This is a genomic window from Streptomyces sp. CA-288835, from assembly GCF_050936385.1.
Lineage (GTDB): Bacteria > Actinomycetota > Actinomycetes > Streptomycetales > Streptomycetaceae > Streptomyces.
In genome coordinates this window covers 1307432-2230177 of record NZ_JBNJMW010000001.1, presented here as the reverse complement: position 1 = coordinate 2230177, position 922746 = coordinate 1307432, and the positions used below count along the sequence as shown (strand labels likewise).

782 protein-coding genes, 2 tRNA genes, 21 pseudogenes and 2 riboswitches (2 of these 807 only partly in view) are annotated in these 922746 nt (G+C 69.6%); of the genes and pseudogenes, 443 read left to right on the top strand and 362 right to left on the bottom strand.

The window, feature by feature from the left end:
• On the bottom strand, window positions 1-823 hold the start of the coding sequence (locus ACQEVY_RS10075; protein ID WP_432955156.1) for an autotransporter. 1232 nt of this gene lie to the left of the window's left edge; 823 of the gene's 2055 nt are visible here — the first part of the coding sequence; its start codon is at window positions 821-823; its stop codon lies off the left edge, out of view.
• Between the two features lie 271 nt (window positions 824-1094).
• Here ACQEVY_RS10075 and ACQEVY_RS10070 point away from each other — a divergent pair, with 271 nt between their 5' ends.
• Together ACQEVY_RS10070 and ACQEVY_RS10065 are read left to right on the top strand one after the other, a co-directional pair.
• Window positions 1095-2174, top strand: a complete 1080-nt coding sequence (locus tag ACQEVY_RS10070; RefSeq protein WP_432946979.1) for a glycoside hydrolase family 43 protein — start codon at window positions 1095-1097, stop codon at window positions 2172-2174.
• A gap of 124 nt (window positions 2175-2298) precedes the next feature.
• A complete protein-coding gene (locus ACQEVY_RS10065; protein WP_432946977.1) occupies window positions 2299-3711 on the top strand; it encodes an RICIN domain-containing protein in 1413 nt (470 codons plus the stop codon).
• Between the two features lie 31 nt (window positions 3712-3742).
• On the opposite strand, the gene ACQEVY_RS10060 is transcribed toward ACQEVY_RS10065, so the two are convergent.
• Window positions 3743-4723, bottom strand: coding sequence for a polyprenyl synthetase family protein (locus ACQEVY_RS10060; RefSeq protein ID WP_432946975.1), 981 nt, complete (start codon window positions 4721-4723; stop codon window positions 3743-3745).
• Window positions 4724-4953: 230 nt separating this feature from the next.
• Between ACQEVY_RS10060 and ACQEVY_RS10055 the strand changes: the two genes are divergently transcribed.
• From ACQEVY_RS10055 to ACQEVY_RS10035, 5 genes are all read left to right on the top strand, one after another.
• Window positions 4954-6042: a rhamnogalacturonan acetylesterase gene (locus tag ACQEVY_RS10055; protein ID WP_432955154.1), complete on the top strand. Its 1089-nt coding sequence runs from the start codon at window positions 4954-4956 to the stop codon at window positions 6040-6042.
• A 245-nt stretch (window positions 6043-6287) separates the two neighbouring features.
• Window positions 6288-8027, top strand: a complete 1740-nt coding sequence (locus ACQEVY_RS10050) for a DUF2264 domain-containing protein (protein ID WP_432946973.1) — start codon at window positions 6288-6290, stop codon at window positions 8025-8027.
• A gap of 56 nt (window positions 8028-8083) precedes the next feature.
• Window positions 8084-8392 carry a type II toxin-antitoxin system Phd/YefM family antitoxin gene (locus tag ACQEVY_RS10045; protein ID WP_328767860.1) on the top strand — a complete coding sequence of 103 codons (309 nt, stop codon included), beginning with the start codon at window positions 8084-8086 and terminating at the stop codon, window positions 8390-8392.
• A gap of 3 nt (window positions 8393-8395) precedes the next feature.
• Window positions 8396-8914 carry a type II toxin-antitoxin system RelE family toxin gene (locus ACQEVY_RS10040; protein ID WP_432946970.1) on the top strand — a complete coding sequence of 173 codons (519 nt, stop codon included), beginning with the start codon at window positions 8396-8398 and terminating at the stop codon, window positions 8912-8914.
• A 174-nt stretch (window positions 8915-9088) separates the two neighbouring features.
• The gene (locus ACQEVY_RS10035) at window positions 9089-9511 is read left to right on the top strand and encodes an NUDIX hydrolase (RefSeq protein ID WP_432946968.1); all 423 of its coding nucleotides are present in this window, start codon (window positions 9089-9091) and stop codon (window positions 9509-9511) included.
• Between the two features lie 15 nt (window positions 9512-9526).
• On the opposite strand, the gene ACQEVY_RS10030 is transcribed toward ACQEVY_RS10035, so the two are convergent.
• The 3 genes from ACQEVY_RS10030 to ACQEVY_RS10020 all read right to left on the bottom strand — a co-directional run bounded on the left by ACQEVY_RS10030 (window position 9527) and on the right by ACQEVY_RS10020 (window position 12414).
• A complete protein-coding gene (locus ACQEVY_RS10030; RefSeq protein ID WP_432946966.1) occupies window positions 9527-10252 on the bottom strand; it encodes a hypothetical protein in 726 nt (241 codons plus the stop codon).
• A gap of 16 nt (window positions 10253-10268) precedes the next feature.
• Window positions 10269-11654 carry a hypothetical protein gene (locus ACQEVY_RS10025; protein ID WP_432946964.1) on the bottom strand — a complete coding sequence of 462 codons (1386 nt, stop codon included), beginning with the start codon at window positions 11652-11654 and terminating at the stop codon, window positions 10269-10271.
• A 154-nt stretch (window positions 11655-11808) separates the two neighbouring features.
• Window positions 11809-12414, bottom strand: coding sequence for a TetR/AcrR family transcriptional regulator (locus ACQEVY_RS10020; RefSeq protein ID WP_432946962.1), 606 nt, complete (start codon window positions 12412-12414; stop codon window positions 11809-11811).
• Between the two features lie 177 nt (window positions 12415-12591).
• Here ACQEVY_RS10020 and abc-f point away from each other — a divergent pair, with 177 nt between their 5' ends.
• Window positions 12592-14238 (top strand): ribosomal protection-like ABC-F family protein, encoded by a 1647-nt coding sequence (abc-f, locus tag ACQEVY_RS10015; RefSeq protein WP_432946960.1) that lies wholly within the window; start codon window positions 12592-12594, stop codon window positions 14236-14238.
• A gap of 126 nt (window positions 14239-14364) precedes the next feature.
• A complete protein-coding gene (locus ACQEVY_RS10010) occupies window positions 14365-15315 on the top strand; it encodes a phosphotransferase (protein ID WP_432946958.1) in 951 nt (316 codons plus the stop codon).
• A gap of 53 nt (window positions 15316-15368) precedes the next feature.
• Here ACQEVY_RS10010 and ACQEVY_RS10005 read toward each other — a convergent pair whose 3' ends face one another.
• The gene (locus ACQEVY_RS10005; protein WP_432946956.1) at window positions 15369-16724 is read right to left on the bottom strand and encodes a jacalin-like lectin; all 1356 of its coding nucleotides are present in this window, start codon (window positions 16722-16724) and stop codon (window positions 15369-15371) included.
• 254 nt (window positions 16725-16978) lie between these two features.
• Here ACQEVY_RS10005 and ACQEVY_RS10000 point away from each other — a divergent pair, with 254 nt between their 5' ends.
• The 5 genes from ACQEVY_RS10000 (at window position 16979) to ACQEVY_RS09980 (ending at window position 22842) form a co-directional block, all read left to right on the top strand.
• The gene (locus ACQEVY_RS10000; RefSeq protein WP_432946954.1) at window positions 16979-18703 is read left to right on the top strand and encodes a PHP domain-containing protein; all 1725 of its coding nucleotides are present in this window, start codon (window positions 16979-16981) and stop codon (window positions 18701-18703) included.
• Window positions 18700-19221: a hypothetical protein gene (locus tag ACQEVY_RS09995; RefSeq protein ID WP_432946952.1), complete on the top strand. Its 522-nt coding sequence runs from the start codon at window positions 18700-18702 to the stop codon at window positions 19219-19221. The genes ACQEVY_RS10000 and ACQEVY_RS09995 overlap by 4 nt, the downstream gene beginning before the upstream one ends.
• Window positions 19222-19467: 246 nt before the next feature.
• Window positions 19468-20391, top strand: a complete 924-nt coding sequence (locus tag ACQEVY_RS09990; protein ID WP_432946950.1) for a helix-turn-helix domain-containing protein — start codon at window positions 19468-19470, stop codon at window positions 20389-20391.
• Complete coding sequence (locus ACQEVY_RS09985; protein WP_432946948.1) at window positions 20381-21649, top strand: erythromycin esterase family protein; 1269 nt, start codon at window positions 20381-20383, stop codon at window positions 21647-21649. The genes ACQEVY_RS09990 and ACQEVY_RS09985 overlap by 11 nt, the downstream gene beginning before the upstream one ends.
• A 56-nt stretch (window positions 21650-21705) precedes the next feature.
• Window positions 21706-22842 carry a DUF4037 domain-containing protein gene (locus tag ACQEVY_RS09980; protein ID WP_432946946.1) on the top strand — a complete coding sequence of 379 codons (1137 nt, stop codon included), beginning with the start codon at window positions 21706-21708 and terminating at the stop codon, window positions 22840-22842.
• 73 nt (window positions 22843-22915) lie between these two features.
• Here the strand turns inward: ACQEVY_RS09980 and ACQEVY_RS09975 are convergent, their stop codons facing one another.
• On the bottom strand, window positions 22916-24442 hold the full coding sequence (locus tag ACQEVY_RS09975; protein WP_432946944.1) for an MFS transporter: 1527 nt from the start codon (window positions 24440-24442) through the stop codon (window positions 22916-22918).
• Between the two features lie 103 nt (window positions 24443-24545).
• On the opposite strand from ACQEVY_RS09975, the gene ACQEVY_RS09970 reads away from it, so the two are divergent.
• Window positions 24546-25445 carry a helix-turn-helix transcriptional regulator gene (locus ACQEVY_RS09970; RefSeq protein WP_432946942.1) on the top strand — a complete coding sequence of 300 codons (900 nt, stop codon included), beginning with the start codon at window positions 24546-24548 and terminating at the stop codon, window positions 25443-25445.
• Between the two features lie 235 nt (window positions 25446-25680).
• Window positions 25681-25767, top strand: a riboswitch (ZMP/ZTP riboswitch).
• Window positions 25763-26011, top strand: a complete 249-nt coding sequence (locus tag ACQEVY_RS09965; protein WP_432946940.1) for a hypothetical protein — start codon at window positions 25763-25765, stop codon at window positions 26009-26011. Its footprint overlaps the riboswitch before it by 5 nt.
• A gap of 94 nt (window positions 26012-26105) precedes the next feature.
• On the opposite strand, the pseudogene ACQEVY_RS09960 reads toward ACQEVY_RS09965, so the two are convergent.
• Window positions 26106-26985 (bottom strand): annotated as a pseudogene (locus ACQEVY_RS09960) (IS5 family transposase).
• Window positions 26986-27104: 119 nt separating this feature from the next.
• Between ACQEVY_RS09960 and ACQEVY_RS09955 the strand changes: the two are divergent.
• From ACQEVY_RS09955 to ACQEVY_RS09945, 3 genes are read left to right on the top strand one after another with little or no spacing between them, the layout of a single operon-like run.
• Window positions 27105-28217 carry an FAD-dependent monooxygenase gene (locus ACQEVY_RS09955; RefSeq protein WP_432946938.1) on the top strand — a complete coding sequence of 371 codons (1113 nt, stop codon included), beginning with the start codon at window positions 27105-27107 and terminating at the stop codon, window positions 28215-28217.
• A 10-nt stretch (window positions 28218-28227) separates the two neighbouring features.
• A complete protein-coding gene (locus ACQEVY_RS09950; protein WP_432946936.1) occupies window positions 28228-28872 on the top strand; it encodes a TetR/AcrR family transcriptional regulator in 645 nt (214 codons plus the stop codon).
• A gap of 13 nt (window positions 28873-28885) precedes the next feature.
• Window positions 28886-29059, top strand: coding sequence for a hypothetical protein (locus ACQEVY_RS09945; protein ID WP_432946934.1), 174 nt, complete (start codon window positions 28886-28888; stop codon window positions 29057-29059).
• 10 nt (window positions 29060-29069) lie between these two features.
• Here the strand turns inward: ACQEVY_RS09945 and ACQEVY_RS09940 are convergent, their stop codons facing one another.
• From ACQEVY_RS09940 to ACQEVY_RS09890, 11 genes and pseudogenes are all read right to left on the bottom strand, one after another.
• The gene (locus tag ACQEVY_RS09940; RefSeq protein ID WP_432946932.1) at window positions 29070-30254 is read right to left on the bottom strand and encodes an MFS transporter; all 1185 of its coding nucleotides are present in this window, start codon (window positions 30252-30254) and stop codon (window positions 29070-29072) included.
• Window positions 30251-31096, bottom strand: coding sequence for an ABC transporter permease (locus tag ACQEVY_RS09935; RefSeq protein ID WP_432955153.1), 846 nt, complete (start codon window positions 31094-31096; stop codon window positions 30251-30253). The genes ACQEVY_RS09940 and ACQEVY_RS09935 overlap by 4 nt, the downstream gene beginning before the upstream one ends.
• A gap of 20 nt (window positions 31097-31116) precedes the next feature.
• Window positions 31117-31923, bottom strand: coding sequence for an ABC transporter permease (locus tag ACQEVY_RS09930; protein ID WP_432955151.1), 807 nt, complete (start codon window positions 31921-31923; stop codon window positions 31117-31119).
• 28 nt (window positions 31924-31951) lie between these two features.
• Entirely contained in the window at window positions 31952-33031 is a 1080-nt protein-coding gene (locus ACQEVY_RS09925) for an ABC transporter ATP-binding protein (protein WP_432946930.1), read from the bottom strand.
• Window positions 33028-33339 (bottom strand): annotated as a pseudogene (locus ACQEVY_RS09920) (MFS transporter); the annotation flags it as partial. The gene ACQEVY_RS09925 and the pseudogene ACQEVY_RS09920, both read right to left, overlap by 4 nt.
• A 93-nt stretch (window positions 33340-33432) precedes the next feature.
• Window positions 33433-36306, bottom strand: a complete 2874-nt coding sequence (locus tag ACQEVY_RS09915; protein WP_432946928.1) for a glycoside hydrolase family 2 TIM barrel-domain containing protein — start codon at window positions 36304-36306, stop codon at window positions 33433-33435.
• A 143-nt stretch (window positions 36307-36449) separates the two neighbouring features.
• Window positions 36450-37343, bottom strand: coding sequence for a carbohydrate ABC transporter permease (locus ACQEVY_RS09910; protein ID WP_432946926.1), 894 nt, complete (start codon window positions 37341-37343; stop codon window positions 36450-36452).
• Window positions 37340-38302 (bottom strand): carbohydrate ABC transporter permease, encoded by a 963-nt coding sequence (locus tag ACQEVY_RS09905; protein ID WP_432946924.1) that lies wholly within the window; start codon window positions 38300-38302, stop codon window positions 37340-37342. Before ACQEVY_RS09905 ends, ACQEVY_RS09910 begins: the two co-directional genes overlap by 4 nt.
• Before the next feature lie 20 nt (window positions 38303-38322).
• Window positions 38323-39588, bottom strand: a complete 1266-nt coding sequence (locus ACQEVY_RS09900) for an ABC transporter substrate-binding protein (protein ID WP_432946922.1) — start codon at window positions 39586-39588, stop codon at window positions 38323-38325.
• 195 nt (window positions 39589-39783) lie between these two features.
• Complete coding sequence (locus ACQEVY_RS09895) at window positions 39784-41022, bottom strand: ROK family transcriptional regulator (protein WP_432946920.1); 1239 nt, start codon at window positions 41020-41022, stop codon at window positions 39784-39786.
• 238 nt (window positions 41023-41260) lie between these two features.
• Complete coding sequence (locus tag ACQEVY_RS09890) at window positions 41261-42505, bottom strand: D-arabinono-1,4-lactone oxidase (protein ID WP_432946918.1); 1245 nt, start codon at window positions 42503-42505, stop codon at window positions 41261-41263.
• Window positions 42506-42765: 260 nt separating this feature from the next.
• On the opposite strand from ACQEVY_RS09890, the gene ACQEVY_RS09885 reads away from it, so the two are divergent.
• The gene (locus ACQEVY_RS09885; protein ID WP_432946916.1) at window positions 42766-43653 is read left to right on the top strand and encodes a GNAT family N-acetyltransferase; all 888 of its coding nucleotides are present in this window, start codon (window positions 42766-42768) and stop codon (window positions 43651-43653) included.
• A 248-nt stretch (window positions 43654-43901) separates the two neighbouring features.
• On the opposite strand, the gene ACQEVY_RS09880 is transcribed toward ACQEVY_RS09885, so the two are convergent.
• Entirely contained in the window at window positions 43902-44216 is a 315-nt protein-coding gene (locus ACQEVY_RS09880; protein ID WP_432955666.1) for a hypothetical protein, read from the bottom strand.
• Here ACQEVY_RS09880 and ACQEVY_RS09875 point away from each other — a divergent pair.
• Both ACQEVY_RS09875 and ACQEVY_RS09870 read left to right on the top strand, forming a co-directional pair.
• Window positions 44138-44431, top strand: a pseudogene (locus ACQEVY_RS09875) (hypothetical protein); the annotation flags it as partial. The gene ACQEVY_RS09880 and the pseudogene ACQEVY_RS09875 overlap by 79 nt on opposite strands.
• Before the next feature lie 59 nt (window positions 44432-44490).
• Window positions 44491-45114 (top strand): LacI family DNA-binding transcriptional regulator, encoded by a 624-nt coding sequence (locus tag ACQEVY_RS09870; RefSeq protein ID WP_432946914.1) that lies wholly within the window; start codon window positions 44491-44493, stop codon window positions 45112-45114.
• A gap of 176 nt (window positions 45115-45290) precedes the next feature.
• On the opposite strand, the gene ACQEVY_RS09865 is transcribed toward ACQEVY_RS09870, so the two are convergent.
• The 4 genes from ACQEVY_RS09865 to ACQEVY_RS09850 are packed head-to-tail and all read right to left on the bottom strand — an operon-like array spanning window position 45291 to window position 49988.
• A complete protein-coding gene (locus ACQEVY_RS09865; protein WP_432946912.1) occupies window positions 45291-46778 on the bottom strand; it encodes an argininosuccinate lyase in 1488 nt (495 codons plus the stop codon).
• Window positions 46775-47617 (bottom strand): carbohydrate ABC transporter permease, encoded by an 843-nt coding sequence (locus ACQEVY_RS09860; RefSeq protein WP_432946910.1) that lies wholly within the window; start codon window positions 47615-47617, stop codon window positions 46775-46777. The genes ACQEVY_RS09865 and ACQEVY_RS09860 overlap by 4 nt, the downstream gene beginning before the upstream one ends.
• Window positions 47607-48638: a carbohydrate ABC transporter permease gene (locus ACQEVY_RS09855; protein WP_432946909.1), complete on the bottom strand. Its 1032-nt coding sequence runs from the start codon at window positions 48636-48638 to the stop codon at window positions 47607-47609. Before ACQEVY_RS09855 ends, ACQEVY_RS09860 begins: the two co-directional genes overlap by 11 nt.
• A gap of 30 nt (window positions 48639-48668) precedes the next feature.
• Window positions 48669-49988 carry an extracellular solute-binding protein gene (locus ACQEVY_RS09850; protein ID WP_432946907.1) on the bottom strand — a complete coding sequence of 440 codons (1320 nt, stop codon included), beginning with the start codon at window positions 49986-49988 and terminating at the stop codon, window positions 48669-48671.
• Between the two features lie 168 nt (window positions 49989-50156).
• Here ACQEVY_RS09850 and ACQEVY_RS09845 point away from each other — a divergent pair, with 168 nt between their 5' ends.
• The 4 genes from ACQEVY_RS09845 (at window position 50157) to ACQEVY_RS09830 (ending at window position 54973) form a co-directional block, all read left to right on the top strand.
• The gene (locus tag ACQEVY_RS09845; RefSeq protein ID WP_432946905.1) at window positions 50157-51143 is read left to right on the top strand and encodes a LacI family DNA-binding transcriptional regulator; all 987 of its coding nucleotides are present in this window, start codon (window positions 50157-50159) and stop codon (window positions 51141-51143) included.
• A gap of 181 nt (window positions 51144-51324) precedes the next feature.
• The gene (locus tag ACQEVY_RS09840) at window positions 51325-51807 is read left to right on the top strand and encodes a cupin domain-containing protein (RefSeq protein WP_432946903.1); all 483 of its coding nucleotides are present in this window, start codon (window positions 51325-51327) and stop codon (window positions 51805-51807) included.
• 83 nt (window positions 51808-51890) lie between these two features.
• Window positions 51891-53213, top strand: coding sequence for a radical SAM protein (locus tag ACQEVY_RS09835; protein WP_432946901.1), 1323 nt, complete (start codon window positions 51891-51893; stop codon window positions 53211-53213).
• A 227-nt stretch (window positions 53214-53440) separates the two neighbouring features.
• Window positions 53441-54973, top strand: a complete 1533-nt coding sequence (locus ACQEVY_RS09830) for a cellulose binding domain-containing protein (RefSeq protein WP_432946899.1) — start codon at window positions 53441-53443, stop codon at window positions 54971-54973.
• Between the two features lie 28 nt (window positions 54974-55001).
• On the opposite strand, the gene ACQEVY_RS09825 is transcribed toward ACQEVY_RS09830, so the two are convergent.
• Window positions 55002-58589: a CHAT domain-containing protein gene (locus tag ACQEVY_RS09825; RefSeq protein WP_432946897.1), complete on the bottom strand. Its 3588-nt coding sequence runs from the start codon at window positions 58587-58589 to the stop codon at window positions 55002-55004.
• Window positions 58590-58657: 68 nt separating this feature from the next.
• On the opposite strand from ACQEVY_RS09825, the gene ACQEVY_RS09820 reads away from it, so the two are divergent.
• The 6 genes from ACQEVY_RS09820 (at window position 58658) to rsgA (ending at window position 66109) form a co-directional block, all read left to right on the top strand.
• Entirely contained in the window at window positions 58658-59059 is a 402-nt protein-coding gene (locus ACQEVY_RS09820) for a hypothetical protein (protein ID WP_432946895.1), read from the top strand.
• On the top strand, window positions 59056-59712 hold the full coding sequence (locus ACQEVY_RS09815; protein WP_432946893.1) for a hypothetical protein: 657 nt from the start codon (window positions 59056-59058) through the stop codon (window positions 59710-59712). Before ACQEVY_RS09820 ends, ACQEVY_RS09815 begins: the two co-directional genes overlap by 4 nt.
• Window positions 59713-60055: 343 nt before the next feature.
• Window positions 60056-60610 carry a DUF1772 domain-containing protein gene (locus ACQEVY_RS09810; protein ID WP_432946891.1) on the top strand — a complete coding sequence of 185 codons (555 nt, stop codon included), beginning with the start codon at window positions 60056-60058 and terminating at the stop codon, window positions 60608-60610.
• Between the two features lie 42 nt (window positions 60611-60652).
• On the top strand, window positions 60653-63211 hold the full coding sequence (locus tag ACQEVY_RS09805) for a polysaccharide lyase family 8 super-sandwich domain-containing protein (protein ID WP_432946889.1): 2559 nt from the start codon (window positions 60653-60655) through the stop codon (window positions 63209-63211).
• A gap of 71 nt (window positions 63212-63282) precedes the next feature.
• The gene (locus tag ACQEVY_RS09800; RefSeq protein ID WP_432946887.1) at window positions 63283-64755 is read left to right on the top strand and encodes an AAA family ATPase; all 1473 of its coding nucleotides are present in this window, start codon (window positions 63283-63285) and stop codon (window positions 64753-64755) included.
• A 253-nt stretch (window positions 64756-65008) separates the two neighbouring features.
• Window positions 65009-66109, top strand: coding sequence for a ribosome small subunit-dependent GTPase A (gene rsgA / locus ACQEVY_RS09795; protein ID WP_432946885.1), 1101 nt, complete (start codon window positions 65009-65011; stop codon window positions 66107-66109).
• A 477-nt stretch (window positions 66110-66586) separates the two neighbouring features.
• On the opposite strand, the gene ACQEVY_RS09790 is transcribed toward rsgA, so the two are convergent.
• The gene (locus ACQEVY_RS09790) at window positions 66587-68953 is read right to left on the bottom strand and encodes a glycosyl hydrolase family 95 catalytic domain-containing protein (protein WP_432946883.1); all 2367 of its coding nucleotides are present in this window, start codon (window positions 68951-68953) and stop codon (window positions 66587-66589) included.
• A 262-nt stretch (window positions 68954-69215) separates the two neighbouring features.
• A complete protein-coding gene (locus tag ACQEVY_RS09785; protein WP_432946881.1) occupies window positions 69216-70190 on the bottom strand; it encodes a helix-turn-helix domain-containing protein in 975 nt (324 codons plus the stop codon).
• A 223-nt stretch (window positions 70191-70413) separates the two neighbouring features.
• Between ACQEVY_RS09785 and ACQEVY_RS09780 the strand changes: the two genes are divergently transcribed.
• Together ACQEVY_RS09780 and ACQEVY_RS09775 are read left to right on the top strand one after the other, a co-directional pair.
• Window positions 70414-72270 (top strand): protein phosphatase 2C domain-containing protein, encoded by a 1857-nt coding sequence (locus tag ACQEVY_RS09780; RefSeq protein WP_432946879.1) that lies wholly within the window; start codon window positions 70414-70416, stop codon window positions 72268-72270.
• A gap of 226 nt (window positions 72271-72496) precedes the next feature.
• Entirely contained in the window at window positions 72497-72967 is a 471-nt protein-coding gene (locus tag ACQEVY_RS09775) for an ATP-binding protein (RefSeq protein WP_432946877.1), read from the top strand.
• Window positions 72968-73049: 82 nt separating this feature from the next.
• Here the strand turns inward: ACQEVY_RS09775 and ACQEVY_RS09770 are convergent, their stop codons facing one another.
• Entirely contained in the window at window positions 73050-74105 is a 1056-nt protein-coding gene (locus tag ACQEVY_RS09770) for a DUF2637 domain-containing protein (RefSeq protein ID WP_328767824.1), read from the bottom strand.
• 309 nt (window positions 74106-74414) lie between these two features.
• Complete coding sequence (locus ACQEVY_RS09765; RefSeq protein ID WP_432946875.1) at window positions 74415-75248, bottom strand: (2Fe-2S)-binding protein; 834 nt, start codon at window positions 75246-75248, stop codon at window positions 74415-74417.
• A 450-nt stretch (window positions 75249-75698) separates the two neighbouring features.
• On the opposite strand from ACQEVY_RS09765, the gene ACQEVY_RS09760 reads away from it, so the two are divergent.
• Window positions 75699-76661 (top strand): GntR family transcriptional regulator, encoded by a 963-nt coding sequence (locus ACQEVY_RS09760; RefSeq protein ID WP_432946873.1) that lies wholly within the window; start codon window positions 75699-75701, stop codon window positions 76659-76661.
• 218 nt (window positions 76662-76879) lie between these two features.
• On the opposite strand, the gene ACQEVY_RS09755 is transcribed toward ACQEVY_RS09760, so the two are convergent.
• Complete coding sequence (locus ACQEVY_RS09755; RefSeq protein WP_432946871.1) at window positions 76880-77653, bottom strand: hypothetical protein; 774 nt, start codon at window positions 77651-77653, stop codon at window positions 76880-76882.
• A gap of 153 nt (window positions 77654-77806) precedes the next feature.
• A complete protein-coding gene (locus ACQEVY_RS09750; protein ID WP_432946869.1) occupies window positions 77807-79480 on the bottom strand; it encodes a PucR family transcriptional regulator in 1674 nt (557 codons plus the stop codon).
• Window positions 79481-79767: 287 nt separating this feature from the next.
• Between ACQEVY_RS09750 and ACQEVY_RS09745 the strand changes: the two genes are divergently transcribed.
• From ACQEVY_RS09745 to ACQEVY_RS09725, 5 genes are read left to right on the top strand one after another with little or no spacing between them, the layout of a single operon-like run.
• Entirely contained in the window at window positions 79768-80658 is an 891-nt protein-coding gene (locus ACQEVY_RS09745) for an FAD binding domain-containing protein (RefSeq protein ID WP_432946867.1), read from the top strand.
• The gene (locus ACQEVY_RS09740; protein ID WP_432946865.1) at window positions 80658-81236 is read left to right on the top strand and encodes a (2Fe-2S)-binding protein; all 579 of its coding nucleotides are present in this window, start codon (window positions 80658-80660) and stop codon (window positions 81234-81236) included. Before ACQEVY_RS09745 ends, ACQEVY_RS09740 begins: the two co-directional genes overlap by 1 nt.
• A 2-nt stretch (window positions 81237-81238) precedes the next feature.
• A complete protein-coding gene (gene pucD, locus ACQEVY_RS09735; RefSeq protein WP_432946863.1) occupies window positions 81239-83632 on the top strand; it encodes a xanthine dehydrogenase subunit D in 2394 nt (797 codons plus the stop codon).
• Window positions 83633-83666: 34 nt separating this feature from the next.
• Window positions 83667-84878 carry an XdhC family protein gene (locus ACQEVY_RS09730; RefSeq protein ID WP_432946861.1) on the top strand — a complete coding sequence of 404 codons (1212 nt, stop codon included), beginning with the start codon at window positions 83667-83669 and terminating at the stop codon, window positions 84876-84878.
• Window positions 84879-84922: 44 nt separating this feature from the next.
• Window positions 84923-85438: a GNAT family N-acetyltransferase gene (locus ACQEVY_RS09725; protein WP_432946859.1), complete on the top strand. Its 516-nt coding sequence runs from the start codon at window positions 84923-84925 to the stop codon at window positions 85436-85438.
• Here ACQEVY_RS09725 and ACQEVY_RS09720 read toward each other — a convergent pair.
• The 3 genes from ACQEVY_RS09720 to ACQEVY_RS09710 form a co-directional block, all read right to left on the bottom strand.
• Window positions 85356-86708, bottom strand: a complete 1353-nt coding sequence (locus ACQEVY_RS09720) for a lanthionine synthetase LanC family protein (protein WP_432946857.1) — start codon at window positions 86706-86708, stop codon at window positions 85356-85358. The genes ACQEVY_RS09725 and ACQEVY_RS09720 overlap by 83 nt on opposite strands.
• A 94-nt stretch (window positions 86709-86802) precedes the next feature.
• On the bottom strand, window positions 86803-87654 hold the full coding sequence (locus ACQEVY_RS09715) for a helix-turn-helix domain-containing protein (protein WP_432946855.1): 852 nt from the start codon (window positions 87652-87654) through the stop codon (window positions 86803-86805).
• A gap of 10 nt (window positions 87655-87664) precedes the next feature.
• Window positions 87665-88417, bottom strand: coding sequence for a DUF6879 family protein (locus ACQEVY_RS09710; RefSeq protein ID WP_432955150.1), 753 nt, complete (start codon window positions 88415-88417; stop codon window positions 87665-87667).
• Between the two features lie 164 nt (window positions 88418-88581).
• Between ACQEVY_RS09710 and ACQEVY_RS09705 the strand changes: the two genes are divergently transcribed.
• From ACQEVY_RS09705 to ACQEVY_RS09675, 7 genes and pseudogenes are all read left to right on the top strand, one after another.
• Entirely contained in the window at window positions 88582-88788 is a 207-nt protein-coding gene (locus ACQEVY_RS09705; protein ID WP_432946853.1) for a hypothetical protein, read from the top strand.
• Window positions 88785-89006, top strand: a complete 222-nt coding sequence (locus ACQEVY_RS09700) for a hypothetical protein (RefSeq protein ID WP_432946851.1) — start codon at window positions 88785-88787, stop codon at window positions 89004-89006. The genes ACQEVY_RS09705 and ACQEVY_RS09700 overlap by 4 nt, the downstream gene beginning before the upstream one ends.
• Window positions 89007-89062: 56 nt before the next feature.
• Window positions 89063-89194 (top strand): hypothetical protein, encoded by a 132-nt coding sequence (locus ACQEVY_RS09695; protein WP_432946849.1) that lies wholly within the window; start codon window positions 89063-89065, stop codon window positions 89192-89194.
• Between the two features lie 135 nt (window positions 89195-89329).
• A pseudogene (locus ACQEVY_RS09690) lies at window positions 89330-89476 on the top strand (MerR family transcriptional regulator); the annotation flags it as partial.
• 74 nt (window positions 89477-89550) lie between these two features.
• On the top strand, window positions 89551-90117 hold the full coding sequence (locus tag ACQEVY_RS09685; RefSeq protein ID WP_432946847.1) for a GNAT family N-acetyltransferase: 567 nt from the start codon (window positions 89551-89553) through the stop codon (window positions 90115-90117).
• 235 nt (window positions 90118-90352) lie between these two features.
• Window positions 90353-91555 carry a glycoside hydrolase family 6 protein gene (locus tag ACQEVY_RS09680; RefSeq protein ID WP_432946845.1) on the top strand — a complete coding sequence of 401 codons (1203 nt, stop codon included), beginning with the start codon at window positions 90353-90355 and terminating at the stop codon, window positions 91553-91555.
• Window positions 91556-91748: 193 nt separating this feature from the next.
• Window positions 91749-91982: a hypothetical protein gene (locus ACQEVY_RS09675; protein ID WP_432955149.1), complete on the top strand. Its 234-nt coding sequence runs from the start codon at window positions 91749-91751 to the stop codon at window positions 91980-91982.
• Here ACQEVY_RS09675 and ACQEVY_RS09670 read toward each other — a convergent pair.
• The 6 genes from ACQEVY_RS09670 to ACQEVY_RS09645 all read right to left on the bottom strand — a co-directional run bounded on the left by ACQEVY_RS09670 (window position 91965) and on the right by ACQEVY_RS09645 (window position 97923).
• Window positions 91965-93233: an MFS transporter gene (locus ACQEVY_RS09670; RefSeq protein ID WP_432946843.1), complete on the bottom strand. Its 1269-nt coding sequence runs from the start codon at window positions 93231-93233 to the stop codon at window positions 91965-91967. The genes ACQEVY_RS09675 and ACQEVY_RS09670 overlap by 18 nt on opposite strands.
• Before the next feature lie 74 nt (window positions 93234-93307).
• A complete protein-coding gene (locus ACQEVY_RS09665; protein WP_432955147.1) occupies window positions 93308-93961 on the bottom strand; it encodes an ArsR/SmtB family transcription factor in 654 nt (217 codons plus the stop codon).
• Between the two features lie 88 nt (window positions 93962-94049).
• Window positions 94050-94394, bottom strand: coding sequence for an alpha/beta hydrolase (locus tag ACQEVY_RS09660; RefSeq protein ID WP_432955145.1), 345 nt, complete (start codon window positions 94392-94394; stop codon window positions 94050-94052).
• A 348-nt stretch (window positions 94395-94742) separates the two neighbouring features.
• A complete protein-coding gene (locus tag ACQEVY_RS09655) occupies window positions 94743-95183 on the bottom strand; it encodes an SRPBCC family protein (RefSeq protein WP_432946841.1) in 441 nt (146 codons plus the stop codon).
• Between the two features lie 333 nt (window positions 95184-95516).
• The gene (locus ACQEVY_RS09650; RefSeq protein ID WP_432946839.1) at window positions 95517-96209 is read right to left on the bottom strand and encodes a haloacid dehalogenase type II; all 693 of its coding nucleotides are present in this window, start codon (window positions 96207-96209) and stop codon (window positions 95517-95519) included.
• Window positions 96210-96534: 325 nt separating this feature from the next.
• Window positions 96535-97923 (bottom strand): Gfo/Idh/MocA family protein, encoded by a 1389-nt coding sequence (locus ACQEVY_RS09645; protein ID WP_432946837.1) that lies wholly within the window; start codon window positions 97921-97923, stop codon window positions 96535-96537.
• Between the two features lie 175 nt (window positions 97924-98098).
• On the opposite strand from ACQEVY_RS09645, the gene ACQEVY_RS09640 reads away from it, so the two are divergent.
• From ACQEVY_RS09640 to ACQEVY_RS09625, 4 genes are read left to right on the top strand one after another with little or no spacing between them, the layout of a single operon-like run.
• Entirely contained in the window at window positions 98099-99394 is a 1296-nt protein-coding gene (locus ACQEVY_RS09640) for an ABC transporter substrate-binding protein (RefSeq protein WP_432946835.1), read from the top strand.
• Window positions 99391-100326: a carbohydrate ABC transporter permease gene (locus tag ACQEVY_RS09635; protein ID WP_432946833.1), complete on the top strand. Its 936-nt coding sequence runs from the start codon at window positions 99391-99393 to the stop codon at window positions 100324-100326. Before ACQEVY_RS09640 ends, ACQEVY_RS09635 begins: the two co-directional genes overlap by 4 nt.
• Entirely contained in the window at window positions 100323-101195 is an 873-nt protein-coding gene (locus ACQEVY_RS09630) for a carbohydrate ABC transporter permease (protein WP_432946831.1), read from the top strand. Before ACQEVY_RS09635 ends, ACQEVY_RS09630 begins: the two co-directional genes overlap by 4 nt.
• 19 nt (window positions 101196-101214) lie before the next feature.
• Window positions 101215-101808, top strand: coding sequence for a hypothetical protein (locus ACQEVY_RS09625; protein WP_432946829.1), 594 nt, complete (start codon window positions 101215-101217; stop codon window positions 101806-101808).
• A 22-nt stretch (window positions 101809-101830) separates the two neighbouring features.
• Here ACQEVY_RS09625 and ACQEVY_RS09620 read toward each other — a convergent pair whose 3' ends face one another.
• Complete coding sequence (locus ACQEVY_RS09620) at window positions 101831-102010, bottom strand: hypothetical protein (protein ID WP_432946828.1); 180 nt, start codon at window positions 102008-102010, stop codon at window positions 101831-101833.
• Between the two features lie 319 nt (window positions 102011-102329).
• Here ACQEVY_RS09620 and ACQEVY_RS09615 point away from each other — a divergent pair, with 319 nt between their 5' ends.
• The 7 genes and pseudogenes from ACQEVY_RS09615 (at window position 102330) to ACQEVY_RS09585 (ending at window position 110921) form a co-directional block, all read left to right on the top strand.
• Window positions 102330-103859 carry a hypothetical protein gene (locus tag ACQEVY_RS09615; RefSeq protein ID WP_432946826.1) on the top strand — a complete coding sequence of 510 codons (1530 nt, stop codon included), beginning with the start codon at window positions 102330-102332 and terminating at the stop codon, window positions 103857-103859.
• A gap of 92 nt (window positions 103860-103951) precedes the next feature.
• Entirely contained in the window at window positions 103952-104362 is a 411-nt protein-coding gene (locus tag ACQEVY_RS09610) for an SseB family protein (RefSeq protein WP_328767794.1), read from the top strand.
• A 150-nt stretch (window positions 104363-104512) separates the two neighbouring features.
• On the top strand, window positions 104513-105325 hold the full coding sequence (locus ACQEVY_RS09605) for a VOC family protein (protein ID WP_432946823.1): 813 nt from the start codon (window positions 104513-104515) through the stop codon (window positions 105323-105325).
• Window positions 105326-105693: 368 nt separating this feature from the next.
• Window positions 105694-106521 (top strand): annotated as a pseudogene (locus ACQEVY_RS09600) (ABC transporter ATP-binding protein); the annotation flags it as partial.
• A complete protein-coding gene (locus ACQEVY_RS09595; protein WP_432946821.1) occupies window positions 106518-107504 on the top strand; it encodes an iron-siderophore ABC transporter substrate-binding protein in 987 nt (328 codons plus the stop codon). The pseudogene ACQEVY_RS09600 and the gene ACQEVY_RS09595, both read left to right, overlap by 4 nt.
• Window positions 107505-107508: 4 nt before the next feature.
• Window positions 107509-109605 carry an iron ABC transporter permease gene (locus ACQEVY_RS09590; protein WP_432946819.1) on the top strand — a complete coding sequence of 699 codons (2097 nt, stop codon included), beginning with the start codon at window positions 107509-107511 and terminating at the stop codon, window positions 109603-109605.
• A 164-nt stretch (window positions 109606-109769) separates the two neighbouring features.
• Complete coding sequence (locus tag ACQEVY_RS09585; protein ID WP_432946817.1) at window positions 109770-110921, top strand: zinc-binding dehydrogenase; 1152 nt, start codon at window positions 109770-109772, stop codon at window positions 110919-110921.
• A gap of 18 nt (window positions 110922-110939) precedes the next feature.
• On the opposite strand, the gene ppk2 (ACQEVY_RS09580) is transcribed toward ACQEVY_RS09585, so the two are convergent.
• Window positions 110940-111743: a polyphosphate kinase 2 gene (gene ppk2, locus ACQEVY_RS09580; protein ID WP_432946815.1), complete on the bottom strand. Its 804-nt coding sequence runs from the start codon at window positions 111741-111743 to the stop codon at window positions 110940-110942.
• A gap of 397 nt (window positions 111744-112140) precedes the next feature.
• Between ppk2 (ACQEVY_RS09580) and ACQEVY_RS09575 the strand changes: the two genes are divergently transcribed.
• The 6 genes from ACQEVY_RS09575 to ACQEVY_RS09550 all read left to right on the top strand — a co-directional run bounded on the left by ACQEVY_RS09575 (window position 112141) and on the right by ACQEVY_RS09550 (window position 121983).
• On the top strand, window positions 112141-114525 hold the full coding sequence (locus ACQEVY_RS09575) for a phosphoketolase family protein (protein WP_432955144.1): 2385 nt from the start codon (window positions 112141-112143) through the stop codon (window positions 114523-114525).
• Between the two features lie 259 nt (window positions 114526-114784).
• Window positions 114785-115993, top strand: coding sequence for a PQQ-dependent sugar dehydrogenase (locus ACQEVY_RS09570; protein WP_432946813.1), 1209 nt, complete (start codon window positions 114785-114787; stop codon window positions 115991-115993).
• 100 nt (window positions 115994-116093) lie between these two features.
• Window positions 116094-116240, top strand: coding sequence for a hypothetical protein (locus tag ACQEVY_RS09565; protein WP_432946811.1), 147 nt, complete (start codon window positions 116094-116096; stop codon window positions 116238-116240).
• A gap of 3 nt (window positions 116241-116243) precedes the next feature.
• Window positions 116244-117734: a gamma-aminobutyraldehyde dehydrogenase gene (locus ACQEVY_RS09560; protein ID WP_432946809.1), complete on the top strand. Its 1491-nt coding sequence runs from the start codon at window positions 116244-116246 to the stop codon at window positions 117732-117734.
• 103 nt (window positions 117735-117837) lie between these two features.
• Complete coding sequence (locus ACQEVY_RS09555; protein ID WP_432955142.1) at window positions 117838-121215, top strand: pyruvate carboxylase; 3378 nt, start codon at window positions 117838-117840, stop codon at window positions 121213-121215.
• A 159-nt stretch (window positions 121216-121374) separates the two neighbouring features.
• On the top strand, window positions 121375-121983 hold the full coding sequence (locus ACQEVY_RS09550; RefSeq protein ID WP_432946807.1) for a hypothetical protein: 609 nt from the start codon (window positions 121375-121377) through the stop codon (window positions 121981-121983).
• A gap of 36 nt (window positions 121984-122019) precedes the next feature.
• On the opposite strand, the gene ACQEVY_RS09545 is transcribed toward ACQEVY_RS09550, so the two are convergent.
• Entirely contained in the window at window positions 122020-122394 is a 375-nt protein-coding gene (locus ACQEVY_RS09545) for a DUF4333 domain-containing protein (RefSeq protein ID WP_432946805.1), read from the bottom strand.
• Between the two features lie 168 nt (window positions 122395-122562).
• On the opposite strand from ACQEVY_RS09545, the gene ACQEVY_RS09540 reads away from it, so the two are divergent.
• On the top strand, window positions 122563-123777 hold the full coding sequence (locus ACQEVY_RS09540; RefSeq protein WP_432946803.1) for a sensor histidine kinase: 1215 nt from the start codon (window positions 122563-122565) through the stop codon (window positions 123775-123777).
• A gap of 10 nt (window positions 123778-123787) precedes the next feature.
• Here the strand turns inward: ACQEVY_RS09540 and ACQEVY_RS09535 are convergent, their stop codons facing one another.
• From ACQEVY_RS09535 to ACQEVY_RS09495, 9 genes are all read right to left on the bottom strand, one after another.
• The gene (locus tag ACQEVY_RS09535) at window positions 123788-124636 is read right to left on the bottom strand and encodes a class III extradiol dioxygenase subunit beta (protein ID WP_432955140.1); all 849 of its coding nucleotides are present in this window, start codon (window positions 124634-124636) and stop codon (window positions 123788-123790) included.
• Between the two features lies 1 nt (window position 124637).
• Window positions 124638-124994: a protocatechuate 4,5-dioxygenase subunit alpha gene (ligA, locus tag ACQEVY_RS09530; protein ID WP_432946801.1), complete on the bottom strand. Its 357-nt coding sequence runs from the start codon at window positions 124992-124994 to the stop codon at window positions 124638-124640.
• A 45-nt stretch (window positions 124995-125039) separates the two neighbouring features.
• Entirely contained in the window at window positions 125040-125825 is a 786-nt protein-coding gene (locus ACQEVY_RS09525) for an SDR family NAD(P)-dependent oxidoreductase (RefSeq protein ID WP_432946799.1), read from the bottom strand.
• Window positions 125822-126103 carry a muconolactone Delta-isomerase family protein gene (locus tag ACQEVY_RS09520; protein ID WP_165338486.1) on the bottom strand — a complete coding sequence of 94 codons (282 nt, stop codon included), beginning with the start codon at window positions 126101-126103 and terminating at the stop codon, window positions 125822-125824. The genes ACQEVY_RS09525 and ACQEVY_RS09520 overlap by 4 nt, the downstream gene beginning before the upstream one ends.
• Window positions 126104-126131: 28 nt before the next feature.
• Window positions 126132-126848: an alpha/beta fold hydrolase gene (locus ACQEVY_RS09515; RefSeq protein ID WP_432946797.1), complete on the bottom strand. Its 717-nt coding sequence runs from the start codon at window positions 126846-126848 to the stop codon at window positions 126132-126134.
• Window positions 126845-127927, bottom strand: coding sequence for a Rieske 2Fe-2S domain-containing protein (locus ACQEVY_RS09510; protein ID WP_432946795.1), 1083 nt, complete (start codon window positions 127925-127927; stop codon window positions 126845-126847). Before ACQEVY_RS09510 ends, ACQEVY_RS09515 begins: the two co-directional genes overlap by 4 nt.
• 42 nt (window positions 127928-127969) lie before the next feature.
• A complete protein-coding gene (locus ACQEVY_RS09505; RefSeq protein ID WP_432946793.1) occupies window positions 127970-129031 on the bottom strand; it encodes a PDR/VanB family oxidoreductase in 1062 nt (353 codons plus the stop codon).
• A 145-nt stretch (window positions 129032-129176) separates the two neighbouring features.
• The gene (locus tag ACQEVY_RS09500; RefSeq protein ID WP_432946791.1) at window positions 129177-129509 is read right to left on the bottom strand and encodes a hypothetical protein; all 333 of its coding nucleotides are present in this window, start codon (window positions 129507-129509) and stop codon (window positions 129177-129179) included.
• The gene (locus tag ACQEVY_RS09495) at window positions 129506-130258 is read right to left on the bottom strand and encodes a PIG-L deacetylase family protein (RefSeq protein ID WP_432946789.1); all 753 of its coding nucleotides are present in this window, start codon (window positions 130256-130258) and stop codon (window positions 129506-129508) included. The genes ACQEVY_RS09500 and ACQEVY_RS09495 overlap by 4 nt, the downstream gene beginning before the upstream one ends.
• A gap of 134 nt (window positions 130259-130392) precedes the next feature.
• On the opposite strand from ACQEVY_RS09495, the gene ACQEVY_RS09490 reads away from it, so the two are divergent.
• A complete protein-coding gene (locus ACQEVY_RS09490) occupies window positions 130393-131076 on the top strand; it encodes a 4-carboxy-4-hydroxy-2-oxoadipate aldolase/oxaloacetate decarboxylase (RefSeq protein WP_432946785.1) in 684 nt (227 codons plus the stop codon).
• A 97-nt stretch (window positions 131077-131173) separates the two neighbouring features.
• Here ACQEVY_RS09490 and ACQEVY_RS09485 read toward each other — a convergent pair whose 3' ends face one another.
• The gene (locus tag ACQEVY_RS09485) at window positions 131174-132820 is read right to left on the bottom strand and encodes an AMP-binding protein (RefSeq protein WP_432946783.1); all 1647 of its coding nucleotides are present in this window, start codon (window positions 132818-132820) and stop codon (window positions 131174-131176) included.
• 225 nt (window positions 132821-133045) lie between these two features.
• On the opposite strand from ACQEVY_RS09485, the gene ACQEVY_RS09480 reads away from it, so the two are divergent.
• Both ACQEVY_RS09480 and ACQEVY_RS09475 read left to right on the top strand, forming a co-directional pair.
• A complete protein-coding gene (locus ACQEVY_RS09480; RefSeq protein ID WP_432946781.1) occupies window positions 133046-134743 on the top strand; it encodes an ATP-binding protein in 1698 nt (565 codons plus the stop codon).
• On the top strand, window positions 134731-135378 hold the full coding sequence (locus ACQEVY_RS09475) for a response regulator (protein ID WP_432955138.1): 648 nt from the start codon (window positions 134731-134733) through the stop codon (window positions 135376-135378). The genes ACQEVY_RS09480 and ACQEVY_RS09475 overlap by 13 nt, the downstream gene beginning before the upstream one ends.
• Window positions 135379-135415: 37 nt before the next feature.
• Here ACQEVY_RS09475 and ACQEVY_RS09470 read toward each other — a convergent pair whose 3' ends face one another.
• Window positions 135416-136129: a FadR/GntR family transcriptional regulator gene (locus ACQEVY_RS09470; protein ID WP_432946779.1), complete on the bottom strand. Its 714-nt coding sequence runs from the start codon at window positions 136127-136129 to the stop codon at window positions 135416-135418.
• 125 nt (window positions 136130-136254) lie between these two features.
• On the opposite strand from ACQEVY_RS09470, the gene ACQEVY_RS09465 reads away from it, so the two are divergent.
• On the top strand, window positions 136255-138483 hold the full coding sequence (locus tag ACQEVY_RS09465; protein WP_432946777.1) for an alpha-L-fucosidase: 2229 nt from the start codon (window positions 136255-136257) through the stop codon (window positions 138481-138483).
• A gap of 56 nt (window positions 138484-138539) precedes the next feature.
• On the opposite strand, the gene ACQEVY_RS09460 is transcribed toward ACQEVY_RS09465, so the two are convergent.
• From ACQEVY_RS09460 to ACQEVY_RS09450, 3 genes are all read right to left on the bottom strand, one after another.
• Window positions 138540-138992 (bottom strand): flavodoxin family protein, encoded by a 453-nt coding sequence (locus tag ACQEVY_RS09460; RefSeq protein WP_432946775.1) that lies wholly within the window; start codon window positions 138990-138992, stop codon window positions 138540-138542.
• A 55-nt stretch (window positions 138993-139047) separates the two neighbouring features.
• Window positions 139048-140250 carry a M20 family metallopeptidase gene (locus ACQEVY_RS09455; RefSeq protein ID WP_432946773.1) on the bottom strand — a complete coding sequence of 401 codons (1203 nt, stop codon included), beginning with the start codon at window positions 140248-140250 and terminating at the stop codon, window positions 139048-139050.
• 80 nt (window positions 140251-140330) lie between these two features.
• On the bottom strand, window positions 140331-141890 hold the full coding sequence (locus ACQEVY_RS09450) for an AbgT family transporter (RefSeq protein ID WP_432946771.1): 1560 nt from the start codon (window positions 141888-141890) through the stop codon (window positions 140331-140333).
• A 125-nt stretch (window positions 141891-142015) separates the two neighbouring features.
• Between ACQEVY_RS09450 and ACQEVY_RS09445 the strand changes: the two genes are divergently transcribed.
• Window positions 142016-143041: an AsnC family transcriptional regulator gene (locus tag ACQEVY_RS09445; RefSeq protein ID WP_432946769.1), complete on the top strand. Its 1026-nt coding sequence runs from the start codon at window positions 142016-142018 to the stop codon at window positions 143039-143041.
• Window positions 143042-143473: 432 nt separating this feature from the next.
• Here the strand turns inward: ACQEVY_RS09445 and ACQEVY_RS09440 are convergent, their stop codons facing one another.
• The 6 genes from ACQEVY_RS09440 to ACQEVY_RS09415 form a co-directional block, all read right to left on the bottom strand.
• Entirely contained in the window at window positions 143474-146356 is a 2883-nt protein-coding gene (locus ACQEVY_RS09440) for a glycosyl hydrolase family 95 catalytic domain-containing protein (protein ID WP_432946767.1), read from the bottom strand.
• A 177-nt stretch (window positions 146357-146533) separates the two neighbouring features.
• Window positions 146534-148036 (bottom strand): RICIN domain-containing protein, encoded by a 1503-nt coding sequence (locus ACQEVY_RS09435; protein WP_432946765.1) that lies wholly within the window; start codon window positions 148034-148036, stop codon window positions 146534-146536.
• A gap of 70 nt (window positions 148037-148106) precedes the next feature.
• The gene (locus ACQEVY_RS09430; protein ID WP_432946763.1) at window positions 148107-149642 is read right to left on the bottom strand and encodes an alpha-N-arabinofuranosidase; all 1536 of its coding nucleotides are present in this window, start codon (window positions 149640-149642) and stop codon (window positions 148107-148109) included.
• A 66-nt stretch (window positions 149643-149708) separates the two neighbouring features.
• The gene (locus ACQEVY_RS09425) at window positions 149709-150581 is read right to left on the bottom strand and encodes a carbohydrate ABC transporter permease (protein WP_432946761.1); all 873 of its coding nucleotides are present in this window, start codon (window positions 150579-150581) and stop codon (window positions 149709-149711) included.
• Complete coding sequence (locus tag ACQEVY_RS09420; RefSeq protein WP_432946759.1) at window positions 150581-151561, bottom strand: carbohydrate ABC transporter permease; 981 nt, start codon at window positions 151559-151561, stop codon at window positions 150581-150583. The genes ACQEVY_RS09425 and ACQEVY_RS09420 overlap by 1 nt, the downstream gene beginning before the upstream one ends.
• A 15-nt stretch (window positions 151562-151576) precedes the next feature.
• Window positions 151577-152848: an ABC transporter substrate-binding protein gene (locus tag ACQEVY_RS09415; RefSeq protein WP_432946757.1), complete on the bottom strand. Its 1272-nt coding sequence runs from the start codon at window positions 152846-152848 to the stop codon at window positions 151577-151579.
• Between the two features lie 353 nt (window positions 152849-153201).
• Between ACQEVY_RS09415 and ACQEVY_RS09410 the strand changes: the two genes are divergently transcribed.
• The 3 genes from ACQEVY_RS09410 (at window position 153202) to ACQEVY_RS09400 (ending at window position 158677) form a co-directional block, all read left to right on the top strand.
• A complete protein-coding gene (locus tag ACQEVY_RS09410) occupies window positions 153202-154386 on the top strand; it encodes an ROK family protein (RefSeq protein WP_432946755.1) in 1185 nt (394 codons plus the stop codon).
• A 134-nt stretch (window positions 154387-154520) separates the two neighbouring features.
• Window positions 154521-156491 (top strand): glycoside hydrolase family 97 catalytic domain-containing protein, encoded by a 1971-nt coding sequence (locus tag ACQEVY_RS09405; RefSeq protein WP_432946753.1) that lies wholly within the window; start codon window positions 154521-154523, stop codon window positions 156489-156491.
• A gap of 134 nt (window positions 156492-156625) precedes the next feature.
• Entirely contained in the window at window positions 156626-158677 is a 2052-nt protein-coding gene (locus tag ACQEVY_RS09400; RefSeq protein WP_432946751.1) for a family 43 glycosylhydrolase, read from the top strand.
• 89 nt (window positions 158678-158766) lie between these two features.
• On the opposite strand, the gene ACQEVY_RS09395 is transcribed toward ACQEVY_RS09400, so the two are convergent.
• A complete protein-coding gene (locus ACQEVY_RS09395; RefSeq protein ID WP_432946749.1) occupies window positions 158767-159933 on the bottom strand; it encodes a magnesium and cobalt transport protein CorA in 1167 nt (388 codons plus the stop codon).
• A gap of 252 nt (window positions 159934-160185) precedes the next feature.
• On the opposite strand from ACQEVY_RS09395, the gene ACQEVY_RS09390 reads away from it, so the two are divergent.
• The gene (locus ACQEVY_RS09390; protein WP_432946747.1) at window positions 160186-161301 is read left to right on the top strand and encodes a winged helix DNA-binding domain-containing protein; all 1116 of its coding nucleotides are present in this window, start codon (window positions 160186-160188) and stop codon (window positions 161299-161301) included.
• A gap of 192 nt (window positions 161302-161493) precedes the next feature.
• On the opposite strand, the gene ACQEVY_RS09385 is transcribed toward ACQEVY_RS09390, so the two are convergent.
• The 3 genes from ACQEVY_RS09385 to ACQEVY_RS09375 form a co-directional block, all read right to left on the bottom strand.
• Complete coding sequence (locus ACQEVY_RS09385; protein ID WP_432946745.1) at window positions 161494-162285, bottom strand: S1 family peptidase; 792 nt, start codon at window positions 162283-162285, stop codon at window positions 161494-161496.
• An 840-nt stretch (window positions 162286-163125) separates the two neighbouring features.
• Window positions 163126-166095, bottom strand: coding sequence for a helix-turn-helix transcriptional regulator (locus ACQEVY_RS09380; RefSeq protein WP_432946743.1), 2970 nt, complete (start codon window positions 166093-166095; stop codon window positions 163126-163128).
• Between the two features lie 170 nt (window positions 166096-166265).
• Window positions 166266-167093 carry a response regulator transcription factor gene (locus ACQEVY_RS09375; protein ID WP_432955137.1) on the bottom strand — a complete coding sequence of 276 codons (828 nt, stop codon included), beginning with the start codon at window positions 167091-167093 and terminating at the stop codon, window positions 166266-166268.
• A 117-nt stretch (window positions 167094-167210) separates the two neighbouring features.
• Between ACQEVY_RS09375 and ACQEVY_RS09370 the strand changes: the two genes are divergently transcribed.
• Together ACQEVY_RS09370 and ACQEVY_RS09365 are read left to right on the top strand one after the other, a co-directional pair.
• On the top strand, window positions 167211-168881 hold the full coding sequence (locus tag ACQEVY_RS09370) for an AMP-binding protein (protein WP_432946741.1): 1671 nt from the start codon (window positions 167211-167213) through the stop codon (window positions 168879-168881).
• Entirely contained in the window at window positions 168878-170485 is a 1608-nt protein-coding gene (locus tag ACQEVY_RS09365) for an AMP-binding protein (protein WP_432946739.1), read from the top strand. The genes ACQEVY_RS09370 and ACQEVY_RS09365 overlap by 4 nt, the downstream gene beginning before the upstream one ends.
• A gap of 81 nt (window positions 170486-170566) precedes the next feature.
• Here ACQEVY_RS09365 and ACQEVY_RS09360 read toward each other — a convergent pair whose 3' ends face one another.
• Window positions 170567-171040: a carboxymuconolactone decarboxylase family protein gene (locus tag ACQEVY_RS09360; RefSeq protein WP_432946738.1), complete on the bottom strand. Its 474-nt coding sequence runs from the start codon at window positions 171038-171040 to the stop codon at window positions 170567-170569.
• 109 nt (window positions 171041-171149) lie between these two features.
• Entirely contained in the window at window positions 171150-171665 is a 516-nt protein-coding gene (locus ACQEVY_RS09355; RefSeq protein WP_432946736.1) for a GNAT family N-acetyltransferase, read from the bottom strand.
• A gap of 294 nt (window positions 171666-171959) precedes the next feature.
• Between ACQEVY_RS09355 and ACQEVY_RS09350 the strand changes: the two genes are divergently transcribed.
• The gene (locus tag ACQEVY_RS09350) at window positions 171960-172862 is read left to right on the top strand and encodes a helix-turn-helix domain-containing protein (RefSeq protein ID WP_432946734.1); all 903 of its coding nucleotides are present in this window, start codon (window positions 171960-171962) and stop codon (window positions 172860-172862) included.
• Window positions 172859-173044, top strand: a complete 186-nt coding sequence (locus ACQEVY_RS09345) for a DUF397 domain-containing protein (RefSeq protein ID WP_432946732.1) — start codon at window positions 172859-172861, stop codon at window positions 173042-173044. The genes ACQEVY_RS09350 and ACQEVY_RS09345 overlap by 4 nt, the downstream gene beginning before the upstream one ends.
• A 439-nt stretch (window positions 173045-173483) precedes the next feature.
• On the opposite strand, the gene ACQEVY_RS09340 is transcribed toward ACQEVY_RS09345, so the two are convergent.
• Complete coding sequence (locus ACQEVY_RS09340) at window positions 173484-174305, bottom strand: hypothetical protein (protein WP_432946730.1); 822 nt, start codon at window positions 174303-174305, stop codon at window positions 173484-173486.
• A gap of 306 nt (window positions 174306-174611) precedes the next feature.
• On the opposite strand from ACQEVY_RS09340, the gene gcl reads away from it, so the two are divergent.
• The gene (gene gcl, locus ACQEVY_RS09335) at window positions 174612-176396 is read left to right on the top strand and encodes a glyoxylate carboligase (RefSeq protein WP_432946728.1); all 1785 of its coding nucleotides are present in this window, start codon (window positions 174612-174614) and stop codon (window positions 176394-176396) included.
• 248 nt (window positions 176397-176644) lie between these two features.
• Here the strand turns inward: gcl and ACQEVY_RS09330 are convergent, their stop codons facing one another.
• From ACQEVY_RS09330 to ACQEVY_RS09260, 15 genes are all read right to left on the bottom strand, one after another.
• Window positions 176645-177376 (bottom strand): alpha/beta fold hydrolase, encoded by a 732-nt coding sequence (locus ACQEVY_RS09330; RefSeq protein ID WP_432946726.1) that lies wholly within the window; start codon window positions 177374-177376, stop codon window positions 176645-176647.
• A 68-nt stretch (window positions 177377-177444) separates the two neighbouring features.
• Window positions 177445-178338 carry a 2-hydroxy-3-oxopropionate reductase gene (locus tag ACQEVY_RS09325; RefSeq protein WP_432946724.1) on the bottom strand — a complete coding sequence of 298 codons (894 nt, stop codon included), beginning with the start codon at window positions 178336-178338 and terminating at the stop codon, window positions 177445-177447.
• 53 nt (window positions 178339-178391) lie between these two features.
• The gene (locus tag ACQEVY_RS09320) at window positions 178392-179231 is read right to left on the bottom strand and encodes a TIM barrel protein (RefSeq protein WP_432946722.1); all 840 of its coding nucleotides are present in this window, start codon (window positions 179229-179231) and stop codon (window positions 178392-178394) included.
• 186 nt (window positions 179232-179417) lie between these two features.
• Window positions 179418-180284 carry a hypothetical protein gene (locus ACQEVY_RS09315; RefSeq protein ID WP_432946720.1) on the bottom strand — a complete coding sequence of 289 codons (867 nt, stop codon included), beginning with the start codon at window positions 180282-180284 and terminating at the stop codon, window positions 179418-179420.
• 95 nt (window positions 180285-180379) lie between these two features.
• Entirely contained in the window at window positions 180380-180844 is a 465-nt protein-coding gene (locus tag ACQEVY_RS09310; RefSeq protein ID WP_432955136.1) for a hypothetical protein, read from the bottom strand.
• A gap of 167 nt (window positions 180845-181011) precedes the next feature.
• Window positions 181012-182289, bottom strand: coding sequence for an MCE family protein (locus ACQEVY_RS09305; protein ID WP_432946718.1), 1278 nt, complete (start codon window positions 182287-182289; stop codon window positions 181012-181014).
• A complete protein-coding gene (locus ACQEVY_RS09300) occupies window positions 182286-183596 on the bottom strand; it encodes an MCE family protein (protein WP_432955134.1) in 1311 nt (436 codons plus the stop codon). The genes ACQEVY_RS09305 and ACQEVY_RS09300 overlap by 4 nt, the downstream gene beginning before the upstream one ends.
• 41 nt (window positions 183597-183637) lie before the next feature.
• Window positions 183638-184786, bottom strand: a complete 1149-nt coding sequence (locus ACQEVY_RS09295; RefSeq protein WP_432946716.1) for an MCE family protein — start codon at window positions 184784-184786, stop codon at window positions 183638-183640.
• Entirely contained in the window at window positions 184783-185763 is a 981-nt protein-coding gene (locus ACQEVY_RS09290) for an MCE family protein (protein ID WP_432955133.1), read from the bottom strand. The genes ACQEVY_RS09295 and ACQEVY_RS09290 overlap by 4 nt, the downstream gene beginning before the upstream one ends.
• Window positions 185764-185930: 167 nt before the next feature.
• A complete protein-coding gene (locus ACQEVY_RS09285; protein WP_432946715.1) occupies window positions 185931-186983 on the bottom strand; it encodes an MCE family protein in 1053 nt (350 codons plus the stop codon).
• Entirely contained in the window at window positions 186980-188218 is a 1239-nt protein-coding gene (locus ACQEVY_RS09280) for an MCE family protein (protein WP_432946713.1), read from the bottom strand. The genes ACQEVY_RS09285 and ACQEVY_RS09280 overlap by 4 nt, the downstream gene beginning before the upstream one ends.
• Before the next feature lie 23 nt (window positions 188219-188241).
• A complete protein-coding gene (locus ACQEVY_RS09275) occupies window positions 188242-189057 on the bottom strand; it encodes an MlaE family ABC transporter permease (protein WP_328767739.1) in 816 nt (271 codons plus the stop codon).
• A gap of 3 nt (window positions 189058-189060) precedes the next feature.
• Window positions 189061-189831 (bottom strand): MlaE family ABC transporter permease, encoded by a 771-nt coding sequence (locus ACQEVY_RS09270; RefSeq protein ID WP_328767738.1) that lies wholly within the window; start codon window positions 189829-189831, stop codon window positions 189061-189063.
• Window positions 189828-190811, bottom strand: a complete 984-nt coding sequence (locus ACQEVY_RS09265; RefSeq protein WP_432946710.1) for an ABC transporter ATP-binding protein — start codon at window positions 190809-190811, stop codon at window positions 189828-189830. Before ACQEVY_RS09265 ends, ACQEVY_RS09270 begins: the two co-directional genes overlap by 4 nt.
• Window positions 190812-191291: 480 nt before the next feature.
• Window positions 191292-192344 (bottom strand): sigma-70 family RNA polymerase sigma factor, encoded by a 1053-nt coding sequence (locus tag ACQEVY_RS09260; protein ID WP_432946708.1) that lies wholly within the window; start codon window positions 192342-192344, stop codon window positions 191292-191294.
• A gap of 424 nt (window positions 192345-192768) precedes the next feature.
• On the opposite strand from ACQEVY_RS09260, the gene ACQEVY_RS09255 reads away from it, so the two are divergent.
• The 11 genes and pseudogenes from ACQEVY_RS09255 to ACQEVY_RS09205 all read left to right on the top strand — a co-directional run bounded on the left by ACQEVY_RS09255 (window position 192769) and on the right by ACQEVY_RS09205 (window position 204280).
• The gene (locus ACQEVY_RS09255) at window positions 192769-193548 is read left to right on the top strand and encodes a hypothetical protein (protein ID WP_432946706.1); all 780 of its coding nucleotides are present in this window, start codon (window positions 192769-192771) and stop codon (window positions 193546-193548) included.
• The gene (locus ACQEVY_RS09250) at window positions 193545-195818 is read left to right on the top strand and encodes a hypothetical protein (RefSeq protein ID WP_432946704.1); all 2274 of its coding nucleotides are present in this window, start codon (window positions 193545-193547) and stop codon (window positions 195816-195818) included. The genes ACQEVY_RS09255 and ACQEVY_RS09250 overlap by 4 nt, the downstream gene beginning before the upstream one ends.
• Window positions 195815-197470: a hypothetical protein gene (locus ACQEVY_RS09245; protein ID WP_432946702.1), complete on the top strand. Its 1656-nt coding sequence runs from the start codon at window positions 195815-195817 to the stop codon at window positions 197468-197470. The genes ACQEVY_RS09250 and ACQEVY_RS09245 overlap by 4 nt, the downstream gene beginning before the upstream one ends.
• Before the next feature lie 70 nt (window positions 197471-197540).
• Window positions 197541-197792 carry a hypothetical protein gene (locus ACQEVY_RS09240; RefSeq protein WP_165345694.1) on the top strand — a complete coding sequence of 84 codons (252 nt, stop codon included), beginning with the start codon at window positions 197541-197543 and terminating at the stop codon, window positions 197790-197792.
• A gap of 14 nt (window positions 197793-197806) precedes the next feature.
• Window positions 197807-198175: a helix-turn-helix domain-containing protein gene (locus ACQEVY_RS09235; protein WP_432955131.1), complete on the top strand. Its 369-nt coding sequence runs from the start codon at window positions 197807-197809 to the stop codon at window positions 198173-198175.
• Window positions 198176-198247: 72 nt separating this feature from the next.
• Window positions 198248-198802, top strand: a complete 555-nt coding sequence (gene uraD, locus ACQEVY_RS09230) for a 2-oxo-4-hydroxy-4-carboxy-5-ureidoimidazoline decarboxylase (RefSeq protein WP_432946700.1) — start codon at window positions 198248-198250, stop codon at window positions 198800-198802.
• A pseudogene (gene uraH / locus ACQEVY_RS09225) lies at window positions 198769-199152 on the top strand (hydroxyisourate hydrolase); the annotation flags it as partial. The gene uraD and the pseudogene uraH, both read left to right, overlap by 34 nt.
• A gap of 6 nt (window positions 199153-199158) precedes the next feature.
• Window positions 199159-200052 carry a factor-independent urate hydroxylase gene (pucL, locus tag ACQEVY_RS09220; protein WP_432946698.1) on the top strand — a complete coding sequence of 298 codons (894 nt, stop codon included), beginning with the start codon at window positions 199159-199161 and terminating at the stop codon, window positions 200050-200052.
• A 10-nt stretch (window positions 200053-200062) separates the two neighbouring features.
• A complete protein-coding gene (locus tag ACQEVY_RS09215) occupies window positions 200063-201442 on the top strand; it encodes an 8-oxoguanine deaminase (protein ID WP_432946696.1) in 1380 nt (459 codons plus the stop codon).
• A 256-nt stretch (window positions 201443-201698) separates the two neighbouring features.
• Window positions 201699-202784 carry a HEAT repeat domain-containing protein gene (locus tag ACQEVY_RS09210; RefSeq protein ID WP_432946694.1) on the top strand — a complete coding sequence of 362 codons (1086 nt, stop codon included), beginning with the start codon at window positions 201699-201701 and terminating at the stop codon, window positions 202782-202784.
• Window positions 202784-204280 (top strand): glycosyltransferase family 2 protein, encoded by a 1497-nt coding sequence (locus ACQEVY_RS09205; RefSeq protein ID WP_432946692.1) that lies wholly within the window; start codon window positions 202784-202786, stop codon window positions 204278-204280. Before ACQEVY_RS09210 ends, ACQEVY_RS09205 begins: the two co-directional genes overlap by 1 nt.
• 18 nt (window positions 204281-204298) lie before the next feature.
• Here the strand turns inward: ACQEVY_RS09205 and ACQEVY_RS09200 are convergent, their stop codons facing one another.
• The 4 genes from ACQEVY_RS09200 to ACQEVY_RS09185 all read right to left on the bottom strand — a co-directional run bounded on the left by ACQEVY_RS09200 (window position 204299) and on the right by ACQEVY_RS09185 (window position 208610).
• A complete protein-coding gene (locus ACQEVY_RS09200; RefSeq protein WP_432946690.1) occupies window positions 204299-206512 on the bottom strand; it encodes an alpha-N-acetylglucosaminidase in 2214 nt (737 codons plus the stop codon).
• 260 nt (window positions 206513-206772) lie between these two features.
• Window positions 206773-207168 carry an acyl-CoA thioesterase gene (locus ACQEVY_RS09195; protein WP_432946688.1) on the bottom strand — a complete coding sequence of 132 codons (396 nt, stop codon included), beginning with the start codon at window positions 207166-207168 and terminating at the stop codon, window positions 206773-206775.
• Between the two features lie 146 nt (window positions 207169-207314).
• Window positions 207315-207977, bottom strand: coding sequence for a hypothetical protein (locus ACQEVY_RS09190; protein WP_432946686.1), 663 nt, complete (start codon window positions 207975-207977; stop codon window positions 207315-207317).
• 84 nt (window positions 207978-208061) lie between these two features.
• A complete protein-coding gene (locus ACQEVY_RS09185) occupies window positions 208062-208610 on the bottom strand; it encodes an HAD domain-containing protein (RefSeq protein ID WP_432946684.1) in 549 nt (182 codons plus the stop codon).
• An 81-nt stretch (window positions 208611-208691) separates the two neighbouring features.
• Between ACQEVY_RS09185 and ACQEVY_RS09180 the strand changes: the two genes are divergently transcribed.
• Entirely contained in the window at window positions 208692-208922 is a 231-nt protein-coding gene (locus tag ACQEVY_RS09180; protein WP_432946682.1) for a hypothetical protein, read from the top strand.
• 4 nt (window positions 208923-208926) lie between these two features.
• Here the strand turns inward: ACQEVY_RS09180 and ACQEVY_RS09175 are convergent, their stop codons facing one another.
• Complete coding sequence (locus tag ACQEVY_RS09175) at window positions 208927-209322, bottom strand: hypothetical protein (RefSeq protein WP_432946680.1); 396 nt, start codon at window positions 209320-209322, stop codon at window positions 208927-208929.
• A gap of 506 nt (window positions 209323-209828) precedes the next feature.
• On the opposite strand from ACQEVY_RS09175, the pseudogene ACQEVY_RS09170 reads away from it, so the two are divergent.
• Window positions 209829-209969 (top strand): annotated as a pseudogene (locus tag ACQEVY_RS09170) (ATP-binding protein); the annotation flags it as partial.
• 8 nt (window positions 209970-209977) lie between these two features.
• Here the strand turns inward: ACQEVY_RS09170 and ACQEVY_RS09165 are convergent.
• Window positions 209978-211186: a pyridoxal phosphate-dependent aminotransferase gene (locus ACQEVY_RS09165; RefSeq protein ID WP_432946678.1), complete on the bottom strand. Its 1209-nt coding sequence runs from the start codon at window positions 211184-211186 to the stop codon at window positions 209978-209980.
• Between the two features lie 86 nt (window positions 211187-211272).
• On the opposite strand from ACQEVY_RS09165, the gene ACQEVY_RS09160 reads away from it, so the two are divergent.
• Window positions 211273-211908: a winged helix-turn-helix transcriptional regulator gene (locus tag ACQEVY_RS09160; protein WP_432946676.1), complete on the top strand. Its 636-nt coding sequence runs from the start codon at window positions 211273-211275 to the stop codon at window positions 211906-211908.
• A 45-nt stretch (window positions 211909-211953) separates the two neighbouring features.
• Here ACQEVY_RS09160 and ACQEVY_RS09155 read toward each other — a convergent pair whose 3' ends face one another.
• Window positions 211954-213471 (bottom strand): IucA/IucC family protein, encoded by a 1518-nt coding sequence (locus tag ACQEVY_RS09155; protein ID WP_432946674.1) that lies wholly within the window; start codon window positions 213469-213471, stop codon window positions 211954-211956.
• Window positions 213472-213554: 83 nt separating this feature from the next.
• Between ACQEVY_RS09155 and ACQEVY_RS09150 the strand changes: the two genes are divergently transcribed.
• From ACQEVY_RS09150 to ACQEVY_RS09140, 3 genes are read left to right on the top strand one after another with little or no spacing between them, the layout of a single operon-like run.
• A complete protein-coding gene (locus ACQEVY_RS09150; protein ID WP_432946672.1) occupies window positions 213555-215072 on the top strand; it encodes an IucA/IucC family protein in 1518 nt (505 codons plus the stop codon).
• Between the two features lie 59 nt (window positions 215073-215131).
• A complete protein-coding gene (locus ACQEVY_RS09145) occupies window positions 215132-216046 on the top strand; it encodes a HipA family kinase (RefSeq protein ID WP_432946670.1) in 915 nt (304 codons plus the stop codon).
• Window positions 216043-216321, top strand: a complete 279-nt coding sequence (locus ACQEVY_RS09140) for a SelT/SelW/SelH family protein (RefSeq protein ID WP_432946668.1) — start codon at window positions 216043-216045, stop codon at window positions 216319-216321. Before ACQEVY_RS09145 ends, ACQEVY_RS09140 begins: the two co-directional genes overlap by 4 nt.
• 18 nt (window positions 216322-216339) lie before the next feature.
• Here the strand turns inward: ACQEVY_RS09140 and aceB are convergent, their stop codons facing one another.
• Window positions 216340-217962 (bottom strand): malate synthase A, encoded by a 1623-nt coding sequence (aceB, locus tag ACQEVY_RS09135; RefSeq protein WP_432946666.1) that lies wholly within the window; start codon window positions 217960-217962, stop codon window positions 216340-216342.
• 126 nt (window positions 217963-218088) lie between these two features.
• The gene (locus ACQEVY_RS09130) at window positions 218089-218688 is read right to left on the bottom strand and encodes a nucleotidyltransferase family protein (protein ID WP_432946664.1); all 600 of its coding nucleotides are present in this window, start codon (window positions 218686-218688) and stop codon (window positions 218089-218091) included.
• Between the two features lie 191 nt (window positions 218689-218879).
• On the opposite strand from ACQEVY_RS09130, the gene ACQEVY_RS09125 reads away from it, so the two are divergent.
• Window positions 218880-219194: a DUF5955 family protein gene (locus ACQEVY_RS09125; RefSeq protein ID WP_432946662.1), complete on the top strand. Its 315-nt coding sequence runs from the start codon at window positions 218880-218882 to the stop codon at window positions 219192-219194.
• Window positions 219195-219406: 212 nt separating this feature from the next.
• Here the strand turns inward: ACQEVY_RS09125 and ACQEVY_RS09120 are convergent, their stop codons facing one another.
• The gene (locus ACQEVY_RS09120; RefSeq protein WP_328767689.1) at window positions 219407-220225 is read right to left on the bottom strand and encodes an IclR family transcriptional regulator; all 819 of its coding nucleotides are present in this window, start codon (window positions 220223-220225) and stop codon (window positions 219407-219409) included.
• 253 nt (window positions 220226-220478) lie between these two features.
• Here ACQEVY_RS09120 and allB point away from each other — a divergent pair, with 253 nt between their 5' ends.
• From allB to ACQEVY_RS09095, 5 genes are all read left to right on the top strand, one after another.
• On the top strand, window positions 220479-221849 hold the full coding sequence (allB, locus tag ACQEVY_RS09115; RefSeq protein WP_432946660.1) for an allantoinase AllB: 1371 nt from the start codon (window positions 220479-220481) through the stop codon (window positions 221847-221849).
• 5 nt (window positions 221850-221854) lie between these two features.
• Window positions 221855-222985 carry an allantoicase gene (gene alc / locus ACQEVY_RS09110; protein WP_432946658.1) on the top strand — a complete coding sequence of 377 codons (1131 nt, stop codon included), beginning with the start codon at window positions 221855-221857 and terminating at the stop codon, window positions 222983-222985.
• Between the two features lie 100 nt (window positions 222986-223085).
• Complete coding sequence (locus tag ACQEVY_RS09105; RefSeq protein WP_432946656.1) at window positions 223086-223715, top strand: dihydrofolate reductase family protein; 630 nt, start codon at window positions 223086-223088, stop codon at window positions 223713-223715.
• Between the two features lie 155 nt (window positions 223716-223870).
• Window positions 223871-225064 carry an FAD-dependent monooxygenase gene (locus ACQEVY_RS09100; protein WP_432946654.1) on the top strand — a complete coding sequence of 398 codons (1194 nt, stop codon included), beginning with the start codon at window positions 223871-223873 and terminating at the stop codon, window positions 225062-225064.
• A gap of 44 nt (window positions 225065-225108) precedes the next feature.
• Window positions 225109-226014, top strand: a complete 906-nt coding sequence (locus tag ACQEVY_RS09095) for an intradiol ring-cleavage dioxygenase (protein WP_432955130.1) — start codon at window positions 225109-225111, stop codon at window positions 226012-226014.
• 190 nt (window positions 226015-226204) lie between these two features.
• Here ACQEVY_RS09095 and ACQEVY_RS09090 read toward each other — a convergent pair whose 3' ends face one another.
• Together ACQEVY_RS09090 and ACQEVY_RS09085 are read right to left on the bottom strand one after the other, a co-directional pair.
• A complete protein-coding gene (locus tag ACQEVY_RS09090; RefSeq protein ID WP_432946652.1) occupies window positions 226205-226600 on the bottom strand; it encodes a ribonuclease domain-containing protein in 396 nt (131 codons plus the stop codon).
• A gap of 132 nt (window positions 226601-226732) precedes the next feature.
• On the bottom strand, window positions 226733-226933 hold the full coding sequence (locus tag ACQEVY_RS09085; RefSeq protein WP_432946650.1) for a hypothetical protein: 201 nt from the start codon (window positions 226931-226933) through the stop codon (window positions 226733-226735).
• Between the two features lie 252 nt (window positions 226934-227185).
• Between ACQEVY_RS09085 and ACQEVY_RS09080 the strand changes: the two genes are divergently transcribed.
• Window positions 227186-228460: a histidine kinase gene (locus ACQEVY_RS09080; protein ID WP_432955128.1), complete on the top strand. Its 1275-nt coding sequence runs from the start codon at window positions 227186-227188 to the stop codon at window positions 228458-228460.
• Between the two features lie 66 nt (window positions 228461-228526).
• Complete coding sequence (locus tag ACQEVY_RS09075; RefSeq protein ID WP_432946648.1) at window positions 228527-229201, top strand: response regulator; 675 nt, start codon at window positions 228527-228529, stop codon at window positions 229199-229201.
• A gap of 11 nt (window positions 229202-229212) precedes the next feature.
• Here the strand turns inward: ACQEVY_RS09075 and ACQEVY_RS09070 are convergent, their stop codons facing one another.
• The gene (locus ACQEVY_RS09070; protein ID WP_432946646.1) at window positions 229213-230226 is read right to left on the bottom strand and encodes a Gfo/Idh/MocA family protein; all 1014 of its coding nucleotides are present in this window, start codon (window positions 230224-230226) and stop codon (window positions 229213-229215) included.
• Window positions 230227-230353: 127 nt separating this feature from the next.
• Here ACQEVY_RS09070 and ACQEVY_RS09065 point away from each other — a divergent pair, with 127 nt between their 5' ends.
• The 6 genes from ACQEVY_RS09065 (at window position 230354) to ACQEVY_RS09040 (ending at window position 238647) form a co-directional block, all read left to right on the top strand.
• Window positions 230354-231091, top strand: a complete 738-nt coding sequence (locus ACQEVY_RS09065; protein ID WP_432955127.1) for a GntR family transcriptional regulator — start codon at window positions 230354-230356, stop codon at window positions 231089-231091.
• Window positions 231092-231299: 208 nt separating this feature from the next.
• On the top strand, window positions 231300-232451 hold the full coding sequence (locus tag ACQEVY_RS09060) for an ROK family glucokinase (RefSeq protein ID WP_432946644.1): 1152 nt from the start codon (window positions 231300-231302) through the stop codon (window positions 232449-232451).
• Window positions 232448-233029, top strand: coding sequence for a sugar kinase (locus ACQEVY_RS09055; RefSeq protein ID WP_432946642.1), 582 nt, complete (start codon window positions 232448-232450; stop codon window positions 233027-233029). The genes ACQEVY_RS09060 and ACQEVY_RS09055 overlap by 4 nt, the downstream gene beginning before the upstream one ends.
• A 178-nt stretch (window positions 233030-233207) precedes the next feature.
• Window positions 233208-236087 (top strand): SNF2-related protein, encoded by a 2880-nt coding sequence (locus ACQEVY_RS09050; protein WP_432946640.1) that lies wholly within the window; start codon window positions 233208-233210, stop codon window positions 236085-236087.
• Complete coding sequence (locus ACQEVY_RS09045) at window positions 236087-238381, top strand: SWIM zinc finger family protein (protein ID WP_432946638.1); 2295 nt, start codon at window positions 236087-236089, stop codon at window positions 238379-238381. Before ACQEVY_RS09050 ends, ACQEVY_RS09045 begins: the two co-directional genes overlap by 1 nt.
• Entirely contained in the window at window positions 238378-238647 is a 270-nt protein-coding gene (locus ACQEVY_RS09040; RefSeq protein ID WP_432946636.1) for a hypothetical protein, read from the top strand. The genes ACQEVY_RS09045 and ACQEVY_RS09040 overlap by 4 nt, the downstream gene beginning before the upstream one ends.
• A 20-nt stretch (window positions 238648-238667) precedes the next feature.
• On the opposite strand, the gene ACQEVY_RS09035 is transcribed toward ACQEVY_RS09040, so the two are convergent.
• The 3 genes from ACQEVY_RS09035 to ACQEVY_RS09025 form a co-directional block, all read right to left on the bottom strand.
• On the bottom strand, window positions 238668-240272 hold the full coding sequence (locus ACQEVY_RS09035) for a solute symporter family protein (protein ID WP_432946634.1): 1605 nt from the start codon (window positions 240270-240272) through the stop codon (window positions 238668-238670).
• Window positions 240269-240976: a DUF485 domain-containing protein gene (locus tag ACQEVY_RS09030; protein WP_432946632.1), complete on the bottom strand. Its 708-nt coding sequence runs from the start codon at window positions 240974-240976 to the stop codon at window positions 240269-240271. The genes ACQEVY_RS09035 and ACQEVY_RS09030 overlap by 4 nt, the downstream gene beginning before the upstream one ends.
• A 506-nt stretch (window positions 240977-241482) precedes the next feature.
• Complete coding sequence (locus ACQEVY_RS09025; RefSeq protein ID WP_432946630.1) at window positions 241483-242385, bottom strand: endonuclease/exonuclease/phosphatase family protein; 903 nt, start codon at window positions 242383-242385, stop codon at window positions 241483-241485.
• A gap of 102 nt (window positions 242386-242487) precedes the next feature.
• Here ACQEVY_RS09025 and ACQEVY_RS09020 point away from each other — a divergent pair, with 102 nt between their 5' ends.
• Window positions 242488-242925 (top strand): hypothetical protein, encoded by a 438-nt coding sequence (locus ACQEVY_RS09020; RefSeq protein WP_432946628.1) that lies wholly within the window; start codon window positions 242488-242490, stop codon window positions 242923-242925.
• A 73-nt stretch (window positions 242926-242998) separates the two neighbouring features.
• On the opposite strand, the gene ACQEVY_RS09015 is transcribed toward ACQEVY_RS09020, so the two are convergent.
• The 5 genes from ACQEVY_RS09015 to ACQEVY_RS08995 form a co-directional block, all read right to left on the bottom strand.
• Window positions 242999-243556, bottom strand: a complete 558-nt coding sequence (locus tag ACQEVY_RS09015; RefSeq protein ID WP_432946626.1) for a hypothetical protein — start codon at window positions 243554-243556, stop codon at window positions 242999-243001.
• Between the two features lie 200 nt (window positions 243557-243756).
• Window positions 243757-244638, bottom strand: coding sequence for a biotin-dependent carboxyltransferase family protein (locus ACQEVY_RS09010; protein ID WP_432946624.1), 882 nt, complete (start codon window positions 244636-244638; stop codon window positions 243757-243759).
• The gene (locus tag ACQEVY_RS09005) at window positions 244635-245303 is read right to left on the bottom strand and encodes a 5-oxoprolinase subunit B family protein (protein WP_432946622.1); all 669 of its coding nucleotides are present in this window, start codon (window positions 245301-245303) and stop codon (window positions 244635-244637) included. The genes ACQEVY_RS09010 and ACQEVY_RS09005 overlap by 4 nt, the downstream gene beginning before the upstream one ends.
• Window positions 245300-246064 (bottom strand): LamB/YcsF family protein, encoded by a 765-nt coding sequence (locus ACQEVY_RS09000; protein ID WP_432946620.1) that lies wholly within the window; start codon window positions 246062-246064, stop codon window positions 245300-245302. Before ACQEVY_RS09000 ends, ACQEVY_RS09005 begins: the two co-directional genes overlap by 4 nt.
• Window positions 246065-246117: 53 nt before the next feature.
• Entirely contained in the window at window positions 246118-246912 is a 795-nt protein-coding gene (locus ACQEVY_RS08995) for a putative hydro-lyase (protein WP_432946618.1), read from the bottom strand.
• Between the two features lie 205 nt (window positions 246913-247117).
• On the opposite strand from ACQEVY_RS08995, the gene ACQEVY_RS08990 reads away from it, so the two are divergent.
• Complete coding sequence (locus tag ACQEVY_RS08990) at window positions 247118-247813, top strand: GntR family transcriptional regulator (protein ID WP_432946616.1); 696 nt, start codon at window positions 247118-247120, stop codon at window positions 247811-247813.
• Between the two features lie 146 nt (window positions 247814-247959).
• Here ACQEVY_RS08990 and ACQEVY_RS08985 read toward each other — a convergent pair whose 3' ends face one another.
• Entirely contained in the window at window positions 247960-249228 is a 1269-nt protein-coding gene (locus tag ACQEVY_RS08985; RefSeq protein WP_432946614.1) for an MFS transporter, read from the bottom strand.
• A 555-nt stretch (window positions 249229-249783) separates the two neighbouring features.
• On the opposite strand from ACQEVY_RS08985, the gene pcaC reads away from it, so the two are divergent.
• From pcaC to ACQEVY_RS08970, 3 genes are all read left to right on the top strand, one after another.
• Window positions 249784-251082, top strand: coding sequence for a 4-carboxymuconolactone decarboxylase (gene pcaC / locus ACQEVY_RS08980; protein ID WP_432946612.1), 1299 nt, complete (start codon window positions 249784-249786; stop codon window positions 251080-251082).
• 79 nt (window positions 251083-251161) lie between these two features.
• Entirely contained in the window at window positions 251162-251803 is a 642-nt protein-coding gene (locus ACQEVY_RS08975; protein WP_432946610.1) for an MBL fold metallo-hydrolase, read from the top strand.
• Window positions 251804-251855: 52 nt separating this feature from the next.
• The gene (locus tag ACQEVY_RS08970) at window positions 251856-252635 is read left to right on the top strand and encodes an exodeoxyribonuclease III (RefSeq protein ID WP_432946608.1); all 780 of its coding nucleotides are present in this window, start codon (window positions 251856-251858) and stop codon (window positions 252633-252635) included.
• Between the two features lie 297 nt (window positions 252636-252932).
• Here ACQEVY_RS08970 and ACQEVY_RS08965 read toward each other — a convergent pair whose 3' ends face one another.
• Complete coding sequence (locus ACQEVY_RS08965) at window positions 252933-254648, bottom strand: SGNH/GDSL hydrolase family protein (RefSeq protein WP_432955126.1); 1716 nt, start codon at window positions 254646-254648, stop codon at window positions 252933-252935.
• A 272-nt stretch (window positions 254649-254920) separates the two neighbouring features.
• Between ACQEVY_RS08965 and ACQEVY_RS08960 the strand changes: the two genes are divergently transcribed.
• Window positions 254921-255358: a DUF6278 family protein gene (locus tag ACQEVY_RS08960; RefSeq protein ID WP_432946606.1), complete on the top strand. Its 438-nt coding sequence runs from the start codon at window positions 254921-254923 to the stop codon at window positions 255356-255358.
• Window positions 255359-255468: 110 nt separating this feature from the next.
• Window positions 255469-256212, top strand: a complete 744-nt coding sequence (locus tag ACQEVY_RS08955) for an amino acid ABC transporter ATP-binding protein (protein WP_432946604.1) — start codon at window positions 255469-255471, stop codon at window positions 256210-256212.
• An 80-nt stretch (window positions 256213-256292) separates the two neighbouring features.
• Here the strand turns inward: ACQEVY_RS08955 and ACQEVY_RS08950 are convergent, their stop codons facing one another.
• Window positions 256293-257879 carry an alpha/beta fold hydrolase gene (locus ACQEVY_RS08950; RefSeq protein WP_432946602.1) on the bottom strand — a complete coding sequence of 529 codons (1587 nt, stop codon included), beginning with the start codon at window positions 257877-257879 and terminating at the stop codon, window positions 256293-256295.
• 116 nt (window positions 257880-257995) lie between these two features.
• Window positions 257996-258754 (bottom strand): hypothetical protein, encoded by a 759-nt coding sequence (locus ACQEVY_RS08945; RefSeq protein ID WP_432946600.1) that lies wholly within the window; start codon window positions 258752-258754, stop codon window positions 257996-257998.
• Between the two features lie 104 nt (window positions 258755-258858).
• On the opposite strand from ACQEVY_RS08945, the gene ggt reads away from it, so the two are divergent.
• Complete coding sequence (gene ggt / locus ACQEVY_RS08940; RefSeq protein ID WP_432946598.1) at window positions 258859-260667, top strand: gamma-glutamyltransferase; 1809 nt, start codon at window positions 258859-258861, stop codon at window positions 260665-260667.
• A gap of 33 nt (window positions 260668-260700) precedes the next feature.
• Here ggt and ACQEVY_RS08935 read toward each other — a convergent pair whose 3' ends face one another.
• Both ACQEVY_RS08935 and map read right to left on the bottom strand, forming a co-directional pair.
• Complete coding sequence (locus tag ACQEVY_RS08935; RefSeq protein ID WP_432946596.1) at window positions 260701-263421, bottom strand: ATP-dependent Clp protease ATP-binding subunit; 2721 nt, start codon at window positions 263419-263421, stop codon at window positions 260701-260703.
• 709 nt (window positions 263422-264130) lie between these two features.
• Window positions 264131-264898, bottom strand: a complete 768-nt coding sequence (map, locus tag ACQEVY_RS08930; RefSeq protein ID WP_432946594.1) for a type I methionyl aminopeptidase — start codon at window positions 264896-264898, stop codon at window positions 264131-264133.
• Between the two features lie 62 nt (window positions 264899-264960).
• Between map and ACQEVY_RS08925 the strand changes: the two genes are divergently transcribed.
• The 7 genes from ACQEVY_RS08925 to ACQEVY_RS08895 all read left to right on the top strand — a co-directional run bounded on the left by ACQEVY_RS08925 (window position 264961) and on the right by ACQEVY_RS08895 (window position 274149).
• The gene (locus tag ACQEVY_RS08925; protein ID WP_432946592.1) at window positions 264961-265212 is read left to right on the top strand and encodes a helix-turn-helix domain-containing protein; all 252 of its coding nucleotides are present in this window, start codon (window positions 264961-264963) and stop codon (window positions 265210-265212) included.
• 173 nt (window positions 265213-265385) lie between these two features.
• Entirely contained in the window at window positions 265386-266942 is a 1557-nt protein-coding gene (locus ACQEVY_RS08920; protein WP_432946590.1) for a hypothetical protein, read from the top strand.
• Window positions 266943-267729: 787 nt separating this feature from the next.
• On the top strand, window positions 267730-268572 hold the full coding sequence (locus ACQEVY_RS08915; RefSeq protein WP_432946588.1) for a nitrilase-related carbon-nitrogen hydrolase: 843 nt from the start codon (window positions 267730-267732) through the stop codon (window positions 268570-268572).
• Window positions 268569-269858, top strand: a complete 1290-nt coding sequence (locus tag ACQEVY_RS08910; protein ID WP_432946586.1) for an aspartate aminotransferase family protein — start codon at window positions 268569-268571, stop codon at window positions 269856-269858. The genes ACQEVY_RS08915 and ACQEVY_RS08910 overlap by 4 nt, the downstream gene beginning before the upstream one ends.
• 99 nt (window positions 269859-269957) lie before the next feature.
• Window positions 269958-271361 (top strand): dihydropyrimidinase, encoded by a 1404-nt coding sequence (gene hydA / locus ACQEVY_RS08905; protein WP_432946584.1) that lies wholly within the window; start codon window positions 269958-269960, stop codon window positions 271359-271361.
• A gap of 11 nt (window positions 271362-271372) precedes the next feature.
• Entirely contained in the window at window positions 271373-272392 is a 1020-nt protein-coding gene (locus ACQEVY_RS08900) for a TIGR03842 family LLM class F420-dependent oxidoreductase (RefSeq protein WP_432946582.1), read from the top strand.
• 197 nt (window positions 272393-272589) lie between these two features.
• A complete protein-coding gene (locus ACQEVY_RS08895; RefSeq protein WP_432946580.1) occupies window positions 272590-274149 on the top strand; it encodes an NCS1 family nucleobase:cation symporter-1 in 1560 nt (519 codons plus the stop codon).
• A gap of 29 nt (window positions 274150-274178) precedes the next feature.
• Here ACQEVY_RS08895 and ACQEVY_RS08890 read toward each other — a convergent pair whose 3' ends face one another.
• Window positions 274179-274847 (bottom strand): hypothetical protein, encoded by a 669-nt coding sequence (locus ACQEVY_RS08890; protein WP_432946578.1) that lies wholly within the window; start codon window positions 274845-274847, stop codon window positions 274179-274181.
• A gap of 167 nt (window positions 274848-275014) precedes the next feature.
• Between ACQEVY_RS08890 and ACQEVY_RS08885 the strand changes: the two genes are divergently transcribed.
• The 10 genes from ACQEVY_RS08885 (at window position 275015) to ACQEVY_RS08840 (ending at window position 288540) form a co-directional block, all read left to right on the top strand.
• Window positions 275015-275635: a DUF4232 domain-containing protein gene (locus ACQEVY_RS08885; protein ID WP_432946576.1), complete on the top strand. Its 621-nt coding sequence runs from the start codon at window positions 275015-275017 to the stop codon at window positions 275633-275635.
• Window positions 275636-275703: 68 nt separating this feature from the next.
• Window positions 275704-277542, top strand: coding sequence for a gamma-glutamyltransferase family protein (locus ACQEVY_RS08880; protein ID WP_432946574.1), 1839 nt, complete (start codon window positions 275704-275706; stop codon window positions 277540-277542).
• 94 nt (window positions 277543-277636) lie between these two features.
• Window positions 277637-278482 carry an inositol monophosphatase family protein gene (locus ACQEVY_RS08875; protein ID WP_432946572.1) on the top strand — a complete coding sequence of 282 codons (846 nt, stop codon included), beginning with the start codon at window positions 277637-277639 and terminating at the stop codon, window positions 278480-278482.
• A gap of 374 nt (window positions 278483-278856) precedes the next feature.
• On the top strand, window positions 278857-280275 hold the full coding sequence (locus ACQEVY_RS08870; RefSeq protein WP_432946570.1) for a phytoene desaturase family protein: 1419 nt from the start codon (window positions 278857-278859) through the stop codon (window positions 280273-280275).
• Window positions 280276-280329: 54 nt separating this feature from the next.
• Complete coding sequence (locus ACQEVY_RS08865) at window positions 280330-280839, top strand: O-acetyl-ADP-ribose deacetylase (protein ID WP_432946568.1); 510 nt, start codon at window positions 280330-280332, stop codon at window positions 280837-280839.
• A 134-nt stretch (window positions 280840-280973) separates the two neighbouring features.
• Window positions 280974-284006, top strand: a complete 3033-nt coding sequence (locus ACQEVY_RS08860; RefSeq protein WP_432946566.1) for a SpoIIE family protein phosphatase — start codon at window positions 280974-280976, stop codon at window positions 284004-284006.
• A 114-nt stretch (window positions 284007-284120) separates the two neighbouring features.
• Entirely contained in the window at window positions 284121-285722 is a 1602-nt protein-coding gene (locus ACQEVY_RS08855; protein WP_432946564.1) for a sugar ABC transporter ATP-binding protein, read from the top strand.
• A complete protein-coding gene (locus ACQEVY_RS08850) occupies window positions 285719-286804 on the top strand; it encodes an ABC transporter permease (protein WP_432946562.1) in 1086 nt (361 codons plus the stop codon). The genes ACQEVY_RS08855 and ACQEVY_RS08850 overlap by 4 nt, the downstream gene beginning before the upstream one ends.
• 71 nt (window positions 286805-286875) lie before the next feature.
• Complete coding sequence (locus tag ACQEVY_RS08845; protein ID WP_432946560.1) at window positions 286876-288039, top strand: substrate-binding domain-containing protein; 1164 nt, start codon at window positions 286876-286878, stop codon at window positions 288037-288039.
• A gap of 99 nt (window positions 288040-288138) precedes the next feature.
• On the top strand, window positions 288139-288540 hold the full coding sequence (locus ACQEVY_RS08840) for a ChaB family protein (protein ID WP_432946558.1): 402 nt from the start codon (window positions 288139-288141) through the stop codon (window positions 288538-288540).
• Window positions 288541-288571: 31 nt separating this feature from the next.
• On the opposite strand, the gene ACQEVY_RS08835 is transcribed toward ACQEVY_RS08840, so the two are convergent.
• Window positions 288572-289447, bottom strand: a complete 876-nt coding sequence (locus tag ACQEVY_RS08835) for an SDR family NAD(P)-dependent oxidoreductase (protein WP_432946556.1) — start codon at window positions 289445-289447, stop codon at window positions 288572-288574.
• A 183-nt stretch (window positions 289448-289630) separates the two neighbouring features.
• Here ACQEVY_RS08835 and ACQEVY_RS08830 point away from each other — a divergent pair, with 183 nt between their 5' ends.
• Window positions 289631-291091: a glycosyltransferase gene (locus ACQEVY_RS08830; protein ID WP_432946554.1), complete on the top strand. Its 1461-nt coding sequence runs from the start codon at window positions 289631-289633 to the stop codon at window positions 291089-291091.
• Between the two features lie 8 nt (window positions 291092-291099).
• On the opposite strand, the gene ACQEVY_RS08825 is transcribed toward ACQEVY_RS08830, so the two are convergent.
• The 3 genes and pseudogenes from ACQEVY_RS08825 to ACQEVY_RS08815 form a co-directional block, all read right to left on the bottom strand.
• Window positions 291100-292038, bottom strand: a complete 939-nt coding sequence (locus ACQEVY_RS08825; RefSeq protein WP_432946552.1) for a DMT family transporter — start codon at window positions 292036-292038, stop codon at window positions 291100-291102.
• 30 nt (window positions 292039-292068) lie between these two features.
• A complete protein-coding gene (gene hpnR / locus ACQEVY_RS08820; RefSeq protein WP_432946550.1) occupies window positions 292069-293565 on the bottom strand; it encodes a hopanoid C-3 methylase HpnR in 1497 nt (498 codons plus the stop codon).
• A 296-nt stretch (window positions 293566-293861) separates the two neighbouring features.
• Window positions 293862-294221: pseudogene (locus tag ACQEVY_RS08815) on the bottom strand (response regulator transcription factor); the annotation flags it as partial.
• Between the two features lie 613 nt (window positions 294222-294834).
• Here ACQEVY_RS08815 and ACQEVY_RS08810 point away from each other — a divergent pair.
• Window positions 294835-296310 (top strand): AlkA N-terminal domain-containing protein, encoded by a 1476-nt coding sequence (locus ACQEVY_RS08810; protein WP_432955124.1) that lies wholly within the window; start codon window positions 294835-294837, stop codon window positions 296308-296310.
• A 48-nt stretch (window positions 296311-296358) separates the two neighbouring features.
• Window positions 296359-296841, top strand: coding sequence for a methylated-DNA--[protein]-cysteine S-methyltransferase (locus tag ACQEVY_RS08805; protein ID WP_432946548.1), 483 nt, complete (start codon window positions 296359-296361; stop codon window positions 296839-296841).
• On the opposite strand, the gene ACQEVY_RS08800 is transcribed toward ACQEVY_RS08805, so the two are convergent.
• From ACQEVY_RS08800 to ACQEVY_RS08785, 4 genes are all read right to left on the bottom strand, one after another.
• On the bottom strand, window positions 296838-297563 hold the full coding sequence (locus ACQEVY_RS08800; protein ID WP_432946546.1) for an SIR2 family NAD-dependent protein deacylase: 726 nt from the start codon (window positions 297561-297563) through the stop codon (window positions 296838-296840). The genes ACQEVY_RS08805 and ACQEVY_RS08800 overlap by 4 nt on opposite strands.
• Before the next feature lie 57 nt (window positions 297564-297620).
• The gene (locus tag ACQEVY_RS08795; protein ID WP_432946544.1) at window positions 297621-299900 is read right to left on the bottom strand and encodes a protein kinase domain-containing protein; all 2280 of its coding nucleotides are present in this window, start codon (window positions 299898-299900) and stop codon (window positions 297621-297623) included.
• A 169-nt stretch (window positions 299901-300069) separates the two neighbouring features.
• Window positions 300070-300564 (bottom strand): NUDIX domain-containing protein, encoded by a 495-nt coding sequence (locus tag ACQEVY_RS08790; RefSeq protein WP_432946542.1) that lies wholly within the window; start codon window positions 300562-300564, stop codon window positions 300070-300072.
• 21 nt (window positions 300565-300585) lie between these two features.
• Window positions 300586-301653 carry an ADP-ribosylglycohydrolase family protein gene (locus ACQEVY_RS08785; protein WP_432946540.1) on the bottom strand — a complete coding sequence of 356 codons (1068 nt, stop codon included), beginning with the start codon at window positions 301651-301653 and terminating at the stop codon, window positions 300586-300588.
• A 111-nt stretch (window positions 301654-301764) separates the two neighbouring features.
• Here ACQEVY_RS08785 and ACQEVY_RS08780 point away from each other — a divergent pair, with 111 nt between their 5' ends.
• Both ACQEVY_RS08780 and ACQEVY_RS08775 read left to right on the top strand, forming a co-directional pair.
• Complete coding sequence (locus ACQEVY_RS08780; protein WP_432946538.1) at window positions 301765-302052, top strand: hypothetical protein; 288 nt, start codon at window positions 301765-301767, stop codon at window positions 302050-302052.
• Window positions 302053-302189: 137 nt separating this feature from the next.
• Window positions 302190-303356: a glycerate kinase gene (locus tag ACQEVY_RS08775; RefSeq protein WP_432946536.1), complete on the top strand. Its 1167-nt coding sequence runs from the start codon at window positions 302190-302192 to the stop codon at window positions 303354-303356.
• Window positions 303357-303663: 307 nt separating this feature from the next.
• Here ACQEVY_RS08775 and pssA read toward each other — a convergent pair whose 3' ends face one another.
• The 9 genes from pssA to ACQEVY_RS08730 all read right to left on the bottom strand — a co-directional run bounded on the left by pssA (window position 303664) and on the right by ACQEVY_RS08730 (window position 314578).
• Window positions 303664-304482, bottom strand: coding sequence for a CDP-diacylglycerol--serine O-phosphatidyltransferase (pssA, locus tag ACQEVY_RS08770; RefSeq protein ID WP_432955122.1), 819 nt, complete (start codon window positions 304480-304482; stop codon window positions 303664-303666).
• Between the two features lie 28 nt (window positions 304483-304510).
• Window positions 304511-305167 carry a phosphatidylserine decarboxylase gene (locus ACQEVY_RS08765; RefSeq protein ID WP_328767632.1) on the bottom strand — a complete coding sequence of 219 codons (657 nt, stop codon included), beginning with the start codon at window positions 305165-305167 and terminating at the stop codon, window positions 304511-304513.
• 168 nt (window positions 305168-305335) lie between these two features.
• Complete coding sequence (locus ACQEVY_RS08760) at window positions 305336-306541, bottom strand: acyl-CoA dehydrogenase family protein (RefSeq protein ID WP_432946534.1); 1206 nt, start codon at window positions 306539-306541, stop codon at window positions 305336-305338.
• 2 nt (window positions 306542-306543) lie between these two features.
• Window positions 306544-307056 carry a MaoC family dehydratase gene (locus ACQEVY_RS08755; protein WP_432946532.1) on the bottom strand — a complete coding sequence of 171 codons (513 nt, stop codon included), beginning with the start codon at window positions 307054-307056 and terminating at the stop codon, window positions 306544-306546.
• 6 nt (window positions 307057-307062) lie between these two features.
• On the bottom strand, window positions 307063-308037 hold the full coding sequence (locus ACQEVY_RS08750; protein WP_432946530.1) for an HpcH/HpaI aldolase/citrate lyase family protein: 975 nt from the start codon (window positions 308035-308037) through the stop codon (window positions 307063-307065).
• Entirely contained in the window at window positions 308034-310091 is a 2058-nt protein-coding gene (locus tag ACQEVY_RS08745) for a protein meaA (protein ID WP_432946528.1), read from the bottom strand. The genes ACQEVY_RS08750 and ACQEVY_RS08745 overlap by 4 nt, the downstream gene beginning before the upstream one ends.
• Window position 310092: 1 nt before the next feature.
• On the bottom strand, window positions 310093-311430 hold the full coding sequence (gene ccrA, locus ACQEVY_RS08740; protein ID WP_432946526.1) for a crotonyl-CoA carboxylase/reductase: 1338 nt from the start codon (window positions 311428-311430) through the stop codon (window positions 310093-310095).
• Window positions 311431-311820: 390 nt separating this feature from the next.
• Window positions 311821-312633 (bottom strand): TetR family transcriptional regulator, encoded by an 813-nt coding sequence (locus tag ACQEVY_RS08735; protein ID WP_328767626.1) that lies wholly within the window; start codon window positions 312631-312633, stop codon window positions 311821-311823.
• Window positions 312634-312772: 139 nt separating this feature from the next.
• Window positions 312773-314578: a 3-hydroxyacyl-CoA dehydrogenase family protein gene (locus tag ACQEVY_RS08730; protein WP_432946524.1), complete on the bottom strand. Its 1806-nt coding sequence runs from the start codon at window positions 314576-314578 to the stop codon at window positions 312773-312775.
• 368 nt (window positions 314579-314946) lie between these two features.
• On the opposite strand from ACQEVY_RS08730, the gene ACQEVY_RS08725 reads away from it, so the two are divergent.
• Window positions 314947-315537, top strand: coding sequence for an adenylosuccinate lyase (locus ACQEVY_RS08725; RefSeq protein ID WP_432946522.1), 591 nt, complete (start codon window positions 314947-314949; stop codon window positions 315535-315537).
• A gap of 202 nt (window positions 315538-315739) precedes the next feature.
• On the opposite strand, the gene ACQEVY_RS08720 is transcribed toward ACQEVY_RS08725, so the two are convergent.
• The 4 genes from ACQEVY_RS08720 to ACQEVY_RS08705 form a co-directional block, all read right to left on the bottom strand.
• Window positions 315740-316264, bottom strand: coding sequence for an N-acetyltransferase family protein (locus ACQEVY_RS08720; protein ID WP_432946520.1), 525 nt, complete (start codon window positions 316262-316264; stop codon window positions 315740-315742).
• Complete coding sequence (locus tag ACQEVY_RS08715) at window positions 316261-316662, bottom strand: RidA family protein (protein WP_432946518.1); 402 nt, start codon at window positions 316660-316662, stop codon at window positions 316261-316263. Before ACQEVY_RS08715 ends, ACQEVY_RS08720 begins: the two co-directional genes overlap by 4 nt.
• Before the next feature lie 72 nt (window positions 316663-316734).
• Window positions 316735-318324, bottom strand: a complete 1590-nt coding sequence (locus ACQEVY_RS08710) for an alpha/beta hydrolase (RefSeq protein WP_432946516.1) — start codon at window positions 318322-318324, stop codon at window positions 316735-316737.
• 170 nt (window positions 318325-318494) lie between these two features.
• Window positions 318495-319538, bottom strand: coding sequence for an Rv2578c family radical SAM protein (locus ACQEVY_RS08705; protein WP_432946514.1), 1044 nt, complete (start codon window positions 319536-319538; stop codon window positions 318495-318497).
• Window positions 319539-319721: 183 nt separating this feature from the next.
• Between ACQEVY_RS08705 and ACQEVY_RS08700 the strand changes: the two genes are divergently transcribed.
• The 13 genes from ACQEVY_RS08700 to ACQEVY_RS08640 all read left to right on the top strand — a co-directional run bounded on the left by ACQEVY_RS08700 (window position 319722) and on the right by ACQEVY_RS08640 (window position 333336).
• The gene (locus ACQEVY_RS08700; protein ID WP_033320210.1) at window positions 319722-320165 is read left to right on the top strand and encodes an SRPBCC family protein; all 444 of its coding nucleotides are present in this window, start codon (window positions 319722-319724) and stop codon (window positions 320163-320165) included.
• Window positions 320166-320351: 186 nt separating this feature from the next.
• Window positions 320352-322835, top strand: a complete 2484-nt coding sequence (locus ACQEVY_RS08695) for a SpoIIE family protein phosphatase (protein WP_432946511.1) — start codon at window positions 320352-320354, stop codon at window positions 322833-322835.
• A 106-nt stretch (window positions 322836-322941) separates the two neighbouring features.
• Window positions 322942-323664, top strand: coding sequence for a class I SAM-dependent methyltransferase (locus tag ACQEVY_RS08690; protein ID WP_432946509.1), 723 nt, complete (start codon window positions 322942-322944; stop codon window positions 323662-323664).
• Window positions 323665-323940: 276 nt separating this feature from the next.
• Entirely contained in the window at window positions 323941-325110 is a 1170-nt protein-coding gene (locus ACQEVY_RS08685; RefSeq protein ID WP_432946507.1) for an NAD(P)/FAD-dependent oxidoreductase, read from the top strand.
• Complete coding sequence (locus tag ACQEVY_RS08680; protein ID WP_432946505.1) at window positions 325107-325427, top strand: (2Fe-2S)-binding protein; 321 nt, start codon at window positions 325107-325109, stop codon at window positions 325425-325427. The genes ACQEVY_RS08685 and ACQEVY_RS08680 overlap by 4 nt, the downstream gene beginning before the upstream one ends.
• The gene (locus tag ACQEVY_RS08675) at window positions 325420-326856 is read left to right on the top strand and encodes an FAD-dependent oxidoreductase (RefSeq protein WP_432946503.1); all 1437 of its coding nucleotides are present in this window, start codon (window positions 325420-325422) and stop codon (window positions 326854-326856) included. Before ACQEVY_RS08680 ends, ACQEVY_RS08675 begins: the two co-directional genes overlap by 8 nt.
• Before the next feature lie 47 nt (window positions 326857-326903).
• Window positions 326904-327845, top strand: a complete 942-nt coding sequence (locus ACQEVY_RS08670) for a dihydrodipicolinate synthase family protein (protein ID WP_432946501.1) — start codon at window positions 326904-326906, stop codon at window positions 327843-327845.
• A 16-nt stretch (window positions 327846-327861) separates the two neighbouring features.
• Complete coding sequence (locus ACQEVY_RS08665) at window positions 327862-328863, top strand: proline racemase family protein (protein ID WP_432946499.1); 1002 nt, start codon at window positions 327862-327864, stop codon at window positions 328861-328863.
• A gap of 41 nt (window positions 328864-328904) precedes the next feature.
• Window positions 328905-329582: a GntR family transcriptional regulator gene (locus ACQEVY_RS08660; protein WP_432946497.1), complete on the top strand. Its 678-nt coding sequence runs from the start codon at window positions 328905-328907 to the stop codon at window positions 329580-329582.
• A 113-nt stretch (window positions 329583-329695) separates the two neighbouring features.
• A complete protein-coding gene (locus tag ACQEVY_RS08655) occupies window positions 329696-330691 on the top strand; it encodes a branched-chain amino acid ABC transporter permease (RefSeq protein WP_432946495.1) in 996 nt (331 codons plus the stop codon).
• Between the two features lie 11 nt (window positions 330692-330702).
• Window positions 330703-331695 carry a branched-chain amino acid ABC transporter permease gene (locus ACQEVY_RS08650; RefSeq protein ID WP_432946493.1) on the top strand — a complete coding sequence of 331 codons (993 nt, stop codon included), beginning with the start codon at window positions 330703-330705 and terminating at the stop codon, window positions 331693-331695.
• A complete protein-coding gene (locus ACQEVY_RS08645) occupies window positions 331685-332593 on the top strand; it encodes an ABC transporter ATP-binding protein (RefSeq protein WP_432946491.1) in 909 nt (302 codons plus the stop codon). The genes ACQEVY_RS08650 and ACQEVY_RS08645 overlap by 11 nt, the downstream gene beginning before the upstream one ends.
• Before the next feature lie 2 nt (window positions 332594-332595).
• A complete protein-coding gene (locus tag ACQEVY_RS08640; protein ID WP_432946489.1) occupies window positions 332596-333336 on the top strand; it encodes an ABC transporter ATP-binding protein in 741 nt (246 codons plus the stop codon).
• 38 nt (window positions 333337-333374) lie between these two features.
• Here the strand turns inward: ACQEVY_RS08640 and ACQEVY_RS08635 are convergent, their stop codons facing one another.
• Window positions 333375-334622, bottom strand: coding sequence for an ABC transporter substrate-binding protein (locus ACQEVY_RS08635; RefSeq protein ID WP_432946487.1), 1248 nt, complete (start codon window positions 334620-334622; stop codon window positions 333375-333377).
• 192 nt (window positions 334623-334814) lie between these two features.
• Here ACQEVY_RS08635 and ACQEVY_RS08630 point away from each other — a divergent pair, with 192 nt between their 5' ends.
• The 7 genes from ACQEVY_RS08630 to ACQEVY_RS08600 all read left to right on the top strand — a co-directional run bounded on the left by ACQEVY_RS08630 (window position 334815) and on the right by ACQEVY_RS08600 (window position 341961).
• Complete coding sequence (locus ACQEVY_RS08630) at window positions 334815-335648, top strand: M55 family metallopeptidase (protein WP_432946485.1); 834 nt, start codon at window positions 334815-334817, stop codon at window positions 335646-335648.
• Window positions 335641-336945: a M20/M25/M40 family metallo-hydrolase gene (locus ACQEVY_RS08625; protein ID WP_432946483.1), complete on the top strand. Its 1305-nt coding sequence runs from the start codon at window positions 335641-335643 to the stop codon at window positions 336943-336945. The genes ACQEVY_RS08630 and ACQEVY_RS08625 overlap by 8 nt, the downstream gene beginning before the upstream one ends.
• A gap of 11 nt (window positions 336946-336956) precedes the next feature.
• Window positions 336957-338924 carry a prolyl oligopeptidase family serine peptidase gene (locus tag ACQEVY_RS08620; RefSeq protein ID WP_432946481.1) on the top strand — a complete coding sequence of 656 codons (1968 nt, stop codon included), beginning with the start codon at window positions 336957-336959 and terminating at the stop codon, window positions 338922-338924.
• Window positions 338921-339844: a S66 peptidase family protein gene (locus tag ACQEVY_RS08615; RefSeq protein ID WP_432946479.1), complete on the top strand. Its 924-nt coding sequence runs from the start codon at window positions 338921-338923 to the stop codon at window positions 339842-339844. The genes ACQEVY_RS08620 and ACQEVY_RS08615 overlap by 4 nt, the downstream gene beginning before the upstream one ends.
• A gap of 177 nt (window positions 339845-340021) precedes the next feature.
• Window positions 340022-340567, top strand: coding sequence for a GNAT family N-acetyltransferase (locus ACQEVY_RS08610; protein WP_432946477.1), 546 nt, complete (start codon window positions 340022-340024; stop codon window positions 340565-340567).
• Between the two features lie 5 nt (window positions 340568-340572).
• The gene (locus tag ACQEVY_RS08605) at window positions 340573-341475 is read left to right on the top strand and encodes an arginase family protein (RefSeq protein WP_432955120.1); all 903 of its coding nucleotides are present in this window, start codon (window positions 340573-340575) and stop codon (window positions 341473-341475) included.
• Window positions 341476-341556: 81 nt separating this feature from the next.
• Window positions 341557-341961 (top strand): DUF5709 domain-containing protein, encoded by a 405-nt coding sequence (locus tag ACQEVY_RS08600; protein ID WP_432946475.1) that lies wholly within the window; start codon window positions 341557-341559, stop codon window positions 341959-341961.
• 10 nt (window positions 341962-341971) lie between these two features.
• Here the strand turns inward: ACQEVY_RS08600 and ACQEVY_RS08595 are convergent, their stop codons facing one another.
• Window positions 341972-342325 (bottom strand): VOC family protein, encoded by a 354-nt coding sequence (locus ACQEVY_RS08595; protein ID WP_165344395.1) that lies wholly within the window; start codon window positions 342323-342325, stop codon window positions 341972-341974.
• Between the two features lie 114 nt (window positions 342326-342439).
• Between ACQEVY_RS08595 and ACQEVY_RS08590 the strand changes: the two genes are divergently transcribed.
• Window positions 342440-342988 carry a phage holin family protein gene (locus ACQEVY_RS08590; RefSeq protein WP_432946472.1) on the top strand — a complete coding sequence of 183 codons (549 nt, stop codon included), beginning with the start codon at window positions 342440-342442 and terminating at the stop codon, window positions 342986-342988.
• A 3-nt stretch (window positions 342989-342991) separates the two neighbouring features.
• Window positions 342992-344062 carry an SDR family oxidoreductase gene (locus tag ACQEVY_RS08585; protein WP_432946470.1) on the top strand — a complete coding sequence of 357 codons (1071 nt, stop codon included), beginning with the start codon at window positions 342992-342994 and terminating at the stop codon, window positions 344060-344062.
• A 17-nt stretch (window positions 344063-344079) separates the two neighbouring features.
• On the opposite strand, the gene ACQEVY_RS08580 is transcribed toward ACQEVY_RS08585, so the two are convergent.
• A complete protein-coding gene (locus tag ACQEVY_RS08580; protein ID WP_432955118.1) occupies window positions 344080-345171 on the bottom strand; it encodes an enolase C-terminal domain-like protein in 1092 nt (363 codons plus the stop codon).
• 115 nt (window positions 345172-345286) lie between these two features.
• The gene (locus ACQEVY_RS08575; protein ID WP_432946468.1) at window positions 345287-346252 is read right to left on the bottom strand and encodes a TIGR03557 family F420-dependent LLM class oxidoreductase; all 966 of its coding nucleotides are present in this window, start codon (window positions 346250-346252) and stop codon (window positions 345287-345289) included.
• A 200-nt stretch (window positions 346253-346452) separates the two neighbouring features.
• Between ACQEVY_RS08575 and ACQEVY_RS08570 the strand changes: the two genes are divergently transcribed.
• From ACQEVY_RS08570 to ACQEVY_RS08510, 13 genes are read left to right on the top strand one after another with little or no spacing between them, the layout of a single operon-like run.
• A complete protein-coding gene (locus ACQEVY_RS08570) occupies window positions 346453-348252 on the top strand; it encodes an FAD-dependent oxidoreductase (protein ID WP_432946466.1) in 1800 nt (599 codons plus the stop codon).
• Window positions 348249-350096, top strand: coding sequence for a transketolase (locus ACQEVY_RS08565; protein WP_432946464.1), 1848 nt, complete (start codon window positions 348249-348251; stop codon window positions 350094-350096). The genes ACQEVY_RS08570 and ACQEVY_RS08565 overlap by 4 nt, the downstream gene beginning before the upstream one ends.
• Before the next feature lie 28 nt (window positions 350097-350124).
• Window positions 350125-351048 (top strand): non-homologous end-joining DNA ligase, encoded by a 924-nt coding sequence (ligD, locus tag ACQEVY_RS08560; protein WP_432946462.1) that lies wholly within the window; start codon window positions 350125-350127, stop codon window positions 351046-351048.
• Between the two features lie 58 nt (window positions 351049-351106).
• Complete coding sequence (locus ACQEVY_RS08555) at window positions 351107-351478, top strand: gas vesicle protein (RefSeq protein WP_432946461.1); 372 nt, start codon at window positions 351107-351109, stop codon at window positions 351476-351478.
• Between the two features lie 49 nt (window positions 351479-351527).
• On the top strand, window positions 351528-351965 hold the full coding sequence (locus tag ACQEVY_RS08550; RefSeq protein WP_432946459.1) for a gas vesicle structural protein GvpA: 438 nt from the start codon (window positions 351528-351530) through the stop codon (window positions 351963-351965).
• On the top strand, window positions 351962-352780 hold the full coding sequence (locus tag ACQEVY_RS08545; RefSeq protein ID WP_432946457.1) for a GvpL/GvpF family gas vesicle protein: 819 nt from the start codon (window positions 351962-351964) through the stop codon (window positions 352778-352780). Before ACQEVY_RS08550 ends, ACQEVY_RS08545 begins: the two co-directional genes overlap by 4 nt.
• A 4-nt stretch (window positions 352781-352784) precedes the next feature.
• On the top strand, window positions 352785-353042 hold the full coding sequence (locus tag ACQEVY_RS08540; RefSeq protein ID WP_432946455.1) for a gas vesicle protein GvpG: 258 nt from the start codon (window positions 352785-352787) through the stop codon (window positions 353040-353042).
• Between the two features lie 2 nt (window positions 353043-353044).
• Window positions 353045-353728, top strand: a complete 684-nt coding sequence (locus tag ACQEVY_RS08535) for a DNA primase (RefSeq protein WP_432946453.1) — start codon at window positions 353045-353047, stop codon at window positions 353726-353728.
• Window positions 353725-354843 carry an SRPBCC family protein gene (locus tag ACQEVY_RS08530; protein WP_432946451.1) on the top strand — a complete coding sequence of 373 codons (1119 nt, stop codon included), beginning with the start codon at window positions 353725-353727 and terminating at the stop codon, window positions 354841-354843. Before ACQEVY_RS08535 ends, ACQEVY_RS08530 begins: the two co-directional genes overlap by 4 nt.
• Complete coding sequence (locus tag ACQEVY_RS08525) at window positions 354840-355205, top strand: gas vesicle protein (RefSeq protein ID WP_432946449.1); 366 nt, start codon at window positions 354840-354842, stop codon at window positions 355203-355205. Before ACQEVY_RS08530 ends, ACQEVY_RS08525 begins: the two co-directional genes overlap by 4 nt.
• Window positions 355202-356014, top strand: coding sequence for a GvpL/GvpF family gas vesicle protein (locus ACQEVY_RS08520; RefSeq protein WP_432946447.1), 813 nt, complete (start codon window positions 355202-355204; stop codon window positions 356012-356014). Before ACQEVY_RS08525 ends, ACQEVY_RS08520 begins: the two co-directional genes overlap by 4 nt.
• Window positions 356011-356199: a gas vesicle protein gene (locus ACQEVY_RS08515; RefSeq protein WP_165343174.1), complete on the top strand. Its 189-nt coding sequence runs from the start codon at window positions 356011-356013 to the stop codon at window positions 356197-356199. Before ACQEVY_RS08520 ends, ACQEVY_RS08515 begins: the two co-directional genes overlap by 4 nt.
• A gap of 8 nt (window positions 356200-356207) precedes the next feature.
• On the top strand, window positions 356208-356495 hold the full coding sequence (locus ACQEVY_RS08510) for a gas vesicle protein K (RefSeq protein WP_328773994.1): 288 nt from the start codon (window positions 356208-356210) through the stop codon (window positions 356493-356495).
• Window positions 356496-356517: 22 nt separating this feature from the next.
• Here the strand turns inward: ACQEVY_RS08510 and ACQEVY_RS08505 are convergent, their stop codons facing one another.
• The 3 genes from ACQEVY_RS08505 to ACQEVY_RS08495 form a co-directional block, all read right to left on the bottom strand.
• A complete protein-coding gene (locus ACQEVY_RS08505) occupies window positions 356518-356688 on the bottom strand; it encodes a hydrophobic protein (RefSeq protein WP_328767578.1) in 171 nt (56 codons plus the stop codon).
• A gap of 134 nt (window positions 356689-356822) precedes the next feature.
• Window positions 356823-357638, bottom strand: coding sequence for a methyltransferase domain-containing protein (locus tag ACQEVY_RS08500; RefSeq protein ID WP_432946444.1), 816 nt, complete (start codon window positions 357636-357638; stop codon window positions 356823-356825).
• Window positions 357639-357756: 118 nt separating this feature from the next.
• Complete coding sequence (locus ACQEVY_RS08495) at window positions 357757-359247, bottom strand: bifunctional phosphatase PAP2/diacylglycerol kinase family protein (protein ID WP_432946442.1); 1491 nt, start codon at window positions 359245-359247, stop codon at window positions 357757-357759.
• A gap of 80 nt (window positions 359248-359327) precedes the next feature.
• Here ACQEVY_RS08495 and ACQEVY_RS08490 point away from each other — a divergent pair, with 80 nt between their 5' ends.
• Complete coding sequence (locus tag ACQEVY_RS08490; RefSeq protein ID WP_432946440.1) at window positions 359328-360947, top strand: ABC-F family ATP-binding cassette domain-containing protein; 1620 nt, start codon at window positions 359328-359330, stop codon at window positions 360945-360947.
• Between the two features lie 88 nt (window positions 360948-361035).
• Here ACQEVY_RS08490 and ACQEVY_RS08485 read toward each other — a convergent pair whose 3' ends face one another.
• Window positions 361036-362175 carry a Vms1/Ankzf1 family peptidyl-tRNA hydrolase gene (locus tag ACQEVY_RS08485; protein WP_432946438.1) on the bottom strand — a complete coding sequence of 380 codons (1140 nt, stop codon included), beginning with the start codon at window positions 362173-362175 and terminating at the stop codon, window positions 361036-361038.
• 86 nt (window positions 362176-362261) lie between these two features.
• Between ACQEVY_RS08485 and ACQEVY_RS08480 the strand changes: the two genes are divergently transcribed.
• Complete coding sequence (locus ACQEVY_RS08480; protein WP_386341353.1) at window positions 362262-362495, top strand: DUF6158 family protein; 234 nt, start codon at window positions 362262-362264, stop codon at window positions 362493-362495.
• A 107-nt stretch (window positions 362496-362602) separates the two neighbouring features.
• Here the strand turns inward: ACQEVY_RS08480 and ACQEVY_RS08475 are convergent, their stop codons facing one another.
• The 3 genes from ACQEVY_RS08475 to ACQEVY_RS08465 form a co-directional block, all read right to left on the bottom strand.
• Entirely contained in the window at window positions 362603-363142 is a 540-nt protein-coding gene (locus ACQEVY_RS08475) for a type 1 glutamine amidotransferase domain-containing protein (RefSeq protein WP_432946435.1), read from the bottom strand.
• 120 nt (window positions 363143-363262) lie between these two features.
• The gene (locus ACQEVY_RS08470; RefSeq protein ID WP_432946433.1) at window positions 363263-363703 is read right to left on the bottom strand and encodes a CBS domain-containing protein; all 441 of its coding nucleotides are present in this window, start codon (window positions 363701-363703) and stop codon (window positions 363263-363265) included.
• A gap of 163 nt (window positions 363704-363866) precedes the next feature.
• Window positions 363867-364268, bottom strand: coding sequence for a DUF2795 domain-containing protein (locus tag ACQEVY_RS08465; protein ID WP_432946431.1), 402 nt, complete (start codon window positions 364266-364268; stop codon window positions 363867-363869).
• Window positions 364269-364404: 136 nt separating this feature from the next.
• On the opposite strand from ACQEVY_RS08465, the gene ACQEVY_RS08460 reads away from it, so the two are divergent.
• Window positions 364405-364536 (top strand): hypothetical protein, encoded by a 132-nt coding sequence (locus tag ACQEVY_RS08460; protein ID WP_432946429.1) that lies wholly within the window; start codon window positions 364405-364407, stop codon window positions 364534-364536.
• A gap of 151 nt (window positions 364537-364687) precedes the next feature.
• Here ACQEVY_RS08460 and ACQEVY_RS08455 read toward each other — a convergent pair whose 3' ends face one another.
• Complete coding sequence (locus ACQEVY_RS08455) at window positions 364688-366484, bottom strand: thiamine pyrophosphate-requiring protein (RefSeq protein WP_432946427.1); 1797 nt, start codon at window positions 366482-366484, stop codon at window positions 364688-364690.
• 233 nt (window positions 366485-366717) lie between these two features.
• Here ACQEVY_RS08455 and ACQEVY_RS08450 point away from each other — a divergent pair, with 233 nt between their 5' ends.
• Complete coding sequence (locus tag ACQEVY_RS08450; RefSeq protein WP_432946425.1) at window positions 366718-367512, top strand: RNA polymerase sigma factor SigF; 795 nt, start codon at window positions 366718-366720, stop codon at window positions 367510-367512.
• A 135-nt stretch (window positions 367513-367647) separates the two neighbouring features.
• Here ACQEVY_RS08450 and ACQEVY_RS08445 read toward each other — a convergent pair whose 3' ends face one another.
• On the bottom strand, window positions 367648-368778 hold the full coding sequence (locus tag ACQEVY_RS08445) for a GAF domain-containing protein (RefSeq protein ID WP_432946423.1): 1131 nt from the start codon (window positions 368776-368778) through the stop codon (window positions 367648-367650).
• A gap of 109 nt (window positions 368779-368887) precedes the next feature.
• Between ACQEVY_RS08445 and ACQEVY_RS08440 the strand changes: the two genes are divergently transcribed.
• From ACQEVY_RS08440 to ACQEVY_RS08425, 4 genes are all read left to right on the top strand, one after another.
• Window positions 368888-369601, top strand: coding sequence for an ANTAR domain-containing response regulator (locus tag ACQEVY_RS08440; RefSeq protein WP_432946421.1), 714 nt, complete (start codon window positions 368888-368890; stop codon window positions 369599-369601).
• Window positions 369602-370338: 737 nt separating this feature from the next.
• Window positions 370339-371277, top strand: coding sequence for a hypothetical protein (locus ACQEVY_RS08435; protein WP_432946419.1), 939 nt, complete (start codon window positions 370339-370341; stop codon window positions 371275-371277).
• A gap of 86 nt (window positions 371278-371363) precedes the next feature.
• Window positions 371364-372599 (top strand): aminotransferase class I/II-fold pyridoxal phosphate-dependent enzyme, encoded by a 1236-nt coding sequence (locus tag ACQEVY_RS08430; RefSeq protein WP_432946417.1) that lies wholly within the window; start codon window positions 371364-371366, stop codon window positions 372597-372599.
• Window positions 372596-373756 carry an MBL fold metallo-hydrolase gene (locus ACQEVY_RS08425; protein WP_432946415.1) on the top strand — a complete coding sequence of 387 codons (1161 nt, stop codon included), beginning with the start codon at window positions 372596-372598 and terminating at the stop codon, window positions 373754-373756. The genes ACQEVY_RS08430 and ACQEVY_RS08425 overlap by 4 nt, the downstream gene beginning before the upstream one ends.
• A 25-nt stretch (window positions 373757-373781) precedes the next feature.
• On the opposite strand, the gene ACQEVY_RS08420 is transcribed toward ACQEVY_RS08425, so the two are convergent.
• The gene (locus ACQEVY_RS08420) at window positions 373782-374399 is read right to left on the bottom strand and encodes a DedA family protein (protein WP_432946413.1); all 618 of its coding nucleotides are present in this window, start codon (window positions 374397-374399) and stop codon (window positions 373782-373784) included.
• Entirely contained in the window at window positions 374396-375169 is a 774-nt protein-coding gene (locus tag ACQEVY_RS08415) for an MBL fold metallo-hydrolase (protein ID WP_432946411.1), read from the bottom strand. The genes ACQEVY_RS08420 and ACQEVY_RS08415 overlap by 4 nt, the downstream gene beginning before the upstream one ends.
• 83 nt (window positions 375170-375252) lie before the next feature.
• Between ACQEVY_RS08415 and ACQEVY_RS08410 the strand changes: the two genes are divergently transcribed.
• The 5 genes from ACQEVY_RS08410 (at window position 375253) to ACQEVY_RS08390 (ending at window position 381392) form a co-directional block, all read left to right on the top strand.
• A complete protein-coding gene (locus ACQEVY_RS08410) occupies window positions 375253-375678 on the top strand; it encodes a hypothetical protein (protein ID WP_432946409.1) in 426 nt (141 codons plus the stop codon).
• Between the two features lie 100 nt (window positions 375679-375778).
• The gene (locus ACQEVY_RS08405) at window positions 375779-377920 is read left to right on the top strand and encodes a phage holin family protein (protein ID WP_432946407.1); all 2142 of its coding nucleotides are present in this window, start codon (window positions 375779-375781) and stop codon (window positions 377918-377920) included.
• A 137-nt stretch (window positions 377921-378057) separates the two neighbouring features.
• Entirely contained in the window at window positions 378058-378483 is a 426-nt protein-coding gene (locus tag ACQEVY_RS08400) for an OsmC family protein (RefSeq protein ID WP_432946405.1), read from the top strand.
• Between the two features lie 209 nt (window positions 378484-378692).
• Complete coding sequence (gene dnaK, locus ACQEVY_RS08395; protein ID WP_432946403.1) at window positions 378693-380585, top strand: molecular chaperone DnaK; 1893 nt, start codon at window positions 378693-378695, stop codon at window positions 380583-380585.
• 228 nt (window positions 380586-380813) lie between these two features.
• Entirely contained in the window at window positions 380814-381392 is a 579-nt protein-coding gene (locus tag ACQEVY_RS08390) for a dihydrofolate reductase family protein (RefSeq protein WP_432946401.1), read from the top strand.
• A gap of 43 nt (window positions 381393-381435) precedes the next feature.
• On the opposite strand, the gene ACQEVY_RS08385 is transcribed toward ACQEVY_RS08390, so the two are convergent.
• Window positions 381436-382299 (bottom strand): helix-turn-helix domain-containing protein, encoded by an 864-nt coding sequence (locus ACQEVY_RS08385; protein ID WP_432946400.1) that lies wholly within the window; start codon window positions 382297-382299, stop codon window positions 381436-381438.
• A gap of 224 nt (window positions 382300-382523) precedes the next feature.
• Here ACQEVY_RS08385 and ACQEVY_RS08380 point away from each other — a divergent pair, with 224 nt between their 5' ends.
• Window positions 382524-382943 (top strand): hypothetical protein, encoded by a 420-nt coding sequence (locus ACQEVY_RS08380; protein ID WP_432946398.1) that lies wholly within the window; start codon window positions 382524-382526, stop codon window positions 382941-382943.
• A gap of 17 nt (window positions 382944-382960) precedes the next feature.
• Here the strand turns inward: ACQEVY_RS08380 and ACQEVY_RS08375 are convergent, their stop codons facing one another.
• The gene (locus ACQEVY_RS08375; RefSeq protein WP_432946396.1) at window positions 382961-383806 is read right to left on the bottom strand and encodes a helix-turn-helix domain-containing protein; all 846 of its coding nucleotides are present in this window, start codon (window positions 383804-383806) and stop codon (window positions 382961-382963) included.
• Window positions 383807-384022: 216 nt separating this feature from the next.
• Here ACQEVY_RS08375 and ACQEVY_RS08370 point away from each other — a divergent pair, with 216 nt between their 5' ends.
• The 5 genes from ACQEVY_RS08370 (at window position 384023) to ACQEVY_RS08350 (ending at window position 388516) form a co-directional block, all read left to right on the top strand.
• Window positions 384023-384328, top strand: a complete 306-nt coding sequence (locus tag ACQEVY_RS08370) for a 4a-hydroxytetrahydrobiopterin dehydratase (protein ID WP_432946394.1) — start codon at window positions 384023-384025, stop codon at window positions 384326-384328.
• Window positions 384325-385083: a class I SAM-dependent methyltransferase gene (locus tag ACQEVY_RS08365; RefSeq protein WP_432946392.1), complete on the top strand. Its 759-nt coding sequence runs from the start codon at window positions 384325-384327 to the stop codon at window positions 385081-385083. The genes ACQEVY_RS08370 and ACQEVY_RS08365 overlap by 4 nt, the downstream gene beginning before the upstream one ends.
• Before the next feature lie 103 nt (window positions 385084-385186).
• Window positions 385187-387043: a rhamnogalacturonan lyase gene (locus tag ACQEVY_RS08360; protein ID WP_432946390.1), complete on the top strand. Its 1857-nt coding sequence runs from the start codon at window positions 385187-385189 to the stop codon at window positions 387041-387043.
• Window positions 387044-387271: 228 nt separating this feature from the next.
• Complete coding sequence (locus tag ACQEVY_RS08355) at window positions 387272-387718, top strand: hypothetical protein (protein ID WP_432946388.1); 447 nt, start codon at window positions 387272-387274, stop codon at window positions 387716-387718.
• 183 nt (window positions 387719-387901) lie between these two features.
• Window positions 387902-388516: a dihydrofolate reductase family protein gene (locus ACQEVY_RS08350; protein ID WP_432946386.1), complete on the top strand. Its 615-nt coding sequence runs from the start codon at window positions 387902-387904 to the stop codon at window positions 388514-388516.
• Window positions 388517-388600: 84 nt separating this feature from the next.
• Here ACQEVY_RS08350 and ACQEVY_RS08345 read toward each other — a convergent pair whose 3' ends face one another.
• Both ACQEVY_RS08345 and ACQEVY_RS08340 read right to left on the bottom strand, forming a co-directional pair.
• Window positions 388601-390931, bottom strand: a complete 2331-nt coding sequence (locus ACQEVY_RS08345) for a xyloglucanase (RefSeq protein ID WP_432946384.1) — start codon at window positions 390929-390931, stop codon at window positions 388601-388603.
• Window positions 390932-391069: 138 nt separating this feature from the next.
• The gene (locus ACQEVY_RS08340) at window positions 391070-393982 is read right to left on the bottom strand and encodes a glycoside hydrolase family 48 protein (RefSeq protein ID WP_432946382.1); all 2913 of its coding nucleotides are present in this window, start codon (window positions 393980-393982) and stop codon (window positions 391070-391072) included.
• 277 nt (window positions 393983-394259) lie between these two features.
• Here ACQEVY_RS08340 and ACQEVY_RS08335 point away from each other — a divergent pair, with 277 nt between their 5' ends.
• The 3 genes from ACQEVY_RS08335 to ACQEVY_RS08325 all read left to right on the top strand — a co-directional run bounded on the left by ACQEVY_RS08335 (window position 394260) and on the right by ACQEVY_RS08325 (window position 398693).
• The gene (locus ACQEVY_RS08335; protein WP_432946380.1) at window positions 394260-395435 is read left to right on the top strand and encodes a glycoside hydrolase family 5 protein; all 1176 of its coding nucleotides are present in this window, start codon (window positions 394260-394262) and stop codon (window positions 395433-395435) included.
• A gap of 13 nt (window positions 395436-395448) precedes the next feature.
• The gene (locus ACQEVY_RS08330) at window positions 395449-397155 is read left to right on the top strand and encodes a glycoside hydrolase family 6 protein (protein ID WP_432946378.1); all 1707 of its coding nucleotides are present in this window, start codon (window positions 395449-395451) and stop codon (window positions 397153-397155) included.
• Window positions 397156-397835: 680 nt separating this feature from the next.
• Complete coding sequence (locus tag ACQEVY_RS08325; RefSeq protein ID WP_432946376.1) at window positions 397836-398693, top strand: class I SAM-dependent methyltransferase; 858 nt, start codon at window positions 397836-397838, stop codon at window positions 398691-398693.
• 7 nt (window positions 398694-398700) lie between these two features.
• On the opposite strand, the gene ACQEVY_RS08320 is transcribed toward ACQEVY_RS08325, so the two are convergent.
• Window positions 398701-399045 carry a hypothetical protein gene (locus ACQEVY_RS08320; RefSeq protein ID WP_432946374.1) on the bottom strand — a complete coding sequence of 115 codons (345 nt, stop codon included), beginning with the start codon at window positions 399043-399045 and terminating at the stop codon, window positions 398701-398703.
• A 221-nt stretch (window positions 399046-399266) separates the two neighbouring features.
• On the opposite strand from ACQEVY_RS08320, the gene ACQEVY_RS08315 reads away from it, so the two are divergent.
• Window positions 399267-399557 (top strand): hypothetical protein, encoded by a 291-nt coding sequence (locus tag ACQEVY_RS08315; protein ID WP_432946372.1) that lies wholly within the window; start codon window positions 399267-399269, stop codon window positions 399555-399557.
• A 23-nt stretch (window positions 399558-399580) separates the two neighbouring features.
• On the opposite strand, the gene ACQEVY_RS08310 is transcribed toward ACQEVY_RS08315, so the two are convergent.
• Both ACQEVY_RS08310 and ACQEVY_RS08305 read right to left on the bottom strand, forming a co-directional pair.
• Window positions 399581-400270, bottom strand: coding sequence for a glycoside hydrolase family 75 protein (locus ACQEVY_RS08310; protein WP_432946370.1), 690 nt, complete (start codon window positions 400268-400270; stop codon window positions 399581-399583).
• 217 nt (window positions 400271-400487) lie between these two features.
• Entirely contained in the window at window positions 400488-401273 is a 786-nt protein-coding gene (locus tag ACQEVY_RS08305; protein WP_432955117.1) for an aldo/keto reductase, read from the bottom strand.
• 276 nt (window positions 401274-401549) lie between these two features.
• Here ACQEVY_RS08305 and ACQEVY_RS08300 point away from each other — a divergent pair, with 276 nt between their 5' ends.
• Window positions 401550-402356, top strand: a complete 807-nt coding sequence (locus ACQEVY_RS08300) for a Tat pathway signal sequence domain protein (RefSeq protein WP_432946368.1) — start codon at window positions 401550-401552, stop codon at window positions 402354-402356.
• 39 nt (window positions 402357-402395) lie between these two features.
• Here the strand turns inward: ACQEVY_RS08300 and ACQEVY_RS08295 are convergent, their stop codons facing one another.
• Both ACQEVY_RS08295 and ACQEVY_RS08290 read right to left on the bottom strand, forming a co-directional pair.
• Entirely contained in the window at window positions 402396-404222 is a 1827-nt protein-coding gene (locus tag ACQEVY_RS08295; protein WP_432946366.1) for an AMP-dependent synthetase/ligase, read from the bottom strand.
• A 364-nt stretch (window positions 404223-404586) separates the two neighbouring features.
• Window positions 404587-405453, bottom strand: a complete 867-nt coding sequence (locus tag ACQEVY_RS08290) for a LysR substrate-binding domain-containing protein (protein ID WP_432946364.1) — start codon at window positions 405451-405453, stop codon at window positions 404587-404589.
• A 157-nt stretch (window positions 405454-405610) separates the two neighbouring features.
• On the opposite strand from ACQEVY_RS08290, the gene ACQEVY_RS08285 reads away from it, so the two are divergent.
• Window positions 405611-406648: a bile acid:sodium symporter family protein gene (locus ACQEVY_RS08285; RefSeq protein ID WP_432946362.1), complete on the top strand. Its 1038-nt coding sequence runs from the start codon at window positions 405611-405613 to the stop codon at window positions 406646-406648.
• Here ACQEVY_RS08285 and ACQEVY_RS08280 read toward each other — a convergent pair.
• The 8 genes and pseudogenes from ACQEVY_RS08280 to ACQEVY_RS08245 form a co-directional block, all read right to left on the bottom strand.
• Complete coding sequence (locus ACQEVY_RS08280; protein WP_432946360.1) at window positions 406587-407825, bottom strand: DUF4185 domain-containing protein; 1239 nt, start codon at window positions 407823-407825, stop codon at window positions 406587-406589. The two genes, ACQEVY_RS08285 and ACQEVY_RS08280, sit on opposite strands and share 62 nt — an antisense overlap.
• Window positions 407826-407836: 11 nt before the next feature.
• Entirely contained in the window at window positions 407837-409726 is a 1890-nt protein-coding gene (locus ACQEVY_RS08275; protein WP_432946358.1) for an exo-alpha-sialidase, read from the bottom strand.
• 498 nt (window positions 409727-410224) lie between these two features.
• Window positions 410225-411079: a formate dehydrogenase accessory sulfurtransferase FdhD gene (fdhD, locus tag ACQEVY_RS08270; RefSeq protein WP_432946356.1), complete on the bottom strand. Its 855-nt coding sequence runs from the start codon at window positions 411077-411079 to the stop codon at window positions 410225-410227.
• Window positions 411080-411086: 7 nt separating this feature from the next.
• Complete coding sequence (locus ACQEVY_RS08265; protein WP_432946354.1) at window positions 411087-411947, bottom strand: 2Fe-2S iron-sulfur cluster-binding protein; 861 nt, start codon at window positions 411945-411947, stop codon at window positions 411087-411089.
• Window positions 411948-411990: 43 nt separating this feature from the next.
• A pseudogene (locus ACQEVY_RS08260) lies at window positions 411991-413337 on the bottom strand (complex I 51 kDa subunit family protein); the annotation flags it as partial.
• A gap of 251 nt (window positions 413338-413588) precedes the next feature.
• Window positions 413589-414078, bottom strand: a pseudogene (locus ACQEVY_RS08255) (NAD(P)H-dependent oxidoreductase subunit E); the annotation flags it as partial.
• A gap of 4 nt (window positions 414079-414082) precedes the next feature.
• Window positions 414083-416035 (bottom strand): molybdopterin oxidoreductase family protein, encoded by a 1953-nt coding sequence (locus ACQEVY_RS08250; RefSeq protein ID WP_432946352.1) that lies wholly within the window; start codon window positions 416033-416035, stop codon window positions 414083-414085.
• Complete coding sequence (locus tag ACQEVY_RS08245) at window positions 416032-417003, bottom strand: 2-dehydropantoate 2-reductase (protein WP_432946350.1); 972 nt, start codon at window positions 417001-417003, stop codon at window positions 416032-416034. The genes ACQEVY_RS08250 and ACQEVY_RS08245 overlap by 4 nt, the downstream gene beginning before the upstream one ends.
• Window positions 417004-417215: 212 nt before the next feature.
• On the opposite strand from ACQEVY_RS08245, the gene ACQEVY_RS08240 reads away from it, so the two are divergent.
• The 20 genes and pseudogenes from ACQEVY_RS08240 (at window position 417216) to ACQEVY_RS08145 (ending at window position 439846) form a co-directional block, all read left to right on the top strand.
• The gene (locus tag ACQEVY_RS08240; protein WP_432946348.1) at window positions 417216-418544 is read left to right on the top strand and encodes an OFA family MFS transporter; all 1329 of its coding nucleotides are present in this window, start codon (window positions 417216-417218) and stop codon (window positions 418542-418544) included.
• Window positions 418516-418671 (top strand): MFS transporter small subunit, encoded by a 156-nt coding sequence (locus tag ACQEVY_RS08235; RefSeq protein WP_432946346.1) that lies wholly within the window; start codon window positions 418516-418518, stop codon window positions 418669-418671. The genes ACQEVY_RS08240 and ACQEVY_RS08235 overlap by 29 nt, the downstream gene beginning before the upstream one ends.
• A 135-nt stretch (window positions 418672-418806) precedes the next feature.
• Window positions 418807-419745 carry a beta-ketoacyl-ACP synthase III gene (locus tag ACQEVY_RS08230; RefSeq protein WP_432946344.1) on the top strand — a complete coding sequence of 313 codons (939 nt, stop codon included), beginning with the start codon at window positions 418807-418809 and terminating at the stop codon, window positions 419743-419745.
• Window positions 419746-419902: 157 nt separating this feature from the next.
• A complete protein-coding gene (locus ACQEVY_RS08225) occupies window positions 419903-420580 on the top strand; it encodes a GntR family transcriptional regulator (protein ID WP_432946342.1) in 678 nt (225 codons plus the stop codon).
• A 192-nt stretch (window positions 420581-420772) separates the two neighbouring features.
• On the top strand, window positions 420773-421495 hold the full coding sequence (locus ACQEVY_RS08220; protein WP_432946340.1) for a VOC family protein: 723 nt from the start codon (window positions 420773-420775) through the stop codon (window positions 421493-421495).
• A 199-nt stretch (window positions 421496-421694) separates the two neighbouring features.
• Window positions 421695-422876, top strand: coding sequence for an ROK family transcriptional regulator (locus ACQEVY_RS08215; protein ID WP_328773990.1), 1182 nt, complete (start codon window positions 421695-421697; stop codon window positions 422874-422876).
• Window positions 422877-423132: 256 nt separating this feature from the next.
• The gene (locus tag ACQEVY_RS08210; RefSeq protein WP_432946338.1) at window positions 423133-424650 is read left to right on the top strand and encodes a sugar ABC transporter ATP-binding protein; all 1518 of its coding nucleotides are present in this window, start codon (window positions 423133-423135) and stop codon (window positions 424648-424650) included.
• Window positions 424647-425666: an ABC transporter permease gene (locus ACQEVY_RS08205; protein ID WP_432946336.1), complete on the top strand. Its 1020-nt coding sequence runs from the start codon at window positions 424647-424649 to the stop codon at window positions 425664-425666. The genes ACQEVY_RS08210 and ACQEVY_RS08205 overlap by 4 nt, the downstream gene beginning before the upstream one ends.
• A gap of 111 nt (window positions 425667-425777) precedes the next feature.
• The gene (locus ACQEVY_RS08200) at window positions 425778-426815 is read left to right on the top strand and encodes a substrate-binding domain-containing protein (RefSeq protein WP_432946334.1); all 1038 of its coding nucleotides are present in this window, start codon (window positions 425778-425780) and stop codon (window positions 426813-426815) included.
• Between the two features lie 193 nt (window positions 426816-427008).
• Window positions 427009-428232, top strand: coding sequence for a Gfo/Idh/MocA family protein (locus ACQEVY_RS08195; RefSeq protein WP_432946332.1), 1224 nt, complete (start codon window positions 427009-427011; stop codon window positions 428230-428232).
• Window positions 428233-428245: 13 nt separating this feature from the next.
• Window positions 428246-429250, top strand: coding sequence for a sugar phosphate isomerase/epimerase family protein (locus ACQEVY_RS08190; RefSeq protein WP_432946330.1), 1005 nt, complete (start codon window positions 428246-428248; stop codon window positions 429248-429250).
• Between the two features lie 84 nt (window positions 429251-429334).
• The gene (locus ACQEVY_RS08185; RefSeq protein WP_432946328.1) at window positions 429335-431848 is read left to right on the top strand and encodes a PQQ-dependent sugar dehydrogenase; all 2514 of its coding nucleotides are present in this window, start codon (window positions 429335-429337) and stop codon (window positions 431846-431848) included.
• Window positions 431849-431862: 14 nt separating this feature from the next.
• Window positions 431863-433272, top strand: coding sequence for a ThuA domain-containing protein (locus ACQEVY_RS08180; protein ID WP_432946326.1), 1410 nt, complete (start codon window positions 431863-431865; stop codon window positions 433270-433272).
• Window positions 433273-433378: 106 nt separating this feature from the next.
• Complete coding sequence (locus tag ACQEVY_RS08175; RefSeq protein WP_432946324.1) at window positions 433379-434581, top strand: inositol-3-phosphate synthase; 1203 nt, start codon at window positions 433379-433381, stop codon at window positions 434579-434581.
• Complete coding sequence (locus ACQEVY_RS08170; RefSeq protein ID WP_432946322.1) at window positions 434578-435684, top strand: sugar phosphate isomerase/epimerase family protein; 1107 nt, start codon at window positions 434578-434580, stop codon at window positions 435682-435684. The genes ACQEVY_RS08175 and ACQEVY_RS08170 overlap by 4 nt, the downstream gene beginning before the upstream one ends.
• Entirely contained in the window at window positions 435681-436412 is a 732-nt protein-coding gene (locus ACQEVY_RS08165) for an EboA domain-containing protein (RefSeq protein WP_432946320.1), read from the top strand. Before ACQEVY_RS08170 ends, ACQEVY_RS08165 begins: the two co-directional genes overlap by 4 nt.
• Window positions 436412-437287 (top strand): TatD family hydrolase, encoded by an 876-nt coding sequence (locus tag ACQEVY_RS08160; protein ID WP_432946318.1) that lies wholly within the window; start codon window positions 436412-436414, stop codon window positions 437285-437287. The genes ACQEVY_RS08165 and ACQEVY_RS08160 overlap by 1 nt, the downstream gene beginning before the upstream one ends.
• A gap of 3 nt (window positions 437288-437290) precedes the next feature.
• On the top strand, window positions 437291-438463 hold the full coding sequence (eboE, locus tag ACQEVY_RS08155; protein ID WP_432946316.1) for a metabolite traffic protein EboE: 1173 nt from the start codon (window positions 437291-437293) through the stop codon (window positions 438461-438463).
• A gap of 38 nt (window positions 438464-438501) precedes the next feature.
• Window positions 438502-438678 (top strand): annotated as a pseudogene (locus ACQEVY_RS08150) (alkaline phosphatase family protein); the annotation flags it as partial.
• Between the two features lie 115 nt (window positions 438679-438793).
• Window positions 438794-439846: a sugar phosphate isomerase/epimerase family protein gene (locus tag ACQEVY_RS08145; protein WP_432946314.1), complete on the top strand. Its 1053-nt coding sequence runs from the start codon at window positions 438794-438796 to the stop codon at window positions 439844-439846.
• Between the two features lie 81 nt (window positions 439847-439927).
• Here the strand turns inward: ACQEVY_RS08145 and ACQEVY_RS08140 are convergent, their stop codons facing one another.
• The 4 genes from ACQEVY_RS08140 to ACQEVY_RS08125 form a co-directional block, all read right to left on the bottom strand.
• Window positions 439928-441316 (bottom strand): OFA family MFS transporter, encoded by a 1389-nt coding sequence (locus ACQEVY_RS08140; protein ID WP_432946312.1) that lies wholly within the window; start codon window positions 441314-441316, stop codon window positions 439928-439930.
• Window positions 441317-441433: 117 nt separating this feature from the next.
• On the bottom strand, window positions 441434-443578 hold the full coding sequence (locus tag ACQEVY_RS08135) for an acetate--CoA ligase family protein (RefSeq protein WP_432946310.1): 2145 nt from the start codon (window positions 443576-443578) through the stop codon (window positions 441434-441436).
• 3 nt (window positions 443579-443581) lie between these two features.
• On the bottom strand, window positions 443582-444859 hold the full coding sequence (gene frc, locus ACQEVY_RS08130; protein WP_432946308.1) for a formyl-CoA transferase: 1278 nt from the start codon (window positions 444857-444859) through the stop codon (window positions 443582-443584).
• Window positions 444860-444869: 10 nt separating this feature from the next.
• Complete coding sequence (locus ACQEVY_RS08125; RefSeq protein ID WP_432946306.1) at window positions 444870-446555, bottom strand: thiamine pyrophosphate-binding protein; 1686 nt, start codon at window positions 446553-446555, stop codon at window positions 444870-444872.
• Window positions 446556-446743: 188 nt separating this feature from the next.
• On the opposite strand from ACQEVY_RS08125, the gene sucC reads away from it, so the two are divergent.
• The 4 genes from sucC (at window position 446744) to ACQEVY_RS08105 (ending at window position 450700) form a co-directional block, all read left to right on the top strand.
• Entirely contained in the window at window positions 446744-447874 is a 1131-nt protein-coding gene (gene sucC / locus ACQEVY_RS08120; protein ID WP_432946304.1) for an ADP-forming succinate--CoA ligase subunit beta, read from the top strand.
• 11 nt (window positions 447875-447885) lie between these two features.
• A complete protein-coding gene (gene sucD, locus ACQEVY_RS08115; protein WP_432946302.1) occupies window positions 447886-448770 on the top strand; it encodes a succinate--CoA ligase subunit alpha in 885 nt (294 codons plus the stop codon).
• Window positions 448771-448869: 99 nt separating this feature from the next.
• Window positions 448870-450411, top strand: a complete 1542-nt coding sequence (locus tag ACQEVY_RS08110) for an aldehyde dehydrogenase family protein (RefSeq protein ID WP_432946300.1) — start codon at window positions 448870-448872, stop codon at window positions 450409-450411.
• 204 nt (window positions 450412-450615) lie between these two features.
• Window positions 450616-450700: transfer RNA gene (locus ACQEVY_RS08105), tRNA-Leu, on the top strand.
• Between the two features lie 56 nt (window positions 450701-450756).
• On the opposite strand, the gene ACQEVY_RS08100 is transcribed toward ACQEVY_RS08105, so the two are convergent.
• The 6 genes from ACQEVY_RS08100 to ACQEVY_RS08075 form a co-directional block, all read right to left on the bottom strand.
• Window positions 450757-452715 carry a GAF domain-containing protein gene (locus ACQEVY_RS08100; RefSeq protein WP_432946298.1) on the bottom strand — a complete coding sequence of 653 codons (1959 nt, stop codon included), beginning with the start codon at window positions 452713-452715 and terminating at the stop codon, window positions 450757-450759.
• Between the two features lie 98 nt (window positions 452716-452813).
• Entirely contained in the window at window positions 452814-453845 is a 1032-nt protein-coding gene (locus tag ACQEVY_RS08095) for a branched-chain amino acid ABC transporter permease (RefSeq protein ID WP_432946296.1), read from the bottom strand.
• Window positions 453842-454708: a branched-chain amino acid ABC transporter permease gene (locus ACQEVY_RS08090; RefSeq protein WP_432946294.1), complete on the bottom strand. Its 867-nt coding sequence runs from the start codon at window positions 454706-454708 to the stop codon at window positions 453842-453844. The genes ACQEVY_RS08095 and ACQEVY_RS08090 overlap by 4 nt, the downstream gene beginning before the upstream one ends.
• 63 nt (window positions 454709-454771) lie before the next feature.
• A complete protein-coding gene (locus ACQEVY_RS08085) occupies window positions 454772-456019 on the bottom strand; it encodes an ABC transporter substrate-binding protein (RefSeq protein ID WP_432946292.1) in 1248 nt (415 codons plus the stop codon).
• Window positions 456020-456061: 42 nt separating this feature from the next.
• A complete protein-coding gene (locus ACQEVY_RS08080; RefSeq protein ID WP_432946290.1) occupies window positions 456062-456754 on the bottom strand; it encodes an ABC transporter ATP-binding protein in 693 nt (230 codons plus the stop codon).
• Window positions 456747-457505 (bottom strand): ABC transporter ATP-binding protein, encoded by a 759-nt coding sequence (locus ACQEVY_RS08075; protein WP_432946288.1) that lies wholly within the window; start codon window positions 457503-457505, stop codon window positions 456747-456749. Before ACQEVY_RS08075 ends, ACQEVY_RS08080 begins: the two co-directional genes overlap by 8 nt.
• 244 nt (window positions 457506-457749) lie before the next feature.
• Between ACQEVY_RS08075 and ACQEVY_RS08070 the strand changes: the two genes are divergently transcribed.
• Window positions 457750-459357 carry a long-chain fatty acid--CoA ligase gene (locus tag ACQEVY_RS08070; RefSeq protein ID WP_432946286.1) on the top strand — a complete coding sequence of 536 codons (1608 nt, stop codon included), beginning with the start codon at window positions 457750-457752 and terminating at the stop codon, window positions 459355-459357.
• Between the two features lie 601 nt (window positions 459358-459958).
• On the top strand, window positions 459959-461050 hold the full coding sequence (locus ACQEVY_RS08065; protein WP_432946284.1) for an extracellular catalytic domain type 1 short-chain-length polyhydroxyalkanoate depolymerase: 1092 nt from the start codon (window positions 459959-459961) through the stop codon (window positions 461048-461050).
• A 154-nt stretch (window positions 461051-461204) separates the two neighbouring features.
• Here the strand turns inward: ACQEVY_RS08065 and ACQEVY_RS08060 are convergent, their stop codons facing one another.
• Window positions 461205-461933 carry an SDR family oxidoreductase gene (locus ACQEVY_RS08060; RefSeq protein WP_432946282.1) on the bottom strand — a complete coding sequence of 243 codons (729 nt, stop codon included), beginning with the start codon at window positions 461931-461933 and terminating at the stop codon, window positions 461205-461207.
• 76 nt (window positions 461934-462009) lie between these two features.
• Here ACQEVY_RS08060 and ACQEVY_RS08055 point away from each other — a divergent pair, with 76 nt between their 5' ends.
• The 3 genes from ACQEVY_RS08055 to ACQEVY_RS08045 all read left to right on the top strand — a co-directional run bounded on the left by ACQEVY_RS08055 (window position 462010) and on the right by ACQEVY_RS08045 (window position 465357).
• Complete coding sequence (locus ACQEVY_RS08055; RefSeq protein ID WP_432946280.1) at window positions 462010-462387, top strand: MerR family transcriptional regulator; 378 nt, start codon at window positions 462010-462012, stop codon at window positions 462385-462387.
• A gap of 85 nt (window positions 462388-462472) precedes the next feature.
• Complete coding sequence (locus ACQEVY_RS08050) at window positions 462473-463141, top strand: HAD family hydrolase (RefSeq protein ID WP_432946278.1); 669 nt, start codon at window positions 462473-462475, stop codon at window positions 463139-463141.
• Window positions 463142-463395: 254 nt separating this feature from the next.
• Window positions 463396-465357, top strand: a complete 1962-nt coding sequence (locus ACQEVY_RS08045) for a protein-arginine deiminase domain-containing protein (protein WP_432946276.1) — start codon at window positions 463396-463398, stop codon at window positions 465355-465357.
• A gap of 208 nt (window positions 465358-465565) precedes the next feature.
• Here ACQEVY_RS08045 and ACQEVY_RS08040 read toward each other — a convergent pair whose 3' ends face one another.
• Window positions 465566-466537, bottom strand: coding sequence for an ABC transporter substrate-binding protein (locus ACQEVY_RS08040; RefSeq protein WP_432946274.1), 972 nt, complete (start codon window positions 466535-466537; stop codon window positions 465566-465568).
• A 108-nt stretch (window positions 466538-466645) separates the two neighbouring features.
• On the bottom strand, window positions 466646-469006 hold the full coding sequence (locus tag ACQEVY_RS08035; RefSeq protein ID WP_432946272.1) for an arylsulfatase: 2361 nt from the start codon (window positions 469004-469006) through the stop codon (window positions 466646-466648).
• 366 nt (window positions 469007-469372) lie between these two features.
• On the opposite strand from ACQEVY_RS08035, the gene ACQEVY_RS08030 reads away from it, so the two are divergent.
• On the top strand, window positions 469373-470290 hold the full coding sequence (locus ACQEVY_RS08030) for a LysR family transcriptional regulator (protein WP_432946270.1): 918 nt from the start codon (window positions 469373-469375) through the stop codon (window positions 470288-470290).
• A gap of 110 nt (window positions 470291-470400) precedes the next feature.
• Here the strand turns inward: ACQEVY_RS08030 and ACQEVY_RS08025 are convergent, their stop codons facing one another.
• Window positions 470401-471324 (bottom strand): ADP-ribosylation family protein, encoded by a 924-nt coding sequence (locus tag ACQEVY_RS08025; RefSeq protein WP_432946268.1) that lies wholly within the window; start codon window positions 471322-471324, stop codon window positions 470401-470403.
• 167 nt (window positions 471325-471491) lie between these two features.
• Between ACQEVY_RS08025 and ACQEVY_RS08020 the strand changes: the two genes are divergently transcribed.
• Window positions 471492-472265 carry an SDR family NAD(P)-dependent oxidoreductase gene (locus ACQEVY_RS08020; RefSeq protein ID WP_432946266.1) on the top strand — a complete coding sequence of 258 codons (774 nt, stop codon included), beginning with the start codon at window positions 471492-471494 and terminating at the stop codon, window positions 472263-472265.
• 24 nt (window positions 472266-472289) lie between these two features.
• Here ACQEVY_RS08020 and ACQEVY_RS08015 read toward each other — a convergent pair whose 3' ends face one another.
• Entirely contained in the window at window positions 472290-472865 is a 576-nt protein-coding gene (locus ACQEVY_RS08015) for an SRPBCC family protein (protein WP_432946264.1), read from the bottom strand.
• An 88-nt stretch (window positions 472866-472953) separates the two neighbouring features.
• On the opposite strand from ACQEVY_RS08015, the gene ACQEVY_RS08010 reads away from it, so the two are divergent.
• Complete coding sequence (locus tag ACQEVY_RS08010; protein WP_432946262.1) at window positions 472954-473547, top strand: TetR/AcrR family transcriptional regulator; 594 nt, start codon at window positions 472954-472956, stop codon at window positions 473545-473547.
• 213 nt (window positions 473548-473760) lie between these two features.
• Here the strand turns inward: ACQEVY_RS08010 and ACQEVY_RS08005 are convergent, their stop codons facing one another.
• A complete protein-coding gene (locus ACQEVY_RS08005) occupies window positions 473761-474618 on the bottom strand; it encodes an NAD(P)H-binding protein (protein WP_432946260.1) in 858 nt (285 codons plus the stop codon).
• Between the two features lie 293 nt (window positions 474619-474911).
• Here ACQEVY_RS08005 and ACQEVY_RS08000 point away from each other — a divergent pair.
• The 4 genes and pseudogenes from ACQEVY_RS08000 (at window position 474912) to ACQEVY_RS07985 (ending at window position 477719) form a co-directional block, all read left to right on the top strand.
• A pseudogene (locus tag ACQEVY_RS08000) lies at window positions 474912-475144 on the top strand (hypothetical protein).
• 21 nt (window positions 475145-475165) lie between these two features.
• Entirely contained in the window at window positions 475166-476047 is an 882-nt protein-coding gene (ppk2, locus tag ACQEVY_RS07995; RefSeq protein ID WP_432946258.1) for a polyphosphate kinase 2, read from the top strand.
• A gap of 12 nt (window positions 476048-476059) precedes the next feature.
• On the top strand, window positions 476060-476902 hold the full coding sequence (locus ACQEVY_RS07990; RefSeq protein WP_432946256.1) for an N-formylglutamate amidohydrolase: 843 nt from the start codon (window positions 476060-476062) through the stop codon (window positions 476900-476902).
• On the top strand, window positions 476892-477719 hold the full coding sequence (locus ACQEVY_RS07985) for a DUF429 domain-containing protein (protein WP_432946254.1): 828 nt from the start codon (window positions 476892-476894) through the stop codon (window positions 477717-477719). The genes ACQEVY_RS07990 and ACQEVY_RS07985 overlap by 11 nt, the downstream gene beginning before the upstream one ends.
• Window positions 477720-477773: 54 nt before the next feature.
• Here ACQEVY_RS07985 and ACQEVY_RS07980 read toward each other — a convergent pair whose 3' ends face one another.
• From ACQEVY_RS07980 to ACQEVY_RS07945, 8 genes are all read right to left on the bottom strand, one after another.
• Window positions 477774-479456 carry a bifunctional 3-(3-hydroxy-phenyl)propionate/3-hydroxycinnamic acid hydroxylase gene (locus tag ACQEVY_RS07980; RefSeq protein WP_432946252.1) on the bottom strand — a complete coding sequence of 561 codons (1683 nt, stop codon included), beginning with the start codon at window positions 479454-479456 and terminating at the stop codon, window positions 477774-477776.
• Complete coding sequence (locus ACQEVY_RS07975; RefSeq protein ID WP_432946250.1) at window positions 479453-480331, bottom strand: alpha/beta fold hydrolase; 879 nt, start codon at window positions 480329-480331, stop codon at window positions 479453-479455. Before ACQEVY_RS07975 ends, ACQEVY_RS07980 begins: the two co-directional genes overlap by 4 nt.
• 1 nt (window position 480332) lies before the next feature.
• On the bottom strand, window positions 480333-480935 hold the full coding sequence (locus ACQEVY_RS07970) for an amino acid synthesis family protein (RefSeq protein ID WP_432946248.1): 603 nt from the start codon (window positions 480933-480935) through the stop codon (window positions 480333-480335).
• 74 nt (window positions 480936-481009) lie between these two features.
• Entirely contained in the window at window positions 481010-481537 is a 528-nt protein-coding gene (locus ACQEVY_RS07965; RefSeq protein ID WP_432946246.1) for a VOC family protein, read from the bottom strand.
• 2 nt (window positions 481538-481539) lie between these two features.
• The gene (locus tag ACQEVY_RS07960) at window positions 481540-482562 is read right to left on the bottom strand and encodes a WD40/YVTN/BNR-like repeat-containing protein (protein ID WP_432946244.1); all 1023 of its coding nucleotides are present in this window, start codon (window positions 482560-482562) and stop codon (window positions 481540-481542) included.
• Between the two features lie 53 nt (window positions 482563-482615).
• On the bottom strand, window positions 482616-483410 hold the full coding sequence (locus ACQEVY_RS07955) for an SDR family NAD(P)-dependent oxidoreductase (RefSeq protein WP_432946242.1): 795 nt from the start codon (window positions 483408-483410) through the stop codon (window positions 482616-482618).
• A 92-nt stretch (window positions 483411-483502) separates the two neighbouring features.
• Window positions 483503-485023, bottom strand: coding sequence for an aldehyde dehydrogenase family protein (locus ACQEVY_RS07950; protein ID WP_432946240.1), 1521 nt, complete (start codon window positions 485021-485023; stop codon window positions 483503-483505).
• 11 nt (window positions 485024-485034) lie between these two features.
• On the bottom strand, window positions 485035-486627 hold the full coding sequence (locus tag ACQEVY_RS07945) for an acetolactate synthase large subunit (RefSeq protein WP_432946238.1): 1593 nt from the start codon (window positions 486625-486627) through the stop codon (window positions 485035-485037).
• Window positions 486628-486772: 145 nt separating this feature from the next.
• Here ACQEVY_RS07945 and ACQEVY_RS07940 point away from each other — a divergent pair, with 145 nt between their 5' ends.
• The 3 genes from ACQEVY_RS07940 to ACQEVY_RS07930 all read left to right on the top strand — a co-directional run bounded on the left by ACQEVY_RS07940 (window position 486773) and on the right by ACQEVY_RS07930 (window position 491315).
• A complete protein-coding gene (locus ACQEVY_RS07940) occupies window positions 486773-487534 on the top strand; it encodes an IclR family transcriptional regulator (protein ID WP_432946236.1) in 762 nt (253 codons plus the stop codon).
• A 297-nt stretch (window positions 487535-487831) separates the two neighbouring features.
• Window positions 487832-489301: an APC family permease gene (locus ACQEVY_RS07935; protein ID WP_432946235.1), complete on the top strand. Its 1470-nt coding sequence runs from the start codon at window positions 487832-487834 to the stop codon at window positions 489299-489301.
• 61 nt (window positions 489302-489362) lie between these two features.
• Window positions 489363-491315: a primary-amine oxidase gene (locus tag ACQEVY_RS07930; protein WP_432946233.1), complete on the top strand. Its 1953-nt coding sequence runs from the start codon at window positions 489363-489365 to the stop codon at window positions 491313-491315.
• Window positions 491316-491395: 80 nt separating this feature from the next.
• Here the strand turns inward: ACQEVY_RS07930 and ACQEVY_RS07925 are convergent, their stop codons facing one another.
• The gene (locus tag ACQEVY_RS07925) at window positions 491396-492103 is read right to left on the bottom strand and encodes an IclR family transcriptional regulator (RefSeq protein ID WP_432946231.1); all 708 of its coding nucleotides are present in this window, start codon (window positions 492101-492103) and stop codon (window positions 491396-491398) included.
• A gap of 143 nt (window positions 492104-492246) precedes the next feature.
• On the opposite strand from ACQEVY_RS07925, the gene ACQEVY_RS07920 reads away from it, so the two are divergent.
• Both ACQEVY_RS07920 and wrbA read left to right on the top strand, forming a co-directional pair.
• Window positions 492247-493746 carry an aldehyde dehydrogenase family protein gene (locus tag ACQEVY_RS07920; RefSeq protein WP_432946229.1) on the top strand — a complete coding sequence of 500 codons (1500 nt, stop codon included), beginning with the start codon at window positions 492247-492249 and terminating at the stop codon, window positions 493744-493746.
• A gap of 56 nt (window positions 493747-493802) precedes the next feature.
• Entirely contained in the window at window positions 493803-494438 is a 636-nt protein-coding gene (wrbA, locus tag ACQEVY_RS07915; RefSeq protein ID WP_432946227.1) for an NAD(P)H:quinone oxidoreductase, read from the top strand.
• A gap of 138 nt (window positions 494439-494576) precedes the next feature.
• On the opposite strand, the gene ACQEVY_RS07910 is transcribed toward wrbA, so the two are convergent.
• Window positions 494577-495422, bottom strand: a complete 846-nt coding sequence (locus ACQEVY_RS07910) for an NmrA family NAD(P)-binding protein (protein ID WP_432946225.1) — start codon at window positions 495420-495422, stop codon at window positions 494577-494579.
• Window positions 495423-495487: 65 nt separating this feature from the next.
• Here ACQEVY_RS07910 and ACQEVY_RS07905 point away from each other — a divergent pair, with 65 nt between their 5' ends.
• A complete protein-coding gene (locus ACQEVY_RS07905; protein WP_432946223.1) occupies window positions 495488-495823 on the top strand; it encodes a winged helix-turn-helix transcriptional regulator in 336 nt (111 codons plus the stop codon).
• Window positions 495824-495856: 33 nt separating this feature from the next.
• Here ACQEVY_RS07905 and ACQEVY_RS07900 read toward each other — a convergent pair whose 3' ends face one another.
• On the bottom strand, window positions 495857-496555 hold the full coding sequence (locus ACQEVY_RS07900) for a class I SAM-dependent methyltransferase (protein ID WP_432946221.1): 699 nt from the start codon (window positions 496553-496555) through the stop codon (window positions 495857-495859).
• A gap of 70 nt (window positions 496556-496625) precedes the next feature.
• On the opposite strand from ACQEVY_RS07900, the gene ACQEVY_RS07895 reads away from it, so the two are divergent.
• From ACQEVY_RS07895 to ACQEVY_RS07885, 3 genes are all read left to right on the top strand, one after another.
• Complete coding sequence (locus ACQEVY_RS07895; RefSeq protein ID WP_432946219.1) at window positions 496626-497576, top strand: AraC family transcriptional regulator; 951 nt, start codon at window positions 496626-496628, stop codon at window positions 497574-497576.
• Between the two features lie 225 nt (window positions 497577-497801).
• Window positions 497802-498368, top strand: a complete 567-nt coding sequence (locus ACQEVY_RS07890; protein ID WP_432946217.1) for a redoxin domain-containing protein — start codon at window positions 497802-497804, stop codon at window positions 498366-498368.
• 6 nt (window positions 498369-498374) lie between these two features.
• Window positions 498375-499277 carry a cytochrome c biogenesis CcdA family protein gene (locus ACQEVY_RS07885; RefSeq protein ID WP_432946215.1) on the top strand — a complete coding sequence of 301 codons (903 nt, stop codon included), beginning with the start codon at window positions 498375-498377 and terminating at the stop codon, window positions 499275-499277.
• Between the two features lie 17 nt (window positions 499278-499294).
• Here ACQEVY_RS07885 and ACQEVY_RS07880 read toward each other — a convergent pair whose 3' ends face one another.
• Window positions 499295-500791: a vanadium-dependent haloperoxidase gene (locus ACQEVY_RS07880; RefSeq protein WP_432946213.1), complete on the bottom strand. Its 1497-nt coding sequence runs from the start codon at window positions 500789-500791 to the stop codon at window positions 499295-499297.
• A 471-nt stretch (window positions 500792-501262) separates the two neighbouring features.
• Here ACQEVY_RS07880 and ACQEVY_RS07875 point away from each other — a divergent pair, with 471 nt between their 5' ends.
• The gene (locus tag ACQEVY_RS07875) at window positions 501263-502804 is read left to right on the top strand and encodes a sigma-70 family RNA polymerase sigma factor (protein ID WP_432946211.1); all 1542 of its coding nucleotides are present in this window, start codon (window positions 501263-501265) and stop codon (window positions 502802-502804) included.
• 138 nt (window positions 502805-502942) lie between these two features.
• On the opposite strand, the gene ACQEVY_RS07870 is transcribed toward ACQEVY_RS07875, so the two are convergent.
• Window positions 502943-504463, bottom strand: coding sequence for an alginate lyase family protein (locus ACQEVY_RS07870; protein ID WP_432955115.1), 1521 nt, complete (start codon window positions 504461-504463; stop codon window positions 502943-502945).
• A 289-nt stretch (window positions 504464-504752) separates the two neighbouring features.
• Window positions 504753-505001: a hypothetical protein gene (locus ACQEVY_RS07865; RefSeq protein WP_432955664.1), complete on the bottom strand. Its 249-nt coding sequence runs from the start codon at window positions 504999-505001 to the stop codon at window positions 504753-504755.
• Here ACQEVY_RS07865 and ACQEVY_RS07860 point away from each other — a divergent pair.
• Window positions 504933-505742: a ribonuclease BN gene (locus ACQEVY_RS07860; protein ID WP_432955113.1), complete on the top strand. Its 810-nt coding sequence runs from the start codon at window positions 504933-504935 to the stop codon at window positions 505740-505742. The two genes, ACQEVY_RS07865 and ACQEVY_RS07860, sit on opposite strands and share 69 nt — an antisense overlap.
• A 378-nt stretch (window positions 505743-506120) precedes the next feature.
• On the opposite strand, the gene ACQEVY_RS07855 is transcribed toward ACQEVY_RS07860, so the two are convergent.
• Window positions 506121-506726, bottom strand: coding sequence for a hypothetical protein (locus ACQEVY_RS07855; protein WP_432946209.1), 606 nt, complete (start codon window positions 506724-506726; stop codon window positions 506121-506123).
• Between the two features lie 281 nt (window positions 506727-507007).
• The gene (locus ACQEVY_RS07850) at window positions 507008-507445 is read right to left on the bottom strand and encodes an ATP-binding protein (RefSeq protein ID WP_432946207.1); all 438 of its coding nucleotides are present in this window, start codon (window positions 507443-507445) and stop codon (window positions 507008-507010) included.
• An 89-nt stretch (window positions 507446-507534) separates the two neighbouring features.
• Here ACQEVY_RS07850 and ACQEVY_RS07845 point away from each other — a divergent pair.
• From ACQEVY_RS07845 to fusA, 5 genes and pseudogenes are all read left to right on the top strand, one after another.
• Window positions 507535-507657 (top strand): annotated as a pseudogene (locus tag ACQEVY_RS07845) (DUF397 domain-containing protein); the annotation flags it as partial.
• 71 nt (window positions 507658-507728) lie between these two features.
• Window positions 507729-508817: a MerR family transcriptional regulator gene (locus tag ACQEVY_RS07840; RefSeq protein WP_432946205.1), complete on the top strand. Its 1089-nt coding sequence runs from the start codon at window positions 507729-507731 to the stop codon at window positions 508815-508817.
• A gap of 195 nt (window positions 508818-509012) precedes the next feature.
• Window positions 509013-509426 (top strand): VOC family protein, encoded by a 414-nt coding sequence (locus tag ACQEVY_RS07835; protein ID WP_328767422.1) that lies wholly within the window; start codon window positions 509013-509015, stop codon window positions 509424-509426.
• Window positions 509427-509655: 229 nt separating this feature from the next.
• Window positions 509656-509811: a hypothetical protein gene (locus ACQEVY_RS07830; protein ID WP_432946203.1), complete on the top strand. Its 156-nt coding sequence runs from the start codon at window positions 509656-509658 to the stop codon at window positions 509809-509811.
• A 167-nt stretch (window positions 509812-509978) separates the two neighbouring features.
• On the top strand, window positions 509979-512090 hold the full coding sequence (fusA, locus tag ACQEVY_RS07825; RefSeq protein ID WP_432946201.1) for an elongation factor G: 2112 nt from the start codon (window positions 509979-509981) through the stop codon (window positions 512088-512090).
• 134 nt (window positions 512091-512224) lie between these two features.
• On the opposite strand, the gene ACQEVY_RS07820 is transcribed toward fusA, so the two are convergent.
• Complete coding sequence (locus ACQEVY_RS07820; protein WP_432946199.1) at window positions 512225-512443, bottom strand: heavy-metal-associated domain-containing protein; 219 nt, start codon at window positions 512441-512443, stop codon at window positions 512225-512227.
• A gap of 187 nt (window positions 512444-512630) precedes the next feature.
• Between ACQEVY_RS07820 and ACQEVY_RS07815 the strand changes: the two genes are divergently transcribed.
• Entirely contained in the window at window positions 512631-513527 is an 897-nt protein-coding gene (locus tag ACQEVY_RS07815) for a DUF5134 domain-containing protein (protein ID WP_432946197.1), read from the top strand.
• 15 nt (window positions 513528-513542) lie between these two features.
• Here the strand turns inward: ACQEVY_RS07815 and ACQEVY_RS07810 are convergent, their stop codons facing one another.
• A complete protein-coding gene (locus ACQEVY_RS07810) occupies window positions 513543-515816 on the bottom strand; it encodes a heavy metal translocating P-type ATPase (protein ID WP_432946195.1) in 2274 nt (757 codons plus the stop codon).
• A gap of 198 nt (window positions 515817-516014) precedes the next feature.
• Between ACQEVY_RS07810 and ACQEVY_RS07805 the strand changes: the two genes are divergently transcribed.
• Together ACQEVY_RS07805 and ACQEVY_RS07800 are read left to right on the top strand one after the other, a co-directional pair.
• Window positions 516015-517010: a hypothetical protein gene (locus ACQEVY_RS07805; RefSeq protein WP_432946193.1), complete on the top strand. Its 996-nt coding sequence runs from the start codon at window positions 516015-516017 to the stop codon at window positions 517008-517010.
• A 35-nt stretch (window positions 517011-517045) separates the two neighbouring features.
• Entirely contained in the window at window positions 517046-517285 is a 240-nt protein-coding gene (locus ACQEVY_RS07800) for a FitA-like ribbon-helix-helix domain-containing protein (RefSeq protein ID WP_432946191.1), read from the top strand.
• Between the two features lie 71 nt (window positions 517286-517356).
• On the opposite strand, the gene ACQEVY_RS07795 is transcribed toward ACQEVY_RS07800, so the two are convergent.
• Together ACQEVY_RS07795 and ACQEVY_RS07790 are read right to left on the bottom strand one after the other, a co-directional pair.
• The gene (locus tag ACQEVY_RS07795; RefSeq protein WP_432946189.1) at window positions 517357-518172 is read right to left on the bottom strand and encodes a tyrosine-type recombinase/integrase; all 816 of its coding nucleotides are present in this window, start codon (window positions 518170-518172) and stop codon (window positions 517357-517359) included.
• Window positions 518173-518256: 84 nt separating this feature from the next.
• On the bottom strand, window positions 518257-519120 hold the full coding sequence (locus ACQEVY_RS07790) for a CDP-alcohol phosphatidyltransferase family protein (protein ID WP_432946187.1): 864 nt from the start codon (window positions 519118-519120) through the stop codon (window positions 518257-518259).
• 178 nt (window positions 519121-519298) lie between these two features.
• Between ACQEVY_RS07790 and ACQEVY_RS07785 the strand changes: the two genes are divergently transcribed.
• The 5 genes and pseudogenes from ACQEVY_RS07785 to ACQEVY_RS07765 form a co-directional block, all read left to right on the top strand.
• Entirely contained in the window at window positions 519299-520285 is a 987-nt protein-coding gene (locus tag ACQEVY_RS07785; protein WP_432946185.1) for a zinc-dependent alcohol dehydrogenase, read from the top strand.
• Window positions 520286-520506: 221 nt separating this feature from the next.
• A complete protein-coding gene (locus ACQEVY_RS07780) occupies window positions 520507-520905 on the top strand; it encodes a 6-pyruvoyl trahydropterin synthase family protein (RefSeq protein WP_165339306.1) in 399 nt (132 codons plus the stop codon).
• A 23-nt stretch (window positions 520906-520928) separates the two neighbouring features.
• A complete protein-coding gene (locus tag ACQEVY_RS07775; RefSeq protein WP_432955112.1) occupies window positions 520929-522029 on the top strand; it encodes a glycosyltransferase family 4 protein in 1101 nt (366 codons plus the stop codon).
• 8 nt (window positions 522030-522037) lie between these two features.
• Window positions 522038-522976 (top strand): class I SAM-dependent methyltransferase, encoded by a 939-nt coding sequence (locus ACQEVY_RS07770; RefSeq protein WP_432955110.1) that lies wholly within the window; start codon window positions 522038-522040, stop codon window positions 522974-522976.
• Window positions 522973-523971: pseudogene (locus ACQEVY_RS07765) on the top strand (lysylphosphatidylglycerol synthase transmembrane domain-containing protein); the annotation flags it as partial. The gene ACQEVY_RS07770 and the pseudogene ACQEVY_RS07765, both read left to right, overlap by 4 nt.
• A 203-nt stretch (window positions 523972-524174) precedes the next feature.
• On the opposite strand, the gene ACQEVY_RS07760 reads toward ACQEVY_RS07765, so the two are convergent.
• Window positions 524175-524990 carry a creatininase family protein gene (locus tag ACQEVY_RS07760; protein ID WP_432946183.1) on the bottom strand — a complete coding sequence of 272 codons (816 nt, stop codon included), beginning with the start codon at window positions 524988-524990 and terminating at the stop codon, window positions 524175-524177.
• Between the two features lie 77 nt (window positions 524991-525067).
• On the opposite strand from ACQEVY_RS07760, the gene ribA reads away from it, so the two are divergent.
• The 5 genes from ribA to ACQEVY_RS07735 all read left to right on the top strand — a co-directional run bounded on the left by ribA (window position 525068) and on the right by ACQEVY_RS07735 (window position 530564).
• Window positions 525068-525745, top strand: coding sequence for a GTP cyclohydrolase II (gene ribA / locus ACQEVY_RS07755; RefSeq protein WP_432946181.1), 678 nt, complete (start codon window positions 525068-525070; stop codon window positions 525743-525745).
• Window positions 525746-525893: 148 nt separating this feature from the next.
• Window positions 525894-526028: a hypothetical protein gene (locus ACQEVY_RS07750; RefSeq protein ID WP_432946179.1), complete on the top strand. Its 135-nt coding sequence runs from the start codon at window positions 525894-525896 to the stop codon at window positions 526026-526028.
• A gap of 75 nt (window positions 526029-526103) precedes the next feature.
• Window positions 526104-527165, top strand: a complete 1062-nt coding sequence (locus ACQEVY_RS07745; RefSeq protein ID WP_432946177.1) for a saccharopine dehydrogenase — start codon at window positions 526104-526106, stop codon at window positions 527163-527165.
• A complete protein-coding gene (locus tag ACQEVY_RS07740; protein ID WP_432946175.1) occupies window positions 527158-528363 on the top strand; it encodes a saccharopine dehydrogenase family protein in 1206 nt (401 codons plus the stop codon). Before ACQEVY_RS07745 ends, ACQEVY_RS07740 begins: the two co-directional genes overlap by 8 nt.
• Before the next feature lie 83 nt (window positions 528364-528446).
• Entirely contained in the window at window positions 528447-530564 is a 2118-nt protein-coding gene (locus ACQEVY_RS07735; protein WP_432946173.1) for a tetratricopeptide repeat protein, read from the top strand.
• On the opposite strand, the gene ACQEVY_RS07730 is transcribed toward ACQEVY_RS07735, so the two are convergent.
• Together ACQEVY_RS07730 and ACQEVY_RS07725 are read right to left on the bottom strand one after the other, a co-directional pair.
• Window positions 530551-531954 carry a hypothetical protein gene (locus tag ACQEVY_RS07730; protein ID WP_432946171.1) on the bottom strand — a complete coding sequence of 468 codons (1404 nt, stop codon included), beginning with the start codon at window positions 531952-531954 and terminating at the stop codon, window positions 530551-530553. The genes ACQEVY_RS07735 and ACQEVY_RS07730 overlap by 14 nt on opposite strands.
• Window positions 531955-532470: 516 nt before the next feature.
• Window positions 532471-533724, bottom strand: coding sequence for a serine hydrolase domain-containing protein (locus ACQEVY_RS07725; RefSeq protein WP_432946169.1), 1254 nt, complete (start codon window positions 533722-533724; stop codon window positions 532471-532473).
• Window positions 533725-534130: 406 nt separating this feature from the next.
• Between ACQEVY_RS07725 and tgmA the strand changes: the two genes are divergently transcribed.
• Together tgmA and tgmB are read left to right on the top strand one after the other, a co-directional pair.
• Window positions 534131-534322 (top strand): putative ATP-grasp-modified RiPP, encoded by a 192-nt coding sequence (gene tgmA, locus ACQEVY_RS07720; protein ID WP_165339315.1) that lies wholly within the window; start codon window positions 534131-534133, stop codon window positions 534320-534322.
• A gap of 16 nt (window positions 534323-534338) precedes the next feature.
• Complete coding sequence (tgmB, locus tag ACQEVY_RS07715) at window positions 534339-535331, top strand: ATP-grasp ribosomal peptide maturase (protein WP_432946167.1); 993 nt, start codon at window positions 534339-534341, stop codon at window positions 535329-535331.
• On the opposite strand, the gene ACQEVY_RS07710 is transcribed toward tgmB, so the two are convergent.
• Complete coding sequence (locus tag ACQEVY_RS07710) at window positions 535318-537240, bottom strand: phosphatase PAP2 family protein (RefSeq protein WP_432946165.1); 1923 nt, start codon at window positions 537238-537240, stop codon at window positions 535318-535320. The two genes, tgmB and ACQEVY_RS07710, sit on opposite strands and share 14 nt — an antisense overlap.
• 651 nt (window positions 537241-537891) lie before the next feature.
• Here ACQEVY_RS07710 and ACQEVY_RS07705 point away from each other — a divergent pair.
• The 5 genes from ACQEVY_RS07705 (at window position 537892) to ACQEVY_RS07685 (ending at window position 544496) form a co-directional block, all read left to right on the top strand.
• Entirely contained in the window at window positions 537892-539013 is a 1122-nt protein-coding gene (locus ACQEVY_RS07705; RefSeq protein ID WP_432946163.1) for an ROK family protein, read from the top strand.
• 274 nt (window positions 539014-539287) lie between these two features.
• Window positions 539288-540610 carry an extracellular solute-binding protein gene (locus ACQEVY_RS07700; protein ID WP_432946161.1) on the top strand — a complete coding sequence of 441 codons (1323 nt, stop codon included), beginning with the start codon at window positions 539288-539290 and terminating at the stop codon, window positions 540608-540610.
• A gap of 133 nt (window positions 540611-540743) precedes the next feature.
• Window positions 540744-541655 carry a carbohydrate ABC transporter permease gene (locus ACQEVY_RS07695; protein WP_432946159.1) on the top strand — a complete coding sequence of 304 codons (912 nt, stop codon included), beginning with the start codon at window positions 540744-540746 and terminating at the stop codon, window positions 541653-541655.
• A complete protein-coding gene (locus tag ACQEVY_RS07690) occupies window positions 541652-542548 on the top strand; it encodes a carbohydrate ABC transporter permease (protein WP_432946157.1) in 897 nt (298 codons plus the stop codon). Before ACQEVY_RS07695 ends, ACQEVY_RS07690 begins: the two co-directional genes overlap by 4 nt.
• Window positions 542549-542651: 103 nt before the next feature.
• Entirely contained in the window at window positions 542652-544496 is a 1845-nt protein-coding gene (locus tag ACQEVY_RS07685; RefSeq protein ID WP_432946155.1) for a hypothetical protein, read from the top strand.
• A 55-nt stretch (window positions 544497-544551) separates the two neighbouring features.
• Here the strand turns inward: ACQEVY_RS07685 and ACQEVY_RS07680 are convergent, their stop codons facing one another.
• Together ACQEVY_RS07680 and ACQEVY_RS07675 are read right to left on the bottom strand one after the other, a co-directional pair.
• Window positions 544552-545892 (bottom strand): MFS transporter, encoded by a 1341-nt coding sequence (locus ACQEVY_RS07680; RefSeq protein ID WP_432946153.1) that lies wholly within the window; start codon window positions 545890-545892, stop codon window positions 544552-544554.
• 166 nt (window positions 545893-546058) lie between these two features.
• Window positions 546059-546724, bottom strand: coding sequence for a TetR family transcriptional regulator (locus ACQEVY_RS07675; protein WP_432946151.1), 666 nt, complete (start codon window positions 546722-546724; stop codon window positions 546059-546061).
• A gap of 180 nt (window positions 546725-546904) precedes the next feature.
• On the opposite strand from ACQEVY_RS07675, the gene ACQEVY_RS07670 reads away from it, so the two are divergent.
• Entirely contained in the window at window positions 546905-547780 is an 876-nt protein-coding gene (locus tag ACQEVY_RS07670; protein ID WP_432955109.1) for a shikimate dehydrogenase, read from the top strand.
• A gap of 217 nt (window positions 547781-547997) precedes the next feature.
• A complete protein-coding gene (locus ACQEVY_RS07665; RefSeq protein ID WP_432946149.1) occupies window positions 547998-549797 on the top strand; it encodes a bifunctional sugar phosphate isomerase/epimerase/4-hydroxyphenylpyruvate dioxygenase family protein in 1800 nt (599 codons plus the stop codon).
• On the opposite strand, the gene ACQEVY_RS07660 is transcribed toward ACQEVY_RS07665, so the two are convergent.
• The 5 genes and pseudogenes from ACQEVY_RS07660 to ACQEVY_RS07640 all read right to left on the bottom strand — a co-directional run.
• Entirely contained in the window at window positions 549784-551247 is a 1464-nt protein-coding gene (locus ACQEVY_RS07660; RefSeq protein ID WP_432946147.1) for a membrane-associated oxidoreductase, read from the bottom strand. The two genes, ACQEVY_RS07665 and ACQEVY_RS07660, sit on opposite strands and share 14 nt — an antisense overlap.
• A 45-nt stretch (window positions 551248-551292) precedes the next feature.
• A complete protein-coding gene (locus ACQEVY_RS07655; protein WP_432946146.1) occupies window positions 551293-551880 on the bottom strand; it encodes a histidine phosphatase family protein in 588 nt (195 codons plus the stop codon).
• A gap of 14 nt (window positions 551881-551894) precedes the next feature.
• Window positions 551895-552773, bottom strand: a complete 879-nt coding sequence (gnd, locus tag ACQEVY_RS07650; RefSeq protein ID WP_432955108.1) for a phosphogluconate dehydrogenase (NAD(+)-dependent, decarboxylating) — start codon at window positions 552771-552773, stop codon at window positions 551895-551897.
• A 60-nt stretch (window positions 552774-552833) separates the two neighbouring features.
• Entirely contained in the window at window positions 552834-553766 is a 933-nt protein-coding gene (gene opcA / locus ACQEVY_RS07645; protein ID WP_432946144.1) for a glucose-6-phosphate dehydrogenase assembly protein OpcA, read from the bottom strand.
• A gap of 190 nt (window positions 553767-553956) precedes the next feature.
• Window positions 553957-554901 (bottom strand): annotated as a pseudogene (locus ACQEVY_RS07640) (glycoside hydrolase family 16 protein); the annotation flags it as partial.
• Between the two features lie 566 nt (window positions 554902-555467).
• Here ACQEVY_RS07640 and ACQEVY_RS07635 point away from each other — a divergent pair.
• A complete protein-coding gene (locus ACQEVY_RS07635) occupies window positions 555468-557246 on the top strand; it encodes a sulfatase-like hydrolase/transferase (protein WP_432946142.1) in 1779 nt (592 codons plus the stop codon).
• Window positions 557247-557708: 462 nt separating this feature from the next.
• On the opposite strand, the gene ACQEVY_RS07630 is transcribed toward ACQEVY_RS07635, so the two are convergent.
• Window positions 557709-558479 carry an IclR family transcriptional regulator gene (locus tag ACQEVY_RS07630; RefSeq protein ID WP_432946140.1) on the bottom strand — a complete coding sequence of 257 codons (771 nt, stop codon included), beginning with the start codon at window positions 558477-558479 and terminating at the stop codon, window positions 557709-557711.
• Window positions 558480-558532: 53 nt separating this feature from the next.
• Complete coding sequence (locus ACQEVY_RS07625; protein WP_432946138.1) at window positions 558533-558958, bottom strand: MarR family winged helix-turn-helix transcriptional regulator; 426 nt, start codon at window positions 558956-558958, stop codon at window positions 558533-558535.
• 255 nt (window positions 558959-559213) lie between these two features.
• On the opposite strand from ACQEVY_RS07625, the gene ACQEVY_RS07620 reads away from it, so the two are divergent.
• Genes ACQEVY_RS07620 through ACQEVY_RS07605 form a run of 4 tightly spaced genes read left to right on the top strand, consistent with a single transcriptional unit; the run spans window position 559214 to window position 563027 of the window.
• On the top strand, window positions 559214-560131 hold the full coding sequence (locus ACQEVY_RS07620; protein ID WP_328767382.1) for an SDR family oxidoreductase: 918 nt from the start codon (window positions 559214-559216) through the stop codon (window positions 560129-560131).
• Window positions 560132-560134: 3 nt separating this feature from the next.
• Entirely contained in the window at window positions 560135-561019 is an 885-nt protein-coding gene (locus tag ACQEVY_RS07615; protein ID WP_328767381.1) for an amidohydrolase family protein, read from the top strand.
• Between the two features lie 11 nt (window positions 561020-561030).
• On the top strand, window positions 561031-562557 hold the full coding sequence (gene menE / locus ACQEVY_RS07610; RefSeq protein WP_432946135.1) for an o-succinylbenzoate--CoA ligase: 1527 nt from the start codon (window positions 561031-561033) through the stop codon (window positions 562555-562557).
• A 14-nt stretch (window positions 562558-562571) separates the two neighbouring features.
• Window positions 562572-563027 carry a MaoC family dehydratase gene (locus tag ACQEVY_RS07605; protein WP_328767379.1) on the top strand — a complete coding sequence of 152 codons (456 nt, stop codon included), beginning with the start codon at window positions 562572-562574 and terminating at the stop codon, window positions 563025-563027.
• A gap of 207 nt (window positions 563028-563234) precedes the next feature.
• On the opposite strand, the gene ACQEVY_RS07600 is transcribed toward ACQEVY_RS07605, so the two are convergent.
• Window positions 563235-563666 (bottom strand): peptidase inhibitor family I36 protein, encoded by a 432-nt coding sequence (locus tag ACQEVY_RS07600; RefSeq protein ID WP_432946133.1) that lies wholly within the window; start codon window positions 563664-563666, stop codon window positions 563235-563237.
• Window positions 563667-564011: 345 nt separating this feature from the next.
• Between ACQEVY_RS07600 and ACQEVY_RS07595 the strand changes: the two genes are divergently transcribed.
• The gene (locus tag ACQEVY_RS07595) at window positions 564012-565169 is read left to right on the top strand and encodes a helix-turn-helix domain-containing protein (protein ID WP_432946131.1); all 1158 of its coding nucleotides are present in this window, start codon (window positions 564012-564014) and stop codon (window positions 565167-565169) included.
• A 71-nt stretch (window positions 565170-565240) separates the two neighbouring features.
• Here ACQEVY_RS07595 and ACQEVY_RS07590 read toward each other — a convergent pair whose 3' ends face one another.
• From ACQEVY_RS07590 to ACQEVY_RS07560, 7 genes are all read right to left on the bottom strand, one after another.
• On the bottom strand, window positions 565241-566902 hold the full coding sequence (locus tag ACQEVY_RS07590; protein ID WP_432946129.1) for a histidinol-phosphatase: 1662 nt from the start codon (window positions 566900-566902) through the stop codon (window positions 565241-565243).
• A 25-nt stretch (window positions 566903-566927) separates the two neighbouring features.
• Window positions 566928-568799, bottom strand: coding sequence for a LamG-like jellyroll fold domain-containing protein (locus ACQEVY_RS07585; RefSeq protein ID WP_432946127.1), 1872 nt, complete (start codon window positions 568797-568799; stop codon window positions 566928-566930).
• Between the two features lie 49 nt (window positions 568800-568848).
• A complete protein-coding gene (locus ACQEVY_RS07580; RefSeq protein WP_432946125.1) occupies window positions 568849-571773 on the bottom strand; it encodes a glycoside hydrolase family 2 TIM barrel-domain containing protein in 2925 nt (974 codons plus the stop codon).
• Window positions 571773-572663, bottom strand: a complete 891-nt coding sequence (locus ACQEVY_RS07575; protein ID WP_432946123.1) for a carbohydrate ABC transporter permease — start codon at window positions 572661-572663, stop codon at window positions 571773-571775. The genes ACQEVY_RS07580 and ACQEVY_RS07575 overlap by 1 nt, the downstream gene beginning before the upstream one ends.
• 14 nt (window positions 572664-572677) lie before the next feature.
• Window positions 572678-573640: a carbohydrate ABC transporter permease gene (locus tag ACQEVY_RS07570; protein WP_432946121.1), complete on the bottom strand. Its 963-nt coding sequence runs from the start codon at window positions 573638-573640 to the stop codon at window positions 572678-572680.
• Window positions 573640-574926 carry an extracellular solute-binding protein gene (locus ACQEVY_RS07565; RefSeq protein ID WP_432955107.1) on the bottom strand — a complete coding sequence of 429 codons (1287 nt, stop codon included), beginning with the start codon at window positions 574924-574926 and terminating at the stop codon, window positions 573640-573642. The genes ACQEVY_RS07570 and ACQEVY_RS07565 overlap by 1 nt, the downstream gene beginning before the upstream one ends.
• Before the next feature lie 74 nt (window positions 574927-575000).
• Window positions 575001-576026 carry a carbohydrate kinase family protein gene (locus tag ACQEVY_RS07560; RefSeq protein ID WP_432946119.1) on the bottom strand — a complete coding sequence of 342 codons (1026 nt, stop codon included), beginning with the start codon at window positions 576024-576026 and terminating at the stop codon, window positions 575001-575003.
• A 126-nt stretch (window positions 576027-576152) separates the two neighbouring features.
• On the opposite strand from ACQEVY_RS07560, the gene ACQEVY_RS07555 reads away from it, so the two are divergent.
• The 4 genes from ACQEVY_RS07555 to ACQEVY_RS07540 all read left to right on the top strand — a co-directional run bounded on the left by ACQEVY_RS07555 (window position 576153) and on the right by ACQEVY_RS07540 (window position 582549).
• Window positions 576153-576902, top strand: coding sequence for a DeoR/GlpR family DNA-binding transcription regulator (locus tag ACQEVY_RS07555; protein WP_328767370.1), 750 nt, complete (start codon window positions 576153-576155; stop codon window positions 576900-576902).
• A 40-nt stretch (window positions 576903-576942) separates the two neighbouring features.
• On the top strand, window positions 576943-578283 hold the full coding sequence (locus tag ACQEVY_RS07550; protein WP_432946117.1) for a 6-phospho-beta-glucosidase: 1341 nt from the start codon (window positions 576943-576945) through the stop codon (window positions 578281-578283).
• A 61-nt stretch (window positions 578284-578344) separates the two neighbouring features.
• Window positions 578345-581509: an alpha-mannosidase gene (locus tag ACQEVY_RS07545; protein WP_432946115.1), complete on the top strand. Its 3165-nt coding sequence runs from the start codon at window positions 578345-578347 to the stop codon at window positions 581507-581509.
• Window positions 581510-581673: 164 nt separating this feature from the next.
• Window positions 581674-582549, top strand: a complete 876-nt coding sequence (locus ACQEVY_RS07540; RefSeq protein ID WP_432946113.1) for a sulfotransferase family protein — start codon at window positions 581674-581676, stop codon at window positions 582547-582549.
• Between the two features lie 30 nt (window positions 582550-582579).
• Here the strand turns inward: ACQEVY_RS07540 and ACQEVY_RS07535 are convergent, their stop codons facing one another.
• On the bottom strand, window positions 582580-583749 hold the full coding sequence (locus tag ACQEVY_RS07535; RefSeq protein ID WP_432946111.1) for an ATP-grasp domain-containing protein: 1170 nt from the start codon (window positions 583747-583749) through the stop codon (window positions 582580-582582).
• A 274-nt stretch (window positions 583750-584023) separates the two neighbouring features.
• Here ACQEVY_RS07535 and ACQEVY_RS07530 point away from each other — a divergent pair, with 274 nt between their 5' ends.
• A complete protein-coding gene (locus ACQEVY_RS07530; RefSeq protein ID WP_432946109.1) occupies window positions 584024-584710 on the top strand; it encodes a 4'-phosphopantetheinyl transferase family protein in 687 nt (228 codons plus the stop codon).
• 33 nt (window positions 584711-584743) lie between these two features.
• Here the strand turns inward: ACQEVY_RS07530 and ACQEVY_RS07525 are convergent, their stop codons facing one another.
• On the bottom strand, window positions 584744-584974 hold the full coding sequence (locus tag ACQEVY_RS07525; protein ID WP_432946107.1) for a hypothetical protein: 231 nt from the start codon (window positions 584972-584974) through the stop codon (window positions 584744-584746).
• A gap of 399 nt (window positions 584975-585373) precedes the next feature.
• Between ACQEVY_RS07525 and ACQEVY_RS07520 the strand changes: the two genes are divergently transcribed.
• From ACQEVY_RS07520 to ACQEVY_RS07500, 5 genes are all read left to right on the top strand, one after another.
• Window positions 585374-586021: a hypothetical protein gene (locus tag ACQEVY_RS07520; protein WP_432946105.1), complete on the top strand. Its 648-nt coding sequence runs from the start codon at window positions 585374-585376 to the stop codon at window positions 586019-586021.
• 244 nt (window positions 586022-586265) lie between these two features.
• Window positions 586266-586865: a toxin-antitoxin system, toxin component gene (locus tag ACQEVY_RS07515; protein WP_432946103.1), complete on the top strand. Its 600-nt coding sequence runs from the start codon at window positions 586266-586268 to the stop codon at window positions 586863-586865.
• A 2-nt stretch (window positions 586866-586867) separates the two neighbouring features.
• Window positions 586868-588115, top strand: a complete 1248-nt coding sequence (locus tag ACQEVY_RS07510; protein ID WP_432946101.1) for an MAB_1171c family putative transporter — start codon at window positions 586868-586870, stop codon at window positions 588113-588115.
• Window positions 588112-589290: a DUF6545 domain-containing protein gene (locus ACQEVY_RS07505; protein ID WP_432946099.1), complete on the top strand. Its 1179-nt coding sequence runs from the start codon at window positions 588112-588114 to the stop codon at window positions 589288-589290. Before ACQEVY_RS07510 ends, ACQEVY_RS07505 begins: the two co-directional genes overlap by 4 nt.
• Before the next feature lie 71 nt (window positions 589291-589361).
• Window positions 589362-590759: an FAD-dependent oxidoreductase gene (locus ACQEVY_RS07500; RefSeq protein ID WP_432946097.1), complete on the top strand. Its 1398-nt coding sequence runs from the start codon at window positions 589362-589364 to the stop codon at window positions 590757-590759.
• On the opposite strand, the gene ACQEVY_RS07495 is transcribed toward ACQEVY_RS07500, so the two are convergent.
• From ACQEVY_RS07495 to ACQEVY_RS07485, 3 genes are read right to left on the bottom strand one after another with little or no spacing between them, the layout of a single operon-like run.
• A complete protein-coding gene (locus ACQEVY_RS07495; protein WP_432946095.1) occupies window positions 590678-591889 on the bottom strand; it encodes an MAB_1171c family putative transporter in 1212 nt (403 codons plus the stop codon). The genes ACQEVY_RS07500 and ACQEVY_RS07495 overlap by 82 nt on opposite strands.
• Window positions 591890-591900: 11 nt before the next feature.
• The gene (locus ACQEVY_RS07490; RefSeq protein WP_328773979.1) at window positions 591901-592431 is read right to left on the bottom strand and encodes a toxin-antitoxin system, toxin component; all 531 of its coding nucleotides are present in this window, start codon (window positions 592429-592431) and stop codon (window positions 591901-591903) included.
• A 32-nt stretch (window positions 592432-592463) separates the two neighbouring features.
• Window positions 592464-593138 (bottom strand): helix-turn-helix domain-containing protein, encoded by a 675-nt coding sequence (locus ACQEVY_RS07485; protein WP_432946093.1) that lies wholly within the window; start codon window positions 593136-593138, stop codon window positions 592464-592466.
• Window positions 593139-593391: 253 nt separating this feature from the next.
• Between ACQEVY_RS07485 and ACQEVY_RS07480 the strand changes: the two genes are divergently transcribed.
• Window positions 593392-594066, top strand: a complete 675-nt coding sequence (locus ACQEVY_RS07480; RefSeq protein ID WP_432946091.1) for a hypothetical protein — start codon at window positions 593392-593394, stop codon at window positions 594064-594066.
• 86 nt (window positions 594067-594152) lie between these two features.
• Here ACQEVY_RS07480 and ACQEVY_RS07475 read toward each other — a convergent pair whose 3' ends face one another.
• Genes ACQEVY_RS07475 through ACQEVY_RS07460 form a run of 4 tightly spaced genes read right to left on the bottom strand, consistent with a single transcriptional unit; the run spans window position 594153 to window position 597512 of the window.
• Window positions 594153-594977: an ABC transporter ATP-binding protein gene (locus ACQEVY_RS07475; protein ID WP_432946089.1), complete on the bottom strand. Its 825-nt coding sequence runs from the start codon at window positions 594975-594977 to the stop codon at window positions 594153-594155.
• A gap of 20 nt (window positions 594978-594997) precedes the next feature.
• Window positions 594998-595777 (bottom strand): ABC transporter permease, encoded by a 780-nt coding sequence (locus tag ACQEVY_RS07470; RefSeq protein WP_432946087.1) that lies wholly within the window; start codon window positions 595775-595777, stop codon window positions 594998-595000.
• Complete coding sequence (locus tag ACQEVY_RS07465; protein ID WP_432946085.1) at window positions 595774-596547, bottom strand: ABC transporter permease; 774 nt, start codon at window positions 596545-596547, stop codon at window positions 595774-595776. Before ACQEVY_RS07465 ends, ACQEVY_RS07470 begins: the two co-directional genes overlap by 4 nt.
• Entirely contained in the window at window positions 596544-597512 is a 969-nt protein-coding gene (locus ACQEVY_RS07460; RefSeq protein WP_432946083.1) for an ABC transporter substrate-binding protein, read from the bottom strand. The genes ACQEVY_RS07465 and ACQEVY_RS07460 overlap by 4 nt, the downstream gene beginning before the upstream one ends.
• A 209-nt stretch (window positions 597513-597721) precedes the next feature.
• Between ACQEVY_RS07460 and ACQEVY_RS07455 the strand changes: the two genes are divergently transcribed.
• Entirely contained in the window at window positions 597722-598546 is an 825-nt protein-coding gene (locus tag ACQEVY_RS07455; RefSeq protein ID WP_432946081.1) for an IclR family transcriptional regulator domain-containing protein, read from the top strand.
• Here the strand turns inward: ACQEVY_RS07455 and ACQEVY_RS07450 are convergent.
• The 5 genes from ACQEVY_RS07450 to ACQEVY_RS07430 form a co-directional block, all read right to left on the bottom strand.
• Window positions 598497-599441: a PDR/VanB family oxidoreductase gene (locus tag ACQEVY_RS07450; RefSeq protein ID WP_432946079.1), complete on the bottom strand. Its 945-nt coding sequence runs from the start codon at window positions 599439-599441 to the stop codon at window positions 598497-598499. The genes ACQEVY_RS07455 and ACQEVY_RS07450 overlap by 50 nt on opposite strands.
• Window positions 599438-599638, bottom strand: coding sequence for a hypothetical protein (locus ACQEVY_RS07445; RefSeq protein ID WP_432946077.1), 201 nt, complete (start codon window positions 599636-599638; stop codon window positions 599438-599440). The genes ACQEVY_RS07450 and ACQEVY_RS07445 overlap by 4 nt, the downstream gene beginning before the upstream one ends.
• On the bottom strand, window positions 599635-600705 hold the full coding sequence (locus ACQEVY_RS07440; protein WP_432946075.1) for a Rieske 2Fe-2S domain-containing protein: 1071 nt from the start codon (window positions 600703-600705) through the stop codon (window positions 599635-599637). The genes ACQEVY_RS07445 and ACQEVY_RS07440 overlap by 4 nt, the downstream gene beginning before the upstream one ends.
• 201 nt (window positions 600706-600906) lie before the next feature.
• A complete protein-coding gene (locus ACQEVY_RS07435; RefSeq protein ID WP_432946073.1) occupies window positions 600907-601674 on the bottom strand; it encodes an SDR family NAD(P)-dependent oxidoreductase in 768 nt (255 codons plus the stop codon).
• A 64-nt stretch (window positions 601675-601738) separates the two neighbouring features.
• On the bottom strand, window positions 601739-602290 hold the full coding sequence (locus tag ACQEVY_RS07430) for a cyclophilin-like fold protein (protein WP_432946071.1): 552 nt from the start codon (window positions 602288-602290) through the stop codon (window positions 601739-601741).
• Between the two features lie 170 nt (window positions 602291-602460).
• On the opposite strand from ACQEVY_RS07430, the gene ACQEVY_RS07425 reads away from it, so the two are divergent.
• Complete coding sequence (locus tag ACQEVY_RS07425; protein ID WP_432946069.1) at window positions 602461-603342, top strand: helix-turn-helix domain-containing protein; 882 nt, start codon at window positions 602461-602463, stop codon at window positions 603340-603342.
• 33 nt (window positions 603343-603375) lie between these two features.
• On the opposite strand, the gene ACQEVY_RS07420 is transcribed toward ACQEVY_RS07425, so the two are convergent.
• The 6 genes from ACQEVY_RS07420 to ACQEVY_RS07395 all read right to left on the bottom strand — a co-directional run bounded on the left by ACQEVY_RS07420 (window position 603376) and on the right by ACQEVY_RS07395 (window position 609473).
• Window positions 603376-604119 (bottom strand): HAD family hydrolase, encoded by a 744-nt coding sequence (locus ACQEVY_RS07420; protein ID WP_432946067.1) that lies wholly within the window; start codon window positions 604117-604119, stop codon window positions 603376-603378.
• A complete protein-coding gene (locus ACQEVY_RS07415) occupies window positions 604116-604925 on the bottom strand; it encodes a DeoR/GlpR family DNA-binding transcription regulator (RefSeq protein ID WP_432946065.1) in 810 nt (269 codons plus the stop codon). Before ACQEVY_RS07415 ends, ACQEVY_RS07420 begins: the two co-directional genes overlap by 4 nt.
• A 131-nt stretch (window positions 604926-605056) precedes the next feature.
• A complete protein-coding gene (locus ACQEVY_RS07410; RefSeq protein ID WP_432946063.1) occupies window positions 605057-606091 on the bottom strand; it encodes a zinc-dependent alcohol dehydrogenase in 1035 nt (344 codons plus the stop codon).
• A 105-nt stretch (window positions 606092-606196) separates the two neighbouring features.
• Window positions 606197-607078 (bottom strand): carbohydrate ABC transporter permease, encoded by an 882-nt coding sequence (locus ACQEVY_RS07405; protein ID WP_432946061.1) that lies wholly within the window; start codon window positions 607076-607078, stop codon window positions 606197-606199.
• Window positions 607075-608037 carry a carbohydrate ABC transporter permease gene (locus ACQEVY_RS07400; RefSeq protein ID WP_432946059.1) on the bottom strand — a complete coding sequence of 321 codons (963 nt, stop codon included), beginning with the start codon at window positions 608035-608037 and terminating at the stop codon, window positions 607075-607077. Before ACQEVY_RS07400 ends, ACQEVY_RS07405 begins: the two co-directional genes overlap by 4 nt.
• Window positions 608038-608123: 86 nt before the next feature.
• A complete protein-coding gene (locus ACQEVY_RS07395; RefSeq protein WP_432946057.1) occupies window positions 608124-609473 on the bottom strand; it encodes an ABC transporter substrate-binding protein in 1350 nt (449 codons plus the stop codon).
• A 396-nt stretch (window positions 609474-609869) separates the two neighbouring features.
• On the opposite strand from ACQEVY_RS07395, the gene ACQEVY_RS07390 reads away from it, so the two are divergent.
• From ACQEVY_RS07390 to ACQEVY_RS07380, 3 genes are all read left to right on the top strand, one after another.
• On the top strand, window positions 609870-611036 hold the full coding sequence (locus ACQEVY_RS07390; protein WP_432946055.1) for an alpha-hydroxy-acid oxidizing protein: 1167 nt from the start codon (window positions 609870-609872) through the stop codon (window positions 611034-611036).
• Window positions 611037-611287: 251 nt separating this feature from the next.
• Window positions 611288-613957 carry a discoidin domain-containing protein gene (locus tag ACQEVY_RS07385; protein ID WP_432946053.1) on the top strand — a complete coding sequence of 890 codons (2670 nt, stop codon included), beginning with the start codon at window positions 611288-611290 and terminating at the stop codon, window positions 613955-613957.
• Between the two features lie 188 nt (window positions 613958-614145).
• Window positions 614146-616209 (top strand): phosphocholine-specific phospholipase C, encoded by a 2064-nt coding sequence (locus ACQEVY_RS07380; protein WP_432946051.1) that lies wholly within the window; start codon window positions 614146-614148, stop codon window positions 616207-616209.
• A 28-nt stretch (window positions 616210-616237) separates the two neighbouring features.
• Here ACQEVY_RS07380 and ACQEVY_RS07375 read toward each other — a convergent pair whose 3' ends face one another.
• Both ACQEVY_RS07375 and ACQEVY_RS07370 read right to left on the bottom strand, forming a co-directional pair.
• Window positions 616238-617200, bottom strand: coding sequence for a hypothetical protein (locus ACQEVY_RS07375; RefSeq protein WP_432946049.1), 963 nt, complete (start codon window positions 617198-617200; stop codon window positions 616238-616240).
• Window positions 617197-617994 (bottom strand): phosphatase PAP2 family protein, encoded by a 798-nt coding sequence (locus ACQEVY_RS07370; RefSeq protein ID WP_432946047.1) that lies wholly within the window; start codon window positions 617992-617994, stop codon window positions 617197-617199. Before ACQEVY_RS07370 ends, ACQEVY_RS07375 begins: the two co-directional genes overlap by 4 nt.
• 197 nt (window positions 617995-618191) lie before the next feature.
• Here ACQEVY_RS07370 and ACQEVY_RS07365 point away from each other — a divergent pair, with 197 nt between their 5' ends.
• Window positions 618192-618815: a TetR/AcrR family transcriptional regulator gene (locus ACQEVY_RS07365; protein ID WP_432946045.1), complete on the top strand. Its 624-nt coding sequence runs from the start codon at window positions 618192-618194 to the stop codon at window positions 618813-618815.
• Window positions 618816-618970: 155 nt separating this feature from the next.
• On the opposite strand, the gene ACQEVY_RS07360 is transcribed toward ACQEVY_RS07365, so the two are convergent.
• Window positions 618971-619978, bottom strand: a complete 1008-nt coding sequence (locus tag ACQEVY_RS07360; protein WP_432946043.1) for a DUF2510 domain-containing protein — start codon at window positions 619976-619978, stop codon at window positions 618971-618973.
• Window positions 619979-620250: 272 nt separating this feature from the next.
• On the opposite strand from ACQEVY_RS07360, the gene ACQEVY_RS07355 reads away from it, so the two are divergent.
• On the top strand, window positions 620251-622896 hold the full coding sequence (locus tag ACQEVY_RS07355) for an ATP-binding protein (RefSeq protein ID WP_432946041.1): 2646 nt from the start codon (window positions 620251-620253) through the stop codon (window positions 622894-622896).
• A 14-nt stretch (window positions 622897-622910) separates the two neighbouring features.
• Here ACQEVY_RS07355 and ACQEVY_RS07350 read toward each other — a convergent pair whose 3' ends face one another.
• The gene (locus tag ACQEVY_RS07350) at window positions 622911-623711 is read right to left on the bottom strand and encodes an SDR family NAD(P)-dependent oxidoreductase (protein WP_432946039.1); all 801 of its coding nucleotides are present in this window, start codon (window positions 623709-623711) and stop codon (window positions 622911-622913) included.
• 64 nt (window positions 623712-623775) lie between these two features.
• A pseudogene (locus tag ACQEVY_RS07345) lies at window positions 623776-624087 on the bottom strand (carboxymuconolactone decarboxylase family protein); the annotation flags it as partial.
• A 242-nt stretch (window positions 624088-624329) separates the two neighbouring features.
• Here ACQEVY_RS07345 and ACQEVY_RS07340 point away from each other — a divergent pair.
• From ACQEVY_RS07340 to ACQEVY_RS07330, 3 genes are all read left to right on the top strand, one after another.
• The gene (locus ACQEVY_RS07340; RefSeq protein ID WP_432946037.1) at window positions 624330-625028 is read left to right on the top strand and encodes a TetR/AcrR family transcriptional regulator; all 699 of its coding nucleotides are present in this window, start codon (window positions 624330-624332) and stop codon (window positions 625026-625028) included.
• A gap of 55 nt (window positions 625029-625083) precedes the next feature.
• Window positions 625084-626610, top strand: a complete 1527-nt coding sequence (locus ACQEVY_RS07335) for an FAD-dependent oxidoreductase (RefSeq protein WP_432946035.1) — start codon at window positions 625084-625086, stop codon at window positions 626608-626610.
• A 331-nt stretch (window positions 626611-626941) separates the two neighbouring features.
• Window positions 626942-628156 carry an SGNH/GDSL hydrolase family protein gene (locus ACQEVY_RS07330; RefSeq protein ID WP_432946033.1) on the top strand — a complete coding sequence of 405 codons (1215 nt, stop codon included), beginning with the start codon at window positions 626942-626944 and terminating at the stop codon, window positions 628154-628156.
• 135 nt (window positions 628157-628291) lie between these two features.
• Here the strand turns inward: ACQEVY_RS07330 and ACQEVY_RS07325 are convergent.
• The 7 genes and pseudogenes from ACQEVY_RS07325 to ACQEVY_RS07295 form a co-directional block, all read right to left on the bottom strand.
• A pseudogene (locus ACQEVY_RS07325) lies at window positions 628292-628430 on the bottom strand (IS630 family transposase); the annotation flags it as partial.
• A gap of 61 nt (window positions 628431-628491) precedes the next feature.
• Window positions 628492-629430, bottom strand: coding sequence for a MerR family transcriptional regulator (locus tag ACQEVY_RS07320; protein WP_432946031.1), 939 nt, complete (start codon window positions 629428-629430; stop codon window positions 628492-628494).
• Between the two features lie 216 nt (window positions 629431-629646).
• On the bottom strand, window positions 629647-630771 hold the full coding sequence (gene pcaD / locus ACQEVY_RS07315) for a 3-oxoadipate enol-lactonase (RefSeq protein ID WP_432946029.1): 1125 nt from the start codon (window positions 630769-630771) through the stop codon (window positions 629647-629649).
• Window positions 630768-632108, bottom strand: coding sequence for a 3-carboxy-cis,cis-muconate cycloisomerase (pcaB, locus tag ACQEVY_RS07310; protein WP_432946027.1), 1341 nt, complete (start codon window positions 632106-632108; stop codon window positions 630768-630770). The genes pcaD and pcaB overlap by 4 nt, the downstream gene beginning before the upstream one ends.
• A complete protein-coding gene (gene pcaG / locus ACQEVY_RS07305) occupies window positions 632105-632680 on the bottom strand; it encodes a protocatechuate 3,4-dioxygenase subunit alpha (protein ID WP_432946025.1) in 576 nt (191 codons plus the stop codon). The genes pcaB and pcaG overlap by 4 nt, the downstream gene beginning before the upstream one ends.
• Window positions 632681-632682: 2 nt before the next feature.
• Window positions 632683-633453 (bottom strand): protocatechuate 3,4-dioxygenase subunit beta, encoded by a 771-nt coding sequence (gene pcaH / locus ACQEVY_RS07300; RefSeq protein ID WP_432946023.1) that lies wholly within the window; start codon window positions 633451-633453, stop codon window positions 632683-632685.
• Window positions 633454-633485: 32 nt separating this feature from the next.
• Window positions 633486-633608: pseudogene (locus ACQEVY_RS07295) on the bottom strand (CoA-transferase); the annotation flags it as partial.
• Window positions 633609-633859: 251 nt separating this feature from the next.
• Between ACQEVY_RS07295 and ACQEVY_RS07290 the strand changes: the two are divergent.
• The gene (locus tag ACQEVY_RS07290) at window positions 633860-634315 is read left to right on the top strand and encodes a MarR family winged helix-turn-helix transcriptional regulator (RefSeq protein WP_432946021.1); all 456 of its coding nucleotides are present in this window, start codon (window positions 633860-633862) and stop codon (window positions 634313-634315) included.
• A gap of 582 nt (window positions 634316-634897) precedes the next feature.
• Here ACQEVY_RS07290 and ACQEVY_RS07285 read toward each other — a convergent pair.
• The 3 genes from ACQEVY_RS07285 to ACQEVY_RS07275 form a co-directional block, all read right to left on the bottom strand.
• Entirely contained in the window at window positions 634898-635695 is a 798-nt protein-coding gene (locus tag ACQEVY_RS07285; protein WP_432946019.1) for a DUF3048 domain-containing protein, read from the bottom strand.
• A 435-nt stretch (window positions 635696-636130) separates the two neighbouring features.
• Entirely contained in the window at window positions 636131-637195 is a 1065-nt protein-coding gene (locus ACQEVY_RS07280) for an ATP-dependent DNA ligase (protein ID WP_432946017.1), read from the bottom strand.
• 49 nt (window positions 637196-637244) lie between these two features.
• Complete coding sequence (locus tag ACQEVY_RS07275) at window positions 637245-637745, bottom strand: J domain-containing protein (protein WP_432946015.1); 501 nt, start codon at window positions 637743-637745, stop codon at window positions 637245-637247.
• A 184-nt stretch (window positions 637746-637929) separates the two neighbouring features.
• Here ACQEVY_RS07275 and ACQEVY_RS07270 point away from each other — a divergent pair, with 184 nt between their 5' ends.
• The 4 genes from ACQEVY_RS07270 to ligD (ACQEVY_RS07255) all read left to right on the top strand — a co-directional run bounded on the left by ACQEVY_RS07270 (window position 637930) and on the right by ligD (ACQEVY_RS07255) (window position 640993).
• A complete protein-coding gene (locus ACQEVY_RS07270) occupies window positions 637930-638352 on the top strand; it encodes an Hsp20/alpha crystallin family protein (RefSeq protein ID WP_432946013.1) in 423 nt (140 codons plus the stop codon).
• 202 nt (window positions 638353-638554) lie between these two features.
• Complete coding sequence (locus ACQEVY_RS07265) at window positions 638555-638692, top strand: hypothetical protein (RefSeq protein ID WP_432946012.1); 138 nt, start codon at window positions 638555-638557, stop codon at window positions 638690-638692.
• A 120-nt stretch (window positions 638693-638812) separates the two neighbouring features.
• On the top strand, window positions 638813-639904 hold the full coding sequence (locus ACQEVY_RS07260; protein WP_432946010.1) for an amidinotransferase: 1092 nt from the start codon (window positions 638813-638815) through the stop codon (window positions 639902-639904).
• A 63-nt stretch (window positions 639905-639967) separates the two neighbouring features.
• The gene (gene ligD, locus ACQEVY_RS07255; RefSeq protein ID WP_432946008.1) at window positions 639968-640993 is read left to right on the top strand and encodes a non-homologous end-joining DNA ligase; all 1026 of its coding nucleotides are present in this window, start codon (window positions 639968-639970) and stop codon (window positions 640991-640993) included.
• 3 nt (window positions 640994-640996) lie between these two features.
• Here the strand turns inward: ligD (ACQEVY_RS07255) and ACQEVY_RS07250 are convergent, their stop codons facing one another.
• Window positions 640997-643162, bottom strand: coding sequence for an OmpL47-type beta-barrel domain-containing protein (locus ACQEVY_RS07250; protein ID WP_432955105.1), 2166 nt, complete (start codon window positions 643160-643162; stop codon window positions 640997-640999).
• 65 nt (window positions 643163-643227) lie between these two features.
• Window positions 643228-645744: a ThuA domain-containing protein gene (locus tag ACQEVY_RS07245; protein ID WP_432946006.1), complete on the bottom strand. Its 2517-nt coding sequence runs from the start codon at window positions 645742-645744 to the stop codon at window positions 643228-643230.
• A 316-nt stretch (window positions 645745-646060) separates the two neighbouring features.
• On the opposite strand from ACQEVY_RS07245, the gene ACQEVY_RS07240 reads away from it, so the two are divergent.
• Window positions 646061-647032, top strand: a complete 972-nt coding sequence (locus ACQEVY_RS07240) for a multicopper oxidase domain-containing protein (protein WP_432946004.1) — start codon at window positions 646061-646063, stop codon at window positions 647030-647032.
• Window positions 647033-647113: 81 nt separating this feature from the next.
• Here ACQEVY_RS07240 and ACQEVY_RS07235 read toward each other — a convergent pair whose 3' ends face one another.
• Window positions 647114-647422 (bottom strand): DUF6355 family natural product biosynthesis protein, encoded by a 309-nt coding sequence (locus ACQEVY_RS07235; RefSeq protein ID WP_328767304.1) that lies wholly within the window; start codon window positions 647420-647422, stop codon window positions 647114-647116.
• 383 nt (window positions 647423-647805) lie between these two features.
• Window positions 647806-648180, bottom strand: coding sequence for a VOC family protein (locus tag ACQEVY_RS07230; protein WP_432946001.1), 375 nt, complete (start codon window positions 648178-648180; stop codon window positions 647806-647808).
• Between the two features lie 195 nt (window positions 648181-648375).
• Here ACQEVY_RS07230 and ACQEVY_RS07225 point away from each other — a divergent pair, with 195 nt between their 5' ends.
• On the top strand, window positions 648376-649515 hold the full coding sequence (locus tag ACQEVY_RS07225) for a PP2C family protein-serine/threonine phosphatase (RefSeq protein WP_432945999.1): 1140 nt from the start codon (window positions 648376-648378) through the stop codon (window positions 649513-649515).
• Between the two features lie 25 nt (window positions 649516-649540).
• On the opposite strand, the gene ACQEVY_RS07220 is transcribed toward ACQEVY_RS07225, so the two are convergent.
• On the bottom strand, window positions 649541-650014 hold the full coding sequence (locus ACQEVY_RS07220) for a diadenosine tetraphosphate hydrolase (RefSeq protein ID WP_432945997.1): 474 nt from the start codon (window positions 650012-650014) through the stop codon (window positions 649541-649543).
• A 122-nt stretch (window positions 650015-650136) separates the two neighbouring features.
• Here ACQEVY_RS07220 and ACQEVY_RS07215 point away from each other — a divergent pair, with 122 nt between their 5' ends.
• The gene (locus ACQEVY_RS07215) at window positions 650137-651216 is read left to right on the top strand and encodes a LacI family DNA-binding transcriptional regulator (protein ID WP_432945995.1); all 1080 of its coding nucleotides are present in this window, start codon (window positions 650137-650139) and stop codon (window positions 651214-651216) included.
• A 245-nt stretch (window positions 651217-651461) separates the two neighbouring features.
• Here ACQEVY_RS07215 and ACQEVY_RS07210 read toward each other — a convergent pair whose 3' ends face one another.
• Window positions 651462-652511 carry an aldo/keto reductase gene (locus tag ACQEVY_RS07210; protein WP_432945993.1) on the bottom strand — a complete coding sequence of 350 codons (1050 nt, stop codon included), beginning with the start codon at window positions 652509-652511 and terminating at the stop codon, window positions 651462-651464.
• A 217-nt stretch (window positions 652512-652728) separates the two neighbouring features.
• Between ACQEVY_RS07210 and ACQEVY_RS07205 the strand changes: the two genes are divergently transcribed.
• Complete coding sequence (locus ACQEVY_RS07205; RefSeq protein WP_432945991.1) at window positions 652729-653397, top strand: class I SAM-dependent methyltransferase; 669 nt, start codon at window positions 652729-652731, stop codon at window positions 653395-653397.
• A gap of 166 nt (window positions 653398-653563) precedes the next feature.
• Here the strand turns inward: ACQEVY_RS07205 and ACQEVY_RS07200 are convergent, their stop codons facing one another.
• Both ACQEVY_RS07200 and ACQEVY_RS07195 read right to left on the bottom strand, forming a co-directional pair.
• Window positions 653564-654790 (bottom strand): glycoside hydrolase family 64 protein, encoded by a 1227-nt coding sequence (locus ACQEVY_RS07200; protein WP_432945989.1) that lies wholly within the window; start codon window positions 654788-654790, stop codon window positions 653564-653566.
• Between the two features lie 450 nt (window positions 654791-655240).
• On the bottom strand, window positions 655241-656035 hold the full coding sequence (locus tag ACQEVY_RS07195) for a VOC family protein (RefSeq protein ID WP_432945987.1): 795 nt from the start codon (window positions 656033-656035) through the stop codon (window positions 655241-655243).
• 196 nt (window positions 656036-656231) lie between these two features.
• Between ACQEVY_RS07195 and ACQEVY_RS07190 the strand changes: the two genes are divergently transcribed.
• The gene (locus ACQEVY_RS07190; RefSeq protein WP_432945985.1) at window positions 656232-656486 is read left to right on the top strand and encodes a WhiB family transcriptional regulator; all 255 of its coding nucleotides are present in this window, start codon (window positions 656232-656234) and stop codon (window positions 656484-656486) included.
• A 62-nt stretch (window positions 656487-656548) separates the two neighbouring features.
• The gene (locus tag ACQEVY_RS07185; protein WP_432945983.1) at window positions 656549-660400 is read left to right on the top strand and encodes a hypothetical protein; all 3852 of its coding nucleotides are present in this window, start codon (window positions 656549-656551) and stop codon (window positions 660398-660400) included.
• 157 nt (window positions 660401-660557) lie between these two features.
• Here the strand turns inward: ACQEVY_RS07185 and ACQEVY_RS07180 are convergent, their stop codons facing one another.
• The 5 genes from ACQEVY_RS07180 to ACQEVY_RS07160 form a co-directional block, all read right to left on the bottom strand.
• Window positions 660558-661535: an acyl-ACP desaturase gene (locus ACQEVY_RS07180; RefSeq protein WP_432945981.1), complete on the bottom strand. Its 978-nt coding sequence runs from the start codon at window positions 661533-661535 to the stop codon at window positions 660558-660560.
• Between the two features lie 208 nt (window positions 661536-661743).
• Window positions 661744-662520: a dimethylargininase gene (gene ddaH, locus ACQEVY_RS07175; RefSeq protein WP_432945979.1), complete on the bottom strand. Its 777-nt coding sequence runs from the start codon at window positions 662518-662520 to the stop codon at window positions 661744-661746.
• 123 nt (window positions 662521-662643) lie between these two features.
• Complete coding sequence (locus ACQEVY_RS07170) at window positions 662644-664932, bottom strand: ATP-binding cassette domain-containing protein (RefSeq protein WP_432945977.1); 2289 nt, start codon at window positions 664930-664932, stop codon at window positions 662644-662646.
• A gap of 10 nt (window positions 664933-664942) precedes the next feature.
• Window positions 664943-666574, bottom strand: coding sequence for an ABC-F family ATP-binding cassette domain-containing protein (locus ACQEVY_RS07165; RefSeq protein ID WP_432945975.1), 1632 nt, complete (start codon window positions 666572-666574; stop codon window positions 664943-664945).
• 343 nt (window positions 666575-666917) lie between these two features.
• Window positions 666918-667334, bottom strand: coding sequence for an SsgA family sporulation/cell division regulator (locus ACQEVY_RS07160; protein WP_432945973.1), 417 nt, complete (start codon window positions 667332-667334; stop codon window positions 666918-666920).
• A gap of 212 nt (window positions 667335-667546) precedes the next feature.
• Between ACQEVY_RS07160 and ACQEVY_RS07155 the strand changes: the two genes are divergently transcribed.
• From ACQEVY_RS07155 to mmpA, 4 genes are all read left to right on the top strand, one after another.
• A complete protein-coding gene (locus ACQEVY_RS07155) occupies window positions 667547-668635 on the top strand; it encodes a WD40/YVTN/BNR-like repeat-containing protein (protein ID WP_432945971.1) in 1089 nt (362 codons plus the stop codon).
• Between the two features lie 76 nt (window positions 668636-668711).
• A complete protein-coding gene (locus ACQEVY_RS07150) occupies window positions 668712-669032 on the top strand; it encodes a plasmid stabilization protein (RefSeq protein ID WP_432945969.1) in 321 nt (106 codons plus the stop codon).
• Window positions 669033-669073: 41 nt separating this feature from the next.
• Window positions 669074-669769 carry an endonuclease V gene (locus ACQEVY_RS07145; RefSeq protein WP_432945967.1) on the top strand — a complete coding sequence of 232 codons (696 nt, stop codon included), beginning with the start codon at window positions 669074-669076 and terminating at the stop codon, window positions 669767-669769.
• 48 nt (window positions 669770-669817) lie between these two features.
• Window positions 669818-669958, top strand: coding sequence for a morphogenic membrane protein MmpA (mmpA, locus tag ACQEVY_RS07140; RefSeq protein ID WP_328767278.1), 141 nt, complete (start codon window positions 669818-669820; stop codon window positions 669956-669958).
• A 10-nt stretch (window positions 669959-669968) separates the two neighbouring features.
• Here the strand turns inward: mmpA and ACQEVY_RS07135 are convergent, their stop codons facing one another.
• Window positions 669969-671159 carry a saccharopine dehydrogenase family protein gene (locus tag ACQEVY_RS07135; RefSeq protein ID WP_432945965.1) on the bottom strand — a complete coding sequence of 397 codons (1191 nt, stop codon included), beginning with the start codon at window positions 671157-671159 and terminating at the stop codon, window positions 669969-669971.
• Window positions 671160-671231: 72 nt separating this feature from the next.
• Between ACQEVY_RS07135 and ACQEVY_RS07130 the strand changes: the two genes are divergently transcribed.
• From ACQEVY_RS07130 to ACQEVY_RS07115, 4 genes are all read left to right on the top strand, one after another.
• A complete protein-coding gene (locus ACQEVY_RS07130) occupies window positions 671232-671654 on the top strand; it encodes an MmcQ/YjbR family DNA-binding protein (protein WP_432945963.1) in 423 nt (140 codons plus the stop codon).
• Window positions 671655-671827: 173 nt separating this feature from the next.
• Window positions 671828-672967 (top strand): CaiB/BaiF CoA transferase family protein, encoded by a 1140-nt coding sequence (locus tag ACQEVY_RS07125; RefSeq protein ID WP_432945961.1) that lies wholly within the window; start codon window positions 671828-671830, stop codon window positions 672965-672967.
• 80 nt (window positions 672968-673047) lie between these two features.
• Window positions 673048-674262: an acetyl-CoA C-acetyltransferase gene (locus tag ACQEVY_RS07120; RefSeq protein WP_432945959.1), complete on the top strand. Its 1215-nt coding sequence runs from the start codon at window positions 673048-673050 to the stop codon at window positions 674260-674262.
• 77 nt (window positions 674263-674339) lie between these two features.
• Window positions 674340-676508, top strand: a complete 2169-nt coding sequence (locus ACQEVY_RS07115) for a 3-hydroxyacyl-CoA dehydrogenase NAD-binding domain-containing protein (RefSeq protein ID WP_432945957.1) — start codon at window positions 674340-674342, stop codon at window positions 676506-676508.
• A 50-nt stretch (window positions 676509-676558) separates the two neighbouring features.
• Here the strand turns inward: ACQEVY_RS07115 and ACQEVY_RS07110 are convergent, their stop codons facing one another.
• Window positions 676559-677257 carry a MerR family transcriptional regulator gene (locus ACQEVY_RS07110; protein ID WP_432945955.1) on the bottom strand — a complete coding sequence of 233 codons (699 nt, stop codon included), beginning with the start codon at window positions 677255-677257 and terminating at the stop codon, window positions 676559-676561.
• 143 nt (window positions 677258-677400) lie between these two features.
• Entirely contained in the window at window positions 677401-678957 is a 1557-nt protein-coding gene (locus tag ACQEVY_RS07105) for a M1 family metallopeptidase (RefSeq protein ID WP_432945953.1), read from the bottom strand.
• A gap of 227 nt (window positions 678958-679184) precedes the next feature.
• Here ACQEVY_RS07105 and ACQEVY_RS07100 point away from each other — a divergent pair, with 227 nt between their 5' ends.
• Together ACQEVY_RS07100 and ACQEVY_RS07095 are read left to right on the top strand one after the other, a co-directional pair.
• Complete coding sequence (locus ACQEVY_RS07100; protein WP_432945951.1) at window positions 679185-681146, top strand: Xaa-Pro dipeptidyl-peptidase; 1962 nt, start codon at window positions 679185-679187, stop codon at window positions 681144-681146.
• Between the two features lie 111 nt (window positions 681147-681257).
• A complete protein-coding gene (locus ACQEVY_RS07095; RefSeq protein WP_432945949.1) occupies window positions 681258-682967 on the top strand; it encodes a BCCT family transporter in 1710 nt (569 codons plus the stop codon).
• A 127-nt stretch (window positions 682968-683094) separates the two neighbouring features.
• Here ACQEVY_RS07095 and ACQEVY_RS07090 read toward each other — a convergent pair whose 3' ends face one another.
• Entirely contained in the window at window positions 683095-684042 is a 948-nt protein-coding gene (locus ACQEVY_RS07090; RefSeq protein ID WP_432945947.1) for an FAD-dependent oxidoreductase, read from the bottom strand.
• A gap of 66 nt (window positions 684043-684108) precedes the next feature.
• On the opposite strand from ACQEVY_RS07090, the gene ACQEVY_RS07085 reads away from it, so the two are divergent.
• The gene (locus tag ACQEVY_RS07085) at window positions 684109-685143 is read left to right on the top strand and encodes an oxidoreductase (protein ID WP_432945945.1); all 1035 of its coding nucleotides are present in this window, start codon (window positions 684109-684111) and stop codon (window positions 685141-685143) included.
• Window positions 685144-685224: 81 nt separating this feature from the next.
• On the top strand, window positions 685225-686865 hold the full coding sequence (locus ACQEVY_RS07080; protein ID WP_432945943.1) for an ABC-F family ATP-binding cassette domain-containing protein: 1641 nt from the start codon (window positions 685225-685227) through the stop codon (window positions 686863-686865).
• Window positions 686866-686869: 4 nt separating this feature from the next.
• On the opposite strand, the gene ACQEVY_RS07075 is transcribed toward ACQEVY_RS07080, so the two are convergent.
• The 5 genes from ACQEVY_RS07075 to ACQEVY_RS07055 form a co-directional block, all read right to left on the bottom strand.
• Window positions 686870-688066, bottom strand: coding sequence for a serine hydrolase domain-containing protein (locus ACQEVY_RS07075; protein ID WP_432945941.1), 1197 nt, complete (start codon window positions 688064-688066; stop codon window positions 686870-686872).
• Between the two features lie 107 nt (window positions 688067-688173).
• Window positions 688174-688737 (bottom strand): putative glycolipid-binding domain-containing protein, encoded by a 564-nt coding sequence (locus tag ACQEVY_RS07070; RefSeq protein ID WP_432945939.1) that lies wholly within the window; start codon window positions 688735-688737, stop codon window positions 688174-688176.
• Window positions 688738-688918: 181 nt separating this feature from the next.
• Window positions 688919-691306, bottom strand: a complete 2388-nt coding sequence (locus ACQEVY_RS07065) for a Tex family protein (RefSeq protein WP_432945937.1) — start codon at window positions 691304-691306, stop codon at window positions 688919-688921.
• A 138-nt stretch (window positions 691307-691444) separates the two neighbouring features.
• Window positions 691445-691588, bottom strand: a complete 144-nt coding sequence (locus ACQEVY_RS07060) for an LPFR motif small protein (protein WP_328767262.1) — start codon at window positions 691586-691588, stop codon at window positions 691445-691447.
• A gap of 106 nt (window positions 691589-691694) precedes the next feature.
• The gene (locus ACQEVY_RS07055; protein WP_432945935.1) at window positions 691695-692561 is read right to left on the bottom strand and encodes an SCO6745 family protein; all 867 of its coding nucleotides are present in this window, start codon (window positions 692559-692561) and stop codon (window positions 691695-691697) included.
• 150 nt (window positions 692562-692711) lie between these two features.
• Here ACQEVY_RS07055 and ACQEVY_RS07050 point away from each other — a divergent pair, with 150 nt between their 5' ends.
• Complete coding sequence (locus tag ACQEVY_RS07050; protein ID WP_432945933.1) at window positions 692712-693671, top strand: GlxA family transcriptional regulator; 960 nt, start codon at window positions 692712-692714, stop codon at window positions 693669-693671.
• A gap of 148 nt (window positions 693672-693819) precedes the next feature.
• Window positions 693820-694455 (top strand): DJ-1/PfpI family protein, encoded by a 636-nt coding sequence (locus ACQEVY_RS07045; RefSeq protein ID WP_432945931.1) that lies wholly within the window; start codon window positions 693820-693822, stop codon window positions 694453-694455.
• On the opposite strand, the gene ACQEVY_RS07040 is transcribed toward ACQEVY_RS07045, so the two are convergent.
• Entirely contained in the window at window positions 694442-695206 is a 765-nt protein-coding gene (locus ACQEVY_RS07040) for an enoyl-CoA hydratase/isomerase family protein (protein WP_432945929.1), read from the bottom strand. The genes ACQEVY_RS07045 and ACQEVY_RS07040 overlap by 14 nt on opposite strands.
• A gap of 212 nt (window positions 695207-695418) precedes the next feature.
• On the opposite strand from ACQEVY_RS07040, the gene ACQEVY_RS07035 reads away from it, so the two are divergent.
• On the top strand, window positions 695419-695928 hold the full coding sequence (locus ACQEVY_RS07035) for an ATP-binding protein (RefSeq protein WP_432955104.1): 510 nt from the start codon (window positions 695419-695421) through the stop codon (window positions 695926-695928).
• Here ACQEVY_RS07035 and idi read toward each other — a convergent pair whose 3' ends face one another.
• The 3 genes from idi to galE form a co-directional block, all read right to left on the bottom strand.
• Entirely contained in the window at window positions 695929-696522 is a 594-nt protein-coding gene (gene idi / locus ACQEVY_RS07030) for an isopentenyl-diphosphate Delta-isomerase (protein WP_432945927.1), read from the bottom strand.
• Window positions 696523-696651: 129 nt separating this feature from the next.
• Window positions 696652-697902, bottom strand: coding sequence for a GNAT family N-acetyltransferase (locus ACQEVY_RS07025; RefSeq protein ID WP_432945925.1), 1251 nt, complete (start codon window positions 697900-697902; stop codon window positions 696652-696654).
• 250 nt (window positions 697903-698152) lie between these two features.
• Window positions 698153-699124, bottom strand: coding sequence for a UDP-glucose 4-epimerase GalE (gene galE / locus ACQEVY_RS07020; RefSeq protein ID WP_432945923.1), 972 nt, complete (start codon window positions 699122-699124; stop codon window positions 698153-698155).
• Window positions 699125-699415: 291 nt separating this feature from the next.
• On the opposite strand from galE, the gene ACQEVY_RS07015 reads away from it, so the two are divergent.
• From ACQEVY_RS07015 to ACQEVY_RS06920, 20 genes and pseudogenes are all read left to right on the top strand, one after another.
• Window positions 699416-701224, top strand: a complete 1809-nt coding sequence (locus ACQEVY_RS07015) for a DUF5941 domain-containing protein (protein ID WP_432955102.1) — start codon at window positions 699416-699418, stop codon at window positions 701222-701224.
• Window positions 701221-701973 carry a sugar phosphate nucleotidyltransferase gene (locus tag ACQEVY_RS07010; protein WP_432945921.1) on the top strand — a complete coding sequence of 251 codons (753 nt, stop codon included), beginning with the start codon at window positions 701221-701223 and terminating at the stop codon, window positions 701971-701973. Before ACQEVY_RS07015 ends, ACQEVY_RS07010 begins: the two co-directional genes overlap by 4 nt.
• Window positions 701961-703034: an iron-containing alcohol dehydrogenase family protein gene (locus ACQEVY_RS07005; protein ID WP_432945919.1), complete on the top strand. Its 1074-nt coding sequence runs from the start codon at window positions 701961-701963 to the stop codon at window positions 703032-703034. Before ACQEVY_RS07010 ends, ACQEVY_RS07005 begins: the two co-directional genes overlap by 13 nt.
• Window positions 703012-703791, top strand: coding sequence for a CDP-alcohol phosphatidyltransferase family protein (locus ACQEVY_RS07000; protein ID WP_432945917.1), 780 nt, complete (start codon window positions 703012-703014; stop codon window positions 703789-703791). Before ACQEVY_RS07005 ends, ACQEVY_RS07000 begins: the two co-directional genes overlap by 23 nt.
• Window positions 703788-704672, top strand: a complete 885-nt coding sequence (locus ACQEVY_RS06995; protein ID WP_432945915.1) for a glycosyltransferase family 2 protein — start codon at window positions 703788-703790, stop codon at window positions 704670-704672. Before ACQEVY_RS07000 ends, ACQEVY_RS06995 begins: the two co-directional genes overlap by 4 nt.
• Before the next feature lie 96 nt (window positions 704673-704768).
• Window positions 704769-705707 carry an ABC transporter permease gene (locus ACQEVY_RS06990; RefSeq protein ID WP_432945913.1) on the top strand — a complete coding sequence of 313 codons (939 nt, stop codon included), beginning with the start codon at window positions 704769-704771 and terminating at the stop codon, window positions 705705-705707.
• Window positions 705700-706482 (top strand): ABC transporter ATP-binding protein, encoded by a 783-nt coding sequence (locus ACQEVY_RS06985; RefSeq protein WP_432945911.1) that lies wholly within the window; start codon window positions 705700-705702, stop codon window positions 706480-706482. Before ACQEVY_RS06990 ends, ACQEVY_RS06985 begins: the two co-directional genes overlap by 8 nt.
• Before the next feature lie 394 nt (window positions 706483-706876).
• Complete coding sequence (gene hpnC / locus ACQEVY_RS06980) at window positions 706877-707779, top strand: squalene synthase HpnC (protein WP_432945909.1); 903 nt, start codon at window positions 706877-706879, stop codon at window positions 707777-707779.
• Window positions 707776-708726, top strand: coding sequence for a presqualene diphosphate synthase HpnD (gene hpnD / locus ACQEVY_RS06975; protein WP_432945907.1), 951 nt, complete (start codon window positions 707776-707778; stop codon window positions 708724-708726). Before hpnC ends, hpnD begins: the two co-directional genes overlap by 4 nt.
• Window positions 708726-708803 (top strand): annotated as a pseudogene (locus tag ACQEVY_RS06970) (DUF6380 family protein); the annotation flags it as partial. The gene hpnD and the pseudogene ACQEVY_RS06970, both read left to right, overlap by 1 nt.
• Window positions 708767-710281 carry a hydroxysqualene dehydroxylase HpnE gene (gene hpnE / locus ACQEVY_RS06965; protein WP_432945905.1) on the top strand — a complete coding sequence of 505 codons (1515 nt, stop codon included), beginning with the start codon at window positions 708767-708769 and terminating at the stop codon, window positions 710279-710281. The pseudogene ACQEVY_RS06970 and the gene hpnE, both read left to right, overlap by 37 nt.
• Before the next feature lie 59 nt (window positions 710282-710340).
• Window positions 710341-711414 carry a polyprenyl synthetase family protein gene (locus tag ACQEVY_RS06960; RefSeq protein WP_432945903.1) on the top strand — a complete coding sequence of 358 codons (1074 nt, stop codon included), beginning with the start codon at window positions 710341-710343 and terminating at the stop codon, window positions 711412-711414.
• A gap of 119 nt (window positions 711415-711533) precedes the next feature.
• Complete coding sequence (gene shc / locus ACQEVY_RS06955; RefSeq protein ID WP_432945901.1) at window positions 711534-713540, top strand: squalene--hopene cyclase; 2007 nt, start codon at window positions 711534-711536, stop codon at window positions 713538-713540.
• Complete coding sequence (locus tag ACQEVY_RS06950) at window positions 713540-714181, top strand: 1-hydroxy-2-methyl-2-butenyl 4-diphosphate reductase (RefSeq protein ID WP_432945899.1); 642 nt, start codon at window positions 713540-713542, stop codon at window positions 714179-714181. Before shc ends, ACQEVY_RS06950 begins: the two co-directional genes overlap by 1 nt.
• Window positions 714182-714186: 5 nt before the next feature.
• Window positions 714187-715209, top strand: a complete 1023-nt coding sequence (gene hpnH / locus ACQEVY_RS06945; protein WP_432945897.1) for an adenosyl-hopene transferase HpnH — start codon at window positions 714187-714189, stop codon at window positions 715207-715209.
• A 4-nt stretch (window positions 715210-715213) separates the two neighbouring features.
• A complete protein-coding gene (gene ispG, locus ACQEVY_RS06940) occupies window positions 715214-716371 on the top strand; it encodes a flavodoxin-dependent (E)-4-hydroxy-3-methylbut-2-enyl-diphosphate synthase (RefSeq protein WP_432945895.1) in 1158 nt (385 codons plus the stop codon).
• Between the two features lie 28 nt (window positions 716372-716399).
• Entirely contained in the window at window positions 716400-718340 is a 1941-nt protein-coding gene (dxs, locus tag ACQEVY_RS06935; protein WP_432945893.1) for a 1-deoxy-D-xylulose-5-phosphate synthase, read from the top strand.
• Complete coding sequence (locus ACQEVY_RS06930) at window positions 718337-719743, top strand: aspartate aminotransferase family protein (protein WP_432945891.1); 1407 nt, start codon at window positions 718337-718339, stop codon at window positions 719741-719743. Before dxs ends, ACQEVY_RS06930 begins: the two co-directional genes overlap by 4 nt.
• A gap of 84 nt (window positions 719744-719827) precedes the next feature.
• Window positions 719828-720454 carry a helix-turn-helix domain-containing protein gene (locus ACQEVY_RS06925; RefSeq protein ID WP_432945889.1) on the top strand — a complete coding sequence of 209 codons (627 nt, stop codon included), beginning with the start codon at window positions 719828-719830 and terminating at the stop codon, window positions 720452-720454.
• Entirely contained in the window at window positions 720451-720576 is a 126-nt protein-coding gene (locus ACQEVY_RS06920; RefSeq protein ID WP_033329364.1) for a DUF6126 family protein, read from the top strand. Before ACQEVY_RS06925 ends, ACQEVY_RS06920 begins: the two co-directional genes overlap by 4 nt.
• 51 nt (window positions 720577-720627) lie before the next feature.
• On the opposite strand, the gene ACQEVY_RS06915 is transcribed toward ACQEVY_RS06920, so the two are convergent.
• Window positions 720628-721425: a tyrosine-protein phosphatase gene (locus ACQEVY_RS06915; RefSeq protein ID WP_432945887.1), complete on the bottom strand. Its 798-nt coding sequence runs from the start codon at window positions 721423-721425 to the stop codon at window positions 720628-720630.
• 192 nt (window positions 721426-721617) lie between these two features.
• Between ACQEVY_RS06915 and ACQEVY_RS06910 the strand changes: the two genes are divergently transcribed.
• The 4 genes from ACQEVY_RS06910 (at window position 721618) to ACQEVY_RS06895 (ending at window position 726930) form a co-directional block, all read left to right on the top strand.
• Window positions 721618-723717 (top strand): alpha-galactosidase, encoded by a 2100-nt coding sequence (locus tag ACQEVY_RS06910; protein WP_432955101.1) that lies wholly within the window; start codon window positions 721618-721620, stop codon window positions 723715-723717.
• Window positions 723718-724018: 301 nt separating this feature from the next.
• Window positions 724019-724182, top strand: a riboswitch (cyclic di-AMP (ydaO/yuaA leader).
• Between the two features lie 2 nt (window positions 724183-724184).
• Window positions 724185-725111: a M23 family metallopeptidase gene (locus ACQEVY_RS06905; RefSeq protein WP_432945885.1), complete on the top strand. Its 927-nt coding sequence runs from the start codon at window positions 724185-724187 to the stop codon at window positions 725109-725111.
• Window positions 725112-725290: 179 nt separating this feature from the next.
• Window positions 725291-726022 (top strand): DUF6250 domain-containing protein, encoded by a 732-nt coding sequence (locus ACQEVY_RS06900; RefSeq protein WP_432945883.1) that lies wholly within the window; start codon window positions 725291-725293, stop codon window positions 726020-726022.
• Window positions 726023-726144: 122 nt separating this feature from the next.
• Window positions 726145-726930, top strand: a complete 786-nt coding sequence (locus ACQEVY_RS06895; RefSeq protein ID WP_432955099.1) for an SGNH/GDSL hydrolase family protein — start codon at window positions 726145-726147, stop codon at window positions 726928-726930.
• A 532-nt stretch (window positions 726931-727462) separates the two neighbouring features.
• Here ACQEVY_RS06895 and ACQEVY_RS06890 read toward each other — a convergent pair.
• Together ACQEVY_RS06890 and ACQEVY_RS06885 are read right to left on the bottom strand one after the other, a co-directional pair.
• Window positions 727463-728059, bottom strand: a complete 597-nt coding sequence (locus ACQEVY_RS06890; protein ID WP_328767234.1) for a TetR/AcrR family transcriptional regulator — start codon at window positions 728057-728059, stop codon at window positions 727463-727465.
• Between the two features lie 103 nt (window positions 728060-728162).
• Window positions 728163-729356, bottom strand: coding sequence for a Glu/Leu/Phe/Val dehydrogenase dimerization domain-containing protein (locus tag ACQEVY_RS06885; protein WP_432945881.1), 1194 nt, complete (start codon window positions 729354-729356; stop codon window positions 728163-728165).
• 327 nt (window positions 729357-729683) lie between these two features.
• On the opposite strand from ACQEVY_RS06885, the gene ACQEVY_RS06880 reads away from it, so the two are divergent.
• The 6 genes from ACQEVY_RS06880 (at window position 729684) to ACQEVY_RS06855 (ending at window position 735436) form a co-directional block, all read left to right on the top strand.
• Entirely contained in the window at window positions 729684-730886 is a 1203-nt protein-coding gene (locus ACQEVY_RS06880; RefSeq protein ID WP_432945879.1) for an MBL fold metallo-hydrolase, read from the top strand.
• 355 nt (window positions 730887-731241) lie between these two features.
• Complete coding sequence (locus ACQEVY_RS06875) at window positions 731242-733368, top strand: ATP-binding protein (RefSeq protein ID WP_432945877.1); 2127 nt, start codon at window positions 731242-731244, stop codon at window positions 733366-733368.
• 83 nt (window positions 733369-733451) lie between these two features.
• A complete protein-coding gene (locus tag ACQEVY_RS06870; RefSeq protein ID WP_165337549.1) occupies window positions 733452-733886 on the top strand; it encodes a roadblock/LC7 domain-containing protein in 435 nt (144 codons plus the stop codon).
• A gap of 2 nt (window positions 733887-733888) precedes the next feature.
• Window positions 733889-734260 carry a DUF742 domain-containing protein gene (locus ACQEVY_RS06865; protein WP_432945875.1) on the top strand — a complete coding sequence of 124 codons (372 nt, stop codon included), beginning with the start codon at window positions 733889-733891 and terminating at the stop codon, window positions 734258-734260.
• Window positions 734238-734837 (top strand): GTP-binding protein, encoded by a 600-nt coding sequence (locus ACQEVY_RS06860; RefSeq protein WP_432945873.1) that lies wholly within the window; start codon window positions 734238-734240, stop codon window positions 734835-734837. Before ACQEVY_RS06865 ends, ACQEVY_RS06860 begins: the two co-directional genes overlap by 23 nt.
• Entirely contained in the window at window positions 734834-735436 is a 603-nt protein-coding gene (locus ACQEVY_RS06855; protein WP_432945871.1) for a GAF domain-containing protein, read from the top strand. The genes ACQEVY_RS06860 and ACQEVY_RS06855 overlap by 4 nt, the downstream gene beginning before the upstream one ends.
• Before the next feature lie 181 nt (window positions 735437-735617).
• Here ACQEVY_RS06855 and ACQEVY_RS06850 read toward each other — a convergent pair whose 3' ends face one another.
• Complete coding sequence (locus ACQEVY_RS06850) at window positions 735618-737501, bottom strand: DUF2264 domain-containing protein (protein ID WP_432945869.1); 1884 nt, start codon at window positions 737499-737501, stop codon at window positions 735618-735620.
• A gap of 161 nt (window positions 737502-737662) precedes the next feature.
• Here ACQEVY_RS06850 and ACQEVY_RS06845 point away from each other — a divergent pair, with 161 nt between their 5' ends.
• Entirely contained in the window at window positions 737663-738022 is a 360-nt protein-coding gene (locus ACQEVY_RS06845) for an MmcQ/YjbR family DNA-binding protein (protein WP_432945867.1), read from the top strand.
• A gap of 18 nt (window positions 738023-738040) precedes the next feature.
• Here the strand turns inward: ACQEVY_RS06845 and ACQEVY_RS06840 are convergent, their stop codons facing one another.
• Window positions 738041-738958: a transketolase family protein gene (locus tag ACQEVY_RS06840; RefSeq protein WP_432945865.1), complete on the bottom strand. Its 918-nt coding sequence runs from the start codon at window positions 738956-738958 to the stop codon at window positions 738041-738043.
• 76 nt (window positions 738959-739034) lie between these two features.
• Window positions 739035-739736, bottom strand: a complete 702-nt coding sequence (locus tag ACQEVY_RS06835) for a transketolase (protein WP_432945863.1) — start codon at window positions 739734-739736, stop codon at window positions 739035-739037.
• A 139-nt stretch (window positions 739737-739875) separates the two neighbouring features.
• Between ACQEVY_RS06835 and ACQEVY_RS06830 the strand changes: the two genes are divergently transcribed.
• Window positions 739876-739949 (top strand) — tRNA-Pro (locus ACQEVY_RS06830).
• Window positions 739950-740202: 253 nt separating this feature from the next.
• The gene (locus ACQEVY_RS06825) at window positions 740203-741390 is read left to right on the top strand and encodes a fumarylacetoacetate hydrolase family protein (RefSeq protein WP_432945861.1); all 1188 of its coding nucleotides are present in this window, start codon (window positions 740203-740205) and stop codon (window positions 741388-741390) included.
• Between the two features lie 207 nt (window positions 741391-741597).
• On the opposite strand, the gene ACQEVY_RS06820 is transcribed toward ACQEVY_RS06825, so the two are convergent.
• The 4 genes from ACQEVY_RS06820 to ACQEVY_RS06805 form a co-directional block, all read right to left on the bottom strand.
• Complete coding sequence (locus ACQEVY_RS06820) at window positions 741598-743979, bottom strand: beta-glucosidase family protein (protein WP_432945859.1); 2382 nt, start codon at window positions 743977-743979, stop codon at window positions 741598-741600.
• A gap of 76 nt (window positions 743980-744055) precedes the next feature.
• On the bottom strand, window positions 744056-744949 hold the full coding sequence (locus ACQEVY_RS06815) for a carbohydrate ABC transporter permease (RefSeq protein ID WP_432945857.1): 894 nt from the start codon (window positions 744947-744949) through the stop codon (window positions 744056-744058).
• A 1-nt stretch (window position 744950) separates the two neighbouring features.
• Window positions 744951-745853: a carbohydrate ABC transporter permease gene (locus ACQEVY_RS06810; RefSeq protein WP_432945855.1), complete on the bottom strand. Its 903-nt coding sequence runs from the start codon at window positions 745851-745853 to the stop codon at window positions 744951-744953.
• Entirely contained in the window at window positions 745850-747166 is a 1317-nt protein-coding gene (locus tag ACQEVY_RS06805; protein WP_432945853.1) for an extracellular solute-binding protein, read from the bottom strand. The genes ACQEVY_RS06810 and ACQEVY_RS06805 overlap by 4 nt, the downstream gene beginning before the upstream one ends.
• Before the next feature lie 749 nt (window positions 747167-747915).
• Between ACQEVY_RS06805 and ACQEVY_RS06800 the strand changes: the two genes are divergently transcribed.
• On the top strand, window positions 747916-748944 hold the full coding sequence (locus ACQEVY_RS06800; protein WP_432945851.1) for a LacI family DNA-binding transcriptional regulator: 1029 nt from the start codon (window positions 747916-747918) through the stop codon (window positions 748942-748944).
• 33 nt (window positions 748945-748977) lie between these two features.
• On the opposite strand, the gene ACQEVY_RS06795 is transcribed toward ACQEVY_RS06800, so the two are convergent.
• The 3 genes from ACQEVY_RS06795 to ACQEVY_RS06785 form a co-directional block, all read right to left on the bottom strand.
• Entirely contained in the window at window positions 748978-750198 is a 1221-nt protein-coding gene (locus tag ACQEVY_RS06795) for a metallophosphoesterase (protein ID WP_432945849.1), read from the bottom strand.
• A 94-nt stretch (window positions 750199-750292) separates the two neighbouring features.
• Window positions 750293-752182: a propionyl-CoA synthetase gene (locus ACQEVY_RS06790; RefSeq protein WP_432945847.1), complete on the bottom strand. Its 1890-nt coding sequence runs from the start codon at window positions 752180-752182 to the stop codon at window positions 750293-750295.
• Window positions 752183-752377: 195 nt separating this feature from the next.
• Complete coding sequence (locus ACQEVY_RS06785) at window positions 752378-753289, bottom strand: alpha/beta hydrolase (protein ID WP_432945845.1); 912 nt, start codon at window positions 753287-753289, stop codon at window positions 752378-752380.
• Between the two features lie 169 nt (window positions 753290-753458).
• Between ACQEVY_RS06785 and ACQEVY_RS06780 the strand changes: the two genes are divergently transcribed.
• On the top strand, window positions 753459-753617 hold the full coding sequence (locus ACQEVY_RS06780; protein WP_432945843.1) for a hypothetical protein: 159 nt from the start codon (window positions 753459-753461) through the stop codon (window positions 753615-753617).
• 81 nt (window positions 753618-753698) lie between these two features.
• Entirely contained in the window at window positions 753699-754709 is a 1011-nt protein-coding gene (locus tag ACQEVY_RS06775) for an enoyl-CoA hydratase/isomerase family protein (RefSeq protein WP_432945841.1), read from the top strand.
• Between the two features lie 133 nt (window positions 754710-754842).
• Here ACQEVY_RS06775 and ACQEVY_RS06770 read toward each other — a convergent pair whose 3' ends face one another.
• Window positions 754843-755856, bottom strand: coding sequence for an NADP-dependent oxidoreductase (locus ACQEVY_RS06770; protein WP_432945839.1), 1014 nt, complete (start codon window positions 755854-755856; stop codon window positions 754843-754845).
• 450 nt (window positions 755857-756306) lie between these two features.
• Window positions 756307-757197 carry a DUF1963 domain-containing protein gene (locus tag ACQEVY_RS06765; RefSeq protein WP_432945837.1) on the bottom strand — a complete coding sequence of 297 codons (891 nt, stop codon included), beginning with the start codon at window positions 757195-757197 and terminating at the stop codon, window positions 756307-756309.
• 132 nt (window positions 757198-757329) lie between these two features.
• Here ACQEVY_RS06765 and ACQEVY_RS06760 point away from each other — a divergent pair, with 132 nt between their 5' ends.
• The gene (locus ACQEVY_RS06760; protein ID WP_432945835.1) at window positions 757330-757689 is read left to right on the top strand and encodes a DUF6463 family protein; all 360 of its coding nucleotides are present in this window, start codon (window positions 757330-757332) and stop codon (window positions 757687-757689) included.
• Between the two features lie 11 nt (window positions 757690-757700).
• Here the strand turns inward: ACQEVY_RS06760 and ACQEVY_RS06755 are convergent.
• Together ACQEVY_RS06755 and ACQEVY_RS06750 are read right to left on the bottom strand one after the other, a co-directional pair.
• Window positions 757701-757957, bottom strand: a pseudogene (locus tag ACQEVY_RS06755) (transposase); the annotation flags it as partial.
• Between the two features lie 104 nt (window positions 757958-758061).
• On the bottom strand, window positions 758062-758628 hold the full coding sequence (locus ACQEVY_RS06750) for a TetR/AcrR family transcriptional regulator (protein WP_432945833.1): 567 nt from the start codon (window positions 758626-758628) through the stop codon (window positions 758062-758064).
• A 351-nt stretch (window positions 758629-758979) separates the two neighbouring features.
• Between ACQEVY_RS06750 and ACQEVY_RS06745 the strand changes: the two genes are divergently transcribed.
• The 3 genes from ACQEVY_RS06745 to ACQEVY_RS06735 all read left to right on the top strand — a co-directional run bounded on the left by ACQEVY_RS06745 (window position 758980) and on the right by ACQEVY_RS06735 (window position 762206).
• Entirely contained in the window at window positions 758980-759771 is a 792-nt protein-coding gene (locus tag ACQEVY_RS06745; protein ID WP_432945831.1) for an SDR family NAD(P)-dependent oxidoreductase, read from the top strand.
• A 344-nt stretch (window positions 759772-760115) separates the two neighbouring features.
• Window positions 760116-761177, top strand: a complete 1062-nt coding sequence (locus ACQEVY_RS06740; protein WP_432945829.1) for an alkene reductase — start codon at window positions 760116-760118, stop codon at window positions 761175-761177.
• 111 nt (window positions 761178-761288) lie between these two features.
• Entirely contained in the window at window positions 761289-762206 is a 918-nt protein-coding gene (locus tag ACQEVY_RS06735) for an alpha/beta hydrolase (protein WP_432945827.1), read from the top strand.
• Between the two features lie 245 nt (window positions 762207-762451).
• On the opposite strand, the gene ACQEVY_RS06730 is transcribed toward ACQEVY_RS06735, so the two are convergent.
• The gene (locus ACQEVY_RS06730; protein ID WP_432945825.1) at window positions 762452-762919 is read right to left on the bottom strand and encodes a winged helix-turn-helix transcriptional regulator; all 468 of its coding nucleotides are present in this window, start codon (window positions 762917-762919) and stop codon (window positions 762452-762454) included.
• A 103-nt stretch (window positions 762920-763022) separates the two neighbouring features.
• On the opposite strand from ACQEVY_RS06730, the gene ACQEVY_RS06725 reads away from it, so the two are divergent.
• The 3 genes from ACQEVY_RS06725 to ACQEVY_RS06715 all read left to right on the top strand — a co-directional run bounded on the left by ACQEVY_RS06725 (window position 763023) and on the right by ACQEVY_RS06715 (window position 764535).
• Entirely contained in the window at window positions 763023-763523 is a 501-nt protein-coding gene (locus ACQEVY_RS06725) for a PaaI family thioesterase (RefSeq protein WP_432945822.1), read from the top strand.
• 164 nt (window positions 763524-763687) lie between these two features.
• Window positions 763688-764278, top strand: coding sequence for a TetR/AcrR family transcriptional regulator (locus tag ACQEVY_RS06720; protein WP_432945820.1), 591 nt, complete (start codon window positions 763688-763690; stop codon window positions 764276-764278).
• A 20-nt stretch (window positions 764279-764298) separates the two neighbouring features.
• Window positions 764299-764535, top strand: a complete 237-nt coding sequence (locus ACQEVY_RS06715) for a hypothetical protein (RefSeq protein ID WP_432945818.1) — start codon at window positions 764299-764301, stop codon at window positions 764533-764535.
• Between the two features lie 5 nt (window positions 764536-764540).
• Here ACQEVY_RS06715 and ACQEVY_RS06710 read toward each other — a convergent pair whose 3' ends face one another.
• Window positions 764541-764690, bottom strand: a complete 150-nt coding sequence (locus ACQEVY_RS06710) for a hypothetical protein (RefSeq protein ID WP_432945816.1) — start codon at window positions 764688-764690, stop codon at window positions 764541-764543.
• Between the two features lie 187 nt (window positions 764691-764877).
• On the opposite strand from ACQEVY_RS06710, the gene ACQEVY_RS06705 reads away from it, so the two are divergent.
• The 4 genes from ACQEVY_RS06705 to ACQEVY_RS06690 all read left to right on the top strand — a co-directional run bounded on the left by ACQEVY_RS06705 (window position 764878) and on the right by ACQEVY_RS06690 (window position 768241).
• Entirely contained in the window at window positions 764878-765693 is an 816-nt protein-coding gene (locus ACQEVY_RS06705; protein ID WP_432945814.1) for an oxidoreductase, read from the top strand.
• Window positions 765694-766056: 363 nt separating this feature from the next.
• Window positions 766057-766299, top strand: coding sequence for a hypothetical protein (locus tag ACQEVY_RS06700; RefSeq protein ID WP_432945812.1), 243 nt, complete (start codon window positions 766057-766059; stop codon window positions 766297-766299).
• Between the two features lie 379 nt (window positions 766300-766678).
• Window positions 766679-767551 (top strand): alpha/beta fold hydrolase, encoded by an 873-nt coding sequence (locus ACQEVY_RS06695; RefSeq protein ID WP_432945810.1) that lies wholly within the window; start codon window positions 766679-766681, stop codon window positions 767549-767551.
• A gap of 216 nt (window positions 767552-767767) precedes the next feature.
• Window positions 767768-768241, top strand: coding sequence for a winged helix-turn-helix transcriptional regulator (locus ACQEVY_RS06690; RefSeq protein WP_432955097.1), 474 nt, complete (start codon window positions 767768-767770; stop codon window positions 768239-768241).
• Between the two features lie 123 nt (window positions 768242-768364).
• Here the strand turns inward: ACQEVY_RS06690 and ACQEVY_RS06685 are convergent, their stop codons facing one another.
• Entirely contained in the window at window positions 768365-769228 is an 864-nt protein-coding gene (locus tag ACQEVY_RS06685; protein ID WP_432945808.1) for an MBL fold metallo-hydrolase, read from the bottom strand.
• Window positions 769229-769451: 223 nt separating this feature from the next.
• On the opposite strand from ACQEVY_RS06685, the gene ACQEVY_RS06680 reads away from it, so the two are divergent.
• From ACQEVY_RS06680 to ACQEVY_RS06635, 10 genes are all read left to right on the top strand, one after another.
• A complete protein-coding gene (locus tag ACQEVY_RS06680; protein ID WP_432945806.1) occupies window positions 769452-770084 on the top strand; it encodes a TetR/AcrR family transcriptional regulator in 633 nt (210 codons plus the stop codon).
• Between the two features lie 369 nt (window positions 770085-770453).
• Complete coding sequence (locus ACQEVY_RS06675) at window positions 770454-771647, top strand: ABC transporter substrate-binding protein (RefSeq protein ID WP_432945804.1); 1194 nt, start codon at window positions 770454-770456, stop codon at window positions 771645-771647.
• Window positions 771644-772417 carry an ABC transporter ATP-binding protein gene (locus ACQEVY_RS06670; RefSeq protein WP_432945802.1) on the top strand — a complete coding sequence of 258 codons (774 nt, stop codon included), beginning with the start codon at window positions 771644-771646 and terminating at the stop codon, window positions 772415-772417. Before ACQEVY_RS06675 ends, ACQEVY_RS06670 begins: the two co-directional genes overlap by 4 nt.
• Window positions 772414-773322, top strand: a complete 909-nt coding sequence (locus ACQEVY_RS06665) for an ABC transporter ATP-binding protein (protein ID WP_432945800.1) — start codon at window positions 772414-772416, stop codon at window positions 773320-773322. Before ACQEVY_RS06670 ends, ACQEVY_RS06665 begins: the two co-directional genes overlap by 4 nt.
• Window positions 773319-774179, top strand: a complete 861-nt coding sequence (locus ACQEVY_RS06660; RefSeq protein WP_432945798.1) for a branched-chain amino acid ABC transporter permease — start codon at window positions 773319-773321, stop codon at window positions 774177-774179. Before ACQEVY_RS06665 ends, ACQEVY_RS06660 begins: the two co-directional genes overlap by 4 nt.
• A 118-nt stretch (window positions 774180-774297) precedes the next feature.
• Window positions 774298-775422 carry a branched-chain amino acid ABC transporter permease gene (locus ACQEVY_RS06655; RefSeq protein WP_432945796.1) on the top strand — a complete coding sequence of 375 codons (1125 nt, stop codon included), beginning with the start codon at window positions 774298-774300 and terminating at the stop codon, window positions 775420-775422.
• 105 nt (window positions 775423-775527) lie between these two features.
• Window positions 775528-775920, top strand: a complete 393-nt coding sequence (locus tag ACQEVY_RS06650) for a TetR family transcriptional regulator C-terminal domain-containing protein (protein WP_432955096.1) — start codon at window positions 775528-775530, stop codon at window positions 775918-775920.
• Window positions 775921-776124: 204 nt separating this feature from the next.
• A complete protein-coding gene (locus tag ACQEVY_RS06645; RefSeq protein ID WP_432945794.1) occupies window positions 776125-777474 on the top strand; it encodes an aspartate aminotransferase family protein in 1350 nt (449 codons plus the stop codon).
• A 27-nt stretch (window positions 777475-777501) separates the two neighbouring features.
• Entirely contained in the window at window positions 777502-778581 is a 1080-nt protein-coding gene (locus tag ACQEVY_RS06640; protein WP_432945793.1) for a phosphotransferase, read from the top strand.
• 46 nt (window positions 778582-778627) lie between these two features.
• Window positions 778628-779800 (top strand): ROK family protein, encoded by a 1173-nt coding sequence (locus tag ACQEVY_RS06635; RefSeq protein WP_432945792.1) that lies wholly within the window; start codon window positions 778628-778630, stop codon window positions 779798-779800.
• Window positions 779801-779901: 101 nt separating this feature from the next.
• Here the strand turns inward: ACQEVY_RS06635 and ACQEVY_RS06630 are convergent, their stop codons facing one another.
• A complete protein-coding gene (locus ACQEVY_RS06630) occupies window positions 779902-780711 on the bottom strand; it encodes a class II aldolase/adducin family protein (protein ID WP_432945790.1) in 810 nt (269 codons plus the stop codon).
• A gap of 77 nt (window positions 780712-780788) precedes the next feature.
• Entirely contained in the window at window positions 780789-782330 is a 1542-nt protein-coding gene (locus tag ACQEVY_RS06625; protein WP_432945788.1) for an aldehyde dehydrogenase family protein, read from the bottom strand.
• Between the two features lie 171 nt (window positions 782331-782501).
• On the opposite strand from ACQEVY_RS06625, the gene ACQEVY_RS06620 reads away from it, so the two are divergent.
• The 3 genes from ACQEVY_RS06620 to ACQEVY_RS06610 all read left to right on the top strand — a co-directional run bounded on the left by ACQEVY_RS06620 (window position 782502) and on the right by ACQEVY_RS06610 (window position 785712).
• Window positions 782502-783473: an SMP-30/gluconolactonase/LRE family protein gene (locus tag ACQEVY_RS06620; protein WP_432945786.1), complete on the top strand. Its 972-nt coding sequence runs from the start codon at window positions 782502-782504 to the stop codon at window positions 783471-783473.
• Between the two features lie 75 nt (window positions 783474-783548).
• Window positions 783549-784388, top strand: coding sequence for an SDR family NAD(P)-dependent oxidoreductase (locus ACQEVY_RS06615; RefSeq protein ID WP_432945784.1), 840 nt, complete (start codon window positions 783549-783551; stop codon window positions 784386-784388).
• Between the two features lie 52 nt (window positions 784389-784440).
• Entirely contained in the window at window positions 784441-785712 is a 1272-nt protein-coding gene (locus tag ACQEVY_RS06610; protein WP_432945781.1) for an MFS transporter, read from the top strand.
• Between the two features lie 48 nt (window positions 785713-785760).
• On the opposite strand, the gene ACQEVY_RS06605 is transcribed toward ACQEVY_RS06610, so the two are convergent.
• The 9 genes from ACQEVY_RS06605 to ACQEVY_RS06565 form a co-directional block, all read right to left on the bottom strand.
• Complete coding sequence (locus ACQEVY_RS06605) at window positions 785761-788439, bottom strand: family 78 glycoside hydrolase catalytic domain (protein WP_432945779.1); 2679 nt, start codon at window positions 788437-788439, stop codon at window positions 785761-785763.
• Window positions 788440-788489: 50 nt separating this feature from the next.
• A complete protein-coding gene (locus ACQEVY_RS06600) occupies window positions 788490-789872 on the bottom strand; it encodes an MFS transporter (RefSeq protein ID WP_432945777.1) in 1383 nt (460 codons plus the stop codon).
• Window positions 789873-789949: 77 nt separating this feature from the next.
• Entirely contained in the window at window positions 789950-791782 is a 1833-nt protein-coding gene (gene uidA, locus ACQEVY_RS06595) for a beta-glucuronidase (protein ID WP_432945775.1), read from the bottom strand.
• 83 nt (window positions 791783-791865) lie between these two features.
• Window positions 791866-792687, bottom strand: a complete 822-nt coding sequence (locus ACQEVY_RS06590; RefSeq protein WP_432945773.1) for an SDR family NAD(P)-dependent oxidoreductase — start codon at window positions 792685-792687, stop codon at window positions 791866-791868.
• A gap of 26 nt (window positions 792688-792713) precedes the next feature.
• Window positions 792714-793919, bottom strand: coding sequence for a glycoside hydrolase family 1 protein (locus ACQEVY_RS06585; RefSeq protein WP_432945771.1), 1206 nt, complete (start codon window positions 793917-793919; stop codon window positions 792714-792716).
• A gap of 339 nt (window positions 793920-794258) precedes the next feature.
• On the bottom strand, window positions 794259-794867 hold the full coding sequence (locus tag ACQEVY_RS06580) for a TetR/AcrR family transcriptional regulator (protein ID WP_432955095.1): 609 nt from the start codon (window positions 794865-794867) through the stop codon (window positions 794259-794261).
• Window positions 794868-795025: 158 nt separating this feature from the next.
• The gene (locus ACQEVY_RS06575; RefSeq protein WP_432945769.1) at window positions 795026-795772 is read right to left on the bottom strand and encodes a phosphotransferase family protein; all 747 of its coding nucleotides are present in this window, start codon (window positions 795770-795772) and stop codon (window positions 795026-795028) included.
• Between the two features lie 319 nt (window positions 795773-796091).
• On the bottom strand, window positions 796092-796481 hold the full coding sequence (locus ACQEVY_RS06570) for a VOC family protein (RefSeq protein WP_432945767.1): 390 nt from the start codon (window positions 796479-796481) through the stop codon (window positions 796092-796094).
• A gap of 130 nt (window positions 796482-796611) precedes the next feature.
• Window positions 796612-797382, bottom strand: a complete 771-nt coding sequence (locus ACQEVY_RS06565; RefSeq protein ID WP_432945765.1) for a class I SAM-dependent methyltransferase — start codon at window positions 797380-797382, stop codon at window positions 796612-796614.
• A 264-nt stretch (window positions 797383-797646) separates the two neighbouring features.
• On the opposite strand from ACQEVY_RS06565, the gene ACQEVY_RS06560 reads away from it, so the two are divergent.
• Window positions 797647-798333: a phosphatase PAP2 family protein gene (locus ACQEVY_RS06560; protein WP_432945763.1), complete on the top strand. Its 687-nt coding sequence runs from the start codon at window positions 797647-797649 to the stop codon at window positions 798331-798333.
• A 12-nt stretch (window positions 798334-798345) separates the two neighbouring features.
• Here ACQEVY_RS06560 and ACQEVY_RS06555 read toward each other — a convergent pair whose 3' ends face one another.
• The 21 genes from ACQEVY_RS06555 to ACQEVY_RS06455 all read right to left on the bottom strand — a co-directional run bounded on the left by ACQEVY_RS06555 (window position 798346) and on the right by ACQEVY_RS06455 (window position 826070).
• Window positions 798346-799689: a glutamate-1-semialdehyde 2,1-aminomutase gene (locus ACQEVY_RS06555; protein ID WP_432945761.1), complete on the bottom strand. Its 1344-nt coding sequence runs from the start codon at window positions 799687-799689 to the stop codon at window positions 798346-798348.
• Window positions 799690-799696: 7 nt separating this feature from the next.
• Complete coding sequence (gene rfbC / locus ACQEVY_RS06550; protein WP_432945759.1) at window positions 799697-800248, bottom strand: dTDP-4-dehydrorhamnose 3,5-epimerase; 552 nt, start codon at window positions 800246-800248, stop codon at window positions 799697-799699.
• Window positions 800245-801498 carry a polysaccharide pyruvyl transferase family protein gene (locus ACQEVY_RS06545; protein WP_432945757.1) on the bottom strand — a complete coding sequence of 418 codons (1254 nt, stop codon included), beginning with the start codon at window positions 801496-801498 and terminating at the stop codon, window positions 800245-800247. Before ACQEVY_RS06545 ends, rfbC begins: the two co-directional genes overlap by 4 nt.
• Window positions 801495-802451 (bottom strand): glycosyltransferase family 2 protein, encoded by a 957-nt coding sequence (locus tag ACQEVY_RS06540; RefSeq protein WP_432945755.1) that lies wholly within the window; start codon window positions 802449-802451, stop codon window positions 801495-801497. Before ACQEVY_RS06540 ends, ACQEVY_RS06545 begins: the two co-directional genes overlap by 4 nt.
• Window positions 802448-803737 carry a hypothetical protein gene (locus tag ACQEVY_RS06535; RefSeq protein ID WP_432945753.1) on the bottom strand — a complete coding sequence of 430 codons (1290 nt, stop codon included), beginning with the start codon at window positions 803735-803737 and terminating at the stop codon, window positions 802448-802450. Before ACQEVY_RS06535 ends, ACQEVY_RS06540 begins: the two co-directional genes overlap by 4 nt.
• A 5-nt stretch (window positions 803738-803742) precedes the next feature.
• A complete protein-coding gene (locus ACQEVY_RS06530) occupies window positions 803743-805038 on the bottom strand; it encodes a DUF4910 domain-containing protein (RefSeq protein WP_432945751.1) in 1296 nt (431 codons plus the stop codon).
• On the bottom strand, window positions 805026-806051 hold the full coding sequence (locus ACQEVY_RS06525; protein WP_432945749.1) for an NAD-dependent epimerase/dehydratase family protein: 1026 nt from the start codon (window positions 806049-806051) through the stop codon (window positions 805026-805028). Before ACQEVY_RS06525 ends, ACQEVY_RS06530 begins: the two co-directional genes overlap by 13 nt.
• Before the next feature lie 3 nt (window positions 806052-806054).
• A complete protein-coding gene (locus tag ACQEVY_RS06520; protein ID WP_432945747.1) occupies window positions 806055-806702 on the bottom strand; it encodes a PIG-L deacetylase family protein in 648 nt (215 codons plus the stop codon).
• Entirely contained in the window at window positions 806699-807520 is an 822-nt protein-coding gene (locus ACQEVY_RS06515; protein WP_432945745.1) for a glucose-1-phosphate cytidylyltransferase, read from the bottom strand. Before ACQEVY_RS06515 ends, ACQEVY_RS06520 begins: the two co-directional genes overlap by 4 nt.
• On the bottom strand, window positions 807517-808776 hold the full coding sequence (locus ACQEVY_RS06510; RefSeq protein ID WP_432945743.1) for a class I SAM-dependent methyltransferase: 1260 nt from the start codon (window positions 808774-808776) through the stop codon (window positions 807517-807519). The genes ACQEVY_RS06515 and ACQEVY_RS06510 overlap by 4 nt, the downstream gene beginning before the upstream one ends.
• On the bottom strand, window positions 808773-810011 hold the full coding sequence (locus ACQEVY_RS06505; protein WP_432945741.1) for a glycosyltransferase: 1239 nt from the start codon (window positions 810009-810011) through the stop codon (window positions 808773-808775). The genes ACQEVY_RS06510 and ACQEVY_RS06505 overlap by 4 nt, the downstream gene beginning before the upstream one ends.
• An 8-nt stretch (window positions 810012-810019) precedes the next feature.
• Entirely contained in the window at window positions 810020-811363 is a 1344-nt protein-coding gene (locus ACQEVY_RS06500) for an O-antigen ligase domain-containing protein (RefSeq protein ID WP_432945739.1), read from the bottom strand.
• Between the two features lies 1 nt (window position 811364).
• A complete protein-coding gene (locus tag ACQEVY_RS06495) occupies window positions 811365-812903 on the bottom strand; it encodes a right-handed parallel beta-helix repeat-containing protein (protein ID WP_432945737.1) in 1539 nt (512 codons plus the stop codon).
• A gap of 8 nt (window positions 812904-812911) precedes the next feature.
• Window positions 812912-814873: an alginate lyase family protein gene (locus ACQEVY_RS06490; protein WP_432945735.1), complete on the bottom strand. Its 1962-nt coding sequence runs from the start codon at window positions 814871-814873 to the stop codon at window positions 812912-812914.
• Window positions 814870-817050 carry a bi-domain-containing oxidoreductase gene (locus ACQEVY_RS06485; protein ID WP_432945733.1) on the bottom strand — a complete coding sequence of 727 codons (2181 nt, stop codon included), beginning with the start codon at window positions 817048-817050 and terminating at the stop codon, window positions 814870-814872. Before ACQEVY_RS06485 ends, ACQEVY_RS06490 begins: the two co-directional genes overlap by 4 nt.
• Before the next feature lie 26 nt (window positions 817051-817076).
• Window positions 817077-819014: an asparagine synthase (glutamine-hydrolyzing) gene (gene asnB, locus ACQEVY_RS06480; RefSeq protein WP_432945731.1), complete on the bottom strand. Its 1938-nt coding sequence runs from the start codon at window positions 819012-819014 to the stop codon at window positions 817077-817079.
• Between the two features lie 3 nt (window positions 819015-819017).
• On the bottom strand, window positions 819018-820544 hold the full coding sequence (locus tag ACQEVY_RS06475) for a Wzz/FepE/Etk N-terminal domain-containing protein (RefSeq protein ID WP_432945729.1): 1527 nt from the start codon (window positions 820542-820544) through the stop codon (window positions 819018-819020).
• Window positions 820541-821911, bottom strand: coding sequence for a Wzz/FepE/Etk N-terminal domain-containing protein (locus tag ACQEVY_RS06470; protein ID WP_432945727.1), 1371 nt, complete (start codon window positions 821909-821911; stop codon window positions 820541-820543). Before ACQEVY_RS06470 ends, ACQEVY_RS06475 begins: the two co-directional genes overlap by 4 nt.
• A complete protein-coding gene (locus tag ACQEVY_RS06465; RefSeq protein WP_432945725.1) occupies window positions 821908-823203 on the bottom strand; it encodes a glycosyltransferase family 4 protein in 1296 nt (431 codons plus the stop codon). Before ACQEVY_RS06465 ends, ACQEVY_RS06470 begins: the two co-directional genes overlap by 4 nt.
• Window positions 823193-824509: a nucleotide sugar dehydrogenase gene (locus ACQEVY_RS06460; RefSeq protein WP_432945723.1), complete on the bottom strand. Its 1317-nt coding sequence runs from the start codon at window positions 824507-824509 to the stop codon at window positions 823193-823195. Before ACQEVY_RS06460 ends, ACQEVY_RS06465 begins: the two co-directional genes overlap by 11 nt.
• Window positions 824510-824591: 82 nt before the next feature.
• Window positions 824592-826070 (bottom strand): sugar transferase, encoded by a 1479-nt coding sequence (locus ACQEVY_RS06455; protein ID WP_432945721.1) that lies wholly within the window; start codon window positions 826068-826070, stop codon window positions 824592-824594.
• An 880-nt stretch (window positions 826071-826950) separates the two neighbouring features.
• On the opposite strand from ACQEVY_RS06455, the gene ACQEVY_RS06450 reads away from it, so the two are divergent.
• From ACQEVY_RS06450 to ACQEVY_RS06435, 4 genes are all read left to right on the top strand, one after another.
• Window positions 826951-827922 (top strand): transglutaminase-like domain-containing protein, encoded by a 972-nt coding sequence (locus tag ACQEVY_RS06450; protein ID WP_432945719.1) that lies wholly within the window; start codon window positions 826951-826953, stop codon window positions 827920-827922.
• A gap of 276 nt (window positions 827923-828198) precedes the next feature.
• The gene (locus ACQEVY_RS06445; RefSeq protein ID WP_432945717.1) at window positions 828199-828990 is read left to right on the top strand and encodes a heparin lyase I family protein; all 792 of its coding nucleotides are present in this window, start codon (window positions 828199-828201) and stop codon (window positions 828988-828990) included.
• A gap of 497 nt (window positions 828991-829487) precedes the next feature.
• Window positions 829488-830072 carry a (R)-mandelonitrile lyase gene (locus ACQEVY_RS06440; RefSeq protein WP_432945715.1) on the top strand — a complete coding sequence of 195 codons (585 nt, stop codon included), beginning with the start codon at window positions 829488-829490 and terminating at the stop codon, window positions 830070-830072.
• The gene (locus tag ACQEVY_RS06435; protein WP_432945713.1) at window positions 830069-830854 is read left to right on the top strand and encodes a carboxymuconolactone decarboxylase family protein; all 786 of its coding nucleotides are present in this window, start codon (window positions 830069-830071) and stop codon (window positions 830852-830854) included. Before ACQEVY_RS06440 ends, ACQEVY_RS06435 begins: the two co-directional genes overlap by 4 nt.
• A 178-nt stretch (window positions 830855-831032) precedes the next feature.
• Here the strand turns inward: ACQEVY_RS06435 and ACQEVY_RS06430 are convergent, their stop codons facing one another.
• Complete coding sequence (locus ACQEVY_RS06430) at window positions 831033-831980, bottom strand: helix-turn-helix transcriptional regulator (protein WP_432945711.1); 948 nt, start codon at window positions 831978-831980, stop codon at window positions 831033-831035.
• A gap of 170 nt (window positions 831981-832150) precedes the next feature.
• Between ACQEVY_RS06430 and ACQEVY_RS06425 the strand changes: the two genes are divergently transcribed.
• From ACQEVY_RS06425 to ACQEVY_RS06375, 11 genes are all read left to right on the top strand, one after another.
• Window positions 832151-833173 carry a zinc-dependent alcohol dehydrogenase family protein gene (locus ACQEVY_RS06425; RefSeq protein WP_432945709.1) on the top strand — a complete coding sequence of 341 codons (1023 nt, stop codon included), beginning with the start codon at window positions 832151-832153 and terminating at the stop codon, window positions 833171-833173.
• 188 nt (window positions 833174-833361) lie between these two features.
• On the top strand, window positions 833362-834009 hold the full coding sequence (locus ACQEVY_RS06420) for a (2Fe-2S)-binding protein (protein ID WP_432945707.1): 648 nt from the start codon (window positions 833362-833364) through the stop codon (window positions 834007-834009).
• 6 nt (window positions 834010-834015) lie between these two features.
• Complete coding sequence (locus ACQEVY_RS06415) at window positions 834016-834996, top strand: FAD binding domain-containing protein (RefSeq protein ID WP_432945705.1); 981 nt, start codon at window positions 834016-834018, stop codon at window positions 834994-834996.
• A complete protein-coding gene (locus tag ACQEVY_RS06410) occupies window positions 834993-837191 on the top strand; it encodes a xanthine dehydrogenase family protein molybdopterin-binding subunit (RefSeq protein ID WP_432945703.1) in 2199 nt (732 codons plus the stop codon). The genes ACQEVY_RS06415 and ACQEVY_RS06410 overlap by 4 nt, the downstream gene beginning before the upstream one ends.
• A 138-nt stretch (window positions 837192-837329) precedes the next feature.
• Window positions 837330-838745, top strand: a complete 1416-nt coding sequence (locus ACQEVY_RS06405; RefSeq protein ID WP_432945701.1) for an XdhC family protein — start codon at window positions 837330-837332, stop codon at window positions 838743-838745.
• 189 nt (window positions 838746-838934) lie between these two features.
• Window positions 838935-840698: a VanW family protein gene (locus ACQEVY_RS06400; RefSeq protein WP_432945699.1), complete on the top strand. Its 1764-nt coding sequence runs from the start codon at window positions 838935-838937 to the stop codon at window positions 840696-840698.
• A 324-nt stretch (window positions 840699-841022) separates the two neighbouring features.
• A complete protein-coding gene (locus ACQEVY_RS06395) occupies window positions 841023-842108 on the top strand; it encodes an S-(hydroxymethyl)mycothiol dehydrogenase (protein WP_432945697.1) in 1086 nt (361 codons plus the stop codon).
• Window positions 842105-842740: an MBL fold metallo-hydrolase gene (locus ACQEVY_RS06390; protein ID WP_432945695.1), complete on the top strand. Its 636-nt coding sequence runs from the start codon at window positions 842105-842107 to the stop codon at window positions 842738-842740. Before ACQEVY_RS06395 ends, ACQEVY_RS06390 begins: the two co-directional genes overlap by 4 nt.
• A 321-nt stretch (window positions 842741-843061) precedes the next feature.
• Entirely contained in the window at window positions 843062-843424 is a 363-nt protein-coding gene (locus ACQEVY_RS06385; RefSeq protein WP_328767067.1) for a bifunctional 3-phenylpropionate/cinnamic acid dioxygenase ferredoxin subunit, read from the top strand.
• Window positions 843421-844584: an NAD(P)/FAD-dependent oxidoreductase gene (locus ACQEVY_RS06380; protein WP_432945692.1), complete on the top strand. Its 1164-nt coding sequence runs from the start codon at window positions 843421-843423 to the stop codon at window positions 844582-844584. Before ACQEVY_RS06385 ends, ACQEVY_RS06380 begins: the two co-directional genes overlap by 4 nt.
• A gap of 130 nt (window positions 844585-844714) precedes the next feature.
• Window positions 844715-845848 (top strand): aromatic ring-hydroxylating oxygenase subunit alpha, encoded by a 1134-nt coding sequence (locus tag ACQEVY_RS06375; RefSeq protein ID WP_432945690.1) that lies wholly within the window; start codon window positions 844715-844717, stop codon window positions 845846-845848.
• 52 nt (window positions 845849-845900) lie between these two features.
• On the opposite strand, the gene ACQEVY_RS06370 is transcribed toward ACQEVY_RS06375, so the two are convergent.
• Window positions 845901-846647, bottom strand: coding sequence for an IclR family transcriptional regulator (locus tag ACQEVY_RS06370; RefSeq protein ID WP_328767064.1), 747 nt, complete (start codon window positions 846645-846647; stop codon window positions 845901-845903).
• A 201-nt stretch (window positions 846648-846848) separates the two neighbouring features.
• Here ACQEVY_RS06370 and betA point away from each other — a divergent pair, with 201 nt between their 5' ends.
• The 5 genes from betA to ACQEVY_RS06345 all read left to right on the top strand — a co-directional run bounded on the left by betA (window position 846849) and on the right by ACQEVY_RS06345 (window position 853975).
• Window positions 846849-848519 (top strand): choline dehydrogenase, encoded by a 1671-nt coding sequence (gene betA / locus ACQEVY_RS06365; RefSeq protein ID WP_432945687.1) that lies wholly within the window; start codon window positions 846849-846851, stop codon window positions 848517-848519.
• A 381-nt stretch (window positions 848520-848900) separates the two neighbouring features.
• Entirely contained in the window at window positions 848901-849989 is a 1089-nt protein-coding gene (locus ACQEVY_RS06360; protein ID WP_432945685.1) for a quaternary amine ABC transporter ATP-binding protein, read from the top strand.
• Window positions 849989-852001, top strand: a complete 2013-nt coding sequence (locus ACQEVY_RS06355) for an ABC transporter permease (protein ID WP_432945683.1) — start codon at window positions 849989-849991, stop codon at window positions 851999-852001. The genes ACQEVY_RS06360 and ACQEVY_RS06355 overlap by 1 nt, the downstream gene beginning before the upstream one ends.
• Window positions 852002-852014: 13 nt before the next feature.
• Complete coding sequence (locus ACQEVY_RS06350; RefSeq protein WP_432945681.1) at window positions 852015-852992, top strand: ABC transporter substrate-binding protein; 978 nt, start codon at window positions 852015-852017, stop codon at window positions 852990-852992.
• A gap of 311 nt (window positions 852993-853303) precedes the next feature.
• Window positions 853304-853975: a GntR family transcriptional regulator gene (locus ACQEVY_RS06345; RefSeq protein WP_432945679.1), complete on the top strand. Its 672-nt coding sequence runs from the start codon at window positions 853304-853306 to the stop codon at window positions 853973-853975.
• 386 nt (window positions 853976-854361) lie between these two features.
• On the opposite strand, the gene ACQEVY_RS06340 is transcribed toward ACQEVY_RS06345, so the two are convergent.
• From ACQEVY_RS06340 to ACQEVY_RS06325, 4 genes are all read right to left on the bottom strand, one after another.
• Entirely contained in the window at window positions 854362-857529 is a 3168-nt protein-coding gene (locus ACQEVY_RS06340) for a heterodisulfide reductase-related iron-sulfur binding cluster (RefSeq protein WP_432945677.1), read from the bottom strand.
• A gap of 190 nt (window positions 857530-857719) precedes the next feature.
• Window positions 857720-858709 (bottom strand): electron transfer flavoprotein subunit alpha/FixB family protein, encoded by a 990-nt coding sequence (locus tag ACQEVY_RS06335; RefSeq protein ID WP_432945675.1) that lies wholly within the window; start codon window positions 858707-858709, stop codon window positions 857720-857722.
• Complete coding sequence (locus ACQEVY_RS06330; protein WP_432945673.1) at window positions 858706-859476, bottom strand: electron transfer flavoprotein subunit beta/FixA family protein; 771 nt, start codon at window positions 859474-859476, stop codon at window positions 858706-858708. The genes ACQEVY_RS06335 and ACQEVY_RS06330 overlap by 4 nt, the downstream gene beginning before the upstream one ends.
• A 49-nt stretch (window positions 859477-859525) precedes the next feature.
• Window positions 859526-862030 carry a GcvT family protein gene (locus ACQEVY_RS06325; protein ID WP_432945671.1) on the bottom strand — a complete coding sequence of 835 codons (2505 nt, stop codon included), beginning with the start codon at window positions 862028-862030 and terminating at the stop codon, window positions 859526-859528.
• Between the two features lie 146 nt (window positions 862031-862176).
• Between ACQEVY_RS06325 and ACQEVY_RS06320 the strand changes: the two genes are divergently transcribed.
• Window positions 862177-863037 (top strand): bifunctional methylenetetrahydrofolate dehydrogenase/methenyltetrahydrofolate cyclohydrolase, encoded by an 861-nt coding sequence (locus ACQEVY_RS06320; protein WP_432945669.1) that lies wholly within the window; start codon window positions 862177-862179, stop codon window positions 863035-863037.
• Window positions 863038-863137: 100 nt separating this feature from the next.
• On the opposite strand, the gene ACQEVY_RS06315 is transcribed toward ACQEVY_RS06320, so the two are convergent.
• From ACQEVY_RS06315 to purU, 3 genes are read right to left on the bottom strand one after another with little or no spacing between them, the layout of a single operon-like run.
• Complete coding sequence (locus tag ACQEVY_RS06315; protein ID WP_432945667.1) at window positions 863138-864520, bottom strand: L-serine ammonia-lyase; 1383 nt, start codon at window positions 864518-864520, stop codon at window positions 863138-863140.
• Window positions 864521-864574: 54 nt separating this feature from the next.
• Complete coding sequence (glyA, locus tag ACQEVY_RS06310; protein ID WP_432945665.1) at window positions 864575-865840, bottom strand: serine hydroxymethyltransferase; 1266 nt, start codon at window positions 865838-865840, stop codon at window positions 864575-864577.
• A gap of 45 nt (window positions 865841-865885) precedes the next feature.
• Window positions 865886-866758 (bottom strand): formyltetrahydrofolate deformylase, encoded by an 873-nt coding sequence (gene purU / locus ACQEVY_RS06305; RefSeq protein ID WP_432945663.1) that lies wholly within the window; start codon window positions 866756-866758, stop codon window positions 865886-865888.
• Between the two features lie 272 nt (window positions 866759-867030).
• Here purU and ACQEVY_RS06300 point away from each other — a divergent pair, with 272 nt between their 5' ends.
• The 5 genes from ACQEVY_RS06300 (at window position 867031) to ACQEVY_RS06280 (ending at window position 872741) form a co-directional block, all read left to right on the top strand.
• Window positions 867031-867906 carry a universal stress protein gene (locus ACQEVY_RS06300; protein WP_432945661.1) on the top strand — a complete coding sequence of 292 codons (876 nt, stop codon included), beginning with the start codon at window positions 867031-867033 and terminating at the stop codon, window positions 867904-867906.
• Window positions 867903-868679, top strand: coding sequence for an HAD family hydrolase (locus ACQEVY_RS06295; RefSeq protein ID WP_432945658.1), 777 nt, complete (start codon window positions 867903-867905; stop codon window positions 868677-868679). The genes ACQEVY_RS06300 and ACQEVY_RS06295 overlap by 4 nt, the downstream gene beginning before the upstream one ends.
• Entirely contained in the window at window positions 868676-871045 is a 2370-nt protein-coding gene (locus ACQEVY_RS06290; RefSeq protein WP_432945656.1) for a glycoside hydrolase family 65 protein, read from the top strand. The genes ACQEVY_RS06295 and ACQEVY_RS06290 overlap by 4 nt, the downstream gene beginning before the upstream one ends.
• A 37-nt stretch (window positions 871046-871082) precedes the next feature.
• Window positions 871083-871550 (top strand): SRPBCC family protein, encoded by a 468-nt coding sequence (locus ACQEVY_RS06285; protein ID WP_432945654.1) that lies wholly within the window; start codon window positions 871083-871085, stop codon window positions 871548-871550.
• 105 nt (window positions 871551-871655) lie between these two features.
• Window positions 871656-872741 carry a zinc-binding dehydrogenase gene (locus tag ACQEVY_RS06280; protein WP_432945652.1) on the top strand — a complete coding sequence of 362 codons (1086 nt, stop codon included), beginning with the start codon at window positions 871656-871658 and terminating at the stop codon, window positions 872739-872741.
• A gap of 72 nt (window positions 872742-872813) precedes the next feature.
• Here ACQEVY_RS06280 and ACQEVY_RS06275 read toward each other — a convergent pair whose 3' ends face one another.
• A complete protein-coding gene (locus ACQEVY_RS06275) occupies window positions 872814-873857 on the bottom strand; it encodes a LacI family DNA-binding transcriptional regulator (RefSeq protein WP_432945650.1) in 1044 nt (347 codons plus the stop codon).
• Window positions 873858-874179: 322 nt separating this feature from the next.
• On the opposite strand from ACQEVY_RS06275, the gene ACQEVY_RS06270 reads away from it, so the two are divergent.
• From ACQEVY_RS06270 to ACQEVY_RS06250, 5 genes are all read left to right on the top strand, one after another.
• Complete coding sequence (locus ACQEVY_RS06270; protein ID WP_432945648.1) at window positions 874180-875133, top strand: carbohydrate ABC transporter permease; 954 nt, start codon at window positions 874180-874182, stop codon at window positions 875131-875133.
• Window positions 875130-875951 carry a carbohydrate ABC transporter permease gene (locus ACQEVY_RS06265; protein WP_432945646.1) on the top strand — a complete coding sequence of 274 codons (822 nt, stop codon included), beginning with the start codon at window positions 875130-875132 and terminating at the stop codon, window positions 875949-875951. Before ACQEVY_RS06270 ends, ACQEVY_RS06265 begins: the two co-directional genes overlap by 4 nt.
• A gap of 55 nt (window positions 875952-876006) precedes the next feature.
• Window positions 876007-877290 (top strand): ABC transporter substrate-binding protein, encoded by a 1284-nt coding sequence (locus ACQEVY_RS06260; RefSeq protein ID WP_432945643.1) that lies wholly within the window; start codon window positions 876007-876009, stop codon window positions 877288-877290.
• Window positions 877291-877462: 172 nt separating this feature from the next.
• On the top strand, window positions 877463-880525 hold the full coding sequence (locus ACQEVY_RS06255; protein WP_432955093.1) for a family 78 glycoside hydrolase catalytic domain: 3063 nt from the start codon (window positions 877463-877465) through the stop codon (window positions 880523-880525).
• Window positions 880526-880620: 95 nt separating this feature from the next.
• On the top strand, window positions 880621-880929 hold the full coding sequence (locus ACQEVY_RS06250) for a GNAT family N-acetyltransferase (protein ID WP_432945641.1): 309 nt from the start codon (window positions 880621-880623) through the stop codon (window positions 880927-880929).
• Between the two features lie 11 nt (window positions 880930-880940).
• On the opposite strand, the gene ACQEVY_RS06245 is transcribed toward ACQEVY_RS06250, so the two are convergent.
• The gene (locus tag ACQEVY_RS06245; RefSeq protein ID WP_432945639.1) at window positions 880941-881906 is read right to left on the bottom strand and encodes a helix-turn-helix transcriptional regulator; all 966 of its coding nucleotides are present in this window, start codon (window positions 881904-881906) and stop codon (window positions 880941-880943) included.
• A 92-nt stretch (window positions 881907-881998) separates the two neighbouring features.
• Here ACQEVY_RS06245 and ACQEVY_RS06240 point away from each other — a divergent pair, with 92 nt between their 5' ends.
• Complete coding sequence (locus ACQEVY_RS06240) at window positions 881999-882367, top strand: VOC family protein (RefSeq protein ID WP_432945637.1); 369 nt, start codon at window positions 881999-882001, stop codon at window positions 882365-882367.
• 117 nt (window positions 882368-882484) lie between these two features.
• Here the strand turns inward: ACQEVY_RS06240 and ACQEVY_RS06235 are convergent, their stop codons facing one another.
• Complete coding sequence (locus ACQEVY_RS06235) at window positions 882485-883528, bottom strand: LacI family DNA-binding transcriptional regulator (protein WP_432945635.1); 1044 nt, start codon at window positions 883526-883528, stop codon at window positions 882485-882487.
• A gap of 86 nt (window positions 883529-883614) precedes the next feature.
• Window positions 883615-884505: an LLM class flavin-dependent oxidoreductase gene (locus ACQEVY_RS06230; protein ID WP_432945633.1), complete on the bottom strand. Its 891-nt coding sequence runs from the start codon at window positions 884503-884505 to the stop codon at window positions 883615-883617.
• Between the two features lie 261 nt (window positions 884506-884766).
• Here ACQEVY_RS06230 and ACQEVY_RS06225 point away from each other — a divergent pair, with 261 nt between their 5' ends.
• Window positions 884767-885234, top strand: a complete 468-nt coding sequence (locus ACQEVY_RS06225; RefSeq protein WP_328767028.1) for a MarR family winged helix-turn-helix transcriptional regulator — start codon at window positions 884767-884769, stop codon at window positions 885232-885234.
• 35 nt (window positions 885235-885269) lie between these two features.
• On the opposite strand, the gene ACQEVY_RS06220 is transcribed toward ACQEVY_RS06225, so the two are convergent.
• Window positions 885270-885641, bottom strand: a complete 372-nt coding sequence (locus ACQEVY_RS06220; RefSeq protein ID WP_432945630.1) for a DoxX family protein — start codon at window positions 885639-885641, stop codon at window positions 885270-885272.
• A 268-nt stretch (window positions 885642-885909) separates the two neighbouring features.
• Here ACQEVY_RS06220 and ACQEVY_RS06215 point away from each other — a divergent pair, with 268 nt between their 5' ends.
• From ACQEVY_RS06215 to ACQEVY_RS06200, 4 genes are all read left to right on the top strand, one after another.
• Window positions 885910-886908 (top strand): pirin family protein, encoded by a 999-nt coding sequence (locus ACQEVY_RS06215; RefSeq protein WP_432945628.1) that lies wholly within the window; start codon window positions 885910-885912, stop codon window positions 886906-886908.
• 24 nt (window positions 886909-886932) lie between these two features.
• Window positions 886933-887271 carry a GNAT family N-acetyltransferase gene (locus tag ACQEVY_RS06210; RefSeq protein WP_432945626.1) on the top strand — a complete coding sequence of 113 codons (339 nt, stop codon included), beginning with the start codon at window positions 886933-886935 and terminating at the stop codon, window positions 887269-887271.
• Between the two features lie 111 nt (window positions 887272-887382).
• The gene (locus tag ACQEVY_RS06205; RefSeq protein ID WP_432955091.1) at window positions 887383-888489 is read left to right on the top strand and encodes an LLM class flavin-dependent oxidoreductase; all 1107 of its coding nucleotides are present in this window, start codon (window positions 887383-887385) and stop codon (window positions 888487-888489) included.
• A 31-nt stretch (window positions 888490-888520) separates the two neighbouring features.
• Window positions 888521-888952 (top strand): tetratricopeptide repeat protein, encoded by a 432-nt coding sequence (locus tag ACQEVY_RS06200; RefSeq protein ID WP_432945624.1) that lies wholly within the window; start codon window positions 888521-888523, stop codon window positions 888950-888952.
• An 87-nt stretch (window positions 888953-889039) separates the two neighbouring features.
• Here ACQEVY_RS06200 and ACQEVY_RS06195 read toward each other — a convergent pair whose 3' ends face one another.
• Window positions 889040-890764, bottom strand: coding sequence for a PucR family transcriptional regulator (locus tag ACQEVY_RS06195; RefSeq protein ID WP_432955089.1), 1725 nt, complete (start codon window positions 890762-890764; stop codon window positions 889040-889042).
• A 275-nt stretch (window positions 890765-891039) separates the two neighbouring features.
• Between ACQEVY_RS06195 and ACQEVY_RS06190 the strand changes: the two genes are divergently transcribed.
• The 4 genes from ACQEVY_RS06190 to ACQEVY_RS06175 all read left to right on the top strand — a co-directional run bounded on the left by ACQEVY_RS06190 (window position 891040) and on the right by ACQEVY_RS06175 (window position 898083).
• Window positions 891040-892308, top strand: coding sequence for an aspartate aminotransferase family protein (locus ACQEVY_RS06190; protein WP_432945622.1), 1269 nt, complete (start codon window positions 891040-891042; stop codon window positions 892306-892308).
• Complete coding sequence (locus tag ACQEVY_RS06185; protein WP_432945620.1) at window positions 892305-895193, top strand: FAD-binding and (Fe-S)-binding domain-containing protein; 2889 nt, start codon at window positions 892305-892307, stop codon at window positions 895191-895193. Before ACQEVY_RS06190 ends, ACQEVY_RS06185 begins: the two co-directional genes overlap by 4 nt.
• A complete protein-coding gene (locus ACQEVY_RS06180; protein WP_432945618.1) occupies window positions 895190-896629 on the top strand; it encodes an NAD-dependent succinate-semialdehyde dehydrogenase in 1440 nt (479 codons plus the stop codon). Before ACQEVY_RS06185 ends, ACQEVY_RS06180 begins: the two co-directional genes overlap by 4 nt.
• Before the next feature lie 215 nt (window positions 896630-896844).
• Window positions 896845-898083, top strand: coding sequence for an RNA-guided endonuclease InsQ/TnpB family protein (locus ACQEVY_RS06175; protein WP_432945616.1), 1239 nt, complete (start codon window positions 896845-896847; stop codon window positions 898081-898083).
• Here the strand turns inward: ACQEVY_RS06175 and ACQEVY_RS06170 are convergent.
• From ACQEVY_RS06170 to ACQEVY_RS06155, 4 genes are all read right to left on the bottom strand, one after another.
• Entirely contained in the window at window positions 898080-898382 is a 303-nt protein-coding gene (locus ACQEVY_RS06170; protein WP_432945614.1) for a hypothetical protein, read from the bottom strand. The genes ACQEVY_RS06175 and ACQEVY_RS06170 overlap by 4 nt on opposite strands.
• A 158-nt stretch (window positions 898383-898540) precedes the next feature.
• Window positions 898541-899686 carry an N-methyl-L-tryptophan oxidase gene (gene solA, locus ACQEVY_RS06165; RefSeq protein WP_432945612.1) on the bottom strand — a complete coding sequence of 382 codons (1146 nt, stop codon included), beginning with the start codon at window positions 899684-899686 and terminating at the stop codon, window positions 898541-898543.
• A gap of 20 nt (window positions 899687-899706) precedes the next feature.
• Entirely contained in the window at window positions 899707-901110 is a 1404-nt protein-coding gene (locus tag ACQEVY_RS06160) for an NAD(P)/FAD-dependent oxidoreductase (protein WP_432945610.1), read from the bottom strand.
• Between the two features lie 240 nt (window positions 901111-901350).
• The gene (locus ACQEVY_RS06155; RefSeq protein WP_432945608.1) at window positions 901351-902031 is read right to left on the bottom strand and encodes a haloacid dehalogenase type II; all 681 of its coding nucleotides are present in this window, start codon (window positions 902029-902031) and stop codon (window positions 901351-901353) included.
• Between the two features lie 168 nt (window positions 902032-902199).
• On the opposite strand from ACQEVY_RS06155, the gene ACQEVY_RS06150 reads away from it, so the two are divergent.
• The 11 genes and pseudogenes from ACQEVY_RS06150 (at window position 902200) to ACQEVY_RS06100 (ending at window position 912668) form a co-directional block, all read left to right on the top strand.
• Window positions 902200-902883 carry a GntR family transcriptional regulator gene (locus tag ACQEVY_RS06150; protein ID WP_432945606.1) on the top strand — a complete coding sequence of 228 codons (684 nt, stop codon included), beginning with the start codon at window positions 902200-902202 and terminating at the stop codon, window positions 902881-902883.
• Between the two features lie 543 nt (window positions 902884-903426).
• A complete protein-coding gene (locus tag ACQEVY_RS06145) occupies window positions 903427-903912 on the top strand; it encodes a RidA family protein (protein ID WP_432945604.1) in 486 nt (161 codons plus the stop codon).
• Between the two features lie 124 nt (window positions 903913-904036).
• The gene (locus ACQEVY_RS06140) at window positions 904037-905143 is read left to right on the top strand and encodes an alanine racemase (protein WP_432945602.1); all 1107 of its coding nucleotides are present in this window, start codon (window positions 904037-904039) and stop codon (window positions 905141-905143) included.
• 70 nt (window positions 905144-905213) lie between these two features.
• Window positions 905214-905948: an SDR family NAD(P)-dependent oxidoreductase gene (locus ACQEVY_RS06135; protein ID WP_432945600.1), complete on the top strand. Its 735-nt coding sequence runs from the start codon at window positions 905214-905216 to the stop codon at window positions 905946-905948.
• Window positions 905949-906207: 259 nt separating this feature from the next.
• Window positions 906208-906439, top strand: a pseudogene (locus ACQEVY_RS06130) (IS110 family transposase); the annotation flags it as partial.
• A 24-nt stretch (window positions 906440-906463) separates the two neighbouring features.
• The gene (locus tag ACQEVY_RS06125) at window positions 906464-907561 is read left to right on the top strand and encodes an ABC transporter substrate-binding protein (RefSeq protein ID WP_432945598.1); all 1098 of its coding nucleotides are present in this window, start codon (window positions 906464-906466) and stop codon (window positions 907559-907561) included.
• Entirely contained in the window at window positions 907554-908690 is a 1137-nt protein-coding gene (locus ACQEVY_RS06120) for an ABC transporter ATP-binding protein (protein WP_432945596.1), read from the top strand. The genes ACQEVY_RS06125 and ACQEVY_RS06120 overlap by 8 nt, the downstream gene beginning before the upstream one ends.
• A 3-nt stretch (window positions 908691-908693) precedes the next feature.
• The gene (locus ACQEVY_RS06115; RefSeq protein WP_432945593.1) at window positions 908694-909572 is read left to right on the top strand and encodes an ABC transporter permease; all 879 of its coding nucleotides are present in this window, start codon (window positions 908694-908696) and stop codon (window positions 909570-909572) included.
• A complete protein-coding gene (locus ACQEVY_RS06110) occupies window positions 909569-910435 on the top strand; it encodes an ABC transporter permease (protein ID WP_432945591.1) in 867 nt (288 codons plus the stop codon). Before ACQEVY_RS06115 ends, ACQEVY_RS06110 begins: the two co-directional genes overlap by 4 nt.
• Window positions 910436-910495: 60 nt before the next feature.
• Window positions 910496-911980, top strand: a complete 1485-nt coding sequence (locus ACQEVY_RS06105) for an NAD-dependent succinate-semialdehyde dehydrogenase (RefSeq protein WP_432945589.1) — start codon at window positions 910496-910498, stop codon at window positions 911978-911980.
• Between the two features lie 226 nt (window positions 911981-912206).
• Entirely contained in the window at window positions 912207-912668 is a 462-nt protein-coding gene (locus ACQEVY_RS06100) for an Lrp/AsnC family transcriptional regulator (RefSeq protein WP_432945587.1), read from the top strand.
• A 184-nt stretch (window positions 912669-912852) separates the two neighbouring features.
• Here ACQEVY_RS06100 and ACQEVY_RS06095 read toward each other — a convergent pair whose 3' ends face one another.
• The 7 genes from ACQEVY_RS06095 to ACQEVY_RS06065 form a co-directional block, all read right to left on the bottom strand.
• Window positions 912853-914283: an aldehyde dehydrogenase family protein gene (locus ACQEVY_RS06095; RefSeq protein ID WP_432945586.1), complete on the bottom strand. Its 1431-nt coding sequence runs from the start codon at window positions 914281-914283 to the stop codon at window positions 912853-912855.
• Window positions 914276-915364, bottom strand: a complete 1089-nt coding sequence (locus ACQEVY_RS06090) for a homoserine dehydrogenase (protein WP_432945584.1) — start codon at window positions 915362-915364, stop codon at window positions 914276-914278. Before ACQEVY_RS06090 ends, ACQEVY_RS06095 begins: the two co-directional genes overlap by 8 nt.
• Window positions 915365-915619: 255 nt before the next feature.
• Window positions 915620-916585, bottom strand: coding sequence for a LysR family transcriptional regulator (locus ACQEVY_RS06085; RefSeq protein ID WP_432945581.1), 966 nt, complete (start codon window positions 916583-916585; stop codon window positions 915620-915622).
• A 5-nt stretch (window positions 916586-916590) separates the two neighbouring features.
• A complete protein-coding gene (locus ACQEVY_RS06080) occupies window positions 916591-917799 on the bottom strand; it encodes a glycine C-acetyltransferase (protein ID WP_432945579.1) in 1209 nt (402 codons plus the stop codon).
• An 80-nt stretch (window positions 917800-917879) separates the two neighbouring features.
• Window positions 917880-918908 (bottom strand): L-threonine 3-dehydrogenase, encoded by a 1029-nt coding sequence (gene tdh / locus ACQEVY_RS06075; protein ID WP_432945577.1) that lies wholly within the window; start codon window positions 918906-918908, stop codon window positions 917880-917882.
• 264 nt (window positions 918909-919172) lie between these two features.
• A complete protein-coding gene (locus ACQEVY_RS06070) occupies window positions 919173-919916 on the bottom strand; it encodes an IclR family transcriptional regulator (RefSeq protein ID WP_432945574.1) in 744 nt (247 codons plus the stop codon).
• A gap of 375 nt (window positions 919917-920291) precedes the next feature.
• Window positions 920292-921038, bottom strand: coding sequence for an IclR family transcriptional regulator (locus ACQEVY_RS06065; protein ID WP_432955087.1), 747 nt, complete (start codon window positions 921036-921038; stop codon window positions 920292-920294).
• 280 nt (window positions 921039-921318) lie between these two features.
• Here ACQEVY_RS06065 and solA (ACQEVY_RS06060) point away from each other — a divergent pair, with 280 nt between their 5' ends.
• Window positions 921319-922455 carry an N-methyl-L-tryptophan oxidase gene (solA, locus tag ACQEVY_RS06060; protein ID WP_432945572.1) on the top strand — a complete coding sequence of 379 codons (1137 nt, stop codon included), beginning with the start codon at window positions 921319-921321 and terminating at the stop codon, window positions 922453-922455.
• 66 nt (window positions 922456-922521) lie between these two features.
• Window positions 922522-922746 carry the 5' end (the start) of a succinylglutamate desuccinylase/aspartoacylase family protein gene (locus tag ACQEVY_RS06055; protein WP_432945570.1) on the top strand. 747 nt of this gene lie beyond the right edge of the window, so the window shows 225 of its 972 coding nt (coding positions 1-225); its start codon is at window positions 922522-922524; its stop codon lies off the right edge, out of view.

Sequence of the window (922746 nt, the reverse complement as noted above, 5' to 3'; positions counted from 1 at the left end):
TGATGTTCTTGTGCGCGGGCGTCCAGTTCAGGGCGGGGTCGCTGAGTGAGGGGTTGGTGTCGCCGCCCTGGTTCGACCAGCTGTACTGGCCGGTCAGGACGACCTTGCTACCGGGCCGGGACTGGACGTTGATGTCGCTGCCGTACTCGCGCTGGTAGAAGTCCATGCGCTGGGTGACGGTCTGGCCCAGCGGGGTGTCGACGGTCCAGGTGCCCTGGTTGAGGACCTTGCGCATGTTGGGCAGTGACGTCGCGTACTCCGGTCGTCCGGAGTTCGCCTGTGTGCCGTTGTCGATCACCCCTGAGAAGGGGTGGGTGCCCGAGATGTCCCAGGTGCCCCAGAGGAACCTCGGCTGGGTGATCAGCCCGGAGCCGCTGATGGTGCCCAGGTTGTAGGCGCTCGTCATGGAGAGCCGCAGGGTGCCGTCGACCCGTACGTTGTTCTGGTTGAGCCGGAACGCCGGGGTGTTGTACGGGAAGTGGCCGATCAGCCCGGTGGTGCCGCCGTTGCCGTACTGCAGGGTCGCGCCGCGCTCGACCGTGATCGCGGGCGGGTCCGGGTTGGTCGTGGTGACGTACGGGTGGTTGCCGCCCTGCGTCCGGACCGCTTGCCGTTGCCGGGACTTCGGCAGCGTGAAGTCGCTGTCCTTGGTCAGGATCAGGGTGCCGGAGCCGCGCACGGTGAGCGTGCCCTCGCCCCGGAACACCCCGTTGTACGTGGTCTTCCCGGCCGGCACCGTCACCACCGTGTCGCCGTCGAGCGTCACGTCGCGGCCCGCGAGTACCGCCGCGGTGACGTCGTCGGCCGCGGCCGGTGCCGCCATCGCGCTCGGCGTACTGATCACTGTCGCGACGACCGCCAGCGCCGCGCCCGCTCCTGCTGCCCGTACACGGATGTTCTTGTTCACGCCTGTGGAGACGGGAGCAGGGCGGGGGCGATAACAAAAACTTGGGTCCGAACTTCAGATCCGAAAGTATCGGACTTTTTCTAAGCTCCTGACCCGTTGACCTCCCTGTAACACACCCTTACCGTTTCGGCGTTCGGAATGACAGATACCGTTCGATATTGCGAATGGTCGAGTGTGAGGGAACCGTATGAGCCGCCTTGACGAGACCCCCGACATCCCCAGCCGCAGACTCGTCCTGAAGGGCGCCCTCGCCGCGGGCGCGCTCACCGCCGTGCCCGGAATCGCCCAGGCCGCCACCCCGGACGCCGCCGGCGGGAGCCGCTCGTACGTCAACCCGCTCGTCCGCAACCGCGCCGACCCGCACATCCACCGTCACACCGACCACCGCTACTACTTCACGGCCACCTCCCCGGAGTACGACCGCATCATCCTGCGCCGCTCCCGCACCCTGCGCGGCATCGCGACCGCCGACGAGGCCGTCATCTGGCGCAAGCACGCCACCGGCGTCATGGGCGCGCACATCTGGGCGCCGGAGATCCATCACATCGACGGCAAGTGGTACATCTACTTCGCCTCCGCGCCCGCCGAGGACATCTGGGCGATCCGCATCTGGGTCCTGGAGAACTCCCACCGCGACCCGTTCAAGGGCACCTGGGTGGAACGCGGCCAGCTCAAGACGGCCTGGGAGACGTTCTCGCTCGACGCCACCACCTTCACGCACCGCGGCACCCGCTACCTCTCCTGGGCGCAGCACGAGCCCGGCATGGACAACAACACCGCCGTCTGGCTGTCGAAGATGGCCGACCCGCTGACCCTGACGGGTCCTCAAGTGCGGCTCACCACACCGGAGTACGACTGGGAGACCATCGGCTTCAAGGTCAACGAGGGCGCGTCGTTCATCAAGCGCAACGGCCGCATCTTCATGTCGTACTCGGCCAGCGCGACCGACCACAACTACTGCATGGGCCTGCTCACGGTGGACGCCGACGCCGACCTCATGAACCCGGCGAACTGGTCGAAGTCACCGACCCCGGTGTTCACCAGCAACGACACCACCAAGCAGTACGGCCCCGGCCACAACTGCTTCACCGTCGCCGAGGACGGCCGCACCGACGTCCTCGTCTACCACGCCCGCCAGTACAAGGAGATCGTCGGCGACCCGCTGAACGACCCCAACCGCCACACCCGTATCCAGAAGCTCCGCTGGAAGCCGGACGGCACACCGGACTTCGGCACCCCTGTCGCCGACACCCCCGCCCGGGGTTGAGGGCGACCACCCCCAACTGACCGGCTTCGCACGTCACTTCACCGTTCTGAAGGAGAGTGTCCAGATGCCACATGCTGGGATAAGACGTTCCGTAGCACGACGTGGTGGAGCCGGACGCGCTGGGGTGAGACGTCTGTACGCCGTCCTCGTCGCCCTCTGTCTCGCGGTCGCCGGAGCACTCGCGACCGCGGGCCCCGCCCAGGCGGCGCCCCAGACCATCACAAACGGCACGCAGTTCACCGACACTTCGGGCAACGCCCTGCACGCGCACGGCGGCGGCGTCATCAAGGTCGGCTCGTACTACTACTGGTTCGGCGAGAACCGGAACTCCGACAACACCTTCCGCTTCGTGTCGGCCTACCGCTCCACCGACCTGAAGAACTGGGAGTTCCGCAACCACGTCCTGACCGAGGCCACCGACCCGGAGCTGGCGACCGCCAACATCGAGCGGCCGAAGGTCATGTACAACGCCGCCACCGGCAAGTACGTGATGTGGATGCACAAGGAGAACGGCGTCGACTACAGCGAGGCCCGCGCAGCCGTCGCCGTCTCGGACACCGTCGACGGCGACTACGAGTGGCAGGGCAGCTTCCGCCCGCTGGGCCAGCACATGTCCCGTGACATCACCGTCTTCACCGACACCGACGGCACCGGCTACATGGTGTCCGCCGCCCGCGAGAACTACGACCTGCACATCTACCGGCTGACTAGCGACTACACCGGCATCGCCGCCCTGGTCGCCGACCCCTGGCACGGCGGCCACCGCGAGGCCCCGGCCCTCTTCAAGCGCAACGGCGTGTACTTCATGCTGACTTCGGGCGCCACGGGCTGGAACCCGAACCAGCAGCAGTACGCGACAGCCACCTCGCTCGCCGGTCCCTGGACGGCGATGCGCAACATCGGCGACTCGACGACGTACGGCTCGCAGACCGCGTACGTCCTTCCCGTGCAGGGCAGTTCGGGCACCTCCTACCTCTACATGGGCGACCGCTGGGGCAACTCCTTCGGCGGGACGGTCAACGACTCGCGGTACGTCTGGCTGCCGCTGACTTTCTCGAACAACACCACGATGTCCATGTCCTGGTATCCGGAGGTCACCATCGACACGGCCGCCGGGACGATCACCGGACGGGGCGGCCCGTACGAGACGCTGACCGCCCGGCACAGCGGCAAGTGCGCCGACGTCTCCGACCAGTCGATCCTCGGGGGCGCCCAGATCAAGCAGTGGACCTGCAACGGAGGCGGCAACCAGCGGTTCTGGTTCAAGGATCTCGGCAACGGACACGCCCAGCTGATGGCCCGTCACAGCTCGCTGTGCCTGCGGGAGAACGCCTCCAACGTCACCCAGGAAGCCTGCTCCACCTCCGCCACCACCCAGCAGTGGTCGGTCACCACCTCCGGCGGCTACGTCACGCTGAAGTCCCGCGCCAGCGGTGAGTGCTTGGACGTGAACGGCGCGTCGACCGCCGATGGGGCCGCGATCATCACGTACGCCTGCAATGGGGGGACCAACCAGCAGTGGGCTCGGGCCAGTTGAGCCCGACTCCGGGAATGGTTCACTGATTGGTTCACTCCGTCTGGTGGAGGAGCAGTTCGGCTGACTCCTCCACCAGACGGTGCAGGACCGGTACGTGGGTTTCGTCGCCGCCGAGTTCGATGAGGAGGCGTTGGGCTTTGTCGCGGAAGCGGGCCAGGTCGACTCGGTAGTGGTGAAGGGCGGAGGGGGCGAGCAGGGATTTCGTGAGTTCCGACCTCGCTTCTTCGGAAATTCTCGCGGCGGCGTGCAGGTTCAGGAGATGGTTCTTGGATGCGGGTGACGCGTTTTCGAGGGCGCAGGCGAAGAGGTAGGTGACCGTTCCGTTCCGCAGGTCCTCATTGCGGCCGGAGAGGATGTCTTCCTGGTCGTTGAACAGTTGCCACAGGATGCCGAAGACGTCGCCGAAGTCGCGCCACTTCTGTATTCGTTCGTGTTCCGCGCCGGCCAATATCGCGCCCATCGCGGTGATCATGCCAAAGGGTGCTCCGGATTTGCCTCGGTAGGTTTTGATCACCGAGTCGCGGGTGGCGTCGGCGGCGTCTCGGCGCAGGTCGTTCAACTGGCCTTCGGTGCCGGTGATCCAGCAGGTCGCGAGTTCGGTGACCAGGGCGCCTCGCACTGAATCGGGGACCTGCTGCGAGTGGATGATGCGCAGGGGGAGGCTGTTTCCGCTGATGATCGATGCGAGCAGGGCCTCGTTTCCGCCGAGTTCGCGGGAAACGGTCGCTGCCTGGCCGTCGGCCAAGTCGTCGAGATAGCAGGCGGAAGTCCACCACAGGACATGGATCGCGGAGAGGGGAACGGCCGGTCCGGGGTCTCCCGTTTCGGCGCCGTGTACCAGGAGCGGCAGTACTTGTAGGGGGTACCTGAACGTTTGGTGTCGGAGGAGATCGGTGACGGCGTTCTGGACTGTGGTTGAGGAGGGGCCGAGTTGTTCGATGCCGGAATTCAGTTCCGCGTCGATATCCGTGGAGAACTGGTGGTACAGGTCCAGATATGAGGTGGAATTCATGGTGAGTCCCTCTTTGTTGTGCCGCTCGTCTCTCGGTTCGGTCGATTCGATCACTCCGATACACGTGTCAACCAGGGCGCCTTCCAGCCACGGCTGGCTTCATTCCGGTGGTGCGGAAGCGAGGTGGCGCACGCATCTAGAAAGCGCTTGCCGTCGCGGGGTACGGTCCAGCGACCAGGAGAAGCCGCCCTGTTGGAGGAGCCGCGTTGAAACGACTCAGACGCACGCTGATGGCCGTGTTGGCCGCGCTGACTGTCGCTACGGGGCTGTCCGCTACGTCGGCTTCTGCCGCGAGCCCGGCTTCTGCCGCCGCCCCGGCCTCGTCTGCCGCCTCGGCTTCGTTCGCCGCCTCGGCGCGGGCGGGCGGTCACGGCACGGGTCTGGAGAACTGCACCTCGACTGCCTGTCACTTCGATGTCCTGCCCGGCACGTATGACGTGCGTGTCCTGCTCGGCGGCGACACGGCCGCTAGTACCGGCATCAGTGGCGAGACTCGCCGCACGCTCCTTCCCGAGACGGCCACGGCGGCGGGCGAGCGCGTGGCTCGTAGCTTCACCGTGAACGTCCGTACCCCTGAGGGCGAACCCACGGGCCCGGAGGGCACCCTCGGCCTCGACCTCGTGCTCGGTGGCTCGGCTCCTGCGCTGGCCGGTATCCGCGTTACGCCGGCCCGGCATGGTCGGCAGATCTTCGTCGTCGGCGACTCCACGTCCTGCGATCAGCCGGGCGCGCCGTACTCCGGCTGGGGGCAGCAGTTGCCGCAGTACCTCCGCAGGGGCCTGTCGGTCGCCAACTATGCAGATTCCGGGGAGAGTACGGTCAGTTACCTTGAGAATCCCGCGCTCTTCGCGACCGTTCAGCCGCTGATTCGCAAGGGGGATCTGGTTCTCATCCAGCTTGCGCATAACGACAAGCAGACCGATGAGGCGACGTATCGGGCCAACCTCGAGGCGCTTGTTGCGGGTGTGCGCGAACGGGGTGGGCGGCCTGTGTTGCTCACGCCCATCGTTCGGCGGTGGTTCAGTGCCGATGGCACTCTCAACAACGGCACGGCGCTGTTGGTCAACGGGCTTGGCGTTGACCACCCTGCCGTCACTCGCGCCGTGGCCGCCGCGCACGGCGTGCCGCTCGTCGATATGACCGCCAAGACCAAGGCGTTGGTGGAGTCGTTTGGTGTTGAGGGCTCCAAGGCGCTGTATCTGTACAACGAGAAGCGGGATAACACGCACACCTCCGCGCATGGCGCGACCGTTTATGCGGACCTTGTCCGTGATGAGCTGGTTGCTCAGCGGCTGGTCCCTAGGGGCCTTGTGAGGTGACACAGACCCTGGGGCGTCCCGACCGGAACCGGGGCGCCTCAGGTATACCTCGGTGTTCAGTTCCCCAGGCTCGCCCCTTCCCGAAACTGGGGCTGTGCCCCAGACCCCCCGCCACGGGGTGGGTGTTGGGTTGTGTCGCGGCTGCGGGCCGGTGGGGGCTGGTCGCGCAGTTCCCCGCGCCCCTGATGGGGCGCTGATGCTGCACCACACTTGACCAAGGCCCCCTAGACAGGAAGCACGACCCAATGATCGCTGGCGTTCCCGAGGACGATCGCACCCTCAGCCCGTACACCGGCTATACGCGCGCCCATTGGGAGGCCGCGGCCGACTCCCTGCTTGCCGCCGTGGAGCCCTACGCCTCCGAGGATCGCGCGCTGTATCACCTGCCCGGCGAGCGCGAGAGCTGGTCGGGGCGGCTGTCCGATGGGCTGGAGGGGTATGCCCGTACGCTCCTGCTGGCGGCCTTTCGGCGGGACGAGAAGGCACTTGCGCGGTACGCCGACGGGCTTGCCGCCGGGACCGCGGGTGTGTGGCCGCGGATCGAGGACCGTAGCCAGCCGCTCGTTGAGGCCGCATCGATCGCCCTTGCCCTGCGGCTGACCCGGCCCCTCCTGTGGGACCGTCTTGACGACGGTGTGCGGCAGCGGGCGGCGGCCTGGCTCGGCGACGCGCTGACCGCTGAAGCCTGGCCCTGCAACTGGGAGTTGTTCCCGGTCACTGTGGGCGGCTTTCTGGAGGAGATCGGGTACGAGGTCGAGTCATCGCGGGCGGCGATCGACCGCGGTCTTGACCGGATCGAGCAGTGGTACGTCGGTGATGGCTGGTACACCGATGGCGACGGCCGCAAGTTTGACTACTACAACGGCTGGGCGATGCACCTGTACCCGGTGCTGCACGCCTGGCTCGCCGACGACACGCGTCTGCTCGACCTGTATGGCGGCCGGCTGTCCACCCATCTCGCCGACTACGCCTGCCTGTTCGGCGGTAACGGCGCCCCTATGCACCAGGGCCGCTCCCTCACGTACCGTTTCGCGACGACCGCGCCGCTGTGGCTGGGCGCCCTCACCGGGCGTACGCCACTGCCGCCGGGCCAGACGCGACGGCTGGCCTCCGGGGCCCTGCGCTACTTCCTCGACCGGGGAGCAGTCGACGACCGCGGCCTCCTCACCCTCGGCTGGCACGGCCCCAACTCCGGTGTCCTGCAAGGCTATTCGGGCCCTGCCTCCCCGTACTGGGCGAGCAAGGGCTTCCTCGGACTGCTCCTCCCCGCGGACCACGAGGTGTGGACGGCGACCGAGGAGCCCGGCCCGGTGGAGCGGCAGGACGAGGTGCGGCCGGTCGGGTCGCCCAACTGGCTGCTGCAGTCGACCAGTTCGGACGGCTTGGTCCGCCTCCATAACCACGGCAGCGAGGACGTCCGCTACGACCCGTACTACACACGGCTCGCGTACTCGACGGTGACGGCGCCTTCAGAGACGTACGACAACAGTGTGATCGTTGACGGGGACGCGAGCCGAAGCGGCATTGAGCCGTTGGGAGTTGGTGATGGCTGGGTGGCTTCGCGGCACGAGGCGGGTGGCGGTGCGCGGGTCACGAGCCTGGTTGTGGCGTCCGGTGCAGTGGAGGTGCGTGCGCACCTGGTGACGGGCGCGCCTCCCGGAACCGCCGTGCGCGTCACGGGCTGGTCGACGGGGGAGGGCCAAGGCAGTCAAGAGGGACTGCGGGCTGAACTCCTCCCGGCCTTCGGCCTGTTGGGCACGTCCGCCCTGACCGGCGTGACGGGCGAGGAGGCCACCTTGTTCGTAGCCCTCGCCCGCCTCACCGCCGAACAGAGCCCCCTCCCGCTCCAGGCCCTGGTGTCCGTGGAGGTGGAGGGGGCGTATGAGATGTACGTCCGCTGGGCCGACGGCCCCGAGACGCGGTTCCGGTTCAGCGCTCCAGACGGGCGATCCGCAGGGTTTTCGTGGTCGGTGACGCCCCTGTGAGCGCCGTCGAGTAGGACGGCTCGCGACTTACATAGTTTTCTGTATAGTTTAGTTCCATGACGATACTGCGCGACGCCCACGAACTGACGGTGACCGAGGCATCCCAGCGTGGTGTGGCCAAGCTTGTCGCAGAAGCCGAGCAGGGCTCGGATCTGGTCGTCACACGGCGCCATCGGCCCGTGGCAGCCGTCGTCGGAATGGACCGGCTCGCCGCTCTGGAGGCTGCCGCCTCCGACCTGCACGATCTTGCGCTCGTACTGGCCCGGAGCGCCTCTGACACTGGGCAGCGAACCTCGCTCGACGACGTACTCGCCGCCTTCGGGCACACACGCGAGTCCCTCGACGCTCTGCCGGACGACGACTGAGCCATGCCTGAGATCACTTTCACGGACGCCGCCATTGACGATCTTCGGCGTATCGGCCCCGACGCCGTGCCCAAGGTGCTCAAAAAGGTTCTTCTTCCCTTGGACGACCCAGCCGCCGGATATCCGCTGGGAGGCGAGCTGACCGGCTATCGCAAGCTGATCGTTGGTCGGAACACCTGGCGAGTCGTCTATCGGATCACCGAGGACAAGTCGGTGGAGGTCTGCGAGATGCGGGCTGTCGGCGCCAGAGCCGACGCGGAGGTGTACGAGGAGGCAACCGCACGAGTGCGGGAGGCCGGAGTGGCGCTGCCTGAGTTCGGGCAGCTCTCCGAGGTTGTGGAGCGGCTCGGCCGCCTGGCCGGGGACACCACCGTACGCGTGGAGGCGGTCCGGGAGCCCGTGCCCGACTGGCTGGCCAACCGTCTGATCCACACTGCCGGCATCCCTCGTGAGCGGGTAGCCGCGCTGGACTTGGAGGCGGCGGTCGACCTGTGGGCCCAGTTCACGGCGCGCACGCGGTAGTCGCTGGTCTGCGGCCGCCGACATCCGGGCCGGGCGCACGCCCAGTGGGAGCGTTCCCGCGTACGCCCAGGTGGAGGCGCTGAGCCCGCGTCGAGGGGGCTGATCCTGGTACGGTTATAGCTTTCGTGGGTACGTAGCCCTGTGGACTCCGACCGGCAAGGGACCGAGGAAACCATGGATATGGAGATCCCCGGCGACAAGCGACTGGCCGCCGCCGTTGTGATGCACAAAGGGCGTGTGCTGCTGGTGCGGCGTAGTGAGACCGAGCGGTTTCTGCCCCGGGTGTGGGGAGTGCCCTGCGGGAAGCTCGATCCGGGGGAGAGCCCGGAGGACGGCGTTCTGCGGGAGTTGAAGGAAGAGACCGGGCTGCTCGGCGAGGTCGTCCGGAAGGTCGGCGAATCGTCGTTCGTGAGCGAGTATCGCGGGCACGAGGTCAAGAACTGGCAGGACAACTTCCTGGTCAGGCCCCTCTCCCGGCATATCACGCTGCCCGAGCCGGACCAGGCGTACGCCTGGCTGAGTCCGGCTGAGCTGAGCAGCGTCGACATCGACGAGTACAACCTCGAGATCGTGCGCCAGGCGCTCCAGCGCCCATGAGCAGGGCCCAAGGGCTCAGCTCCTGAGCAGCTCCGCCAGCGCGGCGAGTTCGCTCAGATACTCCTCCACCCTCAGCGGCACCTTCGGCACCGCGCCCGGATGCGGTCCCGCCGCCGTGAACACATCGGTGTGGCGGCGCCGTCCGCTGCCCGTCTCCAGGAAGAGCGTCACCGTCGGCTCCGCTGTCTCCGTCCAGGCGCGGTGCAGGGTGTTGGCGGGGAGGGCGTACGTGCTGCCCGCCGCGTATTCCGCCACGTGCGTCAGGTGCAGCCGGGACGGGCCCGCGGGTTCCAGGAGCCAGTCGGCGGACTCGTCGGGGGACAGGGACTCCTGGTAGCGGTCCGCCTCGACTCCGCCGTCGGGCACGGGGGCGTACAACTCCATCGTCAGGCGCCCGCGTACGACATACGAGGCAAGCGGGGAACGGTGGTTGTGGATGTCCTCCTTGCCGACCGCGCCGCGGCCTGCGTGCCACAGGTGGGCGCGCAGCATGTGGTGCGGGCCGCCGTCGATGAGGAGGAGCTTGTCGAAGCCGAGGACATGGCGGTACGAGAGCCGGGCGCAGCCCTCCGGATCGCCCTCGCCGGAGGCGAGTTCGGCGGTCAGCTCCAGCAGCCGGTCGGGGGAGCCGAGTTCGGCGATGACGGTGCGGGCCGCCAACACCCGTTCGTGCTCAGGCAGTTCGCCGTCCAGTGCCTCGGCCAGCAGCCGTCGCGCCGCCTGGACCTGCCGACCACCCATGCACGCTCCCTCCGACTCAGTCATGCGGCTGGTACATCCATACGGCATGAGCGCGCAGCGCCGAAAGCCCCTGATAGGTCATCCACATGGGACGGCGCAGCTCACTGGTGGTGTCCTCGCGGGGCCAGGTCCAGATGCCGTCCGTCTGCGCCGCCCACACGGCGGTGGCCGCGCCGTCCAGCCGCTCACGCCACTCCGCCTCCATGCCGTCCTCGCGCGCGATGTCGCGGGCGCCCGAGGTGAGCAGGGCGCGGACGACCCAGGAGGCGGTGAAGTGTCGTACGTTCAGGACCTCGTGGCGGGACGGGTCGTCGGGGCGCGGGCGTCGCACCTCCTCGCGGAGGCTGGTCAGGTCGAGGCACTCGTGGTGCGGGGCGTCCGGGCAGGCCAGCAGCCAGCGGATGCCGTCCTCGCGGGCGGCGCGGGCGTTGGCGCTCTCGCCCAGGACACGGGCCGCGCGGTCCAGGGCGACCACGGCCTGCGAGGTGTGCAGGGCGGAGGGCGGGCCGTGCCGGGGCGCCAGGCGGTAGCTCCAGCAGCGGCGGTGCCGGCGGCGCGGGTCCGTGATGGCGCCGTCGACGAGGGCCTCCCGGAGCAGCGGCAGTATGTCCGAGCGGGGTGCGGCGCGCAGCAGGCCGCGCAGCACGGTCGTCACGACATGCGTCAACTCGCGCCCTGCACGGTCGAGTTCGAGAGTGAAGCCGGACTCGCAGCGCGCCACCTCGGCGGCCACCCGGTCCGGGTCCACACCGGCCCGTGCCATGGCGCCGAGTACCAGCGCGGTCACCTCGGGCCGGGCCACCGTCCCCTGCGAGCGCGCCGACCAGCCGCCGTCCGGCAGGCGCAGCCGCCACAGCGTCTCGACCAGGTCGCCCGTGCTCAGCCGCCCGTCCGGGACGCCGAGATCGAGCGCGATGTGCAGCCCGTACGCCGTACCGACCGGCGTCGGCCGGCCCGCGCTCTCGCCGAGCGAGTGGGGCCAGCCGGTGAGCCGCCCGCACTCCGGATCGTCGACGACGCAGAGCTGCCCGGTGAGCGTGTCGTACGCCGACGAGAACAGCTGGGGGAGGGGCCCCGGCCCGGACAGCGACGCTGATCCCGCGGTGAACTGTCCGTTCCCCGCAGGCGCGTTGCGCTCCGACCGCGCCCGCAGCAGCTCCGCCGCCAGCCAGGCCGACAGCGCCGTACCGAGTCCGGCGACCCCCGCGATCGCATACCGCGCGGCCTGCCCCTCGATGCTGTCCGGCAACAGGCCGAACAGCGCCTGGAACACGGCGTAACCGGCGGCCGCGCAGCCGAAGCCGCCCAGCCACCGTACGAAACGGGGTGGCCGGGGACCGTGCGGCACGGGCGGCTCGGGATCCGTTCTCAACGGCCCCCGTCCCAGCTGCTGTTGCGTCAAGGCGCGCTCCCTCCCCAGGGGCGGCACATGTGGGTCATGGCGAAGCTTCCAGTCTAAGTGGTCAGAGGGACGCCTGGTGTTGGGACCGGAGGCAGCCTCTCCATCGGTGACGCATCGGTACGCATCGGTGATACCCGGGTGATACCCGGTGGCCTCAGGAAGACTTCCTCTCCACCTGGTTCTCCCTTTGGTCCTCCTTGGGCCAGTGCTCCAGGAGTACGTGCAGGGCGTCCAGGGCCCGCTCCCAGGACGCCTGTACGTCGCGTGGGGCGCTGAAGCCGCCGCCGGCCTCGAGGCTGCAGTAACCGTGGAAGGTGCTGCGCAACAGCCGTACGGCGTCCGTGAGATCGGGCTCCGACAGCCCGTAGCCGCGCAGCATTCCGTACGTCACCTCGGCGGTCCGGCGCAGTACCTCGGACTCGGCGGCCACGGCCGGGTCGACCCGGATCTGCGTGGCCGCGTACCGTCCGGGGTGCTCCAGCGCGTACTCCCGGTAGGCGTCGGCGAACGCGACCAGCGCGTCCTTGCCGGCCCGCCCGGCCACGGCGAGCTCGATCCGGCCGATCATCTCGCCGCCGGCCAGCAACGCGAGCCGCGTGTGCAGCTCCCGTACGTTCTTGACGTGCGAGTACAGACTGGCGTCCTTCACGCCGAACCGCCGCGCCAGCGCGGTGACGGTGACGTTCTCGAACCCGACCGCGTCCGCGAGCACGGCGGCGGCCTCGACCACGCGGGCGGTTGTGAGCCCGGCACGGGCCATGGGCGGTTACCTCCTGAGGTATGGATCACAGACTTCGTGAGCTACATGAGTTGAGACGATACGCATCGTCTTGCTACCATGAGCGCATGGCTTTCTTCTGCTTTCTCTGAGTCCGGGCACGGCCCATACCGCCGTTTCTGCTGCCCGTAGACATCTCGCATCCTCAGGGAAAGTCCTATGCGCGAACGCGCCCATACTGCCGTGCCCGCTGCCGTGGCACAGCTGTCCGTCAAGAACGTCACCAAGTCGTACGGCACCCGGACCGTCCTCGACCAGGTCACCTTCACCGTCCGCCCGGGCGAGAAGGCCGCCGTCATCGGCGAGAACGGCTCCGGCAAGTCCACTCTGCTACGGCTGCTGGCCGCGGCAGAGGTGCTGGACGCCGGGGAGATCACCGTCCACTTTCCTGGCGGCACCGGCCACCTCGCCCAGACCCTCGACCTCGACCCGGGCTCCACCGTGCAGGACGCCGTCGATCTCGCCCTCACCGAACTGCGCGACATGGAGCGCCGGCTGCGCGCGGCGGAGGAACGCCTCGGCGAGGCGTCGGAGGACGAACTCGCCGCGTACGGCGAGCTGTTGATCGCGTACGAGGAACGCGGCGGTTACGAGGCGGATGCCCGCGTCGACGCCGCCATGCACGGGCTCGGGCTCGCCGGGATCACCCGCGACCGCGTGCTCGGCTCGCTCTCCGGCGGCGAGCAGTCGCGTCTCGCGCTCGCCTGCGTGCTGGCCGCCGTTCCCGAGCTGCTGCTCCTCGACGAGCCGACGAACCACCTCGACGCATCGGCCGTCCACTGGCTCGAGGAGCATCTGCGCGCGCACCGCGGCACCGTTGTCGCGGTCACCCACGACCGCGGCTTCCTGGAGCGCATCGCCACCACGATCCTCGAGGTCGACCGGGACGCGCGCACGGTGTACCGGTACGGCGACGGCTGGGCCGGCTACCGCGCTGCGAAGGCCGCCGCCCGCCGCCGCGCGGAGCAGGAGTACGCGGACTGGCTCGAGGAGGTGACCCGTACCGAGGAGTTGCTCGAGGCCGCCGGGAGGCAGCTGGCCACCACCGGCAAGGACCCGCGGCAGGGCTTCGGCAAGCACCGCCGCTCGCACGAGGCGAAGCTCGGCGGGCAGGTGCGGGCGGTCCGGGAGCGGCTGGCCCACCTGCGGCGCAACCCGGTGGCGGCACCGCCGGAACCGCTGAGGTTCACGGCGGCCCTGTCCTCGGCGGACGGAGAGCATCCTGCCGACCGCCCGCTCGTCGAGCTCGACGGCGTGGCGGTCGGCGAGCGGCTGCGTCTGGACAGGCCGCTGACGATCGCGCCCGGGCAGCGGCTGTTGGTCACGGGCGAGAACGGGGCGGGCAAGACGACGCTACTGCGCGTCCTGGCGGGCGATCTGGAGCCGGACGCGGGCACGGTACGCCGCTCCGCCCGGATCGGGTACCTGGCACAGGAGCTGCCCGCGCGCTCCACCCGGCTCCCGCTTCTCGCCGCCTTCGCGGCCGGACGGCCGGGGCTGCCGGAGGAGTACACCGAACAGCTGCTGGCACTGGGCCTGTTCCGCGAGGAGGACCTGCACGTCCCGGTCGCGGCGCTGTCAGCGGGGCAGCAGCGGCGGTTGCAGATCGCGAGCCTGGTGACCCGGCCCGCGGACCTTCTCGTACTCGACGAGCCCACGAACCACGTCGCGCTCGACCTGGTCGAGGACCTGGAGGGGGCACTCGCGGCCTACCCGGGCGCGGTGGTCGCGGTCTCGCACGACCGCGGCTTCCGCGAGCGGTTCCCAGGACAGCGACTGGAGCTGTGCGGCGGCCGCAGACGCTGACTGTCGACCCTGCCGGGCCGCGACCCTGGCCCGGCAGGACCTGCGGCAAGCGCTGCGGCGGGGGCTTAACGCCTCAACCTGTCCATCCGTCAGAGATTCACCTGGAACGATTGGAACGACTGAGCCATGACCGATTTCGTGACACCACAGGAGGCCGCCCGCCGCACCTCCGCGGCAGTCGACGCGGCAGTCGGAGCGGGGCGCGATCTCGGACTCACCGTGACTGATGCCTCGGTACTCCACGACGTTTTCTCCGTCGTCGTCCACCTCGCGCCCTCACCGGTCGTGGCCAGGATTCCCACGGTCCTGCCGCGCTCCTCGAGCCTCGATTCCCTGACGCACCGCCAGCGGACGGAACTGGACGTGACGCGGTGGCTCGCCGACCAGGGAACCCCCGTGATCCCTCCCAGTCCTCTCGTGCCGAGGGAACCCGTTCAGCGCGACGGGTTCTCGATGACGTTCTGGCAGTTCGTCGAGGAGGACCGGGACAAAGAGCCCGACTACGTGGCGAACTCGGAAAGCACCGCCGACCTGCACGCCGCGATGCGCCCATACCCGGGCAGGCTGTCGTATCTGTCCTCGGCCGAACCGCAGTTCATCGCCGAAAGCCTCGCTCTGCTCGAAGAGCGCCCCGACCTCATCGGTCCGGCCGATCTGGACCGCGCACGCCGCGAGTGGCAGATCCTGGAACCTCTCGTGCGCTCACGCACGGCCTTCGAGACACGGTTCCCGGGAATCGACCTCCAGCCCATCCACGGCGACTCCCCACCCGCGAACATCTTCTTCGGGACGGACGGGGACCTCTACGCCGACTTCGAGCTGGTCACACTGGGCCCCGTCGAGTGGGACCTGGCCGCCCTCGGGCCCGACCTCGAATCCGCCTACAACCGCGGTGCGCGGCGCAACGGCATGAGGCCGTTGAACGAGGAAGTCCTGAGCTTCGTGAACGCCGTGGGAATGCTGCGGGTCATCGCCTCCCTCACGCTGGTGCCCCAACTGCCTGTGCTGATCGAGTACTTGAAGCCCTCCGTCGACCACTGGCAGACAACGCCGTTCGCCGGTGACATCCTCCGTTGAGCGGGACGACCTCGCGGTCGGCCGTCCCGCCATTGACCTGACGGCGTTTCACCTCAGCGGATCGGCGCGTACAGCACCCCCAGCTTGTCGATCTCCGTGCCCGCGCGGCCCGTGAAGCCGACGATCTGCCAGCCTGCCGGGGCCGTGTACGTCACGGTGTTCGAGGTGGGTGAACCGGCCGACACCGTACGGGAATTGTCCGTGGTGAAGGCCGCCGAGAAGATGCGCGTGTGGCCGTTCCTCTGGCCGCTGGTGAGCTTCACCGAGGTGAGGTGCTCGTCGGCGGCCAGGTTGAGGGACGTGGCCGTGCCGCCCGTACCGCCGTGGGTGAGGGACGCCGTAGCGCCGTCGTGGGTCAGGGATACGCCGTCCAGGCGGGAGGCGCCGCGCAGGGTGAGTGTGCGCGGTGCGGGCGTGGCCGGGAGGTCGTCCGCGTCGTTGAAGGCGGTGCCGTGCGGGCCGCCGAAGGTGTCGCTGGCGCGGAGGTTCGAAGGCAGTTTCCAGGAGAAGTCGACCGTGTGCGGGAAGTGGTCGGAGAGGTTGCCGCCGGCCTCGTCCAGGAACTTGGACCAGTCGTTGTTGTAGCGGGTGGCGTCGAGGTCCACCAGGTCGCTGCCGCGGTAGAGGATCTTGTCAACCACCTCGCAGTCGTTCGTCGGCTCCTTCTCCGGGCACACGAGCGCTTCGCTGCCCTGCGCGGGGGCGTTGCCGCCGCGGATCAGGTCGACCCAGGGGTCGCTGAGGCCGTTCTCGTTCACGAGCGTGCGGATGTTGTCGCCCGCGCGCGTGTAGCGGGTGTTGGTGTCGCCCATGACGATCACCGCGTTGCCCGCCGAGTTCGCCTTGATGAAGTCGGAGAGCTGGCTGATGTTAGCGCGGCGGGCCGCGAGGGCGGCGTCGTCGGAGTCTGCGTTCGTGTGCACGTTGTACAGGTCGACGAAGACGCCCTCAGCGAGCCGGACCCGGGCCAGTGAAAAGCCCTTCGGGGTCAGGCAGTTGGTGCCGGTGCACTTGTTCCACTTCACCCGCTGGAAGTCGTCGAACCAGTAGTCCGAGAGGGTGTTGAGGCCGTCGCCGAACGGGACGCCGCCGCTGGTCGCGGTGCGGTGCGGGTGGTTGTCGCCTGCGTACAGCGCCGCGTGGTAGTTGAAGTCCTCCTGCACGTTGACGATGTCGTACGCCCCGAGTCGCGGGGAGATCAGCGGGGTGTTCTTCGCCGGCTTGCCGGAACTCAGGCCCTCCGGGAGGCCCGCGACGTTGTACGCGAGGACGTTGAAGGTGCCCGACGAGGGGGCGGCGGCCGCCGCCGCGGATCCCGTGGACGCGGCGGGAGCGCTTGCCGTGGCGGTGGTGGCGAGACCGGTCAGGGTCAGCGCGCCCGCCACAAACGTTCCGATGAGCCTCTTCATGGGGGGTGTCTCCTGGGGACGGAGGAACGGAAGTGGGAGCTGAACGGTGCTCAGGTTCGAGGTCAACTCGGCTGCTGTACAGGGGCCGTTGGGAGAACGCTGTGAAAATTGTGAAACGTGGAACGAGTTGATGCGACCAAGTCACCTGCGAATCACGGTGTGGTTGAGCATTGTTCATGTTTCGCGCAGAGTCTCGCACCCGCGCGGTCATACCGACAGCGCGAAGGCGAAGAAGGCACAGAAGGCAGGCCGACATGGGTCACGGGCACGGGCACGGTCACGCGCATGGACATGGGCATCACCACCACGAGCACGACCACCAAGGGTCCGAACTCCCGGCCGCCTTCGACACCTCCGTACCCGACGAGGCCCTGACCCCCGAGCAGCACTCGCGCCGCTCCATGCTGCGGCGCGCGGGCTTGCTCGGCGCGGGCCTCACGGCGGCCGGAGTGCTCGGCGGGACGGCCGCCGCGCAGGTGACCGATTCCGCTCCGGCCGCCTCCAGCGGCCGGAAGCGCAAGGGCTTCCTCTGGCTGGCCGGCGACCACCACATCCACACCCAATACAGCAACGACGGCAAGTACCGCGTCGTGGACCAGGTCCGCCAGGGCGCCAAGCACGGCCTGGACTGGATGGTCATCACCGACCACGGCAACGAGACGCACGCCAAGATCGGTGTCGAGAAGGTCAATCCGGACATCCGCGAGGCCCGCGACGCGTACGAGGACACCCTCGTCTTCCAGGGCCTGGAGTGGAACATCCCCGCCGCCGAACACGGCACCGTCTTCGTCCACCCCGGCAAGAACGAGGTCTCCGTACTCAAGCAGTTCGAGACCGACTACGACGGCGGCGTGAAGAAGGCGACGGACTCCACGCCCGCCAACGAGGCCCTCGCCATCGCCGGCCTCAACTTCCTTGCGGAGCAGGTCCAGCGCCGCAAGGTCAAGGACATCCTGATGCTCGCCAACCACCCGGCGCGCAAGGGCATCGACTCCCCGCACGAGATACGCGCCTGGCGCGACGCCACGTCCCGGCGCCACCAGATCGCGGTCGGCATGGAAGGCGCGCCCGGCCACCAGGCCGCCGGCATCGAGAAGTCCGTCGGCATGGGCCGCGCCCGCGGACTGTACGACGGCAGCCCCGGCGCCAACTCCTTCGCCGGTTACCCGCTGGAGAGCTACCGCACCTGGGGCGGCTTCGACTGGATGACCTCCACCGTCGGCGGCCTGTGGGACAGCCTCCTCGCCGAGGGCAAGCCCTGGTGGATCACCGCCAACTCCGACTCCCACAACGTCTACACGGACACCGCCAAGCGCGGCGGCCCCGACAGCGACTACACCGCCAACGGCAAGCACACCGACCCCGTCTACAGCGGCAAGATCGACCTCACCGAAGGCGACTACTGGCCCGGCCAGTACAGCCGCACCCACGTCGGCGCCGACGGTTTCACCTACGCCGCCGTCATGGACGGCATCCGCGCCGGCCGCGTCTGGGTCGACCACGGCCAGCTCATCAGCGGCCTGGACGTACGGCTGGCGGGCGGCAGCCGTTGGGCCACGCTCGGCGGCGCGCTGCAGGTCAGGAAGGGCACGCGCGTCACGCTGACGGTCGAGGTCGCTCTCGCGGGCGGCCCCAACTGGGCAGGCTACGTCCCCGAGTTGGCCCGAGTCGACGTCATCCAGGGCGACGTCACGGGAGCGGCGAAGGACAAGGACACCTTCACCGCCCCGACCGCCAAGGTCGTCAAGTCGTACGAGGTCGGAAAGTCCTCCGGCAGGGTAAAGCTGACGTACGAACTCGGCCGCGTGGACCGGCCGCTGTACGTCCGTCTGCGCGGGACTGACGGCAACCGTTCGGCAACGGGCCTCATGGGCAAGGCGGTTGACCCGGCGGGCCCGGCGATCGACGTCGTCGGCGACGCGGACCCGTGGATGGACCTGTGGTTCTACTCGAACCCCGTGTGGGTCCTGCCGTCGTGACGACGCAGGGGCAGCGGCAGCCTGGCGAGGCCTTCTGGATCGACACCGAGGCGACGACGCTACGCGAGGCGGACCACCTGCTCCAGTCGCTGGTCGCCGAACTCGCCCTCCCCGAGGGCGTGTTCGGCTGCACGCATCTGGTGCGGGGGGAACGGCCGCGGGTTGTGCTGTCGTTCACGGGGGCGCCGGCGGAGGTTTCACGGCTGTTGATGGACAAGGGGTACGAGGTGACGGTCGGCGTCCCTGATGCGGCGGGCCGTGCCGTGGTGTACCCCGGGGTCGCGGGGCTGACCGGGACGGTGACGGTCGCGGAGCTGGTGGCGGGCTCGGCGATCGACCGGGTCGCGGTACTGGGTGGATCTGGCGAACCCGCGCCGGAGCAGCGGATCGTGACGAGGGACCACATACGTCCGGAATGGCGGGACGGAGAGCTGGTCCTGACCGCGATGCCGGCCGCGGGCGGGGTCCTGGTCCCGTTCGAGGTACCGGACCCTACGCCGTGCTGCGCGGATCACTGAGGCGTGGTCATCGTTACGGGGGCGGTCGGGGCATGGGCCGGCCGGGGTACGGTCGGCCGGGGCCGAGGGGTCCCGGCCGACAGTGCTCCCCCGCGAAGCACGCTACGCAGAATGCTTCACTGCGACCCTCCACATCGCGCCCCGACTGTCGCCGATTCGTGCCACGGAACCGCACAATTCCCCTTGAATGTCAGGAACTTGGCCTCCCCATTCCAACCGGGCCTCACGACGACGAGGGAACGACGCATGCACAGCGGTGCTCTCCACGTACATCACGCCACCGTCGACGAGTTACAGACCGCCGCCTCCGCGATCCTCGCGCCGCTCACGGTGGCGGCGCCGGGCACCGACGCGTTCCGAGCGGACATCGGAGCCGTTGCCCGGATTCGCGGCTCCGCGCATGTCGTGTCGCGTCCGCTCCGCGCGATCACGTCCTCGGACCCCGAGCTGCTGAAGGTGACGTGGCACCGGTCGGGGGCCGCGGTCGCCACCCAGGGACGTAACCACTCGCCGGTCCACATCGGCGACTTGACCGTCTTCGACATGACGCGGCCGTACCGGCTCGCCGTCTCCGAACGATGCGACGTCCTCGCTGTCGGCGTTCCGCGCACCGCGCTCGGAAGCCATGCCGACGCCATCACCCGTCGTACCGCGCAGCGTCTGCCGGCCGACGGCGGTAACCAGTCGGTTCTCGCCGCCTTCCTCTCCGGCCTGGGCCGTCATCTGGACGAGCTGGCAGGACCGGCCGACGGCCACCTCGGCGACGCGCTCGTCTCCCTGCTGATCGCCGCGTTCGCGGACCGCGCGCCCGGGCAGGTGGACACGGCCACCGACCTGGTCGACCGCATCCGCGTCTACGCACTGGCGAACATCGCGGACCCGTCCCTCTGCGTCGACTCCGTCGCCGCCGCGCACGGCATCTCGGCCCGCCACCTGCACCGTCTCTTCCGGCGCACAGGTGCCTCCTTCGCCGCATGGCTGCGTAACGAACGCCTCGACCGCATCCGCCGTGATCTCCTCGACCCGGCACACGCAGGGCGTACGGCGGCCGCGGTGGCCGCCCGCTGGGGCATCCACGATCCACAACATCTCGGACGCGCCCTCAAGGCACGCTACGGCCAGACGGCACGCGAGATACGCGAAGCGGCCGGCCAAAGTCGTGTCCGATGAGGTCACGGGCTGGCTGGCCCGCACCGCTCTACCGCTGAGCGGCCTGACCGCAGGCGGGCCCACCAGTGATCTCCAGCCGCTGAAGGACGTCCTCGACGGCGTGCGGATCGTGGGCTTGGGGGAGGCCACCCACGGGACCCGCGAGTTCTTCCAGCTCAAGCACCGCCTTCTGGAGTACCTGGTGACCGAGCTGGGATTCTCGGTCCTGGCCATGGAGGCCAGCGCGTCGGCCGGCCCAGCTGTCGACGCCTATGTCCGCCAAGGCGTCGGCGATGCGGCGAGTGTGCTTGCCGGGCTGGGGTTCTGGACCTGGCGGACCCATGAGGTGCTCGAGATGATCGAGTGGATGCGCGACTACAACCGGGGGCGGACAGAAGGCCAGAAGGTACGTTTCGTAGGCATCGACCCGCAGAAGTGCGGCAGCTCCCTGGCGGTAATCGACTCCTTCCTGCACAACTTCCCGCTCAACGAGGCACCGGACCGCGTGGCCGGACTGCTCTCCACGCTCCGTGTGCTCGACAAGGCGAATCCGGGATCGCACCCCGATCCTCAGCGGCGCCTGGTGCATGACGCCGAGGAACTGCTGGAGCTTCTCCGCGAACGCGCCCCCGAAGCAGCCGACGTGCTCCGGCACGCACGGATCCTGGCGCAGGCCGCCGACCTGGTGACACGCACCAGGCAGCACACGGACCCGGAACAGACCGTCTTCGCCGCACGCGACTTGTACATGGCCGAGGCTGTCGGGGAACTCCTAGATGATCCGTCCGCCAAAGTCGCCCTCTGGGCACACAACGGACACATCACCAAAAGTCGTTACGGCGGAGGGGTACCGGCACTGGGACAACACCTTCACACACGGCACGGCGACGCCTACTACGCGCTCGGCCTGCTGTTTGGAAGCGGCTCCTTTCGCGCCCGCCGGATGTGGCCCGGCCCCTGGCCCGGTGGTCGCAGGTCTTGTCCCCGCGCCGGTGCCGTCGTCACCAACCGGATCGGTCGCGGGGCCCGCCCCGACGCCGTAGAAGTCCGGCTCGCCACAGCCAACCCCGGCAACCATCTCGTCGACCTCCGCAGCGCAGCTGACGCACCGACTGCCGTACGGGAATGGCTCAACGGCTGTCACGTCATGCGGAGCTTCGGCGCCGTGGTACCGCGCTGGACCTATCGCTTAAACCTGAGCCCCGTCTCCCTGGCCGACGAGTACGACGGATTGGCCTACGTCGCGGCCTCGACGGCCTCCGAGCCTCTTCGCAGGTGACCAGGCCGCACGTAATCCGGTGGTGGGCGGAAGCCCGGCCCCGGCAGAGTGACCGCATGCCGACACCAGCTCCCACTCCACCCGGCGCCGCGTTCCTGCCCGGCCTTGAACTCTCCCGGAGCTTGTACGAGGAGGCCGTGCGGCCGATCCTCGCCGAGGCGTACCCGGGGCTGCGGTACACGGCCGCGCGGATCGGCTCGGGTTCCGAGGTGCTGGGCTTCGACACGGCGAGATCGGCGGACCATGAGTGGGGGCCGCGGCTGAACCTGTTTCTGTTGGACGAGGACGTGGCCGAGCATGGCCAGCGCATCCACCGGCTGCTGGCCGAGCGTCTGCCCAAGAAGGTGCGCGGCTGGCCTACGCACTTCCGCCGTTGGGACGACGATGCGCTGGACCCGGTGTCGGGCCACATGGAGCTGGTCGACGGGCCCGTCGACCACCGGGTGTCCGTGGACGGGCTCGGGCCGTGGCTTGTGGCGCAGCTCGGCGTGGACGCGCTCGCCACGCCCGAACTGACCGCGCAGGACTGGCTTTCCATACCCCAGCAGCGGCTCCTCGAGGTGACTGCGGGCGCCGTCTTCCACGACGGACTCGGCACGCTGGACGCCGTACGGCGGCGCCTCGCCTGGTATCCCGACCAGGTGTGGCGCCACCTGCTGGCCTGCCAGTGGCAACGGCTCTCGCAGGAGGAGGCGTTCGTCGGCCGCTGCGCGGAGGTCGGGGACGACCTCGGCTCGGCGGTGGTCGCCGGGCGCCTGGTCCGCGACCTGATGCGGCTGTGCCTGCTTCTGTCGCGGACGTACGCCCCGTACAGCAAATGGCTAGGCAGCACCTTCGCCCGCCTGCCGATGGCCGCCGACCTCACCCCGTCCCTGCGCGGTGCGCTTGCGGCGACGCAGTACACGGACCGAGAACGGCACCTCTGCGACGCGTACGAGAAGGTAGCCACCCTCCACAACGCCTCCGACCTCACCGCCCCGATCGACCCCACCCGCCGCCGCTACCACAGCCGCCCCTTCCTGGTCCTCCACGCCGAACGCTTCGCACAGACCCTGAGCGACACGGTCACCGACCCGGAGCTGCGTTCCCGCCCCCTGATCGGCAGCGTGGATCAGTGGGCGGACAGCACTGACTTCCTCTCCGGCCCATCCCGTGGCTGGTATCACACAGGCCCCTTGGACAGCGAGGGTTAGCTGTACGAGGCCACTCCGGCATCGCTCGACGAGTTGTCGTCGGCCCTCGATGTTGAGCGGGGAGTTGGCACGGTCATCGAGCGCTGCTTTCTTCGACGGTGTCCTGGGCCAGGTGCTCCCGATAGGCATCGTCGGTGCTCGTGAAGGCCCTTGGCAGGTGGCGCAGTGCGAAGACGCCGAGTGCGGCGTGAAGGATGCCTGCGATGACGGCAGCGGAGTGCAGACCTGTGACGAAGGCGGTCTTCGCGTCGCCGGTCACCGCGGCCCTGACGCCAGGGATCTGCAATGTCTCGTTGAGGGTGCCGGCGAGGTTCGGGCCCTGGAGCCGGAAGATCAGGGTGGCCAGCGAGCCGAGGAGTGCGATGCCGAGGGCGTTGCCGATCTCGTTGCTGGTCTCGGCGATTGCTGCCGCGGACCCGGCGCGCTCTGCGGGAACCGCGGCGATGGCGGTGTCGGCGACGACGCTGAAGGAGATGCCGTAGCCGATACCGGCGATGACGGCGGATGCCACGTACCAGCCGATGCCGCTGGAGATGCCGGTGGCCAGCAGCAGGAGCAGCCCTGCGGCGATGAAGAAATGGCAGGTGATGAGCGCTGCCCGGGTGCCGATACGTGCGACGAGTGCCGGTGTGACGATGCAGGTGACGGTGAGTGCGGCGGCTCCGGGGAGCGCGACGAGAGCCGCATCCAGGACGGCCAGTCCGAGGACGGACTGCAGGTAGATGCCGCCCAGGTAGGCCACTGCCGACCAAGCGGCGAGAGGCAGTAGTCCGGTGATGACCGCGATCGTGAACACCGGGTCGCGGAAGAGGCGGAAGTCGATCAGCGGGTGTTCAAGGTGGAGTTGCCGCCGGACGAACCACCACAGGGTGACGACGCCGACGATCCCTGTGGCCATCGGGGTCGCGGTCAGCCCCTCCGCGGCAGCGTGCTTGATCGCGTAGACGGTCAGCAGGATGCCCGCAGCGGAGAGCAGAACGCTTAGAGCGTCGACGCGGCCGGTCCGGGTGGCACGTACCTCGCGGAGCACGATGGGGGCCAGGACGAGGAACAGCACGACGACGGGGAGATTGATCAGGAAGACCGATCCCCACCAGAAGCTGTTCAGCAGTTGTCCGCCGACGACCGGGCCGATCGCGAAACCGGCGGCAAAGGTGGCTGCGAAGATGCCGATCGCTTTCGCCCGCAGGCGTGGGTCGGTGAACAGTTCGCTGAGTACCGCCAGCGCCGACGGCAGCAGTGTGGCACCGGCCACGCCCATCAGAGCCCGGAAGGCGATCAGCAGCTCCGGCCCGGGGGCGAACGCCGCTCCCGCCGAGGCCGCGCCGAACACCGCCGCGCCGGTCATCAACAGCTTCAGTCGGCCGTACCGGTCGCCGATGTTGCCGAACGCGATGAGCAGGGACCCGACGGCGAATCCGTAGACGTCCAGGACCCACAGCGCCTGATCAGCGGTCGGCGACAGCGCCTCGGAGACCTTGGGCATGGCCAGGAACAGGACCGAACCGTCCATCGCCACAAGCAGTACCGGTCCCAGCACAACCAGCAGACCGAGCCACTCCCGCGGACCGGGTGAGTGAGAAACACGCCGTTCATTCATGCTTTTGACGGTGCGGTGTCGTCCGCTCGGCAACCATCCCCGCGTCGTGGGTACACCTCACAGGGGCACCCAGGCAGGAGCTGTGGTGCCTACGCTCGCAGTCATGGAGCTGGAGAGCCTCGGGGCCTATCTCAAGACCCGCCGCGACCGGGTCACGCCTGCCGACGTCGGACTGCGCACGTACGGCACCGCCCGCCGCGTGCCGGGCCTGCGCCGCGAGGAGCTCGCCCAGCTCGCCGGGGTGAGCGTCGGCTACTACACACGGCTGGAGCAGGGCCAGGCCGGTACGGCCTCCCAACAGGTCCTCGATGCGCTCGCAGGCGTGCTCCAGCTCGATTCGGCCGAGAGCGCCCATCTGCACAACCTCGCCCGTCAGCCCACCACATCACGCCTGGTCCGTCCCCGACCTGAAAGGCCGCACCCACGAGTACTGGCGCTCCTGGCGTCCCTGGGTGAGACGATGCCGGCCGTCGTGCTCGGCCGCCGCGGTGACGTGCTGGCCTGGAATCGCACCGGACATGCCCTCGTCGCAGAACACGTCGACTTCGACGCACCTCACGATCTCGCGCGACGCCCGTCCATCCCTCGGATGTTCTTTCTCAACTCCCTCACCCGCAACCTGCACCGGAACTGGGATGAACTCGCCCGAATCCATGTCGCTTACCTGCGGCTGACCGCGGGCAGGTATTCCGCCGACGCCCGGTTGGCCGAACTGATCGGCGAACTCGCCATGCGCAGCGGCGACTTCGCCAAGCTGTGGGCCAAAGGCGACGTCGCGGACTGCACCGTGGGCACCATGCGCCTGCAACACCCCACCGTCGGAGGGGTCGACGTCGACTACCAGGTGTGGCTCCAGCCCGACAGCCCGGACCACCGGCTCGAGGTCTATACACCTAACGACAGCGCCTCGGCGGACGCGCTGCGACTGTTGCATAGCCAAGCCGCCGCTGAGCAGGAACCTGAGGTCGCCCTCTCCGAGCCGTCCCGGCATCCGGACCGATAACTGCCGCCTATGGTCCTCATGGCAACGGTGGCCCGACGCCCCGGAGGGATCGTCAATAACGTCCTGTCCTACAACAGCTAGCTTCAGTTGCCGCCTCATCTAAAGGGGGTTCAGGTGAACTGCCACGTCCGGCGGGGAGGTCGAGTTGGCTCGAGGGCGGTGACGAGCTCCCGGTAGTCATGGTGGTCGAGCGGGAGCTTCGTCATTTCCGGGCCGTTCACCTCCACTACAGTGCGACGTGGGCCGTGACTGGCGCTGAGGTGGAGCACCACAGGGGAGCGGTCTGACGAATCGGTCGATGCCGTGCGCCTGGGCGAGTGGTCAACTACGCCTGGGAGGCGGCCATCGCTGGAGCCGGCGCCCTGTTTTCCGGCGGCAGGGTCAACTTCCACGGGGCGAAGTTCTGCGGCGGCTACGTCAATTTCACCAGGGCGAAGTTCTCCGGTGGCGAGGTCGTCTTCTCCCAGGCGAAGATTTCCGGCGGCACACTCGACTTCAGCGGCGCGACTGGCCCCGCACCGATTGACCGCATCCCCCTTGCGGAGTGCCCTTGCCAGCCGGACTGACCTCCCCTCCGGCATGGCGGCCATAGGCAGAAGTTCACTTGCGGTCGTCCCAGCGCGACAAACGGAGGTCACGGGTCTCTACTAGGGTCCGTCTTCAAACTGATCTTGCCCAGAGTAGGAATGACGCGAGACTGACCGCTGCCTCGTAGGAGGTGGCGGTCTTGTCGTATCTGGTGGCGATGCCGCGGAAGCCCTTGAGGCGGTTGAAGCACCGCTCAACTACGTTGCGACGCCGATAGATGTGACGGTCGAATGCCGGTGGCCGCCCGCCGGGACGGCCGCGGTTGTGCCGGTGCCGCTGATGGTCGGCTTTCTCCGGGATGGTGCAGGCGATGCCGCGTTTGCGCAGGTAGGCGCGGAATCCTCGGGAGCTGTAGGCCTTGTCGGCGATGACCTGGGCGGGTTTGGAACGGGGCCGCCCAGGGCCGGTCCGTGGGACCCGGATGCGTTCCAGGAGAGGACGCGCGCAGATGCTGTCGTGGCGTTGGCCGGGTGTCAGCAGGATCGCGAGCGGGCGTCCCTTGCCGTCGCAGGCGAGATGGATTTTGGTGGTCAGGCCTCCTCGGGATCGGCTGAGGGCGTGATCGTCTGGTTCGTCCGGCCGATGGATCCCCCTTTTCGGCCGGTGGCGGCAGCATGCTGGTGGGCGCGGACGATGGTGGAGTCGATCTGGACGAGCCAGCCGATGTCGCCGGCCGCGTCCGCGTGGGCCTGGATCTGCTGGAGGGCCCGGGTGAACACACCGTCCAGCGCATAGCGGCGAAGCGGGTATAGACCGTCTTCCACGGTCCGTAGCGAGCCGGCAGGTCACGCCAGGAGATCCCGGTCCGAATCTTGTAGACCATCCCGTTGACGACCTGCCGATCCTCCACACGCGGCCGACCCGTCGCGGCCTGCGGTATGAGTGGAGCGAGTAACTCCCAGTCCTGACCGGTGAGTTCATGGTGGCGTATCACCCCACCATGATCCACCATCCGGTGATCTTTGAAGACGGACCCTAGCACCGCAGAACTGACATACCGGGGGAACTTAAAAGCAACAGTATGTTGCTATAGTGGCTTTCTGGGCCCTCGGAGCGAACGAAGGAGCGGCTATGCGGATCCTGGCCAGTGGGGCAGGAGTGGCCGGATTGAGTGTGGGTATCGACCTGGCGCGTGTCGGGCACGAGGTTGAGATCGTCGAGCGGGCGAACCACCTGCGCGTCAACGGCTCGCCCATCGACGTGCGCGGCGTGGCGATCGAGACCGCGCGCAGCATGGGCATTCTCAACGCGGTGCATGACCACCGGATCACGATGACTGAGGAGACGAAGTTCGTTGACCAATCCGGCGCGGCCGTCGCCCCGTTGATCCGGGAGGAGGTCGACGAGTCCCCCGAGGACATCGAGATCCCCCGGGAAGACCTGATGAACATCCTGGGCCGGGCCCTGCCCGAGCAGGTCGACCTGCGCTTCGAGGACTTCATCGTGTCGCTGGTCGACGACGGGGACCGGGTCACGGTCACCTTCGCCTCCGGCCGCGAGGCCACCTACGACATGGTCGTCGGCGCGGACGGGGTGCACTCGGGAGTGCGTCGGCTGGTGTTCGGCCCGGAGGAGGAGTTCACCGAGCACCTCGGGATGTATGTCGCGATCGGGGATGCGCCCGAGCAGGCGACGCCCGGCAACCGCACGACGGAGGTCCTCAACGTGCCGGGGCGAATGGCCGGTGTGGCCCGCTACCGCGACAAGGCTCTGGCGCTCTTCGAGTTCCGGTCGGAGCCGATCGACTACGACTACCACGATCTGAACGCGCAGAAGCGCATCCTGGCTGAGGCTTTCGCCGGCGTCGAGGACTGGAAGGTCCCCGAGCTGGTCAGGACCGCCCAGGGCGACCCCGAGCTCTACTTCGATGCGATCGCCCAGATCCACATGCCGACCTGGCACCAGGGGCGGGTCGTGCTGATCGGGGACGCCGCGCACTGCGCGACGTCGATGGCCGGGCGTGGCACCTCGCTGGCCCTGCTCGGGGCGTGGACGCTCACCGAGGAGCTCGAACGTCACGGCGGTGACCTCGAGGCGGCCTTCCGCGCCTACGAGGAGCGCCAGCGCCCGCACGCTTCGGCAGCCCAGGAGTTCGCGTCCGTCGGGGCCGACATCGTGCTCCCCGCCACGTGGGAGGCCATCGAGGCGCGCAACGCCCGGCTGCGCTCGGCGCAGCCGCTGTAGGCTGCCGACCGTGCTTGAGAACGGACCGGTACGAGAACCGGCACGCCGCCCGGGTGGGCGCACCGCCCGGGTGCGGCGCCGGATTCTTGAGGCCGCCGCCGAGCTGATCGCTCGTGACGGCGTCGGTGGCTTGCGCTACGAGCAGGTCGCCGAGCTCGCCGAGGTCAACAGGACCAGCGTCTACCGCAATTGGCCCGACCGCACCACGTTGGTCGCCGACGCGATTGCCACCTTCGGCGCCGACGTCGCACCCCTGCACGACTCGGGCGATCTCCACGCCGACCTGGTCGACTTCCTCGAAGCTCTCGCCGCCGCCACGGCAAGCCCGCAGGGCCGGGCGATGCTGAACGTGGTGGCCTCAGCTCGGGAGAGTCCCGAGCTGAGGGCCGTCGTCGATGAGGTGTTCGACCGGCGGCTGGCGACCTTGCGAGATCGCCTGCAGGTTGCGGTCGAGCGCGGCGAGCTGCCCGCGATCGACCTCTCCCTGCTCGGTGCGATGCTCGCCGGACCCGTCCAGCTGTTCGTCAGTCGCGGAGCTCGCGTGTTTACCCGAGCCGACGCACACCAGGTCACCTCGCTCGTACTTGCCGGTGTCCGCGCCACTGCCGCCCGTGGTGCCCCGGCCAACGGCGAGCTCGACGCCGAAGAGGCTTGACGCGCCGGAGCAGGTGGCCATCGCGGCACGCGGACTACAGATCGCGGGTATCTGTGTGTGCCTGCTCGGGGGTGCCGACCTGGCCGATTGCGCCTGTCTCCGGGATGTGGCCAGGGCCGAGGGCGAGAAGCAGGTCGAGGCGCTCGCGAGGGGCGCCCTGGAGGACTGGCGGAATCTGCCGCTCTGAGAGGCAGACCCTAGGCCTGCTTCGCTTCCCGTACCCACCCCGCCAGCACCGCCGCCCCCAGCGCCGACACGATCAGCGTCACCAGTGCCAGTCGGAGATCGGCCGCGCCCGCGAGGAGGCCCACGGCTGGGCCGGCGAGGAGGAAGCCGGGCCACTGGCCGATGGTGATGACTGAGACGCCCTCGCCGGGCGGGACTCCGGGCTGGCGGCCGGCCAGGGCGATCGCCGCCGGGAGGACGCAGGCGATGCCCAGTCCTACGACGGTGAAGCCGGCCAGAGCGAGCGGCAGGCTGGGGTGGGCGACGATGAGGGCCGTACCCACGGCGACCGTCAGCAACGAGAGCCGTACGAACGCGCGTTGGCCGAGGCGGGCCACGAAGCGGTCACCCAGCAGGCGTTGCACCAGGATCGCCACGGAGAAGCACGTGTACGTCGCCGCACCGAGCGCCGAACCCTCGCCCAGGTAGTCGGCTGTGTAGACCGAGCTCCACTGGGACGCCGCGCCCTCGACGAAGGACGCCAGGAACGCGACGGAGGCGAGCAGGATCAGCTGGGGAGTGAAGCGCTGTCGTACGGACCGGCGGCGTTCCTTGCGGATCTCCTCGTCCGGCAGCCAGCCGGCGGACACGACCAGCAGCGTCCCGAGGAGACCGCTGCTCACCGCCATCTGTACGCCCGGCGACACCCCGGTGGCCGCGGCGAGCGTGCCGAGGGCGCCGCCGGCCAGTACCCCGCAGCTGTAGGTGGCGTGGAAGCTCGACAGCAGGGGCCTGCCGTAGCGGCGTTCCACTGCGACCGCCAGCGCGTTCACGGGCGTGGCCAGGAACATTGCCGCGACACCCCAGAGAGTCAGCCCGGTCACCAGGGCGGGGACGGTCGACGCCCCCGCCAGCAGCGGCGCGTTGAGCAGGATGAGAGCGGCTGCCGAGAGGCCCAGCAGGCGGGTGCTCACCCGCCCGATCAGCGCGGTGATCAGTACGATCGCGACGAGGTCCCCGGCGGCGGACGTACTGCTCAACAGCCCCCACTCGGACACATCCACGCCGACCGCACCCCGGATCGCCGGGATGCGCGCCATCCAGCCGCCCTGGGTGGCACCCAGGATCACGAAGACCAGGCAGACCGAGAGCCGGGCCCGTACGTCGGAGGAGGACGGGGACGGGGACGAGGGCGATGACGTCGTGGCCGTCCTCATCCGTTCACCCCCGTGTAGTGCCGCAGACTCCACCTCCACAGCAACCTCGTGCCCAGGTACGCCATCGCCCCCAGCAGCGGCGAAGCCGCCGCCAGCCAGTACGGCACACCGGTGTCGTGGCCGTGCCCGGTCAGTACGGCCGCCGGGAAGTACGCCACGAACGCCAGCGGGAGCGCGAACGTCAGGAAGCCGCCCACCGCCTTCGGCAGCACGTTCAGCGGATAGCTGCCGAAGGTGCCGAGCAGTTCCTCCAGCCAGCGGCTCCAGTAGTCGGCGGCCGGGAAGCGGAGGGCGGCGCAGGCCACCACCGTGAAGAGGGCAGCCTCCAGGAGCATTCCGCCTAGTACGCAGATGATGAGGTACGTGATCCGGCCGGCCGTCCAGTCCAGTTCGCTGCGGGTCAGCGCGCCCACCATCAGGCCGCCCGCCACCGTCAGGTCGCCGATCGCGTTCGTGGGGAAGTACTGGAGCTGGAGCTGGCGGTAGACCGGCATCGGGCGGACTAGGTACGTGTCGATCACCCCCTCCTGGATGTGGCGGCTCAGACCGTGCACCCGGCCGAGGAAGAGCACGAACAGGCCGTGGGCCAGCATCCGGATCGCCGCGATCAGCAGTACGTCCGCGCTCTCCCAGCCGCCCATCCCGGCGAACCGGGTCAGCAGCACCGTCGCGAAGACGATCACCGACACCTGCCAGATCGCACCGATCGCGATCATCATCAGGAACTCGGAGCGATACTCCAGCTGCGAACGGAAGTTGAGCTTCGTGATCCGCCAGACGGTCCGCCAGGGCTTCAGCGAGAACCAGGGCTTCGGCGAGGACACGGACTCCGTCGACGGCATGGTCTTCTGCGAGGACACGGTCAGCCTCCCTGGGAGATCACGCGTCGGGCGGCCCGCCGCCACACCAGCCGGGTGAGCAGCGCGAGGACCACCACCCAAGCGGCCTGGATCGCCAACTGCGCCCCGGCGTCCGACAGTTCGATCCGACCCACGTACAGCGACAGCGGCACGCTCAACGTCGCCTGGAACGGCAGGAAGCCGCTGAGCGTGATGAACCAATCGGGGAAGAACCACAGCGGCGCGTACACCCCGGCCAGCAGGTTCTGCGCGAAGATCAGGATCAGCATCGCGGCGCCGTTGCGGAGCGTGAAGAAGCACAGTTGGTCGATGGCGAGCATGATGTAGTACAGAACCCACTGGCCCAGCAGCAGGCTCACCATGAACACCCCAGCCACGGCAGCCGACTTGGGCGGCTGGACGACTCCGGCGGCCACGCACACCGCGTAACCGACGATGGCCCACGCGAAGCCGTAGATCTGCTCGCCGAGGGCCCGCAGTGCGTAGTAGCGCTGAGGCGGCAGCGGGCGCAGATACCAGTACACGATGGTGCCGAAGTGCATGTGCTGCAGCACCGTGTCGCGGCCCGAGTACTGGTCCAACTCCCGTACGCGCGTGGCCAGTACGGCGAGTACGGCATACGTGACGGCCTGCTCGCGATCGAGTCCCGCCGTCGTGCCGGTCGCCGCGTACAGGCCGCGCCACAGCGAGGCGACCAGCACCACCTGGACGGCCAGACGCACCAGGGCGGCGGTCATACGGGGCGGGGTGTGCAGCTCGCCGAGCGGGGTGACCCGGGCGGCCCGCCAGGCGCGCAGGGCGGAGGGCATGGAGAGCACGGAGGGCGTCGCCACGGGGTCAGCCTCCCTGCGTCTGAGCCGGTGTCTGGGCTGCCACGTCACCAGCCATGTCACCAGCCACCTCGGCCGCCATGTCCGCGGCCAGGTCGTCGCCCGCCTGGGCGTACGCCGCCCGCATCACATCCTCCAACTCGGCCTCGTCCAGGGCGATATCGGTCACCTCGTACCGCTCGATGACCTGCTTCAACGCCTGGTGCACCGTCGGCGCGGCCGGCCCGTCCGGGCCGAACACCACCTGAGGACCCTCCCGCCGTACGAGTACGATCCCAGGCCACGGCTCGACGACGGCGTGCGCATCGGCGAGCGTGGCCCGCACCTGCCAGGTCCAGCCGAACTTCCGGCGGATCTCGTCCAACGTGCCGTCCAGGACAAGCCGCCCATGGTTGATCAGCACCACGCGCTCCGCCAGCCGCTCGACCTCCGTCATGTCGTGCGTGGTGAGCAGCACCGTCCGCCCACGCTCCTCCACCTGGTACCGGAGGAACTCCCGCACCTGCTCCTTCACGACCACGTCCATGCCGATGGTCGGCTCGTCGAGGAACACCACCGGCGGGTCGTGCAGCAGCGCGGCGGCCAGGTCGGAGCGCACGCGCTGGCCGAGCGAGAGGTGTCGTACACGGGTGTCCCAGAACGAGGACAGGTCGAGCAGTTCGTCGAACTCCCGCAATCGCGTGGCGTGTTCGTCCGCCGGTACGTCATAGATGTCGCGCAGGATCGCGAAGGATTCGCGCACGGGCAGGTCCCACCACAGCTGGGTGCGCTGCCCGAACACCGCCCCGATGTTACGGGCGTTGCGCTCGCGCTCCTCGTACGGGACGACGCCCGCGACCCGCGCCTCACCGGACGTCGGCGTGAGGATGCCGGTGAGCATCTTGATGGTGGTGGACTTGCCCGCGCCGTTCGGCCCGAGCAGGGCGAGCAGTTCGCCGGGCTCCACCTCGAAGCTGATGTCGGTGACGGCGTGCTTGGCGACCCGCTCCGGGTTGATGAGCGATCTGACAGCCCCCAGGAAACCGGGGCGGCGCACGGTCGTGTGGAAGGTCCGGGAAAGACCCCGGACCTCGATGCTGCCGCTCATGCAGCGGACCTCCTGGTCAGCCTGATCAGCCATACGGTTGCGACGAGACCGGCCCCCGACAACGCTGTCAGCAGCCATGGCACCGCGCGGATGCCGGAGGCCTCGATGCCCATGCCCAGCAGTGGCGGCGCTGCCACTCCGCCGAGCATCGACGCGGCGATGACCCAGGCACCGGCACGCTTGGCCTGGGGGAGAGCCCGGTTCAGCCAGGGGAGGCCGGTGGGGAAGACGGGCGCAATGAACAAGCCAACACCCGCGTACGCCACCGGCGCCACTCCTTTTACGAGCGACAGCAACAGGCACAAGGACCGAGAGCAGCGCCCTGTTGCTGATCCGGGCACGACGCGACCGCGGCCGGACGGCTGAAGAGCCGCCGTCCGGCCGCGGTCGAGGTGACCTCGTCACTCACGAAGGTCCGAGAACACGAACGAGAACTCGGCGGGTGCCGCCCGCAGTTGGTACTGCGGCAGCGCGCCCGGACCGCAGGACTGCGAGCCGATGCCCTGCTGGCCGTGGTCGAGGTTGACCCACACGGTGTCGCCAGGTGTCAGGTCCGTCAGGTGCTGGGCCGCGTCCAACTGCTCGTTGGTCCAGCGCCTGGCCGAGAACCAGAACTCCGGGTCGCCCTCGATCCGCAGGCCACCGAGTTCCGCCCAACGGACGTCGGCCCGTGCGCCGTTCTCCTGCGGACGCACGTACGGAGTCTGCAGCTCGTCCACCGAGGAGTGCCAAAGCCCCAGCGCCGAGGCCGACTTGGTGTCCGGGTACGCCTCACCGGGACCGCCGCCGAACCACTTCACCTGGCTCGCCTGCGCAAGCCCGAAGCGAATGCCCAGCCTCGGCAGCGGCACCGTCCAGTCGCCCTCGGGCGCCACGGACACGGTCAGCTTCAGCCGCTTGCCGTCGGACGTCCACCGGTACACCGTGCGCAGGCCCACCTCCCAGGCGGCAGGCGCCACCCGGGTCCGTACGGTCAACGCCTCGTCGTCCAACTCGACGCCGTCCAGGCGGTGTTGCATGCGGTGCAGGCCGTACTTGCGCCACATCTGGGCCCAGCGGATGTCGTCCTGCCAGGAGGCGCCTTCGTCGTTGTCGGTCGGCGCGCGCCACACGTCGAGACGGAGGTCCTTGACGTTCAGCCTGCCGATCGTCTTCAGCGCACCGGTGCGTACGTCGAAGGACGCCGGGCCGACGTAGATCTGCCGCTCGCTCGCGCTGGGCCTGTCACTTGCCACGACAGACGGCAACGCCCTTGGGCTGACCGGCAGTTGGGTCCACGCGACCTCATGGTCGTTCCTGCCCCACGCGGTGTCCTCCGCCAGCAGCGCCCGTACCGTCCACTGCGTCTCGGCCCCGCGCCCGTCGCCCGACGGCGGTGTCGGCAGCTTCGCCTCGGCCGACTCGCCCGGCGCCAGCGCGGGCACGTTCAGGGAGCCGTGCTCGATCGTCTTGCCGTCGACCTGGTACGACCACTCGAAGGCCAGGGCCGACAGGTCGGCGAAGTCGTAGCCGTTGGTGATCCGTACGGTGCCGTCCGCGCCGTCGCCTTCGATACGGACCGGCTCGATCACCTTCTTGAACTCGATGAGCCCCGGTGAGGGCTTGCGGTCCGGGAAGACCAGCCCGTCGCAGACGAAGTTGCCGTCGTGCAGTTCCTCCCCGAAGTCGCCGCCGTAGGCGAAGCCGTATCGGGCGTCCTTGATGCCGTGGTCGATCCACTCCCAGATGAAGCCGCCCTGGAGCCGGTCGTACGTTTCGAAGATCTGCTGGTAGTCGGCGATGCCACCGGGGCCGTTGCCCATGGCGTGCCCGTACTCGCACAGGATGAAGGGGAGCCCGCGCCGTTTATGGGTGCCGCCGTCGAGGTCGCGGCCGATCTGCTCGACCTCGGCATGGGAGGCGTACATGCGTGAATACATGTCCGTGTCACGGCAGTTGATGTCGCCCTCGTAGTGGATCAGGCGCGAGGTGTCCCGGCCGCGGATCCACTGGGCCATCGCGGTCAGGCCGCGCCCGGTGCCGGCCTCGTTGCCCAGGGACCAGATGACGATGGAGGGGTGGTTCTTGTCCCGCTCGACCATCCGGGACGCCCGGTCGATCAGCGCCGGGGTCCAGCGGTCGTCGTCGACCGGGTTGTCGCGCCAGGCCTGCTCGACGAAGCCGTGGGTCTCCAGGTCGCACTCGTCGATGACCCACAGCCCGTACTCGTCGCACAGGTCCAGAAAGGCCGGGTGTGGCGGGTAGTGGGAGGTGCGGACGGCGTTGATGTTGTGCCGCTTCATCAGCAGCACGTCCTCGCGCATCGTCTCCAGGTCCAGGGCCCGGCCGCGCTCGGGGTGCCACTCGTGCCGGTTGACGCCCTTGAACAGGATCGGCGTGCCGTTGACCTTGATCAGGCCGTCCTCGAGGACGACCGTGCGGAAGCCGATCCGCAGCGGGATCTTCTCGCCCTCGGTGGCCAGCACGCCCTCGTACAGCTTCGGCGTCTCCGCGGTCCACGCCTCGACCGGAACCGTCACCGTCTCACCCGTGGCGACATCGATGTCCAGCGCGGGCACGGTGACCCGGCCCTCGACATCCGAGTCGACCCGCAGGGTCCCCAGACCGCCCACGTGGTCGTAGGAGGCGTGCACGAAGAAGTCCAGCGCGCTGCCCGCCGGGCGGTGCAGCAGGGTGACGTCCCGGAAGATGCCCGGCAGCCACCACTGGTCCTGGTCCTCCAGGTACGAGCCCGCCGACCACTGATGGACGCGGACGGCAAGCACGTTGCCGGCCGGCTTGAGCAGGTGGCCGACCGCGAACTCGTGCGGCAGGCGGGAGCCCTTGAACTCGCCGATGTCGGTGCCGTTCAGCCAGAGGCGGGCGCAGGACTCCACCCCGTCGAAGCGCAGTACCGAGCCGCCCTCTGTCAGGGCGGGCCAGTCGTCGGGCAGGTCGAAGATGCGCAGGTGGTCACCGGTCGGGTTCTCGGTCGGCACGCGCGGCGGGTCGACCGGGAAGGGGTAGAGGTGGTTGGTGTAGATGGGCGAGCCGTGGCCTTGCAGGACCCAGTGACCGGGGACCCGCACCTCGGCCCAGTTGCCGGCGTCGTAGCCGTCCGCCGCGAAGGAGTCGTCCTCGGCGTCGGCGGTGGCCGACAGCCGGAAGCGCCAACTCCCGTTCAGCGAAAGGGAGGCGGCATCGGAGGACGCGTACCAGGCGCGCGGCGGCAGGGCCCCGCTCCCGGGCGAGACGTCCTCGACGTAGTCGATGGCCGTGGTGGTGCGGAAAGACATCGGTCTCCTAAGCAGAATCGACTCCGGTGCACACCCACGCCCCTTAGGGGCGCGGGTGCGTGACATACGCGGCCCCGCCGCAGGGGCTCGATAAGCCCCCACCGGCCCGCAGCCATCCACACCGCACCCCGCGGAGCGGCACGTCAGCCCTTGATGCCTGTCTGCGCGACCCCCTGTACCAGCCAGCGCTGGAGGAAGAGGAACACGAGCACCAGCGGCAGGATCGAGATGGCGGTGGCCATGAAGATCAGGTGGAAGTTGACGGTCTGGTTGGTCATGTACGAGGAGAGCGCCACCTGGACCGTCCACGCCTCCTGGTCCTGGCCGATGACCAGCGGCCACAGGAAGGCGTTCCAGCCCTGGATGAAGGTGATGGTGGCGATGGCCGCGAAGAAGTTCAGCGAGTTGGGCACGACGACGCGCCAGTACGCGCCCCAGTACCCGAGCCCGTCCACGCGCGCCGCCTCCTCCAGCTCCTTGGGGAACCCCAAGAAGTACTGCCGGAACAGGAAGCAGGTGAAACCACTGAAAAGCCCCGGAATGATGAGACCCCGGAAACTCGACACCCAGCCGAGCGACGAGACCAGCACGAAGCTCGGTACGAAGGTGACGGCGGCCGGCACCATCAGGGTCACGAGGACCAGGTAGAAGATCTTGTTGGCGTGCTTGTACGGGATGCGCGCCAGGCCGTACCCCGCCAGCGAACACACCAGCAGGACGCCCACGGTGTGCGCGACGCCGACGATCGTGGAGTTCCACAGGGACGCCGCGAACGGCACGGTGTCGTCGCTGAACAGCTCGCTGATGTTGCCCCACTGGATGTCGGTGGGGAAGAACTTCCAGTTCTCGCCGGTGATCTCGGCGTCCGTGGAGAGCGCGTTGCGGACGATCAGATAGAAGGGGACCAGGAAGAGGAAGGCCGCGACGCCGGTGGCGATATAGAGGCCGGTGTTGCCGATGACGTTGCCGCGCTTGATGCGTTGCGGCTTGTCCGCCCGGGGCGCGGTTTTCTTGATCTCAGGCGTGGTGATGGTCACTTGCCCTCGTCACCCCTTCCGAAGCCCATGATCCGGCCCTGCAGCAGCGTCACCGTGCAGATCAGGACGGTGAGGATCATCGCGCCCGCGCTGCCGGCGCCGTAGTCCTGGCTTTCGCCCAGGGCGGTGTAGTACAGCTCGACGAGTGGTGGTCGGCCCCAAGTCGTCTTGGTGAGCAGGTTGAAGAACTCGTCGAAGGCTTGATACGCGGCCACGAGCAGCAGCAGGATCACGGCCGTTGACGTCGCCCGAAGCTGGGGCAGCGTGATGTTCCAGAAGGTCTGCCAGCCCGGCTTGGCGCCGTCGATGGCGGCGGCCTCGTACAGCTCCGGCGGGATGTTCTGCAGTGCCGCCAGGAAAAGGATCATAAAGAAGCCGGCCTGGAGCCACAGTCGCAGAGTGAGGATGACCAGCCAGTACCAGGGGGGACTGGGGTCGGCCAGCCAGGCGACGTTGTCGATGCCGAACCAGCCGAGCATGGTGTTCATCAGCCCGAACCGCACGCCGCTGAAGATGGACATCTTCCAGATCAGCGAGGCGGCGACGAAGCTGACCGCCGTCGGCAGGAAGAAGACCGACCGGAAGAACGCCTTCATGAAGCGCAGTCGGTGCACCATCAGCGCCAGGCTGAGCGACAGCGCCCAGGTGATCGGCACGACGATCGCGGCGAAGACGGTGAAGGTCCCCAGCGAGCCGACGAAGTCGGGGTTCGTCAGCATGTACTCGTAGTTGTCGAAGCCGACGAACTTGTCCGGCGTGACCGTGTAGCGCGCTTCGTAGAAGCTGAGCCAGGCGCTCCAGAGAATGGGGATGTAGACGAAGATCAGCAGACCGATGAGGAACGGTCCGGTGAAGAGCCAGAAGTTGAACGTGGTGCCCCCCACGCCCCGCCGCGGCTTGGTCTTGGGGACCTTGGCCGGGGCGGGGCGCGTGGCGTCACGCGTAGTCGTGGTCGACATGTCGTTACCTGTCCGGCGGCCTATCCGAAGAGCTTCTTGAGTTCGCGGTTGACCTTCGCATCCGCGGTGTCGAGGGCCTTCTCCGGCTCCACACCCTTGCGGACGACGTCGGCGACCACCTCTTCGAACGCGGTGATCATCGCCTGCGTCCAGTGCGGGTTGTCGAACCGGCCGTACTCGTTGAAGAACTTGACGCCCTCAGCCGGCAGACCCGTCTTGAGCTTGTCGGCGGTCTCGGCGATCGACTGGCGCGGCGGGACGTGGAAGCCGTAGCTGAGTGCCCAGTCCTCCTGGTGCTCCTTCTGGTCGATCCACAGCCACTTCACGTACTCCTTGGCCAGGTCGACGTTCTTGCCCTTGGCGTTCACGAACATCGACCAACCGCCGTTGTAGACGGACGGCTTGGCCCCGGGCGCGGCGGCGGGGTAGGGGAAGATGCCGAGGTCGTCGCCGAGCGCCTTCTGCAGTGCGGGCATGGCCCACATGCCACTCCACTGGATCGCGCACAGGCCCTGGATCAGGGCGGAGGGGTCCCAGGAGTCGGCGGGCGCGCCGGTCAGCAGATGGCCGGCCTTGAACATCGTGCGGTACTTCGCCAGGTTCTCGGCCACCGCGTCCGTGTGGTACGCGATCTTGTTGTCGGCGGTGAGGGTGTCCGCACCCGAGGACCACATCAGGGTGTAGTTCGTCGAGACCATGTCGTTGCCGATGAACAGGCCCTTGACCTTGTCGGTGGTGAGCTTGGCGGCGGCCTCGACGAGCTCGTCGAGGGTCTGCGGCACCTCGACGCCCGCCTTCTCCAGCATCGACTTGCGGTAGTAGAAGAACTGGGGGTCGTCGATCATGCGGACGCCCCATATCTTCCCGTCGATGGTGTGCGACTTGATGTCGGCGGGGTTGAAGTCGTCCTTGACCGGGTTGATGAGGTCGCTCAGGTCGGCGACCTGGCCGCTCTCGATGAGCTGGAGCTGCGGGTGGAACTCGAAGACGTCGGGCGCGTTCTTGGTGAGCAGGGCCGAGAACAGCTTGCTCTCGAAGTTGGAGCCGGTGATCCACTGGGTGGCCACGTTGGCCCCGTCGAAGTCCTTCGCGTACCGCTTGATGGCCTCCTGCGTACCGGCCTCACCGTACGCGTGGAAGTACTGCGTCAGGGACTTGCCCGAGGCGCCTCCCTCGGCGCGGCCGGTGTTGCCGCCGCATGCGGTCAGCCCGCCGGCGGCGGCCAGGCCCATGGCGGCCCGCAATACGGTGCGACGGTCCCAGTTGTTGCTGTTCAGTGCCGACATGCTGACGTCCTTGTCTCTCAAGTGCGGCTGCGGCGCAATCACTCAGTGAGCCGGTGGCTCAAAACTCAGGTGCGGTGCGGGACGTTAACCTTCGGCTAAGGCTTCGGCAAGGGGTTGGACGAAGTCTGTGCGAAGCGTTGTACAGGGTTCGGAATTCCGAACGAATGGGTCGACGAGGGGTTGACTCAGGGCCGGTTACTGCTTGGACCAGGTGCGTCGGTTGGGCCTCTGGCTGGCCTTCTGGGTGATCGAGGACAGGGCGCCCTCGAGCGCGAACGTCGCCGCGCCGAGGCACACCGGATCGGTGGGAATCGGGGACAGGACGATCTCGGTGGCGGCCAGTGGCCGATTCAGCGCATGCCTGGCCACCGCCTCGCGCACCTCCTCGAGCAGGGGTTCACCGAGGGTGGCCGCGACCCAGCTGCTGAGCACGACCACCTCGGGGTTGAGCAGGTTCACCAGATCCGCGATGCCGGCGCCGAGGTAACGGGCCGTGTCCCGGACCACCTTGACCGCCACCGGATCCTGGGCGGCGACCCCACGGGCCAGGGCGTCGATGGTCGCCGTCTGGTCCTCGGGGTGCAGCAGCGGGCTGCGCGGGCTCAACTCCCGTATGTTCAGCATGATTCCGGGGGCTCCCACATACGTCTCCACACAACCGTGGTTGCCGCAGTGACAGAGCCGCCCGTCCAGTACGAGCGTGGTGTGGCCCCATTCGCCCGCGCTGTTGCTGACCCCGCGATGGAGCCCGCCACCGAGAGCGAGCCCGGCGCCCACCCCCGTACCGAGATTCACCACCACGGCGTCCCCGCGCCCGCGGGCCGCGCCGAACCACAACTCGGCGACCGCGCAGGCGCGCAGCGGATTGTCGAGATAGAGGGGGTGCGAGATCTGCTCGGAGAGCAGATCGAGCAGGGGCACGTCGTGCCAGTCCCAGTTCGGCGCGTACTCCGCGATGCCGGTCGCGCGGTCCACCTGCCCCGGCACGCTGACCCCGACCCCGAGCACGCGCGCACACTCGACCCCGGCCTGCGCGACGACCGAGTCGACGGCCGCGGCGACATGCCCGACGACCTGCGCCGGACGGCTCTCACCTGGGCGCATGTCCTCGTCCGCACGGGCCAGCACATTCAGCGCGAGGTCGAACAGCTCGACGCGTACGTACGTCTCCGCTATGTCCACGCCGATCAACGCGCCCCCCGACGCGTTGACGGCCACGAGGCCCCGCGGGCGGCCACCCGCCGAGTCCTCGAACCCGACCTCGGTGAGCATCCCGAGGTCGAGCAGCTCGCCGACCAGCGTGGCCACGGTGGCCAGACTCAGCCCTGTGGCGGCCGCCAGCTCCTGCCGGGAGGTGGGCGACTCGGCGATGATCTGGCGCAGCACCTCATAGCGGTTCGCAGTGCGTATGTCGCGGGATGTGCCGCGCTTCATTGGACTCCCCTCGCTGACCAGCACCGGGCTTGCGATCCGGACCTGTCTTTCGGCCGGGGGTCCGGGGGTTGTCCCCCGGGAAAGCACAGCACCGGGTGGCCCCCTTGATCCCTTCAGAACCATGCCGAGCCACGTCGGCCCCGGCGCGGCGCAAGGCTATGGCCTGCAACGGACTTTCGACAAGGGGTTAGGAAAGGGGTTGTAAAAAGACGGGCTCGGGTACGGGCATGGCTGGACGTCAGTCGCCGAGGACCTCTCGGACGAAGGTGTTCCGGAACGTGCCCGCCGGGTCCAGCTCCTCCGCCAGCGCCGTGAACGCGTCGATCCGCGGATAACGTTCGCGCAGCGTAGCCGGTGCCGTGGTGAACACCTTGCCCCAGTGCGGGCGCGCATCGAAAGGCGCGAGCGCCTCCTCGATGCGCCGCACCACGGGCAGCACGGCCGCCGTATCCGGGATCCAGGTGAAGTGGAACGCCACCGTGTCCCGCCCGTACGCGGGGCTCAGCCACTGGCTGTCGGCGGCGACCGTGCGGACCTCGCAGATCTGCAGCACCGGCGCGATCGTCGCACGGATCGCATCGAGAGCGTGCAGGGCGTCGAGCGCGTACGGGCGTGGAAGCAGGTATTCCGACTGCAGCTCGGCGCCGCTACTCGGGGTGAACTCGGCGCGGAAATGCGGCAGTCGCTCATGCCAGGGGCCCGGCACGCCGAACTGCTGCGTGCAGTTCTGGGCGGGCATGCCCGGCACCGGGTGCATGGCCTCGGTGGCGGGCGCGGCCCACGGGAAGTCGTGGTGCGGCTGGTCGGTGCGCCGCTTCACCCAGGCCTGTACGAAGCCGGACTGCCGCCAGTCGGTGAACAGACTCACGCTGTACGCCGCTGCCGACACCGTCTCGAAGTCCAGCTCCGCGAGGGGGAGTTGGCGGTACACCTGTTGGGCAACCTCGAAGTCCGGCTCCAGGTCGAGGGTGAGCGCGGTGACCACGCCGAGCGCGCCCAGGGAGGTTACGGCGCCGTCGAAGCGGGCGTCGCCGCGGCCGATCGTCAGCAACGAGCCGTCGGCGGTGACCAGTTCGACCTCGCGTACGGCCGAGGCCAGCGAGCCGTTGGAGTTCCCCGAGCCGTGCGTGCCGGTCGCCACGGAGCCCGCCACCGAGATGTGCGGCAACGAGGCCATGTTGTGCAACGCGAGCCCGCACTCATGCACGCGCCGGGCCAACTCCGCGTACCGCACCCCACCGGCCACCCGCACCGTATGAGCCGCCGTGTCCACCTCCACAGACGGCGGCAGCGCGGTCAACGAGACCAGCGCGCCCTCACTGCCCGGGTCGGCGACCTCGTTGAACGAGTGCCCGCTGCCGAGCACTCGCACCCTCGGGCTCTGCGCGACGAGCGCGCGCAACGCGTCGAGCGAGTGCGGCCGGTGCAGCTCCTTGGCGGAGTAGGTGATGTTGCCCGCCCAGTTGGTCACGGGCTCAGTCATCCCTGCCATCGGTGTCGTCCCTCCCCAGGAAGCCCTCTGTTGTAGATGGAAGCTACCTTGACAGGCGGGTGGGCTTCCTCTGCGGGGTGAGTGCCTGGGGCGACGGCGGACGTCGCTCGCCGCTCTGTGAGTGCCAGTGCGCGAGAAGGCCTCGGCCGACGCGCTGCGTGGACGACGACAACTTCCCTGCGTCTCCCAGCCGATAGGGCCTCTCTGAGCAAGTGCTCCCCCCGAGTCGAGTACGTAAGGGATCATGAAGCATGCTCTCGGATGACTGGCAACTCACCGAAGATGTCGACGACTTCCTCGCCCAGGCCGGAGATTTCCTGCGCTCTCGGCCCGCCCTCCACAACACGCCGCTGACGGACATCGAGAAACTGCGTACCCGCGGGGCGGACGCACACGGTGCCGAAGCCGCCGTCTTCGGCAGGCTGGAGTCAGGAGGCGAAGTCCGCGCCATCTTCTATCGCACTCCGCGCGGCCGTCTGGGCCTCACACCCCTCTCGGCCAAGCAGGCCGGCCACCTCGCCGCTCATCTGGCCGAACTTGGACTCTTCCCCGCCAACGTCATCGCAGACCACGACACCGCCACCGCTTTCGCCGGGACATGGCAACAGCACGCGGGCGCAGCGCCGGAACTCTTCTGGCGGACTCATCTTTACCGCCTCGGCACGCTCACTCCACCCCAGCCGCGTCCAGAAGGCCAGGGTCATATCGCGGGCGGGAAGGACCATGAGCAAGTCGTGCGCTGGTGCCGTGAGTTCTGCGTCGACGTCGGCGAGCAGTCTTCCATCGACTTGATCGACTCCGGCTCCTGGGCCGACTCGCGCTTCGGCGACAGGCACTTCACGTTCTGGAAGACCCCAGAGGGCGCTCCGGCCTCCATGGCGGCCACGACCTCGATCGTCGGCGGCATGGTCCGGGTGGACCCTGTCTACACACCGGCCCACCTCCGGGGCCGCGGCTACGCGGGCGCCGTGACGGTCGAGGTGAGCCGTGCCGCGCTGGCCGCGGGTGCGACGGACGTGGTCCTGTTCGCGGACCCGAAAAACCCCACCAGCAACGCCCTCTACCAGCGGATCGGATACGTCCACATCGCCGACTTCGCCGGGTACAAGTTCTCCTACGACGCGCCAGAAGCTGATTAGGGGAGGGTTAGGGGGAGGGAAGACGTATGCAGCCGGTCCGATCCGTACACCGCTGCTCGGCCGCCGTAGGCGAATCCCCGCGGCAGTGCGGGCACATCGGCCGACGCTGCCGGACCCCGGTAGGCTGTCGCGGCAATGTGACAGTCGGGTGCCGCACTGTCACATTTTGCCGCGACAGCTCCCTCGCTTGGGACGAGTCGCCCACGACATCCTCGTCGTCTGCGGGGCCACGACGCGTTTCTCGGTGGTCAGTCGATCCGGCGTTCCCATCGCAGAGTCGATTGGTTGCCGATCACGTAGGCATGTGACCTCGGGGTCACCTCCAGGCGAACCGCCCTGATGTCGGGTTCTCCGGACTCCTGCCAGGCCGTCACGGCGCCCTCGATCGCGTCCCAGATTTCAACCGGGCCACCCTGGCGTACCGTCCATTCCGGGCCGTCCTGCGTGAGTGCGGCGAAGGATTCACGACTGGTGTCGAACAGGTATGCCGTCTCTCGGCCGCCGCCGACCGTCTCCACGAACTGGGCTCCCGGGGCGGCGAGTTGGGCGAGAAACGCGGGCATCCACTGGTCGAGTACCGTCGGCTACAGAGCTGCCTTTCGCTCCGTGTCGGCGTAAGCGGCGCGGGCTGCGAAGTCTCCGGAGGGGGACGGCGGCTTCGGCGCGGGCGGGTATGAGGCGCGCCGCGGGACGATCGACGCGGCGGCCGATGCGGGACGCGCCGGTCCGGGATGTCGCTGCGCGGGCGGGCGTCTCCGCCTCGACGGTGTCCCGGGTCCTCGGCGGTACCTACCCGGTCGCCGCCGCCACGCGTGCCCGGAGGCGTACCAGGAGCGGATGGCGCACTTCGCGCATGGCCTGGACCGGGTGGGTTCGCGGTTCGTGCTGGTCGGCAGGCCGCCGCTCGGGCCTGGCATTCCGGCCACGGTCGTTGAGTACGACAACGAGGGCGGCGCCTTCGCCATGACCACCCACCTGTTGTCGGCGGGGCACCGGCGCATCGCCTACGTCGGCCGGATGCCGGGGCTGTCCACGAGCGGGCAGCGGATCAGCGGCTTCAGCTGCGCTCATGAACTGCTCGGTCTCGCTCCCGACCCCGAGCTGATGCTGGACGGTCACTTCACTCGGTCGGTGGGCTATCAGCTGACGCGTGAACTCCTCGCGGGCGGACGGGAGTTCACGGCGGTGTTCGCGGCCACGGACATGGTTGCGGCCGGTGTGATCCAGGCGCTGCGGGAGGGTGGGCGGCGTATTCCGGACGACGTCGCCGTCGCGGGGTACGACGACATTCCCGTGGACCGGGATGTGTACCCGGCGCTCACCACCGTCAATGTCCCGCAGGAGGAGTTGGGGCGGGCCGCGGTCCGGCTGGCGCTGCACCGGGATGACCTTCCGGACAGTCAGCATCTGGTGCTGGGGACGCATGTGGTGCTGCGGGACTCAACTCGGCGCGTCCGCTAGGCCGTTGTCGCAGGTAAAGCGTTCCGGTGCCCGGTGCCCGGTGCCCGGTGCCCGGTGCCCGGTGCCCGGTGCCCGGTGCCTGTGGGGGTGCGGGGTCAGGTAACGCACCCCCACAGGCTGCTTGTCGCGCTGGGCCTGCGGCCCCAGCAATCTGGTGTGTTTTCACACTCTCTGCGTCAGAACCTGTGGTCTTCGGTGAGTGCTCTGGCATCGCTCAGGAGCCGGGCCTGGGCCTCCTCTATGCCCCCGATCCGTTCCTGGACTGAGCGTCGATGTGCTCGGAGGTCTTCTGCCGCCTGGGCCGCCAGTTCCCTGCGCCGGTCCGTGGAGGTTCCGCCTGCGCTGGTTCGGCTTTCGACGAAGTTTCGGGTGTTCAGGACGCTGGACAGCGTCTCGGCGGAGTAGTTCCGGAAGTGTTGGTCGATCAGGTCCGGGCGCACGGCGCCGTTGGTTTCGCCGGCGTTCTCGTGGGCGGTGATGAGGCGCGCTACGGCCTCATGGGCGCCGCGGTAGCTCAGGCCCTGGGTGAGCACGAGGTCGTCGGCCAGGGCGCTGGAGGTCGACCAATGGCGTCCGGCGGATGCGCCGAGTCGTTCCTGGTCGATCTCAAGGGTTGCGACCGCCTCGCTGAGCAGAGTGACCGCTCCGGCGGTGGCATGGCAGTAGCCGGGGATGCGGTTGTGCACGTAGGCCTGGTCGGAGTCGGTGGACGTGGCGAAGTGGAGGAGCCCGAGCTGGCTTGCGCCCCAGCCGGCGGCATCGCCCGCCAAGCCTCGTATCCGTTCCAGCACGATGGGGTTGCGCTTCTGCGGCATCATGCTCGACGTTCCGCACAACGAAGGGTCGAGGCGGACCATGCCGACTTCCGAGGAGGACCAGTAGTACAGGTCCGATGCGCATCTGCTGATACCCGACAGGGTCAGTCCGAGTGCGCCGGCGAGTTCGGCTCCCACGTCGACGGATGACATCCCGGCGTCCCGGGCGTTGAGGATGGGCCGGTCGAAGCCGAGGTATGCCGCTGTGGCATGGCGGTCGATCGGCCACGCCGTGCCACTGTGCGCGGCTCCTCCCAGTGGACATTCGTTGAGGCGCTCGAACAACTGGGTCAGACGCGTGAGGTTGCGGGAGACGGGCCAGTAGTGGGCGTTGAAGTAGTGGCCCAGCGTGGTGGGTTGTGCATGCTGCTGATGGGTGTAACCGGGTGCGAGAACATCGTCATGGCGCTCGGCGGCCTCGAGCAGCGTCTCGCCCAGGCGGACGAGCTCCCTCATCACTTCAAGGGCCCCCTTGCGGTCGGCCATCCGGAGCCCGGTGGCGTTCTGGTCGATCCTGCTGCGAGCCCGCTGGAGGTCGAGACCGCCCGGGCCGCACTTCTCCTCGAGGTACCGCTCGATCTGCAGCGTGATGGTGCCGATGGCCGGGTCGCCCGCCAGGGTCGCTCGCGGGTCTCCTTCGAGGAGTTCCAGCAAGGCGGCGACGACGGCCCGGCCCTGATCATGGTCGAAGATCTGCTGGCGGGTCAGCATGAGCGCGTGAGCGAGGTCGATCAGTACGAACAGCTCGGCGCCGGCGAGTTCGTTGGAGAGTTCGACGGCGTTGACGTGTTCGACCAGGGTGGGCGAAGGCTGAGCGCCGAGCCGGCCGTCGGTGAGGGTGGACTTCACTTGACGGCTCCTGCGGTCATGCCGGAGGCGATGTGCCGTTGCAGCAGGAGGAACGCGATCACGATGGGCGCCGAGACGGCGAGAGAGGCGGCCATCACCTGGTTCCAGTACACGTTCGCTTCGGACGCGTACGCCTGGAGCCCCACGGCGACCGTACGGGTCTGCTCCGTCGTGAGCACGGAGGCGAAGAGGACTTCGCCCCAGGCCACCATGAAGGAGAAGATCGAGACCGCGACGATGGCGGGCCGCGCGGCCGGGATGAGGATGCTGTAGAGCAGCCGTACCGGGCCCACGCCGTCGACCTTGGCGGCGTCGTCGAGTTCGCGGGGGATGGTTTCGAAGTAGCCGACGAGCATCCAGATGGAGAAGGGCAGCGAGAAGGTGAGGTAGGTGATGATCAAGCCTGTCCGGCTGCCGACCAAGGACAGGCCGGTGTAGCGGTCCACCATCACGAAGAGGAGGAAGAGGGGCAGCAGGAAGAGGATTCCAGGGAACATCTGCGTGGAGAGGATGGTCACCTTGAACGTCTCGCGCCCGCGGAACCGCCACCGGCTGATGGCGTAGGCGGCGAGTACGGCGACGGTGACCGACAGGACGGTGGCGACGCCGGCGACCACGATGGAGTTGGCGAAGTACTCGGCCAGCGGGACGGTGGACCACATGTCGACGAAGGGATCCAGAGTCGGCTCGGTCGGTATCCACCGGAACTCACCCTGCACCTGGCTCAGTGGCTTGATGGCGGTGCTCACCATGACGAAGAGCGGCGCGCAGACGAACGCTGTCAGCAGCGTCAGGGTTGTCCGCCGGAAGATGCGGTAGCCGCGGGTCTCATGCCTCATAGAGACTCGCCCTCCTTCGGGTCGCAGCGAGGTAGATGCCGGTCACGAGTAGCAGGAAGAGCAGAAGCAGCACGCTCATCGCCGACCCGAGGCCGAAGTTCCATGTGACGAACGAGTTCTGGTAGATCTCCACGCTGAGCAGGCGGGCCTCTTTCGGAGCGCTGCCGCCGAACAGCACGTACGGCGTCTCGAACTCCTTGAACGTCCACAGGAACATGACGAGAAGGAGGACCTGGTTCACGGGCGCCAGCATCGGCAGGGTGATCTCGCGGAGCTGACGCCACGGGCCGGCGCCGTCGAGGCTTGACGCTTCGTAGACCTCGTCAGGGATGGACTGCAGCCCCGCCATGATCATGAGGAAGGCGAAGGGCCACAGCCGCCAGATCGCCACCACGCACTGCGACCAGAACGAATTGGATCCGATCAGGAAGAACGCGTTGCTGTCCAGGACTCCGAGCTGGTCCACGAGGATGTGGTTGAGCATGCCGTTGTCCCGCTGGAGCAGAAACCGCCAGGTGATCACAGCGGCGAAGGCCGGCAGCGCGTACGGGATGAGGAACAGCGTGCGCAGTATCCCGGTACCCCGGCGGGTGCGCTGGAGGGATATCGCGGCCGCCAGGCCCATCGACCAGGAGACGGCAAGGACGACCAAGGTGAAGCCGAGAGTGACGAGGAACGAACTCAGCAGCGAGGTTCCTACCGGCTGATCGAAGTCCAGTACGGCCTTGTAGTTGTCGGCGCCGGTGAACGGGGCCGTCCACCATTGCGCGAGCTGATACTGCGTCAACTTCATGGCGCTCATCGCCAGACCGGCAAGCATCGGCCCGAAGTGCACAACGAGTTCAAGGACCAGGGCAGGCAGGAGGAAAACGTACGGGGTCCAGCGGTGGCGACCGCTTTTCAGGGATCTGCCGTTCCCGGGGCCCCTGCCGCTGTGCGGGCCCTTGCTGATCTTGCGGCGCTGCCGCCGGGTTTCGGTGTCGTTGCCCGCCGATCCGCGAGCAGTGGGAGAGATGGTCATCGTGTGGCCGCCTTGCTGACGGTTCCCGACTCATCCACCTGTGCTGACCTTGGCCGATGCGTCGCTCAGGGCGGAGCTGATCTGCTGGGCGGTGGGCTGCTTGCCGGTGGCCGTGTCCGCGAGCCAGTTGACGACGTCGTTGCCGATCAGCGTTTCGAACTGCGTCTCCTGCGGCACTCTGGGCAGGGGAATGGCACGGGACGCCATGGTCTGCCGGGCGATTTTCGCCTCGGCCGTCTCGAACTCCTTGCCCTCGGCGTCCTTCACCGGGGGAATCGTCCCGTACGCGGCGTTGAGCGTGACCTGCTCCTGGGGGCTGGTGAGGAACTTGATCAGTTCGGTCGCCCCGTCCATGTTGTCGGTCGACTTCAGGATGGCCGCGTTGGTGCCGCCGAGGAAGGAGGCCACGTCCTGGCTGCCCGGCTCGGTGCTGACGGGCATGGGAGCGACTCCGTAGTCCTCCGCGGTCAGGTCGTAGTCCTGCAAGGTCCGTCCCAGGGTCTGGACCAGCATCATTCCGATACGGTCCTCGGCGAAGGCCTCGTAGACATCGGCCCAGTCCGCGTTCTCGGCGTCGGACGGGTTGACGATCTTGTCCTTGCCCATCCAGGAGAGGTACTGCTCGATGCCTTCGACGGCAGCGTCCGAGTCGAACGTGGGCTTGCTGCCGCTGAAGTACTCCGCGCCGCGGGCCGAGCCGAGGATGTAGGCGTAGTGCACGGCGATGGTGCTGGCCTGGCCCCGCACGCCGAGGCCCCACTGGTCGGTGCGCCCGTCGTTGTCGGTGTCCTTGGTCAGCTTCTTCGCGGTGGCGGTGAAGTCCTTCCAGGTGGTGGGCGGCTTCGTGATGCCGGCCTGCTCGAAGAGCTTCTTGCTGTAGTACAGCTGGTAGACCTTGCTGTAGAGCGGAACAGAGACCGGCGTCGTCCCTTCGGCTCCGCCGGTCTGCAGCGACACCGGGGTGAACCGGTCCTCGCCGCCTATCTTGGCCATCTGGGCGGGGTTCCACTCGACGAGCGCACCGGTGGCCTGCAGGGACGGGGACCAGCTGTTGCCCAGATTGATCACGTCCGGGCCCTTCCCGCTGGTCGTGGCGGTCAGAATGCGGTTGAGCAGGTCCGTGAAAGGGATCACTTCCAGGTCTACGCGAATACCCGTGCGCTCGGTGAACTTGCGCAGCTCCGGCTTGAGGATCTCCTTGTCCCGCTCGACGCTCGGAGACTGCTGCGAAGCCCAGTAGGTCAGCACCTTGGGGTTGGAGTTGGCGCTCTCGCTGTCCTGACAGCCCGCGACGGCGGCCACCACGGCGATCGCCGCCGCCATCGCACAGGCCCGCGACGAAGTACGCATATCCGGCTCCCTTCCGAATGTCATCGTTTACATCGGCGTTGCAGGGGAGTGTGCTCCCCGGAATGAGGCAATGTCAACGATTACAATCCAGGAGATGGCAGCAATGAGAGAGTTACGTCACGACATCGGAGAGTTACGTTGAGTAGTAGTGGTCGTCAGCGGGTCACCGTGACCGAGGTGGCGCGAGCCGCCGGGGTGAGCACAGCGACGGTCAGCCGCACCCTCCAGGAGCCGGACGTGGTGAAGCCCGCAACGAGGGAGCGGGTCATGGAAGCCGTGCGCCGGCTCGGCTACTCGCCCAACCCCATGGCCCGGGACCTGCGGTACCGCGGCCCCTCGGGCGTCGTCGGACTCGTCACGGCCGGATTCACCAACGTCTTCCAGGCGTGGGTCGCGGCAGGCGCGGAAGCCGAACTGCGCCGAGCGGGCCTGCAGTTGCTCATCGGCTCGACGGATGACGACCCCGCTCGCGAGCCCGAGCTCGCCAGGATCATGATCGACCGCAGGGTCAGCGCCCTGCTCATGATGCCCGACGGCGACGACCGCGATTTCCTGCGCCCCGAGTACACCTATGGCACACCGGTTGTGCTGGTCGGCCGCCCGGCCAACGGCCTCGACGTGGACGTCGTGATGACCAGGGACGACCAGGCGGTGGAGGAAGCTGCCGACCAGCTCCTGAACCTCGGGCACCGGCGGATCGCAGCCCTGGCCGGCCGGGCCGACTCCTTCCGCGCCGCCCAGCGGCTCGCGGGCTACCGTGCCGCGCTCGCCCGGCACGGCCTCCCCGAGCAACCGGAACTCGTCGTCACGGACCTCACCAGTCCGCAAGAGGTCAGCGCGGCGATCACCAGGGTGATGGAGATGCCTGAGCCGCCGACCGCCCTGCTCGCGCTCAACCTCGGTATCAGCAGCGGAGTCCTGCTGGACCGCATCGTCAACCATCGCGACGACATCGCCTTCGTCGCGCTCGACGAGAACGATTTGTCTGCGGGACTGGGTATTTCGGCAATCACCCGCGACCCGGCGGAACTCGGCAGGCAGGCCGCCCTCCTGGCCATCGAACGGATCGCCAACCCGACGGCGAGTCCACGCACCGTGACGCTGCCCAGCGTTCTCGTCCGGCGCGGTTCCGGCGAGCTGCCGCCTCCTTCCTGACCGTGGCATCGCGGTCCCCTCGGGCGTGTCCGTATGCCGGAGTACTGCGGTCCCATATCGCCTCTGTCGTACGGGAGTTGGATTTCGGTGGTCGGCTGATCCACCGCCATGAGAGGTTCTTTCCGCACTCTTCGATGTGTTGTCACACATGCCCGGAGTTACCGGGCGGGATGGAGCAGCGATGGCGGTCAGCGGTGTACGTAGCGGGCTCAGAGGGCGGATCCGGAGGGCGGTGGCCGTCGGCGCGTGTGTCGCGGCGGTTGGGCTGGTGCCCTCGACGGCGCTCGCGACACCCGGCAGCGGGGTCAGCGGAACCATCCTCGCCAAGGGGACGTCCGACGACGGTCTGAAGATCAAGACGCGTGGGCGCACCGACGTGGTGGTCCGCACGATCACGGTCGAGCCGGGCGGTTCCACCGGCTGGCACTATCACCAGGGCGAGCTGATCGCCGTCGTCCAGTCCGGGACGCTCACCCGCACGATGCACGACTGCTCGGTGGAGACCACCACGGCCGGGAAGTCCTTCGTCGAGCCCGCCGGACCTCACCATGTCCACATCGGCCGCAACTTGGGCACCGAGCCCGTCGTCCTGTACGTGACCTACCTGCTGCCCGAAGGCGCACCGCTGTCCGTCGACGCGCCCGACCCCGGCTGCGACGTCTGAGGGACCCGGCACCGATCCCGTCCAGCCGGGGGCATACCGTGAGGAGTGGAGCACAACCGTCGCCGGGAGCGAGGAGTTACGGGATGGGCAGCCGCACCGCGCTGGTCGAGGATCTGATGGAACGGTTCCCGCACGTACCGCGGGAGGCCGTCTTCAAGGAGGACCTGCTCAGGGGTGGGGTCGCTTTCGACGCGTCGGCCCTCAGCGACAACGAGGGCGGCGAGGTCAAGCCGAAGTCGTACTTCATCTTCTCCTTCGACCACGGCACCTTGCCGGAGCTTGGCGAGGCCGCGCTCCGGCGGCCGCCCGAGGAGATCATCCTCACCGGCGGCCCGTACGACCTGCGGCGCACCGTCGTCTCCGTACGCGTCAATCCGTCCTCGCCCTACCGGGTGGCCGCGGGTGAGGACGGTGTGCTCGGGCTCTATCTCGACGGGAAGCGGATCTCGGATGTCGGGGTGCCGCCGATGCCCGAGTACTACCGGCACACGCTCGCGAGTGGGAAGTCCGTGATGGAGGTGGCCCCGACGATCCAGTGGGGCTACCTCATCTACCTCACCGTCTTCCGGGTCTGCCAGTACTTCGGCGCCAAGGAGGAGTGCCAGTACTGCGACATCAACCACAACTGGCGCCAGCACAAGGCCGCGGGGCGCCCGTACACCGGTGTCAAGGACGTCGAGGAGGTCCTCGAAGCCCTCGAGATCATCGACCGGTACGACACCGCCAAGGCGTCCACCGCCTACACGCTCACCGGAGGCGCGATCACCAAGACGGTCGCCGGACGGGACGAGGCCGACTTCTACGGGCACTACGCCAAGGCCATCGAGGAACGTTTCCCCGGCCGGTGGATCGGCAAGGTGGTGGCCCAGGCGCTGCCGCGCGACGACGTACAGCGCTTCAAGGACTACGGCGTGCAGATCTACCACCCCAACTACGAGGTGTGGGACGAGTACCTGTTCAAGATGTACTGCCCCGGCAAGGAGCGCTACGTCGGCCGCGACGAGTGGCACAAGCGCATCCTGGACTCGGCCGAGGTCTTCGGCGCGCGCAATGTCATCCCCAACTTCGTGGCGGGCGTGGAGATGGCCGAGCCCTTCGGCTTCACGACGGTGGACGAGGCGATTGCCTCGACGACCGAAGGCCTGCGCTTCTTCATGTCGCACGGCATCACACCCCGGTTCACCACCTGGTGCCCCGAGGTGACGACACCGCTGGGCAAGGCCAATCCGCAGGGTGCGCCGCTGGAGTACCACATCCGGCTGCTCGAGGCGTACCGCTCGACCATGGACGACTTCGGGCTGTCCTCGCCGCCCGGATACGGGCCGCCCGGGCCGGGTAACGCGGTCTTCTCGGTGAGCTCGTTCATGGACAGTCTGCCGGCCAACGAGGAGGCGCCGGCGGTCTGAGGGTGAGTGGCCCGGTGTGGGCCGAGGAACGGGAGTTTGCGCTGGTGGGGACGGGGTTGGAGTGAGCTGTTGAGGGAGCAGTGGCGGCTGCATATGCATGTGACGCTTGTCAGTTGTGCGGGTCGCGTGAAAAACTCTGACCCCCCTTGAGTTGTCCCCGCTCAACTGCCGTATTGCCCTGGTGAGTTGACTCCCCTCTTTTTCGGATGCAGGTGAAGTCCCCGCCCATGCCTGACCTGCCGACCCCTGAAGACGCGGCCGAGGCCACCCTGTTCTCGGAGTGCTGGGACGCGGTGCTGTCGTACGCCGACCTGTGCACCGCCGGTTCCTCCGGTGCCCGACAGCTTGCCTCCGAGGCGTTCTCCCATGGCATACGTGAGGTGCGCGCCTCCGAGGACAGCGGCGGCAAGAGCTTCGGGCGCCGGTCGCGGACGCCCCGGCTGCCGCGAATACCGCTGTTACTGACCTCCGTACGCAAAACGGCTGCCCGCTGGGAGTCGCGAGGCCAGGGCGACCGCCTCGATCCGGAACTGCGGCTGTGGCTCAACTCCGAGAAGTCGGAGCGCTATTCGGGACCGCCGTTGCAACGGCCGCTCGCGTTGCGCGCGCTCAGGGACATGCAGGAGGCGGACGCGGCACTGCTGTGGCTGGCCGAGGTCGAGGCGATACCGCTGCCCGCCGTGGCCGGCCGGCTCGGCCTCGATCCGGAGGGCGCCGCCGAGGAACTCGAGCAGGTGCGCCGCGTGTTCCGCGACCGCTGCCACCGCAACCACCTCGACACCCCGCTCGACGCGGAGTGCCGCAGGTACGCCCGGCTCCTCGACGCGGTCACCCGCTCACCCGGTGCCGACACCCCCGAGGACCTTTCCCGTCACCTCGCGCGATGCGTGCGGTGCGCGGAGGCCGCCGCCTGTCTGCGGCCGACCGGCGGCGGGGTGCCCGCGGCGCTCGCGGGCGGTGTGCTCGGCTGGGGCGGACTCGCGTATCTGGAACGGCGGCGCAGAGCCGTGGAGTCCGGGCTCAGCCGGTCGAGCACCGACCCGGACGAGGTGGCGCCGCCGCCGGATGCCGAGGAGAGCAAGGCCCGGATCGGGCGCGCCGGGCTGCTCGTCGCGGCCGTCATCGTGTCCCTGCTCGCGCTCGTGGTCTCGCTCGGGGCCTTCAACTCCGACTCCGACAGCGACCCCGTAGCACAGGACGAGTCGGCCTCGGACCGGGAGCCGGTGGGTGACCAGGTGCCCCCGCCGAACGCCCTGCCGCCCGCCACCGCGTCCCCCGCGCCGGAGCCCTCGGACTCCGACCCCTCGGATTCGGGGGCGGGCTCCGACGGCGACAAGGATGACCAGAACGACGAGAACGACGAGGGTGGCGACAAACAGCCTGGCCAGAAGCCCCAGGGCGAGGCGACGGACTCCCACGAATCCGACCCCGAGCCCACGAAGTCCCCGTACTGCAAGGCCGGTTACGACCTGGTCAACCAGTGGCCGGACGGCTTCCAGGCCAACGTCATCGTCACCACCACCAAGGCTCTCGACGATTGGCGCGTCGGCTGGAAGTTCCGCGACGGCCAGCGCATCACCCAGATGTGGGACGGCAAGGCCGACCAGGACGGCTCCCGGGTGACCGCCACCGCCGCCGACTACAACAAGCACGTACCCGCCGGCGGCAAGCTCACGGTCGGCTTCCTCGCCTCGTGGGAGGGCGAGAACTCGGCGCCGTACGACGTCACGCTGAACGGGCACGCCTGCACGCAGGGCTGATCACGAGGGTGGCCCGCCGGACCGGCGGTCACGGTCCGACGTGCAGGTAGGCCGCCCACCGCAGAGGGTCCGTCGGGTCGTCGGCGCGGTGCGAGGACACCGCGGCGTGCAGGGCCCGTGCGGCCTCGGTGGCGTCCGGCAGGCCGGTACGGGTCAGCGCGGCGTAGACCCGAGCGGCCACCTCCGGTGCCGAGCCGTCATGGATGCCCCACATCGTGGCGATGACGTGCCGGTACCCGGCCAACTGCATCGTCGAGGCCAGATGCATGACCTCGTCGGGCAGGCCGACCGCGCCGGTGGCCGTCTCACAGGCGGACAGGTACGCCAGTTCGGCCCGCGGCAGATCGAGTTCGAGAAGCTGTGCGGCCGTGAGCCTGTCGTCGTGCAGGACGAACGCACTCTGCCCGGGATCCTGGACGTCCTGTTCGGCGTGACAGGCGAAGTGCGCCCAGGAGGTGTCGTGCAGTGCCTGCCGTACGGCCTCCCGCGTCGCTTCGGCCCCGAGAAGCCCGCCCACGGGCGTGCCCTCCGGGAAACGGGCCCGCAACTCCCGGTACTCGCGTTCCACCCCCGGCAGCGGCGGCTCACCAGGTGTCTTAGGCATACCGACGACCAGCAGGCCCCGGAAGGAGGCGCTGTCCGCCTCGCGCTGCCGGGCGCGGCGCAACGCCGTGAGCGTCGGAACGCTGGAGGAGACGACTCGTCCGGGCACGGAGCCGGCGCCGTCCGCACCCGCCGCGCCCGGCGAGGTGCGGTGGCGCGGATACCGGCCGGCCGCGTGCAGGGGCAGGAGCGTGAGCGGCCCGGTCGGACACCACCACAGGCGCGGCAGCCGTGTGCCGGGGCGGCCGTCCAGACCGAGACGGTCCAGCACCGGCTCGGCGATCCGTTCCCACAGCAGGCCCAGCAGGTCGTGCATCGCATGCCGGTCGGCCTCCCGGCGCAGAAAGGAGCGGTCCGGCTGCCGGCGCGCGGCGTGCACGTCGAGGAACGCCCGTACCTGCCGTACGAGGTCGTCGTGGGACACGTCCGGCAGGTCGACGACCTCGACCGGTGCGCGGGCGTGGCGGATCACCAGGGCGTGACAGGCGAGCACGCTCACATTGACCACGACGACCGGCCCCTCCTCGGCCGCCTCGCTCAACTCCGCGTACGGCACAGGGGCGAGGAAGTGCTCGAAGCCCTGCAGTGAGCGCGCCCGGGCGACCAGGTCGTCCCACTCCCGGCACAGATCGGCCCGTTCCCGCGCCAGACGCTCCCGGCCCAGCGGGGACAGCAGGCTCTCGCCGCGGGGCATTTCCGCAGGATCGGCGGTGGCGGGCCGCCCCGCATCCAGCCGCTCGCGCACCCGCAGCAGCGCGGCCGCCAATTCGGGCTCCCGCCGCATGAGGTCCGACACGTCGCCGCGCAGGTGCAGCAACTGGTTCTGGATGACTGTCCGGCCCTGTTCGAGCACCTCCACCGCACGTTGCGGGGCACCGGCGAGGATGTGGCAGGTCGCGGCCACCGGCGCCAGCCCTGACCACTCGGCCAGGTGGATCTCGCGGGTCGGCCTGGGCAGCCCGTGCCAGGCCAGCTCGGGCAGCAGCCGCACTGCCCGGCCGTATCCCTCCGCTGCCAGGGCGTGGTCCTGGAGCTCGACGGCCGCCGAACCCCAGGAGACGCAGGACACCGTACGGTCCGCGACCGTGGCGATCGGCAGATCGGCCGCCCGGCGCCAGCACTGTACGGCCTCACGCAGATCGGCGTGGCCACCTCGGTGTTCGTGGCGCAGGCGGAGCATCTGGCCGAGCCGATTCCAGGCCCTGGGCAGGGAGTTGTCGTTGCCGCGCACGGCGGCCACGGCGTCCCGGGCCAGGGACACGGCGCGGTCCAGGGCGCCGGGGCCGACCTCGTCCCCGGTGGTGAGCGCCTCCGCGAGACAGCCGACGAACATGGCGTACGAGGGATGCGTGCGGGAGGTGACGTCCACGGCCTCCTCCGCGGTACGGATCGCCTCCGCGAGATCCTCGGCGGATCCCGCATACCGGAAACGGCTGAGCAGAACCTGACTGAGCATGGAGAGGTAGTTCCCGACGTCCGGATGGCTCCGCGGGACCGTCGTCGCCGCCTCCCGCCGCCACCTGATCACCTCGTCGAGATCCGCCGGATCGAAGTCCCGCCGCAGCCGCGTCTGCAGTGCCTCGGACAGGTGTGCCATGGCCATGGCGCGGTCGGCGTGGGGGGATACGGCGGGGAACGAGTCGACCGCCCTGGTCGCCAGGCGGATCGCACGGTCCAGGTCCGCCGCCTCGAAGGTGCGGCGGTACCGCAGCAGGAAGGCCAGCCCCAGACTGGACAGGGCGAACCCGCTGTCCTCCTGGACGGTCACCGCCCGGGTGCCGAGCCGAATGGCCTCCTCCAGGTCGTCCGAGGAGCCGAGCCGTTCGTGGCGAACGCGGAGGGAGACGGAGAGGTTGACCAGCCTGCGGCCTCTGTCGGGATCGTTCTCGGAGGTCGCGTCCAGAGCCTGACGCTCCAGGTCGATCAGACGCCGCAGATCCGCGAGGTCACCCGTCCGTTCGTGCCGGAAGAACAGGGCTGTCGCGAGTTCGGTCCGTATCCGCGTACGTGCCTCCGCCGGCGCCGTGGTGAGCAGGGAGTCCAGCCGCTCGACCGGCGCATCCAGATCGGCCGGATCACGCAGCCGGTCGTAGCGGGCGCGTTGCCGCTTCGTCAGACCCACCACGTACTTCAGGAGGTCGGGGTCGTCCGGCCGGGCCGCTTCGACGGCCTCACGTGCGTGGTCGACGGCCTCCTCCAGATCCTCCAGGGCGTTCGAGTACTCGTAGCGGCGATGCAGAATCGTCGCCAGATGCCCCAGACGGCGCGCGCGTGCATGGCTGTCCGGTGGTGTCGCCTCGACCGCCTCCCTGCCCAAGGACACCGCCCGCTCCAGGTCCGGGCGCTCCCCAGAGCTGTCGTGGCGCTCCGACAGCATGATCGACAACAGGACGAGGCGGCGGGCCAGTTCGGGATGGTCCGGGGCTGTGGACGCGATCGAGGCCTCGCGTAACGTGATCGCCTCGTCCAGGTCGGCGGCCTCTCCCTTGAGCTGGAAGCGGCGTAACAGGGCCATGGACAACTGGGCCATGGGCAGCCCGGGTACGTCGTCACCGGCGATGGACAGATTCAGCGCCCGGCGGTAGTTGAGCACGGCCTCGTCCAACGTCCCGGCGTTCTCGGTCCGCTCGAACTCGTGCATCAACCGCTGCGCCTCGGCGCTCGCCCTGCGGGCGTGCTCCTGGAGGGAGGCGAAGGCAGCCGGGAAATCGGCCGGTATGCCCTCGGGACGCACCTGGGAACGCAGGAGGAGAAGCCTCCATCCCTCGCCGAGGTCGGCGTAATCGTCGTCGTCGGAGCCGGCGGCCCGATCACGGGTCAGAAAGAACTCGGCGAGTGCGTCGAGCGCCGTCAGGGAAACGGACCTCCGGCCCGGCCCGTCGTCCCGGATCATCAGCGCCCGCAGTTCGCGCGCCTCGGCCACGGCCGTCGCCTCGAACAGGACGTCGGGGTCGCCGTGTTCGTGGAATTGCGCCACGCGGTCGAGAAGCGATGTGATGAGGCGGTCAAGCACCACACCACTTTATTGGTGCACCGGCCGCGCCCGTAGGACGGCGAGGCAGAAGGGAACGAGCGCCCAGTATGCCGGCACCCGAGCACACGACCAGCGAACCATGGGAAGCGACTTCGGACTTCCGGTGGACCCACCGCGCCTACGACCTGCTGGAGCAGAACCTTCTGCGCGCCGACGTCAGCGTCGTCGAGGGCGTCCTGACCACCCGGGTCTGGGGCAACTGCCCCCGCTGCGAGGGACTGCTGGACGACCGTCAGGTCCCCATGGCCGTCGGTGACTTCAGCCCGGTCCGCGGCCGTGCGGACCGGGAAGCCGCGGCGCTGCACCCGGCCGTGGTGGTCGTGGACGTCACCTGCGGCTGCGGCCACGCGCACGCCGGTGCGCCGGAGGGTACGACCGGGTGCGGGGTCAGCTTCCGGGTGGAGCTGGTGGCCGAGGACGCCACGGCCGATGCGGGTGGCACGCCATGAGCGGGTTCCGGCCGAGGCGGCCGGCCAGCGGGCCCTCGGCCTTCGACCTCGCCGAACGCGACGCCTTCGCGGCCCTGTCGGCGGCATCCCTGGACGCCGTACGCGCCAGCGCCGAGGCGTGGCGCAACGGGCTGTCCGCCTTCATCGCCCTCGTCACCACCGGAGTGGTGATCAAGGGACGGGACACCACCGCCGCCCTGCCCGTGGGATGGCGGGTGGCCGTCACCGTGCTCATCGGCGGCGGGCTGCTCGCCGCGATCGTCGGGCTGTGGCAGGCGCTCGCCGCACAGGCGGGCACACGTCCTCGGGCGACCACGCTGAGTGCCGTGCACGATCGGTATGGCTCGGTCGCCGCGTACCGGGTCGCCTTGGCGCACGCGGCGGCCGCCCGGGTCCGGCGCGCTCAGTACCTGGTCGCTGTCGCGCTGGCCCTCCTGCTCGCGGGCATCGTCGCCACCTGGTGGGCACCCGCCGCTCCGTCCAAGGAGAAGCCGACGTACCTCGAGATCAGCCACCCGGGCGGTCCCAGTTGCGGAACCCTGAGTTACGGCGACGGCGGCAAGCTCCGGTTGAAGAGCCCGGGACGCCATGAGCCCGTGGTGGTCCCGCTGGTGGAAGTCACCAACATCAAGGTCGTCAAAGCCTGCCGATGACGGTGGGGAATGGGCCTGGCGCCGGTCCGAAAACCAGTGGCGCCCCGGCGTGGGCCGGTCCCAGGGCCGACAGGGATGACTGGCGCGTCGGGCCGGAAGTTCCGCGACTGCCAGCGGATCATCAAGCTCGGTCGGCTTCCTCGCGTCCTGGGAGGGCGAGAACTCGGCGTCGTTCGACGTCACGCTGAACGGGCACGCCTGCACGGACGCGAGCTGAACGACTAACGGCTCGCGCCCGACTGAGGCCGGGCCCGCTGGCCCCTGGGCGGGCCTGGACGGCCGCTTATGCGGCTGCGCGTCCTGGCCATGTTGTCCGCGACGGGGCGTCGGTTGACTCGTAGCCATGACACAGAACAACGACGGGCGGCGTACGACCGCCGGAAGTGTGCTGGTCGCGGCTACGGTCGCCATGGGTCTGATCGCTGGGACGTTCTACATTTTCGCCTGCGCCGTGATGCCGGCGCTGGCCCGCAGCGACGACCGCGTCTATGTCGAGGTCATGCAGAACATCGACGATGTCATCCAGAACCCGGTGTTCTTCCTGAGCTTCATCGGCGCGCTGATCCTCGCGGGAATCTCCGCCTGGCAGCTGCGCTCTTTCGAGAGGCTGCGCGGGTGGGTGTGGGCCGCCCTCGTCGCGTACGCTCTCGCGTTCCTGTTCACCGTCATGGTGAACATCCCGCTCAACACCGACCTCGTCGACGCCGGTGATCCGGCGAGGATCGCCGATCCGGCCGCGGTGCGGGAGGAGTTCGAGGATCCGTGGGTGGCCTGGAACATCGTACGAGCGGTGCTGTCGACGATCGCGCTGGGCTGCCTGGCCCGGGCACTCGTCCTGTACGGACGAACGGCGCGCCGGACGCGGGACCACTTGCCGTCGGCTGTCGTGTCCGCTTGACTCCGCCACGTCAGGACGCCAACGCAGTGGCGGAGGACAACGATGGAGATCACCCGAAGACGGCTGTTGTCCGCCCTCTCAGCCGCCGGTCTGGTGGCCGTGATCCCCTCGGAGCCGGCGAGCGGGGCGGAGGTGGACGTGGGCAGTGCACGTCTCCTGGCCAACACCGTGGCGGTGTTCGCCGGGACCGCCGAGTCCAACGCCCGGCCGGAGACGGCCGCCAAGCTCGCCGCCATCGACACCGCCGCGCGGACGAATCTGGCGTCGATGGATGCGGCGGGCGCGGGCGAGCTGTTCGCCGGTCTGGTGCTCGGCACCGACGAGGCCAACCTCAACACCGCGTTCCGGCGGCTGTACGAGATCGCCCTCGCCACCCGCACACCGGGCGCCCCAGCCTCCGACCTGTACGGGAACACCGCCGTCCAGCGCCGGGTGATCGACGGCCTCGGCTGGCTGCACGAGCGCTACTACGGCGACCAGTCCAAGGGCTACTACGGCAACTGGCACCACTGGGAGATCGGCCTCTCCCAGCACATCAGCAAGACCCTGGCCTTACTCTCCGACGAGGTGCAGGCGTACCGCCCCGACCTCATCCGCACCTACGTCACCTCGATGGACGCCTACCTCCGCAACGGCGTCGACGGAGACGTGAACCTCGACTCGCGCTTCCACACCGGCGCCAACCTCGCCGACATCACCACCAACCGGATCCTGCAGGGCGCGCTCCTCGGCGACGACGGGCGCATCCGCAAGGCACTCACCGACCAGCTGACGGTCTTCGTCACCATCGACCCGTACCACCTCAACCACGGTGTCACGGACGGCCATTACGCCGACGGGTCGTTCATCCAGCACTCCTCCGTCGCCTACACCGGCTCGTACGGCAAGGCCCTGCTGACCCGTGTCGTCCAGGCCCTCAAGATCCTCGACGGCACGGGTTTCGCGCACGGCGAGGAGCTGGTGCCGACCGTGCACGGCTGGGTGCAGAACGGCTTCGCGCCGCTGATCTTCGAGGGCTGGATGATGGAGATCGTCAAGGGGAGGGCGGTCTCGCGGACGGACACCGGCTACACCGATGTCGCGGTGGTCGTCGAGGCCGTCGTCGATCTCGCCTCGCTCGCGACCGACGCCGATGCCACCGCTCTCAAGAGCTACGTCAAGTACATCCGCTCGACCTCGCGCGCCCCCCTCGACACGGCCGCCTTCGTCTCCCCGGTCAGCATCGTGCGTTACACCGACATCATCGGCGACGCCACCATCGAGCCCGCGGATCTCAGCCCCGCCTCGCGCAGCGTCGCCTTCAACGCCATGGACAGGACCGTGCACCGCAGACCGGGGTACGCCTTCGCGCTCGCCCGCAGCTCCGACCGGATCTCCAAGTACGAGTACATGAACGGCGAGAACCTCATGCCCTGGTTCCAGGGCGACGGCGCGTACTACCTCTACCTCTCCGGACAGGACCAGACCCAGGCGTACGGCGTCGACTACTTCACCACGGTCTCGCCGTACGGCCTCGCGGGTGTCACCGCGCCGGTCGAGCGGCGGCACACCATCCCCGAGCTGTACGGAAAGCCGTACTACGACAACCCCGGCCACCCGCTCAACTTCACCTCGTCGTCCGAGTCGCAGAACAAGTACGTGTACTTCCCGCGCGGCACCAACCGGTACTCCGGCGGCGCTGTCCTCGGGGCGTACGGCGCGGCCGGGATGGTGCAGTCGGATGATGTCGCCTTCCGCGACAAGGAGGCGGGGCTGCTGCCGGACGACTTCGTGGTCTACCGCAACGCGACGGCGACCAAGTCGTGGTTCCTGCTCGACGAGGAGATCGTGGTGCTCGCGGCCGGAGTCGGCGACAGCGCCGGGCGGGCCGTGACCACGACGGTCGACGCCCGCACCGCCGCACCGGGTGATCAGCTCTCCGTCACCGGAATGCGCCGCGACGGCCGCCCCTGGACCGGCCCGGGCACCGGCGACCTGCGCTGGCTGCGCTACGCCAACGCCACGCAGCAGACCGCCGTCGGCTATGTCTTCCTCGACACCCCGCCGGTGCGGGTCGCCCTGGACAGGGTCACTCGCAGCCGCCGGGTGGTCCGCACCGCGAACCCGGACACCGCCGTGACCCGCACGGTGCTCGGTGTGACGGTCGAGCAGGCTCCCGGAGCTGAACCGGCCCGCCTGGCCTACGTGTTGGTGCCGAACGCGGCGGAGACCGGCCTGCGTTCGTACCTGCACGACGGGCGGCTGAAGATTCTGGCGAACACCTCACGTCTACAGGCCATCACCCACACCGGCCTCGGCCTGACAGCCGCCAACAGCTTCACACCCGGCCACCACGAGGCCCCAGGAATGCGTATGCGCATCGACGGCCCCGCCTCGGTGATCGTGCGGCGTGAGCGCCGAGGCCTGACCACCGTCGCCGTGTCCGACCCGACCATGCACCGCGACACGGTCACTGTCCTCCTCCCCGGCCGACCCCTGCGAGAGGTCACCTCGGACGACGGGGTACGCGTGCGCGCGACCCACGCTGGAACCCGGTTGGACTTCGACACCCACCACGCATACGGACGGAGCTTCAGGGTCACGCTGCGCGGTTGGGCCTGACATAGGGGTACAGTTTATAGAGGTGTAGTTCTATATTCTGCTGCCGTCGGAGAGGCGTGGGTCGGAGAGGCATGGATAAGCCCGTCGAGATGTTCGACCGCGACTACGAATGGTCGGCGCTGACGCGTTTCATCGAGGATGACCAGCCGGGCGCGACGCTCGGGGTGGTCTCCGGGCGGCGCCGACAGGGCAAGACCTTCCTGCTCGACGCGGCCTGCCGTGCCGCGGGCGGGTTCTACTTCGGGGCGACCGAAGCCACCGATGCCGAGTCCTTGCGGCGAATCAGCGCCGCGCTCACCGCGCATGTGCGCCCTGCCAGTCCGTACCACTTCTCCGACTGGGCCGAGGCCGTCGACGCGCTCCTCGCGCTGGGCGTGGAGCGGCCCGTGCCCGTCGTGATCGACGAGTTCCCGTACCTCGCCAAGGCGAATCCGGAGCTCCCTTCGATCATCCAGGAGGCGCTGCGGACTCTGCGCGACCAGCGCAGCGGTTCCCGTACCCGGCTGCTGCTGTGCGGCTCGGCGCTGTCGTTCATGGGCAGGCTGCTGTCCGGCAATGCTCCCCTACGAGGCCGGGCAGGGCTGGAGTTGGTCGTCCGCCCTCTCGACCACCGCCTGGCCGCCGAATTCTGGAACATCACAGACCCGCGACTTGCTCTGCAGGTCAACGCCATCGTGGGCGGCACACCTGCGTATCGACGGGAATTCGCCCGCGGCGACACCCCGGACGGAGCCGACGACTTCGACGACTGGGTCGTACGCACCGTCCTCAACCCGGAGACACCCCTGTTCCGCGAGGCCCGCTATCTGCTCGCGGAAGAGCCCGACCTGCGGGACACCGCCCTGTACCTGTCCGTGCTGGCGGCGGTCGCCGACGGCAACGCCACCCGCGGGGGTATGGCCGGGTACCTGGAGCGCAAGGCCACCGACATCGCTCACCCCATCAACGTCCTTGAAGACGCCGGTCTGTTGCACCGGGATGCCGACGCCTTCCGCGCGAACCGCCCCACCTACCGCATCGCCGAACCCCTGATCGGCTTCTATCACGCCATCATGCGGCCGGTCTGGGACCAGCTGGAACGCCCCGGCAGCGCGGCCCGGGTCTGGCAGGCCAGCCGCCGCCGCTTCACCAGTAACGTCCTCGGGCCGCATTTCGAACAGGTCTGCCGCGACTGGGCACTGCACCACGCCGACCCGGAGCTGTTCGGCGGTCTGCCGGCTCGGGTGGGACATGGCGTGGTGCACGATCCCAAGGCCCGTGTCGGACATGAAGTGGATGTGGCGGTCATCGGTATCGCCGACGGTTCCAGGCCACCGCTCCTTGCGATCGGCGAGGCCAAGTGGAATGACACCATGGGCATCGCCCACATTGAGCGCCTCCAGCACATCCGCGACCTCATCGCCCAGGCCGGACGTTACGACACCACCGGCACCCGACTCATGTGCCTCAGCGGCGCGGGCTTCAACGAGAAGGCCTACGCGGCCGCACAGGCTGACCCTGATATCCAACTGGTCGATCTGGAGGCGCTGTACGGCATGGCGTGACGCCCTTCCGTCGCACCATGGGCCGGCGTTCATGGGCCGCCGTAATTCGGTGGCGGCGTGGCTCAGGTGTCTCTATGGTCGGTGCTGTTCGAGCGGTGGCCTGAGGGTGCCGCGGGTGACTTGGGTTGGTTGGGAGGTGTGACCGATGGCTGTCTCTGTGATGGGCGCTGCCCGCATCCGGAAGTTCATCAAGTCCACCTCTGTGGCCACCGGCTGACATCCTCCCGGGGCCACCCTTCGAAGGGTCAACCCCTTGTCTTTGTCTGCTGGTTCTCTTTCTCCGCATCCGCTCGCGTCCTATGGCTGGGACGACGCGTGGGCTGCGGAATTCGCCCCGTATTTCGAGCGGGGGCTGGTGCCCGGACGGGTCGTCCGGGTTGATCGTGGGCAGTGCGATGTGGTCACTGCCGACGGGCTGGTGCGGGTCGACACCGAGTTCGTCACGCCGAACGATCCGCTGCGGGTCATCTGCACCGGGGACTGGGCTGTCGTCGATGCCGGCGGCGACCCCCGGTACGTACAGGCGTATCTGCCGCGCCGTACCGCCTTCGTGCGCTCGACCTCCTCGAAGCGGTCGGAAGGGCAGATCCTGGCCGCCAACGTCGACTACGCGGTGGTCGCGGTGTCGTTGGCGGTGGAGCTCGATCTCGGGCGGATCGAACGGTTTCTGGCGCTTGCCTGGGAGTCGGGGGCGCAGCCGCTGGTCGTGCTGACCAAGGCGGATCTCGTGCCTGACGGTGCGACGCTGTCGCATTTGGTGCGGGACGTGGAGACCACCGCGCCGGGTGTGGCTGTGCTGCCGGTCAGTTCCACCGTGGGGGACGGGCTCGATGTCCTCGCCGCGGTGGTATCCGGGGGTACGTCCGTGCTGCTCGGGCAGTCGGGTGCCGGTAAGTCGACCCTCGCCAACGCCCTCCTCGGGGAAGAGGTGATGTCGGTGCACGCCACGCGTGACGTGGACGGGAAGGGGCGGCATACGACCACTACCCGCAACCTTCTCGTGCTCCCAGGTGGCGGTGTGCTCATCGATACGCCTGGGTTGCGGGGAGTTGGGCTCTTCGATGCCGAGGGTGGGGTCGGGCAGGTGTTCTCGGAGATCGAGGAGCTTGCCGCGGAGTGTCGTTTCCAGGACTGTGCGCATGTGGCTGAGCCGGGGTGTGCGGTGTTGGAGGCCGTGGAGTCGGGTGTACTGCCGGAGCGTCGTCTCGACAGCTATCGGAGGCTGTTGCGTGAGAATCAGCGGATCGTTGCGAAGACGGATGCGCGGGCTCGGGCGGAGCTTCGGAAGGAGTGGAAGCGGCGGGGGGCCGCGGGGCGGGCCGCGATGGAGGTTAAGCGGGGGCGGTGGCGCTGAGCCTTGGCGGGTGGGTGCGTGGGGGAGGTTTTCTTTCCCCCAGCCCCGCCCCTTCCCGAAACTGGGACTCCGCCCCAGACCCCCGCAGGGGGTGGTGGGTGACACTGCGTGTCGCGGCTGCGGGTGCGTTGTGGCTGGTCGCGCAGTTCCCCGCGCCCCTAAAAACCTGCGGCTGCCCGCGCCCGGGAAAGCCCGGTCCCCCATAGCCCCGAGGCCGCCCACGGCGGGAAGGGGACGGGGCGGGGGTGTGCGCCCGCAGCGGCCGGCGCGCCAACACCGGCACCCTCTACCAGCCAACAGCAACGCGCGCCGGTCCGAGGACGGACACCCCCGACGCGGCCCCGACCCCCAACGCACCCAAGGGGCGCGGGGCTGTGACATTAGCGGCTCCGCCGCGGGGCGCGAGCAACCACAACGGCGCCGCAGCCGACAACGAACCCACCTGTCCCACCGCCGGAGGTAACCCACAGTCGGCAATCAGGCCGGTAGCCCCCATCGCGGTGCCGCCTCGTTCGGCTCGACCGGAGCGATTCGTAGGTCCGGGTGGTCGCCCTTGGCGGTGATCAGTGCCGAGTCGCCCTTGCGTAGGGGGATGCGGATCGTGCCGTCGTCGACGGAGTCGTATCGCAGGGGGCGGCCGCGGGCGTCCCGTACGTCGACGGGGCCCGCGATGCCGTGCCGTACGACGCACGGCGCGCCCGCCTCGCTCACCAGCCGTACCCAGCGCGTCGCCCCGTCCTCCCGTACCGCGCTGAGCAGAAACGCGCCCTGGGTGCGGAAGTTGTGGACCGTCAGGTCCGACCAGGCCGCGGGGAGGGCGGGGAAGACGCGGATGATGCCGCCCCAGGACTGGCAGACCATGTCGTGCAGGGACTGGGCGGCCGACAGGGGGGTTTCGATGACCGGGCCGCTCTCCTTGTACATGGTGTTGGGCTGGATGAAGCGGGACATCAGCTGGCCGAGGTAGGTGAGTGCGTCCTCGCCTTTGCCCAGGAGGGCCGAAATCGAGGCCGCGCCTGTGAAGGTGTAGCCCTGGAGGGCTCCCTCGAAGCCGACCCAGTGGGCCAACGACCTCTCGATCAGGGCCTTTTCGGTCGGAGTACTGCCCGTCAGTTCGTACAGCGGGTACACCGCCAGCAGATGCGAGTAGTGGCGGTGCGACTTCGCGAAGGGGATGTCCGCGCCGATCATGAAGCCGTTCTCGTCGGTCGGGTATGCCACCCGCCGGGCCAGGACCTCGCGCCAGCGTGGCGCCAACTCGTCGTCGATGCCGAGGAGTTCGGCCGACTCCAGGAGCGTACGACAGCCCCATGTGAGCAGCATCAGGTCGTAGTTGCAGTCCTTGGAGTTGCCGCCGTACTCCGGTGAGAAGGTGGCCGGGAGGTGCAACTTGCCGTCCGCGCCCGGCTCCAGGAAGTGCAGGTAGTAGTTGATCGCCTTGCGGAGGAGGGGGTAGAGGACGTCTCGGAGGATCGACTCGTCCATGGTGTGGCGGTAGCTGAGCCAGACGTTGTGCAGGGCCCAGGTGAGGTTGCCTACCTCGGGGGTCGGCGGGTCCTGGCCCGGGATGCCGACGCCGTAGCCGAGTACGGGGCCCGTCGCGCCGCCGTTGACCAGCGAGGCGTCGGTGGTGCGCGGGATGCCGAGGGAGTCGGCACGGTACGCGGGTGCCATCTCGGCGGTGAGGTTGTCGCGGAACTCGCTCAACGCCCTTGTCACCGCGTCGAGTTCGAGATGGTTGGAACCGTGGATCAGCCAGTACTCCAACTGCACGTTCAGGTTCCACCAGGTCGCCGGCCACGGCGTGGACTCGACCCAGGGGCCGCATGTCGCCATTACGGGCGCGTCTCGGCGGGCCGCCGACGCCGTCTTGTAGAGCTGGATCCAGTAGAAGCGCTGGATGCGCGCGTCGGGCAGCGAGAGGAAACTCTTGCGGTAGAAGGCCCGCCACCAGGCGCGATGCGTCACCGCCAGGAGGTCGTACGAGAGGAGCAACGCGTTGCGGACGGCGGCCAGTGCTCGCCCGAGCGCCGTCGACTTGGGGTACGAGTGCGCGACATGGGCGTACAGCGTTCGCGTACGGCCCCGGGTGCGCTCCCGCCACGCGGTGACGTGTTGTCCGCCGGACAGCAGGGGTTGTACGGCGGTGGAGATGCCGTCGTGTTCCCCGGTCTCGGCGGGCGGGTTGGGCGCGTATCCCTCCGGAAGCGGACGGAAATCGGCGCGCGGGCTGACCGCCTTCGCCGGATGGAAGACCCACTTGAAGTCGCGCTCGCCCTCGCTCGGTGTCACCTCGATGGCCAGTACGGAGTGGGAGTTGTGCACCAGGGCGCGGATCGTGAGCTTGCCCTTGTCGGTGGTGAGGGTGCCGGTCAGTTCGGCGTCGCGCAGGCCGAGGCGCCAGTCCAGGCCGGTGATCGTGCCCACCGGTTCCAGGGTGAAGTGGCCGATCGGTAGCCGGGCTAGCCCGAAGAGCGAGCCGAACTCCGGGCGGTGGTCCTGGACTTCGGAGTGCTGCACGTTGAAGCGGACGGCTTCGGTCTCCCTGCCCGGTTCGGCGTAGATGCCGGAGCCGAGGAAGCCGTTGCCCAGGAACGGGCCCTCGTACCAGGTCTTCGGCATCCGCTGCCAGACCAGGTCGGCGTCGTCGAGGACGGTACGCCAGGGGTCGGAGACGGGGTGCGGGGCGGCTCCGGAGGCCGTTGTGGAGGTCGTTGCGCCGGACGCCGCCGTGGCCGGTGCGGGCAGGCCGCCCGCGAGCAGCGTTCCGCCGAGCGCGGAGCCGGTGGCGAGCACGGTACGTCTGGAGGGGCGGCTGGACCGAGGGCTGGACGGGCTGGGCATGACGCCTCCTGGCGGCTCGCATGACACAGGGATGCGATACGGCTCCGATGGATTCATCGGAGCTATCCCCGAACGCAAGTTAGAGTTGACGCGCGACGTCGTCAATAAGTCGGGAGAGATCCGATGTGTTGGGTGTGCGTGCCGACCGACGTGGTTCGGCCGCGCCCCAAAGGGGCGCGGGGCTGTGACACATGCGGCTCCGCCGCGGGGCGCGACCAGCCACAACGGACCCGCAGAGTCGAACGGCCCTCCCAGCGGAGCGCTAGCGCTCCCGAACCACCCAACCCCGCTCGTACGCCTGCCACCCCAATTGGAGCCGCGTCGTCACGCCCGTCAGTTCCATGAGGCGTTTCACTCTGCGCTGTACGGTCCGCAGGCCCAGGTCGAGTTGCTTGGCTACGCTCGCGTCGGTCAGGCCGGCGAGGAGTAGGGAGAGGATCTCCAGGTCGGCGGTGTCCGGGCCGTCCGGCTCCTCTTCAGCAGGCGTGCCGGTCGCGCCGAGGCGTAGTGGGAGCGCGTCCCGCCATACCGACTCGAACAGCGCCGAGAGTGAGGCGAGCAGTCCGCTCGCGTGCACCACGAGCGCGGCGGGTTCGAGGGCGCCCGGGGTCAGCGGCACCATGGCGAGCGTGCGGTCGGCGATCACGAGGTGGGTGGGCACCTTGTCCACGACCCGTATCTGTTCGTCGCGGCCGAGCGCCTCGGACAGTTCGGCTATGCCGGTGGGGCGGTGCAGCACGGCCCGTTCGACGACCACCCGGCGGCCGGCGGGCTTCTCCTTCGCGTCGTCCTCGGACCCGGTGACCGCGTACGCGTCGGCGGTGACCAGCGCGCACACCTCCTCGCGTGCAGCGAGCCGGAGTTGCAGCAGCCGCTGCGAGACGGCCGCCGCGCCCGTCACCACCTCGACCAGGTCGTGCCCGGCGGGCTCGGCGGCCTGCGCGCGGTACTCCTCGGCGAGCCGCGCCGCCGCCAGCTCCGCCTTCTCCAGTTCCTGACGCCGCTGGGTGAGCAGCGCGCCGAGAGCGACCCCAGGCGGCGCCGCCACCCAACGCCCCGGCCGGGCCGAGGACTTGGCCGCCAGACCGTGCCGTTCGAGCCGACGCAGCGCCCGCTCCGTGTCGTACTCGCCGAGCGTGAGCCGCCGCGCGAGGTCCGGTACGTCGGCGGCGCCCACGGACACCAGCGCCCGGTACGCCGACTCATGCGTCTCGTCCAGACCGATCGCTCCCAGCATTCGGCGACGCCCCTCCCTCGTTGACCGGCCGTGGCGGGAAAGTGCCACGGCGCAAACGTGCCGCGGCACATCATTCCCGTACCACCCGCCTCTCTGCCACGGTTACGTCACCCTGGCACCGTTGCGTCACCGGGGGACCAGCTGCCGTTCGGCATCGGAGGCACTGGCCGGTTTTTCCGGATGCACCGTTTTCAACCGGCCCGTCCGGTGGACAATTAGGGGCATGAGCCAGCAGGGGGAGACGCCGACCGGTCATGAGGACGACTGGTGGCGGCAGTTGTACGACGACTCCACCGAGGACACGGGGCCGGCGGCCGCGGCCGACTCCCTCGACGACCGGTTCGCCTCGGCGGCGGGAACGGTCGGAGTTGTTCCGCCACAGGGTCCGCCCGGCGGGGGCACCCCCGCGAAACCGTCGGCCTCCGGGCCGCCCTCCTCGATGCCGCAGCCTTCGGCGGCGGAGCCCTCGATGCCGCCGGGCGCCGACGCCTTGCGGCGCAGCGGGCTTCAGCGGCAGCGGGCGCCCTGGGAGGCGCCACCCCCTGAACCGCCGGGGCCGGCCTCCTTCCCGCCGGCCCCCAGGCGGACTCCACCGGGTCCCAAGCCGCCGGGATTCCGCACGGAGGCGTCCAGCAGCGATACGTCCACCGAGACGCCGGGGGCGGCGCCGGTCGCTTCCGCCTCCGCCGGGGCGGGGCGGGCCGATGCGCCCGCGGATGCCTCGTACGGGATTGGGGCCGAGCGGGTTGATACGCCCACGGATGCCTCGTACGGCAATGGGGCCGACCGGACCGATGCGCCCGCGGGCGCCTCGTACGGGAATGCGGCCGACCGGGTCGATACGCCCGCCGATGCCTCGTACGAGACTGGGGCTGATCGAGCCGATCCGCCTGCCGATGCGTCATACGGATATGGGGATGAGCGGGCGGAGGCGCCGACCGGCGGCCCCGCCACCTTGATTGACGCCCCTTCAGGCGCCCCGTCGCGCGCACCTTCAGGCGCTCCGTCAGCCGTCCCGGCTGACACCCCGCCGCAAACCCCGTCGGATCCCACGCCCGACGCCCCGTCAGCACCCTCCTCGGACACCCCGTACGCCCCTCGCCCCTCCACCCCGCCCACCATCGACTACGTAGGCTCCGGCCCGCCCACCTACGACTCCGAACCCACCGCCCTGCCGCCCGCGGACCCCGACGATCTCGACGACCTGGTCGCCGACACCGTGCTGGACGGGGCGCACTACGGGGCCTGCACGCTGCGGGCCGCTTCTGTGCGCGGGGACTCCGCGCGGTACCGGGGTGAGCCGCGGCGGGACTCGTTGCTGACCGCGCGGTTCGGGACGGGGGAGCAGGCGCTGGTACTGGTGGCCATGGCGACCGGAGCGCGGGCCACGCCCGGCGCGCATCTGGCCGCCGCAGAGGCCTGCCAGTGGATCGGGCGGGCCGTGGGCCGCAGTCATGCGCGGCTCGTCGAGGACATCAGGGCGGCCCGGCGGGGCGACCTCAAGTCCGGGCTGCACCGGCTCACCGACCGCAGCCTCGGCAAACTCCGGGCCACCGCCGCCGAGCAGGGCGTCGACCCGGAGGAGTACACGGCGAGCCTGCGCTGTCTGCTGCTTCCGGCCGACCCCGAGTGCCGTACGCGCGTCTTCTTCGGCGTCGGCGAGGGCGGTCTGTTCCGGCTGCGTGACGGCGAACTCCAGGACATCGAGCCGCGGGTCGCCGAGACCACCGGCGAGGCCGTGGTCGGCTTCGGCTCGCCGCCCTCCGAGACGCCCGAGGGCGACCGGCTGACCATGGACCTCGGCATTGCGACACCCCCGAGCCCGTACGAACCCGCCCCTCAACCGCCCCGCCCGCCCTTCCGTTTCCGCGCCTCCGTCGCCCGCCCCGGCGACACACTGCTCCTGTGTACGGGCGGCCTGGCCGAACCACTGCGCGGCGAACCCGAACTCGCCCACCACCTGACGGACCGCTGGGCCGACACGGCGCCACCCGGCATGGCGGCCTTCCTCGCCGACGTCCAGGTGAGGGTCAAGGGGTACGCCGACGACCGCACGGCGGCGGCGGTCTGGGAGGCGTGACGCCTGCGCGCGGAGTGGACGGGTTGTGGCTGACTTCTGCCGGAATTTCCTCTCTCGTACGGGGAACCCGTGGCCGTATCGCAGGTAGTTGACCATTCGACATGACTGGCTCGTGCCCGGCTGGGCATGCATCCCGTGTAAGTGTTCGAACACCATTCGGGCAACAGGGGGCGACGTCGGCGTGCGGGCGGGGGTCATGAAGAGGCAGGTACGAGGGGGCGGTCCCGTGGTAGTCGGGGCCTTCTCGGCGAAGACGGTGAAGGCAGCGAAGGATTCGGGAAACGGTGTGAAGGGCCAGCGCGGTCCGCAGCTGAGGCGCAGACTGCGGCGGGCCGATCTGCGGGCGGTGCCCGAAGTGCGCAGAGCGCTACGGGAGTTGCTCTCGCACTGGGGGAGGCCCGGCAGGTCCGAGACGGCGGAACTTCTGACCAGCGAACTCGTCACCAACGCCCTCGTCCACACCGACACCGACGCGGTGCTCACGGCCACGGTCGGCCCGCGTGGACTCCGGGTGGAGGTAAGGGACTTCCTGGGCCGCAAGCCGAGTCTGCGGCAGACCAACGGGCAGACGAACGCCGACGAGGGCACGCATGGACGCGGACTGGTGCTCGTAGAGTCACTCGCGGACGAGTGGGGCGTACGGGCGCACGGCGTGGGCAAGTCGGTGTGGTTCGAACTGAACGGCGGCGCGGCCTAGTTCAGGCCACGCCGCCGCAGAAAGTAAGGCCACAAGGTGGGGGAAGCCTCAGGGAGCGTCAGATCAGCACCGGCATCTGTCCTCAGCCGAACTGCTGCTCCAGGTCCTTGAGCTTGCGCTCCAAGGAGTCGAGCCGCGGCAGAGCCATCGTGTCGTCCTCGGCTGTGAGGTCGACGGTCAGCGGCTCGGCGCCGCTTCCGCTCTTAACGGCCGCGAGGGAGGGACGGGGGGCGCGCATGGGCAGCGGTTCCGGCGTCGATATGGCAGGCTCCGCGGCCACCTGAGCCGGGGCCGCGGGGGCCTGCACCGCCTGCACCTCGACCTGCCTGCCGCCGCGCCCGATCAGTCCGCGGTGGCCGCGGGTGAGCGCCTTGATACGGGCCCGGTCCAGGCGCTCCTGGTCGCGCCGGCGCTGCCGGTTCTGCTCCTTCTGCCGCTTGTCCTCGCGCACTTCCTCGACCGCCTCGTCCAGGCTGCGCACACCCTCGAGAAGCATCAGCGACCAGGCGCCGTACGTCTCACGGGGAGCCCGCAGCCAGCGGACGATACGGATCTGCGGCAACGGGCGGGGCACCAGGCCCTGCTCGCGCAGCGCCGCCCGGCGGGTCTGCTTCAGAGCCCGGTCGAACAGCACCGCCGCCGACAGCGACATGCCGGCGAAGAAGTGCGGAGCGCCCGCGTGCCCGGCGCCCCGGGGTGCGTGCACCCAGTTGAACCAGGCGGCGGCGGCCGCGAACGTCCACACAAGTATGCGAGAACCGAGGGCCGCGTCGCCGTGGCTGGCCTCGCGTACCGCGAGCACCGAGCAGAACATCGCGGCGCCGTCCAGGCCGAACGGAACGAGGTACTGCCAGCCGCCGGAGAGATTCAGGTTCTGCTCACCGAAGCCGACCAGTCCATGGAAGGAGAGCGCTGCGGCGACCGCGGCGCAGCAGAACAGCAGCACATAGGAGGCGGTGCCGTAGATGGCCTCCTTGCGCCTGCGTCGCTCTTCGCTGCGCTCCCAAGAGTCGTCGGCTTCCGCTGCTTTCTCCCCGGCGCGCTTGCCGCGCGCGAGCACCGCAACCGCCGCCAGCATGCCCAGGAGCAGTACGGCGCCCGGAAGCAGCCAGTTAAGCGATATGTCGGTCAGTCTCATCTGGGGTCCCTTGCATTGGGATAGGGCGTAACGCCCGCCATAGTGGCCCAATCCCGTCGGCCCTCAGGGGGTTTCGGCGCAAGAGGCCGCCAAGGGAGTGCAAGGGGATGCGCAGGGCGACGTTCTGCTCGAACTGCCAGTCGAGGGACAGGAGTTGAGTACGAATAAGACTACCCGTAACGGTGGTTCGACGGATAGTTCCTGCGGCAAGTGAGGAAGTTGTGAATCGCCTGTAACCAGCCGGGGGCCCGACGGGGGCCGATGGGGGCGTGACGGGGGGCCGACGGGGGCTGTTTTCAGCCCCAGGGCTCAACCGGCCGCTTGCGCGGTCAGCTTCTCGATGCGGAGCTTGTCGCTGTTGCGCGGGCAGTTGGCGCAGGTGTCCTCGGGCTCGATGGTGTAGAAGAAGCAGCAGCTGGCGCGGTCGCGGGTGGGCAGCGATTCGCCGCAGGGGCCGGTCAGTTGGCGGAACGCGGGGGTGCCGACGTACGGGCGGGTCGTGCCCGGGAGCAGTCGCTCCAGCTCGGCCATCACCCGCTGCTCCTCGCCGAGTTGCTGGCCGATGTAGTGGAGGCTCTCGACCAGGTCGTCGGTCACCGTGCCCCACAGGGCGCGGCCGCGGCGGCGCATCCGGGGGCCGAAGCCGCCGAGTACCGGCTCCAGGTGCTCGGCGACGGCCGCCCGTACCTCCTCGCGCAGGGCCTCCTCGTCCGGTACGACACGGGCGCCGGGCAGCGTGGCCGCCGGGTCGTCCGGCAGGCAGGCGAATTCGGCGACCCGTACCGTCATACGGCCGAGCTCGCGCTGGTAGGAGACGTTCTCCGTGGGGATACGGGGCACGCGGCGCAGCAGGAACCACGGCACCGTGAAGAGGAGGCAGGCCGGCCAGGCGTACCGGTGCAGGCCGAAGCTGGCGATGACGTCGGGGCGGGCCTGCTGTCCGTAGTCCTTGAGCACCTGTGCGCCGTCCCATGCGAGGAACGCGTCGAGATCGGGTCCGCCCGCCGCGAGCTGGTCGACGGCGAACCAACCGCCGCCCCGCGGGGCCTCCTCCTCGGGACCGAGCTCCGTAATGCCCAGGTAGGGATAGGCCTCGGTCAAGCGGTCGTACGCCTCCGTGACGACCATGTACGGACCACCCATCACGTTCGGCTGCCAGGTAAGGCTTACCTTATCCGATGTGGTCGAGGTTTGAACTGCCGTCCGTTCCGCCTATCGTGCTGGCTTACGACCACATCACCCGCAATAGCCACAAGTACCGCCAACCCGGAGGAGGCCCCCGTGAACCTTGCCGGCCCGAGTGACGGCTCCGCCGGGAGTACGGGGGATACGGGGGGTAGGTCGACGCGGGCTCGGTCTGAGCCGGACGCTCGCTCGGCGTCGGGGGCTCGGTCCGGGTCGGACGCCGGCTCGGCGACGGGGGTTCGCTCCGGGCCGGACGCTCGCTCCGAGTCGGACGACGGCTCGCCGACGGGAGCTCGCTCTGAGCCGGGCGCCCGCGCGACGTCGGGGGTTCGCTCCGAGTCGGACGCCCGCGCGAGGTCGGGGTCTCGCTCTGAGCCGGACGCTCGCTCGGCGACGGGGGCGGCTCGGGTGCCTTCGCGGCAGGAGGCGGGGGCGGCCAGGGTGCCCCAGCAGCAGGGGGCGGGGGGTACGGGGGCTGCGGACCGGGAGCGTACGGGCGGCGCCGCGGGCCGCCGCGCCGAGGCGGGTGCCGGGAGTGGTACGGCGCCGGCCGTTGCCGAGCACTCGGACTCCGCCCGGGGTGAGCACACGCACAGCGAGACTCCGATCCCGGGGCCGCGCGCGGCGCACGGGCGCCCGCAGGCCGGTGCGGCGGGCGGGGCAGCCCTGGCCGACCCCGACCCGGGCGGAGCTGCCCCCGCCGATCCAGGCGGGCCCGCGCGGGCCCGCCAGTCGGCGGTCCCCCGGCCCGTCGTCCAGCGGGCCTCCGTCCGGGGGCAGATCCTGGACGCCCTCCGGGTCGCCCTTGCGGGCGGAGAACTCGAGCCCGGCGAGGTCTACTCCGCGCCCGTGCTCGGCGAGCGCTTCGGGGTGTCGGCGACTCCCGTGCGGGAAGCCATGCAGCAGCTCGCGGTCGAGGGGGCTGTTGAGGTGGTGCCGAACCGGGGGTTCCGGGTCGTCGAGCGTGGGGCGCGGGAGCTGGCCGAGCTGGTCGAGATCCGGGTGCTGCTCGAGGCGCCCGTGATGCTGCGGCTGGCCCGTAACGTGCCCGCCGAGCGCTGGGCAGAGTTGCGCCCGCTCGCCGAGGCGACGGTGCGGGCGGCGGCCTCCGGCTGCCGGGCGACGTACGTCGAGTCCGACCGCGCCTTCCACCGCGCGGTGCTGGCTCTCTCGGGCAACGAGCAGCTCGTACGGATGGCCGACGACCTGCACCGGCGCGCCCAGTGGCCGTCCGTCACCGGGCCCGCCTCCCGGCGTCGCGCGGCGCTGGCCGCGCACGCGGCCGAACACACTGCGCTCCTGGACGCGTTGAGCAACCAGGACCTGGCGGCGACGCAGGCCCTTGTGCGGGATCACTTCGCCGGGGCGTGAGCGCTCCGCTGGAGGTGCAGTGATTCGGCTGCGGGTTCGTTGTGGCTGGTCGCGCAGTTCCCCGCGCCCCTTAAGAGGCCTGCGGCCTCCTTCGGGGGCGCGGTGCCGCGCGGACTTCACAGGCCGCCCAGCGCGGCACGTCACGCCGCGCGCCCGCCGACGGAGCCAATCGCGGCCCCCTCACCCCGCGCCCGCCAGCAGAGCCAACCAATACACCCTCACGCCGCCCCCGCCGGCGGAGCCAACCTTGGTGCCAGCCACGTCGGTACGCCACCCAGGAGCCGGAACAGCCGTGCCGCCTCCGCCCGTAGCCGGGACGCGTCCGGCTCGGTCTCGGCGTCGGCGAGGGAGGCCAGTGCGGGCGCTGTGCCCACCAAGTAGCCCAACTCCTCGCGGATCCGCAGCGATTCGCTGAAGCCGTGGCGGGCCTCTGCCAACTCGCCTTCGCGAAGGGCGAGTCCGGCCAGGTGGCGCCAGGTGAAGGAGAGCAGCAGAGCGTCGCCCTGGGCGGTTGCGCCGGCGTGGGCGCGGCGGTATGCGGCGCGGGCCGCCTGCGGGGAGTGGGCGAGGTTCTCGGCGAGGAGCCCGCGGCGGAAGTCGAGCAGGGCGCGTCCCGGAGCGCTCGGCGCGATCAGCGCGGCGGCCCGGCCGAGCGCGGCCCGCGCCTCGTCCGCACGGTCCCGCACCGCGAGCAACGTGGCCGCGTACGCGAGCTGCCCGCGCTCGCAGGCCGCCGCCCCCCGCTCCTCGTCACTCCGTGCCAGCGCCTCCGCCGTACGCAGCGCGTCCTCGGCCTCCGCCCAGCCCTGCTCGGTGTAGAGGCACCGTTCGACCAGGAGCGACGCCCGTTGGAGCGCGGCGCTCGCCGTGACGGGTTCGAGGAGCGCGGCTGCGTCGGCCCAGCAGGCGCGCGAACGCAGCCGCCATACCGCGGTCTGGAGTGGATCGTCCCCTGCAGCCGTTCCGTAACCAGACATGGCGGGATACGCCACGTTGCCCTCCCCGAGCACACCATTGAGCTGTTGAGTGGTGGCCGCATCTCAGCATGAATCGGGTTGCCTGGCCAAGGGGGTGGGTGAAGGATTTCACAAAGTCATTAGAGAAGGAGTGGCACTTCGTGCCTCCAGATCCACATCCCTGTGACCTCAGCTCATCCGCAACGCCAGGAAGAAGTCCAGCTTGTCCTCGAGTCGTGACAGGTCGCGGCTCGTCAACTGCTCGATTCGGCCCACCCGGTAGCGCAATGTGTTGACGTGCAGATGCAGACGGCTCGCGCAGCGCGTCCAGGAGCCGTCGCAGTCGAGGAACGCCTCGAGGGTGGGGATCAGTTCGGCGCGATGGCGGCGGTCGTAGTCCCGTAGGGGATCGAGGAGGCGAGCCGTGAAGGCGCGGCGTACGTCGTCCGGCACGAACGGCAGGAGCAGCACGTGCGAGGCCAGCTCGTGATGCCCCGCCGCGCACACCCGGCCGGGGCGGGCGGCGGCGACCCGGCGAGCGTGCCGGGCCTCCTCCAGCGCGCCCCGCAGGCCCTCCGCCGAGTGCACGGCCGCGCTGACGCCGAGCGTGAGTCGGCCATCGTCGTTCAGGCCCGCCGACAGCGGGCCGCGGACGGCTGCCAGCAGCGTGTCGGCGAGCAGGCCCGACTCCAAGCCGTCGTGCTCCGAGGCCACCGCCGGCAGCGGTACGAGCGCGATCGCCTCCTCGCCCGTATGGGCCACCGCGATCCGGTCGGACGGCTCGGGCCCGGCCGACAGCGGATCGACGAGGATCTCCTCAAGCAGCGACTGTGCCACCGGACCGCCCTCGATCTCCCCGCCGTCCCACTCGACACGCGCCACCACGACCTGCCAGTGCGGGGCCGCACCGAGCCCCGGCAGCAGCACGGGCGCGGCGACCCGCAGCCGCGCCGCGATCTCCGCGGGCGCCGCCCCGCTCTGCACCAACTCCAGTACTTCCTGGGCGAGTCGGCGCCGCACCGTACGCGCCGCGTCTCGCCGGTCCCGCTCCACCGCGATCAGCTGCGTCACCCCGTGGAGCAGGTCGAGCCGCTCCTCCGGCCAGTCCCCGGCGTCCGCCTCCACCGCGAGCAGCCAGTCCGACAGGACCGTCTCGCGTACGTCGCGGGAGGCCGCCGCGCCTCTGCCGCTGCTGAGGATCGGGAAGAGGGAGTACGTCGTGCCGCGCACCGACACGCGGTACGGCCCACGCCGCCCCGTGCGCACCGCCGCCAGGTGCTCGGCGGCAAGCTGGGCGCGGATGTCGGCGGGAGGCCGGGCCCCCGCGAGGTTCGCGCCCGCTATCGCGCGCCCGGCGGGAGACAGTACCCAGGCCCGTAGATCCAGATCCGAGCCGAGCAGATCCAGGACCACGTCCGGGCCGCCGCCCGCCGGGCCGGAGGTCATCATCCGCCGGTGCCGGTCCACCACGGCCGCCAGATCCCCGGCCCGTTCGCCCGAGACCTGCCGTACGACATGCTCGGTGATCGTCGCGAAGGCCACCGACTCGTCGACGGCGAACAGCGGCAGCCGGTGCCGGGCGCAGGCCAGCACCAGATCGTCGGGGATGTCGCCCAGCTCGGCCTCACCGGCGGCCAGGGCCGCGACCCCGGCGGCCACGAGGATCCGTACGAAGGGCTCGGAGTCCGCCGCGCTGCGCCGCCACGCGAGACCCGTGAGGACCAGTTCACCACCCGAGAGATAGCGGCTGGGGTCGCGCAGATCCGTGGTCATCACCCCGCGCACGGTGCGGTCCAGCTCGTCCTCGCCGCCGAGCAGCCTGAGGCCCAGCGCGTCGGTGTCCAGCAGTGCGCGCAGCCGCATTCTCGTCGCCGCCGTTCCTTGTCTGGAAATCTTTGGTTCCCGGGGGACCGCGTTCGATGTTTCCCGAGGAAAACGATGAGGTTGCCGGCGTCCCCCGTTCAGACGAATCTACAAGAGCGTCGCCCTGGCCAGCCGACTCCTTCATGGTTTCCGTGACTGACCCAGGTGAGGGACCCCGAGGTGTACTGGCTTCGATCGCTGTGAACAGCTCCTGATCGAGCCGATACCGTCGCCGTCCCCGGTCTGGCTCAAACGGAACGCCCCACGATACGAAGAGAGAGCCCCTCATGGACTTCCTTCGCCCCGGCAGCTGGGAGGAGGCGCTCGCCGCGAAGGCCGAGCACCCCACCGCCGTGCCGATTGCGGGCGGCACCGATGTGATGGTCGAGATCAACTTCGATCACCGCCGGCCCGAGTACCTCCTGGACCTCAACCGCATCGGCGATCTCTACGAATGGGAGGTCGGCGAGGACAGCGTGCGACTCGGCGCCTCGGTCCCGTACACCAAGATCATGGAGCACCTGCGGCCCGAACTGCCCGGCCTCGCCCTCGCCTCGCACACCGTGGCCTCCCCGCAGATCCGCAACCGCGGCGGCGTCGGCGGCAACCTCGGCACTGCCTCCCCGGCCGGGGACGCCCATCCCGCGCTCCTCGCGGCGGGCGCCGAGGTCGAGGTCGAGTCCGTACGAGGCTCCCGTCGCATCCCGATCGACGACTTCTACACCGGCGTGAAGCGCAACGCGCTCGCCGCCGACGAGCTGATCAGGGCCGTACACATCAAGAAGGCCGACGGGCCGCAGCAGTTCTCGAAGGTCGGCACGCGGAACGCGATGGTGATCGCGGTCTGCGCCTTCGGCCTGGCCCTGCATCCGTCGTCGCGCACGGTCCGCACCGGTATCGGCTCGGCCGCGCCCACGCCCGTCCGGGCCAGGACGGCCGAGGAGTTCCTGAACGCGGCGCTCGAAGAGGGCGGCTTCTGGGACAACGGCAAGATCATCACCCCATCGGTCGCCAAGCAGTTCGCGGACCTGTGCGCCGCCGCCTGCAACCCGATCGACGACGTCCGGGGCACCGCGAGCTACCGCCGCCACGCGGTGGGCATCATGGCCCGCCGGACGCTGACCTGGACCTGGGAGTCGTACCGCGGCGCCGCCGCCCACACGGAGGGAGTCGCGTAATGCGCGTCAATTTCACGGTCAACGGCCGCCCACAGGAAGCCGACGACGTATGGGAGGGCGAGTCCCTGCTGTATGTGCTGAGGGAGCGGCTGGGGCTGCCGGGTGCCAAGAACGCCTGTGAGCAGGGGGAGTGCGGCTCGTGCACGGTCCGGCTCGACGGCGTACCGGTGTGCTCGTGTCTGGTCGCGGCGGGGCAGGTGGAGGGGCGCGAGGTCGTCACGGTGGAGGGGCTGGCGGAGCACGCGCGGCAGCGTGACGCCGGATGCGCGTCCGGTTCCTGCGGTACGTCCCTCGACGAGGCCCAACGGTGGGCCGCGCACGGCACCGACTCCCAGACCGGCGAGGGCACCCAACTCTCCCCGGTCCAGCAGGCGTTCATCGATGCGGGCGCGGTCCAGTGCGGCTTCTGCACCCCCGGACTGCTGGTCGCCGCCGACGAGATGCTGGAGCGCAACCCGACTCCAACCGACGAGGACATCCGCGAGGCCCTGTCGGGCAACCTCTGCCGCTGCACCGGCTACGAGACGATCATGAACGCGGTTCGCCTCGCGGCCGCCCGGCAGTCGGAGGCGGTGTGAGCATGGCAGGCACCAACGCTCCCCTCGGCACTCCTACCAAGGTCACCCAGGGCTCGCGGACCAAGGGCGGGATCGGCGAGTCCACGCTCCGCCCGGACGGCACGCTGAAGGTCACCGGCGAGTTCGCGTACTCCTCCGACATGTGGCACGAGGACATGCTGTGGGGCCAGATCCTGCGCTCTCCGGTGGCCCACGCGGAGATCGTGTCGATCGACACGAGCGAGGCCCTCGCGCAGCCCGGCGTGTACGCCGTCATGACGTACGACGACCTGCCGACCGACGTACGGCACTACGGACTGGAGTTCCCGGACACACCCGTACTGGCCCACGGTCGCGTACGCCACCACGGCGAGCCCGTCGCGATCGTCGCCGCCGACCACCCCGAGACCGCACGCCGCGCCGCCGCGAAGATCAAGGTCGAGTACCGCGAACTACCAGTCGTCACCGACGAGTTGACCGCAACCGCCCCCGACGCGCCACTGATCCACGAGAACCGCGACGATCACTACTTCCCGCACGTGTCGCACCCCAACATCCTGCACCGCCAGCCGATCATCCGCGGAGACGTCGAGGAGGCCCGCCGCCGCGCCGACTTCGTCGTCACAGGCGAGTACACCTTCGGCATGCAGGACCAGGCCTTCCTCGGCCCGGAGTCGGGGCTCGCGGTCCCCGCGGAGGACGGCGGCGTCGACCTCTACATCGCCACCCAGTGGCTGCACTCCGACCTCCGCCAGATCGCCCCGGTCCTCGGCCTGCCCGAGGAGAAGGTGCGGATGACGCTGTCCGGCGTCGGCGGCGCGTTCGGCGGGCGCGAGGACCTGTCGATGCAGATCCACGCCTGCCTGCTGGCGCTGCGCACGGGCAAGCCGGTGAAGATCGTCTACAACCGGTTCGAGTCCTTCTTCGGCCACGTCCACCGCCACCCTGCGAAGCTCTTCTACGAGCACGGGGCAACGAAGGACGGCAAGTTGACGCACCTGAAGGCCCGCATCGTCCTGGACGGCGGCGCGTACGCCTCGGCCTCACCCGCCGTCGTCGGCAACGCGGCCTCCCTCGGCGCGGGCCCGTACGTCATCGACAGCGTCGACATCGAAGCCCTCGCCCTCTACACCAACAACCCGCCCTGCGGCGCCATGCGCGGCTTCGGCGCGGTGCAGGCCTGCTTCGCGTACGAGGCGCAGATGGACAAGCTCGCCGACAAAATGGGCATGGACCGGGTCGAGTTCCGCCGGCTCAACGCCATGGAACAGGGCACGATCATGCCGACCGGCCAGCCCGTCGACTCGCCCGCCCCGGTCGCCGAACTCCTGCGCCGCGTCAAGGCGATGCCCCTGCCACCGGAGCGCCAGTGGGAGAGCTCCGAGGGCGCCGACGTACGCCAGCTGCCGGGCGGCCTGTCCAACACCACGCACGGCGAAGGCGTCGTACGGGGTGTCGGGTACGCGGTCGGCATCAAGAACGTCGGCTTCTCCGAGGGCTTCGACGACTACTCAACTGCTCGTGTTCGCATGGAAGTTGTGGGTGGAGAGCCAGTCGTAACCGTCCATACGGCGATGGCGGAGGTCGGCCAGGGGGGCGTCACCGTCCATGCGCAGATCGCCCGCACGGAGTTGGGGGTCACGCAGGTGGCGATCCAGCCGGCCGACACACAGGTGGGTTCCGCGGGTTCGACGTCGGCGTCACGTCAGACGTACGTCACTGGCGGCGCCGTCAAGAACGCCTGCGAACTGGTCCGCGAGCGGGTGTTGGAGATCGGGCGCCGTAAGTTCGGTACGTACCACCCCGCTTGGGCCACCGCCGAACTGCTGCTGGAGGGCGGCAAGGTCGTCACCGACGCCGGTGAGGTGCTGGCCGACCTGGCTGACGTACTCGAGGACGAGGCGGTCGAGGTCGAGGAGGAATGGCGGCACCGGCCGACCGAGCCGTTCGACCGGCATACCGGGCAGGGCTTCGGACACGTGCAGTATTCGTTCGCCGCGCACCGGGCCGTGGTCGAGGTCGACACCGAGCTGGGGCTGGTGAAGGTGATCGAGCTGGCCTGCGCTCAGGACGTCGGCAAGGCCCTCAACCCGCTGTCGGTCGTCGGCCAGATCCAGGGCGGTACGACGCAGGGCCTGGGCATGGCGGTGATGGAGGAGATCCTCGTCGACCCGAAGACGGCGAAGGTCAGGAATCCGTCCTTCACGGACTACCTGATCCCGACGATCCTCGACACTCCGACGATGCCCGTCGACGTGCTCGAACTGGCTGACGCGCATGCGCCGTACGGGCTGCGGGGTGTGGGAGAGGCTCCGACGCTCTCCTCAACTCCGGCCGTACTGGCGGCAATTCGGCATGCGACGGGGCTGGAGCTGAACAGGACGCCGGTACGGCCGGAGCACCTCACCGGCATGTGACCCTCCGGGTGGGGAGGCGAGAGGAGACGGAGACATGCTGGACATCGCCGAAGAGTTGCACCGGTGGGTCGAGCAGGGCCGCGACTTCGCCGTGGCCACGGTGGTGGCGGTCAGCGGCAGTGCTCCGCGGGGGCCCGGGGCCGCCCTCGCGGTGGACTCCGAGGGGGCGGTGATCGGTTCGGTCTCCGGGGGCTGCGTGGAGGGGGCGGTGTACGAGCTGTGCCAACAGGCGCTGGCGGACGGGGAGTCGGCCCCGGCTCTGGAGCGCTTCGGGTACAGCGACGAGGACGCCTTCGCGGTGGGGCTCACGTGCGGCGGCATCATCGACATCCTGGTGACGCCTGTACGCGCCTCGGCGCCGGATCGCGAGGTGTACGCGTCGGCGCTGTCCGCCGCGGCCGGCGGGGAGGCGGCGGCGGTGGCGCGCGTCGTCTCCGGGCCGGGGGAGCTGCTGGGGCGCGCGCTGCTCGTACGATCCGAGGGCTCGTCCGGCACGTCGAGTACGTCGGGCTCGTACGAGGGCGGATTCGGCGCCCATCCCGAGCTGGACCGTACGGTGGCGGCGGAGGCGGGTGCTTTCCTGGACGCGGGACGCACCGGCACCCTGGAGATCGGAGAGCAGGGCTCTCGTTGCGGAGCACCGCTCACGATTCTGGTCGAGTCATCGGTGCCGCCGCCCCGGATGCTCGTCTTCGGCGCGATCGACTTCGCGTCGGCGCTGGTGCGCATCGGCAAGTTCCTCGGCTACCACGTGACGGTGTGCGACGCCCGTCCCGTCTTCGCGACGGCGGCCCGCTTCCCGGACGCGGACGAGGTCGTGGTCGACTGGCCGCACCGCTACCTGGAGCGAACGCCGGTGGACGCCCGCACGGTCCTGTGCGTCCTGACCCACGACGCCAAGTTCGACGTACCCCTGCTGCGGCTGGCGCTACGACTACCGGTCGCGTACGTAGGCGCGATGGGCTCCCGCCGCACCCACCTCGACCGCAACGCACGCCTACGTGAAGTCGGCGTGACGGAGCTGGAGTTGGCGAGGCTGCACTCACCGATCGGCCTCGACCTCGGCGCCCGTACACCCGAGGAGACGGCGCTGTCGATCGCGTCGGAGATCGTCGCGAATCGGCGTGGAGGAAGCGGGGTTTCACTGACCGGGGCGCACACGCCGATCCATCACGACGTGCCGTCTACCGTGCCGGAGCCGGAGCCGGAGCCGGAGCCGGCGGGGCGGATCGGGTCGGTGGCCTGACGCCTGACGCCCGGACGCGATCACCGTTGCGTATGCTGCCGCGCATGTTGAGGCTCGAGCGGCTCCGCCCCGACCACGCGCCTGCTCTGCTGGCTTTCGAGCAGGAGAACCGGGAGTACTTCGCGCGGTCCGTGCCGGATCGGGGTGACGCGTTCTTCGCCGAGTTCGCCTCCCGCCACCTCGCCCGCCTCGCCGAGCAGGACGCCGGGGAATGCCACTTCCATGTCGTACTCGACGAGGACGGGGACCTGATCGGCCGCGTCAACCTCGTCGACATCGACGAGGAAGGCGCCGAACTCGGCTACAGGATCGCCGAGCGCGCCACGGGCCGGGGCGTCGCGACCGCCGCGGTCGCAGAGGCGTGCCGCCTCGCCGCCGCGACCTACCGGCTCTCCGCACTCAGGGCGCGCACCACCCTCGACAACCCTGGGTCTATGACCGTGCTCGCACGGAACGGGTTCACCCCGGTGGGGGACATCACGCTCGATGGACGCCCTGGCATCCGGTACCGGCGCCGGCTTGCGACGGAGCCGGCGGGGCGGATCCGGTCGTTGGCCTGAGGGCACTTCGGCGTACGGCCGGCTGGTCGGGCCAGTGGAACGCGTAGTCCGGGTTGCCTCCGCGGACCAGTCGGACGTAGCGCATCAGTTCCCGGGCGATGCCCGCGTTGCCCATCGCCCAACCCGTGTGGGGTTCGAGGTCGCTCGGGGTGGTCTTGTGCTCGAAGTTGGACCAGCGGGCGCCGTCGGCGTCTCGGATCGCGCGGTTGGTGAGGTCCGCGACCAGGACCCGGGCGAAGTCGTGGCCGTCGTCCTGTTCGGCGATGCGGTCGCAGGCCAGGGCGAGGACCCCTGCGGTGCCGCAGCAGCGGGCGTTGTTGTCCCAGAAGCCGGGGCGCAGTCGGGCGGGCAGGCCGGAGTGGGTGACGGTGTGCCAGCAGCGGTCGGCCAGGGCCGACCAGGCGGCCGCTTCTTCGGAGAGCACGTCTCTCAGCTGCCGGAAGACCTGGGCGTCACCGGCGGGCCCATGACACCAGCCGTAGCTGTAGCGCTCGACCCGGTCGGGCCGATGCGCCGGGTCGGAGTGCGCGACCAGGAACCCCTCGGGGCCGTCCTCGTCCCGCGCCACGACGCCCGCGGCACCGGCTCGGGCCAGCTCGACGAGGTCCGTGCGTCCCGTCGCGGTGCCGACGGTGGCCAGCGCGTACACGATCCCGAGCGTGCCGTGCGAGAGGTGGTGCATACGTCCCTCCCTGCCGGTACGGAACTCCCAGTGCACGCCCGACGGGACCTTCTCGGAGTTCCGCAGATAGGGCTCAAGGGCGAGTACGGCCAACTCCTTGTCGCCGAGGCGCAGCGCACCGAGCCCGATCCCGGCGTTCCCGCCCATCAGCTCGAACAGCTCGCCCCAGCGGGTCCCGTCGCAACGCGACCGCACGACTTCCATGGCCCGGTCGGCGGCGGCGCCGGAGGCCGTGTCGCCGAGTTCTTCGTGAACGGTCCGCAGGGCGAGGGCCATTCCGGTGAGCCCGAAGTACAGGGAACTGTCCTCGCAGCCCTCGACGGCATCCGCGAGACTGCGAGCCGCACGCACGGCGGCATCCGCGAACGACTCGTCCCCGAAGTGCCGCCACCCCTCCAGAAGCGCCGGTACGACCCCGGCGGTACCGCAGTAGAACATGCTCTCGGACTCGTCATCGGAGGGTTTTTCGGGCCAGCCGAGCCCGCCACCCCCGGTGTCCCGCGCGGCGGCGAGCATCCAACGCAGGGCATCGACCGCCAGCGCCTCGGTCTCGTCAATTCCCGTGTCCTGCATGCTGGTTGACGTCATGGCATCCACTTTGGCACGTGCCCAGGGGTACTCCCGCTCAGTCCCGCAGCACGAAGCAACGCAGGCCAACCGGCTCCAGGTCGTCAGCTCGGTGTCAGGCGATGTCGAGGGCTTGGCGTGCCTGGCTGATCACGCGTTGCGCGTCGGCACCGTAGACGGCGGACTCCTGCAGCGCGCTCCATACTTTCAGGTGCGTCGAGACGCTGTCGGCGTCGTCGAGCCACAGCTCCGCGTGCCAGTTCTCCACGATGACTTGAGCGTCGTCGTAGATCCAGAAGCCGATGCCAGGCGGAACTTTGAGTGATGCGGAGAGCGGAACGATCCCCAGCTCGACCGTGTCCATGCCGACGACTCCGGCGAGGCGGTCGAGCTGCGCGGCGAGCACTGAGGCGGGACAGATCAGCGAGCGGAGGACTGGTTCCCATAGCAGGATGTGATAACGCCTGCGAGACTCGTACAGACCCTCCTGCCGCTTCATGCGGGAGCGTACGGCGTCTTCGATGTCGCGTGGCGACTGGTGCAGTTCGGCAGAGCGAGTGAGAACTGCGCGCGCGTAATCGGGCGTTTGAAGGACGCCCACGATCCAGCTGGACTCCCAGGCGCGCAGGACTGATGAGTTGGCCTGCGCGACGTTGTGGGCGTCCTGCACGGCCCTGTGGCCCGCAGCGAGTTGGCGACGCCATGAGCGGATGTGGGACTCAAGTCCCCGGAGGCGGGCCAGCAGTTCCTCTGCCGACTCCGGCTGGCCGACCGCCTCGGCCCACATCTGTAGATCTTCGGCAGTGGCGGTCTGCCTCCCGGTCTCCAGCTTGCTGACCTTCGACTGCGTCCAACCCAGCCGCTGGGCGAGTCCGGTACCGGTGAGCCGGCCTCCAGGCGCAGACTCGCGCAGCTCCCTCAGCCGTACCCCGAGAGCTGCGCGCGCCTGCTGAAAGTCGGTGCTCACCGGTTCTCGCTCATTCCGTCACGGCCAGGTCTGCCGCGAACTGTTCGTACGGGACGGCGTGATGCCACGCGGCATCCTGCGCCATGGAGTACCGGATCACTTCGTCCGGCTGGGTGATCAGCTCGACGTCGATCAGGTTGTCGGCCTCGTCGAAGTTGAGCAGAGCGACCAGACGCGAGTCGAAGATCCAGAAATCTTCGTCGGGGAGCTGGAGACGCTGCGCGTCATCGCGCGACAGGTTGCGGATGTCCTCGCCCAGCGCGGCGTTCTTCTCCGCGTGCGCCAGAAGGTAGCGCTGGCCCGGAGTCGGTGGATCGTCCACGAGGCGCACCCGTTCGACCCTCGCGCCCTGCTCGGTCTGCTGCCGGATCGTGCGGCAGTAAGGGGTGTCCATGTCCCACGTGGGCGCCTCGCCGCGCTCGAACTGGGCCCAGGTGTCGGTGGCTTCGTCGGACGAGTACCGCCGCCGAGTCTCCAGCCGCCAGGCGGTGTGCTTGAAGGCTTCGAACAGCCCGTTGAAGGCGTCCAGGTCGATGGTTTTCGCTTGGCGCGTCATGTCTTTCGGCCCCCAGTCCACGAGAAGTTCACGCGGTACAACGATCGGCACCTCACCCTCGCTCAGGTGCTGGAGCTGTGCGATGTCCTCGGGGTCCGTGAGCGGCGGACCGTGAACGATGATCTCGTTGGTTTGCAGGTCCTCGTGGATCGATGGGCAGCCGCCCTCGCCGCTGCCGGTGCCGTTGAAGCGCAATCGCCTCATGATCTTCCCCTCTCTCAGGGTTCTCGATCAGCTTCGCGTTCGCTCTTGCTCCTCGGCCACAGTCCCGATGCCACTACATGAGAATGCCTTTGAATAACGCGGCCCAAACAGAGAATAGTTGAGAATATGCGCTAGCCTCTCAACTGGCTCTCCGCAACGCTGAGTTCATGGTCACAGCGCGGCAAGAGCCGAACACCACGGACGTCACAGCGGCGGTCGAAACTCTGCGGAAAGCACTGACGGCGGCGGGGATTGTGTTGCCGTCGCTGGGGGCGGACGTGGCATCGCCCTCGCTGAACCTGATCACCCTCGGCCGGGTGCGCGCGGATGTCGCGCTGCGGCTGGCCGAAGTGATCCAGCGGGGGTGCGCATGAGCGGTTACACACCGGAGATCGGTGACCTCGTATGGGACGAAGCGACGCGCAAGGTCGGCCGGGTCATGGACCGCGTCGGCCCGCACTGGCAGCTCAAGCCGCCTGGTGGCGGCCGGGAATGGGACGCAAGTGGCCCGCTGAGGCCCGCCACGGCGGCCGAGAGGCTATCGGCGGGCGTGGCCCTGGCCAACGCGCGGAGCCGGGGAGAGCTGCCCTGAGCGGGGTGAAGTGGCAGCGGCGCGACGGTAGCGGTCGCGCGAGCCGCCTACAGGCCATGGTCAGCGACACGGCGTACCGCGCGTACGTCGAGCATGCCTCGACGTGCCCCGACTGCGTGCAGGGCGTCTGTCCCACGGCGCGGAAGCTGTGGCGCGTGGTGAAGGGACGCGCGGAGCCCGACGGGTAGGGCGCCGGACAGCAGACGGAGCGGGCGGATCGGTCGGTGGCCTGAACTCGCGTTGTCTCTCGGGGATCTCACCGAACAGCGCCCGCTGGCAGTCGACCACGAATTTGTGGAAGAGGAGTGGTCGGCTGCTGGCGGGCGACTCGGCTGGAGAGCGTGAACGACCCCCGCAGGGAGCGATACCTTCAGCTGCTCGCCGTGGTCAACGGCTGGGCGGCTCCGGAGAGTCTGGCGCCGGTGTTCGATTGGTCCGTCGAGGCTCTGCGCGTCCGGACACAGCAGTGACGGGGCGGTCGCAAGGCGGCATGGACGGGATGCGGCTGGCGTCGCGTGAAAACGCCGCCGCATATGATCAGTTGATGAATGCCCCCGTCGTACTTCAAGTGGCCGCTACGCCGGCCTCTCCCGCTCTCGTTCTTCGCCCCTGGCGCATGGAGGACGTTGCCGCATTGGTCGAGGTGAGCCAGGATCCCGCATTGCGCCAGTGGGGGAGCTCCGTCGTGGACGACGATGCTGACGGGGCACGGTGGGTGCAGGCCCAGCAGCAGGGCTGGGCAGCGGGGGACAGGTTCGGCTTCGCCGTCCTTGAGGCTCAACCCGGTTCAGTTCGCGACCAGTTGGTGGGCAACGTGGTCCTCAAGGAAGTCACCGCCGGTAAACCGGCGGCCGAGGTGGGCTACTGGACCGCAGCGCACGCTCGCGGGAGGGGAGTGGCCCCCCGCGCTCTGGAGGCACTCACCGGCTGGGCCTTCGACACCTTCGAAGCCGACGGGCTGGAGCGTCTCGAACTGCTGCACCAGGTGGACAATCTGGCATCGTGCCGGGTTGCGCAGAAGAGCCGGTACGAGTTCGACAGCGTCCTGCCCGCGGCGCCGCCCACCTTCCCCCGCGATGGTCACCTGCACATACGGCGCACGGATGCCTGAGATTCCACCGCCTGGCACCTCGATGTGCACGGCAGTCCGGTGGGTGAACCGCAACGCTTCTTCTGCAGCCTCTCGGGCTGCACAGACTTGGGTCGGTTCCTGAGCCGCCCGGTGCGGCCACAAGCCGTTCGGTGCAGCCACCTTGACGGGTTGCCCCGTGCACGACGAGGCTCATGGGAGCGCTCCCGCAAGTCCGCAAGTCCCCGGTGACCGTTGCGAACCTGGAGTGAACCCCATGAGACGTATCTCAACGGGCCTGGCTGCCTTAATGGTTGGCCTCGCCTCTCTGCTGAGCGCGCCGACGGCAGGCGCGGCTGATGTGGTGGATGTTGTGGCTGATGCGGCGGAGCCCGAACGGCGCAGATCCGGCCTGTACGTCCCCGACGCCAACCCGGCGGCGTATCGCCAGGCCTTCGAGCTGGCCCGGACGGGCCAACTCCGGGACGCAGCAGGCATCTTGGCCATGGCCCACACGCCGCAGGCGGTCTGGTACGGCGATCAGACGCCGGTCCAGGTCGAGCGACAGATCCGCGACGTGGCGCGCGACGCGGACCGGCACAACGCGCTGCCTGTCTTCGCCCTCTACAACGTGCCCGGCCGCGACTGCTCCAACTACTCCGGTGGTGGCGCCTCCAACACGGCCGAATACAAGGCGTGGATCGACGCGATCGCACGCGGCATCGGCAGCCGCGACGCGCTCGTCGTACTCGAGCCCGACTCCCTCGCCCTCGTCCCCGCCGACTGCGGCCAGGACGACGCCCAGGGCACGCTGACCGCCGCCCGTTACACCGAGGTCAACTACGCGGTGGACAAGCTGGAACCGTTGCGCGGCACTCGGGTGTACCTGGACACGGGCCACCCTGGCTGGCACACCGTCAACTCGATCGTTCCCCGCCTACTCAAGGGCGGCATCGCCCGCGCCACCGGCTTCTACACCAACACCTCCAACTACCAGACCGACGACGCCAACTCCTGGTACGGCAAGCTGATTTCGTCCTGCCTCGCGTACGTGGACGGAGGCGGCGACGCAGCCGCCTGCCCCAACCAGGGCTGGCCACGCGCCGACGCCCAGGCCTGGCTGGAGGAGAACGTACGCGTACCAACCTCCCGTATGAAGCACTTCGTCACCGACTCCAGCCGTAACGGTCAGGGCCCGTGGACCCCGCCCCCGGGCAAGTACACGGACCCCCAGGACTGGTGCAACCCACCCGACCGCGGCCTCGGCACCCGCCCCACGCTCCGCACCGGCGACCCACTCCACGACGCCCGCCTGTGGATCAAGATCCCAGGTGAATCAGACGGGCTGTGCCTGCGCGGCACGGAGGGTCCGGAGGATCCGGAGCGCGGGATGGTCGATCCGGATGCGGGGGACTGGTTCCCCGAACAGGCCCTGGAGCTGGTGCGGTTGGCCAATCCGCCGATTCTGGGCGGAGGTTGAGGGCCGGGGAGTTCGATGAGCAGCGGGCCTGCCTGGCCGCCGAGCGCCCGCTGCTCAGGCTTCAGGCTTACGAGGAATTCGGCCGACTCGGAGTACTTTGCCGCCAACCGTGGACAACTGGGCCACAGTGCCGCCTGGTTCGAACTAACAAGTAGACCCGAACGCTCTTGCCTGACGGGAGGACCGGCCGGTGGTGCTGACGATCAACGTGGCGTTACTCCTCGCTGTGATCATCGTCGTACGACTGCGTCGCCGAACGGAAGCCAGAAGCAGGAACGACGAGAAACTGACCGTGGCCAGCGCCCCTCACCCCGAGGCTGTTGCGGGAACTTGTGACACTTGCACGTGCAAGTGTCACAAGTTCCCGCAACAGCCATGCCCCCCCACCCCCAAACTCGTGGAGGGCATCTCAGAGTCGGGGCGGTGAGCTCCGCCCGACCCTTCGTGGCGCGTTTTTCTCAGGGGGCCGCTTCAGGACCTCTCTCCCACCCGGGCGGTCCATCTCGCGCCACTCCGGCCGCAGTCCTGCCAGGTTCGTGGTGAGGAAGTACGTGGCTCCGCAGGCGAGCAGCACCGGCACAAGCCCGACGGAGGCCACCGCCGCCCCGGCGATCAGCCCGCCGAGAGGGATGCCTGCCCAGGCCAACGAGTCGCCGAGTGCGTTGACCCGGCCGAGTATCCGACGCGGCACGCGTTCGAGGAGGATGGCCCCGATCACCGGGTTGAGGAAGCCCGCACCGAATCCACTGACGGCGAAGACAGCCAGTACCGCTCCCAGCGGGGCGTCGAAGGCGAGGATCAGATATCTCGGCGCACCGGCCAACAGGAATCCGGTGAAGAAGACGACCCTGCGGCGCAGTCGGTGTGCGGCCACTGCGGCGATCAGGCTCCCGGCGACCGCGGCGGCCCCCATCGCGCTGCCTGTGAGGCCGATCGCGGCCGGCCCGTTGCCGGACTCCTTGGCCCAGACGGGCAAGAGAACCGTCATGAACGCCGCATCGAGCAGGTTGGTGATGCCCACCATGACGATGACGGTGAGCAGCAGTGGCTCGCTGCGCAGGAAGGTGAAGCCTTCGCCGAAGCGTTTCCAGTAGCCCGCTTTCGTCTCTTCGGCTTGTGAGGAGGCGCCCTCGGCCGACTCGCCCATGCGGCGAGGCAGCGTCACTGCGATGATCACCGATCCGAGAGCGAAGCAGCCTGCGTTGACGACAAGACCTGTCAACGGGCCGAGCAACGCCACCAAGGAGCCGCCGACCACCGGTCCGACGGTCGAGGCGAGCCGCTCGGTCACGCCGGACAGACCCGTGGCCCGCTCCAACGGCACCCCACCGCGCTCAGCCGCTTCCGGGACCATGACTTCCTTGGCCAGGTCGCCGGGTCCGCGGGCGGCGCCGATCACCGCAACCAGGGCCAGCAGAAGCGGAAAGGACAGCAGGTGCAAGGCGTGGAACAGGGGGACGGCTGCGGCAGCGGCTGCGCTGGCAAGGTCCGTGGTCCAGGAAACCTTCCGTGGGCCGACCCGGTCCACCAGCGGTCCGGTGAGCGCCTTGACCACCACGTAGGGAGCCATCTCGAAGAAGGCGACCAGCCCGGTCTGCGTGGCGCTGCCGGTCGTGACCAGTACGAACCAAGGAAGCGCGACCGCCGACACCCGAGTACCCGTCAGCGACACGGCCATGGCAGCCAGCACCCCACCCAGAGGTCGAAAGGACCGCCTTCTAGATAAGCCGTCAGCGCCTGGAGCGTCCCCTGTCACGACATCTCCGTTCCTGGTGCTGTCTCAGGGCTGGAGTGCACGTCCGACGGGGCGGGCGCATCCAGCTCTGGCAGGAGCTGCGTGATAACGCCGACCCGCTCGGCTCCTTCCGGGGCGCTCGCCGCCGCCTCGGGCGTATCTCTCCGGTACCGGGCGATGACGGCCCTCAACTCGTGCCGCAGGGCGACGGCCTCTTCGGGCATGAGCCGCAAGGCCATGTCGCTCATGTCGAAGGTGTCCCGCCACGCGCGGGGCATCGTCTGCAACTCGTTCAGCGTCTGCTGAGTGCGCATGGTGTACGTGGTGGCGACGGATTGCAGGTAGGCCAAGGCGGCCTCGGGCTCTCGATCGGCCAGGTCCCGGTCGTTGAGCTCCGTCATCTGATGTACGGAACGCCACCAGCGCTCTCGCGCATTGCCGCGCTCAGCGTCCTCCTCGACGAAACCAGCCGCGTCGAGCTGGCGCAGGTGATAGCTGGCCGTTCCGGAGTTCACACCCAGCCGCTCCGCGAGACGCGTCGCTGTCGATGGGCCGTACTTCCGCAGCAGCCCAACCAGCTGCACACGCACCGGATGCGCCATGGCTCGCAGCCCCTTGGCATCCAGAACAACGGAGCTCTCTTCAACGTTCGGGCCCTCTGGCCTCTTCATCGCGTCGGTCACACCGCACAGAGTAAACCGCAAAGAGTTCTTTGCGAAGAGCTCTTTGCGGTCAGCTTCGTGGGCTCGCAGTCAGTCCCTACGGCTGCGTAATCCGGTCGCGCAGCCAGGAGTCGACGCCGCTGAGTGCCGTACCGGCCATGGCCGTGGGGTGGCTCGTGAAGCCGTGGGGTGAGTCGGGGTAGACCCGAAGTTCGACGTCATCGCCGGCCGCTGACAACCGCCCTGCCAGCGTCAGGTTGTCCTCCAGCAACACGTCTGCGCTGCCGACGATCAGCAGTGTTGGGGGAGGCCCGCGAAGAACGCCGTAGATGGGAGAGACGTCGGGAACGGTGCGGTCTTCCGCATGGCCGACGTGCGCCTGGATGAAGAAGGGCTCTGCCTGCATGCCCAGGACATCGTCTTCCCCGGCGACGAGGCTCAGGCGTGGCTGACCGACAACGTCCTCGCCGAGTACGGCATGGCCCCCGACGGCAGCGACTTTGCCGCTATCCACCGCGCGCAGAACCTCCTGTTCGGCGTCTGGGCCAACACCGCGCTCCTGGCAGCCGAGGGTCGCCCGGACACCGAACTAGCCGCCTACCTGTCCCGCTGGACCCTGCTCTCCGACGCCGAGACCGGCGCGGCACTGGCCTCGCTACGGGCCCGGGTATGGCCCTGTACGTGCTCAGCTACTTTCACGGCTGGCAACTCCTGGACTCCTGGCTCATCGCTCCCGACCGCAGCGCAAGGGTCCGCCGCCTGCTCACCGAGCAACTCCTCCCGGCCGACCTCAAGGCGGCTTCAACAACCCGTCCACGGCGCGCCCGAACACCCGCCGGGCGACCCACGCCAGTGGTCGGTCAAAGGCGGTCGGCAGTCGGCGTACGTGCAGTTCCTCCTGCCACACCACCCGCGAACCTCCGTTCCCGTATGGATGCACGGTGATCTCGGCCCACCCCGTCACGAACGTCCCGCGCTTGAGCAGGCGGCACGTCCCGGAGCGTCCGTCCGTCGGTGGTCGCCAGGCCACGACCTCCATCGGGTCGTCGAATGTGAGTGGGCCGATTCCCGATCGGGCCACGAAGACCGTGCCCTCGCGGGTCGGTGGTGGGGTGACGACCGTGACCTGGGTGAGCGGTACGACGTCGCCGTGGCGTTCCCAGGTCGTCATCTGCCGCCAGACCTGGTTGACGTGACTCGGAGATACGCGTTCCAGGAGGAAGAGGGCCACGGGTCGATCGTAGGCAGGCGAGCCGCACGGGCGACTCGCTGCCAAGGCCGGGCTCGACCTCCAACCGCCGTGATCTCAGCCATCAATGATCGGCGAAGTGATCGCAGGCACCCAGAAGTTCAGCGAACGTGGGCACGCTCGACGGCATCGCACGCCTCTCTGATCATCGGGATCATCCGGGCCGGGATGCGGATGATCGCCTCGTCGTCCGGTACCGCACCGTGCGCCGGGGACGTTGACTCGCAGGCTGCTTGAGTCGCCGCGTCCGGCTTCGATACGGGGGCCCTGCCCGTGTGCTGCCACTGGCCAGGCCGATAGCCGAGACCGGTGCTGCTACGTCGCCGTCAGTGCGGTGACCAGTTCATCCAGGCTGTTCGACTGCCAATCGAAGGTGTCGGTGCTCTTCGGAGGATCTCCGGCTGGTCTCTGGACGTAGGCAGTTCGCATTCCGGTTGCCTGTGCTCCTCGTAGGTCCCAGGCGTGGGCGGCGATCTTCAGTATGCGTTCTGGTGGGCATCCTGCTGCGTCGATTGCGAGCTGGTAGACCTCCGGGGCGGGTTTGTTGGCTTGGGCTTCTTCGGCGGACAGGGCTTGGTGCCAGCGTAGGCCGGTGTGTGCGTTGAGGTGGAGCAGAGTGGTGCGGCTGGCGTTGGAGAGGCCCAGGACGGGGAAGTGCCGGGCCAGGCGCGTCAGGCCGGTGACGGAGTCATCCCAGGGTTTCAGGCGCTGGCTTGCGGTCGCCAGTCGGGCGATGGCCGCCGGGTCGGTGAGGCCGGCACAGTCGGCTACGCGTTGCGCTGCCTCGCGGTCGATGGTCTCGGTGTTGGCGTACGCCCGGCTTCGTTCCTCGATGCGTCGCTGCTCGTGCTCGACGTGCTCCTGCCACACGGTGAGTAGATGGTCGACTGACGTATCGGCGGTCGCGGGCACCGCGTCGCGGATGGCCGCTCGTAGTCCGCCTGGCTCGTCGACCATCGTTCCGAGGATGTCGAAGACGACGACCTCGATGTCGGACGCGTAGGGCATTTGGTCTCCTGTTGGAGGGGGTGTACGGGCGCGGGTGCCCCATAGCGTGCCGGGCTTGAACTCCGCTGCGGTGGGCTGCACTTGGTGATCCGGCCAGTGGCAGGCACGTCCACCGGCGAGGTGTAGGGCTGCAAAATGTGACAGCGCATGGGTGATCTGTAACATTCCTGGATCTGCCTGCCGGTGGGACAGCCACCGCCGTGCGCCACGGCCGTGGACGCGACCGACCCCCCCGACGAGAGCGGCGGCCAGCCACAGGCAACCCGGCCCCACCCCCACGACCACACCCGCTCACCCGCTCACCCGCCGGAGACCAACCCCTCACTCACACGTCCAGCAAATCCCGAGCCCGAACCACCGCCCCCGTCTCAAACGACCGATTCGCAGCCAGCCCCGTCACCAGCGACCGCGCCCCGTCCACCGCGTCCGCCGCGCGGCCCAGGTCATCCGGGTCGCCCGTCCGCGAGCCGAACAGGTCCGCCAGCATGCGGACGTCCCCGCCCCCATGCCCGCCCTCGCCCGTCGCGACCTTCACCTCACGCGGCGGCTCCCAGAAACGCCTCAGCAGCAGCTCCGTACGGCCCACCTCCTCGCCGACCGCCGAGCCGTGCAGAACAGGGCTCGAGTCAGCCGACCGGGCGTCCGGACGGACCCACGTCGTCTCCTCCACCAGCAGCTCCAGGCGCCCCGAACTCCCGTTGAACGAAACCCGATAGCCCTCCCAGGGCGCGTACGCCGTCAGGTGGTACGTCAGGGTCGCGCCGGACGCGTACCGGACGAGTACCGCCATGTCGTCCTCGATCGTGACGCCGGGGCCGAAGACGTTCTGGTCGCGGTGGTAGCCGTCCTCGCCCTCGGCGTCGAGGTACAGCGAGCGAAGCACGGGCGAGTCTGCGAGGCGTACGGCGAAGGGGTCGCCGTCGGCCGCCGGGGAGCCGTGGGCCCGCGCGTAGGGACGAGCAAGCCCTCGGCGCCGACCCGCATCCTCCCCGTAGAAGAAGAGGCCGCCTTGCGCGAAGACCGTCTCGGGCGACGTCCCCAGCCACCAGTTCACCAGGTCGAAATGGTGCGTCGCCTTGTGGACCATCAGGCCACCGGAGTTGGCCTTGTCGCGGTGCCACCGCCGGAAGTAGTCCGCGCCGTGTCGTAGATCGAGCAGCCACTCGAAGTGCACTGACCCGACCTCGCCGATCTCGCCGGCCGCGATGCACTGACGTATGGCCGAATGCACCGGGTTGTAGCGGTAGTTGAAGGCGACCCGCACCTCGCGGCCCGTACGCCGCTGCGCGTTCAGGATGCGCCGGGCCCGGTCGGCGTCCGTCGTCATCGGCTTCTCCGTGACGACGTCGCAGCCCGCTTCCAGGGCCCGCACGATGTACTCGTCGTGTGTGCGGTCCACGCTGCACACCACGACCAGATCGACGCGTTCGCGACGCAGCATGAGGTCGAAGTCCTCGGCGGCGTACGCCGGTACGGGCTTCCGGCCGGGGTGGTCGGCGGCCAGCCACTCGTTGTGGACGGCCATGCGGTGGGCGTTGACGTCGCAGAAGCCCGCCAGCTCGATGCGGTCCGCGTAGGGACCGGCCAGCGCCTCCGTGAAGAGCCGGGCCCGCGCGCCCAGCCCCACCACGGCACACCGACGGCGGCGACGTGCGGCCTCAAGACGCTCGTTCTCAAGCCGCTCGTTCTCAACGCGTTCGTTCTCCAGGGGCATAAACGCCTCCGTTCGCTGGGCATCGATAGCGCAGGTTCGCGGGTGTCGGCAGCGCCCGTGAAGATCCGTAGCAGTTCCAGGAAAGTGCTCTACGGGGGCTTGTACGGACATCCGGACGATCCCTAGGGTCGTTCTCCTCGCAAGCGCTTTCTGCCCGAGAGAGGTGACCCCACACATGCCCGGAAACAGGACAACGAGGTCCTGCGTGACGGCGACGGCGACGGCCGCGGTGCTGGCACTCTGTGCGGCGCTCACCGGCTGTACGGGATCCGGCGACACCGTCGGCGGCGGCAAGGTCGTACTCCGCTACACCTGGTGGGGCAACCCGGACCGGGCGGCCCGTACCGAGGAGGCCGTCGCGCTGTTCGAGAAGCGGAACCCCGGCATCGACATCCAGACCTCGTTCTCGGGATACGAGCCGTACAAGCAGAAGCTGGCCACGCAGGCGGCCGGCGGCGACGCCCCCGACGTGATGCAGCTCGACTACCGCATGATCGACCAATACGCCTCCGGTGGCGTCCTGTTGGACCTCGCGAAGCAGAAGTCCGCGCTGAGCACCGCGGACATCGACAAGGGGCTGCTGGCCACAGGCGTCGTGGACGGCAAGCAGTACGCGATTCCGCAGGCGCGCGGCACCGAGACGATGGCGTACGACACGAAGCAGTGGAAGGCCTCGGGCGTCGAACTGCCCCGCGAGGGCTGGACCTGGAGCGACTGGGCCGACGCGATGCGCGCGCTCGCGAAGGAGACCGGGAAGCCCGGCGGTACCGACCCCGGTCAGAGCGAGGACGCTTTCGAGGTGTGGCTGCGCGGCCAGGGCAAGGAGCTCTACACCAAGGACCGCCGACTCGGCTTCACCGCCGATGACTTGGCCAAGTGGTGGACCTTCACGGACAAGCTGCGCCGCGAGGGTGCCGTCTCGTCCGCCGAGGACACCACCCAGATCGACGGCGCGGTCGAGAACACCCCGCTGGGCCGCGGCAAGGTCATCTCCGACATGAACTGGGACGCGCCCGCCAGCGGCTTCCTCGCCCTCGTCCCCGGCGGAGTCACCCTCGCGCCCATGCCGTCGGGCGAGGACGGCACGCCCGGCCAGTACTTCAAGCCGTCGATGTTCATGGGCGTCGCCGAGGCCTCCGAACACCCCAAGGAGGCCGCCGAGTTCATCGACTTCATGCTGAACGACATGGACGCGGCGAAGATCCTCGGCGCCACCCGTGGCATCCCGATCAACGCGACGATTCGCGAGGCGATCGGCCCCGGTCTGAAGGACTTCGACAAGACGATCGACGAGTACCAGGCTTCCGTGGACGGCGACCTCAACGCCCCGCCCCAGGCGCCCCCTTCGGGCGACAGCGCCCTGCAGACCACGTTTATGCGCGACTACGACCAGGTGTCGTACGAGCGGCTGTCGCCCCGCGAGGCGGCCGAGGACTACGTCACCGAGGCGAAGGCGGAGCTGAGGTCATGACCACCACTGAGATACCGGCCCCCGCCGCTACCGCGAAGACCACCCCCACAAAGCGGCCCAAGCGCCAACGCGAGGGCGCCGCCTGGGTGTTCCTCTCCCCGTGGGTCCTCGGCGCGGCCGTGCTGACGCTGCTCCCGATGGCCGTCTCGCTCTATCTCTCCTTCACCGACTACGACTTGTTCAACCCGCCGCAGTGGGTGGGCCTGCGCAACTACACGCAGATGTTCACCGAGGACCCGCGCTACTGGCGCTCGGTCGTCGCGACCCTCACGTACGTCGTGATCGCCGTGCCCCTCCAACTTGGCCTCGCCCTGGTCGTCGCGCTCGCCCTGAAGTCCATGAAGCGCGGACGGGGCTTCTACCGCTCCGCCTTCTACGCGCCCTCCCTCCTCGGCGCCTCCATGTCCATCGCCCTCGTATGGCGGGCGGTCTTCAACGACGGCGGCACGGTCGACAACCTGCTGGGCACGGGCGGTTGGGTCAATCAACCCGGCTGGGCGCTGTTCGCCGTCGCGTTGCTGACGGTGTGGCAGTTCGGTGCGCCGATGGTCATCTTCCTGGCCGGACTCCAGCAGATCCCGGGGGAGTTGTACGAGGCTGCCGCCGTGGACGGGGCGAGCCGCTGGCGGCAGTTCCTGTCCATCACCGTGCCGATGCTGTCCCCGGTGATCTTCTTCAACCTCGTACTCCAGACCATCCAGGCCTTCCAGGTCTTCACCCCCGCCTTCGCGATCAGCGCGGGCAAGGGCGGCCCTGCCGACTCCACGCTCTTCTACACCCTCTACCTCTACGACCGCGGCTTCGTCGCCTCGCACATGGGCTACGCCTCCGCGATGGCCTGGGTCCTGCTCATCGTGATCGGCGCCGTCACCGCCGTACTGTTCCGGACCTCGCGCTCCTGGGTCTTCTACGCGTCCGAGGGGGACCGATGACCACCTCAACCGCCGCAACTCCCGCCGTCCGCAAGCCCATTGCCTGGCGGCGCGTCGCCCTGCACGCCGGCTGTCTGGCCGCGCTCCTGGTGATGCTGTATCCGCTGGCCTGGCTGCTCGCGACCTCCGTCAAGCCCGCCGACGAGGTGATCGCCAGCCTCAACCTCCTGCCCAGCAGCCTGGAATGGTCCAACTACACGACCGCCCTGGAGGGCGTGAACGAAGTCTCCGTCTGGCAGCTGCTCGGCAACTCCCTGTTCATCGCGGGCGGCGCCGTCATCGGCAACGTGCTTTCGTGTTCCCTCGCCGCGTATGCCTTCGCGCGGTTGCGATTCCGCTTCCGCGGGCCGCTGTTCGCGTTCATGATCGCAACGATCATGCTGCCGCACCATGCCGTGCTGATCCCGCAGTACATCATCTTCAACCAGCTCGGCATGGTGAACACGTACTGGCCGCTGATCCTGCCCAAGTTCCTTGCCACGGAGGCGTTCTTCGTCTTCCTCATCGTGCAGTTCATGCGGGGGCTGCCGCGTGAACTGGAGGAGGCGGCGCGGATCGACGGCGCCGGGCCGTTCCGCAGCTTCTTCAGCGTCATCCTGCCGCTGACCCGGCCCGCGCTGATCACCACGGCGATCTTCACCTTCATCTGGACCTGGAACGACTTCTTCACCCAGCTGATCTATCTGTTCTCGCCCGAGAAGTTCACGCTGACGCTGGCGCTCAGGCAGTTCGTGGACGCCTCCAGCCAGTCGGCGTTCGGCCCGATGTTCGCGATGTCGGTGATCGCGCTGCTGCCGATCGTGCTGTTCTTCCTCGCCTTCCAGCGCTTCCTGGTCGAGGGCATGGCGAACTCCGGGATCAAGGGATGACGGGATGAAGGGGCAAGGGATGAGCGCCGGGCAGGCCCGCGAGACGGGCGAGATCTTCGGGCCGCGGATGACCTTGTTCGCGGATGTGCTGAGTGTGGGGGTCTGTACGGCGCTGGTGTCGCTGCCGGTCGTCACGCTGCCCGCCGCGCTGTCCACGGCCTGCGCGGTGCTGCGCGGGGCGCGCGAGGATCAACCCGCCACGGCGGGACGGTACTTGGCGCTGCTGCGGCAACGGCTGAGGGCCGGGGACCTCGCGGCCGGCGCGCTGTCCGCGGCGGGGGTACTGCTGCTGTTGGCGGACTTGGCGCTGGCCCGGGCGGGGTTGCCGGGCGCCCCGCTCTTCGCCGCCGTCGCCGCGCTCATCGGCACGTACGCCACTGTCGTCGGCCTGCGCGCCTGCGGCCGCCCCGAGTCCCTCACGGACTGGCGCGCGGCGGTGCGCGAGGCGGCACGGGACTCCGTACGGGATGTGGGCGGCAGCGGTCTCGTACTGCTGGCCGTGGCGGCGGCAGCGCTGTGTGCGTGGATGCTGCTGCCGCTGGCGTTCCTGGCACCGGGGCCGCTGGCGCTGGCGCTGACGGCGATCGACGTACGACTGTCCGGGCGGGACTGAGGAGACGACGCGCGCGCGTCCGTCAGGAGAGGGCCAGGCCGTACTCCGCGCCGACCCGGTGGATCTCCTCCACCGGGTACGGCGTCTGCCTGCTCTCGTCGTGAAACGCGCGGTTGAAGCCCGACACCACCTCGGCCGGGGGTGCACGGCGAACTTCCGCCTGACCTCGTAGCCAACGGCACGCCGCCCTCGGCAAGCTCACGCAGTCGGTGATCGCTGCACAGGGCGAGCGTCGTGGAAACGGAGCTTTGGGCGGCGAGCGGGGCGCGACATGGCAGGCGACCGTCTCTCCCTGAGCGGCCTTGCCGAAGGCTGGTGGCATAACGCGCCCCTTCAGGGCGCGGGGTGCATCAATTTGCGGCTCCGCCGCGCGGGCGCGACCAGCCACGACGTACCCGCAGCTTCTGACTGCTTATCCAGCGAAGCGGCCGGGCTGCGACCACGCCCGACACGAGCTAATTTGTCCATGTTTTCTTGTGCGTTTCTGGCTGTGTCTCTTTCATCTGGGTGAAGGGTGCACGATGCCCAAGACCTTGCATGTCCCGCTCGTCGATGCCGAGCGGCGCCGTCCGGCGGGGCGAATAGGCGCCGCGCGGCGCTTCGGCGGGCAGCGCGCGCTCGCTCTCGTGGCAGGCGGCTTCACGGTCGCTCAACTGGCCCTCGTACGGCCGGGGATGGGGCTCGGGTGGGACGAGGTGGTGTACGTCAGTCAGGTCAGTCCGCAGGCCCCGGCGGCGTTCTTCAGTGCGCCGCGTGCCCGCGGGGTCTCGTTGCTGGCCGCGCCCATCGTCTCGTGGTCGACGTCCACGGAGCTGCTGCGGGTGTATCTGGCGCTGCTGTCCGGGCTCGGTCTGTTCCTCGCGCTGCGTGCCTGGCGGGGGCTGGTCCCCTTGCGTGTGCTCACCCTGGCGGGCGCGCTGTTCGCGACGCTGTGGGTGACTTTGTTCTACGGACCGCAGGTCATGCCCAACTACTGGGTCGCCATCGGTGCCCTCGCCCTCGTCGGCTGCTTCCTGCGCGCCCAGGTGAACCGTTTCGACCGGGCGGCACTGTGGGGCGTGGGCCTGAGCGCGGCGCTGATGGCGTGGATGCGGCCCACCGACGCGGTCTATGTGACCTTGCCGCTGCTCGTGCTGCTGGTGTGCGTGCGCCGGTGGCGTCGGTGGCAGGTACTGGGCGCGCTCGCCGGAGGGCTGGCGGCCGGGGCGGTCGAGTGGGTCGTCGAGGCGTACGTCGCTTATGGCGGCCTGAGGCAGCGGCTGGCCGACGCCTCCGTGGTCCAGGGCGGCCTGGGCTGGAACTTCGCCGTCGACGACCAGTTGCGCTCCCTGGTCGGCCGTACGCTGTGCCGCCCGTGCACCGCGCCGTGGCCGCACCCGGCGGTGCTGATCTGGTGGTTCGTCCTGCCCCTGCTCGCCGCCCTCGGCCTCGCGATCGCTGTCCGGGCGGGCCGGACCGCCGTCGCCCTCGTGCCTCTGGCCTGCGCCGCGACGGCCGCGTTCCCGTACCTGTTCCTGATCGGGTACGCGGCCCCACGCTTCCTGCTGCCCGCCTACGCCCTGCTGGCGCTCCCGGTCGCGGGCGCGCTCGTCCACCTGGTCACCGCGCCGCGGAGCCGACGGCGGCGGAAAGCGGCCGTGACCCTGGTGGCGCTCGGGCTCGTCGGGCACCTCGCGATCCAGTACGCGGTGCTGAACCACGTCGTGGACGGCACCTATGCCGGGCGCCGCGAGTGGGACCGTACGGCGGCGGAGCTGCATCGGCTCGGCGTACGGCCGCCGTGCCTGCTGACCGGGCACGAGGCCATCCCGATTGCCTTCTACGCCGGCTGCTCCTCCGCCCACACCGAGGGCAACAATGCCAACACCACCGTTGGGGACGTCCAGCGAACCGCCCGGCGGCTGCCGGTCGCCGTGCTTGTCACGCCGGCGGGTCGACCGCCCTCGTACGCCCGTACATGGCCGCAGCACCGGATCGGTGAGGTGCGTATGTATGTGGCACCCGTCTACGTGGCTGCCGCTTCTCCGGCGGGGCGGGGTGCGGACACATGACCGCGCCGGTGTGCGCATACCTGGTCTCACCTTGGGGTACGCGGAAAACGCCCCAGATCGGAACCCCCCACGCACTGATGAGGATGAAGGCCATGATCGCCATCCCCGAGGCAGTGCTCACGGCCGCGGCGCAGGACGCTCTGCGCGATCTCAAGCGCCACCGTTACGACGCTTCGGCCCTGGACACACTGATCGCCAGCGATGTCCTCGTGCCGCTGCCGTCCGACATCGCCGCGCGCGATGCCGAGGACGCCGACTCGATGACGCTGCCCGTGCTCGAGTACCCGCCCGGAACGCAGGCCGTCGTGGTCTTCACCTGCGAGGAACGGCTCTCGGATGCCTTCCCTGAGATCGACTGCTATCGGCAGTTGCAGCTCGAGGTGCTGGCGGCGAACTGGCCCACCGAAGCGGACCTTACTTTGGCCATTGATCTTGGCCATCCGGATGCGGTGACTTTCACGTCGGCGGCTGTGCGTGGGGTGCTGTCCCACTGTCAGCGGTGACGCTCCTGGGGGTTCGGATTGAAGCTGCGGGTTCGTCGTGGCTTGTCGCGCAGTTCCCCGCGCCCCTAAGAGGCCTGCGGCCTCCAGGGGCGATTGTCAGTGGCTGGTGTCACGCTGTTGAGACAGACAGGAACTGCGAAGGGAATCGCCGTGATCACCACTGAACCGACCCCTGGCTCCCCCTGTTGGACCGACCTCGGTGCGCCTGACGTGCCGGCCGCCGCGGCCTTCTATGGCGCGGTGCTCGGCTGGGAGTACCAGTCCATGGGCGACGAGGGCGGCGAGATGGAAGGCGGGATGTTCCAGAAGGACGGGAAGACCGTCGCCGGGCTGGGCAAGCTCAGCGAGGAGGGTGCCCGGTCCGCCTGGATGATCTACTTCTGCGTCACCGACGCGGACGCCACGACCCGGGCCGTTCAGGAAGCGGGCGGCACGGTGCGGGTGGCGCCGCGGGACCTCGACGACTGGGGGCGGATGGCGCAGTACAGCGACCCGCTCGGCGGCCAGTTCGCCGTCTGGCAGCCGGGGAAGAACAAAGGCTTTGAGCTGGTGGAGGCGCCAGGCTCGCTGTCCTGGACCGAGCTGTACACCAGCGACGCCACCTCCGCGAAGGAGTTCTACGGCGAGATCTTCGGCTGGCAGTTCGGTGACATGGAACTGCCGGGCGGCGGGGGCACGTACTCCCTCATCACCCCGGCCGGGCTTCCGGAGGAGCGGATGTTCGGCGGTGTCATGGAGCTCAGCAAGGAGGACCTCGCCCTGGCGAACGGGGTGCCGTACTGGCACCCGGTGTTCAACGTCACCGACTGCGACGCCGCGGTCGCCAAGGTCACCGAGAACGGCGGCAGCGTGCAGATGGGGCCGCAGGACGCGGAGGGCGTGGGCCGCCTCGCCGTCTGCCTCGACCCGGCGAACGCGGACTTCGTCGTGCTCAAGCCGGAGACTCCGGCGACCCCGGCCTAGAGCTGAGCCCCGCGGGGGCCATTGGCAGCACCCGCGAGCAGTCCGGGCGGTCCTGCGCACCGCCCGGACAACCGCCCGCGCGGGACGCTGTCCGTCCCCCCACCACCGCCCGGGATGCTGTCCGTCGTCCGCCACCGCCGGGGGGATGCTGTCCGTCCTCCGCCACTACCGACGCGGGATGCTGTTCGTCGTCGTCCAGTCACCGGCCGGCCGTCACGCCGGACGCGCGCCAACTGCCCACCCCCGCGCGGGGTTTCCCCTCCTTGCCGGACCTTCACCTTGCGCCTGCCCGCTCCCGGTCTCGCAGCCTTTCCTTAGGTTAGGCTAACCTTTGCCGCGTGCAAGCAGGCGAAGAGAACCCCGCGGCCGCGCGTCCCCGTGGTCATGAACTGTCGGCCACGGATGTCACCGTGGCGTACGACGGTGTCGACGTCGTCCACGAGGCGTCGCTGACCCTGCGGCCCGGCGAAGTGACCGTGCTGGTCGGTCCGAACGGCAGCGGGAAGTCGACCCTCCTGCGGACCCTCGCGCGGCTGCAGCGACCGAAGACCGCCACGCTCGTCATCGACGGCACCGACGGACTCGCCCTGACCCCACGTGAGTTCTCGCGCCGCCTCGCCCTTCTGACGCAGGGGCGGCCCACGCCCAGCGGGCTGACCGTGCGGGACGTCGTCGAGTTCGGCCGCTACCCGTACCGGGGCCGCTGGGGCCGCGCCGACCCGGACGGCCGGGCCGCGGTGGACCGCGCGCTGGCCCTGACGGGCGTCGCGGGACTCGCCGACCGCGGCGCCGAGCACCTCTCCGGAGGGCAGCTCCAGCGCGTATGGCTCGCCGGCTGCCTGGCCCAGGAGACCGGCGTACTGCTCCTCGACGAGCCGACGACCTACCTCGACCTCCGCTACCAGGTCGAACTCCTCGACCTCGTACGGGACTTGGCCGACGACCACGGGATCGCGGTGGGTGCCGTCCTGCACGACCTGGACCAGGCCGCGGCCCTCGCCGACCGCATCGTCCTCCTCGACGAGGGGCGGATCATCGCGGACGGCCGCCCTGAGGACGTACTGACGGCGGAGCGACTGACCGCCACGTACGGCATCCGCATCGAAGTCGGCACCGACCCCATGACGGGCCTGTTGCGCACCCGCGCGATCGGCAGGCACCACTCGCGAAGCGAAAGGCTCAACCCCACCCCATGAGACGCCTCCTGATGACCGCGGCAGCCGCCACCGCCGCGGCGCTCACCATGACCGCCTGCGGGACCACGGAGCCCGCCGCCCACGAGGCCGAGGCGAAGCCGTCCGCCGAGCGCATCAGCCTCACCGACTCCTCCGGCGCGAAGGTCGAACTCGACGGACCCGCCAAGAAGGTCGTGGCGACCGAGTGGAACGAGGTCGAGTCCCTGATATCGCTGGGCGTCGACCCCGTCGGCGTCGCCGACATCAAGGGCTACAAGATCTGGGACAGCGCAGTCCCGCTCAAGAACGAGCCCAAGGACATCGGCGTACGCGGGGAGCCGAGCATGGACACCATCGCCGGCCTGAAGCCCGACCTCATCGTCGCCAGCAGCGACCTGCCGCCCGCCGCCGTGAAGCAGATGCGCGACATCGCTCCGGTCCTGCAGATCCAGTCCGCCGACGCCGCCGACCCGATCGGGCAGATGACCGAGAACCTCGACGTCATCGCTCAGGCCACCGGCACCACCGAGCAGGCCGAGAAGCTCAAGAAGGACTTCGAGTCGAAGATCGCCGAGGGCAAGAAGGCCCTCGCCGACGCCGGTCTCGCCGGCGCGGACTACGCCTTCGCGGACGGTTACCTCGTCTCCAACCAGACCACGATCCGCCCGTTCACCAGCGGCTCGCTCATCGGCGCGGTCAACGAGCGGATCGGTCTGAAGAACGCCTGGACCGTCAAGGGCGACAAGGACTACGGGCTCGGCTCCACCGACGTCGAGGGCCTCACCAAGCTCGGCGACGACGTGCAGTTCGCGTACATCGGCAACGACGGCGACAAGACCAGCACCCCGTTCAGCGGTGCTCTGACCAAGGACAAGGTGTGGACGTCGCTGCCGTTCGTGGAGAAGGGCAATGCGCACCGGCTGCCCGACGGCATCTGGATGTTCGGCGGAACCGGGTCGATGAGCGCGTACATCGACGCCGTCGTCGCCGCGCTGACGAAGTAACACCATGGCCGTGACCGCACCCGCACCCGCTCCCGCACCCCCCGCCACCCGTCCGCCGGCGGCCACGTCCCGGGCGGGCGCGGCCGCGGTGACGGCCGCGCTGACCCTGCTGGTCGCGGCCCTCGCGGTCGTGGACATCACGCAGGGCACGGCCGCTGTCGGTGCGCCTGAAATCTGGAAGGCGCTCACCGGCCGGGCCGACTCGGCGGACGCGTCCGTCGTCGTCGCCTCCCGGCTGCCTCGTATGACCGCCGGGCTGCTCGTCGGGATCGCGCTCGGGATGGCGGGCACCGCGCTGCAGAAGGTCAGCCGCAATGTGCTCGCCTCGCCCGACACGCTTGCGGTGAACGCGGGGTCCTATCTGGCTCTCGGGCTCGTCTCCGTGACCGGGGTGTCGCTGCCGCTGCTCGCCTCGTCCGGTGCCGCGTTCGTCGGCGGGCTCGGGGCGGCGGCTGTGGTGCTCGGGCTTTCGGGGTTGGGTGCGGGGACGGTACGGCTCGTACTCGCGGGCAGTGCGCTCGCCCTCGGGCTCACTGCCGTCACCGAGGGGCTGCTTCTGCTGTTTCCGCAGGAGACGCAGGGGCTGTACCAGTGGAACCAGGGGAGCATTGCGCAGAACGGGTTCGACGGTGTGCTGCAGATGGTGTCGATCGGGCTGGTCGGTCTTGTCGGGCTTCTGCTGCTTGCTCGGCGGGTCGATGCTCTCGCTCTCGGCGACGATGCCGCCCGTGGGCTTGGCGTTCCGGTGCGGGCGACTCGGGTTGCGGGGGTGGTTCTCGCGGCGTTGCTCTCCGCGGCGGCCGTGACCCTTGCCGGGCCGATCGGGTTCGTGGGGCTGTGTGCGCCTGCCTTCGTCCGGCCTCTCGCCCGCCGGATTCGCGTGCTCTCGCGGACGCGTGCCAGCCTGCCGGTCGTGGGGCTGGTAGGGGCGGCGCTGGTCCTCGGTTCGGATGTGCTGCTGCGGGCGATTGTCCCGGCGGACGTGGCCGTCGCCGTTCCGACTGGCGTCGTCACCAGCCTTGTCGGGGCTGTGTTTCTGATCGTGCTGGCCACGCGGGTTCGGGATACCGCCGGTGCTGCCGCGCAGGACGGGCTGCGGATCAGGAGCCGGGGCGTGTTCCTCGGCACGACGGCCGTACTGGTGGCTGTGCTCGTCGGCGTGACGATTGCCGCCGTGCTGCTGGGTGACAGCAAGTTGCTGTTGGGTGATGTGGCGAACTGGGCGCAGGGGCGCGCGGGGCAGACCGTCAGTTTCGTACTCGACACTCGGGTGCCCCGGGTTCTCGCGGCGCTCCTTGCGGGGGCGGCGCTTGCCCTGGCCGGGACGCTCGTTCAGGCCGTGACGCGTAATCCGCTCGCCGACCCGGGCATCCTGGGCGTTTCCGGCGGGGCCGCGCTTGGGGCCGTCCTTCTTGTGACGACGGTGTCTTCCGTTGGGTCTTGGGGTGTGGCCGGGGCGGCCTTTGCGGGGGCCGCGGTCAGTTCTGTGCTTGTTTTTGGGCTTGCCGCGCGGGGTGGGTTTCAGCAGAACCGGCTCGTTCTGGTCGGGTTCGGTGTCGCTACCGGGGCGTCTGCGCTGATCAGCCTGTTGATCATCCTTACCGATCCGTTCAACGCGACCCTTGCGCTGACCTGGTTGTCGGGGTCCACCTATGGGCGGACTCTGCCCGATGTGGTGCCGCTCGCGGCCGTACTCGTTGTTGGGCTGTTTGTGGCCTGGCTGCGGCGGACCGAGCTTGACCTTGTGTCGCTCGATGAGGACACGCCGAGGCTGCTGGGGCTTGGGCTGAGCCGGGGGCGGCTTGGGTTCCTGGCGGTGGCTGTGCTGCTCAGCGGCACCGCTGTGGCTGCCGCGGGGACGATCGGCTTTGTGGGATTGGTGGCACCGCACGCGGCCAGGGCGCTGGTGGGGCGGCAGCACGCCAGGGTGGTGCCGGTCGCGGTGCTGCTTGGCGCGACGCTTGTTTGTACGGCGGACTTGCTGGGCCGTACGGTCGTCGCGCCGGCTCAGCTTGGCGCCGGCCTGATGACGGCTGTGATCGGTACGCCGTACTTTTTGCACCTGCTGGTGCGTTCGCGCTCCGCTGGAAGGACGGTTTGACGCTGCGGGGCCGTCGTGGCTGGTCGCGCCCACGCGGCGGAGCCGCAAATTGACACAGCCCCGCGCCCCTATAGGGCGCTGGTCGCGCCGTAACTTGACACAGGCACCGCGCCCCTGACGGGTCGCGGGACTTCGCCTCCGCTTAAGATCCGGACCCCATCCGTGTGCCCGCACGAAAGCAGCGGGCCTCCTTCCGCGAACAGGAACCCCTCGTGATCTCCGCCGTCGTCATGACCGAACCCGGTGCTCCTCTCGAAGTCCGTTCGTTCGACCGGCCCGAACTGGAGCCGGGTGCCGTCCTGTTGCGGACCTTGGGCAGTGAGGTGTGCGGTACGGATGGGCATTTGTGGAAGGGGCAGCTTGCGGGGGTGCCGTATCCGATCATTCCTGGGCACGTCAGTGTGGGGCGGATCAGTGCGTTGGGGCCGGGGGAGGCGCCGAGGGACGTGGACGGGGTTCCGCTGCGGGTCGGGCAGGTCGTGACGTTTCTTGATGTGTACGGGACCTGTGGGCGCTGCTGGTACTGCACCGTCGCCCACGCGACCACGCGTTGCCCGGAGCGGAAGGTCTACGGGGTGACCCTCTCGGCCGACGACGGGCTGTTGGGCGGCTGGGCCGAGTACATCCACCTGAAGCCGGGTGTCCATGTGATCCCGTTGCCCGATGAGCTGGACTGGCGTGCGTTCCTCTCCGGAGGCTGCGGGATGCCTACCGCGCTGCATGCCGTGACGCTCGGCGAGATCGGGTTCGGTGACACGGTCGTGGTTCAGGGCGCGGGGCCCGTAGGGCTGTGTGCCGCCGTGCTCGCCCAACTGCGTGGCGCCGGGCGGGTGATCGTCATCGGTGGGCCGGAGGGCAGGCTGGCGGCGGCGACCCGGTTCGGTGCCGATGCCGTCATCGACATCAGCGGGACCACGGCCGACGAGCGGATCGCGGCGGTGCGGGACGCGACCGCGGGGCGCGGAGCGGACGTCACGATCGAGGCGACCGGCGTGCCCTCAGCCGTGCCCGAAGGCATGCGGCTCACCCGGGACGCCGGGCGGTACGTGATCGTGGGCCAGTACACCGACGCCGGTGAGGCGACCTTCAACCCCCATCTCGACCTGAACCAGAAGCACTTGGACGTCCGCGGCTGCTGGGGCAGCGACGTGGGGCACGTGTACCGGGCGGTCCAGGTCATGGCCCGCTACGGGCGGATCTTTCCCTGGACCGACCTCATCACGCGGGAGTACGGGCTCGCCGAAGCACAGGCCGCGCTGGAGGACGTCGCCGCTCAGCGCGTGGTGAAGGCGCTCATCGTGCCGCGGCAGGAGTGAGTCCGCCGAGGTCGTGTGTCACAGGCTTGCCGCGTGGTCGGGGACGTAGGTCTGCAGGTCGCGTGGTGGGCGCTCGTAGCCGGTCGACTCGGGGCGCTCCGGCAGCTTCAGTACGGGTGGTGGCACGTCGTGGTACGGCACGGAGTCCAGTAGGTGCGCGATCATGTTCAGGCGAGCGCGGCGCTTGTCGTCGCTCTCGACGACGTACCACGGTGCCTCGGTGATGTCGGTGTGCACCATCATCTCGTCCTTGGCCCGGGAGTACGCCTCCCAGCGGGTGATCGACTCCAGGTCCATCGGCGACAGTTTCCAGCGCTTCAGCGGATCCTCCAGCCGGCGCCGGAAACGCTCCTGCTGTTCGGTGTCGCTCACCGAGAACCAGTACTTGCGCAGCAGGATCCCGTCCTCCACCAGCATTCGCTCGAAGATCGGGCACTGGCGCAGGAAGAGCTGGTACTCCTCCTTCGTACAGAAGCCCATGACGTGCTCGACACCGGCCCGGTTGTACCAGGACCGGTCGAACAGCACGATCTCTCCGGCGGCCGGCAGATGCTCGACGTACCGCTGGAAGTACCACTGGGTGCGTTGCCGCTCGGTCGGCGTCGGCAGCGCGGCGATGCGGGCGACGCGTGGGTTGAGGTGTTCGGCGACCCGCTTGATGGTGCCGCCCTTGCCCGCCGCGTCCCGGCCCTCGAAGACGATGACCAGCCGGGCGCCCTGGGCACGCACCCACTCCTGGAGTTTCACCAACTCGGTCTGCAGGCGCAGCAGTTCCCGCTCGTACGCTGCGCGCGGCACCTTGTCTGCCTTCTTGCCGGTCATGCCGCCTCCATCGCCCGATGGCCAACGTCGATGACCTCAACGTACGCGCTCCGCTGGTGAGGCGGTTCGAAAGCTGCGGGTCCGTTGTGGCTGGTCGCGCCACTCGAGCGGCGGGAGTGCCTGCGGCTGATGGCCACGGTGCCCGTCGGCCGCATCGTCTGCACCCGCCAGATCGAGCCCGAGCTGGTCACCGGGCGCGAGCTCGTCGGCGGACGCACCCTGTACGGGTGGACCTCACCGCCTGAACGTCTCGTCCCCTCTGCCCCCACTTTTCCTCCGACCGGGAGGGGCCGGTCGGCCCTGTCGGGTACTCGGCGGGACGGGGGAGGGCGGGGACGTACGCACGGACCCGCAGGCACCTCCGACCGAACCCCGATCGATCCGGAAGGGAACCATGATGTCCGTCGACACCCAGCAGGCGCCGACGCCGCTCACCGACGACGAGCTCAGCACGCTGGACGCCCACTGGCGCGCCGCGAACTACCTCTCCGTCGGCCAGATCTACCTCATGGCGAACCCCCTGCTGACCGAGCCGCTCCGCCCCGAGCACGTCAAGCCGCGGCTGCTCGGCCACTGGGGTACCTCGCCCGGGCTGAACCTCGTCTACACCCACTTCAACCGCGTCATCCGGGCCCGCGACCTGGACGCCCTGTGCATCTGGGGCCCCGGACACGGCGGCCCGGCGGTGGTCGCGGGCTCCTGGCTGGAGGGGTCGTACACCCAGACGTACCCCGACGTCACGCGGGACGCCGCCGGGATGGCACGCCTCTTCAAGCAGTTCTCGTTCCCCGGAGGGGTGCCCAGCCATGTGGCGCCCGAGACACCCGGCTCGATCCACGAGGGCGGCGAGCTCGGTTACTCCCTCTCGCACGCGTACGGAGCTGCCCTCGACAACCCGGACCTGCTGGTCGCCTGCGTGATCGGCGACGGCGAGGCGGAGACCGGGCCGCTGGCCGCGTCCTGGCACTCGAACAAGTTCCTCGACCCCGTTCACGACGGCGCCGTCCTGCCGATCCTGCACCTGAACGGCTACAAGATCGCCAACCCGACAGTGCTCGCCCGGCTCCCGGAGTCGGAGCTCGACGAGCTGCTGCGCGGCTACGGCCACGACCCGATCCACGTCACCGGTGATGACCCGGCCGCCGTCCACCAGGCCATGGCGCAGGCGATGGACACCGCGCTGGACCGCATCGCCGCGTTCCAGCGCGCCGCCCGCGAAGACGGCGCGACCGAGCGCCCCCGCTGGCCGGTGATCGTCCTGCGCACCCCCAAGGGCTGGACCGGCCCGGCCGAGGTGGACGGGCTCCCGGTGGAAGGCACCTGGCGTTCCCACCAGGTCCCGCTGTCCGCCGTCCGCGACAACCCGGATCACCTACGGCAGTTGGAGGCGTGGCTTCGCTCGTACAAGCCGGAGGAACTCTTCGACGAGCACGGCCGCCCCCGCGAGCAGGTCCTCGCCTGTGTCCCGGACGGTGACCGCCGCCTCGGCGCCACCCCGCACGCCAACGGTGGCCTGATGCTGCGCGAACTCCCCCTGCCCTCACTGGAGAAGTACGCCGTCCCCGTCGACAAACCCGGCGTGACCCTGCACGAACCCACCCGCGTCCTCGGCGACTTGCTGGAAGACGTCATGCGGAACACCGCCGACCGGCGCGACTTCCGCCTGGTCGGCCCCGACGAGACCGCCTCCAACCGCCTCCAGGCCGTCTACGCCGCCAGCGGCAAGGCCTGGCAGGCCGGCACCCTCGACGTCGACGAACACCTCGACCGGCACGGCCGGGTGATGGAGATCCTCTCCGAACACACTTGCCAGGGCTGGCTGGAGGGATATCTGCTGACCGGCCGGCACGGGCTGTTCTCCTGCTACGAGGCGTTCGTGCACATCGTCGACTCGATGGTCAACCAGCACATCAAATGGCTGCGCGTGACCCGCCGCCTGCCCTGGCGCGCCCCCATTGCCTCCCTCAACTACCTGCTGACCTCGCACGTGTGGCGCCAGGACCACAACGGCTTCTCGCACCAGGACCCCGGTTTCGTCGACCACATCATGAACAAGAGTCCTGAGGCGGTACGGGTCTATCTGCCGCCGGACGCCAACACGTTGCTGTCGGTGGCGGATCACGCGCTGCGCAGCCGCGACTACGTCAACGTGATCGTGGCGGGCAAGCAGCCCTGCTTCGACTGGCTGTCGATGGACCAGGCCGTCGCGCACTGTGCGCGGGGCGCCGGGGTCTGGGACTGGGCCGGTACCGAGAACGGCGGTCGCGAGCCGGACGCGGTACTGGCCTGCGCGGGCGACGTACCCACCCAGGAGGTGCTGGCCGCCGCGCAGTTGCTCCGCCGCCATCTGCCGGAACTCGCGGTCCGGGTGGTCAACGTCGTCGACATCGCCCGGCTGATGCCGCAGGAGGAACATCCGCACGGCATGACGGACTTCGAGTACGACGGCCTCTTCACCCCCGACAAGCCGGTGATCTTCGCGTACCACGGCTACCCGTGGCTGATCCACCGCCTCGCCTACCGCCGTACCGGTCACCGGCACCTGCACGTACGCGGCTACAAGGAGATCGGCACGACGACCACACCGTTCGACATGGTGGTCCGTAACGACATGGACCGCTACCGCCTGGTCATGGACGTCATCGACCGCGTCCCCGGCCTCGCGGTGCGCACCGCCGCCGTACGCCAGCGCATGCAGGACGCCCGTCAACGCCACCACGACTGGATCCGCGAGCACGGCACGGACCTGCCGGAGGTCGCCGACTGGTCGTGGGGCGGCTGAACAGGGCCGACCGGAGGCTGCGGGTCAGCTCGCTGCTCGCCGCCAGCCAGCGCTCCCTGCGGCGCGTGTCCTCGTACAGCCGGGCGTTGTCGATGGCCGCACCGGCTCACGCGAACCCATGGGTGAAGCGGGGCCGTCATGGTCGGCTCAGAATCCTACTCGTGGGGTTCGGCTGACACGCTCCCTGGTCAACTTCCCTTCCACCAGGGAGAGTTGGCGAGAACGAACGCCTCCTGAAGTCCCCCACAAAGGAGCTCGAATGTCTCGACTCAGACGGATAGGCCTCGTATGTACGGTGGCTGCTCTGCTGTCCGCCACGATCGCGCCCGCCGCGACCGCGGAGCCGGACGGTGCCGGTCAGCGTGCGCCTCTGGACCAGTTGAAGGTGGTCACCAGCCCGGTGGCGACCGGTCTGGCGCAGCCCGTCGCGATGGCCGCGGCCAACGACCGCAGCGGGCGGATGCTCATCGCCGAGCGAGCCGGTACGGTACGGGCCTTCCACCCGACGGACGGGCTCGCCGCCGACCCGGTGCTGGACATCAGGGACCGCGTGAACAGCACCGGCCTGGAACGCGGCCTCCTCGGCATCGTCCCGGCCCCCGACTTCCAGCAGACCTCGCACGTGTACGTGGCCTACACCAGCAAACCGGACGGGGCACTGACGCTGTCCCGCGTCCCGCTCGGCGAACCGGCGCGGGAGCAGGTGCTGCTCACCCAGGAGCACGCCCAGTTCGCCAACCACAACGGCGGCCAGCTCGCGTTCGGCCGCGACGGCTACCTGTACTGGGGTCTCGGCGACGGCGGAGGCGGCGGCGACCCGCTGGCCACCGGGCAGAACCTCGGCACGCCGCTCGGTAAGATCCTGCGCCTGGACGTGAGCCGTTCCTGCGGCGAACTCCCGTACTGCATCCCGAAAACCAACCCGTTCGTCGGAAAGCCCGGGGCCCGGCCGGAGATCTGGGCCTACGGCCTGCGCAACCCGTGGCGGTTCTCCTTCGACAGGCAGGACGGCTCGCTCTGGGTGGGCGACGTCGGCCAGAGCGCGTACGAAGAGGTCAACCACGCCAAGGCAGGGCGCGGCGGGCTGAACTTCGGCTGGTCCTGCAAGGAGGGACCCGCGGTGTTCAACGCCGAACGATGCGCGGCGGACGCCACGTACACCGACCCGGTGTTCCACTACCGGACCGGCACGGAGGGGTGCTCGGTCATCGGCGGCCACGTGTACCGGGGGCGCCAGTACGCCGGCCTTGCCTTCGGTACGTACGTGGCGACCGACTGGTGCTCCGGGACGGCGTGGGCGGTGCGCAAGAACGACGACGGCACCTACGGCAGCGCCACGATCGGGCAGTTCCCGACCCAGGTCAGCTCGCTCGCCGAGGACCGGTCCGGTGAGCTGTACGCGATCACTGACCGGGCCGGGGAACTGCATCGCGTCGGGTTCGAACGCGTCGCACCGCAGGCCGACTGAACGTAGGGCTGGGGCCGGGCGGGAGGGGGAGCGTTGTCACCTGCCGCCCGGCCCCAGCACCGGCATCGGCCCGTACGAAAGCATCGGCCCGTACGAAGCCGTGCTGCCGACAGCCAGCGAACGCGGCTGGATCACCGCGTACAGCCAGTACGTCCTGGACGTGACCGACTCCTTCCCGCAGGGTTACACGTTGGGCGACCTGTGGGGTGAGCAGAGCTCCACGCCCGAGACGCAAGCGGAGATGTGACTGATGGAGACCACCGGACAGCAGTTCATCGCGGGCAAGCGCCGCACCGGCACGTCCGGCGAGCAGTACGAGGTGACCAACCCGGCCACCGGTGAGGTCCTGGCGACCGACATCCTCGCTGGGCCGGAAGACGTCGATGAGGCCGTCGCCGCCGCGCGCGCCGCGTTCGCCGAGTGGTCGCGCACCACCCCCGCCGAACGCTCCGAGGCCATGTTGCGCTGGGCGGACCAACTCCAGGCCCGCGCTGAGGAGTTCGCCCGCACCGAGAGCCGTATCGGCGGCAAACCGATCAGGCTGAGCAGCGGCTTCGACATCCCCGGCAGCATCGACAACGTACGGTTCTTCGCCGGCGCCGCCCGCAACCTGGAAGGCCGCGCCTCTGCGGAGTACTCCGGCGAACACACCTCCAGCATCCGCCGCGAACCCATCGGCGTCATCGGCTCCATCGCCCCCTGGAACTACCCGTTGCAGATGGCCGCCTGGAAGGTGCTGCCCGCCGTCGCCGCCGGCAACACCGTGGTCCTCAAGCCGTCCGAGCTCACCCCGCTCACGTCGGTGATGTTCGCCGAGGCCGCGCAGGAGGCCGGTATCCCCGACGGCGTCATCAACATCGTCACCGGCAGCGGTCCCGTCGCCGGTCAGGCCCTGGTCACCCACCCCGACATCGCCATGGTCTCCTTCACCGGCTCCACCGGGGTCGGGCGCCAAGTCGCCGCGCAGGCAGCCGGTTTGGCGAAGCGCGTCCATCTCGAACTCGGCGGCAAGGCCCCGTTCGTCGTCTTCGACGACGCCGATCTGGAGGCCGCCGCCCGTGGCGCCGTGGCCGGTGCCCTGATCAACGCCGGCCAGGACTGCACAGCCGCCACGCGCGCATACGTCCAACGCCCCCTGTACGAGGCCTTCGTGGCCCGCGTCGCCGAGCTGATGGACGGCGTACGACTGGGTCCGGTCGACGACCCCGCCACCGACATGGGGTCCCTGATCTCCCTACGACAGCGCGACAAGGTCGCCGCCATGGTGGAGGCGGCCCGCGAGGCCGGAGCCACGATCGTGCGCGGCGGGCGGGTCCCCGACGGGCCGCTGGGCCAGGGTGCCTACTACGAGCCCACTCTCATCACCGACGCGGCGCAGGACTCCGCCATCGTCCAGCAGGAGATCTTCGGTCCGGTCCTCGTCTGTCTGCCCTACGACAGCGACGACGACGCCCTCGGCCTGGCCAACGACACCCCGTACGGCCTCGCCGCCTCCGCCTGGACCAGCAACGTCTTCCGCGCCGGACGCGCGAGCCGCGAGATCCAGGCGGGCTGCGTCTGGATCAACGACCACATCCCGATCATCAGCGAGATGCCGCACGGCGGCTACAAGGCCTCCGGCTTCGGCAAGGACATGTCGGCGTACTCCTTCGACGAGTACACCAACGTCAAGCACGTCATGTCGGAGAACACCGGCACCCCGCACAAGTCCTGGCACGACACGGTTTTCACCAGCCGCTGACCGCTTGGTCGCGGAGCGTTCACTCCTACAGGGCGCCCAAGCGCGCACGTGCGGCCCATACTGGCCCATCGTGGTTTCTCCGCCGATGTCGAGGAGACGGATGATGTTCGCCAAAGTTCTCGTGGCCAACCGCGGCGAGATCGCGATCCGGGCCTTCCGGGCCGCGTTCGAGCTGGGAATCTCCACGGTGGCGGTGTTCCCGTACGAGGACCGCAACTCGCTGCACCGGGCGAAGGCCGACGAGTCGTACCTGATCGGGGAGCGCGGGCACCCGGTGCGGGCGTATCTCTCGGTCGACGAGGTGATCAAGGCCGCGCGCAAGGCCGGGGCGGACGCGGTCTACCCCGGCTACGGCTTTCTGTCGGAGAACCCCGGCCTGGCCGCCGCCTGCGCGGAGGCGGGCATCACGTTCATCGGTCCGCCCGCGCAGGTGCTGCACCTGACGGGCAACAAGTCCCGGGCGATCGCGGCGGCCCGCGAGGCGGGGGTGCCGGTACTGGCGTCGTCGGCGCCGACAACGGACGTAGAGGCTCTGCTGGCCGCGGCCGACGACGTCGGGTTCCCGCTGTTCGTCAAGGCTGTGGCCGGCGGCGGCGGACGCGGCATGCGGCGGGTCGCCGAGCCCGGCGAGCTGCGCGACGCCATCGAGGCGGCCATGCGGGAGGCGAAGTCCGCCTTCGGGGACGACACCGTGTTCCTGGAGCAGGCGGTGGTGAACCCGCGCCATATCGAGGTGCAGATCCTCGCCGACGGCGTCGGCAACGTCGTCCACCTCTACGAGCGGGACTGCTCGGTGCAGCGTCGGCACCAGAAAGTCGTCGAGATCGCCCCGGCTCCGAACCTGGACCCACGGCTGCGGGAGCGGATCTGCGCCGACGCCGTCGCCTTCGCCCGCCACATCGGCTACGTGAACGCGGGCACCGTCGAGTTCCTGGTCGACGAGCGCGGCAACCACGTGTTCATCGAGATGAACCCCCGGATCCAGGTGGAGCACACCGTGACGGAGCAGGTCACCGACCGGGACCTGGTGATGGCGCAGCTGCGCATCGCGTCCGGCGCCACCCTGCCCGAACTGCGCCTCACCCAGGACGACATCGTCCTGTCCGGCGCCGCCCTGCAGTGCCGTATCACCACCGAGGACCCAGCCAACGGATTCCGGCCCGACACCGGCACCATCTCCGCCTACCGGTCCCCGGGAGGCCCCGGCGTACGGCTCGACGGCGGCACCGTCCACACAGGTGCCCAGGTCAGCGCCCACTTCGACTCCATGCTGGTCAAACTGACCTGCTACGGCCACGACTTCGCCAACGCCGCCCGCCGGGCCCGCCGCGCCATCGCCGAGTTCCGCATCCGCGGGGTCTCCACGAACCTGCCCTTCCTGGCCGCCGTCCTCGACGACCCGGACTTCCAGGCCGGACACGTCACCACCAGCTTCATCGACGAACGCCCCCAGCTGCTGCGGGCCCGCCCCCCGGCAGACCGCGGCAGCCGCATCCTGCACCACCTCGCCGAGACCACCGTCAACAAGCCGCACGGCCCGCGGCCCGCCGTCGTCGAACCCGCCGAAAAGCTCCCCGACACCGACCTCTCCGCTCCACCGCCTGAGGGCTCCCGGCAGCGCCTCGCCGCGCTCGGCCCCGAAGCGTTCGCCGCCGACCTGCGCCGGCAGCGCGCGGTCGCGGTCACCGACACCACGTTCCGCGACGCCCACCAGTCGCTGCTGGCGACCCGGGTACGGACCCGGGACCTGCTCGCCGTAGCGCCGCATGTCGCGCGCATGGCACCGCAGTTGCTCAGCCTGGAGTGCTGGGGCGGGGCGACGTACGACGTAGCCCTGAGGTTCCTTGCAGAGGACCCGTGGGAACGGCTCGCGCTGCTGCGCGAGGCGGTGCCCAACATCTGCACGCAGATGCTGCTGCGCGGCCGCAACACCGTCGGCTACACGCCCTACCCGACCGAGGTCACCGACGCGTTCGTCGCCGAGGCCGCCGCGACCGGCATGGACGTCTTCCGCATCTTCGACGCGCTCAACGACGTCGCGCAGATGCGCCCGGCCATCGAGGCCGTACGGGCGACCGGGACCGCGCTGGCCGAGGTGGCCGTGTGCTACACCGGCGACCTCTCCGATCCGGCCGAGCGGCTCTACACCCTCGACTACTACCTGCGGCTGGCCGATCAGATCGTCGAGGCCGGCGCACACATCCTGGCGATCAAGGACATGGCCGGGCTGCTGCGCCCACCGGCGGCCAGGAAGCTGGTCACCGCGTTGCGGGAACGCTTCGACCTGCCCGTACACCTGCACACCCACGACACGGCGGGCGGACAGCTGGCCACCCTGATCGCGGCGATCGACGCCGGAGTCGACGCCGTCGACGCGGCCGTCGCCTCGATGGCGGGCACGACGAGCCAGCCCTCGCTGTCCGCCCTGGTCGCGGCCACCGACCACACCGACCGGGCCACCGGCCTGTCGCTGCAGGCCGTCGGCGACCTCGAGCCCTACTGGGAGGCCGTACGCAAGGTCTACCGGCCGTTCGAGGCCGGGCCGGCCTCGCCCACGGGACGCGTCTACCACCACGAGATCCCCGGCGGGCAACTGTCCAACCTGCGCCAGCAGGCCATCGCACTCGGACTCGGCGACCGCTTCGAGCTGATCGAGGACTGCTACGCCGCCGCCGACCGGATGCTGGGCCGGCTGGTGAAGGTCACCCCTTCCTCCAAGGTCGTGGGCGATCTCGCGCTCCACCTGGTCGGCGCCGGAGTCGAGGCGAGCGCCTTCGAGTCCGACCCCGCCAAGTTCGACCTGCCGGACTCGGTGATCGGATTCCTGCGCGGCGAACTGGGCGATCCGCCCGGAGGCTGGCCGGAGCCCTTCCGAACCCGCGCCCTCGAAGGCCGCCCCGCGCAGGCGCAGCCGCCGCAGCTGTCCGACGACGACCGCCGCGGACTGCGCGACACACCACGGACCACGCTGAACCGGCTGCTGTTCCCCGGCCCGACCAAGGCGTACGACACGCACCGCGAGACCTACGGCGACACCTCCGTGCTCTCGACCAAGGACTTCTTCTACGGCCTCGAACCCGACACCGAGCACACCGTCACCCTGGAACCGGGCGTGACCCTGCTGATCGAACTGGAGGCGATCTCCGAAGCCGACGAGCGCGGCTACCGCAGCGTGCTGGCCAGCCTGAACGGGCAGCTTCGGCCGGTGTCGGTGCGCGACACCTCGATCGTCACCGACGTCAAGGTCGCCGAGAAGGCCGACCGCGGCGACGACCGCCAGGTCGCCGCGCCCTTCGCCGGTGTCGTCACGCTGCAGGTCGAGGAAGGGGCGTCCGTCGATGCCGGACAGACCGTCGCCACCATCGAGGCCATGAAGATGGAGGCCGCCATCACCGCCCAACGCGGCGGTACCGTCGCCCGCCTGGCGATCGGCTCCATCCAGCAGGTCGAGGGCGGCGACCTCCTGCTCGAGATCCGCTGAGGTCTCGGATGCCTCGCGTCAGACGCCGGGCCTGTCCGGTCGGCGGCCGAAGAGCAGTCGGCCGAAGAGCGGGCGGGCCCGGTGGCTCGTAGTGCGTAGTGTCTTACGAGTCCCTTACGCGGCCGTATCCGGCGACGTGACGCACCTACGTTCGCAGGCATGGCAACCATCCGAACCATCGCCCTCGTCACCGCCGCCCCTCTCGTACTCGCCGCCGCGGGCCTCGCGCATCCGCACGGGCTGTCCAGGTCGACGGCCGCGGACTGGACCGACCTGCACATCGCACTGCTCCCGGTCTTTCCCCTGCTCACGGTCGGCCTCCTGGTCCCGCTGTGGCGCCGGCCCCGACTCGATCTCGCGGGCGTCGCCACGGTGGTGGCCTGGGTGTGTGCCTTCGGCTACGCGGCCTTCTACACCGGCCTCGACGCCGTCGCCGGCATCGGGGCCGGAACCGCGGTCGAGCACGTCGCCGAGACCGCGGCACTCGGGCCGGTCAAGCGCCCGCTCTACGACACGGGCGAGGCGCTCGGGCAGGCCGGTGTCTACGCCCTCATCGCAGCCATCGTCGCCACGGCGGTCGCACTGTTCCCGAGGCACGGCGTCCGAATCCTTCCCGGCACGCTGGTGCTCCTGGTGGCCGGCTGGTTCTTCGTCGACAGCCACATCTTCTGGCCGCGCGGCGTATGGACGATGCTCGGCTTCGCCCTGGGCTTCGCGCTGCTCGCCTGGGGGACGGCCGGGAGGAGCGACCCCAGCAGGTCCTCCTAGAGGTCCCCCCAGCAAGTCCTTCTGGAGGTACGCGTCTCAGCGCTCGAACTTCCAGGTGACGGAGCGGTCCGAGGCCCTGACCACGGTCACGCGGATGGCGATGGCCTTGCCGTCCTCGTCCTTGCCGGTGCAGGTGAGGGTGGTCCCGGCCACCGCCTTCAGGCCGGTCGGGCAGGTCACGCCGGTGACCTTCTGCCCGACCCAGGGCAGCGGGTTGTACTTGTTCTCCGTGCGGCCCTCGACGATGTTCGCCGAGAGCGCCTTCTGACCGTCCACCCTCACCGTGCTGTAGTCGTTCAGCATGGTGTTCGACTCGGTCCCGGAGAGCAGATAGGTGCCGACGCCGCCCACGGCGACCACGGCGATGGCACCGCCGACGGCGCCGACGAGGAACCCGCTGCGCTGCTTCACGTACGTACTCCTGAGGTCCTGCTGTCCGAGGAAAGGCAACGGCTCCACCCTCGCCCGCGGGCCCGGGCGCCCGCATCGGCCGAACGGCCACGATGCCACGGCTCACGGCCGGGCCCCTCGGCCGTTCGGCCGATCCCCGGGGTCGGCGGGCTCGCTTACGGTGACCGCATGAAATCCGTTTCTGCCCAGGGCTGCGCCCGCGGCTTCGGCTTCGGCGCCCTGCTCGGGGTGAGTTTCCTCGACTTCGCCGTGGTGAGTACCGAGGGGAACGACCTCCGGCCGAGCGCGGCCGCGCTGGCCGTCGGCCTCGCGGCACTGCTGTGGCCGGCGGGCCTGCGTCCCGCGTGGCTCACGCCGCAGGTCCGCGCCGCGGTACCCGCCGTCGTTTCCCTGGCCCTGACGGTCGGGATCGTGCTGACCGGCGGACAACGCTCGTTCGGCCCCGGCGAGATCACGATCATGCTGTGCCTGCTGTTCATCGCCGTACGGCACTGTCCGCCCCGCTGGGCCGTGGTGTGCGGCACGCTCGCCGGGGTCGCAGGGCTCGCCCTGCCCGTGGGCAATGCCCGGTCACTGACCGACGATCAACCACTGGGATTCATGGTGGTCGGCCTGCTCCTGATCGGCCTGGTCGGCATGCTCGCCGGGTATCTGCGTTCGCTGGACTTCAAGCGGACGGTCGCGGTGGCCGAGACCCGGCGCGACGAGCGCGTGGCCATCGCCGCCGACCTGCACGACTTCGTCGCCCACCATGTCACCGGGATCCTCGTGCAGACGCAGGTCGCGCGCATGATGGCCGACGCCCGGACCTCCGGGATCTCCGAGAACTCCGGGACCTCCAAGACCTCCGGGAGCGACGACCTCGATCCGATCCTGGCCGGGATCGAACGCGCCGCCACCGAAGCTCTGGCGTCCATGCGCCGCACGGTCGGTGTGCTGCGCGACACCGGGCAACCGGATGCGGCCGACCACCGCCCGGTGGGCGATCTCGCGGGCATCTCCGGCCTGCTCGAGGGTTTCGCCAGCCCGGGCCAGAAGGTCACCCTCAACCGGGACCCCGCCCTCCCCGACGACCTCGCGCACGAGGTGCAGGCGGCTGCCTTCCGGGTCGTACAGGAGGCCCTGACGAACGTACGACGTCACGCGGCCGACGCCACGGAGATCAGCGTCGGCCTGTGGTGCGAGGACCACCGCCTGATGGTCGCGGTGGCGGACGACGGCCGCGGCGGCACCCAACTCCCCGCCGCCGCACGAGGTGGCGGCTTCGGCCTCGTCGGCCTGACGGAACGCGTCACGGCGCTGGGCGGCACACTGTGGGCCGGACCCCGGGTCGGCTACGGCTGGGAAGTCCGGGCGGCCTTCCCGCTGCGAAAGTCCCTCTGAGCGAGGCTCCTCAGGGTGCCCCCGGGCTCAGGTTCTCGAACAGGACCATCCCGGCCGCCGTGTTCGACGCGGGCACGTGGTACGTCTCGTGCACGCGTCGGATACGGGGCCCCAGCGCGCCGCGCATGATCAGCCACATGATCAACTCGATGCCCTCGGAGCCGGCCTCGCGGATGTACTCCTCGCGCGTCAGCGCGGCCAGCTTCTCGGGGGCGTGCTCGATCGCGTCGAGGTACATCCGGTCGAAGTCCTGGTTGATCAACCCCGCGCGGGCGCCCGCGAGTTGATGGGACATGCCGCCGGTGCCGAAGACGGCGACCTTGAGGTCCTCGGGGAAGGTACGGATCGCCTCGCCGAGCGCGCGGCCGAGAGCCAGGCAGCGTGCGGCGGTCGGCTGCGGGTACTGGATGACGTTCACCAGGAGGGGCACCACCGCGCACGGCCAGCGTTCGCCGGGGTCGGGGCAGTAGACCGACAGCGGGACGGTCAGACCGTGGTCGACGTCCAGTTCCTGGTAGACGGTCAGGTCGAAGGAGGCGTCGATCAGGCTCTTCACGAGGTGGTCGGAGAACTCGGGGTTGCCGATGACCGCCGGCACTGGTCGGCTGCCCCACCCCTCGTCGGCCACGCGGTACGACTCGGCCGTCCCCAGCGCGAAGGTCGGGGTGACGCTCATGTCGAGGGCGTTGGCATGGTCGTTGTAGACGACCACCGCGACATCGGGGGTGTGCTCGGCCATCCACTCCCGCGCAGGGCCGTACCCGTCGAACAGCGGCTTCCAGTACGGGTCTTCCGTCTTCCCGTGGTCCATGGCCGCACCGATCGACGGCACATGCGAGGTGGCCAGACCCCAGATCACCTCAGCCAAAGTTCCGCCCTCCCGCTTTCAGCGACTCCGCGAACTCCTCGGTGGTCATGCCGGTGAAGACCCCGCCGAGGTACTGCATGGACTTCCCGTCGACCATGGCGAGCTTGAAGACGTAGAAGATGGAGCCGCCCAGCTCCATCATCCGGTTCCAGTCCCGCCGCAGGACGGCGTCCCGTTGCTCGGCCGTCAGCCCGTACGCCTCGCAGTACGCGGCCTCGTCGGCCTTGAACTTCTCCCGGCTCCCGGCGTCCTTGAGGGACCCGCAGAGCCGGTTCAGCGCCCGGCCGCGGCGACTCTCGGCGGCGTCGAAGACGTACGTGCCGGGCACCTGGGGTGTGCTGCTGGACATGCCGTTCCTCTCCTCTCCCATGGGGTCTCCTGTGAGGGCCCGCCATCAGTGCAGGAGCCCGCCGCCGTCACAGACGAACGTCTGGCCGGTGACCAACTCCGCGTCCGGGGAAGCGAGATACGAGACGAGCCCCGCGAAGTGCTCCGGCGTGACGAACTCCTTGATCGCCTGCTGACGCATGGTCGCGGCGAACACCTCGTCGCCGGAGTGCTCCCGGGTACCCGGAGTGGCCACCTGCGCGGGCGCCACCGCGTTGACCGTGATCCGGTGCTCGCCCAATTCGCGCGCCATCACCCGGGTCATGCCGATGAGCGCGCCCTTGCTGGCGACGTACGCGATCTGGCCGGGCGACCCCGTGAAGAAGGTGCGGGACGCCACATTGATCACCCGTCCGCGGTGCGGGCTCTTGGTCAGCCAGGGCGCGCATGCCTGGACCATCAGGAGGGGGCCGACGGCGTTGACGTCGAAGAAGCGGTGCAGTTCCTCGGGGGTCGTCTCCAGCAGGGGTGCGCGGCCGGAGAGCAGGCCGGCGTTGTTGACGAGGACGTCGAATCCGCCGTATGCCTCGGTGATCTCGCTGACGGTCTGGCGGGTCGCGGCCGGGTCGCTGATGTCGCAGTGCCACGGCCGTACGCCGGAGGCTTCGCCGCTGCCGCCGGGGTCCGAGTCCGAGTCCGGGTCCGCTTCCGGTTCGGCGATGTCGAGGGCGGCGACCGTGAATCCGTCCCTCGCCAGCCGGCGGGCGATGGCCTTCCCGAGGCCGCCTGCGGCGCCGGTGACCACGGCGACTCGCCCGCCGTCCCTGCTGTCTTGGGCCTCCCGGCCGCTCAAGGCGCCTTCTCCTGCGGGTGGGTGGCGAGCGCCTCGACCGTGATGTCCATCCACTTCCACATCGGCAGGGAGGCGAGCGCGTCATGCAACTCCGCCGGATCGGCCGCCTCGTACAGGCCGATCGTGGCGTTGCGGCCCGGAACCCGCCACAGCCGCTTGAGGATGCCGGCCTCCCTGAGCTGCATGGCGCGCTCGCGCTCGCCCTTGCGCAGGGACTCGCGTACGTCGTCGGGGGTGTCCGGGGGCAGGAGGTTCTCGGTGCGTACGAGGAATTCCATGGGGCGTCCCTTCACGGTGCAGTCATGGTCAGGCTGCGGCGATCTCCAGCAGCAGTTCGGCCAGTTGGTCGGGGGCGGTGACCATGGCCTCGTGCCCGGTCGCGATCTCGTGGATCGGCCAGCTGCGGGCGGCGGCTCGCTCGGCCTGCGGGGTGAACACCCGCATCCAGTCGGTGCATTCGATGAAGACGCCGGGGACTTGGTCGGCTTTGCCGGTCAGCCGGAGCGGCTCGGTGTAGGTCAGCCAGGGGTGCGGGGTCAGCCGAGGGCTCAGCCAGTCCAGGTCGGACTGTTCCTCGACGCCGAGCACGCTCAGTGAGCGCACCGGGATGAGCCAGCCGAAGCCGGGGCCGGACACGGACTCGCGGTAGTGCCCGGCGATGCGTTCGGGAAGCAGGTCGATGGCCGCGTCACCGTCGTCGCCTACGAAGGCGTCGAGGTGGACGCGCTTGGCCAGCCGGTCGGGGATGCGGTCTGCGACTCCGGTGACGACCTGGCCCGCGTAACTGTGCCCGACGAGTACGACATCCCTGGCGTCGTACGCCTCGATCAGCGCGACCACGTCCTGGATGTGCGTAGCGAGCCCGACTTGAGGGCTGAGGAGGTGGGCACGGTCGCTCACCCCGGTCAGTGTGGGGGCATGCACTTCGTGCCCGGCCTCGCGCAGCTGCTGTGTGACGTGCTGCCATACCCACCCGCCGTGCCAGGCTCCGTGGAGCAGTACGAAGACGCGGCGGCCGCTCATACGGCCGCCGTCCGGCTGCGCGGGATGCGGGCGCCCTGTTGCTGCTCGCCCTGTTCCTGCTGCTCGCGCTGTTCGCGGGCGAGCATCTTCGTCACCGCGCGGCGTCCGCGGAGGGCGGCCAGGTCGGACTTGATGCTGGACTCTGCCTTGCCGCCAGGGTCGGTGGCGTACATGACCTCCTGAGCTTCCAGGGCGTCGACGTCCTCCTGCATCACGGCGAGCTGCTGCTCGTGCTGGAACTTCGTGAGCTCCTGGTCGTCGATGAGGTAGTCGCGGCCCAGGGCGTAGAAGTCGTGCGTTTCGTTGCCGCGCCCCGGCGTCAGCCCGTACAGCACCTTCATGTGGAAGCCCTCCGGCTCCTCGGTGCCGGTGGCGGCGACGCGGATGTTGAGGATGAAGATGCCCGGCGGGTAGAAGTCGCCGTCCTGCCAACGGTCCACCGGAGAGGTCAGCCCGCAGGACTTCTCGTAGAACGGAGGCGCTTCTATGCCGATCATGTGGCGGCTGAAGCTGACCCGGTCGCCGTCCACGGTGACGTCGATCGGGGTCGCGGCGACGGCGGCGTTGCCGATGGTCGTCGGGTGCAGGAACGTCTCGTGGGTGAGGTCGAGCAAGTTCTCCAGGAGCAGCATGTGCCGCGCCTTGAGCGGGACGACGCCATGTACATGCGTCCAGCCCGGGTCGGTGAGCCACGAGGTGGCGGGCAGCAGGCTTTCGTCGGCCAGTTCCGGGTCACCGGGCCAGATCCAGATCGCGCCGTCCCGCTCGACCAGCGGGAAGCGGCGCAGCGCCGCCTTGGGCCGGTCGGCCTGCTCGGCGACCCCGACGCATACGCCCTGACCATCGAAACGGTAGCCGTGGTAGTCACACTGGAGCGTGCCCTTGTCGTCCAAGTGCCCCAGGGACAAAGGGTACTTGCGGTGAGGGCAGCGGTCCTCAACGGCGGTGACGGTCTGATCGGGCAGGCGGTAAAAGCAGACCGGGATGTCCGTGATCCAGCGTTGCGTGAGTGTCCGGCCGATCTCGTCGGACCAGGCTCCGAGGTACCAGCCGTTGCGCACATGCTGTGTCAGTGTCATGGCGGTCCTTCCGTATGCGAGTTGACGGCGTGTCAGAGTTCGTCAGAGATCCAGTACGAGGCGGCCGCCCCGGGCGCGCGAGACGCAGATCAGCATCGTGTCGTTGGCGGCCCGTTCGTCGTCGGTGAGCAGTGAGTCGCGGTGATCGACCTCGCCGTCCAGGACGGGCGTCTCGCACGAGCCGCAGATGCCCTCCTCGCAGGAAGACAGCACCGGGACGCCCGCCTCCTCCACCGCCTTGAGCACCGACAGCTCCGGCGGCACGGTCAGCGTCATCCCGGAGGCCCGCAGCTCCACCTCGATCGGCTGCTCGGCGGCCGCATCGTCGGCGGGCCCCGCGCTGGCCGCCGCCGCGAACCGCTCGACGTTCAGGGACCCGGACGGCCAGGTGGCGCAGTACGCCTCGACCGCGTCGATGAGCGGTGCCGGGCCGCAGCAGTACACCAGGGCGGACGGGTCGGGTTCGCCGAGGAAGCCGGCGAGGTCGAGGAGTCCGTACTGGTCCTGCGGCCGTACGGCCACCCGCTCGCCGTAGCCCGCCAGTTCGGGCAGGAAGGCCATGGAAGCGTGGGTCCGGCCGCCGTAGAGCAGCGACCACTCGGCACCCGCGGCCTCCGCCTCGGAGATCATCGGGAGCAGGGGGGTGATGCCGATGCCTCCGCCGACGAACAGGTACCGGGCCGCGGGCCGCAGCGGGAAGTTGTTGCGCGGGCCGCGCACCCGGAGTTCGTCGCCCTCCCGGATGTGGTCGTGGATCCACTGCGAGCCGCCGCGTCCGTCGGGCTCGCGCAGCACGGCGATGCGCCAGCGGGCGGAGTGTCCCACCGCGTCGACCGGGCCGCACAGCGAGTACTGCCGGGTGACGCCTGTGGGCAGGACGACGTCAATGTGCGCGCCGGGCTGCCAGGGCGGCAGGGGTTCGGCTTCGGCTTCACCGTCACCGGCGCTTGGTGCCAGTTCCAGCGATACGACACCGTCCGCCACCGTCCGCCGGGACCGTACGGTGACGGTGCCTTCGTACTCGGCGCCGCGACGGGTCGGGACAGGGGCCTCGGCCGTACCGAGGGGGCGCGTGTCCGGGGCGGCGGCTGAACGGCTCGTCACGTACGTCATCTCCTCGACTGCGGTCGGCGGGCGTCACTTCGGCCGCGGTCGGCGGCGACACGATCGACGCTAGCGACCGGGGAACGCCCAGGTCATCGCGCGAATGACCGGACCGGGGCGGCGCAAGGTCGTGGCTCGGACTACGTCATCCGTCGTGCGTGCGCGGCGTCCCGTTGTCCCCGTCGGGCCGCGGCGGTGCCTGGTCGAGGTGGATCCGGACCTGGCGGTCGTCCTCGTTCCAGAGGGCTTCCACCACGGCATGCAGCCGCTGGGCGTCGATGCGCCACATCGGCGGGCCGTAGCGGTCGTCGCGCGTGATGCCGTCCTGGGGGACGGCGTCGGCCAGTAGTGCCCGGCGATCGGAGCTACGGGCCGTTTCGCCGGCCTCGTCCGCGAACTCCACGTAGAGGGACGTGTCGCGGAAGGGCACCCAGATGTGCGTGGCCGTACGGGCGTCCGTCTCGCTGCGCGTCGTCATGCCAGTACGCCCGTCGTCTGCGGGTAGAGCCGTACGTACGCCTCGCCCATGGTCGTGTGGGGGAGGCCGAGGTTCGGGCCGGCGTTGCGCTTCAGCTGGACGCCGCGGCGCTTGGCGAGGTCCGTGTAGTAGTCCCACATGTGCTGCTGTGCGGCCAGGCACTCCATGGCCTTGCGCTTCTTGTCGAAGACCGGGGTGATGTCGAGCAGGACGTTCGGCTTGAAGTCGCACTGTTCCGGCTGGTGCGGCTCGAAGAAGAACACCGGGGGAGCGCCGAGGGGTTCACCGGGGGCGTCGTAGCCGATCGCCTGGGCGAGTACGCGGGCCTGGAGTGCCATGCGGGCGGCGGCCGGGTGGTCGCCGTTGTAGGGGTCGGCGAGGGTGTGGGTGAGGACCACGGCGGGGTTCACCTCCCGGTACACGCGGACGATGCGGTCCACCAACTCCGGGGTTTCCAGGAGCGGGTAGTCCCCGGCGTCCAGGAACTCGATCTCCGCTCCCAACGCGGCCGCGGCGTTCGAGGCCTCCGTGCGGCGCAGCTCCTTGATCTCGTTGAGCTGGAGGCCGTCGCGCCAGGCGCGGGCGGACTCGCCGCGCTCGCCGAAGCTGAGGCAGAGCACTTTGGCGCGCTGACCGCGTTCGGCGGCCAGGGCTATGGCGCCGCCGGCCCGCCAGACGAAGTCGCCCGCGTGGGCGCTGATCACCAGCAGCGCTCCTTCGGACGGGGTGGAGGTGGTGTCGAGTGGCATGGGGGCTCCTTGGAATCAAGCGGTGGGAAGGAGGTTGACTCGTCAGCTTCGAGCTTATCGCTGACGTTTTTGTTGACAATAGCGTTGACTTCGAGAATTCTCGTGACATCAGACCTGAGCACCGCGGAGGAGACATGCCCCGACGTCATGTCGTCGTCAGGAACATCGACCGGCCCGCCGCCGAGGTCGTCGCCCGGCTCGCCGCGGCGGGGGTGTCCACGGTCCACGAGGCCATCGGCCGCCGTGGCTTCGCGGGGACTGGTCTGCGGCCCAACCAGCGGGATGTGCGTATCGCGGGCCCGGCGGTGACGGTCAGCTCCCACCCGGGGGACAACCTGATGATCCACGCCGCCGTCGAGGTCTGCCGCCCCGGCGACGTCCTCGTGGTGACCACCACCTCGCCGTCCACGGACGGCATGTTCGGCGAACTGCTCGCGACCTCCCTCGCCGCCCGGGGCGTCATCGGCCTGGTCACGGGGGCCGGTGTGCGCGACACCGCCGAGCTGCGGGAGATGGGCTTCCATGTCTGGTCGCGGGCCGTGTCCGCCCAGGGCACGGTGAAGGCGTCCCCGGGTTCGGTCAACGTCCCCGTGACGCTGGGCGGCGTGTCCGTCAACCCCGGTGACGTCGTGATCGCAGACGACGACGGCGTGGTCGTAGTGCCCGTCGCGGAGGCGGAGGAGGCTGCGGACCTCGCGGAGAAACGGCTCGCCAAGGAAGCCACCACCCGCGAGGTCCTGCGCTCCGGAACCCTGGGCGTCGACTACTACGGACTGCGCGCCAAACTCGCCGAGTTGGGCGTCACCTATCAGGACTGACCGCGTCCGATCCTCGTGACGAGGCGGCAGGCGCGTACGGAAGCCAAGGTCACCAAGGTCACCGCGGCCGCCGTTCAGCACGTCTCGCACGCGGCCGTCACGACCCGTCACCCGCGCCCGCGCCGGCGTCCTGGGCGGTCTTCCTGGCCCAGGCGATCTCGAGCTTGCCGGTCGGGGTGCGCGGCAGGGTCTCCGTCAGGACGACGGAACGCGGCACCTTGTAGCCGGCGAGGCTGCGCCGTACCCAGTCGCGGAGTTCATCGGCGGTGACCGTCGCGCCCGGCGGGACGGCCACGACGGCCGCCACCCGTTCTCCCCAGGTCTCGTCGGGGATGCCCACGACGACGCAGTCGGTCACCGCGGGGTGCTCCAGCAGGACGTTCTCCACCTCCTGGGGGTGCACCTTCTCGCCACCGGTGTTGATCACCCCCGAGCCGCGGCCGAGGAAGCGGATCGCACCGTCAGCCTCGATCTGCGCGAGATCGCCGGGGATCGCGTACCGGACCCCGTCGATCGTGCGGAACGTCGTCGCACTCTTCTCCGTGTCCTTGTAGTAGCCGAGCGGCATCGGGCCGCAGTAGGCGAGAAGCCCGGCCTCCTCGCTGCCGGGTTCGACGAAGCGGTCGTCGGGGCCGATCACCCGCGTCGCCGGTACGGGGAAGAAGCGCGCCGGCAGATCTCGTACGGACGAGGTGATCGCGAAGGCGAACGGGCCCCCTTCGCTCGACGCGATGGCGTCGATGACCGTGACCTCGGCGCGTTCGTGCAGCGCCTGCTTGAGCGGGTCGCTGAGCGCGGTGCCGGAGCTGATGATCCTGCGTACGGAGCTCAAGTCGTGTGCTGCTCCCGCCTGTTCCGCGCGGACGAGTTCGTCGACGAGCGGCCGGCATACGGCGTTGCCCGCGATGATGACCGTGTCGGCCCGCTGCTCGGCGATCGTGTGCCAGACGTGCTCCGAGTCGAGCCCGCCCTGCCGTGCGGTGACCGCCCGGCCGCCGACCATCAGGGCGCCCATGGTGTTGAAAAGCCCGGTGGCGTGCATCAGCGGCACCACGGGCATCGTCGTCGGGGCGCTGCCCTCGCCGTGTGCCTTGACCGCGATGGCCACGGCCTCGTCGACGGTCGCCGGGAGCTCGGTGACGCCCAGCGGGTGGAAGATCGGGACCACGAGGGAGTGCAGCAGATCACTCTGCCGCCACACGACGCCCTTCGGCTTGCCCGTGGTGCCGCCGGTGTACATGAAGAGCCGGTCCGATCCGGGACGCGGCTGCGGCTCGCGCGGTGCGTGGGCCGCCAGCAGGTCCTCCAGTTCGGGCACGGCGGGTCCGGTGGGGCCGTCGGCGGGTGGCTCGCCTGCCCTGACCAGCAACTTCAGCGTGGGCACATGCTGCGCGGCGTGTACGACCCGGTCGGCCAGGGTGCCGCTGAAGACGAGGGCCGCCGCGTCGGCGTCGGTGAGGAGTTCGGAGAGTTCCTCGCCGGTGTAGCGGTAGTTGGCGTTGACCGGCACGGCGCCGAGCTTGAAGGCGGCGAAGACCGCCTCCAGGTAGGCGGCGCCGTTGTACAGGTAGCAGGCCACGGTGTCGCCCTCACGCACCCCGGCCACCTCCAGTGCGGCGGCCAGCCGTGCCGCGCGCTCGTCGAACTCCCGGTAGGTGGTCTCACGACCGGGTTCCGCGATGGCGACGGCGTCGGGCAGGGCACGGGAGACCGCCTCCCAGATCGTGCCGATGGACACGTCCATCCTCAGACCTCCTCGTCCTCGGGGGCTCGGGCGGACCTCGGGGGTGCCCTCCTCAACGTATGCGGGTGTCGTCCGTGCGGGAACGCGAGCAATGACGCGACCGGCTCGGCGCTTCGACCCGGCGGTGAACAGGTCGAATGACGTAGGCCCGGCCCGAATCCGCCGGGCTACCCTCGGAGCGGGCTTCGTCGCTCGTCGACGATGACGAGGGTGAGGAGATCGCTCATGCCCGGTACGCCGCTCGTGGGCTGGGACGACATCGCGGCCGTCGCGCCGGACGGCCTCGCCGTACTGGACTGCGTGGGCCGCTTCGTCCGACTGAACCCGGCGGCGGTCGCGCTGTGCGGCGCGCGGGAGGAGGCCGAACTGCTCGGCGCGCCCGCCCCGTTCGCGCTCGCGGAGGGTGAGGGCGCCTGCTGGGTGGGGCCGCTGAACGAGCAGTCGGAGGGCCACGCTCAGGACCACTCGGACGAGCCGCCGGAGGGTCGGTCCGACGAGCAGGTCGCCCACTGGGAGTCCCCCTCCGGAGCCCGGCGCGAGTTCGCCTACCGGGCCCGTACGCTGGCGTCCGACCCGACGTTCACCGTCGTGTCGTTCCGCGATGTGACCGACGAATCGCACCGGCAGCGCAGGCTCGTGGCGATCGCCCAGACGTCGATCGCACTGGCCACGGAGGGCTCGCTCGGCTCGACCCTGGACGCCGTGGCCCAGCAGATCGTGCAGGCCGACGGACTGGCCGGCGCGCAGATCCTCACCCTGGACAGCACCGGCCGTGAACTGCGGCTGATGGGCTCCGCGGGGCTGCGGCACTGGGATGCCTTCCTCGACCGGCTGCTTGAGTGCCGCGACCGGGGCGCCCGGCTCTGCATGCTCGACACCCTCAAGGAACGTAAACCCATCGTCGTCCCCCACCGCTGGGCCCAGATCCGCGAGGACCCGGCCTGGGAACCCCTGCACGCCTACCTCGGCGAGCTGAACTGGGACTCTTTCGTCAGCGTTCCGCTGATGGCGCGCGGCCGTCCCGAAGGCGTACTGAACGCGTACTTCGCGCCGGGCCAGGAGATCGGCAGCCGCACGCTGGAGTTCCTTTCCGCCATGGCGGAACAGGCCGCCCTCGCCGTCGACTACGCCACGCTGCTGCAGAGCGAACGCGAAGGGGCCCGCCGCAACGAGCGCCAGCGTCTCGCCCGCGACCTGCACGATTCGATCGTCCAGCAGGTGTTCTCCATCGGCATGCAGGCCAACGCTGTCGGCGTGCTCGGCACCCGCGGCGGGCCGGTCCCGGCCGAGTCCGTCCAGAAGTTCGCGGACGAGGTCGGAGCCCTCTCCCGGACTGTGCTGGCCGACCTGCGCGCGATGGTGCACGAACTGCGCCCGCCCTCCTCCGCCCGGCTCGGCCTCGAGGACGCGGTGAGCGCGCTCGTGAAGAGCACCGAGCACCGTACGGGCCTTGCCATCCGGCTCCTGTGCGAACAGGAACTGGACGTGATCGAGCCGGAGTTGGCCGAGGACATGTACCGGATCGTCGCCGAGGCCATCCACAACGCGGTCAAGCACGCGGAGGCCACCACCGTCACCATCCGCCTCGGCGTCCGCGACCACACACTGACCGCGAGCGTCCGCGACGACGGGCACGGAATCGCGGAATCCGCCGGGCGAGGAGACGCCGCCCCGGAGGGGAAGGCCGGCCGGACGGCCCGCCATCACGGCTACGGACTGACGACCATGCGGGAGAGGGCGGAACGATGGGGCGGCACCATGAGGATCAGGTCCGGCGCGAAGAGCGGTACGACCGTGCGCGCCGTCATTCCGCTTCCCGTACGGGTGCCGGAGTCGCCCCTCGCGGACCCGGAGAGCTCCCGGAGCGCTCAGCAGGCGGTTCCGCTCCGGGAGACGGCGAAGCCCGCCCGATCCGGGTCCTGATCGTCGACGACCATGCCGTCGTACGCCGCGGAATCCGCGCGTATCTCGAGGTCCTGGACGATATGGAGGTGGCCGCGGAGGCCGGCGACGGGCAGGAGGCGCTGACCCGCCTTGACGCGATGGCCGCGCACCGGGAACTGCCGGACGTGGTGCTGATCGACCTGCTCATGCCGAGGATGGACGGGGCGACGGCGATCGGCGTGATCAAGAACCGCCATCCCGACGTACGGGTCGTGGTGCTCACCAGCTTCGGCGAGATGGAACGCGTCCACGCGGCCCTCGCGCAGGGCGCCGCCGGCTACCTGCTCAAGGACGCCGAGGCGGGCGAGGTGGTCGCCGCGATCCGCGCCGCCGCACGGGGTGAGGTCTTCCTGGACCCCGAGGTGGCCAGGGGACTCACCCAGGAGATCGTCTCCCCGCCGACCGGGCTCGCCGCGCTCACCGTCCGGGAACGCGACGTCCTCGTCCTGGTCGCGGAGGGCCGCTCGAACCAGCAGATCGCCGACGAGCTGGTCATCAGCGAACGCACCGCCCGCACCCACGTCAGCAACGTCCTGCGCAAACTCCGGCTCACGTCACGGACGCAGGCCGCGCTGTTCGCCGTACGGCAGGGGCTGGTGCCGCCGCGGGCGTGAGCGCCGTACGACGTTCACGCCCGGGCCTGTGCGGAGTTCACGCCTGGGCCGGTGTGGGTTCCGCCGGGTCGTCGACGTGTTCTCGAAGCCACTGCTCGGTGTTGCTGACGTGCAGCAGCGCGGCGGCCTGGCTGAGCGCTGCGTCGCGGCGGGACAGGGCCGTGAAGATCGCCTCGTGTTCCGCGAGGGTCCGCCCCGCGGCCCGGTCGTCGACCAGGCCGCGCCAGATACGAGCCCGGAGGGTGCGGCTCGAGACGGCCTCCAGGAGCGTGACCAGCGGTTCGTTGCCCGTGGCGGCGACGACGGCGCGGTGGAACGCCGCGTCGTGCGCGTTGAGTCGCTCGACGTCGTCGCGGGCGTCCCGCATGGCGTCCAGGTGCTGCTTCACCTCGGCCAGGCCCTCCTCTGAGATCCGGGTCGCGGCCAGCCCGGTGGCGGTGGGTTCGAGCAGCCGCCTGACCTCCATCAGGTCAAGGAGGGCGCCCGAGTCGCTCTGGAGCAGGTCCACCGCACCGCCGAGACCCTCCAGCAGCAGACTCGGCTGCAGGCTGGTCACGTACGTGCCGTCGCCCCGTCTGATCTCCAGCACCCGGGCGACGGCCAGCGCCTTGACGGCCTCCCGCGCCAGGTTCCGGGACAGCCCCAACTGGGCGGCCAAGTCCTGTTCCGGAGGCAGCTTGGACCCCGGGGGCAGCGCGCCCGAGCGGATCAGCTCACGGAGCTGATCGATGGCCTTGTCGGTCAGAGACATGTGATGTCTCCCCTTGATAAGTAGGGCAGTTAAGGAACAATACGGTCAATTTGCCTGCTCAGCAGGCACATTCATCCCTTCACACCCGTTGACAGTAACCAGTGACATGCCTGACGTTCGTTCGTATGTCGCATTCGATCAGCAGGCGCAGACTACTGGCCGGCACCACGGCCGTCGTGGCGGCCACCGTGGCCACCAACGTGTTAGCGGCCGGGGGTGCCGCGGCCGCTCCGAGAACCTACGAACCCACCTGGGACTCTGTGAACCGACACCCCGCCGCCCCCGAGTGGTTCCGGGACGCCAAGTTCGGCATCTACTTCCACTGGGGCGTGTTCAGCGTGCCCGCGTACGACAACGAGTGGTACCCGCGCAACATGTACCAGAGCGGCCAGAAAGCGAACCGGCATCACATCGCCACGTACGGCAGCCCGCCCGCGTGGCCGTACCACAACTTCGTCAACGGGGCGGACGACCTGGCGGGCAACCACAAGGAGTTCGCGCCCAAGCTCAAGTCCGAGGGCGGCAACTTCGACCCCGACGAGTGGGCCCAGCTGTTCGTCGAAGCCGGCGCCAAGTACGCCGGTCCTGTCGCCGAGCACCACGACGGCTACTCGATGTGGGACAGCCAGGTCAACGAGTGGAACTCCGTGCGCAAGGGCCCGCGCCTTGACCTGCTGAAGCTGTTCACCGACGCCATCCGCGCCAGGAAGCTGAAGCTGCTGGTGGCGATGCACCACGCGTACAACTTCACCGGCTTCTACGAGCACGCGCCCGCCCAGTCGGACCCGAGCCTGAAGAAGTTCTACGGGCAGCTGAGTCCCGAACAGGAGAACCAGCTCTGGTACGACAAACTCAAGGAGGTCGTCGACCGGGCCAGACCGGACATCCTGTGGCAGGACTTCAACCTGACCGAGGTCGACGAGCGGCAGCGGCTGAACTTCCTGGCGTACTACTTCAACCAGGCCGACAAGTGGGGCAAGGAAGTCGTCGCCACCTACAAGGACGGCTTCAACAACCACGGCCAGGTCTTCGACTTCGAGCGAGGCGGCCCGGCCGACCTCACCGCGCCGTACTGGCTGACCGACGACAGCATCTCCAGCTCCAGCTGGTGCTACACCGAGGGCATCGGCTACTACACGCTGGCGCAGATGCTGCACTCGTTCATCGACCGGGTCAGCAAGAACGGCAACATGCTGCTCAACATCGCGCCGCAGGCCGACGGCACCATCCCGCAGGGCCAGCGCGATCTCCTGCTCGGCATCGGCGACTACCTCAAGCGCTTCGGCGAGTCGATCTACGGCACCCGGGCCTGGACCGCGTACGGCGAGGGCCCGACGAAGATGGGCGGCGGCTCCTTCACCAAGCCCACGGCCGGCACCGCGCGGGACATCCGCTTCACCCGCGACAAGGCGGGCACCGTCCTGTACGCCACGGTCCTTGGCTGGCCCGGCAGTTCGCTGACGATCAGCACGCTCAGCTCCGACCGGATCGACCTGGACTCGCTGTCCTCGGTGCAACTGCTCGACTCGACGGCAGGCAAGTACATCGACCTCCCCACCCCGGCCCAGGACGCGACCGGCCTGAAGGTGACCCTTCCGCCGACGGCACCCTTCCAAGCCCCCGCGTACGTCCTGAAGCTCCGCTTCTCCGGCCGGATCCCCGTACTTCAGCCCCTCACGGGCGCCCTGCTCTTCAAGGACGCCGGCTACCGCGGCGCCACCGCCGTACTCGCCCTCGGCAGCCACACCGCCGAACAACTGACCCTCGCCGGAATGCCGCCGCGCACCCTCTCCTCACTGAGGCTCGCTCCCGGCTACCGGGTCATCGGCTACTCCCGCGACGACTTCACCGGCGCCTCGTGGACCTTCACCGCGGACAGCACCGACATCCGCAAGAAGATCACCTCGCTGAAGGTGATCCTCAACCCGTCGGCCTCGTTCAGGATCACCAACGTCACCAACAACCTGGCCCTGGACAGCGGCGGCGACGTCCCCGGCGGCTCCGACCTCAAGCAGCGCACCTGGGACGGCGACGCCGACCTGCAGTGGCACGCGATCGACCTCGGCAACGGCTACTACAAGCTGGAGAACCGCACCAACGGCATGGTCGCCGACGGCTGGGGCGCCACCGCCAACGGCGCCACCGTCCGCCAACAGGACTGGAACGGCCACACCAACCAGCAGTGGCAGCTCACCCACCGCGGCGACGGCCGCTACTCCATCGCCAACCGCACCACGGGCCTCGTCCTCGACAGCGGCGGCAACGTGCCCTCCGGCTCCGCCGCCAAGCAGTGGAAGCAGGGTGACGGCGAGGGCACCAGCACCAACCTGCTCTGGACGCTCACCGTCGCTTGAACCATGGACCCGTGAGGGGCAACAGCAGCAACCAGCCCTGTGGTCATTCCATCAAGTCAGTCCATCAACCCTGCCGCGACCGTCGCGCCAAGCTCCCAGCACGCCTCGATGTCGGCCTTGCCCGGCTCACCGGTGACGGTGACCGGCTCGGCCGCGCGGCGCCAGCCGAGGCCCGTCGTGATCGACTCGATCCCGCGCAGGGCCCCGGTCACGTCGCTTCCGCCATGCACGTAGAAGCCGAAGGGACGCCCTCGTGTCGTGTCCAGGCATGGGTAATAGACCTGGTCGAAGAAATGCTTGAGGGCGCCGGACATATAGCCGAGGTTGGCCGGAGTGCCGAGCAGATACCCGTCCGCGGCCAGTACGTCCGACGCCGTCGCGGCCAGCGCGGCGAGCCGTACGACCCGTACGCCCTCGATCTCCGGGTCCGTCGCACCGGACACGACGGCTTCGAACATCGACTGGCAGTTCGGCGAGGGCGTGTGATGCACGATCAGCAAGGTGGTCACGTCCCGAACCGTAACGCCGGTCGGACGGCGGCGTCGTGCACCCCGGCTCAGCCCCTCAGCCCTTCGGCGGCTCCGCCAGTCGCCCCAACAGCCCCGCGACCAGGGCCGTCTGCGTGGGCACCGTGTCGAGGTAGACGAACTCACCCTGGGCATGGGCCCCGTCCCCGACCGCGCCCATCCCGCACAGCACCGGCAACCCGAGCGCGGCAACGAAGTTGGCGTCGCTCGCACCGCCGACCGCGGCGTCGGGCAAGCCGTCGCGGCCCTGCTCGCGGGCGACTTCGCGGGCGAGGTCGAGGAGAGGGGCGGAGGCGGCGTTGAGGTTCATCGGCGGCCGGTTCCAGGCGTGGTCGATGTCGATGCGTACGCGGGGGTCGCTGACCTTGATGGCGTCGAACTCGGCGTCCACACGGTCCTGTTCGGCCTTGCTGCTGACCCGGATGTCGATCGCGGCGGTGGCCTGTCCGGCGACGACGTTCGTACCGGAACCGCCCTTGACGAGGCCGGTGTTGACCGTTGTCCCCCTCGCGGGGTCGGCGACGGCCGCGGCGGCGACCACGAACTCGGACAGCGCGGTGATCGCGCTCGCCCCGTCCTGAGGCGCGAGCCCGGCATGCGCCTCGACGCCGGTGGCCGTGACCCGGAAGATCCCGGAACCCTTACGGGTGGTCTTGACCGCGCCATGGGCGGTCGGCTCCAGCACCAGCGTGACGTCGGCCTTCTGCGCGACCTCCTCGATCACCGGCCGCGAGGACAGCGAGCCGATCTCCTCGTCGCCGTTGAAGAGGAAGGTGACGGTGGGCACGCGTACGCCGCTCTCCCGGGCCAGCTTCAGGGCCCAAATCCCTTGGGCCAGACCGGTCTTCATGTCGAAGATGCCGGGCCCGCTGAGCTTGTCCCGACCGTCCTCGGACACCTCCGGCGGCTCCCATCCGGCGAGCGTGCCGGTCGGCCACACGGTGTCGTAGTGCCCGACGAGCGCCACGTGTCCGGTACCGGTGCCGGTGTAGGTCAGCGTGAGCGTGTCCCCGAACTCGCCGCCGGGGTGGCGCTGTTCGTGGTCGGGCCGGCCGAGCCGGTGGACGGCCACCTCGCGCAGGAGGTCGAGGCCCGCGGCGAGGCCGGACAGGTCGTAACTGCTGGTCTCATGGCGGACGAGGGTCAGGATGTCCGTGACGATCTCCGGTGCGAACTCCTGGGCGCGGGCGGTGAGTTCGAGGGCAGCGGGCGATGCGGGTGACGCGGGTGATGCACTCATGGTCTGCTCTGTCTGCTTTCTCGTATTTCTCGTACGAAGTACGAAGGTGGGGGGTGGCGTTTCCTGGCAGAAGGGCGAGGTCAGCTGATGCCGAAGGGGATGCCCAGCAGGTACCAGGCCACGAAGAACGCGATCCAGACGACCCAGACGACGGCGGCGATCGGGATCGTGAAGGAGGCCAGGGTGCCGATGCCGGCGGACTTGCGGTACTGCTGGATGAAGCCCAGCGCCATCACGAAGTACGGGCTCATCGGGGTGACGCAGTTGGTGACCGAGTCGGCGACGCGGTAGACGGCCTGGGTGGTCTCGGGGTCGATGCCGATGAGCATCAGCATGGGTACGAGGACGGGGGCGGCCAGTGCCCACAGCGCGGAGCCGCTGGTGATGACGAGGTTCATGAACGTGATCAGCACGGCGATGCCGACGAGCACGGTCCATCCGCTCATGTCCAGGTCACGCAGCACTTCCGCGCCCTTGACGGCGAGGATGTTGCCGATGTTCGTCCACTTGAAGTAGGCGAGGAACTGGGAGATCGCGAAGAACAGGACGAGGATCGGCGCCATCGAGCGGGTGCCTTCGGCCATCGCGGCGATGATGTCGCGGGAGGAGGAGAAGGTACCGGTCATCCGGCCGTAGACGGTGCCGAGCACGGCGAAGAACAGGCCCAGGACGAGTGCCATCCCGCCGATGAGCACGGAGTCGACGATGCCGCCGTGCTCGCCGCGCAGCGGTGAGGATGCGGGGATCATGGCCACCACCAGGAACACGATGAAGCCGAGCGCGACCAGCCCGGTCACCCGCAGCGCACGGCGCTGCTGCGGGGTGACCTCGATCGCCTCCAGCTCGTCGGCGTTCAACGCGGAGACCGGCTCGTCGGGCTCCAGGTCCGTACGGCGGGCGAGGACCTTGTCGACGACGAGTGTGATCACCAGGGCCACGAGGACCGACGAGCCGAGCCCGAAGAAGTAGTTGGCCACCGGGGTGACGACGTAGTCGGCGTCGATGGTGTGGGCGGCGGCGGTGGAGATCCCCGACAGCAGTACGTCGGTGGTGGTGAGCGAGGGGGAGGCGTCGTAGCCGGCGGAGATCGAGACGTAGGCGACGATGCAGCCGAGCACCGGACTGCGGCCCGCCGCACGGAAGATGAGCGCGCCGAGCGGGATGAGGGTGACGTAGGCGGCGTCGCCTGCGACATGGCTGACCATGGCCGTCATCGACAGCGCGAAGGTGAGGTACTTGCCCGGCACCCGCGCGACCATGCGGCGCAGCAGGGCGGAGAACAGTCCGCTCTTCTCGGCGACGGCGATGCCGAACATCACCGTGAGGATGGTGGCCAGCGGCGGGAAGGCCGCGAAGTTGTCGACGGCCCCCTCGACCGCCATGGTCAGGCCGTCCCTGCTGAGCAGGTTCTCCACCTTGATGGTCTCGTCCGTGCCGGGGTGCACGGCGCTGACGTCGACCGCCGCCAGTACGGCGCTGAGGACGGCGACGACCCCCGCGAGGATCCAGAACAGCCAGAAGGGATTGGGGAGTTTGTTGCCGACCTTCTCGATCGCGGCGAACCCGCGGAACGCGGCTCGCAGGGCTCTCGACTGTGGCTCGGTCGGCTGAGGCTGAGGTTGAGCGGAGGTGGCACTCATCGGTACACCTTCGTACATTCGAGGGATGTTCCTGCGAACAATGACATCAGAGTGAGAGATTCTCCAGTACCTGGATGTAACAGTGGGATTAACCGGCAAGGTTCGGCGGTCTAAGGTGGGACACCATGAGCCGCCCTCTCCTCGACGATCTCGACCGTCGCCTCATCGGAGCGCTGCACCCGGCACCCCGCGCCACCTGGGACGACATCGGCGGAATCCTCTCCGCCGACCCCAGCACGCTCAAACGCCGTTACGACCGGCTGTACGAGGCCCGGATGATCCGCGTGATCGGACAGGCCGACTGGGGCATGCACTCCACGGCGATGCCGGTCCACGTCTTCCTGGACATCTCCGGCGAGACTCCGCTCGCCGTCCTCCGCCGGCTCCAGGACATGCCCCACCTCCAGCTCCTGGCACAGATCTCCGGCGACCACCCCCTCTACGCCGTCGTCCACGCCCCCTCGGAGGCGGCCACCAGCGAGGCGATCGACCGGATGTTCTCCGTCCCCGGCGTACGCCGCGTCAAAGCGCTGCCCGCCCTCAGCACCCATCGCCGGGGCCACACCTGGGACCCCCAGTTCCTCACCGACGCCGAACGCGCCGACCTGCTCGAACTCGCCGGCGGCCGCCCCGAGGGCACCGCGACCGCGACACCCCCCGCCAAGCCGCTCAGCGAGGCCGAACGCACCGTCGTCACCCAGCTGATGCAGGACAGCCGCGCATCCGCCGCGAGCATCGCCCGAGCCGCGGGCCTGGCCACCTCCACCGCGCACCGCGTCGTCCGCCGGGTCCTCGACGAGGGATGGGTCAAGCCACGCCTGGAGATCGTCTCGGAATGGCTCGGCTTCCAGACCCCGTTCATGCTCCGCCTGCGGGTCGCCCCTGGCGAGACCCCCGACGTCATGCGCCGTATCGACCGGCTCCCGCAGACCCGCCTCGCCGCACACGTAGCCAGCGACATGTCCGTACTCGCCACCGGCCTGGTCACCGACCGCTCCGCCGTGGCGCACTTCATCGACCACGAGCTGGCCAAGATCCCCGGCATCCTCGCCGTCAGCGTCGACGTCATGCTCGTGGAGCCGCGCCGCTACTGGCTGGACCGGGACTTGGAGTCGGGTCTGGGGGAGTTCCACGCACCGACGCTGCTGTGAGGTGCGGGCGTGAGGTCCGCGTCCTGCCGCCAGGCTGGGGGCTGCGCCCCCAGCCCCGCCGGGGGTGGTGGGTAACACTGCGTGTCGCGGCTGCGGGTTCGTTGTGGTTGCTCGCGCAGTTCCCCGCGCCCCTGGGTTGTCGCCGGTACGGTAGGCGGCGATGGATCGGCGTCGGTCAACTCGCCGTCCACGACGGTGACTTCGTCGTGGACGCGCAGGCACTCAGGGCGCCGAGATCGTCGTACTGACGCAGCGGCAGCCGCCCGGCCGTCCACTCACCCGAGGGGATCTGCATGGGCAGTGGGGGACGGTCGTACGGAGGATGCGCTTCGTCGCCGACGAGGGTGTCCGCAACACATGGCGAGGCGCAGCTATAGCCGGATCATGTCCGGCTATCGCTGCGCCTCGGCCAGCCGCTGCCGCACCGTTCCGTCACAGGGCGTCGAGACTCCACTGCTGGTTGGTGCCGGTACCGGCGGGCCACTGGATGACGCGGGCGTTGTCGGTCGTGGAGCCGTCCGCGACCTCCGCGCACCAGCCGTTGCGGACGTTGACGAGCCGGTAGTGGCCGTCGCCCGCGTCGACGAGCCTCCAGCGCTGGTTGTCGCTGCCCGCGTCCTGCCACTGGACGAGCTGGGCGCCTTGGGCGGAGCCGCCGGGGCTGTCGAGGACCTTGCCGCTGTGGCGGGCGGCGAGGCGGAAGGAGCCGTCGGCGTTGGGCAGGAACCGCCACTGCTGGCTGGTGGCACCCGCCGAGGTCGACTGGACGATCTTCGCGCCGTTGGCCGTGTCGGCGCCGGAGACGTTCAGGGCCTTGCCGCTGCGCCGGTTGACCAGCCGGAACCAGCCGCTCAGCAGCGAGACGGTGATGTTCGTGCGCTGCCCGGCGGCCAGCGTGACCTTGCGTGCGTGGGTGCCCAGGGGCGAGGAAGCCACGGTCGCCGACGTGGTCACCGATGTCATGCCGCGGCGGCTGATCAGGGTGACGTCCTGGTTGACGGCCGAGGTGACGGACAGGGTGGCGGTACGGGCGGACAAGTCCCAGCTGAAGGTGTGGACTCGGATGCGGCCGCGTGCCCGTACGCCGGTGAGGGAGCCCTTGGCCAGCTGGTCGGGGAGGGCGGGGAGGATCTCCAGGACGCCGGGGCGGGAGTAGATCAGGGCCTCGGCGAGTACACCGGGGAAGGCGTTGGCGGCGTCGGCGTTGTAGATGTCGAGGTTCGGGTTGTGGGAGGTCATCAGCGACTTGAAGACCATGTTGTTGCCGATGATCTTCTTCAGGTTGTCGTAGACCTTGCCGCCGTCCTTGAGCCGGGCGCCGGCCAGGGCGCGGTGGAGGCTGCCGTGGGCGGAGATGTTCTGGTCGCCGCGCTTGTCGAGGGCCTTGAGCGCCGGGCGGACGAGGGAAGGCTCGTCCTCGGGGTTGATCTCGTGCAGCGGCCAGGCGCCGTACAGGTGCTGGATGTGGCGGTGGTTGTAGCGGTCCGTCAGGCTCGGCCAGGACCACTCGGCGAGCGCGCCGTCACCGTTGACACGGTAGTCGGGGATCTTCTTCAGCAGGGCGGTCCAGCGGGCGACTCCCTGGCCGCCGCCCTGTTCGACGCCGAGGGTGTTGGCCGCGTCGATGGCGGCCTGCAGGGCGTGCTTGCCGGCCATGATGTCGCCGGTGGCGTTGATCGACAGGCACACGCCGGTGTTGCCGGGGGAGTTCTCCATGGAGAAGGACGGCACGAAGACCGCCTTGCCGCCCGAGTCGGTGCGGGTGAGGAAGTCCTCGTAGAACAGGGCGAGTTCCATCAGGGCGGGACCGAGCTTGTCGCGCAGGAAGGCCTGGTCGCCGGTGACCTCGTAGTACTCGACGAGCGGGTAGAGCAGCCAGTCGGCGCCGCCGGTCCAGGTGTGGCCCGGGAAGTTGCCGTTGTTGAAGTGGAGCATGTGGCCGTGCTCGCCGTCCATGCGGGACGGGGCGAGGAAGCCGCGGGCTCCGTAGAGGTTCTTGGCGTTGGTGCGCCAGTCGTCGAGCTGGCCGAGGATCAGGTCGAAGTAGCCCTCCATGGCCTCGGTCGTGTCGAGGATGTTGCCGCCCGCGACCTGGAGGTTGACGTTGGCGTCGGTGGTGAAGTCGTCGGCCCAGGCGCCGTTCCAGGAGCCTGTCCAGATGCCGGTGAGCCGGGGCGGCAGGACGCCGCTGGAGCTGATGAAGAAGTAGCGGCCGGAGTCGTAGAGGCGCTCCAGCAGGGCGAGGTCGATGACGCTGCGGTTCGCGTTCTGGCGGGTTATCAGCTCGCTGACGGAGAGCTTGCGGTCGGCGGCGGAGACGTTCAGGTCGAGGCGGGAGCGGTCGTAGAGCTCGGTGTGGAGGGCGGTGTGCGCGGAGCGCAGCCTCGTGTAGTCGGTGCCGAGCGCGGCCAACCGGGCGTGCAGCGGCTCCGAGTTCCAGTCCGTGGCGGAGTCGTAGCGGTCCAGCTTGGTCAGCAGGATCACCCTGGCCGCCTTCGCTACCACGATGGTGGAGCCGCGGACGCTGACGGAGGCCCCCGATCCCGTGGCGACGACCCGGGTGACTCCCTCGTAGCCGAAGGCGCCCTGCCCGGACGGGTAGGTGCCGCGCAGGTTCAGGTAGCCCGATCCGTCCTTCGTGGTGGCACGCGTGGTGAAACCGACGCTGCTCGGCACCCCGTCGAGCGCGGTGTTGACGCTCAGGGTGGTGTCGACCGTGCGGCCGGGCGCGGGGACCAGCTCCTGGACGATCACGTTGTCGGCGCGGGAGACGAAGGCCCTGCGGGTCCAGGTGCCGTACTGGTCGGTCCAGCTGGAGCTGACCTCGCCAGTGCGGAAGTCGTTGACCCGGCCGTAGTTGTTGACCGTGGTCATGCCCGGGGTGGCGATGTGCAGTTCGTACGCGGGGTGGTAGGTCTGCGTCCAGCGCAGCGACCACCCGGAGGCGAAGTCCCTGTTGGCGCCCGAGTAGTCCCCGGCAAGGGCCTTGTCGCGTACGCCTTCCAAGCGGCCGGAGATCACGGGTGGCTTCGTGGTGTGGGTGCCGTTCGGCAGCACCAGTCGGTGGTAGTTGAAGACCACCTTCTCCAGCGTGGCCGCTCCGTGGAGGGTGGCGCCGTACTCGCCGTTGCCGGTGAGGAAGCCGTCGGTCCAGGAGGAGGCGGGGGAGGTGTCGTAGATGCCGCGGTCGGGGACGGTGATCTGCGGCGGGACGGCCGCGGCCTTTCCCGAGAGGAAACCGCCGGGGAGGGCGGCCGCTCCGGCGGTCAGTGCGGCGGCGGTCAGGAAGCGTCTGCGGTCGATGGAGCGGTCCATTGCGCAAACTCCTTTGTCTGCTGAGAGCTGTGGGGGGTGCGGGAGTTGGGATGGTGTGGGGAGTCATGGGCAGGCGGGGCGGAACAGCGTCCTGGTCCGCACCGGCCCGTGAGGTGATCCCCCGCATGGGGCGTGCCCCGGCGGCCCGCTCGATGGCAGGGCGGCCGGGGCACGCGGTCAGGAGAGGGTCCAGGTCTGGCTGCTGGGGCTCGCGCTGCCGCCGAGCTCCTGGTCAACCGCCGCTCCTCGGGTGGTCGAGCCCGCGACGCCGATGTGCAGGCCGCTGCCGATGCCGACCAGCATGTAGTTGCTGCCTGTGGTGGTGCCGGTCAGGTCGAGGGCGAACTGCTGATTCGTCCCGCCGTTGCAGGGCCACTGGTGCAACTGGACGCCGGCGGTGGTCGACTTGTCCGGGACGTCCAGGCACAGGCCGCTCTTGACGCTCCTGAGCGTGAAGATGTTGTCCGCCACCCGCTTGAGGGTCCACTGCTGATTCGTACTGCCGTTGGACGTCCACTGGATGATCTTGGCGCCGTTTGCCGTGGACCCGCTGGAGACGTCCATCATCATCGAGCTGTTGACGTTCTTCAGCGTGTGGACCCCTTCCGACGGGAGCCCGCTGTCGGCCTTCCACGTGCCCGCGTCCACGTCGAGGGACCAGGTCGGGTACTGACCGAGGTTCACCGTGGTGCCCCGGATGGTCAGCGGCAGCCAGATCAGTTTCGACTCGCCCAGGTTGGAGGTGTCCCAGCGGTCACCGGCGTAGATGTACGTGGTGCCCGCGGTGCCCTGGACGGTGATGATGTTCGCCGTCTGGCTGCCATAGGTGTTGGTGCCGGGAGCCGCGAAGTTCCGGAACGCCGACCATGGCCCGCTCAGTGACGTGGCGGTGGCGTAGACGTTGTCGTTCAGCCTCCAGCCCGTCAGGCGGGACCCGAGGACGTAGTACCTGCCGTCCTTCTTGATCATGGCGGGCGACTCGACGTTGCCGCTGCCGGTGCTGCCCAGGACCGCCACCGCGCTGTCGACGGAGAGGTAGTCGGCGGAGAGCTTGTAGATGCGCAGGCCGGCGTTGCGGTCCTCGCTCATCAGGTAGGCGGTGCCGTCGGTTTCCTGGAACAGGCCGATGTCCCGGCTGAGGTTGCCCTCCGGCCGGAAGCTGCCCCGGTAGGTGTACGGGCCGCACGGCGTGCTGCTCGTGGCCACACCGACCTTGGCCTCGGCGTAGTTGGGGCTGTCGATGTGCATGTACATCACGTACGTGCTGGTCGACTTGTTGTAGATGACCTTCGGCCGCTCCACGATGCGGCTGGGGCCCAGGTCACCGCTGGCCTGCCGACTCACGGCCTGACGCTCGAATTTCCAGTTCGCCAGGTCGGTCGAGGAGTAGCAGCTGACGTTCTGGAACGACGTGTCCGTCGAGTTCCTGCCGGTCTTGTCCTCGCCGAAGCCGTACCAGGTGTCGCCGACCTTGACGATGCCGAGGCCGTGCAACTGCAGGGTGTTGCCGTTCTGGTCGGTTCGTTTGGCGCCCGTCGTGAAGGTCACCGTGTCCGCTTGTGCCTGCGTGGCGGGTACCAGCAGGGCTGCGAGGCCGCCGAGCAGGGTCAGGAACGCGACGAGGGTGGTCCGCCATCGGGGGCGCGGTATCGGTGTGCGGTGCGATGTGGTGTCGGGCATGGTCTCACCTCTCCGTTGAGGTCCGGGGATTGTGCGGGTTGTGGGTCGAGCGGTGGGATCGTGGGGCCGCTCAGGGGGCGAGCGGGATGGTGATGGTGTTCCAGGACATCGGCGGCAGCAGGGCGCTCAGCCGTCCGCCGTCCGTGACGGTGCCGGTCACCGGCTTCGGCGTCACGCGGTCCTGGTGCTGGAGCGTGTTGGCCGCGTGGCGGTCGGGGTCGGCCAGGGCGGTGTGCGTCACCTGCCCGGCCACCGGGCTGAACGCCCGCAGGTCGACGGTGAGTTCGAGCGGCCTCGTGGTGTCCCGGTTGACGGCGAAGACGGTGAGCGTCCCGTCCTCCTGCTGGACGGCGGTCGCGTGCAGCAGGGGCACCTCGCCGTGGCGGGCGGTGTCGTGGACGGGGCTGTCCAGGGCGAGCCGGAGCACCTGGCCGCGGCCGTGGTGGGCCGCGTCGGCGAAGGGGTAGAAGATGGTCTGCCGCCAGGCCGGGCCGCCGGGCTCGGTCATGATGGGGGCGATGACGTTCACCAGCTGGGCGAGGCAGGCCGCGGTGACGCGGTCGCAGTGGCGCAGCAGGGTGATCAGCAGGCTGCCGGCCACGACGGCGTCGGTGACGGTGTAGACGTCCTCGAGCTGGCGCGGGGCCACGCTCCAGTCCGGGGTGTCGGTGTTGTTGACCGGCCGGCTCTGGTACCAGACGTTCCACTCGTCGAAGGAGAGGTTGATCCGCTTGCCGGAGTGGCGCTTGGCCCCGATGTGGTCGGCGGTGGCGACCACCCCGTCGATGAAGGCCTCCATGTCGGCGGCCGAGGCGAGGAAGCTGTCGACGTCGCCGTCGCTCTCCTCGTAGTAGGCGTGGCAGGAGATGAAGTCGACGAGGTCGTACGTGTGCTCCAGGACCGTCGCCTCCCAGGCGCCGAAGGTCGGCATGGAGCGGTTGGAGCTTCCGCAGGCGACCAGTTCCAGACCGGGGTCGACATCGCGCATGGCCTTGGCGGTGACGGCGGCGAGGCGGCCGTATTCGTCGGCGCTCTTGTGGCCGAGCTGCCAGGGGCCGTCCATCTCGTTGCCCAGGCACCACAGCCGGATGCCGTGCGGCTTGTCCACGCCGTGCGAGCGGCGCAGCTCGGAGAAGGCCGTGCCGTCAGGATGGTTGGTGTACTCCAGCAGGTCGAGTGCCTCCTGGAGGCCGCGGGTGCCGAGGTTGACGGCCTGCATCGGCTCGACGTCGGCCTTGGCCGCGAAGCGCATGAACTCGTTCAGCCCGAACCGGTTCGTCTCGACGGTCCGCCAGGCGCCGTCGAGTCGGCGGGGCCGCTGCTCCACCGGGCCGACTCCGTCTTCCCAGCGGTAACCGGAGACGAAGTTGCCCCCGGGGTAGCGGACCATGGTGACGCCCAGTTCGCGGATCAGGGCCAGGACGTCGGTGCGCAGTCCGTCCTCGTCGGCGCTCGGGTGGTCCGGTTCGAAGACGCCGGTGTAGACGCAGCGGCCGAGGTGCTCGACGAAGGATCCGAACAGCCGCGGATTCACCTCGCCGACGGTGAAGTTGGGGTCCAGATGTATGGCCCCTGCGAGCGGCGGGTGGCTGGCGGCGTTGGGCATGGGTCACTCCGGGATGGATCGGTGCGAGGAGGGGGCGTTCTGTACGGTCGCCGGGCTGGGCAGCGGTCAGCCCTTGATGCCGGTGTGCGCGACGCCTTCGACCAGGTATCGCTGCAGGAAGAGGAAGACGAGCATCAGCGGCAGGATGGACACGGTGGCGGCGAGGAACAGCTCGTGGATGTTGATGGTCTGCGCGGTGGTGAAGGTCGACAGGGCCACCTGCACCGTCCAGCTGGACTGGTCCTGGCCGATGACCAGCGGCCACAGGAAGGCGTTCCAGTTGGTGATGAAGGTGATCACCGCGATCGCCGAGAAGAAGCCACGGGAGTTGGGGACGACGATCCGCCAGTACGTGCCCCAGCTGCCGAGACCGTCGATCCGGGCGGCCTCCTCCAGTTCCTTGGGGAAGCCGAGGAAGTACTGCCGGAAGAGGAAGGCGGTGAAGCCGCTGAACAGGCCGGGCACGATCAGACCTTGCAGGCTGGAGACCCAGCCCAGTGACGACACGAGGACGAAGCTGGGCACGAAGGTGACCGCGCTGGGGATCATGAGGGTGGCCAGCACCGCGTAGAAGATCTTGTTGGCGTGGCGGTACGGGACGCGGGCGAGCGCGTAGCCGGCCAGGGAGCAGAGCAGCAACTGCCCGGCGGTGCCGAGCACCCCGACGACGAGCGAGTTCCACATGCTGCGCGCCATGGGAACCGCGGGGTCGTTGAACAGCTCGGGGATGTTCTCCCAGTGCAGCGTGGTCGGGAAGAACTTCCAGTTCGCCCCGGTGATGTCGGCGTCGGTGGACAGGCTGTTGCGGATCAGCAGGTAGAAGGGGATCAGGAACAGCAGCGCTGCGGCGACGGCGACGGTGTAGACGGCGACGCTGCCGGCCCGTTCGCGCACCGTGCGTGGACGGCGGCGGACAAGGGTGGTGGAGGAGGTGGCCATCAGCGGTCCGCCTTTCCGAAGCCGAAGATCCTGCCCTGCAGCAGCGTGACCATCGTGATGAGTGCCGACAGCACCAGCGCCCCGGCGCTGCCGTGGCCGAAGTCCTGCCCCTGCCCGAGGGCCGTGTAGTAGAGGTAGACCAACGGCGGCCGTGCGTAAGGGGTGTTGGGCAGCAGGTTGTAGAACTCGTCGAACGCCTGGTAGGCCGCGATCAGCATGAGGAGCACCACGGCGACCGAGGTGGTGCGCAGCTGCGGCAGGGTGATGTGCCGGAAGGTCTGCCAGCCGGGCCGGGCGCCGTCCGTCCAGGCCGCTTCGTACAGTTCTTTGGGGATCTGCTGGAGGGCGGCCAGGAAGAGGATCATGTAGAAGCCCAGCTGGAGCCAGAGCCGCAGGGTGACCAGCACCATCCAGTACCAGGGCGGGGAGACGGTGCCGATCCAGGCGATGGGTTCGATCCCGAACCAGCCCAGGACGGTGTTGGCGAGACCGAAGCGCACCCCGTTGAAGATCGACAGCTTCCACACCATCGAGGCCACGACGTAGGAGCACGCGGTGGGTATGAAGAACACCGAGCGGAAGAAGGCACGGGCGACGCGGATGCGGTGGACGAGCAGCGCGAGCGCCAGAGCCAGGACGTAGGTGAGAGGGACGACGATCAGCGCGAAGATCGTGAAGGTCCACAGGCTCTCGGTGAACGGCCCTTCGGTGAGGATGTCCTTGTAGTTGTCCAGGCCGACGAACTTCGTCGGGGTGACCGTGTTCTGGGCCTGGAAGAAGCTCAGGTAGAAGCTCCAGCCGACCGGCACGTAGACGAACAGCAGGAGACCGGCCAGGAAGGGACCCGCGAAGAGCCAGAAGGTGCCGGTGCTGCCTCGCACCCCGTGCCTGTCACGTTTCGCCTTCGCCTTCGCTTTTGCCGTGGGGCCGGGTGGCGCGGTGGCGCCCGGACGGGCGCCACCGGTGGTGGTGGTTGTCATGCCTGTCAGGGCCCCTCAGGCGATCTTCTTGAGTTCGGCCTCGACCCGGGTACGGGCCTTGGCCACCTCGGACTCGGGGTTCTTTCCGCTGACCACGGCGTTGTTCACCATGTCCTGGGAAATCGTCATCATGCCCTGGGTCCAGTACGGGTCGTCGTAGTGCCCCTTGGTCTCGAAGAGCTTCACCGCCTCGGCGGCGGTGCCGCTCTGCAGCTTGGTGGCCTTCGCCGCCAGGCTCTTGCGCGGGGGGATGTGGAAGCCGTAGGAGGTGCACCAGTCCTCCTGGAACTTCGTCTGCTCGATCCACAGCCACTTCACGAACGCCTTGGCCGCGTCGACGTCCTTGGCCTTGGCGCTTACGTAGGTGGACCAGCCGCCGTTGTAGACCACCTGGCGGCCGGCGCTGCCGATGGCGGGCAGGGGGACGATGCCGAAGTCGTCACCCAACGCCTTCTGGATGCCGGGCATCGCCCACAAGCCACACCACTGCATCGCCGTCAGGCCCTGGGTGAACGCCGACGGGTCGAACCAGTCGGTGGGCGCGCCGAGCAGCAGCGTCTTGCTCTTGTACAGCTCGCGCATCTTCTTCAGGCCCTCGACCGTCTCCGGGTTGTCGAAGGCGACCTTGTGGTCGGGGGTCAGCAGTTCACTGCCGGTGGCCCACACCAGCGGGCTGGCCAGGATGTCGCTGCCGCCCTTCAGGCCCAGGTACAGGCCCTTGACCCCGCCCTTGTCGAGCTTGCGGGACGCTTCTATCAGCTCGTCGAAGGTGGTCGGGGGCTCGACGCCCGCCTTCTCCAGCAGGCTCTTGCGGTAGTACAGGAACTGCGGATCGTCGATCATGCGGATGCCGTAGACCTTGCCGTCAACCGAGTTGGCGGCCAGATCCTTCTCCGTGAAGTCGGACTTCACGTCCGCGATGATGTCGTCCAGCGGCACGATCTGCCCGGACTTGGCCATCTGCACGTCGGGGTGGAACTCGAAGACGTCGGGGCCGTTGCTGGAGACCAGGCCGCTGGAGAGCTTTGAGGCGTAGTCACCGGGGATCCACTGCACCGAGACGTTCGCCTTGGTGTACGCCTTCGCGTACCGCAGCGCCGCCTGCTGGGTGCCCGCCTCGCCGTACTGGTGGTACCACTGGCTGATCGCCTTACCGCTGGCGGCGCCGCCGCCGCGACCGGTGTTCCCGGCGCACGCGGCGAGGAATCCCGCCGCCGCCACGGTGCCGGAAGCGCGCAGGAAGGATCTGCGGCCGAACGGTCTGCTGGGGTTCTGCTCAGGGGACATGGCCACCTCTGCTGTGAAGTACGGGCGTGGGACCGGGCCTTGGGGACAGGTCGCGACGGCGGGTGATGACGCTGGGCACGGCTGCGGAAGTGCGGCCGGTGAGAGCGGGACGGACGGCTGCGGAAGTGCGGCCGGTGAGAGCGGGACGGGAAGCCCGTGGGGTGGGGGCGCGCAATCGGAGGGGGGAATTCCTGCCGCTGACGGTGGTGCAGCGAGCGGATCGAGACGCAGGTTATGCGCGCTACACCCCTTCGTCAACAAGTCAGAAAAAGTCTGTGCACGGCAGTTCCAACGGCGCGCACCCCGTGGTTACGATCAGTCGCCCCAGTCCCATCGAGCACAGGACGACGTCGTTGAAGCGGACGTACCAGGACATACGCCGGACCAACCGATTCGCGGTGATGCGGTATCTCATCGCCTCGGCGCCCGTCGTCAGGCGTGACATCGCCGCAACCACGGGCCTGTCGGTGGCCACCGCCTCCGACATCGTCAACGAGTTGCACGAGCTGGGGCTTCTGGCCGAGATCGGACAGCAGGCTTCCGGGGGCGGACGACCGAGGAACCTGCTCGCGCCCGCCGTCGAGGGCCCCCGGCTCATCGGCGTCGACATCGCCGAGACCTACGTCCACGTCGAGGTCTTCGATCCCGCTCTACGGGTCCTGGCCAGAGCCGAGTACGAGCTGCACCCGCACGCCAACTCGCCGGACTACGTCGTGGACCGCATCGTCCGCGGCATCGACGACGCGATCGCGCAGGCCCACGTGGAGCGCGGCAGGGTTCTCGGGGTCGGCGTCAGCATCCCCGGCCAGGTACGGCCGGACGGCACGGCCTCCGTCTTCGCCCCGAACTGGCAGTGGAACGACGTACCGCTGCTGGCCCTGCTCACCGACCGGGTCCCCGACTTGCCGGTCATCCTCGACAACCCGCTGCGTGCGAGCACCGTCGCCGAGCTGTGGTTCGGTGCCGCCCGCGGCCACGAAAACGTCGCCGTCCTCACCCTGGGAACCGGCGTCGGCGCGGGCCTGGCCGTCCAGGGATCGCTCTACCGCGGGGCCACGAACACGGCCGGCGAATGGGGCCACACCAACCTCGTCATCGACGGCCGCAAGTGCCGCCGCGGATGCGTCGGATGCGTGGAGACCTACGTGGGCGCACCCGGCATCATGCAGCACCTCGCGGAAACCGACCCGGACAGTCAACTCCTGTACCCCGACGACCAGATGGCGACCATCAACGCCCTGGCCACCGCCCACGCGGCCGGAGACCCCGCCGCACAGAAGGCGATCGCCACGACCGGCCGTTACCTCGGCATCGCCATCGCCAACCTGATCAACCTGTTCAACCCGCAGACCATCGTGCTCACCGGCTGGGTCGCCGACAGCCTGGGAAGCGCCGTCCTGCCGCACGTACGCGACACCGCCGCCCGCTACGCCCTCGCCGAACCCTGGGAAGGCACCGAGATCAGTCTCTGCCCCATCGACCGCAACCCGGTCAGCCTCGGCGCGGCGACCCTCGTCCTGGAGGGATTCCTCTCCTGACCCTCCCGCTGTGAGCGGCTCCAGCTTGAGTACGGAACCTCACGGCATACCCAACTGCGCCTGAAATCAGGACAGTTTGACCTCATTTATTCATGTTCACATCGAAATGCACGCACCAGAGAGGTGTACGAGTCATGGCAGATTCAGCGAGCCCCGCACTACCTGAACAGCCGTCGACCGGCGCCCCGGGAGGGCTCTCGCGGCGGGGACTCCTCAAGGGCACCGCCGTCACCGTGGGAGCCACGGCGCTCGGTGCCGGCGCCGCCGGGACGGCCGCGGCGGCCGACGCCTCGGTCACCGCGACGGCCCCCGACGGCAGCAACACCATCACCATGTCGCTGACTTCGGGCAAGCTCAGCTGGTCGGCGAAGCGAAGAGGCGCGACGGTGGTCGGCACTTCGGCTCTCGGCCTCAAGCTGGGAGACGGGACGGTGCTCGGCGCCGCCGGCACGGTGATCACCAAGTACCAGCACTGGACCATCAACGAGACCTGGACTCCGGTGTACGGCCGCAACGCGACCGTCCGCGACCGGTACCAGGAGATGCGCTGGAACCTCCAGGACACCGCCTCGCGGATCAACTTCAGCGTCCAGATCCGCGCCTACCCGACCGGCGTCGCCCTCCGGTACGTACTGCTCGGCAGGGGCACCGCCACCATCGCCGACGAGCTGACCACGTTCGCCTTCCCCGACGGCACCCTGGTCTACAGCGCGCGTGACGAAGACCCGTACAACCCGGTCGCGCCCGGCTCGATCCCCTCCACGGGCTCCTCGACCACGGACACCGGCCCGCTGACCGACCTGCCGCTGACCGCCACCTACGCCGGCGGCAGCCTGATCGCCAGCATCTGCGAATCCTCCCGTGTCAACTTCCCGCGGCTGATGCTCAGTTCCGTGTCCGGGCAGCCGGGCACCCTCGCCGCCCACCTGATGGAGTACACCGCCCGCGGTTCGGACAAGGTCCAGAGGACTTCGACGGTCACCACACCGTTCGCCACGCCCTGGCGGGCGCTGGTGACCGGCTCCACTCACGCCGAACTGGTCGACAACGCCGAGCTGGTGCTCAACCTGGCCCCCGCGAGCGCGTTGGCCGACACCTCGTGGATCAAGCCCGGCAAGGTCTTCCGGGTACAGCTGACCACCGCCGCCGGGAAGGCGGGCGTCGACTTCGCCGTGGCTCGCGGCCTGCAGTACATCGAGTACGACGCCGGCTGGTACGGCGACGTCAGAGGCAGCGACGCGACAAAGCCGATACCGGAGATCGACCTGCCCTCGGTGATCTCCTACGCCACGAGCAAGGGCATCGGCGTCATCCTCTACGTCGACCGCGTAGCGGCCCACACCCCCGACAGCCTGTTCAGCCTCTACAAGAGCTGGGGCGTCAAGGGCGTCAAGCTCGGGTTCGTCAACGACGGCACCCAGGCGATGACGAACCAGATCACGAACTGGGTCAGGACGGCAGCCAAGTACAACCTGCTGATGGACATGCACGACAACGTGCGGCCGTTCGGCTACGAACGGACGTACCCGAACTGGATCACCAATGAGGGCGTGCGCGGCAACGAGCGCTTCCCGACCGCGAGCCACAACGTGACCCTGCCGTTCGCCCGCAACATCGGCGGGCCCATCGACTACACCATCTGCTACGGCCAGTCGCGGAACCGGACCACCAACGTCCACCAGATGGCCATGGCGGCGGTCTTCTACCAGCCGCTGAGCTTCCTGTACTGGTACGACATGCCGGCCAAGTACGCCAACACGGCCAACTGGCCGGGGCTGCCATGGTTCGACGCCATCCCCACCAGCTGGGACCAGAGCCGCACCCTCGCCGGATCGATCGGCGAGTACGCCGCCGTCGCCCGCCGCCACGGCGACACCTGGTACGTCGGCGCGATGACCAACGAGACGTCCCGGACCCTGTCGCTCCCGCTGACGTTCCTGGGCAGCGGCACCTACACGGCGACCGTCTACGCCGACGGCACCCCCGGCGCCAGCCCCTACCAGACGCCGGTCGTGGTCAGCACCCGGACGGTCACCTCGGCCACCAAGCTGGACGTGGCGATGGCTCCCGCGGGCGGCCAGACGATCATCCTCAAGCCGCGCTGACGCGACGGACGCGGGTTCAGCCGGCCTCCATCCGACTGTCGGCGGCCCGTGCCCAACTACCCCAGATAGACCCCTCGTTCGCCAGCCGCTCCGCCGGGCCCAGCGTCACCTCCCCCCTCACCAAGGACAGAATCGTGGACATCACCAGAAGACAGCTCGGCCGGCTCGCCGCGGTCGGGACCGGGGCCCTGCTGCTGCCGGGCGTGCTGCCATCAAGCACGGCGACGGCAGCCGTCCCTCCGGCCGGTACGTGGGGCGACCAGGGCGACGGCACGTACGTCAACCCGATCATCCCGGCCGACCTCAGCGACTGGGACTGCATCCGGGTCGGTACCGACTACTACGGCATCACCAGCACGTTCGGGTACTCGCCCGGCATGGCCGTCCTGCACTCGAAGGACCTGGTCAACTGGCGGACGCTCGGCAGCGCGGTCGACGATGTCACCCGTATCGGACCGGAGCTGAACTGGGACCGGATGAACCGCTACGGCCGTGGCGTGTGGGCCGGGTCCATCCGCCACCACGCGGGCCGGTACTGGGTGTACTTCAACACGCCCGACGAAGGCTTCTTCATGACGTCGGCCCCCTCGCCGACCGGGCCGTGGGAGCCGTTGCACTCGCTGTGGCGGACCACCGGCTGGAACGACGTGTGCCCGTTCTGGGACGACGACGGCCAGGGCTACCTGGTCACCACGCACTACGCGGACGCCTACAAGGTGAACCTGTTCAAGCTGTCCGCGGACGGCAAGTCCCTGGTCGGTTCGCCCACGGTCATCCACCAGTCACGGGGCAGCGAGGCCAACAAGCTCTACAAGATCGACGGTACCTACTACCACATGTTCAGCGAGGTGAAGTCCGAGGGCCGGGTACTCATGATGAACCGCGGCTCCAGCCTCACCGGCCCGTTCGAGACCCGGCAGTTGCAGCACGTCAACCCCTCGGTGGACCGCGAGCCCAACCAGGGCGGGCTGGTGCAGGCTCCGAACGGCGCATGGCACTTTGTGACCCACCACGGCACCGGCGCCTGGGAGGGACGCGTACTGTCCCTGCTGCCGGTGACCTGGGTGGACGGCTGGCCGATCCTTGGCTCGGTGGGCGCGGACGGCATAGGCAACATGGTGTGGACGGGCAAGGTGCCCGCCGGCGGCACCCCCGGTCTGCCGGTCGACGCACTGCCCCCCGTGGTGACCAGCGACTTGTTCACCGACACCCGCCTCAAGCCACAGTGGGAATGGCACTACAAGCCGCGCGCGGACCACTGGTCGCTGACCGAACGCCCCGGCTACCTGCGGTTGAAGGCGTTCGCACCGCTGGCGCCCAACAACCTGACCAAGGTCGGCAACACCCTCACCCAACGGGTGATGCGCACGGCGGGCAGCGCGACGGTGACCGTCCGCCTCGAACTGGCCGGCCTCGCCGACGGCCAGCACGCCGGGCTGTGCCACTACGCGTCGACCTATGCCGGGCTGGGCGTCCGGCGCTCCGGGACCACCACCACGATCGCGCACAACGTCGGCGGCACCCTGACCAACGGTCCGGTGATCACCCAGAACGCCGTGTGGCTGCGCACCTCATGGGACGTCAACGGAGTCAGCCGGTTCTCCTACAGCCTCGACGGCAACGCGTTCACCACATTCGGCGGCACCTACCAGCTCACCTGGGGCGGTTACCGCGGTGACCGGGTCGGCCTCTTCACGTACAACCCGAACGGCACCGGCCACGTCGACTTCGACTCGGTGCAGTACACCCTCGCCCCCACCAGGCCCTACAAATGCGTCAGCGTGCGCAGCGGCAAGGTCGCCGATGTCTCCGGCACCTCGAACGCGGACGGCGCCGCCGTGATCCAGTGGCCCTACACCGGCAAACCCAACCAGCAGTGGGCCTTCCAGTCCACCGGGGACGGCTACCACACCATCATGTGCGTGCGCAGCGGCAAGCTACTCGACGTGGCAGGCTCCTCGAAGGCCGACGGCGCGCGCATCGTGCAGTCGATCCCCGACGGCCGCGCGAGCCAGCAGTGGCAGTTGCGCCCGCAGACCGACGGCGTCTTCCTCGTGGTCAACCGCAACAGCGGCAAGGCACTCGACGTCAACGGAGGCAGCACGGCCGACGGCACCGCACTGATCCAATACCGCGCCACCGGCAGCACCAACCAGCAATGGACCTTTGAGCGCGTCACCGGCTAGGGGCGGCTAGGAACGGCTAGGGACCCTCGAGACGCCCGCGGATCGGGGGCCTTCGATAGTACGGAGCGACCGATCCCCCGGGTGACGGCTCAGAGCCAATCACGTCGCTTGAAGATGACGTACAAGCTGGTGCAGACGACCGCCATCAGGACGATCGCGAAGGGGTATCCGAGTACCCAGTTCAACTCTGGCATGTGCTCGAAGTTCATGCCGTAGATCGTCCCGACCAGCGTCGGGGCGAAGAGAATCGCTGCCCACGATGAGATTTTTTTGATCTCCTCGTTCTGTTCGAAGCCCGCTTCCGCCAACGCCCGCATCTCCGCGTTCTGTTGCTGTGTGACCAGCGTGGCGTTCACCGTGAGGATGTCGGTGAGGGCCTGGCGGAAGCCGTCGACGCGTTCGCTGGTGTGGGTGACGTGGTCCGCCACGTCACGCAAATACCGTTGCAGCTCCTCGTCCGTGCCGTACTTCGCGAAGCCCGCCATCAGGCCGTGCAGCATGCCGACCAGGGGGCGGGTGGCGCGCTGGAACTCGACCATTTCGCGGGAGAGTTCGTAGATTCGGCGGGAGACCTCGGGGTCGCCGCGGAAGACCTCGGTCTCGATCTCGTCGATGTCGTTCTGGACGCCGGTGACGACCGGGACGTAGCCGTCGACCACCGCGTCCAGGATCGCGTAGAGGACTGCTTCGGGGCCCAGCTTCAGCAGCTCCGGGCTCTCCTCCATCCGGCGGCGTACGGCCGACAGGTCGGGGGCCGCGCCGTGCCGGACCGTGATCAGGAAGTCGGGGCCCACGAAGACATGGAGCTCGCCGAAGTCGACCTCCTCGGGTGCGTCGAGGTAGCGGGCGGCGCGCAGGACGACGAACAGGGTCTCGCCGTAGCGTTCCAGCTTGGGGCGCTGATGGGCCTCCATCGCGTCCTCCACCGCGAGCGGGTGGAGGTCGAACTCGTCGGCCAGCGAGAGGATTTCGGCCTCCGTCGGACGGGCCAGCCCTATCCACGCCATACCGTCCTGCTGCTTGCGCAGCTCACGGTAGGTCTCGGCGAGCGACTCGGGCGTGGAGACGCGTACGCCGTCGCGATAGAGCGCCGCCTGGACGATGCTGCGCGGTTCCGCCTCAGTCGTGGACGAAGGAGCGGTGCGGGGAGCCGGCGGTTCCGAGGACGGTGGCCCCGACGGGGTCATGGCGCGTCGCCACACCGACTTGCGGTTGCTCTTCGCGGCGGGTGCGGGGCGGGTACGGCGCTCCGGCATCGCGGCTGCCTCCCGTGTTGAGTCGAATCAGATTGGATCGGGTCGGATCGGGTCGGATCGAATGGCTGTCCCTGCGGGCTCTGGTGTCCTTGCTTGTCTCTGAGTCTTGCCTGACCCCGAGTGTGGCCCATCCCCGAGTCTGACTGATCCCGGAAGTCCCCAGGAAAGCCCCGGGAAAGCCTCAGGAATTACCGGGAATGCGACCTCGCACGAGGACAGAATCTGTCCGCGTTCCTCGCTAGCCTGCGAAGCATGACGAAGACCTCGCCCGCCCCCGTGCTGAGCGCCCGCGCCCTCAACCGGGCGACCCTCGACCGGCAGTTGCTCCTGCGTCGGGCCGCCCTGTCCGCGACGGACGCTGTCGAGCACCTCGTCGGTCTCCAGGCGCAGAACGTCAAGCCCCCGTACTACGCGCTCGCCGCCCGCCTCGAGGGCTTCGATCCCGAGGAGTTGTCGGCGGCGATGGGCGCCCGCGAGGTCGTACGCATCGTGACCATGCGCTCCACCATCCACACGCACACCGCCGACGACTGCCTCACACTGCGGCCGCTGGTGCAGGCCGCGCGCGAGAGGGAGTTGTACGGCTTCCGCAAAGGCCTCGTCGGCGTCGACCTGGACCGGCTCACCGCGATCAGCCGGGAACTCGTCGAGGCCGAGCCGCGCACCATGAAGCAGTTGCGTGAGGCGCTGCTCGCCGAGTGGCCCGACGCCGACCCGCTCGCCCTCTCCGTCGCGGCCCGCTGCCGACTGCCCCTCGTCCAGGTCACTCCGCGCGGCATGTGGGGCAGAAGCGGCCAGGTCGCGCTCACCACCGCCGAACACTGGCTGGGCCGCCCCACCGAACCCGCCCCCGCACCCGACGACACCGTGCTGCGCTATCTCGCCGCCTTCGGCCCCGCCTCCGTCAAGGACATGCAGACCTGGGCCGGCCTCACCCGGCTGCGCGAGACCTTCGAACGTCTACGACCCGAACTGATCACCTTCCGCGACGAGAACGGCGTCGAACTCTTCGACCTCCCGGACGCCCCCCGCCCGGACGCGGACACTCCGGCCCCACCCCGCCTCCTGCCCGAGTTCGACAACCTGCTCCTCTCGCACGCCGACCGCTCCCGAGTGGTCCCCGCCGAAAACAAGGGGCGCCACTGGCAAGGCAATCAGGCCTACCGCACGCTTCTCGTCGACGGCTTCCTCCGGGGCATCTGGCAGCTCGAGGAGTCGCGCGACCGCGCCGTGGTCACGATCGAGCTGTTCGACCCCCTCACCGGGCGCGAGCGTGACGAGGTGGTCGCGGAAGCGGAGCGGATGCTGTCGGTCCTGAGCACGGCAGCGTCGTACGACATCCGGTTCGACACCTTCGTACGCACGTGAAGGCGCCGGTCGTACGCACCTGAGGGCGCCGCCGGTCGTACGTGCCTGAGGGCGCCGGTCGTACGGTCCGGAAACCGGACGCGTCCGGACGCGTGGATAGGGGGCGTTGCGAGCCGCTCGTGGCTGCTCGCAACGCCCCCTGGCTTTACCTGAGTTGGTTACTCAGGAGTCTGTTGGTCGGGAGCCTGTTGGTCAGGAGTTGATCTGGGTCGTGACCAGCGAGGAGAAGGTGGTCAGCCGGGTGTAGATGCCGGGGACGCCCGCGTCGGCGCAGCCGTCGCCCCACGACGTGATGCCGGCGAGCCTGCCGCCGATCACGAACGGGCCGCCGCTGTCGCCCTGGCAGGTGTCGACGCCGCCCTGCGTGTAGCCCGCGCACACCATGTCGCTGGCGATGAAGCGTGAACCGTACGCGGAGGAGCAGGAGGAGTTCGAGACGGTGGGGACCGTCGCGGTGCGCAGCTGGTTGGAGGAGGAGCCGCCCGAGCTGGTGGTGCCCCAGCCGACGATGCGGGCGGTGGCGCCGGTCGCGTAGACGCCGGTGTCGGAGGAGGAGACGTAGCCGATGGGGGAGTACGGCATCGATGTCGACAGGGTGAGCACGGCTACGTCGTCGCCCCGTGTGACGGATCTGTAGTCGGGGTGGATCCATATCTTGCTGACTCTGGCCACGGTGCCGTTCGTGCCGTTGCGGTAGGTGCGGCCGCCGACCACTCTGATGCTGCTCGTGGTCTCGCCGACCAGGCAGTGGGCGGCGGTGATGACCTTGTTCCCCCGTACGAGGGTGCCGCCGCAGAACTGGTTCTGGGAGGCGTCGGTGATCTGCATGACGTACGGGTACGCGGAGGCCGTGGTCGTCGTGCCGCCGACGATGGGGTTGGGAGCGGCGCTTGCGGTGGTCGCGCCGAGCAGGCCGGTCGTCGCGGCGGCGGCGACCGCCGCGGTGACGGCGACGGCCTTCTTGGCAAGGGTGAGCCCGAACATGAGTCTCCTCAGGAGTGCCGGTGGGGGTTGCACTGTGGGGGGAGCTGAGCGGTGTGGGGGGCGCGGTGCGACGGCCTGCGGGCGTGGTCCCACGCTAGAAGCGGGGCCTTGGTTTCCCAACTAGGGAACTCCCTGCGGGAGTTGACGAGGGATTACCCTCTATCACCCTTCGCGCGACCGGACTTGCGGGGCACCGGGTTCCGTCGGCGGAGGGTCTTCTTTTCCCCAGCCCCGCCCCTTCCCGAAACTGGGGGCTGCGCCCCCAGGCCCCCTGCCTCCGGCAGTTGGTTGCCCACCGCGGTGGGTGGGGCGTGGAGGCGGGTGGTGCCCCCTCGCCCGTGCCTCCGGCGGGTGGGTGGGGTGTGTGGTGGGTGGCGCGTCCCCAGGGCCCCTATGCCTCCAGCGGGTTGGGCGCCCTCTGCGGGTGGATGGGGCGTGTGGTGGGTGGTGCGCCCTCAGGGCCCCTATGCCTCCGGCGGATTGGGCGCCACCGCGCGTGGGTGGGCGTGGAGGTGGATGGTGCGCCCTCGGTCCCCGTGCCTCCGGCGGGTTGGGCGCCCTCGGCCACTCGCCGCGCGACGCCTCTCGGCGGTTCGCCGCGTGACCGCCCTTGGGCACCGGCCGAGTGACCGTCTCGGCGGTCCGCCGCGTGACCGCCCTTGGGCACCCGCCGCGCGACGCCTCTCGGCCATCCGTCGCGCGACCGCCCCTGAGCGCCGGCCGAGTGCCCCCCTCGTCCACCCCGCCGCGCAGCCCCTCTCGGTCACCGGCCGCGCGACCGCCCTTGTCACCCGCCGCGCGGTTCCCTTCGGTCCCTCTCCGCGAGTGGGTGGGGGTGTCTCACCCCGTCCGCTGCTGCCCCGCCGCCAACCGCACGATGTCGACCCGCGACCTGATCCCCAGCTTCCGGTAGACCCTCGTCAGTGTTGCCTCGACCGTCTTCACGCTGATGAACAGGCGTGCCGCGATCTCCCTGTTGGTGGCACCCTCGAGTACGAGCGCGGCGACCTGGCGTTCCGTCTGGGCGAGTCGGTCGAGTTCCACCGGAGCGGACCGGGCGCCGGTCGGCGAGCCGGCGCCGACGACGGAGCCCATCGGGCCCACCGAACCCACGGCGCCCGCGGAGCCCACCGCGCCCATCGGGCCCACAGCCCCCGTGCCGCCCGCGACAGCCGCCTCCACCTGCCGTAGCCACGGCACAGCCCGGCACCGCCGCAACAGCCTCGTCGCCTCGTCGTACGCCTCCCGCACCGACCGTCCCGACCCCCCTGCTCCCACCGATCCCCTGGGTCCCCCGGATCCACCCGATCCCCGCGCCCGTTCCGCCCGCAGTCGCCCCAACTCCAGCGCCACCCGCGCCTCTTCGAGCCCGTACCCCAGCTTCGCCAGCTGTTCCTGCGCCGACGTCAACTGCCGTACGGCCGCCTCGTGTTCGCCGTGTGCGGCCTTCAGCAGGGCCTCTGCCCGGTCCAATACGGCCAGGACACTCGCGCGCCCGAGCCGCGACGCGTGTTCGCGTGTGGCGTCGATGACGTCCTGGGCTTCCTCCAGCTCGCCGATCCGGATCAGCGCCTCGGCGAGGTCACCGTGCCAACGGCCGCGCGCGGGATCGAAGATGCCGAGCCCCTGCTCCAACTCCCGTGCCCTGCGCAGTGACTGGACCGTCCCCGCGGCGTTCCCGGCCACGAGCTGGGCGTGGCCGCGTGCGCCCAGTGCGCGCGAGAGGTAGATCAGGTCGCCGTCCTCCTCGGCGCGGCTGACCGCGTCGCCGGCCAGGGCGAGGGCCCGGTCCACGTCGCCGCCCGCGGCCTCGGCGAGCGAGGTGAACATGTGGCCCGCCGCCTCGCCGATGCCGGTGTCCCGCCCGAGCGCGAGGCTCTCGTGGGCGAGGTCGAGGGCGCGGCCGCAGTGCCCGGCGCGCAGTTCGGTCTCGGCGAGGCCGCGCAGGAAGTGCACTTCGGCCTCGACCATGCCGCGCCGGCGGACCTCGCCGAGGAGCCCGGTGATCGTCGTACGGGCCTCGGTGAGCTGGTCGCTCATGATCTGCCAGCGGAAGCGGGTGGCGCCCGCGCCGTTGTGATCGCAGGCCACCTGCGGGTCCTGCGGTTCTGTGAGTGCCCGTTCCAGGGTGGCCGGGGCGTCCGGATGCCCCATCAGGGTCTCCATCTGGGCCTGGAACGACAGCGCCATCAGCTCGGTGCGCCGGTCGGCGGCCGTGGCGGCGAGCCGCGCGGCGTGTGCGGCCTCCTCGCGGCCCTTCGTCATCTCGCCCTCGACGAGCAGGGCGCGCCAGGCGAGTTGGTAGCGGACCAGCGCGAGCAGCCGCGGGTCGTCGCCCGCGTCGGCGAGGGCCTGCGGGAAGACGGACTCGACCTCGGCCATCGCCTGGCCGGCCGCGTCGATGACGACCATCCAGGCGCGTACGCGGATCGCCGCGTCGGTCGCGCGGTCCAGTACGTCACGGGCCACCTCCCGCGCGAGGTCGATGTCTCCGGAGGTCAGCGCGTCCTCGGCGGACCTCAACCGGCGTTCGTCCGCGCCCGGTTGGGCGTCCGGCGGGGTGTGCCGGGCGGCGAGCAGGCCGAGTTGGGCGGCGACGGAGGGTGCGCCGCGGTCCCGGGCCAGTGTCGCGGCCTCGGCGAGCCGTGCGGCGACCGTCTCGTCCGTGCCGGTGGTGGCCAGGGCCAGATGGCGGGCCCGTTCGATCGGGTCGGAGGCCGCGGTGGACAGCGCGGCATGGGCGTCCCGCCGCTCCTGGGGCGTGGCCTGCGCGTAGAGCGCGGCCGAAACGAGCGGATGCGCGAACCGTACGGTCCCCTCCTGGCCGTCCGGGCCGCCCGTCGCCACCAGCCCGAGGGAGGCCGCGAGCGCCGTCTCCGACTCCGCGTCGTCCCGGCCCGCGGCGCGCAGCAGCGCGAGCGTGGGGCGTGCCCCGGCGCTCGCGACGAGCAGCGTGCGCCGGGCCTCGGCGGACAGCAGGTCGAGGCGGCTGAGGACCAGGGCGCGCAGCGAGGTCGGCACCGGCAGCGGCTCGCCGGGGCGGGGCGGTGTCGGGCTCTCGGCCAGGGCGCGGCCGAGTTCCAGCGCGAACAGCGGGTTGCCGCCGCTGGTGTGGTGGATGTCGCGGACGGTTGAGCGGCGCAGGCCGGTGTAGCCGCGGGCGGTGAGGAGTTCGGAGACCTTGGAGCCGGTGAGCGGGGCCAGGCGCAGGGCGAGCGACTCCGGAGGATACGCGCGTAGATACGGAGTGTGTTCCTGCTCCTTCGGCTCGGTCCGCGTACGCACCGCGCCCAGCATCCGAACCGGCATCCCGCCGAGGCGACGGGCCGCGAAACCGAGCAGCTCGGCGCTGGGCGCGTCCAGCCACTGAAGGTCGTCGGCGACGAGGAGAACGGGCCCTCTGGCCGCCAGCGCGCGCAGCACCGACAACACCGCGAGGCGCAGCGCCAGTCCGTCCCGGTGGAGGGACGATTCGCCGCGGCCGGTGAGCGCCGCCTCGAGCGCGGCACGCTGCGGGAGCGGCAGCGCGTCCGCCACCTCGTCGGCGACAAGGCCGAGCAGATCGACGAGGGCGAGGAAGGGGAGGTGGGATTCCGACTCGGTGGCCGAGCAGCGCAACACAGTGCGAGCCGATTCGGAGTATTCCGCGTCCAGCGCGCGGAGCATGGTCGATTTCCCGATTCCGGGCGGCCCGTGCAAGAGGACGCTGCCGCCGCCGGAGAGCTGGTCACGCGCCCGCCCCAGCAGCTCGTCCCGGCCGATGACCTGGTCGGAACGGGGTCTGACAGGCTCCTCGACATCCCGTCGCACGCGCACCGCCCCTCTCATGTCGTGTCCGTTTCAATATTAAGCAAAGACCGCCTGAATTTCGGAGGGGTGGACGGTGAGGGAAATAACAAGTTCAGACGTGGTTCACGGTTTCGGTATACGGGATTTCAGGGCGCCCGATCTTGAATGGCCGCCCACTGTCGACCTCCACGTCAGGGCAGCAGCCCCGCCCGTCGAGCCGCCACCACCGCCTCCAGCCGCGTATGCGCCTCCAACTTCCGCATGGCGGACCGCAGATACGCCTTCACCGTCTCCGGCCGCAGCCCCAGCCGCTCCGCGGCCACCGCGTTGGTCGCACCGCCGGCCACACAGACCAGGACGTCCAGCTCACGCGGAGTGATCCGCACCCCACCGTCCGCGACCGGAGCCGGTGCCTCCGCCAAGGTGTCGCAGACCGCGAGGAGCTCGGCCCGCAGCTCCGGGTCCGCGACCCGCGGAGCCAGCGCCCGCAACGCCCCATGCGCCTCCCGGACCTGCTCCCACGCCGCGCCCGCCTCCGGCTCGCGCGCCGCCGCCAGCAGACCCTGCGCCTCGTCCCGTACGACCAGCGACTGCTCCACGTCCCGCGCCGCCTCCACCGCCGCGGTGAGCGTCCGGTCGCCCAGCGGCTGAGCCGTACGCAGCGCCCCGTACAACACTCCGCGCACCCGGCGGCGTACGACAACCGGCACCGCGAGGACGGACCGCAGCCCCTCGGCCGCGACCGCGGCGTCGTACTCATGGCTGATCTGCCGCGACAAGGAGTAGTCGGTGACGGCGCAGGGCCGGGCCAGGGCCACGGTCTTGCCGCCGAGCCCGTTGCCCGAGGTCACCGCGAGCCCGCTGAGCGCCGTCGTCCTGTTGCCGTTCAGCTCGCTGATCCGCATCTGTCCGCGATCCGGCTCGACCAGGCCGCCGAAGGCGACCGGCAGCCCCGTCGCGCGCCGCAGCCGTATCAGGGCGCCCCGCATCTCCACTGCTCCGGTCACATCCGCCACCATCTGCCCGTTCCCTCCGCCGCAGCGCACCCCCCGTTCGGGGGTAGTGAGATCCACGTCACGACTACACGATGTCATTGAGTCGCCCGGCAATGTGGCCGGGTTCGAGGAGGAAGACGGATGACGACGCCGACGGAGCGCTTCCGCAGCGCGCGGGACTTTCTGCTGGAGCACCGCGAGGACTATGCCACGGCCTACAAGTGCTTCAGCTGGCCACGGCCGGAGTACTTCAACTGGGCCCTCGACTGGTTCGACGTCATCGCCCGCGGCAACGACCGCACGGCCCTGCACATCGTCGAAGAGGACGGCGAACGCGTCGAGCTGTCCTTCGCCGCGATGTCCGAACGCTCGGCCCGGACCGCCAACTGGCTGCGCCGGCAGGGCGTACGCGCCGAGGACCGCATCCTCGTCATGCTCGGCAACCAGGTCGAACTGTGGGAGACCGCCCTCGCCGCGATGAAGCTGCGCGCCGTCGTCATCCCCGCGACCCCGCTGCTCGGCCCCGCTGACCTGCGCGACCGCGTCGAGCGCGGACGCGTACGGCATGTGATCGTCCGGGCCGAGGACACCGCCAAGTTCGACGACGTACCCGGCCGCTACACCCGCATCACCGTCGGCGGCGAGTGCGACGGCTGGCGGTCGTACGAGGACGCCTACGCGGCCCCCGCTCACTTCGAGCCCGACGGCGTCACCCACGCCGACGACCCCCTGATGCTGTACTTCACCTCCGGTACGACCGCCCGCCCCAAACTCGTCGAGCACACCCATGTGTCGTACCCCATCGGCCACTTGGCGACCATGTACTGGATCGGCCTCAAGCCCGGCGACGTCCACCTGAACATCTCCTCGCCCGGCTGGGCCAAGCACGCCTGGTCCAACCTCTTCGCCCCCTGGAACGCCGAGGCGACCGTCTTCCTCCACAACTACACGCGCTTCGACGCGACCCGCCTGATGGCGGAGATGGACCGCGCAGGCGTGACGACCTTCTGCGCCCCGCCCACCGTGTGGCGCATGCTCATCCAGGCCGACCTCACCCAGCTGCGTACCCCGCCGCGCGAGGCCGTCGCCGCCGGGGAGCCGCTGAACCCCGAGGTCATCGAGCAGGTCCGGCGGGCCTGGGGTGTGACGATCCGGGACGGTTTCGGGCAGACCGAGACGGCCGTCCAGGTGTCCAACAGCCCCGGCCAGCCGCTGAAGACCGGCTCCATGGGGCGACCCAGCCCGGGTTTCAAGGTCGAACTGCTCGATCCGGTGTCCGGAGTGCCAGGCGTGGACGAGGGTGAGATCGCACTCGACCTGTCCCACAAGCCCGTAGGGCTGATGACCGGCTACCACGGCGACCCCGACCGCACGGCGGAAGCGATGGCCGGCGGCTACTACCGGACGGGCGACATCGGTTCGCGCGACGCCGACGGCTACATCACGTACGTCGGACGCAGCGACGACGTCTTCAAGGCCAGCGACTACAAGATCAGCCCCTTCGAGCTGGAGAGCGCCCTCCTGGAGCACGAGGCTGTCGCCGAGGCGGCCGTCGTCCCCGCCCCCGACGAACTGCGGCTCGCCGTCCCGAAGGCGTACGTCGTCCTCGCGGAGGGCTGGGAGCCGGGCCCCGACACGGCGAAGGTCCTCTTCGAGCACGCGCGCACCACCCTCGCCCCGTACAAGCGCATCCGACGCCTGGAGTTCGGCGATCTCCCCAAGACGGTGTCGGGCAAGATCCGCCGGATCGAGCTGCGCGAGGCGACGGCGGCGGGGTCGGACGCCGAGTACCGCGAGGAGGACTTCCGGTGACCGAGATTTCGTATGCGCACGGGACGAGCGAGACGGCCTTGCTCGGCGACACCATCGGATCCCGTCTCGACCGGGCGATCGCCACATATCCCTCGCGGGACGCGCTCGTGGATGTGCCCTCCGGACGGCGTTGGACGTACGAGGAGTTCGGCGCCGCGGTCGACGAGGTGGCGCGTGGGTTGCTCGCCAAGGGGGTCGCGAAGGGCGACCGGGTCGGCATCTGGGCGATCAACTGTCCTGAATGGGTGCTCATCCAGTACGCGACCGCCCGCCTCGGCGCGATCATGGTGAACATCAACCCCGCTTACCGCGCCCATGAGTTGGAGTACGTGCTGAAGCAGGCAGGGATTTCGCTCCTGGTCGCCTCACTCGCGCACAAGGGGAGCGACTACCGGGCGCTGGTCGGTCAAGTGCGGGGAAAGTGCCCGGAGTTGCGCGAGACGGTCTACATCGGCGACGAGAGCTGGGACGCGCTGGTGGCGGGCGCGGCGTCGATCCCGTACGAGCAACTGGCGGGCCTGGAAGCTGAGTTGAGCTGCGACGACCCGGTCAACATCCAGTACACCTCGGGCACCACCGGCTTCCCGAAGGGCGCCACGCTCTCGCACCACAACATCCTCAACAACGGTTACTGGGTGGGCCGGACGTGCGGCTACACCGAGCAGGATCGGGTGTGTGTGCCGGTGCCCTTCTACCACTGCTTCGGCATGGTGATGGGGAATCTGGCCGCCATGTCCCACGGCGCGTGCGTCGTCATCCCGGCCCCGTCCTTCGATCCCGCGGCGACGCTGAAGGCCGTCGAGCAAGAACGCTGTACATCCCTCTACGGCGTCCCGACGATGTTCATCGCCGAACTGAACCTCCCGGACTTCGCGACGTACGACCTCTCCTCCCTGCGCACCGGCATCATGGCGGGCTCGCCCTGTCCCGTCGAGGTCATGAAACGGGTCGTGTCCGAGATGCACATGGCCGAGGTCTCCATCTGCTACGGCATGACCGAGACCTCGCCCGTCTCCCTCCAGACCCGCCGCGACGACGACCTGGAACACCGCACCGGCACGGTCGGCCGCGTACTGCCGCACATCGAGGTCAAGGTCGTAGACCCGGCGACCGGAGTGACACTGCCGTGCGGCTCCGCCGGTGAACTGTGCACCCGCGGCTACAGCGTGATGCTCGGTTACTGGAACGAGCCCGAGAAAACCGCCGAAGCCGTCGACTCCGGGCGCTGGATGCACACCGGGGACCTGGCCGTGATGCTCGACGACGGGTACGTCCAGATCGTCGGCCGGATCAAGGACATGATCATCCGGGGCGGCGAGAACATCTACCCGCGCGAGATCGAGGAGTTCCTGTACGCGCACCCGAAGATCGCGGACGTCCAGGTGGTGGGCGTACCGGATGAGCGGTACGGCGAGGAGGTACTCGCCTGCGTCATTCCGCGCGATCCGGCCGACCCGCTGACTCTGGAGGAGCTACGGGCCTTCTGCGCGGGGCAGTTGGCGCACTACAAGGTGCCCAGTCGGCTGCGGATTCTCGACTCCTTTCCGATGACGGTGTCGGGGAAGGTGCGGAAGGTAGAACTGCGGGAACGGTTCGCGGACTAGCGAGTACTGCGCCCCGGGCTCCTGCTCCCGCTTCTGCGAGAGGCGCCCGGGGCGTAGTCGTACTGCTTGCCGTGATCCGCGTTATCCGAACATGCCGGGCTGGTAGTCGCCTGCGGGCGTCTGGATCATCACGTTTCCGCGGTTGAAGGCGTTGATGATGGCGATGACGCATACCAGGTCGGCGAGTTGGTCCTCGTCGTAGTACTTGGCGGCGTTCGCCCAGGCCTCGTCCGTGACACCACCGGCCGCGTCCGCGATACGGGTGCCCTGCTCCGCCAGTTCCAGGGCCGCGCGCTCGGCCTCGGTGAACACGGTGGCTTCCCGCCAGGCCGCGACCATGTTGAGGCGCGTCCAGGTTTCCCCGGCGTGTATGGCGTCCTTGCTGTGCATGTCGGTGCAGAAGCCGCAGCCGTTGATCTGGCTGGCGCGAAGCTTCACCAGTTCCTGCGTCGAGAGCGGCAGCGTCGAGTCCGCGAGCGCCTTGTTCGCCGCGACGATGTGCTTGAAGGCCTTGGCTGCGTTCGGGCGGGCCATGATGTCCAAGCGAGCTTCCACGATGAGCTCCTCCGTCGTTGTTTGGTGGCTTCACGTGTACGACGGGGCGGCGCGACGAGATGTGACACGCACGAATGTGACCTGCGTCTCTACGTGTTTTTACGCGTCCTTACGTGTCGGAGGTTCGGCGCATGCAGACCCGCGGCCAGCGGTCGAGGCCGTGTTCGGCTTCGGCGGCGCGGATCTTCCGCAGGCCCGGGGTGAGTTCGGGCCCGGTCAGGACGCGGAAGCCGAGGCGCTCGTAGTACGGGGCGTTCCAGGGGACCTCCGCGAACGTGGTCAGCGTGAGAGCGGTCAGCCCTTCCTCACGCGCGCGCTCGGCGGCGTACGCGATGAGGGCGCGGCCCACGCCCCGCCGCCCCGCGTCCGGGTGGACGGTGACCTGCTCGATATGAAACGCACCGTCCACCGGCTCTCCGACCAGATAAGCCACAACGCGCCCGCTGGCGTCATCCTCGGCCACCCAGGCATGGCCCGCCTGCCGGAAGCGCTCCAGCACGTTGAGCGAGGGCGGGGCGTCGTCTGCGATCTCCGGCATACCGAGCGGGCGGAAGAGTTCACCGGCGGCACGCTCGATGTCTTGGAGGAGGGGGAGATCGGCTGGGGTGGCGGCTCTTATGGGCATGGGGTCAAGTGTGGGGTGGCGGTTGGTGGTTGAGCTGCTGATTTTTTGGAGCCCGGGGCCGCCACCCATCGGTCCGGGAGGGGAGGCTGTTGCGCAGAATTGTGACACTTGCCCACCCAAGTGTCACAAGTTCGCGCAACAGCCTCCCTCCCCTCCGCGGCTCGGGGAGGAGGCCGCGGCCGCGTACGCTGCGCGAGCGTACGCGGTTACGGGCTGGACAGTATTCATAACGCTTCGTAATCATGGGCGGGTTGGGTGTGTGCGGCGGGGCGGGTGCGCGGGAGGTGGCCAAGGGTGGTCGATAGCACGGTCGGTACGGATGTCGGCGGGGCGGAGGCGGACGGTACGCCGGCGGAGGCGGCGGCCGCAGTCCCGGCCACCTTCCGCGGCGAACCGGAATCCTCCGACAGCCTGCGAACCTTCGGCGCAGTCCTCCAGGCCCTGCGCGAACATGCGGGGCTGAGCAGGCAGGAGTTCGCCGAACTGGTCCGGTTCTCCAAACATACGGTGGCATCGGTGGAGTTGGGCCGCCGGATGCCGGACCCGACGCTGGTGGAACGCTCGGAGGAGGCTACGGGCAACACCGGGGCGCTGCGGAAGTCGGTACGGCACCTCGCACGGCAGCCGGGGTTGGCGGCGTGGTTCCGGCAGTGGGCCCGGCTGGAGGCGACGGCGATCACGTTGTACACGTACGAATGCCGCGTGGTTCCAGGGCTGTTGCAGACGGAGACTTACGCGCGGGCAATGTCCGCCGACGAGTTGCCGCCGCTGGACGACGCGCAAATCGAAGAACGGTGGGCTGCCCGGACGGAGCGACAGCGGCTATTGACGGAGCGGCCGAACACCACCTTCGGTTTCATCCTGGAAGAGCAGCTGTTTGTACGGCGGACAGGCGGGGCGGACGTCACGCGGGAGCTCATCGATCACGTGCTGGAGATCGGCTGGCTGCGGAACGTCGAGATCCAGATCATGCCTATGGTGCAGGAGTCACACGCTGGACTCCATGGCCCCGTGCAGTTGCTGGAAACCCCCGAGAACAAGTGGTTCGCCTATACCGAGGCCCCGGAGAGCGGCCAGTTGATCTCGGACTCGAAAGTGGTCAGCGTGCTCCAAAGGCGGTATGCCAGGATGCGTTCACAGGCTCTCACCTTCCAGGACTCCGTGAGCCTGTTGCAGCGGATGCGAGGAGACCTATGAGCACGTCCGACCTGGCCTGGTTCAAGAGCAGCTACAGCAGCACCGCTTCCGGCGACTGCGTAGAAGTCGCCACCTGCCCCGACACCGTCCACGTCCGGGACTCCAAGGACAAGCAGGGCTCCCAACTCGCCCTCTCTCCTGCCACCTGGATCGACTTCGTCTCGTACGCCGCCCAGACCTGACCCTTCACAACACAGCGCCCCGCGCACCGGCCCAACTCCGGGACGCTGTTGGTCAATTCGGGGCATGCGTGACGGCGGCCCCCGAGACCGGCTGTGGTCTTGGGGGCCGCCGTTGTCGTACCTTCCAGCGGTAGCTGGGGGAGCTTAGGGCGAGGCCGTTCAGGCCGAACGGGGTCTGGGGCGGAGCCCTGAAGAGGCCCAGGGGCGCAGCCCCGGTGGGTCTGGGGCTGGCTCCGGGATGGGGCCGGGGCGCAGCCCCGAGGGAGTCTGGGGCGGAGCCCTGAAGAGGCCCAGGGGCGCAGCCCCAGTGGGTCCGGGCTTGGCCCCGGGATGCGGGCCGGGGCCAGCCCCGAGGGGGTCTGGGGGCGAAGCCCCCAGCGGGGTGCAGGGGCGGAGCCCCTGGTTACGGGAAGGGGCGGGGTGGGGAAAGAAACCGAGCTCAAGCCCCCGCGGCGACCAGCTCGTCAGCCAAGCTGTTCACCGGCTGTGGCGTCCCCGTGAGGTCCAGCACGAAGAGCGGGACGCCAAGGGAGTCGGCGACGGAGCGAGCATCCTCCGCGTACCCGGCCAGGGAAAAGTAGACGCACCCCGTCGACTCCGTCATCGCCGTAAGCCACAGACACTCCACGTCACGCAGAGAGGCCGGCCGCAAGGTCGGATCGACCTGCGCCAGAACGCCACGCGCGGCCAACCCGATCCCGGAAGGCGGCCGCTGGTCCGCTCGCCGGATCTCCTGGTAACCGAGCCACCGGAGGTACAGAGCAGCGGCGGTCACGGCATCCCGAGCCGTACGTATCGTCACCGGGTTGAAGGGCGGCCGGGGCGAAGGCGCCGCGCGGGGGAGAGGAATGCGGGGGCGACGGGAGCCGGGTGGAGCGGACGCAGGCTGGTCGGCTCCTTCGTCGGTGCCGTCAGCGGTGCCTCCGTCGACGTCGGCGCCGGAGTCTGTGGCTTCCGGCTCGCCGTCCGTATGCGTACTCGCCCCCACACCCAAGCCGCGCTCCTCAGCCAACGGCACCCGAAGCACCGTCCCGCAGGGACACCCCAGTTCGGGCCGCGGCCACTGGTCCTGCCGGCCGCAGGCCGCGCACTGGACCGTGATCCAGTCGTCGTCCCAGGTGTGATGCGTAAGGGACTCCGGGACCGCGTCCCGGTCGAGCTCGGGCGTGACGGGTGCACCGCACACACAGGGGTACGACGGCGCCGCATAGACATGCTCGCGCCGACAGGCCGGACACCGCACCGGCACGCTCTCGGCCATGGCCCACTCCAGAAAACGTCGCGTCCACAAACACCCCACGGACAGACCTCCATCGTCCTCCAACCGGTCGATCCACGGCAGGCAGTTGAAAAACAACGGGCACTCGGTGCGTCGGAGACGGCGCAGTGGTTCCTGCCGGATGGGCGCCGTGTCTTGACGCCCCTTGGGACCCCACCTACATTGCTTCCAGATAGTAGAAATTACTTTCCGTATAGCGGAATCAATCGAAGATTCCGGTGGATGGCACAGAAGCTCTCCGCGGGGCGCGCCGGGAGCCCGGACCCACGGCCGAATCAGAGGTACTCCATGGCTCGAATGACCGCTGCCCGCGCGGCAGTTGAGATCCTCAAACTGGAGGGCGTCACCGACGCGTTCGGTGTTCCGGGTGCGGCGATCAACCCCTTCTACGCCGCCCTCAAGGCCTCCGGCGGCATCGGCCACACCCTCGCCCGCCATGTCGAGGGCGCCTCGCACATGGCCGAGGGCTACACCCGTACCCGCCCCGGCAACATCGGCGTCTGTATCGGCACTTCCGGCCCCGCCGGCACCGACATGATCACCGGCCTGTACTCCGCGACCGGCGACTCGATCCCCATCCTCTGCATCACCGGCCAGGCCCCAACTGCCGTGATCCACAAGGAGGACTTCCAGGCCGTCGACATCGCCTCCATCGCGGGGCCAGTCACGAAGATGGCGGTCACCGTCCTGGAGGCGGCGCAGGTGCCGGGCGTCTTCCAGCAGGCCTTCCACCTCATGCGTTCAGGGCGCCCCGGGCCCGTACTCATCGACCTGCCCGTCGACGTCCAGCTCACCGAGATCGAGTTCGACCCGGACACGTACGAGCCGCTGCCCATCTACAAACCGTCCGCGAGCCGCCCGCAGATCGAGAAGGCACTAGGGATGCTGAACGCGTCCGAGCGCCCGCTGATCGTCGCGGGAGGCGGAGTCATCAACGCCGACGCCTGCGAACTCCTCCTGCAATTCGCCGAGTTGACGGGAATCCCTGTCATCCCCACGCTCATGGGCTGGGGCGCCCTCCCCGACGACCACGAGCTGAACGCCGGCATGGTCGGCCTCCAGACCTCGCACCGCTACGGCAACGCGACCTTCCTGGAATCCGACTTCGTCCTCGGCATTGGCAACCGCTGGGCCAACCGGCACACCGGCAGGCTGGACGTCTACACGGCCGGCCGGACGTTCGTGCACGTCGACATCGAGCCGACGCAGCTCGGGCGGATCTTCGCGCCGGACTTCGGGATCGCGTCCGACGCGAAGGCGGCGCTTGAGCTCTTCGTAGAGGCGGCACGGGAGTTGAAGGCGGCGGGCGCCCTGCCGGACCGGTCCGCGTGGGTCCGGGCGGCGCAGGAGAAGAAGGCTCGACTCCAGCGACGTACGCACTTCGACGACATCCCGATCAAGCCACAGCGCGTGTACGAGGAGATGAACAAGGTCTTCGGACCCGAGACCCGGTACGTGTCCACGATCGGCCTCTCGCAGATCGCAGGCGCCCAGCTGCTGCACGTCCACCGACCGCGCCACTGGATCAACTGCGGCCAGGCGGGCCCGCTGGGCTGGACGATCCCGGCCGCCCTGGGCGTGGCGAAGGCCGATCCGGAGGCGTCCGTGGTGGCACTCTCCGGCGACTACGACTTCCAGTTCCTGATCGAGGAACTGGCCGTCGGCGCCCAGCACCGCATCCCGTACGTGCACGTCCTGGTGAACAACGCCTACCTCGGCCTGATCCGCCAGGCCCAGCGCGCGTTCGACATCGACTTCCAGGTCAACCTCGAATTCGAGAACCTCAACTCCCCAGAGCTGGGCGCCTACGGCGTAGACCACATCAAGGTCGCCGAAGGCCTCGGCTGCAAGGCCCTCCGCGTCACAGACCCCGGCGAACTGGCCGCCACCTTCGAACACGCCCTGAAGCTCGCCGCGGAGCACCGCGTCCCGGTCGTGGTCGAGGCGATCCTTGAACGCGTCACCAACATCGCGATGTCCACGACGAACGACATCAGCGCGGTGGTGGAGTTCGAGGAGGTCGCTACGGAGGCATGGCATGCGCCTACGTCGATCAGGACGCTCAAGACGTGAGCCCCCGCGCGCCCGGTATAACCGCATGCCCTGTATGAGGCCCGCCGCCCCCGTGCCGGCGGGCCCCATGTGCTGAGGATGTGCCCGCAGGCGGGGTGAGTTGAAGCCCCCGGGACGGGGTTCAGAGGTTCATTTGAGGATTCCGTAGGGGGCGTACGTCCCGTGGAGTACGGGCGGGACGCGATGGTGCCCCGCCTCGGACACTGGTGGCGAGTCGTCGGCGGCGGATCATGGCCGCGCGAAGCTGCTCAGCCGACGGCAGGGAGCTCGCGGGCGAAGCGGCGGACGGCATCGGTGAAGACATCTGGGGCGTCGAAGTTCGCGAGGTGTCGTGCCCGCGGGATCAATTCGACGCGAGCGTGGGGATGGGCGCGGGCGAAGTCCGCCTCGCCGGCCCGGAAGACGGCGTCCTTCTCGCCGTTCAGGATGAGGACCGGAGCCTTTACTTCACGCATCGCATCCGCGTCGAAGCGTCCGAGTACTTCGTCCCAGGCTGCCGGCAGGGTATGGAAGGCGTAGCCGGAACGGATGGTCGCCTCGACCACTTCCGGTGGGTAGAGCCGCCGCAGCAACCGGTCGTTCCATCGGGCCAGGCGATCCGCCGGCATACGAGGGACCAGCTTGGCGACCCATTGATAGGGCGTTGCCCAGAGGCCGCGGGTGGAGGCACTGGCGCCCGCGAGGATCAGCCCGCGCAGTTGATCCGGACAGCGCCGCGCGAACTCCAGCGAGGCGTATCCGCCGAGCGAGTGCCCGACGACCAGAGCCGGGCCGTGATCGAGCGAGTCCACCGCGGAAGCGATGATCTTCGTCGCCGTGCTCAGGCTCCAGGGCTGAGCCGAGCGCTCCCCATGACCGGGCAAATCGACGGCCGCTACCGGGAATTCGTCCCGAAGTGCGGCAAGCTGCATGCTCCACTGCCCCGCGCTGAAACGCGTCCCGTGAACGAAAACTATGGGCACTGCATCCGCTGCCGTCATCTGTCCCCCCCAGGTGACACCGTCTCAAGCCGACTCTACCGGCGGGGATCTTCCTCGCGATCGGGGCGTCAGACCTGCGTGCCGGAGAGGCGCTCGACCACGCGCAGCAGGGCCGAGTGGTCCAGGCCGCCGTCGCCCTGTGTGCGTAGGGAGGCGATGAGTTGGGCGACTACGGCGCCTACGGGGAGGGGTGCGCCGACGTTTCGGGCGGCGTCGGTGACGATGCCCATGTCTTTGTGGTGGAGGTCTATGCGGAAGCCCGGGGTGAAGTCGCGGTTCAGGAAGTTGTTCTTTTTGCGGGTCAGGACTGTGGAGCCGGCTAGGCCGCCGTTCAGGACTTCGAGGGCTGCCGTCAGGTCTACGCCCGACTTTTCCAGGAAGACCACGGCTTCGGCGCAGGCCTGGATGTTGATGGCGACGATCAGCTGGTTCGCGGCCTTTACCGTTTGGCCGGAGCCGTGGGGGCCGCAGAGGACGATCGTCTTGCCCAGAGCCTCGAAGAGCGGCTTCGCCTCGTCGAAGTCCGGCTGCTCGCCGCCGACCATGATGGACAGTACGGCCTCGACTGCGCCCGCCTCGCCGCCGGAGACCGGGGCGTCCAGGACGCGGATGCCCTTTGTCGCTGCGGACTTGGCCAGGTCGACCGAGGTCTGCGGGGTGATGGATGACATGTCGATCAGGAGGGCGCCGGGCCGGGCGTTCTCCAGGATGCCGTCAGGGCCGTATGCGATGGCCTCGACCTCGGGCGACGCGGGCACCATCGTGATCACGACGTCGGCGGCCCGTACGGCTTCGGCGATGGAAGCGGCCGCCGTGCCTCCGGCGGCGGTCAGGCGGTCGAGCTTCTGCTGCCTACGGGTGTAGCCGGTGACGTCGTAACCCGCCTTGATCAGGTTCTCGGACATGGGGGAGCCCAGGATGCCCAGGCCTATCCAGGCGACTTTGGGAAGTTTGTTGGTCATAAGGGGGCCTCTCGTGCCTCTCCAACTGCTGTGTTACGTCCGTGGGTTGGCGTTCAGCGGGCGGCGCGGGCCTCGCGTGGCAGCCAGTCGAAGGCCTCGGCGCTGGGGCGGGCGCCCGGCTTGTACTCCAGGCCCACCCAGCCCTCGTAACCCGCCTTGTTCAGTTGGTCCAGCAGGTCCTCGAGCGGCAGCGTGCCCGTGCCGGGGGCGCCGCGGCCGGGGTTGTCGGCGATCTGGACGTGGCCGGTCTGTGCGGCGTACTGCTTGATCAGCGATGGCAGGTCCTCGCCGTTCATCGACAGGTGGTAGAGGTCCATGAGGAAGCGGGCGTTGTCCAGGCCCGTCGCCTCGTTCACCTTGTCGACGATGGCGATGGCTGCGGGGGCGCTCAGCAGCGGGTAGAGCGGTGACTCGCGCCGGTTCAACGCCTCGATCAGCAGGGTCGCGCCTATGCGGTCGGCGGCGCGGGCCGCGAGCGAGAGGTTCTGCAGTGCGAGCGCGTCCTGCTCGGCCGGGTCCACGTTCTCGACGCGGTTGCCATACAGGGCGTTGAGCGCCTTGCAGCCTAGGGACTGGGCGAAGTCCGCCGCCACATCGACGTTCGCGCGGAACTTCTCCGACTCCTCGCCCGGAATCGACAGCGCGCCCCGGTCCGGGCCCGGCAGTTGCCCGGCGTAGAAGTTCAGCCCGGTCAACTGGACGCCCGCGTCCTCGATCGCCTGCTTCAGGGCGTTGAGTTCGGACCGCTCGGGGGTGGGGGAGTCGACCCACGGCCACCACAGCTCGACCGCGGTGAAACCGGCTCCGGCGGCGGCAGCGGGGCGCTCCACGAGCGGGAGTTCCGTGAAGAGGATCGACAGGTTGACGTTGAAGCGCTGCTCCGCATATCCCATCGGGGTCGGCGCCCTCTCTCGCGAGTCGTTCGTTCCGTATTGTGGAAGATTGATTCTGTTTAGCGAAAAGGCTGCCTGGGGCTGAGGAAACCTGTCAAGAGCCGTAGCAGAGAAACGCCCTCCGCGCGATCTGCGCGGAGGGCATGGGCAGTGAGTGGGCTCGGTGAGTGGGTCCAGTGAGTCGGCTCAGAGGGCGTCGACTGCGCTTACCTTCCAGCCGTCGGAGGTACGGTCCAGTGTCATTCGCACCCGGTTCAGGTCCACTCGCGGGCCCGAGACCTGGGTGCTTCGGGTCACCTGGTTGACGAAGAGCAGCACGACCGCCTTGTCGGGTGAGGCCGAGACGACCGAGGCCGCGGGAGTGCCGCCGCCTGCCGGTTCCACGACGGTGGCCTTCACCACGCCCTCGTACTTCTTGGCCGTCGGGCCGACGACCGTCTTCGTGGTCTTCCCGTACTCGTCGCGGAATTTCCCGGTGAGGCGGGCGCGCGCCGCGGTGAAGTCACGGTCCAGGTGCCGGTAGTCGTACGACAGCACGACGGGCGCTGCCTTCCGGGCGGCCGTGAGCGCCTGCCCCCGTGCCTGCTCGGCCCGCTGCCCCTCACGGTACTGCCATCCGAGTACGGCGACTGCGATCAGACCCGCGATGAGGAGGGCGGTCAGGATCGCGGTGAGCAGCCTTCCGCGGGATCGCTGCGCACCGGAACCGGAGCTAGCACCGGCGTCTGAGCCGGTCTCCCTCCCGTCTCCGTTCCCGTCCTTCTTGTCCTTGCCCTCCGGCTCCTCCTCATCGAAGGAGTCCAGTGACGGCTCCGGTGGGTCGTCCCAGCCGTCCGGGGCCTCGATGACCAGGGTGGGACCGGACTCCTGTCCCTCCGGGCGCCGTGGTGTCTTCTTGGCGGCGGTTTCCTCCGGGGTCGGGCCCCCGGCGGCGACGGTGACGCCTTCCGCGCGCTTGGACGCGGTGCGCTTGGCCGCCGCGCGGGCCGCCGCTGTCAGGGTGCGGCGGGCGGGCGAGCCGGTGCCGCGCGTTCGGGAGGTCGGGTTCGCCACGGTCTTGCTCCTTACTGGGCGTACGGCATTGGACGGGGCGTACGGCGCCGGAAGTGGTCGTACGGCACTGGTTGTTCGGCGGGGCGGGAGCCCGGTCAGCCGACGAACTCCACGTCGGATGTCAGCCAGCGGCCGTCCTTCAGGACGAGGTCGAGTTGCAGCCGGTACGTTCGCGCCTCCCCGTCGGGCACGGCCGTGTTGGTCACCTTGCTGTCGGCGACCACCAGGACCCGGGCCGAGCGCTCGTCGGAGCGGACGATGCCCGCGTCGAGGACCCGGCCCTCGGACACCGACTTGTTCTCGGCGACAAGCGCGGTCAACTCCTCGGTCTGCGCGGCGAATTGCTCCTTGAAGTCGCCCGTGGCGCCCTTCAGCACGTTGCCGCTGTCGCGGTCGTAGTGCCGGTAGTCGAGCGAGGTGAAGTTCAGTGCCGACTGGCGGGCCGCCGCGAGGATGTCCTGGCGCCGCTGGTCCGCCTCGTGCCGTTCGAGCAGTTGGAAGCACAGCCAGATGGTGAGCGCCGTGGTCACGGCTGTCGCCACCGCGAGTCCCACCGACAGGGCCCTGCGCGGGCGCTCCGGGGGAAGGGCGGTACGACCACTGCCGGTCGTCTGTGGCTGGTCGAGCGCACGCGGCGGAGCCGTATATGCCACTGCCCCGCGCCCCTTACTGGGCGCGGCTTGCACACCAGCCAACGCCCAGACCCTCAGCGCTTGGAGCCTTCCGGTCACGCCATCGGTCCCACTAGCAGCCATTGCCACGACTCCTTTCCAAACACGGTCTGTTGCCCGCCCGTCGAGCCGATCTCGACAGGCGTTCCGTCCGGCCCGGTCGCCGTCCCGGTCTCCGGGTCGTAAGGCGCGACGTACGCGACCTGGTCGCCGCCACCGGCACGGGACGACGCCCCGGGCGCGTTCTGCGCCCCCCGCACCGACGTGTCCCCACCCCGCGGAGCCGTGCAGCGCGCCTCGGTGTTCGCCGGGCGCGTGCTCGTGTCCGCGGGATCGCGCCGCCCCGTCCCGTAGCCCTCGGTGCACGCGGGCGGGTCGTCGGCGTTGAGGACCAGGCCGAAGTGGGTGGTGCCGTCGCCCGGGATGACGGTGTAACTGCCCTCGACCACCACCGGGAACGTGACCAGGGCCTGCTCCACGCCGGGCAGCCGGGCCACCGTGACCTGGCCGCCGCTGATCAGGTTGGCCAGCAGGACCCGTAGATCCGGACCGGTGGACCTGAGCAGCGAGTTGACCTCCTGCGCGGCCGGTGCCGAGTTGCCGATCAGCTTGCGCAGGTCGCCGTCGCTGGACTTCAGCTCCGCGGTGAGCGCCGCCAGATCGCGGGAGAACGACTTGATGGACGAGCCCTGGTCGGCCTGCGTCTTGAGGACCTTCCGTGAGTCCTCGATCAAGGAGATCGTCTGCGGGAGCGAGTCGGACGCCGACTCCACGAGCGCGTTGCCCGAGTCCACAAGGCGGCTCAGCGACGGTCCGGTGCCGGCGAAGGCCTTGCCCAACTCGTCGACGGTGACCCGCAGATCGCCCTTGCCGACCGAGGTGACCAGCCGGTCCAGACTGAGGACCATGTCCGTGGTGGGCAGCGGTACCCGGGTGCTCTCGCGCGGGATCGAGCTGCCCTCGAGCAGATACGGGCCGCCGGAGGTACGCGGCTGCAGATCCACGTACTGCTCGCCCACCGCCGAACGGTTCGCCACCACAGCCAGGGTGTCCGCCGGGATGCGCGGCCCGTCGCCCTCGATGTCGAGCGACACCGAGACGCCCTCGGAGCCGGTGAGCCGCAGCGCGCCGACCCGGCCCACCGGCACCCCGCGGTACGTCACCTCGGCACCGGGGAAGATGCCCCCTGACTCGGCGAAGTCGGCCCGCACGGTGTAGCCGCGGTCGAGGAGTTCGTCCACCAGGCCCGTGTACTGGGCGCCGACGTACGACACCCCGACGGCGGTGACGGTGGCGAAGGCGAGCAGCTGGGCCTTGACCGTACGTGTGATCACGGCTGTATCCCCTTCAGCATGAGCTCTGCGAGCGCGAGGTCGATCCCTGACGGGAGTCCGCCTGAAGCCGAGGTCCCGTGGGCGGCGTAGCTGCTGGTGCACACCGGAGGGCAGAGCGGGCCGCCGCCCGAGGGTGCCGAGGGCTCGTCGCGCGAGTCCGGCAGGTTCGGCGTGCCCGGCAACCCCGTGGGCGTCGGCACATCCGGTAGGTCCGGCACGTCCGGTACGTCCGGGAGTTCAGGCAGATCCGGCACATCGGGTCCGCCGTCCTGGCCCTCGTCCTTCCCGTCACCCTCTCCAGGCTTGTCGGTGAGGTTGCCGTAGATGCCCGTCAGATCGAGATCGGCGGTGATCTTGAGGTTGACGTAGTCGCCCTTGACGGCGTCCACCGCGTTGCGCGGGAACGGGTAAGTGGTCAGCAGCTCAAGGGAGTTGGGCAGATCGTCGCCCGCCTTGTTGAGCTGTTGCAGGATGGGCCTGAGCTGCTTCAGGTTGGCGACCGTGTCGTCCCGCGAGGCGTTGATGACCTTGGTGCCGGTCTTGCCGAGCTTCGAGAGCGCGGTGAGCATCTTCGTCAGGTCGCGTCGCTGGTCGGCGAGGACCTTCAGCGCGGGCGGCATGGTGTCGACTGCCCGGGCGATGGTCTTCTTCTCCTTCCCGAGCCGTTTCGCCAGCCGGTCGATGCCCTCGAGCGCGCGCACGATGTCCTTGCGCTGCTTGTCCAGGCCGCCGATGAACGTGTTGAGCTCCTTGAGCAGGGACTTGACCCGGTTCTCCCGGCCCGCCAGGGCCTTGTTCAGCTCCACGGTGATCGTCTTGAGCTGGGCCACTCCGCCGCCGTTGAGGAGCGCGGACAGGGCGGACAGCACCTCCTCGATCTCCGGGTTGCGGCCGCTGCGGGACAGCGGGATGCGGTCGCCGTCGCTGAGCCGGCCCACAGGGTCCGCGTCCGGCGGGGCGGACAGCGCCACGTACTTCTCGCCGAGCATGCTGGTCTGCCGCAGCTCGGCGACCGCGTTGCCGGGCAACTTCACCGAGTCGGCGACCCGCAGCCGTACCCGCGCGTGCCAGCCGGCCAGCTCCACCTTCTCGACCGCGCCCACGGTGACGTTGTTGACCTTGACCGCCGACTGCGGCACCAGATCCAGTACGTCCCTGAACTCGACCGTGACGTGATAGGCGTGCCCGTCCGCGGCGGCGCCGCCGGGCAGCTGGACGTCGTACCAGCCGTTGATCTCGCAGCCCGACAACAGCACCGAACCGACCGCCGCCCAGACGACCGCCCCGCCCTTGCGCCGCATGCTCATGCGCGGCCCGCGCACCCGCAGCTCGCTCCTACGCAGCTTGCTCATGCGTCGGCCCCCAGAATTCCGCCGAGCGTCCGGTCGACCGTGCCCGTGCTCGGCACCGCCGGGGCGCTCGGCACCTCGGGCAGGGATTTGAAGAGCTTCTCCAGATCCCGGCAGTCCGGGTTCTTGCCGCCCGCGTCCCCGGTCGTCTTCAGCAGGGAGCACAGCAACGCGGCCGGGTCCTGCGGGTGGTCCGGGTTGTTGCGGGTGTCGAGGGTGCCGGCGGACGGGTTGTAGGCGTTCTGGAGGTTGGACAGTCCGGTCGGCGTGACCTCCAACAGCTCCTCCAGCGCGGCCCGTTGGGTGACGAGGACCTTGGTGACCTTGCTGAGGCCCTCCACGTTCGAGCGCAGCGATTTCTTGTTCTTCTTCACGAAGTCGGAGATGTCACCGAGGGCCGTCCCGAGATGCTTCAGTGCGGCGGCGAGGTCCTTGCGCTCCCCGGCGAGCTGCTTGGCCACCTTGGCGAGGCTGGTGTTGAAGGACCGTACGCTCTTGTCGTCGGCCGCCAGCGCGGCCGTGAAGACCTGCAAGTTGCGTACGGTCCCGAACAGGTCCCCTCGTCCGTCGGACAGGGTCGTGACCGCCTGCGACAGGTCCTCGACCGTCTGGTTCAGGTTCTCGCCCTGCCCGTCGAGGTTGTCCGCGCTCACCCCCAGCAGCCGTGACAGCGCGCCGTCCTTGTTCGCGCCCTTCGGGCCGAGCGCCTCCGACGTGGTGTGCAGACTGTCGAAGATCCGGTCCAGTTCGACCGGTACGGCCGTACGCGCCTCGGGGATCACGTCGCCGTCCCGCAGCACCGGGCCCTTCCGGTACACCGGCAGCAGTTGTACGTAACGGTCGCTGACCACCGAGGAGTTGATGATCGCCGCCTTCGCGTCGGCCGGCACCTTGCGCCCCTCCTCGTACTCGAACTCGACCCGCACCCGCTTGCCCTCCGGCGTGATCTTCTTGACCTCGCCGATCCGGACACCGAGGACGCGGACGTCCGAGCCGGGGTAGATGCCGACGGTGCGCGGGAAGTACGCGGTGACGCGTACGGGTTCGGAGCGCGGCCACAGGACGACGGCGAGTGTGGCGACCACAGCCAGTGCGGTGACCAGAGCCAGGCGGCGAGCTATGGGTGAACTCCCCAGTGACGACTTCATCGCGAGCCCCCCGTCCGAGGGACCACCGGAGCGGCGACCATGTTCTGGATGTAGCTGTCGAACCAGCGGCCGTTGCCGAGGGTGTTGGTGAAGACCCGCACGTACGGCGCGAGCAGTTTGACGCTGCGGTCGAGGCTCGACTGGTTGCGTTCGAGCATCTTCACGAAGGTGTTGAGGCCCTTGAGAGCGGGCCCGATCTCCTTCTGGTTGTCCTCGACGAGGCCGGAGAGCTGGATGCCGAGTGCGGCGGAGCTCTTGAGGAGGTTGTGGATCGCCGTACGCCGCTTGTTGATCTCCTTGAACAGCTTGTCGCCGTCCTTGACCAGCGCGGAGAAGTCCTCGGAACGGTCGGCCAGCACCCCGGTGACACCGTTCGCGTGATCGAGGAGTTCGCGCAGCGCCTTGTCGCGCGAGGCCACCGTCTTCGAGATCCGCGACAGCCCCTTGATTGACGCCCGTACCTCGGCGGGCGAGTCCTCGAAGGTGGTGGAGATGGTGTCCAGCGCCTGCGCGAGCCGCTCCGTGTCGACCTCCTCGGTCGTGGTGGTCAGATCGCTGAAGGCCTGTACGACGTCGTACGCGGCGACCGTGCGCCGGAGCGGGATCTCGTCGCCGGCCTTCAGCTGACCCGGCCCCTTCGGATGCAGCGCGAGATATTTCGCGCCGAGGATGGTCTTCACGCGGATCGACGCACCGGTCGCCGTGCCGAAGGCAGGCTCGCCCTTGACCTTGAAGGTGACCTTGACGTGGTCGCCGTCCAGGTCGACCTCCTCGACCTTGCCGACCTTGACCCCGGCGATCCGCACCTCGTCGCCCGGCTTGAGCCCGCCCGCTTCCGAGAAGGCCGCGCTGTACGTCCGGCCGCCGCCGATCAGCGGGAGGCTGTCGGCGTTGAACGCGGCGAAGGTCAGCAGCGCGAGGGCGGTGAGGCCGGCGGCGCCGATGACGACGGGGTTGCGGTCCCGGAAGGGGATCAGGCGGGGCCGGAGCCGTATTCGTATCCGTGGCCGCCTCACCGGCAGGATCCGCGGCGGTCTCGGCAGTCTCGGCAGCCTCGGCCGCAGAAACCTCGGGAGCTTCGGCGGATCGATGCGGACCTTCACCAAGGGCTCCGGACGCTGCTTGCGGGGACGGTTCTTGCGGCTCATCCGCCACACCTCGCCCTCGCCACGTGCATCTCCGGCGTGAGCACCTGCTTCGTTTTCGGCAGCACGATCCGGCCGTCGAAGTCACAGAGGTAGAAGTTGAACCACGAGCCGTAGGACGCCGTCCCCGTCAGCTCGTTGAGCTTGTTCGGCAGCCGCTGCAGGACGCCCTCCACGGTCTTCTCGTTCTTGTTCAGCGTTCCGGTGAGATCGGTCAGCTCGCTGATGTCGTCCTTCAGGGGTGGCCGCGCGTCCTCGAGCAGTCCCGAGGTGGCTGCGGCCAGGTCGCCGATGCTCACCAGCGAGTCGCCGATGGGCTTGCGGTCGGCGGACAGTCCGGAGATCACCCGCCGCAACTGCTTGAGCAGTCCGGAGAAGCGGGCGCCGCGCCGGTCGAGCGTCTTCAGCACGGTGTTGAGGTTGTCGATCACGGAACCGATCAGCTGGTCGCGGTTCGCGAGGGTGGTCGTGAGCGAAGCCGTGTGCGCAAGCAGGCTGTTGACGGTGCCGCCCTCGCCCTGGAGCGTCTTGATGATCTCGGTGGCGAGCTGGTTGACGTCCTTGGGGCTGAGCGCGGCGAACAGCGGCTTGAAGCCGTTCAGCAGCGCGTTGAGGTCCAGGGCGGGTTGGGTCCGCGACAGCGGAATCGTGCCGCCGGGCCGCAGCCGGGTTCCGTCGCCCGTTCCCTCGGTCAGCGCGATGTATCGCTGTCCGACCAGGTTCCGGTAGCGGACGACCGCGCCGGTGCTGCGCAGCAGCGGACGGTCCGCGGTGACCGTGAAGCTGACCTCCGCCCGCGTACGGTCCTTGATGCGGATGCCGTCGACCTCGCCGACCCGTACCCCGGCCACCCGTATGTCGTCGCCCTCTTCCAGGCCCGTGACATCGCTGAACACCGCGCGGTACGTGTGCTCTGGAGTGAAGGAGATGTTGACGATCGTGGCGGCGAGCAGAGCTGTCGCCAGGATCGTCACCACAGCGAAGAGGCTGAACTTGACGAGCGGTGCGGCGGCCTGCCGGGCGCCTGTCGCCTTCGTACGACCTGTCCTCATGCGACGCTCACCGCCGTTCCGCGGGCCATCGGGCCGAACAGCAGGGTCGCGACCGGCGGCACCTCGTCGACGGGTACGCCCATGGCGGGCGCCACGAGGGAGCCGACGGCGCGCTGTTCGGCCTCGGTGGCGGACACGTCGATTCCGCCGGGCAGGCCGTTGCCCGAACTCCCCGATTTCGTACCGTCGTTGAGCTTCGTGTGCGGTGCGGGCACCTGCGGGTGGGGCAGGCCTCGGCAGTTGGGCCCGGACCGCTCGCCGTAGCGAGGCTCCTCACCCGGTTCGTACGCGGGCCGCTGCTGGACGACTTCGAGGGTGATACGCATCTTGCCGCCGCGGAACGCCTCCTCCGAGGCCTCCTCCTGCCGGACTAGGCCCTCGAGAAGGCACGGGTACTCGGGCGAGTAGCGGGCGAAGAGGTCCAGCGTGGGGCGGGAGACCCGGCCGAGGGTGATCAGCCGGTCGCCGTTCTCGTCGAGGAACTCGTCCGCGGTGCCCGCGACGCCGGTGGTCGCGGTGAGGGCGGCGGCCAGTTGGTCCCGCTTCTCGACGAGGGTGCGGCTGGTGGTGACGGTGTTGCGCAGGATCTTCATCAGGTCGGGCGCGGCGTCGCCGTACACCTCGGCTACATCGGCGAACCGGGCGATGTCCTCCCTCAACGACGGCATGTGCGGGTTGAGTTGGCGCAGATAGTCCTCGACGCGGACGAGGTTGTCCCCGATCCGGTCGCCGCGCCCCTCCAGCGCGGTGGAGAACGCCGCGAGCGTGGCGTTGAGCTTGCCGGGCTGCACGGTCCGCAGCAACGGCAGCAGATCGTTCAGCAGTTGCTGCAACTCGATACCGACCTTCGTACGGTCCTGGGTGATGACGTCCCCGGCGCGGATGGCCCGGGCGTTCGTGTCCCGGGGCGCCACCAGGTCGACGTACTTCTCGCCGAACAGCGTCTTGGGCAGCAGCCGCGCGTGCACGTCGGCGGGGATGTGCGCGACATGCTCCGGCTTGAGCGCGATGTCGAGCGTGGCCTTCTTGCCGTCGGCCCGCACCGTGCGCACCTCGCCCACCAGCAGCCCGCGCAGCTTGACGTCGGCGAGCGGATCGAGCTGGTTGCCGAGGCTGTCGGCCTCCAGCGTGATGCGCACGACGGGGGTGAACGCCTGCTGGTAGACGGCCACGGCGAGCGACAGCAGCAGCGCGAGCACGGCGATGAAGACAAGGCCGTACAACCGCAGTCTCATGACTTTCCTGACTCTCATGGCGCTCACCCCGCGATCCGTACGGTCGTGTTGGCGCCCCAGATGGCGAGGCTCAGGAAGAAGTCCAGGACGTTGATGGCGACGATCGACGTCCGCACGGCGCGGCCCACCGCGACGCCGACGCCCGCCGGTCCGCCGCTCGCGTAGTAGCCGTAGTAGCAGTGCACCAGGATGATCAGGACGGCGAAGACGATCACCTTGCCGAACGACCAGAACACGTCGACCGGCGGCAGATACTGCTGGAAGTAGTGGTCGTACGTGCCCGCCGACTGCCCGTAGTAGCCGGTGGTGATGGTGCGGGCGGCGAAGTACGAGGACAGCAGCCCGACCACGTACAGCGGGATCACGGCCACGAACCCGGCGATCATCCGCGTCGTCACCAGGAACGGCAACGACGGAACGCCCATGACCTCGAGCGCGTCGGTCTCCTCGCTGATCCGCATCGCGCCGAGCTGGGCGGTGAACCCGGCTCCGACGGTCGCGGACAGCGCGAGCCCGGCCACCAGCGGGGCGATCTCCCGGGTATTGAAGTACGCCGACAGGAACGCCACGAAGTTGGACGTGCCGAGCTGGTTGAGCGCGGCGTACCCCTGGAGGCCGACCTCCGTGCCGGTGAAGAACGACAGGAAGGCGATGACCCCGACCGTGCCGCCGACCACGGCGAGCGCGCCACGGCCGAAGCTCACCTCGGCGAGCAGCCGCAGGATCTCCTTCTTGTAGCGGCGCAGAGTGCGCCCTGTCCACGCCAACGAGCGCCCGTAGAAGACGAGTTGGCTGCCCAGCTCTTCGAGTGACCGAAGCGGGCGGTCGAGAAGTCGCATCGACTAGCCCCTCTGCGGAACGACTTGGAAGTACACGGCGGTCATCACGAAGTTCGTCACGAACAGCAACATGAAGGTGATCACCACCGACTGGTTCACCGCGTCGCCCACGCCCTTCGGACCGCCCTTCGCGGTCAGTCCCTTGTACGAGGCGACGATCCCGGCGATCGCTCCGAAGACGAGGGCCTTGATCTCGGCCGCCCAGAGGTCGGAGAGCTGGGCGAGGGTGGTGAAGGAGGCGAGATACGCGCCAGGGGTGCCGTTCTGGAGGATGACGTTGAAGAAGTAGCCGCCCGCGACGCCCACGACCGAGACCAGGCCGTTGAGCAGCACGGCCACCAGCATCGAGGCCAGTACGCGGGGGACGACGAGGCGGTGGATCGGGTCGATGCCGAGCACCTGCATCGCGTCGATCTCATCCCGGATCTTGCGCGCCCCGAGGTCCGCACAGATCGCCGTACCGCCCGCACCCGCGATCAGCAGCGCCGTGACGATCGGCGAGGCCTCGCGCAGTACGGCGAGCACCGAGGCGGCACCGGAGAACGACTGGGCGCCCAACTGCCGCGTAAGGCTGCCGATCTGCAGCGCGATGACCGCACCGAAGGGGATCGAGACGAGGGCCGTGGGCAGGATGGTCACGCTCGCGACGAACCAGGCCTGCTGGATGAACTCCCTTGCCTGGAACGGACGTCGGGGCATGGTCCGGAAGACATCCAGGGCCATCGCGAACAGATTCCCGGACTGTCTGAGCGCTCCGGTCGGCGACAGACTCATGCGCCGGCCACCTCCCGGCTCCGGTGCCCGTGGTTGCCGTGCAACTCGGTCTCGCGTCTCGCGATCGCCTCCCAGCGGGGTGGGCGGGTGATGCCTGGGCCCGGCAGCAGGCGGGGAGTCATGACCTGACTGCCGGGTGTCTTGGTGGGCTCGCCTGTGCCGTCCGGGTCTGCGCCCTTTCGGAGTTGGGCGAGCTCCTGCTCGACCTGGGCGGCGTCCTTCTCCTCCGCCATGCCGATCGGCCCCTGCATCCGGCCGTTCAGGAACTGCCGTACGACGGGCTCGTCGCTGGTCAGCAGCTTCTCGCGGGGCCCGAACATGACCAGCTCGCGGCGGAACAACAGCCCGATGTTGTCCGGGACTTGGCGGGCCGAGGCGATGTCGTGCGTGACGATCAGGAAGGTCGCGTCGATCTGGGCGTTGAGGTCGACGATGAGCTGGTTGAGGTAGGCGACGCGGACGGGGTCGAGGCCGGAGTCGGGCTCGTCGAAGAGGATGATCTCGGGGTCGAGGACCAGGGCGCGGGCGAGCCCCGCCCGCTTGCGCATGCCGCCGGATATCTCGCCGGGCAGCTTGCCCTCGGCGCCGATGAGCCCGACCATGTCCATCTTCTCGAGCACGATCCGCCGGATCTCGCTCTCCGGCTTACGGGTGTGCTCGCGCAGCGGAAACGCGATGTTGTCGTACAGGTTCATCGACCCGAACAGCGCGCCGTCCTGAAACAGCACGCCGAACAGCTTCCGCACCTCGTAAAGCTCGTGCTCACGGAGCTTGGTGAGGTCCCGGCCCTGGATCGTGATGGACCCCCGCTCCGGCTTGAGCAGCCCCACGAGCGTCTTGAGGAACACCGACTTGCCCGTACCCGAGGGCCCGAGCATGACGGAGACCTCCCCGGCAGGCAGCGTCAACGACACGTCCTGCCAGATGACCTGCTGCCCGAAGGACTTGGTCAGCCCCTCCACACAGATCTCGACACCCATCCGTCCCGCCCTTCGCTCAGCCGTGGAGCAGCTCCGACATCTGCTCTACGGGGAGGGGCGGGGGGTCCGTCGCGACGGGGGCGGATTTTTTTGAGGGAGTTCGCTTCGCTGGGGGGTGGGCGGTTTGAGCTGCGGGTTCGCTGTGGCTGGTCGCGCAGTTCCCCGCGCCCCTGAAGGAAGGCCTGCGGCCTCCTTCAGGGGCGAGGAGGGCGCGCGAGCAGATGGGCCGTGCGGCCAGGCCTAGCTGGGCGAACTGGCCGAACTCGGGTGCGGGTTCGCGCCCCTTAGGGGCGCGGGGAACTGCGCGACCAGCCACGACGGACCCGCAGCTTCGGGCGGGTTCGCAGGACGCCGCGAACCTGCCGAAGTCGGGTGCGGGATCGCGCCCTATAGGGGCGCGGGGCTGTGTCTATTTGCGGCTCCGCCGCGGGGCGCGACCAGCCACGACGGACCCGCAGCTGCCCTCGAACCGTTCTTCGCCTAGGGGAGCGGGCTCGCTGCCGGAGCGTCGATCGGCGGCGTGGCCGCCGGTACGTCGGCGGCGTCCGGGACCCTGGTCCCGGAGAACTTGCCCGGCCGGCCCGCGTCACCGGATGTGCCCGGCAGCTCCGGCGTGCCGGACACGTCCGGAAGCCCGGACACGTCCGGTACCCCCGGCACCGGCGGAACATCCGGCGCCGGCAGCTCCGGCAGCGAGACCTCCGGCAGCGGCGGCACCGACACGGGGATGAGCGGCCGGTCGTCGGCCGAAGGCGACGCCCCCGGCTCGGGCGACGCCGCCGCGCCCGGGACCGCCGACCGCCCGTCGGGTGCGGCGGCAGGCGACCGGCCGGGCCCGCCGGGCCGGACCTCCTCGGCCGGCCCCGACACCCCCGGCCGCGGAGCAGACCCGCCCCCACCCCCGTCGTACACATACGGCAACACAAACCCCGCCACCGCCAACGTGGCAGCCGCCGTCGACGCGGCCGCAACCGCCTGCGTCCGCCCGCCCCCACGCGGCTGCCCCCGCCCCACCAGAAACAGCACAAACCCAAGCGTCGCGGCCAGCGAGTTACGCAACGTCCGCCGCGCCCGCGCCAGCAGCGACTCGACGGTCCGATAGCTGAGGCCCATGCGCACGGCGACCTGCGAAACGTCCAGGTCCTCGGACTTCAGCCGCAACGCCTCCGCCTGGCGCGCGGGCAACTCCCCGCTGCGTACGGCCAGCCACACGGCCTCGGCCCGGTCGCACACCGCCTCCTCGACGGGCACAGGCCCGGGTGCGATCAGCGTCGGACTCGTACGGACCTCGGCCTCGCGGTTCACCTGCCGGTACCGGTCCACACACAGCCGCATCGTCACCGTCGTCAACCAGGCCGCGAGCCGCTCGTCGTCCAGGTCGGGACGTTCCGCCGCCCGCAGCATCGCCTCGTGTACGGCGTCCTCCGCGTCCTCCAGGCTCATCGACCTGCGCCGCGCCACCTTGAGCAGATGCTCCCGGTGACTCCACATACGCTGCCACCGCTCATCCGCGCCCGTTGCCTGCGCAGGCATGGCATCCGCAGGCATGGCATCCGCAGGCATGGCATCCGCAGGCATGGCATCCGCAGGCATGGCATCAGCGGTGCCCGCATCTGCAGGCACCGCTGATGCGGGCACAGCCGATTCAGGCACAGCTGATGCAGGCATGACGTCCGCAGGCATGGTCTCTGCGGGCATGTCCGTCGCCATGAGGGGCCCCTTCGCGCTCACCTGCCGGTCTCGTGCTCGTTCCGTCCGGCGGGTGGCGACATTACCGCCCGGTAGTCGGGGTTGTGGAGGGGGGAGACGTGGTGCCTGAGGCGGCCGGATGGCCGGGTTCGTGGTTGATCTCAAAGAACCCAAAGTGCCACGTGTGTGACTGAGCACTTCGGGGAAGACGAACGGCCATGGCTGGTCACGGGAGTTGGGGGGCGGACGAGTGATCGGATCCCGGGCGGTGCCTACGGATGGTCTCTCCCCCGTGTACGACGAGACAGGAGCCGCATCCGCACGATTTCTCCGCTGGCTGGCCGAAAAGAGCGACGGCGTCGCCGGCACACGGGTGGCCAGCGACACGTACGCACACCACGAGCGATGCAGCCTGGAACTGGTCGAGCGCATCGTGGAACGCCTCGCCGCCCTCGGCTGGATCACCGTGCACAACGACTCCGGCGCCGTGCCCCCTCTGGTCAGCCCGACCGCCGCCGGCCTCGCGGAGGTGCAGGCCTGGGACGAGGCCTACGCCGACCGCGACACCCGCCGCCGATACGCCAAGGCGGCCCTCTTCGCCTGGTGGGACCGCGTCGGACAACACCAGAGCGGCGAATCGAACGCCGAGGCCTTCCTCTGGACGAGGGAGGCCTTCTACTGCGGCCGGCAGCTCACCTTCGAGGACCTGGAGTACGCCAAGGACCACCTGAGCCTGCCGACACCCCTGCGCGTCGGCGTCACCGAACAGGGCGCCGGAGTGTTCCTGTCCTTCGAGCAGCTGGCCCAACTGGTGCAGGCCTCCCGCCCCGACCTCTCGGAGAGCGACACCGAACTGCAACAGGTGCGCGAACTCGCCGAGGCCCTCACCGACGCCTCCCGGCGCGGCGCCGAGCCCGACCTGGGTATGTTGCAACGCTTCCTGCAGCACAGCGGTGAACTGGCCCAGGCCGGGTCCAGGTCGGTGGGCAGGGACATGGCGTCCGGCATGGTTTCGGAGATCATCCAGTCGATGCTGAGGCTGGGATGAGCGATCCCTCGGGCCCTGCCCTCGTGCCGCAGGGCCAGATTCCGGAGGCGTACGCACGACAGCCCCTGCTGCGGCAACTGGTGCCGCGCCTGGTCGGCCTCGAACGCGACCGTCACCGCCGCCTGCCACGCCACGAGTTCGCCGACGATCTGCCGGTGGTGCTGCTCAGCGGCCGGCACGGCACCGGCAAGAGCGCCCTGCTCGACGACCTCAAGCAGGCGTACGCGCCCGATGCCGGGCCCTGGCCGGGCCCGCGCGTGCCGTTCGCGCGGATCAACTGCGCGGCCCTGGAGGAGCGCGTCAGGGTAGGCCCGGAGATCTCCAACAACTCCCACGCCGTGGAAGTCCTGGTCGAGCTGGTCACCCAACTCTCCCGCCCCGTCGCCGGGTTCGGGCGGCTCCGCTTCCCCCGTACCACTGCGGGACTGCTCGCCGTGGTGTCCGCCCGGCGCCCCGGCAACGACGACGAACTGCGGGTGGCCGACCGGCACGCGGCCGCCCTGATGGGGCCCGCGTCGGGCGACGGCCCGCCCCCGACCTGGGACTCGCTCTTCCGCCCGGCGCTGCCCGTTCCGCCGGACGGTGTCACTCCCGACCCCGCGGCGTTTCCGGAGGCGGCGGTGCGTACGTATATGGGCAGGCAGTACCGCTGGCGCTCGCGCCGGCTCGCCTCCCGCCACCTCGTCGGCTGGTACGAGAGCTACCGCATCGAGGCCGACAACCGGCTGCGCGGACTGCCGCCGGGCGCGGACGCGCGGCCCCGGCCGGTGCCGGCCGCGGAGCGCCCGGGGGCGGTGGCCCGGCTCTGCCGGGAGTTCCACCAGGGCCGCGGCTTCCGGCGTGGCGTAGAGCGGATGCTGATGGCGGCGTTCCTCGCGGATGTGCGGTACGGGCCTTTCCGGCGGGCGAACCGCGCCCCGCGTCCGCTGCTCCTCCTCGACAACGTGCACACCGACATCGGCCGCGACTTCCTCGAACTGCTCCTGGAACAACGGGCGCGGCTCAGCCGTGACGCCCGCGACCAGCTCGTCGTGATCGCCACCGAGCTGCGCGGCGATGACAACCCGGCCACCCGAGACGTCGCCCCCGACGAGGAGAACGACCCCTACCCGGAGGCCACGTACCGCTCCCTGCACGAGGTCGGCACCAACTCCCGCTGGGCACGCGGTAGTTCGGCCCCCTCGGCGGGCGTACTGGTCCTGCCGCTGCCCCCGCTCGACACGGAGCACGTGGAGCGGATGCTCAGGCGCGACGAGGAGGCCTCCTTCGACCCGTACATCGCCACCGCCGTGCACGATCTGACCGGCGGCCACCCCATGGGCGCCCGCCGGCTGTGCGACGCCGTGGTGCGCAAGGCGCGCACCGAGGGCTGGGTGACGGCCGAGGAACTCCTCGATCTGACGCATCCCGACGGCGTCGGCGAATCCGTCATCTGGCGGCTGCTCAACACCCTGGTCGGCAGCGAGAACCACGACGAGCTGTGCCTGTTCTCCCTGGCCTGGGACCGGGAGGCGGCCGAGCAGCTGGCCGAGCGGTGGGTACCGCGCCGGATCGACGGACTGCCCGCGGCCGACGGCGCCGCCGCCCAGCTGGAGCGGGAACGCTGGTCCCGGGGACCCGGCAGCCGGCCGTTCATCACGGACCGGTTTCTGCGCGCCCTGCTCGTCCATCAGATGCGCAGCGGGCGCGGCGGCAGCGGCGTGGACTGGTTCAGCGCGCACGCCCTGCTCGCCGAGCACCACCGGCAGCGGGCCGAAGGCCGCTCGGGGCAGGCGGAACGGGCTGAGCGGTCCCGCTTTCTGTGGCACCGGCTCGCCGGGGGAGAGGCACAGGAAGTCGTCGACTGGCTGCACGCGGAGTTCATGCGGGACGACGGCGACGCGGTCGACTGGCTGCACATCCTGCGCACCGTGGCCCATGCGCCCCGCCCGCCCGGAGACGTCTGGTTCGAGCAGTGCCAGGAAGTCGGAAAGGGGCGCCGCGACCGGCTGCAACTCCAGGCGGACCCGGGAGTGGGCCTGGAGAAGCAGGCCGTCAACCGGCTCCTGCACGCCCTGTGGTACGCGGCCGATGAACTGGCCGAGGCGGACCGGACGTTGGTCGACCGGATCGGCCAGGACCTGTCCTTCCTCTCCGCCCAGCATCTGACCGGCCGCGCGGTCCTGGCCCAGGCCGCCATCCGCTGGCCGCGCGCCGTGAAGGACGGCGAGGACTGGCCCCTCGAACGCCACTGGCAGGGCGACCAGCCGCGAACGGGAGGGGCGCGATGAGCAGCCGTACGGACCGCCGCAACTGGGTCTGGCTGCCGAGCCGGCTGCGCTTCCGGGTGCTCGGCCTGATCGATGTGGTGGCCCTGTGGGTGGTGGTCTCCGCGCTGGTGGGAGCGGGCGCCTGGTGGGGGCTGGACGCGTACCGGGACAGCCGCGACTACTGCACCGAGAACCAGGAGCTGCGGCGTGTGGACACCGCCGCGGGCGAGGAGTGCATCGGCGTCACGGCAGAGGCGTACGCCTTCGACCCGGACCTCGCCGACGTCATGGGCCGGATCGAGGGCGAGAACAAGGCGGCACGGAAATCGGGCAAGCCCGTGGTGAGCGTCGCCGTGATGATGCCGTACACCTCGACGACGCCCGGTGCGGCCATGTCGAAGGAGCTGATCCGGCACGCCCTCCAGGGTGCCTACGTCGCCCAGTACGGCCACAACCACGGGGCCGCCACCGACGGCACCGCCGTCCAGCTCCTGTTCGCCAACGTCGGCGAGGACCTGACCCAGTGGAAGACCGTGACCGGTGAACTGGCCGCCCGCCGCACGGGCAAGGCCCCCCTCGTCGCCGCCATCGGCTTTCCCAACAGCGACACGGCCACGCTCGAATCCGTACAGAAGGGACTCGGACAGAAAGAGGTACGGATCCCGGCCGTCAGTGCGGTGCTCAGCTCCCGCGAGATGGAGCACTCCTACCTTTTCAAGGTCTCGCCCTCCACCGACCAGCTCGTCGACGCCCTCAAGCGCTATGTGATCGAGAACGAGGTGAACCGCAAGGACACCTTCCTGATCGCCGACGAGCAGGACGACAACTACGTCGAAAACCTCCGCAAGGTCTTCCTCGAGGAGTTCGGCGAGGAGTACGGCATCAGGACGGACGACGCGGTGGGGCGGCGGATCGCGGTGTACCGGGGCAGCAAGGGCTCGGACCGGGGCGATGCGCAGGACTTCCGGCAGGCGGTGGACGCGATGTGCGCGGCCGGGGTCAAAACGGTCTTCCTGGCCGGCCGCGACGCGGACCTGCGGCCCTTCTTGGAGACCCTGGACTACAGGAGCCCCTGCGGCTGGGGCACGGACGCCGAGCCGCTGCGCATCCTGCGCGTCAGCACAGGCCGCGACCCGGTCACCGAGAGCTCCCGGATGCGCCAGATCGCCGAGCGGAACCACATCGAGATCGTCACCGCGGCCGCCGTGGACGCCCCCCGCTGGGTTGCGGGCAGCGGCGGTGACGAGGAGGTTCCCAGGCTCTTCGGGGACTTCGCCGCCTCCTACGGCCAGTACTTCAGCGGGGAGGAGACCGCCGCACTCAACGACGGCTACGCCGTGATGTACCACGACGCCCTCACCGCCGTGGGCACCGCTGTGGCCGCGGCCCAGGGCGGCCAGGACAACCCCGTGGACCACGACGACGTCTACGACGCATTGCGCCGCGGCAGCCCCTCCGAACGCTGCGTCGGCTGCGTACCGGGCGCGAGCGGCGTCTTCACCTTCGTCGACGAGAACATCGGGCTGGACAAGGGCGCCAGAAACGAGGCGGTGGTCGGACGCTGGCCTGTGTGCAAACCGGTACCCGTGGTGACCTTCCCGAAGGAGCGGCAGGACAAGTCGCCGCTCTACAGGACCTATCAGGGCCGGGGCGAGGCCTGCCCTCCCCCGTGACCCGGCAGCGGGCGGAGCCCGATCCGATCGCGGCTCCCCGTGGCCGCTCGGGGCGCGTTAGGTTGAGCGCGTGCGATTGAGAGTGGAGTTCACGACCGAGCCCTTCGACCTCGACGAGGCGCCGCCGCACGCGCTGGTCGCGCGCGAGGTCATCGAGGCGGCGGAGCTGGACGCGGTGGACGTCGGCCCGTTCGGCAACACCGCGGAGGGCAGCGCCGACGCAGTACTCACCGCCGTGGACGCCCTGCTGCGCAAGACCCTGGACTCCGGGGCCACCCGGATCTCGCTCCAGTTCAACGTGATCGCGGAGGACGAGGCGTGACCGGCACCGGGGACGTGACCGGCATCGGCGACCAGCCCTTCATCACGGCCGTCAAGCCGCTCGTCGACGCCATGGGCGGCGAGATGCTGCCGCCCGACCAGGCCGGCGAGGACGATGTCGTACTCACCTGGGAGGGCACCGACGTCGTCGCCGTACGCCTGCCCCAGCTCGCCGACTCCCTGGACCACATCCTCGCCGCCCTGGAACGCAAGCACGGCAAGCCGCTCGCCGAGCTCGACCGCAAGGCCAAGCAGGAGATCGTACGGAGCCTCGAGGCGCGCGGAGCGTTCTCCGTACGGCACGGAGTGGAAACCGTCGCGAGCGCCCTCGGCGTCAGCCGGTTCACGGTTTACAACTACCTGAACCGTGAGAAAGAGGCCTGAGCAGAGGCCGCCCCTCCGGCTCTTTCAACAAACTGTTGACGTCGTGTGGCCGCAGGGCGTTAGCTGGTCCCCGTGACTTCGAGTTCTTCGCCTTCTTCGACGCCGGGCCTCGCCCGGTTCAACGCCCTGGAGGAACACGCGGCCGCCGCGGCGCTCCACGAGGCCTGTGCCTCGGCGGAGTGGGGGCGCAGGCTGCTCGCAGGGCGTCCCTACGCCACGGCCGACGATCTCCTCGCCGCCAGTGACGCCGCCATGGCGGAACTGACCGAAGCCGACCTGGCGGAGGCCATGGCCGGGCACCCGCCCATCGGCCGCCCCAAGCCCGGCGACCCGACCTCGTCCCGGGAGCAGCGCGGTATGGCCGGCGCCTCCGAGGAGCTGAAGGCCGAGATGCTCGAACTCAACCTGGCGTACCAGGAGAAGTTCGGCCACGTCTTCCTGATCTGCGCCACCGGCCTGACCGGCGAGCAGATGCGGGACGCGGTGAAGGTACGGATCGGCAACTCGCCGGAGCAGGAGCGTGAGATCGTCCGCACCGAGCTGGGCAAGATCAACCGCATCCGGCTCGCCCGACTCGTAGAAGAAGCAGAAGAAGCAGAAGGCGTAGAAGAACAGGACGACCACTGATGAGTACCGCATCGGTGTCCACCCACATCCTGGACACGAGCATCGGCCGCCCCGCCGAGAGCGTGCCCGTCGCGCTGTCGGCACGCGGAGCCGGCACCGAGGCAGAGTGGACGGCGCTCGGCACCTCCGCCACGGACGGCGACGGCCGCTGCAAGGACCTCCCGGCGCTGCCGGAGGGAACCACCCACGTACGGCTCCGATTCGAGACCGAGGCGTACCTGGCCGCGCACCGCGACGAGGCCGCGTTCTTCCCGGAGGTCACGGTCACGTTCGCTGTGACGCCCGGCGAGCACTACCACGTACCGCTGCTGCTCAACCCGTTCGGCTACTCCGTATACCGAGGGAGCTAGTACACGATGCCCATCCTTGGACAGAACCAGTACGGCAAGGCCGAGAACCGAGTCGTCAAGATCACGCGCGATGGCGCCACCCACCACATCAAGGACCTCAACGTGTCCGTGTCGCTGAGCGGCGACATGGACGAGGTCCACCTCTCCGGCTCGAACGCGAACGTCCTGCCGACGGACACCACCAAGAACACGGTGTACGCCTTCGCCAAGGAGAAGGGCATCGAGTCCGCCGAACAGTTCGGCATCCACCTCGCCCGCCACTTCGTGACGAGTCAGGAGCCGATTCACCGGGCCCGCATCCGGATCGAGGAGTACGCCTGGGAGCGCATCGGGCACTCCGGCGAGGGCGAGCACTCCTTCGTCCGCAAGGGCCAGGAGACCCGGCTCACCCAGATCACATACGACGGCTCGTCGTGGGAGGTCGTCTCCGGCCTCAAGGACCTCACCGTCATGAACTCGACCAACTCCGAGTTCTGGGGCTACGTCAAGGACAAGTACACGACCCTCCCCGAGGCGTACGACCGCATCCTGGCCACCGAGGTCTCCGGCCGCTGGCGCTTCAACTGGACCGACGACGAGCAGACGATGCCCGACTGGGAGGCGTCGTATGCGCAGGTGAAGAAGCACATGCTCGCCGCCTTCGCGGAGACGTACTCGCTGTCGCTCCAGCAGACGCTGTACGCCATGGGCGCGCGCATCATTGACCACCGCGAGGAGATCGACGAGGTCCGCTTCTCGCTCCCGAACAAGCACCACTTCCTCGTCGACTTGGCACCGTTCGGGCTCAAGAACGACAACGAGGTGTACGTCGCCGCCGACCGCCCGTACGGCCTGATCGAGGCCACGGTCCTCCGGGACGGGTGCGAGGCGCGCATCCCGGCGGACCTCACCAACCTCTGAAGGGCGAACCATGGCAGCAACCCAGCGCATCGTCATCGAGAACTGCGCGATCGCGACCGTGGACGCCAACGACACCGAGTACGCCTCGGGCCATGTGGTCGTGGCGGACAACGTGATCGAGTCGGTCGGTGAGGGCAGGGCCCCTGAGGGCCTGAAGGACGTCGTACGCCGTATCGACGCGAGCGGCCACCTCGTAACCCCCGGGCTGGTCAACACCCACCACCACTTCTACCAGTGGCTCACCCGCGGCCTCGCCACGGACCACAACCTCTTCAACTGGCTCGTCGCGCTGTACCCGACCTGGGCGCGCATCGACGAGCAGATGACGTACGTGGCGGCCCAGGGTTCGCTCGCCATGATGGCCCGTGGCGGGGTCACCACCGCGATGGATCACCACTACGTGTTCCCGAAGGGCTCCGGCGACCTGTCGGGCGCGATCATCCGCGCGGCCCGCGAAACGGGCGTCCGCTTCACCCTCGCGCGTGGCTCCATGGACCGTGGCGAGAAGGACGGCGGTCTGCCGCCGGACTTCGCCGTCGAGACCCTCGATGGCGCGCTCGCCGCCACCGAAGCGACCATCGACGCGCACCACGACGACTCCTTCGGCGCGATGACGCAGGTGGCCGTGGCCCCCTGCTCCCCGTTCTCGGTGTCGACCGAACTGATGAAGCAGGGCGCCGAGTTGGCGCGGCGCAAGGGCGTACGGCTGCATACGCACGGTTCGGAGACCGTCGAGGAGGAGCAGTTCTGCAAGGAACTGTTCGGCCTGGGCCCGACCGACTACTTCGAGTCCACGGGCTGGCTCGGCGAGGACGTGTGGATGGCGCACTGCGTCCACATGAACGACTCCGACATCGCCGCCTTCGCCCGTACGAAGACGGGTGTGGCCCACTGCCCCTCGTCCAACGCCCGCCTTGCGGCCGGGATCGCCCGCGTCCCCGACATGCTGGCGGCCGGCATCCCGGTCGGCCTCGGCGTCGACGGCACGGCGTCCAACGAGTCCGGCGAACTCCACACCGAACTGCGCAACGCCCTCCTCATCAACCGCCTCGGCGCCCACCGCGAAGCCGCCCTGAACGCCCGCCAGGCGCTGCGTCTCGGCACGTACGGCGGTGCCCAAGTCCTGGGCAGAGCAAGGGAGATCGGCTCCCTGGAACCCGGCAAACTGGCCGACCTGGTCCTCTGGAACCTGAACACCCTGGCCCACGCCTCCATCCCCGACCCGGTCACCGCCCTCGTCTTCGGCGCGGCGGCCCCGGTCACCGCGTCCTTCGTCGGCGGCACCCAGATCGCCGAAAACGGCCGCCTGCTGCACGTCGACGAGGACGCGATCGCCCGCTCGACGCGGGAGGAGGCCCAGCGGTTGGCGCGGATCGCCGCACAGGCCTGAGCCGAGGGGTTCGTATGCCTGGGGTCACCCGGCCGGCGTAGCTTGATCATTCGTTCCGGCCGGGTGGGGGGTGCCATGGTTCTGTACGCCTTGGCCACCCAGAGGAACTGATGATGTGCGAGAGGTACCCCGGATCACCTGATCGGAGCGGTTCTGGAGCGGTCCTCTCAGCCATGTACGGCGGTGCCGGGCGCCGTGCCCTGCGCCTGCCGGCTGCTGGGGACCGAAGAGTTGGTGGCTGGGCAGGCGGCCGGTGATGGCGTTCTGGGTGACGGCGGCGTTGGGCGCCTCGCTGCTGCTCATCATGGTCGGTCTGCTGGTGCTGCTGATCTGTCGTGTCGTGCGCAACCGGCTGGATGCTCTTCAAGCCTCGCGGACCGAGGAGTTCCGGCCACTGGTCTTGGCGGCGGCAGCCGGTGACGGTGACGAGGCGCTGAAGGAGCTGGTGTCGTTGGACCGCCGGCACTGGCGATCGGTCCAACCGTCCGTGCTGTTCTTGTTGTCGCAGCTCCAGGGGGAGGGGCATGCCGCGCTGACCGCCGTGCTGGTCCGCCGCGGCATCATCGAGGAGGCTTTGACGGACTTGTGCCGGCGCGGGCGGGTGCGGCGGGCGCGGGCGGCGGCGGTCCTGACGTTGGCCGGACCCACGCTGCGCGAGGATGAGCAGGTGGTGGTGCGCGCACGCGCCGCTCTGCACGGCCTGCTGGACGACCGCGATCCCACGGTGCGTGCGGCGGCGGTCCGGGCCCTGGGGCGCTTCGGGGATGCGACGAGCGCCGCACTGCTGGTCGCGCATCTGCGCGGGCATCGCCAGGTGGCGTCCGGTCTCATCGGGCACGCCCTGCTGCAGATCGGCTACCCGGCCATCGAGTGCCTGCTGGAAGCCGCGCGCGGTGAAGACGTACAGATCCGCGCGCTGGCACTGGAACTGCTCAGCCTGATCGGCGACCGCAGGTCGGTGCGGCATCTGGTGAACGCCCTGGGCGACGGCGAGGGTGTGGTCCGGGCGAGTGCCGCGCAGGCGCTGGGGCGGATGGGCGAGCCCGTCGCGGTGGACCCGCTGATGCGGATGCTGGCCGGTGACCCCTCGCCCCGCGCGGCCTCCGCCGCGGCCGAGGCCCTGGGCCTGATCGGCGACCAGCGTGCGGTCGGGGCGCTGGCCCGGGCCGCGTCCGCACCGCACTACCGCGTCGCCCATGCCTCCTCCCAGGCGCTGACCCGGCTGGGCCCGGCGGGGTCGGCATGCCTGCGGGAGCTGGTGGCCGACGGCTCCGCGGCGGCAGCGCACGCTCGTGAGGCGCTGGCGCTGCTGTCGCTGCGCTCGGGTGGCGGGGTGGTGTGATGCGGGCTTTCGTCCTGGCCCTGCTGGAGTACAGCCAGTATCTGGTGATCACCTACTTCCTGGTTCTGAACTCCAGCTATCTGATGCTGATCGCCCTCGCGGGCCGGACGATCCCCCACCTCGCGCGGCGCCGCCAGGTGGCGGGAAGGGAGGACGCGGCGGTCAGCCCGTTCACCCGGCCGGTGTCGATCGTGGCATCGGCGTACAACGAGGAGGCCACCATCGTCGAAAGCGTCCGCGCGATGCTCGGCCTGCGCTACCCGGTCCACGAGGTCGTCATCGTCGACGACGGCTCCAAGGACGCCACGTTCGACCGGCTGTGTGAGGCGTTCGGCCTGGTGGAAGCAGATCGCGTGCCACCGGGCGAGCTCCCCGTGCGGGAAGGAGCCGCATCCGTCCATGTCAGCACGCGCAGCGGGTCCCTGGTCGTGATCCGCAAGCGCAACTCCGGGCGGGCCGACTCCCTCAATCTCGGCATCGACATGGCACGCCACCCTCTGATCTGCATGGTCGACGCCGACTCACTCCTCGACTCCGACGCCCTGCTGATCATCTCGCAGCCCTTCGCCAACGACCCGCTGTCTGTCGTGGCCGCCGGAGGCGTCATCCGGCCCGTCAACGACAGCGTCGTCCGCTACGGACACGTCCTGGAACCGAGGATCCCCAAGCGCTGGCTGGCCCGTATCCAGGTCGTGGAATACCTGCGCGCTTTCCTGATGGGACGCACCGGCTGGGCCCGCATGGGCGGCCTGTTGATCATCTCCGGGGCCTTCGGGCTGTACCGGCGCGACATCCTCGTCGAAGCCGGCGGACTGAACCCCGACACCATCGGCGAGGACTTCGAACTCGTGGTGCGCATCCACCGCCTGATGCGCGACTCCGGCCGCCCGTACAGGGTGGCGTTCATCCCCGAACCCGTGTGCTGGACCGAGGTCCCCGACACCGCCAGAGTTCTCGCCCGCCAACGACGCCGCTGGCACCGCGGCCTGTACGAGACGCTGCGGCAGCACCGTGGCATGATCCGCCCCCGCTACGGCTTCGTCGGCCTCGTCGCTCTGCCCTATTTCGTCCTGTTCGAACTCATTGCCCCTCTGGTGGAGATCCTCGGCCTGTTCGTCGTCGCCGCCGGTTTCGCCTACGGCGTCATCTCACCCGGCTTCGCCATCCTGTTCATGCTCGCCGCGTTCGGCTACGCCATCGTCCTGTCCCTGCTTGCCCTGCTCCTGGACGAACTCGGCCTGCACCGCTACAAACGGCTCTCCGATCTCTTCGCCGTCGCCGCCGCCACCGTCGTGGAAAACCTCGGATACCGGCAGCTCACCGCGGTGTGGCGGCTGCAGGGCTGGTGGGCCGCCCTGCGCGGGGGCACACCGGTGTGGGGCGAGATGACCCGCAGCGGATTCGCCGCCACCCCACAGCACACCACCCCGCCGCTGACCACCGGCACACACGCCGCCGTCCCAGAACCCCAGACCAGCCAAAGCCCAGTCGGCTGACCGAGCCCCTCAACAAGTTCAGGAAGTCGCGGCGAGCTGATCGCGCACGCGGACAGCCGCCTCGTACGTGTCCCCGACCGGCCGCGTCGCAAGTCGGCCAGGCTCCCGCGTCCAGCGGTCCTCGATCGCGAACCAGTCGATGGGCCTCGGCTCCCGGCCCTCCTGCAGCGCAGACCGCAGCTCGTCGAAGTACGTCGACCAGCGCTGCCGGTACAGCCCGCCGAGCAGGCCCGCCCACTCACGGTTGGCGTAGTCGCGCAGGCCCGCGTCCGCGCCCTCGCGGGTTCCCCACACGGTCAGCAGCGACAGGTTGTCGTACGCCAACTGGGCCCGCTCCTCCTCGTCGGCGCCCCAGGCCCGCGCGTCGGCCACCCAACGCCCCACCAGGTGACGGGAGTCGGTGGCCATCAGGGTCTCCAGTACGTCGATCAGGGCGAGCCAGGCACCGGCCAGCCGGTCCAACTCGGCGGCGTCCCGGGCGTCGTACGCCTTCTTGATGCGGGGGAGGAGAACGCGGCTGCGGTTGGAGGCGGCCTGGCGGGCCACGTCGAGGAGGTCGTAGCGGTACGCGGAGGAGTTCCGAAGGCCCGCGGGCACCTGGAGCAGTTCGTCGAGTGCGGGCTCGAACTCCTCGGCGCTGTAACGGAGTTGCTTGGGCGACCACTTGGCGGCCGACTTGACCGTGAGCGAGGGGCGGGCCCCGAAGAACCCGTCGGCGCCCTCGCTCCACGAGTCGGCGCGGGTCGTGCCGTACGCGGTGCGGCGCAGGATGTCCCAGGCGGCCTCGGCGTGCGGATCACGCGCTCCGTAGCGGGCGTGCGACCAGTCCCTGAACCACGTTTCGAGTTTCAAGTCGGCGTCTTCCCAGGCGAGTTCGGAGAACAGGTCGAAGGCAGCGGGATTGTTGTCGGCAGCCTCCGGCATGAGGGCGACACCGCGCAGGGTGCTTCCCTCCTTGGTGCGCCACTTGTTGTAGAGCTCGACCCAGTCAGGGGTGTTGGCGCCCATCGTCGTGTGGCCGCCGAAGTTCCAGATGGAGCCGAAGGCGTACGGGGTGTTCCCCCAGTCGGCCTCGCGGTCGACGACGGTCGGGAAGCGGTCGGACAGTCCGTCGACGACGAGCACGTGCCGCTTGTCGACGGCGTCGACGATCGCCCTCGGCGGATTGCGCTGCCAGCCGAGGAGCACCCAGATCGCCTCCGGATGCGCCGTCAGCAGCGCCTTCTCGACGCCCTTCGCCGCATCGGCGACCGGTACGTCTCCGGGGTCGCCGCCCTCGTGGAGCAGGTCCATCTTGTAGAGCGTGGAGGGGCCGAACATCTGGTCCTGAACGCGGTAGAAGGTGGCCGCCACTCGCGCGAAGTGGTCGGTACGCGGGTCCAGCCAGTCGGGACGCGCGAGCCCCATCCACTCGCCCTGCGGTATCGGCCGCGCACCCGGATTCCGCTCGGCGAAGCCCGGCGGGACCGTTCCGAAGTAGCCCGGGAACACCGGCGTCATGCCCAACTCCCGTACCCGGTCGACGATCCGCCGCCCCAGCGCGGCCCGCGCGTCGAGTAGCTGCCGCGAGAGCGGATACGGGAACGCGCCCATGTTCTGCATCAGGAACCACGGCAGATGCGCCGGGCCCGCGATCCACGCCCGCAGCTCCTCGTCCGTGTGCCCGAACTCCTGGAACACGCGGTGATAGAGCGCGTCCGCGCCGATGTAGACCAGCACCTCGTTGTAGCCGTGCAGCGCCAGTACGTCGAGCTCGCGCTCCCAGTACGCCCAGTCGTTGTACGCGCCCGTGTAGCCGTCGTTCGTGTCGTTCAGGACGAAGCGGTGCGGGACATTGGCCTGCCGGGTGACGGTGCCTTCGAAGCCGGGCAACTGCTCGGGGAGGTCGCGCTGTTCACCGGCCCAGCTGATGTTGGCGTGCGCGATGTTCTTCAAGTACCAGCGGAGTCCGGCGAGTTGAGCGCCGGGGGAGCTGCCGCCGATGGTGATCCGACCGGTGCTGCCCGAGACCCGGAAGGCGTCGGCCCCGGCGGGTCTTGTCGTCTCGAACCTCAACTGCCGCCAGTGCCGCGGCAGCAGCCGCCGCGCCGCCCTGCTCGCTGCGCCCGTCTCACTCACTGAAGCCCCCTTGGCGTCCGTGGACGAGGAACCTTTCGCTGGTGCGTTCGAGCAGGCTACGACACCTGCAGATCCGGCAACCGCAATCAGAAAAGCGCGACGAGCAAGCGGCATTGGGGTCTCCGGTTCCACAGCTGAGGGGTGCCGTGGTGAGAGATACCCGCTGTGTGAGGACTTGAGCGTGGAAATACGGCCACATGGGGGAGAACGCGCCATGAATGGGCAGTCGGGTTCGCCACCGACTGCCCATTGCGTAGCCGTCGACTGCCCGCCGTCTGGCTACGGACTGCCCGCCGTGTGGCTACCGACTGCCCGTCACGTGGCCGCCGACGTGCCGGATCAGAGGCCGCAGCAGCCGATGTGTGGGGGAGAGGTCAGAGCCCGAAGTACCGAGGATCGCTCGCCAGGGCGCGGAAGCACTCGCGTGGGTCCGCGACGAGTTTCCGCTGCTTGAGGTCCATCAGGCCGCCGGTGGCCGTGATTTCGGCGGCGACCGTGCCGTCGGTCTTGCGTATCTCCTGCTCGACGCGGAAGACCTTGCTCTCGTCCATAAGGAAGTCGCACGTCACGTCGACCTCATCGCCTGCCTTCAGCTCCCGCTTGAAACGGATGGTCGTCTCCAGCGCCACCGGCCCTACCCCCTTGGCAATCAGGCCGGACTGGCTGATCCCGGCGGCCTGCAATAACGACCAGCGGGCGTGCTCCGCGTAGTTGATATAGACGCTCTGGTTGAGGTGACCCTGAACATCGGTCTCGTACCCACGGACCATCACCCGGACGGCAAACGGACCTGACGTCTCTGATGGCCCTGAAGGCCCTGATGAGCCTGGCGCTCCGGGCGTTACTGACGCTTCTGACACGGCGTCCCCTTCACTCTCTCCCGACGATTGTGATCACTCAGCTTGGCATGCGCCTCTCACGCTCGTCGCGGGGAGGCCAGCAGATAGCGCGCTCGCGTACGGGGCTCCGTGTACTCCCCGACCTGCCAGCCCGCCTTCTCCAGCGTGGCCGCACAGCCCTGCCGCGACTCGGCGTCCGGTACATGCACGGCGACCGCCTCCGGCTGCGGCGTCGCCCGCACCCGGTATCCGTCGGCGTCCTCCCCGGCGGGCCGGTGCCCCGCCGCCTCCAGCGCCAGCGCGGCGGCCTGCACCAGATGCGTACGCTCCCATCCGCACGGCCGGTCCACGGCGCCGTCCGGATTGGTCATCCGCCGCAACTCCAGCAGCCCCTGCCAGGCGCTGTGCACCTCTCGCATACGCCCGGGCCCCGCGTCGACGACGCCCTCCTCACCGCCGACGCGGGCGGCGAAGACGCCGGTGCCGGCGGACGCCTGGGCGCCGGCCGCCGGAGCGGCTGCCTCTCCGTCCGGACCACCGGAAGCCTCCGCAGCCGACTCCTCACGTATCCGATGCCCGGCCGGTGTCAGAAAGTGATCGTGCGGCGGCCGAGGATGCCGAAACGCGAGCCCCCGCTTCACCAGCGCCGCGAGCTGGCTCTCCGTACCCCTGAGCCGTCCCGTCACGGGATCGGCGGCCTCGATGACACGCCGCTGCGCGGCAGTAGGTGGTCGTGTCATGGCGTGCACCTCCCCGAATCCGGCATCGCCCGACCAGTGAGTGATCAGTGAGCCCATTCGAAGACTACGACGCAGGTCTGACAGTCACCCCTTCGTCCGTCGGAGCTCGCGAGCCCACCGCTCCAGCTCCTCGAAGTCCCGCTCCCGCAGCCCCCTGCGCGGATCGATCTGCAGCAGGAGAGCGGCCGCGTCGTGGTGCGCGGCGACATGCCGTACGTCGAGGTCGGTGATCATGTCGTCCACCCACACGAAGGGCCGGCCCGCAGCCCACGCCACGACGTGCCGGGTCTTCCAGTACAGCCCCTCGGGATCCCTGACGAACATCTCGGGCCACTCGATCACCGGCAGATCACCCGGCAGCCCGATCACCGGCGCGATCATCTCGTTGGCCTCATGCATCCAGGTCGTGGCCCACGCCAGCTCGTACGGCAACGCCTTCAGCCGCGCTCCATGCCCCGGATTGAGCCGCACCCGCAGCCCACGCCGCAGCCCCCGCGAACCCGGCACCTGCCGCGCTGACCAGTTCGCCGGTCGCAGCCGCCGCGTCACGTATCCGCGCGGCCGGACGAACCGCGCGCCGAAGGGATTGAGGGGGCCGTCGACGTCGAGGAGCAGCAAGGGTCGGTGACTCATGGGGAGGGCATACCCGTGGTGACGGGATCGCATCTGTCGCACGCACGGGCCGATTCCACGAGTGGTATGTATGTCGGCTCCGTGGCCATCGACGGGGGACAGCAGGGCGCGGGCTGGCGCGAGGACCTGCTCGTCGGCCGGATCGACGCCTCGTGCATCCTCGTCCACGGCCTGATCCCGGAGGCCAACCAGGGCACGATCATGAGCGTTCCGCTTCCAACGGCGGACCCACACCCATGGAGGCTCGCGCGAGAACGGACCGGGGCGGCCGACCACTCCACTGCGCCATCCCGGTCCGTTCAGCAGGCCTAAGGCTCTACGGGCAGCTGGCCGCGGTCTGGATCATGATGCCGGTCACCGTGAAGTTCGAGTTGAAGACCGCGGTTACGTTGGGGTTGACGCACAACGCCCCTGTCGCGCCCGTCGGGTTGTAGGTGTAGCGGAGATAGACCCGGTCGTCGTTGCGCGTGTTGTGGACGCGGTCAGCACCTCGGCTGTTGGGTCCGAGATTCTGGTAGCTGCTGGTGACGTCCTGGTAGGCAGCCGTGGGTGTGCCGTTGTTCCACTGGGTGATGGTGGGATAGAAGCACACGCGGGGGTAGACGCACCCGTTGTAGCTGTCGGCGGCGGCGCTGGGTGCCGTGGCGATTGAGGCGGCGACCATGGCGGCCGAGGCCATGCCGAGGGCGGCGAATCTTCGAGGTGTATGCATGGCCGTGATACTTCCGGGGGGTACATCCGTGCCAATAGTGCAGTTCCAGACAGGCCGACGTGGTCCGGTGGGACGAGGTCCGATGTGGCCGGTTCCCCTGCCACCCATCCCCAAGTCGTGCCGCGCATGCTCTCAGAACGCACTGGCCACCCTGTCCCCACCGTTCCCCGAATGTCCGGAAAATTGACGGCCAATGGGGTATGTGGGGAAACAGTGAACACTGTTTGGACAGAAGCGACACAGATGTCTGACCAGTTGTCACCACCGCGCCCGAGCCCTGGAATATCTCGCACCGGGTCGATGTCGGTGGCACGACGGCAGGAACGCCCAGTACGTGGCTGATGTTGGCGAACCCTCCCCGGCTGGGTAACCGGTCGCGGGAATGTGACAGTTTCCCGCCCAACTGTCACATTCCCGCGACCGCCTACCGTGGGTCCGGAAGCGTCGGACCGGAGCGCCCGCATTGTCGCCGGACTTCACCAACCGCATCAGTGCGCGAGCGGAACCCCGGGACTCTCGAGCCGGCCTCGTCCGACACCGAGTCCGGCCGCGGCCTCCTCCTGGTCGAAGCCCTGGCCGCTCACTGGGGGACGACGTGCGGAGATCCGTACACCAAGACGGTGTGGTGCGAAGTCGATCTCAGGTGACTGGTCAGCTACTGCCGATACCCGCTCAGGAACCGCCCGATCCGCCCGATCGCCGCGTCCAGGTCGTCGACGTACGGGAGGGTGAGGATGCGGAAGTGGTCGGGGCGGGGCCAGTTGAAGCCGGTGCCTTGGACTACCTGGATTTTTTCGCGGAGGAGCAGGTCCAGGACGAACTTCTCGTCGTCGTGGATCTTGTGCACCTGGGGGTCGATGCGCGGGAACGCGTACAGCGCGCCCTTCGGTTTCACGCAGGAGACGCCCGGGATCTCGTTGAGCTTCTCCCAGGCGCGGTCGCGCTGTTCGCGCAACCTGCCGCCGGGGGCGGTGAGTTCGCGGATGGACTGGCGGCCGCCGAGTGCGGCCTGGATGGCGAACTGGGCGGGGGCGTTGGCGCACAGCCGCATGGAGGCCAGCATCGTCATGCCCTCGAGGTAGTCGCGAGCGTGCTGGCGCGGGCCCGTGACGACCATCCAGCCGGAGCGGAAACCCGCCACGCGGTACGTCTTGGACAGCCCGCAGAAGGTGAGGACCACCAGGTCAGGGGCGAGGGAGGCGACCGAGTGGTGCACGGCGTCGTCGTACAGGATCTGGTCGTAGATTTCGTCAGCGAAGACCATCAGGCCGTGCCGGCGCGCGAGGTCGAGGATGCCCTCGATGATCTCCTTCGGATAGACCGCGCCCGTCGGGTTGTTGGGGTTGATGATGACGACGGCCTTGGTGCGGTCCGTGATCTTGGCCGCCATGTCGTCCAAGTCCGGGTACCAGTCGGCCTGTTCGTCGCAGAGGTAGTGCACCGCCTTGCCGCCCGCGAGCGTCGTCACCGCCGTCCAGAGGGGGAAGTCCGGGGCGGGGATGAGGATTTGGTCGCCGTCCTCGATGAGCGCCTGGACCGCCATCGAGACGAGTTCCGAGACGCCGTTGCCGAGGAAGACGTCGTCCACGCCGACCTCGAGGCCCAGGTCCTGGTACCGCTGGGCGACGGCGCGGCGGGCCGAGAGGATGCCGCGGGAGTCGGTGTAACCGTGTGCCTGGGGCAGCATGCGGATCATGTCCTGGAGGATCTCCTCCGGCGCCTCGAAGCCGAAGAGCGCCGGGTTGCCGGTGTTCAGCCGGAGCACGCTGTGGCCCGCCTCCTCCAGGGCATTCGCGTGCTCGATGACCGGACCCCGGATCTCGTAACAGACCTCGCTGAGCTTGCTCGACTGCCGGAACTCCATGCGGTGCGCACCTCCAGGTTGGTGTGTTGCTTGGTTTTACCAAGTAGCGGCTTGGAAAGTCCAACAACTTGTTTAGACTGCGTCGCATGTCACCACGCCGAAGCTACGACCAGTACTGTTCCGCGGCCCGAGCCCTCGACGCCGTCGGTGACCGCTGGACCCTCCTGATCGTGCGCGAGCTCCTCGCCGGCCCACGCCGCTACACCGACCTGCACGCGGACCTGCCCGGCGTGAGCACGGACGTCCTCGCCTCCCGGCTCAAGGACATGGAACGGGACGGACTGTCGAGCCGGCGCCGGCTGCCCCCGCCGGGAGCGGCCTTCGTGTACGAACTCACCGACCGCGGACGCCAGTTGCTCCCCGTGCTGCAGGCGCTGGGGGAGTGGGGCGCACCCCTCCTGGAGGAGCGGCGACCCACCGACGCGGTGCGCGCGCACTGGTTCGCACTGCCATTGCTGCGCTGCCTGGCGGGACTTGGCGACGGGGTCGTACAAGTGCGGTTGGAGGAGGGGGAGTTCTACGTACGCATCGGCGCCGGGGACGGCGGGCCGGTGTACGCGGAGGGGGCCGCGCCCGAGGAGCCCGATGCCCGTCTCGCCCTCGACTCGGGGACGTGCACGGCACTCGCCGGGGGCGGATTGACGCTTCAGGAGGCGATACGGGCCGGGCGTGTCGAGGTGGTGGGGGACGGGCCGCTGGCAAAGGAGCTGCGGGACATCTGACGACACCCGACGACGCGACACCAGGCTCACAAGGCCGCCGTTGGTTCACGCCAACAGCGGATTCGGCACCCGCGCCCAGATGTCCCCCGGCCGCTCCGGCGACAGCCGCATCAAGGTCAGCGCCTTCGTGGGCAGAGGACCGTCCAGTACCGCCGCCAGGTCAGGCGTGCGCGGCAAGTCTCGTACGGCCGTGGAGAGCGCCTCGCCGAGTGCCGCGCTCGAACCCGCCGTCGCCCCCAGCGTGCCCGTGAAGAGAGAGCCGAACAGTTTGCGGCGCAGGGTGGTCTCGTCGTCCGTGATCAGGCGGCCGGACAGGTCCGGGGCCGGGATGCCGTGGCGGGCGAGGCGGGCCGGGCTGATGCGGATGTCGGCAAGGTCGCGGTAGATCAGGCGAGTTGGGGCGCCTGAGGGGGAGAGCACCACGAGGAGATTCTGGCCGTGGGCCTCCAGCGCCACGCCCAGCTCCAGCAGCCGCAGACCCACCGTCAGCGCGAGACGCGTGAACTCGGCCAGCCAGGAAGGAGATTGGGGCAGACCGGTCAGGGCGAGGGCGGCGACCGGCACCACCCGCTCGCCCTCCGCCGCGTACGTCTCCGGCGCCTCGCGCACCACGGCCGCGAACTCCGGAGTGTGGGCGGTGGCCGCCCCGAGCGTGCGGGTGATGTGGAGCAGCCCGTCCAGCCGTGCGGCGAGCGCGTCCGCGAAGGCCGACACCGTCGCGGACGTCGCGATCGAGTACACCGAGATGTCCCGCACCGCCGACGTCAGCCGGGCGCTCAGCGCGGTCTTGATGTGCGGCCCGCCGGGCGCGGCGTCGGCGAGGGTGCGCAGCGACATGAGGGGGTGGGCGGTGACACCCGTCGCGTCCGCCAGCTTCTCGTCCTTCAGTACGTGCCGTGCCTGCCACGGATGCACCGGGATCAACACCCGCCCGGCCGCCCGGTCCCGGTACGGCCACTCGCCCGTCACCAGACAGGCCTCCTCCGGCGCGGCGACCAGGCCCAGCTCGACCACCGGCCGGTGCTCGGGCGCGTACGCCAACTGCTCGGCCACCGAAAAGCCGGGCCGGGAGCGGCAGTTGGGGTGGAACGGATGCCCGTCGACGATCCGCTGCTCCCACTCCCAGGTCGCCGAAGGGGCATCGTCCAGCGGCGGCTGGCCTGCGCGCGACAAGGCCAACGAGGCGACGCTGTGGTCGAGTTCTGCGGCGAAGGCGTCACCGTGCGGGAAGGAGAGTGCCGTCATCAGTGCGGCGGGGTGGCCGTACGCGGCTCCGTCCAGCTCAACTTCCGTGACGCGGGCGGCAGTTCCGTACGCATCCGAGTGCGGCCCGCGCAGCAGGCGGCCATCGGCCAGATGAAGCGTCAGCCCCTCGCGTCCCTGCTCGCGGCGCGTGATCCACGGCAGCGGCTCATGGGCGAGACCCCGCCACAGCCGGGTCAGCACGGCCGCCCGGGCGCCGGGGAGCTCGGCGGCGTACGGCGACAGCAGGGCGGGTCGTACGGTACGCAGCTCGGCGGCGAGCGTGTCCTCGGCCTCGGCCGACGGAGAGGGGTGGTGCACGGGGTGGCTCCTCGGGTGTGGGGACGGCGTCGGGACCGGGTACTACGCCAGACATACTGATCGTCACCACCCGTATGGAACGAATGGACCGCGTGGAACCCATGCCCCCCAGGCCTCCCAGGGACGACGTCGCAGAGGCCGCCGACGCGTACGCGGCAGCGCCGCTGCTCAATTGTCTGCTGCGGGAGGTGGCCGAGCGCGCACCGGGGTCCGGTGAGCGGCCCGTGTACCGGCTGCCGGGCAGTGGTCGGCAGCTGCGGGTACGCGGCGGACGCCGGCCCGCCGAGCCGGAGGTCTACGCCGCCGGGGCCTGGCACCGCCTCACCCACGCCGAGCTGGTCAAACTCACCGCCGACGAACTGCGCCGGCACACCGGCCTCGCCAACTCCGAGCTGCCCGCCGAGATGATCGACAGCCGCGACGCGGTAGCGGCGCTCCTCGCCGCACGCGAGGGCGCCACTCCGCCCGAGTACCCGTATCAGCGCTCCGAGCAGTCACTGATCACCGGGCACCCCTACCATCCCGCGCCCAAGGCCCGCGGCGGCGGCCCGGTCACCGGCTGGCTCCCGTACGCCCCCGAGGCGTACGCCCGCTTCCCACTCCTCCTGCTCGGAGTACGAGCGGACGCGGTCGTCGAGGAGGGCGACCTGCGGGCGCTCGACGCGCTGGGCCAGGCCCCTCCCGGCTACCGGCTGCTGCCCGCCCACCCCTGGCAGCTCGACCTGGCCGGCAACCGGCCGGAGATCCGCGACGCCTTCGCCGACGGCCGCCTCGTACGACTCGGCCGCTCCTCGTCTCCGGTCTGGCCCACGGCGGCCATCCGGACGGTGTACGACCCTGCCGCCGACCTCTTCCTGAAGTTCAGCCTCGACGTCCGCATCACCAACGACATCCGCCGCCTCTGGCGCCACGACCTCCTCAAACTCCACCGCACGGACACGGCGGTCACCTCGGCCTTCGCGGCCCTGAACGGCCCCGCGGCCTGGCTGAGCGACCGCGGCTACCGCACCGCGGACTTCGCCTTCGAGGAACTCGCCGTCCTCATCCGCGACGGCCTGCACGAGCGCGTGACGGCGGACGCGACTCCACTCCTCGCCGCCGCCCTCACGGAGGGCTTCGCCGGCAGCCCGCTGGACCACCTCTCCGATCCGGCGGCCTGGTGGGCGGCGTATGTGCGTCAAGTCGTCCCGCCCGCACTGGAGTTGTTCGCCCGCCACGGGGTCGTACTGGAAGCGCATCTGCAGAACACGGTGGTGGCCGTGGACGACGCCGGTCTGCCGGTGCAGGCCCTGTTCCGGGACGCGGAGGGCGTGAAGCTGCTGCCCGACGTCACGCGCGCCGCCGGATGGGAGCGGCTGGTGTACTGCCTCGTCGTCAACAACCTCCTTGAGATCGCGGGGGTGTTGGAGGAGCGGTATCCGGGGGTGGAGCTCTGGCCCGTCGTACGGCGGGAGTTGAGGCGTTACGAGGCGGAGGTGCCGGAGGCGGGGGAGCTGCTCCGGGCTCCTACGTTGCCCGGCAAGACGAACCTGCTGTTGAGGTGGACGGGGGCGGATGGGGCGGACGCTCGGTATCTGCCGCTGGCCAATCCCTTGCGATAGAGCCGGTGGCGCGGAATATGCCGGTGAGCATGGTGACCCGCTGATTTACAGTGGCCGGTGTGCTGCGCGAAGTGACCGCTGTCCGATACGTGACCCCGCTGAGGTCCGGCGGCTCCGTGCCCGGAGTCGTGGAGGCCGATGACCTGGGGACGTACGTCGTGAAGTTCACCGGCTCCGCGCAGGGCAAGAAGGCGCTGGTCGCCGAGGTGATCGTCGGTGAGCTGGCCCGGGCGCTGGGGCTCAGGTTCCCCGAGCTGGTCCTGGTGCACTTCGACCCGTCGATCGCCGACGAGGAGCCGCATCAGGAGGTGCGGGACCTGCATGGCGCCAGCGCCGGGATCAACCTCGGCATGGACTTCCTGCCGGGCGCGAAGGACTTCGCGCCCGAGGTCGCCGAGACATTCCGCGTGGACCCGCTGGAGGCGGGCCGGATCGTCTGGCTCGACGCGCTGACCGTCAACGTCGACCGTACGGTCCACAGCTCCAACCTGATGGTCTGGCCCACGCTCGGCATCGCACCCCCGCGCCTCTGGCTCATCGACCACGGCGCCGCCCTCGTCTTCCACCACCGCTGGGACGCGACGGAACCGGAGAAGGCGTACGACTTCCGGCACCACGCGCTCGGCCACTACGCCCCGGACGTACGGGCCGCCGACGCCGAGCTGGCGCCCCGCGTGACCCAGCAGCTGCTCCGCGAGATCACCGCCGAAGTGCCCGACGCCTGGCTCGCGGACGAGCCGGGCTTCGCCACACCCGACGAGCTGCGCGAGGCCTACGCCGGCTATCTCCACGCGCGCGTACAGGCATCCGCGGCCTGGCTGCCCACGGATTTCCCCACCCGGGAAGAACTCGCCGCCGAGCAGGCCCTGCGCGCGGCGAAAAGTCAGCAAGGCCGTCCGAAGTGGCTCCAGCGGGTCCCCGACCTGCACGGCAAACCGGCGGCGGAACAGGATTGGTCGGTACACCTCGGATGACCCACCGCGTTCAGATCGAGTACTGCACCCAGTGCCGCTGGCTGCCCCGCGCCGCATGGCTGGCGCAGGAGCTGCTGACCACGTTCGAGACCGAGCTGACGGAGCTGTCCCTGAAGCCGGGCACCGGCGGCGTGTTCGTCGTACGCGTCGACGATGAGGTCGTCTGGGACCGCCGCGAGCAGGGCTTCCCGGAGCCGACGGCCGTCAAGCGCCTCGTACGCGACCGAGTGGCCCCGGGCAGGACCCTGGGCCACTCGGACAAACCGGCGGAATGACTCGACCTTCGCGCTGACTCAGCCGGTGAGCTGCTCGTACGCGGGCAGCGTCAGGAAGTCCACGTACTCCTCGTCCAGCGACACCTTCAGGAGCAGGTCGTGGGCCTGCTGCCAGTTGCCGGCCGCGAAGGCCTCGTCGCCCAACTCGGCGCGGATGGCGGCCAGTTCCTCGGCGGCGATCTTGCGGGCCAGCTCCGGCGTCGCCTTCTCACCGTTCTCGAACTCCACCCCCGCGTTGATCCACTGCCAGATCTGGGAGCGGGAGATCTCGGCGGTGGCCGCGTCCTCCATGAGGTTGAAGATGGCGACCGCGCCCATGCCGCGCAGCCAGGCCTCGATGTAGCGGATGCCGACCTGGACGGCGTTGACCAGGCCCGCGTACGTCGGCTTGGCTTCGAGGGAGTCGACGGCGATCAGGTCGGCGGCCTTGACGTCGACGTCCTCGCGCAGCCGGTCCTTCTGGTTCGGCTTCTCGCCGAGCACCGCGTCGAAGGAGGCCATCGCGATCGGCACCAGGTCCGGGTGGGCGACCCAGGACCCGTCGAAGCCGTCCCGCGCCTCACGGTCCTTGTCGGCCTTGACCTTCTCGAAGGCGACCTTGTTGACCTCCTCGTCGCGCCGCGAGGGGATGAACGCCGCCATGCCGCCGATCGCGTGCGCCCCGCGCTTGTGGCAGGTGCGGACGAGGAGTTCGGTGTAGGCGCGCATGAACGGGGCGGTCATCGTCACCGCGTTGCGGTCCGGCAGGACGAACTTCGGCCCGCCGTCACGGAAGTTCTTCACGATGGAGAAGAGGTAGTCCCAGCGGCCCGCGTTCAACCCCGAGGCGTGGTCGCGGAGTTCGTACAGGATCTCCTCCATCTCGTACGCCGCCGTGATCGTCTCGATGAGGACGGTGGCGCGGATGGTGCCCTGCGGGATGCCGACGTAGTCCTGCGCGAAGACGAACACCTCGTTCCAGAGGCGAGCTTCCAGATACGACTCTGTCTTGGGGAGGTAGAAGTACGGGCCCTTGCCGAGGTCGAGCAGGCGCTGCGCGTTGTGGAAGAAGTACAGCCCGAAGTCGACGAGCGCGCCCGGCACCGGTGTGCCCGAACTGTCCACCAGATGGCGCTCGTTGAGGTGCCAGCCGCGCGGGCGCGTCACGACCGTCGCCAGCTCCTCGGCCGGCTTCAGGGCGTACGACTTGCCCTCGGGGGAGGTGAAGTCGATACGGCGCTCGTACGCGTCGGTGAGGTTGAGCTGGCCGAGGACCACGTTCTCCCAGGTGGGCGCCGAGGCGTCCTCGAAGTCCGCGAGCCAGACCTTGGCGCCCGAGTTGAGGGCGTTGATGGTCATCTTGCGGTCGGTGGGTCCGGTGATCTCGACGCGGCGGTCGTTCAGGGCCTCGGGGGCCGGGCCCACCTTCCAGGAGTCGTCGGCCCGGATGGCGGCGGTCTCGGGGAGGAAGTCGAGCGAGGAGGTACGGGCGATCTCGGCGCGTCGCTCGGCACGACGCACGAGGAGCTCGTCACGCCGGGGCGTGAACCGCCGGTGCAGCTCGGCCACGAAGGCGAGCGCGGCGTCCGTCAGGACCTCACCCTGCCGGGGCAGAGGCTCGGCGTCGACGATGGCCAGCGGGGAGGGCGCTGGTGCGGACATGAGCTGTCACTTCCTTCAGCGAGCTGACTTCAGTACACGGCGGCACTGGATGCCAGTGGATACTAATTTCCTCATAGTGGAAGTTCAATGCTGGGCGGCCGTTGGCGGCTGTGGGTGGCACGTCACTCACTCCAAGTGGATCAGGTCGTCCTCCGTGTCGATGTCGTACGCCTGCGCCACATCACCGCACTCGACGAGCGTGATCGCGTCGTCGTGCGCCTTCAGGTAGGCGCGTGCCCCGCGGTCCCCGACCGCAGTCGCGCTGATACCGGGCCAGTGCTCGGCACCGAACAGCACCGGGTGCCCGCGTACACCGTTGTACGAGGCTGCCGCGAGCGATGCCTCGGAGGCGTACGCGGCGAGCACGCGGGCCACCGCCTCCGGCCCGATGCCGGGCTGGTCGACGAGGGACACCAGGGCGGCCTGCGCCCCTGTTCCGGCCAGGGAGTCGAGCCCGGCGCGCAGGGAGGAGCCCATGCCCTCCTCCCACTGGGCGTTTTCGACGAGCACGCAGCCGGGCAGTGCGGCCGTCGCGCGGACCAGGTCCGCCTGCGCCCCCAGGACTACGTGCACTTGGGTGCAGCCGCCTGCACGGAGCACCCCCGCCGCGTACTCGACGAGGGGACGGCCTCGGTGTTCGAGCAGCGCCTTGGGGCGCCCGCCGAGCCGGCGGCCGCCGCCTGCCGCGAGTAGCAGGCCCGCCACCTGGTCCCGTTTCGCTGTCATCTCTCTTGCATACCTGACGCTCCGGCGAGTTCATGGTCTCGGTGGACTGAATTTCGGTCCTCGGAGTGGCGCCCACCGCTGCGGGTGGCGTTTACTGGCCCGCGGTCCCCGGTGCCTGACCAACGCCACGGGGTGTTCGACGGAAGCAGTACGTACGTCCGGCGCACGAAGGAGTGCGAGGGGGGAGAGCTGTGTTGCGGAGCTTGGGGCAGAGGTCAGTGACCGGCAGCGACGAGGATCCGAGGGTGGCGGAGCTCAGGACCGCGGTGTCCCGCTTGCGCCGCGAACTTGCCGCGCATCCTGCCGAGTTCCCGGATCGCGGGATCGCGGAGGACGAGCTGGCGGCGCTTGCCGCGATGACGGTCAGTGGCGTGCCCGAGGTTCCGCGGCTGCGCCGCTCGCTGTTGTTGATCGCCGGGTCCATCGGCTCCGTGAGCGCGCTGGCGCCCGGCTTGCGGGAGGTGCGCAGCGCGGTGGAGATGTTCGGGGAGCCTCCCCGGCGCTGAGCGCCACTGCCTCCGGCGGTTGGGGCGGTTGGGTTCGTTTCTTGGGTGCGGGCAGTCGCAGGCTTTTCAGGGGCGCGGGGCTGTGACATTAGGGGCTCCGCCGCGGGGCGCGACCAGCCACGACGGGCCCGCAGTCGACACACAACCGGTCAAGGGGCTCGGGCCGGAGGCCTCACGCGGCGGAGCCGCACCTTGATGCAGCCCCGCGCCCCTTACGGGGCGCTTGGCCCTGAGCTTGCCAGCGCCTCCGACAGTTCCACCGCGATCTGCTGCAGCACCGGCACCGTCTTCTCCGTCATCGCCTCCGTTACGCGGCCTGCCGGGCCGGAGATGGAAATCGCCGCCGCGGTGGGTGAGTTGGGGACGGAGACCGCCAGGCAGCGGACGCCTATCTCCTGCTCGTTGTCGTCCACCGCGTATCCGGAGCGGCGTACCTCTTCCAGTGCGGTGAGGAACGCGTCCGGTGACGTGATCGTCTTGTCCGTGGCGGCCGGCATGCCCGTACGGGACAGCAGGGCGCGTACCTCGTTCGCCGGGAGGTGGGCGAGCAGGGCCTTGCCGACGCCGGTGGAGTGCGGCAGCACCCGGCGGCCGACCTCGGTGAACATCCGCATCGAGTGCTTGGACGGGACCTGCGCGACGTACACGATCTCGTCGCCGTCGAGCAGCGCCATGTTCGCCGTCTCGCCGGTCTCCTCGACCAAGCGCGCCAGGTAGGGCCGGGCCCAGGTGCCGAGCAGCCGGGACGCGGACTCGCCGAGGCGGATCAGGCGGGGGCCGAGCGCATAGCGGCGGTTGGCCTGCTGGCGTACGTAACCGCAGGCCACCAGCGTGCGCATCAGCCGGTGGATCGTCGGCAGCGGCAGCCCGCTGCTCACGGAGAGCTCGCTGAGGCCCACCTCGCCGCCCGCGTCCGCCATTCTCTCCAGCAGGTCGAAGGCGCGCTCGAGGGACTGGACGCCACCGCTGGGTGCGGAGTTCTTCGAGGCGGAGGCATCCGCGGGGGCGTCGCTGTCGCTGGACGTCGGCACGGGGCGTTCCTTTCAGGTCCGGCAGGAGAAGCAGCCTATCGGCCGGTCAGTTGGTTGACGGACCGGCTGTGGATAACTACGTTCTGCTCAATGAAAGCGCAATTCCGCTTTATGGAAGATTCCAGGCGGAGGGTGTGCTCTTGACGAGGTGGAGCCTGCGGTGAAGACTTCTTCAACATAACGTTGAATTTCGCAATGCGGAAGAGGCGGAAGAAAACGGCAGCGCGGAACAGCACGGCTGAGAGGGGCCCGGGTGTCCGACCACGGATCGAGCGAAGGACAGGGCGAGAGGCGCGGCGAACTGATCCTGCGCTCGACGCGCGTCATCACTCCCGAAGGGACATGCGCCGCCTCGGTCGCGGTCGCGGAGGGCAAGATCACGGACGTACTGCCGTACGACGCTGAAGTGCCGCCTGGAGCACGGCTGGAGGACTTCGGCGACGACGTCCTGCTGCCCGGTCTCGTCGACACCCACGTGCACGTCAACGACCCTGGCCGCACGGAGTGGGAGGGCTTCTGGACCGCCACCCGCGCCGCGGCGGCCGGCGGCATCACGACGCTGATCGACATGCCGCTCAACTCCCTTCCCCCGACCACGACGGTCGCCCACCTTCGTACCAAGAAGGACGTCGCCCGGTCCAAGGCCCATATCGACGTCGGCTTCTGGGGCGGTGCCCTGCCCGACAACGTCAAAGACCTGCGCCCGCTGCACGACGCCGGAGTCTTCGGCTTCAAGGCGTTCCTCTCGCCCTCCGGAGTCGACGAGTTCCCCGAGCTGGACCAAGAGCAACTCGCCCGTGCGCTGGCCGAGATCGCGGGCTTCGACGGCCTGCTGATCGTGCACGCCGAGGACCCGAACCAGCTCGCCGCCGCCCCCCAGAAGAGCGGCGGCAACTACGCCGACTTCCTCGCCTCCAGGCCGCGCGACGCCGAGAACACCGCCATCGCCCAGCTCATCGCGCAGGCGGGACGCCTCCACGCGCGCGTGCACGTGCTGCACCTCTCCTCCAGCGACGCGCTGCCGCTGATCGCCACCGCCAAACGGGAGGGCGTACGGCTGACCGTAGAGACCTGTCCGCACTACCTCACGCTCACGGCCGAGGAAGTCCCGGACGGGGCAAGCGAGTTCAAGTGCTGCCCGCCGATCCGCGAGGCGGCCAACCAGGACGCGCTGTGGCAGGGCCTGATCGACGGCACGATCGACTGCATCGTGTCCGACCACTCGCCCTCCACCGCCGACCTCAAGACCGCCGACTTCGCCACCGCCTGGGGCGGCATCTCCTCGCTCCAGCTGGGCCTTTCGGCGATCTGGACCGAGGCCCGTAGGCGAGGCCGGTCCCTCGAGGACGTCGTCCGCTGGATGTCCGCGCGCCCCGCCGAACTGGCCGGACTCTCCCAGAAGGGCGCCATCGAGGCCGGCCGCGACGCCGACTTCGCGGTCCTCGCGCCCGAGGAGACCTTCACCGTCGACCCCGCCGCGCTGCACCACCGCAACCGGGTCACGGCGTACGCGGGCCGGACCCTGCACGGCGTCGTCAAGTCCACCTGGCTGCGCGGCGAACGCATCGTCGCCGACGGCGAGTTCGGCGAACCCGCCGGCCGACTTCTCGAGAGGAACCACTGATCACCGTGACGGCGCAGCATGAATCCCCTGTGGCTCGTTTCACCGGCGACGCGAGCCCGTACGGGGGCGGCGACCCGTACGCGGACTACCGCACCGCCGACTTTCCCTTCACGCGCTACGCCAACCTCGCCGACCGGCAGCTCGGTGCCGGTGTCATCGCCGCCAACGACGAGTTCTTCGCCCAGCGCGAGAATCTGCTCGTGCCCGAGCGCGCCGAGTTCGACCCCGAGCGCTTCGGGCACAAGGGCAAGATCATGGACGGCTGGGAGACACGGCGCCGCCGGGGCGCCTCCGCCGAGCATCCGTGGCCCACGGCCGAGGACCACGACTGGGCGCTGGTAAGGCTCGGCGCCCCCGGTGTCGTACGCGGCATCGTCGTCGACACGGCGCACTTCCGTGGCAACTATCCGCAGGCGGTGTCGGTCGAGGGTGTCTCGGTGCCCGGCTCCCCCTCGCCGGAGGAACTGCTGTCGGATGACGTGAAGTGGACAACTCTCGTGCCCCGTACGGCCGTTGGCGGCCACGCGGCCAACGGCTTCGACGTCGCTCTGGAGCAGCGCTTCACGCACCTGCGCGTCAATCAGCATCCTGATGGGGGCATCGCCCGCCTGCGCGTGCACGGCGAGGTGGTTCCGGACCCCGAGTGGCTGTCCGTGCTCGGCACCTTCGACGTCGTGGCCCTGGAGAACGGCGGCCAGGCCGAGGACGCCTCCAACCTCTTCTACTCGCCCGCCACCAACACCATCCAGCCGGGCCGGTCCCGCGCGATGCACGAGTGCTGGGAGACGCGCCGCCGCCGCGACACGGGCCACGACTGGATCCGCTACCGGCTCGTGGCTCGCTCCGAGATCCGGGCGATCGAGATCGACACGGCGTATCTGAAGGGCAACTCGGCGGGCTGGGCCTCGGTGTCGGTACGGGACACCGAGACCGGCGACTGGACGGACATCCTGCCCCGCACCCGTCTCCAGCCGGACACGAACCACCGCTTCGTCCTGCCCACGCCGACCGTGGGCACCCACGCGCGCGTGGACATCTTCCCGGACGGGGGTATCTCGCGACTGCGGCTGTTCGGGTCGCTGACGGAGGAGGGGATGGCGGAGCTGCGGGGGCGGCTTCGGGAGGTTGAGGGCTGACGGGCGGGGGCGATTGACCCACGGACCGATGAGTTGCGGGCCCAGGAGCGGTCTGAACTGATGACAGAGACATCACCTCCCTCCACGGAAGGCAGTCATCATGGGCAAGCTCAGTCTCACCAGCTTTGTCACCCTCGACGGCGTCTACCAGGCCCCCGGCGGTCCCAACGAGGACACCCGCGACGGCTTCGAGCACGGCGGCTGGAGCGTTCCGTACGGCGATGAGGACTTCGGACGGTTCATCGACGAGGTCTTCGGCCGGGTGGGCGCGTTCCTGCTCGGGCGCCGTACGTACGAGATCTTCGCCGCGCACTGGCCCAGGGTCACCGACCCGGGCAACCCGGTCGCGAGCAAGCTCAACTCCCTGCCCAAGTACGTCGTCTCGTCGACCCTGACGCAGGCCGACTGGGCCGGTACCACGATCGTCCGCGGCGACCTCGCCAAGGAAGTCACCGCGATCAAGGAGAACACCGACGGCGAGCTCCAGGTCCACGGCAGCGGCGCCCTCGCCCAGTCCCTCCTGGCGCACGACCTGGTCGACACGGTGCACCTGCTGACCTTCCCCGTCGTACTCGGCACCGGCCGCCGCCTCCTCGCCGAGGGCGCCGTACCGACCGCGTTCACGCACACCGAGGCGCGCGTCACGAGCACGGGGGTCGCCATCCACACGTATGAGCTGGCAGGGCGCCCGCAGTACGGCTCGTACGAGCTGCCGCCGGACGCCGCGTAGCGCCGTGTGATCTCTCGACCCGTGCCGATGCTCCTGGTCAGTTTGGCCAGATGTGTTCATTGAATGGACGTAGCGCTTTCGGCGCTGCCGAGGTGTCGGCAAGGATCCAAGCGTCAGCAGGACGACGCTTGCCCTCGAAGCAGAGGAGTGGATCCATGCCCGCGCAGGTGCCAGGCCCGCGGATCGCCGTTGTCGGAGGCGGCATCGGCGGTCTGGCCGCCGCGGCCTTCCTGCGCCGGGCGGGACTGACCGCCACCGTCTACGAGCAGGCACCCGCGCTCGGCGAGGTCGGCGCCGGACTCGTCGTCGCCCCCAATGCCGTACGACTGCTGCGGCGCCTCGGCGTCATGGAGCGACTGTTGCGCAGGGCCGTGCCGCTGGACTGGGGCTGGGAGTTCCGCCGCTGGGCGGACGGCAGGGTGCTGTCGGTGGAGAAGCTGAGCGGCGTGTGTGAGCGGCTCTATGGCGAGCGTACGTACGTCGTCCATCGGGCCGACCTGCTGGAGACCGTCAAGTCGGCTGTGCCCGGCGACTGGATCCGCCTGGGCGCCCGGTGCACCTCGATCGATGAGAACCCGCACGGTGTGCAACTGCGCTTCGCCGACGGCAGCCGCGTACAGGCGGACGTTGTGATCGGCGCCGACGGCGTGCACTCCGTCGTCCGGGGCACGATCGCCGATCCCGCACCACCGGCGTACTCCGGCATCTGCGCCTTCCGCACCATCGTGCCCGCCGACGCCGCCCCCGACTTCGCCCTGCGCTCCGCCCAGACCCTCTGGCTCGGGCCGGGACGGCACTTCGTGCACTACCCGATCAACGGCGGACGGGCCGTCAATGTCGTCGCCTTCGCCCCCGCCGGGGACTACACGGACGAGTCGTGGAGCGCGACGGCCACGATCGAGGAGTTCCACGCCGAATTCGCCGGCTGGGACCCGAGGGTTACGGACCTCATCGCCGCCGGTGGTGTCCCCGGCCGCTGGGCCCTGCTGGACCGGGCGCCGCTGCGGCACTGGAGCCGGGGCCGGGCCACCCTGCTCGGAGATGCCGCGCATCCCATGTTCCCCTTCTTCGCCCAGGGCGCGGCCCAGTCCATCGAGGACGCCGCGGTGCTGGCACGCTGCCTGGCCGCATCGGCCGACGATCCCGAGCAGGCGCTGAAGCAGTACGAGGCCGTACGCATCGAACGCACCACCCGCCTCCAGCAGATCAGCCATGCCCGCCGCGATCTCAACCACCTGCCCGACGGCCCCGAACAACAGGCCCGCGACACGGCCCTCGCCGGCTCCGACCCCCTGGTGGGCAACGGCTGGATCTACGGCTACGACGCCGAGGAGGTGCCCATGTCATGAAGCCGCTCACGAACCCGCACGCCGACGACGGAAGGAACCACACCATGACCGTCACCACGGACGACCAACAGCGCCAGGTCGAGGACGAGTTGGTACAGACCGTGCTCGCATCCTTCCGGAACGCCCCGGATCCCCGGCTCAAGCAGCTGATGGAGGCCCTGGTGCGACATCTGCACGCGTTCCTGCGCGAGGTGCGCCTCACCGAGGCGGAGTGGCAGCACGCCATCGACTTCCTCACCGCGGCCGGCCACATCACCAACGACAATCGTCAGGAGTTCATCCTGCTGTCCGACGTTCTCGGCGCCTCCATGCAGACCATCAACATGAACAACGAGGCGTCCGCCGGCGCCACGGAGGCCACGGTGGTCGGTCCGTTCTTCGTGGAGGGCTCTCCGGAGATCCCCCTGGGAGGCGACATGGCCTTCGGCGCCCCGGGAGAACCCTGCTGGGTCGAGGGCACTGTCACGGACACCGACGGCAACCCGGTGCCGGGCACGCGCTTGGAGGTGTGGGAGGCGGACGAGGACGGCCTGTACGACGTCCAGTACGACGACGGCCACACGGCGGGCCGCGCCCACCTGTACACCGACGACCAGGGCCGTTATGCCTTTTGGGGGCTGACTCCGACGCCGTACCCCATTCCCCACGACGGGCCTGTGGGCCGTCTGCTCGAGGAGACCGGGCGCTCGCCCCTGCGCGCGTCCCACCTGCACTTCATGGCCACCGCACCGGGCCTGCGTACCCTCGTCACCCATATCTTCGTGGAGGGCGACCAACTGCTGGACTCCGATGCCGTGTTCGGCGTCAAGGACTCCCTCGTCAAGCGCTTCGAACGACAGGCGGCCGGCACGCCCACCCCCGACGGACGCGATCTGCCCGGGCAGAGCTGGTCCCGAGTGCGCTTCGACATCGTGCTCCTTCCGGAACCTTCGCCTGACCGTTCCAAGTGACACGCCGGCCGCGGCGGTCGATGCCGCGCTCGCGCCCTGGTAGCCCGAGGAGTGACGGGCGAGCGGCGCCGGACCGCGGCCGGACGCACCTCGCCCCGCGGCCGATGAGAGTGGGGGTGCCGCGGGGCGAGGGTCTTGCTCTGGAGTTGTGGCTGTTGTTGCGGTCTGCCGGTTCGCTCGTACGGGCCGGTCAGCAGCTGTAGTCGACCAGCTTGAACGACTCGTAGTGGTCAGCGGTGTAGTAGTCCTCCTGGTGCTCCTCACCGGTGACGATGCGACGGGCACCGCGGTCGGAGGAACCAGGCGTGATCACTGTGTACTCGTGGTAGTAGCCGGTGGACTGGCTGGGGAGGATGCCTTCCCGGTTCTGGAACACGCTGTCGTCCTGCGGGAAGGGGTAGGGACCGCCCTGCTCGATCAGGTCCAGCGTGTCGTGTGCCTGGGGCGGCAGGTTGTCGTAGCAGATGTTGCCGACTGCCGTGGGGGAGGTTTCCGCGGCGTTCGCGGTGACGGCGCCTCCTACGAGGAGGCCGGACAGGACGGCGGCCGCTGCGCCGATGCGAGTGATTCGTGGGGGGAATCTCATGGCTTCATGATGACGCGCGTAGAGAGTGGCATGTCAACGTCAAGTTCGAAGATTTGCCATCAAGTCCGAGGTGTTTTCGGGAAGTTAACCTGTTGCGCAACGGTCCCCTGAGGTCTGGATGCCATTGCGTCATCACCCGGATTTCCGGCTCTCGGCGAACGCGAACAGGGCGAACGACAGCACCAGCAGCGCGACGCTCGCATAGATCTCGTAGTCGTCGAGGAAACCGATCCGCTGTACGAGACCGATGTCCCAGTCCGTGAACTCGTGCACCAGGCCGGCCGCGCCCTGCAAGAAGGCGATCACGCCGAGAAACTCCAGAACCTGCTTCATGGCGCGATCCTCGCCCCGCTGACCTCCTATATTCATCGGCCGCGAGGCGCGGCATGTCCGACGGAAGTCTTGAGTCCGCTCGGAGGTGTCGCGCCGAAAGTCTGCGGTTGCGCGACTTTGGTCGGCGATCGTGCGCAGAGGGGCGGTGTGGGTGGCTGTGGATGCGTAGATTTGTCGACCGTGAGCGGTGACGAGCGTACGACGGGGGCGGGACCGGGAGCCGGGCCGCGAGCGGGACAAAGAAAGGCGGGGCTGACGCCGGAGCCGGGGTCCGCTCCGGGGCCGCTGCCCGGGCGGCGCTGGCTGCCCTCGGCGGTCGCCGTCGAGATCGACCCCGACCGGGTGGCGCGCGTCGGGCGGACGGGACGGCCCCGGCGTACCGTGCGGGACTGGGTCGTGGACTTCGCCGCCTTCCTGCTGGCCGTGACCGTCGGCCTGCTCATCGCTGACACCCTGCCCCAGGCCCCCGACCTCCCGTACGCGCTGGAGGTCGCCGACCAGTGGATCGGTGCGTTTGCCTGTGCCGCGGTCTGGCTGCGCCGCCGCTGGCCGGTCGGCCTCGCCGTGGCCTTGGTCCCCGTCGGCGTCGTCTCGCTCACGTCGGGCGGGGCGGGCCTGGTCGCGCTGTTCACGCTCGCTGTGCACCGACCCTTCAAGTACGTCGCCTGGGTCGGCGCCGCCACGATCGCGGTGGCCCCACTCCTGTTCTGGTTGCGGCCCGACCCTGATCTCGGCTACCTCGGGGCGGTGCTCGTCTCGGTGCTGCTCACCGTCGCGGTCATCGGCTGGGGCATGTACGCCCGCTCCCGCCGCCAACTCCTGCTGAGCCTGCGGGACCGTGCCCGGCGGGCCGAGACCGAGGCCGCGCTCCGTGCCGAGCAGGCGCAGCGGCTGGCCCGGGAGGGGATCGCGCGGGAGATGCATGACGTACTGGCCCATCGGCTGACGTTGCTGAGTGTGCATGCGGGGGCGTTGGAGTTCCGGCCCGATGCGCCTCGGGAGGAGGTGGCCCGGGCTGCCGGGGTCATCCGGGAGAGTGCGCACGAGGCGTTGCAGGACCTGCGGGAGATCATCGGGGTGCTGCGGTCCGGGCCCGCGGGCGCGGAGTCGGGGGAGCCCGGCCGGCCTCAACCGACGCTCGGGGCGCTGGAATCGCTGGTCTCCGAGTCGCGTGAAGCCGGGATGAAGGTGAGCCTCGACAACCGGGTTGCCGATGCCGGCTCGGTGCCCGCCTCCGTGGGGCGTACCGCGTATCGGATCGCCCAGGAGGGGCTGACCAATGCGCGCAAGCATGCGCCTGGAGCGGAGGTGACGGTGTCCGTTACGGGGGCGGCGGGTTCGGGACTCACCGTGTCGGTACGCAATCCGGCTCCACCGGGGGAGGTGCCGCTGGTGCCCGGATCCGGGCAGGGGTTGATCGGCTTGACGGAGCGGGCGATGTTGGCGGGGGGCCGGCTTTCGCATGGGCCGGTGGGGGATGGAGGGTTCGAGGTGTCGGCGTGGTTGCCTTGGGGCTCGGGCGGCTAGGCGCTGGGTTGACCACGCCCACTCAACGCCCCCATAAGAGCGCCCAGTTCATGATTACGTGAGGCCATGACTCCGATCCGTCTGCTCCTCGTCGACGACGACCCGCTGGTGCGCGCCGGGCTGGCCTTCATGATGGGCGGTGCCGATGATCTCGAGATCGTGGGGGAGGCCGCCGACGGGAGCGAGGTGGAGGAACTCGTCGAGCGGACCCGCCCCGATGTGGTGCTCATGGACATCCGCATGCCGACCGTGGATGGACTCGCCGCCACGGAACGGCTCAGGGAGCGCAAGGACGCGCCGCAGGTCGTCGTGCTGACCACCTTTCACGCCGACGAGCAGGTCCTGAGGGCGCTACGAGCGGGCGCCGCCGGATTCGTACTCAAGGACACGCCCCCAGGGGACATCCTTGAGGCCGTACGCCGTGTCGCGGCAGGCGACCCCGTGCTTTCTCCCGCCGTCACCCGCCAGTTGATGGAACACGCGGCGGGCGGCAGCGGCCCGGACACCCGGCGCACGACCGCCCGCACCCGAGTCGCCGCACTCAACGACCGCGAACGCGAAGTGGCCGTCGCCGTCGGCCAAGGCCACTCGAACGCCGAGATCGCCCGCGAACTGTTCATGAGCGTCGCCACCGTCAAGACCCACGTGTCCCGCATCCTCGCCAAGCTGGACCTCAACAACCGCGTACAGATCGCGCTGTTGACGTACGACGCAGGGCTCTTGGAGGGCGACGGTCACTAGGGCGCGCGTTGTCAGCCCTCGCCGCCCGGGATCTCCGCCAGCGACACCAACCGGCGCTCGTGCCGCGAGAGTTCGCAGGCCTCCGCGATCCGGAGGGCCTGCAGCGCCTCCCGGCCGTCGCACGGGTTGGGCCGCTCGCCGCGTACGACCTCGACGAAGGCGTGCATTTCCGCTTCGTACGCGGGCGCGAAGCGTTCCAGGAAGCCGGTCCACGGCTTGGTCGCGGGCGGCGGGCCGGTCGGCTCTGTGGAGGCGATCGGTGTGCGATCGTCCAGGCCGACCCCTATCTGGTCCAGCTCGCCGGCCAGTTCCATGCGTACGTCGTAACCGGCGCCGTTCACCCGGGTCGCGGTCGCCGTGGCGAGTGTGCCGTCGTCCAGGGTGAGGACGGCCGCGGCCGTATCGATGTCGTGCGCCTCGCGGAACATCGCGGGCCCGGCGTCCGAGCCCATCGCGTACACGTGGGTGATCTCATGGCCCGTGATCCAGCGCAGGATGTCGAAGTCGTGCACCAGGCAGTCCCGGTACAGGCCGCCCGACAGCGGGAGATACGCGGCCGGGGGCGGCGCCTGGTCGGACGTCATCGCCCGTACGGTGTGCAGCCGCCCGAGGCTGCCCGAGCGCACCGCCTCACGCGCGGCGGCGTAGCCCGCGTCGAAGCGGCGCTGGAAGCCCATCTGCAGGATCGTTCCGGCCGCCTCGACCTCGGCGATCGCGTTGAGCGTGCCCGGCAGATCGACGGCGATGGGCTTCTCGCAGAACACCGGGAGCCCCGCGCGTGCTGCCCGACCGATCAGTTCGGCGTGGGCCGACGTGGCCGTGGTGATGACGACGGCGTCCACGCCCCAGGTGAAGATCTCGTCGACGCCGGGAGCCGCCGTGGCGCCAAGGCGGTCCGCGAGCCCACGGGCCCGGGCGGTATCGGCGTCGGTGACGATGAGGGAGCCACCGACCTCACGGTGCCGACTGAGGGCCGTCGCGTGGAATGTACCGATACGACCCGTTCCGATAAGTCCGATGCGCATGGGAACAACCTGCGGCTGAAACCAGCCCCCTGTCAAGCTTTGTCCTGACAATCGGACTTCACAACTTCCCGTCATCATTTACCAGAGCTACGCTCGCCCCGTGCCCAAACCAGAAGTGGATCCGACCGTGACGCTCCAGCTCAGCGTCGACCGGAGCAGTCCGGTGCCGTTGTACTTCCAGCTGTCCCAACAGCTCGAGGCGGCGATCGAGCACGGCGAGCTGACGCCCGGCAGCCTGCTCGGCAACGAGATCGAGCTCGCCGCGCGGCTCGGCCTGTCCCGGCCGACGGTCCGCCAGGCCATCCAGTCCCTCGTCGACAAGGGCCTCCTCGTACGCCGCCGAGGCGTCGGCACCCAGGTCGTGCACAGCCAGGTCAAGCGCCCGCTGGAGCTGAGCAGCCTGTACGACGACCTGGAGGCTGCAGGCCAGCGCCCGGCGACCCGGGTCCTCGTCAACACCGTCGTCCCCGCGTCGGCCGAGATCGCCGCCGCCCTCGCGGTGGCCGAGGGCAGCGACGTACACCGAGTGGAACGCCTGCGCCTGGCCCACGGCGAGCCGATGGCCTACCTCTGCAACTTCCTGCCACCCGGCCTCCTGGACCTGGACAGCTCCCAGCTGGAGGCCACCGGCCTGTACCGGCTGATGCGAGCCGCGGGCATCACCCTGCACAGCGCCCGCCAGACGGTAGGAGCCCGAGCCGCCACCGTGGTGGAGGCGGACCGCCTGGGCGAACCAGAGGGCGCCCCCCTCCTGACCATGCAACGCACCACGTTCGACGACACGGGGCGGGCCGTGGAGTACGGCACACATACGTACCGGGCGTCGCGCTATTCGTTCGAGTTCCAGCTGCTGGTACGCCCGTGAGGGTCCCGCTTCTCCAGGGGCGCGCTTTCCCCGAGTGACTTACTTCCTCCGCCCCACAAGGAGGCGCCCCATAGGGGCGCGGGGAACTGCGCGACCAGCCACAACGCACCGTGACCTGCGAATCAACCTGCAGCCCTCCGGGCGAGCCCAAGCGAAGCGAAGGGCCTCCCCGTGCAAGCGAGCGCCAGCGTACGGCAGAATCGGCGCGATGAGCACCTACCGCGACCTAGCCCTCGCACACCGCGGCTCCGCAAGGGCCACCGTCCTGCGGACCGTCGGCACGCGCGAGCGCCGATCGCATCTGACGGCTCCCCGCGTCCCCACCGTCGGCATCGACATCGGCGGTACGAAGGTGATGGCGGGTGTCGTCGACGCGGACGGCAACATCCTCGAGAAGGTCCGCACCGAGACGCCCGACAAGTCCAAGAGCCCCAAGGTCGTCGAGGACACCATCGTCGAACTGGTCCTGGACCTCTCGGACCGGCACGACGTGCACGCGGTCGGCATCGGCGCGGCCGGCTGGGTCGACGCCGACCGCAACCGCGTCCTGTTCGCGCCCCACCTGTCGTGGCGCAACGAGCCGCTGAGGGACCGGATCTCCGGGCGTCTCGCCGTGCCCGTCCTCGTCGACAACGACGCCAACTCCGCCGCCTGGGCGGAATGGCGCTTCGGCGCGGGCCGCGGTGAGGACCATCTGGTCATGATCACGTTGGGTACGGGTATCGGCGGCGCGATCCTCGAGGACGGGCAGGTCAAGCGCGGAAAGTTCGGTGTGGCGGGGGAGTTCGGCCATATGCAGGTCGTACCCGGCGGCCATCGCTGCCCCTGCGGCAACCGCGGCTGCTGGGAGCAGTACAGCTCCGGCAACGCGCTGGTGCGCGAGGCCCGCGAACTCGCCGCCGCCGACTCCCCGGTGGCGTACGGCATCATCGAGCACGTCAAGGGCAACATCTCCGAGATCACCGGCCCGATGATCACCGAGCTGGCCCGTGAGGGCGACGCGATGTGCGTCGAACTGCTCCAGGACATCGGCCAGTGGCTCGGCGTCGGCATCGCGAACCTGGCCGCCGCGCTCGACCCCTCCTGCTTCGTCATCGGCGGCGGCGTCTCGGCGGCCGACGACCTGCTGATCGGCCCCGCGCGGGACGCCTTCCGACGCCATCTGACGGGCCGCGGCTACCGCCCCGAGGCCCGTGTCGCCCGCGCCCAGCTCGGCCCCGAGGCCGGCATGGTCGGCGCCGCCGATCTCGCCCGGCTCGTCGCCCGCCGCTTCCGGCGCGCCAATCGGCGCAGGGTGGAGCGCTATGAGCGATACGAGCGGTATGTGCAGTCGCGCCGTACGACGCAGGGGTCGCTGTGACGACCACCTCGCTGCCCAACCAGACGCCGTCGCCCGACGAGCCGCGCCCGTCCGAGGGCCGCGGCCACATGATCCGCCGCCGCGCCCTGACGCTGCTGATCATCGTGCTGCTGATCGGCATCCCGGCCGGCTATCTGGTGATCTCCGCCAACCAGAGCCGTGACAGCGGCAGGACCAAAGAGGAGAAGTACGCCGCCAGGGGCCTCACCCATGAGTGGCCCTCGCGGGTCCAGCGCCGTCTCTACAACGTGCCGATTCCGCCGGGCTCGAAGGAGGTCGCGTACTACGAGACGAACAACTGGCGGACGAGTCGGCTGTACGTCCAGTTCCTCACCAGCAACGACGGCCTCGACACCTTCCTCAAGAACGTCGGCACCAGCCGCGCCGCCCTGGAGAAGGACGACTTTCCCATCAGCGCCCGGCACCGGAACATCGTCGACTGGGACTTCACGACACCCGGCCCCTGGTCGGGCCTCACCCGCGCGCGGAAGAACCCGACCCCGACCCTGGACATGGTCGTGAACTGGTCGAGGCCCGGCCATCCCATGGTGTACGTGGTCGCCAGAACGACGCCCTGACCCTACTCACCCCTTGGCATCCCTCACCTTCCTGACCTGTTCCTGACCTGCCGGTTCGGCCGCCGGGCCCGAATGTCAGACCCGGCCCGTACAGTCGAAGACGAGTGATCCGACTGGTCCGACGGGTGCCGCGGCCGGTCGGTCTGGTGCGACGTGGGTGAGGGAGGTGGCGGGGAGTATGAGCGTGGCGGAAGTCGAGGGGCGGCGCGTGGAGGAAGCCGCGCGGACCGCGGTGCCGGTTCGGCTCGCTGCCGTCTTTCTCCCGGCCGGGCTGCCACGAGACGGTCGCTTCGCCTTCTGGGATCCGGACGGCGGGCCGCTGCCGGAGGGCGAGCAGAGCGAGCTGACGGTCGTACGGCGGCACGGTGCGGGAGTCAGGCGGGGACCGGCGCCCGCCCTGACCCTCACGGTCGGCGAGGCGTTGCCCTTGCTCGTACGGGCTCGGCGGGACCCGGCGGCACATCCCGCCACGGCCTGCTGGGGCGCGGCCGCGCTGCACGCGCTGCGGCTCCTCGCGCGCGGGCGACTGCTGCCCGGACTGACGCGGGACGGCTATGACGCCTGGCGCGCCGGGCCGCTGGATCCGGACGACATCGCGCACTTGAGAGCGGTGGCGGCGGCCCTCCCGTACGAGGGCCATGCGGTACCTCTCCCTGGTCGGGGCCCCCTCCAACTGCCCGACCCGGAAGCGCTGATGCGTGCCTTCCTCGACGCCGTCGCCGACACGCTGCCGCGCACCGAGGCCGCGCCGTACGCCGTCGGGAAACCCTTCGCCGCGCGCGAGCCGCAGCGGCTGCCGGACGCCCGGGACTGGGCGGCGGAGGTCGCGGCGGGCATGGACGCGGGCGTACGGATCTCGCTGCGCCTGGACCTGTCCGCGTACGACCTCTTCGACGACAGCGACCGCGACAGTGGCAACGGCGACGGTGAGGCGGTGCGGCGGGCGGGTGCGGCCGTAGTCCAGGTGCACAGCCTCGCCGACCCCACCCTTGTCGTCGACGCCGCGGCTCTGTGGGCGGGGGAGGCCGACGGGACGTTCGGGCCTCGCGCGCGTGTGGATGCCGCCCTGGCTGTGCGGCGCGCGGCGCGCGTGTGGCCGCCGCTTGACCGGCTGTCGGAGCAGGACGTGCCGGATGTACTGGCGTTGTCCGAGGACGAGTTGTCCGATCTGCTCGGCGTCGCGGCGACCCGTCTCGGCGCGGCCGGAGTCGCCGTGCACTGGCCCCGTGACCTCGCCCAGGACCTGAGCGCCTCGGCGGTGGTGCGTCCGGCGCCCGGCTCGGCGACGGACGGTACGGGGTTCTTCGAGAGCGAGGAACTGCTCCAGTTCCGCTGGCAGTTGGCGCTCGGTGGCGATCCGCTCAGCGAGGCCGAGATGGACGCGCTGGCCGAGGCGCACCGGCCGGTCGTACGGCTGCGGGACCAGTGGGTGCTCGTCGATCCGGCCCTCGTCCGCAAGGCGCGTAAACGCGAACTGGGGCTGCTCGACCCGGTCGACGCGCTCTCCGCCGCGCTCACCGGCAGCGCGGAGGTCGACGGGGAGACGGTCGAGGCGGTGCCGGTCGGCGCGCTGGCAGCGTTGCGTGACCGGTTGACGGCGGGGGTGCGGCCCGCCGAGCCGCCCGCCGGTCTGACGGCGACGCTGCGGGACTACCAACTGCGTGGGCTGGCCTGGCTCGAGCTCATGACCTCGCTCGGCCTCGGCGGCTGCCTCGCCGACGACATGGGGCTCGGCAAGACCGTCACTGTCATCGCCCTTCACCTGAAGCGTGCGCGCCGCGAGCCGACCCTGGTCGTCTGCCCGGCCTCGCTGCTGGGCAACTGGCAGCGGGAGATCAACCGGTTCGCCCCGGGCGTCCCCGTCCGCCGCTACCACGGACCGGGCCGGACCCTGGACGACCTGGACGGCGGCTTCGTCCTCACCACGTACGGGACGATGCGGTCCGGGGCGGCCAGGCTCGCCCAGCAGCGGTGGGGCATGGTCGTCGCGGACGAGGCGCAGCACGTCAAGAACCCGTACTCGGCCACCGCGAAGGCCCTGCGGACCATCCCCGCGCCCGCCAGAGTCGCCCTGAGCGGGACACCCGTGGAGAACAACCTCTCCGAACTCTGGGCTCTGCTCGACTGGACGACCCCCGGACTCCTCGGCCCGCTGAAGTCCTTCCGCGCCCGGCACGCGCGCGCGGTGGAGAACGGCGAGGACGAGGAGGCCGTGTCCCGCCTCGCACGCCTGATCCGCCCCTTCTTGCTGCGCCGCAAGAAGTCCGACCCCGGGATCGTCCCCGAGTTGCCGCCGAAGACGGAGACGGACCATCCCGTCCCGCTGACCCGTGAACAGGCCGCGCTCTACGAGGCGGTGGTCCGCGAGTCCATGCTCGCGATCGAGACGACGGACGGCATCGCCCGCCGCGGCCTGGTGCTGAAGCTGCTGGGTGCGCTGAAGCAGATCTGCGACCACCCCGCGCTGTACCTGAAGGAGGACGTCCTGCCGAAGGACGCCTCACCGAAGGCCGGCGACCGGCTCGCCGCCCGATCCGGCAAACTCGCCCTGCTGGACGAGCTGTTGGACACGCTGCTCGCCGAGGACGGTTCGGCGCTCGTCTTCACCCAGTACGTGGGAATGGCGCGACTGATCACCTCCCATCTCGCGGCCAGGGCGGTACCGGTCGAGCTGTTGCACGGCGGTACGCCGGTGCCCGAGCGCGAACACATGGTGGACCGCTTCCAGAGTGGGGCGACGCCCGTCCTGGTCCTGTCCCTGAAAGCGGCCGGCACAGGCCTGAACCTCACACGCGCAGGCCACGTCATCCACTTCGACCGCTGGTGGAACCCAGCAGTCGAAGAACAAGCCACCGACCGCGCCTACCGCATCGGCCAGACCCAACCCGTCCAGGTCCACCGCCTCATCACCGAGGGCACAGTAGAAGACCGCATCGCCGAAATGCTCGCGTCCAAGCGGGCGTTGGCAGACGCGATCCTGGGCTCCGGCGAGGCCTCCCTCACGGAGCTGACCGACCGCGAGCTGTCGGACCTGGTCTCGCTCCGGAGGTCGACGTGATGTCAGCCGGCCCCAACGCATCAGCCGAGCCCAACGAGTCGCCGGGGCGCGGCAACTCCGCCGAGAGCAGTACGGCCTCTGAGCGGGGCCGGTCGGTGCAGCCGCCGCACGAAGGTGTACGTCCGGACCCGTCGCCCTCATCTGGTGAGGCCCGGCCTGGCGATGTGGCCCGCCGTGCCCTGTGGGCTGCCCGGCGTGGCGAGGCCGGGGACTCCGGGGCCGACTCGGAGGAGGACGGCTCCGCCGCGCCTCAGGCGCGACCGTCGACACGGGGCACGGATCGTCCGGCCCCCGAGACGAATCCCGCCCGGCGGCGGACGCCGCCGAAGGGACCTCGTCCGGGGGACGTGGCGCGTGAGGCTTTGCGAGCCGCGTCCGGTCGGGCCGCGGGCGCTACGTCTCGCGTGGAAGGCGGGGCGGAGGCATCCCCGCCGACCGGTGACGGGGTGCCTGGAGCGGCGGGGACTGGGTGCGCCGTGCGCTCCGGTGCGACGGCCGAGCCGTCGGATGCCGGCCGTGCCGACGGTGGCCGTCCCGACCCCCGCCGTGCCGAGGGTGACCGTCCCGATGCCGGTCGTCCCGACGTTGGTCGGCCCGGCAGCGGCGGGTCCTCCGGTACTCCGCGCCCCGGTGATGTGGCCCGCGAGGCGCTTCGCGCGGCCCGAACCGGTGCGAGTCGGTCCCGTACAGCCGTGGGGGACAAGGGAGTTGGTCGCCCGAGCCGTCCCGTCGACCCAAGGCCTTCCCGCTCTGAACCGTCACCGAGGACAGCGGACCGCAGTGCGGCGGCTCCCAGCGACGCTGCCTCCTCGGCGACGAACCCGGAGTCCGCTCCTCCGCCCATCGGGCGAGCGATCCCACCCAGTGCGGCACCCGCGTCCGCCATCGGTTCCGTCGGCCGAGGCGCCCGTACGCGACCCACCGGACTTCGGACGGCCGCGGACGTTTCGGCGCCGCGTTCCAGCTCCGTGCCTGGCGAAGCCCCCCGCCCGAACACCACACTCCCATCCCACGGCACCGACCTGCGCCGCACCTTCCCCGCCCTGCCGCCGCGGCCACCAGGTGAGGACGGGTTCGCCGAGACATGGTGGGGCAACGCCTGGGTGCGGGCGTTGGAGGAGGCGGCGCTTGATCCGGCGCGGCTTGGTCGCGGGCGGGCGTATGCGGGCAAGGGGCACGTGGATGCCGTGACCGTCACGCCCGGGCTTGTGCTCGCGTATGTGCACGGGAGCCGGCCGCGGCCGTACCGGGTGCAGATCCGGATGCGTACGCTCGCGGACGAGGACTGGGAGCGGTTCCTGGACGCCGCAGCCGAACGGCCGGGGCACATCGCGGCGTTGCTCGACAAGGACATGCCGCAGTCGCTCACCGAGTGCGGGGTCGAACTGCTCCCCGGCCCCGGAGACCTTGAACCCCACTGCAGCTGCCCCGACTTCGGCCACCCCTGCAAGCACGCGGCCGCCCTCTGCTACCAAACGGCCCGGCTGCTGGACGAAGACCCCTTCGTACTGCTCCTGCTGCGCGGCCGAGGCGAGCGCGAGCTGCTGGACGAGCTGTCGCGCCGCAACGCCACCCTGGCCGCCCGCTCGGCCCAGGCGGGGCAGGACAGCCAGGAAGGCCGGGAGGGCCGGGAAGGCAAGGAACCCGAACTCCCTGGCGTACGCGCACGTGACGCCCTGGCACCCCGCCAACTCCCGCCCCTGCCAAAGCTGTTGCCCCCGCCCGCGCACCCCGAGCAGCCACCCGCCTATCCGGCGTCTCCAGGCGGCCCGGACCCATTCGCCCTCGACCAGCTGGCCACCGACGCGGCCACCCGAGCGCACGCGCTGCTCACCACGGGACGTGACCCGGTCGCGGAGCTGACCCTCTGGCAGGACGCCGTCCGGCTCGCCGCCACCCGCCCCGGCTCCGGCCTCACCGCCACCACCCGCGCTCTCTACGCGTCCCTCGCCTCCGCCGCCGGCCGCACCCCCGCCGACCTGGCGCGCGCGGTAGCCGCCTGGCGCCAGGGCGGACTCGAAGGGCTCGCCGTCCTCGAAGAACCCTGGGACCCGCCGGCAGGCCGCTTCGACCGCGCCCGCCCCCTCCTCCTGGCCGCCGACTTCCCCGCCTTCCGCCCCTGGCACAACCACCTCACCCACCCCCGCGGGCACATACAGCTCCGCCTGGGCCACGACGGCCTCTGGTACGCGTACGAATCGGAACCGGGCCACGACGACTGGTGGCCCCGAGGCACCCCCGACCTCGATCCGGTCGGCGCCCTCACCGGCCTGGGCTCACCGACCGAACCATGACCGCCCGTGGCACCCATGAGCCCGGCGGACCCCCGAAGCGCGAAGGCAAGAGCCTGCAGCGCACGCTGCTCGTCGTGGGCGACCGTGACCGCAGTGCCCGCCCCGAGACCATCAGGGACTTCGCCGCCGAGCTGCGCGCCGAAGGCGTCGACACCACGGTCAAGGAACTGCCCTTCGCCGACCACTCCTTCGACGACGCGTACGGCAGCCTCACCTCCCAGACCAGCCGCCAGATACTCCTCGACTTCCTGACCAGAGACACATGACACCAGCCGGTGTTCCGCGGTCAGCTGCCCACACTCCCGGTGCCCGTTCCCGTCAGGACCCGCACCTCGGTCTCGGTGTAGTCCGCTCCGCCCCGTTGGCGGTGGTCGAGTACCGAGCCGGCCCAGGCGAGGGCGAATCCCACAGGAATGGAGATGAGACCGGGGTTCCTCAAGGGGAACAGGGCGAAGTCCATGTCGGGCAGCAGCGCCGTCGGGTTCCCGGAGATCGCCGGGGACAGCGTCGTCAGCAGGACGGCGACCAGCAGGCCGCCGTACATGCTCCAGATGGCGCCCCTGGTCGTGAAGCGCTTCCACCACAGGTTGAACAGCAGCGAGGGCAGGAGTGCGGAGGCCGCGATGGCGAAGGCGAGGCTGACCAGGAAGGCGATGTTGAGATGTTGGGCAAGCATCGACAGGGCGATCCCCGCGACACCGATCAGCCCGACGCCCAGCCGGGCCACGAAGAGTTCGCTCTTCTCGGACGCTCGGCCCCGCATGATCGTCGCTCCGTAGACGTCATGGGCCAGGGATGCCGCCGCGGTGAGCGTGAGAGCGCCGGCGACGGCCACGATCGTGATGAACGCGACGCAGGAGACCAGCGTGAGCAGCAACGACCCGCCCAGGTGCTCGGACAGCAGGAGTACGGCTGTGTTGCCGGAGGCCGCGTCGTCCTTGACGGTCTTCGTGCCGATCAGTGCCGCGGCGCCCAGGCCCGTCAGCATCTCGAACACGGTGAAGACGATGACCAGACCGGCCGCCCAAGCAGCAGACTTGCGGGCTCTGCGGCCGCTGTTGACCGTTCCGATACGCATCAGGACGTGCGGCAAGGCGGCCGCTCCGAGCACGAACGCCAGCTGCAGGCTGATCGAGTCGATCTTGTTGGTGCGGTCGTGGAAGCGGATGCCGGGGTCGAGGAAGGGGTGACCGAAGCCGCTGTTCGCGACGGCGGCGTTCAGCAGACGTGCGGGGTTCCAGCCGACCGCCGACAGCGTCGCCAGCACGACGAACAGACCTGTGGCGAGGAGGAGTACGGCCTTGATGACCTGGATCAGCGTCGCGGCGCGCATACCGCCGATGATGACGTAGAGGACCATCAGCAGACCGAGGCTCGCCACGACGAACCGTGTGGCGCCGTCCCCGTCGATGCCCAGGACCGTCGCCGCGAGAGCGCCGGCACCGACGAGTTGGGCGGTCAGATAGAGCAGGCAGACGACCACGCTCGTGATGCCCGCCGCCAGGTGCACGGGCCGGGCGCGCAGCCGCAGGGCGAGGGAGTCGCCGATGGTGAACCGTGTGGTGCTGTGGTACGGCTCGGCGACCACCAGAACCAGCACGGACCAGGCGACCATCGGCGCCAGTACGTAGGCGATCCCGTCGTAACCGGTGAGTGCGATCAGACCGGGGTTGCCCAGCATTCCGGCTGCCGACATGTAGCTGCCGAAGATGGCGAGCCCGTTGACGGCCGAGGTCAGCCGGCGCTGGCCGAGGTAGAAGCCGCTCAGTTCGTTCTTCTCGGGGAGGATCGACCCGATCGCGAGGAAGAGGGTGCAGACGACAGTGAGGCCGAAGACGGCGAGGACGGGGAAGGCGCCACCGGAGTCGGAGAGCGCGAGGAAGGAGTTCACCGGTCGCTCTCCTGGTGCTGGTGCGGGATGGCGGCACTGTGCCGCTTGACCAGGGGCTCGAGAGAGCTCTTCGCATACCGGACGTACCAGAGGACCGCCCAGCCGGTGAAGGTCACCTGTGCCAGGACCAGGGTGAGCCCGATGTTGAGCGGTCCCGCCCAGTCGATCGCCATGAGATCGGGGGCCTCGTTGGCCAGTACGACGCCGGTCATATGCGCGGCGAGGACCGTGGCGGCGATCAGGGCCGGGCGTCGGCGTGCGGCACGCAGTTCGCGTAGTGCGGCGGGCTGCCGGGCGCGGAGGTAGGACTCCGGGTCCGCCGGCTGGGCCGGGGACGGTGCGGGCGTGCGTGGGGCGATCTCGGACGAGGGGATGACCGGCTCTTCCCAGGCCGCCCACGCCGGGGCCACAGCGGCGACGGGCCGACGGTCGTCCAGGGTCAGGTCCAGGTGCCGGGTCATACGGAGGGCCCAGGATCTTCGTCTCGCACGGACGTCGTGCTCGAAGGCGCTGGCCCCCTGGAAGGACTGCCGGTACAGAGCCGAGAGGTCGGCCGGCGGGCCGATGGTCCGCTGGGCGCGGGCAATGGCCTGCTGCAACTCCACGGCGGAGTAATGGCCTTCGTGGTCGAGCGTACTGAGATAGAGCGCGGCAGCCGCCGGAGGATCCTGTTCAGGAGCAGGAAAGAGATCGCGGGAGTCCATATGTCGTCCTCGACAGGAGGTGGCGCGGATGTGGAGAGCACGTCGTACGAAGGCTTGTGGCCGTACGGCTTTTCCCGGCCCGCAGATGACGGGCTGACGTCAGTGACGAAGGCACTCGGCAAGGTAGGCGACCGACACGGACCGGGCGTACGCCGAAACCGTGCACTCAGTTCACCGTTTGAGCCGTCCTGGGCTCGTCCGGCGTCCTTGCCTCATCGAGCCCCACCGTGCCGCAGTGGTGATCGGGCCGACAAGGCGGCGAGCGGCAACGATCTGAGGTACTTGCGTGCATTGCGTTCACGACGTCACCGACCAATCCACTCCGCTCATCGAGGAGATTCTTTCGATTCGTCGGTGCAGGACAGAGATCGCCGCAAGAGTGGGTCACAACCATTTGCATGTAACGGGACGGCAGTTGAGTGACCCTGGCATGACCCGGCAGGCGCCTGCATCCGTAGAACTACGCGTTCGTGTACGGGACCTGTGGCCCCGCGCGCGGAGCGGGTTCAGCAGGGCAGATCGACAACAAGGGGCCGGTGGTCCGACACCGGCGTCTGCGGCGTACGCGTGCTGACCGGGGCGCTCCGGCAGATCCCGGCCGCCAGTACGTGGTCGAACTGCACCAGAGGGCGGTGTGAGGGATATGTCGGAACCCGAGCCAGGTCCCGCCATCCGCCCGGCACCGATGCCCGCGCGGACCGTCGCCGCGCCCGACCGGCCACAGGGGCAGCGAGCTCGGCCGCACCGAGCACGACCCTGGGGATCGGGCCGACCAGATTGAAGTCACCCAGCAGGACATGCGGCCGCGGAAGGTCGGCGATCCAGCTGCGGACAGCGAGCAGTTGACGGATGTTCCACCCCGGGACGAACGAAAGATGCACCGCCACCACTGTGAACGGCCCTATCTCCCCCTCCGCGACGGCGGCCAAGGCAGCGCGCGGCTGATCTCGGACCAGGGTGAGTCCGGGCCTTCCGGCCACGCGCAGCGGCAGGCCGAAGGGAGCCGGGGCGAACCGCCTGGCCCTCCATTCCCGCACCGGCAGCCTGGACAGCAACGCGATGCCGTGCGAAGGCACATCGCCTCGCGCCCGCGCCTCCCTGGGGCCGTACACCCGTAGACCCGACTCGGCCGGATCCAGCACCCACCCTTTACCCGGCACCGCCCTGCCATGGACCGCCGCCGCATACCGCCAGTTCCGCGCCCCCACTGCTTCGGCGACGAAGGACGCCTGGTCCACGCGCCCCGACCGCTCCTGGAGACGATCGACCTCCTGCAAGGCCACGACGTCGGCGTCCAGCGACGCGACAGCGTCCGCCAGCGCGAGCCCGGCATCCGCGGACGGGCGGGCAACCGGCCGACCGTCCTGAAGGACCCTGCCGTGCAGCACGTTGAACGTCGCGAACCTCACCGGGGAACAGTACGCACGCAGACAAGGCTCCACGTCTGTGGAATTGCGCAGCTCACCACGGACGATCACCACCTTCGCCGCCGTCGGTTATGTTCGGCCACCATGGCCGACATCTACGAACTCTCCATCGACCTGAACCTGCACGCAGACCTGTCCGACGACGAACTCGCCGAGCTCCGCTGGCACCTCGGTCTCGGACCACAGCCGGAGGCTCTCCGTCTCCTGCCCGAGTTCCCAGACCATGACCCCATGCCTCTACTGGGCCGGCACGGCGCCGCCTGGAAGGTGGGGGGAGCACTCACGGCGGGACTCGTACGGCAGGAAGACCTCACGAACAGGGCGTGGGCCCTGACCGCTCGCCAGGAGATTCACCCGGACCAGTTCGATATCACCGCCGAACTCCTCACCTGGCTGGCCACCAAAGCGGATGACCGGCATCGCCTCGCAGACGGGACGGTCCACCTGGGCCGGACGCGGTTCTACGAAGATGACGAGAGCGAGCCGCTGGTTCTTCGGGACGGCGAGATCGAGTGGCCGTAGATTCCGGCCCTCAGCGCGGGAAAGTGTCGTAGGCAGCGCGCGTCACGACGGCTGGGAGGACCGGAAGGCCTGATCACAGGGTCGGGAAGACGACCGAGAAGAAGAGCCATAGTAGTACGGCCCAGAAGGCCGCCGCGGCCAACGAGACGAGTAGCGAGCTGCGCCACCTCAGCACCAGGAACGGGAAGAGCACCAGGGCGGACCAGTGTCCTGCCAAGTCGATCGCCAGGCGGGCGGCCTCGCCGAGAGTGGCCGCCCGGCCCGCGGCCAGGTAGCGCAGCAGTCGCTGAGAGGCGAAGCCGTACAGGCCGAAGACGACGGGGAAGAACCACAGGGGTGTGAGCGTGACCAGTTCGGATTCCGACAGCTCGTTGAACAGCACCAGGTAGATGGCCCCGGCCCCGGCCACGCCGCCGATGAGCGCGATCAGGTAAAGGGCCGTCAGGCCGACCGGTTCGGCGGCGCGGACTGGTAGAGCGACGGGCGAGGCGTAGGGCACGTCGGGGAGAGGAGCACGGACCACCTGGTGGCAGTGCGGACAGCGGACGTCCTGACCTGTCCGCTCGGCCGGGACCGCGAGCAAGTGCCCGCACGAGGCGTGGAATTGCTGCGGCTGCTGACCTGCGTGCATGTGTGGTGCCTTCTCCATGGTTACGCCGGCGACCAGGTGGGCGTGCCCCCGGGCCAGGGCCCGTCAGCCGTCCGCCGGCCTCGCCTCTTGCCCTCTTGTGCCCTCTTGGTCGGCTGATTCGCCAGCCGAATATAAGGGCCGATGGCCAACTCCGCCTCCAGGAACGGCGGGTAACAGTAGAACTACCTGATTCCCCGCCGTCACCCTGCCCGAACGCGGCGGCGCACCGGCACGAAGCGGAGCGGAAGCCCCGGCACCGCCTGTGCCGCGACGGCCAGCCTCCTCTCGGGCACCACACCGATTACCGGGTAGCCGCCCGTGGTCGGGGAGTCGGCGAGGAAGACGACCGGGCGGCCGTCGGGCGGCACCTGGATCGCCCCGATCACCATGCCTTCGCTGGGCAGCTCGCCGTGCACCGCGCGCTCCAGGACGGGCCCTTCCGTGCGCAGGGCGATGCGGTTGCTCTGGGTCGAGATGGTGAAGCGGGCGGCGGCGAGAGTACGTAGCGCTGCGTGCGTGAACCAGTCGTCGCGCGGACCCGGGAGCACGGGCAGCACCAGTTCGCGGGGTGGTCCGGGCCAGAACACCGTGTCGGCGTAACAAGGTTGGCCCTGCGCCGCCCCGAGCGGCAGCACGTCCCCGTCTCGCAGGGGGGCGGGCCCCAGGCCGGAGAGCAGGTCGGTGGAGCGACTCCCCAGAACCGGGGGGACGTCGATGCCGCCGCCCACCGCGACGTAGCTGCGCAGTCCGCAGGCGGCCGTGCCCACCTCGAGCACCGCACCGGTAGGCACGTACACGGGGCTCCCGAACGCCGCCGGACGGCCGTCGATCCGTACGGCGGCGGGGGCCCCGGTGACCGCGACGGTCATGGACCGGCCGGCCCGTACCGCCACGCCGGTCAGCGTGGTCTCCAGCGTTGCCGTGTCGGCGGTGTTGCCCACCAGCCGGTTCGCCAGTGCGTGGGCCGGCTGGTCGAGTGCGCCCGACCGGGGCACGCCCAGGTGGGCGTGGCCGAACCGCCCCAGGTCCTGAAGCGTGGTGAGCGCCCCGGCCCGTACGACCTCGAGCTTGCCGTCGCTCACGGGCACCTCACGCGCCGGCCGCCGTCCTCCGCGGACGCGGGTGTGGACTTGGACGGCTCCTCGGGTACGAACCGCACCCGCGTACCCGGGCTGAGCAGCGCAGCCGGTTCGCGCTCCATGTCCCACAACGGAACCCGCGTCGTCCCGATGAGCTGCCAGCCGCCCGGTGAGGACCGCGGATAGATGCCGGTGTACGCGCCGGCGAGTGCCACGGAACCCTTGGGCACCGAAGTGCGCGGGGCATCGCGACGCGGTACGTGGAAGGCCTCGCCAAGCCCCGTCATGTACGCGAATCCCGGAGCGAATCCGCAGAAGGCGACGCGGTGCTCGATGCCGCTGTGCACGCGCGCCACCTCGTCCTCCGTCACGCCCCACAACTGGGCGACGGCGGACAGGTCGGCGCCGTCGTAGCGGACCGGAATCTCCAGCAGCGGGCCGTTGTCCGCGGCCGACTCCGGTACGGTCCACCGGCTCACCTCGGCGCGCAGCCGCTCCGCGTCCGGAACTCCGTAGAGCAGCACCGTCTTCTCCCCGGGAACGATCTCCCTGAGCGTCAGCAGGCCCGCGTCGCGGCGGCGCACCACCTCCGCGTGCATCGCCTGAGCCTCCCGCGGAGTCTCCAAGTCGATCAGCAGCGAGTCCTCGCCGACTGGCAGCGCCCTCATGCCGCCGCCTCCACACGAACCCCGGCGTCCTCCAGTGCGGTGCGCACGCGTTGGGCCAGTTCCACGGCGCCGGGCGTGTCACCGTGCAGGCACAGGGACCTGGCCCGTACGGACACGGGCTTGCCGTCGGGTGTCGTAGTGCGGCTCTCGGTGGCCAGCCCGAGGGCCTGCTCGACGACCTGCCGCGGATCGGTGATCACGGCGCCCGGAGTGCCGCGCGGCACCAGCGTTCCCGCCTCCGTGTAGGCACGGTCCGCGAATGCCTCCGTGACGCAGCCCAGTCCCGCCCCGTCCGCCAGGCGGAGGACGGCGGAGCCGGGCAGGCACATCACCGGCAGCCGAGGGTCCGCCAGTCGGATCCCACGGACCACGGCCTCGGCCTGCTCCTCGTCATGCACCACCCGGTTGTACAGCGCCCCATGCGGCTTGACGTAGGCGACCTTCGTTCCCGCCGCCCGGGCGAACACCTCGAGCGCGCCGATCTGGTAGGCGACCTCGGCGGTCAGCTCGTCCGCGGGCAGGCTCATGTCCCTGCGCCCGAACCCGGCCAGGTCCCGGTAGGAGACATGTGCCCCGATGGTCACGCCCCTCTCGGCCGCGCCCTCGCAGACCCTGCGCATCGTCGCGGCGTCGCCCGCGTGGAAGCCGCAGGCGACGTTGGCGCTGGTGACCACGGACAACAGGGCCTCGTCGTCGGTGAGCGCCCACCGTCCGTACCCCTCCGCGAGGTCCGCGTTGAGGTCAATCACGCTGTCGGTCATCGCTTGCTCGGTCTCCTCGGAGTCATCCGTGTTCTGTCCGGCGGTCAGGGGCCTTACACGATGCGGTAGTTCACATCCCGGGCGTCGGTGATCAGCATGTAGCCGGGCGCATGGGTGATCGCGAAGGGCGGCCGTGAGGCCATCAGCGCGGCCTGCGGGGTGACGCCGCACGCCCAGAACACCGGTACGTCCCCGGCCTGGCTCTCCACCGGGTCACCGAAGTCCGGGCGGGAGAGGTCCTTGATGCCCAGCTCCGCGGGATCACCCACGTGTACGGGACCGCCGTGCACGGCCGGCATCAGAGCGCTGATCCGGGTCGCGGTGTCGACGAGTCCGGCCGGAATCTGGCGCATGGAGACCACGAGCGGACCGTGCATCCGGCCGGCCGGGCGGCAGGGCCGGTCCGTACGGAACATGGCGACGTTGCGCCCCTGGTCTATGTGACGCATCGGCACTCCCGCGTCGGCCAGAGCGCCCTCGAAGGTGAAGCTGCATCCGATCAGGAAGGTGACCAGGTCGTCCCGCCAGACATCGCGGACATCCGTCGGCTCGTCGGCCAGCTCGCCGTTCCGCCAGACGCGATAGCGAGGAAGGTCGGTGCGCAGGTCGGCGTCGGGGGCGAGAGCGGTGGTCCACGATCCCGGGTCGGTGACTTCGAGGACCGGACAGGCTTTGGGGTTGCGCTGGCAGAACAGCAGGACGTCGTACGCCCAGTCCGCGGGCAGCGAGATGAGGTTGGCCTGGGTGTACCCGGTGCACCAGCCGTCCGTGGGTGTGCCGGCGCCCGCGCGGAAGACGGCCCGGGCCTGCGCGGGCGTCTGTGCTGTGGTCCGGACTGCTTCCGTCATCGCGGTCCTCTCGTCGCGGCAGTTCGGACTGCTGCTGCCTGCGGGGTGCGCGTGCCTTCATCAGACCCGCGACCCAACTTTAAGGGATTGTTGAACGATCCGACAAGGGGACTTGTTGTTTCGTTCTCGCTTTCTCGATTCACTGGTGTAGAGACATTTTGAGCCGCCGCAGTAAGCCGTCGGCCCCGTTCGAAGGATGGACGTCATGGCTGCCGAGATCGACCCGGCCGTGCTCATGGGTGACCGCGAACTGCTCGGCCGCTCCAGTACTGCCGACCGGGTGGCCGAGATTCTGCGCACGCGCATCGCGGAGGGATACCTGACGCCGGGCAGCAAGCTCTCGGAGGACTCCATCGGGCAGGCGCTCGGGGTCTCCCGCAACACCCTCCGCGAGGCGTTCCGCCTGCTCACCCACGAGCGGCTCCTCACTCACGAACTCAACCGCGGGGTCTTCGTACGCAGGCTCACGGTCCAGGACGTCGTCGACATCTACCGCGTACGCAAACTCATAGAGTGCGCCGCGGTGCGCAGCCTCAGCATGCCGCCCTACGACCTGAGCCAGGCGGAGGCCGCGGTCGCCGAAGGCGAGAAGGCCTCGGAGGAGGGCGCCTGGGCCGACCTAGGGACGGCCAACATCCACTTCCACCAGGCGGTGGTGGGCCTCGCCCGCAGCACCCGGCTGAACGAGCTGATGAGGGGCGTGCTCGCCGAACTGCGCCTGGTCTTCCACGCGATGGACAACCCGCGCGGCTTTCACGAGCCGTACCTGCCGCGCAACCGGGAAGTCCTCTCCGCCCTCCAGGAGGCGAACGTCGTCAGAGCGGAGCTGCTGCTGAGCTCGTACCTCGATGACGCGGAGAAGCAGCTGGTCGAGAGGTACTCGGAAAGCTTCGGGGGCTAGGTTCTGTGGCGTACAGGCCCTAGAAGTCGGCCCGCGCGCACGGCAGTTGTGACACAACCCCTGTCCCGCAGCCTGCTCAAAAAACCGCTCAGACCGTGCAGTCACCCGCACTGCACGGTCTGAGCGGTTTTTTGAGCAGGGCAGGTTCAGCGGAGCTCGGTGCCCTTGGTCTCGGGCAGCCCCACGAGTGCGACCACCGCGACGGCGTAGCCGATGGCGCCGTAGGTCAGCGCGCCGCCGACGCCCCCGGAGAATCCGACCGCCGTCGGGAAGACCGCTCCGAGGGCGCGTCCGACGTTGTACGTGAGGCTCTGGCCGGTGCCGCGGACCTCGACCGGGTAGAGCTCGGCGAGATACGAGCCGAAGCCGGAGAAGATGGCGGAGGCGCAGAAGCCGAGCGGGAACCCGGCGAACATGAGCAGGGTGTTGGAACCCTCGGGAATGTTGACGTACGTCATCAGCAGGCCGGCGCTGAGGAAGGCGAAGATGGCGAAGGACTTCTTGCGGCCCAGCCGGTCGATGACGACTCCGGCGAGGACATAGCCGCAGAAGGCGCCGGTGATGAGGACGAAGAGGTAGCCGCCGGTGCCGATGGCGGACAGGCCGCGCTCGGTCTTGAGGTAGGTGGGCAGCCAGGTGGCGAAGGTGTAGTAGCCGCCCATCACGCCCATGGACAGCATGGTCGCGAAGATCGTCCTGCGGGCCAGGCCGCCTTGGAAGACGGCGATCACCGGAACGCGGGCTTCCTTCTTGGTGAGCTTCTCCGCGACCTCGGGGGCGTCCTTCACCCGGAGGCGTACGTAGATCAGCAGTACGGCGGGCAGGGCGCCGGTCCAGAACAGGATCCGCCAGACGATGTCCTGGTCCACCGTGTCGATGAGGATGGTGGAGACGAGGACGGCCAGTCCCCAGCCGACCGCCCAGGAGGCCTGCACCCAGGCGAGGACCTGGCCGCGGTAGCGCGGCTTGGCGTACTCGGCGACCAGGATGGCGCCCGCCGCCCATTCGCCGCCGAAGCCGATGCCCTGGAGCGTGCGCATCGCGAGCAGCATCTCGTAGCTGTTGGCGAAGCCGCAGGCCACGGTGAACACGGCGTAGGTGACCACCGTGATCATGAGGGTCTTGACCCGGCCCACCCGGTCGATCAGCACCCCGGCGAGGACGCCGCCGACCGCGGACGCGAGCAGGGTGGCGGTGGTCAGCAGGCCGGTCTGGGAGGTGCTGAGGCTGAAGTAGGCCGCGATGGCCGCCATGCCCAGCGGCAGCACCTGGAAGTCGTAGGAGTCGAGGGCGTATCCGCCGAACGCCCCTTTGAAGGCACGCCGGCCCTGGTCGGACATCGACCGGTACCAGGCGAAGGCGCCGGTTGCCTCATCGGCCGCGGTGGCCGTCGTTCGTGTGGGTGTGGTTGTCACGCTGGACCTCACGGGAAGAGGGGACTGGCTGAACGAGACGTCGTGTCAGAGCAGTTGAGGGTCGTCGGTCGGTCCTCGTGAGTCCGGCCGCTGGGGCCTGCCGGTTCGTGGACCTGGCTTGGCACTCGATGTTTGAATAAGCTAGAGATCGTTGAACAATCCTTCAAGAGGTATGGAGGTTTTTTCTACGAGGCGTTTCCGTTTCCCGCGAGTTTCGCGGGCGGCACTGATGCGATCCGGCCACTCCTGGAGGGAGGTTCGTGCAGGGCTGTGCCGGACGCTCCAGGCGAGGGGCCGGGATGCAGTCAGGCGAGACCCCTGGGCATTGAAGAATCGTTCAACGATCTACCCCTGACCGCACGCCTGTGAAGACCACCACGAAGTCGTTCACCGTGTGGTGTTCAAGCCCCTGGTTGGGGAGATCCGGCAAGGCTTTTCAGGCCCTTCGCACCAAGCCGTGGGGGTTCCATCACAGTCGACGCTGCGATCCGCATGCGTGCCGTTAGGTTGGGACCGGCCGTGTGAGAACCCGTGAGAGATGAGAGGGTCTGACGGGTGAGCGAGACACCACCGAACACCACCCTGCAATACCGCTTTGACGGGCCAGAAGACGCACCTGTCCTGGTCCTGGGCCCCTCCCTGGGCACGACCTGGCATATGTGGGACCGCCAGGTCCCGGAGCTGATGAAGCACTGGCGGGTGTTCCGGTTCGATCTGCCGGGCCACGGCGGCGCACCCGCCTACCCGGCCGGCTCGGTCACCGATCTCGCCGCCCGGCTGCTCGCCACACTCGACGCGCTCGGCGTCCAGCGGTTCGGCTACGCGGGCTGCGCGCTCGGCGGCGCAGTCGGTACGGAGCTGGCCCTTCGCCACCCGCAGCGGGTCGCCTCGCTCGCCCTGATCGCCGCTTCACCGCGCTTCGGCACGGCCGACGAGTTCCGCCAGCGCGGAGTAATCGTACGGACGAACGGCCTCGACCCCATCGCCCGTACGTCCCCGGAGCGCTGGTTCACCACCGGCTTCGCCGCTGCCCAGCCCGCGATCACCGAGTGGGCCGTGCAGATGGTGCGCACCACCGACCCCGGCTGCTACATCGCCGCCTGCGAGGCGCTCGCCTCCTTCGACGTACGCCCCGAACTCGGCCGGGTCGGCGTGCCCACGCTCGTCCTCGTCGGCTCCGACGACCAGGTCACCGGACCCGCCGAGGCCCGCACCCTGGTCGCCGGAATACCGGACGCCCGTCTCGCGGTCGTACCCGGCGCCTCGCACCTGGTCCCCGTGGAACAGCCCGCCGCGGTCACCGACCTCCTCGTACGGCACTTCACCAGCGCCTGGCAGCAGCCCGCCTTCGACACCACCACCGGCCATATGGCGATCGCCGCGTCCCCGGTCAAGCCGGTGCTGGCCGCGGCCCCGCCGGTCCAGCCCGTCGCCGAGATCGCCGCCGCCGAGCAGCCCGAGGCCCTGGGCAGGCCCGACCCGTACGACGCGGGCATCAAGGTCCGCCGCGAAGTGCTCGGCGACGCGCATGTGGACCGGGCGTTCGCCCAGGCTGACGAGTTCTCCGGGGACTTCCAGGAGTTCATCACGCGCTACGCCTGGGGCGAGGTCTGGGACCGGCCCGGTCTGGACAGACGCTCCCGCAGCTGCGTCACCCTCACCGCCCTCGTCGCCGGCGGCCACCTCGAAGAACTCGCCTTCCACACCCGCGCCGCCCTCCGCAACGGCCTCACTCCGGCCGAGATCAAGGAAGTACTCCTCCACGCGGCCGTCTACTGCGGCGTACCGGCCGCGAACAGCGCCTTCAAGGTGGCGCAGCAGGTCATCCGCGAGGAGACCACCCCCCAGGAGTGAGCCACCGGGCATCCCGGGCGAGCCCAGGAGGGGCCCCGGGAGTGCACCGCTCCATGGGGCCGGGGGCAGGATGGAACTCATGAAGCTAAAGCTCACGAAGAAGTCGCACGCCTGTATCCGGCTCGAGAAGGACGGGCGCACGCTCGTCATCGACCCCGGCGGTTTCAGCGAGGAGGACGCCGCGGTCGGCGCGGACGCGATCCTGGTCACGCACGAGCACCCCGACCACTTCGACGAGAGCCGGCTGCGGGCCGGTCTCGAGGCCAACCCCGGCGCCGAGCTGTGGACCGTGAAGTCCGTCTCCGACCAGATCGCGGCGGCGTTCCCCGGCCGCGTGCACACCGTCGGCCATGGCGACACGTTCACGGCCGCGGGCTTCGACATCCAAGTCCACGGCGAACTGCACGCCGTCATCCACCCCGACATCCCGCGCATCACCAACGTCGGCTATCTCGTCGACGGCGGCCGCGTCTTCCACCCGGGCGACGCCCTCACGGTCCCCGACCAGCCGGTAGAGACGCTGATGCTCCCGGTCATGGCCCCCTGGAACAAGATCGCCGAAGTCATCGAGTACGTACGCGAAGTCAAGCCCCAACGCGCGTACGACATCCACGACGCCCTCCTCACCGACCTCGCCCGCCCGATCTACGACCGTCAGATCGGCGGCCTGGGCGGCGCGGAACACCTGCGGCTGACGCCGGGCGCTTCGGCCGAACTCTGATCCCATGCCGCCCTCGGGTCCGTTGTCAGACCCTCCCGGTAAGTTGTGAGGCATGCGGATTGCCACCTGGAACGTGAACTCGATCACCGCCCGCCTCCCCCGGCTGCTGGCCTGGCTGGAGAGCAGCGGCACCGACGTGCTGTGCCTCCAGGAGGCCAAGACCACCGCCGAGCAGTTCCCCACCGACGAACTGACCAAGCTGGGCTACGAGTCGGCGGTCCACGCGACAGGCCGGTGGAACGGCGTCGCGGTGATCTCCCGCGCAGGCCTCGAAGACGTGGTCAAGGGCCTGCCCGGCGACCCCGGCTACGACGGCGTCCAGGAGCCCCGCGCCATAGCGGCGACCTGCGGCCCGATCCGCGTCTGGTCGGTGTACGTGCCGAACGGCCGAGAGGTGGACCACCCCCACTTCGCCTACAAACTCCAGTGGATCGAGGCCCTCAAGGCAGCGGTAGCGGGCGACGCGTCCGGCAGCCGCCCCTTCGCGGTCCTGGGCGACTACAACATCGCCCCGACAGACGAAGACGTCTACGACATCGCAGCCTTCGAGGGCTCCACCCACGTCACCCCCGCCGAACGAGCCGCCCTCACAGAACTCCGCGAGGCAGGCCTCACGGACGTGATCCCGCGCCCCCTCAAATACGACCACCCCTACACGTACTGGGACTACCGCCAACTCTGCTTCCCCAAAAACCGAGGCATGCGAATCGACTTGGTCTACGGCAACGAGCCCTTCACCAAGGCGGTCAAGGACTCGTACGTGGACAGGGAGGAACGAAAGGGCAAGGGCGCGTCGGACCACGCGCCGGTGGTAGTGGACTTGGACGTGTAGGCAGGGCGCTTCGGTGCATCCGGGCGCCTGTCAGGGGGCGCCCTTCGGAACCGCCCCGCACGGGAGCGCCCCTTTAGGGGGCGGGGAACGGCGCGACCAGCCACGACGCACCCGCAGCCGCGACACGGGTGTCACTCCCCACCCCCTGGCGGGGGTCTGGGGCGCAGCCCCCCACGCGGCGGAGCCGCAAATTGTCACAGCCGGGAAGGGGCGGGGCTGGGGAACTACGCAACCAGCCACAACGGACCCGCAGCCGAGCTACGAACCCCTCCGCGAAGCGGCACCGCGGCGCTGCCGCTACAGCAACCGCAAATCCACAGCCTCAGCCAGCGCAGCGAGCCCCGCATTGCCCGGATGCAGATGATCCCCACTGTCGTAAGCGGGCAACATCCGCGAAGGCCGCCCCGGATCCCGCAAAACCGCATCAAAATCCAGCACCCCGTCAAACGAGGTGCTGGACCGTATCCACGCATTCACAGCGGAGCGCCCCGCATCGGCGGCAGGAGTACACCGAGCCTCCCCCTCACAGGGAACGATCGTCGCGCCCACCACCCGCAACCCACGCGCATGCGCCCGCTCGGCGATCTCCCGCAGCCCCGCAATGACCTGCTCCGCACTCGCCCCCCAGCGCACGTCATTGACGCCCTGGAAGACAACGACCGTACGAGCCGACGTCTGCGCCAGCACGTCCCGGTCGAGCCGGTTCAGGGCACTCACGCCACCCATATCGGTGGAGACACCGTCGCCGGGGTAACGGTCGGAGACCACACGATTCGCCGAGATGCCGTGGTTCAGGACCCCGTAGTGCGGGACCACGTCCTGGTCCCGCAACCGCCGGGCGAGCACATCGCCCCAGCGAAGGTTCGCGTCCGGCGTCGACTTCTCGCCGTCGGTGATCGAGTCCCCGAGCAGCACCACAGAACCGGGCCCGCCGCCCACGTCCACACCGGTCAGGAGCGGCCAGTTGCTGATCGTCGAGGTGTACGCGTCCGGGCCGGCGTCCGCGGCATGGTCGCCGGGCTCGCTGAGGTACGACCGCTGGACGGCCAGGCTGTGCATGGGCGCGGCGCTCACCGTTCCCGGCAGATGGAAGCTCACCAGCAGATTGGCGTCGGCGGGCACATCGAAGCCCAGCGGATCGCTGAACGCCTGTGCCCCCGCAGGGATTTCGGTCCCGGCGGCATCCCGGAACGACAGCGGCACAGGAGCACTCCGCGGACTCGCACCGGACGCCTGGACCGCCACCGTCGCACTGCCGATCCGTACGGGCGCGGAGGCGAAGGTGTTGTCCAGCCGGATCCGTACGCGCGGCCCGCCCGCCGAGGTGTGCACCACGAGACGCAGCGTCCGGTCCGTCCAAGGCCCGACCGCCCCGTACCCGGAGGTCGAAGTAGCCCAACTGCCCGTCCAGCCGGGTGAGTCGGCCCGTACCGACAGCGCGAACACATGCAGGTCGTCGTTGCGCGGTAGCTTCACGGAGGCAACGGCCCGGCCTTCGGCGAGCGGCACGGTCACGACGTACAGCCGTGCCTTCTCGGCGAGTTGGCCGCCGGGCGTGTTGACGTGCGGCAGTGCCACGGCCTTGGTGGCGAGGGGGCCGCGGCGCCAGTCGGGTGCGGTCAGCCGGTACGTGGAGTGCGAGCCGTTCGCGTACCGCACCACCCCCGTACCCGTGGCCGCGTCCCCGGCTGTGCCCGCCACCAGGAAGGCGAGGGCGTCGCCGCGGCCATGGACTCGGACCAGCTGGCCGTCGGCGCGTACGTTGTCGGGCTGGCCCGCCGCCTTGCGCGGCCAGGTCAGCGGGGCGCCCTGGACGGTCAGTGTGCGGCCCGGCGTCCAGCCCGCGGCGGTCAGGTCCCGAGCCGACAGGGAGCCGCCCGAGCCGTCGAAGTCCGCCTGACCGGGACGCGCGTCGTCGCTGACGGCCGTGTTGTCGAAGAGCCGCTCCAGCGGGAGCGGCCCGGTCCGGGTGGGCAGCCCGGCCTTCGCGGACGCGGTCGGCACCGCCATCATGAGAAGAGCGAGAGCGACGGCCGGACCCCAGACACGTCGGTGCACGACCGACTCCTCCCGTTTGCCGACAAGACGATCAAGACGAACAAGACGACACGTGCGAGACGACAGATGTGACACGACAACTGCGAGACCACAGGTGCTCCGCGAAGCTAAGGAGGCGTCAGGAACCCGTCAATGATCGACGCGCGAACTCCGGGCGAAATCCCCTGGAACAAGCGGCCCAGCGTGCCCTGTGGTGCGCCGGGCGATACGGATGACAGGCTGGGAGTATGAACATCTCGTTCCTGGGCAACTGGCGCAAGAAGCGAGACCCCGCCAGAGTCGCAGTCTTCTCCGACAGCGAGAGCGATCGCGAGGGAGTGGCCGAGCTGCTCTCCGAGTGCGAACTGCTGCGCTCCCAGGCGGAGCGGGCCGGGATCGAACTCGACGACTCCCCGGCCTCGTTGGAGGCGCTCGACCAACTGTTGCCGCGCTGGCGCGACGACGAGGAGAGCCTGCCCTGGCTCGGCAACGACGCGGGCCTCTATCTCGGCACGGTCATCCTGCGCACGGTCCCTGGCGCGACATGGAAAGTGTGGCCCAACGGCCAGCCGGTATTGCGGCTGGAGTCCGGCCGCGAAATCGACGTGGTCGCCGCCGGACACGAGTGGGCGGCCAGCGGCGTACCGGAGCTCTCCCAGCTGTACGGCGAGGTGTCGGAGGCGTAACCAGGCTTATGTCTGAAATGCGCAGATGTCGTACATTGGCTGCACTTCTGTCTGGATAGCTGGAACGTTTGCGGCCACCGCGACACAGCGACGAGTGAGTAGGGCTGGGCATGGTTGTCGATCCCCTGATCGAGCTGCGTGACGTCAACAAGTACTTCGGCGATCTGCACGTCCTCCAGGACATCAACCTCACCGTCGGCAAGGGGGAGGTGGTCGTGGTCATCGGCCCCTCGGGATCCGGCAAGTCGACGCTGTGCCGGGCGATCAACCGGCTCGAGGTGATCCAGTCGGGGGAGATCAGACTCGACGGCAAGCTGCTGCCCGAGGAGGGCAAGGACCTCGCGAAGCTCCGCGCGGAGATCGGCATGGTCTTCCAGTCCTTCAACCTCTTCGCGCACAAGACGGTCCTGCAGAACGTCTCGCTGGGCCAGGTCAAGGTCCGCGGACGCAAGAAGGACGAGGCCGACCGCCGCTCGCATCAGCTCCTCGACCGGGTGGGCCTCGCCGATCAGGCCATGAAGTACCCGGCGCAGCTCTCCGGCGGCCAGCAGCAGCGCGTGGCCATCGCCCGCGCCCTCGCCATGGACCCCAAGGCCATGCTGTTCGACGAGCCGACCTCGGCCCTCGACCCGGAGATGATCAACGAGGTGCTGGAGGTGATGCAGCAGCTCGCGCGCGAGGGCATGACCATGATGGTCGTCACGCACGAGATGGGCTTCGCCCGCTCCGCCGCCGATCGCGTCGTCTTCATGTCCGACGGCCGCATCGTCGAGGACCGCACCCCCGAGGGGTTCTTCACCGACCCGCGCAGCAACCGTGCCAAGGACTTCCTCTCCAAGATCCTCAAGCACTGACGGGTGACGCGGTCAAGAACTCCTTGGGGGAGCGGTATCTCAGGGGCACGGGCGATGACTCGCCCGCCAGCAGCCTGCGATCACTGCCCGCGCAGCGGCACCGACACATACGACGGGTCGGCCGCGGGTGAGGAGAAGGTCAGCTGCGCGCCGTCCGGGTTGTGCTCGATGTAGAGCGGGTCGACCGTGTCGACGACCAGAGCGAGCCGGTGCCCCGCCGGGACGTCGTACGCCGTGGAGAACAGCTCCAGGTCGACACCGAACGGCTTGCCCGGCGTCTGCCCGTGGAACGTATACGGCGCGTTGCTGACCAGCTTGCCGATGCCGAGCGGGCCCACGTCGTAGAGGTACGCGACGAGGGTGCCGCTCTCCTTGTTGCTGGCGACCGTGGTGTGCAGCTTCGTGGTCCCGCGCACCCGCTGGGCGCTCTGGTACTTCTCCGACTGCCATACGGCGGCGTGCCGGCGGGGCAGGAGCGGCATCGAGGCCATCGGGGGCAGCTTGGCCACCTGGTCGAGGATGCTGGACAGGAAGATGGTGCCGCCGTCCGCGCCGGAGTTGGTGTTCGCGCGGATCGTGGTGGTGCCCGCGAGGTCGATCTTCTTCCGGGTCGCGGTGACCGACTTCCAGTCCGGGTAGCCCTCGTAGCCGCCTGTGGAACGGGACTTGAGGCGGACGGGCTGCTCGCGTTCGATGCCGTTGGCCTCACCCTTGAGGTGATGGTCGAACCAGCGGGCGGTGTCGGTCCACACGTCGTTGGGCAGGCCGAAGAGGCCGGTCGCCTCGTTGGTGGCGTGGTCGCCGGGGCGCAGTTCCAGCCGCTTGGGGCCGGTCAGCTTCTCGTAGAAGTCGGCGTACTGGTTGGGCGGGAAGATCGTGTCGCCCCAGGCGTTGGCCATCATGACCGCCGTGCCGTTGGCGTTGATCCGGTCGACGTACGTCGCGGGGGAGCGCTTCTTCCCCCAGGCGATGAGCTCCGGCTCCCTGGCCAGGTTGGAGGCGAAGAAGTCCTTGTAGATCTGCTTGAGTTCGGGGCTCTGGCGGCCGGTGATGTTGCCCGCGACGTCCAGCAGGGCGGTCGCCTGGGAGTGCTGGGTGCGGCCGGAGTAGATCGAGTCGATCAGGTCGGCCCAGCCGCTGAGCGCGGCGACCGCTTTGACGCGCTTGTCGTGTGCGGCGGCGAGCAGGCTGATGCCCGCGCCGTACGAGAGTCCGGCCATGCCGACTTGGTCCGCGTCGGCCGGGGTGTTGGCGAGGGCCCAGTCGATGACCTTGGAGGCGTCGGCGATGTCCGGCGGGCCCGCCACTTCGATGTAGCCGCCGGACTCCCAGAAGCCGCGGACGTTGTAACTCACGACCACATAGCCGGAGTTGGCGAGCTTCTTGGCCTGGGCGAGGTACTCGACCTGGGGCAGGCCCCAGCTCGTCGGCAGGACGATGAGCGGGTAGCGGCGGGTGCCGTCGGCGCCCGCGGGCGTGACGACGTTGGCCTTGAGGGTGGTGCCGCCGTCGCCGGCGATGTCTACGAACCGGACGCCGCCGGCCGTGGCCGACGCGCCGGGTGCCGACTGGGCGGCAGGGGCCAGCCCGATGGCCGTACCGGCGAGCAGGGTCGCCGAAACGGCACCGACGGCGGTGGTACGCAGGCCCTTGCGAGGGCTTCCCATGGGTCACTCCTCACTCGTGTCAGTGCAAAGTGACCCGACGGTAACCGCCGCCTCTTACCGCAAGTAACCCGTCGGTAAGTTACGTGCGAGTAACGATCGTTGAAATGTGAATGTACTTAGGAGGCTCGATGTCCCTTCTGAGGAGCGACCTCCACGGCCGCCGGGGTCTGCGCGGCCTTCGTGACGTCCGCGACGAGTTCGACGACATCAGACCCGTACGCCTGCGAGTTGACGACCTTCAGGAGTAGTACGAAGGAGTTGTTGCCGTGCTTGCGCGCCAACTTCTCGTGCTGGCGGGCGAGATAGCGGGTGGCCGCCTGGTTGGTGATCGCGCGCTGGCCGCAGAAGACGAACACGGGTCGCGTCATATGGCCCTGGCCCGCGGTGAGCCGGGCGAAGAACGCGTACTCGGTCTTGCCGGGCTCCAGGCGATAGGTCTCGCCGCCGATGTGGAAGGCGCCGCGGTCCGGGCCCGGCTCCGGGTCGGTGTTCAGGTGGATGCCGGGCAGCAGGGAGTGCAGATGCGCGGCCATCCGGCGGTTCGCCGACGGGTGGCCCACACAGAACTCCGTACGCTCCCCGAAACCCTGCTGTGCCGCGTCATGCGCCACGAGTTGGGAGTGGGCGCCGCAGTCCTTGATCAGCGCGGAGAGTTCGAGGAGCGCGGCCACATCGTGGCGCACGACCGTGAGATCCGGGCCGCCCGCGTCGCGATTCACCACCAGCAGCGACTCGGAGTTCTCGGGCAGCCCAAAGAATGCCTGCTTACGGCGGAGTCTGCGCTTCCACAGGTATGTACGGGCGAGCCAGCCGAGCGCGGCGCCGATGACGGCCAGGGCCGCGCCCAGAACGATGTTGCGCACGTCGTCAGTCATGGGCGCGCATGGTAGCGGGCGCGCCGGAACACTGTTCGAGGAGTCCCTGACGGGGCCATGGCGAAGAAGTACGCTGCGCAGACGGCTGATAACTGGAGGTATGGATGCGTCGTCCGGTGAGACGGAAGTTCGTGGTCCTGGCGGTCTCGGCCGCCGTGGTGTCGGCCGGGGCGGCGGCACCCCCGTCCGCACCGGCGGGCGCGACGCCCAAGAAGGAGCCGGTCGCCGTCGGCTACGGCGGGGCCGTGGCGAGCGTCGACGCGGACGCGTCCGCCGCCGGCATCGAGGTCCTGCGCAAGGGCGGCAACGCGGTGGACGCGGCCGTCGCCACGGCCGCGGCGCTCGGCGTCACCGAGCCGTACTCCGCGGGCATCGGCGGAGGCGGCTACTTCGTCTACTACGACGCCAAGTCCCGTACGGTGCACACCATCGACGGACGCGAGACGGCACCGCTGACCGCCGACTCGGGGCTCTTCCTGGAGAACGGGCAGCCGATCCCGTTCGCCGACGCGGTGACCAGCGGCCTCGGCGTCGGAACGCCCGGCACGCCCGCCACCTGGCAGACGGCACTCGACGCCTGGGGCAGCAAGCGGCTCGGCCCGCTGCTGAAGCCCGCCGAGCGGCTCGCGCGCGAAGGGTTCACCGTCGACGCGACCTTCCGCTCGCAGACGGAGTCCAACCAGGCGCGCTTCAAGGACTTCCCCGACACGGCCGAGCTGTTCCTCCCCGGCGGCGAACTGCCGGTGGTCGGCTCGACCTTCAAGAACCCCGATCTGGCGGGTACCTACGCGGAGTTGGGCCGCAAGGGCGTCGGCGCGCTCTACCACGGCAAGTTGGCACGCGACATCGTCGACACGGTCAACGACCCGCCCGTGGACCCGGATTCCGGGCGCAACGCACGCCCGGGCGAGCTGTCCCTGAAGGACCTCGCGGCGTACGAGACGAAGCGACAGGCCCCGACGAAGACCAAGTACCGCGATCTGAACGTCTACTCCATCGCCCCCTCCTCCTCAGGCGGGACGACGGTAGGGGAGGCGCTCAACATCCTTGAGAACACCGACCTTTCCAAGGCCAAGGCCTCGGACGTCGAGTACCTGCACCGCTACATCGAGGCGAGCCGTATCGCCTTCGCGGACCGGGGGCGCTGGGTGGGCGACCCCGCCTTCGAGGACGTACCGACGAAGGAACTGCTGTCGCAGAAGTTCGCCGACTCGCGGGAGTGCCTGATCAAGGACGATGAGGTGCTGACGAGCCCGCTGGCGCCGGGGGATCCGCGGGATCCCGTGGCTTGCGCGACCGGCGGTAAGGCGGCGCCGACGACGTACGAAGGTGAGAACACCACGCATCTCACGGCGGCCGACAAGTGGGGCAACGTCGTCGCGTACACCCTCACCATCGAGCAGACCGGCGGCAGCGGCATCACCGTCCCGGACCGTGGCTTCATCCTCAACAACGAGCTGACGGACTTCTCCTTCACCCCCGCGAGCCCCGACGTCCACGACCCGAACCTGCCGGGTCCGGGCAAGCGGCCACGCTCGTCGATCTCGCCGACGATCGTGCTGGACCAGCACAACAAGCCGGTGGTGGCGCTGGGTTCGCCGGGCGGCGCGACCATCGTCACGACCGTGCTGCAGACGCTGACGGGCTTCGTCGACCGCGGCCTCCCGCTGGTCGACGCGATCGCCGCACCGCGCGCCAGCCAGCGCAACCAGACGACGACCGAGCTCGAACCGGGCCTGTGGACCAGCGAGTTGAAGGCTCAGCTCGAGTCGATCGGCCATGGCTTCCGGCAGAACCCGGAGATCGGCGCGGCGACGGGCGTCCAACGGCTGCCGAACGGGAAGTGGCTGGCCGCGGCGGAGAAGGTACGACGCGGGGGTGGCTCGGCGATGGTGGTGACGCCGGCAAGGTAGCTCGGCCTTGGACGTGGCCGGTCTTGCCGTAGCTCAGCCTTCGGCTTGACCGGCCTCGTCGGTACTGCCGCCCTTGCTGTCGTCGGTGTTGCCGGCGGTGCTCTCGTCCGTGCGGAACACCGGCTCGCCGTACTCGATGTCCACCGTCACCCGGCTGCCCGCCGGGAGCCGGCCGTCGAGGAGGAGGCGGGACAGGCGGTTGTCGATCTCCCGCTGGATGGTGCGGCGCAGCGGCCGGGCGCCGTACTCGGGCTCGTGTCCGCGCTGCGCGAGCCAGTCGACGGCGTTCTCGGTGAAGGTGACCGTGATGTCCCGGGCGAGCAGCCGTTGCCGCGTCTGATCCAGCAAGTGCTCGGTGATGCGGTGCAGTTGATCGCTGGTGAGCTGCCGGAAGACCACGATCTCGTCGATCCGGTTGAGGAACTCCGGCCGGAAGTGCTGACGCAACGGGCGCAGGATCTGCTCACGGCGGGCCTGCTCGTCGGCCTCGGCATCGCGCGCGGAGAACCCGAGGCCGGTACCGCGGGTGATCGCCTCGGAACCGAGATTGCTCGTCATCACGATCACGGTGTTGGCGAAGTCCACTGTGCGGCCCTGCGCGTCGGTGAGCCGGCCGTCGTCGAGCACCTGCAACAGGATGTTGAAGACGTCGGGGTGGGCCTTCTCCACCTCGTCGAGCAGGAGCAGCGAGTACGGATGCCGCCGTACGGTCTCGGTGAGCTGCCCCGCCTCCTCATGGCCGACATAGCCGGGCGGGGCGCCGACGAGACGGCTGACGGTGTGCCGTTCCTGGTACTCGCTCATGTCCAGGCGCACCATCCGCTCCTCGCTGCCGAACAGGGCCTCCGCCAGCGCACGGGCCAGCTCCGTCTTGCCGACCCCGGTCGGGCCGAGGAAGAGGAAGCTGCCGATCGGCCGGTCCGGGCTGGCGAGCCCGGCCCGGGAGCGCAGAATCGCGTCGGCCACGACCCTGACCGCCTCGTCCTGCCCGACGACCCGCTCATGCAGATGCTCCTCCAGGCCGAGCAGCCGGTCCTTCTCCTCGGTGGTGAGGCTGCTGACCGGGATACCGGTCTGCCGGGAGACCACCTCGGCGATGGCCTCGGCGGTGACCTCGAGCTGCTGCCCCTCGTCGGCCTCCCCGTCACGCCCCGCCTCGATCTTCGCCTTCAGCTCGCTGATCCGGTCGCGCAACTGCGTGGCCTGCTCGTACTGCTCGCTCGCCACCGCCTGGTCCTTGTCCCGGGTGAGCTGCTCGACCTCACGCTCCAGGGCGCGTACGTCGGTGCCCTTGGTCCGGGCGCGCAGGCGCACCCGGGCGCCCGCCTGGTCCATCAGGTCGATGGCCTTGTCCGGCAGATGGCGGTCCGTGATGTAGCGGTCGGACAGCTCCACGGCGGCGACCAGGGCCTCGTCTGTGTAGCGGACCTGGTGATGGGCCTCGTACCGGTCGGACAGGCCGCGCAGGATCTCCAGCGCGTCCGATGGGGAGGGCTCGGGGACCAGGATCGGCTGGAACCGGCGCGCCAGGGCCGCGTCCTTCTCGATCCGGCGGAACTCCGCCAGCGTCGTGGCACCCACCACGTGCAGCTCACCGCGGGCCAGCGGCGGCTTGAGGATGTTGCCCGCGTCCATCGAGCCGCCCTCGCCGCTGCCTCCGGCGCCGACGACGGTGTGCAGCTCGTCGATGAAGACGATCAGCTCGTCGGAGTTCGCCCGGATCTCGTCGACGATGTTGGTCAGCCGCTCCTCGAAGTCGCCGCGGTAGCGCGTCCCGGCGACCACGCCCGACAGGTCCAGGGCGACGACCCGCCGGCCGGCGAGGACATCGGGCACATCGCCGTCGGCGATGCGCTCCGCGAGGCCCTCCACGATGGCGGTCTTGCCCACGCCCGCGTCGCCGATCAGCACCGGGTTGTTCTTGCCGCGCCGGGACAGCACCTCGACGGTCTGCTCGATCTCCATGTCCCGGCCGATGACCGGGTCGATACGGCCCTGCCGCGCGAGGTCGGTGAGGTCGCGGCCGTACTTGTCCAGGGTGGGGGTTGGGGAGGAGCGCGCCCGCTCGGGGTGCGCGGGGGCGCCTGCCGCCGGGGCCGAGCCCTCGGGCGGGCGGGGGGAGGGGTTGAACCGGGCGGCGTTCAGGATGTGCCCGGCTGCGGAGTCGGGGTTGGCGGCGAGGGCGCTGAGGACGTGTTCGGGGCCTATGTAGCCGACGCCTTCCGCCCTGGCGAGGGCGTGGGCGTCGAGGAGGGCGCGTTTTACGGCGGGGGTGATGCCGAGGGGGGTGTGGGGGCGGTCGGGGCGGCCGTCGGGACCGCCGTTGGGACGGTCGTTGGGTCCGCTTGCGGAGCGGTCCTCGGGCCGGTTCTGCGGGCGGTTCTCGGGGCGGGTGGGTGATTGGTCGGGCTTGATGGCGGACTGGTCGCCGGACCTGCTGTCGGGCGGGCCCACGCGCTCGTCGATCTCGGTGGCCAGCGCGTCGGGGTCGGCGCCGGCGCGGGCCAGCAGGCTTCGGGTGGGCTCGACGGCGAGGGCGGCGCGGAGGAGGTGCTGGGTGTCCAGGTCCGTGCTGCCGTGTTCGGTGGCGTAGGTCGCGGCGGTGGCCACCAGCTGGCGCGCCGGGCCGCTCATCAGCCGGCCTATGTCGATATGCCGGGGAGCGGGGCGGGGCCCACCCCCGAAGAAGCGTGCGAAGAATTCTCCGAAGGGGTCCGGTCCGTACCCCTCCGCGCCTGGGAAGCCGCTGGTCATGGCCATCCTCGCTTGTCGACTTGCCGTCGGGCTCGCGAGTGCCCAGGCCTCCGGCGGTTACACGTGGGGGGTCGGGGGTGGATGGGGGTTCGTTTTTTGGTGCGGGTTCGTTGGGGCTGGTGGCGCGGCCCGGCGGGGTGCCTCCGGCGGTTAGGCGGGTGCGGGTGCGTGGTGGTTGCTCGCGCAGTTCCCCGCGCCCCTTGGGTGGTCGGTGGGTGCGGGGCCGCGGTCCGGTGCGTCAGCCCGTCGCCAACGGGGCATACGGCCCCTTGCTGGTACAGGGTTCTGGTGTGCCCAGACCGAAGCTAAGCGACGGGCATAGGACGCACCGGCCCACGTCCCCTCCCACCGGAGGGAAGCCGCGGGTAGTTCGGGGCCCGGGCTTTCCCGCGCGGGCGGGTACGGGGCGCGGGCGGGTACGGGGCGCGGGCTTTTTCGGTTCGCTGGCTCTTCTGGGTGCGGGCAGTCGCAGGTTTTTAGGGGCGCGGGGAACTGCGCGACCAGCCACAACGCACCCGCAGTCGCGACACAACTGTCACCCCCACCCCGGTAGGCACCCCACCCATCCGCGGTAGGCGACTCACCCACCCCGTGAACCCACCCACCGACCCCGCCGTAGGCGCCCCACCCCCGGCCGGGGGCCTGGGGGCGCAGCCCCCAGTTTCGGGAAGGGGCGGGGCTGGGGAAAAGAACCGCCGCGATGGGGCCCTCAGCGGGCCGTCAGAACCCGTGGGCCCGAGTCCGTGATGGCCACCGTGTGTTCGGCGTGGGCCGCACGGGAGCCGTCGTTGGTTCGGAGGGTCCAGCCGTCCGGGGCGGCGTGGTAGCCGTCGGTGCCGCCGGCGATGAGCATCGGCTCGATCGCCAGGACCATGCCGTGGCGGAGGGGCAAGCCGCGACCGGGACGGCCCTCGTTCGGGACCGGAGGGTCCTCGTGCATACGCCGCCCGATGCCGTGGCCACCGAAGCCGTCAGGAATGCCGTAGCCCGCCGCCCGGCACACCGTGCCGACGGCATGGGCGATGTCGCCGATACGGTTGCCGACGACAGCCGCCTCGATGCCTGCCGCCAGCGCACGCTCCGCCGTCTCCACGAGGCGTACGTCGGCAGGCCGCGGCCGACCCACGACGAAACTGATCGCCGAGTCGCCGACCCAGCCCCCCAGTTCGGCCCCGAAGTCGGCGGAAACCAGGTCACCGTCACGCAGCCGGTACCCGGTCGGGATCCCGTGCACGATCGCATCGTTCACCGAGGTGCACAGAACCGCCGGGAAAGGCGTAGGCGCGAAGGAGGGCCGATAACCGAGGAAGGGGGAGCCGGCACCCGCGGCGCGCAGGACGTCGTGGGCGACCTCGTCCAGTTCCAGCAGCGATACGCCCACGGCAGCGGCCTTCCGTACCGCCGTGAGGGCCTGGCCCACAACCTGGCCTGCTTCGTACATGGCGTCGATCGACGTGTCTGTTTTGAGTTCCACCATGCCAATTACTATACCGGTCGGCGCCCATTACTATACCGCTCACCGGTATTAGTATGGTGGGCATGGTACGCACCCCCCTGACCCCCGAAGAGCGTGAACGCGGCGAGCGGCTCGGCCAGTTGCTGCGTGAGGCCCGTGGCGGCCGCAGCATGGCGGAGGTTGCCGCCAGCGCGGGCCTCTCCCCCGAGACGCTCCGCAAGATCGAGACCGGCCGTGCCCCGACCCCCGCCTTCTTCACCGTGGCGGCACTGGCCGGAGTGCTGGGTCTGTCGATGGACGAGATCGTGGGGAGGTGCGCGCCGGCCGGGGTGTAGCGTCCTTCGCGTATACGGGACTTGGCGGCCTCCGAAGTCGAACCGCGCACGTCAAGTTCCGAGTTGCGCGGAGCACTCTGCGTCCGGTCCGAAAACCTCTCGTAGCGCATCCGTAACATGAATGGTGTTTTCTACCGGAACGGAGTACTCCAGGCCGGCGTGGGGTGAACGTAATGGCGGTGGATCAACTCCCGGGGCAGGTGCGGGAGTTCGCGCAGTATCTCAAGGGACTGCTGACCCGGCTCGACCAGGGCGGCGGGTGGTGCGGTGTGTTCTGGCAGCGCGATCCCGACGGGATGCGGGCCTGTATGGATGGCTGGGAAGTGCCGCCCTGGGACGTCGTGGAGGCGCTCCTCCAGGACCTCGCGATCGCATACGGCGACCGGGCCGCCGCCCAGGAGACCGAGCGGGCGCGTGCTTTGCACCAGGCCTCACTCGCCGCGTACGACGCCCGGCCCGGCGGCCGGGAGGCCCTCGGTGACCGCCTTGACGTGATGCTCCGCGAACAGCGCTACGCCGCCGAACGCCAGGTGGAACTGACCCACGCCCTGCGCACCGCCGCCTCCCGCGAAGAGGCCGACTCCATACGCCTCGACCTGGCCTGGGCCCGCGACGACCACGAACGCGCCACCGCCCGCTGCGCCGAAATCCGGTCCCGGATGGAGGAGTTGGACCGCCGGACGACGGGCGGTCAGGCGATGACGATCCCTCCAGGGGACGGCGGGGGTGTCGTCTGGGTCGATGAGGAGGCCGACGACCGTGCCGCCGGCGGGCGCGTGGGCGCGCGGCATCAGGAGTCGGTCGCGGACGACTGGCCCGACATCTGGCGGGACTCGACCGCGCGGCGAGCCGCCTGGGAGCCCGACGTCGGCGTGGACACACCGAGGTCCGCCTCCTCCGCACCTTCACCCGAGCACGCCACGGCGTCGGACGACCGGCCCTCCGCGGCCGACGCCCGTCCCGCGCCCTCCGAACCCGCCCCCAAAGCGGGCAAGCAGCGCTCCAAACGGCGGCCGCGGGGCAGTGCCCGTTTCGCCGGGATGGAAGCGGATCCCGGGGCCAGCGCCGTACCGGATATGGCTGCGCCTGTCGCCGCGGACCGCAGTCCGCGGGGGGTTCGTTACGCGGGGGTCGCCGAGGAAGCGGATTCTCGGCCGTCGGCGCCGCGTCAGCCGGCGGGGCGGCGTGAGGCCTTGGACGACGAGGCGCGGCGGGCCACGGTCGAGACCGTCGAGCGGCTTGTACGGCTTCGGCGTGAGGGCCACAGCGGGGAGGCGCATGCGCTGCTGGCCGAGGCCGCGTACTGGCCTGCGGCCCGGCTTCCTCTTCTCGCTGCCGAGTTGCATCGTGCGGGGCTGGGGGCGGATTGGGCCACGTTGTTGTGGGAGGCGGTTTCGTTGCCGGCCGATCGGTTGGTTGCGGCGGCCGATGCGCTTGCCGCCGCGGGGCGTGCCGCCGATGGTCGGCAGATGCTGCGACAGGGTGTCGCGCGGCCTGCCTCGGAGATCGGCGAGGCGGTGTTGGCGCTTGCCGACGAGGGGCGTGACCGGGAGGTTCGTGCGCTCCTCGATGCGTACGTGCGCGTTCGTACGCCTGAGGAGGCGGCCCGCAGCGCGGCCCCCGACCCGGCGCGTCTCGCGCCGCTCCTCCTCTCGGCCTCCAAGGCCGTCTCGGAGGAACGCCACTGGGACTTGGTCCATGCGTTGCGCGTAGCTGGTTACACGGGGTGACCCCTGGCGGTCCGGCGCCCACCGGGGGGGGGCCATGGGCGACTGCGGCCCGTCGTTGGCGGTTCCTTTCCCCAGCCCCGCCCCTTCCCGAAACTGGGGGCTCCGCCCCCAGGCCCCCCTGCCTCCGGCCGGTCGGGCGCCTACGGCGGGTGGGGTGGGGTGCCTACCGGGGTGGGGGGTGACAGTCGTGTCGCGGCTGCGGGTGCGTCGTGGCTGGTCGCGCAGTTCCCCGCGCCCCTGAAAAGCCTGCGACTGCCCGCACCCCGACGATCAAGCGAACCGAAAACCCCGGCCCGGAAGGCGCCTGCGCCCGAGCAGCCCGCGGTCCGGAAAGGCCGCCCGGAGGGAGCCCGTACCCCCATGGCCCCGCGGCCGCCCGCGGCGGCAAGGGGACGGGGCGGGGGTGTGCGCCCGCAGCGGCCGGCGCGCCAACACCGGCACCCTCTACCAGCCAACAGCAACGCGCGCCGGTCCGAGGACGGACACCCCCGACCCGGCCCCGCACCCACCACAAACCCCAGGGGCGCGGGGAACTGCGCGACCAGCCACAACGGCGCCGCACCCGCCCAACCGCCGGAGGCACCCCGTACGGCTGCGCGACCAACCCAACCGCCAGAGGCAACCCCAACCGGAGGAAGAAACATGATCGACTCCACCGGTTAACGCCGATGGTCTTGCCGAGCGCAGCGGCTCCGCTTACTTTCGGGGCTCCAGCGTCTACGGGCGTAGAGGCGCTGACGCAGGCGCAGCCGCTGACGCCCGGTCGACCGGTCGAAGGAGCAAGCTCATGGCCAACGTCGTACGTGCCGCCCTGGTCCAGGCCACCTGGACCGGCGACACCGCATCCATGGTCGCCAAGCACGAGGAACACGCCCGCGAAGCGGCCCGTCAGGGCGCGAAGGTCATCGGATTCCAGGAAGTCTTCAACGCGCCGTACTTCTGCCAGGTGCAGGACCCGGAACACTACAAGTGGGCCGAGCCGGTACCGGACGGCCCGACCGTGACCCGTATGCAGGAGCTCGCGCGCGAAACCGGCATGGTCATCGTCGTCCCGGTCTTCGAGGTCGAGCAGTCCGGCTTCTACTTCAACACGGCCGCCGTGATCGACGCCGATGGCACCTTCCTCGGCAAGTACCGCAAGCACCACATCCCCCAGGTCAAGGGCTTCTGGGAGAAGTACTACTTCAAACCGGGAAACCTCGGCTGGCCCGTCTTCGACACGGCCGTCGGCAAGGTCGGCGTCTACATCTGCTACGACCGCCACTTCCCGGAGGGCTGGCGCCAACTCGGCCTCAACGGCGCCCAGTTGGTCTACAACCCCTCCGCCACCTCCCGCGGCCTCTCCGCCTACCTCTGGCAGCTGGAGCAGCCCGCCGCCGCCGTCGCCAACGAGTACTTCATCGCCGCGATCAACCGCGTCGGCCAGGAGGAGTACGGGGAGAACGACTTCTATGGGACGAGTTACTTCGTCGACCCCCGCGGGCAGTTCGTCGGCGAGACCGCGAGTGACAAGACGGAGGAGCTTGTCGTACGCGACCTCGATTTCGATCTGATCGAAGAGGTGCGTCAGCAGTGGGCCTTTTACCGGGACCGCCGGCCCGACGCCTACGAGGGACTGGTGCAGCCATGAGTGACCTGGATCTGTTCGCCCGCCACAAGGCAGTCCTCCCTGACTGGCTCGCCCTCTACTACGCCGATCCTCTCGAGATCACCCATGGCGAGGGCCGCTACGTCTGGGATGCCGCGGGGAAGAAGTACCTCGACTTCTTCGGCGGGATTCTGACCACCATGACCGCGCACGCGCTCCCCGAGGTGACGAAGGCCGTCAGCGAACAGGCCGGGCGGATCATCCACAGCTCGACGCTCTACCTCAACCGGCCGATGGTCGAACTCGCCGAGCGCATCGCCCAGTTGTCCGGCATCCCGGACGCCCGCGTCTTCTTCACGACGTCCGGCACGGAGGCCAACGACACCGCGCTGCTGCTGGCGACCGCGTACCGGCAGAGCAACCAGATCCTGGCGATGCGCAACAGCTACCACGGCCGTTCGTTCAGCGCTGTCGGCATCACCGGCAACAAGGGCTGGTCGCCGACCAGCCTCTCGCCGCTCCAGACGCTGTACGTCCATGGCGGCCTCCGCACCCGCGGCCCGTACACCGAGCTCAGCGACGCCGAGTTCATCGCGGCCTGCGTCGCCGACCTGGAGGACCTGCTCGGCCATGTCCGCGCGCCCGCGGCCCTGATCGCCGAGCCCATTCAGGGCGTCGGCGGCTTCACCGCCCCGCCGGACGGACTGTACGCGGCCTTCCGCGAGGTGCTCCAGGAGCGCGGCATCCTGTGGATCGCCGACGAGGTGCAGACCGGGTGGGGCCGGACCGGCGACCACTTCTGGGGCTGGCAGGCCCACGGCGCCTCTGGACCGCCGGACATGCTGACCTTCGCCAAGGGCATCGGCAACGGTATGTCGATCGGCGGTGTCGTCGCCCGAGCCGAGGTCATGAACTGCCTTGACTCCAACTCCATTTCGACCTTCGGCGGCTCTCCGGTCACGATGGCCGCTGGGAACGCCAACCTCACGTACCTCCTCGAACACGACCTCCAGGGCAACGCCCGCCGCGTCGGCGGCATGCTCATCGAGCGGCTGCGGGCCATCGCCGCGCAGCATCCGGGCGTACGCGAGATCCGTGGCCGTGGCCTGATGATCGGCGTCGAGCTGGTGAAGCCCGGCACCGACGAGGCCGACCCGGACGCGGCCGCCGCCGTACTCGAAGTGGCCCGCGAGGAAGGCCTGCTGATCGGCAAGGGCGGCGGCCACAACACCAGCGTCCTGCGCATCGCCCCACCGCTCTCACTCACCGTCGCGGAGGCCGAAGAGGGCGCCGCAATCCTCGAGCGCGCGCTGCGGAGCGCCCCGTAGGACATCGATGACGGTCGTCCCGGCGCCGTCCGTCGATCCGGACGGCGCCGGGCGATCCGTACGTCATCAGCACCCACCACCGCGACCAAGGAGAGGACCATGAGCAGTCGTACCGTCATCCGCGGTGGCCTCGTCATCACCGCGTCCGACGAGATCCACGCCGACGTCCTGATAGAGGACGGCCGTATCGCCGCCCTCGCCGCCTCCGGCACCCCGGCCGCCGAGGCCTGGACCGCCGAGCGGACCATCGACGCCACCGGGAAGTACGTGATCCCGGGCGGCGTCGACGCCCATACGCACATGGAGTTGCCGTTCGGCGGCACCTTCGCCTCCGACACCTTCGAGACCGGCACCCGGGCCGCGGCCTGGGGCGGCACCACGACGATCGTCGACTTCGCCGTGCAGACGGTGGGCCACTCGCTGCGCGAGGGCCTGGACGCCTGGAACGCCAAGGCCGACGGCAAATGCGCCATCGACTACGGCTTCCACATGATCGTCTCGGACGTCAACGCGGAGACCCTCAAGGAGATGGACCTGCTGGTGGAGGAGGGCGTCACCTCCTTCAAGCAGTTCATGGCCTACCCCGGCGTCTTCTACAGCGACGACGGCCAGATCCTGCGCGCCATGCAGCGCTCCGCCGAGAACGGCGGACTGATCATGATGCACGCCGAGAACGGCATCGCGATCGACGTCCTCGTCGAGCAGGCGCTGGCGCGAGGAGAGACCGATCCCAGGTATCACGGCGAGGTGCGGAAGGCGCTCCTCGAAGCTGAGGCCACCCACCGCGCCATCAAGCTCGCCCAGGTCGCGGGCGCCCCGCTGTATGTCGTGCACGTCTCGGCGCAGGAGGCAGTCGCCGAGCTGGCACGGGCGCGCGACGAGGGTCTGAACGTCTTCGGCGAGACCTGCCCGCAGTACCTGTTCCTGTCCACGGACAACCTCGCGGAGCCGGACTTCGAGGGGTCCAAGTACGTGTGCTCCACGCCGCTGCGCCCCAAGGAGCACCAGAAGTACCTGTGGCGGGGACTGCGTACGAACGATCTCCAGGTCGTCTCCACCGACCACTGCCCCTTCTGTTTCGTCGGCCAGAAGGAGCTCGGCCGCGGTGACTTCTCCAAGATCCCCAACGGTCTGCCGGGCGTAGAGAACCGTATGGACCTCCTCCACCAGGCCGTCGTGGACGGGCACATCACCCGCCGCCGCTGGATCGAGATCGCCTGCGCCACTCCGGCCCGGATGTTCGGCCTGTACCCGAAGAAGGGGACGATCGCGCCGGGCGCCGACGCGGACGTCGTCATCTACGACCCGGGGGCCGAGCAGGTCATGTCCGCCGAGACGCATCACATGAACGTCGACTACTCGGCGTACGAGGGCAAGAGCGTCACCGGCCGCGTCGAGACGGTCCTCTCGCGGGGCGAACTCGTCATCACCGAGCGGGAGTTCACCGGACGTGCCGGTCACGGTGTCTACACCCCGCGCTCCACCTGTCAGTACCTCAACTAGGAGCGGCGCCCATGGACTTCGGACTCGTCCTGCAGACCGACCCGCCCGCCTCCCGTGTCATCAGCCTGATGAAGCGGGCCGAGCGTAACGGCTTCACGTACGGCTGGACCTTCGACTCCGCCGTGCTCTGGCAGGAGCCGTTCGTGATCTACAGCCAGATCCTGTCGAACACGTCGAAGCTGAAGGTCGGCCCGATGGTCACCAATCCGGGCACCCGCACCTGGGAGGTCACGGCATCGACCTTCGCCACGCTCAACGACATGTTCGGCAACCGGACGGTGTGCGGTATCGGCCGCGGTGACTCCGCGATGCGGGTCGCGGGCCGCAAGCCCAACACCCTGGCCCGTATCAGCGAGGCCATGAAGGTGATCCGGGCGCTGGGCAGCGGTGAGGAGGCCGACCTCGGCGGCACCGTCATCAGGTTCCCGTGGATCAAGCCCGGAGCCGAACTCCCGGTCTGGATGGCCGCGTACGGTCCGAAGGCCCTGAAGATGACCGGTGAGGAGGCCGACGGCTTCATCCTCCAGCTGTCTGATCTGTATCTGACCGAGTACATGGTGAAGGCGGTCAAGGACGCGGCGGTCGCGGCCGGTCGTGACCCGTCCGAGGTCAAGATCTGCGTGGCCGCCCCGGCATACGTCACCGAGGACGACTCGCCGGAGGCGCTCGCGCACGCGCGTGAGCAGTGCCGCTGGTTCGGCGGGATGGTCGGCAACCATGTCGCGGACCTGGTGTCCAAGTACGGGTCCGACGGCGCCGTGGTTCCGGAGACGCTCACCGACTACATCAAGGCACGCGAGGGGTACGACTACTCGCACCACGGGCGCAGCGGCAATCCGGACACCCAGTTCGTGCCGGACGAGATCGTCGACCGGTTCTGCGTCATCGGCCCGGTCGAGAAGCACGTGGAGAAGCTGAACGCGCTGCGTGAGCTGGGCGTCGACCAGTTCGCCGTGTACGACATGCATGACGCGCAGGAGGCCGTGATCGACGCGTACGGCCAGAAGGTCATCCCCGCGCTGAACGCCTGAGCTGAACTCCTGATCCGCCTCACAACCGCTCTTCCTCCCCAACTCCCCACACTGTGTCCCCCCTCCTCGCCGTCCCGGGGAGGGGTGGGCGACGCCACGGGTGGGCAGGCATGTCCCACGCCGCCCTGCCTCGCTCCGGCGCCGGCCAGGCCCCCGCACGGCCAACTCCCTTCCCGCCTCCCTTGATTGGCCTGCCCATGACCGAAACCGTCCCCACGGGTCCGCCGCCGAGCCAGACCACCGACGCCAACGGCCGGATCGAACTCGCCCCCGGCGCCTTCCCCGCCGACAGCCCCTTCGCCAACGAGGACCTGCGTCCCGTTCCGGTCTCCGAGCGTAAGTGGACGACGTACAACTTCGCGGCCCTGTGGATCTCCATGGCCCACTGCATCCCCAGCTGGACCCTGGCCTCCGGCCTGGTCGCCCTCGGCATGGACTGGAAGCAGGCCGTCTTCACCATCGCCCTGGCCAACGTCATCGTGCTGCTGCCGATGCTGGCCACCGGGCACGCCGGACCCAAGTACGGCATCCCGTTCCCGGTGCTAGCCCGCGCCTCCTTCGGGCTGCGCGGCGCCAACATCCCGGCGCTGATCCGCGCGGCCGTGGCCTGCGGCTGGTTCGGCATCCAGACCTGGATCGGCGGCAGTGGCATCTTCGCGCTGGGCTCCAAGCTCACCGGCGGTGAGTGGGAGAGCGCGAGCAAGATCGCGGGCAATCCGTGGCCGCTGTGGCTGTGCTTCCTTCTCTTCTGGGCCCTGCAGATCGCGATCATCTACCGCGGCATGGACTTCCTGCGGCACTTCGAGAACTGGGCCGCGCCCTTCGTGATCGTCGGCGCCTTCGTGCTGCTGATCTGGATCGCGGTCAAGGCGGACGGCTTCGGTCAGCTGCTGTCGCAGCCCTCGCAGCTTGGCTGGGGCGCCGACTTCTGGCCGGTCTTCTTCCCGTCCCTGATGGGCATGATCGGCTTCTGGGCCACCCTGTCCCTCAACATCCCCGACTTCACACGCTTCGGCGCCAGCCAGAAAGCGCAGACCTGGGGCCAGTCGCTGGGCCTGCCCACGACGATGACGCTGTTCGCGATCCTCGCCGTGATGGTCACCTCCGGCTCCGAGGTCGTCTACGGCGAGGCGATCTGGGACCCGGTTGTCCTCGCCGCCAAGGCGGACAACACCTTCGGCCTGCTCTTCGCCCTGATCACGGTCCTGATCGCGACGATCTCCGTGAACATCGCGGCGAACGTGGTGTCTCCTGCGTACGACCTGGCCAACCTCGCCCCGAAGTTCATCAACTTCCGTACGGGCGCGCTGATCACCGGTGTCATCGGCATCCTGATCTTCCCGTGGAAGCTGATCTCCACCCCCGAGTTCTACATCTTCACCTGGCTCGGGGTGGTCGGCGGGCTGCTCGGCACGGTCGCGGGCATCCTGATCGCCGACTACTGGATAGTCCGCCGTACGGTCCTCCATCTCGCGGACCTGTACACGCCCGGCGGCCGCTACTGGTACTCGTCCGGCTGGAATTGGAAGGCCGTCGCCGCCTTCGCGGTCGGCGGCGTGCTGGCCGTCGGTGGCTCGTACTCGACGGTGAACGCCGAGGGCCAGAAGAACGGGCCGTTCCCGGTCGACGGACTGATCCCGTTCGTGAAGCCGCTCGCCGACTACGGCTGGGCGGTGGGCCTGGCCACGTCGCTGGTGTTGTACGTGGTGCTGATGGGCGGCAGGGAGCGGGAGCCCCAGCCTCAAGACGCCGTCTGACGGTGGTGCGGGCGCGTTGGAGAACGGCTCTACTGAGCCTTCTCCAGCGCGGCCACCGCCTCCTTGGCCGCCTTGATGGCGCCCTTGTTGATCTCGTCCGTACTGGGCGCCTTCTTCGACTCGAAGTCGCTGCCGTTGTACGTGATGACCACCATCGCGTTGGACGCGCGGACGATCACCATGCCTTCGCGCGTCTGCTGCTTGTCCTCGGTGGTGAGGTTCACCACGGAGTACGCCTCGTCGCCGAGACCGGGGACCGCCCCTCCGCCGCCGTGCTTCGCGACGCGCTCCTTGTAGGCCGTCGCGGCGATCTGGTCGCTCTTCTTGATCTCGTACGAGACGTCGAGCCAGCGGTAGTCGAACTCCTTGAGCGCGTTCCATGAACAGGTGCGGCGCACCGACTCGTTGGTCGACGGGATCTCCTTGCCGGCCGCCTTGGCGCCCGGCACCAGCGACTTCACTGTCTTCTCCCCGAGCCCCAGGCAGGGCTTCGGTGACACGCGGTACGTCCGGGTCGCCGCCGCCGTGGACGGCGCGGACGGCGACGCACTGGGTCTGTCCGAGGCCGCCTTGTCATCCGCGTCCCCGGCCGGGGACGCTGCGAACGGCCCGGACGCCAGCGCCCAGCCCGCCGAGGCGAGCACGGCGACCGGCAGCAGACGCGCGGTGAGGGCGAGCGGCAGAGGAAGAGAACGCACGGCGCACTTCTCGTGAGGGGACGGGTGCGGAGGGGGCCACACTGCGGACGGTACGCCAGTGTCACATGCCTCCCAGTGAGGCGGTAGCCCGAACTCGCTCCGTGACCGCGCGGCCACAGGCTCCGGAGTGGATCCTTCCGCCGGGGGGTGCGTGCGAGGATCGGCGCGTGATCGCGATACGCCGCAGGTCGTCCCCGTATGCCGCCGTGCTCGTCTGCCTGTTGGCGCTGAGTGCGAGCGGGTGTGGGCTCTCCGCCGAGCTGGAACGTGAGCGCAATCCGGACCCCGGGCCGAGGCCGTCCTCGACACCGCCCGCCGTGTCGGCCGCCCCGGTGCCCGAGTCCTCCGCGTCTGTGCCCGTCCAGGCAGCGGGTGGCTGCCCGTCGTCCGGTGTCCGCCTGGGCACGGGTCTGATCAACGGCGCCATGGGTTTGCGTGGCATGACCCTCACGCTGACCAACTGCGGTGAGCGGCCTTTCGAGTTGAACGGCTACCCGTCCGTCACCGTTCTCGACGAGGCGGGCGAACCGTTCCCGGACGTGCGGACCGTCGAGGGAACGGACCAGGTGCCCATGGCCTCGGGCGGCCCTGGCCCCGAGCCGCTGACCCTCGCTCCGGGTGAGACCGCGCAGGCGGGCCTGGTCTGGCGGATGCACGCCGAGGACGGTGTGTACCTCCGGGTCACCCCGCAGAAGGGGCACGAGACCGTGACCGTACGCCCCGAGCAGGCCCTCGACATCGGCCCCGACAACGTCCTGGGGACGTCGCCCTGGAAGCCGATGGAGTAGCGGGTACTCGGGGGCGCGGACGGGTACGTACGATCTTCGGACGCCTGCCCGGCAGTGAGGAGTCGCCCGTGTTCACGACCCGTCCCACGCTCCAGGGCACCTTCGGCATGGTGTCCTCCACGCACTGGCTCGCCTCGCAGTCGGCGATGGCCGTGCTGGAGGACGGCGGAAACGCGTACGACGCCGCCGTCGCCGCGGGCTTCGTACTGCACGTCGTCGAGCCCCATCTGAACGGGCCCGGGGGCGAGGTGCCGATCATCCTGGCCCCGGCGGGCGGCGAGGTCCGGGTGCTGTGCGGGCAGGGCGTGGCGCCGGCCGGGGCGAAAATCGCCCACTACAGGGGACTCGGTTTGGATCTCGTACCCGGTACCGGACCGCTCGCCGCCGCCGTTCCCGGAGCCTTCGACGCGTGGATGCTGCTTCTGCGGGACCACGGCACCAAGACCTTGGCGGACGTCCTGAAGTACGCCATCGGATACGCGGAGGACGGGCACCCTCCCGTAGAGCGCGTCGGCGAGACGGTCGAAACCGTACGGGAGCTCTTCGAGACCGAGTGGGCCTCGTCGGCCGAGGTGTATCTGCCGGGCGGCCGAGCCCCGCGGCCGGGCGAGCTGTTCCGGAATCCGGCGCTGGCCGCGACCTGGCGGCGGCTGATCACGGAGGCCTCCCGGGCGGGCGGTGACCGGGTCGCGCAGATCGAGGCCGCGCGGCGGATCTGGCGTGAGGGCTTCATCGCCGAGGCACTGGTACGGCAGGCGGCGCGGCCGACCATGGACACCAGCGGCGAGCGCCACGCGGGCACGCTGACGGCAGCCGACCTGGCCTCCTGGGCCGCGTCCTACGAGGCTCCGGTGACGTACGACTGGCGCGGCTGGACCCTGTGCAAGGCGGGCCCTTGGAGCCAAGGGCCGGTTCTCCTCCAGCAGTTGGCCCTGCTGCCGCCCGAGCTGCCGCGGTACGGCTCCACGGAGTACGTCCATCTGCTGATCGAGGGCTGCAAGCTCGCGATGGCCGACCGGGAGGCCTGGTACGGGGACGCGGCCGACGTACCGGTGGGGGAGTTGCTGTCGGAGGAGTACAACGCGGGGCGGCGGGCGCTCGTCGGGGAGAAGGCCTCGTACGAACTGCGGCCCGGGAGCCCTGGGGGACGTACTCCGCGGCTGAGCGAGCACGCGCGCGTGGTGGCCACCGGGGAGGCGGAGTTCAATCCGCTCGCGACGCCGGGGGCGGGGGAGCCGACGGTGGCCAAGAGCCCGACGTCGCCGCTGCCGGGGGAGCCCGACGTCTCGGCGGACGGCGGTACTCGGGGCGACACCTGCCACCTCGATGTCGTCGACCGCTGGGGCAACATGGTCGCCGCCACGCCCAGCGGCGGCTGGCTGCAGTCCAACCCGGTCGTGCCGGAGCTGGGCTTCCCGCTCGGCACCCGGCTCCAGATGGCCTGGCTGGAGGAAGGGCTGCCCAACTCCCTTACGCCCGGCCGCCGTCCGCGTACGACGCTCACGCCGTCACTCGCGCTGCGGGGCGGGGTGCCGGTCATGGCGTTCGGCACACCCGGCGGCGACCAGCAGGACCAATGGCAACTGCACTTCTTCCTCACCGTCGCGCTGCGCTCCGAAGTGCGCGGCGGGCTCGACCTCCAGGGCGCGATCGACGCCCCGAACTGGCACAACGACAGCTTCCCCGGCTCCTTCTACCCGCGCGGCATGCGCCCCGGCAGCGTCACCGTCGAGGCCCGCATGGACCCGGCCATCGCCCATGAACTGCATCGCCGGGACCACGACGTGCAGGTCGGACCGCCCTGGTCCGAGGGGCGGCTGTGCGCGGTCGCGCGGGACCCGGAGAGCGGGGTGCTGTCGGCGGCGGCGAATCCGCGGGGGATGCAGGGGTACGCGGTCGGACGCTGACCTGACGCCTCGGTGGTTGGGGTGTTCATGGCGATTCCACCCGGAGTGCACCGGCCGGGTGAGGATTGTCAGTGCCGCGTGCTCTCATGGAGTGGTGATCGAAGACAGCGAAACCATCGAAGAGTTTCTCGCGCACGGCACGTCCGACGTGGAGGAAGCGGTCCGCAAGGCGGCGGCGACGGAGATCATGCCGCGCTTCCGGCAGCTCGCCGCGCACGAGGTAGACGAGAAGACCGGCCCGCACGACCTGGTGACGGACGCCGACCGCAAGGCTGAGGAGTACCTCACGGCCACGCTCGGCGCCCTGCTGCCCGGCTCGGTCGTGGTCGGCGAGGAAGCGGTGCACGCCAACCCGCTGACGTACGAGGCGATCCAGGGCGAGGCGCCGGTGTGGATCGTCGACCCGGTCGACGGGACACGGCAGTTCGTGCACGGGAACCCCGGCTTCTGCACCCTGGTCGCGCTCGCGCAGGGCGGCAAGGTGCTCGCCTCCTGGACGTACGCTCCGGCGCTCGACCTGTTCGCCACGGCGATACGGGGCGGGGGCGCCGCTCTCGACGGAGTGCCCCTGCGCTCCGGTTCGCCCGCGCCGGACCGCCCGCTCGAAGTGGCCACGTCCCACCCGGACTTCACGACCGACGAAGAGAAGCGCGCCCTTCTCGGCCTGCGCACAGAGGGCGTGCGGACCCGGCCCTGCGGCTCCGCCGGGCTCGAGTATCTGGCCGTTGCCCGCGGGGAGTTGGACGCCACCGGCTTCTCCTGGGAAGCCGCCTGGGACCATGCGGCCGGCCTGCTGCTGGTCGAGGAGGCGGGCGGTGCGCATCTGACGCGCGCTGGCGAGCCGTTTCGTATAACCGGGGGCAACGTCCTGCCGTTCACCGCGGCGCGGGACGCGGACACGGCTCGGCGGGTGGCGGCGTTGCTGGCGGACGGGGCTTGATCCGGACCCGCGGGCGACCTGGCCCGGCGGTTGGACTGCCTCGCGGGCTGACTGACCCGCGGGCGACCTGGCCCGCCGTCGGACTACCCCGCGGGCCGTTGCCTGTGCTCAGACCGCCGCTGGTACTCGGGCGGCTGTCTGCGCTCGGGCCTCTGTCATGCACTCGGGCCGCAGGTCGCGGCGGATGGCCGGAGGCGACCACCCGCGCCCGGGGACTGGCACGGCCCTGGCGGATGGCCGGAGGCGACCACCCGCGCCCAGGGACTGTCACAGCCCCAGCGGATGGCCGGAGACGACCACCCGCGCCCGGGGACCGTCACCGCCCCGGCATATCCTGATCCCGAATGGCCATCGGCTGACAAAGGAGTCCGAAGGTGCCGTCGATGCTCGATGCGGTCGTGGTGGGTGCGGGGCCGAACGGACTGACCGCTGCCGTGGAGCTGGCCCGTCGCGGCTTCAGTGTGGCTGTCTTCGAGGCACGTGAGACGGTCGGTGGCGGCGCCCGCACCGAGGAGCTGACGCTGCCCGGCTTCCGGCACGACCCGTGCTCGGCCGCGCACCCGCTGGGCGTCAACTCGCCCGCGTTCAAGGCGATGCCGCTCGGTCGGTACGGACTGGAGTGGCTGCACCACGACCTGCCCATGGCGCACCCCTTCCCGGACGGCACGGCGGCCGTGCTGTCACGGTCCGTGGCCGAGACGGCCGCCTCCTTCGGGCCGCGGGACGCGGGGACGTACCGCAGGCTGGTCGACCCCTTCACCGGCAGATGGGACACGCTCGTCCGGGACTTCATGTCCCTGCCGCTCACCGCGCTGCCGCGCGACCCGGTCACCCTCGCCCGCTTCGGTCTCGTCGGTCTGCCGCCCTCGACCTGGCTGACGCGCAGGTTCCACGACGAGCGGGCCAGGACGCTGTTCGCCGGTCTGGTCGCGCATGTCATGGCCCCGCTCGGCGGCTTCGCGACCGGCGCCGTCGGTCTCGTCTTCGCGCTGGCCGCGCATGCCGGCGGCTGGCCCATGGCGCGCGGCGGCTCCCAGTCGATCTCCGACGCGCTCGCCGCGTACCTGAAGGACCTCGGCGGCACCGTCCACACCGACTACGAGGTCAAGCGCCTCGACGACCTGCCGCCCGCGCGCGCATACGTCTTCGACACCTCGCCCGCCGCCCTCAGCCGGATCGCGGGCTTCGGCCGGTACTACGAGCGCTACCGCTACGGGCCCGGCGCCTTCAAGATCGACTACGCGCTGGACGGGCCGGTGCCCTGGGCGGCGGAGGAGGCCCGCCGCGCAGGGACGGTGCAGATCGGTGCGAACACGGCCGAGATCGGCGCCGCCCTGCGCGCGGCCTCGCGGGACGGCCGGGCGCCGGACGCACCGTTCCTGATCACCGTGCAGCCCAGCGTCGTCGACCCCTCCCGGGCGCCGGACGGCAAGCAGGTTTTCTGGGCGTACGGCCATGTGCCGAACGGCTGGACCGGCGACCTCACGGACGCGATCGAGCGCCAGCTGGAGCGGTTCGCGCCGGGCTTCCGCGACCGTGTCCTGGCCCGTGCCACGGCGGGCCCGCCCGAGCTCGCCGCCCGTAACGCGAACTACGTGGGCGGTGACATCGCCTGCGGCGCGGCCTCCGGACTGCAGCTGATGCTGCGGCCCCGGCTGTCCCTGTTCCCGTACAGCACACCGCATCCGGCCGTGTTCATCTGCTCCTCGGCCACCCCGCCGGGGCCGGGCGTGCACGGCATGTCGGGACACAACGCCGCCAAGGCCGTATGGAGGAGGCTGCGCCAGTCATGACCGTACGGAGGAGGTTGCGCCAGTCATGACCGTACGGAGGAGGTTGCGCGAGTCATGACCGCCATCGAACTCGTCCAGGGCGACATCACGCAGGAGTCCGTCGACGCCATCGTGAACGCCGCGAACTCCTCGCTGCTCGGCGGCGGAGGCGTGGACGGAGCCATCCACCGGCGCGGCGGCCCCGCCATCCTCGACGAGTGCCGCAAGCTCCGCGCCTCCCAGTACGGCAAAGGCCTGCCGACCGGACAGGCGGTCGCCACGACCGCGGGCGAACTCGACGCCCGCTGGGTGATCCACACAGTCGGCCCGGTGTACAGCCAGAGCGAGGACCGCTCGGACCTGCTCGCCTCCTGCTATCGGGAGTCACTGCGGGTCGCCGACGAACTCGGCGCCCGTACGATCGCGTTCCCCGCGATCTCCACCGGCATCTACGGCTGGCCGATCGACGACGGCGCCCGGATCGCCATCGAGACGGTGCGGGCCACGCCCACCTCGGTCGAGGAGGCCCGATTCGTCCTCTTCGACGAGCGGTCTTACGACGCGTTCGCCGCGCAGCTCCGCTGACGTAAGCAGGGTTCGGTTTCTTGCGGACCGTGACTCGTATTCCTGATGCCCGTATTGTCGTAAATGCAGCGATATTTCGGAATGGTGGACGGTCAGGAACGGGAACGGGAACGGGGACGGGAGCGAGGTGGCGCGTGGTTCGGTCCGACGGGGAAGCGATGCGGACGTGGCGTGCGACAGGCGGCACTGCGTCCGCCCGTTCTCGTGAGCGGTTTCTGCAGGGTGAGCCGGTCGATTCGGGCGTACGAAAGTCGATCTTGGATTCATGGCAGCGCTCCAGGTTCCTGGGTCTCTCACCGGATCAGGCGGACCTTCCCTTCCGAGAGGACTTCGACCGGGACGGGCGGCTCGTCCGCGCTTCAGGTCCGGTGCTCGACCGGCTGCAGTCCATGTTCGCGGGCAGCGCGATGAACATCTCCGTCGCGGATGCGAGCGGGACGGTCCTTCTGCGCCGCTTCGGAGAGGCGGACTTGGCCAGAAGCCTCCCGGCGATCCAGCGCGTCCCGGGGTTCGTGTTCGCCGAGCGGTTCGCCGCCACCAACGGCATCGGTCTCGCGTTGGCGGAGCGGCAACTCATCCGGGTCCACGGTGCCGAGCATTTCGCCGAGCGCTCGCAGGGGAGCGCCTGCCGTGCGATTCCTGTCCGCGACCCGCTCAGCGGGCGTATCGAAGGCGTCCTGTGTCTCGGCTATCCGCGCAGCGCCGAGGACCCGGCGCTCGTCACCGTGATACGCAAGGCGGCCCAAGCCATCGAGCGCCGACTGCTGGAGCAGAGTTCCGCGCGTGAGCGCGCTCTGCTGGGGACCTACCTGAGCACCTGCGGCGATGCCGCCGCCGGCGTTCAGCAAGGCGTCGGAGTGGACGAACTGGCCCGTGAGCTGCGTCCCCGTGACCAGGCTCTCCTCATGGAGAAGGCCACCGAGCTGATCTCCGGCGGGCAGCGTGCCGCCGTCGACGTGTCCCTCTCTGACGGCCGGAGTGTGACGCTGGTGAGCCGTCCGATGACGAGTGCCTCCGGAGTGGAAGGCATCGCCATCGAGGCCCTCTTCCGGGGCCCTCCACCGCGACAGGCACTCCCCGTCCCGCTCCGGGTCGACGGGCTGCTCGGGCCGCCTGGGCCGCTCGGGCCTCACGCCGAGCCTGCCGGCAGCACTGTCGTCGCGCCTTCCGCGTCGTACGCTCCCGTCGCCCCGGCGGCCGGGCATCACTCCGCAACTCCGCTGCCCAGGCGCCTCCCCGACGCTGCATCCGGCACTCCGCTGCTCGGGCACCTCCCCGACGCCGCTTCCGGCCAGGTCCCCACAGGCGGCCAGGTCCCCACGAGCGGCCACGGCCCCACGGACGGCCAGGGCGTCGTGGCGGCCGGCACTGCTGCCGACGCCACGGACAGCCCGGGGGGCGTCATGGCCGCCGCTACTGCTGCCGACGCGACGGACGGCCACCCCGAGTCCCAACCCCCCGCGAGAGGGCTCGTGCTGGTGGGCGAGCCGCACGTGGGGACGTACGCACTGGCGGCGCGGCGGCGCCTGGAGTTGTTGTCCGAGGCCAGCGCCCGTATCGGCACCACCTTGGATGTGCGCCGCACCGCCCAGGAGCTCGCCGAGACGGTGGTTCCGGCACTGGCCGACTTCGTCACGATCGACCTGCCCGATGCCGTACTACGCGGCGAGGAGTCCCCGGACCCCGGCGGTGATCTGCGCCGTACGGTGGTCCACGGCATCCGCGACGACGTTCCTTTCAGGCCGGTCGGCAAGCGGGTCGAGTTCGGTCCGACCACGCCTCAACTGCGTTGTCTGACCAGCGGGCAGGCAGTGCTGGAACCCGACCTGAAGGCCGCCGCGGGCTGGCTCACCCAGGACCCCGAGCACACCGAGCAACTGCTGACCCACGTCCACTCCCTCATCGCGGTCCCCCTGGTCGCCCGCGGCGTCGTCCTGGGCGTCGCCGCCTTCTACTGCTCGCACGGCTCCACCCCCTTCGGGGACGACGACCGCGCGCTGGCCCACGAACTCGCCACCCGCGCCGCGCTGTCCATGGACAACGCCCGGCGCTACACACGCGAACGCAATATGGTCCTCGCCCTGCAGCGGAGCCTGCTCCCGCAGGGTCTGCCCGATCAGGAAGCCGTAGAGGTCGCCCATCGCTATCTGCCCGCCGAATCCGATGTGGGCGGGGACTGGTACGACGTGATCCCCCTCTCCGGCACCCGTATCGGCCTCTTCGTCGGCGACGTCGTCGGCCACGGCATGCATTCCGCCGCCACCATGGGCCGGCTGCGCACCGCCGCACGCAGCTTCGCCGAACTCGACTTCCCCCCGGACGAAGTCCTCACCCACCTCGACAACGTCGTGGGGCGCCTGGACCGAGAGGACCCCGCTGCCGACGGCGTCGGCATCATCGGCGCGACCTGCCTGTACGCCATCTACGACCCGACCTCGCAGCAATGCGTCCTGGCCCGCGCCGGTCACCCTCCGCCCGCGCTGGTCCGCCCCGACGGCACCGTGTCCTTCCCCGACCTGCCCGCCGGGCCGCCGCTCGGCCTCGGCGGACTGCCCTTCGAAACCGCCGAGATCCACCTTCCCGAGAACAGCCAGCTGGTCCTCTACACCGACGGACTCATCGAGGACCGAAACCGCGACATCGACGAGTCCCTCGACCGACTACGCAAAGCCCTGGCCCACCCGGAGCGCACACCCGAGGAGACCTGTGAGGCGGTCCTCGACCTCGTAGCACCCGCCCACCCCGCCGACGACCTCGCGCTGCTCGTCGCCCGCACCCACGCGCTGGACCTCCACCGGATCGCCCACTGGGACCTGCCCGCCGACCCGGCCCTCGTCAGCGACGTCCGCGCCGCCGCCGTCCGGCAGCTGGCCGACTGGGGACTCGACGAGGCCGCGTTCGTCGCGGAACTGCTGCTCAGCGAGCTGATCACCAACGCCATCCGCCACGGCTCCGGGCCTATACGGGTACGGCTGCTCCACGGTCCGAGCCTGATCTGCGAGGTCTACGACACCAGCAGCACCGCCCCGCATCTGCGCCGGGCGGCCACCACCGACGAGGGCGGCCGTGGCCTGTTCCTCGTCGCGCAACTGGCGCAGAGCTGGGGCACCCGCTACACCCCCGAGGGCAAGGTCATCTGGGCCGAATGCGGGATCGACGGCGCCTGAGGGCGTGTGTGCTGCGCACCGGTTCAGCCAGTCAAATGCCTGAAATGTTGCAATTTGCCTCGCTAGCATGCCTGATGAAAGTCGGGAAGAACCCGTCAGGCCGACCCCCGGGAGATGTCCGTGCACGATGCTCCCGACGCCTCTGACGAGGCGCTCCCGCCCTCCGGCACGGAACCCCTGGTCCGTATCCGCGGGCTCGGCAAGCGGTTCGGCGGAACCCACGCGCTGGCCGGGGTCGACCTCGATGTCCACGCCGGCAGCGTCCTGGCCCTTCTCGGCCCCAACGGCTCCGGAAAGTCCACGCTCATCAAAGTGCTCGCCGGCGTCCACCGAGCCGACGCGGGACAGATCACCGTGGCCGGTCACCCGCTCGGGACCCACGCGGCCTCCAGCAACATGTCCTTCATCCACCAGGACCTCGGTCTCGTGGAGTGGATGACGGTCGCTGAGAACATCGCTCTGAGCACCGGCTATCCGCGCCGCGCCGGACTGATCTCCTGGCGGCGGACCCGGGAACGCTGCACCGACGCCCTGCGGATCGTCGCCGCACATCTCGACCCCGACGCACCGATCGCCCGGCTCGGCCCCGCCGAGCGTTCGCTGGTGGCCATCGCCCGAGCCCTGGCGGGACGGGCGAAGCTCATCGTCCTCGACGAGCCGACCGCCCGCCTACCCGCCGCGGACTGCGCCCGGCTCTTCCGCGTACTGCACGCCCTGCGCGACCGCGGGCACGGCATCCTCTACGTCACCCATCGCCTCGACGAGGTGTACGAGGTCGCCGACACCTTCGCCGTCCTGCGCGACGGCCACCTCGTCAGCCACGGCCGGCTGGCGGACCGTAGCCCCGCCCGTCTGGTGCACGACATCGTCGGCGAGGAACTGACCTCCCCCAGACTCCGTCCGGGGGAACCCCCATCTCGCTTCGCTCGCCGCCCCGCCACGGCCCCCGCCGACGCCCCGCCCGTACTGACCCTCGACGGCGTACGGACCGCCGGCGCGGGCCCGGTCAGCCTGGAACTCAAAGCCGGGGAAGTCCTGGGCCTAGTCGGCCTCTCGGGTGCCGGACACATGGACCTGGGCCGCGCCCTCGCCGGCTCCCGGCCCCTCCTCGACGGGCGGGTACTGCTCGACGGCCGGCGGTACAGCCCCCACAAGGTCGCCGACGCCGTCGGCCTCGGTGTCGGCTTCGTGACCGGCGACAGACAGCAGGAGGGCTGCGCCACCGAGCTGACCGTACGGGAGAACCTCCTGGCCAACCCCCGCGCGGGCGGCCTGCCGGCGCTGCACTGGATCAGGCCCCGCCGCGAACGCGCCGAGGCCGCCGCCCTGATCGAACGGCTCTCGGTGCGCCCCCGCGACAGCGAGGCCCCCATCGCCACCCTCTCCGGCGGAAACCAGCAGAAGGTCATGATCGGCCGATGGCTGCGGGTGGGCCTGCGCCTGCTGATCCTCGAGGAGCCGACCGCGAGCGTGGACATCGGCGCCAAGGCCGCGATCTACGGCCTGCTCGACGAGGCCCTGGCCGCCGGTCTCGCGGTGCTGCTCATCTCCACCGATTTCGAGGAGGTCGCGGGCGTGTGCCGACGTGCCCTGGTCTTCGTCCGCGGATCTGTGACGGCCGAGCTGAGCGGTCCGGACATCACCGTCGCCGGGCTCACCCGGGCAGCTTCTGCCATGCCCGCCTCGGGAACCTCCGGAAGCGCGACGACCTCATGACCCCCTCGCCCCCGTCCCCACCGCACCGGCCGGGCATGCCGGGTGGGCACCTCATCGGCACGTACGGCCTCCTGGCCCTCACCGCCCTGCTCTTCCTGATCTTCTCCCTCACGCTGCCGCGCACCTTTCCCACCGCGGACACCGTCGACTCGATCCTGTCCACCCAGTCGATCCCGGCCGTCCTCGCGCTCGCCGCCATGGTCCCCATCGTGACCGGCGCGTTCGACCTCTCCATCGGCTACGGCCTCGGCCTGGCGCACGTCATGGTGATGCAACTCGTCGTCAACGTCGGGTGGCCCTGGCCGCTCGCCTGTCTCGCGGTGATCATCGGGGGGACGATGGTGGGCGTCCTCAACGGTGTCATCGTCGAGTTCGGCCGCATCGACTCCTTCATCGCCACCCTCGGGACCGGCAGCATGATGTACGCCGCGACCGGCTGGATCACGGGCGGAGGCAGGATCGTCCCGGGCCCGCAAGGCCTCCCGGCCGCTTTCACCGACCTCTACGACTCCACGTTCCTCGGCCTTCCGGTCCCCGCCTTCTACGTGCTCGCCCTCGCGGTCGCCCTCTGGCTGGTGCTGGAGCGGTTGCCGCTCGGCCGGTACCTGTACGTCATCGGCTCCAACCCCCGCGCCGCCGACCTCGTCGGCATCCCGACCCGTAAGTACACCGTGTACGCGTTCGCCGCATCGGGGCTGATCGTCGGCTTCGCCGGGGTGCTGCTCGCGGCCCAGCAGCAGATCGGCAATCCGAGCGTCGGCCTCGACTACCTGCTGCCCGCCTTCGCCGGTGCCCTCCTCGGCTCCACCGCGATCAAACCCGGCCGCCCCAACGCCCTGGGCACCGTCGTCGCCGTCACCGTTCTCGCCGTCGGCCTCACCGGCATCGGCCAGATGGGCGCCGACTTCTGGACGACCCCGCTGTTCTACGGCGGCACCCTGCTCATCGCCGTCGGCCTGGCCGGCTACTCCGCCCGCCGCCTGCGCACCGGCGCCATCGCGGCCCGCGATTCGCCCGTCGGGCCGCCCCCACCGCCGTACCCCCCGAAGCAGGACGGTGGCGCAGCGGGCACCGCTCCATGACCCACGCCACGGCACCACCTCCGTGACCCCGCCGCATCCTCCCGCCGCTCATTCCTCCGCGAGGAGCTCCCATGCAGTGCAACCGCAAGGCCACCTCCGGCGTCTTCAGGGCTCGGCTCGCCTCCGCGGCCCTGTTGGCAGCGGCAACCGTCCTTGCAGGCTGCGAACGCGGCTCGTCGACAGGCGAGGGGGAGTCTGCGACGGGCCCGAGCGGTTGCCCCGCGGCCCATGCCAAGGCCCAGGCCGCCGTCAGGCAGGCAGAGAAGACCGACGCCCCGTGGGACGGACCGACCAGCGGTCCCACGGCGGTGTCCGGCAGGACCATCGTCTACGTCGCCCAGACCATGACCAATCCCGGAGTCGCGGGCACCGCGAAGGGCGTGCGGGAAGCCGCGCGGGTCATCGGCTGGAACGTACGGGTGATCGACGGCGGGGGCACCCCCGCCGGCATCCAGGCGGCCATGAGTGCGGCCGTGGCTCTCAGGCCCTCGGGCATCGTCATCGGCGGCTTCGACCCCGACTCGACCTCGCAGCAGGTCGCGCGGGCCAACGCGGCGGGCATCCCGCTCATCGGCTGGCACGCGGTGGCATCACCCGGCCCCAGCCAGCGGCCCAAGCTCTTCACCAACGTCACCACCCGGGTCGAGGACGTGGCCCGCATCAGCGCGCAGTGGGTCATCTCGCGTTCCAACGGCCGCGCCGGGGTCGTGCTCATCACCGACGCATCGATCCCTTTCGCCAAGAACAAGTCCGACCTGATCAGCAAGGAGCTCGCCACCTGCTCGGGCGTGAAGCTGCTGTCGCAGGAGAACATCCCGATCCCGGACGCCAGCAGCCGCACCCCCCGGGAGATCTCCTCCCTCCTCGCCCGCTTCCAGAACGAGTGGACCTACTCCATCGCCATCAACGACCTGTACTTCGCCGACGCCGCCCCCGCCTTCCGGGCGGCCGGCAAGAAGGGCTCCGGCCCACCCTTCAACATCGGCGCCGGCGACGGCGACCCCTCCGCCTTCCAGCGCATCAACAGCGAGCAGTTCCAGGCCGCCACCGTCCCCGAGCCGCTGTCCCTGCAGGGCTGGCAGATCGTCGACGAGTTCAACCGCGCCTTCGCCGGCAGACCCGCCAGCGGATACGTAGCCCCCGTCCACCTCACCACGGCCGCCAACAGCGCCGGGGCCACGACCTGGGACCCGTCGGGTTACCGGGAGGCGTACCGAAAGATCTGGGGCAAGTGACGTCGGCGGCCGTCCCGTTTCTTGCAGGGGGAGCCGGGCACTCGAATCTCGCTTCGTCCGAACCAGATGGGATCCGAACCGGATGGGGAGGTGAGTCCCGTGCCGGGACGCGAGGAACTGCCGTCAACTCTGGACCGGTCGTCCAAGGACGCGCAGCGCACCTGGGTCAAGGCCCATGACTCCGCCGTCGAGCAGTACGGCGAGGGCGAGCGGGCGCACCGGGTCGCGTACTCAGCGCTCAAGCACAAGTACGAGAAGGTCGGCGATCACTGGGAGCGCAAGGAGCACCAGCGCAAAGGCCCCTCCGATGAGCTGGCGGCACGGCCACGGCAGCAGGGCGGGCGCAGCGGCGAGGGCGTGGACGAGCAGGCCTCCAAGCAGCACTTGTACGACGTGGCCAAGCGACTCGGCGTCGAGGGACGGTCCCGTATGACGAAGCCCGAGCTGCTGGACGCGGTGCGCAAGGCGAATCGTTCCAAGACCCGCGAGGCCCGCAGCTGAACTACCCGCTGCTGAACCAACTGCGATGCCGTCAGCCGAACCGGGCCGCGAGACGCCGGTACAGCGCCGGTGCCGCGCCGTGCAGTCGGCCGGGCAGACGGAGCCAGCCCGGTACGTACACCTCGTCGCGGTCGCGGGTGATGGCCTGCCAGACGGCCTCGGCGACGCGTTCGGCCGGTACCGGTCTGGGGCGCGAGCGCACGTAGGGAGCGCCGCGCCGGTCGAAGAACGGGGTGTCCACGACCCCGGGCATGACATGGCTGATCCCTACGCCCGTGCCGCGCAACTCGTAGCGGAGTGCCTCGGCGAAGGTGCCGAGGGCAGCCTTGGCGGCGGAGTAGACCGCCTCGTCACGCACCCCGAGGCTGCCCGCGACGGAGCCGATCAGCACCACGCGGCCGGTGCCCTGGCTGATCATGTCCGGCAGCAGGAGTCGTACGAGATGGACCGGTGCCAGTACGTCGACGGAGAACACCTCGTCGATGGCCCGCTGCGGCATGGTGTCGAAGGGCCCTGCCCAGCCGATGCCGGCGCCTGCCACCAGCAGATCCACCCGGCCGGCGGAGTCCAGGACGTACTCGGCGAGCCGTCGGTCCGCCCCCGGCTCGGCCAGATCTATCGGGAACGCGGCGGCCGAGGTGTCGTTGGCGCCCTGGTCGAGGTCCTTGGCGACCCGTTCGAGCCGCGTACGGTCGCGTCCGTTGAGTACGAGGTGCCAGTTGCCCTCCGCCGCCAGCCGCCGTGCGACGGCGGCGCCGATGCCCGAGGACGCGCCCGTCACGAGGGCCACACTCGCTCTCGTCGCCGACGCGGCGGCCAGGTGCGGGCGAGTATCTGAGTCCGTCCCGGCCGCGGTACCGATGCGCGCGGTGGCTTCGGAGCCGGTGTGGGGTGCGTCGTGGGGCACGGTAGTCGTCCTCTGCAACCGGTGAAGCCATATGTCGGTTGGTGACGGGGTACTCCGGGCCCAGTGTACGAAGAGAGCGCCCTGTCCGCCCGGCCCGTGCACAGGGCAGTCGTACGTCACCGCCCGCGCCCACCTGCCCGTCCCTTTGGTAGGAAGCGCAGGCCAACGGGTACTACGAGTGCCATGGGCGATTCACTTTCCGGGCGTTCGGGACTTTCCGGACTTTCTCTCATCGAGGAGTACGGGCTTCCCGGCGCCGGCCGGGCGCACGAACCCGTCCCCTCCGTCGCGGTCCTCGTCGAACTGCTCAGGAACGGTGCGTCCGGCGGTCACGTCAAGTGCTGGGAGCACTTCGCCGAAGCCGCGGCCCAGTACACCGGGCCCGGACCCGGTATCGACCTGACCGTGTACGTCCTCGGTGAGCGGGAGAGCGTGGAGCCGCTGTCGCCCCGCGTACGGTTCGTCAGCCTGCGGCCGGTGCTCAGCACGGCGGCCCTGATGCCCGCGGTCGGCGGAGTCGACATCGTCGATCTCGCCCCTTTCCACCCGAGGCTGGCCAGGCTGCTGCCCCGGCATGACGTCTGGCACGTCACGCACACGTTCGCCTTCGCCTCGACGGCGGCCCTCCTGGTGCGCCGCGCCGACCGGGCCACGACGTCCGTACGACCCGGGGTGGTCGGTTCGCTCCATACGGATGTCCCGGCCCTGGCGGCCGTGTACCTCAAGCAGATGCTCGGCAGGAGCCCGGGCCTGGCCTGGATGGACGGCCGGTTTCCCGGTGGCGGCGCGCCTGCGGCGGTCGCCTGGCTGGCCCGGCGGCGGCGCGACCGGCTGATCCGGATGTGCGACCGGGTACTGGTCGCCTCCCCGCACGACCGCACCGAGATCACCGCGCTGACGGATCCCGGCCGGGTCTCGCAGCTGCGGCGCGGCATCGACCGCGAGCGGTTCCGGCCCGATCCCTGGGCCCGCGGCGCACTCGCCCGCGCCCACGGCGTGCCGGTGGACCGGCCGCTCATCCTGTTCGTGGGCCGCGTGGACGCCTCCAAGCGCGCGCTGCTGCTAGCCGAGGCGGTGGACCGGATGAGACGCCAGGGGCATGCGGTACATCTGCTGATGGTCGGCCCGGGCGCCGACCGGGGTCGGGTCGCGGACCTCCTCGGCCCCGACGTGACGCTGCTCGCACCGCAGCCCCAGGAGTGGCTGGCGCGGGTGTACGCCGGATGCGATGTGTTCGCGTTCCCGTCCCGGACGGAGACCGTCGGCAATGTCGTCGCCGAGGCGATGGCCTGCCGCCTCCCCGTGGTACTGCCCGCGGGCGCCCGGACCACGCAATGGCTCGCCGGTCCGGGACGGGACGGCCTGGTCGTACGGAACGACGACGCGGAGGGCTGGGCGCAGGTGCTGACCGAGCTGGTGACCCGGCCGGAGCTGCGCCGGGTGGTGGGGGAGCGGGCGGTTGCCACGGCGCGGCATCGGCATCCCACCTGGGCGCAGGTGTTTGCCGATGACCTGGTGCCGGTCTGGCACGAGGCGCTTCGCTTGAGGGGCAGTCATGAAACCGCGGGCCCGGTGGGGGCTGGTCCCGCCCACGCGGCGGAGCCGCATAATGTCACGCCCCGCGCCCCTTACGGGGCGCCATAGCGCACCGGCTACGACCGGAGGTCCGTCGTTCGCTCAGCCGCCGCGCGCCCGCCCCCGGCACCGTCCGCGGCCGGCGGGCCGTGCGGCTCGCGCGGGTGCAGCGCGGCGATCAACGGCGACGAGTTCAGGCGTACGATCCCGAAGATCGTCAGGCACACGCCCAGGACCGTAAAGGCCGAGGTGGGCCAGCCGTGGTGCAGTGTTTCGCCGAACAGCGTCGTGCCGGTCGCGATGGCCACGGCGGGTTCCGTCGCGTCGATCACCGTCATCGTGGCGGCCAGCGGGCCCGCCTGGAACGCGCTCTGGATCAGCAGCAGCCCGGCGAAACTGGCGATGACCAGCAGATACGTCTGCCAGGCCGTGAACAGGGACAGCAGGCCCCGTTCCATGTGGGCGACCGTGATCGTCAGCAGTACGGACTGGAAGCCCATCACCGCTCCGCCTGCCAGGGCCACGAGCGACGCCCGCCACGTACCGCCTACGAACCGGCGCGCCACCAGTGCGCACAGCGTCACCCCGCACACCGAGCCCAGCGTCATCAGCCAGGGCCCGAGATCCGCGTCCGTCGAGCTGCCACCGTGCGGACGGGCGGTGGACAGGGCGAGCGCCAGGCCGGCCGCCACGGAGAGGGTGCCGATCCACTCGCGGGCGCCCAGCCGTTTGCGGCTGAGCCGCGCGGACAGCGGCACCGCGAAGATCAGCTCGCAGACGATCAGCGGCTGCACCAGGCTGAGCGGTGCGGACGACAGGGCCAGGGCCTGGAACCCGTACGCGACGAAGGCGAAGGCGATACCGGACAGCCACAGCGGTCGCCGGACCAGATGGCGCAGCAGGGTCCAGGACAGTGACTCCTCGGCGGGGCGGGCGCTGGCCGCTCGCTGCTGGAGTACTCCCGCCAGGGCGAAGCAGGCGCCCGCGGCGAGTGAGGCGAGGACGGCGACCGGCATACCGGGCCCTGTTCCGGAACTCGCGGCCGGTCAGTGCTGCCGCCCGGGCGGCTTGGCGTGGGCAGCCGGCCGGGTGTGCACGTACAGCTCGCGGCGGTCGCCGAGCTCGGTGTGCGGGGGCAGGGGGAGCTCGTAGCGGACCGGGCGGGCGTGGTCGGCGAGCTGGCGCCGCGGGTTGTAGACACGGTTGAACTTCCACAGCATGCGGGCGAAGTTCGTCTGACCGTGGGCGAGGTTCCGGCCGAGGACGCGTGCCGCGCCGAAGGCGGTGCGCAGACCGAGGTGCTTCTTGTGCAGTACGGCCTGGGTGCGGACCAGCTCCCCGTAGAAGACGTCGAGCGGCAGTGCCGTGGGCACGACGGCGTGCTGGATGTCGAAGAGCCGGTAGTCGCGGGTGGTCAGCCGGCGCGACTCGGTGTGCCAGATCTCCGTACCCGGATACGGCGTCATCACCGTGAGGTGGACGATCTCCGGTACGGACAGCGCGAACTCACGGACGATCCGGAAGCGTTCCTCGTCCCAGGCCGGGTCCACGATCAGGTTGATGGCGACGTTGATGCCGAGCTTGCGGGCCGTCTCCAGGGCGTGAAAGTTCTCGTCCGGGCTGACCCGTTTGCGGTATAGCTCGAGGCCCTCCTCGTCGAGTGCCTCCATGCCGAGGAACATGTACTTCAGCCCCAGCCGGGCCCACCGCTCGAAGACCTCCGTGTGGCGCAGCAGTACGTCGCTGCGGGTCTCCAGGTAGTAGTGCTTACGGATCCGCCGACGTTCCACCTCTGCGGCGATGGCGTCGCCGTGCTCCGGACGGATGAACGCGACGTCGTCGACGATGAAGACGTTCGGCTCCCGGATCGACGCGAGCTCCTCGGCCGCCGCTTCCGGGGATGCCTTGCGGTAGCTGCGGCCGTAGAAGGTCCACGCCGAGCAGAACGAGCAGTCCCAGGGGCAGCCGCGGGTGAACTCGATGGAGGCGCACGGGTCGAGTTCCCCGATGAAGTACCGGCGGCGGTGACGCATCAGGTCGCGAGCCGGGCGTGGGGCGTCGATGCCGTGCAGCAGCCGCGGGGCGGGCCCGTGGCCGTTCGCGGTGACCACGCCCGGAACGCCGTCCACGCCGCCGTCGCGGACCGCTTCGAGCAGCGGCGCCATGGCGGGTTCGCCCTCGCCGCGGACCACCGCGTCCACGGCGCCCGCCGCCTGGGTGAGCACGTCCTCCGCGACGAAGGAGACGCTGTGCCCGCCGAAGAAGACGAAACAACCTGGTACGACCTTTTTCGTCCGCTGGGCGATCTCGATGGCCTCCGGGATGTTGGCGAGGTAGTTCAGCGAGATGCCGAGCGCTTCCGGCTGGAAGGACGCCAGTTCCGACCGTAGATCCGCGTGGTCGAGCACCTGGAGGTCCACCACTCGTACCTGATGACCTGCATCGCGGGCGGCGCCGGCCACTCGTTCAAGACCGAGTGGTTCCAGCCTCAGGAAGATCTCCGAGTACAGCAGGGCGCTGGGGTGGACAAGCAGTAGGCGCATGGGTCACCTCGAGATGGAGACGGCTGCCGCATTTCAAACAATGCCAGCGCCTCCGGCTTTCGGCTCCTTGACGAGTTGCCTCCGGCGGTGGAGCGGGTGGGTTCGTTGCCGGGCGCGGGTGCACTGTGGTTGCTCGCGCCCACGCGGCGGAGCCGCACAGTGTCACGCCCCGCGCCCCTTAGGTGCGCCGACTGGAGCCGCAGGCTTTTTAGGGGCGCGGGGAACTGCGCGACAAGCCACGACGAACCCGCACCCGCAAAACGAAGCCCAATCCACCACCCTCGTACGCGCCCCCCTCAACCGCCGGCGGCAGGCCGTACCAGCCCCGACTGGTAAGCGATGACGACCAGTTGGGCCCGGTCGCGGGCATCCAGCTTCGTCATGGCGCGCTGCACATGCATACGTACGGTCAGCGGGCTGAGAAAGAGAACGTCGGCGATCTCCGCGTTCGACTTGCCCTCGGCCGCCAGCGCCATCACCTCCCGCTCGCGGGCGGTCAGCGCGGCGAGGCGCTCGGGCGGAGCAAGATGGGGGCCGGCCTCCGGGGTGGTGAGGAAGCGCGTGATGAGGCTGCGCGTGGCCACGGGCGACAGGAGCGACTCGCCGGCGGCCACGGTGCGGATGCCGTCGAGGAGCGCGTCCGCGGTGACGTCCTTGTCCGGCTGGTCGTGCTCCGGGAGGCTGAGCGTGCCGCCGAGGACGGTGAAGCAGAACAGCGCGGTGGATGCCACCAGGTCGGTGGTTCGCGGATGCCGCTCGATGTACCGCTCCAGGTCCAGGTACTCGGTGCTCATCGGATATCCGGTCAGAGGGTTGGGTCCATCGTGGACGACGTCGCCTCGGAGCCGCCAACGAGGGCCGCCCGCGTCCACTGCGGGCGGCCCTCGGGCGCGGGTCCTGGGGGAGACCCGCGCGCGGGTCCGGGGGGATCAGACCCGCGCCGCTTACCGGTCGGCCGGTTCGGCCGGCTCGGCCGGGACAACTCGGGAACGTCCCAAGGCTCCCGGGTTACGGTCCTCCTTGTCGTCGTGCGCCTGCCGACAATGCCGCGTACTGAGAACGCAGTACGCGGCCACCTGCCCGTAGTCCTGGAAGAGGAGGAAGCCGCAGCGCTTCGTACATCCGACAGGAGTCGCGGCAGGCGTCGCGGCCCGCAGCACTACCAACTACATGTCGCATTCTCGCCAGCCACCGCCATGACCATGGCCGATGCTGGAAGGCATGCAGAACGGGACGCACAACGAGACGTACAGCGGGACACTGCGCGCCATGCACACCGACACCGAACGCTGTGTCCGCGCCGTGCAGTCGAAGGACGCCCGCTTCGACGGCTGGTTCTACACGGCGGTGCTCACGACCCGGATCTACTGCCGGCCCAGCTGCCCGGTCGTGCCGCCGAAGCCGGAGAACATGACGTTCTACCCGAGCGCGGCGGCCTGTCAGCAGGCCGGGTTCCGGGCCTGCAAGCGGTGCCGCCCCGACACCACCCCCGGCTCGCCCGAATGGAACCAGCGCGCCGACGTGGTCGCCCGCGCGATGCGGCTGATCGGCGACGGAGTCGTGGACCGCGAGGGCGTCCCCGGACTCGCGACCCGGCTCGGCTACAGCACCCGGCAGATCGAACGCCAGCTCCTCGCCGAACTGGGCGCGGGCCCGCTCGCCCTGGCCCGCGCCCAACGCGCCCAGACCGCCCGCATCCTCATCGAGACGACCCCGGTCCCGATGGCCGACATCGCCTTCGCGGCGGGCTTCTCCTCCATCCGCACCTTCAACGACACCGTCCGCGAGGTCTTCGCCCTCTCCCCGAGCGAACTACGCGCCCGGACCCCCAAGAACCGCGCCAACTCACCCGGTACGCCAGGAGTGTTGGCGCTACGTCTCCCCTTCCGGGCCCCGCTCAACCCCGACAATCTCTTCGGCCACCTCGCCGCCACCGCCGTACCCGGCGTCGAGGAATGGCGCGACGGCGCCTACCGCCGCACCCTGCGCCTGCCGTACGGCCACGGCGTCGTCGCCCTCACCCCCAAGTCCGACCACATCGCCTGCCGGCTCAGCCTCAGCGACATGCGCGACCTGACCGTCGCCATCAGCCGCTGCCGCCGCATGCTCGATCTCGACGCCGACCCGGTCGCGGTCGACGACCAGTTGCGTACGGATCCCCTGCTCGCCCCGCTCGTCGACAAGGCGCCGGGCCGACGGGTGCCGCGTACCGTCGACGAAGCCGAGTTCGCGATCCGCGCCGTACTCGGCCAGCAGGTGTCCACCGCCGCCGCCCGCACACACGCCGCACGCCTGGTCACGGCGCACGGCGAGACGGTCGACGACCCAGAAGGCGGCCTCACCCACCTCTTCCCCTCCCCCCAGGCCCTGGCCGCACTCGACCCCGCCTCACTCGCGATGCCGGCCGGCCGACGCACCACCCTCACCACGCTCGTCCGTCAACTCGCCGACGGTTCCCTCCACTTGGGTGTCGAGAGCGACTGGGCGGAAACCCGCGCCCGACTGCTCGAACTCCCCGGCTTCGGGCCCTGGACCGTCGACGTCATCGCGATGCGCGCCCTCGGCGACCCCGACGCCTTCCTGCCCACCGACCTCGGAGTCCGGTACGCCGCCCGGGAGTTGGGCCTGCCCTCCACACCCGCCGCGCTCACGGCCCGCGCCGCGGCCTGGCGGCCCTGGCGGGCGTATGCCGTCCAGTACCTCTGGGCGACCGGCGACCACCCGATCAACTTCCTTCCCGTATAAGCCAGTACAGGCCCGTACCAACTACTCAGATTCGTCAAAGGACTTTCCGTGAAACAGCACACCGTGATCGACAGCCCCTACGGCCCCCTCACCCTCGTAGCCACCGACGGCGTCCTGTCCGGCCTCTACATGACCGACCAGCGCCACCGCCCACCGGAGGAGACCTTCGGCGCCCCCGACGACACGCCCTTCGGCGAGACCATCGACCAGCTGAAGGCCTATTTCGCGAGCGAGTTGAAGGAGTTCGACCTCCCCCTGCGCCTCGACGGCACACCATTCCAGCGCACGGTCTGGGAGCAACTCCGCCGCATCCCCTACGGCGAGACCCGCTCGTACGGCGAACTCGCCGACGCCGTCGGCAACCCCAAGGCCTCCCGCGCGGTAGGCCTCGCCAACGGCAAAAACCCCCTCGGCATCATCGTCCCCTGCCACCGAGTCGTCGGCGCGAACGGAAGCCTCACAGGCTACGGCGGCGGCCTGGACCGCAAGAAGCGCCTGCTGGACTTCGAAAGGGGTACCGCCCTCTTCTAACCCGCGATCTTGCCAAGCAGCTCCGGCAGCGCCGTCCCGATCGGCTCCCGTACGACCTCGTCGGCCTGGTCGTCGTACGGGGTCGGCTCGGCGTTGACGATGATGAGCCGCGCCCCGTGGTCGGCGGCGAGACCGGCGAGCCCCGCCGCGGGCTGCACCTGGAGGCTGGTCCCGACGGCGATGAACAGCTGGCAGGCCTCGGTGATGGCGATCGCCTCGCCGAGGACCGTGGGGTCGAGCCGCTCGCCGAACATCACCGTCGCCGACTTCAGGATCCCGCCGCACTCCAGGCACGGCGGATCCTCCTCGCCCGCCGCGACCCGCGCCAGGGCGTCCTCCATCGGCGCCTTCGCCTGACAGCCCGTACACACCACGGTCCGTGCGGTGCCGTGCAGTTCGAGCACCTTGCGGGCGGGCATCCCGGCCAGCTGGTGCAGCCCGTCCACGTTCTGCGTGATCACCCGCACCGGCACCCCGGCCCGCTCAAGATCGGCCACCGCCCGGTGCGCGGCGTTCGGCTCGGCCTGGAGGGTGCGGTTCTTGCGCCGCATCTGCCATGAGCGGCGCCGGATCTCCGGATCGGCCATGTAGTACTCGTACGTCACGAGTTTCTGGGCCTCCGGATCCCGCTGCCACAGCCCGTTCGGGCCGCGGTAGTCGGGGATGCCGGAGTCGGTACTGATACCGGCTCCGCTGAGAATCGCGACAAGAGGCTTGTCCATGAGGCGAGCGTAAGCAGGCCCGTCCGGGCGGAGCCAACGGATATCGCCGCGATGCCGTCAGGGCGTCGGCACTCCGTACGTACGGTCGTAATGGTGGGCCACCAGGTGACCGGCGCCGTCGCAGGCGAACTGCCAGTCGTGGACGCCGGTCTCCAGGCCGTCGCTGAAGTTCCACAGGAGTCTGCCCCGGGCGGCGTCGATCGCATAGAAGCCGTCGCCGTTCCGGAAGGCCGGGACGTAGACCTCCTGGGGGCCCGCGACGATCGGGTGCTCGGTGTTGAGGCGCGGCGTCCGGCAGAACCAGCGCTTGGAGCCGTTCGCCGCGTTGAAGGCGTACACACCGGAGGGCTCCGTGCCGGTGGCGTAGACCGTGTTGCCGGCGACACCGAGGGAGGCGAACTGGCCGCGTTCGGCGCGCACATTCCAGCGGGTCCGGCCGGTGGCGAGGTGGAGCGCCATGAGTTCCTTGCCGACGGCGAAGACCGTTCGGCCAAGGACCGCCAGACCCGGCCGGAGGTCGTAGCCGACGGGATGCCTCCACCGGACACGGCTGTCGACGGTGCCGGTGTCCCGGGCCGTCACATTGCGGAACCCGTCGGCGTAGATGAAGTTGCCGGGGAAGACGACCGGTTCCAGCGGGACACCGACGTCCTCTGGGCTGATGGGCGTGATGAGGGTCCGGCCCGCCTCGAGGTCGATGCCGAAGACCGTGTCCGTGGACGTCGCGACCCCCTGCTCGTCGGACCGTCGCTGGAATCGCAGACCGAAGACGACGACATCGCGGTCGCTGACCTTGCCGGACAGCGTGTCGAACCGGAAATCCGCTCCGAAGTCGTAGGTGAAACGCTCCGTGCCCTTGTCCAGGTCGACCCCGATCACCGTCGAGCCCTCGCCCAGCGCGACCGCGGCGCCGAGGATCTGAACGACCGGGGTGGGCGACTGACTGATGCCCCGGTAGACCCACTTGGGCCGCGTACCGTCCTTGAGATCGAGGCACACCATGTTCCCCGGGCGGGTCTTCACCAGCGCTGTACCGTCCCGGAACACCGGCGGTGCCTGAAGCAGCGGATCGCTGCGATACGTCCACAGCGGACGCGGGGCGGGCCCGAGCGGCTCCACCGCCTGCTGCTCCGCCTTGTCTCCTCGCGTGATCAGCAGGGCGGTACTGACGACGGCGGCCGTGGCGCCCGTCGACGCGGCGAGAATCGCGCGCCGGGAGAGCCCGCGTCGCGCACGGGCTTGGCGGTGCATTGGGGGAGGGCAAGGTTCTGGTTCCCGGGGCCGGGGGATGGCGGGTGCCTCGGCCATGTGATCGGCATCGTAGGCGTGGCCTGGAGGTGGCGTCGCCGCGATGGAGGGCGCCCCATACCGGCCGTAAGCGCGCGGCGCCGGGCCGTTGTGGTGGGCGGAGACCGGGATCCGGTCGCGCGATGGGAGGCGCGACCGGGTGTCGAGTGCCCTCAAGGCCGCCGTACGCCGGGCGATCGACGCAGCCACCGGCGCGGGCAGCCAGCCGCGCTCCAGCGTCTGCTCCGCTCCGCCGGGCGCACAAGCCGCGTACAGCCGCTCCGGACTGATCCGAAGATGCGGATCCTTGGCGAGACACAGGTTGATGATCTCGTCCAGCGGCTTGGGTACGCCCGTCAGGTCGGGCGTGTTGTGCACTACCTGGTAGAGCAGCGTGGCCGCCGCGGTGCCGCTGAACGGCGCGTGTCCGGAGGCGGCGTACGTGAGCACCGATCCGAGGGAGAACACGTCCGCCGCCGGCCCGATCGGAGCGCCCGTGGCCTGCTCGGGGCACATGTACTCGAGGGACCCGAAGATCACTCCGGAGCGGGTGAGGTCATAGCCGTCGCTGGCCCGGACGATGCCGAAGTCGATGACGCGCGGACCGTCGGCGGCGAGCAGCACGTTGGACGGTTTGAGGTCGCGGTGCACCAGGCCCGCCCTGTGCACGTCGAGCAGCGCCTCCGCGGCGCAGGCTCCCAGCACCAGCACCGACGGAACCGGCAACGGACCGTGCTCGACGACCGCCTCTTCCAGGGTCGGACCCGGTATGTAGGGGGTGGCCAGCCAGGGCGTGGCGGCATCCGGATCGGCGTCCAGCAAGGGCACCGTGTATCTGCCGCTGACCGCTTGCGCGGCGGCCACCTCACGACGGAAGCGGATACGGAAGGTCCGGTCCGCGAGCTTCTCGGGCCGGATGACCTTGACCGCAACCGCTTGCCCGTACGGGGAGGTGGCCAGATAGACCTGCCCCATGCCCCCCGCGCCGAGCCGCGCCTGAAGGTGGTAGGGACCTAGCTCCTCGGGATCGTCTGGGTCCAGTGGTTCCATGACCTCAGCTGCCTGTTCTCGGGGCATGCGCAGGGGTGCCCCAGCTCCGGGACGAGGTGTGCGTAGGGGGAGGATCGGCCGCACACTTGAAAGTTAGAATAGGGGCCGGAGTGACAACTGGGGACCATTTTCAGGAAGTTGTTGTTCCGAATCAGTCAGCGTCGGTCGTTCAAGCCACCCGATGGCCGTTCTCCAGCTCGGCAGTCCCCGATCCGTCCGCGAGGGCGTCGAGGGCGGCCAGTACCCGCCGCCCCAGGGCACCCGGCAGGTATTCGCCGACTTCCTCCCGCGCTACGAGGCGCCAGGACAGCAGCTCCTCCTCCTGAAGCCGGATCGCCTTGAACTGGTCCTCGCGCAGCACACCGCCGTCGTACAGGTACGCCACGATCGGCGGGCGCCCCGGACCCGGCACCCAGTCCACCGCGAGCAGCCGGCCGATCTCCAGGTGCAGTCCGATCTCCTCCGCCGTCTCCCGGCGGGCGCCCTGCCGCGGAGTCTCACCGTCGTCGGACTCGACGGTCCCGCCGGGCAGCGCCCACCCCTCGCGGTAGTTGGGCTCGACGAGCAGCACGCGCCCGTCGGCGTCGCGGATGAGGGCGGCGGCACCGGCGAGGACACGGGGGAGACCGGCGATGTACGTGGCGTAGTCAGGAGGAAGCGTCATTGAGGCAGCGTAACGAGGCGTTCACGCGCCCAGCTCCGCCAACCGCACCGTCCGCTCCGCCAGTTCACTGATCCGTACGCCGTCGAAACCGAACACCGCGCTGCGGACCCTGTCCTCCAAGGGTTCCGTCCACTGCGGGGGAACCGCGGCGGCGCCGCCCAGCACACCCGCGACCGAGCCCGCGGTCGCGCCGTTCGAGTCGGTGTCGAGGCCGCCTCGTACGGTGAGTGCGATCGTCCGCGTGAAGTCGCCGTCCCCGTACAGAAGTCCGGCGGTCAGCACCGCGGCGTTCGGGATGACGTGGATCCAGCCGAGCCCGGAGGTCTCCTCGGCGAGGGTGCTGAGCGTGTCCTCCCACGGCAGCCGCGACTCGTGGAGCGAGAGCACGCGGCGCACGGTGCGGGACAGCCGGCTGCTCGCCGGGATCACCGTCAGCGCGGTGTCCAGGGCGGACCGTACGGTCGGCGCGGTGAAGGCGGCGGCCACCAGCGCCGCCGCCCACATCGCGCCGTACACGCCGTTCGAGGTGTGCGAGAGGACGGCGTCGCGGCGGGCGAGGGAGGCCGCGCGGCGGGGGTCGCCCGGGCTCGTCCAGCCGTAGACGTCGGCGCGGATGAGGGCGCCGATCCACTCCTGGTAGGGGTTGTCATGGGTCGCGGTCAGCGGCGGTTTCAGTCCGTCCGCGAGGTTGCGGTACGCGGCGCGCTCCGCCGTGAACGTCTGCAGATACGGCAGCCGCAGCAGCCACAGCTCGCCGACCTGCTCCGTACTGAAGCCGAAGCCGTACGTCTCCAGGAGATCAAGCCCGAGGATCGCGTAGTCCACGTCGTCGTCCCGGCAACTGCCGTGGATCCGGCCGCGTACGCACTCACGCCACTCGGGACGCAGCTCCAGTTCGACGCCCGGCTCGACGGGCTCGGGCAGATAGTCGGTGAGCGGCAGAGCGTCGGCCTGCCGCAGATAGCGGTCGATGCGGTCCCGCGTCCAGTGGTCGCCCTGCTCGACCGGTTTGCCGAGCATGTTGCCCGCGATCCGGCCCAGCCAGCCCCCGAGAACGCGGTCCGCGACGTCAACACCGGCAGAGGTCATACGTCCGGTCTACCGAATTCCCGCCCGTCCTGCCTGCTTTTGTGCCGATCCCGCCCCCGCACCACATGAGAGTCTCGTCAGGTTTTATTCGTATTGCGGGTTGGGAGTTCCATGAGTTCCGCGCGTTCCATTCAGTCCCTGCGTTCCGTGCAGTGGAAGAGCCGTACGACCGGCCTGGCGGTCGCCGCCGCCGTCGCCGCCCTGTCCGCCACGGCGGCGGCCCCCGCCCACGCCGCGCCCGGCGATCCGCTGGTCACGACCGGGGACGTCGGCAACGTCCGGATGGGCGACAACGACACCCTGGAGGACGTGCTGGAGCACATCAGCATCGCGCCCGGCGGCAAGGGGACGCTGACGCACCAGATGTACGACTCGCCGGGCGCCGCGACGGCCGAGTGACCGCTGTTCACGCATGCGCTGTCCGGGGTGCGGGATTCCGCCTGGGCAGCGCCGCCTGAGCCGGTTAGGGTCACAGCGGCGCGACTGCCTTGCACAGGTCAAGGCCCGGAGAGCACCGGAGAGCAAGGGGAGTACAGGTGGCGGACGCTGCAGTGAACCGGAGCCGGGGGCGAACCCAGCGGGTGCTCATCGCCGCGGACAAGTTCAAGGGCTCGCTCACGGCCGTGGAGGTCGCGCAGCGGGTGACGGCCGGGCTGCACCGGGTCGCGCCGCGCGTCGAGGTCGAGGCTCTGCCGGTGGCCGACGGCGGCGACGGCACGGTCGACGCGGCGGTCGCGGCCGGTTTCGAGCGGCGTGAGGTACGGGTCGCCGGGCCGCTCGGCGACGAGGTCACCGCCGCGTACGCGCTGCGCGGCGACACAGCGGTCGTGGAGATGGCCGAGGCCAGCGGCCTGCAACGGCTGCCGCTCGGCGTCCTCGCCCCGCTCACCGCCTCCACATACGGCTCCGGCGAGCTGCTCCGGGCCGCCCTGGACGCCGGCGCACGCACCATCGTCTTCGGCGTGGGCGGCAGCGCCACGACAGACGGAGGCGCGGGCATGCTGGCCGCACTCGGCGCCCGCTTCCTGGACAAGGACGGCGAGCCGCTGCCTCCCGGCGGCGGCCCCCTGCGGGAGCTCGCCACGGCCGACCTCTCCGGCTTGGATCCTCGCCTCGCCTCGGTCGACGTCGTCCTCGCGAGCGACGTGGACAATCCGCTGACCGGCCCGAAGGGCGCGCCCGCGGTGTACGGCCCGCAGAAGGGCGCCTCTCCGGACGACGTGGCGGCCCTGGACGCCGCCCTCACACACTTCTCCGAGGTCCTGGAAAAGTCGATCGGAGACAGAGCCGCGGCGTACGCCGCGGCACCCGGCGCCGGGGCCGCAGGCGGCATCGGATACGGAGCTCTCATCGGCCTCGGCGCGACCTTCCGCCCCGGCATCGACGTGATGCTCGACGTCCTAGGCTTCACGACCGCCCTGGAACGCGCCACGCTGGTCATCACCGGCGAGGGCTCCCTGGACGAACAGACCCTCCACGGCAAGGCCCCCGCCGGAGTTGCCGCGGTAGCCCGCGCCGCCAACAAGGAGGTCATCGCAGTCTGCGGCCGCCTAGCCCTACCTCCAGAGTCCCTAGGCCGAGCAGGCATCCGCCGCGCATACGCCCTGACGGACGTAGAGCCGGACGTGACGCGCTGCATCGCGGAGGCGGGCCCGCTCCTGGAGGACGTGGCGGAACGGATCGCACGGGACTTCCTGATCTGACGACTGAGCGGCGTTTGGCGAGCGCCCCGAAGAGCAAGCGACCCGACAAAGCCCGCACCCCCATGGCCCCGCGGCCGCCCACGGCGGCAAGGGGACGGGGCGGGGGTGTGCGCCCGCAGCGGCCGGCGCGCCAACACCGGCACCCTCCACCAGCCAACAGCAACGCGCGCCGGTCCGAGGACGGACACCCCCGACGCGGCCCCGCACCCAACGCCCCACAGGCGCCCCGCCCAACCACAGCTAGGAAAACGGGTGGGCCCGAGCCAATGGCCCGGGCCCACCCGTTCTGTCCGTTCTTGCCTGCCGCTTAAGGCAGTTGCGCAGCCCGCGCCTCGCGCCGATTGTCGCGGAAGTTGTTCACCCTCCGAGCCGTAGCGAAGAGGGGAATCACCGCGCCCATGACCAGCTGGAGTGCGCAGCCCGTCTGGAGGAGGAGCTGCCCGCCCGGGGCGTCGAAGGCCCAGGACGTCAGCAGCCCCATGCTGAGGACGATCCACGAGAGCATCGCCACCGCGAGGCGCCCCCGCGGCTTCGGGTACTCGACGCGGCTCACCATCAGCCACGCCGTGCCCAGGATCGCCATGAGCGTGGCGACGAAAGGCAGCTCAAGGAGCACGATCGACACCACGGTCAGCGCACCGAACGGCGACGGCATGCCCTGGAACGTGCCGTCCTTCACCGTCACACACGAGAATCTGGCGAGCCGCAGCACGACCGCCAGCAGGACCACGATCGCCCCCACCGCCGCCACTCGCTGCTGCGCGTCGTCCGCGACCATGCCGTAGACGAGGACGAAGTACGCGGGTGCCAGACCGAAGCTGATCAGGTCCGAGAGGTTGTCGAGCTCCGCGCCCATGGGGGAGGAGCGCAGCTTGCGGGCCACCAGGCCGTCGAAGAGGTCGAAGACCGCCGCGCACAGCATCAGGATCACGGCCGTGGCCGCGCTGTTCCGGGCCATGCCCGTTTCCTGGCTGCCCGTGAGGTGCGGGATCAGGATGCCGGTGGTGGTGAAGTACACGGCCATGAAGCCGCAGGTGGCGTTACCGAGGGTGAGGGTGTCCGCTATTGAGAGGCGGAGAGAGAGGGGCATCTCCTCCTCTTCGTCCACCTCATCGGCACCGGGCACCCAGCTCGTGCCGGCCTGAGTCTCAGGATCAACCACGGTCAATGCGAGTCACCCCAGCCACCGTCTTCTGACCGACCTCCACCGCGACCTCGACGCCCTCGGGGAGGTAGATGTCGACGCGCGAGCCGAAGCGGATCAGGCCAATGCGGTCCCCCTGCTCGACCTTGGTGCCCTGCGGAACGTACGGGACGATGCGTCGCGCGACCGCACCGGCGATCTGGATCATCTCGATGTCACCGAGCTCGGTGTCGAAGTGCCAGACGACGCGCTCGTTGTTCTCGCTCTCCTTGTTGAACGCCGGAACGAAGCCGCCGGGGATGTGCTCGACCGACGTGACCGTGCCGGAGAGCGGGGCGCGGTTCACATGGACGTTCAGCGGGCTCATGAAGATGGCGACGCGGGTGCGGCCGTCCTTCCACGGCATGATGCTCTGCACCACTCCGTCGGCGGGCGAGATGACCCGGCCCTGGGCGATCTCGCGCTCGGGGTCGCGGAAGAACCACAGCATGCCCGCCGCGAGCGCGGTGGCGGGTACGGCCACGGCCTTGGCGGCGCCGGACTTGCGCGCGCGTACCAGGCTGAGGGCTGCGGTGGCGACGGTCGGCAGGAGCCACGGCGATGCTCCGCGCGCGAGGCGTGCGCCGACCAGGCTGTCGCGAGGTGCAGAGTTTGGGCTGTGGGGCATGGATGACCTTCGTAGCGGATGATGCCGCGCTGCAGGAGGGGGACGGCGGCTTCCTGGGATCGTACCGGTCGCGGGCCACAACTGGGCAAGCCAGGAAGCCGAGTCAACGGCCGAAGGGTGTTGACGGGGTGTGATGTTCACCTCGAGCAAAACACCCCAATCGGACGTCTAACCCTGGAATCGATACTCTTCGAGCAGCCGGCGCCCGATGATCATTTTCTGGATCTCGGCCGTACCTTCGCCGATCAGCAGCATCGGAGCCTCACGGTAGAGGCGCTCGATCTCGTACTCCTTCGAGAAGCCGTAGCCGCCATGGATCCGGAACGCGTCCTCCACGACTTCCTTGCAGTATTCGGAGGCGAGGTACTTCGCCATCCCTGCTTCGAGGTCGTTTCGCTCCCCTGAGTCCTTTTTGCGAGCTGCATTCACCATCATCGCATGAGCGGCCTCGACCTTGGTGGCCATCTCGGCCAGCTTGAACTGAATCGCCTGGTGCTGGGCGATCGGCTTGCCGAAAGTGTGACGCTGCTGGGCATACGAGACACCGAGCTCGAACGCACGCTGAGCCACGCCACAGCCACGCGCCGCCACATTGACGCGGCCGACTTCGACACCGTCCATCATTTGGTAAAAACCGCGACCGGTGACTCCGCCGAGCACGCGATTGGCCGGAATGCGCAGGCCATCCATGATCAGCTCAGTGGTGTCGACACCCTTGTAGCCCATCTTGTCGATCTTCCCGGGGATGGTCAGTCCGGGCCGGACCTCACCGAAGCCGGGCTCCTTCTCAACCAGGAAGGTCGTCATCGACTTATGGGGCGCGGTGCCCTCCGGGTGTCCTTCGTCACTTTTCACGAGGACGGCCACGAGCGTCGACGTACCGCCGTTCGTCAGCCACATCTTCTGGCCGTTCAGGACGTACTCCTCGCCGTCCTTCACCGCCTTCGACGTGATCGCCGACACGTCCGAGCCGAGCGCCGGCTCCGACATCGAGAACGCGCCGCGGATCTCGCCCGCCGCCATCCGCGGCAGGAAGTACTCCTTCTGCTCCTCGGTGCCGTGCTGCTTGAGCATGTACGCCACGATGAAGTGCGTGTTGATGATGCCGGAGACGGACATCCAGCCGCGCGCGATCTCCTCGACGCAGAGGGCGTACGTCAGGAGCGACTCGCCCAGGCCCCCGTACTCCTCGGGGATCATCAGCCCGAAGAGGCCCAACTCCTTGAGGCCGTCGACGATCTGCTGCGGGTACTCGTCGCGGTGCTCCAGCTCGGTCGCGACCGGGATGATCTCCTTGTCCACGAAGTCCCGGACGGTGGACAGGATCTCCTGCTGAATGTCGGTCAGACCGGCGGTCTGGGCGAGTCGCGCCATGGCTACTTCTCCTGCTCCTTGAGCTGGGGCCGGCCGGGCTGCTCGCCGCCGCGCTCCTTGATGTACGTCTCGGTGGGAACCATCACCTTGCGGCGGAACACGCAGACCAGCGTGCCGTCCTGCTTGTAACCCTTGGTCTCGACGTAAACGATTCCGCGGTCCGACTTGGACTTGGAGGGCGTCTTGTCGAGGACGGTCGTCTCGCCGTAGATCGTGTCGCCGTGGAAGGTCGGCGCGACGTGACGGAGGGACTCGATCTCCAGGTTCGCGATCGCCTTCCCGGACACGTCCGGCACGGACATGCCGAGCAACAGGGAGTAGATGTAGTTCCCCACGACGACGTTCTTCCCGAAGTCCGTCGTGTTCTCCGCATAGTTGGTGTCCATGTGGAGGGGGTGGTGATTCATCGTCAGGAGACAGAAGAGGTGGTCGTCGTACTCCGTGACCGTCTTCCCTGGCCAGTGCTTGTAGACGTCCCCGACGGTGAACTCTTCGTAGGTGCGGCCGAACTGCATGGTGTCTTACGCCTCCGGGGCCTCGAACTTGGACGTACGGGTCATGCCGGCCGCCCGGCCCTTGCCCGAGATCACGAGCGCCATCTTGCGGCTGGCCTCGTCGATCATCTCGTCGCCGAGCATCGCGGAGCCCTTCTTGCCGCCCGCTTCTGACGTGTAGTACTCGTACGCGTCCAGGATCAGCTCGGCGTGGTCGAAGTCCTCCTGGGAGGGCGAGAAGATCTCGTTGGACGCCTCGACCTGCCCCGGGTGCAGCACCCACTTGCCGTCGAAACCGAGGGCGGCGGCCCGCCCGGCGACCTCGCGGTAGCCGTCGATGTTGCGGATCTGCAGGTACGGACCGTCGATCGCCTGGAGGTTGTTGGCGCGGGCGGCCATCAGGATCTTCATCAGGATGTAGTGGTAAGCGTCCGCCGGGTAGCCGGGCGGCTGCTCGCCCACAACCAGCGACTTCATGTTGATCGACGCCATGAAGTCGGCCGGGCCGAAGATGATCGTCTCGACGCGCTGGGAGGCCGTCGCGATCTCGTTGACGTTGTTCAGGCCCTGGGCGTTCTCGATCTGCGCCTCGATACCGATCTTGCCGACCTCGAAGCCCATCGTCTTCTCGATCTGCGTCAGCAGGAGGTCAAGCGCCACGATCTGCTGGGCGTCCTGCACCTTCGGCAGCATGATGCAGTCCAGGTTCGGACCCGCGCCCTCGACCACCGTCACGACATCGCGGTACGTCCACTCCGTCGTCCAGTCGTTGACGCGCACGACCCGCGTCTTGCCCGTCCAGTCGCCCTCGTTGAGGAACTTGACGATGGTGTGCCGCGCCTCGGGCTTGGCGAGCGGCGCGCACGCGTCCTCCAGGTCCAGGAAGACCTGATCGGCCGGGAGGCCCTGTGCCTTCTCCAGGAAGCGGGGGTTGCTTCCCGGCACGGCGAGGCAGGAGCGCCGCGGACGCAGGCGATTGACCTGGGGAACAGGGCTGGTCATGCGGGGACCTCCAGGGGGTCGAGCTTGTTCGCTTTGCGGATCTCGTCGACGATGCGGCCGATGATTCCGGTGATGTCGAAATCCTTCGGGGTGAAGACGGCGGCGACTCCGGCGGCCCTCAGCTGTTCGGCGTCTCCGTTCGGGATGATGCCACCTGCGATCACCGGGATGTCTGTGGCTCCTGCCACACGCAGCCGCTCCAGCACGTCAGGCACGAGCTGCGCGTGCGAGCCGGACAGGATGGACAGGCCGACCGCGTGTACGTCCTCCGCGAGGGCCGCGTCCACGATCTCCTCGGGCGTGAGCCGGATGCCCTGGTACACCACCTCGAAGCCGGCGTCACGGGCCCGTACGGCGATCTGCTCGGCGCCGTTGGAATGCCCGTCCAGGCCCGGCTTGCCCACCAGGAAGCGCAGCTTGCCGACGCCCAGGTCACGGGCGGTCACATCGACCCTGCGGCGCACCTCGGCGAGCGCGGTGCCCTCCTGCCCGGCGACCGCGAGGGGCGCGGACGAGACGCCGGTGGGTGCCCGGAACTCGCCGAACACCTCGCGCAGGGCCCCGGACCACTCGCCGGTGGTGACCCCCGCACGGGCGCACTCCAGCGTGGCCTCCATCAGGCTGCCCGTCCCGGCCGCCGTCTCCTTGAGCTGCTCCAGCGCCGCCTCCGCGCGCGCGTGATCGCGTGCGTCACGCCACTCACCCAGGGCCCGTACGACGCGCTCCTCGACCGTCGGGTCGGCCGTATGGATCGCGGTGTCCAGGTCGGCCGTCAGCGGGTTCGGCTCGGTCGTCTCGAAGATGTTGACGCCGACGATCTTCTCTTGACCGGACTCGATACGGGCCCGGCGCTCGGCATGCGAGGCGACGAGCTGCGACTTCAGGTAGCCCGACTCGACGGCCGCCATCGCGCCGCCCAGCTCCTGGATGTGGTCGATCTCGGCGAACGAGTCCTCGACGAGCTTGGCGACCTTCGCCTCGATGACGTGCGAGCCCTCGAAGATGTCCTCGTACTCGAGCAGGTCGCTCTCGTAAGCGAGCACCTGCTGCATACGCAGCGACCACTGCTGGTCCCAGGGGCGGGGAAGGCCCAATGCCTCGTTCCACGCCGGGAGTTGTACGGCACGCGCGCGTGCGTCCTTCGAGAGGGTCACGGCCAGCATCTCGAGCACGATCCGCTGGACGTTGTTCTCCGGCTGGGCCTCCGTCAGGCCGAGGGAGTTGACCTGGACCCCGTACCGGAAGCGCCGGTGCTTGGGGTTCTCGATCCCGTACCGCTCGCGCGTGATCTTGTCCCAGATGCGGCCGAACGCCCGCATCTTGCACATCTCCTCGATGAAGCGGACGCCCGCGTTCACGAAGAAGGAGATACGCGCGACGACGTCGCCCATGCGCTCCTGCGGCACCTGGCCCGAGTCGCGGACGGCGTCGAGTACCGCGATCGCCGTCGACATCGCGTACGCGATCTCCTGGACCGGAGTGGCTCCGGCCTCCTGGAGGTGGTAGCTGCAGATGTTGATCGGGTTCCACTTGGGGATGTGGGACACCGTGTACGCGATCATGTCCGTCGTCAGACGCAGCGAAGGCACCGGCGGGAACACATGCGTGCCCCGCGACAGGTACTCCTTCACGATGTCGTTCTGCGTCGTCCCCTGAAGCTTGGCGATGTCCGTACCCTGCTCCTCGGCGACGACCTGGTACAGCGCCAGCAGCCACATGGCCGTGGCGTTGATCGTCATCGAGGTGTTCATCTGCTCCAGGGGGATGTCCTGGAGCAGCCGGCGCATGTCACCGACGTGCGAGACGGGCACCCCGACCCGGCCGACCTCGCCGCGGGCGAGGATGTGGTCCGGGTCGTAGCCGGTCTGCGTCGGCAGATCGAAGGCGATCGACAGGCCGGTCTGGCCCTTGGCGAGATTGCGCCGGTACAGCTCGTTGGACGCCTCAGCAGTGGAGTGACCGGCGTAGGTCCGCATCAACCACGGCCGGTCCCGTTCTTTGGGCGCCTGCGGCGTGCCCTGTGCCGCAGGCGCTGTTTTGCGCGGCTCTGTCATGTCACACGTTCCGGAAGCGGTTGATGGCGTCGATGTGCTTGGCGCGCTTCTCCTCGTCGCGCACGCCCAGGCCCTCGCGGGGCGCCAGTGCCAGCACGCCCACCTTGCCCTGGTGCATGTTGCGGTGCACGTCGTAGGCGGCCTGCCCGGTCTCTTCCAGGGGGTACACCTTGGAGAGCGTCGGGTGGATCTTGCCCTTCGCGATGAGCCGGTTGGCCTCCCAGGCCTCGCGGTAGTTGGCGAAGTGCGAGCCGATGATGCGCTTCAGGGACATCCACAGGTAGCGGTTGTCGTACTCGTGCATGTAGCCCGAGGTCGAGGCGCAGGTGGTGATGGTGCCGCCCTTGCGGGTGACGAAGACGCTCGCGCCGAAGGTCTCGCGGCCGGGGTGCTCGAAGACGATGTCGATGTCCTCGCCGCCGGTCAGCTCGCGGATGCGCTTGCCGAAGCGCTTCCACTCCTTGGGGTCCTGGGTGTTCTCGTCCTTCCAGAACTTGTAGCCCTCGGCGTTGCGGTCGATGATCGCCTCGGCGCCCATCGCCCGGCAGATGTCGGCCTTCTGCGGCGAGGAGACGACACAGATGGGGTTGGCGCCGCCCGCGAGCGCGAACTGCGTGGCGTACGAGCCGAGTCCACCGCTCGCGCCCCAGATGAGGACGTTGTCGCCCTGCTTCATGTCGGCGCCGTTGCGGGACACCAGCTGCCGGTACGCGGTCGAGTTCACCAGCCCCGGAGCGGCGGCCTCCTCCCAGCTGAGGTGATCCGGCTTCGGCATCAGCTGGTTGGACTTGACGAGGGCGATCTCGGCGAGGCCGCCGAAGTTCGTCTCGAAGCCCCAGATGCGCTGCTCGGGGTCGAGCATCGTGTCGTTGTGGCCGTCGGACGACTCCAGCTCGACCGACAGACAGTGCGCGACGACCTCGTCACCGGGCCGCCAGGCGTTCACGCCGGGGCCGGTGCGCAGGACGACGCCCGCGAGGTCGGAGCCGATGATGTGGTACGGCAGGTCATGGCGCTTGGTGAGCTCGCTGAGCCGGCCGTAGCGCTCCAGGAACCCGAAGGTCGACAGCGGCTCGAAGATCGAGGTCCACACCGAGTTGTAGTTGACCGAGGAGGCCATCACGGCCACCAGGGCCTCGCCGGGGCCGAGTTCGGGCACCGGCACGTCGTCCAGGTGGATCGACTTGCGGGGGTCCTTCTCGCGGGTGGTGAGCCCGGTGAACATCTCCGTCTCGTCCTTGTGCACGGTGATCGCGCGGTACGACTCGGGGAGCGGCAGGGCGGCGAAGTCGGCGGACGTGGCGGTCTGCGACTGAATCGCGTCCAGGATTTCCTTCACGGTGTTGCCTCCGGCGAAGCGAGCGCTCAGGGGAGCGCTTGAGGGTTACGTCGGCGTGGTTGCTGCTTTTGTGAGGCGTGCCGTCGGTTCGGCGAAGGTGGTGCTGGCAGCGCTTTGTGGCGCGGAAGGTTGCCTGTGACGCAGGCGTCGGGCGCGCAAACCCGGGGAGGTTTGCGGGGACAGCCGGCGTACGAAATAGCTCTGCACGCCGGCCGCCCGACTCACTCCAACGTATGGCACGGCGTGTCACCTGGCAAGGCACGCAGTGCCAAGAATTTCCCTCATCTGAAATTCGGCGTTAACAAATGAGCGATGATCGATCAGATAGGGGTAGCTCGCCGTCGCCGAACGGTGAGGGCTTCGCTGAGCGTGCTTAAGACCGTTGCGTGCTTACGACCGTTCCCGAAGCGCCTGCTCGATCGTCTTCATGACCTCGTCGAGCGGGGCGTCCGTCCTGGCCACCGTGACCAGCACCTCGCCCTGTGAGGCGACCGAGGCCGCGCCCGAGCGGGGCCCGCTGTCGCGTCCCGCCCCGATGCCCGAGCCGAAGGTCTTCCGGACGATCGCGAACGCGTGGTCCAGCTGCGCCTCCACGTCACCCTGACCGCCGGCCCGCAGCCAGCGCCGCAGTACGTGGTTGTGTGCCGTGACCACGGCCGAGGCGGCGACCTCCGCGAGCAGCGGATCGTCGTTCGCGTCGTCGTCGTGCGCGTGCTCGTCGAAGTGGCCCAGCAGATAGCGCGTGAACAGCCGCTCGTACCGCGCCACCGAGGCGATCTCCGCCTCCCGCAGCGTCGGCACCTCACGAGTGAGCTTGTAACGCGACACCGAGATCTCCGGCCGGGCCGCGTACATCTTCATGACTTCCTTGATGCCGCGGCACACGGTGTCGAGCGGATGCTCGTGCGCCGGAGCGGCATTGAGCACCGCCTCGGCCCGGATCAGGGTGTCGTCGTGATCGGGAAAGATCGCCTCTTCCTTGGAGCGGAAGTGCCGGAAGAAGGTGCGCCGGGCGACCCCGGCCGCCGCGGCGATCTCGTCGACGGTCGTCGCCTCGTAGCCCTTGGTCGCGAACAGTTCCATCGCCGCGGCCGCCAACTCCCGGCGCATCTTGAGCCGTTGGGCGGCGGCACGGTTGCCCGCGGCACTCTCCGGAGCGTCGGGCGTGGCTGGTGTACGGGAGGACTTGACCGGCTGGGACATGCCCCGAACGTACTGCATTCGTGGAGCGGGCCGCTCAAGATCCCCTCTCCCCCCGCCCTCGGCGGGGGGAGAGGAGCCGGCCCGGTCGAAGAGTCCGCCCCAGTCCGTGCGGTCCGTGAACCAGTCGCCGGGCCGCCGCTCAGCGCCGCGCATATTCGCGGAAGCCGCGGCCGGTCTTACGGCCGAGGCAGCCCGCGGCGACCAGGTGCTCGAGCAGCGGCGCCGGGGCGAGACCCGGGTCGCGGAACTCGCGGTGCAGCACCTTCTCGATGGCCAGCGACACATCGAGGCCGACCACGTCGAGGAGTTCGAAGGGCCCCATCGGGTAGCCGCCGCCGAGCTTCATCGCGGCGTCGATGTCGTCGAGCGAGGCGTAGTGCTCCTGGACCATCTTGATCGCGTTGTTCAGATACGGGAACAGCAGCGCGTTCACGATGAAGCCCGCGCGGTCGCCGCAGTCCACCGGGTGCTTCCGGATCTTCGTGCACAGCTCGCGGACCGTGGCGTGCACATCGTCCGCGGTCAGCACGGTGCGGACGACCTCGACCAGCTTCATCGCCGGGGCCGGGTTGAAGAAGTGCATGCCGATCACGTCCTGCGGGCGCGAGGTGGCGCGGGCGCAGGCGACGACGGGCAGCGAGGAGGTGGTGGTGGCCAGGATCGCGCCCGGCTTGCAGACCTTGTCGAACACCGCGAACAGCTGCTGCTTGATCTCCAGGTCCTCGGCGACCGCCTCCAGCGCCAGATCGACCTCGGCGAAGGCGTCGTACGAACCCGCCGGAGTGATCCGCTCCAGAGTCTCGGCGGCGGCCTCGGCAGTCATCCGCCCCTTGTCGACAGAGCGCGAAAGCGACTTGCCGATACGGGCCTTGGCCGCCTGCGCCTTCTCCTCGCTGCGCGCGGCGAGCACGACCTCGTACCCGGCCTTCGCGAAGACCTCCGCTATGCCGGACGCCATGGTGCCGGAGCCCGCGACGCCGACCGAGCTGACGGGGCGGCCAGGGGTCTCGGGGCCCGAGGAAAGCGGCGTCAGCGCGTCTCGCACGACGGTTCCGCTGCCCGGAGCGTCGTACGTGTAGAAGCCGCGGCCCGACTTGCGGCCGGTCAGGCCAGCCTCGCTGAGCTGCCTGAGGATGGGCGCGGGCGCGTGCAGCCGGTCGTGCGAGGCGGCGTACATGGCCTCCAGGACCGTACGCGCGGTGTCGATCCCGATGAGGTCGAGCAGTTCGAGCGGGCCCATGGGCAGTCCGCAGCCCAGCTTCATCGCTGCGTCGATGTCCTCGCGGCTCGCGTACTTCGCCTCGTACATCGCGGCCGCCTGGTTGAGGTAGCCGAACAGCAGACCGTCGGCGACGAAGCCGGGGCGGTCGCCGACGGCGACGGGCTCCTTGCCGAGTTCGAGGGCGAGATCCGTGACGGCGGCGACGGCGGTCGGCGAGGTCAGCACGGAGGAGACGACCTCGACCAGCTTCATCGCGGGCGCCGGGTTGAAGAAGTGCAGCCCGAGAACGCGCTCGGGACGGGCCGAGTCGGCGGCGAGCCGGGTGACCGAGAGGGCGTTGGTGCCGGTCGCCAGGATCGTCTCCGGGCGCACGATGCCGTCGAGCTCGCGGAAGATCTGCCGCTTGATCTCGTACGACTCCGGGACCACCTCGATCACCAGGTCGGCGTCGGCCGCCGCGCGCAGATCGGTGGAGGTGCGCAGGCGGCCGAGGACCCCCTGGCGCTCCTGCCCGGTGAGCCGCTCGCGCTCAACGGCACGGGCGGTCGCGGCCTCCAGCGCGGTGTGGGCGCGGGCGGTGGCGGCCTCGCTGATGTCGATGCCGATGACCTCGCGGCCGGCTCGGGCGAGGACCTCGGCGATGCCGGTGCCCATCGTGCCGAGGCCGACCACGGCGACGGTGTTGATCTGGGACAGAGGGGTGTCGGACTGGGGAGAGGCCATCGCGGGACTCCAGGGATGAGTGACGACTGAGGGACGCATCCGGATACGCCGACAGGCGCACACAGTGCGGAAGTTGTGCGGGTGTGGGGCCGGGCTACGAAGCGCACACGCCCGGTGCCGTCCGCGGGCGAGACATGCAAGCCCGCGAGGCGGTGAAAGACCGACCGGCTCTGTCCCGGAGCCGAGTCGTACTGAGGTACTCGAAGTACCGAACCGACCGACACTCACGGTGGCTGCGTCACCAGGCCACCGCAAGCAGGTGTGCGAGTGGGTAACTCGCTCGATTGAGCTTAACTCGCGGGTAACGAGCGCGCCAGTGTGCGGAAGAGTCGAGGTTATGTGACGTACGTCGCGGATAGGCTCGCGCCATGGACGAAGAGTTGCGGTCGCTCACCGGGCGGTTACGGCTTGAGGTGGGGGCCGGGGAGGTATTCGCGTACGAACGTCTGGTCTCGACCGGTGATCTCGATGAGCTGGCCGGTGTGCTTACCGCGCCGCAGCAGCCGTTGTGGGCGCGGGAGTTGGCGGCGTTTCGGTTGGGGGTTGCGGGGGATCGGCGGGCCTTTGAGACGTTGGTGTTGCTGCTGAATCATCGGGATCCGCAGCGGTGTGCGTCCGCCGCGTATGCGCTGGCGCGGCTTGGCGATCCGCGTACCGCGCGGGCTGCGGCTGCTCTTGCCACCAATGAGTTGCGGGTTGCTTATGCGCTGTATCCGGTGCGGTTGTTGGTGGAGTTGCGGGCGCCTGAGGCTGTGCCTGCGTTGATAACTACGTTGGCTCGGCGGTTTCGGGCGCATGATCCGTATCGGCGGGTGGCGCTGGCTTGTGTGGAGGGGTTGGGGGTGTTGGGGGATGAGCGGGCTCGGGCCATCTTGAACGAGGCGTTGGCGCATCCGCTGTTGGCTGAGGCGGCTGCGGGGGCGCTTAAGCGGTTGCCTGTTCAGCGGGCTGGTCGGTAGCGCGCGGGTGCGCTGGGCGGGGTTTTTCGCCCCCGCCGCCCCTACCCATTCCCGTCCACTTGGGGCTCCGCCCCTAGCCCCCGTCGGTCCGGGGTGGGTGGGGTGATTGCGTGCGCTGCGGGTGCGTTGTGGCTGGGCGCGCAGTTCCCCGCGCCCCTGAAGGGGCGCTGGTTGAGCCGTTGATTGATCAGCGCCGCGTTGCTTACGGGGCTACCGTCAGCGGGGCCGAGTAGCGGACCTCGGGTACCGAGACTCCCGCAACGTCCCAGGGCTCCTCCGTGCCGTCCGGGGCGAAGCCTGCTTGTTCGTAGAAGTGGCGGGCTCGGGTGTTTTCCTTGAGTACCCACAGGAGCATTCGGGGGTGGCCTGCGGTGGTGCAGCGGGTCGTGGACTCGCGGAGCAGGGCGCGGCCCACGCCCTGGGAGAGGTGGTTCGGGTGGACGTAGATCGCGTACAACTCGGCGTCCTGTGTGGGGAGTTCGGCGTCTCGGTATGGGCCGTGGCAGGACCAGCCGGCTACCTCCCCGTTCCGCTCCGCTACCAGGTTCACCACTCCCTTGCCTGCCTGCTCTAAGTGGGAGCGGCGGCGGGCTGTCTCGGTCGTGAGGTCCAGGTCGTCGAGGTAGGGCTGGGGGAGTAGGCCCTTGTAGGCGTGTTGCCAGCCGCGTATGCGGATCTCGGCTACTTGCTCGCAGTCGGCGAGGGTCATTTCGCGGATGTGGATCATTCGGGGAGTATCGCGTATGCCTCTATCTCCATCAGGAGGTCCGGGCGTACCAGGGCTGCGACCTGTACGGCCGTGGATGCCGGGAGGCGGTCTGAGCGTATGTGGGCGTCGCGGGCCGCTCGGACTGCCGGCATGTGGGCCATGTCTGTGACGTAGTAGGTCAGTTTGATGACATCGTCGAACGTGGCGCCTGCGGCGGACAGGCAGCGGCGCAGGTTCTCGAAGGTTTGGCGGGCCTGGGCCTCGGGGTCGTTCTCGCCGACCAGCTTGTCGTTCTCGTCCAGTGCCACCTGGCCCGAGATCGCCACGAAGCGGCCCGTGCCGATGACGACATGGGCATACGAGGAGGCGGGGGCGACCCCGTCGGGGGCGGGAATGCGGGTCAGTTCGGTGCTCATGGGTCCATCGTGGACCATGGCACTGACATCGCCCCCGACGGGCAGTCGCCGTTCACTGCTGCATACCGAGGTTCAGCCTCGGAATCCGAGCAGGCCGTGCAGTTTCGCGCCGCGTGACGCCGAGTTGTCCTGTGCTGTCAGCGGCTTGGGGTCGGGCAGGGCCTCGCAGACCGCGTCGGCCTCGCCGTCGCTGCGCGGGACCTCGCCTGTGGACAGGTACGTCGCCAAGTGCTGGTCCAGACAGGTGTTCCCGGACAGCGTGATGCCGTGGTTTCCGCCGTCCTGCTCGACTACCAGGCTTGAGTCTTGCAGCAGGTGATGGACCGTGACACCGCCCTCGTACGGGGTGGCCGCGTCGTCGGTCGCCTGGAACAGCAGGGCCGGCGGGAGCGAGTCGTTGGCGACGTCGACCGGTTCGAGCGAATCCATCGGCCAGAACGCGCACGGTGCGTTGTACCAGGCGTTGCTCCAGGTCATGAACGGCGCCTTCTTGTGCACCTTCCAGTTGTCGTGGCGCCACTGGTTCCAGTCGCGGGGCCAGGGCGCGTCACGGCACTCCACGGCGGTGTAGATGCTGTAGCCGTTGTCGCCCGCCGCGTCGACGGCGGCGAAGTTCTGGTACGCCTCGACCAGCGGATCGTCGTTCTCGTCGTTCACATAGGCCGCGAACGCCTCGGCGAGATACGGCCAGTAGCCGTTGTAGTAGCCGCCGGGGAGGAAGGTGTCCTCGAGTTCGGAGGCGCCCACCGTGTTGTCCGCGGGCTTCTTCGCCAGTGCCGCCCGCATCGCGTACCACTTGGCCTCGATCTTGTCCGGATCGGTGCCGAGTTTGTACGTCGCGTCGTACTTGGCGACCCATGCCATGAACGCCTTGTGGCGGCTGTCGAAGGCGTAGTCCTGGTCAAGGTTGGCGTCGTACCAGACGCCGGTGGGGTCGACGATCGAGTCGAATACCAGGCGTCGTACGCGCTCCGGGTAGAGCTTCGCGTAGACGGCGCCCAGGTAGGTGCCGTACGAGTAACCGAAATAGTTGATCTTCTTCGCGCCGAGCGCGCGCCGGATGGCGTCGATGTCTTGGGCCGCGCTCACCGTGTCGATGTACGGCAGCACGTCTTCGTACTTCTTGCCGCATTCCTCGGCGAAGGCCTGGACCCGGGCGAGACTGGCCTCCTCGAGGGAGGGGGTGCGCGGCACGGAGTCGGGGCGTACCGGCGCGAAGTGCCCGGGTCGGCAGTCCAGCGCGGGCTTGCTGTCGCCGACGCCGCGCGGGTCGAAGCCGATGACGTCGTACTGCGCCGCCACCTCCTTCGGTAGCGAGGAGGCGACGAAACCGGCGAGCGTGAGACCGCTGCCGCCGGGGCCGCCCGGGTTGACGAGGAGCGGCCCTTGGTACGTCTCGGAGGTGTGGGGGATGCGGGACAGCGCGATCGTGATGCGTTCGCTGTACGGGTTCGAGTGGTCCAGCCGCACTTTGAGGGACGCGCACTGGAGCGTCGGATAGTCCTCGGTGCCGCACTTCTTCCAGGCGAGCTTGGCCGCGTCGGCGGACCGGGTGGTGCGCTCCGCGGTCGCGGTGCCCGCCTCCGCGTCGGCCGGAACCGCGGTCATCAGCCCGGCCAGCACGGCGGCGGCACCGCACAGAGCGGTTGCTCTCTTCTTCATCAAGGCCTCCCAGGACGGAGGAGTTCGAGCCGTGCGCATCACGGCCCGCCCCGCATCGTCCCGGAAATGACCCACAGGGAGGACAGGCTCTGCAAAGAGTTGACACTATTGGGCAGCGCGATGCCGCCGGATGCCGGGCAAAGGCGCTGGTCGGAGCAGGGAAACGGCGGTCAGAGCAGAGTGAGTTGAGTGGGCGTCGGTACGGCCGGCTCCGGCTCGGGCTGAGGGTCGGGGATTCGGCGCGGCATCCCGGCGGGTGTGGGGCCGATGCCGTACTCCTGGGCCAGTTCGTGCACCTGACGGGTGATCCGGCGCTGATACCACTTCGGGGCGTATGCGCCTTCCGCGTACAGCCGCTCGTAACGGCGTACCAGATGCGGGTGATGCTGCCCCAGCCAGCTCATGAACCACTCGCGCGCCCCCGGCCGCAGATGCAGCACGAGCGGGGTCACCGAGGTCGCTCCGGAGGCCGCGATCGCCCGTACGGTGGCGCGCAGTTGGGAGGGGTGGTCGCTCAGGAAGGGGATCACCGGGGCCATCAGTACGCCGCAGCCGATGCCGTTCTCGTTGAGGGTGCGCACCACGTCCAGGCGGCGTTCGGGGGCGGGTGTGCCCGGCTCGACGGTCCGCCACAGTTCGGGTTCGGTGAAGCCCACGGAGACGGATATCCCGACTTCCGTGACGGCGGCGGCCTGCTTCAGGAGGTCGAGGTCGCGCAGGATCAGGGTGCCCTTCGTCAGGATCGAGAAGGGGTTCGCGTGGTCGCGCAGGGCGGCGATGATGCCGGGCATCAACTGGTAGCGGCCTTCCGCGCGTTGGTAGCAGTCGACGTTCGTGCCCATCGCGATGTGCTCGCCGTGCCAGCGGCGCGAACCCAGCTGACGGCGCAGCAGCTCCGGTGCGTTCACCTTCACCACGATCTGGCTGTCGAAGCCGAGCCCCGTGTCGAGGTCCAGATAGCTGTGGGACTTGCGGGCGAAACAGTAGACGCACGCGTGTGAGCAGCCCCGATACGGGTTGATCGTCCACTCGAAGGGCATGCGCGAGGCTCCCGGCACCCGGTTCACGATCGAGCGGGCCCGGATCTCGTGGAAGGTGATCCCGCGGAACTCCGGAGTGTCGAAGGTACGGGTGGTCACTGCGTCCGCGCCGAACAGCGCGGGGTTCTCCGGCGGATTGCCGCCGGACTCCACGGTGAGGTTTTCCCAGCGCATGAGGCCTCCTCGGTAGCACTGACCACAGAATAGAACACTTGTTCCCTTGATCGTGCGACCTCAACATGACCTGCGTGTCCCTCACGCTTTCTGCACCCCTGGGGGGACCCCGATTTGGGCGGTTCGGCCGCCTGGTGGTTGGCTTGCCGGGAACCCCCGAGTTTCCAAGTGCTGGAGGAACCAATGGCGCAGGTCGAGGCCACCACGGAGCGAGTCGTAGCCGCACAGCCGGACGACGTTTTCGACGCCCTGGCCGACTACAGCGGCACGCGCGGGAAGATTCTTTCCGAGCACTTCAGCGAGTACGAGGTCCGCGAGGGCGGTGACGGTGAAGGCACCCTCGTCCACTGGAAGCTCCAGGCCACCAGCAAGCGCATCCGTGACTGCCTGCTCGAGGTGACCGAGCCCACCGACGGCGAACTCGTCGAGAAGGACCGCAACTCCTCGATGGTCACCACCTGGCGGGTCACCCCGGCCGGCGAGGGTGCGGCCCGCGTCGTCGTCACCACCGTGTGGGACGGCGCCGGCGGCATCGGCGGCTTCTTCGAGAAGACCTTCGCACCCAAGGGCCTCGGCCGGATCTACGACACGGTGCTCGCGAAGCTCGCCGCCGAGGTCGAGAAGTAACCCGAGCAACAGACAGCGGTGCAGGGCGCGTTCAACGCGCCCTGCACCGCTGTGTTTCCGCCGGTGGCGCTCCGTGGCGTACGCCGGAGCAATTCCCGGATTGCCACACATGGCAACCGTACGCACCCGTACCGTGGTTGCTTGGGGCACAGATCTTGCGGACCGTGGGAAGAAGGGGCCTTGGCCATGGACCGTGGCACCGATGCGGGCACGGCTTCAGGCGGCGGAGCCGGGAACGGCGCAGTGGCGGAGAGCGTCGCGGCCGGCCGCATACCGCTGGCCGTGGTCGTCGTCGACCGAGAGGGCCTGGTCTCCCACTGGAGCCGGGGCGCCCGGCAGTTGTTCGGGACCCCCAAGGAGGAGGCGGTGGGCCGCCCCGCCGCCGATTTACTCCCCGTGTCCGGCGCCCTGACCGAGGACGACGAGAACACGCCGTACGGGGCGTATGCGGCGTACGACGGATTAGGCCCCGACCTCGGATCGTCCCTCAATGGGCGGCTGTCCTACCCGGCGGCGGGCCGCGCGCGGCTCTCGGTGCCGGGCGCCGACCGGGCCGACGTCCTGTGGTGGGCGTATCCCCTGGTGGGTCCGGGTCGGGAACGGCTGCTCGTGCTGGCCGCCGACGCGGACAGCACGGGCCGCGACGACGCATCCGACGCCGACGAGAGCGCGCCCGTCGAGCGCATCGCGCCCGGCTTCGCGCTGCACACCGACTTCCCCGGCGCCGAGGATCTTGCTCGCCGACTGCCCGAGATCCTGCCCAGCATGAGCGTCGGCGAGAGCGCCCGCATCGTCGGGCAGGTTCTCGAACTGGGCTATCCCATCCTGGAGTTCAGCCAGAACGAACGTGTGCCCGTCACGCCCGACTGGGGGGTGCCGCGGCGCGTCGAGCGGATGGCGCGCCGGGAGCGGGCGGCTAGGGCGGCGGCATCCGGTCAGCCCGCGCCCCCGGACCTTGAGGACGACGGCGAGGACCTCGAGTACGCGGCGGTTCGTGAGCGTCTGGAGTTCCTGAACGAGGTCAGCGGGCGCATCGGCAGCTCGCTCGACCTGTCCCGCACCATCGTCGAGGTCAGCAAGGCCGTGGTGCCGCGTTTCACCGACGTCGCCGGGACGTACCTGCGCGAACAGGTCGTCGCCGGTGAGGGCTTCCCCGACGGCGTGCCCGACACGACCACCATGTGGCACCGCGTCGCCGTCGAACACACCGACGAGCCGGGCCGCTGGGACGATGTCGTACCGGTCGGCGAGGCCATGCCGTTCCCGGCGCACACGCCGTTCTTCCAGTGCATGACCACTGGCGAGCCCGTCCTTGTGCCGCGCATCAGCGAGCAGATGGGGCACATGATCGCCGCGCAGTTCGAGAAGCGCGACATCCGGCCCCTCATCACCGGCCGCTCGATGCTGGTCGTACCGCTGAAGGCCCGCAATGTGGTCCTCGGGTTCATGATCCTGCTGCGTCACCCGGAGCGCGTCGAGTTCAACGACATGGACCGGGTGACGGGTGCCGAACTCGCCGCCCGCGCCGGGCTCGTGCTCGACAACGCCCGCATGTACACGTACCAGGAGAGTGTCGCCGAGACCCTCCAGGACAGCATGCTGCCGCATATCGCGCCCCGTATGTCGGGCTGCGACATCGCCACGCGCTATCTGCCGGGTACGTTGCTGGGGCGGGTCGGCGGTGACTGGTTCGACTCGGTGAAGCTGCCCGGATCGCGGACCGCGCTCGTCGTCGGCGATGTGATGGGGCACGGGCTCAACTCGGCCGCGATGATGGGCCAGTTGCGCACCGCGGTACAGACCATGGCGGGCCTCGACCTGCCGCCCGCCCAACTCCTGCGGAACCTCGACGACTTGGCGCAGCGGCTCGGTGAGCACTATCTCGCGACTTGTCTGTACGCGGTGTACGACCCGATCGCGAGCGAGCTTCAGATCGCCAACGCGGGCCATGTTCCACCGGTGTTGGTCCGCGCCGAGGACGGCCGCAGCGAGCTGCTCGACCTGCCGACGGGCGCGCCCATCGGGGTCGGCGGGGTGCCCTTCGAGACCGTACGGGTGCGGGTGTCGCCCGGCGACCGGCTGGTGATGTGTACGGATGGGCTGGTGGAGGTGCGCGGCGAGGACATCGGCGTCGGGCTCGCCATGCTGTGTGAGTCCGCCGCGCATCCGGCGGCGTCTATGGATGACGCCTGCGACACCATCATCCGGGCCCTGGCGGAGACGTTTTCGAAAGCGGGGCGTGGCGGGCGTAAGGATGATGTGGCGTTGTTGATGGCGCGCCTCGGGGGCGTCGATGCCGGGGATGTCGCTACGTGGCGGCTCGCGTCCGAGCCGATCGAGGTGAGCCGGGCTCGTGGTGTGGTTCGCGAACAGCTCCATGAGTGGGGGCTCAACTCGCTTGGTGATCAAGCGGAGTTGATGGTGGGTGAGTTGGTCACCAATGCCGTACGGCACGCTCGGAGCCGGCGGATCGAGCTGCGGCTGGTGCGCGGGGACACGTTGCTGTGCGAGGTGGATGACGAGGATCCCACGCTGCCGACGCTGCTCAGTACGGGGGCGACCGATGAGTTCGGGCGTGGCTTGCGGGTGGTGAGCCGGCTGGCTCGCGAGTGGGGGAGCAGTCGTACGGCTTCCGGGAAGACCGTGTGGTTCGAGATGACGCTGCCGTGAAAGGTACGAAAGGTGTGCCCCGCGTGCTTGTCGGCGCACTCCGGGCGCGGTAGACCGAACTGGCCCGCCCGTTTTGGTGGGCGCTGTCGCATCCTGGGGAGCGGGCATGAGTGTGACTACTCGGTACAGGGACGCGTGGGAGGGGTTTTGGCGGGAGGCTCCTGACGAGCCGGGGGCCGTTCTGTGGGATGCGGAGCCTGGGCTCACTGTTGGGGTTCATCTTCCGCTGTTCGAACCGCACTTGGTCGCTCCGGGGTTGCCGATTGTGGATCTTGGATGCGGTAACGGGACTCAGACGCGGTTTCTTGCTGATCGGTATCCGCATGTTGTTGGGGCCGATCTCTCGGTCGCGGCCCTCGATCATGCTCGGCGGGCTGATCGGGCGGGGCAGGCCTCGTATCGGCTGATGGACGCCGCCGAGAAGAGCGAGGCGGAGATGCTGCACGCCGAGCTTGGGGACGTGAACGTGTATATGCGGGGCGTGCTTCATCAGTGCGAGGTTGGTGATCGGCAGCCGGTTGTTGATGGGGTGGCTGCGCTGGTGGGGGAGCGGGGGCGGGCTTTTCTCGTTGAGCTTGCCGAGGCTGCGGGGGTTGTGCTGCGGGGGCTTGCTCAGCGGGCGGAGGGGCCGCCGGGGAAGCTTGCGCCCGTTTTTCGGCATGGGATCGCGCCGGGTGAGGTGGCCGATGACGCGGTGTCGGAGTATCTGCGGGCTGCTGGGCTCGCTGTCTTTGCGAGCGGGGAGCTGCCGCTCCTGACCACGGAGTACCAGGGGGACGGTACGCGGATTGAGTTGCCGTCTCGGTGGGTGGTGGCGGGGCGGGGTTGAGGGTGGGGGTTTTCTTTCCCCAGTCCCGCCCCTTCCCGAAACTGGGGGCTGCGCCCCCAGGCCCCCCTGCCTCCGGCTGGGTGAGTGGGGCGCCTACCGCGGGTGGGTGGGTGCCTACCGGGGTGGGGGGTGACAGTCGTGTCGCGGCTGCGGGTGTGTCGTGGCTGGTCGCGCAGTTCCCCGCGCCCCTGGCGGGCGCCCCTGAAGGGGCGCACCCAGCCCCCTTGCTAGCGCTGCGCCCTTGGCTCTGTCTGCAGTATGTGACATGGTACTGGGGTGAGTATGGCGCTGACCTGCGATGTTGTTGTCGTTGGGGCTGGGATAGTGGGGGCCGCCTGTGCCCTTTACTCGGCTCGGGCTGGGCTTCGTGTTGTTCTTGTTGATCGTGGGGCCGTGAGCGGGGGGACTACGGGGGCCGGTGAGGGGAATCTACTCGTTTCTGACAAGGAGCCTGGGCCTGAGCTTGAACTTGCTCTGTTGTCGGGGCGGTTGTGGGGTGACCTCGCTGGTGAGTCGGGTGTGGGTGAGGCTGTTGAGTACGACCTCAAGGGTGGGCTTGTTGTTGCCTCCTCGGCGGAGGGGCTTGTGGCTCTGGAACGGCTTGCTGATGGGCAGCGGGCGGCCGGGGTCGAGGGCGTGGCGGTTGAAGCTGGTCAACTCCACGATGTAGAGCCGAAGTTGGCTAAGGGGCTCGCGGGTGGGGTGCTGTATCCGCAGGATGCCCAGGTCATGCCTACCCTCGCCGCTGCCCATGTCGTACGGCTTGCGCGTGCTGCGGGGGCCTCGTTGCGGACGGGGTGTGCGGTCACCGAAGTGTTGCGTACGGGGGCGGGGGCCGTGCGGGGAGTGCGTACCTCTGAGGGGGAGATTCATGCGCCCGCCGTCGTGAACGCTGCCGGGACCTGGGGCGGGGAGCTGGCCGCGCTTGCCGGTACCTCACTGCCCGTCCTGCCCCGGCGCGGCTTCGTTCTCGTCACCGAGCCGTTGCCGCCTCGTACCGTGCGGCACAAGGTGTACGCCGCTGACTATGTGGCCGACGTGGCCAGTGACTCGGCGGCGTTGCAGACCTCGCCGGTGGTCGAAGGGACGGCCGCCGGGCCGGTGTTGATCGGGTCCAGCCGGGAACGGGTCGGGTTCGACCGGGCCTTCTCGCTGCCGGTCGCGCGGGCGCTGGCGGCGGGGGCCACGCGGTTGTTTCCGTTCCTGGAGGGGGTGCGGGCGATGCGCGCTTACCTCGGGTTTCGTCCGTACATGCCCGACCATCTGCCCGCGATCGGGCCGGATGCTCGGGTGCCCGGGCTTTTCCATGCGTGCGGGCACGAGGGGGCTGGGATCGGACTCTCTACAGGGACGGGGCATCTGATCGCCCAGGTGCTGAGCGAGAAGAGTCCGGATCTCGACCTCACTCCGTTCCGTCCTGATCGATTCCCTGAGGAGGGCCTGTGAGAGCTCCAAGGACTTCGCTGGAACTGGTGGGGGCACGGCCCGGTCCTGCCTTCAGCGTCGCCTTCGATGATCAGGAGATCACCGTCCTGCCGGGGCAGACGATCGCCGCCGCGCTCTGGGCGGCGGGCATCACCTCGTGGCGTACGACCCGAGGGAGCGGTGAGCCCCGCGGTGTCTTCTGCGGGATCGGGGTCTGCTTCGACTGTCTGGTGACCGTCAACGGGCGGGCGAATCAACGCGCTTGTCTGGTGCGGGCGGAGGCCGGCGATGTGATCCGTACGCAGGAAGGGACCGGCCATCGTGGGCACCATGGCTGAGGGGCCGCACCTCGCGGTGGTTGGGGCGGGGCCTGCGGGGCTCGCTGCCGCGCTTGCCGCTGCCGCGCGGGGTGTACGTGTGAGTCTGATCGACTCCGCAGGGGAGGCGGGCGGGCAGTTCTACCGGCAGCCTGCCGCGGCGCTCGGCGCTCGGCGGCCCCAGGTGCTGCACCATCAGTGGCGTACCTGGGAACGGCTGTGTGATGGCCTTGCGGCGCACGTCGCGGAGGGCCGCGTTGCGCATCTGACGGACCACCATGTGTGGTTCGTGGAGCGGCAGTCCGACGGCTTTACCGTGCACGCTCTCCTCGGTCCCGAGCAGGAGCAGCCCGTCGCCGTTCGTGCCGATGGCGTGCTGCTTGCCACCGGGGGGTACGAGAAGGTCCTGCCGTTCCCCGGGTGGACCCTCCCCGGAGTGGTCACCGCGGGTGGGGCGCAGGCCATGCTCAAGGGTGGGCTCGTGTTGCCGGGGCGTACGGCCGTGGTGGCCGGGACCGGGCCGCTGCTGATGCCGGTGGCGGCCGGGCTCGCGGCGGCCGGGGCGGAGGTTGCCGCGCTCGTCGAGGCCGCCGATCCCCGGGCTCTCGCGCGGCAGGCCAGGGCGCTGGTCGGCCATCCCGCCAAGCTTGCCGAAGGCGCCCGGTACGCCGTCGAGTTGGCCCGGCGGCGGGTGAGGGTCCACGTCCGCCACACCGTCGTCGCTGCGCACGGCAGTGGGCGGGTCGAGGCCGTGACCGTCGCCGCTCTCGACGGTGACGGGCGGGTCCGGCCCGGCACCGAGCGGCGTATCGCCTGCGACGCCCTCGCCGTCGGGCACGGCATGCTGCCGCACACCGACCTCGCTGAGGCGCTCGGCTGCCGGCTCGACGGGACGGCCGTCGCCGTCGACGACGAGCAGCGGACCGATGTGCCGGGTGTCTGGGCGGCCGGGGAGACCACCGGGATCGGCGGCGCCGTACTGTCGCTCGCCGAGGGGAGAATCGCCGGACTCACGATCGCCGCCCGGCTCAACTCCCGTACGCCCGACGCGCGTTCGTACGAGGCTGCCGCCAAGGCCCGTAACACGCTGCGGGAGTTCTTCGCTGTCCTCGACACCGTCTACGCACCGCCCGCCCACTGGACCGAGCAGGTCACCGACGACACCGTCGTCTGCCGCTGCGAGGAGGTGCCCGCCTCCGCGATCCGGGAGGCCGCGGGTGAGTTGGGCGCCGGTGACGTACGGACCGTGAAGCTGCTGACTCGGGCCGGGATGGGCTGGTGTCAGGGGCGGATGTGCGGACCGGCGGTGGCGGGGCTCGCGGGGTGCGAGTTCCAGCCCTCGCGGCGGCCGTTCGCCCGGCCCGTACCGCTCGGCGTGCTGGCACGGGCCGGGGGCACCGGCTCCGCAGACGACACCAGCGACATGGACGACGACACAGACCACCAGTGACATGTCACCTTCTATCGACCTATCGACCCGACCGGATGGGACCGCTCATGACCGACACCCCCGAGACCCCTGACACCGCGGACGCACCCGACACCTCCGTCACCGAGAACCGCCCCTGGCGCGGCGTCCTCGTAGCCACCGCCCTGCCCCTCGACGACGATCTCTCCGTGAACTACGACAAGTTCGCCGAGCACTGCGCCTGGCTCGTCGCGAACGGCTGTGACGGCGTCGTACCGAACGGCTCCCTCGGCGAGTACCAGGTGCTCACCCCGGAGGAGCGCGCCAAGGTCGTCGAGACGGCCGTCGCCGCGATCGGCGGGGAGCGCGTGATGCCCGGGGTCGCCGCCTACGGGTCCGCCGAGTCCCGCCGCTGGGCCGAGCAGGCGCGCGACGCCGGCTGCCGTGCGGTGATGCTGCTGCCGCCCAACGCCTACCGCGCCGACGAACGCTCGGTCCTCGCCCACTACGCCGAGGTCGCGCAGGCGGGGCTGCCCATCGTGGCGTACAACAACCCCATCGACACCAAGGTGGACCTCGTACCGGAACTGCTCGCGAAGCTGCACGGCGAGGGCTACATCCAGGGGGTCAAGGAGTTCTCCGGCGATGTGCGGCGCGCCTACCGGCTGGCCGAACTCGCCCCCGAACTCGACCTGTTGATCGGTGCCGACGATGTGCTGGTCGAGCTGGCGATCGCGGGCGCGAAGGGCTGGGTGGCCGGTTATCCGAACGCGCTGCCCCGAGCCAGCGTCGATCTCTACCGCGCCGCGGTGGCGGGTGACCTAGACACCGCGTTGCCCCTCTACCGGCAGTTGCACCCGCTGCTGCGCTGGGACTCGAAGGTCGAGTTCGTGCAGGCCATCAAGCTGTCCATGGATATCGCCGGGCGGCACGGCGGATCCGTACGCCCTCCGCGCGTCCCGCTCCTGCCCGAACAGGAGGCCGCTGTACGCGCGGCCACCGAGAAGGCCCTCGCCGCCGGACTCGCGTAACGGAGGATCGACACACATGCGCAGCAAACTCGTCCTGCACGCCGTCGACTCGCACACCGAGGGCATGCCGACCCGGGTGATCACCGGCGGCATCGGCACCATCCCGGGCGCGACCATGAACGAGCGGCGCCTGTACTTCCGTGAACACCGCGACGACATCAAGCAGTTGCTGATGAACGAGCCGCGCGGGCACTCCGCGATGAGCGGCGCGATCCTTCAGCCGCCCACCCGCCCCGACTGCGACTACGGGGTCGTCTATATCGAGGTCTCCGGCTATCTGCCCATGTGCGGGCACGGCACGATCGGCGTGGCGACCGTGCTCGTCGAGACCGGCATGGTGGAGGTCGTCGAACCCGTCACCACGATCCGCCTCGACACCCCGGCCGGACTCGTCGTCGCCGAAGTCGCCGTGGAGGACGGGGCCGCGAAGGCCGTCACCCTCCAGAACGTGCCGTCGTACGCCGTCGGCCTCGACCGCAAGGTCACCCTCGCCGACGGGCGGACGGTGACCTACGACCTGGCGTACGGCGGGAACTTCTACGCGATCCTGCCGATCGACCAACTCGGCCTGCCCTTCGACCGGGCCCGCAAGGACGACATCCTCGCCGCGGGTCTCGCCCTGATGGACGCCATCAACGCGTCGGAGGAGCCCGTCCACCCCGAGGATCCCTCCATCCACGGCTGCCACCACGTCCACTTCGTCGCCCCGGGCTCCGACGCCCGGCACTCGCGGCACGCGATGGCGATCCACCCCGGCTGGTTCGACCGTTCGCCCTGCGGTACGGGGACCAGCGCGCGCATGGCGCAGTTGCACGCGCGTGGTGAACTCCCGCTGCACACCGAGTTCGTGAACGAGTCCTTCATCGGCACGCGGTTCACCGGCCGGCTCCTCGGGACCACCGAGGTCGCCGGGATCCCGGCCGTTTTGCCCAGTTTCACCGGCCGTGCCTGGGTGACCGGCACCGCCCAGTACCTGCTCGACCCGTCCGACCCGTTCCCGGCCGGGTTCGTCCTCTGAACCTCCCTATCAGGCCTGCATTTCTCGCAAGGAGACCCCCGATGCCCGCCCAGCGCACCAGCGCCCCCGCCTTGCCGACTCTGGGGGGACAGAAGCGCAACTACCGCGAGCGCGTCGCCGACGCCCTGCGCGCCGCGCTGATCGCCGGGGAACTGCGGCCCGGCGAGGTCTACTCCGCGCCGACCCTCGCCGCCCGCTTCGGCGTCTCGGCGACACCGGTACGGGAGGCCATGCTCGACCTGGTCAGGGAGGGCCTGGTCGACACCGTGCCGAACAAGGGCTTCAGGGTCACCGCCGTCTCCGAGAAGCAGCTGGACGAATACACCCACATCCGCTCCCTCATCGAGATCCCCACAACAGCAGGTCTCGCCACCACCGGCGACCCCATCGCCCTGGAGGCCCTGCGCCCCACCGCCCAGGAGATCGTCACGGCAGCCGCGGTCGGCGACCTCATCGCATACGTCGAGGCAGACATCCGCTTCCACCTCGGTCTGCTCGCACTAGCCGGCAACGACCACCTGGTCGAGGTGGTACGCGACCTCCGCAAACGCTCCCGCCTTTACGGCCTGCACGCACTCGTTGAGGCGGGCCGCCTGGAGGACTCCGCGCAGGAGCACCTGGAGATCCTCGACGCGCTCATCGCCCGCGACGAGGAGGCGGTACGCGCGGTGATGACGCGGCATCTCGGGCACGTACGGGGCCTGTGGGCAGCCGGATGACCGCGGGATGAGACCGCACCGGGCAAAGGCGTCCGCGGAGCCCGCCCGAGTCACCGCTCTGGCCTGCGCTTACACTGAGTCACAAGGGACGTTCGTGACATACCGGAACCACCGTGCGCTATCGGCGGATGCTCGTACCGACCCTCGCCCTGCTCTTCGTATTGGTGCCCGCGATCTCCGCGCGGGCCCGGGGTGAGGCAGTCCCGCGCGGCCCCACGTTCGGTGCACGCGCTCTGCAGGCGCTGATCGACGGGATCCAGTTCGGGGTCATCATCGCGATCACGTCGGTCGGACTCTCGCTGATCTTCGGCACCATCCACTTGATCAACTTCGCGCACGGCGAGTTCGTCACGATGGGAGCCACCTTCGCGTTCTTCCTCAACGTCTCCGCGGCCGGGCCGGGCTGGCACCTGATTCCCGCCGCCCTTGCCGCGGTGGTCTTCGGCGCTCTGCTTGGCGGGGCCGTCGATCGCGGCATCTGGCGCCCGCTGCGGGCCCGGGGCACCGGGCTGATCAACATGTTCATCGTCACCATCGGGCTCTCACTGGTGCTGCGGCATGTCGTGCTCGTGCTGTACGGAACCCGGCCCGCCTCCTACGCGCAGTACGACATCCAGAGCACGATCGACCTGGGGCCGGCCGGCATCACCCCACGGGACCTCACGGTCACCCTGCTCGCCGTGCTGGTGCTGCTCGGCATTGCCGCGCTCCTGCAGAAGACCCGGATCGGTACGGCTGTCCGAGCCGTCTCCGCCAACAGGGACCTCGCGGAGGCGTCGGGCATCGACGTGCAGCGGGTGGTGCTGTTCGTGTGGATGCTCGCCGGCGGACTGGCCGCACTCGGCGGGGTCTTCTTCGGCCTGGTCGAGATCGTCACCTGGGACATGGGCTTCAAGCTTCTGCTGCTCATGTTCGCCGGGGTCATCCTGGGAGGTCTCGGCTCCGCCTACGGCGCGATGGTCGGCAGCCTCGTCATCGGCATCGTCGCCCAGATGTCCACCCTGTGGTTCCCGGTCGACCTGCAGTACGCCTGGGCGCTGCTCGTTCTCATCCTCGTCCTCCTCGTCCGGCCGCAGGGCATCCTCGGCCGGGCCGAACGTGTCGGGTGAGGGGGCGCGCCATGGACTTCTCGGCCATCGTCTCCGACGCCCTGCGCTCCGGCATCGGCCCCATCGCCGCCGTCTACGCCCTCGCCGCGATGGGACTGAACCTGCACTTCGGCTACACGGGGCTTCTCAACTTCGGCCAGGTCGGATTCATGCTGGTCGGCGGCTACGGGCTCGCCATCACGGTGGCGACGTACAACGGCCCCATGTGGCTCGGTGTCCTGGGCGGCATCGCCTGCGCGATCGTGCTGGCCCTGCTGCTCGGCCTGCCCACTCTGCGGCTGCGCGCCGACTACCTCGCGATCACCACGATCGCGGCGGGGGAGACGCTACGGCTGTTCTACCGCTCCAGCTGGGCCGAGCCCGTCACCGGTGGGGTGTTCGGGCTGCAGAGGTTCGCGAACGACTTCTACGCACTCAACCCGATAGAGCCCGGCACATACGGCCCGTGGCTGGTCAGGTTCAGCTCCCGCGATCTCTGGGTGATGATCGTCGCATGGGCGCTGGTGCTCGTGGTCGGACTGCTACTCGCCCTGCTGATCCACAGCCCGTGGGGCCGTGTCATCCGGTCGATCCGTGAGGACGAGGTCGCCACGCGCAGCCTCGGCAAGAACGTCTACGCGTACAAGATGCAGAGCCTCGTGCTGGGCGGCGTCATCGGGGCGGTCGCGGGCATGATGCAGGCGATCCAGGTGCAGTCCGTGAACCCGGACAACTACGATCCGGGCGTCACGTTCTTCCTGTACACGCTGCTCGTCCTCGGAGGTGCCGGGCGGATCCTCGGGCCGGTCGTCGGCTCGATCCTGTTCTGGTTCGTCCTCAGCTTCCTCGACAGCGCGCTCCGCCAGGCCATCAGCGCCGAGTACATCTCGCCGGACCTCATCAGCACGTCGGAGGTCGGCGCGGTGCGCTTCGCGCTGGTCGGCATCGCCCTGATCCTGCTGGTCGCGTTCCGGCCGCAGGGCATTCTCGGCAGCCGGAAGGAGATGCTGCTCAGTGGCCGCTGACGCAGGCGTACCCAACGCCGGCCGGCTCTCCGCGATCGTTCCCGAGCCGGGGGTACGCAAGCCCGACCCTCTGCTGGTCATGGACCAGGTGACCCGTACCTTCGGCGGCCTCGTCGCCGTGCGGGTGGAGCACCTGGAGGTGCAGCGGGGGGCCATTTCAGCGCTCATCGGGCCCAACGGCGCCGGCAAGACCACGTTGTTCAATGTGGTGAGTGGATTCGACCGGGCCGACGGCGGCCGGTGGTCCTTCGACGGACAGCGGCTCACCGGCGCCCCGGCGCACCGGGTGGCGCGGCGAGGACTGGTCCGTACGTTCCAGCTCACCAGGACGCTCGCCCGGCTCACCGTGCTGGAGAACATGCTGCTCGCGGCGCCCGGGCAACGCGGCGAGCGGGCGCTGCCCGCGCTGCTGCGACCGCTGTGGCACGGGCAGGAGCGGGAGCTCGAGCGCCGGGCCGACGAACTGCTGGACCGGTTCCGGCTCGGGCCCCTGCGCGACGACCATGCCGGCACGCTCTCCGGTGGTCAGCGCAAGCTGCTGGAACTGGCCCGCGCGCTGATGACCCGGCCGGTCATGCTCCTGCTCGACGAGCCGATGGCCGGGGTGAACCCCGCGCTGACCCAGTCGCTGCTCGGACACATCACGCGGTTGCGGGACGAGGGGCTGACGGTGTGCTTCGTCGAGCACGACATGGACGTGGTGATGGGCATCAGCGACTGGGTGGCCGTCATGGCCGACGGCCGCCTCGTGGCCGAAGGCCCACCGCACACGATCAGCCGGAACGCCGCCGTCGTGGACGCCTACCTGGGCAAACGGCACGACGAACCGCAGGCGACCGGGCAGAAGGAAAAGGGGAACGGGGAGGAAAAGCGGAACGGGAAGGAGAGGGAGGAGTAGCGATGTCCGCCGAAGAGCAGGCACCGGTGCTGGCGGCCGACGACATCGTCGCCGGCTACGTCCCCGGTGTCGACGTGCTGCGCGGATGCAGCATCGAGGTGCGGCCGGGCGAGGTGGTCGGAGTGATCGGCCCCAACGGCGCCGGCAAGTCGACGCTCGTCAAGGCCGTCTTCGGGCTGCTGCGGGCGCGCGGCGGGACCGTGCGACTGCGCGGCGAGGACGTCACCAACCGGCCCGCGCACGAACTGGTCCGGTGGGGCGTGGGCTACGTACCGCAGCTGCAGAACGTGTTCCCCACGCTGACCGTCGAGGAGAATCTGAGGATGGGCGTCTATCTGCGGCCCAGGAACTACGCGCGCCGGACCGCGGAGGTGGAGGAGCTCTTCCCCGTGCTGGCCGACCGCCGGAAGCAGAAGGCCGACGCGATGTCCGGCGGCGAACGTCAGATGCTGGCGATGGCGCGCGCGCTGATGATGGAGCCGCAGCTGCTACTGCTCGACGAGCCGTCGGCCGGCCTGTCACCGCTCCATCAGGACCATGTCTTCGACCGGTGCAGAATGATCAACAGCGCGGGCGTCGCCGTCCTCATGGTGGAGCAGAACGCTCGCAAGTGCCTGCAGTTCTGCGACCGCGGCTACGTCCTCGACCAGGGCCGCAACGCGTACACCGGTGCCGGTGCAGCGCTGCTGCACGACGAGAAGGTGATCGAGCTCTACCTCGGCACGCTCGCCCGCGCCCGTTGACTCCTGTCCCTGTCGCTCCTGCCTGTCGCTCCTCCAGGTCAATCCTGTGCCTTGCTGGTCTCGGTACGCAGGGTCTGCAGCCGTCCTTCGTCGTCGTAGCCGTACACCTCGATCGTCGCCTGGCCGGGTTCCCCCTTGTCGGTGAAGTTGAGCGGACCGCTCACACCCTGGTAGTCGATGTCCTTGCCGTCGGCGATCAGCTCCTTGCAGGCGGCGAACGAGTTGCACTTCTCGCCGCCCTTGGTGACCCCGTTCATCTCCTTCACGTACTCGCCCGGATCGTCGGACTCCGCCTTCTCGGCGGCGAGCGCGATCGTCGTCACGCAGTCGAACGCCTGCGGTGCGAACTGAAGCTCCTTCAGCTCGGGCGCGAACTTCTTCAGGTCGTTCACGTACTGCTCGTTCTCCGCCGATGCCGGCGCAGTCCCCTTCATCCCGGAGAGCCGCTCCGGCTGGCCCGGGGAGACCAGCGAGGCCAGCTCCTCGCTGCGCAGTCCGTCGGCGCCGTAGACACCGATCCGGTCGGGCCCGAGTCCGTTCTCGATCATGCCTTGCAGGATCTGGGTGCCTTCCTCGAACGCGATCACCACGGCGGCCTCCGGCCTGGAGTTCTCTATCTGCTGGACGACCTGGTCGAAGTTGCTCGCCTTCGGGTCGTACGTCTCGGCCAGCGTCACCGTCACACCGCGGTCCTCGAGTGTCTCCCGCGTGGCCTCCATGAGGCCGCGCCCGTAGTCGTCCGCCCGTGCGACCAGGGCCACCCGGTCGTGGCCGTCCTCGCGGACGACGTCCGCCAGGATGGGCCCCTGCAAGGCGTCGCTCGGGGCGGTACGGAAGTAGAACCCGTCGTCCTCGTAGTCGGTGAAGGTGGGCGCGGTGTTCGCCGCGGAACACTGCACGACGCCCGCTCCGGTCACCCGGTCGATGAACGCCAGCGACATGCCGGAAGCCGCGGCGCCGACGATCGCGTCCACGCCTGCCGCGAGGACCCGGTCGGCCGACTGTGCGGCAACGGCCTCCTGGCCCGCCTCGTCACTGGAAACCACAGCCGGCACGGGCTTGCCCAGGACCCCGCCGGCGTCGTTGATCGTCTCTATCGCGAACTTCAACGATTCGATCTGCGGCGGGCCGAGGTAGGCCAGCTGTCCCGTCTCCGGCAGGACGTAGCCGAACTGGAGCTCACCATCGCCCGGGTCGGCCTGGGCGGTACCCGTCGTGCCGCAGACGGCTATCACCAGAGCAGCTGCGCTTGTGACGATCGCGGACCGCCGTATCGACGCTTTCATCTCCGCCTCCGCTCGTTACAGGCGGCGGTGGTCGACAGGCCGGCCATCGCCCGCCATCTGTACATGAGGGTAGAACTCATTGCGGAGGTCTGAGAAGTGTGGATTGTCAGGGTTTGCGAGTGGGGCGGGAACCGGAGCTGAGCTCCTCCTCATTCCTGGCCGGTTTCGGGTCCGGCGCGTAACGTGACGCAGATGAAGATCCTCATCAGCGCCGACATGGAGGGAGCCACCGGCGTGACCTGGCCGGCCGATGTGCTGCCGGGGACGGCTGAGTGGGAGCGGTGCCGGGGGATGTTCACCTCGGATGTGAATGCCGCCGTGCTCGGGTTCTTCGATGGGGGTGCCGACGACGTTCTCATCAATGAGGCGCACTGGACCATGCGCAATCTGCTGCTCGAGCGGCTGGACGAGCGGGCGCAGATGCTGACCGGGCGGCACAAGGCGCTGTCGATGGTGGAGGGCGTGCAGCACGGGGACGTCGACGGCATCGCGTTCGTCGGGTATCACGCGGGGGCGGGCATGGAGGGGGTGCTCGCCCACACCTATCTCGCGAACTCGATCACCGGCGTGTGGATCAATGACGTACGCGCCAGTGAGGGGCTGCTCAACGCGCATGTCGTCGCCGAATACGGCGTCCCCGTCGTCCTCGTCACCGGCGATGACGTGGCCTGTGAGGACGCGCTCGGTTATGCGCCCGAGGCGTTGAAGGTCGCCGTCAAGGACCATGTCTCGCGGTATGCCGCGGTGTGCCGGACGCCCGCGCGGACCGCGGCCGACATCCGGGCGGCGGCCAAGGAGGCGGTCGGGCTCGCCGTGCGGTACGAGCCCGTGCGGGGCGATTCGTTCACGGTGGCGATCGAGTTCGATGCCGAGCATCTGGCCCTGGCGGCCACCGTCGTGCCGGGTGTCGCTCAGATCGGGGAACGGAAAGTCGCGTACACCAGCGAGACGATGTACCGGTGCATCCGTACCTTCAAGGCGGTCACCACGATCGTCTCGGCCGCCGTGGAGGAGCAGTATGGCTGACCAGCAGGCACTGGACGAGGTCGTGGAGTTCACCTCCGACCTCATCCGTATCGACACGACCAACCGTGGGGGCGGGGACTGCCAGGAGCGGCCCGCCGCCGAGTACGCCGCCGCGCGGCTCGCCGAGGCGGGCCTGGAGCCGACGCTGCTGGAGCGCACGAAGGGGCGTACGAACGTCGTCGCACGCCTCGAAGGCAGCGACCCGTCCGCCGAAGCGCTGCTCGTCCACGGTCATCTGGACGTGGTCCCCGCGCAGGCCGGGGACTGGAGCGTGCACCCGTTCTCCGGGGAGGTCCGGGACGGGGTCGTCTGGGGGCGGGGCGCGGTCGACATGAAGAACATGGACGCGATGATCCTCGCGGTCGTACGACAGTGGGCGCGTGACGGCGTACGACCCCGCCGTGACCTCGTCATCGCCTTCACCGCCGACGAGGAGGCGAGCGCCGAGGACGGCTCGGGCTTTCTCGCGGACCAGCACCGGGAGCTTTTCGACGGGTGCACCGAGGGCATCAGCGAGTCCGGGGCGTTCACCTTCCACGACGGTGCCGGGCGGGAGCTGTATCCCCTCGCGGCCGGGGAGCGCGGTACCGGCTGGTTGAAGCTCACCGCTCGTGGCCGGGCCGGGCACGGTTCCAAGGTCAACCGGGAGAACGCGGTCACGCGTCTCGCCGCCGCCATCACGCGGATCGGCGCGTACGAGTGGCCGCTGCGGCTGACGCCGACCGTCCGCGCGGCCCTCACCGAACTCGCCGCGCTGTACGGCATCGAGCCCGACCTGGAGGACGTGGACGGGCTGCTGGACAAGCTCGGCCCGGCGGCGAAGCTCGTCGAGGCCACCGTCCGCAACAGCGCCAACCCGACCATGCTGAACGCCGGTTACAAGGTCAATGTGATCCCGGGGGAGGCCGTCGCGTACGTCGACGGACGCTATCTCCCCGGCCACGAGGCCGAGTTCCGCGCGACGCTCGACGAACTCACCGGGCCGGACGTGGAGTGGGAGTTCCACCACCGCGAGGTGGCCCTCCAGGCGCCGCTGGACTCACCGACGTACGCGAGGATGCGCGCCGCCGTCGAGGAGTTCGCGCCCGAGGGGCATGTCGTGCCGTACTGCATGTCGGGCGGCACGGACGCCAAGCAGTTCTCGCGCCTCGGCATCACCGGATACGGGTTCACTCCGCTGAAGCTCCCCGAGGGTTACGACTACCAGGCCATGTTCCACGGCGTCGACGAACGCGTACCGATCGAGGCGTTGCACTTCGGCGTCCGGGTACTCGACCGCTTCCTACGCGCGGCCTAGCCGCCGGCTAAATGGGGGACATCGTGCAGACCCTGGCCTACGGTTCCTGGCCCTCGCCCATCGACGCGTCGCTCGCCGCCGCGCACGACGGGCATCCCGAGTACGTCGGTTTCGTCGGGGACGAGGCCTGGTGGACCGAGCCTCGGCCCAACGAGGGCGGTCGCCGCACGCTGGTGCGCCGGCGTGCCGACGGCAGCGAGGAGTCGGTGCTGCCCGCTCCGTGGAACGTTCGTAGCCGTGTCATCGAGTACGGCGGACAGCCCTGGACCGGCACGATGCTCGACACCGGCCCGCTGATCGTCTTCGTCAACTTCATCGACCAGCGGCTGTACGTGTATGAGGGCGGTGAGCCGCGTCCCCTCACACCCGTCTCGCTCGTGGGCGGCGGACTGCGCTGGGTGGACCCGCAGTTGCACCTGGAGCGGGGCGAAGTCTGGTGCGTACTCGAGGAGTTCACGGGGGACGGGCCCACCGACGTACGCCGCGTCGTGGCCGCCGTGCCGCTGGACGGCTCGGCGGAGCAGGACCTGGACGCCGTACGCGAACTCACCGACGACCGGCACCAGTTCGTCACCGGCCCCCGCGTCTCGCCCGACGGACGGCGGGCCGCCTGGCTCGCCTGGGACCATCCGCGGATGCCGTGGGACGGTACGGAACTGATGCTCGCCGACGTGGCCGGCGACGGGACCCTCCACGGCGCCCGGCGGGCCGCGGGCGGTCCCGACGAGTCGATCGCCCAGGTCGACTGGGCCGCCGACGGCTCCCTTCTCTACTCCAGCGACCGCACCGGCTGGTGGAACCTCTACCGCGACGGCGAACCCCTCTGCCCGCGCGAGGAGGAGTTCGGCGGCCCACTGTGGAAGATCGGCCGGCGCTGGTTCGCACCCCTGGCGGATGGACTGATCGCCGTCGTGCACGGACGCGGCGCCACGGCGCTGGGCATCCTCGACCCGGAGACCGGCGAGGTCGTCGACACGGCCGGACCCTGGACCGAGTTCGCGTCCAACCTCGCGGCGAACGGCAGCCGCGTCCTCGGCATCGCGGCCAGCCCGCGCAGCGCGTACGAGGTCGTCGAACTCGACGCCCACACCTGCCGCGCCCACGTCATCGGCGACGCCCACGACGACCCCGTGGACCCCACGTACTACCCCGAGCCACAGATCCGCACCTTCAACGGCCCCGCCGGACGCGAGATCCACGCCCACATCTATCCGCCGCACCACCCCGCCTGCATCGCCCCCGGCGACGAACTCCCGCCCTACGTCGTCTGGGCCCACGGCGGCCCCACCGACCGCGCCCCACTCGTACTCGACCTGCAGATCGCCTACTTCACCTCCCGCGGCATCGGTGTGGCCGAGGTCAACTACGGCGGATCCACCGGCCACGGCCGCGCGTACCGCAACCGGCTGCGCGAGCAGTGGGGCGTCGTCGACGTCGAGGACTGCGCGGCCGTAGCGCTCGCGCTCGCCGACGAGGGCACCGCGGACCGCGACCGGCTCGCCATCCGGGGCGGCAGCGCGGGCGGCTGGACCGCGGCCACGTCCCTGACGAGCACCGACGTCTACGCCTGCGGAACCATCCTCTACCCGATCCTCGACCTCGCCGGCTGGAGCGCCGAAGGGACGCACGACTTCGAGTCCCAGTACCTGGAAACCCTCGTCGGACCCTTCGCCGAGGTACCCGGCCGGTACGCCGAACGCTCACCCACCGAGCACGCCGACCGCATCACCGCCCCGTTCCTGCTCCTCCAGGGCCTCGACGACGTCGTCTGCCCTCCCGCCCAGTGCGAACGGTTCCTGGCCCGGATGGAGGCGGAGGGCCGGCGGGTGCCACACGCGTACATCGCATTCGAAGGCGAGGGCCACGGCTTCAGGCGCGCGGACACGATGGTGCGCGTCCTGGAGTCCGAACTCTCCCTGTACGCCCAGGTCTTCGGCCTCAATCCAGCGGGCATCCCCACCCTGGAGCTGACCAAGTGAAGACCCTCGTACGGCCCCGGAGACTGGCGCCCGGCGCCCGTGTCGCCGTCGTCGCGCCCAGCGGTCCGGTTCCCGAGGAGCGGCTGGAGTCGGGGATCGACATCCTGCGCGGCTGGGACCTCGATCCGGTTGTGGGGGCTCATGTCCTCGACCGGAACCCGGAGTTCGCGTACCTGGCGGGCACGGATGCCGACCGGGCCGCCGACTTCCAGTCCGCCTGGTGCGATCCGTCCGTGGGGGCGGTGCTGTGCGCCCGCGGCGGCTACGGGGTGCAGCGCATGGTCGACCTCCTCGACTGGGACGCGCTGCGGGCCGCGGGCCCCAAGGTGCTCCTGGGCTTCAGCGACATCACCGCGCTGCATGAGGCGTTCGCGACACGGATCGGGCTCGTGACCCTGCACGGGCCGATGGTCGCGGGTGTCGACTTCCTGAAGAACGCGCGGGCACAGGAGCATCTGCGGGCGACGCTCTTCGAGCCGGAGTCCGTGCAGACCATCGCCTCCGGCGGCAGGGCGCTGGTGCCGGGCCGAGCACGAGGCGTCGTCCTCGGCGGTTGCCTGTGCCTGCTCGCCGCCGACCTGGGTACGCCCCACGCCCGTCCGTCGGCGCGCGGGGGCTTGCTCTGTCTCGAGGACGTCGGCGAGGAGACGTACCGCCTCGACCGCTACCTCACCCAACTCCTGCGCGCGGGTTGGCTCGAGGGCGCCACCGGGATCCTGCTCGGCTCCTGGGAGGAGTGCGCGCCGTACGCCGAGGTACGAGCCCTGCTGATGGACCGCCTCGGCGGCCTGGGCATCCCGATCACGGAGGAATTCGGCTTCGGCCACGGCGAGGGCGCGCTGACGATCCCGTTCGGGGTACGAGCGGAGCTGGACGCGGAGAGGGGAAGCCTGACCCTGGAGGAACCAGCACTGCTCTAGTGCCGGAGGTACCAGCACCTCTATAGCGCGCGGTCAGTACAAGTAGGGGCGCGGGGCTGTGACATTTGCGGCTCCGCCGCGTGGGCGCGACAAGCCACATCGAACCCGCAGCCGCCAAACCACAGAACCTCCCGAGCTCTCCGAACCCCAAACCCAGCGGAGGGCTACGGTTGAAACGTGGGCCAAACGAACCGCTACCTCGCCGAAGGCACCGTCGTAGGGATACGCCACTACCGCTACGACGACGCCGTAGAGTTCACATCCCGCGCGCGCGAAAGCAAAGCCCTGCACCACCCGTGGCTCTTCCCACCCACCGGCACAGCCGCCTACACCGCGTACGCGAAACGCCTCCTCGAGGACCCCACGAAGACCGGCTTCCTCGTCTGCGAGACGGACGGCGGTGGCATCTCCGGGTTCATCAACATCAACAACATCGTCGAGGGCGCCTTCCTCAACGGCGCCCTCGGCTACGGCGCCTTCGCCCACGCCGCAGGCCGCGGCCTGATGACCGAGGGCCTCGACCTGGTCGTACGGTACGCGTTCGGCAGACTCGGCCTGCACCGGCTGGAGATCAACGTCCAGCCGGACAACGCCGCTTCGATCGCCCTCGCCCGCCGCTGTGGCTTCCGCCTCGAGGGCTTCTCGCCGGACTTCCTCTTCATAGACGGCGACTGGCGGGACCACGAACGCTGGGCCATCACCGCGGATGTGGTGCGACGGTGAGCCCGATACGCAACCTCGTCATCCTGGACGCCCCGTCCAACCTCGGCCTTCGGCCACCGGCCCCGGGAACGGTGCCGGGCTGCTACAAGCTCGCCGGCGCCCTGCGCGAGCAGCGGATCGTGCAGCGGCTGCGGGCGATGGAGGGCGGGGTGGTCGTACCGCCGCGTTACGACCGGGGCGACTGGCAGGAGGGCGACGGCGTCTTCAACGCCGCCGCGATCGCCGCGTACACCCGCAAGCTCGCCGACCGCATCGAGCACCACGTACGCGCCGGGGACCTGCCGGTCGTCCTCGGCGGCGACTGCTCCATCCAGCTCGGCGCCTCGCTCGCGCTGCGCCGCATCGGGCGGTTCGGGCTGGCGGCCGTGGACGGCTCCGCGGACTTCCGGCATCCGGGGAACTCCGAGCGGATCGGTGCCGCGGGCGGGGAGGAACTCGCGCTCGGCACGGGGCGCGGGCAGGAGGACCTGACCAATCTGGAGGGCCTCAAGCCCTACCTCAAGGACGAGGACGTACGGCTCTTCGGCATTCGCGACTACGACGAGGAGCGTGCCGAACTCGCCGCGCTGAAGATCCCCACGGTGACCGTCGGTGATCTGCGGGAGTGGGGCGCCGATGCCCTGGCGCGGGCGACGGTCCAGTCGTTCGAGGCGCCGCATGTGGGCGGGTTCTGGGTGCACCTCGACGCCGACGTCCTCGATCCGTCCGTCATGCCCGCCGTCGACAGCCCCGACCCCGACGGACTGCTGCCCGACGAACTCGTCGCGCTGCTGCGCCCGTTGGTGAACTCCCCGCACTGCGTCGGCTTCAACGTCACCATCTACGACCCCGACCTGGACCCCGAGGGAACGGCGGGCGCGCTGCTCGCCGACATCGTGGCCGCGGCCTTCACGGACGCCCCGCTCTGACTCCTGTCTCCTGACTCCTGTGTGAACCGGGCGGCCCTTGGGAACCCGGTGATCCCGCACGTCGGGAAGGAGGCGGATCCCATGAACACCAGGCCGCACGATCCCGGGGCCGACCCCGAGGACGAGGGCATGCCGGACATGCAGGACGGTACGCCCGAGCAGCAGGAGTCCAGTGATCCGCAGCAGCTGCCCGTGGCCGGTGACGAGCCGACGATCGCCGAGGAGCGGGACACCACCGTGAACGAGGTGATCGAACGCGAAACGCTCGACGAGCGGCTCGCGGACGAGGAACCCGAGGTCGATGCCGAGGGTGAACCGGGGTTGCCCGAGGAGCCGGCCGGGCTGCTCTACGACGAGCCGGACCCGGATCTGCCGCGCAACCAGGACGTCTACGCCCAGGAGGGCACGACCCGAGGGCTCTCGGCCGAGGAGGACGCGATGCGGATCAGGGACGAGGAGGACTTCGGGGAGGACGAGCTGACCTGAGGGCCGGCCGCTACGCGGGTGCGTTCCGGTCCGCGTACTCGTACACCGTGCCGTCCGGGTGCAGCGCGATCAGGTTGCGGCCCGCCGGAGTGGCCACGGGGCCCGCGAGGACCTGTGCGCCCGAGTCGGTGAGGACCTGACGGGCTTCGTCGACGTCCTTCACGGCGATGGTCGCCGCGACCTTCCTCAGCACCTCCAGTTCGGCCTCCGGCCCGCTCATCAGCAGGAAGCAGCCGACCGCGGCGACCGAGACACCGCCGCGCTCGAAGCGCATCGCTCTGCCGCCCGCGAGCTTCTCGTAGAAGGGGACCGTAGCGTCCAGGTCTTCGACGCAGATGCGCAGCGTGGCTCCCAGAATCTCCATGGCGACGAGCCTAGTTGGGGCAGGCCGGGAACGAGATCGTTTCGGCCGGATCCCGGGCGGCGTGGCGGATGCCGGGCGGCGTTACGGCCGCGGGGGCGCGGGTACCCGGCCGCCATGAACCGCATCGATCACCTGGAACACCTGGACAAGCATCTGGTCGACGAACTGGCGCAGGTGGCCCGGGACGCCGTACGCGACGAACTGCGTGAGCAGACGCGCAAACAGCGCCGCGCCGCCGCCCTGTACGCCGCGTCCGGCGCCGTCGCGCTCTACGCGGGCGCCGCGCTGGCCCTGACCCTTGGGCTGCTGCTCGCGCTCGGCCTGCCGGACTGGGCGGCCGCACTGATCACCGCCGCCGTGCTCGGCGCGGTGGCGTACGTGCTGCGGGGCGCGGCCAGGCCCTCGGCCAACCAGCCGTCGGCCTCCCAGCCCTCGGGCACTCAGCCCATCCCGGAGCAGGCCGCCGCGGACCACGGTGAGCGTGGGGTCGTCGGGCCTGCGACGCCTGCCGCGCCCGGCTCGTCCGCGTACCCGCCGGTGCCGCCCGTCGCGCCCGGCGGCGTGGGCGGAGCGACCGGCGCACCCGGTGCGGGGGCGCCGCCGCCCACGCCCACGCAGGGCGGGCCCGCGGATCCCGAAGCACCGCACCACCGGGGCCGGTGAGCCGTGGCGCGCCGCAGAGCAGTCGTGGTGACCGGAGCCAGCGGCGGCGTCGGCCGGGCCACGGCACGGGCCTTCGCCGCCCGCGGCGACCGGGTGGCCCTGCTCGCCCGGGGCCGCGACGGTCTTGCCGCCGCGGCGGACGAGGTGACCCAAGCCGGCGGTGAGGCGCTCGTCGTCTCCGTCGACGTCGCCGACGCCAAGGCCGTGGACGACGCCGCCCAGAGGGTCATTGACGCCTTCGGCAAGATCGACATCTGGGTCAACAACGCCTTCGCCGGGGTCTACGCGCCCTTCACCGAGATCACGCCCGACGAGTTCCGCCGGGTCACCGAAGTGACGTACTTGGGCTATGTGTTCGGCACCCGCGCCGCGTTGCGGCACATGCTGCCGCGCGACCGGGGCGCGATCGTGCAGGTCGGCTCGGCACTCGCGTATCGCGGGATTCCGCTGCAGTCCGCGTACTGCGGGGCCAAGCACGCCATCCAGGGCTTCAACGAGTCCGTGCGCTGCGAGCTGCTGCACGAGGGCTCGCGGGTGCGGACGACCATGGTGCAGCTGCCCGCGGTCAACACCCCCCAGTTCGACTGGGTGTTGAGCCGCATGCCGAGCCGGGTCCGTCCGGTCGCGCCCATCTACCAGCCGGAGGTCGCCGCCCGCGCCATCGTGCACGCGGCCGGGCATCCGCGGCGCCGCGAGTACTGGGTGGGCGGCTCGACGGTCGCCACGCTGGTGGCCAACGCCGTAGCCCCCGGTCTCCTCGACCGCTATCTGGCCCGTACGGGGTTCGCTGCCCAGCAGGAAGCCGGGCGGGAACGAGAAGAGGCGGCCCGTTACGCCCGTTACGACGGCCACGGCAACCTGTGGACTCCGGCGGACGGGCCGCATGGTCACGACTACGGGGCGCATGGGCGCTTCGACGGCGAGTCGTTGCCGGGGAGTTCGCAGGAGTGGGTTTCGCGGAATCGGGGGCGGATGGGGGCGGGGCTGGCCGTAGGCGGGGCACTGGCGGTTGCCGCACGGCTCAAGCGCAAGCCCCTTGCCGAACAGCTCAGGCGTAAACGCCGAGTCCGCTGAGTCACGACCTCTGCGAGTCAGGCAACCCGGTACTCCTCCACATCCTCCGTCCGCAGCGTCAGCCCGTGGCCGGGGCCCCCGTTCGGGCGGACGTCTCCGCCTGTGGGATCCAGGGTGCCGTCGAAGAACATCGACTCGATGCGTACGTGGTCGTGGAACCACTCGATATGGCGGAGGTTGGGGAGGGCGGCGGCGACCGCGGCGTGCGCGTGCGGGGCGCAGTGCGCGGAGACCTCCAGGCCGTGGGACTGGGCGAGGGCGGCGGCGCGGAGGAACTCCGTGAGGCCGCCGCAGCGGGTGGCGTCGACCTGGAGACAGTCGACCGCGCCGGCCACCACCATGCGGGCGAAGTACGGCAGGTCATAGCCGTACTCGCCCGCCGCGACGTCGCACAGCAGCGCGTCCCGGACGAGCCGCAGCCCCGTCAGGTCGTCCGAGGACACCGGTTCCTCGAACCAGCCCACGCCGTGCTCGGCGAGCGCGCCCCCGATGCGTATGGCCTGCTTGCGCGTGTAGGCGCCGTTGGCGTCGACGTACAACTCGGTCTCCGAGCCGATGACTTGACGCGCGGCGCGCACCCGGTGCAGATCCCGGGCGACCTCCCGCCCCCAGCTCTCACCGATCTTGATCTTGACGCGCGGGATGTGCTGACCATGCACCCAGTGGTTCAACTGGGCCGCCAGCCGCGTCTCGTGGTACGTCGTGAAGCCCCCACTGCCGTACACCGGCACGGTCTCGTGGGCGGCGCCGAGGAGCCGGGTGAGCGGGGTCTCGAGAAGGCGGGCCTTGAGATCCCACAGGGCGATATCGACCGCCGAGATCGCACAGGCCGCGACACCGGGCCGGCCGGCGTTGCGCACGGCGCGGCACAGAGCGTCGTGGACGGCAGGGATGCCGAACGCGTCAGATCCGGTAACGACCGGCGCAAGCTGCTCACGCAACAGCTCCCCGACGGCGGCCGGCCCGTAGGTCCACCCGATGCCGGTCGCGTCACCCGCAGCCACCTCGACGACCACCATGGTCGTGCTGTCCCAGGCGAACGTCCCGTCTGCCTCCGGCACGTCGGTAGGCACGGTGTACGTGGAAACCGCGGGTGACTGGAGCTCCAGGACGTTCACCGCAAACCGCGCCCCTTCAGGGGCGCGGAGACGCCTGACTCGATCCGGACGGCCGGGAGAGGAGACGCCGTCCGGACCGAGAACCCGTGAGGTCGCCGCAACGACATCAGCGAACCCCTTGCTGCAGCTGCGGCAGCACCTTCGTGCGGTAGAAGTCGAAGAAGGCCCGCTGATCGGGCCCGATCTGGTTGACGTACACGCGATCAAAGCCCGCGTCCGCGAACGCGGCCAGTGCCCCGACGTGCTCGTCCACGTCATCCCCGCACACGACGTTCCGGCTCACCATGTCCTCGGTGATCAGCGGCTCGAGCTGTTCGAAGTGGCGTGGCGAGGGCAGCACCTGCCCCATCTCGCCCGGCAGCAACTGGTTGGCCCAGAGCCGACGCACGGTGCGGACGCACTCCTCGCGGTCATGGCCGTAACAGACCTTCGTGCCGCCGCTGACCGGCTTGCCGCCACCGCCGCCCTTGCGGAACTGCTCCACCATCGACTCGTCCGGCATCATCGTGATGAAGCCGTCGCCGACGCGGGCCGCGAGGGCGGTCGCCTGGGGGCCGAAGCCGGAGATGTCGATCGGGGGCGGTTCTTCGGGGACGGTGTAGAGGCGGGCGTTCTGGACCGTGTAGTGGGGTCCGGAGTGGTTGATCTCCTTGCCGGTGAAGAGCTGGCGCATCACCTGGATCGACTCCTCCAGCATCTCCAGGCGGACATGCGCGGGCGGCCAGGCGTCGCCGAAGATGTGCTCGTTGAGGGCCTCGCCGCTGCCGACGCCGAGGCGGAAGCGGCCGTTCGTCATCACCGCGCTGGTCGCGGCGGCCTGCGCCACCACGGCCGGGTGCATCCGTACGGTCGGGCAGGTGACCGCCGTACCGATCGGCAGGGACACGGCCTCGGAGAGGGCGCCGATCACGGACCACACGAAGGGGCTCTGGCCCTGTTCGTCGTTCCAGGGGTGGAAGTGGTCCGAGATCCACAGCGACTGGAAGCCGGCCTGCTCGGCCATCCGTGCCTGCTCGACCAGATCGGCGGGACCGAACTCCTCGGTCGCCAGGAAACAGCCGTACTCGACCATGGGGCACCTCCGCGGCAGGGCGGGTCGGGGTCCTCGTCCGGGTATCCCCGGGGTGCGGTGCGAAACGCCGCTGCTCCAGGGCAGACGACGTTTGGGTGCCCGGGCCGGGGGGACGCGGAAAGCCCGTACGAGCGACCCCTATGAGCCACCCCTACGAGTCCTATGAGCCACCCCTTATGAGCGACCCGCCGGAGGCGAACATGAGTCGACCCCGCGTCGTGATCGTCGGTGCCGGCTTCGCCGGATACCAGACGGCACGCACCCTGTCCCGGATCACCCGGGGCCGGGCCGAGATCACTCTCCTGAACCCGACGGACTACTTTCTGTATCTGCCCCTGCTGCCCCAGGTCGCCGCCGGGGTGCTCGAACCGCGCCGGGTCACCGTCTCGCTCGCGGGCACCCTGCCGCGCGTACGGCTGGTGCTCGGCGAGGCCGACGGGATCGACCTCGAAGGGCACACCGTGCACTACACGGATCCCGAGGGGGACGGCGGCACGCTCGCGTACGACCGTCTTGTGCTGGCCGTCGGCAGCGTCAACAAGCTGCTGCCCGTGCCCGGTGTCGCCGAGCACGCGCACGGGTTCCGGGGGCTGCCGGAGGCGTTGTATCTGCGCGACCACGTGACGCGGCAGGTGGAGCTCGCGGCGGCCTCCGACGATCCCAAGAGCTGTGCGTCGCGGTGCACCTTCGTGGTGGTCGGCGCGGGCTATACGGGGACCGAAGTCGCCGCCCATGGACAGCTGTTCACCGACGCGCTGGTACGCAAGCAGCCGCTCAGGCAAGGCATACGGCCGCGCTGGCTGCTGCTCGACATCGCTCCGCGTGTGCTGCCGGAGCTCGACGAACGCCTCTCGCGTACCGCCGACCGCGTGCTGCGGGGGCGTGGCGTCGAGGTCCGGACGGGGACCTCGGTGGAGGAGGCGACGCCGACCGGAGTGCGGCTCAGCGACGGGGAGTACATCGACACGCGCACCCTTGTGTGGTGTGTCGGGGTACGGCCCGATCCGCTGGTCGAGGGGCTCGGGCGGCCTCTGGAGCGCGGGCGGCTGCTGGTCGATCCGTATCTCCAAGTGCCGGGCCACCCCGAGGTGTTCGCGTGCGGGGACGCTGCCGCTGTGCCGGATCTGGAGAGGCCGGGCCAGTACACGCCGATGACCGCCCAGCACGCCTGGCGGCACGGCAAGGTCGCGGGCCGCAACGTCGCCGCCTCCCTCGGTATCGTCGGCGAGCGCCGCGTCTACCGCCACCGCGACCTGGGCTTCACCGTCGACCTCGGCGGCGCGAAGGCCGCCGCGAATCCGCTCGGCGTGCCGCTGTCCGGCCCGCTCGCCGGGGCGGTCACCCGCGGCTACCATCTGGCCGCCATGCCCGGCAACCGCGTCCGAGTCGCCGCCGACTGGCTCCTGGACGCCGTACTCCCGCGCCAGGCCGTCCAGTTGGGCCTGGTCCGCTCCTGGTCGGTCCCCCTGGAATCGGCCTCGCCAGAACTGGCCCGAGTGGCGGGCGGCCCACCACCCCAGAGCCGCCCCGCTCCGGTCGCCCCGGGGACCCCCGCCGCGACGCAGGGCGCCGACACGCACGCGGTCCCGGACCCCGGCAGGCCGGGGGCGGCGCCGGGTCCGAGGAAGTCGGCGGTGCTGGATCCCGGGAGGCCGGGGGCGCCGGGTGACGACGGGCCTGGTCATGCCGACGGGACGGGATCGAGTGCTGGCGGGCCGGGTGCGGACGGTTCCGGCCCTGCCGGTTCCGGCCGCGGCGGGCACGCGACGCCCGGCGCCGAGGAGTCGGCCTCCGGCAGGTCTGCGGGATCGGGTCCGGGTGGGTCAACCGCGTACACACCCATGGCGTCCGGCTCCGGCGAACCCGCTTCCACCGAGCCGGAGGCATCCGACCCCGACAAGCCCACCCACGCCGAGCCGGAGGCCCCCGGCTCCCACAAGCCCCGCCCTGCTCGGCCGACAGGCCACCGCCCCGACAACCCCTCGGAGGGAGCGTCATGAAGAGCCGTCAACTGACTGAGCTTGCACAGCAGTTGCGGGTGGACAGTGTGCGGGCTGCGGCTGCTGCCGGGTCTGGGCATCCGACGTCGTCCATGTCCGCTGCTGATCTGATGGCCGTGCTGCTGGCGCGGCATCTGCGGTATGACTTCGAGCGGCCCGCTCATCCTGCGAACGATCGGTTCGTCTTGTCCAAGGGGCATGCCTCGCCCCTGCTGTACGCCGCGTACAAGGCTGTCGGGGCCATCAACGAGACCGAGTTGATGACCTTCCGGCGGCTCGGGAGCCGGCTCGAGGGGCATCCGACGCCGCGGCGGCTGCCGTGGGTGGAGACGGCCACCGGGTCGCTCGGGCAGGGACTGCCCGTCGGCGTGGGGATCGCGCTGGCCGGGAAGCGGCTCGACCGGGTCGGCTACCGGGTGTGGGTGCTGTGCGGCGACAGCGAGCTGGCCGAGGGCTCCATTTGGGAGGCGGCCGAGCACGCCGCGTACGAGCATCTCGACAACCTCACGGCCATCGTCGACGTCAACCGGCTCGGCCAGCGCGGCCCGACCCGGCACGGCCACGACCTCGACGCGTACGCCCGCCGCTTCCAGGCCTTCGGCTGGCACACGATCGAGGTCGACGGCCACGACGTGGACGCCGTGGACCGCGCGTACGGCGAGGCCCTCTCCACCGCCGGCCAGCCGACTGTGATCCTCGCCCGCACCCTCAAGGGCAAGGGCGTCGCGGCAGCCCAGGACCGCGAGGGTCTGCACGGCAAGCCCATCAAGGACGCCGACGAGGCGATCGAGGAACTCGGCGGAGTGCACGACGTCCGCGTAGAGGTCCAACCCCCGCCCGCCGCCCGGATGTTGCACGCCGTACGGACCGGACACCTCGACCTGCCGCGTTACGAACTCGGCGAGCAGGTCGCCACCCGCGACGCCTTCGGCCAGGCGCTCGCCGCGCTCGGTACGGCACGCGGCGACATCGTCGCCCTCGACGGCGAGGTGAGCGACTCGACGCGCTCCGAGTTCTTCGCGAAGGAACACCCGGACCGGTTCTTCGAGTGCTACATCGCCGAGCAGCAGCTCGTCGCCGCCGCCGTGGGACTCGCCGCGCGCGGCTGGGTGCCGTACGCCTCGACCTTCGCCGCGTTCCTCACCCGCGCCCACGATTTCCTCCGCATGGCGTCGATCAGCGGCAGCGGTATCAATCTCGTCGGCTCGCACGCCGGTGTCGCCATCGGCCAGGACGGGCCCTCGCAGATGGGCCTGGAGGACCTGGCGATGTTCCGCGCGCTGCACGACTCGACCGTGCTCTACCCGTGCGACGCCAACCAGGCAGCCCATCTCGTCGCCTCGATGGCGGGCTGCGAGGGCATCCGTTATCTGCGGACCTCGCGCGGCGCCACGCCCGTCCTCTACGGACCGAACGAGGAGTTCCCTATCGGCGGCAGCAAGGTGCTGCGCGTCTCCGCCCAGGACCGGCTGACCCTCGTCGCCGCCGGAGTGACGGTGCACGAGGCCCTGACCGCCGCGGACCGGCTCGCCGAGGACGGCATCCCCGTCCAGGTCATCGACCTGTACTCCGTCAAGCCCGTCGACCGCCGCACCCTGCGCGAGGCCGCCGAACACACCGGCTGCCTGATCACCGTCGAGGACCACCGCGAGGAGGGCGGCCTCGGCGACGCGGTCCTCGACGCCTTCCTCGACGGCCGCCCGATGCCCCGCCTGGTCCGCCTCGCCGTGCGCACCATGCCCGGCTCGGCCTCGCCCGCCGAGCAGCTGCATGCCGCGGGCATCGACGCCGAGGCGATCGCGGCTTCGGCGAAGCTGCTGGTCGAGCATGCGGTAGTGCGATGAGGGCGACCGCTGTACGTGTACGGAGGGAATGACCATGGGCGGCACACGGACCGTGAGGGCCGGTCGGCGCACCGTGGAGGTGCACCGGCCCGACAAGGTGCTGTTCCCCGGCGAGGGGCGGGCCAAGGAGTACACCAAGGACGACCTCGTCTCCTACTACCGCGAGGTCGCGCCCTTCATGCTGCCGCATCTGCGCGGCCGGCCACTGATGCTGGAGCGGCACCCAGACGGTCTCGCCGGCCCCAAGTTCATGCAGAAGAACCTCCAGGCGCACGATCCGGACTGGATCAACCGCATCGAAGTGCCCAAGGAGGGCGGCACCGTCTGCCACCCCGTGTGCGACGACACCGCCACCTTGCTCTACCTCGCCGACCAGGCCTCTCTCACCCTGCACCGCTGGCTGGCCCGGGTCGACGCGATCGACCGGCCCGACCTGCTGGTCTTCGACCTCGACCCGGCCGGCGACGATTTCGGCTCCGTACGCCGGGCGGCCCGGCAGCTCGGCGAACTCCTCGACCGCATCGAGCTGCCGTCCGCGCTGATGACCACCGGCTCACGCGGCCTGCACGTCGTCGTGCCGCTCAACGGACACCACGACTTCGACGAAGCACGTGAGTTCGCCAGGGCCGTCGCCGACACACTCGCCGAGGCGCACCCCGACGAGCTCACCACGGCCGCCCGCAAGAAGGACCGCGGGGACCGGCTCTACCTCGACGTACAGCGCAATGCGTACGCCCAGACCGCCGTCGTCCCCTTCACTGTGCGTGCCCGGCCCGGCGCCCCGGTGGCCACCCCCATCAGCTGGGACCAACTGGACGATCCGGACCTGGGCCCGCGCCGCTGGACCATCGACAACGCAGTCGACCAGGCCCGTACCGAACCCTGGTCCGCTCTGCCGCGCCGCGGACGCGCTCTGGGGCCCGCGCGGCGCAAGCTCGAGGCCTTGCGCTAGAGGCCCCGCACCAGAGGTTTGGGCAATGGGCTAGGGGCACTCGGAAGGCGAGGTGGCCATGTCGAACAGATCGAACACATCCAACACATCCAGTAAATCAAGTTCACAGGGTTCAGCAGAATCCCGGAACGACCGGCAGAACGGCCCGGCGGACGAGGCGCCGAGCCCCATGGAGGTGCTGCGCCACGCGCGCGCTCAGCTCGCCGAGCTCACCGGCATGGCGGCCGAGTCCGTGTCGTCCTTCGAACGTACCGAGGACGGCTGGGTGCTGGAGATCGAGGTCCTGGAACTCACCAGGGTCCCCGACACGATGAGCCTGCTCGCGAGCTACGAGGTGACCCTCGACCCTCATGGCGAGCTCACCGCATACCGGCGCGTTCGCCGTTACGAACGCGGGAGGGCCGAACCACATAGGCCTGGCGGCCGGTAGGCCGCGTCCCCGCTCACACACCCGCAACCAACAAGGAGGAACGGTCGGTATGACCGTCGTCCCAGCTCAGCAGACCGGCGGCGGAGGCGGCTCCAGTGGCCTCTACGACGTGCTGGAGCTCGTCCTGGACCGAGGGCTCGTCATCGACGCCTTCGTCCGGGTCTCCCTCGTCGGTATCGAGATCCTGAAGATCGACGTCCGTGTCGTCGTCGCGAGTGTCGACACGTATCTCCGCTTCGCGGAGGCGTGCAACCGGCTCGACCTGGAGGCGGGCCCGCGCAAGAGCCCCGGCCTGCCCGACATGGTCGGCGAGATCACCGAGTCCGGTGCGCGCGGCAAGTCCAAGGGGGCGCTGTCGGGCGCCGCCGAGACGATCTCCGACGCCTTCAAGCAGGCCCGTGAAGAGGGCCAGGGCGAGCGGGAGGCGGAGTCGCGGCCGCGCGCTCGCAAGTCCACGGTGACGCGCAAGAAGGAGGAGCCGGAGTGAGCACGTACGTCTACGGCATCACCGCCGACTCGCACCCTTCGCTCCCCGAGGGCATGGACGGCGTCGGCGACCCGGCCTGCTCCGTGCGTGTCATCAAGGAGGGCGGTCTCGCCGCCGTCGTCAGCGACGCCCCCGAAGGGCTGCGGCCCAAGCGCAAGGACCTGCTGGCCCACCAGAACGTGCTGGCCGAGGTCGGCGCGGGCGGCCCGGTGCTGCCCATGCGGTTCGGCAGCATCGCGACGGACGACGCCACCGTCGCCGGCGTGCTGGCCGAACGCGCGGACCACTACAAGGAACGCCTCGACGCGCTGGCAGGCAAGGTCGAGTACAACGTCAAGGCCAGCCACGAGGAAGAGGCCGTCCTTCACCGGGTGATGTCCGAGAACCCGGAGGTCCGGGCGCTCACCGAGGCCAACCGGCAGGCGGGCGGCGGGAGTTACCAGGAGAAGCTACGGCTCGGCGAGATGGTGGTGGCCGCGGTGAAGGCCCGTGAGGCGGAGGACGCCGCCGAACTCCAGCACGCACTGGAGCCGGTCGCCGACGCCGTGAGCGCGGGCCCCGAATCCAGCGGATGGCTGGCCAACCTGTCGTTCCTGGTGGCCCGCGACTCGGCGGAGATCTTCCTCACCGCCGTCGAGCAGGTCCGCAAGAGCCATCCGCACCTCGATGTGCGGGTCAACGGACCGCTGCCACCGTACAGCTTCGTCGACCCGGGCCCATCCGAGCCGGCGGACACCACGATCGGCTCGGACGCCGGAACGGACGCCGAAGCGGAGCGAATTCAGGAGCAGATGCAGGAGCGGATCCAGGAGTGAACCCATGGGACTGATCGGTGAGGTGCTGCTGCTGCCGCTCGCTCCGGTGCGCGGCAGCGCATGGGTTATCAGACAGGTGCTGAACGAGGCGGAGCGGATCTACTACGACCCCGCCACCATCCGGACCGAACTCGCCCAGCTCGAGGAGCGGCTCGAGTCGGGCGAGATCGATGAGGAGGAGTTCGACCGACTCGAGGACGGGCTTCTCGACCGGCTGGAGACCAGCATGCGCGGCAACGCGGGAACAAGCGAGTGGACGTGACCATGAACCGAGTGGGACTGGGCCTCGCGGTAGGGGCCGGATACGTCCTCGGACGTACGAAGAAGATGAAGATGGCGTTCGCCGTCGGCAGTCTGGTGGCCGGCAAGCGGATGCATCTGAGCCCGCGGGCGCTCGCGGATCTGGTGAATCAGCAGCTGCAGAACAACCCGCAGTTCAAGGAGATCGGCGACCAGCTGCGCCAGGACCTGAGCGGAGTCGGCAAGGCGGCGTCCGGTGCGCTGGTCGAGCGGCGGATCGACGCACTGGCGGACCGGCTGCACGGCCGGACCGAGCAGGTCCGCGGACAGCTCGCGGGTGTGACACCGGACGTGCCGGGTCTTCGGGACGAGGAGGAGCCCGAGGACGAACGCGAGGAGTCCGAGTCCGAAGAAGAGGAATCCGAAGAACCGGAATCCGAAAAGCCGGATGAGGCTGAGGCGGAGGCGCAGGACGAGTCCGAAGAACCGGAGGAGCCACAGAAGGGCGCCGCCAAGAAGGCCGCTGCCGGTGCCAAGGAGGCGGCGAAGAAGGCACCGGGCAAGAAGTCGGCCTCGAAGGGGCCTGCGAGGAAGGCCCCCGCCAAGAAGACAGCCGGCAAGAAGACGGCGGCGAAGTCCGCCAAGAAGGCTCCCGCGAAGAAGACGGCCGCACGCGGCCGAGCTGCCGAGGGGAGGCAGGGACGATGACGGACACCCTCGGGACGGCGACGGGCCGGGCCAAGAACGGCCTCGGGACGGCGACGGAACAGGCGAAGGAGACGAAGGGCGGCGGCCTCGGCGGTCTGGGAGGCGTCGCGCAGAGCGAAGCCGCCGACCGGCTCAAGGCGGAGCTCCAGGAATACCTCGCGGCCCAGGCCCAGCACATGCTGATCGGCTTCGGCCGCAAACTCGGCGAGACAACCGGCAAGCTCAACGACATCGCCGCGGGCAACAGCCCCGGCTTCGCCAAACTCGCTCTCGACGGCGGCCGCAAACTCGCCGAGGGCAAGGGGCCGTTGAGGTCCGCCCTGGAGCTCGGCGCGGGCCGGGCCAAGGACAAAGTGCTCGGCGCCTTCAAGGGCATGGCCGGCGGCAAGGGCAAACGCAAGGGCCGCGCCGGCAAGAAGCCCACGGTCATCATGGAGTTCATCGACGTCGGCGTGCCACTGCGCACGGCGTACGACCAGTGGACCCAGTACCAGGACTTCAGCACCTTCGCAAAGGGCGTCAAGGGCGCGAACCGCGTCGACGACACCACCTCCGACTGGCAGCTCAAGGTTTTCTGGTCCAACCGCAGTTGGAAGGCCAACACCACGGAACAGGTGGCGGACGACCGGATCTCCTGGACGTCGGAGGGCAGCAAGGGTACGACGAAGGGCGTCGTCTCCTTCCATTACCTCGCCGAAAACCTCACTCGCATCCTGCTGGTCATCGAGTACTACCCCCAGGGGCTCTTCGAGAAGACCGGCAACATCTGGCGCGCCCAGGGCCGCAGGGCGCGCCTCGACCTCAAGAACTTCGCCCGCTTCATCACGATCAAGGGCGAGGCGGAGGACAGCTGGCGCGGTGAGATCCGCGACGGCGAGGTGGTCCGCAGCCACGAGGACGCGCTCGCCGAGGAGAGCGAGGATGCAGAGGAGGAAGAGGGCGCCTACGAGGAGGAGGGCCCGAACGGCGAAGAGGAAGAGGAGACGGAAGAGGAGCCTGAGGACGAGTACGAGGACGAAGAGGTGCCCGAGGGCGAGGAGGAAGAAGAGGAACCTGAGGCCGAGTACGAGGAGGAAGACGAGTACGAGACCGCCCACGGCGGGAGCCGCCGATGACCACTCCCGGCCGGCTCCCCGAACCGTACGGGCGCGACACCAGCGCCAATCTCGCCGACATCCTGGAGCGCGTGCTCGACAAGGGCATCGTGATCGCGGGCGATATCCGGATCAATCTGCTCGACATCGAACTGCTCACGATCAAGCTGCGGCTGATTGTCGCCTCGGTGGACAAGGCGAAGGAGATGGGGATCGACTGGTGGGAGGACGACCCGGCGCTGTCCACCCGCGCGCGACGCGACGAACTGGCACGTGAGAACGCCGAGTTGCGGGCCCATGTCGCCGAACTGGAGCGCGGGGCGGGGGTGGAGCGCGGGGAAGTCGAGCGCGGGCGTGTCCGTACGGAAGAGGAGGCCCCATGAGCGGTCTGCGTTATGTGTATGCCATCTGCCGCCCCTTCGGCTCCACCCTTCCGTCCCAGTTGACGGGCGTCGCGGGCGTGCCGCCCAAGCAGTTGACGCATCATGGACTGGTCGCCATCGTCAGTGCCGTCCCGGAGGAGGACTTCTCCGAGGAGCCGCTGAAGGCCCACCTGGAGGACCTGGACTGGCTCAGTGCGACCGCGCGGGCCCACCAGAGCGTGATCGACGCGCTCACGGTGGTCACCTCGCCGCTGCCGCTGCGGCTCGCCACCGTCTTCCGCGACGACAGTGGCGTACGCACGATGATGGAGGCGGAGGAGGAGACCTTCCGCCGTACGCTCGACCGGATCGAGGGGCGGGTGGAATGGGGCGTGAAGGTGTACGCGGAATTCGCGGAGGCCTCTCAACCCTCTCAACCCACTCAGTCCACCGAGGTTTCTGAGGAGCCTGCAGCAAAGATCCCGAAAACCGGCTCGGGGCGCGACTATCTCCGGCAGCGGCGACAGCAGCGAAGAGCACACGAGGAGAAATGGGATCAGGCCGAGGAATTCGCCCGCCAACTGCACGAAACTCTTTCTCACTTCGCGGAGGACGCCCGCGTCCACGCGCCGCAGAACCCGGCGCTGTCCCGCGCCTCCGGTCGTAATGTGCTCAACGCCGCCTATCTCGTACCGCGTGCGCAGTCGGAGGAATTCGTGGAACTGGTGGACCGTACGAAAGGCGAGGAACAGCCGGGCCTTCGGGTGGAACTCACCGGCCCCTGGGCCGCGTACTCCTTCAGCGGACCGGCGGGACAGGAGGGCGCATGACCGTCGTCGAACGCCGGGAGATCGCCCTCGTCGACCTGCTCGACCGGCTGCTCGCGGGCGGCGTGGTCATCACCGGTGACCTGACCCTGCGGATCGCGGACGTCGATCTCGTACGCATCGACCTGAACGCGCTCATCAGCTCAGTGAACGAACAGGTCCCCTCGCCCTGGCAGGAGCCGCTGTGACCGACCGTGTGACCGACCGGAGGAACAACCGTCTCGACCTCGATCCGGACACCGTGGAACGGGACCTGGTCAAGCTGGTGCTGACCGTCGTCGAGCTGCTGCGGCAGCTGATGGAGCGGCAGGCGATCCGGCGTTTCGACACCGGGGAGCTGACGGAGGACCAGGAGGAGCGGATCGGGCTGACGCTGATGCTCCTCGAGGACCGGATGGCCGAACTGCGCGATCGCTACGGATTGCGGCCCGAGGACCTCAATCTGGACCTCGGGCCGCTTGGACCACTGCTCCCGAAGGAGTAGTTACGGAATAGCTGCCGAACAGCTACCAGCGATACCAACGGGACCTGGTGCCGGTCGGGGTGGTGCTGCGCATCGCGAATCCCAGCAGCCACACGACAAGAACCGCCACAGCGATCCACCAGAGCAGTTCTACTGCGAATCCGGCACCGAAGAGAATCAGCGCCAGAAGCAGTACCAGCAGGATGGGAACCATGTCTGCTACCTCCTCCTGCTATCCGGGTTTCCCGGATCGGAGGAATCAGACCGGCTCGGACCGGATTTTCCTGCCGGCTCTTCAGACGGGCTCTTCAGACGGGCTCTTCATGCCGGGTTCCTCAGGCCGGTTCTTCAGACTGGCTTACGGCAGAGAATCTCTCCGTGCAGGCAGGAGAACCACGCGTCCTCCTGCCGCCCCCAATCCCGCCAAGCCTCGGACACCGCTCGCAGTTGATCCGCCGTCGCATGGCCGCCCTGCGTGGCACGCTCGGCGTACGCCGAGGCGAGGGTGCGGTCCGCCCACAGGCCGCTCCACCAGGCGCGCTCCTCGGCGGTGGCGAAGCACCAGTTGCTTGAGGAGGAGGCGATGTCGGTGAAACCGGCTTGCAGCGCCCAGGACTTGAGCCGCCGCCCGGCGTCCGGCTCACCGCCGTTGGCGCGGGCCACCCGCAGATACAGGTCCAGCCAGTCGTCCATGCCGGGCGTCCGCGGATACCAGACCATCCCCGAGTAGTCCCCGTCCCGCGCGGCGACGAAGCCGCCGGGCTTGGTGACCCGGTACATCTCGCGCAACGCCTGCACCGGATCCCCCACGTGTTGCAGCACCTGATGCGCGTGGACGACATCGAAGGTGTCGTCCGGGTAGTCCAGCGCGTGTACGTCCGCGACCGCGAACTCGACGTTGATCAGGCCTCGTTCAGCAGCCGTGGCCCGGGCCTGGTCCAGGATGCCCGGAGCGTGGTCGACGCCGGTGACCCGGCCGTCGGGAACGAGCCCTGCCAGGTCGGCGGTGATGGTGCCGGGCCCGCAGCCGATGTCCAGGATCGTCATATGGGGCTTCAGTGAACTGATGAGGTACGCCGCCGAGTTGGCGGCCGTGCGCCAGGTGTGCGAGCGCAGCACGGACTCATGGTGCCCGTGGGTGTAGACGGCGGTCTCCTTCGACATGGCGTCCCCTTCTCTGGCGGTACCTGTGAGATCACCGTACGCCGCCATGTCGAATAATGAGATACGCGTCTTGCGATACGGACAACGTCTTCCGGTCGGGATGTCGCCGACCGCGTAATCAGCGATGCGCGAGCGGCCGGTACACCGTCAGTGCCTCCGGCAGCTTCTCCAGCGTCAACTCGCCCTCCACCGACGTCACTTCGCCGTCGTACGCCAGAAGCGTGCCGGGTGCGACACCGTCCACGCGGAGCCCTCCGACCCGTACCGCCGCATGCACCGGCGAGCGGGTCAGCGGTCCCGCGACGGCCGCGGCGAGCAGCCGGACGGCGGGTTTGCGGCCCCCGTGCACGACCCGCACGTCGAGGCGGCCGTCCGCGAGGTCGTAGCGGCGGCCGGGGATCGGGCCCATGCGGTGGTACATGCCGTTCCCTGCGAACAGCAGCCACAACGGCCTCTCCGTGCCGCCGATCTCGGTCCGTAGCGGATGCCGGTCGGCGCGCAGCACCCGCGTCGCCGCGAGCACCCCGGCGGGCCAGCCGCCGATCCGCCGCGACCAGCGGTCCCGCTCCCGCACCAGCTCGGGATAGACGCCCAGGCTGCAGGTGTTGAGGAAGCAGCCGTCGACGTCGCCGGCCTTGAAGTAGCCCACGTCCACGCGTACGGCGTCGCCGTGCCGGACGGCCTGGCTCAGATCGCGTACGTCCTCCACGCCCAGGTCGTGCGCGAAGTGATTGAGCGTTCCGCCGGGCAGCACCGCGAGCGGCAGGCTGTGGCGTACGGCCACCTCGGCGGCCGCGTTGACGGTGCCGTCGCCGCCGCACACGCCCAGGACCACGGCCCGCTTCGCCGCCTTCTCCAACTCGGCCCGCAGTTCGGCCGCTTCGCACTCGATGACCTCGGCATGTGGCAGCGCGTCGCGCAGTACACGTACGCGGTCCGGGGTGCCCGCCTCCTTGTTGGCGACGAGCACCAGCCCCTCGCCATCGGGGAGCGCGGGCGCGTCCACCCGCGGGCGGCCGGGCGGCGGCAGCTGGTCGCGGGTCGGTACGAGGCCGCGTACGGCATAGGCGGCGCCCGCGCCGAGTGCCGCGCCCGCGAGGACGTCGCTCGGGAAGTGGACGCCCGTGTAGACCCGGGAGAGGGCGACCGCGGCGGCGGCCGGGGCGACGGCCGCGCCCAGCGTCCGGGACTCCAGGGCGACGCCCGTCGCGAAGGCCGCCGCCGACGCCGAGTGCCCCGAGGGGAACGAGGTGGTGATCGGCTGCCGTTCCAGTTGACGTATCAGCGGTACCGCGTGCAGCAGCGGGCGCGGCCGGCGCACCGTGCGCTTGCCGAGCGTGTTGATGGTCGCCGAGGCCACGGCCAGCGAGGCGACACCGCGGGCGGCGGCGCGGCGGGCCTTCGGCGAGCGGGTCGCGGCGAGGGCGGTCGCCGTGGCGAACCACAGCAGGCCGTGGTTGGCGCTGCGGCTGAGCCTCGGCAGGACACGGTCGGCGCCCGGCCAGTGCCGGGCCGCCACGGCGTCGAAGAGCCGGCAGTCCAGGGCCAGCAGCCGGTCCCGCAGGCCGTGGCCGGGTTCCGGAACGGTGAGGTCTACATCTGCGCTCATGAGCTGCGGGTACCCCCACAAACGCCGGACCGCGCATAACCGTTTGCCGCCCGCACCCGCCGCCCGGAGAATGCCGGACCATGGGACATCTGGAAGCGGCGCACCTGGAGTACTACCTGCCCGACGGGAGGGCGCTCCTCGGCGATGTGTCCTTCCGGGTGGGCGAAGGGGCCGCGGTCGCGCTGGTGGGGCCCAACGGAGCAGGAAAGACCACCCTGTTGCGGCTGATCTCGGGGGAGCTGAAGCCGCACGGCGGCACGGTCACCGTCAGCGGCGGGCTCGGGGTGATGCGCCAGTTCGTGGGCTCCGTACGTGACGAGACCACCGTGCGCGACCTGCTCGTCTCCGTGGCGCCGCCGCGGATCCGCGAGGCGGCCAAGGCCGTCGACGCGGCCGAGCACGCCATCATGACCGTCGACGACGAGGCCGCCCAGCTCCAGTACGCCCAGGCGCTCGCCGACTGGGCGGAGGTCCAGGGGTACGAGGCCGAGACGCTGTGGGACATCTGCACGATGGCCGCGCTCGGCGTGCCGTACGACAAGGCGCAGTTCCGAGAGGTGCGCACGCTGTCCGGCGGTGAGCAGAAGCGGCTCGTACTGGAGGCGCTTCTGCGCGGCGGTGACGAGGTGCTGCTGCTCGACGAGCCGGACAACTACCTTGACGTGCCCGGGAAGCGCTGGCTGGAGGAACGGCTGAAGGAGACACGCAAGACCGTCTTGTTCGTATCCCACGACCGTGAACTGCTCGCCCGCGCCGCGGAGAAGATCGTGAGCGTGGAGCCGGGGCCCGCGGGCGCGGACGCGTGGGTGCACGGTGGCGGTTTCGCGACGTACCACGAGGCGCGGCGTGAACGCTTCGCGCGCTTCGAGGAGTTGCGCAGGCGCTGGGACGAGAAGCACGCCCAGCTGAAGAAGCTGGTGCTGAATCTGCGGCAGGCGGCCACGATCAGCCATGAGCTGGCCTCGCGCTACCAGGCCGCGCAGACCAGGCTGCGCAAGTTCGAGGAGGCGGGCCCGCCGCCGGAGCCGCCGCGCGAGCAGGACATCACGATGCGCCTGCACGGCGGCCGTACCGGCGTAAGGGCCGTCACCTGCAAGGGACTTGAGCTCTCCGGCCTGATGAAACCCTTCGACCTGGAGGTCTTCTACGGCGAGCGGGTCGCCGTGCTCGGCTCCAACGGCTCGGGCAAGTCGCACTTCCTGCGGCTGCTCGCGGGCGGCGAGGTCGCGCACACGGGGGAGTGGAAGCTCGGCGCGCGCGTCGTCCCCGGCCACTTCGCGCAGACGCACGCGCACCCCGAGCTGGAGGGCCGTACGCTCCTCGACATCCTGTGGAAGGAGCACGCCCAGGACCGCGGCGCCGCGATGTCCCGGCTGCGGCGTTACGAGCTGACCGGCCAGGCCGAGCAGCGCTTCGACCGGCTCTCCGGCGGTCAGCAGGCCCGCTTCCAGATCCTCCTGCTGGAACTGGAGGGGTCCACGGCCCTGCTTCTCGACGAGCCGACCGACAACCTCGACCTCGAGTCGGCCGAGGCATTGCAGGAGGGTTTGGAGGCGTACCAGGGCACGGTTCTCGCCGTGACCCACGACCGCTGGTTCGCCCGCTCCTTCGACCGCTACCTGGTGTTCGGCAGCGACGGGAAGGTGCGCGAGACGACGGAGCCGGTGTGGGACGAGCGGCGGGTGGAGCGCGCACGGTAGCCGACGGGTCCGTACCCGCTGGGCCGTATCTACGTGACGTACGTGACGTACGGGCCGTATCCGCCGGGGCTACGACCTGCTCACCTGGTCACCTGCTCTGCGGGGGTTCAGCCCAGCGCAGCAGTGCGCCGATGCCGCCCGCCGGAGGCGTCTGAGGGCTGGGCTCGGGTACGGCGGGCGTCAGCGACAGTGCCGCGCCGCCCGACGCGATCACGGACCGCAGCAGCGCGTCGTCCGCCCGTGCCGCCCAGGGGCGCGGCTCGCCCAGCGTCTTCGAGTCCGTGCGCCGCACGGCCAACTGGTCGGGGGCCTCGCCGACCCACACCTCGCGGTGCGTGTCGGGTCCCTCCGGGATGATCAGCAACTCGTCGATCCGGTGCTCCCGGGCCGCCTCGATCACCGCCGGTACGCCCTCGACGGCGCCGACGTTCCCGTCCGCGTCCGGCGCCCGGGCCGCCAGGAACCGCTCCAGGTCCTCCGCCGCCCGGCGCCGCACATGCTCCGCGCGGATCCGCTCCACGTCCTCGTCGAGCAGCCGGCTGCCGGCCCCGTGCGGCGCCTCCATCGTGCGGTCGTGCAGCCGCTGTGGCAGCCGCTCGTGCACGGCCCGCCGCTCGCGGTCGTCGCCGACGAGGATCAGCAGGTCGGCCTGGGTCTCCTCCTGGCACACGGCGAGCGCGTCGGCGATCTCCGCGGCGTTGTGCTCCCAGGTGTTCTCCACCCTGAGCTGGAAGTGCCGCTCCGACCAGTCGACCGTGCTCGTACGGTGCAGAGGCCACTGCCGCCCGGAGACCGAGCCCGCGTCCCGGCTGCCCAGCGCGGAGCGCAGCTCGAAGTCGGCGCCCCGCCGGTCGATGTAGGCCACGACACAGACCGGGTCCTCACCGAGCAGATCGAGCAGCGGCGCGGTGTGCGGGAGCGCCGACCAGGTGACGGAAAGGCCGCCCGGCGGGGGCGTGGCCAGGGCGGGGTCGAGGACGACCTCGCCACCGGTGGCGAACAGGGCCCGGCCATGCGGTTCCGTGGAATGCCGCAGCTCCTCGAGCGCGGACCGCACGGCCTGGCAGGTGGGCTCGTCGGCGCCCTGGTCCGCGAGCTGCCGGGCTGCCTCCTGTGCCGTCAGGGACCGTTCGTGCGGGGTGTTCTCCGTGTGCTGGGAAGTGCCGACATACACCGAAGCCCAGGGTCCCGGATGTTCGTACAGTGGACGCAGAAAGGCGAGATCCATGGCTTCCTCCCGGATGCCGTTCGGGATATTGCTTGCCGGGCGGGTACCCGGACGCTCCGAAGGAACACGACGATCGGGGTACCACCATGACCGGAGTCGACCCGGGTCTTTTGGACGACCAGCAGCTGATGAAAGAGCTGGAGACGATCCACCGCACACGCCACGACACGCTGCTGCACGGCTCGAACGACGCACTGCGCATCCACAACGAGCGGATGGCGCAGCTGGAGGGCGAGTATCTGCGCCGCAACCCGCGCCGCCCCGTGGCCCCGGGCCGGACACGGGAAGGCGCGCGGGACCGGCAGCCGGGCGGGGCGTGACCTAGCGCCCCGCGCTCGGCTTCCCAGGCCGGCCTCGCCTTCCCGGCCAGCAGGTCAGTGGACCGTAGGTCAGTAGTCGTAGTCAGGGTCCGTAGGCCGTCAACAGCTCAGCGGCGCTTGGCGAACTCCTCCAGGAACGCCTCGCAGAACACCTTCAGGTCGTCCGGCTTGCGGCTGGTGACCAGCGTCGACGGCGCGGCCTCGCAGACCTGGACCTGCTCGTCGACCCAGGTGCCGCCCGCGTTGCGGATGTCCGTACGCAGACTCGGCCACGAGGTCAGGGTGCGACCGCGGACCACGTCCGCTTCGACGAGCGTCCACGGGGCGTGGCAGATCGCGGCGACCGGCCTGCCCTGCTCGAAGAAGTCCCGTATGAACGACACGGCCTTCCCGTCCATGCGCAGCGCGTCCGGGTTGGCCACGCCGCCCGGCAGCACCAGGCTGTCGAAGGAACCCGCGGACGTCTCGGACACGACCTCCTGCACGGGGAACACATCGGCCTTGTCGAGATGGTGGAACGCCTGGATCTGACCGGGCTTCGTGGATACGAGCACGGGTTCGTGACCCGCGTCGATAACGGCCTGCCAGGGATCGGTGAGTTCGATCTGCTCGACGCCCTCCGGCGCCATCAGAAACGCGATACGCATCAGTTCTCCACGTCCTCTCCGGACAGGTCCTAGCTCGGCTATCGACCCGTCCGCTCGGCACGTCCATGCTTGCCGGCTCGCCGCTTCCCGCCACGAGCCGTCGTTCCTCCCGCCGTTGGTTCAGCGGATCATGGTGCCCGGTGAGTCGTCCGGGGCCGCGCGGCTGATCTCCGCGAGGGCCGAGCCGGGGTCCTCGGCGACGGCGACGTCGCCCAGGCTGACCACGCCGACCGGGTGGCCGTCCTCGACGACCGGCAGCCGGCGGATGGCGTGCTCGCGCATCAGCTCGACCGCGGCCGAGACCGCGTCGTCCGGGCCGATCACCACAGGGTTCGGCGTGCACACGGCCTGGGCGCTCACCGTCAGCGGATCGACGCCCTCCGCGACCGCGCGCAGCGCGATGTCACGGTCCGTCAGGACACCGAGGAGGCTGCGCTCCCCGGCCACCAGGACATCGCCGATGTCCTGGGCGCGCATCAGTTGCGCCGCTTCGACGAGCGAGGCGTCCGGACGGACCGTGACAACGCCTGGCGTCATGACTTCCCTGACGAACTGGGCCATGGCTGTGGGCCTTCCTGCATTCCCCGGTACCGGGTTGGGGTACTGCTCTCTTGCTGGTTCGACGGCGTGATGTCGCCCGCAGTACCCCTGCGGGAGCGGCCTATGCCTCGGCGTCTGCCTCCGTCGCAGATTCGGCGCGGTTTCCTCAGGGGGCGCTCACCTCTCACCGGTTTTCGCCGGTTTCGCCGCTCGCGGCCCGTACGACCGCTTCGGCCAGCTCCTGAGCGGTGTGGTAGACCGCCTTCCTCGGCAGCCGCTCCAGCGGTTCGATGAGCCCGTCGGGCGCGTGCCTGCTGCGCAGCAGACGGATCAGTTCACGAGGGGGCGCGGGGAAGGCCGTACGGCCCAGATGCCGGGCCAGTTCGTAGCGCACCGCCTCCTCGGAGCCCCGGCCGGCGTCCGGCCTGACCGGCCCGCCCGCGACCCACGGGTCGTCGTCGGCGGTCGGCTCCGGGTCGTGCCACTCCTCGGTCCTGGTCGGGTGGCCCGACCGGAGCAGGCCTTGCAGTTCATGCTTCATCTCGTCGTCCTTGTGGACGTTGAGCCGGTCGCTGCCTCGCTGCATGTCTCCCTCCAGACACTCGGGGGTGGAACCTCGTGTACCCGCACCCCCGATATCGACACGAAGGGTTTGTCTGTTCGTGGCCTGGAGACCCGATTTGCGCCCCCCAATCGCACATCTCCTGGGGAAGGACAAGGCCATGGCGATATTCGCTGTGATGCTGCCGGTCCTGATGCTCGGCGTCGTCCTGGCGCTCGGCCGCTACGAGGAGTGGCTCCTCCCACCGGCCCGGCACCCCGACGAGTCCGAAACGCCCGCACTGCCCCACTGACACGCGCTGCCCCACTGATCAGTGACCGAGTGATCAGTGACCGAGCCCGGACGGCATCGGCCCTCGGCGCCGGGGGAAACGCCGAGGGCCTGTTCGGGAGCCGTCCGTCAGGAGTGCAGCCGTACGTCTCCGTCAGGAGTGGAGCCGTACGTCAGTGGCGGTCGCGCCCCGGCAGGAACTCCTGGATCTTGGCCTTGAAGCCCTGCCGGACCATGGACCCGCGGTCGAAGTCGCCCTTCAGGATGGCGGCGGCGGTGGCCTCCATCTGCTCCCACGTGGCGTGCGGCGGAACCGGCGGCACGGCGGGGTCGGTCAGGAACTCGATCACCGCGGGACCGTCCGCCTGCAGGCCCGCGCGCCAGCCCGCCTCGACGTCCTCCGGCTTCTCCACGCGGATACCGGTGAGCCCGAGGGAGCGTGCGAAGGCGGCGTACTGCACGTCCGGGATCTCCTGCGAGGGCAGGAAGGACGGGGCGCCCTCCATCGCGCGCATCTCCCAGGTCACCTGGTTGAGGTCGTGGTTGTTCCAGACGCCCACCACGAGCCGCGGATCCTCCCAGCGGTCGCGGTACTTGGCCGCCGTGATCAGCTCCGCCAGCCCGTTCATCTGCATCGCCCCGTCCCCGACGAGCGCGATCGCGGGCCGGTCCGGATGCGCGAACTTCGCCCCGATCGCGTACGGCACCCCGCAGCCCATCGTGGCGAGGGTCCCCGACAACGAGGAGCGCATCCCGGCCCTGTGCGTCAGATGACGTGCGTACCAGTTCGCGGGTGAGCCCGAGTCGGACGTGACGATCGCGTTGCCGGGCAGCAGCGGATCCAGCGCCCGGGCCACGTACTCCGGGTTGATCGGATCGGCGGACAGCTGGGCCCGGCGCTCCATCACCTCGCGCCAGCGCGTCACGTTCGCGCAGACCGTGTCGTACCACTCGCGCCCGCGTTCCTCCCCTCGCAGCAGCGGGATCAGCCGCTCCAGGGTCGCCTTCGCGTCTCCGACGAGGTTCACCTCGTACGGATAGCGCATCCCGACCATGTGCGGATCGATGTCGATCTGCACGCCCCGCGCCTTGCCGAACTCCGGCATGAACTGCGTGTACGGGAAGGAGGAGCCGATGGTCAGCAGGGTGTCGCAGTCGCGCATCAGCTCGTACGAGGGCCGAGTGCCCAGGAGGCCGATCGCGCCCGTGACGTAAGGGAGTTCGTCGCTCAGTGCGTCCTTGCCGAGCAGCGCCTTGGCGACGCCCGCGCCGAGCAACTCGGCGATCCGCTCCACCTCGGCCTGTGCCCCGGCCGCGCCCTGGCCGATCAGAATGGCCACCTTGTCGCCGGAGTTGAGCACCTCGGCCGCCCGCTCCACCGACTCCTGTGACGGAATCGCGGTCCACGCACTGCGGCCCAGGCTGGAGGGGACCATCTTGAACTCGTGGGTGGGGGCGGAGTATTCGAGGTCCTGGACGTCGCCGGGGATGATCACGGCGGTGGGGGCGCGGCGCGCGTAGGCGGTGCGGATCGCCCGGTCCAGGACGTTCGGCAGCTGCTCGGGAACCATGACGGTCTCGACGAAGTCGGAGGCCACGTCCTTGAACAGGGTGTGCAGATCGACCTCTTGCTGGTACGAGCCGCCCATCGCCGTACGGTGCGTCTGGCCGACGATCGCGAGTACCGGCACATGGTCGAGCTTGGCGTCGTACAGACCGTTCAGCAGATGGATCGCGCCGGGTCCCGAGGTCGCCGTGCACACCCCGAGCCGGCCCCCGAACTTCGCGTAGCCGACCGCCTCGAACGCGGACATCTCCTCGTGCCGCGACTGAATGAACTTGGGGTTGTCCTCGGCCCGGCCCCAGGCGGCGAGGAGACCGTTGATGCCATCCCCTGGATAGCCGAACACGTGTTCCACGCCCCATTCGCGCAGGCGCTGCAGGACATGGTCGGCGACCTTGGTGCTCATACGGGACCTCCCGGGGGTGACGGCTGTACCGCCCGAGTCACCCGCGCGCCGCCGAAAAAACCTTCGGGTGTTTGACGCCCGGACAGACGGGCAGGCGAATGTCAGTGCTTCGGACAGGAGGCACGTCCGTGGGAGGCGGCGAAATCCCGCCACGGGTGTGCCTGTCGGCTCTAGGCGCGCTCCCACGGTGACTGTCCAAACGAAGGCACCACTCAAGGGAGTTGCGACGTACTATGCAGACTCACGCGAGCGCCAAGAACCACCCGCACGACGACGCCCCCGACACCGCGGAGGCCTTCCGCACCCTCGCCAAGCTTCCTCCGGGACAGCAGCGCGACACTCTCCGTGCGGAAATCGTCGAGGCATGGCTCCCCATGGCCGAGCGGCTCGCAGGACGGTTCCGCAGCCGCGGCGAGAGCTTCGAGGACCTGCGCCAGGTCGCGGCGCTCGGTCTCGTCAAGGCCGTCGACCGGTACGACCCCGAGCGCGGCAACGCTTTCGAGAGCTACGCCGTGCCGACCGTCACCGGTGAGATCAAGCGGCACTTCCGCGACCACATGTGGACGCTGCACGTGCCGCGTCGAGTCCAGGATCTGCGCAACCGGGTCCGGTTCGCCAGCCAGGACCTGTCCCAGACGATCTCCGGCCGGCAGCCCACGGTCGCCGAGATCGCCGAGCACGCACAGATGAGCGAGGAGGACGTACGCGTCGGGCTCGAGGCCCTGGAGAGTTTCACCGCGCTCTCGCTCGACGCCGAGCTGCCGGGGAGTGAGGACGGGTACTCCCTGAGCGACGCGCTCGGCTCCTCCGACCCGTCGCTGGACGTCGTCGTCGACCGCGAGGCGGTCAAGCCGCAGCTGCAGGCGCTGCCGGAACGCGAGCGGGCCATTCTGTACATGCGGTTCTTCGGGGATATGACGCAGAGCCGGATTGCTGAGCAGCTCGGGATCTCGCAGATGCATGTGTCTCGGCTGATCAGCCGGTGCTGTGGGCGGTTGCGGGACCAGGTGATGCAGGACGCCGCGTAGCTTCCGCTGGGGGCGCGGTTTGAAGCTGCGGGTTCGTTGTGGCTTGTCGCGCCCACGCGGCGGAGCCGCAAATTGACACAGCCCCGCGCCCCTAACAAGAAGGCCTGCGGCCTCTTGTTAGGGGCGCGGCTGCACTCAGCGGCGGTCCAAGTTCCTTAGCGCCAGGGCTATGTGACGGGACATCATGTCCAGGATCTGGGCCTCGGCCATGGAGAAGGCGAGTCTTGCGCCGCAGCGGAACAGGGTGAGGACGCCCTGTACGGTGCCGTTCACGGTCAGGGGGACGCACAGGAGCGATGTGACGTTCGCGCTGATCAGGACGGGGGCGCCCGAGGCGTCCTTTCCGAAGGCGTCGGGGTCCTCGGGGCGTACCTGAAGGGCCGTGGAACCGCCGCGTGCCGCCTCGACGACGAGCGGGCAGCCGGCGGGGTCCTGCGACTGAAGGTCCTCGACCTGCGTGCCGGGCCGGTCCGTGGGTCCGAGGACAGTCATACGGCACAGCCGCGCGGCCCCCTCGTCGGTGATCACCCAGTCCGCGAACCGTCCGTGCAGCACTCGGGCCGCCCGCTCAAGCACGGCGGCCCGGGTCGTCGCCGGCTCGGTCAGTAAGGCCGTGGACATGGCGTCCACCAGGTCCAGCTGCGACTGATGCCGGGTCGTCTCGGCGAGGTCCGGCAGCGGACCGGGGGAGCCCTCGGCCGACGGTATCCGTGCGTCCGCGGGCTGCAGCACCACGAGTACGGAAGTACGCGGCTCACCGCTCGTCCGCACCGCGGTGAGCGTCGCGCGCACGGAAACGGAGGGGCGTTGCTGAAGGTGAACGGTGAGACTGCGGTCGCCCTCGCCGCGGGCCACCGCCGCGACCTGGGAACGGAACGCGGCCCGGTCGGCGTGCGCGAGGAAACCGGTCAGCGCCCGGCCCGTCGCGTAGCCCGGCCGTATCCCGGTGAACTGGGCCGCCGCGTGGTTGAGTCTGCGGACCACCGTCTCGCGGTCCATGAGTGCGACGGGCAGGGGAAGGCGCTGGAAGATCGCCCGCAACAGCTGCTGCTCCTGACGGTCGGTGGAGGGTCCATTGGATGTGCCGCCCGAGGTCAGCCGCTCGTACCACGGCCACAACTGGTCGGCCACATGATCCAGTTCAAAGAGTGCCGCGTCGAGCACTGTCTGAAGGTCACCGCTCGGTACGGACCGCGCCGCCTTCAACTCCGCGACACGGCGCACAAAATCCTCGAGCTCTTCCCCGAATTGATCTGTCTGCGCCATGCCCCGAACCTAACCCGTCTCCGGCCGTTGCGGGGAGGCCGGAGTGGAACCGTTCATTTTCGTTTTCCCAGCGGGTGGGTGGGCAGGCGCAGAGTAAGGAGGTACACACATGCCGGACGCCGAGCACATCGGCCACCTGGGCACGGAGTCACCGGAGTCCGCGCTTCCCGCTCGTCGGCTGTCGGAACTCGCTGAGAAGTCCGCGCGCTGCACCACCGACTGCTGCGGTGCGAGCACCACGGTCTCCAACGGCGAGGCGGAGCGGCCGGCCGCCGTGACCCATCCCGATCTGGCGGGCCTCGTCTCGGTCCAGCTGCTCTCCGGCGAGGGGCCGATCCCTGTCGCCGTGGACGGCGGCGAAACCGTTGAGACGGGCGATCTGCTGCGCGTGGAGCGCTGGCCGCAGTACCGGGCCGTGGCGCTCGACGCGGGTGTACGGTCCTGCGTCACGATGCCGTTCCGGCGCCCCGGACTGACGGTGACGCTCAGCCTGTACAGCTTCCGCCCCGACGCCCTCGGGGACGCCTCGCACGGTCCCGCCCGTGACCTCGGCGACCTCGCCGCGAGCAGTCTCGTACGCGACCGCTCCTACCGCGCCGCGCTCACCGAACTCGACCAACTGGGCACCGCGTTGCGTACCCGGCCGGTCGTCGACCAGGCCTGCGGCATCATCATGCACGTCCTGGCCTGCGACGCGGACGCGGCCTTCGCGGTCCTACGCCGCGTCTCCCAGGGCACGAACCGCAAGCTGTCCGACGTTGCTTCGTCGATCGTGGAGACGCGGGGGCGGGGGTTGGAGCAGGAACTGGTTTCGCTGTCGTAGGCGGGTTGCCTCCGGCGGTTGGGCGGGTTGGGTTCGTTGTCGGCTGACGGTTCGTTGTGGCTGGTCGCGCCCACGCGGGGTGCCTCCGGCGGTTGGGCGGGTGCGGGTGCGTTGTGGTTGCTCGCGCAGTTCCCCGCGCCCCTGGGGTGGTTGGTGGGTGCGGGGCCGCGGTCCGGTGCGTCAGCCCGTCGCCAACAGGGCATACGACCCCGTGCTGACACAGGGCGCAGCTGTGCCCAGACCGAAGCTAAGCGACGGGCATAGGACGCACCGGCCCACGTCCCCTCCCGCCGGCGGGAGGGTGCCGGTTTCGTCGGGGTGCGGGCTTTTCGGCTCGCTTGCTCTTCGGGGGTGCGGCCAGTCGCAGGTTTTTAGGGGCGCGGGGAACTGCGCGACAAGCCACAACGAACCCGCAGCCGCGACACAACTGTCACCCACCACCCCGGTAGGCACCCCACCCACCCGCCGTAGGCGCCCGACCGGCCCGAGGCAGGGGGGCCTGGGGGCGCAGCCCCCAGTTTCGGGAAGGGGCGGGGCTGGGGAAAGGGAACCCCGCACTTGGCCACGGCCAGGAACCGTCACCCGCTCGGCCCCCAACGTGGCACGAATGGTGCCCGGCCGCGCGCGCCCCGGCGAGGGGCGGGCTCTGATGGGCTACGGGGCACGAAGGCTGTGCCCCTCCTCCGCGGCCCCCGGGGGCGCGGAAGGCCCCGCCTCAGGCCGAAGGAGCCCAGCCCATGCGCCGCACAGCCCGCGCCCTCTCCACCGCAGTCACCGCCACCGCAGTAGTCGCCGTAGCCCTGGGCACCGCCGCGTCGGCCGCAACTCCGGTCGAGGAACGGGCCAGGGTCCCGGCCCAGGAACGGGCCACAGTCCCGGCCGACGAGTCGGCAGACGTCCCCGCAGACGAGTCGGCCCCAGGCCCGGCCTGGGTCCCGGAAGAGGAGCCGACGGACGCCCCTCCGATCCCGGACGAAGAGCCGTCCGACCAGTTGGCGGAGAAGTCCCCCGACCTGTGGGCCGAGGAATCGGCCGGGACGTCGGCGGAGGACTCGGCCGGTGCGTCGCCCGGGACGCCGGCCGACGACTGGTCCGGGACGTCGCCCGGGACGAAAACCGACGACTGGTCCGGGACGTCCGCCGAGAAGTCGCCCGGCGCGTCACCGAACGCCTCGGCAACCGCCCCGGTCGCCGAGGTAACCCCCCGCACCGTAGCCCCCGGCGACACCGTCACCATCTCCGTCTCCTGCGGAGCACTCGGCGGACCCGCACCCAAGACCATCGACGCCCACTCGCAGGCCTTCGAGCACGGCACCACCAAGCTCCACCTGGTCGAGGGCAAGGACAAGGCGACAGGCCCCGCCTACACCGGCACCGCCCGTATCGCGCCCGCCGCGAACTTCGAAAAGGGCGGAGGCGGCAAAGAAGGCCGTACCGACGAGTGGAGCGTCGACGGTGCCTGCCCGGCACCCCCCGGCGGCAAGGAGGCCGAGTGGAGCGCGACGTTCACGGTGTCACGAGACGGCTCCCACCACCCGCACGGCGTCCGCGCGGGCAAGGGCGGCGCATTCACCGACTCCCCGGCCGCCCTCGCCGCCGGCGGCCTCCTCATCGCGGGCGCACTCGGCGCCGCCGTACACAGGCTGCTGCGCAGGGAGCCGTCCGCCAACCGCTGAGTTGACGACGCGTGACGGTGGGTACTCACAGCTCAGAGACACAACTGAGCACCGTAGGAACCACGAAACCCTGCGCGGAGGCGACCATGCGGCGGACGGATCCGGAAGGGCACGGCCCCGTCCGTTACGGCCCACCGCTACCCGGCCAGGGGCTGCCGGTCCCGCCCGGACTCGCCGCCGCCGCGGCCGGTGCGCACACCGAACCCACCGGCGGCGGCCCCCGGCTCCTGGACGCGGCCTGCGCGTACTGGGCCCGGCGCGGACTGCCCGCCGAGCGCCACCGGACGGCCGCGGCACCCGGCGCCCCGGCCCTGCTCCTCGCCCTGACCGCCGCACTCGGCGGCGATGTCCTGGTGCCGCGCCCCTGCGCCGCCTGGTGGCGGCCCACGGCCCGGCTGCTCGGCACCTCCGTGTTCCATGTGGCGACGTCCGCCGAATGCGGAGGCGTCCCCGACCCGTACGCTCTCCTGGAAACCGTCCGCCGGGTGCGCGCCGAGGGCGGCGACCCGCGGCTGCTGGTGCTCTCCGTCGCCGACGACCCCACCGCCACCGTCGCCCCGCCCGAAGTGGTTCACGAGACCATCGAGGCCGCCGCGGGCGAGGGACTGCACCTGATCAGCGACGAGACCTGGCGCGACACCCTGCACGAGCCGCACGACACGGTTCTGCTGAGTCCCGCCGAGATGCTTCCCGACCGGGTCACCGTGATGACCGATCTGGCGGGCCCGTTCCTGCCGCCGGGCTGGCCGGCCGCCCTGGCCCGTTTCCCCGACACCGACACCGGCACCCACCTGCGCGACCGCGTCCTCGACGTGCTGACCGCGCTCGGCGCTCGCCTGGCGACGCCGGTCGCCGAAGCAGCCACGTACGCGCTCCGCGAGCCCGAGGAGATCAGCCTGCGACTCACCGCGGCCGTACGACTGCACGCGCGCGTGGCCGCCGCCGCGCACCACGCCGTGGTGACGGGGGGTGCCCTCGCCCGGCCCCCGCAGGCAGGGCGCCATCTGTACGCGGATCTGGGCCCGCTGCGGCCCGCCCTCACCGAGTACGGCGTGGGAGACGCACAGGAACTGGAGGACTTCCTCACCGCCCGCCTCGGCATGCCCGCCCCCGGCGGCCACCGCTTCGGCGACGACCTTGGCGCCCTGCGCGTCCGCCTGGCCACCGGCCCGCTCCTCGGATCAACCGACGAGGAGCGCACGGCGTCTCTCATGGCACCGGAACCTCTGGAATTGCCGCATGTGGAAAGCGCGTTGACTCTGCTGGGATCGGTGTTCGACGATCTCCGCGACGACGCCCGGCGATGGGAGTCCCCTCGATGACGCAACAGTCCCAGACGCAGCAGTCCGAGACGCAGCAGTCCGAGACGCAGCAGTCCGAGACGCAGCAGTACGAGTCGACCTCGACGACCATCACGTCCGTATCCCTGTCATCCCCGTCATCACCGTCATCCCTGTCTACGGACGCCGATGAGCCGGTGTCCTCCTCCGTGCCCCTCGGCGGTACGGGAACACCGCTCGCCGCGCCCCGCCCTCTCGGCGAGCGGCGCGTCTGGCCGCGGTCCTTCCTCGACCGGCTGACCGACCCGCTGCCGGGCCTCAGGGGCTTCGCCCGTTTCGCCCGCGAGGGCGCGCTGCGGCCGGGACCCGAGGGTCTCGTCGACATACCCCGGCTGCCGTACGAGCCTGCCCCGCTGCCGCGCGTGGACGCGGACACCGTCGCCGTCTCCTGGGCCGGGCACGCGAGCTGGGTGGTCCAGATCGGCGGGCTCACCGTCCTGACCGACCCGGTCTGGTCGCGCAAGATCCTCGGAACTCCCGCCCGGGTCACGCCCGTTGGCGTGCCTTGGAGCGAACTGCCGCGTATCGACGCGGTGGTCATCAGCCACAACCACTACGACCACCTGGACGCCCCGACCCTGCGCAGGCTCCCGCGCGACACCCCCGTCTTCGTTCCCGCCGCGCTCGGTGGCTGGTTCCGGCGCCGCCGCTTCACCTGTGTCACCGAGCTTGACTGGTGGGAGGCGGCCGAACTGCGCGGAGTGCGCTTCGACTTCGTGCCCGCCCACCACTGGTCCAAGCGCAGCCTCCACGACACCTGCCGCAGCCTGTGGGGAGGCTGGATCCTCACCGCACCGGACAGTCGACGTGTCTACTTCGCGGGCGACACCGGCTACGGCCACTGGTTCGAGCGGATCGGCGACCGCTACCCCGGTATCGACCTGGCCCTCCTCCCGATCGGCGCGTACGAGCCCCGCTGGTGGCTCAGCGACGTCCACTGCGACCCGGAGGAGGCCGTCCGCGCGGCTCAGGACCTGGGGGCCAGGCGGATGGCACCCATGCACTGGGCCACGTTCGTACTGTCGGCGGAGCCGGTGCTCGAGCCGCTGACGCGGGTGCGGGCGGCTTGGGAACGGGCGGGTCTGGCGCGCGAGGACCTGTGGGATCTGCCGGTGGGGGGCTCCCGGATTCTGGCCTGAACGGAGGACCGTTCAGGCCACGGACTTACGCCGCGGACTTGCGCACCCTCCGCCACACGCTCGGCGCCCCACTGATCACCAGCGTGAGCACCACGGCGGCCACCACGCCCTCCCAGGGCTCCTTGAACAGTGAGCCCCCCAGGATGCCGATGAGTTGATACGTCACCGCCCATGCAAGGCAGGCCGGCACATCCCCCCGTATGAACTGCCGCATCGGCATCCGGGCCATCAGACACGCCAGCATCACCGGAATCCGCCCCGCCGGGACCAGCCGCGACACGATCAACACGGTCACGCCGTGTGTGTCGAGACGCTCCTGCGCCTGCTTGAGGCGGTCCTCCGGGGCGCGTTCACGCAGCGCCTGCAACCAGCGCGAGCCGTTCTTCGAGCCCATGCCGCGCTTGCCGAGCCAGTACAGCGCGATGTCACCGAGGAAGGCCGCGACCGACGCCACCACGAACACCAGCAGCAGCGAGAACGGTGCCGTCTGGTGGAAGGCCACCACCGCGGCCGAACTCACCAGAGCGCCCGTGGGCACCACCGGCACCAGCGCCCCGATCAGCACCAGCAGGAACAACGACGGGTAGCCGACCGCCTGTTGGGTCGCCTCCGGCGGCACCGTGGCCGCCGTGGACAGGATCACCGCGCGACCTCCGGCCGTACGCTCTCGCTGTGCCTCAGCAGATGCACCGCCACATCGGGCGCCCTCTCGCGCGCCAGGCGCATGAACTCCGGGCCCGGCGCATGGAATTCATGGGGGCGCACGGCGTCCATGCCGATCGGCCAGTACGTGCCGTAGTGCACCGGCACCGCGCTGCCCGGCAGCAGCCGGACCAGTGCCTCGGCGGCCCGTCCAGCGTCCAGATGGCCCTCGCCGAGATACGGCCCCCAGCCGCCGACCGGCAGCAGCGCCACATCGACGGGCCCGACCTCCTTCGCCATTGCCTCGAACAGGCCGGTGTCCCCGGCGAAGTACGTCCGCCCCTCGCCCTCGACGACATAGCCGAGGGCGGGCGCACGATGCGGCCCGAGTGGCAGCCGCCGTCCGTCGTGGCGTGCAGGGACGGCCCGTACGACCAGGTCACCGACCCGCGTCTCGTCACCCGGCGCGACCTCCGTGAGCCGTAGATGGCCGAGCCTGCGCAGCCCGGGCACCGCGCGTGTGGCGCCCCTCGGCAGCAGCACCCGGGTTCCCGCGGCGAGCCGCGCCAGCGAGGGAACGTGCAGGTGGTCGGCGTGCAGATGCGAGACCAGGGCCGCGTCCGCGAGCGCCGCCTCGGGCGGGGGCGTACCCCCACGGCGCCGGCGCAGATGAGCCAGCCGACGCGCGAACAACGGGTCGGTCAGCAGGCGTACGCCCGAGTCCTCGACCGTGCAGGTCGCGTGACCCCACCAGGTGATCTCCACCGGCACCCCCTTTGCTCCCTTCGCGCGACTCCCCAGAGCCTACGGGCAGAGGTAGGGTCAGCGGCGAAACCGGAGGTGAGGGGGACACCATGGGAGACACGCGCAGCGCCTCCGGCATGCTTCGCGTCACGGCCATCGCCAGCCTGACGCCGCTCGAGGAACTGGACGCGGACCCCTTCCTGGTGGACTCACGCAGCCAGCACGCCATGTGCGCGCGCTGGGCCGCCGAGCACGGGTACGTCATCGCCCGGGAACTCCTCGTACGCGGACTGCGCCCCGATCACTGCGCGCTCTGGGAGGACGTCGAGGCGGGACGCGTCGATCTGTTCGTCGCGCCCAGCCGCCGGGTGCTGGAGCGGGCGCTCGCCTCGGTCGACGAGTTCACCGCGGAGTGCGCCCGGAGAGGCGTACGCATCGAGACGGTCGGGCACGCGGAACCGGCGTACGACGCGCAGATGAAGGCGTCGGTCCATCGCCGGCTGTCGATGCCGACGGCGGGGTACGACGGGCGCTGATGCGCTGATCCGCAGGCGTTCACCCTCTGTCTGCGAACGTCCGTGTGCCCTCACCTGTTGTGACAATCTGGGGAGCGAACTTCGGCAAGGGGAGGTGGGCGTGGGCGACAGGCGATGGCGGCGGCTGGGCAGCGCCGTCCTGCGGAGTATCGCGGTGTGGGCGGTCTCCACCGTCACCATGCTGGTGCTCGCCGGGATCCTGCCGGACTTCCGGATCCAGTCGGCCGACGGAGAGAGCGCCACCCGTATCACCGTCGCCGCCGCGGTCGGCGCCGGAGGCTTCGGACTGCTCTCGGCCGTGGTGTGGCCCATCCTTGTCCGGGCTTTCCTCTTGGTCCCCGCCCTCGTCCTCGGACTGCTCGTCTTCTTCCTCAACGGTTCGCTGCTCCTCGTCGTCCTGCGCTTCAATCCGTCGGGACGGGGTGAGGTCGCCCCGGAGACCGCCGTCGTGGTCGCCGCGGTGATGTCCGCGGTCGCCTCCGCGACCGGCGCGGCTCTCGCGGTCCGGGACGACGACGCGTACCGGAGGAGGCTGTACCGCTTGGCGGACCGCCGTCGCACGGAGGAGTTGGGAGAGGGCGGGTCGTCGACTCCCGGCACTGTGTTTCTCCAGCTCGACGGCGTAGGGCATGACGTGTTGCTGGACGCGGTCGGGCGGGGTCTGATGCCCACGGTCGCCGCCTGGCTCGGCAGGAGCGAAGGCGAGAGCGAGGGAGAGAGCAAGGGCAGACGTGACGGCGGGCGCGAGGGCCAGCGTGGAGCCGGGCGCCCCACCCACCGCCTCACCCTCTGGCGCACCGACTGGTCCAGCCAGACCGGTGCCAGCCAGCTCGGCATCCTGCACGGCTCCAACCACGACATCCCCGCCTTCCGCTGGTACGAGAAGGAGACCCGGGAGGTGATGGTCTGCAACCGGCCCACCAGCGCCGCCGAACTCCAGCGCCGGGCCATCGAGCGCACCGGCGACGGCGGCCTCCTCACCCTGGACGGCGCCAGCCGCGGCAACCTCTTCAGCGGGGGCGCCGACCAGCTCGCCCTGGTGCTGTCCGTGGCGGCGCGGCGGGGCAAGGAGAACCGTTCGCGGGCGGGCTACTTCGCGTACTTCAGCGACCCCGCCAACGCGGTCCGTACGGCCATGTCGTTCGTCGCCGACGTCGGCCGCGAGATCGGCGAGTCCACGCGCGCCCGCCTCAAGAGACAGCGCCCCCGCGTCAAACGCGGCGGCCTGTACCCGTTCATCCGCGCCTTCGCGACCGTCGTCGAGCGGGACGTCGTCGTCGCCGCCATGATCGGCGACATGCTCGCCGGACGTGCCGCCGTCTACGCGGACCTGGTGGCGTACGACGAGGTGGCCCACCACTCGGGCCCGTACAGCCGCGACGCCGAAAAGGTACTGGCCCGCCTCGACCGCTCGCTGGCCCTGATCGCGAAGGTCGCCGAGCACGCCCCGCGCGCGTACCGCATCGTCGTCCTGTCCGACCACGGCCAGAGCCCCGGCGAGACCTTCCGTGCCCGCTACGGACTCGCCCTCGGCGAACTCGTCAGGGCCGGCTGCGGACTGCCCGTGCCCCGCAAGGCGCAGCGCACGCACAGCGGCGCCGAGGCCCGGGCCACCGTACGGGCCGCGCTGCACCGGCCCGTCGAGGAGGGCGGCGAACAGCACCGTCCGTCCCGCCGCCGCTCGGAGCCCATCGTGCTGGCGTCGGGCAACCTGGGCCTGGTGTCCTTCCCGGACGTACCGCACCGGATGAGCCGCGAGGAGATCGACGAGCGCCACCCGGCCCTGCTGTCCACGCTCGCCAACCACCCCGGCATCGGCTTCGTCCTGGTCAGGAGCGAGCGGCACGGCGGCCTCGTCCTCGGCGCGCACGGCGTGGAGATCCCCGTGGACCAACTGGCGGAGAACCCGGGCCCGCTCGCCGACTTCGGCCCCGCCGCGGCCGCCGCCGTACGCCGCACGCACTCCTTCCCGCACGCCGCCGACATCATGGTCAACTCCGCATACGAGCCCCAGGACGGCGAAGTCCTCGCCTTCGAGGAGCAGATCGGCTCCCATGGTGGACTCGGCGGCGCGCAGGGCGAGGCGTTCCTGCTGTCGCCCCTCGACCTCTCGCCGCCGTGCGCGGAGGGGGCGGAACTCATCGGCGCCGAGCAGGTGCACCGCGTCCTGCGGCGCTGGCTGCGGGAGGCCGCGGGGCCGCAGATCCCGCTGCCGGCCCGGCGCGATCAGCGGGCGGCCTGACGGGCGTTGGGGCAGATCCCGGTGGGTGATTACCTCCCGTTCAACCGCTCTTGACCCAACCCTCCGACTGCACCGAGCACGGATGTGATCGGATGGGGCGTACGGACCGATCCAGGGACCCATCGAAAGGACACATCGTGGCAACCACGCGTACCGCCCACACCGTCTGGGAGGGCGAACTGCTCAAGGGCAGCGGCACCGTCACCTTCGACTCCTCCGGCATCGGTTCGCAGCCGGTGTCGTGGCCGTCGCGGGCCGAGGCCGCGAACGGCAAGACCAGCCCGGAGGAGCTCATCGCCGCCGCCCACTCCAGCTGCTTCTCCATGGCCCTGTCGCACGGCCTGACCGGCGCCGGCACTCCGCCCACCCGCCTGGAGACGAGGGCCGACGTCACCTTCCAGCCCGGCGAGGGCATCACCGGCATCCACATCACCGTGCAGGGCGAGGTGCCGGGCCTGGACGCGGACGGCTTCGCCGCGGCGGCCGAGGACGCCAAGAAGAACTGCCCCGTGAGCCAGGCCCTCACCGGCACCACGATCACGCTGACGGCCGAGCTGGCCTGACGCTCGTAAGGACTCCTGACGGTCATAAGGACTACTGACGGTCGTAAGCACTCCTCGATGCCGCGCTCCTCCCATAGGGCGCGGCATCGTCGTTTTCCGGGTGCCGCTCCAGGTGCGGGGTAGGCGTCTACGGGGTACCTGGTGTTGACAAGAGCGCACTCAAGTTTTGTGATGGTGGGCGGGAAGCGCCCGGGTGGAAGGGGACGAAGATGGCACGAGCGGTTGGGATCGATCTCGGTACCACGAACTCCGTGGTGGCCGTCCTGGAGGGCGGTGAGCCCACGGTCGTCGCCAACGCCGAGGGTGCGCGGACGACGCCGTCCGTCGTGGCCTTCGCCAAGAACGGCGAGGTCCTCGTCGGCGAGGTCGCGAAGCGGCAGGCCGTGACGAACGTCGAGCGCACCGCGCGCTCCGTGAAGCGGCACATGGGCGACGGAAGCTGGCGCTTCCCGGAGAAGGGCGACATCGACGGGACCCGCTACCGCGCGCAGGAGCTGTCGGCCCGTGTGCTGCAGAAGCTGAAGCGGGACGCGGAGGCGTATCTCGGCGAGGACGTCACGGACGCCGTGATCACCGTGCCCGCCTACTTCGACGACGCGCAGCGCCAGGCCACCAAGGAGGCCGGCGAGATCGCGGGCCTGAAGGTGCTGCGGATCATCAACGAGCCGACGGCCGCGGCGCTCGCGTACGGGCTCGACCGCGGCGAGGAGCAGACCGTCCTGGTCTTCGACCTCGGCGGCGGCACCTTCGACGTCTCGCTCCTGGAGATCGGCGACGGCGTCATCGAGGTCAAGGCCACCAACGGCGACACCCACCTCGGCGGCGACGACTGGGACCAGCGGATCGTCGAGCACCTGGTCAAACGGTTCAAGGGCTCGTACGGCATCGACCTCGGCAACGACAAGATGGCGCTCCAGCGGCTGCGCGAAGGTGCGGAAAAAGCCAAGATCGAGCTGTCCTCCTCCACCGAGACAACTATCAACCTGCCCTACATCACCGCTTCCGCCGAAGGCCCGCTGCACCTCGACGAGAAGCTGACGCGCGCCCAGTTCCAGGAAATGACAAGTGATCTGCTCGACCGCTGCAAGACCCCCTTCGACCAGGCGGTCAAGGACGCGGGCATCAAGCTCTCGGCCGTCGACCACGTCATCCTCGTCGGCGGCTCCACCCGGATGCCCGCGGTCACCGAACTCGTCAAGGAACTCACCGGCAAGGACCCGCACAAGGGCGTCAACCCTGATGAGGTCGTGGCCCTCGGCGCCGCCCTTCAGGCGGGCGTCATCCGCGGCGACGTGAAGGACGTCCTGCTCCTCGATGTCACCCCGCTGTCCCTGGGCATCGAGACCAAGGGCGGCATCATGACGAAGCTCATCGAACGCAACACCACCATTCCCACCCGGCGTTCGGAGATCTTCACCACCGCTACGGACAACCAGCCCTCGGTCGGCATCCAGGTCTTCCAGGGCGAGCGCGAGATCGCCGCCTACAACAAGAAGCTCGGCGTCTTCGACCTCACGGGTCTGCCGCCCGCGCCGCGCGGGGTGCCGCAGATCGAGGTCGCCTTCGACATCGACGCCAACGGGATCATGCACGTCTCGGCGAAGGACCTCGCGACGGGCCGCGAGCAGAAGATGACGGTGACCGGCGGCTCGGCCCTCCCCAAGGACGACATCGACCGCATGATGCGCGAGGCGGAACAGTACGCCGACGAGGACCGCAGGCGCCGCGAGGCCGCCGAGACCCGCAACCAGGCCGAGCAACTCGTCTACCAGACCGAGCGATTCCTCCGCGACAACGAGGAACGGATCCCCGCCGACACCAAGTCGGAGGTCGAGTCCGCGATCACCGAACTCAAGACCCTCCTGGAAGACCGCGAGGGCGCCGACACCGCAGCCCTGCGCTCCGGCGTCGAGAAACTCGCCTCGGTCAGCCAGAAAATGGGCCAGGCCATGTACGCCCAGACTCAGCAGACTCCTCCGGAGGACGAGCACCCCGGCACCGAGCAGCCTACGTCGAGCCCCTCGGACGAGGAGGGCGTGGTCGACGCGGAGATCGTGGACGACGAGAGGGAGGGCGGGGACAAGAAGGGGGGCGCGGCGTAGGTCACCTGGGTCCGGCACCACTCAGCCCGTGGGGGGCCCGAGCAGTTCCTCGACGAAGCGGTTGTAGCGGGGCACTCCTTGAGATGACCATGGCGTGCCCCGACGCGGCGCTCCACTCCCCGGTCCCATCCGGGCGGCCGGACTCCACGCATCCAAGGGCGATGAGTTTCGCCATGGCCGTCGGTCTGTATCTCCGACATGCGATCAACCGCACTCGAGGAGAACACCATGACCGCCACCTACACCTTCGACGTCTTTGCCAGCCTCGACGGCTACGGCTCCGCCGGCGGCAACTGGACCGGCTACTGGGGCAAGCAAGGCCCCGAACTCCTCGACCACCGCCTCGCCCTGTACCGCGAGGAGCAGCGGATGGTCTTCGGAGCCAATACGTACCGGGCGTTCGCGGAGATGCTGGCCTCGAGCACCGAGGAGTCCGAGGTGCGTGACCCCTGGGTCACCCGGATGAGAAGCCTCCCGGCAACGGTGGTGTCGTCCACACTGAAAGAACCCCTCGACTGGCCGGATGCGAACGTCGTGAGCGGCGACGCCGTCGACGTCGTCGCCCGGCTCAAGGAGGAGTCGGAGGTGCCGTTGCGCTCACACGGCAGCCTGGCGATGAACCGGGCGCTGATGGCCGCCGGTCTCGTCGACCGCGTCCAGGTGACACTCTTCCCCGTGATCACCGGCCAGACCGGGGCGGCCCCGATCTTCCAGGACGCGGCCGACTTCGACCTCGAACTGCTCGAGCACCGAACACTCGACGGCCACATCCAGGAGCTCATCTACCGGCCCACCCTGCATGTCTGATCGTTCGCGCATGGCGGGGTCGGGGGCGGGAAACCCCGCCACCTCAGAAGTCGTCCCGCCGCTTCTCGATCAGCTGTCGCGTCCGCTGGGCCGTGGCCGCGCGTGTCGTCATGTGGTCGAGCACCTCGAGGTGTGCGGCGACCTCCCGGCGCGAGTCGAGGTAGAGCGCGCCGGTCAGGTACTCGCTGTAGACCATGTCGGGCAGCTCCGGCTCCGCGAAGCGGAACAATGTGAAGGGCGCGTACGTCCCTGGATGCGGCCCGCGTGCGAACTCGGCGATCTGCAAGGTGATGTGGTCGTTCTCGGAGAGGGCCAGAAGCCGCTCCAGTTGCTCGCGCATCACCTCGCCCCGCATGCACACCGGCCGCAGCAGGACCGTCTCGTCCATGATCACCCACAGCCGGGGCGGATGCTCGCGGGTCAGCAGCTTCTGCCGCTCCAGCCGCAACGACACATGACGTTCGACATCACTGGGCCGGGTCTGCCCGACGGTACCCGCCTCCAGGACGGCACGCGCGTACTCCTCGGTCTGCAGGAGTCCGGGCACGAAGTGCGGCTCGTACGACCGGATCAGTGAGGCCGCGCCCTCCAGGCTCACATGCAGGCTGAACCAGTCCGGCAGCACGTCGTGGAAGCGCTGCCACCAGCCGGGCTGGTTCGCCTCCTCGGCCAGCGCGACGAACGCCGCGATCTCGTCGTCGGGCACGCCGTACGTCGACAACAGCACCTGTGCGTACGGGATCTTCAGCGCGACCTCGGCCATCTCCATCCGCCGGATGGTCGCGGCTGTGACCCGGAGAATCTGGGCCGCTTCGTCCCGCCGCAGCCCGCACGACTCGCGCAGTTCCTGAAGTCTTCTTCCCAGCACCACCTGACCGACGGTCGGCGCCGGACGCCGTTCACTCACGCCACGCCTCCCCACGCGCCGAGCAACGCAAGAAGTCTGCCACGTCGGCGGGAAACCAACACGGGATCGGGGGCACCTGATTACCGCGCGCATTACCTCGCACGTAATGGACCACGGCCCACACGGCCCGGCATGGTGGGCGTACTGGTTCCCGGGCCGGCGCACTCCGGCCCGGGAGCCGGGTCCCACCACCCCTTCCCGACCTCGACGGAGGCTGATCCGCCATGTCCGCAACCCAGCTCGCCGCCCTGGCCCGCACCCCCGAACCGCACACCATGCTGCGCCGCTTCCTGGCCTTCGACGCGGCGGGAACCGGCGCGAACGGCATCGCCTACGTCGTAGCGTCCGGCCCCATGGGCCGACTGCTCGGCATCGACTCCGGCCTGCTGCTCACCCTCGGCCTCTTCCTCACGGCGTACGCGGCGGGCGTCGGCCTCCTGGCCTCGCGCCCGCAGCCCCCGGCCCTCCCGGTCCGGGCGGTGATCGAACTCAACCTCGCCTGGACGGCCCTGAGTTTCCTCGCACTCGCCGTGTGGCTGTCGCCGACCACCACGGGGGCGGTGTACATCCCGGTGCAGGCGCTGGTCGTGGCGGGGTTCGCGGGCTTGCAGTACGCGGCACTGCGAGCCGTGCAGAGGCGCTGACTGGGGATGACTGGGCGTCAGGACATCAGCGATTGAAGGTACTTGCCCGTCGCCGGGTCGGCTGGGAGCAGGGTCTCTATGGCCAACTCGGCGACCGTCACGTCCATGGGGGTGTTGAAGGTTGAGATGGACGAGATGAAGGACAGTACGCGGCCGTCGTGTTCGATCTGCATCGGCAGGGCGAAGGCGAACGGTTCCTCGGGTCCCTCGCCGTTCTCCGCGGAGGGGTCTTCCTCCGGGGCGGGGTGTGGATACGCCGCCACCTCCTCGTACAGCGTGCGTAGTGCGTCCGAGCGGCGTAGGGCGATGTCCCGTTCCATCTGGGCCAGGAGGTGGCCGCGCCATGCGCGCAGGTTGCGGATTCTCGGTGCCAGGCCCTCTGGGTGCAGGGTCAGCCGTAGGGCGTTCAGTGGAGGGGTGAGCAGGTGCTCGGGGAGGTCGTTGAAGAGCAGCGCGATGCCCTGGTTGGCGGCGACCACGTTGTATGTGGCGTCCACGACGAAGGCCGGGTAGGGCTCGTAGCCCTGGATCAGCCGTTCCAGGCCCTCTCGCAGCGCGTCCATGGCCGGGTCGTCGAGCGGGGTCTCCGGGTAGTGGGGGGCGTAACCGGCCGCCAGGAGAAGGGAGTTGCGCTCTCGTACGGGGATGTCCAGGTGCTCGGCCAGGCGCAGCACCATCTCCTCGCTCGGGCGGGAGCGGCCCGTCTCGATGAAGCTGATGTGCCGTGCTGAGGAACCGGCACGCAGGGCCAGCTCCAGCTGGCTCAACCGGCGCTGTTCACGCCAGCCGCGCAACAGTGGCCCGATTCCACGGTCGGCCGGAGCGGATGCGGATGCCGAGGCAGTGGTCGGGGCAGTGGCCATGCCACGACCGTAGCCGAGGGCCGGTCCCGGGCGGCCACCGGAGTGACGTGAGAGGAGGGGGAGGTGAGTCGGGCGGAGCGCCGCCCGTACTGCTCCCGCGGCCGAATTCACCCGCCGACCGCCCCCGCGGCACCCCCTGACCAGGCCCGGAACAGCTCGCCTGTGGCACGCTGAGAGAACCGGACGTTACGGGACGACGGAAACGGAGCAACAGCCATGCCCCTCGAACCGCTCTCGCAGAAGGACATCGAGGAACGGCTCGCCGAGCTACCGGGCTGGTCGCTCGACGGGGACCGGATCGCCCGCTCCTACCGGCTCGGCTCGCACTTCGCGGCGGCCGCGCTGGTGGTGCACATCGCGCAGGTGCAGGACGAGCTAGACCACCACTCCGACCTGACCCTCGGCTACCACTCCGTCTCGCTCACCGTGAACACGCACAGCGTGGGCGGCGCGGTCACCGAGAAGGACATCGAGCTGGCCCGCCGGGTCGAGGAGCTCGCCTCCGGGCACGGTGCCAGTTGAGCACGCTGGTATTCGACTACAACGAGGAGGCGGAGCGGTACGACGCCCTCCGTGGCGGCGAGCCCCGTGCCGCCGAGGCCGCGAGCGCCGTACTCAGCTTGCTCCCCGAGGGCACCCGCAGTCTCCTCGACCTCGCCTGCGGCACCGGCACGGTGACCCGGCGTCTGGCGGAGGCCGGCCTCGACGTGACGGGAGTCGACGCCGCGTACGGAATGCTGAGCCGAGCCGCCGCACAGGTACCCGGCCGCCTGGTACGCGCCGACTGCCGCCAACTCCCTTTCCCCGACGCATCGTTCGACGCCGTCTCGGCGATCTGGCTGCTGCATCTGCTGGACGACGCGGCCCTCGTCGTAGCCGAGGCGGCCCGGGTGCTGCGGCCGGGCGGCGTCTTCGTCACTACCGTCGACAAGGCCGCCGCCCACGACGTGCGCAGCGACATCGACGCCGTCATGGCCCCCCGCCCCCGCCGCGCCGCCCGAGACGAGGCCAGTCTGGTGGCGCGCTTCGCCACCGACAGCGGCCTGATCCCGGCGGCCCGCTCGACCTTCCGCGGCCGCGGCCAGGGCCGTACCCCGGCCCAGGCAGCCGCCGACGTACGCCGCGGCTGGTACACCCTCCTCCGCCCCGGCGCCCCGCTCACCGAACAACTCGCCTCCCGTCTGGAGGAACTGCCGGACCAGCATGTCCCGCGCCCGGAACCGGAGTTCAAGCTCCGCTCATTCCGGAAGCCGAAGCCGGAACCGCGCAAGGCCTGAAGCACCGGCTGCCGTACCCGGCCGACGTAGGCGGCAACTCCCGTACCCCTGGCGGCGACTGAGGAGTGGAACCCCTCTGCCCCCACCCAGGAGGTACGTCACCGTGCGGCACCCGCATCGCAGACGCAAGAAGCTCCGCTTGCTGCTCGCCACCGTCGTCACCGGGGCCCTGGCCGCCGCCGGGATCACCGCGTTCAGCGTGACGTCGGCCGAGGCCGCGGTCGCCCGGCAGGTCGAAGGACTCGACCGGGGCGTCGTCAGCGTCCACACCGGCAGCGGCAACCTGGTCAGCTGGCGCTGGCTGGGCACCGACCCGGGCAACGTGTCGTTCAACGTCTACCGGGGTGACACGAAGGTCAACTCGTCCCCGATCACCGGCTCCACGAACTATTTCCACTCCGGCGCGCCCAACTCCGCCGACTACCGGGTCCGCGCAATCGTGGACGGTGCCGAGCAGGGCTTCTCGGAGCACGCCATCCAGTTCCGCAGCGGATACAAGGACGTGCCGATCACGCCCCCGGCAGGAGGCTCCGGCTACACCTACGAGGCCAACGACGCCTCCGTCGGCGACCTGGACGGAGACGGCGCCCTCGACTTCGTACTGAAGTGGCAGCCGACCAACGCCAAGGACAACTCGCAGTCCGGCGTCACCGGCAACACCATCGTCGACGGCATCAAGATGGACGGCACCCGCCTGTGGCGCATCGACCTGGGCCGCAACATCCGCTCGGGCGCGCACTACACGCAGTTCCAGGTGTACGACTACGACGGCGACGGCAAGGCCGAGGTCGCCATGAAGACCGCGGACGGCACACGGGACGGCACCGGCGCGGTGATCGGCAGCGCGTCCGCCGACCACCGCAACTCCGGCGGGTACGTGCTGTCCGCGCCCGAGTTCCTGACCATGTTCAACGGGCAGACCGGCAAGGCGATGCAGACGGTCGACTACGTTCCGGCGCGCGGCAACGTCGCCTCGTGGGGCGACTCGTACGGCAATCGCGTCGACCGTTTCCTCGCCGGTACGGCCTATCTGGACGGCGAGCGGCCCTCGCTGATCATGGCGCGCGGCTACTACACACGGAGTGTGATCGCGGCCTGGGACTGGCGGGACGGCAAGTTCACGCGCCGCTGGACCTTCGACACCAACTCCTCGACCAACACCGGCAAGGGCTACGACGGCCAGGGCAACCACAGCCTGTCCATCGCGGACGTGGACGCCGACGGCAAGGACGAGATCGTGTACGGCGCGATGACCGTGGACGACAACGGGCACGGCCTGTGGACGACCAAGCTCGGCCACGGGGACGCCGGTCATGTCGGCGACCTCAACCCGTCCCGCTCGGGACTCGAGTACTTCAAGGTGTCCGAGGACAGCTCCAAGCCCGGTTCCTGGATGGCGGACGCGCGCACCGGACAGATCCTGTGGCAGACCGCCTCCGGCTCCGACAACGGCCGCGGCGTCTCCGCCGACATCCACGCCGGTTCGGCAGGCGCCGAATCCTGGTCCGCCGCCGACACCACGCTCCGCTCGGCCGGCGGAGCCTCGCTCGGCCGTGAGCCGTCCAGCATCAACTTCGTGAACTGGTGGGACGGCGACACCACCCGCGAACTCCTCGACGGCACCCGTATCGACAAGTACGGCACGAGCGGTGACACCCGGCTGCTGACCGGCGCCTCCGTCGCCTCCAACAACGGCACCAAGGCGACCCCGGCGCTCTCCGGCGACATCCTCGGCGACTGGCGCGAGGAGGTCGTCTGGCGCACCGCGGACAGCCGGGCGTTGCGTATCTACTCGACCCCGCACCAGACCAGCACGAAGATCACCACCTTGCTGCACGACCCGATGTACCGCGTCGCGCTCGCATGGCAGAACACGGCCTACAATCAGCCGCCGCACCCGAGCTTCCACATCGGCAGCGGCATGGCGACGGCTCCCCGGCCGACCGTCTACACGCCCTGACCTGGTAGAACAGCTCGCTTCCGGAGCGGCCGACCGCACCGCGCGGTCGGCCGCTCTCGCCTGATTAAGGAAGCGATTAAGAAAGCACAGAGTGAGCGGTTGGACACCCTGGGCGAGTTGCAAGAGCCCTAACCCTTCGTTGTGTCTGCGCTGTGCGTGCGCTGTACGTGGCTTCGAGAGGTTGGGCGCGTCGAAATCGACGGGCAACCGAAACACAGGAGGAACGCCATGAAGCGCACCATCGTCGCTGCCGCAGTTGCGGTCGCCCTCGCGGGCGGAGTGACCGCCTGCGGCGGGAGTGCAGGCGAGCAGGAGCCGGAGCGAGCACCACAGTCGGCGGTGAGCGTCCCCGGCACGGACGACGATGCCCAGGAGGACGACCAGAACGACGACCAGAGCACGCCGGCAGCCCAGGCGTCGTGCGAGACCGACGGCCCGGACGACCGCGATGACAACAACCAGGACGACAACAAGGACGACGGCCCGGACGACCGAGATGACGCCCGAGACGACAACAAGGACGACCGGGACGACAACAAGGATGACGCCCAGGACGACCGGGATGACACGCAGGACGACAACAAGGACGACCGCGATGACACCCAAGACGACGCTCAGGACGACGGCTGTGACGACCAGGACGACAACGGCGACGACACCGGTGAGGTGAAGTAGCACACTCACTGAAGTAACGCACTCACTGAAGGGCGCGTGCCGGGATCCGGTACGCGCCCTCCGTGCGTGAATTTCCGGCTATCACCGATGAATTCATGGGTCTTCCCCTGTCTAACCAGATACACCGGCTACATCTGACAAGAGACAGAAGCTCACCGATCCGCTCTCTTAGGAAGGCACATCATGAGGAAGATCTCGGCAAGCCTGTTCATCTCGCTCGACGGCGTCGTGGAGGCCCCCGACCAGTGGCACTTTCCGTACTTCGACGACGAGATGGGTGCCGCCGTCGGCTCGCTGTTCGACGGGGTCGACACCATCCTGTTCGGTCGCAAGACGTACGACAGCTTCGCGGGGGCGTGGCCCGAGCGTGAGGCGGAGGGCGGGGAGGACGCCGGTTTCGCGAAGATCCTCGGTGACGTACGCAAGATCGTGGCCTCGCACCAGAAGCTCGAGTTCACCTGGCGGAACTCCGAGCAGCTCGAGGGCGACCTCATCGAGACCGTCACCGCGCTGAAGAACGAGCCGGGCGGGGTCATCTCCCTGAGCGGCTCGATCTCCGTCGTACGCCAACTGCTGGCCGCCGGCCTCCTGGACGAGCTGCACCTGCTGGTCCACCCCATCGCCGTACGCCACGGAATGCGCCTCTTCGACGAGGCCGACACCACGATCCCGCTGCGCCTGCTCTCCTCGAAGACCTTCGGGTCGGGCGTCCTGCACCTGGTCTACACCCGGGCCGAGTCCACCAGCGAGGCCGGCTACGAGGACGCGAAGGCACACCTGTCCCAGCCCGCGGAGTAGCGAGGGCTGCCCGGTTCACCGCCCGGCCCGGCCCGCGCACTCCGCGCAGGCCAGGCCGGGCCGAGCAGGGTCAAGCCGGGGCCACTATCCCGCCGTGTCCCCGTAAATGACCCCGCGCCCGTTCGTCGACACGTACACCCGCCCGTACACCCGCGGATCCCCGGTGATCGCCGCACCCGTCCAACCCCACTGATGCGCATCGTCGTTGATGCGCGTCCAGGTCGAACCCTGGTCCGTGGAGCGGAAGATGCCGCGTACGCCGTCGATCTTGGCGCTGGTGTAGAGCGTCTGGTACGAGGCGCCAGGCGCGGCCTTGCCGAAGCCGATGGTGTCGGCCTGCTCGACCCCCGACAGCTTGGTGAAGCTCGCGCCGCCGTCCGTCGAGTGCCACAGCCCGTACGCGCCGTCGCTCGCACCGCCCGCCAGCCAGATGTCGCCCTTGGTGCCGGGCAGCGCCTTGAAGCGCACGCTGTCACCGCTCGGCAGACCACTGGCCGAGGATGCCGTGAAGGTCGCGCCGCCGTCCGAACTGACGTAGAACTTCCCGGACTTGAAGCCGTAGAACGTCTTCGGATCGACCCGGTCGGACTCCACGATCGCGCCCGCCGGAATCCCGCTCGACGCGGACCACGACGAGCCGAACCCGGTCGCGGAGTGCACGCCCGCTCCCTCCGGACTCCACACGAAGCGGCTGCCGTCGGAGGCCGCAGCGACCGTTCCGCCGCCGGAGACGCCCGAAGGGTCCGTGCCGGCGAACCAGTTGGCGCCGTTGTCGGTGGAGAAGGCGATATGAGGACCCGAGTCGAGATTCCCGGCCCGCACCACGATCCCGGGGTTCGTCTCGGCGAAGTCGAGGCTCGTGGTCGTGGTGAAGTTCGGTGAAGTGAACATCATCGACGGGACTTTGGTGAGATCCGTATGCCGGAAGCCGCCGATGTCGCCGAGTGCGCTGAGGAGTTGGGCTCCGCCGGACGGGGGAGCGGCGAGGTCGTTGACGGCCGTCTCCTCCAGGCCCTGCACCATCGGCTTGATGGTGAACTGGCCGCCGCTGTCCCACTTACCGAGGTCCTCAGTGCCGTAGATCGTGGCGCCCGTCCCGTACATCATCCGGTCCGGGTTGAAGGGGTCGATCTCCAACGCCTCGGTCATCCAGCCGAGTTTGGGGGTCTGCTCGGGCGGTGACGGGTTTGCGCCCCAGGTCAGCCAGGGTGAGGATGACACGTCCATCGTGTAGCGGTTCGCGCGGGTGGGATACGAGCTGTAGTCCCAGGCCTTCGTCCAGGTGCCGCCGCTGTTCGTGGAGCGGAAGATCTGGGTGTCCGGCCACCAGGAGCTGTACGCGGTCGCCATCACCGTGCCCGGGTTCTGCCGGTCCACGGTCAGCCCGCTGAAGCCGTAGTAGGTGTCGGCCTCTGCGACAGGGCTGATGTTCGTCCAGGTCCCGGACCCGGTCGCGTACCGCCACAACTGTCCCTTGCCGCCGTCGTACGGGCCGCCCTTGTCGCTGTACGCGAGATAGAGGTAGCCGTTCTCGGCGTCCAGTACGCCCTTGTGGGCGAGGTAGCCGGTGGGTTGGCCGGGCAGCCGGGACCAGGTGGCGCCCGCGTCGGTCGAGCGGTAGACCGAGTTCTCCTTGTCGGCGACCCCGACATAGATCGTCTGCGTGGCGTTCGTACCGTTGCCCGTCGACTCGTCGAAGGTGACCCAGACGATGCCCTGGTTATCGGAGGCGTAGCCGCTGGTGTCGGTCGGATCCTGCACGTAGTTGCCGACGTTGGGGAAGTTCGTCACCTGTGACCAGGAGGCGCCCGAGTCCGTGGACCGCCACAGGCCCTTGCCGCTCGGGGCGCCCAGATACAGCACGCTGTTCTTGTGCGGGTCCACCGCGAGCCGCTCGCCCATGCCGCGGCCGGGCATGTTGCCGCCCAGCTTGAACGGCAGGTCGGCCTTCTGCCAGCTTGCGCCTCGGTTGGCGGACCTGAGGACGGCGCCGTTCTTCGGGTCCCAGCTGTTCGTGTACGTGCCGACCGCCGCGTACACCTTGTCCGGGTCGACCGAGTCCGAGGCGATGCTGGCGACGCCGGTGTGGCCCCAGTCCTCCCAGCCGATGGAGTCGAGCAGTGGGGTCCAGGTCTTCGTCGACTCCTGCCAGCGGTAGGCGCCGCCGATGTCGGTGCGGGCGTATGCGAGGTTCTTCTCACTGCGGTTGAAGACGATGCCTGGCACGAAGCCACCGCCGTCGATCCGGGCGTTCTTCCAGGTGTACGAGTCGGCGGCGACGCTCACCGGCCGCTCGACCGGCTCGGCCGCCATCGCGGACGGACTGCCCGCGAGGAGACCGGCCGCGAGCGCGAGTACGGCCGTGAGAACGCGGCCCCTTCTGACGGTTCTTCCGGTTCTTCCGGTTCTTCGCACGGTGGGGGTCCTCTCCTGGAGCGGGGGATGGGGGGAGGAGGAAGTGCGCGGCGGAGCCGGGCGGCCCCCTAGGAGGAGAAGGGGCCCGCCCGGCCGGTGGGCCCCATCTGTAGGGCCCTGTACACGGAGCGACGGGGGCTATTCGAGGAGCTCCGCGTACGAGCCCATGGCGAGCGCTATGTCCGCCTGGGCCCAGAACCGGTGGTACGTGAACGTGGGCGCGGCGCCGCCCGCGAGATAGCTCTCGATCTTCGACCACGCCGGGTCGTCCTCGTAGAAGGAGCGGATGGAGTCGAAGGTGGACGAGGAGTTGATCGGGTCGCCGTTCGGCATCGTGCCGGTCCAGCCGCTGGGGATGTACACGGCGTCGTCGAAGCGGTTGTAGTCGGCGCGGGTCTCCGGGACCGCGATGCCCAGCGCGTCCTGGTTGTTCGCCCACATGCCGTCGAGCAGTGCCTTGGCGGTCGACGCGGCCTCGGTGTCCCCGGACTTGTCCGCGTAGTACGTCAGGGTCTTGGCGTACGCGGCGGCCACACCGACGTCGTTCGTGTAGTCGGCGACGGTGACATGAAGTCCGCTGTTGGAACCGGGACTTGACGCGTTCCAGGTGTCGGGCGCACCCGACCACTGGAGGGTGTTGGGGATGCGGAAGCTGCCGTCCGGATTGACCGTGGTCTTGGACAGCGCCCAGTCGACCCACTTGTCGAGCACGACCTTGGCGTCCGCGTCACCCGTCTGCTGGTAGTACTCGGCGACCCGCTCCATGGACCACGCCTGGAAGCCGAACCACTGGTTGGACGGCGGGTCGTGGTACACCGGCTTCTCGTCGTAGTACATGCCGTAGAACGTGGGCGTGCCGGCCGGCGGGGTCGCGTAGTGGCCCTTCCAGCTGTTGGTGGCACCGCCCGCGATGGCGCCTTCGTTCGACTGCAGCCAGCGGTAGAACTCCAGCTGCCGGTCGAGCGACTTGGCCCAATCCGCTTGTCCGGTGGCCGACTTGGGCTTCAGATCGGCGTACGAGCTGAGCGCGTACGCGGCCAGGGGGTTCTGGTAGCCGCCATGGGCGTGGCTGGAGCCGATGCGCCAGGACCAGCCGGCCGAGGTGTCGGTGGCACCGCCCCAGGAGTAGTACCAGTTCAGCAGGTAGTGCGAGGAGTCCTTGCCGGTGCCGGGTGAACACGTCGACGGGCCCACGCAGTTGCCGATTTTCTTGAAGTACTTGTCGTACATGGCGTAGCGCAGATAGTCGCCCATCTTCGCGGCCTTGCCGAGCGTCGCCGACACCTCGGAGCCCTTGCCCTGCTCCTCGGCCCAGATGTCGGCCCAGTACGCGGCCTGCACGGCACGCGCGTCGGCGTCCGGCGCGTTGGTGAACTTCCACTGCTTGGCATAGGAGGCGTCACCGGTGAACAGGTCCAAGTACCCGTTCTTTCCGCCGTACTTGAAGGCGTCACAGGTCGGCTGCGGCACCGTCTCCCACACCGACTCCTGCGAGCCGCGCTGGAAGGTGTTGATGTACGAAGGGCCGGTGTCGCTGGGGCCCGCCTCGCACTTGCCCGGCGAGTTGCCGTAGCCGTAGACGTTGTCGACGTCCTGCAGCCAGTGCATGCCGTAGATGTCGTCCGTGCCGTACGCGCTCTTCAGCTCCGAGGCGATCGGGTCCCGGCCGACCGAGACGCCGGGGTCGAGCTTCGCCGGGTACTCGCTCGGGCTGTCCAGCTCGGGCGCGTACGTGGCGGGCTTGGAGGCGTTGTAGAAGGAGTTCGTCGGCTGGTCCGCCTTTGTGGGGATCATGAACTTCTCCATGGTCTCCCACGCGGCGTTGAACCTGGCCCAGTCGCCGGTGACCTTGCCGTACATGGCCTGCAGCCAGATCAGATAGCTGTACGCCTCCGACGTCGTCTCATGGCCGTGGTCCGGCGCCTCGACGATCAGCGTCTCGACCGAGTGGTACGGGATGCCCTCGGGGGAGAAGTAGCCGTTCGCCGGATCGGTGATCTTGCCGTAGAGCTCCAGGAAGCGCTCGTCGTACGCCTTGGTCGCGGCGAGCTGCGTGGCGGTGACCGTGGCCTTGGCATGCCCGGTGGCCGTCGACTCGAACGTCGCCGAACCGGTACCGGAGTTGGCGGCGGTGATGGTCACCTTCTGGGCCGTGTTCCAGTTCGCCGGCGTGAAGGTGAGCGACGAGCCGCCGGTGACCGACAGGCCCGTATTGCCGTCCGTACGGGCCGTGGAGACCGTCACGTTCGCACTCGGCTGCGTCGACAGCTTCACGTCGAACGTGCCCGTCTTGCCCTGCCGGACGCCGAGTTGGGCCGGGGACGCCACCACGGCGGGACCCGAGGCGACCGTGATGCCGACCGGGGTGGAATCCGCCGAGGCACCCAGGCTGTCGTACGCCTTCGCGACCAGCGAATGACTGCCGACAGCAAGGGAGTTGACCGACAGCGTGTACGGGGACGTCGTGTCGGTGCCGAGCAGCTTCGTGTCGTCGTAGAACTCGACCTTGCTGATCGTCGCGTCATCGGCCGCCGCGGCGGTGGCGGCCAGCGGGACCGCGTCGCCTTGCGTGTAGACAGCGCCCGGGGCCGGGCTGGTCAGCACGGTGATCGGCGGCTGGTGCGCGCCGGTACAACGGGTGCCGTTCACGGTGAAGTTGGTCGGCGCGGCGTTGGTGCCGCTGTACGTGAACTGCGCGCCGGTGGTGACGGCGGCCCCGGAGGCGATCTTCGCGTTGAAGGAGGCGCTCTTCACGGTCACCGTCTTGCCGGACTGCGACCAGGCGCCGCTCCAGCCGTTGCCGAGCTTCTGGTTGCCCGCGTAGTCGTACGTCAGCGTCCAGTCGTCGATGGCCTCCGAGCCACGGTTGGTGAGGGTCAGCTCCGCGGTGAAACCGGAGCCCCAGTCATTGGTCTTGTAGTCCACGCTGCACTGAACTGCCGCCGCTTGAGCGGGAGTTGACCCTGTGGCCAGCGTGGTGAGGGGAAGTGCGAAGGCCGCCACGACAGCGGTCCACAATCGCCGCGCACGGCGTCTCTGTCTGCCTGCCATGTCCTGGTTCCTCTCCTTGCGGCTCGGAGATGTGGGGGCGGAGCAACAAGCCTTGAACCAGTGGGAGCGCTCCCATCTTGGGGATGGGGGTGTCAAGGGTCAAGCCGCTTGAAGAGTCGAAAAGATTCGAGCCGTACATCTGTAGGAAACATGTCAACTCCTTGGTTACTCCTCTGTTCTTTACCATCACTTGGCGCTACCTTCTTCCGCACCAGTGGGAGCGATTCCATCAGTCGACGCGGTCGTGACGACGCGTCAGAGCTGTGAGGAGTCGCTCATGCGACACCCCCCGCGTTTAGGTCTTTTACTGGCCGGTGCGGCACTCGCCCTCGTGGCGGGCGCCATCGCGCCGGTCGGTACGGCTTCCGGAGCGGCGCCCGCGTATGTGGCCGCCGAGCCCTCGCCCGAACCCGTGGATCCGCCGGCTCCTGCTGCCGACGGCCCGCCCGTGCTGAAGGTCTCCGGCAACAGGCTCGTCGACGAGAGCGGCGCCACCCGGCGACTGCTCGGCGTCAACCGCTCCGGCGGCGAGTTCGCCTGCGTCCAGGGCTACGGCATCTGGGACGGGCCGGTCGACGACGCCTCGGTCAAGGCGATCGCCGACTGGAACGTCAACACGGTCCGCATTCCGCTCAACGAGGAGTGCTGGCTGGGCCTGTCCAACATCAAGCCCGAGTACGCCGGCGCCCACTACATCGCCGCCGTCAAGGACCTGGTGACCAAGGTCAAGGCACACGGCATGACGCCGATGCTCGAACTGCACTGGTCCCACGGCCAGTACACGGGCAACTCGGCGGGCTGCGCCGACGTGCACGCCAGCTGCCAGAAGCCGATGCCCAACGCGCAGTACACGCCGTCCTTCTGGGCCTCGGTGGCGAACACCTTCAAGGACGACCCGACCGTCGTATTCGACCTGTTCAACGAGCCCTACCCGGACCGTGCGACCTCCAACTCCGCGCAGGCGTGGACCTGTTGGCGGGACGGCGGCAACTGCCCCGGCATCGGCTACGAGGTCGCCGGGATGCAGGACCTGATCGACACGATCCGCGAAACCGGGGCCACGAACCTGATCCTGGCGGGCGGGCTCGCGTACTCGAACGACCTCAGCCAGTGGCTGAAGTACCAGCCGACCGATCCTGCGGGCAATCTCGCCGCGGCCTGGCACGTCTACAACTTCAACACCTGCGCCAACGAGAGCTGCTGGGACTCCACGCTCGCCCCGGTCGCCGCCCAAGTCCCGCTTGTGGCGGGCGAGATCGGCGAGAACACCTGCGCGCACTCCTTCATCGACCGCGTCATGGCGTGGTTCGACGAGCGCGAGCAGTCGTACCTCGGCTGGACCTGGAACACCTGGACCTGCAACTCGGGTCCGGCCCTGATCTCCCACTACGACGGCACACCGACGTCGTTCGGCATCGGGCTGCGCGATCATCTGCGCTCCCTCGACGGATAGGAACCCGCACATCATGAGTCGTACGAGAACTGCGTTACTGGCAGCGTTCGCGCTGCTCGCCTCAGGAACGGGCACCGCTGTCGCGGCGATGCCCCCGGACGCCGGCCCGGCCGCCGTCCCCTGCACCGTCGACTACAAGGTGCAGAACCAGTGGGACTCCGGCTTCACCGCCGCGGTCACGGTCACCAACCACACGGCTGCCAAGTCGAGTTGGGCCGTGAAGTGGTCGTACGCCGGAAACCAGAAGATCACCAACGGCTGGAACGCCAACCTCAGCCAGAGCGGCAACGCCGTCACCGCCGCCAACGAGAGCTACAACGGAACGCTGTCCACGGGCAGTTCGATCAGCTTCGGCTTCAACGCCTCGTACAGCGGCACCAACGCGATGCCCACCACCTTCACGCTCGACGGCGTGACCTGCAACGTCGACGGTGGCGGAGGCCCCACCGATCCGCCCGACCCGACGGGTCCCAAGGTCGACAACCCGTACGCGGGCGCCAAGGTGTACGTGAACCCGCAGTGGTCCGCGAATGCGCGCGCCGAGACAGGCGGCAGCCGCATCGCCAACCAGCCCACCGGCGTGTGGCTGGACCGGATCGCCGCCATCAACGGTGCGGGCGGCAAGATGGGTCTGCGCGCCCACCTCGACGAGGCCCTGAAGCAGAAGGGCTCGGACGAGATGGTCGTCCAGCTCGTCATCTACAACCTGCCGGGGCGGGACTGCGCGGCGCTGGCGTCGAACGGCGAGCTCGGGCCGACGGAGATCGACAAGTACAAGACGCAGTACATCGACCCGATCGCGGCGATTCTCGCCGACCCGAAGTACGCCGACCTGCGCATCGTCACGACGGTCGAGATCGACTCGCTGCCCAACCTCGTCACCAACGCGGGCGGCCGTCCTACGGCCACGCCCGAGTGCGACGTGATGAAGGCCAACGGCAACTACATCAAGGGCGTCGGCTACGCCCTCAACAAGCTCGGCGACGCCGAGAACGTCTACAACTACGTGGACGCCGGGCACCATGGCTGGATCGGCTGGGACGACAACTTCGGGCCGTCGGCGGACGTGTTCAAGCAGGCGGCTACCGCCGAGGGCGCCACGGTGAACGACGTCCACGGCTTCATCACCAACACCGCGAACTACAGCGCGCTGAAGGAGGACCACTTCACGATCAACGACACCGTGGCCGGGAAGTCGGTCCGTGAGTCGAAGTGGGTCGACTGGAACCGGTACGTCGACGAGCTGTCGTTCGCGCAGGCGTTCCGGGAGAAGCTGGTGTCGGTGGGCTTCGACTCGGGTGTCGGCATGCTGATCGATACGTCGCGGAATGGCTGGGGTGGGGCTTCCCGGCCCAGCGGGCCGGGCGCTATGACCAGTGTCGACACGTACGTCGACGGTGGCCGGTACGACCGTCGCCTCAACCCCGGCAACTGGTGCAACCAGTCCGGCGCCGGGCTCGGCGAGCGTCCGCAGGCCGCGCCTGCCTCCGGCATCGACGCGTATGTGTGGATGAAGCCGCCGGGGGAGTCGGACGGGGCCAGCAAGGAGATCCCGAACGACGAGGGCAAGGGGTTCGACCGGATGTGTGACCCGACGTACGAGGGTAATCCTCGGAACAACTTCAACATGTCGGGTGCGTTGCCGGACGCTCCGCTGTCGGGGCACTGGTTCTCGGCGCAGTTCCAGGAGCTGATGCGGAACGCGCATCCGGCGCTCTAGCTCCGCGTGGGCGCTCCGCTGGGGGCGCGGTTGGAAGCTGCGGGTTCGTTGTGGCTTGTCGCGCCGCCCCGCGGGGTGCCTCCGGCGGTTGGGCGGCTGCGGCGCCGTCGTGGTTGCTCGCGCCCACGCGGCGGAGCCGCAAATTGACACAGCCCCGCGCCCCTGGGTTCGTTGGGGTGCGGGGCCGCGGTCCGGTGCGTCAGCCCGTCGCCAACAGGGCATACGACCCCGTGCTTACACAGGGCGCAGCAGTGCCCAGACCGAAGCTAAGCGACGGGCATAGGACGCACCGGCCCACGTCCCCTCCCGCCGGAGGGAAGCTGCGGGTAGTCGGGGGCGGGTGCGTGGTGGCTGGCGAGCATGGTGCCTGGTGAGGGTGATGGCTGTGAGCCTGATAGCCGACGGCTCCAGGGGCGCCCCTTCAGGGGCGCGGGGAACTGCGCGACAAGCCACGACGCACCCGCAGCCGCGACACAACGTGTCACCCCCACGCCGGTAGGCACCCCACGAACCCACCCCCGCCGGAGGCGCCCCGCTCCCCGGCGGGGGTCTGGGGGCGCAGCCCCCCGTTTCGGGAAGGGGCGGGGGTGGGGAACTGTTTGCTGGTTCGGCAAGGAAGGTGGCCGTTTCAGGGATTCGCGCCGCACCCTGGAGGCAAGCCGAACGAGAGGTCAGGAATCATGGCGCACGATCACACAGAGATCGACTTCGCGGACTGGCTCCCCATGCTGGAGCAGGAGGCAGAGCTGTTCACTCCGGTGTACGGAGACGCGGCGGCCTGGTTGCGAGAGTGGCAACCCGAGCCCGAGCTGATCGCGGACGTGGGCAGCGGCCCCGGCGTCATCTCCTGCCTCCTGGCGGACACGTTCCCGCAGGCGCGCGTCGTCGCCGTGGACGGAGCCGCGCCCCTCCTGGAGGCAGCCCGGTCGCGAGCCGCCGAGCACGGAATCGCCGACCGCTTCAGCACTCTGGAGGCCGAACTGTCCGACGGAATCGGCGAGTTGGAGTACCCCGCCGACCTCCTCTGGTCCAGCAGAGCCCTGCACCATGTCGGCGACCAACGCGCCGCCCTCACCGAGTTCGCCCGCCGCCTGGCACCCGGCGGCGCCCTCGCCCTGCTGGAGGGCGGCCTACCCTCGCGCTACCTCCCGCGCGACATCGGCATCGGCCGCCCCGGCCTCCAGTCCCGTATCGACGCGGTGCAAGAGGACTGGTTCAGCAAGATGCGGGCCGAACTGCCCGGATCCGTGGCGGAGACCGAGGACTGGCCCGCCCTGCTGACCGCCGCCGGGCTCCGCCACACCGCGTCCCGTACCTTCCTGCTCGACCTGCCAGCCCCCGTCTCCGACGAGGCCCGCGCCTGGATCGTCACCACCCTCACTCACCGCCGGCATGGCCTGGCCGACGGCCTCGACGCCGACGACCTGGCCACCCTCGACCGGCTTCTGGACCCGGACGACAAGGCGAGCGTCCACCACCGCCCGGACGTGTTCATCCTGTCGGCCCTGACGATGTACGTCGGCGTGAAGCCCGTGTAACCCGGCCTCAGCAGGCGCCCGGCCGCGCGAGCACCGTGACCCGGGCGCCTTTCACCTCGCGCGTACGGCATTCCTCGAAGTGCGCCGCCAGTACGTCCCGCTTCACTGCTTCTTCCGCGATCGCGTCCACCGGCTGTCCCACGGGGTCGCGCACGGCGACGATCCGTGACGTCTCCAGCATGCGGGAGCGGATGACGGGGGCGGGAACCTCCGTGCCGTACAAGGTTCTTGAGGCGACCGGACTCCGGTACAGCGCGAGGTCCCGCAGCCCGCTGACGGCGTCCGGATACGGCAGCGACCAGACGCGGCGGCGTAGCGGCATGTAGAGGATGGCGTCGCCCGGCTCGCCCATGTGCTCGATGGTCTGGGCGATGGAGGTGACGTCGTCGACGCGGCTGGCGGTGTCGCGAAGATCCAGCGTGGTGGGGATCAGCGCGAGGACGGTCGCCGCCGCGGCGATCCGTATCCATCGTCTGCGGCTGAGCCGGTGAGCGGCGGCGCCGATCAGCAGGGCGAGGCCCGCGTTGCGCGACGAGGTCGTGGCCGATCCACCCGACCTGCTCGGACTGGCGTGTGCTCAGTACGGCGAGCGGTGCGAGGCCGACGACCACGGGCGTATGGGAGACCGCCTCACCTCGGCTGTCGCCCGCGTCCGTTCCGGCGGGGGACGGACCGGTGCTCGCGGTCGGATTCACGCCGGAGAACCGGGAGTTGAGGGTGGCGACACCGCATCTGTCCCAGCGGGGCTATCCGTTGGACCCGGAGCGGGCCGCCGCCCTGGCGTGTGCCCGGGCGCGAGGCGGGACGACCCAGGCGGAGTGGCGGACGTATCTGCCCGGGGTGGAGTACCGGCGGACGTGCTGAAACCCCTCGGAACCCCTCCGAACTCAGTTGTCCCTCAGGAAGCGCTTCGCCAGTGACTCGCCGAGGGACGCCGCCGCGCTGCGGCTCTCGATGGGGGAGACGCGGGAGTTCGTGAACAGGATGTAAGTGACGCCCGAGGGGGTGCCGCCGGTTGCCGGTGCCGGGTCGATGCCCAGGGACTTGGCGGTGGCGTACGAGGCTTCGCCGATGATGTCCGTGGGGCCGGTGTCGCCGACGACGGCGTACTGGATCTGGTTGTCGTGGATGACGGCGACCACGCTGCCGGCCTTGACGCCGGCGTTCGCGTAGTCCCAGATGTCGCTGGGGGCGGGTACGACGACGTACGGCAGCGTCTGGGCGTTCAGTGGTCTGCCGTCGGACTGGGGGAAGGCGGTGCCGGCGTGGAACCAGGGGTCGTTGTCTCTGTTGCAGCGTGCGGTGACCTGGCCGTCGCAGGCGATGTCCATGTCGGCCTTCCAGAACACCGCGCCCTTTTTGCCGCAGACGGGGACGGAGGGCGACTTCCCCGCGTCGGTGCTGTACAGGCCGTCTGAGACGCGTGAGCAGGACGCCACCTCGGCCAGCAGGTCGGCCGCACCGACCGCGCCCTCGCGCGCTCTGGTGGGGGTGACGGACGTGTCGGCGGGGAGCGCTCCGGCGGCGAGGAGCGCGGCTGGGGCGGCAACGGCGAGGGTCATAGTTCGCATACGCACTGTGGGGCCCTTCTGTCCGGAAGATCTGCCTTTCGACGACCCTGACCGACCCTGATCCCGACGGCGTGGAGGCAGCGCCCGTCTTACGCCGCTCGGCGGAGCGTTCCCTGTCGCCATGCAGCCGCCATACATGGGGATCCGGCCGGACGCACGCGCGAAGCCGCCGCCCAAGTGTGATGCATCGGGCGGCGGCTTCCAACGGGCCAGGGATATGCGGTCAGTTGACGGTTGCCGGGTCCAGGCCCAGGCGGCGGTCCTCGTTGAGGGCGCTGATCGCGGCGATGTCCTCGTCGTCCAGGGAGAAGTCGAAGACCTCGATGTTCTCCTTGATCCGGGACGGGGTCACGGACTTGGGGATCACCACGTTGCCGAGCTGGATGTGCCAGCGCAGGACGATCTGCGCGGGCGTACGGCCGTGCTTCTGGGCGATGGCCACGATCGCCGGAACCTCCAGCAGGCCCTTGCCCTGGCCGAGCGGCGACCAGGCCTCGGTGGCGATGCCCTGCTCCGCGTGGTACTCACGCGAGGCGAGCTGCTGCAAGTGCGGGTGCAGCTCGATCTGGTTGACGGCAGGGATGACGGACGTCGCCTCGATCAGCCGGTCCAGGTGCTCCGGAAAGAAGTTGGAGACGCCGATCGACTTGACGCGACCGTCGGCCAGCAGCTTCTCGAACGCCTTGTACGTGTCCACGTACGTGTCCTTGGCCGGCATCGGCCAGTGGATCAGATACAGATCCACGTAGTCGAGGCCGAGCTTGGCCAGGGACGTGTCGAAGGCGCGCAGCGTCGAGTCGTAGCCCTGGTCGCTGTTCCAGAGCTTGGTGGTGATGAAGAGGTCCTCGCGGGCGATGCCGGAGGAGCTGAGGGCCCTGCCCGTGCCCTCCTCGTTGCCGTAGACGGCAGCGGTGTCGACGCTGCGGTACCCGGCCTCCAGAGCGGTGGTGACCGCCTGCTCCGCCTCGTCGTCCGGGACCTGCCAGACACCGAAACCCAGCTGCGGCATCTCGACGCCGTTGTTCAGGATGATCGGGGGGACCTTGCTCACTAGCTCTCGATCCTTCAGTCGTCGTTGGTATCCCATCGTCAACGATCACAGGCCGGCAATCATTCCTGCGCCGTGCATTCGCCGACGGAATCGGGGACTGGCCGGATGTCGATCGTCCCTCCGAGCCTATCGGTACAGACCATTGACCGTGGCCCGTCATGACGCGACTCTGTCTCAGGTTACTGAACTTGGTGCACGTATATGACCTCCCATCAAGAACGAGGTGAGACACCTGTGAGCACCACACGAAGAAACCTGCTCGGGGCGGCACTCGGTGGCGCGGCCGCCGCTGCCGTCGGTCTGCCGGCCGCCGGCGCGCACGCCACCGGCAGGGACGCCGCCGCCTCCTGGCAGCTGAAGTGGTCCCCGTCGGCGAGCGACGACGGGCTCGGCGCCTTCGAGACCCTGGAGGACGACCGCGCCGACTCGCACCCCGCCGCCTCCCCGCACATCTACGCCACCGGCAACAACTGGCGCTTCAACATGCACACCGTCGACCGGGACACCTCGACCGACCGCCAGCGCCACGAGGTCACCGGTCTGCGCAACGGCAGCGGCAACAACTACCTCAGGTGGACCGAGGGCCAGACCTGGCGGCTCACGTACTCGATGTACATTCCGAGCTCGCTCAAGGCGACCACCAGCTTCACCCACATCATGCAAATGAAGCAGCCCGGCGCCGGCAGCTCGCCGATCGTCGTGCAGTCGCTGCGCCGGGTGGACGGCGTGCAGACCATCGAACTGAAGCTCTTCACCGACGACATCCTCGTCGGGCGTACGAACCTCGAGCCGCTGCACAACAAATGGACCGACGTCGACTTCCAGATCAAGATCGGCAACGGCTCGGCGGGCTCGGTCCGCTGGATCCTCAAGAGCGGCTCCACAACGGTCATCGACAAGTCGAAGACGGGCGTCGACACCTTCCTCGCCGACCGCGTACGCCCCAAATGGGGCATCTACCGCTCTCTGGGCGACACTTCCGGCTCCCTCCAGGACTGCCATCTCCTGCTGACGAACCTGCGGGGCTACCAACTGGTGTAGCTGCTCGAAGTCGCAGGCTCCGGGGGGGTCCGCGGAGCGCTATGCCCGGTACAGCGCCTCGACCTCCGACGCGTACGCCTTCTCGATCGCTTTGCGCTTCAGCTTCAGCGACGGTGTCAGCAGCCCGTGTTCCTCGGTGAACTGGTGGGCGAGTATCCGGAACGTACGGATCGATTCGGCCTGCGAGACCAGTGTGTTCGCCGCCACCACCGCCCGGCGTACCTCCGTCTCCAGGTCCGGATCGCGTACCAGCTCGGCCGGCTTCAGCTTCGGCTTGCCGCGCATCTGGAGCCAGTGTTCGACGGCCTCCGCGTCCAGCGTGACGAGCGCCGCGATGTACGGGCGGTCGTTGCCGACGACGATGCACTGCGCGACCAGCGGATGGTCGCGCACCCGCTCCTCCAGTTGCGCGGGCGAGACGCTCTTGCCGCCGGACGTCACCAGGATCTCCTTCTTGCGCCCGGTGATCGTGAGGAAGCCGTCCTCGTCGAGCGAGCCCAGGTCGCCGGTGGCCAGCCAGCCATCGTGCAGGGCCGCGTCGGTGGCCTTGGGGTCGTTGAGGTAGCCCTGGAAGATGTTGGGGCCGTGCAGCCAGACCTCGCCGTCGTCCGCGATGTGCACGGTGGTGCCGGGGAACGGCTGGCCCACGGTGCCGTACCGGGTGCGCTCGGGCGGGTTGGCGGTCGCCGCGGCGGTGGACTCGGTGAGGCCGTAGCCCTCGTAGATCTGGACGCCCGCGCCCGCGAAGAACAGCCCGAGCCGCCGGTCCATCGCCGAGCCGCCGGACATGGCGTGCTTCATCCGCCCGCCCATCGCCTCGCGGATCTTGGAGTAGACGAGCTTGTCGAAGAGCTGGTGCTGCACCCGCAGCGCCGCCGAGGGGCCCGGCCCGATGCCCCAGGCCTTCGCCTCCACGGCGTCCGCGTACCGCACGGCGACCTCGACGGCCTTCTCGAACGGGCCCGCCTTGCCCTCCCGCTCGGCCTTCCTGCGGGCCGCGTTGAAGACCTTCTCGAAGATGTACGGCACCGCCAGGAAGAACGTCGGCCGGAACGCGGCCAGATCGGGCAGCAGGGCCGCCGCACTCATCTGCGGCTGGTGGCCGAACTTGACCCGGCCACGGATCGCGGCGACCTGCACCATCCGCCCGAAGACATGCGCCAGCGGCAGGAACAGCAGGGTCGCCGCCTCGTCGCCCTTCTTCGAGTGGAACAGCGGTTCCCAGCGCTCGATGGCCGTGTCCGCCTCGAACATGAAGTTGCCGTGCGTGATGACACAGCCCTTGGGGCGGCCGGTGGTTCCGGAGGTGTAGATGATCGTCGCGACCGACTCGGGCGTGACCGCGCGCCGGTGCCGGTGCACCACCTCGTCGTCGAGGTGCGCGCCCGCCTCGTACAGCTCGTGCACCGCGCCCGCGTCCAGCTGCCAGAGCCGTCGCATCATCGGCAGCCGGTCGATGACCGTGGCGATCGTCATCGCGTGGTCCTCGTGCTCGACCATCGCGGCCGACACCTGCGAGTCGTGCAGCGTCCAGAAGACCTGCTCGGCCGAGCTCGTGGGGTAGATCGGCACGACCTGGGCGCCGATGGACCACAGGGCGTAGTCGAAGAGGGTCCACTCGTAGCGCGTACGGGACATGATCGCGACCCGGTCGCCGAAACGGATGCCCTGGGCAAGCAAACCCTTGGCGAGAGCCAGCACCTCGTCGCGGAACTCCGCGGACGTCACATCGCGCCACTCGCCGTGCTCGTCCTTGCGGCCGAGCGCGGGGTACAGGGGGTCCTCCTGGGCATGGCTGTAGACGGCATCGGCCAGGCCGCCCACCGGCGGCGCCGACGCCAACGGAGGGTTGGTGAACTCGCGCAATCCCCGCTCCTTGTGGCGCTCAGCACAGCGCCGTGAAAGCTACCCCAGGTTGCGCTGCCGCGGGAGTGGCGGTGACTGGCGGGTTCGGGCTGTTATCTGTGCTGGTCACGGACTTATTTACGGCTTCAACGGGGTAGGTCGGGACAGAATTCTTACGGGTGCGTAGGTTTCCGGCGCCCAATCTCCACGGAATCTCCTCCGGAAGGTGGGCCGTGGGGTGGGTGCCCCCTGGGGCGGGGGGTTCCCTGCGGGTTGTGGGGGTTGCTCGCGCAGTTCCCCGCGCCCCTTACGGGGCACGACCCCTTCGCGACTGGCTGCGGGTTGGCTGTGGCTGGTCGCGCAGTTCCCCGCGCCCCTTAAAGACTCAGCGTCCGCTATGGAGGCTTACTCCGCCTTGCAGGATGCGTGTGGCCAGGGCGTTTGCTGCGACCCGGGACTGGGTGGGGCGGGTGGATTGGGTTACTACGAAGTCGACTCTGCCTAGTTCTGGGAGGGCTGCTCTTGGGGGGACTTTGGTCAGGCCCGGGGGGATCAGGCCTTGGGAGTGGGCCATTACGCCTAGGCCTGCTCTGGCTGCTGCGATGAGGCCGTTGAGGCTGCCGCTTGTGCAGGCTATGCGCCACGGGCGGCCCTCGCGTTCGAGGGCTTCCAGGGCCAGGGCTCGGGTGATGCCCGGCGGGGGGTAGGCGATCAGCGGTACCGGGCTCGCGGCGTCCAGGCGGAGGCGTTCCACGCCGATCCAGACCAGGCGGTCGTGCCAGACGAGTTCACCCTGGGGGTCTTCGGGGCGGCGTTTGGCGAGGACCAAGTCGAGCTTCCCGTCGGCCAGTTGCTTGTGCAATGTGCCCGAGAGTTCGACCGTCAGCTCGAGGTCGACTTCGGGGTGGTCGTGCCGGAAGCCCTCGAGGATCTCGGGGAGGCGGGTCAGTACGAAGTCCTCGGAGGCGCCGAAGCGCAGTCGGCCGCGCAGTCGCGTCCCTGTGAAGAACGCCGCCGCCTGTTCGTGCGCCTCCAGGATGCGGCGGGCGAAGCCGAGCATGGCCTCGCCATCCTCCGTCAGCTCCACGGAGTGGGTGTCCCGTGAGAAGAGCTGCCGTCCCGCCGTGCTCTCCAGCCGGCGCACATGCTGGCTGACCGTCGACTGGCGCAGGCCGAGGCGTCGGGCGGCCTGGGTGAAGCTCAGCGTCTGGGCCACGGCCAGGAACGTACGCAGGTGTGAAGGGTCGTACACGCCGGCCAGCCTATCGCGATTCGTGATGACAGTCAGAGCCGTATGCCGGATTCCCGATCACGGTCCGGAGGAGGACCATGGAGAGGGCACGATCCTGTGTCCGGATCGAGGGACGACACAGACCCACGAACTTGAACCGACTCAGCAACGGAGCACCGTGAAACGCCTGACGTGGCCGTCCTGGCTGCCGATCGACCCGTACATCCTGCTCTTGCTCGGGACGGTGGGCCTCGCGGCGCTGCTGCCCGCGCGGGGGACGGCGGCCGATGTCGCGTCCGGGGTGTCGACGGGCGCGATCGCGCTGCTCTTCTTCCTGTACGGGGCACGGCTTTCGACCCGTGAGGCCCTGGACGGGCTGCGGCACTGGCGGCTCCATGTCACCGTTCTGGCCTGTACGTTCGTGGTGTTTCCGCTGCTCGGCCTGGCAGCCCGCGGCCTTGAACCGGTGTTCCTGACGCACTCGCTCTACATCGGGCTGCTCTTCCTGACGCTGGTGCCCTCGACGGTCCAGTCGTCGATCGCGTTCACGTCCATCGCGCGCGGCAATGTGCCCGCCGCGATCTGCGCGGGCTCCTTCTCCTCCCTCGCGGGCATCGTGATCACCCCGCTGCTCGCGGCGACGCTCCTCGGCAGCACCGGCGGCGGCTTCTCCGCGGACTCGATCCTCAAGATCGTGCTGCAACTGCTTGTGCCGTTCGTGGCGGGGCAGGTGATGCGGCGCTGGATAGGGGAGTTCATCGGGCGGCATAAGCGGATCACCGGCCTCGTCGACCGCGGTTCGATACTGCTGGTCGTCTACGCCGCGTTCAGCGAAGGCATGGTGCAGGGCATCTGGCAGCAGGTCAGCCCGCTGCGGCTGGCCGGGCTGCTGGGGGTCGAGGCGGTGCTGCTCGCGGTGATGCTCACGCTCACCTGGTACGGCTCGAAGGTGCTGCGTTTCAGTCGTGAGGACCGGATCGCCATCCAGTTCGCCGGGTCGAAGAAGTCCCTGGCGGCCGGACTGCCCATGGCGAGCGTGCTGTTCGGGGCGCAGGCCTCGCTGGCGGTGCTGCCGCTGATGCTCTTCCACCAGATGCAGCTCATGGTCTGCGCGGTGATCGCCAAGCGCCGCTCCCGCGATCCCGAGCCGGAGCTCAGCCCGAGCTCAGCTTCAGCGTCACGAATCGCGGTCGGTACAGGGACACGTTCCGACTGAGGTTCGCCTGCGCCGCGGCCCCCGTCGCGTCCAGCCAGTTGACGTCGTAACTGAGCACGAGCTTCCCGCCGAGCGCCGGGTGCACCTGCGGGTTGTACGCCGCGACTCCGGACCTCTGCTCGGGCAGCGGCGGGCTGAAGCCCTTGGTGGGCCCGCGCCACGGCCCGGTGGGAGAGCACGCCCAGTACGAGGTGACGGTCGTCAGCCCCTCGGTGCCCGCGGCCATCGTGAACAGCACCCACGTGCCGTCGTCCCGTACGACCGTGAACGCGCTGCCCACGCCCTTGCGCTGCCCGTCGCCGAGCACGGGTTTCATCCGCGACGAGATGGTGGACCATCGCCCGCCGTCCCAGTACTCCCAGGCATCCGGCTCCGCAAGGCGGTCGCGGGGCACGCGCGCCACGTACGCCTTCGAGGCCGGCCGGGATGCGGCCTGCGCGTCGTCGCCGCCGAACACATACGTCCAGTCGTCGTCCTCGGTCACCGCCGTGGTGCCGAACAGCACCCGCTTCTCCGGCTCGCGCACCTGCTGCTGGTCGAGGACCTTGACGATGCCCTCGACGCGCAGATCGGGCAGCGAGAGCGTGGCGACCTCCGTGGCGGTGGGGACGCCGTAGATCCAGGGGTACGTGCCGTTGGCACGGGTCCACAGCAGGACGCGTACGACCTTTTCCGAGGACCCGGGGGAGCGGGCCTCGACCTTGGCCGCGACGGGCCAGCGCCACTGACCGGGGGCCGGGTCCGGGAACAGCGGGGCGGGCAGGGTGCTCTGGAGGCGGCCGTCGGACATGATCACGGCCGAGTTCCGCACCAGGGGGGTGTTCTGGTCTCGCCAGGCGTACGACTCGCCCACCGGGTTCGGCGGCCGGTACACGTTGCCCAGATACGTGTCCGAGAACAGCCACAGCACCCGGCCGTCCGGCAGCCGCACGGAGTGGGTGCCGTCGCCGCCGGTCCAGTCGTCGGCTCGCGAGGCGTCGTCGCCGTACCGCGTGAACTCGCCGTTGAGGTCGGGCTCCGCCGCCCAGGACGAGACCGTACGAGGCGTGCAGGCGCCCTCCCGGTCGTCATCGTCTTCGTCCGGGAGGGCGGTGAGCAGCACCGCGCCGAGGACCAGGGCAAGGAGGAGTCCCAGCCCGGCCCCCGAACGGTGTCGTACTCGCGAGTATTCGGGCACGGCACGGGACGTTAGTTGCTGTCGCGCACCCGGTCCATGGGAAGCCACAGGACGGTGTCCCGCGTCACAGAGCCCCTGCTGTTCACCTCGTACAACTCTGTGTCGCTGAGTGCCCGGTCGTAGACCCGTACATCATCGATCGCGCCCGCGAAATGCGCCCGGCTGTCCAGCTTCTGGCCGATGTGCACACCGAACGGTGAGTTACGGCTCACGGATCCCGGCAGGTCAGCCGTACTGATCGGCGTGCCGTCGATGAACATCGTGAGCGCTCCTCCACCGCGTCGCAGCGCCAGATGGTGCCACTGCCCGTCGTTGTACGCGCCACTCGTGCGAACCGTGGCGGACTGGGCCGGGCTCGCGCCGTCCCGGACCGTGATCTGCCCCTGAATACGACCGGAAGCGGGCTCACCGCGCAGCCACACCTGCGGCTGGGTGGTGCCGACCCCGCCCATCCAGAGCAGCGGCTGCTCACCGCTGGTGGCGGTGTAGCGGAACCACAGTGACGCCGTGAAGTCCTTTGTGCCCAACGGCAGTTCACTGTCGTACGGCAGCCTCACGGCGTCGTCGATGCCGTCGAACTCCATCGCCCGGCCGGACACACCGTCCGTGGTGCGCGCACCGCCGAGGACCGCCGCGGGACGCGTGGGAGAGGCCAGGTCGATGGTCTTCGGGTCGGGTCCGCGACGCGGTTTCAGCCAGTCCTCGGTGAACCGGGCGAAACGGATCTCGTCACGCGCGTCTATCGCCCCGCCCTCGTACATCAGGCCGACCGTGTCGTGGCTGATGCGCACCATGTCCGAGTAGCCGGACCAGTCCGTCGTGACGACCGTGCCACGGTCCACGCTGTCCCAGGTGCGCCCGCCGTCGTACGAGGAGCGGACCATCATCGTCCGGCGCCGGTCCGGATCGGCGGGACAGGCGAGCAGCAGCCAGTCGCCCAACCGCAGCGTGGAACCCTGGACTTGAGGCGTGTAGAGGTCAGGCTGGGTACGGAACGGCGACGTGAAACTGTCGCCACCGTCGCGGCTGAACGTCTGCGTACGGTGCCCGAGATCGGTGCCGTCCTGCTCACGGCCGCTGATCACGATGACCCCGTCGGCCCGCTCGGTCATGCTCATCTCGGACGGTTTCTGGCGGAACGTACCGCCTGCTGGTATCGGATACGAGTCCGTCGCCCCGATCCGCCAGCTGTCGCCGCCGTCGTCGCTGACGATGAGCGCGGCATGGTTGGCCGAGACCCGACTCCCGTTCCACGTCTCGGCGTTGACCCCGAAGACGAGCCGCCCCGCGTGCTTGCCGCGGCTCAGCTGGATGCCGTGCACGGGCCCGGTGGCGTACCAGGAGTTCCAGTGGTCGGGCAGGATCTCGTCGCTGAGGTCACGCGGCTCGGACCAGGTGAGCCCGTCGTCGTCGCTGTGCTGCATATGGGGCGTTCGGTCACACGGCACGTCGCAGTTCTGACCGTCCGTACGGCCCGGGTTGTACGTCTCCGCCAGCACGATGCGCCCGGTCTCGCGGTCCACGATCGGGGCGGGGTTGCCGTGGGTGTCGCCCCCGCCCTCGTTGATGACCTGAAGGGGACCCCAGGTTCGCCCGCCGTCCGTGGAACGCTTGAGCACGATGTCTATGTCGCCGGCGTCACTGCAGTCGTTCACCCGGCCTTCGGCGAACGCCAGCAGCGTGCCTTGAGTCGTTTTCACGATGGCGGGGATGCGATAGCACGCGTAACCGGGATCCTGAGAGGGCTTGAAGAGGACCTGTTGCTCGAACCCGGCGGTTTCGGCGGCCGGTTGGACCCGTTGCTGGTCGGGAGCCGGCTGTGGGGAGAGTGCGAGCAGCGCGGCGGCGGCGACGCTTGCGGTGACGGTGGTTCTGAGACGTGCGCGAACACTTGACGGCATGGTGCGACCTGCCCTTCATCCGTCCGGACATCTGGACATCCCACGTCCAACGTGCGCGCCACGCACGGTACTTGGGGTCTCAGGGGGCCCACAAGAAGCGTGCAGGGGTCGTTCCGTCGGGTGACGTGATCATGGATGTCCCTGCGGCGACTGTTAAACGGCCGGGGGCACGGATGGGGGAGGTCAGGTGCTGCGGCTGGGGGAGTTCATTCTGACGGCGCAACAGATGAGTCAGGGTGGATCGTTACTGGGCGGATCGTTTCTGGGTGGACCGTCACCGGTGCCGATTCAGACGCCGGTCCAGCAAATTCAGCCCGTCCGGCGCTTGAGGACGAGGCCGCAAGGCCGATACGGGGGTCTGGGGGCAGAGCCCCCAGGAGCGGCGCGACTGAGGCGAAGCCTCATCGCGGCGCAAAAAGCTGAGGCGGGGCCCTCATCACGGCGCAGGGGGCGCTCCCCGCCGGTCGAGGGCCCCGCCATCGTGTCGCGGGGAGCCGGTCAGCCGGGGGCGGCCGCGGTCCGCAGGGCGATCCGGTGTTCGCCCGCGTACACGTTCATGGAGGCGCCCCGGAGGAAGCCGACGAGGGTCAGATCCGACTCCGCCGCCAGGTCCACCGCGAGGGACGACGGCGCGGAAACGGCGGCCAGCACGGGTATGCCCGCCATCACCGCCTTCTGGGCGAGCTCGAAGGAGGCCCGCCCCGAGACGAGCAGGATCGTGCGGGAGAGCGGAAGCGCGCCGTTCTGGAGGGCGCGGCCGACCAGCTTGTCGACCGCGTTGTGCCGGCCCACGTCCTCACGGATGTCGAGCAGCTCGCCGTCCTCCGTGAACAGGGCCGCCGCGTGCAGACCCCCGGTCCGTTCGAAGACCCGCTGGGATGCCCGCAGCCGGTCGGGGAGGCTCGCGAGTAGCTCGGGTTCGAGCCGGACCGGGGCGGCTTCACCGTCGTCGATGGCCCACCGTGCGGTCGTACGGACGGCATCGAGGCTCGCCTTGCCGCACAGGCCACAGGAGGACGTCGTGTAGACGTTGCGTTCGAGGGTGATGTCGGGGATGACGACGCCGGAGGCGGTCTTCACGTCGACGACGTTGTACGTATTCGAGCCATCCACCGTGGCACCCGCGCAGTACACGATGTTCTGCAGCTCATGGGCCTCGCCCAATACCCCCTCACTGACCAGGAACCCCGCGGCCAGCGCGAAGTCGTCCCCCGGAGTACGCATCGTGATCGCGAGCGGCTTGCCGTTCAGCCGGATCTCCAGGGGTTCCTCGGCGACGAGCGTGTCCGGGCGGGTGGAGACGGCTCCGTCCCGGATACGGATCACCTTGCGTCGTTCCGTGACTCGTCCCATGTCCTGATCAGCCCCGGTTCTGTACGTGCTGGTAGCCGAAACGGCCCTTGATGCAGAGGTTGCCGTGGGTCACCGGGTTGTCGTGCGGCGAGGTGACCTTCACGATTTCATTGTCCTGCACGTGGAGCGTGAGATTGCAGCCCACTCCGCAGTACGCGCATACCGTGGTCGTCTCGCTCTGCGCCGACTCGTCCCACGTACCGGCCGCCCGCATGTCGAACTCCGATTTGAAGCTGAGCGCTCCCGTCGGGCATACCTCGATGCAGTTGCCGCAGTACACGCAGGCGGAGTCGGTGAGCGGGGCGTCGTGCTCGACCGCGATACGGGCGTCGAAGCCGCGCCCGGCGACGGAGATCGCGAAGGTGTTCTGCCACTGGTCGCCGCAGGCGTCGACGCACTTGTAGCAGAGGATGCATTTGTCGTAGTCGCGGACGTAGAGGTCATTGTCGATCTTCGGCTGCTCATTCAGCCGGGCCGCGTCCGGGCCGAAACGGCCGGGCTTCGCCTCGTACTCCTTGATCCACTCGGCGACATGCGGTGTGGTCGACAAGTCGACCGAGGAGGCGAGGAGTTCGAGGACGATCTTGCGGCTGTGGCGGGCGCGTTCGGTGTGGGTCTTCACCTCCATGCCGGGCTCGGCCGTGCGGGAGCAGGCCGGGACGAGAGTCCTGGCCCCCTCGACCTCGACGACGCAGACGCGGCAGGCGTTCTTCGGGGTGAGGGTGTCGCCCTGGCAGAGCGTCGGGATGTCCTTCCCGGCGGATCGGCAGGCGTCGAGGATCGTCGAGCCCTCGGGTGCCCGCACCGGCTGTCCGTCGATCGTGAACTCCAGCAGACGGCGGGGGATCCCCAGCGGCGTCACGGTCATACGGCGGCTCCTGTGCCGGCTCCTGTGCTGCGGCAGGTCGCGGTCATTCGTACGCCCCCAAGCGGTCGATGGCGGATTCCACGGCGTTCCACGCGGTCTGCCCAAGACCGCAGATCGAGGCGTCCCGCATGGCGCGGCCGACCTCCCGGAGCAGGGCGATGTCGCCGGCCGCGTCCGCGCCCGTGCGCTCGACGATGCGGTGCAGCGCCTCCTCCTGCCGTACGGTCCCGACCCGGCACGGCACGCACTGGCCGCACGACTCGTCGCGGAAGAACTCGGCGATACGGAGCAGCAGGCGCGGGAGGGGAACGCTGTCGTCGAAGGCCATCACGACCCCCGAGCCGAGCGTCGTGCCCGCCTCCCTCGTGCCCTCGAAGGTGAGCGGGATGTCCAGCTCGTCGGGGCGTACGAAGCCGCCGGCCGCGCCGCCGAGGAGGACGGCGCGCAATCGTTTACGTACGCCTGCCAGGTCGAGCAGTTCGCCGAGTGTCGCGCCGAACGGGAGCTCGTAGATGCCGGGACGGTCGACGCTTCCCGATACGCAGAACAGCTTGGGGCCGGTGGATTTGGCGGTGCCGATCGCCGCGTATGCCTGTGCCCCCATCGTGAGGATGGGCAGTACGTTGACCAGCGTCTCGACGTTGTTCTCGGCAGTGGGTTTGCCGAACAAACCCTTCTCTACGGGGAAGGGGGGTTTCGAGCGGGGCTCTCCTCTGTAGCCCTCTATGGAGTTGAAGAGGGCGGTCTCCTCGCCGCAGATGTACGCGCCCGCGCCGCGCCGGATCTCGATGTCGAAGGCGTAGCCCTGGCCGAGGATGTCGTCGCCGAGGAGGCCTCGGGTGCGTGCCTGGTTGATGGCGTGTTCCATGCGGTCGAGGGCGCGGGGGTATTCGCCGCGTAGGTACAGGTAGCCCTTGTGGGCGCCGGTCGCGTACGCCGCGATTGTCATCGCCTCTACGAGGGAGTACGGGTCGCCTTCCATGATCACGCGGTCTTTGAAGGTGCCTGGTTCGGATTCGTCGGCGTTGCAGACGAGGTAGTGGGGGTGGTCGGGCTGGGCTGCCGTGGCCTGCCATTTGCGGCCTGTGGGGAAGGCGGCGCCGCCTCGGCCTACTAGGCCGGAATCGGTGACCTCGCGGATGACGGCGGCGGGGCCGAGGGCGAAGGCCCGCCGCAGGGCGGTGTAGCCGTCGTGGGCTCGGTAGTCGTCGAGGGAGGCTGGGTCGATGGCGCCGACCCGTCGCAGCAGGATCAGGTCGGTCTGGCCTGCTTGGGGGACGGCTACCGACGCGGGTGGCTCTGCGGGTGCTGAGCCGGGTGTGGTGGCCGCGAGGACGGTGGACTCGACGGTGGCGGGGGCGGCGACGGCTGTGGCCCGTAGAGTTTCGCCCCCGCCGCCCCTTCCCATACCCGACCCTGGGGCTTCGCCCCAGACCCCACCAGGGACTCCGCCCCTGGACCCCATCGGCCTGGCGGCCTCGTCCTCAAACGCCGGACGGGCTGAAAAATCAGCCCCTTGGGGGTCCCCCCAGCGGTAGCTGGGGGAGTTTGAGGAGCGGGGGTCCGGGGGCTGGCCCCCGAACGGGGCCTGGGGCGTAGCCCCAGTTTCGGGAAGGGGCGGGGTGGGGAAAAAGCCCGCCGCAGGCGCCCCCGCCCGCACCACCAACGCCGCCGGCGCCCGCTCGCACAGCCCCAGACACGGACTCCGCTCCACCGAAACCCCGCTCCCGAGCCCCAGCCGCGCCTCAACCCCCGCGCACAACTCCTCCGCCCCCACAGCCGCGCACGCGATATCCGTGCACACATGCAGCACCGTCGCGGGCCGCGGCTTCACCGAAAACATGGCGTAGAACGTGGCCACCCCATACGCCTCCGCAGGTGGCACAGTCAGCCGCCGGCACAGATAGGACAGCGCCCCCTCGCTGATCCACCCCACGCGATCGTTGATCGCATGCAACCCCGGCAGCAGCAAATCCCGACGCTCCCGCGCCACCCGCCCCCCACGCGCCCACCGCAAATCGGCGTCGGACCGATCCGCCCCCTCCCACGACGACTCGGGCGGCCCGAGCAGCGCATCGACGGCCGCCCGTTCCTCGTCCGTCGGCTTGCTGTCACCGAAGTGCAGATCCACCAGATCACCTCACCTGAGTCGCAACCGGAAGCTTGTCGATCCGGATCGCCGACGCCTTGAACTCAGCCGTCCCGGCGATCGGGCAGTTGGCCTCGATCGTCAGCTGGTTGGTGTCCACCTCGTCGGGAAAGTGCATGGTCATGAAGGCGAGCCCCGGCCGCAGCGCCGGATCGACCCACACCGGCGCCACCACCGCCCCGCGCCGCGACGACACCCGAACCTCCTCGCCCACCACGACGCCGTAGCGCTCTGCGTCCTCCGGACACAGCTCGACGTACTCCCCGCGCCGCATCGGCGACGCGAAACCGCCGCTCTGCACACCGGTGTTGTACGAGTCGAGCCGCCGCCCGGTGGTGAGACGGATCGGGTACTCCTCGTCCGTCAGATCGACCGGCGGATCGTGCTGGACGAGCCCGAAGGGCGCGAGACGGCCGCGACGGGACGGGTCCGCGTGCCACAACCGCCCGTGCAGGTACGTCGGTTCGAGCCGATCCGTGTCGGGGCACGGCCACTGGATGCCCTGGTGCTCCTCCAGGCGTTCGTACGTCATCCCGTAGTGGTCCGGCGACACCGAGCGCAGCTCGTTCCATACGGCCTCGGAGTCCGCGTACTTCCAGTCGTGGCCGAGCCGGGCCGCCAGCTCGCAGAGGATGTCGATGTCCTCGCGGGCCTCACCGGGCGGCGTGACGGCGGCCCGTACGCGCTGAACTCGCCGCTCGCTGTTGGTCGTCGTACCGTCCGTCTCGGCCCACCCGGCGGTCGCGGGCAGCACCACGTCGGCCAGCTCGGCGGTCTTCGTGAGGAAGATGTCCTGCACGACGAGGAAGTCCAGGGCCTCCAGGCGTCGTATCGCCTGCTCGGTGTCGGCTTCGGACTGGGCGGGGTTCTCGCCGATGCAGTAGACGGCCTTGAGCGTGCCCTCCTCCATGGCTTCGAACATCTCGGTCAGGTTCAGCCCGTAGTGCGGCTGGATGACGGTGTCCCAGGCGGACTCGAACTTCAGCCGGACGTCCGGATTCAGGATGTCCTGGAAGCCAGGGAGGCGATTGGGAATCGCCCCCATGTCGCCGCCGCCCTGCACGTTGTTCTGGCCGCGCAAGGGCTGCAACCCCGAGCCGAAACGCCCCACATGCCCCGTCAACAGCGACAGGTTGATGAGCGCGCGTACGTTGTCCGTGCCGTTGTGGTGCTCGGTGATGCCGAGGGTCCAGCACAGCTGGGCGCGCTCGGCGCGGGCGTACGCGTACGCCAACTCCCGTATGGCGGCGGCCGGTACGCCCGTCACCTTCTCGGCGAGGGACAGCGTCCAGGGCTCGACGAGTTGCTTGTACTCCTCGAAGCCGGTGGTCGCCCGCTCTATGAACGCCTCGTTCGCCAGGCCCGCGTGGATGATCTCGCGGCCGATCGCGTGTGCCATCGGGATGTCCGTGCCGACGTTCAGGCCGAGCCAGCTCTCCGCCCACTCGGCGGTCGACGTACGGCGCGGATCGACCGCGTACATGCGTGCCCCGTTCCGTATCCCCTTCAGGACGTGCTGGAAGAAGATCGGGTGGGCGAAACGGGCGTTGGAGCCCCACATCACGATGAGGTCGGTGTGCTCGACCTCCGCGTACGACGACGTCCCGCCGCCCGAGCCGAACGCGGCCGAGAGGCCCGCGACGCTGGGGGCGTGGCAGGTGCGGTTGCAGGAGTCGACGTTGTTGGTGCCCATGACGACGCGGGCGAATTTCTGCGCCACGTAGTTCATTTCGTTGGTCGCGCGGGCGCAGGAGAACATCCCGAACGCGCCTCGGGCGGCGGACAGCCCGCGTGCGGCGCGATCCAGCGCCTCGTCCCAGGTCGCCTGCCGGAAGGGCTCGTCGCGTGAGTCGCGGACGAGTGGATGAGTAAGTCGGGTGTACGTCTTGGGAGTTCGGTCGCGTTTGCTGGTACGGCTGGTGTGGCTCATACGGCTCATGCGGCGGTCCTCAATGCGAGCAGATCCGAGATGGCGTGGACGGTGCGGAGCGTCGGCACCTCGACCCCGGTGATCTCCGCCAACTCGACGACGGCGGCGAGGAGTACGTCGAGTTCGAGCGGTTTGCCGCGCTCCAGGTCCTGAAGGGTCGAGGTGCGGTGATCGCCGACGCGCTCGGCGCCGGCCAGTCGCCGTTCGATGGAGACCCCGACCTCGCAGCCCAGGGCCCGGGCGACCGCGAGCGTCTCGGTCATCATGATCTCGATGACCTTGCGGGTGCCGCCGTGCAGGCACATCTGCCGCATGGTCGCGCGGGCGAGGGCGCTGATCGGGTTGAAGGAGATGTTGCCGAGCAATTTGAGCCAGATGTCGTTACGCAGGTCGGGCTCGATCGGGCACTTGAGCCCGCCGGCCCGCATGGCCTCGCTGAACGCGGTGCACCGCGCCGACACGGAGCGGTCGGGTTCGCCGATGGAGAACCGGGTGCCTTCGAGATGGCGTACAACTCCCGGACCTGCCAGCTCAGTTGCGGCATACACCACACACCCGACGGCCCGTTCGGGCGCAAGCACCGCACTGACCGCGCCGTCCGGGTCCACGCTCTCCACGCGATGGCCGTCGTACGGGCCGCCGTGCCGGTGGAAGTACCACCAGGGGATGCCGTTCTGCGCGGCGACCACCGCCGTGGTGTCGTGAAGGAGAGGCTCGATCAGCGCCCCGCACGCCGCGTACGAGTTGGCCTTCAGCCCCAGGAAGACGAAGTCGGCGGGGCCGACCTCGGCCGGGTCGTCGGTGACGTGGGCCCGAGCGGTGAAGTCCCCGCGCGGGCTGAGCACTTGCACTCCGTGCTGCCTCATGGCCGCCAGATGCGGTCCACGGGCGATGAGATGTACGTCGGCGCCCGCGCGATGCAGCGCGGCACCGACGTAGGCGCCGATCGCACCGGCGCCCAGAACTGCCACTTTCACGTGAGGTCTCCGTTCGGTTGAGGGATACCGCGGAGGGAGGTGACTGTGGTGCTGAAATCTGTCGACGGAATATTGTCTACAGTATGGGAGTTGGGGCGACAAGGGTTCGCGCGACCGTTCGTCGCGTCCGGCATACCGTTCATCGCATACCGTCGACGAGTTCGGGCCGGCCGACTTCCCAACTGGGCGCCGGATTCCTATCGTTCGGGATCATGAGTCCCCCCATAGCCCCGCCAGGCTGGAGCCGCTGGCTGGTTCCGCCGGCTGCCCTTTCCGTTCATCTCTCCATCGGGCAGGCCTACGCCTGGTCCGTGTTCAAACCGCCCCTGGAGTCCGCGCTCGATCTCAGTGGTACGCAGAGCGCGCTGCCCTTCCAACTCGGCATCGTCATGCTCGGGTTGTCCGCCGCGTTCGGCGGCACGCTCGTCGAGCGGAACGGGCCGCGCTGGGCGATGACCGTGGCCCTGATCTGCTTCTCGTCGGGCTTCCTGCTCTCCGCGCTCGGGGCTGCCACCGAGCAGTACTGGCTGATCGTCTTCGGCTATGGCTTCGTCGGCGGGATCGGTCTCGGCATCGGGTACATCTCGCCTGTCTCGACGCTCATCAAGTGGTTCCCGGACAGGCCGGGCATGGCCACCGGCATCGCCATCATGGGCTTCGGCGGCGGTGCGCTGATCGCCTCGCCGTGGTCCGCGCAGATGCTGGAGTCGTTCGGCTCCGACAACTCGGGGATCGCGCTCGCGTTCCTCGTGCACGGGCTGTCGTACGCCGTGTTCATGCTGCTCGGCGTACTGCTGGTGCGGGTGCCGCGCAGTGAGAAGCCGGTGGCTTCCGGGCCGAGTGCCTACGAGGGCGTGCAGGTGTCGGCGCGCAACGCCGTGCGCACTCCGCAGTTCTGGTGCCTGTGGATCATCCTCTGCATGAATGTGACCGCGGGCATCGGCATCCTGGAGAAGGCCGCCCCGATGATCACGGACTTCTTCGCGGACACCTCGACGCCGGTCTCGGCGTCGGCGGCGGCCGGTTTCGTCGCGCTGCTCTCTGCGGCCAACATGGCGGGCCGTATCGTCTGGTCGTCCACGTCCGACCTGGTCGGGCGCAAGAACATCTACCGTCTGTATCTGGGCGCGGGCGCGCTGATGTACGCCCTGATCGCGTGGGTGGGGGACTCCTCGAAGCCGCTGTTCATCATCTGCGCGCTGGTGATCCTCTCCTTCTACGGAGGCGGCTTCGCGACCATCCCCGCCTACCTGAAGGACCTCTTCGGCGCCTACCAGGTCGGCGCGATCCACGGCCGGCTGCTCACCGCGTGGTCGACCGCCGGAGTCCTCGGACCGCTGATCGTCAACTGGATCGCGGACCGGCAGGAAGAGGCGGGCAAATCCGGAGAGGCCCTGTACGGAACGTCGCTGATCATCATGATCGGGCTGCTGGCCATCGGCTTCGTCGCCAACGAACTCGTACGTCCCGTCCATGTCCGCCACCACGTCCCCGCCCCGAAGGAGGCCGCCGATGTCCACGAGCGACAGCAGTCCGCCTAGCGCACCGGCCACGACGCCGCCCGGCCGCCGGGGGTTGATCGCCTTTTCCTGGGTGTGGGTGGGGGCGCCGCTGGCCTATGGCCTGTACGAACTGGTGCGGAAGGCGACGCAACTGTTCACGGGGTGAATGCTCGGGTGTCCAAGCGTTCAACAAAAGGCGACAAGGCTGAAGCCGCTTTCCTGTGGCTTTACGTGTCCTCTTACCGGTGAGTACCTGATCAGACTGGTGGGTCATACACCCAGGTAATGAGGGGGACCGCCCATGATCGGCTCACGCATCGTCGCTGTCGGCCACTACCAGCCCGCCAAGGTGCTCACCAATGAGGACCTGGCGGGTCTGGTCGACACCAGCGACGAGTGGATCAGGAGCCGGGTGGGCATCCGCACACGGCATATCGCCGGGCCAGACGAACCGGTCGACGAGCTGGCCGCGCATGCCGCCGCCAAGGCGCTCGCGGCGGCCGGACTCGCTCCCGGCGACATAGATCTGGTCCTGGTGGCGACCTCCACGGCGATCGACCGCTCGCCGAACATGGCCGCCCGGGTCGCCGCCCGCCTCGGCATCCCGTCCCCGGCCGTGATGGACCTCAACGTCGTCTGCGCGGGCTTCACGCACGCGCTGGCCACCGCCGACCACGCCGTACGCGCCGGGGGCGCGAGCCGGGTGCTGGTCATCGGCGCCGACAAGATGTCCGATGTGGCGGACTGGACGGACCGTACGAGCTGCGTACTCGTCGGGGACGGGGCGGGGGCCGCGGTGGTCGAGGCCTCGGAGGAGGTCGGGATCGGGCCTGTTCTGTGGGGTTCCGTGCCCGAGATGGGGAACGCGGTACGGATCGAGGGCACGCCTGCGCGGTTCGCGCAGGAGGGGCAGAGCGTCTACCGGTGGGCCACCACCCAGCTCCCGCCCATCGCTCGCAAGGCCTGCGAGCGGGCCGGACTAGAACCCGAGGACCTCGCCGCGGTCGTCCTGCACCAGGCGAACCTGCGCATCATCGAGCCGCTCGCCGAGAAGATCGGCGCCGTGAACGCCGTCGTCGCCCGCGATGTCGCCGAGTCCGGCAACACCTCCGCGGCGAGCATCCCGCTTGCCTTCTCGAAGCTCGTCGAACGCGGTGAGATCTCCACCGGCGACCCGGTACTGCTCTTCGGCTTCGGCGGCAATCTGTCGTACGCGGGACAGGTCGTCCGCTGCCCGTGACGTGCGGGTTCGCCGTCGTGTGACGAGTCCAACTCCCCCTGGCCCTGGCCGCTGTGCGCCGTAGACTGTAGACGAAAGACAATTGATACTGGCTGGCATTGGTGGCTGGCATTGGCTTTCCGGCTGCGGGCTGCCGTTGCCCAGGAGGGGGACCGCGATGTTGTCGACAGGACTGCCACAGGGGGCGGTACCCAAGCTCGAACGTCCGGGGCCCCTTAGGGACCGTGTGTACGAGGCGCTCCTCGAGCTCATCACGACGCGTGCCCTGCAGCCAGGCCAGCACCTGGTCGAGAGCGAGCTCGCCGGGCATCTCGGGGTCTCGCGGCAGCCCGTACGCGAGGCGTTGCAGCGGCTGAACACCGAGGGGTGGGTCGATCTGCGGCCCGCGCAGGGCGCGTTCGTGCACGAGCCGACGGAGGAGGAGGCGGACCAGCTCCTCACGGTCCGTACGCTCCTGGAGGCCGAGGCGGCCCGGCTCGCCGCGGCTGCCGCGGGCAGCGCCGGCATCAGCGCCCTTGAGGAGCTGTGCGCCGAGGGCGAGCGGGCGGTGGACGCCGACGACGTGGACGGCGCGGTCGCGATGAACGCCCGCTTCCACGCGAAGGTCATGGAGCTCGCGGGTAACGCGGTCCTCGCGGAGCTGGCGGCGCAGGTCGACCGCCGGGTCCGCTGGTACTACACGCCGGTCGCCCGCCAGCGCGGCCACCAGTCCTGGATCGAGCACCGCGAACTCATCGCGGCGATCTCGGCGCGCGACGAGCAGCGCGCGACGGAGGTCATGCGCGCCCACACGGAGCACACGCGTCGGACGTATCACGCGCGCGATAAGGCCTGACGGGCTTCGGTTCGGAGAAGAGCCTGATGGGCTCCGGTTCGGAACGGCAGCCGTTCCCCAACTCGTGGGCATATTGCGGTAGTTGAGGTCGATGGGTACGTTGAGGCCGTTCCCGGCTGGGGACTCCTCAGCGCGGCACCGGGCCCCGAATATCGCGTTGCGTGGCGGTTCCCGGGCGCTTTAGCTGTGCGGATGACTTCTCACCTGCACGCGCTCTGCTTCGACGCGAACGACCCGCTCCGACTCGCGCGCTTCTGGGGCGACTTCCTGGGCTGGGAAATGTCCGATGACTTCTCCGAGGGCATCGTGATCCTGCCGAGCGATGACACCGGGTTCCGGATGCGGTTCCTTCCGACCGAAGAGCAGAAGACCGGCCAGAACCAGCTGCACTTCGATCTGACGAGTACTTCCCTTGACGATCAGCAGCAGACCGTGGCGAAGGCGCTCGGACTCGGGGCCCAGCACATCGACATCGGCCAGCGCCCGGAGGAGGGGCATGTGGTGCTCGCCGATCCCGAGGGCAATGAGTTCTGCGTCATCGAGCCGGGCAACAACTTCCTTGCCGACTGCGGATTCATCGGAGCGCTGGCGTGTGACGGTTCGCAGGAGGTCGGGTACTTCTGGAGCCGGGCGCTGGGCTGGCCGTTGGTCTGGGACCAGGACCAGGAGACCGCGATCCGCTCGCCGCACGGCGGTCCGAAGGTCACGTGGGGCGGTCCGCCGCTGATGCCGAAGACGGGGAAGTACCGGCTGCACTTCGACCTCGCTCCACCCGTCGGCGGTGATCAGCAGGCGGAGGTCGAGCGTCTCGTCTCCCTCGGGGCCACTCGCGTCGACATCGGCCAGGGCGACGTCCCCTGGGTGGTGATGGCCGATCCCGACGGTCATGAGTTCTGTGTGCTCAGGCCCCGATAACGCGAGCGATTCGGGTGGGTGGCCCTGCGCTCCTCAGGGTGGTCTCGGAGCCACCGTCGGCCACTCTTTGTCCTGTGAGTGGAAAAAGCGAGCACTAATTCCTGCTCAACTTCTTCCCACCCCCGGCAACCGCTGCTACGTTCCCCTCGAAAGCACGACGAAGCTGTGCCGATGAGGCGGGGAGGGGCTCGTGAGACGTATGACGGCGCGACCCGCGAACGCCCACCAGGCGCGGCTGCTGAAGTTGTTGCGTGACGACGGGCCCAACTCCCGTGCCCAGCTGGGCGATCGGGTCGATCTCTCGCGGTCCAAGCTGGCCGTGGAGGTCGAGCGTCTCCTGGAGACGGGGCTCGTGGTGGCCGACGGACTCGCCGCCTCGCGCGGTGGTCGCCGGTCCCACAACATCAGGCTCGCGCCCGCTCTGCGCTTCCTCGGCGTGGACATCGGCGCGACGTCGATCGATGTGGCCGTCACCAACGCCGAGCTGGAAGTGCTCGGACACATCAACCAGCCCATGGACGTACGCGAGGGCCCGGTCGCGGTCTTCGAGCAAGTCCTGTCTATGGCAGCGAAGTTGAAGGCTTCGGGGCTCGCGGAAGGTTTCGACGGCGCCGGCATCGGTGTACCAGGACCCGTCCGTTTCCCCGAGGGTGTCCCGGTCGCCCCGCCGATCATGCCGGGCTGGGACGGGTTCCCGGTGCGCGAGGCGCTGAGCCAGGACCTCGGCTGCCCCGTCATGGTCGACAACGATGTGAACCTGATGGCCATGGGCGAGCAGCACGCGGGCGTCGCACGCTCCGTGGGCGACTTCCTCTGCGTCAAGATCGGCACCGGTATCGGCTGCGGCATCGTCGTCGGCGGTGGGGTCTACCGCGGAACGACGGGCAGTGCCGGCGACATCGGCCACATCCTCGCGGTACCGGACGGCCGCCAGTGTGCCTGCGGCAACCGGGGCTGCCTGGAAGCCCACTTCAGCGGTGCCGCGCTCGCCCGCGATGCCACGGAAGCCGCCCAGCAGGGGCTGTCGCCGGAACTGTCGAGCCGTTTGGAGACGAACGGCAGCCTCAGTGCCGTCGACGTCGCCGCCGCGGCCGTCGCGGGTGACACCACGGCGCTCGATCTGATCCGCGAGGGTGGCTTCCGCACCGGCCAGGTCATCGCCGGGCTCGTCAGCTTCTTCAACCCCGGCCTGGTGGTGATCGGCGGCGGGGTGACCGGCCTCGGCCACACCCTGCTCGCTGCGATCCGCACCCAGGTCTACCGCCAGTCGCTGCCCCTCGCGACCGGCAACCTCCCGATCGTTCTGGGGGAGTTGGGCCCCACCGCCGGAGTCATCGGCGCGGCCCGGCTCATCAGCGACCACCTGTTCTCACCCGCTTAACGCCGCACCTCAAGCGCACCAGCAGAGCCGCACGGTCAGTTCACGAACGTCGCACCTCACGCTCCATCAGGGCCGCACGTAGCGCTCACCAGCGCCACGTAAAGCCACCTGTACGACACCCTGCACCGCTCCGACACAGCACCCTGCACCGCTACTACGCAGCACCCAGCATCACTCCAGCTCAGCACCCAGCTCCGCCCCCGCCCTACCCCGCCCTGCCCTGAACCGGCCCGCACGCCCGCCAAGGGGAACCGTCATGGCATCCGAACCACCGCTGCTCACCATGTCCGGGATCACCAAGTCGTTCCCCGGCGTCCGCGCGCTCGACGGCGTCGACCTCGACGTCCAGCCCGGCGAGGTGCACTGTCTGCTCGGCCAGAACGGCGCCGGGAAGTCCACCCTCATCAAGGTGCTGGCCGGCGCCCACCAGCCCGACGACGGCACCATCACCTGGCGCGGCGACCCCGTCACCCTGCGCTCGCCGATCGCCGCCATGCGCCTCGGTATCGCCACCATCTACCAGGAACTCGACCTGGTGGAGGGCCTGTCGGTGGCCGAGAACGTCTACCTGGGCCATGAGCCGACGGCCGCCGGTTTCGTCGTACGACGCAAGGGCGCGCGTGCTTCAACGGCCGCCCTGCTCAAGCGACTTGGGCACCCGGAGATCGATCCGGCGCGGCTCGTCGGCGACCTGTCCGCCGCCCATCAGCAGATCGTCTCCATGGCGCGGGCGCTCTCCCACGACGTACGCCTCATCGTCATGGACGAGCCGTCCGCCGCCCTCGACCCCGACGAGGTCGACAACCTCTTCCGTATCGTCGGTGACCTCACCGGCGAAGGCGTCGCTGTCGTCTACATCTCGCACCGCCTGGAGGAGATCCGCCGCATCGGCGACCGCGTCACGGTCCTCAAGGACGGGCGCGCTGTGGCGGGCGGGCTGCCCGCGAAGTCGACGCCGACGCGCGAGGTCGTGGCGCTGATGACGGGGCGGAACGTGGAGTACGTCTTCCCCGATCGGCCTGTGCACGACGCGCTCCCGGAACCTGTGCTCGAGGTCAAAGGCCTTGCGCGCGAAGGGGAGTTCGCACCTCTTGACCTCGCCCTTCGTCCCGGCGAGATCGTCGGCCTCGCCGGACTGGTCGGCTCCGGACGCTCCGAGATCCTGGAGACCATCTACGGCGCGCGCAAGCCGACGGGCGGTCAAGTCCTCGTAGAGGGAAGGCGGTTGAAGCCCGGCAGCGTACGAGACGCCGTCCGTGCCGGGCTCGGACTCGCCCCCGAGGAGCGCAAGGCGCAGGCCCTGCTGATGCTGGAGTCCGTCACGCGCAACGTGTCCGTGTCCTCCATGTCCCGCTTCTCGTACGGGGGTTGGCTGGACCGGAGCGGCGAACGGGAAGCGGCGCAGAAGGCGACGCGTGAGCTGTCGCTGCGTCCCGACAACCCGTCCGTGCCCGTACGCACCCTCTCCGGCGGCAACCAGCAGAAGGCCGTACTGGCTCGCTGGCTGCTGCGCGGCTGCCGGGTGCTGCTGCTCGACGAGCCCACCCGCGGCGTCGACGTCGGCGCCCGCGCCGAGCTGTACGCCGTCATCCGCCGCCTCGCCGACGAAGGCCTGGCCGTGCTCATGGTCTCCAGCGAAGTCCCCGAAGTCCTCGGGCTCGCCGACCGCGTCCTGGTGCTCCGCGAGGGCCACGTCGTGCATACGGCGCCCGCCCGGGAGCTCGACGAACACCGCGTACTCGACCTCGTCATGGAAGGAACTCCGGCGTCATGACGCAGCACGCATCACCGCCCCGGGATGACACCCCGAAAATGTCGCCGGTGGAGGGACCCAGCCCCTGGCGGGCACTCACCGCCCGCGCCGACGTCCGCACCCTCTCACTGCTCGGCGTACTCGCCGCCCTGATCGTCATCGGCGGCATCACCAAGCCCGACCAGTTCCTCGACACCCGCAACCTCCAACTCGTCCTCACCCAGGCCTCGGTCATCGGTGTCGTCACGGTCGGCATGACCTTCGTCATCGTCTCCGGCGGCATCGACCTGTCCGTCGGCGCGATCGTCGCGCTCGCCTCCGTATGGGCCACGACTGTGGCCACCCAGGAGTACGGGTTCATCGGCATCCTCTTCACCTCGGTGATCGTCGGCGTGGGCTGCGGACTGGTGAACGGCATGCTGATCGCGTACGGAGCCATGGTCCCGTTCATCGCGACACTGGCCATGCTCGCCTCGGCCCGCGGACTGGCCCTGCAGATCACCGGCGGAAACACCCAGGTCGTCACTGTCCAGAGCGTGCTCGACCTCGGCGGGCGAGACTCCTACGTCCTGGGCATCCCGCCGCTTGTCATGGTCTTCGCGGTGGTCACCGTCATCGGCTGGCTGCTGCTCAACCGCACCACCTTCGGGCGGCGCACGGTCGCAGTCGGCGGCAATGCGGAGGCGGCCCGGCTCGCGGGTATCGACGTACGGCGGCAGCGGCTGTACCTGTATCTGCTCTCCGGACTGTGCTGCGGCATCGCGGCCTTCCTGTTGGTGGTGCTGTCCGGTTCGGGCCAGAACACCAACGGCAACCTGTACGAACTCGACGCCATCGCGGCCGCGATCATCGGCGGCACGCTGCTCAGCGGCGGGCGCGGCACCATCGTCGGCTCGGTGCTCGGCGTCCTGATCTTCACCACGATCACCAACATCTTCGCCCTCAACAACCTGCAGAGCGACGTCCAGCAGATCGCCAAGGGCGCGATCATCGTCGCCGCCGTGCTCGTCCAGCGCCGTACCGCACATACGACTTAACGCCCGTACGGCATCCACGACTTGACTCCAGCATCGCCAGCACGACCTGAGGCCTCAGGGCCAGCACGACTTGAGTCGCTTCGCACGTCCTTCACGGAAGGGTCCACCGCCATGCCAGAGTTCACCAGCCGCAGAGGACTGCTCTTCGGCACCGCCGCCGTCGGGGCCGGTGCGCTCCTCACCGGTTGCACGAGTAACGAGTCCAGCGACGAGCCGGCCTCCAACGACCAGCCCGCCGCCGACGACAAGCCCGGCAAGCAGGTCACCATCGGCTTCGCAGGACCGCAGGCCGACCACGGCTGGCTGAACGCCATCAACGAGAACGCCAAGAGCCGGGCCAAGAGGTACAAGGACGTCACGCTGGAGATCACCGAGGGCTCCAACGACACCGCCGCGCAGATCGGCCAGATCGAGACCCTGATCAACAAGAAGGTCGACGTCCTGGTGATCCTGCCCGCCGACGGCAAGGCCCTCACCCAGGTCGGGCTCCAGGCGATGCGCGCCGGCATCCCTGTCGTCAACCTCGACCGGGTCTTCAACTCCCCGCAGGCGTACCGCTGTTGGATCGGCGGCGACAACTACGGCATGGGCCTGAACGCCGGTCACTACATCGGCGAGAAGCTCAAGGACAAGAAGAACGCCCGCGTCATCGAACTCGCCGGCCTCGACAACCTGGAGCTGACCCAGCAGCGTACGCAGGGCTTCGACGCGGCGCTGAAGAACTACCCGAACATCAAGAAGGTCGCCCGGCAGGCCGCCGACTTCACCGTCGAGTCGGGCCAGGCCAAGATGTCCCAACTCCTCCAGGCCCAGTCGAAGTTCGACGCCCTGTGGAACCACGACGACGACCAGGGCGTGGGCGCCCTGCGCGCCATCGACCAGGCAGGCCGCGACGACTTCCTGATGGTCGGCGGCGCCGGCGCCTTGTCCGCCTTCCAGGCCATCAAGGCAGACGACGGCGTCCTCAAGGCCACCGTCCTCTACCCGCCGACGATGGCCGCCTCAGCGATCGACCTGGCCCGCGCCCTGGGCCAGGGCAAGGGCGTGGGCGGCCTGGCCGAGTTCGAGATCCCGGCGTCCCTGACGCTCTACTCGGCAGTCGTCGACAAGGAGAACGTCGACCAGTACATGTCCACCGGCTTCAAGTGACGTGTCCGTCGGGTTCGAGGGCGCGCCCTGTCAGGGGTGCGGGCTGTGAAGATGCGGGTTCCTCCAGCGCCCCGTAGGGGGCGCGGGGAACTGCGCGACCAGCCACGACGGACCCGCAGATAGTCGACTGCACCACCCGCGGAGCGCACAGCTCATACCCCCCACCGCGCCACGACATGAGGAGGACTCCCGCATGGGACAGCCGCACCAGCCCGACGAGGCAGCGGTCGAGAAGCCCAACAGTGCAAGGCCGCCGCTAGGCATTGGCATGGTCGGATACGCGTTCATGGGCGCAGCCCATTCCCAAGGCTGGCGCACAGTGGGCCGCGTCTTCGACCTGCCCCGCCACCCCGTCCTCGCCGCCGTCTGCGGCCGCGACGGACAGGCCGTACGCGCGGCGGCCGACCGCCTCGGCTGGGCGGCGGCCGAGACGGACTGGCGAGCGCTCATCGCCCGTGACGACGTCGACCTCGTCGACATCTGCACCCCGGGCGACAGCCACGCCGAGATCGCCCTCGCCGCACTGGAAGCCGGCAAGCACGTGCTGTGCGAGAAGCCCCTCGCCAACACGGTGGAAGAAGCCGAGGCGATGACAGAGGCGGCCGAAGCCGCAGCCGCGCGCGGCCAAGTGGCGATGGTCGGCTTCAACTACCGCCGCGTGCCCGCGACTTCGCTCGCCCGGAAGATGGTCGCCGAGGGACGCTTGGGCGCCCTGCGCCACGTACGGGTGACGTACCTTCAGGATTGGCTGGTGGACCCGCAGTTCCCGCTGACGTGGCGGCTGCGCAAGGAGTCGGCGGGCTCGGGCGCGCTCGGCGACCTGGGCGCGCACATCGTCGACCTCGCGCAGTACATGGTGGGCGAGCCGGTCGTGGGAGTGTCCGCGCTCACCGAGACCTTCGTACGGGAGCGGCCGCTGCCCGGCGGACCGACCAGCGGACTGTCCGCGGTGTCCGCCAACGGGTCCGGCCCAGTCACCGTGGATGACGCCGCACTGTTCACCGGCCGTTTCGCCTCGGGCGCGCTCGCCTCCTTCGAGGCCACCCGGTACGCCACCGGCCGCAAGAACGCCCTGCGCATCGAACTCAACGGTGAGCACGGCTCGTTGGCCTTCGACCTGGAACGGCTCAACGAACTCGAGTACCACGACCACCGGGAGCCCGGCACCCACGCCGGCTTCCGCCGCATCCTCGTCACCGAGCCCGACCACCCTTACATGGAGGCCTGGTGGCCGCCCGGTCACGGCCTCGGCTACGAGCACACCTTCGTCCACCAGGCCCGCGACCTGGTGACCGCCATCGCAGAGGGCCGCGCACCGGTGCCGTCCTTCGCCGACGGACTGCAGGTGCAGCGCGTACTCGCGGCGGTCGAGGAGAGCGCCGCGAAGAACTCCGTATACACACCCATCGCGAGTTGAGGAGGGCCGTTCCATGCCGCGCAACTTCACGCTCTTCACCGGCCAGTGGGCCGACCTGCCGCTCGAGGAGGTCTGCCGGCTCGCCCGCGACTTCGGCTACGACGGGCTCGAACTCGCCTGCTGGGGCGACCACTTCGAGGTCGACAAGGCGCTCGCCGACTCCTCGTATCTCGACTCGCGTCACCAACTGCTCGACAAGTACGGCCTGAAGTGCTGGGCCATCTCCAACCACCTGGTCGGTCAGGCGGTCTGCGACGCCATCATCGACGAACGCCACCAGGCGATCCTCCCGGCCCGTATCTGGGGCGACGGCGAGGCGGAAGGCGTACGGCAGCGGGCGGCGTCCGAGATCGCCGACACCGCACGCGCGGCGGCGGCCTTCGGGGTCGACACCGTCATCGGCTTCACGGGGTCCGCGATCTGGCATCTGGTCGCGATGTTCCCGCCCGCTCCCGAGTCGATGATCGAGCGCGGCTACGAGGACTTCGCGATGCGCTGGAATCCCATCCTCGACGTCTTCGATGCCGAGGGCGTGCGGTTCGCACATGAGGTACACCCGAGCGAGATCGCGTACGACTACTGGACAACTCAGCGCGCGCTGGAGGCAGTTGACCACCGCCCGGCCTTCGGGCTGAACTTCGACCCCTCGCACTTCGTCTGGCAGGACCTCGACCCGGTCGGCTTCCTGTGGGACTTCCGCGACCGGATCTACCACGTCGACTGCAAGGAAGCGCGCAAGCGCCTCGACGGCCGCAACGGACGCCTCGGCTCGCATCTGCCCTGGGGCGACCCGCGCCGCGGCTGGGACTTCGTGTCCGCCGGCCACGGCGACGTGCCGTGGGAGGACGTGTTCCGGATGCTGCGCTCCATCGACTACAAGGGCCCCATCTCGGTCGAGTGGGAGGACGCGGGCATGGACCGCCTCCAGGGCGCGCCCGAGGCACTCACCCGGCTCAAGGCGTACGACTTCGAGCCGCCGACGGCGTCCTTCGACGCGGCGTTCGGCGGCAACGACTGATCTTTCTGGCACACCTCCGGGGTGACGGCGCACCCCGGCGTTCCGCACACACCCGTACGACCAGCCCCATCGTGGAGGCAATTCGTGCACCCGCATGTCAGAAACAGGAACACCAGAAGCCACACCAGACGTCCGAGACTTCGTGGGGCCCTCGCGTTGCTGAGCGGTCTGCTGCTCGCGGGCGCCTCACTCGGCCTCACCGCCCCAGCGGCGGGCGCGGCCGTCGCCGACCCGGGTGGCGCTGCTCCCGCGGCGGCTGTCGAGCCCAAGGCCGAGGACTTCCAGCAGGTGACCCTCGCCAAGGGCGAACCCGAGACCGGTGAGCCTATGTCGCTCGCCGTCCTCCCGGACCGCTCGGTCCTGCACACCTCGCGCGACGGTGAGTTGAGGCTCACCGACGCCGCGGGCACCACGAAGCTCGCGGGCAAACTCGACGTGTACGCGCACGACGAGGAAGGCCTTCAGGGCGTAGGCGTCGACCCGGGCTTCGCCGACAACCGCTTCATCTACCTCTACTACGCCCCGCCGATGAACACCCCGGCGGGCGATGCCCCGGAGACGGGCACCGCCGCCGACTTCGCGCCCTTCGACGGCGTCAACCGGCTCTCCCGCTTCGTCCTGAAGGCCGACGGGACCCTCGACAACGCCAGCGAGAAGAAGATCCTCGACGTCCCGGCATCCCGCGGCATCTGCTGCCACGTCGGCGGCGACATCGACTTCGACGCGGCGGGGAACCTGTATCTGTCGACCGGTGACGACTCCAACCCGTTCCAGTCGGACGGCTTCACCCCCATCGACGAGCGCGCGAACCGCAACCCGGCCTTCGACGCCCAGCGCACGGCCGGCAACACCAACGACCTGCGCGGCAAGATCCTCCGCATCAAGGTGAACGCCGATGGCTCCTACGCCATCCCCGACGGCAACCTCTTCGCCCCCGGCACGGACAAGACGCGCCCCGAGATCTACGCGATGGGCCTGCGCAACCCGTTCCGCTTCAGCGTCGACAAGAAGACCGGGATTCTGTACGTGGGTGAATACGGCCCAGACGCCGGGGCCGCAAACCCTGCCCGTGGCCCCGCGGGCCAGGTCGAGTTCGCCCGCATCACCAAGCCAGGCAACTTCGGCTGGCCGTACTGCACCGGCGACAACGACGCCTACGTGGACTACGACTTCGCAACCGGCGCTTCCGGTGCGGCATTTGACTGCGCCGCCCCCAAGAACACCTCGCCGAACAACACTGGCCTGACCGACCTGCCGCCGGCGCAGACCGCCTGGATTCCGTACGACGGCGCGTCCGTCCCCGAGTTCGGCGACGGCTCCGAGTCCCCGATGGGCGGCCCGGTCTACCATTACGACCCGAACCTCGACTCACCGGTCAAGTTCCCCGAGGCGTACGACGGTGACTTCTTCGCCGGGGAGTTCGGCCGCCGCTGGATCAAGCGGATCACCTCGGACGCCGACGGCACGGTGCAGTCGATCAACGACATCCCGTGGACCGGCACCCAGGTGATGGACATGGAGTTCGGCCCGGACGGCGCGCTGTACGTCCTCGACTACGGCCTGGCGTGGTTCGGCGGCGACGAGAACTCCGCTCTGTACCGGATCGAGAACGCGACCGACGGACACTCGCCCGTGGCGCAGGCCGCAGCCGACCGTACGTCAGGACAGGCACCGCTGAAGGTGAAGTTCTCCTCCGCCGGCACCAGTGACGCGGACGGCGACTCCCTCACGTACAGCTGGGACTTCGGCGACGGCGGCAAGTCCACGTCGGCGAACCCCACGCACAAGTACACGAAGAACGGCACGTACACGGCGACGCTGACGGCCAAGGACCCCAGCGGTCGCACCGGCAGCTCCAGTGTGCAGGTCGTGGTGGGCAACACGGCGCCGAAGGTGACCCTTGAACTGCCGCGTGACGGGCAGCTGTTCAGCTTCGGGGACGCCGTGCCGTTCAAGGTGAAGGTCACCGACCCGGAGGACGGGACCATCGACTGCGCCAAGGTGAAGGTCACCTTCATCCTCGGCCACGACAGCCACGGTCACCCGGTGACCTCGGCGAACGGTTGCACCGGCACCATCCAGACCAGCGCCGACGGCGGCCATGACGAGGACGCGAACATCTTCGGCGTCTTCGACGCGGAGTACACCGACGGCGGTGGTGGCGGCCAGGAGGCGCTGACCACGCACGACCAGGGCGTCGTCCAGCCCAAGCACCGCCAGGCCGAGCACTTCGGGAAGGCCTCGGGAGCCAAGGTGCAGACACGTGCCACCGCGCACGGCGGCGAGACCGTCGGCGACATCAACAACGGCGACTGGATCTCCTTCGAGCCCTTCGTCCTGAGCAACGCCAAGAAGATCACGGCACGCGTCGCCTCCGAGGGTGCGGGCGGAAAGCTCGAGATTCGCGCGGGCTCGGCCAAGGGGCGCCTGCTCGGCACGGCGACCGTGCCGGCGACGGGCGGCTGGGAGAAGTATCAGGACGTCAGTACGTCCCTGAAGGGCGCACCGCGCGGGACGACCACGCTCTACCTCGTGTTCAAGGGGCGTGGCACCGGAGCGCTGTACGAGGTCGACGACTTCACGTTCACAACCGGCTGAGGGAGGGCGACGCGATGCGAGCAACAGGCAGAACGGTGACCGCGCTGTTAGGCGCCGCCCTGCTCATCGGGTGTGTGTCGGGGCCGGCCGCGTCCAAGGGGCCTGAAGGGCCTGATGGGCAGCAGGCTGAGTCGAAGGAGGCTGATGTCAAGGGTCGTGCGGACGGCCGGGTGCTGGTGTTCTCCAAGACCGCCGGGTTCCGGCACGACTCCATCCCGGAGGGGATCGCCGCGGTGAAGGACCTCGGCGCCGCGAACGGATTCGCCGTGGACGCGACGGAGAACGGGGCTGCATTCACCTCCCGCAACCTCGCCAAGTACGACGCCGTCGTGTTCCTGTCCACCACCGGCGATGTGCTCAACGCGGGCCAGCAGAAGGCCTTCGAGAGCTACATCCAGCGCGGGGGCGGTTATGTGGGCATCCATGCCGCCGCCGACACCGAGTACGACTGGTCCTTCTACGGCGGCCTGGTGGGCGCCTACTTCAAGTCGCACCCGGCGATCCAGCCCGCACGGATCGAGGTCGAGGACCATGCGCATCCGGCCACCGCGCATCTCCCGGAGTCCTGGAACCGTACGGACGAGTGGTACGACTACCGCTCCAATCCGCGGGAACGCGCCCATGTCCTGGCCTCACTCGACGAGTCGTCGTACACCGGCGGCACGATGAACGGCGACCACCCGATCGCCTGGTGCCAGAACTACCAGGGCGGCCGCGCCTTCTACACCGGCGTCGGCCACACCAAGGAGTCGTACGCCGACCCCGCCGTCCGGCAGCACTTGCTGGGCGGACTCCGCTGGGCGATCGGGGCCACGGAGGCCGACTGCCGTCCGGAGAACGGTTACCGGCAGCTCTTCGACGGCACCGAGGCGTCACTGTCCGCCTGGAAGCAGGCGGGGCCGGGCTCGTTCACGCTGGGCGACGACGGCACGCTGACGTCGGTGGGTGGCCTGGGCATGCTCTGGTACGGCGCCTCGGGCTTCGGTTCGTACTCGCTGAAGCTCGACTGGAAGATGGCGAGTGCCTCCGGTGACGACAACTCCGGTGTCTTCGTGGGCTTCCCGGCCTCCGACGATCCCTGGTCGGCCGTCAACAACGGGTACGAGATCCAGATCGACGCGACCGACGCCCCCGATCGCACCACCGGGGCCGTGTACAGCTTCCAGTCCGCCGACATCAAGAAGCGTGACCGTGCGCTGAACCCGCCGGGGGAGTGGAACACGTACGAGATCCGCGTGGAGGGCGAACGGCTCCGCGTCTATCTCAACGGCGTGAAGATCAACGATTTCACCAACACCGATCCGGTACGCAGCCTGCGCGACGGTCATATCGGCATCCAGAACCACGGGGCCGAAGACCAGGTGTCCTTCCGTGACATCCGGATCAAGGAACTGCCCGCGCGGTCTGCTGCGCAGGGCGATTGAGCGACGGCGGGCGGGGGACGCCGGACCCCCGCCCGCCGTCTTTCCTCTGGTTTCTGTATGGCTTTCTGTACGGCCCTTTGGTTCGCGTACGACAAGGAGGCTGACCATGTCCGTCGAACCGTTCCCTTCCGAGTCACGGATGTCCGAGTCGCGGGTGCCCGAGTCACGGGTGGGCGTGTGGCTGATCGGAGCGCGCGGTTCCGTCGCCACGACCGTCGTCGCGGGCTGCGCGGCCATGACCGCGGGCCTGCATCCTCCGACGGGCATGGTCACCGAGACCGACCCCTTCTCCGGCTCCGGACTGCCGCCGTTGTCGTCCCTCGTCTTCGGCGGCCACGACACGATGGACTGCCCCCTGCCCAAGCGCGCAGAGGCACTGGCCGCCGGAGGAGTCCTGCCGCACGGCCTCCCGACAGCCGTGGGCGCCGAACTCGCCGCCGCGGACCGGGAGATCAGGCCAGGCGGTCCGCTCCCCGGCGACACCCGGGACACGGAGGAACTGGTGGCCGCCTTCGCCGCGGACATGCGTGACTTCGTACGCCGCCACGGCCTCGCCCGGGCGGTGGTCGTGAACGTCGCCTCCACGGAACCGGCCCCGGTCGGGACCGAACTGCCCCCGAGCTCGCTCTACGCCGCTGCGGCGTTGCGGGCCGGCTGTCCGTACGTCAACTTCACCCCCTCCACGGGGCTCCACCACCCGGCGCTGGCATCAGCCGCCGCCGAGTCCGGGCTGCCGTACGCCGGCCGTGACGGCAAGACCGGCCAGACCCTGCTGCGCTCGGTACTGGGCCCGATGTTCGCCCAGCGCGCGTTGACGGTCCGCGCCTGGTCCGGCACCAACCTGCTCGGCGGCGGAGACGGCGCGGCCCTGTCTGACCCCGCTGCCGCGGCCGCGAAGAACGCCGGCAAGGAACGCGTCCTCGCCGACACCCTCCCCGCGGTCCCCGAGGGCGAGGTCCACATCGACGACGTACCGGCCCTCGGCGACTGGAAGACCGCCTGGGACCACATCGCCTTCGACGGCTTCCTCGGCACCCGCATGATCCTCCAGACGACGTGGCAGGGCTGCGACTCCGCCCTCGCCGCACCCCTGGTCCTGGATTTGGTGCGCTTGGTGGCACGGGCCCAGGAGGTGGGCCTGTCGGGTCCGTTGGGTGAGCTGGGCTTCTATTTCAAGGATCCGGTTGGTGGCGGGCCTTCGGCGTTGGGGGAGCAGTACGCGGAACTGGTGGGGTTTGCGGGGCGGTTGGGGGCGTCGGGAACGTCGAGGGAGCGGGAGTCGCGAGGGCTTTCGGGGGAAGGGCGATGAGAGGCTTGGGGCGCGGGTCAGCGAGGTGGGCTTCGGCAGTCGACCCTCAGCCCAACGATCACCCCCTCCACTTCGGCTACGGCACCAACGGCCTCACCGACCTCCGTCTCAACGACGCCCTCTCCCTCCTCGCCGACCTCGGCTACGACGGCGTAGGACTGACCCTCGACCACATGCACCTGGACCCGCTCGCCCCGGACCTCGCGGCCCGCACCCGCCGAGTCGCCCGCAGGCTGGACGAACTCGGACTGGGCGTCACCATCGAGACCGGCGCACGCTACGTCCTCGACCCGTGGTGCAAGCACGGTCCATCGCTGCTCGACCCGGATCCGGAGCAACGGGCCCGACGCGTCGACCTGTTGAGCCGGGCGGTTCAGGTAGCCACCGACCTGGGCGCCCACGCCGTGCACTGCTTCAGCGGGATCACCCCCGAGGACACGGACGAGGACACCGCCTGGAAACGCCTCGCCGAATCACTCACCCCCGTCCTCGACACCGCCACCACTGCCGGCATCCCACTCGCCATCGAACCCGAACCCGGCCACCTCCTCGCCACCCTCGACGACTTCCACCGCCTCCGCCGAACTTTGGGCAGCCCCGCCACCCTCGGTCTCACCCTCGACATCGGCCACTGCCAGTGCCTCGAACCCCTCTCACCCGCGGAGTGCGTACGCGCCGCCGCCCCCTGGCTCCGCCACGTCCAGATCGAGGACATGCGCCGCGGCCTCCATGAACACCTCCCCTTCGGCGACGGCGAGATCGACTTCCCGCCCGTACTCCAAGCCCTGGCCACCACCCCCTATCAGGGCCTGATCGTCGTCGAACTACCCCGCCATTCCCACGCTGGCCCTCAACTCGCCAAGCAATCCCTCCAGTTCCTGCACCATGCGGCCGCTGGTCTCCTGGCTCAAAAGCCCGGCAGCTCGCCGGACTCCGACAGCTCCCACATCGCTGACGGGTCCCAAGACCTTGGCGGATCCCAAGACCCTGAGGGATTCCCAGGTCCCGACGGCTCCCAAGGCCCCAACAGCTCCCAAGTCCCCGACGACGAGTCACCGATCCCCGGCGAGGGCCCCGCCGCCTCCGAAGGGAGAACCCCGTGAACCACCTCCACAACGCCGCCGCTCCTTCTCCCCCCGCCCCTTCTCCCGCCACGCCGGAGCCGACGGAAGCCGTCGCCGCCCTGCGCGCCCGGCTGAACTCCCAGCTGGACGCCACCGCCCGCGCCTGGCTGGACCGTGCCCTGGACGAGGCTGCGGCCCACCCAGGTAGTCACGGGCCCATCTCCGCCTGGGAGTTGCGCATCGCCGAAGCCGGGCGCCGTTGCGGACCCGAGCACGCCGACGCCGCCCGCGTCCTCCTCCTGCACGCTGCTCAGGCCGATGCCGACACCCTGGCCCGCGTCTACCGTCAGGGCACCGCCGCCGAACGCCGCGCCGTCCTGCAGGCCCTCCCCGACCTCGTACCGGGCCCCGACGCCCTGCCGATCGTCGAGGACGCCCTGCGCACCAACGACACCCGGCTTCTGGCCGCGGCCGTCGGCCCGTACGCCGCCCGGCATCTGGACGCCCACAACTGGCGGCACGCGGTCCTGAAGTGCCTGTTCACCGGCGTCCCCATCGACGCGGTGGCCGACCTGCCCCACCGGGCCCGCGCCGACTTCGAACTGGCCCGCATGCTCGGCGACTACGCCGACGAACGCTCCGCCGCGGGCCGTCCCGTGCCCGAGGACCTGTACCGCGTCCTGGCCCTGACCGAGCCCGGGAGCGATGTGCCGACCGTTTCGGCAACGTCGGACCACCCCGGCACCCCGTCCGGCAAGGAGTCCTGATGCGCATCTTCGACCCCCACATTCATATGACGTCACGGACCACCGACGACTACGAGGCCATGTACACGGCCGGCGTGCGAGCGGTTGTCGAGCCCTCCTTCTGGCTCGGCCAGCCCCGCACCTCACCCGCCTCCTTCCTCGACTACTTCGACTCACTTCTGGGCTGGGAGCCCTTCCGCGCCGCCCAGTACGGCATCGCCCACCACTGCACGCTCGCCCTCAACCCCAAGGAAGCGAACGACCCCCGCTGTGTGCCCGTCCTCGACGAACTGCCCCGGTATCTCGTCAAGGACCAGGTCGTGGCCGTCGGCGAGATCGGCTACGACTCGATGACCCCCGCCGAGGACAGCGCACTGGCTCTCCAGCTCCAGCTCGCCGCCGACCATGCGCTGCCCGCCCTCGTCCACACCCCGCACCGGGACAAGTTGGCGGGCCTGCGCCGCACCCTCGACGTCGTCCGGGAGTCCGCGCTGCCCCCGGACCGGGTGCTGGTCGACCACCTCAACGAGACCACGGTCAAGGAGGCCAAGGACGGCGGCTGCTGGCTCGGGTTCTCCGTCTATCCGGACACCAAGATGGACGAGGAACGGATGGTCGCGGTGCTGCGGGAGTACGGGCCCGAGAAGGTCCTGGTCAACTCCGCGGCCGACTGGGGCAGAAGCGATCCCCTCAAGACCCGCAAGGTCGGTGACGCCATGCTCGAGGCAGGATTCACCGAGGACGACGTCGACCAGGTGCTGTGGCGCAACCCCGTCGCCTTCTACGGACTCAGCGGCCGGCTCACCCTCGACGTCGCTGACACGGACGCCACCCATGAGGGCAACTCCATCCTCCGCGGCGCCCCTGCCACCGACGCGGCCACCTCGGAGGCGTGACCCATGCGCTTCCGACACCCCGACGGCTCGACCGTCCACCTCGCGTATTGCACCAACGTCCACCCGGCCGAGACGTTCGACGGCGTTCTCGCCCAACTCCGCGACCACTGCGAACCCGTACGCCGACGCCTCGGCCGCGACCGCCTCGGCATCGGCCTGTGGCTGGCCAAGGACGCCGCTCACGCCCTCGTGAGCGACCCGTCCGCCCTGCGCCGGCTGCGCACCGAGCTCGATGCCCGAGGCCTTGAGGTCGTCACCCTCAACGGCTTCCCGTACGAAGGCTTCGGCGCCGAAGAGGTCAAGTACCGCGTGTACAAGCCGGACTGGGCCGACGCCGAGCGTCTCGAGCACACCACCGCCCTCGCCCGTGTCCTCGCCGGCCTGCTGCCCGACGACGTCACCGAAGGCAGCATCTCCACCCTGCCGCTCGCGTGGCGCACCACCTATGACGACACCCGTGCCGTCCAGGCCCACACGGCCCTTGCCACCCTGGCCGAACGCCTCGACGCCCTGGAGGAGTTGACCGGCCGCTCCATCCGTATCGGCCTCGAGCCGGAGCCCGGCTGCATCGTCGAAACCACCACCGATGCCATCGCCCCGCTCACCGCGATCGGTCACGACCGCATCGGGGTCTGTGTCGACACCTGTCATCTCGCCACCTCCTTCGAAGATCCGCACACCGCCCTGGACGCGCTGGCCACCGCCCGCGTCCCCATCATCAAGTCGCAGCTCTCAGCCGCTCTGCACGCCGAACACCCCCACCTTCCCGAAGTACGCGAGGCCCTCTCCGCGTTCGACGAGCCCCGCTTCCTGCACCAGACCCGCGTCACCGCCATCGCAGCCGGCCTCGTCGGCACCGACGACCTCGGTGAAGCTCTCAAGGGCGACGCATTGCCCGACACGTCCCCGTGGCGCGCCCACTTCCACGTCCCGTTGCACGCGGCGCCTGCCGCGCCCCTCTCTTCCACGCTGCCCGTACTCAAGGACGTACTGACCCGGCTGGTGGGCGGCCCGCACCCGCTCACCCGTCATCTGGAAGTCGAGACCTACACCTGGCAGACCCTCCCGGCCGAGTTGCGCCCACGCAGCCGCCCCCAGCTCGCGGACGGAATCGCCGCCGAACTCACCCTCGCCCGCGACCTGTTGACGGACCTCGGCTTGAAGGAGCTGCCGTGATCCAGTCCGTGAACCGAACTGTGAGCCGGCCCAGGTGTTATGGCGTGACGGTCGTGCCTATCGACCCGTCACCTATTCGCGGCAGCCACGGCCGCCTTCCCACGAGCGACGACGAACGTCCGCTCCCCATCTGCTCCACCCCCCGCACTGTCGACGGCCGCCCCTCGGCCACCGACATGAAATCGCTCCTGCTCCATCCGACCGGTCTCGACTGATCGGCGCCGACGGGCACGCCATGGCCCGCGGTCCCACCCGACCTGTCTCTTCCAACTGGTCACAAGTGAAGCACTCACCACTGACAACGCCCTTCGACACCGAGGAGTTCCAGGCATGAGCCGCTCCAGCCGCACCGCCTTCACGGCCGTCACCAGCAAGAACGACGATCCCGAACTCACCCACCGCCTCAGCAGAAGAGGCATGCTCGGCGTGGCCGCGGGCGCCACTGCCGCAGCACTGCTCGGCACCGCCGCCACCCCCGCCGCGGCCGCCGAAGCGGGCCGGAGCCGCCCCGTCCTGCCGCCCGGCCGGCTCGGCATCCAGCTGTACAGCCTCCGCGACAAGGTCTCCACGCTCGGCTTCGCCCCCGTCTTCGCCGAGTTGAAGAAGTACGGGTACGACGAGGTCGAGTTCGCCGGATACACCCAGGGCTCGGCGGGACCCATCACACTCGCCCAACTCAAGCGGCTGGCCCGCGACCATGGCCTGAACCCCATCGGCAGCCACGTCGGCTACTACTCCAGCGACCCGAACGCGTACACCTTCGCGCAGAACCTCAACAAGGTCCTCGACGACGCCCAGGCCCTCGGTCTCAAGCACATCGGCACCGCGTCGAACCCGTTCCGCTACGGCTCGACCGTCGACGCGTGGAAGCGCGCCGCCGAGGAGTTCAACACGTACGGCGCGGCGGCGAGGGCGCGCGGCATGAAGTTCTACCAGCACAACCACTCCGAGGAGTTCTCCTTCGCCACCGACAAGCCGAACGTCCGCCTCTACGACGTGCTGCTCGCCGAGACCGACCCGAAACTCGTCTACCTGGAGATGGACATCTACTGGGCCTACGTGGGCCAGTTCCGCTTCTCCAAGCGGGTCGACGGCACACCGGCGCCCTTCGAGCCCCTCGACTACGTACTCAAGCGGCCCAACCGCTACCCGCTCTTCCACGTGAAGGACGGCGTCAGCGACCCGTCGAACCCCTACGGCTACCAGATGACCGACGTCGGCGACGGCGACATCGACTACAAGCGCTTCATCTCCGGCGTCACGCGACTGAAGGGCCACCGCCTCGCCCACCACTGGCAGGCCGAACACGACAACCCCACCGAGTCGTTCACCTTCGCCCGCCGCTCGAGCGAGCATCTGCACTCCCTGCGCGAGAAGTGCTGACGGCTCCCACAGCGTGCGCCCTCCCGTCGGCACAGAAGGCTGCCGACGGGAGGGCGCACGCTTGGGACCCCCGCCGTCATCTCAGGCCATCTCCTCACCGATCGGATGAGGGTTGGGTTCGATGCGCCGCTTGCGGGGCCGCCCGGGCGGGTGCAGGAACAGGGCCACGAAGCCGGCGAACAACGAGATGGAACCGGCGAGGATGAAGGCGCCCGCGTAGTCCCAGGCGCTCACGACCACGGCGCCCATGCCGGATCCCAGCAGGCCTGACACCAGCTTGGAGCTGTAGACGAGGCCGTAGTTGGAGGCGTTGTTGTTCTCGCCGAAGTAGTCCGCGGTCATCGCCGCGAACATGGGGAAGATCGCGCCGCCGCCGAATCCGGAGATGCTGGAGAACACCAGGAACAGCGGCAGGTTGCCGATGTTGCCGGACCAGAGGATGCCGTACTGCGACAGACCCAGCACGATGCAGACGAAGATCAGGCACTGTTTACGGCCGTACCGGTCGGACAGCCAGCCGATGACGCCGCGCCCGGTGCCGTTCACGATCGCCTTCATGGACATGGCGGTCGCCACGATCCCGCCCGCGAAGCCGACGTCATTGCCGAACGGCACCTGGAAGGCGATACCGAAGATGTTGACGCCCGAGGTGCACAGCAGGCAGAACCACATGAGACCCACCCGGCCCGTTCGCCATGCCTCGATCGGTGTGTACTGCTTCACGGCGGGCGGGTTTTTCTCCAGTGCGCGCCGCGCGCGCGGGTCGTCCGGTTTCCGCAGCGGGTCGACCTCGGCGGGCCACCAGTTCTTCGGCGGATCCTGGAAGAAGTAGCCGGCCACGGCGACGACCGCCGCGAGGAACACGCCGACGGAGACGAGGACCCAGCGGAAGTTCGAGAGATCCATGAAGCCGGTGAAGATGAACACGAAGGGCACCGAGCCATAGGCGAAGCCGCCGTTGACGAAGCCGGTCTTGCCGCCCTTGCGCTCCGGATACCACTTGCCGACCATGTTCACGCAGGTCGCGTACACCATGCCGGCGCCCATACCGCTGAACATGCCGAAGCCCACGTACGCGACGATCACATGCGGTGCGTACGCGAGTGACACATACCCCATGAGCGTGCCGATCGCGCCCAGCATCATGGCCCAGCGGGCGGGAAGCTTCCCGCTCTCGCGGAGCTTTCCGGCGGGGAAGGCCACGGCCGCCTGGAAGAACACCCACACACCGAGCATCCAGAAGATGTGCCCGTTGCTCCAGTGGTGTGCCGAGTGCAGAGTCTCCTCGGCGGAGGCGAACGCGTACTCCGCCGAGCTGATGCCCATCATGCCCACCCAGGGCAGGATGACCATCCACTTGCGTTTGCGGCCCATGATGTCGATATCGGATTCACCGATCCGGTACACCCGGCCGTTGGCGTCCGTCACCTCCCTGTAGGGGACGGATGTGGAGATGTCAGTTGTCGCCATGTCGATCGAACCCTTCGCGTGGAAGAAGTCTGGCCAGCGCCCCCTGTCCGTTCTCTTCGCGCAGGGGCCCGCGGCGAGCGGTCACCGCAGGCCCCGTGGTTCGGGCCGTCGCTCAGCTCATCGACCGCCCCCCAAGAGTCCCGCCGCCCGTGCCCACCGGTACTTCGCACCCAGCACAGCCACCGGCTTCTCGGTCGTGTACGGGTACGCCACGACGCCCCGCTCGAAGAGGTACTGGCACGCCTCCTCGACCTCGACATCGCCCGCGAGCGAGGCCACGACCGGCTTCTCTATGCCGCGCTCCCGGAATTCGGCCACCACGCGCGCGGTGAGCTCGGCGAAGACCATGGGAGGGGTCACGATGGTGTGCCAGTAGCCGAGGACGAGCGAGTGGATCCGCGGGTCCTCAAGGCCCAGCCGAATTGTCGCCTCGTACGTCGACGGGGGCTCGCCACCGGTGATGTCCACCGGGTTGCCGGCGGCCCCGAAGGGCGGGATGAACTTCCTGAAGGCCTCGTCCAGGTCCGGCGGAATCTCCATCAAGGAGAGGCCGTTGTCGGTCACCGCGTCGGACAGCAGTACGCCACTGCCGCCGGCGCCCGTGATGATCACGACGTTGTCGCCCTGAGGGGCCGGAAGTACCGGCAACGCGCGCGCGTACTCCAGCATGTCGTTCAGCCCGGGGGCCCGGATGACACCGGCCTGCTTCAGGATGTCGTCGTACACGGCGTCGTCGCCCGCGAGAGCGCCCGTGTGCGAGCCCGCCGCCTTGGCGCCGGCCGCCGTACGGCCCGCCTTCAGGACGACCACCGGCTTCTTGGGAACGGTCGCCCGCGCCGCCTCCACGAAAGCACGCCCGTCCTTCAGGTCCTCCAAGTGCATGGCGATGCACCGGGTGTTGGGGTCCTCACCGAACCAGGTCAACAGGTCGTCCTCGTCCAGGTCCGACTTGTTGCCGAGCCCCACGATCGCCGAAACACCCGTCTTCGTAGTGCGCGCGAAGCCCAGAATGGCCATCCCTATGCCACCGGACTGCGAAGTGAGTGCGACGCCGCCCTTGACGTCGTACGGCGTGCAGAACGTGGCGCACAGGTCCTGCCACGTCGAGTAGTAGCCGTAGATGTTCGGCCCGAGCAGCCGCACGCCGTAGCGCTCTCCGATGGCCACGATCTCGTCCTGGAGCTGCTGCTCACCGGTCTCCGCGAACCCGGAGGGGATCAGTACGGCGTTGGGGATCCCCTTGCGTCCCACCTCCTCCAGGGCCGAGGCCACGAACTTGGCGGGGATCGCGAAGACCGCCACATCCACCTCACCGGGAACGTCGGTGACACTCTTGTACGCCTTGCGGCCCAAGATGTCATCGGCCTTGGGGTTCACCGGGTGGATCTCTCCGGAGAAGCCGCCGTCGACGAGGTTGCGCATCACCGAATTGCCGATCTTGCCCTGCTCGTTGGAGGCACCGATCACGGCGACCGAGGAGGGCTGCATCAGCCGGCGCATGGAGGTGAGGATCTCCTCGCGCGTGTACTTGCGGCGCTCCTTGGGGGCCGACTCAGCGAGGATCACGCGGATGTCCGCCGCGACCGCCCCCTCCGGAGTGGCGATCACCGGATTGAGGTCCACCTCGGCGATCTCCGGGAAGTCCGTGACGAGTTCGGAGACCCGGCGGATCTGCTCGGCGATCGCCCACCGGTCCACGGCCGGCGCGCCGCGCACCCCGTGCAGGATCTCCGCCGAGCGGATCGAGTCCAGCATCGACAGGGCTTCGTCGGCGTCTACGGGGGCGAGGCGGAACGTGACGTCCTTCAGGACCTCCACCAGCACACCGCCCAGCCCGAAGGCGACGACTTTCCCGAACGTCGGATCGGTCACCGCTCCGACGATGACCTCCTGCCCCTGGGGCAGCAGTTCCTGCACCTGTACGCCCTCGATACGGGCGTCCGGCGCGTACGCGCGCGCGTTGTCGACGATTTCGCGGAAGGCGGCCCTGACGTCGGTCGCGCCCTCTACCCCCACGATCACGCCGCCCGCGTCGGTCTTGTGCAGGATGTCCGGGGAGACGATCTTCATCACGATCGGCCCGCCGAACCGCGACGCGTACGCGACCGCCTCGTCGACGTCCGTCGCCAGCTCCTCGCCGGGGACGGCGATCGCGTACGCGTCGGCGATCACCTTGCCCTCGGGCGCGGTCAGCGCGGTCCGACCCTCGGCCCGTACGGCGTCGAGGAGTGTACGCACCCTCAGCACCCGGTCTTCGGCCATCAATCAGATCACTCCGTTCGACTTGAGCAGGCGCAGCTCCTCGTCGCCGAGGCCGAGCTCGCCGACGTACACCTCTTCGTTGTGCTCGCCGAGAAGCGGCGAACTGGCCACGTCCACGGGGGAGTCGGAGAGCTTCAGCGGACTGCCCACGGTCACGAACTCGCCCCGCTCGGGGTGCGGCACCTTGACGACCATCTCGTTGGCGACCAGCGACGGATCCTCGATGATCTCCTTGGTCGACAGGATCGGCCCGCACGGGATGTTGTGGGCGTTGAGCTTCTCCAGGACCTCCCACTTGGGAAGCGTGGCCGACCATTCCTCGATCAGCTGGAACATCTTGTTGAGCTGCGGCAGTCGCGCCTCCGGCGTCGCCCACTCGGGGTCGTCCGCCAGTTCCGGCCGTCCGATGAGCTCGGTGATCGGCTTCCAGCCGACGGGCTGCACGATGACGTACACGTAGTCGTTGGGCCCGCCCGGCGCGCACTTGACGGCCCAGCCGGGCTGGCCGCCGCCGGACGCGTTGCCGGACCGGGGAACTTCGTCGCCGAAATCGTCGTTCGGATATTCAGCGAGCGGGCCGTGTGCCAGGCGCTGCTGATCGCGCAGCTTCACTCGGCAGAGGTTGAGCACAGCGTGCTGCATGGCCACATTGACCCGCTGCCCGCGCCCGGTGTTCTCCCGCTGAAGCAGCGCCGCGAGAATCCCCGCCACGGCGTGGATGCCCGTGCCCGAGTCCCCGATCTGGGCCCCCGTCGCCAGCGGCGGCCCGTCCTCGAACCCGGTGGTCGACATCGACCCGCCCATGGCCTGAGCGACGACCTCGTACGCCTTGAAGTTGGTGTACGGGCCGTCCCCGAAACCCTTGATGGAGGCATAGACGATACGCGGATTGATCTCCTGGATGCGGTCCCAGGTGAAGCCCATGCGGTCGATCGCGCCCGGTCCGAAGTTCTCGACCATGACGTCCGAGCGCCGGATCAGCTCGGTGAGGAGTTCCTTGCCGCGCTCGGTCTTGGTGTTGAGGGTGATGCTCCGCTTGTTGCAGTTGAGCATCGTGAAGTAGAGGGAGTCGACGTCCGGGAGGTCACGCAGCTGCTTGCGCGTGATGTCACCGGTCGGCGCCTCCAGCTTGACGACGTCTGCCCCGAGCCAGGCCAACAACTGGGTTGCGGAGGGGCCCGATTGGACGTGCGTCATGTCGAGGACACGGATGCCTTCGAGAGCCTTGGGTGCGCTGTTCGGCGCTTCGTTCGTCGCGGTGTGCGTTGCGGTGCTGGTCATGGCGGGCACCTCACTTGTACATCGTCTGGTTCATGGTTCCGGGGGCGTACGCGTCCGGGTCGACCCAGACGTTGATCAGCGAGGGCTTGCCCGACTCGCGGGCACGCCTCAGGGCGGGGCCGATGTCGGCGGGGTCGCGGACCTCCTCGCCGTAACCGCCGAGCATCTGGGCGAACTTGTCGTAGTGGACGTCGCCGAGGGTGTTGCCGACGCGCTCCCGTGCCTCGCCGTACTTGGCCTTCTGGCCGTAACGGATCTGGTTCATCGAGGAGTTGTTGCCGACGATGCCGACGAAGGGGAGGTTGTAGCGGACGAGGGTCTCGAAGTCCCAGCCGGTGAGCGAGAAGGCACCGTCTCCGAAGAGGGCCACCACTTCCTTGTCGGGCCGCGCCTGCTTGGCCGCGAGCACGAAGGGTACGCCGACGCCGAGCGTGCCGAGCGGGCCCGGGTCCATCCAGTGCCCGGGTGACTTGGGCTGTACGACCTGACCGGAGAAGGTGACGATGTCGCCGCCGTCGCCGATGTAGATGGAGTCCTCGGTGAGGAAGTCGTTGATCTCGCTGACGAGCCGGTACGGGTGGATGGGCGAGGTGTCCGACCTCAGGCTGGGGAGCCGCTTCTCGATGGCCGTCTGCTCGGCCGCGCGCAGCTCGTCGAGCCACTCCTTGCGCTTCGACGCGCCCCCGTTCAGGCGTCCCGAGGCGGCCTCGGTCACCGACTTCAGGACGAGGCCCGCGTCGCCGACGATCCCGAGGTCGATGTCCCGGTTCTTGCCGACGGTCCGGTAGTCGAGGTCGATCTGCACCACGGTCGCGTCCGGCGACAGCCGCTTTCCGTAGCCCATACGGAAGTCGAAGGGCGTGCCGACGATGACGATGACGTCGGCGTTGGAGAAGGCGTACCGGCGGGAGAGCTGGAAGTGGTGCGGGTCCCCGGGCGGCAGGGTCCCGCGTCCGGCGCCGTTCATGTAGGCGGGGACGTTGAGGCTGCGTACGAGGTCGATGGCGGCCTCGGTGCCACGGGTCGTCCAGACCTGGCTGCCCAGCAGGATCGCGGGCTTCTCGGCGTGCACGAGGAGATCGGCGAGCTTCTCGATCGCCTCGGGGTCGCCGGCCGAGCGGGTCGAGGCCCGGTACTGGCCGGCGGCGGGGACCCGGGCCTTCTCGGCCGGCACCTTGGCGTCGAGCACATCGCGTGGGATCTCCAGGAAGGAGGGCCCGGGCGCGCCGTGGTAGCACTCGCGGAAGGCCATCGACACCATGTCGGCGGCGCGTGCGGTGTCCGGAACGGTCGCCGCGAACTTCGTGATCGGCGTCATCATGTCGACGTGCGGCAGGTCCTGAAGGGACCCCATCTTGTGCTGCGTGTGCGCCCCTTGGCCGCCGATCAGCAGCATGGGCGACTCCGCGCGGAAGGCGTTGGCGACGCCCGTCACGGCGTCGGTCGTGCCGGGACCCGCGGTGACGACCGCGCAGCCGGGCTTGCCGGTGATGCGCGCGTAGCCGTCGGCGGCGTGGGCGGCGACCTGTTCGTGGCGTACGTCGACGACCTCTATGCCTTCGTCGACGCAGCCGTCGTAGATATCGATGATGTGGCCGCCGCACAGGGTGTAAATGACCTCCACACCCTCGGCTTTGAGTGCCTTGGCGACCAAGTGCCCACCGGAGATGAGGTTCTGGCTGTTGTCGTCGGGCATGGCGAAGTCCTGTCCCTTCGTAGGGGATCGGGCACGCGAACGTGCAGCTCAGGCATGGTTCGCGCACTGCTCGTGGATGCCGTCGCGGTTGATTGCATACAGTCGACGAATACTGTATGAAGCTTGTTATCCCGCATCCAGTGGGTGGTGTCCAGGGGGCGTGCGGCACTTTTGAGGCAGGAGCCGGAATGGACCTGTACGAACACCAGGCAAGGCAACTCTTCGAGGACCACGGCATCTTGGTGCCGCGGGCCGAGGTCACCGACTCGTCCAAGGAGGCGCGCGAGATCGCCCGCAGGCTGGGCGGGCGCGTCGTGGTCAAAGCGCAGGTGAAGACCGGCGGACGCGGCAAGGCGGGCGGCGTGAAACTCGCCGCCGACCCGGCCGCCGCCGAACTGACGGCACGCCAGATCCTCGGCATGGACATCAAGGGCCACACCGTCGGCGGAGTGATGTTGGCCCAACCGGTCGACATCGAGAGCGAGTTCTACGTCGGTTACGTACTCGACCGGGCTGCCGGACGCTTCCTTGCGATCGCCTCGGCCGAGGGCGGTATGGAGATAGAGGAAGTGGCTGCGACCAGGCCGGAGGCCGTGGCACGCATCCCCATCGACCCGGCCGAGGGCGTCACCGCGGCGAAGGCGGCACACATCGCCGACACAGCAGGCCTGCCACCGCAGACCGTCGACGTCCTCGTACGGCTCTGGGAGGTACTGACCCGAGAGGACGCCGTACTCGTCGAGGTCAATCCCCTCGTGCGTACCGCCCAAGGGCAGATCCTCGCCCTCGACGGCAAGGTAACGCTCGACGACAACGCCCGCTTCCGGCAAGCCCGTTGGGGCGAACAGGAGTCGGCGCACGACGACCCGCTGGAGGCTGCGGCAGCCGCGAAGGGCCTCAATTACGTGAAACTGGACGGCGAGGTCGGCATCATCGGCAACGGCGCGGGCCTCGTCATGTCGACCCTCGACGTGGTCGCCGGCTGCGGGGCACGCCCCGCCAACTTCCTCGACATCGGCGGCGGAGCGAGTTCCCAGATCATGGCTGACGGCCTCTCCGTCATCCTCGCCGACCCGTCCGTCAAGTCCGTCTTCGTCAACGTCTTCGGCGGTATCACCGCCTGCGACGCGGTCGCCGACGGCATCGTGCAGGCCCTGGAAACCGTCCAGTTGACCAAGCCGCTGGTCGTACGCCTCGACGGAAACAACGCCGTACGCGGCCGCGCGATCCTCGACGGCCGCGCGCACCCCCTGGTCCAGCAGGCCACCACCATGGACGGCGCCGCGCGCCGCGCCGCCGAACTCGCCAACGCCGGCTGAAGGAGCGGGACATGGCCATCTATCTCAGTAAGGAGAGCAAGGTCCTCGTCCAGGGCATGACCGGCGGCGAGGGCATGAAGCACACCCGACGCATGCTCGCGGCCGGCACCGACATCGTCGGCGGCGTCAACCCGCGCAAGGCCGGGCAGACCGTCGACTTCGACGACCGGGCCGTACCCGTCTTCGGCTCCGTACGCGAAGGAATCGAGGCGACCGGCGCCGACGCCACCGTCGTCTTTGTGCCACCCGCCTTCGCTAAAGCGGCAGTTGTGGAGGCCGTGGACGCGGGCATCGGACTCGCCGTGGTCATCACGGAGGGCATCCCCGTCCACGACTCGGTCGCCTTCACCGCGTACGCGACGACGAAGGGCACCCGGATCATCGGCCCCAATTGCCCGGGCCTGATCACCCCCGGGCAGTCCAACGCGGGCATCATCCCCGCCGACATCACCAAGTCCGGCCGCATCGGCCTGGTGTCCAAGTCGGGCACACTCACCTACCAACTCATGTACGAACTCCGCGACATCGGCTTCTCCACCTGCGTGGGCATCGGCGGCGATCCCGTGGTCGGCACGACACACATCGACTGTCTGGCGGCTTTCGAAGCAGACCCCGAGACCGAACTCGTCGTGATGATCGGGGAGATCGGCGGCGACGCCGAGGAACGAGCCGCCGCGTACATCCGTGAGCACGTCACCAAGCCCGTCGTCGGCTACATCGCGGGTTTCACCGCGCCGGAGGGCAGGACGATGGGCCACGCGGGCGCGATCGTGTCCGGTTCGTCCGGTACAGCGCAGGCCAAGAAGGAGGCGCTGGAGGCGGTCGGGGTCCGCGTGGGTGGTACGCCGACTGAGACGGCGCAACTGGTACTCGACGTACTGGCCGTAGAGGCCTGACGTCACTCATAGTTGAGCGGAGGTGACTTTCCGAAGTCGCCTAGCCTCGCACCCTTATATCCCCCGCGCCCGACTGTGCACCGAGAGCGGAGCAATCGCATGGCAGCCACCCTCACCCTCAAATCAGGCACGTCCTGGCCCGACGCCTGGCAGCGTTGTCTCGCCGTGGCCCCCGAGGCGTTCCGGGACGACCGTGTCCTCAACCTCTGGAACGCCGCCTGGCAGGCGGACGGCCGGGCCCTGCCCGCCACCAGTCCCGTCGACGGCACGCCGATCGCCGGTCCGCCACGCCTTGACGCCGCCACCGCCCGGCAGGCCGTACGAGCCTGTCTCGACCAGCATCGCGCCTGGCGCCACGTACCTCTGGACGAACGCCGCACCCGCGTCGCGGCCACCCTCGACGCCCTCACCGAGCACCGCGAACTCCTCGCCCTTCTCCTCGTCTGGGAGATCGGCAAGCCCTGGCGGCTCGCGCAGGCGGACGTCGACCGGGCCATCGACGGCGTGCGCTGGTACGTCGACGGAATCGAGCCCATGCTCGAGAACCGGACCCCGCTCGACGGGCCCGTGTCCAACATCGCGAGCTGGAACTACCCGATGAGCGTGCTCGTTCACGCAGTACTGGTACAGGCATTGGCAGGGAACGCGGTCATCGCCAAGACCCCGACCGACGGCGGTGTCGCGTGTCTCACCCTGGCCTGCGCGCTCGCCGCACGCGAAGGGATTCCTGTCACCCTCGTCAGCGGCAGCGGAGGCGAACTGTCGGAGGCGCTCGTGCGTGCGCCCGAGATCGGTTGCGTCTCCTTCGTCGGCGGCCGCGACACCGGCGCCGCGGTGGCCACGGCCGTCGCCGACCTCGGCAAACGACATGTACTCGAACAGGAAGGACTCAACACCTGGGGCATCTGGAACTACACGGACTGGGACGCGCTCACGGCGGTCATCCCGAAGCTCTTCGACTACGGAAAGCAGCGCTGCACGGCGTACCCGCGCTTTGTCGTCCAGCGTTCGCTGTTCGACGAGTTCCTCGCCGCGTACCTGCCGGCCGTACGCACCTTGCGGGTCGGTCACCCGCTCGCGGTGGAGCAGCCCGACGACCCGTATCCGCAGCTGGACTTCGGGCCGGTGATCAACGCGGCCAAGGCGAAGGAGCTTCATGACCAGGTCGCCGAGGCCATCGACCGTGGTGCCGTCCCGCTGCACCGCGGCAAGCTCACCGACGCGCGCTTCCTGCCCGGCCAGGACGCGGCGGCGTACGTCCAGCCCGTCACGCTGCTGAACCCGCCGCCGTCCTCACCGCTGCACCACGCGGAGCCCTTCGGCCCGGTCGACACCATCGTCCTGGTCGACACCGAGGCCGAGCTGCTGGCTGCCATGAACGCGTCGAACGGCGCTCTGGTCGCCACCCTCTCGACCGACGACCCGGCCACGTACAAGCGGCTGGCCCCGCAGATCCGGGCGTTCAAGGTCGGCCACGGGAAACCGCGCTCCCGCGGCGACCGGGACGAGCTGTTCGGCGGCTTCGGAGCGTCCTGGCGAGGCGCCTTCGTGGGCGGCGAGCTGCTGGTACGCGCCGTCACGCAGGGCCCTGCGGGGGAGCGGCTGCCGGGGAACTTCCCCGACTACCACCTGATGCCGTGACCCGACCCAGGTGACCTGAGGTGAACCCGGCGCCCGGCACCGGCTGCCGGCAGTGACCGGATGTGCACCCCTCGTGCAGGCTGCGCATCCGGTCACCCGGCCACCCCTCCGAGCCCAGAAACGCAGGTGAAAGCCACTGCGAAAGCTTGGTATTGTTGTCCCTGTCGCCGCGCGGAACGCTCCCTGCAAGGCGGCAGACACCTGGTCCGGGTGGCGGAATGGCAGACGCGCTAGCTTGAGGTGCTAGTGCCCTTTATCGGGCGTGGGGGTTCAAGTCCCCCCTCGGACACAAGCACTGACGATATGGAAATGAGGGCCTCGACCTTACGGTCGTGGCCCTCATTTCTATGCCGTGCTGAGCACCGCATGCACCTTGAGGGCCAGGTGTACTTGCAGGGCCTGGTCGCTGTGCCGCCATCCGGGGCCCAGCAGTAAGGTGATGCGGTCGATGCGCTGGTAGAGCGTGTTGACGTGGACGTACAGGTTGGCGGCGGTGCGGGTGAGGCAGGCGTCGCAGGCGAAGTAGGTCAGCAGGGTGCCGGCGAGGTCGCCGCCGCGCTGGGCGTCGTAGTCGAGAACCGGGCCGATGGTGCGGCGTACGAAGCGGTCCAGTTCGTCACGGCCGGCCTGGTGGAACAGCAGTCCGTAGATGCCGAGTTCGCTGGGTGAGGCGGCTTCTCCGTCGCGGTCCAGGGCGAGCAGGACATCGAGACAGCGGGCGGCGTCGCGGTAGGCCTCGACGATGCCGTCCACTCCGGGTGCGGCGGTTGCCGCACCGACCGTCACCGGCGCGTCCACGGCCTGCGCCAAGTGGTCGGCGAGCTGCCGGGCGGGTGCTGCGGGATCCTGGTCGCCTGGAAGCAGTACGACGACGTTGCCGCGGTACTCACCGGCCAGACCACCCGCGTGGGCGGCGAAGGGAGTGGCCGCGTCGGCGGTCCTGCGGCGGTGATGGCTGTCGCGGCAGCGGGCGGCGAGCACACTGTAGGGGCGGCCGAGCGCGACGCCCATCAGCGCCGCACGCCGCCGCAGTCCCTCCGGGTCGCGGTGCGGGGATCCGAGCAGGTCCTCCAGCAGCTCGCCGCGCAACCGGTGCTCGGCCTCGGCCACGGCCCGTTCGCTGAGCAGCATGAGCGCGGTGACCAGAGCGGCGCGCTCCAGGGACCGGACGTCCGAGGCGTCAAGGCGGTCGCGCATCAGAACCAGTACGCCCAGGACTTCGCCCCCGGCGACGATGGGAGTGGCGCAGGACGCGGATCCGCCCTCGCCGGCCGGAACCCGGCGGGTGCGGCGCGAGTCCGTGCTCAGGACGCACGCCTCGCGGACGGCGCGGGCCGCCTGGCCGTGGTCGGGGATGCCGCCCTCGTCGCGCGCCGGTGCCACGACGGGGTCCGGTCCGACCGCGGCCAGCGTGCGGCCGTGGGAGTCCAGGACGAGGATGCTGCCGCCGAGGATCTCCGCGAGATCGCGGGCGATGTCGTTCAGGTCGCCGCCGTCGAGGGCGATGGTGATCAGACGTTCGTGCAGGGCGGCGGCCCGCTCTATGGACTCGCTGTGCGCCTGGATGACCGCGTTGGCTTCGGTCAGTTCGTCGACCGCGCGCCGCACATCCTGGAAGAGGGTGGCGTTCTCGATGGCGATGGCCGCGTGGTTGGCGAGGGAGACGAGCAGGGCCACCTCGTGCTCGGAGAAGGGACGGACCCGCCGGTTGGCCGCGAAGAGTACGCCGATGACGTTCTCCCCGAGCTTGAGCGGAACCCCCTGGATGGAGATCAGCCCTTCGGCACGTACCACCTCGTCGATGGTGTGCTCGAAGCGCGAGTCCTGGAAGTAGTCGGGGGTGTTGTAGGGGACGGCGGTCTTGGCGACCAGACCGCCGAGCCCGGCTCCCATGGTCAGCCGGGTCTGTTTGAACGCGTCGGTTCGGATCCCGTCGGTGACCCGCATGTAGGTGTCGCCGCGCTCGGTGTCGTTGAGCATCAGGTAGGCGACATCGGTGCCGAGAAGACTGTGGGCCCGGCGGACGATGGCCTGGAGTACGGCCTCCAGGTCGCGAAGCGAGGAAAGGTCGCCGGCCGTCTCGTAGAGCGCACCGAGTTCGGCCTCGCGTCGGCTCTGTTCCTCCAGACGGGCGCGTACCTGCTGGGCGTCGTCGACGAGTGGGCCGAGCCAGGGCAGTTCGTCGGCGGAGCAGCGGTCGAGGACGGCCTGGTAGTCCTGTTGCGCGGCACCGTCGCGCAGCAAGCGCAGCAGCTCGCCGACGGGTCCGGCTCCGGTCTCGGCGCGGGCGGTGGTCGGTTGCACGGGCTCCTCCTCAGCATGCCGGTACGCGTCCCAACCTGCGATGTTCACTGTCTGGACCCTGTTTGCACAGACTTGTGCGCGGATCGCTTCGCGGCCGGCTACGAGGGGACGGGCTGTGTCGTGTCGTCGTGATCGTGTTCCAGGTGCGGCTTCGGATCGGGGGCCGGAGAGTCGGTCCGTACCCGCAACGCATGGGTGAGCGTCCCCCACAGTCCGCGGCGGAAGAGCAGCACGACCACGATGAACATGCCACCGGTGACCAGGCCGGTCTCCTCGAAGCCGGCCGTGGACAGCCAGTCCTCGAGGCGGACGATGACGGCGGCGCCCGCGAGGCTGCCCCACAGGGTGCCGATACCGCCGAGGACGGTCATGACGACGACCTTGCCGGAGGTCGTCCAGTACACCTCCTGCAGGGACGCGAAGCCGTGGTTGACGGCGTACAGACCGCCCGCCAGACCGGAGAGAAACGCGGAGACGGCGAAGACCACGAGCTTGTAGCGGTCCGCGGGATAGCCCAGCGCCCGGGCGCGGGCGGGGTTGTCGCGCACGGCGGTGACCACACGGCCGAACGGGGAGTGGACGATCCGCCAGGCCGCGGTCAGTCCGAGGAGCACCACGGGCAGGGCGGCGTAGTAGTAGAGGAAGGAGTCGGACAGGTCGACGCCGGGCAGGTCGCGCGGGATGCCCTGCAGGCCGTTCTCGCCACCGGTCACATCGCCCCACTGGTTGGCGATGAAGTACACCATCTGTGCGAAGGCCAGGGTGACCATGGCGAAGTAGATGCCGCTGCGGCGGACCGCGAGGAAGCCGATCGGCAGCGCGAGAAGCGCGGCGGCCACGGCGCCACCCAGAACGGCGGCATAGAACGGCAGTCCGCTGTGGATGGCGATCAGCCCGGTGGCGTACGCGGAAGTGCCCCAGAACGCCGCGTGGCCGAAGGAGAGCAGTCCGGCGTGGCCCAGCAGCAGGTCGAAGGCGACGGCGAACAGACCCCAGCACAGGATGTCGGCGGCGACCGGCGGATACAGCACCCAGGGCAGGCCGAAGGCGGCCAACAGCCCGGCGCCGAGCAGCCCCCACCTGATCCAGGCGGGGTGCCGGTGCAGTTTGCCGAGGAGGGCGAGGATCATGCGTGTTCCTCCTTGCCGAAGAGTCCGGCGGGGCGGACCAGCAGGATGACGGCCATCAGCAGATAGACCGAGGTCTGGGACAGGACGGGGACGTAGAGGTTGCCGAGGGCCTGGAGCATGCCGATGGTGAAGCCGGCCAGGACCGAGCCGAAGACGGATCCGAGGCCGCCGATGACGACGACGGCGAAGACGGTGATGATCAGGTCGCTGCCCATGCCGGAGTTGACCGCCCGCATGGGTGCGGCGAGCACTCCGGCCAGCGCGGCGAGGCCTACGCCGAAGCCGAAGACCGGGGTGACCCAGCGTCCGGTGTCGATACCGAACGCCCGGGTGAGTTCGGGGCGTTCGGTGGCGGCGCGCACGATGGTGCCGATCCGGGTACGGGTGAGCAGCAGCCAGACCGCCGTGCAGACGGCGAGGGACAGGGCGAGCGCGAAGACCTGGTAGCGGGGGAACTCGAACAGGCCGAGGTCCACCGATCCGGTGAACGGCGGGTGCTCGTACGGCTGGGAGTGCGAGCCATACTTCATGCGCAGCAGATCCTGGCAGACCAGCGCGACGCCGAAGGTGAGCAGGAAGTTGTAGAGCGGGTCGAGGGCCATCAGACGGTGGATGAACAGCCGCTCCAGCAGGGTACCGGCGACCGCGAGGACGAGGGGGACCAGGAGCAGGGCCCACCAGAAGCCCAGCCCCGCGCTGTCGGCGAGGACGATCGCGCCGAACGCGCCGAGGGTGTAGATCGCGCCGTGGGCGAAGTTCACCACGCGCAGCATGCCGAAGATGACGGCCAGGCCGAGCGCGAGCAGAGCGTAGAAGCTGCCGCTGACCAGGCCGTTGAAGGTCTGTTGGAGAAACGAGGTCATGGATGGGTCCCGTGGTAGGCGGCAGCCCGGCCCGCCGACAGGCCGGGCCGCCGGGCCTGCTGGTCAGCTGATGTCGCAGTCCGGCGAGGGCTTGTCGAAGGCCTCGGCCGCGGGGATGGTCTGGACGGGCTCGGTGTAGTCCCCGGCCTCGCTCGCCTCGGCCGGGTCCTTGACCTTGACCAGGTACGCGTCGTGCACCACCCGGTGGTCCTCGGCACGCACGGTGGCGTTACGGGCGAAGAAGTCGTCGAACTTCATCCCGTCCAGCTCCTTCGACACGGCTTCCGCCTTGTCGCTGCCGGCCTTCTGCGCCGCCTCCAGATAGTGGGTGGCCGCCGAGTAGTCGGCCGCCTGGACGAAGGTGGGCCGCGCTCCGGTGCGTTCCTTGAACCGGTCGGCCCAGGCGCGGGCCTTATCGTCGACGTTCCAGAACCAGGCCGTGGTGAACATCGTGCCGGAGAGCTTGTCCGCTCCGATGGCCTTGATGTCGCTGTCGAAGAGCAGGCCGATGGCCAGTTGGACGCCCTTGTCCTTCAGCTTGAACTGCTGGTACTGCTTCACGACGTTGGCCAGGTCGCCGCCCGCCTGCAGGGCGCCGAGAACGTCCGGCTTTGGCTTGAGTCCGGGCGCCTTGAGCAGGAAGGTGGAGTAGTTGTCGCTGGGGAAGGGCGTGGGATCCTTGGCGACGATCTTGCCGCCCGCGTCGGCGATGGCGGTCTCGAACTTCGTCTGCATGTCCTGCCCGAAGGCGTAGTCCGGGTAGATCGTGTACCAGTTCTTGCCGCCCTGTTCCGTCACGGCGGAGCCGGTGCCGTGCGCCAGCATGTAGGCGTCGTAGGCCCATGCGTAGGTGTACGGATTGCAGGTCTTGCCCGCGAGTTCGGTGGTGGCGGCACCGGTGTTGAAGTACAGCTTCTTCGCCTGCCCCGCGACGGTCTGCACGGCGAGGGCCGCCGAGGAGGTGGGCACGTCGAAGAGGGCGTCGGCCTTCTTGCGGTCGTACATCTCCCGGGCCTGCGTGTTGGCGACCTCCGGCTTGTTCTGGTGGTCGGCCTTGATGACCTCGATGTTCTTGGTGACGGCCTTGTCGCCGTACTTCTTCTTGAAGTCGTCGACGGCCATCTGGACGGCCTCGACGGAGTTCGGTCCCGCGATGTCGGCATAGACGCCCGACAGGTCGGTGAGCACGCCCAGGACGATCTTGTCGTCGCTGACCTTGCCGCCGCCCGAGCTGGGCCCGCCGCCACCGCAGCCCGTGAGCAGCGCCCCCACCGCGGCCGCGGCCACTCCCATCGACAACGTGCGCTTCATTTACGGTGCCTCCAGTTCGACATGTCCCGATGTCCCGCGGACCTACAGCCCGAGGTGGGTGAGGATTTCGTGCTCGCGTTCCCGCGCGCTGGCGTTGTCGAGCGACAGCGCGATACGGCCCTGGGCGAGGAGGTAGTGGCGGTCGGCGACCGTGGTCGCGAACCGCAGGTTCTGCTCGATCAGCAACACGGAAACCCCGTGCTCCTTGGCCTCCCGCAGAATGTCTCCGATGCGCTGGACGACGACCGGCGCGAGCCCCTCGGTCGGCTCGTCGCACAGCAGCACGCGGGCACCGGTGCGCAGCACCCTGGCAAGCGCGAGCATCTGCTGCTCGCCGCCGGAGAGCTTGCCGCCGGGGGCACGCCGCCGGGCCGCGAGCACCGGGAAGGTGTCGTAGACCCGGGTCAGCGGCCAGGGCGAGGGGCCCTTGACCGGGGGCAGGGTGAGGTTCTCCTCGACGGTCAGGCCCGCGTAGATGCCGCGGTCATCGGGGACGAAACCCAGACCGAGGCGGGCCCTGCGGTGCGCCGGCGAGCCCGTGATGTCCTGTCCGGCAAGCCGCACGGTGCCCGTCGTGTGGGGGTGCAGCCCCATGGCGCAGCGCAGCAGCGTTGTCTTGCCCGCTCCGTTGCGTCCGACGAGCGTGACCACCTCGCCCTCGCCGACCCGCAGGGATACCTCGTGCAGGACCCTGGCCTCGCCGTACTGGGCGCTGACGCCCTTGATCTCAAGCAACGTCGGCCCCCAAGTACGCCTCGATGACCTGCGGGTCGGTCCTGACCTGTTCGTACGGGCCCTCGACGAGCACTTCGCCTCGCTGGAGCACGGTGACGGTGTCGGCCAGGGAGCCGACGACGCTCATGTTGTGCTCGACCATGACGACGGTGCGGCCTTCGCGGATCCGGCCGATCAGGGCGACCGTGCGGTCGATGTCCTCCAGGCCCATGCCGGCCGTCGGCTCGTCGAGCAGAAGCAGTTTCGGGTCGAGGGCGAGCGCCAGGGCCAGCTCCAGGGCGCGCTTCTGCCCGTACGGGAGACTGCCGGCCGGCCGGGCGGCAAGCGCGGCGAGGCCCACGTCGTCGAGCAGTTCCACGGCCCGGCCCGAGAACCGGCGCATCTGTTTCTCGGATCGCCAGAAGCAGCGGCCGAGGCCTGTGCCCGACTGCAGGGCCAGCTCGACGTGCTCGCGTACGGAGACCTGCGGGAAGAGGCTGGTGACCTGGAAGGAACGGGCCATGCCGAGCCTGGCGATCCGTTCGGCGGGCGCCGCGGTGACATCGTGCCCGGCGAAGAGGATGCGGCCGGCCGTCGGTTTCAGAAATCCGGTGAGGAGGTTGAACAGGGTGGTCTTGCCCGCCCCGTTGGGCCCGACCAGCGCGTGCACCGAGCCCTCTGCGATGCTGAGATTCACCGCGCCGACGGCACGGAATCCCTGGAACTCCTTGGACAGACCCTGCGTGCGCAGGATCGCATGCGGATGCGTCATGTCGGCCTCGGCTGACCAGTGGGGGAGGCGCCGACGGACATCGGCGTGGGGCAGACGTTAAGTTCGGCCACCGGCGGCGGCTACGGAGAAAAACTCCACAAGCCACCCCCACCGGGTGGGCGAAATCTCCGTACCGCTCTGCCGGCCCTCACGGTCGGGGTGGGTATCCGCTCCACTCACCCGTCCCCACAACCGTGGGTCTTCTCCATGGCCCGCCCGACCCGGGGCGCCGACGATGTGCGCCATGGCAATGATGGACACTCCGCTCAACACCTGGCTGCTCTTCGACCATGCGCCGCGCTACTTCCCGGACACCGAGGTCGTCACGCAGTTCGCCGACGGAAGCCGGCACCGCTACACGTACGCGGATTTCGGCCGCCGGGCGCAGCAGTTGATGCATGCCCTGGACTCTCTCGGCCTGGGGCGCGGCGACCGGGTGGCGACCCTGGCGTGGAACAGCTACCGCCACCTGGAGGCGTACTGGGCGGTGCCCTGCACCGGTCGCGTCCTGCACACCCTCAACCTGCGCCTGTCACCTGAGGACCTGGCATACATCATCGGGCACGCCGACGACCGCGCCATTCTGGTCGACGCCGACCTGTTGCCGCTGCTGGAAAAGGTGCACGCGCGCGGCGGACTCGCGGGCGTCGCGCACATCGTCGTACTCGCCGACTCCGTGCCCGAGACGTCGCTGCCCGGCGTGTTCGCCTATGAGGAACTGCTCGCCGACCGGCCCGAGGAGTACGCGCCGGTCGACATCGACGAACGGACTCCGCTGGGCTTGTGCTACACCTCCGGCACCACCGGCCGCCCCAAGGGCGTCAGCTACACGCACCGCTCCACCGTGCTGCACGCCATCGCTGCCTCCTCGCAGGCGGCCATGGCGATCGGAGCGGCCGACTGCGTGCTGCCGGTGGTGCCGATGTTCCACGCCAACGCGTGGGGTGTGCCGTACACCGCGACTCCGTACGGCGCCAAGCAGGTCTTCTCCAGCGGCCCTCTGGACGCGGCAGCCCTCGTCGAGCTGATGGCAACCGAACGGGTCACGGTGGCCGCCGGCGTGCCCACCATCTGGATGGCCGTCGCCGACGAGATCGCGAAGCGCGACGGGCTGCCGGACCTGCGTCATCTGCTGTGCGGCGGCGCCCGGCCGCCACGCGCTCTGATCGAACGCTACCGCCGGGACTTCGGCGTTCCCCTGGTCCAGGTGTGGGGCATGACCGAGACCTCGCCGCTGGCCAGCCTGGCCTGGCCGAAGGAGCGGATGCAGGACTGGGACGAGGACAGGGTCACCGAGACGGTACGTACCAGGGCCGGGCTGCCGCTGCCCGGTGTCCAGGTCGAGATCCGTGACGAGACGGGTCGGGCTCTGGCCTGGGACGGGGAGTCGATGGGGGAGCTTCTGGTGCGCGGCCCGTGGATCGCCGACTCCTATCTCGGCGGTGAGGGGGCCGACCGGTTCACCGCCGACGGCTGGTTCGTCACCGGTGACATCGCGATCGGCTCGCCCGACGGCTACTTCGTCATCGCCGACCGCGCCAAGGACCTCATCAAGTCCGGCGGAGAGTGGATCTCCTCGGTCGACATGGAGTCGGCGGTCATGGCGATGGAACAGGTCACCGAGGCCGCCGTGATCGCCGTACCGGACGAGAAGTGGCAGGAGCGGCCGCTGGTCTGCCTGGTCACCAGGCCGGGGACGACCGTCGGCCTCGACGAGGTACAGCAGCATCTCGAGGCCGGGGGCTTCGCCCGCTGGCAGCTCCCGGACCGCATCGAGGTCATCGACGCGGTACCCCGCACCGGCACCGGCAAGTTCGACAAGAAGGCCCTGCGTTCCCGATACGAATCGTGACCGCCTGCTGAGCCGCGCTGGCCGGATCCTCGGGCGCGGGCGGGTCCCCGTGCGCGCGGTTCCTCGCCCGCGGCGGCCGGGGCGTCGGCGGCGGGCACGGTGTCCCGCGGCCCGATGGGCGAAGCCTCGCCGGTGCCCGGACCGGAGCCGGGTCCTGGACCCGTCGCGCCGGCGCCCGCGCGCCAACTCGGGACAGCGCAGAGCCCCGATCCCGCGAGCCCGCTATGGAGGACGCCATACGCCGGAGAACCGCCACCGCTCTGCTCACCGCAGCCCTGCCGACCCTCACCGCGACCGCCGGCCAGGCCGGCGGCGCCGGGACGGCCGCGCGGGCGTAAAGCCGGGCGGCGGCGTCCGGCACTCCCCGCCACAACGCCCCCCTGCCGAGAATCCCCGGCGGGGCGTCGAGCCGTCTGCGGACTGGCAACGGGAAACACCTACGTCCCGCGTCCGCACAGGGTGGAGCGCATCGCCATATCGCCGGGCGCCGGGTCGCTCGTAACTTCACCGTAATCTCGCCGCGACTCGGCACTGGAAACCGTGCCGCCCGCGGTGCCTCCCCCCTCACCCGTCGCACTGACGGAATCGGCAAGGAGATGCGATGTACCCGCACGCCGTACGGCTCCACTCTCCCCGCAAACCCCGGTCGCGCCCCGCGTCCCTGGCTGCCCTCCTGATAACCGTGATCGCCTCCTTCCTCGGACTGGCTCCCGCCCCGGCGCACGCCGCGAGCCTTCAGGAAGTGACCGGCTTCGGCTCCAACCCCGGCAATCTGCAGATGTTCCGCTACGTCCCCGACGGCCTGCCCGCGGGTCGGCCGCTGGTCGTGGCGCTGCATGGCTGCACCCAGTCCGCGGCCGGCTACGACGACGAGACCGGCTGGACCAAGTGGGCCGACACCCACGGCTTCGCGCTGCTGCTGCCCCAGCAGAAGGCCGCCAACAACGCCAACTCGTGCTTCAACTGGTTCCAGACCAGCGATACGTCACGCGGGCAGGGCGAGGCACTGTCCATCAAGCAGATGACCGATCGGATGAAGGCCGACTTCGGCAGCGACACCGCGCGGGTCTACGTCACCGGCCTGTCGGCCGGCGGTGCGATGACCTCGGTGATGGCCGCGGCCTACCCTGACGTGTTCGCCGGAGCCGCGGTGGTCGCCGGCCTTCCCTACGACTGCGCCCGCAGCGTCCTCGAGGCATTCAGCTGCATGAGCCCGGGCAGCGACCTCAGCCCGCAGCAGTGGGGCGACAAGGTGCGCGCCGCCCACCCCGGCTACGGCGGCCCCTGGCCCGCCATGTCGGTGTGGCACGGCTCCAGTGACACCAAGGTGGCGCCGATGAACATGACCGAGGTCGTCGAGCAGTGGACGAACGTGCACGGGACGGATGCGACGCCCGACGTCAGCGACACCGTCCAGGGCTACCCGCACAACGTCTACCGTGACGGCTCCGGCCGTGCCGTCGTCGAGAGCTACTCCATCACCGGCATGCCCCACGGCCAGCCGGTCGATCCGGGCAGCGCTGCCACCCAATGCGGCATCGCCGGCCAGCACTTCCCGGACAAGGACATCTGCGCCTCGCAGCGGATCGGAGAGTTCTGGGGCCTGAACGGCTCCGGCGGCGGCCCGGGCGCGCTGCCCGAACAGACAGGTCCGGCGGGGGCACCGGCACCAATGCCAGTAGCGCCTCGCTGACCTGAGACACCGTCAGCGGCCCGGCCTCGTACGAGGTCTACCGAGGCGGCAGACACCACCGTGTCTGCCGCCATGGCCGTCTTTCGAGAGGCCGATGGATTCGAGAGGCCGATGGAGAAGCGGCCGACCGACGCCGTGCGGCCCGAGAGGCTCCTCAGGCCGCCATCAGCGCCGTCAGGGCGCGGGCCATTGCGGCGTTGAACTCCTCCGGCGTCAGCGGCAGTCGGGACTTGACGTCCCGGCTCCACTGGTCGGCGAGGACCTCGGCGGAGCCCGACTCGACACCGTCGAGCGCCGCGTCGGCCAGGTCCGGCGGAGCGATCTTGTCCACGGGCCAGCCCGCCGCCATGTCGGTGTCGGCCAGGCCGAGGTGTATCGCTGTGACGAGCGTGCCCTGCTCGGCGAGCTCCAGGCGGACGCCGTTGGTCATGGCCCAGGCGGCGGCCTTGGTCAGGTGGTAGGCATTGGCGCCCTTGCCCCCGAACCACGACATGGCGGAGAGGAGGTTGACGATCGCGCCCCCGCCGTTCCTGGCGAGCGCCGGTGCGAACTCCCGGATCATTCCCAGGTGGCCGAACATGTTGGTCTCCAGCTCGTGCCGCACCGTGTCCAGCGAACCGGTCACCAGGTCGGTCCCCGTGCTGATTCCCGCGTTGTTGATGAGGAGTGAGACGTCCGGGGCGGCCTCGGCGGCGGCCCTCACGGATGCGGGATCGGTGATGTCGAGGGGCAGCACCTCGACCCCGGGCAGGTCCACGGTCTCCGGTCGGCGGGCCGTCGCGTAGACCTTGCGGGCGCCCCGTTCGAGCAGGCGCTGGGAGAAGGCGCGGCCCAGGCCGCGGTTGGCTCCGGTGACAAGGGCGACGGAGTTGTTGATATCCATGGCCGGTACGCTAAAACCTGACGCTAGCGTCAGAGGCAAGTGCTGATCGTCAGGGCCAAGGGTGAGAGGAATCACCGTGACTGTCACAGTGGCCGCAGCCGAGCGGTTGATCCGCATCGGCGAGGTGGCACGAGGTGCCGGCGTCTCCGTGCGCGCCGTGCGCTACTACGAGCAGCAAGGGCTGCTCATCGCGGAGCGCAGCCCGTCCGGCCAGCGCCTGTACCGGCAGGACGCCATCGCCCGGGTCCGCTTCTTCCAGCAGATGTACGCCGCCGGCCTCACCAGCCGAAGGATCACCGAACTCATGCCGTGCTGGGACGCCGGGCACACCGACGCCGAGCAACGAGCCATGCTGCGAGCCGAGCGCGAGCGCATCCAGGCCAAGATCGACGACCTGCAGGCCACCCTGGACCACCTCGACGAGGTCATCGCGATCACGGACACGCACCCGTAGGCGCGATTCTCGGTCTTCGGGCAGGGCGGAGACCAGCGCGGGGCTGTCCCGCAATCGCCCGCTCGCTGCCTGGCATGATCGACGCGTGACCAGTGAACCTGGGCGGCCGGGCCGCGTGACGTACGTCCTGTTCGATGTCGATGGCACGTTGATCGACGCGGTGAGCAACCAGCGCCGAGTCTGGGCAACCTGGGCAGAGCGGTACGGGCTGGATGCTGAAGAGGTCTACCGGGTGGCTCTGCAGACGCGACCGATGGAGACGTTCGCTCAGGTCGCTGCGGACCAAGATCCGTACGAGTGCCTGGCCACGCTGCACGAACTGGAGGACGAAGACGTCCGATCCGGCGTCTATGCGGCTTTCGACGGCGCATCCGAACTGCTGCACGGCCTGCCACCGGGGTCGTGGGCGTTGGTGACCTCGAACTACGAGCACAGGGTGCGCGGCCGTTTCCTGCGCACAGGCCTGCCTGTGCCGGACGTGATCGTGGACGCGGCTGCCGTCGAGGAGGGCAAGCCCTCTCCCGTCCCCTATCTGCGAGCCGCTGCGCGGCTGGGAGCGGAGCCGGGAGACTGCCTGGTGATCGAGGACGCCCCGTCCGGAGTGCGGTCCGGGCTGCGTGCCGGGATGACGGTGTGGGGAGTGAACGCCGCTGTCGCGGTAGAGGGCGTGCACCGCCACTTCGCCGGTCTGCACGAGGCCGTCCCGCACATCCTGGCCTTCACATCCGGCCCTCACGGGAATGCCGCAGCCTGAGGCCGTCCATCGGTGAGCGAGCGCAGAGGAGACGCGGCTGGGGCCCGGAGATGCGGGCCGTCAGCGAACCGACGCCCCCTCACGAAGCCCTCGGTACGGCGCGCCGATGTCGCCCTCCGCGCTCACCGCGTCGGCCAAGTCACGTACGTATCAGAGAAGTTGGCATCGAAGGCGGAAGCCGGACCACCGCCTCACAGTGAACGCACACCTCGTGCAGCCCGTCTTGCTCGGCGAACACCCCCCACCGAGAAGGGATGCGCACCGTGCGCAGACACACGCGGATACGTACATCGCCCGCGAGACGGGCGGTCCTCGCACTGGCCACCGCGGGCTCCGTGCTGGCGACACCGCTCTTCCCCGCCCACGCTGCCGAACCGCCTCCCCCGGCCGACCTCCGCGCGGACGTGAACCGGGACGGCCTGGTCGATGTGACCGGCTCCACCGACGACTCCGGCGAGGACACGTGGAATGTCGGTCACGGAGCGGTCATGCTGCCCAACATCGACGACGACTCCAAGCGCTGTCCGGTCACCACGCCCGGCGGCGAACCGCTCTCCGATGCGAAGCTGGCCGCGTGCAACGACGCCGCCGACACCAAGGTCAACGGCAGGGCGGACGCCGCCGACCTCGCCCGGGTCCGCTCCGTTCCCCTGCGCCACCTGCCGGCGAACGCCGAAGGCCGCGTGGAGGTGACGACCGGTGCCGAGCACACCCGGGTCTTCCTCAGACGCTCCGACGCATGGGTCCCCGTCACGCCCCGGACCCGGCTGACCGCCACCGAACTGCGCTCCGGCGCGGAACTCGGCGTCGAGGCCAAGGACGTCATCCGTAACAGTGCCCAGTGGGACGGCCGCACGGTCATCCGTCTGTCGGCGACCTCTGGCGGAGAGACCACCTCCGACAGCGTCACCCTGCGCGCGGCGCCCCTGCTGACCCACCATCACCTGCAGCAGACCCAGCAGGTGATGGTCACCGAGGCGCGCGGTGAGGACGCATGGGGGCGTATGCAGCGGAAGTTCGTCAAGGACTTGAGGAAGGAGGTCGAGGCCGCCGGAATCACCGAGCCGCTGATCACCTTCGACAAGTACGGCGACCCGTGGGCCCAGGACTTCGTCGAACCGGCCTACGTCAGTATGACCGGCCCCGGCGGGACGAGTCAGGCCATGCGGGTGGTGCTGCGCTCCGCCCAGGGCCGGGAAGCGGGCCGGGCACTCTACGAGAAGCTGCGCGGCCCGGACATCGGCGTCGTACAGGCGAAGGGCCCGGACATGAATGGCCGGGAGTCCCTGAACTCCATGGGCAACCTGGAGACCATCCCGCCCTACACCCACAACGGCCGGTCGTTCCCCGCCGGACGCGTCATCATGGGCGAGCGCAAGGACTCCGGTGTGCGCCCGTCGCAGGAGATACGGACGCTGCTGAAGTCCCAGGGCCTCCAGGACCCACTGCTACTGGACACCTCATGGCTGGGCGTCGGGCACGTGGACGAGTTCGTGCAGTTCCTGCCCGCGGACACTCCGCGCGGCTGGAAGATCGGCGTCGCCGACCCACAGGCCGGGCTGAAGCTGCTGCGGGACGCCCAGCAGCGCGGCCACGGCGCGACCCGGATGTTCTCCCTCCCCGACTCCGGCGACGAGACCGATCCGAAGGAGACCATCGACGAGGCCCTGGCCTCCCCGCATCTGGTGGACGACAACACCATGGCGGCTGAGCGCATCGCGGCCAACCTGCGGATCCTCCAGCGTGAGACGGGCGTCACCGACGCCGAGATCCTCCGCGTGCCCGCGCTCTACACCCGCGAGGCGGAGCAGCCGACAGGCGACGGCGAGGTCATCGGCGTACCGCGCCTGACCCGTATGGGCGCCGGCTCGGAACTCCCGGACAAGCTCAGGAAGTTCGGCCAGCAGAAGTGGCTCGCCGAGGGCCGCGACACCTCCGCGGCGGCTCCGCAGACCGTCACGACCAGCGCGTACGTCCCGGGGGCGGTCAACGGCGTCTTGCTGTCCCGCGACCGCTATCTCGCCCCGCGCCAGTGGGGTCCCGTCGTGGGCGGCAAGGACATCTTCACCGAGGCGGTCACCACTGCGTACCGGGAGGCCGGGCTCAAGGTGTCGTACATCGACGACTGGTACACCTACCACCTCGGCCAGGGCGAGGTGCACTGCGGCACCAACACCCTGCGCGACACGTCGGCCGCTTGGTGGCACCGCCCGTAGGGCTGCCCGCCACTTCACGACACGCGCATCGCTCATAGACCGGCCACGTCACGCGGGACCACCAGACCCAGGCGGCACCGCGGACGTGGCCGAGTCATGCGCCACCGCAACGTCCATGACACTCACTCACCCGTCCACGGCCCCGGCGTCGTCGGGCACGCGGGTCAGGCGGAAGCAGAACTCGCGCTCTGCTTCCCGCTCGTGGCTGCTAGCCCAGCCAGGCCTTGACCTTGTCGGGGTTTGCGTCGATCCACTTCTTCGCCGCCGCCTCCGGTGTCATCTTGTCGAGCGCGATGTACTTGGCGACGGTGTTCTGGTCCTCGTTGGTCCACGTGAACTTCTTCACCAGGTCGTAGGCCGGGCTGCCCGACTTGGCGAACTTCGTGCTGACGATCTTGTCGAGGTCGAACACGGGGTAGTCGCAGGCGACCTTCGCCTTGTCCGCGTCGCAGCCCTCCGTGTGCTTGGGCAGATCGACCTTGACCAGCGGCACCTCGGACAGGAACCACTGCGGCTCGTAGAAGTAGCCGATCACCCACTTCTTGTTCTTCTCGGCTTCCCGGAACGCCTGGATCAGCGCGGTCTCGCTGCCCGCGTACACCACCTTGAAGTCCAGCTTGAGGTTCTTCGCCAGGGCCTCGTCGTTGGTCTGGAACGACGGGTCGCCGTCCAGGAGTTGGCCCTTGCTGCCCGACTCGGAGGTCTTGAAGTCGGCGGCGTACTTGTTGAGGTTCTTCCAGTTGGTGATGTCCGGGTGCTTCTTCGCGATCCACGGCGGGATGTACCAGCCGATGATTCCCTTGTTTCCCGTCGAGCCGAGGTTCACGGCGATCTTCTGCTGGTCGATGTACTTCTTCTTCAGGTCGTCGTGGCCCCAGTTCTCCACGATGGCGTCGACCTCGCCCGTCTCGAACCCCTGCCAGCTGATCTCCGCCTTCAGGTCCTTCGTGACGACTTTGCAGCCGAGTTCCTTCTCCGCGACGTTCTTGATGACCGCCGCGTTGGCCTCGTAGCCCACCCACGGGCTGACCGCGAGGTTGACGGTGCCGCACTTGCCCGAGTCGGCGTCCGCCCCGGAGGATTCCCCGCCGACCTTCGCTCCGCCGCAGGCGGTCAGGGTGAGACCGAGTACGGCCACCCCCGCCGCGCCGGAACGCCAATGTCCTCTACGTGCTGCCATGGTCCTGCTCCTTGTGCGCTGGGCGTGTCGGGCCGTTGTCCGAGTGGTGGAGTCGAGATCCGGGTCGATGAGGGTCACGTCATGTCCAGGGCGCACCGGAAGCCGAGTTCACTGTGCCCCCATGACGCGTCGGTGCAGTCCGCCGTCGAACTCGGACGACTCGGCGCCCTGGGAGCCCAAGTCGATGCGCACTGTGTGAATGGTCCCGGTGAACTCGTTGTCGAGGACGGGGTAGTCGTCGGTCACCGGTGTGCTCAGGTCCACGCCGACGTCGAGTGTCTCGTCGAAGGAGAAGTAGTACGGGATGGTCTGATCGACCCGGCCGCTCGCGTGCTTCTCGCCGTTCACCAGAAGCGTGGCGGTCCCGCCCTTGCCGAGTCCGCCTCCGTCGTAGTCGAACTCGAGCCGGACCTCGTGCCGTCCCGGTGTCAGGGGCCGGCCGCCGCGCACGGTGTACAGGCTCATGCCGAAGTAGTTGTAGGCGTAGGCGGGCCTGCCCTCGGCGAAGTAGAGGGTCCAGCCGCCGAACCGGCCGCCCTGCGCGATGAGTACGCCCTCGGCAGTCGTGTCCGGCACGTCGATGTCCGCGGTGATGCTGTGCGAGCGGTTCTTGACGTTGGGTGTGGTCTCCTCGGTGAACCGCCTCATGCCTGCGCGGTAGGTGACGGAGGTGCGGTGGCCGAGCAGATCGATACGGCCGGCCACGGCGGGGTTCTCGCGCTCGGTGACCCGGTCGTCCAGGGGGAAGACCTGGTACTTCGCCGCCTCGATCAGGAACAGATCCTGCAACTGCCGTAGCTTCTGGGGATGTTGGGCGGCGAGGTCGTGCGCCTGGCTCCAGTCGTGGTTCAGGTCGTAGAGCTCCCAGACGTCGTCGGCGAACGGCCGGTCCCCCTCCGGCACCATCTCCCAGGGGATGCCGTGCCGGGTGACCGCCATCCAGCCGTCGTGGTAGATGCCCCGGTTGCCGCACATCTCGAAGTACTGCGTACGGCGGTGCTCGGGCGCCCCGGGATCGGCGAGCGTCTGCCGCATGCTGGTGCCCTCGATGGGCTGCTGCGTCACCCCGTCCACGCTGAACGGCGCCGGAACGCCCACACAGTCCAGAATCGTCGGCAGTACGTCGATGACGTGCGAGAACTGGTGACGGATACCGCCGCGTTCGGCGACCCCGCGCGGCCAGTGCAGGATCATGCCGTCCCGAGTGCCGCCGAAGTGCGAGGCCACCTGCTTGGTCCACTGGTAGGGGGTGTTCAGCGCGAGTGCCCAGCCCGCGGGGGCGATCGGGTAGCTGTCCGGCCCGCCGATCTCGTCGAGGTGGTCGATCATCTCGTCCGGGTCGTCCACGATGCCGTGCCCGAGTCGGTGCTCGACGATCGTCCCTTCGATGCCGCCCTCACCTGAGGCGCCGTTGTCGCCCAGGATGTAGAGGACGATCGTGTTGTCCAGCTCGCCGAGTTCGTCCAGTGCGTCGAGGAACCTGCCGACCTGTACGTCCGCGTGTTCCGTGAAGGCGGCGAACGTCTCCATGAACCTGGCCGCCAACTCGCGCTGGTTGTCGCTGAGTTCGTCCCAGTGCGGAACGCCTTCCGCCCAGGGCGCGAGTTCTGTCTCCGGGGGTACGACGCCGAGGTCCTTCTGGCGTTCGAGAGTCACCTCGCGCTGTCGGTCCCAGCCGTGGTCGAACCGTCCGCGGTACTTCTCCTGCCATTCCGGGCCGACGTGCAGGGGTGCGTGCGCGGCGCCGAGCGCGAGGTAGGTGAAGAACGGCCGGTCCGGGGTCAGGGTGCGCTGCGTACGCACCCAGTCGATGGCGTGGTCGACGAGGTCCTCGGAGAGGTGGTAGCCGTCCTCGGGCCGGCGGTCCGGCTCGATGGGGGTGGTGCCCTGGTACAGCAGCGGGTACCAGTGGTTCATCTCGGCGCCCATGAACCCGTAGAAGGTGTCGAAGCCCTCTCCGGTGGGCCAGCGGTCGAACGGACCGACCGCGCTGATCTCCCGCGGCGGGGTCTGGTGCCACTTGCCGAAGGCGGCCGTGCTGTAACCGTTGCCCTGCAGGATCTGGGCCATGGTCGCCGCGCTGCGCGGCCGGAATCCGTTGTACCCGGGGGCCGCGGTGGCCATCTCGGTGGTGCCGCCCATGCCCACCGAGTGATGGTTGCGGCCGGTGAGCAGGGCCTGTCGGGTCGGCGAGCACAGGGCCGTCACATGAAAGCGGGTGTAGCGCAGCCCGTTGTCCGCGAGCCGGTCCGCGGCCGGCATCTCGCACGGCCCGCCGAACGCGCTGGAGGTGCCGAAGCCGAGGTCGTCGACGAGCACGATCACCACGTTCGGGGCACCCTCCGGCGGCGGGACCGGGCCGATGGGCGTGAACGGCGTCTCCTGGTCATGGACGTCCATCGCGGTCGTCAGCGGCCGACGGATGTCAGGCCGCGGAAGTATGTGCCGTCCGGCGTCGAACTCAGTCATGCAATTCTCCGATTTCGGTGCCCGGCGAGGAAATGTCACACCCTCTTATCGCGGCCGAATTGCCGGTGTAATGCAGCTGGACTTCAGCGGTCCGGAGTGCCCCTGCCTGCGACGCTGTCAAAATGTCAGTCGCCGCCGAAGCCGGTCAATGAGTGTTCTGAATTTACGTGGACCGGTTTTGAATGAGGGCAATAGAAAGCTTCTATACCGGGGCACGGATCCGAGTCCCAGGCAGCGCGGCATCCCGCCGTGGAGGCGCGCAACGGTGAGGCGCCCCCGTCGTCGGACGGCGCTCGGACGGGTCGGGCGGCGAGATCGCCAGGTGGTCGCCGGACAGTCGGTTCGTACGAGCGATAGAAAGGCTCTATGGAACGTCGCCAGGTCGAGTACTTCCTCGCCGTTGCCGCGCACCGAAGTTTCACCAGCGCCGCCCACACCCTGCGCGTGGCACAGCCGTCGCTGTCCCACGCGATCCGTCTGCTGGAGCGGGAGTTGGGCACCCCTCTCTTCCACCGGCTCGGTCGCGGAGTCGTGCTGACCTCGGCGGGAGAAGCGTTTGTGGAGCCTGCCCGGCAGGTCATGCGCGATCTGGAGACCGCTCGGTCGGTGGTGCGCACCATCGCCGGACTGGCAGGCGGCACGCTGGACATCGTCGCGCCGACGACGTTGGCGGTCGATCCGCTGGCGGACCTCGCCGGGTGTTTCCGCGGGCGCCATCCCGCGATCGACATCGTCATCGTCGAGCCACCGGACGCGGCCGCGGTCGCGGACATGGTGCGTACCGGCGAGTGCGAGTTGGGGCTGGCCGATATGAGGACGGACAGCAAGACCGTCGAGACCTTGGAGCTGTGCCGGCAGGAGGTCCTGGTGGTAGTGCCCCGGTCCGACCGCTTTCCTCAGGCCGGACCCGTGGCACTCGGGGACGTGGCCCGGATGGATCTCGTGGCGACCGCGCCCGGCACCGCGACCCGGGCGCTGATGGATCAGGCGCTGGGCGGGGAGGGAGGCCGTCCGCGCATCGCGGTGGAGACGGTCCATCAGGCCGCGGTCGTCCCTTTGGTACTGGCCGGAGCGGGGGCGACGCTACTGCCGCGCTCTCTCGCCGAGGAGGCGGCGCGGCGCGGCGCGGTGGCGCTGGCGCTGCGTCCGCGCCTGGTCCGGCCGGTCTGGCTGATGTGGCGGCATGGGCCGCTCTCACCTGCCGCTCAGGCGTTCATCGATGTGGCCCGCGAGGCTTTCATGCTCCCGGTGGCGGCGTTGCCGGAGGGCGACACGCAAGAGTGATGGGCGAGCGGGCGGTGGGCGTGAGGTACCAGCGGGCAGGGGTGCCGCGCAGCAGGTCCGCCCCCGAACCGACGCCGGCCAAGAGTAAGACTGCCGCGTACGTGCTGCCGCTATGTCTGCTCCAGGACGTCCACCCGTGGCAGGGACCGGTGACGGTGGTGTGCACCGGCTATCTCCGCCAGTGAGGGGCGGTTCAGCGCGCGGTAGGCCATCACGAGGAGTTCGTTCGCGAGTGTTTCGCGGGCCGGGTCGCCGCCCGAGGCCCAGTGCAGGTCACGGCCCAGGACCAGGGCTTCCGCCGGATCGCCTGCCGAGCAACGGCGGCGGGCCTCCTCCACGCCGGACTGCAGGGCTGCGGGGTCCTCGAACAGGGCGTACATGTATGTCGCGAACTTGTACTCGTCGGCCTGGCCGTGGGCAGGTCGGTCCAGTGCGGTGTCGCCCGACACGAGTGCGCCCGCGCCGTCCAGCGTGGTGATCCGGCCGCCCACCTCGGGCCGGTCCCCGGTCTCCACGGCGGTCAGCGCATCGCGCAGCAGGGCCAGGCGGGACCGCCGCGCGGATACCTCCTCGTCCTGCACGTCGTCATCGAGGTCGCGCCAGCAGCGTTCGAGGATCGCGCGCAGCGCCTCCAGCGGGGTGCGCGACGTGGTGTCGATTCCACCGCCGTCGTGGGTGTAGTAGGAGGCGACCCCACGGCACGTACGGCCGTCGTCGAACCACAGGCCGTAGTGGAGGCCGTCGGAGCCGCCGTGCATGAAGGTCAGGAACTCGGGCGGGTCACGGTAGTAGCGGCCGTGCACCCGTACATCGATGCCCTGGCGCGGCTGCAGACCGGTGTCGGCGAACAAGTCGATGATGCCGGCCGGGGACACGTCGAGGTCGCGGAGGGCCTGGTGTCCGGCCGGGGCGAGGGAACTCAGGAAATCCCAGAACCGGAAGATCGAATCGGGTAGTTCGAACCCCCAGTCCCGCAGGAAGCGCTCCTCGATGTCGGTCCGGCTCGCCGGCCTCTCGGACTTCTCCCCGCGCATCGCAGGACCCCCAGTTCATGGCGCACATACGGCCACTGTCACGAAGGCCGAGGCTACCGAAGCGGGCTCGTCCGGCTCTGGCCGGGTATCGGTGGCTCCATCGGATGCGTACTGCGCGTCCGGACGGAACTGTGTGCTCCAGGGATCCCAGCAGGTTTACTCGCCCCATGACCGACACGAATGGAATGCTGGCCGGTAAGTCCGTCATGATCACGGGTGCGTCGAGCGGTATCGGAGAAGCGGCCGCCCGTCTGTTCGCCGCCGAGGGAGCGGCGGTCCTCCTGATGGCCCGCCGCGAGGACGTACTGAAGCAATTAGCCCAGGAGATAAACGACTTGGGCGGCCGCGCGGCGATCAGCGCGGGCGACGTCTCGGTCGCCGAGGACGTACAGCGCGCCGTGGACGCGACCCGCGAGCAGTTCGGCTCCCTGGACGCGGCCTTCAACAACGCAGGCTTCGCCGGCGATGACCTGTCCCCGCTGCACGAGCTCGACCAGGCCGTCTACGACCGTACGATCGCCGTCAACGTCACCGGCACCTGGAACTGTCTGCGCTCCCAGATCCCGGTGATGCTCGAAGCGGGGAAGGGCGCGATCGTCAACACGTCCAGCACCGCCGCCATGGGAGCCACCGGAGCCCCCGTGCCCTACGTCGCCGCGAAGCACGCGGTGCTCGGTATGACGAGGGCCGCAGCGGCCGAGTACGGGGCACACGGTATTCGCATCAACACGCTCGTCGTTGGCACCACCCGCACCGAAATGATCAACCAAGTAGTGGAGGCCTACCCGGAGTTGGGCACGGCTTTCGTCGCCCGCCAGATGCAGAAACGCATGGCGGATCCCGTCGAGATCGCCCAGGCGGCCCTGTGGCTGTGCAGCGACCGCGCCTCGTTCGCCACGGGGTCGGCACTGGCCGTGGACGGCGGGTGGACGGCGGGCTGACGGCCGCGTGCCGGCCGGGGCGCGCTACCGAGGGATTCGCCCGGCGGCTGAGCTCGTTGCTATGGAGGCTGCCCCTTGAGGGCCCGCGTGCGGGGATTCCTGCTGTGACGTCCTTGAACCGCGGGCGAGTTGGCGCAGCAGGCGTACGTATCGGCTCCAGCGGGCGGGCCGGGCGACCTGGCCGGTGATGGCGTGTTCGGCGTGGTCGAGGCTGTCTTCGAGTACCGCGTCGTGGAGGTGCCGGTAGAGCAGCGGCCAGGTGAGGCGGGCCGGGCCGCGGGCGCGCATTGCGAGCGTGTGGCGCAGGAGCGTGTGCTCGGTGTCGACCGGGTGGACGGTGTACTCGTGGAAACCGTGGAAGCCGCGAGGTCCGCTGAAGGTGAACCGCACCCACTGACCGGGCACGTAGGCGCACACCGTGTACCGGACCGGGCCGTGGCCGCCGTGCGAGCCGGGCGTGAGGCCGTCGGAGAGGCGCATTGGCGGCCAGTCGGCGCCCGGCCACAGGCGGTCCGCGTCCGTGGCCAAGGAGTCGAGCAGGGCGCCGACCGCGGCGGGCCCGGCGGGCAGTAGGCGTTCGTGGACGTTGAGTACGGCCATGGCGCATCCCCTTCAGGTGCTGCGACTGAGCATGTGGAGCATGTATTGGAGAGGTCTCTCTATAATTATGGAGGGTACTCTCCAATACATGGCGAGGCCACCTCTGTACGACATGAACCGGCTGCTCGACGCGGCGCTCGAACTCGCCGCGGGCGCGGGCCCGCCTGCGGTCACCATGGCCGCGGTCGCCAAGGCGGCAGGTGCCCCGAGCGGCTCGGTGTACCACCGCTTCCCGTCCCGCACCGCACTCTTGGCGGAGCTGTGGCTGCGCACGGTCGAGGGCTTCCAAGAGGGCTGGTTCGCTGCCCTTTCCGGACACCGGGACCCGCGGGACGCGGCCGCGGCGGGGGCCCGGCACGTGGTGGCGTGGAGCCGCGGCAACCGGCCGGAGGCGGTCGTGCTGCTGTACGGCGCGGAGGACTACGGGCGTGCGGACTGGTCCCAGCCGTACCTGCGCAGAGCCGGGGAGGGTCACCGCCGGGTGAGCGAAGCACTCGCCACCCTGGGCAAGTCGCTTGGTGTGGAAGGGGAGTTGGAGCGCGATCAGCTGACCCTCGCGGTGATCGACCTGCCCTTGGCGGTCGTCCGTGGACCACTGCGCACCGGTGCGCCGATCCCGGCGCGGGCCGAGGAGCTGGCCGAGCGGAGCACTCGGGCGCTGCTTGCGGGCTTGGGGCGCTGAGCTCAGCGGGGCGGCGGTGGACGAGTTGCTACGTACGTGAGCGGCGGCGTCGTTTTCGACGCGCGACGGGATAGGGGAGTCGCGCGGCCATGTGCATAGCCGATGTTCGCGAAAGCGGGAATCACCCAGCCCCGTCGGGCGGCCCCGGGCGAGGACGCGGTCGTCACCGGTGTTACGGATCCTTCCGCGTCCGTCCCACGAACTACGCCGGGGTTATGCCGTCGCTGAGGGGGTGGTTGCCGTGAAGGCGTCCGCGTGCTCCGCGGCCCACTGGGCGAAGGTGCGGGCCGGGCGGCCGGTGACCTTCTCGACGGTGTCGACGACCGTACGGCCCGCCTCCGGGGTGTTCCCGTACACCTCGAGCAGGAAGCCGATGACGTCCTCCGGTTGGCCCGCCGCCCGCCATTGGGCGACGGCCTGCTCCTCGGTCAGCTCGACCAGGGTGATCTCCCGGCCGCGGGCTGCGGCGATGGTCGACACCTTGTCGCCGACGGTCAGCAGTTCGGGGCCGGTGATCACGTACTCCTGGCCCCCGTGGCCCTCCTCGGTGAGCGCGACCGCGGCCACGGCGCCGATGTCGCCCTCGTGGACCATGGCACTGAGCCGGGAGACGAACGGCTCGTGGACTTCGCCCGAGGCCACGATCTGGTCCGCCCACTCCAGGGCGTTGGCCATGAACTCGACCGGCATGAGTACGGTCCAGTCGACACCGTCGTCGGCCCGCACGGCGTCTTCCAGCGGGGTCGGCCCGCCGCCGTGCAGCACGGTGATCCGGCGTACGCCGGCTGCGCGGGCCAGCTCCAGGATCCGCGGGCCGCTCTCCAGTGGGGCGAAGTAGGGCCCGCCGAAGGTGATCAGGTGGAGGCCGGTGACGCCCTCCAGGGCTGGGATCAGGCTGTCGGGTTCGGTCAGGTCACCCTGGACGACTTCGACGTCGGCCGGGAGGTTGGCCGTCGCCGCATCCCGCGTGAGGGCGCGGACCGCGTGGCCGCGGGCGAGCAGTTCGGCGACGACCTGACGGCCGACGGTTCCGGTGGCGCCGGTGACAAGAATCTTCTGCGTCTGTGTCATGGCACGACCGTAGGGAGCATCTAGGTCAGATGCTGTCCGCAATGCGTTTCGGAGCGCGAAGAGGAAACCCAGGCCGAGCAAGAGCGCTTCCTTCTCGCCCAGCACAACGGCCTCCCGCTGGGGCCGCACCGAGACAAGGCGCCATAACCTGCGACCCGTCAGATGACCCGAGAGTCGCGTGTCTGCCGCCCCTCGACCCATACCGGAGATTCGCTTCCGGTTCGCTGCGTGTATTCCTGCGATTGCTTGCATCGAGGGATGGACCACATCACGTGCTCGGGCTTCCGGCGGCGATCGCCGCGTCCATCGTGGCCGTCTCGCGACGTAACCCAGTGAGCCTCGGCGTCACCGTCGCGGTGGTCGCCGTCTTCGCGCTCGGCAACCGCGGGCTCGCCCAGGTAGAGGCCGCACGGAGAATGACGGCGGCACGCACGCGCTGGGCTTCGCCCCGGCCGCGCTTTGCTTTCTGGCCTGCGCGGCAGTGGTCGCGTACGGCATCTGTCTGATCGTGCCGCAGTTCCACTGAGGCTCCTGGAAGGAGTACTGGATGACACCCCTGGTGACGACGGGATTGCGGGTCGACTACAGCGACCACGACGACCCGGTGCTGATACGGCCGGACGGCAGCCCGGTGGACACCTGGCGAGAGAACTACCCGTACGACCAACGGATGGAGCGCAAGGAGTACGACTTGCACAAGCGGCTTCAGCAGATCGAACTGCTGAAGCTGCAGAGCTGGATCAAGGAGACCGGCCGCCGGCTCGTCATCGTCTTCGAGGGCCGTGACGCGGCAGGCAAGGGCGGCACGATCAAGCGCTTCACCGAGCACCTGAACCCGCGCGGTGCACGAGTGGTGGCCCTGGAGAAGCCGACCGAGCGCGAGCGCGGGCAGTGGTACTTCCAGCGGTACGTGGAGCATCTGCCGACCGAGGGCGAGATCGTCATGTTCGACCGGTCCTGGTACAACCGGGCCGGAGTCGAGCGTGTGATGGGCTTCTGCACGGACGACGAGTACCGGCGCTTCATGCGCCAGGCACCGCTGTTCGAGCGGATGCTCGTCGACGACGGAGTCGACCTGGTCAAGTTCTGGTTCTCGGTCTCGCAGAGCGAGCAGCGCACCCGCTTCACGATCCGTCAGGTCGATCCGGTGCGGCAGTGGAAGCTGAGCCCGATGGACCTGGAGTCCCTGGACCGCTGGGACGACTACACCGCCGCCAAGGTCGCCATGTTCCGCGAGACGGACACGGAGTACGCACCGTGGACGGTGGTGAAGAGCAACGACAAGAAGCGGGCCCGGGTCGAGGCCATGCGCAGTGTGCTGGACCGCTTCGACTACACGGACAAGGACGAGGAGGTCGTCGGCAGCCCCGACCCGAGCATCGTGGGCGCGGCCGCCAACCTGCTGGAGGCGGGCGAGGACGCCTCCTGAAAGGACCTCCGCATGAACGACGTGTCGGCCTCCCACCTGCTCCTGCCGGGCGCACCGGACTCCCCCGTGATCCTGCACGTCCCGCACTCCGCGCGGGCGATCCCGGCGGACGTACGGAGCGGCATCGTGCTCGAAGATGCTGCACTGGAACGGGAGTTGGACCACATCACCGACGCGCACACCGCGCGGCTCGCGGCGATGGCCGCGGAGCGCTGTGCCATGGCGCCTTGGCGGTTCGTCAACCAGTTGTCGCGGCTGGTCGTTGACCCCGAACGGTTCCCGGACGAGCGGGAGGAGATGCTGGCCGTCGGCATGGGCGCGGTCTACACGCGGACCACCCACCGGGAGGAGCTACGACCCGCCGACCACGCCGGCCAGCCGCTGATCGAGCGGTACTTCCACCCGTACGCCGCCGCCATGACGGACGCCGTGACCGAGCGACTGGACGCCGTCGGTCGGGCCGTGATCATCGACGTCCACTCCTACCCGACCGAACGCCTGCCCTATGAGCTCCACGGTGACGGACCCCGGCCGCCCATCTGCCTCGGCCGGGACGCCTTCCACACCCCGGCCGAACTGCTCGCCCGTGCCGAGAAGGCGTTCGCGGGCTTCGGCGGCACCGGAGTCAACAGCCCCTTCGAGGGAACGTACGTCCCGCTGAAGTACTACGGGAACGACGCACGGGTCAACGCCCTGATGATCGAGATCCGGCGGGACGTCTACATGTCCGAGCCGGGCGGTCCGGCGGGCCCGGGCCTCGACACCCTCGCGAGCGCACTCGCCCAGCTCGTCGAGGAAGAGCACCGCGCCGCGCCGGTGGCAGATTCTCTGGTACTACCGACGCATGGGGATTGAGCGGTTCATCGGCATCGACCTCGCCTGGGCGCAGGGTGGCGCCCGTACCCGGCCCAACGAGACCGGCGTAGCCGCCATCGACCGTCGCGGCGTGGTGATCGAATGCGGCTGGACCTCCGGGATCGAAGAGACCGTGTCATGGCTGGCCAAGACAGCGGTCGACGGATCGACCCTGGCTTTCGTCGACGCGCCGCTGGTCGTCGACAACCCGGCCGGCCAGCGGCTGTGCGAGCGGGAGGTCGGCCGGAGGTACGGCCGCTGGAAGGTGAGCGCGAACAGCACCAACCAGCGCTCTCCCCGCCTGGCCGGAGTGTTCCTGCGGGAACGGCTGCAGGAGTCCGGCTGGTCCTACGACGACGGCAGGGACGGCCCGCGGACAGGCGGTCTGCTGGTGTCCGAGTGCTATCCGTACACGACCTTGGTCGGAGCCGCCGAGTTGGGTTACGACCGGGAGCGCCCCACCTACAAGCGCCGACCGGCGCGAGTGCCGACGGCACAATGGCGAGCGGTGCGCGCACGGGAGTGCGACGTGCTGATCGCGCGCATGGCGGGCCTGGCCACCGCCGACCCGCCACTCCTTCTCTCTTCCCATCCGGTCTCCCGTCGACTGGTCGATGAGCCCTCACCTCTGGGGGCAGTCGACTACAAGCATCGGGAAGACCTCATCGACGCGCTCCTCTGCGCGTGGACGGCCGCACTGTGGTCCCGGCACGGACTGACGCGCTGCCAAGTCCTCGGCCCGGACACCGCCGTGTCGCCCGGAAGCGCTCCCACCATCATCGCGCCCGCCCGGCCCGAGCAGCGGCGAGGCAGCTGAGCCGCTCGCACATCCGTAGCGCGAGGGGCACGTGGGAATCACGTTGCTAGGTGATCACGACGCCTCGCCCTCCGTAGCGGGAATCGAGCGCCAGGCATCCTTCAACTCCGCGGGCCGCGAAGGCGCGACGAGTCGTTCGAAGGCGTCGCTCACCGTCGCCAGGTCGCGGGGATCGGTCAGGGCCGCGAGATACCGGTCGGGGCGGACGACGGCGACGCTGCCCTGGTGCTGGGCGAACCAGTCCCGCAGCGTGCCGTCGACGTCCTCCACCGTCACCGAGTCGGTCATCGACGTACGCCGCTCGGTACGCGACCGACCGGAGCGGGATTCGACGACGGTGAGGTAGCGAGTGCCGATACGGTCCCAGAAGGCACGGGAGTCGGCATCCAGATGTACGAGCGGATCAGTGCCGTAGCCGATGAGGGCGAACCACTCGCCGAGTGTCTCGTCGAGCGGCAGCACCCTTCCGTCCGCGGTCTCGACCCTGGGCTGGATGAGCATCCGGCCCGCCGGTGAACTCTTCCGAAAGGTCCCGCCCCGGTGCAGCATGATGCCCTCGCTGTACCGGGGCAGGGGCTTGAACCGCATCTGTATGACCCAGTCGCGTACTGACGGTGCCACCGTGAGTCCGCGCAACAGGGTGTCGCGCGCGCGGGCCACCGTGGGGCTCGTCGGGGAGAGGAACCGGCCGAGGGCGTCCGACAGTTTCACCATCGTCCTGGCGTGCTCGCGCCGCTCGGTGTCGTACGAGGCGAGAATCCTCGGATGGGCGCGACCGGTGACGACCGCCGCCAGCTTCCAGGCGACGTTGGTCGCGTCCCGTATGCCGGTGTTCATGCCCTGCCCTGCCCATGGGGGCATGAGGTGGGCGGCGTCGCCCACGAGGCAGATCCGGCCGTCCACGAAGCGATCGGCGACCCGCGAATGGTGGGTGTAGACGCGGGCCCGGACGATGTTGAGCGCCGTGGGATCCGGCACGTGCCCGGTGAGGAGTTCGCGTACCTTCTCGGGCCGGAGCATGGCCTCGGCGTCCTCGCCGGGGAACAGCATGAACTCCCAGCGCCGGTAGTTGTAGGGCAGGTCCAGGCAGACGTACGGGCGCCTGGGGTCGCCGTGCAGCCCGGTGTACGGGGCGTCGAGTGGATCGTTGTCGCACTCGATCACCACCCACTTGCGCGGGTGGGTGTCGCCGCTCAACGGGATGCCGAGTTGCTCGCGTACGGTGCTGCGGCCGCCGTCGGCGGCGACCACGTACTCGGCGTGGACGAGTACGCGTTCGCCCTGGGGGCCTGAGATGTGGAGCCGTGCTTCGGTGCCGTCCTGTTCCACACGTATGAGTTCGTGGCCCAGCAGAGGCTGGACGTGGGGGTAGCGCTGGAGGCCGGCGCGCAGCGTGCGCTCGGCGAGCTGCTGCATGAAGATGTTGCGCCGGGGCCAGCCGTACTCCTTGGTTTCCGGCCGGATGTCGGCCAGACAGACACCGTTCGCGGCGAACATCCTCAGCGGAACGTTCTGGATCATGTCGGCCAGCATCTCGTCGGCGAGCCCGATGCCCTGGAAGCTGCGCAGGCATTCGTCGTCCATGCCGACCGCGCGCGGGTAGTCGACGATTTCCTCACTGCGGTCGATCAGCAGGGTGCGCACACCGTAGAGGCCGAGGTAGTTCGCGACCGTCGCTCCGACGGGTCCGGCGCCGACGACGGCGACCTGGGTGCGGTGCTCGACGGGTTCGGTCATCGGACGACCTCCGAACTCCTGAGGAATCTTGTGAGGCGGTGATGGAAGAGATCCGGGGCGTCGTCGTGCACGTAGTGGCCTGCCCCGGGGATCTCCACGGTGCGGATGAGCGGGTTGCGTTGCGCCATCGCGGCCATGGTGGGGGCGGGGAGGAAGTCCGACTTCCCGCCCCGGATGACCAGGGTCGGGCACCGAAGGGACTCGACGTACGGCCACAGGTCCACCTGCCGGGCCGGATCCGGGTCGAGGCGGGCTGCCGCGATGCCCGCCAGGTCGAACTTCCAGCGCCACCGTCCCCCGTCGTCCGGAACGAGGGTGTGCCGCACCCTGGAGTCGAGGGCGTCTTCGGAGATGTGCGGACGGACGCCGCGCCAGTACGCGCGCGCCGCCTCCTGGCTGGGGAAGTCCGGGGGAGTGTCGGCCACTTCGCGTTTGATGCGCTCGGCTCCCTCGCCGGACAGCGACGAGCCGGGCCCGATGTCCTCGACGACCGCCGCGCCCACCCGCTCCGGGTGCCGCGCGGCGTAGACGTACGTGGTGGTGCCGCCCATGGAATGACCCAGCAGTACGAACCTGTCCAGGCCGAGGCGGTCGGCGAACTGTTCGAGATCGGCTACGTAGGACTCCGTGTAGTACTCGCCTTTCGGATCCCAGTCGCTGTCACCTCGCCCACGCGCATCCGGGGCCAGGACGCGGTAGCGGTCGCCGAGCCGCTGCGCCAGCGGCTCGAACGTCCGGGCATAGCTGCGCAGTCCGTGCAGCATGACGATCGCGGGCCGGTCCTCGTCGCCCCAGCCCCACTCGACATAGTGCGTGCGCAGGCCGTTGAGTGTGATGAAGCGGTCGTGCCCCACTGCGGTGGTGTCGGCGGCCATCTCAGTGCAGCCCGTCCTGGCCCTGCACCTCGTCGGCGCTGATGCCGCCCAGCCGGGCGTGCAGTCGGCCACGCGTGGCGAACGCGAACACGACGACGACCTCGTCCGGGTTCGGGGCGTCGGAGAAGTGCACCGTGATGGTGTCGTAGTGCGAGCGGACGTAGAGGGCGTCCTTGTGGGCCAGCGGAACGTCGAGTTCGGTGCCGGGCCCGCCCCGCTTGCCGGTCGAGGGCACCCACGACTTCCCGCCGCCGACCGCCGCGCGCACCGGGTCTGCGAAGACCGCGGTGAGGAAGGCATTGCCGTGTTCGTACTCGCCTGCCGCGCCGACCAGGCATGCCTTGCCGTAGCTCTGGATCGCGAGGCCGCCGGCCGCCTCCTGGATCCGCCGGCCGAACTCCTCACCCAGCTTGGGCGATTCGGTGACGATGTCGCCGAGGTCCTGGCTGAACCGTCCGGCGTAGGGGTTGTGGATCGCCGCCGCGATGACGATCTTGCGTACGGGCTCGCCGTCCGCGAGGGCGCCCGTCTCGTTGGCGAGGGTGTCCTCGGTCTGCGTGAACCACTTGCGGATGTGGTAGCCGGCGAAGTTGGGCTGGGGCATGGGTTTTTCCTCATGGAGTGGAAGGGGAGGCGATACGGGCAGGGTGGGCACCCGGAGGAGGCGAGGCGGCAGTGCTAACCGCGGAGCGGTTCGATCTCCACCGGTTCGCTGGGGGCGCCGTACAGGCCGAGGATGCGTTTGCCCTCCTCGTCGTCGGTGACCGTCTCGTGGAAGAACTCGAAGCGGTTGCCGTCCGGATCGGTGAAGTAGAGGCCGAAGCCGATCTTGTGATCCGTGGTCTTCACCACGGGCACGCCCTTGGCCAGCAGCATCCCGTACAGCCGCCGCCACTCGTCGAGGTCGCCCTCCACCTCAAGCCCGTAGTGCTGCAGTCCGACACCTCCGGTGTCGGCTCCCTCCTTGGCGCGGATCAGGGCGATGTCGTGGTGCTTCTTGCCGAAGGACAGGAACACCCATTGCGGGCCGCGTGCGGTGACCTCCATGCCGAGGACGTCCTCGTACCACTGGGCCGAGGCCTCCGGGTCGCGGACGAACAGCGACAGATGGGTGCGGCGTACCCGCGGCTTCGGAGTGTCCTGAGGGTCGGCGGGGATCGGCGTGGGCTCCTCGTTCGGGTCGAGTACGCGCTCGTCGGGGTCCAAGGTCAGTGTCCTTCCGTGGCGGGTGCTACTGCCGGAGTCCAAGTCACGTCGGTGATCTCGCTGAACTCGCGCCACTCCTTGCGCCAGGTGCGACCGGCGTCGGCGGAGCGGAAGAGATGGCCGTACTTCGTTCCCGCGAAGACCAGTTGGGGGTCGGCGGCGTGGGTGCCGAAGGCCCAGACGGTCGAGTTGGCGGGCGTGTCCAGGACGGTGTCCTGCCAGGTGCGCCCCAGGTCCTCGGAGCGCAGGATCTTGGTGGTGGTGCCGGGGGTGCCGTCGCCGATGCCGAGCAGCAGGTCGTCGGTGCCGGGGAGTTGCTTGACCAGCCGGGTGTAGTAGATGCCGAACGTCTTGCGGGAGTCGGTACGGGTCCAGGTGGCGCCGTCGTCCTGGCTGACGAAGAGCGCGTTGACGACGGCGACGACGATCGTCTTCGGCGGGCCCTCAAGGACGAGCACACAGTGGATGTCGGAGTTGGTGACGCCGTGGGGCAGAGTGGCGGGTGTGCCGTCGATCCGCTCCCAGGTGTCGCCCCGGTCACCGCTGCGCCACAAGCCGCCCTCTTCGATGCCGAACCACATGTTCTTGGGTTCGTAGCGGTCGACGACGCAGGTCAGGATCCTGGGACGGTTGACGCCCGCGCAGAACTCCGGAATTTCCGGGGGCAGTTGGTCCCAGGTCGCCCCGCCGTCCGTGGTGCGGAACATGGCGGCCCGGGAGGGGGCGCCGGTTCCGACGAGCATTGTGTCCGGGTTGGTGGGGTCGATCGCCAGCGACCAGATGGTCCGGTCGTTCATGGGCGAGTCGACGCGTTGCCAGGTGACGCCGGCGTCGGCACTGCGTACGAGTCCCGCGTCGGCGCCGGCGAATACGACGTCTGGCTGTTCGGGGTGGACGGCCAGACAGCGGACGACGGCGTCGAACTCCAGGGCCTGCCCGAGCCCGAGACGCGACCACGTGGCGCCGTCGTCGGAGGAGCGCAGGACTCCCTGGCCCGCGGTGGCGACCAGGATGGTGCCTTCCATGTCGTGGGTTTCCTTTCGGAACTGCGGAACGAACGGGTGGGGTTGGGGGCCGTTTAGAGGAAGATGCCGCGCGTGAGCCCGCCGTCGATGCCCAGGGACTCACCGGTGATCGCGGCGGCCCTGGGGGAGGCGAGGAAGCACACGGCCTGGGCGATCTCGTCCGCCTCCAACACCCGGCGGATCGGTGTACGGGCGATGAAGTCCGCCTCGACCTCGGCCGCCGTGATGCCGCGCTTGGCGGCCTCCTTCTCGTAGAGCTCGTGGATGTGCTCGGTCTCCACCACGCCGGGATGCAGGGTGTTGACGGTGATGCCGGACGGCCCGAGCTGGTCGGAAAGGGCCTTCGTCAGGTGGACGATCGCGAGGTTGCGCATGCCGGAGAGCGCGTGGCTGGAACGCCCGGTCAGCCCGCCGATGTTGACGATGCGGCCGTAGCTGCCCGCCTTCATGTGCGGGGTGACGGCCTGCGCGCAGCGGAAGTAGCCGACGACCTTGGTGTTGATGTCGGCCAGCAGCAGTTCGGGGTCGGCTTCCTCGACCGAGTTGCGCACCAGCCCGGAAGGGGCGGCCGCGCCGTTGACGAGGATGTCGATCCGCCCGAGGTCGTCGGCCACGCGTTGCACCATGGCGCGTACGGACTCGGTGTCGTTGGTGTCCGAGACGTAGGGAACGACCCGGCCGCCGGTTTCGGCCTCGAGTTCCTTGGCGGTGCTTTCCAGCAGGGGCAGCCTGCGGGCGGTGATGACGACGGTCGCGCCCTCGGCGGCGAGTTCGCGGGCGGTGGCTTTGCCGATGCCGAGGCTGCCGCCGGTGACGATGGCGGTCCTGCCGCCCAGTTCCAGGTCCATGCGTGTCTCCCACAGAGGCGATTGGCGATACGGGGCTTCAGCGACAAGGTGTTTCGACGACAAGAGCCTTCGGTGACAAGGGCCTTCGGATGTCAGCTGAGGTTGACCCAGACGCTCTTGACCTCGGTGTAGTGGTCGAGCACGGTCCGGCCCATCTCACGGCCCCAGCCGGACTGCTTGAACCCGCCGAAGGGCGACGCGGGATCCGTGAGGTTGTAGCAGTTGATCCACACCGTGCCCGCCTGCAGTTCGTCCGCGATGCGGTGGGCGTGGCCCAGGTCGGAGGTCCAGATGCCGGCCGAGAGTCCGAAGGGCGAGTCATTGGCCCGCTCGACCAGATCGTCCACGTCGTCCCAGCTCATCGCCGCCAGCACAGGACCGAAGATCTCTTCCTGGACGATGCGCAGGCCGTCGTCGGGCGCTACGAACACCGTCGGCTGGACGAAGTAGCCGCCGTCGTACGCCGCGTCGAGCTCGGGCCGCCCGCCACCGGCGGCCAGCCGGGCGCCCTGCTCCCGGCCGGCGTCGATGAACCCGGCGACCCGCTCGTGGTGTCTCGCGGAGACCAGCGGCCCCATCTCGGTGGCCGGGTCACTGCCGGGCCCCACGACGATGCCGCGGGCGCGCTCGGCGACGGCGTCCAGCACCTCGTCGAAGATCTTGCGGTGTACGTACAGCCGGGAGCCGGCCGTGCAGACCTGGCCCTGGTTGAAGAACACGGCCTGGGCGGCGGCCTCGGCGACGGCCTGCGGATCGGCGTCGGGAAGCACGATGTTCGGGGACTTGCCGCCGAGTTCGAGGGAGACCTTCTTCAGGTTCCCGGCGGCGGCACGGACGATGGCGCGGCCCGTCTCGGTGGACCCGGTGAAAGCGATCTTGTCGACTCCGTCGTGCGCAGCGAGGGCGGCGCCTGCCGTGGCACCGCGCCCGGTGACGACGTTGACCACGCCGTCCGGCACCCCTGCCTCCTGGAGCAGCTCGGCGAGCCGCAGCGTGGACAGCGGGGTCTCCTCGGCCGGCTTGAGGACGACCGTGCAGCCGGTGGCCAGAGCGGGCGCGAGCTTCCAACAGGCCATCGACACGGGGAAGTTCCACGGCACGATCAGACCGGCCACACCCACCGGTTGCCGCGTGGTGTAGTTCAGCACCCGCAGCCCGCCGCGCGGCGAGACGGGGATCGTGCTGCCTTCCAGCTTGCTCGGCCAGCCCGCGAAGTAGCGGAACAGCTTCACGCTGGTGCCCACGTCCACGGCCCGCGCCACCGAGACCGGCTTGCCGTTGTCGTGTGACTCCAGCAGGGCCAGTTCGTCGGCGTGCGCCTCGATGACGTCGGCGATGCGGTTGAGCAGCGCACCCCGCTCCATGGGGCTCATCCGCCGCCAGCCGGGCTCGTCGAAGGCGCGGCGCGCCGCGGTGACGGCCCGGTCGATGTCGGCGGCGTCGCCGTCGGGAACAGTGGTGAGCACGGCACCGGTGGCGGGGTCGATGCTCGCGAACGAGCGGCCGGAGAGGGCCCCGACCCAATGGCCACCGATGAACATGGTCCGCGGTTCGGCCAGGAAACGACTGACCGCCTCTGCCGCGCCGGTGACCGGGGCTGCTGCGCTGTGCATGGTGGCTCCTTTCACAGGGCCATCTCGATGAGCTGAGGACCGTCGGCGGCGAGCGCGCGCCCGAGTTCGCGCCGAAGCGCCTCGCCCGTCTCCACCCGGGTGCCGGGCACGCCGTAACCGCGGGCCAGCGCAGGCCAGTCGAAGGCCGGTCCGTCCAGGCTGGTGAGCGCCGTCGCGTTCGGGCCCGGGCGGCTCTGTCCGTGCCGGCCGAGCTCGGTGCGCAGCACGTTGTAGGCGCGGTTGGAGGCGATGAGGGTGACGACGGGCAGTTGCTCGCGGGCCATCGTCCACAGCGACTGGATGGTGTACTGCGCGCTTCCGTCGGACTGCAGGGCGACGACCTTGCGGCCGGGTGCGGCGATCGCGGCGCCGGCAGCGGCGGGCAGGCCCTGGCCGATGGCTCCGCCGGTGTTGGTGAGGGTGGTGTGGCGGGCGGCGCGCGACGACGCGGTGAAGAAGGGGTAGCCGCAGGTGCCGCCCTCGACCGAGACGATGGCGTGCTCGGGCAGCATCGCCGAGACGATCCGGCCGACCGACTGCGGCGTCAGCGCTCCGTCCGGGAGCCCTTCGTCGTACGGGCGGGGCGGCTGTGGGGCCGGTTCGGGAGCACCGAGCGCATCCGCGAGAACTTCGAGCGCGAGTGCGCCGTCCTCCTCCGGGGTGCTCAGCACCTCCACGGTGCCGTAGGGAGCCAGCAGGCTGGGCACCCCTTCGTAGCCGAAGTACGACACCGGCTCCAACGCACCGGCCAGCACGACCAGTTGAGCCCCGGCGAGGGCCTCGATCGCCTTCTCAGGGAAGTACGGGAGCCGGTCCAGGTCGGGAAGGCCGCCGCCGCGCTCGGCGGCGGCCGGGAAGGTCTCGCTGTACAGGACCGCCCCGGTGGCGGCGGCGATCCGGGCCGCCGCCCTTTGGCCGCGCTCGTCGAGCGCCGCACCGCCCAGCAAAAAGACAGCCCGCTCGCCGGCACGCAGCCGCTTGGCGATCGCGTCGATGACGTCCGCCGCCACTTCCGGCCGGCTCCGAGGGAGGGGCAACTCGACGTCCACGGGGGCCTTGAGCACTTCCTGCTGGAAGTCTGCCGGGGCGATGAGCGTGGCCCCGCAGCCGGGTGCGGCGGTGGCGGCCGCGACGGCGCGGGCGGTGAGCTGCGCCAGGTCCGCGCCGGAGGCGGCTGTGCCGACCCAGCCGGAGACCGGGGCCGCGAGGGAGACGATGTCCGAGGTCAGGGGAGCGTCAAAGGCGAGATGCCAACTGGCGTGATCCCCAACGACGTTGAGGACGGGGGAGTGGGCTCGCCGTGCGTTGTGCAGGTTCGCGATGCCGTTGGCGAAACCGGGGCCCAGATGCAGCAGCGTCATCGCCGGACGTCCGGCGATCCGGGCGTAGCCGTCGGCCGCTCCGGTGCAGACACCTTCGAAGAGCCCGAGCACCGCGCGGGTGCCGGGAACCGAGTCCAACGCGGCGACCAGGGGCATCTCCGTGGTCCCCGGGTTGGCGAAGCAGACGTCCACTCCGGCGGCGAGCGAGGTCTCGATCAGGGCCTCGGCCCCGGTCAGGCCGCCGGACCGGTTCGCCTGCCAGACGGTGGTGGCGTGGGTCATGGAAGTTCCTCCGTGCACTATGCGCACCGTCCGTGCGTATAGTGCACAGCATCAGCATGGGAGGACTCCGGCGTCAACCCCCGGGGCCAACAGACCCGTGCCATACGCTGAACGCGTGGGCGGAACTCGGAAGGTGGTAGGCGGCGTGTCGGTAGAGGCCGCGAACGACACGGAGAACGGGGCGGGTAGCGAGCGCGAGGAGAAGGCGAAGCGCCCCAGTCAGCCGCCGTCGCAGACGCTCGTCAGAGGCCTCGCCGTTCTGCGGGCCGTGGCTCACCAGCCCCGTGGCCTGACGGTCGCCGAGATCGCCGCTCGTACGGGGCTGCACCGGACCGTCGTACACCGCCTCGCCGGCACGCTGGCCGCCGAGGGATTCCTGGCGAAGAGCGCGGACGGCGCGTACGTACCCGGAGGAGAGCTGCACACGCTCGCGGGCACTTCGCGGCCCACCCTCGCGGAGTTCATCCAGCCACTGCTGCAACAGCTCGCGGACCGGTACGGCGGTACGGCGATCCTGTTCTTCCCGGAACCGGACTGCGTCGTCGCCGTGGCCACGGCCGTTCCCCAGGACGCCGACTACCACCTCGCCTACCGCAAGGGCTCTCGCCAGCCGCTGGACCGCGGGGCCGCCCCGTGCGCGATCCGGGCCGGACGAGCGCCTGCTGACGACGACTCGGACGCCGTCCGTGAGGCCCGCCGCAGGGGCTGGGTCACCAGCCACGGTGCGGTGGAACCCGGAGCTCACGCGGTCGCCGCTCCGCTGGCCCGCGACGGAGACGTACTGGACGCGTGCGTCATGTTCGTCTCGCACCGACAGGACCGCGTCGACGAGGCGACACCGGAAGTGGTCTCGGCCGCGCGAGCGGCCCGAGCGTTCCTGCTAGGCGCTCCGCTGGCAGAACAGTGATGAACCTGCGGGCCGGTGGGGGCTGGTCGCGCCCACGCGGCGGAGCCGCACATTGATACAGCCCCGCGCCCCTTACGGGGCGCGGCACCGCACCGAACTTAACCAAGGCCGTTTAGAGTCGCCCACCCCACGTTCCTCCATGGTCAACCCTCGCCCCCGCCGAAGCACTTCGGCGGGGGCGGTCGCATTTGTGTCCGGTGGGCCTTGACACCCGCCACGAGCCACAACACGATGTGCACTCAACAAACGTACACCGTGTACGAATAACGCACAGCGGTGAACTGGAGGCTGATCGGGATGACAAGCCCTGATCGCACCACCCTGGCCCAAGGCCGCCTGTCACTGATCGGCGTCCTCACCCAATCGCTCGGCTTCATGGGACCGGTCTTCTCTGCCGCGGCCCTTCTGCCCCTGGTCGTAGGCCTGTCGGCCACGGGACGCGGCGCCGGCATCGCCACCCCGGTCGCGATCGTCATCGCCGGCATCGGCATGTGCGGCGTGGGATGGATCATCGCCCAGTACGCGAAGCGCATCCATCTGTGCGGCTCTCTCTACGAATACGTGAGTGACAGCGCCGGACCTCGCACCGGCGTGATCGCCGGCTGGCTCTACTACGGAGCCATGCTGGTGCTGGGAGCCTCGACATACCTCGTCCTCGGCGGACTCACGCAGACATGGCTCAAGAGCGCCCTGTCCGTGGACGTACCGTGGTGGCCGCTCTCCCTGATGTACGCCGCCGTCACCTCGACGATTCTCGTGATCGGCGTTCACGTCTCGATCCGGGCGCAGCTCATCCTCGCCCTGGGCGCAATGATCGTCGTCCTGGCTTTCTCGCTGGTCATCATCTTCCGCGGCGGCCAGAACGGCGAAAGCTGGTCCGCCGAACCCTTCAACCCCTTCGCCGTCGGGGGTCTGAATCTGCTCTTCGGCGTGCTGTACGGCATCAACATGTTCATCGGGTTCGAGTCGGCGGCCAACCTCGCCGAGGAGACCTCGGACCCCAAACGCCATGTGCCGCGGGCGGTCATGCTCTCGCTGTGCATCGTCGGGGTCTACTACGTGGTGGTGGCCTACGCGCAGGTCATGGGTTTCGGACTCGACGCGGAGGCGTGGAAGAACAGTGTCTTCCCGCTGGAGAAGCTCTCGTACGGTGGGGAGTTCGGGTCTGCCGCGTTCGGAAACTTCCTGGCGGTCCTGATCATTCTCGACATCCTCGCGGTGGCGATCGGAATCGGCGTCGCATCGACTCGAGGAATGCTCTCGATGGCCCGAAGCGGCCGACTGCCGTCGAAACTGGCTGTTCTGCACCACCGGTTCCGTACCCCTGTGTGGGGCGCCGCGTTGCTGGGCGCCGTTTCATGCGTCGCCATCATCGGGGTGCACGTGGCGGGCGACCAGATGTTCGGCCAGGGGGCCGGGCAGCCGGAATGGTCGTCGGCGTTCGGCTGGATGGCCGGCTTCGGCGGAACAGGCATGGCGATCATGTATCTCGTCGTCGGTGCCGCAGGCGTGAAGGGCCTCTGGAACCATGTCAGCCGCACCAAATTGCTCATCGCCGGAAGCACTGGCGTAGCAGTGGCCGCCGGCGCTGTGTTCGGCGCGGTCTACCAGGCGGCCAGCCCTCTCAACACGGTTCCCTGGGCTCTGCTCGTGTGGGTGGCACTGGGCGCGGTCTGGTCCTTCTTCGCGCTCGGCCGGTCGCCCCGTACGGAAGAACCCGTGACGGACCAGGCGGCGGAAGACACCAGCGAAGTGACCCCCCTTTGACGCCGACCCGGACCACCGCTCACCTCACCCTTCACCGCCCATGCCACCAGGAGGAAAGGCAGTGACCACCACACCCACCACGGCACACCCGTACGATCCGCTGACCGCCGAGGAAATAGAGAAGGCCGTCGGTGTGGTGCGTGCCAGTCACCCTCAGCGGGGGGCGATGAAATTCCCCCTGGTGCGGCTGGACCTGCCGGACAAGGAGCAGGTGCGGGCGTACGACCCCTCGCGCCCGATCCCCCGCGTGGCCTTCCTCGTCGTCTACGACCCCGAGGCCAGTGCCATGTTCGAGGCCCGGGTCGATCTCACCGACGACAGCCTGGTCTCCTTCAAGCACCTCCCGGGCATGCAACCGCCCATCATGATCGACGAGTTGATGGCGCTCGACGAGATCATCAAGAACGACCCGGCCGCCGTGGAGGCCCTGGCACGGCACGGTGTCGACGATCTCTCGCAGGTGCAGTTCGACCCCTGGTCGACCGGCACTCTGCCGATCGAGGGTGTGGACGCGCGACGACGCGTGATCCGCTCGACCGCGTACGTCCGGCAGTTCACCGAGGACAACGGCTACGCCAGGCCCGTAGGGAACCTCGTCTTCGTCATCGACTGTGACGCCCGTTCGGTGGTGGCCATCTCGGAGGGGGATCCGCTGCCGCTGCCGCCGGAGAGCGGGAACTACGACCCGGGCAGCGTGGGACCGCTGCGCGACGACCTCCGCCCCATCGAGATCACCCAGCCCGAAGGACCCTCCTTCACGGTGTCCGGCAATGTCATCGAGTGGCAGCGATGGCGGCTGCACGCCCACATCGACGTGGTGGAGGGCCTCGTCATCAGCGATGTCTCCTACCTGGACGAGGGCCGTCGGCGCTCGATCGTGCACCGGGCCGGCATCAGCGAGATGGTGGTGCCCTACGGCGACCCCAGCGACGACTTCTACTTCCGGAACGTCTTCGACGCGGGCGAATACAGCCTGGGAAAGACCGTCGGTTCGCTCAGCCTCGGATGCGACTGCCTCGGGGAGATCCGGTACCTCGACGCCGTGCTCTCCGACGAGTCGGGCACCCCGCACACCATCGCCAACGCCATCTGTCTGCACGAGGAGGACTACGGAATCCTGTGGAAGCACTGGGATTTCCGCTACGTCGAGCAGGCGGAGGTCAGGCGTTCCCGGCGCCTCGTCGTGTCGTCGATCCACACGATCGGCAACTACGAGTACGGCTTCTTCTGGTACTTCTACCTCGACGGGACGATCCAGTTCGAAGCCAAGCTGACCGGAATCGTCCAGACGCGCGCCGTGGCTCCCGGCGAGAAACCCGCCTACGGAACGCTCGTGGCACCCCAGTTGGACGCGCCGAACCACCAGCACCTGTTCAACATGCGACTGGACATGGAAGTCGACGGGCCGCGCAACACGGTCGTGGAGGTCGACGCGGTGGGTCTCCCGATGGGGCCGGACAACCCGTACGGAAACGCGATCGTCGCCCGCCGCACGGAGATCACCAACGAACGTGACGGCCGCAGGATGTGCGACCCACTCACCGCTCGCACCTGGAAGATCACCAATCCCGGTGTACGCAACCGCTTCGACGAGCCCGTCGCCTACAAGCTGGTCCCCTTCGTCGGCCCGACCCTGCTCGCCGCCCCCGAAAGCGATCTGGCACGACGCGCCGAGTTCGCGCGGGCGCATCTGTGGGTGACCCGGTACAGCCCGGACGAACAGCACGCGGCCGGCGACTACCCGAACCAGCACCCCGGGGACGGGATCGGCCGGTGGATCGAGCAGGGGCGCGATCTGGCCGACACGGACGTGGTGCTCTGGCACACCTTCGGCACCTCGCATCTGCCACGGCCGGAGGACTGGCCCATCATGCCGTGCGAGTACGTCGGGTTCGCGTTGAAGCCGGTCGGATTCTTCGACCGCAACCCGTCGTTGGACGTGCCGCCCCCGGCCGGGCATGGCGCGAAGAGCTGTCACTCCGCACCGCAGCAGGGCGACGGGCACGGCGAGTGACCTTGCCGGGCCCGTACTCGTACATCGGACGCGTTCGGGTTTCCGGCTATTCCGCCGGGGCGACGCACCGGCGTGGGGCGCTACTGCCTGACCGCTTCGGGGCCGGCCGCGCCGACCAACTGGGTCGCGGCCGTCCCGGCGGCCTCCGTCACCAGATGGGGAACCCGGTCGTCGACGAGCTTGAGGCCGAGTTGCACCACTCCGAGGCTCGCGGTCGACCAGTCCGAGACCCGGATGGGGGCCGCGATGCCGATCGCACCTTCCTGGATCGAGCCCACGCTGACGGCGTAGCCGCGACGACGGGCCTCGCGTACGTCGTCGGTGTCCTCGTCGCTCTCCGGCCTGCCGGCGAGGATGGCGATGCCGTCCGCGCCGATGGTCAGGGCGTGCCGGGCGCCTTCCCGCATGGCGAGGTGCATGGTGGAGTTCGGCGGCTCCGCCGTCAGCAGGATCAGGGCCTGGTCGCCATCGGCGACGCTCAACAGCGCCGTGCTGTTGGTCTGTTCGCTGAGCCGTCGCAGAATCGGCAGGACGGTGGCCTGCAGCCGTGGTTTGAGTTGCCCGGCCAGTTCGGCCACGCCGAACCCGAGGATGTAGCGCGTGCCGATACGGGCGACGAGGCTGTGCGCCTCCAGCGTGCGCAGCAGACGGTAGACGGCCGCCCGGGCGATGCTCAGCCGCTCGGCGAGCTCCGCCGCCGTAAGACCGTCGGCGTTCCTCGCGAGCAATGACAACACCGTCAGCCCACGGTCAAGAGTCAGGGACGTTTCCCCGCCGGTCGCCGCCACGATCTTCTCTCGCCTCCTGCCAAACCGTGCCGCACATCATGTCACGCCGGTCAGAACGGTCGTATGGCGCCGACCCCTTGACCCGGCGTCACCCTCATCCCTATGGTTTCGAATATCGTCCACAGAGAACGGTAATCGTACTCATGCTAGCACGCACAGAAGCCGAACAGCTGGTCAGCACCGTTCCGACGGAGCCCTACTTCGCCGGGCGATGGGGCAGCGGTCAGAGCAACGACACCTTCGACGTGATCGACCCGGTGACCGAACGACGGCTCACCATCGTGGCCGCCGCCGGGGCCCGGGAAGTAGACGAGGCCGTATCCCACGCCCGGTCCGCTCTGGACGAAGGTGAGTGGGGGAGAACGGACGGAAGCGCCAGGGCGCTCCTGCTGCACCGTCTGGCCGACCTCATCGAGGCCCGGAGCGAGGAGTTCGCGACGCTGGAGTCGCTGGACATCGGCAAGCCCGGCTTCGAGCCGCGGGCCATCGACCTGCCCCAGGCGATCGGGGCCTTCCGGTACTTCGCCGGCTGGGCCGACAAGCTGGAGGGCCGCTCCGTCCCGACGTCCTCGTACATGGGCCGCCCCACGCACAGCTACACCGTGCGCGAGCCGGTCGGAGTCGTCGCGGCCATCACGCCCTGGAACTCGCCGACCATGATCGGATCGTGGAAGATCGCGCCCGCGCTCGCCGCGGGGTGCGCCGTCGTCCTGAAGCCTCCGGAGGACGCGCCCCTCACCTCGCTTCTCCTCGCGTCGCTGATCGAGGAAGCCGGGTTCCCGGCCGGGGCGTTCAGTGTGCTTCCGGGGCTCGGAGCCGTGACGGGCCAGGCGCTCATCGATCACCCGGGGGTGGACAAGATCTCGTTCACCGGAAGCCCCGAGACGGGATACAAGGTGGCCATGGCGGCCGCGAAGGGATTTCGGCGTACGACCCTGGAACTCGGCGGCAAGAGCCCTCAGATCGTTTTCGGGGACGCTGATCTCGACGAAGCCGCGATGGGAGTGGCGGTCGGAATCTTCGCCAATCAGGGCGAGGTGTGTGCCGCGGGCAGCCGCATCCTGGTCGCTCGTTCCGTGTACGAAGAATTCGTCGAACGTCTGGTGGCGCGTGCCCGCGACATCAAGGTGGGCGACCCGTTCGACGAAGGCACCACGATGGGCGCGTTGATCAACGCACGGCAGCTGGAGCGGGTTTCCCAGTACGTCGCGTCAGGGGTCGACGACGGCGCCCGCCTGGTCGCCGGAGGCGGCCGACCCGACGGCAAAGGGTTCTTCATCGAGCCGACGCTGTTCGCCGACGTGGACAACACCATGACGATCGCCCGGCGGGAGATCTTCGGGCCCGTGGGTGCGATCATCGCGTTCGACTCAGAGCCCGAGGCGGTCGCGATGGCCAACGACAGCGATTACGCACTGGCCGCCACCCTGTGGACGTCCGACGTGAACAGGGCGCACGTGGTCGCTCGCCGCGTAAAGGCCGGGGCTGTCGCGATCAACGGCTGGGCGCCCCTGGACCCCCGCCTGCCGTGGGGCGGTTCCAAGCTCAGCGGTCAGGGGCGGGAACTCGGCTGGGCCGGCATCGAAGCGAACACCGAGGAGAAGACGGTCACCGCCGTCCTGTCGTACACGCCGGACAAGTGAACCGACGTCAGTCGCCTACTTCCTGATCGAGCATCATCCCTCGGAAGGGGATTTCCGTGTCAGCACGTGTATTGGTCGTCTACTACAGCGCTACGGGGTCCGTGCATCGGCTGGCGAAGGCAGTGGCCGAAGGAGCTGAATCCGCGGGCGCCGAGGTACGGCTCCGCAGGGTCGCCGAACTCGCTCCCGCCGAGGCGATAGCCGCGAATCCGGACTGGGCCGCGCATCGGCAGGAGACGGAATCGACCGTCGAGGTGGTCGAACTCGCCGACCTGGAGTGGGCCGACGGTTACGCCTTCGGCACACCCACGCGTTACGGCGCTCCGGCGGCGCAGCTGAAGCAGTTCATCGACACCGCCGGAGGTCTCTGGCAGGAGGGGAAGCTGGCGGACAAGCCGGTGACGACCTTCGTCTCCTCGGCCGAGCAGCACGGCGGCCAGGAGTCGACGATCCTGTCGCTGAACAACGTCTTCTACCACTGGGGCGCGGTCATCGTCCCCCTCGGCTACACGGACGACATCGTCTACGCCGCCGGAGGAAACCCCTACGGGACATCGTGGCCCGCAGGATTCCCCTCGAGCGCCCCGGACGAGGTCACGCTGGACTGCGCCCGTTTCCAGGGAACTCGGTTGGCGCGGTTCGCGACGCTGCTCGCGGCGGACAGGGCGCAGGCCTCCGCCGCACAGGGCTGAGCGGGCCGTCAGAGTCGAGGCTGTTGTTTGGCGCGGTCGGTCGGCCCTGCTTGAGGGGCTTGGCAGACCGCCCACCGAGTACGGCGGCTTGCCAAGCCCTCGCTGATGAACTCGGCCGAAGCCGACGGTAGTTGAGGTTCAGAGGCCGATGTCGGTCAGCCACTGCCCGGTGGTGCGGGGGGTGATGCCGAGCAGCTTCTGGGCGGAGTTCTCGGGTGTGATCGGGCGGCCCGGAAGCGTGCTCATGGCCGCGTAGGCTCCGGCGACATCGGCGGCGGGTCCCTCGCCGATCAGGGGCGCGACGGAGCTGCGGAACTGCTCGGGGGTGAGCTGCTCGAAGACCACGTCCTTGCCGAAGTGGGTGCCGAACGCCTCGGCCAGGTCCGGTCCGGTGATCGCCGGGTCGTGGCCGACGGAGACCACGCCGGTGATGTCCGAGCGGTCGAAGAGAGCGACGACGACGTCGGCGATGTCCAGGTGCGACGCCCAGGCGGCGGGGAAGTCGGCGCGGAGCGGGTAGGGCAGCACGCCTCGCTCGCGGACCGCGTCGAGGACGTACGGCATGAGCAGGTTCTCGAGGTAGAACGTGGGCGTGATCACCGCGTGGGAGACCCCGGTGTCCGCCAGGCCGCTGGCCAGTGCTGCGGCCGCGCCGCCGGTGTTCGGGTCGATCGGGGAGCCGCTGGTGGAGAACACCACGCGTGCCGGGCGGGCCGCGCGGACGGCGGCGACGATGTTGTGCGCGTAGGTCTGGCGGTCCTCTTCGGAGACCACCGGCAGGTGGACGAACACGCCGTCGGCGCCGCGGTATGCCTCGGTCAGTTCCGCGGTGGAGCCGTACCCGGCGGCTACGACGTGCCGTGCGCCGTCCACGCCGGCGTCGGCGTTGCGGGTCAGAGCGGTCACGGACTTGCCCGCGGCGGCGAGAGCGGCGACGACGGGGGCACCCTGGGCGCCGGTGGCGCCATGAATCACGTAGGTCATGGCGCCATTAGTGCATGCGATGCACCAGTTACTTCAACTGCACTAATGGGGTACGGTCAGAAATTGTGACCGATCCCTGTCTCCCCGAGTGCGGCGTCGCCCGCTTCCTCACGCTGCTCAACGGCCCGTGGGCCACCCTGATCGTGCGCGAACTGCTGCACGGCCCCCACCGCTTCACCGAACTGCGCCACGCCCTGCCCGGCATCAGCCCGCACACCCTGACCAGCCGGCTGCGCCAGTTCGAACGGCACGGCATCGTGACCCGTACGACGTACGCGGAGATCCCGCCGCGCGTCGAGTACGCACTCACCCCTCTCGGCGAAGGGCTGCGCGACGTCCTCGACGCCATGGGGAACTGGGCCATGGCGGTGCCGGATCCGGTGGCTGACGTCAGCGTCTGACGTACGTACGCTCGCCGGCCGTCTGGACCAGGGCTATTTCTGGGCTGACCCGCTTGGGCGGGCCAGTTCGATGCCGACTCGTCCGCCGATCCGCAGTGCCATGGTGCGGGTCGGCTCCACGGTGAAGCCGGCCGCGGCGATCCGCTGCGACACGGCGTCGGCGGCGTTGTCGCGCAGTTGTTCGCGCATCCGGCCGCGCATACCGGTCTGACGGCGCCCTCGGCCGTGCCAGTGGTCGTGCCCGTGCTCGTCGAGCACCGCGTCGGCCAGGACCAGCAGACCGTCAGGCCGAAGTACCCGGCGCACTTCGGCCAGCAGCGCGTCCTTCGACGTGCTGTCCAGGTGGTGCAGCATCAGGCTGGAGAAGACTCGGTCGAACGAGCCCTCGTCATAGGGCAGTTCCTCGGCGAACCCGCGGTCCAGCCGTATGGTGAGGCCGGCCCGCCGCGCCTTGCGCCCGGCGCGGGCCAACGCCTTGGGGTCGGGGTCAAGCCCGACGAGGTCCACGTTCGGGTGCCGCCGACGGGTCGCCCGCAGCAGGTTTCCGGTGCCGCAGCCGATGTCCAGCACTCGGTGGCCGTTCCGCAGCTCGGCCAGCGTGATCATCTCCTGGTGGATCGGGCGCAGCCCGAACACGTGGTGCGCCACGTCGTAGAGCGGCGTCAGGAAGTGCTTGCCCAAGCCCGGGATGTACTCCCGCTCGGTACGCGTCTGAGACAGTTTTTCGGTCATGCCATCAGTCTGGCCGCGTCTGAACCTGCGGACCTGTACCGATCCGCGGCTTCAATGGGACGATTTGACGGTGAGGACCGTGCGAAAGGCGCCCAGCCGGGAGCGGCCGGCGACCTACTCGTTGTTGCCGGCACCCGGCGAGCTGCCCGTGGCGACCTGGCGGCTGGAGCACGGCTGGGAGAGCACCGGCTGGCAGAGCACCGACTCCTTCGAGGAGCACGCGCACGACTTCCCCGGCCTGGCGTACTTCCAGACCGCCGGCGGGCTGCTGCGCACCGGCCGGCGGGTCTGGCAGATCGAGGCCGGTGACCTGTTCGTCATCGCGCCCGGCGACGTGATGGGCCAAGTCCACGCCAGCGACCTGGCCCAGGCCCACGGCTGGGGAGTCTTCTTCACCGCCGACGCGCTGGGTCCGGACGTCCCCGGCGCCCACCTGGCCTGGCGCACCCACCCCCTGCTGTTCCCGTTCGTCCGCGGCGGAGCGATCGGCGCCCTTCGGCTGAGGGTGCCCGAACCGGAACGGCCCGAGTGGCCCGCCCGGATCCAGGCACTGCACGACGAGCTGGCGCAACGCCGGGACGGCTACCGGGAAGCCGCGCTGGCCCACCTGACGCTACTGCTGGTCGGGGTGTCCCGGCTCGCCGCCGACGTCGTGGGCGACCTGCGCGAGAACCGGGAACCACTGCTGGCCGAGGTGTTCGAGGTCATCGAGCGGCGTTACCCACAACCGCTGTCACTGCGCGACGTGGCCGCCGCGGTCAGCATCTCCCCGGGCCACCTCACCTCGACGGTACGCCGACGGACCGGACGTACCGTGCAGGAGTGGATTACCGAGCGGCGCATGGTGCAAGCCCGGCGCCTGCTTGCCGCTACCGACCTGCCGATCAGCGAGATAGGCAGGCGAGTGGGCTTCCCGGACGCCGGCTACTTCGCCCGCACCTTCGGCAAGGTGCACGGAATGAGCCCCGCACAGTGGCGGCGAGCCGGCGGCGCCGATCCCGGAAGCAGGCCGCAGCGCTGAGAGGGCGCGCGGATAGGTGGCGTTGTCGCCCGCCGTGGACCGGCCGCGTTGTGGACCACTGCCTGGCCCGGGGTCGTGTCACCGACCCTGCCCCCAGATCGGCTCGCCAACCAAGCAGGCCGATGTCACCGAACCGTAAGCACCCGCCCCAGCCCCTATCGCCCGCCGTCCGGCCTACAGTTCAGCCGACCCGGTCCCGAGCTCGCCATCAGGAGTTGTCCGTTCATGCGTGCCCGCTTGATCCTCCCCGGCCTGCTGACCGCGACCGCGCTCACCCTTGTTGGCTGCGGTTCGGAGAAGTCCGCCTCCTCTGGCAGTGCTGCGGAGGAGAGTCCGGCCTCCGGGTCCTCCGCGCCGGCGCAGGCGGGGGACGGCAGCGAGTCCGTTCCCGAGGCGCTGCGGTTCAAAGGCACGACCGTGGACGGCAAATCGTTCGACGCGGCCACGCTGGCGGGTAAGCCCACCGTGCTGTGGTTCTGGGCTCCGTGGTGTCCCACCTGCAAGGCCCAGGGGCCCGAAACCGCCAAGGTCGCTGAACAGTTCCAAGGCAAGGCGCATGTGCTCGGGGTGGCCGGGCTCGACAAGACCAAGGCCATGAAGGACTTCGTCGCCGACACCAAGGTGGGCTCCTTCCCGAACCTGGCCGACGAGGCCGGAGACATCTGGAAGAAGTTCGAGATCACCCAGCAGAGCGTCTACGTGATCCTCGACAAGGACGGCAAGACCGTCTTCACCGGCAGCCTCCCGGCCGGCAAGGGCCTTGCCGACAAGCTCAGCCCGCTCGTCGGCTGAACCGTCATGTCCGATCTGCCGCTGGCCCTCGCCCTGACCGCGGGCATGCTCGCCGCCGTCAATCCCTGCGGCTTCGCCCTGCTCCCCGCCTACCTGTCGCTGCTCGTCCTCGGCGACGACTCTCCGAGCCGTACGGTCGCCGTCGGCCGCGCCCTGACCGCCACCGCCGCAATGACGGTCGGATTCGCCGCGCTCTTCGGCGTGTTCGGGCTGGCCGTCCAGCCCGTCGCGGGACAGGTGCAGGAGCATCTGCCTTGGTTCACCATCGCCTTCGGGCTGCTCATGACGGTGGCCGGTGCCTGGCTGCTCGCCGGGCGTCAACTGCCCACCCTGGCCCCCAAGTTGCGCCGCGCGCCGACCGTGACCCGCTCCATCCCGTCGATGGCGCTCTTCGGCATGGCATACGCGACCGCTTCTCTCGGCTGCACGATCGCCCCGTTCCTCGCCATCGTCGTCTCCGCCTTCCGCAGCGGCTCGACCGGCGAGGGCGTCGCGCTGTTCGCCGCGTACGCCGCCGGGATGGGCCTCATCGTCGGGGCCGTCTCACTGACCGTCGCTCTCACCCGCGCCACCGCAGTCACCCGTCTGCGCCGCTTCGGCGCGGTCGCGCCACGGCTCGGCGGCGCGCTGCTCCTGTGCGTGGGCGCGTACGTCGCGTACTACGGCTCGTACGAGATCCGCCTTCAGCGCGACCCCACCCTCCAGGACCCGGTCATCGACGCGGCCGGAGCCGTCCAGCGCGGCATCGCCGAACCACTGGACGCCACCGGCCCCGCCGTGATCGCTCTCGTCTTCGCTGCGCTGCTCATCACCGCCGTGGCGCTCATCCGCTTCCGGCGGGCCCGAGGGGCCCGCCGGTCACCCGGTACGGACACCGATGCGCGGTCAACGCCCAGCCCCAGCCCCTGAGTTGGGGGCCGTCGAGGTCAGACGGTCATCGTCGTCCCGTCGAAGCGACTGAGCGTGAAGACGGCGTCCTCCAGCGTCGACTCCTTGGCCTCGCGCAGCACGCCGATGGCGATCTCCTCGCCCAGCCGGACCGCTTCGGTGTAGTCGGTACGCCAGTGCACGCCGCCCATGTTGCGGCCGGTGGCGATGTTGGCGGCGACCTTGTTGAGTTCGCCGCCGACGGTGAGCCGGTCGGCGTCCAGGCCGGTGTACGGCTCCAGCGCGGTGCCGTCGGTGCTGGGCACCACCGGGTCGGGCAGGACGTACGACTCGTCGAACCACGCCTTGAGGACGGTCACGCACGCTCCCGCCACGGTGGCGTGTCCGGAGCCGTAGGAGGGATGGGTCGGGCTGCCCTCCGGGAACGCCTGCGGAAGCAGATAGCTGCCGTACTTCTCGAAGACCCGCTTGACGGCGACGGAGTCGAGCACCTCGCCGTCGATCGGGTACTCGCGCTGCCCGCGCAACTGCTGGTGCACCCGGCCGCCGAACTCCTCCGGCCGCAGCCGCCGGTGCACGTACCACTTCTGGAACCACGCCGCCTTCAGGGCCCGCGTGGCCACCTCGGTGACGAGCGAGAGGATGTGCGGGCCGCCGTACGTCCCGAAACCGATCTGGTTGCGGGAGAAGTTGTACGGGTTGCCCGCGTCCGGCGGCGCGTTCAGGCCCAGCAGGATGAGGGCGGCGTTGAGGTAGGCCTCGTACAGCGCGTCGAAGTGCACATAGTGGGCGAGATCGCGCGGGGTCTGGATGTACCGCCGCGTCGCGAAGTCCCGCTCGTCCGGCTCGGGTTCGGAGCCGTTCTGCACCTCCAGCCAGTCGCCCCACGTGGTCAGGTGATCGACGGGGCGGACCAGCGTGTCCTGCCGCTGCGGGATCAGCAGCGTGCCGTACGGGATGTCCTTGAGCAGGAACTGCGAGACGTACGGCCCGGCCAGGTCGCCTCGGGTGTCGCCGCGGAAGATGGTCTGCGGCGTGACCTGCCCGTTCTGCTTGGGCGCCCGGAAGTCCGACAGGCCGCTCAGCTCGGTGGCCGCCTCGGCGACCAGTTCGCTGTCGCCGAACCGGGTGAACAGCTCGTCGCGGCAGAGCGCCATCCAGTACAGCTCGACCGCCTCGGCGGAGTTCTGCGCGCTGTCGATACGCGGCGCGGGAGGCATGGCCAGGGCCTGAGCGTCCGGGCCCTCAGGGTCGAGGGCCAGTCCGGACTGCGGGTTGGTCAGCTTGCGGGTGTCCCCGAGCGGGATCCGCTCGAAGTCCTCGAAGCTGCCGGTGGCCAGTGCCCGGCGCAGCAGGTGGTACGCGGCCGGGTCGACCTCTCCGTACTTGTTGTGCGGTAACGCCTTGGAGTAGGTGGCGACGAACGGGTGGTCCGTCTCTTCCCCGTTGGCGGTGTGGGCCGGTACGTGTCGCTGGAACTCGGCCTCGGCGGCCCGGATCCGCGCATCGCGCGCGGCAAAGCGACGATCACTCATGCGAATACCCCCGTATTCCCCGTGAGTTGTGCATGTTTGCACCCTTGACTCATAAGACGTCCGGGCGCGCAGGACTGTTCCGGGGGAACGAGCAATCAAGGGGATTTGCACATTTGTAGTGTGAACTTCCGCCTCCGTATCGGAACGGGCGCGGGTGAGGACGGCCGTAGGCGGCCGGTGAACCAGGAGCAAGGCGCCTCGCCGCGCATGTGGACGGTGACGTGCGCGCCGTCCACGGTGGTGGTGCCGCACTCGTGGAAGTAGCGGTCGAGCGTCCGGCGCTTCGCGCGTCCCCCGGGGCTCATGTCCAGCGGCTCGCCCTGGCTGTCGTGCACCACGATGACCCGGCGGAAGGCCCGTGTGCGATCGGTGATGTCGCGAGCACGTGCGACCCACGGGAGTCCTCCGGCTTCGCTCCTGGCACACTGTCGCCTCTGGACACATCGGCGCGGCGATGAGGCAGGGGGACGGGTGGCTTCGCAGGACGTGCAGCAGCGGCCGGACGTGGCTGTCGTCGTGGCTGCGCGGGCCGGGGACCGGCAGGCGTCGGAACAGCTGGTACGGGACAGTCTGCCGCTGGTCTACAACATCGTCGGGCGAGCGCTGGACGGACACAGCGACGTCGACGACGTGGTCCAGGAGACGATGCTGCGCGTCCTGAACGGGTTGCCCGGGTTGGAACGACCGGACCGGTTCCGCTCGTGGCTGGTCGCGATCGCCGTACGGCAGGTCCGCGACCGGTGGCGCAGCCGGCAGAGCCGGCCGTTCGCGGAACCACTGGAGGAGACCGTCCATGAGGCGGATCCGCAGGCCGACTTCGCCGATCTGGCGATCCTCCGGCTGACGCTGTCGGGCCAGCGTCGCGAAGTGGTGGAGGCGACCCGCTGGCTGGAGGACGAGGAACGCGAGGTGCTCGCGCTGTGGTGGATGGAGGCCGCCGGTGAACTGACCCGCGGCGAACTGGCGGCGGCCTGCGACCTCACCCCCCAGCATGCCGCGGTGCGCGTCCAACGGGTCAAGGAACGGCTGGAGACCGCCCGCACCGTGGTACGGGCCGTGGCCGCCGCGCCACGCTGCCCGGAACTGGCAGCCACGCTCACCTCGTGGGACGGGCGGCCGGCCGCACTGTGGCGCAAGCGGCTGGCACGCCACGTCCGCGACTGCCCGCAGTGCCTGTCCCGTGGCTCCGACCTGATACCGGCGCAGAGACTGCTGGGGGGCTTCGCACTGGTGCCCGTACCGATCGGTCTGACCGGGCTGGTGCTGACCAAGGCGCTGACGGCAGGCTCGAGCGGGGCGACGGCCGGCGCGGGCGCGCAGGCGGCGGGCGGTGCCGGGCGGGTGGCGCGCCACCTCGGCAAGCTGGCTGCCAAGCCGGTGGCTGCGGCGACCGCGGGTGCGGTGGTGGTCACGGCCGCCGCGGTGGCCTGGTACGCCGGCACGCGATCGGACGAGCCGGCCCCGCGACCCGCCGTAGCGGCCCCGCAGTCCCCTCCTGCCCCGTCGGCCCCAAGCGTGTCCACCTCACCTGCGGCGTCGGCCTCACCCACCCCGACGCCATCGGCCACAGCGCGGTTGTCGGGGCGCCATGCCCTGCGTTCGGTCGACGTCCCCGGCCACTACGTCAGCCAGGCCGCCGCCCGCTTCGGCGTCCTGACTCCGGTCGGCTCCACCAGCTCCCCAGTCACCCGACAGAACGCCACTTTCAGGTTCGTCCCCGGTCTCGCCGACCCGGACTGCTACTCACTCAGGGACGCCAAAGGCCGATACCTGCGGCACTACGCCTTCCGTATCAAGGTCGACACCAGCGACGGATCCGCCCTCTTCCAGAAGGACGCCACCTTCTGCCCCCGCTCCGGTACCGCCCCCGGGTCACTCTCCTTGGAGGCGTACAACTACCCGGGCCGCTACCTTCGCCACCGGGACAACCTCCAACTCTGGCTCGACCCGGCCGAGAACAGCGCCGCATACCGAGCCAGCCGATCCTTCCTCGTGGTCGGTCCCCGGGGCTGACACGCGCGGCGACCGGTTACAGCGACCGGTTACTGCGTACGGCTGGGCAGCCGGTGCCGCCTGCCCAGCCGCGGGCGATGGTGCCGCCGGGGCCCGGTCGGCCGACTACTGCGTGGCGCTGGGACCCCGGTCGGCCGACTACTGCGTGCCGTCGCGCCGTGTCCGGTCGCGTCGGCGCAGGAACAGCAGTCCGCCGGCGATCGCCGTGACACCCGCCGCGGCGGTCCAGCCGACTATGTCGTCGGACCCGGTCGCGGCGAGACCACCGTCGGCCCCCGGGGAGTCGGACGTGGACGGCGTCCCACCCTGAGGGGACGCTCCCGAGCCCGAGCCCGAGCCCGAGCCCGAGCCGGAACCGGAGCCCGACCCCTCGCCCGCCCCGCCGGAGTCAGCCGCAGCCGACCCGGGCGAAGCCGCCGTATCCGCCGCCCTGTCCCGCGTGAATGCCAGCGTGCCGAACCCTAGTTGGTCGAATCCTCCGCTGTTTCCCCCGTAGTCCCCGCCCCCGCCCTCGGGCGCGACCTTGGCGGCGATCTGCGTGAGGTACATGGCGGACAGTCCGCGCCGCTGGGTGTAGTGGTTGGCGACCATGGCCCAGACCGGCCGCATGTGCGCCGGGTCGGCGGGGGCGACCTTGGTGGTGGTCTCGATCACCGGCCCACGGTGTCGTCCCCCTCTCTCGCGGCCGGAGGGCGTGTACGGCACATCCCCGCCCAGGCTCCACTTGGCCACGTACTGAGCGCCCTTGAGGAAGCGGTTGTCGTCGTAGCCGTACAGGTCGATGCCCTGGTTCCAGGCCATTTCGCAGACGGTGGCCATCAGCCCGACGCCCATCAGCGAGTGCGGCTGGTCGCGCCCGGCCTCATGCCACTCGGCGAGCCCGTCGTCGTGCACGACCGGGATGGCGTTCTTGACCGCGGCCAGGCCGTCGCCGTTCTTGAAGTACTCGACGGCCTGCTCGAACCTGGCCCGGTCGTCGCAGAAGATGCCGGTGGCCATCACGCAGGCGAGATTGCAGAGGTCCCAGTTGGCCCAGTAGTGCTTGGGGTAAGTGCCATTGTGGTCGACGATGAATGCCTGACTCACCTTGCAGAAGACGTCGAGCATCGTCTTCTGGAATCTCTCGAGTTCGAAGTCGTCATGGTCGCGAACGAGTTCAGCGGCGTTGGCGGCCTGATAGCCGTAAATTCCGGCGGCCAGGAACCGGTCGGCGTCGCCGTCGATTCTCGTCAGCTTCGCCGACCAGGCGTTGAGGATCGCCACGGCGGTGTCGGCGTACGCGGTGTCGCCGCTGACGTGGTAGCGCAGGGCGTTCTGGTAGGCGGCGTGGATGTCGTTGTAGAGGATCGTGTAGTTCTGGGGGCCGGGGCTGTTCAGCCCCCGATACACGACGGTCTGGGGGTTGGCCACCCAGCTGCTCTGCGCATGCCGGTTGGCGGTCAGCTTGGCGAAACCGGCCGTGTACGGTTCGGCGCCCGCCTTCACCTTGGCGGCCATACGGCCCAGGTCGGCGCGGGTGTGCAGCAAGCCTGGGTGGGCGAAGGCGGCGGCGCCCGCCGCGCCGGCGGGAGTCGGGGCGAGGGCCGTACCGATGGCGACGGCCCCGACTGCCGTGCCCGTGGCTTTCAGCACGCTCCGGCGGCTGATGGGGGGTGTCACGTTCACGTGGGCATTCCTTGTCGTCGCGGTTGGGGGGACGCACAGGAGACGTGAGAGAGCGGCGGCCGATAACAGAAACTCGACGCCCGGTACGCGCCGGCAGGCCGTGAGAAGCCGTACGTGAGAGGACGAGAGCAACGCTGTGCCGGGGCCGGTCGCACATCCGGAGCGGGCGGGGCACGCTGGAATCAGCCACTCGCGCTGCACGGGCCCGCCGGTGCGGGAACGAGCCCGGACGCCCGTGCAAGGGAACAGGACGAGGTGACCACGGATGCGTTACGGGGCCGTGTCACCACTGCGCCTGGTCTGCCGGAGCGGCGGCCCTTCCGGCGAGGAACGGAGCGGCGGGGGCGACCGGTCGGGCGAGCCCGTAGAACCTGCGGTACCCGTAGAACCCGCAGAACCGGAACCCGTAGAACCCGTAGAACCCGTAGAACCGGTACGCACCCGTGGGCACCGCAGGCGGGAACTGGGCCGCTTCCTCCACATCAGGAGTACGCGCGTATGGCAGCGCGGCAGAGAAGTGGAACTCATGCACCGGGCCATGGGCTTCGCGGCCCTGGGACTGGTGACGATCGCCCCGCTGCTGATCGTGGTCGCGGCGGCCGCCCCCATCCAGGAGCGCGGCTTCGCCACCTGGGTCGTGGACGGCATGGGACTGTCCGGGCGTTCCTCCGACGCCGTACAGGACCTCTTCTCCGCACCCGGCAAGGTCCTCAGCACGATCAGCGTCCTGAGCGTGGTGCTGCTCGCGCTCTTCGGCGTGCCGTTCGCGGGCAGCGTCCAGACCGGTTACGAAAAGGTGTGGGGCCTGGCTGCCGGACGCTGGCACACCGTATGGCGACGCGTGGCATGGCTCGCCGCGCTGACGGCCTACCTCTTCGCCGTAGCGCACAGCGAGACCATCCTGGGCCCGGGAGCCCTGGGCACATGGGCCCGTATCGGACTGTCCTCGCTGCTCGGCGTGCTCTTCTTCTGGTGGGGCCAGCGCTTCCTGCTGGGCGGACGCGTCCCCTGGCGCGCCCTCCTGCCGGGCGCCATCGCCACGATGGCGGGCCTGGGCGGCCTACGGGTGTTCTCCTCCCTGGTCTTCTCCCCGCTCATCGTCAGCAACGCCGTCTCGTACGGTGCGGTCGGCACCGTCCTGATAGTGACGTCCTGGCTGGTAGGCGTCGGCTTCGTCGTCTTCGGCGGCGCCCTGGTCGGCCGCTACTGGTACCTCCACGAACCGCACCACATTCCGCATCCACACCCGCACCCGCGCTCCCGCAAGCGCTGAGGTACGCCGACGCATGAGCGGTATTCGGTTGGCTCGCCAAGATCGTGGGCCTACGGTCCTCACTGTCCCGCATCCCACTTCCGGAAGTGCTCCGCCAACGGCGTCCGGGGAAAGTCCGGCAGACCCGAGCAGAATTCCCAGCGACGCGAGATCCACGTCGACCGCAGCGGGAACCCCGACGACCTACTGACCCTGGCAGAAACCGCCCGCGTCCTCGGCGTCACACCCGTCAGCATCGCCCACCATCCCAAGCGCATGCCGCGCGGCTGGCCCCAGCCGGTCGAAGAGGAACAACTCCCCAGCGGCCGCCTGCGGCGCTGGTACCGCCGCCGGGAGCCGCCCGTCCCGCCTCTGCAGGACGGGCGGCTCGGGCAGGGCTCAGTAGAGCTTGTTGACAGCCGTCACCGTGGTCGCCTTGAAGTCCGCGACCCGCGCATGTTCGAAGGTGCCCATCTGCGCCCACCGGACGTAGGTCACGGTCCTGCCGTCCCGGCCCACCGAGAACAGGCTGACGTCGGAGGAGCCCCAGTCGGAGACGGTGTGCAGGCCGTGGACGGTCGCGCCCTCCTCGACGTCGATTTTGCCGTAGTTCTTCTCGGTCGCCGTGAGGTCGGGAGTCTCCTCCATGAGCCGCTCGGCACAGTCGGCGATCTTCTGGCGCAGCAGGGCGGCGAACGCCTTGGCCCGCTGCTCACTGCGCTCCACCACGGTGACCTGGAACGCGTTGGTGTCGTACTCGGTCCAGTACTCACGGTGGCTGGAGATGGACGGCAGCGCCTCCCCGACGCAGACCGGCGGGTGCTCGGGCTGCCCGGCGACGACCGGACCGGCGTACCAGGGCGACTTCGGGTGCGGCGGCAGCTCACCCGGTTCCAGGAACCGGGGAGAGCCCGCAGCCATCGCCGGGGCGGCAGCCAGGGTGAGTGCGGCCCCGGTGGCCAGCGCGGCCAGCGTGAGCCGGGTACCGCGGATGCGGACGTTCATGATTCCCCCATGCGTTGTGTGTCGAGACGACCGGATGCGGAAGGAGGGGACGCGCTCGTGCGGCCCGCCAAGAACCTTCCGGTCATGACGTCACGTAAGACTCATTAAGGTGCACTTCCGTTGCTCTGCACTCTTGCTGCAGATATGCAATGAATGTCACCGGACGGCAACGGAGCACCGCGTTCTCCCGTGCCCCGGAGGGGGTTGAAGACACGACATAGCAGCGCTCACCCTTGGCGGACCGGGGAAGCCTCCCCAACTGACCTGCTGGCGCGAGGACTTCAGCCGGGCCGGGAACCCACTTCGGCCCATACGGTCTTGCCGCTCGGTGCATACGGCTCTGTGCCCCAGCGGTCGGCCAGCGCGGCGACCAGGAGCAGGCCGCGGCCGGATTCGTCGTCCGGTTGGGGTTCCGGAGGGAGTGCGGGCAGCTTCTCGCCGCGGGTGTCGGTGGCCTCGATGCGTACGACGCCTGTCGCCTCGTCCAAGGTGAGGGTGAGCCTGAAGTCCCGGCCTCGTGCATGCCCGTGCAGCACGGCGTTGGTGGCGAGTTCGGCGACGATCTGCTCAGCGCGTTCGGTGACAGCCGGTGACACGGGCCAGGTGCGGAGTTCTTCGACGGCGAGCAGTCGGGCGAGGCGGGCTCCGCGGCGGGTGGAGGACAGGCGTTGCACGAACGTACGTACGGGGGAGGTCAGTTGGGGTGTTGTTGCGTTCATGGGGCCACGGTGGCGGCCGGGCGGGGGTGTGTGCCAGTGGCGCGCCCCGTACGGTGCGTCAGCGTACGGGCACATTCGGTGGACGGTTCGCTGTCACCGAACAGGCCATCCACGTACGGGACTCCAAGGGCGCGGCGCGAGCTCACTTCGCCGTCGGGCGTGAGGGATGGGCGCAGTTCGTGGGGTTCGTGGGAGCTGTCTCGACGGCCTGAAACAGGTCGCCTGCCCGTCTGTTGACCCTCGACCTTGTGAAGGGCTCAGAGTTCCGGGTGTGGAGAGCGAGATGCGCAGCATTGGTGAGATGGCCCGGGACAGTGGGCTGGGCGTGAGTGCCCTGCGGTTCTACGACCGGGCCGGTGTGCTGGTCCCGGCCTGGGTGGATCCGGTCAGTGGGTACCGCTGGTACGGCCCAGAGCAGCTTGAAGAGGCGCGGTTGCTGGCTCGGTTGCGTCGGGCGGGTATGCCGTTGGCGGATATCCGGCTGGTGCTGGCCGGGTGGTCCAGTGCGGACACCGACCTGGTGCGCACGCTCCTTCAGGGGCATCTGCGCCGGCTTGAGCAGGGGCTGTCCGATGCCCGCGGTGAGTTCTCCACGCTCCGAGCGCTACTCGATCACAGGGAGAACCCCATGACTTCGCTTCGCACCGCCACCGTCAAGTTGTCTGTCTCCGCAGTTGAGTTGGCCGCCGCGTTGGACGCAGTCCGTTTCGCCGTCAGTACCGACCCGGAGCTGCCGATGCTCGGCGGTGTCCTCTTCGATATCGAGGGTGACGTACTCGACGTTGTGGCCACCGACCGGTATCGGATGGCCGTGGCGCGGGCGGGTATCGCCGGGCATGGCGGTAGCCGCGTGCAGGTCATCGTGCCTGCCCCGCTCGCCGATGCGATGCGCGCGCTGTTGAGTGGCGAAGAGGCCGTCCAACTCGCCGTGGACGGTGACCGCGTGACGCTGGAGACCGGGGACGGGGGCCGTCAGGCGGCCGGGCAGTGCCTTGATCACGACTTTCCTGACTACCGTCGCCTCGTTCAGTTGCCGACCGGGCGCCGCGTCCTCGTCGATGTGCCGGCCTTCCAGGAGGCGGTACGGACCGGTCCCGTCCGTGCGAGCGAGGTGCGTAAGCCGGATGACGTGTCATGCGAACTGAGCGTGCTCAAGGTGACCGACGACGGCGCAGTGGCCATCTGCGAGGACGGTGACGACGGCCAGGACCACGTCGCCGTCAACCGCGAGTTCCTGCTGGACGCGCTCGCCGCCGGAGCCGGGGACCAACTGATCCTGGAGTTCGGCGCCCCCACGGCGCCCTTGGCAATCCGCCGTCCCGACACCGAGGACACGTACTCGATGCTGATGCCGGTCCGCCTGGAAAACTGATCGCGAGGCCGGTCCCTGATCGCGGCCGGGCCGCCTGGGATCTCCGGGACGGCCTGGCCGCGCAGGCGCCGAGGCCCGTACGCGCCCCAGTCGTCACCAGCGCTTCATCCGTCCCTGCCCTGTCGGCGGGCCGTTGTCAGTGCCTCGCGTTAGTCTGCGCGCATCTGACCGATTTCCCCGATCAGGGAGGTTTTCATGGCCTCGAAGCTCAATCCGTATCTCAGCTTCAACGGTGACGCCCGGCAGGCGTTGGAGTTCTACAAGGAGGTGTTCGGCGGCACGTTGTCGGTGAACACTTACGCCGAGTTCGGGCAGGAGGACGCGGCCCTCGCCGACAAGATCATGCACGGCATGCTGGAGACCCCGAGCGGCCTCACCCTGATGGGCGCCGACGGCGCTCCGGGGGAGGAGTACAAGCCGGGCAACAACTTCTCGGTGGCCCTGACCGGCGACGACGACGCCGAGCTGCGCGGTTACTGGGAGAAGCTGTCCGCCGGTGGCTCGGTGTCCGTGCCGCTGGAGAAGCAGATGTGGGGCGACGTATTCGGTATGTGTACGGACCGGTTCGGCGTCCCGTGGATGGTGAACATCAGCGAGAAGCAGGGCTGAGCGCGGAACGGAACAGGGCGGGACCGGATTCCTCCGGTTCCGCCCCGTTCCGAACGCACTAAGGCCGTCAGCCTCCACGCCATTGCGACCGGATCACGTGGGCGTATGGCCGGACGAGACGGACAGGACGGACGGGGCCCGGCCTGCGGATCTGACCTAGCGAAAAACCCGGTGCCCCGACCCCGCCGGTTTTCCTACACTCGCCACGCAACGCACACGCTGCCACCACATGGCGGCGCGCATCGTGATGAGTGAGGGGAGCCCGGCCATGCGGTACCGCACCGCTGTCGTCGTTCCCCGGTCGCTGTACGAGGTGATCCTCGTGTCTTCGGCTGCCCGGTGCCCGCTGCGCGGCCGGTACCGGATGTCCGTGACGAACGCCTGACTCGGCGGCACCACCTGACGCGGCAGCGCCAGCGCCCGACTCGATGAAGTCGGGCTCGCACACCACCTCAACGCGTGGTCTCTGCCTGCCCGTTGACGTCCCGACAGGCCCGTATCGCCGGAAATCGCGCTGCCCGATTCTGGATTCACCCCGAAAGGCCATGGGCCGTGCGCAACAACCTGCACCGTCAACTCGCCAGTCCACTCACCGCCGTTCGCAACCTGGGCATCCTCGCCCACGTCGACGCCGGGAAGACCACCGTCACCGAACGGATCCTGTACGTCACCGGAACCACCCACAAGCGGGGTGAGGTCCATGACGGCACGACCGTCACCGACTTCGACCCTCAGGAGCGCGATCGTGGCATCACCATCTTCGCCGCGGCGGTCAGCTGCGCCTGGGACGGCCATCGGATCAACCTGATCGACACCCCGGGACATGTCGACTTCTCCGACGAGGTGGAGCGCTCGCTGCGCGTGCTCGACGGCGCGATCGCGGTGTTCGACGCCGTCGCGGGAGTGGAGCCGCAGAGCGAGTCGGTGTGGCGGCAGGCCGATCGGCACGGTGTGCCACGGATCGCCTTCGTCAACAAGCTGGACCGCGCCGGCGCCGACCTCGACACGGCGGTCGAATCGATCCGGGAGCGGTTGCATCCGGCCCCGCTGGTCGTCCAGTTGCCGATCGGCACGGAGGACGGTTTCACGGGGGTGGTGGATCTGGTGCTTATGAGGTCGCTGGTCTGGGCCGACGGCCGCGACACGGTCGACGAAGGTCCGGTTCCGGATGCTCTGCGGGATGAAGCACACCGGCGCCGACGGCAGTTGGAGGAAGCGGTGGCCGAACTCCACGCGCCCGCACTGGAGGAGTTCTGCGTCCAGTCCGCTCTCTCCACGCGGACGCTGACCGCCGCGCTGCGCGATCTGACCCGTACCGGTGACGGCGTGGTCGTGCTGTGCGGCTCGGCCTATCGCAACCGCGGAATCGAGCCGCTGCTGGAGGCCGTCGTCGCGTACCTGCCCTCGCCGCTGGACGTGCCCGCGATACGGGGCACTCAGGACGGCGCGGAGCAGGAACGGGCCGCCGACCCGGCAGCGCCGTTCGCGGCACTGGCGTTCAAGGTGAACGCCACCGCCACGGGGCGGCTGACGTACGTACGTCTGTACTCGGGAACGATCGAGAAGGGAGACACGGTATGGGACGCGAGCGCACGGCGAACCGAGCGCATCGGGCGGATTCTGCGCGTCCAGGCCGACCGCCACGCGGAGCTGGACCGGGCCGTGGCCGGGGACATCGTCGCGGTGGTCGGGCTGAAGTCCGCCCGCGCCGGAGCGACCCTGTGCGCACCCTCGGCTCCTCTCCTTCTCGAACCGCCGAGCGCCGCCGACCCGGTCGTCTCCGTGGCGGTCGAGGCGCGCAGGAGCACCGACACCAACCGCTTGGCGTCCGCGTTGACGCGGCTGGTCGAGGAGGATCCCTCGCTGGTGGTCAGGACCGACCCCGAGACCGGCCAGACCGTGCTGTCGGGGATGGGCGAGCTGCACCTGGAGGTGGCGGTGGAGAAGATCCGGCGCGCTCACGGGCTGGCCGTCGGCGTCGGCCGGCCGAGGGTGGCGTACCGGGAGACGCTCGTCCGTGGCGTGTCGGGGCTGGTGTACCGGCATGTCAAACAGGACGGCGGCGCCGGTCAGTTCGCCCATGTCGTCCTCGACGTGGGTCCGCTGGAGGCCGCCTCCGGTTCCGATGGTGCCGAGGGTGTCGGCGGCGTGACCGGCTTCGCGTTTCGGTCGACCGTCGTCGGGGGCCGGGTGCCGAAGGAGTACGTACGAGCGGTCGAGGCGGGTTGCCGGGATGCGCTGGCCGAGGGGCCGCTCGGCGGTCATCCGGTGACCGGGGTGAGCGTCGTACTGACCGATGGGGCGACCCATCCGAAGGACTCTTCGGAGATGGCGTTCCGGACGGCAGGCCGACTCGCGCTCCGTGATGCTCTGCGCACCGGCGTGATGGCGCTCCTGGAACCGGTGGTCGACGTCACGGTCACCGTGCCCGAGGACGCCATGGGCGGAGTGCTCGGCGACCTCGCGGCGCGGCGCGGCCGGGTCACCGGCTCGGTCGCGCGGGCGGGCGCGGTGGTGATCACGGCGACCGTGCCGCTGGCCGAACTGTTCGGCTACGCCACGCGGTTGCGCAGCCGGAGCCAGGGCCGGGGCACCTTCACCACCCGGCCCGCCGGGTACGCCCCTGCGCCGAGCGCGGCGTCCGACGGGGTCCCGGCCCGGTAGCTCCAGGGGCCGGTGACGGCTACAAGGACGGTGGCTGGAAGGACAGTGGCTTGAAGGCCAGTGGCAACAAAGACGGTCCCGCCCGTACGAGACGTACACGGGCGGGACCGTTCCGGGCGTCTGACGACCGGGCCCTACTGCTCGCGGCGGCCTATCAGGTCGTAGCCGGCCTCGTCCACGGCTTCGGCGACCGCGTCGTACGACAGGCGCTCGCCGCTGGACACCGTCACGTGGCCGGTCTTCAGGTCGACCTCCACGCCCGTGACGCCGTCGAGGGCGCCGACCTCGGAGGAGACGGCCTTGACGCAGTGGTCGCACGTCATGCCCTTGACCTCGTAAATGTCCTGCACCATGACTCCGCTCCTCTGGCTGCTTGGCTCTAGCTTTTCTACTTCGTTCTGATGGAGCCATAATACCCCTAGGGGGTATGGGTTTTGTCAAGGGCCGGCGTCAAGGGTCGGCAAGGCCTGAACGGGCCGCTTTCCCGGCACGTACTAAGGGCACCAGTGCGAGCCGTAGTCGGTCGATGCGGAGGTATCGATGGGAATCATGGCCCTGACCTGGTCCATCGCGGTGCTTGCCGGGCTCGTGGCCGCGGTCAGCTCGGTCCGGATGGTGACCAGCAGAGGCGGGGCCCGGTTCGCGGCGGGCGGCGATCTGCTGATGAGCGTGTGCATGGTCGTCATGTCTCTGCCGCTGACGGTGAGTTGGTACGCGGAGTACGGCATGGGATGGGCGGCGGCGTTCGCGCTGCTGGGGCTCGGCGGAGTCGCGTTGGCCGTGAAGCACACGCGTGAGGGCGGGTGGAGGCACGGCCGGCACTGGGTGCATCTGATCGTCGGCAGCGCGGGCATGGTGATCATGACGCTCGCCATGACGAGTACGTCCTCCGGGCCGGTGCTCGCTCTCGGCGGCTCGCACATGGCGCACATGCCGGGGATGCAGCACATGGCGGCGGGCTCGGAGTCGGCAGGGCACTCGCATACGGAGGCCATGCACGGTCACGGGCACGGGAGCGTCGTACAGGGGCACGGGCATGGGACGGAGTCGTCCGACCTGGCGGCCGCCGGAGCGTCCGCATCCCCGGGTACTGCTGTCTGGCGTCTCGTGGTCGTCGCGCTCGCGGTCTACTTCCTGTTGTCGATCGCCGCGTCCGTGTGGGCGCAGGTCCGGGACGCGAACCGGAGTCACCGTCTCGCCGAGGGCCGCGAAGGCGGCCGGCGCCGCGGCTGGAGCCGTTGGCTGCTCGCCATGCCGGACACGGTCGTCGTGTTCCTGGCCTCGCTGACGCTCACGTTCCGGGACCGGGCCCGTACGGCGAAACTCGACGCCCACCGCCATCGCCGCCGCCCCGGCGCCGCACCCGAGGCCGCGCTGGCCGCCCATGTCGGCATGGGCGGCACCATGGCGGCGATGCTTCTGCTGATGGCGGTTTAGCGGGAAGCCTGTGCCTCAGTTCGCCGCCTGGAACCCCCGCAGGCGCAGGCTGTTGCCGACCACGAAGACCGAGGAGAAGGCCATCGCCGCTCCCGCGATCATCGGGTTGAGCAGGCCGGCCGCCGCGAGGGGGAGGGCGGCGATGTTGTAGGCGAAGGCCCAGAACAGGTTGGACCTGATGGTGCCGAGGGTGCGGCGCGCGAGGCGGATCGCGTCGGGCGCGGCCCGCAGATCGCCCCGTACGAGAGTGAGGTCGCCGGCCTCGATGGCCGCGTCCGTGCCCGTACCCATGGCCAGGCCCAGGTCTGCCTGCGCCAGCGCGGCCGCGTCGTTGACGCCGTCGCCGACCATGGCCACCGAACGGCCCTCCGCCTGGAGGCGCTTGACCACGTCCACCTTGTCCTGGGGGAGTACCTCGGCGATGACCTCGTCGATACCGACCTCGGCGGCCACCGACCGGGCGACCGCTTCGTTGTCGCCGGTCAGCAGGATCGGAGTCAGGCCGAGCGCCCGCAGCCGGGCGATCGCCTCGGCGCTGGTCTCCTTGACGGCGTCGGCCACCTCGAGAACCGCACGGGCCTCGCCGTCCCAGGCCACCGCGATCGCCGTACGTCCCGCCGCCTCGGCCTCCGCCTTGGCGCGCTCAAGCTTCACGGGCAACCGGATCTCCCACTCGCCGAGCAGCTTCTCCCGGCCGACCAGAACCGCGTGCCCCTCGACGATGCCCTGGACACCGAGGCCCGCGACGTTCGCGAAGTCCTCCGGGGTGGGCAGCTCGCCGACCTTCTGCGCGGCGCCCGCGGCCACCGCCTTCGCGATGGGGTGCTCCGAGGAGTGCTCCAACGCACCGGCCAGCCGCAGTACTTCGTCCTCGGTGGTGCCGTCGGCGGTGTGCACGGAAAGGAGGGTCATCCGGCCGGTGGTCACCGTGCCGGTCTTGTCGAGGACGATCGTGTCGACCTTGCGCGTGTTCTCCAGTACCTCGGGGCCCTTGATCAGGATGCCGAGCTGCGCGCCGCGCCCGGTGCCGACCATCAGCGCGGTCGGCGTCGCGAGCCCCAGGGCGCACGGGCAGGCGATGATCAGGACGGCGACCGCGGCGGTGAAGGCGGCGGTCAGCCCGGAACCGTTGCCGAGCCAGAAACCGAGGGTGGCCAGGGCGAGGCCGATCACGATCGGTACGAAGACCGCGGAGATTCGGTCGGCGAGCCGCTGGGCTGCGGCCTTGCCGTTCTGTGCGTCCTCCACCAGCTTGGCCATACGGGCGAGTTGGGTGTCGGAGCCGACGCGGGTGGCCTCGACGACGAGCCGTCCGCCGACGTTGAGGGTGGCACCGGTGACGCCTTCGCCGGCCTCAACTTCGACCGGTACGGACTCGCCGGTCAGCATGGAGGCGTCCACGGCGGAGGAGCCCTGGACGACGACACCGTCTGTGGCGATCTTCTCGCCGGGCCGCACCAGGAAACGGTCGCCGACCTTCAACTCGCCGGTGGGGACGGTCAGTTCGCGACCGTCGGCCCGTAGCACCGTCACCTCCTTGGCACCCAGCTCGAGTAGCGTCCTGAGGGCCGCGCCCGCCTTCCGCTTGGAACGGGCCTCGAAGTACCGGCCCGCGAGGATGAAGGCGGTGACTCCGGCGGCGGCTTCGAGGTAGATGTTCCCGGCGCCGTCACCGCGGGCGATGGTCAGCTCGAAGGGGTGCGTCATACCGGGCGTGCCGGCCGTACCGAGGAAGAGCGCCCACACCGACCACAGGAACGCGGCCGACGTACCGACCGAGATCAGCGTGTCCATGGTGGCCGCACCGTGCCGGGCATTGGTCCAGGCGGCGCGATGGAAGGGCCAGGCGGCATACGTCACGACCGGCGCCGCCAGCGTCAGGGACAGCCACTGCCAGTACTCGAACTGGAGGGCCGGGATCATCGCCATCGCGACCACGGGCACGGCGAGGGTGACGGCGGTGATCAGACGCTCGCGGAGCGGCCGCAGTTCGTCGTACGCACGGGAGTCGGGGCCCTCCTCGCCGCCGGTCGCGGGCTCGGGGCGTACGGGCGCGGGCTCGTGGGCGGTGTAGCCGGTGGCTTCGACCGTGGCGATCAGGTCTTGGACGGAGACGTCCTCGCCGCGGTACGTGACCTTGGCCTTCTCGGTGGCGTAGTTGACGCTCGCCTCGACGCCGTCCATGCGGTTGAGCTTCTTCTCGATCCGGGCCGCACACGAGGCGCAGGTCATGCCGCCGATGGCGAGTTCGACCTCGACCTCGGCGGCGCCGGGGGTGGTGGTGGCCATGTCCGCTCCTTGTGGCGTGGCGGGGATATCTTTCAACATACCCCAGGGGGGTATGAAGCTCTGCGTCTCTATGTATACCCCCCACCCGTATTCGATTCAAGGGCTGATTCGGCTTGACTCTGTACCCCCTGGGGGTATGTTGAGAACCGTCGGGTCGCCCTGAGCGGCGGCCCTGGGGACTGGAGAAGGGACCACGCCATGCACACCGCACTGAAGCTCACGACCTTCGCCGCCGCGCTCGCCGCGACCTTCGGCACGGCCTACGGGGTGGGCAACGTCGTCGACCCCGTGGTGTCCGACGACGACAAGACCACCGAGGCCGCACAGCACGGCGGCCACACGGCGGACAAGGAGAAGGATGGAGGCGGCGGCCCTAGCGGAGGCGCGGAGGCAGCCGGCGGGCACGCCGCGGAACTGCCCGGCGGGCTGCAGACCTCCGAGGGCGGCTACACGCTCGACCTGAAGACCTCGCGCATCGAGGCCGGCGAGGCCACCGAGCTGAGCTTCGCCATCGTCAAGGACAGCACCGGGCGGAACGTGACCGCGTACCAGCGCGAGCACGAGAAGGAACTGCACCTCATCGTCGCCTCACGCGACCTCACGGTCTATCGCCACCTGCACCCCGCCCGTGCCGCGGACGGCACCTGGTCGATCCCGGTCGAGCTGCCGAAGGCGGGCGGCTACCGCGTCTTCGCCGACTTCAAGCCCAAGGGCGCCGCGGAGGGCCTGACCCTCGGCTCCGACCTCGCGGTGTCGGGCCCGTACAAGCCGGCCGAACTGCCGAAGGCCGCCCCCACCGCGACCGTCGACGACTACAAGGTCACCCTCAACGGCAAGCTCCGCCCCGGCGCATCCAGCGAACTCCAGCTGAACGTCACCAAGGCCGGCAAGCCCGTACGCAACCTCCAGCCCTACCTCGGCGCATACGGCCACCTGGTCGCCCTCCGCTCAGGAGACCTCGCCTACCTCCACGTCCACCCCAACGGCGAACCCGGCGACGGCAAGACGCAACCTGGCCCGCAGGTGTCGTTCACGGCAACCGCCCCCAGCCAGGGCGCGTACCGCCTGTTCCTGGACTTCAAGCACGAGGGGAAGGTCCGTACGGCGGCCTTCACGGTGTACGCGGGGGGTGCGCCGGCAGCGGCGGAGCCGACCGCGGAGGAGCACGGTACGGATGATGGCCACGGGCACTGAAGCTGGAGTGCCTGCGACGCCGAGAGAATGCAGGCATGACTGCACTCACGATCCGGGATGTTCCGGACGAAGCTCTGGCCGTCCTGCAGGCCCGCGCCGCTCAGGCGGGCAAGTCGCTCCAGGCTTATCCGCTCGACGTACTCGTCGGTGCAGCCGCCCGGCCCACGCTCGTCGAGATCGCCGCCCGGGCCGAAGCCGAGGCCGGCGCGAGTCTCAGCAGTCTCAGCACGTCCGATGTGTTGTCCGCGATCGACGACGCACGGGCGGGCCGGTGATCGTGATCGACTGCTCGGCGGTCGTTTCCCTCACGACGAGGGCCTGACCCGCTGTGTGGCTGAACACCCGGTCAGCACCCAGCCATTCTGGTCGAAACCGGAGCGATCGGTGGCCCCTCCCCGCTGGGGACGCGCAACAGCCCGCTCTTCGTGGCCACCGCGCGGAGGAGGTCGTTCGGGTGGCGGTTCGGGATCTTGATGCCGGCCCGGGTCGTGAGGAGCGGGCCTCCGTGAGTCGGGTCGCGGGGTCGGCGCCTGTGAGGGAGGTAGGCCTCGATCGTCTCCCGGAGAAGTGGCGGGAGGTGGACGAAGCGTGGGTGGCCGGCGGGATCGTACAAGCGGAGGGTGTCGGGGCCGCGGCTGACGTCGTGGGTGGTGGTGAGGTCGTCGAGGGTGATGCTCCGGATCTCGGCGGAGCGCAGGCCCAGACCGGTCAGCAGGTAACCGCAGACGCGGTCCAGGTGCGGCTGAGGCGAGTCGGCCGGTCCGCGCTCGTCGAGCGCCGCGAGGAGGACCGTGACCTGCCAGGGGTCCAGGCGGGAGGCGGTGAGCTGCGCGCCATTGGTCAGCCGGGGGCGGCGCTCGGCCGGGTTGTACAGGGCCGCGTTCTGGCGCACCGCGTACGCGTAGAAGGAACGTACCGCCGAGATTTGCCGCGCCGTCGAGCTGTGGGGCGCTCCTGGCCGATGGGCCCACAGAGCGATGTGCTGGGCGGCGACCCGGTCCCACGCGAGGCCGGTCTCCGCGCAGTGGCTCAGCCAGCGACCGGCATGACGCCGGTAGCTCTCACGAACCCGCTCCGGATACGTACTCGCCCCGAGCCAGTCACCGACCAACTCCTCAGGGGCCCAGCCCACTTGGTCCCACTTCCTCGCCCACTCGGCCATTCACGCATCGTTCCATTGCCGCGGGTGTCTGGGCGGGGCTGAGTCAGTGCGTCACGCGATGGGGTGACATCCCACGGACATCGGCTACAGCCGTGACGAACTGGTCGCCCTGCTCGACGCGGCGAGTACCGGAACCCGAGAGGACACGGAAGCCGCGGAGGGCACGGAGACGTAGGCGTCAGCGGCCGCCACGGGCTCGGCCGTCTCGCGAGCGCGGGCCATCGTCCCGCCCTCGCGGTTCCGCCACAGCCACCCGATGTCCCGGCCGAACGACCACACCAGCGAGCCCAGCGCCAGGAGCACCGTCGCCAGAGTCGCCGCGTACGGGAGGATCTGGGCTCCCGCGATCAGCAGGGCCACGCCCTGGAGTGCCGCCACCGTCTTGCGGCCCGTGCTCGGGGGGAGGGCGGCGTTCAGCCAGGGCATGAAACGGGCCGCCGCCACGAAGGCGTAGCGCATCCCGCCGATCAGCAGCACCCACGGGCCCAGCTGGGTGGAGACGTACACGCTGAGCACCAGGATCAGGAAGGCGTCGACCTCCATGTCGAAGCGGGCGCCCAGCGCGGTTGAGGAACCGGTGCGGCGGGCGACCTTGCCGTCGACCGCGTCGAGGATCAGGGCGACCGCGGTCAGGGCGACCAGGAGCGTGACCGGCGGCGGGCTCTGGAAGGACTCCGCGACCAGGGCCGTGACGCCGGCGACGAGCGTGGCGCGGCCGAGGGTGACGCGGTTCGCGGGGCCGAAGGAGCGGGGGCGGGTGCGGTGCAGGGCGCGGGCGAGCACGGCCCAGGTGGCGAACGCGAAGGCCAGGCCGGTCAGCCAGCCCGCAGGACCCATGCCGATCGCCGTGCCGAGGACGGTCAGCAGGAGGAGCATCGCGCCCGCTCCCACGGCCGTCTCCTGCTGCACCTGCAAAAGCCTCGCGTCGTACGTGTTGTTCAGGGCCACCGCACATCCTCCGGCCAGATGACAAAGTCGATCACTGCCGCTTACGTTGTCCGCGGCTTCGCAACGGTCGGTACGTGCACCGTCGCCGGAGCGTTCAGCCGGACTCAGCAGGTTCACAGCTTGGGCACGACTTTTTGCGTGGCTTTGCAGCACGAATTTTCAGGAGGATGAGATGCCGATGAACCGCGTTGCACGCGCTTTCTGGCTGGAGTCTCCGGGGCACGGCGAGATACGGGACGCCGATCTGCCGAGCCCCGTCGAGGGCGAGGTTCTGGTGCGCACGCTCTTCTCCGGAGTGAGCCGCGGCACAGAGACCCTCGTCTTCCGCGGCGGCGTGCCCGAGAGCCAGTACGGCTCGATGCGTGCGCCGTTCCAGGAGGGCGAGTTCCCGGGGCCGGTCAAGTACGGGTACCTGAACGTGGGCCTGGTGGAGGAGGGCCCGGCGTCGCTCCTCGGGCGGACCGTCTTCTGCCTCTATCCGCATCAGACGCGGTACGTGGTCCCGGCCGCCGCCGTGACCCCCGTACCCGAGTCCGTGCCCGCCTCGCGCGCCGTCCTCGCCGGCACCGTGGAGACCGCGGTCAACGCCCTGTGGGACGCCGCCCCGCTCATCGGTGACCGGATCGCGGTGGTCGGCGCCGGAATGGTCGGCGCGAGTGTCGCCGCCCTCCTCGCCCGGTACCCCGCCGTCCGCGTCCAGCTCGTGGACGCCAACCCGGCGCGCGCCGAACTCGCCCGGGCACTCGGCATCGACTTCGCGCTCCCCGCGGACGCCGCAGGCGACTGCGACCTCGTCGTACACGCCAGCGCCACCGAGGCCGGACTCACCCGCTCCCTCGAACTCCTCGCCCCGGAGGGCACCGTCCTCGAGCTGAGCTGGTACGGCGACCGGCGGGTCAGCCTGCCGCTGGGCGAGGCCTTCCACTCCCGCCGCCTGGTCGTCCGCAGCAGCCAGGTGGGCACCGTCTCCCCTGCCAGGAGCGGACGCCGTACGTACGCAGACCGGCTCGCCCTCTCGCTCGAACTGCTCGCCGACCCCGCCCTGGACGCGCTGATCACCGGCTCGTGCGCCTTCGAGGAACTGCCGGAGGCGATGGCCGCGCTCGCCGCGGGTGAGACGCAGGCGCTGTGCCACCTGGTTCAGTACGACACTGAAGGGGACTGAGGAGGGGACTGAGGGGCCTGACCGCCCCGGATCGGTTCGGAACCACGCCCGGTGACCGGTCCACCGAACGACGTGTCCGAGCCACGCGCCGAATCGAAAACCAGAAACGAAAACCCGCAGAAACTTCCTCCCGTACCGCCTGAACACGGAGAACGGACCTGCCGTACTACACGGCACGCCCGGCAGAGGGATCAGACGCGCCGCACCTGGAGGGTCGTCCGTTGTTCAGCATCACCGTCCGCGATCACCTCATGATCGCCCACAGCTTCCGCGGGGAGGTCTTCGGACCCGCGCAGCGCCTGCACGGCGCGACGTTCCTCGTGGACGCCACCTTCCGCCGCGCAGAGCTGGACGACGACAACATCGTCGTCGACATCGGACTGGCCACACAGGAACTGGGCGGGGTGGTCAGCGAGTTGAACTACCGCAACCTCGACAACGAGCCCGACTTCGCCAACACCAACACCTCCACGGAGTTCCTGGCCAAGGTCATCGCCGACCGGCTCGCGGAGAAGGTGCACAAGGGAGCGCTGGGCGAGGGCGCCCGCGGACTGTCCGGCATCACGGTCACCCTGCACGAGTCGCACATCGCCTGGGCGAGTTACGAGCGTGCGCTGTGAACAAGCACGCCGACATCATCCCCATGTCCCTGCGCGCCATGCACTTCGTGATGCCCGGCACAGTGGACGACCCGAGCAAGCCCAGCGGCGGCAACACCTACGACGCCCGGGTCTGCCTCGACCTTCCCGCCTTCGGCTGGCAGGTCCACAAGCACGCGATCGACGGCAGCTGGCCCCGGCCCGGAGCCGCCGCCCGCGCGGAACTGGCCCGCACCCTCGGTGAGATCCCGGACGGCAGCCGCGTACTCCTCGACGGACTCGTCGCCTGCGCCGCCCCCGAGATCATCGCCGCGGAGACCGAGCGGCTGCGCCTGGTCGTCCTGGTCCATCTGCCGCTCGGCGACGAGACGGGCCTCGACCCCGGCCTCGCGGCGGAACTCGACGCCCGCGAGCGCCGTACGCTGCGCTCCGTGCCCGCGATCGTGGCCACCAGCGAGTGGGCCGCCCGCAGGCTGGTCGCCCACCACGGGCTGGCCCCCGACCGGGTCCACGTCGCCGCTCCCGGCGCCGACATCGCGCCCCTGGCCGCCGGCACCGACGGCGTCTCGCGGCTGCTGTGCGTCGCCTCCGTCACGCCGCGCAAGGCGCAGCACGTCCTCGTCGAGGCCCTCGCGACCCTCACCGACCTGAACTGGAGCTGCGTCTGCGTCGGCGGCCTGGGCCAGGACCCCGGCTATGTCGCCGAACTGAGGGAACTCATCGACCTCCACGGCATCGGCGACCGGCTGCAACTCGTAGGCCCGCAGGCCGGAGCGGAACTCGACGCGAGCTACTCCTCCGCGGACCTCATGGTGCTGACCTCGTACGCGGAGACGTACGGCATGGCCGTCACCGAAGCGCTGGCCCGGGGCATCCCCGTCCTGGCCACGGACGTCGGCGGGCTCCCCGAGGCGGTCGGGCGCGCTCCCGACGGCGGGATGCCCGGCGTCCTCGTACCGCCGGAGAACGCGGCGGCACTCGCGGCGGAACTGCGCGGCTGGTTCACGGACGCCGATGTACGACGCCGGCTGCGGGCCTCCGCCCGCGGACGCAGGGCCGCACTGGACGGCTGGGCCGCGACGGCCCGGAGCCTGGCCGGTGTGCTGGGGCGACTTGGTCGGGACGAAAGGAAGGGGGCAGCGTGAGTACGAGCATGACGCCGCCCGGACGCGCGACGACGAAGGTCCCGGCGCCCGAGGTGGGAACGATCCGGCTGGGTGACCGCAGGCGCGGCGCCGACACGGAAACCGACGAGGATGTGACGCGGTACGCCCCCGAGTGGCTGCAGCTGCGCGAGCCCGCCGACGCCGCCGCGCGGTCGGTCGAGCTCCTCGACCCGCTGCGGATCCGGCTCGCGAACCTGCCGCAGCGCCGGTCCAACGGCCTGATCATCCACGACCTCGGCTGCGGCACCGGCTCCATGGGCCGCTGGCTCGCCCCGCGGCTCGACGGCCCCCAGCACTGGGTGCTGAACGACCACGACCCGTATCTGCTGCACTTCGCGGCCGTCGGCTCGCCCCGTACGGCCGCCGACGGCAGCCGCGTCACCGTCGAGACGCAGCGCGGCGATGTCTCCCGGCTGACCGCGGACGCGCTGGCCGGCGCCTCGCTGGTGACCGCCTCCGCCCTGCTCGACGTACTCACCGCCGAGCAGATCGAGGCGCTCGCCGCGGCCTGCGCCGGAGCCGGCTGCCCCGCCCTGCTGACCCTGTCGGTCGTGGGGCGCGTCGAACTCACGCCCGCCAACCCGCTGGACGACGAGATCACCGAGGCGTTCAACGCCCACCAGCGCCGCGGCGACCTGCTCGGACCCGACGCGGTCACCATCGCCTGCGACGCCTTCGCCCGGCACGGCGCGACCGTACGAGTGCACCCCAGCGCCTGGCGGCTCGGCCCCGACGAGTCCGCGCTGACGGCGGAGTGGCTGCGCGGCTGGGTCGGCGCGGCCGTCGAGGAGCGCCCCGAACTCGCCGAGCGCGCGGGCGCCTATCTGCGGGAGCGGCTCGCGCAGTGCGCGGCGGGCGAGTTGAGGGTCGTGGTGCACCACAGCGACCTCCTCGCTCTGGCCCGTCCGACGGGAGGAGCGGCATGAGTGCGCAGGCGGTGGCAGCCGACGCGCAGCCCCGCGCCGTCCGGGCCGAGCCGAGGCCGGTCCTGGACGGCGGCGACGAGCAGGCGATACGGGGCGCACGGGCGGCCCGGGCTCCCAAGCCGGTCACGGACGCGCGCCGCACCCTTCGTACGCTCTGGGCGCGTATCAACTCCCGCGCCGTGCGCACCCACTTCGGCACCGTCGCGGGCGTCGTCATTCTCAGCGTCCTCGTCTGGCGAATGGGCACCGGCGTCTTCGTGGACGGACTGCGCCGGGTCGACGGGCCCACCGTGCTGGCGGCCCTCGGCATCGGCGTGGTCACCACGGTGTTCAGCGCCTGGCGCTGGTGCCTGGTGGCCCGCGGGCTGAGGATCCGGCTGCCGCTGGGTCCGGCCGTCGCGGACTACTACCGCTCCCTGTTCCTGAACGCGGCGCTGCCCGGCGGCGTACTCGGCGATGTGCACCGCGCCGTACGGCACGGACAGAGCGCCGGTGACCTCGGCCGGGGCGTACGCGCCGTCGTCCTCGAGCGGGTCGCGGGCCAGGTGGCGCTGATGGCCGCCGGCGGGGTCGTCCTGCTGACGCTGCCCTCGCCGGTGCAGGCCCAGACCCGGCACCTCGTCGAGGCGTCCGCCATCGCGCTGGCGCTCGCCGCGATGATCGCGGCCGTGGTCGCGGTACGGCTGAAGGGCTCGTCGCCCTCGTCGCGACGCATGCCCCGCCTGCGCAACGCGCTCACCGAGGCGCGTGAAGGACTGGTGGCCCGCCACACCTGGCCAGGTGTCGTCGTCTCGTCGGCCGTCGTGCTGGCGGGCCACCTCGTGATGTTCCTGCTCGCCGCCAGGGTCGCGGGATCCGACGCGTCCCCAGTCGTGTTGCTGCCCCTGGCGGTGCTCGCCCTCCTGGCCATGGGACTCCCGCTGAACGTCGGCGGCTGGGGCCCCCGCGAAGGCGCCACCGCCTGGGCCTTCGGCGCCGCCGGACTCGGCGCGAGCACCGGCCTCTCGGTCGCCGTCGTCTACGGAGTGCTCAGCCTCGTGGCGAGCCTGCCCGGCATCGGCGTACTCGTCGCACGGTGGGCCATGGGCCTGCGGCGCCCCCAACCCTCGTACGAGAAGGCCGTGCCGCAGCGCCACAACGGCCATGTCCCGCGCTCACCACCGGCGAACGCGGGATACGCGGAGGACGCAGCGCACGGTCAGGGCCTGCTGCTCTCCGTGCCGTCCGGCCCGGCCCCCTTCTGCATGGCGTCCTCGGCCGGAGCGGAATTCGCCGCTTCCGGCTTGAGGATCGAGAAATACGAACCGAAGCAGTCCACCAGGCCCGCCAGCAGCTCCTTGCCTTTTTCGGCGGTAGCCAGCGAAGGACGGCCGATGACACCGGACTCCGTGTAAGCGGACATATCGAGGGTGAGAAGATGCCGTCGGTCGTCGGCGAGGAAGTCGGAGGACTCATATCCGGGACGCACCATTTCCGGATGAGCGTGCAGCAGGACGGACGTCTCCAATTCCCCCGCATGCATATCGCTGAGCAGCGAGGTCCGCACACCGGCCCGCTGTCGCGCCTCCTCCCAGTCCTCCGGTGCAGGGAACAGCGCCATGCGCGTGCCGCAGCCCGCGGATTCCTGCACCACATTGCCCAGCACGTAGTTCCCGCCATGTCCGTTGACCAGTACCAGGGCGTCGATGCCCGAGCGACGAAGCGAGTCGGCTATGTCCCGTACCACCGCGTGGAGTGTCACCGCGGAAATACTGACCGTCCCCGGCCAGGCGGCATGTTCGTGCGAGCAGGCGATGGTCAGCGGAGGGAGAAGATGCACCGGGTACGCGGCGGCGACCTCGCGGGCGATGGTGCAGGCGATGACGGTGTCAGTGGCCAGCGGTAGAAAGGGGCCGTGCTGTTCGAAGCTGCCGATGGGAAGGACGGCGACGCCGGGCCGACGTGCCCTCACGTCCTCCGTGGTGTCCAGCGGCAACAAGCCGGGGGTGGTCAGCTGTGTTCCCGAACCGGTCATGGTGTTGAGGCCTTTCGTTCCGTAGGCACCGACGAGAGCAGGCTAACGCGGCAACGGCAGATTGGATGCAGGAGAAAATGAAGGAAAGCAAAGGCGTGCTCGGTCGAAGTGCCCGCCCCAAGGCAGCAGACGTTCAGTCGGGTGTCCAGCGTGTGGTGGATCTCCAACTGCACACCGTGTACGGAGATTTCTACGCCGTCGGCTATTTGGACCTCGAACGCGGGGATGAACAAGTGGCCCTCATATACGGCGATATCGACGGAACGGAGGACACGCTCACCCGACTGCATTCGGAGTGCCTCACCGGAGACGCCTTCGGCTCCACGCACTGCGAGTGCGGCGACCAGCTGTCCACCGCCCTGCGCACCATAGTCGCGGAGGGCCGCGGCATCCTCCTCTACCTCCGCGGCCACGAGGGCAGAGGAATCGGTCTCCTCGCCAAACTCCAGGCCATGAAGCTCCAGTCGGAGGGCCTGGACACGGTCGAGGCGAACCTCGCCCTCGGTCTCCCGGTGGACGCCCGCGACTACGGCGTCGCCGCGGACATGCTGCACGACCTCAACGTGCCCTCCGTACGGCTGCTCTCCAACAACCCGCGCAAGAGCGAGGCACTGCGGCACCACGGCATCGAAGTCACCGAGCACGTCCCGCTGCTGATCCCGCCGCGCGAGCACAACATCAGTTACCTGCGCACCAAGCGGGAGCGCATGGACCACCACCTGCCGCATCTGGACACGGTGATCCACTGGTCCTGAACTGGCCCTGACTACTGGTGCGGGGGCCGCCGCCAACTCCGGCAGCGTCAATCCGGACGACGCGGCGGCCGCGCCGCCGACCGTGCACGCAGGCGTTGGCTCAAGCGCGGGCGGTGGCCCGGGTGCGGGACCTGCGGGTCGTACACGCGTGCTGCCCGACCCCGCTCGCCGCGAGCGGGCGGCCGAGCTGCCGGCGGCCGAACTCGACGCCGCCGCGGCCTCGGCGGTCATCGACGCCGCCAGGAAGCCCGGCCTGGGGCACGGGGCCTCTGATGAGGCATGATCCCTTCGTGGACACAACCCCGCTGCGTGCCGAAGGGTTCGCCGCCGACGCCCCGCGACCGGAGGTCAACCGCGTATGACCGAGCTCCACCTGTGGCTGCGCCACGAGACCCGTACGACCGAGCGGCGCACCCCGATCGTGCCGTCCGACGCGCGGCGGCTCGTCGAGAACGGCGTGACGGTGACCGTCGAGCGGTCCCCGCAGCGGATCTTCCCCGTCGAGGCGTACGAGGCGGCCGGGTGCCGTGTCGTCGAGTCGCACTCCTGGACCGTCGCACCGCTCGACGCGGTCGTCGTCGGCCTCAAGGAACTCCCCGAAGAACCGGGCGAGTTGCGACACCGGCACGTCTTCTTCGGACACGCCTACAAGGGACAGCCCGGAGCCGAGACGCTGCTGCGCCGGTTCGTCGCCGGAGGCGGGGCGCTGTTCGACCTCGAGTACCTGGTGGACGACCACGGCCGCCGACTCGCCGCCTTCGGCTACTGGGCCGGATATGTCGGCGCCGCCCTCGCCGTACTCCACCACCGGGGCAGGCTGACGGCACCGCTGCAGCCGACGTCGAAGGACGACCTGGACGCGCTACTCCAACCCCGCCCGGACGACGCCCCGTTCAGTTCGCTCGTGATCGGCGCACTGGGCCGCTCCGGTCGCGGCGCGCGGGCCGCGCTCATGGAGGCCGGGCTCGACCCCACTTGCTGGGACCTCGCCGAGACCCGCGACCTGGACCGACAGGCCCTGCTGGACCACGAGTTGATGGTCAACTGCGTGCTCAGCACCGGCCCCGTCACCCCCTTCCTCACCGACAAGGACCTGGACGAGCCGCGCCGGAGCCTGCGCACGGTGTGCGATGTGACCTGCGACGTCGGCTCCCCGTACAACGTTCTTCCGGTGTACGACACGGTCACCGACTGGACGGACCCCGTACGCCGCCTCCACGAACGGCCCGCCCTCGACCTCATCGCCATCGACAACCTGCCGTCCCTGCTGCCCGAGGAGGCGAGCACGGACTTCTCGGCCTTGCTGACGCCGCAGCTCATGGAGTTCGGGGTGGCCGGGCCGTGGGGACGCTGCCTGGACCGCTTCCACGAGACGTGCCGTGAACTCGGCCTGGAGAATGGGGAGTCCAACCATGGCTGAGCATGCGAACGCCGTCGTGCCCGCGTCCGGCACCGTCCACTGGATCGGCGCGGGCCTGTCCACCGGCAGCGGCCTGGCCGCGCTGTGCGACACCGCCGACCGCGTACGCCTGTGGCACCGCACCGAGGAACGAGCGGCCCAGAGCCTCGCAGCGCACGGCCTCACCGACCGCGCCGAACCCCGCGCGTACACGCTCCCCGCACTCGCCGCCGAACTGGCCCCCGGGGACATCGTGATCTCCATGCTCCCGGCCCCGGAACACGCGCCCCTGCTGGCTACCTGCGTGGCCCACCAGGCCCACTTCGCCTGCTCGAGCTACGTATCCGATGCGGTCCTGGACCATGTCCCCGCGGCCACCGCGGCAGGCATCGTCGTCCTCACCGAGTCGGGCCTCGACCCGGGCATCGACCACCTCTTCGCCCACAGCCTCATCGCCCGCGCGCAGAGGGAGATCGGCGCCGACACGGCCGCCGAGGCCGACCTCACCTCGTACTGCGGCGGCATCCCCGCCATCCCCAACGACTTCAAGTACCGCTTCAGCTGGGCCCCGGCAGGTGTCCTCAACGCCCTGCGCTCACTCGCCCGCTACATCGAGAGCGGCACGGAGACGACAGCCGCCCGCCCCTGGGAAGCCACCCGCACCCACCTGGTGGACGACGAACCCTTCGAGGTCTACCCGAACCGCGACAGCATCCCGTTCGTCGACCAGTACGACCTGCCTCCGGCGTGGAAACCCCAGACCTTCATCCGCGGCACCCTCCGCCTGTCCGGCTGGCTCGACGCCTGGCAACCCGTCTTCGAGGAACTCCGACGCGGCGACGACGAACGCATCGCCGCACTCGCCCAGGAACTGGCCGCCCGCTACCCCACCACGGACGCCGACCGCGACCGCGTCGTCCTGGCCGTCTCCCTCGACGTACGCACGGATACGGGCCGCAACTGGTCGGGCCGCTACCTGCTGGACATGGAGGGCGACGCCCAGGAGAGCGCGATGGCCCTATGCGTCTCGCGCACGCTGGCACTGGGCGTCCGCAAGGTGCTCGCCGGAGCCCTCCCGCCCGGCCTGAGCCGTGCGGCCGAAACACCGGAGCGCTCCGAGGAATGGCTCGCGGAACTGCGCCAGGACGGGATCGACTTCCGTATGGACAGCACGGACAGCACGGACAGCATCGACGAGAAGAAGGCTGACGGCTCGTGAACTCGTAGGCAGGACACGGTCTTTCGCGTACGCACGCTCCCGATACCGTTGCTTCCCAAGGGTGTCGGGAGCGGGGAGTTCGCATGGTGGAGCCCATTTCGATGGCTGCTGTGGCGGGGGTGCTCGGGGCCGTCGGGGCCGGGATGGCCAACGAGGCCGGGAAGCGGGCCTGGGAGTCCGCCGGGGCGCTGGTGCGGAGGATCGCCGGGCGGGAGGTGGCCGCGCCGGGGAGTCCAGCCGAGGTGGACGCGGTGGCGCGACTGGTGTCCGAGGGCCTGCGGAACGATCCGCGACTGGCTCGGGCCTGGACGACGTTCGCGGAGGGTGTGCAAGGGCAAGGGCCCGGGACGGCGGCCGGGCGCCCCCGTCTCCCGGCGTCCATCCGCTCCTTCACCGACCGGCGCAAAGCGATCAAGCAGCTCGACGAGGAGGCCCGGCGCAAGTCCGATGGGCGTCCTCGTCTCGTTCTCCTGCACGGACCGGAGGGCATGGGCATCACCACGCTCGCCCGGCACTGGGGAGTGCTGCGGGCGGGCGAGTTCTTCCCGGACGGCCAGATGTACATGGATCTGCGCGGCGGCGGCTCCGGCACAGCCCTCGATGCGGCACGGGTGCTCGGCGAGCTGTTGCGGCAACTCGGGCTGCCGGACGCGCAGTTGCCGCTGGGCTTCACCGAACGCCAGGCACTGTTCCAGCGGTACGTAGCCGACCGGCGTCTGCTGGTCATCCTCGACCATGCGCGGTCCGCCACCCAGATCCTGCCCGTGATCAGCTCGGCCCTCGAGGTGTTCACCCTCGTCGGAGCCCGCAATCCGCTGGTCGGGCTCGACGCCTTGCGGATCCCCGTGGGCCCGCTCGGCAAACGCGACTCCGAGCGGCTGCTCACCGCCCTGGTGGACAAGTCCGAACTCGCCGCCGCCCGTGCCGCGGTGCCCTCCCTGCTGGCCCGGTGCGGCGGTTCGCCGTACGCCATCCGGGCCGCGGCGCCCCGGCTCACCGCACCTCTGGAGGAGGCTCCGGCCATGGCGGACAGCGATCCCGTACGTGCCGCGGCCGAGGACTCGTACCGGCTGCTGGAACCGGGTCCGGCCAGGCTGTACCGACTGGCTGCCCTGTGCGACCTGCCCGCCTTCGACGCCGCGAGTGCCGCCCATGCCGCCGATGTCGAACCGGCCGATGCACAGCGGTGGTTGGAAGTCCTCGCCGAATCCCTGCTGCTGGAGCACGTGGGGGACGGGCGCTATCACTACCGGCCCGGCGTACGCGCGCACGCCGAGGCCGTCGCCGCCCGGGAGGACGGGATCGTTGCCTGTTCGGCGGCCATGAACCGGGTCGTCAAGGCGCATTTGCGGTTGGCGGTGGGCGCCGCGCGGGCGGCTCTGCCGGAGAGTTGGCGGATTCCCGCGCCGGTGGAGGGCATGGTCCCGTTCGCGGACCGGGGTGCGGCGGTCGCCGCGCTCGCCGCCGAGGCGGGCAATCTGGTACGCGTGATGAGCCTTGCCGAAGAGCTCCGGGACCGGGACACCGTCCTACGGCTCGGACAGGCGCTGTGGCCGCTGCAGCTCAAGGCCGGCCATCACGACGTACTCCTGCCGGCCCTGCGTATCGCCGTACGGGTCGCGGATGAGCATGCCGCCGGTACGCGTGAGACGGGGGCGTTGCATGCTCAACTCGCCCATACGCTCACTGAGTTGCGCAGGTGGGACGAGGCGGAGGCCGAGGCGGTCGCCGCCGCGCGGGACGAGCGGAGCGCCGGGCATGTGCGCGGGCACGCCTCCGCCGTCGAGTTCCTGGGGCTGTTGCGGCTACGGCAGTGGCGGTACCCGGAGGCCTACGACAGCTTCGAGGAGTCGTACGCGATCTACGGCCGCATCGGTGACGGCGACGAAGGCGCCACCGACCTGCCGCGTGCCCTCGCCCTGCTGGACCGGCATAGGGGGCGTGCGCTGCGGGGGCTGCAACGGCGTGCGGAGGCACGGGAGTTCCTTGAGCGGGCGCTGGCCTTCTTCCGGGACAGCGGTGAGGCGTACAACACCGCGCGAACGCTGACCGATCTCGCCGAAACCCGCCTGGAGGACGAGGAGTTCGAGGAGGCGCTGCCGCTCGTCGACGAGGCGATCGCCGCGCTCGGGGAGGAGAAGGCGGAGTACCACCTCGCCCATCTGCGCATCCTGCGGGAGCGGTGCCTCAGCCAGGGATGACGCGTACTTGATGGACGGTCGAGCCCGTACGGACGGTCAGCCCGCCACCCCCGGTGACCAGCTCCTCGACCGACTTGCCCGCCGCCAGCCAGGCGTGCAGAGCGGAGGCGTAGGCCGCGGGGTCTGCCGTCGACTCGGCGGTGAGGGCGAGCAGTTGACCCGCGCTGCCCGAGCTGCCCGGACTGCTGGATCTGGTGCGGATCGTGCAGGTGCCGGGGCCGGTGATGTACGCCGCCAGCGCGCAGTGCGGGTGGCGGTCGAGTACGTCGGCCGTCCACCGTGCGGGGGAGACGAAGCGGGGGTCGGTGGCGGAGCCCTCGCGGAACACGACGTCGGCCAGGGCGAGTTGGCCCTGTTCGCGGGTGTCTTCGTGTACGGCGGTGTGCGCCTCGCCGTCGGCGGCCGGCTCGGCGCGGGGGTCGGCATAGCGCTCGACCGCGATGTCGCCCGCGCCGAGCAGCCGGGTAAGCACGCGGAACGGGGCGGTGCGGGACGGGGGTTCGTACGGCGGGAGGGGGAGGGGTTCGAGGAGCGCGGGGTGCGGGGGTTCCGGAAGGTGCATGCGCTCGTAGAAGAGGCGGCGCAGGCGGGTCGCTGACTCCCCGGGCATGGAGGTGGTGAACTCGGCCGGTTCCGGGGCGGGTTGGTGGTGGTCGAGGAGTTCGTCCAGTTGGGGGCGTAGGGCTGCTGTCGGGTCGAGGCGGGGTGCCTTCTGGATGAAGTCGGAGACCGGGGCGTCGGGGTCGAGTCCTGCGAGGGGCGCGGCGCCGAGGAGTACGGGGGTGCCCAGGGCGGCGGCGTAGTACGAGACCGAGCCGTGGTCGCCGATCACCGCGTCCGCCGCCAGCAGGGCCTGGAGCCAGCCGTGGACCGGGTCGATCAGGGTGAGGCCGGCGCGGCGGGCGCGGTCGAGCCAGGCCCGGATCTGGCCCGGGCCGTGGCCGTGCCAGATGTTGGGGTGCAGGACGGCCGCGATGCGGTACTCGTCGGCGGGGAGTTCGGAGGTCAGCCGGGGGAGGAGGGCGGGCAGTACGTCGTCGCCTCCGCCGCCCCCGTCGCCGAACAGGGACTCCGTGTTCCAGGTGGAGTTGAGGATGACGAGCCGCTGGCCGGGGTGGACGCCGAGGGCCCGGCGATAGCGGTCGCGGTACTCGCGTGCCGCCAGGATGCGGTCGAAGCAGGGGTCTCCGGCGAGGACTGCCGTGTGCACCGCCTCCGGGCAGGCCCTGCTGAGCCGCTCCCGCTGCTCCGGGTGGGACAGGACGAGCGCGTCGGCGATGGGAGTGCCGTTCTCGGCGAGCAGCCACTCAGGAGAAAGCCCGAAGACGGGCGGTACCCCAGTCCGTGCCCGGCTCCCGGCTCCCGGCTCCCGGCACCCGGCACCCGGCACCCGGCACCCGGTGTAGTCAGTCTCTTAGTGTAGCCAATCCCATGGGACAATACGGCCAACTTACCTGAAAACGCGTCAAGTTGGCCGCCAAAGCTTGCCGATATCGCCAACTTCACCGGCGTACGGACCGCCTGCTCCCACGGCACCACAGGTATCCCCGTGTCGGCGAACAGCTCGGAGAGCCCCGCGCGGAAAGCGGAGGAGCCGGGCGTCGTGACAAGGAGCTGGATGCGCAGGTCGTCGTGGAACAGGGGGAGCACGTCCAGGAGCCGGGTGGCCGCCGTGACGTTGTGGGCGATGAACAGGACCGGGTGGACGGCGGCTCGTGTGGCCCAGCGTGCCGCGTCGTCGCCGATCGGCACCCGTATCCAGCCGTCGTCCCGCCCCGAGTCCATCCCACGCCCTCTCGAAGACACCCGCCCATCAGGCACCGTTCATACGCTTCTTGTGATCGGGCAACGATAGTCAATGAGCCCGTCAGCCGACCTCTACTGAGCTGGGCGTCCTCAACTCACCTCAGTCGGCGACCACTTCATGCCCCAGCCGCCTCAGATCCGCGTACCACGCCAACCCCGCCGCGGGCCGTACCTGGCTCATGAACTGCACGGTCAGGTCACGGTGCGGGTCGACCCAGAAGGTTGTGCCGGACGCGCCGGACCAGCCGTACAGGCCGCGGCTGGACGGTGACTCCGTACGAGCCGGATCGATCACCACCGAGACGCCGAAGCCGAAGCCGACGCCCGCGTTGCCCGGGAAGTCGTGGACGGGGCTGCCGAAGGTGCGGAGGTCGGCGGGGAGGTGATTGGAGAGCATGGTCGCCACGGTCTGCGGGGAGAGGAGTCGGGTGCCGTCCAACTCGCCGCCGCGGCGCAGGAATTCCATGAACCGGTGGTAGTCGCGCGCACTCGCCACCAGGCCTCCGTTGGCGGAGAGCAGACGGGGACGGCTGCGTCCGGGCTGCTCAGGGCTTCGTACGATGCTGCCCTTACCGCCACCGTCCTCGTCGCCCCCCTCGCTCCCATCACTCTCGACGTACAGCACGGCCAGCCGGCCCGCCCGGTCCTCGGGAACCCAGAACCCCGCATCCGCCATCCCCAACGGCCCGAAGACCCGCTCGGCGAGGAACGTATCCAGCGGCTGCCCGGACACCACCTCCATCACGCGCCCGAGAACGGTGGTCGCGACCGAGTAGTTCCACTCCGTGCCCGGCTCGAACTGGAGCGGCAGGCCCGCGAACAGCTCGCAGGCCTCGGCCAGATCCGCGTCCGGCGGCTCCGCCCGCTCCACTCCGGCGGCCCGGTACGCGGCGTCGACGGGATGGGCGTGGTAGAAGCCGAAGGTCAGACCGGCGGTGTGGGTCAGCAGGTGGCGGATGCGGATGGGCCCCTCGGCGGGGCGGGTCCTGAGGGCCGGGCCGCTTCCGTCGACGTATACGCGGGGCTCGGCGAAAACCGGGAGATAGCGGGCGATCGGGTCGTCGAGGTCGAGCAGTCCCTCCTCCTTGAGCATCAGCGCCGCCACGGACGCGATCGGCTTGGTCATCGACTGGATTCGCCAGATCGTGTCCGTCCCGACTGGCGCTCCGGCCTCCCGGTCTCGGAGGCCGCACGAAGTGAGATGTGCGACACAGCCGTGACGGGCAACCGAGACGAGGTACCCGGGCAACCGGCCGTCGTTGACGAGACGGGCGAAGTATTCGTCCAGCCGTCGCAGGGCTGCCGGATCGAGTCCGACCTCGGCCGGGTCCACCTCTTGTCGCAACTCGCTCATCGTGCACTCCCGTTCCAGGAAGGAGCTGCCGTCCCTGTGAAATCTATCGTCTACCTGCGGATTCGCGAGGCCGACGACGTTTATCAGCGCACCGGAGGTGTAACGCGGGCGCGTACGGCGCGCGCGTGGGCGAGGTATGCGCCGGGGCGTTGAAATGCGCCCGAAGACCGGATCCTCGAGGCCCGGGTATACGTCTTAGAAGGCGGATGGGTGCCCCATGCATCAAGTGAGCGGCCGGGCCGGGCGGGGGCTTGAGGACGAACGGCTCGGATGATTACACAGCGTGAAGCAACCATTCGGCAGTTCGATTCGTATATCTCCGTGGAAGCCCTGCGGACCCGTCAGGCACCATGACGCCGGAGCGTCACGATCCGTTTGACGGCGAAGCACCGAGCAAGGAGAACCAATGCGACCGTTCGCGCTCAACTATGCACGTCCGGCCCCGCAGTTGGAGGTCAGCGTTCCGTACGCCTATGACTCCAGACTGCAATTGAACGTCCTGCCCGACGGGCGGCTCGCCGCTCATGACTACGCCGTGTTGCGGGAACTGGGGGCCACGACGTCCACGGCGGGCTCGAAGACCCACTTCGACGACTGAAGACGGACCCCCGACGATGACGGTTCTGATCCTGACGTGCGAACAGGATGTAACCGCGGACATGGTGGTGGCGCGACTGGACGGGACGGGTGTCCCGGTCGTCCGCCTCGACCCCGCGGACCTGCCGGGAGGCGTCGCCCTGTCCGGCGAGTTCGTGCACGGCGCCTTCCGCGGACACCTGTCCGCCGGTGGCCGGCTGGTGACCATGAGCGGTCTGCGGTCCGTATGGGTCCGCAGGCCCGGTGTGCCCGCGACGCGGGTCGCCGAGCCGTCCGCCTGGCTCACCGAGGAGTCCGCGCAGGCGCTCTACGGCATGCTGCGTTCCACCGGCGCGCGCTGGATGAACCACCCCGACGCGGCCCGCCAGGCCCGCCACAAGCCCTGGCAGCTTCACCTCGCACAGCGCTGCGGGCTTCCGGTGCCCGCCACACTGATCACCACGTTCCCGCAGGCCGCCCGCGACTTCGCGGAACGCTTCCCGGATCTGGTGGTCAAGCCCGTCTCGGGCGCACACCCGCAGGAGCCGCCGAGGGCGGTTCCGACCAGCAGGGTCGCACCCGAGACGGATTTCTCGGCCGTAGCCTTCGGCCCCACTCTGCTGCAACGGCGCGTGGCCAAGCGCGCCGACATCCGGCTGACCTGCGTCGGCGACCGGTTCTTCGCCGCCCGCAAGGCGGTCGGCCAAGGCGCCGATCCCAGTGAGGTCGACGTCCGGTTCGCCACCTCCACCGAACCGTGGCAGCCGGTCGAGACGCCGCCGCGGGTCGCCGCGAGCGTGCACGACTACCTTCAGGAGGCCCAACTCTCGTACGGCGCATTCGACTTCGCCGAAGACGCCGACGGCATCTGGTGGTTTCTCGAGTGCAACCAGGCGGGCCAGTTCGGTTTCGTGGAAATAGAGACGGAGCAGCCGATCGCCCGCGCCGTCGCCGACTGGCTCGCGGCACCCCTCCCGGACACCGAGCCGCACAACGGCCATGTGTCCAAGGAGACGGTCACCTGCGAGTGAGCCGTACGGACAGACCGCGGGCGGTGAACACCGGCTCGGCGGCGTAGCCGTCGACCACGATGCGGCTGAACCGGCCGCGCAGGACACGGGTGTCGATGACCGGAATCGTGGTGCCCGGCTTCGGCGGCCGCTGCTCGTCCAGGCGGATGACCAGCGTGCTGTCCCGCTCGAGGAGCACGCGCCGGGTAGCCGTCAGGGCCGGTGCGCCGTCGCCCGTGACCGTCACATCAAGGGTCGTACCGGACGACTGGGCGTACGCGCCGCGCACCCGAAGCGGCGAGGCCGCCCGCAGTGTGCCACCCCGCACCTGCACGTCGCCGCATCCGAGGGCGTCCCGCGAACCGGTCGCGAGGACGCCCTCCTCCAGCGTGGTGCCGCCGGTGTAGCGGTTGGCTCCCGCGAGGGTCAGCGTGCCGGTGCCCCGCTTGATCAGCGAGCCGCGCCCGCCGATGCCGTTGCGCCAGGTGTCGGCCGCGGCGAAGCCGCCCTGGGCGGCGTCCATCGTGACGCGCACGTCCGAGTCGAACGCCCCGTATCCGTCGGCCGCGGCGAAGAGGTTCAGCCGCCCCCACAGCTCGAAGCCGTCTAGCAGGACGTACCCGGCGGGCAGCGCCGTCGTCCGCAGCACTTCACGCCGCTGGGCGGCGGACAGATACGGCAGCCGCGTCTCCAGGAGGACCTCGGCACCCTTCGGCACGGTCATCCGGTCCCGGGCGGGCCGCTTGGGCAGGACGTACGTCAACTTCGGGGCGACGCCTGCCGAGTTGAGCGCACGACTCGCGTACGGGTCCTCGTCCAGGTCCGCCGAGTGCGCGAACTCGTACAGCGTGTCGGCGGTGGTGCCGGTCTCCTTCTGGAAGTAGGCCAGGGCCTGAGCACGGGCAGCAGCCTTGAGCCCGGCGTTCTTCGGATCGGCGAGGGCAGCGGCCGCGAGCGCGGTGGCGAGGATCCGGCCACCGATCACATCGACGGAGGAGTGCATGCCCGACACGATGCGCGTGTGGGACACCTCGAAAGCCCGGGTCACCAACTCCTGAAACCGCTCCGGAACCGCATAACCCATAGCCAGCGCCGCCAAATGCAGCGCGTTGGTGTGCCCACTCGGGAAGCCCCCGTCCTCGGCCGGCGCCTCGGCCCGCTGCCGCAGCAACTGCGGAACGACCACCACATCGGACGCGTAGACCGGATAACCGAGCGCGTCCTTCTCCCCGGTGTCGACGACCTCGCTGTCCTTGTTCATCCGCCAGGGCCGCGGGTACTGATACGCGAACTTACTGGGGTTCCCCGAGGCGAACGGGCCGCGCACGGCGTCGACCAGCTCGGCCACATTCCCCAACTCCGAGTCGTGAGACCCCGCCCCGAGCGCGGACCCCGCGGGAGCGTCGGCCGGGATGGTGTCGTTGATTTTGCCCGCGGGCACGCCATCCGGCGCGGACGTAATGCCGGTGACCGCCTTAGCGCCCTTCTTGTAGAACTCGGCGAGGGGACCCAGTCCGTCGATCACCGCGTAACTCTGGTGTTGGCGATCATGAATGAAGGCCAACTTCCCCTCGGCGTCGGTCCGCCGGCTGGTGACCCGCACGCTGTAGCGCACGTTGGCCCGCAGAACGTCGGCCATGAGCGGCATCCCGCTGTCCCAGTCGGCCCCGGTCTTCCAGATCTCGCCAAAGCCACCGAGGATGCGAACCGCCGCGTTGCTCTCGGGGGTGAGGTTGGCAACGACGTTGGTGGTATACGAATCGACAAAGGCAGCAGGCGAGTTGGCAGGGGTTGAGTCAGCCACGGCCGGCCACGCACCAACCACCGGAGCGGCAACAAGCCCCGCAGAGACCCCCACGGAGCTACGCAGGAACAGACGCCGATCGATACGGAGCTGGCGGTGCGGAGTGCGGGTGTACTGCCCGGGCATGGGGGTGCCTCTCTGCGTGGCGTTTCGCCTTGGGTGGATGGGGGTTGAGCGCAGGGCTGTGCCTATCTGCGGCTCTGCCGCAGGCCCGCAGCCATGCCACGACCCGGCGGGGGCAGGGGCGAAGCCCCGCCCTTCAGGGGCGCGGGGCTGTGCCGATTTGCGGCTCCGCCGCGCGGGCGCGCTCAGCCCCAACGGGCCCGCAGCCGTCCTACGACCCGTGGGCTGGGGCGAAGCCCCGCCCCTCAGGGGCGCGGGGAACTGCGCGCTCAGCCCCAACGGGCCCGCAGCCGATCTACGACCCGTGGGCTGGGGCGAAGCCCCGCCCCTCAGGGGCGCGGGGAACTGCGCGACCAGCCACAACCGGCCCGCAGCCGAGACACAACCCGGCGGAGCTGGGGCCCGGGGGCGCAGCCCCGGCTGAACTGCGGCTGCACAAGCGGGAGTTGGCACCTCGAAGCGTTCAGGAAGCCCCGGGACGGGCTTCAATTTCGGCGCGGCAGGCGAGTACCGCATGAAGTTCGTTAGGAAGTTAACTAACGAAGTAGGGTGCGTCAAGAGCCACGCAACCCAGCCCCGTACAACCCTTGTACAACCCTTGCGGACAGACCCCCGCGACCAGCGGAGACCCCCGCACCAGCCCCAGGGGAGAGCATGCAACTGAGCGAGAGCGCCCGCGCGGTGTTCGCCGTACTGGCCGCGGCCGGTACCGCCACCCGCCCCCAACTGGCAGCCGGCGCGGGCCTGTCCAAGCCGACCGTCTCCTCCGCCGTGGCCGAACTCGAGGCCGCCGAGCTGGCCGCCTGCTCCGGCACGGTCTCCGGCGCGACCGGCCGGTCCGCCGCCGTGTACGGACTGGGGCCCGCCGCCGGAGCCGTACTCGCCGTCGATCTCGGCCCCGCCGTGACCCGGGTGCGCGGCTGCGCCCTGGACGGCGCCCTGCTCGCCGAGGGCACCGGCTCCCGTCCGGAGGCCGCCGACGTCGTACGTCAGGTCCTCAAGGAACTGCCCACCGGTGCACCGCTGCGTGCCGTGGTCGTGGCCGTCGGAGACGTCGTCACGCAGGACCCGGAAGGCGCCGGCGCGCGTCCGGCGACCGCCAAGGCCGGGCCCGCCTTCGACGCCATGGCGGTCGCGCTGCCGCCGGGCGTACCGGTTCACCTGGAGAACAACGTCAACTGCGCCGCGCTGGCCGAGCTGCACGAGGGCGCCGCCCGCGGCAGGCACAGCTTCGGCTATCTGCGGATCGGCGTGGGCATAGGCCTTGGCATCGTCATCGGCGGCCAGGTGCTGCGCGGAGCGAACGGCGCCGCAGGTGAGGTGGCCCGGCTGCCGTACCCGTGGGACGAGGGCCGCGAACCGAGACGCGAGGCCCTGGAGGCGCACATCGGCGTGCGGTCCCTGCTGCACCGGGTCGAGCAGGCATGGCAGGACGCCGACGACCCGTACCCCGAAAACGCCGAGCGGCTTTTCGCCCTCGCCGAGGAGGGCCACACCGCGGCACGTGCCGTGGTCGCCCGCCATGCCGCCGACGTGGGCCGGCTGGCAGCCGCCGTGGCCGCCGTACTGGACCCGGGACTGATCGTGCTGGGCGGCGCCACCGGCACGGACCCGCAGCTCGTGCCCGGTGTGCAGGCCGAGTTGGACCGGCTGAGCTGGCCCACGGAGGTGGTCAGCAGCACGGTCGGCGAGACCGGTACGGTGGCGGGCGCGAGTCGGCTCGCCGTCGCACACGGAATCCAAACCGTGACCGGTGGGACGTCAGTCAAGCATTGACGGAGACTCGTTGGTCTGCCAATGTCCGGACAAGCGCTTTCTAGGTCGGTCGGGACGCCGGCTTGGGGCGAGCGTCCCGCCCGTACTCGACGTACGGCAACCGCACCAGGGCGAGCTTGTGCGGCGACGGCCACAGTGGCCGGGGACCCTCGCCCGCCAGGATGACGCGGCCGGACGAGGCCGCGCCCTCGGAAAGCGAACCTTTTTGCACAATGCACCCGTGCCGCCTCCGTCGGCGCCGTGCTCCGTCCCCTACCACGAAAAGGGATCGAAGATGACCACTGTGGGTGTGCGGCGCTCCCGCCGACTCGGCCGCGGCGGCATACGCCGCCTGGTCCCCCTCGCTGCCGTGGCCACGGCAGGTGCCCTGTTGCTTTCCGCCTGCGGGGGCGAATCCAGCTCGGGCGGGACCTCCAAGTCGCTGACGTTCTGGATCTCCACGGTTCCGGGGCAGGACGCGGGCTGGAAGAAGATGGTGGCGCAGTACGAGAAGGAAACCGGCGTCAAGGTCAAGCTCGTCAACATTCCCTATGACGGCTACGACGCGAAGCTGCGCAACTCCGCGCAGGCGAACTCCCTGCCCGACGTGGCGTCGGTGCCGAAGGTGGACCCGATCTGGGCGAACAAGCTGATCGACCTCAAGTCCATCGCCAACAAGAAGAGCAACAAGATCAACGGCAACTTCGTCGCCAAGGACTCGTCCGGGAAGGTGCTGGCCATCCCCTCGGACATCACCGCGTCCGGCATGTTCATCAACAAGTCGCTCTTCGAGAAGGCCGGCGTCGACTACCCGACCTCGCCCGACAAGACCTGGACCTGGTCCGAGTTCATCAAGGCGGCGGACGAGGTCCGGGAGAAAACCAACGCCAAGTACTCCCTGACGTTCGACCCGTCGCCGTCCCGGCTCCGCGCCATGGTGTACGAGATGGGCGGCAAGTACGTCCAGGCCGACGACTCCGGCAAGTTCTCGGTGGACGCGGCGACCAAGAAGGCCGTGAACACCTTCGTCGGATGGAACGACGACAAGACCATGCCGAAGTCGGTGTGGACCAGCGAGGCCGACCCGTCGGCCATGTTCCAGAGCGGCGACGTCGTCGCCTACTGGTCCGGCGTATGGCAGGTCGCCGCCTATGCGGAGAGCATCACGAAGTTCGAGTGGGCGAGCGTCCCGACTCCCGCCGAGCCGGTGCAGGCCAGCGACGTCAACAGCGGCGGCCTGACGGTGGGCTTCAACAACAACGGCGACGCCGCCGCGGCCGCGGAGAAGTTCCTGTCCTGGGTGTACGAGCCGGCCAACTACCAGGCGCTGTGCGAGGCGTCCGGGTTCCTGCCCGTCGAGACCGGCCTGAACCCGAAGTACCCCTTCAAGTCCGAGGCGGCGCAGGCGGCGTTCAAGCTGTACAACGAGTCGATCCCGCTGTACGACCCGATCTCCGGCTACTTCAACACCGCGCAGACGAGCTGGGCGCTGAAGGGCAAGACCCTCACCGAGGACCCGACCACGACGGAACTCGGCAAGGCGATCAACGGCCAACAGTCGGCCGACAAGGCCCTGGAGAACATCGTGGCCGGTTACAACCAGCAGGTCGGCGGCTGATCGTAGGCCGACGGGCCGGGCGGCGGGGTCGAGACACCGCCGCCCGGCCCAGGGCCTGTCTCGGGACCCACGCGATGCCGGGCTCATGGCCTGAGCGCACCGGAACCCATTCCACCAGCACGGAGTCAGGAAGATGACCAAAAGCGCCCCGGACGTGTCCGTGAGCCCGCCCAGGAGACGCAGTAAATACACCGTCGCGCCGCTCGTCCTCATCGCGGGCAATGTCGTGCTCTTCGCGCTGTTCTTCGCCTGGCCGGCGGTGATCGGGCTCGTCTACTCGTTCACGAACTACACGGGCGTGGGGGCGTTCCAGTTCGTCGGACTGGACAACTACCAGAACCTGGCCGGGGACTCCACCTTCTTCGACGCGCTGACCCGGACGCTGCTGTACACCGTGCTCTTCGTTCCGCTGAACTTCGTGTTCTCGCTGCTCATCGCCAACGTGCTGGTGAGCAAGCACGCCAAGGGCATGTCGGTCGCCCGCGTCTTCTTCTTCATCCCGTGGCTTCTGTCGCCCATCGTCGTGGGTGTCCTGTGGCGGTGGCTGTTCGGTGAGAACTTCGGACTGGTCAACCACGTCATCGAGAAGTTCGGCGGAAGTGCCGTTCCGTGGCAGTCGAACGCGGACCTGTCGCTGCTGGTCGTGGTGGTGGCGGCATCCTGGGCCTGGACGGGCTTCTCGATGCTGCTGTTCATCGCGGCGATCAAGAACGTACCGGTGTCGTACTACGAGGCGGCCTCGCTCGACGGCGCCGGTCCGTGGCGCCAGTTCCTCAACATCACACTGCCGAGCATCGCGCCCACTTCCTTCATCGTCATCCTGCTCAACACGATCCACGCGATGAAGGAATATCCGCTGTTCGCCGCCCTCAACAACGGCGGACCCGGAACGTCGAACAACCTGCTTGTCCAGTACATCTACCAGACCGGCTTCAAATCGGGCCAGATCGGCTACGCGAGCGCCGCGTCGTTCGTGCTCATGCTCATCCTGATGGCCGTCGCGGTCGTCCAGCTGATGGTCAACCGGCGGGTGGAGAACCGATGACAACCACAGACATGCCTCGCAAGGTCGACGCCGGGCCCGGACGGGCCGTTCCCAAGAAGCGGCCCGGCGCGGTCGGCGGTGGGCTTCGGCGCGCGGTGCCCGCGACGACGCTGCTGTGGGTCCTGGCGGCCGTCTACGGATTTCCCGTGCTGTGGTTCGTCCTCAGCTCCTTCAAACCGGCGGGAGACCTGTTCTCCTCCCTGTCGCTGTTTCCGGACGACCCCACCCTGTCGGGCTACAAGGCAGCGTGGGACAGCGCCAACTTCTCCCAGTACTTCATCAACACGGCCATCGTGTCTGTGGTCGCGACGATCCTCACGGTGGGAGTCAGCTGCTGCACGGGGTACGCGCTGGCCAAGTACGACAACAAGTGGCTCAAGGTGTTCTTCATCTGCATCCTCGCCACGACGATGCTGCCGGGCGAGGTCATGCTCGCCCCGCAGTTCCTGGTGGCCCGCGACCTGGGCCTGTTCAACTCGCTCGCCGGCATCGTCTTCCCGGCCTTGCTCACGGCGACCGGCTGCTTCATGTTCCGCCAGTTCTTCCTGACGGTCCCTGACGAGCTCGTCGAGGCCGCCCGCATCGACGGGGCGCGTGAACTGTCGATCTTCCTGCGGATCATGGTGCCGATCTCCCGGCCCATCATGCTGACGCTCGCCATCCTGTCGTTCCAGTGGCGGTGGAACGACTACATCTGGCCGCTGCTGATGCTGAACGACCCCGACAAGTTCACCGTGCAGATCGGCATCCAGAGCCTCGTCGGCGCGCAGAACATCAACTGGTCGGTGGTGCTCGGCGGCTCGGTCATCTCCATGGTTCCGCTGATCGTCGTCTTCCTGGTGTTCCAGCGTTATGTCATGAACGCCGACATCAACGCAGGATTGAAGGACTGACCGTGTCCACCCCGCTCGACCACGAGTTCGTCCGCGCGGCGGCCCGCGCCGCCGACCGGCCGGCCGCCCCGCCGGCCACCTCCGGCATGAAGGGCTGAACAGCTTGTATCTCCCGCATCAGCGCGGCCAGTTGCACGATCTGGCCGACGATCCGGCCGCGTACGACCGTGTACTGGCCGACGTGACCGAGCAGGCGCTGGCCCGGCTCACCCCCGAGGGCAATCTGGAACACCCGGCCGCCACCGACGACATCGGTGACACCTCGCTCGGCATCACCTCCCTGCTCGCACTGGCCTGGCACCGCACCAAGGACCCCCGCCTGCCGGACGCGGTCCGCCGCAGCCTCGCCTTCCACCTGCGCGCACGCGTCTACACCGAGGACAACCCCGGTTACCCGAACCTGACGATGCGCAAGTCCGGTTTGCCGTACGCCCGTTACGTACTCGCCCCCGGCGCCCACCCCATCGGCGACTGGCCGAGCACCGTGTGGGCGCTGCTCCAGGCGGTCAACGTGCTGGACGCGGCGGACGGCCTGATCGACGAGGAGCAATACCGTGAACTCCTCGATGTGGCAGGCGGTTACTGGCACTGGCTGACCGAGGCCACGGTGTTCAACCCGCAGGACGCCGCCAACCAGGCCATCGGCTGCGTGGTCGGCGGGCTGATGCTCGCCCGCCATCTCCCTTCGGAAGAAGGTGAGTTGGTACGGCGGCGGGCGATGCACGTGTACGTGAGCGAGATCCGCGCCCGTCGTATACGGGACAGGGGTGCCCCGCTGCCTCCCGAGCACGGCGGCGCGTACGACAACAACTACGGGCCGATCTCCCTCTCCTTCCTCGCCCAGGCGCACCGGGTCAGCGGCGAGGACGTCTTCGCCGAGGACGGCGACGCGCTCGCCCGCTATATCGACGCACGGCTGGCGGGAAGCGGCTTCGACATCGGCGGGCCGCGCTACAGCGAGCAGCACTCCGCCTTCGAATCCGTCCTGGGGCTGCGGTACTTCAGCGCGCGCATCGGCGCCGACATCGGCCGCTACGCCGGGGACTCCCGCTGGGGCCGGCACGCGGTCGGGGCGGACGGCGGCGTGGACGGGCACTTCGCGTTCATGCTCGTCTGGCAGATCCAGGACACCACGCGTTGGCACCGCACACCGCGTACGGAACCCGCCTGCCACCAACTGCGGGCGGGCACGGTCACGGTGTCGTTCGACGACCGGATGACGCCCACCGTGATCGAGGCGGGCGGCTCGGTGCTGGTGGCCGGGGCCGTCGACCGGCAGCACGGGTTCGGGCCGGTGACGGACGGCTTCCTGCTGTGCCGTCCGATGGGCGCGGTCCGGGTACGGGACCAGCGCTCCGGGGACCTCGCCGCCAAGCTCGTGAGCAAGCCCGTCGTCGGGCGGGACCATGTGCTGCGCCATGTTCAGTCGCTGTACGTCACGGACGGCACCCGGCTGTGGATGACGGTCGTCGTCGAACGGCTGGGCGGGGAACGGTACTTGCTCGCCGGGATGCCATACGTCGTCGCGGAGGGCGACCGGTTCCGCAGGACCGGCGAACTGCCGCCCGTCGCCTCCGCAGGTGAGCTCCGGCTGACGCATCCGCCGGCCGGTAGCTCGGACAGCTTCGACGCCCGGCACGACGTCACCCAGCAGCAGGCGGCCTTCGAACTCGCCCTCGACCCACGCGGCTACGGCAACCCTGACCAGGGCTGGAGCCACATCCGGACGACCACCGCTCTCGAAGCGGGCCCCGCCCCGGGCGTACCGGAGGACCTGGACGTCTTCGCGGTGCGCTACGGGCCGGAGGCGACGGAGCCGCTGAGCGTGACCTGCGAGCGCTCGCCGGAGGGCCTGACGGTGCGTACCGAGGCCTTCACGGCGGTGCTCGGCGAGCCCGACGCGCACGGCGAACCGGAACTGACGCTGGTTCGCCGTGCGCGTCGCTGACCCGGGGCTGGGCTTGGGCCTGGGTCTCGTGTGAGGCCTGGGCCCAGCCCGAGGCTCAGGCGGTCACTTTCTCGCGGCCGGTCGTGTCCTGCTCGGCCCGCTCGCCGAGCCGCTCCGTCGGGACCTTGTGCGTCTCACGGGCCGTGAACGCGGCGATCACCGGCGGGACGCACAGTGCGGCGGTGAAGAGGGCCACGGCCGACCAGTTGTCGCCGTCAGGGCCCGCGATCTGCGCGGCGAAGGTGACGGCGAACCCGGCGATCGCGAAGCCGATCTGGGTGCCGATCGCCATGCCGGACAGGCGGACGCGGGTCGAGAACATCTCGCCGTAGAAGGCGGGCCAGACGCCGTTCGCCGCGCTGTAGACGACACCGAAGGCGACGATGCCGAGGACCAGGACCAGCGGGTACGAGCCCGTGGAGATGGCCCACAGGTAGCCGAACATCGTTACGGCGCTGCCGGCCGCGCCGAGCAGGAAGACCGGGCGGCGGCCGATGCGGTCGGAGAGGGTGGCCCACAGCGGGATCGCGGCGAGGGCGACGAGGTTGGCGAGGGCGGCCACCCACAGCATGGATGTGCGGTCCATGCCGACCGAGTCGCTGGTCGCGTACGACAGCGCCCACACCGTGAAGATCGTGCTCACCGAGGCAACGAGCGCGGCCGCGACCACCCGCAGCACATCCGCCCAGTGCTCGCGCAGCAGCACGGCAAGCGGCATCTTCGGGACGCCCTCGGTGGCGGCCTGCTGCGTGAAGGTCGGGGTCTCGTCGAGCGTACGGCGGATGACATAGCCGACGACGGCGACCACGAAGCTCAGCCAGAACGGGATGCGCCAGCCCCAGGCCAGCAACTGGTCCTCGGGGAGCGCGGCGACCGGGATGAACACCAGGGTGGCGAGGAGCTGGCCGCCCTGAGTGCCGCTGAGCGTGAAGCTGGTGAAGAAGCCGCGGCGGTTCGGCGGCGCGTGTTCCAGCGACATGGAGTTGGCGCTGGCCTGCTCGCCCGCGGCCGAGATGCCCTGCAGGATGCGGCAGAGGACGAGCAGGACCGGGGCCAGCGTGCCGACCTGCTCCCGCGTGGGCAGACAGCCGATGAGGAACGTCGACAGGCCCATCAGCATCAGCGTGAAGACCATGATCTTCTTACGGCCCAGCTTGTCGCCGAAGTGACCGAGGAACAGCGCGCCGACCGGGCGGGCCGCATACGCGACGCCGAACGTGGCCAGTGACAGCAGCGTCCCGGTGGCCGGGTCCGACTCGTCGAAGAAGACATCCGGGAAGATCAGCGCGGCGGCACTGCCGTAGATGAAGAAGTCGTAGTACTCCAGGGCACTACCGATCCAGGCGGCCGTGGCGGCCTTCTTCGGCTGGCCCGGGGGCGCGGCGGGGACGGACATGGCGTGCTCCTCGGGGGACGGGGACCGCTGAGCAGGGATGGGGGCCGCTGATCAGGGGACGGAGGCGCTAATGAACTCACTGGTTAGTTATTGAGCGGTTGGCCAGAGATGTTGCGCCCGCGTTTCGGCATGCGTCAAGAGGGTGCGCCGAAGAATTCCGTGAGGCTCAGTCCGCGGACCGCTCCGCCGTCAGGTAGGCGATCACCATGTCGCCCAGCATGGTGCGGTAGTGCTCCCGCTGGTCGGCGGCGACCAGATCGCGGCCGAAGAGCGCGCCGAAGGTGTGCCGGTTGGCGACCCGGAAGAAGCAGAACGAGCTGATCATCGCGTGCAGGTCCACCGCGTCGACCTCAGCCGTGAACAGGCCGGACTCACGCCCCGAGGCCAGGATGCGGCCGATCACATCGAGCGCGGGCGAACCGATCTTGCCCAGCTCCGCGGAGGCGGCGATGTGCTCCGCCTCGTGGATGTTCTCGATGCTGACCAGGCGGATGAAGTCGGGGTGCGCCTCATGGTGGTCGAAGGTGAGCTCGGCGAGCCGCCGGATGGCCGCGACCGGGTCCAAGTGCTCCACGTCCAGCTGCTGTTCGGCCTTCCGGATCACGCTGTACGCCCGCTCCAGCACGGCCGTGAACAGCTGCTCCTTGCCGCCGAAGTAGTAGTAGATCATCCGCTTCGTGGTGCGAGTCCGGGCGGCGATCTCGTCCACCCTGGCCCCGGTGAACCCGGCCCGCGCGAACTCCTGGGTCGCCACGTCGAGGATCTCGGCCCTGGTGCGGGCGGCGTCGCGGATGCGGCCGTTGGGTCGTGCCGGTTCTTCGACGCTGGTCATCGGGTTCCTTCGCGTTCCTCTCCGGCGAGCTGCCGTGCCGGAGATTGTAGAACCAGGCCGTTCTGCGGGAGTGGGCGGACCGTGGGCCGGGGCTTCCCGTGGACCTCCGATGCTGCTATAGCTAACGTACTAGTTCGTACATTAATGAGTTGCCCGCTCGCGTCAGGAGGTCCCTCGGTGCTGTCCAAGGACTCGTATCTCGTCGGACTGATCGGTTCCGGCATCGGCCCGTCGCTCAGCCCGGCGCTGCACGAGCGGGAGGCGGACCGGCAGGGCCTGCGCTATCTGTACCGGATCATCGACATCGACGACCTCGGTGTCCCGGCCGAAGCGGTGGGGGACCTGGTACGGGCCGCCCGCGACCTGGGCTTCGACGGGCTGAACATCACGCATCCCTGCAAGCGGTTGGTCATCGAGCATCTGGATGCGCTTGATCCGCAGGCCGAGGCGCTGGGTGCGGTGAACACCGTTGTGTTCGAGGACGGGCGCGCGGTCGGGCACAACACGGATGTCACCGGGTTCGCGGCCTCGTTCGCGCGCGGGCTGCCTGATGCTCCGCTGGAGCGGGTGGTTCAGCTGGGCGCCGGCGGCGCGGGCGCGGCTGTCGCGCACGCCACGCTCACGCTGGGCGCCGAGCGCGTCACCGTCGTGGACGCGTTGCCCGACCGGGCCGTTGCGCTGGCCGATGGGCTGAACCGGCGCTTCGGTGACGGCCGGGCGACCGCCGCGGCGCCGGACCGGCTGGCTGCGCTGGTCGCGGACGCAGATGGGGTTGTGCATGCCACGCCTACGGGTATGGCTGCCCATCCTGGGCTGCCGCTTCCGGCTGGGTTGCTGCATCCCGGGCTGTGGGTGGCCGAGGTTGTCTACCGGCCGCTGGAGACGGAGTTGTTGCGTGCCGCTCGTGGGGTTGGGTGCGCCACGTTGGATGGGGGTGGCATGGCTGCCTTCCAAGCTGCCGATGCCTTCCGGCTGTTCACCGGGCGGGAACCGGACGTCAGTCGGATGCTGGCGGACATTGGCGAGTTGGCCGGGGCTGTGAGTGTTCGTGACTAGGCGCCGTGGGGGTTGTACCGTGTGTCGGCTGCGGGGCCGTTGTGGCTGGTCGCTCCCCCCACTCTCGGCTGCGCTCGAGCGGGGGAACCCCCATCGCGGCGGAGCCGCATATGTCACAGCCCCGCGCCCCTAAGGGGCGCCCCCTGAACCGGCGGTTTAGAAGCACCGCCAGGAGTGTGAAGCCCTCCAGAAGCGTGACGCCTCGAAGGAGCCCCCCATGCGTACCTCCATCGCCACCGTCTCCCTCAGTGGTTCCCTCACCGAGAAGCTCACTGCTGCCTCCCGGGCCGGGTTCGACGGGGTCGAGATCTTTGAGAACGACCTCCTCGCCAGTCCCCTCTCTCCCGAGGAGATCCGCGACCGGTGCGCCGACCTCGGGCTCAGCATCGACCTGTACCAACCAATGCGCGACATCGAGGCCGTACCTCCGGACGAGTTCGCGCGGAATCTGCGGCGCGCCGAGCGTAAGTTCCAGCTCATGCGGCGGCTCGGTGCCGACACCGTGCTGGTGTGTTCCAGTGTGTCGCCGCTTGCCGTGGACGACGACGTGCTCGCGGCCCGGCAGCTGCGCCAACTTGCCGAACTGGCCCAGGAGTTCGGGATTCGCGTTGCGTACGAGGCGCTGGCGTGGGGGCGGCATGTGAGTACGTACGACCATGCATGGCGCATCGTCGAGCAGGCCGATCACCCGGCGCTCGGGACCTGCCTCGACAGCTTTCACATCCTCGCCCGCGGGTCCGATCCCAAGGGCATCGCGGATCTTCCCGGCGAGAAGATCTTCTTTCTCCAGCTCGCCGACGCGCCGCTGCTCGCGATGGACGTCCTGCAGTGGAGCCGCCACCACCGCTGCTTTCCCGGCCAGGGTGGCTTCGATGTCGCGGGGCTGCTGCGGCATGTGCTGCGTACCGGTTACGACGGGCCGCTCTCCCTGGAGGTCTTCAACGACGTGTTCCGGCAGGCCGAGGCCGGTCCGACCGCGGTGGACGCCCGCCGCTCCCTCCTCGTGCTGCAGGAGAGCGTCGGAGTCGCGTCGCTGCCCGCGCCCGTCGTCCCCACCGGCGTCGCCTTCGCCGAACTGGTCACGCCCGACGCGGAACCCCTCGCGGCGCTGCTCGGCGCGCTCGGTTTCGCCCGTACCGCACGGCACCGCGGCAAACCCGTCGACCTGTGGCAGCAGGGCGAGGCCCGCATCCTGGTCAACACCGGACCGGCCGATCGCCGCCACGGCACTGCGCTCGCCGCGCTCGGTCTGGAGTCCCCCGACCCGGCGGGCGCGGCCCGGCGCGCCGAGGCCCTGCTGGCACCGGTACTGCCGCGCCGCCGCGCACCGCAGGACGTCCCCCTCGACGCGGTAGCCGCCCCCGACGGCACGGAGCTGTTCTTCTGCGCCACGAACCGGCCCGAACTCCCCAACTGGCTCACCGACTTCGAGGGCCTCGAGCACCACCCCGCGGAAGCCGCGAACGCACAACGCATCGACCACCTCGCCCTCACCCAGCCCTGGCACCACTTCGACGAAGCGGCCCTCTTCCACCACAGCGTCCTCGGGCTGCGGGCGCAGCAGAGCGTGGACGTCGCCGACCCGTACGGTCTGCTGCGCAGCCGCGCCGTCACCAACGCCGACGGCAGCGTCCGTATCGCCCTCACCGTCGGCGCGGCCCCGACGGACGACACCGTCCACGCCCAGCACATCGCGCTGGCCACGGACGACGTGGTCGCCGCGGCCCGCCGCTTCCGCGAGGCAGGCGGCCACCTGCTGCCGATCCCCGCGAACTACTACGACGACCTCGCGGCCCGGTTCGACCTCACCGAGGAGGAGTTGGCGACGTACCGCGAACTGGGCATCCTCTACGACCGCGACGAGCACGGCGTCTTCCGCCACTGCTACACCCACACCGTCGGCCGCGCCTTCTTCGAACTGGTCCAGCGCGATGGCGGCTATCGGGGGTACGGCGCCCCGAACGCGCCCGTACGTCTGGCAGCGCAGCACGCCGCAGGCGGAGTCACTGCCGGCTGACCGTCCGCGTCACGCCCGCGACGACCGACGTGGCCAGGATCCAGCCGGTGAGGACCAGGACGTACGACAGGTACTGGTACGGGCCCTTCGGGGCGAACGCGGCCTCCTGGCCGAAGGAGATGACCGGGAGGAGGAGGTCGAGGGTGTAGAAGACCGGGTTGAAGGGCGGAACCTCGTCCGGCTTCAGGGCCGGTGGATGGTTCAGGGCGTACGAGATGGAGCCGACCGCCAGCAGTGAAAGGAGCCAGACCGCGGCGCGCAGCGGGCGGAAGCCGTAGCCGACGGTCGCATCCTGGACCTGGCCCCACAGGCGGCCGTACCAGGGGAGTGTGCGGCGGTGGCGGCGCTGCTTGGCCAGTTGGACGACGCGGGCCGCGTCGTCGTCGCCGATACGGCGGTAGGCGGCGGTCAACTGCTCGTAGGCGTGCGGGACATAGCGGTCGTCGTCGCGTTCCAGCATGGGCAGTCGGCGCTCGGCCGGTTCGTGAGGCGTGAGGGTCGTATAGCCGAGACCGTCGAGGCGGACCGTGTCCGGCAGCTTCTCCGGATCCAGGAAGAGGACCTCGACCTGGGCCCGGCGCAGATTGAGGCCGCCGTCCAGCGGTTCGCCCCTGCGCAGCCACAGTTCCCCCACGGTGCAGCTGCTGGCCCGCAGCGCCATGTCGCCTGGGTTCGACAGACGCGCGTACGACAGGTCGAGGCGGCCGGCGACTCGGGCGCCCCGCAGCCCGATCCATCCCTTGACGTCCGCCTGCCGCAGCAGGAGGTCGCCCCCCACGCCCAGCGTCACGGCGTCCAGGGACACCTGGCCGGGGTGGCGGAGGCGGGTGTCGGTGAGATTGACCGATCCGTTGACGGTGGCGCCGTTGAGGCGTATCTCCCCGTGCGCCTTCAGCCCGGGGGCATGGAGGTCGTCGCCGACGGTTGCCTGGTTGAGCTGCAGCACCGGCTCCGCGGCGTCCGGCGCGCTGAACTCGGCGCTCTCCATGTACAGGCTTCCCGCGATCTGCGCCCCGGCGAGCCGCACGGGGCCCCGGAACCGGGAGCGGGTCATCCGCAGCACGCCCTCCACCTGGACGGCGTGGGAGGTGAGCCCGGGCAGGACCGACTCACTGAGGTTCAGCTCGCGGAGCCGGCAGGCGTAGAAGCGCGGAACCTCGTCGAAGTAGCAGTGCCGCAGTCGGGCGGGGTGGTCGACCGTGGCGTACTGGAGGTCGAGCATCCCGGAGACACGAGCGCCCGCGAGACCGAGCGACGCTATCTCGCCGTCCTCCTGAGGGCCGTTGAGAAGGAGGGTCCGCAACACGGCCGCGCGTACGGTCCGTTCCGGACCCCAGTCGGCCCCGTCCGCCACGTCCTCGTCGGTTCCGGAGCGGAAGTCCACGGACTCCCCGCGGGAAAACGCCCGCCACACCCGCTCTTCGGCCGCCGTCAGATCGTTGATCTCCATCAGCGGGGACTCTGACGCGGCCCGGGGCAGGTGTCAACTCGCCGATTACGCCCTGGTGTTCCACTCCGCGATGACAGGCCGCCCATGCTCCGTCGACAACCGGCTCAACGTCCCCGTCTCCAGCCGGAACAGCCGCCCCTCCGACGGCGGCAATCCCAGCCGGCGAGCCGTCAGCACCCGCAGGAAGTGCCCGTGGGCCACAAGCAACACATCCCCCTCGGGGAGCGTCTCGGCAACCCGGGCCAGGACCCGGTCGGCACGCTCGCCCACCTGCCCGGGCGATTCGCCGACGTGCCCCTCCGGGCCGGACGGCGCCCCGTCCGTCCACAGATCCCAGTCGGGACGGGTGCGGTGGATCTCGACGGTGGTGACGCCCTCGTAGCCGCCGTACTCCCACTCATGCAGGTCCGGGTCCACGACGGCCCCCGACAGGCCCGCGAGTTCGGCCGTGCGCACCGCGCGACCGAGCGGGCTGGTAAGGACGAGCGCGAAGGACCGGCCCGCGAGGAGCGGAGCCAGCGACTTGGCCTGTTCCTCGCCGCGTCGGGTGAGGGGCAGGTCGGTCCGGCTGGTGTGCTGACCCGACGCGCTCCACTCGGTCTCGCCGTGGCGGATCAGGAGAAGGTCGCCCATGACCGTTACATCGCCTACTTCGCCGACTCGACGGAGTGGCCGCCGAACTGGTTGCGCAGCGCCGCGATCATCTTCATCTGCGGCGAGTCGTCCTGCCGGGAGGAGAAGCGCGCGAAGAGGGACGCGGTGATCGCCGGCAGCGGTACCGCGTTGTCGATGGCCGCCTCGACCGTCCAGCGGCCCTCACCCGAGTCCTGCGCATAGCCGCGCAGCTTCTCCAAGTGCTCGTCCTCGTCGAGCGCGTCGACCGCCAGGTCGAGCAGCCAGGACCGTATGACGGTGCCCTGCTGCCAGGAGCGGAACACCTCGCGTACGTCCGTGACGGAGTCGGCCGCCTGCAGCAGCTCCCAGCCCTCGGCGTAGGCCTGCATCATGGCGTACTCGATGCCGTTGTGGACCATCTTCGAGAAGTGCCCGGCACCCACCTTGCCCGCGTGGACATAGCCGTACGGGCCTTCCGGCTTGAGTGCCTCGAAGATCGGCTGGAGCCGGTCCACGTGCTCCTTGTCGCCGCCGACCATGAGGGCGTAGCCGTTCTCCAGGCCCCACACACCGCCGGAGACGCCCGCGTCGACGAAGCCGATGCCCTTGGCCCCCAGCTCCTCGGCATGCTTCTCGTCGTCCGTCCAGCGGGAGTTGCCGCCGTCGACGACCGTGTCGCCGGCTTCCAGCAGGTCCCCGAGTTCGTCGACGACCGACTGGGTCGGGCCGCCCGCCGGGACCATCACCCAGATCACCCGCGGGCCTTCGAGGCGGCCGACCAGTTCGGTCAGGCTGCCGACGTCGGAGAGCTCGGGATTGCGGTCGTAGCCGATGACGGTGTGCCCGCCCTGGCGGATGCGCTCGCGCATGTTCCCGCCCATCTTGCCGAGACCGATCAGGCCAAGTTCCATGGCTGTCATGCCCTTTCGCTTCCTATGAGCGTGTGGTGGCCGGTGATCGTGGGCCGCGCCTCAGACACGGCCGCTCCCCGCCTTGTCGGCACCGCGCAGGGCGATCGCGTACATGTCGTCCGCGTCCAGGCGGCGCAGTTCCTCGGCGATCAGCTCGGAGGTGGGGCGGACCTTCAGGGCGAGGGTGCGCGAGGGCTGGCCGGGCAGGGAGAGGGTGGCCAGCGGGCCCTCGGGGCGGTCGATACGGACCTCGCCGTTCACGGTGTCGAGCTGTACGCCCGTGACGACCGGGCCTGGGGTGACCACCCGATCGACCCGCACCCGCAGCCGGGCCTCCAGCCAGCGGGCCAGCAGCTCGGCGCTCGGGTTCTCGGCCTCGCTCTCGACGGCGGCCGAGATCACCTCCGCACGGGCCTGGTCGAGGGCCGCGGCCAGCATCGAGCGCCATGGCGTCAGCCGGGTCCAGGCGAGGTCGGTGTCGCCGGGCGCGTACGAGGCGACGCGCTGCTCCAGGGCGATGAGCGGGGCCTCGACGGCGTACATGTCCGTGATCCGGCGCTGGGCCAGCGCGCCGAGGGGGTCCTTCGCGGGGACCTCGGGTGCGTCCACCGGCCACCACACGACGACGGGGGCGTCCGGGAGCAGGAGCGGGAGGATCACCGAGTCGGCGTGGTCGCCGGCCTCCCCGTACAGCCGGAGTACGACCGTCTCGCCGGTGCCGGCGTCCGCGCCGACCCGTACCTCGGCGTCGAGGCGGGACTTCGTGCGGTCGCGGGGGGTGCGGGAGACGCGCCTGATGACGACGAGGGTGCGTGAGGGGTGCTCGTGCGAGGCCTCCTCGGCCGCCTTGATCGAGTCGTACGCATTCTCCTCGTCCGTCACGATGACCATCGTCAGAACCATGCCCACGGCGGGGGTGCCGATGGCGCGGCGGCCTTCCACGAGGGCCTTGTTGATCTTGCTTGCCGTGGTGTCGGTCAGGTCGATCTTCATGGCCTGCGCCAGCTCCGTCCGTTCTTGTGTGCCGGAACCCCATTGTCGTCGAGCGAGGTGGCGACCGCTTGGGATCAACCACGCACGGCGGCCGGGGATTCCCGGGCGGAGAACGGGCGCGGACACGGAGAAGGGGCGGGCCGTTCGGCCCGCCCCTTGTGGGGGGTTTCCGGAGATGGCGCAGGTGTCAGCCGGTCGACTGGAGGACCTGGACGTAGTCGACCACCATCGGGTGGCCGGGCTCGGTGGCGGCGTCCGGGCCGCCGCCGTGGGCGGCCGGGAAGGCGCCGCCCATCGCGACGTTCAGGATGATGAAGAAGCCGTGGTCCGTGGCGTTGGTCCAGGTCGTGGCGTCGACCTGGTTCTCGCGCACCGTGTGGTAGTTGTCGCCGTCGACGTAGAAGCGGATCTCCTCGACGTCGCTCGACCGGTCCCACTCCAGGGCGAAGGTGTGGAAGCCGGCCGTGCAGGCCGCGCCGGGACACGCGGTGGAGCTGCCGATGCCGGTGTTCTCGTTGCAGGGGCCGCCCGGGGCGGTGCCGCAGTGCATCGTGGCGAACACCGTGTTCTGGCCCTGGGTGTTCTCCATGATGTCCAGCTCGCCCACCATCGGCCAGTTCTGGTAGTTGCCGCGGTACGGCTCGCCCAGCATCCAGAACGCGGGCCAGTAACCCCTGGCCGCGGCGCCGGTGACGTTCGGCGTCTGGAGGCGGCTCTCGACGCGCAGCTTGCCGCCGGCGGGGGGCTCGAAGTCGGTGCGGTTGGTCTCGATGCGGCCGGAGGTCCAGTTGCCGGAGGCGTCGCGGCGTGGCGTGATCCGGAGGTTGCCGTTGCCGTCGAGCGAGACGTTGTCCGTGCTGTCGGTCATCGTCTCGATCTCGCCGGTGCCCCAGTTGGCGGGGCCGCCGGGGTAGCCGGTGCCGGTGGCGTACTGCCAGTTGTCGCGGTTGACGCCGGTGCCCGCGGCGCCGTTGAAGTCGTCGGTGAACACTTCGGTCCAGCCGGACGGGGGCGGTGGGGGAGACGCGTTCGCGGGCAGGGTGATCGCCGCGGCGCCCGCGGCCAGGCCCAGCGTGCTCAGTACGGCGATGAACACATGCTTCAGGGGTTTGCGCCTGCTATGGGTTCCACTCATGGATGCCTCGTTCACGGTGGTGTGGGGGTGCGGGTGGGGGATCCACCGAGAGGCTTGAGAGCGCTCTCAATGAAGCCGCGCCCGACAATGTGCTCTCTGTCACGTCAGTCGTCAAGAGGTAAAGCAGAGAAAGTGCTTGCGGGGGAGCGGAGTTCACACTCTGAACGAAGGGGAAGAGCGGGCGCCCGGAGGGCGAAGCCCCCGGTCACAGGCGCGGGACCGGATCCGTGACCGGCGGCGCCCCGCCGCATCCGGCAGGACCCGGGCGCATCCGGCAGGCCCCGGCGTACGTCCTCACCGGTGAGACGGATATTGTCCGCGTGGATCAGTGGGCGCGCCGGGGGGCGTGGAGCATAAGGAACCAGCCACGAGACGCGAATCAGACGGCGTGATCAAGCCGCGCACGAAAAAAATTAAGCCGAGCGTCAAATGGTGGGAACCTTCGGGCTGTTTCTGACTTCCTACCGTGTGCCGCGTTGTGGGTCCGAGTATCCCTTTCCTCATCTTCCTCCTCGGCCACGGACGCCGCACACCACGCTCACTGAACCACGCACAGGAGAACACGTATGCCCAGCCGCCGTCGCTTTCTCGCCGGGACCGCAGTCGCGCTCGGCGTCACAGGGGCGGCCACGGCCTGCGAGTCGGCCACGACCCCGGACACCGACGCGCTCCCGCAGGCCCCCGTCGTGCCCGCCGCCCAATCCCCGGCGAACGGGCTGAACTTCGTGGTGATCCTCGCGGACGACCTCGGATACGGCGAGCTCGGAGCGTACGGACAGAAGCTGATCCGCACCCCGCACCTGGACACCCTCGCCGCCGAGGGCCTGCGCTTCACGGACGCCTACGCGGCGGCCCCGGTCTGCGCGCCCTCGCGCTGCTCCCTGTTCACCGGACTGCACAGCGGGCATGCGACCGTACGGGAGAACCCGTGGGGACCCGGCGGCCAAGCGGCCCTCACCGACCGCGACTTCACCTTCGCCGAGGCCCTGCGCGCCCGCGGCTACCGCACCGCGCTGGTCGGCAAGTGGGGCTTCGGCCCCGAGGAGCCGAACCAGCCGAGCCACCCCAACGCCCGTGGTTTCGACGAGTTCTACGGCTACATCTCGCACCGGCACGCGCACGACTACTATCCGCCGTACCTGTGGCGCAACGCCGAGCGGGAGGAGATCCCGGAGAACGAAGACGGCGCCAGACGGGCCTACGCCCCCGACCTCCTCGAGGCCCGCGCCCTCGACTTCATGGACGCGCACAAGGACGAGGCCTTCCTCCTCTGCCTCACGCCCACCCTGCCGCACGCGCCGAGCAGCGCGCCCGAGATCGGGGCGTACGGGTCCCGCCCCTGGCCGCGGCCGGACAAGCTGCACGCCGCGCAGGTCAGCAAGTTCGACGCGCTCGTCGGCAACGTCACCAAGCGGCTGGATTCGCTCGGCATAGCGGACCGGACCGTGGTGATCGTCACCAGTGACAACGGGCCGCACGAGGAGGGGCGTACCGACCCTGGGCTCTTCGCTGCGAGCGGCGGGCTGCGTGGGATCAAGCGGAACCTGTACGAGGGGGGTATCCGCGTTCCGCTCATCGCCTGGTCGCCGAAGCGGGTTCGTTCCGGTGTCACGGATCGGCCGACTCCGCTCACCGATCTGCTGCCGACGCTTGCCGAGCTCGCGGGCGCGCCCGCCCCGGCGGATGTCGACGGGCTGTCCATCGCGCCGCTGTTGCGGGGTGGCGCGGACGCCGTCGCCCGCCATGATCACCTGTACTTCTACCGCAACCACAGTGGGCGGACTCCGGGTTCCGATGCCATCGATCGGTGGCGGGGGCGGCGGCTTGCCGAGGCGTTGCGGCGGGGGGATATGAAGGCGGTGCGGTTTGCGCCGGGTCAGGATCGGAACGTGCCCGATGAGCAGTGGGAGGTCGAGTTGTACGACCTTGCCAGGGATCCCGGTGAGCGGGATGACATCGCGTCCAAGCGGCCTGGTGAGGCGGATGCGTTGGTGCGGTTGATGCGGTCGTCTTGGGCGGACCGGTACGAGCGCAAGCAGTTCGGCGTTTCGCTCGATGTCGTTTCGCGCGGCGACGGGTTTGTGGTGACGGCCACGCTTGCGAATGGCTCCGCCAAGCCGTGGACTGGGGCTGGGCTTGAGCTTCGGGTTCCTGGGGGTTGGAGTGTGCAGGCGCTCGGGTTGGTGAGCGCGGACTTTGTGGCTGCGGGTGGGCGGGTCACCGCGCGGTGGACGGTTACGCCTACGTCCGAGGGCGGGTGGGTCAGCTGCGTGGGGACCGCGCGGCATGTGGGGGCGCCGGTGCGGTATGCCGCGAGCGCGCACACGAGCAGCGCGGCGGCCTGAACTCCGCCGGGTGCGGGTTCGTGGGCGGGGGGTTTCCTTTCCCCAGCCCCGCCCCTTCCCGAAACTGAGGGCTGCGCCCCCAGGCCCCGCTCGCGGCTGCGGGTGCATTGTGGCTGGTCGCGCAGTTCCCCGCGCCCCTAAAGGGGCGCCCCCACCGAACCGTCAGCCACGAAGCTGACCAGTCGTCATGCTCGCCAGCCACGACGAAACCGGCACTCTCCCGCCGGTGGGAGGGGACGTGGGCCGGTGCGTCCTATGCCCGTCGCTTAGCTTCGGTCTGGGCATACCAGAACGCTGTGTCAGCACGGGGTCGTATGCCCTGTTGGCGACGGGCTGACGCACCGGACCGCGGCCCCGCACCCACCACGCACCCAAGGGGCGCGGGGCTGTGTCAATTTGCGGCTCCGCCGCGTGGGCGCGACCAGCCACGACGGCGCTGCAGCCGACAACGAACCCAACTGCTCAACCGCCGGAGGCGGAGGCGGAGGCACGCGGTTGCCACCCCAGTGCTCGCGAGATCCCCAGCGCAGCGAGCCGTACCGCCGGGATCAACGCCGGTACTTGGGCGTCCCGTTCGGGGACCACCACCGACGTCGCCGCGACGACGGAGCCGTCCGCGTTGCGGACAGGCGCCGCCACTGACAGGGCGTCCTCCGTCACCTGGCGGCTGCTCACCGCCACGCCCGTGCGCCGCACTTCGGCCAGGACGCGGCGCAGGATCGCCGGGTCCGTGATCGTGTGCGGCGTGAAGGCCACAAGCGGCCGCGCGCAGTACGCCTCCTGCGACGCCACGTCGCTGAAGGCGAGCAGCGCGAGTCCGACACCCGTCGCGTGCAGTGGCCAGCGCGCGCCCACCCGGATGTGCACGCCGACCGCCGAGTGGCCGGAGATCCACTCGATGTAGACGACCTCGTCACCGTCCCGCACGGCCATCTGCACGTTCTGGTGCGTGGCCTCGTACAGGTCCTCCAGATACGGAAGCGCGACCTGCCGCAGCGCCAGCCCGCGGGGCGCCAGCGCAGCGACCTCCCACAGGCGCAGGCCCACGTGGTACGTCCCGGACGCGTCGCGCTCCAGAGCACCCCACTCGCTGAGCGCACCCACCAGCCGGTGGGCGGTTGTAAGGGACAGCCCGGCCCGGCGGCTGATGTCCGTGAGGGACAGCGCCGGATGGTCGTGGTCGAACGCGGCGAGCACGGCGAGAAGGCGGTCGGGCGCCGAACGTACAGTCATCGGTTCGTCCAAGCGTTTTCCAAGCAATGTCCAAGCTCAACTCGCCACAAAAATCAGCCCAGTTCGGACTCGGCGATCCGCTGCAGGAGAGCGTGCAGCGTGTCCCGCTCGGCTGCGTCCAGAGGGTGGAGCAGAGCGCTCGTCGCCCGCCGCCCCGCTTCGTGGGAGTCGCGCAGGAACGACCGGCCGTCCTCCGTCAGGACGACTATCCGGCTGCGGCGGTCGTCGGGCGACGGGCGGCGCTCGGCCAGACCAAGCTTCTCCAGGTCGTCGACCAGGCCGACGATGGCGCTCGGGTCGTACCCGAGGCGAGCGCTCAGCTCCCGCTGGAGTGCGCCCTCCGTGGTGGTCAGGTAGCGCAGCAGCGCGTAGTGGCGCAGTCGTAGCCCCGACTCCTGGAGGAACGCGTTGAACACCTGCCCGGAGCGCAGACCGATCCGGTACAGCAGGTAGCCGGTGTCCGAGTGCAGCCCGCGCATCCACGGCTCCTGAGCGTCGATGGCGTCGGGGTTCGTGGCGTGCGGCTGGCCGGCGATGGCGGGCTCCCTGGTCGAGGCCCCGGTCGGGGGCGGGTGGGCGTGGTGCTCACAGCATGGCGCACAGCTCGGCCTACAACAACTATTGACGTCGACAATTATTGTCCTTAGCTTCGATCCTGTAGCCGCAAGCTTCGATCTCGTAGCCGCAGCTCGCTCGTCTCGCAGCCGCATCCGCTTTCTCGAAGGGACACCGTCGTGCCCAGCATCGATCTCTCCGGCAAGGTCGCCGTCGTCACCGGCTCCGGCCGTGGTCTCGGCCTCGCCTACGCGCACGCTCTCGCCGCCGCAGGCGCCTCCGTGGTCGTCAACGACGTGGACGCCGACGTCGCCGAGCAGGCCGTCAAGGCGATCACCGAGGCCGGGGGCACCGCGGTCGCCGAGGTGGTTCCGGTCGGTACGTCCGAGGCCGCGGATCGGCTCGTCGCGCGTGCCGTGGAGGAGTTCGGGCGGCTCGACATCCTGGTCACGAACGCGGGCATCCTCCGGGATCGGGTCCTGTGGAAGATGACCGACGACGACTTCGACGCGGTGATCACCACCCACCTCAAGGGCACCTTCACCTGCGCCCGCGCCGCCGCCGTCCGCATGCGCGAGCAGGGCGAGGGCGGCACCCTGATCCTGGTCGGCTCCCCGGCCGGACAGCGCGGCAACTTCGGCCAGACCAACTACTCCGCCGCGAAGGCCGGCATCGCCGCCATGGCCCGTACGTGGTCGATGGAGCTGTCCCGCTCGGGCATCACCGTCAACGCGATCGTGCCGGTCGCCGCCACCGCGATGACCGAGACGATCCCGGCCTTCGCCCCCTACATCGAGGCCATGAAGCAGGGCGAGCCGCTGCCGGACTTCCTGCGCAAGGGCGAGGGCTTCGGCACCCCCGAGGACTGCGCCGCACTGATCCCGTTCCTCGCCTCCGAGGCCGCCCGCGAGGTGACCGGCCAGGCCATCGGCATCGGCGGCGACAAGGTGACGCTGTGGTCGCATCCGCAGGAGATCAAGGCGGCGTACGCTGACGGTGGCTGGGCCCCCGACACCCTCGCCGACGCCTGGCCCACCTCGCTGGGCGCCGAGCCGCAGACTGTGGGCGTCCCCGCGCCGAAGTTCCCGGAGGCGTGAACCATGACGAACCTCAACGTCGAGGAACTCGTCGCGATCGACGTCCACACCCACGCCGAGGTCTCCTCCAAGGGCAAGTCCTCGCTGGATGACGACCTGCACGACGCGTCCTCCGCCTACTTCAAGGTCGAGGGCAAGCGGAAGCCCACCCTGGAGGAGACGGCCGCGTACTACCGCGAGCGGAAGATGGCCGCCGTGATCTTCACGGTCGACGCCGAGTCCGCCACCGGCACCGAGCCCGTCGCGAACGAGGAGGTCGCCGAAGCGGCGGCCGCCAACCCGGACGTCCTGATCCCCTTCGCCTCCATCGACCCTTTCCGCGGCAAGGCCGGCGTGAAGCAGGCCCGCCGCTTGGTCGAGGAGTACGGGGTGAAGGGCTTCAAGTTCCACCCCAGCATCCAGGGCTTCTTCCCCAACGACCGCTCCGTGGCGTACGCGCTGTACGAGGTGATCGAGGAGACCGGCACGATCGCCCTGTTCCACACGGGCCAGACGGGCATCGGCGCCGGAGTGCCCGGTGGCGGGGGCATCCGGCTCAAGTACTCGAACCCCATGCTCGTGGACGACGTAGCCGCCGACTTCCCGCACCTGAAGATCATCCTGGCGCACCCGTCCTTCCCCTGGCAGGACGAGGCCCTCGCGGTGGCCACGCACAAGCCGGGCGTGCACATCGACCTCTCCGGCTGGTCGCCGAAGTACTTCCCGCCGCAGCTCGTGCAGTACGCGAACACGCTGCTCAAGGACAAGGTGCTGTTCGGCTCCGACTACCCCGTCCTCACCCCGGACCGCTGGTTCGCGGACTTCGAGAAACTGCCCATCAAGGACGAGGTCAGGCCGAAGATCCTCAAGGAGAACGCGGCCCGGCTGCTCGGACTGACGAAGGCGTAAGGGGGCCACCGATGCGCAATGAGGGAGTGGGGTCCTGGCCCGCACGCCGGGCCCGCAAGACACCCCGACGCACCGCCCTGATCCACCACGACACCGAGACGACGTACGCCGAGCTGTACGAGCGCACCACCCGCCTCGCACACGCCCTGCGTACGGCAGGTATCCGACGCGGCGACCGGGTCGCCTACCTCGGCCCCAACCATCCCTCCTACCTGGAGACGCTGTTCGCTTCGGGCACACTCGGCGCGGTCTTCGTGCCCCTCAACACCCGTCTCGCCGGGCCCGAGATCGGCTACCAGCTCGCGGACTCGGGCGCCAAGGCACTCGTGTTCGCGCCCTCGCACGCCGGGCTCGTCGCCGGGCTTCCGGGCAGTACCGATGTGCGGTCGTACGTCGAAGTCGGCCCCGAATACGAGGCGTTGATCGCCGGGGCGTCCGCCGAGCCGATCGATCAGACCGTCGGGGCCGACGACACCTGCATCATCATGTACACCTCGGGGACGACCGGCCGCCCCAAGGGCGCCATGCTCACGCACGGCAACCTGACGTGGAACGCGGTCAACGTCCTCATCGACCACGACCTGATCGCCGAAGAACGGGCCCTGGTCTCCGCCCCGTTGTTCCACACGGCCGGCCTGAACATGCTCACCCTGCCGGTCCTGCTCAAGGGCGGCACCTGCGTACTGGTCGAGGCCTTCGACCCGTCCGCCACCTTCGACCTCATCGAACAGCACCGGATCACCTTCATGTTCGGCGTCCCGACGATGTTCGACCAGGTGGCGCGGCACGAGCGCTGGGCCGACGCGGACCTGTCGTCGCTGCGGATCCTGACGTGTGGCGGCTCACCGGTCCCGACTCCGCTGATCGCGAAGTACCAGGAGCGCGGGCTCACCTTCCTCCAGGGCTACGGCATGACCGAGGCCTCGCCCGGCACGCTCTTCCTGGACGCCGAGCACGCCGTCAGCAAGGCGGGCTCGGCCGGGGTGCCGCACTTCTTCACCGATGTCCGGGTCGTACGGCCCGACATGGCGCCGGTCGAGGTCGGCGAGACCGGCGAAGTCGTCGTCCGTGGGCCGAATGTCATGCCCGGCTACTGGGGGCTGCCGGACGAGACCGCCGCCACCTTCAGCGACGGGTGGTTCCGCAGCGGGGACGCGGCCCGGGTCGACGAGGACGGCTACGCCTACATCGTCGACCGCATCAAGGACATGATCATCTCCGGTGGCGAGAACGTCTACCCCGCCGAGATCGAGGACCTGCTCCTCGCCCACCCCGACATCGTCGAGTGCGCGGTCATCGGCGTGCCGGACGACAAGTGGGGCGAGGTGCCGCGGGCCGTTGTCGTGCCCCGCGAGGACGTGCAGCTCGATCCGGACGAGGTCCTCGCCTCCCTGGCCGGGCGCCTGGCCAAGTACAAGATCCCCAAGTCGGTGGTGCTCGCGGAGGAACTTCCGCGGACTGCCTCCGGCAAGTTGCTGAAATCCCGGGTGCGTACGCGGTACGGCGCTCCCAAGTCTTCGGACTCTTCCAACTCGTAGTGAAGGAACGGCATATGAGCATCACTGTGAACGGCATCGACGAGCTCAAGAAGCTTGCGGGGAGTGACCTCGGGACGAGTGAGTGGATCGAGGTCACCCAGGAGCGCATCAACACGTTCGCCGATGCCACGGGGGATCACCAGTGGATCCACGTGGACCCCGAGCGCGCCAAGGAGGGCCCGTTCGGCGCCCCCATCGCCCACGGCTACCTCACGCTCTCCCTCTTCATCCCGCTGTTCACCGAGCTGCTGGACGTCGAGGGCGTCTCGACGAAGGTCAACTACGGGCTGAACAAGGTGCGTTTCCCCTCGCCGGTGAAGGTCGGCTCCAAGATCCGCCTGGTCGGGAAGCTGGCGTCGGTCGAGGACGTTCCGGGCGGCGTACAGGTCACCGTCGACGGCACGATCGAGATCGAGGGCGGCGCCAAGCCTGCGGCCGTGCTGCAGAGCCTGTCCCGCTTCTACGCCTGAGCGCCGTGGCCGAAAAGGGGCGCGGGGGCTTGCGGACCGGTGCATCCGGTCCGCAAGCCCCCGCGCCCCTTCGCGCTGTCGCCCGCCGTTTGGTTCACATGGGAGCTGCTGTCCTCGTCAGGAGTCGCCGCCGCGACCACGGGAACGGCGAGCGCGGCCATGCCGGCCGGGGCCGCCCGAAAGCGGCCCCGGCCGGCTGATGCCGGGTCAGCCGCAGCGGCCGGTGGTCCATTCGTGGGAGCGGAGCTTGTAGGTGCCGGCCAGGTTGCCGCCGTGCTGCTGGCGGGTGCAGCCGGCGCGGTCGTTCCCGTTTGCGCCCTTGTAGTAGACGACGCCGGTGAAGCGGGATGACGTGCCCGCGTTATAGACGGACTTGACGTTGTGCGTGGCCGACCAGGAGCAGGTGACAGGGGCGCTCCGCCAGTCCATGTCGGCCGCGTCCCAACTGCACTTCCTGCCTTCGAAGTTGCGCTCGGTCCAGAAGCAGACGTCCCCGGCTTCGCAGTCGACCGCGGTGGGTGCCGCCTGGGCGGTGGAGGCCGGCAGGGCGAAGGACGCGACGGCTGCGACGCTCATCGCGAACGCGGCGGCCTTCGAACGATTACGCAGGATCTGGGGCATGAATCGGGCCACGAGCATGTCTCCTCGGAGGGGGGTGGTTCGTTCTCTGACGCCCCGAGGCTGGCAACGGGAGACGGGCCGGAACAAGGGAATCCGGGCTGGTGGGACGCTGGGACGGCGTTCCAGTGACCTACCTGCGGCGCCCTCGGGGCGCTGGGACGGTGCTGGGACGGCGCGGGGAATGCCGGAAGCGGACACCATGATCCGTTCCAGAAGTGGCTGAAGTTGGCCGGGGTGCGAGCGGTGAGTTTCTGGCACAGTGTGGCCGGGCGCGGGGGCCGGGTGGGGGAAACCTGGGGCGCCCTCTCATCTACGTACAACTCCGCCGTTCAGCACGGCCAAAAGAAAATAGGGGGGACCCCCGTGTCTTCGTGCACGGAGTCCGAGCGATTCGCAGCCTGTCTGCGCTCGCTCAAGGAGAGATCGGGACTCAGTTACGCGGCTCTCGCCGCAAAGGCCGGAGCGAGCGGTTCCAGCGTGCACCGCTACTGCTCGGGGACCTCGGTCCCCCACGACTACGGCACCGTGCACCGCCTCGCGGTGGCCTGCGGTGCCGCTCCGGAGGAGCTACGCACGCTGCACAAACTCTGGGCCCTGGCGGACGCCGCCCGGGAACCGGAGCCCGAACCGCCGGAGCGGGTCGTGGAGTTGCCGGAACCCGTCGGGGGGTCGCCGGAACCTGTTGCGGAGCCCCCGGAGCCCGCTGACCTCGGCGTCGGGCACGGCGCGGACGGTGGCACCGCGGGCATGGCCGCGGCGCCCACGGACGTACCGCGGGAGCCCTCGGACGGTTCCGGGACCGCGGGGTGGCGCCGTCGGCGGGTCTACGTCGGCGTGGCCGTCGGCCTCGTGCTGCTTCTCGGCGGGCTGGCCTTGACCCTGCCGTCGCAGGGCCGCCCGGACGAGGACAGCGACGGCGGTGGCGCCGCGAACGCCGAAGTCCTGCAGAAGACGGACAACCGGCTCCTGTTCACCCCCGCGTGCCGGGAGGTGGTGGCCATGGGCCAGCACGACGCGTGCGTCCGCGAGATACAGGAACTGCTGCACGACAAGGGCACAGAGATCGGCGTGGACGGTGACTTCGGACCGCAGACGCTGCGCCGTGTGACCGCCTTCCAGGTATACGCAGGCATCGAGCCCGCAAATGGCGTGGTCGGCGACGCCACGAAGAAGGCGCTCTACGAGTCACAGGTGCGCATGAACGCATGGTCGAAGGGCAAGGTGCGGCGCCACATCCGAGCGGTGTTCACCGAGGCACCGGACCGCGCGGTCGCGATCGCCGACTGCCAGTCCTTCCTCGACCCGCTGCACATCCTCCCGAACACCAACGGCACACGGAACTGGGGCTTGTTCCAGATCTCCGACGCCCGGCTGCGGGAGCTGGGCGGCACGCCCCGCAAGGCGCTCGACCCGGAGTGGAACATCCTCGCGGCGAAGCGGTTGTGGAGTCAGGACCGGGACTTCAGTGACTGGCCGCACTGTGATCGGGCGTTCAGTCCAACCCCTTCCGCCTCGCCGTAGGGGGTGAGGGGCGTGGGACTGCGCCGCCGCATGGCGATGCAGTCCCACGCCCCCCAAAAAACTCTCGAGGCTCAACTTACGTCCACGAACACCGGGTTCGAGTAGAACCACGTGTCCGCCCACGGGTCGCCGTTCCCCGGCTCGTGTGGGATCGGGCCGTGGGGGTCAACTGCCGCCCCCAGATAGCCCGTTCCATTGCGGTTGCCGTCGCTGCCCCGCAGGCGGACGTAGAAGGACTCGTCGCCCGCTGTCAGAGGGATGCGCAAGGTGTACGTACCCTTGCGACCCGATACCTCCTTCGTGTGCACGACCTTCGTGTCGGGGGCCCGCCACTCGTCTCGGTCCGTCACCCGGCCCCGTACCGCACCGCGGATCACGTCGATGTGGGCCAACTCCGGGAGGATTCCCTGGGGATTGGGACGGGAGGCGGTCGTCACCGTCACGTACAGGGTGAGCTTCTCGCCCTTGCGTGCGCGCAGCCGACCGCCGAGCGTCACACCGCGGCCGAAGTCGCGGTCCCGCTTCACGCGGACCTCGAGGCCGTCCAGCAGGTGCCCGTGGTCGAGCCAGACGCGGCCCGCGCGCAGGCCCGCCATCACCGATCGGTAGCCGTAGCGGGTCACGCCCACGTGGGTGCGGCTGAACTGGCCGGGCCAGAAGTCGCCGCCTGGTTGGGGCTCGGTGGTGTTGACCGGGTCGGGGAGGCGGCCGGTGTTGTCGAAGTTCTGACCGGGGGCCCAGTCGCCGTTCTTCCAGGTGTCGAACACCACGCGGTGCACATCGGAGTTGGTGGTGATGGTGAACAGCTTGCCCTCGGCGAGCATGGCGTCCCACATACCTCCGACGGTGGCCGTCATCCAGTCGAAGCCGCCGTACGTGACGTAGGCGTCGGCCGGGTAGCCGGGCCAGGAGTTCTCCGAGGGCTTGTTCTCGTACTCGCCGCGGATCGAGGTCGGACCGCGCCAGCCGGGGATGGCGCCGCCCTGGGCGCCGGGCGCGCCCTCCACGCCGATCATGATCTCGGGGGCCGCGTCCCGCCAGTTGCGCATCTCGTGCGGGGAGTCGATGCCGAGCCGCAGCGGGTGGTTGGCGAGGACGAGCACGTCGTCCACGTAACCCTTGCGGCGCTGCTCGGCCAGCCACTTGATGGCCTTGACGGCGTGCGCCTCGTTGCGTGCGGTGTCAGGGTGGTTCGGGCCGCCCTTGTCGTAGCCGAGGAGTTTGCCGTCGTAGGCGAGCTCGAACTTCGTGAGGATGTCGACCTCGTGCCGGCCCGGCGCGGCGAAGACCGTGCAGTGTTCGGCGCCGGGGATGTACCACTCCAGGCCCTGGAAGATCAGCTGACGCGGGTTCGCGGCCCGCGCCTTCAGGATCTCCTGGTGCTCCATCTGCGCCCCGAACTCGGCGTGCCCGAAGTTGGAGTGCTCGTTGAACACCAGCCAGTCGACGCCGTACTTGGCGCCTCCCTTGACGACCTGGTCGAAGGTGTACTTCGCGTCGTGGCTGTAGACGGAGTGGACGTGGTGGTCGCCGACGAGATAGGCGAGGCGGGGGTCGTTGCCGCCGAGCCGCCGGCTGTCGGCGGCTGCAGGGGTGGCCAGGGAGCCCGCGGCGAAGGCGGCGCCGAACAGGCCCGCTCGGCGCATGAGTTGGCGTCTGGATACACCCTGTGGGTCCAGGGCGGCGGGGGAGACGGATGGGTCGGCCCAGTCGGGCAGTTGCTGATCGGACATGGTTGGGTCACAGCCCCTCGGGAGGTCAGTGGTTCATGAACGACGTGACGGGCAGGGCGCGTTCGACGATCCGTACGTCACCGAGCCGCCCGTGCAGAATCTGGTCGATCTTTCCGGCGTACTCGTAGCCGCCGAGCAGCCATGGCAGGCCGAGCGAAGTGAGCCCGACAGAGCGCGCGGTGGGATTGCGCGCGACGGGGCAGCCCTGGACGTACAGCGTGGTGTGCGAACCGTCGTTGACGACGGCGACGTGCCACCACACCTCGCGGGCCGTCTCGTCGCCCCAATTCGTCGCGATGCCTTGCTGGTTGAGCGGACGCACCGCCCACTGCGGTCCAGGCCCGTCGGACAGGGACAGAGTGGCGAGCGGCTCCTCCGGGTCGCCCTCGGTCTTGCCGGCGGCGCCGCCCGTACCGGTGCGGCTGATGAGCCCGGACCAGGCGTTGCGGGACGGGCTCCACTCGGCGGGCAACTGGTAGAAGGCCTCGACGGTGTAACCGCCCCTGAAAGTCGCCGAGTTGAGCGGTGCCTTCTCGGCCGTACGGAGATAGGCGCCCCGCAGCGGGGACTTGTCGCCGTGGAAGAAGAGGCTGCCGTGGCCCGGCTGGTCGGGGTGGTGGGCCGACGACCAGGTGAGCGAGCCGTCGCCCACCTTGACCACGGTCAGGTCGTTGCCGCGCCCGGAGAGGTCGCGGACGGTGCCGTCCATCACCTCGCCCTCTCCGTGGCCGTCGAAGCGCCAGTACGCCAACGTCCCCCGCACGAGCATCTCTGAGGCGGGCCGGGGCGCCCGCGGAGGCACCGGGGCGAAGCCGGAGAAGCGCTGCTCGAAGTCGATCGCCACCGAGAACCGGTCCTCGGGGCCGGTCAGTTCGATCTCCTGCCGCTCCAGCTCGTTGAGCCCGTCGCCCGCGCGGCCGAGGATCCACGGGGAGATCGTCTCGACGTCGATGGTGTCGCGGTCGAGGTCGAAGCGGTAGAGGCGGATCATCGCCGCGCCGCCGTAGTAACGGTTCTGGTAGTTCGTCAGATGCAGATGTACGTCGTTGCCGGCGGCGTTCTTGCGGACGGCGCGGGCGGCCGGCCAGTAGTGCCCGTTGAGGCTGAGGAAGATCTGGTCGTGCTCCTTGACCAGCCGGTCCCAGAGCTGCTGCCCGTACGGGGAGAGGGTGTCGTCCTCGTAGACCAGTTCATGGGTGGTGAGGATGACCGGCGTCTTCGGGTGGCGGGCGATGATGTCCTTGGCCCAGGCGTATCCCTGCGCCGACAGCCGCCAGTCCAGGGCGAGTACGAGCCACTGGCGGCCGGCGGCCTTGAAGAGGTGGAAGGTGTTGTAGCCGTCGGGTGAGGCGCCGCCGAAGGTGGGCTTGCTCTTGAAGCGGCGGGGGCCGAAGGCGTCCAGATACGGGGTCGGGCCGCGCTGGTCGTCGGTGGAGGACTTCACGTCGTGGTTGCCCGCGAGGACGCTGTAGCCGACGCCCCGCCGGTCGAGCAGCTCGAACGCCTTGCTCGCCGCGGCGACTTCGGCCTGCGTGCCGTTCTCCGTGAGGTCGCCCAGGTGGGAGAGGAAGACGATGTTCTCGTCCTTGCCCTGCTCCAGGATGTAGCGCAGGGAGGCCTCGATCGGGGCGGGGTTGATGCTCGGCCCGTCGAAGAGGTACTGCGTGTCGGGCATCACGACGAGCGTGAAGCGGCTGCTGTCGGGGTCGGGTCTCCAGCGGGTCTTCGCGGCGGACACCGTGGGTGCGGGTGCCGCCTGCGCGGTGGCCGTCGGCAGCGCGACCGCCGCCGTGGCCGCGCCGATCAGTGCGGTCGCTCGCAGGAAGTTGCGTCTGCCGGCGCCCGCCTGTTCGGCCTCGGGGGCCTGGTCATGCTCATGCGAAGTACATGTACACACGTCTGCTCCGTGGGAAGGGGGAGTGTTCCGGGAGAGGGGGGTGGCGAGATCAGAGGACGCGCAGGGTCCAGGCCCAGCGGTGGATGCCCGGCGGAATGAGGTACTGGGCCGAGGTGTCGGGCCCGCACGAGGCCGTGCCCAACCCCCGGTGCGCGGCGTCGAGGTGCACGACGCAGCCGGGCCGCGGCACCAGCTCGTCGTGATGTGTGGCGACGGCCAGGTCCTCGGCGCGGTGGCGGGAGACCGAGACCTGGCTCGGCGCCCCGAGTTCCACGGCCAGCCCGGTGGCGTCCGGCGCCGACAGCGTGAACCGGCGCACGCCATGCCGACCGCCGCTTTCTTGGGGCCGCAGATAAGGGGTGAACAGCTCGTCCACCGGGAGCGAGTGATGGCCGACGGGCGCACCCGCGCTCCGGTCCGGATACGACTCCCAGGGGCCCTGCCCGTACCAGTCCAGGACGTCGAGCCCGCCGACCGTCTCGAAGACGGTGCCGACCCGCGCCACGTCGTCCAGGGCCCCCGGGAGTTCGGCCGACTCCTCGAACCGCAGACCACCGGCGAAGGGCGTGATCACCTGCTCGTGGCGGACGTTCCCGGCGCCGGTCTCGTACTCGGCCCGTACCGTCACCCGGGCGCCGTCCCGCTCCACGCCCACGACCTTGCGTACGAGCGCGTCCAGACCCCAGTCCCGCCAGCAGGCCGCCATGCCGCCGATCTCGTCGTTGTCGGTGGGGGCGCGCCACAGGCTCAGGACGGGGGGCGAGGCCAGCATCGGGTGGACCAGCAGCCCCTCCTCATCCATCTCCGCGGGCGGACCGGCCACCGGCGTCGGTGCCGCGATGGCCTCCGTACCCCCGAGCCGGACCTGCGGCAGGCACACCTCCGTGCCGCGCGGCGCCCAGGCCTCGTCGCCCGCCGTCGTGACCCGCAGCGTCAGCCAGGCCTCAGCCTCGCGGGGGTTGGGCAGCGGGAACGGTACGGGCACCGCGGCCGACTCACCCGGCAGTACGTCAGGCAGGTCGGCCGGTGTGCTCTCCGTACCGCCGTCCGCGCGCACGAGACGCCACTCGGCGGCCAGCCATTCCAGAGTGCGGAAGTGCTGCCGGTTGTGGACCAGGAGCACCCCCTGGTCGTATGTCAGCCGGACCGGCGCCGCGATCTCCCGGTGCTCGTACATCGCCGGCTTGGGTGTGCGGTCCGGGAACACCACGCCGTCGGCGATGAACGCGCCGTCGTGGGTCGTCTCGCCGAAGTCGCCGCCGTACGCCCAGCGATGGCCGGGCGCGGTGACACCGTTGTCGTACAGGCCGACGCCCGAGCGTCCGGCCGGTCTGCCGTCGTTCACCTGCTGGAGGATGCCGTGGTCCCAGAACTCCCAGATGAAACCGCCCTGAAGACCCGGGGTTGACTCGATGGCGGCCCAGTGGTCGGCGAGGGTGCCGTTGCTGTTGCCCATGGCGTGCGAGTACTCGCACTGGATGAGCGGCTTGGTCTGCTTGCCGGACAGGGCGTGTGCGACACAGTCCTCGATCGGGGCATACATCGGGCAGACGATGTCCGAGGCGACCGTCTCGTCGGACCAGTCGAGCTTGGCCGCGCCCTCGTACTGCAGGGGGCGGGTGGGGTCGTGCCGGCGTACCCAGCCCGCCGCCGCGTCGTGGTTCGCGCCGTAGTCCGACTCGTTGCCCAGCGACCAGATGACGACGGACGGGTGGTTCTTGTCGCGCAGCACCATGCGCGAGACCCGGTCCACGAAGGCGCCCAGGTAGCGGGGGTCGTCGGCGATCTCATGGGCGTGGTCGTGGGACTCGATGTTCGCCTCGTCGACGACGTAGAAGCCGAGTTCATCGGCGAGGTCGAGGAGCGTCGGGTCGTTCGGGTAGTGCGCGGTACGGATCGCGTTGAAGCCGAAGCGCTTCATGACGACCAGGTCCGCGCGCATGTCGTCCGCCGTGACCGTGCGGCCGGTCAGCGGGTGGAAGTCGTGCCGGTTCACGCCCCGGATGAAGACGCGCTCGCCGTTGACCAGCAGGTCCCGGCCGCGGATCTCGACGTCACGGAAGCCGACCAGGTGGTGCGAGGTGTCGGCCACGGAACCGTCGGCGCGGTGCAGCCGTACCGTCAGCTCGTACAGCTCGGGTGTCTCGGCGGTCCACGGGAGCACGTCCCGTACGGTCGCCCGCAGCCGGGCCTCGCCGAGGAAGTCGGACACCCGCATGTCCTCGGCGTTGAGCCGGTCGAACTCGGCGTCCTGGGCGAGGAGTTGACCCTCCAGCGCCCCCGTGACGTACCAACCCTCCGGCAGCGCGCCCGACCCGTTCCGCACCTGGCAGTCCACCCGCAGCCGCCCGTCCCGCCGTGCCCGCACGGTCACATCCGCGAGATGCAGCGGATCCCTCGCGTACAGCAGCACCGACCGCGTGATCCCGGCGTGCCACCACTGGTCCTGGTCCTCGATGTGCGAGGCGTCCGACCACTTGATGACGGTGAGCCGGAGCGTGGCGGTGCCCCCGGGGCGTACGACGTCGGAGAGGTCGAACTCGGCGGCGAGGTGGGAGTCCTTGGAGATGCCGACCGGGTGGCCGTTCACATGGACGAGGAGGACGCTCTCGGCCGCGCCCACCTGGAGCACGATCCGCCGGCCGGCCCATTCAGCGGGGATGTCCACGGAGCGCTCGTACACGCCCGTCGGGTTTGCGGTGGGCGAGGCGGGCGGGTACTCGCCCCACGGCATACGGAAGTTGGTGTACTGCGGGAGGTCGTCGACGTTCTGCATCGTCCAGGCGCCGGGCACCTCGATCCGCGTCCATTCGCCCGAGTTGGCGCCGGGCGCGGGCAGCAGCTGGAAGTGCCAGGAGCCGTCCAGGGACAGCGCGTCGTCGCGGCGGTCCACGGCGTTCATCGGCAGCCGGCCCCAGGAGGTCAGCTCGGGTGCCTCCCAGGGGCGCAGCGCGATCAGCGGATCGCGGCGCATCAGCGGATGGCTCCCTTGCCGAGGTCCGCGATGATCTGCTTGGCACCGATGGCGAAGACGATCAGCAGGGGGATCAGGGCCAGTACGGCACCGGTCATGACCATCCCGTAGTCCGTGGTGCCGTGGACGCCGTTGAGCTGGGAGAGGGCGACCTGGAGGGTCACGTTGTCCGGGTTGGTGAGGGCGATCAACGGCCAGGCGTAGTCGTTCCACTGGCCCATGAACGTGAAGATGCCGAGGAAGGCGAGGCCCGGCCGGACGACCGGCAGCGCCACATGCCAGTACTGGCGCATGAAGCCGGCACCGTCCAGCTTCGAGGCGTCGAGGAGTTCGTCGTGGATCGCGCTCTTCATGTACTGGCGCATCCAGAAGATGCCGAACGCGTTGGCCGCGGCCGGGACGATCAGCGAGGTCATCGAGCCGATCCAGCCCAGGTTCGCCATGATCACGAACTGCGGGATGGCCTGCAGCTGGGCCGGGACCATGAAGATCGCCATCATCACCGCGAACAGCGTCCGCTTTCCGGGGAACTGGAACTTGGCGAAGACGAACGCGGCCAGCGAGTCGAAGAACAGCACCAGGAACGTCACCGACGTGGCGACGAGCAGCGAGTTGAACATCGACCCGAAGAAATCGATGCTGTCGAAGAGCTTGCTGATGTTGTCGTCGAACTGCGAGCCGGGCAGCAGCTTCGGCGGGTACGAGAAGATGTCGCTCGAGGTGTGCGTCGACATGATCACGGCCCAGTAGAACGGGAAGGCCGAGAGCAGTACGCCCACGATCAGCGACCCGTGGAGGGCGATGCCCCTGCGCCGGGTGCCCTCGATGAGCGTGGGCTTCGTGGACTTGACGGGCTCGGCCTCGGGGGGCCTGGCTTCGGTGGTTGCCATGGTGACCGGCCTGCCTATTCTTCGCCCCGGCGCTGCACCAGGCGCCAGTTGATGATCGAGAAGAGCACGACGACGAGGAAGATGCCCCAGGCCACGGCGGCGCCGTAGCCGAAGTCGTTGTTGTCGAAGGTCTGCTGGAAGAAGTAGAGGACCATCGTCCGGCCCGCGTGGTCGGGACCGCCGGAGAACGTCGACTCGTTGGCCGTGGTCTGCAGCAGTACCTGAGGTTCGGAGAAGCTCTGCAGTCCGGTGACCGTCGAGATGACGAGCACGAACAGCAGCACGGGCCGCAGCAGCGGCAGCGTGATCCGGAAGAACGTCTGCACGGGTCCTGCGCCGTCGACGCGGGCGGCCTCGTACAGCTCGCCCGGGATCGTCTGGAGACCGGCGAGGAAGATGATCGCGTTGTAGCCGGTCCACTGCCAGGTCATCAGGGTGGCGATGGCGACCTTGATGCCCCACGGAGTGTTCAGCCAGGCCACCTGGTCGAGACCGACCGCCTGCAAGAGGGCGTTCACCAGGCCGAAGTTGGTGGAGAACACCGAGCCGAAGATGATCGCCACGGCCACGACCGAGGTGACGTTCGGCAGGAAGTACGCGAAGCGGTAGAGGTTCTTGAAGCGGACCGCCGAGTTGAGCATCACGGCCGTGATCATCGCCAGGAAGATCATGGGGAAGGTGGCCAGTGCCCAGATGACGATGGTGTTGCCGATCGAGCTCCAGAAGTCGGTGTCGCTCAGCAGGTACTTGTACTGGTCGAGCCCCGCCCACTCCATCGAGCCGAGGCCGTCCCAGCGGTGGAAGGACAGGTAGAGCGAGAAGCCGACCGGTATCAGGCCGAAGACGAGGAAGAGCAGATAGAAGGGGGAGAGTGCGAGATACAGCCGCCAGTAGCTGAGGATGCCCTTCTTCGGCTGCTCGGGCGGTGTCTCCAGCACGGACGCGGGGGGCTTGTCGACCACGGGTGCGGTAGCCATCAGACGCTCACCCCCAGGTGCTCCCCGATGCGCCGGCATTTGCTCATGGCGTCACTCCAGGCTTTCTTCGGGTCCTTGCCGAGGACGCCGACGTTCTTGATCTCGTCCCTGATGGGCTGCCCGAGCGCGACGTCGAACGGGCTGTTGAAGGCGACCGGGATCTTCTCCGCGGCGGGCCCGTAGACGTCCATCGTGATCTGGTCGCCGAAGAACGGGTCGGGCTCGCGCAGCTTGGTCATCTCGTAGGAGGCGGGGGTCGAGGGGAAGAGCCCGGCCTCGACGAAACCCTGGGCCTGGTTGTCCGCGTTGAGCATCCAGCTGATGATCTCGAAGGCCCGTTCCGGTTCGCGGCACGCCTTGGTGATCGCCAGGAACGAGCCGCCCACGTTGGAGGGGCCGCCCGGACAGTTCGCGACCCGCCACTCGCCTTCCATCTTCGGCACTTCGAGCTTGAGGTCGCCCGCGGCCCAGGAGGCGTTCAGCATGCTGGGCAGCCGCCCCTTCTCCTTGGCCGAGATCGAGTCGGGTGTGCCGCTGACGATGCTCGAGACGAGCCCGCGGCGCTTGGCCTCCACCGCACGGTCCCAGCAGACACGTACATGCTCCTGGTCACCGATGAAGTTCTCGTCCTCGTCGACGAACCGCTTGGCGCCCTGCCCGATCGACATCTCGAAGACGCTGCCGACGTCGGTCAGCATGAACGCCCCGCGGATCCGCTGCTTGAGCTGCTCACCCGCCGCGAAGAACTGGTCCCAGGTGGCCATCTCCCGGGAGACGTCGTCCGGTTCGTACGGCAGCCCGGCCTTCTCGAAGACGGCGGGCTGGTAGTAGTGCACGACCGGTCCCACATCGATGGGGAAGCCGATGAGGCTGCCGTCGGGGGCGATGGCCTGCTGCCACTTCCAGTCCAGGTACTGGCTCTTGAGCTTGTCCGCGCCGAGCGTGCGCAGGTCCACGAACTGGTCGGCGTTCGGCAGGTACGAGGCCATGTCCTCGCCCTTGAGTCCCACGATGTCGGGGATGTGGGCCCGGCCGGTCATCGTGGTGAGCAGCTTGGAGCGGTAGTAGCCGCCGATCTGGGTCGCTCTGAGGTTCACGGCGCTGTCGTAACGGGCCTTGGCCTGCTTGACGACGGTCTCGCTCAGTCCGCCGCTCCAGTACCAAAGGACCATGTTCCGGCCGGTCGATCCGGTCGGAACGGCGCAGCCGGAGGCCAGTCCGCCGAGCGCCGTGGCCGCCGTACCGGCCAGACCGGCGCGGAGCAGGCCCCTTCGTGAGAGCCGCACAGCTCCCACCGCCTTTCGCATGTGTTCGCTCTTTCGCGTGGGGATGTCAGACGTGGGGTCAGACGTGGGAAATGTCAGAACTGCCCGGTCGGGGCGGGCGGGGTCACCGGGGCGTGCGGGAGAGGCGGACCGGGATCCGCGGGCAGGCGATCGGCCAGGAAGCCGTACGCCCGCCGCAGTTCCGGATCCTTGAGGGCCTGCCACCACTGGTGGACGCCGTACCAGCCGGGCGCGGCCAGGGCCCCGCCGTGATGGCGTACGGACAGACCGGCGGCCAGCACCGCGAAACGCAGCCGTTCTTCGAGGGGCCACCCGCCGAGGGAGGCCGCGACGAAACTCGCGCCGAAGACGTCTCCGGCGCCCGTCGCGTCCACGACGTCGAGATCGAGAGCCGGCACATTGGCGTACTCGCCCGTGGTCTGGTCGACGGCGACCGCACCCTCGCGGCCCCGCGTGACCACGGCCACCGGCACCAGCTCGGAGAGCTTGCCGAGCGCGGCGGCTGCGGTATCGGTGCGAGTGTAGGCCATCGCCTCGGTGTCGTTGGGCAGGAAGGCGTGGCACAGGGCGAGCTGGTCGAGGAGGTCTGAGGACCACTGCTGGGTGGGGTCCCAGCCGACGTCCGCGTAGATGTGCGTGCCGTTCGCCGCCGCCTTCGCGAGCCAGGCGCGGGGCTCGGCCTCGATGTGCACGAGGGCGGTGCGCGCGGCGGGCGGGTCGCCCATCAGCGCGTCCTGCGAGTACGGGGGCTCCTGGCCGTGGGTGACCAGGGCCCGGTCGTGGTCGTACGCGAGCGCGACGGTGAGCGGCGTGTGCCAGCCGGCTGCCGTACGGGACAGGGAGAGGTCGATGTGCTCCTGGTCGGCGAGGAGGTCACGGCAGTACGCGCCGTAGTAGTCGTCGCCGAAGACCGTGGCCAGGGAGGTGTTCAAGCCGAACCGGGCCGCCGCCACGGCCAGGTTCGCGATCCCTCCCGGGCCCACGCCCATCCCCTCGGTCCAGATCTCCTCGCCGGGAGTCGGCGGCTTGCCCAGACCGGTCAGGACGAGGTCGTAGAAGAGCAGCCCGGTCAGCAGGACATCGGGCTGTTCGTCACCCACGAGCCGTTCCTCTCGTCAAAACCTGCAATTCCGTGCACAGGATCGTGCGCGCATCCAGCCAATTTGGCAAGAGTTGAGCAGAACCGAGCATGGAATTGATTGCGAATGACGAGTACTGTTCACGGCGTGCTGGCAGAACGACGACACCAACTCATCCTGCGGTCCCTGCGGTCCGGCGGGCCCGCCGCCGTGACCGACCTCTCGGAACAGCTGGGCGTGAGCCCCGCCACCATCCGCCGCGACCTGGTCAAACTCGAGGAGGACGGCCTCCTCACCCGGGTCCACGGCGGGGCCGTCGCCGAGGAGGGGGACCAGCCCTTCGCCGAGGTCGCGGAGGTGCGCGTACCCGAGAAGGATGCCATCGCCGAGCGGGCCGCGGCGATGATCGAGGACGGTCAATCCGTACTGCTCGACATCGGCACCACCGCCTACCGCCTGGCCCGGCAGCTGCACGGCCGCCGCATCACCGTGATCACCAGCAACCTGGTGGTCTACGAGGAACTCGTGGACGACGAGGGCATCGAACTGGTGCTGCTCGGAGGCATGGTCCGCCGCGAGTACCGCTCCCTGGTCGGCTTCCTCACCGAGGACAACCTGCGCCAGCTGCGCGCGGACTGGCTCTTCCTCGGCACCAGTGGAGTGCGCCCCGGTGGGCAGGTGATGGACACGACGGTCGTCGAGGTCCCCGTGAAGCGCGCCATGATCGCGGCGGCCGACAAGGTCGTACTGCTCGCGGACCGGGCCAAGTTCCCGGGTACGGGGATGGCGAAGGTCTGCGGACCCGAGGACCTGGACGTGGTCGTGACCAACGGCCCGGCGGACGCCGGAACCAAGTCCGCACTGGAGGAGGCGGGCGTACGCGTGGTGCAGACATGAACCCGTGTCGTGCGGACATGAACGTGGAAAGGGCTGTGGCGTGAAGCTGACGATTCTGGGTGGCGGCGGATTCCGGGTGCCACTCGTGTACGGGGCGCTCCTCGGGGACCGCGCCGAGGGCCGCGTCACCGACGTCGTGCTGCACGACCTCGACGCGGGGCGGCTCTCGGCCGTCGCCCGCGTCCTCGCCGAGCAGGCGGCCGACGTTCCGGGCGCACCCGCCGTGACCGCCACCACCGACCTCGACGAGGCGCTGCGCGGCGCCGACTTCGTCTTCTCCGCGATCCGCGTCGGCGGACTCGAAGGCCGCGCGGCCGACGAGCGGGTCGCCCTCGACCAGGGCGTCCTCGGCCAGGAGACGGTCGGCGCGGGCGGTATCGCGTACGGGCTGCGCACGGTGCCCGTCGCCGTGGACATCGCGCGGCGCGTGGCCCGGCTCGCCCCGGATGCCTGGGTGATCAACTTCACCAACCCGGCAGGCCTCGTCACCGAGGCGATGTCCCGGTACCTCGGCAACCGCGTGATCGGCATCTGCGACTCACCGGTCGGCCTCGGCCGCCGGATCGCCCGCGTCCTCGGCGTCGCGAACCCGCGCGAGGCCTGGATCGACTACGTCGGCCTCAACCACCTCGGCTGGGTCCGCGGCCTTCGCGTCGCCGGCCGCGACGAACTGCCGCGCCTGCTCGCCGACCCGGATCTGCTCGGCTCCTTCGAGGAGGGCAAGCTCTTCGGCACCGAGTGGCTCCGCTCCCTGGGCGCGATCCCGAACGAGTACCTGCACTACTACTACTTCAACCGGGAAGCCGTACGCGCCTACCAGGACGCCGAGAAGACCCGCGGCGCCTTCCTGCGCGACCAGCAGGCCGGTTTCTACGAAGCCATGCAGCGCCCCGACGCCGAGGCCCTCAAGACCTGGGAGAGCACCCGGGCCGAGCGCGAGGCCACGTACATGTCCGAGTCCCGGGCCGCGGCGGGCGCCGGCGAGCGCGACGCCGACGACCTCTCCGGCGGCTACGAGAAGGTCGCCCTCGCCCTGATGCGGGCCATCGCCCGCGACGAGCGCACCACCCTGATCCTCAACGTCCGCAACCAGGGCACCCTGTCCGTGCTCGACACGGACGCCGTCATCGAGGTGCCCTGTCTCGTCGACGCCAACGGCGCGCACCCCGTCGCAGTCGACCCGCTCCCGGACCACGCGACCGGCCTGGTCTGCGCGGTGAAGGCGGTCGAGCGTGAAGTGCTCGTCGCGTCCGAGTCCGGCTCCCGTACGGCCGCCGTGAAGGCCTTCGCCCTGCACCCGCTGGTCGACTCCGTGAACGTCGCCCGTCGTCTCGTCGAGGGCTATACCGCCGCCCACCCCGGCCTCGCGTACCTGAAGTAGCAAGCCCGAGCCTTGGGTAGAGCCCTGAGGCACGAAGCAGAGCCCCCGAGGAGACCCGCACATGCATGACGAACGCCGCAGGATCGAGGAGCGTGTCCAGCGCGTCCACGACCAGCGCATCAAGACCGCGCTCTACGCCGCCTCCGTGCCCTTCGAGGTCGAGGCCTGGCAGGCGCCGGGCGAGCCCGTCCCCTTCGAGGAGGCCGCGTCGGCGTCGTACACACCCTTCGCGATGGACACCCCTTGGGGCCCGCCCTGGGGGACGACCTGGTTCCGGATGCGCGGGCAGGTGCCCGCCGAGTGGGCTGGCAAGCGCGTCGAGGCCGTCATCGACCTCGGGTTCATCGGCGACTGGCCCGGCAACCAGGCCGAGGCGCTCGTCCACCTCGCCGACGGCACCCCGCTCAAGGCCGTCAACCCGCTCAACCAGTACGTGCCCATCAGCAACCCGGCAGCGGGCGGCGAGGAGATCCACTACCTCGTCGAGGCCGCCTCCAACCCGGACATCCTCGCCGACAACTTCTCGCGCCCGACCGTCATGGGCGATGTGCTCACCGCCGGCGACAAGCCGATCTACACCTTCCAGCGCGCCGACCTCGCCGTCCTGGACGAGGACGTGTTCCACCTCGACCTGGACCTCCAGGTGCTGCGCGAACTGATGGTCCACCTCGAAGAGCACGACCCGCGCCGCCACGAGATCCTGCACACCCTGGACCGGGCCATGGACACCGTGGACCTGGACGACGTCTCCGGCAGTGCCGCCGCCGTCCGCGAGGTGCTCGCCCCCGCCCTGGCCAAGCCCGCGCACGCCAGCGCCCACACCGTCTCCGGCGTCGGCCACGCGCACATCGACTCCGCCTGGCTGTGGCCCATCCGCGAGACCAAGCGCAAGACGTCCCGCACCTTCTCCAACGTCACGGCACTGGCCGACGAGTACGAGGACTTCATCTTCGCCTGCTCGCAGGCCCAGCAGTACGAGTGGGTGCGCGACAACTACCCGCAGGTGTGGGAGCGGATCAAGAAGTCCGTCGAAAAGGGCCAGTGGGCACCGGTCGGCGGCATGTGGGTCGAGGCCGATGGCAACCTGCCCGGCGGCGAGGCGATCGCCCGCCAGCTCGTGCACGGCAAGAAGTTCTTCATGGAGCACTTCGGCGTCGAGACGAAGGGCGTGTGGCTGCCGGACTCCTTCGGCTACACCGCCGCCTATCCGCAGCTCGCCAAGCTCGCGGGCAACGACTGGTTCCTGACCCAGAAGATCTCCTGGAACCAGACGAACAAGTTCCCCCACCACACCTTCTGGTGGGAGGGCATCGACGGCACCCGCATCTTCACCCACTTCCCGCCGGTCGACACCTACAACGCCCGCTTCAGCGGCGAGGAGATGGCCCGCGCCGTCCGCAACTACCAGGAGAAGGGCGGCGGTACGCGCTCCCTGGCGCCCTTCGGCTGGGGCGACGGCGGAGGCGGCCCCACCCGCGAGATCATGGAACGGGCCCGGCGCCTAGCGGACCTGGAAGGCTCCCCGAAGGTAGTCGTGGAGCACCCCGACAAGTTCTTCGCGGACGCCCGAGAGGAGTACCCCGACGCCCCCGTCTGGGTAGGCGAGCTCTACCTGGAACTCCACCGCGCCACGTACACCTCCCAGGCCCGCACCAAGCAGGGCAACCGCCGCAGCGAACACCTCCTGCGCGAGGCCGAGTTGTGGGCAACGACGGCAGCCCTGAACACACCGGACTACGCCTACCCGTACGAAAAACTGGACCGCCTCTGGAAAACGGTCCTACTCCACCAGTTCCACGACATCCTGCCGGGCTCCTCGATCGCCTGGGTCCACCGGGAGGCGGAGGCGGAGTACGCGAGGGTGGCAGAGGAGCTCCAGACCCTGACACGAGAGGCAATCGCAGCTGCCGCCGCGACCGCTGTGGGCAGTCGTCCCGCAACCGCTGTGGGCAATCGTTCCGCAGGGCGATGGGGGTCCCCCCGCTCGAGCGAAGCCGAGAGTGGGGGAGGGTGGGCACAGCCAACAGCGGACGGCGCCCATGTTTACAACGCCAGCCCTTACGACCGCGCAGAGGTCGTACGCACATCGGTAGGCGTCCCGATGTACACCGAGGTCCCAGCCAACGGCAGCGCCCCGCTGGGGGCAGGCGAACCCCCACACCCGGTAACGGTCACCGAAGGCCGAGTCCTGGACAACGGCCTCGTACGAGTCGAAGTGGCCAACGACGGCACCTTGAGCTCCGTACGAGACCTCCGGTCAGACCGAGAAGTCCTAGCCGCCCAAGGCAACCTGCTCCGCCTACACACCGACCTCCCCAACTACTGGGACGCCTGGGACATCGACAAGCACTACAAGAACCGCTACACGGACCTCCTGGACACCGAGTCCATCACGGTGGTCGAGGAGGACCCCCTCCTCGCAGCGATCCGCGTAGACCGAGCCTTCGGCAAGGGCTCCCGCATCACGCAAACCATCACCGTCCGCGCAGGAAGCCCTCGTATCGACATCGAAACGGAGATCGACTGGCACGAGACGGAGAAGATCCTCAAGGCCGCCTTCCCGGTGGACATCAGGGCCGCCCACTCCTCCGCCGAGATCCAGTTCGGCCACATCCAGCGCCCCACGCACACCAACACCAGCTGGGAGTCGGCCCGCTTCGAGGTCTGCAACCACCGCTGGGTGCACATCGGCGAACCCGGCTACGGAGTCGCGGTCATCAACGACTCCACCTACGGCCACGACGTCTCCCGCACGGTCCGCGAAGACGGCGGTACGACCACGACGGTCCGCCTCAGCCTGGTCCGCGCCCCCCGCATCCCCGACCCGGAGGCCGACCAGGGCAAGCACCGCTTCACGTACGCGCTGCTGCCCGGCGCGACGATCGAGGACGCGGTCGCGGAGGGCTACGCGCTCAACCTGCCGCTGCGGGTGGCCGATTCGGCCGGTGCGGCCGAGCCGGTGGTGAGCGTCGAGGGCGAGGGCGTCACCGTCGAGGCGATCAAGCTCGCCGACGACGAGTCCGGCGACGTCGTCGTACGCCTCTACGAGTCCCGCGGCGGACGCGCCCAGGGCACCCTGCGCACCGGCTTCCCCCTCGCCGGAGCCCAGGTCACCGACCTCCTGGAGCGGCCCCTCGCCGAGGCGGCCGTGGAGGGCGGTGGAGTCGCGGTGTCGCTGCGCCCCTTCGAGGTGCAGACCCTGCGGCTGTCACGGCGGAATGACTGACCCCGTTTTCCAGGAAGAATTAAGAAACGGGTAAGAGGCCAGGTCACGGCGGGTTTTCGGCCCGCCGTGACCACGGCCTGTTGCCTTTACGACACCTGAAGTTCGCCCGGTACCCCTGGGATGGCGCGGCAAGGCGTAGGTGAGAGAAAAAGAGGGGTGTCACCGTGCGGGACCCACGTATCTCGGCGATCCGCAAGGGCCTGAAGCGCCGCGGCAGACTGATGGCCCAGGCGGTGAGCCCGCCCCGCCGGAGCCTCGACGCCATGCCCTCGCAGCGGAACCCGAAGGATGCTTACGTCGCTCCGCGCGCCCCGCGCCTGGTCGACTCCCCGGTCTTCGTCCTGTCCTCGGTGCGTTCCGGCTCGACCCTGCTGCGCGTCCTGCTGAACAGCCACTCCAAGATCCGCGCCCCGCACGAGATGCATCTGCGCACCCTCCACGTCCATCTGGCCCGTGACTTCACGGCCGACGCCATGAAGGCGCTGGAACTGGACAAGGAGGAGCTGGAACACGTCCTGTGGGACCGCGTGCTCCATCTGGAGCTCACCCGCAGCGGCAAGGACATCATCGTCGACAAGACGCCGCCGAACACCCTCATCTGGCCCCGGCTGCAACGATGTTGGCCCGACGCCCGCTACATCGTCCTGCTCCGCCACCCTGGCGCGGTCGTCACCTCCCTCACCAACCGCCGCGCCGACCCGGACCACGAACAGATCCGCCGCGAGGTCCTCGACTACAGCGAGCGGCTGGAGGAGGCCCGGCAGCAGCTCACCGGCGCCCACGTGATCACGTACGAGGAGCTCACCGCGGACCCCGAGACGGTCACCCGGGGCCTGTGCGACTACCTCAAGGTGCCTTGGGAGGCGGGGATGCTCGACTACGGCAAGAAGGACCACGGCACCTTCCGCCCCCAGCTCGGCGACTGGAGCGAAACCATCAAGTCGGGCCGCATCCAGTCCGCCCGACCGGCCGACCCACAAGCCGAACTGCCGCCGCGGCTGGTCGAGTTGGCGCGCGAGTGGGGGTACCCGGTCGACTGACCGGGTACGAAGACGTCCGGGCGAGTGCGATCAGGCAGGGGTGGGAGTGGCGGCCGACTCTTCTCCCACTCTCGGCTTCGCTCGAGCGGGGGCACCCCCATCGGGGGCGGGAACGGCCGGCAGGGGAGTGGGCCGGCGCTCGTCCAGGCACGGCTGCTGCTGAGGCTGCGGAACCGACACCGGACGCACCGGTCGCGGACCCGCGACCACCGCGTAGTCCTGGCCCAGGAACGGCGGTACCAACTCGCCCGGGTCCTCGCCGAGCGCCAGCCGCACGGCGGCCCAAGGGGCGTTGATGCCGCACTGGGAGAGCTGGTGCAGCCCGCCGGCCGGGCGCGTGTTGACGTCCATGAGCACCGGCTCGTCCCCGAACATACGGAACTGCACATTGGTCAGGTAGTGCAGATCGAAGGCCCCGGCGATGAGCCGCGCCGGTTCGATGAAGGACGGCTGCAGCGTGAAGCCGCGCCGACGGCCGTTCTTGGTCCGGCCCACCGCCATCCGCACCCGCCCGTCCGGCCCCGTCAGACAGTCGACGGACACCTCCGGCTCCTCCAGACGCGGCATCACCAGCCAGTCGACGGGTGCGTCGGCCTGCCGTAGCGCGTCGACGACGAGGTTCAGCGGCACATACGGGCTGGGGAAGCCGCTCAGGTGCATGAGCGAGAAGGGGGAGCGCGTGATGATGCGGAAGCCGACTCCGCCCGCACCCGCGGCCGGCTTGAAGCAGGCCTTGTAGCCGTCGGCCTCCAACGCGTCGACCGCCGCGATGAGTTCGTCCTCGGTACGCACCCGCCACCAGGGCGGCACCGGCAGCCCGAGGGCCCGCACCGCCTCGTACGCGGTCACCTTGTCCTGGAAGGTCGTCACGGCCTCGGCGGGCGGCGCCAGCAGAGCCGTACCGACCGCGGCGAACTCCTCGCGATGCGCGGCGACCGCCGCCTGGTGAAGCACGGGAACGAACACGTCGATGGAATGCCGGGCGCACTGATCGAGGGCGTACTCGACGTACGCGGCCGGGGACAGCCCTTGCGGTTCGAGCTCCGCGGTGTCGGCGGCGGCCAGGATGGGGGAGTCGGCGTCGCCGTGCGTCGCATGGATCTCGACCGGACGGCCGCTGGGATTATCCCGCAGCTGATCCATGAAGAACACGTTCTCCGCGTACGTGCGGTTGAGCCAGACGCGTACGCGAGAGACCATTCAGGCCGTCCTTTCAAGGTTCGCGGGCACGGCGAAGCAGGCCGAGCCCGGCCATGGAGTTTGGAGGTACACAAAACCGCCGTTCGAAAACGGTGAGCGCGCGGTTGTGTAGGGCCGATCATAGGGGTTCCGCGGCATGATCGCTGCTACGTCCGTGTTACGGATTACGTCCCGCCCTGGTATGGCTTCACGCCGCGGTCCGGCACCCTGCTCACCGCGGACGGGCACCGCTGGGTACGCTGCCTCGCATTCTGCCGATGGAGGTTCGGATCCAGTGATCGAGGAGTTGCTCTCGGACGCGGTCGTGACCGTGGAAGCGAACGGTGACGAACCGGTCGAGGGCGCGACGCTGTATCCCGAGGAAGAGGCGCTGATCGCGCGGGCCGTGGAGAAGCGGCGCCGCGAGTTCACCGTCGTACGAGCCTGTGCCCGGCGTGCGATGGACAAGCTCGGCGTTCCGCCGCAGCCCGTGCTGACCGGTGACCGCGGGGCCCCGCAGTGGCCCGACGGAATCATCGGCAGCATGACGCACTGCGAGGGCTACGCCGCCGCTGCACTGGCCCGCGCCACCGACCTGGCCTCCCTCGGTATCGACGCGGAGCCCCATCTGCCGCTTCCGGAGGGCGTGTTGTCTTCCGTGTCCCTGCCCGCCGAGGACGCCCGGCTGCGCGCGCTCGCGTCCGGGCATCCCGCGGTCCACTGGGACCGACTCCTGTTCAGCGCCAAGGAGTCGGTCTACAAGGCGTGGTTCCCCCTTACCCGGAAGTGGCTGGACTTCACGGAGGCGGACATAAAAGTGGGCCTGGCTCCAGGGAGCACCACCTCGGGTGCCTTCCGGGCCCGGCTCCTGGTGCCGGGCCCGGTGGTGGACGGCCGCCGCGTCGACCACTTCGACGGTCGCTGGACGGTGGGCCGGGGTCTTGTGGCGACCGCGGTGACCGTCTCGTACGACCGCGGCTGATCCCGTTTCCGCCGGGCGCCCGGCCGGGGATCGTCACGACTGTGGGGACCAGGCGTGCAGCAGGCGGAAGAACGCCTCCTCGTTCCCCGCGAGACCTGCCGCCTCCAGTGCGCGCTCGGCCTCCGCGAGGGCTGCCGGCGGTACGACGACGGGGCGGGGCGGCGTGCCGGGCGGGCCGTCCAGCGCGGCTCGTACGGTGTGCAACAGGCGCAGATAGGCCTGCACGGCGGTGCGTTCGTGATCGGTCAGTACGGCGGTCGGCATCGGACGACTCTCCCGGTTCGGCTCGGCTCTCGTGTTCACGCGCCGTCGCACAGCGGTGGCGCTGGGTCCAGCTTGCCGTCCACCACTGACAATCGGTCCGCGGCCGCGCACACCTGAACGGTGCGCGGCCGCGGACCACGGCGCCCGATGTGCCCTCCCCCGTGGGGCACAAGCGAGCCTCGCGCCCGCGGGCACGGCGATGCTGCCGTGGTCGCGGTGCGATGACCGGTCCTTACGTCGTGTCATGATCCTGCAAGGTCTGGGGAGCGGTGTCAACTGAAATAGTCGCCTGTGGCTATTGCAGTGACTTTTCGTTGGTCGGCGGGCCCCGGCAGCGGCTATCGTGCGGAACATCAACTACGTAGTTCGCGCTACCACCTCACTTCAGGAGATGTGCCGGTGAGAGATCCGCTCCGTGCGCTCGCCGAGACCCTGAGCCACCTCGACGCCCTCCTCGCGGAGGCGGGACAGAGCCGTGACGACGTGCTCGACGTGGAACGGCTCTCGGTCGACAGCGGCGTCCCCCGGGACGTCGTCGAGACGCTTCTGGACGGCAAGGAGCCCCCCGCGGAGGACATCACCGACCGGATCATCCGCCGCTTCGAGCATCTGCGGGAAACGCGGCGGCGCGACGACGGGCAGCGGCACTCCTACGGAGAGATCGCCGCATCCTTCGGCGCGTCCCGGGCCTCCCTGTCGAACCTCGTCAACAGCCGGAGGAAAACGCATGGTGGGGAGGGGGCGGAGCCGCGCGCGGCCCGCTCCGGGGGCCCACTGGCGGCCACCCAAGCCGGCATCGAGGAGTTCTTCTTCGGCGCGCCCAACGGCTGGTTGTCCGCCGAGCCCGCCTCCGCGCTCGACGACGCCCTCCAGCCCGTACTGGCCGACTTGCGCGCCGCGGCCGGTGAGGACCCGCTGGCCCGGCTGCGGCAGGCGCACGGGCTGCGCCGGATCGCCCATCGGGCTGCGGAACTCAGCGATGCGGAGCAGGAGTTGGTCGCCGACTGGATCGACACGATTTTGCGGCGCCGGGAGCGCGACCAATAAGCGTTCCGCCGGAAGGGCAGCGATTTACCCGCAGGCCGGTGGGGGCTGGTCGCTCCCCCACGCTCGAATCGAGCTCGCGCGGGGGGACCCCCATCGCGGCGGAGCCGTAAATGTCACAGCCCCGCGCCCCTAACGGGGCGCGAATGTGTGCCGGAGTTCATGAAGTCCCCGTAAGCCTGGCAGCAGGCCCCTCCGTCTGGAATATTTGCAGGGCGGGGTCCGGGATGTGAGGAGTAGTCAGTCGATGCGTCGCCTTGTCACGCGGCTGGTCGGGGAATTTCAGGCCGAGAAGGAGATGCGTCGATTCATCGACCGGCTGACCGGTGAACTGCGTTCCTGTGGACGGGAACTGACCCCTCCCACGGATCCCGATGAACTGTTCGCCGCGCTGATCGAAGTCGTCAGCGAGATCCGGGGGCGCAAGGTGGTGCTCCTCAAGGAGGAGTTCCCGCACCGGACGGCGACCGGGCTGTGGCTCGACCTGCCGGACGAGGACCTCATCCTCGTCGACAAGCGGGCCACCGCGCTGCACCAGCTCGCGATCCTCTTCCACGAGATCTGGCACATGATCAAGGGCGACTGCGGTCACCACATCGCGGGCGCCACGGTGGCGGCCCGGATGCTGGACCAGCGGGCCGATCTGCGCCATCTGAAGCCGACCGTCGTACGGGTCGCCGCCCGTTCCGTGTTCGACGAACAGGTCGAGCAGGACGCCGAGACCTTCGCGCTGAAAGCGGTGACCCATTTCCGGGTCTGGCTGGAGGGGAAGCCGGAGAACACGGACCGTACCCAGATCGCGGGCCGGATCGGCGCTTCACTGGGCAGCCGCCGGCCACAGGTCTGACCATGGACGCCTCCGCCTACTACTACATACCCGCATTCGTCTGCTGGGCCGGACTGGGGCTGAAGCTGCCCGGCCTGCTGCGTTCCTGGCGCGACCCCCTGATCCGAGCCGTCTGCTGGGTGATCTTCCTGGGCGGCGTCGGCTTCTTCCTCGCCGCTCCGCGCACCGTCGCCGGCCTCAACGACGCGACCGGCATCGCGAACTTCTCCGCCGCGCTGGTGTACGCGACGGTGAGCGCCTACAGCGCCAGCTGCCTGGTGCTGATCATCCACTGGCGTGGCGGGCCCGAGCCGTACGTACGCCGCCTCACCTGGCGCTGGACGGCCGGCTATGGCGTCCTGATCGCCGTACTGATCACCATGTTCGTACTGGGCGACGCACCCAGCGAGCGGCTCACCGATTTCGACACGTACTACGCCAGGACCCCGTGGACCGGCGAGATGGTCGTGCTCTATCTGCTCGGCCATATGACGGCCGCCGTCGCCAGCACCGTTCTGTGCCTGCGCTGGGCACGGGAGGTCCACGGCTGGCTTCGGACGGGACTGTGGCTGCTGGTCCTCGCCTGGCTGCTCAACGTGTCCTTCAGCGGTCTCAAGCTCACCGCGGTGATCGCGCGGTGGACCGGCCGGGACTGGGACATGCTGAGCACGACTCTCGCGCCCCGCCTGGTCGGCCTGGCGGCTGCCATCGCCGTCGCCGGCTTCACCCTGCCGCTTCTCGGCCCGTGGGCGACAGCCGTCCGGCGTGCCGTGACGACCTGGCGGCGGCTCGGCCCGCTGTGGCGGGAACTCAGCGACATCCACCCCGGCAGCCTGCTCGCCGCCCCGATTCCCTGGTACGCGTCGCCGTTCATCCACCTCACCCGACGCGAGGCCGGAATCGAGGACGGGCTGCGAATGATCCGCCCCCACCTCGACGACGACGTCCGCTCGCAGGCGCACACAGCGGCACTCGCCGCGGGCCACAGCGCCGACACCGCCGCCCGCATCGGCCACGCGGCGATGATCGCCGCGGCGGTGCAGGCCTGCCGACGTGCCGGACCGCCCACTCCGGCGGGCTTCTTGGAGCACACAGAGAACAGCGGGGACGCTGAGCACGCCGAGAATCCCGCGAACGCCGAACTCCCCGTGACGCGACCGTCCTTGATCGGCATCGCGCACGCCCTGCGTACGTCCCCCATCGTGGCGGCAGCCCGCGCCGCCGCAGCGGCCACCCCAGCCGCAGACGACGAGAGAACCCCCATACGGTGAGCAGCGGCATCGTCTTCTACATCCCCGGCTGCCTTCTGCTGCTGGCCGCCGTGCTGAAGCTCTCGGCCGGAAGGACGCTGTGGCGTGACCCGCTGGTGGCGTCGACCGGCGCGATCCTGCTGATCGGCTCGCTCGTCTGCCTCCTGTCCGCCCCGCCCACCATCCGCTTCGTCAACGACATCACCGGCATCGCCAACTTCAGCGCCCCACTGGTGTACGGGGGCCTGACGGCGCTGAGCGCGGGCTACCTGGTCCTGATGATCAACTGGGAGGGTGGATCGCCGGAGCGGAGGCGGCGAGCCTCCCTGCTCGTAACGGGCGTCTACGGGCTGGTCATCGTCGGCATCTGGGTCCTGTTCGCCCTGGCCGACGTCCCCGTGGAACGCGCCCGGGACCTGGACACGTACTACGCCAACACCCCCTACATGCGCGAGATGATCGTCCTCTATCTGGTCGCGCACACGGCCGCCACCGTCGCCCTCATGGTCATGAGCGTGCGGTGGCTGCGGGAGGTGCGCGGCATGATCCGGCGCGGGCTGACGCTGATCGTCGTCGGCCTGTTCTTCGACGGGTGCTATCAGATCGTCAAGTACGCGGCGATGGCTGCCCGTTGGCTGGGGAACGACTGGGATGTCCTGTCCACCGTCGTCTCGCCTCCGCTGGTCATGCTGGCCGGCATCACCTGTGCTTGCGGCTTCGCCCTGCCCCGGATCGGGCCTCCTCTGGTGAACAACGCCCGTGCCTGGAGGCGCTACCGGCTGCTGAAGCCCCTGTCGGCGGAACTGCGCACGCTGCGGGCGCCGGCCACGGGCGTCATCCGCTGGTGGGATCCCCCGGTCACGCGCCTGGCCCGGCAGGAGATCTCCATCTGGGACGGCGTCCTGGCCTGCTCGCCGTACCTCGACGACCAGGTGCGGACGACGGCGTACGAGACAGCCCTCGCGGCCCACGCTCCCGATGAGGCCGAGGTGGTGGCCGAGGCGGCGATGCTCGCTGCGGCCCGTGTGCAGGCGTCACGTCGGCACAGTGCGGGCATGCCATCGGACGCGGGAACCTTGCGGTCGGTATCGACGCCCCGTCAGATGGTGGGGCTGGCACAGGCGTTGGCGTCCTCGCCGATCGTGGCGGAAGCCCGTCGGCAGTCCGCTTTGCGAGCGGCCGCCGGCCATGGCTGACGTATCGGCGGCAGTACGTGCAGCAACTGGTGCAGCATCAGGTATCGGGAGCTACAAAAGGAGTGTCCGACTTGTCTGACAGAACTGCCCCTCGTCGCACCGCCGTTGTGGTCGGAGGGGGCATGACGGGCATGCTCGCCGCCGCCGTACTCGCCGAGCACGCCGACGTCACCATCGTCGAACGCGACCTGCTGCCGGACGGCCCTCGGCCGCGCAAGGGAGTGCCGCAGGCCCGCCACGCCCACCTGTTCTGGTCCGGCGGCGTCAAGGCGCTCGAGGAGATCCTGCCGGGCATCACGGACCGACTCGTCGACCGCGGCGCCCGCAGAGCCCGCATCATGACCGATCTGGTGTCCAGAGCTCCGTCGGGCCAGTGGTTCCGGCGGTTCTCCCAGTCCCGGCACACCATGCTCCAGGGCAGCCGTGATCTGCTCGACGCCACGATCCGCGCCGACGTGCTGCCGGACCGGCGGATCACCCTGCTGCAGCAGACCGAACTGCTGGGCCTGGAAGGCAGCGCGGACCGTGTGACAGGAGTGCGCATCCGCGAGGCGGACGCGGAGCGCACTCTCCCCGCCGACCTGGTCATCGACGCGAGCGGGCGCGGCAGCCGCGCCGCCCACTGGCTGCGGGACCTGGGACTGCCGCCCGTCGATGAGCGCACGGTCGACCCGGGCATCGGCTACGCCAGCCGGATCTACCGCCCACCGGCCGGCGTCGTCGACTACCCGATCGTCAACGTCCAGGCCGAGCCCCAAGGCAACCCGGCGCGGGGCGGCGTCATCGTCCCGATCGAAGGCGGCCGGTGGCTGGTGACCCTGTCCGGCAGCCGCGGAGGTCAACCCACCAGCAACAACGACGAGTTCGTGCCCTTCGCCCTGAAGCTGGCCCACCCCATCATCGGCGAACTCCTTTCCAGGGCCGAACCCGAGACCGACGTCGTCACCACCCGCAGCACCGCCAACAAACGCCGCTACTACGAGAAGGCCGCCCGTTGGCCCGAAGGCTTCGCCGTCCTCGGCGACGCCGTCGCCGGCTACAACCCCATCTACGGGCACGGAATGAGCGCGGCAGCCCAGAGCGTCCTCGCTTTGCGCGGCGTCCTGCGCGAGCAGGAACTCACCGCACCCGGCACGGCACGGCGCATCCAGAAGACCGCGGCCCGGCCCGTGGACAACGCCTGGAACCTTGCCGTGGGCCAGGACGTGTTCCGGCCGGGCGCCAGCGAGCAGCCGCCCACCCGCCTGGAGAAGACCCTGGCCGCCTTCGTCGACAAGGCCGCCGACGCCGGTTCCCGCAATCCGCACGCCCTGCGGATCCTGCTGGACGTGATGAGCATGGAGAAGGAGCCGACCCGGCTGTTCGGGCCCGACATGCTCGCCCTGGTCTACTTCGGCCGGAAGAAGCCCCGGTTGAGCGGACCTCCGCTGACCGAGAAGGAAGCGGCGGTCGTGACGACGGGGGACTGACGCAGGGCCAGGGACATCCGCACCAGGTCGCGGGGGGCCTCGGCGGACGCGGGAGGCGCCGCGTCCGCCGTCGCCGAGCTGATGACCCTGCCCTCCGGATCGGCGGCCCGCGCTCGTACCGCCGCCGTCACCATCGCCGCGTCGGCCTCGGCCCGCGCCTGGGCGGGATCGGAGCCTGCGGCCACGGCAGCTTCGTACACGCTCGTACGGAGCTCCGTGTCGAAGTACGGGTACAGGGCGAGCATGCCGTCGTGGATGTCGGACTCCCGCTGGGTCACCTGGAGTTCGGGGGGCGACCACCACGCGATGCGTACGGCACGGTCCTTGGGCGGTGCGAGGGGCCTCAACTCCCGCCACAGCGGCCCGAGTCGGCGATAGGTGGACCAGGTGCTCCAGACGTCCCCGATGCGCTGTCCTGCCGGTGGGATGCAGAAGCCGAGTGCGCTGAGCTGCATTCCGGCGGAGGCCATGGCGGGCGCGACGTAGGTGCTGAGGTCGTCCAGGTTTCCGCCGTTCCAGCGGGCGATGACGGCGATGAACTTGGTGATCGAGTAGGGGATGTTGCAGGAGAAGCCGAGTGCGATGACCAGCAGTCCGGCCCGTAGCCAGCCGCGTACCTGAAGCGCCCAGCGCCAGCACATGACGTCCATCGCGACGCCCGCGACGGTGACCGACACGAGGTAGAGCACGATCATCTCGCGGATGAACGGCGTGTTGGCGTAGTACGTGTCGAGGTCCCGCAGCCGTTCCTCCGGCGCGTCCCCGAGGGCGAAGAGCACGATCAGGGCCACGATCACCACGCCGTACCCGGCGATCCAGCGACGGGCGGCCCGCCGGGTCGCCTCCGGCGGACCACCGCGCCAGTTGATGATCAGCACCAGACAGGCGGCGCTGAAGGCGCTCAGCAGGCAGTAGACGAGCGGGCCCGAGAAGTTCGCGATCCCGGTGAGGCGGTTGACCTCGGTGATCGTCGGCGGGGCGGCGAAGACGAACACCAGGCCGGACAGCGCGATGAGGATGCACACGGATCGCTGCAGCGGATCGCGCCAGGAGCGCAGTAGCGCGGGCGTTTTGACGGCGAGCGCGATCGCCATCGCGACGGCCGGTATGTAGTAGCCGGAGTCGTCCATGGCGTGGCGGCTCAGGCCCGCGGCCCGCGGTAGCCGAGGGACGCCCCTATCCGGCCCGCGACCCCGTCCCGCGACATGGGCCCGCGCTGTGCCGAACCGGGAAGCCACGCACGGCACTTGCTGGCCAGCAGCAGCCCGAAGCCCTCCGCCTCCTGCTCGTCCGCGAGGTCGAACCGGGTCCGGGCGGCCACCTTCAGGACGGTCGCCTGCAGATCGGCGTCGTCGGACAGCAGACGGGCGGCTACGGCCGCGCCCTCCACGTGGTGGGCGCAGTGCCCGGCCTTCATGTGCCACAGCTCATGGCCGAGGATGACCAACTGGTGGTCGGGCGCGGTGCGTTCCTCGATGACCACGAGGTCCTGGTCCGCCATGTCGAGCCAGAGCCCACTGGCGGTGCCGGGCGGGAAGGCGGCCATACGGAACCGCACCGGACGGCCGCGGCGTCTGCTCATGGCCCCGCACAACGCGGCGTAGAGGTCGGCGGGCTCCGCCGGTGCCGGGAGCGAGAGCTCGCCGACCAGCTCGCCGCACAGGCGGCGCATGTCTTTTCCGATGCCCACTGTTCTCTCCCGGGTCACGACTCGGGCCGCTTGACGCTCTCCAGGAGCATGTCCAGCCATTCCGCGACCTTGTCCCGGTGCTGATCCGTCGGCAGCTGTGCGGCGCGCCAGGCGATGCCCCGTACGCCGTGGTCCTGGAGCAGCTGCTCGAAGGGGTCGTCCGTACTCGCGGCCGCGGCGGCTCTCTCCCGGTCGGCTCTCTCGCGGTCGGCGAGCTGCTGGAGCAGCTCCTGCTCGGAGCGCTGGAGGGCGCCGGCCAGCGCCTCGGGGTCCTCGGCGGTCAGGAACCCGGCGTGCACTCGGAAGAAGCGCTGAATGGCGTCGCAGTGCTCCATGGTGGGGCGCCGGTCGCCGTTGATCAGGGCGCCCGCCTGCTGACGCGACATCCCCGCGCCGTCGGCGATCTCCTGCTGGGTGTACCGGCGGCCGTTCGGCTTCAGACGCGTACGGCGCAGCAGGTCGAGGCGTTGCAGAAAGCGGGTCTGCAGATCAGGCTCACCGGCGGGCCGGCCGCTCAGCAGCGCCTGCACCACGACCTCCGGCACGCCCGACGCGACGGACAGCCGCCGCACGTCGAACACCTGGCTGTGCGGCACACCGAGCCGGTCGGCGAGGGCGGCGACCCGCGCCACGACGGCCGGCAGCAGACCCGTCGCCGTGGCGCCCGGAACCTCGAAGCCATCCGTCACCGACTGATCTCCCGCGTTGTCTCGACCGGCCGTGTACTGCGCAGTACGCGCGCAGTACCCGCGCAGTCCACGGTGAACTGCCCGGAGAGGTTAGCCCCTGCGTCGAACTCGCATCCAGCGCTCGCCACAACTGTGGCGCGATTCGTTCGTCAACAGGCGGCAAATGCCACGATAGTTGACGCGACGGAGCCGGGGATAGCAGGATCGCGACCGCCGCGTGTAAGGCCGCAGAGGCAAGAGGGGTGACCTCCCGATGGAGTACCAGGCAGGAGGGCAGCGGTCGCGGCCGCGACCCGCCCCCGAGAGTCTGAGGGCCCAGGCCTATTTGCAGGACTACGCCGCACTCCTGGAGGCCGTCCCCTTTCCCTCGCTTGTCTTCGACCACCGCTGGGACGTCGTCCTCGCCAACGACGCGTTCGAGACACTTTTTCGGGGTGTGGGTCCGCATCCCACGGCCATGCCGGGGGACAACTTCCTCCGGTTCGTCCTGTTCCATCCGGAAGCGGGCACGGTCCTCGCCGAGCATGAGTCGAGCTGGTGCCTGCCGATGCTGGCGCACTTCGCCGCCGCGATCGAGCGGCACGGGCAGGACCCGGTGCTGCGGTCGATTCTCCGGGAGATCGCGCAGGACCCGATCATGGACGCCGCGTACCGGCACGGGCTGCCGCACTGGATCCGCGAGGTCGGTCCCGCCGCCTTCGAACACGACGGAGCGGTACGGCCGTTGTGGCATCCGGATCCTCGGTGGGGGCGCACCGACTGCCGGATCGTCGGCGAGACCCCCAAGACGCTCAAGGACATGGGGTATACGCGCATGACGCTCGTGTTGCGCGACGCCCGCCGCTCGACGGGTCCTGTACGCACGACTGCGCGGGTGCGGCGGGCCGCGACGAGTCACCTCAGCGTCGTGCCTGCCGCGGAGGCGTAAGCGGTCCGCTGGGGGAGTTTCGACCTGCGGGTCCGTTGTGGCTGGTCGCGCAGTTCCCCGCGCCCCTAACGGGGCGCGTTCAGGTTTCAGTGAGTTGGAGGCGCGTCCGCCTTCATGTCCTTCGCGTCCTCCGGCTCCAGTGCCTTGCCGCGCTTCGCCGCCTGGATTTGCTCGTACACATGCGTGCGGAGTTCGGCGAAGCGTGGGGCCACCCTGGTGTGCAACTGGTCGCGTTCTGCGGGCAGGTCGACCTTCAGTTGTTCCTGGACGACGGTCGGGGACGTGGAGAGGATCAGGACCCGCTCGCCTAGGTACACCGCCTCGTCGATGTCGTGGGTCACGAAGAGGATCGTGATGCCGCGCTGTTGCCAGAGGCCGCGCACCAGGTCCTCCAGGTCCGCGCGTGTCTGGGCGTCCACCGCTGCGAACGGCTCGTCCATGAGCAGTACGTCCGGCTCGTATGCCAGTGCGCGGGCGATCGCCACGCGCTGCTGCATGCCGCCCGACAGCTGCCATGGGTAGGCGCCCGCGGCGTCGGTGAGGCCGACTGACTCCAGGGCGTCGGCGACCAGCTCACGCCGCCGGGACGCGGTCAACTTCTTCTGTTTCAGGGGGAGTTCGACGTTGTCCCGGACTCGCATCCAGGGGAAGAGGCTGCGCCCGTACTCCTGGAAGACGAAAGCCATCCCGGGCGGCGGCCCGGTCACCGGCTGCCCGCCCAGCAGGACTTCGCCCGACGTGGGCGTCAGTAGTCCGCCCATGCACTTCAGCAGCGTCGTCTTGCCGCAGCCCGACGGGCCGACCAGGCAGACGAGTTCGCCCGCGTCGACGGTGAACGTGAGGTCGCGCACCGCTTCCACGCGGCGACCGGAACCCTCGTAGACCTTCTTGAGGCCTCGTACGTCCAGCATGGACTGCCCTTTCGCAAGCGTCACGACGACCGCCGGGAGGTGTCGCGCAGACCGTGGTACCAGCCGAGCACCTGTCGCTCGACCAGTCGGAAGAGGACGGAGAGAACGAAGCCCAGGAGGCCGAGCAGCAGGATGCCGGTCCACATGTCGGGGATGGCGAAGTTGCGCTGGAACTGGACGATGGTGAAGCCGAGCCCGTTGCTGGCGGCGAACATCTCGCTGATGACCATCAGGATGATGCCGATGGACAGCGCCTGCCGCAGGCCCGCGAAGATCTGCGGGCTCGCCGACCGCAGGACCACGTGCCGCAGCCGTGCGGCGCCCGTGATGCCGTACGAGCGAGCCGTCTCCGACATCACCGAGTCCACCGCCCGCACGCCCTCGACCGTGTTCAGCAGGACCGGCCACACACAGCCGCTCGCGATCACGGCGATCTTCATCGTGTCGCCGATGCCCGCGAACAGCATGATGACCGGCACGAGCACGGGCGGCGGCACCGCCCGCAGAAACTCCAGAACCGGTTCGCACACGGCCCGGACGCGGCGGTACGAGCCGATGACCGTGCCCAGCGCGACACCGACCACGGCCGCCGCCGTGTAGCCGGCCAGCAGGCGCAGCAGACTGGGCAGGACGTCGTCGCGCAGCCGCTCGCCCGTCCATACGTCCGGGAACGTGGTGAGGATGGTGCGCAGCGGCGGCCAGTACACGTCGGTGCTGCTGTCGGAGGCGAACCACCAGGCGATCACCAGGATCAGGGGCAGCGCGAGGACGAAGAACAGCCGCAGGGCGAGGCTTTTCACACCGCCACCTCCCCGCGTACCGACTGGTGCCAGGCCAGCGCGCGGCGCTCCACCGTGCGCGCGCCCACGTTGATCAGCAGACCGAGCACGCCGGTGACGACCACCAGCGCGTACATGTCCGGCACCGCCTGTGAGCTCTGGGCGACGGCGATGCGCCGGCCCAAGCCCGGGGCGCCTATGACCAGTTCGGCGGTCACCGCGAGGATGAGGGCGACCGCGGCGGCCAGCCGGACACCCGTCATGATGTACGGCAGGGCCGTGGGCCACAGGACGTGGCGGACCCGGGCCCAGGTGCCCAGGCCGTACGAGCGGGCCGTCTCGTCGGCGACCGGGTCGACGTCCTGGACGCCGTACAGCGTCTGGATCAGCACCTGCCAGAACGAGGCGTACACCACCAGCAGGAGCACTGACTGCAGCTCCGTGCCGTAGAGCAGCACCGCGAGAGGGATCAGTGCGACCGACGGGATCGGGCGCAGGAACTCGATCGTGGAGGCGGTCGCCTCGCGCAGGTACGGCGTGACCGCGATCAGCACGCCCGCGAGAATCCCGGCGGTCACCGCGATCGCGAGGCCCAGTGCCCAGCCGGTGAGCGTGTCCCCGAGCGCGGTCCAGAAGGCCTGGTCGCCGAGTTCGGTGACCAGCGCGTCGGCGATGCGGGTGACCGGGGGGAAGTAGTCCTCGGAGACGATGCCGGTCCGCGGGACCGCCTCGCACAGGACGAGGAAGCCCGCGAACCCGGCCGTGCCCAGCAGGGCGGTTTCGGCTTTCACGGCAGCAGCGCGTCCAGGTCGGGGTCTTCCTTCAACTGACCGTCCTGCTTTGCCAGTTCGGCCAGCCGCTCGATGGAGGCGCGGTTCGGCTCGGCCGGCCAGTGGGGGAGGGTCAGCTTCTCCAGCAGGGTCGGCGGGATCTTCGTGTACGTGGCGACGATCTCGCGGACCTCGTCCGGGTGGCTGTCGGCGTACTTGAGGGACTCGGCGGTCGCCTCCTGGAACTTCTTCACCAGCTCCGGGTTCTGCTTCGCGTACTGCTGCGAAGTGAAGTACATGGCCACGGTGAGGTTCGGGTCCACGTCGTAGAAGCTCGCCGCGATGGCTGTGCCGCCCGCTTCCTTGACGGTGGAGAGTGCGGGCTCCGGCGTGCAGGCGGCGTCGACCTGGTCGCCCTCCAGCGCGGCGGGCATCTGGTCGAAGGGCATCTCGACGAACTTGAGCTTGGAGGGGTCGCCGCCGTCCTTGCGGACCGATTCCTTGATCGAGGTGTCGCAGATGTTGTTCAGCGAGTTGACCGCGACCTTCTTGCCCTCCAACTGCTTGGGGGACTTGATCGGGCTGCCCTTCTTCACCGTGGTGCCCATGAAGTCGGCACCTTCCTCGGCGGTGGAGGCGACACCGTTCGCCACGACCTTGACGGGCACCTTCTTGGACTGGGCGACCAGCAGGGACGTCGTATTGCTGAAGCCGAACTGGAACTCGTTGTTGAGGACACCGGGCACGATCGCGGCCCCGCCCTGAGCGGGCGTCAGCTCCAGCTTGAGACCGCGCTTCTCGTAGAAGCCCTTCTTCTGGCCCAAGTAGACGGGGGCGACGTCCAGGATGGGAATGATCCCGACCTTGACGGTGGTGGTGCCGTCGGCCGCGGTGTCACCGGCCGAATCGCTGGAATTGGACGAGCCACAGGCCGACGCGGTGACGAACACCGCTGAGACCGTCAGGCCGATGAGCAGACGACGCATGACTCCCCCTAATGGGACAGTGCCGGGAAGGCGGGCTGTGCGCACACCGCACAGTAGTGCTCAGGCGCGAACGTAGAACGCCTGCATCAAGATGGTCAATGCTTGTGACGTGCGAGTCGTTGACAGTTGCCGAAGCGTGCTCCTAGCGTGCGCACAGCGCACCCTCGTGCGTACAGAACGCACGCCCGTGCGTCCTCGTGGAGGCGATCATGCCCGCTGAAGCCCGCGCCCCGCACTTCGTGCAGTCCTTCGAGCGCGGCCTCGCGGTCATCCGCGCCTTCGACGCCGAACATCCGGAACTGACCCTGAGCGACGTGGCCCGCTCCTGCGAGCTGACCCGCGCCGCCGCCCGCCGCTTCCTGCTCACGCTCGTCGACCTGGGTTACGTCCACACGGACGGGCGGATGTTCCGGCTCACCCCGCGCGTCCTGGAACTCGGCTACTCGTACCTGTCCAGTTTCACCCTGCCGGAGATCGCCGAGCCCCATCTGGAGCAACTCGTCGCGCAGATACGGGAGTCGTCGTCCCTGTGCGTCCTCGACGGCGACGACATCGTGTACGTCGCCCGGGTCCCCACGCGGCGCATCATGACCGCGACGATCACCGTGGGCACCCGCTTCCCGGCGCATGTGACGTCGGTCGGCCGGGTGATGCTGGCGCATCTGCCGGAGGAGGAGATCGACGCCCGGCTGTCCCGCGCCGATCTGCGCCCGCTGACCGCCCGCACGCTCGCCTCGGCCGGGGCGCTGCGCGCCGAACTGCGCCGGGTACGACGTCAGGGGTACGCGATCGTCGACCAGGAACTGGAGGAGGGGCTGCGCTCGGTCGCCGTCCCGGTGCGTGACCGGGACGGCGAGGTCGTGGCGGCCGTGAACGTTCCCGTGCACGCCGCCCGCAACTCGGTCGAGTCCGTACGCCGTGACCTGCTGCCTCCGCTGCTGGCCACGGTCGCCCGGATCGAGGCCGACCTGCGGGTCACCGGGCTCACAGGTCCAGCACGAGACGCTTCCCGGCACACCGGGACACACAGATGAGCATGGTCTCGCCGGCCTCCCGCTCCTCGTCGGTGAGGACGGAGTCACGGTGGTCGGGGGTGCCCTCGATGACGTCGGTCTCGCAGGTTCCGCAGGTGCCCTCGGTGCAGGAGTAGAGCACCTCGACGCCGGCGGCTCGTACGGTGTCGAGCACGGACACGTCCGCGGGAACGGTCAGGGTATGCCCCGACCGCTCGAGCACCACCTCGAACTCGGTGTTCTCGCCTGTCTCTTGGACCTTCGGCTCGAAGCGCTCGACATGCAGCGCCCCCTTCGGCCACACCCCGCACCGCTCCTCGACCGCGTCAAGGAGCGGGCCGGGGCCGCAGCAGTAGACGAGCGTGTCCGGGGCCGGGTCGGCGAGCGCCGCGTCGAGGTCCAGCAGTCCCGTCTCGTCCTGCGGAGCGATCCGTACCTTGTCGCCGTAGCGCGCCAACTCCTCGGTGAACGCCATGGAGTTGCGGGTGCGGCCGCCGTACAGCAGCGTCCACTCGGCGCCCGCCGCCTCGGCCGCGGCCAGCATCGGCAGGATCGGGGTGATGCCGATGCCGCCCGCGATGAAGCGGTAGCGGGGGGCGTCGGCCAGGGCGAAGTGGTTGCGCGGGCCGCGTACGCGGACCTTGTCGCCCGCCGTCAACTGCTCGTGCACATGGGCGGATCCGCCGCGGCCATCGGGCTCCCGGAGCACCGCGATCCGCCATGTGTGCCGGTCGGCCGGGTCGCCGCACAGGGAGTACTGCCGCTCCAGGTCAGGGGCGAGCAGCACATCGATGTGCGCGCCCGGCTCCCAGGCGGGGAGTTCCTCGCCCAGCGGATGGCGGAGGCTGAGGGCGAGCACGCCGTCGGCCGCCACGTCCCGGCGGTCGACGACGAGTTCGGCTTCGTACGGGGTCATGAGCCGTTTCCTTGCGAGGCGGTGGCTGGGGAGACCTTGCCCTGCGGGGCGTGGCCGTCGGGGTGGCCGAGCATCCACTCCCACATCGCGATCGGGTCCTGGGCGGTCTGCTCGGCGCCGCAGTGGCAGGTGCCGTGCAGGACGTCGGTGCCCGGGAGCCAGTCGATGCGGTAGATCTCGCCGGTGGGACTGCTCACTGAACCTTCTCCATGGGCTTGTCGCCCTCCTCGACCAGCCGGGCGAGGATACGGCGGGCGGCCAGGCCGCCGGTGTCGATGTTGATGCTCAGCTCCTGGTAGCCGTGGCGCTCGGTGCCGAGGGTCTTCTGCAGCAGGTTGAGGGCGGTGACGTCCTGCATGACGACCGTGCGGTTGTTGCCCGCCAGGAACTCGGTGACCTCGTCGTCCTCCGTCGCCCAGTCGCGCGAGACCGCCCAGAAGTCGTACACCTTGCCGTCGCCGGACGGCGTGATGCAGTACGTGATCTCGGTGTGGAAGCCGTTCGGGTCGCTGCCGTCGGCCTCGGGCACCACGCCGACGGGGGCGATGCGGCTGTGCAGCAGGTACAGGCACGGGGCGTGGTACTCGATGTCCTGCCAGCGGGTGATACGGCCCTCGATGCCGGTGGACTTGGCGTAGAACGGCGGGCATTCGGCGTCGTCCATGTGCCGGCTCACCCGCACGATGCCCGCGCCCTCGTCGACCTCGGTGGTGATCGGCGTCTCGGCGACCTCAGGGGTGCCGATGTATCCGCCGTGGAGGTACGTCTCGTGGGAGAGGTCGAGGAGGTTGTCGACGAGGAGGCCGTAGTCGGCGTCGATCGGCTCCATGCCGCGGACGGTGGTCCAGCCGGGGGAGTCGAGGTGCTTCGCCCGCGGGATGGTCTGCGGGTCGGCGAGGGCCGGGTCGCCGATCCACACCCAGATCAGGGAGTCCTGCTCGACGACGGGGTACGAGGCGACGCGCGCGGTCCGCGGCACCCGCTTCTGCCCGGGCACGTACACACAGGTGCCGGTGGTGTCGTACGTGAAGCCGTGGTAGCCGCACACGATCTTGTCGCCGTCGAGCCGGGTCGGGGCCTCGGACAACGGGTAGCGGCGGTGCACACACCGGTCGTGCAGGACGACGGGCGTCCCGTCCTCCTCGGTGCGATAGAAGACGAGCGGCTCACCGAGGATCGTACGGCCGAGGAGTTCGCGGCTGACCTCCTCGGAGTAGGCGGCGACGTACCACTGGTTCCTGGCGAAAGCGGTCATATGAGGCATGGGCGGTCCCGTCCCTGTCGGCGGGGCGCCGTCGCCCCGCGTGCCGTGGTTGGACTCAGAGTCGTGATGGCCACGGTAGGCGCGCAAGGCGGCTTCTGTCAGGCGGAAGTGCTTCCGTGAAAGGGCTGGTCAGGGCGCTGGTCGCATATGCCTCGATGACCGACGCCGGTGGAGTCGGCGCCCGCTCGGTGACGGGTCGCCTCAGCGGGCGACGTAGCCGCCGTCGACGGGGAGGGCGACGCCGACGACGAAGCTGGCTCCGGGGCTGCACAGCCACAGGACGGCCTGGGCGATCTCCTCGGCGGTGCCGAGGCGGTTGATGGGTTGGTTGGCTTCGGCCTCGGCGAGGTCGAGCTCGCCCTTGGCGATCATGTCGCTGACCATGGGGGTGTTGATGGTGCCGGGGCAGACGGCGTTGACACGGATACCTCGCGGTGCGTACTCGAGGGCCGTACTGCTGGTCAGGCCGATCACCCCGTGCTTGGAGGCGTGGTAGGCGGCGCGGCCGGGGAGGCCGACCAGGCCGCCGAGCGAGGAGCAGTTGACGATGGCGCCGCCGCCCTGGGCGCGCATGTGTCGCAGCTCGTGCTTCATACAGGCCCAAACGCCGCGGAGGTTGATGGCGTTGACGCGGTCGAAGCGTTCGGCGGGTTCGTCGGCGGCGTCGCTGGCCGGGATCTGGATGCCGGCGTTGTTGTAGGCCATGTCGAGTCGGCCGAAGGTCTCGACCGTGCGGTCGACCGCGGCGGCGACCTGCTCCTCGTCGCTGACGTCGCAGGCGAGGGCGAGGACTCGGTGGCCGTTGCCGGTGAGTTCCTTCGCGGCGGCGTTCAGGGCGGCTTCGTCGATGTCGGTGAGGGCGACGGCGGCTCCGGACTCGGCGAAGGCGCGGGCGGTGGCCAGGCCCATGCCGGAGCCGGCTCCGGTGACGAGGGCTACCTGGCCGGTGAAGTCGTAGGCGGGGTTCATCGTGCGTCCTTCGCGGTCGGCTCGGTGATGCGGCAGATTGCGGCAGATCAAAGGCGGGTTCGATTCAGGGGGCGGGCTCGATGGTGACCGGGACCTCGTCCGCGGCGGCCAGTTGCTCGGTGGCGCTGTCGGGCAGGTGGCCCAGGATGATCAGGCCGTCGGCGTAGGGGGCGTCGCGGTAGTACGTGACGAGTTGGCCCCAGGGCGCGTAGTAGGCGAGGTCGCCGATGCGGGGGTCGGCTCCATGCGGGGCGCCGGAGGTGGACAGGGGGCGGGGCAGGTCGGCGATCTTCTCGGCCTGGTGGAAGTCGGTGAGGGTCAGTTCGAGGGGCAGCTGGTCGGCCAAGTCCCTGGCGGTGGCGCTGTCGTTGAGAGTGACCTCGACCGGGGTGCCGTCGATGGTGATCCGGATGTTCATGGCGTTCCTGCCGGAGGCGGTGGACGGGGCGGGGGCGGTCGTCGCCCGCTCCGGTGCGGAGGACGCCGTCGTCTGCTGCGGAGGTGCCGAGGACGGGGAGGAGTCCTGGGTGCAGGCGGTCGCGGAGAGCAGCAGCGCGGCGGTTGCGGCGGCGCGGGCGAGGACGGAGCCGGCGCCGACCCATGCGAAAGTGGCCACGGTGGTGCTTCCTTCTGTACGAGGGTGGGAACCGCAACCGGGACCCGGGAACGGCTGCTGGTAATCCAGCCTCACCCGCGAGCGCAGGCGGGAAAAGCGGAGGGATCTGTCCCGGGAGAGATACATCCTGGGAGGAAACTCTCCCCTCTTCCCCGGGTGCGATCGATGGAATGCTGGGAAGCATGACCAGCAACGTCCCCCTCAATGAGCTGGGAGAATTCCTCAAGAAGCGCCGCTCGGAGCTGAGCCCGCGCACGGTAGGTCTCCCGGAGACGGGCGGACCCCGCCGGGTGGCCGGGCTACGCCGTGAGGAGGTCGCCCAGCTCGCCTCGATCAGCACGGACTACTACACCCGGCTCGAGCAGGGCCGTATGCAGGCGTCCGCTCCCGTGCTGGACACCCTCGCCCGCGTACTGCACCTCGACGACGACGAGCGCGGCTACCTCTTCCAGCTCGCGGGCAAGATCACCACCCGCCCCCGGCGCCAGGGCAGGCAGAAGGTCCAGCCGCAGCTGCAACGCGTGCTGGACGATCTCACCGCCACCCCGGCCATCGTGCAGGGGCGGCGCGGCGACATCCTGGCCTGGAACGCGCTGGCGGCCGCGCTGGTCACCGACTTCTCCCAAATCCCGGAGAAGCACCGCAACTACCCGCGGCTCATCTTCACCGATCCGGCGATGCGCAGCCTCTACGCGGACTGGAAGGGCTCGGCGCAGATCGCCGTGGCCCAGCTGCGGATGGAGGCGGCGAAGTATCCCCAGGAGCCGCGGCTGATCGAGCTGGTCGGTGAACTATCCACGCGGGACCAGCAGTTCGCCCAGTGGTGGGGCGAACACAAGGTCGTGGCCCGCACCGTGGGCACCAAGACCCTCAACCATCCGGTCGTCGGAGAGCTCGTACTGGACTGGGACACCCTCACCGCCAACACCGACCCCGACCAGCACCTCACCGTCTGGACCGCCGCCCCCGGTTCTCCCACCCACGAGCGGCTGCGCATCCTCGCCTTCTGGGCCGCCGACCAGAACATGGCGGCCTCTTCTGCCCCGCGCTGACCGTTGTTGTACGTAGCGCAGAAGCGCTTGCGATCAGCGCGAGGCCACCAGCCGGAGCGTGTCCGCCAGGCCGCGGTCCCCGGTGCGGTGCTCGGCCGGGAGGATGTACGTCCGCAGGCCGCAGGCGGTCGCGCCCCCGTCGCGTACGGGATTGTCGCCGACCATGAGCGTGGCCCGGGGGTCGGCGCCCAGGTCGGCGCACGCCTTCAGGAACAGCTGCGGGTCAGGCTTCTCGCGGCCCTGCTCGTAGGAGATGACGCAGGTGTCGAAGAGGGGCTCCAGGCCGTGGTGGGTGAGGTGGACGCGCAGGTCCCAGGCGAAGTCGCTGACGATGCCGATGCGCAAGCCGCGGTCGCGCAGGGCGCGCAGCACCGGTTCGGTGTCGGGGTACGGGATCCAGGCATCCGGCGCGGTCAGTTCCCGGTAGGCCACCTCCTCCACGCCGCGCAGGAAGTCCACCTGCTCCCACCAGCCCTGCATCGCGCGGCGGTGTTGTTCGGGGGAGAGGTCCCGGCCCTGCTGGAGGGCGACGACGGTGGGCAACTGGAAAGCGGTGCGCAGCTGTTGGGAGATCTCGGTCAGGGCGCCGGGCTCGTCCAGCGTGGCGAGGCGGCCGGATGCGGTGCCGACTCGCCGCAGCAATGTCTCCAGGTCGATCATCTGGAAGATGGTGTTGCTGAAGTCGAACAGCACGGCTTCGACGGCTGGCACGGGTGCGGCCATCTCGGCGTCGGTGGGGCGGTAGGCGCTGGGCGTTTCGAACAGGGTCTGTATCACGGGAGGGGCTGCTCTTCGGGGGTGACGGTCTCGACGGGGACTCCGAGGTCTCGGAGGGCCGCGAGCTCTGGTTCGGGGGTGCCGGTGTCGGTGATGACGGTGTGGTAGTCGGCCGCGGTGCCATAGGCGTACGTGGCGGTCTTGCCGAATTTCGAGTGGTCCACCAGGAGCAGGGCCTGTTCGGCGGAGGCGAGCATGGCCAGCTTGACCTCGACGTAGTCGTTCAGCGGGTGGAAGAGGCGGCCTTCCAGGACGGCGGTGGCGGACATCAGGGCGAGGTCGGCGCGGAGTTGGGACAGGGCGCGGGTGACGGCCGGTCCGGTGCAGGAGTTGAAGTCGCCGTGGTAGCGCCCGCCGAGCAGGGTGATGCTCACGCCGGGGGCGGAGCCGAGGCGTTGGGCCAGGCCGACGGAGTTGGTGACGACGTGGAGCTGGTCCAGCCGGGCCAGTGCCGGAACCAGCGGGAACAGCGTGGTCGAGTCGTCCATGAGCAGGGTGCTGCCGGGCCTGATCCGGTCGGCGGCGGCCGCGCACAGGGCGTGCTTGGCGTCGAGGGCGCTGTGTTCCCGGAAGCGGGTCGCGGTCTCCATGGTGAGGGCGGGGAAGGGGACGGCGCGTCCGCGCTCCTTGCGCAGTAGGTGGCGCCCGGCGAGGTCGTCCAGGTCCCGGTGCATCGTCATCAGGCTGACGTCGAAGTGCCGGGCGAGGTCGTCGATGCGGGTCTCGCCCTGTTCGGCGACGTAACGCAGGACGGCCTGCCGACGCTCCTCGACGGCGGCCTGCGACGGTCGCGTACGGGCGGTCACTGCGCCCCTCCTTCCGGGTGACTCCGGTCTCGCAGTTTCGCATACGGGCCGCGTGCGGCCGGGGGCCGTCCGGTCCTCGGCCGCCAGGGGGAGCTTGGGCGCCGGCAACGTCGTACGCATGGCATGCACACCTACGGACCGTCCACGGTGACCAGCACCTTGACCTGCTCCGGGTCGACGGAGGCGGCGAACGCCTTGGCGGCGTCCTCGAGCGGGTAGGTGGCGGTGACGATCTCGGCGATGTCGACGGCGCCCGAGGTGATGAGGGACATGGCGGTGCGGTAGTCGGCGGCGGTGTACATCAAGGTGCCCTCGATACGGATCTCCCGGTCCTGGATCAGATCGAGGCGGACCGCGGTGGGACCGGCGGAACCCACGCCCACCACCACGATCTGGCCGCCCTTGGTCACCAGGTCGATGGCCTGCGTCATGGACTGCTCGCGGGCCACGCAGTCGAAGACCACGTCGGCCGGGCCGTCGAGCGCCACGTGGGCCTGGTCGATCAGGTTGGAGGCGTCGGCAGGCAGGGCGGCATCGGCACCGAGGCGCAGCGCCCTGGCGCGCTTGGCCTCCAGCAGGTCGGTGACGACGATCCGGGCGGCGCCCGCGTGCCGGGCGGCGATGAGCGTGAGCAGGCCGATGGGTCCGGCGCCGAGGACGACGACCGTACGGCCCGTAAGGTCACCGGCCTTGGCCACGGCGTGCACGGGAGTGGCCAGCGGCTCGACGAGGGCGGCCTGGAGGTCGGTCATGCCGTCGGGGACGCGGTGGACGCGGTCGGCCGGGATGGTGAACAAGTCGCCCATGGCGCCGGGTGTCTGGCAGCCGAAGACCTTCAGTTCCCGGCAGATGTTGTAGCGGCCGGAGCGGCACTGAGCGCACCGGCCGCAGTACAGGTTCGGTTCGATGATCACCCGGTCGCCGGGGGCGAAGTCCTCGGCCCCCTTCCCCGCCTCGGCGACGACGCCGACCGCCTCGTGGCCGGGGCGGTAGGGCAGGTCGATGAAGGGGTGGTGGCCGGCCGCGGCATGGGTGTCGGAGCCGCACACGCCGACGACCGTGGTGCGCACCAGGAGTTCGTCGTCGCCGGGGACGGGGGCGGGCACGTGCTCGATGGTGATGTCGGCGAGGGAGCGGACGAGGACGCGGCGGATCTGGTCGGTCATGGGGGAGGGGTCCGTTCGGTCGGGGTGTTCAGGCGGCGGCGAAGAAGTCCGCGGCGCCGGGGGCGTCCTGGATGGCGGTGGCGATGAAGTCCGGGGCGGCGGCCGTCACTTGACCGCTCCCAGGGACAATCCGCGTACGAGTTTGTCCTGGGCGGCGAAACCGGCGATGAGGACCGGCAGGGAGACGAGCGTGGCCGCCGCGCACAGCCGGGCCAGGAACAGGCCCTCGTTGGTGATGAAGCCGACGAGGAACACCGGCGCGGGGGACGCCTGGGTCGCGGTGAGGTTGACCGCGAACATGAACTCGTTCCAGCTGAAGATGAAGCAGATCAGCGAGGTGGCCGCGAGCCCCGGCATGGCGACCGGCGCGACGACCCGCAGCAGCACGGTGAGCAGCCCGGCGCCGTCGACCTCGGCGGCCTCCAGGATCTCCTTGGGCACCTCGGCGAGGAACGAGCGCATCATCCACACGGCGATCGGCAGGTTCATCGCGGTGTAGAGCAGGACGAGCGTCCAGATGTTGTCCAGCATGCCGATGTCCTTGACGATCATGTAGATCGGCAGCAGCGCCGCGATGAGCGGCAGGAACTTCGTGGACAGGAAGAAGAACATCACATCCGTCCACTTCTCGACCGGCTTGATGGACAGCGCGTACGCCGCCGGGACCGCCAGGGCGAGGACCAGCAGCGTGGAAAAGACGCTCGCCATGGCCGAGTTGAGCAGATACGGGGTGATGTCCCGCTCCAGCAGGAGCGAGAACTGGTCCAGCGTGATCGGCGCGAGGAGGTTGGGCGGGTTGGTCGCAGCGTCGGCCTCCTGGTGGAAGGCGGTGAGCACCATCCAGGCCACCGGGGCGAAGAAGGCCAGGGTGGCCAGCCAGGCGACGAAGGTCCACAGGGGAGACAGACGCGGGGCCTGTCCGGGGTCGTCGTCCCGCTTCCGGCGGCGGGGACGTCGTACGACGGTCGCGGTTGCCTGGGCGCTCATCGGGACGTCTCCTCACGGAACAGGGAGGCGACGACTCGCAGGGCGAAGGTGGCGATGACGATCGAGCCGATCACCACGACGACGCCGGCGGCCGCGGCCTGGCCGTACTCGAACTTGCGGAACATGGTCAGGTAGATCTCGTAGGGCAGGTTCGTGGTCTGGGAGCCGGGCCCGCCCTGGGTGATGGTGAAGACCGCGTCGAAGGTCTGCACGACGAAGATGGAGCCGAGCACGATCCCGAGCTCGATGTACTGCCGCAGGTGCGGCAGCGTGATGTGCCGGAAGGTCTGCACGGCTGAGGCCCCGTCGACCCGGGCGGCCTCCAGGACGTCACCGGGCTGGGCCTGCAGACCGGCCAGCAGGATGAGCATCATGAACGGCGTCCACTGCCACACCAGCGCGATCACCAGGGCCGGCATGGGGAAGGTGGAGATCCAGTCGACGGTGGGGCCGTTGTCCGCCCCGAACAGGCGGTATACGGCGTTGAGGGTGCCGTTGAGGAGCCCGTAGTCGGGGTTGTAGATCGCGTGCTTCCACAGCAGCGCGGCGGCGACCGGCATCACCAGGAACGGGGCGATGAGCAGGGTGCGCGCCAGGCCCCGGCCGCGGAACCGGCGGTCGAGCAGCAGGGCCAGACCGAGGCCGAGCAGCACGCTGAGTACGACGACGGACGCGGTGAGGACGCCTGTGTTGAGGACCGCGTGCCGCAGCCGGTCGTCGGTGAAGACGAGCGTGTAGTTGGACAGGCCGGTGAAACGGCGCTCGTCAGGGCGCAGGATGTTCCACTGGAACGTGGAGATCACCAGTGTGGCCACGAACGGCAGCTGCGTGACGACGATCGTGAAGATCAGCGCGGGCAGCAGCGGGAAGCGCCGCCGCCATTTGTTGAGAGCCGTGGACTTCGTCCGGCGGACGGGTGGCCGTGTGGTCGGTTTGGGGAGATCGGTGAGCGTGGTCATGGGCGTGCTTTCCTCCGCGGTCGGCGGATGGGGGCGTGCGGGGACGGCGCCCCGGCCGACCGGGTGGCCGGCCGGGGATGGGCGGCTCACTTGTAGTTCTTGGCGACGTCCTCGGCGAGCTTCTGGCCGTCGTTGAGGGCCTTGTCCACGCTGGTCTTGCCGGCGATCGCGGCGGAGATCTCCTGGGTCACCTTGGTGCCGAGGTCCTGGAACTCGGGGATGGCGACGAACTGGATGCCCACGGTGGGCCGCGGCTGCGTGCCGGGGTTGGCCGGGTCGGCCTGTTGGATGGACTTCAGGGTGATGTCACCGAAGGAGGCGGAAGCCTTCTTGTACGCGGGAATCTCATACGTGCTGGCCCGCTTCCCCGCGGGCACCCGCGGCCAGCCCAGCTCTTCGCCCACGAGCTGCTCGTACTCCTTGCTGGACGCCCACAGCATGAACTTCGAGGCGGCGTCGGCCTTCTTGGTCGTCTTCGGCATCGCCCACGCCCAGGCCCACAGCCAGCCGCTGCTGTCGGTCTTCATCGTGGGTGCGTACGCGTAGCCGATTTTGCCGGCGGCCTTGCTGCTCTTCGGGTCCTCCAGTGACCCGGCCGCGCTGGTGGCGTCGTACCACATGGCGACCTTGCCCTGGCTCATCCCGTTGAGGCACTCGGTGAACCCGGCCTGCGGCGCCCCCGCCTCACCGTGCTTGCGCACCAGGTCGACGTAGAACTTCGTCGCCTCCTTGAAGCCACCGGTGTTGACCTGGGCCTTCCAGTCCTTGGTGAACCAGGTGCCACCAAAGGTGTTCACCATGCTGGTCAGCGGCGCACCGAGCTCGCCCCATCCGGGCAGGCCACGCAGACAGATCCCCTTCATCCCCGGCTGGGCGCCGTCGGCCTTGGCGGCGAGGTCGGCGACCTGCTGCCAGGTCGGGTGCTCGGGCATCGTCAGGCCCTTCTCGGCGAAGACGTCCTTGCGGTACATCAGGAAGGACGACTCGCCGTAGAACGGCAGGCCGTAGAGCTTGCCGTCCGAGCCGGACAGCGACTGGACCATGGGCTTGAGCAGGTCGGCCTTGTCGAAGCTCTTGTCCTTGTCGGCGTACGAGCCGAGCTCGGTCAGCCAGCCGTTCTTCTCCCAGATGGGCACCTCGTACGCGCCGATGGTGGCGACGTCGTACTGACCGGCCTGGGTGGCGATGTCCTGGGTGACCTTGTCGCGCAGCTCGTTCTCGGGCAGCACCGTGAAGTTGACCTTGATGCCGGTGTCCTTCGTGAAGCTGTCCTTCGTCAGCTTCGCGATGTCCTCCATCTGCGGGTTGCCGACCATCAGCACGTTGATGCTGTCGCCTCCGGCGGAGGAACCGCCGGCTCCGGCTCCGGAACACGAGGTGGCGAGGAGGGCGGTGGCGGCGGCGCCGGCGATGAGGGCGTATCTGGTCGAGCGCATGTGTCGGGGACCTCTCGTGCGGGTTGAGCGGAAAACGGCGTAGGGGCGGGGGCTCGCGTGGAGGGCTCCGCGCGGCACGCGTGCGGAACAGCGGCTCGCTCATCGGGGGTGAGCCCCGTTGCGACCTCGACAGAAGCCCGGCCAAGAAGGGGTGGGTGCGGCCCTGGGGTGTGGGGCGCGGTATCGATGCCAGGAATTATTAGCAGGAGATGAGGCGTTTGTTAACACATAGTGCGAGAAAAATTATGTGGATCTATCGCTAACGGGCATCGGTGACGAGGGTGCGACCATGGTCCGCGTGCGGAATTCCCGCGATCTCCTGACCTCCGGCTGCGGGTCGTACAACCTGGCACGAGCACGTCACCCTGCTGATCTACGCGATGTGAAGGGCAACCCATGAAGCAGTCGTTCGGCTCGTACCAGGACGAGATTTACCTCAACGGACTGGTGGGGGCGCTGTCGCCTTTCCCTATGAGCCATGGGGAGTTGGAGGCGAAGGCTCAGGCCGCGATGTCGTCCTCGGTGTGGTCGTACGTCGCCGGAGGCGCCGGGGACGAGCGGACTCAGCGGGCCAATGTCGAGGCTTTCGAGCGCTGGGGGCTCATCCCGAGAATGTTCGTCGGTGCTGCCGAGCGTGATCTATCGGTGGAGCTCTTCGGGATGACGTGGCCGTCACCGGTGTTCATGGCCCCGGTCGGGGTCATCGGCTTGTGCGCCCAGGACGGGCACGGCGACCTGGCCACCGCACGGGCCGCGGCCCGCACCGGAGTGCCGATGGTCGCCTCCACCCTTTCCGTCGACCCCATGGAGCAGGTCGTCCCCGAACTCGGCGACACGCCAGGCCTGTTCCAGCTGTACACGCCGAAGGACCGGGAGCTGGCGGAAAGCCTCGTTCGCCGGGCCGAGGCGGCCGGGTTCAAGGGCATCGTCGTCACCCTGGACACATGGGTCCCCGGCTGGCGTCCGCGCGATCTGGCCAGCGGTAACTTCCCCCAGCTGCGCGGGCATTGCCTGTCGAACTACACCTCCGACCCGGTCTTCCGCTCCCGGTTGGCCCGCACACCGGAGGAGGATCCCCAAGCGGTCGTACTGCAGTGGGTCCAGGTCTTCGGCCACCCCCTGACCTGGGACGACCTGTCATGGCTCCGCTCGCTCACCGACCTGCCACTGATCGTCAAGGGCATCTGCCACCCCGAGGACGCCCGGCGCGCCAAGGACGGCGGCGTGGACGGCATCTACTGCTCCAACCACGGCGGCCGGCAGTCCAACGGCGGCCTCCCCGCCCTTCAGGCACTTCCCGCTGTTGTCGAGGCCGCCGACGGGCTGCCGGTCTTGTTCGACTCCGGCGTCCGCAGCGGGGCCGACATCGTCAAGGCCATCGCCCTCGGCGCCACCGCCGTCGGCATCGGCCGGCCCTACGCCTACGGCCTCGCCCTCGGCGGCACCGCCGGCATCGTGCACGTGCTGCGCTCACTGCTCGCCGAAGCCGACCTGATCATGGGCGTCGACGGCTATCCCACCCTCGGCCACCTCACTCCGGAAGCTCTCCAGCGCGTCATGTGAGACGAGACGCTCGCGGGCCGATACATCGGAGCTTTCGCGAAGGGGCTTGGGGGTGGCGAACACCGAGATGCCTGCCAATCCGGCAATTTCGGCCAAGATGTGTCGCCTCTCCAGGCCCGATACGGTCCGAACCGTTGACGTCATCGGATGAATCTTCTACGTTTCCGTCGCGACCACACCTCGCGAAAAGCGTCGCAGCCATCGCGCTCGGTGTGAGCCACTCCGAACCCCCCACTCCCCGGAGGCAGTTCATGAGAACCGCGCTCAGACAGCTGTCCCTCCTCGCCGCCTTAGCCGTACTACTCGTGCTGCCCTCGCCGACCGCTGTCGCGGACGCGGACGTGCCCGGACGCGCGTACCACGTCGCCCCCGCAGGCGCCGACACCGCGAGCGGTACCGCCGCCCGGCCGCTGCGTACCATCGGCGCCTGCCTCTCCCGCGTCCGCCCCGGCGACACCTGCCTCGTCCACCGCGGCACCTACCGGGAACAGGTCACACCCCCGTCCGGCACCAAGGACGCCCCGGTCACCATCGCCGCGTACGGCGACGGCCCGGTGACCGTCGACGGGACCGAGCGCGTGACCGGGTGGCGGGACGCCGGCGGCGGACTGGTCGCCGCCGAGACCGAGCTTCCGCCCGACCCTGACTTCAACGCGGTGTTCCTGGACAACGACCGTGCCGCCGAAGGCCGTTGGCCCAACTCCGGAGCCGACTGGCTGAACATCACCTGGGCCGAGGCGGACGCCACCTCCACCGACCAGCACATCGACGACACCGACCTGCCCGACGCCGACTGGACCGGCGCCACCGTGCACCTGTGGGCGGGCTCCAACCCCTGGGCCCAGCAGACCGGCACCGTCACCGCCAACGCGCCCAGCAAGCTGGACTTCAAGGGCGGCAATTACCGCTGTCCGCCGCTGTGCATGGGCAACCAGAACTACCGCAACTACTACCTCGTGGGCTCGAAGGCCGCCCTGGACCAGCCGGGGGAGTGGTACTACGACGAGTCCGCGCACCGCCTCTACATGGTGCCCCCGAAGGACGGCATGGCCGGGCACACGGTGACCGCCAAGCACCGGCTCTGGGGCGTCGACCTGAGCGACAGCTCGTACGTCACCGTCCGCGGTCTGAATCTCTTCGGCACATCGCTGCGAACGGGCAACGACAGTACGGGAGTCACCGTCGATCGCCTGCGCGCCGAGTACATCTCCGAGTTCTCCACGCTCCCCATGCCGCCCGACAGCGATCTCGCGGTCGAGCCCTTCGAAGGACATATCGTCGCCTCCCGGATCCTGGACTCGGGCGTGCAGCTCCTCGGCACCGGCAACACCCTCAAGAACAGCGAGATTTCGCGGTCCGCGGGAGACGGAGTCCTGGTGCGCGGCACCGGCAACACCGTCACCAACAACTACATCCACGACGTCGGCTGGATGGGCAGCTACACCCCCGGCATCGAGATCAACGGCAACGGACACACCGTCACCCACAACACCATCCGCCGCACCGGACGGGCCGCCATCGACACCGCCTGGCAGCTCAACGGCACCGAGTACCACGACAACCGCATCGCCTACAACGACATGTCCGAAGCGATGCGCACCTCACGCGACGGCTCGCCCTTCTACGTCTGCTGCAGCCTGAACGGCTCCGGCAGCTCCATCGACCACAACACCTCGCACGACGCGGACGGCCAGGTCGGCTACTACGTCGACAACTACTCCGGCCACTTCCTGCTGCACCACAACGTCGCCTGGAACACCGGCGCCCGCGGCACCTTCTTCAACGGCCACACCGGCCCGAGCATCGCCAACCGTGACCACAACTCCAGCTACGGCGTGGGCATCGACGGCAACTCGGTGCGGCTCAGCGGCGCGACGGACGCCTCAGGGACGTACATCAGCAACATCATCGGGCCGATGCCGATCAGCGTCAGCCAGACCGGCGACCCGCTGCCGGTGGTCCGCTCCAACCTGATCAGCGACAAGCCCGGATACACCGACGCCGTCAACGGCGAGCTGTGGCTGAAGCCCAACTCGCCCGCCATCGATGCGGGCGAGAAGGTCGACGGCGTCACCACCGACGTCCGGGGCGCGGCTCCCGACCAGGGCGCGTACGAGTACGGCGAGCCGATCTGGTCGACCGGCTGCAACCTGCCGGGGTGTCAGCAGCGGGTGCGGCACGGCAACTGGACCGCGACCGCGAGCGACGGTACCGACGCCTCCGCCGTCACTGACGGGGACATCAACACCCGCTGGACGGCGGCCAGTTCACAAGCGCCGGGCCAGAATCTGACCGTGGACCTCGGCGAGGCCAAGACCTTCGGCCGCCTCTCGCTCGACGCGGGCCGCGACACCAGCGGTCAGCCGTACGGCTTCTCCGTCTCGGTCAGCCGCGACGGCAAGAATTGGGGCGAGCCGCTCGCACGGGTCTCGGGCCGCTCCTTCACCCAGGATGCCGTGTTCCCCCGCCAGACCACCGCCCGCTACATCAAGATCACGCTCACCGAGAGCGGACCGGTGCCGTGGGTCGCCAATGACATCCGGCTGTACGGCGAAGGGCCTGACGCCACGTCGACGCTGCAGGCCGAAAAGGCCACGGCGGTACGGGGCGTGGAGCGCGGCTCCGCTGCCACGGGCGTGCTCGGCTCCGGCGACTGGGTGGGCTACCGCGACGTGAACGTCGACGGCGGACAGCTCACCGTGCGCCGCGCGTCCTCCTGCGCGCGGAACTGCTCGCTCGAGCTGCGCCTGGACGCTCCGGACGGTCCGCTCGCCGCGGTGCTGCCCGTCAAGGGCACGGGCGACTGGCAGGAGCAGTCGGTGCCGCTGAAGCGCAAGGTCACGGGCACGCACGACCTCTACCTCGTCGCACGGGGCGAACGGCAGGTCGCCGCACTGGACTGGCTGACCATCAGACCCTGACCCCCGCGAACATGCTGCCGGGCGGCGGGAATTCGGGTCCCGCCGCCCGGCTTGGCGTGTTCGTCACACGTACCGCCTCCTGTCACACATGCGCCACTGGGCCTTCCCTGACCTTCGGTGCTCTTGGAACACTCAGCCCGCTCAGGTCCCCCGTTTCGCACCAACGTCAGGACAAGAGGTCTCCGGTCATGTCTGAAGTGAATCGGCGTCGTTTCCTCCAACTCGCGGGCGGCACCGCGGCGTTCACCGCGCTGTCGGACAGCATCGCCAGGGCCGCGGCCATCCCCGCCGGGTATCGCCGCGGCACCATCGAGGACGTCGAGCACATCGTCGTCCTCATGCAGGAGAACAGATCCTTCGACCACTACTTCGGCTCCCTCAGAGGCGTCCGCGGCTTCGGCGATCCGCGCCCGGTCACCCTGGAGAACGGCAAGTCGGTCTGGCACCAGTCGGACGGCACCAAGGACCTGCTGCCCTTCCACCCGGAGGCCGACGACCTCGGCATGCAGTTCCTGGAAGGCCTGCCGCACAGCTGGCCCGACGGGCAAGCCGCCTACAACGGGGGCAAGTACGACAAGTGGGTTCCCGCGAAGGGCACCACGACCATGGCGTACCTGACCCGCGAGGACATCCCCTTCCACTACGCGCTCGCCGACACCTTCACGGTCTGCGACGCGTACTACTGCTCGTTCATCGGCTCCACCGACCCGAACCGCTACTACATGTGGTCGGGTCACACCGGCAACGACGGCAAGGGCGGCGGCCCCGTCATGGCCAACGACGAGCTCGGCTACGACTGGACGACCTATCCCGAGCGCCTCGAGAAGGCCGGGATCTCCTGGAAGATCTACCAGGACATCGGCGACGGCCTGGACGCGAAGGGCTCCTGGGGCTGGATCCAGGACGCCTACCGCGGCAACTACGGCGACAACTCGCTTCTGTACTTCAACAAGTACCGCAACGCCAAGCCCGGCGACCCCTGGTACGACAAGGCCCGCACCGGCACCGACGTCAAGAACGGCGACGGCTACTTCGACCAGCTGAAGGCCGACGTCAAGGCGGGCAAGCTGCCGCAGATCTCCTGGATCACCGCCCCCGAGGCGTTCTCCGAGCACTCCAACTGGCCCACGAACTACGGCGCCTGGTACATCGCGCAGGTCCTGGACGCGCTCACCTCCAACCCCGAGGTCTGGTCGAAGACCGCACTGTTCATCACGTACGACGAGAACGACGGCTTCTTCGACCACGTCCTGCCGCCGCTGCCGCCGCGGTCCGCCGCGCAGGGCAAGTCCACCGTCGACGTCACTCTGGACCTGTTCCCGGGGGACTCGAAGTACGTCGCCGGCCCGTACGGACTCGGCCCGCGCGTGCCGACGCTGGTCGTCTCGCCCTGGAGCAAGGGCGGTTACGTCTGCTCCGAGACCCTCGACCACACCTCGATCCTCCAGTTCATGGAGCGCCGCTTCGGGGTACGCGAGCCGAACATCTCGCCGTGGCGGCGCACCGTCTGCGGCGACCTCACCTCCGCCTTCGACTTCTCCCGCAAGGACAGCAGGCCGGCCGCCCTGCCGGACACCGACGAGTACGAACCGGCCGACCGCGAGCGCCACCCCGACTACAAGCCGACGGTCCCCGCCGACCCCAGCATGCCGAAGCAGGAGCGCGGTCTGCGGCCGGCCCGCCCTCTGAAGTACGCGCCGAGGGTGGACGGTTCCGCGGACCCGGCAGCCGGCACCTTCACGCTCACCTTCGCCTCTGGCAGGAAGGCGGGCGCCTCCTTCCACGTCACCTCCGGCAACCGCACCGACGGCCCGTGGACGTACACCACCGAGGCCGGCAAGAGCGTGTCGGACACCTGGAACTCCGCGTACTCCAACGGCTCGTACGACCTCACGGTGCACGGGCCGAACGGCTTTCTGCGCACGTTCAAGGGCTCCGGCAAGGCGGCCGGACCGGAGGTCACCGCGCGGCATGCCGGGGACGACGTGGAGCTGACCTTCACGAACAAGGGCTCCGGCACGGTGACGCTCAAGCTCGGCAACAGCTATGGCGGGCGGCCCAGGACGTTCAAGGTGCGGCCCGGCGCGACGGTGAAGCACACCGTGGATCTGCGGGCGAGCAGGCGCTGGTACGACCTGACCGTCGTCGCCTCCGGCACCGACAGCCCGTTCCTGCGGCGCTTCGCCGGACATGTCGAGAACGGGCGGCCGGGGGTGAGCGACCCGGCGTTCGGGGCGGGCAGCGGAATGTGATCGGGAAGGGCTGTCGGCCGTACGTCACTCAGAGCGGCGTGAGGTGTCCTGGCGCGGGTCGCCGGGGCACCAACGCCGGTTCGTACGACGCCGATTCGGGGTTCAGCGCGAGCACCGCGGCGACCGGGTGCTCCTCCGGCTCTTCGGGCTGTTCCGTGGGCAGTTGAGCGCGCTCCGGGACCGGGTGGGACAGCATCACCACGCCTCGGGCCGCGAGCGCCGCCCCCGCGAGCGCGAGCAGCACGCCCGCGGCTCCGCCCCGTAGGCCCTCGCCGAGCAGGGCGAGGCCGATGATCGCGGCGGCCACCGGGTTGGCCAGGGTCACCACCGCGAGGGGTGCGCCGAGGCCGTCGCGGTAGGCGGTCTGCGCGAGCAGGAGTCCGCCTGCCGCGAAGGCCGCGACCAGCAGGGCCACCACGATCACCTGCACGCTGAGGAGGGGGCCCGAGCGGTCGGTGGCGGCCACCGTCACGGTCTGTGTGAGTGCGGAGGCGACACCCGAGGCGAAGCCGGACGCGGTGGCGTGCCGCAGGCCGGGGCGGGTGCCGGGCCGGGCGAGGAGGCCGATCACGGCCGCGGTGGTGCCCGCGACGGCGAGGGCTTCCGGCGCGCTCAGCACCTGGTCGGGCGCCGGCCCGGACGCCGTGACGAGCAGCGCGGCGAGCCCGGCCAGGGTGAGCGCCGTACCGCGCCATTCGACGGCACTGACCCGCCGCCCCGCCACCCGCGCGCCCAGCGGCACCGCGGCGACCAGCGTGAGCGCGCCGAGCGGCTGGACCAGGGTGAGCGGACCGTACTTGAGGGCGGCCACGTGCAGCAGCGCGGCGGACGCGTTGAGCGCGACCGACCACCACCACGCGCCGCTGCCGAGCAGGCGCAGCACACCGGAGTCGGAGTTGCGGGAGGCCAGCCGCTCCTGGGCGACGGCAGCGGCGGCGTACGCGACGGAGGAGAACAGGGACAGGACGACGGCGAGGACGGTGGCGTTCATCGGACGGCTCCCACGAGTTCCGGTGCTTTCGCCGAAGTCACGGGCTTCGAGGGCTCGTTCGCGGTCGTCGGCCGGTGGGGCAGACGGACCACCGCGAGTACGCCGCCCAGCAGGGCCGCCGCCACGGCCGCGTCGAGCCAGAAGTGATTGGCCGTACCGACGATCACCAGCAGGGTGAGCAGCGGATGCAGCAGCCACAGCCAGCGCCAACGCGACCTGGCGGCGACGATCAGGCCGATCGCCACCATCAGCGCCCACCCGAAGTGCAGCGACGGCATCGCCGCGAACTGGTTCGACAGCGAATCTGCCTCCGGAGAGGCCCCGTACACCGTCGGCCCGTACACCTGCCCGGTGTCCACGAGGTCCGCCATGCCGAGCATCCGCGGCGGGGCGAGCGGGTACGTGAGGTGCACCACCAGGGCGGCGGCGGTGATCGCGGCGAGGGCGCGGCGGGCCCAGACGTAGTGCGTGGGGCGGCGCAGATACAGCCAGATCAGGAAGGCGGCGGTGGCGGGGAAGTGCACGGTCGCGTAGTAGGTGTTGGCGAGGTGCACGAGGGTGTCGCTGTGCAGGAGCGCGGACTGTATGGCGTCCTCGCCGGGCAGGTGCAGGGCCCGTTCGAGGTCCCAGACCTGGTTGGCGTTGCGGAAGGCCTCGCCGGTGTGGCCGGTGACCAGGAGCCGGCCGAGCTTGTAGACGAGGAAGAGCCCCGCGACGAGCAGGAGTTCGCGGACCAGGGGCGGTCGCCGTATTGCGGTGGCCCCGCCTCTTGCAGGCTCTGCTAGCGCTGCCATCCCCGGCCCCTTTGCTGTCCATGACTCATCGATACGCAACGGTACCGATACGGCGCCGTACCGATACGCCACTGTACCGAAACTATTCTGTTTCGGTACAGTGGCGTTTCGATGGACCTGCGTCACACTGGAAGCGGGCCGCGAAGCAGGCCACAGGACAGGCCGCCGGGCCCCGGAGACGAGCGAGGGGAAGAGCCATGACGCCGCAGGCAGCGGACGAGCCGGAGACGGTCGTCGCCGCGCGCCGCTCCAAGCTCACGCCCGAGCGTGAGCGGGAGTTCTTCGATGCCGCGCTCTACCAGATCCGTGAGTGCGGCTATGACGCGCTGAGCATGGAGGGCATCGCCGCCAGCACCAAGTGCAGCAAGTCCACGCTCTACCGGCAGTGGAAGACGAAGCCCCAGTTCGTGGCGGCGGCACTGCGTGCCCTGCACTCTCCGCGGCTCGCGGGCATCGACACCGGTTCGCTCGCGGGCGATCTGCGCGCCGCGGCACGGGCCGCGGGTGAGCGGTCCGACGACGACACCAAGCTGGTGCAGGCCCTCGGACACGCCGTCATGCAGGACCCGGAACTGCGGTGCGCGCTGCACGACGCGCTCATCGAACCCGAACGCGTGGCCATCAAGGAAATGCTCCAACGCGCCGTCGACCGGGGCGAGATCGCCGCCGACCAGCCGGCCCTGGAATTCGTTCCCGCGCAACTGCTCGGCATGATCCGCGTACGCCCGATCCTGGAGGGCCGGTACGCGGACGCCGACTACCTCGTCCGTTACGTGGACGCCGCCCTGATCCCCGCCCTGGGACTGACGGAGGTCACCTGAGACTCAGGCCGTCGGGTCCGTGGAACGACCGGACGACGGCCTGTTCGCGCCGCACCGTGGGGACGGGGGCGGCGCGTACCCCCGGCCGGGTGGGAAGCCTCCTTGAGCGGAGAGGCACCCCACCCGGCCGGATCCATGTCAGACCCTCAGATCCCTCAGACCCGCTCCCCGCTGCCGCCACCGCCCTCGGCTTCCTTGATGCCCTTGGTCATCTCGTCGATGACGGACAGCTTCGGGGCCTTCTCGTTGTCGTCGAAGCCGAAGCGGACGATCACGAGCATGTCCGGGTTGGCGGGGGAGGGGAAGGCCAGCGACTCGACATAGCCGTCGTCGCCCTTGCTGGTGACGACCTTCCAGCGGACCGCGTAGCCCTTCTCGCCCGCCACGGTCACGGCCTTGGAGACGAGTTCGGTGTTCGAGGTGATCTTGCCGTAGGTCGGGCCGCCGTACGATTCCTCGGCGTTCTTGGAGATGTCCTCCTTCGCCGCAGCCTCGGGGTTGGTCGCCTTGATCTCCAGGGCCGCGGCGGGCAATGAGTTGGCGCCGCCGCGCACGCACTGCTGAGACGTGTCACCAGGACAGGGATACGGCCCTGTCGACACCGAGGCGCCACCGTTCTCCCCGGACTGCCCCGTCCAGCCGTCGAGCACCGGAATGCTGATGCCGCTCAGCACGTCGGTGGCGTAACCCTCTTCAGTCGGCGGCTGTTCGGGCTGCTCCGGAGCCTGGCTCTCACCGTCGTCCGGGCCGCCCCGACCGCCGCCGTCCTCCCCTTCGGGGCCCGGCTGGGTGGGTGCCGGGCGGGCGTTGCTCTGATCGCTGCCACTCGAATCGTCGCCCGAGGTCAGCGCGTACACCCCGCCACCTATGCCCGCGAGCACCGCCACGGCCGCGGCGATCGCGATGCCGATCCGCAGCCCGCGGCGCGGAGAGCGGGGCGGCATGTCTGGAAACGCCCCCGGGTACGCCCCCGGATACGCGCCCGGGTACGTCGCCCCGGGGGACGCCGCGTAGGCCGGCGGACCCCATCCGGCCGCCGCCGCGGCGGGACGGGTCTGCTCCGTCCACGCCTCTCCGTCCCACCAGCGCTGCTGTGTGGCGGGGCCGCCGTCAGTTGTCTGCCCGGGGTCGGGGTACCACCCGGGGGGAGTCACGTGGGTCATGGGGACACGGTATGTGGCTCGTGTGAATTCAAGATGAGAGGGTCCCTACCGATTTAGTCTCGCCTGCGGGCACTTCGCCGACTCCCGCGTACGGACCGGCTGTTGACGATCGGCGACGTTCGCCGGACCTGGTCGGCGGCCTCGTCCGTCGTCTTGCGTCCACGGCTGTCACCCGTGACGGCAACAGGCGTCCCGCCCAGGCGCCATGACGGCTCGGGGAGGACTAGGCTCGTGGCCTGTACGTCATTTGGGCGACCTGGGGAGGTAGCGGGATGACGGAGGCTCCCCTCTGGGAGCGCGACGCGGAACTCTCCGTGATCGCGGAGGCCGTCGACGCGCTGTGCGCCGGTTCGGGCGCGGGCAGCGTGCTGGTGTTCAGCGGCGAGGCGGGCATCGGCAAGACCGCACTGCTCGCCGAGGCCCGCCGGATCGCGCTGGACCGCCGCTGCACGGTGTGGTCGGCACGCGGCGCCGAGACCCTGATATCCGTCCCGTTCAATGTCGTACGGCAGTTGCTGCAGCCCGCGCTCGTATCGCTGATGCCGGACGAGGCGCGCGAGTACTTCGGCGACTGGTACGACATCGCCGGACCCGCCCTCGGCATAGCGGAGGCGGGCGAGCGCCAGGCCGATCCGCAGTATGTGTGCGACGGACTGGTCGCGGCGGTGCGCAGGCTCGCCCGGCGTGAGTGGCCGCTGGTGCTGCTCGTGGACGACGCGCACTGGGCCGACGAGGAGACCCTGCACTGGCTGGCCGCGTTCACCGAACGCCTCGGCGACCTGCCCGTCCTCGTCGTGATCGCCCGCCGCCCCACGGGAGTCACCGGCGAGAGCGCCCGCCATCTCGACGCGATCGGCGCCAAGTCCCTTCCCACCGCCGCCCTGCGCGCGCTGACACCGGACGCCACGGCCGGACTCACCCGCGCCACGCTCGGCGCACACGCCGACACCCCGTTCTGCCGCGAGGTGTGGGCGGTCACCGGCGGCAACCCGTACGAAACCGTGGAACTCCTCGCCAAGGTCCAGGACAGCGCTCTCGAACCGGTCGAGGAATCGGCCGCCGAACTGCGCGGCCTCAACCAGTCGGCGCGCGGCAAAGGCCTGGTCGACCGCCTCGAAGGACTCGGCGTCGACGCCACCCGCTTCGCCTGGGCCGCCGCGATCCTCGGCACCCGGATCACCCTCGACCTCACGGCCGAACTCGCCGGGATGCCACTGGACGAAGCCGAGCGCTGCGCGGAACTGTTAAGCGCGGCCCGTATCCTCACCGAAGCCGACCAGGCGAACGGCGAAGTCGCCGACGGCGAGCTGGAGTTCGTCCACCCGCTGATCGCCGGCGCCGTCTACCGCTCCATCCCGGACGGCCTGCGCACCGCCATGCACGGCGTGGCCGCCTCCGTCGTCACCGCCTCGGGCCTCGGCGCCGCGGCGGCCTCCCGCCACCTCCTGGAAGTACACCCGGACGACGACCCCGAACTCGTCGCGCAGATGCGCGAAGCCGCCCGCGAACACCTCGCCGTCGGCGCCCCGGAAGCGGCCCGCCGCTGTCTCGAACGCGCCCTGCTCGAACCCCCGCTGCCCGAAGTCCACGCGCGCGTGCTCTACGAGTTGGGCTGCGCCACCCTCCTCACCTCACCGGCCACCACGATCCAGCACCTGCGCGAAGCGCTCACCCTGCACGGCCTCGACCGCGAACTACGCGTCGACGCCGTCTGCCGTCTCGCCCAGGCGCTCGTCCACAACGACCAGCTGGAGGAGGCCATCCGCACGATCGACGAGGAGGTCGCCCAGCTCAAGCCGGGCCCCGAGCGGATGCGGCTGCAGGCCGTGCACTACATGTGGGAAGGCCTCCACACCGGCGAACAGGACGCGCCCGGCCGCTCCCGCCGCCTCGCCGAACTCGTCAAACCGCTCACCGGCCGCGACAACTCCGAGCGCGCCCTGCTCATCCTGCGCGCCTTCGACGCCGCGACGCGCGGTGAGAACGCCGAGGAGGTCGTCGAACTGTGCGACCGCGCCCTCGTCAACGGCCGCCTCGCGCCCGGACTCGGCTGGACCGACACCGAGTGGACCTTCGAGCTCCTGATGATGCTCGGCCTCTCCTACACGTTCGCGGACCGGCTCGACCGCGCCGAGAGCCTCTTCACCGAGGCCCGGCGCTCGTACGAGATCGCCGGGTGGAGCGGCGGCCATCTGGCCCTCGCGCTCGCCTACAGCGGCTATGTGCACCGCAGACGGGGCCGCCTCCGCGACGCGGAGGACTTCCTGCGCGAGTCACTGAGGTTCGTCGACCGGGTGGGCCGGCGCCTGCCCATGCACTGGTTGGTGGCCTGCATGCTCATCGACACCCTGCTCGCCCGCGGCCACGTCGACGAGGCCGAGAACATCGCCGAACGCTACGCCTTCGAGCCACCCCACCCCTCCACGAACGTCACCCCCGACACCCACTCCGTCCGCGGCCGCCTCCTGATCGCCACGGGCCGCGTCGAGGAGGGCATCAACGAACTGGAGGTAGCCGCCAAAGCGGCCGCCTCCCGCGGCGGCCACAACCCCGTGATGGCCCCCTGGGCCGGCGACCTGGCCCGAGCCCTCGCCGCCTCAGACCCCCGCCGCGCCGCGGACATCGCCTCCGACCTCCGCGCCCAAGCCGAACGCTTCGGCACAGACACAGCCATAGGAGAAGCCCTCCGCTGCGCCGCCGCCCTAGAATCCGCCCCCCGATCAACCGACCTCTACGCCCAAGCCGTCACCTACCTGGAATCCTCCCCCTCCGCCTACGAACACGCCCAGGCCCGCATCGACTACGGCATCGCATCCCGCTCGGTGTCGGAACTCGAGCAGGGACTGACCCTGGCCGCTTCCTGCGGAGCGGACGGCTTGGTGAGGAGGGCACGGGAGGCGCTGGAGAGGCTGCGCTGACCGCTGGCGGTCGCCTACTTCGCCAGCAGTCGGTCCGTGACTGCCTCCAGGCGCTTCCATACGTCACGGTCGTACGCCTGCGTATGCGCTCGCGCGGGGCGGGCGCCGTCGAAGTAGCGGCCGGTGGTGTCCTGGCCCAACTTCCCGGTGGCCAGGGCCAGTACGGCAGCGGCTCCGTCAGCCACGGTGGACACGGGCTCGATCCCGCCCTCGCGGACCATCGTGGTGTCCATGAAGGTGGCGGGGTGCAGTACGTTCACGGCGACTCCGGTGCCGACCAGCTCCTCGGCGAGGGCGAAGGTGTACGCGGCGAGGGCCAGCTTGCTGCGACGGTACGCCGTCACGCCGTCGTAGTCCCGGGTCACCTCGAAGTCGTCGAAGTCCAGGGGCTGTTGGCCTGCGGAACCGACGTTGACGATGCGCGCGGGGGCGCTCGCGCGCAGCACCGGCAGGAGGGTGCGGGTGAGCGCGACGGGGGCGAGGTAGTTCACCGCCAGCCGCAGTTCGTGCCCGTCGGCGCTCTCCTCGCGCCCGCCGCCGGGTTCGCCGAAGCCGACTCCGGCGTTGTTGATCAGCACATCGAGGTGCGGGTGAGCGTCCGCGACCCGCGCGCCCAAGTCGCGAACCTGCGCGAGCGAGGCCAGATCGGCGACGAAGCCGTACGCCTCTCCTTCGGCCCGCAACTCCTCGACCAGCCGTTCCGTACGGTCGGGGTCGCGGCCGTGCACGAGGACGGTGTGTCCGGAGCGGACGAGTTCGAGGGCGACATGGCGTCCGAGGCCGGAAGTAGCCCCGGTGATCAGGACAGTGGGCATGCCTCCACCCTAGGCATACGGCGGAGGCAAGTAGGAGGTGCGGCTGAACCTACGACCGGCAAGGTCACCCTGCCGCTCCGTCCTCCTCGGCGAGCACGCCCTGCGCCACCGCGAACGCCGAGTTGGCCGCCGCAGTGCACGGCCGTCTGCAAAAGCACCGCACCGATCTCGTCGGGCGTGAGGCCATGGCGCCGGGCCGCGCGCACATGCATGGCCAGCTCGTCGTAGTGGCTGTGCGCGACCAGCGCCGTAAGCGTGATCAGGCTGCGTTCGCGGCCCGACAGTGTGTCGTCCGTCCAGATCTCCCCCCCCACGCGTAACGCGAGATGAAGTCCTGGAAGCGGGCCGTGAACGGAGACTGGCGGGCCTGCGCCCGCGCCTCGGGTGAGGCTTCAGCCTCGTAGACCTCGACCGGTATGCCCTGGACGTGCAGGACGTAGACCAGCATCAGCCCGCCGAGTCCTGCGCCGATGATCGTGACGCATGGTGCCCTCGTGTTCTCGCGGTCGGCGATACCGGGCCTAGTGTTTTGGTGTGTTGTTCCAAAATGGATCGATAGTCCAAGTTAGTTCGTCGATCCAAATTGGTTCATCGCTCCAAGTGTGTCATAGTCGAGCCATGGCAACCCGAGCGCGCCGGACACAGCGGCGTAACCAGGTGCTCTCCCGGGAGCACATCATCGACACCGCGATCGAGCTGCTGGATGCGGGTGGCGAGGGCGCTCTGACGGTCCGGGCGCTGACCGAGCGCCTGGCCACCGGATCCGGGGCGATCTACTACCACGTGGGCACTCGCGACGAGCTGCTGGACACAGCGACGGAGACCGTGATCACCGCGGCGCTGGCGACCAAGCCGGCGCAGGCGTCGGCCACGCCCGCACAGGAGATCCGCGCCGTCGCACTGGCCTTGTTCGACGCGATCGCCGACCACCGGTGGCTCGCCACGCGGCTGACCCTCCAGATCATCCGCAACCCGGTCGGCCCGGTGACGGTGGGGATTTTCGAGCGGATCGGCCGGCAGGTGGATGCCCTGGGCGTACCGCAGGCCCGCTGGTTCGACGCGGCCTCGACGCTCGTGCACTACATCCTCGGAGCGGTCAGCCAGAACGCCCGCATCGAGGGGGACACCTCAGGGATCGACGCAGAGGCGGACCGTGAGGAGTTCTTCGACGCGACCTCGGTGGCGTGGCAGGAACTGAGCCCCGACGACTACCCGTTCATGCACGCCATCGTCGGCCAGATGAGAGAGCACGACGACCGCGAGCAGTTCCTCACCGGCATCGCCGTCGTCCTCGACGGCCTCACCCGCCTGCGCTGACCCGCTTCTTCCGGCCGGGGCAGCGCCACGTATTGGCTTCAGAAGGGGAACTCTCATGCACGACGTAATGATCGCGGGCGCCGGCCCGGTCGGTCTGTTCCTGGCCGGCGAGCTGGCTTGCGCCGGCTGTTCCGTCCTCGTCCTCGAGCGGGACCAGGACCAGGACCCCAACCCTCCGTTGAAGGCGCTCCCGCTCGGATTGCGCGGCCTGAACGCCGGGTCCGTCGAGACGTTCTACCGCCGCGGACTGCTGGAAGCTGTTGTGAAGGCGTCGGGCGTCAACGCGGAGATGGTCGGCGCGGCCCTCGACGCGATCGAGGCGCCCGCCCCGCGTGGGCTGAGCCATTTCGCGGGCATGACGCTCGATCCGGCCGACATCGACATCGCCGCCCTCCCCATCAGGCTGCCCAGTCCGGCGATGGACGGCTTCATGACGAGCCTGGAAGCGGTCGCGGGCGTGCTGGCCGAGCACGCGTCTGCGCTCGGCGTGGAGATCATCCGGGGCGTTCCCGTCACCGCCGTGAGCCAGGATGACGAGGGCGTTGTCGCCACGGCCGGCGGGCAGCAGTACCGGGCGAGCTGGCTGGTCGGATGCGACGGCGGACGCAGCGCGGTACGCGAGCTCGCGGGCTTCGACTTCGTCGGCACCGAGCCGTTGTTCACCGGCTACGTCGCCCAGGTCACCTTCGCCGACCCCGAGCAGCTGCCCCGCGGTTTCAACCTGACACCGAACGGCATGTACCTGCGCACGCCACTCGAAGGGCACCTGGGCATGATGGACTTCGACGGCGGCACGTTCGACCGCTCCCAGCCGCTGACCCGCGATCACCTCCAGACGGTGCTGCGTCGTATCTCCGGCACGGACGTGACGCTGGACGAGGTTCACCTCGCCTCCAGCTTCACCGACCGCGCGATGCAGACGACGACCTACCGCAGGGGCCGCGTGCTGCTCGCCGGCGACGCCGCGCACATCCACTCCCCGCTCGGGGGCCAGGGGCTCAACCTCGGCATCGGCGACGCCATGAACGTCGGCTGGAAGCTCGCCGCCACCGTGCACGGCCACGCGCCCGAGGGCCTGCTCGACAGCTACACCAGCGAGCGGCACCCCGTCGGCGCCGCGGTGCTCGACTGGTCACGTGCCCAGGTGGCGACCATGAAGCCGGGCCCCAACGCCCCCGCGCTGCGCCGGCTGGTCCGCGACCTGATGAGCACCACTGACGGGACGACCTACGTGTACCGCCGGACATCGGGCCTGTTCCACCACTACGACCTGGGCGATGAGAACCCGCTCGTCGGCCGCAGCGCCCCGGACTTCCGCCTCGAGGACGGCACCCGCCTCGGCGACCTGCTGCAGCAGGGCCTGGGTGTCGCGCTCGACTTCACCGCCGACCGCGCGCTCGAGGGTGCGGCCCAGGTATGGGAGGGCCGGATCCGGTACGCAGCCGGCCCGGCTGCCAACAACCTCGACCTGGCGGCCGTACTGGTCCGCCCGGACGGTGTCGTGGCCTGGGCGAGCGACACCTCGGATCGCGTCGCGTTCGACCAGGCTGCCGCCCGGTGGTTCGCCACCCCGGAACACTAGAGACACGCCGGCCGGCCTGGCAGCGCCGCGAACAGTGCCGTTCGCCGAAGTGGCCGCGCAGCCCGCGGCGCTGCGCGCTATTTGGCCGTGCCGGCCTCACCGTAGGGCGCCCACCCAATCGCCATCATCGGCCTCATCGAACGCGGCGCCGTCCCCCTCCGGTTCCTGATCGGCCGCCTCTGCGCAGGCGCATCGATCTGGAAGCACAGCGCCGCGGACGAGCCCCACACCCCCGCCGTCACCACGGGCAAGAGCGCCTGACCCCGAGTTCTTCGAGCACCGCCCACCTCAACCACCAGCCGTGACACCCGGCAACCGGAGGACAACGACCGTGAACAGCACCTTCAACACCCTCGCCAGCCCTGAAGGTTCGGACCCGACCGCGGCGGCCTGGGTTCGCACCTGGGGCGCCTCCCCGCAGGCTCCGAACGACTCCGTCAGCTTCATCGAACCCTTCGAGAACGCGACGCTGCGGCAAGTCGTCCGCATCAGCGGCGGCGGACACCGCATCCGCATCCGCATCAGCAACGAGTACGGAACCGCACCCCTGACCGTCGGCGCCGCCCACGTCGCCATCGCGAACACCGACAGCGACATCCACGACGGAAGCGGCCATGCCGTGACCTTCAACGGCCGGCCGACCGCCACCGTGCCGGCGGGCGCGCCGATCCTCAGCGACCCCATCGACCTGCCGAGCGCCGCGCTGTCACGGCTGGCCATCAGCCTCTACCTGCCCGGCCGAGTCGACACCGCCACCTGCCACGGGACCTTCCACACCCTCGGCTGGCTCATCCCCGGCGACGCGACCGTGCTCGCCTCGCTGCCCGAGAACGCCACCCCTTTGCCGTCGCAGGCCCTGATCACGGCCGTGGAAGTGCAGCCCGACACACCCACCAAGGCCATCGCCGTGATCGGCGACTCGCGCGTCGACGGCATCGGCTCCACTCCCGGCACCGACCGGCGCTGGACCGACCTGCTCGCCGAACGTCTGGCCGCCCGCGGCGGCCCGACGCGCTGCGTGGTCAGCCAGGGCATCGGCGGCAACCGCATGCTCACCGACGGCATCGGCGCCGCCGCCCTCGCCCGCTTCGACCGCGACATCCTCGCCACGCCTGGCCTCGGCCACGTGGTGATCGCCGTGGGCAACGACCTCGTCTTGTCCTTCGCCCCGCGCACGGAGGAGACCGCCGGATTCCTCTCGATGTTCCCCGGCGCGCCCGTCGGCGTGGACGAAATCATCGCCGCCCACCTCCAGCTGGCGGCACGAGCTCGCGTACACGGCGCGAAGGCGTCCGCCGCGACCATCGCCCCCTACGGCGGCTCGGAGATGTACACACCCGAGGGCGACAAGGCGCGTGAGCAGGTCAACACATGGATCCGTGCGAGCGGCGCCTTCGACGGCGTACTCGACTTCGATGCCGTCTGGCGCGACCCCGCCGACCCCAGCCGCATCCGCGACAACCTGCACATGGGCGACAACCTCCACGGCAACGACGCAGGCTACGCGGCCCTCGCGGAATCCATCGACCTCTCCGTCTTCGACTGACCCCTCACCGAGGTGGCCGCTGACGGCCCACCGCGGCGTTTGGCACGTGCCGTGATCGCACACACCAGGCGCCGCGGCGGGTCGTCAGCAGCAGGCGGGCAACCACCACGGAGCCGCATCAGAACCCGGTGACGTAGACCATTGGGTGCTCAGCCGGTCCCACACAATGATCAGGAGAGCTTGAGCAGCTGGTAGCGCCGTCGAGCAGGCGGATGTAGTCGGTCTCGCCCAGCGAACGACGCTCGCCCTTGCGGCCGGAATGTCGGCGCAGGCGTCGTTCACTTGTCGATCACGTGTGGCAACGTTCCGCCCTCACGCACACGATCCGCGGCCCACTACCGTTCCATTCGGACGCGCACGGCCTGGATGGACCAGTTGAACGCCGCCGACAGGCTCTCCGGTGCGGGCCAGCCGTTGATCACTGCGAGCAGTTGGACGTACCGGTCCCGGCGCGGGTCGCCCACGCTCTCCAGCCAGGCCAGCAGCAGGCGCCGCAGCTCGGCGTCGTCGGGGCGGCCAAGGATGTGTGCGTAGTGAGTCGCAAGCGCCTCAACGATCGGATCGGCTTGGTGCGAGGCGGGGTCGATGCCCGCCGCCCGGGCGGGGCCGACCCGGTCGCGGATGACTGCACCCAGGTCGCGGCACAGGCCCACGGCATTGCCGTGTGCCTGTTCGGCCGCGAGGCCTTCGACCATCTGTCGCATGCTGGCGCGGAAGTCGGGGTCCAGGGCCAGTTCGGCCCACTCCACCCATGCCCGGATCTGCTCCGCCTCGGCGCTGTCGGGTATCTCGGGTGTCATGGAGCGCCTGACCCCCGCGAACGCGGAGTCGGCGTCAAGACCCCCGAAGGCGTCATCGAGGAAGTCCCCGATCAGACGTCGGCGTTCGTCCTCGGAGAGTTGGGCCAGCTTGTGCATGAGATCCGTCTCCTCAGCAGTGAGCCCGCGCTCGGTCACCGCCGTCAGAACCGCCTGCCGCAGGTGCAGGACGCGAATCTGCACGGCCAGGGCTTCGGCGTGCGCTGCGGCGACTTCGCGAAGCGAGAGTTCCCGTTCCACGACCCTGCGGATCGTGGGCAGGTCCACCCCCAGGTCCCGCAGGGTCCGCACAAGATCCAGGCGTGCGACGGCATCGATGTTGTAGAGGCGGTAGCCGGCCGGGCTGCGGTCCGTCGGCGCCACGATTCCGCGATCGGAGTAGTACCGAATGGTCTTGACCGTCAGACCCGTCCGCCGGGCCAGTTCGCCGATCGAGTAGAGCGTGTCGCCATCCATACCCCCACCTTGGCGTCTCCCCCTACGGGAGACTCAAGCGCCGCGTCCCACCAGCGGCCCGCGCTCCGATTTCGGTGAAGTCGGGATGTACGAGCTCCGAGACCTGGGCCGGAGAAGCACGCACCTGAGGATCGAGCAGCCGTAACTCCCTGTCAGTGGCCGCTTGTACGGCCTGCTCGCTCTCGTTCCCACTCGGGGCGGGGGAACTCATCCGCCTCACCCCACCCCGTCCTCCTCAGCCAACACCCCCTGAGCCACCGCAAACGCCGAGTTGGCCGTCGGCACCCCGCAGTACACAGCCGTCTGCAGCAGCACCGCGCCGATCTCCTCGGCAGACAGCCCATTACGCCGAGCCGCACGCACATGCATGGCCAGTTCGTCATAGTGGCCATGCGCGACCAGCGCCGTAAGCGTGATCAGGCTGCGCTCGCGGCGCGTCAGCGTGTCGTCCGTCCAGATCTCCCCCCACGCGTAGCGCGAGATGAAGTCCTGGAAGCGGGCCGTGAACGGAGACTGGCGCGCCTGGGCGCGGTCCACGTGCGTGTCGCCGAGCACCTGTCGGCGTACCTCCATGCCTCGCTTCGCCTCGGCGCCGAAGTGCGCGCGCAGGGCGGTGAGTACGGCCTCCGGGCGCTCGGCGGGGGCCAGGTGGGAGGCGGCCGGGAGTTCGGTGAGTGCGGCGCCGGGTACGGCGTCGGCGATCTCTCGTAGATGCGCGGGCGGGGTCGCCGGGTCGTCGCGGCCGGCGATAAGGAGAGTCGGAGCGGTGATCTGCGGCAGCCGGTCGCGGATGTCGAAGGCCGCGAGTGCGTCGCAACAGGCGGCGTACGCGTCGGGGTCCGCCGTACGGTGGTCCTCGACGAGCTCCGGGACGGTGAAACCGGGCGTGAACCAACGCGAGTTGGCCGTCGCCGCAAGCTCGCCAAGACCCGACGCGCGGACATGCGCGGCCCGTTCCTCCCACGGCTTTGAGCCGTTGAAGTGCGCCGAGGAGCAGATCACGGCGAGGCGGTCGATCCGCTCCGGGTGGTGCGCCGCGAGTTGCAGCCCCACCGCGCCGCCGAGCGAGACCCCCGCGTACGAGAAGCGGTCGAGGCCGAGTGAGTCCGCGAGGGAGAGGACCAGCGAGGCCAGATCGGCGACGGTCGCGCCGGGGCCGATCAGATCGGCGGGTGAGCCGCCGTGGCCGGGGAGGTCCCAGCGTACGACCCGGTGGGTGATGGAGAGTTCGGGCGCGACCTTGTCCCACAGGGCAGTCGACGTGCCGAGGGACGGGCCGAGGAGCAGCGGGGGAGCGGTGTTGGGTCCCTCGGCGCGGTGGTTGAGCAGCTTACTTGTCAACGTCGCTCCAGAGCACGGTCGGTGAGGGCTCCAGCGGAGCCGGTGTACTGGGTCGGGTCCGCGAGGACGGCCAGGTCGAGTTCCTTCAACTCGGGCTCCTCGGCGAGGAGTTCGACGAGCGGACGGTTCTCCGAAGTGGCCCGCTTCGCCGCCCGGGTGAGCAACTCCTTCGCGCGGGCCCGCCCGAGTACCGGCGCGAGTTCGGCGGACAGCCGCTCCGAGACGATCAGGCCGTGCGTGAGGTCCAAGTGCGCGCGCATCGCGTCCGCGTGCACCTGGAGGCCTTCGGCCAGCTCGGCCGCGTCGCGCGCCGCGCCGCCGACCAGGCGGAGCAGCTCACGCAGCGGCTCCCACTCGGCATGCCAGGCACCGGCGGGTCGTTCGTCCTCGGCGGCCAGCGACCCGTACAGCGTCGCCGCCAGCAGCGGCGCACGGCGGGCCGCGGCGGCGATGAGCGTGGCGCGCACGGGGTTCGCCTTGTGCGGCATCGCGGAGGAACCGCCACCGGAGCCCTCGCTCAGCTCGCGGATCTCCGTACGGCTGAGCGTGAGCACATCCGCCGCCGTCTTGCCGAGCGCGCCCGCCGTGAAGGCAAGGGCTCCCGCGAGATCGGCGACCGGAGTACGCAGCACGTGCCACGGCAACACCGGTGCGGCGAGGCCGACTTCACGCGCGTACGCCTCTACCAGCGCGCCGGTGTCAGCAGCCCCGTACGCGGTGAAGGCCGCCAACGTGCCCGCCGCGCCCCCGAGTTGGGCCGGGAGCACGTCACGTACCGCCTGCAGACGATCCCGTGCGTCCAACACCAGGGACCGCCACCCCGCCGCCTTGAGACCGAAGGTCGTCGGCACCGCGTGCTGCGTCAGCGTCCGCCCCGGCATGGCTGTGTCCCGGTGATCGCGGGCGTGCCGGGCCAGCGCACGCTCCGTACGGGCCAGGTCCGCCAGGACGAGATCAAGGGTCCGTACGGCCACCAGCATCATCGCGGTGTCCATGATGTCCTGGCTGGTCGCGCCCCGGTGGACGTACGGGGCGTACGCCTCATCCACCGCGCCGACCGCCGCGGTCAGCTCCGCGACCAGCGGGATCACCGGATTGCCGCCGCCCCGCGCGCGCAGCGCGAGGTCCTGGACGTCGAAGCGCGCGCCATCGGAAGCCGCCGCGTCCACCGCCACCGCGGCCTCCGCGGGCGCGAGGCGGAGCGAGGCCTGTGCGCGAGTGAGCGCCGCCTCCGCGTCCAGCAGCGCCTGGAGGAAGGCGCTGTCGCCGGTCGCGGACGCGGCGGGGGAGCCTGCCCACCCGGGGGCGAGCAGGCTGTCGGTGTCGCCGAGGGTCACGGGAACTCCAGGAAGACCGTTTCGCCTTCGCCTTGAAGGCGGATGTCGAAACGGTACGTGCGCCGCTCACCGGGCTGTGCGACCAGCGTGGCCCGGCGCCCGTCCGGCAGCGAGTCGAGCAAGGGGTCGGCGCCGTCGGCCAGATACGCCCGCGTGTAGAGGTGGTGCAGCAGACCGCGCGCGAAGACGCACACGCTGATGTACGGCAGCCCGGCGTTGCCCGGCGGGAGGGTGTAGAGCGCGTAGTGCCCGTCGGCGTCCGTGGCGACCCGCCCGAAACCGGTGAAGTCCGTGCCGTTACGGCCGAGATAGCCGCCGGTCACCGGATTGCGGCGCAGCGAACCAGGAGCTCCCTTGAGCGAGCCGTCCGGAGCCGCCTGCCAGAACTCCAGGACGGCGTCCGGGATCGGCTTGCCCTCGCCGTCCAGTACGTACCCGTGCAGCGTGATCTGGTCGGGGTGCCCCTTCGGCGCGACCTGCTCGCCCTCGGGGAAGGGCAGCGCGTACCCGTAGAAGGGGCCGACGGTCTGGGAGGGCGTGGGCAGGACCTGCCCCGTGGTGTTCTCGGTCATGGTCAGCGACCTTCCTCGATCCAGGTGGCGGAGGGACCGTCGAGGACGATGTCCCACTCGTAGCCGAGCGAGAACTCGGGCTGCGAAAGGTCGTGGCGGTACTCCGCGACCAGCCGGTCGCGGGCCGACGCGTCCGTCACCGAGCGCAGGATCGGGTCGTACGGGAAGAGCGGGTCGTTCGGGAAGTACATCTGCGTCACCAGCCGCTGCGTGAACGCCGTGCCGAAGACGGAGAAGTGGATGTGCGCGGGGCGCCACGCATTGGTGTGATTGCGCCACGGGTACGCGCCCGGCTTGATCGTCCGGAAGAAGTACCGGCCCTGATCGTCCGTCAGCGTCCGTCCCACGCCGGTGAAGTTGGGGTCGAGGGGCGCCGGGTGCTGGTCCCGCAGATGCGCGTACCGGCCGGAGGCGTTGGCCTGCCACAGCTCGATGAGCTGGCCGCGCACCGGGCGGCCCTCGCGGTCGAGTATCCGCCCGGAGACGGTGATGCGCTCGCCGAGCGGCTCGCCCTGGTGCTGCACGGTGAGGTCGTTGTCGATGTCGGTGATGTCGGTCGGACCGAACACCGGACCGGACAGCTCGACCGTCTCCGGATCGCCGCCGTTCACCGCGACCAGCGGTTGCTTGGGGTACCGCAGTACGGAGCTGCGGTACGGGGCGTAGTCGCGCGGCGGGTGGTGCTGCACCGGGGCGCCGCCGGCGACGGCCTTGTCGTACGCGTTCTGGGCGTCGTTGATCTCGACGTCGATGTCCGACTGGGTCAGTGTCATGAGGATTCCGATTCCTGCGGGTCCTGGGCGGTCTCGTACAGAGCCTGGATCAGCACGTTCGGCACACCGCTCAGCCCGAAACCGCCGACCTCGAGCGACGCGCCATCCGGTACATCGGCCACCGTCTCGGCGGCTGTGGCGACCACCTTGTCCATCCGTGAAGCCCCATCTCTTCGAGCGGTCAGCGGCCGTGTTGCTGAGCTTATTACTGTTATTGCTCAGGGCACTGACTATTTCTGCGAGGTTGCTCTCACGCTGCCACCGGTCGGTTCGGTCGTCAAGAGTTCGCACGGAATGGCACGTAGTCGCAGGTGATGGCGGGGGAGGTGTGGGTTCGGCTTCTGTGCAGACAGTGGTGTGCCGTGAGCGGTATCGTTCAGTACACCGACGAATTCGAGGAGCGCACATGGCCGCGGTGGACCTCACCACCCACCCCGGGCACCTGGCCCGCCGGCTGCAGCAGGCGCACTACCTGCTGTGGAACACGATGGTCTCCGAGGAGATCACCTCGCCGCAGTTCGCGGTGCTCAACGCGCTCGTCGCCGAGCCGGGGCTTGACCAGCGGACGGTAGGGGAGCGGGTGGGTCTGGACCGCTCCACCATCGCGGAGGTCATCACCCGGCTGGGCCGCCGCGGCCTGCTCGACAAGGTCCGCGACTCGCAGGACGGCCGCCGCTTTTTGCTCCGCCTGACGGAGGAGGGGGTGCGTACGCACCGGAAGCTGACGGTGCGGACGGCTCGGATGAACCAGGTGTTCTTGGCGCCGTTGTCGGCGGAGGAGCAGGCCGTGTTCTTCGAGCTGCTGCAGAGGGTGTCGGATGCGGCGGAGGGGTTGCGGAACCCGGTTGCCTCCGGCGGTTGAGTAGGGGGTTCGTTTTTGTCTGCGGCGCCGTCGTGGCTGGTCGCGCCCACGCGGCGGAGCCGCAAATTGACACAGCCCCGCGGGGTGCCTCCGGCGGTTGGGCGGGTGCGGGTTCGTTGTGGTTGCTCGCGCAGTTCCCCGCGCCCCTTGGGTGCGTGGTGGGTGCGGGGCCGCGGTCCGGTGCGTCAGCCCGTCGCCAACAGGGCATACGACCCCTTGCTGACACAGGGTCCTGGTGTGCCCAGACCGAAGCTAAGCGACGGGCATAGGACGCACCGGCCCACGTCCCCTCCCACCGGCGGGAGAGTGCCGGTTTCCTCGTGGCGGGCGAGCACGGCGGCTGGCGATCCTTGTGCGGCGGACGGTTCGGGGAGCGCCCCGTCAGGGGCGCGGGGAACTGCGCGACCAGCCACAACGCACCCGCAGCCGCGACACAACTGTCACCCACCACCCCGGTAGGCACCCCACCCCACCCACCCGCGGTAGGCGCCCACCCGCCGGAGGCAGAGGGGCCTGGGGCGCAGCCCCAGTTTCGGGAAGGGGCGGGGCTGGGGAAAGAAAAACCCCACCCCCGCCCACGCGTCACGCCTTCGCGTACACCACCCAAACCTGCCCCCGAGCAAACGGCAACGGCTCCCCATCCCGAGTCGTGAACTCCGTCCCGTCCTCGGCCGACGCCCGCTTCCAGTCGGCGTCAAAACTGCGCCCGTCGCGCAAAACCGTCGCCCTGCCCGCCCCCACCGTCTCGGTGTAAGGCGTGTTGTTCCCCAAGAAGTCCTTGAACTGCGACTTGCGAATCTTCACGTACTGCACAACCACCGTCGAGGCAGCCATCTGCGGCCCATCGGTCGTAGCGCTCGGCCTGCCATCCATAGACACCAGCCACCGCTCCCGACTCTGGGACCAGGTGAAAGTGAACCGCGCCGCAGGAAACCGCACCGTGTGCGACGACTCGGCCGAGCCCCCCGCAGGCAGCGCCCCGTACTCGAACCCGGTGGTCAACGCCTCCGCCCCGGCGGCGGATTTCAGCAACCGCCCGGGACGCAGGTACAGATTGTGCGGCGCGGGCTTATCGGTACCCCGGTAGTACGCCTTCGGGTTCTCCTCCGGCAGCGCCGCCTGCAACGGCGCCTCGTCGATCAACGGCAGCAACTTCCCCTGCGCCCCCGAAAACGCAAGCGTCGGTTCGTCGTCGAACTGCCGCAACAACTCCAGATCGGACTCACGCGCACTGCGCACCGGCCCGACTGCCTTAGGCAATTTGGTCGCGTACACCGCCATCAGCCGACTGAGCCCACCCTCCACCTGCTCGGCATAGACGATGTCCGCCGCGTCGATCCCCGTGTGCGGCCGAGCCCGGCTCACGTTGTCGATCTTCACGGCGAGTACGGAACCGGCGCCCGGACTGCCGTCGCCCGGCCCGCGACTGTCGTCGGTCTCCTTCGGCGTACAGCCCGCCATCGCGGAGCCCGCCAGCAGGGCGGCCAGTAGCGCCGTCACCACCGTGGTGCGCCTCGTCCGTCCCCGCAGCCCCGCTCGCCTCACGCCTTCGCTGCCCACTATGCCCCGTTTCGCCGCTTTTCTGATTCGGGATTCAATCAGTGTCCTACCCAATCGGCCAAGGGTCGAAGGCGACTCACCCGGCCGTGCGGAAAACGGGGGACAGGTCTCCAGGTGGGCCTTCAGGACCTCCACCTCGTCTACACAGCCACCCCCGGCACCGAGAGCCACGAGAAACTCAAGCTGCTTTCCGTCCTGGGCGACCGGCAGCCCCACATCTGACCTGCACCGGTCGGCACGGGGCACGGCTCGGCTCTACGACCCCAGGATCTCCGTCAGGTCGTAGCGCACCGGCTCCTCCAGCTGGGCATACGTGCAGCTCTCCGGCGTCCGGTCGGGTCGCCAGCGGCGGAAGCGGGCCGTGTGCCGGAAGCGCTGACCGTTCTCCATGTGGTCGTACGCCACCTCGCACACCCGCTCCGGCCTGAGCGGCACCCAGGACAGGTCCTTCTTGCCGGACCAGCGGCTGGGCGCACCGGGCAGCCGTGCCGTCTCGTGCGCCGCCTCCTCCGCCCAGGCCGCCCACGGATGCCCCTCGACCGACTCCATACGCAACGGCTCCAGCTCCCCGACCAGCTCCTCGCGCCGCTTCATCGAGAACGCCGCGCTCACCCCGACGTGCTGCAGGGCGCCCTGGGTGTCGTACAGGCCGAGCAGCAGCGAACCCACGACGGGTCCGCTCTTGTGGAGGCGGTAGCCCGCGACGACCACGTCCGCCGTCCGCTCGTGCTTGACCTTGAACATCAGGCGCTCGTCCTGCCGGTAGCGCAGCGTGAGCGGCTTGGCGATCACGCCGTCGAGGCCCGCGCCCTCGTACTGCTGGAACCACTGCTGCGCCACCTCGATGTCGGTGGTCGCCGGCGCCACATGGACGGGAGGCGTGGCAGTGGCCAACTCCCGTTCCAGCAGCGCCCGTCGGTCGCCCAGCTCCACGTCCACCAGTGCCTCGTCTCCGAGCGCAAGCAAATCGAAGGCCACGAACGAGGCCGGTGTCCGCTCGGCGAGCAGCCTCACCCGTGACTCGGCCGGGTGGATCCGTTCTGTGAGCGCGTCGAAGTCCAGGTGCCCTTCCCGCGCGATCACGATCTCCCCGTCCAGCACACACCGCTCGGGCACCCGTTCCCGCACCGCCTCCACCAGCTCGGGAAAGTACCTGGTCAGCGGCTTACCGGTACGGCTGCCGAGCTCGACCTCGTCCCCGTCGCGGAACACGATCGCCCGGAACCCGTCCCACTTCGCCTCGTAGTGCATGCCCGGCGGAATCTTCGCCACTGGCTTGGCAAGCATGGGCTTCACGGGTGGCATCACTGGCAGATCCATGTCTTAGATTCTGCGCCGCTGTGTTGCTTGACGCTTTCTGGACCGGCGTTCAGCGCAGCCACGGATCCGTCTGCCGCAGCCACTGCAGGACCTGGGTGACCAGCCCGTGGTCATCCCACCTGGGTGAGATGACCACGAACCGCGGGCCGATGCGCGCCGACGCGGAGAAGTACAGGCCCTCCCCGCCGCCCAGCAGCGGGCTCGACGCCTCGCGCCCCGCCCGGTTCCGTGGCGCCGGCCTCGCAGGAGAGGTTCGCGGCCGGGTGACGCGTACGGGTACCGGTCGGCCCGTACCCGTACGGGGCGTACGCGGCGCAGGGTCGGCCCGCCCGGCGGCGTCGTATGCCGCACGCCGCCCCGCATCGCCCAGCGTGTCGTAAGCGGCGAGGACATCCGCGAGGCGATCCGCCGCTGCCGGATCCGCCGGCCGGGCGTCCGGGTGCAGCAGCCGCACCAGCCTGCGATAGGCGGAGGTGATCTCCCCGGCGGAGGCGTCACGCGGGACGTCGAGGACCGCGTAGTGGTCGCGCCGCGGTCGCTGCCCTGGCATCGTCCTCACCTCCTCGGCCGCTTGACCTGCGCGGATCCTCCTAGGAGCCTCCCATCAACTAGGCATATAACTTTGCCCACATGGTGTCAATATGCACCTTTTGGGTATGCGAGGAGGTGAGAGAGGTTCGTGGAAGCGGCCGTCGTTGACGGCCCTGTCACAGTCCGAGAGGAGCGTGACCGGGATGCTGCTGCGCACCGATCCCTTCCGTGAACTGGACCGTCTGGCCGAGCAGTTGCTGGGGGCCGTGGCCCGGCCGGTGACCGTGCCGATGGACGCGTACGAGCGTGAGGGTGCGTTCTGGGTCCAGCTGGACCTTCCCGGTGTCGACCCGGACAGCATCGATCTGAGTGTCGAGCAGAACGTGCTGACCGTACGCGCCGAGCGCTCGGCGCCGGACGTCGGCCAGTCGGAGCTGGTCGTGGCCGAGCGGCCGTACGGCGTGTTCCGTCGGGAGCTGTTCCTGGGCGAGACCCTGGACGTGGAGCACGTCGAGGCCAGCTACGACGCCGGGGTGCTGACGGTCAAGATCCCGGTGGCTGAGCAAGCGAAGCCCCGCAAGATCGAGATCAGTCACGCCGAGGAGAAGCAGCAACTCTCCGGCTGACGGCCAGGCGCCCAGGCGTCCAGACCCGTGGCCCGACCTGAAAGGGTCGGGCCACGGGCTGCGTGTCGCCGCGTCTCCCGGTTCTGAGCCCGTCCGACGGATGTGACGTAGCTCCTCGCGACTTCTTGCAGACCTGCGGAGGATGGGGGCTCTCAGCCTGTCGTCTGGTCGGCGGGCCGGCAGCGAAGGGAGAAGTCCGCCCATGTCTGAGCATGTGCACGTCCGCATCAACCGAGGTCTCGGTGCCATCGAGAGCGGTGAGCTCGTAGAGCATTCCTCCTGCCGCTGTGGAGCCACTTGGACCAAGACCTACCGCGTCGGGGAAGAGGACGCCGAGTAGGGCGTACGTACGCAGCGCCCTCGCCTCCTGGGACAGGGCCGATGCCGGGGAAGCCGTTTCAGCTACGGCTCAGGGATGGAACCACGGCAACGGGACACTCTGACAACGGAGGTGGATGCCATGGGCACGGCAACACTCTCGCCGGTCAATTCCCACAACGAGTGGGACCCGCTGGAGGAGATCATCGTCGGGCGTCTCGACGGCGCGACGATCCCCGGCCACCATCCGGTCGTGGCCTGCAACATCCCCCCGTGGGCGGGGCGGCTGCAGGGACTCGCGGCCGGGTTCAGGTACCCGCGTCTGCTGCTCGAGCGGGCGCAGCAGGAGCTCGATCAGTTCATCGGGCTGCTGGAGTCCCTCGATGTCACGGTCCGGCGGCCGGAGCCGGTCGACCACAAGAAGCGCTTCGGCACCCCTGACTGGTCGTCGCGAGGTTTCTGCAACACCTGCCCGCGGGACAGCATGCTCGTGATCGGCGACGAGATCATCGAAACCCCGATGGCCTGGCCGTGCCGGTACTTCGAGACCCACTCCTACCGCCCGGTCCTCAAGGACTACTTCCGGCGCGGCGCACGCTGGACGGCGGCACCGCGACCGCAGCTCACCGACGAACTGTTCGAGCCCGGTTTCCGTCCCGCCGCGGCCGGCGAGCCCGTGCGCCTCATCCTCACCGAGTTCGAGCCGGTCTTCGACGCGGCGGATTTCGTACGCGCGGGACGCGACCTGTTCGTGACAAGGAGCAACGTCACCAACCGCATGGGCATCGACTGGCTGCGCCGTCATCTCGGTCCCGCCTATCGCATTCACGAGATCGAGAGCAGCTGCCCCACCCCCATGCACATCGACACCACGTTCGTGCTGCTCGCGCCCGGCAAGGTCCTGGTCAATCCCGAGTACATCGACGTCGACCGCCTGCCCGACGTCCTGGACACGTGGGACGTCCTGGTCGCCCCCGAGCCCGACCCGATCAACGAGCCCGTGCTCAAGATCACTTCGATGTGCGGCGAGTGGCTGAGCATGAACGTGCTCATGGTCGACGAGAAGCGGGTGATCGCGGAGCGGCACCACACCGGCATGCTGCGGGCGCTCGAGAAATGGGGCTTCGAACCGATCCCGTGCGACCTGCTGCACTACGCGCCGTTCGGCGGCTCGTTCCACTGCGCGACCCTCGACATCCGGCGTCGCGGCACGCTTGAGTCGTACTTCGATTGACCGGCCCTGAACCCCCTGTCGCTCGGTATGCGAGGGGCGTGCGGTACGCATACCGTGGCTCGCATGGGTGAAGCGGTGGAGTTGGAGGCGGGCGGGCGGACCGTGCGCTTGTCCAGTCCGGGGAAGGTCTTCTTTCCGGAGCGCGGCCTTACGAAGCTCGATGTCGCCCAGTACTACCTGGCTGTCGGCCCCGGCATCCTGCGCGCCCTGCGCAACCGGCCCACCACCCTGGAGCGCTACCCGGAGGGCGTGACCGGCGAGTCCTTCTTCCAGAAGCGGGCGCCCAAGAACATGCCCGACTGGATCCCCACCGCCCACATCACTTTTCCCAGCGGGCGCAGCGCCGACGAGATGTGCCCCACCGAGGTCGGAGCCGTGGTGTGGGCCGCGCAGTTCGGCACGCTCACCTTTCACCCGTGGCCGGTACGCCGCGACGACGTCGACCACCCCGACGAACTCCGGCTCGACCTCGACCCGCAGCCCGGCACGGACTACGCCGACGCCGTCCGCGCCGCCCACGAACTCCGCGCCGTACTCCACGAGTTCGGCGGATTGCGCGGCTGGCCCAAGACCTCCGGCGGCCGCGGTCTGCATGTCTTCGTGCCCATCGAGCCGCGCTGGACCTTCACCCAGGTCCGCCGCGCCGCGATCGCCGCCGGACGCGAACTGGAGCGCCGGATGCCCGACCACGTGACCATCGCCTGGTGGAAGGAGGAGCGCGGCGCGAAGATCTTCGTCGACTACAACCAGACGGCTCGCGACCGGACCATCGCCTCCGCCTATTCCGTACGCCCCCGTCCGCAGGCCCCGGTGTCCGCACCCCTGCGGTGGGAAGAGGTGGGCGAAGCCGTGCCCAAGGACTTCGACATCACGACAATGCCCGCGCGCTTCGCCGAACTCGGCGACGTGCACGCGGACATGGACGATCACGCCTTCTCCCTCGAGGCCCTGCTGGAACTGGCCCGCCGCGACGAACACGACCACGGCCTCGAGGATCTGCCGTACCCGCCCGAGTATCCGAAGATGCCGGGGGAACCCAAGCGGGTACAGCCGAGCCGGGCGAAGAAGGAACAGCCCCCGGCTACTTGAGGCCTACAACTCCTTGATCCGGATGTCGCGGTACGAGATCACATCCGTCGTGCCGTGTACCTGGAGGCCGATGTAGCCGGAGGCGAACCGTCGCCCGTCCGTGCCCGGGTCGTCCGAGCGGGGCGGGGTGAAGTCCTGGCCGCCGATGTTGTCGAACTCGTTGATCAGCACGCCGTTGCGGTACACCGAGTAGTGCTGGTCGACCACACGGATCTCGTAGTCGTTCCAGGTGCCCTTCTGGGTGACGCCCGCACCGGCCAGGCCCACGCGGTCGAAGCCGTAGACCGAACCGGACTTGTACATGTCGCCGTCCGGGCGGTCGTTGATCTGCAGCTCGTGCCCGTACTTGATGGCGACCCACTCCGGACGCGACTCCTCCGGATGGTCGTGGACCCACGGGAAGCGGGCGAACACACCCGCGTTGGCGTTCCCGGTGCCCGGCGCGTCGTCACGCCACTGCAACTTCAGCGAGAAGTCGCCGTACTTGCGCTCCGGGAACCACAGCATGCCCATGCCCGCCACCGTGGTGCTGCTGGTCATCGAACCGTCCGCGTTCACCGCGAACTGGCCGCCACCGACCTGCTGCCACTTCGCGAACGACTCCGCGGAGCCGTCGAAGAGCGTGCGGTAGCCCTCGGTCTGGCCCGGCTTGCCGATGCCCGACTGCTTGGCGGTCTTGTTGATGAGGTTGTACTCGCGCTGGACGATGACGCCTTCCTTGAGGAGCGCGTCCAGGACGGTCTTCACGTGCTTCAGGAACAGCGCGTGCGACGTCCACTCCTTCTCGTCCTCGATCAACTCGTTGATGCGGCACCGGTTGTTGGTGACCCGGTTCGGCACACCCGTGTCGACCGTGCCGACGATGACCGTCAGCCGCTCGTCGTACTCGGCGCAGGCGGGCGCCGGCACCCCGCCGCCCGACGCGACCGTGAAGCTCACGGTTCGGGCGTCGGAGGTGTTGCCCGCCTTGTCGCTCGCCCGGTACGCCACCTTGTGCGCGCCCGCGCGATCGACCACGACGGGCGCGGTGTACGCGAGATAGGGCCCGCCGTCCAGCGAGTACTCGATGGCGGCGACCCCGGAACCATGGTGCTCGTCCGTGGCCGTCACCGTCACCTTGGCGCTGTTGAGGTAGGCCCCGGAGGAGTTCTTCGTGCCCTCGACGCTCACGCCGGTCACCGGAGGAGTCTTGTCCTCGGCGGGCGGCGCGACCACCGTGAACGAGACGGACTTCTCCGCGGCCACGTTGCCCGCCTTGTCCGTGGCCCGGTACCGCACCTTGTGCGTGCCCACCTCGTGGACCATCACCGGAGCCGTGTACGGCTGCCAGGCACCGGAGTCACCGAGCGCGTACTCGATGGTGTTGACGCCGGAACCCGTGTCGGAGGCCGTCACGGTGACGGTCGCCATGGAGAGGTACGCACCCTCCGGATTCTGCTCACCGGTCACCGAGGCCGACGTCTCCGGAGCCGTCGTGTCGTCCGTCGACGGCGGCGCCACCGTGAACTCCTCCGCCTTCTCGGCGGCCACGTTCCCGGCCTTGTCGACCGCTCTGTAGCGGACCTTGTGGTCGCCCACCTGGTCGATCACCAGGGGCGTGGTGTACGGCTGCCAGGCGCCCGCGTCACCGATCGCGTACTCGATCCGGTCCACGCCCGAGCCGTCGTCGGTCGCGTTCAGCGTCACGGTCGCCGATCCCACGTAGGCGCCGTCCGCGTTCTGCGTACCGCTCACGTCCGCCGAGGTCTCGGGCGCGGTCGTGTCCTCGCCGGTGCCCTCGGTGACCACGAGGATGCCCTGCATCTGACCGTGGCCCGGGATGGTGCAGTAGTAGCGGTACCGGCCGGGCGTCAGGGTCACCTCGGCCGTGTACTTGCCGCCCTGGTCGTCGTTCGGGTTGGCCAGGATGTTGAGCGGGACGTCGTTGTTGTACTCCGGGTCGGAGACGTCGAACGTCAACGTGTGCGGCATACCTGTGGTGTTGCCGGTCGCCACGCTGTTCTCGAAGACGATCGTCGTCGTGCCCGCGACCGCGGTGGCGGGCGCCGACAGGTACTTGTCGATGTCGTTGCCGGCCGTCCACGTGAGCGTTTGCGCGGCGGCTGCCGACGGGGTGCGCGCTTCATCGGATTGCCCGGAGGCGGACGTGGACGTCAGCCCGAGCACCATCAGCAGCGACGCCAGAAGCGCCGTCCACAGGCGTACGTTTCTTCGCCGCCGTATGCGTAGAGCCGTCACTGTGCCTCCTTGGCCAGTTGATCGGCGGCCGGCGTCGGAGCGCCGCCCTTGTAAGTGACCTGCCACAGCGCCGACTTGGCGTCCGAGGTGAAGAAGCCGCGGCCGTAATCGAGGGCGTACAGCGTGCCGTCGGGGCCGAACTTCCAGTCCATGAGGTTCTTGATGCCGTCATTGCCCACGGGGATGATCTTCTTCAGGGACTCGGCGTGCACGGGAATGCCGCCCTGGCCCGCGGTCTTGGGGTCGAGCAGGACCGCGTGACGCGGCTGGTCGGCGTCATAGAAGTCACCGACGAACCACTTGCCGTCCCAGTACGACGGCCACGCCCCCGCACCCGCCGACGCCGCGTCATAGCGGTAGACGGGCCCGTTCATCGCCGCCTGACCGCCGCCCTTCAGCCACGGCAGCAGGAACTTCTGCTCCTCCGCCTTGTACGACGGGACGCCGTTCGCGTCGCGCGGGAAGTCCGGTCCGCCGCCCTGGGGCGAGTACCAGATGGTGTTCCCGGTGACCGGCGGCAGGTTGACGAGACCGTCGTTGTTCGGCGACTCGTTCTTCGGGGCGTCGCAGTCGTACCAGCCGAGCGGCTTCGTCGGGTCCGGCAGATTGCGGTCGCGGTAGGGCTGCTTGTTGCCCATGCAGTACGGCCAGCCGTGGTTGCCCGGCTTGGTGATCGCGGCGAACGTGTCGTACTTCGCCGGGCCCCAGGTCGTCGACGGGTTTGACGCGTCCGGGCCGACCCAGCCCGCGTACAGCGTGTCCGTCTTCTTGTCGACGGAGATGCGCGCGGGGTTCCTGACGCCCATCACATAGATCTCGCCGCGCGTCTTGCCGCCGCCCTCGTCGGTCTCCTTGCCGGTGAAGAGGTTGCCCTGGGGCAGGGTGTAGGTGCCGTCCGGCTCAGGGTGGATGCGCAGGATCTTGCCGTTGAGGTTGTTGGTGTTGCCCGACGTCCGGCGCGCGTCCGCGAAGGAGACGCCCTTGTAGTTGGGCTGCGGGTTGTTGCCCGAGTAACCGTCGCTGAAGCCACTGGAGTTGTTGTCGCCCGTGGCGATGTAGAGGTTGTCCTTGGAGTCCCACGCCATGCCGCCGCCCGCGTGGCAGCAGCTGTGGATCTGCACCGGCCACTTCAGCAGGACCTTCTCAGTGCTCAGGTCCAGCTTGTTCGTGGCGAGATCGAGCGTGAAACGGGAGACGCGGCGCTCGGCCATCCGCGTGTCGCGGTTGATCTGAGCGTGCGGCGTGTAGTGCAGATACACCCAGCCGTTCTGCTGGAACGCCGGGTCCAGCTCGATGCCGAGCAGTCCCTCCTCGACCTTGATCAGCTCACCGCCGCCGCCCTTGTTGCCGAACACGGTGAGCGCGCCGGCCAGGGTGACCTTCTTGGTCTTCGGGTCGTAGACGTGGATCTCGCCCTTGCCCTTGCCGATGTCGGGGTTGTTCCAGTCCGTGACGACGGGCGCCGAGGCGTCCGCACCACCGCGGCCGATATAGATCACGCGTCCGTCGGGGGCGGTGACCAGGCCGTGCGGCTCGCCGATCTGGTCGTTCTGACCCGGCTGGTTGGGCTGGGTCAGCCGCTCCGCCTTGTAGTTGGCGTTGATCGCCGCCTTGCAGTCGGCACGGACGAGCCGCGTCGTCCACAGCAGCGCCCCGCGCAGGTGCGTACGGAAGTCGACTTCGTCGTACGAGGCGACCGTGCCGCCCATGCCCGTGTAGAAGGAGCGTCCACCGTCGTAGTCGCGGCACCAGGACACCGGGTGGTCGGCGCCGTTCTTGCTGTCGCCCGGCTGGTACGTCGACTCGCGCACCCGCGCCACGGTGTGCACGTCGCCAGAGGGGTTCTTGACCCAGTTCAGCCAGGTGTCGGGGCGCTTCCACTGGAGCGGGAGGTCCTTGGTGGCTGGGTGCTGCCGGTCGCCGACCTCAACGATCGCCCGCTGTACGGCAGTTGGGCTCGACGCGGCGGGACGGGCACCGACGAGTCCCGTGAACCAGTCCGAGTACGGTTCGGCGCGGGCCGCGTCATGGAGGCCGAGGAAGCCGCCGCCGGCCTCCATGTACGCCTCCAGGCCGGCCTCCTGCTCGGCGTCGAGGACGTCGCCGCCGCCGGTCAGGAAGACGACCGCGTTGAAGCGGCCGAGCTTCGTCTCGTTGGTGAACACGGAGGCGTCGTCCGTGGCCGTCACCTTGAAGCGCTGGTTCGCCGGGCCGGTCAGCCCGATCTCCTCGATCGTCTCGATACCGGCATTGACGACGGGCGACTCGTCCCCGCCCGCCGCGGAACCGTGGAAGAGCAGGACCCGTACGTTGGCGCCGCCTGGCGGCGACTTGATCGACATCGTTGTCAGTGGCGGTTCGGGGGCCTGGCGCGCACTGGCGGGGCCGCCCGAGAGCAGCCCCGCGGTGACGAACCCGGTAGTCAGGACGGCCGCCCAGGCTCGTCTCTTCACCCGTCTGTTTGTGGTCAACTCTCTTAAGGACAGGGATCTTTGATGCGATGTGAACCGCATAGGGTCATCCACTCCTCAGCCATTTTCAGGCTCGGTTCGCCGCCGGGGCGCTACGGCCTGTGTCGAGAGCGCGACCGTGCTCGACCCTCCTTCGTCGGGCACTCCGCGCGCTCGCACTCTCGACACAGGCGCGCCCCTTTGGCTCACTCGCGCCACAGCAACAGCGCCAAGGAAGCTAGACCTCTTTGCCCGTCTCGCCAATAGGTACGACCGGAATGGCACGAACTTTGTCCTGAGTGTGGAAAAACTGCTGCGGTACCGCTACCGTCTCAGCGGTTCATCTCCGTAATTTCCGTATCAGGGTGGGGAGTTCGGCATGGACAGACGCGGCTTCAACAGGCGCGTACTGCTGGGCGGTGCAGCCGTCGCGACATCGTTGTCTCTGGCTCCCGAGTCCCTCGGCGCCGCAGAGGCCGCGGAGCCGGTGAAGACCGCCCCGGCCGGCGGCGAGGTCAAGCGCATCAAGCTGTACGCCGAGAAACTGGCCGGCGGCCAGATGGGCTACGGCTACGAGAAGGGCAAGGCGTCGATCCCCGGCCCGCTCATCGAACTCAACGAGGGCGACACCATCCACATCGAGTTCGAGAACACCATGGACGTCCCGGTCAGCCTGCACGTCCACGGCCTCGACTACGAGATCACCAGCGACGGCACGAAGCAGAACAAGAGCGACGTAGAGCCGGGCGGGACCCGTACGTACACCTGGCGCACCCACGCACCCGGCCGCCGCAAGGACGGCACCTGGCGCGCGGGCAGCGCGGGTTACTGGCACTACCACGACCACGTCGTCGGAACGGAACACGGCACGGGCGGCATCCGCAAAGGCCTGTACGGCCCTGTGATCGTCCGCCGCAAGGGCGACATCCTCCCGGATGCGACCCACACGATCGTCTTCAACGACATGCTGATCAACAACAAGCCCGCACACACCGGCCCCAACTTCGAGGCGACGGTGGGCGATCGCGTCGAGTTCGTGGTGATCACGCACGGCGAGTACTACCACACCTTCCACATGCACGGTCACCGCTGGGCCGACAACCGCACAGGCATGCTGACCGGCCCCGACGACCCGAGCCAGGTCCTGGACAACAAGATCACGGGACCTGCCGACTCCTTCGGCTTCCAGGTGATCGCGGGGGAGGGGGTCGGCGCGGGCGCGTGGATGTACCACTGCCACGTCCAGAGCCACTCGGACATGGGGATGGTGGGTCTGTTCCTGGTGAAGAAGGCGGACGGGACGATTCCGGGGTACGAACCCCATGAGCCGCATGAGCCGCATGAGCACTGAGCCCTGCCGGTTCCTCTGAGAGGAACCGGCAGGGCTCTCACGGTCGTACGAGCGTCGAAGCGTGCTTGCTCAAGTAGTGGTTCAGCAGGTGCCGACGTACACCGCGTAGTCGATGTCGTCTGTGCTGCCCAGCCGCCTCTCGCCCGGCCCGACGCACCAGTACCGCACGTCGGTGGTCCAGTCCAGCTCGATCTTGATGATGACCTTGCCGCGGCCGCAGTGTCCGTAGTAGGCGGTGTCACGGGTCTCGTAGTAGCCGCATGCCCTCGCGGAGGTGTCCCCCGGCGGCGTCGCCGCGGCAGCGGTGTTGGCGCCGGCCGACAGCAGCCCGGCCGTGGCGATCGCGGCGGCTGCGGCGGTCACACGCTTGAGCGGGATCTTCTTCTTCATGGGTTCCCCTTTGATCGACGGCACCGATCACGAGTGAGCGTGACCGGTAGAGACGGCGGGCTTGCGATCTCAGCTCCGCCTCAGAGTTCCGTCGCAACCGGGCCGGCGACGCGGCTGTTGCGGCCGGAACGTCGACTCCAGGTGTAGGGGCTCAGACGTTGTTCGCGTTCGGGGCGGGGATGCCGAACAGACAACTTCCGAAAAATGCGCCACGGGCAGACAGCGCGGGCAACAGCGGGCAACAGATGAGGGCACCCGCGTCGACGCGTTGGTGCCAGCCATGCCGCTGTGCCGCGCCTGGCTGATCGAACCCGGGCCGAAGTCCCCGCCCGGCGGCCGACGCTGACCGCCGCGCCTCAGTGACTGCGATGGGCTTGGTGGACTCAGTGGAGGCAGAGGCAGAACGGATGGCCCGCCGGGTCCGCGTAGACCCGCCAGTTGGCGTCCGGGCGGAGCTGGTCCGTTCGCTCCAGGACGGTCGCGCCGAGGGCGAGCGCCCGCTTCTCCTCGCCGTCGAGGTCGTCCACGTCGAAGTCCAGGTGGAGCTGCTGCGGGCGCTCCTGGCCGGGCCATTCGGGCGCTCGGTAGCCGTCCACCCGCTGGCAGGCCAGTGGCGTCCCCTCGAACCCGTGTACCTCAACCCAGTCGGGATCCTCCGGATCCGGGACCACCCGCCCGCCGAGCAGCTCGGCGTAGAACTCCGCGAGCCGTACCGGATCGGCACAGTCCAACGCGACCATCTGCAGCTTCCGGATCACTTCCGACACCTCTCGCTCTTCAGCCGCTTCCGCGACGCCCCCGGTACGGGAGGCGTCGTACCCACCGCGGCGACGGGCATGCGCGGCGGGTCGAGCCGCCCGCGACCGACGTCGACCCACGGGGAGTCGTATGACCATTGAGGATGCGGCGGTGCTGAGTGGAACAGTCGACTCCGGTGCGCCAGGCTGGTTGCCATGCGGTCACTCTTCCGCTCATCCGGCCCCTCAGGAGCGGGCGGTCACAGCCGGGTCCTCTTCCGACTCGGGCAGTGTCTGCCGTTCGTGATCGTACTGTTCGCGCTGGGCATCGAGCTCTCGCCCGCACACGAGGTGATCACCGGTCCCATACTCGCCGCGATTCCGGCATTGGCGGCGCTGACGTTGGGCCCGATGGGCACCCTCTCGGCAGCTGCGGGAGCCTTCTCCGTCACCGTGATCACGGCCACCCTCCACCAGAGCTGGGGTGGCCAGGTCTACAGCAACCTCCTGTCCCTCCTCGTGGTGTCAGTGGCCAGTGTCACGATGAGCAGTGCCGTACGTGCGCGCAGGCAGAGTGAGCTGGACCAGGTTCGCCGGATCGCCGAGGCGGCACAGCGAGTCCTGCTGAGACGGGTGCCGGCCCGTCTCGGGCCGGTACGGATGGCCAGCCTGTACCTCGCGGCAGAGGCCGGGGCACAGATCGGTGGCGATCTCTACGCGGTCTCGCAGACCCGGTACGGGGTCCGGATGATCGTCGGCGACGTGCGCGGCAAAGGGCTGCCGGCCGTGCGTCTGGCCGCGGTTGTACTGGGGGCGTTCCGCGAGGCTGTCCACTACGAGGAGGAACTGACGGAGGTGGTGAACCACTGCGCCGCCGCGCTGGAACGCGAGGGTGCCGTGCCGGATGCGATCGATCCGACCGCGAGGGAACACGAGGCCGAGGATTTCGTCACCGCGATCGTGGTCGAGGTCTCCGACAGCTTCGTGATCCAGGTGATCAACCGCGGCCACCCGCCACCGCTGTTGCTGCGCCGTGACAAGGTCGAGGCTCTGATGCCCACCTCGCCGCTGCCGCCCTTGGGACTGGAGGAATTCATCGCCATCCCTCCAGCTAAGGCGGACAGCTATGCATTCACGCCAGGCGATCGTCTGCTGCTGCACACCGACGGCGTGATCGAAGCGCGAAGCCCCGACGACGGCTTCTTCGCCCTCCCCGAGGCCATGGAAGCAGCGCATACGTGCAGTACGCCGGAGTTCCTGGAGCAACTGCACCAGGGCTTGATCCGCCACACCGGCGGCCACCTGTCGGACGACGCGGCGATGCTTCTCGTGGAACGGCTCGCCGTAGAGGATTGATGGTCGGCGGGTCGGCGATCCGGACTCACGACGCCAGTCCGTCCAGCTCCTCGCCGATTGCCTCGCGCAGGGCTTCGTGCTGAGGGCCCAGCGCATACCGCTCCTCGCTCCACCGCTCCCTCGGATACAGCCACACGGGCCTTCGTACGAGATCGGCCGGCTCCCAGTCGAACCGCGGCCAGACATGCGCATGCAGGAACGGGTCGGCGTTCCCGAGAATCTCCAGGTTGACGCGGCGGAACGCCGGGTCCAGCCGCTTGCAGGCGCGTTCGACAGCCTCGCCCAGCCTGTCCATGTCGGACAGGAACGCCAGCCGCTTGCCCCGCGCCAGCTCCGACAGCCGCTGCACCGCGGGATCGTCCACGAGGAGCACCGAGTATCCCGGCAGGAACTGCACGTCCCCTATCACCGCGAACCCGGCTGCCAGCCTCCGGAGCACCGTGGGATTCACGCCCCGTAGCGCGCTGCCGATCCGGTCGCTCCGCCAGTCTTCAGCCATGGTCGGACCCTGCCCGCGACGCGGCCACTCGATGTGGACCCGGCGGGATCAGGGAGCGCTCTCAGCAGTACGGCGACCAGGAGTTATCCTGAGCGCGAACCGCTGCCCTGAGGAGTTCCGAGGTGTCCGAGTCGTCGACTGCGTCGCGCCCCACGTTGGAGGCGGTGGCGGCACGGGCGGGGGTTTCCCGGGCCACCGCGTCGCGGGTCGTCAACGGTGGTGACGGGGTGCGGGAGCCGCTGGTCGAGCGGGTCAGGCGGGCCGTCGAAGAACTCGGTTACGTCCCGAACCAGGCGGCGCGCAGTCTCGTCACCCGGCGGCACGACGCGGTCGCCGTGGTGATCGCGGAACCCGAGACCAGAGTGTTCGCCGACCCCTTCTTCGCACTCCAACTCCGGGGTATCAGCAAGGAGTTGACCGCGCACGACTCCCAACTTGTACTGCTGCTGACCGAGGGTCGCGACGACCATGCGCGCGTGGGCCGCTATCTGGCCGGTGGCCATGTCGACGGTGCGCTCGTCTTCTCCCTGCACCTCGACGACCCGTTGCCCGGCCTGATCCACGGCGCCGGGGTGCCGACCGTGTTCGGCGGGCGGCCAGGCTGGGGTGACGGGACGCGCGGTGCCGCGTCCCCCGTGTATGTCGACAGCGACAACCGGGGTGGCGCCCGCGAGGCCGTACGCCATCTCGTCTCGCTCGGCCGTACCCGCATCGCCCACATCACTGGCGCCCTCGACCAGACCTCGGCGGTCGACCGGCTCGACGGCTTCCGCGATGTCATGGTGGACGCCGACCCCCGCCTGATCGCGGAGGGCGACTTCACACCGGCGGGCGGCGAGCGGGCAATGCGTCAACTTCTGGACGGTTGCCCGGACTTGGACGGCGTATTCGCCGCGAACGACTTGATGGCTTCGGGTGCGCTGCGGGTGTTGCGGGAGCGGGGGCTTCGGGTGCCCGAGGATGTCGCGCTGATCGGGTTCGACGACATGTTGCCGGTTGCGGAGCAGACCGACCCGTCTCTTACGACGGTCCGTCAGGACATCGAGGAGATGGGTCGGTTGATGGCTCGGTTGCTCTTGCGAGGGCTGAACGCCGGGGCCGCTGCCGTCGGGTCCGCCGGCGCGGGCTCGCAGGAGGGCTTGGTGGGGGCGCCCTCCAGCGTTGTCCTGCCGACAACGTTGGTGCGGCGCGCGTCCGCGTAGAGGTTCGCGGACGAGTCTGCCCGGCAGGGCTGTAGGGCGGCTGCGGGCCTGTTGTGGCTGGTCGCTCCCCAACTCTCGGCTGCGCTCGAGCGGGGGGACCCCCATCGCGGCGGAGCCGCAAATTGGTACAGCCCCGCGCCCCTACGGGGCGCGGTTGGCAAGCCGCAAGCGTCGCAGCTCCGCGACTGTTAAGCAGCGGGGCTGCATCGGGGCTCAGGACGACCACGAGATTTCTGGGCCGGAGGTCAGCCCGCTGCACGCTCCGCGAGAGGCCGGCGGCGCTGGGCGACGTCGACGAGCGAGGGGGCGCGCCAGGCCCCGTCGGGGTGGTACTGGTTGGATCCGGGCGGCACGATGTCGTCGATCTGGTCGAGCGTGTCGTCGTCCAGGGTCAGTGGGCCGCCCTTCAGTAGGCCTTCCAGCTGATCCATGGTCCGTGGGCCGATGATGACCGAGGTCACGGCGGGGTGTGCGAGGGGAAAGGCCACGGCGAGTTGGGGGAGCGAGCAGCCGATGCTGTCCGCGAGCAGGGCGAGCTTTTCCACCGTTTCCAGCTTGGCGACGTTCTCGGGGATCGACGGATCGAAGCGCGCCGGGGTGAGTGCCGCACGACCCGTGGACAGGTCGATGGGCCGACCCTTGCGGTATGCCCCGGACAGGTAGCCCGAGGCGAGCGGACTCCACGTCAGCACGCCCATCCCGTAACGCCGGCAAACCGGGAGCACGGATGTCTCCACGCCCCGGGCGAGCAGCGAGTACGGCGGCTGCTCCGTCCTGAAGCGCAACAGGGCCCGCCGCTCGGAGACATGGTGCGCCTCGACGATCTCCTCGGCCGGGAAGGTGGAGCAGCCGAAGGCGCGGATCTTGCCCTGGTGGACGAGGTCGCTCAGGGCGGAGAGTGTCTCCTCGATGTCCGTTGTGTGGTCGGGGCGGTGGACCTGGTAGATGTCGATCCAGTCCGTCCGCAGGCGCCTGAGGCTCTCTTCGACCTCCTTGATGATCCACCGGCGTGAGTTGCCGCTGCGGTTGGGGCCCTCGCCCATTCGGAAGTGGACCTTGGTGGCCAGCACCACCTCGTCGCGGCGGTCTTGGAGCGCCTTGCCGACGATTTCCTCGGACTCGCCCGCCGAGTACATGTCGGCCGTGTCGACGAAGTTGATCCCTTGATCGAGGGCCGCGTGGATGATGCGTACGCAGTCGTCGTGATCGGGATTGCCGACAGCGCCGAACATCATGGTCCCGAGGCAGTACGAACTCACTTCGATGCCGGTCCCGCCGAGCACCCGGTAGCGCATGGCCCGCCTCCTCAGTCGTTGGTCGTGGCGAGGAGTTCATCAGTTGGAGCGCACTCCATGTCAACTGTTGGCGAGCCGGAGTCCGGGTCGGTCGGCACGCCGCCGGCGTGACAGCATCCGTTGCCGCGCCTTCAATCAGATCGCAGACCAGTCAGAGGAGCTGAGACCGCTTCAGCATTCCAGTCCCAAGTCCGTCGCCCAGTCCTATCGTTGGCTGATGCGCGCACACCCCATTGACCGCCCGGCCGATCTCGACGTGGTTCGTGAGTCCTATGACCGCGTGGCCGACAATTACGCCCACATGGTGGTGACGACGGGAGTCGGCGACATCCGTCGCCATCCATGGCTCAAGGCATCGATCGACGCCTTCGCCGACACGGTGAGCGGGCTGGGGCCCGTCCTCGACGTCGGCTGCGGCCCTGGAACGGTGACCGCCTACCTCGCTGAACGCGGACTCGACGTGTCAGGAGTGGATCTCTCTCCTCGCATGATCGAAAACGCGCGCCGACTTCATCCACAATGCCGCTTCAGTGTCGCCTCGGCCACCGACCTCGACCTTGATGAAGCGTCCCTCGGCGGCGTGCTCGGATGGTGGTCACTGTTCAACCTCCCTCGTGACGTCCTTCCCCAGGTTCTCGCCCTGTTCGCACGCGCGTTGAAGCCAGGCGGACACTTCATCACCGCTACACATGCCGGTGCCGAGGACGCAGTGCGCACCGAGGCCTACGGAGGCGTACCTGTGCGTTGGACGACACACAAATGGCAGCCAGAACAGCTCGTGGACCTGATTGAACAGGCCGGCCTGCATCCGGTCGCCGAACTCCGGCTCCCTCCCGAGGAATACAGCGGGCCGGGTCTAGTCGTCATGGCCAAGCGCCCCGGCTGACGATCAGGCGCCGGAAGCGGCAAAGGGCCCCGACGGGCGCGTTTGCGCGAGTCGTAAGTGTCACAGCCCCGCGACCCTACGGGGCGCTGGTCGCGCCCACGCGGCGGAGCCGCAATATACAGCCCCGCGCCCCTGGCGGGGCCCCCTTGACCGTCGCCTACCAGGGCTACGCCCCCACCGTCACCGCGAACCTCCGCGGGTTGCCGTCATGCGCCGCCCCCGACACATCTGGCTCGCCGTCCGGGCGTACGTCGTCGTACGGGAAGGCGTAGCCGATGGGGGAGTTGGCGTGTACTACGCGGGACCAGTGGTTGGTGACCTCGCCCTTGTAGTAGTCGGCTGCCGTCGCGCCGTTCGGCTGGGTGGGGTGGGTGAGCATGATGGAGCGGTTGAAGCCGGCGGCCAGGCGGGCGAGGAGGCCTTTCTTCTCGTCGGAGTCATTCGGGTTGTTGGTGAACGGGCCGTGGTTGCAGGTGAAGATGTCCTTCGACGTGGGCTTCGCGAAGGTGTGGCCGCCGTCGAAGGTGAGCGTGTCACCGCTGACCCGGCCGGTCCGCACGCCTCGGCCGCCCTGGAGATCGATCTTGAGGTCGGTCGTACGGTACTTCTCCCAGACCTGGTCGATATAGCTGTTCCAGACGTCGCGGAACGGCATTTCGGCGGGGCGGTCGAAGTACGGCGCCATCAGGTTCTGCGGGGAGATCACCCGGAGTACGGCACCGCCATCGCCCCGGATGACGAGCTTGTCCCAGGGCTGTCCGTCCTTCGCCGCCTGCGCCACGAGGTCGGAGGCGATCTTGTCGACGGCGCCGTCGGGCAGCGGGGCGACCGTGTGCGTGGCGTCGCCCTCCAGGGTCAGGCCTATCGGCAGGGCGGTCACCAGGTCGACGTAACTGATGTTGGCGTACAACTGCTGAGCGTTGAACGTGAACTCGCAGAACGACCACGTCTTGCCGTAGTTCGCGTCGGTGGGCGTGGCGAAGGCGGGTTCGACCAGGCCGGGGCCCGGGTTGAGGAAGAAGTCGAGCGTGTCGTCGCGTACGAAGTAGATGCGGGCGCCGTACATCTGAGGCAGCGTCAGCACCTTCGGCGCGGAACCGGCGGCGCCGAGCGGGATGGCGCAGTCGACCGGCAGCGGGGTCTGGGGCGCAGAGGGTGACTCGGGCCGGTAGACGGCACCGTCGGCTCGCAGCAGCACCCAGTTGCCGGTGGACTGCTCGTGCCCGGTGACGTACGCGCGCACCGTCCCCGGCAACGAGGCGTTCTGCAGGGCGAGTTCACAGGTGGCCGGGGCGGCCGTGGCGCCGGGGCTGAGAGCGCTTCCCCAGACGGGGTAACTCGCGGCGGCTCCGATGACGGCGGCCGAGCTCAGGAACGTTCTACGTGAGATCACGGAGGGTCTCCTGGGGTGTGGGGGGTTGCCGGGCGGGCCGATGCATGTGGGGGATCGGCCCGGCTCCTGCGGTCTGCACCAATGTCCCCAGGGGGAGTTGAGGCGTCAAGGGTTATGACTGAGAGCGCTCTCGAAATCTTCGTTCGTTCAGAAGTTGTCGTCTGGGCGACCGTGATCCAGCCTTCGGGGGGCGGGCGTTGGGTTCGTGGGCGACTGCGGGGCCGTCGTGGCTGGTCAGTTCCCCCATCCCGCCCCTTCCCGGCTGTATCAATTTGCGGCTCCGCCACGTGGGGGGCTGCGGCCCAGGCCCCCGCCAGGGGGTGGTGGGTGACACTGCGTGTCGCGGCTGCCGGTCCGTCGTGGCTGGTCGCGCAGTTCCCCGCGCCCCTAACGGGGCGCTACCGGAACCGCCCGCCCGCAAAGCTCACCAGCCACGACGCACCCGCAGATTCAATCCGCACCCGGCGAAGCGACCTCACTCCTGATGACCGCGAACCGCGCCCCATACGGATCGGCCAGCTTGGCCATCCGACCAACCCCCTCCACGCTCGTCGCAGGCATACGCACCACGCCACCCAACTCCTCCGCCCTGGCGACAACGCCGTCCGTGTCCGCGACCTCGAAGTACGGCAGCCAGTACGCACTCTCCTCCCCGGGAGCGTCGGCCAGCGCCACGAGACCGCCGAACATGTCGTCCTCACCGGCACCCGCAGGGTTGACGCACGTGTACGTGCCGCCGGGGAACGAGACGGCCGAGGTCTCCAGGCCCAGCGCCGAGTGGTAGAACGCGGCAGCCCCGGGGACGTCCGGGGTATAGAGCTCGACCCAGCACAAAGACCCCGGCTCGCCCGCCACCTCAACGCCCTTGATCTGGCCCGGCTGCCAGATGCCGAAGGTAACGCCCGCGTTGTCGCTGAGGATGGCCATCCGGCCCTCGTCCATGACGTCCATGGGTGCCATCGGCACAGCGCCGCCGGCCGTCTCGGCCGCCTTGGCCGTGGCCTCCGCCTCCGCGCACTGGAAGTAGACGGTCCAGGACGGCGGACCCTGCTCCTCGGTGGTCTGCATGCCGCCCGCGATGGTCCGCCCGCCGAGCTGGAAGAAGCCGTAACCGCCGAGTTCCGGTCCTCCGGCCTGGAAGTCCCAGCCGAAGAGAGCGCGGTAGAACGAGCCGGCTCCTTCGATGTCAGGTGTGCCGAGGTCGACCCAGTTCGGCGCGCCGGTGACGAAACGGGTGGTAAGCATGATGCCCTCCTCCGTGAGGGGTCCCCTTGCCTGCTCTGGCGAGTCTTGCACCGGCCACTGACAATCGCTTCTGGGCGCGAGCGCCGGGCTGAACAGACCGCCCCAGGCAGTCACGCTGTGTAGCGCAAAACAAACCCCCGCACCCGTTGATCCCACGTTGAGCAAACGTTTTTCGCTGCCCGGCACCATCACCGCCATGCACTTCGAAAGCATCGCCGCACCCGATCTCTCCTGGCAGGAGCAGGCACTGTGCGCGCAGACCGGGGCCGACTTCTTCTTTCCCGAGCCGGGCAGTTCGGTGCGTGAGGCGAAGCGCATCTGTGCGCTGTGCGAGATGCGGCCCGCCTGCCTCCAGTACGCGCTCGCCAACGACGAACGGTTCGGCGTCTGGGGCGGCCTGTCCGAGAAGGAACGCCTCAGCCTCCGACGGACGCACCAGCACCAGCCGTAGCCGGAGCGACGTTTCTCGAAATCCAGTCCACGTGGCGGCCATGAGCATGCAGAATCCAGCGCATGCCCAGCACCCCGCAGTACGAGGTCGATGACGCGGCCGAAGCCGAGGCCGACAGCCTGCTCAACGCCCTCGACCCCCTCCCGTATCCGCAACGCATGCGCGACCTCGCCACGCGCGTACGGAACATGCGCCACCCGCTGCGGCCCCTGCTGGAGGCACTCGAAACCCGCGGCCCCTACGAGCGCGGCATCGCCATCGTCGCCGCGTCCATCGCCCGTGACACGGACTGGATCGCCGCACACCTCGCCGACCCCGATCCGTACATCCGAGGCCACGCCCTGCGCGTCGCGGACAGCCTCCAAGTCCCCGACACCGTCTACGAGTCGGCACTCGCCGACGCGCCCGAGGCCATCCGCCGCGGACTGCTGCGCGCGATCGTGGTCGGTCGGAGGCGCAACGCGCTCGCCGACCGGCTGATCGACGGTCTGCGTCGCGACTGGGGCGACGCCGAGGCGGCCCGGTTGCTACCCGGCTGTTCGGCGGACACGGTCGCCCGACTGCTGCCCGAACTGTTCCACGCGGTCGCCGGCTGGCGCCAGCTCGCCAAACGACACCCCTGTGCCCTACTCGACGTGACGGAACGGGAGTTGACCAGCCTGCCCGAGGCAATGCGCGGCACCTGGTGGTCCCGTTACGCGGGCGCCGTGGCCTCCGTCGCCTCCAGCGAACCCCTCCGCGTGCTCGACCTCCTCGAACGCCTCGGCCCCGCGACCCTGCCGCCCCAACTCCGCGCCCACCTGCCCGCGTTCGCCACCGCCGACCCACAACGCATGGTGCGGATGCTCCTCACACCCACCTGGTCCGGCGCCATCCGCGTCTACTCGATGAGCGCCACCGTACGGCGCAGGCTGGCTCGCTCCGGAGCGCCCGAACTCGTCGCGTACGGCAGGACATTGGTGCCGTACAGCAGTCTTCCCCCGCTCCTCAAGGCGCTGCCCCCCGCTCAGCGGCACGCCTTCTACACCGAGGTCTACGACGGCCGGGGCGTCGCGCCCGTCGACGAGAGCCTGCTCGAAGCGCTGCCCCGGAGCCATGTCGCCGACGAAGCCCGCCGGATGGCGGCGACGTTGCGCGAAGGCGGCGGCTGGGAGATCGGGGTTCTGCGCTTCGAGTCCTTCCTGCCGGTCGCCGAGGTGCGCGAACGGCTCGTCGAGGCCACCCGGCGCCCGGCCGCCGAGGACCGCGTCGAGGCCTGGCAGTGCCTGATCCGCAATGCGGACCGCTCCGGAGACCCCGAGGCCGTCATCGCCGTACTGGAGGAGATGGGGCGGCTGCGCAACGAGCAGGACCCGGTGCGCGAGGCGGCACTCGGAGCACTCGCCCGAGTCCGGCCCACCCTCTTGACCGAGGACGCAGAACCGCTCCTCGACCGCATCGCCGTCGACGCCGTCCAGGCCCCCGACTCCTCGTCCGGCACCCGGTCCCACCTGAGCCGACTCGCCGTCGGTGTGCTGCGTGAGCACGCGGCAAGCGGGCGACGGGAGTTGGTCAACTGGGCGCTACGCACCCTGGTGCGGATCTCCGGCAACACCGGCGACGCCGATCTCGGCCACCTCGACCACACACTGCGGCGCGGCCAGGAACACCAGGTGTACGAAGCGCTGCGCCCCTGGATCGAGGCGGGTGCCGAGAAGTCCGACTTCAGCCTCGCCTTCGCGCTCGTCCGGGCTGTGGGCCGTCGCGCCGCCGGTATGCACGAGCTGCAGGAACTCCTGTGGCAGGCAATCCGCTACGGCCGCGACACGACCGCACGCGAGGCCGTCGACCTGTGGCTGGAGCCGCCCGCGACCCGGGGCGAGCGCGCGGCCCGGATCCTCGCGCTGGAACCGTCCGCCGGTGCGCTGGAGTCGGTCCAGGACATCGTCACCCGGTCCCGTACGGACCTGCTCGACCCGCTGCTGGCCGACACCCCGCCGTACGGCCGCTTCTTGACCAAGGGCAGCCCCTGGGTCGTAGGGGTGGATCGTGATATCCGGCGCTGGGTGCCGCGTCAACAGCAGGCGGTGGCACGGCGGTTGGCGGCCCTCGCCGAGGACGACGGGCTCCCGCTGTGGCATCGGGCCGCAGCGGTTGAGCAGAGCGCGCTCGTACCGGGCATCGGCGCCGATCTCGTACGACGCTGGACCGCATCCGAGGACGTCGTCCTCGCCGAGGCGGCCCTGGCCGCCCTAGCCCGCACCGACCGGCCCGCCGACGCGCTGCCCGAACTGCTCGCCCACGCGGGCGGCGAGCACGCGCGCGTGGCGGTCTACGCGGCCACGCAGGCGTCCCGGCACGCGGCGCCGTCCCTCCTCGCCGAGCAACTCCGCGCCATGCTGCTCGGACCCGACGTCAAGGTGACCAGCCGCAAGGAGGCCGCCCGCCTGGCCGCCGTACGCCTTCCGGTGCCGCGGGCTGCGGAACTGCTGACGGAGGCGTACGCACGAGAGGGCACCCATCGCGACGTACGCGCCGCCTGCGTCGCCTTCGCGGGTCCGCTGCTCGCGGAGGAGGCGGTGTGGGGGCTGCTGGGCGATGCCGCGGGCGCGGAACCCGTTCTGCGCACGGCTGTTCTGCGCGTTTCGCCGCTGGACCTCTCCGAGCCCCACCGCGAGCGGTACGCCCGCCTGGTGCGCGACGTCTGCGACACCGACGACCCGGAGACGGCGGCCGTTGCCTTCGACGCGCTGGCCCGCTGGGCGCCGTGGTCCCCGGACGCGCCGACGGTACTGGCCGACGCCGCCGCGAACCTGACGGAGCGAGTCTCCTGGCACGCCGCCGCGAGCGGCCTCGTGACGGCCGCGGCGGGCTCGGAGCGGGGCGGCGAGGGCCTGCTACGAGCGTTGCGGGCGCTGGCGGAGGCGGAGCGCGCGGCCCCGACCGCGGAGACGTTGCACGGCGCTGGGAGTGCTGCCCCGACCGGGGAGGCGCTGCGCGGCGCGGGTGGTTCGGCCCCGACCGGGGAGGCGCTGCGCGGCGCGGGTGGTTCGGCCCCGACCGGGGAGGCGCTGCGCGGCGCCTGGGGTGCGCTCCCGATCGCGGATGTCCCGCGTGACGCCGGGGGCGCGTCCCCGACCGCGGACGTCCTGCACGACGCCGAGGGCGCGCCCACGACCGCGGACGTCCTGCATGACGCCGAGGGTGCGGCCGTGGAGCCCGCGCACGACGCCGGGGGCGCGCCCCCGACCGGGGCGGCCCTGCACGACGCCGCGGGTGCGCCCTCCGCTGTGGAGGTCCCGCACGGCGCCGAGGGTTCGGCCAGGGCCGGGGTGCCCCTGCATGGCGCCCCGGGTGGGCTCCCGCCCGTAGAGCCCCTGCACGACGCCACGGATGGGCTCCCTCCCATCGAACCCCTGCACGACGCCGAGGAACAACGCGACCGCCCCGCCCGCCGCCGTATCGAGAACCTCGTCCTCCGCCTCAGCCTGTACGGCAGAACCGCCCCGCGGCCCATCCGCCCCGCCGCGCTCGCCGCGAGCGAACTCCTCGCGGGATACGACGACTTCGTACCGCAGTCCGCCGAGATCGCCGCGTTCCACCTGGACCTGGACGCGGACCCGGCCCGGCTCGAGGGCCTCGCCGCCCTCACCGAGGGCCGCCCCGCGCTCGCGGCCCGCATGGCGCAGGAAGTCGGCGACCGCCTGCGCCGTGAGGTGCATGAGGGCGACCCCGAGGCCCTGCTGCACGTGGCCCGCCGCCTCACCGCCCACGGCGGTCACGCTCAGGGCCTGCTCGCCGTAGCCCTCACGGGAGCCCTCGGCAGCCGCACAGGCTGGCCGGCCCCCTGGCGCGAACACCTCCGACTCCTACGCCGCCACGCACTGCCCGACGTCCGCGACGCGGCACTGGCGGTGGTGACGGCGCACGAATAGGCGCCCGACGTCCGCGACGCGGCACTGGCGGTGGTGACAGCGCACGAATAGGCGCCCGACGACCGCACGCGGCACTGGCGGTGGCGGTGGTCACGGCGCACGAATAGGCGCCCGGCGGATAGGCCGGGCGCCTGCGGAGCTCCTCGTACGGGCGGGCTTACGCCTTGCCGCGCGCTGCCATCCTGGCCTTACGCGCCGCCAGCTTCTCGTCGAACTTGGACGCCTCCGCGTCCAGGCCGCCCATGTACAGACCGATTTCCTCCTGCGCCTTGAGGCCCTCCGGGCCGAGACCGTCGATCTCCAGGACCTTCAGGAAGCGCAGCACGGGCTGGATGACGTCGTCGTGGTGGATGCGCATGTTGTAGACCTCGCCGATCGCCATCTGCGCGGCGGCCCGCTCGAAGCCGGGCATCCCGTGACCGGGCATGCGGAAGTTCACGATCACGTCGCGTACCGCCTGCATCGTCAGGTCGGGCGCGAGGTCGAAGGCCGCCTTCAGCAGGTTGCGGTAGAAGACCATGTGGAGGTTCTCGTCGGTCGCGATGCGCGCCAGCATGCGGTCGCAGACCGGGTCACCCGACTGGTGGCCCGTGTTGCGGTGCGAGACGCGGGTGGCCAGCTCCTGGAAGGCGACGTACGCGACGGAGTGCAGCATCGAGTGCCGGTTGTCCGACTCGAAGCCCTCACTCATGTGGACCATCCGGAACTGCTCCAGCTGGTCCGGGTCCACCGCGCGTGAGGTGAGCAGGTAGTCCCGCATCACAATGCCGTGCCGGCCCTCTTCGGCCGTCCAGCGGTGCACCCAGGTGCCCCAGGCGCCGTCACGGCCGAAGAGGCTGGCGATCTCGTGGTGGTAGCTGGGGAGGTTGTCCTCCGTCAGGAGGTTCACGACCAGTGCGATGCGGCCGATCTCGGTGACCTTGGACTGCTCCTTCTCCCAGGCCTCGCCGTCCTCGAAGATGCCCGGGAAGTTCCGGCCGTCGCTGAACGGCACGTACTCGTGCGGCATCCAATCCTTGGCGACCTTGAGGTGGCGGTTCAGCTCCGTCTCGACAACTTCCTCCAACGCGTACAGCAGACGAGCGTCGGTCCAGGTGGAGGACGGGCTGCCTAGGTGAGGGGAAGTGATCGTCATGGGTGCTCCAGGGGGACGTACGAGCGAAGGGCACGAACCTACGGCATCGTAGGCTACGAAACCGTAGGTTACGACACCGTAGGTTAAGGGCGCTATAAGGGCTCGTCACATCGGTGAACACCCCCTGAACAGCGGGATCTTCGAGATCGAGCCGTGTCACACACGGATCCGCAGGTCCCCGGCGGGACGGGTACCCCAGCCCGGCCGGTCAGGCATAGAGCTCCCGCACCCGGACCGAGAGGCAAGTCACACTGCCCTCGAGCTTCTCGAACTCGCTGATGTCCACGAGAACGGGTTCGTGGCCGAGATCGGCGAACAACTCGGCGGTCTTGGGCGCGCTCGCCGCCATCAGCAGCTTTCCGCCACCCAGGTGTATGACATGGGCTCCGGACTCCTCCGGCACCGACAGGAAGCGCGGGAAGAGCGAAGGCGTGTCCACCAGCGGCTCGTGGCCGATGACCGTGCCGTCGGGCAGCGCGGTGACCGCCGACTTCAGATGCAGCACCTTGCTCACCGGTACGGCGACGACACGGGCGCCGAGCGGTTCGAAGGCGGCTCGCAGCTGGTGGATGCCCGCCGCGTTGGTGCGCCCGCCGCGCCCCACGTACACGGTGTCGCCGATCTTCAGGACGTCGCCGCCCTCGAGCGTGCCCGGCTCCCACACCCAGTTCACCGAGCAGCCGAGCCGGGCCACGGCCTCCTCGACGCCGGCGGTCTCCTCGCGCCGCGACTCGGCGCCCGGCCGGGTGATGAGAGCCACGTTGCGGAAGACGACCACCGTGTCCTCCACGAACACCGAGTCGGGGCAGTCGTCCTCGGGATCCACCTCGATGGTCTCCCAGCCGTGCGCGGCCAGTGCCGCGACATACGCCTCCCACTGCCGCAGCGCGAGCTCGGCGTCGACCGGTTCCCGCTCGATATACGTGACCAGTCCTTCGGCCAGTCGGGGGCTGGGTCGGCGGATGAGGGCCTTCTGGCTGGGCACGCGCGGGTCTCCGAATCGAGGGTTCACAGGGGGGTGTCTGCGCACATCATGCAGCCCGTGCCCCGTCCGGCGACAGCCCCCGCGGTCATGGCTTCGGCCACCAGGCCCGCGTACCCCTGCGGCTCAGCCCGCGCCGACCGCCCGCCGCAGGTGCTCGGCTGTGAACGACCCCTCCGCTTCGAGCAGCCGGCGCGGCGGCCCTTCGAAGATCACCTGTCCGCCGTCCTTGCCGCCGTCGGGCCCGAGGTCGATGACCCAGTCGGCGTGCGCCACGACATCGAGGTTGTGCTCGACCACCAGGACGGTGTTGCCGCTGTCGACCAGCCGGTCGAGCAGGACGAGCAGTCCGTCGACGTCCGACATGTGCAGCCCGGTCGTCGGCTCGTCGAGGACGTAGACCGCGCCCGTTCGATGCAACCGGGTCGCGAGTTTGATCCGCTGCCGCTCCCCTCCGGAGAGCGTGGACAGCGGCTGACCCAGCGTCAAGTACGTGAGCCCCACGTCCCGCAGGGCGCGCAGTCGGCGGCGTACGCCCGTATCCGTGAAGAACTCCAGCGCCTGATCGGCCGTCATCTCCAGTACGTCGACGATGGAGTTGCCGCCCACGGTGAGCCGCAGTACCTCGTCCTTGAAGCGCCGACCCTCGCAGTCGGGGCACGTCGTGGTCACTGGATCCATGAAGGCCAGATCCGTATAGCTGATCCCGCGCCCCTGACAAGTCCCGCACGCGCCTTCGGAGTTGAAGCTGAACAGCCCCGGCTCAGTGCCTGTCTCGCGCGCGAAGATCTTCCGTACGGTGTCCATGACGCCGATGTACGTCGCCGGGGTGGAACGCGCCGAGATGCCGATGGAGGACTGGTCGACGACGACCGCGTCCGGGTGGGCGGCCGTGAACGCCTGGGAGACGAGCGTGCTCTTTCCGGAGCCCGCGACACCGGTCACCACGGTCAGTACACCGGTCGGGAACTCCACCGTGACATCCCGCAGATTGTGCAGGTCCGCGCCCTTCACCCACAGCCCGCCGGTGGCCTGCCGGGTCCGCTCCTTCAGCTCGGTGCGGCGGCGCAGGCAGCGGCCCGTGAGGGTGTCGGCCGCCGCCAGCTCGCCCGGTGTTCCCTCGAACACCACCTGCCCGCCGGCCGCTCCCGCCCCGGGCCCCAGGTCCACGACATGGTCGGCGAGGGCGATGACGTCCCGGTCGTGCTCGACGACCAGCACGGTGTTCCCCTTGTCGCGCAGCCGCAGCAGCAGATCGCCGAGGCGGCCTACATCGCGCGGGTGCAGCCCGACGCTCGGTTCGTCGAAGATGTACGTCATCCCGGTCAGGCTCGAGCCGAGATGCCGCACCGTCTTCAGCCGCTGGCCCTCGCCGCCGGAGAGCGTGGCGGTCTCCCGGTCGAGGCTGAGGTAGCCGAGTCCGATCGCCTCGATCCGCTCCAGCGAGGCCACGGCCGCGCCCGCGATCGGGCCGGCGACGGGGTCGTCGATGTCCTTCAGTACCGCGATCAGGTCGCTGACCTGCATCCGGGTGCAGTCGGCGATGGACAGTCCGCCGATGCGAGTGGCGAGCGCCGCCGCGTTCAGCCGTGCCCCCTGGCACATCGGGCAGGTGTCCTCCGTCAGGAAGCCCTGCGCCAGATCGCGGGTCTTCTGGCTGAGCGCCGACAGGTCCCGCTTGAGGTACAGCCGCTCGAAACGGTCGGCCAGTCCTTCGTAGTCGGTGCTCCGGCTGCCGTCCGAGTTGTTGACGGTGACCTTGCTCCCGGGGCGCCCGCGCAGCAGGAACTCCCGTTCGGCGGCGGTGAATTGGCGTACCGGTTTGTGCGTGTCCAGCTCGGTGGTGTTCGTGTACGCCTGCCCCAGCCAGGTCCCCGGGGCGAACGGCGGGAAGCGGATCGCGCCGTCCGCGAGTGACCGGTCGGGGTCCAGGATGCGGTCCCAGTCGGGCCGGACCGTGCGCCCGAGGCCGTCGCACTCGGGGCACATGCCCGACGGATCGTTGAACGAGTACGCGGTCGCCGGACCCGCGCTCGGTGTGCCGTACCGGGAGAACAGCACGCGGATCACCGAGTAGACGTCCGTCATCGTGCCCACGGTGGACCGCGAGTGACCGCCGACCGGCCGCTGGTCGACGACGATCGCCGGCGAGAGATCGTCGATGGCCTCCGCGTGCGGACGTTCGTACTTCGGCAGCCGGTTGCGAATGAACCAGGTGAAGGTCTCGTTCAGCTGCCGCTGCGACTCGACCGCGATCGTGTCGAAGACGACGGACGACTTCCCCGATCCCGAAACGCCGGTGAAGACGGTCAGCCGGCCTTTCGGGATACGGAGGGTGACATCGCGGAGGTTGTTCTCCTGTGCTCCTTTGACCTGGATGTACTGATGCTGTGTGCCGGTGGTCAGTTGGCTCATACCGGCGAAGCTAGCCGGGATACCCGACAGCTTCTGGCGTGATTTCCTTGAGTTCTCCGTCCAGTAGCAGCCAGCGCGTGATCCCGATCGACTCCAGGAACGGCACATCGTGGCTCGCCACGATCAGCGCGCCCTCGTACGACTCCAGGGCCGAGGTCAGCTGCCGCACGCTCGCCATGTCGAGGTTGTTCGTCGGCTCGTCGAGCATCAGCAGCTGGGGTGCGGGTTCGGCCAGGATCAGGGCGGCCAGCGTGGCCCGGAAGCGTTCGCCGCCGGAGAGCGTCGCGGCGCGCTGGTCGGCGCGGGCGCCCTTGAACAGGAAGCGGGCGAGGCGGGCCCGGATCCGGTTGTTCGTGGCGCTCGGCGCGAAGCGCGCCACGTTCTCGGCGACGGTCAGGTCGTCGTCCAGCACGTCGAGGCGCTGCGGCAGGAAGCGCAGGGGTACGTGCGCCTTGGCCTCGCCGGAGACCGGTTCCAGCTCTCCGGAGATCGTCCGAAGCAGCGTCGTCTTGCCCGCGCCGTTGCGTCCGATCAGCGCGATCCGCTCGGGGCCGCGCAGCTCGAAGCCGCCGGCCAGGCGGGCGCCGTACCTCAACTCCAGGTCCAGGAGCGTGAGTACGGTACGGCCGGGCGGCACCGCCGTGTACGGCAGCTCCACGCGGATCTCGTCGTCGTCCCGTACGGCGTCGACCGCCTCGTCGAGCCGTTCCTTGGCCTCGGCGAGCTTCTCCTCGTGCATGATGCGGTGCTTGCCGGCCGACACCTGGGCCGAGCGGCTCTTCAGCTTCATCACGGCCCGGGGTTCGCGCTTGGTGTCGTACATCTTCTGCGCGTACCTCTTGCGACGGGCCAACTTGACCTGGGCCTCGGTCAGTTCGCGCTTCTGCTTCTTCATATCGGCCTCGGCGACGCGCACCATGCGCTCGGCCGCCTCCTGTTCGGTGGCGAGGGCGTCCTCGTACGCCGAGAAGTTGCCGCCGTACCAAGTCACCTCTCCGGAGCGGAGATCGGCGATCTGGTCGACCAGTTCGAGGAGTTCACGATCGTGGCTGACCACGACCATCACTCCGGACCAGGCCTCGACCGCCGCATACAGGCGCCGACGGGCGTACAGGTCGAGGTTGTTGGTGGGCTCGTCCAGCAGGAGTACGTCGGGTCGGCGCAGCAGCAGCGCGGCAAGGCGCAGCAGGACGGACTCGCCGCCCGAGACCTCGCCGATCGTGCGGTTCAACTCGATGTGGCCGAGGCCGAGTTCGCCGAGTGTCGCGACAGCGCGTTCCTCTACGTCCCAGTCGTCGCCGACGACGTCGAAGTGGTGCTCTGCGACGTCGCCCGACTCGATGGCGTGCAGCGCGGCGCGCTTGGCGGCGATGTCCAGTGCCTCGTCGACGCGCAGTGAGGTGTCGAGGGTGACGTTCTGCGGCAGGTAGCCGACCTCGCCCGCGACCCGGACGGTGCCGTCGGTCGGGGTGAGCTGCCCGGCGATCAGCTTCAACAGGGTTGATTTTCCTGATCCGTTGACGCCGACGAGACCGGTCCTGCCGGGTCCGAAGGCGACCTGGAGATTGTCGAAGACGGTGCTGCCGTCCGGCCAGGTGAAGCTGAGGGAGGTGCAGGTGATGGAGGTGGGGAAGGTAGACATGCGGCCTCGCGGTTGCTTGATGCGGTCAGGGCAACGCGTATCGAGACACCGGCATGCACCAGTAGGGCACCGGGAGGCGACGACGGCCGTGAGGAAAGGCCAGGAGTCCTGGAGTCCGGGGGAGGATCCCGCTCCGGAGGACGGCTCGTATGCCGAGGTCGCACGCGGCGCACACCACAGACAGGTGTGACGCGGTGTCTCAGGACCTCAGACGAGCAACGTCCTTCTCCAATCGACGGCAACAGGACCGCTGTACACCGTAGGAAGGGGCCCGGTGCGTGTCAACGCATTAACGAGGGCCCCGGCTTTGGCCCGCCTCTCCCCAAGGGATCAGCGGGCGTGATCAGCCAGCGTCACGCAGGAGTTCGGCGAGGGCGTGGTCCATGTCCTGGTGCTGCTGCTCCAGGCCGAGCGGCACCAGCTCCGTCGTGCTCTCGAGGAAGCGGCGCAGTTCGCCCGCGCGGACGTGCACCACTGCGGTGCCCTCGGGGGCGTGGAACTCCAGGACGATGCGGTCGTAGCCGTACGGACGGACCCGTACGTCGCCGTGACCCACCGGCTCCTCCAGACCTGAGACGAGCAGCTCGCGGGCGAAGGTCCAGCAGACGTCCACGCCTTCGAGGGTGGCCGGGGCCGGGAAGGTCATACGGACGGCGAACGGTTCACGGGGGTCGTAGTGGAGCGCCGCGGGGATGCTCGGCATCCGCGGCGCAGCGGCGACGAGGCGGGCCTCAACAGGCTGCTCGATGACAGTGGACAACGCCTGCTCCCTTGTGACGGCTTGACGAACGGTGAACGGATGACGCCGGGCACTTGAAGAGACGACAGAATCAGCCATTCCGTGCTCACGAAGACGCACCAACTTCGAGTGACCTGTGTCACCGCCTTCAATCACCGATGGGGCCACCGTTGTCAATTGGGGCATCTGGACGCCACCGGGGGAGTGGGCTAGCTTCGCCCGCCATGAGGGGCATGGGGAACACGCGACCGAAGAGATTCACGAGGCGACTGCTGACGGCGGGGGTGTGCGGGGCCGCGCTCGCCGCCGCACTCACCGCGCCCGCACAGGCAAAGGAACCGGACAGGCGGCCTCCGCACTGGGAGCTCAAGGACAGCGGCACCGACGTACGCTTCCGCGGTCTGTCCGCCGTCAGCCGGAACACCGCCTGGTTGGCCGGCTCCCGCGGCACCGTGCTGCGCACCGTGGACGGCGGCGCGAGCTGGCGGAACGTATCGCCGCCCGGCGCGGCCGAGTTGGAGTTCCGGGACATCGAGGCGTTCGACCGCAAGCGTGCCGTGGTGCTGGCCATCGGCGAGGGCGAGGCCTCCCGGATCTTCCGCACCGACGACGGCGGCGCGACCTGGACGGAGTCCTTCCGTAACACCGACGCGAAGGCCTTCTACGACTGCGTGACGTTTTTCGACCGGCGCCATGGACTGGCGATGAGCGACCCTGTGGACGGAAAGTTCCGCATCCTGTCGACCAGCGACGGCGGACGTTCCTGGAAGGTGCTGCCCAGCGACGGGATGCCCGCGGCGCAGGAGGGCGAGGCGGGCTTCGCGGCCAGTGGGCAGTGCCTGGTCAGCTCGGGGTCGCGCGATGTGTGGATGGCCACGGGCGGGGCCGCACGCGCGCGTGTGCTGCACTCCTCCGACCGGGGCCTGACCTGGAAGGCCGCCGACACGCCGATTCCCGCGGGCGATCCGGCGCGCGGAGTCTTCGCCCTCGCCTTCCGCGACCGTACGCACGGCATCGCGGTCGGCGGCGACTACCGCGCGGACCAGCCGTCACCGCAGGCCGCCGCCGTCAGCGGCGACGCCGGCCGCACCTGGACGCCCGCCGAGCAGCCGCCGCCCGCCTACCGCTCCGGCGTCACCTGGCTCCCGTACAGCCGCACGTCCGCCCTCGCGGTCGGCCCCACCGGAACCGACCTCACCACCGACGGCGGCCGCACCTGGCGCACCGTCGACAGCGGCTCGTACGACACCGTCGACTGCACCCCCGACCTGGGCTGCTGGGCCTCCGGGGAGAAGGGCCGGGTGGCCCGTCTGGAGCGCTGATGCGGGTGGGCCCGGGCCGTGCTTGGCTGGAAGAGGGGCGGCTTACAGCAGTCTTCTAGCAGCAAGGAGTCCGGCCATGGCACGTGGCTCGAGTTCCAAGCGGGAACGCCAGCAGGAACACATCAGGGAGAGCGAACGCGAACGCGGCGCGAGTGAGAAGCGCGCCGAGGAGATCGCCGCCCGCACCACCAACAAGGAACGCGCTCAGCGCGGCGAGTCGAAGAGCACGAGCACGAGTCGTACGTCGGCCGAGGACACCTCGGGCGGACGTCGCGGCAGCCGTGAGTCCCGCGGCGGGGCCACGTACGACCAGCTCTACGAGGAGGCGAAGAGCCGCAACATCGAGGGTCGCTCCAAGATGAACAAGGAGGAGCTGTCGAGGGCCCTCGGCCGCTGAACGCCACCCTCGTCACCGGGCCGCGTACGCTCGAATCCACCATGACGAGCGTACGGATCCCTGCGGGCTGGCCCGCCACCGAAGAGCAAGCACGTGCCGTGCAGGACGAGTTGCGCGGTCGCGTCGTACTCGACGAGCCGGGGCCGCCGCCGGGGACCGGCCGGGTGACGGGGGTGGACGTGGCGTACGACGACGAGCGTGACGTCGTCGTGGCCGCGGCCGTCGTCCTGGACGCGGCGACCCTTGACGTGGTGGCCGAGTCCACGGCCGTGGGGCGGGTGTCGTTCCCTTACGTCCCCGGACTGCTGGCCTTCCGCGAGATCCCCGCCGTGCTGGCGGCCCTCGACGCGCTGCCCTGCGAGCCGGGCCTCGTCGTCTGCGACGGCTACGGCCTCGCCCACCCCCGCCGCTTCGGACTGGCCAGCCACCTCGGCGTCCTCACGGGCCTGCCGGTGATCGGCGTCGCCAAGAACCCGTTCACCTTCGCGTACGAGGAACCGGGCGCCCCGCGCGGATCCTCGTCCCCGCTGCTCGCGGGACAGGAGGAGGTCGGCCGGGCGCTGCGCACCCAGGAGGGCATCAAGCCGGTGTTCGTCTCGGTCGGCCACCGGGTGACCCTGGACAACGCCTGCTCCCACACCCTGCGCCTCGCGCCCCGCTTCCGCCTCCCGGAAACGACCCGCCGCGCGGACGCACTGTGCCGCAAGGTCCTGAAGGCGACTGAGTACGTCGTCTGAGTACTTGTACGGATGCCGGGGCCCCGTCCCGCTCGGCAGGCTGGCCGCATGACGACACACCGCGCCACGAAGCCCGCCGCCAGCCCCAGCCAGCCCGTCGAGCGCGCCGTGATGGCGGGCTTGATCGTCGCGGTCCTCGCCGGGGTCGGCTGGATAGCGGGGATGATCTACACCGTCATGGGTTGGTAGAAGCGATCAGCTAACGGGACGCTGCTACCCGGAAGCTGATCCCCGCCTCCCGTAGGCGCTCGATGAGCCGGTCGCCCATCGCCACCGCCGTCGTGACCTGGCCCGATGTCGGCGGGAGTTCGTCGAAGACCAGGCACAGGGCGGACTCGGCGAGCATCTTGGCGGTCTCGCCGTAGCCGGGGTCGCCGCCCGCCACCTCCGTGAAGACGCGGTGTCCGCCGCCCTCGCCCACGAACCGCACCGAGAACCAGCTCCTGGCCCGCTTCTCCTCGCTCGGGCCCTCCCCGGGCTTGAGGCGGTCCGACAGCCAGCGTCGGGCCGGTGGCAGCTGTGCCGCCGCGAAGGCCGCGCCGGCCGCGGCCACGCCGCCGATCGCGAACGGCAGGCGCTTGGCGGCCGCGTAGTGGCGGTAGCGGAAGTCGGGACCGTACCGCTCCAGGGCGCGGGCCGAGCGCTGCACGATCTGGGCGTCGATCGTGGGCAGCGGCACCGCCCACGCCCCCACCTCCTTGGCGTATCGAGGGGTGCCCAGGGGCGCGTACGCCCGTCGGCCGACCAGGCGCGGCTCGTGCCGTCCGCGGTCCCGCGCCGCGGCCACCATCTGCGGACCGCGCGAGAACTGGTTCAGGGCCGAGCCGAACGTACCGCCGGAGAACATCCCGTCGGCCCGCACGTAGCCGTCCACGGTCAGCGGCACCCCTTCGGGAAGCTGACGGACCGTGAAATACGCCCCCAGGTCGTGCGGAATGGAGTCGAAGCCGCACGCGTGCACCAGCCGCGCCCCGGTCTCACGCGCGCGTGCGTCGTGCCGCACATACATGAGGTCCACGAACTCGGGCTCTCCGCAGAGGTCGACGTAGTCGGTGCCGGCGTCCGCGCAGGCGGCGAGCAGCTCCTCGCCGTACTCCAGGTAGGGCCCCACCGTCGTGGCCACCACGCGCGCGTGGGCCGCGAGTTCACGCAAGGAGGCCGGATCGGCGACGTCTGCCCGAAGCAGGGGCAGCTCGGCGCAGCCCGGGTCGATCGAGGCCAGCCGCTCACGCAGCCGCTCCAGCTTCGCGGTGTCGCGCGCCGCGATCGCCCAGCGCAGCCCCGCGGGTGCGTGCGCGGCGAGGTACTCCGCGGTGAGCCTTCCGACGAAGCCCGTGGCCCCGAAGAGCACGACGTCATACGCCCGCTCCGTCCCGTTCTGGCTGCTCATGGCACCTCTCTGCCCTGCACCCCGCGCCGTTGTCAGTGGCTGAGGCTAGCGTGAAGTACGAGGAGCCGAACCATGACCCCGTGCGATGAGTCGCACCAACAACCGGAGGCAGCCGTGGCCGCGACCCAGACCGCACTGAAGAAGTGGGAAAAAGTGCGCGAGTTCGCCCTCGGGCTGCCGGGCGCGACGGAGGACTTCCCCTGGGGCGAGACCGTCGTGAAGGTCAACAAGAAGGTGTTCGTCTTCCTCGGTGTGACGGACGGCAGCTATCCCGTGGGCATGACCGTGAAGCTCAAGGACGAGGCGATGCACGCGCACGCGATGACCTCGCCGGGCGCCGAGCCCGCCGGGTACGGCCTCGGGAAGGCGGGCTGGGTGAGCCTCCCGCTGGAGGAGAAGGGCTCCCCGGCCGCTGAGCTGCTGTGCGACTGGGTCGAGGAGAGCTACCGCACGATCGCCCCGAAGAAGCTCATAGCGGAGCTGGACGCGCGCTGATTCTTCTGGCGATCTTCTGACGGTTCCCCTGCCGATTCCCTTGGCGGCGCCGGGCGTTCAGAATGACTGAGCGACTTGGCTAAGCGCTTGCTCGCCAGAGTCTTGTGCGCCGTCCAACACGTTCTTAGCATCGCAGGTGTTACATCAGTAGTGTCACAGTGGCAGGGGGCCCTATGACAGCGGCAGGGACGGCAGGACACGGCCCGCTCTCCGGGGTGCGCGTGATCGAGCTGGCCGGCATCGGGCCCGGCCCGTTCGCCGGCATGCTCCTCGCCGACCTGGGCGCCGACGTCGTCCGCGTGGACCGGCCCACAGGCGCGGGCCTCGCGATCAACCCGGACTACGACATCACGAACCGCAACAAGCGCTCCGTGCTCGTCGACCTGAAGTCCGATGACGGCCCGGAACGCGTCCTCGATCTGGTGGAACGCGCCGACATCCTCATCGAGGGCTACCGCCCGGGCGTCGCCGAGCGCCTCGGCGTCGGCCCCGAGACCTGCCACGCCCGCAACCCGAAGCTCGTCTACGGACGGATGACCGGCTGGGGCCAGCAAGGCCCGCTCGCCCAGCGCGCGGGCCACGACATCGCGTACATCGCGCTGACCGGCACCCTCGGCATGATCGGCGACCCGGACGCACCGCCAGCCGTCCCCGCGAACCTGCTCGGCGACTACGCGGGCGGCTCGCTCTACCTCGTCGTCGGCGTCCTCGCCGCCCTCCACCACGCCCGCGCGACCGGTACCGGACAGGTCGTGGACGCCGCCATCGTCGACGGGACCGCGCACCTGGGCGCGATGATCCACAGCATGTTCGCCGCCGGCCGCTGGCAGGACCGGCGCGGCGCCAACCTCCTCGACGGAGGCTGCCCGTACTACGGCACGTATGAGACGGCAGACGGCCAGTACATGGCGGTCGGCGCGCTCGAGAAGCAGTTCTACGCCGAGTTCGTGGACCTCCTCGGCATCCCGGAACACGCCTCGGCCCACAAGGACCCGGCGCGCTGGGGCGAGCTGCGTGAGGCGGTCGCGGCCCGCTTCAAGACCCGTACGCGCGAGGAGTGGACCGCGCTCTTCGAGGGCTCCGACGCGTGCGTGGCGCCGGTCCTGTCCCTGGGCGAGGCGCCGCACCACCCGCACCTCGCCGCCCGCGGCACCTTCACCGACCATGGCGGCATCACCCAGCCCGCCCCCGCCCCCCGCTTCTCCGCCACCCCCACCTCGGTCCGGAGCGGGCCCGCGCAGCCGGGCGCCGACACCGAGGACGTGGCCCGCGACTGGGACGTACCCGGCCTCCTGAAGGACGGCCCCGAATGAAGCGGCCTCCGACGAAGCGGCAGATCCCTGCGCCCGAGCGACCCTCCGCGCCTGAGCAACCCTCCTCGAAAGGCTGACCAGTGAGCACCGAAGCGTATGTGTACGACGCGATCCGCACCCCGCGCGGACGCGGCAAGGCGAACGGCGCCCTGCACGGCACCAAGCCCATCGACCTCGTCGTCGGGCTCATCCACGAGCTCCGGAGCCGCTTCCCGGACCTCGACCCGGCCGCGATCGACGACATCGTGCTCGGTGTCGTCGGCCCCGTCGGCGACCAGGGCTCGGACATCGCGCGGATCGCCGCCATCGCGTCCGGACTGCCCGACACGGTGGCGGGCGTCCAGGAGAACCGCTTCTGTGCCTCCGGTCTCGAAGCCGTCAACTTGGCCGCGATGAAGGTCCGTTCGGGCTGGGAGGACCTGGTGCTCGCGGGCGGGGTCGAGTCGATGTCGCGGGTGCCGATGGCCTCCGACGGCGGCGCCTGGTTCGCCGACCCGATGACGAACATCGCCACCAACTTCGTCCCCCAGGGCATCGGCGCCGACCTCATCGCCACCATCGAGGGCTTTACGCGCCGGGACGTCGACGAGTACGCGGCCCTGTCCCAGGAGCGTGCCACGGCGGCCTGGAAAGACGGCCGCTTCGAGCGGTCCGTCGTGCCGGTGAAGGACCGCACCGGACTGGTCATCCTGGACCACGACGAACACCTGCGCCCCGGCACCACCGCCGACTCGCTGGCCGGCCTCAAGCCGTCATTCGCGGACATCGGCGACCTGGGCGGCTTCGACGCCGTGGCGCTGCAGAAGTACCACTGGGTTGAGAAGATCGACCACGTCCACCACGCGGGCAACTCCTCCGGCATCGTGGACGGCGCCTCTCTGGTGGCGATCGGTTCGCGCGAGGTGGGGGAGCGGTACGGGCTGACGCCGCGCGCCCGGATCGTCTCCGCCGCCGTCTCCGGCTCCGAGCCCACGATCATGCTCACCGGGCCCGCGCCCGCGACCCGCAAAGCGCTCGCCAAGGCCGGACTGACCATCGACGACATCGACCTGGTCGAGATCAACGAAGCCTTCGCCGCCGTCGTCCTCCGCTTCGTCAAGGACATGGGCCTGTCCCTGGACAAGGTGAACGTCAACGGCGGAGCGATCGCACTCGGTCACCCCCTGGGCGCCACCGGAGCGATGATCCTCGGCACCCTCGTCGACGAACTGGAGCGCCAGGACAAGCGGTTCGGCCTCGCCACGCTCTGCGTCGGCGGCGGCATGGGTATCGCCACGATCGTCGAGCGCCTGTAGTACGTCCTGTCCGCCCCGTCACCCTCCTACGGCCCCCACCACCGCCTTTGCGGCGTCCCCTTTACGGAGCAGCAGCCATGACCGAGAGCACCATCCGCTGGGAACAGGACAGGACCGGCGTCGTCACCCTCGTCCTGGACGACCCGAACCAGTCCGCGAACACCATGAACCAGGCGTTCCGGGAGTCGCTCACCACGATCGCCGACCGGCTGGAGGCCGAGCAGGACTCCATCCGCGGCATCATCGTCACCTCCGCCAAGAAGACCTTCTTCGCGGGCGGGGACCTGCGTGAACTGATCGCGGTCACCCCTGAGAACGCCCAGTACGCCTTCGAGCGGGGCATGGCCATCAAGCGCGACCTCCGCCGTATCGAGACGCTGGGCAAGCCCGTCGTCGCCGCGATGAACGGCGCGGCCCTGGGCGGCGGTTACGAGATCGCCCTGGCCTGCCACCACCGGATCGCCCTCGACGCCCCCGGCTCCAAGATCGGCTGCCCCGAGGTCACGCTCGGGCTGCTGCCCGGAGGCGGCGGCGTCGTCAGGACCGTACGCCTCCTGGGCATCGCCGACGCCCTGCTGAAGGTGCTCCTCCAGGGCACCCAGTACAGCCCGCAGCGTGCGCTCGAGAACGGTCTCGTCCACGAAGTGGCCACCACACAGGAGGAGTTGCTCGCCAAGGCCCGCGCCTTCATCGAGGCCAACCGCGAGTCCTCGCAGCCTTGGGACAAGCCCGGATACCGCATCCCGGGCGGCACACCGTCCAGCCCCAAGTTCGCGGCGAACCTGCCCGCCTTCCCGGCGACCCTGCGCAAGCAGACGGGCGGCGCGCCCTACCCGGCCCCGCGCAACATCCTCGCCGCGGCCGTCGAGGGCTCCCAGGTGGACTTCGAGACCGCGCAGGTCATCGAGTCGCGTTACTTCGTGGAGCTGGCCGCGGGCCAGACTTCCAAGAACATGATCCAGGCCTTCTTCTTCGACCTCCAGGCCGTCAACTCCGGCGCCAACCGCCCCAAGGGCATCGAGCCCCGCCAGGTCCGCAAGGTCGCCGTCCTGGGCGCCGGAATGATGGGCGCCGGCATCGCGTACTCGTGCGCACGCGCGGGCATCGACGTCGTCCTCAAGGACGTCTCGGCCGATGCGGCGGCCAAGGGCAAGGGCTACTCCGAGAAGCTGTGCGCCAAGGCCGTCTCCCGGGGACGTACGACGCAGGACAAGGCCGACGCGCTGCTCGCCCGCATCACCCCCACCGCCGACCCGCAGGACCTTGCCGGCTGCGACGCCGTGATCGAGGCCGTCTTCGAGGACCCGGCACTCAAGCACAAGGTGTTCCAGGAGATCCAGCACATCGTCGAGCCGGACGCACTGCTGTGCTCCAACACCTCGACGCTGCCGATCACCGCCCTCGCCGAAGGCGTCGAGCGGCAGGCCGACTTCATCGGGCTGCACTTCTTCTCGCCCGTCGACAAGATGCCGCTCGTCGAGATCATCAAGGGCGAACGCACCGGTGAGGAAGCCCTCGCGCGCGCCTTCGACCTCGTACGGCAGATCAAGAAGACCCCGATCGTCGTCAACGACTCGCGCGGCTTCTTCACCTCCCGGGTCATCGGGCACTTCCTCGACGAGGGCGTGGCCATGGTCGGCGAGGGCATCGAGCCCGCCTCCGTAGAGCAGGCCGCGGCCCAGTCGGGCTATCCGGCCAAGGTCCTCTCGCTCATGGACGAGCTGACGCTCACCCTGCCGCGCAAGATCCGCGCCGAGACGAAGCGGGCCGTCGAGGAGTCCGGCGGCACCTGGGCGACGCATCCCGCCGAGGCGGTGATCGACCGCATGGTCGACGAGTTCGGCCGTACGGGCCGCAGCGGCGGCGCGGGCTTCTACGAGTACGCCGACGGGAAGCGCGCGGGGCTTTGGCCCGGACTGCGCGAGCACTTCACTCGCGAGGGCGCCGAGATCCCGTTCAAGGACATGCAGGAACGCATGCTCTTCGCCGAGGCGCTGGACACGGTCAGGCTCCTTGAAGAGGGCGTACTGACGTCCGTCGCCGACGCCAACATCGGCTCCATCCTCGGGATCGGCTTCCCCGGCTGGACCGGTGGCGTCCTGCAGTACATCAACGGCTACGAAGGCGGGTTGGCCGGATTCGTGGCACGCGCGCGTGAGCTCGCCGAGCGCTACGGGGAGCGGTTCACGCCGCCGGCGCTGCTCGTCGAGAAGGCGGAGAAGGGGGAGCGGTTCAGCGACGCGTGACGTGAGTACGGTGCGGGCGGGGCCGTTTCAGGAGATCGGAACGGCCCCGGTCAACGGGGGCTGCTGAGCCACTCCCGCAGCTCCGCGTTGAGGGAGCGCTGGAACGTGGTCAGCAGTGCCTGCACCACCAGGGGCTGCATATGGGCGGAGAGCGACTTCACGTCCTGCGCCGCGCGTTCCGCAACCTCGTCGCGGAAGAGTCGCGACAGCTCGTGCGCGGCGGCACGCGAGTGCTCGATGAGAACGCCCCGCGCCGCGAGGATCGCCTCGTGCGACAGCGGTACGTCCAGCAGCCCGACCCCCAGCCGCAGCAGCCCGAGGTCGACGCGGTAGTCGCCGTCGCCGGCCTCGATCACACCCATCGCGGCCAGCCGCTCCAGGTCATCGTCGCCGAGCGCGCGTCCCGCCCGCCGCTCCAGCTCCGCCCGCGGCACCGTTTCCACGGCGTCCGGCGCCCAGGACGCCACCACTGCCCGGTGAATGGCGAGGTCGCGAGCGTCCAGATCCGGCGGCAGCTGCTGCAGATACCGCTCGATGGCCGCGAGCGTCATGCCCTGCTGCTGCAATTCCTCGATCAGCGCCAGCCGGGAGAGGTGCTCCGGACCGTAGTGCCCCACCCGGCGCGGACCGATCACGGGCGGCGGGAGCAGGCCCTTCGTGCTGTAGAAGCGGACCGTGCGCACCGTGACACCCGCCCGCGCGGCCAGCTCGTCGACGGTGAGCTTCGGCTCCTCTATGTCCGTCGCCATGGCCTGCTCCTTCGCGTACTGCGACTGCTGCGGTCCCCCGCGCGGGTGCGGTGCAACAGTATTGCTGTCTCACCAGCGCTGGGAAAGCGCCGCGGGCGGGCAGCTCACCAGCTCACTGCCCGCCCGCCGTCGCCTCGCCTGCCTCAGTGCTCGCTCTCGTGCTCCTTCTCGTGCCCGTGCCCCTTCTCGTGCCCTTCCTCGTCCCCGTGATCGTGCACGCCGTTCGTTGCGGCGATCTCCTTCCACGACTTCGGCTGGACCGGAGCCGTCCCGGTCAGCGGCGCGATCGAGGCCTCCCGGGCGGCGGGCGCACCCGGCTTCGAGGGCTGGTAGAGCCAGGTGTCGAAAAGGGCGGCAAGCGGTCGGTCCGAGATCCGCTCGGCGTACTTCACGAACTCGCCGACCGTCGCGTTGCCGTGCGCGTGCTTCTTCGGCCAGCCCTTCAGGATGGCGAAGAAGTCCTCGTCCCCGATCTCGTTGCGCAGCGCCTGGAGGGCCAGGGCGCCTCGGTCGTACACCGCGAGATGGAACTGGTTCTCCGGCCCCGGATCGCCGGGCCTGACCTTCCAGAACGGGTCGTCGGCCGGAAGCGACGCGTACACGTAGTCCGCGAGCTCCTGCGCCGTCCCCTCGCCCTCATGCTCCGACCACAGCCACTGCGCATACCGAGCGAAGCCCTCGTTGATCCAGATGTCCTTCCAGCCGGCGACGGACACCAGGTTGCCGTACCACTGGTGGGCCAGCTCATGGACGACCACGGACACGTTCGTGCCGTTCGCGAACTGGCGCGGGCTGTAGAAGGGCCGGGTCTGGGTCTCCAGCGCGTACCCGGTCTCGGTGGTGTTCGGGACGTAGCCGCCGAGCGCGTTGAAGGGATACGGCCCGAAGTACTCCGTCAGCCAGTCGGCGACCTCCCCGGTGCGCTCGATGCTCGCCCGCGCCGCCCCGTAGTGGTCGCCGAGCTCCTTGCTGTACGCGTTGACGATCGGGATGCCGCTCTCCGACTTACCGGTCGTGACGTCGAACTTCCCGATCGCCAGCGTGGCGAGATACGTGGCCTGCGGCTTGTTGGACCGCCAGTTGAAGCCCGTCCAGCCGGCCCGTGAACTCGTCGACTGGAGCGTGCCGTTGGAGATCGCCTGCGTGCCGTCCGGCACCGCCACCGACACGTCGTAGGTGGCCTTGTCCAGCGGATGGTCGTTGCTCGGGAACCACCACCAGGCCGCCTCCGGCTCGTTCGCCCCGACACCGCCGTCCGCCGTTCGGTGCCAACTGGTGAAGCCGTACGCCGACTTCGAGGACGGCACCCCGCTGTAGCGCACCACCACGGTCACGGGCGTGCCCTTGGGCAGCGGCGTCTTCGGCGTGACCTCCAGTTCATGCTCACCTGACGTCTTGAACGACGCCTTGTCGCCGTTGACCCGCACCTCGCTCACATCGAGCAGAAAGTCCAGATTGAACCGCGACAGGTCCTGCGTGGTGGTGGCCAGGAGGGTCGCGGTGCCCTCCAACTTGTCTGTTTCTGGCTGGTACTTGAGCCGGAGGTCGTAGTGCGAGACGTCGTATCCGCCGTTGCCGTAGGCCGGGTAGTAGGGGTCGCCGATGCCCGGCGCTCCAGGCGAGTAGTCGGCCGCCGATGCCGGGATCGCCAGCATCAGAGAGACCGCGAGCGCGCCCGGGGCGATGATTCTGCGGTGCACGTTCAGCTCCAAGTCGTGGGGTCATGAAGTCTGTTCGGACCCTATTCAGTCCCTGTGGTCTCTGTCGTGTCCACGGCCGCCCCTGTCACACGATCGCCATTCGGCCGACATGGGCTACTTCATCCCACGGGCCTTTCTGACACCTCCTCACCGAGGGGCCCCGTTCGGCCCCTCGGACCCCCAAAGTCCCCCTTTCGCCCAGGAGTTGACCGGGGTACCTTCCGGCCATGCCGATACGTGCGCGCGTCATGCGCTTCAGGACCTGGAGAACGCTCGCGACGGCGGCCACCGCCGCCCTGATGGCCACGCTCCTCACCCCGGCCGCCGCGCAGAGCGCCCCGCGGGAGAGCAAACCCGTGTACTCGTACGACAACGCGATCCGCGAATCCGTCTGGGTGGACACCCGACTCGACGGCGACAAGGACGGGAAGACCGACCGCGTCGCCGTCGACATCGTCCGGCCCCGCGAACTCGCCCGGCAGGGCCGGAAGATACCCGTGATCATGGACGCCAGCCCGTACTACTCCTGCTGCGGGCGCGGCAACGAGAGCCAGAAGAAGACGTACGACGCCAATGGCAACGTCGTCCAGATGCCGCTGTTCTACGACAACTACTTCGTGCCGCGCGGCTACGCGTTCGTCGGCGTCGACTTCGCCGGCACCAACCGCTCCGACGGCTGCGTGGACGTCGGCGGCCGCTCCGACGTCCAGTCCGCGAAGGCCGTCGTCGACTGGCTGAACGGCCGCGCCAAGGGCTACACCTCCCGCACGGGCAGCACGAAGGCCAAGGCGGACTGGACCAACGGCAAGACCGGCATGATCGGCAAGAGTTACGACGGCACCGTCGCCAACGGCGTCGCCGCGACCGGAGTCGAGGGCCTGGAGACGATCGTCCCGATCGGGGCCATCTCCTCCTGGTACGACTACTACTTCGCCAAGGGCGCCCCGCTGTACGACTCCGGACCCGACTGGCTGTCCAACTACGTCGAGAGCCCCGACGCCCGCGCCAAGTGCGCCGCCGTGCAGCAGAAGCTCGTCGAAGGAGCCCCGCGCACCGGCGACTGGACGAAGCTGTGGACCGAGCGCGACCACGTGAAGGACGCCCACAAGGTCGACGCGAGCGTGTTCGTCATCCATGGCATGCAGGACCTCAACGTCCGCGCCAAGCACTTCGGCCAGTGGTGGGACGCCCTCGCGAAGAACGGTGTCGAGCGCAAGATCTGGCTGTCGCAGACCGGCCATGTCGACCCCTTCGACTTCCGCCGCGCCGAGTGGGTGGACACCCTGCACCGCTGGTTCGACCATGAACTCCTCGGCTACGACAACGGCATCGACGACGAGCCGATGGCCGACATCGAGCGCGCCCCGGACAAGTGGGAGACGTCGCGCGTGTGGCCGCCGCGCGGCACCGACACCGTGAGCCTGCGCCCCGGCAAGGGTGAGCAGACGGGCGTCGGCACCCTTGGACTGCGTACCGGATCGGGCACCGAGACCTTCACCGACGACCCGAGCCAGGACGAGACCGACTGGGCCGCGCAGATCGATCAGTCCACGTCCAGTAAGGCCGGGTTCATCACCAAGCCGCTCACCCGCGACCTGCGGCTGTCCGGTTCCTCCAAGGTGACCGTCACCGCCACGCCCAGTACCTCAACCGCCCATCTGTCGGCGGTACTTGTCGACCTCGGCCCGGACACCATCCGCGACTACGCCGACGCGGGCGAGGGCATCACCACGCTCACCGACCGCACCTGCTGGGGCCCGAGCACTACAGGTGACAGCTCCTGCTTCAAGGAGACGAAGGCCAAGACCGCGGACGTCGACTACACCGTGTTCAGCCGCGGCTGGGCCGACCTCGGCAACCACGCATCCGACCTGAAGGGCGTCCCGCTCACGCCGGGCAAGCCGTACACCATCAGCCTCGACCTGCACGCGAGCGACCATGTCGTCCCGGCCGGGCACCGTCTCGCGCTGATCGTCGCGGGCACCGACAAGGACCTCATCGATCCGCCGTCGACCAAGCCGACGCTGAAGCTCGACCTGTCCCGTACGTGGGCCCGTGTCCCGTTCGTCGGAGGCGCCAAGGCATTCTCGGGCGCCACCAAGGGATCCCCGCACGTCAGCCCGGAGGCTAGGCTCGATGGAGTCGACGAGCCCCGGACCCCGCAGCGGGTGCCGGGAGACAGCCGCTGACCAGTGTTGGGAACGGCGGCACCTGTGGTAGTTCCTAGGGGCGCAACAAGGAACTAGTAGCGCAACAAGGAACATGTGTTTCCGATCAGTTTTCAGGGGAAGGTGCCGCCGATGACAGAAGACCTGAAGCAGAGGGGAGGCCTGGGAGGTTCTTCGGACATCCCAGGCGGCCCCGGCCACGAAACCGACCGTGTGGTGTTCGGCGTCACCGCAGCGCTCACCGTGGCCTTCGTTATCTGGGGCGCAGTCGCCACCGACTCACTGGAAAGCGCCTCGAGCAAGATGCTCGACGGCCTGATGCACAACGGCGGCTGGGCCTTCGTGCTAGCCGCCTCCGGTTTTGTCGTCTTCGCGCTCTGGCTGGCGGTCAGCCGCTACGGCAGGATCACCCTGGGCACCGAGGGTGAGGCGCCCGAGTTCCGTACCGTTTCCTGGGTCGCGATGATGTTCAGCGCCGGTATGGGCATCGGCCTGATGTTCTACGGGGTGAGCGAGCCGCTCTCGCACTACAACACACCCCCGCCGGGCACCAGCCCCGCCGACTCCGCGGAACGTATGGAGACGGCGATGGCCACCACCCTCTTCCACTGGACCCTGCATCCATGGGCGATCTACGCGGTGGTGGGCCTCGCTATCGCCTACAGCACCTTCCGCAAACGCCGGCGCCAGACGATCAGCGCGGTGTTCACCCCGCTCATCGGTGAAAAGCACGCCAACGGCCACGCGGGCCGGGCGATCGACATCCTCGCGATCATCGCCACCGTCTTCGGCTCCGCGACCTCACTCGGCCTCGGCGCGCTCCAGATCGGCTCCGGACTCACGGAGCTGGACTGGATGGACAAGGCGAACACCGCACTGCTCGTCACCATCATCGCGGTCCTGACGGTGGCCTTCGTCGCCTCGGCCATCTCGGGCGTCGAGCGCGGCATCCAGTGGCTGTCCAACACCAACATGGTGCTGGCGCTGCTGCTCGCCCTGTTCGTGTTCGTGGCAGGCCCGACCGTCATCGTCCTTGATCTGCTGCCCACCTCGGTCTTCTCCTTCCTGGGTGACCTGCCCGAGCTCGCCGGGCGTACCGAGGCCAGCGGTGGCGAGGGCGTCGCGGACTGGCTCGCCGGCTGGACCGTCTTCTACTGGGCGTGGTGGATCTCCTGGACGCCGTTCGTCGGCATGTTCATCGCCCGCATCAGCCGCGGCCGGACCATCCGGCAGTTCATCGGCGGTGTCATCCTCGTACCCAGCACCGTCTCTCTCGTCTGGTTCGCGGTCTTCGGCGGTTCCGCGATGAAGCTGCAGGAGGCCGACCGGCTCGGCAAAGAGGCGACGCCCGAGGGCCAGCTCTTCGCCGTCCTGCAGGAGTACCCCATCGCGACGGTCACCAGCCTGCTCGTGATGATCCTGGTCGGCATCTTCTTCGTCTCCGGAGCCGACGCCGCGTCCATCGTGATGGGCACGCTCTCTCAGAAGGGAGCCCTCGAACCCGGCCGTCTCGTCGTCGTGTTCTGGGGCGTGGTGACGGGAGCCGTCGCCGCGATCATGCTGCTTGTAGGCAGCGGCCAGGGGGACGCCCTCCAGGGCCTGCAGTACCTCACGATCCTCGCCGCCGCGCCCTTCGTCCTGGTCATGATCGGGATGTGTCTCGCCCTGATGAAGGATCTGCGCGAGGACCCGGTCATCGTGCGCAGTGCGATGGGTTCCGAGGCCGTGGAGCTCGCCGTGATCGAGGGGCACAAGCAGTACGACGGGGACTTCGGGATCCGGGTTGGTCCAGGGCCCGGTACCGACACGGAGGGAGACCCGCTCGGGCACGAGCACCGTTAGCTCCGCTGGTTGAGCAGGGGGACTGCGGTCGGCTGTTGGCTGCGGGTTGTACGTGGCTGGTCGCGCAGTTCCCCGCGCCCCTAAAAAGAGGCCTGCGGCCTTCTTTTTAGGGGCGCGGCTCTTTGCGTCAGCGGGAGGCGAGCTCCGCCGCCTCCCGCGCGCAGCCCCACGCCACGGTGACGCCCGCGCCGCCGTGGCCGTAGTTGTGCACCAACACCCGGCCGTCGGGCAGGAGTTCACGCTCCAGTCGCACCGCTTCACGTGCCGGCCTCAGGCCCACTCGGTGGTCGATGATCCGGGCTCCGGCGATCTCCGGCCGTAGCGCGGCACACCGGCGCACGATCGCCTCAGCCACGGCCGGATCGGGCGTCAGAGACCATTCGTCGTCCTCGGTGGTCCCGCCCAGGATCAGACCACCCGGCTGCGGAAAGTAGTACGTCGCCTTGGAGTCGGCGTCCCCCGAGGTCAGCCAAGTGGTCACCCCAGGGTTCTCCACCACCACCAACTGCCCCCGCACCGGCCACATCCTCGGATCCGGTACGAGCTCCCGCGCGCCCAGGCCCGTGCAGTTGACGACGACCGGCGCCGGGACCTCCGCGAGATCCGTGACGTACCGCTCCTCCACCCTCCCGCCGGCCCTGACGAACCGCTCGCGCAGCCAGGCCAGATGGACGGGCATGTCGATCAGTGGCAGGCGCGCCCACAATCCCACCCCGGCGTACTCTCCGGCCGTCGCCGCCCGCAGCCCCGGCACGCGCGCGGCCCACGCCCCGAGCCCGTCCAGCACCGTCTCGCCATGTACGCCCTCGACCATGCGTACGCCCGTATCCTCGGGCCGCGCCGCCAACTCCTCGTACACGGAGAGGGATTGGAGCGCCCACTCACCGACGAGCACCTCCGGCTCGATCCGGTACGGCCACCACAGAGCGCCGGCAACAGCCGAGGTTGTCCGCTCGGCGGGCTCCCGCGTCCAGACCCGTACGCGCCTGCCGCTCTCGGCGAGGACGACGGCGGTCGTGAGTCCTATGACACCGCTGCCGACCACGATCACGTCATCGTTCCGCTCACTGTTCACAGCCGGACGCTAACGGAATCCGTCATGCCGTGCTCACATCACTGCCAGTCTGGGGATACTCACAGCATGTCTGCCGAGTACGCGACCTTCGGCCTGGCACCGGCCATCCGCGCCGGTGGAGTCCTCACCAACGGTGACTACCAAGTTCACCGGGATTTCGTGGACTTCATCGTCGACGGACGGCCGCTGCTGTTCCAGCTCTCCGACCTCGACGCCGTCTCGCCGCTTGCCTCCGATATACCGCCCGCGATCTTCAGCGCGCAGGTACGCAGTCTCCTGCTGGAAGCCGACGCCCCCTTGGCGGGCGGCCGGTACGTCATTTACGGCTGTCCCGAGTGCGAGGATCTCGCCTGCGGTGCCGTCACCGCCGTGATCGAGAGACGCGACGACGACTATGTGTGGCGCGACTTCGCCTGGCAGACGGACGAGCGGGCGGATCTGGAGCTCAACGGGTACCACGGGATAGGGCCGTTCCGCTTCCGCGGCACCGAGTATCGCGCGGCGCTGGGTTCCCTGCTGACGGGCCCCGGCCTCACGGCCGCCGGAGGCGAGCGCCGCCGGGTCCTGCTCATCGGCACCCGAGCCGCCGTCCTCACCAAACTCGCCGCCGCCCTGCGCATCATCGGTATCGGCGCCGAAACCACCCAGGACGCCACCGACATCCCCGCCGACGAGCTACGCACCTACGGCGCCGTCGCCTTCGGCCGCGCCGTCACCGACCAGGAACGCGCCGCCGTACGCGAGTCCTTCGACCGCGCAGGCGTCGAGGTCGCGTACGTAGACGGCCTCGCCCCGATAGTCCCGCTCCTGGTAGCCCAGATCGAACACGCCCTGGACCGCAGCCCCCGGGAACAGCGCCGCCTCACCCGCCTGGCCACCGCAGACGGCGAGGCGAACATCGAGGTCACGTCTCCCTGCCGGGTCCAGCTGACCGCGTACCGCCTGGACAGGCTGTACCGCACACACGCGTACGAGCTCTTCGACGGGGTGCTGGAGGCGGGCGAACATCGGCTCGCCCTGGACGCGAAGGCGACGAAGGGGGAGTCCTTCATCGTGGCGCGGACTTCGGGGAGTGTGCTGGTGGAGGCGATGGGGGGCTGAGGGGCTGCGCCCCCGCATGGGGCGGGAGGCGCAGGAACACCGGGCGCTGGCCCCTGGACGGGCGATTAGGATCAGCGCCTGATGACTGCCACCCTCGTCGCAAAGAACCTCGCCGCCGGTCACGGTGACCGTTCGCTCTTCGCCGGGCTCGACCTCGTGGTCGCCCCCGGCGATGTGATCGGACTGGTCGGTGCCAACGGCGCGGGCAAGTCCACCCTGCTGCGCATGCTCGCCGGGCTGCTCAAGCCCGAGCAGGGCGAGCTGCGGCTGTCCCCGCCGACCGCCACCGTCGGACACCTGCCGCAGGAGCCGGAACGCCGGCCGGGCGAGACCGTACGGGAGTTCCTCGCCCGCCGCACCGGCGTTGCAGAGGCCCAGCGCGCGATGGACGAGGCCACGCAGGCGCTCGTCGACGGAGCACCGGGCGCCGACGACGCGTACGCCACGAGCCTCGAGCGCTGGCTCGACCTCGGCGGCGCCGACCTGGACGAACGAGCCGATCAGGTCGCCGACTCGCTCGGACTCGGCGTCGACCTGAACCAGCCCATGACCTCCCTCTCCGGCGGCCAGGCGGCCCGCGCCTCACTCGCCTCCCTCCTCCTCTCCCGCTACGACGTCTTCCTCCTCGACGAGCCCACCAACGACCTCGACCTGGACGGCCTGGAACGCCTCGAACGCTTCGTCTCCGGCCTGCGCGCAGGCACGGTTGTCGTCAGCCACGACCGCGAGTTCCTCACCCGCACCGTCACCAAGGTCCTCGAACTCGACCTCGCGCAGCAGCAGATCAGGCTGTACGGCGGCGTATACGAGGCCTATCTCGAGGAACGCGACGTCGCGCGCCGGCACGCCCGCGAGGACTACGAGGAGTACGCCGACAAGCGCACCGCACTCGCGGAGCGGGCCCAGATGCAACGCTCCTGGATGGACAAGGGCGTCAAGAACGCCCGGCGCAAGGCGAGCAACGACAACGACAAGATCGGCCGCAAGTTCCGTAGCGAGGCCAGTGAGAAGCAGGCCGCGAAGGCCCGGCAGACCCAGCGCATGATCGAACGGCTCGATGTCGTCGAGGAGCCGCGCAAGGAGTGGGAGCTGCGCATGGAGATCGCGGCGGCCCCACGCTCGGGCGCCGTGGTCGCCACCCTGCGCGACGCGGAGGTACGACGCGGCGACTTCGTACTCGGCCCGGTGACGCTGCAGATCGACTGGGCGGACCGCGTGGCCGTCACCGGCGCCAACGGCGCGGGCAAGTCCACGCTCTTGGGCGCCCTGCTGGGACGCGTACCCGTGGACGCGGGCCACGCCGCCCTCGGCTCCGGCGTCATGATCGGCGAGGTCGACCAGGCCCGCCAGCTGTTCTACGGCTCCGAGTCCCTGCTCGACGCGTTCTGCGCGGCGGTCCCCGACACCGAACCGGCCGAAGTCCGCACGCTCCTGGCCAAGTTCGGCCTCACAGCGCACCACGTCCTGCGCCCGGCGGCCACCCTCTCACCCGGCGAACGCACCCGCGCCGCCCTGGCCCTCCTCCAGGGCCGAGGCGTCAACCTCTTGGTCCTCGACGAACCCACCAACCACCTGGACCTCCCGGCCATCGAGCAACTGGAATCAGCCCTCGACTCCTACGAGGGCACCCTGCTCCTGGTCACCCACGACCGCCGCATGCTCGACGCGATCCACGTCACCCGCCGCCTGGAAGTCGATGGCGGCAAGGTGACGGAACGCTAGGGCGTCAGCCCCTGTCACGCAGCAGCGCACAGACGAAGTTCTCCTGTACGGCGCGCAGTTGCCGCAGCAGATCGGGCTTCAGGGCCTGGTTGATCTGGGTGGTGGCGGAGAAGGTCAGCGACCGGCGACCGTCCGGTGTGGCCGCGATCAGCTGCGTATAGCCGAGCGTGTTGCCGGTGTGGCCCAGCACCACCCCGCACCGGGTCGTGTACCGGAAGATGGCGAGCCCCGCGTCGTTACGCCCCGGCCCGGCGGGTTCGGACGCGGCTCCGGGGATCCAGCGCCGCTGCTCCCGGACGACATCGTCGCCGTACAGCCGCCCCCCGGCGTAACCGCGGATGAACCGGATCATATCGGCGGGCGTGGAGACGATGCCGCCCGAAGCCCATACGCCGGACATGCTGAGGACCTCGCTGACGTCCTCCGGCGGCTCGGGTGGGCTCACGTCGTAGCCGTGCAGATAGGGCTGCGGCATCCGATAGCCCTGCGGCAGGCTTGTGTCACGCAGGCCCAGCGGCCGGTACACCAACTCCGCCAGCAGCCGCTCGTACCTGACGCCGGTCGCCGCTTCCGCCATCAGCGCGACGGCGATGTTGTCGGAGTTGGAGTACTCGTACTGGGAGCCGGGCGGGAAGCGCAGCGGCTCGTCGGCGACGAAGTCGAGCAGCTGACGGGAGTCGAAGCGGTGCCGGGGGTCGGCCTGAACCGTCTCCACGAACGCCGGGGCCTGCGAGTAGTCGGGCAGTCCGCTGGTGTGGTTCAGCAACTGGCGCAGCGTAACGGCGCCCCATGCCTCGGGCAGACGGGGCAGCCGCTCGCCCAAGGTGTCGTCCAGGCGCAGTTCGCCGCGCTGGACGAGGGACAACGCCACCGCACCGCTGAACGCCTTGGCCGCGCTGGCGATGCGCATGTGATCGTCAGGAGCGGGCCTCCGCCCGGTGGCCAGGTCCGCGACGCCGGCCCGGACAACCCGCTTGTCCCTACCGTCACGCAGCACGGCGATAACGCCGGGCGGGCCACCCGGCGAGCGCACCAGCTCCTCCAACTGCTCCTGGAGTGGGCCGTGAGGGCGCGGTCCGGGCGGCGCGGCGGCACCGGCGGCGGCAGGAGACAACAGGGCCAGGCAGGCGGCGATGAGGGAGGCCGCACCCAGACGGGGCCCGAGCGGGGAACGGCGGCGGGATGGGGTGGGGGACGGCATCAGCTCTCCCTGAACGACGGCGCGAACCCGGGGAATCCGGGCAAATCCAGCTTCGCCCGCCAAGATCCAGGCAGCCGCTCGTGCTACTGCACTCGGCCCAACGGGCCCTACCCGCCGGACCGCCCAAGCCGCGTCCCGATCTCCGGGTAATCGACTACGAAGCCGTCCTCGTCGAACTCGATGTCGCTGCGAAAGTCCCCAGAAACGAAGCGAATCTTGCCCTGGCCCAGGTGCGTATAGGTCTGCGGTGACGGCAGTACGTCCAGCTCCGGCACCGAAACCAGCGCCATCAGGAACTCCCGTTCCCCGGGCGCCTGATGGAGCTCATGCCGTAGCACCGGCATGGTGTTGGTGAGCGGGCAGGAGCCGAGGTCGCAGTCGAGGGCACCGTCGACATCGGGCAGACGATCACCGTTCGCCGTCCACCGTCCCGCTCCGTCATGCCGCAGATCGAGCGTACGAGTACCGCCCGCGGACTCGACGGTGACGTACAGCCGACGCGTCACGAACCCGTCGGCCGTGTCGAGCTCGTAGGAGACCCAGTACGGCTCCGGCACCGTCCCAACAGCACGCCCGCGCGCCGTAAGCCCACCGTCACCCACTTCGACCCAGGCAGTCTCATACCCAGTGCTAGCCGCAACGTCCCAGGTGAGAACACGTGAGATGGCCATGGGCCCATTTTACCGAGCCGGGTTCGGCAGGGGCGCCCCATAGGGGCGCGGGGAACTGCGCGACCAGCCACGACGCCTCCCGCAGCTAAAAACACCCCCCGTGGGGGCCTGGGGGCGCAGCCCCCAGTTCCGGGAAGGGGCGGGCTTGGGGAAAGAAACCCTCACCCACCCCCACCCGCGCTCACCCGCGCCCCCGACCCCCCTTAGGGTCAACCAACCCAGCCCGCCGCAACGCATCCGCCATCGCACTGTTCCCAGGCGCCGGCGCCTGCCGCGCCCCGCCACCACCGCCGCCGCGACCTTGCTGCTGCCCCCGCTGCTGCTGCGGCGCTCGCCCGCCCCGCTGCGGCCGCCCCCCACCACGCGCCTCCTTAGGCGCAGCCTCATCATCCAACCGAAGCGTCAACGAGATCCGCTTCCGAGGAATATCCACCTCAAGGACCTTCACCTTGACGATGTCCCCAGGCTTGACCACATCCCGCGGATCCTTGACGAAGGTCTTCGACATCGCGGAAACGTGCACAAGCCCGTCCTGGTGGACACCGACATCCACAAAGGCACCGAACGCGGCCACGTTCGTGACGACCCCCTCCAGCACCATCCCAGAGGACAAGTCGGAGATCTTCTCCACACCCTCCTTGAACGTCGCCGTCTTGAAGGCCGGCCGAGGGTCACGCCCGGGCTTCTCCAGCTCCTTCAAGATGTCCGTCACCGTCGGCAGACCGAACGTCTCGTCCACGAAGTCGTCCGGCTTCAGCGAGCGCAGCACACTCGTGTTACCGACCAGCGAGGCCACCTCACTGCCCGCCGTCTTCACCATCCGCCGCACCACGGGATACGACTCCGGGTGCACGCTGGATGCGTCCAGCGGATCGTCACCTCCGCGAATCCGGAGGAAGCCCGCGCACTGCTCGTACGCCTTCGGACCCAGCCGCGCCACGCTCTTCAGCTCGGACCGCGACTTGAACGGGCCGTTGGCATCCCGGTGCGCCACGATGTTCTCCGCGAGCCCGGACGAGATGCCGGACACCCGTGCGAGCAGCGGCGTGGAGGCCGTGTTCACGTCCACCCCGACGCCGTTCACACAGTCCTCGACCACCGCGTCCAGCGACCGGGAGAGCTTCACCTCGGACAGATCGTGCTGGTACTGGCCGACGCCGATCGACTTCGGGTCGATCTTCACCAGCTCGGCCAGCGGGTCCTGCAGGCGCCGTGCGATGGACACGGCGCCGCGCAGCGACACATCCATGCCGGGCAGCTCCTGCGAGGCGAAGGCCGAGGCCGAGTAGACGGAGGCGCCGGCCTCGGACACCATCACCTTCGTGAGCTTCAACTCCGGGTGTTTGGTGATGAGTTCACCGGCGAGCTTGTCCGTCTCGCGGGACGCCGTGCCGTTCCCGATCGCGATCAGCTCGACCGCGTGCTCCTTGGCGAGCCGGGCGAGTTTGGCGATGGCCTCATCCCACCTGTTCGCCGGGACATGCGGGTGGATGACGTCCGTGGCGACGACCTTGCCGGTCGCGTCGACGACGGCCACCTTCACGCCCGTACGGAATCCGGGGTCGAGGCCCAGCGTCGTGCGCGTGCCGGCGGGGGCGGCGAGCAGCAGGTCGCGCAGGTTCGCCGCGAAGACGTTGACCGCCTCGTCCTCGGCGGCCGTACGCAGCCGGAGGCGCAGGTCGATGCCCAGGTGCACGAGGATGCGGGTGCGCCAGGCCCAACGGACCGTGTCCGTCAGCCACTTGTCGGCGGGCCGGCCCCGGTCGGCGATCCCGAAGCGGTTCGCGACAATCCCCTCGTACGACGAAGGTCCGTCCGTGGGCTCCTCGGGCTCGAGGACGAGGTCGAGGACCTCCTCCTTCTCGCCGCGCAGCATCGCCAGGATGCGGTGCGAGGGCAGCTCCGTGAAGGGCTCGGAGAAGTCGAAGTAGTCGGCGAACTTGGCGCCCGCCTCCTCCTTGCCCTCCCGCACCTTGGCCGCCAGCCGCCCGCGTACCCACATGCGCTCACGCAGCTCGCCGATCAGGTCGGCGTCCTCCGAGAAGCGCTCGGTGAGGATCGCGCGGGCACCGTCGAGGGCCGCCTGCGGGTCGGCCACGCCCTTGTCGGCGTCGACGAAGGCCGCCGCCGCGGCCAGGGGTTCTACGGACGGGCCACTGAGCAGGCCCTCGGCCAGCGGCTCAAGACCCGCCTCGCGCGCGATCTGCGCCTTCGTCCGCCGCTTCGGCTTGAACGGCAGATAGATGTCCTCCAGGCGCGCCTTCGTCTCGGCGCCGCGGATCCGGGCCTCCAACTCGTCGGTGAGCTTGCCCTGCTCACGCACCGACTCGAGGATCGCCGTCCGCCGCTCCTCCAGCTCCCGCAGATAGCGCAGCCGCTCCTCGAGCGTGCGCAACTGCGCATCGTCGAGCATCTCGGTCGCTTCCTTGCGGTAGCGGGCGATGAAGGGCACCGTCGAACCGCCGTCGAGCAGCTCCACGGCAGCTCTGACCTGCCGCTCCCGTACGCCGAGCTCCTCGGCGATCCTGCCTTCGATGGACCCTACTGCGATGGATCCGGCTGTCGTCACGATCCCGTACCGCCTTCTCACTGAGGTTGCGCGGCAATTGTGGCAGGTGGCACCGACAACGGGGGATCAGGGCGGCGCCGGACCATGAACAGAGCCGGACACGCCCTTGGCGGGTCCGGCTCCGAGGGCGGTCCGGAGTCATACCCTCCGGGCCCTCCCGGTGCGTCGCGTGGAGTGCGAGGCACCGCCGAGCAGCCGGGCCACGGCCCGGAACGGGAGCGTCACCACTGTGGCGATCGCCCCGCCAATCTGTCGCAACACGTCTGCGATCGCACGGAGCACGTAATTCTCCTTTCGTCTCCCGGCCCGTTCGGTCGCGGCCGGGGACGTCCGGGTACCTCGGAGAGCGGTTCTGATACGTGGGCCTGCGTGCGCGCCCGTCAGGCCCTCAGCCCTTGCCGGTCATGTCCTCCGGGAACGCCCCCGCCGCCAGCGCCGTCATCAGGAACCCCGTCGCCAGCTCCCTCAGGCGCTCCACCCCCTCCGCGCCCAAGTGCTCGTACGGGCCCCGGTCCAGGCGGTCCGTCTGCGACTCGATCTCCCGGCGCAGTTCGACTCCGTCCGCCGTCAACTCGCCCTCGGCGTCGAGCAGTCCGCGCTCCCGGAGCCGGCCGGACGCGGCGTCCCAGTCCGCGCGCCGCCAGCCACGGGTGGCGAGGACCCACCTCGGCGACATGCCCTTGCCGGTCGCCGTGTGGCTCACCAGCGCCTCCAAGGGGTCGAGTTCCGCGCCGAGCAGCACCGTGAGGTGCCCGTCCCCGCGGTGCTCGCGCAGCAGCGTGGCCGCGTGAAAGAGCGCGAGATGGGGCTCGTCGGGCACGGGCAGGTCCGCGTGAGCCGCGTACAGCGGGCGTGCGGTCCGTACGCAGGCCTCGGTCGCCCGCAGCGCGAGCTGGGCCGCCTCAGCCATCTCCGGTGAGCCGATCACCTCGTCGCCGAGCAGCCGCCGCAGCGTGGAGTCGGCGGCACGCGCGCGTGCCGCAAGCACGGCCTCCGGAGACGCCGTCCGCCACACCTCGGGTACGTGCTTCGCCACCAGCTCGTGGCGGAAGTTGTAGAACGTCGCGGTCACCACACCCGCACCCACAGCCCCCATGGCCGCGGCCCGCGTCGCGAAGTACGCGGCATTGCGGTCGGCGACCCCGAGATCGGCCAGTTCCCGCCCCAGGTCCGGCGAGAAGTAGAGCGCGGAGTGAAGCGGATTGAGGACGTTGTGGCAGCGCCGTCCGGCGCGTTCCTCGAGAGCACTGGTCATGAGGCGCAGGCTAACCGACTGCTCAGTACGAACGGAATGCCGTGCTGTCGATCCCTCTCGGCGGCTTCTCTCGGCAGGGTCGTCGGCATGGCAGGAAAGGTGGGGTGCTCGTCATTGCGGCCGTCACAGCGCGCACCAAGAATCGAGCACATGGCACCCCGAACCGTTCTCGTCGTCCTCTTCGAGGGCATCCAGAGTCTCGACGTCACGGGCCCCGTAGAGGTCTTCGCGGGCGCCGAGACCGGCCACCCCGGTACGTACCGCATCCGCACCGCCACCCTGGACGGCGCCCCCATACGCGCCACCAGCGGTCTCACCCTGGTCCCGGACCACGCCCTCGCCGACGCCCCCGCCCCGCACACCCTGCTCGTCCCGGGCGGCAACGGCACCCGGAATCCGGACCCGGACCTCGTCGACTGGCTGCGCGAACACGGCCCGCGCGCGGAGCGCCTGGTGTCCGTCTGCACCGGCGCGCTCCTGCTCGCCGCGGCGGGCCTCCTGGACGGCCGCCGGGCGACGACCCACTGGGCGTCCTGCGACCTGCTCGCCCGCGACCACCCGGCGATCGACGTCGACCCGGACCCCATCTTCGTACGCGACGGGAACGTGGCCACCTCGGCGGGAGTCACCTCCGGCATCGACCTCGCCCTCGCGCTCGTCGAGGAGGACCTGGGCCGCAAGACCGCCCTCGCCATCGCCCGCCATCTGGTCGTGTTCCTCCGACGCCCGGGAAACCAGGCGCAGTTCAGTGCCCAGCTCGCCGCGCAGACCGCCCAGCGCGAACCGCTTCGCGACGTTCAGCAGTGGATCAGCGAGCACCCCGGCGAGCCCTTGACCGTCGAGTCGCTCGCCGCCCGTGCCAACCTCTCCCCGCGCCACTTCGCCCGCGCCTTCCAGACGGAGACGGGCATGACCCCAGGCCGATACGTCGACCGCGTCCGCCTCGAACACGCCCGCCGTCTCCTGGAGGACACGGCCGACGGCATCGAGGAGATATCCCGCGCCTGCGGCTACGGCACCCCGGAGGCGATGCGCCGCGCCTTCGTACGGACCCTCGGCGCGGCCCCGGCGGAATACCGCCGCCGCTTCCGCCCCGTACCCGCCGACTGAAGCCGCCGCCTCAACTCACCGTCCGAGCCCACCGCCTGAGCCAACGGGCCAATCCGTCGAACCCGGCGGACCTGGCCGACCCGACGGACCCGGCCGTCCCGAACGAACTGACTGACCCGACCGCACCGACTGACCCGAAAGGACTCCAATGCAGATCGCCATCGTTCTCTTCGACCGCTTCACCGCCCTGGACGCCGTCGGCCCGTACGAGACCCTCGGCCGCCTCCCCGACGCGGAGACCGTCTTCGTGGCCGAGCAGACGGGCCCTGTCCGTACCGACACCGGCTTCCTCGCGATCACCGCCGACAAGACCCTCGCCGAGGTTTCGAGCCCCGACATCGTCGTGGTCCCCGGAGGGCCCGGCCAGTTCGCGCAGATGGAAAACGAGACGCTCCTCGACTGGCTGCGCACCACCGACACCACCAGCACCTGGACGACCTCCGTGTGCACCGGCTCCCTGCTGCTGGCCGCGGCCGGGCTGCTCGACGGCCGCCGTGCCACCTCCCACTGGCTGGCCCTCGACTTCCTCAAGCAGTACGGCGCCGAGCCGACGGGGGAGCGGGTCGTGACCGACGGCAAGTACGTCACCGCCGCCGGGGTCTCCTCCGGTATCGACATGGGGCTCACCCTGGTCGGCAGGATCGCGGGCGACGAACACGCCCAGGCCGTACAGCTGATGATCGAGTACGACCCCCAGCCGCCCTACGACGCCGGGTCCCCGCAGAAGGCGCCCGCGCATCTCGTCGAGGAGTTCCGCACCAACAGCCGCTTCACTCTTGTGTAGTTGAGCCTGAGGCGGTCCACGTGAAGCGTGGCTGACGGCGCTCCAGAAAAGCGGCGACGCCCTCCGCGGTGTCGCCGCTGCCGCGCGCCTGCCCGGCCCAGTACGCGTCCCGGTCCATGCGGCCGTCCGCGAACTCCTTTGCCGCGGCCTGCGTCAGTTGCGAGCGGGTGGCCAGTACGCGCGTGAACTCGGCGACCCGCTTGTCGAGTTCGCCCTCCGGCAGCACCTCGTCGACCAGGCCGGTACGCAGCGCGCGCTCCGCGTCGATCAACTCGCCCGAGAACAGCAGGTACTTGGCGGTGGCGGGCCCGACCAGCGATACCAACCGCCGCGTGGAGGAAGCCGGGTACACGATCCCGAGCTTCGCCGGTGTGATGCCGAACAGCGCGTCCTCGTCCGCGAACCGCAGATCGCACGCCGCCGCCAACTGGCAGCCGCCGCCCACACAGTGGCCACGTACAGCGGCGAGCGTCGGCTTGGGAAAGGCGGCGAGCGCGTCCTCAGCGCGTACCGCGAGACCCTGTGCCTCGTCGGCGGAGCCCCGCAGCGTCGAGATGTCGGCCCCGGCGCAGAAGGTCCCGCCTTCGCCGGTGAGCACCAGCGCCCGTACGGTGGGGTCGGCGGCCAGCGTGTCGAGCAGCGGCGGCAACGCGGCCCACATGCCGGCCGTCATGGCATTGCGCTTCGCCGGATGGTGGATCACGACGGTGGCGACCCCGTCGGTGACGCTGTGCAACAACTGCGGCTCCATACGCCGGATGCTATCTGTACCCGTACAAACCGAAGAGTTCCGAATTCGGTACAAGAAGGGCAGGGAGCGGTCTCTCGGGTCGTCGGTGTCATATGCAGACGGTCAGAAAGCGTCGATACTCGCTGACTTCTGTTCAGGACTTGGGTTCGCACCACTGCGTTACCAACACTCGACGTGTGGTGACGATCGAGCGCAAGGGTGGCGACCGGACGATGGACGACCATGGGCGGGGGCGCGACCCTCGCCCTGAAGGCGGCGGGGACACGGACGACGACAGCAGACCGCCGGACCCACTGCCGTATGAGGGAGTCTGGCGGTTCACGGCGCCCTCCGTCGAGGCTTCGGTTCCGCAGGCACGGCATGCCGTCCGCGATCTGCTGGCCCGCCAGGGCGTACCCGCCTCGGACGACCTCGTGGCGGGGCTCCTGCTGATCGTCTCCGAGCTGGTGACCAACGTGGTGCGGCACGCGGCGCTGCTCTCGCCGATGCTCGCCGTGGAGGTCGCCGTCGGCGCCGAGTGGGTCCGGGTCTCCGTCGAGGACAACCACCCCTACCGCCCGACCGCCTTGGAGGCCGACCACGCCCAGACCGGCGGCCGCGGCCTGCTCCTGGTGACCGAGATCACCAGGGAAGCGGGCGGAGCCTGCGACGTCGAACACACCGCCACCGGCGGCAAGGTGATCTGGGCCGCCCTGCCCCTCAAACCCGTACCGCCGAGCTAGTCACCAGCCTGCTGTCGGGCCCGTAAGTTCCCTGATCGCGGGGCGGGCGGCGTCCAGCACCGTCATGAACCACGTGGAGAACGGGTCCCTGACGTGCCGTTCCGTGAGCTCGGTGGGCGTCACGAAGACCGTCGTGCCGACCTCCTCCGGATCCGGCCGCAGCGGCGACTGGACCATGCCGACGAAGAGGTGGTTGAACTCCTGCTCCACCAGACCGGAGTGCGGGTCCGGGTGGTTGTAGCGAACCGTGCCCGCCTCGGCGAGCAGGGTCGGCGAGACCCCGAGCTCCTCGTACGTGCGTCGTGCGGCCGCCGCGAAGGGCGCCTCACCGGGGTAGGGGTGGCCGCAGCAGGTGTTGGACCAGACGCCGGGGGAGTGGTACTTGCCGAGCGCGCGCCGCTGCAACAGCAGCCTGCCCCGCTCGTCGAACAGGAACACCGAGAACGCCCGGTGCAGCTGCCCGGGCGGTTGATGCGCGGCGAGCTTCTCCGCGGTGCCGATCGTCGTGCCGTCCTCGTCGACCAGTTCCAGCAGGATCGCTTCGGCGGAGCCGTTCGACGAGGTGTGCGTCGCGGTGCCACGTGTGATCGGCATACCCATCCTTCGCATCGGACTTCGGGACCCAAGTCTGCCGTACGAATCCGGCACGCCCGACACCACGCGATGTCCCGCTTGTCCGGTTCCGCCCGCGCGGCCGAATCCGAACAAGCGGGGCCTCACCGATCAGACGCCGAAAGCGGCCGGATACCTGATCGTGCCCGTCGGTACCGGCGAGGAATCGTCCAGTACCAGGACCATCATCGCCTCGTCAGGCGCCTCGAAACCGGGCCGGATGCCGTATCCCGAAGCGGACGTGAAGCCGAAGCGCGGGTAGTACTCCGGGTGCCCGAGTACGAGTACCAACCGCTCCCCGCGCGCGCGTGCCGCCTCCAGCACGGCGCGTACGACGGCCGCTCCGGCGCCCTGCCGCTGATACTCCGGCCGCACCGCCACGGGCGCCAGCGCGAGCACCGGCGCACCGTCGACATGGCAGCGGGTGAGCAGCGCGTACGCCACAACTGTCCCGTCCGCTGCCTCGGCCACGTACGACAGGCCCGGCAGCCAGGCCTCCGGGTCCGCGCGCAGCGCGTCCACCAGCGCGGCCTCCGTCTCGGTCGGGAAGGCCGCGGCATTGACCGCGTACACCTCGGCGCGGTCGGCGGCGGTCTCCGGGCGCGTGAACCAGCCGGAGGGGTCGATCGGCCGCAGTACGTATCCGACGTAGCCGTACTCGCCGCCGTGCTCCCGGCGCTGCGCGATCTCCTCGCGCGCGCCGGCGACGGCCTCGGCCATGCCGGGGCGGGCGAGATCGGCCACGTCGGCCTTGGTGGCGAGTGGGCCGTAGTACTCGTCCCAGTCGGACTGGGGCTGCTGGTACGTGCCGAGGACGGTGTACCCGGCGGCTTCGGCCGCCCGGCGGTTCTCCGCGGTCGTACGCAGCTCGAAGTGGTCCTCCCAGAAGGCGCGGGCCCCCGGCGAGGGTGTGTCGGTGGTCCACCCGCACTCGGTGAGTACGAGCGTGCCGCCGGGGGCGAGCAGGCGCCGCCAGGAGCGCAGCGCGGTGTCGAAGCCGATGATGTAGGCCGAGCCTTCCGCCCAGATGAGGTCAAACGAGCCATCCGGGTAAGGGAGTTCGCCCATGTCCCCCTTGACGGTGCAGATCGCCTCGGCGAGCCCGCGCTCCTCGGCGGCTGCCCGCAGTTCGGCGAGGAACGGCTCGTGCAGATCGACGGCGGTCACCTCGCCGCCCGTCTCCGCGGCGAGCAGCAGTGCGGAGCGGCCGGGGCCGCAGCCCAGGTCGAGGACGCGCGGACGGGCGGGCAGTGGGCCCGCGAGGGAGAGGAGGTGCCGGGTGGTGGCGTCGGAGCCGGGGCTCTGCCGCGGAAGTCCGTGGCGCAGGGTGAAGAAGGCGTTGTGTTCAGCGTTGTCGGTCAACGTGGAAACCCTTTTGGTGAAGGGCCCGGCCGACGATCGCGAAGACAGCGAGAGTCGGCGAATGTCAGCCGCGGGCCCGGGAGTTGGGGATGCCTGAGTCGCTGCGCGCGGCAGCGCGGAACACGACGGTCATCAACCCACCTCCCAGATCGCGGGCCACGTTAGCACTGAGGGTGACGGCACCGCCTCCTAATAGGCCGACCCTCAACGCTTCCGCGTACGTGGCCAATGCTTCCGTACGCGGCGCCGATCAGCCGGAGTGGTGGAGCTGCCAGCCCTCCCAGGCCGACTCGACCATCTCGCGCACCCCGTGCCGCGCGGTCCAGCCCAGTTCCTCGGCGGCCAGTGCGGCCGAGGCCACCGCGCGCGGGGCGTCGCCCGGGCGGCGGGGCTCGACGATCGCGGGGCGGGTGTCGCCGGTGACCTCGCTGATGAGCGTTACGAGCTCGCGTACCGAAACGCCCTCGCCCCGGCCGATGTTCACCGTCAGATCGCCCGTCACACCGGGCGCGGTCAGCCGCCGGGCCGCTGCGAGGTGGGCCTCGGCGAGGTCGGCGACGTGGATGTAGTCGCGTACGCAGGTGCCGTCCGGCGTCGGATAGTCGTCACCGAAGATCCGCGGGGCCTCGTCGCGGGTGAGCCGGTCGAAGATCATCGGGACGACGTTGAAGACACCGGTGTCGGCCAGTTCGGGTGCCGCGGCGCCCGCCACGTTGAAGTAGCGCAGGCACACGGTGGCGATTCCGTGCGCCCGGCCCGCCGCGCGTACCAGCCACTCACCGGTGAGCTTTGTCTCGCCGTACGGGCTCATCGGGGCGCAGGGGGTGTCCTCCGTGATGAGATCCACATCCGGGTTGCCGTAGACGGCCGCGGACGAGGAGAAGACGAAGCGCTCGATGCCCGCCTCGGCGACCGCTTCGAGGAGCGTAGCGAGCCCTCCCACGTTCTCCGCGTAATAACGGGTGGGCTGGGCCACGGACTGGCCGACCTGCTTGCGCGCGGCGAGATGCACCACTCCCGTCACCGTGTGTTCAGCGAACGTCCGCTTCAGTAGCTCTCCGTCGAGCGATGAGCCCTGAATGAGAGGAATGTCCGACGGGAGCCGATGGGACATCCCGGTCGAGAGATCGTCGAGCGCTATGACGCGCTCTCCCGCATCGGCCATGATCTGTGCCACATGTGCACCGATATAGCCCGCTCCGCCTGTGATCAGCCATGTCATGGTCCTTCACCCTATGCCGGACCGATCGACTCCGGAGCGGGCCGCGATTCTTGCCCTGATAAGCCCCGTTCTGGGACCGCGATTTGGGGCGTGGGGCTCCGATCCTCGATGATGATCGCAGCGGACGCGGCATACAGATCATGCTGATCGGGTCGTGAACAGGCGGTGAACGGCGGATTCTCATCATCCGATAGCCTCTGCCGACACGCCGCCCGGGGCCCCGCCCTGGGTGCCCCCATCGCGTACATGCCCGGCGCCGCGGACGCGTCGGAACCCAGGGAGTGAGTTCGTCTGTCGACCGCCATCCTCACCGGTCAGCCGGTCCCCGGATCGTCGCTCGAGGGCGATCTGCGGTCGCTCGGCTTCGACGTGCGGGTCGCCTCCGACGCGGCCGACGCCGAGACGCTGCTCGCCGCCGTACCCGCTGACCAGCCGGTCGCCGTCGTCGACGCCCGCTTCGTGGGCCACGTCCACGCGCTGCGCCTCGGGCTCACCGACCCCCGCTTCGACGCCTCCGCGATCCCCGGCGCCGTGACCGTCCGCCCCGCCGCCCGTCCCGCGCTGGACCGCGCGCTGCGTACGGCCGCAGGTGACGCCTCGAACGGGTCCGTCGTCGTCGGCATCGTCGCCGACCGGGTCGCCGAGCTGCTCGACACCGAACTGCACCGCCCCGAACTGGGCGAACTCGTCGCCGAAGTGCCCCGCGACCCGCAGGCCCGCAACGAGGCCCGGCAGGCCGTGGCCGCCGTCGACGACGAGGCGATCAGGCTGCGTACGGCCGTGAAGTCCCGCGACGGCTTCTTCACCACGTACTTCATCAGCCCGTACTCCCGCTATCTCGCCCGCTGGTGCGCCCGCCGCGGTCTGACCCCGAATCAGGTCACCACGGCCTCGCTGTTCACCGCGCTCATCGCGGCGGGCTGTGCGGCGACCGGCACCCGCGCCGGCTTCGTCGCCGCCGGGCTCCTGCTCCTCTTCTCCTTCGTCCTGGACTGCACGGACGGCCAGCTCGCCCGCTACTCGCTGCAGTACTCCACGCTCGGCGCCTGGCTCGACGCGACCTTCGACCGCGCCAAGGAGTACGCCTACTACGCGGGCCTCGCGCTCGGCGCGGCCCGCGGCGGTGATGACGTATGGGCCCTCGCCCTCGGCGCGATGGTTTTGCAGACCTGTCGACATGTCGTCGACTTCTCCTTCAACGAGGCGAATCACGACGCCACCGCCAACACCAGCCCCACGGCGGCCCTTTCGGGCCGGCTCGACAGCGTCGGCTGGACAGTCTGGGTACGCAGGATGATCGTCCTGCCGATCGGCGAGCGCTGGGCGATGATCGCCGTCCTCACGGCGGTCACCACTCCTCGTATCACCTTCTACGCGCTGCTCATCGGGTGCGCGTTCGCGGCGACCTACACCACGGCGGGGCGCGTACTGCGGTCCCTGACGCGCAAGGCGCAGCGCACCGACCGGGCGGCGCGGGCGCTGGCGGACCTCGCGGACAGCGGCACGGTCGCGGAGTTGCTGGCGGGGCTGTTGAAGAAGCTGCCCGCCAAGCCGCCGTTCGGACCGCGCGTGCTCGTCGCGCTGTCCGGCGCTGTGATCCTCGTCGCCGCCGTCTGCCTTGAGCCGTACGGCAGTTGGCTGCCCGTCCTCGGCGCCGTGCTCTACACGCTGACCTCGGCCGCGGCCGTCGCGCTGCCCCTCAAGGGCGCCCTGGACTGGCTCGTTCCGCCCGTGTTCCGCACCGCCGAATACGTCACCGTCCTGGTACTGGCAGCCAAAGCCGACGTAAACGGAGCCCTTCCAGCGGCTTTCGGGCTGGTGGGGGCCGTCGCCTACCATCACTACGACACGGTGTACCGCATCCGCGGCAACGCCGGCGCGCCGCCGAACTGGCTGGTGCGGGCGATCGGCGGGCACGAAGGCAGGACGCTGCTGGTCACCGTTCTGGCCGCGCTGCTCGCCGCCACTGATTTCAAGGTCGCGCTCACGGCGCTCGCCGTGGCCGTGGCCCTCGTGGTGCTCGTGGAGAGCATCCGTTTCTGGGTGACCGCCCACAAGCGCGGCGCACCCGCCGTACACGATGAAGGAGAACCCGCATGATCGGCCTCGTGCTGGCGGCCGGCGCCGGACGGCGTCTGCGCCCCTATACCGACACCCTGCCCAAGGCGCTGGTGCCGGTGGGCCCGGAAGGTGACGAGGACAGCATCACCGTGCTCGACCTCACCCTCGGCAACTTCGCCGAGATCGGCCTGACCGAGGTCGCGATCATCGTCGGCTACCGCAAGGAGGCCGTCTACGAGCGCCGCGAGGCCCTCGAGCAGAAGTACGGCCTCAAGATCACCCTCATCGACAACGACAAGGCCGAGGAGTGGAACAACGCCTACTCCCTGTGGTGCGGCCGTGACGCCATCAAGCACTCGGTGATCCTCGCCAACGGCGACACCGTGCACCCGGTCTCCGTCGAGAGGACGCTGCTCGCCGCCCGCGGCGACGGCAAGAAGATCATTCTCGCCCTCGACACGGTGAAGGACCTCGCCGACGAGGAGATGAAGGTCGTCGTCGGCCCCGAGGGCGGCATGACGAAGATCACCAAGCTGATGGACCCGGCCGAGGCGACCGGCGAGTACATCGGCGTCACGCTCATCGAGGGCGAGGCCGCCGACGAGCTGGCCGACGCCCTGAAGACCGTCTTCGAGACCGACCCGCAGCAGTTCTACGAGCACGGCTACCAGGAGCTCGTGAACCGAGGCTTCCGTATCGACGTCGCGCCCATCGGCGACGTCAAGTGGGTCGAGATCGACAACCACGAGGACCTGGCCAAGGGGCGTGTGATCGCGTGCCAGTACTGACGAGGCTCATCCCCTCGCCGGTCGTCGTGGACATCCGTCCGGGCGCCCTGGACGACCTGGCCGGGGTTCTCGCCGACCAGCGGATCTCGCACTCCGGCAAGCTGGCCGTCGCCATCAGCGGCGGCTCCGGGGCCAAACTGCGGGAGCGGTTGGCTCCGGCGATGCCGGGCGCGACCTGGTACGAGGTCGGCGGCGGCACCATCGACGACGCGATCCGGCTCGCCGACGAGATGAAGTCGGGGCACTACGACGCGGTCGTGGGTCTTGGCGGCGGCAAGATCATCGACTGTGCGAAGTTCGCCGCGGCGCGGATCGGCCTCCCGCTGGTCGCCGTCGCCACGAATCTCTCGCACGACGGTCTGTGCTCGCCGGTCGCGACCCTCGACAACGACGCGGGCCGCGGCTCCTACGGCGTACCGAACCCGATCGCGGTGGTCATCGACCTCGACGTGATCCGTGAGGCTCCGGTCCGTTTCGTACGGTCCGGGATCGGCGACGCCCTGTCCAACATCTCCGCGGTCGCGGACTGGGAGCTCGCCAACCGCGAGCAGGGCGAGGCGATCGACGGTCTGGCCGCCGCCATGGCGCGCCAGGCGGGCGAGGCCGTGCTGCGGCACCCCGGCGGCGTCGGTGACGACGGCTTCCTCCAGGTGCTCGCCGAGGGCCTGGTCCTCACCGGTATCTCCATGTCGGTCGCGGGCGACTCCCGCCCCGCCTCCGGTGCCTGCCACGAGATCAACCACGCCTTCGACCTCATGCACCCCAAGCGCGCGGCCAGCCATGGCGAGCAGTGCGGCCTGGGGGCGGCCTTCGCGATGCACCTGCGCGGGGCCCACGAGGAGTCGGCGTACATGGCTGAGGTGCTGCACCGCCACGGGCTGCCCGTCCTTCCGGAGCACATCGGGTTCACCGTGGACGAGTTCGTCGAGGTCGTGAAGTTCGCTCCGAAGACCCGGCCGGGCCGCTACACGATCCTCGAGCACCTCGACCTGTCCACCGACCAGATCAGGGACGCATACGCCGACTATGCAGCCGACTATGCAAAAGCCATCGGTAGCTGAGCTCCGCCCGGTCGTGCACCCCCCGGGTGTCAAGGACCGGCGGAGCGGCGAGCACTGGGCCGGGCGGCTGTACATGCGCGAGCTGTCGCTGCGTATCGACCGGCACCTGGTGAACACGAAGGTCACGCCCAACCAGCTGACCTACCTGATGACCGTCTTCGGCGTCCTCGCCGCCCCGGCCCTGCTGGTGCCGGGGATCCTGGGCGCCGTGCTCGGCGTGCTGATGGTCCAGCTCTACCTGCTGTTCGACTGCGTCGACGGCGAACTCGCCCGCTGGCGCAAGCAGTACTCGCTCGCCGGCGTCTACGTGGACCGGGTCGGCGCCTACCTGTGCGACGCCGCGGTCCTCGTCGGCTTCGGGCTGCGCGCCGCCGACCTGTGGGGCTCCGGGCGGATCGACTGGCTGTGGGCCTTCCTCGGCACCCTCGCCGCTCTCGGCGCGATACTGATCAAGGCCGAGACCGACCTCGTAGGCGTTGCCCGGCACCAGACCGGCAAGCCGCCGGTCCAGGAGTCGGCCTCCGAGCCGCGCACCTCCAGGATGGCGCTGGCCCGTAAGGCCGCTGCCGCGCTGAAGTTCCACCGGCTCGTCCTCGGCGTCGAGGCCTCGCTGCTGATCCTGGTCCTGGCGGTGCTGGACACGGTCCGGGACGATCTGTTCTTCTCGCGGCTCGGCGTCGCCGTGCTGGCCGGCATCGCGCTTCTGCAGACCCTGCTGCACCTGGTGTCCATCCTTGTCTCCAGCAGGCTGAAGTGACGTCCGCCCTGAAGGTCGGCGCGGTGATCATCACCATGGGCAACCGCCCCGACGAACTCCGCGCCCTCCTCGACTCGGTCGCCAAGCAGGACGGCGACCCGGTCGAGGCGGTCGTGGTGGGCAACGGCTCCCCGGTGCCGGACGTCCCCGAGGGCGTACGGACCATCGAGCTGCCGGAGAACCTCGGCATCCCCGGCGGCCGCAACGTCGGCATCGAGGCCTTCGGCCCCGGCGGCAGCGACGTGGACGTCCTTCTCTTCCTGGACGACGACGGCCTGCTCGCCCGCAACGACACCGCCGAGCTGTGCCGCGAGGCCTTCGAGGCCGACCCGAAGCTCGGGATCATCAGCTTCCGCATCGCCGACCCCGACACCGGCGACACGGCGCGCCGCCACGTCCCGCGCCTGCGCGCCGCCGACCCGATGCGCAATTCCCGCGTCACCACGTTCCTCGGCGGCGCCAACGCGGTCCGTACGAAGGTCTTCGCCGAGGTCGGCGGACTGCCTGAGGAGTTCTTCTACGCCCATGAGGAGACCGACCTCGCCTGGCGCGCCCTCGACGCCGGCTGGATGATCGACTACCGCGCGGACATGGTGCTGCACCACCCCACGACCGCCCCCTCCCGGCATGCCGTCTACCACCGCATGGTGGCCCGCAACCGCGTCTGGCTCGCCCGCCGCAACCTGCCGGCCCCCCTGGTCCCCGTATACCTCGGCGTCTGGATGCTGCTCACCCTCGCCCGCCGCCCCTCGCGACCTGCGCTGAAGGCCTGGTTCGGCGGCTTCATCGAGGGCTGGACCACCGCCTGCGGCCCCCGGTGCCCCATGAAGTGGCGTACGGTATGGCGCCTGACTCGACTGGGCCGCCCACCCGTCATCTGACAAGCTCGGTATCTGAGAGCATCGGCGGTACCCGGTCCCTGGCTTTTGCCCAGGCCCGAACCAGGCTGCGCACAAAGAGGACGAAAGTTTCCATCTGTGAGTGAGACAACGCATGACGGGTCAGTCGCGGTGAGCGCCCCCCCGTCGCCCGATGACGGGCTCTCCGCGGCGGACCTCGCCGCCAAGTACGGGCTCGCCGTGAGCGGCGCCCGGCCCGGACTCGTCGAGTACGTCCGCCAGCTCTGGGGACGGCGTCACTTCATCCTCGCCTTCTCACAGGCGAAGCTGACCGCCCAGTACAGCCAGGCGAAGCTCGGCCAACTGTGGCAGGTGGCCACGCCGCTGCTGAACGCGCTCGTCTACTTCCTGATCTTCGGGCTGATTCTCCAGGCCGACCGGGGCATGGGCATCAAGGTCTACATCCCGTTCCTCGTGACCGGTGTCTTCGTCTTCACCTTCACGCAGAGCTCGGTGATGGCCGGCGTCCGGGCGATCTCCGGCAACCTCGGCCTGGTACGCGCGCTGCACTTCCCGCGCGCCTCGCTGCCGATCTCGTTCTCGCTGCAGCAGCTTCAGCAGCTGCTGTTCTCGATGATCGTGCTGTTCTGCGTCACGGTCGGCTTCGGCAGCTATCCCTCGCTCAAGTGGCTGGCGATCGTCCCGATCCTGGCCCTGCAGTTCCTGTTCAACATGGGGCTCGCGATGATCATGGCGAGGCTCGGCAGCAAGACGCCGGACCTCGCACAGCTGATGCCGTTCGTGATGCGTACGTGGATGTACGCGTCCGGCGTCATGTTCTCGATCCCGCTCATGCTCAAGGACCGCGACCTCCCGGTCTGGGTCACGGACGTCCTGCAGTGGAATCCGGCTGCCATCTACATGGACCTGATGCGCTGGGCGCTGATCGACGGCTACGAGTGGGACGTCAATCTGCCGCCGTTCGCCTGGCTGGTTGCCGTCGGCTGGGCCGTACTCGTCGCCGCGGGTGGCTTTGTGTACTTCTGGAAGGCAGAGGAGCGCTACGGCCGTGGCTGAGCAGAGGACCGACTCCCACATCCCCACTGTCATCGCCGACGACCTGCACATCGTCTACCGCGTCAACGGTGCGAAGACAGGCAAGGGCAGCGCCACCTCGGCGCTCAGCCGCATACTCAGGCGAGGTAGCGAGGAGCGCGGCGTCCGCAAGGTGCACGCCGTGCGCGGCGTCTCCTTCATCGCCTACCGCGGCGAGGCAATCGGCCTGATCGGCTCCAACGGCTCCGGTAAGTCCACGCTGCTGCGCGCCATCGCCGGACTCCTGCCCGCCGAGGAGGGCAAGGTCTACACCGACGGCCAGCCCTCGCTCCTCGGCGTGAACGCGGCCCTGATGAACGACCTGACCGGCGAGCGGAACGTCATCCTCGGCGGACTCGCGATGGGCATGACCCGCGAGCAGATCCGCGAGCGCTACCAGGAAATCGTCGACTTCTCCGGCATCAACGAGAAGGGCGACTTCATCACGCTGCCGATGCGGACGTACTCCTCCGGCATGGCCGCCCGCCTGCGCTTTTCCATCGCCGCCGCCAAGGACCACGACGTCCTGATGATCGACGAGGCCCTCGCGACCGGCGACCGCTCCTTCCAAAAGCGCTCCGAGGCCCGCATCCGCGAGCTGCGCAAGAGCGCGGGCACGGTCTTCCTCGTCAGCCACAACAACAAGTCGATCCGCGACACCTGCGACCGCGTCCTGTGGCTGGAGCGCGGCGAGCTGCGCATGGACGGCCCGACCGACGAGGTCCTCAAGGAGTACGAGAAGTTCACCGGCAGGTAGGCCGGGCCACACCCTGACGACCTCGCCGGGAGCGCCTCCGGCGAGGTCCCTCGTGCCGTGCCCGTACAAGGGACGATCAAGCCGGGTAAAAGAGGATGTCAACTCTGGGCTGCCGTAGGAAGCTTGACGCCAATCGGTGTGTTGTTGTGATGTCCAGGACACCCAGGCGAAGCACGGAACGTTGTACAACGTAAGCTGTACCGGTGCTTATTCGCGGCAAGTAGGGCGATAATGCGCGAGACCGGCGCTCCGCGAAGGCGCGGACGTCCGGGCGGCGTGTCCGAAATGGGCGCATATTGGGTCGGCGGTGTAGAACGGGAGACGTGACGGCAATGGCTACGGAAACTCTCCAGCTCCGCGAAGCGTGTGCCGTCCTTGTACCGGGCAGTGAGCGGTGACGGCCGCCGGGACCGTACGCGCCCCCGGCCCGGAGCGCACCACCCTCGACAAGGCCGCGTACGAGAACTTCCCCGTGGCCCCCTTCTTCCTGCCCAGGGCCTGGCGCACCGAACTCATGGCCGTGTACGGCTTCGCCCGCCTCGTCGACGACATCGGCGACGGCGACCTGGCCCCCGGCGGCGCCGACGCCCGCCTCCTCGGCGTGGCCCCCGAACAGGCCGAGGACCGCCTCGTCCTCCTCGACGCCTTCGAGGCCGACCTCCGCAGGGTCTTCGACGCGACCCCGCGCCACCCGCTCCTGCGCCGCCTCCAGCCGACGGTCCGCCGCGCCGGCCTCAGCCCCGAGCCGTTCCTCGGGCTGATCGCGGCCAACCGCCAGGACCAGCTCGTCAAGCGGTACGAGACGTACGACGACCTTCTCGCCTACTGCGAGCTCTCCGCCAACCCGGTCGGCCGCCTCGTCCTCGCCGTCACCGGCACCTCGACACCGGAGCGGGTGCGGCTCTCCGACACCGTCTGCACGGCACTCCAGATCGTCGAGCACCTCCAGGACGTCAGCGAGGACCTCGGCCGCGACCGCGTCTATCTGCCGGCCGAGGACATGAAACGGTTCCATGTCCAAGAGGCGGATCTCGCCCTGCCCACAGCGGGCGCATCGGTGCGCGCGCTGGTCGCCTTCGAAGCCGAACGCGCCCGGGACCTCCTGAATGAAGGCACCCCCCTCGTGGGTAGCGTCCACGGCAGGCTGAAGCTGCTGCTCGCCGGATTCGTGGCAGGGGGGAAGGCGGCAATCCACGCGATGCGCACCGCCGAATACGACGTACTTTCCGGCCCGCCCAAACCGGCCAGGCTCCGGCTGCTCCGCGAGGCGGGCATGACTCTGCGAGGAGAGGGGTGATCCGGGCCGTGGAGTCTCCCACGCACGTGTCCGCACCGGTACTCGCCGCATACAGCTACTGCGAGGCAGTGACCGGACAGCAGGCCCGTAACTTCGCGTACGGCATCAGACTCCTGCCGACGCACAAGCGCCGGGCCATGTCGGCGCTCTACGCGTTCTCGCGGCGGGTCGACGACATCGGCGACGGCGCGCTCGCACCCGAGGTCAAGGCGGCCCGCCTGGAGGACACCCGGGCGCTGCTCGCCCGGGTCAGGGACCGCTCCGTGGACGAGGACGACACCGACCCGGTGGCCGTCGCGCTGAGTCACACCGCGGTCCACTTCCCCATTCCGCTCGGCGGCCTCGACGAACTCATCGACGGCGTCCTGATGGACGTACGCGGCGAGACCTACGAGACCTGGGACGACCTGAAGGTCTACTGCCGCTGCGTGGCCGGGGCGATCGGGCGGCTCTCGCTCGGGGTGTTCGGCACCGAACCTGGGGCGCGCGGAGTCGAGCGCGCTCCCGAGTACGCCGACACACTCGGCCTCGCGCTCCAACTGACCAATATTCTCAGGGACGTTCGCGAGGACGCCGAAGACGGGCGGACCTATCTGCCCGCGGACGATCTCGCGAAGTTCGGCTGCTCGGCCGGGTTCAAGGACACCCGGCCACCGGAGGGTTCCGACTTCGCGGGCCTGGTGCACTTCGAGGTGCGCAGGGCCCGCGCTCTGTTCGCGGAGGGCTACCGGCTGCTGCCCATGCTGGACCGACGCAGCGGCGCCTGCGTCGCCGCGATGGCCGGCATCTACCGCCGACTGCTGGAGCGCATCGAGCGCGAGCCGGAGGCAGTGCTGCGCGGCCGGGTCTCACTGCCCGGACGCGAGAAGGCATACGTCGCCGTGCGCGGCCTCTCCGGTCTCGACGCCCGGCATGTCTCCCGCGGAACCGTCAGGAGGCGCGCCTGATGGACACTCTGGGCCAAGATGACACAACTCCTGGGAAACGGTGCGCAACCCTCCGGTCGGCGACGGCGTCCCTGACTTCAACGGCCAGCCGTGCACCGCTCCATCGCCACGGCACGGCCGCGGGGGAGGGCGCACGATGAGCGACACCACACAGGCCGAAGGGTTCGACGCGGACTGCCACGAACGGGCAGCGGTTGTGGTCGGCGGCGGGCTCGCCGGGATCACCGCAGCACTGACGCTCGCCGACGCGGGCGTACGCGTCACGCTGCTCGAAGGCCGGCCGCGGCTCGGCGGGCTCGCCTTCTCCTTCCAGCGCGGCGACCTCACCGTGGACAACGGCCAGCATGTGTACCTGCGCTGCTGTACCGCGTACCGCTGGTTTCTCGACCGGGTCGACGGAGTCGAACTCGCACCGCTGCAGAACCGGCTCGACGTGCCCGTACTCGACCTGGCGAAACGGGCGGGCAGCCGGCTCGGGAGACTACGGCGCGACGCGCTGCCCGTACCGCTGCATCTCGGACGCAGCCTCGCCACGTATCCGCATCTCTCGCTCGCCGAGCGCGCCAAGGTCGGACGTGCCGCGCTCGCGCTCAAGGCACTCGACCTCGCCGACCCGGCCCTCGACACCGAGGACTTCGGCAGCTGGCTGACCCGGCACGGTCAGTCGGCGCGTGCCGTCGAAGCACTGTGGGACCTCGTCGGGGTCGCCACCCTCAACGCGGTGGCCGGCGATGCCTCGCTCGGGCTCGCCGCGATGGTGTTCAAGACCGGTCTGCTGTCCGACCCGGGCGCGGCCGACATCGGCTGGGCGCGCGTCCCGCTGGGCGAGCTGCATGACCTGAGGGCGCGCAAGGCGCTCGACTCCGCGGGCGTCCGTACCGAAGTGAGAACACGGGTCACCTCCATCTCCCACCACGAGAACGGGCGTTGGAAGGTTCAGGTTCCCGGCGAGACGCTCCACGCCGACGCGGTCGTGCTCGCCGTACCCCAGCGCGAGGCCCACGATCTGCTGCCCGAGGGCGTGCTCGACGCCCCCGAGCGGCTGCTCGAGATCGGCACCGCGCCCATCCTCAACATCCATGTCGTGTACGACCGCAAGGTGCTCGCCAAGCCCTTCTTCGCCGCGCTCGGCAGCCCCGTGCAGTGGGTCTTCGACCGGACCGAGGCATCCGGCCTCCGCGAGGGCCAGTACCTCGCGCTGTCGCAGTCGGCCGCACACGACGAGATCGACGCCCCCGTATCCGAACTGCGCGAGCGCTATCTGCCGGAGCTGGAGCGGCTGCTGCCGGGCACGCGCGGCGCCGAGGTACGGGACTTCTTCGTGACCAGGGAGCGCACCGCGACGTTCGCTCCCACCCCAGGCGTCGGGCGGCTGCGGCCCGGCGCCCGCACCAAGGCACCCGGCCTCTGCCTGGCCGGAGCGTGGACCGCCACAGGGTGGCCCGCGACCATGGAGAGTGCGGTCCGCAGTGGCGTGAGTGCGGCAGGTGTCGCGCTGAGCGCCCTGGGCCGGCCTCGCGATCATCTCTTCGAGCTCTTCGAGGAGGCGGCGTGACGCTTGATCTGAGCGGAGCAGGCTCCCGCACCCCCCGTATCGCCAATAGAGGAGAGACTGTGCCCACTGTGCCCCCGGCATCGACGCCCGCTCGAGGGACCTCGGTGGACGTGACCGCGCTCCTGGGGCGCGGCCGGACCCTGGCCACACCGGTACTGCGGGCGGCCATCGACCGCCTGGCCCCTCCCATGGACACCGTCGCCGCCTACCACTTCGGCTGGATCGACGCCGAGGGCAACCCCGCGGACGGCGACGGCGGCAAGGCCGTACGCCCCGCGCTCGCCGTCCTGTCCGCGCAGGCCGCCGGAGCCGCCCCCGAGGTGGGCGTGCCGGGTGCGGTCGCCGTTGAACTGGTGCACAACTTCTCGCTGCTGCACGACGACCTGATGGACGGCGACGAACAGCGCCGGCACCGCGACACCGTGTGGAAGGTGCACGGCCCCGCCCAGGCCATCCTCGTCGGCGACGCCCTGTTCGCGCTGGCCAACGAGATCCTCCTGGAACTCGGCACGGCCGAGGCGGGTCGCGCCACGCGCCGCCTGACCACCGCCACCCGCGCATTGATCGACGGTCAGGCGCAGGACATCTCCTACGAGCACCGGGAGCGGGTCACCGTCGCGGAGTGCCTGGAGATGGAGGGCAACAAGACGGGCGCTCTGCTGGCCTGCGCCTGCTCCATCGGCGCGGTGCTCGGCGGCGCCGACGACCACACGGCCGACACGCTGGAGAAGTACGGCTACCACCTCGGCCTCGCCTTCCAGGCCGTGGACGATCTGCTGGGCATCTGGGGCGACCCGGAGGCCACCGGCAAGCGGCCCTGGAGCGATCTGCGCCAGCGCAAGAAGTCCCTGCCGGTCGTGGCCGCTCTCGCGGCGGGCGGACCGGCCTCCGAACGGCTCGGCGAACTGCTCGCCGAGGACGCCAAGGCCAGTGACTTCGAGAACTTCTCCGAGGAGGAGTTCGCCACGCGTGCCGCGCTCATCGAGGAGGCGGGCGGCCGCGAGTGGACCGCTCAGGAGGCCCGCCGCCAGCACACGACCGCCATCGACGCCCTGGACTCGATCTCGATGCCTGACCGGGTACGGGCCGAGCTGGTGGCGCTCGCCGACTTCGTCGTCGTACGAAAGAGATGATCACTATCGGTCGAATAGCCCTCGCGTAGTCGCCGGCCGGTGTCGCGGGAACCCGAGCACCGGCCGACGGCGGACCCACAGCAGAACGCACCGATTGCACACTGCACGAAGGGGAAGCCATGACAGCGACGACCGACGGAAGCACCGGGGCCCTGTCGCCCCGCGCAGCCTCGGCCAGCGAAACCCGTATGACGACTCCCGTGGCGGCCGGGAGCCTGGACGTATCGGACGCCGCCCAGCGCGCGATACAGCGCGCCACCGATTTCCTGCTCGCCACGCAGGACGCCGAGGGCTGGTGGAAGGGCGACCTCGAGACGAACGTCACGATGGACGCCGAGGACCTGCTGCTCCGCCAGTTCCTGGGCATCCTCGACGAGAAGACCAAGCATGCCGCCGGACTGTTCATCCGCGGCGAGCAGCGCGAGGACGGCGCCTGGAGCACGTTCTACGGCGGGCCCGGCGAACTCTCCACCACCATCGAGGCGTACGTCGCGTTGCGGCTGGCCGGTGACAGCCCGGACGCGCCGCACATGGCGAAGGCCTCGGCGTGGATCCGTGAGCGGGGCGGCATCGCCTCCGCTCGGGTCTTCACGCGGATCTGGCTGGCCCTGTTCGGCTGGTGGAAGTGGGACGACCTGCCCGAACTCCCGCCGGAGCTCATCTACTTCCCGAAGTGGATGCCGCTGAACATCTACGACTTCGGATGCTGGGCCCGGCAGACCATCGTGCCCCTCACCATCGTCTCGGCGAAGCGCCCGGTACGGCCCGCGCCGTTCCCGCTCGACGAACTGCACACCGACCCGGCCAACCCGAACCCCGCCAAGCCCCTTGCTCCGGCGGCCAGTTGGGACGGCGTCTTCCAGCGGCTCGACAAGGCGCTGCACGGCTACCGGAAGGTCGCCTCGCGCCGACTGCGCAAGGCCGCCATGAACAGTGCAGCCCGCTGGATCATCGAGCGGCAGGAGAACGACGGCTGCTGGGGCGGCATCCAGCCGCCCGCCGTGTACTCGATCATCGCCCTGCGTCTGCTCGGCTACGACCTCCAACACCCCGTCATGCGGGCCGGGTTGGAGTCCCTGGACCGGTTCGCCGTATGGCGCGAGGACGGCGCCCGGATGATCGAGGCCTGCCAGTCACCGGTGTGGGACACCTGCCTCGCGACCATCGCACTCGCCGACGCGGGCCTGCCCGCCGACCATCCGCAGCTGGTGAAGGCCGTGGACTGGATGCTCGGCGAGGAGATCGTCCGGCCCGGCGACTGGGCCGTACGCAGGCCCCAACTGCCGCCCGGCGGCTGGGCGTTCGAGTTCCACAACGACAACTACCCCGACATCGACGACACCGCCGAGGTCGTCCTCGCGCTGCGCCGCGTCAAGCACCCCGACCCGGAGCGCGTCGAGAAGGCCATCGGACGCGGGGTGCGCTGGAACCTCGGCATGCAGTCGAAGAACGGCGCTTGGGGCGCCTTCGACGTCGACAACACCAGCTCCTTCCCCAACCGGCTGCCGTTCTGCGACTTCGGCGAGGTCATCGACCCGCCATCCGCCGATGTCACCGCGCACGTCGTGGAAATGCTCGCCGTCGAGGGGCTGTCCCACGATCCCCGCACCCGGCGGGGCATCGAGTGGCTGCTCGCCGAACAGGAGGCGAACGGCTCCTGGTTCGGCCGCTGGGGCGTCAACTACGTATACGGCACAGGGTCCGTGGTGCCCGCGCTGGCCGCCGCCGGACTGCCCGGCTCGCATCCGGCGATCCGCCGTGCCGTCGCCTGGCTGGAGACGGTGCAGAACGACGACGGCGGCTGGGGCGAGGACCTGCGCTCCTACAAGTACGTGAAGGAATGGAGCGGCCGGGGCGCCTCGACTGCCTCGCAGACCGCCTGGGCGCTGCTCGCGCTGCTCGCGGCGGGGGAGCGGGAGTCCAAGGCCGTGGAGCGCGGGATCGCCTGGCTCGCCCAGACGCAGCGGGAGGACGGCACCTGGGACGAGCCGTACTTCACCGGCACCGGTTTCCCGTGGGACTTCTCGATCAACTACCACCTCTACCGGCAGGTCTTCCCGCTGACCGCGCTCGGCCGGTACGTCCACGGCGAGCCGTTCAGCGGCCCGCAGGCGAAGGGGAGTTGATGGCCATGACACCTGCCGCCGCCCCGCTGCTGATCGCCTGCGCGCTCGGCATCGAACGCCTCGCCCTGCGCGGCGGCGGGCGCGGCGGTGCGGACGGCCCGGTCACCGTGCTGCGTACCGGCATGGGACCCCTGGCCGCCGACCGGGCGATCAACCGGGCGCTCGCCGGTCCGGCGCTGCGGGACGCGGCCGTCCTGGCCACGGGCTTCTGCGCCGGACTCGCGCCCGGCATGCACCCCGGTGACCTGGTCGTCGCCGAAGAGACCCGGGACGCGCGGGGGCACACCCCATGCGTGGGCACCGAACTGCTCGTCAAGGAACTGGTGCGTGCCGTACCCGGGGGCACCGTACACACCGGACCGCTCACCGGCGCCGACCACGTCGTCCGCGGACATGAACGGTCGGAACTGCTCAGGACCGGCGCAATCGCGGTCGACATGGAGTCGGCGGCCACACTCCACAGCGCCGTCCGCGCGGGCGCCCGCCCGGTTGCGGCCGTCCGGGTGGTCGTGGACGCTCCAGAACATGAACTCGTCCGGATCGGCACGGTACGCGGTGGAATATCGGCTTTCCGCGTTCTTCGTGCCGTCCTTCCCGCTTTCTTCGAATGGCACCGTTCTTTGCTGCTCCCCAGGAGGTGAGCCAGATGGCCATGCCGCTCCGTCAGTCCATCAAGGTCGCGACGTATCTCTTTGAACAGAAGTTGCGCAAGCGGGACAAGTTTCCGCTCATCGTCGAGCTGGAACCGCTGTACGCCTGCAACCTGAAATGCGAGGGCTGCGGCAAGATCCAGCACCCGGCCGGAGTGCTCAAGCAGCGCATGCCGGTGGCGCAGGCCGTCGGGGCGGTGCTCGAATCCGGTGCGCCCATGGTGTCCATCGCCGGCGGCGAACCCCTGATGCACCCGAAGATCGACGAGATCGTGCGGCAGCTCGTGGCCAGGAAGAAGTACGTCTTCCTGTGCACCAACGCCATGCTGCTGCGCAAGAAGATGGACAAGTTCAAGCCCTCGCCGTACTTCGCGTTCGCCGTGCACATCGACGGTCTGCGCGAGCGGCACGACGAGTCCGTCGCGAAGGAGGGGGTGTTCGACGAGGCCGTGGAGGCCATCAAGGAGGCCAAGCGGCGCGGCTTCCGGGTCACCACCAACTCGACCTTCTTCAACACCGACACACCGCAGACCATCATCGAGGTGCTCAACTTCCTCAACGACGACCTGAAGGTCGACGAGATGATGATCTCGCCCGCCTACGCCTACGAGAAGGCACCCGACCAGGAGCACTTCCTCGGCGTCGAGCAGACCCGCGAGCTCTTCAAGAAGGCCTTCGCGGGCGGCAACCGGCGGCGCTGGCGGCTCAACCACTCGCCGCTGTTCCTCGACTTCCTCGAGGGCAAGGTCGACTTCCCCTGCACGGCGTGGGCGATCCCCAACTACTCGCTGTTCGGCTGGCAGAAGCCCTGCTACCTGATGAGCGACGGCTACGTCACGACGTACCGCGAACTCATCGAGGACACCGACTGGGACGCCTACGGCCGGGGCAAGGACCCGCGCTGCGCCAACTGCATGGCGCACTGCGGCTACGAGCCCACCGCGGTCCTGGCCACCATGGGCTCCCTCAAGGAGTCCCTGCGCGCCGCACGCGAGACCGTCTCCGGAAACCACGGGTGACGCCATGACCGCAGTTTCCCTCGGGGTCCCCGAGCTGCCGGTCCGGCCGATCGCGGAGCGCCGCGTCTCGCGGCAGATCCAGGTCGGACCGGTGGCGGTCGGGGGTGGGGCGCCGGTGTCGGTGCAGTCGATGACGACGACGCGTACCTCGGACATCGGGGCCACGCTGCAGCAGATCGCCGAGCTGACGGCGTCGGGCTGCCAGATCGTACGGGTCGCCTGTCCCACGCAGGATGACGCCGACGCTCTGGCGACCATCGCGCGCAAGTCGCAGATCCCGGTGATCGCGGACATTCATTTCCAGCCGAAATATGTGTTCGCCGCGATTGAGGCGGGCTGTGCGGCGGTGCGGGTCAATCCCGGCAACATCAAGCAGTTCGACGACAAGGTCAAGGAGATCGCGCGGGCCGCCAAGGACCATGGCACGCCGATCCGGATCGGGGTCAACGCGGGCTCGCTGGATCGGCGGCTGCTGCAGAAGTACGGCAAGGCGACGCCGGAGGCGCTGGTGGAGTCGGCGCTGTGGGAGGCGTCGCTGTTCGAGGAGCACGATTTCCGGGACATCAAGATCTCGGTGAAGCACAACGATCCGGTGGTGATGGTCAACGCCTACCGGCAGTTGGCCGCTCAGTGCGATTACCCGCTGCACCTGGGGGTGACGGAGGCCGGTCCCGCCTTCCAGGGCACGATCAAGTCGGCGGTCGCCTTCGGGGCGCTGCTCAGCGAGGGCATCGGCGACACCATCCGGGTGTCGTTGAGCGCCCCGCCTGCGGAGGAGTGCAAGGTCGGCATCCAGATTCTGGAGTCGCTGGGGCTGCGGGAGCGGCGCCTGGAGATCGTGTCCTGCCCATCGTGTGGCCGGGCCCAGGTGGACGTCTACAAGCTGGCGGACGAGGTCACGGCCGGTCTGGACGGAATGGAGGTTCCGCTGCGGGTCGCGGTCATGGGCTGCGTGGTGAACGGTCCTGGCGAGGCGAGGGAGGCGGACCTGGGGGTCGCCTCCGGCAACGGCAAGGGGCAGATCTTTGTGAAGGGCGAGGTCATCAAGACGGTGCCCGAGTCGAAGATCGTGGAGACCCTGATCGACGAGGCGATGAAGATCGCGGAGCAGATGCAGAAGGACGGCGTCGCGTCGGGGGATCCGGCCGTCACCGTGAGTTGAACAGCACGGATCGAGAGGGGGCCCTAGCGTGACGATTCTGGAGACGATCCGGGGACCACGCGACCTGAAGGCGCTGTCCGAGGCGGATATCAATCAACTGGCGGACGAGATCCGGGAGTTCCTGGTGCACGCGGTCGCCAGGACCGGCGGGCATCTCGGGCCCAATCTGGGGGTGGTGGAACTCTCCATCGCACTCCACCGGGTCTTCGAGTCGCCGGTCGACCGCATCGTGTGGGACACCGGCCATCAGAGCTACGTACACAAGTTGTTGACGGGACGTCAGGATTTCTCCAAGCTGCGCGGCAAGGGCGGCCTGTCCGGCTACCCCTCGCGCGAGGAGTCCGAGCACGACATCGTCGAGAACAGCCACGCGTCCACCGCGCTCGGCTGGGCCGACGGACTCGCCAAGGCCCGCCAGGTGCAAGGGGAGAAGGGCCATGTCGTCGCGGTCATCGGGGACGGCGCGCTCACCGGCGGCATGGCGTGGGAGGCGCTGAACAACATCGCCGCCGCCAAGGACCGGCCGCTGATCATCGTCGTCAACGACAACGAGCGCTCTTACTCGCCGACCATAGGGGGCCTCGCCAACCATCTCGCGACGCTGCGGACCACCGACAGCTACGAGAAGGTGCTGGCGTGGGGCAAGGACGTACTGCTGAACACGCCGGTCATCGGGACCACAATCTACGAATCGCTGCACGGCGCGAAGAAGGGTTTCAAGGACGCGTTCGCGCCGCAGGGCATGTTCGAGGACCTGGGACTGAAGTACGTCGGGCCCATCGACGGGCACGACGTGGGTGCGGTGGAGTCGGCGCTGCGGCGCGCGAAACGGTTCCACGGGCCCGTACTCATCCACTGTCTGACGGAGAAGGGCCGCGGTTACGAACCCGCGCTCGCCCACGAGGAGGACCACTTCCACACGGTCGGTGTGATGGACCCGCTCACCTGCGAGCCGCTCTCGCCCTCCAACGGGCCTGCCTGGACTGCGGTGTTCGGCGACGAGATCGTACGGATCGGGGAGGAGCGCGAGGACGTCGTGGCGATCACGGCGGCCATGCTGCACCCGGTGGGCCTGGCGAAGTTCGCGGAGCGGTTCCCCGACCGGGTGTGGGACGTCGGCATCGCCGAGCAGCACGCCGCGGTGTCCGCGGCCGGGCTCGCGACGGGCGGACTGCATCCGGTCGTCGCGGTGTACGCGACTTTCCTGAACCGTGCCTTCGATCAGTTGTTGATGGATGTCGCGCTGCATCGCTGCGGAGTGACCTTCGTGCTCGACCGGGCCGGTGTCACCGGAGTTGACGGGCCGTCGCACAACGGTATGTGGGACATGTCCATCCTGCAGGTCGTGCCGGGGCTGAGAATCGCCGCGCCGCGTGACGCCGACCAACTGCGGGCCCAGCTGCGGGAGGCGGTGGCCGTGGACGACGCGCCGACGTTGCTGCGCTTCCCCAAGGAGTCGGTGGGACCGTCGATCGGCGCGGTCGACCGGGTGGGCGGTCTGGACGTCCTGCACCGGGGCGAGAGGCCCGAAGTGCTCCTGGTCGCTGTCGGTGTGATGGCGCCGGTGTGTCTCCAGGCGGCTGAGCTGCTGGAGGCGCGGGGCGTCAACTGCACGGTGGTGGACCCGCGTTGGGTCAAGCCGGTCGATCCCGCGCTGCCTCCGCTCGCCGCCGAGCACCGCCTGGTGGCCGTCGTCGAGGACAACAGCCGGGCCGCCGGCGTGGGCGCGGCGGTCGCCCTCGCGCTGGGAGATGCCGAAGTCGACGTGCCCGTACGTCGGTTCGGGATTCCGGAGCAGTTCCTCGCGCACGCCAAGCGCGGGGAGGTGCTGGCCGACATCGGCCTCACACCCGTCGAGATCGCGGGACGGATCAGCGCGGGTCTGGCCACCCGGTCAGCGAGCCCGGATCGCCCGGAGGCCGAACTCGCCGCCGCCAAGGTGCACGCGTCCAAGGAGAAACAGGCATGACCGCCGAAACCCCTTCGCCGTCCGGGGACTTCGACCTCGGCAAACTACTCGCCGGGCGTGCGGGCGAACGCTACGAGCTGCACGCCCGGCACCTCAACCACCAGCTCCCGCGCATGCTCCACACCATCGGCTTCGACAAGTACTACGAGCGGGCCGAGGGCGCGTACTTCTGGGACGCGGAGGGCAACGAGTACCTGGACATGCTCGCCGGGTTCGGGGTGATGGGCCTGGGGCGCCATCACCCCGTCGTCCGCAAGGCGCTGCACGACGTCCTCGACGCCTCGCTCGCCGACCTCACCCGCTTCGACTGCCAGCCGTTGCCGGGTCTCCTCGCCGAGCAACTCCTCACCCACAGCCCGCACTTGGACCGGGTGTTCTTCGGGAACAGCGGTACGGAAGCGGTCGAGACGGCGTTGAAGTTCGCGCGGTACGCGACCGGGAAGCCGCGCGTTCTCTACTGCGCGCACGCCTTCCACGGGCTGACCACCGGCTCGCTGTCCGTGAACGGCGAGTCCGGGTTCCGCGACGGCTTCGCACCGCTGCTGCCCGACACCGCGGTGCCGCTCGGCGATCTGGACGTACTGGAAAGGGAGTTGAGGAAGGGGGACGTCGCCGCTCTGATCGTCGAGCCGATCCAGGGCAAGGGCGTCCATGAGTCGCCGCCCGGATATCTGCGCGCCGCCCAGGAGTTGCTGCACCGGCACAATGCGCTGCTCATCGCCGACGAAGTGCAGACCGGGCTCGGACGGACCGGAGACTTCTACGCCTACCAGCACGAAACCGGAATCGAACCCGACCTGGTGTGTGTGGCGAAGGCGCTGTCCGGAGGCTATGTGCCCGTCGGCGCGACCCTTGGCAAGGACTGGATCTTCAAGAAGGTCTACTCCTCGATGGACCGCGTCCTCGTGCACTCCGCGAGCTTCGGCACCAACGCACAGGCCATGGCCGCCGGCCTCGCCGTGCTCTCCGTGCTGGAGAACGAGGAGATCGTCGCGAACGCCCGTGCCATGGGAGAGGAGTTGAAGTCCCGGCTCGCCGCGCTCGTGGACAAGTACGAGCTGCTCAGTGAGGTACGCGGCCGGGGGCTGATGATCGGCATCGAGTTCGGCAGGCCCAAGTCGCTGAAGCTGCGCAGCCGTTGGACCATGCTGCAGGCGGCACGCAAGGGGCTGTTCGCGCAGATGGTGGTCGTACCGCTGCTCCAGCGGCACCGGATCCTCACGCAGGTCTCGGGCGATCACCTTGAGGTCATAAAGCTGATTCCGCCGCTGATCATCGGCGAACGGGACGTGGACCGCTTCGTGGACGCCTTCACCGATGTGATGGACGACGCGCACAACGGCGGCGGGCTGATGTGGGACTTCGGCAAGACGCTGGTGAAGCAGGCGGTGGCCAACAGGTAGGGGTGCCGCGCCTTCGGTGCTTTCGGTGTTTGCCTCGTAGGCAAGGGATTTGCCGGTGAGGCAAAGCTCCGGCTGAATGGAGGCATGAGCCCCGCCGAGCCGGGGGCGGCCGAAGAGCCGTCCGCCGAGCTGCCCTCCGTCGCGCCGCAACTGCGTGAGCTGCGGCGCCGCGCCTCCCTCACCCTGGAGGCCGCCGCCCGCGCCGTCGGACTGTCGCCCGCCCATCTCTCCCGTCTGGAGACCGGGCGGCGCCAGCCTTCGCTGCCGATGCTGCTCGCGCTCGCCCGTACTTACGGTACGACGGTCTCGGAGCTGCTCGGCGAGACGGTCCCCGAACGGGACGCGGTCGTCCGCGCCGCCGACATGGAGCCCACGCAGGCGGGCGGCTGGACGTACTGGCAGGCCGGCGCGGCGGGGCGCGGCATGCAGTCCCTGCGCGTACACGTCCCGTATGGAGCGCAGGGCGACATCGTGCGCGTCCACCCCGGCGAGGAGTGGCTGTACGTCCTCAAGGGAGCGCTGCGGCTGCGCCTGGGGGACACCGCGCATGCGCTCACGCCCGGCGACAGCGCACACTTCGACTCGCTGACCCCGCACCGGATCGCCGCCGCGGACCGGGACGGCGCCGAACTGCTCTTCGTGCACACCCTGTTGCAGAGCCCTACGGCAGCGCTGTGCCTCGGCCCGACGACTCCTGGAGCGACTTCATGAGGGACATGGAAGAGAAGTTCCCGCGTGCTCTGTGGGTGCGGCTCATCATCTACGTGGCCGTGGGGCACCTCTTCGCGGCCTTCATCTATCTGCTGTTCACGCTGGGCGCGCAGAACCAGTAAGCAGTTCAGGAGGCGTCGGAGCGGCGGACTGACGGTCAGTCTGCCGGGAGGTCAGTCGAGGAAGCGTTCCCGGAGTCGCTCCCGCGTCTTCGGGGTTACGTGCAGGCCCTGTTCCAGGTAGGTGTCGACGTCGCCCCAGGTCTCCTCGATCGTTTCGAACGCTGCCGCGAGGTACTCGGCGCGCGCGTCGAAGAGCGGGCTGAGCAGCTCCATCACCTCGGGGGAGTACGCCGAGGACGCCGAGCCGCTGCGGCGCACCTTGTAGCGGCGGTGGGGGGCGTTCGACTTCAGGTAGTCCGCCACTATGGCCTCGCGCTCGACGCCCAGGGCGAGGAGCGTAATAGCTATGGACAGGCCCGCGCGGTCCTTGCCCGCCGCGCAGTGCATCAGCGCGGGCACGCTGTCCTCGGCCATCGCGTGCAGTACGTGGGAGTGCTCGGCCGTGCGCCCCTTGATGATCGAGCGGTACGACACGATCATCCGGTTCGCCGCCTTGCCGTCCGCGAGGATCATGCGCAGCTGGTCCAGATCGCCGTCGCGGACCATCGTCCAGAACTCGGCGCCGTGTGCCGGGTCGGTCAGCGGCAGGTTCACATTCCGCACGCCCGGCAACTCGACGTCGGGCCCCTCCAGCTTCTTGTCCGCGTCATTGCGGAAGTCGAAGATCGTGTGCAGGCCCAGTGAGGCGAGGAACGCGGCGTCCTCCTCGGTCGCGTGCGCGAGATGGCCGCTGCGGAACAGTCGTCCGGGCGCCACGCGTCGGCCGTCCTCGGTCGGCAGGCCGCCCACATCCCGGAAGTTGCGCACTCCGGTCAGCTCGGGCTCGGTCGACGGGACCTGCTGCGTCACGGGGGCTCCTCCCAGTCGGCGGCCGACGCTGTTGTCGGCGGGGCGCGCTCTCGACCATACGACATGCGTTCGTGGGCCATTCAGTTGTCCACAGGCGGTGCCGGGGCGTTGTCCACAGGCGGTACGGGCGAGGCGCGGACGCCTGCGATGATGTTGTGCTTGAGCGAGCTTGTTCGGATCTGTGAGGACTTGATGGTGGAGATCGGCAAAGACGGTCGTACGTGGCTGCTTTCGGGGCCCACGAGCAGTTATGCCCTGCGGCTCACGGACCAGGACGAGCTGCTGCATCTGCACTGGGGGCCGCGCATCGAGCTCGCGGACGCCGAGGCGCTGGCCGCGGCTCCCGGACCGAAGTACTGGCCCTTCGAGTCCCCGCTCGACGGGCACGAGGAGTACCCGGTCGAGGGCGGCCCCCGCTTCGTACGGCCGGCGCTGTCCGTGCGGACGGACGAGCGGCGCGGCACGGAGTGGCGCTTTGAGGCGTACGAAGTGGATGAATCCGATGAATCGGACGGGGTCGAACTGCGGCTGCGGTTCTCCGACTCCGGGCTCGGCATCACGCTGCACTACCGGATGCGCCCCGCCAGCGACGTCGTCGAGCGCTGGGTGACCCTCGCCAACGAAGGGCCCGCCCTGGAGGTCCTGCGCGCCGACTCCGCGACCTGGACGCTGCCGGAGCGCGAGGGCTGGCGGCTGTCGCAGCTGCACGGGCGCTGGGCGGCCGAATCCCAGCTCGTACGAACAGACCTCACGTACGGCGAGAAGGTCATCGGCAGCCGGCGCGGTCACACCGGGCACCAGCATCTGCCGTGGGTCGCGCTGGACGTCGAGGGCGCGGCGACCGAGGAGCACGGCGAGGTGTACGGGTGCGCGCTCGCTTGGTCCGGCTCCTGGCGGATCGCCGTGGCCCAACTCCCGGACGCGCGCGTGCAGATCACCGGCGGCGCCGGGTACGACGAATCCGGCCTGGTGCGGCTGGAGCCGGGCGAGAGCTTTGTCACCCCGGTCTTCGCGGGGCTGTGGAGCGATGGCGGCTTCGGCGGGGCGAGCCGGGCCTGGCACGCGTACCAGCGGGCGTATGTGATCCCGGACGCGGACCAGGACCGGCCGGTGCTCTACAACTCCTGGGAGGCCACGGAGTTCGACATCTCCGAGGAACAGCAGCGGGCGCTCGCCCGGCGGGCCGCGGCGATGGGCGTGGAACTGTTCGTGGTCGACGACGGCTGGTTCGGGAAGCGGACCAGCGACCGGGCCGGGCTCGGGGACTGGACGCCCAACCCCGACCGCTTCCCGGCCGGGCTCAAGCCCCTCGCCGACGACGTGCACGCCCTGGGCATGCAGTTCGGGATCTGGGTCGAGCCGGAAATGGTCAATGCGGACAGTGAGTTGTATCGAGCGCATCCCGAATGGATTCAGTACCAACCAGGACGAAAGAAGACAGAGCTGCGTAATCAGCTCGTACTGAACGTCGCGCGCGAGGACGTCCAGGAGTACCTGTGGGAGCAGCTTCACGGGCTGCTCTCCAGTGCTCCGATCGACTACGTGAAGTGGGACTTCAACCGCTGCTTCACGGACGCCGGCTGGCCCGGGGAGGCGTACCCGCAGCGGCTGTGGGTCGACCATGTGCACGCCCTGTACGGCCTGTTGGACCGGCTGCGGGCCGCGCACCCCGGTGTCGCCTTCGAGTCCTGCTCCGGTGGTGGCGGCCGGATCGACCTCGGTGTCATGGCGCGTACGGACCAGGTGTGGACCTCGGACAACACCGACCCGCTCGACCGGCTCGCCATCCAGCACGGTTTCAGTCAGATCCACCCGGCGCGGGCCATGGCCGCCTGGGTCACCGACAGCCCCAACAAGCAGCTCAACGGGCGCGTGAGTTCGCTGCGCTTCCGCTTTGTGAGCTCCATGGCCGGAGTGCTCGGGGTCGGTGGTGACCTGACCGAGTGGAGTGACGAGGAACTCGCCGAGGCGCGGGACTGGGTGGCGCTCTACAAGGAGATCCGGCCCGTGGTGCAGCGTGGCGGCCTCTACCGACTGCGGGCACCGGAGGGCGGGCTGAGCGCCGTGCAGTACGTCCATGAGGACCAGGTCGTCGTCCTTGCCTGGCTCCAGGCTCAGCGTTACGGCGAGCCCGTGGCGCCCGTACGGCTGCGGGGGCTCGACCCGGTGGCGACGTACGAATGCCTCGAAACGGGCGAAGTGTACAAAGGTGCCGTGTTGTTGCATCACGGACTTCGGACCGGCCTGCGCGGGGACCTTGATGCGGCAGTTTTCCGTCTGCGTCGCATCTGAGAGTTGTGTCCGTATTGGAGTGCCTTCATTCCAACTCGCTCTGGAATGGGCACTCCTGAATCCGTGATGCGTGAGCAGCGTCATATTCGTGACGGTCCGCTGTCGCCATGTTCACGTAATTCAAGCGCGTTTACAGGGGATTTCAGCAAAGCCGGAGAGCGGTGATTCACGGAGCGTGACGGCGATTTCGGTCAAGGATCAAGAGAATGGGGCACATAGGCAACCCAAAGCTTGTCCCTGCGCGTCTTATTCGCTTACGTTCACGACCAATCCAGGCGGACGCCTAATCCTGCCGCCGCCTGGAATCCGCACACCGATCCGTACACGGCAGGAGCGGGGGACCCACAGGTACAACGCCTGATCCGGTCTCCGGAACAGGCTTGGGGTAAAGCTGCGCGAAAGCGCGGCCGGGCATCTCCAGCTCGCACCCGACAGCTCACCTCGCAGGCGCCGGAGAGGAATTCGCCATGCCCGCGAAGGGTAAGCACCGCCGCCCGAAGTCCGCGCGTTTCACCCGCTCGATCGCCGTTGCCTCAACAGGCGGCGCCGCTCTCGCACTTCCTTTGCTGGGAGCCGCCGGCGCACAGGCCGCGACTCCGCAGAGCGCGAACGCGTCTGTTTCCGACAAGGCCGAAACTGTTTCCCAGAAGGCCGTTGAGTCCGCTCCGGTCGCCGCTCAGAAGAAGGCCGCGACCAGGACGTACGAAGTAAAGACGGGCGATTCTCTCTCGAAGATCGCCAACGCCCAGAATGTCAGCGGTGGCTGGAAGAAGCTCTACGCCGACAACCGCCAGGTCGTCGGCAGTGACCCCGGGCTCATCCACCCGGGCCAGAAGCTGACGATCGGCAAGAAGGCCGCCGCGCCTTCCGGCGCCAACGAGGCCAAGGCTCCCCAGGCGGCCGCGGCCCCCAAGACGGCCGCGGCCCCCCAGGCACCCGCGAAGAAGGCCGAGCCCGCCAAGGCCGCCGAGGCGCCCAGCAGTTCGAGTGGCTTCACCATGCCGGTCGACGGCGCGACCGTCAGCACGCCGTACCGGATGTCGGGCGGCATGTGGTCCAGCGGCTACCACACCGGCGTCGACTTCGCCGCCGCGACCGGCACGTCGCTCAAGGCTGTGGGTGCGGGCACTGTCGTCTCCGCCGGCTGGGGCGGCGCGTACGGCAACCAGGTCGTCATCCAGCTCAACGACGGCCACTACGCCCAGTACGCCCACCTTTCGTCCCTTTCCGTCTCACAGGGGCAGTCCGTGACCGCCGGTCAGCAGATCGGTCTCTCCGGCGCGACCGGCAACGTCACCGGCCCGCACCTGCACTTCGAGATCCGCACCACGCCGGACTACGGCTCGGACGTGGACCCGATGGCGTTCCTGCGCTCGCACGGCGTCTCCGCCTGACGCCACCTGAGCGCCGCCGCGGGCGGATCGCGTCTCCCTCTCACGCCGAAGGCCGGACCCCTGATCCCCGGGTCCGGCCTTCGGCTTGTTCGCGGGGTCGACAGAGGTGGCGGGCTGCCGTCAAGATCTCCGGGCAAGCGCTTTCTGTCCCGCCCTGACGCCAGCCGAGGAGACGCTCCATGACGACCCGCAGAGCCTTCGGAGCCCTGGCGGCCGGTGCCGCCCTCGCGGCCGTGGCCCCCGCGCACACAGCGAGTGCGCATGCCTCGAGCGCGTCGGCGGGCCACCGCCGGGGACGGCTCATCGCCCGCGACGACTTCCGGCACGGACTGGGGCAGTGGGCAACGGAGTTGCAGGAGGGCGGCAGGGTCACCGCGTCCGGCGGGGTCATGGAGATCGAGGTGCCGAGCGGCGCCACGGTCTGGTTCAAGCGGAAGATCGCCGGGCCGTACGTCATCGAGTACACGGCCACACCGGTCTCCGCGGGCGGTGTCAACGACCGGGTGTCGGACCTCAACAACTTCTGGAACGCCGTCGACGTCCGCTCCCCGGACGACCTCTTCGCCACCCAACGCGGCGGCGCCCTCGACGAGTACGACTACCTCAAGACGTACTACTCGGGCTACGGCGCCAACTACAACTCGACCACGCGGCTGCGCCGTTACGTGGGCCAGGCGGGCGTCCGGCCGCTGATCTACGACTACACCGAGCCCTTGCTCGTGGCGAACCGGCCCCACCGCGTCCGGATCGTCTCGCACGGCTCGACCGTCCAGTGGTGGAACAACGGGCGGCTCGTCTTCGACTACGCCGACCCGGAGCCGTACACGAGCGGGCACTTCGCGTTCCGGACCGTATGGAGCCATTTCCGGATCACGGACTTCCGGGTGTGGGAGCTCTGTATTCCGAGTTGACCGGGACTTTACGCGTGGCTTATCTCACCGTCCGTCAACCCTTTCCTACGGTCGCGTAGCTCACATCGAAAGGTGAATCATGGCTCGATGTGGCAGACGATTCGAAGAATGACAGCAGATCAGTGATCGGGTCGTACGTGGCGGTGGGGGACAGTTTCACCGAGGGCGTCGGCGACCCCGGGCCCGACGGGGCGTTCGTCGGCTGGGCCGACCGGTTCGCGGTACTGCTCGCCGACCGGCGCGCTGAGGGCGACTTCGACTACACGAACCTTGCCGTGCGCGGGAAGTTGCTCGACCAGATCGTCGAGGACCAGCTTTCGCGGGCCATCGAGTTGGCGCCGGACCTCGTTTCCCTTTCCGCGGGTGGTAACGACATCCTTCGGCCGGGGACCGATCCCGACGAGGTCGCTGCTCGCTTTGAGGGTGCCGTTGCCGAACTCGCGTCGGCTGTCGGGACGGTGCTGGTGACAACCGGCTTCGATACTCGGGGTGTGCCGGTGCTCAGGCACTTGCGCGGCAAGATCGCTACGTATAACGGGCATGTGCGGGCGATTGCTGATCGGTACGGGTGTCCTGTGCTTGACCTTTGGTCGCTGAAGACCATTCAGGATCGGCGGGCCTGGGACGGTGATCGGCTGCATCTGTCGCCGGAGGGGCACACGCGGGTTGCGCTGCGCGCGGGGCAGGTGCTGGGGCTGGCGGTGCCTGCGGATCCTGAGCAGCCTTGGCCGCCGTTGCCGCCTCGGGGGGCGCTTGAGGTGCGGCGGGATGACATTCACTGGGCTCGGGAGTATCTGGTGCCGTGGATTGGGCGGCGGCTTCGGGGGGAGTCGTCGGGGGATCGGGTGGTGGCGAAGGGGAGTTTGTCGCCGGACGACATCAAGTTGCGCATGCGGTCCGCTGTTTGAGGGTTCCTTTTCCCCAGCCCCGCCCCTTCCCGAAACTGGGAGCTGCGCCCCCAGGCCCCGCTGCCTCCGGCGGGGTGGGGCGCCTCCGGCGGGTGGGTGGGGTGCCTACTGGGGTGGTGGGTGACTGTCGTGTCGCGGCTGCTTGTGCGTTGTGGCTGGTCGCGCAGTTCCCCGCGCCCCTAAAAAGCCTGCGACTGCCCGCACCCCGACGAGTAAGCGAACCGGAAAGCCCGCGCTCCGACGAAACCGGCAGTTTTCCGCCGGTGGGAGGGGACGTGGGCCGGTGCGTCCTATGCCCGTCGCTTAGCTTCGGTCTGGGCACACCAGAACCCTGTGGAAGCAAGGGGCCGTATGCCCTGTTGGCGACGGGCTGACGCACCGGACCGCGGCCCCGCACCCACCACCCACCCAAGGGGCGCGGGGAACTGCGCGAGCAACCACCACGCACCCGCACCCGCCCAACCGCCGGAGGCACCCCGCGTGGGCGCGACCAGCCACAACGGCGCCACAGCCGACAACGAACCCAACCGCCCTACTGGCGGAGGCCAAGCTCGTGGGCCAACGCCTCGTCCGCCCACTGTTGCGTCCGGGCGCGCGACACCGCCCCGTCGTACGCCGTCACCTGGACGGCCAAGCCGTCAAGGAGCGCCGTGAGGCGCAAAGCCGTGTCCATGGGAGACGGGCAGTGGAACTCCCCGGCAGCCACCCCCTCCGCGATGACCTCGGCAAGCGCCGCCTTCCACTGGCGGTCGAGGTCACGCGTAACCTCCCGCAACCCGGGGTCCCGCAGGGCCGCCGACCAGCCCTCGATCCACAGGCGCCACCCCTTGGCCTGGCCGGTCGGGGCGTACCAGCGAACGGCCGACCGGAGGCGACGTACCGCCGTGGTGCGGCGAGCGAGCAGCTTGCGCAGGTGGGCCAGGTCGCCCTCGGCCGCGTAGGCGAACGCGGCGGCGACCAGCTTCTCCTTCGTCGAGAAGTGATACAGCACCAGCGCGTTGCTGACCCCCAGCGCGGCCGCCACGTCGGCGATCCGTACCGCAGCCACGCCCCGCGCCTCGATCTGCTCGACCGCGGCCCGCAGCAACTCCTCCCGCCGCTCCCGAACGCTCAACCGAACCCTGGCCACGCCCGCAACCCTACACACGAGGTCTGACAGGCATCCGATGTCACCGACACCGGCCCGAATGCCACCGACACCGGCCCGAATGCCACCGACGCCGGCCCGAATGTCACCGATACCAGCCGAACCGTTCGGAAATCACCGGCAGTCGGTCCGCGACGATCGCGTGCGCGGCCGCCCGCGGTGTCGTGCCGTCGGCCTCCGCGCGCGTGAGCGTCTGGTTGACCAGCGCCCGCATGGAGCGTCGCGTGTACGCGAACGCCTCCTCCGCGTCGGCCCCGATGTCGCCGAACAGCGTCCACCACCACCAGGCGTTGGTCCCGGAGTTGACGACGACGTCCGGCAGGACGGTGACCCCGCGCGCGGCGAGAAGCTGCTCCGCTTCGGCCCGTACGGGCATGTTCGCGGCCTCGACGATCCAACGAGCCGTGATCCGCGCCTGGTTGACGGCGTCGATCGCGTAGGAGACCGCCGCCGGCACCAGCACCTCGGCCTCGGTGGACAACCAGGCGTCGTCGCCCGGCAGTTCGCGGTCGGCGGGGCGCAACGCCGAGCGGTCGACCGTTCCGTACGCGTCCCTGGCGGCGAGCAGCGCCTCGACGTCGAGCCCCGCCGGGTTGGCGATCGTGCCCTTCACGTCGGCGACGGCCACGATGGTGAGGTCCGCGCGCGCGAGGAACCGGGCCGTGGCGCCACCCATGGTGCCCAGCCCCTGTACGGCGACGCGCGTCCCCGGGTACGCCACCCCGGCCCGGTCCAGGGCCGCGAGTACCGACTCGGCGACCCCGCAGCCGCCGACCAACTCGTCGAGCCCGATGCCGTCCACCTCGACCGCGAACGCGTCCGCCAGCCGCCGCCGGGCCGCCGTCTCGTCGTCGAGCAGCGGATACACGGCCTGGATGGACGAGACGAGGCCCGCCTCGGTGGCGGCTCGGTCGACGAGGTCCTGGGTGAGGCCGAGGTCCTCGCCGGTGGTCCAGAAGTTCTCGATGTACGGGCGCATAGCGCGCAGATAGCGCACGAGCACCCCATACGCCTCGGGGTCCTGGGGATCGCAGTCGATGCCGCCCTTCGCGCCGCCCAGTGGGATGTAGCGGGCTTGGGGGTTGTAGTGCAGCGCCTCCTTCATGGTCATGCCGCGCGCGAGGCCGGTGACCTCGTCCAGCGTGCAGCCCGCCCGCATCCGCAGCCCGCCGCTGGAGACTCCGCGCACCAGTCGGTCCACGACCAGGTGCCCCTGGCGGCCGGTGACGTGGTCGGTCCAGGTGAGCGTCATCAAGGGACTGCCGGCCGGAGCTGTCATGGGGTCTCCTCGAGAACGGGGAATCGGGAACAGGGAGCGAACAGGGAACAGGGAACGGAATCGAAACGTTTGACCAGCCGTGGGACCGGGCGCCGAGAGTGTCCCGGTGCCGGTCGGGCCCGTCGTTACTAAACGAGCAGTCAGTATCGCAGGGGTTGAGCGGCGGCGCTGTCAACGTGCTGAATGGATCTTCAGTACGGGATCGACGTCGTACGTGGCGGAATTCGCCGAGTCCGGCACGGACACCGCCCCGTCATATGCCCGACCCGGCGCTGTCAGAGGCGGCGACCATAATGAGATGTCAGACCGACTCCACCTGGAGGTCCCGTGACCGGTTTCCGTCCCCTGAGCTCCGGGCTCCGTGCTCTGCGGCCCGCCGCCTTCGGCGCGGATCCGAGCGGTGAGCGCATGGAGCGCATCCGCAGATCGCCGAACTTCGCGGACGGCGTCTTCCGGAATCCGGAGGGTGCGCCCCGGCCCGACGGCGCCATGCGCGAGTTCGCGAAGGCCTTCTTCCGCAAGGAAGAGCGGGTGCGTCGCGCCCCGGCGGGGACGGTGCCGGTGCACGCCACGACCCTCGCCGACCTCGCCAGACCCCCGGCCAACGGACTGCGGCTGACGTGGATGGGGCACTCCAGTGTGCTCGCCGAGATCGACGGCCACCGGGTGCTCTTCGACCCCGTCTGGGGCGAGCGCTGCTCCCCGTTCGCCTTCGCCGGGCCCAAGCGACTGCACCCCGTGCCCCTGCCGCTGACGGCGCTCGGCCCGGTCGACGTGGTCGTCATCTCGCACGATCACTACGACCACCTCGACCTGCCCACCATCAAGGCCCTGGCCGATACGGACACGGTGTTCGCGGTGCCCCTCGGCGTCGGCGCCCACCTGGAGCACTGGGGCGTCTCCCCGGACCGGCTGCGCGAGCTGGACTGGAACGAGACGACGAAGGTCGGCGGTATCTCCCTGACCGCCACGCCCGCCCGCCACTTCTGCGGGCGCGGCCTGCGCAACACCCAGCACACCCTCTGGGCCTCGTGGGCCGTCGCGGGCGATGAGCACCGGATCTATCACAGCGGCGACACCGGATACTTCGCCGGATTCAAGGACATCGGCGCCGAGCACGGTCCCTTCGACGCCACGATGATCCAGATCGGTGCTTACTCGGAGTTCTGGCCCGACATTCATATGTCGCCCGAGGAGGGCATGCGCGCCCACCTGGACCTTCAGCGCGGGAAGCCCAGCGGTGTGATGCTGCCGATCCACTGGGCGACTTTCAACCTGGCGGCGCACCCGTGGGCCGAGCCGGGAGAGGGGACCATCGCCGCCGCCCGCGCGGTCGGCGCCAGGATCGCGCTGCCGCGCCCCGGCGAGCCCTTCGAGCCCACGGCCGAGACCGTGCCGTCCGAGCCCTGGTGGCGCGCCGTGGCGCTCACGCCGGCCGGTGGCTGGCCCGTCCTGGAAAAGACGGTCGTCGATACGCCGGGTGACGCCGCCGAGGACACCGGAGAGCCGGAGACCGTCCCGGCCGGGTGACCGGGACGTACGCGCAGAACGTCGGCGAGGGCCGAGGGGCAGAACTGCTCCTCGGCCCTCGCTTTTTTCGTTGACCGGTCCTGACCAGGTCTGATCGATCCGATCGCGCACGGGAATGTACGTACGACTGGCTTATCGGTCTGTCGTACGAACGCTCATACCAGAGCGGGACGATGTCCGCCGGACTTTGTCAACTGCCCACCGAGTGTGATGCGGTGGCGACTACTGTGAGTGGCCGCCGAGCGACGCAGGGCCGGTTTTTTGGCATGCGCGAACGGCACCGCGATGGCGCATGCCCGACTCGCAGATCCGCGGGAGCCGCCACGGCCCCGACATACCCAGTACGAGGACGTCGATGTCTCACCTTCGCGCACCGGCCGCACGCGCTGACCGCCGCGAGGGCGGGCGCCACGGGCGACCGGTCGCCCGTACCGCCCCCTCGCTGCCCGAGACCCATATACGGCCCCAGCTCCTGCGTCTCGCGGTTCTGCCACCCATCGCGGTGGCCCTCAGCGCCAGCGCCGCCGTGCTGTTCACCGTCCGCTCGACCATGGCCAGGCCCAGCCTCACCCTGTGGATCGTCCTCGGCGGAGCCGTCGCGGTCGCCCTCGCGGGCATCGTGATCGCCGCCGTGGCCGCCAACCGCGCCGCCAGGTCCGTACGCGAACGGGTCGGTACGCTGCGCGCTGCCAGCACCCGCGACCAGGCCGAACTGCGCGGCCTCGTCGAGGCGTTGCGACGCGGAGAGGGGCCGCCCGCGCGCCGGAAGCGCGGCGAACCCGCCTCGGACGCCGATGAGTTCGACCTGCTCGCCGACGATCTCGCGCGCGCCCACGACGGCGCCGTCAGCGCGGTCGTCCAGGCCTCCCGGCTGTCCAGCCAGGCGGGCAGCGAGCAGAAGGTCGAGGTCTTCGTCAATCTGGCCCGGCGGCTTCAGTCCCTCGTGCAGCGCGAGATCTCGATCCTGGACGAGCTGGAGAACGAGATCGAGGACCCTGACCTGCTCAAGGGCCTCTTCCACGTCGACCACCTCGCCACCCGCATCCGCCGTCACGCCGAGAACCTCGCCGTGCTCGGCGGCGCCGTCTCCCGCCGCCAGTGGAGCAACCCGGTCTCCATGACCGAGGTGCTGCGCTCCGCCACCGCCGAGGTCGAGCAGTACTCGCGGGTCAAGCTCGTGCCGCCGATCGAAGGCACCGTGCGCGGGCACGCCGTCGCCGACGTGATCCATCTGCTGGCCGAACTCGTCGAGAACGCCACGCTGTTCTCGGCCCCGCAGACCCAGGTTCTGCTGCGTGCCAACCTCGTCACCTCGGGGCTCGCCGTCGAGGTCGAGGACCGCGGGCTCGGTATGCCGCCGGCCGAACAGCACAAGATGAACGCCCTGCTCGCCGACCCGGACCAGGTGAACGTCGCGAGCCTGCTGCAGGACGGACGCATCGGGCTGTTCGTGGTCTCGCAGCTCGCGCGCCGGCATGGCATCGCGGTACGGCTGCAGACCAATATCTACGGCGGCATCCAGGCCGTACTCGTCATGCCGCAGGGGCTCCTGGGCGCGGAACCCGAGCAGTCGGGGGCCGGGCAGTCCGGTGCCAGGCAGTCGGGCGCGGGGCAGCCGGGGGCCGGGCGGCATCGGACGGTGGTGTCGGAGGCCGCTACGCCGGCCGACGGGGTTCCGGTGCACCGCACTCCGATTCAGGGGGTGCCGGTTCGCGGGACGTCGGGGCAGGGGAAGCCCGGGCAGGGGACGGCGGCTCCGGATGGGGTTGCGGCTCGGGGGGCGGAAGTCCCGGTTGCGGGCACACCCGTTCCGGTGCGGGGGGTCGCGCCGGGCGCCCCCGGCGACGTATCGCATACGCGGCGTCAGGAAGCAACTGCCCGCAGGGAAGCGACTGTTCGCACGGAAGTGACCGCTCGCCAGGAGACGACGGCGCATGGGCATCGGGGCGAGGACACCTCGGAGTCGCAGCCGTCGCGGGATGACGCGTCGGCCGGTACGACGGTGGTGAACGGCGGTCGTTCGGCGCCGCTCCCCGTGCGTGGTGCCGAGGCTCGGCCCAATCCGGCGGAGGCGCTACCCGGCATCCGGTCCGACGAGCGGCGGGTCGTGATCGAGAACGTCGCGAAGGCGGTCGCCTCGCCGACGCAGCGCAACGGCGCGGTGCGCGGCACCATGGGCAAGCCCCAACTACCCAGACGGCGCGCCCAGGAGCACATCGTGCCCGAGCTGCGCGAAGGGCCCCTGCCCCGCCCCGAGTCCGACTTCCTCGTCGGTCACGACCCCGGACTGATGGCGGCCTTCCAGCGGGGCATCGGGCTCGCCGAGGCCCAACAGCGGGACGCGGCGCGCAAGGAGGCGCACGCGTCACCCGAGGCGCCCGCGGCGCGCGAGCCGGCGGACGCGCCCTCGTATGACTTCACCGACCTCACCGACCTCACGGACTTCACCGCCCGGCACGACGGGAGCACATCAGCCGGATGATCAACGCCACCCCTACCCCCACTTCTCCGTCCACCCACACTTCCGCTCCCACCGACGTACGTACTTCAAGGAGTCGATCCCCCATGGCGAGCGATGTGCCGACCGCCCATGTATCCGATCTCGACTGGCTGATGAGCGGCCTGGTGCAGCGCGTCCCGCACACCAGAAGCGCGGTGCTGCTCTCCTGCGACGGGTTGGTGAAGTCGGTCCATGGCCTCGACCCCGACAGTGCCGACCACATGGCGGCCCTCGCTTCCGGGCTGTACTCCCTGGGACGCAGCGCGGGCGTCCGCTTCGGCGACGGCGGTGACGTACGGCAGGTCGTCGTCGAACTCGACTCCACCCTGCTGTTCGTGTCCACGGCGGGCTCCGGCACCTGTCTCGCCGTGCTCGCAGGACGTGAGGCCGACGCGGCCGTGCTCGGATACGAGATGGCGATGCTGGTCAAGAGCGTTCGCCCGTATCTGATGACCGCGCCCAGGCAGTCCACCGCCGAGCCCTCGGCGATGAGGCCTTGAGCGTGACCGCGGCCGGGGACGGGCCCTGGCTCGATGACGCGGCCGGACGCCTCGTACGCCCCTACACCGTCAGCAACGGCCGGACCCGGCCCAGTACCGCGCTCGATCTGCTGTCACAGATGCGGGCCACCGGAGCCACCCCGCTCGGTTACCTCGGCCCCGAGCACAACCAGGCGCTCGAACTGTGCCGGGTGCCCGTCTCGGTCGCCGAGGTGGCCGCACATCTGAAGCTGCCGGCAGCGGTCACCAAGGTGCTGCTGTCCGACCTCGTCGACTGCGGGGCGCTGACGACGAAACCCCCGGCCTTCCACCACAACCCGACTGACAGGTCTCTTCTGGAGGCAGTGCTCGATGGACTACGACGACAGCTCTGACCCCTTCCCCACCGCACTGAAGATCCTGGTGGCGGGAGGGTTCGGGGTAGGAAAGACCACCCTTGTCGGCGCGGTGAGCGAGATCGCGCCGCTGAGTACGGAGGAGTTGCTCACCACGGTCAGCGCCTCGACCGACAATCTCGACGGCATCGAGAACAAGGTCGAGACGACCGTCGCGATGGACTTCGGGCGCATCACACTCGACCCGGAACATGTGCTGTACCTGTTCGGTACGCCCGGACAGGAGCGGTTCTGGTTCATGTGGGACGAACTGTGCGAGGGCGCGCTCGGCGCGGTCATCCTCGCCGACACCCGCCGCCTGGAGGAGTGCTTCGCCGCCGTCGACTTCTTCGAGCAGCGCGGCCTGGGGTTCATCGTCGCCGTCAACGAGTTCGACGGCGCCTACCGATACGACCCGGAAGAGGTACGGGCGGCCATTGACCTGGACCCGGCGATCCCCATCGTGCGCTGCGACGCGCGGATCTCCAGCTCAGGAGTGCAGACCCTGCTGACCCTCGTCCGCCATCTGATCGCCCACGCACCCACACGCGCCCCCAGTTACGGAGCCCGAACATGAGGTACGACCCGCCGCGCCTGGCCGGTCGGCTCCTGCTCACCCCCGAGGACAAGGACGCCCCCGCCCGTACGCGGCGACTGCGCCGGCTCGGTCTGGGGGAGCGGGCCGAGCCGGCCTTCGACGCCTTCGCGGACCGGCTGGCCCAGATCGCCGCGGTGCCGTACGCGATGGTCAACTTCATTGACGAGAACGGGCAGTTCTTCGCGGGGCTGCATACTCCGGATGGCGCGGGCACGGGGGCGGACTCCGGCGGGCGGTCCGCCGTGATCCTCGCCGCGGACGGTACGGAGTACCGGTTCGGCCGCCACATGGCCCGCGACTACGGCTTCTGCCCCCATGTGGTGGTTCGGGGGAAGGCGCTGGCCCTGGAGGACGTACGCGACTATCCGCGGTTCGCCGGGAATCCGGTCGTCGACGAGATCGGCATCCGCTCCTATCTCGGCGCCCCGCTCATCGACCGCACGGGGACCGTGCTCGGCACGGTGTGCGTCGAAGATATCGAGCCGAGGCCCTGGGGGCGGGCTGGCCTGGAGACCATCAAGGCGATGGCGGCGGAACTCGTCGATCGGATCGAGCTGCGGGAGAGCGGCGGAATCTGAGGGCCCTTCATATTCTGAGGCTTCATGTGAGGAGTCTTCTGGGGGTCTCCATAGGTCCATAGGGATGGGTCCCAGAAAAGTGCCCTCCTAGGGTCCGCATGCGGAAAGTGGCCTCCTAGGGTCCTCATGCGGAAAGTACTCTCCTGGGATCCTCATGCGGAAAGTCGCCTCCCAGGGGCCTTCATACGGAAACGGTGTCCCCTTCGGGGAAGGTGATCCTGACCTCGTGCTGCTCCACCGTGCAGGACATCGACTCCCGCAGCGCCTGGGGATGTATGGCGTCCCGGGTCAGCGCGACCAGCGTGACGTACACACCGTTGCCTCCCGGACGTCCGGCCGCGCAACGTACGTACGGTGTCGCTGAATGCGGGCCCAGAGCGTTGGCGTCCACCTCGCGTGCGATGCCCGCGTCCTCGTCCCAGCCGTGCAGCGCGACGACCACACTGGTCAGCCCGTCCGGGGTCCGCGCCAGCGCCCAGCCCGATCCCCGTTCCGCTGTGGGCCGGGCCTCGGCGGCGACCGCGTAACCGCCCTCTCGCACGGCCACACCGGCCGGCGCCTGCACCCGGTGTACGCGGATCTCCCAGGGACCGCGCAGCACACTCGTGGTCTCGATGGGGAACTCGGTGTCGTTTCCTGGCAGTTGAGCTTGATAGCGGGATGCGGCCGTACGTCCGGAGCAGTGCAGTGGATGGATCAGGCGCCGGCGGGAGGCGGTGCCGTCCGGGGCGAGCAGCGCGATGTGTCCGTCCATCGTGCGCTCCCAGGCATGCGCGCCGGACTCGGGAGCGGTGGCCGAGGAGTACCCGAACTTCGCGTAGTGCGGGTCGTCCTCGGGGGGCCGGTCGGGGGAGTTGTGGTCGCTGCCGTGGTTGACGAGGCGGACGATGCCGTCGTGCTTCGTGCCGTGCAGCAGCCAGCCGGGCGCCGGGAGCGCGGTGTACTGGTCCGACTCCTCGACGGGGAGGGGCAGTTCACGCTCCGTCCACACCGGGTGGTCCGCGGGCAGCAGCAGCCCGAGGAAACCTTTGCTCGCCCAGTACGGTGACGCGGGCCCCGAGTACGGCTGCGTCATCGGCAGAAACGTGCCGTACCAGCCGAGCGGAAGCAGCCCCCGCTCATCGGGCACCCCGCGCTCCACGAAGTGGCTCACCGCACCGGAGGCGAGTCGGCGGGTGAGCCCCGGCGCCAGCGGGGTGCAGCCGGCGAGGGCGCCCAGCCACACCGGGGCGGTGGTGGCGAAACGGTACGTCAGGGAGCGGCCCTGGAGCACGGGTGCGCCGTCCGCACCGAAGAACTGCGGGTAGGCAGCGAGGAATTGGGCGAGCCGGTCGCGGTAGACCCGGCCGCGGCCACCGCCCTCGCCGCCCGTCATCCGTGCCCACAGCAGCGGGTACAGGTGCATGGCCCAGCCGTTGTAGTAGTCGAAGGCGCGCCCCTCGCCGTCGCTGTACCAGCCGTCGCCGACGTACCAGTCCTCGATGCGGTCGAGTCCGGCGTCGATGTCGTCCTGCCGATACGGTGCGCCGACCGAGGCCAGGAACTGCTCGGCCACCACCTGGTACAGCCGCCAGTGGTTGTCCCAGGTGCGGCGGCCTACAAACCCCCACAGCCAGTCCACGACCCGCTCCCGCACATCACCGTCCAGGCGGTCCCAGATCCAGGGGCGCGTCTCGTGCAGTCCGACGGCGATCAGGGCGGCCTCGGCCATCTGCTGGGAGCAGTCGGTGAGTTCGGGCCAGGCTTCACCGCTGTCACGGTCCGTGCCCGTTGTCAGACCCCGCGCGTACCGTTCTATGAGACGGGGATCCACCTCGCCGCGTGCTCCCGCGATCCGGAAAGAGGCCAGCAGAAATGACCGTGCGAAGCCTTCAAGCCCGTCCGACACCACACCCGACCAGGAGGTTCTGCCGGGCAGCCGATACTGCGCCAGGCCCGGCGTCGCATAGGGAACCAGCGCCTCCAACTGCCGGTCGGCGAGCGCCTCCCAGTGCGCCCGCGTCCAGCCGGTGAGCGGCGACAGGACGCGGTCGGCGGGTGGCAGGGCCAGATGCGGTGCGGGCATGTAAGTGTCCTGACTCCTCGGGTCGCCGGTCGCTTTGAGGGTTCCGAGGAGGGATACGGCTGCACGCCGCGGATAGATCAATTGAATGGGCAGAGGCGTCCGCCTTGGCTTGAACTCGGCTGAGCAGGTGAATGTCGGTGGGATTGGCTACGGTGCGAGTCATGCCGGACGCAGAAGATGTACGCCGTATCGCCCTCTCCCTGCCGGACACGACCGAGAAGATCGCGTGGAGCATGCCCACCTTCCGGGTCGCGGGGAAGATGTTCGCCACGCTGCCCGAGGACGAGACGTCCATCGCCGTGCGCTGCCCGAAGGAGGAGCGGGACGAACTCGTCCTGGCGGAGCCCGGGAAGTTCTGGATCGCCGACCATGAGGCGGGCTTCGCCTGGGTGCGGGTGCGGCTCACCTCCCTTGAGGACGACGACGAGCTGCGGGACATCCTCGCGGACTCCTGGCGCCAGGCGGCTCCGACCCGACTCCTCGAGTCCTACCCGGAGTTGGGCCTTCCGGCGGCCGACTGAGGGTGTCGTCGGTACCGCTCAGGATTGGGCGCCCGCTCCGGCCTTCAGGAACTCTCCGATCCGCTTCCGCAGAGAAGCCGCGTCCAGCCCGTGTGCGGCCACGTGCTCGTCGATCCGCCCGTACCGGCGCAGCTCACGGCGGCCGACGCCGAGACCGAGTACGCGGTGCGGAAGGTCCGCGAGGGCGTCATTGGCGGCGGAGGTCGACGTACCGGCCAGGTACGGCTCGACGAGGACGACATCGGTGCCTGCCGTCTCCGTGACGCGGCGCAGGGTGGCCGCGTCGAAGGGCCGTACGGTCGTCGCGTACAACACGGTGACATCGAGCCCCTCGGTGGCCGCGAGCACCGCGTCGAGCATCGGCCCGACGGCGATGACAACACCGGTGCGCCCCTCGCGGACGGTCAGAAATCGCGAGCCGTCCACCGGCAGGGCCTCCGCATTGGACTGCACCGACAGGCGTACGTAGACCTTGTCGTCGCCCGCAGCGACCGCGTGCCGCAGCAGCGTCTCCGCCTCGTCCGGGTGGCCAGGGACGTGGACGGTCCAGCCGTCGAGCGTGTCGAGCAGGGCCACATCACCGGGTGCCATATGGGTGTACCCGCCAGCAGGCCAGTCGAAGGAAGCGGAAGCGCTGACCAGCACCGCCCCCACGCCCTGGTGCCCGAGATCCAGCTTGACCTGCTCGAAGGGCCGCTCGACCAGGAAACTCGCGAAGGTGTGCACCACGGGCCGCAGCCCGGTCAGCGCCAGGCCGGCACCCGCTCCGACCAGCAGTTGCTCACGGATGCCGACGTTGATCACCCGGTCCGGATGCCGCATCCGGATCTCTTCGAAATCGGCCATGCCGATCTCGGCGAGAACGACCGCGACGCGGGGATCCTCGTCGAGCAGCCGTGAGACTACGGGGGCGAGGCGGTCACGCATGGTGTCCATGGTTCGGAATTGCCTTTCTGGGTTTGGGTTGATGAGAGCTCTGAGGGCGGTGCCGCGTGGTTGAGGGATGTGGATCTCAGGCGGACTTGGGCTCGACCTGGGCGATGACCACCCGCGGCCGTCCGGGATGCGGCGCGGTGAACGCTTCGTACAGGGCCTCGTGGTCCCGCCCGTCGACGCTCTCGACGGACCAGCCCGCGGCCTCGAACCGCGCGGCGATCCCGCCGGGGCGGGCATAGCTGGCGGAGGAGTTGTCGATCACCACGGTGTGCAGCCGGTCGAGGCCGGCAGGCCCGGCGTACGCGATCGCCTCGTGGTTGCTGCCCTCGTCCAGCTCCGCGTCCCCGACCAGCACCCACACGGCGGGCTCGTGCAGCCCCTGGGCCCGAAGCCCCAGCGCCGTCCCGACCGCGATCGGCAACCCGTGCCCGAGCGAACCGCTACCGATCTCGGCGCCCGGCACCAGCACCCGGTCGGGGTGGTGGCCGAGGGGAGAGTCGTACGAGCCGAACCCCGGCAGCCACTCCACCGGCACGAAGCCCTTGGCGGCGAGCACCGCGTAGTACGCCATCGGCCCGTGCCCCTTGGAAAGCAGGAACCGGTCCCGCTCCGGATCGTCCACCCGCTCAGGGGTGACTCGCAGGACCCGGTCGTAGAGCACCCAGAGCGCATCGAGGGTGGACGTGGCGGCGGGGCCGTGCTTCTCATCCCCGCTCATCAGGCTCAGCAGCCCGGACAGGTCCTCGTATGTGTATCGCCGTTCCGCTGTCTTGGTCATGCTGACGATCGTGCAACCTCAAGCAAGATTGAGGTCAAGTGGCGTCTCCCGGAGGAAAAGGAGTGCGCGACCACCGGTCCGAGTGCGGTATTGTTTCCATGCACGTTCGATCAGGGAAACCCCAGGTCACAGCGGGCATCGGGACGTGGCGCAGCTTGGTAGCGCACTTGACTGGGGGTCAAGGGGTCGCAGGTTCAAATCCTGTCGTCCCGACAGTGTGAAGGGTCTTCGCAGGCGAGAGCCTGTGGGGGCCCTTTTCGTATGGGTCGTTTCCGATCTTCGAGGTTGAGCATGCCGCTCATCGGCACCTTTACTCGGAGGCTTGCGAGGATGCCGCTGCTGGACCTATCTCCTTGAGGATGCCGACTTCGGTTTCCTGTGCGGAAGCCGTGGACACGAGGTCCCCCGGCGACTCCCATTGAGTCCCAGGTGACCGCACCCCCTCGAACCCAGGAGAGCATCGATCGTGGAATCGGCAGCAGCGCGCCCTCGTCCGGTCCTTACGGCCGGCTCCGTCCTGCCGGCGGACGCCGACCGAGCCGCCCTCGTCGCGCGCGTCCACAACCCGGAATGTGACGGACCGTGTGTGGCCGCGGTCCGCGGCGAGCAGGTCGTCGACCTGACCGCCATCGCACCTACCGTCTCCGACCTCATGGAACGCGACGACGCGGCGGCAGTCGTCCGCGAGGCCGACGGCGGCCATGTCTGGCGCCTGGACGAACTGCTTGACGCACCGGCCGGCCGCCGTGACGTTCCGCGTCTGCTCGCCCCCATCGACCTGCAAGTGATCAAGGCCGCGGGCGTCACCTTCGCCCGGAGTCTGCTGGAACGCGTCATCGAAGAGCGCACGGGCGGCGATCCGGCGCAGGCCGCGCGGGTACGGGCCCGCGTCGGGCAGGTGGTGGGTGGCACGCTCGACGGCATCCGTCCCGGATCGCCGGAAGCGGACAAGGCCAAGGAACTGCTCGTCTCGGAAGGACTGTGGTCGCAGTACCTGGAGGTCGGGATCGGGCCGGACCCGGAAGTGTTCACCAAGGCCCCGGTACTGTCCGCGGTCGGCACCGGCGCCGACATCGGCGTGCTCGGCGCCTCGGTGTGGAACAACCCCGAGCCTGAGGCCGTCCTCGTCGTGGACTCGCGCGGCCGGGTACGCGGCGCGACGCTCGGTAACGACGTCAACCTCCGCGACATCGAGGGACGCAGCGCCCTGCTGCTGTCCCGTGCGAAGGACAACAACGCCTCATGCGCGATCGGCCCGTTCGTCCGCCTGCTCGACGAGGACTTCGACCTCGACACCGTACGCGGGATCGACATCGACCTCCGGATCGACGGCACGGACGGCTACGTACTGCGTGGCAGCAGTTCCATGCGCGAGATCAGCCGCGACGTACTGGACTTGGTGGCCGCCACGCACGGTCCGCACCATCAATACCCGGACGGCTTCGTGTTGTTCACCGGAACGCTGTTCGCCCCCACCGAGGACCGACAGGCACCCGGCGCGGGCTTCACCCACGAGTACGGCGACGTCGTGCGGATCTCCAGCCCGCGACTCGGCGCTCTGGTCAACACCGTCGTCCCCAGCGAGCAGGCCGCGCCGTGGACGTTCGGCGTACGAGCGTTGATGCACAGCCTCGCCCGGCGCGGCGTGCTGTGAGACGACGAAGACTCATACGGCCGGCAGCTCACCCGCACGTCCCGTGGCCCCGGCGCCGCACAGCCACAACCGACCGCAGGGACGGGCACCAGGCCGCGTAGTCACAGGGCACCCCTGAAGCACCGGGCCCGGACCACCACATGCCTGGCCTGCGGTTCCGTGTGCGCAGCGCTGCCGTTGCCGCGGCGTGCGCTGCGCACGCCTGGTTCATGCCCGGGTAACCGGCTCCTGCCCGACCGTGGCGTGCAAGCGGCGCGTGTGATCCACATGGCGCTCGGGTCCGGTCAGCGTGAGCCTGGCCGTCAGGCGCGGGTCCGCGCTGGAGGCGGCCAACCGTACTTCCAGCTCGCCCGGTTCGACGACGCGCCGACCGTCGCGTCCGGTGAAGGAAGCGACGTCGGCCGGGACCGTGGCACGGAGGCGTCGGGCCTCGCCCGGCTTGAGTTCGACCCGGGTGTAGCCGACGAGGCGCTGCACCGGCTGGACGACGGAGGCGACCGGGTCGTGCAGATAGAGCTGGACGACCTCGGTTCCGGACCGCTCGCCTGCGTTGCGGACGGTGAAGGCGAGGGTGAACTCACCGTCCGTCGGAGCCTCCTGGACGTCCACGGTCAGGTCTGACCAGTCGAACCGCGTGTAGGACAGACCGTGACCGAAGGCGAACGCGGGGGTCGGGTCGATGGTGGACACCTCGCTGACGTGAGCGAGCCGCGCCCCGAGGTACGTGGCCGGCTGGGAGCCCGGCCCGCGCGGCACGCTGACCGGGAGACGTCCGGAGGGATTGGTACGGCCACTGAGCACCCCGGCGATCGCGTGAGTGCCCTCCTCACCCGGGAAGAAGGACTGCACGATCGCAGCGGACTCCTCCACGGCGCGGCCGAGGGCGTACGGTCGTCCCGCGAGCAGCACGGTGACCACGGGTGTCTCCAGGTCGAGCAGGGCGTCGAGCAGTTGCTGCTGCGCGCCGGGCAGCAGTAGCGAGTCGACGTCACATCCCTCGCCGCTGGTGCCCCGCCCGAAGAGCCCGGCGCGGTCGCCGAGCACCACCAGGGCGATGTCGGCCTCGCGTGCCACCCGGGCGGCCTCGCGGATGCCGGAGAGATCTCCGTCGTCGATTCCGGTGCCGCGGGCGACCGTGATCTCGGCGTCGGGGAACTCGGCGGTAAGAGTGTCGCGCAGCGTGGGCAGTTGGATGCCGAGTGGGGTACCGGGGTGGCGGACGCCGATGTGCTGGGGGAAGGAGTAGCAGCCGAGTACGGCGCTGGGCTCATCGGCGTTGGGACCGAGCAGGGCGATGCGGCGCGGCCTCTCGAGCGGCAGGGTGCCGTCGTTGCTCAGCAGCACGACCGCTTCCTCGGCGAGCGTGCGGGCCAGCGCGCGATTCTCCGGACCGTCCAGGTCGATTCGGCCGCGCAGGGCGGCCGGGTCGTCCAGGTCCAACCCGTCGAGTTCGGGCGGCACGGGGCTCCAGTCCGGGTCGAGCAGGCCGAGCATCGCCTTCTGGGTGAGTGTCCGGCGCAGGGCGCGATCGACCAACGCCTCCGGTATGCGGCCGTCGGCGACGGCCTCGGCCAAGGGCGCGCCGTATGTCTTGACATTGGGCAGTTCGACGTCGATGCCCGCGCGCAGCGCCGTGCCGGCGGCGCCGGCCCAGTCGGCTGCGATGCCGTGCAGCGTCTTCAGGAAGGCGATGGCGAAGTAGTCGGCGACGACGGTGCCGTCGAAGCCCCATGTGTCGCGCAGCAGCCCGGTGAGCAGATCCTCGTCGGCCGCGGAGGGCATGCCGTCGGTGTCGGTGTAGGCGTTCATCACCGACTGGGCGCCGCCTTCACGGATCGCCATCTCGAAGGGAGGCAGCAGAACGTCGGCGCGTTCACGCGGGCCCATGGAGGACGGAGCGAGGTTACGGCCGGCGCGTGAGGCCGAGTAGCCGGCGAAGTGCTTGAGGGTGGCGACGATCCCGGCGGACTCAAGGCCCTGCACGTATGCCGTCCCGATGGTGCCGACGAGGTACGGGTCCTCGCCGATGGTCTCCTCGACCCGGCCCCAGCGGGCGTCGCGCACCACATCCAGGACGGGCGCGAGTCCCTGGTGGACGCCGACGGCACGCATGTCGCGACCGATGGCGGCGGCCATGCGCCGCACCGTGTCCGGATCGAAGGTGGCGCCCCAGGACAGCGGAACGGGGTAGGCCGTCGCCCCCCAGGCGGCGAAGCCGGACAGACACTCGTCATGCGCGAGTGCGGGGATCCCGAACCGGTTCGTGGCGGCGATACGGCTCTGGGTGCGGGCCAGGGAGAGCGCACCCAGGGCGGGGTCGACCGGGACCGTGCCGAAGGGCCGGGTCAGCTGGCCCAGTCCGTTGGGCAGGAGCGCGTCGAGATCGACGGCCTCCTCCATGTCGTGCTGGTGGGGGGCCACTTCACCGCCCTGATCGGAGGCGCCCACCCACACTCCGTACAGCTGGGCGATCTTCTCCTGAAGGGTCATCGCGTCGATCAGGGCGTCGACTCTCGCGGTGACGGAAACGGTGGGGTCGTTCCAGAGGGAGATCGCGGGGGCGTTCTCTACAGCCACGTTGGCGTTCACTTTCCTCCCACACCCATCAGACCCTTGGCCAGGGCGCGACGGGCGAACAGGCAGACGAGCAGGGCGTCAGCGTCGGTCAACGGCTGAATCCGGCGGTCAGACCGCTCAGCAGCTGACGGCGGCCGAACGCGTACAGGATGATCAGGGGCAGGGTGGTGAGGACGACGGCGGCCAGGAGAGCGGGGATGTTGACCCCGTACTCGCCCTGGAAGGTCCACAGGGCGAGCGGCAGAGTCCGCTGGGAAGGGCTCTGGGTGAGGATCAGCGGCAGCAGGAATCCGTTCCAGATGGTCAGCGCGTTGAAGATGGTCACGGTGAGGATGGCCGGGCGGGTGAGCGGCGCTGCCAGGCGCCACAGCGTCCCCCACTCGGTGGCTCCGTCCACCCGCATCGAGTCGAACAGCTCCTTGGGCACGTCGCGGATGAAGTTGGCGAGTATCAGCACGGACAGCGGGATGGCGAAGGCGATCGACGGCAGGATCAGCGCCAGCAGGCTGTCGTACAGCTGCAGCTTGATGATGATCAGGTAGACCGGGATGGCCGTCGCCTGCAGCGGGATGGCGAGGCCCATGAGGAACATCCCGTTCGCCAAGCGCAGGAACCGCATGCGCCAGCCGCGCACGATGGCGTAGGCGGCCATGAAGGAGACCGCGACCGCCGGCACCACCGCGCCGGCGGTGACCACGACGCTGTTCCAGAAGTAGCTGATGAAGTCGGACTCGAAGACCAGCTCGTAGTTGTCCAGTGTGGGGTCCGTCGGCGGCGCCAGCGGGTTGCTCGCGTAGTAGTCGCTCCGGGCCTTGAGGCTGGTGATGAGAATCCAGTACAGGGGTACGACGACGACGGCGAGCCAGAGCCATCCGCCCAGGCCGCCGAGCCAGTTGCGCCGGCGGGCGGTCGCACCGGGACGGTGCCCCCGCTCGCGCGGGTTGGTCTTCTGCGGATGCGGCTTGGTCAGCGTGGTGGTCATGTCAGACTCCCTCAAGCTGGCTCTCACCGGCGTCCCGGCCTCCGAGCCGGCGCAGCAGCAGGGCGATGGCGAGGCCCATCAGGACGAGGATGACCGCGATGGCGCTGGCCGGCCCCATCAGGTCGGCCTGGAAGCCCCGTTTGTACATGTCCAGCGCGAGGACCCGGGTGGCGTCTCCTGGGCCGCCCTCGGTCAGGACGAAGATGAGGTCGAAGAAGGTGAGCGAGCCGATCACCATCAGCGTCGACGAGGTGATGATGGTGTATTTGAGCTGGGGCAGCGTGATGCTGAAGAACTGGCGGATCTGCCCGGCGCCGTCCAGCTGTGCGGCCTCGTACAGGGACTGCGGGATCTGCTGGACGCCCCCCTGGTAGATCAGCGAGTGGAACGGGACGAACTGCCAGGAGACGACGAAGACGACGACGCCGAAGGCGAGCCAGGGGCGCCCCAGCCAGTCCTTGCTGAGCCACTCGAGCCCCAGCCCGGCGCCCAGCCCGAAGTTGGGGTCCAGCAGCGCCCGGTACGCGACCGCGATCGCCGCGGAGCTGAGCAGGAGCGGGACGAAGTAGATCAGGCTCAGCACCGCGCGGTAGCGCTGGCGGCCGGCCAGGAACGTGCCGAGCAGAATGCTCGCCGGTGTCTGAACCGCCCAGGACACGGCCATCACCAGGAACGTCACCCAGAGGGCGTGCGGCAGCCCGGGGTTGGTGAGCACCGCACGCCAGCTGGTCAGCCCGGACGGGTGGATGGTGCCGATCCCGTCCCACGTCGTGAAGCTCAGCACGAAGACGCCGACGAGCGGGACCACGGCGAAGCCGACGAAGAACAGCAACGCCGGCACGGCCAGCCAAGGCAGGATGCTGCGTCGGCTCTCGCGCCCTGTAGAGCCCGTGAGGGCGCTCACTTGCCGATGACCTTGTTGAGATTGTCGGTGAACTGCTTCGGCGAGATGGACAGCTGGAACAGCTTGGCGATGTTGTCCAGCAGCGTCTCGGCGGCCGTCGGGCTGAGCGCCTGGTCCCAGGACTGGCCGAACGACTTCGCGTTGCTGGCGATGCCGTAGACGAACTCCAAGAACTCGGAGCTCTCGGATTCGGCCAGCAGCTTCTCCGAGCCCTTCCGGATCGGCACCGCTCCGGTGTCGATCCACGCCTTCACCTCCTCGTCCGCGAGGACGCCGGTGGCGAAGAAGTCCTTCGCGATCTTCTTCTGCTTGGCGCTGGCCTTCGAGGAGATGGACAGGTACTGGGCGGGGTTGCCGACGGAGTTGCCCGGATCGCCCTTGCCGCCTTCGACGGGTGGGAAGTTCATGAAACCGAGGTTGTCGCCGGAGACGAAGTCTCCGCCCTCGGTCTGCTGGATGCCGTACGACCAGGAGCCCTGCAGCATCATCGCGGCCTTGTCGGTGTACAGCAGCGCCTGGTCGGCGTTGGAGTCCGCGGTGATCGAGGAGAAGCCCTTGATGAATCCGTCCGCCTTGATCAGGTCCTGCACCTTGGTCAGCGCCTCGATGGCGGCCGGGTGGGACCAGGCGTTCTTCTCGCCGTCGAAGACGGCCTGGAACACCTCGGGGCCGCCGATGCGGTCGAACAGGAACTCCAGCCACATCATGTTCGTCCACCGGGACTGGCCGCCGAGGGAGAACGGCGCTATGCCCTCCGCGTTGAACTTGGGCACCAGGGCCATGATGTCGTCCCAGGACTGGGGCGGCTCCACGCCGACGTCGTCGAAGACCTTCTTGTTGTAGAACAGGACGACCGGCTCCACGCTCTCGAACGGCATCGCGTAGATCCTGCCGTTGACGGTCGCCGCGCCGAACGAGGACGGGAAGAGCCGGTTCTTGATGTCAGGGTTCTCGTCGAACCACGGGGTGAGGTCGTCGACCTGGTCGGCCTCCACGTAGGTGCGCAGCGTGCCGCCGCCCCACCCCCAGATGATGGTGGGCGCTTTCCCGGCGCCGATGGCGGTCTTGATCTTCGTCTTGTAGGCGTCGTTCTCGAAGGTGGTGACCTCGATCTGCCCCTTGGGGTTGGCCTCGTTGAACCGCTCCACAGCACCGGTCCTGACGCCTTCCTGAGGCTGGCCGCTCAGGTGCCAGTACGTGGCCGTGCCGTCGCCGCCGCCCTTGCTGGGGCCGGACGTGCCGCAGGCCGCGAGGGCCGCAGAGGCCGGCACGCCGGCGGCCAGGCCGAGGAGGGTACGTCGGGAGAGCGCCATGTTTTTCTCCGCACTCGAGAGCCATCGGCTTCTCGTGATTCGTGGTGAAAGGTTTTCGTAACAGCCTTCTCCGAGTTCCGTTCGTGCAAATTAAGTTTCGGGCTGACGCCCTGTCAAGGTGTCTGCAGGCGCGTTGTCCTGCTGCCGCCAGCCGCGTAATATCGGGCAAGAACGGCCCTCGAGAAACTCTTGGCAGGGACCGAAACTATTTCGAAGTAGACCGATTGGGAACGGAGAGGCGATGCGATGGCCGCGGCTGACGCACTGTCGGTGCAGGTCATGCACAAGGTCGCGCAGCTCGGCAGTCGCTGCGTCGGCAACTGCCCGGGGCGTGTGGCCGAAGGCGGCGACGGACAGGCGGAGAGTCCACAAGTGGCGCCTCCGGACGATGTGTTCGCGAGAACCCGGGAGCGTTCCGCCGGCAGAGGTCGCTGCGGGAGCAGATCCCCACCGTCCGGGCGGTCGGGCGGGACAGTGCGGCAGTTGGCCCGCTGCCCCCGGATACGGCTGGAACCGGGCGCAAGCGCGCACGTACGGGTCGCACGTGTACCGGTCGGCGTGCATGCCCCGTACCGCGTTCACCGGACGCGATCTCACACGGATCGTCGGACGTGTCGAGGTTGAAGGGCCCGTCGGCACCTCTCCGGACGAGCTCGGTGCCGGGTTGCCGTACGGTTGACCGGTTCCACCCGCATTGCCGGCCCGACCGGCAGCTCACCACACCGGTGGACGTACAGCTGGGAGGAACGATGCGTCCGAACGCCAGGCGCACCACCTTGGCCGACATCGCCCAAGCGGCGGGAGTCTCCGTCGCGACCGTGTCCAAAGTGGTCAACGGTCGCGGTGACGTGGCGCCGCACACCCGCAGCCGGGTGCAGGAACTGCTGCTTCAGCACGACTACCTCGCGCCCGTGTTCCGCCACACCGAGGTCGTCGAAAGCCCGACCATCGAGGTGCAGTTCCAGGGCGGCCTCAAGTCGTACGTGGCCGAGACCCTGGAAGGCATCATCGACTCCGCCGCCGAATCGGGGGCCTCGGTGGTGATCAGCAAGGCGTCCCATGCCCCGCACTGGGCCCGGGACCTGGTCTCAGCCGGGCGCCGCGCCGTCATCGCGGTCACCAGCGTGTACACCACAGCGCACCTGAACGAACTGGCCCGGTCCGGGCTGCCGTTGGTCGTGCTGGACCCACTGCATCTGCCGGACAGCCGCGTCCACAGCGTCGGGGCGACCAACTTCGCCGGCGGCCTGGCCGCGACCCGGCACCTGCTCTCCCTGGGTCACCGCCGCGTCGCCTATATCGGCGGACCGGCCATGGCCGTATGCAACCAGGCACGCATGCACGGCTACCGCGCCGCCATGGAGGCGGAAGGAGCGCCGGTACCCGACGTCTACGTCCAGCCCGGAGATTTCACGTACGAGACCGGGTTGATCGGTGCCACGGCGCTACTGGGCCTGCAAGAGCCACCGACGGCGATCTTCGCAGGCAACGACGAGATCGCCCTCGGTGTCATCGAGACCGCCCGCACCCGAGGCCTGCGCATCCCCGAGGACCTGAGCGTGGTCGGCTTCGACGACACAAGCCTCGCCCAGATGGCGTCACCGCCACTGACCACCGTGCGCCAGCCACTACGGGAGATGGGCGGTGCCGCTCTGCGTACCGCCCTCCGACTGGCCAACGGTGAAAAGGTCGACTCCCACCACATCGAACTCGCCACCGAACTCGTGGTACGCGCCTCAACGGCGCCACCCCGCGAAGAGACTGCGGCGCGTAGGTAGTCGCAGGTAGCGGATGTGTTGGCCTGTCCAGTGCTACGGCGAGGTGGGCAGGTGCGGGGAGCGGAGCACGAGCAGGGTGATCTCGCTGGGGGCGAAGACGCGGAACGGTGGGCCCCAGAAGCCGGTGCCGCGGCTGGTGTAGAGGAGGGTGCGAGTGCCGTGGTGGCTGAGGCCGGCGAGGGCGGGCTGGTCGATGCGGACCAGGTGGTGGAAGGGCCAGATCTGGCCGCCATGGGTGTGGCCGGAGAGCTGGAGGTCGATGCCGGCGGCCGCTGCCCGGTCAATGAACTTGGGCTGGTGTGCCAGGAGCAGGACGGGTAGGTCGGGGTCGGCACCGTCCAAGGCTCCGGCGAGGTGCGCGCGGTGGCCTGCCAGGCCGGAGGACTCGGCGGTGACGTCATCCACGCCTGCGACCACGAGGGTGTCGCCTCCGCGTTCGAGCAGCAGATGGCGGTTGCGCAGCGGCTCCCAGCCCAGTTCGTCCATCAGGTCGACCCAGCCCCGGGCCTCGCTGTAGTACTCGTGGTTGCCGGTGACGTAGACCAGGCCCTGAGTGGCCTGCACGGTAGCGAGTGGGGCGGCCTGGGCGCGGCGGCGTTCGGCCGTGCCGTCCGCGATGTCGCCGGTGTGGCAGACCAGGTCGGCTTCCAGAGTGTTCACCGTCTCGCACACCCGCGCCGACCAGCGAGCGCGATCGAGCGGGCCGTAGTGGGTGTCGGTGATGAGGACGACGCGGGTGCCGTCCAACCCGGCACCCAGCCGCGGGAGTTGTACGTCCAGGCGGCGCACCCGTGGCACGCGGCGGGCCTCGGCGTATCCCCAGGCGAGCAGTACCGCGGTGATGCCGAGGACGGCCCACGTGACGATTCGGGCCCGGTCCTGACTCTCACCGATGCCGGCCACGGTCAGGGCGAACCGCAAGAGGACGCCGAGCAGAACGGACCAGGTGAACAGAACCCAGCTGGCGCCCAGCAGGGTGTCACCGACGATCGCCGCCCGGTCCTGCTGGCGCCGGCCGTGGCCGCGCCCCATCGCGAGCGGCATACCGACGAGGCCGAGGACGAACAGGGCGGTACCGACCAGCGCGACGGGCAGCGGCCAGTGCTGGCCGGCGTGCAGGAGCACCCAACAGGGCACGGCCCACAGCAGGACGGGGGCGATCAGGGGGAGGTAGCGCATCAGGCGGTGCAGTCGGCTCTGCCGCGGAGCTTGCACTTCGCTGTCGGCGGGTCGGGTGTCGCTGGTGTCGGTCACGCTTCCCCTCTCTGACCGCGCTGCCGTCTCGCGCACTGTATCCGGTCGCCCCGGGGCTGGCCGGAGGGGCGTGGGGCGACTCGGGCGGTCACGTTCACGGGGTGTCGGTGCGGCGGAGGAGGACGGGGCGCAGGTCCTCGATGACGCCGGGGTCGTCCACCGTGGAGGGGATGGGTTCGTCGTGGCCGTCGGCGATGCCGCGCATGGTCTTGCGGAGGATCTTGCCCGAGCGGGTCTTGGGCAGGGCGGCGACGACCGTGACGTCCTTGAGGGAGGCGACGGCGCCGATGCGGTCGCGTACGAGTTGGACGAGTTCGGCCTCGACTTCGCTCGGTTCGCGGTTGCTGCCTGCTTTCAGCACGACGAAGCCGCGTGGGATCTGTCCCTTGAGTTCGTCGGCGACGCCGATGACGGCGCATTCCGCGACGTCGGGGTGGGCGGCCAGAGCTTCTTCCATGCTGCCGGTGGACAGCCGGTGTCCGGCGACGTTGATGACGTCATCGGTGCGGCCCATGACGAAGACGTAGCCGTCGTCGTCGATGTGGCCGCTGTCGCCGGTGAGGTAGTAGCCGTCGTAGGCGGAGAGGTAGGAGGCGACGTAGCGGTCGTCGTCGTTCCAGAGGGTGGGCAGTGCGCCGGGCGGCAGGGGGAGCTTCACGACGATGGCACCGTCGACGCCCGCGGGCGTCGGCTCGCCCGAGGGGTCGAGGACGCGGACGTCCCAGCCCGGCAGGGGGCGGGTGGGGGAGCCGGGCTTGAGGGGAGCGGCTTCGATGCCGACCGGGTTGGCGACGATGGGCCAGCCGGTCTCGGTCTGCCACCAGTGGTCGATCACCGGGACGTCCAGGAGAGCGCTCGCCCAGTGGTACGTCTCCGGGTCGAGGCGCTCGCCGGCGAGGAAGAGGTAGCGCAGGTGGGAGAGGTCGTAGCCGGCGGTGAGTGCCCCCTTCGGGTCCTCCTTCCTGATGGCCCGGAAGGCGGTGGGCGCCGTGAACATGGTCTTGACCCGGTACTCGGCGGCGACGCGCCAGAACTGGCCCGCATCCGGTGTGCCGACCGGCTTGCCCTCGTACAGGACCGTCGTCGCGCCGGCCAGCAGGGGCGCGTAGACGATGTACGAGTGCCCGACGACCCAGCCGACGTCGGAGCCGGTGAACATCGTCTCGCCCGGGCCTACGTCGTAGACGGCGCCCATCGACCAGTGCAGGGCCACTGCGTAGCCGCCGCAGTCGCGGACAACTCCCTTGGGTTTTCCGGTCGTTCCGGACGTGTAGAGGATGTACAGGGGATCGGTGGCGGGGACGGGGACGCAGTCGGCCGGCGGTGCGGCGGCGACCAGGTCGGCCCAGTCGAGATCGTCGGGCCCCAGCGCGGCCGGCTCCTGCGGGCGTTGCAGGATCACGCTCTTCTCCGGCTTGTGGTGGGCGAGTTCGATGGCCCGGTCGAGCAGGGGCTTGTACGCGATGATCCGCTTGCCCTCGATGCCGCAGGAGGCGGAGACGACCACCTTGGGGGCCGCGTCGTCGATGCGGAGGGCGAGCTCGTGCGGGGCGAAGCCGCCGAAGACGACCGAGTGGACCGCGCCGATCCGTGCGCAGGCCAGCATCGCGATGGCCGCCTCGGGGACCATCGGCATGTAGATGACCACACGGTCGCCGTGCCCCACGCCCAGCTGGGTGAGTGCTCCGGCGAAGGCTGCCACCTCGTCCCTCAACTGCACGTAGCTGTAGGTGCGTTGGGCGCCGGTCACGGGGGAGTCGTAGACGAGCGCGGGTTGTCCGCCGCGGCCGGCTTCGACGTGCCGGTCGAGCGCGTTGAAGCAGACGTTGAGCCGTCCGTCGGGAAACCAGCGGTAGAAGGGTGCGCCCGAGGAGTCCAGGGCGCGTTGCGGAGTGACATCCCAGTCGATGGCCTCGGCCGCCTTCAGCCAGAAGCTCTCCGGGTCCTCGGTGCTGGCGCGGAAGACATCCTCGTACGTTCCCATCGCGTCGGGCACTCCTTTGTGGCATCGAGGGACGGTGGTGGGGCTGCGTGCGGAAACAGTGTCGGACACAAGTACCGCATGCCGCCGGGCCAGGGTCGAGCGGGATGCCGGTGACCGGCGTACCGGTCACCGGCATCGAGGTGGTGCGGCGGCCGCGTCGGCAGACCCCGTCCCGCCGTCAGGTGCGGCTTCTGCTCACGCGCCGAGGTGCTTACGGAGCCACTGGCCCATCTGCTGGATCGCCTGGTCCACCTCGGGTACGCGCCCGGCGCCCAGGACAAACGAGTGCTGGCCCTCGGGCATCGGGTGGACCTCGGAGGTGACCTTGAAGTCCGCGAGGCGGCGGCCGAGCTGGGCGCCGTCGTCGGCGAGGGTCTCGTACTCGCCGTAGTGGACGGTCGTGGGCGGCAGGCCGGTCAGATCGGCGTTCACGAGGCTGATCTGGGGGTCGGTGAAGTCCACCGCGGGGTCCTGCAGCCAGGCTGCTCGGAAGAGTTCGAGGGTGTTCCTGCTGAGCATTTTGTCGTTCTCTTCGTTCGCGTCCACCGAGGCGTTCTGGATGGTGAGGTCGGTCCACGGCGAGACGCTGACGATCGCGCCCGGGGTCGCTTCGCCCTTCGCGAGCAGACGCAGCGGCAGCATCACCGCGAGGGTGCCGCCGATCGAGTGGCCCGTGCTGCCGATGTTGTGCGGCTCGTAGCCCTGCGAGAGCAGCCACCGGTAGGCCGTCTCGGCGTCGTCGAGCTGGGCGGGGTAGGGGTGCTCGGGTGCCAGGCGGAAGTCCACCACGAGGGAACGGGCTCCGGCCGCCTTCGCGATGTGGCCGGCGGCCTTGCGGTCCGAGTGCATGGAGGCGGCGACGGATCCGCCGAAGTGGAAGTGGAGCAGTGCCTTGTCGGGGTCGGCGCCCTCGGGGATGGCCCACAGAGCGGGGACGCCGTTCGCGTCCACTTCGGCGTAGGTGACGCCTTCCGGCTCGGTCGACGCCTTGTGGTTGGAGTCGACGATGTCGCGAACGATGGCCAGGTCGAGGCCGGGTAGGGCCGCCTTCGCGTTCGTGCTCGCGAGGAACTCCGCGAATTGCTGTGCTTCTGGACTGATTCCCATGGTGGTGTTCCTTCTCAGACAGGTGCCGTGGCGGGTTCCCCTGCGACAGCCAGCCGGGTCGATGTGCTGGGCATGACGACGCTACTGGCTGAGTATAGAAAAGTAAACTCAGGCAAGGTTGGAATCACCCACCGCGGAGGCGCTCCGAGCCCTGTGCCAGGATCTTGAGGTGCCCACGCCCCAAGCCCACGGCATCGACAAGGACGAGTGGTTCCGCCTGTTGTCACTCGTTGCCGAGCAGTCGCTCGCCTCCGGATCCCCGGCCGGCAAGCCCGTCGTACCCACCGTGGACGAGATCCAGGATCTCTACGCGCAGATCTACGCCTGACACCCGGCGAGTGAGGAACGTGATGGCCACGACAGCCAGGCCCGCGCGGATGGAGAAGTGCGGATGGAGAAGTGACGACCGATGACTGATACCGCTGCGGTCGAGATTCTCGCCGACGTCCACCGGGGCGTCGGCCGCATCCTGTTGAACCGGCCCAAGGCGCTCAACGCCCTGACGACGGGCATGGTCGCCGCCATCGACGGCGTGCTCGCCGAGTGGGAGCGCATACCGCTGTCCGCGGTGGTGCTCGCCAGCACCAGCACGAAGGCGTTCTGCGCGGGCGGAGACATCCGTACGATCCGCGAGCACAGCCTCGCCGGGGATGCCGAGGCCAGTGAGCGGTTCTTCGCCTCCGAGTACCGGCTCAACGCTCGGATCGCCGAGTATCCCGTGCCGATCGTGTCGCTCATCGACGGTCTGTGCATGGGTGGCGGTCTCGGTCTGTCCGTCCACGGCAGGTTCCGCGTCGTCACCGAGGGCGCGGTGCTGGCGATGCCCGAGACTGGGATCGGGTTCTTCCCGGACATCGGGGCCAGCTACTTTCTGCCGCGGTTGCCCGGCGCGATCGGCATGTACCTGGGACTGACCGGGCACCGGCTCGACGCGGCCGACGCCCTGTATACGGGGCTGGCCACGCACTTCGTTCCCAGGGACGGGCTCGAGGGGGTCGGGGATGCCCTGGCCGACAGCCCCGGGGACCCGGTGGACGTGGTCCTGAACCGGCTTGCCGACCGCTCCCCGGTGGCGGAGAGCGGGCTGGCGGAGGTGCGCGGGGACGTGGACTGGGCGTTCGGCGCGCCGAGTCTCGGCGAGATCGAGAAACGCCTGCGGCAGCTCGACAACCCTTGGGCGGCAACCGCGTTGGCGGCCTTGGAGTCCGCCTCGCCGCAGAGCCTGGAGATCACTCACGCCCTGCTGGCCCGGGGCAGGCAGCGTACGTTGCGCGAGTGCCTCAGCGCCGAACTCGCCCTCACGCGCACGACCATCCGCACGCCGGACTTCCTGGAGGGCGTGCGCGCGGCCCTGGTCGACAAGGACCGCACTCCCAACTGGCAACGTGCGTCGCTCGGCGGAAAGGCGCTGCCGTCCTGAGCATGTCCGCCGTGATCACACTCCCGGCGCGCAGCGGGAGCGGGAGCCTCTCGGTGACATTCCGCACGCCATACGTCGCCCCTCCGGTGACCGTGTGACCGTGCCGGACGGAGGGTCCGTGGCCAGCACGGTCTCAGTCGTTGTCGGGCTCCATCGAGACCACGACCTTGCCGGCCTTGGTGCGGCCCTGCTCGACGTACGCCATCGCCTCGAGCGTCTGGTCGAACGGGAAGGTGCGGTCGATGACCGGGTGGAGCTTCCCGCTGTCGTAGAGGGCGCCGAGTTTGCGCAGCTGGGAGCCGTTGGCCTGCATGAAGAGGAACTGGTAGTGCACGCCCAGCGCCTTGGCCTGCTTACGGACCTTGCGGCTGAGCACGTTCATGACCAGGCCCAGGAAGGAGGGGGCGCCGAGCTGCTTGGCGAAGCCGGCGTCCGGCGGGCCGACGACACTGATGGCCAGGCCGCCGGGCTTCAGTACGGTCAGCGACTTCTCGAGGTTCGCTCCGCCCAGGGAGTCCAGCACCAGGTCGTAGCCGGACAGCACCTTCGAGAAGTCTTCCTTGGTGTAGTCGACGACGACGTCGGCGCCGAGGCTCCTGACCAGCTTCTCGGTGTCGGTGTCCGTGGTCGTCGCCACGGTGGCGCCGAGGTGCTTGGCGAGCTGGATGACCGTCGAGCCGAGGCCTCCGGCACCGGCGTGGATGAGCACCTTCTGCCCCGGCTTCACCTGGGCACGGTCGACGAGAACCTGCCAGGCGGCCAGGGCCACCAGCGGCACCGCGGCTGCCTCCTGGAGGGTGAGTGCGGCCGGCTTGGGTGCGACGTCGTCCATGTCGATCGCGATGAACTCCGCGAAGGCGCCGATCCGCAGGTCGCGGGGACGGGCGTAGACCTCGTCGCCGACCTTGAGGCCGCGTACGGCGGAACCGACCCGCGTCACGACGCCGGCCACGTCATGGCCGAGCACGAACGGAAGCTTGTACTTCAGGACCTGCTTGAACTCCCCGTTGCGGACCAATTTGTCCAGCGGGTTGATGCTGGCGGCGCTCACTCTGACCAGGACATCGCGGTCCCCGACGGCGGGCTCGGGTACCTCCGCGGCGCGCACGCCTTCCTTGCCGTACTTCTCGACGACGAAGGCCTTCATGTCGGCCGCCTTTCTGGGTGGGTGTTCCGGTGGTCGAAGTGATTCTTCGCGCAGGTCCCCCCGCGCGCCCGTTCTCGCGTGCGGCCGGGTTGATGTGCTGGTCACGACGCTACCTGCTGAGTATCGAAAAGTAAACTCAGGATCAGGTGGGTGCGCATGGCCGTCCCGACTCGGGACCGGCCCTGCAGTTCGGCGTGGACCGCGAAGATCGCCTCCTGGATCTCCGGGGGACTTTCAACGGGTGGGCACGCCGGAGGCGGTGCTGCGAACGTGCGGTGGCTGGGCGGCTAGCGGCATCCGCGAGCAGACCCGGAGCGATTCACCTATGTGACCACCGAGAAGTGATGTCTATGGCTCGTTGCCCGCCGTAGGGCGCCTGCTGGCGGTGGACTGCGGTGGGCCACCGGATCGAATTGTCTCTTCCGTGCCGCGCAGGCTGCGCCCGGCGCCTCATTCGGTGAACTCCTGATAAGAACGCACCCGGTCGAAGCGGGCCGCCGCCAGGTCCTCTCGGCGGATCATCAGCCGGGCATTGGTGTATTTCTCGTCCTGCACGCTGAACTGAGCCAGAGGCAGCCACTCGCGATACACCTGCTGCTTACGCTCCTGCCTGGCCTTGCTGGAACTGTCCTCCCCGGGTGGTGCCAACTCCGCGGCGATCACGTCTTCGCAGTCCCATTGCTCCCCCCACGCGTGGCCGCCGACCTGGACGCCCTCCCACCACGGACCAACCGGCAGAAAACGCAGCGTCAGGTCCTTCAGGACAGCGGCATGCGGATGGTCCGCCGGCAGTCCCGGCAGCTCCATGCCGTAATCGGGGTCGAACCCCGGAATGTCGATCCGCAGTGCTGCCCGCAGTTCGACACGCTCGTGTACCGGGACCGGCCTTTTCTCCGCATGAGCGTATTCGGGAACGGCACGCTGCTCGGCCAGGCCCGGGTCGGGAACGTGAACCACTCGAACGAAACCGAGAGCTTCCTCCTCCCCGGTGCAGCGCTGACTGCGCGGATCCTGGGAGTACAGGTAGAACAGTTGCAGGAGACCGGTGGCCGGCAGCGTGAACGGCAGTGCCTCCCGTAACCCCTCCCAGGGCAAGGCCGCCAAGTCGATGGTGACAGCCAGCGGGAAGGGCTCGGCCTTGACGTCGTGGTCGTTGCCGTCGGCGCGCGGCCACGCCACACCGTCGGGAAGCACCGGCAGTCCACCCACCCATCCGGCGACCGGTCCGGGTCCGGACCCCAGACGTAGGCAAGGGCGTCCATCCGCCAGGTACGCGTCGACATCCGCAGACGAGACGCCCTGCTCGATCGCCGCCGTCCGAAAGGCTTCGTAGAGATCCATGGCGGAAACAGTACGGGGGCAACTCCCGCCCCGGACACGGCCATAGAGAACGGGATCACTTACTTCCTGCTGACACGAGCCTGCAGGCCCGGCCCCCGGGGGGACGCCCAGGCCGGCCCATACGATGAGGCCATGAAGCGACATTCAGCAGGACGCTGGCTCCAGGTTGTCGGTGTCGGTCACGGTGCCATCGGCGCCGTGATTTACCGCGATGTGTTCGCCGACATTGTTCGCGGAAACCTTCTTAACTCCGTGCCCGACCGGGGCGATCGCGCCGCCGCCTTCTGGTTCATGGCCGCTGCGCCCGCCCTGTGGATGGGCGGCCGGCTGCTCCGGTCCGCGGAGGAGCACAAGGACATCCCGGCCCAGCGCGCCGCGGGCGTCGTTCTGACCGCTGTCGGCGTGACGGGCACCGCGGCCATGCCAAAGAGCGGCTTCCCTATCCTGGTGGGGATCGGCGGCCTCCTGCTGCGCAGGTCGCTGCGCGGCTGAGTCGTTGTGTTTCGGGTGGAGATGCCTCGCCGCTGTTTCAAGCGGTTGATCGTGCGCTCGACGGTGTTGCGCTGTTTGTAGGTCTCGCGGTCGAAGGCCGGTGGCCCGCCACCCCGGCTGCCGCGACGTAGCCGGTGGCTCCGCTGGTCGGCGGGGACGGGGATCACTGCCCGGATGCCGCGCTTGCGCAGGTGTTCGCGGATCGCGCGGGAGGAGTATGCCTGTCGGTCAGAAGCAGGTCCGGCCTGGGGCGGGGCCGCCCTTGCCCTCGATCCGCGCCCACTGCGCGTCGGTCAACGGCATGCCTGGACCAACGGCCGACTGATCCAAACGAAACTGCCTGGTCGCACAGCCCGTATCCAGGATTCCGGGTCAAGGCCCGTCTGGTGCGGTCAGGGCTTTGTGGGTCGACTCCAGGATCTTCTCCGACAGTTCTGTGCCCGCCGTGGCCCGGGCAAGCAGGAGCGCGCCGACCAGAGTGGCCACCATGGGAAGGCCGTCTTCGGTGTCGGTAGACAGCCACGAGGCGAATTCCTCGACCCCGGCTGCGTACGTTTCTCGCACCTCCCCAGCCGTGGACTCGCGAGCCATGTCCCCTGCGAATCCCGCGGTGGGGCAACCGGTGCCGGGCTGGTCGCGGTGCTCGGGCGACAGGTAGAAGTCGAGGAGGGCGGCGCGCGCGGTGTCGTGATCGCCGTGGGCCGTGTCGAACTCCGCCAGGAGTTGGTCAAGGTCCCCGAAAGCGGCTTGAGCCGCCTCGGCGATCAGGGCCTCCTTGGAGGCGAACTGCTTGTAGAAGCCGCCCGTCGTCAGCCCGATGGACTTCATCAGATCGGCGACGCTGATGCCGTTCACGCCGCGCTCCCGGAAGAGCTGGGAGGCCGCGGCGACCGCCCGCCTGCGGTTCTCGAGCGCCTGTGCTTGCGAAACGCGACTCATCAGTCACCTGCCCACGTTAGATAGTAAAGCTCATCTATCGTATGCGATGTGTCGGGCGGCGTCGCATCGCCCCTCGGTAGGGATGTCGTTCGCCGAGCCCGCGCGCTCGCCGTGAGGGCGGTACGCGAAACCGTCCATGGCGACCATGCGCCCGAGGTGCATCCATTCGAACCTGATCGGCCGCCAATTCCGTGGTTCGGCGTGTGCGTCGAGCAGTCCCCGACCGCTGGCGGTGACTGACGACATCACGGGGGCCGTTGACTGGATGATTTTAGATACTTATCGTAATCTAAAGCGGGGTCGACGCTTTGGCCCCCACTCATCTGCCACCCCAGAAATGAGATCCACCCCATGACCACTGAGAACAAGACCGCCGTCGTCACCGGCGCGTCCGCAGGCCTGGGTGCCGCCTACGCACAGCGGCTTGCCGACCGCGGCTACGACCTGATCCTGGTGGCCCGGAACACTGAGCGGCTGGAATCGCTGGCGTCGGACATCCGCAGCCGTACGGGCCGTGCAGTGGACGTCGTCACCGCCGACCTCACCGATGCGGCGCAGATCTCCGTGGTCGAGGAGCGTCTGCGGACCGACGAGAGCATCGCCGTATTGATCAACAGCGCCGGCGCGGCGCTGTTCGCGCCGGCGGCAACCTCCGACGCGGAGGCCTCCGCGGCGCTGATCAACCTCAACGTGACATCGCTGACCAGGCTGACCACCGCGGTCCTGCCGGGCCTGATAGCCCGCGGGCACGGCACCGTCGTGAACATCTCCTATGCCCTGGCTCTCAACTTCCCGCCCGGTGGCTCCGTCTACAGCGGCACCAAGGGCTACGTACTGACGTACACCCAAGCCCTGCAGCAGGAACTCGCCGAGAGCCCCGTCACCGTGCAGGCCGTGCTGCCGGGCGCTGTCCGCACGGAGATCTGGGACCGCGCCGGCGTCGACCTCTCGGGGTTTCCCGACGAGGCGATCATGAGCGTGGACGACGCCGTCGACGCGGCGCTCGCCGGCCTCGACGCCGGGGAGCTCGTCACCATCCCGTCACTGCCGGAGATCAGCGATTGGGAGTCGTACGAGAAGGCACGTCAGACGCTCGTCCCGAACCTGTCCCTGCGGGTCCCGGCCGCTCGCTACCGCGGCTGACCGCCGCTTCGACTCCGGTGCAGGAGTCCCCCTTTGTGACGACGGTACGGCCGCTGCTGCACCCGCACACGACCGATGCGTCCTCCGCGTGGGGGAAGGCCGACGCGCTCGGCGTCCTCCGCCCCCCGCCCGTACGAACAGCCGGGGCCGCCACCGCACTGGCGGTCATGTACGCGGCACGGCAGCACCCCGGCAGCACCGTCGACTGCCCCTCCACGCAGTCCGCCTTCCACGATCGAAGGTTGCCGGCCCATCCGGCTGGTCACCGCCTACGCGTTATCCGCGGGGCGCAGGCAGCCCGCCACCCCGCAGCTCCCTCTCACCCCTTATTGCGAGGAACACCCATGTTGAACGCCCTGTGGAACCCGACCACCGTCGGGAAGATCGCCCTGCCGCACCGACTCGCCATGGCCCCCCTGACCCGGAACCGGTCCACCCCGAACGGCGCGCCCACCGAGCTGAACGCCGAGTACTACGCCCAGCGCGCCTCGCACGCCCTCATCATCACCGAGGGCACCCAGCCCAACGCCGACGGCCAGGGCTACCTGCTCACTCCCGGCATCTACTCCGAGGGCCACATCGCCGGCTGGCGCAAGGTCACCGACGCTGTACACAAGGCCGACGGACGCATCGTCATCCAGCTGATGCACACGGGGCGGATGTCCCACCCCGACAACACCCCTCACCACCGGCAGCCGGTCGCCCCCTCCGCCGTTCAGCCGGCGGGCGAGATGTTCACCGCGTCCGGCCTCCAGGAGATGCCGGTACCGCGCGAGCTGTCCACCGAGGAGGTCGCCGCGACGGTCGACGACTACCGCCGCGCCGCCGCGGCCGCCATCGCGGCCGGCGCCGACGGCGTCGAGATCCACAGCGCCAACGGTTACCTCCCGCACCAGTTCCTCGCCACCAACACCAACCAGCGCACCGACCAGTACGGCGGCTCCATCGAGAACCGCATTCGCTTCACCGTCGAGGTCGCCACCGCGGTGAGCGACGAGATCGGCGCCAGTCGCACCGGCATCCGGATCTCTCCCGGCAACCCCTACAACGACATCGCCGAGAGCGACACTCACGAGCTGTACCCCGCCCTTGTACGTGCTCTCGCCCCGCTCAACCTCGCCTACCTGCACATCCTCCACGGCGGCGACGACGAACTCCTGTACACGCTCCGCAAGTTGTGGCCGAACACCTTGGTTCTCAACCGGGCCGGCACCGACATCGCCACCCGCGCGAAGGACATCGAAGTCGGCCTGGCCGACGTCGTCACCGTCGGCACCATGGCCCTCGCCAACCCCGATCTGGTCGAGCGCGTACGTACCGGCGCACCGCTGAACACCCCCGACCCCGACACGTTCTACGGCGGCGGTGAGGCCGGCTACACCGACTACCCCACTCACACAGCCTGACAATCCCGACCCTCACCGCCTGGCAAACCCCGGCCATACCGGTCCTGGCGGGCCCCGGCCATACCGGTGTTGGCGGGCCCGTACGCCCAATTTGTCCCATGGAGGTACCACGTGTCTGAGCACACTGTTGTTGAACTGAGCCCGGAAGCAACCGAATTCGCGGAGTGGCTGGCCGCAGGGCAGAAGCCCCCGTCCGAGTTGGATGCGGCGCGCATCCAGGCGGAGCAAGTCCATCTCGCGGCCCGGGAGCCGGAAGGCGTCACCTATCGGGAGGTGGACGCGGGTGGTGTGCTGGGAATCTGGTGCGAACCCGTCGACGCCAACACCGACTATGTCCTCCTGCACACGCACGCCGGGGGCTCCGTTCTGGCGTCGGCACACGTCGACCGAAAGCTCGCCGGCCATATCGCCAAGGCTGCCGGGGCTCCCGTACTGGTCCTGGACTTCCGGCGCGCACCGGAACACAAGTACCCGGCTCAGGTGGACGACGCGGAGGCGGCCTTCAACTGGCTGCTCTCCGAAGGGTATGAGCCGGCGAACATCATCACGATCGGCCACTCGATCGGGGGGTTCATCGCCGTCGCCCTGGCGCTTCGCCTCCGCGACAAGAAGCAGCTGCTGCCCGGCGCCATCGTGTCGATCTCCCCCTGGTGCGACCTCGAGATCGCCAACGAGACCATCGCGGCCAACGCCGAGACGGACAAGATCCTCAGCAAGGATCTGCTGGAGTTCTTCCGGGATGCCTGGATCGGCGGTACGGGCATCGAGTTCACGGACACCCGGATCAATCTGAACCGGGCGGACCTGAGCGGTCTCCCCCCGACCCTCGTCTCCTGGGGAACGTACGAGGTCCTGGCCGGCGAGGACAAGGAGTTCGCCGCCCGCGTCAAGGACGCCGGAATCGACACGGCGACCGTGGTGGTCCCGGGAGGCCAGCACTCGTACGTCTACGGTGCCGGCCGGATTCCGGAGACCGACGCCGCCATCGCGCAGATCGGCGCGTGGGTCCGGGAGAAGGCGAAGATCTGACCGAGCGGTACGGGCACGGCAGTTGCAAGATCCGCGCGCTGCCGGATGGGGACGGTGGACGGACGCCTACGTGGCCTGCGGTGGCGCGCAGGTCCGCGACGACCGCCGGGGCCTGCGGCGACCCGGCCCCGGATCGTGTCCGGTCCCGCGCGGCGAAGCGATCCGAGAGCGGCGGAGTACACGGCACTCAGCCGATGTCTCACCGCTGTCTGGCCCGCGACCGCGAAGCCGATGGCTCACGACCTTCAGGACCGGAGGCGGGCGCCTGTCCCCAGCCGGGCGGTGACGTCACGGGGAGTGAGGGCGGCGTGTTCCGCGGAGCACTCGACGACGACGCGGACCGGGGCGTCGCAGTCGGTGTGGCGGACGTCCAGTACGGGGCCGTCGGCGTCGAGGGCGTACGTCTCGCCCCACTGGCTCAGCGCCATCAGGACGGGCCACAGGTCCCAACCCTTGCGGGTCAGGCGGTACTCGTTGCGGGAGCGGCTGCCGGGCTCCTGGTAGGGGACGGTCTTCAGGATGCCGGCCGAGGTCAGCTTGCGGAGGCGGTCGCTGAGGACGGCTTCCGACAGGCCGATGTGGCGGTGGAAGTCGTCGAAGCGGCGGACTCCGTTGACGGCGTCACGCAGGATCAGCAGCGTCCATTTCTCCCCGATCACGTCGAGGGTGCGCTGGACGGGGCAGTTCTCCGTGCTCGCCTCAAGCCACTCCATTCCGCCATCGTACGAGCCTGGCTTCGCCATTGACAGTCAGGTGGGCGAAAGCCTAGCTTCACTTGAAAAAGTCAGCTGACAGTCAGAGGGAAGGGCGCCGGCCGTGGGGCGAACGCGTACGTACAACTGGGACGATCCCGCGCTCTCGGCGGAGGCCGCCGGGCGCATGGCCGGCATCGACTTCCTGCGCGAACTGCAGGCGGGGCGGCTGCCGGCGCCGCCCATCAACTACACCCTCGACTTCGCTCTGGATGAGGTGGAGCCCGGCAGGGCGGTCTTCTCGCTGACGCCGGGGGAGGAGCACTACAACCCCATCGGCAGCGTGCACGGCGGTATCTTCGCCACCCTGCTCGACTCGGCGGCGGGCTGCGCCGTCCAGTCGACCCTCCCGCAGGGCATGGCGTACACCTCGCTCGACCTGACGGTGAAGTTCCTGCGGCGGATCACCGTGGACACGGGTACGGTGCGCGCCATCGGCACGGTCGTCAGCAAGGGCCGCCAAACCGCCCTCGCCCAAGCCCAGTTGGTCGACGCGACGGACCGACTCCTCGCCCACGCCACCAGCAGCTGCATGCTCTTCCCGGTGCCTCCCCATCGGGTGTGACTCCGCAGAGAGGGCCCTCGGTTCGGGACAACAGGGAATGCATTGCGGCGAGGTGGCCGACCGTTGCCGCTGTCGACTCTTTGGATTACGTTCGCAATACCATAGGCTGGTGAAGTCGGGGAAGGGCAACCGGTCCTTCCGGCCGGCGAAGGAGCGTGTGCGCTGTGGTGCGGTACGGGAAAGAGCACAAGTCGGAGACGAGGCGGCGGATCATCGAGACGGCGGGTCGCCGGCTCAAGCAGGACGGTATCGACGGCTCCGGGGTCTCGACGCTCATGAAGGACGCGGGGCTGACCAATGGGGCCTTCTACGCTCACTTCGAATCCAAGGATGACCTCGTCGCCACGGCAATCGCCGAGCAGTTGAAGGTGCAGGCCGAGGATGTCGTCGCGCGGGCTGCGCCTGGCCGTGCCGGACTCGAGCAGATTGTGCGCGGGTACCTGTCGCCCCAGCATCGCGAGAGCCTTGGCGACGGCTGCCCCAACGCCGCGCTGCTCGACGAGATCGGGCGCTGCACCGACACAACCAGGCAGGCGTACACCGACGGCGTGCTGGTCCTCGTCGAGGGCATTGCCGCCCGCATGACGCCCGAGGACCCGTCTTCCGCACGTGTGAAGGCACTCAGCCTTCTCGGTCTGATGGCCGGGACACTGCAGCTTTCCCGCGCTTTGACTGACAGTCAACTCGCCGAAGAGCTCCTCGATCAGGGGGTCAGCAACGCCCTCGCCCTGCTGGACGCCGGGCAGCGCGTCTGACGAACCCCAGTACCGCCACCGTGCGCGCCATCCGCCAGGACACCCACGGTTCACCCGAGGTACTCAAGGAGATCGAACTTCCCAGGCCCGTGTCGGGCGTGAATGAGATCCTGGTCGCCGTCCGCGCGGTCGGCGTCAACCCGACCGACCGGTGGAACCGCGCCCAGCCCATGAGCGTTGACCGTCTGCCCCCGTCTTTGGCTGGGACGTCTCCGGAGTCGTCGAGCTTGATCGGCGTGCTGCCCTACCGTTCCTGACTTGTTCAATCGATCCCAGACGCGCGGTTCGCGGCCGTAGCGTCGAGGGTGCCGGACGGCACGGGCTCGACCTGTTCCTTGCCGCCCCCGGGCTGGCTCTTCTCTAGCGTGCCGCCGCCGTCCGGTACCCGCGCGGTGTGGCTCGACAGAGGCATGAACATCATGGTGGCGCTGCGACTTCAAGTCAGGATGCCCACCGCACTTTCTTCCCCGTACCGCACCCACGTTTCCCGGATCTCTCTCGGATCGCCGGACGTGACCCCTTGCCATCGACCGACGACCCCCCTATGGTCGTACGAACGTAAGGCTTACGAACGTAATTCAAAGCTAAGGGAGCTCGTGATGGCGACAACTCGGCCGGTGGCACTCGTGACAGGTGCCTCATCGGGGATTGGCAAGGAGGCGGCCCGTGCCTTCGTCGCGGCGGGGTTCGAGGTGATCGGCACCGGCCGGAGGACCTCCGGGCTCACCCCGCCCGCCGGTGTGACGTACCTCGATCTCGACGTGGGCAGTGACGACTCGGCCACTGCCGCGGTCGCGGAGGTGATCGCGAAGTTCGGGCGCATCGACGTCCTGGTCAACAACGCCGGTATCGGCTCGGCGGGCGCCGTCGAGGAGAACTCCGTCGCCCAGGCCCAGAGCGTCCTGAACATCAACGTCCTCGGTGTCATTCGTATGACGAAAGCCGTTCTGCCGCACATGCGCGCGCAGGGCAGTGGACGCGTCATCAACATCTCGTCCGTCCTCGGGGTCGCCCCCCAGCCCTTCATGGCTCTCTACGTCGCGTCGAAGCACGCCATCGAGGGCTACTCCGAGTCCCTGGACCACGAGGTCCGCGAGCACGGCATCCGGGTCCTCCTCGTCCAGCCCGCCTACACCAAGACCAGCTTCGACACCAACGCCGCACAGCCCGACACCCCACTGCCGCTGTACGCGCAGCGTCGGCGCGACTTCGACGTGATGATCGCGCAGGCGATGAAGGACGGCGACGCCCCCGCCGTCGTCGCCAAAGTGATCGTCACCGCGGCCACCGACAAGAAGCCGAAGCTGCGTTACACCGCCGGCCCGCTGGCCTCGCGCGTCAGCGCGGCGCGCCGTCTCGTCCCCGCCGGAACGTTCGACAAGCAGATCCGCAAGACCAACCGCCTGCCCGGCTGACGTCCCGGTCCGGCTTCAAGGGCGCCGGCTCCGTCCGGATGTCTCCGCTGCGCCCGACATCGCTGATGTCTCCGCTGTGTCCGGCATTGCTGGTGCCTCCGACATCTCTGATGCCGCCGAAAGTTCGTTGATCAGTCACTCGTTGATTTGCCGAGGAGAGTCATGCAGTAGCAGCGCCAGCAAACGGCCCAGCGCAGTCCATCGGGCGCACGGCGTTTTCTGAAGAACGCCACAGTCGCGCTGGCGGTCACCGCGACGGCGGCTGTCCTGGGGTCGGCGCCGTCCGCGTCCGCAGGGACGAGACCTTCGGGACATATGCTCGGCAGTTGCGCGGTGTGCGAGCGCATCCATGGGCCGCAACTGATGCGTATCTCCGCGTCCGGGCAACGCACTGTGCTCGTCACCGGGCAGGTGGGTGAGGCGATCAGCGGCAACACCCGTGGCAGTGACGGCACCGTCTACTACAGCGTGTGGGCCCCGGGCAACGCGGCCAGGAATGGCGTATACGCGATTGGTCCGGGCGGCAGCCCTCAGCGCATCGCCGCTCTGCCCGCCGACTCGGGCCCCAATGGGCTGGCCATCGATGCGGCCGGACGCACCCTCTAAATCGCCGACAGCCTGAAGGGCGTCATCTGGTCCGTTCCGGTCTCGGGCGGATCGGCGACCCCGTGGCTGACCGACGCCGCTCTCGCGCCAGTGCCCACCGAAGCCCTGCCGATCGGTGCGCTGACTCGCCCAGGACGGCAGCCGGGGCGCAAGCCCCGGCTGACTTCCGGCGGAACCGATTCGCTGTCGCGGCCTCGCTGTCATCGTCTGTGGCGCATCTCTTGCGGCCACATAGAATTACGATCATACTTCAATAGTCGACGTGATGCTGAAGAACTCAACCGAGCAGGGTTCCGACTCCTGTGGGCCTTCTGCCGTCGACCGAACTGACTCTGACTGCAGTCGCAGTCCAGAAACCCCCATGCGGAAGGGCACGGCCATGAATGACGCACAGGGAGTACGAGGCGACGCGGTGAGGTCGTACAAGAACGCATCGACCCGCACCCTCACCGCCGGGGGAGTGACCTTCGCCTACCGCGACCTCGGTCCCCGGACCGGCGTCCCGGTGATCTTCATCAACCACCTTGCCGCGGTCCTCGACAACTGGGACCCCCGGGTCGTCGACGGCATCGCCGCCAGGCATCGCGTCATCACCTTCGACAACAGAGGTGTCGGCGCTTCCAGCGGCTCGACCCCGAAGACCATCGAGGAGATGGCGAAGGATGCCGTCACCTTCATCCGCGGACTCGGGCTCGGGCTCGAGCAGGTCGACATTCACGGCTTCTCGATGGGCGGCATGATCGCCCAGGTGATCGCGCAGGACGAACCGCAGCTTGTCCGCAAACTGATCCTCACGGGCACCGGCCCCGCGGGCGGCGAGGGCATCAAGAATGTGACTCGACTGTCCCATCTCGACACCGTCCGGGGCCTGTTCACCCTCCAGGACCCGAAGCAGTTCCTCTTCTTCACCCGCACCGCGAACGGGCGCCGAGCCGGAAAGCAGTTCCTGGCCCGTCTCAAGGAGCGCACCCACGACCGGGACAAGGCGATCTCCCTCACGTCGTACTTCGCCCAGCTCAAGGCCATCCACCGCTGGGGGCTCGCGCAGCCCCAGGACCTCTCCGTCATCCATCAGCCCGTGCTCGTCGCCAACGGTGAGAGCGACAGGATGGTGCCGACGAAGAACTCGTTCGAACTGGCCCGGCGACTGCCGAACGCCGACGTGGTCGTCTACCCCGACGCCGGCCACGGAGGCATCTTCCAGTTCCACGAGCAGTTCGTGACGGAAGCCCTCAACTTCCTTGAGCGGTAGTGGCTTTCGGGGACGGGCGGCGCGTAGGAAGGGGGCGATGAAAGCTTCTCTGGCCAGGGTGGTTGGCGCCCGTCAACGCTCGGCTCAATATGCTTCTTGTGTGCGGCCAGGTCGAGTGGCCGATCGGGGCACCGAAGGCTGAGTATCTCAAAGTAAACTCAAACGGTTACCATCGCTCCCATGGATGCGTGGACCGAAATACTCGAAGACACCGGCATGGACCCCCGACTCGACCGGGACACGTCCAACTGCTCGATCGCGCGGACTCTTGAGATCGTGGGTGAGAAGTGGACGATCCTGATCCTGCGCGAGATCTGGTACGGCTCGCACCGGTTCAGCGACATCGAACGGGTCCTCGGCTGTCCTCGCAACCTCCTTGCGGCGCGGCTCAAGATGCTGGTGGAGGAAGGGATCCTGGCGACCGAGACGTACAAGGAGCCCGGTTCGCGGAGTCGGCCGAAGTATGTGATCACCCCCAAGGGCATGGATCTGGTGCCGGCCGTGATGGGGCTGCTGCAGTGGGGCGACCGCTACCGCGCCGACCCGGAGGGCCCGGCGGTACTGGCGCGACACCGTGAGTGCGGCGCGTACGTCGGCGTCGAGATTCGCTGCGAGCAAGGCCACCCGGTGCAAGCGAAGGACATAGAGAGCGTCCCCGGCCCCGCCTTTCGAATGAGGTCGCCCGAGTGAGCTGAGGACTCCTCCGTCGGCTTTCCGTAATCCGGCCGCTCTGTCGTGTACGCGCCTGATGGGGGCGGACCTTGGTGCGGTTTCCGCCGCGGGACATGGAGTACCAGAGGCGCCTGACGTAGCTCAGAGGCCGGGGCAGGGGCAGGCGAAGTCGGCCATGCGGCCGAAGAGTTGGGGGCCGTTGAGCGGAGGCAGCGAGGGGTCGAGCTCGCGGTAGACGGTGTGCACGTTTACGGCTAGGCGTTCGCTCTCGTCGAGGTCGGCGAAGCGTCCGAGGTTGATGTCATGTGCGGCTGCCTCGGCGGGCATCCCGGTGTTGAAGCGGGCGGTGGCCTGTTCGTGGACGTACGACAGGTAGTCGCGGACGGTGCGGACTGCCTCCTTTGTGGTGACCGGGCCGTGACCGGGCACGATGGTGTCCACGTCGAGGCTGAGGAGAAGGTCGCAGGCGGTGAGCCAGTTGGCGAACGGGCCGTGCCATATGACCGGTGTGGAGCCGGCGAAGACGATGTCTCCGGTGTAGACGGTCCGCGCACGCGGTACGTGGACGATCGTGTCCCCGGCGCTGTGTGCGGGGCCCACGTCGATCAGACGGACCTCCGTCCCGCCGATGTCGAGGACCGTCTCGCCGTCGAACACCCGGTGGGGGAGCACGGGCTGTATGCCGGAGTAGTCGAAGCGGCCGAAGATCCGGCGGGCGAACCGTCCCGCGGCAGTGTCCGCGCCGGTCAGTGCCCGCATCTCGGCCGGGCCCACCTGCCGCATGTCGGTCAGCGAGCCACGGGCCGCGATGATCTCGGCGTGGGCCACGAGCTGGTTGCCGAACCAGTGGTCGCCGTTGCCATGGGTGTTGACCACGGTCGCGACGGGCGCGGCGTCGGTCACCGGCGCCAGCCCGTCGAGCATGGCCCGGGTGAGGCGCAGGTCGTAGAGGGTGTCGACGAGCAGGGACTCGCCCCGGCCGGTGACCAGCCCGGCGTTGCTCATTCCCCATCCGGACGCACCCGGTACCCACGCATGACAGCCATGGCCGAGGTCGATCCGGCCGGCTGGGGAAAGTACGGAAGCCACGCTGCCTCCTGTCCATGTCCCGAAGCAGAAAAATCGAGACTGAGATCTATTGATGGACTTGAGTCCATTCATGGGGCGTAATCTAAAGAGGTGGCTCGGGGAGGTCAATACCTGCGTATGCCTGTGCTGTACTGGGCCCATGACGATCTCTGAGGCGGGAGGCGCACCCGCACACGGCACCCCGCCCCTCGGGCGCCGCGAGCGGAAGCGACAGCAGGTGCGCGACCAGCTCTACGGCGCCGCGGTGGAGTTGTTCGTCGCCCAGGGATACGAGGCGACGACCATGGAGCAGATCGCCGAGTCCGCCGACGTCGCCCGGGCCACCGTCTTCAACCACTTCTCACAGAAGGTCGGCTTTCTGGAGGAGTGGGGCGTCCGCCGCCGGGCCCGGGTCGCGGCCATCCTCGGCCAGGAGCACGCCGAGGACCTGCCGGTCGGTGACCGGCTGCGCCGCTACTTGGGGGAGATGGCCGACCTCAACGTCGCCTCCCGTGCGGAGACCACTGTCCTGATGGACGCCTCCGCACGGTTCGGTCGCCTGCTGCAGGACCCCTCCCTGGAAACCGAACTCGCGAAGATCGTCGAGGAGGGGCGGCAGCGCGGAGAGATCCGGTCGCAGGTCGACCCTGAGCAGGCCGGCGCTCTGCTCGCGTCCTGCTATTTCTCCTCGGTCCTGCGCTGGATCCGCGAGGAGCCGGCGCCGTTCGACCTGCCCGGGCGCCTCGATGGGGCGCTCGACATCATCCTGCTGGGCATCCTCGCGCGACCGTGACCTGCGCGGAGGGGTGGGGGAGTGCCGCGGGGACGTCATGGCCGCAGCTCCCGCAGGCGGTCAGTCCGCCGGTGTCCCGCCGATGACGGGCGGTGGCCTCGCCCGGTTCGCTGTCGGCCCTGCGGCGCCTCCGTCTCGTCCTGGTGATCGGCGGACCTGAGAGCAGAATTGGACTTGAGTCCAGGAATTTTTGCTTGAAGTGTTGACGGTCATGTGGCCGCGGCTTATGTTCAACCCGTCGATCGGGTCGCAAGCCGCAAAGGCCCGCAAAGCGACTCTTCTTGCATCGTTTTGGTGCGCGCCGCGTCTCCTCCGGGTGCGTGTGCCTCTTCCCCCGTGCCGTTCCCGCTCCGTATCCGGGAGGTTCCCGTGCGCCCTCGTACGCCCATTGCCGCTCTCACCATCGGTCTGGCGCTCACCGTCACAGCGTGCGGAGGTGGTTCGTCCGCGTCCTCCGCCGATGACGGACCGATCGAGATCGGCATGATCACCTCGCTCACCGGTCAGCTCCAGACCCTCGGTACCGAGGGCCGTAAGGCCGCGGAGCTGGCGGTCGAGCAGATCAACAAGGACGGTGGGGTCCTCGGACGGAAGCTGGAACTGACGGTCAAGGACGACAAGAGCCTGCCCGACCAGTCCGTACTGGCCTTCAACGCATTCAAGGACCAGGGCGTGACCGCGGTCCTCGGCTCACCGTCCGCAGGGTCGGCGCTGGCCACGCTGCCCGCGGTGGACCGGGCGGAGGTCCCGTACATATCCCTGAGTCCGGCCGACGAGCAGGTGGCGCCCGTCCATCCGTACGTCTTCGTCGTACCGGCCCTGGCCTCCGACTACGCCGAGCGGCTGTTGCAGTACTACAAGTCGGAGGGCGTCACCAAGCTGGCCGTGGCCTACGACACCAAAACCGCGTATCCGACCGCCGGCTACAAGGCGATGAAGGCGAAGGCCGGGGAGTACGGCATCAAGGTCGTCGCCACCGAGGAGATCCAGAGCACCGCGTCCGACTTCAGCGCCGTCTTCACGCACGTCAAGGGCACCGACGCCCAGGCGCTCGCGGTGTGGATGACCGGCCCCGCGTCCGTCGTCCTCACCAAGCAGTACGCCGCCTCGGGACTGGACGTCCCGATCTCCTTCACCGGCTCCCAGGCCAGCAAGCTGTGGCTCGACCCGGCCGGCAAGGCCGCCGAGGGCGCCATCGTCGCCGGTTCCATCGGCCTGGTCGGCGACACGCTTCCGGACGGAGCGCAGAAGAAGGCCATCGAGGCCGTCAACAAGCCGTTTACGCAGAAGTACAGCTACCCGCCGCCGCAGTTCGCGCAGGACGGATACACCGGGGTCCAACTGCTGGCCGCCGCCGTCGAGAAGGCGAAGAGCACCGACCACGAGAAGATCCGGCAGGCGATGGAGGAGCTGACGCTCACCACCCCGAACGGCACCTACCGCTACAGCGAGAAGGACCACTCGGGCCTGTCACCCGACTACATCTCGGTCAACGCCGTCACCGACGGCAAGTTCGTTCCGACCGTCTGGTCCAAGAGCGAGTTGGAGAAGGTGGCCAGGTGACCGAGCCCCTGCTCCAAGTGAGCGGCTTGTCACGGTCGTTCGGCGGGGTGTACGCCGTGGACGACGTCGACCTGACGGTAGAACGTGGGAGCACCGTCGGAATCATCGGTCCCAACGGGGCGGGTAAGTCGACCCTGTTCAACCTGGTCAGCGGTCAACTGCCCGCCGAGCGGGGCGAGATCCGACTCGACGGGCGACGCATCGACCGGCTGCCGCCCCACCGCAGAGCCCGCCTGGGGATCGCCATCGTCTTCCAGGGCGCCCGCGTCTTCCACGGGATGAGTGTGCTGGAGAACGCGATGGTCGGCGCCCACGCCACCACCGGCGCCGGGTTCGCGGCAGCCGCGCTCCGGCTGCCGCGCCACCGCCGGGAGGAACGCCTGATCGCCGAGCGGGCACGCGAGGCGGTACGGCGGGTCGGGCTCGAGGCCTGGGCGGACCGCCCCGCGGAGCTGCTGCCGCTCGGGCAACAGCGCGCGCTCCAGGTCGCCCGCGCCCTGTGCGGGGAACCCACCCTGCTGCTCCTCGACGAACCCGCCTCCGGCCTGCGGGCCGCGGAGCGGGACCGGCTCGCCGACCTCATCGAGCAACTGCGTGCGGACGGACTCACCATCATGCTCGTCGAACACGACGTCGCCCTCGTCGGCCGCCTCGCCGACCGCGTCACCGTCCTCGACCTGGGCAAGGTCATCGCCGAGGGCACACCGGATGAGATACGTACCGATCCGCGGGTCGTCACCGCGTATCTGGGCACGGAGGCGGCCGCATGAACGCCTCGCAACCAACCCAAAGCGATGTCGTCGAGGTACGCGACCTGGTGGTCCGCTACGGCGCGGCGACCGCCCTCGACAACGTCTCGCTGCGGGTCGCGCCCGGTGAGATGGTCGCCCTCGTCGGGCCCAACGGGGCCGGCAAGTCCACCCTGGTCAACACCCTGACGGGGGTACTGACACCGGCCTCCGGCAGCGTGGTGGTACGGGCCAGGATCGCCCAGGTGCCCGAGGGGCGGCAGATGTTCGGCGACCTCACCGTCGACGACAATCTGCGCCTTGGTGCCTGGCAGTTGCCCGGCCGCGGCAAGAGCCGTCGTAAGCAGCGTGACACCTCATGGGTGTACGAGCTCCTCCCGGGCCTGGTGCGGGTACGCGACCGGAAGGCGGGCGGGCTGTCGGGAGGCCAGCAGCAGATGGTCGCCGTCGGACGCGCCCTGATGAGCCGGCCGGAGGTCCTCGTGATCGACGAGCTGTCCCTGGGCCTCGCGCCCCTCATCGTCGCCGACCTCGCCGAGCACCTGACCGAGCTCAACCGGGAGCAGGGCACGGCCGTTGTGCTCATTGAGCAGAACGCGCGGCTCGCCCTGGACCTGTGCAGCCGCGCCTACGTCCTGGAAGCGGGACGAATCGCCGCCGAGGGCGGCAGCGCCGACCTGGCCGCCAGCCCCGACATCGCCCGGGCCTACCTCGGCGAGGCCCAGGCACTCCCGAGCCCTCCGGACGCTCAGGACGACCCGGACCCGGACGCCCCACGCGCGGATGGCCCCGGCCCGGACGCCCCAGGTCCCGACGACCGGGCCACGGCCGACACCGCGCCCACGCCCGGCACTGCCAAGACCGCCCGGGGCAACCAGGACACCGCCGTCCAAGCCGCGCAGGCCGCGACACGGGAGGCGGAATGAGCGACTTCCTCGTCTACCTCATCACCGGACTGGGCACCGGCTGCGGCATCGCGCTGATCGGCAGCGGCCTGGTGCTCATCCACCGGGTGACGCGGGTGGTCAACTTCGCTCAGGGCACCTTCGCCGTCGTCGGGGCGCTGACCGCCATCTCGCTCCTCGACACCGGCCTCCCGCACGGGCTCGCCGAACTGCTCGGGGTCGCCGTCGCCGCCGTCGTGGGACTACTCGTCGGCGTGATCGCCATCGGTCGGAGGGGCACCTCGCCGCAGGCCGCGCTGATGGTCACCCTGGGCCTTGGTATTCTGGCGTACGCCGTGGAGGTCATGCTCTGGGGGGACCAGGGCCGGTCCTCCGAGGGGCTCTCCGGCGCCGTGACCGTGTTCGGCGCCCGTATCCAGACCCACTACCTGCTCATCATCGGCGTTACCGCGGCCGTATTCGCCGCGCTGGCCGCGCTGTTCGGCCGTACCGACGCCGGCAAGGCCCTCTCCGCATGCTCCTCCAACCCGTACGCGGCCCGTGTCGTCGGGATCTCCGTCACCCGCATGGGGCTGATCGCCTTCGCCATCGGCGGCGCTCTCGGCGGCCTGGCCGGCGTTCTGCTGGCGCCCATGAACTCGATGGCCTTCGACTCCGACGTGGCGCTGATCATCAACGGTTTCGCGGCGGCGGTCGTCGGGTCCATGCATCACATCGGCCGCACCCTGGCCGGTGCGCTGTTCCTCGGAGTGGCCGAAGCGATGGTCGCGGGCTATGGAAGCGCCACGTACCAGACCGTGGTGGCGCTGGGGCTGGTCCTGGCGCTGATGATCGGGCAGGCGGCCCGCACCCACAGCGTCGTGGCGGAGGCGGGATGACGCCTCATCAGTCCTTTGTGGGACGCCCGCTGCCCTCCGCGTACACCGGGCGTACGTCCGCACGGCGCACCCGTTCCGTGCTCGATCCGTATCCGCCGCACCAGAAAGGCAGCACGATATGAGCGCCGTCACCTCCGGCCGTGAACGGGCCGCCTCCCAGCCTCCCGGCGGCGCGGGCGGCACGGGGGACACCGGGTCGTCGGACGCCCGAGGGCCCCTCGGCGCCCGTTTCGCCGGCCGGGGAAGGCGGGCCGGCCTCGTCGCCGCAGGCGCGGCGGTGGCCGTGACCCTCGCCCTGCCTCCGATACTGACCGGCAGTCAGCTCTCGGTGTACATCCTGCTCGCCCTGTCCGCGATGGTCACCGTCGGGCTGAGCCTGCTCATGGGCTACGCGGGCCAGGTCTCCATCGGACAGGCGTCGTTCTACGCCATCGGCGCTTACGCGGCCGGCCTGCTGAGCGTCCACGGCACACCGCCGCTGCTGGCGCTGGCCGCGGCACCACTGATCGCCGCCCTGTTCGCCGCCGCCATCGGCGGACCGCTGCTGCGGCTGCGAGGGCACCACCTGGCCTTCGCCACCATCGCCCTGCAGCTCATCCTCATCTCCCTGCTCGGCGAGGCGGACTGGGCCGGTGGTTCGGTCGGTCTGCAGGGCATCCCGCGACTGTCCGCCGGAGGTACGGAACTCGGCGAGGACATCCACTACGCCTACCTGGCCTGGGCTGCCGTTGCCGTCACCGTCCTGGTCGCCCGTAACGTCGTCACCTCACGGGCCGGCCGCGGACTGCGCGCGCTGGCCACCAGCGAGACGGCGGCGAGCGCCAGCGGAGTGCCGGTGGCCCGCTACAAACTCGCTGTGTTCACCCTGGCCGCCGCGTTCGCCGGACTCGCCGGAGGGATCTACGCCTTCTTCATCGGCTACATCAATCCGGGGTCGTTCCCGGTCCTGCTGTCCATCCAGTTCCTGGTGATGGCCGTCGTCGGCGGGCTCGGCACGATCTGGGGCGCGCTCCTGGGTGCCACCGCGATCACCCTGATCGTGCAGTTCCTCAACGACCTGGGCTCCAGGCCGGGCATGCCCGCCAGCGCCCCCAGCATCCTCAACTACGCCGTGTACGCGGGCCTTCTCATCCTCGTTGTGCTGTTCCTGCCGCGCGGCATCGTCCCCGCACTGCGCGACGCGTGGCAGCGCCGTATCGCGGGACGCGTACGTGCGGGAACTGGGACCGCCGAGCGGGCCTGATTGGAGCGACCGCACGACCGCACCTTGCTGGTCGATCGTCCAAGACGCTGCGATATCGTGGAGTGCGCATTTCACTCTTGAGGCAGAAAGCGGGCCAGATGTCGCATATGGCAGCAAAGGACCGCGTCGCGTATCACCAAGAGCCTGAACGCCTTCTGGGAGGGTGTTGAGCGCAGCCCCGGAGAGCATCAGGCGAGCTACGAGCTCACGCACTACGCCCTGCGCCAAGCCGGATTCGAGGAGCTGGCTCGTCGGCAGTACCAGCATTACCTGGAAGCCCATACGGAGCTCCTGACGGAAGCCGCCGAAGCCGCGGACATCGAATGGGCCGTTCCCGTCCCGGTTTTGGCTCGCTACCTCAACGCGGTGCTGGATGGCATCACCCTGAACTGGCTGGTCGATCGCAACAGCCAGCACAGTCGCGAGGTCCTCCGGCTGACCGCCGAGCACCTCATGGCCCTCGTCGGCAAGAAGGCGGTAGCCGACAGGATGTCGTAGTCGTCGCCCGGCGAATCCGATGCGGCCGGCGCCCGCCTCCGTGAACTCGGGCGGGCGTCGGCCGCATCGCTTGTGGCAGCCCGTGGTTCTGCAGGACGACGGCCTTGGCAGAAATAAGTTTCAGGTTGGAACTGAAACAAAAGTGGTAGGCTGCCGCCGAAGCAGCCGCGACGAGATGCAAGCCACGAAGGAGGGGACCTGCTGATGACGTCCACGCTGAGTCGAGCGCTGGCCAACTACCCCAACAGGTTCGACCCCGCAGCGCTCGGTGAACTGCCTGAGCGATTGCGGTCCACCGTCCAGCGGCGGGGCAAGGTGCTGGGCCCTGGTTACGCGCTGAACTACCGGGAGCCGGTCGAGTTCGTCTCCGGCCGGGGTGCTCACCTGCTTGACCGGGAGGGCAACGACTACCTCGACGCCTACAACAATGTGCCCTGCGTCGGTCACGCACACCCGCACGTGGTCGAGGCCGTGTCCCGCCAGTTGGCGGCGGTCAACACCAACACCCGCTATGTGCAGGAATCCCTCGTCGACTACGCCGAGCGCCTTCTCGCGACCATGCCCGAAGCGCTCTCGAAGGTCAGCTTCGCGTGCAGTGGGTCGGAGGCGAACGACCTGGCCATGCGCGTGGCTCGCTTCCACACGGGCGGCGAGGGAATCGTAGTGACGCGCTGGGCTTACCACGGTCTCACTCGCGAGGTTGCGAGCTTCTCGCCGACGCTCGGCGCGGGCTCACCGCTCGGGCCGAATGTACGGGTCATCGATGCTCCTGATCCGCGACTCGTCCCGCCGGGTTCTTCGCTTCCCGAGTACATGCGAAGCCAAGTGCGCGGCGCGATCGACGACCTGGAGCGCCACGGCTACAGGCTTGCGGCGCTGATCACCGACTGCGCGCACTCCAGCGACGGCCTCTTCACCGATCCCGTCGGTTACCTGCGTGACATGGTCGAGGAGGTGCACGCCGCGGGCGGCGTGTACATCGCCGACGAGGTTCAGTCGGGATTCGCCCGGCTCGGAGAGTCGATGTGGGGGTTCAATCGCCATGGGGTGCTTCCGGACATCGTCACGATGGGCAAGCCCATGGGTAACGGCATGCCGATGTCCGGCGTGGTGTTCAGGCCCGAGGTGTGCGAGGAGTTCGGGCAGAATGTCCGTTACTTCAACACCTTTGCAGGCAGTTCGATCGCGGTTGCCGCCGGTGCCGCGGTCCTGGACGTCTTCGAAGCGGAGAACGTGCAGCAGCGAGTTCTCGACAACGGCAGGGCGCTCAAAGCCGGCCTTGAGGAGATCACTCGCGAGTCTCCCTATGTCGCCGAGGTCCGCGGCAGTGGTCTGTACGTGGGCGTCGAACTCGTGAAGGACCGGGAGTCGCTGGAGCCCGATCGTGTCCGCGCCGACCACGTCATCAACGACATGCGCGAGCGTCGCATCCTCATCAGCGGCACCGGGGAAGCAGTCAATGTGCTCAAGATCCGACCGCCGCTGGCCTTCGACTCGGCCGACGTGACGCGATTCCTCGAGACCTTCGCGGAGATCGCCGAGATGCGCCTGTAGCAGGCCGAAAGCCGAAGGGACCGAACGGTGAACACCTCGCCCCCCGCACGTATCGCCCAGCAGTTGTTCCAGGAGAGCGGCCTGGCATCGTCCCACGAGCCCATCGAGACGAACGTGGTGGACGCCCTCCTCGCCCGGCACTACCGGCTGAGCGGACATCTCGAGCGGCTGGCAACCGAGAAGGACGACACGTTCCGGCTGCGGACCGGCACGGCCGACCATCTCGTCAAGGTCTCCCCGCCCGACGAGGCGGTGGCTGTCGTAGCTCTCCAAACGGCTGTGATGCGCCACCTCGAAACCGAAGCTCCTCAACTCCCCGTCCAGCGGGTCAAGGAGACCACCGAAGGCGGCGACAACGTACCGATCGAGACGAAAGACGGCAGGGTTCGAGTCCTGCGCGTCTTCGACTTCGTGGAAGGTGCTGTCCTGGCGCGGACGAACCCCGATCCCCACCAGCTTGCCCAGGTCGGGCAGATGCTCGGGCGAGTGGATCTGGCTCTGCGGTCATTCAGGCATCCAGCGGACGAGCGGCACCTTGTGTGGGACCTTCGACACTTCGACCAACTGCGGGAGCTCATCGAGTACACGCCCGGCGCCGCGCACCGTCGGTTGGCACAAGAAGTGTTCCGCCTTTTCCACGAGGCCATTGTTCCGAGGCTGGGTGATCTCGAGACCCAAGTGATCCATGGTGACTACAGCCCCTACAACGTCCTGGTGGATCCACGGACGGACAGCTTCGTCACGGGAGTGATCGACTTCGGTGACAGCATGCGCAGTGCTTTGATCTTCGATCCTGCCGTGTCTCTCGCGAACCTTCTCGGACGGACGCCGGGTGATCCCTGGCGTGAGGCATGCAGCTTCGTTACGGGATACGAGCGGGCCCGGCCGATCAAGGACACCGAACTCCCGCTCCTGCCTGTCGCCGCGCTGGCACGCCTCACCCTTCGCGCGCTGGTCACCCATTGGCGCGCGGAACGAGTGCCGGAGCGTCGCGACTACCTGCTCGAACACGCCAGAGACGACTGGGTCAACGTGGAGCGGGCCATGGCCGTCGCCATGGAGGAGGTCGTGGCCCGTTTGCTGAGCACCCGCCAGGACTCGCCTTGAGCGTGACACTGATTTGGGCTGCGTACGGTCTCGCTAAGGTCAGGAGGTGAGCAGCATCAACCCCACACCCCGCGACTACAACAAGGCAAGTGTCCTTGACGTGGTTCTCTCCCACGCGCCGTTGACCCGAAACAGGCTCATCGAGCTCACGGGGCTGAGCAAGGCGACGGTGTCTCGAGCCGTCGAGGAACTGCGCTCCGACGGGTTCGTCGTGGACGGGGGAGTCGACGCCATCGCCGGGCGTGGCCGTCCGTCGACGTACCTCGATGTGCCCGAGACGGCCGGACATGTCGTGGGGGTCGGATTCGGCGCCGCTACCACCGGCGTGCTGGTGACCGACCTACGCGGCCGTGAGATCGGACATGTGATCGTTCCGACGGTCGAGCACCACGACGTCCCCGCTGCCGGCCGGTGGCTGGTCGACCTGATCGCGCAGACCAGCGCATCCGCACGCGGGCCACTGCGCCAGGTCGTCGCGGCACTGCCCGCCCATGTCCGCGACGGCGCCGAGGTCTTCCGGCCTGCCGAGCCGATGAAAGTCTTCTCCGGCAGAGACTTGCACCGGACCGTCGAAGAACTCGTCGGTGCTCCGGTGTCCTTCGACAGTGACGCGAACGCGTCCTTGCTCCAGGTGCTCACGGACGACGCGAGCATCCATGACGCTGCCCTGTTCAGCGTCAGCAGCACCCTGAGTTTCGCCACCTGCAGACACCGGGAACTGGCTCGGGGACGTACTCCCTCGTTCGGCGACATCGGTTCCCTGTCCTCGGGCATCGGCGACCGCAGCCTCAACGGGCTGCTGAGCACCGCAGGGCTTGTGAAGGTCGCTCGTGAACACGGACTGGACCTCGAACGCGTCGAGGACCTGTGGCTGGCACCTCAGGACCATCGAGGCCGTGCGGAGATACTCAAGGCGTTCACGACGGCGGTCACGACCGCCGTGAGCATCGTCGCCGTGACCCTCGATCCCGAATCCGTCTACTTCGTCGGCCGGTTGCACCCCTTGGTGGACGAGGTTCTCCCCGAGGTACGCAAGCGACTCGCACAGAACTTGCCGGCCAGCCCCCGGATCATGACCGTCTCCCAGATTCTGGGACTCTCGGTAGCACGCGGCGCCGTGCACGCCTCCCTGGCCATGACCCACAACCGCCTACGGGACGCGCTGCTCAAGGCACGCAGTCAGGGACCGCGGCAGGAGCAAGCTGCGCCGGCATTCTGATCCGGAGGCCGAACTCGGCGCCGCCTAGCGGTTGTTGTTCTCGTACTCGGGGGGAGGCCCGGGCAACGATCCGGTAGACCAGGCTCGCTTATGGCGTTGCGTCAGTCGAACAGGTCGGGCTGTTCCGCGGTGATCTGGTCCCACAGGGGGCGGAACTGGAACCAGCCCGGCAGGGCGCCGGAGATCTGCGTACGGACCGTCCTGGCCGTCTCGGCGTCGATGAGCTTTGGCTTTCCGGCGGCCATGGCCAGCAGCTGGGCCTGGCAGGAACGTTCCATCGTGATGAAGTACCAGGCCGCCTCGGCGACGGACGCCCCGACCGTCAGCAGCCCGTGGTTCTGCAGGACGACGGCCTTGCCCTCGCCCAAGGCCAGGCCGATGCGCCGGCCTTCCTCGGTGTCGTTCACCACGCCCCGGTAGTCGGAGTAGATGCCGTGGTCCTCGAAGAAGGCACAGGCGTCCTGGGTGATCGGCTCCAGGGGGATGCCGAGGCTGGAGAAGGCCTTGCCGTGCAGGGAATGGGTGTGTGCCGCGGCGACCACGTCCGGCCGGGCCCGATGTACCTCTGAGTGGATGCAGAACGCAGCGTTGTTGACCGGGCGCTTGCCTTCCAGGAGCGTGCCGTCGTGGTCGACGAGGATCAGGTCGGAGACCCGTATCTGGCTGAACGACATACCGAAGGGATTGACCCAGAAGGCCGACGGGTTCTCGGGGTCACGGGCCGTGATGTGCCCGGCCACCCCCTCGGAGAACCCGAAGCGGGCGAACAGGCGGAAGGCGGCGGCGAGTTCCTGCTTACGGACCTCGCGCTCCTCCTCGACGCTCAGGTTCTGCTGGGGAAGTGGCAGGTAGACGCCCTCGGGCATGGCGCCGACGGACGCGTGCGGGGCTGCGGCGGGTGTCACGGTCATGGGGCTGGCCTTTCTGAATCCGGTGATCTGAACAGGTGTGGCGCGGCTACTTGGTACGGCGCTATTTGGTACGGCCGCTACTTGGCACGGCCGCGCAGGCCGACGCCGTACATGACGTCCGCCAGGCGCAGGATGAAGCGGTAGGCCGAGGGCTCGTACGGGATCATGTGCATGTCCCGGCGCATCGGGAACCGGTTCGCGCTGACGGCCTGGAGCCGGGTGTACTTCTTGATCCCTTCGGCGCCGTGGCGGACGCCGAGGCCGGACTCCTTCCAGCCGCCCATGGGCAGGCCGAGGGCCATGTAGTTGGTCTGGGCGTCGTTGATGGTGACGCAGCCGACCTCGAACTGCTCCGCCAACCGGCGGGCGCGCTTCACGTTCGAGCCGATGATGGAGGCCTGCAGCCCGTACGAGCTGTCGTTGACCAGCCGGACGGCTTCCTCGGCGCTCGCGACCTTCATCACGGGCAGGGTGGGACCGAAGGTCTCCTCGCGCATGCACTTCATGGTGTGGTCGACGTCGACGAGCAACGTGGGCTCGAAGAACCGGCCGGGTCCGTCGACGCTGTGGCCTCCCACGAGTACCCGGGCGCCCTTGTGCAGTGCGTCGTCGACGTGCTCCTTCATGACGGCCAGCTGCGGAGGGAAGGTCACGGCCCCCACGTCGGTGCTGCCCAGTTCTCCCGGGGTGCCCGAGGTGACCTGCTGGAACCGTTCGCGCAGCAGATCGAGGAACGCGTCGTACACCGGCTCTTCGACGTACACCCGCTCCACCGAGGTGCACATCTGGCCCCCGTTGGACAGGGCGCCCTGGATCGTGACGTTCACGGCCCGTTCCAGTGAGGCGTCCGCGAGAACGACCAGGGCGTCCTTGCCCCCGAGTTCGAGCGAGCAGGGGATGAGCCGCTCGCCCGCCCGTGCCGCGACCAGCCGGCCCGTCCTCGTCGACCCGGTGAACATCACGAAGTCCGCGGTGTCCACCAGCGCCTGGCCGGTGGCTCCCGCGCCGGTGACCACTTGGAAGACGTCCTTGGGCCAGCCGCACTCGCGCGCCATCCGCTCCATGAGGAGCGCCGTCAGCGGTGTGTGTTCGGAGGGCTTCAGGACGACCGTGTTGCCTGCGGCCAGGGCGGGGATGGCGTCGCCGAAGGAGTTGAGCAGCGGGTTGTTCCACGGGCCGATGACTCCTACGACTCCGAGCGGCACCCGGCGGGTGTACATGCTGCGGCCGAGAACGAACGGTGAGAAGGAGCGGATCTTCGTCCTGGCGAGAAGGCTCCGGGCCTGCTTCGCCCAGTGGGCGAAGGCGCCGGCGCAGTAGACGACCTCGATGATCGCGTCCTCCTGCGCCTTGCCGTTCTCCTCGACGATGCAGTCAGTGATCTCCTGCCGGTGCGCCATGAGCCAGCGGCGGCCGCGTGCGAAGAACTCCGCGCGCGAACGCACGTCCAGCTCCGCCCAGCCCCGCTGCGCCCGCCGGGCTCGTACGACCGCTTCGGCCACCTCCTCCGCCGACGCGTCGGAGACATGGCCGACCAACGCTCCGGTGGCGGGGTTGTCCACCGCGATATGGGCACCAGTCGGGGAGCCGTCTGTCATGAGGGATCGAGTCTGTGCCACGGAATCTCCCACCGGAACGTTGACTTGGCTTCACCCAGAATGAGACGGTCAATCGAACAAGTCAAGTGTCTTGTACGAGCGTCCAAGTAGCGCGGGACGACTGAGAGTCTCGAGACGGGCCCCGATACGGCCGAGAACCCTCTTCGATCCGCGTCAGGAAGGAGCGGTTGGATGAAACGGACGGCGGAGGTCGCGTTGAGCGGCCTGGGCGTGCCCGAATCCCTGCGCTGGCACGAGGGAGCCCTCTGGTTCTCCGATCTCGCACACGGCACGGTGCACCGTTGGGACGGCACCGGTAAACCGGAAACGGTCCTCGAGGTCCCCGGCCGGGCCGGCGGGCTCGGCTGGCTCCCCGACGGCCGCCTGCTCGTCGTGTCCATGGACGGGGGGTGCGTCTACCGGCAGGAACCCGACGGCGCACTGGTGGAGCACGCCGATCTGCGCCCCATCGTCGGCGGTCCCGTCAACGACATGCTCGTCGACCCGCAAGGGCGGGCCTACGTCGGCAACTTCGGCTTCGACTACCACGCCTTCTCGCGCGAGCACCCGAACTCCATGCTCTACGCGCCGCCCGGACCGCCGAAAACCCCCATCGCGTGCCTCGCCCCGGACGGAAGCCTGCTCGCACTGACCGAGCCGCTGCTCTTCCCGAACGGCACGATCCTGACCGCCGACGGCAACACCCTGGTGGTGGCCGAAACCCTTGCCATGCGGCTCACCGCCTTGCCCAGGACCCCCGACGGCATCCCCGGAAAGCCGCAGCCCTGGGTTCCGCTGATCGCACCGCTGCTCTGGCGGCTCCTGAACCACCCGGGGCCGGCCGGACGCGTCACCCGCAAGATCTCGGCGCTCCTGGACCACCCCGCCATCGCGAAGCGTTCCGCGTCGCCGATCGCACCGGACGGCATCGCGTGGGACACCGACGGCGAGTCGATCTGGGTCGCGAACGCCCTGCGCGGTGAATGCGTGCGCGTCGCCCCGGGCGGCCGCGTCCTCGAGCGGGTCGCGACGAGCCAGAACACACTCTGCTGCCTGCTGGCCGGACACGACGGGCGGACCCTCTTCGCCGCCACCGTTCCGACGGACGATCCGGTCCGGGCCGCTGAACTCAACGGCGGCCGGGTCGAGATGGTGCGGCTGTGACTGCCGCAGTAACGATCAGACTCCACCCGTACCGGACGATTGACTTGGACGTACGACCGAGGAGAATCGATCGCCATGCGCCAGATATCTGACAAGGGCCAGGTCATTCTCGTGACCGGCGCGGCCAACGGGATCGGGGCCGCCGTCGCGGAACTCGCGATCGCCCGCGGGCATCGCGTCATGCTGACCGACGTGGACGAGGAAGCTGTCCTGGCTCGCGCCCGCGAACTGGGCTCCCGGGCGGCCGCCTGTGCGCGGGACATCCGAAGCCCCGAAGGCTGGAGCCGCGCGTTCGAGGCGGCGGAGGCCTCCTTCGGAGTCGTCGACGTGCTGGTCAACAACGCTGGCATCATCCATACCGGACACGCGCGGGACCTCAGTCCGCAACAGCACCGCGACATCGTCGAGGTCAACCTGCTGGGCACCATCACCGGGGTCTGCACGGCCCTCGAGCGCATGACCGCGCAGGGACACGGTCACATCATCAACGTCTGCAGCATGACCGCGTTCCTGCCGCTGCCCGGATACGCCACCTACTGCGGCACCAAGTACGGTCTGCGGGCCTTCCACCACAGCGTCGCCATCGAGGAGCGCGACGGGCCGCTGGACTTCACGATCATCCATCCGCCGTCCACCCGGACGGGCATGCTCGACCAGGAGATGGCCGATCCCTCCTGCGCCATCTCCTTCGCGGAGAAGTCCTACGCACCGGAACGGATCGCCGAGGCCGTCGTCGACGCGGTCACCACCAAACCGGTCGAGGTGGTGTTCCCGCCGCTCGCCGGCCGCGTCCAGCGAATCGCCGGCGTGTTCCCCAGGCTGATGCGCCGTGTCATCCCCATGGCCGAGGCCAGAGGGAAGCGGCAGAGGGAGAAGCTCCTCACCGCCCCGACGACCGCCCCGCCAGCAAAGTAGGCCTTCCTGTGACCCCACCCTGACCAGGCCCGTTCCGCCTCCGGGAGGCTCCATGCCCACAGAGTTCCACCCTCCGGCCCGGGTGCCGGCGGCCATCGCCGGAGCGGATGCCGGCCAGGGACCGGCCGAGCCCGTCTCACGTGGCTGGATCACCTTGTACGGGCTGGTCTGGTTCGGGTACTGGATGGCGAATCTCGTCCCCCTCCAACTGCTGCTCCCTCAGCAGCTGGAGGCGATCGACCCGGCGTCCAAGGTCCACGACTTCGCCGTCGTCAACGCCGTCTCGGGACTGGTCTCGATCCTCGCCCTCCCCTTATGCGGCGCGCTGTGCGACCGCTCCCGGAGCAGCTTCGGACGCAGAAGACTCTGGCTCGCGGCCGGCACGCTCGCGTTCGCCGCGGGACTCGTCGTCACCGGGGAACAGACGACCGTGGCCGGGGTGACCGTCGCGTGGGCGGCCAGCATGCTCGGACTCATCGCCGCCACCTCCGGGCTGACCGCCCTCATCGCCGACCGCGTTCCCGTCAACCAGCGCGGTTTGGTATCCAGCGCGGTCTACGGCCCCCAGGCCCTCGGCGTGGTGGTCGGCATAGCCGTCGTCTCCGCCTTCGCGCTCTCCCCCGAGAGCAGTTACGTCGTCATCGCAGCCCTGCTGATCATCTGCACCGTGCCGTTTCTGGCGCGCTTTCGTGACCCCGCGGCCGGCTCCGAGCCTCCACTGAGGTTGCGCGCACTGCTCACCTCCATGGGCGGCTCTCTTAAGAACCGCGACTTCGCCTGGGCCTTCGGCGGGCGGCTCGTGGTCAACCTGGCGAACTCCCTCGGTGTCTGCTACACCCTCTACTTCCTGACCGACGACCTGAAGGTCTCCGATCCGGCCGGCAGCCTCCTGGTCTGCACCGTGCTCTATCTGGTGGCCGGACTCCTGGCCACCTCCGTCGCCGGGGTACTGTCCGACCGCCTCGGCAGACGGCGGATCTTCGTCGCACTGGCGGCGCTGCTGCAGGGAGCCTCGGGCTTCCTCCTGGCGAGCTTCCCGAGCCTCACCGTCACCCTGGTGGCGTCGGCCCTCATGGGCGGCGGCTTCGGCGCGTACATGGCCGTCGACCAGGCACTGATCACCCAGGTCCTGCCCGACGCGGAGAGCCGGGCCCAGGACCTCGGCATCATGAACATCGGTACGGTCATCCCACCCGCGCTGGCCCCGCTCATCGCCAGCTTCCTCATCACCTCGGACCGCGGCTATCCACTCCTCTTCGCCCTGGTCGGCGTGACCGCGACCGTCGGAGTCCTGCTCGTGTACCGCGTACGTTCCGTCAGATAGAGACGCCGGGCCCGTGGAAACGTAAGTCGTCGGTGGTCGGTGGTCGCCTCAACTCCCTTTCGCCATAGGGCGGGTGGCACGGAAGGTGCCTGCCGTGGCGGTCTCGGTGGTGCCGTCGGGGAAGACGACCCGTGCGGTGGTCCCCGGTGGCACATCGACGGTGAGGGTGAGCGCGTCGTCGGTCGTCCGCCACTCGACGGTGATCGTGCCCTGCGAGGACTCGTGCGTGCCCCGGGCCCACGTCAGTGACGGGTGGGGGAGAGGCGCGACCTCGATGGACTCCCAGGCGACCGAGCCCGGTGCCTGGCGCAGGCCCAGCGTGTGGGTGTGCAGGAAGCGGATCACGGCGCCCTTGCTGTAGTGGTTCAGGGAGTCGTGGGCGTCGCCGTTCTCGTCGATGCCCTCCCAGTCCTCCCAGATGGTCGTCGCACCGCGGTCCAGCATGTACAGCCAGGACGGGGCGGTGCGCCGGAAGAGAAGCTCGTACGCGATGTCGGCGTGGCCGGAGTCGGCCAGGACCGGGAGCAGGTCGCCCGTGGCGAGGAAGCCGGTGCCGAGGTGGGTGTCGGCGGCGCGGATCAGTTCGACGAGGCGTGCGGCGGCGGCCGGGCGCAGTTCGTCGGGGACGAGGCCGAGAGAGAGGGCGCGTACGTACGCGGCCTGGGTGTCGCCGGTGGTGCGCCCGTCGGGGGTGAGGAACTCGGTGCGCCAGGCGTCGCGGATCCGTTCGGCGGTCTCGGCGTAGCGGGCCGCGTCCTCGGTGTGGCCCAGTACTCGCGCGATACGGGCGAGGGTCGACGTCGAGCGGTACAGGAACGCCGTGCCGACCTCGCCCTTGTCGGCCATGAACCAGGCGACGGGGTCGGTCTGGACCGGGTCGATGCGGGTGCCGTCGGCCGCCTTCGCCTTCGGCTCGGTCCACTCGCCCCAGTGGAAGGAGCCGTCCCAGAGGTACTGCTCGTGCGGGAGCGGCTCGGCCGAGCGCTCGATGCGGGACTGGTGGCGGGCGGTGCGGGCGGTCCGTAGCGCCCACTCGACCCAGCGGACCATCGCCTCCCAGTTCTCGGCGAGGATCTCCCGGTCGCCATAGGACTCGTACAGCTCCCAGGGGACCGCGACGATCGCGTCGCCCCAGCCCGCCGAGCCGGTCATCATGGCGAACTGGTCGTCGAGGTGATGCTTGATGCGCCGACCGTCGGGCGAGAAGTTGGCGATCCGGCCGTCGGGCAGCTGGTCGTCGCGCACCGAGCGCAGCCATTTACGGCTGAAGCCGAGGACGTCGTACAGACGCGTGGCGGTCGGGGCGAAGACCTGGAAGTCGCCGGTCCAGGCGAGGCGTTCGCGAGTCGGGCAGTCCGTGGGTACGTCGACGGCGTTGCCGCGGAAGCTCCAGTCGGCGATCTCGTGAAGGCGGTTGAGGTCGTCGTCGCTGCACGCGAAGGTGCCGGTGCGGCGCAGGTCGGTGTGGACGACGCGCACCGTGATGCTCGTGGGGTCGAGCGGGGCGCCGTCGCGGCGGATGCGCGCGTACCGGAAGCCGTGCACGGTATGGCGTGGCTCGAACGTCTCGCTCCGGCCCGCGGAGACGACCTCGTCGCGCTGGACGAAGGGGATCGGGTCCTCGCCGGGGCGTACGGAGTCCAGGTGAGCGGTCGTCAGATCGCCCTCCGCGCCGACGTGTTCGCCGTAGTCGATGACGGTGCGGGTACCGGGCGGGCCTAGGTCGCTCAGGGCGAGCCATCCCGAGGCGTTCTGGCCGAAGTCGGCGATCCAGAGGCCGTCTTCGAGTTGCTTGACCGACTGTGCCGTACGCGACTCCACGACACGTACGGGGGGCGCGGGCGACCAGTCGATCGCGGGGGCCTCGACCTGATCGACGAGGACCGGCTGTTCGGCGCCCGGTACGGCGCGGAAGTCGGTGGTCTGCCCGTCCATGAGGTCGGCCCGGGTGATGGCCGACCGGGTGCTCGTCCAGGTCTCGTCGGTGCGCACGACCTGGCGTGAGCCGTCCTCGTACGTGATGTGCAGCTCGGCGCGTGCGGCGAGCACCGTTCCCCAGCCGGCCGGCAGGCGGAAGGCGCCGACCTGGCCTCGGTACCAGCCGTCGGAGAGGACGATCTCGAGCCGGTTGACGCCCGCTTGGAGCGCGGCCGTGACGTCGGATGCCTGGGCGTAGAGCGTGCGGTCGTACGACGTGGCACCGGGCGACAGTTCGGCGGTGCCGGCCCGCTCGCCGTTGACGTAGGCCTCGTACACGCCGAGCGCCGTCGCGTACAGCCGTGCCGAGCGCACCCCGGCGCGTGCCTGGAACCGGGTCGTCAGGGTGTGGGCCGGGCGCTTGCCGCAGCCGGGGTCGTCGCCGGATTCGGTGGGTGAGATCCAGCGGGCCTGCCAGTCCTCGTCCAGGAGGCCGACCTCGAAGGTGCTCAACTCCGACCATGGCGACGGGGCTTCAGCATCCCGGGCCCGGACCCGGACCCGCCAGGCCACCTGCCGGCCGCTCTGTAGCGCCGCCCAGGGCCAGGGGAAGAACCGGTGCTGGCCCGGCGCGACCTGCACCGCGGGCTGCGCCTCGCCGTCGACGGTGCATTCCAGCTCGTATCCCGTCGTGCGGCCCGTGTCCGACGGCTCCGACGGCGGCTTCCACGACAGGCGGGGTGCGGGGCCCGACACGGGGAACTGGTCACCGCCGTAGTCGATGCGGAGGTCGTACGGTGCGTTGTTCATGCTCTGCTTTCTCGGAACGGTTGACCGGGGACGATTGCCGAAGAGCCCTGTTACCGGACCGACTTGACCTTGAACTTGATGATCAGGCCGCCGGCGAGGGCGAGCACCGCGCCGCTCAGATAGAGCAGCGTGTAGTTCTTCTCGCCTCCGCTCGTGACGCCGATGGTGATGACGAGCGGGGCGATGAGCGGGGCGAGGGCGCTGGGGATCTTCTGCGCGAAGGCGACGACCGCGAGATAGCGGCCGGCCTGGGCGCGGTCGGGGAGAACGGCGAACACGATCGCCTGGTCGACGGCGCTGAACATCGCGATGGCGAGCTGCATCAGTACCGCGCCGACGATGAGTTGGGGCAGCGAGTAGGCGAACGCCTCGGCGACGGCCCCGGCGACGAAGATCGCGGAGCCGATCACGGTGAACAGCTTGCGCCGGCCGAGCTTGTCAGAGAGGAAGCCGCCGCCGATGGCGCCGGCGGTTGCCGCGAGCACTCCGAGGATCCCGATCGCCGACACGACGCCGGCGACCTCCTTGACGGGCAGGTCGAGCCGCTGGGCGTAGAAGAAGGTGCCGAAGGTGGTGTTGAAGTACAGGCCCATGAAGAAGACGAAGCGGCCGAGCCAGTTCCAGCCGAAGTCGGGGTACTTTCGCGGATTGAACCCGTAGCTGGCGAACAGGCCCTTGAGGCTCACCTGGCTGGTGTGGACGAGTGCGCGGGAGTCGCCCTCGGGCTTGAGCAGCGGGAACAGCAGCAGCATGGCCGCTCCGATGACGCCCGGGACCAGGAACACCAGAAGCGTGCTGTCGGCCACCGTGTACGCGATGCCGATGCCGACCACCGGCGCGATCTGGGTCATGACGCCGGTCACCGCCGAGACGCGTCCGCGCTGTTCCTCGGGCACGCGGTCGGCCTGGATGTTCTGGATGGCCTGCCCGACCGTGGACCAGCCGATCATGCCGACGACCCACGCCAGGCCCACCAAGAAGACGGTCGGTGCGGCGGCGATCCCCAGGAGCCCGGCCATGCCGATGGCCGTGCCGGCGAACATGAACGGTGTCCGGCGGCCCAGGCGGGAGCGCATCCGGTCGCTCCAGAAGCCCATCAGAGGGCTGAGGACCAGATAGACGAACTGGGCGGATCCGGTGACGTATCCGAGCAGTTCCTCGCGGCCGGGGGCGAGCTCGTCGATCCGCAGGGCCAGCGAGTAGGAGAGCGGAACCATCAGGGCCAGGGAGGCCCCGAAGCTGGCGATCATGATCCAGGCTAGGTAACTCCTGCTGACCCTCTCCAGGGGCGGGGCCTCGATCTCGGGGGCTGGGGTCTCGGCCGGTTCCTCGCTGTCGCCCTTCGCCGGATCGGTGGGTTCCTCACCGTTGCCTGTTGCCGGTTCGGTCGGCGGAGGTCCGGCCACGCTGATGTCGCGGTTGTTCTTCGTCATTGAGACTCCTTCGTCTCATGTGTGCGAGGTGGCACGGCAGTTGGTCCGTTACGAGGGCAAGCTGTGGTTGGAACGTTTCAGTGAGGGGCGTCGGTGTGCGGGCCCGGCTTGCGCCCGCTCAGGCCGTGCCAGCGGCGGCGGAGGGCGAACGCAGCCGTCTTCGGCTTGCGATCGCGGGTGAACACGCCCTTCTTGTTGCCGTCCACGCGATGGATGCCTGCGGCGGTCTGGAAGTCGGCGAAGTTCCAGACGTGTTCGCCGATGAACTCGGGGATGCGGTCGAAGACGCGGTGGTACATGGCGAGGTAGTCGCTCTGGTACTCCTCGCTCCACGGGGTGTCCCAGATCGAGTGCAGACCGGGCTGGGTGTCGGCGCCGTACTCGGACATCATGACCGGCTTGCCGAAGCGCGCGGCCCAGCCCAACAGGTCCTGTTCCAGGGCCTGTTCGGCCGTCGCGAGGTCGCCGGTGAACACGTACCAGCCGTAATAGCGGTTGATGCTCAGTACGTCGAAGAGGTCGCCGATCAGGTCGTTCTGCGGGGTGGCGAACATGACCGCGGAGTAGGTGAGGGGGCGGGTCGGGTCGAGCTTGCGGGCCAGCTCGACCAGCGGCCCGAAGTACTCGCGGGCGCCCTCCTCGTTGGAGGCCGGTTCGTTGGCGAGGGACCACAACACCACGCTCGGGTGGTTCTTGTCCCGCTCGATCAACTCGCGCAGGTGCTCGGCGTGGACGTCGCGGGTGGTGCCGCCGAAGTTCTCCGGAGCGAAGGTCGGGGTCGGTGCCTGGCCGGTGAGGCCGCCCATGACGCCCAGGTTGAGGCCGACGGCGGCGGTCTCGTCGATGACGACGAAGCCGTGCCGGTCGGCGAAGTCGAGCACCTCTTCCGCGTACGGGTAGTGCGAGGTGCGGAAGGAGTTGGCGCCGGTCCACTCCATGAGCTGGAAGTCGTGGACGAGGTAGGCGTCGTCGTGGCCCTTGCCTCGGACAGGGGTGTCCTCGTGCTTGCCGAAACCGGTGAAGTAGAACGGTTCGCCGTTGATGAGGAAGTCCGTGCCGCGCACTTCGACGGTGCGGACGCCGAAGGGCTGGGTGTAGCTGTCGACCACCTCCGCCGCAGCGGGCTCCGCCTCGTCGGTCAACTCCACCACGAGGCCGTACAGGTAGGCGGCGCCCGGCTGCCACAGGGTCACGTCCTCGATGCGGAGGATGCCCTCGGGGCCGTATGCCTGCGCAACCGTGTGGCCTGCCTCGTCGACCGCGCGTACCCGGACGGCGATCGTGTCGGCGTCCTCGCCGGCGGTCTCCACGCGGTACTCGACGATGCCGGCCGCGCCGTCCCGACCGGTGACGACCGTGACGTCCTCGACGTAGGTCCGCGGCGTGCTGCACAGGCGGACCGGGCGCGCGATGCCCGCGTAGTTGTAGAAGTCGTGCAGGTACGACTGACGTTGGCGGCCGTCGGGGCCGGTGGTGACGGTGCCCGGCGGGATCGTCACGTTCGTCAGCCGGTTGTCGACGCCGACCGTGAGCCGGAACTCGGCGCCGGGGGCGACGATTCCGGTCAGGTCCGCCTCGAACGGCGTGTAGCCGCCGGTGTGTTCGGCCACGAGCCGGTCGTCCACGTAGACCTGCGCGGCGTGGGTGACGGAGCCGAAGCGGAGAACCACGCGATCTCCCACCCAGCCGCGCGGCACCCGCACCTCGCGCTGGTACCAGACGACGCCGACGTGGTCACGGATCTCGGGGTCCACGAACAGGTCGTTGTAGCTGGCGGGGACGGAGGCTTCGAGGGGCGAGGTGAGCCGCGACGTCCACGGGGTGGCGCCGGCGCGGGTATCGAGGGCGAACCGCCACAGGCCGTCGAGGCTGACGATGTCACGGGTGGGGCTGGTGCGGGGGGAGAGCATGGGGCTCCTACGCGTCGTTGCGGGGCCGGTGGGCCGGTGGGCCGGGGAGGACGAGGTGGGTGCGGTGTCGCGGATGCGCGGACTCAGATCGTTTCGCCGGCGTCGGCGAGGAGGGTGCTCCCCGTCATGAAGGCGGAGAGGTCGCTCGCGCAGAACAGCACCACGCGGGCGATGTCGTCGGGGACGCCGAGCCGTCCGAGCGGGCCCGGCTTCATGACGGACATGAGGGACTCGGCGTCCAGAGAGACCCCGGCCTCGGCGGCTGCCGCCATGTTCCCCTCGGTCGGCACGAATGTCGGTGCCACGCCCAGGACGCGAATGCCGAACGGTGCGAATTCCAGGGCGAGTTGGCGGGTGATGCCGCGCGCCGCGTGCTTGGAGCCGACGTAAGCGGCGAGCCCTGGGGCCGTTCCCCGAAACCCAGCCGTGGAGACGACGTTGACGATGACGCCGCCGCTCCCGGCCTCGCGCATCCGGCGCGCCGCCTCCCGGGAACCGAGGAAGACACCGCGCGTGTTCACGGCGAACACCTCGTCCCAGGTCTCCTCGGACATCTCAAGCGCGGGAACGCTGGGGAAGATCCCGGCGTTGTTGACCCAGATGTCGAGCCCGCCGAGCTCCCGGACCGCGAGATCGGCGGCCCCGACGACGCTCCCGGCGTCGGTGACGTCCACGTGGACGGCCACCGCACACCCCGGACGGCGCGCGTTGAGGCTCTTGGCGACGGTGGTGGCGAGCTCGCGGTCGATGTCGGCGACGAGCACGTCCGCGCCGGCTTCGACCAGGCGCTCGGCGATGGCCCGGCCCAGTCCGCGGCCCGCGCCGGTTACGACGGCCCTCCGCCCGGACAGCGAGATCAGTTCCGCCAGGGACCGCGACGAGACGTCGGGTACGGATACCTGCACGATGTGTCCTTCCGATGCCGGGGCGGTCAGTTGAGCCCGCGGCGGGCGGTCTCGCCGAGCCAGGCGAGGCTGGGCTTGGGGCGGCGCTCGAAGGTCTCGCGGTCCACCTCGACCAGTCCGAACGTCGGCTCCCAGTGGCCCCACTCGTAGTTGTCGAGAAGGCTCCAGTGCAGATAGCCGCGTACGTCGGCCCCGTCGGCGAGCGTCACCTGAAGGTGCTTCAGGGCCTCGTCGGTGTAGGCGATCCGGCGGGTGTCGTCGCGGGTGGCGATGCCGTTCTCGGTGACCAGGATCGGCATGCCGCCGGTGACCTCGACGGTGTGCCGTACGGCGATGGCCAGGGCGTCGGGCCGGTACGCGGTTCCGACGAGCGTGTTGTCCGGGTGCTGCGGGTGGGGCTCGACGCCGTCCGGGCCGACCCATTGGCTCGAGTACGACTGCACGCCCACGAAGTCGTCGCCGCGCGAGCCCTCCAGGTAGAGGTCCTCCCAGATGTACTCCAGCTCCCGCTTCTTCTCCTCCGCCCCCGGGCGGGCGACGAAGGCGCGGTTGGCGACCGTCCAGCCGACCTTGGCGCCGGTGCGCTCGCGCAGCAGGTCCCGGGCGGCGTGGTGCGCCTCGACCAGCCGTTCGCCGATCTTCACATCCGGGGCCGGCGTCTTCGGCCGCGGACTCTCGTTGTCGAGGGTGGGGCTCATCCACGCGTCGGCTGCGTGCGGGTCGTCCTGCAACGCCCGTGCCATGCCGATCATGATGGCCAGCATGTTCGGCTCGTTCATGGTGACGACCCACTCGACGCCGTCGAGGATCGGGGCAACCGCCTCGGCGTACGCCCGGAACCGCTCCACGGCGCGGTCACCGAGCCAGCCGCCCTCCTGGGCGAACCAGAGCGGGCTGGTGAAGTGGTGCAGGGTCACGACGGGCGTCAGGCCGAGCTCGAATGCGGTGTCGATCATCCGCCGGTAGTGGGCGAGTTCGGCCCGCGAGATCATCCCGGGGACCGGCTCGATCCGTGCCCACTCGATGCCGAAGCGGTACGCGTTGAGGCCGGCGTCGGCGAGCAGTTGCATGTCCTCGCGGTACCGGTGATAGCTGTCGCAGGCGTCGCCACTGCGCTCCATGCCGGGCATGCGCCCCTCGCTCGCCCAGAAGTCGCTGTTGAGGTTGTTGCCCTCGATCTGGTGCGGCGCGGTGGAGGCTCCCCAGAGGAACCCGGGAGGGAATTCGGTCATCGTCGACTGCTTTCCATACGCGGCGTGCTGGCCCGCCAACTCTTACCATGTGGTTGGTTTTGGATTGGACCGTAGATCGGGGCCGCAAGGGCGGGAAGGTCGCTGCTCTACTTCGTGATCGAAGCGTTACATTGCAGCGCCTCGGTCAGTGGGAAGTGAGCGCACTGTGGGCAGGGCAGGGCAGGGGTCGGCCGCGCCGTTGTCCGTCCGTCGCGTTGGCGGCCGGCGACGAGCCGGTGTGGGGTTACGCGCTGTTCGGCGATCGGCCCTGACCGCCGACCGGTGTCCAATGAGCGTGCCGCAGCGCCGAGTTGGGCGCCGAGTTGGGCGCCGATCCGCTCACTCGTCGGTGTGGTCGTGGTCCAAGAGGAGGCGGACGAAGTCGGTGACGGGGCTGACGATGTCGAGGCCCGGGGTGAGGACCCACTGCAACTGGAGCCCAGTGAGTACGGCATGGAAGAGGACCGCGGCGCTCTCGGGGCTTACGCCCGCGCGCAGCGTGCCGCGGGCGGCGTTCTCGTGGAAGCCCTCGGCGAACTGGGTGCGCCCGCGTTCGTAGCGTTCGACGAAGTAGGCGTGGGCGGGATGATCCGGTCGTGAGGCCGCTGCGGCGAGTTCGATCCACAGGCGCATCAGCTCGGGCGCCTTCTGGTGGTGGCGGATGAGTTCGGCGAGGTAGGGCGCGAGCTCGTCCGGGCTGTCGACCTGCTCCAGGCCCTGCTGCCATTCCTCGGCATCGCGTTCGGAGAGGACTGCGGCGAGGAGCTCGTCCTTGTTGCGGAAGTGGTGCAGGAGGCCGGCGTGGGTGATGCCGGCCCGCTCCGCGATGTCGCGCAGGGAGGCTTTGGCGTAGCCGTTCTCGGCGAAGCTGTCGCGTGCGGCCCGTACGATCTCCGCTCGGCGGGCCGGTGTCTTGGCGTACGGCCCACGCGCCTTTGCCTGACCCACGGTGCGTTCACTCTCCTCGGCGAAGTCCGTCCAGCGCAGTAGCTGAGCCATTAAAACCTACCGGTGGTTGGTATTTACCGCCGGGCTGGCGATCGTCCCAGGGAGATGGCCTGCTCGATGCGTAAGAACGCATACGTGGCGGTCGGCCCCGCGCGGCCTCACATACGGGCTCTCAGTACGTCGACCTCACAGCCCGGTGCGAAGGGGTCGAAGCCGTGCTCGCTCAGCCAGCGAACTGCCAGCAGGCTGCGCAGCGACCACCACGCGTGGATCACGTCGAGGTCGATGTCGGTGCCATAGCCGGCGATGACGTCGTCGAGGTGCTCCTCGTGTCCGAGCGTGAAGGTGGCGAGGTCGTACAGGGCATCACCTTGGCCCGCCTCGGACCAGTCGATGATGCCGGTGACCTCGTCGCCGTCGACGAAGACGTGCGCGATCTGCAGGTCGCCGTGCGTGAACGCCGGGGTCCACGGCCGGAGCGCGGCCTCGGCGACCTGGCGGTTGCGGGTGACCAGGTCGGCGGGCAGGACGCCGTTCGTCACGAGCAACTTGCACTCGGCGTCGAGCTCCGCCGCCAGGGCGACGATGCTCCGGCCGGCTCGGCCCGGCCAGGGCGGCAGGGGCGCGTCGTGCAGCTTCCGGATGGCGGCGCCCGCCGCGGCCCACGCCGTCGGCGACCCGGTCGACGGCCCGCCGAGGCGGCCGAGCGTCGTGCCCGGGAGTGCGGCGATCGCGAGCGCGGGCGGCTTGCGCCACAGGACCTGCGGGGTCGGGACCGGCGCGAGGGCCATCGCCTCGACCTCGACGTCGAGGCGCGTCTGATCGGCGTCCACCTTCAAGAACACGTCACCGACGCGAAGCGTCGCGCGCTCGGAATGCGCGACGACGACGTTGACCTCATCCATGGGCGACCAGTATCCCGGGGATGATCGCCGACGTCGCCGGGTTTATCGCCTGTGATTACGAGGCTGACCGCGTCCCACTGCCTAGGTCCTGTCTCTCCGATCTTCGCGGATCAGCGCGCGGCGTCTGGTGCTGGGGGCACCTCCCACGCCCTTCAGGCAGTGGGGGAGCATCGGCGTGCGGCCGCATCGCCCTCGTACTGGACGTACTTGGGTGATGCGGCCGTGCGGCGAGGTGCCGTGCCAGGCGTCGCGCGCCCGCGAAGATCGGGGAGACAGGGCCTAGTGGCCTCGTGCACGACACCGACCTCTGACACTTTTGTCAGGAGTCCTGGATCACGGACAGGACGTTGCCCGCCGGGTCCGTGAACCAGGCGATCGCCGTTGGGCCCTCGGGGCCCCGGACGATGCCTTTGGCGTCGGGCGCGAACTCCGGGTAGCGCTCCATGCTCACGCCGCGCTGCGCCAGCTCGTCGACGGCCGCCTCGACGTCGTCCACGGGGAAGTTCAGGATCGTGAAACTCGCGGGTGTGTGGTTGTCCTTGGGGTAGACAAAGACGCTTGCGCCGCTGCCCAGCTTGATCGTGAGCATCCTCATGTCGCCTTGCCCGCTCTCCTCCACCTGGAGGCCCAGGGTCTCGCCGTAAAACTGGCGGGCCTTTCCCAGGTCGTCGACCGAGAAGCCGCTGAACGCCTTCGACTGTCCGAACATGCCGGTGTCTCCTTCACGTGTGCCGTCCCCGATTTCCGAGGCCACCCCCAGCGGACCACCACCCGGACACCCGCCTCGCGGGCTCGCGTCCGGATGGCCGCCGCGCGTCACCCTCAGGGAGAGATAAGGGTCAGGCGCTCTTGCCGAAGAGAAGGACCTCCGTGGAGCCGACACCCATGGGTGCCACGAAGCTGGCCTCCAGGCTGCAGTCGAGGGTTGCGAAGAGGTCCACGCATGTCTGGCGAGGCATGGCGGCCGGGAAGGAGTCGTGGCCCGCGCCGCCCTGCGTGGCCCAGGTGCGTACCGCGGCCGGGTCCAGGCAGGTTTCTGTCATGACGTCGAAGACGATCCGGCCACCGGGTCGCGTAACGCGTGCCATCTCGAAGAAGTAGCGCGAGGCGCCGAGGAAGGGCACGGTGTTGAAGACCTTATGGGCCTGTACGAGGTCGACGCTGGCGTCGGGTGTCGGGGCGAGGCTGCTTCCTGCGGTCGGTTGGGCGACCACGCCGAAGGCGTCCACCAGGTAGGTGGCCCAGGGCGCTGCCGTCTCGTAGATCTCGTAGCGGTCCGGCGAACACTCCTTCAGCGTCTTCTCCAGGTACCGTCCGGACCCGGGACCGATCTCCAGCACCGTTTGCGGCTTGGCGGCGAAGACGCCGAGAGCGCTCAGCTCATCGATGGTGGACTGGGTGGCGCCAGGCGTCCCGTTCATGACCTCGTCGATGTAGTCACCCACCGACAGGCCGGCCGCCCGTGCGGCCCGCATCGTTGCCTCGAACGGGATGAAGTCGTCGACGCCCCCCAGATTGTTGGTGCTGCGCACGATGTCGAATCCAGCACGTCCCAGGAGCCGCTTGACCCCGGACTTCAATGCTGACGTTCCCTTGCTTACCGCCCTCATCAGGCATGCCCCCCATATCGTCCTTACCCCTTGGTGTCAGCATAAGATCGCGGCCGCAGACGCGCAGTGGGACGGCGAACTTCGCTACGCGGCAGTCGAAGGCTGGTCCACGGCACCGAGGCCCGCGGTGCATTCGGACTTTCCGATGGCGGTTTTCCGCGACCGCATCGCCGCGGACGCATTGTTGGTTAGGGTGACAAAATCAGACACAACGGGGGCTCGTTGGTGGGGGAATGTGACAGTAGGCGCCGGTCGGATGAAGGGGTGACCCGACGTTCGGCGCCCGCGGTGCTGCCCCCGTCGCTGCGCGCGTGGCTCGGGCTGATCGCGGCGCTTGCCGCGCTGGTGGTCGTGGGGCTCGGGGTTCTGTACGCCGGTCACAGCGAGCCCGGCAGGGTGGACAGATGGATCGTCGAGCCGACGGCGGACAGTGTGCGGCCGCCGTGGCGGCGGGTCGCTCTGGCCACGGACTTCCTGGGCGAGCCCGCCGGAGCCGCGATGCTGGTCGTGGCCGCCGTGGCAGGCTGCCTGTTGCTTCGGTGGCCTCGTGCAGCGGTGCTCGTCGTTGCGGGAGTCGCCCTGACCGTGGGGACGGTGAAGCTGCTCAAGCCCCTGGTGGGACGCACCATCCACGGCGACGGCAATCTGTCCTACCCGAGCGGGCACACCGCCTTTCTCACCGCGTTCGCCCTGGTGGTGGCGCTGATCGCGATCGGGCGGCTCGGTCTCGGAAGGACGGCCGGCATGTCACTCGTACTCGCCGCGGCGCTGGTTGCCGGCGCCGCCATGGGGTGGGCGCAGGTCGCTCTGAGCGCGCACTACGCGACCGATGTCCTCGGCGGCTGGTGCACCGCGCTGGCGGTGGTACCGGCGACGGCGTGGCTGGTCGACCGGATGGCTGACCGGCTTGGCGATCGGACGGCCAACGCCGGTCGGCTGGAGCATCGCTGACGTCACGTCACGTCACGCCAGGCGGCGGAACACGGGCTTCACTGGTCGCCCGCCCAGCCAGGGGGTGGTGTCGGCGGCGTCCAGCGCCTTCCGGTACACCGCACATGCCTGCGCCACTACGTCGATGGTGTGGTCGATGTCGGCGTCGCTGAGCGCGCTGCTCACCACGAACGAGGGGGCCAGCACCCCGCCCGCGAGCAGCCGCCGCAGGAACAGAGTGCGGTACTGCTGCGACGGCTGCCCGTTCTCGTCGAGGGTGGCGAAGACCAGGTTGCTGGCCCGGCCCCGGACGACGACGTGCTCGCCGACGCCCATGCTCGCCGCGGCGTCGCGGACACCGGCGGCCAACCGCTCGCCGAGAGCGTGCAGTTGGGCGGTGACGCCCTCCTCGACGTACGTGGTCTGCACGGCCATCGCGGCAGCCAGCGAGTGCGTTTCCGCACCGTGCGTGGTGGACAGCAGGAACACCCGGTCGCCGGAGTGGCGCAGCCCGCCCCGCTCCATCAGCTCGCGGCGCCCGGCAAGGGCGGAGACGGCGAACCCGTTGCCCAGCGCCTTGCCGAACGTGGAGAGGTCGGGGACGACGCCGTACAGGCCCTGGGCGCCCGCCTCGGACCAGCGGAAGCCGGTGATCATCTCATCGAAGATCAGCACGCAGCCGTGCCGGTCGGCAAGGTCGCGCAGGCCGGAGAGGTAGCCGGGCGGCGGCTCGGTGTGGCCGGCGGGTTCGAGGATCAGGCAGGCGATCTCGCCGACGTACCGGTTGAGCAGTTCCTCCGTGGCGGTCAAGTCCCCGTACGGGAACGCCACGGTGAGCTCGGTGGTCGCCGCCGGAATACCGGCCGACATCGGCGTCGTACCGATGAACCAGTCGTCGACCGAGAAGAACGGATGGTCGCCGCAGATCGCCACCCGCGGGCGCCCGGTGACCGCGCGCGCGAGGCGCACCGCGGCGGTGGTGGCGTCGGAGCCGTTCTTCGCGAACTTCACCATCTCGGCGGTCGGCACCGTGGCCAGGAAGCGTTCCGCGGCCTCGACCTCCACGACGGACGGCCGTACGAAGTTGCTGCCGCGGTCGAGTTCCCGCCGTACCGCCTCGAGTACGCGTGGGTGGGCGTGGCCGAGGCTGACCGACCGAAGGCCGGAGCCGTACTCGATGTAGCGGTTGTCGTCGATGTCCCACACGTGGGCGCCGTGGCCGTGGCTGATGACCGGGGCCAGGTTCTCGGGGTACTGGTCGTCGCCCTTGGCGTAGGTGTGCGCGCCTCCGGGGATCATGGCGTGCAGCCGCTCGTTCGCCGTCCGCGATCGCGGCAGGACGAACTCATCGGTCTCTACGGTGTGTTCGGTGTCCACGTGGACCTCAGCTTTCCAATTGCTTCAGGACCTCGGCGAGGCTCGGCGCCTTCCGGTCCCGCTGGGACATCGATGTGACCGGCAGCGGCCAGGGGATGGCGAGCTCCGGGTCGTCGAAGGCGATCGTCACGTCCTCGGTCGGATCGTGCGGGCGGTCGATCCGGTACGAGGTGTCGGCGGTTTCGGTGAGCGCCTGGAAGCCGTGTGCGCAGCCCGCCGGGATGTACAGGGTCGCCTGCGTCTCGTCGGACAGCTCGAAGAAGGCCCGGCTCAGGTACGTCGGCGAGTCCGGCCGCAGGTCCACGACGACGTCGAAGATCCTCCCGTACGAGCACCGCACCAGCTTGGCCTCGCCGGCGCCGGAGCGCAGGTGCAGGCCGCGCAGCACGCCCCGGACCGAGCGGGACAGGCTGTCCTGGACGAAGGCGTACGGGTCGAGGCCCACCGAGCGGACCACGTCGGCGTCGAAGGTGCGGCAGAAGAAGCCGCGCTCGTCGGCGTACGGCGTCGGCTCGAACAGGTACGCCCCGGCGATCTCCGGGACTTCGGTCGCTTTCATGGGGTCTCCTGGCGAGTGCGGGCGTGGGCGCGGGCTCTGGCGTGGTCGGTCGTCGGGAACAGGGCCGCGGTCAACTCGGCGAATTGCTCCTGGAATTGACGGGCGGCGACCCGGTTCCGCTCGGCGAGGGTCCGCCGCAGCTCCGCCGACCGCCCCTCCAGCGCCCGGAATTGCTCCAGCAGCCGGTCGGCGTCGACCTCGTGAGCCGGGTGGCAGTACGCGCCGAGGCCCATCCGGTCCATGAGTGCGTCGCTCTTCGCCGCATAGCTGAGAGCGAGCGTCGGTGTGCCGACCTTCAGGGCGCAGACCAGGTTGTGGTACCGGGTCGCCACCACCGTGTCGGCAGCCGCCGTCTCCTTCATCAGGTCGGCCAGCGAGGCCGCCTCCGCGGCGGTGACCAGCGGCGAGTCCACCGCGTCCAGGATCGCTGCGACCACCGGCGCATCGCACGCGTCGCCGGTGAGCAGCCGGACCGGCCTGCCGTCCTCGACGAGTGCGCGGACGAAGCGGGTCGTCCCCTCGAGGTAGCGCCGGTGGATCTCCTCGGCTCGGGCGCGGTCGTCGTTGCCGCCGTGGAAGTCCATGACGCCGACGCAGACTTGGCCCGGCGGGCCGTCCGGGGGCGCGCTCGCCTCCGGCGTCGGAAGGGCGAACGCCAGGTCCGGGTAGACCTCGTCGCGTGTGGTGTTCACGCCCATCTCCCGCATGGCGTCCCGGGATTGGGTGTCGCGGTATGAGCGGTACGCGGCCAGTCGCGCCGACCAGCGCACCAGGGCCCGGGTCGGCCGGTTGCCGATCGGTGCGGCGCCGACTCCGACCAGCGCGACCCGGGTGCGCAGCAGTCGGCCGCTCGCGCAGAGCAGGAACAGCGAGTACGGGAAGCCCCACGGCCGCAGTGGCAGCGTGGCCTCCAGGACGCCCATGCCCGGCACGATCACCACGTCGTGCCGGCGCACCCAGGTAGCGGTGCGGACGGCGTCGACGAGTTTGCCCAGTCCCTTGCCCGCGATCGCGCCCGCCCGCGACGCGGTCCGGTACTCCCCGCGGTACCAGTGCAGCCGCGTCGCGGGGATCCCGTACCGGGCCGCGACGACCTCGGGCCCGCCGCACAGCGCGTCCACGACCGCCTCCGGGTGCTCGGCGCGGAGGTACCCGAGCACGGCCTCGAGCGATCCGTCGTTGCCGAGGTTGCCGGAGCCGAGCAGGCCGAACACCCCTACGCGCACCGGGGCTTCACCCGCAGACGTCATGCCTGCCTCCCTTCACGACCCTCACGGCCCGCGACGAGGGCGTCGACGGAGACGGTGAGCTGGTCCGGGTCGACCGGGGCGCGGTCCTCGACCCGCTCGCCGGCGCCCGGCCGGGCCCGGCTGGTCATCCACGCGGCCAAGTGGCGGTAGCACGCGCGCCGGTCGGCCGAGGACAACGGCGCCCGCCGGATCGCCGAGACGAAGCCGAGGACGTACTCGGCGAGCAGCCGGGGCGTCGGGTGCAGCGGGCCGGCCCGGCGCGGATCGAGGTTGACGCACCGGGAGCGCTTGGAGGGGTTCGCCCGCTCGGCGCGGGTGGGGTGGTCGCGGCGGAAGTACAGCAGCTCCGGCACCTGGTGGAAGGGCCCGTGCAGGCCGATCTCGGCGACGAACGTGCGGTCCGCGTGGTGGTAGCTGTCGTGCGGCTTCACCCGGCGCAGCACGTCGGCCCGCATCACCCCGTAGAAGTCGTCGCCGCCGGGCTCGAACAGCATGCTGCGGAAACGCTCGGGCGCGCTCGGCGAGGCGGTGGCGAGCGTGTACTCGTACGGGACCTTGACCTTGCCGTCCTCGTCGATGACCGCCTGGTCGGCGTGGGCGAGGATCACGTCGGGCCGCGCGTCCAGCGCCTCCACGCAGCGCCGCAACAGGTCCCGGGCGTAGAGGTCGTCGTGTGACGCCCACTTGAACAGCTCGCCGCGGCACTCGGTGAACACGTAGTTGTGGTTCGGCGCGGCGCCGATGTTGCGGAGCAGCCGGATGTACCGGATGCGCGAGTCCTGCGCGGCGTACTTACGGCAGATGTCCTCGGTTCCGTCGGTCGAGGCGTTGTCGGAGATGACCAGCTCGAAGTCCTCGTAGGTCTGGCCGAGCAGGGCGTCGAGCGACTCGGCGAGATACTCCTCGCCGTTGTACACGGGCAGGCCGATGCTCAGCCGGGGATGGGCGGTCATGGCGTCCTCACTTCACGGATGGAATCTTGGTGGCGCTCGCGCAGGGCGGACCGCAGGTGCAGCCACCACACGGCGGAGCCGGTGACGGTCGCGGCGGCGACGCCCCACGCCGAGCCGACCGTTCCGGCTACGGCCGCCCCGCCGAGCCCGCCGCTGACGTAGCAGGCGAAGGCGAACAGTTGGGCGCGCAGGCTGTGGCGGGCCGCGCCGAGCGCGCGCAGTCCGGCCGCCGCGCCGGTGCCGAGTCCCGCGCCCACGACGCCGAGAGTGACCGGCACGATGAGCTCCGAGGCAGCGCTCCAGACGCCGCCGAGCACGAACTCGCCGAGCCGGTCGGGGACCAGCAGCAGCGCACCGCCCCAGAGCAGCGCGGCGGCGGCCTGCCCGCCGCCGAGCAGGAGGCAGAACGCGCCGAGGCGGTGCGGGGCCCGCCGCAGCACCCGGGCCGCCTCCGCGACGGTGACCAGCGAAAGACCCATCAGCACAGCCATGAACGGGCCGAGCAGCAGCTCGGCGCCCCGGATCACGCCCACCGCGCCTACCCCGACGATCGCGCCGAGTCCGTACACCCGCAGTTGGCCCGCGCCGCTGCTGCTGACGTTCTCGACCAGGTACCGGTAGCCGAGGTCGCGGTGCGCGCGAAGCCAGTCGCGCACACCGGTCAGATGGGGCTGGATGCCTGACTGGAAGCAGCCGTACACCGCGGCCACCGCGGCGGACCCGCCCCAGGCGAGTACGAAGGCGGACACGCTGCCCACGCGGGCCGCCACCACCATGGCCGGGATGAGCGCGATGCCCCACACGAGGTCGTTGACGAACGCCTTCCGCCCGGTGCCGGCGGCGAAGAACGCGAACCGCCATGCGTCCTGCAGCAGCAGCCCCGGCAGTACGACTCCGAGGCAGGCGAAGGCGGTGCCGATACGGCCGCCGACGCCCAGCCCGACCACCAGGCACACCGTGCCGAGTGCGGCACTGACGCAGAGCGCGGTACCCGTCGACCGGGCCACCGCCGCGCGCCAGGACGCGGTCGGCACACCGCTGAAGCGCACCACGAGCGGGTCGGTGGCCAGGCCGCGCGAGACGTTGAGCACCACGCCGTAGGTCACCCAGGCGAGGCTGAACACGCCGAACGCGGTCACGCCCAGCGAGCGGGCCACGTAGATGCCCACCGCGAAGTTGGACATGCTGGAGGCGGCCTGGTCGGCCAGTCCCCAGGACAGCCGGCCGGCGAGGGCCCGCTTGGCGTTCGCCGACTTCGGTCTCGTCCTGTCCCCCTCGGTGGTCATCGGCGTCATGCCTTGATCAGCCCGGCGCCGTGCAGGGCGTCGGCCGCGGCGGCGACGGTGTCGAACGGCAGCCCGGAGCACTCGGCGACGTCCAGCAGACTGTGCTCGCCGTCGGAGAGGTTGAGCACCCAGAGCATGGCCATCTGGGCCTGCTTGGTGTCGCTTCGGCCGCCGAGGGCGTCGTACAACCCGCGCCGGCCCAACTGCGGTTCGCCGTAAGGGCTGAGGTTGAGGTACCGCCGGTTGCGGTCAAGGACGGCGAACGCCTCGCGGCAGACGGCGAGCGTGTCCGCCATCGCCTCGGGGGAGACGAAGTCCAGGTTGTCCGCCGAGGTGTGGTACTCGGGGTAGCCGGCGTACGGGGTGCGGGTGAGCGAGCCGACGCCGAGGTTGAACCCGGGCGAGCAGTACTGCCGCTCGTCGTAGCCGTACGGAGTGAACTCGGTGACGCGGTGCGGGCGTTCGGAGGCGGCCAGCACGTGCCGCATCACCCGGTCGATCTCCGCGTCGCCGCGCCTGCTCTGCTTGTACGTCAACTGGCCCGGGTCTCCGGCGCAGGCCAGCACCAGGCCGTGCTTGACCCGTTCCACCCGCTCCTTGTTGCGGGCCAGCCAGGTGATCGCGCCGATGGTGCCGGGCGCGAAGATGAACCGGTAGGTGTAGTACGGCGGTTGCTCCTGCTCCGCCAGCGCCCGGGCCAGATACGTGGCCACCGCGATGCCGGCCAGGTTGTCGTTGGCCAGCGACGGGTGGCAGACATGGCAGGAGACGATCACCTCGTCGGGGACCTGCCCGGGGACCACGTGCTCGGCGTAGGTGAGGTGGCCGTCGGCGAGGGTGGAGTCGATATGCACCTCGTACTCGCCGTCCGGCATCGCGTCCAGGGTGTTCTGGGCCAGGCAGAATCCCCAGTCCGGCTTGTAGTAACTGGTGCGGTACGGCACCCAGTTGGGGTGGTCCGGCAGGGTGTGCAGGTGCGCGCGCAGCTCGGACAGGGGCATGGTCGCCGACACCGGCACGCTGTAGCCGAGTACGTGCAGGCTGGACGCGGCGAAGTCGACGACCCGGCGGCCGGTGGAGTCGGCGATGTACGCGTCGCCGATGTTCCACTCCTGCGGCACGGTCCAGTCGAGCACCTGCGTCCCGGTTGGCACCTCGTGCCTTTGGAGCGGGATGTACTCGCCGACGATGTCCAGGGTGGCGCGTACGCCGTCGCCGGTGATGCTCCGGCACAGCGGGTACGTCCGCTCCACCAGGGCGTACATCTGCTCGCCGAAGCCGGTCTCGGTCACGGGCGCCACCGCAGGGTGTCGTCCACGGCACCGGCCTCGGACGCCGCGCGCAGCACGGCGAGACGCGTGAAGCGTTGCTCGAAGTCCTCCCGGGTCAGCCCGAACTTCCGGTAGGCGTCGGCGAGTTCGAGCGCGCCCCGCTTCACCGTCCACTCGCAGTCGAAGCCGGGGATCGCGGCGCGGAACCGGGAGAAGTCCACCCGGTACGACCGCGGATCCGCACCGTTCTCCCCGGTGATCACCACCTTCGAGCCGTCTACCGCCTCGGCGACCTGCTCGGCGATCTCGGCGACCGTGACGTTGTTGATCTCGCTGCCGATGTTGAACGCCCGGTCGTGCACCGCTTCCCGCGGCGCGGTCAGCGCGGCCGCGAAGGCCCGTGCGATGTCGGCGGCGTGCGCCAGCGGACGCCAGGGGGTGCCGTCGGAGAGCACCCGCACCTCGCCGGACAGCAGCGCGTGGCCCACCAGGTTGTTCAGCACGATGTCGGCGCGCAGCCGGGGTGAGTAGCCGAAGGCGGTGGCGTTGCGCATGAACACGGGGGTGAAGTCGCCGTCGGCCAGCGCGTGCAGGTCGTCCTCCACCCGCACCTTGGACTCCGCGTACGGGGTTACTGGCCGCAGCGGAGCATCCTCGCCCACCAACTCGTCGCCGCCGGCGGCGCCGTACACCGAGCAGGTCGACGCGTACAAGAAACGCTGCACTCCGGCGTCGCGGGCCAGCCGGGCGAGGCGTACGGACGCGTGATGGTTGATGTCATAGGTGAGTTCCGGCGCCAGCGAGCCCAGCGGGTCGTTTGACAGGGCGGCCAGGTGGATTACAGCATCCACGCCTGCCACGTGGTCGGCCGTGACGTCGCGCAGGTCCACCCGCTGACCCGGCGGGTCCGCGGGCGTCGGGCCGAGGACGCAGTCGGCGAACAGGCCGGCGTCGAGGCCGACGACTTCGTGTCCGGCAGCCGTGAGGACCGGGGCCATCACGGTGCCCAGATAGCCCTGGTGTCCGGTCAGTAGTACGCGCAAGGTTCAACCCCCCAGGTTGAGCGTGAGTTTGGTGACGGCGAAGGCCTCGGCGTAGCGCGCGTGGCATTCGATACCGCGGATGCGTGCGAGGCCGAGGAAGGCTTCCCGGTCGTACCAGGGCCGGTGCCGCTGCGAGGGGTAGTGCTCCTGCAGCAGTTGCACCTTGTGTTCGGCGATCTCCGGGGACAGCGGCTGGTAGGCCGCCGGGCGGCCGAGATCGCCGTCCCACTTGACGATCTCGTAGCCGAGTACGAGGTGGTCGCGGAAGGCGGTGGGTATCAGCTGCGCCAGTCCGCGGTGGTCCTGGTGCGCGTCGTCGGTGCGCGGGGCCAGGATCAGGTCCGGGTCGGTCTGGGCGCGCAGCTCCTCGACCGCGGCCTTGGCCTCGTCCCAGTGCACGGGCATCCGGCCGTCCGGCAGCTTGAGTACGGTCAGCCGCAGGTCTGCGCCCGGGCAGAAGGCGGCGAGTGCGGCCCGCTCCTCCTGCTCGCGCTCGCTGCCGCCGCCGGAGAGCACGAGTGCGTCGACACGGAGACCTGGTCGTGCGTGGCACAGCGTCAGCAGCGTGCCGCCCGCGCCGATGGCGATGTCGTCGCAGTGCGCGCCCACCGCGACGATCCGGTCCAGGCGCCCGGCGCCGAGCCGGATCACGCGCTCACCCCTGCGCCGTCTCTGCTGCCGGTCGCGCCCGCGCCGTCCCGTTCCCACACGGCCCACGGGCGGTCGCCCCGGGCGTAGGCGGTGTCGAGCGCGGCCCGCTCCTTCACGGTGTCGGTCGGCTTCCAGAAGCCACGGTGCTGGTGCGCCACCAACCGCCCCTGCTTAGCCAGTTGGGCGCAGCCGTCGGCGACCAGGTCCCCGTTCTCCGGGATGTGGTCGAAGATCTCCTGGCGGAGCACGAAGTAGCCGCCGTTCTCCCACAGCGGCAGATCGCTCACCGCGGTGATGCCTCCCACCAGTCCGTCCTCGCCCAACTCCACGCAGTGGAACGAGGATTGCGGCGGCACCACCATCATCGACGCACCGGCGTCGCGCTGTGCGAACCGGTCGATCATCTCGGGCAGCGGGGCGTCGGTGAGCACGTCGGCGTAGTTGGCGAGGAACATCTCGTCGCCGTCCAGGTGGTGCCGCACCCGGCGCAGCCGCTCCCCGATCGGTGACTCGATGCCGGTCTGCGCGAACGTGATCGTCCAGTCGGCGATGTCGGTGGATAGCAGCTCGGTGCGCCCGCCGCGCAGCACGAAGTCGTTGGACACCGTCTCCTGGTAGTTGAGGAAGAAGTCCTTGATGTGGTGGGCCCCGTAGCCGAGGCAGAGGATGAACTCCCTGTGCCCGAAATGGGCGTAGTAGCGCATGACATGCCAGATCAGTGGTCGCGGGCCGACCATCGCCATCGGCTTGGGTACGTCGTCCGCGGCACCGCTCCGCATCCGCATCCCGTAACCGCCGCAGAACAGTACGACCTTCATGCTGTGCCCTTTCGAGACGCGACCTCGACAACGCTCAGTTCCGGTATGGGAAAGACAAGCCGGCCGCCCCAGTCGTGCACGAACGACAGCTGCTCGACCAGCTCGGCCCGCAGGTTCCACGGGAGGACGAGGACGTAGTCCGGTTTGTCGGCGGCGATCTGCTCGGGCGGCAGGATCGGGATGCGGGTGCCCGGGGTGAACCTGCCGTGCTTGTAGGGGTTGCGGTCGACCGTGTACGGGAGCAGGTCGGGGCGGATGCCGCAGTGGTTGAGCAGGGTGTTGCCCTTGCCCGGGGCGCCGTAGCCGACGACCGTCTCGCCGCGCTCGGCTGCCTCGATGAGGAACTTGAGGAGGTCCCGGCGCACCTTGGCCACCCGGGCGGAGAACTCGGTGTATCCGGACAGCTCCTGCAGTCCGGCGGCCTTCTCCCTGGCCAGTACGTCGGCCACCCGCTGACTCGGTTCTCCCGCCACCTCGGCCGGCCGGGCCCACAGCCGGATGGAGCCGCCGTGCGTGGGCAGCAACTCGACGTCCACGAGGGCGAGTCCGCCGCTTGCCAGTGCCCTGGTCGCGGACGCGACCGTGTAGTACTGGAAGTGCTCGTGGTAGATCGTGTCGTACTGGTTGTCCTCGATCAGGCTCAGCAGGTGCTGTACCTCGATGGAGACCCAGCCGTCGTCGGCGACCAGCGCGCGCAGCCCCTGGGTGAACCCGACCACGTCGGGGATGTGCGCGTACACGTTGTTGGCCACGACCAGGTTCGCCGGGCCGTGTTCGGCGCGGACGGCCGAGCCCGTGTCAGGGCTCAGGAACTCCGTGAGCGTGGGCACGCCCGCGTCCCGTGCCGCGGCGCCGACGTTCACCGAGGGCTCGATGCCGAGGCAGCGGATCCCCCGGTCCACCACATGCCTCAGCAGGTACCCGTCGTTGCTCGCGACCTCGACCACGAAGGCGTCCGAGCCTTTGGTGTCCAGGGCGAGCCGCTGTACGGCGTCGTCGACGTACGTGCGCGCGTGCTCCACCCATGAGGTCGAGTACGAGGAGAAGTACGCGTACTCCTTGAACGTCTCCTCCGGCGTGATCAGCGGCGGGATCTGCGCCAGCCAGCAGTCGGTGCAGACCCGCAGGTGCAACGGGTACGCCGGTTCCGGCAGATCCAGTTGGTCCGCGGCGAGAAAGCTCTCGCACGGCGGGGTCGCCCCCAGGTCGACGACGCTCGCCAGTGTCGCCGAGCCGCAGAGTCGGCATCGTGTCATCTACTGCCCCCCATTGATTCCGTCCCCCATTGATTCGGTCCGCTTGCTGCCGTCCGACCCGCGATCGCGGTGCGGTACTCGTCCACCAGGCGCCCCAGCCCGACGGCGGGGCTGAAGCGCTGCTCGTAGCGGCGCCGGGCCGTCTGGCCCATCTCCTGGTTGCGGTCCGGCTCGGCCGCGATCCGGCGTATGCACGACGCGAGCGAGGCGGGCTCGCCCGGGCGGTGCAGCAGCCCGGTCACCCCGTCCTCGACGAGTTCGACGAAGGCGCCGTGACCGGCGGCGACGACCGGGACTCCCGCCGCCATCGCCTCCACGACCACCAGGCCGAACGCCTCCAGCCACGTCGAGGGAGCCACCACGGCGACCGACCGCGCGACGGCCTTCCGGCTCTCCGCCGGGTCCAGCAGGCCGACGTAGCGCACGTCGTCCCGGCCCGCCGCCCAGGCGGTCACCTCTTGCTCCAGTGGTCCCGCGCCGGCGATCACGAGCGGTACGCCCACACCGCCGCTCGCTGCGATCTCGTCCCACGCGGCCATGAGCAGCCGTACGCCCTTGGCCTCCGCGAGCCGGCCGAGATAGAGCAGATGCTCGGCGTCGCCCGCTCGGCAGACGCCCGGCTCCGGCACGAAGTTGTGCTTCACCACCAGCCGCTCGGCCGGCATGCCGGCCCGCACCAGGATGTCGCGTTGCGTCGCGGAGAGGCAGAAGAACCGCTCCACGCCGGACCACCACCGCTGCCGGTTGACGGACAGGCTGACCGCGAGCGGCACGGTCGCAAGGCGGGAGTTCCGGTAGCAGCCGTGCCGGACGGCGGGCAGTGGCGTCGACCCGACGCACTCGGTGCACGGCCGACCGTCCCGTTGCAGTGTGCCGGGTGGGCAGACCTGGGTGTAGTTGTGCAGCGTGGCGACGGCGGGCACGCCGGCGTCGGCGCAGGCGGCGAGGACCGCGGGGGACAGGAGCGGGAAAACGTTGTGGAGGTGCACCACGTCAGGGCGTGAGGTGCGCAGTCGGGCGGCGAGCTCTTTGCGGACCGCCGGGTTCCACGGAACAAGGAGTGGCACCGCGGCCTTGCCGAGGAGGGAGCGCCCGGCGATGTCGTCGCTGCGCCGCTCGAACACCTCGACCCGGTGGCCGGCCGCGCGCAGCAGCTCCACCTCCTGGTCGACGACCTTGTTCTCCCCGCTCGGCTGTCCCGAGGAGTAGTGGTTGTGCACCACGAGGATGTGCATGCTCAAGGTCACCTCCGGGCCCAGCGCGGGATACGTCGTTGACGGACTGCGGGCGGTTGACGGATTGCGGGCGTCGCGAGGGGCGGGACCGCGGCAGGTGCCGCAAGGAGCGAGGCAGCCAGGGCCAGATGCAGCAGATACGGCGAGGCGTCGCCGAGCCCGGCCTCGGTGTACGACGCGATCGCGCAGTAGCTGATCAGGAAGATCGCGCAGGCCCTCTGCAGCGACGGTGGTCGCAGCAACGCGACGCCGGACAGGACGACGATGATCGCCGCCACCAGGATGACGCCGATCAGACCCTGTTCTTGGTAGACGGCCAGCCAGCTGTTGTCGATCGGCAGCCCGCCGAACGACTTGTCGCCCAAGCCCACGCCGAACAACTTCTCCGAGGTCGTCCGGGGCGCTGCCAGCAGTGCGTCCCAGACCTTGGCCCGGCCGGTGAGGCTGGTGAAGTACTCCTGGCTCTGTCCGCGCAGGAACCACGCCTGGAGCGCGGAGGCGAACCCCACCGCGGCCACCGCGGACACCAGTACCGCCCAGGCGAAGAACCGGCGGGCGGCGGCGCTGGTCAGGACGAGCGAACCGATCGCCAACGCAAGGCCGATGAGCAGGCCGACCGTGGCCGTGCGGGTATGGGTCAGCGCGAGCAGGACGAGTGACGGCACGATGACCATCACCGCGCTGCCCCTGGTGGTTCGGCCGCCCATGACGAGCAGCACCGTGAGCCCGATGATCACTGCGGCGTACTGTCCGATCTGCGGCGGGGTGAGCGGCCACAACGCGCCGACAAGGCGGCCGCCGTAGGTCTCGGGGAGGGCCGCGCCCGGGGAGATGAGCAGGCCGGCGGCCGCCGACCCGAGCACCAGGAAGTACATCCGGATGTGGTGCCGGACGAACGACAGGCTGCCGTCCCACCAGCGGCTGAGGAGCCACAGTGTGCCGATGAAGAGAGCCAGCCGGGCGCAGCGGAACAGCGCGCCGAAGCCGGACTCCAGTTGCAGGCTGGAGATCATGCTCGGCACCAGCAGCAGGGTGAGCAGGAACACGAAGGCGCTGGGTCGGATGCGCAGCCGGAGGTTGACGGCGAGCGCCAGCGTGAACGCGGCGAGCAGCGCGCCCATGGTGAGCATCTGGATGAGGGAGCGGGGCAGCGGGATGATGGTCTTCGCCCCGGTGGAGCCGAGCGTGTTGAGGATCAGCAACCCCCACACGACACCGACGATCTTCGGTGTGCCGGCAGGACGCGGTTCGGCGCCGGGCTGGGTGCCGGCAGGGCGCGGTTCGGCGCCGGACCGCGTGCCCGCCGTGTCCGGTCCGCCCGGCAGCCCACCGCGCCGCAGGTCCCCGCCCATCTCAACCACCGGCCCGTGGGGCGAGGGTGCTGCCCGCGTCCTGCTGATAGGTCTTGCCCTGCCACTGTCCGAAGCCGAGTACCCGGCTCGGGTCGTGGGCGACGAATTTCCATGGTCCGCGGTAGACGTTGTCGTACCAGCGGTTCTGCTGCTTGCCGGTGATCGCGTCAGCCACTCGCTCGCCCTTGTACGGCGACCAGTCCGGATAGGTGCCGTAGTTGGACAGCACCGCCATGCGGTCGCACTTCGCCGTGCACTTGACGACGGACTTGTCCAGCACGAAGCGGTTGTCGTGGATGTCCACCCGCTGGGTCTTCCACCGGCAGTCGCCGTAGAGCGGTGGCTTGGCGATCGCCGGCTGCACGCAGCGGTCGGTGTCCCGCGCCAGCAAGGTGCAGTCACCGGACGAGGTGTTGGCCGGGCTGTTGCAGAACCGGTCGGCGTTTTCCCACAGGGTGATCCCGGACCAGTTGTTCTCCAGCACGTTCCGGTAGATCTCGATCTTGTCCGTGCGGGCTTTGATCCGTGGTTCGCCGCCGGACTCGGACAGGTAGACGGTCGCGAACGGGAAGTCGTCGCCGCGGGCGGCTTCCCTGCGGCCCTCGACCCAGTTGTTCCGCCGGATCTTGTTGTTCCGGATGACCGCGTTGTAGCTGGTCTCGTAGATCAGCGCGGCACCGTCGTTGGCCTCGATCACGTTGTTCTCGATGCGGAAGTCGTTGTTGTTGGTGTCCGCCCACAACCCTGTTCCGCGGTTGTCGTGCACCCAGTTGCCGCGTACGTCGGCGCCGTTGACGGCCCAGAACTTGATGCCTCCGGTGCAGCCGCAGCCCTCCCGCCGACGTTCCCAGTCGCCGGTGTTGTTGCCCACGATCTCGTTGCCCTCGATCACCAGGCCGCGGAGAGAGTCGCCGGCCTTGTACGCGTTCATGCCGTACTGGCCGTTGTCACGCAGACAGCTGGCGCGGACCTGCTGGCGGGCACCGGCCATCAGCCCGGCCCCGGAGTTGTGCTGGACCGTCGCGTGCTCGATCACCCACCCGTCGGCCGAGTCATGGTTGACCACGCCCTCGTCGTGCGGCGCGACGAAACGCTGCACGGTCAGGTAGCGGATGGTGACGTTGCGGGCACTGCCGCCGAACGCGTACTGGTTGGTCTTCCGGCCGTCGAGTACCGCGCCCGGCGCGCCGAGGTAGCGGTTCCCCTCCTTGGGGATGACCTGGGCATAGCGGTCCGGGTCGAGCCTGTGCTTGCCCGGTCGAAGCCAGAACGTGGTACCTGGAGGGCTGCTCGTCGTCTTCTCCGCCAGGTCACCGACCACCTTGGGGTCGACGGTCACCGCGCCCGCCGGCGCCTTCGCAGGACCGGCCGCCGGCTTGGCGCACACCCGGGCCGCGGACGCGGAGGGTGCCCCGGAGGCCGAAGACGTTTCGGTCGGCTTCGCCCCGGTGTCCGGCGTGCTCGTACAGCTGGTCGCCGCCAGCACGACCAGCGCCAGCGGTGCCGCAGGCAACGCCCAGTGTCGCCACTTGATCCCCACACGCCCCCCTAGCCGCGGAACCTGAGCATGGTGGTGAACCTCTCCATGCCTTCGGCGAAACCGGTGCCGACCAGCGTTGTCGAGGGCTCCTTGCGCCCGAATCCGGCGGAGTACCAGCCCAGCGGCGGATCGGTCTCGCCGCGATGCGCCCGCCAGCTCAACTGCCCGGGCAGGTCGAGCACCGCGGAACGGTCCTCGCCGTCCCGGGTCCAGGTCAGCTGTGCCCGGTTGCCCGTCAGATCCGCGGTGACCGCCGGGCCGAGATGGAACGCCAAGTGCACGGCCCGGCGCTGGGTGTGTTGGCCGCGGACCTCGTCGACGACCATCAACTCCCGGCTCGCGGGGGTCAGTTCCACCCGGCGACGGTGCACGGAAGGCTCGTAGCCCTCGTGCTCGGCACACCAGCGGGCCACGCCCCCGTCGGAGGTGCCGGATGTGTCCACGGTCAGGACGCGGCTGCGGGCATGCCGGGTCCACAGGAACGGGCCGCCGGAGGCGGACTGGTCACCGCCGTCCAGCTGCAGGGTGTTGTGGCCGAGGGTCGACCGGAAGTACTGCCTCCACTGGGGTTGCCCGTGGTAGCAGTACGTCCCCGGGTCGGCGAGCACGTCGACCCCGTCGTGCCGGACCTCCACGGACAGCGCGTCCGCGTGGGCGTGCGCGGCGATGGACAGGAAGCCGTGCGGACCTCCGTCGCAGCGGCACCAGATCTCTCCCGGTCCGCGCAGGATGGTGAGCCCCGCGTCGGCGAAGTGTGCGGGGCGGCTTGCCGGCCGGGCCACGGTCGGTTCAGTGGGTTTGATGAGCGCGGTCAGCAGCGGGGTGCGTACGTCGGTGCCGGTCACCTCAGGCCACCAGGCGAGCCGGCCGAACACGGCGTCCCCGGTGGCCAGTAGCGAGGCCCAGCGGTTGGTGCCCGCGCCGTCCACGATCAGACCGTGCCCGTCGTCCGCGTCGCCCTGGCGCGGCGGCCGCAGGTGGCTGTCCACGATGGCCGCGAGCGCGTCGGTCATCCGCAGCAGTACGAGGCGTACGGTCGCGGGGACCGGTACGTCGGCGGCGTCCGCCTCGGCCACCGCGGCCAGGCCCAACTCCAGTACGAGCCCGTGATACTCGGTGGCCAGCTCGCGGTTGAGGCCGGAGGCGAAGGTGTTGCCGCGCAGGTGTCGCTCCAGCGACCGCAGCGCGTCGGCTCGCCAACGCGCCGAGGAGGGGAACCAGTTGAACGCGCAGGCCGCGGCGAACTGTCCGGCGGCCTCGGCGATGACGTGGTTGTTCGCCGACGACCCCCGACTGGGGAAGGCGGCCAGCCAGCGCTGGTGGTGCCAGATCTGGTTCAGCGCCACCGGGTTTCCCTCGAACAACTCGGCCGCGCCCGGCCAGCCGTCCAGCAGCCGGCGGATCCACACCCAGGACAGCAGTCGGATGCCCAACTCGATGCCGCTGATCCAGTGCACTCCGCGCAGGGGTGGGTTGGCCGCCCACCACGACCGCAGGTGCTCGGCCACGCGCTCGGCGTACCGCTCGTTCCCGGTGATCGCGTAGGCGGCGGCGAGCTGGGTGAGGTACTGATGTCGGGACAGCTCCCAGATCTGCTTGATGTCCCCGACCGCCTCCTCGTTCCGGTACGGCACGTCGAAGGCGTAACCCCACGGCGCCCGGCGCCCGGTCTTCGGATCGCACCACCAGTCCGGGTCGGTCAGGTCGTCGCGGACCACCCCGAAGTACTCGACGTGCCCGTACATCAGCCGGTCCGCCTCGGCGACGAGACGCTTCGCGGCGTCCGGTGGCACAGCGGCGATCGTCCCGGCGGGCAGGACCGCGGTGAACCGGGCGCCGGTCACGCTCGGGCAGTTGGGCCGCGCCGACCGCCACCGCCGCCTGCGCACCGCGTCGCCCACCCGGCCGCCGACCTCCCGCGGTCCCATCCGGGACAGCCGCCGCAGATACCAGCCCGCGCTCATCGTCATCGCGGCCCTGCCAGCGTCACCGGGGCACCGGCCGCCAGCCCGGTCTGCACGGCGAGGGTGGCCGCCGTGGTGGCGACCAGCGACTGAAGCGGCACCGGCATCGGCCCGCCGGTCCTCACCGCCTTGATGAACGCGGCCAGTTCGGCGTTCTGGCCCTTGTCCCGGGCCTTGGGCAGCCGCGAACTGACCCACTTCTTGCGCCCGTGAACCGAGGCACGCACGAAGTCGTCGAGCCGCAGCACCTTGCCGTCGGCCACCAGGTCCAGCGTCTCCTTGGGGAAGCCGGGCGCGCCGGTCGTGACGTAACTGATGGTGGCGGTGGACCCGTCCGGGTAGCGCAGTACGACCTGAAGGTCCTCGTTGCCGGACGTGGCGACCGCGTACACCGAGACCGGGTCGGCGTCGAGCAGCCAGCTCGCCGTGTCGATGAAGTGCCCGCCTTCGCCTGCGAACCGCGAGCCCTCGGTGCCCTGTTGGAGGTACCAGCTGCCGTGCTGCAGCCGGCCCGCGTTGACCAGGTAGCGCAGGCTCGCTGGACCGGTCCGGGCGCCGAAGCGCGTCCTGGCCTCCTGCAGCAGCGGTGCGAACCGGCGGTTGAAACCGACCTGCAGCCGGTCGTTGCCGGACTCCTCCACCGCCGCGAGTACGCCGGCCAGCTCGTCCTCGGTGAGGGCCAGGGGCTTCTCCACGAACACGGCCTTGCCGGCCAGCAGCGCCTGCCGGGTCAGTTCGGCGTGCGAGCTGTGCCGGGTGACCACGAACACCGCGTCGATGGACTTGTCGTCGAGTACGGCGTCGAGATCGGTGGTCGCCTCGGTGAAGCCGAACTTCCGCTGCGCGTTGGCCCCGGACAGCGCCGTCGTGGTCACGACGGTCGACAACTCGACGCCGTCGCGCTGTGCCAGGTGCGGCAGCAGCATCGACGTCGCGTAGTTTCCCGCGCCGACGAACGCGAGGCGTACTGGCGTCTTGGCGGCCCGGGTCGTACTCGGCTTCTTTCTTACGGCGGGCAAGGCCACCGCCGGGGCCTCCGCCTCCTCCGCTTCCCCCGCCTCCTGGGGGTACCGGAACAGCACGGCCACGGCCTTCAAGTCGCCGTCCTTCAGGCTCTGGTACGTCTCGACCGCGTCGTCGAAGTCGGCGACGTGGGAGATCAGGGGCTCCACGTCGACGCTGCCGCGGGCGACGAGGTCGAGGAAGCACGCGAGGTTGCGGCGCTCGGTCCAGCGCACGTAGCCGATCGGGTAGTCCCGCCCCTCCAGCTCGTACCCCGGGTCGTAGCGACCGGGGCCGTACGAGCGGGAGAACCGGACGTCGAGTTCCTTCTCGTAGTACGCGTTCCACGGCAGGTCCAGGCGGCACTTGCCGATGTCGACGACCCGGCCGCGGTCCCGGCTCAACTTGGCGGCCAGCTCGACGGGTTGGTTGCTGCCGCCGCCGGCGGCCAGATACACCTGGTCCACGCCGTGACCGTCGGTGAGTTCGGCGACGGCGGCTTCCACGGCCGCGGACGCGGGATCGCCGCAGGCCGCGGCGCCCAGGCGCTCGGCGAGCTCGCAGCGCACCGGGTCGGGGTCGGCGCCGACGACGCGCACTCCCGAGGCGGCGAGGAGCTGCACCACCAGCTGCCCGATCAGCCCGAGGCCGATGACGAGGGCCACTTCGCCGAGCTGCGGTTCGCCTTGGCGGACGCCCTGCAGCGCGATCGACCCGACGGTGCCGAAAGCCGCGTGCCGCGGCGCGAGGCCGTCCGGTAGCGGGGCGTAGAGGTTCTTCGGCACCCAGTTCAACTCGGCGTGCAAGGCGTGCTCGTTGCCGGCGCAGGCCACCAGGTCGCCGACCTTCACATCGTCGATCCCGGCGCCGACCTGCTCGACCACCCCGCACAGCGAGTAACCCAGCGGCGTATAGGAGTCCAGCTTGCCCATCACCTTGCGGTAGGTGGCGGGCACTCCGTTGGTGGCCACACTCTGCATGACCTTGGCCACCTGGTCAGGGCGGGAGCGGGCCTTGCCCAGCATCGACATGCCGGCCTCGGACACCTTCATGAGCTCGGTCCCGGTGGAGATCAGCGAGAAGGCGGTGCGGACCAGAACACCGCCCGGCTTGCACCCCGGTACCGGCACGTCGAGCACCGCCAGCTCGCCGCTCTTGTAGTTCTGTACAACCTGCTTCACTCGAACTCCTCTGATTCCTAAGTCGTTTACCGAGTGCTCTGACCGGACCCAGAGCCGGACCCAGAGGTCGCGTCGCGATACCAGTACTCGAGGGTCAGCACGTGCCACAGATGCTTGGAGAAGTCCCGCTGTCCGGCGGCGTCTTCGGCGACCATCCGCGCCAGCGCGTCACGGCGCAGCAAGCCGGAACGGACGAGCACGCCGTCGTTGACCACCTCGCGCACCAGCGGGGCCAGATCCCGGCTCATCCAGGCGCGCAGCGGGGCGCTGAACAGGCCCTTGGGCCGGTACACGATCTCCCGGGGCAGGACCGAGGTGGCCGCCTCCTTGAGGACGGCCTTGCCCTGCCGTCCGACGATCTTGCGGTCGCCGGGCACGGCGAACGCCGCCTTGACCACCTCGACGTCCACGTACGGCACCCGCACCTCGGTCGACGCGGCCATGCTGGAGCGGTCCGTGTAGGCGAGGTTCAGGCCCGGCAGGAACATCCGGGCGTCGGTCAGGCACATGCGGTTGACGAAGTCGTCGAGGTCGTTGTCCTGGTAGACGTCCGCGTGCTCGGTCAGTACGTCGTCGACCGTCCCGGCCAGGTCCGGGTCGAGGAGGGCGAGCAGCTCATCCTGGTCGTACATGGTGTAGCTGCGTCGGAACGCGGTCTCCTCCGGCAGATCGGCGAAGGAGAGGAACCGCTTCGCGAAGCGCACCGACCGGTACCCCCGGCGGGCGGTGGCGACCGGCAGCCGGTCCACGGCCGCGGACACCCCTCGCCGCAGGGGTCGCGGGACGCGCTGGTAGCGCAGCGCGATGAGATTGGCCAGGTGCTTGCGGTACCCGGCGAACAGCTCGTCGGCGCCCATTCCCGAGAGCATCACCTTGACCCCGGCCTCCCGGGCGGCCGTACAGATCAGGTACGTGTTGATCGCGGCGGGGTCGCCGATCGGCTCGTCCAGGTGGTACGTCATCTGGGGCAGCAGGTCGAGTACGTTCGGGGCGATCTCGATCTCGTGCAGGTCGACGCCGAACTGTTGGGCCACTTGCCGGGCGTAGCGCAGGTCGTCCGGCATGGCCTCGAACTTGGCGTCCTCGGCGCGGAATCCGATCGTGTAGGCGGAGATCCCGGGCTGGTGGCGGGCGGCCAGCGCGGTCAGGTAGCTGGAGTCGAGGCCGCCGGAGAGGAAGGTCGCCACGGGTACGTCGGAGAGCAGGTGCTGCCGGGTCGACTCCTCGACGATGGCGGCCAGGTCCGGCCGCTCGCCGCTGCGGGCCCGGTCCCGGCCCTCGGCGGCGACGTCCTTCAGGTTCCAGTACCGGCCGCGCTCCACCCGGCCGTCGGGCCGGCACCGCAGCCAGCTTCCCGGCGGCAGCTTCTCCGCCTCGCGGAACGCGCAGCGTGAGTCCGGCACCCAGTAGTAGAGCAGCGAGGCCACCAGCGCCGCATGGTCCACCTCCAGCTTCCCGCCGGTCGCGGCGGCGAGCGCCTTGAGCTCGGAGGCGAACACCAGGCCCTCGCCGCGCCGGAGCAGGAACAGCGGCTTGATGCCCAACTGGTCGCGGGCCAGCACCAGTTCACCGGTGCGCTCGTCGAAGATCCCGAACGCGAACATGCCGCGCAGCCGGGGCAGGCAGTCCGTGCCCCAGCGCCGCCAGGCCTCGAGGAGCACCTCGGTGTCGGAGGTGCCGCGGAAGCGCACTCCGGCGGCTGTCAGCTCGGCACGCAGCTCAGGCGCGTTGTACAGCTCGCCGTTGTACGTGAGCGCGAGGCCATCCGAGACCATCGGCTGGGCGCCGGTCTCGGACAGGTCGATGATGGCCAATCGGCGGTGCCCGAGCTGCACTTCGCCGTCGCCGACGGGGTGGCCGTACCGGCCCGCCCCGTCCGGACCGCGGTGGGCGAGGGTGTCGGTGAGCCGGTCGGTCACGGCCTTCCCGTCCGGCCATCGGTAGGTGCCTGCGATGCCACACATGTCCTACCGCGCCTCCTGGTCGCTGTCCGGGACGCCTGCGGCCAGACTCGGCACCCGCTCCGTCCGCACCCGACGTGTCCCGTTCTGCCGGACCAGCCGCTCGTTGTGGCCGCGCAGCGCGGTGCCCAGCCCGTCCCACAGCGTGCCGTCGGTACGGTCACGCGGATCGGGGTCGATCAGCACCACGCCGATCACCGGAATGTGCTGGTCCGCGAGCTGCCGCGCCACGGTGTGCAGCCATGCGGCGCTGCCATGCCCGGCCCGTACGACGAGCACGGTCTGGGTGCCGAGGTACTGGAGGTCGGTCCACGCCGTACCCGGTGTCACCGAGCCGACGCCGAGCCGGCGCTCCTGAGGCGACTCGGCCGCGGCTGGCTCGCCGCTGACCACGGTCGGGTCTCCTGGCTTCGGGCGGCGCTTTGCGAGCTGCGGGCCGGGCAGACCGTCGGTGACGACCACCGGCCCCTCCGCCATCAGTGCCTTGGCGACGTCCAGGGCGAGTCGGCTCGCGTGGCGTGCACAGCCCAGTTCCAGCAGCGACACCGGTTCCACGGAGCCACGTACGGTGCGGGCCAGGCTCGTGGTGAGCCGCTCGCGTGCCATCCGGGTCCGTCGGCGCCGCCACCACTTGCCCGATCGGTGGGGCAGTTCCGCGATGACCGAGGCGCCCAGGTTCGCGGCGATGTCCCGGCGCAGTACGGGGCGGTCCGCCACCACCGTGCGGACCGCGGCCAGCGCGAGCCCGAGGACGAGCCCGAGGACGAGTCCGATCCCGGCGTTGGTGGCGGCGGCCTTGGGCAGGGAGTGCTGCACCGCGCGCGGGGCGTCCACGATCTGTGTGCCGGCGATGACCTTGGGCGTGCCGGTGCGCGCCTCGGCGGCACGCTGGTCGAAGTCGGCGATGCGCGAGTCGAGTTCGGCCCGGCGGGCGTAGAGCGTCTCGATGCTCGCGGACTCCTTCGGGTCGCTCTCCGTCTCCGGCGACCGGTCGCCGATCTCCTTGTTGACCTCGGCGAGTTCGTCCCGCATGCGGTCCCGCTGGTCGAGCAGGGCCTTGGCCTCGGCTGTCGCGGTCTCCCGCATCCGCCGCCCATGGTCCGTGACGAACGCGTCGGCCAGGGCCTTGGCACGGGCCACGGCTTCCGCGTCGCTGTCACCCGTCACATCGATCTGCAGCAGGTTGTTGGTCAAGCCGGTGCCACGGTAGTCCCGCATGAAGTCCGCCGGGTCTTCCGAGGAGTTGAGGGACTGCAGGGCCTTGCCGGCGATCCGCGTGGTCTCCAGCACGGCGACGTCGGTGCGGATCAGCGTTCCCATGTCGTTCGGCTGGTCCTCCGCATGCGCGACCAGCACCTTGGTCACCGCGCTCGGCGGCGGCGGCATCAGAACGGCCACCGCCGCACCGGCCAGCAGGCCGAGCAGCGCCATGGAGCACCAGAGGCGGCGGCGCCTGCGCACCGACACCACCAGCGCCTGCAAGTCGAAGAGCGGAGTGGCTGCCGACGACTCCGAAGTCGTACGCGTCGTCATGCTGAACCTCCCGTCGCAGAGCCGCGAACCGCGAGCGCGGGAGTGCCGTTCTCCAGCGCCTGGTCGACGGACGGTGTCGTACGGGCCGAGACCGGGGCGGCGACGACGACGCCGACGACCTCATGCCCACCGTCCGCACACGCCTCGGCGATGCCGGCGAGCTCCTCCGCGGTCCAGTTGCCCGCGCTGAGGACGACCAGGGCGCCGGACTCGGTGTCGCGGTCCGGCACGATCGGCCGGTCCACCGAAACCTCCACCACCCGTAGCAGCGGATCGCCGTCGGCCTCGGCGGCGAGTTGTCCGGCGGCTCGGCGGGCGATCTCGTCGCTGTCCGGTACGACCACCAACAGCCGCCGGGGGGCGGGCGGTTGGTCCCGGAGGCGAGCGCACACCCGCCGGTAGCGGATCCGCCTGCCGGCCTCGTCGCCGGACCTCTGCGGGGTCGGCAGGTCCCACCGGGTGTCGACGCCGAGGAGCCGGCGGAACCAGGCCCGTGGGCCACCGTCTTCCGGCCGGTGCGCGCCGCGCCGTTCATCGGGCACGTCGACGCTGCCGAGCAGCCCCGAGCCCAGTGCCGCGGCGATCTCCGGTTCGGTGCACAGCCGGCGATTCATCCGTGCGGCGGCGAGATGGCCGATGACCGCGAACAAGAAGAACAACAGTGCCCCGGCGACGATGAGTTGGATCCTCGTCGGCGGCGCCTCGCCGGCCGGCCGGGCCGCCGGCCCCATGACGACCATGCCGGCCATGGCGTTCGCCGGGTCGGCCTGATCCAGCTTCGTCATGGCCTCCTCCAGCGAGGCCCGCAGCCTCTCGAGCGTGGTGCGGGCCTGCACGCTCTCCACGGTCTGCCCGGGATCGGCCGCCTCGGCCAGGTCGGTGATACGGCGGTTGGTCTCCTCGATCTTCTTCCGCAGCGCCTCGGGCGCCGTGGCCGCTTCGGAGTCGGTGCTGCCGCCTGCGATCCGCGCGGCGAATTCGACGAATTCCTTGGCCACTTGGTCGGAGAGCTGCTGCGCGCGCTGCGGCGTTTCGGCCGTACCGGAGATCTTGATGATGTTCCCGTCGGCGGCCTTGGCGCTCACTCGATCCCGCAGCTCGGCGCCGCCGACGCCCGGCCAGCCGAGCTCGGCGGCCACGCGGTCGGCCACCGTCGAACTGGTCGCGATATCCACCTGAGTCAGCAGCTCGCGCTCTTCCCACTGTCCCGGCAGCAGAACCGATGCCGAGGTCGTGTAGCGCGGCGGGAACACCAGCGAGGCGCCGTAGCCGACGAGTGCGCCCACCACGGCAAGGGTGGCGAGCAGCCGCCACCGCCGTCGGAGAATCCGCCCGATCGTGGCCAGGCGGATCGGGTCATCGTTCAACGGCGCGGCCTCTTCCCTGTGCGGACCGGGTCGCCCGTCGACACCGGAGTGTGGTCACGGCAGGCAGCGGCGTACGCGGCGAGCAGTGAGGCCTGCGAGTTCCGCCAGGAGAGCGGCCCGCTGATCCGCTCCTGGCCGATCTTGCCCATCCGGGCCCGCTGCTCCGGATCGTCGAGGAGCAGCGTTATGAGCTTGGCGAATTCGGCCTCGTCGTTGGCGGGCGCGTAGACGGCGGCGTCTCCGGCGGAGACGCGCGCCTCCTTCAGGTCGAACGAGACGATCGGCCGGCCCATCGCCATGTACTCCAGGACCTTGTTCATGGTCGACACGTCGTTGAGCGGATTGCGCGGGTCGGGGGAGAGGCATACGTCCGCGGTGGACAGGTAGCGCACCAGGTCGGCGTCCGGAATGCGTCCGGTGAACTGCACCTGATCGGAGAGCCCGAGCCGCCGGGACAGCTCCACCATCGCGTCGAAGGCGTCGCCGGAGCCGACGAACACCGCATGCCAGTCGGTACGCCCGAACTCGTCGCGCAGCTTCGCGAGGGCGCGCAAGGCGTAGTCGACGCCGTCCTGGGGGCCCATGACGCCGAGGTAGCACAGCAGATGAGGCTTGCCGCGCTTCAACTCCGGTTCGGGCGGCACCGGTTGGAACCGCTCGATGGCGGGTGCGCTGCGCACCACGAACACGTCCTCGGGCCGTCGGCCGCCACGGCTCATCGCGACGTCCCGATAGCTCTCGTTCGTGGCGAGGACGACGTCCGCGGCCCGGTAGGTCCGCCGCTCCAGCGCGCACACGGCGCGGTAGAGCAGATCCTCGCCGCGGTCGAACCGGGACAGGTACAGCTCGGGTACGAGGTCGTGCTGGTCGAAGACGAACCGCGCGCCGCGCCGCTTCAGCCACAGCGCCGGCAGGAACAGCAGATCGGGCGGGTTACAGGCGTGGACCACATCGACCGGGCCGACCTTGCGGGCCAGCCGGGCCGTATGCCACAACGCCGATCCGTACTCCCGCAGATAGCCGGCCGGTCCTCCGGTGGCCGCGCGCAACGGGTAGCGGTGGATCCGCACCCCGTCGATCACCGCCTCCGGTTCCGTGTCCCGTTTCTCCCCGCGGGGACAGATGACGTGCACCTCCCAGCCCGCGTCGCGCAGCGTCGTGCACTCCTGCCACACCCGCCGGTCGAACGGCACCGAAAGGTTCTCCACCAGGATCAGCGCGCGCCGGCCCGGCCGGTCGCCGCCGGCGTGGTCATCGAACGATGCGTCATCAAACGATCTGTCACCAAGCAAGGCCCACGTACCCCGGTTCGGCCCGGCGCGCTTCGGCGTCGGGAAGGTGGATGAGGTCGACGATCACCGGGCTGTCGCCATGGGGCAGCGCCGAAAGGACGGCCGGATCTTTGGTCCCGACCAGGCACACCTCGGCGTGCTCCAGCACCTCGTCGACGGATTCCGCGAGCAGTTGGGCGAGGTGCGGCAGCCGGGTCTCGATGTACTCGCGGTTCGCGCCGATCAGCCGGGAGAGGCTCACATTGGCGTCGTAGATCCGCAGGTCGTACCCCTTGCCGAAGAGCCGCTCCGCCAGCTCGACGAGCGGGCTCTCGCGGAGGTCGTCGGTGCCGGGTTTGAAGGACAGCCCGAACATTCCCACCCGGCGTTTGCCGGTGCGCTCGACCAGCTCCACCGCGCGCTGCAGATGGTCGGAGTTGGAGGGCAGCACATGGGCGAGGATGGGCACCGAGATGTCGGCCCGCTGCGCCGCGTGGACCAGGCTGCGCAGGTCCTTGGGCAGGCAGGAGCCGCCGAAGGCGAAGCCGGGCCGCAGATAGGCGGGGCTGATGTTCAGCTTGCGGTCGGCCAGGAACACGTCCATCACCTGGTGCGAGTCCACCCCGAGCGCCTGGCACACCGCGCCCAGCTCGTTCGCAAAGCCGATCTTGAGGCCGTGGAACGCGTTGTCCGCGTACTTGATCGCCTCGGCCGTCGGGACCGGCACCCGGAACACCTCGCCGGGCAAGCCGTCGTACAGCGTCGCCACCGCGTCGCCGCTTGCCGGGTCCAGCTCGCCGATGACGGTCTTGGGCGGGTCGAAGAAGTCCCGCACGCTCGTGCCCTCGCGCAGGAACTCCGGGTTGACCGCGACCCCGATGTCCACCCCGGCCGTGCCGCCGACGTTCTTCTCCAGGATCGGCACCAGCAGGTTCAGGCAGGTGCCGGGAAGCATGGTGCTGCGGAACACGACGGTGTGCCGCCCACCGCGCTCCGCCAGGGCCGCGCCGATCTGTTCGGTCACCCGCTCCAAGTACGTAGTGCACAGGCTGCCGTTGGGCTCCGACGGCGTGCCCACGCACACCAGCGACACCTCGCTGTCCGCGATCGCCTCGCGGACGTCGCCGGTGGCGCGGAGTGCTCCGGTCCGTACGACCTCGGCGATGAGCTCGCCGATCCGCTCCTCGACCACCGGGGCCTTGCCGTCGTTGACCAGGTCGACCTTCACCTGGTTCACGTCCACCCCGATGACCTCGTGACCCATGCTGGCCAGGCACGCGGCAGATACGCAGCCCACGTAGCCGAGCCCGAAAACGCTGACCTTCATGACCCGTCCCTCCCCCTAGGCAGGCCCTCGCGGCCTGCGGTCCGCGCGCGGGCGGGACCGTCGAGTTGCAGCCCCCCGCGCATCAGTAGGCCCCCTGGCCGTAGAACACCGCACGCAGCGTCTTCCACAAGATCACCGCGTCCAGGGCGAGCGACCAGTCCTCCACGTACCGCAGGTCAAGCCGGACCGCCTCCTCCCATGGCAGGTCGCTGCGTCCGCTGATCTGCCACAGGCCGGTGAGCCCGGGCTTGACCAGCAGCCGCCGCCGGATGTCCGGGCCGTACGCGGCGGTCTCCTCCGGCAGCGGAGGCCGCGGACCGACGAGCGACATCGATCCGGTGAGTACGTTGAAAAGCTGCGGGAGTTCGTCGATCGAGTACCGGCGCAGCACGGCTCCCACCCGGGTCACCCGCGGATCCCGGTGGAGCTTGAACAGCAGGCCTGCGCCCTCGTTGCGGTCGGCCAGTTCGGCACGGGCTCCGTGGGCTCCGGCGACCATGGTGCGGAACTTGAGCATGGTGAACTCGCGGCCGTGCTTGCCGACCCTGCGCTGGCGGTAGAACACCCCGCCCCGGCTGTCCATCAGCACGAGCAGCCCGACGAGCACCATCAGCGGCGCGAACAGCACCAGCAGAATCGTTGCGCCTACTCGGTCTACGACCCCCTTGATCGCCCGGCGGCCACCGGTGAAGGTCGGCATGCTGACCCTCAGCAGCGGGATCCCGAGCACCGCGTCGACGTGCAGCCGCGGGCCGGCCACCTCCATCAGCACGGGGGCCACAACCATCTCCGTATCGCTGCCTTCGAGGTTCCAGGCCAGCCGCTGCAGCCGGTGCGGTGTCCAGTACGGGTCCGGTGTGACCGCGACGACCCGGTAGCCGTCGTGGCGTACGTGCTTGGCGACGTCCGCCAGCCGGCCGACGACCCGCACTCCGTCCAGGTGGTCACCGTCGAGCCCGCGACCGTCCGTCGTACACACCGCCTCCACCCGCCAGCCGATGTGCGGGAACTTGCGGGTGCGGTTGATCAGGTCGCGCACCGTGTCCGGGCTCCCGGCGGCGAGCACCGGTCTCAGGCACCGTCCTTCTTTCCGCTGTTTGTGCAGCCGAAGGCGGAGCACATACCGCGCGGTCATGGTGACGAGCGCGATCGCGGGGATCGCGACGAAGATCCAGAGCTTGATGTTGCGCGAGGTCAGGGCGATCCCGCCGAGCGCCAGTACGACGGTCGCCGCGAACAGCGAGCGTCCGAGCCGGCGGAACTCCTCGGCGCCCTGGCCGAGCACGGCCGGAGTCCACGCCCGGCCCACCGCCAGCGCCCCCAGAACCAACAGCTCGGTGCCGAAGGCGAGAATGCCCCATTTCTCGTGCCAGTTGGCAGCGTCCCGGACGCCGAAGAAGTTGCCGATCGCCGCCACCACGAAGGCGGTGGCCACGGTATCGGTGGTGATCACGGTACGGCGGTACCGCTGCTCCCAATCGATCGCGGGCCGGCTGATTGTCCCGTTCGCCAGATTCCCGCGCGCCGACGAAAAAGGGTCGACCATTCCCCCCTGTCGCACAGAACCCCCCGGTCCCCAGTGGTACGACGAAATCGCCAAACACTGTTCCGCGCCCAGGAGGCACCCACCCCCCGCACAACCCCTCCCTCCGGGAGACCCCCGCCTTCCGGCGCACGACGTCCCGGCTATTGCAGCGCTACTTGATCAACCCGCCCTGGTGACACCAGACTTGCAGGTCCTGCCGGACTCACGAGGCCCGCAGGAACCCCTCGAAACCTCGGGTGCTCCCCACACCCAAAGCCCTCTCCCGGCCTTCCCTCACGTCGGGCACCGGGGACGCGACTGCTGGCTTGCAATAGCAACGGACGTACAGATCATTGTGGATCGCCTCGTGTCCGATCAGCTGAAGCACGGTCAATCTAGACCATCAGAGGTCACTCTGTAGAGGGAATGTGTGTAATTCGTGCCCAAGCTTCGCGTCTGGCTCCACCGACCGATCACGGCCCACGGGCGCTTTGACGTCACCACGCGCTCCAGCGGCTCGCCCGACGGCCCCGGGGGGCTTCTGCGCGTTAGCGACCGGCGGGCTGCAACGGGCCTTCTACGGCGCCCAGTTCGACCGTTCTCGCGGCCTTCTAGGGCACCTGATCCAGCATCACAGCACGCGGCAGCGACGGATTGCCGGCCGCCGCTTCCACCACCTGCCCGTCGTCGTCGGTAAGCAACTCCACGATGGCCCGGGGTGGGAGCGCCGGACGGCCGGCGGCTATGCGTCTCGCCTGAGCGTGGGGGCATCCTGCCGGGAGCGTGGCCGAATGGCTCCTGGTTTTCGACGCCCTGGACAATGCGCCGCGAATTTTGACACCGTGGGGCGAGCCGGCCGGCATTCGAACGTACGAGCTAACTCGCATCGCATCCGAACCCATGGGGGAGTCTCACCGTGCCGTCCGCGCCCGTGCCGTCCACCCGTCCCGCTCTCGCCCCCGAAGTCGCCGACTTCTACCGCACCCAGAGCGTGTTCTCCGACCCCGGCGACCTCGTCGCGCACTACGCCCGTCTGCCTACCGATCCCGCCCAACTCGCCCGCATCACACGCGACTTGATGATCCACCGGGGCGAAGGCGACCTGTTCGGTCACACGCACCCGCTGGACCGGCTGCACCACGACGCCGACGCCCGGTACGTCGACGACATCCTGCGGATCGTCGTCGAACGCGACGGTTCCCCTCTGGGCCGGCGGCGTGCGGCCGGGGACAGATTCGTCGGGATCTGCCGGGACTTCGCGCTGCTGCACTGCTCGCTGCTGCGGCACAGCGGCATCCCCGCCCGGGTGCGATCCGGCTTCGCCGACTACTTCCGGGCGGACGGGTTCCACTGCGACCACGTCGTCACCGAGTACTGGGACGAGGCGCGCGGCTGGCTGCTCGCCGATCCACAGCTGACCGACCCGGAGATCACCGCCGCCTGGTACGTCGACTTCGACCCGATGGACGTACCGCGCGACCGCTTCCAGGTCGCGGGCCGCGCCTGGCGCGACATCCGGGGCGGGGACGCCGACCCCGACACCTACGGGGTCTACCCGCCGGAGGACGGGCCGCTGAACGGGGAGTGGTTCGTGGCCGGCAACGTGCGACTCGACCTCGCCGCGCTGAACAAGGTGGAAACCCTGCTGTGGGACGTCTGGGGGCCGGACGTCGAGGACGAGGGGGCCGAGGAGGACCCACGGACCATGACCGAGCCCCTCCGTGCGCTGTACGACCGGGCCTCACGGGTCGTCGCCCCTGACGACGTTTCCTTCCAGGACGCCCGGCGGCTGTTCGCGGAGCAGTACGGGCTGCGCACGCCGAAGACCGTGCTGTCGCTGTCGGAGTACAACTCCCCGCGACACGTCACCCTCCGTCCGTTCAACTGACGCGCCGCTCGACCCGAAAGCCTTCACCATCAGCATCGGTGATCTGGTGGCCCGTTGGACTGGCGACCGGTGGTGGTCGGGCCGGCCACGCGCCTACCGCCGCCCCGGCGTGGTCGTCGACGGCAGGTGGATCCCACCGCAGGAACGCCGCCAGATGCTCAGCACCCCCTCCAACATCGGATCTATCTGAAAGCTTGATGTGGACCCGTCAGGTGTTGCCCGGTAACTTCGGTGAATGGTTCAGACCTGATTTCGGCTCCGAGGAGGATTGATCGGATGTTAGGGAAGCGGACGGGTAAGAGGATCCATGTGTTCTGCGTTACTGGCGCTCTGGTCGCCGGTCTCGCTCTGACAGGCGGCTCGGCGGAGGCCGGCGCCCGGGGGGACGGGGGCGTTCAGGCCTTGCCCGCCGGGGTGTACTTCCAGGACGAGGGCACTGTCCAAGGGTGGTCCAACTACCCGCAGAAGCCCCAGAAGGAAGGCGTCTTACGCAACGTCACCACTCCCGCCTACAAAGGCGGCGACGCCATCGAGGCCAAGCAGACCTACATCAACGAGGGCGGCGGCTACCACTCCGAGACCATCCAGGCCTCCACCCAGGCCGTAGGCCAGGACCGCTACTACGGTCAGGCGGTCTACATCGCCCCCGGCTGGCAGTTCCACAACCAGAACGTCACCTTCCAGCAGTGGTCGCCCGAAGATCCCGAGGGACCGTGGGAGTTGATGTTCATCCAGAACGACGACCTGCGCATCGGCGGATCCGGCGGCTTCAGCGCGAACGTCGCCAAGGTGACCGATCTGCGGGGCACTTGGATCCGGATCGTCACGCGACTGAAGTTCCACGCGACCAACGGTGCCTTCGAGATCTGGGTCAACGGTGTGAAGAAGTACAGCAAGACCGGAGTTCCCGTGCTGCCGAAGACGTCCCACACGGTTCGCTGGTCGTCCGGCATCTACTGCACCGGCTGGCGCGAGAACCAGCCCGCCGGCCCTCGGGAGCTCTCCGTCTTCCACGACCACGCACGCATTGCGAACTCGTACGGCCTGGCCGAACCCGCGAACTGGTAACGCGCGGGCGGTCCCACCACGGGGACGGGCTTCCTGCCGGGCAGGCAGGAAGCCCGTCGCGGCAGGAAGCCCATGGCTTCGCGTCGCCGTATGACGGCGGCGGCAGCGTTCTGCCCCCGTCACCTCTACGCGCCGCGAACCGGACGGCTGAGCTGACGCTGCAGCACGGCAGCGGTCCGCCGAGGCGAGCTGGTGGACGACCTGTTGGAGCCCCTCTAGTTCCGTCTAGTTCCGTTCGGGGGCGTGCCTTCCACGGTATCCGCGGCCTGCCACGGAGGGAGGTTGAGCTTGTACCCCCCATAGACACGACCTTCCTCCGCCCGGGACGGAGCCGGTTTCGTGGAGCTGAGCAAGCGTCACAGGGCGGTCGGCCCGTGCCCAGTGAGGTGACCGACGGGTCGGGGGTCGAGGCCGCGTCCGGCTGACGGTACCGCCCGGGGACTGGCACTCAGTGACGTCGGCTGATCCCAGCAAGCCTGTAGAGATGGGAATTGACGATGACAAAGGCGTATCGACGAACCGGCGCAGCCGTGCTCGGCGGTGTCGCGGGTAGCGCGCTTCTGCTCAGCGGAGGTGCGGCGGAATCCGGACCGGCCGCCGACGCCGCCACCGCGCGGACCGCGTCGGCCGAGCGCGTGAAAACGTCCCCGCATCCGGGGATCGTCGTGTCCCGAGACAAGGATCGGGAGAGCAGGGCCGGCGCTCCGGACAATTTCACCGGTGAGGTTTCGATCCAGCCCCTGTACACGGGCGACGAGAACTCGGAAGGTGCCTCCGACGTGCGGTTCTCGGCGCGCGCCCGGACCGTCTGGCACACCCATCCCGACGGGCAGCGCCTGATCATCACCGAGGGCACCGGGTGGGTGCAGGAATGGGGCAAGAAGCGCATCACCGTCCACCAGGGCGACGTCATCTGGATCGCGCCGGGTGTCAAGCACTGGCACGGGGCGACCCGCGACAGCGCGATGGCCCACACCGCTATCACGTACGCCGTCGACGGAACCAACGTGCACTGGCTGGAACCCGTCACCGACGACCAGTACCTCAGCGGAAAGCGAGCACAGGGAGCGAAGGGAGCATGACGAAGTCCAGGACACTTGCCCTCATCGGGACGATCGCCGCGGGCACGCTCCTCGTCGGGTACACCGCCCAGGCCGATCCCGACTCCGACGCCGCCCCCCGCTCCCGCACCAGTCCGCTCGAGTCGGTTTCCCCGGCCCTGGCGAAGTACGACCGGGAACGGGTCCAGCAACTGTGGAGCGACGACGGCCTTTCGCGTCGTGACAGGGGGCTGGTCACCATCGCGGTACTCATCTCCAACGGGCAGACGAAGGAGCTCGGCCGCTTCACCGACCGCGCTCTCGACGACGGGCTCTCCGCCGCGGAGATCTCGGAGACCCTCACCCACCTCGCGTTCTACGCGGGCTGGCAGAACGCCAAGGCCGCGGTGCCGGTGATGGCCGAGGTGTTCGCCGAGCACGGGATCGACGCCGATCAGCTTCCCGAGCGGGACCCGGATCTGCTCCCGCAGGACCAGGAGGCCGAGCGGGCCCGCGAGAAGAGCGTCCAGGAGGATTACGGCGGCGTCTCGCAGGGAGTCGTCGATGACACCGACGACGTCCTCTTCGACGATCTGTGGCTGCGCCCGGACCTGAAGCCGCGCGACCGGAGCCTGATCACCGTCGTGGCGCTCATCTCGACCGGCCAGCCGGACCAGATCACCTTTCACCTCAACAGGGCGATGGATTCCGGGATCACCGATGACGAGGTCGACACGTTGCTGAACCATGTCGCCTACTTCGCCGGGTGGCCGAAGGTGTTCACCGCCATGCCCGTGATCCGCGACGTGCTCGAGTCGCGCTGACCGAACGGGAGCCGAATCGCCCGCGGCGGCTCGGAACCGGGATGACGCCGCATCCCCGACGACCCTGCGTGAGCCGCCGGCCCCGCGTGGCCGGCGAAAGCCTGCGGCCGAGAACGCTGTTCAGCCCCGGCTGACGGCAGCGGACGCGTCCTCGGTGAAGAAGCCTGCACGCCCGGTCTCACTGGGACGAGCCGCGGGCGTCGGGCTTCCTCTCCGTGGGCTCGGGGTGGGCGGCAGATGCGCTCGGGTGCCGGGCCGGCGTGGCTGCCCAGCTGGCGAGGAGCTTGAGGCGGTCTTCGTCGGGGCTGCCCGGCTCGGCGGTGTAGATGGTCAGGGCGTGCTCCTCGTGGGTGGAGAGGGGCAGGCCAAGCGGCTGGTAGGTGAGCTGCAGGGTTCCGGCGTCAGGGTGGTGGAAGCGCTTGACGCCGCCGTGGTGGATGCGCACGTTGTGGGCGGCCCAGCGAGTGCGGAACTCGGCGCTCACCGTGGACAGTTCACCGATCAGCTCGCGCAGTGCCCTGTCGTGCGGGTAGCGCCCGGCTTCGACGCGCAGCAGGGCGACGGTGATGTTCGCGGCGGCGTCCCAGTCGGCGACGAAGTCGGGCGCGCCACGGTCGAGGAACCAGTACCGGGCGAAGTTCGGACGGCCACGTTCGTCCACGGTCTCGCTGTTGAACAGCGGCGAGAACAGCGCGCGGGCGAGTGCGTTGGCGGACACGATGTCCAGGCGGCCGTTGGTGACGAACGCCGCGGACAGCGTGATGGAGTCCAGCAGCCACTCGACACGAGGCGGGACCTCGACGGCCTTACGACGGCGAGGCGTACGGCTGGACAACTGTGCGGCCTTGGCCAGGTCGAAGAGGTACGTGCGCTCCTCCTCGTCCAGTTGCAGTGCGCGGGCGACCGCGTCGAGGACGTCCTCGGACACGCCGCCGATATGGCCCTTCTCCAGCCGGGTGTACCACTCGGTACTCACACCGGCGAGAACGGCGACCTCCTCGCGCCGTAGCCCCGGGACCCGCCGCCGGCCGCTCGTGGGCAGCCCTGCCTGCTCCGGGGTGATCCTGGCGCGCCGGGTGGCGAGGAAATCCCGGATCTCGGAGCGGTTGTCGGGTCGCTGGTCCATGCCCTCAACGGTAGGCACGAGCCGCCGGAAAGGGAGGTTGAGCTTGTACCCCCCATAAACCCGACCTTCTTCGCCCGCGATGGAGACGGTTGCCTGGTACATCGGCGCCCTAGGCGCCAACCCACGAAACAAGGAAAAAACGAAACAAGGAAAAACAAGGAGACTCACCCATGCGTGGCGTAGTGATGCACAAGGCCGGAGACGTCCGGCTGGAAGAGCGCGAGGACCCGAAGATCCTCGAGCCCACCGACGCCATCGTCCGGCTGACCGCGACCTGCATCTGCGGGTCGGACCTGTGGCCGTACCGCGGAATCGAACCCGTCGATCACACGGCCATGGGGCACGAGTACGTGGGCGTCGTCGAGGAAGTCGGAGACGACGTGCGGAACGTCAAGGTCGGCGACTTCGTCGTCGGGTCCTTCGTCATCTCCGACAACACCTGCGAGATCTGCCGCTCGGGCTACCAATCCGGCTGCGTACACCGGGAGTTCGTGGCGCAGACGATCGGCACCCAGGCCGAGAAGGCCCGCATTCCGCACGCGGACGGCACGCTCGTTCCGACGCCGGGGCAGCCCGATCCGGAGCTGATCCCCTCCCTGCTGGCCGCCTCCGACGTGCTCGGCACCGGCTGGTACGGGGCCGTCGCCGCCGAGGCCGGACCCGGCAAGACCGTCGCGGTCGTCGGCGACGGCGCGGTCGGCCTGATGGCCGTCCTCGCCGCCAAGCAACTCGGCGCTGAGCGGATCATCGCCATGTCCCGCCACCCCGAACGGCAGGAGCTCGCCCGCTTCTACGGCGCGACCGACATCGTCGCCGAGCGCGGTGACGAAGGCGTGGCGAAGATCAAGGAACTCACGGGCGGTCTCGGCGCGCACTCGGTGGTCGAGGCCGTCGGCACCCAGGAGTCCACGATGCAGGCGATCGGCGCCACCCGCCCGGGCGGCCACCTCGGCTTCGTCGGCGTCAACTACGACGTTACGATCCCCGGCATCGACCTCTTCTTCGCCGGCATCCACACGGAGGGCGGCCCCGCCCCCGTACGCCGCTTCCTGCCCGACCTGATCCAGCTCATCTGGGACCGCAAGATCGACCCCGGCAAGGTCTTCGACCTCACCCTGCCCCTGGACCAGGCCGCAGAGGGTTACCAGGCGATGGACGAACGCCGTGCCACCAAGGTGCTCCTCACCTTCTGAACCTTCTGATGGCTGTCGGCTCGGGCGCCGGGTCCGGGGCTCCTGGCCCCAGACAGTAGTCGTGAGCTTGCCCAGCAAGGGGGTTGAGCTTGTACCCCCTATAAACACGACCTTCTTCCCCCGCGACCGAGCCGGTTTCCTGAGGCCCGCAGCTCGATCACCTCCGTCCGTGATGTGAAGGCGTACGTATGTCCACTGAAATTCCTGAGTCTTCCGCTCCTCCCCCCACCGGAGCCGACGAGTCCTCCACGGGGCCCACCCGGCGCACGTTCATCGCCACCTCTACGGCTGTCGGCGGTGTGGTCGTCGCGGGTGGCGTGCTCGGAGGCACCGTGTTCCTCGGTGACGAGGCCGACGGCGCCGAGCCCCCGCCTGAGAGCCGCGTCTCCCTGACGGTCAACGGCACCCGGCGCACGGTCACGGTCGACAACCGCACCTCGCTACTGGACCTGCTGCGCGAGCACTTCGACCTGACCGGCTCCAAGAAGGGCTGCAACGCCGGGGCTTGCGGTGCGTGCACGGTACTGGTCGACGGGCAGCGGGTGAACTCCTGTCTGACGCTGGCGGTTCGGCTGGAGGGTGCCGAGGTCACCACGATCGAGGGCCTGTCCAAGGGCGACCAACTGCACCCGCTGCAGCAGGCGTTCATCGACGAGGACGCCTTCCAGTGCGGTTACTGCACACCCGGGCAGATCATGTCCGGGATCGGCTGCATCCAGGAGGGCCACACCGATTCGCCGGAGGAGATCCGGGAGTGGATGAGCGGCAACATCTGCCGCTGCGGCTGCTACGTGAAGATCGTGCGCGCGGTCGAACAGACCGCCGCCGGGAAGTGAGGACCGATGTATCCCTTCTCCTTCACGAAGGCCGCCGACACCCGTGAGGCCCTCAACGCGGGCCGTAGAGGCGGGCGTTACATCGCCGGGGGTACGACGCTCGTCGACCTGATGCGCGAGACCGTCGAGCGTCCCGAGACGCTGGTCGACATCAGCGACCTGCCGCTGAGCGAGGTCACCGTCACCGAGCGGGGCGGGATACGCATCGGCGCCCTGGTGAGCATGGCCGAGACGGCCGCCCACCCCAAGGTCCGTACGCTCTTCCCCGTCATATCCGAGGCGTTGGAGCTCAGCGCGTCCGCCCAGCTGCGCAACATGGCCACCATCGGCGGCAACATCATGCAGCGCACCCGGTGCACGTACTTCCGTGACGTGACCGCCGACTGCAACAAGCGTGACCCCGGCTCCGGTTGCGCGGCCCGGGAGGGCCACAACCGCACGCACGCCATCCTCGGCACCTCCGACGCCTGCGTGGCCACGCACCCTTCCGATGTGGCGGTGGCGTTCGCGGCGCTGGAGGCGACCGTGCACCTGCTGGGCCCGGACGGGGAGCGCCGTGTCCCCTTCGCGGACTTCCTGTTGCGGCCGGGGAACACGCCGAATCGTGAACAAGCCCTGAAGCAGGGTGAGTTGATCACGGCGGTGGAGATCCCGGCGCTTCCGCGTCCGCTGAAGTCCGGCTATCTGAAGGTGCGGGACCGGCAGTCGTACGAGTTCGCGCTCACGTCCGCGGCCGTCGCACTGCACGTACGCGGCGGAGTAATCCAGGAGGCGAAGGTCGCCGCCGGCGGTGTGGGCACCGTGCCCTGGAAGCTGCCCGCCGTAGAGGTGCACCTGGTCGGCGAACGCCCCTCGGACGCCCTGTGGAAGGCCGCCGCCGAACATGCGGCCAAGGGGGCCCGCCCGCTCGAACACAACCGCTTCAAGGTCGAGTTGCTGCAACGGACCGTCGAGCGTCAGCTGCGCATCGTAGGAGGTACCAAGTGAGCCCCCAGCCACAGGCAGCCGTAGGTGCGCCGCTGTCCCGGGTGGACGGGCGGCTCAAGGTCACCGGCAAGGCGCAGTACGCCGCCGAATTCGACGTCGACGGGATGGCGCACGCCGTGATCGTCGACGCGAGCATCGGCCGCGGCCGTATCGCCGGCGTCGACACGGACGACGCCGAAGCCGTCCCCGGCGTGCTGCGGGTGATCCACCACGGCAACGCGCCGACGCTGCCCTACCGCGACAACCCCGGGTCGAACAACCCGGCGGAGGGCCGCAGGCTGCGCGTCTTCCAGGACGACAAGGTCCTCTTCCACGGCCAGCCGGTCGCCGTCGTCATCGCCACCACCCTGGAGGCCGCGCAGCACGGCGCGAGCCTGGTCAGGGTCGATTACGACGCTGAGAAGCCCTCGACCGACCTGGCCGAGGCCAAGGCGGACGCACCGACCAAGTACGCGCGCGGGAACGCCGAAGCCGGTCTGCGCGAGGCGCCGGTACGGATGGATCTGACGTACCGCATGGCGCGCAACCACCACAATCCGATGGAGCCGCACGCCACCATCGCCCGCTGGGACGGCGACAAGCTGACCGTGTGGGACAAGACGCAGTGGGTGGTGGGCACCCAGACCGAACTCTCCACGGTGTTCGACCTGCCCCTGAAATCGGTGCGGGTCATCTCGCCGTTCGTCGGCGGCGGCTTCGGCAGCGGGCTGCGCTGCTGGCCGCACACCGTGGTCGCCGCGCTGGCCGCCCGTGAGACGAAGCGTCCCGTGAAGGTGGTCCTCAGCCGCAGGCAGCAGTACTTCGGCACCGGCTTCCGGCCCTTGTACGAGTACCGGCTGCGCCTCGGCAGTGACCGGCGGGGCCGCCTGAGGGCCACGATCCACGAGATCGACGCGGAGACGTCGTCGTACGAGAAGTTCGACGAGGCCATCATGCTCGCCGGGCAGATGTTCTACAGCACGCCCAACGTCAGCCAGGAGTACCGCAAGGTGCCCCTGGACGTGAACACCCCGATCTGGATGCGCGGTCCGGGCTTCGCGAACGCGTCCTTCGCCATCGAGTCGGCCATGGACGAACTCGCCGACCGGCTGCGTATCGACCCGATCGAGCTGCGTCTGCGCAACGAGCCGGCCGAGGACGAGTCGACCGGGCTGCCCTGGTCCACCCGCCGGCTGCGCGAGTGCTACACCGTGGGCGCCCGGGAGTTCGGCTGGGAGCGGCGCAAGGCGAAACCCCGCTCGACGCGGGAGGGCGACTGGCTGATCGGGTTGGGCATGGCCGCGGCCGTGTACGACCCCGGGCTCGTGGCGGCCGATGCCCGGGCCCGCCTGGACGCGGACGGTACCGCGGTGGTCGAGGCGGCCTCCAGCGACATGGGTCCGGGCACCTACACCTCCCAGACGCAGGTCGCCGCCGACGCGCTGGGGCTGGCCATGCGCGCGGTCGACTTCCGGCTCGGCGACTCGCTCTACCCTCCGACCCCGCCGCATGGCGGCTCGATGACCATGGCGAGCGTCGGCTCCGCCACACTCGACGCCTGCGACAAGGTCCGCCGGCAGGCGATCAAGCTGGCCGTCGAGGACGAGGAATCACCGCTGTACGGCGTCAAGGCCGAGGACATCGTCGTACGCAACGGGCGGCTGCACGTCCAGGACAATCCGGCGCGAGGTGAGACCTATCAGCGGCTGCTCGCCCGCAACAACCGCACCCACCTCGAAGCCGACGGCTCGTACGCCGGGCCGCCGGATCCCGAGCGGCACTCGTACTACTCCTACGGCGCGGTCTTCACCGAGGTCGGCGTGGACGCGACGCTGGGGCTGGTGCGGGTGCGGCGGATGCTCGGGGTGTACGACTGTGGCCGCATCGTCAGCCCCAAGCTCGCCGACAGCCAGGCGCTGGGCGGGATGGTCGGCGGTATCAGTCAGGCGCTGCTTGAGCACACGGTCACCGACCACCGCGACGGCCGGATCGTCAACGCCAACCTCGCCGACTACCTCGTGCCCGTGAACGCCGACATCCCCGAGATCAAGGCGATCTACCTGGAGGGCGAGGACATGAACGCCGACGTGCTCGGCGTCAAGGGTGTCGGAGAGATCGTCCAGGTCGGAGTGGCGTCCGCCATCGCCAACGCGGTCTTCAACGCCACCGGGCGCCGTATCCGCGAACTGCCCATCACCGCCGAGGCGTTGCTCTGAGCCGAGGCCCGATACGTCCGGCAGCCGGTGCTCCCGCGTCCTGCTGCCGGACCTCCCAGGGCCGCCGCCGCGTAGAGCGACGCTCCCCGGCGGCGCGGTGGCGGCCCGCCCACCTCACCTTGCACGAAGGACCCGTTCATGCTGAACATCGCGGACACACTGCACCGTTGGTGCCGCGGGGCGCGCCCCTTCGCCCTGGCCACCGTCGTCGACGTGCGGGGCAGCGCACCCCTGCCGACGGGTACGTCCGTCGCGGTGGACGCCGACGGCAACGCGGTCGGCAGCATCTCCGGCGGCTGTGTCGAGGGCGCCGTGTACGAGCTGTGCCGACAGGTGCTCGATGACGGAGGCGCTCCGCAGCGCGCCTGGTTCGGCTACTCCGACGACGACGCCTTCGCCGTCGGGCTGACCTGCGGCGGCGAACTCGACGTACTCGTCCAGCGCGTCGACCCCGCCGACAGGCCCCACCTAGGGCCTGTGTCGAAAGTGGCGCCTGCCGGCCGACGCCTGGCACGCGCCCCCACTGCCTTAAGGGCGTGGGAGGTGCCCCCACTCGCCGCACCGGCCGAAAGCCCAAGTACGTCCAGTACGAGGGCTTCCGGCCGGCACGCCGATAGCACGCTCCCCCACGCTCGAACCCGAGCTCGCGCGGGGGGACCCCCATCGCCGCCGCCCGGCCCACCCTTCGGGCGAACGACGCCACTTTCGACACAGGCCCTAGCGGCGGCCCTCGACGAGGTCGCGGAAGGCCGGCCCGCGGCCGTGGCTCAGGTCGTCGATGGCCCCGACCACCTGCTCGGCGCCACCCTGAGCGTTCTCGCCGACGGCAGCATGACCTACGGCACCCTGGACGACGAGGCGGCGGACCGGCTGGTGGTGGACGAAGCCCGGGCCCTGCTGCGGGCGGGTCGCACCGCCCGCGTCACGGTCGGCGGCAACGGGGACGGCTGCCCCGAACCGCTGACCGTACTCGTCCACGTCCACGCGTCCCGCCCGCGCATGCTGGTCTTCGGCGCGGTCGACTTCGCCGCCGCCCTCAGCCAGGCTGGGGCCTTCCTCGGCTACCGGGTCACCGTCTGCGACGCCCGCCCGGTCTTCGCGACGCGCGCTCGATTCCCGTACGCCGATGAGGTCGTCGTGGACTGGCCCCACCGCTACCTGGCACAGACGGCCGTGGACTCTCGCACCGCCGTCTGCGTTCTCACCCACGACGCCAAGTTCGACATCCCCCTGCTGCAGCTCGCCCTCGACCTCCCGGTCGGCTACGTCGGCGCGATGGGCTCCCGGCGCACCCACGACGAACGCCTGCGCCTCCTGCGCGAGGCCGGCGTCCCCGAGGGACAGCTCGCCCGGTTGCGCTCACCGATCGGCCTCGACCTCGGCGCCCGTACCCCCGAGGAGACGGCCGTCTCGATCACCGCGGAGATCATCGCCCACACCAACCAAGCCACGGGTCTGCCTCTGGCCCAGGGCTCGGGGCCGATACATCGACCACTGGTGCGGAGCCGGACCGCCCTCGACGAGGTGCCCGCACAGGTCGGCGTGGGCCGCTGAGTTCGGCCGGTCGTGCCTGCGCACGGCGCCGAATCCTGCTGGCCGCGCGCGGGAAGCCCAGCTCCGGCACCCCGTGCCAGTGACGGACCTAACGGCGCCACCACAGACTTCTCCTTATCATCGCCTGGCGAGCGGCCCCGGTATGGCCCTGCCCGCGTCAACGCGACAGGCACAGACGAGGAGAAGCCATTGAGTCGCTCGCCCCTTCTCGACGTACCCGGCATACCTGGCGGCACCTTCTCGGCCGATCGTCGCCGAATAGCCCGTCGTGTCGCGCTCGTGGCGGGGGCGGCGGGGGTCGGTTTCGGCGGGCTGTATCTGGTGGGCCTGCTGGTCTCCGGGGACGACGTCCCCGAGGGAACCCGGGTGAGCGGTGTGGACATCGGAGGCGTGAGCCGCTCGCAGGCGCAGGAGAAGCTGGACAGCAGTCTGGGCGGGACCTGGTCGAAGCCGGTGAGGGTGCGCCTCGGCGACAGTGCCGACGCCGTCCGTATGTCCGGGATCTCGTTGGACAGCGAGGAGACCGTCGATCGTGCCGCGCAGGTGGGGTCTGATCCGTTCACCGTGATCGGCCGCCTGTTCTCGAGTGGCGATCGCGAGGTCGAGCCGGTGATCCGGGTGGACGAGGAGAGGGTCCGTACGTCACTGGCCGAGAAGGCGAAGACGTACGACCGGAAGGCGCGGGAGGGCGGCGTCGCCTTCCGCGCGGGCGACGCGGTGCCGACGCGGCCGGTCGCCGGGCGGTCCCTCGACGTGGACGGCGCGGTCGAGGTTGTGGCGTCGGCGGTCCCGCGGCTGGGGAAGGAGCCGGTGCGGCTGCCGGTCCGTACGGCCGAACCCCAGGTCGGTACGGCGGAAGTGAACCGTGCGATGAAGGAATTCGCCGCTCCCGCGATGTCGGCGCCGGTCAGGCTCACCGTGGGCGACCGGGACATGGAGATCAGCCCGGCGACGCTCGGCAAGCACCTCACCATGAAGCCGGACGGGAAGAAGCGGCTGGCACCCGTGCTGGACGGCAAGGGGCTCATGGGCGATCCGGCGCTGGCGACCCCGCTCGCGCGCGCCACCGGCGAGCCGGTCAACGCGAAGCTGCGCCCGGCCGGCGGGGGAGTGGCGGTGGCCTCAGACGGCAAGGTTGGACATGAGGTCACGGCCAAGGCGCTGCACAAGGCCGTACTGCCGCTGCTGACGAAGTCCGGCGCGGCCCGCAGCGGGACGGTGGCCACCAAAGAAGTGCAGCCCGAGCTGACCCGCGAGAACGTCGGCCGCCTGGGCATCAAGGAGAAGATGTCGTCCTTCACGGTCGACTTCGAGCCCCTTCCCTACCGCGTCACGAACATCGGCCGTGCGGCCGAGCTGATCGACGGGTCGGTCGTGCTGCCCGGCGAGACCTGGAGCCTCAACGGCACCGTGGGGGAGCGGACCGAGGCCAACGGGTTCGTGGAAGGCATCATCATCAACAACAACCAGTTCGAGAAGGCGGCCGGAGGCGGCGTCTCCACGGTGGCCACGACCATGTTCAACGCCGTCTTCTTCGCCGGCGTGAAGCCGGTGGAGTACGGGGCCCACTCGTTCTACATCGAGCGCTACCCGGAGGGCCGGGAGGCGACGGTGGCCTGGGGCAGTCTCGACCTGAAGTTCCGGAACGACTCGGGCAACGCCCTCTACATCGACGCACACTCCACGGGCACCTCCGTCACGGTCACCTTCCTCGGCACGAAGAAGTACGACGCGGTGCAAGCGGTCAAGGGCCCGCGCACCAACGTGAAGGAGCCGGGAACCCGCAAGGGAGCATCCGGAGAGAAGTGCGTGCCGCAGACCCCGCTCGAGGGCTTCGACGTCGCCGTCGACCGGGTCTTCAAGGACGGCGGCAGGGAAGTCGACCGGGAGACCTTCAAGACGCGGTACGTACCCCGCGACGAAGTCACCTGCGACGCGGAACCCGAGGAGTGACGAACGCCGGGCAGGGCGACGCACTCCCGGCCCGGAAACCGGTCGGCCGCGGCCCCTGGGCGAAGGCCGCCGGGCCGACCCGTTGACCTGTCGCTGGCGAAGGCCGCCGGGCCGACCCCTCGACCTGTCGTCGGTGAAGGCCGCCAGGCCGCTCCCTTGACCGGTCCTAATCGAGCCAGGCCCGGACCTTGTCCCAGCGAAGGCAGCCCAGTCACGGTGCCCAGATCCTTGACCCCCCGGTCGGCGCTCCCCGATGCTGTGTTGCGGGACATGAAGTGTGTGCCGTAATGGGCAACACGAATCCGTATCACCCGAGGAGTGGCCATGACTCACCAGGTCCGTGCTGTCGTCGCGCGGGGGAAGGGCGCCCCCGTCAGCCTGGAAACGATCAACGTGCCCGATCCGGGTCCCGGAGAGGCGCTCGTGAAGATCGAGGCCTGCGGGGTCTGCCACACCGATCTGCACTATCGCGAGGGCGGTATCAACGACGAGTTCCCCTTCCTGCTGGGCCACGAGGCCGCGGGCGTCGTGGAGTCGGTCGGAGAAGGCGTCACCGACGTCACCCCCGGTGACTTCGTCATCCTCAACTGGCGTGCGGTGTGCGGGAATTGCCGGGCTTGCGTGCGCGGACGGCCCTGGTACTGCTTCAGCACCCACAACGCGAAGCAGAAGATGACGCTGGAGGACGGCACGGAGCTGTCGCCCGCTCTCGGGATCGGAGCGTTCGCGGAGAAGACGCTGGTGGCGGCGGGCCAGTGCACGAAGGTGGACCGGGCCGCGTCGGCGGCCGCCGCCGGTCTGCTGGGCTGCGGCGTGATGGCGGGCATCGGCGCGGCCATCAACACCGGCAACGTCGGCCGCGGTGACAGCGTCGCGGTCATCGGCTGTGGCGGCGTCGGGGCCGCGGCGGTCCTCGGGTCCAGCCTGGCGGGCGCGGCGAAGATCATCGCGGTGGACATCGACGAGCTCAAGCTGAGCACCGCCGAGAAGCTCGGCGCGACCCACACCGTCAACGCCAAGGGCACCGACCCCGTCGAGGCGATCCGCGAACTGACCGGCGGCTTCGGGGCGGACGTGGTCATCGAGGCGGTGGGCCGCCCGGAGACGTACAAGCAGGCCTTCTACGCCCGCGACCTGGCGGGCACGGTCGTACTCGTCGGAGTGCCGACCCCTGAGATGAAGCTCGAGCTGCCGCTGCTGGACGTCTTCGGCCGCGGCGGCGCGCTGAAGTCCTCCTGGTACGGCGACTGCCTGCCGAGCCGCGACTTCCCGATGCTCATCGACCTCTATCTGCAGGGCCGTCTTGACCTGGACGCCTTCGTCACGGAGACCATCGCGCTCGACGAGGTCGAGAAGGCCTTCGAGCGGATGCATCAGGGCGACGTACTGCGTTCGGTGGTGGTCCTGTGACCGCCGGCGCCCGCATCGAGCATCTCGTCACCTCGGGCCAGTTCTCGCTCGACGGCGGCACCTGGGATGTCGACAACAACGTATGGATCATCGGCGACGACACCGAGGCCATCGTCATCGACGCCGCCCACGACGCCGAGGCGATCGCCGAGGTCGTCGGCGGTCGTACGCTTCGCGCCATCGTGTGCACCCACGCCCACAACGACCACATCGATGCCGCACCCGAACTCGCGGATCGCACCGGCGCCCCGATCCTGCTCCACGACGACGACCTGCAGCTGTGGAAGCAGACCCACCCGGACCGGACGCCCGACGGCGGCCTGGCCCACGGCCAGCTCCTCTCCGTGGCCGGTGTCGAGCTGACCGTGCTGCACACGCCCGGCCATGCACACGGTGCCATCTGTCTGTACGCGCCTGCCCTGAAGGCCCTGTTCAGCGGTGACACCCTCTTCGCGGGCGGGCCGGGGGCGACGGGGAGGTCGTACAGCGACTTCCCGACCATCGTCGATTCCATCCGGTGGCGGCTGCTGCCGCTGCCGGATGCCACCGTCGTACACACCGGCCACGGGGAGACGACCACCATCGCCGCCGAGGCCCCGCACCTTCAGGAGTGGATCGACCGAGGGTTCTGAGCCCCGTCCGTCGCCCCTCGCACGCCCGCTCTCGGCCATGAACGCCGCCGAGGCGGGCGTGCGTGCGTTCGCTCTGCGATCACGAACGGGCATCCGACGCCTGGATACCTCCTTTGGGCAGGTCGAAGGCCTGATGCCGCGTCACTCACCCTCGTCGCCCCTCGCGTGGCTTGTTTCTTATGGCGCTACCCGTTGCGTGATGGGCGACACCAATCTGTGCCAGAACGGGCCTCCTGAATGCCTTGACAGCGGTTCTGGGCCGACCTCAAACTGAGGTTGCGCTAACCGCAATCCGTTTCGCTATACGCACCCGAGGTGGTCATGATGATTCCCGCGTGCCCTCTGGCGGATCTCCCGCGAGGAGAGGCTTTCCGGCTCGAGATCGACCCGCCCGTCACGGTGTTCCACACCGAGGACGGCGAGCTTTTCGCCATCGACGACACGTGCACCCACCAGGACGCCTCGCTTGCCGACGGCTGGGTGGAGGACTGCTGGGTGGAATGCCCCCTGCACGCCTCGAAGTTCAACCTGAAGACCGGTGAGGTCGACGCCCCGCCGGCCAAGCTCCCCGTCCGTACCCACGAGGTCGTCGTGGACAACGGCATGGTCTACGTGAAGGTGTCCACGGCCGCCCCCAACCTGCCGCACTGCGTCGCGCGCAAGCTCGCCGGATCCGTCACGTGAGGACGGTGGCCGTGGTGGGCGCCTCGCTGGCCGGCCTTTCGGCGGCGCGCTCACTGCGGAAGCAGGGCTACGACGGGCGGCTGGTCGTCATCGGAGACGAGGCCCACCGGCCGTACGACAGGCCACCGCTGTCCAAGGAGTTCCTGGCCGGAACGGTCGGCGAAGCGGAACTCGTGCTGGAGATGGACGACGAGGACCTGGGGGCCGAGTGGCTGCTCGGCGTCCGCGCCACCGGACTCGACCGTACGGACCGTGCCGTCCAGCTCGCCGACGGGCGTGAGGTCCGCGCCGACGGCATCGTCATCGCGACCGGCGCCGCCGCGCGCACCCTGCCCGGCTCCGAGGGCCTGGCCGGGGTGCACGTCCTGCGCACCCTGGACGACGCCCGCGCGCTGCGCGAGGAACTGGCAGGTGGCGGACGGCTGGTGGTGATCGGCGGCGGGTTCGTGGGTGCCGAGGTCGCCTCCACCGCGTACGCCCTCGGGCTCGACGTGACGGTCGTCGAGGCGGCCCCGACGCCGCTCGCCGGACCGCTCGGCGAGACCATGGGTGCCATCGTCTCCGGGCTCCATGCGGATCACGGCGTACGGCTGTTGTGCGGTGTGGGCGTCAAGGGGCTCAGCGGTGAGCGCCGGGTGGATGCCGTCCTGCTCGAGGACGGGCGCACCGTTCCCGCCGACATCGTCGTGGTAGGTGTGGGCGCACGGCCGTGCGTCGAGTGGCTGGAAGGCTCCGGCGTCGAGCTCGACAACGGCGTCAAGTGCGGTGCGGACGGCCGCACCAGCCTGGCCGGTGTGGTCGCGGTCGGCGACTGCGCCAACTGGTACGACCCCCGCGCGGGCGTCCATCGCCGCGTCGAGCACTGGACCGGTGCGCGCGAACGCCCTGAGGCGGCCATCGCGACGCTCCTGGCCTGGGGCGCGACGGAACCGGGCGTGCCCCGGCCGCCGTACTTCTGGTCCGATCAGTACGGCGTGAAGATCCAGTTCGCCGGTCATGCGGCCGGCGCCGACAGCGTGACGATCGAGGAAGGCACGGCGGACGAGCGCAACGTCCTGGCCGTCTACCGGCGTGCCGGTGAGCCGGTCGCCGCGCTTGGAATGAACCAGCCGCGGCTGTTCACCCGCTGGCGCAAGCAACTCGCTCGTACAACATCTTGACACCGCCCGTGCGGCGTCCCATGCTGCGGTTTCATATAGCGCGCAGCGTTGCTTCATACACAACGCCGTCCGGAGTCGCTCTTCCCGGCGCGTGAATGACCGATCCGCGACGTCCTCCGAGGAGTGCACCGTGACCTCGACCAGCCTGCCCAACAGCCTGATCGCCACCCTCCCCGGCTCCTCCTACACCGACCCCGAGGTCTTTGCCCAGGAGCAGGAGCGCATCTTCGAGACCATGTGGTTCTGCGTCGCGCGCTCCTCCGACCTGGCGAAGCCCGGCGCCTTCCGGACCGTCGACGTGGGTCGCGAGAGCATCCTGGTCACCCGCGCCAGAGACAACTCCGTACGGGCCTACTTCAACGTCTGCCGGCACCGCGGAGCGCGGCTCTGCACGGAGGAGAGCGGCGAGGTCAAGCGGGCCTTCCAGTGCCCGTACCACGCCTGGACCTACGGCCTGGACGGCAAGCTCGTCGCGGCACCCAACCTCACCAAGATGCCCGACGTCGGCCGCGCCGAGTACGGCCTGGTGAGCGTCGCCGTCCGCGAATGGCTCGGCTACGTGTGGGTCTGTCTGGCGGAGAACCCGCCCTCCTTCGAGGAGGACGTCATCGGCGATGTCGTCAGCCGCCTCGGCGACGCCGAGGCGATCGAGCGCTACGACATCGCGGCCCTCTCGGTCGGCAAGCGGATCGTGTACGACGTGAAGGCCAACTGGAAGCTCATCATCGAGAACTTCATGGAGTGCTACCACTGCGCCACGATCCACCCCGAACTGACCGAGGTGCTCCCCGAGTTCGCCGACGGCTTCGCCGCCCAGTACTACGTCGGGCACGGCGCCGAGTTCGGTACGGAAGTCCAGGGCTTCACCGTCGACGGCAGCGAGGGCCTGGACCGCATCCCGGGCGTCGCCGAGGACCAGGACCGCCGCTACTACGCGATCACCGTCAGGCCGCAGGTCTTCATCAACCTCGTACCCGACCACGTGATCTTCCACCGCATGTTCCCGGTGGCCGTCGACCGCACGATCGTCGAGTGCGACTGGCTCTACCTCCCGCACGTCGTCGAGAGCGGCAAGGACGTCAGCCGGTCCGTGGAACTCTTCGACCGCGTCAACCGGCAGGACTTCGACGCCTGCGAGCGCACTCAGCCCGGGATGAACTCCCGGCTGTACGCCAAGGGGGGCGTGCTGGTGCCCAGCGAGCACCACATCGGTCTCTTCCACGACTGGGTGTACGAGCGCTTGGGTTCAGCGCAGTCGCAGTAGCGGCGACGGTCGCCTGTGCGGCCATGGGGCGCTTCGATGTCGTACGGGCCACTCAGCCCAGGTACCCCATGCGGTGACTGATCTCCTCCGCGCCCTTGATCAGCACGGGAGCGAGCTCGTGCAGGCGCTCCTTGCTCAGCCGGTACGCGGGCCCGGACGCGCTCAGCGCCGCTACGACCTCTCCGTCCCGGTTGCGGATCGGGGCGGCCATGGCGTGCAGGCCGAGCTCCAACTCCTCCAGGGCCCAGGCGTAGCCGGTCTCCCGGATTTCGGCGAGGTTCTTCTCGAGCTTCGTCTTCGCGGTGATGGTGTGCTCGGTGACCTTCTTCAGGCCGGAGGTCGCCAGTATTGCCGCGCGGTCCTTGGTGGGCAGGTAGGCCAGCAGGATCTTGCCGCTCGATGTGGCGTGCAGCGGGGTCAGTTGGCCGACCCAGTTCTGTGCGGTGACGGCACCCGGGCCGCGCACCTGGTAGAGGTTGACCGCGTAATGCTCCTGCCGCACCGCGATGTTGACGGTCTCTCCGAGCTCCTCGGCGAGGTCCTCGCAGACCGGGCGGCCCTGTTGGGTGATGTCGATGCGTCCCGTGACCGCTCCGGCCAGCCGTACGATGCCGAAGCCGAGACGGTACTTGCCGCGCTCGCCCGCCTGTTCCACCAAGCCGCGCGCCTCCAGGGCGCCGAGCAGGCGGAACGCGGTGGACTTGTGAACATCGATCTCGGCCGCCACCTCGCTGACACCTGTCTCGCCACGGCGAGCCAGGATCTCTAGGACGCTGATGGCACGGTCGACCGACTGCACTCCGCCAGCATGTGAATTTGAGGTTCCGGTATCAATGTTGTAGTTGCTCACAACGCAACTATACCCAGAGTAAACAACGCTACTTCCAGTAACGGCGACGAAACGAAGTCTTCGCAGGTTGCGCTGCACGCAACCTGGTGCGTATAGCGATACCGTCGCTAGCATGCTCGCGTATCTATGGCGCGAGCGAGACGAGGCACCATGGCTCCCCTCCACTACGACTTCGTGATCGTCGGCGGCGGCTCGGCCGGCAGCGCACTGGCGAACAGACTCTCCGCGGACCCGGCCAACCGCGTACTGGTACTGGAGGCCGGCCGCTCCGACTACCCGTGGGACGTCTTCATCCACATGCCCGCGGCCCTGACCTACCCGATCGGCAGCCGCTTCTACGACTGGAAGTACGAGTCCGAGCCCGAATCCCACATGGGCGGCAGACGCGTCTACCACGCACGGGGCAAGGTGCTCGGCGGCTCCAGCAGCATCAACGGCATGATCTTCCAGCGCGGCAACCCCATGGACTACGAACGCTGGGCGGCAGACGCCGGGATGGAGAGCTGGGACTACGCGCACTGCCTGCCGTACTTCCGGCGGATGGAGAACTGCCTGGCCGCCGATGCGGACGACGAGTTCCGCGGTCACGACGGTCCTCTTGTACTGGAGCGCGGTCCGGCGACCAATCCGTTGTTCGGCGCCTTTCTGAAGGCGACCGAGGAGGCGGGATACGCGCCCACGGATGATGTGAACGGCTACCGGCAGGAAGGCTTCGCCAAGTTCGACCGCAACGTCCACCGCGGGCGGCGGCTGTCGGCTTCGAAGGCGTACCTCAAGCCCGCGATGAAGCGGCCCAACCTCACTGTCATCACTCGCGCGTTGGTCACCCGGGTGCTGTTCGAGGGGAAGCGGGCGGTGGGTGTCGAGTACCGGCGCGGGCGGGGCGCGCTGCAGCAGGTGCGTGCCAAGGAGGTCATCCTGTGCGGCGGGGCGATCAACTCCCCGCAGTTGCTGCAGCTTTCCGGGGTCGGCAACGCCGAGGAGCTGACCGCCCTGGGCATCGATGTCGTGCACGATCTGCCGGGGGTCGGCGAAAACATGCAGGACCACCTGGAGGTCTACATCCAGTACGCCTGCAAGCAGCCGGTGTCCATGCAGCCGTACATGGCGAAGTGGCGCGCCCCCTTCATCGGGCTGCAGTGGCTGTTCCGCAAGGGGCCTGCGGCCACGAATCACTTCGAGGCCGGCGGCTTCGCCCGCAGCAACGAGGACGTGGACTATCCCAACCTGATGTTCCACTTCCTTCCCGTCGCGGTCCGCTACGACGGCTCCTCGCCGTCCGGCGGTCACGGCTATCAGGTGCACGTGGGGCCCATGTACTCGGACGCGATCGGCTCGGTGAAGATCAAGAGCAGGGATCCGCGCGAGCATCCGGCGCTGCGCTTCAACTATCTGTCCACTGAGCAGGACCGCCGCGAGTGGGTCGAGGCGATCCGCGTGGCGCGCAGGCTCCTGAACCAGCCGGCGCTCGCTCCTTATAACGGCGGGGAGATCTCGCCCGGGCCTGCGGTGGACTCGGACGAGGAGATCCTCGCCTGGGTGGCGAAGGAGGGTGAGACGGCCCTGCATCCGTCCTGCACCTGCAAGATGGGCACCGACGAGATGGCAGTCGTCGACCCGGCCAGCATGCGGGTGCACGGCGTGGAGGGCCTGCGCGTGGTGGACGCCTCTGTTATGCCATATGTCACGAATGGCAACATCTACGCGCCGGTGATGATGATCGCCGAGAAGGCCGCCGACCTGATCCTCGACAAGAAGCCCCTGGCCCCCTCCAAGGCCGCGTACTACCGCCACCGCGACGCACAGAAGCAGACGGGATAGACGTCGGGCGGCCGGCTCCGCGAGGCCGGGGTGTGGACGGCGTCTCGGCGTCGGCGGGCGGAGCGGGCCCGCCCGCCGGGACGTGCGAGGCGACGCTGCCGGTACTGTGCAGGTGAACGAGCTGGGTCGGCCCTGCTCGCATGCGCACCGGAGGTCGTATACGACAACCCGCGGCCGATGTGGGTTTTGTGCAACTTGATGAGCTAATCGTCATTCGTCACCCCCTTGACGCATGTCTGGGCTTTCGCCAAGGTGTTCCACCACAAGCAATTGGGTGCATGATGCGCAACGCATTCCGGCGGAGCCCGAGTAAATCTGGCAGAACTTCCGACCCCGGCCGCAGTACTGGTTGCGCGGCTGAACGCCGAAGAAAGGTCGATCGTGACCCAAACAAAGACCGAGGTGCCGCAGCGGAGCGGCACGCCCCAGGAATCGGACGGCACGCCGGTCATATCCGTGCGCAATCTTTGGAAGGTGTTCGGGCCGAAGGCCGAGCAGGTACCTGAGTCCGAAGAGCTGTGCGCGCTGAGCCGGCGCGAGCTCATGGACCGTACCGGGAACACCACCGCCGTACGGGACGTGAACTTCGAGGTGTCACCCGGCGAGGTCTTCGTCGTCATGGGCCTGTCCGGCTCCGGCAAGTCCACGCTCGTACGATGTCTGACCCGGCTGATCGAACCCACCGCCGGTGAGATCGTCTTCGAGGGCGAGAACATCCGCGACGCGGACGCGGCGCGCCTGCGGGAACTGCGCCGCCGCAAGTTCTCCATGGTCTTCCAGCACTTCGGTCTGCTGCCCCACCGCCGCGTCATCGACAACGTGGCGTTCGGACTGGAGATCCGCGGCATGAGCAAGGCCGAGCGTTCCAAGCGGGCGATGGAGGTCGTCGAACTGGTCGGCCTCGCCGGCTACGAGGGCTCGTACCCCGACCAGCTCTCCGGCGGTATGCAGCAGCGCGTCGGCCTCGCTCGGGCGCTGGCCGGCGATCCGGACGTGCTCTTCTTCGACGAGCCGTTCTCCGCGCTCGACCCGCTGATCCGCCGCGACATGCAGAACGAGGTCATCCGCCTGCACCACGAGGTCGGCAAGACCATGGTCTTCATCACCCACGACCTCTCCGAGGCGCTCAAGCTCGGCGACCGCATCCTGATCATGCGGGACGGCCAGATGGTGCAGTGCGGCACCGGCGACGAACTGGTCGGCGCCCCGGCCGATGACTACGTACGCGAATTCGTCAAGGACGTGCCGCGCGGCGATGTGCTGACCTTGCGGTGGATCATGCGGCCGGTCGAGGACGGCGATGAACTGGACGGCCCCGAGATGGGCCCGGACGTCGTCGTGAAGGAGGCCACCCGGGCGGTGCTCGCGGCCGACAAGCCGGTCAAGGTCGTCGAGGACGGCAAGCTGCTCGGCATCGTCGGCGACGAGGAGATCCTCGCGGTGGTCGCCGGGCAGGAAGGCGACATGTGATGACCGTCGCCATAGACAAGCCGGAAAAATCGGATCAGGTCGACAAAACGCCGGACACCGGGCCCGTCGTTGCCGTGCGCCGGGTCAGTCGGCGCATGGTCATCGCCGGGATCCTGGTCGTCTGGCTGGTGCTGTTCGCGGTGCTGCGCGGCACGCACACCCTGACCCTGGCGGCGGCGGATCTGACTGATCTGCACCGCTGGTTCAACGACGTCAACGACTCGATCGGCGCCAACCGCAACTCCAACCCGCTGTTCCTGTACTTCTTCAACGAGATCCGCCTGGTCATCGACACCCTGGTGACCTTCGTCCAGGAACTGATCTCCCAGGCGCCCGCGGGCCGCCCGGTGCCGCAGATCGGCTGGCTGGGCGTGGTCGGCATCGCCGGCTACGTCTCCTGGGCCGTCGGCAACTGGCGGGTCGCGCTGCTGGCCGTGGCCGGTTTCACCTTCCTCGGGCTGCAGGGCCTGTGGCAGGAGAGCATGGACACCCTGGCGCTCACCCTCTCCGCCGTGTGCGTGGCGCTGCTGTTCGCCATCCCGCTGGGCGTGTGGGCGGGGCTGTCCGACCGGGTCAACCGGATCATCACGCCCTTCCTCGACTTCATGCAGACGATGCCGACCTTCGTCTACCTGGCCCCTCTCACCCTGTTCTTCCTCATCGGCCCGGCCTCCGCCACCATCGCCACCCTGATCTACGCGGCACCGCCGGCCATCCGTATCACCGCGCACGCCATCCGCACGGTGCCGGCCACGACCGTCGAGGCGGCCGACTCGCTCGGCGCGACCCGGCGGCAGTCCCTGACGAAGGTGCTGCTGCCGATGTCCAAGCGGACCGTGGTGATGGGCATCAACCAGACCATCATGGCCGCCCTGGCCATGGTGACCATAGCGGCCCTGATCGACGCGCCCGGCCTGGGCAAGACGGTCGTACAGGCCCTGCAGTCGCTCGACGTCGGTACGGCCTTCAACGCGGGACTCGCCATCGTCGTCCTGGCCATCGTGCTGGACCGGGTCACCACCGCGGCCAGCGCACGCGAGGATTCGGCCCGGGGCTCGGCCGGCCGCTTCCTCAAGTGGCGGCGGCAACTGCTGGGGGCGGGAGCGGCGGTCACCGCCGTCCTGATCTACATGTCGCACACCTATCTCTGGGCGGCGGAGTTCCCCGGCGAGGGCGACATCGGCAGCTCCATAGCGCGCACGGCGGACGACGTGACCACCTGGGCGCAGGACAACCTGTCGGGTGTCACGAACGCCTTCCGGGACGCCCTCACCAACGGCCTGCTCAACCCCTTCCAGACGCTGCTCACCGACTCCCCGTGGTGGCTCGTCGGCGCGGCGCTGATCGGACTCGGCACAGTGCTCGGCGGCTGGCGCGCCGGACTCACCGCGGCCGTGTGCGTGGGCCTGCTGCTCGGCACGGGCGTGTGGTCGGACAGCATGACCACGCTCGCGTCGACCGTCGTCGCCACCGTGCTGGTGATGGTGCTCGGCGTCGTCCTGGGGGTGTGGATGGGACGCAGCATGCAGGTGGACCGGCTGCTGCGGCCCACACTGGACGCGGCGCAGGTCATGCCGCCGTTCGTCTATCTCGTGCCGTTCCTCGCGCTGTTCGGCGCGACCCGCTTCACCGCCATCGTGGCCGCCGTCGTCTACGCGACCCCCGTCGCGATCAAGATCGTCGCGGACGGGGTACGGAACGTGCCCGCCACCACCGTGGAGGCGGCCACCTCCGCCGGGTGCAACACCTGGCAGATCATCACCAAGGTTCAACTGCCGATGGCACGCAGCGCCCTGACCCTCGCCACCAACCAGGGCCTGATCTATGTGCTGTCGATGGTTGTGGTGGGCGGCCTGGTAGGCGCGGGCGCCCTCGGCTACGACGTCGTGGCCGGCTTCTCGCAGGGCCAGTTGTACGGGAAGGGACTCGCCGCGGGACTGGCCATCGTCCTTCTCGGAGTTATGTTCGACCGGATCACTCAGGCAGCCGCGCGGCGTACCAGCGGCGCGTAAGGAGCAACTCACCATGGCAAGGCAAGCAAGACACTGGAAAGCCGCCGCGGCCGGCATAGCGGCCCTCGGCCTCGCCCTCACCGCCTGCGGCGGTGCAACCGTGGAAGACAGCTCCTCGGATTCCGGCAGTTCAGGCGACTCCGGCAAGTGCAGCACCTTCAATCTCGCGGTCAACCCCTGGGTGGGCTACGAGGCGAACGCGGCGGTCCTCGCCTACGTCGCGGAGAAGGACCTCGGCTGCAAGGTGACGCAGAAGGACCTGAAGGAAGAGATCGCCTGGCAGGGCTTCGGCACGGGCGAGGTCGACGCCGTCGTCGAGAACTGGGGTCACGACGACCTGAAGAAGAAGTACATCACCGACCAGAAGACCGCCGTCGACGCCGGCCCGACCGGCAACGAAGGCCTCATCGGCTGGTACGTACCGCCGTGGCTGGCCAAGGAACACCCCGACATCCTCGACTGGAACAACCTCAACAAGTACGCGGCCGAGTTCAAGACCTCCGAGTCCGGCGGCAAGGGCCAACTCCTCGACGGCGACCCGTCGTTCGTCACCAACGACGAGGCCCTGGTCAAGAACCTGAAGCTGAACTTCAAGGTTGTGTACGCGGGCAGTGAGACCGCCCTCATCCAGGCCTTCCGCAAGGCGGAGAAGGACAAGGAATGGATGATCGGCTACTTCTACGAGCCGCAGTGGTTCATGTCCGAGGTGCCGCTGAAGAAGGTCAAGCTGCCCGAGTACAAGGAGGGTTGCGACGCCGACACGGAGAAGGTGGCGTGCGACTACCCCGTGTACAAGCTCGACAAGATCGTCAGCAAGAAGTTCTCCGAGTCGGGCAGCCCGGCGTATGACCTGGTGAAGAACTTCACCTGGACGAACGAGGACCAGAACACCGTGGCCAAGTACATCGCGGTGGACAAGATGGCGCCGGAGGCCGCGGCGAAGAAGTGGGTCGACGCCAACCGGGACAAGGTGGAGGCCTGGTTGAAGTAGGGCCGCCGCCGCTCGGCCGGGTTGCTGTATCCGGCCGGGGCGGGGGAGTGGACGTACCCCTGAGGAGGGCCCGGCAGGCTGTGGAGACAGCCTGCCGGGCCCTCCTTTGTGTCGGTGGCGGTCGGCCGGAGTGCTGGTGGCGGTCGGTCGGCGCATGGCCGGCCTCCGTCGTCGGGAGTCGGGCAGGGAGTCAGTACAGTCAGTCAGTATGTCGTCCCCGGCGAGCTGATATATTTGATGTATGTCAGCGGCCCGGGATGCTCCAGGATGCTGATGCCAACGTCCCGCGCGAAGGAAGAGGCGGCCGAAAGATGAGCAGCACCGAGGTTTCCCCGGCGACTGATTCGGCGCCGACGTCATTGGCCGACCTGGCCTATGAGCGCCTTCAGGATCGATTGGTCATGCTCGACATCCGGCCCGGCGAGCCGATGAACGACAGTCAGCTCGCTGCGGAGCTCGGCGTCGGACGTACGCCCGTTCGCGAGGCGCTCAAGCGGCTCGAGACCGACCACCTGGTGGTCTCGTACCCGCGCCGGGGCACATTCGCCACCATCATCGACGTGACCGAGCTCGGGGCGATCTCCGACATCCGCGAGCAGCTCATGCCGTTCGCGGCACGGCGGGCCGCCGTCCACGCGAGTAGCGCCATGCGCGACGCGCTGCGAGCCAAGGCCGCCGAGGTGCGGAGCGTCGAGAGCCCGGGCGGTGATCGCACCGCGCTGATGCGGCAGGACATGTCGCTGCACCGGCTCATCTACAAGGCGGCCGGCAACCCGCACCTCGAGGACGTACTGATCCGCTACGACAACCTGGCCACCCGCATCTGGTGCCTGGTCATCGACCGGCTTCCCGATCTCGCACACCACATCACCGAGCATGCGGACCTGCTCGAAGCCGTAGCCGACGGCGACGCCGACCGCGCCGAACGCCTCACCCGCGAGCACATCGCGGGCTTCGCCCGCGAGATCCGCGGCGTGCTCTGACGGTTCGCGAGCTCGCCGCTCGGCTGCCGGACCGAGGCCCCGTCTGCGCGGGGTGGGCGCCTGCACCTCGCTGTGCGGCGCCGACCTGCCGCGCACCCGCCGCGCTGTACGTAGCGGGGCCGCCGCGCACCTGGTAGCGCGGCCGGGCCCGCATCGGGCGCGATCGGCTGTCCACCCGCCGAGCCTGCCGAGCGCGATGAGAAGAACGACTGGGGGTTGGCCGAGACCCCGCCTGCGCGGGTGCACCGGGTGGCGGCTGGTGGCAGGGCCGCTGGGTGTGTGCCGGGCCCGGCTGGCCGGTTGTACGCAGCTCAGCCTGGACGAGCGGTGCCCCCATGCCCGGAATCCGGCATGGGGGCACGCGGTCTTTCCTCGGGTCGGAGCGATCAGAGGTCGAAGAGGCCCTTCGGCTTCTCCGGGGCCTCATGCTGCTCCGGCTCGGCTTCCGGCGCAGCCTCGGCCTGCGGCTCCGCCTGTGCCACCGGCTCCTCGATGGGCTCCGGGGGCAGAGCCGGAGCCGGTGCAGATGGCGTCGCTTCCGGGATGTCGAAGAGCGACGGGCCGCCGGTGGCCGCGACCGGTGCCGACTCCTCGGGAGCGGCCGGGGCGGCCGACTCCTGCTCGACGTCGAAGAGGGAGCCTGACGGTGCGGGCTTCGCGGGGGCTTCGGCTGTCGGCTCCGGTGTTCCGGTGGTCGCGGGCGCCGCGGCCTCGTCGGCCGGGAGGTCGAAGAGCGACCCTCCGGATGCGGTCGGCGTGGGGGACGGCTCGTTTGTGGGTTCGTCGAAGAGCGAGCCGCCCGAGGCCGTCGGAGCGGCAGGCTTTGCGGGAGCTTCATCGAAGAGCGACCTGCCGGAGGCTGGCGTGGGTGGCTCGGCGGGTGTCTCGTCGAAGAGGGAGCCTCCCGAGGTGGTCGGAGCGGCAGGTTTCGCGGGTGTCTCGTCGAAGCGGGCCGGGGTGGCCGGAGCGGCGGGCTCAGTTGTGGGCTCGTCGAAGAGCGATCCACCGGAGGGTGCGCGCTCGGCGGGAGCCTCGTCGAAGAGTGAGCCGCCTGGGGCGGTCGGCATGGCGGGCTCGGTTGTGGGTTCGTCGAACAGTGACCCGCCGGAGGCGGCTGGCGCGGGTGGCTCGGCGGGGGTCTCGTCGAAGAGGGAGCCTCCCGAGGCGGTCGGAGTGGCGGGCTTCGCGGGTGCCTCGTCGAAGAGCGACCCGCCGGAGGCCGGACTTGCGGTCGGCTTGGCGGCTGTCTCGAACAGCGAGCCGCCCGGGGCGATCTGCGCGGCGGGCTCGGTTGTGGGCTCGTCGAGCAACGACGCCCCGGTAGCGCCCGAAGCGGCGGGCTCCGTAGGCGCCGCAGTGGCTGGACCAGCCGGAACTGCCGCGGTGGCGGGCGCCTTCTCCGGCTCGGTCGCGGGCCCGCCCTTGACCGAGGCGAGGAGCATCTGGGCGACGTCCAGGACCTCTACCTCCTCGCGGGCGTCGGACTTGGCCTGGAGGGCTGAGACTCCGTCGGAGAGCATTACTCGGCAGAACGGGCAGCCGACGACGATCTGGTCGGCGCCGGTGTCGACGGCCTCCGTCGTGCGGTTCATGTTGATCCGCTCTCCGATGCTCTCCTCCATCCACATCCGGGCGCCGCCCGCACCGCAGCAGAAGGACCGCTCCGAGTTGCGCTCCATCTCGACGTACGAAGCGCCCGGCACCACCTGCAGCAGCTCGCGCGGCGGGCTGTAGACCTGGTTGTGGCGGCCGAGGTAGCACGGGTCGTGGTAAGTGATCGACCGCTGGTTCGCGTCGGCCTCGGGAGCGACCGGCGTCAGGCTTCCCTCGCGTACGAGCCGGTTCAGCAGCTGCGTGTGGTGGACGACCTCGAGCTCGATGCCGAAGGCCTTGTACTCGTTCTTCAGCGTGTTGAAGCAGTGGGCGCAGGTCGCGACGACCTTCTTGACCTTGAACTCCTTGAAGGTCTCGACGTTCTCCTGGGCCAGCCCCTGGAAGACGAACTCGTTACCGGCCCGGCGAGCCGAGTCACCGGTGCAGGTCTCGCGGTTGCCGAGTACGCCGAAGGAAACGCCGGCCATGTGCAGCAGCTCGGCGACCGCGCGCGTGGTCTTCTTGGCCCGGTCCTCGTAGGCGCCGGCGCAGCCCACCCAGAACAGCCAGTCGACCGACTCCAGCGACTCCAGGTCCTTGCCGACCTCCTTGACCTCGAACGGCAGCCCCTTGGCCCAGTCCATGCGCGCGTTCGGCGCCATGTTCCAGGGATTGCCCCTGTTCTCAAGGGACTTGAAGAGCTGGTTGAGCTCGGCGGGGAAGTTCGACTCGATCAGTACCTGGTAGCGGCGCATGTCGACGATGTGGTCGACGTGCTCGATGTCGACCGGGCACTGCTCGACGCAGGCGCCGCACGTCGTGCACGACCAGAGCGCGTCCGCGTCGATGACGAAGTCGCCACCCTCAGGGTTGTACGACCCCTCGCCCGCGTCGGCCTTGCCGATCAGCGCCCGCTCGGTGTGTCCGGCCAGGCCGGCGGCCTTGAGGTAGGTGTGCTCGCGCAGGCCCTTGATCAGCAGCTTTGGCGAGAGCGGCTTCTCGGTGTGCCAGGCCGGACACTGCGACTGGCAGCGCCCGCACTCGGTGCAGGTGGTGAAGTCGAGGAGGCCCTTCCAGGAGAAGTCCTCGATCGCCCCGACCCCGAGCGTGGTGTCCTCGTCGAGGTCGTCGATGTCGTCCAAGGTGACGGGCTTGCCGTCGACGGTCAGCGGCTTGACCGCGCCCAGTGCCGTACGGCCCGAGGACTCCCGCTTGAACCAGATGTTGAACCAGGCGGTGAACCGGTGCCAGGCGATGCCCATGGTCAGGTTGCGGCCGATGACGATCAGCCAGACCATCGCCAGCGCGATCTTGAAGAACGCGATGAAGTAGACGAGGTTCTCGTTGGTGCCCTGGCCGGCCGGATAGAGCGCTTCACCGAGCCAGGATGAGAGCGGGAAGTGCGCGCGGGTCGCGTGCGCAGGATCGGCGAGGTGGAACTCCGCGCCCCGTATGAACAGGATCGCCGCACCCTCGAGCAGGGCCAGGAACTCCACGAAGTAGGCCTGCCAGAACGTCGAGCCGAAGAACCGGCTCCTGCGGCCCTCGCTGCGAGGGTGGTGCTTCTGCCGGTAGACGATCAGCCAGACGATGCCGACCGTGCTCAGCGCCCCGATGAACTCGCTGAACCACTCGAAGGGATACCAGTGGCCCACGATCGGCCACGCCCACTCGGGGTCGAACAGCTGGAAGTAGGCGCCCACCACCGCGGTGCTCAGGAACAGAAACGCCGCGAACACGAACCAGTGCATGACCCCGACCCAGGTCCACTGGAGCATCCGCGTGTGCAGCACGGTCTCCTTGAGCATGGTGACCGTACGAGCAACCGGATCGTCGGTACGGCCCGGGCTCGCGGGCCCGCCCATCCGGATCACCCGGAGCATGCTCCGGACCGCGGGCACCAGAACGAACAGCGCGGCCAGCGTGAGCGCCAGCGACGCCACGATGGCGAAGATCTGCATCAGGGCTCCTCAAGGACGGTCTTCTGGCCGGGGGCCGTGGCGGAGCGGGGGAGGCTGCGGCCCCTTGCAGGCGCGGGGAACTGCGCGACCAGCCACGACGGAGCCGCAGACGACAAAGGCCCATCGTGGCTGGTCGCGCGGAGCGCCCGGCGGCGAGTGACTCAGCAGCCGCGCGCGAGGCCGGCGTGCCTCACCCGCTCACCCCACGCGACTTGAGCTCATCGACGATCGCGGGCACGACCTCGTGCATGTCGCCCACCACGGCATAGTTCGCCTTGGTCATCATCGGCGCCTCAGGATCCGTATTGATCGCGAGGATCGTCTTCGACGACGCGCAGCCCGCCCAGTGCTGGATGGCACCGGAGATCCCGCAGGGGATGTACAGGTCCGGGCTGATCCGGGAGCCGGTCTGGCCGACCTGCTCGTGGTGGGGCCGCCAACCCAGCGAGGTGACGACCCGGGACACCCCGACCACGCCGCCGAGCAGCTCGGCGAGCTCGGAGACCGGGCCGAAGCCCTCCGGACCCCCCGCCCCACGCCCGGCACCTACCACAACCTTGGCGGACTTCAGCGAGCCGGAGTGGTCGACCTCCTTGGTGCCGGTCGACACGACCCGCGCCAAGAGGTCGGACTCGGCCACCTCGGGGGTCACCTCCACCCAAGTGGCGGGCGACGCGCCTTCCACCGGCGATACGGCCCACGAGTGGCCGGCGACGGAGAAGAGCGCGGGCCGCTGGTCGAGCTTCATCTCCTCCAGCGCCGCCCCGCCGACCACCTGACGGGTCACCACGAACGGCGCCAGGCCGTGGAACGCGGTCACGTTGGCGGCCATGGGCACGTCGAGCCGGGCGGCCAGATGCGCCAGCACCTCGTTGCCGCGCGGCGATCCCGCGGCGGTGACCACGACCGAGCGGGTCGACTCGCGGATCGCCTGCAGAGCCGCCGCCCAGGCGGCACCGCCGTACGACGTGAACGCCTCGCCCACCGCGTGGTGGACCTCGGCCGCGCCGTGGGTGCCGAGTTCGGCTGCCAGCGCGTCGCGGTCCTCGACCTCGCCGACCACGACCGCGCGGATGGCGATGCCGCCGCCCTCGGCCGACAGCGAGCGGGCGAAGTTGAGCGTCTCCAGCGAGATCTCGCTCGCGGCGCCGTTCTCGGTCTCGACCAGCACCAGAATCATCGGGTCACCCCCAGCTTCTCAAACAGGTTCGCGACCGCTGCGGCCGCTTCCGTGCCCTCGCCCAGCACCTCGACCGTCGACGGCGCGGGCGGGGGCAGCAGCAGCCGTACCCGGTCCGCTCCGGCGGGCTCGGCCGACAGAGCCCGGGTCTCGATCTGGACCTTCTTGGCGGCCATCCGGCCCCTCAGCGTCGGATAGCGCGGCTCCGCCCCGCCCTCGAGGACGGTGGCGACGGCGGGCAGCGGCAGCGAGTAGGTCTCCTCACCGCCGGGGCCGTCGCCGCGTGCGGTCAGGTTGCCGTCGGCCACCTCGACCGTCGACACACCGTTGACCACCGGCCGGCCGAGCGCGTGGGCCATCCGGATGCCCACCTGGAAGTCGCCGCTGTCGGCGGCGTCGTTGCCGAGCAGGATCAGGTCGTACGTCGTGCCCGCGGCCTCCTTCTCGCGTACGACGTGGGCGATCTCCCGGGCCACGTCGGCCGGTCCCAGCCGGGAGGTCTCCGCCTCCACGAGTACGGCGGCCTGGCAGCCGAGCGCCAGCGTGTCCCGCAACTGCTCGGTGGCCTCGGACGGGCCGACCGTCAGCAGCGTGACCGTACCGCCGGTCGCCTCGGCGGTACGGACCGCCAGCTCGACCGCACAGCTCTCGTGGTTGCTCACGGTGAAGCCGACGTACCTTCCGTCGACGCCCTGCTGGTCATCGGTGAGCAGGACCTCACCGGAGGAGTCGGGGACCCGCTTGATGCAGACCAATACGTTCGTCATCGTTCACCTCTCGTGGTCTCGACAGGCCCGACCACTGACAGCCCTGCCATCAGCGGATCCGCTCGTTGTCCGGGTCGAAGGGCGGGGTGGCGTCGTTGCTGAGCACGGTCACCGGGTAGAGCTCCTCCATGTAGGAGACGGCGAGCTCGTTGCCGACCCGCGCCTCCTCGGGCGGCAGGTACGCCATCAGCAGGTGCTTGCCCAGCGAGGGGGCGGATCCGGCAGCGGTGACGTACGGGTGGTGTCCGTGCCCGTCGACGAGCGCCTCGCCCGAGCGGGTGAGGATCGGCTCGCCGCCGAGCATGTAGCGCTTCACTCCGGACGCCGAGGTGTGGTCGTCGACGGCCAGCGTGCACAGCACGGCCGCGGGCTCGCTGGCGCGCTGGGCGAGGTAGGCCTCCTTGCCGATGAAGTCGGCGCCCTTCACCTTCGGCCGCTGCATGCCCGCCTCGATGATGGTGCGCTCGGCGTCGAGCTCGTGGCCGAAGGCCCGGTAGCCCTTCTCGAGCCGCCCGGTGGTCACGTACACGCCGATGCCGACCGGGCGGGCACCGTGCGGTGCGCCCGTCGCGAGCAGCTTGTCCCACGCCGCGGCGGCCTGGTCGAAGGGGACGTACAGCTCCCAGCCGAGTTCGCCGACGTAGGAGATCCGGGAGGCCAGTACGGTGATGCCGTCGAGGTCGATCTCGCGGCAATTGAGGAACTTGAAGCCGTCGTGGGACACGTCCGCGTCGGTCAGCTGCGACAGGATGTCGCGGGCCCGCGGGCCCCACAGTCCGATCGTGGAGACCCGGTCGGTGAGGTCCTCCAGGGACGCGTCGTCGCCGAGCTGGTCGGCGAACCACTTCTTGTCCGCCATGCCGTGCGCGCCACCGGTGACGACCCGGAAGTGGTCCTCACCCAGGCGCATCACGGTGAGGTCGGAGCGGAATCCGCCCTTGGCGTCGAGTACCGGGGTGTAGATCACCTTGCCGACCGGCACGTTGCACTGCGCGACGCAGGTGCGCTGTACGGCGTCCAGCGCGCCGGGACCGGTGATGTCGAAGATCGCGAAGGCGGTCAAGTCGATGACGCCCGCGGACTCGCGCATCCGCAGGTGCTCGGCGTTGACGATCGGGCTCCACCAGCGCGCGTCCCACTCGTGCTCGCGCGGCATCACGCGGTCGCCGTACACCTCGAGGAGGTCGGCGTTGGACTCGTACCACTGCGGCCGCTCCCAGCCGACGGCCTCGAAGAAGACCGCACCGAGCTTCTTCTGCGACTCGTGCATGGGGGAGAGCCGCTGCTCGCGGTCGGACTCGTACTGCTCGGCGGGGTGGACGATCCCGTACGTCTTGATGAAGGACTCGGTGGTACGCAGCCGGGTGTGCTCGCGACGCATCTGGTGCGGGTAGAACCGGGCGATGTCGCTGTGCGCGAGGTCGATCTCGCTGTGGCCGTGGGTCATCCACTCCGCGACCGCGCGGCCGACGCCCGGGCCCTCCTTGATCCACACCGCGGCCGCCGTCCACAGCCCCTTGACCTCGCTCTCGCCGAGGATCGGGTTGCCGTCGCAGGTCAGCGACAGCAGGCCGTTGATCGCGTACCGGATCTCCGCGCCGTCGGCGCCCAGCAACTCGGGCATCAGCTCGTAGGCCTGCTCCAGCTGCGGGTCGAAGTCCTCGGTGGTGAACGGCATTTCGGTGGGGCTGAGCTTGGCCTGCTCGATGCTCGGGATCTCCTCCGGCTCGTGCAGGATCGCCCGGTGTGCGTAGGACCCCACCTCCATGTCGGCGCCGTGCTGGCGCTCGTAGCAGAAGGTGTCCATGTCCCGGACGATCGGGAAGTTGATCTCGCCTTGCATGCCGGTCAGTTGCGGGCAGGGGCCGACGGAGATCATCTGGTGGACGGCGGGGGTCAGCGGGATCTTGACGCCGGCCATGTCGCCGAGCTTCGGGCTCCACACGCCGCTGGCGATCACGACGTACTCGGCCTCGATGTCGCCCTTGTTCGTACGGACCCGGCGGATCCGACCGTCCTCGACGTCCATGCCGAGCACCTCGACGTTGGGCACGCTCTTCAGCGCGCCGCTCTCGATGGCGCCGTCGCGCATGATCGTGCCGGCGCGCAGGGAGTCGACGACGCCGACGCTCGGCGTCCAGAAGGCGCCGATGAACTGGTCGGCCTCGATGAACGGCACCTTCTCCTTGACGAAGGCGGGGTCGACCAGGTGCGACTCGATGCCCCAGGCCTTGGCGCTGGACATCCGGCGGCGCAGCTCCTCCATGCGCTCCTCGGTGCGCGCGATCTCGAAGCCGCCGGACTCGGTGAAGACGCCCAGCTCCTTGTACTGCCGCATCGAGTCCAGCGTCAGGTCCGTGATCTCGCGGGAGTGGTCGACGGGGAAGATGAAGTTGGAGGCGTGACCGGTGGAGCCACCGGGGTTGGGCAGCGGGCCCTTGTCGATCTGCACGATGTCGCGCCAGCCGAGCCGGGCCAGGTGGTGGACCAGGCTGTTGCCGACGATGCCGGCGCCGATGACGACGCATTTCGCCTGGGGCGGGACCTCTGCCATGGCGGCCTCCTTCGAGGTGACACGCAACTGATATACTAGTTGTAAGCACGCTATATGGCAGGCGGTCGGCGGTCAAGGGGGAGCCCGGCCCGGCTCCCTGTCGGGCTCGCCGCACAGGACCGACTCGTAGGGAACGGAGAGCGCTGATGAACGCACGTCTGCTCGACGGCAAGGCGACCGCCGCCGACATTCGCCGTGAACTGGCCGAGCGCGTGGCCAAGTTGACCGCCACCGTCGGCCGCCCGCCCGGGCTCGGAACCGTCCTGGTCGGCGACGATCCCGGCAGCCACGCCTACGTCTCCGGAAAGCACCGGGACTGCGCACAGGTGGGCATCGCCTCCCTGCGCCGCGAACTGCCCGCCGACGCCACCCAGCAGCAGGTCGAGGACGTCATCGACGAACTCAACGCCGACCCCGCCTGCACCGGCTACATCGTCCAACTCCCGCTCCCGCGACCCCTGGACGCCAACGCCGTACTGGAACGCATGGACCCCGCCAAGGACGCCGACGGACTGCACCCCGCCAACCTCGGCCGACTCGTCCTCGGCGTCGACGCCCCGCTGCCATGCACCCCGCGCGGCATCGTCGAACTGCTCCGCCGCTACGACGTGCCCCTCGCCGGAGCACGCGTGTGCGTGATCGGCCGGGGCCTCACCGTCGGCCGCCCCATCGGACTGCTGCTCACCCGGCGCTCCGAGAACGCCACCGTCACCCTGTGCCACACCGGCACCAAGGGCCTGGCCTGGCACGTCCGCGAGGCGGACATCGTCATCGCGGCCGCCGGCTCGCCCGGCCTGATCACCAAGGACATGCTGCGCCCCGGCGCGGCAGTCCTGGACGTCGGCATCACCCGCACCGACAACGGACTCGTCGGCGACGTCCACCCGGAGTCCGCCCAGGTCGCCGGCTGGCTCGCCCCCATGCCCGGGGGAGTCGGCCCCATGACCCGGGCGATGCTGCTCGCCAACGTCGTCGAGGCGGCGGAGAGGAACGCGAACGGCGTGTGAGTGCGTGCCGAGCGGGTCGCGTACCGCGGGGGCTCCACCCCCGTGGGCCGCGCCCTCTTCGATGGCTGCCCTGCCCGGGCACCGGGTGACGCCCATCGCCTCAGCACTCGATGATGTTCACCGCGAGTCCGCCCCGGGCGGTCTCCTTGTACTTCACGCTCATGTCGGCGCCGGTGTCCTTCATGGTCTTGATGACCTTGTCGAGGGAGACCTTGTGGGAGCCGTCGCCGCGCATGGCCATCTTGGCGGCCGTGACCGCCTTCACGGCGGCCATGCCGTTGCGTTCGATGCAGGGGATCTGGACCAGGCCGCCGACCGGGTCGCAGGTCAGGCCGAGGTTGTGTTCCATGCCGATCTCGGCGGCGTTCTCCACCTGTTCCGGGGAGCCGCCCAGGACTTCGGCCAGCGCGCCGGCGGCCATGGAGCAGGCGGAGCCGACCTCGCCCTGGCAGCCGACCTCGGCGCCGGAGATGGAGGCGTTCTCCTTGAAGAGCATGCCGATGGCTCCGGCGGCGAGCAGGAAGCGGACGACTCCGTCCTCGTCGGCGCCGGGGACGAAGTTGAGGTAGTAGTGCAGGACCGCCGGGATGATGCCCGCCGCGCCATTCGTCGGGGCGGTGACCACGCGGCCGCCCGCCGCGTTCTCCTCGTTCACGGCCATCGCGTAGAGGGTGATCCACTCCATGGCGTGGGCCAACGGGTCGCCCTCTGCGCGGAGTTGGCGTGCCGTCACCGCGGCCCGGCGCCGGACTCGCAGGCCGCCGGGCAGGATGCCCTCCTGTGACATGCCGTGTGCGACGCAGGCCTGCATCACGTGCCAGATGGCGAGCAGCCCCTCGCGGATCTCGTCCTCGGTGCGCCAGGCCCGTTCGTTCTCCAGCATCAGTGCGGAGATCGACAGGCCGGTCTCCTGGGTCAGGCGCAGGAGTTCGTCGCCGGTGCGGAAGGGGTACTTGAGCGCTGTGTCGTCGAGTTTGATGCGGTCGGCTCCCACCGCCTCCTCGTCGACGACGAAGCCGCCGCCCACCGAGTAGTACGTCTTCGTCAGGAGTTCGGCGCCAGCAGTGTCGTACGCCCAGAGCGTCATGCCGTTCGCGTGGTACGGCAGCGTCTTGCGGCGGTGCAGGACGAGGGACTTGTCGAAGTCGAAGGCGATCTCCTGGACGTCGCCGATCTCGACGCCCAACAGCCGTAGCTTTCCTGTCGACTTGATCCGCTCGACATCGTGCTCGGCCTGGACGACGTCGACGGTGTGCGGCTCGTTGCCCTCCAGGCCGAGCAGTACGGCCTTCGGGGTGCCGTGGCCGTGGCCGGTCGCGCCGAGAGAGCCGTACAACTCGGCGTGGACCGTGGCGGTTTCGGCCAGTACGCCGTCCTCCTTGAGGCGGGTGGCGAACATGCGGGCCGCGCGCATTGGGCCGACCGTGTGGGAGCTGGACGGGCCGATGCCGATCGAGAACAGGTCGAAGACCGAGATGGCCACGGTCACTCCTCAGGACGGGGAGAGGGGACACCCGGTTCAAGTGCCCCATCGGACTTACGTGTTGAGGCCGGGGTAGAGCGGATGCTTGTCGGCCAGCGCGGTCACGCGGGCCTTCAGCGATTCGGCGTCGTACGACGGCATGAGTGCCTGCGCGATGACGTCCGCGACCTCGGCGAAGTCCTCGGCCCCGAAGCCGCGCGTCGCGAGGGCGGGTGTGCCGATGCGCAGGCCCGAGGTGACCATCGGCGGGCGGGGGTCGTTCGGGACGGCGTTGCGGTTGACGGTGATGCCGACCTCGTGGAGGCGGTCCTCGGCCTGCCGGCCGTCCAGTTCGGACTCGCGCAGGTCGACCAGAATCAGGTGTACGTCCGTGCCGCCGGACAGGACGTTGACGCCGGACGCGCGGGCGTCGTCGGCCGTCAGCCGCTCGGCGAGGATCTTCGCGCCCTCTACCGTACGGCGCTGTCGCTCCTTGAAGTCCTCGGAGGCGGCGACCTTGAAGGAGACCGCCTTGGCCGCGATCACATGCTCCAGCGGGCCGCCCTGGAAGCCGGGGAAGACGGACGAGTTGAGCTTCTTCGCGAAGTCCTTCTTCGCGAGGATGAAGCCGCCGCGGGGTCCGCCGAGCGTCTTGTGGGTGGTGGAGGTGACCACGTCCGCGTACGGGACCGGGTTCGGGTGGAGTCCGGCGGCGACCAGGCCCGCGAAGTGCGCCATGTCGACCCACAGGTACGCCTCGACCTCGTCGGCGATCCGGCGGAACTCGGCGAAGTCCAGCTGCCGCGGGTACGCCGACCAGCCCGCGATGATCACCTTCGGGCGGTGCTCCTTGGCCAGCCGCTCCAGCTCGGCCATGTCGACCAGGCCGGTGGTGGCGTCCACGTGGTAGGGCACCACATTGAACTGCTTGCCGGAGAAGTTCAGCCGCATCCCGTGCGTGAGATGGCCGCCATGCGCCAGGTCCAGGCCGAGGACGGTGTCGCCGGGCTGGGCCAGCGCGAAGAGCGCGGCCTGGTTGGCGGAGGCGCCGGAGTGCGGCTGGACGTTGGCGTACTCGGCGCCGAACAGCTCTTTGATCCGGTCGATCGCGATCTGCTCGGTTACGTCGACGTGCTCGCAGCCGCCGTAGTAGCGGCGGCCCGGATAGCCCTCGGCGTACTTGTTGGTCAGCACCGAGCCCTGCGCCTCGAGGACTGCGAGCGGCGCGAAGTTCTCGGAGGCGATCATCTCCAGGGTGGACTGCTGACGGTTCAGCTCGGCGTCGACCGCGGCGGCGACTTCGGGGTCGAGTTCGTGCAGAGGGATGTTCAGGACGGACATACGTCTCCTCAGCCGGCGATGTGCGGGAAACACGGAACGGTTGCGTCAGCGGAAGACCACGGTGTGGTGGCCGTTGAGCAGGATGCGGCTCTCGCTGTGCCACTGCACGGCCCGCGACAGCACCCGGGCCTCGACGTCGCGGCCCATGGTGACCAGCGCGTCGGGGTCGTCGGAGTGGTCCACGCGGACGACGTCCTGCTCGATGATGGGGCCCTCGTCCAGGTCGGGAGTCACGTAGTGGGCGGTGGCCCCGACGAGCTTGACTCCACGTTGGTGGGCCTGGAGGTAGGGGCGGGCTCCCTTGAAGCTGGGCAGGAAGGAGTGGTGGATGTTGATGGCCCGGCCCTCGAGCCGCTTGCACAGGTCGTCCGAGAGGATCTGCATATAGCGGGCGAGGACGACGAGGTCGATGTCCAACTGCTGTACCAGGTCCAGCAGTTCGGTCTCTGCGTCCGCCTTGGTCTGCGGTGTGACGGGGATGTGGTGGAAGGGGATGCCGTGGGTGCGCGCGAGCGTCTCGAACTCCCGGTGGTTGGAGACGATCGCCGGTACCTCGATGTTGAGGGCGCCGGTGCTCTTGCGGAACAGCAGGTCGTTCAGGCAGTGCCCGTACTTGGACACCATGATCAGGGTGCGCGTGGGGGCGGCCGCCTCGTGCAGCCGCCAGTCGATCCGGTACACCGCGGCCACCGGGGCGAAATCGGTGCGCAGGCGCTCCAGTGACGTCTCGGGGTCGGAGACATCGAAGTGGACGCGCATGAAGAAGCGGCCCTGAAGGCGGTCGTCGAACTGCTGGCTCTCCAGGATGTTCCCCGAGTGGTCGACCAGGAAGCCGCTGACGGCGTGGACCAGTCCGGCCTGGTCGGGACAGGACAGGGTGAGGACGAACTCGCGTCCGGGGTCGGGGCGAGGTGGCATGACATCCTCCAGCGGTGCGTAATGAGCAACAGCGCGAGCAATACGCAACATGGTCCAAGGGGGAGGGTGTCCGGTCAAGGGCGTTGCTTGATCGATGTCCGCCGGACGGATTTTCCTGACGTAGTTGTGCAATGAGAAGTACTCGGCGTGATGAGCAACACGCGCCCAGCTGTCGCGCCACGCCCCTGCCACCGCCCGGCCATGGATGCGACGGTGCGGGGAACCCGTACGGCCGGCACGTCCGCGCAGCCCGGCGAAAGGCGGTGAGGGACATGGAGCTGCCCCTGATCGTGGGGGTCGACGGTTCGGAATCGAGCCTCGTCGCGGTCGACTGGGCGGTCGACGAAGCCGCCCGGCACGGACTGCCGCTGCGACTCGTGTACGCGTCCCTGTGGGAGCGGTACGAAGGGGCCATCCCGTCCAGCAGCGCCGACCGCCCGTCCGAGCAGGTACCGGCGGACGCCATTCTCGTATCCGCGACAGAACGTGCCCGCCGGCGCAATCCCGAGGTGAAGGTCTCCACCGAGGTGGTCCCCGAGGAAGCGGCGTCCGCCCTCCTACACGAGGGCCGCAACGCCTCCGCCCTGGTGACGGGAACGCGCGGCCGCGGTGAGCTGACCGGCCTGCTCCTCGGCTCCGTCTCGCTCGCCGTGGCGGCCCGCGCCGACTGCCCCGTGATCGTCGTCCGCGGCGACAAGGCCGGCCTGGCCGGCATCCATGAGCGGATCCTGCTCGGCGCGGGCGAGCCCACCACCGGCGGCGAGGCGGTGCGGTTCGCCTTCCGCGAGGCCGAAGCGCGCCGGTGCACCCTCGATGTCGTACGTGCCTGGCGCTGCCCCGCGCACGGGATCCCCGAGCATCCCCTGCTCACCGGGCAGCCGGCGCACTATCACGAGGAGCAGGCGTCCGCCGTGCTCGAAGCCCTGCTCCAGGACCCGATGGCGGACCACCCTCGCGTACGGGTTCACCGGCACACCGCGGAGGGACCGGCTCGCAAAGTGCTGCTGCACCTGACGGCCGCCGCGGACCTGGTGATCGTCGGAACGCACCGCCGGTCCGGGCATCTCGGGCTCCAACTCGGCCGCGTAGGGCACGCGTTGCTCCATCACGCCCAGTGCCCGGTGGCGATCGTGCCGGAGCGGGGGTGACCGTGCACCCACCCACTCCTGCCACGTCCCGCGACCTGCTCGCACCGGTCCTGCGGGACGTACGGGCCGTCGTCTTCGACACCGACGGAGTGATCACCGACTCGGCCCGCGTACACGCCGCGGCCTGGAAGGCGGCCTTCGATGCCTACCTGCACGCGCACCCGCCCGAGGATCCCGACCAACGCCGCCCCTTCGACGCACAGGACGACTATCTACGCCACGTCGACGGCAAGTCCCGCCTCGACGGCGCCGCCGCCTTCCTCGCCGCACGCGGCATCGATGCGTCGCCCGAGACGGTGCGTGCTGTCGCGGCGGACAAGGAGAGCCGGTTCGTGCGGCGGCTGAGCGAGCACGGTGTCGACGCCTATCCGGGGACGGTACGGCTGGTGCGTGCCCTGCGCCGGGCGGGGGTACCCCGTGCGGCGGCCTCCGCGTCCCGGCACGCCGGTGAGCTGCTGGAGCGGGCCGGGGTGCGCGACCTGTTCGACGTCCTCGTCGACGGTGGCGAGGCGGCCCGGCTGGAGCTGGCGGGCAAACCGGAGCCGGATCTGTTCCTGGAGGCGGTCCGTCGGCTCGGCGTCCCCGCCGACCGTGCGGCCGTGGTCGAGGACGCCCTCGCGGGCGTGGAGGCGGGCCGGCGCGGCGAGTTCGCCCTGGTGATCGGCGTGGACCGGACCGCTGATGACGACAGCGGGGCGCGGCTGCTGCGGCACGGCGCCGACATCGCCGTACACGACCTGGAAGAACTGTGCGCGGGAGGAGCACCGAAGTGACGGGCTGGACCTGGGAGTACGAGGGCTACGAGCCCGCCGACGAACGCCTGCGGGAGTCGCTGTGCACCCTGGGCAACGGCTACTTCGCCACGCGCGGAGCGCTGCCGGAGTGCGCCGCCGACGAGGTGCACTACCCGGGCACGTACGTCGCCGGCTGCTACAACCGGCTGACCTCCGAGATCGCGGGCCGCCAGGTGGAGAACGAGGACATGGTCAACGTCCCGAACTGGCTGCCCCTGCGCTTCCGCCTCCCCGACGGACCATGGCTCACCCCGGACACCGCGACCCTGCTCGACCACCGTCAGATCCTGCACCTGTCGGCCGGGCTGTTGGAGCGCCTGACGCGGTACGACCTCGGTGGGGGACGGGAATTGAGCGTGCGTCAGCAGCGGCTGGTGCACTTGGCCGACCCTCATCTGGCCGCGTTGCGCACAGAGTTCACGGCCGAGGGCTTCTCCGGGACGATCGAGGTGGAGGCGGCTCTCGACGGCGGTGTCACCAACTCCGGCGTGCCGCGCTACCGGGATCTGGACGGCCGCCACCTCACCCACGTGCACACCGGTACCGCCGAACCGGACACCGCGTGGCTGCGCTGCCGCACCCGTACCTCCGACATCCGCATCGGCATGGCGGCCCGCGTCACCGCCGAGGCGCCCGTCACCATCTGCCATGAACTCCCGTACGCCATCCAGCAGTTGACCCTCGATCTGGCCCCTGGACGTACCGCGACCGTCGACAAGACCGTCGCCCTGCACACCTCCCGCGACCCCGCGATCAGCGACCCGCTCCACACCGCCGTCGACCGGGTGGAACACGCCCCCGGCTTCGACGACCTGCTGGAGTCGCACCTGACCGCCTGGGACCAGCTGTGGCGCCGGTCCGAGCTCGACGTTCCGGGGGAGGCGGGCCACATCCTGCGGCTGCACCTCTTCCACGTCCTGCAGACCCTCTCGCCGCACACCGCCGACCTCGACGTCGGCGTGCCCGCACGAGGACTGCACGGGGAGGCCTACCGCGGGCACGTCTTCTGGGACGAACTGTTCGTCCTGCCCTACCTCAACCTGCACCTGCCCGAGGTGTCCCGCGCCCTGCTCGGCTACCGCCACCGCCGCCTAGAACAGGCCCGGACCAACGCCCGGATGGCGGGCCGCCGGGGCGCCATGTACCCCTGGCAGAGCGGCAGCGACGGACGTGAGGAGACCCAGCAGCTCCATCTCAACCCGCGCTCCGGACGCTGGCTGCCCGACCACTCCCGGCTCCAGCACCACGTCGGATCGGCGATCGCCTACAACGTGTGGCAGTACTGCGAGGCCACCGGAGACATGGAGTTCCTGCACACCAAGGGCGCTGAGATGCTGCTGCAGATCTCCCGCTTCTGGGCGGACGCCGCCGTCTACGACGAGTCCCTCGGACGGCACCGCATCAGGGGTGTCGTCGGCCCCGACGAGTACCACGAGGCCTACCCCGGGGCGCGCGTGCCGGGCCTCGACGACAACGCGTACACGAACGTCACCGCCGCCTGGGTGCTCGCCCGCACCCTGGAGCTGATGGAGACGCTGCCCGAGCCCCGACGGCGCGAACTCGTCGAGCGTACGGGTCTGGAAGTGGGCGAACTCGAACTGTGGGAGGACGTCTCCCGCACCCTCCACGTGCCCTTCCACGACGACGTCATCAGCCAGTTCGAGGGCTACGGCGAGCTGGCCGAACTCGACTGGGACGGTTACCGCCGACGGTACGGCGACATCCGGCGCCTGGACCGGATCCTGGAGGCGGAGGGCGACAGCGTCAACCGCTACCAGGCCTCCAAGCAGGCCGACGTACTGATGCTCGGATACCTCTTCTCACCGGCTGAACTGCAAGGCCTGTTCCGCCGGTTGGGCGTGACACTCGACGAGGACACCTGGCACCGTACCGTCGACTACTACCTGCACCGCACCAGCCACGGCTCCACCCTCAGCGGCCTCGTCCACGGCTGGGTACTGGCCCGGGCCCGGCGGGCCGAGGCCTGGAAGTTCTGCCAGGAAGCCCTCCAGGGCGACATCGCCGATATCCAGGGCGGCACCACCGGCGAAGGCATCCACCTGGGCGCCATGGCCGGCACCCTCGACTTCGTCCAGCGCGGACTGACCGGCCTGGAAACCCGGGGCGGCGCACTGTGGCTCGACCCGGTCCCGCTGCCCGAACTGTCCCACTACGGCTTCGCCCTGCGCTATCAGGGCCACTGGGGCGTACGGCTGCGCCTGGAGCCGGAGCTGCTGCAGATCGAGGTGCCGTCCTCCGACGCCTCACCGATCGAGATACGGCTGCCGGACCGCACGGTGTGCCTGGAGCCGGGGGAGACGGGGCGACTGGTGCTCCCAGAGTGAGCACCATGGCGGCCCCAGGCGGTTCTAGGATCGGGCTATGAGCCGAACTGACCGTGCCAGCCGGGTGATCGCGGCACCACCGGCGACTGTCTACGCCGCTCTCCTCGACCGGAAGTCGCTCGAGGCCTGGCTGCCGCCGGAGGGTATGCGGGGGCGGGTCGAGCGGTGGGATCCGCGGCCCGGTGGCGGGTTCCGGATGGTCCTGACCTACCTCGACGCCTCCGACAGCCCCGGCAAGACGTCGGATGCCACGGATGTCGTCGACGTCGGGTTCGCGGACCTGGTTCCGCCGGAGCGCGTGGTGCAGCGGGCGGTGTTCGAGGCCGACGATCCGGCGTACGCGGGCACCATGACGATGACCTGGCACCTCGCAGCCGCCGGTGACGGTACCGAGGTGACCGTCACCGCCACGGACGTGCCACCCGGCATCGACCAGGCGGACCACGAGGCCGGCATCGCCTCCTCGCTGGCCAACCTGGCGTCGTACGTCGAAGCGGCCGACTGACGCCTGCTGGCTGTGGGCCGAGCGCGTAGCCCATGCGGGCGGCCTATGTCCCGTTCAGGATGGAATTGCGGAACCGTTCCGGCCTGTGCGAGGAAAGGGATCGTCATGAAGGCACTCGTCTTTCACGGCCCCGGCCAGTCGGCATGGGAGGACGTCCCGGATCCCGCTGCCGAGGACGCCACCGACGCCATCGTCCGCGTCGACGCCGTCACCATCTGCGGGACGGACCTGCACATCCTCAAGGGCGAGGTACCGGAAGTGCGTCCCGGTACGGTCCTCGGTCATGAAGCCGTCGGTGAGGTCGTCGAGGTCGGCGCCGATGTGCGTACGGTTCGCCCGGGCGTCCGGGTGCTGGTCTCGTGCATCACGGCGTGCGGCCGTTGCGGCTTCTGCAAGGAGCGTGGGTACGGGCAGTGCCGCGGGGGAGGGGGCTGGATCCTGGGCCACTTGATCAACGGCACGCAGGCCGAGTTCGTCCGCGTGCCGCACGCCGATCTCTCCGTGCATCCGCTGCCCGGCGCGCTGGACGCCAAGGACGCCGTACTGCTGGCCGACATCTTCCCGACGGCGTACGAGGTGGGCGTGCTCAACGGGCGCGTACGACCCGGAGACACGGTAGCCGTGGTCGGCGCGGGCCCGGTCGGCCTCGCCGCGATCGCCACAGCCCAGCTCTACACCCCGCAGCGAATCATCGCAGTGGACCCCGCCCCGGCCCGGCTGGACGCGGCCAAGCAACTCGGCGCTGACGCCGTGGCCGCCGCCGCGGGCGACGAAGCCGAACAGCTGGTCGCCGACCTCACCGAGGGACTCGGCGCCGATGTGGTGATCGAGGCGGTGGGCGTCCCGGAGAGCTTCGAGATGTGCACGCGCATGGTCCGCCCCGGCGGACATGTGGCCAGCGTCGGCGTGCACGGCAAGCCCGCCACCCTGCACCTCGAAAACCTGTGGATCAAGAACGTCACCATCACGACCGGCCTGGTCGACACGTCATCCACACCCACCCTGCTCCGCATGATGGCCGCCGGCCGCCTGCACGCCTCGTCCCTGGTCACGCACACCTTCCCGCTGAACCAGATGGAGGAGGCGTACGACGTCTTCTCCCGCGCCTCCGTCACCGGCGCCCTCAAGGTCGTACTGGGCGGACAGCCGCACGACACGGTGGTCGTCAAGGCGGCCGGTCCAGGGCAGTGACCGACCGTGCCGGACGAGACGTGTTGACGCCGGTCGGCATGCGGCGCCCAATCGGTGGGCGTGAGTGTCGGCCTACTCCGGTGCTCGAGCGGTCGTCCGGCGCGGCACCAGCGTGGGGGACAGCTTGACCTGGACGGAGGGCCGCTGCCGGTCGGCGATGCGTTCCAGGAGGAGGCGGGCGGCGGTTCTGCCGATCTCGTGGCCCGCCTGGTCGACGCTGGTCAGCGAGACCGGGCCGAATGCGGCGAACGTGGTGTTGTCGTAGCCGGCCACCGAGATGTCGTCGGGGACGGACAGCCCGGCTTCGGTGATCGCCTCCAGTGCGCCCATCGCCACGACGTCCGCTCCGGCGAAGACGGCTGTCGGTCGCAGCGTTCCTTGGCGTTCCAGTAGTTCTTTCGCGCCCCGGTAGCCGCCCTCCTGGGTGTAGCTGGTGGACACGACATCGATGCACTCCTCGAGGCCGTGGGCCCGCATGGCCTGCCGGTAGCCGTCGGCGCGCCGGGCGTTGGGCATCTCCGCGAGGCGCGTCGGGTCGGTCTCGAGGTGCTCGATGTGCGCGATGCGCCGATGCCCCAGAGCGGCGAGGTGGCCGACGACCAAGGAGGCGCCTTCGACGTCGTCGTCCGCCACCGTGTCGTACGCCGGGGAGGATCCGTGCCGGCCCACGATCACGGTCGGAACGGCGGAGGCCACCTCGTCGAGACGCTTGCGTGACGCCAGGGGCGCGACCAGGATCAGGCCGTCCATGCCGCGGTCGATCAGGGCCTCGGTGACCCGGGCTTCCCCCTTCTCGCCGCAGTCGCCGGGCCCCAGGAGCACTTGATACTCGGTGTCCTGGAGCGTATGCGTGATGCCGTCGAGGACCTCGGGGAAGAACGGGTTGCGGATGTCGGGCAGCATGACGCCGAGGGTGTACGTCTTCCCGCGCAGCCCTCTGGCACCGGCGTGCGGCCGGTAGCCCAACTCGTCGATCGCGCGGCGCACCTTCGCCTGCATCTGAGGGCTGGCCCCGTACGCGTTGCGCAGCACCTTGGACACGGCGGTCGTGGACACCTGCGCATGCCGCGCGACATCGACGATGGTGACGCGGCGGCGTGGCGCCGAGGGCTCCATCCGGTTCCTTTCTCATGGGGAACGTTGCCCCCGAGTGTACGTACCGACACGGCAGTTCAGCGGGCGCGTAAGGGAGACTGCGCCGTGTCCTGCCCGTAACAATCCTGCAGCGTGTGCGGCATCTTGACGTCACGCGGGAGGCTCCCTAGGGTCTGGCCACACCCAATGGGAAACGTTACCCACTGCCAGCCGCAGGACTACGCCCCCGCCGGACCGCCAACCCCGATTTGAAGAAGCCGACAGGCGCTCCTCCCCATCTCGCGCCGACCGGAGCCCTGACCCGACCCTCGCGTTGAAACGTTTCAGGAAAGGAGGTGTGCCGGTGACCCTGGCCCCGCACAAGCACCTCGCGGATCACGGGCGGCCCCCGGACGCGGACGAGATCCGCGGAGTCCGAGTCCGGCGGGCGCGCACCACCCCGCCCTGGTGGTTCGCGCTGCCCGCCCTGCTGCTGTTCGCCTTCGTCGTCCTGGTGCCGAGCGCGCGCGGTGTCCACTACGCCTTCACCGACTGGGACGGCCTGGATCCCAGCTTCTCCTTCGTGGGCCTGGACAACTTCTCCGCCATGCTCGACGACCCCGACGCGACGGCGGCCATCTGGCACACGCTGCTGATCGCCGTGGCGATCACCGTCATCCAGAACGGGGTGGGCCTGCTGCTGGCCCTCGGGGTCAACTCGGCTATCAAGTCCCGGAATCTGCTCAGGGTGTTCCTGTTCGCCCCGGCCGTGATCACCCCGATCGTGACCGCGTACCTCTGGCGCAACCTGCTCGGCCCCGACGGCGCGGTCAACAGCCTGCTCGGCGCGATCGGCCTCGACGGTCTGGGGCAGGACTGGCTGGGCAGTCCCCGGCTCGCTCTGTGGTCGGTGATCGGAGTGATCGTCTGGCAGTACGCCGGCTATTCGATGGTCATCTTCCTGGCCGGACTCCAGTCGGTACCGAAGGAGATCCACGAGGCGGCGTCCATCGACGGGGCAGGTCCCGTACGGCGCTTCTGGTCGGTCACCCGGCCCCTGCTCGCCCCCGCCTTCACCATCAACCTGATGCTGTCGATCATCGGCGGACTCAAACTCTTCGACCAGGTCTACGCGTTGACCGGCGGCGGCCCCGGCCACGCCACCGACACCATCTCCACGCTCATCTACAAGGACGCCTTCACCCTCGGCGAGTTCGGCTACAGCATCGCGCTCGCGGTGGTCCTCACGATCATCGTGGCGGTCGCCTCCACCGGGCAGTACCTCGCGCTGGCCCGCAACGAGAGGGCCGCCTCATGAACCGCTACCGCCGCCGCACCTTCGCCCTCGAACTGACGATGATCGCCACCGCCCTGTTCGTCGGCTTCCCGGTGTACGTCCTGGTCAACCTCGCCGTACGCCCCACCTCGGACACCTCGTCGCCGATCAGCCCGACCACCTCGCCCACCCTCGACAACTTCTCGCAGGCGTGGCAACAGGGCGGGCTGGGCGGGGCGTTGGGCAACAGCCTGCTGGTGACGGCCGTCAGTGTCGTCATCGTGCTGGCTGTCTCGTCGCTCGCGGCGTACCCGCTGGCCCGCGCGACGGCCCGCTGGTCGAGGGGGACGTACCTGATGTTCCTCCTGGGCCTCGTCCTGCCCTTCCAGCTCGCCGCGCTGCCGCTCTACCAGACCATGCGCGACATGGGCCTCCTCGGCACCCCCTGGGCACTGATCCTCTTCTACTCCGGCCTGCAAGTGCCGTTCACCGTCTTCCTGTACGTCGGCTTCCTGCGCGCCCTGCCCCGCGACTTCGAGGACGCCGCCCTGATCGACGGCTGCACCCCGCTGCAGGGCTTCCGGTACGTGGTCCTGCCGATGCTCAAACCGGTCACGGTGACGGCCCTGGTGCTGAACACCGTCGCCGTCTGGAACGACTTCTTCACCCCGCTGCTGTACCTCAGCGGCAGCGCCCAGCAGACCATGCCGGTCGCGATCGCCGGCTTCGTCGGTCAGTACGTCACCGACTGGAACCTCATCTTCGCCGCCCTGGTGATCAGCATCCTGCCCGTCCTGCTCGTCTACTTCGTGCTCCAGCGCAGCATCATCAACGGCTTCGCGGGAGGGCTACGGGGATGAGACGCGACGCCCACCCGTCACCGATGCCCGGTGGCTCTTCCCCGAGGGGGACATCATGAAGACACGTCAACTTCCAGCGCTCATCGCCGCGTTGACGGCCGGTTCCCTGCTGGCCGCGCTGTCCGCCTGCAGCGGCGGCACCAAGGCAGGCTCCGACGACTCGGGCGGCGGTGGCTCGAAAACGCTCACGCTGGCCTCGGTCGACCAGGGCTCGATCGAGGACGTCGTCAAGGCCTTCGAGAAGGCCAACCCGGGCGTCAAGGTCCGCTACACCACCAGCGGCGCCGACCAGTACCAGCAGCAGATCCGCACCCAGCTGTCCTCGGGCACCGCACCCGACGTGATGTCGGTCTGGCCGGGCAACGGCAACCCCGGCGCCACGTACGTCCTCGCCAAACCCGGCTATCTCCGCGACCTTTCGGACCAGCCGTGGGCTGCCAAGCTGCCCGACGTCATGAAGACCGTCGCCCAGTACGAGCGGAAGACCTACACCGGGATATTCGGGCAGAACGGCATCGGCGCGGTCTACAACCAGGAAGCGATGGAGAAGGCGGGACTCACTCCGCCCGACACCTGGACGAAGCTGCTGGACTTCTGCCGGGACGCGAAGGCCAAGGGCACCCCCGCCTTCGCGCTGGGCAACCAGGACAACTGGGTCACCCAGCTCGTCCTGTACGCACTGGTCGCCACCACCGTCTACGGCGACGACCCCGACTTCGACCAGAAGATGCAGGCCGGCCAGGCCACCTTCGCCAAGTCGCCCTGGACCACGGCCCTGGACAAGTACCAGACGATGGAGAAGACGGGCTGCTTCCAGAAGAACCCGCTGGGCACCAACTACGAAGCCAGCCAGCAACTCGCCGCCACCGGCAAGACGCTCGGCATCATCCAGGGCAACTGGGTGATCGCCCTCCTGAAGGGCAAGAACCCGAAGGGCACGTTCGCGCTCCGGGCGCTGCCGGCCACCGACGACCCGGCCGAGACCATCATTCCCGCCGCGGCGGGCGCCGGTTACGGCGTCAACGCCAAGGCGAAGAACGAGGAACTCGCCCTGAAATTCGTGAACTTCGTGATGTCGCCCGAGGGCATGAACCTGTTCGTCAAGAAGCAGGGCGGCCTGCCCTCCCTGCCCGACACGGGCTTCGCGGCCGACCCGTCGCTGGCCGAACTGTCCGAGTTCGTCGAGGCGGAACGGACCGTGCCGTTCATGGACCAGCTCTGGCCCAACGCCAAGGTCCAGCAGACCATGCTCAGCGGCCTCCAGGAGATCTTCAGCGGACAGTCCACGCCCAAGGAACTCCTCGACGACATGGACGCCGACTACAAGTCCGGCTCTTGACAACCGCCCGGAACGCACGCGTGAAAACAGAAGGGATCAAGGTGTGAGCAATGCACAACACGACGCAGAGGGCGCGGGCAGTGATGCCGGGGATGCCGAGCACGGTGACGGTCCCGGCAGCAACGGCAGCGGAGTCCGCCGTCGGACCGTGCTCGCGGCGACGGCCGGCGCGGTGCCGGTAGTGGCCGGTGCCGTGGGCGGCGGAACCATCGCGCACGCGGCATCCTCCTTCCGCTTGGGGGATGCCGCGGTGTACGGGCTGACCGTGGAACACCGTACGGATCCCATGGGCGTGGACGCCGCCCGGCCGCGCTTCGGCTGGCGCATGCGGGCGGCGGCCCGCGGCCGCAGCCAAGGGGCGTACCGGATTCTCGTGGCGAGCACTCGGGACAAACTGTCCACCGCCCGCGCGGACGTCTGGGACAGCGGACGCGTGCGCTCCTCCGATTCCGTGGCCGTCCGTTACGGGGGCAAGCGGCTCACCGCCTCGACTCGCTACTACTGGACGGTCACCGTCTGGGACGACGAAGGCCGCCCGGTTGGGATCGCATCCCCGTCGTACTTCGAGACGGGCCTCATGAGCACCGACGGCGTAGGCGGTTGGGACGGCGCCCAGTGGATCGGAATGAAGGGGAAGCGACCCAACGCGCCCGGTGCACCGATGCTGCGGAAGCAAGCGGCCTTGAAGAAGCGGTCCGACGTCCGTGAGGCACGGCTGTACGTCTCGGCCCTCGGCGTGTACGAGGCCCACGTCAACGGATGTCACGTCACCGTTCCGCAGTACGGCGGCACCACGATCGAACTGCTGCCGCCGGGCTGGACGAACTACGACGCACGCGTCAACTACATGACGTACGACGTCACCGACCTCGTGACGCGGGAGCCGGACGTCACCCTCGCGGTCGTCCTGGGCAACGGCTGGTACAACGGCCGCGTCTCCGACGGCAGTACGTACTACTCCCAGGACCGCAACGCCCTCGCGGTCAAGGCCAAGCTGCTGATCCGGTACGCCGACGGGACCTCGCAGACGGTCGTCACCAGGCCGGACGGCGGCTGGAAGGCCACGGACACAGGCCCTTACCGCGCCGACGACATCTACGACGGTCAGACCTACGACGCCCGCAGGGAACTGCCGGGCTGGACGGCGTACGGATTCGACGACTCCGGCTGGTCGGACGTGGAACGCGTCGCCTTCGATGACAAGTACCCGGACGCCCAACTCCTCGCCTACCCGGGCGAGACCGCACGCTTCATGCCGCAGTGGGACCGCCGACCGCGGTCGATCACCGTCGCCACCGGAGTGACCGGGCAGGAAGGCAGCCCCAACGGTAGGGGACGCGTCATCGTCGACCCCGCCCGGACGGTGACCGACCCGGAGAAGGCGGCCTCCGCCCCGGTCACGATCGGCAAGGGCGATACCGCGATCTTCGACCTCGGCCAAAACTTGGTCGGCGTCGCCCGCTACAGCCTGCGCGGACGGGCCGGAGCCCAGGTCGAGTTCAAGTTCGGCGAGATGCTCAACGACGACAGCGCCGGCGCGGACGGCCCCGAGGGCTCCGTCTACCGGGCCAACCTCCGCAGCGCCAAGGCCACCAGCACGTACGTCCTCAAGGGCGACCGGAACGGCGAGACCCACCAGGACTCCCTGACCTTCTACGGCTTCCGCTACGTGTCTGTGACCGCGACGGAGACCGTCACGATCACCGGACTGACCGGCAAGGTCGCCACGTCCGCGATCCGCGAGACCGGAACCGTCACCACCGACGACCCCGACATCAACAAGCTGGCGGAGAACATCCGTTGGGGCCAGCGCGGCAACTACCTCTGGGTGCCCACCGACTGCCCGCAACGCGACGAACGCCTCGGCTGGACCGGCGACACCCAGGTCTTCGCCACGACCGGCCTCTACAACGCGGACGCCGGGGTCTTCCTCAGCCACTTCCAGGACACGGTCGTCGACTCCGCCGTCATCTACGGCGCGGACAAGGCGCAGTTCACCGGGGTGGCTCCCGGCGGCCGGTACAACTTCCCGGGCGGCGGCAGCGGTTGGGCGGACGCCGGAGTCATCGTGCCGTGGACCGTATGGCAGATGACCGGTGACGCGACCGTGGTCAAGGACAACTGGCCCGCGATGACCAGGTACGTGGACTGGATCCGGCAGCAGACCGGCGACACCTACTTCGGACAGGGCTCCCTCACCGGCGACTGGCTGGCCCCGCAGAAGACCAGCGCCCAGCTCATGAGCGACGTCTACTACGGCTATGTCGCCCGGCTGATGGCACAGATGGCCCGCGCGATCGGCAAGACGGCGGAGGCAGACGCGTACGAGCGGCTCTTCGGACGCATCAAGCAGGCGTTCATCACCAAGTACCTGAGCACCGAGGGCGATCGGGTCACGGTGAAGTCCAGCCTGGGTGACGCGTCACCGATCGAACCGGGCGCCGACCCCAACGAGAAGACGGAGGACAACAGCCAGTCGGCGCTGCTGTGGGTCCTCAAACTGGGCTTCTACGAGACGGATGCTCAACGTCGGGCGCTCGTCGGCCTGTTGGCGGACAACATCGGCAACGACGAGGCCTACAAGGCTGCCCACCCGAACAGCACCCGGGTCAAGTACGCCGAGAACACGCTCTCCGTCGGCTTCCTCGGCGTCAACGTCCTCGCCCCCGTCCTCACCGACGAAGGCCGCGCCGACCTGGCGTACAAACTGCTGCACCAGGACGCGCTGCCCTCCTGGCTGTACTCGGTACGGAACGGCGCCACCACCGTCTGGGAGCGCTGGAACTCCTACTCCGAGGACGCCGGCTTCGGCCCGGTCAGCATGAACTCCTTCAACCACTACGCGTACGGCGCGATCATGGAGTGGATGTACGCGTACATGGCCGGCATCGCCCGCGACCCCGACAGCCCCGGCTTCAAGCACTTCATCCTGCAACCCCACCCCGATCCCACCGGCAAGATCACGTGGGTCTCGGGTTCGTACGAGTCGCCGTACGGAGAGATCCGCAGCGAGTGGAAGGTCGAGGACGAAGGCAGCGTCCTCGCGTACGAGGCTGTCGTGCCCGCGAACAGCGAGGCAACCCTGCGGCTCCCGGCCACCTCTGCCAACACCGTCCGCGAGGGACGCACCCCACTGGCACGAGTGGAGGGGGTCCGCTTCCTCGGTCACGCGGACGGGGTGGCCTCGTACCGGATTCCTTCCGGCCGGTACGAGCTCACCGCCCGGCTGCACTGAGCGGTAGATGCGTCAACAATGCAGGGATAGTCTTACGTCCTGGCCGACCGAGTCTCCCGCCGAGGCGAGCGGGATCGGGTCCAGGAGGAGGACGTATGGCGGTCGAAGTGACCGATCTGCCCGAGGCGAGGCGCTACGAGGCACGGGTTGACGGAGAGCTCAAGGTCGCGGGCTTCGCGGAGTACATCCGTACGGCGGAGCTCGTCGCCTTTGTGCACACCGAGGTCGCACCGGAATACGAGGGCAAGGGTGTCGGGTCCGCGCTGGCCCGCACTGCTCTTGACGACGCACGCGCCTCGGGGCTGCGGGTATTGGCCACCTGCCCCTTCATCGCGGGCTGGATCGCCCGGCATCCCGAGTACCAGGACCTGCTGTACCAGTCCCGCAGCAACGTCAGCGACTAGGTGTTGCGGGGTCAGGACGTAGGTGACGGCGCATAGTGGTGGGCAAGATTGGTGGCGAGGTCGCGGAGGTGATCCCTGGCTTCGGTGGGGCCGTGCACAGTGATGGCGCTCCCGAACGGCAGTAGTGCTCGCACGTCCTCCAGATGCAGGAAGCGGATCGTCACCTTGCGGCCGGTGGTTGATTCATCATGGTCGTCCCGGACGAGTCGTAGGCCAAAGATCCGTTGCGCTCGCTCGATCTGGGTCTGGTCGATGGTGGCGCTGACCTCTATCGCGTGGTTGTGTTCCCACTGCTCAATGAGCGCTGCAGCGACGGTGGCCAGGGTTTGGTTCTCGCGGATCCGTCGTGGCTGGTCGACCTCTTTCCACGTCGTGATCCGTTCGAGTCGGTACATCCGTGGCACTTGGGCACAGTCTGCGACGAGGTACCAGATGCCGGCCTTGGCGAACAGCCCGTAGGGATCCACGACCAGGTCGCGTGGGCATGACTCGCGTGGGCTGTCGTACTCGATCCGTAGCCGGCGACCTCGCCGCACTGCGCCGATCAGCGAAGCCGGAGTCGTGCCGGAAGCTGGTGCCTGACGCCAGGGACGGCTGTCCACGTGCACTACGTCGGTGAGCGGCAGGAGCTCATGAACTCGACGTGGCTGTGCAGCGGCGATCTTGGAGAGCGCGCGCCGGCTTTCGACCGATGCGTTGAGCTCCGCACGTTGCTTCTCATCCAGCCCGGTGAGCGACAGATGATCACGCTCGTCCGGTGTGAGTCGCGTGAGGTCGAGTCCGGATCCGGGCAGCATGGTCACGCCTCCGAGGCGGCCTCGGTGTGCGGTCACCGGCAGACCGGCGTCGCGGAGCCAGTTCAGATCTCGGGTGATGGTGCGAAGGGACACCCCGAGCGCTGAGGCGAGTTCCTGTGTGGTCACGGCATCCCTCGATGTGAGGAGCAGCATCAGGGTGAAGAAGCGGTCTGGGGTCACACACCGATTTTTTCAGGAATTGCGACATGATGCGGCGCATATCCCGGTCAGGCTGGTGGATGCGTACCTACCGCCTGTGAGAAGGAACAACCATGACCGCATCCGTCGTGTCCATCGTCTACGTGAACGACGCTCCCGCCGCAGCTCGTTTCTACGGCGACCTCCTCGGCATGAGCCCCTCGTTCGAGACTCCGGGATACATCACCTTCGACCTCGGGCCAGGCGCTGACCTCGGTCTGTGGTCTGGCCAGATCGAGGATCTGTCACCGGAGGTCCCGCGCACCAGTGAGGTGTGCCTGGCCATTGACGGTGGACGACCCGACGAGCTCAACGCAATCTTTGAGCAGTGGAAGTCCAAAGGGGTCACGATCCTGCGCGAGCCTCATGATGCGGGGTTCGGGCTGACCTTCCTCGCAGCCGATCCTGACGGGAACCGTATCCGCGTCGCACCGAAGGGCTGAAAGGCCGCAATGCGGCAGGCGCGCACGATAGGTGTCGCGCCTGCCGGCGCACGCGCCTGGGGCTGCGGGTGGATGAGGACGCGGCCTGATCGCGGCCAGATCCAGTCCGACGGAGTTCTACCCGCGGCTGGGCGGCGGGGGCGCGGTCGAGTCGCGGACGATGAGTTCGACCGGTGGGTCGCTCGCCGGCGACAGGGCGATGTCCGGTTTCTCGATGGCGTGCACGAGCCGCCTGATTCCTTCCTGCGCCGCGGCGTCGAAAGGCTGGCGCACGGTGGTCAGGGGAGGCGTGACGTAGGCGAAGACCGGGTTGCCGTCGAATCCGACCACACTGACGTCCTCCGGCACACTGCGACCGGCTTCCCGCAGGGCGTGGATGAGGCCGATGGCCATCTCGTCACCCGCCGCGAACACGGCGGTCACCGAGGGATCCGAGGCCAGCTCGCGGCCCGCCGCGTACCCGGAAGCGGGTGACCAGTCACCTTCGACGACTGGGGGCTCGGGTGCACCTCGTGCCGCCAGTGCGGCCCGCCATCCTTCCAGGCGGTCCTTGGAGGCGTACCACCGCTGCGGTCCGCTGAGGTGATGGACCGTCACATGTCCCAGGTCCAGCAGGTGTTCGGTGGCAACCCGCGCCAGCTGGTGGGCCGCGACGCCCACGGTCAGTGTCCGGGTGGCGTCGAAGGCCGGCGGTGCCCCCAGGAAGAGGACCGGCACGTCGGCGTGGACGGGGACTTCTCCCTCCACGACGGGCTCGGAGACGACGACTCCGTCCACACCCTGATCGAGGAGTGACTCCACCGCGCCGGCGATCCCGTCCGGGTCGCCGTCCGGCGTGTTGACCACGCGCAGTGCGTAACCCGCGTCCCGTACAGCGTGCTCGATGCCCACAAGGAGCGATGCGGTGCCGTATCCGGCCGTACCCAGAGCGACCACTCCGATGGAGCGGGTGCGCCCGGAGGCGAGCGTGCGGGCCGCCTGGTTCAGCCGGTAACCCAGTTCGTCGGCGGCGGCGAGGACACGTTGGCGGGCGTCGTCGGAGACGTACGGCTCGTTGTTGAGGACCCGCGAGACCGTCTTGCGCGACACTCCGGCCACACGGGCCACGTCCGCGCTGCGTGGCGCAGGCGAGTCCGTGGTCCGTCCCACCCCTGGTGTCATCACGTCTCCCCGTGGCCGTATGCCTGCATCGAACGAGGTCAACCGTCTGACCGCGCGGTCATGTCTACGCAGTTGCAGAGCATACGTCAAGAGATGTCGCAGCACTTCTTCCCGCTCGTAAGGGCGGTATTGGGGGCGGCGGCCCAGGGGAGGGGACCGCACCGGCGGCGGCCGGGCACGGACGTGCGGCGGTCAGACCCTGTCTCCGCCCAACGCCGTAGCGGCGAGTGAAGTTCGCGGGCCTCCTCGTCTGTGTCGGCGATGAAGCCGGGGGAGTGCATTCCGACCGGGTGCGCGGTGGTACCGAACTTCTCCGTGGCGCGCTGGTAGAGGTCGAGGTAGGGCGCGAAGCGGTCCGGACTGCCGCCGATGATGGCGATCATGAGCGGGAAGCCGTAGTGCGCGGTGCGGATGACCGACTGGGGTGAACCGCCGACTCCGACCCAGGTGGTGAGGTGTCCGGACTCGGTCTTGGGGAAGACGTCGGCGTCTTCGAGAGGGGCTCGCTTGGTGCCGCTCCAGGTGACCGGCTTCTCCGCCAGCAGCTTGGCGAAGAGCTCGATCTTCTCCTCGAACAGCACGTCGTAGTCGGCGAGGTCGTATCCGAAGAGGGGGAACGACTCGGTGAAGGAGCCGCGCCCGAGGATGACTTCGGCTCGGCCGTTCGAGAGTGCGTCCACGGTCGAGAAGCGCTGGAAGACGCGGACCGAATCGTCGGAGCTCAGCACGGTGACGCCGGAGGACAGGCGGATGCGGTTCGTACGGGTCGCGATGCCGGCGAGCACGGTCTCCGGGCTCGAGATCGCGAACTCCGGGCGGTGGTGCTCACCGAGGGCCAGGACGTCGACGCCGGTCTCCTCCGCGAGAACGGCCTCGTCGACGACCTGCCGGATGGCCTGCGCGTCGGACACGGGGGTGCCGGAGTCGTCGTCCGGTACGTCGCCGAACGTGTCCAGGCCGAAGACGAGATCAGACATGGGTGGGCTCCTCCTGCTGTGTTCCCCGGCCGTGGCGTGGGTGACAGGGCGACTGGTAGTTGATGTGTCAATCGTTGCTCGGTATGCTTGACGTGTCAATCAGTAGCCCGGCGAACTGTGAGCGGACCTGCCTGCTAGGCGATTGGCCCCAATGTGCGCGATGCGCGGGCCCGGAGGCGCGGTCCGGGACAGTCAGGGCAGGGCAGGTCGGGCCGCGCCTCCGGAGTTCGGTGAGCTATCAACTATGAATACAATTACGTCATGGATGAATCGGTGCGGTGGCTGACGCAGGAAGAGCAGCATGCGTGGCGGAGTTTCGTACGGTTGCATGAGCGGCTCGGCGGCCGTTTGTCGCGCTTGCTGCAGACGGAGTCGGGGTTGTCGGCTGCGGACTTCGCGGTGCTGGTCAATCTGACGGATGTGCCGGAGGGGCGGCAGCGGTATCAGGATCTGGCCCGCTCGCTGGAGTGGGAGAAGAGCAGGATGTCCCACCACATCGCGCGGATGGCTGGGCGGGGGTTGGTCGTTCGGGAGGAGTGCCTTGAGGACGGGCGTGGCGCGTTCGTGGTGATCACGGAGGCGGGGCGTACGGCGATCAAGGCCGCTGCCCCGCTTCATGTCGAGGCGGTGCGCGAGCTGTTCCTCGACCATGTCACCCCGGCGGAACTGCGGGTGCTGGGCGACGTCTCCGAACGCGTTGTGAACAAGCTGGACGCGGACGGGTCGTGACCCGCGAGCGCGATGGGCACGTGGTGCTGTGCGGGTCACATCGCGAGTCCGAGCGTCACGGCGGTGGCCACTGAGAGTGCGATGAGGGCGAAGGGGGCCATGGCGTTCCCGCGCGTGGCAGGGTCGGCGTAGTCGCCGGCCCTGGCGTGGAAGCCGACGGCGCCGACCATCGTGAGGGCGAAGCCGATGGCGGCCGCGATGCCGAGCGGCTGCCAGAAGAGGCCCACGATCAGGCCCACCGCGGCGGCGACCTCGGCCAAGCCGATGAAGCGGACGAGGCCCGCGCTCAGCCCCATGTGCGACTGCAGCCCGGCGGAGACGTCGCCCTTGAGGAGCGCCTTGGGCGCACCCGCGGCCAGTGTCGCAAGGGCGAGGAGGACGCTGAGGATGGCGGCGGTGACGTACATGGGGTGGTTCCCTTCGTGCTGGCCACGCCGGGGGTGGAGTGGGCGCAGGTTTCGTGGTTGATTCGTCAACTGAGGACTCTAAGCAGGCTTAGGTGATGCGTCAATCGAATGCCGAGTCTCTTCGCCGTGTCCGGTGATCGAGTGGTGCTGGCGCCGGGGGGGGTATGCCGGTGGCGCCTACGCCTCGCGGGGTGCCGGCATCGGATGCTTGCTGTTTCCGTGGCATTATAGTTGATGTAACAACTAGAGTGTCTGGAAGATGGTCTCAATGAGCAATGTGGAAACCGAACCTGCTGAGGTGAGATGCGGCGCCCTGGTCGATGACGGCGGCTGGTCGGCCGGAGCCGGAGCGCCCCGGGTCGAGGTGCTGTCGGCGCGGGAGGTCCCCCTGGGCGGGCCGCGGGCCATGCGCGTGCGGCGGACGCTGCCGCAGCGGGCCCGTACGCTCATCGGAGCCTGGTGCTTCGCCGACCACTACGGCCCCAACCAGGTCACCACCTCGGGCGGCATGGACGTCGGCCCGCATCCGCACACCGGGCTGCAGACGGTGAGCTGGCTGTTCAGCGGGGAGATCGAGCACCGCGACAGTCTCGGCACCCGTGCCCTCATCCGGCCCGGCGAGATGAACCTCATGACTGGTGGATACGGCATCTGTCACTCGGAGGTCTCCACCCCGCGCACCACCATCATTCACGGGGTGCAGTTGTGGGTGGCGCTTCCCGAGGAGCACCGGAACGCCGACCGGGACTTCGAGCACTACGTACCCGAATCCATGCGAATCGACGGGGCCGAGATCAGGGTCTTCCTCGGCTCGCTCGCCGGAAGTACGTCGCCCGTGCGGACGTTCACGCCCCTGGTCGGAGCCGAGATCACCCTCGAGCCGCGTGCGGAGATCGCGCTCCCCGTGGACACGGCCTTCGAGCACGGTCTGCTCGTGGACGGCGAGGATGTCCGCCTGGTCGACACCGTGTTGCGCCCGGCCGAACTCGGCTACGTTCCCTGCGGTGCCGACGTCCTGACCGTGGTGAACGAGTCGGATGCTCCGGCCCGCGTGATCCTGCTCGGCGGCCCTCCCTTCGAAGACGAGATCGTCATGTGGTGGAACTTCATCGGACGCAGTCACGAGGACATCGTCCGGGCCCGCGAGGAATGGCAGGCGGCCACCGAGCGTTTCGGTGCCGTCGATGGCTTTGCGGGCGATCGCCTTCCCGCGCCGGCCCTGCCGAACGCCATCATCACCCCGCGGCGCAACCCTCCGCGTCGCTGACCTCCTGCGAAAGGCACATCGATCATGAGCGAGACTCCCGCCGCGCCGGTCGTCGAGCGCGTGGATGCCCGTCACCGGTACGAGATCCTGGTCGACGGCAAGCGTGCCGGTGTGGCCGCGTACCGCGACCGTGGTGCGCAACGGGTCTTCTTCCATACGGAGGTTGACGACGCCTTCGCCGGTCAGGGATTGGGTGCGCAATTGGTCCAGCAGGCACTCGAGGACGTGCGCGAGTCCGGGAAACGGATCGTGCCCGTCTGCCCGTACGTGGCCAAGTTCGTCCAGCGGCATGCCGAGTTCGCCGACATCGCCGACCCGGCGACGCCCGACGTCCTGCGCTGGCTGGAGGCGGAACTCGGCTGACGGAACTCGGCTGACGAGAGCCGCTGTCGGCGGGGCGGAATAGGGAGGCTCTGGCGTGCGTTGCGGGCGTACGGTTGATCCATCAACCACATGAGCGAAAGGCTGAGGGCGATGCAGTTCGGCATCTTCACCGTCGGTGATGTGTCCACCGACCCCACCACGGGCCGTACGCCGACCGAGCGCGAGCGGATCAAGGCGATGGTCGAGATCGCGCAGAAGGCGGAAGAGGTGGGGCTGGACGTCTTCGCGACCGGCGAGCACCACAACCCGCCGTTCGTGCCGTCCTCGCCTACGACGATGCTGGGCTGGATCGCCGCGCGCACGGAGCGGATCATCCTGTCCACGGCCACCACGCTGATCACCACCAACGACCCGGTGAAGATCGCCGAGGACTACGCGATGCTCCAGCACCTGGCCGACGGTCGCGTGGACCTGACGATGGGGCGCGGCAACACCGGCCCGGTCTACCCGTGGTTCGGCAAGGACATCCGCGACGGCATCGACCTCGCCATCGAGAACTACGCCCTCCTGCACCGGCTGTGGCGCGAGGACGTCGTCGACTGGGAGGGCCGGTTCCGCACGCCGTTGCAGGGCTTCACCTCCACGCCCCGGCCGCTCGACGGCATACCGCCGTTCGTCTGGCACGGCTCCATCCGTTCCCCGGAGATCGCCGAGCAGGCCGCGTACTACGGCGACGGCTTCTTCCACAACAACATCTTCTGGCCGAAGGAGCACACGAAGAAGCTGATCGATCTGTACCGGGAGCGGTACGCGTACTACGGCCACGGCAGCCCCGAGCAGGCCATCGTCGGCCTTGGTGGACATGTCTACATGCGCCCCAACTCCCAGGACGCCATACGGGAGTTCCGCCCGTTCTTCGACCACTCGCCGGTGATGGGCGGAGGGGTCTCGATGGAGGAGTACATGGAGCAGACTCCGCTGACCGTCGGCACCCCCGAGCAGGTCATCGAGAAGACGCTCACCTTCCGCGAGCACTTCGGCGACTACCAGCGCCAGCTGTTCATCGTGGACGGCGGCGGAGTCCCGCAGAAGGCCGTGCTGGAGCAGATCGACATGCTCGGCGAGGAGGTCGTACCGGTGCTGCGCAAGGAGTTCGCCAAGTACCGGCCGGCCGACGTGCCCGACGCTCCCACCCACGCCTCGCTGCTCGCCGCGCGTGACGCGGAGCGTGCGCCGACCGCGGGACCGGCGGCCTGAGAATCGTACGACCTAAGAGGGGAGAGTAGTGATGAGCGACAACTTCAACGACACCTGGGCGAACGGCGGTGTCGCGCCCGACCGTTGGGCCAGCGCACTGCACCTGTTCGACAACGGCGCCGGCGTGCCGCGCGAGGAGACCACCGCCGAGCGCTGGGAGCGGGCCCAACTGCTCTTCCAGGCAAGGGACTACATCGGCGCGGCGAAGCTGCTCGCCGCCGTCGTCGAAGAGGTCCCGGAGCAGACCGGTCCCCGGCTGCTGCTGGCCCGCGCCTATTACCACTCGGCTCAACTGCGGCGCGCCGAGGAGCAGTTGCGCGTGATCGTCGAGCGCGATCCGGTGGAGCACTATGCCCACCTGATGCTGGGCCGCACCCTGGAACGTCAGGGGCGCCATGACGAAGCGAAGCCATGGATGCGTATGGCTGACGCGTTCTCGGGCGAGTTTCGGGACGACGACTGAGCGAGGGGTCTATGAGCGGCGGGCACTGGTCAACCAGTGCCCGCCGCCCACGTGTTGCTGAACCAGTCGCTCAGACAACCGAACGCTTCACGGACGGCCCCGCAAGATATCCAGCGCCGTCAGCGCCACATGGAGTTCCGTGCGCTCTTCGCCGGACTCGAGGTCGCAGGCCAGCAACCGCTCGATGGTGCGCAGGCGTTGGTAGACCGTCTCCCGGGAGAGTCCGCCGCGGCGTGCGGTGGTGGTCTTGTTGCCGGCCGCGTCGAGGTAGTGCCGCAGGGTCGTCAGCAGGTCGGTGCCGTGGCGGGTGTCGTGGTCGATGAGGGGGCTGAGCCGGCGTTCGGCGTACTCCTGGATGCGGGCGTCCTCGCGGAATGCGTACAGCAGGCGGCGCAGTCCGATGTCGGGCAGTTCGTGGAAGGAGCGGTCCGGGGGGAGGGGCTGGCCCGGGGGCGTGGCCTCGGCGACGCGGGCCGCCGCGCGGAAGGAGCGGGCGGTGTCGCGGAGGTCGGTGACTTCCGAGCCGACGCTCACCACCGCCGTCGAGGCAACGTCCCGGGCGGCGCGGCCGAGCTGCTCGGCGACGGGTCGCCAGGGCTGGGACGGGCGCAGGGCCAGGAGGATGCCGAGGCGGCCGGGAGCCAGTTCACCGACGAGCGCCGGGATCCCTGCGGCCCGCGTCTCTTGGGAGAGACGGGTCTCCAGGACCACGGCCTCGTCCGAGTCCGATGTACCGAGGTCCGATGTGGGGATGGCTGATGTACGAAGGTCCGCCGCACGGAGGTCGGCTGTACCGAGATCTACGAGGATCGCGAGGAACCGGCTGTCCTCGGTCGGCAGACCCAGCGCGGCGAAGCGGGCGCGGGCGTCCTCGGGGGAGTGGTGGCGCTGTTCGGCCAGGTCCCGCAGGGCGTCTCGGTGTGCTGTGCGCTCCCAGGGCGTGGGGTGGATGAGGCGGGCGACGGCCAGGGCCATCGCCGTACGCTCCAGCACGGTGATGTGCTCCGGGCCGAAAGCCGGCTCTCCGGCCCGGACCGGGAGCATGGCGACGCGGCCCCAGCGTTCGCCCTGGTACTCGACGGGTGCGGTGAGCCAGCCCTCCGGGCCGTCGACGCCCGGGTGGTCGCCGGTCGGCGTCGCTCTGGAGCGCTGTTCCCAGTCGGTGAGCGCCTCCTCCAGGGTGCTGCCGGAGACCTCGTACGTCAGCGCCTGGTGCACCAGGTTCTCCAGTACGACCGTGTGGCCGCTCAGCTGCGCCGCCACGCGCACCACGTCTTCGGGTCCCGCGCCGCGCAGCGTGAGGGCGGTGAATGCCTCGTGGATGCGCTGGGTGCGGCGCATCGCCTCCGCCTGGCTGCCGAGGATGAGGGCGTGGACGACCTGCGTGACCTCCAGGAAGTTGACGTCCTGGGCGAGGGTGATCAGCGGGAGGCCGCGGGCCCGGCAGGCCTGGACGAGTGCGTCGGGCGGGCGGTGGTAGCGGCGTACGAGTTCGATGACCAGGGCGGCGGCTTCGACGCGGGCGAGTTCGTCGACGTAGCGGCGTACGCCTGCCGGATCCTCGGGCAGGGGCATGCCGGTGGTCAGGACGAGTTCGCCGCCCTTGAGGAAGGAGGCGGGATCCGTGAGTTCGGTGATGTGGACCCAGCGGACCGGCCGGTCGAGGTGGGCGACGCCGGTCACCACCTCGGGTCGTCCGGCGGACAGGACGGGGAGCGCCAGGACGTCGGCGACGGTGGGCGCGCGGCCGGCTGGGCCGGTGTCCCGGTCGTCGATGGCCGGCGGACGATTTGTCGGGCGCTTGTCGTTCACGGTGTCCACGGTGTCTCCGTAGGGGTCCCCCGACCCGACCGGAGGCGACCGCTCGGGGGAGTGCCCGATCACTCTGGCAAGCGGCGCTGACCTGCGCAAGAGCACTCCGCCGCCGTACGCCCTCCCGCCCGGCGGCTTCCGCGGTTGACACAACGTCCGATCGCCGCGCTCAAGCCGGACAGATCGCGCGTTGTAGCCCTCCATGATCGCGGAAATACTCGGGTAGCAGGAGCAAGCTGACCACGCAGCCCACGACGCACGGCCGGGAGACGAACATGACCGCACTGTCGCCGCACCTTCGCCAGGCCACCCCCGTGACGGCGGTCCGGGGCGAGGGCGTTCACCTGTACGACGAGAACGGCCGCCGGTACCTCGACTTCACCGCCGGCATCGGCGTCACCAGCACCGGGCACTGTCACCCCAAGGTCGTGGCGGCGGCGCAGGAGCAGGTGGGCACGCTGGTCCACGGCCAGTACACGACCGTCATGCACCAGCCGCTGCAGCGACTTGTCGAGAAGCTCGGCGAGGTACTGCCGTCCGGCCTGGACAGCCTCTTCTTCACCAACTCCGGCAGCGAGGCCGTCGAGTCCGCGCTGCGGCTGGCCCGCCAGGCCACCGGCCGGCCCAACGTCCTGGTCTGCCACGGCGGTTTCCACGGCCGTACGGTGGCCGCCGCCTCCATGACCACCTCCGGCACCCGCTTCCGCTCCGGCTTCTCCCCGCTGATGAGCGGCGTGGTCGTCACCCCCTTCCCGACGGCCTACCGCTACGGCTGGGACGAGGACACCGCCACCCGCTTCGCCCTGAAGGAGCTCGACTACACCCTCCAGACGATCTCCTCGCCCGCCGACACGGCCGCGATCATCGTCGAGCCGGTGCTCGGCGAGGGCGGATACGTGCCCGCGAACCGCGCCTTCATGGAGGGGCTGCGGGAGCGCGCGGACCGGCACGGCTTCCTGCTCATCCTCGACGAGGTGCAGACCGGCGTCGGCCGCACTGGCCGGTTCTGGGGTCATGACCACTTCGGCGTCACCCCGGACATCCTGATCACCGCCAAGGGCCTGGCCAGCGGCTTCCCGATCTCCGGCATCGCCGCCTCTGAGGAACTGATGGCCAAGGCGTGGCCGGGCTCGCAGGGCGGCACGTACGGCGCCAACGCCGTCGCCTGCGCCGCGGCCTGCGCCACCCTCGATGTCGTACGGGACGAGAAGCTGGTCGAGAACGCGGACGCGATGGGCCAGCGGCTGCGCACCGGCCTGGAGGCGGTCGCCGAGCGGACGCCGGCCATCGGAGACGTACGCGGCATGGGCCTGATGCTGGCCAGCGAGTTCGTCACCGAGGACGGCAGCCCCGACCCCGAGACCGCCGGCCGCGTGCAGAAGGCCGCCATCGATGAGGGCCTGCTCCTGCTGCTGTGCGGCGCCTGGAACCAGGTCGTACGGATGATCCCGGCGCTCGTCATCGACGAGAAGGCGGTGGACGCGGGCCTCCAGGCCTGGTCGGCCGCAGTGGAGGCCGGCACCTCAGGGGCGTCGCAGCGATGACCGACTCCCTCGCGCACCTGGTCGACGAGCTCGCCCGTACCGCTCCCGGCCTGCGGATCGAGACCGGTGCGGGAGGGACCGGCGCGTACGCCTACGACGCCTCGAACTACCGGGTTCCGCCGCGGGCGGTGGCCTTCCCCCGCAGCGCCGACGACGTGTGCGCGGTGCTACGGGCCTGCCGGGAGTCGGGCGTCCCGGTCACCGCGCGCGGCGGGGGCACCAGCATGGCGGGCAATGCGGTGGGGCCGGGCGTCGTCCTGGACTTCTCCCGTTACATGAACCGGGTCCTGGACATCGACCCGGAGGCCCGCACCGCGCGCGTCGAGGCAGGAGTGGTCCTCGATGCGCTCCAGAGTGCGACAGGTCCGTACGGGCTGGCCTTCGGCCCCGACCCCTCCTCGCACAGCCGCTGCACCCTCGGCGGCATGATCGGCAACGACGCCTGCGGGAACCGGTCGGTGCGGCATGGGCGTACCAGCAGCCACATCGAGTCCCTGGAGATCGTGACGGCAGACGGCGTACGCGCCATCGCCGACCACAACGGGCTGCACCCGGTCGACCCTGATGATGCGGGACACATCTCCCGCCTCGAGCAGGACATACGGGCCCTGATCGCCGACAACCTGGCTCCGATCCGCACCGAGTTGGGCCGCATCCCCCGCCAGGTCTCCGGCTACCACCTGCACCGTCTGCTGCCGGAGAACGGCTTCGACATGGCCCGCGCGCTGGTCGGCTCGGAGGGCACCTGCGCGGTCATCACGGCGGCGACGGTACGGCTCTTCGCGACGGCCTCCGCCACGGCGCTGCTGACCCTCGGCTACGACGATGTCGTGGACGCGGCCGAGGACGTCCCGGAGATCCTGCGCTGGTCGCCCACCGCCGTGGAGGGCATGGACGAGGCGATCGTCGCGACGATGCGCGCCCGCCGCGGTCCGGACTCCGTCACCGGCCTGCCCGAAGGGCGTGCCTGGCTGTACGTCGAACTCGACGGCGACGACGAGGCCGCGGTCAACCACCGTGCCGCCGAACTGCTGGACGTGCTCAAGGCTCGGGGCCGGATGACCGGCGGACGCGTCGTGGAGAGTGCGACCGAGCGGCGCTCGCTGTGGCGGGTGCGCGAGGACGGGGCCGGGCTTGCCGCCCGTCTCGTCGACGGCGGGGAGTCCTGGCCCGGCTGGGAGGACGCGGCGGTCGCGCCGGATCAACTGGCCGCCTATCTACGGGACTTCCGCGCGCTGCTGACCACGCACGGGCTGACCGGCGTGCTGTACGGGCACTTCGGTGCCGGCTGTGTGCACGTACGCATCGACTTCGACCTCGCTACGGACACCGGGCGGGCCGCCATGCGTCGCTTCCTCTCCGAGGCGGCCGCTCTGGTGGTCGAGCACGGCGGAACGCTGTCGGGTGAGCACGGCGACGGGCGGGCGCGCGGTGAGCTGCTGGAGGTCATGTACAGCCACCAGATGATCCGGGCGTTCGCCGCCTTCAAGGAGACCTTCGACCCGCAGGGGCTCCTGAATCCCGGGGTCATCGTCGACCCGGCTCCCCTGGATGCCGATCTGGCGCTGCACACGCCCGCTGTCGTGCTGCCTGTCGAGACCCTCTTCTCCTTCCCGCACGACGAGGACGGCTTCGAGGGCGCCGTACGCCGCTGCGTCGGCGTCGGCCGCTGCCGCAGCGACGCGGGCGGTGTGATGTGTCCCAGCTACCGGGCGACGGGGGAGGAGAACCACTCCACGCGGGGCCGCGCCCGCCTCCTCCAGGAGATGGTGCGGGGCGGAACTGTGCAGGACGGCTGGCGCTCTGCCGACGTCAAGGACGCCCTCGATCTGTGCCTGTCCTGCAAGGCGTGCTCCAGCGACTGCCCGGTCGGCGTCGACATGGCCACGTACAAGGCGGAGTTCCTGCACCACCACTACAAGGGCAGGCTCCGGCCCCGCTCCCACTACTCGCTGGGCTGGCTGCCCCTGACCTCGGCCCTGGCCGGACGCGCCGCCCGGCCGATCAACGCGCTCATGCGCGGGCCGGTCGGCAGGGCGCTCGCCCGCCTCGGAGGCGTGACCACGAAGCGCAGGATCCCGGCCTTCGCCTCCCGTCGCGCCCTGCGCAAGACCTTGCGGGCTACGAAGACTGGCGAACCGTCCAAGGCCCTGCTCTTCGTTGACAGCTTCACGCGCGCCTTCCGCCCGGAGGTCGCGGGCGCCACGAGTCGCGTACTCGCCGACGCCGGAATCCCCTGCACGGCTGAAGACGGCCTGTGCTGCGGACTGACGTGGGTAAGCACCGGCCAACTGTCCGTCGCGCGTCGCGTCATGGCCCGTACGGTCGCTCGCCTGGACGACGGCGGAGACGAGCGGCCCATCATCGTGGCCGAGCCCAGCTGCGCGGCAGCGTTGAAGCGCGATGTACCCGAACTCCTCGACACCGACGCCGCCCGCCGCGTCGCCGCCCGCGTCCACACCCTCACCGGCGCCCTGACCGACCTGGCCGCCCCCGACTGGACGCCCCCCGACCTGCCGGACAACGTCGTCCTGCAGACCCACTGCCACGAATACGCCACCTTCACCGGCCGCCGCCCGCGCGACCTGCTGAGCAAGCTGGGCGTACGCAAGGTCGACGAGGCCGAGGGCTGCTGCGGACTCGCCGGCAACTTCGGCTTCGAGAAGGAGCACTACGACACCTCGATGGCCGTAGCCGACCTGGCCCTGAAACCCCGCCTCGACGCCGTCGACAGCACCGAGCGGACCGTCGTCGTGGCCGACGGATTCAGCTGCGCCACCCAGATCGACCACCTCGCCGGAGACCGCGACATCCGCGCCCTGCATCTCGCAGAACTGCTCGACCCCGCCGCCGATCGATCCGATCAACCAGGAGAGACCTCATGACCGACACACCCACGCAGTTGTTCATCGGCGGTGCCTGGGTGGACGCCGTGGACGGCGCCACCCTGCCCGTGGACGACCCGGCGACCGGCGAGATCATCGCGCATGTCGCCGACGCGGGCCCCAAGGACGCCCGGCTCGCGGAGGAAGCGGCCGTGCAGGCACAGCAGGACTGGGCCCGTACGGCACCCCGGGCGCGCAGCGAAATCCTGCGCCGCGCCTACGAGATCATCCTCGAGCGCACCGACGAGCTCGCCCACCTGATGACGGCCGAGATGGGCAAGCCGCTCGCCGAGGCCAGGGGAGAGGTGGCGTACGCGGCGGAGTTCTTCCGCTGGTTCTCCGAGGAGGCCGTACGCATCGAAGGCGGCGCCGGCGTCCTGCCCGACGGCCGCAACCGCATGCTGCTCTCCCGCCGCCCGGTCGGCCCCTGCCTGCTCATCACCCCCTGGAACTTCCCGCTGGCCATGGGCACCCGCAAGATCGGCCCGGCGATCGCGGCCGGCTGCACGATGATCCTCAAGCCGGCCCCGCAGACCCCGCTGTCCAGCCTCGCGCTGGCCGGGATCCTCAAGGAGGCAGGCCTGCCGGACGGCGTGCTCAACGTCGTCACCACCTCGCGGGCGGGCGAGGTCGTCGAGCCGCTGCTGCGCGGCGGCAAGATCCGCAAGCTGTCCTTCACCGGCTCCACGGGCGTCGGGCGGCTGCTGCTCGCGCAGTGCGCCGACACCGTCGTACGTACGTCGATGGAGCTGGGCGGCAACGCGCCCTTCGTCGTCTTCGAGGACGCCGACCTGGACAAGGCCGTGAACGGCGCGATGGTCGCCAAGATGCGCAACATGGGCGAGGCCTGCACGGCCGCGAACCGCTTCTTCGTGCACCGGTCGGTGGCGGAGGAGTTCGGGCGGCGGCTCGCCGAGCGTATGGGCTCGTTGGTGGTGGGCCCCGGCACCCGGGACGGGGTCGACGTCGGCCCGCTGATCGACGCGAACGGACGGGCCAAGGTCGAGGAACTGGTCGCCGACGCCGTGCAGCGCGGCGCCGAGGTGCTCGTCGGAGGCCGTACGCCACAAGGGCCCGGCTGCTTCTACCCGCCGACCGTGCTCGCGGACGTCGACCCCGAGAGCCGCCTGATGGACACGGAGATCTTCGGCCCCGTGGCCGCGATCCTCACCTTCGACGACGAGGACGAGGTCGTACGCCGCGCCAACGACACCCCCTGGGGCCTGGTCGGCTACGTCTTCACCGAGGGCCTCGACCGCGCCCTGCGCATCAGCGAACGCCTGGAGGTGGGCATGGTCGGCCTCAACACCGGCCTCGTCTCCAACCCGGCCGCGCCCTTCGGTGGCGTCAAGCAGTCGGGGCTCGGCCGCGAGGGTGGCCGGGTCGGGATCGACGAGTTCCTGGAGTACCAGTACCTGGCGGTGCCGGTGGGCTGAACGCGCTTCCTTTGGAGGGACCAGCTCGCGTTCAGCCTGTTCTGGCGAGGAACCCCGGGCGTTCACGCCCAGGAGGAATCGCATTCTCGCGCGAGCGGTGCGGAGCACCGCGGCGGCGTCCGGCGTGGAGCGGCGGGAGAGCCGGGCAGGCGGGCAGGCGGGAGTTTCCCGTGTTCGAATGCGAGGCCCGGGGTTGGCCGGGTAGCGTCCCGGCTGTGAAGCTGGTCGTGCAGGTGAAGCTGCTGCCGACGCCGGTACAGGCGGCGGCACTTGAGGCGACCCTGCGCGCCTGCAACGAGGCCGCGACCTGGGCCAGCCGCCTCGCCTTCGAAAAGGATGTGAAGAACAACTTCGCGCTGCGCAAGCTCACCTACGGCGAGGTGAAGACCCGGTGGCGGCTCGGCGCGCAGGCCGCCCAGCATGTGATCAAGAAGACGTGTGACGCGTACAGCGCGCTGAGGGCGAACCTGAAGGCCGGAAACCTGGGCCGGCCCGGCTCGAAGCGCTACCGCCGAGCAACCGAGAAGCCCATCGCCTTCCGCCCGCACAGCGCACAGCCCTACGACGACCGCATGCTGTCCTGGCAGATCACCGAGCGGCGGGTGTCGATCTGGACGATCTCCGGGCGGGTCAAGGACGTGGCGTTCACCGCCTCGCCTGAGCAGCTGGCCACCCTGACGTTGTACCGCAAGGGCGAGTCCGACATGGTCTGCCGGGACGGCCTGTGGTTCCTCCACGCCACCTGCGAGGTCCCCGAGCAGGACCTCAAAGCCGAACCGGTGGACTTCCTCGGCATCGACCTGGGCATCGTGAACATCGCCACCACGAGTGACGGCGAGATCCTGGCCGGACGCGAACTCAACCGCATCCGGACCCGGGAACGGAAACTCCGCACCAAACTGCAGAAGAAGAACACCCCGTCCGCCAAACGCCGGCTGAAGCAGCGGCGCCGCAAGGAAGCCCGGCGAGCGAAGGACATCAACCACAAGATCGCGAAACATGTGGTGGCCGAGGCAGAACGCACCGGTCGCGGGATCGCCCTGGAAGACCTCACCGGCATCCGCGAACGGGTACGGCTTCAAAAGCCCCAACGGGCCACCCACTCCAGCTGGGGCTTCGCCCAGCTGGGACAGTTCATCGCGTACAAGGCCCGCCGCGCGGGGGTACCGGTGGTGCACGTCGATCCGGCGTACACCTCCCGCACCTGCGCCGAATGCGGCCACATCGACAGGGCGAACCGGGTCTCCCAGGCCTGGTTCGCGTGCCGGAACTGCGGATTCGTTGATCACGCAGACCGGAACGGCTCCCGCAACATCCGCGCACGCGCGCGGGAGTTGTGGCGACGCGGGGCCCAGTCAACGGCCCCTGCCCCACCCCGGGCATCCGGGAGTGGGACTGGACGCAAACGCAGCATCACACCCAGTGATGCCCGTTGTGCAAGCCCGTCGCTTTAGCGACGCGTAGTTGATGCAGTGCATGCCGATGCGAGCGTCTCCGCGAACAGCAGAATGCCGGCGAAGCCGAGGACGTACGGCAGGGTCGAGCCGATGGTGATGTCGGCGATGCGGCCGACGAGCTTGGCGACGACGAGCGGTGCGATGTAGAAGATGCCGATGTTGCCCAGCGCCGGCAGCAGCATCCCGGGCACCGCCCACCGCCAGAGCCGGGCCAACTCCCGTCCGTAGTAACGAAGTGCGAGGAGCACCGGGCCCCTACCCGGCAGCTCCCCCTGCGATACAGACTGCGATTCCATGCTCACCCTGTGTTGTCGAAGGGTTCGCAGTGTCCCGCGACGGAGCCCACGGAGTCCAAGCGTTTTTCTCAACGCCCGGAGATATCAGAGGTGTTGGACCAAGTCGGTGGATGGCCGCTGTCAGCCCAGGCCGAGGCGGCGAAAGTGGGCGGGGCGGGCTACCTGGTCTTGAACCGGTCCGGACGCACGAAGTCCAGGCCTTCGATGGTCTGCTTGCCGAGCGCCTCGTGTGCGGCGGTGTGACCATAGCCGGTCGCCATCTTGAAGCCCTTTCCGGAGAATCCGGTGGCACAGTAGACCCTGCTGTTCTCGTCCAGCCAGCCGACGAGGGGATGCCTGTCCTCGGTGAACAGGTCGGGGAAGGCGTCGGAGCGCACGATGGTGGGGGTCAGACCGGGAACGAATTCGGTGACTATATCGGTGACCTTCTCGACTTCTTCCCGGGTGAGTTCCCTGGGCACGGAGTCCGGGTCGGGGGTTGTCCTTCCGCGTCCGTCCAGCGGTCCGTCCACCGATGCCTTGACCGTCACGCCATCGACGGCGGGTGCGCCGTACAGGGAGCGATCACCGTACAGCCGGCTGAAGACCGGGAAGTTCTCTGGCGAGAACTGCGCGCCGTCCTGGGCGATGAACCAGGTCAGGACGATCCGATGGGTTTCCGTAACGGCCTTGAGGTGGTCGGGCATGAGCCTTCGGGACCAGCCGCCCGAGGCGACGATGACCTTCTCGAACGTCCACGTTCTGTCGCCCGAGGCGACGACCACGCCGTGTTCGGTTTCGGTGATGCTGTCCACGGGTGTGTTCTGAAGGACGGTGGCGCCGTTCGCCTGGGCCGCCGCTACGGCAGCGCTGACGGCGCGGTCGGTGCGCAGAACGCCGGCGTAGGGGTCGTGGACGGCGCAGTCGTCGGGGCGGAGGTTGTGCTGGGGGTAGCGTTCCGCCAATTCCTCCCGGCTGAGGACGTAGTGCTCGGCTCCGTTGATGCGCGTTGTCTCGAGGAGGCTGTTGATGAAGCTGCCGTTCGCCGTCCCGATGGACAGGCCCCCGGTAGTGGTGAGGATGTCCTGCCCGGTTTCCGCTTCGAGCTCGGCCCAGAGGCCGCGGGAGCGTTCGATGATGGGGTAGTAGTCGGGTTTCCCCAGGTAGACCATGCGGAACAGGCGGGTGTCCCCGCCCACGGCACTGCGGCCGTGGGCCGGGGTGGCGGCCTCGAAACCCACTACCGAGTCGGACAGTCGCGAGGCCTGCCACAGGGCCATGCTTCCGATGCTGCCCAGGCCGATGACTGCGAGTTGTGCGTCCATGAGAGCGGTTTCCTTTTCGATCACTCGTGAAGTCCGGCGAGTCTGCTGCCGAATCGGGCCAGGAGTGAGGTCTGGCTGGAACCCCTGCGCTCTTCCCACTGATCGGCAATACCGAAGAGCCGGTACATGGCGTGAACGCCCAGCCAGCGGATGGGTTCCGGTTCCCACTTCCGTGCCCGGTAGCCGACCCAGGGAAGGGTGGTCCGTTCGGTTTCCTGCTCGAAGGCGAGCTCCACGAGAGTCCTGCCGCCGACGTAGGCCGACGTGACACCGTGTCCCGCGTAGCCGGTGGACGATCCGATCCCGGATGCCGGGTCCCAGTGCACGCCGCCGTTCCAGTCACGCGTGACACCCAGGACTCCCGACCAGGCGTGGTCCACCTCGAAGGGGATCCCCGGGAAGAAGGAACTGAGCTTCTGCGAGATCAGGTCGATGGTGGACCGGGCGGTCGCACCGGCTCCCCCTGTGCCGGACCCGAAGCGGTACGGGACGCCGCGGCCCCCCATGGCGATACGGCCGTCCGACGTCCGCTGGGCGTAGATGAACGTGTGCGCGGAGTCGCTGAGGCACTGCAGCCCGTCCCAGCCGATCTGCTGCCATGCCTCCTCCGACAGGGGCTTGGTCACGATCATCGACGAATTGACCGGGATCAGGGTCCGGCTGCCAAGCAGCTGTCCCGAATAGCCTTCGGTGCAGATGAACGTCTTGGCCGCGGTGACGCGTCCGTTGGCCAGGGTGAGGGTCTTGCCACCGACACCGTCCACCCGGCTGCCCTCGAAGATCCTGACCCCCATGGAGGTCAGGGTGTCGGCGAGGCCGTAGACGAGTTTCGCGGGGTGGAATCGCGCGCAGTGCTGGTAGAAGAGCCCGCCGTGGACGGTGGAGATGTTGATCCGGCTCCGGAACTCGTCCCGGTCGAGCAGGTGGACTTCGTCGTCGGTCAGCCCGTACTTCAGGTCGGCATCACGTCTGGTGACAAGCCGGCCCAGCCCCGCCTGAGTGTGGGCGGCGACGAGCGCGCCGGCCTTGTGCTGATCGGCATTGATGCCCTCGGCCCGGAGGATGTCCAGGACGGAGTCGACGCCGGCGACGAATTCGTGCTGCAGTGCCCGGCTCGCCTCCAGCCCTCCTCCGGCGCGGGCGAAGGTGGCACGGTTGCCCGGAGGCATGGCCGAGAGCCAGCCACCGTTGCGCCCGGATGCGCCGTAGCCCAGCTGTTCGGCCTCGAAGACGGCGACCGAGAGCGACGGTTCGAGCTTCTTGGCGAAGTACGCCGCCCAGAGGCCGGTATAGCCGCCGCCGACAATGGCCACGTCGACGGAGTCCTGGCCGGTGAAGCGGGGGAATGAGGGCCTCTTGTCGGCCAGTTGGGCCACCCAGAAGCCGAGCTCTCCGTTTCGGGGTGGTGCCGCAAGGGCGTTCATGTGCGTCCTTCTTCTGTGTCTGGGACGGCGCGGGCCGGTACTGGACGGCGGACCCGCATGTGCACGATCCGGACCAGTCCGGATCACGTCCCGGCCGACAACGCGCACACCCAGCGACTCACGTCCCTGAAAGGCAGTTGGCCCGAGGTGTAGATGCCTGAGCCCGTCGCCCGGTGGTGCATGACGTACGCGTTGTCGGCGAGGACGGGCGGCTCCGGTCCTCCGTTCTCCGCTCAGGTGTCAGGGACGCGGGAGGCCGAAGAGGACAGGGAGGTCGGCGATGTCGGTGATCCGCTCGTAGCCGAGCCAGTGCTCGTCGTGCTCCCAGCCGCGGTCCATGTACACCTTGTTCTTGATGCCCATGATCGCCGCGGAGCGCAGGTCATACGCCGGGCTCGCCGAGACGTGCACGAGCTCGTCGGGCGTCACGCCGAGCTTGTCAAACATGTAGTCGAACGCGCCGAGTCGCGGCTTGTAGATGCCCATCTCCTCGGCGCTGATGACGACCTCGAACGGGGCCTTCAGGTTCTCCGCGAGGCGCACGGCGTGCGCGGTGTCGCTGTTCGTGATGATCACCAACGGGACCTCCTCGGCCAGGCGGTTCAGTGCCTCGGTGACACCGGGGTACGGGCCCCAGGTGGGGATGGTCTCGTACACCGCCCGCGCGTCCTCCTCGCGGTACTCGAGACCGACCTTGCGCGAGGTGCGTTCCATGGAGCGGGCGACGACCTGGTGGAACGGCTGGTACGCACCCGTGCACTCGTCGATCCGGTACGTCTTGCAGATCCGCAGGTAGTCGTCGGCGACCTCGGCCGGCAGCCGGTCGCCCAGGACATCACGCATCGCGTCGTTGATGCTGAACTTGATCAGCGTTCCGTTCATGTCGAACGTCACGAACTTGGGCTTGACTTCGAATACCACTGGTCCTCCTAGTGCTTCAGCGGAGCAGCCTCTCGCTTGGTCGATTGTCGACCATCTGATGGTCGATTGTCGACCAGAAGGGATTGGGTGTCAACAACTGGTGGAAGGCGCGGAGGTATAGTCGACAAACGACCAAGTGGTCGACGAGCACCGAGAGAGGGCAACGGGGTGGACCACAAGTTCGAGTGGCAGGAACAGCGGACAACGACGCCGGACGGCGTCTACCGCACACTGCGTGCCGCCATCCTCGATGGGACCGTACCTCCTGGTGGCCAGCTGCGTGAGGCACACATCGCCTCGGATCTCGGGATCAGCCGGTCCCCGCTGCGCGAGGCGCTGACCAAGCTGGAGGAGGAAGGGCTCGTCGTAAAGATCCCCTACCGTGGCGCGTTCGTCGTGGAGGTGAGCGCTCGTGAGGTCGCCGAGATCGACTCGGTCCGGCTACGTGTCGAACCGTACGCGGCCGAACTCTCGGCCGAAGCGCTACGCGGTCCTGAGCGGCCCCAGCTGCTGCAAACCGTCGAGGATCTCCGCCGGGCGATGGAGAAAGACGACATCCCGGCCAGCATCGACGCGCACCTTCGGTTCCACAGGCTCTTCTACGAGCTCTCGGGGCACGGCGTCCTGCAGAGTCTCTGGAACGGCTGGGAGACCAAGCTGCGCCTCCACCTCAGCGTCGATCACCGCACGTACAGCGACGACCCGCATCAATTGGTCGTCGAGCACGAGAGGTTGGCCGCGGTTGCCCTGGAAGGCGACACCGACGCGTTCCGCCAGGAACTGGCTGCCCACTTCCCCACGGGGTTGGGGGCACAGACGGGAGATGCAGGGGCAGGCGCTCCCCGCGCCTGAGTCCATGCCGCCTGCGTGAAGCGTCCAAGCCCGCTCGCCCGTGGCGTTGTGGACCAACGCCGAGAAGTCAAGGACGGCTTCCGGGCCTCAGCCGTGGCCACGGCTCGGTGCGCCATGCTGGAGGCATGACCGCGGACGACAAAATGCCGTAGGGGCGGGCGATAACGGATCAGCCGCCGGGTCTCCAGGACGTCGACTGCGGCGTGGGTGGAGCGCCCTGCCCGGATGAGACCGGTGAGCCTGCGGTCGCTCGGGCGGCCGCAGGCCGCGACGTCGACCGTCGCTTCGAGCAACCGTGGAGCGAGCCGGCACGAGGTGCCCCGAGGTCGCACTCGAGACTGAAGCTTGTATTGACAGTGCTCGACAGGCCCTCTTATGGTCGACAAACGACAATCGACTGGAGATGTTAAGGCGCTATACAGCGCTTTGTCGCCACTGCTACTCGAGAGGAGACCGAGTACAGATGATCAAGATTCATGCGAAGCAGGCTCTCGCGGCCAACTGCGAGCGTTGGTGCCCTGCTCCGTCCGCGGAGGCTGCGCGATGAGCCAGTCCGTGACTTCGGCAGCGAACACCGACTCGGCTTCCGATCGGCTCCAGGCCTTGGGTCTGGCCCTTCCCGAGCTCCGTGACAACCCGTACTACGTGCACCACCGGACCGTGGGCTCCAGCATCTACATCTCGGGTCAACTGCCTTACCAGGACGGTCGGCTGCTGGGGCAGGGCATTGTCGGCCGGGACGTCGAGTTGGAGACGGCGCGGTCACTCGCGCGCCATGCCGCGCTCAATGCGCTCGCTGCCGCTGTGCAGGCGGTGGGAGACCTGGACCGGGTCCGCATCGTGCAGATGCTGGTCTTCGTGGCCAGTACGCCGGACTTCGGTGAGCAGTCGAACGTCGCCAGCGCGGCCAGTGAACTCCTCATCGAGGTGCTGGGCGAGAACGGACGGCACGCTCGCACCGCGATCGGTGTCGCCGGGTTGCCGCTCAACAGTCCCGTCGAGATCCAGATGGTCTGCACCGCTGTGTAGGCCAGGGCCGACGGCGGTGTACGCAAGCGCGCGCGATATCGCGGGCCGCTCGCGGTCGGCATCCAGGGGGGAGTCAGCACCCGCGCCCCTCGATCATTCCAGGCAGAACCACAAGGAGGGCAGCGTGAACCGGCTCCAACGAGCACTCGACGCTCTGGTCGAGCGGATCGACACCCCCGCGCCGATCGTGCTGGTCGACGTCATGCAGGGCAACATCGAGCGCATTCAGGGCTTCGCCGACCAGCACAACCTCAAGGTCAGGCCGCACGTCAAGACGCACAAGTGCGTCGAGATCGGGCGCCGCCAGATCGAGGCCGGCGCGGTCGGGATCACCGCGGGAAACGTCGGTGAGGCCGAGGTCTTCGCCGCGGCCGGATTCAACGACATCTTCCTCGCCTACCCGATCTGGCCCTCGGGAACGAAACGAGCCCGGATCCGCCGGCTCGCCGAGTCCGCCCGGCTGCGGGTCGGCGCCGACAACGTCGCGGCGATCGAGGCCCTCGCCGACGCGATGGGAGACGAACCGGACCGGCTGCAGGTCGTGATCGAGGTCGACTGCGGCGCCCGTCGTTCCGGGGCGCCGCCCGAGGCCGCGGGCGACCTCGCGCTCGCCGCCCGCAAGCGCGGTCTGGTGCCGGTGGGCGTCTTCACCTATCCCGGTCACGGCGGCGCCGGCCGGGACGCTCGCCGGCGCGCCGCGCAGGACCAGGAAGCCGCGCTCACCACCGCGGTACGCAGCCTCGCCGACGTCGGGGTCACCGCAGAGGTGGTCAGCGCCGGCTCCACTCCCACCCTCGAGTTCTCCACCAGCAGCGTGATCACCGAGATCCGTCCCGGCGAGTACGTCTTCGGCGATCTGAACAACGCCCGGCTGGGCTCCTGCACGGAAGACCAGATCGCGCTGTTCGTCGCCGGCACCGTGGTCAGCGACTGGGTCCCCGGCCAGGTCATCGTCGATGTGGGCAACAAGGCCCTCAGTAAAGAAGGAAGCCCCGAGATCGGCTACGGCGGCATCGCCGGCACGAAGGCGGTCCTATCCAAGGTCAACGAGTACCACGGGTTCCTTCCGCTGCCGGACGGCGAGTTCCGCCCCAGCGTCGGCACCGTCGTACCGGTGGTGCCCAACCATGTATGCCCGGTCGTCCTCGGTTTCGAGGAACTGATCGTCACCGACAGCACGGGTACGTCGCTGGAGCGGTGGCCGGTCGACGCCCGCGGATTCCTCAACTGACCGGCAAGGGACGAGATTTTCGTGGCCGAGCCCGCAACCGACAGACCTCCCCCGTAAAGGAATGCCTGACATGAGACTCAAGAACGTCGCGGCCCTGGTGACCGGCGCCAGCAGTGGCATCGGACAGGCGGTGAGTTCCCACTTCCGCCGCGAAGGCGCGCGGCTGCTGCTCACCGGCCGCAGGGAGCGGCTCGACAGCGCTGAGCCCGACGACCTGTACGTTCCCGGAGACCTCAATGACGAGGCATTCGTCGAGCACCTGGCCAAGCAGGCCGCCGAGTCCTTCGGCACCGTCGACGTCGTCGTCCTCAACCACGGCCTGCAGGCCGTCAGTCCGCTCACCGAGATGGCCCGCGACGACGCGAAGAACGTACTCGAAAGCAACCTGCTCAGCGCGTTCCTGGTGATGAAGCACTTCGCGCCGCTGATGCCCGAGGCAGGGGGATCGTTCGTCTGCGTCAGTTCACGGCTGGGCATGGTCGGCATGGCCGGGCAGGTCTTGTATTCCGCCGCCAAGGGGGGCCTCATCATGCTCGCCAAGGGCGCGGCGATCGAATGGGCCCCGCGCAACATCCGCGTCAACGTCGTCGCTCCGGGCCTGACCGCCACCCCGATCATCGAAGCGGCGTTCCAGCGCAGGCCCGACCCCGAGGGCTACCGCCGCGAGCGCGAGAGCCAGATCCCGCTCCAACGCCTCGCCACCCCCGAAGAGGTCGCTGACGCGGTGCTCTTCTTCGCATCGTCGGAGTCGTCGTACGTGACCGGATCGGTCCTGACCGTCGACGGCGGATACACCGCTTCCTGAACATCCCTGCTGGGCATCACCACCAGCAATGGGCTGAACGACCTGTTCTCCGTCTCGCCTTCTGCCTCGGGCGACCGCCGATTGCAGCATGCCGATCGACCACGAGTCGAGCGCATGCCCCGATCACCGCACTCGACCTGCGCCACCCCCACGTCGCCGTGGCCGATGGACCGCTCGGCACGTCCCTCAACCGCAGGCCCGGCTCTGCCTCATCCCTCACGAGGCCTTCAAGCTCGGCTCTGGTGAGGACGGCCGCACCCTGCTGGTCACCGCCTGCGACGGCTCAAGCTGCCCCACCGCCACTCACCCGGTCTCCTAGCCGGCGTCGCCCCGACAACAAGGTCGTTCGTCGGGACTTCGATCCACGGCGAACACGCGCCCGAAGCGGCGACCGACAACGCAAGCGGGCAATGCTTCTGTCCGCGTTCGCCGCCCTGCACCATCCCACCCCCCGCACCTGCGAGGTAAAGCCCCGCACAGCTGGTCCCACGCGTCTCTAAATGAGGAGTATTGCCATGAGTGATCCCCAGATCGGCCGCAGAGCGCTCCTGCGCGGAGCAGGCGGTATCGCCGCCCTTGCGTCCCTCGCCGCCTGCGGTACCGGTACCAGTCGCAGCTCGTCCGCCGCCGGTGGTAAGGGTGGCGGCAAGACGGTGATCGTCCGTGACAGCGGCGGTGCCTACGGTGCGGCTCTGCAGAAGGCGATCTATACGCCGTTCACGCAGGAGACCGGCATCCAGGTCAAGGTGCTGAACCTGGACGACGCCCCGCTGCTGGCCCAGATCAAGCAGGGCCGCCCGCAGTGCGACCTCATCAACAACTCGATGATGTCTCACCTCAAGTACGTCAAGCAGGACGCGCTGGAGGCGCTGGACCTTGACCGCGTTAAGAGCGTGAAGAGCGCGAAGATCCCCGAGAATCAAATCTCCGAGCACGCCGTCGGCCACGCCTTCTACGGTCAGTGCATCGGGTATCGCACGGATGCCTTCGGCGGGAAGAAGCCGGAGTCGTGGGCGGACTTCTGGGACACGAAGGCGTTCAAGGGCGGGCGTTCGATGGTCAGTCCGGACGGTGACCTGCCGGAGCTGGAGTTCGCGCTGCTGGCCGACGGCGTGCCGATGGACAAGCTGTACCCGCTCGATGTCGACCGTGCCTTCAAGGTGATGAGCCGGCTGCGGGGCGACATCAAGAAGTTCTGGGACAGCGGCCCGCTCCCGGGTGTGCTGCTGAGCCGCGAAGAAGTGACGATGTCCACCGTGTGGGACGGCCGGCTGGCCGATCTGCAGAAGCAGAACGTGCCGGTGGAGCGTCAACTGAACGGCATGCGCCGCCAGTTCCAGGGCTACGCGATTGCCAAGGGCGCCGCCAACGTGGACGGCGCCTACCAGCTGATGGACTTCTCGCTGCGTGCCGAGATCCAGGCCAACGTGGCCAAGGCCTTCCCGTCGAACCCGTCTTCTCCGCTGGCCTACGACAAGCTCACCGAGGACGAGCGCAACGCACTGTCCGGTGCGCCCAAGTACTACGACAAGGGCTTCGACGCGGACGTCGACTGGTGGCTGAAGAACGAAGCGGCCGTCACCAAGCGCTGGCTGGAGTGGGCTCGTGGCTGAATTCGATGTCGCCACACCGACCGTCAAGGTGGCCGGCGCGCCGGCCACCGCGAGTGGCAAATCGCTGTCGGTAGTGGCCCTGCGCAAGACCTACGGGGACGTCGTCGCCGTCGACGAGGCGTCGATGGAGATCGCGGCGGGGGAGTTCGTCACCTTCCTCGGCGCCTCGGGGTCGGGCAAGACCACGACCCTGATGATGATCGCCGGGTTCTGCGAACCGGACTCCGGCACCATCACCGTCGGGGACCGCGATGTCACGAAGCTCGCCCCGCAAAAACGCAACCTGGGTTTCGTCTTCCAGCAGTACCTGCTCTTCCCGCACATGACGGTCAGTGAGAACGTCGCCTTCCCCCTCACCCTGCGCGGAGTAGCGAAGGACGAGATTCGCCGTCGGGTGGGGGAGACGCTGGAGATCGCGGGTCTGTCCGGGTTCGGCGGGCGCAGGCCGCGTGAGCTGTCGGGTGGTCAGCAGCAGCGGGTCGCGTTGTGCCGGGCGCTGGTCTACCGGCCGCCGGTGATCCTGATGGACGAGCCGCTGGGCGCGCTGGACAAGAAGCTGCGTGACCAGCTGCAGGTGGAGATCAAGTCCATCCAGCAGGAACTCGGCCTGACCGTCATCTATGTGACGCACGATCAGGAAGAAGCGCTGGTCATGTCGGACCGCATCGCGGTGATGCGCAACGGCCTGATCGAGCAGTTCGACACCCCCCGGGAACTGTTCGAACGGCCCAGGACCCCCTTCGTGGCGGACTTCCTGGGCGCGGCGAACTTCCTGCCTGGCCGCATCGAGCAGCACACCGACGAGCACACCCTGGTCCGCCTCGACGAGTCGGGCGGCCTGATCAAGGCGCGCCGCCACGAGCTGGCTTCCGGCGCCCAGGTGAAGGTTGCTGTGCAGCCGGGCCGGTTGCGGGCCTGTGCCCCGGACGACGGTTTCTGTACGGGCACGGTGGAGACCGCCACGTACGTGGGCACCCTGGTCCGGGCCGGCGTACGCATCGACGGCGGTGACGCACCGCTGCTGCGCCTGGAGGTACCGGCCGGCCGCGGACCCGTCACCGGCGAACGCGTCGGGATCAGCGCCGACCCGGACGACGTCAACCTCTTCCCCGTCGAACAGGGCGGGTGAGTCATGGCCGCCATCACCGCCACCGCCCCCGCCCGTCCGCGCAAGCTGCTGGCCTCCCGTAGGACGCGCGTCGGGATCCTGTACGCGCTGCCGGTCGTCGTCTATCTGCTGGTGCTGTTCGTCTACCCGATCTTCAGCACCCTGCTGCTCAGCCTGAAGGACGCCGACGGCGCACTGACCCTGCACTGGTACGTCGACGCGCTGACCGGGGTCAACCTGTCGGTGCTGTTCACCACGCTGCGGATCTCCGCCGAGACGGCGCTGTTCAGTCTCGTCTTCGGCTTCGTCCTGGCCAACGCGATCTCCCGGCTGAAGCCCCTGTGGGCCAGCCTTGCCATGCTGGTCGTGGTCGTGCCGCACTTCGTCAGCGCTCTGGTGCGCACCTACGGCTGGATCATCATGCTCGGCGACAAGGGCCTGCTGAACGAGTTGGTACCGGGTGGGCCGTACCGGCTGCTGTACAACGAGCTCGGCGTGGTCATCGGCACCACCTCGATGATGCTGCCGTACACGGTGTTGCTGCTGTACGGCGTGATGCGCGGCGTCGACCGACGGCTCCTCGCGGCCGCGTCCAGCATGGGCGCCGGACGCGTGACCATCTTCCGCCGCATCTACCTGCCGCTGGTCGCCCCCGGCCTGGCCAGCGCCGGACTGCTCAGCTTCATCCTCTCGCTGGGCTACTACATCACCCCGGCCCTGATGGGCGGACCCAACCAGACGATGATCGCCACCCTCATCAACCAGCAGGTGACCAAAGAGAACCAGTGGAACGGGGCCGCCGCGCAAGGCGTCATCCTGCTCGTCCTCACCCTGGCCGGACTGCTGCTGGTCAAGGCCGTCAGCTCGCTGGGCGCCAGCCGTAAGAAGAGGAGCGCGTCATGATGGAGCTGCGCAAGACCCTCACCGGGCGGATCGTCCTCACCGCTGTCGCCACCGTGATCCTGCTGTTCCTGGCGCTGCCGATCGTGGTCATCCTGGTCACCTCCTTCAGCGACAACGCTTTCGCCGCCTTCCCGCCCGACAAGTGGACGCTGAACTGGTACCAGGCACTGTTCGCCGACGGCAGCAAATGGCCCGCCGCGCTCTCCCTGAGCGCCCTGATCGCCGCCATCAGCACTGTGTTCTCGCTGATCATCGGGGTGACGGCGGCGACCGCGCTGGTCCGCAGCGAACTCCCGCTGCGCTCGGCGGTCTTCGCCCTGGTCCTCGGCCCGCTGGTCATCCCGCAGATCGTCACCGCACTGGGCCTGTTCCTGCTCTTCGAGCCGGCCGCGATGCTGGGCAGCCCGATCGCCATCGCCCTAGGCCACACCGTGCTCGCCGCACCCATCGCCGTACTCATCCTGATCGCGACGTTGCGCGGCATCGACGAACGCCTCGAGGACGCCGCCGCCAGCATGGGCGCCGGCCGCCTGACGATCGCCCGGAAGATCACCTTCCCCCTCGCCGCTCCGGGCATGATCGCGGCAGCGATCTTCTCCTTCATCACCAGCTTCGACGAGTTCTACATCTCCCAGTTCCTCTCCTCCGTCGACACCGTCACCCTGCCGGTCCAGGTCTACAACTCCCTCACCTTCGACATCGACCCCAGCGTCACCGCGATCAGCGCCATCCTCATCGCCGTCGCCATCCTCGCCCTCGGCCTGGTGGCCCTGGTCCGCTGGCTCGGCTCCGGACGTCAGGACTCCCTGCTCTCGGTCGAGAACACGGTCGGCGTCGCCAACCCCGGAGGCGAGGCCGTATGACCACTCACCGATCGTGCTCCCTCAACACACCAGCCTGCGACCAGCGAAAGAGCCACGCGCATGACTGACACGCTCACCGCTCCCTCAGAGGAGTCGGCAGTCCTTCAATCCGTCCCCCGTGGCTTCCTCGCCCACGACTGGCAACCCGCCACCGGCGGTCGCACCTTCGAGGTGCGCAACCCCGCAACCGAAGAAGTCATAGCCACCGTCGCCGACTGCGGCGCACAAGACGCGCTGAAAGCACTGGACGCGGCGGCCGCGGCCGCCGACCAGTGGGCCCTCACCAGCCCGCGGGACCGCGCGACCGTCCTGCACCGGATCACCGACGCCATGACCGAACACCGTGAGCGTCTGGCCCGGATCATCACCCTGGAGATCGGCAAGACGATCAGGGAAGCCCGGAGCGAAGTCGACTACGCCGCCGCCTATTTCCGCTGGTACGCCGAGGAGGCGGTCCGCCCCCACGCACGCAGCACGCCCTCCCCGGACGGCAAGAGTCACATCGTCACCGTCGCCGAACCGGTCGGGCCCTGCCTGCTGATCACTCCGTGGAACGTGCCGCTTGCCATGGCCGCCCGCAAGGCTGCCGCCGCCCTCGCCGCAGGCTGCACCGCCGTACTCAAACCAGCCGCGCTCACCCCGCTGTCCTCCCTGATACTGGGCGAGTTGGCGCGCGAGGCGGGCGCGCCCGCGGGTGTCCTGACCGTGATCACCAGCAATGACGCGGCAGCGGTCACCATGCCGCTGTTGGCCGACCCCCGGCTGCGCAAGCTGTCCTTCACCGGGTCCACCCCGGTCGGCAGGCTGCTGCTCCAGCAGAGCGGTGCCCGGGTGCTGCGCACCTCGATGGAGCTGGGCGGCAACGCGCCATTCCTGGTCTTCGACGACGCCGACCTCGACCTCGCGGTCCGCGAAGCGATGATCGCGAAGATGCGGCTGGGCGGCCAGTCCTGTGTCGGCGCCAACCGATTCCTGGTCCAGGAGGGCATCGCCGACGCATTCGCCGCCGCGCTGGGCGAACAGATGGCCGCTGTCCGGGTGGGTCCTCCAGGCCAGGAGGACACCGAGCTCGGTCCGCTGGCCGACCACCGTGCGGTGGACAAGGTCCGCAACCTCGTCGAGGACGCCGTGGCCCGTGGTGCCGTTGTCATCGGCAAGGCGGACATCCCAGACGGGCCGGGCCACTACGCGGCCCCGACCGCGCTGGACCACGTCCCCGCCGACGCTGCGATCATGCACGAGGAAATCTTCGGACCTGTCGCCGCCATCCACCGGTTCTTCACGGAGGCCGAGGCCATAGGGGTGGCAAACAACACCGAGCATGGCCTCGCGTCGTATGTGATGACGTCCCACATCGACCGCGCTCGCCGGGTCGCCGCCCGTCTGCAGGCCGGAATGGTCGCCATCAACCGCGGCCTGGTCTCCGACGTCGCGGCACCCTTCGGCGGGGTCAAGCAGTCCGGCCTGGGCCGCGAAGGCGGACCCGAGGGCCTCCACGAGTACCAGCAGCTCAAGTACCTGTCGATGCCCGGCTTCAACACCTGAGCTAGCCGGACTCAAGCGCGGGACTCGCCCACGTGCTGGCCGGGCAACGCAGTGACCGGGGTGATGATCCGTTCCGCGACGTCTGCCGCCACTGATCACGGGCCGGGCACATCCTGAGCCTGATCAGCAACCAGCACGCACCATGGTCCGCAGGAGACCCATGGCACCCGCGATCCGCGTGCCGTGGGCTGCCATCTCCACCGACTTATGAAGGAGACGGTCGACCGTGGACGCAACCGACGAGAAGATCATCGCCGAGCTGACCCGCAACGCCCGCATCTCGCACTCCGAGCTGGCCAGCAAGGTGCTGCTGTCCCGCAACGCGGTGCGCCAGCGCATCGAACGGCTGGAGCGCCAGGGACACATCGCCGGCTACACCATCGTCCGCGCGGGCGAGGACACCGGCAATGTCGTCTCGGCGCTCGTACTCGTCTACCGCCAGGACCGCATGCGCGGCGGCGACGTCCTGGCCGCGCTCAAACGCATCCCCGAGGTCGTCATCTGCGAGATCCTCAGCGGCGACTTCGACATCATGGTGCGCCTGGAAGCGGCATCGCTGGAACGCGTACGAGTCATCTGGGAGGACATCGCCCAGATGCCCGGCGTACGGGACACGGTCACCGCGCTCACCCTGTCCAGCGTCGTCAACCGCCCGAGAGGAGGGCGGAGTTCAACGGCACCGGGGTGAGCAGCGCCATTGCCTCTTCCCTCTCCAGTAGCCCGCCCTGCACCACGAGGTCCACCACGTCCGCCCCGGTGGCCAGGGCCGCTTCTGCCGCGGTTCAGGCGGCCGCCTGGGACAGCCGACGGTCGGTCTGCCGACCGACTTCCGGCTCCAGGGGCCCCGGGTTCTCGCTCGGTACGGAAGGTGGTCATTGGACGACGTCAGTGATGTGGTTGACGCAGATGACCTTGGGCTGGGTCATCTCCTCGAAGGCGAAGCGCACGCCTTCGCGGCCCATGCTGCCGTACTTGAAGCCGCCGAACGGCATGGCGTCGAAGCGGTAGTCGGACGAGTCGTTGATCATCACTCCGCCGGCTTCCAGTAGCCGGGCCGCGTTCAGGGCGCGGTCCAGGCGCGAGGTGAAGATGCCCGCGTGGAGGCTGTAGTCGATGGCGTTGGCCTGCTCGATGGCGTCCTCGAAGGACGTGAACGGCTGCAGCACGACGACCGGGGCGAACACCTCCTCCTGCCAGATCGAGCAGGTCGCAGGGACGTCTTCCAGGACGGTCGGCGTGTACAGGGCACCGGTGGTGTGGTTGCCGCACAGCAGCACCGCGCCCTCGGCCACCGCCGTGTCGACCTTGGCCCGGGTGGCGGCCGCGGCCTCCTGGGTGATCATGGGGCCGACGTCGGTGTGCTCGTCGAGCGGGTCGCCGACGCGCAGCAGCTGGGTGCGGGCGACGAAGGCGTCGCGGAAGCGCTCGTAGACCTCGCGGGCGATCAGGATCCGCTGGGTGCCGATGCAGTTCTGGCCGGCGGCCCAGAACGCGCCGGAGACACAGGAAGATACGGCCTCGTCCAGGTCGGCGTCGTCCATGACGATGACCGGGGCGTTGCCGCCCAGGTCCATGGCGAGCTTCTTCAGGCCGGCCGTGCGGGAGATGGCCTCGCCGGTGGCGAATCCGCCGGTGAAGGACACCATACGCACGTCGGGGGCGGCCACGATCGCGGCGCCGATGCCGGCATTGCCGTTGACGACGGTGACGATCTCCTCGGGCAGGCCCGCCTCGATGAGGGTGTCGACCAGGCGCAGCGCGGACAGCGGCGTCAGCGCGGACGGTTTGAGGATGACCGCGTTGCCGCCGGCGATGGCCGGTCCGAGCTTGTGGGCGACCAGGTTGAGGGGGTCGTTGAACGGAGTGATGGCGGCGATGATGCCCAGCGGCTCGCGGGTGAACCAGCCCTGCCGTTTCTCCGAGCCTTCATAGGAGTCGAAGGGGATGACCTCGCCGGCGTTGCGCCGTACCTCGGCCGCGGACAGGGACAGGGTGTTGACCGCGCGGGCGACTTCCTTGCGGGCCTGGGTGATGGTCTTGCCGGCCTCGCTGACGATCAGCTGGGCGAAGGACTCGGCGCGCCGCTCGATCAGGTGGGCGGCGCGTTCCAGGACCGCGGCCCTGGAGGCGCGGGACAGCGCGGCGGCGGTGCGGCGCCCGCATCTGGCCTGCTGCAGGATGCTGCCGGCGGCGCTCGCGTCGACGGTGGGCACCGAGGCGATGATCTCGCCGGTGTAGGGGTTGTGCACGGGCGCCGTGTCGGTGCCGAGTTCGATGCCGGGGGGCACGACGGTGTCAGACACGGTGAGTCTCCTGGAGAACGGGGCGCGTGGGCGCGGTGTCGGCGTCCGCGTGGCGCTGGTGGATGGTGATGATGTCCGACAGCAGGGCGTAGGCGGTCTCGATGCGGCCGGCGCCCGGCCCGGACACCGTGACGGTGCCGAGGAGGTCGGTGTGGAAGGCGACCGCGTTGACCGGGCCGGAGATCCCCGCCAGCGGGTGGTGTGCCGGCAGGGCGAGCGGAGCGACGCGGGCGTCGACGCTGCCGTCCTCGTGGCGGGTGGCGGAGCCGACCAACTTCCAGCGCAGCCCCTTGGACGCGGCGTCCCGCACCTCGTGGGGGGTGATCGCGGAGATGCCCTCGCAGAAGACGTCCTCGCGGCGCAGGTCGGCGCCGAGGACCTCGTTGGCCAGGATCATGACCTTGAGCTGGACGTCGTGACCCTCGATGTCCGCCGTGGGATCGGCTTCGGCGTAACCGAGCTCCTGGGCTTCGGCGATGGCCGCCGACAGTTCGATGCCCTCTTCGAGGCGGCCGAGGATGTAGTTCGAGGTGCCGTTCATGATGCCCTGGACGCCGGTGATCTCCAGGCCGCCGAACATGCGCTCGGCGGTGCGCAGGATGGGGGTGCCGCTGAGGACAGAGCCCTCGAACTCGAAGCTGACACCACGCTCGGCGGCCAGCTGCTTCAGCGCCCGGCCGGCGAGTGCGACCGGTCCCTTGTTGGTGGTGCACACGTGCTTGCCCGATTCCAGGGCCCAGCGCACATGGGAGAGGGCGGGCTCGCCGTCGGCGGGATTGGTGAACGTCGCCTCCACGACGATGTCGGCCGGCACCTCACGGATCACCCACTCGTTGCGCGGATCCGCGCTGCCGCCCGGCAGACCCGCGAAGCTCAGCTCCCCGGGCTCGGCGGCCAGCAGCGGCGCCAGATCGATACCGTCGGTGTCCACTAGGGAACCGGCCCGCAGATCGGTGATCGCCACCACCCGCAGGGCGAAGCCCAGGTCTTCGGCGAGGCGGTCCCCCCGCTGGGATATCAGCTCGGCCAGCGCGCGATTGACGCCGCCGAAGCCGATGAGGGCGAGATCGTATCGGCCCATGAGATCGCTCCTTAACAGTCCGCCGCCTTTACGGTGCGGCTGCTCAGAGCCTCGCTTCTGTGCCTGTCACCTGCTCCATGTCACAACGGCCACGACGCATGCCGATCTGCTCTGGCGGAGGGCGATTCGCCCACCCCGCCTTCAGCAACACCGCGCGGGCACGGACGCAGTGCGCCCGCCGCCTCGCTTGGCCGTCCGGTCGGGTTGGGTGTGTTCCTGCAGGTGTGCCAGAACGGCAGGTTCGGCGCTTGGTCCTCAACACACTGAACGTGACAGGGAATCGTCGGGGTCGGCGGGGCTGGGGCCGCCGGATGGCACAGCCGTCTCTGCCGCCGAGCGCAGCGCGTCCAGCACCGGCCGGATCAGGGGATGGCCCTCGGCGCCGCGCCGTACGGTCGCGAAGACCCGGCGGGTCACCGCCACGTCGTCGAGTGGGCGGATCACCACGCCCGTCAGCTCCGTGCCCCGCAGGGCGGAGCGCGGTACCAGGGCTACGCCCGCACCGGCGCCGGCGAGGGCGACGACGGCACGGAAGTCGTCGGACGAGTGCTGCAGGCGGGGCTGGAATCCGGCGTACTCGCAGGCCAGCATCACCACGTCGTGGCAGGGGTTGCCGGGGTACGGGCCGATCCACGGCTCGTCGGCCAGGTCGGCCACCCGCACCTTTCCGGCGCCCGCGAGCCGGTGGCCGACCGGCAGGACGGCGTCGAACGCCTCGGAGTACAGCGGCACCCGCGCGAGACGCTGGTCGTCCTCCCGCGGTGCGCCGCGGTACTCCACGGCCACCGCCACGTCCGCCTCCCCGTCCAGCACCATCGGCAGGCTCTCGTCGCCCTCCGCGTCACGCACTCGGATCCGGATCCCGGGTGCGGTGTCCGCGAGCTCTGCGATGGCCGGTGCGAGGACGAGTGCGATGCCGGTGGCGAAGGAGGCGACGGTCACCTCGCTGGCGGCGCCCGAGGTGTACGCGGCGAGTTCGGCCTCGGCGCGCTCCAGTTGGGCGAGGATCGTGTTGGCGTGATCGAGGAGGATCTCCCCGGTGGCCGTGAGGCGGATACCGCGCCCGTTGCGCTCCAGCAGCCGCTGGCCGGTCTCGCTCTCCAGCGCGGCGAGCTGCTGGGAGACGGCGGACGGGGTGAGGTACAGCGCGGCGGCCGCGGCGGTCACCGTCCCGTGGTCTGCCACAGCGCGCAGGATCCGCAGCCGCCGCATCTCGATCATGTCGCTCAGTCTCCCAGGGTCGCTCGGGCCGCCTCGAATGCTGCCACGGCCCGCTCCACATCGGCGGCGGAGTGGGCGGCCGAAAGCTGCACCCGGATACGCGCCTGTCCGTGGGGGACCACCGGGTAGGAGAAGCCGACGGCGTAAACGCCCTGCTCCAGCAGCAGTTCGGCCATCCGCCCGGCGATGGCCGCGTCGCCGATCATGACGGGCACGATGGGGTGGTCGCCGGGGAGGATGTCGAACCCTTCCTCCGTCATCCGCGTCCGGAACAGCACGGTGTTCGCGGCGAGTTGCTGCCGCAGGGCGGCCCCGAGTCCCGTGTCGGTGTCCTCCAGGAGGTCCAGGACCTTCAGGGACGCGGCGGCGATCACCGGGGCGAGCGAGTTGGAGAACAGGTACGGCCGGGAGCGCTGGCGCAGCAGCGCGACGATCTCGGCGCGGGCGGCGACGTACCCGCCGGAGGCGCCGCCGAGGGCCTTGCCGAGCGTGCCGGTCACGATGTCGACCCTGTCCATGACACCGTGCAGCTCGTGCGTGCCGCGTCCGCCGGGCCCGACGAAGCCGACGGCGTGCGAGTCGTCGACCATCACCATCGCGTCGTACGCCTCGGCGAGGTCGCAGATCTCCCGCAGGGGCGCCACGTAACCGTCCATCGAGAAGACGCCGTCGGTGACGATCAGCCGGCGCCGCGCGTCGGAGGACTCCTTCAGCCGCTGCTCCAGGTCGGCCAGATCGCGGTTGGCGTAGCGGTGGCGGCGGGCCTTGGACAGGCGGATGCCGTCGATGATGCTGGCGTGGTTGAGGGCGTCGGAGATGACCGCGTCCCGCTCGTCCAGCAGGGTCTCGAAGACACCGCCGTTGGCGTCGAAGCAGGACGAGTACAGGATCGTGTCCTCCGCGCCGAGGAAGCGGGAGAGCCGGTCCTCCAGTTGCTTGTGGACCTCCTGGGTCCCGCAGATGAAGCGGACGGAGGCCATGCCGTAGCCCCAGCGGTCCAGTGCTTCCTTGGCGGCGGTGACCACCTCGGGGTGGTCGGCCAGGCCGAGGTAGTTGTTGGCGCAGAAGTTCAGTACCTCGCCGGGGCGGCCGCCCGCGGTGACGGCGACGGCCGCGTTCTGCGGGGTGCCGATGACGCGCTCGGGCTTGTGCAGGCCGGCGGCGGTGATCTCGTCCAGGGTGGCGCGCAGGTCGTCGCGCACGGAGTCGAACATGGCGGGTGAGCTCCTCGGGGCAGCGGGCGTACGGGAGTTGGGGGCGCGAAGGCGTGAGGGACGCGGAGGACGCGTACGGCTCAGGCCGTCCAGTCGAGGACGACTTTGCCGCACCGCCCGCTCGCGGCGTCCTCGAAGGCCGCGTCGAAGTCCTGGTAGGCGTAACGGCCGGTGATCACCGGGCTGAGGTCGAGCCCGCGCTCGAGCAGGACCGACATGGCGTACCAGGTCTCGAACATCTCCCGGCCGTAAATGCCCTTGATGGTGATCATGGAGGTGACGATCCTGGCGAAGTCGACGGCGAACTCCTCAGCGGGCAGTCCCAGGACGGCGATGCGCCCGCCGTGCGTCATGTTGGCGATCATGTCGCGCAGGGCTTCGGGTCGGCCGGACATCTCCAGGCCGACGTCGAAGCCCTCCCGCAGGCCAAGCTGCCGCTGAGCCGCCTCGATCGTCGTCTCTGCGACGTTGACCGCCAGATCGACGCCGACCTTGCGGGCCAGTGCCAGGCGGTACTCGCTGACATCGGTGATGACCACGTTGCGGGCTCCGGCGTGCGCGGCCACCGTCGCGGCCATGATGCCGATGGGCCCTGCTCCCGTGATGAGGACGTCCTCGCCCACCAGGGGGAAGGACAGCGCGGTGTGCACGGCGTTGCCGAACGGGTCGAAGATGGCCGCCGTGTCGAGGTCGACGGGCGTCCGGTGCACCCACACGTTCCCGGCCGGCAGGGCCACGTACTCGGCGAACGCGCCGTCGCGGCCGACGCCGAGCCCCACCGTGTTCCGGCACAGGTGCCGCCGGCCGGCCAGGCAGTTGCGGCACTTGCCGCACACCAGGTGGCCCTCGCCGCTGACCAGGTCGCCGGCCTTGATGTCGGCGACGTCCCGGCCGACTTCGGCGACCTCGCCGACGAACTCATGGCCGAGCACGAGTGGCGTACGCACGGCCTGCTGCGCCCAGCCGTCATAGGCGCGGATGTGCAGGTCCGTGCCGCAGATGCCCGTACGGAGAACCTTGATCAGGACGTCGCCGGGGCCGATGGACGGCTCCGGCACGTCTCTCAGCCACAGACCGGGCTCTGCCTTGTCCTTCACCAGTGCCTTCATGCCGCGGCTCCTGTGCGCGAGGGGATGGGAAGACTCCGGTACGCGGGACGGCGCTGCGGGCGCCGACATCCAGGCCGTACCGGGCATGAGCAATCTGCCTGGTGGCGGGCGTCCGGTCCATCGAGGATTTCTTAACCGGACCGACAGCCTGCCTTCACGATCGACTCGCGACGGTCGCTCCGCGCACGGTGCTCCGCGCAGGTCGCTCCGCGCATGATGCGCCGCGCCCCTCACCTGGATCGGGCAGCCGCCCTCGGACCGCCGTCAGCCGAGATGGCGGGCGGTGATCTCCGAGGCGGCGCCGGTCACCAGACGCCCCAGCTCGGTCAGCCGGTCGGGCTCGAACCGGGAGTGGGGCATGGAGACGGCCACGGAGGCCAGGGGCATGCCGTCGTCGCCCAGGACGGGCGCCGCGATGGCACAGACGCCGGGCCGGAACTGGTTGTAGTTGACGGAGTATCCGCGCTCCCTGACCCGGCGCAGCTCGGCGCGCAGCTCTGCCGGATCGGTGATGGTCTCCTCGCCGTAGCCCTCCAGCTCGCCCGCCGAGACCTCGTCGACCTCGGACCTCGGCAGGTGGGCGAGGACCGCGTGCCCGGTGGCGGTGGCGTGCAGGGGTGAGGAGTCGCCGATGGCGTGGAAGGTCCGTACGGGATGGTCGCAGTCGACCCGGTCGACGACGACCATCCCGTGCAGGGCGTCGGGCACCGACAGATGGATGGTCTCGTTCAGCGCGTCGCGGAGCCGGATCATCGGCTCGCGGGCGGCGGCGAACAGGCTGGATCCCTGGAGGGCGGCGGGTCGTACGGCCAGGACGCGGGCGCCGATCTCCCAGCGGGTCGTGTCCTTGCGGTTCGCCCGCAGCCACCCCGCCTCGTTGAGACTCACCAGCGTCCGCTGCACGGTCGACTTGGGCAGGCCGAAGAGCTTCGTCAGCTCCCCGACGGTCACCGGCTGATGCTTGGCGACGGCCTCCAGGATGCGCAGCGATCTGGTGACGCTCTTCATTTCCATCCGTGCCCCCGTAAGCCGTGTGGATTTTTCGTTCTCACCTCTTGACTCCTTCCGGGAGTCGCGGGCATGCTCGTGCCGGATTCTAGCATGGCGTTCCACGATATGGCACGACCTCGGAGGCGGTCCAGCGATCAGGCCGTCGTCGAGGGGATGCGGAATCCGATGCCGTACCGCGCGGCGATGGACAGCGGTAGCGCCCTGACTCGCCTACCGCGCCGTGTGGTGCACCCGCCCTGCGCCCGGCCCTTCTCCCCCGGCCGGCGCAGGGCGGCGAAAGCCGTGAGCGCACAAAGGGTCGGCCCCCACGCACGTGCGTGGGGGCCGACCCTTGCCTGTGATGCGTCCGCCTGTGATGCGTCCGTCTCGTGTTCAGCCGCCCAGTCGGCGGCCCGTGATCTCCGCGGCCGTATCGGCGACGATGCGGCCCCACTCGGGCAGCCGGTCCGCGTCGAAGCGTGAGTCGGGCATCGAGATGGCCACGGCGGCCAGCGGTGTGCCCTCCTCGTCGAGGACGGGTGCGGCGATGGCGCAGACGCCCGGCCGGAACTGGTTGCGGTTGACCGAATAGCCGTCGGCGCGGATCTGGTCCAGCTCGGCGCGCAGTTCGTCGGGGTCGGTGGGAGTCGAGTCGCTGAAGCGCTCCAGCCCCTGCGCGATGAGCTCTTCGACGTCCTGTTGCGGCAGGTGGGCGAGGATGGCGCGCCCGTTGGCGGTGGCGTGCATCGGCGAGGTGTCGCCGATGGTGTGGAAGGTCCGTACGGGGTGGTCGCAGTCGACGCGGTCCACGACGACCACGCACTGCAGGGCGTCGGGCACGGTCAGGTGGATCGTCTCGTTCACCGCGTCGCGGAGGCGCATCATCGGTTCGCGTGCGGCGGCGAAGAGGCTGGAGCCTTGCAGGGCGGCGGGGCGTACGGCCAGGACGCGGGCGCCGATCTCCCAGCGGGTGGTGTCCTTGCGGTTGGCCCGTAGCCACCCCGCCTCGGCCAGTGTGACCAGGGTGCGCTGCACGGTCGACTTCGGGAGGCCGAAGATCTTCGTCAACTCCCCGACGGTCACCGGCTGATGCTGCGCGACTGCCTCCAGGATGCGCAGCGACCTGGTGACGCTCTTCATTTCCATCCGGTTTCCCCCTGTTAATCCTCGGAATTTCCGTCGGACACCCTCTTGACTCCCCTCGGTGCCGCTGTCATTCTCATGCCAGATTCTAGCACAGCATTCCACAATGTGGCACGGCCACTCCGGCGGACGAAGCAAGTGAGCCGGAACTCAGAGACCGGGCGGATGCGAGCAGTTGGGCTCCACAAGACACCCAGCGCCCCTCCGTACCCCTCTCGAATCGAACAGCCTCACGCCGGGCACAGCATGCGCCCCGGCGATACGAAAGGAAAGTCCTGTGTCAGCTGCCAGGAAGCGTGTCGCCGTCGTCGGCGTCGGAACGATGGGCAGCCAGGCCGCCTGGCGGCTGGCGGCCCGCGGTGCCGAGGTCGTCGCCTACGACCGGTTCGCCCCGGGCCACGACCGCAGCGCCGCCGGCGGCGAGACCCGTATCTTCCGCAGCGCGCACTTCGAGGACTCCCGGTACGTCCCGCTCCTCAAGCACGCCGACACCCTGTGGGGCCAGCTTCAGCAGGAGACCGGCCGCGAGCTGCGCCGCCTGACCGGGTGCCTGCTGATGGGGCCCACCGAACAGCAGCAGATGGCCACCGTCCTCCAGTCCATCGCCGAGCACGGCCTCGACCATGATGTGCTCGACGCCGAGGCACTGGCCAAGCGCTTCCCGCAGTACCGGATCGAGGACGGCGACGCGGCCGTACTCGACCGCCGCGCCGGCTTCATCCGGCCCGAGCTGACGGTCCAGACCGCGGCCCGCCGCGCCGAGCAACTGGGCGCGCGCATCCACCGCTACACACCGGTGCGGGAGATCACGCCGGTGAACGGCGGGGTGGAGATACGCACCGACTCCGGCAGCGAGCGCTTCGACGCCGCGGTGGTCACACCGGGCCCGTGGGTGAATGACCTGCTGCCCGATCTGCCGTGGGAGGTGGACATCCGCCGCCTCATCAGCGCCTGGTACACGCCCACGACCGACGCCTGGTTCGGCGAGGAGCGCCCCGCCTTCATCCGTACGGCCCCCACGCACTTCTACGGGCTGCCCTCCCCGGACGGTGTGTCGGTCAAGCTCGGCCTGTCCCGCGCCCTGCACCGCCTCGCCGGCGACCCGAACCAGCTGGACCGCACCGTGCAGCCGGAGGAACTGGAGATCTTCTCGGAGCTGATGAGGCGTTACATCCCGGACCTGCACCCCGACCCGACCCGCCTCTCCGTCTACATGGAGGGCTACACCGAGAGCAGCCGCCCGCTCGTCGGCCCCCTGCCCGGCGCCGAGAACGTCGTACTGCTCGCCGCGTTCTCCGGCCACGGCTTCAAACTCTCGCCCGCCTTCGGCGACATCGCCGCCGACCTGGCGCTGGACGGCACCTCGTCCCAGCCCATCGACTTCATCTCCACCGTCGACCGCACCGCGGCCTGAGCCACCGATCGATTTCATCACCACACTCGGCCGCACCGAGGCCTGAGCCCGATTGAGGTACGACACATGACACTGACCATCGGCCCGCTGCGAGCGGAGCCCGGCCAGAAGACCCGCGGGGTCATCCCCGCCGACCTCGGCCCCACGACGGTGGAAGTCCCGCTGATCCTCATCAACGGCACCCGCCCCGGCCCCAGGGTCGTCATCACCGGCGGCGTCCACGGCGGGGAGTTCATCGGCGTCGACACGGCCACCCGCCTGGCCGGACTGCTGGAACCGGACGACATCGCC

Excerpts from the sequence above, each read along its gene's own strand:
- ACQEVY_RS07205 (WP_432945991.1), top strand. The coding sequence starts at position 652,729 with ATGCGCGCACACCCCATTGACCGCCCGGCCGATCTCGACGTGGTTCGT.
- ACQEVY_RS09200 (WP_432946690.1), bottom strand. The coding sequence starts at position 206,512 with ATGCCGCTTGCTCGTCGCGCTTTTCTGATTGCGGTTGCCGGATCTGCA.
- ACQEVY_RS06180 (WP_432945618.1), top strand. The coding sequence starts at position 895,190 with ATGACCGACACACCCACGCAGTTGTTCATCGGCGGTGCCTGGGTGGAC.
- ACQEVY_RS07070 (WP_432945939.1), bottom strand. The coding sequence starts at position 688,737 with ATGGCCATCTCACGTGTTCTCACCTGGGACGTTGCGGCTAGCACTGGG.
- ACQEVY_RS06705 (WP_432945814.1), top strand. The coding sequence starts at position 764,878 with ATGGCGACAACTCGGCCGGTGGCACTCGTGACAGGTGCCTCATCGGGG.
- galE (WP_432945923.1), bottom strand. The coding sequence starts at position 699,124 with ATGACATGGCTGATCACAGGCGGAGCGGGCTATATCGGTGCACATGTG.
- ACQEVY_RS06775 (WP_432945841.1), top strand. The coding sequence starts at position 753,699 with ATGACTGATACCGCTGCGGTCGAGATTCTCGCCGACGTCCACCGGGGC.
- ligD (WP_432946462.1), top strand. The coding sequence starts at position 350,125 with ATGACCATGGGCGGCACACGGACCGTGAGGGCCGGTCGGCGCACCGTG.
- map (WP_432946594.1), bottom strand. The coding sequence starts at position 264,898 with ATGGTGGAACTCAAAACAGACACGTCGATCGACGCCATGTACGAAGCA.
- ACQEVY_RS07625 (WP_432946138.1), bottom strand. The coding sequence starts at position 558,958 with ATGCGCGGGCTGCACTCGGACACCGGCTACCTGCTGTACCGGATCGGT.
- ACQEVY_RS08630 (WP_432946485.1), top strand. The coding sequence starts at position 334,815 with ATGAAGATCCTCATCAGCGCCGACATGGAGGGAGCCACCGGCGTGACC.
- ACQEVY_RS09090 (WP_432946652.1), bottom strand. The coding sequence starts at position 226,600 with ATGAGATTCCCCCCACGAATCACTCGCATCGGCGCAGCGGCCGCCGTC.
- ACQEVY_RS09510 (WP_432946795.1), bottom strand. The coding sequence starts at position 127,927 with ATGACACTGACACAGCATGTGCGCAACGGCTGGTACCTCGGAGCCTGG.
- ACQEVY_RS08335 (WP_432946380.1), top strand. The coding sequence starts at position 394,260 with ATGCGACACCCCCCGCGTTTAGGTCTTTTACTGGCCGGTGCGGCACTC.
- ACQEVY_RS06300 (WP_432945661.1), top strand. The coding sequence starts at position 867,031 with ATGGAGCTGCCCCTGATCGTGGGGGTCGACGGTTCGGAATCGAGCCTC.
- ACQEVY_RS06160 (WP_432945610.1), bottom strand. The coding sequence starts at position 901,110 with ATGAACGCCCTTGCGGCACCACCCCGAAACGGAGAGCTCGGCTTCTGG.
- ACQEVY_RS07885 (WP_432946215.1), top strand. The coding sequence starts at position 498,375 with ATGTCCGATCTGCCGCTGGCCCTCGCCCTGACCGCGGGCATGCTCGCC.
- ACQEVY_RS09130 (WP_432946664.1), bottom strand. The coding sequence starts at position 218,688 with ATGACAGCGAAACGGGACCAGGTGGCGGGCCTGCTACTCGCGGCAGGC.
- ACQEVY_RS07725 (WP_432946169.1), bottom strand. The coding sequence starts at position 533,724 with ATGAGCGAGTTGCGACAAGAGGTGGACCCGGCCGAGGTCGGACTCGAT.
- ACQEVY_RS07935 (WP_432946235.1), top strand. The coding sequence starts at position 487,832 with ATGACAAGCCCTGATCGCACCACCCTGGCCCAAGGCCGCCTGTCACTG.
- ACQEVY_RS08215 (WP_328773990.1), top strand. The coding sequence starts at position 421,695 with ATGACGGCGCGACCCGCGAACGCCCACCAGGCGCGGCTGCTGAAGTTG.
- ACQEVY_RS08995 (WP_432946618.1), bottom strand. The coding sequence starts at position 246,912 with ATGACGGAAGCAGTCCGGACCACAGCACAGACGCCCGCGCAGGCCCGG.
- ACQEVY_RS07850 (WP_432946207.1), bottom strand. The coding sequence starts at position 507,445 with ATGAACGCAACAACACCCCAACTGACCTCCCCCGTACGTACGTTCGTG.
- ACQEVY_RS07735 (WP_432946173.1), top strand. The coding sequence starts at position 528,447 with ATGGTGGAGCCCATTTCGATGGCTGCTGTGGCGGGGGTGCTCGGGGCC.
- ACQEVY_RS08670 (WP_432946501.1), top strand. The coding sequence starts at position 326,904 with ATGACCGACACCCCCGAGACCCCTGACACCGCGGACGCACCCGACACC.
- ACQEVY_RS07830 (WP_432946203.1), top strand. The coding sequence starts at position 509,656 with ATGGCGGCGCGCATCGTGATGAGTGAGGGGAGCCCGGCCATGCGGTAC.
- ACQEVY_RS06860 (WP_432945873.1), top strand. The coding sequence starts at position 734,238 with ATGGACTACGACGACAGCTCTGACCCCTTCCCCACCGCACTGAAGATC.
- ACQEVY_RS06085 (WP_432945581.1), bottom strand. The coding sequence starts at position 916,585 with ATGATCGAGATGCGGCGGCTGCGGATCCTGCGCGCTGTGGCAGACCAC.
- ACQEVY_RS09105 (WP_432946656.1), top strand. The coding sequence starts at position 223,086 with ATGGGCAAGCTCAGTCTCACCAGCTTTGTCACCCTCGACGGCGTCTAC.
- ACQEVY_RS06240 (WP_432945637.1), top strand. The coding sequence starts at position 881,999 with ATGACCGCATCCGTCGTGTCCATCGTCTACGTGAACGACGCTCCCGCC.
- ACQEVY_RS07055 (WP_432945935.1), bottom strand. The coding sequence starts at position 692,561 with ATGACCAGTGCTCTCGAGGAACGCGCCGGACGGCGCTGCCACAACGTC.
- ACQEVY_RS07395 (WP_432946057.1), bottom strand. The coding sequence starts at position 609,473 with ATGCGCTCGACCAGATACGCCCTCATCGCCGGCGCCGCCGCCACCGCC.
- ACQEVY_RS07235 (WP_328767304.1), bottom strand. The coding sequence starts at position 647,422 with ATGAAGAAGAAGATCCCGCTCAAGCGTGTGACCGCCGCAGCCGCCGCG.
- ACQEVY_RS09355 (WP_432946736.1), bottom strand. The coding sequence starts at position 171,665 with ATGCCCATAAGAGCCGCCACCCCAGCCGATCTCCCCCTCCTCCAAGAC.
- ACQEVY_RS09015 (WP_432946626.1), bottom strand. The coding sequence starts at position 243,556 with ATGCACGCAGGTCAGCAGCCGCAGCAATTCCACGCCTCGTGCGGGCAC.
- ACQEVY_RS08210 (WP_432946338.1), top strand. The coding sequence starts at position 423,133 with ATGGCATCCGAACCACCGCTGCTCACCATGTCCGGGATCACCAAGTCG.
- ACQEVY_RS08915 (WP_432946588.1), top strand. The coding sequence starts at position 267,730 with ATGGCCAACGTCGTACGTGCCGCCCTGGTCCAGGCCACCTGGACCGGC.
- ACQEVY_RS08090 (WP_432946294.1), bottom strand. The coding sequence starts at position 454,708 with ATGACCTCGTTTCTCCAACAGACCTTCAACGGCCTGGTCAGCGGCAGC.
- ACQEVY_RS06070 (WP_432945574.1), bottom strand. The coding sequence starts at position 919,916 with ATGAAGAGCGTCACCAGATCGCTGCGCATCCTGGAGGCCGTCGCCAAG.
- ACQEVY_RS09140 (WP_432946668.1), top strand. The coding sequence starts at position 216,043 with ATGACCCACCGCGTTCAGATCGAGTACTGCACCCAGTGCCGCTGGCTG.
- ACQEVY_RS07335 (WP_432946035.1), top strand. The coding sequence starts at position 625,084 with ATGCACGACGTAATGATCGCGGGCGCCGGCCCGGTCGGTCTGTTCCTG.
- ACQEVY_RS08230 (WP_432946344.1), top strand. The coding sequence starts at position 418,807 with ATGATCGGCTCACGCATCGTCGCTGTCGGCCACTACCAGCCCGCCAAG.
- ACQEVY_RS06850 (WP_432945869.1), bottom strand. The coding sequence starts at position 737,501 with ATGCCCGCACCGCATCTGGCCCTGCCACCCGCCGACCGCGTCCTGTCG.
- ACQEVY_RS08085 (WP_432946292.1), bottom strand. The coding sequence starts at position 456,019 with ATGAAGCGCACGTTGTCGATGGGAGTGGCCGCGGCCGCGGTGGGGGCG.
- ACQEVY_RS08795 (WP_432946544.1), bottom strand. The coding sequence starts at position 299,900 with ATGGAACCACTGGACCCAGACGATCCCGAGGAGCTAGGTCCCTACCAC.
- ACQEVY_RS09085 (WP_432946650.1), bottom strand. The coding sequence starts at position 226,933 with ATGAAGCAGGTTCTGGAGTTTCTCGGCGTGATCGCCTTCTTGCAGGGC.
- ACQEVY_RS07225 (WP_432945999.1), top strand. The coding sequence starts at position 648,376 with ATGCGGTCACTCTTCCGCTCATCCGGCCCCTCAGGAGCGGGCGGTCAC.
- ACQEVY_RS06685 (WP_432945808.1), bottom strand. The coding sequence starts at position 769,228 with ATGAGCAACGCCGGGCTGGTCACCGGCCGGGGCGAGTCCCTGCTCGTC.
- ACQEVY_RS08045 (WP_432946276.1), top strand. The coding sequence starts at position 463,396 with ATGCGCACCGTGCGCAGACACACGCGGATACGTACATCGCCCGCGAGA.
- ACQEVY_RS09550 (WP_432946807.1), top strand. The coding sequence starts at position 121,375 with ATGGCAACCATCCGAACCATCGCCCTCGTCACCGCCGCCCCTCTCGTA.
- ACQEVY_RS09870 (WP_432946914.1), top strand. The coding sequence starts at position 44,491 with ATGGCGCACTTCGCGCATGGCCTGGACCGGGTGGGTTCGCGGTTCGTG.
- ACQEVY_RS08435 (WP_432946419.1), top strand. The coding sequence starts at position 370,339 with ATGCGCCGCACAGCCCGCGCCCTCTCCACCGCAGTCACCGCCACCGCA.
- ACQEVY_RS08140 (WP_432946312.1), bottom strand. The coding sequence starts at position 441,316 with ATGGCGACAACTGACATCTCCACATCCGTCCCCTACAGGGAGGTGACG.
- ACQEVY_RS09280 (WP_432946713.1), bottom strand. The coding sequence starts at position 188,218 with ATGAGACTGCGGTTGTACGGCCTTGTCTTCATCGCCGTGCTCGCGCTG.
- ACQEVY_RS09320 (WP_432946722.1), bottom strand. The coding sequence starts at position 179,231 with ATGGGATATGCGGAGCAGCGCTTCAACGTCAACCTGTCGATCCTCTTC.
- ACQEVY_RS08320 (WP_432946374.1), bottom strand. The coding sequence starts at position 399,045 with ATGGGCGAGCCGGGCGACGCCATCCTCTACATGCCGCTACGCCGCCGC.
- ACQEVY_RS09790 (WP_432946883.1), bottom strand. The coding sequence starts at position 68,953 with ATGCCCAGCCCGTCCAGCCCTCGGTCCAGCCGCCCCTCCAGACGTACC.
- ACQEVY_RS07655 (WP_432946146.1), bottom strand. The coding sequence starts at position 551,880 with ATGGGCGACCTTCTCCTGATCCGCCACGGCGAGACCGAGTGGAGCGCG.
- ACQEVY_RS07435 (WP_432946073.1), bottom strand. The coding sequence starts at position 601,674 with ATGAACCCCGCCTACGACTTCACCGGCCAGGTAGCCCTCGTCACCGGA.
- ACQEVY_RS09645 (WP_432946837.1), bottom strand. The coding sequence starts at position 97,923 with ATGCCCCTGGAGAACGAACGCGTTGAGAACGAGCGGCTTGAGAACGAG.
- ACQEVY_RS08555 (WP_432946461.1), top strand. The coding sequence starts at position 351,107 with ATGTCGAACAGATCGAACACATCCAACACATCCAGTAAATCAAGTTCA.
- ACQEVY_RS07130 (WP_432945963.1), top strand. The coding sequence starts at position 671,232 with ATGACCCCGTGCGATGAGTCGCACCAACAACCGGAGGCAGCCGTGGCC.
- ACQEVY_RS07245 (WP_432946006.1), bottom strand. The coding sequence starts at position 645,744 with ATGCGGTTCACATCGCATCAAAGATCCCTGTCCTTAAGAGAGTTGACC.
- ACQEVY_RS06760 (WP_432945835.1), top strand. The coding sequence starts at position 757,330 with ATGAAGCGACATTCAGCAGGACGCTGGCTCCAGGTTGTCGGTGTCGGT.
- ACQEVY_RS09040 (WP_432946636.1), top strand. The coding sequence starts at position 238,378 with ATGACCGCCCGTGGCACCCATGAGCCCGGCGGACCCCCGAAGCGCGAA.
- pcaG (WP_432946025.1), bottom strand. The coding sequence starts at position 632,680 with ATGACCGAGAACACCACGGGGCAGGTCCTGCCCACGCCCTCCCAGACC.
- ACQEVY_RS09630 (WP_432946831.1), top strand. The coding sequence starts at position 100,323 with ATGACCACCTCAACCGCCGCAACTCCCGCCGTCCGCAAGCCCATTGCC.
- ACQEVY_RS08125 (WP_432946306.1), bottom strand. The coding sequence starts at position 446,555 with ATGCCCGACGACAACAGCCAGAACCTCATCTCCGGTGGGCACTTGGTC.
- ACQEVY_RS10050 (WP_432946973.1), top strand. The coding sequence starts at position 6,288 with ATGATCGCTGGCGTTCCCGAGGACGATCGCACCCTCAGCCCGTACACC.
- uidA (WP_432945775.1), bottom strand. The coding sequence starts at position 791,782 with ATGCTCTCCCCCCGCACCAGCCCCACCCGTGACATCGTCAGCCTCGAC.
- ACQEVY_RS08035 (WP_432946272.1), bottom strand. The coding sequence starts at position 469,006 with ATGACTGAGTTCGACGCCGGACGGCACATACTTCCGCGGCCTGACATC.
- ACQEVY_RS09215 (WP_432946696.1), top strand. The coding sequence starts at position 200,063 with ATGGCAGCAACCCAGCGCATCGTCATCGAGAACTGCGCGATCGCGACC.
- ACQEVY_RS08005 (WP_432946260.1), bottom strand. The coding sequence starts at position 474,618 with ATGACACAGACGCAGAAGATTCTTGTCACCGGCGCCACCGGAACCGTC.
- ACQEVY_RS09420 (WP_432946759.1), bottom strand. The coding sequence starts at position 151,561 with ATGACAACCACCACCACCGGTGGCGCCCGTCCGGGCGCCACCGCGCCA.
- ACQEVY_RS08975 (WP_432946610.1), top strand. The coding sequence starts at position 251,162 with ATGAAGCTAAAGCTCACGAAGAAGTCGCACGCCTGTATCCGGCTCGAG.
- ACQEVY_RS07980 (WP_432946252.1), bottom strand. The coding sequence starts at position 479,456 with ATGACCGAACCCGTCGAGCACCGCACCCAGGTCGCCGTCGTCGGCGCC.
- ACQEVY_RS07805 (WP_432946193.1), top strand. The coding sequence starts at position 516,015 with ATGCACACCGCACTGAAGCTCACGACCTTCGCCGCCGCGCTCGCCGCG.
- ACQEVY_RS07185 (WP_432945983.1), top strand. The coding sequence starts at position 656,549 with ATGCCCAGCACCCCGCAGTACGAGGTCGATGACGCGGCCGAAGCCGAG.
- ACQEVY_RS07240 (WP_432946004.1), top strand. The coding sequence starts at position 646,061 with ATGGACAGACGCGGCTTCAACAGGCGCGTACTGCTGGGCGGTGCAGCC.
- hpnH (WP_432945897.1), top strand. The coding sequence starts at position 714,187 with ATGGCCATGCCGCTCCGTCAGTCCATCAAGGTCGCGACGTATCTCTTT.
- ACQEVY_RS07590 (WP_432946129.1), bottom strand. The coding sequence starts at position 566,902 with ATGTCCGATCAGCAACTGCCCGACTGGGCCGACCCATCCGTCTCCCCC.
- ACQEVY_RS08485 (WP_432946438.1), bottom strand. The coding sequence starts at position 362,175 with ATGGATCTCGCCTTTCTGCGTCCACTGTACGAACATCCGGGACCCTGG.
- ACQEVY_RS09695 (WP_432946849.1), top strand. The coding sequence starts at position 89,063 with ATGGTCAGCGACACGGCGTACCGCGCGTACGTCGAGCATGCCTCGACG.
- ACQEVY_RS09045 (WP_432946638.1), top strand. The coding sequence starts at position 236,087 with ATGTCAGCCGGCCCCAACGCATCAGCCGAGCCCAACGAGTCGCCGGGG.
- ACQEVY_RS06205 (WP_432955091.1), top strand. The coding sequence starts at position 887,383 with ATGCAGTTCGGCATCTTCACCGTCGGTGATGTGTCCACCGACCCCACC.
- ACQEVY_RS08970 (WP_432946608.1), top strand. The coding sequence starts at position 251,856 with ATGCGGATTGCCACCTGGAACGTGAACTCGATCACCGCCCGCCTCCCC.
- ACQEVY_RS07690 (WP_432946157.1), top strand. The coding sequence starts at position 541,652 with ATGACAACCACAGACATGCCTCGCAAGGTCGACGCCGGGCCCGGACGG.
- ACQEVY_RS09480 (WP_432946781.1), top strand. The coding sequence starts at position 133,046 with ATGCCCGGTACGCCGCTCGTGGGCTGGGACGACATCGCGGCCGTCGCG.
- ACQEVY_RS08965 (WP_432955126.1), bottom strand. The coding sequence starts at position 254,648 with ATGATGGCGGTGCCGACCGCGTCCGCGAAGGCCGGGCTGCCCACCCGG.
- ACQEVY_RS09325 (WP_432946724.1), bottom strand. The coding sequence starts at position 178,338 with ATGACCAACAAACTTCCCAAAGTCGCCTGGATAGGCCTGGGCATCCTG.
- frc (WP_432946308.1), bottom strand. The coding sequence starts at position 444,859 with ATGACCAGCACCGCAACGCACACCGCGACGAACGAAGCGCCGAACAGC.
- ACQEVY_RS10035 (WP_432946968.1), top strand. The coding sequence starts at position 9,089 with ATGGATATGGAGATCCCCGGCGACAAGCGACTGGCCGCCGCCGTTGTG.
- ACQEVY_RS07785 (WP_432946185.1), top strand. The coding sequence starts at position 519,299 with ATGAACCGCGTTGCACGCGCTTTCTGGCTGGAGTCTCCGGGGCACGGC.
- ACQEVY_RS08935 (WP_432946596.1), bottom strand. The coding sequence starts at position 263,421 with ATGACCAGCGGCTTCCCAGGCGCGGAGGGGTACGGACCGGACCCCTTC.
- ACQEVY_RS06265 (WP_432945646.1), top strand. The coding sequence starts at position 875,130 with ATGAACCGCTACCGCCGCCGCACCTTCGCCCTCGAACTGACGATGATC.
- ACQEVY_RS07460 (WP_432946083.1), bottom strand. The coding sequence starts at position 597,512 with ATGCGTCGTCTGCTCATCGGCCTGACGGTCTCAGCGGTGTTCGTCACC.
- ACQEVY_RS09520 (WP_165338486.1), bottom strand. The coding sequence starts at position 126,103 with ATGGAATTCCTCGTACGCACCGAGAACCTCCTGCCCCCGGACACCCCC.
- ACQEVY_RS06220 (WP_432945630.1), bottom strand. The coding sequence starts at position 885,641 with ATGTACGTCACCGCCGCCATCCTCAGCGTCCTCCTCGCCCTTGCGACA.
- ACQEVY_RS08910 (WP_432946586.1), top strand. The coding sequence starts at position 268,569 with ATGAGTGACCTGGATCTGTTCGCCCGCCACAAGGCAGTCCTCCCTGAC.
- ACQEVY_RS06405 (WP_432945701.1), top strand. The coding sequence starts at position 837,330 with ATGCTGAACATCGCGGACACACTGCACCGTTGGTGCCGCGGGGCGCGC.
- ACQEVY_RS08470 (WP_432946433.1), bottom strand. The coding sequence starts at position 363,703 with ATGGCCCAGTTCGTCAGGGAAGTCATGACGCCAGGCGTTGTCACGGTC.
- ACQEVY_RS08430 (WP_432946417.1), top strand. The coding sequence starts at position 371,364 with ATGCGGCGGACGGATCCGGAAGGGCACGGCCCCGTCCGTTACGGCCCA.
- ACQEVY_RS07635 (WP_432946142.1), top strand. The coding sequence starts at position 555,468 with ATGCCCAGCCGCCGTCGCTTTCTCGCCGGGACCGCAGTCGCGCTCGGC.
- ACQEVY_RS09810 (WP_432946891.1), top strand. The coding sequence starts at position 60,056 with ATGACACAGAACAACGACGGGCGGCGTACGACCGCCGGAAGTGTGCTG.
- ACQEVY_RS09765 (WP_432946875.1), bottom strand. The coding sequence starts at position 75,248 with ATGGGTGGTCCGTACATGGTCGTCACGGAGGCGTACGACCGCTTGACC.
- ACQEVY_RS08705 (WP_432946514.1), bottom strand. The coding sequence starts at position 319,538 with ATGCGCTGGGAAAACCTCACCGTGGAGTCCGGCGGCAATCCGCCGGAG.
- opcA (WP_432946144.1), bottom strand. The coding sequence starts at position 553,766 with ATGAAGATCGACCTGACCGACACCACGGCAAGCAAGATCAACAAGGCC.
- ACQEVY_RS08170 (WP_432946322.1), top strand. The coding sequence starts at position 434,578 with ATGAGAGGCTTGGGGCGCGGGTCAGCGAGGTGGGCTTCGGCAGTCGAC.
- ACQEVY_RS06930 (WP_432945891.1), top strand. The coding sequence starts at position 718,337 with ATGACCGCCGAAACCCCTTCGCCGTCCGGGGACTTCGACCTCGGCAAA.
- ACQEVY_RS09900 (WP_432946922.1), bottom strand. The coding sequence starts at position 39,588 with ATGTCGGCACTGAACAGCAACAACTGGGACCGTCGCACCGTATTGCGG.
- ACQEVY_RS09000 (WP_432946620.1), bottom strand. The coding sequence starts at position 246,064 with ATGACCGACAGCGTGATTGACCTCAACGCGGACCTCGCGGAGGGGTAC.
- ACQEVY_RS09050 (WP_432946640.1), top strand. The coding sequence starts at position 233,208 with ATGAGCGTGGCGGAAGTCGAGGGGCGGCGCGTGGAGGAAGCCGCGCGG.
- ACQEVY_RS08450 (WP_432946425.1), top strand. The coding sequence starts at position 366,718 with ATGCAGACTCACGCGAGCGCCAAGAACCACCCGCACGACGACGCCCCC.
- ACQEVY_RS08375 (WP_432946396.1), bottom strand. The coding sequence starts at position 383,806 with ATGGCCACTGCCCCGACCACTGCCTCGGCATCCGCATCCGCTCCGGCC.
- ACQEVY_RS09590 (WP_432946819.1), top strand. The coding sequence starts at position 107,509 with ATGGCCGTGACCGCACCCGCACCCGCTCCCGCACCCCCCGCCACCCGT.
- ACQEVY_RS07260 (WP_432946010.1), top strand. The coding sequence starts at position 638,813 with ATGGGCACGGCAACACTCTCGCCGGTCAATTCCCACAACGAGTGGGAC.
- ACQEVY_RS07615 (WP_328767381.1), top strand. The coding sequence starts at position 560,135 with ATGACGAACCTCAACGTCGAGGAACTCGTCGCGATCGACGTCCACACC.
- ACQEVY_RS06215 (WP_432945628.1), top strand. The coding sequence starts at position 885,910 with ATGAGCAATGTGGAAACCGAACCTGCTGAGGTGAGATGCGGCGCCCTG.
- ACQEVY_RS06730 (WP_432945825.1), bottom strand. The coding sequence starts at position 762,919 with ATGGAGTGGCTTGAGGCGAGCACGGAGAACTGCCCCGTCCAGCGCACC.
- ACQEVY_RS08075 (WP_432946288.1), bottom strand. The coding sequence starts at position 457,505 with ATGACGCATCCGCATGCGATCCTGCGCACGCAGGGTCTGTCCAAGGAG.
- ACQEVY_RS08350 (WP_432946386.1), top strand. The coding sequence starts at position 387,902 with ATGAGGAAGATCTCGGCAAGCCTGTTCATCTCGCTCGACGGCGTCGTG.
- ACQEVY_RS07280 (WP_432946017.1), bottom strand. The coding sequence starts at position 637,195 with ATGGATCTGCCAGTGATGCCACCCGTGAAGCCCATGCTTGCCAAGCCA.
- ACQEVY_RS09725 (WP_432946859.1), top strand. The coding sequence starts at position 84,923 with ATGTTGAGGCTCGAGCGGCTCCGCCCCGACCACGCGCCTGCTCTGCTG.
- ACQEVY_RS09705 (WP_432946853.1), top strand. The coding sequence starts at position 88,582 with ATGGTCACAGCGCGGCAAGAGCCGAACACCACGGACGTCACAGCGGCG.
- ACQEVY_RS06335 (WP_432945675.1), bottom strand. The coding sequence starts at position 858,709 with ATGATTCTGGTGCTGGTCGAGACCGAGAACGGCGCCGCGAGCGAGATC.
- ACQEVY_RS08690 (WP_432946509.1), top strand. The coding sequence starts at position 322,942 with ATGAGTGTGACTACTCGGTACAGGGACGCGTGGGAGGGGTTTTGGCGG.
- ACQEVY_RS08790 (WP_432946542.1), bottom strand. The coding sequence starts at position 300,564 with ATGACGCTTCCTCCTGACTACGCCACGTACATCGCCGGTCTCCCCCGT.
- ACQEVY_RS08720 (WP_432946520.1), bottom strand. The coding sequence starts at position 316,264 with ATGATCCACATCCGCGAAATGACCCTCGCCGACTGCGAGCAAGTAGCC.
- ACQEVY_RS06110 (WP_432945591.1), top strand. The coding sequence starts at position 909,569 with ATGATGGAGCTGCGCAAGACCCTCACCGGGCGGATCGTCCTCACCGCT.
- ACQEVY_RS07250 (WP_432955105.1), bottom strand. The coding sequence starts at position 643,162 with ATGGTGCTCGGGCTGACGTCCACGTCCGCCTCCGGGCAATCCGATGAA.
- ACQEVY_RS09935 (WP_432955153.1), bottom strand. The coding sequence starts at position 31,096 with ATGCCGTCGACGGAGTCCGTGTCCTCGCCGAAGCCCTGGTTCTCGCTG.
- ACQEVY_RS09885 (WP_432946916.1), top strand. The coding sequence starts at position 42,766 with ATGCTCTCGGATGACTGGCAACTCACCGAAGATGTCGACGACTTCCTC.
- ACQEVY_RS06430 (WP_432945711.1), bottom strand. The coding sequence starts at position 831,980 with ATGGACCAGCGACCCGACAACCGCTCCGAGATCCGGGATTTCCTCGCC.
- ACQEVY_RS06135 (WP_432945600.1), top strand. The coding sequence starts at position 905,214 with ATGAGACTCAAGAACGTCGCGGCCCTGGTGACCGGCGCCAGCAGTGGC.
- ACQEVY_RS09880 (WP_432955666.1), bottom strand. The coding sequence starts at position 44,216 with ATGCCCGCGTTTCTCGCCCAACTCGCCGCCCCGGGAGCCCAGTTCGTG.
- hydA (WP_432946584.1), top strand. The coding sequence starts at position 269,958 with ATGAGCAGTCGTACCGTCATCCGCGGTGGCCTCGTCATCACCGCGTCC.
- ACQEVY_RS09500 (WP_432946791.1), bottom strand. The coding sequence starts at position 129,509 with ATGACGACGCGCAGCGAGACGGACGCCCGTACGGCCACGCACATCTGG.
- ACQEVY_RS09405 (WP_432946753.1), top strand. The coding sequence starts at position 154,521 with ATGGCAGATTCAGCGAGCCCCGCACTACCTGAACAGCCGTCGACCGGC.
- ACQEVY_RS10040 (WP_432946970.1), top strand. The coding sequence starts at position 8,396 with ATGCCTGAGATCACTTTCACGGACGCCGCCATTGACGATCTTCGGCGT.
- ACQEVY_RS08070 (WP_432946286.1), top strand. The coding sequence starts at position 457,750 with ATGGCAATGATGGACACTCCGCTCAACACCTGGCTGCTCTTCGACCAT.
- ACQEVY_RS06250 (WP_432945641.1), top strand. The coding sequence starts at position 880,621 with ATGGCGGTCGAAGTGACCGATCTGCCCGAGGCGAGGCGCTACGAGGCA.
- ACQEVY_RS08700 (WP_033320210.1), top strand. The coding sequence starts at position 319,722 with ATGGCGCAGGTCGAGGCCACCACGGAGCGAGTCGTAGCCGCACAGCCG.
- ACQEVY_RS06445 (WP_432945717.1), top strand. The coding sequence starts at position 828,199 with ATGTTAGGGAAGCGGACGGGTAAGAGGATCCATGTGTTCTGCGTTACT.
- ACQEVY_RS09465 (WP_432946777.1), top strand. The coding sequence starts at position 136,255 with ATGTCGCATTCGATCAGCAGGCGCAGACTACTGGCCGGCACCACGGCC.
- ACQEVY_RS07095 (WP_432945949.1), top strand. The coding sequence starts at position 681,258 with ATGACAGAAGACCTGAAGCAGAGGGGAGGCCTGGGAGGTTCTTCGGAC.
- ACQEVY_RS07480 (WP_432946091.1), top strand. The coding sequence starts at position 593,392 with ATGGAGTACCAGGCAGGAGGGCAGCGGTCGCGGCCGCGACCCGCCCCC.
- ACQEVY_RS08175 (WP_432946324.1), top strand. The coding sequence starts at position 433,379 with ATGTCCGTCGAACCGTTCCCTTCCGAGTCACGGATGTCCGAGTCGCGG.
- ACQEVY_RS07970 (WP_432946248.1), bottom strand. The coding sequence starts at position 480,935 with ATGCCCCAGCCCAACTTCGCCGGCTACCACATCCGCAAGTGGTTCACG.
- ACQEVY_RS09560 (WP_432946809.1), top strand. The coding sequence starts at position 116,244 with ATGGAGACCACCGGACAGCAGTTCATCGCGGGCAAGCGCCGCACCGGC.
- ACQEVY_RS07800 (WP_432946191.1), top strand. The coding sequence starts at position 517,046 with ATGACTGCACTCACGATCCGGGATGTTCCGGACGAAGCTCTGGCCGTC.
- ACQEVY_RS09100 (WP_432946654.1), top strand. The coding sequence starts at position 223,871 with ATGCCCGCGCAGGTGCCAGGCCCGCGGATCGCCGTTGTCGGAGGCGGC.
- ACQEVY_RS08370 (WP_432946394.1), top strand. The coding sequence starts at position 384,023 with ATGCCCCTCGAACCGCTCTCGCAGAAGGACATCGAGGAACGGCTCGCC.
- ACQEVY_RS08225 (WP_432946342.1), top strand. The coding sequence starts at position 419,903 with ATGTTGTCGACAGGACTGCCACAGGGGGCGGTACCCAAGCTCGAACGT.
- ACQEVY_RS09185 (WP_432946684.1), bottom strand. The coding sequence starts at position 208,610 with ATGAGTCACCGACCCTTGCTGCTCCTCGACGTCGACGGCCCCCTCAAT.
- ACQEVY_RS07775 (WP_432955112.1), top strand. The coding sequence starts at position 520,929 with ATGTCCCTGCGCGCCATGCACTTCGTGATGCCCGGCACAGTGGACGAC.
- ACQEVY_RS07490 (WP_328773979.1), bottom strand. The coding sequence starts at position 592,431 with ATGCGCCGCCTGTGCGGCGAGCTGGTCGGCGAGCTCTCGCTCCCGGCA.
- glyA (WP_432945665.1), bottom strand. The coding sequence starts at position 865,840 with ATGTCCGTCCTGAACATCCCTCTGCACGAACTCGACCCCGAAGTCGCC.
- ACQEVY_RS08945 (WP_432946600.1), bottom strand. The coding sequence starts at position 258,754 with ATGACTGACGACGTGCGCAACATCGTTCTGGGCGCGGCCCTGGCCGTC.
- ACQEVY_RS07385 (WP_432946053.1), top strand. The coding sequence starts at position 611,288 with ATGAGAACCGCGCTCAGACAGCTGTCCCTCCTCGCCGCCTTAGCCGTA.
- betA (WP_432945687.1), top strand. The coding sequence starts at position 846,849 with ATGGCTCCCCTCCACTACGACTTCGTGATCGTCGGCGGCGGCTCGGCC.
- ACQEVY_RS09275 (WP_328767739.1), bottom strand. The coding sequence starts at position 189,057 with ATGCGACTTCTCGACCGCCCGCTTCGGTCACTCGAAGAGCTGGGCAGC.
- ACQEVY_RS08030 (WP_432946270.1), top strand. The coding sequence starts at position 469,373 with ATGGAACGTCGCCAGGTCGAGTACTTCCTCGCCGTTGCCGCGCACCGA.
- ACQEVY_RS06700 (WP_432945812.1), top strand. The coding sequence starts at position 766,057 with ATGCGTATCTCCGCGTCCGGGCAACGCACTGTGCTCGTCACCGGGCAG.
- ACQEVY_RS08355 (WP_432946388.1), top strand. The coding sequence starts at position 387,272 with ATGAAGCGCACCATCGTCGCTGCCGCAGTTGCGGTCGCCCTCGCGGGC.
- ACQEVY_RS09485 (WP_432946783.1), bottom strand. The coding sequence starts at position 132,820 with ATGGACGTGTCCATCGGCACGATCTGGGAGGCGGTCTCCCGTGCCCTG.
- ACQEVY_RS06340 (WP_432945677.1), bottom strand. The coding sequence starts at position 857,529 with ATGCAGATCTTCGCCATCGTGGCGTCGCTGGCGCTCACGCTGGCCGCG.
- ACQEVY_RS08570 (WP_432946466.1), top strand. The coding sequence starts at position 346,453 with ATGAGTCGACCCCGCGTCGTGATCGTCGGTGCCGGCTTCGCCGGATAC.
- ACQEVY_RS09640 (WP_432946835.1), top strand. The coding sequence starts at position 98,099 with ATGCCCGGAAACAGGACAACGAGGTCCTGCGTGACGGCGACGGCGACG.
- ACQEVY_RS08865 (WP_432946568.1), top strand. The coding sequence starts at position 280,330 with ATGACCGCCATCGAACTCGTCCAGGGCGACATCACGCAGGAGTCCGTC.
- ACQEVY_RS07920 (WP_432946229.1), top strand. The coding sequence starts at position 492,247 with ATGCTAGCACGCACAGAAGCCGAACAGCTGGTCAGCACCGTTCCGACG.
- ACQEVY_RS09665 (WP_432955147.1), bottom strand. The coding sequence starts at position 93,961 with ATGAAGAGGCCAGAGGGCCCGAACGTTGAAGAGAGCTCCGTTGTTCTG.
- ACQEVY_RS08565 (WP_432946464.1), top strand. The coding sequence starts at position 348,249 with ATGAAGAGCCGTCAACTGACTGAGCTTGCACAGCAGTTGCGGGTGGAC.
- ACQEVY_RS09450 (WP_432946771.1), bottom strand. The coding sequence starts at position 141,890 with ATGAGTGCCACCTCCGCTCAACCTCAGCCTCAGCCGACCGAGCCACAG.
- ACQEVY_RS07810 (WP_432946195.1), bottom strand. The coding sequence starts at position 515,816 with ATGGCCACCACCACCCCCGGCGCCGCCGAGGTCGAGGTCGAACTCGCC.
- ACQEVY_RS08135 (WP_432946310.1), bottom strand. The coding sequence starts at position 443,578 with ATGGCCGAAGACCGGGTGCTGAGGGTGCGTACACTCCTCGACGCCGTA.
- pucD (WP_432946863.1), top strand. The coding sequence starts at position 81,239 with ATGGCAGGCACCAACGCTCCCCTCGGCACTCCTACCAAGGTCACCCAG.
- ACQEVY_RS08760 (WP_432946534.1), bottom strand. The coding sequence starts at position 306,541 with ATGGCGCGACTCGCCCAGACCGCCGGTCTGACCGACATTCAGCAGGAG.
- ACQEVY_RS08830 (WP_432946554.1), top strand. The coding sequence starts at position 289,631 with ATGGGCGATTCACTTTCCGGGCGTTCGGGACTTTCCGGACTTTCTCTC.
- ACQEVY_RS07040 (WP_432945929.1), bottom strand. The coding sequence starts at position 695,206 with ATGGAGCCGCAGTTGTTGCACAGCGTCACCGACGGGGTCGCCACCGTC.
- ACQEVY_RS09495 (WP_432946789.1), bottom strand. The coding sequence starts at position 130,258 with ATGCCACTCGACACCACCTCCACCCCGTCCGAAGGAGCGCTGCTGGTG.
- ACQEVY_RS08195 (WP_432946332.1), top strand. The coding sequence starts at position 427,009 with ATGGGACAGCCGCACCAGCCCGACGAGGCAGCGGTCGAGAAGCCCAAC.
- ACQEVY_RS06210 (WP_432945626.1), top strand. The coding sequence starts at position 886,933 with ATGAGCGAGACTCCCGCCGCGCCGGTCGTCGAGCGCGTGGATGCCCGT.
- ACQEVY_RS07745 (WP_432946177.1), top strand. The coding sequence starts at position 526,104 with ATGACCGAGCTCCACCTGTGGCTGCGCCACGAGACCCGTACGACCGAG.
- ACQEVY_RS07840 (WP_432946205.1), top strand. The coding sequence starts at position 507,729 with ATGCGCAGCATTGGTGAGATGGCCCGGGACAGTGGGCTGGGCGTGAGT.
- sucD (WP_432946302.1), top strand. The coding sequence starts at position 447,886 with ATGGCCATCTATCTCAGTAAGGAGAGCAAGGTCCTCGTCCAGGGCATG.
- ACQEVY_RS07115 (WP_432945957.1), top strand. The coding sequence starts at position 674,340 with ATGACCGAGAGCACCATCCGCTGGGAACAGGACAGGACCGGCGTCGTC.
- ACQEVY_RS06325 (WP_432945671.1), bottom strand. The coding sequence starts at position 862,030 with ATGGCAGAGGTCCCGCCCCAGGCGAAATGCGTCGTCATCGGCGCCGGC.
- ACQEVY_RS08515 (WP_165343174.1), top strand. The coding sequence starts at position 356,011 with ATGACCGTCGTCGAACGCCGGGAGATCGCCCTCGTCGACCTGCTCGAC.
- ACQEVY_RS06440 (WP_432945715.1), top strand. The coding sequence starts at position 829,488 with ATGACAAAGGCGTATCGACGAACCGGCGCAGCCGTGCTCGGCGGTGTC.
- ACQEVY_RS07350 (WP_432946039.1), bottom strand. The coding sequence starts at position 623,711 with ATGCCCACTGTCCTGATCACCGGGGCTACTTCCGGCCTCGGACGCCAT.
- ACQEVY_RS07050 (WP_432945933.1), top strand. The coding sequence starts at position 692,712 with ATGGCACCCCGAACCGTTCTCGTCGTCCTCTTCGAGGGCATCCAGAGT.
- ACQEVY_RS07955 (WP_432946242.1), bottom strand. The coding sequence starts at position 483,410 with ATGGACCTGGAACTGGGCGGCAGGACCGCCATCGTCACCGGCGGCAGC.
- ACQEVY_RS09210 (WP_432946694.1), top strand. The coding sequence starts at position 201,699 with ATGGCGTTCTGGGTGACGGCGGCGTTGGGCGCCTCGCTGCTGCTCATC.
- ACQEVY_RS06600 (WP_432945777.1), bottom strand. The coding sequence starts at position 789,872 with ATGACGAAGAACAACCGCGACATCAGCGTGGCCGGACCTCCGCCGACC.
- ACQEVY_RS09685 (WP_432946847.1), top strand. The coding sequence starts at position 89,551 with ATGAATGCCCCCGTCGTACTTCAAGTGGCCGCTACGCCGGCCTCTCCC.
- ACQEVY_RS06835 (WP_432945863.1), bottom strand. The coding sequence starts at position 739,736 with ATGACCAAGACAGCGGAACGGCGATACACATACGAGGACCTGTCCGGG.
- ACQEVY_RS06320 (WP_432945669.1), top strand. The coding sequence starts at position 862,177 with ATGAACGCACGTCTGCTCGACGGCAAGGCGACCGCCGCCGACATTCGC.
- ACQEVY_RS08460 (WP_432946429.1), top strand. The coding sequence starts at position 364,405 with ATGGCGATATTCGCTGTGATGCTGCCGGTCCTGATGCTCGGCGTCGTC.
- ACQEVY_RS07370 (WP_432946047.1), bottom strand. The coding sequence starts at position 617,994 with ATGGCAGCGCTAGCAGAGCCTGCAAGAGGCGGGGCCACCGCAATACGG.
- ACQEVY_RS07630 (WP_432946140.1), bottom strand. The coding sequence starts at position 558,479 with ATGACTGTACGTTCGGCGCCCGACCGCCTTCTCGCCGTGCTCGCCGCG.
- ACQEVY_RS10055 (WP_432955154.1), top strand. The coding sequence starts at position 4,954 with ATGGCCGTGTTGGCCGCGCTGACTGTCGCTACGGGGCTGTCCGCTACG.
- ACQEVY_RS08665 (WP_432946499.1), top strand. The coding sequence starts at position 327,862 with ATGCGCAGCAAACTCGTCCTGCACGCCGTCGACTCGCACACCGAGGGC.
- ACQEVY_RS09700 (WP_432946851.1), top strand. The coding sequence starts at position 88,785 with ATGAGCGGTTACACACCGGAGATCGGTGACCTCGTATGGGACGAAGCG.
- pcaH (WP_432946023.1), bottom strand. The coding sequence starts at position 633,453 with ATGACACTGACCCAGTCGGACATCGACGTCGAGATCAACGACGCCCAG.
- ACQEVY_RS08275 (WP_432946358.1), bottom strand. The coding sequence starts at position 409,726 with ATGCCGTCAAGTGTTCGCGCACGTCTCAGAACCACCGTCACCGCAAGC.
- ACQEVY_RS06415 (WP_432945705.1), top strand. The coding sequence starts at position 834,016 with ATGTATCCCTTCTCCTTCACGAAGGCCGCCGACACCCGTGAGGCCCTC.
- ACQEVY_RS09060 (WP_432946644.1), top strand. The coding sequence starts at position 231,300 with ATGAGCACCTACCGCGACCTAGCCCTCGCACACCGCGGCTCCGCAAGG.
- tgmA (WP_165339315.1), top strand. The coding sequence starts at position 534,131 with ATGCGACCGTTCGCGCTCAACTATGCACGTCCGGCCCCGCAGTTGGAG.
- ACQEVY_RS09625 (WP_432946829.1), top strand. The coding sequence starts at position 101,215 with ATGAGCGCCGGGCAGGCCCGCGAGACGGGCGAGATCTTCGGGCCGCGG.
- ACQEVY_RS06275 (WP_432945650.1), bottom strand. The coding sequence starts at position 873,857 with ATGGAGCCCTCGGCGCCACGCCGCCGCGTCACCATCGTCGATGTCGCG.
- ACQEVY_RS06395 (WP_432945697.1), top strand. The coding sequence starts at position 841,023 with ATGACTCACCAGGTCCGTGCTGTCGTCGCGCGGGGGAAGGGCGCCCCC.
- ACQEVY_RS09070 (WP_432946646.1), bottom strand. The coding sequence starts at position 230,226 with ATGCGCATCGGACTTATCGGAACGGGTCGTATCGGTACATTCCACGCG.
- ACQEVY_RS06845 (WP_432945867.1), top strand. The coding sequence starts at position 737,663 with ATGCCGGACGCAGAAGATGTACGCCGTATCGCCCTCTCCCTGCCGGAC.
- ACQEVY_RS09425 (WP_432946761.1), bottom strand. The coding sequence starts at position 150,581 with ATGGCCACCTCCTCCACCACCCTTGTCCGCCGCCGTCCACGCACGGTG.
- ACQEVY_RS06610 (WP_432945781.1), top strand. The coding sequence starts at position 784,441 with ATGCCCACAGAGTTCCACCCTCCGGCCCGGGTGCCGGCGGCCATCGCC.
- ACQEVY_RS09730 (WP_432946861.1), top strand. The coding sequence starts at position 83,667 with ATGCTGGACATCGCCGAAGAGTTGCACCGGTGGGTCGAGCAGGGCCGC.
- ACQEVY_RS09030 (WP_432946632.1), bottom strand. The coding sequence starts at position 240,976 with ATGGACTCCCGCGATCTCTTTCCTGCTCCTGAACAGGATCCTCCGGCG.
- ispG (WP_432945895.1), top strand. The coding sequence starts at position 715,214 with ATGACCGCAGTTTCCCTCGGGGTCCCCGAGCTGCCGGTCCGGCCGATC.
- ACQEVY_RS09745 (WP_432946867.1), top strand. The coding sequence starts at position 79,768 with ATGGACTTCCTTCGCCCCGGCAGCTGGGAGGAGGCGCTCGCCGCGAAG.
- ACQEVY_RS08575 (WP_432946468.1), bottom strand. The coding sequence starts at position 346,252 with ATGGTCGAGTACGGCTGTTTCCTGGCGACCGAGGAGTTCGGTCCCGCC.
- ACQEVY_RS07355 (WP_432946041.1), top strand. The coding sequence starts at position 620,251 with ATGACGGAGGCTCCCCTCTGGGAGCGCGACGCGGAACTCTCCGTGATC.
- ACQEVY_RS08730 (WP_432946524.1), bottom strand. The coding sequence starts at position 314,578 with ATGGCCTCTCCCCAGTCCGACACCCCTCTGTCCCAGATCAACACCGTC.
- ACQEVY_RS09430 (WP_432946763.1), bottom strand. The coding sequence starts at position 149,642 with ATGCCCAACGCCGCCAGCCACCCGCCGCTCGCAGGGGCCATACATCTG.
- ACQEVY_RS09955 (WP_432946938.1), top strand. The coding sequence starts at position 27,105 with ATGCGGATCCTGGCCAGTGGGGCAGGAGTGGCCGGATTGAGTGTGGGT.
- ACQEVY_RS08755 (WP_432946532.1), bottom strand. The coding sequence starts at position 307,056 with ATGCAGTTCGGCCGCACCTACGAAGAGTTCACCGTCGGGGACGTCTAC.
- ACQEVY_RS06885 (WP_432945881.1), bottom strand. The coding sequence starts at position 729,356 with ATGACAGCTCCGGCCGGCAGTCCCTTGATGACGCTCACCTGGACCGAC.
- ACQEVY_RS09075 (WP_432946648.1), top strand. The coding sequence starts at position 228,527 with ATGACTCCGATCCGTCTGCTCCTCGTCGACGACGACCCGCTGGTGCGC.
- ACQEVY_RS07770 (WP_432955110.1), top strand. The coding sequence starts at position 522,038 with ATGACGCCGCCCGGACGCGCGACGACGAAGGTCCCGGCGCCCGAGGTG.
- ACQEVY_RS07575 (WP_432946123.1), bottom strand. The coding sequence starts at position 572,663 with ATGGCAACCACCGAAGCCAGGCCCCCCGAGGCCGAGCCCGTCAAGTCC.
- ACQEVY_RS06920 (WP_033329364.1), top strand. The coding sequence starts at position 720,451 with ATGAGGGACATGGAAGAGAAGTTCCCGCGTGCTCTGTGGGTGCGGCTC.
- ACQEVY_RS07990 (WP_432946256.1), top strand. The coding sequence starts at position 476,060 with ATGAACGACGTGTCGGCCTCCCACCTGCTCCTGCCGGGCGCACCGGAC.
- sucC (WP_432946304.1), top strand. The coding sequence starts at position 446,744 with ATGGACCTGTACGAACACCAGGCAAGGCAACTCTTCGAGGACCACGGC.
- ACQEVY_RS08920 (WP_432946590.1), top strand. The coding sequence starts at position 265,386 with ATGGCGGTGGATCAACTCCCGGGGCAGGTGCGGGAGTTCGCGCAGTAT.
- ACQEVY_RS07150 (WP_432945969.1), top strand. The coding sequence starts at position 668,712 with ATGGCACGTGGCTCGAGTTCCAAGCGGGAACGCCAGCAGGAACACATC.
- ACQEVY_RS09680 (WP_432946845.1), top strand. The coding sequence starts at position 90,353 with ATGAGACGTATCTCAACGGGCCTGGCTGCCTTAATGGTTGGCCTCGCC.
- ACQEVY_RS08410 (WP_432946409.1), top strand. The coding sequence starts at position 375,253 with ATGGGAGACACGCGCAGCGCCTCCGGCATGCTTCGCGTCACGGCCATC.
- ACQEVY_RS07570 (WP_432946121.1), bottom strand. The coding sequence starts at position 573,640 with ATGGCTACCGCACCCGTGGTCGACAAGCCCCCCGCGTCCGTGCTGGAG.
- ACQEVY_RS06575 (WP_432945769.1), bottom strand. The coding sequence starts at position 795,772 with ATGGATGAGGTCAACGTCGTCGTCGCGCATTCCGAGCGCGCGACGCTT.
- ACQEVY_RS07425 (WP_432946069.1), top strand. The coding sequence starts at position 602,461 with ATGCTGGGAAGCATGACCAGCAACGTCCCCCTCAATGAGCTGGGAGAA.
- ppk2 (WP_432946815.1), bottom strand. The coding sequence starts at position 111,743 with ATGACCGGCAAGAAGGCAGACAAGGTGCCGCGCGCAGCGTACGAGCGG.
- ACQEVY_RS08895 (WP_432946580.1), top strand. The coding sequence starts at position 272,590 with ATGACCGAAACCGTCCCCACGGGTCCGCCGCCGAGCCAGACCACCGAC.
- ACQEVY_RS06235 (WP_432945635.1), bottom strand. The coding sequence starts at position 883,528 with ATGACACCAGGGGTGGGACGGACCACGGACTCGCCTGCGCCACGCAGC.
- ACQEVY_RS08020 (WP_432946266.1), top strand. The coding sequence starts at position 471,492 with ATGACCGACACGAATGGAATGCTGGCCGGTAAGTCCGTCATGATCACG.
- aceB (WP_432946666.1), bottom strand. The coding sequence starts at position 217,962 with ATGTCCGCACCAGCGCCCTCCCCGCTGGCCATCGTCGACGCCGAGCCT.
- ACQEVY_RS07145 (WP_432945967.1), top strand. The coding sequence starts at position 669,074 with ATGACGAGCGTACGGATCCCTGCGGGCTGGCCCGCCACCGAAGAGCAA.
- ACQEVY_RS06680 (WP_432945806.1), top strand. The coding sequence starts at position 769,452 with ATGACGATCTCTGAGGCGGGAGGCGCACCCGCACACGGCACCCCGCCC.
- ACQEVY_RS07945 (WP_432946238.1), bottom strand. The coding sequence starts at position 486,627 with ATGACCCACGCCACCACCGTCTGGCAGGCGAACCGGTCCGGCGGCCTG.
- ACQEVY_RS09850 (WP_432946907.1), bottom strand. The coding sequence starts at position 49,988 with ATGCGTACTTCGTCGCGGGCCTGTGCGATGGCGGCGGCGATCGCCGTG.
- ACQEVY_RS07080 (WP_432945943.1), top strand. The coding sequence starts at position 685,225 with ATGACTGCCACCCTCGTCGCAAAGAACCTCGCCGCCGGTCACGGTGAC.
- ACQEVY_RS07815 (WP_432946197.1), top strand. The coding sequence starts at position 512,631 with ATGGGAATCATGGCCCTGACCTGGTCCATCGCGGTGCTTGCCGGGCTC.
- ACQEVY_RS08500 (WP_432946444.1), bottom strand. The coding sequence starts at position 357,638 with ATGTCGAAGGAGACCGCCGTCTACACCCACGGGCACCATGAGTCCGTG.
- ACQEVY_RS07515 (WP_432946103.1), top strand. The coding sequence starts at position 586,266 with ATGCGTCGCCTTGTCACGCGGCTGGTCGGGGAATTTCAGGCCGAGAAG.
- ACQEVY_RS08145 (WP_432946314.1), top strand. The coding sequence starts at position 438,794 with ATGAGCCGCTCCAGCCGCACCGCCTTCACGGCCGTCACCAGCAAGAAC.
- ACQEVY_RS07665 (WP_432946149.1), top strand. The coding sequence starts at position 547,998 with ATGCGTACCTCCATCGCCACCGTCTCCCTCAGTGGTTCCCTCACCGAG.
- ACQEVY_RS07170 (WP_432945977.1), bottom strand. The coding sequence starts at position 664,932 with ATGAGCCAACTGACCACCGGCACACAGCATCAGTACATCCAGGTCAAA.
- ACQEVY_RS08955 (WP_432946604.1), top strand. The coding sequence starts at position 255,469 with ATGGTTGTCGATCCCCTGATCGAGCTGCGTGACGTCAACAAGTACTTC.
- ACQEVY_RS06125 (WP_432945598.1), top strand. The coding sequence starts at position 906,464 with ATGAGTGATCCCCAGATCGGCCGCAGAGCGCTCCTGCGCGGAGCAGGC.
- ACQEVY_RS09840 (WP_432946903.1), top strand. The coding sequence starts at position 51,325 with ATGGCGGTCAGCGGTGTACGTAGCGGGCTCAGAGGGCGGATCCGGAGG.
- ACQEVY_RS09860 (WP_432946910.1), bottom strand. The coding sequence starts at position 47,617 with ATGAGGCATGAGACCCGCGGCTACCGCATCTTCCGGCGGACAACCCTG.
- ACQEVY_RS07660 (WP_432946147.1), bottom strand. The coding sequence starts at position 551,247 with ATGGAGATCAACGATCTGACGGCGGCCGAAGAGCGGGTGTGGCGGGCG.
- ACQEVY_RS07910 (WP_432946225.1), bottom strand. The coding sequence starts at position 495,422 with ATGACCTACGTGATTCATGGCGCCACCGGCGCCCAGGGTGCCCCCGTC.
- ACQEVY_RS06500 (WP_432945739.1), bottom strand. The coding sequence starts at position 811,363 with ATGGGCGGGGACCTGCGGCGCGGTGGGCTGCCGGGCGGACCGGACACG.
- ACQEVY_RS07900 (WP_432946221.1), bottom strand. The coding sequence starts at position 496,555 with ATGACCGAAAAACTGTCTCAGACGCGTACCGAGCGGGAGTACATCCCG.
- idi (WP_432945927.1), bottom strand. The coding sequence starts at position 696,522 with ATGCCGATCACACGTGGCACCGCGACGCACACCTCGTCGAACGGCTCC.
- ACQEVY_RS06565 (WP_432945765.1), bottom strand. The coding sequence starts at position 797,382 with ATGAGGGCGGTAAGCAAGGGAACGTCAGCATTGAAGTCCGGGGTCAAG.
- gcl (WP_432946728.1), top strand. The coding sequence starts at position 174,612 with ATGGCTCGAATGACCGCTGCCCGCGCGGCAGTTGAGATCCTCAAACTG.
- ACQEVY_RS09915 (WP_432946928.1), bottom strand. The coding sequence starts at position 36,306 with ATGTCTTTCCGCACCACCACGGCCATCGACTACGTCGAGGACGTCTCG.
- ACQEVY_RS08490 (WP_432946440.1), top strand. The coding sequence starts at position 359,328 with ATGGGACATCTGGAAGCGGCGCACCTGGAGTACTACCTGCCCGACGGG.
- ACQEVY_RS08550 (WP_432946459.1), top strand. The coding sequence starts at position 351,528 with ATGACCGTCGTCCCAGCTCAGCAGACCGGCGGCGGAGGCGGCTCCAGT.
- ACQEVY_RS06460 (WP_432945723.1), bottom strand. The coding sequence starts at position 824,509 with ATGAAGGTCAGCGTTTTCGGGCTCGGCTACGTGGGCTGCGTATCTGCC.
- ACQEVY_RS09990 (WP_432946950.1), top strand. The coding sequence starts at position 19,468 with ATGCACAGCGGTGCTCTCCACGTACATCACGCCACCGTCGACGAGTTA.
- ACQEVY_RS06870 (WP_165337549.1), top strand. The coding sequence starts at position 733,452 with ATGGCGAGCGATGTGCCGACCGCCCATGTATCCGATCTCGACTGGCTG.
- ACQEVY_RS07695 (WP_432946159.1), top strand. The coding sequence starts at position 540,744 with ATGACCAAAAGCGCCCCGGACGTGTCCGTGAGCCCGCCCAGGAGACGC.
- ACQEVY_RS06510 (WP_432945743.1), bottom strand. The coding sequence starts at position 808,776 with ATGACACGATGCCGACTCTGCGGCTCGGCGACACTGGCGAGCGTCGTC.
- ACQEVY_RS06815 (WP_432945857.1), bottom strand. The coding sequence starts at position 744,949 with ATGACCACCACGCTGACCAAGCCGCATCCGCAGAAGACCAACCCGCGC.
- ACQEVY_RS07380 (WP_432946051.1), top strand. The coding sequence starts at position 614,146 with ATGTCTGAAGTGAATCGGCGTCGTTTCCTCCAACTCGCGGGCGGCACC.
- ACQEVY_RS07675 (WP_432946151.1), bottom strand. The coding sequence starts at position 546,724 with ATGACCAGCGTCGAAGAACCGGCACGACCCAACGGCCGCATCCGCGAC.
- ACQEVY_RS06545 (WP_432945757.1), bottom strand. The coding sequence starts at position 801,498 with ATGACGTCTGCGGGTGAAGCCCCGGTGCGCGTAGGGGTGTTCGGCCTG.
- ACQEVY_RS08205 (WP_432946336.1), top strand. The coding sequence starts at position 424,647 with ATGACGCAGCACGCATCACCGCCCCGGGATGACACCCCGAAAATGTCG.
- ACQEVY_RS08990 (WP_432946616.1), top strand. The coding sequence starts at position 247,118 with ATGGCTGCCGAGATCGACCCGGCCGTGCTCATGGGTGACCGCGAACTG.
- ACQEVY_RS06230 (WP_432945633.1), bottom strand. The coding sequence starts at position 884,505 with ATGTCTGATCTCGTCTTCGGCCTGGACACGTTCGGCGACGTACCGGAC.
- ACQEVY_RS07400 (WP_432946059.1), bottom strand. The coding sequence starts at position 608,037 with ATGACCACGCTCACCGATCTCCCCAAACCGACCACACGGCCACCCGTC.
- ACQEVY_RS06435 (WP_432945713.1), top strand. The coding sequence starts at position 830,069 with ATGACGAAGTCCAGGACACTTGCCCTCATCGGGACGATCGCCGCGGGC.
- ACQEVY_RS06660 (WP_432945798.1), top strand. The coding sequence starts at position 773,319 with ATGAGCGACTTCCTCGTCTACCTCATCACCGGACTGGGCACCGGCTGC.
- ACQEVY_RS09385 (WP_432946745.1), bottom strand. The coding sequence starts at position 162,285 with ATGTTCGGGCTCACCCTTGCCAAGAAGGCCGTCGCCGTCACCGCGGCG.
- ACQEVY_RS08540 (WP_432946455.1), top strand. The coding sequence starts at position 352,785 with ATGGGACTGATCGGTGAGGTGCTGCTGCTGCCGCTCGCTCCGGTGCGC.
- ACQEVY_RS09895 (WP_432946920.1), bottom strand. The coding sequence starts at position 41,022 with ATGAAGCGCGGCACATCCCGCGACATACGCACTGCGAACCGCTATGAG.
- abc-f (WP_432946960.1), top strand. The coding sequence starts at position 12,592 with ATGCGCGAACGCGCCCATACTGCCGTGCCCGCTGCCGTGGCACAGCTG.
- ACQEVY_RS09670 (WP_432946843.1), bottom strand. The coding sequence starts at position 93,233 with ATGGCCGTGTCGCTGACGGGTACTCGGGTGTCGGCGGTCGCGCTTCCT.
- ACQEVY_RS09390 (WP_432946747.1), top strand. The coding sequence starts at position 160,186 with ATGACGAAGACCTCGCCCGCCCCCGTGCTGAGCGCCCGCGCCCTCAAC.
- ACQEVY_RS06645 (WP_432945794.1), top strand. The coding sequence starts at position 776,125 with ATGACGTCCACGCTGAGTCGAGCGCTGGCCAACTACCCCAACAGGTTC.
- ppk2 (WP_432946258.1), top strand. The coding sequence starts at position 475,166 with ATGACACCCCTGGTGACGACGGGATTGCGGGTCGACTACAGCGACCAC.
- ACQEVY_RS07855 (WP_432946209.1), bottom strand. The coding sequence starts at position 506,726 with ATGAACGTCCGCATCCGCGGTACCCGGCTCACGCTGGCCGCGCTGGCC.
- ACQEVY_RS09470 (WP_432946779.1), bottom strand. The coding sequence starts at position 136,129 with ATGTCTCTGACCGACAAGGCCATCGATCAGCTCCGTGAGCTGATCCGC.
- ACQEVY_RS07710 (WP_432946165.1), bottom strand. The coding sequence starts at position 537,240 with ATGCCCGGGCAGTACACCCGCACTCCGCACCGCCAGCTCCGTATCGAT.
- ACQEVY_RS08495 (WP_432946442.1), bottom strand. The coding sequence starts at position 359,247 with ATGAGCGCAGATGTAGACCTCACCGTTCCGGAACCCGGCCACGGCCTG.
- ACQEVY_RS08695 (WP_432946511.1), top strand. The coding sequence starts at position 320,352 with ATGGACCGTGGCACCGATGCGGGCACGGCTTCAGGCGGCGGAGCCGGG.
- ACQEVY_RS09970 (WP_432946942.1), top strand. The coding sequence starts at position 24,546 with ATGGAGCTGGAGAGCCTCGGGGCCTATCTCAAGACCCGCCGCGACCGG.
- ACQEVY_RS06615 (WP_432945784.1), top strand. The coding sequence starts at position 783,549 with ATGCGCCAGATATCTGACAAGGGCCAGGTCATTCTCGTGACCGGCGCG.
- ACQEVY_RS09160 (WP_432946676.1), top strand. The coding sequence starts at position 211,273 with ATGTCACCACGCCGAAGCTACGACCAGTACTGTTCCGCGGCCCGAGCC.
- ACQEVY_RS07580 (WP_432946125.1), bottom strand. The coding sequence starts at position 571,773 with ATGCGCCGCGATCCGCTGATCGCGCTGCGCCCCTGGGAGGCACCCGAG.
- ACQEVY_RS09830 (WP_432946899.1), top strand. The coding sequence starts at position 53,441 with ATGCCTGACCTGCCGACCCCTGAAGACGCGGCCGAGGCCACCCTGTTC.
- ACQEVY_RS08160 (WP_432946318.1), top strand. The coding sequence starts at position 436,412 with ATGCGCATCTTCGACCCCCACATTCATATGACGTCACGGACCACCGAC.
- ACQEVY_RS08595 (WP_165344395.1), bottom strand. The coding sequence starts at position 342,325 with ATGGAGATTCTGGGAGCCACGCTGCGCATCTGCGTCGAAGACCTGGAC.
- asnB (WP_432945731.1), bottom strand. The coding sequence starts at position 819,014 with ATGTGTGGCATCGCAGGCACCTACCGATGGCCGGACGGGAAGGCCGTG.
- ACQEVY_RS09265 (WP_432946710.1), bottom strand. The coding sequence starts at position 190,811 with ATGGGTGTCGAGATCTGTGTGGAGGGGCTGACCAAGTCCTTCGGGCAG.
- ACQEVY_RS06665 (WP_432945800.1), top strand. The coding sequence starts at position 772,414 with ATGAACGCCTCGCAACCAACCCAAAGCGATGTCGTCGAGGTACGCGAC.
- ACQEVY_RS08900 (WP_432946582.1), top strand. The coding sequence starts at position 271,373 with ATGGACTTCGGACTCGTCCTGCAGACCGACCCGCCCGCCTCCCGTGTC.
- ACQEVY_RS08635 (WP_432946487.1), bottom strand. The coding sequence starts at position 334,622 with ATGAAAGCGTCGATACGGCGGTCCGCGATCGTCACAAGCGCAGCTGCT.
- solA (WP_432945612.1), bottom strand. The coding sequence starts at position 899,686 with ATGGACGCACAACTCGCAGTCATCGGCCTGGGCAGCATCGGAAGCATG.
- ACQEVY_RS07545 (WP_432946115.1), top strand. The coding sequence starts at position 578,345 with ATGCATGACGAACGCCGCAGGATCGAGGAGCGTGTCCAGCGCGTCCAC.
- ACQEVY_RS07110 (WP_432945955.1), bottom strand. The coding sequence starts at position 677,257 with ATGGCGACGGACATAGAGGAGCCGAAGCTCACCGTCGACGAGCTGGCC.
- ACQEVY_RS07100 (WP_432945951.1), top strand. The coding sequence starts at position 679,185 with ATGCCGATACGTGCGCGCGTCATGCGCTTCAGGACCTGGAGAACGCTC.
- ACQEVY_RS09490 (WP_432946785.1), top strand. The coding sequence starts at position 130,393 with ATGCCCCGACGTCATGTCGTCGTCAGGAACATCGACCGGCCCGCCGCC.
- ACQEVY_RS10030 (WP_432946966.1), bottom strand. The coding sequence starts at position 10,252 with ATGGGTGGTCGGCAGGTCCAGGCGGCGCGACGGCTGCTGGCCGAGGCA.
- ACQEVY_RS09650 (WP_432946839.1), bottom strand. The coding sequence starts at position 96,209 with ATGCCCTACGCGTCCGACATCGAGGTCGTCGTCTTCGACATCCTCGGA.
- ACQEVY_RS06185 (WP_432945620.1), top strand. The coding sequence starts at position 892,305 with ATGACCGACTCCCTCGCGCACCTGGTCGACGAGCTCGCCCGTACCGCT.
- hpnR (WP_432946550.1), bottom strand. The coding sequence starts at position 293,565 with ATGCGCCTACTGCTTGTCCACCCCAGCGCCCTGCTGTACTCGGAGATC.
- ACQEVY_RS06690 (WP_432955097.1), top strand. The coding sequence starts at position 767,768 with ATGGACCCCCGACTCGACCGGGACACGTCCAACTGCTCGATCGCGCGG.
- ACQEVY_RS09815 (WP_432946893.1), top strand. The coding sequence starts at position 59,056 with ATGAGCGGGTTCCGGCCGAGGCGGCCGGCCAGCGGGCCCTCGGCCTTC.
- ACQEVY_RS09270 (WP_328767738.1), bottom strand. The coding sequence starts at position 189,831 with ATGAGTCTGTCGCCGACCGGAGCGCTCAGACAGTCCGGGAATCTGTTC.
- mmpA (WP_328767278.1), top strand. The coding sequence starts at position 669,818 with ATGACGACACACCGCGCCACGAAGCCCGCCGCCAGCCCCAGCCAGCCC.
- ACQEVY_RS07975 (WP_432946250.1), bottom strand. The coding sequence starts at position 480,331 with ATGGCCGCCGACACCACCGCAGTGGGGCACGACCGCTTCATCACACTC.
- ACQEVY_RS08440 (WP_432946421.1), top strand. The coding sequence starts at position 368,888 with ATGCCGGACGCCGAGCACATCGGCCACCTGGGCACGGAGTCACCGGAG.
- ACQEVY_RS06080 (WP_432945579.1), bottom strand. The coding sequence starts at position 917,799 with ATGTTCGACTCCGTGCGCGACGACCTGCGCGCCACCCTGGACGAGATC.
- ACQEVY_RS07155 (WP_432945971.1), top strand. The coding sequence starts at position 667,547 with ATGGGGAACACGCGACCGAAGAGATTCACGAGGCGACTGCTGACGGCG.
- ACQEVY_RS08325 (WP_432946376.1), top strand. The coding sequence starts at position 397,836 with ATGGCGCACGATCACACAGAGATCGACTTCGCGGACTGGCTCCCCATG.
- ACQEVY_RS06840 (WP_432945865.1), bottom strand. The coding sequence starts at position 738,958 with ATGGACACCATGCGTGACCGCCTCGCCCCCGTAGTCTCACGGCTGCTC.
- ACQEVY_RS07220 (WP_432945997.1), bottom strand. The coding sequence starts at position 650,014 with ATGGCTGAAGACTGGCGGAGCGACCGGATCGGCAGCGCGCTACGGGGC.
- ACQEVY_RS07010 (WP_432945921.1), top strand. The coding sequence starts at position 701,221 with ATGATCGGCCTCGTGCTGGCGGCCGGCGCCGGACGGCGTCTGCGCCCC.
- ACQEVY_RS06605 (WP_432945779.1), bottom strand. The coding sequence starts at position 788,439 with ATGAACAACGCACCGTACGACCTCCGCATCGACTACGGCGGTGACCAG.
- ACQEVY_RS06515 (WP_432945745.1), bottom strand. The coding sequence starts at position 807,520 with ATGAAGGTCGTACTGTTCTGCGGCGGTTACGGGATGCGGATGCGGAGC.
- ACQEVY_RS08855 (WP_432946564.1), top strand. The coding sequence starts at position 284,121 with ATGTCCGTGCACGATGCTCCCGACGCCTCTGACGAGGCGCTCCCGCCC.
- ACQEVY_RS07960 (WP_432946244.1), bottom strand. The coding sequence starts at position 482,562 with ATGGAAGGCACCATCCTGGTCGCCACCGCGGGCCAGGGAGTCCTGCGC.
- ACQEVY_RS09175 (WP_432946680.1), bottom strand. The coding sequence starts at position 209,322 with ATGCATACACCTCGAAGATTCGCCGCCCTCGGCATGGCCTCGGCCGCC.
- ACQEVY_RS08330 (WP_432946378.1), top strand. The coding sequence starts at position 395,449 with ATGAGTCGTACGAGAACTGCGTTACTGGCAGCGTTCGCGCTGCTCGCC.
- ACQEVY_RS08925 (WP_432946592.1), top strand. The coding sequence starts at position 264,961 with ATGGTACGCACCCCCCTGACCCCCGAAGAGCGTGAACGCGGCGAGCGG.
- ACQEVY_RS08235 (WP_432946346.1), top strand. The coding sequence starts at position 418,516 with ATGTCCACGAGCGACAGCAGTCCGCCTAGCGCACCGGCCACGACGCCG.
- ACQEVY_RS08715 (WP_432946518.1), bottom strand. The coding sequence starts at position 316,662 with ATGAGCACCGAACTGACCCGCATTCCCGCCCCCGACGGGGTCGCCCCC.
- ACQEVY_RS06225 (WP_328767028.1), top strand. The coding sequence starts at position 884,767 with ATGGATGAATCGGTGCGGTGGCTGACGCAGGAAGAGCAGCATGCGTGG.
- gnd (WP_432955108.1), bottom strand. The coding sequence starts at position 552,773 with ATGGAACTTGGCCTGATCGGTCTCGGCAAGATGGGCGGGAACATGCGC.
- ACQEVY_RS08110 (WP_432946300.1), top strand. The coding sequence starts at position 448,870 with ATGGCAGCCACCCTCACCCTCAAATCAGGCACGTCCTGGCCCGACGCC.
- ACQEVY_RS09940 (WP_432946932.1), bottom strand. The coding sequence starts at position 30,254 with ATGAGGACGGCCACGACGTCATCGCCCTCGTCCCCGTCCCCGTCCTCC.
- ACQEVY_RS09020 (WP_432946628.1), top strand. The coding sequence starts at position 242,488 with ATGGCCGACATCTACGAACTCTCCATCGACCTGAACCTGCACGCAGAC.
- ACQEVY_RS09805 (WP_432946889.1), top strand. The coding sequence starts at position 60,653 with ATGGAGATCACCCGAAGACGGCTGTTGTCCGCCCTCTCAGCCGCCGGT.
- ACQEVY_RS09905 (WP_432946924.1), bottom strand. The coding sequence starts at position 38,302 with ATGTCGACCACGACTACGCGTGACGCCACGCGCCCCGCCCCGGCCAAG.
- ACQEVY_RS07475 (WP_432946089.1), bottom strand. The coding sequence starts at position 594,977 with ATGCTGGACGTACGAGGCCTCAAGAAGGTCTACGAGGGTTCCGGTCGC.
- ACQEVY_RS07210 (WP_432945993.1), bottom strand. The coding sequence starts at position 652,511 with ATGCGCTACCGGGTGCTCGGCGGGACCGGCATCGAAGTGAGTTCGTAC.
- ACQEVY_RS08785 (WP_432946540.1), bottom strand. The coding sequence starts at position 301,653 with ATGACCTCTGCCGGTGTTGACGTCGCGGACCGCGTTCTCGGGGGCTGG.
- ACQEVY_RS07125 (WP_432945961.1), top strand. The coding sequence starts at position 671,828 with ATGACAGCGGCAGGGACGGCAGGACACGGCCCGCTCTCCGGGGTGCGC.
- ACQEVY_RS07950 (WP_432946240.1), bottom strand. The coding sequence starts at position 485,023 with ATGCACAGCGCAGCAGCCCCGGTCACCGGCGCGGCAGAGGCGGTCAGT.
- ACQEVY_RS07455 (WP_432946081.1), top strand. The coding sequence starts at position 597,722 with ATGCCCGCTGAAGCCCGCGCCCCGCACTTCGTGCAGTCCTTCGAGCGC.
- ACQEVY_RS09820 (WP_432946895.1), top strand. The coding sequence starts at position 58,658 with ATGCCGGCACCCGAGCACACGACCAGCGAACCATGGGAAGCGACTTCG.
- ACQEVY_RS06285 (WP_432945654.1), top strand. The coding sequence starts at position 871,083 with ATGAGCCGAACTGACCGTGCCAGCCGGGTGATCGCGGCACCACCGGCG.
- ACQEVY_RS09930 (WP_432955151.1), bottom strand. The coding sequence starts at position 31,923 with ATGCCCTCCGCCCTGCGCGCCTGGCGGGCCGCCCGGGTCACCCCGCTC.
- ACQEVY_RS09195 (WP_432946688.1), bottom strand. The coding sequence starts at position 207,168 with ATGGTCCGTGGGTACGAGACCGATGTTCAGGGTCACCTCAACCAGAGC.
- tdh (WP_432945577.1), bottom strand. The coding sequence starts at position 918,908 with ATGAAGGCACTGGTGAAGGACAAGGCAGAGCCCGGTCTGTGGCTGAGA.
- ACQEVY_RS07820 (WP_432946199.1), bottom strand. The coding sequence starts at position 512,443 with ATGGTGCAGGACATTTACGAGGTCAAGGGCATGACGTGCGACCACTGC.
- ACQEVY_RS08780 (WP_432946538.1), top strand. The coding sequence starts at position 301,765 with ATGAGTTCCGCGCGTTCCATTCAGTCCCTGCGTTCCGTGCAGTGGAAG.
- ACQEVY_RS07985 (WP_432946254.1), top strand. The coding sequence starts at position 476,892 with ATGGGGATTGAGCGGTTCATCGGCATCGACCTCGCCTGGGCGCAGGGT.
- purU (WP_432945663.1), bottom strand. The coding sequence starts at position 866,758 with ATGCCACCTCGCCCCGACCCCGGACGCGAGTTCGTCCTCACCCTGTCC.
- ACQEVY_RS06905 (WP_432945885.1), top strand. The coding sequence starts at position 724,185 with ATGCCCGCGAAGGGTAAGCACCGCCGCCCGAAGTCCGCGCGTTTCACC.
- ACQEVY_RS08060 (WP_432946282.1), bottom strand. The coding sequence starts at position 461,933 with ATGGATATCAACAACTCCGTCGCCCTTGTCACCGGAGCCAACCGCGGC.
- ACQEVY_RS08455 (WP_432946427.1), bottom strand. The coding sequence starts at position 366,484 with ATGAGCACCAAGGTCGCCGACCATGTCCTGCAGCGCCTGCGCGAATGG.
- ACQEVY_RS07705 (WP_432946163.1), top strand. The coding sequence starts at position 537,892 with ATGCAACTGAGCGAGAGCGCCCGCGCGGTGTTCGCCGTACTGGCCGCG.
- ACQEVY_RS09250 (WP_432946704.1), top strand. The coding sequence starts at position 193,545 with ATGAGCGATCCCTCGGGCCCTGCCCTCGTGCCGCAGGGCCAGATTCCG.
- ACQEVY_RS09375 (WP_432955137.1), bottom strand. The coding sequence starts at position 167,093 with ATGGTGGCGGATGTGACCGGAGCAGTGGAGATGCGGGGCGCCCTGATA.
- ACQEVY_RS08650 (WP_432946493.1), top strand. The coding sequence starts at position 330,703 with ATGGACTTCTCGGCCATCGTCTCCGACGCCCTGCGCTCCGGCATCGGC.
- shc (WP_432945901.1), top strand. The coding sequence starts at position 711,534 with ATGACAGCGACGACCGACGGAAGCACCGGGGCCCTGTCGCCCCGCGCA.
- ACQEVY_RS06745 (WP_432945831.1), top strand. The coding sequence starts at position 758,980 with ATGACCACTGAGAACAAGACCGCCGTCGTCACCGGCGCGTCCGCAGGC.
- ACQEVY_RS06740 (WP_432945829.1), top strand. The coding sequence starts at position 760,116 with ATGTTGAACGCCCTGTGGAACCCGACCACCGTCGGGAAGATCGCCCTG.
- ACQEVY_RS07525 (WP_432946107.1), bottom strand. The coding sequence starts at position 584,974 with ATGCCGACCGCCGTACTGACCGATCACGAACGCACCGCCGTGCAGGCC.
- ACQEVY_RS09720 (WP_432946857.1), bottom strand. The coding sequence starts at position 86,708 with ATGACGTCAACCAGCATGCAGGACACGGGAATTGACGAGACCGAGGCG.
- ACQEVY_RS06535 (WP_432945753.1), bottom strand. The coding sequence starts at position 803,737 with ATGACCACCGAGGGGGACAGGACGAGACCGAAGTCGGCGAACGCCAAG.
- ACQEVY_RS08850 (WP_432946562.1), top strand. The coding sequence starts at position 285,719 with ATGACCCCCTCGCCCCCGTCCCCACCGCACCGGCCGGGCATGCCGGGT.
- ACQEVY_RS06190 (WP_432945622.1), top strand. The coding sequence starts at position 891,040 with ATGACCGCACTGTCGCCGCACCTTCGCCAGGCCACCCCCGTGACGGCG.
- ACQEVY_RS06695 (WP_432945810.1), top strand. The coding sequence starts at position 766,679 with ATGAATGACGCACAGGGAGTACGAGGCGACGCGGTGAGGTCGTACAAG.
- ACQEVY_RS07880 (WP_432946213.1), bottom strand. The coding sequence starts at position 500,791 with ATGAGTGATCGTCGCTTTGCCGCGCGCGATGCGCGGATCCGGGCCGCC.
- ACQEVY_RS06790 (WP_432945847.1), bottom strand. The coding sequence starts at position 752,182 with ATGGGAACGTACGAGGATGTCTTCCGCGCCAGCACCGAGGACCCGGAG.
- ACQEVY_RS07600 (WP_432946133.1), bottom strand. The coding sequence starts at position 563,666 with ATGCTCGTGGCCCGATTCATGCCCCAGATCCTGCGTAATCGTTCGAAG.
- ACQEVY_RS09415 (WP_432946757.1), bottom strand. The coding sequence starts at position 152,848 with ATGTCCCCTGAGCAGAACCCCAGCAGACCGTTCGGCCGCAGATCCTTC.
- ribA (WP_432946181.1), top strand. The coding sequence starts at position 525,068 with ATGAAGGAAAGCAAAGGCGTGCTCGGTCGAAGTGCCCGCCCCAAGGCA.
- ACQEVY_RS06280 (WP_432945652.1), top strand. The coding sequence starts at position 871,656 with ATGAAGGCACTCGTCTTTCACGGCCCCGGCCAGTCGGCATGGGAGGAC.
- ACQEVY_RS09770 (WP_328767824.1), bottom strand. The coding sequence starts at position 74,105 with ATGAGACTGACCGACATATCGCTTAACTGGCTGCTTCCGGGCGCCGTA.
- ACQEVY_RS06655 (WP_432945796.1), top strand. The coding sequence starts at position 774,298 with ATGAGCGCCGTCACCTCCGGCCGTGAACGGGCCGCCTCCCAGCCTCCC.
- ACQEVY_RS09925 (WP_432946930.1), bottom strand. The coding sequence starts at position 33,031 with ATGAGCGGCAGCATCGAGGTCCGGGGTCTTTCCCGGACCTTCCACACG.
- ACQEVY_RS09835 (WP_432946901.1), top strand. The coding sequence starts at position 51,891 with ATGGGCAGCCGCACCGCGCTGGTCGAGGATCTGATGGAACGGTTCCCG.
- ACQEVY_RS09540 (WP_432946803.1), top strand. The coding sequence starts at position 122,563 with ATGAAATCCGTTTCTGCCCAGGGCTGCGCCCGCGGCTTCGGCTTCGGC.
- ACQEVY_RS09890 (WP_432946918.1), bottom strand. The coding sequence starts at position 42,505 with ATGACTGAGCCCGTGACCAACTGGGCGGGCAACATCACCTACTCCGCC.
- ACQEVY_RS07320 (WP_432946031.1), bottom strand. The coding sequence starts at position 629,430 with ATGGATGGCGACACGCTCTACTCGATCGGCGAACTGGCCCGGCGGACG.
- ACQEVY_RS09575 (WP_432955144.1), top strand. The coding sequence starts at position 112,141 with ATGTCCGTCGACACCCAGCAGGCGCCGACGCCGCTCACCGACGACGAG.
- ACQEVY_RS06925 (WP_432945889.1), top strand. The coding sequence starts at position 719,828 with ATGAGCCCCGCCGAGCCGGGGGCGGCCGAAGAGCCGTCCGCCGAGCTG.
- ACQEVY_RS10070 (WP_432946979.1), top strand. The coding sequence starts at position 1,095 with ATGAGCCGCCTTGACGAGACCCCCGACATCCCCAGCCGCAGACTCGTC.
- ACQEVY_RS06540 (WP_432945755.1), bottom strand. The coding sequence starts at position 802,451 with ATGACCGCCCATCCCCGGCTGAGCATCGGCCTGCCCGTGTACAACGGC.
- ACQEVY_RS06770 (WP_432945839.1), bottom strand. The coding sequence starts at position 755,856 with ATGAAGGCCTTCGTCGTCGAGAAGTACGGCAAGGAAGGCGTGCGCGCC.
- ACQEVY_RS06115 (WP_432945593.1), top strand. The coding sequence starts at position 908,694 with ATGGCCGCCATCACCGCCACCGCCCCCGCCCGTCCGCGCAAGCTGCTG.
- ACQEVY_RS09780 (WP_432946879.1), top strand. The coding sequence starts at position 70,414 with ATGAGCCAGCAGGGGGAGACGCCGACCGGTCATGAGGACGACTGGTGG.
- ACQEVY_RS06875 (WP_432945877.1), top strand. The coding sequence starts at position 731,242 with ATGTCTCACCTTCGCGCACCGGCCGCACGCGCTGACCGCCGCGAGGGC.
- ACQEVY_RS06090 (WP_432945584.1), bottom strand. The coding sequence starts at position 915,364 with ATGGGCCGATACGATCTCGCCCTCATCGGCTTCGGCGGCGTCAATCGC.
- ACQEVY_RS06490 (WP_432945735.1), bottom strand. The coding sequence starts at position 814,873 with ATGACGATGAGCGCGGGCTGGTATCTGCGGCGGCTGTCCCGGATGGGA.
- ACQEVY_RS06260 (WP_432945643.1), top strand. The coding sequence starts at position 876,007 with ATGAAGACACGTCAACTTCCAGCGCTCATCGCCGCGTTGACGGCCGGT.
- ACQEVY_RS07075 (WP_432945941.1), bottom strand. The coding sequence starts at position 688,066 with ATGCCGTCCCCCACCCCATCCCGCCGCCGTTCCCCGCTCGGGCCCCGT.
- ACQEVY_RS10005 (WP_432946956.1), bottom strand. The coding sequence starts at position 16,724 with ATGAAGAGGCTCATCGGAACGTTTGTGGCGGGCGCGCTGACCCTGACC.
- dnaK (WP_432946403.1), top strand. The coding sequence starts at position 378,693 with ATGGCACGAGCGGTTGGGATCGATCTCGGTACCACGAACTCCGTGGTG.
- ACQEVY_RS07390 (WP_432946055.1), top strand. The coding sequence starts at position 609,870 with ATGAAGCAGTCGTTCGGCTCGTACCAGGACGAGATTTACCTCAACGGA.
- ACQEVY_RS09635 (WP_432946833.1), top strand. The coding sequence starts at position 99,391 with ATGACCACCACTGAGATACCGGCCCCCGCCGCTACCGCGAAGACCACC.
- ACQEVY_RS09455 (WP_432946773.1), bottom strand. The coding sequence starts at position 140,250 with ATGAGTGCATCACCCGCGTCACCCGCATCGCCCGCTGCCCTCGAACTC.
- ACQEVY_RS06765 (WP_432945837.1), bottom strand. The coding sequence starts at position 757,197 with ATGGATCTCTACGAAGCCTTTCGGACGGCGGCGATCGAGCAGGGCGTC.
- ACQEVY_RS07700 (WP_432946161.1), top strand. The coding sequence starts at position 539,288 with ATGACCACTGTGGGTGTGCGGCGCTCCCGCCGACTCGGCCGCGGCGGC.
- ACQEVY_RS09615 (WP_432946826.1), top strand. The coding sequence starts at position 102,330 with ATGCCCAAGACCTTGCATGTCCCGCTCGTCGATGCCGAGCGGCGCCGT.
- pucL (WP_432946698.1), top strand. The coding sequence starts at position 199,159 with ATGCCCATCCTTGGACAGAACCAGTACGGCAAGGCCGAGAACCGAGTC.
- ACQEVY_RS07405 (WP_432946061.1), bottom strand. The coding sequence starts at position 607,078 with ATGAGCGCCCAGGCAACCGCGACCGTCGTACGACGTCCCCGCCGCCGG.
- ACQEVY_RS08305 (WP_432955117.1), bottom strand. The coding sequence starts at position 401,273 with ATGCCGCAGCTGGGTTTCGGTGTCTGGCAGGTCCCGGACGACGAGGCG.
- ACQEVY_RS06630 (WP_432945790.1), bottom strand. The coding sequence starts at position 780,711 with ATGACCGTGACACCCGCCGCAGCCCCGCACGCGTCCGTCGGCGCCATG.
- ACQEVY_RS09980 (WP_432946946.1), top strand. The coding sequence starts at position 21,706 with ATGCCGACACCAGCTCCCACTCCACCCGGCGCCGCGTTCCTGCCCGGC.
- eboE (WP_432946316.1), top strand. The coding sequence starts at position 437,291 with ATGCGCTTCCGACACCCCGACGGCTCGACCGTCCACCTCGCGTATTGC.
- ACQEVY_RS08640 (WP_432946489.1), top strand. The coding sequence starts at position 332,596 with ATGTCCGCCGAAGAGCAGGCACCGGTGCTGGCGGCCGACGACATCGTC.
- ACQEVY_RS07180 (WP_432945981.1), bottom strand. The coding sequence starts at position 661,535 with ATGACGATCACTTCCCCTCACCTAGGCAGCCCGTCCTCCACCTGGACC.
- tgmB (WP_432946167.1), top strand. The coding sequence starts at position 534,339 with ATGACGGTTCTGATCCTGACGTGCGAACAGGATGTAACCGCGGACATG.
- ACQEVY_RS08520 (WP_432946447.1), top strand. The coding sequence starts at position 355,202 with ATGAGCGGTCTGCGTTATGTGTATGCCATCTGCCGCCCCTTCGGCTCC.
- ACQEVY_RS09005 (WP_432946622.1), bottom strand. The coding sequence starts at position 245,303 with ATGAGGGCGCTGCCAGTCGGCGAGGACTCGCTGCTGATCGACTTGGAG.
- rfbC (WP_432945759.1), bottom strand. The coding sequence starts at position 800,248 with ATGAAAGCGACCGAAGTCCCGGAGATCGCCGGGGCGTACCTGTTCGAG.
- ACQEVY_RS08265 (WP_432946354.1), bottom strand. The coding sequence starts at position 411,947 with ATGACCGTGACGCCGCTGGGGATCCCCCGCCGTCTGCTGGAGTTCACG.
- ACQEVY_RS07000 (WP_432945917.1), top strand. The coding sequence starts at position 703,012 with ATGCAAAAGCCATCGGTAGCTGAGCTCCGCCCGGTCGTGCACCCCCCG.
- ACQEVY_RS10045 (WP_328767860.1), top strand. The coding sequence starts at position 8,084 with ATGACGATACTGCGCGACGCCCACGAACTGACGGTGACCGAGGCATCC.
- ACQEVY_RS06505 (WP_432945741.1), bottom strand. The coding sequence starts at position 810,011 with ATGCACATCCTCGTGGTGCACAACCACTACTCCTCGGGACAGCCGAGC.
- ACQEVY_RS09515 (WP_432946797.1), bottom strand. The coding sequence starts at position 126,848 with ATGAGCGGCCGCCGCGTCTTCGTACTGCTCCACGGAGCCTGGCACGGC.
- ACQEVY_RS06105 (WP_432945589.1), top strand. The coding sequence starts at position 910,496 with ATGACTGACACGCTCACCGCTCCCTCAGAGGAGTCGGCAGTCCTTCAA.
- ACQEVY_RS06620 (WP_432945786.1), top strand. The coding sequence starts at position 782,502 with ATGAAACGGACGGCGGAGGTCGCGTTGAGCGGCCTGGGCGTGCCCGAA.
- ACQEVY_RS06710 (WP_432945816.1), bottom strand. The coding sequence starts at position 764,690 with ATGCCTCTGTCGAGCCACACCGCGCGGGTACCGGACGGCGGCGGCACG.
- ACQEVY_RS08710 (WP_432946516.1), bottom strand. The coding sequence starts at position 318,324 with ATGAAGAAGAGAGCAACCGCTCTGTGCGGTGCCGCCGCCGTGCTGGCC.
- ACQEVY_RS08250 (WP_432946352.1), bottom strand. The coding sequence starts at position 416,035 with ATGAGCCGTATGAGCCACACCAGCCGTACCAGCAAACGCGACCGAACT.
- ACQEVY_RS08600 (WP_432946475.1), top strand. The coding sequence starts at position 341,557 with ATGAACACCAGGCCGCACGATCCCGGGGCCGACCCCGAGGACGAGGGC.
- ACQEVY_RS09610 (WP_328767794.1), top strand. The coding sequence starts at position 103,952 with ATGATCGCCATCCCCGAGGCAGTGCTCACGGCCGCGGCGCAGGACGCT.
- ACQEVY_RS07270 (WP_432946013.1), top strand. The coding sequence starts at position 637,930 with ATGCTGCTGCGCACCGATCCCTTCCGTGAACTGGACCGTCTGGCCGAG.
- ACQEVY_RS09095 (WP_432955130.1), top strand. The coding sequence starts at position 225,109 with ATGACCGTCACCACGGACGACCAACAGCGCCAGGTCGAGGACGAGTTG.
- ACQEVY_RS09370 (WP_432946741.1), top strand. The coding sequence starts at position 167,211 with ATGACGACGCCGACGGAGCGCTTCCGCAGCGCGCGGGACTTTCTGCTG.
- ACQEVY_RS07360 (WP_432946043.1), bottom strand. The coding sequence starts at position 619,978 with ATGACCCACGTGACTCCCCCCGGGTGGTACCCCGACCCCGGGCAGACA.
- ACQEVY_RS08530 (WP_432946451.1), top strand. The coding sequence starts at position 353,725 with ATGACGGACACCCTCGGGACGGCGACGGGCCGGGCCAAGAACGGCCTC.
- ACQEVY_RS06170 (WP_432945614.1), bottom strand. The coding sequence starts at position 898,382 with ATGGAATCGCAGTCTGTATCGCAGGGGGAGCTGCCGGGTAGGGGCCCG.
- ACQEVY_RS08475 (WP_432946435.1), bottom strand. The coding sequence starts at position 363,142 with ATGCGTATCGCGTTTCTGATGGCGCCGGAGGGCGTCGAGCAGATCGAA.
- fdhD (WP_432946356.1), bottom strand. The coding sequence starts at position 411,079 with ATGGGACGAGTCACGGAACGACGCAAGGTGATCCGTATCCGGGACGGA.
- ACQEVY_RS08845 (WP_432946560.1), top strand. The coding sequence starts at position 286,876 with ATGCAGTGCAACCGCAAGGCCACCTCCGGCGTCTTCAGGGCTCGGCTC.
- ACQEVY_RS08535 (WP_432946453.1), top strand. The coding sequence starts at position 353,045 with ATGAACCGAGTGGGACTGGGCCTCGCGGTAGGGGCCGGATACGTCCTC.
- ACQEVY_RS07740 (WP_432946175.1), top strand. The coding sequence starts at position 527,158 with ATGGCTGAGCATGCGAACGCCGTCGTGCCCGCGTCCGGCACCGTCCAC.
- ACQEVY_RS06750 (WP_432945833.1), bottom strand. The coding sequence starts at position 758,628 with ATGAGTCGCGTTTCGCAAGCACAGGCGCTCGAGAACCGCAGGCGGGCG.
- ACQEVY_RS06585 (WP_432945771.1), bottom strand. The coding sequence starts at position 793,919 with ATGACCGAATTCCCTCCCGGGTTCCTCTGGGGAGCCTCCACCGCGCCG.
- ACQEVY_RS08675 (WP_432946503.1), top strand. The coding sequence starts at position 325,420 with ATGGCTGAGGGGCCGCACCTCGCGGTGGTTGGGGCGGGGCCTGCGGGG.
- ACQEVY_RS10020 (WP_432946962.1), bottom strand. The coding sequence starts at position 12,414 with ATGGCCCGTGCCGGGCTCACAACCGCCCGCGTGGTCGAGGCCGCCGCC.
- ACQEVY_RS08380 (WP_432946398.1), top strand. The coding sequence starts at position 382,524 with ATGTCCGCAACCCAGCTCGCCGCCCTGGCCCGCACCCCCGAACCGCAC.
- ACQEVY_RS08745 (WP_432946528.1), bottom strand. The coding sequence starts at position 310,091 with ATGACAGAGCCGCGCAAAACAGCGCCTGCGGCACAGGGCACGCCGCAG.
- ACQEVY_RS06855 (WP_432945871.1), top strand. The coding sequence starts at position 734,834 with ATGAGGTACGACCCGCCGCGCCTGGCCGGTCGGCTCCTGCTCACCCCC.
- ACQEVY_RS10000 (WP_432946954.1), top strand. The coding sequence starts at position 16,979 with ATGGGTCACGGGCACGGGCACGGTCACGCGCATGGACATGGGCATCAC.
- ACQEVY_RS08010 (WP_432946262.1), top strand. The coding sequence starts at position 472,954 with ATGGCGAGGCCACCTCTGTACGACATGAACCGGCTGCTCGACGCGGCG.
- ACQEVY_RS09740 (WP_432946865.1), top strand. The coding sequence starts at position 80,658 with ATGCGCGTCAATTTCACGGTCAACGGCCGCCCACAGGAAGCCGACGAC.
- ACQEVY_RS08725 (WP_432946522.1), top strand. The coding sequence starts at position 314,947 with ATGGACGAAGAGTTGCGGTCGCTCACCGGGCGGTTACGGCTTGAGGTG.
- ACQEVY_RS09395 (WP_432946749.1), bottom strand. The coding sequence starts at position 159,933 with ATGCCGGAGCGCCGTACCCGCCCCGCACCCGCCGCGAAGAGCAACCGC.
- ACQEVY_RS08620 (WP_432946481.1), top strand. The coding sequence starts at position 336,957 with ATGGGGGACATCGTGCAGACCCTGGCCTACGGTTCCTGGCCCTCGCCC.
- ACQEVY_RS09295 (WP_432946716.1), bottom strand. The coding sequence starts at position 184,786 with ATGAAGTCGTCACTGGGGAGTTCACCCATAGCTCGCCGCCTGGCTCTG.
- ACQEVY_RS08025 (WP_432946268.1), bottom strand. The coding sequence starts at position 471,324 with ATGCGCGGGGAGAAGTCCGAGAGGCCGGCGAGCCGGACCGACATCGAG.
- ACQEVY_RS09300 (WP_432955134.1), bottom strand. The coding sequence starts at position 183,596 with ATGAGCATGCGGCGCAAGGGCGGGGCGGTCGTCTGGGCGGCGGTCGGT.
- ACQEVY_RS10010 (WP_432946958.1), top strand. The coding sequence starts at position 14,365 with ATGACCGATTTCGTGACACCACAGGAGGCCGCCCGCCGCACCTCCGCG.
- ACQEVY_RS06420 (WP_432945707.1), top strand. The coding sequence starts at position 833,362 with ATGTCCACTGAAATTCCTGAGTCTTCCGCTCCTCCCCCCACCGGAGCC.
- ACQEVY_RS07495 (WP_432946095.1), bottom strand. The coding sequence starts at position 591,889 with ATGGACGACTCCGGCTACTACATACCGGCCGTCGCGATGGCGATCGCG.
- ACQEVY_RS09205 (WP_432946692.1), top strand. The coding sequence starts at position 202,784 with ATGCGGGCTTTCGTCCTGGCCCTGCTGGAGTACAGCCAGTATCTGGTG.
- ACQEVY_RS08190 (WP_432946330.1), top strand. The coding sequence starts at position 428,246 with ATGCCGCGCAACTTCACGCTCTTCACCGGCCAGTGGGCCGACCTGCCG.
- ACQEVY_RS07510 (WP_432946101.1), top strand. The coding sequence starts at position 586,868 with ATGGACGCCTCCGCCTACTACTACATACCCGCATTCGTCTGCTGGGCC.
- ACQEVY_RS07190 (WP_432945985.1), top strand. The coding sequence starts at position 656,232 with ATGCACTTCGAAAGCATCGCCGCACCCGATCTCTCCTGGCAGGAGCAG.
- ACQEVY_RS07440 (WP_432946075.1), bottom strand. The coding sequence starts at position 600,705 with ATGCCTCATATGACCGCTTTCGCCAGGAACCAGTGGTACGTCGCCGCC.
- ACQEVY_RS08810 (WP_432955124.1), top strand. The coding sequence starts at position 294,835 with ATGCACACCGACACCGAACGCTGTGTCCGCGCCGTGCAGTCGAAGGAC.
- ACQEVY_RS09595 (WP_432946821.1), top strand. The coding sequence starts at position 106,518 with ATGAGACGCCTCCTGATGACCGCGGCAGCCGCCACCGCCGCGGCGCTC.
- ACQEVY_RS08825 (WP_432946552.1), bottom strand. The coding sequence starts at position 292,038 with ATGCCGGTCGCCGTCCTCGCCTCACTCGCCGCGGGCGCCTGCTTCGCC.
- ACQEVY_RS08015 (WP_432946264.1), bottom strand. The coding sequence starts at position 472,865 with ATGGCCGTACTCAACGTCCACGAACGCCTACTGCCCGCCGGGCCCGCC.
- ACQEVY_RS07450 (WP_432946079.1), bottom strand. The coding sequence starts at position 599,441 with ATGACCCCGTACGAAGCCGAACTCGTCGTCGACCGCCGGGACGTGGCG.
- ACQEVY_RS09555 (WP_432955142.1), top strand. The coding sequence starts at position 117,838 with ATGTTCGCCAAAGTTCTCGTGGCCAACCGCGGCGAGATCGCGATCCGG.
- ACQEVY_RS07375 (WP_432946049.1), bottom strand. The coding sequence starts at position 617,200 with ATGAACGCCACCGTCCTCGCCGTCGTCCTGTCCCTGTTCTCCTCCGTC.
- ACQEVY_RS07085 (WP_432945945.1), top strand. The coding sequence starts at position 684,109 with ATGTCTGCCGAGTACGCGACCTTCGGCCTGGCACCGGCCATCCGCGCC.
- ACQEVY_RS07365 (WP_432946045.1), top strand. The coding sequence starts at position 618,192 with ATGACGCCGCAGGCAGCGGACGAGCCGGAGACGGTCGTCGCCGCGCGC.
- ACQEVY_RS09345 (WP_432946732.1), top strand. The coding sequence starts at position 172,859 with ATGAGCACGTCCGACCTGGCCTGGTTCAAGAGCAGCTACAGCAGCACC.
- ACQEVY_RS07045 (WP_432945931.1), top strand. The coding sequence starts at position 693,820 with ATGCAGATCGCCATCGTTCTCTTCGACCGCTTCACCGCCCTGGACGCC.
- ACQEVY_RS07680 (WP_432946153.1), bottom strand. The coding sequence starts at position 545,892 with ATGTCCGTCCCCGCCGCGCCCCCGGGCCAGCCGAAGAAGGCCGCCACG.
- ACQEVY_RS07290 (WP_432946021.1), top strand. The coding sequence starts at position 633,860 with ATGGCCGCGGTGGACCTCACCACCCACCCCGGGCACCTGGCCCGCCGG.
- ACQEVY_RS07410 (WP_432946063.1), bottom strand. The coding sequence starts at position 606,091 with ATGACCGACCAGATCCGCCGCGTCCTCGTCCGCTCCCTCGCCGACATC.
- ACQEVY_RS07265 (WP_432946012.1), top strand. The coding sequence starts at position 638,555 with ATGTCTGAGCATGTGCACGTCCGCATCAACCGAGGTCTCGGTGCCATC.
- ACQEVY_RS09785 (WP_432946881.1), bottom strand. The coding sequence starts at position 70,190 with ATGCTGGGAGCGATCGGTCTGGACGAGACGCATGAGTCGGCGTACCGG.
- ACQEVY_RS09245 (WP_432946702.1), top strand. The coding sequence starts at position 195,815 with ATGAGCAGCCGTACGGACCGCCGCAACTGGGTCTGGCTGCCGAGCCGG.
- ACQEVY_RS09855 (WP_432946909.1), bottom strand. The coding sequence starts at position 48,638 with ATGACCATCTCTCCCACTGCTCGCGGATCGGCGGGCAACGACACCGAA.
- ACQEVY_RS07135 (WP_432945965.1), bottom strand. The coding sequence starts at position 671,159 with ATGAGCAGCCAGAACGGGACGGAGCGGGCGTATGACGTCGTGCTCTTC.
- ACQEVY_RS06145 (WP_432945604.1), top strand. The coding sequence starts at position 903,427 with ATGAGCCAGTCCGTGACTTCGGCAGCGAACACCGACTCGGCTTCCGAT.
- ACQEVY_RS07760 (WP_432946183.1), bottom strand. The coding sequence starts at position 524,990 with ATGACCGGTTCGGGAACACAGCTGACCACCCCCGGCTTGTTGCCGCTG.
- ACQEVY_RS06425 (WP_432945709.1), top strand. The coding sequence starts at position 832,151 with ATGCGTGGCGTAGTGATGCACAAGGCCGGAGACGTCCGGCTGGAAGAG.
- ACQEVY_RS09330 (WP_432946726.1), bottom strand. The coding sequence starts at position 177,376 with ATGACGGCAGCGGATGCAGTGCCCATAGTTTTCGTTCACGGGACGCGT.
- ACQEVY_RS09445 (WP_432946769.1), top strand. The coding sequence starts at position 142,016 with ATGAGCCGCCCTCTCCTCGACGATCTCGACCGTCGCCTCATCGGAGCG.
- ACQEVY_RS08390 (WP_432946401.1), top strand. The coding sequence starts at position 380,814 with ATGACCGCCACCTACACCTTCGACGTCTTTGCCAGCCTCGACGGCTAC.
- ACQEVY_RS06355 (WP_432945683.1), top strand. The coding sequence starts at position 849,989 with ATGACCGTCGCCATAGACAAGCCGGAAAAATCGGATCAGGTCGACAAA.
- ACQEVY_RS10060 (WP_432946975.1), bottom strand. The coding sequence starts at position 4,723 with ATGAATTCCACCTCATATCTGGACCTGTACCACCAGTTCTCCACGGAT.
- ACQEVY_RS08960 (WP_432946606.1), top strand. The coding sequence starts at position 254,921 with ATGAACATCTCGTTCCTGGGCAACTGGCGCAAGAAGCGAGACCCCGCC.
- ACQEVY_RS08340 (WP_432946382.1), bottom strand. The coding sequence starts at position 393,982 with ATGGCAGGCAGACAGAGACGCCGTGCGCGGCGATTGTGGACCGCTGTC.
- ACQEVY_RS07795 (WP_432946189.1), bottom strand. The coding sequence starts at position 518,172 with ATGGCCGAGTGGGCGAGGAAGTGGGACCAAGTGGGCTGGGCCCCTGAG.
- ACQEVY_RS08800 (WP_432946546.1), bottom strand. The coding sequence starts at position 297,563 with ATGGACAAGCCTCTTGTCGCGATTCTCAGCGGAGCCGGTATCAGTACC.
- ACQEVY_RS07195 (WP_432945987.1), bottom strand. The coding sequence starts at position 656,035 with ATGCTTACCACCCGTTTCGTCACCGGCGCGCCGAACTGGGTCGACCTC.
- ACQEVY_RS06800 (WP_432945851.1), top strand. The coding sequence starts at position 747,916 with ATGCGTCCGAACGCCAGGCGCACCACCTTGGCCGACATCGCCCAAGCG.
- ACQEVY_RS07835 (WP_328767422.1), top strand. The coding sequence starts at position 509,013 with ATGGCCTCGAAGCTCAATCCGTATCTCAGCTTCAACGGTGACGCCCGG.
- ACQEVY_RS08065 (WP_432946284.1), top strand. The coding sequence starts at position 459,959 with ATGTACCCGCACGCCGTACGGCTCCACTCTCCCCGCAAACCCCGGTCG.
- ACQEVY_RS06350 (WP_432945681.1), top strand. The coding sequence starts at position 852,015 with ATGGCAAGGCAAGCAAGACACTGGAAAGCCGCCGCGGCCGGCATAGCG.
- ACQEVY_RS07890 (WP_432946217.1), top strand. The coding sequence starts at position 497,802 with ATGCGTGCCCGCTTGATCCTCCCCGGCCTGCTGACCGCGACCGCGCTC.
- ACQEVY_RS08590 (WP_432946472.1), top strand. The coding sequence starts at position 342,440 with ATGAACCGCATCGATCACCTGGAACACCTGGACAAGCATCTGGTCGAC.
- ACQEVY_RS08765 (WP_328767632.1), bottom strand. The coding sequence starts at position 305,167 with ATGCCCCACAGCCCAAACTCTGCACCTCGCGACAGCCTGGTCGGCGCA.
- menE (WP_432946135.1), top strand. The coding sequence starts at position 561,031 with ATGCGCAATGAGGGAGTGGGGTCCTGGCCCGCACGCCGGGCCCGCAAG.
- ACQEVY_RS08445 (WP_432946423.1), bottom strand. The coding sequence starts at position 368,778 with ATGGCGCAGACAGATCAATTCGGGGAAGAGCTCGAGGATTTTGTGCGC.
- ACQEVY_RS08660 (WP_432946497.1), top strand. The coding sequence starts at position 328,905 with ATGCCCGCCCAGCGCACCAGCGCCCCCGCCTTGCCGACTCTGGGGGGA.
- ACQEVY_RS06345 (WP_432945679.1), top strand. The coding sequence starts at position 853,304 with ATGAGCAGCACCGAGGTTTCCCCGGCGACTGATTCGGCGCCGACGTCA.
- ACQEVY_RS09190 (WP_432946686.1), bottom strand. The coding sequence starts at position 207,977 with ATGACACGACCACCTACTGCCGCGCAGCGGCGTGTCATCGAGGCCGCC.
- ACQEVY_RS07165 (WP_432945975.1), bottom strand. The coding sequence starts at position 666,574 with ATGTCTACCTTCCCCACCTCCATCACCTGCACCTCCCTCAGCTTCACC.
- ACQEVY_RS06785 (WP_432945845.1), bottom strand. The coding sequence starts at position 753,289 with ATGGGAATCAGTCCAGAAGCACAGCAATTCGCGGAGTTCCTCGCGAGC.
- ACQEVY_RS08480 (WP_386341353.1), top strand. The coding sequence starts at position 362,262 with ATGACCGGAGTCGACCCGGGTCTTTTGGACGACCAGCAGCTGATGAAA.
- ACQEVY_RS06910 (WP_432955101.1), top strand. The coding sequence starts at position 721,618 with ATGGTGGAGATCGGCAAAGACGGTCGTACGTGGCTGCTTTCGGGGCCC.
- ACQEVY_RS08180 (WP_432946326.1), top strand. The coding sequence starts at position 431,863 with ATGCGAGCAACAGGCAGAACGGTGACCGCGCTGTTAGGCGCCGCCCTG.
- ACQEVY_RS09435 (WP_432946765.1), bottom strand. The coding sequence starts at position 148,036 with ATGCCCGACACCACATCGCACCGCACACCGATACCGCGCCCCCGATGG.
- ACQEVY_RS08750 (WP_432946530.1), bottom strand. The coding sequence starts at position 308,037 with ATGACCAGCCCTGTTCCCCAGGTCAATCGCCTGCGTCCGCGGCGCTCC.
- ACQEVY_RS06385 (WP_328767067.1), top strand. The coding sequence starts at position 843,062 with ATGATGATTCCCGCGTGCCCTCTGGCGGATCTCCCGCGAGGAGAGGCT.
- ACQEVY_RS06805 (WP_432945853.1), bottom strand. The coding sequence starts at position 747,166 with ATGGCGCTCTCCCGACGTACCCTCCTCGGCCTGGCCGCCGGCGTGCCG.
- ACQEVY_RS07340 (WP_432946037.1), top strand. The coding sequence starts at position 624,330 with ATGGCAACCCGAGCGCGCCGGACACAGCGGCGTAACCAGGTGCTCTCC.
- ACQEVY_RS06900 (WP_432945883.1), top strand. The coding sequence starts at position 725,291 with ATGACGACCCGCAGAGCCTTCGGAGCCCTGGCGGCCGGTGCCGCCCTC.
- ACQEVY_RS06330 (WP_432945673.1), bottom strand. The coding sequence starts at position 859,476 with ATGACGAACGTATTGGTCTGCATCAAGCGGGTCCCCGACTCCTCCGGT.
- ACQEVY_RS06065 (WP_432955087.1), bottom strand. The coding sequence starts at position 921,038 with ATGAAGAGCGTCACCAGGTCGCTGCGCATCCTGGAGGCAGTCGCGCAG.
- ACQEVY_RS09975 (WP_432946944.1), bottom strand. The coding sequence starts at position 24,442 with ATGAATGAACGGCGTGTTTCTCACTCACCCGGTCCGCGGGAGTGGCTC.
- ACQEVY_RS08505 (WP_328767578.1), bottom strand. The coding sequence starts at position 356,688 with ATGGTTCCCATCCTGCTGGTACTGCTTCTGGCGCTGATTCTCTTCGGT.
- ACQEVY_RS09150 (WP_432946672.1), top strand. The coding sequence starts at position 213,555 with ATGGACCGCGTGGAACCCATGCCCCCCAGGCCTCCCAGGGACGACGTC.
- ACQEVY_RS09440 (WP_432946767.1), bottom strand. The coding sequence starts at position 146,356 with ATGGACCGCTCCATCGACCGCAGACGCTTCCTGACCGCCGCCGCACTG.
- ACQEVY_RS07535 (WP_432946111.1), bottom strand. The coding sequence starts at position 583,749 with ATGGTCTCTCGCGTACGCGTCTGGCTCAACCGCACGTACGCGGAGAAC.
- ACQEVY_RS06200 (WP_432945624.1), top strand. The coding sequence starts at position 888,521 with ATGAGCGACAACTTCAACGACACCTGGGCGAACGGCGGTGTCGCGCCC.
- ACQEVY_RS08095 (WP_432946296.1), bottom strand. The coding sequence starts at position 453,845 with ATGATCCTCGCCCTCCTCGGCAAACTGCACCGGCACCCCGCCTGGATC.
- ACQEVY_RS08525 (WP_432946449.1), top strand. The coding sequence starts at position 354,840 with ATGACCACTCCCGGCCGGCTCCCCGAACCGTACGGGCGCGACACCAGC.
- ACQEVY_RS08220 (WP_432946340.1), top strand. The coding sequence starts at position 420,773 with ATGACTTCTCACCTGCACGCGCTCTGCTTCGACGCGAACGACCCGCTC.
- ACQEVY_RS09165 (WP_432946678.1), bottom strand. The coding sequence starts at position 211,186 with ATGGAGTTCCGGCAGTCGAGCAAGCTCAGCGAGGTCTGTTACGAGATC.
- ACQEVY_RS06570 (WP_432945767.1), bottom strand. The coding sequence starts at position 796,481 with ATGTTCGGACAGTCGAAGGCGTTCAGCGGCTTCTCGGTCGACGACCTG.
- ACQEVY_RS08240 (WP_432946348.1), top strand. The coding sequence starts at position 417,216 with ATGAGTCCCCCCATAGCCCCGCCAGGCTGGAGCCGCTGGCTGGTTCCG.
- ACQEVY_RS07275 (WP_432946015.1), bottom strand. The coding sequence starts at position 637,745 with ATGCCAGGGCAGCGACCGCGGCGCGACCACTACGCGGTCCTCGACGTC.
- ACQEVY_RS08200 (WP_432946334.1), top strand. The coding sequence starts at position 425,778 with ATGCCAGAGTTCACCAGCCGCAGAGGACTGCTCTTCGGCACCGCCGCC.
- ACQEVY_RS06475 (WP_432945729.1), bottom strand. The coding sequence starts at position 820,544 with ATGACGACGCGTACGACTTCGGAGTCGTCGGCAGCCACTCCGCTCTTC.
- ACQEVY_RS09285 (WP_432946715.1), bottom strand. The coding sequence starts at position 186,983 with ATGAGGACAGGTCGTACGAAGGCGACAGGCGCCCGGCAGGCCGCCGCA.
- ACQEVY_RS08040 (WP_432946274.1), bottom strand. The coding sequence starts at position 466,537 with ATGGCAGCACGTAGAGGACATTGGCGTTCCGGCGCGGCGGGGGTGGCC.
- ACQEVY_RS08625 (WP_432946483.1), top strand. The coding sequence starts at position 335,641 with ATGGCTGACCAGCAGGCACTGGACGAGGTCGTGGAGTTCACCTCCGAC.
- ACQEVY_RS08735 (WP_328767626.1), bottom strand. The coding sequence starts at position 312,633 with ATGTCCCAGCCGGTCAAGTCCTCCCGTACACCAGCCACGCCCGACGCT.
- ACQEVY_RS08425 (WP_432946415.1), top strand. The coding sequence starts at position 372,596 with ATGACGCAACAGTCCCAGACGCAGCAGTCCGAGACGCAGCAGTCCGAG.
- ACQEVY_RS07035 (WP_432955104.1), top strand. The coding sequence starts at position 695,419 with ATGGACGACCATGGGCGGGGGCGCGACCCTCGCCCTGAAGGCGGCGGG.
- ACQEVY_RS06950 (WP_432945899.1), top strand. The coding sequence starts at position 713,540 with ATGGCCATGACACCTGCCGCCGCCCCGCTGCTGATCGCCTGCGCGCTC.
- ACQEVY_RS07605 (WP_328767379.1), top strand. The coding sequence starts at position 562,572 with ATGAGCATCACTGTGAACGGCATCGACGAGCTCAAGAAGCTTGCGGGG.
- ggt (WP_432946598.1), top strand. The coding sequence starts at position 258,859 with ATGCGTCGTCCGGTGAGACGGAAGTTCGTGGTCCTGGCGGTCTCGGCC.
- ACQEVY_RS08950 (WP_432946602.1), bottom strand. The coding sequence starts at position 257,879 with ATGGGAAGCCCTCGCAAGGGCCTGCGTACCACCGCCGTCGGTGCCGTT.
- ACQEVY_RS09570 (WP_432946813.1), top strand. The coding sequence starts at position 114,785 with ATGTCTCGACTCAGACGGATAGGCCTCGTATGTACGGTGGCTGCTCTG.
- ligD (WP_432946008.1), top strand. The coding sequence starts at position 639,968 with ATGGGTGAAGCGGTGGAGTTGGAGGCGGGCGGGCGGACCGTGCGCTTG.
- ACQEVY_RS09750 (WP_432946869.1), bottom strand. The coding sequence starts at position 79,480 with ATGCGGCTGCGCGCACTGCTGGACACCGACGCGCTGGGCCTCAGGCTG.
- ACQEVY_RS09340 (WP_432946730.1), bottom strand. The coding sequence starts at position 174,305 with ATGGCCGAGAGCGTGCCGGTGCGGTGTCCGGCCTGTCGGCGCGAGCAT.
- ACQEVY_RS09260 (WP_432946708.1), bottom strand. The coding sequence starts at position 192,344 with ATGCCTGCGCAGGCAACGGGCGCGGATGAGCGGTGGCAGCGTATGTGG.
- ACQEVY_RS09800 (WP_432946887.1), top strand. The coding sequence starts at position 63,283 with ATGGATAAGCCCGTCGAGATGTTCGACCGCGACTACGAATGGTCGGCG.
- ACQEVY_RS08465 (WP_432946431.1), bottom strand. The coding sequence starts at position 364,268 with ATGCAGCGAGGCAGCGACCGGCTCAACGTCCACAAGGACGACGAGATG.
- ligA (WP_432946801.1), bottom strand. The coding sequence starts at position 124,994 with ATGTCCAGCAGCACACCCCAGGTGCCCGGCACGTACGTCTTCGACGCC.